The 762,602-nt window shown below is 71.2% G+C and carries 663 protein-coding genes, 21 tRNA genes, 1 other RNA gene, 9 pseudogenes and 1 riboswitch (1 of these 695 only partly in view); of the genes and pseudogenes, 301 read left to right on the top strand and 393 right to left on the bottom strand.

Annotated features, from left to right (window positions below):
• Positions 1-427 precede the first annotated feature (427 nt).
• Positions 428-988, bottom strand: coding sequence for a MarR family winged helix-turn-helix transcriptional regulator (locus A6A06_RS31845; protein ID WP_073766094.1), 561 nt, complete (start codon positions 986-988; stop codon positions 428-430).
• 132 nt (positions 989-1,120) lie between these two features.
• Here A6A06_RS31845 and A6A06_RS31840 point away from each other — a divergent pair, with 132 nt between their 5' ends.
• On the top strand, positions 1,121-2,461 hold the full coding sequence (locus A6A06_RS31840; RefSeq protein WP_073765886.1) for an MFS transporter: 1,341 nt from the start codon (positions 1,121-1,123) through the stop codon (positions 2,459-2,461).
• Between the two features lie 120 nt (positions 2,462-2,581).
• Here the strand turns inward: A6A06_RS31840 and A6A06_RS31835 are convergent, their stop codons facing one another.
• A complete protein-coding gene (locus tag A6A06_RS31835; RefSeq protein ID WP_073765884.1) occupies positions 2,582-4,363 on the bottom strand; it encodes an ATP-binding SpoIIE family protein phosphatase in 1,782 nt (593 codons plus the stop codon).
• Positions 4,364-4,745: 382 nt separating this feature from the next.
• Entirely contained in the window at positions 4,746-6,119 is a 1,374-nt protein-coding gene (locus A6A06_RS31830; RefSeq protein ID WP_073765881.1) for an NAD(P)/FAD-dependent oxidoreductase, read from the bottom strand.
• A 444-nt stretch (positions 6,120-6,563) separates the two neighbouring features.
• On the opposite strand from A6A06_RS31830, the gene A6A06_RS31825 reads away from it, so the two are divergent.
• A complete protein-coding gene (locus tag A6A06_RS31825; RefSeq protein ID WP_073765879.1) occupies positions 6,564-7,532 on the top strand; it encodes a TetR/AcrR family transcriptional regulator in 969 nt (322 codons plus the stop codon).
• A gap of 282 nt (positions 7,533-7,814) precedes the next feature.
• On the opposite strand, the gene A6A06_RS43215 is transcribed toward A6A06_RS31825, so the two are convergent.
• Positions 7,815-8,030 carry a hypothetical protein gene (locus tag A6A06_RS43215; protein WP_242441038.1) on the bottom strand — a complete coding sequence of 72 codons (216 nt, stop codon included), beginning with the start codon at positions 8,028-8,030 and terminating at the stop codon, positions 7,815-7,817.
• Positions 8,031-8,373: 343 nt separating this feature from the next.
• Between A6A06_RS43215 and A6A06_RS31815 the strand changes: the two genes are divergently transcribed.
• Positions 8,374-10,227 carry a sigma-70 family RNA polymerase sigma factor gene (locus A6A06_RS31815; RefSeq protein ID WP_073765875.1) on the top strand — a complete coding sequence of 618 codons (1,854 nt, stop codon included), beginning with the start codon at positions 8,374-8,376 and terminating at the stop codon, positions 10,225-10,227.
• Positions 10,228-10,342: 115 nt separating this feature from the next.
• On the opposite strand, the gene A6A06_RS31810 is transcribed toward A6A06_RS31815, so the two are convergent.
• The gene (locus tag A6A06_RS31810) at positions 10,343-12,427 is read right to left on the bottom strand and encodes an asparagine synthase-related protein (protein WP_073765873.1); all 2,085 of its coding nucleotides are present in this window, start codon (positions 12,425-12,427) and stop codon (positions 10,343-10,345) included.
• Positions 12,428-13,420: 993 nt separating this feature from the next.
• On the opposite strand from A6A06_RS31810, the gene A6A06_RS31805 reads away from it, so the two are divergent.
• From A6A06_RS31805 to A6A06_RS31790, 4 genes are all read left to right on the top strand, one after another.
• Positions 13,421-14,890, top strand: a complete 1,470-nt coding sequence (locus tag A6A06_RS31805; RefSeq protein WP_073765871.1) for an MFS transporter — start codon at positions 13,421-13,423, stop codon at positions 14,888-14,890.
• Positions 14,891-14,989: 99 nt separating this feature from the next.
• Positions 14,990-16,210, top strand: a complete 1,221-nt coding sequence (gene lhgO / locus A6A06_RS31800) for an L-2-hydroxyglutarate oxidase (protein WP_073765869.1) — start codon at positions 14,990-14,992, stop codon at positions 16,208-16,210.
• A gap of 32 nt (positions 16,211-16,242) precedes the next feature.
• On the top strand, positions 16,243-17,304 hold the full coding sequence (trmB, locus tag A6A06_RS31795) for a tRNA (guanosine(46)-N7)-methyltransferase TrmB (RefSeq protein WP_242441037.1): 1,062 nt from the start codon (positions 16,243-16,245) through the stop codon (positions 17,302-17,304).
• Between the two features lie 28 nt (positions 17,305-17,332).
• Positions 17,333-18,745, top strand: a complete 1,413-nt coding sequence (locus A6A06_RS31790; RefSeq protein WP_073765867.1) for a PrsW family intramembrane metalloprotease — start codon at positions 17,333-17,335, stop codon at positions 18,743-18,745.
• A gap of 63 nt (positions 18,746-18,808) precedes the next feature.
• On the opposite strand, the gene A6A06_RS31785 is transcribed toward A6A06_RS31790, so the two are convergent.
• The 3 genes from A6A06_RS31785 to A6A06_RS31775 form a co-directional block, all read right to left on the bottom strand.
• Entirely contained in the window at positions 18,809-19,795 is a 987-nt protein-coding gene (locus tag A6A06_RS31785) for a YDG/SRA domain-containing protein (RefSeq protein WP_073765865.1), read from the bottom strand.
• Positions 19,796-19,875: 80 nt separating this feature from the next.
• Complete coding sequence (locus A6A06_RS31780) at positions 19,876-20,244, bottom strand: hypothetical protein (protein WP_199931284.1); 369 nt, start codon at positions 20,242-20,244, stop codon at positions 19,876-19,878.
• The gene (locus A6A06_RS31775; protein ID WP_073766092.1) at positions 20,235-20,897 is read right to left on the bottom strand and encodes an ATP-binding protein; all 663 of its coding nucleotides are present in this window, start codon (positions 20,895-20,897) and stop codon (positions 20,235-20,237) included. The genes A6A06_RS31780 and A6A06_RS31775 overlap by 10 nt, the downstream gene beginning before the upstream one ends.
• 202 nt (positions 20,898-21,099) lie before the next feature.
• On the opposite strand from A6A06_RS31775, the gene A6A06_RS31770 reads away from it, so the two are divergent.
• From A6A06_RS31770 to A6A06_RS43210, 3 genes are all read left to right on the top strand, one after another.
• Positions 21,100-21,948 carry a helix-turn-helix domain-containing protein gene (locus A6A06_RS31770; RefSeq protein ID WP_073765860.1) on the top strand — a complete coding sequence of 283 codons (849 nt, stop codon included), beginning with the start codon at positions 21,100-21,102 and terminating at the stop codon, positions 21,946-21,948.
• Positions 21,945-22,187, top strand: coding sequence for a DUF397 domain-containing protein (locus A6A06_RS31765; RefSeq protein WP_073765828.1), 243 nt, complete (start codon positions 21,945-21,947; stop codon positions 22,185-22,187). The genes A6A06_RS31770 and A6A06_RS31765 overlap by 4 nt, the downstream gene beginning before the upstream one ends.
• Positions 22,188-22,248: 61 nt before the next feature.
• Positions 22,249-22,554, top strand: coding sequence for a hypothetical protein (locus A6A06_RS43210; protein WP_073766090.1), 306 nt, complete (start codon positions 22,249-22,251; stop codon positions 22,552-22,554).
• 75 nt (positions 22,555-22,629) lie between these two features.
• On the opposite strand, the gene A6A06_RS31755 is transcribed toward A6A06_RS43210, so the two are convergent.
• The 3 genes from A6A06_RS31755 to A6A06_RS31745 form a co-directional block, all read right to left on the bottom strand.
• Positions 22,630-23,571 carry an aldo/keto reductase gene (locus A6A06_RS31755; protein ID WP_073765826.1) on the bottom strand — a complete coding sequence of 314 codons (942 nt, stop codon included), beginning with the start codon at positions 23,569-23,571 and terminating at the stop codon, positions 22,630-22,632.
• Between the two features lie 68 nt (positions 23,572-23,639).
• The gene (locus A6A06_RS31750; protein WP_242441057.1) at positions 23,640-25,019 is read right to left on the bottom strand and encodes an MFS transporter; all 1,380 of its coding nucleotides are present in this window, start codon (positions 25,017-25,019) and stop codon (positions 23,640-23,642) included.
• Between the two features lie 338 nt (positions 25,020-25,357).
• Positions 25,358-26,260, bottom strand: coding sequence for a M23 family metallopeptidase (locus A6A06_RS31745; protein ID WP_242441036.1), 903 nt, complete (start codon positions 26,258-26,260; stop codon positions 25,358-25,360).
• A gap of 898 nt (positions 26,261-27,158) precedes the next feature.
• On the opposite strand from A6A06_RS31745, the gene A6A06_RS31740 reads away from it, so the two are divergent.
• On the top strand, positions 27,159-28,187 hold the full coding sequence (locus A6A06_RS31740; RefSeq protein ID WP_073765822.1) for a DUF2332 domain-containing protein: 1,029 nt from the start codon (positions 27,159-27,161) through the stop codon (positions 28,185-28,187).
• A 61-nt stretch (positions 28,188-28,248) separates the two neighbouring features.
• Here A6A06_RS31740 and A6A06_RS31735 read toward each other — a convergent pair whose 3' ends face one another.
• From A6A06_RS31735 to A6A06_RS31720, 4 genes are all read right to left on the bottom strand, one after another.
• On the bottom strand, positions 28,249-29,334 hold the full coding sequence (locus tag A6A06_RS31735) for a PP2C family protein-serine/threonine phosphatase (RefSeq protein WP_073765820.1): 1,086 nt from the start codon (positions 29,332-29,334) through the stop codon (positions 28,249-28,251).
• A gap of 649 nt (positions 29,335-29,983) precedes the next feature.
• A complete protein-coding gene (locus tag A6A06_RS31730) occupies positions 29,984-31,366 on the bottom strand; it encodes an NHL domain-containing protein (protein ID WP_443333805.1) in 1,383 nt (460 codons plus the stop codon).
• Between the two features lie 175 nt (positions 31,367-31,541).
• Positions 31,542-32,099 (bottom strand): hypothetical protein, encoded by a 558-nt coding sequence (locus A6A06_RS31725; RefSeq protein ID WP_073765818.1) that lies wholly within the window; start codon positions 32,097-32,099, stop codon positions 31,542-31,544.
• A 41-nt stretch (positions 32,100-32,140) separates the two neighbouring features.
• Positions 32,141-33,313, bottom strand: coding sequence for a hypothetical protein (locus tag A6A06_RS31720; protein WP_073765816.1), 1,173 nt, complete (start codon positions 33,311-33,313; stop codon positions 32,141-32,143).
• Between the two features lie 408 nt (positions 33,314-33,721).
• Here A6A06_RS31720 and A6A06_RS31715 point away from each other — a divergent pair, with 408 nt between their 5' ends.
• The 3 genes and pseudogenes from A6A06_RS31715 (at position 33,722) to A6A06_RS31705 (ending at position 37,603) form a co-directional block, all read left to right on the top strand.
• The gene (locus A6A06_RS31715; RefSeq protein WP_073765814.1) at positions 33,722-34,441 is read left to right on the top strand and encodes a hypothetical protein; all 720 of its coding nucleotides are present in this window, start codon (positions 33,722-33,724) and stop codon (positions 34,439-34,441) included.
• A 67-nt stretch (positions 34,442-34,508) separates the two neighbouring features.
• Positions 34,509-36,214: pseudogene (locus A6A06_RS31710) on the top strand (FG-GAP-like repeat-containing protein).
• A 246-nt stretch (positions 36,215-36,460) separates the two neighbouring features.
• Positions 36,461-37,603: a hypothetical protein gene (locus tag A6A06_RS31705; protein WP_073766083.1), complete on the top strand. Its 1,143-nt coding sequence runs from the start codon at positions 36,461-36,463 to the stop codon at positions 37,601-37,603.
• 50 nt (positions 37,604-37,653) lie between these two features.
• On the opposite strand, the gene A6A06_RS31700 is transcribed toward A6A06_RS31705, so the two are convergent.
• From A6A06_RS31700 to A6A06_RS31690, 3 genes are read right to left on the bottom strand one after another with little or no spacing between them, the layout of a single operon-like run.
• Entirely contained in the window at positions 37,654-38,136 is a 483-nt protein-coding gene (locus A6A06_RS31700; RefSeq protein WP_073765812.1) for a hypothetical protein, read from the bottom strand.
• Complete coding sequence (locus tag A6A06_RS31695; RefSeq protein WP_073765810.1) at positions 38,130-38,540, bottom strand: ATP-binding protein; 411 nt, start codon at positions 38,538-38,540, stop codon at positions 38,130-38,132. The genes A6A06_RS31700 and A6A06_RS31695 overlap by 7 nt, the downstream gene beginning before the upstream one ends.
• A 45-nt stretch (positions 38,541-38,585) precedes the next feature.
• A complete protein-coding gene (locus tag A6A06_RS31690) occupies positions 38,586-38,972 on the bottom strand; it encodes a hypothetical protein (RefSeq protein ID WP_242441035.1) in 387 nt (128 codons plus the stop codon).
• Positions 38,973-39,158: 186 nt separating this feature from the next.
• Here A6A06_RS31690 and A6A06_RS31685 point away from each other — a divergent pair, with 186 nt between their 5' ends.
• From A6A06_RS31685 to A6A06_RS31675, 3 genes are read left to right on the top strand one after another with little or no spacing between them, the layout of a single operon-like run.
• Positions 39,159-40,259, top strand: a complete 1,101-nt coding sequence (locus tag A6A06_RS31685; protein WP_073765808.1) for a hypothetical protein — start codon at positions 39,159-39,161, stop codon at positions 40,257-40,259.
• 13 nt (positions 40,260-40,272) lie between these two features.
• On the top strand, positions 40,273-40,941 hold the full coding sequence (locus tag A6A06_RS31680; RefSeq protein WP_073765806.1) for a YdcF family protein: 669 nt from the start codon (positions 40,273-40,275) through the stop codon (positions 40,939-40,941).
• A complete protein-coding gene (locus A6A06_RS31675; protein WP_079194467.1) occupies positions 40,883-41,692 on the top strand; it encodes a WbqC family protein in 810 nt (269 codons plus the stop codon). The genes A6A06_RS31680 and A6A06_RS31675 overlap by 59 nt, the downstream gene beginning before the upstream one ends.
• Before the next feature lie 600 nt (positions 41,693-42,292).
• Here the strand turns inward: A6A06_RS31675 and A6A06_RS31665 are convergent.
• The 4 genes from A6A06_RS31665 to A6A06_RS31650 all read right to left on the bottom strand — a co-directional run bounded on the left by A6A06_RS31665 (position 42,293) and on the right by A6A06_RS31650 (position 46,390).
• Positions 42,293-42,365 (bottom strand) — tRNA-Lys (locus tag A6A06_RS31665).
• Positions 42,366-42,616: 251 nt separating this feature from the next.
• Entirely contained in the window at positions 42,617-44,890 is a 2,274-nt protein-coding gene (locus A6A06_RS31660) for a DEAD/DEAH box helicase (RefSeq protein ID WP_073765804.1), read from the bottom strand.
• A 306-nt stretch (positions 44,891-45,196) separates the two neighbouring features.
• Positions 45,197-45,745: a hypothetical protein gene (locus A6A06_RS42290; RefSeq protein WP_199931283.1), complete on the bottom strand. Its 549-nt coding sequence runs from the start codon at positions 45,743-45,745 to the stop codon at positions 45,197-45,199.
• Positions 45,746-46,039: 294 nt separating this feature from the next.
• A complete protein-coding gene (locus A6A06_RS31650; RefSeq protein ID WP_073766077.1) occupies positions 46,040-46,390 on the bottom strand; it encodes a metallopeptidase family protein in 351 nt (116 codons plus the stop codon).
• A 143-nt stretch (positions 46,391-46,533) separates the two neighbouring features.
• Here A6A06_RS31650 and A6A06_RS31645 point away from each other — a divergent pair, with 143 nt between their 5' ends.
• From A6A06_RS31645 to A6A06_RS31630, 4 genes are all read left to right on the top strand, one after another.
• Entirely contained in the window at positions 46,534-48,183 is a 1,650-nt protein-coding gene (locus A6A06_RS31645) for a metallophosphoesterase family protein (protein ID WP_073765802.1), read from the top strand.
• Between the two features lie 165 nt (positions 48,184-48,348).
• A tRNA-Glu gene (locus tag A6A06_RS31640) sits at positions 48,349-48,421 on the top strand.
• A gap of 48 nt (positions 48,422-48,469) precedes the next feature.
• Positions 48,470-48,544: transfer RNA gene (locus tag A6A06_RS31635), tRNA-Asp, on the top strand.
• Positions 48,545-48,548: 4 nt separating this feature from the next.
• Positions 48,549-48,625: transfer RNA gene (locus A6A06_RS31630), tRNA-Phe, on the top strand.
• Between the two features lie 176 nt (positions 48,626-48,801).
• Here A6A06_RS31630 and A6A06_RS31625 read toward each other — a convergent pair.
• Complete coding sequence (locus tag A6A06_RS31625) at positions 48,802-49,899, bottom strand: hypothetical protein (protein WP_073765800.1); 1,098 nt, start codon at positions 49,897-49,899, stop codon at positions 48,802-48,804.
• Positions 49,900-50,232: 333 nt separating this feature from the next.
• On the opposite strand from A6A06_RS31625, the gene hrpA reads away from it, so the two are divergent.
• The 3 genes from hrpA to A6A06_RS31610 all read left to right on the top strand — a co-directional run bounded on the left by hrpA (position 50,233) and on the right by A6A06_RS31610 (position 54,993).
• Entirely contained in the window at positions 50,233-54,288 is a 4,056-nt protein-coding gene (hrpA, locus tag A6A06_RS31620; protein ID WP_073765799.1) for an ATP-dependent RNA helicase HrpA, read from the top strand.
• Positions 54,289-54,397: 109 nt separating this feature from the next.
• Positions 54,398-54,472, top strand: a tRNA-Asp gene (locus A6A06_RS31615).
• Positions 54,473-54,666: 194 nt separating this feature from the next.
• The gene (locus tag A6A06_RS31610; protein WP_073765797.1) at positions 54,667-54,993 is read left to right on the top strand and encodes a DUF6274 family protein; all 327 of its coding nucleotides are present in this window, start codon (positions 54,667-54,669) and stop codon (positions 54,991-54,993) included.
• 506 nt (positions 54,994-55,499) lie between these two features.
• Here A6A06_RS31610 and bldC read toward each other — a convergent pair.
• A complete protein-coding gene (gene bldC, locus A6A06_RS31605) occupies positions 55,500-55,706 on the bottom strand; it encodes a developmental transcriptional regulator BldC (RefSeq protein ID WP_003980577.1) in 207 nt (68 codons plus the stop codon).
• Between the two features lie 592 nt (positions 55,707-56,298).
• Positions 56,299-57,135, bottom strand: coding sequence for a hypothetical protein (locus A6A06_RS31600; protein WP_073765795.1), 837 nt, complete (start codon positions 57,133-57,135; stop codon positions 56,299-56,301).
• 261 nt (positions 57,136-57,396) lie between these two features.
• Here A6A06_RS31600 and A6A06_RS31595 point away from each other — a divergent pair, with 261 nt between their 5' ends.
• The gene (locus A6A06_RS31595) at positions 57,397-58,542 is read left to right on the top strand and encodes a Leu/Phe/Val dehydrogenase (protein WP_079194466.1); all 1,146 of its coding nucleotides are present in this window, start codon (positions 57,397-57,399) and stop codon (positions 58,540-58,542) included.
• A 561-nt stretch (positions 58,543-59,103) separates the two neighbouring features.
• A complete protein-coding gene (locus tag A6A06_RS31590; RefSeq protein WP_073765793.1) occupies positions 59,104-59,367 on the top strand; it encodes a DUF3073 domain-containing protein in 264 nt (87 codons plus the stop codon).
• 113 nt (positions 59,368-59,480) lie between these two features.
• Here A6A06_RS31590 and purM read toward each other — a convergent pair whose 3' ends face one another.
• The 4 genes from purM to A6A06_RS31570 form a co-directional block, all read right to left on the bottom strand.
• Positions 59,481-60,575, bottom strand: a complete 1,095-nt coding sequence (gene purM, locus A6A06_RS31585) for a phosphoribosylformylglycinamidine cyclo-ligase (protein WP_073765791.1) — start codon at positions 60,573-60,575, stop codon at positions 59,481-59,483.
• A 35-nt stretch (positions 60,576-60,610) separates the two neighbouring features.
• Positions 60,611-62,170 (bottom strand): amidophosphoribosyltransferase, encoded by a 1,560-nt coding sequence (purF, locus tag A6A06_RS31580; RefSeq protein ID WP_073765789.1) that lies wholly within the window; start codon positions 62,168-62,170, stop codon positions 60,611-60,613.
• Positions 62,171-62,838: 668 nt separating this feature from the next.
• The gene (locus A6A06_RS31575) at positions 62,839-63,645 is read right to left on the bottom strand and encodes a maleylpyruvate isomerase family mycothiol-dependent enzyme (RefSeq protein ID WP_073765787.1); all 807 of its coding nucleotides are present in this window, start codon (positions 63,643-63,645) and stop codon (positions 62,839-62,841) included.
• A 10-nt stretch (positions 63,646-63,655) separates the two neighbouring features.
• Positions 63,656-64,303: a TetR/AcrR family transcriptional regulator gene (locus A6A06_RS31570; protein WP_073765785.1), complete on the bottom strand. Its 648-nt coding sequence runs from the start codon at positions 64,301-64,303 to the stop codon at positions 63,656-63,658.
• A gap of 225 nt (positions 64,304-64,528) precedes the next feature.
• On the opposite strand from A6A06_RS31570, the gene A6A06_RS31565 reads away from it, so the two are divergent.
• Positions 64,529-66,190, top strand: coding sequence for an MFS transporter (locus A6A06_RS31565; RefSeq protein ID WP_079194487.1), 1,662 nt, complete (start codon positions 64,529-64,531; stop codon positions 66,188-66,190).
• A 153-nt stretch (positions 66,191-66,343) separates the two neighbouring features.
• Here A6A06_RS31565 and purL read toward each other — a convergent pair whose 3' ends face one another.
• Genes purL through purS form a run of 3 tightly spaced genes read right to left on the bottom strand, consistent with a single transcriptional unit; the run spans position 66,344 to position 69,548 of the window.
• Entirely contained in the window at positions 66,344-68,593 is a 2,250-nt protein-coding gene (gene purL / locus A6A06_RS31560; RefSeq protein ID WP_073765783.1) for a phosphoribosylformylglycinamidine synthase subunit PurL, read from the bottom strand.
• Entirely contained in the window at positions 68,590-69,294 is a 705-nt protein-coding gene (gene purQ, locus A6A06_RS31555) for a phosphoribosylformylglycinamidine synthase subunit PurQ (RefSeq protein ID WP_073765781.1), read from the bottom strand. The genes purL and purQ overlap by 4 nt, the downstream gene beginning before the upstream one ends.
• Complete coding sequence (gene purS / locus A6A06_RS31550; RefSeq protein WP_073765778.1) at positions 69,291-69,548, bottom strand: phosphoribosylformylglycinamidine synthase subunit PurS; 258 nt, start codon at positions 69,546-69,548, stop codon at positions 69,291-69,293. Before purS ends, purQ begins: the two co-directional genes overlap by 4 nt.
• 300 nt (positions 69,549-69,848) lie before the next feature.
• Between purS and A6A06_RS31545 the strand changes: the two genes are divergently transcribed.
• The 8 genes from A6A06_RS31545 (at position 69,849) to A6A06_RS31510 (ending at position 75,068) form a co-directional block, all read left to right on the top strand.
• A complete protein-coding gene (locus A6A06_RS31545; protein ID WP_073765775.1) occupies positions 69,849-70,169 on the top strand; it encodes a histone-like nucleoid-structuring protein Lsr2 in 321 nt (106 codons plus the stop codon).
• A 308-nt stretch (positions 70,170-70,477) separates the two neighbouring features.
• Positions 70,478-70,549 (top strand) — tRNA-Gly (locus tag A6A06_RS31540).
• Positions 70,550-70,624: 75 nt separating this feature from the next.
• A tRNA-Gly gene (locus A6A06_RS31535) sits at positions 70,625-70,697 on the top strand.
• A 182-nt stretch (positions 70,698-70,879) separates the two neighbouring features.
• Positions 70,880-71,857 carry an ABC transporter ATP-binding protein gene (locus A6A06_RS31530; RefSeq protein WP_073765773.1) on the top strand — a complete coding sequence of 326 codons (978 nt, stop codon included), beginning with the start codon at positions 70,880-70,882 and terminating at the stop codon, positions 71,855-71,857.
• Positions 71,854-72,681: an ABC transporter permease gene (locus tag A6A06_RS31525; protein ID WP_073765771.1), complete on the top strand. Its 828-nt coding sequence runs from the start codon at positions 71,854-71,856 to the stop codon at positions 72,679-72,681. The genes A6A06_RS31530 and A6A06_RS31525 overlap by 4 nt, the downstream gene beginning before the upstream one ends.
• Positions 72,654-74,033, top strand: a complete 1,380-nt coding sequence (locus A6A06_RS31520) for a sensor histidine kinase (protein WP_242441034.1) — start codon at positions 72,654-72,656, stop codon at positions 74,031-74,033. The genes A6A06_RS31525 and A6A06_RS31520 overlap by 28 nt, the downstream gene beginning before the upstream one ends.
• 325 nt (positions 74,034-74,358) lie before the next feature.
• Positions 74,359-74,961, top strand: coding sequence for a response regulator transcription factor (locus A6A06_RS31515; RefSeq protein ID WP_073766073.1), 603 nt, complete (start codon positions 74,359-74,361; stop codon positions 74,959-74,961).
• A 34-nt stretch (positions 74,962-74,995) separates the two neighbouring features.
• Positions 74,996-75,068 (top strand) — tRNA-Gly (locus A6A06_RS31510).
• A 42-nt stretch (positions 75,069-75,110) separates the two neighbouring features.
• Here the strand turns inward: A6A06_RS31510 and A6A06_RS31505 are convergent.
• Together A6A06_RS31505 and A6A06_RS31500 are read right to left on the bottom strand one after the other, a co-directional pair.
• A complete protein-coding gene (locus A6A06_RS31505) occupies positions 75,111-76,013 on the bottom strand; it encodes a phosphoribosylaminoimidazolesuccinocarboxamide synthase (RefSeq protein ID WP_073765767.1) in 903 nt (300 codons plus the stop codon).
• A gap of 130 nt (positions 76,014-76,143) precedes the next feature.
• Positions 76,144-77,523 (bottom strand): MFS transporter, encoded by a 1,380-nt coding sequence (locus A6A06_RS31500; RefSeq protein WP_079194465.1) that lies wholly within the window; start codon positions 77,521-77,523, stop codon positions 76,144-76,146.
• 101 nt (positions 77,524-77,624) lie between these two features.
• Between A6A06_RS31500 and A6A06_RS31495 the strand changes: the two genes are divergently transcribed.
• The gene (locus A6A06_RS31495) at positions 77,625-78,545 is read left to right on the top strand and encodes a LysR family transcriptional regulator (RefSeq protein WP_073765765.1); all 921 of its coding nucleotides are present in this window, start codon (positions 77,625-77,627) and stop codon (positions 78,543-78,545) included.
• Positions 78,546-78,568: 23 nt separating this feature from the next.
• Here the strand turns inward: A6A06_RS31495 and A6A06_RS31490 are convergent, their stop codons facing one another.
• The 3 genes from A6A06_RS31490 to purD form a co-directional block, all read right to left on the bottom strand.
• Positions 78,569-80,047: a N,N-dimethylformamidase beta subunit family domain-containing protein gene (locus A6A06_RS31490; protein WP_073765763.1), complete on the bottom strand. Its 1,479-nt coding sequence runs from the start codon at positions 80,045-80,047 to the stop codon at positions 78,569-78,571.
• Positions 80,048-80,336: 289 nt separating this feature from the next.
• The gene (locus A6A06_RS31485) at positions 80,337-82,295 is read right to left on the bottom strand and encodes a hypothetical protein (protein ID WP_073765761.1); all 1,959 of its coding nucleotides are present in this window, start codon (positions 82,293-82,295) and stop codon (positions 80,337-80,339) included.
• Positions 82,296-82,732: 437 nt separating this feature from the next.
• Positions 82,733-83,992 carry a phosphoribosylamine--glycine ligase gene (purD, locus tag A6A06_RS31480; RefSeq protein ID WP_073765759.1) on the bottom strand — a complete coding sequence of 420 codons (1,260 nt, stop codon included), beginning with the start codon at positions 83,990-83,992 and terminating at the stop codon, positions 82,733-82,735.
• A gap of 314 nt (positions 83,993-84,306) precedes the next feature.
• Here purD and A6A06_RS31475 point away from each other — a divergent pair, with 314 nt between their 5' ends.
• Positions 84,307-85,047 carry an SLATT domain-containing protein gene (locus A6A06_RS31475; RefSeq protein ID WP_073765757.1) on the top strand — a complete coding sequence of 247 codons (741 nt, stop codon included), beginning with the start codon at positions 84,307-84,309 and terminating at the stop codon, positions 85,045-85,047.
• Between the two features lie 60 nt (positions 85,048-85,107).
• Here the strand turns inward: A6A06_RS31475 and A6A06_RS31470 are convergent, their stop codons facing one another.
• From A6A06_RS31470 to A6A06_RS31455, 4 genes are all read right to left on the bottom strand, one after another.
• Positions 85,108-85,758 carry a hypothetical protein gene (locus A6A06_RS31470; RefSeq protein ID WP_073765755.1) on the bottom strand — a complete coding sequence of 217 codons (651 nt, stop codon included), beginning with the start codon at positions 85,756-85,758 and terminating at the stop codon, positions 85,108-85,110.
• 52 nt (positions 85,759-85,810) lie between these two features.
• Entirely contained in the window at positions 85,811-86,488 is a 678-nt protein-coding gene (locus A6A06_RS31465) for a GntR family transcriptional regulator (protein WP_073765753.1), read from the bottom strand.
• Positions 86,489-86,764: 276 nt separating this feature from the next.
• Entirely contained in the window at positions 86,765-88,123 is a 1,359-nt protein-coding gene (locus tag A6A06_RS31460) for an aspartate aminotransferase family protein (RefSeq protein ID WP_073766069.1), read from the bottom strand.
• 328 nt (positions 88,124-88,451) lie between these two features.
• The gene (locus tag A6A06_RS31455; RefSeq protein WP_073765751.1) at positions 88,452-89,255 is read right to left on the bottom strand and encodes a polyphosphate polymerase domain-containing protein; all 804 of its coding nucleotides are present in this window, start codon (positions 89,253-89,255) and stop codon (positions 88,452-88,454) included.
• A 236-nt stretch (positions 89,256-89,491) separates the two neighbouring features.
• Between A6A06_RS31455 and A6A06_RS42285 the strand changes: the two genes are divergently transcribed.
• The 3 genes from A6A06_RS42285 to A6A06_RS31445 all read left to right on the top strand — a co-directional run bounded on the left by A6A06_RS42285 (position 89,492) and on the right by A6A06_RS31445 (position 91,970).
• The gene (locus A6A06_RS42285) at positions 89,492-89,653 is read left to right on the top strand and encodes a hypothetical protein (RefSeq protein ID WP_199931282.1); all 162 of its coding nucleotides are present in this window, start codon (positions 89,492-89,494) and stop codon (positions 89,651-89,653) included.
• 242 nt (positions 89,654-89,895) lie between these two features.
• Positions 89,896-91,737, top strand: coding sequence for a serine/threonine-protein kinase (locus A6A06_RS31450; RefSeq protein WP_073765749.1), 1,842 nt, complete (start codon positions 89,896-89,898; stop codon positions 91,735-91,737).
• Between the two features lie 50 nt (positions 91,738-91,787).
• On the top strand, positions 91,788-91,970 hold the full coding sequence (locus A6A06_RS31445; RefSeq protein ID WP_073765747.1) for a hypothetical protein: 183 nt from the start codon (positions 91,788-91,790) through the stop codon (positions 91,968-91,970).
• A gap of 124 nt (positions 91,971-92,094) precedes the next feature.
• On the opposite strand, the gene A6A06_RS31440 is transcribed toward A6A06_RS31445, so the two are convergent.
• A complete protein-coding gene (locus tag A6A06_RS31440; protein ID WP_073765745.1) occupies positions 92,095-93,381 on the bottom strand; it encodes an adenylosuccinate synthase in 1,287 nt (428 codons plus the stop codon).
• A 175-nt stretch (positions 93,382-93,556) separates the two neighbouring features.
• On the opposite strand from A6A06_RS31440, the gene A6A06_RS31435 reads away from it, so the two are divergent.
• Positions 93,557-94,534, top strand: coding sequence for a hypothetical protein (locus A6A06_RS31435; RefSeq protein ID WP_242441033.1), 978 nt, complete (start codon positions 93,557-93,559; stop codon positions 94,532-94,534).
• 55 nt (positions 94,535-94,589) lie between these two features.
• On the opposite strand, the gene A6A06_RS31430 is transcribed toward A6A06_RS31435, so the two are convergent.
• Positions 94,590-95,108, bottom strand: a complete 519-nt coding sequence (locus tag A6A06_RS31430) for a GbsR/MarR family transcriptional regulator (protein ID WP_073765741.1) — start codon at positions 95,106-95,108, stop codon at positions 94,590-94,592.
• 105 nt (positions 95,109-95,213) lie between these two features.
• Between A6A06_RS31430 and A6A06_RS31425 the strand changes: the two genes are divergently transcribed.
• On the top strand, positions 95,214-96,173 hold the full coding sequence (locus A6A06_RS31425) for an ABC transporter ATP-binding protein (RefSeq protein ID WP_073765739.1): 960 nt from the start codon (positions 95,214-95,216) through the stop codon (positions 96,171-96,173).
• A complete protein-coding gene (locus A6A06_RS31420; protein ID WP_073765737.1) occupies positions 96,170-97,810 on the top strand; it encodes an ABC transporter permease in 1,641 nt (546 codons plus the stop codon). The genes A6A06_RS31425 and A6A06_RS31420 overlap by 4 nt, the downstream gene beginning before the upstream one ends.
• A gap of 9 nt (positions 97,811-97,819) precedes the next feature.
• On the opposite strand, the gene A6A06_RS31415 is transcribed toward A6A06_RS31420, so the two are convergent.
• The 13 genes from A6A06_RS31415 to A6A06_RS31355 all read right to left on the bottom strand — a co-directional run bounded on the left by A6A06_RS31415 (position 97,820) and on the right by A6A06_RS31355 (position 110,970).
• Complete coding sequence (locus A6A06_RS31415; protein WP_073765735.1) at positions 97,820-98,476, bottom strand: response regulator; 657 nt, start codon at positions 98,474-98,476, stop codon at positions 97,820-97,822.
• Entirely contained in the window at positions 98,473-99,831 is a 1,359-nt protein-coding gene (locus tag A6A06_RS31410; RefSeq protein ID WP_073766067.1) for a sensor histidine kinase, read from the bottom strand. The genes A6A06_RS31415 and A6A06_RS31410 overlap by 4 nt, the downstream gene beginning before the upstream one ends.
• 67 nt (positions 99,832-99,898) lie before the next feature.
• Positions 99,899-100,651, bottom strand: a complete 753-nt coding sequence (locus tag A6A06_RS31405; RefSeq protein ID WP_073765733.1) for an alpha/beta hydrolase family protein — start codon at positions 100,649-100,651, stop codon at positions 99,899-99,901.
• Positions 100,648-101,832 (bottom strand): kynureninase, encoded by a 1,185-nt coding sequence (gene kynU / locus A6A06_RS31400; protein ID WP_073765732.1) that lies wholly within the window; start codon positions 101,830-101,832, stop codon positions 100,648-100,650. Before kynU ends, A6A06_RS31405 begins: the two co-directional genes overlap by 4 nt.
• Positions 101,825-102,736: a tryptophan 2,3-dioxygenase family protein gene (locus tag A6A06_RS31395; RefSeq protein ID WP_199931281.1), complete on the bottom strand. Its 912-nt coding sequence runs from the start codon at positions 102,734-102,736 to the stop codon at positions 101,825-101,827. The genes kynU and A6A06_RS31395 overlap by 8 nt, the downstream gene beginning before the upstream one ends.
• 204 nt (positions 102,737-102,940) lie before the next feature.
• On the bottom strand, positions 102,941-103,354 hold the full coding sequence (locus A6A06_RS31390; RefSeq protein WP_073765731.1) for a DUF3151 domain-containing protein: 414 nt from the start codon (positions 103,352-103,354) through the stop codon (positions 102,941-102,943).
• A gap of 859 nt (positions 103,355-104,213) precedes the next feature.
• Positions 104,214-105,236, bottom strand: coding sequence for a class II fructose-bisphosphate aldolase (fbaA, locus tag A6A06_RS31385; RefSeq protein WP_073765730.1), 1,023 nt, complete (start codon positions 105,234-105,236; stop codon positions 104,214-104,216).
• A 204-nt stretch (positions 105,237-105,440) separates the two neighbouring features.
• Positions 105,441-105,983, bottom strand: coding sequence for an orotate phosphoribosyltransferase (gene pyrE / locus A6A06_RS31380; protein ID WP_073765729.1), 543 nt, complete (start codon positions 105,981-105,983; stop codon positions 105,441-105,443).
• A gap of 47 nt (positions 105,984-106,030) precedes the next feature.
• A complete protein-coding gene (locus A6A06_RS31375; protein ID WP_073765728.1) occupies positions 106,031-106,864 on the bottom strand; it encodes an aldose epimerase family protein in 834 nt (277 codons plus the stop codon).
• A 50-nt stretch (positions 106,865-106,914) separates the two neighbouring features.
• Entirely contained in the window at positions 106,915-107,691 is a 777-nt protein-coding gene (locus tag A6A06_RS31370; protein ID WP_073765727.1) for an SRPBCC domain-containing protein, read from the bottom strand.
• A 157-nt stretch (positions 107,692-107,848) separates the two neighbouring features.
• Positions 107,849-109,618 (bottom strand): spermidine synthase, encoded by a 1,770-nt coding sequence (locus A6A06_RS31365; RefSeq protein ID WP_073765726.1) that lies wholly within the window; start codon positions 109,616-109,618, stop codon positions 107,849-107,851.
• Positions 109,619-109,787: 169 nt separating this feature from the next.
• Positions 109,788-110,306, bottom strand: coding sequence for a DUF2617 family protein (locus A6A06_RS31360; protein WP_073765725.1), 519 nt, complete (start codon positions 110,304-110,306; stop codon positions 109,788-109,790).
• Between the two features lie 385 nt (positions 110,307-110,691).
• The gene (locus A6A06_RS31355) at positions 110,692-110,970 is read right to left on the bottom strand and encodes a hypothetical protein (protein WP_073765723.1); all 279 of its coding nucleotides are present in this window, start codon (positions 110,968-110,970) and stop codon (positions 110,692-110,694) included.
• Positions 110,971-111,273: 303 nt separating this feature from the next.
• Between A6A06_RS31355 and A6A06_RS31350 the strand changes: the two genes are divergently transcribed.
• Entirely contained in the window at positions 111,274-112,452 is a 1,179-nt protein-coding gene (locus A6A06_RS31350) for a pyridoxal phosphate-dependent aminotransferase (RefSeq protein WP_073766063.1), read from the top strand.
• 151 nt (positions 112,453-112,603) lie between these two features.
• Positions 112,604-113,812, top strand: coding sequence for a hypothetical protein (locus A6A06_RS31345; RefSeq protein WP_199931280.1), 1,209 nt, complete (start codon positions 112,604-112,606; stop codon positions 113,810-113,812).
• 77 nt (positions 113,813-113,889) lie between these two features.
• Here A6A06_RS31345 and A6A06_RS31340 read toward each other — a convergent pair whose 3' ends face one another.
• On the bottom strand, positions 113,890-114,426 hold the full coding sequence (locus tag A6A06_RS31340; RefSeq protein WP_073765721.1) for a YbjN domain-containing protein: 537 nt from the start codon (positions 114,424-114,426) through the stop codon (positions 113,890-113,892).
• A 186-nt stretch (positions 114,427-114,612) separates the two neighbouring features.
• Complete coding sequence (gene clpB / locus A6A06_RS31335; RefSeq protein WP_073765718.1) at positions 114,613-117,261, bottom strand: ATP-dependent chaperone ClpB; 2,649 nt, start codon at positions 117,259-117,261, stop codon at positions 114,613-114,615.
• 437 nt (positions 117,262-117,698) lie between these two features.
• On the opposite strand from clpB, the gene A6A06_RS31330 reads away from it, so the two are divergent.
• Complete coding sequence (locus A6A06_RS31330) at positions 117,699-118,103, top strand: pyridoxamine 5'-phosphate oxidase family protein (protein WP_073765716.1); 405 nt, start codon at positions 117,699-117,701, stop codon at positions 118,101-118,103.
• A gap of 148 nt (positions 118,104-118,251) precedes the next feature.
• Here the strand turns inward: A6A06_RS31330 and A6A06_RS43615 are convergent, their stop codons facing one another.
• A complete protein-coding gene (locus A6A06_RS43615; protein WP_274535903.1) occupies positions 118,252-118,386 on the bottom strand; it encodes a hypothetical protein in 135 nt (44 codons plus the stop codon).
• 98 nt (positions 118,387-118,484) lie between these two features.
• On the opposite strand from A6A06_RS43615, the gene A6A06_RS31320 reads away from it, so the two are divergent.
• Positions 118,485-118,889 (top strand): hypothetical protein, encoded by a 405-nt coding sequence (locus A6A06_RS31320; protein WP_073765714.1) that lies wholly within the window; start codon positions 118,485-118,487, stop codon positions 118,887-118,889.
• Positions 118,890-119,022: 133 nt separating this feature from the next.
• Here A6A06_RS31320 and A6A06_RS31315 read toward each other — a convergent pair whose 3' ends face one another.
• Genes A6A06_RS31315 through dnaK form a run of 4 tightly spaced genes read right to left on the bottom strand, consistent with a single transcriptional unit; the run spans position 119,023 to position 123,238 of the window.
• Positions 119,023-119,475: a heat shock protein transcriptional repressor HspR gene (locus A6A06_RS31315; RefSeq protein ID WP_073765712.1), complete on the bottom strand. Its 453-nt coding sequence runs from the start codon at positions 119,473-119,475 to the stop codon at positions 119,023-119,025.
• 5 nt (positions 119,476-119,480) lie between these two features.
• Positions 119,481-120,665 (bottom strand): molecular chaperone DnaJ, encoded by a 1,185-nt coding sequence (gene dnaJ / locus A6A06_RS31310; protein WP_073765710.1) that lies wholly within the window; start codon positions 120,663-120,665, stop codon positions 119,481-119,483.
• A 42-nt stretch (positions 120,666-120,707) separates the two neighbouring features.
• Positions 120,708-121,370: a nucleotide exchange factor GrpE gene (grpE, locus tag A6A06_RS31305; RefSeq protein ID WP_073765708.1), complete on the bottom strand. Its 663-nt coding sequence runs from the start codon at positions 121,368-121,370 to the stop codon at positions 120,708-120,710.
• Positions 121,367-123,238 (bottom strand): molecular chaperone DnaK, encoded by a 1,872-nt coding sequence (dnaK, locus tag A6A06_RS31300; RefSeq protein ID WP_073765706.1) that lies wholly within the window; start codon positions 123,236-123,238, stop codon positions 121,367-121,369. Before dnaK ends, grpE begins: the two co-directional genes overlap by 4 nt.
• Before the next feature lie 349 nt (positions 123,239-123,587).
• Here dnaK and A6A06_RS31295 point away from each other — a divergent pair, with 349 nt between their 5' ends.
• The 4 genes from A6A06_RS31295 to A6A06_RS31280 all read left to right on the top strand — a co-directional run bounded on the left by A6A06_RS31295 (position 123,588) and on the right by A6A06_RS31280 (position 129,720).
• The gene (locus A6A06_RS31295) at positions 123,588-125,852 is read left to right on the top strand and encodes a (Fe-S)-binding protein (RefSeq protein WP_073765704.1); all 2,265 of its coding nucleotides are present in this window, start codon (positions 123,588-123,590) and stop codon (positions 125,850-125,852) included.
• A gap of 326 nt (positions 125,853-126,178) precedes the next feature.
• Entirely contained in the window at positions 126,179-126,994 is an 816-nt protein-coding gene (locus A6A06_RS31290; RefSeq protein ID WP_073765702.1) for a trypsin-like serine peptidase, read from the top strand.
• Between the two features lie 171 nt (positions 126,995-127,165).
• Positions 127,166-128,194 carry an AraC family transcriptional regulator gene (locus A6A06_RS31285; protein ID WP_242441032.1) on the top strand — a complete coding sequence of 343 codons (1,029 nt, stop codon included), beginning with the start codon at positions 127,166-127,168 and terminating at the stop codon, positions 128,192-128,194.
• 500 nt (positions 128,195-128,694) lie between these two features.
• Positions 128,695-129,720: a Yip1 family protein gene (locus A6A06_RS31280; protein WP_073765700.1), complete on the top strand. Its 1,026-nt coding sequence runs from the start codon at positions 128,695-128,697 to the stop codon at positions 129,718-129,720.
• A gap of 162 nt (positions 129,721-129,882) precedes the next feature.
• On the opposite strand, the gene A6A06_RS31275 is transcribed toward A6A06_RS31280, so the two are convergent.
• The 3 genes from A6A06_RS31275 to dcd all read right to left on the bottom strand — a co-directional run bounded on the left by A6A06_RS31275 (position 129,883) and on the right by dcd (position 132,859).
• A complete protein-coding gene (locus tag A6A06_RS31275; RefSeq protein WP_079194463.1) occupies positions 129,883-131,415 on the bottom strand; it encodes a ricin-type beta-trefoil lectin domain protein in 1,533 nt (510 codons plus the stop codon).
• A gap of 354 nt (positions 131,416-131,769) precedes the next feature.
• A complete protein-coding gene (locus A6A06_RS31270) occupies positions 131,770-132,267 on the bottom strand; it encodes a phosphoribosyltransferase (RefSeq protein WP_073765696.1) in 498 nt (165 codons plus the stop codon).
• Between the two features lie 16 nt (positions 132,268-132,283).
• A complete protein-coding gene (gene dcd, locus A6A06_RS31265) occupies positions 132,284-132,859 on the bottom strand; it encodes a dCTP deaminase (RefSeq protein ID WP_073765694.1) in 576 nt (191 codons plus the stop codon).
• Between the two features lie 799 nt (positions 132,860-133,658).
• Between dcd and A6A06_RS31260 the strand changes: the two genes are divergently transcribed.
• A tRNA-Gly gene (locus tag A6A06_RS31260) sits at positions 133,659-133,732 on the top strand.
• Between the two features lie 562 nt (positions 133,733-134,294).
• Here A6A06_RS31260 and A6A06_RS42280 read toward each other — a convergent pair.
• Together A6A06_RS42280 and A6A06_RS43200 are read right to left on the bottom strand one after the other, a co-directional pair.
• Positions 134,295-134,570 carry a hypothetical protein gene (locus A6A06_RS42280; protein ID WP_199931312.1) on the bottom strand — a complete coding sequence of 92 codons (276 nt, stop codon included), beginning with the start codon at positions 134,568-134,570 and terminating at the stop codon, positions 134,295-134,297.
• A 168-nt stretch (positions 134,571-134,738) separates the two neighbouring features.
• Positions 134,739-134,882 (bottom strand): annotated as a pseudogene (locus A6A06_RS43200) (helix-turn-helix domain-containing protein); the annotation flags it as partial.
• Positions 134,883-135,365: 483 nt separating this feature from the next.
• On the opposite strand from A6A06_RS43200, the gene A6A06_RS31250 reads away from it, so the two are divergent.
• Positions 135,366-136,016 carry a fasciclin domain-containing protein gene (locus A6A06_RS31250; RefSeq protein WP_073765692.1) on the top strand — a complete coding sequence of 217 codons (651 nt, stop codon included), beginning with the start codon at positions 135,366-135,368 and terminating at the stop codon, positions 136,014-136,016.
• An 81-nt stretch (positions 136,017-136,097) separates the two neighbouring features.
• Here A6A06_RS31250 and A6A06_RS31245 read toward each other — a convergent pair whose 3' ends face one another.
• Positions 136,098-137,738 carry a sulfite oxidase gene (locus A6A06_RS31245; protein WP_073765690.1) on the bottom strand — a complete coding sequence of 547 codons (1,641 nt, stop codon included), beginning with the start codon at positions 137,736-137,738 and terminating at the stop codon, positions 136,098-136,100.
• A 284-nt stretch (positions 137,739-138,022) separates the two neighbouring features.
• Between A6A06_RS31245 and A6A06_RS31240 the strand changes: the two genes are divergently transcribed.
• From A6A06_RS31240 to A6A06_RS31220, 5 genes are read left to right on the top strand one after another with little or no spacing between them, the layout of a single operon-like run.
• On the top strand, positions 138,023-139,264 hold the full coding sequence (locus tag A6A06_RS31240; protein ID WP_073765688.1) for an NAD(P)/FAD-dependent oxidoreductase: 1,242 nt from the start codon (positions 138,023-138,025) through the stop codon (positions 139,262-139,264).
• The gene (locus tag A6A06_RS31235) at positions 139,261-140,037 is read left to right on the top strand and encodes a DUF1365 domain-containing protein (protein WP_073765686.1); all 777 of its coding nucleotides are present in this window, start codon (positions 139,261-139,263) and stop codon (positions 140,035-140,037) included. Before A6A06_RS31240 ends, A6A06_RS31235 begins: the two co-directional genes overlap by 4 nt.
• A complete protein-coding gene (locus tag A6A06_RS31230; RefSeq protein ID WP_073765684.1) occupies positions 140,034-141,314 on the top strand; it encodes an SAM-dependent methyltransferase in 1,281 nt (426 codons plus the stop codon). Before A6A06_RS31235 ends, A6A06_RS31230 begins: the two co-directional genes overlap by 4 nt.
• Positions 141,311-142,621, top strand: coding sequence for an SAM-dependent methyltransferase (locus A6A06_RS31225; protein ID WP_073765682.1), 1,311 nt, complete (start codon positions 141,311-141,313; stop codon positions 142,619-142,621). Before A6A06_RS31230 ends, A6A06_RS31225 begins: the two co-directional genes overlap by 4 nt.
• The gene (locus tag A6A06_RS31220) at positions 142,618-143,418 is read left to right on the top strand and encodes a DUF1295 domain-containing protein (protein WP_073765680.1); all 801 of its coding nucleotides are present in this window, start codon (positions 142,618-142,620) and stop codon (positions 143,416-143,418) included. The genes A6A06_RS31225 and A6A06_RS31220 overlap by 4 nt, the downstream gene beginning before the upstream one ends.
• Positions 143,419-143,436: 18 nt before the next feature.
• On the opposite strand, the gene A6A06_RS31215 is transcribed toward A6A06_RS31220, so the two are convergent.
• Positions 143,437-144,192 carry an anti-sigma factor gene (locus A6A06_RS31215; protein ID WP_073765678.1) on the bottom strand — a complete coding sequence of 252 codons (756 nt, stop codon included), beginning with the start codon at positions 144,190-144,192 and terminating at the stop codon, positions 143,437-143,439.
• A complete protein-coding gene (locus A6A06_RS31210; RefSeq protein ID WP_073765676.1) occupies positions 144,189-144,773 on the bottom strand; it encodes a sigma-70 family RNA polymerase sigma factor in 585 nt (194 codons plus the stop codon). Before A6A06_RS31210 ends, A6A06_RS31215 begins: the two co-directional genes overlap by 4 nt.
• Positions 144,774-145,078: 305 nt before the next feature.
• On the opposite strand from A6A06_RS31210, the gene A6A06_RS43830 reads away from it, so the two are divergent.
• Positions 145,079-145,537, top strand: coding sequence for an alpha/beta fold hydrolase (locus tag A6A06_RS43830; protein WP_073765674.1), 459 nt, complete (start codon positions 145,079-145,081; stop codon positions 145,535-145,537).
• Between the two features lie 202 nt (positions 145,538-145,739).
• Here A6A06_RS43830 and A6A06_RS43195 read toward each other — a convergent pair whose 3' ends face one another.
• Positions 145,740-146,057, bottom strand: a complete 318-nt coding sequence (locus A6A06_RS43195) for a VOC family protein (protein WP_073765672.1) — start codon at positions 146,055-146,057, stop codon at positions 145,740-145,742.
• Between the two features lie 14 nt (positions 146,058-146,071).
• Between A6A06_RS43195 and A6A06_RS43190 the strand changes: the two genes are divergently transcribed.
• A complete protein-coding gene (locus tag A6A06_RS43190) occupies positions 146,072-146,260 on the top strand; it encodes a hypothetical protein (RefSeq protein ID WP_073765670.1) in 189 nt (62 codons plus the stop codon).
• Between the two features lie 141 nt (positions 146,261-146,401).
• Here the strand turns inward: A6A06_RS43190 and A6A06_RS42270 are convergent, their stop codons facing one another.
• Positions 146,402-146,875: a hypothetical protein gene (locus tag A6A06_RS42270; protein WP_199931279.1), complete on the bottom strand. Its 474-nt coding sequence runs from the start codon at positions 146,873-146,875 to the stop codon at positions 146,402-146,404.
• A 201-nt stretch (positions 146,876-147,076) separates the two neighbouring features.
• Entirely contained in the window at positions 147,077-148,540 is a 1,464-nt protein-coding gene (locus tag A6A06_RS31190; protein ID WP_242441031.1) for a M1 family metallopeptidase, read from the bottom strand.
• A gap of 828 nt (positions 148,541-149,368) precedes the next feature.
• On the opposite strand from A6A06_RS31190, the gene A6A06_RS31185 reads away from it, so the two are divergent.
• From A6A06_RS31185 to A6A06_RS31170, 4 genes are read left to right on the top strand one after another with little or no spacing between them, the layout of a single operon-like run.
• Complete coding sequence (locus A6A06_RS31185) at positions 149,369-149,674, top strand: hypothetical protein (RefSeq protein ID WP_073765668.1); 306 nt, start codon at positions 149,369-149,371, stop codon at positions 149,672-149,674.
• A 54-nt stretch (positions 149,675-149,728) separates the two neighbouring features.
• Positions 149,729-151,180, top strand: coding sequence for a putative T7SS-secreted protein (locus tag A6A06_RS31180; RefSeq protein WP_073765666.1), 1,452 nt, complete (start codon positions 149,729-149,731; stop codon positions 151,178-151,180).
• On the top strand, positions 151,180-151,833 hold the full coding sequence (locus A6A06_RS31175) for a hypothetical protein (RefSeq protein ID WP_073765664.1): 654 nt from the start codon (positions 151,180-151,182) through the stop codon (positions 151,831-151,833). Before A6A06_RS31180 ends, A6A06_RS31175 begins: the two co-directional genes overlap by 1 nt.
• Positions 151,834-151,885: 52 nt before the next feature.
• Positions 151,886-152,461, top strand: coding sequence for a hypothetical protein (locus tag A6A06_RS31170; RefSeq protein ID WP_073765662.1), 576 nt, complete (start codon positions 151,886-151,888; stop codon positions 152,459-152,461).
• A gap of 74 nt (positions 152,462-152,535) precedes the next feature.
• Here the strand turns inward: A6A06_RS31170 and A6A06_RS31165 are convergent, their stop codons facing one another.
• Entirely contained in the window at positions 152,536-153,555 is a 1,020-nt protein-coding gene (locus A6A06_RS31165) for a D-alanyl-D-alanine carboxypeptidase family protein (RefSeq protein ID WP_242441030.1), read from the bottom strand.
• Between the two features lie 279 nt (positions 153,556-153,834).
• Here A6A06_RS31165 and A6A06_RS31160 point away from each other — a divergent pair, with 279 nt between their 5' ends.
• The 4 genes from A6A06_RS31160 (at position 153,835) to A6A06_RS31145 (ending at position 159,224) form a co-directional block, all read left to right on the top strand.
• A complete protein-coding gene (locus tag A6A06_RS31160; protein WP_073766051.1) occupies positions 153,835-154,521 on the top strand; it encodes a response regulator transcription factor in 687 nt (228 codons plus the stop codon).
• 38 nt (positions 154,522-154,559) lie between these two features.
• On the top strand, positions 154,560-155,957 hold the full coding sequence (locus A6A06_RS31155; protein ID WP_242441029.1) for a sensor histidine kinase: 1,398 nt from the start codon (positions 154,560-154,562) through the stop codon (positions 155,955-155,957).
• A 337-nt stretch (positions 155,958-156,294) separates the two neighbouring features.
• A complete protein-coding gene (locus A6A06_RS31150; RefSeq protein WP_073766047.1) occupies positions 156,295-156,900 on the top strand; it encodes a GNAT family N-acetyltransferase in 606 nt (201 codons plus the stop codon).
• 116 nt (positions 156,901-157,016) lie between these two features.
• Positions 157,017-159,224 (top strand): MFS transporter, encoded by a 2,208-nt coding sequence (locus A6A06_RS31145; protein WP_079194460.1) that lies wholly within the window; start codon positions 157,017-157,019, stop codon positions 159,222-159,224.
• Between the two features lie 122 nt (positions 159,225-159,346).
• On the opposite strand, the gene A6A06_RS31140 is transcribed toward A6A06_RS31145, so the two are convergent.
• Positions 159,347-159,880 carry a DUF6344 domain-containing protein gene (locus A6A06_RS31140; RefSeq protein WP_073765660.1) on the bottom strand — a complete coding sequence of 178 codons (534 nt, stop codon included), beginning with the start codon at positions 159,878-159,880 and terminating at the stop codon, positions 159,347-159,349.
• A gap of 349 nt (positions 159,881-160,229) precedes the next feature.
• Here A6A06_RS31140 and A6A06_RS31135 point away from each other — a divergent pair, with 349 nt between their 5' ends.
• Positions 160,230-161,612 carry an alkaline phosphatase gene (locus A6A06_RS31135; protein ID WP_073765658.1) on the top strand — a complete coding sequence of 461 codons (1,383 nt, stop codon included), beginning with the start codon at positions 160,230-160,232 and terminating at the stop codon, positions 161,610-161,612.
• A gap of 385 nt (positions 161,613-161,997) precedes the next feature.
• The gene (locus A6A06_RS31130; protein WP_073765656.1) at positions 161,998-162,453 is read left to right on the top strand and encodes a tellurite resistance TerB family protein; all 456 of its coding nucleotides are present in this window, start codon (positions 161,998-162,000) and stop codon (positions 162,451-162,453) included.
• A gap of 150 nt (positions 162,454-162,603) precedes the next feature.
• Here A6A06_RS31130 and A6A06_RS31125 read toward each other — a convergent pair whose 3' ends face one another.
• Positions 162,604-163,179, bottom strand: a complete 576-nt coding sequence (locus A6A06_RS31125; protein WP_073765654.1) for a TerD family protein — start codon at positions 163,177-163,179, stop codon at positions 162,604-162,606.
• A 169-nt stretch (positions 163,180-163,348) separates the two neighbouring features.
• Here A6A06_RS31125 and A6A06_RS31120 point away from each other — a divergent pair, with 169 nt between their 5' ends.
• The 4 genes from A6A06_RS31120 to A6A06_RS31105 all read left to right on the top strand — a co-directional run bounded on the left by A6A06_RS31120 (position 163,349) and on the right by A6A06_RS31105 (position 166,668).
• Entirely contained in the window at positions 163,349-163,780 is a 432-nt protein-coding gene (locus A6A06_RS31120; RefSeq protein WP_073765652.1) for a BlaI/MecI/CopY family transcriptional regulator, read from the top strand.
• A gap of 7 nt (positions 163,781-163,787) precedes the next feature.
• Positions 163,788-164,753, top strand: coding sequence for a M56 family metallopeptidase (locus A6A06_RS31115; RefSeq protein ID WP_073765650.1), 966 nt, complete (start codon positions 163,788-163,790; stop codon positions 164,751-164,753).
• A gap of 134 nt (positions 164,754-164,887) precedes the next feature.
• Positions 164,888-165,142 (top strand): hypothetical protein, encoded by a 255-nt coding sequence (locus A6A06_RS31110; protein WP_242441028.1) that lies wholly within the window; start codon positions 164,888-164,890, stop codon positions 165,140-165,142.
• Positions 165,143-165,333: 191 nt separating this feature from the next.
• Positions 165,334-166,668 (top strand): LCP family protein, encoded by a 1,335-nt coding sequence (locus tag A6A06_RS31105; protein ID WP_073766043.1) that lies wholly within the window; start codon positions 165,334-165,336, stop codon positions 166,666-166,668.
• Between the two features lie 86 nt (positions 166,669-166,754).
• Here A6A06_RS31105 and cobN read toward each other — a convergent pair whose 3' ends face one another.
• Positions 166,755-170,429, bottom strand: a complete 3,675-nt coding sequence (gene cobN, locus A6A06_RS31100; RefSeq protein WP_073765646.1) for a cobaltochelatase subunit CobN — start codon at positions 170,427-170,429, stop codon at positions 166,755-166,757.
• Positions 170,430-170,467: 38 nt separating this feature from the next.
• A riboswitch (cobalamin riboswitch) is annotated at positions 170,468-170,615 on the bottom strand.
• A 60-nt stretch (positions 170,616-170,675) separates the two neighbouring features.
• Between cobN and cobG the strand changes: the two genes are divergently transcribed.
• The 3 genes from cobG to cobJ all read left to right on the top strand — a co-directional run bounded on the left by cobG (position 170,676) and on the right by cobJ (position 174,323).
• A complete protein-coding gene (gene cobG, locus A6A06_RS31095; protein ID WP_443333804.1) occupies positions 170,676-172,079 on the top strand; it encodes a precorrin-3B synthase in 1,404 nt (467 codons plus the stop codon).
• A gap of 19 nt (positions 172,080-172,098) precedes the next feature.
• Entirely contained in the window at positions 172,099-172,731 is a 633-nt protein-coding gene (locus A6A06_RS31090; protein WP_073765642.1) for a precorrin-8X methylmutase, read from the top strand.
• A gap of 110 nt (positions 172,732-172,841) precedes the next feature.
• Entirely contained in the window at positions 172,842-174,323 is a 1,482-nt protein-coding gene (gene cobJ, locus A6A06_RS31085) for a precorrin-3B C(17)-methyltransferase (protein WP_073766041.1), read from the top strand.
• 49 nt (positions 174,324-174,372) lie between these two features.
• On the opposite strand, the gene A6A06_RS31080 is transcribed toward cobJ, so the two are convergent.
• From A6A06_RS31080 to A6A06_RS31070, 3 genes are all read right to left on the bottom strand, one after another.
• A complete protein-coding gene (locus A6A06_RS31080) occupies positions 174,373-174,582 on the bottom strand; it encodes a DUF397 domain-containing protein (RefSeq protein ID WP_073765640.1) in 210 nt (69 codons plus the stop codon).
• 163 nt (positions 174,583-174,745) lie between these two features.
• Entirely contained in the window at positions 174,746-174,955 is a 210-nt protein-coding gene (locus A6A06_RS31075) for a DUF397 domain-containing protein (RefSeq protein WP_073765638.1), read from the bottom strand.
• Positions 174,952-175,773, bottom strand: coding sequence for a helix-turn-helix domain-containing protein (locus A6A06_RS31070; protein ID WP_073765636.1), 822 nt, complete (start codon positions 175,771-175,773; stop codon positions 174,952-174,954). The genes A6A06_RS31075 and A6A06_RS31070 overlap by 4 nt, the downstream gene beginning before the upstream one ends.
• 130 nt (positions 175,774-175,903) lie before the next feature.
• Between A6A06_RS31070 and A6A06_RS31065 the strand changes: the two genes are divergently transcribed.
• Entirely contained in the window at positions 175,904-176,131 is a 228-nt protein-coding gene (locus A6A06_RS31065) for a hypothetical protein (protein WP_073765634.1), read from the top strand.
• Between the two features lie 442 nt (positions 176,132-176,573).
• Here A6A06_RS31065 and A6A06_RS31060 read toward each other — a convergent pair whose 3' ends face one another.
• Together A6A06_RS31060 and A6A06_RS31055 are read right to left on the bottom strand one after the other, a co-directional pair.
• Entirely contained in the window at positions 176,574-176,888 is a 315-nt protein-coding gene (locus tag A6A06_RS31060) for a hypothetical protein (RefSeq protein ID WP_073765632.1), read from the bottom strand.
• Positions 176,889-176,916: 28 nt separating this feature from the next.
• Entirely contained in the window at positions 176,917-177,366 is a 450-nt protein-coding gene (locus tag A6A06_RS31055) for a recombinase family protein (protein WP_242441027.1), read from the bottom strand.
• 63 nt (positions 177,367-177,429) lie between these two features.
• Between A6A06_RS31055 and A6A06_RS31050 the strand changes: the two genes are divergently transcribed.
• Both A6A06_RS31050 and A6A06_RS31045 read left to right on the top strand, forming a co-directional pair.
• Positions 177,430-177,897: a hypothetical protein gene (locus A6A06_RS31050; protein WP_073765630.1), complete on the top strand. Its 468-nt coding sequence runs from the start codon at positions 177,430-177,432 to the stop codon at positions 177,895-177,897.
• A gap of 25 nt (positions 177,898-177,922) precedes the next feature.
• Positions 177,923-179,257: a hypothetical protein gene (locus A6A06_RS31045; protein WP_199931278.1), complete on the top strand. Its 1,335-nt coding sequence runs from the start codon at positions 177,923-177,925 to the stop codon at positions 179,255-179,257.
• 249 nt (positions 179,258-179,506) lie between these two features.
• Here the strand turns inward: A6A06_RS31045 and A6A06_RS31040 are convergent, their stop codons facing one another.
• Positions 179,507-180,295, bottom strand: a complete 789-nt coding sequence (locus A6A06_RS31040; protein WP_073765628.1) for a cobalt-precorrin-6A reductase — start codon at positions 180,293-180,295, stop codon at positions 179,507-179,509.
• A gap of 17 nt (positions 180,296-180,312) precedes the next feature.
• Here A6A06_RS31040 and A6A06_RS31035 point away from each other — a divergent pair, with 17 nt between their 5' ends.
• Positions 180,313-181,485 (top strand): cobalt-precorrin-5B (C(1))-methyltransferase, encoded by a 1,173-nt coding sequence (locus tag A6A06_RS31035; protein ID WP_073766035.1) that lies wholly within the window; start codon positions 180,313-180,315, stop codon positions 181,483-181,485.
• 80 nt (positions 181,486-181,565) lie between these two features.
• On the opposite strand, the gene A6A06_RS31030 is transcribed toward A6A06_RS31035, so the two are convergent.
• The 3 genes from A6A06_RS31030 to cbiE are packed head-to-tail and all read right to left on the bottom strand — an operon-like array spanning position 181,566 to position 184,424.
• Complete coding sequence (locus A6A06_RS31030) at positions 181,566-182,141, bottom strand: cysteine hydrolase family protein (protein WP_073765626.1); 576 nt, start codon at positions 182,139-182,141, stop codon at positions 181,566-181,568.
• Positions 182,142-182,181: 40 nt separating this feature from the next.
• Positions 182,182-182,979, bottom strand: a complete 798-nt coding sequence (gene cobM, locus A6A06_RS31025; protein ID WP_073765624.1) for a precorrin-4 C(11)-methyltransferase — start codon at positions 182,977-182,979, stop codon at positions 182,182-182,184.
• Entirely contained in the window at positions 182,976-184,424 is a 1,449-nt protein-coding gene (cbiE, locus tag A6A06_RS31020; RefSeq protein ID WP_073765622.1) for a precorrin-6y C5,15-methyltransferase (decarboxylating) subunit CbiE, read from the bottom strand. The genes cobM and cbiE overlap by 4 nt, the downstream gene beginning before the upstream one ends.
• 294 nt (positions 184,425-184,718) lie before the next feature.
• Between cbiE and A6A06_RS31015 the strand changes: the two genes are divergently transcribed.
• Together A6A06_RS31015 and A6A06_RS31010 are read left to right on the top strand one after the other, a co-directional pair.
• Positions 184,719-184,952: a hypothetical protein gene (locus A6A06_RS31015; RefSeq protein WP_073765620.1), complete on the top strand. Its 234-nt coding sequence runs from the start codon at positions 184,719-184,721 to the stop codon at positions 184,950-184,952.
• Between the two features lie 191 nt (positions 184,953-185,143).
• Complete coding sequence (locus A6A06_RS31010) at positions 185,144-186,262, top strand: cation diffusion facilitator family transporter (protein WP_073765618.1); 1,119 nt, start codon at positions 185,144-185,146, stop codon at positions 186,260-186,262.
• Between the two features lie 77 nt (positions 186,263-186,339).
• Here A6A06_RS31010 and A6A06_RS31005 read toward each other — a convergent pair whose 3' ends face one another.
• Positions 186,340-187,281 (bottom strand): NADP-dependent oxidoreductase, encoded by a 942-nt coding sequence (locus A6A06_RS31005; protein ID WP_073765616.1) that lies wholly within the window; start codon positions 187,279-187,281, stop codon positions 186,340-186,342.
• Between the two features lie 278 nt (positions 187,282-187,559).
• Here A6A06_RS31005 and ligD point away from each other — a divergent pair, with 278 nt between their 5' ends.
• Together ligD and A6A06_RS30995 are read left to right on the top strand one after the other, a co-directional pair.
• Positions 187,560-188,495, top strand: a complete 936-nt coding sequence (ligD, locus tag A6A06_RS31000) for a non-homologous end-joining DNA ligase (protein ID WP_073765614.1) — start codon at positions 187,560-187,562, stop codon at positions 188,493-188,495.
• A 136-nt stretch (positions 188,496-188,631) separates the two neighbouring features.
• A complete protein-coding gene (locus A6A06_RS30995; RefSeq protein ID WP_073765612.1) occupies positions 188,632-189,789 on the top strand; it encodes an ABC transporter ATP-binding protein in 1,158 nt (385 codons plus the stop codon).
• A gap of 45 nt (positions 189,790-189,834) precedes the next feature.
• Here the strand turns inward: A6A06_RS30995 and A6A06_RS30990 are convergent, their stop codons facing one another.
• The 4 genes from A6A06_RS30990 to A6A06_RS30975 form a co-directional block, all read right to left on the bottom strand.
• Entirely contained in the window at positions 189,835-190,758 is a 924-nt protein-coding gene (locus A6A06_RS30990) for an ABC transporter substrate-binding protein (RefSeq protein WP_073766033.1), read from the bottom strand.
• 80 nt (positions 190,759-190,838) lie between these two features.
• The gene (locus tag A6A06_RS30985) at positions 190,839-191,513 is read right to left on the bottom strand and encodes an ABC transporter permease (RefSeq protein WP_073766031.1); all 675 of its coding nucleotides are present in this window, start codon (positions 191,511-191,513) and stop codon (positions 190,839-190,841) included.
• Positions 191,510-192,190, bottom strand: coding sequence for an ABC transporter permease (locus A6A06_RS30980; RefSeq protein ID WP_073765610.1), 681 nt, complete (start codon positions 192,188-192,190; stop codon positions 191,510-191,512). The genes A6A06_RS30985 and A6A06_RS30980 overlap by 4 nt, the downstream gene beginning before the upstream one ends.
• Before the next feature lie 122 nt (positions 192,191-192,312).
• Complete coding sequence (locus A6A06_RS30975) at positions 192,313-193,578, bottom strand: alpha/beta hydrolase (protein ID WP_073765608.1); 1,266 nt, start codon at positions 193,576-193,578, stop codon at positions 192,313-192,315.
• Between the two features lie 588 nt (positions 193,579-194,166).
• On the opposite strand from A6A06_RS30975, the gene A6A06_RS30970 reads away from it, so the two are divergent.
• The 8 genes from A6A06_RS30970 (at position 194,167) to metG (ending at position 206,896) form a co-directional block, all read left to right on the top strand.
• Entirely contained in the window at positions 194,167-195,609 is a 1,443-nt protein-coding gene (locus A6A06_RS30970; protein WP_073765606.1) for a vWA domain-containing protein, read from the top strand.
• 280 nt (positions 195,610-195,889) lie between these two features.
• A complete protein-coding gene (locus A6A06_RS30965) occupies positions 195,890-196,327 on the top strand; it encodes an SseB family protein (RefSeq protein ID WP_073765604.1) in 438 nt (145 codons plus the stop codon).
• Positions 196,324-196,959, top strand: coding sequence for a hypothetical protein (locus tag A6A06_RS30960; protein WP_073765602.1), 636 nt, complete (start codon positions 196,324-196,326; stop codon positions 196,957-196,959). The genes A6A06_RS30965 and A6A06_RS30960 overlap by 4 nt, the downstream gene beginning before the upstream one ends.
• On the top strand, positions 196,959-201,767 hold the full coding sequence (locus A6A06_RS43610; protein ID WP_073765600.1) for a putative T7SS-secreted protein: 4,809 nt from the start codon (positions 196,959-196,961) through the stop codon (positions 201,765-201,767). Before A6A06_RS30960 ends, A6A06_RS43610 begins: the two co-directional genes overlap by 1 nt.
• A gap of 30 nt (positions 201,768-201,797) precedes the next feature.
• Positions 201,798-202,148 carry a hypothetical protein gene (locus tag A6A06_RS30950; RefSeq protein WP_073765598.1) on the top strand — a complete coding sequence of 117 codons (351 nt, stop codon included), beginning with the start codon at positions 201,798-201,800 and terminating at the stop codon, positions 202,146-202,148.
• Between the two features lie 210 nt (positions 202,149-202,358).
• Positions 202,359-203,966: an MFS transporter gene (locus A6A06_RS30945; protein ID WP_079194482.1), complete on the top strand. Its 1,608-nt coding sequence runs from the start codon at positions 202,359-202,361 to the stop codon at positions 203,964-203,966.
• Between the two features lie 95 nt (positions 203,967-204,061).
• The gene (locus tag A6A06_RS30940; RefSeq protein ID WP_073765596.1) at positions 204,062-204,862 is read left to right on the top strand and encodes a class I SAM-dependent methyltransferase; all 801 of its coding nucleotides are present in this window, start codon (positions 204,062-204,064) and stop codon (positions 204,860-204,862) included.
• A 324-nt stretch (positions 204,863-205,186) separates the two neighbouring features.
• A complete protein-coding gene (metG, locus tag A6A06_RS30935; RefSeq protein ID WP_073765594.1) occupies positions 205,187-206,896 on the top strand; it encodes a methionine--tRNA ligase in 1,710 nt (569 codons plus the stop codon).
• 72 nt (positions 206,897-206,968) lie between these two features.
• On the opposite strand, the gene A6A06_RS30930 is transcribed toward metG, so the two are convergent.
• Positions 206,969-207,529 carry a Uma2 family endonuclease gene (locus A6A06_RS30930; RefSeq protein WP_242441026.1) on the bottom strand — a complete coding sequence of 187 codons (561 nt, stop codon included), beginning with the start codon at positions 207,527-207,529 and terminating at the stop codon, positions 206,969-206,971.
• A gap of 148 nt (positions 207,530-207,677) precedes the next feature.
• On the bottom strand, positions 207,678-209,441 hold the full coding sequence (gene aspS / locus A6A06_RS30925) for an aspartate--tRNA ligase (protein ID WP_073765592.1): 1,764 nt from the start codon (positions 209,439-209,441) through the stop codon (positions 207,678-207,680).
• Between the two features lie 167 nt (positions 209,442-209,608).
• Here aspS and A6A06_RS30920 point away from each other — a divergent pair, with 167 nt between their 5' ends.
• Entirely contained in the window at positions 209,609-211,861 is a 2,253-nt protein-coding gene (locus A6A06_RS30920) for an ATP-binding SpoIIE family protein phosphatase (RefSeq protein ID WP_073765590.1), read from the top strand.
• Here the strand turns inward: A6A06_RS30920 and A6A06_RS30915 are convergent.
• Together A6A06_RS30915 and A6A06_RS30910 are read right to left on the bottom strand one after the other, a co-directional pair.
• Positions 211,750-212,910, bottom strand: a complete 1,161-nt coding sequence (locus A6A06_RS30915) for an AI-2E family transporter (protein WP_073765588.1) — start codon at positions 212,908-212,910, stop codon at positions 211,750-211,752. The genes A6A06_RS30920 and A6A06_RS30915 overlap by 112 nt on opposite strands.
• Positions 212,911-213,028: 118 nt before the next feature.
• The gene (locus A6A06_RS30910) at positions 213,029-213,985 is read right to left on the bottom strand and encodes a pirin family protein (protein WP_073765586.1); all 957 of its coding nucleotides are present in this window, start codon (positions 213,983-213,985) and stop codon (positions 213,029-213,031) included.
• 205 nt (positions 213,986-214,190) lie between these two features.
• Between A6A06_RS30910 and A6A06_RS30905 the strand changes: the two genes are divergently transcribed.
• Entirely contained in the window at positions 214,191-214,961 is a 771-nt protein-coding gene (locus A6A06_RS30905; RefSeq protein ID WP_079194458.1) for a hypothetical protein, read from the top strand.
• A gap of 139 nt (positions 214,962-215,100) precedes the next feature.
• Here the strand turns inward: A6A06_RS30905 and A6A06_RS30900 are convergent, their stop codons facing one another.
• Positions 215,101-215,571, bottom strand: a complete 471-nt coding sequence (locus tag A6A06_RS30900) for an SseB family protein (protein ID WP_003980379.1) — start codon at positions 215,569-215,571, stop codon at positions 215,101-215,103.
• A gap of 164 nt (positions 215,572-215,735) precedes the next feature.
• Here A6A06_RS30900 and A6A06_RS30895 point away from each other — a divergent pair, with 164 nt between their 5' ends.
• The 8 genes from A6A06_RS30895 to A6A06_RS30860 all read left to right on the top strand — a co-directional run bounded on the left by A6A06_RS30895 (position 215,736) and on the right by A6A06_RS30860 (position 225,222).
• The gene (locus tag A6A06_RS30895) at positions 215,736-216,173 is read left to right on the top strand and encodes a hypothetical protein (protein WP_073765582.1); all 438 of its coding nucleotides are present in this window, start codon (positions 215,736-215,738) and stop codon (positions 216,171-216,173) included.
• Positions 216,174-216,485: 312 nt separating this feature from the next.
• Positions 216,486-218,312 carry an acyl-CoA dehydrogenase gene (locus A6A06_RS30890; RefSeq protein WP_073765580.1) on the top strand — a complete coding sequence of 609 codons (1,827 nt, stop codon included), beginning with the start codon at positions 216,486-216,488 and terminating at the stop codon, positions 218,310-218,312.
• 339 nt (positions 218,313-218,651) lie between these two features.
• Positions 218,652-219,947 carry a M18 family aminopeptidase gene (locus A6A06_RS30885; RefSeq protein ID WP_073765578.1) on the top strand — a complete coding sequence of 432 codons (1,296 nt, stop codon included), beginning with the start codon at positions 218,652-218,654 and terminating at the stop codon, positions 219,945-219,947.
• 1 nt (position 219,948) lies between these two features.
• A complete protein-coding gene (locus tag A6A06_RS30880; RefSeq protein ID WP_073765576.1) occupies positions 219,949-221,928 on the top strand; it encodes an AfsR/SARP family transcriptional regulator in 1,980 nt (659 codons plus the stop codon).
• A gap of 203 nt (positions 221,929-222,131) precedes the next feature.
• Positions 222,132-223,184: a hypothetical protein gene (locus tag A6A06_RS30875; protein ID WP_073765574.1), complete on the top strand. Its 1,053-nt coding sequence runs from the start codon at positions 222,132-222,134 to the stop codon at positions 223,182-223,184.
• A 116-nt stretch (positions 223,185-223,300) separates the two neighbouring features.
• Positions 223,301-223,993: a DUF4232 domain-containing protein gene (locus A6A06_RS30870; RefSeq protein WP_073765572.1), complete on the top strand. Its 693-nt coding sequence runs from the start codon at positions 223,301-223,303 to the stop codon at positions 223,991-223,993.
• 156 nt (positions 223,994-224,149) lie between these two features.
• Complete coding sequence (locus A6A06_RS30865) at positions 224,150-224,380, top strand: DUF6458 family protein (RefSeq protein ID WP_073765570.1); 231 nt, start codon at positions 224,150-224,152, stop codon at positions 224,378-224,380.
• Positions 224,381-224,478: 98 nt separating this feature from the next.
• Entirely contained in the window at positions 224,479-225,222 is a 744-nt protein-coding gene (locus A6A06_RS30860; protein ID WP_073766027.1) for a class I SAM-dependent methyltransferase, read from the top strand.
• A 177-nt stretch (positions 225,223-225,399) separates the two neighbouring features.
• On the opposite strand, the gene A6A06_RS30855 is transcribed toward A6A06_RS30860, so the two are convergent.
• Both A6A06_RS30855 and A6A06_RS30850 read right to left on the bottom strand, forming a co-directional pair.
• A complete protein-coding gene (locus A6A06_RS30855; RefSeq protein ID WP_242441025.1) occupies positions 225,400-225,783 on the bottom strand; it encodes a recombinase family protein in 384 nt (127 codons plus the stop codon).
• Between the two features lie 195 nt (positions 225,784-225,978).
• Positions 225,979-227,181: a helix-turn-helix domain-containing protein gene (locus A6A06_RS30850; RefSeq protein WP_073766025.1), complete on the bottom strand. Its 1,203-nt coding sequence runs from the start codon at positions 227,179-227,181 to the stop codon at positions 225,979-225,981.
• Between the two features lie 670 nt (positions 227,182-227,851).
• Between A6A06_RS30850 and A6A06_RS43155 the strand changes: the two genes are divergently transcribed.
• Positions 227,852-228,214 carry a hypothetical protein gene (locus A6A06_RS43155; protein WP_242441024.1) on the top strand — a complete coding sequence of 121 codons (363 nt, stop codon included), beginning with the start codon at positions 227,852-227,854 and terminating at the stop codon, positions 228,212-228,214.
• A 53-nt stretch (positions 228,215-228,267) separates the two neighbouring features.
• Here A6A06_RS43155 and A6A06_RS30840 read toward each other — a convergent pair whose 3' ends face one another.
• Positions 228,268-230,133 (bottom strand): NHL domain-containing thioredoxin family protein, encoded by a 1,866-nt coding sequence (locus A6A06_RS30840; RefSeq protein ID WP_073765564.1) that lies wholly within the window; start codon positions 230,131-230,133, stop codon positions 228,268-228,270.
• An 83-nt stretch (positions 230,134-230,216) separates the two neighbouring features.
• Positions 230,217-230,405, bottom strand: coding sequence for a hypothetical protein (locus A6A06_RS30835; protein WP_073765562.1), 189 nt, complete (start codon positions 230,403-230,405; stop codon positions 230,217-230,219).
• Positions 230,406-230,551: 146 nt separating this feature from the next.
• On the opposite strand from A6A06_RS30835, the gene A6A06_RS30830 reads away from it, so the two are divergent.
• Positions 230,552-231,046, top strand: a complete 495-nt coding sequence (locus A6A06_RS30830; protein ID WP_073765559.1) for an LURP-one-related/scramblase family protein — start codon at positions 230,552-230,554, stop codon at positions 231,044-231,046.
• A gap of 32 nt (positions 231,047-231,078) precedes the next feature.
• On the opposite strand, the gene A6A06_RS30825 is transcribed toward A6A06_RS30830, so the two are convergent.
• The gene (locus A6A06_RS30825) at positions 231,079-231,867 is read right to left on the bottom strand and encodes a carbon-nitrogen family hydrolase (RefSeq protein ID WP_073765557.1); all 789 of its coding nucleotides are present in this window, start codon (positions 231,865-231,867) and stop codon (positions 231,079-231,081) included.
• 144 nt (positions 231,868-232,011) lie between these two features.
• Between A6A06_RS30825 and A6A06_RS30820 the strand changes: the two genes are divergently transcribed.
• Positions 232,012-232,836 (top strand): maleylpyruvate isomerase family mycothiol-dependent enzyme, encoded by an 825-nt coding sequence (locus A6A06_RS30820; protein ID WP_073765555.1) that lies wholly within the window; start codon positions 232,012-232,014, stop codon positions 232,834-232,836.
• Between the two features lie 132 nt (positions 232,837-232,968).
• Here A6A06_RS30820 and A6A06_RS30815 read toward each other — a convergent pair whose 3' ends face one another.
• The 5 genes from A6A06_RS30815 to A6A06_RS30795 form a co-directional block, all read right to left on the bottom strand.
• On the bottom strand, positions 232,969-234,288 hold the full coding sequence (locus tag A6A06_RS30815) for an MFS transporter (protein WP_199931277.1): 1,320 nt from the start codon (positions 234,286-234,288) through the stop codon (positions 232,969-232,971).
• Positions 234,285-234,992: a GntR family transcriptional regulator gene (locus A6A06_RS30810; RefSeq protein WP_079194457.1), complete on the bottom strand. Its 708-nt coding sequence runs from the start codon at positions 234,990-234,992 to the stop codon at positions 234,285-234,287. Before A6A06_RS30810 ends, A6A06_RS30815 begins: the two co-directional genes overlap by 4 nt.
• Before the next feature lie 143 nt (positions 234,993-235,135).
• Entirely contained in the window at positions 235,136-236,812 is a 1,677-nt protein-coding gene (locus A6A06_RS30805; protein ID WP_242441023.1) for an MFS transporter, read from the bottom strand.
• 89 nt (positions 236,813-236,901) lie between these two features.
• Entirely contained in the window at positions 236,902-238,329 is a 1,428-nt protein-coding gene (locus A6A06_RS30800) for a UDP-glucose dehydrogenase family protein (RefSeq protein WP_073765550.1), read from the bottom strand.
• Positions 238,330-238,641: 312 nt separating this feature from the next.
• On the bottom strand, positions 238,642-239,703 hold the full coding sequence (locus A6A06_RS30795) for an NAD-dependent epimerase/dehydratase family protein (RefSeq protein ID WP_079194456.1): 1,062 nt from the start codon (positions 239,701-239,703) through the stop codon (positions 238,642-238,644).
• Positions 239,704-239,918: 215 nt separating this feature from the next.
• On the opposite strand from A6A06_RS30795, the gene A6A06_RS30790 reads away from it, so the two are divergent.
• Positions 239,919-240,659 (top strand): TetR/AcrR family transcriptional regulator, encoded by a 741-nt coding sequence (locus A6A06_RS30790; protein WP_073765548.1) that lies wholly within the window; start codon positions 239,919-239,921, stop codon positions 240,657-240,659.
• Here the strand turns inward: A6A06_RS30790 and A6A06_RS30785 are convergent.
• On the bottom strand, positions 240,656-241,645 hold the full coding sequence (locus tag A6A06_RS30785; RefSeq protein WP_073765546.1) for a helix-turn-helix transcriptional regulator: 990 nt from the start codon (positions 241,643-241,645) through the stop codon (positions 240,656-240,658). The two genes, A6A06_RS30790 and A6A06_RS30785, sit on opposite strands and share 4 nt — an antisense overlap.
• Before the next feature lie 126 nt (positions 241,646-241,771).
• On the opposite strand from A6A06_RS30785, the gene A6A06_RS30780 reads away from it, so the two are divergent.
• Positions 241,772-242,731: an alpha/beta fold hydrolase gene (locus A6A06_RS30780; RefSeq protein ID WP_073765544.1), complete on the top strand. Its 960-nt coding sequence runs from the start codon at positions 241,772-241,774 to the stop codon at positions 242,729-242,731.
• A complete protein-coding gene (locus A6A06_RS30775; RefSeq protein WP_073765542.1) occupies positions 242,728-244,059 on the top strand; it encodes an MFS transporter in 1,332 nt (443 codons plus the stop codon). Before A6A06_RS30780 ends, A6A06_RS30775 begins: the two co-directional genes overlap by 4 nt.
• Here the strand turns inward: A6A06_RS30775 and A6A06_RS30770 are convergent.
• Positions 244,010-244,336 (bottom strand): hypothetical protein, encoded by a 327-nt coding sequence (locus A6A06_RS30770; protein ID WP_199931276.1) that lies wholly within the window; start codon positions 244,334-244,336, stop codon positions 244,010-244,012. The genes A6A06_RS30775 and A6A06_RS30770 overlap by 50 nt on opposite strands.
• 240 nt (positions 244,337-244,576) lie before the next feature.
• Between A6A06_RS30770 and A6A06_RS30765 the strand changes: the two genes are divergently transcribed.
• Together A6A06_RS30765 and A6A06_RS30760 are read left to right on the top strand one after the other, a co-directional pair.
• Positions 244,577-244,936: a hypothetical protein gene (locus A6A06_RS30765; RefSeq protein ID WP_073765538.1), complete on the top strand. Its 360-nt coding sequence runs from the start codon at positions 244,577-244,579 to the stop codon at positions 244,934-244,936.
• Complete coding sequence (locus A6A06_RS30760) at positions 244,929-245,192, top strand: hypothetical protein (protein WP_073765536.1); 264 nt, start codon at positions 244,929-244,931, stop codon at positions 245,190-245,192. Before A6A06_RS30765 ends, A6A06_RS30760 begins: the two co-directional genes overlap by 8 nt.
• Here A6A06_RS30760 and A6A06_RS30755 read toward each other — a convergent pair.
• The 3 genes from A6A06_RS30755 to A6A06_RS30745 are packed head-to-tail and all read right to left on the bottom strand — an operon-like array spanning position 245,186 to position 246,576.
• A complete protein-coding gene (locus tag A6A06_RS30755) occupies positions 245,186-245,407 on the bottom strand; it encodes a DUF397 domain-containing protein (protein ID WP_242441021.1) in 222 nt (73 codons plus the stop codon). The genes A6A06_RS30760 and A6A06_RS30755 overlap by 7 nt on opposite strands.
• Positions 245,408-245,466: 59 nt before the next feature.
• Complete coding sequence (locus tag A6A06_RS30750) at positions 245,467-245,691, bottom strand: DUF397 domain-containing protein (protein WP_073765534.1); 225 nt, start codon at positions 245,689-245,691, stop codon at positions 245,467-245,469.
• A gap of 3 nt (positions 245,692-245,694) precedes the next feature.
• Positions 245,695-246,576 (bottom strand): helix-turn-helix domain-containing protein, encoded by an 882-nt coding sequence (locus A6A06_RS30745; RefSeq protein WP_073765532.1) that lies wholly within the window; start codon positions 246,574-246,576, stop codon positions 245,695-245,697.
• Between the two features lie 149 nt (positions 246,577-246,725).
• On the opposite strand from A6A06_RS30745, the gene A6A06_RS30740 reads away from it, so the two are divergent.
• Complete coding sequence (locus tag A6A06_RS30740) at positions 246,726-247,169, top strand: ATP-binding protein (RefSeq protein ID WP_073765529.1); 444 nt, start codon at positions 246,726-246,728, stop codon at positions 247,167-247,169.
• Here the strand turns inward: A6A06_RS30740 and A6A06_RS30735 are convergent.
• Complete coding sequence (locus tag A6A06_RS30735) at positions 247,132-247,977, bottom strand: GNAT family N-acetyltransferase (RefSeq protein ID WP_073765527.1); 846 nt, start codon at positions 247,975-247,977, stop codon at positions 247,132-247,134. The genes A6A06_RS30740 and A6A06_RS30735 overlap by 38 nt on opposite strands.
• Before the next feature lie 204 nt (positions 247,978-248,181).
• Here A6A06_RS30735 and A6A06_RS42265 point away from each other — a divergent pair, with 204 nt between their 5' ends.
• Entirely contained in the window at positions 248,182-248,358 is a 177-nt protein-coding gene (locus A6A06_RS42265) for a hypothetical protein (RefSeq protein WP_199931275.1), read from the top strand.
• A gap of 89 nt (positions 248,359-248,447) precedes the next feature.
• Here the strand turns inward: A6A06_RS42265 and A6A06_RS30730 are convergent, their stop codons facing one another.
• Genes A6A06_RS30730 through pdhA (A6A06_RS30720) form a run of 3 tightly spaced genes read right to left on the bottom strand, consistent with a single transcriptional unit; the run spans position 248,448 to position 252,097 of the window.
• Positions 248,448-249,902, bottom strand: coding sequence for a dihydrolipoamide acetyltransferase family protein (locus tag A6A06_RS30730; RefSeq protein ID WP_073765525.1), 1,455 nt, complete (start codon positions 249,900-249,902; stop codon positions 248,448-248,450).
• Between the two features lie 19 nt (positions 249,903-249,921).
• On the bottom strand, positions 249,922-250,905 hold the full coding sequence (locus A6A06_RS30725) for an alpha-ketoacid dehydrogenase subunit beta (RefSeq protein WP_073765523.1): 984 nt from the start codon (positions 250,903-250,905) through the stop codon (positions 249,922-249,924).
• A 1-nt stretch (position 250,906) separates the two neighbouring features.
• Positions 250,907-252,097, bottom strand: a complete 1,191-nt coding sequence (gene pdhA, locus A6A06_RS30720; RefSeq protein WP_073765521.1) for a pyruvate dehydrogenase (acetyl-transferring) E1 component subunit alpha — start codon at positions 252,095-252,097, stop codon at positions 250,907-250,909.
• Positions 252,098-252,450: 353 nt separating this feature from the next.
• On the opposite strand from pdhA (A6A06_RS30720), the gene A6A06_RS30715 reads away from it, so the two are divergent.
• The 3 genes from A6A06_RS30715 to A6A06_RS30705 all read left to right on the top strand — a co-directional run bounded on the left by A6A06_RS30715 (position 252,451) and on the right by A6A06_RS30705 (position 254,910).
• Positions 252,451-253,110 carry a response regulator gene (locus tag A6A06_RS30715; RefSeq protein WP_073765519.1) on the top strand — a complete coding sequence of 220 codons (660 nt, stop codon included), beginning with the start codon at positions 252,451-252,453 and terminating at the stop codon, positions 253,108-253,110.
• A gap of 259 nt (positions 253,111-253,369) precedes the next feature.
• On the top strand, positions 253,370-253,786 hold the full coding sequence (locus A6A06_RS30710) for a pyridoxamine 5'-phosphate oxidase family protein (RefSeq protein ID WP_073765517.1): 417 nt from the start codon (positions 253,370-253,372) through the stop codon (positions 253,784-253,786).
• Between the two features lie 23 nt (positions 253,787-253,809).
• On the top strand, positions 253,810-254,910 hold the full coding sequence (locus A6A06_RS30705) for a phosphotransferase (RefSeq protein ID WP_073765515.1): 1,101 nt from the start codon (positions 253,810-253,812) through the stop codon (positions 254,908-254,910).
• A gap of 134 nt (positions 254,911-255,044) precedes the next feature.
• Here A6A06_RS30705 and A6A06_RS30700 read toward each other — a convergent pair whose 3' ends face one another.
• A complete protein-coding gene (locus tag A6A06_RS30700; protein ID WP_073765513.1) occupies positions 255,045-256,688 on the bottom strand; it encodes a protein kinase domain-containing protein in 1,644 nt (547 codons plus the stop codon).
• 586 nt (positions 256,689-257,274) lie between these two features.
• On the opposite strand from A6A06_RS30700, the gene A6A06_RS30695 reads away from it, so the two are divergent.
• Positions 257,275-259,074, top strand: coding sequence for a Stk1 family PASTA domain-containing Ser/Thr kinase (locus A6A06_RS30695; protein ID WP_073765511.1), 1,800 nt, complete (start codon positions 257,275-257,277; stop codon positions 259,072-259,074).
• Between the two features lie 230 nt (positions 259,075-259,304).
• Here the strand turns inward: A6A06_RS30695 and A6A06_RS30690 are convergent, their stop codons facing one another.
• The 4 genes from A6A06_RS30690 to A6A06_RS30675 all read right to left on the bottom strand — a co-directional run bounded on the left by A6A06_RS30690 (position 259,305) and on the right by A6A06_RS30675 (position 264,416).
• Positions 259,305-259,871 carry a bacterial proteasome activator family protein gene (locus tag A6A06_RS30690; protein ID WP_199931274.1) on the bottom strand — a complete coding sequence of 189 codons (567 nt, stop codon included), beginning with the start codon at positions 259,869-259,871 and terminating at the stop codon, positions 259,305-259,307.
• 216 nt (positions 259,872-260,087) lie between these two features.
• The gene (locus A6A06_RS42260; protein ID WP_199931273.1) at positions 260,088-260,321 is read right to left on the bottom strand and encodes a hypothetical protein; all 234 of its coding nucleotides are present in this window, start codon (positions 260,319-260,321) and stop codon (positions 260,088-260,090) included.
• Positions 260,322-261,339: 1,018 nt separating this feature from the next.
• A complete protein-coding gene (locus A6A06_RS30685) occupies positions 261,340-262,353 on the bottom strand; it encodes an NAD(P)H-quinone oxidoreductase (RefSeq protein ID WP_073766017.1) in 1,014 nt (337 codons plus the stop codon).
• A gap of 1,811 nt (positions 262,354-264,164) precedes the next feature.
• On the bottom strand, positions 264,165-264,416 hold the full coding sequence (locus A6A06_RS30675; RefSeq protein ID WP_073766015.1) for a DUF7848 domain-containing protein: 252 nt from the start codon (positions 264,414-264,416) through the stop codon (positions 264,165-264,167).
• Positions 264,417-264,897: 481 nt separating this feature from the next.
• On the opposite strand from A6A06_RS30675, the gene A6A06_RS30670 reads away from it, so the two are divergent.
• Together A6A06_RS30670 and A6A06_RS30665 are read left to right on the top strand one after the other, a co-directional pair.
• The gene (locus A6A06_RS30670; protein WP_073766013.1) at positions 264,898-265,725 is read left to right on the top strand and encodes a helix-turn-helix domain-containing protein; all 828 of its coding nucleotides are present in this window, start codon (positions 264,898-264,900) and stop codon (positions 265,723-265,725) included.
• Complete coding sequence (locus tag A6A06_RS30665) at positions 265,722-265,940, top strand: DUF397 domain-containing protein (RefSeq protein WP_073765506.1); 219 nt, start codon at positions 265,722-265,724, stop codon at positions 265,938-265,940. Before A6A06_RS30670 ends, A6A06_RS30665 begins: the two co-directional genes overlap by 4 nt.
• 473 nt (positions 265,941-266,413) lie before the next feature.
• On the opposite strand, the gene A6A06_RS30655 is transcribed toward A6A06_RS30665, so the two are convergent.
• The 37 genes from A6A06_RS30655 to A6A06_RS42240 form a co-directional block, all read right to left on the bottom strand.
• Entirely contained in the window at positions 266,414-266,737 is a 324-nt protein-coding gene (locus A6A06_RS30655; protein WP_199931272.1) for a hypothetical protein, read from the bottom strand.
• A 961-nt stretch (positions 266,738-267,698) separates the two neighbouring features.
• Complete coding sequence (locus A6A06_RS30650; RefSeq protein WP_073765500.1) at positions 267,699-268,502, bottom strand: sigma factor; 804 nt, start codon at positions 268,500-268,502, stop codon at positions 267,699-267,701.
• Positions 268,503-268,897: 395 nt separating this feature from the next.
• A complete protein-coding gene (locus tag A6A06_RS30645; RefSeq protein ID WP_073765498.1) occupies positions 268,898-270,754 on the bottom strand; it encodes a DNA polymerase in 1,857 nt (618 codons plus the stop codon).
• A 67-nt stretch (positions 270,755-270,821) separates the two neighbouring features.
• On the bottom strand, positions 270,822-273,257 hold the full coding sequence (locus A6A06_RS30640) for a phage/plasmid primase, P4 family (RefSeq protein WP_073765496.1): 2,436 nt from the start codon (positions 273,255-273,257) through the stop codon (positions 270,822-270,824).
• A 134-nt stretch (positions 273,258-273,391) separates the two neighbouring features.
• On the bottom strand, positions 273,392-273,904 hold the full coding sequence (locus tag A6A06_RS30635) for a hypothetical protein (RefSeq protein ID WP_073765494.1): 513 nt from the start codon (positions 273,902-273,904) through the stop codon (positions 273,392-273,394).
• Positions 273,905-274,275: 371 nt separating this feature from the next.
• The gene (locus A6A06_RS30630) at positions 274,276-274,554 is read right to left on the bottom strand and encodes a hypothetical protein (RefSeq protein ID WP_073766011.1); all 279 of its coding nucleotides are present in this window, start codon (positions 274,552-274,554) and stop codon (positions 274,276-274,278) included.
• Positions 274,547-274,723: a hypothetical protein gene (locus A6A06_RS42255; protein WP_199931271.1), complete on the bottom strand. Its 177-nt coding sequence runs from the start codon at positions 274,721-274,723 to the stop codon at positions 274,547-274,549. The genes A6A06_RS30630 and A6A06_RS42255 overlap by 8 nt, the downstream gene beginning before the upstream one ends.
• Positions 274,724-274,728: 5 nt before the next feature.
• Entirely contained in the window at positions 274,729-275,439 is a 711-nt protein-coding gene (locus A6A06_RS30625) for a recombination directionality factor (protein WP_073765492.1), read from the bottom strand.
• Between the two features lie 138 nt (positions 275,440-275,577).
• Complete coding sequence (locus A6A06_RS30620) at positions 275,578-276,417, bottom strand: hypothetical protein (protein WP_073765490.1); 840 nt, start codon at positions 276,415-276,417, stop codon at positions 275,578-275,580.
• A gap of 152 nt (positions 276,418-276,569) precedes the next feature.
• The gene (locus tag A6A06_RS42250; protein ID WP_199931270.1) at positions 276,570-276,818 is read right to left on the bottom strand and encodes a hypothetical protein; all 249 of its coding nucleotides are present in this window, start codon (positions 276,816-276,818) and stop codon (positions 276,570-276,572) included.
• 42 nt (positions 276,819-276,860) lie between these two features.
• A complete protein-coding gene (locus A6A06_RS30615; protein ID WP_073765488.1) occupies positions 276,861-277,151 on the bottom strand; it encodes a hypothetical protein in 291 nt (96 codons plus the stop codon).
• A complete protein-coding gene (locus A6A06_RS30610; RefSeq protein ID WP_073765486.1) occupies positions 277,148-277,351 on the bottom strand; it encodes a hypothetical protein in 204 nt (67 codons plus the stop codon). The genes A6A06_RS30615 and A6A06_RS30610 overlap by 4 nt, the downstream gene beginning before the upstream one ends.
• Positions 277,352-277,464: 113 nt before the next feature.
• A complete protein-coding gene (locus A6A06_RS30605; protein WP_073765484.1) occupies positions 277,465-279,333 on the bottom strand; it encodes a hypothetical protein in 1,869 nt (622 codons plus the stop codon).
• Between the two features lie 188 nt (positions 279,334-279,521).
• Entirely contained in the window at positions 279,522-280,085 is a 564-nt protein-coding gene (locus A6A06_RS30600) for a hypothetical protein (protein WP_073765482.1), read from the bottom strand.
• A gap of 65 nt (positions 280,086-280,150) precedes the next feature.
• Entirely contained in the window at positions 280,151-280,345 is a 195-nt protein-coding gene (locus tag A6A06_RS30595) for a hypothetical protein (protein ID WP_073765480.1), read from the bottom strand.
• Between the two features lie 106 nt (positions 280,346-280,451).
• Positions 280,452-281,372 (bottom strand): peptidoglycan-binding protein, encoded by a 921-nt coding sequence (locus tag A6A06_RS43150; protein ID WP_242441020.1) that lies wholly within the window; start codon positions 281,370-281,372, stop codon positions 280,452-280,454.
• 76 nt (positions 281,373-281,448) lie between these two features.
• Complete coding sequence (locus A6A06_RS30585; RefSeq protein WP_199931269.1) at positions 281,449-283,239, bottom strand: collagen-like protein; 1,791 nt, start codon at positions 283,237-283,239, stop codon at positions 281,449-281,451.
• Between the two features lie 44 nt (positions 283,240-283,283).
• Complete coding sequence (locus A6A06_RS30580) at positions 283,284-283,526, bottom strand: hypothetical protein (RefSeq protein WP_073765476.1); 243 nt, start codon at positions 283,524-283,526, stop codon at positions 283,284-283,286.
• Positions 283,527-283,535: 9 nt separating this feature from the next.
• On the bottom strand, positions 283,536-284,339 hold the full coding sequence (locus A6A06_RS30575) for a hypothetical protein (RefSeq protein WP_073765474.1): 804 nt from the start codon (positions 284,337-284,339) through the stop codon (positions 283,536-283,538).
• Positions 284,323-285,414, bottom strand: a complete 1,092-nt coding sequence (locus A6A06_RS30570) for a hypothetical protein (RefSeq protein ID WP_199931268.1) — start codon at positions 285,412-285,414, stop codon at positions 284,323-284,325. Before A6A06_RS30570 ends, A6A06_RS30575 begins: the two co-directional genes overlap by 17 nt.
• Positions 285,393-286,196: a phage tail domain-containing protein gene (locus tag A6A06_RS30565; protein ID WP_073765472.1), complete on the bottom strand. Its 804-nt coding sequence runs from the start codon at positions 286,194-286,196 to the stop codon at positions 285,393-285,395. The genes A6A06_RS30570 and A6A06_RS30565 overlap by 22 nt, the downstream gene beginning before the upstream one ends.
• Positions 286,197-286,239: 43 nt before the next feature.
• Positions 286,240-288,645, bottom strand: coding sequence for a phage tail tape measure protein (locus A6A06_RS30560; RefSeq protein WP_199931267.1), 2,406 nt, complete (start codon positions 288,643-288,645; stop codon positions 286,240-286,242).
• A gap of 75 nt (positions 288,646-288,720) precedes the next feature.
• Positions 288,721-288,870, bottom strand: coding sequence for a hypothetical protein (locus A6A06_RS42245; protein ID WP_199931266.1), 150 nt, complete (start codon positions 288,868-288,870; stop codon positions 288,721-288,723).
• A gap of 50 nt (positions 288,871-288,920) precedes the next feature.
• On the bottom strand, positions 288,921-289,202 hold the full coding sequence (locus A6A06_RS30555; RefSeq protein WP_073765470.1) for a hypothetical protein: 282 nt from the start codon (positions 289,200-289,202) through the stop codon (positions 288,921-288,923).
• A gap of 2 nt (positions 289,203-289,204) precedes the next feature.
• Entirely contained in the window at positions 289,205-289,633 is a 429-nt protein-coding gene (locus A6A06_RS30550) for an HK97-gp10 family putative phage morphogenesis protein (RefSeq protein ID WP_073765468.1), read from the bottom strand.
• A gap of 39 nt (positions 289,634-289,672) precedes the next feature.
• Positions 289,673-290,674: a phage tail tube protein gene (locus A6A06_RS30545; protein WP_073765466.1), complete on the bottom strand. Its 1,002-nt coding sequence runs from the start codon at positions 290,672-290,674 to the stop codon at positions 289,673-289,675.
• A 9-nt stretch (positions 290,675-290,683) separates the two neighbouring features.
• Positions 290,684-291,115, bottom strand: a complete 432-nt coding sequence (locus A6A06_RS30540) for a hypothetical protein (RefSeq protein WP_073765464.1) — start codon at positions 291,113-291,115, stop codon at positions 290,684-290,686.
• Between the two features lie 9 nt (positions 291,116-291,124).
• Complete coding sequence (locus A6A06_RS30535; RefSeq protein WP_073765463.1) at positions 291,125-291,490, bottom strand: hypothetical protein; 366 nt, start codon at positions 291,488-291,490, stop codon at positions 291,125-291,127.
• A 63-nt stretch (positions 291,491-291,553) separates the two neighbouring features.
• Positions 291,554-292,732 (bottom strand): phage major capsid protein, encoded by a 1,179-nt coding sequence (locus A6A06_RS30530; RefSeq protein ID WP_073765461.1) that lies wholly within the window; start codon positions 292,730-292,732, stop codon positions 291,554-291,556.
• Positions 292,732-293,349, bottom strand: coding sequence for an HK97 family phage prohead protease (locus tag A6A06_RS30525; RefSeq protein WP_073765459.1), 618 nt, complete (start codon positions 293,347-293,349; stop codon positions 292,732-292,734). Before A6A06_RS30525 ends, A6A06_RS30530 begins: the two co-directional genes overlap by 1 nt.
• Positions 293,312-294,670: a phage portal protein gene (locus A6A06_RS30520; RefSeq protein ID WP_073765457.1), complete on the bottom strand. Its 1,359-nt coding sequence runs from the start codon at positions 294,668-294,670 to the stop codon at positions 293,312-293,314. The genes A6A06_RS30525 and A6A06_RS30520 overlap by 38 nt, the downstream gene beginning before the upstream one ends.
• 65 nt (positions 294,671-294,735) lie before the next feature.
• Complete coding sequence (locus A6A06_RS30515; protein ID WP_073765455.1) at positions 294,736-296,289, bottom strand: terminase large subunit domain-containing protein; 1,554 nt, start codon at positions 296,287-296,289, stop codon at positions 294,736-294,738.
• Between the two features lie 14 nt (positions 296,290-296,303).
• Positions 296,304-296,744, bottom strand: coding sequence for a phage terminase small subunit P27 family (locus A6A06_RS30510; protein WP_073765453.1), 441 nt, complete (start codon positions 296,742-296,744; stop codon positions 296,304-296,306).
• 193 nt (positions 296,745-296,937) lie between these two features.
• Positions 296,938-297,141: an HNH endonuclease gene (locus A6A06_RS43605; protein ID WP_274535902.1), complete on the bottom strand. Its 204-nt coding sequence runs from the start codon at positions 297,139-297,141 to the stop codon at positions 296,938-296,940.
• 223 nt (positions 297,142-297,364) lie between these two features.
• Positions 297,365-297,437 (bottom strand) — tRNA-Leu (locus A6A06_RS30500).
• A gap of 504 nt (positions 297,438-297,941) precedes the next feature.
• Positions 297,942-298,649, bottom strand: a complete 708-nt coding sequence (locus tag A6A06_RS30495; protein WP_073765451.1) for a hypothetical protein — start codon at positions 298,647-298,649, stop codon at positions 297,942-297,944.
• Between the two features lie 157 nt (positions 298,650-298,806).
• Positions 298,807-299,889 carry a recombinase family protein gene (locus A6A06_RS42240; RefSeq protein WP_242441052.1) on the bottom strand — a complete coding sequence of 361 codons (1,083 nt, stop codon included), beginning with the start codon at positions 299,887-299,889 and terminating at the stop codon, positions 298,807-298,809.
• Here A6A06_RS42240 and A6A06_RS42235 point away from each other — a divergent pair.
• Positions 299,864-299,933: transfer RNA gene (locus tag A6A06_RS42235), tRNA-OTHER, on the top strand. The genes A6A06_RS42240 and A6A06_RS42235 overlap by 26 nt on opposite strands.
• 136 nt (positions 299,934-300,069) lie before the next feature.
• Here A6A06_RS42235 and A6A06_RS44040 read toward each other — a convergent pair.
• From A6A06_RS44040 to pdhA (A6A06_RS30450), 9 genes and pseudogenes are all read right to left on the bottom strand, one after another.
• Positions 300,070-300,573: pseudogene (locus tag A6A06_RS44040) on the bottom strand (recombinase family protein); the annotation flags it as partial.
• A gap of 95 nt (positions 300,574-300,668) precedes the next feature.
• Positions 300,669-301,055, bottom strand: a pseudogene (locus tag A6A06_RS30485) (alcohol dehydrogenase catalytic domain-containing protein); the annotation flags it as partial.
• 189 nt (positions 301,056-301,244) lie between these two features.
• Positions 301,245-302,390, bottom strand: coding sequence for a potassium channel family protein (locus tag A6A06_RS30480; RefSeq protein WP_073765447.1), 1,146 nt, complete (start codon positions 302,388-302,390; stop codon positions 301,245-301,247).
• Positions 302,387-304,459: a molybdopterin-binding protein gene (locus A6A06_RS41225; RefSeq protein ID WP_443333808.1), complete on the bottom strand. Its 2,073-nt coding sequence runs from the start codon at positions 304,457-304,459 to the stop codon at positions 302,387-302,389. The genes A6A06_RS30480 and A6A06_RS41225 overlap by 4 nt, the downstream gene beginning before the upstream one ends.
• 425 nt (positions 304,460-304,884) lie before the next feature.
• Complete coding sequence (locus A6A06_RS30465; RefSeq protein WP_443333803.1) at positions 304,885-305,790, bottom strand: NTP transferase domain-containing protein; 906 nt, start codon at positions 305,788-305,790, stop codon at positions 304,885-304,887.
• Positions 305,791-305,888: 98 nt separating this feature from the next.
• The gene (locus A6A06_RS42225; RefSeq protein WP_199931264.1) at positions 305,889-306,044 is read right to left on the bottom strand and encodes a hypothetical protein; all 156 of its coding nucleotides are present in this window, start codon (positions 306,042-306,044) and stop codon (positions 305,889-305,891) included.
• Between the two features lie 106 nt (positions 306,045-306,150).
• Complete coding sequence (locus A6A06_RS30460) at positions 306,151-307,863, bottom strand: dihydrolipoamide acetyltransferase family protein (protein ID WP_073765443.1); 1,713 nt, start codon at positions 307,861-307,863, stop codon at positions 306,151-306,153.
• Positions 307,863-308,897: an alpha-ketoacid dehydrogenase subunit beta gene (locus A6A06_RS30455; protein ID WP_073765441.1), complete on the bottom strand. Its 1,035-nt coding sequence runs from the start codon at positions 308,895-308,897 to the stop codon at positions 307,863-307,865. Before A6A06_RS30455 ends, A6A06_RS30460 begins: the two co-directional genes overlap by 1 nt.
• Positions 308,894-310,111, bottom strand: coding sequence for a pyruvate dehydrogenase (acetyl-transferring) E1 component subunit alpha (pdhA, locus tag A6A06_RS30450; protein ID WP_073765439.1), 1,218 nt, complete (start codon positions 310,109-310,111; stop codon positions 308,894-308,896). The genes A6A06_RS30455 and pdhA (A6A06_RS30450) overlap by 4 nt, the downstream gene beginning before the upstream one ends.
• Before the next feature lie 227 nt (positions 310,112-310,338).
• Here pdhA (A6A06_RS30450) and A6A06_RS30445 point away from each other — a divergent pair, with 227 nt between their 5' ends.
• The gene (locus tag A6A06_RS30445) at positions 310,339-310,830 is read left to right on the top strand and encodes an Lrp/AsnC family transcriptional regulator (protein ID WP_073765437.1); all 492 of its coding nucleotides are present in this window, start codon (positions 310,339-310,341) and stop codon (positions 310,828-310,830) included.
• A 70-nt stretch (positions 310,831-310,900) separates the two neighbouring features.
• Here the strand turns inward: A6A06_RS30445 and A6A06_RS30440 are convergent, their stop codons facing one another.
• Positions 310,901-311,488 carry a TetR/AcrR family transcriptional regulator gene (locus A6A06_RS30440; RefSeq protein ID WP_073765435.1) on the bottom strand — a complete coding sequence of 196 codons (588 nt, stop codon included), beginning with the start codon at positions 311,486-311,488 and terminating at the stop codon, positions 310,901-310,903.
• Between the two features lie 2 nt (positions 311,489-311,490).
• Positions 311,491-313,011, bottom strand: a complete 1,521-nt coding sequence (locus tag A6A06_RS30435) for a 3-hydroxyacyl-CoA dehydrogenase (protein WP_073765433.1) — start codon at positions 313,009-313,011, stop codon at positions 311,491-311,493.
• A gap of 214 nt (positions 313,012-313,225) precedes the next feature.
• On the opposite strand from A6A06_RS30435, the gene paaN reads away from it, so the two are divergent.
• Positions 313,226-314,932 carry a phenylacetic acid degradation protein PaaN gene (paaN, locus tag A6A06_RS30430; RefSeq protein ID WP_073765431.1) on the top strand — a complete coding sequence of 569 codons (1,707 nt, stop codon included), beginning with the start codon at positions 313,226-313,228 and terminating at the stop codon, positions 314,930-314,932.
• 99 nt (positions 314,933-315,031) lie between these two features.
• Here paaN and A6A06_RS30425 read toward each other — a convergent pair whose 3' ends face one another.
• The 3 genes from A6A06_RS30425 to A6A06_RS30415 all read right to left on the bottom strand — a co-directional run bounded on the left by A6A06_RS30425 (position 315,032) and on the right by A6A06_RS30415 (position 318,195).
• Entirely contained in the window at positions 315,032-315,859 is an 828-nt protein-coding gene (locus tag A6A06_RS30425; protein ID WP_073765429.1) for a TrmH family RNA methyltransferase, read from the bottom strand.
• 144 nt (positions 315,860-316,003) lie between these two features.
• Entirely contained in the window at positions 316,004-317,530 is a 1,527-nt protein-coding gene (locus A6A06_RS30420) for an HTTM domain-containing protein (protein WP_443333802.1), read from the bottom strand.
• On the bottom strand, positions 317,527-318,195 hold the full coding sequence (locus A6A06_RS30415; RefSeq protein WP_073765427.1) for a DUF5819 family protein: 669 nt from the start codon (positions 318,193-318,195) through the stop codon (positions 317,527-317,529). The genes A6A06_RS30420 and A6A06_RS30415 overlap by 4 nt, the downstream gene beginning before the upstream one ends.
• A 168-nt stretch (positions 318,196-318,363) precedes the next feature.
• Between A6A06_RS30415 and paaA the strand changes: the two genes are divergently transcribed.
• The 6 genes from paaA (at position 318,364) to A6A06_RS30385 (ending at position 323,448) form a co-directional block, all read left to right on the top strand.
• Positions 318,364-319,323 (top strand): 1,2-phenylacetyl-CoA epoxidase subunit PaaA, encoded by a 960-nt coding sequence (gene paaA, locus A6A06_RS30410; RefSeq protein WP_073765426.1) that lies wholly within the window; start codon positions 318,364-318,366, stop codon positions 319,321-319,323.
• Between the two features lie 209 nt (positions 319,324-319,532).
• The gene (gene paaB, locus A6A06_RS30405) at positions 319,533-319,799 is read left to right on the top strand and encodes a 1,2-phenylacetyl-CoA epoxidase subunit PaaB (RefSeq protein ID WP_030017804.1); all 267 of its coding nucleotides are present in this window, start codon (positions 319,533-319,535) and stop codon (positions 319,797-319,799) included.
• A 62-nt stretch (positions 319,800-319,861) separates the two neighbouring features.
• The gene (gene paaC / locus A6A06_RS30400) at positions 319,862-320,593 is read left to right on the top strand and encodes a 1,2-phenylacetyl-CoA epoxidase subunit PaaC (RefSeq protein WP_073766001.1); all 732 of its coding nucleotides are present in this window, start codon (positions 319,862-319,864) and stop codon (positions 320,591-320,593) included.
• A complete protein-coding gene (gene paaD / locus A6A06_RS30395) occupies positions 320,587-321,081 on the top strand; it encodes a 1,2-phenylacetyl-CoA epoxidase subunit PaaD (RefSeq protein WP_073765425.1) in 495 nt (164 codons plus the stop codon). Before paaC ends, paaD begins: the two co-directional genes overlap by 7 nt.
• Complete coding sequence (locus A6A06_RS30390; protein WP_073765424.1) at positions 321,081-322,232, top strand: 2Fe-2S iron-sulfur cluster-binding protein; 1,152 nt, start codon at positions 321,081-321,083, stop codon at positions 322,230-322,232. The genes paaD and A6A06_RS30390 overlap by 1 nt, the downstream gene beginning before the upstream one ends.
• Before the next feature lie 82 nt (positions 322,233-322,314).
• Positions 322,315-323,448 carry an acyl-CoA dehydrogenase family protein gene (locus tag A6A06_RS30385; protein ID WP_073765423.1) on the top strand — a complete coding sequence of 378 codons (1,134 nt, stop codon included), beginning with the start codon at positions 322,315-322,317 and terminating at the stop codon, positions 323,446-323,448.
• Between the two features lie 22 nt (positions 323,449-323,470).
• On the opposite strand, the gene A6A06_RS30380 is transcribed toward A6A06_RS30385, so the two are convergent.
• The 4 genes from A6A06_RS30380 to A6A06_RS30365 form a co-directional block, all read right to left on the bottom strand.
• Positions 323,471-323,815: a rhodanese-like domain-containing protein gene (locus A6A06_RS30380; protein ID WP_073765422.1), complete on the bottom strand. Its 345-nt coding sequence runs from the start codon at positions 323,813-323,815 to the stop codon at positions 323,471-323,473.
• Positions 323,816-323,824: 9 nt separating this feature from the next.
• Positions 323,825-324,832, bottom strand: coding sequence for a hypothetical protein (locus A6A06_RS30375; RefSeq protein ID WP_073765421.1), 1,008 nt, complete (start codon positions 324,830-324,832; stop codon positions 323,825-323,827).
• Positions 324,833-324,863: 31 nt separating this feature from the next.
• On the bottom strand, positions 324,864-326,480 hold the full coding sequence (locus tag A6A06_RS30370) for a DUF2252 domain-containing protein (protein WP_073765420.1): 1,617 nt from the start codon (positions 326,478-326,480) through the stop codon (positions 324,864-324,866).
• A 234-nt stretch (positions 326,481-326,714) separates the two neighbouring features.
• A complete protein-coding gene (locus A6A06_RS30365; protein ID WP_073765419.1) occupies positions 326,715-328,022 on the bottom strand; it encodes a hypothetical protein in 1,308 nt (435 codons plus the stop codon).
• Between the two features lie 103 nt (positions 328,023-328,125).
• Here A6A06_RS30365 and A6A06_RS30360 point away from each other — a divergent pair, with 103 nt between their 5' ends.
• On the top strand, positions 328,126-328,560 hold the full coding sequence (locus tag A6A06_RS30360; RefSeq protein ID WP_199931263.1) for a MarR family winged helix-turn-helix transcriptional regulator: 435 nt from the start codon (positions 328,126-328,128) through the stop codon (positions 328,558-328,560).
• Positions 328,561-328,767: 207 nt separating this feature from the next.
• On the opposite strand, the gene A6A06_RS30355 is transcribed toward A6A06_RS30360, so the two are convergent.
• The gene (locus tag A6A06_RS30355) at positions 328,768-329,130 is read right to left on the bottom strand and encodes a winged helix-turn-helix transcriptional regulator (protein WP_073765418.1); all 363 of its coding nucleotides are present in this window, start codon (positions 329,128-329,130) and stop codon (positions 328,768-328,770) included.
• Between the two features lie 119 nt (positions 329,131-329,249).
• Here A6A06_RS30355 and A6A06_RS30350 point away from each other — a divergent pair, with 119 nt between their 5' ends.
• Positions 329,250-329,900 (top strand): FMN-dependent NADH-azoreductase, encoded by a 651-nt coding sequence (locus tag A6A06_RS30350; protein WP_073765417.1) that lies wholly within the window; start codon positions 329,250-329,252, stop codon positions 329,898-329,900.
• A 77-nt stretch (positions 329,901-329,977) separates the two neighbouring features.
• Here A6A06_RS30350 and A6A06_RS30345 read toward each other — a convergent pair whose 3' ends face one another.
• From A6A06_RS30345 to A6A06_RS30335, 3 genes are all read right to left on the bottom strand, one after another.
• On the bottom strand, positions 329,978-330,664 hold the full coding sequence (locus A6A06_RS30345; protein ID WP_073765416.1) for a response regulator transcription factor: 687 nt from the start codon (positions 330,662-330,664) through the stop codon (positions 329,978-329,980).
• Between the two features lie 85 nt (positions 330,665-330,749).
• Positions 330,750-332,558, bottom strand: a complete 1,809-nt coding sequence (locus A6A06_RS30340; protein WP_338015965.1) for a sensor histidine kinase — start codon at positions 332,556-332,558, stop codon at positions 330,750-330,752.
• 179 nt (positions 332,559-332,737) lie between these two features.
• Positions 332,738-333,955 carry an MFS transporter gene (locus A6A06_RS30335; RefSeq protein ID WP_073765997.1) on the bottom strand — a complete coding sequence of 406 codons (1,218 nt, stop codon included), beginning with the start codon at positions 333,953-333,955 and terminating at the stop codon, positions 332,738-332,740.
• 56 nt (positions 333,956-334,011) lie between these two features.
• On the opposite strand from A6A06_RS30335, the gene A6A06_RS30330 reads away from it, so the two are divergent.
• Positions 334,012-335,091, top strand: coding sequence for a LysR family transcriptional regulator (locus A6A06_RS30330; protein ID WP_242441019.1), 1,080 nt, complete (start codon positions 334,012-334,014; stop codon positions 335,089-335,091).
• A gap of 182 nt (positions 335,092-335,273) precedes the next feature.
• Here the strand turns inward: A6A06_RS30330 and A6A06_RS30325 are convergent.
• Positions 335,274-335,357, bottom strand: a tRNA-Leu gene (locus A6A06_RS30325).
• 683 nt (positions 335,358-336,040) lie between these two features.
• On the opposite strand from A6A06_RS30325, the gene A6A06_RS30320 reads away from it, so the two are divergent.
• The 6 genes from A6A06_RS30320 to pknB all read left to right on the top strand — a co-directional run bounded on the left by A6A06_RS30320 (position 336,041) and on the right by pknB (position 344,155).
• Complete coding sequence (locus tag A6A06_RS30320) at positions 336,041-336,922, top strand: FhaA domain-containing protein (protein ID WP_073765414.1); 882 nt, start codon at positions 336,041-336,043, stop codon at positions 336,920-336,922.
• 10 nt (positions 336,923-336,932) lie between these two features.
• The gene (locus tag A6A06_RS30315; protein WP_073765413.1) at positions 336,933-337,460 is read left to right on the top strand and encodes an FHA domain-containing protein FhaB/FipA; all 528 of its coding nucleotides are present in this window, start codon (positions 336,933-336,935) and stop codon (positions 337,458-337,460) included.
• Positions 337,461-337,588: 128 nt separating this feature from the next.
• Entirely contained in the window at positions 337,589-339,103 is a 1,515-nt protein-coding gene (locus A6A06_RS30310) for a Stp1/IreP family PP2C-type Ser/Thr phosphatase (RefSeq protein ID WP_073765993.1), read from the top strand.
• A 23-nt stretch (positions 339,104-339,126) separates the two neighbouring features.
• Positions 339,127-340,524, top strand: coding sequence for an FtsW/RodA/SpoVE family cell cycle protein (locus A6A06_RS30305; RefSeq protein ID WP_073765412.1), 1,398 nt, complete (start codon positions 339,127-339,129; stop codon positions 340,522-340,524).
• Complete coding sequence (locus A6A06_RS30300) at positions 340,521-341,990, top strand: peptidoglycan D,D-transpeptidase FtsI family protein (RefSeq protein ID WP_073765411.1); 1,470 nt, start codon at positions 340,521-340,523, stop codon at positions 341,988-341,990. Before A6A06_RS30305 ends, A6A06_RS30300 begins: the two co-directional genes overlap by 4 nt.
• Before the next feature lie 146 nt (positions 341,991-342,136).
• Positions 342,137-344,155, top strand: a complete 2,019-nt coding sequence (pknB, locus tag A6A06_RS30295; RefSeq protein WP_073765410.1) for a Stk1 family PASTA domain-containing Ser/Thr kinase — start codon at positions 342,137-342,139, stop codon at positions 344,153-344,155.
• Between the two features lie 295 nt (positions 344,156-344,450).
• Here the strand turns inward: pknB and A6A06_RS30290 are convergent, their stop codons facing one another.
• The 6 genes from A6A06_RS30290 to A6A06_RS30270 form a co-directional block, all read right to left on the bottom strand.
• On the bottom strand, positions 344,451-345,206 hold the full coding sequence (locus A6A06_RS30290; RefSeq protein WP_073765409.1) for a class E sortase: 756 nt from the start codon (positions 345,204-345,206) through the stop codon (positions 344,451-344,453).
• Between the two features lie 26 nt (positions 345,207-345,232).
• Positions 345,233-346,774 carry a class E sortase gene (locus A6A06_RS30285; RefSeq protein ID WP_073765408.1) on the bottom strand — a complete coding sequence of 514 codons (1,542 nt, stop codon included), beginning with the start codon at positions 346,772-346,774 and terminating at the stop codon, positions 345,233-345,235.
• Positions 346,771-347,421, bottom strand: a complete 651-nt coding sequence (locus A6A06_RS30280; RefSeq protein WP_073765407.1) for an aminodeoxychorismate/anthranilate synthase component II — start codon at positions 347,419-347,421, stop codon at positions 346,771-346,773. Before A6A06_RS30280 ends, A6A06_RS30285 begins: the two co-directional genes overlap by 4 nt.
• Entirely contained in the window at positions 347,418-347,594 is a 177-nt protein-coding gene (locus A6A06_RS42220; RefSeq protein WP_199931262.1) for a hypothetical protein, read from the bottom strand. The genes A6A06_RS30280 and A6A06_RS42220 overlap by 4 nt, the downstream gene beginning before the upstream one ends.
• A 93-nt stretch (positions 347,595-347,687) precedes the next feature.
• Entirely contained in the window at positions 347,688-348,329 is a 642-nt protein-coding gene (locus tag A6A06_RS30275; protein WP_242441048.1) for a class E sortase, read from the bottom strand.
• A gap of 183 nt (positions 348,330-348,512) precedes the next feature.
• Entirely contained in the window at positions 348,513-349,283 is a 771-nt protein-coding gene (locus A6A06_RS30270) for a DUF881 domain-containing protein (protein WP_073765406.1), read from the bottom strand.
• A gap of 149 nt (positions 349,284-349,432) precedes the next feature.
• Between A6A06_RS30270 and crgA the strand changes: the two genes are divergently transcribed.
• Positions 349,433-349,690 carry a cell division protein CrgA gene (gene crgA, locus A6A06_RS30265; RefSeq protein WP_073765405.1) on the top strand — a complete coding sequence of 86 codons (258 nt, stop codon included), beginning with the start codon at positions 349,433-349,435 and terminating at the stop codon, positions 349,688-349,690.
• A 502-nt stretch (positions 349,691-350,192) separates the two neighbouring features.
• Here crgA and A6A06_RS30260 read toward each other — a convergent pair.
• Both A6A06_RS30260 and A6A06_RS30255 read right to left on the bottom strand, forming a co-directional pair.
• Positions 350,193-351,101: a rhomboid family intramembrane serine protease gene (locus tag A6A06_RS30260; protein WP_073765404.1), complete on the bottom strand. Its 909-nt coding sequence runs from the start codon at positions 351,099-351,101 to the stop codon at positions 350,193-350,195.
• A 167-nt stretch (positions 351,102-351,268) separates the two neighbouring features.
• Positions 351,269-351,796 carry a peptidylprolyl isomerase gene (locus tag A6A06_RS30255; protein ID WP_073765403.1) on the bottom strand — a complete coding sequence of 176 codons (528 nt, stop codon included), beginning with the start codon at positions 351,794-351,796 and terminating at the stop codon, positions 351,269-351,271.
• A gap of 309 nt (positions 351,797-352,105) precedes the next feature.
• On the opposite strand from A6A06_RS30255, the gene A6A06_RS30250 reads away from it, so the two are divergent.
• Positions 352,106-352,825, top strand: a complete 720-nt coding sequence (locus tag A6A06_RS30250; protein ID WP_073765402.1) for a DUF5324 family protein — start codon at positions 352,106-352,108, stop codon at positions 352,823-352,825.
• A gap of 82 nt (positions 352,826-352,907) precedes the next feature.
• Here A6A06_RS30250 and A6A06_RS30245 read toward each other — a convergent pair.
• Positions 352,908-352,980, bottom strand: a tRNA-Ala gene (locus A6A06_RS30245).
• A gap of 129 nt (positions 352,981-353,109) precedes the next feature.
• Between A6A06_RS30245 and A6A06_RS30240 the strand changes: the two genes are divergently transcribed.
• Positions 353,110-353,658 (top strand): helix-turn-helix domain-containing protein, encoded by a 549-nt coding sequence (locus tag A6A06_RS30240; protein ID WP_073765401.1) that lies wholly within the window; start codon positions 353,110-353,112, stop codon positions 353,656-353,658.
• A 78-nt stretch (positions 353,659-353,736) separates the two neighbouring features.
• Positions 353,737-355,275 carry a protein kinase domain-containing protein gene (locus A6A06_RS30235; RefSeq protein ID WP_073765400.1) on the top strand — a complete coding sequence of 513 codons (1,539 nt, stop codon included), beginning with the start codon at positions 353,737-353,739 and terminating at the stop codon, positions 355,273-355,275.
• Between the two features lie 101 nt (positions 355,276-355,376).
• Here A6A06_RS30235 and A6A06_RS30230 read toward each other — a convergent pair whose 3' ends face one another.
• The 11 genes from A6A06_RS30230 to dnaA all read right to left on the bottom strand — a co-directional run bounded on the left by A6A06_RS30230 (position 355,377) and on the right by dnaA (position 371,047).
• Positions 355,377-356,732, bottom strand: coding sequence for a hypothetical protein (locus A6A06_RS30230; protein WP_073765399.1), 1,356 nt, complete (start codon positions 356,730-356,732; stop codon positions 355,377-355,379).
• 207 nt (positions 356,733-356,939) lie between these two features.
• Positions 356,940-357,074, bottom strand: a complete 135-nt coding sequence (locus A6A06_RS43140; RefSeq protein ID WP_003958712.1) for a DLW-39 family protein — start codon at positions 357,072-357,074, stop codon at positions 356,940-356,942.
• Positions 357,075-357,247: 173 nt separating this feature from the next.
• Positions 357,248-357,324, bottom strand: a tRNA-Ile gene (locus A6A06_RS30220).
• A 114-nt stretch (positions 357,325-357,438) separates the two neighbouring features.
• A complete protein-coding gene (locus A6A06_RS30215; RefSeq protein ID WP_443333801.1) occupies positions 357,439-358,173 on the bottom strand; it encodes a DUF3566 domain-containing protein in 735 nt (244 codons plus the stop codon).
• Between the two features lie 15 nt (positions 358,174-358,188).
• Complete coding sequence (gene gyrA / locus A6A06_RS30210; RefSeq protein ID WP_073765393.1) at positions 358,189-360,813, bottom strand: DNA gyrase subunit A; 2,625 nt, start codon at positions 360,811-360,813, stop codon at positions 358,189-358,191.
• A 70-nt stretch (positions 360,814-360,883) separates the two neighbouring features.
• On the bottom strand, positions 360,884-362,914 hold the full coding sequence (gyrB, locus tag A6A06_RS30205; RefSeq protein WP_073765989.1) for a DNA topoisomerase (ATP-hydrolyzing) subunit B: 2,031 nt from the start codon (positions 362,912-362,914) through the stop codon (positions 360,884-360,886).
• Positions 362,915-363,199: 285 nt separating this feature from the next.
• Complete coding sequence (locus A6A06_RS30200; protein WP_073765391.1) at positions 363,200-363,775, bottom strand: DUF721 domain-containing protein; 576 nt, start codon at positions 363,773-363,775, stop codon at positions 363,200-363,202.
• 19 nt (positions 363,776-363,794) lie between these two features.
• The gene (recF, locus tag A6A06_RS30195; protein ID WP_073765389.1) at positions 363,795-364,931 is read right to left on the bottom strand and encodes a DNA replication/repair protein RecF; all 1,137 of its coding nucleotides are present in this window, start codon (positions 364,929-364,931) and stop codon (positions 363,795-363,797) included.
• A gap of 150 nt (positions 364,932-365,081) precedes the next feature.
• Positions 365,082-365,963 carry a phosphogluconate dehydrogenase (NAD(+)-dependent, decarboxylating) gene (gnd, locus tag A6A06_RS30190; RefSeq protein WP_073765387.1) on the bottom strand — a complete coding sequence of 294 codons (882 nt, stop codon included), beginning with the start codon at positions 365,961-365,963 and terminating at the stop codon, positions 365,082-365,084.
• Positions 365,964-366,770: 807 nt separating this feature from the next.
• Positions 366,771-367,901, bottom strand: coding sequence for a DNA polymerase III subunit beta (gene dnaN, locus A6A06_RS30185; RefSeq protein ID WP_073765385.1), 1,131 nt, complete (start codon positions 367,899-367,901; stop codon positions 366,771-366,773).
• Positions 367,902-369,091: 1,190 nt separating this feature from the next.
• Positions 369,092-371,047 (bottom strand): chromosomal replication initiator protein DnaA, encoded by a 1,956-nt coding sequence (gene dnaA, locus A6A06_RS30175; RefSeq protein ID WP_073765382.1) that lies wholly within the window; start codon positions 371,045-371,047, stop codon positions 369,092-369,094.
• Positions 371,048-371,404: 357 nt separating this feature from the next.
• Here dnaA and rpmH point away from each other — a divergent pair, with 357 nt between their 5' ends.
• The 9 genes from rpmH to A6A06_RS30130 all read left to right on the top strand — a co-directional run bounded on the left by rpmH (position 371,405) and on the right by A6A06_RS30130 (position 378,194).
• A complete protein-coding gene (gene rpmH, locus A6A06_RS30170) occupies positions 371,405-371,542 on the top strand; it encodes a 50S ribosomal protein L34 (protein WP_003949374.1) in 138 nt (45 codons plus the stop codon).
• Between the two features lie 21 nt (positions 371,543-371,563).
• A complete protein-coding gene (gene rnpA / locus A6A06_RS30165) occupies positions 371,564-371,962 on the top strand; it encodes a ribonuclease P protein component (protein ID WP_073765380.1) in 399 nt (132 codons plus the stop codon).
• Positions 371,959-372,276: a membrane protein insertion efficiency factor YidD gene (gene yidD, locus A6A06_RS30160; protein ID WP_073765378.1), complete on the top strand. Its 318-nt coding sequence runs from the start codon at positions 371,959-371,961 to the stop codon at positions 372,274-372,276. Before rnpA ends, yidD begins: the two co-directional genes overlap by 4 nt.
• 3 nt (positions 372,277-372,279) lie before the next feature.
• Positions 372,280-373,458, top strand: a complete 1,179-nt coding sequence (gene yidC, locus A6A06_RS30155) for a membrane protein insertase YidC (protein WP_073765376.1) — start codon at positions 372,280-372,282, stop codon at positions 373,456-373,458.
• A gap of 14 nt (positions 373,459-373,472) precedes the next feature.
• Entirely contained in the window at positions 373,473-374,006 is a 534-nt protein-coding gene (locus A6A06_RS30150) for a Jag family protein (protein ID WP_073765374.1), read from the top strand.
• 104 nt (positions 374,007-374,110) lie between these two features.
• Entirely contained in the window at positions 374,111-374,839 is a 729-nt protein-coding gene (gene rsmG / locus A6A06_RS30145; protein WP_073765372.1) for a 16S rRNA (guanine(527)-N(7))-methyltransferase RsmG, read from the top strand.
• Between the two features lie 255 nt (positions 374,840-375,094).
• Positions 375,095-376,171: an AAA family ATPase gene (locus A6A06_RS30140; RefSeq protein ID WP_073765370.1), complete on the top strand. Its 1,077-nt coding sequence runs from the start codon at positions 375,095-375,097 to the stop codon at positions 376,169-376,171.
• Positions 376,168-377,268 (top strand): ParB/RepB/Spo0J family partition protein, encoded by a 1,101-nt coding sequence (locus A6A06_RS30135; RefSeq protein ID WP_073765368.1) that lies wholly within the window; start codon positions 376,168-376,170, stop codon positions 377,266-377,268. Before A6A06_RS30140 ends, A6A06_RS30135 begins: the two co-directional genes overlap by 4 nt.
• Positions 377,269-377,576: 308 nt before the next feature.
• Positions 377,577-378,194 (top strand): GNAT family N-acetyltransferase, encoded by a 618-nt coding sequence (locus A6A06_RS30130; RefSeq protein WP_073765366.1) that lies wholly within the window; start codon positions 377,577-377,579, stop codon positions 378,192-378,194.
• A gap of 74 nt (positions 378,195-378,268) precedes the next feature.
• On the opposite strand, the gene trxA is transcribed toward A6A06_RS30130, so the two are convergent.
• From trxA to A6A06_RS30095, 7 genes are all read right to left on the bottom strand, one after another.
• The gene (trxA, locus tag A6A06_RS30125) at positions 378,269-378,595 is read right to left on the bottom strand and encodes a thioredoxin (protein WP_073765364.1); all 327 of its coding nucleotides are present in this window, start codon (positions 378,593-378,595) and stop codon (positions 378,269-378,271) included.
• A gap of 50 nt (positions 378,596-378,645) precedes the next feature.
• The gene (gene trxB / locus A6A06_RS30120) at positions 378,646-379,620 is read right to left on the bottom strand and encodes a thioredoxin-disulfide reductase (protein WP_073765333.1); all 975 of its coding nucleotides are present in this window, start codon (positions 379,618-379,620) and stop codon (positions 378,646-378,648) included.
• 117 nt (positions 379,621-379,737) lie between these two features.
• The gene (locus tag A6A06_RS30115; protein WP_073765331.1) at positions 379,738-380,673 is read right to left on the bottom strand and encodes a hypothetical protein; all 936 of its coding nucleotides are present in this window, start codon (positions 380,671-380,673) and stop codon (positions 379,738-379,740) included.
• Positions 380,670-381,335 carry an RNA polymerase sigma factor SigM gene (gene sigM / locus A6A06_RS30110; protein WP_242441017.1) on the bottom strand — a complete coding sequence of 222 codons (666 nt, stop codon included), beginning with the start codon at positions 381,333-381,335 and terminating at the stop codon, positions 380,670-380,672. The genes A6A06_RS30115 and sigM overlap by 4 nt, the downstream gene beginning before the upstream one ends.
• A 179-nt stretch (positions 381,336-381,514) precedes the next feature.
• Complete coding sequence (locus A6A06_RS30105; protein ID WP_073765327.1) at positions 381,515-383,239, bottom strand: protein kinase family protein; 1,725 nt, start codon at positions 383,237-383,239, stop codon at positions 381,515-381,517.
• Between the two features lie 107 nt (positions 383,240-383,346).
• Positions 383,347-385,608 (bottom strand): murein biosynthesis integral membrane protein MurJ, encoded by a 2,262-nt coding sequence (gene murJ / locus A6A06_RS30100; RefSeq protein WP_073765325.1) that lies wholly within the window; start codon positions 385,606-385,608, stop codon positions 383,347-383,349.
• A 46-nt stretch (positions 385,609-385,654) separates the two neighbouring features.
• Positions 385,655-387,967 (bottom strand): DUF6049 family protein, encoded by a 2,313-nt coding sequence (locus A6A06_RS30095; protein ID WP_073765323.1) that lies wholly within the window; start codon positions 387,965-387,967, stop codon positions 385,655-385,657.
• 210 nt (positions 387,968-388,177) lie between these two features.
• On the opposite strand from A6A06_RS30095, the gene A6A06_RS30090 reads away from it, so the two are divergent.
• Complete coding sequence (locus tag A6A06_RS30090; protein WP_073765321.1) at positions 388,178-389,653, top strand: CCA tRNA nucleotidyltransferase; 1,476 nt, start codon at positions 388,178-388,180, stop codon at positions 389,651-389,653.
• Between the two features lie 66 nt (positions 389,654-389,719).
• Here A6A06_RS30090 and A6A06_RS42215 read toward each other — a convergent pair whose 3' ends face one another.
• From A6A06_RS42215 to A6A06_RS30070, 4 genes are all read right to left on the bottom strand, one after another.
• The gene (locus A6A06_RS42215) at positions 389,720-390,022 is read right to left on the bottom strand and encodes an LppU/SCO3897 family protein (protein ID WP_199931260.1); all 303 of its coding nucleotides are present in this window, start codon (positions 390,020-390,022) and stop codon (positions 389,720-389,722) included.
• A gap of 459 nt (positions 390,023-390,481) precedes the next feature.
• A complete protein-coding gene (locus A6A06_RS30080; protein WP_073765985.1) occupies positions 390,482-391,741 on the bottom strand; it encodes an MFS transporter in 1,260 nt (419 codons plus the stop codon).
• A gap of 79 nt (positions 391,742-391,820) precedes the next feature.
• Positions 391,821-392,903, bottom strand: a complete 1,083-nt coding sequence (locus A6A06_RS30075) for an inositol-3-phosphate synthase (RefSeq protein WP_073765319.1) — start codon at positions 392,901-392,903, stop codon at positions 391,821-391,823.
• Positions 392,904-392,952: 49 nt separating this feature from the next.
• Entirely contained in the window at positions 392,953-393,630 is a 678-nt protein-coding gene (locus A6A06_RS30070) for a PadR family transcriptional regulator (protein ID WP_073765317.1), read from the bottom strand.
• 365 nt (positions 393,631-393,995) lie between these two features.
• Between A6A06_RS30070 and A6A06_RS30065 the strand changes: the two genes are divergently transcribed.
• The gene (locus A6A06_RS30065) at positions 393,996-396,707 is read left to right on the top strand and encodes a transglycosylase domain-containing protein (RefSeq protein WP_073765315.1); all 2,712 of its coding nucleotides are present in this window, start codon (positions 393,996-393,998) and stop codon (positions 396,705-396,707) included.
• Between the two features lie 106 nt (positions 396,708-396,813).
• Positions 396,814-398,307 (top strand): glycosyltransferase family 87 protein, encoded by a 1,494-nt coding sequence (locus tag A6A06_RS30060; RefSeq protein WP_073765313.1) that lies wholly within the window; start codon positions 396,814-396,816, stop codon positions 398,305-398,307.
• Between the two features lie 83 nt (positions 398,308-398,390).
• Here A6A06_RS30060 and A6A06_RS30055 read toward each other — a convergent pair whose 3' ends face one another.
• From A6A06_RS30055 to A6A06_RS30045, 3 genes are all read right to left on the bottom strand, one after another.
• Entirely contained in the window at positions 398,391-399,422 is a 1,032-nt protein-coding gene (locus A6A06_RS30055; protein ID WP_073765311.1) for an alanine racemase, read from the bottom strand.
• 56 nt (positions 399,423-399,478) lie between these two features.
• Positions 399,479-400,597 carry a lipid II:glycine glycyltransferase FemX gene (locus A6A06_RS30050; RefSeq protein ID WP_073765309.1) on the bottom strand — a complete coding sequence of 373 codons (1,119 nt, stop codon included), beginning with the start codon at positions 400,595-400,597 and terminating at the stop codon, positions 399,479-399,481.
• A gap of 120 nt (positions 400,598-400,717) precedes the next feature.
• Positions 400,718-401,035: a hypothetical protein gene (locus tag A6A06_RS30045; protein WP_073765307.1), complete on the bottom strand. Its 318-nt coding sequence runs from the start codon at positions 401,033-401,035 to the stop codon at positions 400,718-400,720.
• 230 nt (positions 401,036-401,265) lie between these two features.
• Between A6A06_RS30045 and rpsF the strand changes: the two genes are divergently transcribed.
• From rpsF to rplI, 4 genes are all read left to right on the top strand, one after another.
• Entirely contained in the window at positions 401,266-401,556 is a 291-nt protein-coding gene (gene rpsF, locus A6A06_RS30040; RefSeq protein WP_003978891.1) for a 30S ribosomal protein S6, read from the top strand.
• 81 nt (positions 401,557-401,637) lie between these two features.
• Positions 401,638-402,228 (top strand): single-stranded DNA-binding protein, encoded by a 591-nt coding sequence (locus A6A06_RS30035; RefSeq protein ID WP_073765305.1) that lies wholly within the window; start codon positions 401,638-401,640, stop codon positions 402,226-402,228.
• A 106-nt stretch (positions 402,229-402,334) separates the two neighbouring features.
• Complete coding sequence (gene rpsR, locus A6A06_RS30030; protein ID WP_003978893.1) at positions 402,335-402,571, top strand: 30S ribosomal protein S18; 237 nt, start codon at positions 402,335-402,337, stop codon at positions 402,569-402,571.
• Between the two features lie 18 nt (positions 402,572-402,589).
• On the top strand, positions 402,590-403,036 hold the full coding sequence (gene rplI / locus A6A06_RS30025) for a 50S ribosomal protein L9 (protein ID WP_031007733.1): 447 nt from the start codon (positions 402,590-402,592) through the stop codon (positions 403,034-403,036).
• 71 nt (positions 403,037-403,107) lie between these two features.
• Here the strand turns inward: rplI and A6A06_RS30020 are convergent, their stop codons facing one another.
• Together A6A06_RS30020 and A6A06_RS30015 are read right to left on the bottom strand one after the other, a co-directional pair.
• Complete coding sequence (locus tag A6A06_RS30020) at positions 403,108-403,986, bottom strand: trypsin-like serine peptidase (protein WP_073765303.1); 879 nt, start codon at positions 403,984-403,986, stop codon at positions 403,108-403,110.
• A 39-nt stretch (positions 403,987-404,025) separates the two neighbouring features.
• Complete coding sequence (locus A6A06_RS30015) at positions 404,026-405,363, bottom strand: MATE family efflux transporter (RefSeq protein WP_073765301.1); 1,338 nt, start codon at positions 405,361-405,363, stop codon at positions 404,026-404,028.
• A gap of 464 nt (positions 405,364-405,827) precedes the next feature.
• Between A6A06_RS30015 and dnaB the strand changes: the two genes are divergently transcribed.
• Entirely contained in the window at positions 405,828-407,303 is a 1,476-nt protein-coding gene (gene dnaB, locus A6A06_RS30010; protein ID WP_199931301.1) for a replicative DNA helicase, read from the top strand.
• Positions 407,304-407,428: 125 nt separating this feature from the next.
• Here the strand turns inward: dnaB and A6A06_RS30005 are convergent, their stop codons facing one another.
• Positions 407,429-408,550, bottom strand: a complete 1,122-nt coding sequence (locus A6A06_RS30005) for an FAD-dependent oxidoreductase (RefSeq protein ID WP_073765297.1) — start codon at positions 408,548-408,550, stop codon at positions 407,429-407,431.
• Between the two features lie 98 nt (positions 408,551-408,648).
• Complete coding sequence (locus A6A06_RS30000; RefSeq protein WP_073765295.1) at positions 408,649-409,542, bottom strand: NADP-dependent oxidoreductase; 894 nt, start codon at positions 409,540-409,542, stop codon at positions 408,649-408,651.
• A gap of 70 nt (positions 409,543-409,612) precedes the next feature.
• On the opposite strand from A6A06_RS30000, the gene A6A06_RS29995 reads away from it, so the two are divergent.
• The 4 genes from A6A06_RS29995 (at position 409,613) to A6A06_RS29980 (ending at position 412,542) form a co-directional block, all read left to right on the top strand.
• On the top strand, positions 409,613-410,191 hold the full coding sequence (locus A6A06_RS29995; RefSeq protein ID WP_073765293.1) for a TetR/AcrR family transcriptional regulator: 579 nt from the start codon (positions 409,613-409,615) through the stop codon (positions 410,189-410,191).
• 76 nt (positions 410,192-410,267) lie between these two features.
• Positions 410,268-410,666, top strand: a complete 399-nt coding sequence (locus tag A6A06_RS29990) for a YunG family protein (protein WP_073765983.1) — start codon at positions 410,268-410,270, stop codon at positions 410,664-410,666.
• Between the two features lie 69 nt (positions 410,667-410,735).
• Positions 410,736-411,851 carry a DNA polymerase III subunit beta family protein gene (locus A6A06_RS29985; RefSeq protein ID WP_073765291.1) on the top strand — a complete coding sequence of 372 codons (1,116 nt, stop codon included), beginning with the start codon at positions 410,736-410,738 and terminating at the stop codon, positions 411,849-411,851.
• Positions 411,838-412,542 carry a hypothetical protein gene (locus A6A06_RS29980; RefSeq protein ID WP_242441016.1) on the top strand — a complete coding sequence of 235 codons (705 nt, stop codon included), beginning with the start codon at positions 411,838-411,840 and terminating at the stop codon, positions 412,540-412,542. The genes A6A06_RS29985 and A6A06_RS29980 overlap by 14 nt, the downstream gene beginning before the upstream one ends.
• A gap of 32 nt (positions 412,543-412,574) precedes the next feature.
• On the opposite strand, the gene A6A06_RS29975 is transcribed toward A6A06_RS29980, so the two are convergent.
• Positions 412,575-413,003 (bottom strand): MerR family transcriptional regulator, encoded by a 429-nt coding sequence (locus A6A06_RS29975; protein WP_073765289.1) that lies wholly within the window; start codon positions 413,001-413,003, stop codon positions 412,575-412,577.
• Positions 413,004-413,190: 187 nt separating this feature from the next.
• On the opposite strand from A6A06_RS29975, the gene A6A06_RS29970 reads away from it, so the two are divergent.
• A complete protein-coding gene (locus A6A06_RS29970) occupies positions 413,191-414,702 on the top strand; it encodes a serine hydrolase domain-containing protein (RefSeq protein WP_079194449.1) in 1,512 nt (503 codons plus the stop codon).
• A 158-nt stretch (positions 414,703-414,860) separates the two neighbouring features.
• Positions 414,861-416,015: a pyridoxal-phosphate-dependent aminotransferase family protein gene (locus tag A6A06_RS29965; protein ID WP_073765287.1), complete on the top strand. Its 1,155-nt coding sequence runs from the start codon at positions 414,861-414,863 to the stop codon at positions 416,013-416,015.
• 487 nt (positions 416,016-416,502) lie between these two features.
• Here the strand turns inward: A6A06_RS29965 and A6A06_RS29960 are convergent, their stop codons facing one another.
• Positions 416,503-416,715: a hypothetical protein gene (locus A6A06_RS29960; protein ID WP_199931259.1), complete on the bottom strand. Its 213-nt coding sequence runs from the start codon at positions 416,713-416,715 to the stop codon at positions 416,503-416,505.
• A gap of 95 nt (positions 416,716-416,810) precedes the next feature.
• Here A6A06_RS29960 and A6A06_RS29955 point away from each other — a divergent pair, with 95 nt between their 5' ends.
• A complete protein-coding gene (locus tag A6A06_RS29955; protein ID WP_073765977.1) occupies positions 416,811-417,557 on the top strand; it encodes a TetR/AcrR family transcriptional regulator in 747 nt (248 codons plus the stop codon).
• Between the two features lie 198 nt (positions 417,558-417,755).
• Here the strand turns inward: A6A06_RS29955 and A6A06_RS29950 are convergent, their stop codons facing one another.
• Positions 417,756-418,208, bottom strand: coding sequence for a GNAT family N-acetyltransferase (locus tag A6A06_RS29950; protein ID WP_073765284.1), 453 nt, complete (start codon positions 418,206-418,208; stop codon positions 417,756-417,758).
• A 24-nt stretch (positions 418,209-418,232) separates the two neighbouring features.
• Positions 418,233-418,631 carry a MarR family winged helix-turn-helix transcriptional regulator gene (locus tag A6A06_RS29945; protein ID WP_073765975.1) on the bottom strand — a complete coding sequence of 133 codons (399 nt, stop codon included), beginning with the start codon at positions 418,629-418,631 and terminating at the stop codon, positions 418,233-418,235.
• Between the two features lie 374 nt (positions 418,632-419,005).
• Between A6A06_RS29945 and A6A06_RS29940 the strand changes: the two genes are divergently transcribed.
• Together A6A06_RS29940 and A6A06_RS29935 are read left to right on the top strand one after the other, a co-directional pair.
• The gene (locus A6A06_RS29940; protein ID WP_073765282.1) at positions 419,006-420,295 is read left to right on the top strand and encodes an MFS transporter; all 1,290 of its coding nucleotides are present in this window, start codon (positions 419,006-419,008) and stop codon (positions 420,293-420,295) included.
• Positions 420,296-420,722: 427 nt separating this feature from the next.
• The gene (locus A6A06_RS29935; protein ID WP_073765280.1) at positions 420,723-421,151 is read left to right on the top strand and encodes a GlcG/HbpS family heme-binding protein; all 429 of its coding nucleotides are present in this window, start codon (positions 420,723-420,725) and stop codon (positions 421,149-421,151) included.
• On the opposite strand, the gene A6A06_RS29930 is transcribed toward A6A06_RS29935, so the two are convergent.
• Positions 421,144-421,692 (bottom strand): DUF2269 domain-containing protein, encoded by a 549-nt coding sequence (locus A6A06_RS29930; RefSeq protein ID WP_073765973.1) that lies wholly within the window; start codon positions 421,690-421,692, stop codon positions 421,144-421,146. The genes A6A06_RS29935 and A6A06_RS29930 overlap by 8 nt on opposite strands.
• A 236-nt stretch (positions 421,693-421,928) precedes the next feature.
• Between A6A06_RS29930 and A6A06_RS29925 the strand changes: the two genes are divergently transcribed.
• From A6A06_RS29925 to A6A06_RS29915, 3 genes are all read left to right on the top strand, one after another.
• Positions 421,929-422,561, top strand: a complete 633-nt coding sequence (locus tag A6A06_RS29925; RefSeq protein WP_073765278.1) for an HAD family hydrolase — start codon at positions 421,929-421,931, stop codon at positions 422,559-422,561.
• Between the two features lie 1,325 nt (positions 422,562-423,886).
• Positions 423,887-425,530, top strand: a complete 1,644-nt coding sequence (locus A6A06_RS43135) for a globin domain-containing protein (RefSeq protein ID WP_443333800.1) — start codon at positions 423,887-423,889, stop codon at positions 425,528-425,530.
• 354 nt (positions 425,531-425,884) lie between these two features.
• Positions 425,885-426,838, top strand: coding sequence for a pyridoxamine 5'-phosphate oxidase family protein (locus tag A6A06_RS29915; protein WP_073765971.1), 954 nt, complete (start codon positions 425,885-425,887; stop codon positions 426,836-426,838).
• Between the two features lie 113 nt (positions 426,839-426,951).
• Here the strand turns inward: A6A06_RS29915 and A6A06_RS29910 are convergent, their stop codons facing one another.
• From A6A06_RS29910 to A6A06_RS29890, 5 genes are all read right to left on the bottom strand, one after another.
• Positions 426,952-427,431 (bottom strand): NUDIX domain-containing protein, encoded by a 480-nt coding sequence (locus A6A06_RS29910; RefSeq protein WP_073765274.1) that lies wholly within the window; start codon positions 427,429-427,431, stop codon positions 426,952-426,954.
• Positions 427,432-427,678: 247 nt separating this feature from the next.
• A complete protein-coding gene (locus tag A6A06_RS29905; protein WP_073765272.1) occupies positions 427,679-428,578 on the bottom strand; it encodes a LysR family transcriptional regulator in 900 nt (299 codons plus the stop codon).
• 306 nt (positions 428,579-428,884) lie between these two features.
• The gene (locus tag A6A06_RS29900) at positions 428,885-430,024 is read right to left on the bottom strand and encodes a cystathionine gamma-lyase (RefSeq protein ID WP_073765270.1); all 1,140 of its coding nucleotides are present in this window, start codon (positions 430,022-430,024) and stop codon (positions 428,885-428,887) included.
• Positions 430,025-430,145: 121 nt separating this feature from the next.
• Positions 430,146-430,730, bottom strand: a complete 585-nt coding sequence (locus tag A6A06_RS29895; protein ID WP_079194479.1) for a low molecular weight protein-tyrosine-phosphatase — start codon at positions 430,728-430,730, stop codon at positions 430,146-430,148.
• Positions 430,731-430,826: 96 nt separating this feature from the next.
• Positions 430,827-431,207: a phage holin family protein gene (locus tag A6A06_RS29890; RefSeq protein ID WP_073765268.1), complete on the bottom strand. Its 381-nt coding sequence runs from the start codon at positions 431,205-431,207 to the stop codon at positions 430,827-430,829.
• Between the two features lie 48 nt (positions 431,208-431,255).
• Between A6A06_RS29890 and A6A06_RS29885 the strand changes: the two genes are divergently transcribed.
• From A6A06_RS29885 to A6A06_RS29870, 4 genes are all read left to right on the top strand, one after another.
• Positions 431,256-431,573 (top strand): cupin domain-containing protein, encoded by a 318-nt coding sequence (locus A6A06_RS29885; protein ID WP_030022922.1) that lies wholly within the window; start codon positions 431,256-431,258, stop codon positions 431,571-431,573.
• Between the two features lie 274 nt (positions 431,574-431,847).
• Positions 431,848-432,072, top strand: a complete 225-nt coding sequence (locus tag A6A06_RS29880) for a DUF5326 family protein (RefSeq protein ID WP_030022921.1) — start codon at positions 431,848-431,850, stop codon at positions 432,070-432,072.
• Positions 432,073-432,565: 493 nt separating this feature from the next.
• Entirely contained in the window at positions 432,566-433,336 is a 771-nt protein-coding gene (locus A6A06_RS29875) for an IclR family transcriptional regulator (protein WP_073765266.1), read from the top strand.
• A 104-nt stretch (positions 433,337-433,440) separates the two neighbouring features.
• The gene (locus tag A6A06_RS29870; RefSeq protein WP_073765265.1) at positions 433,441-433,866 is read left to right on the top strand and encodes an SsgA family sporulation/cell division regulator; all 426 of its coding nucleotides are present in this window, start codon (positions 433,441-433,443) and stop codon (positions 433,864-433,866) included.
• A gap of 21 nt (positions 433,867-433,887) precedes the next feature.
• Here A6A06_RS29870 and A6A06_RS29865 read toward each other — a convergent pair whose 3' ends face one another.
• Positions 433,888-435,387: a YibE/F family protein gene (locus tag A6A06_RS29865; protein ID WP_073765263.1), complete on the bottom strand. Its 1,500-nt coding sequence runs from the start codon at positions 435,385-435,387 to the stop codon at positions 433,888-433,890.
• Between the two features lie 223 nt (positions 435,388-435,610).
• Here A6A06_RS29865 and thiC point away from each other — a divergent pair, with 223 nt between their 5' ends.
• On the top strand, positions 435,611-437,401 hold the full coding sequence (thiC, locus tag A6A06_RS29860; protein WP_073765261.1) for a phosphomethylpyrimidine synthase ThiC: 1,791 nt from the start codon (positions 435,611-435,613) through the stop codon (positions 437,399-437,401).
• A gap of 473 nt (positions 437,402-437,874) precedes the next feature.
• Here the strand turns inward: thiC and A6A06_RS29855 are convergent, their stop codons facing one another.
• The 3 genes from A6A06_RS29855 to A6A06_RS29845 form a co-directional block, all read right to left on the bottom strand.
• Positions 437,875-438,783, bottom strand: coding sequence for a hypothetical protein (locus A6A06_RS29855; RefSeq protein WP_073765259.1), 909 nt, complete (start codon positions 438,781-438,783; stop codon positions 437,875-437,877).
• Positions 438,784-438,987: 204 nt separating this feature from the next.
• Positions 438,988-440,181 carry a metallophosphoesterase gene (locus tag A6A06_RS29850; RefSeq protein WP_073765967.1) on the bottom strand — a complete coding sequence of 398 codons (1,194 nt, stop codon included), beginning with the start codon at positions 440,179-440,181 and terminating at the stop codon, positions 438,988-438,990.
• A gap of 418 nt (positions 440,182-440,599) precedes the next feature.
• Positions 440,600-441,700: a LacI family DNA-binding transcriptional regulator gene (locus tag A6A06_RS29845; RefSeq protein WP_030178622.1), complete on the bottom strand. Its 1,101-nt coding sequence runs from the start codon at positions 441,698-441,700 to the stop codon at positions 440,600-440,602.
• A 480-nt stretch (positions 441,701-442,180) separates the two neighbouring features.
• Between A6A06_RS29845 and hisC (A6A06_RS29840) the strand changes: the two genes are divergently transcribed.
• The gene (gene hisC / locus A6A06_RS29840) at positions 442,181-443,260 is read left to right on the top strand and encodes a histidinol-phosphate transaminase (RefSeq protein ID WP_073765965.1); all 1,080 of its coding nucleotides are present in this window, start codon (positions 442,181-442,183) and stop codon (positions 443,258-443,260) included.
• Positions 443,261-443,474: 214 nt separating this feature from the next.
• Here the strand turns inward: hisC (A6A06_RS29840) and A6A06_RS44035 are convergent.
• Positions 443,475-443,608 (bottom strand): annotated as a pseudogene (locus A6A06_RS44035) (cyclophilin-like family protein); the annotation flags it as partial.
• A 306-nt stretch (positions 443,609-443,914) separates the two neighbouring features.
• Here A6A06_RS44035 and A6A06_RS29835 point away from each other — a divergent pair.
• The 5 genes from A6A06_RS29835 (at position 443,915) to A6A06_RS29815 (ending at position 453,872) form a co-directional block, all read left to right on the top strand.
• Complete coding sequence (locus A6A06_RS29835) at positions 443,915-445,423, top strand: cytochrome ubiquinol oxidase subunit I (RefSeq protein WP_073765257.1); 1,509 nt, start codon at positions 443,915-443,917, stop codon at positions 445,421-445,423.
• A gap of 9 nt (positions 445,424-445,432) precedes the next feature.
• On the top strand, positions 445,433-446,434 hold the full coding sequence (gene cydB, locus A6A06_RS29830; RefSeq protein ID WP_073765255.1) for a cytochrome d ubiquinol oxidase subunit II: 1,002 nt from the start codon (positions 445,433-445,435) through the stop codon (positions 446,432-446,434).
• Between the two features lie 71 nt (positions 446,435-446,505).
• On the top strand, positions 446,506-450,300 hold the full coding sequence (gene cydD, locus A6A06_RS29825) for a thiol reductant ABC exporter subunit CydD (protein WP_073765253.1): 3,795 nt from the start codon (positions 446,506-446,508) through the stop codon (positions 450,298-450,300).
• Between the two features lie 322 nt (positions 450,301-450,622).
• A complete protein-coding gene (locus A6A06_RS29820) occupies positions 450,623-452,302 on the top strand; it encodes a sensor histidine kinase (RefSeq protein ID WP_073765963.1) in 1,680 nt (559 codons plus the stop codon).
• A gap of 436 nt (positions 452,303-452,738) precedes the next feature.
• Entirely contained in the window at positions 452,739-453,872 is a 1,134-nt protein-coding gene (locus A6A06_RS29815; protein ID WP_199931258.1) for a M23 family metallopeptidase, read from the top strand.
• A 122-nt stretch (positions 453,873-453,994) separates the two neighbouring features.
• Here A6A06_RS29815 and A6A06_RS29810 read toward each other — a convergent pair whose 3' ends face one another.
• Positions 453,995-454,966, bottom strand: coding sequence for an HAD hydrolase family protein (locus A6A06_RS29810; protein ID WP_079194446.1), 972 nt, complete (start codon positions 454,964-454,966; stop codon positions 453,995-453,997).
• Positions 454,967-455,371: 405 nt separating this feature from the next.
• On the opposite strand from A6A06_RS29810, the gene A6A06_RS29805 reads away from it, so the two are divergent.
• The 3 genes from A6A06_RS29805 to pspAB all read left to right on the top strand — a co-directional run bounded on the left by A6A06_RS29805 (position 455,372) and on the right by pspAB (position 458,087).
• A complete protein-coding gene (locus A6A06_RS29805; protein WP_199931257.1) occupies positions 455,372-456,265 on the top strand; it encodes an LLM class flavin-dependent oxidoreductase in 894 nt (297 codons plus the stop codon).
• A gap of 236 nt (positions 456,266-456,501) precedes the next feature.
• The gene (htpX, locus tag A6A06_RS29800) at positions 456,502-457,401 is read left to right on the top strand and encodes a zinc metalloprotease HtpX (protein ID WP_073765251.1); all 900 of its coding nucleotides are present in this window, start codon (positions 456,502-456,504) and stop codon (positions 457,399-457,401) included.
• Positions 457,402-457,514: 113 nt separating this feature from the next.
• Positions 457,515-458,087, top strand: coding sequence for a PspA-associated protein PspAB (gene pspAB / locus A6A06_RS29795; RefSeq protein ID WP_073765249.1), 573 nt, complete (start codon positions 457,515-457,517; stop codon positions 458,085-458,087).
• A gap of 315 nt (positions 458,088-458,402) precedes the next feature.
• On the opposite strand, the gene A6A06_RS29790 is transcribed toward pspAB, so the two are convergent.
• The gene (locus tag A6A06_RS29790; protein WP_073765957.1) at positions 458,403-459,038 is read right to left on the bottom strand and encodes a PadR family transcriptional regulator; all 636 of its coding nucleotides are present in this window, start codon (positions 459,036-459,038) and stop codon (positions 458,403-458,405) included.
• A 103-nt stretch (positions 459,039-459,141) separates the two neighbouring features.
• Between A6A06_RS29790 and A6A06_RS29785 the strand changes: the two genes are divergently transcribed.
• The 3 genes from A6A06_RS29785 to A6A06_RS29775 all read left to right on the top strand — a co-directional run bounded on the left by A6A06_RS29785 (position 459,142) and on the right by A6A06_RS29775 (position 461,512).
• Positions 459,142-459,732, top strand: coding sequence for a hypothetical protein (locus A6A06_RS29785; RefSeq protein ID WP_073765247.1), 591 nt, complete (start codon positions 459,142-459,144; stop codon positions 459,730-459,732).
• Positions 459,729-461,093: a carotenoid oxygenase family protein gene (locus A6A06_RS29780; protein WP_073765245.1), complete on the top strand. Its 1,365-nt coding sequence runs from the start codon at positions 459,729-459,731 to the stop codon at positions 461,091-461,093. Before A6A06_RS29785 ends, A6A06_RS29780 begins: the two co-directional genes overlap by 4 nt.
• A gap of 116 nt (positions 461,094-461,209) precedes the next feature.
• Positions 461,210-461,512: a hypothetical protein gene (locus tag A6A06_RS29775; protein ID WP_073765243.1), complete on the top strand. Its 303-nt coding sequence runs from the start codon at positions 461,210-461,212 to the stop codon at positions 461,510-461,512.
• A 702-nt stretch (positions 461,513-462,214) separates the two neighbouring features.
• Here A6A06_RS29775 and A6A06_RS42210 read toward each other — a convergent pair.
• The 4 genes and pseudogenes from A6A06_RS42210 to A6A06_RS29755 form a co-directional block, all read right to left on the bottom strand.
• Positions 462,215-462,959 (bottom strand): annotated as a pseudogene (locus A6A06_RS42210) (MerR family transcriptional regulator); the annotation flags it as partial.
• 11 nt (positions 462,960-462,970) lie between these two features.
• The gene (locus tag A6A06_RS29765) at positions 462,971-463,894 is read right to left on the bottom strand and encodes a metal-dependent hydrolase (RefSeq protein WP_073765241.1); all 924 of its coding nucleotides are present in this window, start codon (positions 463,892-463,894) and stop codon (positions 462,971-462,973) included.
• Between the two features lie 97 nt (positions 463,895-463,991).
• A complete protein-coding gene (locus A6A06_RS29760) occupies positions 463,992-465,770 on the bottom strand; it encodes an SDR family oxidoreductase (RefSeq protein ID WP_073765239.1) in 1,779 nt (592 codons plus the stop codon).
• Positions 465,767-466,645 carry a M24 family metallopeptidase gene (locus tag A6A06_RS29755; protein WP_073765237.1) on the bottom strand — a complete coding sequence of 293 codons (879 nt, stop codon included), beginning with the start codon at positions 466,643-466,645 and terminating at the stop codon, positions 465,767-465,769. The genes A6A06_RS29760 and A6A06_RS29755 overlap by 4 nt, the downstream gene beginning before the upstream one ends.
• Before the next feature lie 245 nt (positions 466,646-466,890).
• On the opposite strand from A6A06_RS29755, the gene A6A06_RS29750 reads away from it, so the two are divergent.
• From A6A06_RS29750 to A6A06_RS29735, 4 genes are all read left to right on the top strand, one after another.
• Positions 466,891-467,973, top strand: coding sequence for an ABC transporter ATP-binding protein (locus A6A06_RS29750; protein ID WP_079194478.1), 1,083 nt, complete (start codon positions 466,891-466,893; stop codon positions 467,971-467,973).
• Positions 467,963-468,874 carry an ABC transporter permease subunit gene (locus tag A6A06_RS29745; protein WP_073765235.1) on the top strand — a complete coding sequence of 304 codons (912 nt, stop codon included), beginning with the start codon at positions 467,963-467,965 and terminating at the stop codon, positions 468,872-468,874. Before A6A06_RS29750 ends, A6A06_RS29745 begins: the two co-directional genes overlap by 11 nt.
• Positions 468,875-468,944: 70 nt before the next feature.
• Positions 468,945-469,856: an ABC transporter ATP-binding protein gene (locus A6A06_RS29740; protein ID WP_073765233.1), complete on the top strand. Its 912-nt coding sequence runs from the start codon at positions 468,945-468,947 to the stop codon at positions 469,854-469,856.
• A 16-nt stretch (positions 469,857-469,872) separates the two neighbouring features.
• Positions 469,873-470,664, top strand: a complete 792-nt coding sequence (locus A6A06_RS29735; protein WP_242441014.1) for an ABC transporter permease subunit — start codon at positions 469,873-469,875, stop codon at positions 470,662-470,664.
• A 140-nt stretch (positions 470,665-470,804) separates the two neighbouring features.
• Here A6A06_RS29735 and A6A06_RS29730 read toward each other — a convergent pair whose 3' ends face one another.
• From A6A06_RS29730 to A6A06_RS29705, 6 genes are all read right to left on the bottom strand, one after another.
• Positions 470,805-471,257 carry a VOC family protein gene (locus A6A06_RS29730; protein WP_073765231.1) on the bottom strand — a complete coding sequence of 151 codons (453 nt, stop codon included), beginning with the start codon at positions 471,255-471,257 and terminating at the stop codon, positions 470,805-470,807.
• Between the two features lie 106 nt (positions 471,258-471,363).
• Positions 471,364-471,597: a winged helix-turn-helix domain-containing protein gene (locus A6A06_RS29725; RefSeq protein WP_073765951.1), complete on the bottom strand. Its 234-nt coding sequence runs from the start codon at positions 471,595-471,597 to the stop codon at positions 471,364-471,366.
• Between the two features lie 275 nt (positions 471,598-471,872).
• Entirely contained in the window at positions 471,873-473,171 is a 1,299-nt protein-coding gene (locus A6A06_RS29720) for a CynX/NimT family MFS transporter (protein ID WP_073765229.1), read from the bottom strand.
• A gap of 310 nt (positions 473,172-473,481) precedes the next feature.
• A complete protein-coding gene (locus tag A6A06_RS29715) occupies positions 473,482-474,192 on the bottom strand; it encodes a FadR/GntR family transcriptional regulator (RefSeq protein WP_073765227.1) in 711 nt (236 codons plus the stop codon).
• A gap of 190 nt (positions 474,193-474,382) precedes the next feature.
• Positions 474,383-475,756 (bottom strand): diaminopimelate decarboxylase, encoded by a 1,374-nt coding sequence (gene lysA / locus A6A06_RS29710; protein ID WP_073765225.1) that lies wholly within the window; start codon positions 475,754-475,756, stop codon positions 474,383-474,385.
• Positions 475,757-475,775: 19 nt separating this feature from the next.
• Positions 475,776-476,093: an SAV_915 family protein gene (locus A6A06_RS29705; protein ID WP_073765223.1), complete on the bottom strand. Its 318-nt coding sequence runs from the start codon at positions 476,091-476,093 to the stop codon at positions 475,776-475,778.
• 322 nt (positions 476,094-476,415) lie between these two features.
• Between A6A06_RS29705 and A6A06_RS29700 the strand changes: the two genes are divergently transcribed.
• On the top strand, positions 476,416-477,240 hold the full coding sequence (locus tag A6A06_RS29700) for a MerR family transcriptional regulator (protein WP_073765221.1): 825 nt from the start codon (positions 476,416-476,418) through the stop codon (positions 477,238-477,240).
• Positions 477,241-477,576: 336 nt separating this feature from the next.
• On the opposite strand, the gene A6A06_RS29695 is transcribed toward A6A06_RS29700, so the two are convergent.
• Positions 477,577-479,136, bottom strand: coding sequence for an MFS transporter (locus A6A06_RS29695; protein ID WP_079194443.1), 1,560 nt, complete (start codon positions 479,134-479,136; stop codon positions 477,577-477,579).
• A gap of 128 nt (positions 479,137-479,264) precedes the next feature.
• On the opposite strand from A6A06_RS29695, the gene A6A06_RS29690 reads away from it, so the two are divergent.
• On the top strand, positions 479,265-480,320 hold the full coding sequence (locus tag A6A06_RS29690; protein WP_073765950.1) for an Lrp/AsnC family transcriptional regulator: 1,056 nt from the start codon (positions 479,265-479,267) through the stop codon (positions 480,318-480,320).
• 36 nt (positions 480,321-480,356) lie between these two features.
• On the top strand, positions 480,357-481,040 hold the full coding sequence (locus A6A06_RS29685; protein ID WP_073765219.1) for a rhomboid-like protein: 684 nt from the start codon (positions 480,357-480,359) through the stop codon (positions 481,038-481,040).
• Here the strand turns inward: A6A06_RS29685 and A6A06_RS29680 are convergent.
• The 10 genes and pseudogenes from A6A06_RS29680 to A6A06_RS29630 form a co-directional block, all read right to left on the bottom strand.
• On the bottom strand, positions 480,934-481,662 hold the full coding sequence (locus A6A06_RS29680) for a hypothetical protein (protein ID WP_199931256.1): 729 nt from the start codon (positions 481,660-481,662) through the stop codon (positions 480,934-480,936). The two genes, A6A06_RS29685 and A6A06_RS29680, sit on opposite strands and share 107 nt — an antisense overlap.
• Before the next feature lie 330 nt (positions 481,663-481,992).
• A complete protein-coding gene (locus A6A06_RS29675) occupies positions 481,993-482,838 on the bottom strand; it encodes an HAD family hydrolase (RefSeq protein ID WP_073765215.1) in 846 nt (281 codons plus the stop codon).
• Positions 482,835-484,124: a serine--tRNA ligase gene (serS, locus tag A6A06_RS29670; protein ID WP_073765213.1), complete on the bottom strand. Its 1,290-nt coding sequence runs from the start codon at positions 484,122-484,124 to the stop codon at positions 482,835-482,837. Before serS ends, A6A06_RS29675 begins: the two co-directional genes overlap by 4 nt.
• A gap of 768 nt (positions 484,125-484,892) precedes the next feature.
• On the bottom strand, positions 484,893-485,819 hold the full coding sequence (pheA, locus tag A6A06_RS29665; protein ID WP_073765212.1) for a prephenate dehydratase: 927 nt from the start codon (positions 485,817-485,819) through the stop codon (positions 484,893-484,895).
• 321 nt (positions 485,820-486,140) lie between these two features.
• A complete protein-coding gene (gene efeB, locus A6A06_RS29655; protein WP_073765210.1) occupies positions 486,141-487,466 on the bottom strand; it encodes an iron uptake transporter deferrochelatase/peroxidase subunit in 1,326 nt (441 codons plus the stop codon).
• Entirely contained in the window at positions 487,466-489,772 is a 2,307-nt protein-coding gene (locus A6A06_RS29650; RefSeq protein WP_079194442.1) for a copper resistance CopC/CopD family protein, read from the bottom strand. The genes efeB and A6A06_RS29650 overlap by 1 nt, the downstream gene beginning before the upstream one ends.
• Before the next feature lie 151 nt (positions 489,773-489,923).
• Positions 489,924-490,364, bottom strand: a pseudogene (locus A6A06_RS29645) (copper chaperone PCu(A)C); the annotation flags it as partial.
• Complete coding sequence (locus A6A06_RS29640; RefSeq protein WP_073765206.1) at positions 490,361-491,008, bottom strand: SCO family protein; 648 nt, start codon at positions 491,006-491,008, stop codon at positions 490,361-490,363. The pseudogene A6A06_RS29645 and the gene A6A06_RS29640, both read right to left, overlap by 4 nt.
• Before the next feature lie 81 nt (positions 491,009-491,089).
• A complete protein-coding gene (locus tag A6A06_RS29635) occupies positions 491,090-491,890 on the bottom strand; it encodes a YcnI family copper-binding membrane protein (protein ID WP_073765204.1) in 801 nt (266 codons plus the stop codon).
• A 139-nt stretch (positions 491,891-492,029) separates the two neighbouring features.
• Positions 492,030-492,875 (bottom strand): hypothetical protein, encoded by an 846-nt coding sequence (locus tag A6A06_RS29630; protein ID WP_073765202.1) that lies wholly within the window; start codon positions 492,873-492,875, stop codon positions 492,030-492,032.
• A 303-nt stretch (positions 492,876-493,178) separates the two neighbouring features.
• Between A6A06_RS29630 and A6A06_RS29625 the strand changes: the two genes are divergently transcribed.
• Positions 493,179-493,670 carry an ATP-binding protein gene (locus tag A6A06_RS29625; protein WP_073765200.1) on the top strand — a complete coding sequence of 164 codons (492 nt, stop codon included), beginning with the start codon at positions 493,179-493,181 and terminating at the stop codon, positions 493,668-493,670.
• 394 nt (positions 493,671-494,064) lie between these two features.
• Entirely contained in the window at positions 494,065-494,868 is an 804-nt protein-coding gene (locus tag A6A06_RS29620; RefSeq protein WP_079194441.1) for a TetR/AcrR family transcriptional regulator, read from the top strand.
• A gap of 147 nt (positions 494,869-495,015) precedes the next feature.
• On the opposite strand, the gene A6A06_RS29615 is transcribed toward A6A06_RS29620, so the two are convergent.
• Together A6A06_RS29615 and A6A06_RS29610 are read right to left on the bottom strand one after the other, a co-directional pair.
• Entirely contained in the window at positions 495,016-496,488 is a 1,473-nt protein-coding gene (locus A6A06_RS29615; protein WP_073765198.1) for an aminopeptidase P family protein, read from the bottom strand.
• A 218-nt stretch (positions 496,489-496,706) separates the two neighbouring features.
• A complete protein-coding gene (locus A6A06_RS29610) occupies positions 496,707-498,422 on the bottom strand; it encodes a PP2C family protein-serine/threonine phosphatase (protein ID WP_073765196.1) in 1,716 nt (571 codons plus the stop codon).
• A 671-nt stretch (positions 498,423-499,093) separates the two neighbouring features.
• Here A6A06_RS29610 and A6A06_RS29605 point away from each other — a divergent pair.
• Both A6A06_RS29605 and A6A06_RS29600 read left to right on the top strand, forming a co-directional pair.
• Positions 499,094-499,813, top strand: a complete 720-nt coding sequence (locus tag A6A06_RS29605) for a bifunctional DNA primase/polymerase (RefSeq protein WP_073765194.1) — start codon at positions 499,094-499,096, stop codon at positions 499,811-499,813.
• A 309-nt stretch (positions 499,814-500,122) separates the two neighbouring features.
• The gene (locus A6A06_RS29600) at positions 500,123-500,752 is read left to right on the top strand and encodes a hypothetical protein (RefSeq protein ID WP_073765192.1); all 630 of its coding nucleotides are present in this window, start codon (positions 500,123-500,125) and stop codon (positions 500,750-500,752) included.
• 499 nt (positions 500,753-501,251) lie between these two features.
• Here the strand turns inward: A6A06_RS29600 and A6A06_RS29595 are convergent, their stop codons facing one another.
• From A6A06_RS29595 to A6A06_RS29580, 3 genes are all read right to left on the bottom strand, one after another.
• A complete protein-coding gene (locus A6A06_RS29595; RefSeq protein WP_073765190.1) occupies positions 501,252-502,220 on the bottom strand; it encodes a DUF5926 family protein in 969 nt (322 codons plus the stop codon).
• A 607-nt stretch (positions 502,221-502,827) separates the two neighbouring features.
• The gene (locus A6A06_RS29590; RefSeq protein WP_079194439.1) at positions 502,828-503,634 is read right to left on the bottom strand and encodes an ATP-binding protein; all 807 of its coding nucleotides are present in this window, start codon (positions 503,632-503,634) and stop codon (positions 502,828-502,830) included.
• Between the two features lie 53 nt (positions 503,635-503,687).
• Entirely contained in the window at positions 503,688-504,530 is an 843-nt protein-coding gene (locus A6A06_RS29580) for a glycerophosphodiester phosphodiesterase (protein ID WP_073765188.1), read from the bottom strand.
• Positions 504,531-504,818: 288 nt separating this feature from the next.
• On the opposite strand from A6A06_RS29580, the gene A6A06_RS29575 reads away from it, so the two are divergent.
• Positions 504,819-506,576 (top strand): trypsin-like peptidase domain-containing protein, encoded by a 1,758-nt coding sequence (locus A6A06_RS29575; protein WP_073765186.1) that lies wholly within the window; start codon positions 504,819-504,821, stop codon positions 506,574-506,576.
• Positions 506,577-506,617: 41 nt separating this feature from the next.
• Positions 506,618-506,705: transfer RNA gene (locus A6A06_RS29570), tRNA-Ser, on the top strand.
• An 86-nt stretch (positions 506,706-506,791) separates the two neighbouring features.
• On the opposite strand, the gene A6A06_RS29565 is transcribed toward A6A06_RS29570, so the two are convergent.
• The 4 genes from A6A06_RS29565 to shc all read right to left on the bottom strand — a co-directional run bounded on the left by A6A06_RS29565 (position 506,792) and on the right by shc (position 510,873).
• Positions 506,792-507,229, bottom strand: coding sequence for a DUF488 domain-containing protein (locus A6A06_RS29565; RefSeq protein ID WP_073765184.1), 438 nt, complete (start codon positions 507,227-507,229; stop codon positions 506,792-506,794).
• A complete protein-coding gene (locus A6A06_RS29560; RefSeq protein WP_073765182.1) occupies positions 507,226-507,840 on the bottom strand; it encodes a DUF488 domain-containing protein in 615 nt (204 codons plus the stop codon). The genes A6A06_RS29565 and A6A06_RS29560 overlap by 4 nt, the downstream gene beginning before the upstream one ends.
• 14 nt (positions 507,841-507,854) lie before the next feature.
• A complete protein-coding gene (locus A6A06_RS29555; RefSeq protein ID WP_073765180.1) occupies positions 507,855-508,535 on the bottom strand; it encodes a dual OB domain-containing protein in 681 nt (226 codons plus the stop codon).
• Positions 508,536-508,866: 331 nt separating this feature from the next.
• Positions 508,867-510,873: a squalene--hopene cyclase gene (gene shc, locus A6A06_RS29550; RefSeq protein ID WP_073765178.1), complete on the bottom strand. Its 2,007-nt coding sequence runs from the start codon at positions 510,871-510,873 to the stop codon at positions 508,867-508,869.
• A gap of 226 nt (positions 510,874-511,099) precedes the next feature.
• Between shc and A6A06_RS29545 the strand changes: the two genes are divergently transcribed.
• Positions 511,100-512,302 carry a polyprenyl synthetase family protein gene (locus tag A6A06_RS29545; protein ID WP_079194438.1) on the top strand — a complete coding sequence of 401 codons (1,203 nt, stop codon included), beginning with the start codon at positions 511,100-511,102 and terminating at the stop codon, positions 512,300-512,302.
• Positions 512,303-512,336: 34 nt separating this feature from the next.
• Here A6A06_RS29545 and A6A06_RS29540 read toward each other — a convergent pair whose 3' ends face one another.
• The 4 genes from A6A06_RS29540 to A6A06_RS29525 form a co-directional block, all read right to left on the bottom strand.
• Positions 512,337-513,155: an ABC transporter permease gene (locus tag A6A06_RS29540; RefSeq protein WP_199931253.1), complete on the bottom strand. Its 819-nt coding sequence runs from the start codon at positions 513,153-513,155 to the stop codon at positions 512,337-512,339.
• A complete protein-coding gene (locus tag A6A06_RS29535; RefSeq protein ID WP_338015964.1) occupies positions 513,155-513,919 on the bottom strand; it encodes an ABC transporter ATP-binding protein in 765 nt (254 codons plus the stop codon). The genes A6A06_RS29540 and A6A06_RS29535 overlap by 1 nt, the downstream gene beginning before the upstream one ends.
• Positions 513,916-514,833: a class I SAM-dependent methyltransferase gene (locus tag A6A06_RS29530; RefSeq protein WP_073765174.1), complete on the bottom strand. Its 918-nt coding sequence runs from the start codon at positions 514,831-514,833 to the stop codon at positions 513,916-513,918. Before A6A06_RS29530 ends, A6A06_RS29535 begins: the two co-directional genes overlap by 4 nt.
• A gap of 117 nt (positions 514,834-514,950) precedes the next feature.
• A complete protein-coding gene (locus A6A06_RS29525) occupies positions 514,951-515,850 on the bottom strand; it encodes a bifunctional DNA primase/polymerase (RefSeq protein ID WP_073765172.1) in 900 nt (299 codons plus the stop codon).
• A gap of 422 nt (positions 515,851-516,272) precedes the next feature.
• Between A6A06_RS29525 and A6A06_RS29515 the strand changes: the two genes are divergently transcribed.
• The 6 genes from A6A06_RS29515 to A6A06_RS29490 all read left to right on the top strand — a co-directional run bounded on the left by A6A06_RS29515 (position 516,273) and on the right by A6A06_RS29490 (position 521,381).
• Positions 516,273-516,578: a hypothetical protein gene (locus A6A06_RS29515; RefSeq protein ID WP_073765168.1), complete on the top strand. Its 306-nt coding sequence runs from the start codon at positions 516,273-516,275 to the stop codon at positions 516,576-516,578.
• Between the two features lie 249 nt (positions 516,579-516,827).
• Positions 516,828-517,970: a bifunctional MaoC family dehydratase N-terminal/OB-fold nucleic acid binding domain-containing protein gene (locus A6A06_RS41195; protein ID WP_242441013.1), complete on the top strand. Its 1,143-nt coding sequence runs from the start codon at positions 516,828-516,830 to the stop codon at positions 517,968-517,970.
• A complete protein-coding gene (locus A6A06_RS43130) occupies positions 517,967-518,440 on the top strand; it encodes a MaoC/PaaZ C-terminal domain-containing protein (protein ID WP_073765166.1) in 474 nt (157 codons plus the stop codon). Before A6A06_RS41195 ends, A6A06_RS43130 begins: the two co-directional genes overlap by 4 nt.
• On the top strand, positions 518,437-519,603 hold the full coding sequence (locus tag A6A06_RS29500; RefSeq protein ID WP_073765164.1) for a lipid-transfer protein: 1,167 nt from the start codon (positions 518,437-518,439) through the stop codon (positions 519,601-519,603). The genes A6A06_RS43130 and A6A06_RS29500 overlap by 4 nt, the downstream gene beginning before the upstream one ends.
• A 177-nt stretch (positions 519,604-519,780) precedes the next feature.
• Positions 519,781-520,641: a DUF1906 domain-containing protein gene (locus A6A06_RS29495; RefSeq protein ID WP_073765162.1), complete on the top strand. Its 861-nt coding sequence runs from the start codon at positions 519,781-519,783 to the stop codon at positions 520,639-520,641.
• 206 nt (positions 520,642-520,847) lie between these two features.
• Positions 520,848-521,381 carry a SigE family RNA polymerase sigma factor gene (locus A6A06_RS29490; RefSeq protein ID WP_073765160.1) on the top strand — a complete coding sequence of 178 codons (534 nt, stop codon included), beginning with the start codon at positions 520,848-520,850 and terminating at the stop codon, positions 521,379-521,381.
• 14 nt (positions 521,382-521,395) lie between these two features.
• On the opposite strand, the gene A6A06_RS29485 is transcribed toward A6A06_RS29490, so the two are convergent.
• The 8 genes from A6A06_RS29485 to A6A06_RS29450 all read right to left on the bottom strand — a co-directional run bounded on the left by A6A06_RS29485 (position 521,396) and on the right by A6A06_RS29450 (position 528,056).
• Entirely contained in the window at positions 521,396-522,235 is an 840-nt protein-coding gene (locus tag A6A06_RS29485) for an MOSC domain-containing protein (RefSeq protein WP_242441012.1), read from the bottom strand.
• A gap of 332 nt (positions 522,236-522,567) precedes the next feature.
• Positions 522,568-522,762, bottom strand: coding sequence for a DUF397 domain-containing protein (locus A6A06_RS29480; protein WP_073765158.1), 195 nt, complete (start codon positions 522,760-522,762; stop codon positions 522,568-522,570).
• Between the two features lie 11 nt (positions 522,763-522,773).
• On the bottom strand, positions 522,774-523,601 hold the full coding sequence (locus A6A06_RS29475; protein WP_274535898.1) for a helix-turn-helix domain-containing protein: 828 nt from the start codon (positions 523,599-523,601) through the stop codon (positions 522,774-522,776).
• A gap of 575 nt (positions 523,602-524,176) precedes the next feature.
• Positions 524,177-525,391 (bottom strand): ATP-grasp peptide maturase system methyltransferase, encoded by a 1,215-nt coding sequence (gene tgmC, locus A6A06_RS29470; RefSeq protein WP_073765154.1) that lies wholly within the window; start codon positions 525,389-525,391, stop codon positions 524,177-524,179.
• The gene (tgmB, locus tag A6A06_RS29465; protein WP_073765152.1) at positions 525,381-526,343 is read right to left on the bottom strand and encodes an ATP-grasp ribosomal peptide maturase; all 963 of its coding nucleotides are present in this window, start codon (positions 526,341-526,343) and stop codon (positions 525,381-525,383) included. Before tgmB ends, tgmC begins: the two co-directional genes overlap by 11 nt.
• A complete protein-coding gene (gene tgmA, locus A6A06_RS29460) occupies positions 526,340-526,642 on the bottom strand; it encodes a putative ATP-grasp-modified RiPP (RefSeq protein ID WP_073765150.1) in 303 nt (100 codons plus the stop codon). The genes tgmB and tgmA overlap by 4 nt, the downstream gene beginning before the upstream one ends.
• Positions 526,643-526,986: 344 nt before the next feature.
• A complete protein-coding gene (locus A6A06_RS29455; protein ID WP_073765148.1) occupies positions 526,987-527,190 on the bottom strand; it encodes a DUF397 domain-containing protein in 204 nt (67 codons plus the stop codon).
• Positions 527,191-527,201: 11 nt separating this feature from the next.
• Complete coding sequence (locus A6A06_RS29450) at positions 527,202-528,056, bottom strand: helix-turn-helix domain-containing protein (protein WP_073765146.1); 855 nt, start codon at positions 528,054-528,056, stop codon at positions 527,202-527,204.
• 240 nt (positions 528,057-528,296) lie between these two features.
• Here A6A06_RS29450 and A6A06_RS29445 point away from each other — a divergent pair, with 240 nt between their 5' ends.
• Complete coding sequence (locus tag A6A06_RS29445; RefSeq protein WP_073765144.1) at positions 528,297-528,773, top strand: ATP-binding protein; 477 nt, start codon at positions 528,297-528,299, stop codon at positions 528,771-528,773.
• A 188-nt stretch (positions 528,774-528,961) separates the two neighbouring features.
• The gene (locus A6A06_RS29440) at positions 528,962-530,614 is read left to right on the top strand and encodes a long-chain fatty acid--CoA ligase (protein WP_073765937.1); all 1,653 of its coding nucleotides are present in this window, start codon (positions 528,962-528,964) and stop codon (positions 530,612-530,614) included.
• Here A6A06_RS29440 and A6A06_RS29435 read toward each other — a convergent pair.
• From A6A06_RS29435 to A6A06_RS29425, 3 genes are all read right to left on the bottom strand, one after another.
• Positions 530,598-531,230, bottom strand: coding sequence for a DUF6886 family protein (locus A6A06_RS29435; RefSeq protein WP_073765142.1), 633 nt, complete (start codon positions 531,228-531,230; stop codon positions 530,598-530,600). The genes A6A06_RS29440 and A6A06_RS29435 overlap by 17 nt on opposite strands.
• Before the next feature lie 128 nt (positions 531,231-531,358).
• Positions 531,359-535,921: a PAS domain-containing protein gene (locus A6A06_RS29430; RefSeq protein WP_079194437.1), complete on the bottom strand. Its 4,563-nt coding sequence runs from the start codon at positions 535,919-535,921 to the stop codon at positions 531,359-531,361.
• Positions 535,922-536,117: 196 nt separating this feature from the next.
• Entirely contained in the window at positions 536,118-536,600 is a 483-nt protein-coding gene (locus tag A6A06_RS29425) for an SSI family serine proteinase inhibitor (protein WP_073765140.1), read from the bottom strand.
• Positions 536,601-537,022: 422 nt separating this feature from the next.
• Here A6A06_RS29425 and A6A06_RS29420 point away from each other — a divergent pair.
• The 3 genes from A6A06_RS29420 (at position 537,023) to A6A06_RS29410 (ending at position 538,311) form a co-directional block, all read left to right on the top strand.
• Positions 537,023-537,113: transfer RNA gene (locus tag A6A06_RS29420), tRNA-Ser, on the top strand.
• Between the two features lie 182 nt (positions 537,114-537,295).
• Positions 537,296-538,105, top strand: coding sequence for an HD domain-containing protein (locus A6A06_RS29415; protein WP_079194436.1), 810 nt, complete (start codon positions 537,296-537,298; stop codon positions 538,103-538,105).
• 133 nt (positions 538,106-538,238) lie between these two features.
• Positions 538,239-538,311: transfer RNA gene (locus A6A06_RS29410), tRNA-Arg, on the top strand.
• Positions 538,312-538,388: 77 nt separating this feature from the next.
• Here A6A06_RS29410 and A6A06_RS42200 read toward each other — a convergent pair.
• Both A6A06_RS42200 and A6A06_RS29400 read right to left on the bottom strand, forming a co-directional pair.
• Positions 538,389-538,918, bottom strand: a pseudogene (locus A6A06_RS42200) (tyrosine-type recombinase/integrase); the annotation flags it as partial.
• Positions 538,919-538,942: 24 nt separating this feature from the next.
• Entirely contained in the window at positions 538,943-539,395 is a 453-nt protein-coding gene (locus A6A06_RS29400; protein ID WP_073765138.1) for a hypothetical protein, read from the bottom strand.
• Between the two features lie 362 nt (positions 539,396-539,757).
• Between A6A06_RS29400 and A6A06_RS29395 the strand changes: the two genes are divergently transcribed.
• A tRNA-Met gene (locus tag A6A06_RS29395) sits at positions 539,758-539,831 on the top strand.
• A 63-nt stretch (positions 539,832-539,894) separates the two neighbouring features.
• Here the strand turns inward: A6A06_RS29395 and A6A06_RS29390 are convergent.
• Entirely contained in the window at positions 539,895-540,674 is a 780-nt protein-coding gene (locus A6A06_RS29390; RefSeq protein WP_073765136.1) for an NAD(P)H-dependent oxidoreductase, read from the bottom strand.
• A gap of 95 nt (positions 540,675-540,769) precedes the next feature.
• Between A6A06_RS29390 and A6A06_RS29385 the strand changes: the two genes are divergently transcribed.
• The 3 genes from A6A06_RS29385 to A6A06_RS29375 all read left to right on the top strand — a co-directional run bounded on the left by A6A06_RS29385 (position 540,770) and on the right by A6A06_RS29375 (position 543,777).
• Positions 540,770-541,822 (top strand): GlxA family transcriptional regulator, encoded by a 1,053-nt coding sequence (locus A6A06_RS29385; protein ID WP_073765134.1) that lies wholly within the window; start codon positions 540,770-540,772, stop codon positions 541,820-541,822.
• A 51-nt stretch (positions 541,823-541,873) separates the two neighbouring features.
• The gene (locus A6A06_RS29380) at positions 541,874-542,782 is read left to right on the top strand and encodes a DUF2797 domain-containing protein (RefSeq protein WP_073765132.1); all 909 of its coding nucleotides are present in this window, start codon (positions 541,874-541,876) and stop codon (positions 542,780-542,782) included.
• A 110-nt stretch (positions 542,783-542,892) separates the two neighbouring features.
• Positions 542,893-543,777 (top strand): amidohydrolase family protein, encoded by an 885-nt coding sequence (locus A6A06_RS29375; protein ID WP_199931252.1) that lies wholly within the window; start codon positions 542,893-542,895, stop codon positions 543,775-543,777.
• Here the strand turns inward: A6A06_RS29375 and A6A06_RS29370 are convergent.
• Complete coding sequence (locus tag A6A06_RS29370; RefSeq protein ID WP_073765130.1) at positions 543,744-544,313, bottom strand: NADPH-dependent FMN reductase; 570 nt, start codon at positions 544,311-544,313, stop codon at positions 543,744-543,746. The genes A6A06_RS29375 and A6A06_RS29370 overlap by 34 nt on opposite strands.
• Positions 544,314-544,677: 364 nt before the next feature.
• On the opposite strand from A6A06_RS29370, the gene A6A06_RS29365 reads away from it, so the two are divergent.
• The 7 genes from A6A06_RS29365 (at position 544,678) to A6A06_RS29335 (ending at position 553,985) form a co-directional block, all read left to right on the top strand.
• Positions 544,678-545,427 carry a response regulator transcription factor gene (locus A6A06_RS29365; RefSeq protein ID WP_079194476.1) on the top strand — a complete coding sequence of 250 codons (750 nt, stop codon included), beginning with the start codon at positions 544,678-544,680 and terminating at the stop codon, positions 545,425-545,427.
• A gap of 172 nt (positions 545,428-545,599) precedes the next feature.
• Positions 545,600-547,222, top strand: coding sequence for an ATP-binding protein (locus tag A6A06_RS29360; RefSeq protein ID WP_073765128.1), 1,623 nt, complete (start codon positions 545,600-545,602; stop codon positions 547,220-547,222).
• A gap of 26 nt (positions 547,223-547,248) precedes the next feature.
• Positions 547,249-548,634: a bifunctional glycosyltransferase family 2/GtrA family protein gene (locus A6A06_RS29355; protein ID WP_242441011.1), complete on the top strand. Its 1,386-nt coding sequence runs from the start codon at positions 547,249-547,251 to the stop codon at positions 548,632-548,634.
• Positions 548,631-550,832, top strand: coding sequence for an ArnT family glycosyltransferase (locus A6A06_RS29350; RefSeq protein ID WP_073765126.1), 2,202 nt, complete (start codon positions 548,631-548,633; stop codon positions 550,830-550,832). The genes A6A06_RS29355 and A6A06_RS29350 overlap by 4 nt, the downstream gene beginning before the upstream one ends.
• 195 nt (positions 550,833-551,027) lie before the next feature.
• Positions 551,028-552,653: an MFS transporter gene (locus A6A06_RS29345; RefSeq protein WP_073765124.1), complete on the top strand. Its 1,626-nt coding sequence runs from the start codon at positions 551,028-551,030 to the stop codon at positions 552,651-552,653.
• 44 nt (positions 552,654-552,697) lie between these two features.
• On the top strand, positions 552,698-553,576 hold the full coding sequence (locus A6A06_RS29340) for a TetR/AcrR family transcriptional regulator (protein ID WP_073765122.1): 879 nt from the start codon (positions 552,698-552,700) through the stop codon (positions 553,574-553,576).
• 172 nt (positions 553,577-553,748) lie between these two features.
• Positions 553,749-553,985 (top strand): chaplin, encoded by a 237-nt coding sequence (locus A6A06_RS29335; protein WP_073765120.1) that lies wholly within the window; start codon positions 553,749-553,751, stop codon positions 553,983-553,985.
• A 93-nt stretch (positions 553,986-554,078) separates the two neighbouring features.
• Here the strand turns inward: A6A06_RS29335 and A6A06_RS29330 are convergent, their stop codons facing one another.
• The 3 genes from A6A06_RS29330 to A6A06_RS29320 form a co-directional block, all read right to left on the bottom strand.
• Entirely contained in the window at positions 554,079-554,939 is an 861-nt protein-coding gene (locus A6A06_RS29330) for a YceI family protein (protein WP_073765118.1), read from the bottom strand.
• Positions 554,940-555,150: 211 nt separating this feature from the next.
• A complete protein-coding gene (locus A6A06_RS29325; RefSeq protein WP_073765116.1) occupies positions 555,151-557,730 on the bottom strand; it encodes an MFS transporter in 2,580 nt (859 codons plus the stop codon).
• Between the two features lie 11 nt (positions 557,731-557,741).
• Positions 557,742-558,215 carry a MarR family winged helix-turn-helix transcriptional regulator gene (locus A6A06_RS29320; protein WP_073765114.1) on the bottom strand — a complete coding sequence of 158 codons (474 nt, stop codon included), beginning with the start codon at positions 558,213-558,215 and terminating at the stop codon, positions 557,742-557,744.
• 339 nt (positions 558,216-558,554) lie between these two features.
• Between A6A06_RS29320 and A6A06_RS29315 the strand changes: the two genes are divergently transcribed.
• Together A6A06_RS29315 and A6A06_RS29310 are read left to right on the top strand one after the other, a co-directional pair.
• A complete protein-coding gene (locus A6A06_RS29315; protein WP_073765112.1) occupies positions 558,555-558,995 on the top strand; it encodes a phage tail protein in 441 nt (146 codons plus the stop codon).
• Positions 558,996-559,104: 109 nt separating this feature from the next.
• The gene (locus A6A06_RS29310) at positions 559,105-559,518 is read left to right on the top strand and encodes a nuclear transport factor 2 family protein (RefSeq protein ID WP_073765110.1); all 414 of its coding nucleotides are present in this window, start codon (positions 559,105-559,107) and stop codon (positions 559,516-559,518) included.
• Positions 559,519-559,605: 87 nt separating this feature from the next.
• On the opposite strand, the gene A6A06_RS43125 is transcribed toward A6A06_RS29310, so the two are convergent.
• A complete protein-coding gene (locus A6A06_RS43125; RefSeq protein ID WP_274535897.1) occupies positions 559,606-560,475 on the bottom strand; it encodes a TetR/AcrR family transcriptional regulator C-terminal domain-containing protein in 870 nt (289 codons plus the stop codon).
• A gap of 64 nt (positions 560,476-560,539) precedes the next feature.
• Between A6A06_RS43125 and A6A06_RS29295 the strand changes: the two genes are divergently transcribed.
• From A6A06_RS29295 to A6A06_RS29285, 3 genes are all read left to right on the top strand, one after another.
• Positions 560,540-562,048 (top strand): monooxygenase, encoded by a 1,509-nt coding sequence (locus A6A06_RS29295; protein ID WP_073765108.1) that lies wholly within the window; start codon positions 560,540-560,542, stop codon positions 562,046-562,048.
• A 17-nt stretch (positions 562,049-562,065) separates the two neighbouring features.
• Positions 562,066-562,467, top strand: coding sequence for a RidA family protein (locus tag A6A06_RS29290; RefSeq protein ID WP_073765107.1), 402 nt, complete (start codon positions 562,066-562,068; stop codon positions 562,465-562,467).
• Between the two features lie 126 nt (positions 562,468-562,593).
• Positions 562,594-562,815, top strand: a complete 222-nt coding sequence (locus A6A06_RS29285; protein WP_073765105.1) for a hypothetical protein — start codon at positions 562,594-562,596, stop codon at positions 562,813-562,815.
• A gap of 48 nt (positions 562,816-562,863) precedes the next feature.
• Here A6A06_RS29285 and A6A06_RS29280 read toward each other — a convergent pair whose 3' ends face one another.
• Positions 562,864-563,208 carry a hypothetical protein gene (locus A6A06_RS29280; RefSeq protein WP_073765103.1) on the bottom strand — a complete coding sequence of 115 codons (345 nt, stop codon included), beginning with the start codon at positions 563,206-563,208 and terminating at the stop codon, positions 562,864-562,866.
• A gap of 438 nt (positions 563,209-563,646) precedes the next feature.
• On the opposite strand from A6A06_RS29280, the gene A6A06_RS29275 reads away from it, so the two are divergent.
• Together A6A06_RS29275 and A6A06_RS29270 are read left to right on the top strand one after the other, a co-directional pair.
• Positions 563,647-563,898, top strand: a complete 252-nt coding sequence (locus tag A6A06_RS29275; protein ID WP_443333807.1) for a GntR family transcriptional regulator — start codon at positions 563,647-563,649, stop codon at positions 563,896-563,898.
• 155 nt (positions 563,899-564,053) lie between these two features.
• Positions 564,054-564,344 carry a GntR family transcriptional regulator gene (locus A6A06_RS29270; protein ID WP_242441009.1) on the top strand — a complete coding sequence of 97 codons (291 nt, stop codon included), beginning with the start codon at positions 564,054-564,056 and terminating at the stop codon, positions 564,342-564,344.
• Positions 564,345-564,414: 70 nt separating this feature from the next.
• Here A6A06_RS29270 and A6A06_RS29265 read toward each other — a convergent pair whose 3' ends face one another.
• Positions 564,415-564,663 carry a hypothetical protein gene (locus tag A6A06_RS29265; protein ID WP_073765098.1) on the bottom strand — a complete coding sequence of 83 codons (249 nt, stop codon included), beginning with the start codon at positions 564,661-564,663 and terminating at the stop codon, positions 564,415-564,417.
• 230 nt (positions 564,664-564,893) lie between these two features.
• Here A6A06_RS29265 and A6A06_RS29260 point away from each other — a divergent pair, with 230 nt between their 5' ends.
• The 3 genes from A6A06_RS29260 (at position 564,894) to A6A06_RS29250 (ending at position 567,923) form a co-directional block, all read left to right on the top strand.
• Positions 564,894-565,538: a CatB-related O-acetyltransferase gene (locus A6A06_RS29260; RefSeq protein WP_075806933.1), complete on the top strand. Its 645-nt coding sequence runs from the start codon at positions 564,894-564,896 to the stop codon at positions 565,536-565,538.
• Between the two features lie 195 nt (positions 565,539-565,733).
• Positions 565,734-566,543: a bestrophin-like domain gene (locus A6A06_RS29255; RefSeq protein WP_073765096.1), complete on the top strand. Its 810-nt coding sequence runs from the start codon at positions 565,734-565,736 to the stop codon at positions 566,541-566,543.
• Between the two features lie 105 nt (positions 566,544-566,648).
• Positions 566,649-567,923 carry a papain-like cysteine protease family protein gene (locus A6A06_RS29250; protein WP_079194434.1) on the top strand — a complete coding sequence of 425 codons (1,275 nt, stop codon included), beginning with the start codon at positions 566,649-566,651 and terminating at the stop codon, positions 567,921-567,923.
• Between the two features lie 92 nt (positions 567,924-568,015).
• Here A6A06_RS29250 and A6A06_RS29245 read toward each other — a convergent pair whose 3' ends face one another.
• Both A6A06_RS29245 and A6A06_RS29240 read right to left on the bottom strand, forming a co-directional pair.
• Entirely contained in the window at positions 568,016-568,927 is a 912-nt protein-coding gene (locus A6A06_RS29245; protein ID WP_242441008.1) for a S1 family peptidase, read from the bottom strand.
• A gap of 174 nt (positions 568,928-569,101) precedes the next feature.
• A complete protein-coding gene (locus A6A06_RS29240) occupies positions 569,102-570,175 on the bottom strand; it encodes an alkene reductase (protein ID WP_073765092.1) in 1,074 nt (357 codons plus the stop codon).
• Positions 570,176-570,328: 153 nt separating this feature from the next.
• Here A6A06_RS29240 and A6A06_RS29235 point away from each other — a divergent pair, with 153 nt between their 5' ends.
• Positions 570,329-570,757, top strand: coding sequence for a MerR family transcriptional regulator (locus A6A06_RS29235; protein WP_073765090.1), 429 nt, complete (start codon positions 570,329-570,331; stop codon positions 570,755-570,757).
• A 1-nt stretch (position 570,758) separates the two neighbouring features.
• On the opposite strand, the gene A6A06_RS29230 is transcribed toward A6A06_RS29235, so the two are convergent.
• The 8 genes from A6A06_RS29230 to A6A06_RS42195 form a co-directional block, all read right to left on the bottom strand.
• Entirely contained in the window at positions 570,759-571,373 is a 615-nt protein-coding gene (locus tag A6A06_RS29230; protein ID WP_073765088.1) for a hypothetical protein, read from the bottom strand.
• A complete protein-coding gene (locus A6A06_RS29225; RefSeq protein ID WP_073765086.1) occupies positions 571,370-571,657 on the bottom strand; it encodes a hypothetical protein in 288 nt (95 codons plus the stop codon). The genes A6A06_RS29230 and A6A06_RS29225 overlap by 4 nt, the downstream gene beginning before the upstream one ends.
• A 153-nt stretch (positions 571,658-571,810) precedes the next feature.
• Positions 571,811-573,022 (bottom strand): hypothetical protein, encoded by a 1,212-nt coding sequence (locus A6A06_RS29220; RefSeq protein WP_073765084.1) that lies wholly within the window; start codon positions 573,020-573,022, stop codon positions 571,811-571,813.
• Between the two features lie 276 nt (positions 573,023-573,298).
• Positions 573,299-573,505, bottom strand: a complete 207-nt coding sequence (locus tag A6A06_RS43120) for a hypothetical protein (protein WP_242441007.1) — start codon at positions 573,503-573,505, stop codon at positions 573,299-573,301.
• 796 nt (positions 573,506-574,301) lie between these two features.
• On the bottom strand, positions 574,302-575,138 hold the full coding sequence (locus A6A06_RS29210) for an RNA polymerase sigma factor SigF (protein WP_073765080.1): 837 nt from the start codon (positions 575,136-575,138) through the stop codon (positions 574,302-574,304).
• A 191-nt stretch (positions 575,139-575,329) separates the two neighbouring features.
• Positions 575,330-576,139: an RNA polymerase sigma factor SigF gene (locus A6A06_RS29205; protein WP_073765078.1), complete on the bottom strand. Its 810-nt coding sequence runs from the start codon at positions 576,137-576,139 to the stop codon at positions 575,330-575,332.
• 326 nt (positions 576,140-576,465) lie between these two features.
• On the bottom strand, positions 576,466-576,759 hold the full coding sequence (locus A6A06_RS29200) for a Dabb family protein (protein ID WP_073765076.1): 294 nt from the start codon (positions 576,757-576,759) through the stop codon (positions 576,466-576,468).
• Between the two features lie 80 nt (positions 576,760-576,839).
• Positions 576,840-577,004 carry a hypothetical protein gene (locus A6A06_RS42195; RefSeq protein WP_199931251.1) on the bottom strand — a complete coding sequence of 55 codons (165 nt, stop codon included), beginning with the start codon at positions 577,002-577,004 and terminating at the stop codon, positions 576,840-576,842.
• A gap of 732 nt (positions 577,005-577,736) precedes the next feature.
• Here A6A06_RS42195 and A6A06_RS29195 point away from each other — a divergent pair.
• Together A6A06_RS29195 and A6A06_RS29190 are read left to right on the top strand one after the other, a co-directional pair.
• Positions 577,737-578,105: an ArsR/SmtB family transcription factor gene (locus tag A6A06_RS29195; protein ID WP_030017600.1), complete on the top strand. Its 369-nt coding sequence runs from the start codon at positions 577,737-577,739 to the stop codon at positions 578,103-578,105.
• Entirely contained in the window at positions 578,089-581,277 is a 3,189-nt protein-coding gene (locus A6A06_RS29190) for a P-type ATPase (protein WP_443333799.1), read from the top strand. The genes A6A06_RS29195 and A6A06_RS29190 overlap by 17 nt, the downstream gene beginning before the upstream one ends.
• Here A6A06_RS29190 and A6A06_RS29185 read toward each other — a convergent pair.
• Entirely contained in the window at positions 581,268-582,896 is a 1,629-nt protein-coding gene (locus A6A06_RS29185; RefSeq protein WP_073765072.1) for an LCP family protein, read from the bottom strand. The two genes, A6A06_RS29190 and A6A06_RS29185, sit on opposite strands and share 10 nt — an antisense overlap.
• A gap of 188 nt (positions 582,897-583,084) precedes the next feature.
• Between A6A06_RS29185 and tatA the strand changes: the two genes are divergently transcribed.
• Together tatA and A6A06_RS29175 are read left to right on the top strand one after the other, a co-directional pair.
• A complete protein-coding gene (tatA, locus tag A6A06_RS43115) occupies positions 583,085-583,441 on the top strand; it encodes a Sec-independent protein translocase subunit TatA (RefSeq protein ID WP_242441006.1) in 357 nt (118 codons plus the stop codon).
• Positions 583,442-583,533: 92 nt separating this feature from the next.
• Positions 583,534-583,998 (top strand): hypothetical protein, encoded by a 465-nt coding sequence (locus tag A6A06_RS29175; protein ID WP_206780371.1) that lies wholly within the window; start codon positions 583,534-583,536, stop codon positions 583,996-583,998.
• A gap of 335 nt (positions 583,999-584,333) precedes the next feature.
• Here the strand turns inward: A6A06_RS29175 and A6A06_RS29170 are convergent, their stop codons facing one another.
• Both A6A06_RS29170 and A6A06_RS29165 read right to left on the bottom strand, forming a co-directional pair.
• Positions 584,334-585,281 (bottom strand): pirin family protein, encoded by a 948-nt coding sequence (locus A6A06_RS29170; RefSeq protein WP_073765070.1) that lies wholly within the window; start codon positions 585,279-585,281, stop codon positions 584,334-584,336.
• A 403-nt stretch (positions 585,282-585,684) separates the two neighbouring features.
• Complete coding sequence (locus A6A06_RS29165; protein WP_073765068.1) at positions 585,685-586,653, bottom strand: NAD(P)-dependent alcohol dehydrogenase; 969 nt, start codon at positions 586,651-586,653, stop codon at positions 585,685-585,687.
• Between the two features lie 242 nt (positions 586,654-586,895).
• Here A6A06_RS29165 and A6A06_RS29160 point away from each other — a divergent pair, with 242 nt between their 5' ends.
• The 3 genes from A6A06_RS29160 (at position 586,896) to A6A06_RS29150 (ending at position 588,960) form a co-directional block, all read left to right on the top strand.
• Entirely contained in the window at positions 586,896-587,498 is a 603-nt protein-coding gene (locus tag A6A06_RS29160) for a TetR/AcrR family transcriptional regulator (protein WP_274535904.1), read from the top strand.
• Positions 587,499-587,658: 160 nt separating this feature from the next.
• The gene (locus A6A06_RS29155) at positions 587,659-588,426 is read left to right on the top strand and encodes a DUF4232 domain-containing protein (protein WP_073765066.1); all 768 of its coding nucleotides are present in this window, start codon (positions 587,659-587,661) and stop codon (positions 588,424-588,426) included.
• Between the two features lie 102 nt (positions 588,427-588,528).
• Complete coding sequence (locus tag A6A06_RS29150; protein WP_073765064.1) at positions 588,529-588,960, top strand: hypothetical protein; 432 nt, start codon at positions 588,529-588,531, stop codon at positions 588,958-588,960.
• Positions 588,961-589,002: 42 nt separating this feature from the next.
• Here the strand turns inward: A6A06_RS29150 and cynR are convergent, their stop codons facing one another.
• Positions 589,003-589,953 carry a transcriptional regulator CynR gene (gene cynR, locus A6A06_RS29145; protein ID WP_073765062.1) on the bottom strand — a complete coding sequence of 317 codons (951 nt, stop codon included), beginning with the start codon at positions 589,951-589,953 and terminating at the stop codon, positions 589,003-589,005.
• 135 nt (positions 589,954-590,088) lie between these two features.
• Here cynR and A6A06_RS29140 point away from each other — a divergent pair, with 135 nt between their 5' ends.
• The 3 genes from A6A06_RS29140 to A6A06_RS29130 all read left to right on the top strand — a co-directional run bounded on the left by A6A06_RS29140 (position 590,089) and on the right by A6A06_RS29130 (position 591,963).
• Complete coding sequence (locus A6A06_RS29140; RefSeq protein ID WP_073765060.1) at positions 590,089-590,682, top strand: carbonic anhydrase; 594 nt, start codon at positions 590,089-590,091, stop codon at positions 590,680-590,682.
• A 158-nt stretch (positions 590,683-590,840) separates the two neighbouring features.
• Positions 590,841-591,311 carry a cyanase gene (gene cynS / locus A6A06_RS29135; protein ID WP_073765920.1) on the top strand — a complete coding sequence of 157 codons (471 nt, stop codon included), beginning with the start codon at positions 590,841-590,843 and terminating at the stop codon, positions 591,309-591,311.
• A 151-nt stretch (positions 591,312-591,462) separates the two neighbouring features.
• A complete protein-coding gene (locus tag A6A06_RS29130; protein ID WP_073765058.1) occupies positions 591,463-591,963 on the top strand; it encodes a nucleoside deaminase in 501 nt (166 codons plus the stop codon).
• A gap of 40 nt (positions 591,964-592,003) precedes the next feature.
• Here A6A06_RS29130 and A6A06_RS29125 read toward each other — a convergent pair whose 3' ends face one another.
• The 12 genes from A6A06_RS29125 to A6A06_RS29070 all read right to left on the bottom strand — a co-directional run bounded on the left by A6A06_RS29125 (position 592,004) and on the right by A6A06_RS29070 (position 618,749).
• The gene (locus tag A6A06_RS29125; RefSeq protein WP_079194433.1) at positions 592,004-593,689 is read right to left on the bottom strand and encodes a DHA2 family efflux MFS transporter permease subunit; all 1,686 of its coding nucleotides are present in this window, start codon (positions 593,687-593,689) and stop codon (positions 592,004-592,006) included.
• 140 nt (positions 593,690-593,829) lie between these two features.
• Positions 593,830-595,038: an enoyl-[acyl-carrier-protein] reductase FabV gene (fabV, locus tag A6A06_RS29120; protein WP_073765056.1), complete on the bottom strand. Its 1,209-nt coding sequence runs from the start codon at positions 595,036-595,038 to the stop codon at positions 593,830-593,832.
• Complete coding sequence (locus A6A06_RS29115; protein WP_073765918.1) at positions 595,035-595,553, bottom strand: flavin reductase family protein; 519 nt, start codon at positions 595,551-595,553, stop codon at positions 595,035-595,037. The genes fabV and A6A06_RS29115 overlap by 4 nt, the downstream gene beginning before the upstream one ends.
• 5 nt (positions 595,554-595,558) lie before the next feature.
• The gene (hisC, locus tag A6A06_RS29110) at positions 595,559-596,662 is read right to left on the bottom strand and encodes a histidinol-phosphate transaminase (RefSeq protein WP_073765054.1); all 1,104 of its coding nucleotides are present in this window, start codon (positions 596,660-596,662) and stop codon (positions 595,559-595,561) included.
• A 13-nt stretch (positions 596,663-596,675) separates the two neighbouring features.
• Positions 596,676-597,884, bottom strand: a complete 1,209-nt coding sequence (locus tag A6A06_RS29105; RefSeq protein WP_079194432.1) for a cytochrome P450 — start codon at positions 597,882-597,884, stop codon at positions 596,676-596,678.
• The gene (locus A6A06_RS29100; RefSeq protein WP_073765916.1) at positions 597,881-598,096 is read right to left on the bottom strand and encodes an MbtH family protein; all 216 of its coding nucleotides are present in this window, start codon (positions 598,094-598,096) and stop codon (positions 597,881-597,883) included. Before A6A06_RS29100 ends, A6A06_RS29105 begins: the two co-directional genes overlap by 4 nt.
• A 26-nt stretch (positions 598,097-598,122) precedes the next feature.
• Positions 598,123-605,514 carry an alpha/beta fold hydrolase gene (locus A6A06_RS29095; RefSeq protein WP_073765052.1) on the bottom strand — a complete coding sequence of 2,464 codons (7,392 nt, stop codon included), beginning with the start codon at positions 605,512-605,514 and terminating at the stop codon, positions 598,123-598,125.
• An 80-nt stretch (positions 605,515-605,594) separates the two neighbouring features.
• A complete protein-coding gene (locus A6A06_RS29090; RefSeq protein WP_073765049.1) occupies positions 605,595-609,779 on the bottom strand; it encodes a type I polyketide synthase in 4,185 nt (1,394 codons plus the stop codon).
• A complete protein-coding gene (locus A6A06_RS29085) occupies positions 609,772-616,206 on the bottom strand; it encodes a non-ribosomal peptide synthetase (RefSeq protein ID WP_073765047.1) in 6,435 nt (2,144 codons plus the stop codon). Before A6A06_RS29085 ends, A6A06_RS29090 begins: the two co-directional genes overlap by 8 nt.
• A gap of 26 nt (positions 616,207-616,232) precedes the next feature.
• The gene (gene solA, locus A6A06_RS29080) at positions 616,233-617,378 is read right to left on the bottom strand and encodes an N-methyl-L-tryptophan oxidase (RefSeq protein ID WP_073765045.1); all 1,146 of its coding nucleotides are present in this window, start codon (positions 617,376-617,378) and stop codon (positions 616,233-616,235) included.
• Positions 617,375-618,448 (bottom strand): LLM class flavin-dependent oxidoreductase, encoded by a 1,074-nt coding sequence (locus A6A06_RS29075; RefSeq protein WP_073765043.1) that lies wholly within the window; start codon positions 618,446-618,448, stop codon positions 617,375-617,377. The genes solA and A6A06_RS29075 overlap by 4 nt, the downstream gene beginning before the upstream one ends.
• 61 nt (positions 618,449-618,509) lie before the next feature.
• Positions 618,510-618,749 (bottom strand): phosphopantetheine-binding protein, encoded by a 240-nt coding sequence (locus A6A06_RS29070; protein ID WP_199931248.1) that lies wholly within the window; start codon positions 618,747-618,749, stop codon positions 618,510-618,512.
• A 216-nt stretch (positions 618,750-618,965) separates the two neighbouring features.
• Here A6A06_RS29070 and A6A06_RS29065 point away from each other — a divergent pair, with 216 nt between their 5' ends.
• The 5 genes from A6A06_RS29065 (at position 618,966) to A6A06_RS29045 (ending at position 623,921) form a co-directional block, all read left to right on the top strand.
• Positions 618,966-620,600 (top strand): (2,3-dihydroxybenzoyl)adenylate synthase, encoded by a 1,635-nt coding sequence (locus A6A06_RS29065; RefSeq protein WP_073765039.1) that lies wholly within the window; start codon positions 618,966-618,968, stop codon positions 620,598-620,600.
• 164 nt (positions 620,601-620,764) lie between these two features.
• The gene (locus A6A06_RS29060; protein ID WP_073765037.1) at positions 620,765-622,021 is read left to right on the top strand and encodes a DegT/DnrJ/EryC1/StrS family aminotransferase; all 1,257 of its coding nucleotides are present in this window, start codon (positions 620,765-620,767) and stop codon (positions 622,019-622,021) included.
• A gap of 15 nt (positions 622,022-622,036) precedes the next feature.
• Complete coding sequence (locus tag A6A06_RS29055; RefSeq protein WP_073765035.1) at positions 622,037-622,255, top strand: tautomerase family protein; 219 nt, start codon at positions 622,037-622,039, stop codon at positions 622,253-622,255.
• Positions 622,252-622,929 carry a DUF5819 family protein gene (locus A6A06_RS29050; protein ID WP_073765033.1) on the top strand — a complete coding sequence of 226 codons (678 nt, stop codon included), beginning with the start codon at positions 622,252-622,254 and terminating at the stop codon, positions 622,927-622,929. Before A6A06_RS29055 ends, A6A06_RS29050 begins: the two co-directional genes overlap by 4 nt.
• Complete coding sequence (locus A6A06_RS29045) at positions 622,917-623,921, top strand: hypothetical protein (protein ID WP_073765031.1); 1,005 nt, start codon at positions 622,917-622,919, stop codon at positions 623,919-623,921. The genes A6A06_RS29050 and A6A06_RS29045 overlap by 13 nt, the downstream gene beginning before the upstream one ends.
• 87 nt (positions 623,922-624,008) lie before the next feature.
• Here A6A06_RS29045 and A6A06_RS29040 read toward each other — a convergent pair whose 3' ends face one another.
• The 9 genes from A6A06_RS29040 to nadA all read right to left on the bottom strand — a co-directional run bounded on the left by A6A06_RS29040 (position 624,009) and on the right by nadA (position 637,387).
• Entirely contained in the window at positions 624,009-624,752 is a 744-nt protein-coding gene (locus tag A6A06_RS29040) for an SDR family oxidoreductase (protein ID WP_073765029.1), read from the bottom strand.
• The gene (locus A6A06_RS29035) at positions 624,749-625,837 is read right to left on the bottom strand and encodes an HAD-IIIC family phosphatase (RefSeq protein WP_073765027.1); all 1,089 of its coding nucleotides are present in this window, start codon (positions 625,835-625,837) and stop codon (positions 624,749-624,751) included. The genes A6A06_RS29040 and A6A06_RS29035 overlap by 4 nt, the downstream gene beginning before the upstream one ends.
• A complete protein-coding gene (locus tag A6A06_RS29030; protein WP_073765025.1) occupies positions 625,834-626,970 on the bottom strand; it encodes an acyl-CoA dehydrogenase family protein in 1,137 nt (378 codons plus the stop codon). The genes A6A06_RS29035 and A6A06_RS29030 overlap by 4 nt, the downstream gene beginning before the upstream one ends.
• A 20-nt stretch (positions 626,971-626,990) precedes the next feature.
• A complete protein-coding gene (locus tag A6A06_RS29025; RefSeq protein WP_073765023.1) occupies positions 626,991-627,242 on the bottom strand; it encodes a phosphopantetheine-binding protein in 252 nt (83 codons plus the stop codon).
• A 69-nt stretch (positions 627,243-627,311) separates the two neighbouring features.
• Positions 627,312-628,250 (bottom strand): 3-hydroxyacyl-CoA dehydrogenase family protein, encoded by a 939-nt coding sequence (locus tag A6A06_RS29020; RefSeq protein ID WP_242441004.1) that lies wholly within the window; start codon positions 628,248-628,250, stop codon positions 627,312-627,314.
• The gene (locus tag A6A06_RS29015) at positions 628,247-633,820 is read right to left on the bottom strand and encodes a type I polyketide synthase (RefSeq protein WP_073765021.1); all 5,574 of its coding nucleotides are present in this window, start codon (positions 633,818-633,820) and stop codon (positions 628,247-628,249) included. The genes A6A06_RS29020 and A6A06_RS29015 overlap by 4 nt, the downstream gene beginning before the upstream one ends.
• Positions 633,817-634,743, bottom strand: coding sequence for a carboxylating nicotinate-nucleotide diphosphorylase (gene nadC, locus A6A06_RS29010; RefSeq protein ID WP_073765019.1), 927 nt, complete (start codon positions 634,741-634,743; stop codon positions 633,817-633,819). Before nadC ends, A6A06_RS29015 begins: the two co-directional genes overlap by 4 nt.
• Entirely contained in the window at positions 634,740-636,365 is a 1,626-nt protein-coding gene (locus A6A06_RS29005) for an L-aspartate oxidase (protein WP_073765017.1), read from the bottom strand. The genes nadC and A6A06_RS29005 overlap by 4 nt, the downstream gene beginning before the upstream one ends.
• On the bottom strand, positions 636,362-637,387 hold the full coding sequence (nadA, locus tag A6A06_RS29000) for a quinolinate synthase NadA (RefSeq protein WP_242441003.1): 1,026 nt from the start codon (positions 637,385-637,387) through the stop codon (positions 636,362-636,364). Before nadA ends, A6A06_RS29005 begins: the two co-directional genes overlap by 4 nt.
• A gap of 282 nt (positions 637,388-637,669) precedes the next feature.
• Between nadA and A6A06_RS28995 the strand changes: the two genes are divergently transcribed.
• Positions 637,670-637,945 carry a hypothetical protein gene (locus tag A6A06_RS28995; protein ID WP_079194431.1) on the top strand — a complete coding sequence of 92 codons (276 nt, stop codon included), beginning with the start codon at positions 637,670-637,672 and terminating at the stop codon, positions 637,943-637,945.
• Entirely contained in the window at positions 637,942-639,651 is a 1,710-nt protein-coding gene (locus tag A6A06_RS28990) for a (2,3-dihydroxybenzoyl)adenylate synthase (protein WP_073765013.1), read from the top strand. The genes A6A06_RS28995 and A6A06_RS28990 overlap by 4 nt, the downstream gene beginning before the upstream one ends.
• Before the next feature lie 158 nt (positions 639,652-639,809).
• Here A6A06_RS28990 and A6A06_RS43100 read toward each other — a convergent pair.
• Positions 639,810-640,238: pseudogene (locus A6A06_RS43100) on the bottom strand (4'-phosphopantetheinyl transferase family protein); the annotation flags it as partial.
• A 210-nt stretch (positions 640,239-640,448) separates the two neighbouring features.
• Between A6A06_RS43100 and A6A06_RS28980 the strand changes: the two are divergent.
• The 4 genes from A6A06_RS28980 to A6A06_RS42185 are packed head-to-tail and all read left to right on the top strand — an operon-like array spanning position 640,449 to position 642,482.
• The gene (locus tag A6A06_RS28980) at positions 640,449-641,006 is read left to right on the top strand and encodes a TIGR00730 family Rossman fold protein (protein ID WP_073765009.1); all 558 of its coding nucleotides are present in this window, start codon (positions 640,449-640,451) and stop codon (positions 641,004-641,006) included.
• Between the two features lie 35 nt (positions 641,007-641,041).
• Complete coding sequence (locus A6A06_RS28975; RefSeq protein ID WP_073765007.1) at positions 641,042-641,806, top strand: thioesterase II family protein; 765 nt, start codon at positions 641,042-641,044, stop codon at positions 641,804-641,806.
• Positions 641,803-642,312: a FadR/GntR family transcriptional regulator gene (locus A6A06_RS28970; protein ID WP_199931247.1), complete on the top strand. Its 510-nt coding sequence runs from the start codon at positions 641,803-641,805 to the stop codon at positions 642,310-642,312. Before A6A06_RS28975 ends, A6A06_RS28970 begins: the two co-directional genes overlap by 4 nt.
• Positions 642,231-642,482, top strand: coding sequence for an FCD domain-containing protein (locus tag A6A06_RS42185; protein WP_338015963.1), 252 nt, complete (start codon positions 642,231-642,233; stop codon positions 642,480-642,482). The genes A6A06_RS28970 and A6A06_RS42185 overlap by 82 nt, the downstream gene beginning before the upstream one ends.
• 7 nt (positions 642,483-642,489) lie before the next feature.
• Here A6A06_RS42185 and A6A06_RS28965 read toward each other — a convergent pair whose 3' ends face one another.
• A complete protein-coding gene (locus tag A6A06_RS28965; protein ID WP_199931245.1) occupies positions 642,490-643,350 on the bottom strand; it encodes an AfsR/SARP family transcriptional regulator in 861 nt (286 codons plus the stop codon).
• A gap of 526 nt (positions 643,351-643,876) precedes the next feature.
• Positions 643,877-645,088 carry a cytochrome P450 gene (locus A6A06_RS28960; RefSeq protein ID WP_073765003.1) on the bottom strand — a complete coding sequence of 404 codons (1,212 nt, stop codon included), beginning with the start codon at positions 645,086-645,088 and terminating at the stop codon, positions 643,877-643,879.
• A gap of 327 nt (positions 645,089-645,415) precedes the next feature.
• Here A6A06_RS28960 and A6A06_RS28955 point away from each other — a divergent pair, with 327 nt between their 5' ends.
• The 6 genes from A6A06_RS28955 to A6A06_RS28930 all read left to right on the top strand — a co-directional run bounded on the left by A6A06_RS28955 (position 645,416) and on the right by A6A06_RS28930 (position 652,528).
• Positions 645,416-646,102: a lysophospholipid acyltransferase family protein gene (locus A6A06_RS28955; protein WP_073765001.1), complete on the top strand. Its 687-nt coding sequence runs from the start codon at positions 645,416-645,418 to the stop codon at positions 646,100-646,102.
• Positions 646,103-646,130: 28 nt separating this feature from the next.
• On the top strand, positions 646,131-647,021 hold the full coding sequence (locus A6A06_RS28950) for a sterol desaturase family protein (protein WP_073764999.1): 891 nt from the start codon (positions 646,131-646,133) through the stop codon (positions 647,019-647,021).
• A gap of 134 nt (positions 647,022-647,155) precedes the next feature.
• Positions 647,156-648,088: an isocitrate lyase/phosphoenolpyruvate mutase family protein gene (locus A6A06_RS28945; protein ID WP_073764997.1), complete on the top strand. Its 933-nt coding sequence runs from the start codon at positions 647,156-647,158 to the stop codon at positions 648,086-648,088.
• Positions 648,085-649,200: a phosphonopyruvate decarboxylase gene (gene aepY / locus A6A06_RS28940; RefSeq protein WP_073764995.1), complete on the top strand. Its 1,116-nt coding sequence runs from the start codon at positions 648,085-648,087 to the stop codon at positions 649,198-649,200. Before A6A06_RS28945 ends, aepY begins: the two co-directional genes overlap by 4 nt.
• A complete protein-coding gene (locus A6A06_RS28935) occupies positions 649,197-650,330 on the top strand; it encodes a 2-aminoethylphosphonate aminotransferase (protein WP_073764993.1) in 1,134 nt (377 codons plus the stop codon). Before aepY ends, A6A06_RS28935 begins: the two co-directional genes overlap by 4 nt.
• Positions 650,327-652,528, top strand: coding sequence for an FAD/NAD(P)-binding protein (locus A6A06_RS28930; RefSeq protein WP_073764991.1), 2,202 nt, complete (start codon positions 650,327-650,329; stop codon positions 652,526-652,528). The genes A6A06_RS28935 and A6A06_RS28930 overlap by 4 nt, the downstream gene beginning before the upstream one ends.
• A gap of 339 nt (positions 652,529-652,867) precedes the next feature.
• Here the strand turns inward: A6A06_RS28930 and A6A06_RS28925 are convergent.
• From A6A06_RS28925 to A6A06_RS43820, 4 genes are all read right to left on the bottom strand, one after another.
• Positions 652,868-652,954: transfer RNA gene (locus A6A06_RS28925), tRNA-Ser, on the bottom strand.
• Between the two features lie 68 nt (positions 652,955-653,022).
• Positions 653,023-653,556, bottom strand: coding sequence for a nucleoside deaminase (locus tag A6A06_RS28920; protein WP_073764989.1), 534 nt, complete (start codon positions 653,554-653,556; stop codon positions 653,023-653,025).
• 24 nt (positions 653,557-653,580) lie between these two features.
• Positions 653,581-654,123, bottom strand: a complete 543-nt coding sequence (locus A6A06_RS28915) for a tRNA adenosine deaminase-associated protein (RefSeq protein ID WP_073764987.1) — start codon at positions 654,121-654,123, stop codon at positions 653,581-653,583.
• 199 nt (positions 654,124-654,322) lie between these two features.
• Entirely contained in the window at positions 654,323-654,604 is a 282-nt protein-coding gene (locus A6A06_RS43820) for a hypothetical protein (RefSeq protein WP_443333798.1), read from the bottom strand.
• Positions 654,605-655,026: 422 nt separating this feature from the next.
• Between A6A06_RS43820 and upp the strand changes: the two genes are divergently transcribed.
• Positions 655,027-655,662, top strand: coding sequence for a uracil phosphoribosyltransferase (gene upp, locus A6A06_RS28905; RefSeq protein WP_073764985.1), 636 nt, complete (start codon positions 655,027-655,029; stop codon positions 655,660-655,662).
• A gap of 103 nt (positions 655,663-655,765) precedes the next feature.
• Here the strand turns inward: upp and A6A06_RS28900 are convergent, their stop codons facing one another.
• From A6A06_RS28900 to A6A06_RS28850, 11 genes are all read right to left on the bottom strand, one after another.
• Positions 655,766-656,440, bottom strand: a complete 675-nt coding sequence (locus A6A06_RS28900; RefSeq protein WP_073765912.1) for a LytR C-terminal domain-containing protein — start codon at positions 656,438-656,440, stop codon at positions 655,766-655,768.
• A 133-nt stretch (positions 656,441-656,573) separates the two neighbouring features.
• Positions 656,574-656,870, bottom strand: a complete 297-nt coding sequence (locus tag A6A06_RS28895; RefSeq protein ID WP_003986294.1) for a type II toxin-antitoxin system VapB family antitoxin — start codon at positions 656,868-656,870, stop codon at positions 656,574-656,576.
• A 479-nt stretch (positions 656,871-657,349) separates the two neighbouring features.
• Positions 657,350-658,096, bottom strand: coding sequence for a hypothetical protein (locus A6A06_RS28890; protein ID WP_073764983.1), 747 nt, complete (start codon positions 658,094-658,096; stop codon positions 657,350-657,352).
• A complete protein-coding gene (locus tag A6A06_RS28885; RefSeq protein ID WP_073764981.1) occupies positions 658,093-658,752 on the bottom strand; it encodes an RNA polymerase sigma factor in 660 nt (219 codons plus the stop codon). The genes A6A06_RS28890 and A6A06_RS28885 overlap by 4 nt, the downstream gene beginning before the upstream one ends.
• A gap of 34 nt (positions 658,753-658,786) precedes the next feature.
• Entirely contained in the window at positions 658,787-659,377 is a 591-nt protein-coding gene (locus A6A06_RS28880) for an LPXTG cell wall anchor domain-containing protein (RefSeq protein WP_199931244.1), read from the bottom strand.
• 116 nt (positions 659,378-659,493) lie between these two features.
• A complete protein-coding gene (locus A6A06_RS28875) occupies positions 659,494-659,793 on the bottom strand; it encodes a hypothetical protein (protein ID WP_073764977.1) in 300 nt (99 codons plus the stop codon).
• A gap of 131 nt (positions 659,794-659,924) precedes the next feature.
• A complete protein-coding gene (locus tag A6A06_RS28870; protein WP_073764976.1) occupies positions 659,925-660,320 on the bottom strand; it encodes a Fur family transcriptional regulator in 396 nt (131 codons plus the stop codon).
• Entirely contained in the window at positions 660,305-661,489 is a 1,185-nt protein-coding gene (locus A6A06_RS28865; RefSeq protein ID WP_073765911.1) for a GTP-binding protein, read from the bottom strand. The genes A6A06_RS28870 and A6A06_RS28865 overlap by 16 nt, the downstream gene beginning before the upstream one ends.
• A 74-nt stretch (positions 661,490-661,563) precedes the next feature.
• Complete coding sequence (gene rpmF, locus A6A06_RS28860; RefSeq protein WP_073764974.1) at positions 661,564-661,734, bottom strand: 50S ribosomal protein L32; 171 nt, start codon at positions 661,732-661,734, stop codon at positions 661,564-661,566.
• 138 nt (positions 661,735-661,872) lie between these two features.
• Positions 661,873-663,165 (bottom strand): hypothetical protein, encoded by a 1,293-nt coding sequence (locus tag A6A06_RS28855; protein WP_073764973.1) that lies wholly within the window; start codon positions 663,163-663,165, stop codon positions 661,873-661,875.
• A 75-nt stretch (positions 663,166-663,240) separates the two neighbouring features.
• On the bottom strand, positions 663,241-664,035 hold the full coding sequence (locus A6A06_RS28850) for a hypothetical protein (RefSeq protein WP_073764971.1): 795 nt from the start codon (positions 664,033-664,035) through the stop codon (positions 663,241-663,243).
• Between the two features lie 325 nt (positions 664,036-664,360).
• Here A6A06_RS28850 and A6A06_RS28845 point away from each other — a divergent pair, with 325 nt between their 5' ends.
• Positions 664,361-665,269 carry an aminoglycoside phosphotransferase family protein gene (locus A6A06_RS28845; protein WP_073764969.1) on the top strand — a complete coding sequence of 303 codons (909 nt, stop codon included), beginning with the start codon at positions 664,361-664,363 and terminating at the stop codon, positions 665,267-665,269.
• 134 nt (positions 665,270-665,403) lie between these two features.
• On the top strand, positions 665,404-666,876 hold the full coding sequence (locus tag A6A06_RS28840; protein WP_079194430.1) for an amidase: 1,473 nt from the start codon (positions 665,404-665,406) through the stop codon (positions 666,874-666,876).
• An 81-nt stretch (positions 666,877-666,957) separates the two neighbouring features.
• On the opposite strand, the gene A6A06_RS28835 is transcribed toward A6A06_RS28840, so the two are convergent.
• The 14 genes from A6A06_RS28835 to A6A06_RS28775 form a co-directional block, all read right to left on the bottom strand.
• Entirely contained in the window at positions 666,958-667,488 is a 531-nt protein-coding gene (locus A6A06_RS28835; protein WP_073764968.1) for a pyridoxamine 5'-phosphate oxidase family protein, read from the bottom strand.
• A 2-nt stretch (positions 667,489-667,490) separates the two neighbouring features.
• Positions 667,491-668,942, bottom strand: coding sequence for a purine-cytosine permease family protein (locus A6A06_RS28830; RefSeq protein WP_073764966.1), 1,452 nt, complete (start codon positions 668,940-668,942; stop codon positions 667,491-667,493).
• Between the two features lie 178 nt (positions 668,943-669,120).
• Positions 669,121-669,243 (bottom strand): hypothetical protein, encoded by a 123-nt coding sequence (locus A6A06_RS43595; protein ID WP_274535896.1) that lies wholly within the window; start codon positions 669,241-669,243, stop codon positions 669,121-669,123.
• Entirely contained in the window at positions 669,240-670,292 is a 1,053-nt protein-coding gene (locus tag A6A06_RS28825; protein ID WP_079194429.1) for an ROK family protein, read from the bottom strand. The genes A6A06_RS43595 and A6A06_RS28825 overlap by 4 nt, the downstream gene beginning before the upstream one ends.
• Positions 670,293-670,315: 23 nt before the next feature.
• A complete protein-coding gene (locus A6A06_RS28820; protein ID WP_073764964.1) occupies positions 670,316-671,413 on the bottom strand; it encodes an iron-containing redox enzyme family protein in 1,098 nt (365 codons plus the stop codon).
• On the bottom strand, positions 671,414-672,415 hold the full coding sequence (gene sbnA, locus A6A06_RS28815) for a 2,3-diaminopropionate biosynthesis protein SbnA (RefSeq protein ID WP_073764962.1): 1,002 nt from the start codon (positions 672,413-672,415) through the stop codon (positions 671,414-671,416).
• A complete protein-coding gene (locus A6A06_RS28810) occupies positions 672,412-674,097 on the bottom strand; it encodes a GMC oxidoreductase (protein ID WP_073764960.1) in 1,686 nt (561 codons plus the stop codon). Before A6A06_RS28810 ends, sbnA begins: the two co-directional genes overlap by 4 nt.
• Complete coding sequence (locus A6A06_RS28805; RefSeq protein WP_073764958.1) at positions 674,075-675,595, bottom strand: GMC family oxidoreductase N-terminal domain-containing protein; 1,521 nt, start codon at positions 675,593-675,595, stop codon at positions 674,075-674,077. The genes A6A06_RS28810 and A6A06_RS28805 overlap by 23 nt, the downstream gene beginning before the upstream one ends.
• Positions 675,592-675,942: a hypothetical protein gene (locus A6A06_RS28800; protein ID WP_073764956.1), complete on the bottom strand. Its 351-nt coding sequence runs from the start codon at positions 675,940-675,942 to the stop codon at positions 675,592-675,594. Before A6A06_RS28800 ends, A6A06_RS28805 begins: the two co-directional genes overlap by 4 nt.
• A complete protein-coding gene (locus A6A06_RS28795) occupies positions 675,939-677,360 on the bottom strand; it encodes an aspartate aminotransferase family protein (RefSeq protein WP_073765908.1) in 1,422 nt (473 codons plus the stop codon). Before A6A06_RS28795 ends, A6A06_RS28800 begins: the two co-directional genes overlap by 4 nt.
• 82 nt (positions 677,361-677,442) lie before the next feature.
• Positions 677,443-678,912, bottom strand: coding sequence for an NAD(P)/FAD-dependent oxidoreductase (locus A6A06_RS28790; protein ID WP_199931242.1), 1,470 nt, complete (start codon positions 678,910-678,912; stop codon positions 677,443-677,445).
• Entirely contained in the window at positions 678,888-679,898 is a 1,011-nt protein-coding gene (locus tag A6A06_RS28785; protein WP_073764952.1) for a glycosyltransferase family 2 protein, read from the bottom strand. Before A6A06_RS28785 ends, A6A06_RS28790 begins: the two co-directional genes overlap by 25 nt.
• A 62-nt stretch (positions 679,899-679,960) precedes the next feature.
• Positions 679,961-681,196, bottom strand: a complete 1,236-nt coding sequence (locus A6A06_RS28780) for a DegT/DnrJ/EryC1/StrS family aminotransferase (protein WP_073764950.1) — start codon at positions 681,194-681,196, stop codon at positions 679,961-679,963.
• Positions 681,197-681,292: 96 nt separating this feature from the next.
• Positions 681,293-682,606 (bottom strand): GNAT family N-acetyltransferase, encoded by a 1,314-nt coding sequence (locus tag A6A06_RS28775; protein WP_199931241.1) that lies wholly within the window; start codon positions 682,604-682,606, stop codon positions 681,293-681,295.
• 552 nt (positions 682,607-683,158) lie between these two features.
• Here A6A06_RS28775 and A6A06_RS28770 point away from each other — a divergent pair.
• The gene (locus A6A06_RS28770; protein WP_073764948.1) at positions 683,159-683,470 is read left to right on the top strand and encodes a hypothetical protein; all 312 of its coding nucleotides are present in this window, start codon (positions 683,159-683,161) and stop codon (positions 683,468-683,470) included.
• An 81-nt stretch (positions 683,471-683,551) separates the two neighbouring features.
• Here the strand turns inward: A6A06_RS28770 and A6A06_RS28765 are convergent, their stop codons facing one another.
• From A6A06_RS28765 to A6A06_RS28755, 3 genes are all read right to left on the bottom strand, one after another.
• A complete protein-coding gene (locus A6A06_RS28765; protein ID WP_073765906.1) occupies positions 683,552-685,660 on the bottom strand; it encodes a TerD family protein in 2,109 nt (702 codons plus the stop codon).
• Between the two features lie 276 nt (positions 685,661-685,936).
• Positions 685,937-686,701: a methyltransferase domain-containing protein gene (locus A6A06_RS28760; RefSeq protein ID WP_073764947.1), complete on the bottom strand. Its 765-nt coding sequence runs from the start codon at positions 686,699-686,701 to the stop codon at positions 685,937-685,939.
• Between the two features lie 99 nt (positions 686,702-686,800).
• Positions 686,801-687,448 carry a peroxiredoxin-like family protein gene (locus A6A06_RS28755; RefSeq protein WP_073764945.1) on the bottom strand — a complete coding sequence of 216 codons (648 nt, stop codon included), beginning with the start codon at positions 687,446-687,448 and terminating at the stop codon, positions 686,801-686,803.
• A gap of 168 nt (positions 687,449-687,616) precedes the next feature.
• On the opposite strand from A6A06_RS28755, the gene A6A06_RS28750 reads away from it, so the two are divergent.
• Entirely contained in the window at positions 687,617-688,204 is a 588-nt protein-coding gene (locus A6A06_RS28750; protein WP_073764943.1) for a TetR/AcrR family transcriptional regulator, read from the top strand.
• 77 nt (positions 688,205-688,281) lie between these two features.
• Here the strand turns inward: A6A06_RS28750 and A6A06_RS28745 are convergent, their stop codons facing one another.
• A complete protein-coding gene (locus tag A6A06_RS28745; RefSeq protein WP_443333797.1) occupies positions 688,282-689,271 on the bottom strand; it encodes a GlxA family transcriptional regulator in 990 nt (329 codons plus the stop codon).
• A gap of 151 nt (positions 689,272-689,422) precedes the next feature.
• Here A6A06_RS28745 and A6A06_RS28740 point away from each other — a divergent pair, with 151 nt between their 5' ends.
• Entirely contained in the window at positions 689,423-690,061 is a 639-nt protein-coding gene (locus tag A6A06_RS28740; RefSeq protein WP_073764941.1) for an HD domain-containing protein, read from the top strand.
• An 83-nt stretch (positions 690,062-690,144) separates the two neighbouring features.
• Here the strand turns inward: A6A06_RS28740 and A6A06_RS28735 are convergent, their stop codons facing one another.
• Positions 690,145-691,146: a LacI family DNA-binding transcriptional regulator gene (locus A6A06_RS28735; protein WP_073765904.1), complete on the bottom strand. Its 1,002-nt coding sequence runs from the start codon at positions 691,144-691,146 to the stop codon at positions 690,145-690,147.
• 224 nt (positions 691,147-691,370) lie between these two features.
• Here A6A06_RS28735 and A6A06_RS28730 point away from each other — a divergent pair, with 224 nt between their 5' ends.
• Positions 691,371-692,330: a carbon-nitrogen hydrolase gene (locus A6A06_RS28730; RefSeq protein ID WP_073764939.1), complete on the top strand. Its 960-nt coding sequence runs from the start codon at positions 691,371-691,373 to the stop codon at positions 692,328-692,330.
• Between the two features lie 81 nt (positions 692,331-692,411).
• On the opposite strand, the gene alaS is transcribed toward A6A06_RS28730, so the two are convergent.
• The 3 genes from alaS to A6A06_RS28715 all read right to left on the bottom strand — a co-directional run bounded on the left by alaS (position 692,412) and on the right by A6A06_RS28715 (position 696,975).
• Entirely contained in the window at positions 692,412-695,063 is a 2,652-nt protein-coding gene (gene alaS / locus A6A06_RS28725; protein WP_073764937.1) for an alanine--tRNA ligase, read from the bottom strand.
• Between the two features lie 51 nt (positions 695,064-695,114).
• Positions 695,115-696,179, bottom strand: coding sequence for a tRNA (adenosine(37)-N6)-threonylcarbamoyltransferase complex transferase subunit TsaD (tsaD, locus tag A6A06_RS28720; protein ID WP_199931292.1), 1,065 nt, complete (start codon positions 696,177-696,179; stop codon positions 695,115-695,117).
• A 199-nt stretch (positions 696,180-696,378) separates the two neighbouring features.
• Positions 696,379-696,975, bottom strand: a complete 597-nt coding sequence (locus A6A06_RS28715) for a histidine phosphatase family protein (protein WP_073764933.1) — start codon at positions 696,973-696,975, stop codon at positions 696,379-696,381.
• Positions 696,976-697,261: 286 nt separating this feature from the next.
• On the opposite strand from A6A06_RS28715, the gene A6A06_RS28710 reads away from it, so the two are divergent.
• Together A6A06_RS28710 and A6A06_RS28705 are read left to right on the top strand one after the other, a co-directional pair.
• The gene (locus tag A6A06_RS28710) at positions 697,262-697,480 is read left to right on the top strand and encodes a CbtB domain-containing protein (RefSeq protein ID WP_073764931.1); all 219 of its coding nucleotides are present in this window, start codon (positions 697,262-697,264) and stop codon (positions 697,478-697,480) included.
• A gap of 16 nt (positions 697,481-697,496) precedes the next feature.
• Positions 697,497-698,258 carry a CbtA family protein gene (locus A6A06_RS28705; RefSeq protein ID WP_073764929.1) on the top strand — a complete coding sequence of 254 codons (762 nt, stop codon included), beginning with the start codon at positions 697,497-697,499 and terminating at the stop codon, positions 698,256-698,258.
• Positions 698,259-698,489: 231 nt separating this feature from the next.
• Here A6A06_RS28705 and A6A06_RS28700 read toward each other — a convergent pair whose 3' ends face one another.
• The 3 genes from A6A06_RS28700 to A6A06_RS28690 all read right to left on the bottom strand — a co-directional run bounded on the left by A6A06_RS28700 (position 698,490) and on the right by A6A06_RS28690 (position 700,698).
• Entirely contained in the window at positions 698,490-699,062 is a 573-nt protein-coding gene (locus tag A6A06_RS28700) for a TetR/AcrR family transcriptional regulator (protein ID WP_073764927.1), read from the bottom strand.
• 126 nt (positions 699,063-699,188) lie between these two features.
• The gene (locus tag A6A06_RS28695; RefSeq protein ID WP_073764925.1) at positions 699,189-699,863 is read right to left on the bottom strand and encodes a CAP domain-containing protein; all 675 of its coding nucleotides are present in this window, start codon (positions 699,861-699,863) and stop codon (positions 699,189-699,191) included.
• A 274-nt stretch (positions 699,864-700,137) separates the two neighbouring features.
• Positions 700,138-700,698, bottom strand: a complete 561-nt coding sequence (locus A6A06_RS28690) for a glycoside hydrolase family 25 protein (protein ID WP_073764923.1) — start codon at positions 700,696-700,698, stop codon at positions 700,138-700,140.
• A gap of 878 nt (positions 700,699-701,576) precedes the next feature.
• On the opposite strand from A6A06_RS28690, the gene A6A06_RS28685 reads away from it, so the two are divergent.
• The 8 genes from A6A06_RS28685 (at position 701,577) to A6A06_RS28650 (ending at position 714,133) form a co-directional block, all read left to right on the top strand.
• Complete coding sequence (locus A6A06_RS28685) at positions 701,577-702,233, top strand: restriction endonuclease (RefSeq protein ID WP_443333796.1); 657 nt, start codon at positions 701,577-701,579, stop codon at positions 702,231-702,233.
• A gap of 368 nt (positions 702,234-702,601) precedes the next feature.
• Entirely contained in the window at positions 702,602-703,387 is a 786-nt protein-coding gene (locus A6A06_RS28680; RefSeq protein WP_073764919.1) for a hypothetical protein, read from the top strand.
• 152 nt (positions 703,388-703,539) lie between these two features.
• Complete coding sequence (locus A6A06_RS28675; protein WP_073764917.1) at positions 703,540-705,219, top strand: alpha/beta hydrolase; 1,680 nt, start codon at positions 703,540-703,542, stop codon at positions 705,217-705,219.
• 146 nt (positions 705,220-705,365) lie between these two features.
• Positions 705,366-705,848, top strand: coding sequence for a hypothetical protein (locus A6A06_RS28670; RefSeq protein WP_073764915.1), 483 nt, complete (start codon positions 705,366-705,368; stop codon positions 705,846-705,848).
• Positions 705,849-706,603: 755 nt separating this feature from the next.
• The gene (locus tag A6A06_RS28665) at positions 706,604-708,190 is read left to right on the top strand and encodes an AbfB domain-containing protein (protein ID WP_242441002.1); all 1,587 of its coding nucleotides are present in this window, start codon (positions 706,604-706,606) and stop codon (positions 708,188-708,190) included.
• Positions 708,191-708,250: 60 nt separating this feature from the next.
• Positions 708,251-709,393 (top strand): hypothetical protein, encoded by a 1,143-nt coding sequence (locus A6A06_RS28660; protein ID WP_242441041.1) that lies wholly within the window; start codon positions 708,251-708,253, stop codon positions 709,391-709,393.
• A 268-nt stretch (positions 709,394-709,661) separates the two neighbouring features.
• Entirely contained in the window at positions 709,662-713,549 is a 3,888-nt protein-coding gene (locus tag A6A06_RS28655) for a hypothetical protein (protein ID WP_242441001.1), read from the top strand.
• Between the two features lie 2 nt (positions 713,550-713,551).
• A complete protein-coding gene (locus A6A06_RS28650) occupies positions 713,552-714,133 on the top strand; it encodes a hypothetical protein (RefSeq protein ID WP_073764911.1) in 582 nt (193 codons plus the stop codon).
• A 229-nt stretch (positions 714,134-714,362) separates the two neighbouring features.
• Here A6A06_RS28650 and A6A06_RS28645 read toward each other — a convergent pair whose 3' ends face one another.
• The 4 genes from A6A06_RS28645 to A6A06_RS42180 all read right to left on the bottom strand — a co-directional run bounded on the left by A6A06_RS28645 (position 714,363) and on the right by A6A06_RS42180 (position 717,403).
• A complete protein-coding gene (locus A6A06_RS28645; protein ID WP_073764909.1) occupies positions 714,363-715,007 on the bottom strand; it encodes a hypothetical protein in 645 nt (214 codons plus the stop codon).
• A gap of 141 nt (positions 715,008-715,148) precedes the next feature.
• Positions 715,149-715,571, bottom strand: coding sequence for a PIN domain nuclease (locus A6A06_RS28640; protein WP_073764907.1), 423 nt, complete (start codon positions 715,569-715,571; stop codon positions 715,149-715,151).
• On the bottom strand, positions 715,568-715,783 hold the full coding sequence (locus tag A6A06_RS28635; RefSeq protein WP_073764905.1) for a type II toxin-antitoxin system VapB family antitoxin: 216 nt from the start codon (positions 715,781-715,783) through the stop codon (positions 715,568-715,570). The genes A6A06_RS28640 and A6A06_RS28635 overlap by 4 nt, the downstream gene beginning before the upstream one ends.
• 633 nt (positions 715,784-716,416) lie before the next feature.
• A complete protein-coding gene (locus A6A06_RS42180; protein ID WP_199931238.1) occupies positions 716,417-717,403 on the bottom strand; it encodes a hypothetical protein in 987 nt (328 codons plus the stop codon).
• Positions 717,404-717,703: 300 nt separating this feature from the next.
• On the opposite strand from A6A06_RS42180, the gene A6A06_RS28630 reads away from it, so the two are divergent.
• Entirely contained in the window at positions 717,704-718,783 is a 1,080-nt protein-coding gene (locus tag A6A06_RS28630; protein WP_338015961.1) for a tyrosine-type recombinase/integrase, read from the top strand.
• Between the two features lie 78 nt (positions 718,784-718,861).
• Here the strand turns inward: A6A06_RS28630 and A6A06_RS28625 are convergent.
• A tRNA-Ser gene (locus A6A06_RS28625) sits at positions 718,862-718,949 on the bottom strand.
• 119 nt (positions 718,950-719,068) lie between these two features.
• Between A6A06_RS28625 and ffs the strand changes: the two genes are divergently transcribed.
• The 10 genes from ffs (at position 719,069) to A6A06_RS28575 (ending at position 730,366) form a co-directional block, all read left to right on the top strand.
• Positions 719,069-719,167, top strand: an RNA gene (ffs, locus tag A6A06_RS28620) — signal recognition particle sRNA small type.
• A gap of 52 nt (positions 719,168-719,219) precedes the next feature.
• Positions 719,220-721,973 (top strand): DNA polymerase III subunit gamma and tau, encoded by a 2,754-nt coding sequence (locus A6A06_RS28615; RefSeq protein WP_199931237.1) that lies wholly within the window; start codon positions 719,220-719,222, stop codon positions 721,971-721,973.
• A 240-nt stretch (positions 721,974-722,213) separates the two neighbouring features.
• Positions 722,214-722,570, top strand: a complete 357-nt coding sequence (locus A6A06_RS28610; RefSeq protein WP_073764903.1) for a YbaB/EbfC family nucleoid-associated protein — start codon at positions 722,214-722,216, stop codon at positions 722,568-722,570.
• A 244-nt stretch (positions 722,571-722,814) separates the two neighbouring features.
• Positions 722,815-723,414: a recombination mediator RecR gene (gene recR, locus A6A06_RS28605; RefSeq protein ID WP_003984655.1), complete on the top strand. Its 600-nt coding sequence runs from the start codon at positions 722,815-722,817 to the stop codon at positions 723,412-723,414.
• Positions 723,407-724,072, top strand: a complete 666-nt coding sequence (locus tag A6A06_RS28600) for a DUF5063 domain-containing protein (protein ID WP_073764901.1) — start codon at positions 723,407-723,409, stop codon at positions 724,070-724,072. The genes recR and A6A06_RS28600 overlap by 8 nt, the downstream gene beginning before the upstream one ends.
• 349 nt (positions 724,073-724,421) lie before the next feature.
• Positions 724,422-725,693 carry an aspartate kinase gene (locus tag A6A06_RS28595; RefSeq protein ID WP_073764899.1) on the top strand — a complete coding sequence of 424 codons (1,272 nt, stop codon included), beginning with the start codon at positions 724,422-724,424 and terminating at the stop codon, positions 725,691-725,693.
• Complete coding sequence (locus A6A06_RS28590) at positions 725,690-726,832, top strand: aspartate-semialdehyde dehydrogenase (protein ID WP_073764897.1); 1,143 nt, start codon at positions 725,690-725,692, stop codon at positions 726,830-726,832. Before A6A06_RS28595 ends, A6A06_RS28590 begins: the two co-directional genes overlap by 4 nt.
• A 611-nt stretch (positions 726,833-727,443) precedes the next feature.
• The gene (locus A6A06_RS28585; RefSeq protein ID WP_338015960.1) at positions 727,444-728,019 is read left to right on the top strand and encodes a SigE family RNA polymerase sigma factor; all 576 of its coding nucleotides are present in this window, start codon (positions 727,444-727,446) and stop codon (positions 728,017-728,019) included.
• Positions 728,016-729,269, top strand: a complete 1,254-nt coding sequence (locus tag A6A06_RS28580) for a DUF4232 domain-containing protein (protein WP_073764895.1) — start codon at positions 728,016-728,018, stop codon at positions 729,267-729,269. The genes A6A06_RS28585 and A6A06_RS28580 overlap by 4 nt, the downstream gene beginning before the upstream one ends.
• 95 nt (positions 729,270-729,364) lie before the next feature.
• Positions 729,365-730,366: an SURF1 family protein gene (locus A6A06_RS28575; RefSeq protein WP_079194422.1), complete on the top strand. Its 1,002-nt coding sequence runs from the start codon at positions 729,365-729,367 to the stop codon at positions 730,364-730,366.
• A 64-nt stretch (positions 730,367-730,430) separates the two neighbouring features.
• On the opposite strand, the gene A6A06_RS28570 is transcribed toward A6A06_RS28575, so the two are convergent.
• Both A6A06_RS28570 and A6A06_RS28565 read right to left on the bottom strand, forming a co-directional pair.
• A complete protein-coding gene (locus tag A6A06_RS28570) occupies positions 730,431-731,267 on the bottom strand; it encodes a pentapeptide repeat-containing protein (protein WP_073764893.1) in 837 nt (278 codons plus the stop codon).
• Positions 731,268-731,530: 263 nt separating this feature from the next.
• Complete coding sequence (locus A6A06_RS28565; RefSeq protein ID WP_073764891.1) at positions 731,531-733,399, bottom strand: S9 family peptidase; 1,869 nt, start codon at positions 733,397-733,399, stop codon at positions 731,531-731,533.
• A 69-nt stretch (positions 733,400-733,468) separates the two neighbouring features.
• On the opposite strand from A6A06_RS28565, the gene A6A06_RS28560 reads away from it, so the two are divergent.
• Positions 733,469-734,314, top strand: a complete 846-nt coding sequence (locus A6A06_RS28560) for a class I SAM-dependent methyltransferase (RefSeq protein WP_073764889.1) — start codon at positions 733,469-733,471, stop codon at positions 734,312-734,314.
• A 45-nt stretch (positions 734,315-734,359) separates the two neighbouring features.
• Here A6A06_RS28560 and A6A06_RS28555 read toward each other — a convergent pair whose 3' ends face one another.
• The 7 genes from A6A06_RS28555 to A6A06_RS42175 all read right to left on the bottom strand — a co-directional run bounded on the left by A6A06_RS28555 (position 734,360) and on the right by A6A06_RS42175 (position 741,795).
• On the bottom strand, positions 734,360-735,385 hold the full coding sequence (locus A6A06_RS28555) for a hypothetical protein (protein ID WP_073764887.1): 1,026 nt from the start codon (positions 735,383-735,385) through the stop codon (positions 734,360-734,362).
• Positions 735,386-735,639: 254 nt separating this feature from the next.
• The gene (locus A6A06_RS28550; protein ID WP_073764885.1) at positions 735,640-737,025 is read right to left on the bottom strand and encodes a cryptochrome/photolyase family protein; all 1,386 of its coding nucleotides are present in this window, start codon (positions 737,023-737,025) and stop codon (positions 735,640-735,642) included.
• A gap of 123 nt (positions 737,026-737,148) precedes the next feature.
• A complete protein-coding gene (locus tag A6A06_RS28545; protein ID WP_073764883.1) occupies positions 737,149-737,544 on the bottom strand; it encodes a hypothetical protein in 396 nt (131 codons plus the stop codon).
• A gap of 222 nt (positions 737,545-737,766) precedes the next feature.
• The gene (locus A6A06_RS28540) at positions 737,767-738,141 is read right to left on the bottom strand and encodes a hypothetical protein (RefSeq protein WP_073764881.1); all 375 of its coding nucleotides are present in this window, start codon (positions 738,139-738,141) and stop codon (positions 737,767-737,769) included.
• 341 nt (positions 738,142-738,482) lie between these two features.
• Positions 738,483-740,114 (bottom strand): protoporphyrinogen/coproporphyrinogen oxidase, encoded by a 1,632-nt coding sequence (locus A6A06_RS28535; protein ID WP_242441000.1) that lies wholly within the window; start codon positions 740,112-740,114, stop codon positions 738,483-738,485.
• Complete coding sequence (locus A6A06_RS28530) at positions 740,111-741,622, bottom strand: globin domain-containing protein (RefSeq protein ID WP_079194420.1); 1,512 nt, start codon at positions 741,620-741,622, stop codon at positions 740,111-740,113. Before A6A06_RS28530 ends, A6A06_RS28535 begins: the two co-directional genes overlap by 4 nt.
• Complete coding sequence (locus tag A6A06_RS42175) at positions 741,619-741,795, bottom strand: hypothetical protein (protein WP_199931235.1); 177 nt, start codon at positions 741,793-741,795, stop codon at positions 741,619-741,621. Before A6A06_RS42175 ends, A6A06_RS28530 begins: the two co-directional genes overlap by 4 nt.
• Before the next feature lie 403 nt (positions 741,796-742,198).
• Here A6A06_RS42175 and A6A06_RS28525 point away from each other — a divergent pair, with 403 nt between their 5' ends.
• From A6A06_RS28525 to A6A06_RS42170, 3 genes are all read left to right on the top strand, one after another.
• Positions 742,199-742,966, top strand: coding sequence for a response regulator (locus A6A06_RS28525; RefSeq protein ID WP_073764879.1), 768 nt, complete (start codon positions 742,199-742,201; stop codon positions 742,964-742,966).
• A gap of 412 nt (positions 742,967-743,378) precedes the next feature.
• A complete protein-coding gene (ctaD, locus tag A6A06_RS28520) occupies positions 743,379-745,040 on the top strand; it encodes an aa3-type cytochrome oxidase subunit I (RefSeq protein ID WP_073765899.1) in 1,662 nt (553 codons plus the stop codon).
• A gap of 237 nt (positions 745,041-745,277) precedes the next feature.
• Positions 745,278-745,835, top strand: coding sequence for a hypothetical protein (locus tag A6A06_RS42170; RefSeq protein ID WP_073764877.1), 558 nt, complete (start codon positions 745,278-745,280; stop codon positions 745,833-745,835).
• Positions 745,836-745,911: 76 nt separating this feature from the next.
• Here A6A06_RS42170 and A6A06_RS28510 read toward each other — a convergent pair whose 3' ends face one another.
• Together A6A06_RS28510 and A6A06_RS28505 are read right to left on the bottom strand one after the other, a co-directional pair.
• Positions 745,912-747,054: a flotillin family protein gene (locus tag A6A06_RS28510; protein ID WP_073764875.1), complete on the bottom strand. Its 1,143-nt coding sequence runs from the start codon at positions 747,052-747,054 to the stop codon at positions 745,912-745,914.
• A gap of 14 nt (positions 747,055-747,068) precedes the next feature.
• Positions 747,069-747,320: a hypothetical protein gene (locus A6A06_RS28505; RefSeq protein WP_073764873.1), complete on the bottom strand. Its 252-nt coding sequence runs from the start codon at positions 747,318-747,320 to the stop codon at positions 747,069-747,071.
• A gap of 182 nt (positions 747,321-747,502) precedes the next feature.
• Between A6A06_RS28505 and A6A06_RS28500 the strand changes: the two genes are divergently transcribed.
• Positions 747,503-748,282 carry an aminotransferase class IV family protein gene (locus A6A06_RS28500; protein WP_443333795.1) on the top strand — a complete coding sequence of 260 codons (780 nt, stop codon included), beginning with the start codon at positions 747,503-747,505 and terminating at the stop codon, positions 748,280-748,282.
• A 180-nt stretch (positions 748,283-748,462) separates the two neighbouring features.
• On the opposite strand, the gene A6A06_RS28495 is transcribed toward A6A06_RS28500, so the two are convergent.
• The 3 genes from A6A06_RS28495 to A6A06_RS28485 all read right to left on the bottom strand — a co-directional run bounded on the left by A6A06_RS28495 (position 748,463) and on the right by A6A06_RS28485 (position 750,598).
• A tRNA-Pro gene (locus A6A06_RS28495) sits at positions 748,463-748,536 on the bottom strand.
• A 12-nt stretch (positions 748,537-748,548) separates the two neighbouring features.
• The gene (locus tag A6A06_RS28490) at positions 748,549-749,364 is read right to left on the bottom strand and encodes a Pr6Pr family membrane protein (protein ID WP_079194419.1); all 816 of its coding nucleotides are present in this window, start codon (positions 749,362-749,364) and stop codon (positions 748,549-748,551) included.
• A 295-nt stretch (positions 749,365-749,659) separates the two neighbouring features.
• Positions 749,660-750,598 carry a metallophosphoesterase gene (locus A6A06_RS28485; protein WP_199931234.1) on the bottom strand — a complete coding sequence of 313 codons (939 nt, stop codon included), beginning with the start codon at positions 750,596-750,598 and terminating at the stop codon, positions 749,660-749,662.
• 157 nt (positions 750,599-750,755) lie between these two features.
• Between A6A06_RS28485 and A6A06_RS28480 the strand changes: the two genes are divergently transcribed.
• On the top strand, positions 750,756-751,220 hold the full coding sequence (locus tag A6A06_RS28480) for a GatB/YqeY domain-containing protein (protein WP_073765897.1): 465 nt from the start codon (positions 750,756-750,758) through the stop codon (positions 751,218-751,220).
• A gap of 173 nt (positions 751,221-751,393) precedes the next feature.
• On the opposite strand, the gene A6A06_RS28475 is transcribed toward A6A06_RS28480, so the two are convergent.
• Positions 751,394-753,592 (bottom strand): transglycosylase domain-containing protein, encoded by a 2,199-nt coding sequence (locus A6A06_RS28475; RefSeq protein ID WP_073764869.1) that lies wholly within the window; start codon positions 753,590-753,592, stop codon positions 751,394-751,396.
• Between the two features lie 600 nt (positions 753,593-754,192).
• Between A6A06_RS28475 and A6A06_RS28465 the strand changes: the two genes are divergently transcribed.
• On the top strand, positions 754,193-754,585 hold the full coding sequence (locus A6A06_RS28465) for a WhiB family transcriptional regulator (protein WP_073764867.1): 393 nt from the start codon (positions 754,193-754,195) through the stop codon (positions 754,583-754,585).
• Between the two features lie 524 nt (positions 754,586-755,109).
• On the opposite strand, the gene A6A06_RS28460 is transcribed toward A6A06_RS28465, so the two are convergent.
• Positions 755,110-756,570, bottom strand: coding sequence for an ArsA family ATPase (locus tag A6A06_RS28460; protein ID WP_073764865.1), 1,461 nt, complete (start codon positions 756,568-756,570; stop codon positions 755,110-755,112).
• Complete coding sequence (locus A6A06_RS28455; protein WP_073764863.1) at positions 756,567-757,562, bottom strand: ArsA-related P-loop ATPase; 996 nt, start codon at positions 757,560-757,562, stop codon at positions 756,567-756,569. The genes A6A06_RS28460 and A6A06_RS28455 overlap by 4 nt, the downstream gene beginning before the upstream one ends.
• A 148-nt stretch (positions 757,563-757,710) precedes the next feature.
• Between A6A06_RS28455 and A6A06_RS42165 the strand changes: the two genes are divergently transcribed.
• From A6A06_RS42165 to A6A06_RS28440, 4 genes are all read left to right on the top strand, one after another.
• The gene (locus tag A6A06_RS42165; RefSeq protein ID WP_003981536.1) at positions 757,711-757,872 is read left to right on the top strand and encodes a DUF4177 domain-containing protein; all 162 of its coding nucleotides are present in this window, start codon (positions 757,711-757,713) and stop codon (positions 757,870-757,872) included.
• Positions 757,869-758,333, top strand: a complete 465-nt coding sequence (locus tag A6A06_RS28450) for a RidA family protein (RefSeq protein ID WP_073764862.1) — start codon at positions 757,869-757,871, stop codon at positions 758,331-758,333. The genes A6A06_RS42165 and A6A06_RS28450 overlap by 4 nt, the downstream gene beginning before the upstream one ends.
• Before the next feature lie 184 nt (positions 758,334-758,517).
• Complete coding sequence (locus tag A6A06_RS28445) at positions 758,518-759,456, top strand: NUDIX hydrolase (protein ID WP_073764860.1); 939 nt, start codon at positions 758,518-758,520, stop codon at positions 759,454-759,456.
• Positions 759,453-760,283, top strand: coding sequence for an MBL fold metallo-hydrolase (locus A6A06_RS28440; protein ID WP_073764858.1), 831 nt, complete (start codon positions 759,453-759,455; stop codon positions 760,281-760,283). Before A6A06_RS28445 ends, A6A06_RS28440 begins: the two co-directional genes overlap by 4 nt.
• A gap of 160 nt (positions 760,284-760,443) precedes the next feature.
• Here A6A06_RS28440 and A6A06_RS28435 read toward each other — a convergent pair whose 3' ends face one another.
• Positions 760,444-761,034: a TetR/AcrR family transcriptional regulator gene (locus tag A6A06_RS28435; RefSeq protein ID WP_073764856.1), complete on the bottom strand. Its 591-nt coding sequence runs from the start codon at positions 761,032-761,034 to the stop codon at positions 760,444-760,446.
• 115 nt (positions 761,035-761,149) lie between these two features.
• Between A6A06_RS28435 and A6A06_RS28430 the strand changes: the two genes are divergently transcribed.
• Positions 761,150-762,241, top strand: coding sequence for an agmatine deiminase family protein (locus A6A06_RS28430; RefSeq protein ID WP_242440999.1), 1,092 nt, complete (start codon positions 761,150-761,152; stop codon positions 762,239-762,241).
• Positions 762,242-762,432: 191 nt separating this feature from the next.
• Here A6A06_RS28430 and A6A06_RS28425 read toward each other — a convergent pair whose 3' ends face one another.
• On the bottom strand, positions 762,433-762,602 hold the final stretch of the coding sequence (locus tag A6A06_RS28425; protein WP_003981529.1) for a Crp/Fnr family transcriptional regulator. 505 nt of this gene lie beyond the right edge of the window; 170 of the gene's 675 nt are visible here — the last part of the coding sequence; the start codon falls outside the window, past its right edge; its stop codon occupies positions 762,433-762,435.

Below are 762,602 nucleotides of genomic sequence, written 5' to 3'. Positions count from 1 at the left end.
GCTCCCTGCTGGAGCGGGGTGGCCGTCCGGCTTTCGCTTTTCGGCCTTTCCGACTCTATCAGATCCGTTTTCCGTTCCGGGCTTCCGGTGAAGGAAGCTGTCGGTTCGAATTTGAATCCGATTCCCCGTCGGAGGGGGTTTGTTCGCGCCTTCCGGCGTGATCACTACTTTAGCGGTTTTTCCCGGTGACTCATAATCGAGTCGCAGGTCCTGATTTCGGCATGCCGAAATTGGTCCCGTTCGGGGGCCGTGCAGTAATGGTTGTGCCGCCGGTGCGGCGTGAGGGTTACCGCAGAACCGTTACGGCTCCATGGCAACTCGAAGAACTTTACGTACGGCCGCGGGTCGTGTCAACCGCCTCTGGTCAAGCGGTTTTGTGCCGCCGACAGCGGTGCCGGCCGCCCTGGCCGCCCGTCCCGGCCGAGTCTCAGTCGAGGTCGTTCAGCCGGCCGTCGGCGTCCGGCTGGGCGTCCTCGACGCGGCACAGCAGGCGGGTCAGCATCTCCCCGAGCTGGCCGCGCTCGTCGGCGGAGAGGTCCTGGAGCAGGTCCTCCTCGAAGACCGAGGCCATCCGCATCGCCTCGACCCACTTCTCGCGGCCTTCCTGGGTCAGCTCGACGATCACCCGGACGCGATTGGTCTCGTCACGCTCCCGCGTCACCAGCCCCTCGCTCGCCATGCGGTCGATGCGGTGCGTCATGGCGGCCGGCGTGAGGCCGAGGCGCTTGGCCAGTTCGCCGGGGCCCATCTGATAGGGCGCTCCCGCGACGACCAGGGCCTTCAGCACCTCCCACTCCGCGTTGCTCATGTCGAGGGTGGCGGTCTGCCGCCCGTAGGCGACGTTCATCCGGCGGTTGAGGCGCTGCAGTGCGGAGACGACCTGCTCCACCTGGGGGTCGAGGCCTTGGAACTCGCGCTGGTAGGCCGCGATCTGTTCCTCGAGGCTCGGCTCCGCAGGACCGGGGGCCGCATCTGAGGGCTCTGACATGCCGGGAAGTATGGCACGTACCTCATTGGCATTGAAGTCCTTCGCCATGTACTCTTTAGCTTCGAACTTTAGTGTTGAAGTCTTCAGGGTGTGACTGTCCAGTCCCCTGCGATCTGACCTAGGTAGGTGAGTGTGACCACCGCGATGGGCGCCGCGCTGCGCCGGATCCAGCTGGGCAACGCGCTGAGCGCGTTCGGCAACGGCTTCACGGTTCCGTATCTCTACGTCTATGTGGCGAAGGTACGGGACCTCGGCGCGAGTACGGCCGGTCTCGTTCTCGCGATGCTGGCCGTCGCCGCGCTCCTCGTGCTGCCGTTCACCGGCTGGGCCATCGACCGGCGGGGCCCCCTGCCGGTCGCCGTCGTGGGTGCCGTCACCGCTGCCGTCGGTTCGCTCGGACTGGGCCTGTCCACCACCGAGCCCATGGTCATCCTGTCCGCCGTGGCGCTCGGCGCCGGTATCGCGGTGATCCAGCCCGCCCTGGCCACGATGATCGTGTGGTGCTCTACGGCGGTCACCCGGTCGCGGGCGTTCGCCACCCAGTTCTTCCTGAACAACCTCGGTCTGGGCATCGGCGGGCTCATCGGCGGCCTGCTGGTCGACGAGTCGGCGGCCGGCAGCTTCGTACGGCTCTTCGCGATCGAGGCCGTGATGTTCCTGGTACTGGGTGCGGCCATCGCGACCGTACGGCTGCCGCGTACGGCACGGGTCGACGACGCGGTGCCGAGCGAGGCCCGCGCCAAGGGCGCCTGGCGCGCGCTGTTCGCCGACCGCCGCATGATGTGGCTGTGCCTGCTGGGCTTCGTCCTGTTCTTCGCCTGCTACGGCCAGTTCGAGTCGGGGCTCGCGGCGTACGCGACCGAGGTCACGCGGATCTCGCCGTCGACGCTCGGAATCGCACTGGCCGCCAACACGGCGGCGATCGTGGCGGCCCAGTTCGTGGTCCTGAAACTGGTCGAGCGGCGGCGGCGCAGCCGGGTCATGGCCGTGGTCGGGCTGATCTGGACCGTGGCGTGGCTGGCGGCCGGACTGTCGGGCCTGGTGCACGGTGCGCACGCGGTGGCCACCACTCTGCTGATCTCCACCTACGCCCTGTTCGGTATAGGGGAGTCGATGCTGTCGCCGACGGTGGCCCCGCTGGTGGCCGACCTGGCGCCGACGTCCCTGGTCGGTATGTACAACTCGGTCTTCGCCCTGGTGAAGCAGCTCGCGCTGGCGATCGGCCCGGCGGTGGGCGCCCTCATGGTGGGCCACGGGATGTCCGCCCCGTACATCGGGATGCTGGTGCTCTGCGCGGTCGGCATCAGCGTGCTGGCGCTGCGGCTGGGACGGCTGCTGAGCCCCGCGCAGGACAACCCGCACATCCGGGCCTTCACTCCGGACGCGCCGGCGGGCACGGTCACCGACACGGGGGCCGGGGCGGACGCCGAAACGGGTGCGCCTCGACGTGAGTCCGTGACGGCGGTGGCGTAAGCCGCGCGAGAGAGCCGACTCCTGTACGGGACGGGCCCTGCTGCATCGAGCAGGGCCCGTCCCGTTTCTCTGCCAGGACCCGGTCCGTCACACGTGTGCCCCTACGCGCGGCTCCCGCCCCTACTCCCGCGGCAGCGCGAACTCGCACCACACGGCCTTGCCGCCACCGGGCGTCCGCCGCGAACCCCACGCCGAGGCGATCGTCGCGACGATCGAGATGCCCCGGCCCGCCTCGTCGGCGGGCTCGGCCCGGCGCCGCCGCGGCAGGTGGTCGTCGCCGTCGGTCACCTCGACGATCAGACGGCGGTCCGTACGGCGCAGCCGCAGCCGCATCGGCGGTGTGCCGTGCTGGAGCGAGTTGGCGACCAGTTCGCTGGCGGCCAGGACACCGAGATCGTGCAGCTCCGGGGAGAAGCGCCAGGAGGCGAGCACCCCGGAGGCGAAGGCGCGGGCGCGGGGCGCCGCTTCCGTACCGCCGTGCAGTTCGAGGGCGGCGTTGTGGAACAGCTCGGCGTCGTGCCCCGTACGGGCGGGGTGCTGGAGCACCAGGACGGCCACGTCGTCGTCGTGGTCGGTGGTGATCCCCAGGGCGCGCAGCAGACGGTCACAGACGATGTCGGGCGCTCCGGTCGCGCCCGCGAAGGCGCGCTCCAGGGCCTCCACGCCGTGGTCGATGTCCTTGTCGCGGCGCTCGACGAGGCCGTCCGTATAGAGGACGGCACTCGAACCGGGCCCCAGCGGGACGCTGCCGGAGGTGTGCAGCCAGCCGCCGGTGCCGAGCGGCGGACCGGTCGGCTCCGCGGCCCGGACGACCGTCCCGTCCGCGGCGCGCACCAGGATGGGCAGATGGCCTGCGGAGGCGTAGACCAGGCGGCCCTCGTTGGGGTCGTGGACCGCGTACACGCAGGTCGCGATCTGGCTGGCGTCGATCTCGGCGGCCAGCCCGTCCAGCAGCTGGAGGACCTCGTGGGGCGGCAGGTCGAGCCGGGCGTAGGCGCGGACCGCCGTACGCAGCTGTCCCATGACGGCAGCGGCGCGCACGCCCCGGCCCATGACGTCGCCGATGACCAGGGCCGTTCGCCCGGCGCCGAGGGTGATGACGTCGTACCAGTCGCCGCCGACGGCGGCGTCCGTGCCGCCCGGCTGGTACGTCGCGGCGACCCGCAGGTCGTCCGGCTGCTCCAGCTCCTGGGGCAGCAGGGAGCGCTGGAGCGTCACGGCCGCGGCGCGCTGGCGTGCCTCGCTGGCGCGCAGCCGCTCGGTGGACTCCACCTGGTCGGTGACGTCCGCCCCGAAGACGAGCACACCGCGGTGCGGCGCCACACAGGCGACCTCGGGATCGGGCGCCGGGCCGCTGGCGGCGACCTCGATGGGGGTGCAGGTGAACGTGTAGTACCCGTCGCGGGACCGGTCGGCGCCGGCCCCGCCGGGCACTCGGCGGGCCTTGACCGTACGGGGGCGGCCACTGCGCAGCACCTGGTCCATCAGCGGGAGCAGGCCGAGCGCGTCCAGTTCGGGCAGCGCCTCGCGCGCGGTGGCGCCGGGCGGACGGGTCCCGAAGACGGTGGCGTACGCGCCGTTGACGTACGCGATGCGGTGCTCGGGTCCGTAGACGACCGCCACCAGGGCGGGGACCTTGCCCAGGATGTCGTGGACGGACAGCGCGTCGACGCTGGGCGCGCGGTCCGGGCCGGCGGACGGGCCGTCACCGGCCGCCCCGGGGTCGGGGTGTTCGGCGCGGGCCGCGGGGACCGCGCCGGGGCCCGCGCCCGGCGGGCCGCCCGGGGCCGGGGCGGCGGACGTGGCCGGCACGGTGGCGGACGTCGGCGCGGCACGGTCGGGCCGGGCGGCGCCGCGCCGCTGTGTGCCGGGGAGACGGGCGTTCCAGCGCGTGAAGTTCACGGAGGTGTACCTCTTACTTCGCGTCGTCGCGCGGGGTCGGGCCGTCGGCTCGGCGGGACTTCCCGCGCGCACGCCGGAGGAACCCCCACCCGGCGGACGCGGGGAGCAGTGTCGGCTGGGGGCACGCTCGGCGCCCTCTGGCGGATTGCAGCAAACGTCCAGAATCCTCGTGATTGTCACTCTTCGCAGATACGAGCCCACCCATGGTCACACGTCCAGTGTGGCCGACCGGACTGACATCCGTCAGACGCGGGAGGCACGAGGTGGAGTTCCTGCCTCCGCGTACGGGGGACGCGGGGGCAGGACGGGCCGTACGGGCAGGGCGTACGGCCGGAGGGCCCGGCCCCGGTGGCCCGTACGGCTGACGGTGTACGACGGCCCCTCAGCTCGCCTCGTTGTGGCGGCCGGTACCCGCGGCCAGTTCGAACTCGGCACGCGGGTGTTCCAGCGAGCCGAGAGAAACGATTTCCCGCTTGAACAGCCCGGCGAGCGTCCACTCGGCGAGCACCCGCGCCTTCCGGTTGAACGTCGGCACCCGGCTCAGGTGGTACACGCGGTGCATGAACCACGCCGGATAGCCCTTCAGGCGGCGCCCGTAGACGTGCGCGACGCCCTTGTGCAGCCCGAGCGAGGCGACCGACCCGGCGTACTTGTGCGCGTAGTCCACGACGGGCTCGCCGCGCACCACCGCCGCGACGTTCCCGGCCAGCACCCGCGCCTGGCGGACGGCGTGCTGGGCGTTGGGCGCGCACTCCTTGCGCGGCTCGTCCGGCTTGGCGGGCCGCTCCGCCGTCAGGTCCGGCACGGCCGCGGCGTCGCCCGCCGACCAGGCGTGCTCGACCCCGTCGACCCGGAGCGCCGCGGTGCATTTCAGCCGTCCGCGCTCGGTGCGCGGCAGGCCGGATGCCGCGATGATCGGGTGCGGTTTGACGCCCGCGGTCCACACGAGAGTGCGAGCCGGGAACCGCGCACCGTCACTCAGGACGGCGACCCGCCCCTCGTACGACTCCAGCCGCGTCTCCAGCCGTACGTCGATGTTGCGCGCCCGCAGCTCCCGCACCGCGTACTGCCCCATCGCCGTACCCACCTCCGGCAGGATGCGGCCGGTCGCCTCGACCAGGATCCACTTCATGTCACCGGGGTCGACGTTGTGGTAATAACGCGCCGCATAGCGCGCCATGTCCTCCAGTTCCGCGAGGGCCTCCACCCCCGCGTACCCGCCGCCGACGAAGACGAAGGTCAGGGCCGCGTCGCGGATCGCGGGGTCACGGGTCGAGGAGGCGATGTCCAGCTGCTCCAGGACGTGGTTGCGCAGACCGATGGCCTCCTCGACGGTCTTGAAGCCGATGCCGCCCTCGGCGAGGCCGGGGACCGGCAGCGTCCGGGAGACCGAACCGGGCGCCAGCACCAGTTCGTCGTAGGGCAGTTGGATACCGCCGGTGCCGTCCTCCTGAGTGGCCGGTGTCGTGACCGTGGCAGTACGGGCTGCGTGGTCGAGCGAGACGACCTCGCCGACGATGACCTTGCAGAGCGGCAGCACCCGGCGCAGCGGTACGACGACGTGCCGCGGCGAGATGGAGCCGGCCGCCGCCTCGGGCAGGAACGGCTGATACGTCATGTACGGGTCGGGATCCACCACGACCACCTCGACGGTGGCCCGTCGCAGTTCCTCTTTCAGTTTCCGCTGGAGGCGCAGGGCGGTGTACATCCCCACGTAGCCTCCGCCGACAACGAGAATGCGCGCCGGTTCCTTCACAGAGGTTCTCCTCGCGACATCGAAAGGCCGGCCCGCGCGGGTTGCCACCGCCGGCCGACCGGCTTGCCACCACCAGGCACTGCGCCCCCGGAAGGACACAGCACTGTTCCATGACGCACCGGCGACACGTCTTTGTCCACAGGCCCGACGAAATGTATGACCGGCCGGGCATATTGGCCCGGAGGGCCGGATTCCGCGCCGACGGCCGCAGGAGTGCAGGTCAGGTGGTGGTTCAGCGGCGCGGAGAGGGTACGGAATCGGGGCGGATCGGGTCCGTGCTCCGATCGGTGCACGGACTGTGCGGAACTGCCCCCTTCATTCTTGACCTGGGCTCAACTATGTTCGTACCTCGTTGGGGTGCAACCTCTCGTCGTCACGTCGTTACGCCCCAGCAGTCAGGGCGGGGAGTCTCCGGGGGGAGACGTCATTACCGGGGGATCATCTATGCACATTCAGGGCTCTCAATGGCCGACTGCCGTAACTGCCACCGCGCACGGATCCGAAGGCAGGGGAAACGGCACCACGCACACCGCACGCACCACGCACTCCGGTGGCGGTGGCCGGAGCACACCGCTGCGGGTGGACGCGCAGCGCAACCTTGAACACGTCCTGCGGGCGGCTCGCGAGGTCTTCGGCGAGCTGGGGTACGGCGCGCCCATGGAAGACGTGGCGCGGCGCGCCCGCGTCGGGGTGGGAACGGTCTACCGGCGCTTCCCGAGCAAGGACGTGCTGGTCAGGCGAATAGCCGAGGAGGAGACCTCCCGGCTGACCGACCAGGCGCGTACCGCGCTCGGACAGGAGGACGACCCGTGGTCGGCGCTCTCGCGCTTCCTGCGGACGTCGGTCGCCTCCGGCGCGGGACGGCTGCTGCCGCCGAGCATATTGCGGGTGAGCGCCAGCGCTCCGGACGGCCCGGCCCATCCGGGTGCCGCCGAGGCGCGGGTACCGCAGCAGCGCCAGGCGTACGGGCCGGACGGCACGGCGGCCGGTGGTCCGGCGGGCGTGCCGGGCGCGCTGACGCCCGACGTACCGGCGGAGTTCCGCGTCGTCGCCCAGCGCGGCGCGCCCGAGGCGGAGTCCTCGGACGGGGCGGCCACGGCCCCCAACGGGGTTCCCATGGGCGCTCCGAACGGCGTGCCCGCACGCGGCCCGGCCGCCACCGGCACGCTGGAGGCACCGTCCGGCGAGTCCACGGCGGACGGCGGCGCCCAGGCGCTGCTCGAAGTCGTCGGGCAGCTCGTCGAGCGGGCCCGCGAGGCGGGCGAGCTGCGGGCGGACGTGACCGTCGCCGACGTGCTGCTCGTCATCGCGACGGGCGCACCGTCCCTGCCGGACCCGGCCCAGCAGCAGGCCGCCTCGGCCCGGCTGCTGGAAATCCTGCTGGAAGGGCTGCGGTCGCGGCCTGCCGAGTGAGGAACTGCGGGCCCGGCAGGTGAGATGGGGCGGGGCGTGGGGCCGGCCGTGGGCCGGTGTCGCGCCTCGTCCTTCTCGCGTGGGTGGGGCGAGGTCCTTCTCGCGTGAGTGGGGCGGGTGGGGCGGTTGGTTTCCGCCGTCTGCAGGTCCGGAGAGCGGGCCGGACGAGTATTCCCCGTACGAGTGACCCCTAGTACTCCCGGTCCCGAACTCGCCCCGGACGAGTGGTTGGTGTGCTTGCCGGACAAGGCCGGGGCCTCCCTGTGGCACGCTTGCGCCGTGTTACCGCAGTGACGGCGTGTTCGGGGGCTCGGCGATGGGTGTGGACGGGCGGGACGAGCAGCGCGGCGGCAGGGCCGGTGCGGGCGGCGCGGAGAGCGCGGGCGGTACGGCCGGATCGCGCGCCCCGCAGGTCCCGGGGCAGAAACGCCCGTACGGGCCGGGCGGCAGGGGCGGCGCGGGCACGCCGGGCACGCCGGGCAGGGGCGCATCGGGCACGGGCACAGGTGGCGCGGGCGCGTTGGACCGTTCCATCGAGCGGCACGACCGGGCCGAGGACGACTACCGCCCCCGACCGGCCGAGCGAAGCGTTCCTCCGCAGCGCGAGCGGGGAGAAGCCCCGGACCGGGGCGACGCGCGGGATCGTGGTGAGAGCCGGGAGCCGAGGACCACGCACGGCCCGAAGGGCCGAGGAGCCCACCGGAAACCGAACCGCGAGCAGGCGTCCGGGGCGACCGGGACGACCAGGGCGGCAGGGTCGGCTGAGGCGGCAGGGTCAGCAGGGTCGGCTGGGGCGACAGGATCCACCGGATCGACCGGGTCGGCTGATCCGGCCGCCCCGGTGGCGCAGCCCGCGCTGCCGCCGTCGGACGGCGAGTTGATCGCCCGTATGCGGGGCGGTGACGACAGCGCGTACGAGGAGCTGTACCGCCGGCACGCCGACGCGGTGCGGCGCTACGCGCGCAGTTGCTGCCGGGACGCGCACACCGCCGACGACCTGACCGGCGAGGTCTTCGCCCGTACCCTCCAGGCCGTACGCGGCGGATCCGGCCCCGACTCGGCCGTACGCGCCTATCTGCTGACCACCGTCCGCCGGGTGGCCGCCGCCTGGGGCAGGACCGCGAAGCGCGAGCAACTGATCGAGGACTTCGCCGTCTTCGCGGTGTCGGCGGCCGGGTCCGCACTGGACGACGACACGCTCGACCTCGGCGCGGACGTCCGTGCCATGCACGACGCCGAGCAGACCCTGGCCGTACGGGCGTTCCGGAGCCTGCCGGAGCGCTATCAGACCGTGCTGTGGCACACCACGATCGAGGACGAGCCGCCGAGCGCGGTCGCACCGCTGCTCGGGCTGTCGGCCAACGCCACCGCCGTACTGGCCCACCGCGCCCGCGAGGGCCTCAAGCAGGCGTACCTCCAGGCCCATGTGAACCGCGCGCTGACGGCCGACGGCGACTGCGCCCGGTACGCGGACCGGCTCGGCGCGTACGCCCGTGGCGGCCTGCGGATGCGGGCCGAGCGCGGGCTGCGCAAGCACCTGGAGGACTGCGCCCGGTGCCGTACGGCGGCCTTGGAGGTCGCGGACGTCAACGAGCACATCCGCGTCATCCTGCCGGTGGCGGTCATCGGCTGGTTCGCCGCCGGATTCGCGGTCAAGGGGGCCGCGGCCGCGGTGGGGCTCGGTGGGGCCGGTGCGGCCGCGGGTGCCGGAGCGGCCGCGGCGGCCGGTGGTACGGGGGCGACTGCGGGAGCGGGAGCAGGGGCAGGGGCAGGGGCCGCTGGTGGGGCTGGTGCCGCTGCGGGGGCCGGCGGGGCTGCCGGGGCGGGCGCCGGCGGGGCCGGTGGGGCCGGTGCCGCGGTGGGTGAGGGGCTCGGCGCGCCCGCGAAGGTGGCCATCGGCGCGGGCGTGGTGATCGTGGCAGGTGCCGCACTCGCGCTGGCGCTGATCGGCGATTCGCAGCCCGCGCCCCGGACGCAGGCCAAGCCCCCCGGAGTGTCCTCGGCCGCGCCGCAACCTCCCGCATCGCAACCGCCGGAGCGCACGCCGGGGCAACCGCCCCCGACGCCCGCCCCCACCCCCTCGAAGCCAACGCCCGAACCCACCGCGTCCTCCCGTCCGGACCCCACACCGACACCGACGCCGACACCGGCCTCACCTGCCCCCGCACCCGAGCCGACGCGCTCCCCCGCACCGTCCGACCCGCCCGCCCACGCCCCGCGGCCGACGCCGACACCGAAACCGACCCCTCCGGCGCCCGCCCCCTCCCCGTACCGGATCAGCAAGCTGACGTGGGACTTCATGGGCGACGGCACGAAGCCCGAAGTGCGCATGGCGGACAGCAGCTGGATGTGGCAGCGGCAGGGGCTGCGCATCGGCGGCACGACGTACCGGCACGGAGTCACCGTGCACGCGCCGTCGTCCGTGACCATCGACCTGCACCGGCAGTGCACGGCGTACGACGCCTTCGCCGGCGTGGACGACATGGGGCTCGGCCTGGGGGCGCTGCGCTTCTCCGTGTACGGGGACGGCCAGCGGCTCTGGCGCTCGGGAGTGGTACGCGGCGGTCAGCCCGCCGTCCCGGTGCACGTGCCGTTGCACGGGCACAAGACGTTGCGGCTGGTCGTCGAGCCCGGTTCAGCCCACACCGTGATGTTCCTGGGCGACTGGGCCCAGTCGCAGATCACCTGCCGCTGAGCCCGCCGCTTAGCCCGCCATTGAGTCTGCCGTTGAGCCCGCCATTGAGTCTGCTATTGAGCCTTCCGCCGGCTCGCCCCGGGAGTCGGCCCCGGGGCCGGGTGGGGCCGCCGCCTCACAGGCTCTGCCGCGGCGCCACTCCGCCTGCCACCGCCCGCTGGCGGGGTGCGGCCGTGCCGGTCCAGCAGGTTCCGCGCCGGGATAGCAGGCGGCGCAGCCACAGTTCGGTGGAGACGAGTTCGGCGAGTCCGTCCAGGGGGACCGGGGCGCCCTCGGCCGCGGCGCGCAGGGCCTTCCGTACGACGCGGGCCTCGACCAGGCCCGCGTCGGCGAGCAGCGGCGTCTCGAAGAGGCCGACCACGTCCCCGATGGCGGTGCGCAGACCGGCCCGTACGGCTGCCGCGTGCGTGAGGTGGGACGTGGCGCCCCAGCCGGGCGGCAGGTCGCGGACGCCCGCGCCGGACAGGACGGCGCGCAACACGGCGGCTCGCGCCCCCGGTTGCACCCGCAGGGTGTCCGGCAGCGCGCGGCAGGCCAGCACCACCTGGTTGTCGAGGAAGGGGGCGTGCAGCCGTTGGCTGCGTACCTCCACCGCCTGTTCGAAGATGCGGTGGTCGGCGGCGTGCCGGGCCAGCGCGGCGCGTGCCCGGCGTTCTCCGGGCCGCCCCACGGTGGGTGTCCGGGCCGCCGCGGCGTTGAGACGAACCGATACTTCGGCCAGCGCCTCCCCCGTGAGCCAACGCGCCGCGGGGCCGGGCCGGCACCAGGAGAGCGCCGCCAGGGACGCGTCCACCGCCCCGCCGCCCGTCACCGGCTCCTCGCCGAACTGCCGCTCCTTCAGGCGCGTCGCCGTGTCGGCGATGCCCGCCCCGTACGTCGTACGGGCCAGCTTGCGGGCGGCCCGGTACACGGTGAACGGGACCAGGGCGGACTGCGAGAGCGGACCGTCGGCCTTGGCCAGCGCTGTGACCGGCCGCAGCAGGTGCCGTCTGCGGCGGTCCAGGAGCAGGTCGGCGAGCCGGGCCGGGTGGGCGTCCAGAACCTGCCGCGCACCGGCGCCCACGAAGTGGTCCGCGCTGCCCGCCAGCAGCCGACGGCGGTGGCGTCCGGCCGTGATGAGCGACGGCCCCGGCTCGTCCGTGAGCGGCCCGCTCTCCAGGTCCGCGTACGGAAGGGCCTCCTCACCCGCCGCGACGACGACGTGGTGGAGGCGCGGGTTGGCGGCGATGCTGCGGGCCCGCTCCAGTTCGGCTTCGCGGTAGGGGCGGCCCCCGTGGGTGGCGCGGTCGTTGAAGGTGACGGCCAGGAGGCGTTCACCGCGCCCGTTGACCGTTCCGGGCACTCCGGGCAGCCCGGCCGCGAGCAGGGCCAGGGTGGCGGAGGCGCTCCCCCCGGAGAGGTCGGCTCCGACGCCGGGGGCCGGCGCGCCCCGCGCGGCCCGCCGTTCGGCCGGTCCCATGCCCGGTACGGGGCCTGGGTCCAGCCCGCTCAGGCCGTCCGGGTCCGGGGCGTGCCGGGGCCCGGACAGCCGCGCCCGTACCGCTTCGATCAGTGCGTCCCGGACGCCGTCCACGGCCTGCTCCGGCACCAGTTGCGGTGCGGCGACGGCGAGCGAGGTCGTCGGCTCGTAGGAGGTGATGTCGCAGCTGCCGCCGCGCAGGACGAGCGCGTGGCCGGGCGGTACCCGTCGCACGCCCTCGTACGGCGTACCGGCGCCGAGCGCCTCGGGCGCGTCCGGGCAGGCCAGCAGCGCGGCCAGATGCCCGACGTCCAGGCCCGCCTCGATCAGGTCGGCGAGCGGGAGGGCGGCGGTGGCGTACGCCGTTCCGCCCGCCCACGGGGTGTGGAAGACCGGCCGCGCGCCCGCCAGGTCACCCGTGACCGTCACGCGCCTGCCGACCTGGACGACGGCCGTGTAACTGCCGGGCCAGGCGGTGAGGTGGCGCAGCGCGCCCCCGCGGGCCGCGAAGAGGCCGACCCTAAGCTGGTCGTCGGTGGCGCCGCAGACACCGAAGACGGCGAGCCGGGTCTCCGCGTCGGCCTGGACGACGCGCACCTCGTCGGGGCGCCAGTCGCCGACCGCCCACAGCGGGTCGGGGTCGCCCCACAGGAGCTGCGCGCCTACGGGGAGGACCGTACGGGCCTCCTCGGTGGGGGCCGGTCCCGTGGCGGTACTGCTCCACCCCACCAACCAGCGCATCGCCGCCTCCACCCTGTTCGCCGCCGCCGGGCGGCCCCGGCCGTCCGCCGACGCGGCGGCCCGCCCACCTCGGGATCGACCGGCCCTGAGGGTCGGCAGGGTGGACCGGGCCGCCGCCCCGCACAGCGGATTGCCAAGCCGTTGCCAAGCTGTTGTGCGGACCATGCTGCCACGGCAGCGGCATTCGAGAGGCGTCGAGGAGCGCCTGTGTGCAGGGGTGTTCGGAAGACGTTATCGAGTGCGGGCGGGCCTGGTTCGGGACGAGTTCGGGCCCGGCGGTGCACGGCGGGGGTCGCGGTGGTGTATGAAGGGCGCTTCTCTCGCCCGCGGGGCGGGCCGGGGGGCGGGGAGGGCCGTACAGAAGAGCGGAGCAGCGGTCCCGGCCCTGCCGGGCTCCTCCCCCGATCCGCCCAGATCCTTGATCCGATCCCGCAGGCAAACTTCCGTACGTCGATTTTCAGCCAAAATCTGTACGGCAAACGCCAGTTGGTCCGATACCGGCCAGGCCGCCCCGGCACCGGCCGATCACCCGCCGGGCCGCCCCCGCCGCACACCGGGGAACGCCCCTCGGAACGCCGCGCCGAACGGCCGGGCGCCCTCCCGTAGCCCGCCGGGGACAAGCGGACGCCCTCCGGGCCGCCTCGGCGGATCCGGTCCGCAAATGCGACAGTCCGGGAGGCGGGACTCGCCCCCCGGACCGGACCGCCACCCGCGGGGAATGAGGCGGCGGTGTCCCCCAGCCCACTGGATCCAGTGCAGCGGGCCGACCCACGCAGATCCCATGGAAGCGCTCCCGCATCAGACCGGCCAGCGCGCACGCACGGGCGCACGGCAACACGTACCCGGAGCACATGCCAAACCCCCTGCGGACGCTTGGACTTGAAACCCGCCATCCGGGACATCGGGCCTTAACGGTAGGGATTCGGCGAACTACTCTGGGTGGACGCGTGCCCCGGGGTACCGGGGCTGCCGTCGCTGTGTCGAGGGGTGCGCATGTCAAGGGATATACGCGGGCCGAACGAAAAGCTCGGCACCGTTCTCGCCCTCGCGGGGATCAGCAATGCCGGGCTCGCCCGCCGGGTCAACGACCTCGGGGCGCAGCGCGGGTTGACGCTTCGCTACGACAAGACGTCGGTGGCCCGGTGGGTGTCCAAGGGGATGGTGCCGCAGGGCGCCGCGCCCCATCTGATTGCTGCCGCGATAGCCGGCAAACTCGGCCGCCCGGTTCCGCTCCACGAGATCGGGCTGGCCGACGCCGACCCGGCCCCGGAGGTGGGCCTGGCCTTCCCGCGCGACGTGGGCGCCGCGGTCCGCTCCGCGACCGAGCTGTACCGCCTCGACCTGGCCGGACGCCGCGGCGGCGGGGGCATCTGGCAGAGCCTGGCCGGATCCTTCTCGGTGAGCGCGTACGCGACGCCCGCCTCCCGGTGGCTGATATCCCCGGCCGACAGTTCCGTCGCGCGCGAAGCGCCTGACCTGCGGGAAGTACGGGACGGCAACGGCTCGACGGGCAAGGACGGCGCCTCCGGAGCGGACACCGCCCCCCAGCACGTCGGCCACAGCGACGTCACCAAGCTGCGGGAAGCCGCCGAGGACGCCCGACGCTGGGACTCCAAGTACGGGGGCGGCGACTGGCGCTCCTCGATGGTGCCCGAGTGCCTGCGGGTGGACGCGGCGCCGCTGCTCCTCGCCTCGTACAGCGACGAGGTGGGCCGGGCCCTCTTCGGGGCGACCTCCGAACTGACCAGACTCGCGGGCTGGATGGCCTTCGACACCGGGCAGCAGGAGGCGGCCCAGCGCTACTACATCCAGGCACTGCGCCTGGCACGGGCCGCCGCCGACGTACCGCTGGGGGGATATGTCCTGGCCTCGATGTCGCTTCAGGCGACCTACCGCGGCTTCGCCGACGAGGGCGTCGACCTGGCGCAGGCCGCTTTGGAGCGCAACCGCGGCCTGGCCACGGCCCGCACCATGAGCTTCTTCCGCCTGGTGGAGGCACGGGCGCAGGCCAAGGCCAACGAGTCGCGCGCCTGCGAGGTGGCCCTGAAGGCCGCCGAGGGCTGGCTGGAGCGCTCCCGCGAAGGCGACCCCGACCCGTCCTGGCTGGACTTCTACTCGTACGAGCGGTTCGCCGCCGACGCCGCGGAGTGCTACCGGGACCTGCGGCTGCCCCGCCAGGTGCGCCGCTTCACGGAGCAGGCGCTGTCCCGCCCCACGGAGGAGTACGTCCGCTCGCACGGGCTGCGGCTGGTCGTCTCGGCGGTGGCCGAGCTGGAGTCCGGCAACCTGGACGCGGCCTGCGCGGCCGGCACCCGGGCGGTCGAGGTGGCGGGCCGCATCTCGTCGGCCCGTACGACCGAATACGTCCGCGATCTCCTGCACCGTTTGGAGCCGTACGGGGACGAGCCCCGCGTCGTGGAACTGCGCGAGCGGGCGCGGCCGCTGCTCGTCGCGCCGGCGTAGGGCGGGGGCGGGGCCGGTGGACGCTCCCCCTTCGCTCTCCCGGCCCGTTGTCAGACCCCCGGGTCATGATGGGATACGTCTGATTCCCGGGGAGGTGCTGTGACGGCGTACGACTGCGACGTGCTGGTGATCGGTGCCGGCATCGTCGGGCTCTCGACGGCTTACGCGATCACGCGTGCCGCTCCCGGCACCCGGGTGGTGGTCCTGGAGAAGGAACCAGCCCCCGCCCGCCACCAGACCGGCCGGAACAGCGGCGTGATCCACAGCGGCATCTACTACCCGCCCGGTTCCCTCAAGGCCCGCTTCGCGCTCCAGGGCTCGGCGGAGATGGTCAAGTTCTGCCTCGACCACGACATCCCCCACGAGGTCACCGGCAAGCTGATCGTCGCCACCGACCGCTCCGAGCTGCCCCGCCTGCACGGCCTCATCCAGCGCGGCCGGGAGCACGGCATCCCGGTGCGCGAGCTGGGCCCGGCCCAGCTCGCGAGGTACGAGCCGGAGGTCAGCGGCCTGGCCGCCATCCACGTCGGCACGACCGGCATCGCCGACTTCGGCGCGGTCGCCCGGCGCTTCGCCGCCCTGGCCACGGACGCGGGCGCCCACATCGCGTACGGCAGCGAGGTCACCGCCGTCGGCCGCCGCCCCGGCCGCGTCGCGGTGCGCACGTCCTCCGGCACGGTCTTCCGCGCCCGCACCCTGGTGAACTGCGCCGGCCTGCACTGCGACCGCATCGCGCGCCTGGCGGGCGACGCACCGGGCATGCGCATCGTCCCGTTCCGCGGCGAGTACTACACCCTCGCTCCGGCCCGCGCCCACCTGGTGCGCGGCCTGGTCTACCCGGTCCCCGACCCGGCCTTCCCGTTCCTCGGCGTCCACCTCACCCGCGGCGTCGACGGCTCCGTCCACATAGGCCCCAACGCCGTTCCCGCCCTCGCCCGCGAGGGATACCGCTGGGGCACCGTCCGCCCCGCCGAGCTGGCCGGCACCCTCGCGTACCGGGGCTCCTGGCACATAGCCCGCCGCCACTGGCGCTACGGCACCGGCGAACTGCGCCGCTCCCTCTCCCGCCGCGCCTTCACCGAAGCGGTCCGCCGCCTGCTGCCGGCGGTCCGGGAGGAGGACCTCCAGCCGTCCCCCGCCGGTGTGCGCGCCCAGGCCGTCCTGCCCGACGGCACCCTCGCCGACGACTTCCTCATCACCGAGTCCCCGTCCGCCGTCCACGTCCTCAACGCTCCTTCCCCGGCCGCCACGGCCTCCCTGCCGATCGGCAGGGAGATAGCCCGGCGGGCACTGCGGATGCTGGAGGAGACGCGGAGCTGAGTGCGGGGCCCCGCCCGTAGAATCGACTCACTGTGTCCGAGAACCCCACCACCCCTGAGCCCCGCCCTGCCGCCACCGAGCCCGGCACGGGTCCCGGAACCGAACCGAGTGCCGGTACCGAACCGGGTACCGGTACAGGTACCGGTGTCGGCCCCGGCGCCGGAGCCGATGCCGCCTCGCAGCCCGCGGACGGCCAGGGCGCTGACCAGCCTGCGGACGGTCAAGGCGGCGGCCAGCCCGCGGACGGTCAAGGCGCTGACCAGCCTGCGGGCCCGGCGCAGCCCCGGGCCGACCGGGAGGGCAGCCAGGGCAGCCAGAGCGGTCACGGCAACCACAGCAGCCACGGCAGCCACCCCCACCCCCGTACCGAGCCGATGTTCCCCGACGGCACCGGCCCGGCGGCCGACCCGGCCGGTTCGCACCACGAGCGGCGGATCCGTTCCTTCCAGCCGCGCCGCAGCCGGGTCTCCCCCGGGCAGGCCGACGCGCTGCGGCGCCTGTGGCCCCAGTGGGGCCTGGACATCGACGGTCTCTCCAGGATCGACCTGAACGAACTCTTCGAGGGCCGCCCCGTCGTCCTGGAGATCGGCTTCGGCATGGGCGAGGCCACGGCGCAGATGGCCGCCGCCGACCCGGACACCGGCATCCTCGCCTGCGACGTCCACACCCCGGGCCAGGGCAACCTGCTCGGCCTCGCGGAGCGCAACGGCCTGTCCAACATCCGGGTGGCCAACGGCGACGCGATCATCCTGCTCCGCGAGATGCTCGCCCCCGCCTCCCTCACCGGCCTGCGCGTGTACTTCCCGGACCCGTGGCCCAAGAAGCGGCACCACAAGCGCCGCCTGATCCAGCCCGAGTTCCTCTCCCTGGTCACGACCCGCCTCGCCCCGGGCGCCCTGGTCCACTGCGCGACCGACTGGGAGCCGTACGCCGAGCAGATGCTGGAAGTCCTCTCCGCCGAGCCCACCCTCGCGAACGAGCACTCCGGCTATGCCCCGCGCCCGGACTTCCGCCCCTTCACCAAGTTCGAGGGGCAGGGCTTGGACAAGGGACACGTCGTCCACGACCTCCTCTTCCGGCGGCGCCCGGCATAGTCCGCCCCACGGTGGTTAGGGTCGATGGGTGAATCCGCCGCAGCCGCCTCCGCTTCCGCCGAAACCGGCGTACGCGCCCGACCCGCGCTACGCCGCCACCGCCGCGTCGACCGCGGCGGCCCAGTGGCAATACACACCCCGCCGCCGACCGGCGCTCTGGCACAGCAGGACAGCACGTGCCATCGCCCTCTTCTCCCTCCTCGCCCTCTCCGGCGTGATCATCCTGGCGATGGTCCGCCAGCAGACCGGTACGCAGGGCTTCCTCGTCGGCCTCGGCCTGGCCGTCTTCCCCGTACCCGTCCTCATCGCCGGCTTCTGCTGGCTGGACCGCATAGACCCCGAACCGCGCCGCAACCTCGCCTTCGCCTTCGCCTGGGGCGCCTGCGCCGCCACCCTCGTAGCGATCCTGGCCAACGGCTTCGCCACGAACTGGCTGGAGAACAACCTCTCCACCCTCTCCCCCGACGACGCGCAGACCTGGGGCGCGACCGTCTTCGCGCCGGTCATCGAGGAGAGCGTCAAGGCCGCCGCCGTCGTCCTCCTCTTCCTCTTCCGGCGCCAGAACTTCGACGGCATCACGGACGGCCTCGTCCTGGCCGGCATCACCGCCACCGGCTTCGCCTTCACCGAGAACGTGCTCTACCTGGGCAACGCCTTCGGCCAGGACCAGTCCCTCGGCCACACCGGGCTCGACTCCCTCACCGCGGGCACGTTCTTCGTACGCATCATCATGTCGCCGTTCGCCCACCCGCTCTTCACCATGCTCACCGGCCTGGCCTTCGGCATAGCCGCCACCAGCTACCCCCACCGCCGGCCGCTGCGCCTGGCCCTGCCCTTCGTCGGCCTGGCCACCGCCGTCCTCCTGCACTCCATCTGGAACGCCGCCACCACCCTCGGCGACCACGGCTTCCTCACCGTCTACGGCCTCTTCATGCTGCCCGTCTTCGCGGCCCTGACCTGGCTCGCCGTCTGGGCCCGCCACCGCGAGCTCCTCGCCCTGCGCACCTACCTCCCCCCGTACGTCACCACCGGCTGGCTCTCCCCCACCGAACCGATCTCCCTGTCCTCCCTCAAGACCCGCTCGGTGGCCCGCGACATCGCCCGCCGCACCCACGGCCCCGCCGCCGCCCGCGCCGTAACGGAATACGCCGCCGTAGCCACCTCCCTCGCCTTCCTCCGCCGCCGCGCCCACCGCACCGGCCCCACCCCCAACTTCCCCACCCAGGAACAGGCTCTCCTCCACCACCTGTGGCACCACAAACCCCTGGCCCACCCGGCCCTGCTACAGGCACTGCATACGACGCACCAGCCGGCGTACACGCCTCCGTACCCACCGCGCAGCAGGGCGCGCTCCAGAGTGCACACTCCGTCCACGCCCCACTACGACACCGGTGCCAGTGGCCCCCGACCGTCGGACGGCGAAGCGCCACCCAACGCCTAGCCCCGCCAGCGGGTGCTGATGCCCGCTGTGTCATCGCTTCCTTACAGCGCAGTAAAAGGCACTTCAGAGCGAAAGCTCGGCCTGCCCATCAGGGGCGTCCGCCATAGCTCTCTCCAGGGCCTCCGCCTCCTCCTCCCGGTTGGCCCACCGCTCCCTGTGCTGGCGCACGTACTCCACCCCGAGCTGGTGTTCCTGCTCCCGGTGCAAGGCACGAACGAACTTCCGGGTGAGGCCATCGATGATGTCGAAATCATCAGTAAGTTGAAGCGCACCGCGATCGAAGAGCACGTGACAGTTAGGGCACAGGCACAGCACGTTCCCGACCAGGTCGGGACCATGATGCGGCTTCCCTAGCGCATGGATGTGTGCGGCCTCGCTGTACGCGTTGCCTCCAGGCGACACCACCAGCCGGGTCCCGCAGACCTGACACGTGTTGTCATACATCTTCTTGACGGTTGCGACGACCTTCGAGTCACGGATGCGTTCTTCACGCGCGACCAGCCGACGCACCTGTTCCTCAAGGCTCGTCGTCTGGCCTTCAATGGGGTCTACGGGCCGTGGCTGTGCTTCTTCGCCAGGACCAAGTTTCAGCAACTGGAACTGGCAGATCCGGAAGCCTTCCTTCCCTACGGTCATCCAGTGATCCGCCACTCGGTAGAGGCCGCGATATTCGTACCCCTCGGTCGCGCGACGCCTCTTGCGCCCCTTGATCCCCAACCCGCGAACCACCCGAACCGGGTATCCGAGCGCCTCATTCAGCAGTAGACCTGCGTTCCCAGATGAGTCCATGGTCTGGTCGGCTACGAGGCACCCCGTGTCCCTGTCGCGCCCGCCTTCGCCGGTATAGATGATCTCTGCATCCCCATACACATCATCGATGTAGCCACCTGAGAGAACGATGGAGTCGACGCCCCCCTTAGCCGTGCCGGAGATCCCCAGTCCAGGGCGGCGGTGCACTCCAGCGGCATGCAGCTCCGTATGCCGCTGGAAGTGCTGTCCCTCAACGACGTTCGGAGGGTGACCAAAGTATGCAGGGTTCGCCTTCGCCATCCACAGATGATGTCAACTGGGAGTGTCCAAGGCACTCAAGTGGGCGACAGTGTGTCCACCCACACATCCCGGCGCCAGCCTTACCTCGGCTCCGCGACGCGACCACTCCACCGGGCATGTTCTGCCACAACCTGATCCGCGATCTGCCCGATCCTCCCGAGGGTGTAGCGAAGCGCTCTCGGGACGCTGGTGCGGTGAGGCGGGATCACCTCTCGTACGTGCACGGGGAACGACACTGCCGCCACCTTCGGATCCATGCACACCGCGACTACGAAGCTCTCGTCCCGGGCATCGGCCGGCACCAGCGGGTGCAGGACGACGCCTGCCAACAGCCCAGCTGATCGCCCCGCCATGACGAGGAGCTCAACATCAAGAGCGTCACAACTCCCCTCCGTGTCCAACCCGTACTCCGCGGCAACCTTCGCGACCACGACATCCGTCAGTTCCACTGAGCAACGCCTCCCAACTGAGCTTCGAAGTGCATCTGCGCCCGGTCCAGGACGTTCTCTGGATCACTGCCTTGGGCACGGAGCCACCAGAGGAGATCTGCAATCAGTGCGGTCGCTGCTTCTTCACGTGTCGTGACGCGAAGACGATCATTCAACTCGGTACCGCTTGTCGGCACGCAGCCGTAGAGAGTCAGTAGCGCCTCGGCCTTGTGGAGCTGCGGTCGGCACGCGCCTCGCCGTGGCGTAGCAGCGAGTACGGACAGCTCACACCACGTGCTCTTGCCCGTGGACATGGGTACGACTCCCCATCGATCAGCCATGGCATCGACGAGGCTGAGCCCGCGCCCAGTTTCAGAGAGGGCCGTGGAGGGGCGGAGAGCGGGGAGTTCGGTGCTCAGGGAGTCTCGAACCTCAATGCGCAGCTGTGCAGCACTCAGCGAGACGGTAAGGGTGATCGGGGTTTCTGAACCGACGTGATCGATCACGTTGGTGATCAGCTCACTGACACAGAGTTCAGCTCGGTCTTCGAGATCAGCGAGCCCCCATGCTGCCAGCCGAGCACGGGTGAGCCGTCTCAGGTGAGGAACCATTTCAGGCTTCGCGATGAAGTCGCTCGACCAGTCAGGCTGTGGCAGGCAGTGGTAGGAGTGCATGAGATCCAGCTCCCTCGCGTTAGCGCACAACTCAGTGATCACCATCAGCAACCACCGAGCGAGGTTGGTCGCTCTGCGTGCGAGAGTGACAGGCGCCTATCCCGGCATGCAATGTGCACAGAGGGATTCGCTCCAACGAGTGATTGGCTCCGTCGGCCCCGCCCGCAAGACTCGGACCCACCGTCACTACAGGGGAGTTGCCGTGCCCGGATCACCGACAGCGCGCCGCCGCCGACTGGCCGTCGAGTTGAAGAACCTTCGCGCGTCGCATCAGCTCACCTGCCAGCAGGTGGGCCAACAATTGGACTGGAGTGGTTCAAAGGTAAACCGCCTAGAGACTGGCAGTGGCCGAGTTCAGCCATCGGACGTGGATGCACTCTGTCGCTTCTACGAGACCACCGACGAACTGCGCGAATTCCTCAAGCGTTTGGCCAAGGAATCAAAGGTGCGCGGTTGGTGGCACGCCCACGGCTCAGCCGTGCCACCTTGGTTTTCCGTATATATCGGCCTTGAGCAAGATGCTTGCAGTCTTCGGCAGTACCAGAATGAGTTCGTGCCCGGACTGATGCAGACCGCCGCGTATGCCGCTGAGCTACACCGGGCATCCGGCCAGTACACCACCGAGGCACTTGATCGCGCAGTGAACGTACGGATGGCTCGGCAGCAGATCCTCACCGGTGCGGAGCCCCCTGAGCTGCGGACCATCGTTCACGAGAGCGTACTCCGGCACGTGGTCGGTGACTGTGCCCTGATGCGGGAACAGCTTGGTCATATGCTCGACGTAGGGGCGCTGAAGAACGTGACCTTGCAAGTCTTGCCGTTCACCGCGGGTACGTACCCGGCGACTGGAGCATTCACCGTGCTCGGTTTCTCTGAGCAGGAAGACCCAGATGTGGTTTATCGAGATGGCCTGACGGACGGCGTCTACCTGGAATCGCCGGACGAGGTAGCCCAGTACACGAGGGCCTTCAACAACCTTCAAGCCATCGCTTCCAGCCCTGCTCGATCAACCGCCGTGATCAAAAAAGTACTGGAGGAGTACTCTCCATGAGCAGCAATCCTCACCCGATAGCCACCACTCACGGGTGGCAGAAGAGCAGTTACAGCAACGGCACAGGAGGAGAATGCTTGGAGGTCTCCAAGCATTCTGATGCCACCATACTGGTACGAGATTCAAAACATAGCGGAGGGCCGGTCCTTGGCTTCCCCTGGCCGGCCTGGCAGGAGTTCGTCCGAGCCGTTCAGCGATGTGACCTGCACTGGTCACTGCAACCCGTTTCGAATGATTGAGTGAGCCTGGGCGTAAGGTCGAAGAGCTGATCGAGTTTTCTCTGACGTGGAGGTAATGCTCATGGCTCGGGTGCCGAGTGCGTTGGTCGCTGCTACTGGGCTCGTAGGCGGCTACGGCGTAGCCCGTTGGACCAAGAAGCGGCCGCTTGGTGGGGTGGCTTTGGCGGCTGCGGGGGCTTTGGCGGCTCGGGAGTGGGAGCGGAAGGCTGGGGGGAAGGCCGCTGTGGCGTTGAGTGGGGCTTATGCGGCGGCGTTTGCGGGGTCGCATCCGTTGGCTAAGAAGGTCGGGGCCTGGCCGTCGGTGTTTGCGGTGGCGGGGGCTGTGGGGGCGGTTTCGTGGGTGGTTGCTGATCGGCGCGGTAAGTAGGCCTGTGCCGGTAGTCGGTGCGAAGGGCGGTGGCGTACAGGGGTACGCCACCGCCCTTCGCGTTGCTGGGGGCGGTCAGGCCGAGGCCTCGTTGAGGAGGGTTAGGTCGTCCTGGGTGAGGTGGAGGTCGGCGGCGGACATGAGGGCGGGGAGTTGGTCGAGGGTGCGGGCGCTGGCGATGGGGGCTGCGACCGTGGGCTGGGCGGCGAGCCAGGCGAGGGCCACGGTCGCGTGTTCGGTCTGGTGGGCGGCGGACACCGTGTCCAGGGCGGCGAGGACCCTGCGGCCGCGGTCGGTGGCCAGGTACTGGGCGGCCTTCTCGGTGCGGGCGCTGTCCACGGAGCTGTCCGGGCGGTACTTGCCGGTCAGGAAGCCCGACGCGAGGGCGTAGTACGGGACGGCGGCGAGGCCGTGGCGGGCGGCGGTGTCGGCCAGTTCGCCTTCGTACGTGTCGCGGGAGACCAGGTTGTAGTGGGGCTGTACGGCGACGTAGCGGGCCAGGTTCTCGTCGGCGGAGAAGGTCAGGGCCGCTTCCAGGCGCCGGGCCGAGATGTTGGAGGCGGCGATCTCGCGGACCTTGCCGGCCTTGACCAGTTCGTCGAGGGCCGGGAGGAAGTCGGAAACGTCGAGGGACTCGTCGTCGTAGTGGGTGTAGTAGAGGTCGATGTAGTCGGTGCGCAGGCGGGTGAGGGACGCGTCGACGGCGGCCTTGATGGTGGCGGGGGTGAGGCCCTTGAGGTCGGGGTGGGCGCCGACCTTCGTGGCGATGACGACGTCGTCGCGATTGCCGCGGGAGGCGAGCCAGTTGCCGAGGACGGTCTCGGATTCGCCGCCCTTGTTGCCCGGCACCCAGGCCGAGTAGACGTCGGCGGTGTCGACGAAGTTGCCGCCGCCGGCGACGTACGCGTCCAGGACGGCGAAGGACTGGGGCTCGTCCGCGGTCCAGCCGAAGACGTTGCCGCCGAGGGAGAGGGGCGAGACGGACAGGGAGCCGAGGGTCTTCTGTGTCGCAGTCATGATCTTTCCAACCTAGGTGGATCGGGGCCAAGTTGCGGCCCGGCAGGGGAAAACGGGAGGTAAAGGGGTCAGGCTTCGGGGGTCGCCGAGAGGGGGCTGGCGATGCTCTCCAGGGAGCGGCGTTCGGCGCGTACGGCCAGGAAGGCGGCGGTCAGGCCGGCCAGGCACATCAGTGCGGCACCGATGCAGAAGGCGAGTGCCGTGTCGGCGGCCACGCCGGACTCTGTCAGTTCGGCGAAGACCAGGGGGCCGCTGATGCCGCCCGCGGCCGTACCGACCGCGTAGAAGAAAGCGATGGCCATGGCCCGGGTCTCCATCGGGAAGATCTCCGAGACGGTCAGGTACGCGCTGCTGGCTCCGGCCGAGGCGAAGAAGAGGACCACGCACCAGCAGGCGGTGAGCGTGGTGGCCGTCAGGTGGCCGGCGGAGAAGAGCCAGGCGGTGGCGAAGAGGAGTACGCCGGAGAGCAGATAGGTGCCGGAGATCATGATGCGGCGGCCGACCGTGTCGAAGAGCTTGCCGAGGAGCAGCGGGCCCAGGAAGTTCCCGGCCGCCATCACGGCGAAGAAGTAGCCGGTGCGCGCCGTCGACACGTCGAAGAAGGTCGTCAGGATGGCGCCGAAGCCGAAGGTGACGGCGTTGTAGAGGAACGCCTGGCCGATGAAGAGGGCGAGGCCGAGGACGGCGCGGCGGCGGTAGCGCGAGAAGACGGTACGGGCGATTTCGAGGAAGCCGATGCTCGACCGGGGGTGGATGGTGATCTTGCCCTCGGGCTCGGGGAGGGGCTTGCCCTGCCTGCCCTTCTCTTCGGTGATCTGCTTCTCGATGGAGGAGACGAGTGCGTCGGCCTCGTCACCCCGCCCGTGGATGAACAGCCACCGTGGACTCTCGGGCACATTGCGGCGTACGAGGAGGACGACCAGGCCGAGGACGACGCCGAGCGCGAAGGTCAGCCGCCAGCCGACGTTCAGCGGGAAGACCGCGGGGTTCAGCATCACGATGGACAGCAGGGAACCGCCGATCGCGCCGAGCCAGAAGCTGCCGTTGATGACGAGGTCGACGCGGCCCCGGTAGGCGGACGGGATCAGCTCGTCGATGGCGGAGTTGATCGCCGCGTACTCACCGCCGATCCCGAAACCGGTCAGGAAGCGGAAGAGGAAGAACCACCAGGAGGAGAAGGAGACCGCGGTCAGGGCGGTGGCGGCCAGGTAGACGGCCAGCGTGATCAGGAAGAGCTTCTTGCGGCCGAAGAGGTCGGTGAGCCGCCCGAAGAACAGCGCGCCGAGGCAGGCTCCGGCCACGTACAGGGCCGCGGCGATGCCGGTGACCTGGGCGGACGTGATCGGCAGTCCGCTGCCCTGCTCGGAGAGGCGGCCGGCGATGTTGCCGACGACGGTGACTTCCAGGCCGTCGAGGATCCACACCGTACCGAGGCCGATGACGACCATCCAGTGCCAGCGGGACCAGGGGAGACGGTCGAGACGGGCGGGGACGTCGGTGGTGATGGGGGCGGAGGGGGCGGAGGAGGTACTGGTGGTGGGGTTGCTGGTGATGGAGGGGGTGGAGGTGCGGGGGCCGGTGGCGGAGTGGGAGTTTGCGGACCCGGGCGTTGGGGCTGCTTCGTCGTGCTTCGCGTCCGCCGTGTGTCCCGCCTTGTCGTTCGGACTCATCGCACCCTCCTGAACCGGGCCGGGACCGGTCACCCCGGCGGCGCATCCACCCGAGTGCCCGGTGGACCGCGCACGAAGCGGGGAAATGCCCAGGTTAAGAGGATTTTTTTACGGTCTCAGACGGCGATCCCGTGGTCGCGCAGCCAGGGCTTCGGGTCGATCGGGGTGCCGCCCGGACGTACCTCCAGATGGAGGTGCGGGCCGGTGACGTTGCCGGTGGCGCCCACCCGGCCGATGACATCGCCGGCGGCGACCGTGCCGGAGGTGCGTACCAGGGAGGACAGGTGGCAGAACCACAGTTCCGTACCGTCGTCCAGGGTCAGAATGACGCGGTAGCCGTACGGGCCGGCCCAGCCCGCCTGGGTGATCGTGCCGCCGTGGAGGGCCTTGACCGGGGTGCCGGCGGGGGCGGCGAAGTCCAGGCCCGAGTGGTTGGCCGCCCAGCGGTCGCCGGCCTGGCCGAATCCGGTGCTGAGGGTGTAGGTGGTGAGGGGGGCGACATAGCTGCGGGCGAGGTCGGCGGGGCGCTCGGCCTCGGCCTGGGTGAGACCGGCCTGGGAGAGGGGCGCGGCCATGGGGGACGCATCGGGGAAACCGGCAGCCGCAGCGGAGCCAGTAGCCCCGGCAGAACTGGCAGCCCCGGCGGAACCGATAGCCCCGGCCGTATCCGCGGACGACGCATCCGCCGAGCCGGCTATCAGGTCACCGCTGCCTGCCAGGGACTCGGAGACCGGTACGGACTCGGAGACCGGTAGCGACCCGGAGACCTGTAGCGACCCGGCGTCCGACAGGGACTCGGCATCCGGTAGCGACTCGGCATCCGGCAGTTCCGCCGCGAGGTCGTCGGCCATCCCGCCGAGGTCCGGCAGGGATATCGCCGGCGGTGGCATCTCCTCGGCGGTGGCCACGCCGCTCGCGCCGACCGCCGCGATCACGCCGACACCCAGGACCGTGCCGCCGCGGGCGAGCCCGCCGCGCTGCTTGGCGGCCACCCGGTGCTTGCCGCGTACGGACCGCACGGAGTCAGACCGTACGGCGTCGGACCGCACGGCGTCCTCGGTGGGGTTCCACTCCTCCCAAGCGCCGGTGTCGAACGCAGCGGGCTCGGTGGTGAACGCAGCAGGCTCGGCGGCAAAGGGGGCGGGCTCGGCGGCAAAGGCAGCGGGCTCAGTGCCGAACGCACCGGACTGACCGGCGGACGCACCGTCCTCGGCGGCGAACGCACCGACACCGGAAGCGACACCTGAAGCAACACCAGAAGCGGCACCGGAAACGGCACCGGATGCGGCACCGAAAGGAACCTCAGGGACGGAGCCGGCAGGGCTGTTGGACGCCACGGGGGCGCACTCCTTTCCTTCCTCTCGCCTACCGGGTCAGCGGTGGGGCGGCCGTCTCCCAGGCCGGTCGGCGCCGAAAGGGGTGGGTGCCCCTCCGGAGTCGTCCAGGCGCTGGGAAGTTCGGAGCAGGAAGGTCTCCTACGGACGGCGGGCGGCGGACGGCTTCCGACGGATCGGCGGCCGGCCGGCCCGGCTCACCCCAACGTGGTGGTTTTCCGGTTCCCAGGGCAGTCGCCGGTACGGCACCGGCCCGGAGGCCGGTCCAGCGGTGCCCAACGGTGATTCAGTTGTGAACCTGCTGACGGGATTAGGCGTCGGCGCACGGTGCCGCCTCTTGCGACGGCTGGGACGACCGCGCTGCGTTATCAGACTGTAATAGACTCCGCGGCCCGATACCAAGCGTTCCATCGAATCCATGGGCGCTTTGGGGTAGCTTTGGCCTGAACTTAAACGCCCATCAGGATACCAAACAGGGCGAGTTGCCGAACGGCCGTCAAACCTGAGATGCACAATTGTGCAAGAGTCGTTATGCGCAGGGGTGCCCGGCACTCACGCCGGGTGAGCGCAGTAACGTCTGATCATGGTCGTCAACAGCGCGCAGGCACTGGCGGATCGATACGTGGACTTCGCCTGGTACCAGGCACGGGGTCAGTCCGACGCCCACGAGGAGCTGGCCGCGCGGATCGGCCACGACCCCGAGTTCTGCGACCACCTCGCGCGCTCCCTGCCCGCAGGCAACAAACAGCAGCCCAAGCTCCTGTTCGCCGCGGTCCGCTACCTCGACGGCCCGTACGCGGAGCACGGCCCGCGCGGCGACGTGGCGTACCGCGGCTGGCGCGAATGGACCCTGCGTCACTGGGACGACGTCAGGACCGTCGTGATGCGGCGCCTGACGCAGACCAACGAGCCGGCCCGCTGTGCGACCCTCCTGCCCCTCCTCGCCCGGCTCCCCCAGCCGCTGGCCCTCCTGGAGGTCGGCGCGTCGGCGGGGCTGTGCCTGTACCCGGACCGCTACCGCTACCGCTACGACGGCCGGCCGGAGTTCGGGGCCCAGGACAGCGCGGCGGCCTTCGCCTGCCGTACGGGTCCGGGCACCCCCGTACCCGACCGCGTCCCGGACGTCGTCTGGCGTGCGGGCATCGACCTCAACCCCCTCGACCCGGCCGACCCCGACGACATCCGCTGGCTGGAGGCCCTCGTCTGGCCGGGCCCCACCGATGAGCGCGTACGGCTCCAGCGGGCCGCCATAGAGGCGGTACGGTCCGCGCCGCGCCCCCGTGTCGTCCGCGGCGACCTGATCGACGAACTGCCCGCGCTGGCCGCCGAGGCCCCGCCCGAAGCGACGCTCGTCGTCTTCCACACCTCCGTACTGACGTACCTTCCGCCGGCACGTCGCGAGGAATTCGCCCGGCTCGTCCGGACCGTCGTCCGCAAGCGCGACCGCCCCGGGCACTGGGTCTCCAACGAGCACCACTCCGTTCTCCCGTGGATCACCACGCCCCGGCCGGAGCGCCCCCTCCAGGTGACGGAGCGGCTGCTGACCCTGGCCCTCGACGAGCGGCCGGTCGCCCTGGCCGGCCAGCACGGACAGAGCGTGCAGTGGCTGTGACGGCACGCCCCACCGGCCCCAGACACACGCAAGCCCCCATCATCACCATCCCCCCACCCCCTCACTTCCGCATAGGCCGCTGCACCGCCAGCAACGCCATGTCGTCCGCCGTCTCCCCGCCCGTGTGCGCCGCCACGTCCTCCACCAGCGCGTCCAGCAGCGCCTCCGGCCCTTCGCAGGCCCACACCCGGCCCCGCAGCCGCTCAGCCGGTTCGTAGAAGACCCTGTCGGCGTCCCGGGCCTCGGTCACGCCGTCGGTGAAGAGCAGCAGGATCGAGCCCGCGGGGCAGGCCGTCTCGTCCGCCCGGTCCGGCCAGCCGGCGACCTCGCTCATGCCGAGCGGCAGCGCGGGTGACTTCGGTGTCAGTTCGCTCAGTTCGCCGTCGGGGGCGAGCAGCAGCGGCGCCGGGTGCCCGCGGTTGAGGACGCGGAGGGCGGCGTGTTCGTCCGAGGGCAGCTCCGCCAGTACGGCCGTGGTGAACCCCTCGAACTGGTCCAGGCCCTCCCGCCGGCCGCCCTCGCGCTGCAGCGCCCGCTCCAGCCGCCCGGCCACCGCCTCCAGGCTGGCCTCCTGCTCGGCGGCCTCGCGGAAGGCGCCGATGACGATCACCGCGGCCTCCACCGCCTCCAGGCCCTTGCCCCGTACGTCGCCGACGATCAGCCGTACGCCGTACGGAGTGTCCTGGACCGCGTACAGGTCACCGCCGATACGCGCGTCCGCCTGCGCCGCCACGTAGCGCGCGGCGACCGCCAGCCCACCGATCCGCTCGGCGGGTGTCGGCAGCACGGCCCGCTGGGCCGCCTCAGCGACGTCCCGTACGGAGGCGAGCCGGGCGTCGCTCATCCGTACGACCCGGTTGATGCCCAGCGCGAGAACGGCGACGACCAGCACCGTCAGCCCCTCGGTGACGGACTGGTTGGCGTCGCGGCCCCCGTGGTACGTCACGACCCAGGTCTCGGCGATGACGGCGGCCGTCGCGATGACGGCCGTGCTGCGCAGCGAGTACAGGGGCGCCGCCACCAGCGGCGCGGCGGAGAAGAAGGGCGCGGCCGTGTACCGGGCGGGGGTGCCGCTGTCGAAGATCAGCCCCGCCACGAGCAGGATCAGCGGCAGCCAGCAGATCAGCTGCCGTCCGAACGGCGACATGCCGGAGCGGCGCCGCCGCCGCTCCCGATCGCCCGTACGGCCCCTGCCGCCTCGACGCACCCGCACCGGCCTGCCTCCCACTCCCGCGCGCCCGTCCGTACGAACACCGTCGCCGTCCCAAGGCTTTACGCTGCCGGGCCGGGCGGCGAATCAGATTGGGCTGTACGGGTCACACGGGCCGGGACATACGGAGCCCGGACATACCCCTCCGCCTCCTCCCAGCCCCCGGAAACGCACCTCCTCGCCGCCTCCCCGCAGGCCCCCTCGGAAACGCACCTCCTCGCCGCCTCCCCGCAGGCCCCTCGGAAGCGCGCCCCCTCACCGCCCCGGAAACACGACAGCGCCCCCGCCGGTGACTCCCGGCGGGGGCGCTGTGCGGTGGACCGGAGGGCTCGCCTCCGGCTTGCATCTGGTGGGCCATCAGGGGCTCGAACCCTGAACCAATGGATTAAAAGTCCTGGTGGGGCCGTGCTGAGCGGTCCCACCAGGTCCGTTACGGTCTACTTTCGTCCGGTTGTCCTACCTTCCCGTCGACGGGCGATCCAGCACAAAACGACCTGTGCCGGATCGTCCGCTCACGCATCGCTCACGCATGACGGACGGCCGGCCAGACATGGGCTGGGGCGAGTTCGCCCCTACCCCTCGTGGGTCACACGGGGAGCAGATGCCACTGCCGTTCCCTGTGGTCACCCTCCGCCCTGTGTTGCGTGATCGCTGTGCGGGCGTTGGTGTCGACTCGCAGGAGCAGACCGCTGTTCCGGTTCGCGATCTCGTACACCGACGGGGTGTCGGTCGCGAAGCTCACCGGGATCAGCCTCCATTGCTGGTGGTGTGCGTCGTCACCCTCGTAGGCGCGCTGGGCGGCCACCGCCCCGGCCGTCTCGTGCGCTCCAGCGATCTCCAGGACCTTGCCGCTGCGCACATTCTCGATCGTGTACAGGGTTTCATCGTTGTCCTGGCCCGCGACGACCAGTCGCCACTGCTGGTGGCCTCTGGGGGTGGCGAGGGACTGGTGGATCTCGGCCCCGTCCTTGGTGGACTCACGCTGGACCGCCATCCGCAGCCTGCTGCGGACGTTGGCCCAGGAGACCACCGTTCCCGAATCGGGCAGCCCGGCCCTCTTCGGCAACGCGACCTTCCGAACCCTGTGGTTGGCGTGGTCGGCGATGTAGAGGACGTCGGCGCGGTCCACAGTGAGCCCGATCGGGTTGTTCAGCTGAGCCGACGCGGCCGGGCCGTCGTCACCGTCGGAGCCCTTGGTGCCGGTGCCGGCGACCGTGCTGATCTTCCCGTCGGCCGTGACCATCCGGACCCGGTGGTTGTCAAAATCGGTGATGTAGAGGGTGCCGACCCTGTCGACCGCCACCTCGAACGGGTTGCTCAACTGGGCGGTGGCGGCGGGGCCGCCGTCACCACTGAAGCCCTTGGTGCCGGTGCCGGCGACCGTACAGATCCTTCCGTCGGCCGCGATCTTACGAACCCGATGGCTTCCGGTATCGACGATGTAGAGCTCGCCCGCGCGGCCTACCGTCACTCCGCGCGGATGGGTCAGCTGGGCCGAAACCGCTGGACCGCCGTCTCCGTCGGAGCCCTTGGCCCCGGTCCCCGCCACCGTGCTGATCGTCCCGTCCGTCGTGATCTTCCGCACTCGGTGTTTGTTGTATTCCGTGACGTAGAGGGTGCCGGTGCTGTCCACCGCCACCCCGTACGGGCCGTCCAACTGTGCGGCGGTGGCGGGGCCTCCGTCACCGTCGGAGCCCTGGGTGCCGGTGCCCGCGACCGTGCAGATCTTTCCGTCGGCCGCGATCTTCCGGACCCGGTGGTTGTCGGAATCAGCGATGTAGACGGCGCCTGCCCTGTCCACCGCCACCCCGCGAGGGAGGTTCAGTTGGGCCGAGACAGCGGGGCCGCAGTCACCGCTGAAGTCCTTGGTGCCCGTGCCGGCGACCGTGCTGATCTTCCCGTCCATCGTGATCTTCCGGATCCGGTGCTTGCCGTACTCGGAGACGTACAGGGCTCCAGTCGAATCCACCACGACCCCGTACGGGTGTTGCATCTGGGCCGAAACGGCAGGCCCGTTGTCGCCTTTGGACCCACCGACCCCGGTCCCCGCGAACGTGCTGATCGGAGGGGCGCAGTCCTCGCTACCTGTGGTCGCCTCGTGGGCAGTGCTCATCGTCATCCCTTCACCGTTCACTGACCGCCTGCTACGAGCGATTGTTGGAGGCGGACGGGTCCTCGGCGGTCGGCTTGGATGCCTTGGGCGTCTTGGCCTTGGGTGCCTCGGCCTTGGGTGCCTCGGCTTTTGGCGCCTCGGCCTTGGGCGCTGGGGGAGCCTTGGGTGCCTTGGAGAAATCGCTCTTCTTCGGCTTGCTCTGCAGGTCCTCGTCCTTCTGGAGGTCACCGTGCTCCGTCACCGTGGAGCTCGACTCCTGCATGCCGGCCGACGCCGCATGGGACACCGAACCGGGGTTCTGGGCGTACTGGGCCTGTGCGCCGGCCGACGCCTGGGTGGTCTGGACGAAGGAGCCGAGGAAGCCCAGGATGGCCCGGGCTTCGGGCGACGTCTCCTGCACGACCTTCGCGCGGGAGCTGGCGCCGTGGATCGAGTTGTTGAACAGGCTCGCGCTGGTGTCGTCGTACGTGTCGTCGTCGGCGTCCTCGAAGTCGACGCCCGCGCCCGGTTGCGGCTTGGACCCGTCGGTGGTCACTGAGAAGAGCCCCGCGCCCTTGCCAGCGAAGCCGAAGATGTTGTCGAACACCATGGTGGTCACTCCTGGTCGTCGTGGTGGCGCCGCCCGCCCGGTCAAGGCTGCTTGTGCAGCTCTCGTTCACTGCCGGTCAGGCTCTCGCCGTCGAACATCGTGTGATGGACCTCCAGGGCGGACACGACCTCGGCCAGCCCTTTCATGCGGAAGCCGTTGCCGCCCGCCAGGTCGATATCGCCGAGGTCGCGGGCGACCACGTACTCGAGGCCCGGGTAATCCCTGGACTGTGGGGGCGACAGGACCGTCACCGGTACGTCGTACTTCACCGCGAGCAACCCGGAGAAGGTCACCGGGATCTCGTAGATGTACTGCTTGCGGGTACGCCGCTGCGTGACGATGGTCTCCACGCGGGAGCCCGGCGGGACCTCGCCGGAGATCTGAGAGTTCGAGGCCCAGCTGGTGGTCAGGGAGCCGCCGACGGAGCCGGTGATTCCCTGCATCAACTGGGCGTTGAGCTCCGCGTTGCCGGTGACACTGCCCGTGGTCGTGAACGCCCCCGAAGTCGTCACCGAGTTCGACGCGGAGTTCGTCACGCCGTTCGTCACGCCATTTGTCACGCCGTTCGTCACGTCGTTCGTCACGCCGTTGGTGGTGCCGTTGGCGGTGTCGACCCCGATGTCGTCCTTGCTGTTCTCGTTGGTGACGGTGTTCGTCATGCTGTTCGCCATGCCGTTGGTCATGCTGTTCGACATTTCGTTCTGGAGCTGGTTCTGCAGCTCCGTCCCGAACTGCGCCTGAAGGTCCACCTGAAGCTGGCTCTGCAGCTGCAGCTGGAGCTCCGCGCTGACGCTCCCGCCGAAGGTGAGCTGGGCCTCCCCCTGGATCGACCACGTGACCTCGTTCGACACGGTGAACTCGACCGAGTCGTTGAAGGTCATCTTGGACGTCTTGCTGCGGTTGACGTAGGTGCGCGAAGAGAACGTGTCGGGTGGAGGCTGACTGACGTTGCGCCGCTCCTCGATCAGCGGCTCCCCGAGGTTCATGTAGGCGAGCCAGCCCAGTTTGAACGCGGACCCGGGGAAGGAGCCGAAGCTCGACTTGTTCAAGGAGAACCCGACGGGCTTGTGCCGCACGCCGTAGTCGTCGACATAGATCAGGTTGGGGTGGTCCAGGATGGACCGCCAGGTCTGGTCGATATTGAGTTCCCGCAGATTCCTCTTCGTCAGCGGCTGGCGCTTGGCCCGTTCCAGGTTGTACGCGTTGGAAGGCATTTCCCGTCCTCGACTGATCCGGTCGGACTGGGCTCGGTGATGCGGAAAATGGCATCCGTGCATGTTCCGAATGCGAATGTCCCGATAACCGAAATTACCACGTACCCCATCACCCAAACGGCACCTCTGCACATTCACCCAATCGAGCGGTAAAGGCTCGGTGGCCGTTCTCAACTGGCAGACAACAGCGGTATGTTGCAGTGCTGTCAGCCGCCCGATCGATGCATCTTCACAGTCCTTCCTGCGAGTACTGTGACCTGACTGTTGACGCAGGCGAGGGTATTCGATCCGGCCATCCAATCGCTTCCTGGGACCTCTTAATTGAGGGCGATCAAGCCTGTCAATTTCGCTCGAAAAAGAGCGTCCGGCGCATTGTTCTCCAGATTCGGAACAGGTGGGGTTTTCGCTATGTACACCCAAGAACGCACGGCGATGTCGAATTTGGTGGTCGGCGGACCAGTGGCGGTGAACAGCTACGACAACGCAATCGTGGCGGCACTGCTCGAAAACCGGCCGGTCATGCTCGTCCACGCCTTCAACGGCGGCTACCTGCGGCCCGCCGAGCTGACGGAGGCCAGCCACGACAAGGGCGTCCAGCTGGCCACGGCGCTCGACCCGGACACCAAGGAGGCGCAGGGCCACCTCTGGTACATCACCCCCGGCGGCTTCTTCGGGCAGCGACCGCTGTACTACATCGAGAGCGCCGCGGGCCAGGTGTCGCCCGAACCTGCCGGCACAGGCGAAGCCGACGCGGGCCGCGGCGACGACGGCGCGCCGAAGCCGCAGCGCAGGCGCGTCACCGCTCACCAGGAGGCCCCGAAGAGTACGGCCGACACCGTCCAGGTCGGCCTGCCCGACGAGGTCGGCGACAAATGGCGCGGGAAGAACGGCGCGCCGGAGGACACCCAGCTCTGGGTCGTGACGGTGACGCCGTGGGGCGGGATCACGTTCGTGCCGATCACCCACCCCGACGCCATCCTCGGGTTCAAGGACCATGCGGTGACGGCCGACAGCGAGGTGCGTCTCACCTACAACTGGGGCGGGGACTTCACCGGGACGGTCATCAACACCTTCTACCCGCGGCTGCCCAGCGAGTGGAGTGTCCCCTACCACCACGTCTTCACGTGATCCGCGGCGACCGTCGCGCCGAGCCCGTCCCGAGCCAACGCCCGTACCGCCTGGAAGAGGCACCACGATGCCCGTGCCCACGGAAGAACTGAAGCTGGAGATCGTCAACGCCGCCACGGGGAAGACCCTCGGCGCCAAGGCCGCGCCGAGCGCGGACGGGGCGCTCGTAGTCCGCGACTTCCCCGATGGCGGCCCGAGCCCGGAGCAGTGGCAGCTCGCCCCCGTACAAGCCACGCAAGGCGAGCAGGCACCGGACGACCAGACATATGTGATCCGCAACGCGGTCAGCGGCAAGGTACTCGACAACCCCGCCGCCGCAGACGGCGGCGTGCGCGAGTGGGACGCCTCCGACGGCAACGAGAGCCAGCAGTGGCGCGTCGTCCCTGTTGAGGGCGGAGCGGGCCTCTACTTCATCGAGGGCGCGGCCGACGACACCGTTCTCGACCTCGCCGACCCCGACGAGGACGGCACCCGGATCATTCTGCGCGCGCACGATGACAGCGCGGAGAGCCAGCGGTGGCGGTTCGTCCCGGCCGAGCCCGAGCGCACCAGCGATCCCGTGCTGCGCTGGGCACCACTGAGTCACTGGAACGGCCGCCAGTCCTGGCGGCTGGCCCGCTCGACCGCGTTGCGACCCGCGCCGGACGCGACGCCCTCCTTCAGCGACATGCTCCTGGTCCTTGAGCAGTTCGGCAGCGACGAGGACGCCGGAGAGTGGAAGAGCGAAGGGGCCACCCTTCCCCAAGCTCTCGGCTTCGCTCGAGCAGGGGATACCCCATTCCCCGGCGGGCAACCGGGGTGGTGGGCCGGGGCCGGTGCGCGGTTCCTCGCCGACACCACGGGAGCAGGGCGGGCGGACATCGTAGGGCTCAAGCCCGTGGAGGGAGCCGTGGCGTCGTCCAGCAGAGGCGACGGCACGTTCGACGACGAAGAGCGCGTCCTGCACCCACCCGTACCCTCCACGAGCCCCGAGGATCTGTGGACCCTCGTGGACATGACGGGCGACGGCAAGCCCGATGTCGTCGTGCTTTGCGCTGACGGTGTCCGGGTGGCCCCTCGGGACGAGCAGGGGCGTTCGCGCCCGCGGACGGCGAGCCCGCCGTCACATCGTTCGGACACGGCGAGCAGGCAGGTGGCTGGCTTGCCGACAAGCACCCTCGCTTCCTCGCCGACACCACCGGTGACGGCAGGCTCGACATCGTCGGCTGCCACGACGACGGCGTCTGGGTATCACTCCAGGACGAGGACGGGACGTTCGCCGACCCCTTGTACGTCCTTGACGACTTCGGAGTCGACCAGGGGTGGACCTCGGTCGAGGAACACCCCCGGTTCCTGATCAAGACCACCGGTGACGGAGCACCGGACATCGTCGGATTCGGCCCGCTGGGCGTCGTCGTCTCACGCGGCCGCGGCGACGGCACCTTCGAGCCCGCGAAGCTCGTCCTGAACGACTTCGGGCTCGCCCAGAAGTGGACAAGCAGGAAGCACCTCCGGTTCCTCGCCGACGCCACCGGCGACGGCAAACCGGACATCATCGGCTTCGGCGACGAGGGGGTCTGGGTGTCGCACAGTCGCGGTGACGGTCAGTTCGAGCAGCCCCAGTTGGTGTGCCGGGGGTTCGGGTACAACGAGGACGCCGGCGGCTGGCGGGTCGACCGCCACCCCCGCTTCCTCGCCGACATCACCGGTGACGGGCGCGTCGACATCGTCGGCTTCGGCGGCCCGGGGGTGTACGTGGCCCGGAACCTCTTCCGCCGCTTCAGGACCCGATAACCCTCGGAACCCGTCAATCCGCCCCGGCTTGCGGCCTGGCACGCCTTCGCTTGCGAGGCCGCACGTCGAACAACCTCGGCTACGGAAAGAGGTCGCGGACACGGCAGAAACTGACAAGCAGGCGGCGGCCGCGGTCGCGATGCGTACATGCTCCCGCGGTCGGACGATGACCGTCGCGAGCACAAGGCAGTGACGAGCTGGCAGATTTCGCTCCGTGCCCCTGCGCGGCCCTGGCACGCTGAGGGCGTGACTTACGCCGTGACGGTGGACACCAGCATCCCGGTCGGATCTCCCGAGATGGACGCGCTGCAACGAGCCGGCGCTGTGGCACTCCTCGAAAAGGGAATCAGCGCCGTGGAAGGCATCGAGGGGCCGGACGGTATGGAGGTCGACATCTTTGAGTCGATCGTGGCCGTTCATCCGGGCGGGGCGCTACTGACGATCTTCGTTGATGCTCCGGCGCTGGAGTTCGCCGAGGACTCGGTGCAGTCGGTGGTGGGCGAGCTGCTGGAGCGCAGCGAGCTCCTGGCCGAGTGGACAATCGACCGGTGCGAGGTTCAGCTGCACCCGCAGCTGACCCAGGAGAGCCTCGACGCCGCCGACGGCCCCGACACTCCGCCGACCGACGCAGCCGCTCGTAAGGCCCACCATGCCACGAGAAGCGGCGACAGCGACGGCCAGGACGATTACGACGCGGAAGCAGAGGCGCAGGCCGTCCGGAGCCGGATGCTGACCATGTCCGCTGAGCTGCGCTCCTTCCCGCCGGTCATGTTCGGCGTGCTCGACCCCGAGGACGAGGACGGCGAAGAGGAGGACGTAGAGGCCGGAGTACTGCCGGAAGATGCCAAGCTGGCCGCCGGCGCTCTGGTGTACGGGGCCCATCTGCTGGTGGACGAACTCTTCCAGGACGTGCAGACCCTCACCCAGACGCGCAGCAACGTCGCTGAGTGCGAGAGGCCGCTGTGGTTGCTGGAGGAGCTTCCCGACCGTTACGCCCCTGAGTACGACGCGCACTTCGCACGCCGCTTCCTGGTGACGGCGATCGCCATGACCACCCGCTTCACGCACGGGAGTTTCCAGCAGCTCAGCTGTCTCGCGGAGGAGCTCGCCCTGAGACTTCTGCTGCGCGAGGCGAACGTCAGTCTGGAGACGTTCGGTCTCATGGATGAAGGTGTGGCAGCGGCCCTTGAAGCATTCGCCGAGAACGTCTACGAGGACATGGACCACGAGTGGCTGTACGACGACTCGGTGGATGAGATCGGCGAAGACGCGGCAGGAGAGGCTTTCGGTGTCACGCCCATGGCGATCGGCTCGTGGTTCACTCCCTTCAACGAGGGCCGGTACGTCCACCCGTACGCAGTAGAAGCACCGGAGGACGCGGCGCAATGAAGTAGCTGGTGCTCACAGTCCTGCGCCTGGCTGTTCGATTCGATCGGTACTCAGGCTGGGCAGACGACACCGAACAGGAGGTCGCTACAGGCGAGCGTGGCATTCAAGTAGGCGTCTACATCGGCCAGGTCGGCGCTTCGCGACAGTGGTGCCAGTCCGACGGTGATCACAGCCTGGCCGTTGCGGCGGACGTGCTGGGCCCAGCCGGGGCGGACCGGTAGCCGTACGCCGTAGCGGGTGCCGTCGAAGCGCAGCAGGACCGTCGTTGGGTTCACCATGAGGAGCTTGGCGCCCAGGTTCGGGACGCGTTCTTGCGGCGTGGCCAGGCCGCCCAGGGCATCGGCGATACGTCGCATTCGTACCTCGATGACTGCCGGTGTTTCGCGGGCGGTGCGGCCTGGAGGGTGGGCCAGGAGGAGATGGGCGAGCGGGGTGTCGGCCGGGTCGAGGCCGAGCCACGTCCAGGCGCCCAGTGCGGCCAGGAGGCCCGGACCGGGAGCGGTGATGGTCGGTGGGGTGCAGGTGGTCAGCATGGTGCCTTCTTCGGTGCCGGGGTGGTCTTGAAGCGGGACCAGACGGTCTTGCCGACCGTGTCGTGCTCGGTCACGCCCCATTCGTCGCTGAGAGCCCCGAGCAGATGCAGGCCGCGGCCGACGGTGTCCTCGCTGGTGGGGTGGCATAGCCGTAGGCGACGGGAACTGGGGTCACCGACTTCGATGCAGACGGCGTCGTCCTCGGCGGTCACTGTCACGGTGAAGCCATGGCCAGGGACCGTGCCGTGGGTGACAGCGTTGGTGGCCAGCTCGGAGACGCACAGGCGAACATCGTCGGCCCTTCCATCCAGCTCCCAGAGGGCCAGGGTGCGGTCGACGAAGCTGCGGGCCCGGCCGACGGACTCGGGAACGGCGGGGAACGTTCTACGTGCGGAGTCGGGCATGGGGAGCCTCATGTTTCGGCGTCCTGGGCCGGTGTGGGGTGTGGATCACGTTCCCAGGACGGCTTCGTTCGGCGTTGGGCAGCCTTGCCGCTGCGAATCAGCAGCAGACGGGCTCCCCCCCGATCCGGTGATCTGCCGCTTGCGTTCGGCCGCTATCGGCCTGGGGCCCAAGTGGGAGGCTGCGGGGAGTACGACGGCGTAGGCGTCCGGCAGGGCCAGCGCGTCCAGGAGGCCGGTGAAGGCCGCAGTACGTGTGCACGCACCCGACTCACGCTCGATGAACAGCCCGCCCAGCACCAGTTCGTGGCTGCGGCAGTACTCCGCGAGGGCATCGGTCAGAGCGGTCTGCCGGGCGGTGGCTGCGGGGGCGAGCCTCAGGAAGCCGTAAACGAGCGGGCCGTTCACCGGGCGGTGCTCCGTGAGAGGTTCCATATGCGTGACCGTCCAAGGATGCGGAGGGCGGGGAGACACCGGGGCGGACCGCGAGGTTCCGGCCGGCCCTTCGAGAGTGGCCCGCACCCGACCGACGGGGTATGACCGGCTGTTGTACTTCCGTTGCACTTGCGTGCCCCCGCACCCGTGCCGCGTGCTTCCATGCTGTCCGGAAAGGAGCAACGCGTGGCGACCGTGCACCACTGGACCGGGCTGGAGGCCCACGCCCTGCGCCTCGCCCTGCGGATGAGCGTGCGGGCCCTGGCCGAACATCTCGGGGTCGCTGCCCGTACCGTCGCCAAGTGGGACAAGCTCCTGACCGCCACCGAGCCCCGCCCGGACACCCAGGCCATCTTGGACACCGCCCTGGCCCGTGCGGACGCCGCGGTGCACCTGCGCTTCGAAACCCTCCTGTCGGAGGCCGGCCGCCCCGGTCAGGTGCTGGGGCGCCGCGTCACCGCTTCAGGCCCGCGGGCCTGGGAGTACGAGTCCTGGACCGACGACCTGGACCGGGTGGTGGTCGCCCTCTCCCGCCAGAACTTCGCCTTCGCCGACAACCTGCTCAGCCGCTGGCTGGAGCGCTTCGAGCCACCGGAGCTCGACGACAAGGGCCTGTACCTCTTCGCCCGCTCCACCGCCTTGCGCGGCGACCTGCACCGAGACCAAGGCGCCGTGCTGGGCCCGCTCTCGGCCCAGCACTCCTACACCGGCGCCCGCTCGCTGTTCACCCAGCTCGACATCCCCCGCCGCATCGCACAGCTCGACCTGTCCCTGGCGGTGATCGCCGAGATGTCGGGCCGCCTGGAACTGGCCGCACGCCACTACGAAACCCTGGCCGTAGACGACCGCCTCTCCCGCCGCGACAGGGCCCGCGCCCGGCTGTGGGTGGGGACCGCACTGAGCAAGGACGGCAACCACGACTACGCCTCCCGCGTCATGACGGCCGCCACCCGTGACTTCGAAGACCTGGCCGAACCCGACGACTGGTCAGTGGCCCACCAGAAGCTCGCCCTCGCTCACCGTGGCGCCGGCGACCTCACCCAAGCCCTGCACTTCATCGACATCGCCCGCCGCACCGGCACGACCGACTCACCGATGCAACGCGTACGTCTGGACACCGCCCACGGTCACATCCTGCTCTCCGACCCGGCCACCCGGAATGATGGACTGCAGGTCCTCGACCGCGCCGCCAAGGTCGCCGCCCAGTACGGCATGAGCCACCAACTGGGCAGCATCGAGGGCATCCGGACCACAAGCGAGGGGGCAGGCCGCCCCCGGCGACGGTGACCAGGGAGAACGAGTGACGGACAAGCAGCGGACCATCACCGAAGACCAGTGGCACAACGCGAAACTCATCTGGGACTTCCACCAGATGCACCACCAGCTCAGGCCCTGCGATGTGGCCATCGGCCTGGGCAGTCACGATCTTCGCGTCGCCGCCTTCACCGCCGAGCTCTACCACGCCGGCCTCTTCCCGACCCTGATCTTCACCGGCGGGAACAGCCCCAACACCGCCACCCGCTTCCCGCGCGGCGAGGCCGTCCACTTCCGCGAGCACGCCCTGGGACTCGGCGTCCCCGATACCTCGGTCCTGATCGAACCGAACGCTGCCAACACCGGCCAGAACATCGCCTTCTCCCGCGAGGTGCTGACCGCCGCCGGCATCACCCCGAAGTCGGTACTGCTGACCGCCATGCCGTACATGGAACGACGTGCCTATGCCACCTGCCGCAAGGTCTGGCCCGAGGTGGAGGTGGTGTGCGCGTCCGAACCGCTGGAGTTCGACGACTACCTCAAGGCGATCGGCGACGAGGCATTCGTCACCGACATGCTCGTCGGCGACATGCAGCGGGTGATCGAGTACCCCAAGCTCGGTTTCGCCATCGAGCAGGACGTCCCGGAGGACGTACATGCCGCCTACCGGTCACTCATCAAGGACGGCTTCGACAGCCGCCTCCTCGCCTCCTGACCTGCCGCCGCCGGGCGGGCGGTGCGCGATCCATCAGCCCAACTTCTTCCCGCGGCTGTCCACCCTCGCCAAGCTGTTCGCCGCCGATTACTGGATCGTCCTCGACGACGTACAGTTCGCCCGCCGCGACTACCAGCACCGAGCCCGCCTGGCAGCCCTGAACGACCCGGCGCGGCGGCAGTGGCTCTCCCTACCCACGCACCTGCCCAACGGCCGGTCGACCACCATCCGCGACGCGGAGATCGTCGACCCGGTCCGAACCCGCCGCCGTATCCAGCACACTCTCCAACACTGCTACGGAGCCAGCCCGTACTGGCTACTTCTGCGGCCGGCTCTCACCCCGGTGCTCGACTTGATCATCACCAGCGGCAGAACCGCCGCCGTCGCCGAAGCCTCCACCCAGGCACTCCTGGAGGCCCTCGGCTGGCCCGGCCGCATCCTGCGCAGCAGCGCACTGACTTCCCGGCCGGACCGGACTGAGCGTCTTGTCGACCTTGCTGTTGCCACCGGCGCAACGACGTACCTGTGCGGCACAGGCGGTATGCGGTATCTGAGGACCAGCCTGTTCGATGCCTGGGGTGTCACCGTCACTCCATTCCGCACCCCGGGGGCAGGAGTCTGGGCAGGGGGCCGTGAGGTCAGCGCACTAAGCCTCTTGGCGCGCCTGGGCCCTCTGTCTCTGTCCGCCGAATTCCGTGCATTGGCGGCTGGCCCGCCTGGCCTCGCCAAAGGGGCAACGGCCGTGCCGTAATCGTCTGCGACGGCAGGTGCGTGCCGGTGAGTGGGCGTCGTCGAGTGTGCGCTGGTCAGTTGCTTGCCGTAGGAGCTGATCGGCCCGGCCGACGCCGATTACCCCGATCTCACACATCGCAGAGTTGCTGGAGGAGGTGGCTGACGAGAAGGCCACGCTGCCGGACGCCGAGGCGCCCCGGCGGCAATTCCGTCACGGCTTGGACCTGACCGGCTGCCTCACCGTAGGCGAGTAGCTGGACGAATGGTTCGCGGCTGCACCCGGAGACGGCCTCCGACGCCTTCCACTGCGTCCCGGCAGCCCCGGTCTCCCGCTGATCGCCCATCATGATCTACGACACGTCACCGCGCCCCTCACCCATGGCAGAGGCGGCGACCTCCACACGATCAAGGAAACGCTGCGGCACTCCACGATCACCCTGACATCGGACACATACACGAGCCTGCTGCCCGAGCCCGTTATCCGGAGCAGCGAGTGCCGGACCGTCCGCTCACGCATCACGCACGCAGGAGCCGGAAAGCGCCGCAGCGCCCCGGTCGGACGAGTCCGACCGGGGCGCTGCGTAGCAGGCCGAAGGGGGTTTCCCCCGGCCTTCTGCGGTGGGCCATCAGGGGCTCGAACCCTGAACCAATGGATTAAAAGTCCACTGCTCTGCCAATTGAGCTAATGGCCCGCACCGAGCAGCATAGCCCGCGTTCCCGCCGCAGCCCGAAGGCATTACCCATCGGGCTGCCGGAGGCACTTCGTCCGCTTCTTGGCGGGCGTGGCGTGCGGGTCTGCCGTGCGGCGGGGTGCGCGGTCAAGGGGCCGCGCGGGGAACGGAGTTGAGACGCGGGGCCCGCGCGCGCTTTCGTACCGGAGTACGGAAGCGCGGCGCGGGCCCCGCGGTCGCAGAGGCGACGCCGTCAGGCGTCACGGTCTCCGTCAGCCGTTGCGCTTCCAGCGCGGCTTGTCCTCGCGGCGGCCGAAGGAGCTGGTGCCGTGGCCGCGGTGGTCGTCACGACGGCCCTGCGGGCGGTCGCCGCCACCCGAGCGGTAGCCGCCCGAGGAGGGGCGGTCGTCGCGGCGGTCGCGGTTGTACGGACGGTCGCCGCCACCGGAGCGGTAGCCGCCGGCGGAGCGGCCGCCGGAACGGTCGTCGCGGTTGAAGGAACGGTTCGGGCGGTCGCCGCGGTCGCGGTTGAAGCCACCACCGGAGCGGTCGTCGCGACGGTCACGGTTGAAACCGCCACCGGAACGGTCGTCACGGCGGTCACGGTTGAACCCGCCACCGGAACGGTCATCGCGACGGTCACGGTTGAAGCCACCGCCCGACCGGTCATCGCGACGGTCACGGTTGAAACCGCCACCCGACCGGTCGTCACGACGGTCACGGTTGAAACCGCCACCCGACCGGTCATCACGACGGTCACGGTTGAAGCCACCACCGGAACGGTCATCGCGACGGTCACGGTTGAAACCGCCACCCGACCGGTCATCGCGACGGTCACGGTTGAAACCGCCACCGGAGCGGTCGTCACGACGGTCACCGCGGTCGTTGTCCCGGCGGTCCCGGCGCTCGTAGTTGCCCCGCTCGTCGCGGTACGAGGAGCGGCGCGGCGCCTCGTCGGCCTCGGGGGCGGCCTGGGCCGGTACGACGGCCTCGGCGGCCTCCTCCACGGCGGCCTCGGCGGCGGCGACCGCCTCCTCCGGGTCCTCGCCCCGCTCACGCGCGGCGCGGGCGGTCAGGCGGTTGGCCTCCTCGCGCAGCTCGGTCGCCCGGCGCTGCGCGCGCTCCAGCTCACGGGAGAGCTCCTGCGCCTCGCGCTCGGCCTGCTTGGCGGAGTTGGTCGCCGAGTCGGCCTGCACCTCGGTGAGCGAGCGGGCGCCGGTGATCCGGGCCACGTCCTCGTCGAAGGCGCCGGCGCCGCCGACGATGTGACGCGAGGCGTCCACGCCCGCGTCCTCCATGAGGCGGAAGATCTGGCGGCGCTGGTGCGGCAGGGCCAGCGAGACGACCGTGCCGGACTGGCCCGCACGGGCGGTACGGCCGGAACGGTGCAGGTAGTCCTTGTGGTCGCCGGCCGGGTCCACGTTCAGGACCAGGTCGATGCCGTCGACGTGGATGCCGCGGGCGGCGACGTCGGTGGCGACGAGGACGTTGACGTAACCGTCCTTGAAGTCGGCCAGCGTGCGGGTCCGCGCGCCCTGCGTCATGCCGCCGTGCAGCGCGTCGGCGCGCACACCGGAGTCGCACAGCTGCTCGGCGACGCGGTCGGCGCCCAGCTGGGTGCGGACGAAGATGATGGTGCGGCCCTTGCGGGCGGCGATGGCGGCGGTGACCGGCGCCTTGTCCTTCGGCTTCACGACCAGCACGTGGTGGGTCATGGTCGTGACCGCGCCCTGGGCCGCGTCGACCTCGTGGGTCGCCGGGTTGGTCAGGTAGCGCTTGACCAGGGTGCCGATCTCGTTCTCCATCGTGGCGGAGAACAGCATGCGCTGGCCGCCGGACGGAATCAGGTCGAGCAGCTCGGTGACCTCGGGCAGGAAGCCCAGGTCGGCCATCTGGTCGGCCTCGTCCAGGACGGCGGTCTCGACGTCGTCCAGCGAGCAGGCGCCGCGGTTGATGATGTCGCGCAGCCGGCCGGGGGTGGCGACGAGGACGTCGACACCGCGCTCCAGCGCGTAGATCTGGTTGCCCATGGACGTACCGCCGCAGACGACCTTGAGCTTGAGGCCCAGGACGTCGCCGTACGGCTGCAGTGCGTCGCTGACCTGCATGGCCAGCTCACGGGTCGGGGTGAGGATGACGCCGCGCGGGCGCTTCTTCGCCGTGTTGCCGCCGGCCAGGCGGCTCAGCAGCGGCAGACCGAAGGAGAGGGTCTTGCCGGAGCCGGTACGGCCGCGGCCGAGGATGTCGCGGCCGGCGAGCGCGTCGGGGATGGTCGCGGCCTGGATGGGGAACGGGGTGGTGACACCGTTCGCGGCCAGCTTGCGGACGATCTTCTCGTCGAGGCCGAGGTCACCGAAGGTGATCTGCGGGGCGCTGTCCTCGGCACCTTCCTCGACGTCGGCGTCGATGTCGGCAACGGCCTCGGCGGCCGCCTCGGTCATCTCGGCAGGCGTCTCGACGACGGCCTGGTCCTGCGGCTGGTCCTGCTGGGGAGCCGCCTGCTCATCGGCTGCGGGCAGGACGGACTGATCAGTGGAAACAGACATGCGAAATGCGAAACCTTCCGGAGTCTCGGCACAGGCACGCGCCCAAACTCCGTGAGAATTCACAAACGACCGCCTCAATGCGGTCAGCCACGGCAAGGGAGAGAACGCGCCACACGGCGCTGCATCATGCGCCGGGCAAATGGGATCAAACGATCTACCACCATACTCACTCCGACCCCCGGAAGGCAAATGCCCTCCCGAACCCCCGTTCCCCACCGCGCCCGCCCGGCCACTCGGCCCGCTCCGACCCCCGCCCTGCCACCGGCCTCCCCCGCCCCGCTCGACCCACCCGACCCGCCCGCGCCGCTAACCCCCGCCCTCCGGGTTCGAAGGGGCGGGCGGGGCGGATGACGGGGTCGGCGCGGGGGAGCTCGGCTGCGGGTCCGGGCTCGCGCTCGGTGTCGGCCTGACGGTCGGGGTCGTACGGGGCGGCTGGGCGGTCGACGAGGGCCGGCCGCCGCCGGGCCGCGCGGGGACGGGGGCCGCGGGGCCGGATCCGGGCGGTCCGGCCTGCTCGGGTCCCGGCGCGGCACCCGACGCCGGTTCCGGTTTCGGCTCCGCCTCGGCCGCCGACGGCGTGTGATCGCTCGCGGGCGCCCCCGCGTGCCCCTCCACGCCGTGCCCGCCACCCGTACGCCCCATACGGTCCGGGCTCCCGCCGCGGCTGTCCACCGTCCCGCCGTCCGGCGCGGGCCCGCCGTCGGGCCGCGCGGACGAGCCCGACGGCTTGGGCGGCTCCGCGTCGCTCACGCTCATGCAGCCGCTCAACGACGCGGCCAGGGCGGAGGCGGCGGCCACGGCGGCGGCGAGACGGGTCAGGGCCGGGCCGGGAAGGGGGGTAGCGATCGGGCGCACGGGCGGGACCTCCGGATCCGGAGCGCGGAGACTGCGGAGATGAACGCCCTGCCCAACTCCCGCCGACCGCCCAAGGACACGCGCCGTACGCACGAGATCGCGTCCGTACGGGCCCGATCACCGCCCCGGACACCACCGGCACCACCCCGAACGCCGCGAATGCCACGAACCGGCCGGGCCCGTCCCGCCTTCGGTGCCGCCACGAACCGGCCCCCGGGCCCACTCGCCCTACGTACGGTCCACCCGATCCACCTCGGACCGCCCCGGACCGCCCCGGTCCAGCCCCCGCCCCGATCAGCCGTACCCCAGCGCGTGCAGCCGCTCGTCGTCGATCCCGAAGTGGTGCGCGATCTCGTGCACGACCGTCACCTCCGTCTCCGCCACCACGTCCTCCCGCGAGTCGCACATCCGCAGGGTCGGGTTGCGGTAGACGGTGATCCGGTCGGGCAGCACGCCCGCGTACCACTCGCCGCGGTCGGTCAGCGGTGTCCCCTCGTAGAGCCCCAGGAGCTCGGGGTCCCCGGCCGGGGGTTCGTCCTCGACGAACACCGCCACGTTGTCCATCAGCCGTGTCAGCTCCGGCGGGATCCGGTCCAGCGCCTCGGCCACCAGTTCCTCGAACTCCTCGCGCGTCATCTCCAGCACACCGCCCATTGTCCGCCACACCACCGCACGGCAGCATTACCGCGCGGCGCCCGGCGCTCTCCGGTACGGCGCCCGGCGCTCTCCGGTACGGCACGGGCCGCTCTCCGGGCATGACGGGCGCGGCCCCCGGGAATACGCGCCCAATGGCCCGTGTCGCGCCGCCCGGGGACTCCTCCCCCGGCTCTCCCGTGCTCCGGCTGCTCCGTGCCTCGCTGGCCCGGGTGCGGGGCCTTCCCGCCGCCGTCCTCCACGACTACCGCTCCCACCACACCGCCCCCACCAGCACCCTCACACACACCCCGCATCCGTACGCCCGCGCCCTCGGCCTGCTCACCGTCACCCTGCTCGGCGCCTGGCTGGGCCTGCTGATCGTCGGCAGTATCCACGCACCGGTCGGGCCGGTGGACACGAACATGACACTGCGCCCGTCGCTCTCCGGCGGCACGAAGATCAACGTCTCGCCGCTGGGCGCCCTGGAGCTGCGCAGCCACTCGGCCCCGATACGCCTCGATGTCGACGTGGACCGGCTGGATCCCGTCCGGTCCCAGGCCCTGGTCGACCACCCGGAACGGTTCGCCGGCCTCCAGGAGCAGGTCACCCGCGACGTCGTCAGCGGTACCGGCACCCTCGCCTTCCGCTCCTGTGTCGCGGTGGTCTCGGGCGCCACCGCGCTGGGCCTGGCCGTGTACCGCAGGCCGCGCCGCGCGCTCGCCGCGGGCGGGCTGGCGCTCGCGCTGCTGGCGTCGTCGGGCGCCGCCGCGTACGCCACCTGGAACCCGAAGTCCGTCCTGGAGCCGAAGTTCTCCGGGCTGCTGTCCTCGGCGCCCTCGGTGGTCGGCAACGCCCGCAACATCGTCAGCGAGTTCGACGTCTACCAGCGGGAGTTGGCGCGCCTGGTGACAAACGTGACCAAGCTCTACGAAGCCACCTCGACCCTGCCCGCCTACGCGCCCGACCCCACCACGATCCGCGTGCTGCACGTCTCCGACATCCACCTCAATCCGGCGGCCTGGCAGATCATCAAATCGCTGGTGAAGCAGTACAAGATCGACGTGATCATCGACACCGGCGACACCATGGACCACGGCTCGGCGGCCGAGAACGCCTTCCTGGACCCGGTCGCCACGCTCGGCGCGCCGTACGTCTGGGTGCGCGGCAACCACGACTCCGCCACGACGCAGCAGTACCTCGCGGGCCGCGGGAACGCCACGGTCCTCGACGGCGGCCGGGCCGTCAGCGTCGGCGGGCTGCGTATCGCGGGCGTCGGCGACCCGCAGTTCACACCGGACCGCTCCGTCGTCGCGGAGGGGGACTTCTCCGAACGCACGGCGGGCGGCAAGCTGGCCGACTCGCTCCGTACGCAGCGGCTCGCGGGCACGCCCGTGGACATCGCGCTGGCGCACAACCCGGTCGCGGCGTCCGAGGCGGACGGCCTGGCACCGCTGGCGCTGGCCGGCCACGTCCACCACCGCGAGAACACGGTGCTCCCCCGGGGCACCCGGCTGATGATCGAAGGCTCCACGGGTGGCGGCGGGCTGCGCGCGGTGCAGGGCAAGAAGCCCGCACCCGTCCAGGCGTCCGTCCTCTACCTGGACCGCCGGACGCGGCTCCTCCAGGCGTGGGACGAGATCACGCTCGGCGGGCTGGGCCTGTCGAAGGCCGAGGTCAGCCGTCATCTGCCGCGGGAGAACCGGCCGGGGGCCACCCCCTCTCCGGACACCGGCTCCCCCGGGACCCGCTCCCCGGCGGCCTCGTCGGCCCCGCCCGGTGCGCCCTCCCCCGGTGCCCCGTAGGTCCGCGGAACGGCCGGGGCGCACGGCGCGCCACCCGCCCCGGCCGCCCCACCCGAACGCCGCCGCCGACGAGCTCGAACAAACCGTTTTGGCGAACGGTCCCTGCATCCCATATGCTTCTCACGTCCCCGACGGCGCCCCACAAGGCACCAAGGCGGGCCATCAGCCCTCATCGTCTAGTGGCCCAGGACGCCGCCCTTTCAAGGCGGTAGCACGGGTTCGAATCCCGTTGGGGGCACGCATTACCGTGTGCGAGACTGGGTACGCCTGATCTCGCACAGTGCAAGGTCCTGTGGAGCAGTTTGGAGTGCTCGCCACCCTGTCAAGGTGGAGGCCGCGGGTTCAAATCCCGTCAGGACCGCTGTGGCTGGGTAGCTCAGTTGGTACGAGCGATCGCCTGAAAAGCGATAGGTCGCCGGTTCGATCCCGGCCCCAGCCACCAGCAGTGGGAAGAGGCCCCGATCTTCGGATCGAGGCCTTTTTCGTTGTCTGGACAGCTCTCGTTGCCGGGACGGCCCTCGTTGCCCGGACAGCTCTCGTTATTTCGCGGACAGCTTTCGGCGCCGGTGCGGTGCGCCCGCGGGGCCGGTCCCCGGTCAGGAGCCGGCCCCGCGCCCGTCAGAAGCCCGTCGCGCCCGCCTTGTGCAGCCCCGCCGTGAGCGCCCCCACCTCGCGCCCGCCCGGGTGCCGGTGCCGCCAGGTCCAGAAGACCGCGCACGAGACCAGCGCCCAGCCGGCCAGCACCAGGAACGGGAAGACGTGCTGCGAGCCGCCGAAGTAGACGGCCGTGTGCTGCGCGTTGACCGAGGCGCCCGGCGGCAGCCAGCGGCCGATGTGGCCGAGGACGGACGGCAGCAGCGGCCAGGAGACCGCGCCGCCCGAGGACGGGTTGCCCAGCAGCACCATCAGGCCCCAGGTCGGGATCATCGCCCAGCGCCCGATCAGGGTGTTGAACATCGTGAAGACCATGCCGGACGTGAACATCGTCAGCGCCAGGATCAGCCAGGACTCCACGAACGGCAGGTCCAGCGCGCCCAGCAGCCAGTCCACCACCGCGGCGATGGCGAAGGCGCCCAGCAGCGCGTACAGCACGGTGAAGGCGATCCGCTCCAGCGGATTGAGCCCGCGCGCGTGCACGCTCAGCTGGATCGCGCCGACGAAACCGATGATCACCGCGGCGAGCGAGATGTAGAAGAGGGCGAGCCCGCGCGGGTCGCCCTCCTGGAGCGGCTTGAGGTCCTTGACCTCGACCGGCACACCGACCGCCTGGCCCACCTTCGGGCCCGCCTGTTCGAGCACCTGCGCGACCTGGGCGCCCGCCGCCCCGGCCACGTCCAGTTCCACGCTCTTGTCCCGCACCCGCAGGATCGCGAAGACCTCCTGCTCCTCGATGCCCTCCTTGGCCGCGGCGTACGAGTCGTACGCGTGCAGCTGGAGGGAGGCGTTCAGGGCCTTCTCCATGCCGCCGGCGAAGGCCTTGCCGTGCGGGGAGTCCGGCGGGCCGACCACGGCGGTCGGGATGTGCCGCGGGGTCGGGTTGGCCATGGTGTACGTGTACGAGCCCGCGAAGAGCCCGGCGGCGATGGCGAGGATGAAGACCAGCACGGTGGCGGGCAGGAACGGCGACTTCTTGAACGCGGCCCATCTCTCGGCCTTGGTGGGAGGGCGTCCATGGGCGCCGTGCGGCTGGGGGTGGTCACCGTGCTGATCAGACATAAGGCCACGCTAAGCCACCCAACCCGGACATTCTCCTAGTGGTCGGCCCACCGTGCGAGAGGCCCGCCGGGAACGCCCGGAGGGGTCGCCGGGAACGCCCGGAGCGGTCGCCGGGAACGCGCGAAGGGGCCGTCGGAAACGCCCGGAGGGGGCGTCGGGAATGCCCGGAGGGGGCGCCAGAAACGCCGGAAGGGACCGTCGGAAACGCCGGAAGGGCCCGTTCTGCGGACGCCTGGGAGAGCCCGTCGGACGCGCCCCGCAGGCCCTCCCGCCCCCGCACCGGCCGCAATTCGTTCGCCACGGTATTCACGGAGGTGAGATCCTGGGTCGCGTATGTCCAGTCAGCCTGCCTCCGCCCGGCCCGACGGTGCCGCCCCCACACTGTCCGCTCTCCATGAGCGGCTGCCCGAGCTGATGCTGCGCGACCAGCAGCGGCTGGGGCGCCGGCTCGACGGCGCGCGCCGGATCCGTAAGCCCGAGGCCCGCGCGGCCGTGCTCTCCGAGATCGACGCCGGGATCGGGGAGGCGGAGCTGCGGGTCGAGCAGCGCCGCGCCGCGATGCCCGCGATCACGTATCCGGAGCAGCTGCCGGTCAGCCAGAAGAAGGACGAGATCCTGGAGGCGATCCGCGACCACCAGGTCGTGATCGTCGCGGGCGAGACCGGGTCCGGCAAGACGACCCAGATCCCCAAGATCTGCCTGGAGCTGGGCCGCGGCGTACGCGGGCTGATCGGCCACACCCAGCCGCGCCGGATCGCCGCCCGTACGGTCGCCGAGCGGGTCGCCGAGGAGCTGAAGACCCCGCTGGGCGAGGCGGTCGGCTGGAAGGTGCGCTTCACCGACCAGGTCGGCTCCGACACCCTCGTGAAGCTGATGACGGACGGCATCCTCCTGGCGGAGATCCAGACCGACCGCGAGCTGCGCCAGTACGACACGATCATCATCGACGAGGCCCACGAGCGCAGCCTCAACATCGACTTCATCCTCGGCTACCTGGCGCAGCTGCTGCCCCGCCGGCCGGACCTGAAGGTCGTCATCACCTCCGCGACCATCGACCCGGAACGATTCGCCCGGCACTTCGGCTCCTTCGCCTCCGTACGGGCGGACGGGGACGCGGGCGGGGACGGGGACGGGCCCGGCGGCGCGCCGATCGTCGAGGTCTCCGGCCGTACGTTCCCGGTCGAGGTCCGCTACCGCCCGCTCCTGGAGGAGGGCGGCACCGACAGCGACCGCGACCAGATCACCGCGATCTGCGACGCCGTGGACGAGCTGCGGGGCGAGGGCCCCGGCGACATCCTGGTCTTCCTCTCCGGTGAGCGCGAGATCCGCGACACGGCCGACGCGCTCAACAAGAAGAACCTGCCGCAGACCGAGGTGCTGCCGCTGTACGCGCGCCTGTCGCACGCCGAGCAGCACCGTGTCTTCCAGCGCCACACCGGCCGCCGCATCGTGCTCGCGACCAACGTCGCGGAGACCTCGCTGACCGTCCCCGGCATCCGGTACGTGATCGACCCCGGCATGGCCCGGATCTCGCGCTACAGCTACCGCACCAAGGTCCAGCGGCTGCCGATCGAGCCCGTCTCGCAGGCCAGCGCCAACCAGCGCAAGGGCCGCTGCGGCCGGACCAGCGACGGCATCTGCATCCGGCTGTACTCGGAGGACGACTTCCTCACCCGGCCGGAGTTCACCGACGCCGAGATCCTGCGGACGAACCTGGCCTCCGTCATCCTGCAGATGACCGCGGCCGGCCTCGGCGACATCGAGAAGTTCCCCTTCATCGACCCGCCGGACCGCCGCAACATCAAGGACGGCGTCGACCTGCTGCACGAGCTGGGCGCGATCGACCCCCGGCAGAAGGACCCGAAGAAGCGGCTCACCCAGCTGGGGCGCAAGCTGTCCCAGCTGCCGGTGGACCCGCGGCTGGCCCGGATGGTGCTGGAGGCCGACCGCAACGGGTGCGTACGCGAGGTCATGGTGATCGCGGCGGCGCTGTCCATCCAGGACCCGCGCGAGCGGCCCGCCGAGAAGCAGCAGCAGGCCGACCAGCAGCACGCCCGCTTCAAGGACGAGACCAGCGACTTCCTGGCGTATCTGAACCTGTGGCGGTATGTGCGCGAGCAGCAGAAGGCGCTGTCGTCGTCGGCGTTCCGCCGCATGTGCCGCAGCGAATTCCTGAACTACCTGCGCATACGCGAGTGGCAGGACATCTACTCGCAGCTGCGTACGGTCGCCAAGACGATGGGGGTCCACCTCAGCGAGCAGGACGCGGCGCCCGACCCCATCCACACCTCCCTGCTGTCCGGTTTGCTTTCGCACATCGGACTGAAGGACACGGACGCCAAGAACGAATACCTGGGCGCCCGCAGCGCCAAGTTCGCGGCCTTCCCCGGCTCGGCGCTCTTCAAGAAGCCGCCGCGCTGGATCATGTCGGCGGAGCTGGTCGAAACGTCTCGCCTGTGGGCACGGGTGAACGCGAGGATCGAGCCCGAGTGGATCGAGCCGCTGGCCCAGCACCTGGTGAAGCGCACGTACAGCGAGCCGCACTGGGAACAGAAGATGGCCGCGGTGATGGCATACGAGCGGGTGACGCTGTACGGCGTGCCGATCGTCGCCCAGCGGAAGGTGAACTACGGGCGCATCGACCCGGAGACCTCCCGCGACCTGTTCATCCGCAACGCCCTGGTCGAGGGCGACTGGCGCACCCATCACCAGTTCTTCCACGACAACCGCAAACTGCTCGGCGAGGTCGAGGAGCTGGAGCACCGCGCCCGGCGGCGCGACATCCTCGTGGACGACGAGACGCTCTTCGACTTCTACGATCAGCGGCTGCCCGAACACGTCGTATCAGGCGCCCATTTCGACTCGTGGTGGAAGAAGAAGCGCCACGACGAGCCGGAGCTGCTCAACTTCGAGCACTCCATGCTCATCAACGAGTCCGCCGGGGCCGTCACCAAGGACGACTATCCGGACTCCTGGCGGCAGGGCAAGCTGAAGTTCCGCGTCACGTACCAGTTCGAGCCGGGCGCGGACGCGGACGGTGTCACCGTCCACATCCCCCTCCAGGTGCTCAACCAGGTCTCTTCCGAAGGCTTCGACTGGCAGATCCCGGGCCTGCGCGAACAACTGGTGACGGAACTGATCCGTTCGCTGCCCAAACCGATCCGCCGCAACTACGTACCGGCACCGAACTTCGCCGCCCGCTTCCTGGACTCGACCGTGCCCCTCCAGGGCGCGCTCGTCACGTCACTGGCGGCCGGGCTCCAGCGGATGGTCGGCGTCCCGGTCGACCCGGCCGACTTCGACCAGACCAAGATCCCGGACCATCTGAAGATCACGTTCCGGGTGGTCGACGAGCGCCGCCGCAAGCTGGCCGAGGCCAAGGACCTCGAAGCGCTGCGCCTCCAGCTCAAGCCGAAGACCCAGGCGGCCCTCAGCAAGGCCTTCGCGCAGGCCGCCGAGCGGCCCCCGAAGGACGGCGAGGCCGGCAGCGGCGGGACCCCGGCCGGCCTCGAACAGCGCACCGGCCTGACGTCCTGGACGCTCGGCACGCTGCCGCGCACCTTCGAGACCCGGCGCGGGGGCCAGCCGCTGAAGGCCTACCCGGCGCTGGTGGACGAGGGCGCGAGCGTCGCCGTACGCCTCTTCGACACCGAGGCCGAACAGCAGACGGCGATGTGGACCGGCACCCGCCGGCTGATTCTGCTGAATATTCCGAGCAACCCAGCCAAGTTCGCGCAGGGCAAGCTCACCAATCAGCAGAAGCTGGCCCTGTCCGCGAACCCCCACGGCTCCATACAGGCCCTCTTCGAGGACTGCGTGACCGCCGCCGCCGACCGGCTGATCGCCGCCCACGGCGGACCGGCCTGGGACGAGGAGTCCTTCCGCAAGCTCTTCGACGCGGTACGCGCCGACCTGGTGGACGCGACGATGAAGACGATCCAGCAGGCCCGGGAGGTGCTGGCGGCCTGGCAGGCGTGCGAGCGCCGCCTCAAGGCCACCACCTTCCCCTCCCTGCTCGCGTCCCTCACGGACGTCAAGGAGCAGCTGGCCGCCCTCATCAGCCCCGGCTTCGTGACCGCGCACGGCGCCAAGCGGCTGCCGGACCTCATGCGGTACCTGGTCGCCGTGGACCGCCGCCTCCAGCAGCTCCCCGGCAACGCCGAGCGGGACCGCTCCCGTATGGCGAAGGTCAAGGAGATGCAGGACGAGTACGCCTGGCTGCTGGAGCAGTACCCCCGGGGACGGCCGGTGCCGGCCGAGGCCCGGGAGATCCGCTGGATGATCGAGGAGTTGCGGGTGAGCTACTTCGCGCACGCGCTCGGCACCGCGTACCCGGTCTCCGACAAGCGGATCGTCAAGGCCGTGGACGCGGCGGTGCCGAAGGCGTGACCGGACCCGGGGCCCGCCTCGGCGGGCCTTCGGGACCGGGTTCGACCGCACCCCCTGACCTGCTGTAGAGTCTTGTTTCGCAGCACCGCGCAAGCGGAAGCCGCACCAAGGTCCTGTGGAGCAGTTTGGAGTGCTCGCCACCCTGTCAAGGTGGAGGCCGCGGGTTCAAATCCCGTCAGGACCGCATCGTTCGGCCCGCATCCCTCAGGGATGCGGGCCGTTTGCGTTGCCCGGCGTCCGGGGAGTGCGGACGGGAGCGACGCGCCGCTCCGTGGCCTGAAGGTCCGGGTCGTACGGGCCTGGGCCGATGCGCGTATTGACTGGGGCACGTACCACCGGTAGTCACGAGGAAGGGTGCGAGGCCGGGAGGAGTGTGCGATGTCGACAGCCGCCAGGCACGAGACCAGGGCGCTGCTGCGGGCCCACCTGTCGGCCGCCACGGGTTACCGCCACCTGACCCGCCACTGCCCCGTCTGCGCCCGCCTCCTGCGACTCGCCATGGAGCCCCGCGGCCGCGCCGCGGGCACCCAGGCCGCCGACTCCGGCGCCCGACAGCCCGCGAGACCCTCCACGGGGCCCTCAACGGCTTCTGAGGCCGCACCGGGCACGGACCCGGTGTCCCCCGAAGCGCCATCGGTGACGGCCGGCGCGCCCGCCCCGGCACCCGCGAAGGCGGACGAGGACCAAAGTCCCCCGGCTCGGTGACCAACGGCGCCTTTCCCACCGGCCCCGCGGTGGCAGGCTGTTGAGGGAGCGGGAGCGTGCGGCCCCCTCTATCGCAGGGGCGCTGCCGCCACAACCTTCCCGCTCTGTGACGGGTGTCACCGGGTGGGTTTCAGGAACCGTGAACCTTACGGCCGTCCTACACCGGGTCAATTTAATATGTGCAATTGCACCGCCCGACCGGCAGTCCCCGGACTGGACCGGACAACAGCGGGGGCCCGTCCTCGGCGGCCCCCGCGGGCGGTGTCCAGCCGGCCGGACCGGCTGCCCGCACGGGCCTCGGCGCGCACAAAAAAGATCGCGCTGGACCCGGCGGAGTCCAGCGCGATCGATGACGTACCCAGGTGCTGCGGGTGTGGGGCCTGTTGGGGCAGGCTCCGCGTCGTATGGAGCTGTGTGGTGCTAGGTGGTGCTGAGCGGAGCCGGGTGGGGCTCCATGGGCCGAGGCCGGGTTGGGGGGCCCGAAAACAGCCCGGTTATGCGGTTGTTCAGGATTCGCTGCGCTGCTGCGGAATGCCCGCGAGCAGCGCGCGAACCTCGGCTTCGCGGTAGCGCCGGTGTCCTCCGAGCGTGCGGATGGACGTGAGCTTGCCTGCCTTGGCCCAGCGGGTCACCGTCTTCGGGTCCACGCGGAACATCGTGGCGACCTCGGCGGGGGTAAGCAGCGGCTCGGCGTCAGGGGTGCGAGCGGTCATGAGCGGCCTCCTCGGGAGAACCGAACCATCACGGTTCTTTCCTCTAAATTCTGCACCTTGACCCGCGTTGCCCGAAATGGCGGACGCGGGCCGAGTCGGTTATAGGACGAACGGCTTGTCCTCGGCACTACAACTACACCATCTGTCCAGCCTCGTCGGCCAAACCGATGGAATTGCCCTCTCAGGTGTTCAACCTCGGCGGAAGCCGATGGACCATGCCATAGCGGACAGTCACACCACCGTGACGATCAGTCACACGGTGATCAGCCGCCATCAGACCCACCAAGGAGCGCAATACCGAACTATCCGCCCTTACTAGGGCGGAAGGGGCCCTTGTCAGGCTCCTTGTCCTATTTTGGCACGAGGGTATGGCTTGGCCGCAAGGCCCGAAGTCAGTGCTTTAGGTCACGCTTGGGGCAATCGCCCGGATCGGGACCTACGTCCCACGACTTCGTATCAGTAGTGTGCACGAACCCCGTCGGCCGCAGATCATTTTGTCGTTCCACGGGACCGAGGACGGCCTGCCGCAGCCCGCGCGAACCGGGCACACGGCCCGCGACGCCCCCCGTTCCCCTCCCGTGGTGACCGCCCCTCAGCTGGCGAACTGACGCTCGCGCACCTCGCGCCACCGGTCCGACAGCTTCTCGTACGCCTCGCCGGCCCGGTCGCCGTCGCCCTCGCGCAGCGCAGCCAGCCCCTCCGCCACCTCCGCGGCCGACCGGTCCTCGGCGAGCTGCCCCTCGGGCACCGCGTGCACCAGCCCGCCGTAGTCCAGCTCCACCAGCGCCCGCGGGTGGAACTCCTCCAGCCAGCGGCCCACGTCCACCAGGCCGTCGATCAGCGGCCCTTCCTCCAGGGAGTCGCGCAGCGTCCGCAGGCCCCGCGCCACCCGGCGCCGCGCCTGCACCATGGGCGTCCGGTACCGCAGCACCGGGCCGTGCTCGCTCTTGGTGTACTCCCGCTCGCCGTCGCCGAAGAGGGCGAACCAGCGCACCGGTACGTGCCAGGTGGCGGTGCGGATCCAGGGCCGGGCGTCCGGATTGCGCTCCAGCCACTCCTCGTAGTCCGCCGCCGCCTGACGCCGCACCACCGGCGGCAGCGCGGCGTCCAGCACGGGCGCCGGGAGCAGTTCGGACAGCTCCTCCAGGGCCTGCCAGCCGCGCAGCCGCGTCCGCCAGGGGCAGACGCACGTCACGCCGTCCACGACCGTGACGAAGGCGTCGCTGCTCTCGTGGACCGGTACCGGCACGGGCGGGGTGGGCAGCAAATCGGCCAGAGACCGCCGAAGTTCGTCCTGAACCGTGGGGGTGCTGGCCCGCCGGGCATAGCGCGCCCAGTAGGAGCGCTCCGGTTCGGGGAACGCTGCGAGCGGCTCATAGACCCGTAGATATGCCGCGTACGGGACCATCACCGACGACGCCAGGGCCACGCCCGCTCCTTTGTTTCCTACAACGTCACGTCCGCAGAACCACCGCAGATAACGGCAAAGAGGTGCAAAGTGCCGGTAGTTGGCTTGCGCCACCCGGCTCTGGATACGGCAAATCGTCCCACGTCCGTCCCCCAGGAGAGGGTGATCCTCCGCACTGCACCGATCAGCGCGCCTCCAAGGTCTTACTCTCTTCCCGACCGGCCCTCCGGGCCCTCCCCCTGCCACAAGCAGGGAGCCGCCGGAGGGCGTCCTCCGCGACTTATGGGAGTCACCACCGTGACCGACGTACGTCCTTCTGCCTCCCCCAAGCACTCCGTGCAGGGGGCGCCCTCAGCCGACGGCAGCGTCCTGCACACCCTGTTCCGTTCCGAGCAGGGTGGCCACGAGCAAGTCGTCCTCTGCCAGGACCGCGCCAGCGGCCTGCGAGCCGTCATCGCCATCCACGACACCGCCCTGGGCCCGGCCCTCGGCGGCACCCGCTTCCACGCGTACGCCTCCGAAGAGGACGCGGTGCTGGACGCCCTGAACCTCTCCCGTGGCATGTCGTACAAGAACGCCCTCGCCGGCCTCGACCACGGCGGCGGCAAGGCAGTGATCATCGGCGACCCCGAACTGATCAAGACCGAAGAACTCCTGCTCGCGTACGGCCGGTTCGTGGCTTCCCTCGGCGGCCGCTACGTGACCGCGTGCGACGTCGGTACGTACGTGGCGGACATGGACGTCGTCGCCCGCACCAACCAGTGGACCACCGGCCGTTCGCCCGAGAACGGCGGCGCCGGCGACTCCTCCGTACTGACCGCCTTCGGCGTCTTCCAGGGGATGCGCGCCTCGGCCCAGCACCTGTGGGGCGACCCGACGCTGCGCGGCCGCAAGGTCGGTGTGGCGGGGGTCGGCAAGGTGGGTCACCACCTCGTCGAACACCTCCTCCAGGACGGCGCGGAGGTCGTGATCACGGATGTGCGCGCCGAGTCGATCGAGCGCGTCCGCAGCCGGCACCCGCAGGTCGGCGTGGCCGCGGACACCGGGTCGCTGATCCGTACCGCGGGCCTGGACGTGTACGCGCCGTGCGCCCTGGGCGGCGCGCTGAACGACGAGAGCGTGCCGGCGCTGACCGCGAAGGTGGTCTGCGGCGCGGCCAACAACCAGCTGGCGCACCCCGGCGTGGAGAAGGACCTTTCCGATCGCGGTGTCCTGTACGCGCCGGACTACGTGGTGAACGCCGGTGGCGTCATCCAGGTCGCCGACGAGCTGCACGGTTTCGACTTCGACCGCTGCAAGACCAAGGCGGCGAAGATCTTCGACACCACGCTGGCGATATTCGCTCGTGCGAAGGAGGACGGCATTCCGCCCGCCGCGGCGGCGGACCGGCTGGCCGAGCAGCGCATGGCGGACGCCCGGCGGGCCTGATCTCGCCGCCGCCGTACGGCGGCGGTGCCGACCCGGCCGGGACCGATCGGTTCAGGCCAATTTTCCAGCCGGTCGCGGCAGACGTCGCGACTGATTCCACCCACTAAATGTCCGGCAATGCTCGGGTCCGACTGAAGCCGATCGCGATCCGATCATGCTCACGGAAGGCCCCGGGAGGGCCCGTACGGCCTCGCGGACGCCTCGCCGGTGACGGACCGTACCGGCGACCGTCACCGTGCGTACGGAAAACCGCCGCGGAGCGCTCACCCGACGATCTACGATCGCTCCGTAAGGGATCACGGGTGGTGAAGGAGACATCCCTCACCACCCGTCGGCGGGTCGCCGGACCGGACAGGTTAAAATCGCAGCTGACCAGCGGGGACGGGGCGCCCTGCCGGTCCTGCCGAGCGGTCGGTGATGCGGGCGACGTACCGTATGGCCGCGGAAGCAGGTACCGTTAAAGCCCTACGGGCCGGTCTCTCCGTCGAGAGTCCGCTCTGAATCATGAACGCGTGTCAAGACTCTGGGGCCGTCGAGCCCCGTCGTTGAGGGGGTCGAGCCATGGGGCGCGGCCGGGCCAAGGCCAAGCAGACGAAGGTCGCCCGCCAGCTGAAGTACAACAGCGGTGGGACTGATCTCTCACGCCTGGCCGAAGAGCTGGGTGCATCGCCGCAACAGCCGGCAGAGCAGCAGCAGCCGCCGAACGGCGAGCCGTTCGAGGATGAAGAGGACGACGACCCGTACGCACGGTACGCCGACCTTTACAACCACGACGACGATGACGAGGACGAGGGCAACTCGTCCCAGCAGCGTCGTCGCGCCTGACGTACGACGTCTCCTCTGTCGTACGTGCACGGTGTGCACAGCATTTCCACGGGCCCGGTCCGGGGCAGCCACCTCGGACCGGGTTCTGTGCTGCCCTGCTGCGGGCGGCCGGCTCAGGCAGCGTAGTCACCGGTCAGGGTCACTGCCTCGGTGTGGTCACCACGCTCGGCGATCTCGCCGCTGACCCAGGCGTCCACGCCGCGGTCCGCGAGGGTGGCCAGCGCCACGTCCACCGACTCCTGCGGGACGACGGCCATCATGCCGACACCCATGTTCAGGGTCTTCTCCAGCTCCGGTCGCTCGACGTCGCCGGCCTTGCCGACCAGGTCGAAGACGGCGCCCGGGGTCCAGGTGGACCGGTCGACCGTGGCGTGCAGGCCGTCCGGGATCACGCGGGCCAGGTTGTTGGCCAGACCGCCGCCGGTGATGTGCGAGAAGGCGTGCACCTCCGCCGTACGGGTCAGCGCCAGGCAGTCCAGCGAGTAGATCCGGGTGGGCTCCAGCAGTTCCTCGCCGAGCGTGCGGCCGAACTCCTCGACCCGCTGGTCCAGGGACATCCCGGCGCGGTCGAACAGCACGTGGCGGACGAGTGAGTACCCGTTGGAGTGAAGACCGGAGGACTCCATCGCGATGACGGCGTCGCCCGTACGGATACGATCCGCGCCCAGCACCCGGTCCGCCTCGACGACGCCGGTACCGGCGCCCGCGACGTCGAATTCGTCGGCACCGAGCAGGCCGGGGTGCTCGGCGGTCTCCCCGCCGACCAGCGCGCAGCCGGCCAGCACACAGCCCTCGGCGATGCCCTTGACGATCGCCGCGACCCGCTCCGGGTAGACCTTGCCGACGCAGATGTAGTCGGTCATGAACAGCGGCTCGGCGCCGCACACGACCAGGTCGTCCACGACCATGCCGACCAGGTCGTGGCCGATCGTGTCGTACACGCCCATCCGGCGGGCGATGTCGACCTTGGTGCCGACGCCGTCGGTGGCCGAGGCGAGCAGCGGCCGTTCGTACTTCTTGAGGGCCGAGGCGTCGAAGAGGCCGGCGAACCCGCCGAGGCCGCCGACGACCTCGGGGCGGGTGGCCTTCTTGACCCACTGCTTCATCAGGTCGACGGCGCGGTCGCCCGCTTCGATGTCCACGCCCGCTGCTGCGTAGCTGGCGCTGGTGCCCGCGTGCTGGGCACGCTCAAAAGACTCGGCAGACATGGCGATGAGATCTTTCCTGTCGGTGTGTACGAGCTCTACGGGCGGCGCAGCGCGTCGGCGCCGCCGACCCCGGCCGTCAGCGTCTCGACGCCGTCCAGGTCCGGCTTGGCCTGGCCCGCGGTCTCCGCCTCCAGGAGGTGCTTGCCCAGCAGCTCCGGGTCGGGGAGATCGACCGGGTACTGGCCGTCGAAGCACGCCCGGCACAGGTCCGGCTTGGCGATCGTCGTCGACTCGATCATGCCGTCGATCGAGATGTACGACAGCGAGTCGGCGCCCAGCGACGTGCCGATCTCGTCGACGGTCAGACCGTTGGCGATCAGCTCGGCGCGGGTGGCGAAGTCGATGCCGTAGAAGCACGGCCACTTGATCGGCGGCGACGAGATCCGGATGTGGACCTCGGCGGCGCCGGCCTCGCGGAGCATCCGGACCAGGGCGCGCTGGGTGTTGCCGCGGACGATCGAGTCGTCGACGACCACCAGGCGCTTGCCGCGGATGACTTCCTTGAGCGGGTTGAGCTTGAGGCGGATGCCGAGCTGCCGGATGGTCTGCGAGGGCTGGATGAAGGTCCGGCCGACGTAGGAGTTCTTGACCAGTCCGACGCCGTACGGGATGCCGCTGGCCTCGGCGTAGCCGACCGCGGCCGGCGTGCCGGACTCCGGGGTCGCTATGACGAGGTCGGCGTCGGCGGGCGCCTCGGCGGCCAGCCTGCGGCCCATCTGCACCCGGGAGAGGTACACGTTGCGGCCCGCGATGTCGGTGTCGGGGCGGGCCAGGTAGACGTACTCGAAGACGCAGCCCTTGGGCTTGGCCTCGGCGAAGCGGGAACTGCGCAGGCCGTTCTCGTCGACGGCGATCATCTCGCCCGGCTCGATCTCGCGGATGAAGCTGGCGCCGCAGATGTCCAGGGCCGCCGTCTCGGAGGCCACCACCCAGCCGCGCTCCAGGCGGCCGAGGACCAGCGGGCGGATGCCCTGCGGGTCACGGGCCGCGTACAGCGTGTGCTCGTCCATGAAGCACAGCGAGAAGGCGCCCATGACCTTCGGCAGGACGCGCGGCGCGGCCTCCTCGACGGTCAGCGGCTTGCCGTCCTCGTCGACCTGGCCGGCCAGCAGGGCCGTCACGAGGTCGGTGTCGTTGGTCGCCGCGACCTGGGTCGCCCGGCCGCCCTCGCGGGGCAGCGCGGCGACCATCTCGGCGAGTTCGGCGGTGTTGACCAGGTTGCCGTTGTGACCCAGGGCGATCGAGCCGTGCGCGGTCGCACGGAACGTCGGCTGGGCGTTCTCCCACACCGAGGCACCGGTGGTGGAGTAGCGGGCATGGCCCACGGCGATGTGGCCCTGGAGGGAACCGAGGGATGTCTCGTCGAAGACCTGGGAAACCAGGCCCATGTCCTTGAATACGAGGATTTGGGAGCCGTTGCTCACTGCGATGCCCGCGGACTCCTGTCCGCGGTGCTGCAGGGCATACAGCCCGAAATAGGTGAGTTTGGCGACCTCTTCACCCGGAGCCCAGACACCGAAGACGCCACATGCGTCCTGGGGGCCCTTCTCGCCGGGGAGCAGGTCGTGGCTGAGTCGTCCGTCACCACGTGGCACAGCACCGAGTCTAGGGCAGGTCCGCGATTCATCCGAACCGGGGATCGAACCGGAGCAGGCTCCGGGGGCTCTGACCCAGGTGGACGAACGCCCGCCGTGAGCGCCTGCTCACGGACGGGATCGCGGTGCGGGGCGGGGCTCGCGGCCCCTGGGGCGGCGCCACCACGTCGGCCCCGGTCGCGGGCCCGGGGGCGTCCGCCGCCGCGTGCAGCACGGCTGAGCGCCGCTTTCCCCGGCTTTTCTCTTCACGCCGCCTTCACGCGACGCCCGGCCCGCCCGCCTCGGATTCCGCCGCTCGGCCCGTCGGTGACCTCCGGTGCCGCGCGAGCCGCCGTGCGGGGCGGGGTGAGATGCGCCACTCGCCTTTCGGAGGGCGGCGGTTCGGTGGTCGCTTCTGGAAATTTCCGGGTTTTTCGGGGCGGTCTTGCGTTGCTTTCTTTTCGGGGTTTTGGGGCTTCGGGGTGGGGCTGGGGGCGTCCGGTTGGCGTGTGTTCACCCGGATGGCTGTATGGGGAGTGCGCTTTAAGTAACTCTTGCGGTCTATGCGGCTCTTGCGGTCTATACGACGATTGTTGCCTTGCGACCCTTACAGCCCTTGCGGCCCTTACGGCCTTTACGGCCTTTACGGCCTTTACGAAGGCAACGCCGCCTGGGGCGGCCGCCGGGGTTCAGCCCATGAGGGGCAGGTGCGCTGCGAGGTCGGCCCGTTCGCCGCTGGCGCTCACGGCGGCCTCGTCGACCGCCGCGTGCCAGTCCGTACGGCCGGTGGCCAGGCGGAGCCAGGTCAGCGGGTCGGTCTCGACGACGTTCGGCGGCGTGCCCCTGGTGTGCCGGGGGCCCTCGACGCACTGGACGACGGCGAACGGCGGCACCCGGACCTCGACGGACCCGCCGGGCGCCTTGGTGGCGAGCGCGTCGGCGAGCAGCCGGGTGGCGGTGGCCAGGGCCTGGCGGTCGAACGGGATCTCCAGGCCGGTGGCGGCGGCCAGATCGTCCGTGTGCACGACCAGTTCGACGCAGCGCACCACCAGGAAGTCGTCCAGGCGCATCGCGCCGATACGGGCTGCCAGCAGCCGGTCGTCGGGGGCCGCCGGGACGGCTTCGGCGTAGCGGGCAGCGGCGCGGTCCAGGAGGTCGGACGGCGCGGCACCGGCCGCCGTCTCGCGGGCGATCTCGTCGACCTTCCCGGCCAGTGCGCGGGTCGCGGACGGCCAGGTGGCGAGGGTGACTTCCTGGGCGGGCGGCGCGGGCTGCGCGAGCGTCGCGGGGACCTGCTCCAGCGCCATGGCCAAGTGGGCGGCCAACTCCCGGACCGTCCAGTCACCCAGGCGCGTGGGCCGTGCGAACTGCTCGGCGGTCAGGCGCTCCACGGCGGCGCGCACATGTCCGAACTGCGCGACGACGGCGGCACGGGTCTTGGCGGAGTCGTAACTGCGGGTGCGGGACCTGCCGGACGGCTTGCGGGCACTGGGCATGGCGTCGAGGCTACTCGGCGGGACGCAGAGCGTAGTCCCCGAGCCCTCGCTCCACCAGGCCGAAGGCCCGCCGGGCGGCCGCGACCGCGTCCGGGTACACGGCATCGGCGGACTCGCCGGCCAGCAGCCTGCGGTGGTTCTCGTTGATGAGGGCGTTCCGGGCGGCCATCAGCTGGCCCGCGGCGACCTGGGCGCTCATCCGGTCGCCGTCGGACTCCTGCGCGAGCACCTCGGCGAGCTGCCGCAGGCCGTGCATCCGGCTGGCGTGCGCGCGCAGCAGGAGGTCCGGCGTTTCCACGATGAGCCGGCGGATGTTGAGCACCTCCGAGTTGTCGCTCAGCCCGACGGACGGGTCCCGCTGCTCCAGCAGCTCGACGAACTGGCGGTAGACCGCCGCCAGCGCGGACTCTCCCGGCCCGCGCTCGCGGACGGCACGGGCCGCGTCGTCGGCGTGATGCTCCATCGGCTTGAGGACCAAGTCCTCTTTCGAGCCGTAGTAGTTGAAAACGGTCATCTTGGAGACGTCGGCGGCAGCGGCGATCTCCTGCACGGAGACCTTCTCGAAGCCCCGCTCCAGGAACAGCTCGACGGCGGTCCGCCAGACGCGCCGCTCCGTCTGCCGCTTCTTCCGCTCGCGCAGTCCCAGCTCCTCGGCCATGGCACCACTGTACCAGGGCAAATAATAATCCCGGATTAATTATTGACTCGGTCCACGCTTTGCGGGCATGGTGCTGCCATGAACGCTTCCACCGCTGCTTCGCGGACCTCCACGGGCCGTGCCGCCCCCGGCGGCGCCGGGCCCGGTGCGGCCCGCCCAGGCGCCGACGGGCCGGGCACCGACAGGCCGGGCGCCGACAGGCCGGGCGCCGACGGGCCGGGCGGCATGACGCCGGCTCAGCGCAAGGTCGGCTTAGCCGTCTGCCTCGCGACGATGCTGCTCGCCGTCCTCGACCAGAACATCGTCTCGGCCGTGACGGTCCCGATCGTCCGCGAACTGGACCCGCTGCACGGCGTCGACCGCATCCCGTGGCTCATCAGCGCGTTCTCGCTCGCCGCCACCGCCGCGCTGCCCCTGTACGGAAAGCTCTGCGACTCCGTCGGCGCGAAGCGGGTCTTCCTCGGTGCCGTCGCCACCTTCCTGCTCGGCTCGGCGCTGTGCGGAGCCGCGCAGGACATGGACCAGCTGATCGCCTTCCGCGCGGTGCAGGGCCTGGGCGGTGGCGGGCTGATGAGCGTCACCATGGTCGTCATCGCCCAGCTCAGGGGGCCGGGAGAGGGCAGAGCGAGCAAGGGCGCCGGGGTGGGCGGGCTGGTCGCGGGAGGCGGCATGGCCTTGGGCCCGGTCGTCGGCGGACTGCTCGCCGAGCACGCGGACTGGCGCTGGATCTTCTACGTCAACCTGCCGGTCGGCGTGGTCGTGCTCGTCACGTCCGCCCTCGTCCTCAAGCTGCCCCGCCACGGCGGGCGGCGGCGCATCGACTTCCTCGGCGCGGCCCTCGCGGCCGCGTTCTCCACGACGCTGCTGCTGGTGACGGAGTGGGGCGGCCGGGACCACAGCTGGGGCTCCCCGGTGATCCTGGGCCTGGCCTGCGGGGCGGTGGCGCTGCTCGCCCTGTTCCTGTGGCGGCAGGCCACCGCGGCCGAACCGCTGCTCCCGCTGTCGATGTTCCGCATCAGTACGCTGCGCACGGCTTTCGCCGTACAGGGCCTGGTCGGCGTGGCCCTGATGGGCTCGATGGTCTACGTGATGATCTATCTCCAGCTGGCGCGCGGCATCGAGCCCACCTCGGCCGGCCTGTTCATGATTCCGGTGGCGCTCGGCATGGCCGTCTCGGGCCTGGTGACGGGCCGGCTCGGCGCCCGCGGCTGGTCGGAGAGGTCTTCCGTGCTCAGCGGTACGGCCTGCGCCGCCGTGGCCACGCTCCTGCTCTCGACGAACGGCACGGACACGAGCCTGTGGGCCGTACGGGCCGAACTCCTCCTGCTCGGCGCGGGCTTCGGACAGACGCTGGGGCAGCTGATCGTGCTGGTCCAGCAGGCCGCGCCGCGCCACCAGCTCGGCGTGGCGACGACCGGCGTCCGCTTCTTCCAGACCCTGGGCAGCTCACTGGGCGCGGCCCTCTTCGGAACGGTGCTGGCCCGCGTCTACGCCGACCGCGGCCCCGGCGGCTCCACCAGCGCCATACCGGCCCTGCGGGGCGAGGCCCACACCCGCGCGCTGGACGCCTTCAGCTCCTCCATATCCGTGGTCTTCCTCTGCTCCACGGGCGTGCTCGTACTGGCACTGCTCCTGGCACTGCGCATACGGAAGTTGAAGGAGGAGGGGCCTGGGGAAGTGCCCGGGGAGGGGCCTGGGGAGGGGCCTGGCGCCGAGGCGGCCGGTCTCGGGAAGGAGAGGGCCGGGGAGACCGCGGCCAGGGATGCTGCGGCCGGGGATGCTGCGGCCGGGGATGCTGCGGCCGAGGAGGCCGCAGCCAGGGAGACCGCGGCCAGGGAGACCGCAGCCGCAAACGCTGCGGCCAGGAACACCACCGTCGGCGGCTGAGCCGGGGGCCGGCCGCCGGGTGGGCTCCTCACGACGGCGGTGGCCCGCCCCCGGGCAAGGGACGGGCCACCGTACGAGCGGGCGCACGAGCCATGGCGCACAAGCCGTGGCGCACAAGCCATGGCACACGAGCCGTGGCCGCCCGGCCCCGCGTCAGGCGAACAGGGCCGGGATGGTCGCCTCGTGGGCTTCCCGGAGGTCGCTCAGCGGGAGGGAGAACTGGCCCTGGACGTCGATCGCGTCACCGTCGACGACACCGACGCGGGTGGCCGGGAGGCCGCGCGCACCGCACATGTCGGTGAAGCGCAGCTCCTCGCTGCGCGGGACCGCGACGATCGCGCGGCCCGCCGACTCGGAGAAGAGGAGGACGAAGGGGTCCAGCCCGTCGGGTACGACGATCCGGGCGCCCTTGCCACCGCGCAGGCACGACTCGACGAGGGCCTGGACCAGGCCGCCGTCGGAGAGGTCGTGCGCCGCGTCGATCATGCCGTCGCGGGAGGCCGAGATCAGGATCTCGGCCAGCAGCTTCTCGCGGTCGAGGTCCACCTGCGGCGGCAGGCCGCCCAGGTGGTCGTGGACGACCTGGGACCAGGCCGAGCCGCCCAGCTCGTCCTTGGTGTCACCGAGGAGGTAGATCAGCTGGCCCTCGTCGGCGAAGGCGACCGGCGTGCGACGGCTGACGTCGTCGATGACGCCGAGCACCGCGACCACGGGGGTCGGGTGGATGGCGGCCTCGCCGGTCTGGTTGTAGAGCGAGACGTTGCCGCCGGTGACCGGCGTACCGAGCTCCAGGCAGCCGTCGGCGAGGCCGCGGACGGCCTCGGAGAACTGCCACATGACCGCCGGGTCCTCCGGCGAGCCGAAGTTCAGGCAGTCGGAGACCGCCAGCGGCTTGGCGCCGGTCGCCGCGACGTTGCGGTAGGACTCGGCCAGCGCCAGCTGCGCGCCGTGGTACGGGTCCAGCTTGGCGTAGCGGCCGTTGCCGTCGGTGGCGATGGCCACGCCCAGCCCGGTCGTCTCGTCGATACGGATCATGCCGGCGTCCTCCGGCTGGGCCAGCACGGTGCTGCCCTGCACGAAGTGGTCGTACTGGCTGGTGATCCAGGACTTGGCCGCCTGGTTGGGCGAGGCGACCAGCTTCAGGACCTGCTCGCGCAGTTCCTCGCCGGTCTGCGGGCGCGGCAGCTTGCCGGCGTCGTCGGCCTGGAGGCTGTCCTGCCACGCGGGGCGCGCGTAGGGACGCTCGTAGACCGGGCCCTCGTGGGCGACGGTCTTCGGGTCGACGTCGACGATCTTCTCGCCGTGCCAGTAGATCTCCAGCCGGTCGCCGTCGGTGACCTCGCCGATGACGGTGGCGGTGACGTCCCACTTCTCGCAGATCGCCAGGAACCGCTCGACCTTCGCCGGTTCGACGACGGCACACATGCGTTCCTGCGACTCGCTCATGAGGATTTCCTCGGGCGAGAGCGTCGAATCGCGCAGCGGTACGTCGTCCAGCTCCACGCGCATACCGCCGGAGCCGTTGGAGGCCAGCTCGCTGGTGGCGCAGGACAGTCCGGCCGCGCCCAGGTCCTGGATGCCGACGACGAGCTTCTCGGCGAACGCCTCCAGGGTGCACTCGATGAGCAGCTTCTCCTGGAAGGGGTCGCCGACCTGGACGGCGGGCCGCTTGGACGGCTTCGCGTCGTCGAAGGTCTCGGAGGCCAGGATGGAGGCGCCGCCGATGCCGTCGCCGCCGGTCCTGGCGCCGTAGAGGATGACCTTGTTGCCGGCGCCGGACGCCTTGGCCAGGTGGATGTCCTCGTGCCGCATCACGCCGATGGCACCGGCGTTGACCAGCGGGTTGCCCTGGTAGCAGGAGTCGAAGACGACCTCGCCGCCGATGTTGGGCAGGCCCAGGCAGTTGCCGTAGCCGCCGATGCCCGCGACGACGCCCGGCAGGACGCGCTTGGTGTCGGGGTGGTCGGCGGCGCCGAAGCGCAGCGGGTCCACGACGGCGACCGGGCGGGCGCCCATGGCGATGATGTCGCGGACGATGCCGCCGACGCCGGTGGCCGCGCCCTGGTAGGGCTCCACGTAGGACGGGTGGTTGTGCGACTCGACCTTGAAGGTGACCGCATAGCCCTGGCCGACGTCGACGACGCCCGCGTTCTCGCCGATGCCGACGAGCATCGCGTCGTTCTCCGGGACCTTCTGCCCGAACTGCTTCAGGTGGACCTTGCTGCTCTTGTAGGAGCAGTGCTCGGACCACATGACGGAGTACATGGCGAGTTCGGCGCCGGTGGGACGGCGGCCGAGGATCTCGCGGACGCGCTCGTACTCGTCCTGCTTCAGGCCCAGTTCGGCCCACGGCTGGTCGGTGTCCGGCGTCCCGGCTGCGTGCTTGACCGTGTCGAGCGTCATGCGTTGACCAATTTCTTCAGGATCGAGGTGAAGAATCCGAGGCCGTCCGTACGGCCGGTGCCGATCAGCGGCTCGACGGCGTGCTCGGGATGCGGCATGAGACCGACGACGTTGCCCGCCTCGTTGGTGACGCCGGCGATGTCGCGCAGCGAGCCGTTGGGGTTGCCGTATCCGTCGGCGGTGTCGCCCTGCGTCAGGTAGCGGAAGGCGACCCGGCCCTCGGCCTCCAGCATGTCGAGCGTGCGCTCGTCGGCGACGTACCGGCCGTCGATGTTCTTCAGCGGTACGGAGATCTCCTGGCCGGCGGTGTAGTCGGCGGTCCAGGCGGTGTCCGCGTTCTCCACCCGCAGCTTCTGGTCGCGGCAGATGAAGTGCAGGCTGTCGTTGCGCAGCATCGCGCCGGGCAGCAGGTGCGTCTCGGTCAGGACCTGGAAGCCGTTGCAGATGCCCAGGACCGGCAGGCCGCCCTTGGCCTGCTCGATCACGGTGTCCATGACCGGCGAGAAGCGGGAGATGGCGCCGGCCCGCAGGTAGTCGCCGTAGGAGAAGCCGCCGGGCAGGACCACGGCGTCGACCTGCTGGAGGTCCTTGTCGCGGTGCCACAGCGGCACCGCCTCGGCCCCGGCGAGCCGGACGGCGCGCTGGGTGTCGCGGTCGTCGAGCGTGCCCGGAAAGGTGATGACGCCGATGCGCGCCGTCATGACCCGGCCCGGTCTTCGACGTGGACGGTGAAGTCCTCGATGACGGTGTTGGCGAGGAAGGTCTCCGCCAACTCGTGGATACGGGCGAGGGCGGCGTCGTCGACCGGGCCCTCCACCTCAAGTTCGAAACGCTTGCCCTGACGGACGTCGCCGATCCCCTCGAATCCCAGGCGAGGCAGTGCGCGCTGCACCGCCTGGCCCTGCGGGTCGAGGATCTCCGGCTTGAGCATGACGTCGACTACGACGCGTGCCACTGGCACTCCCGATGGTGTGGTGCGTAAGGCGGTGCCATCACAGTACCGTGTTCGAAAATCTACGCGCATAGATATCGTGACGGTGCGGTCACGGTACGGCGTCGGGCCCGGTAAGCGGTGGGGAAAATCTCAGAAAAGACCTAGGGTCCGCATTGCGGAAGGACACGCTGAGGAAATTAACTGGGCTTCACCATGCATTGCCCGCCGCTGTACAAATGAAAATGCATTGATCCCAATCAGCCGGATCTGCAGCATCCCCCCATGTCAAGGCGGGGTTGCTGCTCGAAAGGACCGATATCCGTGGCGCAGCGCGTAGTAGTCACGCTCTCCGATGACATCGAAGGCGGAGAAGCCGCAGAGACGGTCACCTTCGCTTTGGACGGGAGGTGGTACGAGATCGACCTCAATCCCGCCAATGCGAAGAAACTGCGCGGCACCCTCGCCCCGTTCGTGGAGGCCGGCCGCAAGCAGTCGAAGTCCGGTAAGGCGTACCACCACACCTCCGTGACCCCGGACCCCGCCGCCGTGCGCGCCTGGGCCCGCTCCCACCGTATGGACGTGCCTCCGCGCGGCCGCATTCCGAAGAAGGTCTACGAGGCCTTCGACGCGGCCAACAGCTGACCCCGGCCGGCCACCGGCCGCCCCTCCCCCGTCGCCGCCCGGCCGCCCACCCGCGTCCGGGCGGCGAGCGGGCGGCACCCGGCACCGGCCGGACGGAGGCCGCGCGGCGCCCCCGGCGGCGGGCACCCCGGCATCCCGGTGGTGACCAGGCGGCATCCCGGCAGCGGCCGGGTGACGGCCGGGCGAAATCCGGACCGGCGGCCGGTTTCGGCTGCCCCGCAGCGGAGTTGCGCAGCACCCCTGTTGATCAGCTAGAGTCTGGAGCACGCCGAGGGGCGAGGCCGAAAGGCCGGATCCCGAGGAGTCACGCGGGTGTAGCTCAGTAGTAGAGCGCCCCCTTTCCAAGGGGGAGGCGCAGTGTGCAATCCCTGTCACCCGCTCCGACAGTACCGACCACTCTTGTGGATCAGGTAGAGTAGCTGTCGCGCCGTCCGGTGAAAGCCGGTCGGATGCCTGCGGACGTAGCTCAGTTGGTAGAGCGCAACCTTGCCAAGGTTGAGGTCGCGAGTTCGAGCCTCGTCGTCCGCTCAGGAAAAAGGCCCCGGTCATCTCGACCGGGGCCTTTTGCGTGCCCGCGCGCACCGAGTCGCCCCCTTCCCGCCCCGCCCGCCCGCAGGGCGCCGCGCCTCCCCCGCTCTCCTGACATTTGTCATCCGGGGTGATGACAAGCCGCACTGCCCGGGGCCGGTTTCCGGCGGGAGCCTTGAAGCATGAACATCGGGGACAGCAACGAGCGCGTGATAGACGTCACGGGACTGCGCAGGCGGTACGGGCCGTCCGGGGGCGGCCGCAAGAGCAAGAAGGGGAGCACGGACGCCTTCGAGGCGGTGCGGGGCATCGACTTCTCCGTCCACCGCGGAGAGCTGTTCGCCCTGCTGGGGACGAACGGGGCGGGCAAGACCTCCACCCTGGAACTCCTGGAGGGGCTGGCCGCGCCGACCGGCGGCACGGTGCGGGTCCTGGGCCACAACCCGTACACGGAGCGCGCGAAGGTACGGCCGCGCGTCGGCGCGATGCTCCAGGAGGGCGGCTTCCCCACGGAGCTGACCGTGGAAGAGACCGTACGGATGTGGGCCGGCGCCACCACCGGCGCCCGGCCGGTCGGTGAGGCGCTGGCGTCGGTCGGTATGACGCGCCGCAAGGACGTACGGGTCAAGCAGCTCTCCGGCGGCGAGCGCCGGCGGCTGGACCTGGCCACCGCGACGCTGGGACGGCCCGAGGTGCTCTTCCTCGACGAGCCGACCACCGGTCTGGACACCGAAGCCCGGCACGGCACCTGGGAGTTGATCCGGGAGCTGCGGGAGGGCGGCACGACGGTCGTGCTGACCACGCACTACCTGGAAGAGGCCGAGGAACTGGCCGACCGCCTCGCGATCATGCACCGGGGCCGGATCGCGACCTCCGGCACCGTCTCGGACGTGGTGGCCACCCACCCCGCGCAGATCTCCTTCGAACTCCCCCCGGGCTACACGGTGGGCGAGCTGCCGCCACTGCCCGCGCTGGGGGTCAGCGGGCACGAGACGGTGGGCCGGACCTTGCGGTTGCAGACCACCGATCTGCAAGGGGCCGCGACCGGCGTACTGCTCTGGGCGCGGGACAAGGGAATCGAGCTGCGGGGGCTGGACGCCCGCTCGGCGTCGCTGGAAGAGGCGTTCCTGCGGATCGCCAAGGGTTTGGAGGACAAGTGAGCGTCGCCGACGTCAAGACCGCCGACAACAGGCCCGGGGCGGGCGCCGCGGCGGCTGCCCGTACGGGAACGCGGGAGCGGCTGGCCGCGCTGTTCCGCGCCGAGCTGACCCTGCTGGGCCGTAACAAGACCGCGCTGTTCATGACCCTGCTGATGCCCGTGCTCATGGCCTTCGCCATGCGGCAGGCGGTCACGCAGATGCCGCTCCAGGACAACGGCCTGTCGGTCGGCACGGTGCTGCTGCCCGGCACCATCGGCTTCGTCCTGCTCTTCGCGGTGTACTCGACCGTCACCGGCACGCTGGTGATGCGGCGCGAGGAGCTGGTGCTCAAGCGGCTGCGCTGCGGCGAGCTGACGGACCGCGAGGTCCTGGCCGGGACGGCGCTGCCGGCGGTGCTCCTGGGGCTGGCGCAGTGCGTCCTGCTGGTGTTCGGCGGCGGGCTCGTCCTGGAAGCGGGCCTCCCCAAGGCCCCGCATCTGGTGGTGCTGGGCGTGCTGCTGGGCATGGTGATCGCGGTGGCGATGGCCGCCGCCTCCACGGCCATCACCAAGAGCACCGAGGCGGCCCAGCTGACCACGATGCCGTTCGTCTTCGTCTCGATGATCGGCTCCGGGATGTTCCTGCCGCTGGACGTCCTGCCCGACAGGATCGCCAACATCCTGGAGCTGCTGCCGCTGTCGCCGGTGATGGGCCTGGTGCGGGACGGCTGGATCGGCGGAGCAGACCTCACCGAAACGCTGAAGCGGCTGGTCATCGCGTTGGCCTGGGCCGGGCTCGCGGTGTTTGCTGTACGTCGGTGGTTCCGCTGGGAGCCACGGCACTGACGATGTACGGCGTTGAGGACTACGGGGGTGCGGGGCCGGTGTTCCACGGGCAGCTGCGCAAGTTGCGGGGGCGCGGCAGGGTCGCGCAGGTCTCCATGTGGGCGCGGTGGTCGCTGTACGTCGCGCCGTGGCTGATGCTCTTCGGCTGGCTGTTCGCGCCGATCGTCGCCGCGGCCGCCCCGGAGCACCTTTCCCTGCTGCCGGCCCTGCCGATCGTGGTGCTGGGCCTGGTGCAGTGCGGTGTCTACATCCCCGGCGTACGGCGCGGGCTCTCGCACTACGTGTACGGCACCCCCGCGCCGTGGCGGCTGATCGCCGTGTCGGCGGTGCTGTCGGCCGCTTCGGTGGTCATGGTCACGATGCTGATCATGTCCGAGCTGCGGCCGAAGCCGGGGGACCTGTTCACGGTGATGCTGTTCCCCACCCTGCCCTTCAACAGCCTGCTGTCCCTGGTGATCAAGAAGCGCTGGCAGGCACTGGTGTACGGCGTGACCACGGTGCTGATGGTGGTGGGGATGCTCCTCGCGGGCGCTCCGCCCGTCTTCGTGGCGGGGCTGCCGATCGTCCTCGCCATCTCCGCCGTCTTCGCGCCGCTGACGTGCCGCAGCTGGGCCTGGATCCTCGCCGCGATGCGCGAGCTGGACGAGGCCAAGGGCGCGCAGGCCAGGCTCGCCGTGGCCGAGGAGCGGCTGCGGTTCGCGCGGGACATGCACGACGTGGTCGGCCGGAACCTGGCGGTGATCGCCCTCAAGAGCGAGCTGGCGGTTCGGCTGGCCCGCAAGGGACGGCCGGAGGCCGCCGACCAGATGGCGGAGGTGCAGCAGATGGCCCAGGACTCCCAGCGGGAGGTGCGGGACGTGGTCCGCGCCTACCGGGAGGCCGATCTCCAGGTGGAGCTGGCGGGAGCACGGGCGGTGCTCCAGGCGGCCGGGGTGCAGTGCCTCATGGACCAGGAGGACAGTGCCGATGTGCCGCAGCAGGTGCAGTCGGTGCTGGCCTGGGTCGTACGGGAAGGCACCACCAACGTGCTGCGGCACGCGAACGCGGCCACCTGCTGGCTGACGCTGCGGGTGACGGCCGACGGTACGGGCGGTGGCGGACGGGCGGCCGGGGCGTCGTCGTCCGGCCCGGCGGTGGTGATCACGATGGAGAACGACGGCGTACTGGAAGAAGCCGTGCACCGCGACGCCGGAAGCGGTATCGCCGGACTGCGGGAACGGCTCGCCGCCATCGACGGCACCCTGGACATCGGCCCCCGGCCGGACGGGCGCTTCTGGCTGCGGGCCCACGTACCGCTGGAGAAGGATCAGATGGCGGAGGGGGACGCGCCGGGGGCCGCCGCGGCCGGGTAGCCCACTCGGACACAGCAGTCCGCGTAAGTACGTGCGGTACGTGCGGTACGTGCGGTACGGGCGCGCGGCGCCGGAGGATCTGCCGGGGTGCCACCGGGCACCCCGGCCGCAGGAACAGAACGACGTGAGAGAAGCGGAGACCGTGGTGGAGGCGCAGCGGGCGGACGGGCAGGGAGCGGCGGGGCCGGGGCGGACGGCCGGTCCGGTGCCGGGGTGCGGAGTGGGTCAGGTGCCGGGCGCGGCCGTGGACGCGGACACGGGCACGGGCACGGAGGCGGACACGGGCACGCACACGGCTGCGGACGCGGCAGGGACCCCGGCGCCCCTGCGCATCCTGCTGGCCGACGACGAGCACCTGATCCGGGGAGCGCTGGCCGCGCTCCTGGCCCTGGAGGACGATCTCCAGGTCGTGGCCGAGGCCGGCTCGGGGCCGGAGGCGCTGGCGATGGCGCTGGCGCACCGTCCCGACGTCGCCGTACTGGATCTTCAGATGCCGGGGGCGGACGGTGTGGCGGTGGCCACATCCCTGCGCACCAGGCTGCCCGGCTGCCGGACCATGATCGTGACCAGTCACGGGCGTCCCGGCCACCTGAAGCGGGCCCTGGAGGCGGGGGTGAAGGCATTCGTCCCGAAGACCGTTTCGGCCCAGCGGCTGGCCGAGATCATCCGTTCGGTGCACGCCGGGAACCGTTACGTGGACCCGGAGTTGGCGGCCGACGCCATCAGCGCCGGGGACTCGCCGCTGACCGTACGGGAGGCGGAGGTGCTGGAGTACGCGGAGAACGGCGCGCCCATCGCGGAGATCGCGGAGCGGGCCGCGCTGTCGCCGGGGACGGTACGCAATTACCTCTCCTCGGCCGCCGCGAAGCTGTCCGCGGAGAACCGTCACGCGGCGGCGCGCATCGCCCGCGCGCGAGGTTGGCTATAGTGGAGCCCGCACCGCGCCGCTGAGCGCGGGGCAGGCGGACGTAGCTCAGTTGGTAGAGCGCAACCTTGCCAAGGTTGAGGTCGCGAGTTCGAGCCTCGTCGTCCGCTCAGGGAAAAGGCCCCGGTCCTCAGGACCGGGGCCTTCTTGCGTCACGACCAGGGCAGTCCGGTCAGCCGCTCGTACGCCTCGATGTACTTGGCGCGGGTGCGCTCGACCGTCTCCGCGGGAAGGGGCGGGGGCGGCTGCTCGCCCCGGCGGTCCCAGCCGGAGGCGGGCGAGGTGAGCCAGTCGCGGACGAACTGCTTGTCGAAGGAGGGCTGGGGGTGGCCCGGCTCCCACACGTCCGCGGGCCAGAAGCGGGAGGAGTCCGGGGTGAGGACTTCGTCCGCCAGCGTCAGCCGCTGCTCCCCGTCGAAGCCGAACTCGAACTTGGTGTCCGCCAGGACGATGCCGCGTTCGCGGGCGATGTCGCGGGCCCGCCCGTACACGGCGAGGGTGGACTGCCGCAGCTGGGCGGCGGTCTCGGCGCCGATCTGGCGGGCGACCTCCTCGTACGGGACGTTCTCGTCGTGCTCGCCGACGGCGGCCTTGGTGGCGGGGGTGAAGATCGGTCCGGGCAGCTCGGAGCCGTCGGTCAGCCCCTCCGGCAGCGCCAGCCCGCAGACCGTGCGGGTCTGCTCGTACTCGGCGAGGCCGGAGCCCGTGAGGTAGCCGCGCGCGACGCACTCCACGGGGACCATCGCGAGTGACGTGCAGACCGTCGTACGGCCTTCCCAGTCGGCCGGGGCGCCGGGCGGCAGCTCCGTGGACAGGACGTGGTTGGGGATGAGGTCGGCGAGCTGGTCGAACCACCACAGGGACAGCTGGGTCAGTACCCGCCCCTTGTCGGGGATCTCGGTGGGCAGGACCCAGTCGTAGGCCGAGATGCGGTCGCTGGCGACCATGACCAGGTCGCCGTCGGCGTTCTGGTAGAGGTCGCGCACCTTGCCGGTGTGGAGATGGGTGAGCCCCGGTACCTCCACTGCCTCGGGCTTTTCTACAAAACCGGACACACTGCCTCCGCGTAGGTTGATCCAGACCTCGATCCGATTCTTCCGTATGCGGAGCGGGAGCGGCGTCGCAGGGGTGGGGGTGGCCTTCCGGTACGGGCCTTCCGGTACGGGTCTCCTGGGGCGGCCCCGGTCAGACCCCGTCGCGGTGTGCCGCGCGGGTGACCGCGCCGAGGGTGAGGACGGCCAGGGCCGCCGCGGCCGCGAGGAGGGCGGGCGGCGAGAGCAGCGCGCTGAGCAGAGTGATCACGTACGGGGCGAAGAAGCCCAGGTAGGCGAGGGTCCAGAAGCGGGCGGTGAGGCGGGCCAGCCGGTGCGGCGGCGCCAGGGCGGCGACCTCGGTCAGCCCGTACGCCACGCACAGCCCGTAGCCGCCGCCGAGCACCGCCGCGGCGATCAGCGCCACGGCGGGCTGTACGGCCGCGACGGCGACGGCGGCGATGAGGAGGCCGAGCGCGATGGCGGCCAGTCCGGTGACGGCGGTGGCGAGGCGGTGCCGGGCGGCGAGGCGGCGGGCGAGCGGCGCCACGAGGAGCCCGGCGCCGGGGGTCACGGCGGTGGCGACGCCCGCGTACACGGTCTGCCAGCCGTCCAGGCGGTCGCCGACGAGCCCCGGGAGGGTCACGAAGGCGATGGTGGGCGCGGCGAACACCCAGGGGGCCACCGGAGCGACCAGCCGCCGGAAGGACGCACCGGCCGGCCGGTGCACGGCGGGCCCCGCGTGGGCGGCAGGCTCCGCCTGGGCGGCAGGTCCCGCGTGCGCGGCAGGGCGTGCCTCAGGAGCGGCGGGGCGCCCCGCGCAGGCCGCCACGCGGTGCGCGGCCCCGGTCCGGCCGGTCTCCGGCGCCCGCGCGGCCGCCACCGCGGCCGCCGCCGAGAGCACCAGGTGCGGGACGTACGCCGTGACCATCGGCGAGGGCGCCCACTGGGCGATCAGCGCGGCGGCGAGCCCGCCGGAGGCGAAGCCCGCGGAGAGGAAGAGCCCGGAGCGGCGGGCCGCCGTGCCGGGGACGGTGTCCGGGTCGTACGGCGCGGAGGACAGTTCCTTGATCCAGACGCTGCCCGCGGTGAGCAGGGCGCCCGCGCCGAGGCCGGTCAGGAAGCGTCCCGGCCACATCAGCCAGGCCGCCGCCGGGCCCGCCATCAGCAGGCACGTCGCCGCGGCGGCGACGGCGAGGGCGGTGAAGACGACGGGCCGGCGGCCGCGCCGGTCGGCCAGCGGGCCGCCCAGCAGCAGCCCGGGGACCAGGCCGAGGACGTACACCGCGAAGAGGGCGGTGGTGGTGGCCGTGGTCAGGCCGAGGTCGCCGCGGTAGGCGCCGAGGAGGGCGGAGAACTGGTTGGCGCTCCAGCCGGAGGCCGTCATCAGCCAGCCCGCGCGCAGCCAGTGGCGGGGGCCGGGGCGCGCCGTTCCGGACGCGGCCGGCGACAGGGCCGGGGAGGGCCGGACGGCGGCGGTGCGGGAGGGCAGGGGTTCGGGGGCGGTGCGGCGGTCGGCGGGGGACGTGCTCATGAGAGCCGTTGTACGAGGCCGGAGGCCCCCGGCGCCGCCCCCGTTCAGGAATCGTGAACGGGACCCGGGTCCGGACGCCCGCACGATTTATCGTGGCACGTATGGACCTGCGACGACTGTCTTCCTTCCTGGCGGTGGTCGAGGAAGAACACTTCGGGCGGGCCGCGTCGCGGCTCTTTCTGTCGCCGGCCGCGGTCACCCAGCACGTGCAACAGCTGGAGCGCGAGCTCGGCACCCGGCTGCTGGACCGCGGCAACGGGCCCGTACGGCCGACCGCCGCCGGGCAGCGGCTGGTCTCCCACGCCCGTACGCTGCTGGCCGCCGCGAACGCCGCCGTGGAGGACGTGACCGAGGCCGCGCAGCGCACCTCGGCGGCGGCGTCCCTCGCGGCACGCGGGCTGCGGGTGGGGGTGATGGGGCACGGCTCGTCCGAGGTCACACCGGCGGCCGTGAACGCCTTCCGCCGGGCGCGCCCCGACGTCCCGCTGAAGCTGGTGCAGCTGACCTTCACGGAGCACTGCAGCGCGCTGCGCGAGGACCGGGTGGACGTCGCGTTCGTACGGCCCGCGATCCAGGCCGAGGGCATCGAGGTGGACGTGCTGACCACCGAGCAGCGGATCGTCGCGGTCTCGGCGGCCTCGCAGCTCGCGGACGCCGCGGCGACGGGCGTACGGGTCGCGGACATCCTCGACCTGCCGTACCTGCGGCTGCCCCGGCACACGCCGCGCCCGTTCACCGACTACCTCTACTTCGACGAGGGCGAGCGCCGCGCCCCGGACTGCGCGCTGACCCCGCACGACGTGCTGACGAGCGTCGCGGCGGGCCGCGGGGCGGGCTCCGGGCTGAAGTCCTTCGCCCGCTACTACCCGTGGCCCGGGACGGTGTACGTGCCGGTGCTGGACGCGCCGAGCGCGCACAGCGTGCTCGTGACGCGGGCGGGCGACCCCAACCCGGAGGTACGGATCTTCCGGGCGCTGACGGTGGCGCTGGCGCGGGAACTGGGGCCGTTCGCGGCGCGGTAAGCGGCGGGCCCCGGGGCTCCCGGTCAGTCGCGCTTGCAGATCCGGTCGAGCAGGTTGGCCGTGGCGCGCTGGACGCGCTCGTCGACATGGCCGGGGCGGTCCAGCGCCGGTGACCAGGCGAAGGTGCCGGACGCGAAGACCAGGGCGCCGCTGAGGGCCCGGTACAGCGACGTCTCCTGGTGGCGGCGCGTGCCCTCACCGTCCAGGTACGGGGAGTGGGCCAGCAGGATGCGGTGGCTGTGCTCGGGCAGGGGCGTGCGGGGGAAGTAGCGGTCGGCCTCGCCCGCGACGAGGCCCGGCAGTTCGTCGCCCTCGTGGGCGCCGGTGGCCTCCCACATCCAGTGGTCCGCGTTGCGGACGACCAGGGGCGCGGGCTCCGGCACCCGGCCCGCGTACTGGATGCCCATCAGCTGCTGCTCCGGGTCGCCGGCCTCGCGCCAGAGGGCGGGCCGGCCGGGGCCCTGCCGCTTGCGGCAGCTGAGCAGGGAGTCCGGTCCCGCGGGCGAGGGGGCCAGTTCGACCTGCCAGTACATGGTGTTGGCGGACAGGAAGACGAGCGAGGTGCCGCTGTCGCGGGCCAGTTCGGCGGTCCGGCGCATGGGCTGGGACCAGTACTCGTCGTGTCCGGGGAAGACCAGGCCGCGGTAGCGGGACGGGTCGACCAGCCCGGCGTGCAGGTCGCGGGCGTCGGCGTAGGCGAGGTCGTAGCCGTAGCGCTCGGCCCAGCGGATGAAGTCGTAGGCGTGGCCCACGTGCAGGGGCAGGCCGGCGCCCGCGTACGGACGGTCGAAGGAGACGGTGGTGGCGGCGTCCGGCTCGCCGAGCAGCGAGCCGTCCGCGTCCCAGGCGTGGTAGAGGCTGGCGCCGGTGCGGCCGTCCTCCGGGTAGAGGTTGTACGCCTGCCAGGTGATGTCGGGCAGGAGCAGCAGGAGGTCGGCGGGGTGGGCGTCGCGGACCGTGAAGGGGACGTGGCTGCGGTGGCCGCCGGTGGTGGTCAGGACGGCGACGTAGGCGCCCAGCTTCCAGTACGCGGGGACCTGGAGGCGCCAGGAGAGCCACCAGTGGTGGCAGGAGACGGTGCGGTCGGCGGTGAGCGGCGCGGGCTGCACGATGCCGGCCAGCCGGGGGCTGGTGGTGATCTTGGCGGCGCCGGTGCCCGCGTAGTGGCCGATGCGGTAGATGTCGATGCTGAAGGGCTGGGGCGGGTCGACCGAGACGCGGAAGTCGATGGCCTCGCCGGGGGCGACCGCGCCGGTGCTCACGAAGCCCTTGATCTGCTGCCGTACGTCGTCCGCCGTGCGGGGACCGGCGCTGGAGCGGGGCGAGGGCAGCCGCTTCTCGCCGGGGACCACCGCCGGATCGACGTACCAGGGGACCACCTGGCCGGAGTCGAAGTAGTTCTCACTGCCGCGCAGCCAGGGCAGCGGGCCCTGTCCGAACGGGTCCGTGACCGCGTGCGCAAGCGCTCCCGACTCCCAGCGCCGGATCTGCTCCGTCCCCATTCGTACTCCCCTCCCTGCGTCCCCCCGCCGACTGAGCAGGCCGCCGCGGCACTCAGATGTCGTGCTCGATTGAACGACTGGGGCCACCCCCAGCACATCACATTACGCACTTGCCCCGTCACCCTTCGTCGTGAATTCGCGAGGGTTCAGGCCATGAACGACGAACTGGAGGGGAACATTCAGCCCGGTCGTACGGGTGATGCGGAGTGGGGCCCGACAACAGGCGCACTCGGCTCCTTCATGCCCCCGAATGCGCCCCCGTACGCTCCCCTCGCGCCCTTGGCGCCCCTCACACGAGCCGGACCGGCTTCTCGGGCCGCACCCCGACCTGGCCCAGCCAGTCGCCCAGCGGCCCGGCGTCGCCGTCGTCGACGAGCCGGAGCACGGGGTGGCCCAGATCCGACCGGCGCGCGCCGTCGACCAGCAGGACCGGCCCGTCGAGCCAGTCCAGACCGGGGGCGGCGCCGGCGGTGTCCACGGCGGCGCAGCACACCATCGCGGTCACGTGGTCGGCGAGCAGCTCGCGGCCCGTGCGCGGGGGCTGCATCGGGAACAGCGGGAGGCCGTCGGCGAGACCGTCGCCCCAGGACACGCCCGCGTCGGGGCCGTCGGCCACCGGCGTGCGGGCCGCCTGGCGCTCCGCCTCCGCGCGCTCCTCGCGCGCCAGCTCGGCGCCGAGCCGGGCGGCGACGAGGTCGCCCGCGCCCTCGTCGGCCATCAACTGCTCGATGACCCTGATCAGCGTCGGCCCGGAGCTCTCCGGGCCGGGATCGGCGGACCGGGCGGACGGCTGCGGCCCCGACTCCGGACCCGGCTCCGGGGGCTCCGCCGACGAGGGCTCCGCCGCCGGGGACTCCACCCCTGGGGACTCCACCGCCGGGGACCCCGCCACCGGGAACTCCGCCGCCGGGGGCTGCGGCATCGAGGGCTGCGGCATCGGGCGGGGTATGCGGCACTCGGAGCGGGAGGCCCGCTCCGGCGCCGCCGGGGGGCGCGGCGGCTGGGTGGCGCCGCCCGGAACCGGCGCCGGCGGGAGCGCGTCCAGCACACGGTGCAGACGGGCCGCCTCCTGGCGCCACTTGCGGTCCACGACCTCTTCCGGATACTGCTGCCAGCCGACCGGGGACCAGTCGGGCCCCGGCTCGGCCGGGCCGCCGTGGAACAGGCGGGCGGCGAGGAGGGAGGCGGCGCGGTCCACGGCGCCGGGCTCCTCCAGGAGGTCGCACGCCGGGCGCTCGCCCAGACGGGAGGTGAAACCTTCGGCCAGACGGTCGCGGCGGGACAGTTCGGTGAGCGCGGAGACCACCCCGGCGTCCAGCCGGGAGGGCCAGCGGCCCATCCGCCAGGCGGGCAGCGCGACCCGGGTCAGCAGCCGGTCCCAGCCCGCGTACGCCAGGCCGACCTGCTCCTGGGCGACGATCCGCAGGCCGTAGTCGACGCTCTGGGCGCGCTCGGACGCGGCGGCGGCAACGCACCGCTCCATCTCCAGCGCGTGCTCACGGCAGGCCCGCAGCAGCAGGCGCGCCACCCAGCCGACGAACGCCGGCGCCGGTGCGGCCAAGGGGCTCTTGGCGCGTGCGGAGACCGCCACCGCGGCGTCCAGCCCCCGTACGAAGCGGCGGGCCGCGGCTATGTCGGGGTTGGCGGAGGGGCCGGTGCCGGCGACGACGGGCGCCAGCAGCGCCCGCAGCTCGGCGACCCGCATCCACCACATGAACGGCGAACCGATCACCAGGACCGGCGCCTGCGCGGCGCGCGCCCCGGCGCGCGCTCCCGTATCCGCTCCCCCGCCGCCCGCCGCCCGGCCGCGCGGCGGGGCGTGCGCGCGGTGCGTACGGTCCTCCAGCCAGCTGTCGCAGTCGGGCGTCAGGGCTATCGCGGACGGCGCGGGCACTTCCAGGCGGTCGGCCAGGTCCCGTACGAGGCGGTAGAGGTCGGGCGCCGACGCCTCGGCTATGGGCACCGACGGGCTCAGCGCGGGCCGGGCCCGGACGATGACGGCCGTGACCAGCGCCGCCAGCAGCAGCACCACCAGCGCGAGCCCCGTCACGGCCCAGCGCGCCACGTCCCAGCCGCTGGAACTCGTCACCGGGTCGGCACGGCCGATACGGCCGGTGAGACCGCCGACGAGCAGCACCACGGCCACCGCCGCGGGCACCAGGGCCACGCCCAGCGCCGCGCCGCGGATCCGCAGCACCGCGAGCGCGCGGGCGCGCGCCGCCTCTGCTCCTGCTTCCGGACCTGCCACGAGCCTGTACACCCCCTGCTGCCCTGATCAACGGGACAAAGAGAACACGGGACGACGAGAGCGGGGCAACGGTGCCGGGCCGCGGACGGCTTCCGGCGGCGATGCCCGCTCCCCACCACTGTGGCACCGGCCACCGACACCGCAATGCCGGTGAGCCACTTGCCGGACGCCGCCGCGGCAGCCGTGCCGCCGGGCGGCACGGGCGTCGCACGACGCTTGCGGGGAACCCTAGTTGGGGCTTCCCTCCCCGTCAGCCGGATAGCGGTGCGGTCACTCGATGGAATGGCTTTGGGTAAAGCCGGGAGCCTTATCCCGGCCAAAAACGTCCGAACCCGCCGGGAGCAGGGTCCGGCGAGGACCGGACCGGAAACCGCCCCGGAGCGGGCCCGGGGCAGTTCGGCGGCAGGACCACGGCGGCCCGGGGGCGGACGGGCGCCTCAGCTCTCCCCCGCCGCCCGCGCCGCGATGTCCGTACGGTGGTGCGAACCGTCCAGCGTGATCCGGCCGAGCGCCCGGTAGGCGCGCTCCCGGGCCGCGGCCAGGTCGGTTCCGGTGGCCGTCACGGACAGCACCCGGCCGCCCGCGCTGACGACCTCGCCGGTGGCGGCGTCCTTCTTCGTACCGGCGTGCAGGACGTACGCGCCGGGCGCGTCCTGCTCCGCGACCTCCGCCAGCCCGCCGATCGGGTCGCCGGTGCGCGGCGTACCCGGATAGTTGTGCGAGGCCACCACGACCGTCACCGCGGCGTCGTCGCTCCAGCGCAGCGGCGGCAGCGCGGCGAGCGTGCCGGTCGCGGCGGCGCCCAGCAGCGCGGACAGCGGGGTACGGAGCCGGGCCAGCACGACCTGGGTCTCCGGGTCGCCGAAGCGCGCGTTGAACTCGATGACGCGCACGCCGCGCGAGGTGATCGCCAGGCCCGCGTACAGCAGCCCGGAGAAGGGCGTGCCGCGGCGGCGCAGCTCGTCGACGGTGGGCTGGAGGACGGTCTGGAGCACCTCGTCGACCAGCTTGGGGTCGGCCCAGGGCAGCGGGCTGTAGGCGCCCATGCCGCCGGTGTTCGGGCCCTCGTCGGCGTCGTGGGCGCGCTTGAAGTCCTGGGCGGGCTGGAGCGGTACGACGGTCTCGCCGTCGGTGACGGCGAACAGGGAGACCTCGGGGCCGTCCAGGAACTCCTCGATGACCACCCGGTCGCACGCCAGCGCGTGGGCGCGGGCCGCCTCGACGTCCTCGGTGACCACGACGCCCTTGCCGGCCGCGAGGCCGTCGTCCTTGACCACGTACGGGGCGCCGAACGCGTCCAGCGCCGCGTCGATCTCGGCGGGGGTGGTGCACAGGTAGCTGCGGGCGGTGGGCACCCCGGCGGCGGCCATCACGTCCTTGGCGAACGCCTTGGAGCCCTCCAGCTCGGCGGCCTGCGCGGACGGGCCGAAGACCGGGATGCCGCGCGCGCGGACGGCGTCGGCGACACCGGCGACCAGCGGCGCTTCGGGGCCGACGATCACCAGCTCCGCTTCCAGGCGCTGCGCCAGGTCCGCCACGGCCGCGCCGTCGACGGCATCGACGGTGTGCAGCTCGGCCACCTCGGCGATGCCGGCGTTGCCGGGGGCGCAGTGCAGCGCGGTGACGTCGGAATCGAGGGACAGTGAGCGGCACAGGGCGTGTTCGCGGGCGCCGCCGCCGATGACGAGGACCTTCACGTGAGCAGCCTAGTCGCCACCGGCGCGGGCGCGGGGCGGCGCCCTCCGCGGGGCCCTCCGCGGGGCCCCCGGCGGCCGGGCGGGACGCGGGGACGAGTCGGGCGTAAGGCGGGGAAACCGTACAACGAAGGGCAGTGGCCACTCTTTCGAGTGAGAGCGGGCAGGGTCCTATACCTGATTCCGCACCACTTCCGGGCGGAAATAAAGCGATCTTGGGGGCGAGGCCCACCGTTCGGCGGTAGGAAGGTGGGTGCGCACCGGCCGTCTCGTACGTACCGCGCGCACCGCACGTATCTGCATGAGGGAGTGCACGGGTGAGTCAGCCGGAGATGCAGCCCGAGGGGCTCCCTCGGGAGGAGCGCGGGCCGGGGGGTGGCCGCGGCGATCTGGGGGGCCGCCCCTTTCCGCTGGGGGACTGGGGCGAGCCGGCTGAGCGCCTCGACGAGCTGTACCACTGGGTCGAGGAGGGCGCCCTGCAGGCCGCCTCCTGGTATCTGCACGACCGGGCGGGCAAACGGCGCGGGGCGCGGGCGCTGCGCCTGGGGGCGGCGGCCGGCGTGGCCACGGGCGGCCTGATGCCGCTGCTCGACCTGACCGGGGTGGCGCCCGGGGGCGCGCAGTGGGGGTATCTGGCGCTGCTGGTGGCGGCGGTGTGTGTCGCCGCCGACCGGTTCTTCGGGGTGACCGCGGGCTGGATGCGGGACGTGGCGACCGCGCAGGCGGTGCAACGCCGCCTCGACACGCTCCAGTTCGACTGGGCCTCGGAGAACGTACGCGAGGTCCTCGGCCCGACGGAGGGCACCGCCGGCGAGGCGGCGGAGCGCTGCCTGGGCGTGCTGCGCCGGTTCAACGAGGACATCGCGGAGCTGGTCAGGGCCGAGACCGCCGACTGGATGGCGCAGTTCCGTCCGGGCCCGCTGCCACCGGCCGCGCGGGCCACGGCACCGTGGGGGCAGCGGCCGGAGCCCGGCGGTCCGCAACCTGGCCGGATCACGCTCCCGCCGGGCACCCGCCCCAACATGCCGCGGCAGCGCCCGCCCGAGTCACCGCGCTGAGGCGTACGCCCGCGCGCGCCACGCGGAGAGCGCCGGCAGCGGCGCGCCCGGCCGCCGCCGTCAGCTGAAGACGATCATCGACCCCTGGCCCAGGCTGCGGGTCGCTGCGGCGTGCAGCCCCAGCCAGACGTGCCGCTCGCGCGCGAACGGGCTGTCGTCGAGGGGCAGCCCCTCCACCCGTTCCTCCAGCGTGGTGGGCCGCGCGGGCGCTTGCGGCGCGGCCGGCGGATTGGCCGGATCGATACCGATGGATGGCGCGACCAGTTCGAGGTCGCGCAGCAGCCCGTGCGCCGAGCCCAGCGGACCGCCGCCCTCCAGCAGTTCGTCGGTGGCCAGCGGGTGCGGGAAGTCGACCGGAACGTACGCCCCGGCATGGTCGTAGTGCCAGACCAGGTGCGACTCCTGCGCCGTGGTCTCGAACATCTCCAGCAACTGCTCGTAGTCCCCGCCCAGTTCGTCCACGGGCGTCACTTCGAGCCCGCAGATCCGCAGCAGGTACGCACGCCGCAGGAAGTGCAGCGCGTCGTAGTCGAAGCCCGCGACCGGGGCGACGTCCCCGGACAGGCCGGGCATGTAGCTGAAGACGGGGACGGGCGGCAGTCCCGCCTCCGTGAGGGCCTGGTCGTAGGCGGCGATCTCTTCGGAGAAGGGGTTGTCGGGGCTGTGGCACAGCACATCGACAAGGGGGACCAGCCACAGGTCACATGCCACGGATGAGGCTCGCTTCCGGTCGGGTGGGGGGTTTGGTCGGGACAGCGTAGTGCTAGGCAGGGCCGCCGACGAGGGCGAGGGAGTGGTCGTTGTACTCGCGCACCAGCCGCTGCGCCTCGGGAAGGTCGTGCCGCACGACGGCGCTCACCAGATCCCGGTGGCCGTGCCACAGCCGGCCCCGCAGATCGCTCTCGCGCCGCAGCAGCGGCACGGCGAAGACCCAGCTCTGTACGCGCACCCGGTCCAGGAAGTCGCTGATGTACGGGTTGCCCACCAGGCTGCCCAGTTCACGCCAGAAGCGCAGGTCGTACCCGATCAGCACGTCCAAGTCCCCGGCCCGCGCCGCCCGTTCGGCCTCCTCGGCGCGGCGCCGGACGGACATCAGCGCCGCGGGGGACACGGCACTCAGCGCCCGGTCGGCACGCGTGCGGAAGATGCCCTCGACGATCAGGGTGCGGGCCTCGACCATGGCCCGGTAGTCGGTGGCCGTGAAGGCGTGCACCCGGAAGCCGCGGTGCTGCTCGACGTCCAGGAGGCCCTGGGCGCACAGGTCGAGCAGCGCCTCGCGCACCGGCGTCGCGGAGACCCCGTACTGCTCGGCGATCTCCTTGACCGTGAACTGGTCTCCGCAGGGCAGCCGTCCGGCCAGCACCTCGTCGCGCAGCGCGTCGGCGATCTGCTGGCGCAGGGTGTTGCGCCGTATGACTCCGCTGCCTGGGCCGGCGGGCATCGTGTCCGTCTCCTTCGGCGGCCCCGTGGGCCCGGGGGCCCGCGCGACCGCATGGTCCGTAGACCGCGCAAGGAGAGCGGCCGTCGCCCTCACGATAAGCGAGGGGGACGGGCGGGGCGACGGTGGCGCGGGAGCGGCCGGGGGCGGCCGGGGCCGCGGAGGGCCGCCCGCGTCCGGTCCCGGAGACGTCCGCACCCGCCCCTGGGCCGTACGCCACCGGCCCCACGGGGGGGCCCCACTGCCCCCGGGCACCGCCCCCGGCCGCCGCGTCCCGGCTCAGCCGGTGTGCGCGTCCGCCGCCGACAGTGCCATGTCCAGGGCGGCCAGGCCCTCCTTCGCCTCGGCCTCCGTGACGGTGCAGGGCGGTACGACGTGGGTACGGTTCATGTTCACGAAGGGCCACAGGCCACCGCGCTTGCAGGCCGCCGCGAACTCGGCCATCGGGGCGTTGGCCGCGCCCGACGCGTTGTACGGCACGAGCGGCTCCCGCGTCTCCTTGTCCCGGACCAGCTCCAGCGCCCAGAAGACCCCCGTGCCGCGCACCTCGCCGACCGACGGGTGCCGCTCCGCGATGGCGCGCAGTCCGGGCCCGATGACCTTCTCGCCGATCGCCGCGGCGTTCTCCACGATCTTCTCCTCGGCCATCGCGTTGATCGTGGCAACGGCGGAGGCGCAGGCCAGCGGGTGGCCGGAGTAGGTCAGGCCGCCCGGGTAGGGGCGCTGGTCGAAGGTGGCGGCGATCTCGGCGGAGATCGCGACGCCGCCCAGCGGTACGTACCCGGAGTTGACGCCCTTGGCGAAGGTCAGCAGGTCCGGCGTGACACCGAAGTGGTCGGCGGCGAACCAGCGGCCCGTACGTCCGAAGCCCGCCATGACCTCGTCCAGGATGAAGACGATGCCGTACCGGTCGCAGATCTCGCGGACGCCGGCCAGGTAGCCGGGCGGGGGGACCATGATCCCGGCGGTGCCCGGGACGGTCTCCAGGATGACCGCGGCGACCGACTGCGGCCCCTCGAAGGCGATCGTGTCCTCCAGGTGCGCGAGCGCGCGCTCGCACTCCTGGGCCTCGCTCTCCGCGTGGAAGGGCGAGCGGTACAGGAACGGGCCCCAGAAGTGCACGACCCCGGCCGAGGCGGTGTCGGAGGGCCAGCGGCGCGGGTCGCCGGTCAGGTTGATCGCGGCGGACGTGGCGCCGTGGTACGAGCGGTAGGTGGACAGCACCTTGGTCCGGCCGGTGTGCAGCCGGGCCATGCGGACGGCGTTCTCCACGGCCTCCGCGCCGCCATTGGTGAAGAAGATCTTGTCGAGGTCGCCGGGGGTGCGCTCGGCGACCAGGCGGGCGGCCTCCGAGCGGACGTCCACGGCGAAGCCCGGCGCGAGGGTGCACAGCTTGCCGGCCTGCTCCTGGATCGCGGCGACGACCTTCGGGTGCTGGTGGCCGATGTTGGTGTTGACCAACTGGGAGGAGAAGTCGAGGTAGCGGTTGCCGTCGTAATCCCAGAAGTACGAGCCTTCGGCACCGGCGACCGCCAGCGGGTCGATCACGCCCTGCGCGGACCAGGAGTGGAAGACGTGCGCGCGGTCGGCGGCCTTCACTACCGCACCGGCTGCCGGGTCGGGTTGCGTCGTGGTCACGGTCACTACCTCGGATCGCTCGGGCCCGCCAAGGGGCACGGTACGGCGGACGCCCTCAGCCTAGGGAGCGGTGCGCGGCGCCGGGTACCGACACTGTGTACGCCGCTCACCACGGGCGCGGACAGACTGTCGGTGGAGCTGTAGGAAACTCCAGGGCGGACGCCGGGGGCCGTACCGTCCTGGTGCCGGTGCCGGTGCCGGTGCCGGTGCCGGTGCAGGGCGTGGCGGGCGGCACCGCCGTCGTCCTCGTGGCCTTGTCGGAGGCCCGCTTCGGCCCGGCCGGGCCGGGCCCGCGCGCCTGAAGGGGAGGCACCCCGCGGGGTGCCTCCTACGCCGCCGTACGCGGAAACGCCGCCCGCACCGCCCGCTGCCACTGGCTGGCGGTCAGGCCGGGCCGCAGTGCCGCCATCGCCCCGCAGTACTTGGTGAATTCGGCGGCGCGCAGCCCGTAGGTGTGCAGCAGCCGGTCCGCCTCCGTGAGATGGCCGGATACCGCGGTCTTGGTCTCGACCAGGACCAGGCCGCCGTCGGCCCGTACGCTGCGGCCGGTGCCCGCGTCCCGGCAGATCAGGCCGGCGTCGCAGGTGATGCGCTGCCCGTCGGCGACGAACGTGGCGCGCCGGTAGTCGGTCACCAGCGACGGCACCAGGTCCACGGGGGCGGCGATGCCGTACGTACCGCGCAGGACGGAGGCCAGGAAGCCGCGCGGGCCGCGCCCGAGCGTCGCCTCGCCGGGCAGCAGCGGCTGCCGCCGCTTGAGCGTCTCGCCGCGGCGCCCCTTGAGCTTGATCTCGAACTGCCGCTCGCCGGAGTCCTCGTACAGCCGCTCGCGGATCTTGTACCGGTACCGGCGGCCCTGCCGGTGGTCGTGGAACGTCCGCAGGTCGGGGGTGTCGTAGTAGACGGAGTGGTAGCCGAACCAGCGGCGGCCGTTGATGCACAGCGCCTGGAACGGGCCGCCCGGCCGGTGCGGGTCGGTCAGCCGGGCCGCGAAGTCCGCGAAGATCTCGACGGGCACGAGGTAGCTGTGGTCGATGCGCGCCATCAGCTCCGCGCGGGCCTGGAGTTCGGAGAGGGTTATCGGGCGCGCGGCCATGGCGGCGCGGGCGATGGCCCGTACGGCGGGAATCACACGGTCTCCTCGGAAAGGGGACGGGGCTGCGGGTGAGCGGGGGATCGGGTGATCGTGCGGGGCCCGCCGCGGTGGGCGCGCTGTGAGGTCGTACGACCGGGCCTGCAGAAAGGTTCCGGCAGCCGGAAGCGGACGTCCACCACCATCAGATCCCGGACACCGCTCACGGACGGCGGCCCGTCCGCTTGCCCACGAACGGCGGTCCGACGCTTGCCCACCGACGGCCGTCCGACCGCTTGCCCACCGACAGCGGTCTGACCGCTTTGCGCCGCATCCGCCCGTATCGCGGCGCGTTCACCCCTGAGGCGGCCGAACAGCTCGGCGACACGGTGGACTTCCACACACTCGTGGAGGCGGTGGAGACGCTGTCACACGCGCTCGATAACCTCGGCTACTGAGGCCACCGAAGTGTGGTCTCACGCCCGCGTCCTGACGACCGTTCCGAAGCCCGCGCCCGGCCCGACCGGCCCGACCGCACCGCCGTTCACCACTCACCACTCGGCCCGAACCACGGCCCGTACGGACACCGGGAACCGAAACGAAACCGGCGGCGTCGTCCAGAACGTTCGCGCCTGCGGCACCGTCCCCGCAGGGCACGTACGGGAGCACAGGGCGAACAAGGTGAAAGGGCAAGCAGAACGTGAATGAGCGCGCAGCGCGCGGCCTCGGGCAGCTCGGCCCCCAGGACCCGCCGCGGATCGGGGCCTACCGGCTGCTGGGGCAGCTGGGCGAGGGCGGTATGGGCCGGGTCTACCTCGCCCGTTCCGACCGCGGCCGCACGGTCGCCGTCAAGCTGGTCAAGACCGAGCTGTCGGGCCAGGACGACTTCCGGGCCCGGTTCCGGCAGGAGGTGCAGGCCGCGCGGCGCGTCGGCGGCGAGTGGACCGCGCCGGTCCTGGACGCCGACACCGAGGCCGAAACCCCGTGGGTGGCCACCGGCTACATCGCGGGCCCCTCCCTCCGCCAGGTGATCACCGAGGGCCGTACGCCGCTGCCCGAACGCTCGGTACGCATCCTCGCCGCCGGGCTGGCGGGCGCCCTGCGCAGCATCCACGCCGCCGGCATCGTGCACCGCGACCTCAAGCCGTCGAACATCCTGCTCACCATCGACGGCCCCAAGGTCATCGACTTCGGTATCGCGCGGGCGCTGGAGGCGGTGACCGTCGGCGGCGGGCTCACCCGCACCAACCAGGCGGTCGGCTCCCCCGGCTTCATGTCGCCCGAACAGGTGCGCGGCAGACCCGTCACGCCCGCCAGCGACGTCTTCTGCCTCGGCTCGGTGCTGATGTTCGCGGCGACCGGACGGCTGCCCTTCGGTACGTCCGACAGCGGTGTGCACGCCCTGATGTACCGCATCGCCCAGGAGGACCCCGACCTGTCCGGGCTGCCGTACGGGCTGCACAGCCTGGTCGCCGCCTGCCTCGCCAAGGACCCGGCGCAGCGCCCCACGCCGGACCAGCTCATCGCGTACACCAGATCCGACGACGACGGCCACGAGCCCTGGCTGCCCGGCGCGCTCATCGCCGAGCTGGGGCGGCACGCGGTCGGACTGCTCGACGCGGAGAACCCCAACGGCGCCTGGGACGAACCCGGCGAAGGGTCCTGGGGCCATCACGACGCGGCCCGGGACCGGACCCCGGCCCCCGCTCCGGCGCCCTCCCCGGCAGCCGCCCCGCCATCGGCCCACGGCTCCGCGCCCCCGTACGCGGCGGCACACGCCCCGACACCCCCGCCGGGCGCTCCGGGGGCCGCCCCGGCGTCTCACGCGGCGGCCTCCACCCACGGCCGCCGCCGCAAGAGCCCCACAGGCCGCACCGGCCACGGAAACCACACCGATCACACCAGCCGCACCGGACCGGCCCGGCAGACCGGTCAGGCCGACGGCACCGGACCGGGCGGACCGGCTGGACAGACCGGACAGAGCAGCCGCACCGGACAGGCCGGCCGCTCCCGCTCCTCCGGGCGCTCCCGCACCGGCCGCACCCGCTCGGCCGGTCTGGCCGCCGCCGTCGGCCTCGGCCTCGCCACCGCCGGCATCGGCATCGCCTACGTCCTGTTCAGCCCCGACGAGGACGACGGGGCGCCCGCGAAGGCCGACGGCGGCACCGTGACCACGGCGGACGGCAAGGTCGGCCAGAAGGCCGGCAAGGAGCCCGGCAGCATCCCGCAGAAGTTCCTGGGCCAGTGGGAGTCCAAGAACGGCAAGGGAGGCCCCAACTACCGCTTCACCCTCACCCAGGGCGAGGTCGGCGACACCGTGCTGGCCATGGAGGCCAACGGGCCGCAGTTCCACTGCGAGTTCAAGGCCATCCTCATGAACCCCGGCCCGCCGCTGCGCCTCGGCCCGACCACCGTCGTGGCGGGCCCGGCGACCAGTTGCAACGCGGGCGCACCCAGCACCCTCCGCATCCACCCCGACGGAAAACTCCGCCGGGTCTTCGACGACGGCAAGAAGACGCTGACGTACACGAAGAAGGACTGATGCAGGTCCGTGCGGTACATGGGGGTGCCGTATTCGGGAACACGACAGACGTGACGGTGGAAACCTGGCACGAATCCCTGGCCTGGCAGCTGGGGGTCACCCGTGAATCGTCCCGCGAACTGGTGCGCAGAAGCAGGGCGCTGATCGAGGAGAACCATCGGCTGCTCGACGAGAACTACCGGCTCAGGCAGCAGCGTGCCTCCATCGTGGGCAGCACCCCCGCCCACCGGTAGCGGTCCGGCGGCCCGGCAGGCGGGCGGTGCTCCGGAAGTGCCCCGGAAAACGCGGGAGCCGCGTCCCCGCTCCGTGGCGGAGCGGGGACGCGGCTCATGTACGGCTGCACACCGCGCGGACGCCTCAGTCCAGGAACGAGTTGACCTGAATCGTCTCGTCCCGGCCCGGACCGACGCCGATCGCGGAGATCGGCGCGCCGGACATCTCCTCCAGCGCCTTGACGTACGCCTGCGCGTTCTTCGGCAGCTCGGCGAAGGTCTTGGCCTTGGTGATGTCCTCGGACCAGCCCGGCAGGTTCTCGTAGATCGGCTTCGCGTGGTGGAAGTCGGTCTGCGAGTAGGGCAGCTCCTCGACGCGCTTGCCGTCGATCTCGTACGCGACGCAGACCGGGATCTGCTCCCAGCCGGTGAGCACGTCCAGCTTGGTGAGGAAGAAGTCGGTCAGGCCGTTGACGCGCGTGGCGTAACGGGCGATGACCGCGTCGAACCAGCCGCAGCGCCGGTCGCGGCCGGTGGTCACACCGCGCTCGCCGCCGATGGTGCGCAGCGCCTCGCCGTCCGCGTCGAACAGCTCGGTCGGGAACGGGCCCGCGCCGACCCGGGTCGTGTAGGCCTTGAGGATGCCGATGACCCGGCTGATCTTCGTGGGGCCGACCCCCGCGCCGGTGCAGGCGCCGCCCGCGGTCGGGTTGGAGGAGGTCACGAACGGGTACGTGCCGTGGTCCACGTCGAGCAGCGTGCCCTGGCCGCCCTCGAAGAGGACGACCTTGCCGTCGTCGATCGCGTTGTTCAGCAGGAGGGTGGTGTCGGCCACGTAACCCTTGATCTGGTCCGCGTAGCTGAGCATCTCCTCGACGACCTGCTCGGCGACCACCGCACGGTGGTTGTAGAGCTTGGCCAGCACCTGGTTCTTGAAGTCGAGGGCCGCCTCGACCTTCTGGTGCAGGATCGACTCGTCGAAGAGGTCCTGCACCCGGATGCCGGTGCGGTTGATCTTGTCGGCGTAGGTCGGGCCGATGCCGCGGCCGGTCGTACCGATCTTCCGCTTGCCGAGGAAACGTTCCGTGACCTTGTCGACCGTGATGTTGTACGGCGTGATCAGGTGCGCGTTACCGCTGATCAGCAGCTTGGACGTGTCGACGCCACGCTCGTTGAGTCCGCTCAGCTCGGAGAGCAGGACCGCCGGGTCGACGACGACACCGTTGCCGATGACCGGGGTACACCCCGGCGAGAGGATTCCGGAAGGGAGAAGGTGCAGCGCGTATTTCTGGTCGCCTACGACAACCGTGTGACCGGCGTTGTTGCCGCCCTGGTAACGCACCACATAGTCGACGGACCCACCGAGCAGATCGGTGGCCTTTCCCTTGCCCTCATCACCCCACTGAGCACCGAGCAGCACAAGTGCGGGCACAGGCGTACACCCCTTCCGGGCGGGGCATGTCCAACGTGCGTGAGGCCGTATGCATGCGGATGCATGCGTACGACATCGCTAGAGCCGTCGAACCGGTGCCCCGGAATAGACGAAGCCCCTGGCGCAATAGCGCAAGGGGCTCTTGCACCGAGATGCTACCTGAGGAAGGACCGAGGTGTCGGCGCAGCCTTCTGGGCACTCTCTCCCGGACGGGATCCGGGGGCACCCCCTGCTCGTGGTCATCGACCCGGCAGCCCGCCGTACGGACGGCGAATCCGTACGCATCGCCAAGGACGTCCTGTGCGCGGGCGCGGCCGCGAAAATCTGCCTTCCGGACGGCCCCGAGGAGTACGCGCGGGCACTCGCCCGCCGCGGCCATCGCCGCCCCGTGGTGATCGGGGACGACCGCGCCCTGCTGCGCGCCGTGGCGCTGCTGCACAAGGAGCGCGACCTGGCGGGGGTGGCCCTCGCGGTGGTGCCGGTGGGCGCGCCGGGCGCGGTGGCGCTGTCCCGCGCGCTGGGCGTGCCGACGGACGCCGTCGCCGCCGCCCGCGCGGTCCTGGACGGTACGGAGCAGAGCCTGCACCTGCTCACGGACGACAGCGACGGCATCGTGCTGGGCGGCCTGGACATCCCCTCCGGTACGGAGCCGGAGCGGCCGGGCGTGCGGAGCCTGCGGAGCCCGTGGAAGGCCCCTGAGGGGCGGCGTGCACGGCACCTGCCGGGTCCGCGCGTCGGCGCGGACGGAATCCCCCGGCCGGTTCCCCGCGCGCCCTGGTGGCCCCTCCTCGCCCGCAGGGTCCGTACGGCCCTGTCGCGGCTGACCGCCCCGGCCGGCACGCCCGGCAGCCGGCGCTCCCGTACGGCGGGCCACCGGCTGCGGGTCGAGGCGGACGGCGTGGTGCTGGCCGACCTGGACCGGCCGGTGCGGTGGGTCTCGGTGACGCCCGGCGACGGTGACGGTGCCGGGCTGGCCGAGGTGGTGGTGCACTGGCAGGAGGCCGGGCCGCCGGTGCGGGCCCGCGCACGGGCGGTGACCGTGTCGGGCGCGGACTTCCGCTACCGGGCGGACGTGGTCGTCGGCGGGCCGGTCAGGACCCGTACGTGGACGGTGCATCCGGACGCGTGGCGGCTGACGCTGCCGCACGACTGACGCGGGGGCTTGCTCCAGCGTGCGCGGCGACGCCGCCGCGCACGGGGGGCATCCCTCAGCCCTCTCCCCGCAGCTGGGTGTCCCGGTACTTGCGCCAGCGGTCCAGCATGCCGGCCAGCTCGCCCTGCATGAACTCGAAGAAGGCCACGGTCTCGGCGACCCTGGCGCCCGCCGGGCTGTCGGGGCCCAGCGACTTCGCGCCCTCGCGCAGTACGTCTTCCCAGCGCGTCAGCATGTGGTCACGGTTGCCCAGCGTCTCGTACCAGAGCTCGTTCTGGAGCCGGTAGCGGTCCCGGCGGGTGCCCGGCTCGCGCTCCCGGCGGACCATGCCGACCTGCACCAGGTAGCGGATCGCGCCGGAGACCGCGGCGGGGCTGATCTGCAGCCGTTCGGACAGTTCGGCCGAGGTGAGGGCGGCGGAGTCGGCGGTGAGCAGCGCGGCGAAGACCCGGGCGGCCATCCGCTGCATGCCCGCCTCGGTCAGCTCCGCGGCGAAGCGCTCCACGAACCGGGAGACGGCTTCCTCGTCCCGCCCGGTGCCCTCGCGCTGCTGCTGCTCTGCCTGCTCACTCACCCTCTGATCCTTTCCCCTGCTCCCCCGGTCCGGCGTTCCGTCCTCACCGACTTTATACGGTTTCTTAACTTCACAAATTTGTGAAAGAAGCGTACGTTCAAAAACATGACGAAGGCAATCACGGTGTCCGGCCTCCGCAAGGCATTCGGCCGGACCCTCGCACTGGACGGCCTCGACCTCGACGTCGAGGCCGGTGAGGTGCACGGCTTCCTCGGCCCCAACGGCGCCGGCAAGTCGACGACCATCCGCGTCCTGCTCGGACTGCTGCGCGCCGACGGGGGTGGCGCGCAGCTGATGGGCCGGGACCCGTGGCGCGACGCGGTCACCCTGCACCGCCGGATCGCGTACGTCCCCGGAGACGTCACCCTGTGGCGCAACCTCTCCGGCGGCGAAGCCATCGACCTCTACGGACGGCTGCGCGGCGGCCTCGACACCGCCCGCCGCGAGAACCTCCTGGAGCGCTTCGAACTGGACCCCACCAAAAAGGGCCGCACGTACTCCAAGGGCAACCGCCAGAAGGTCGCCCTGGTCGCCGCGTTCGCCTCCGACGTCGACCTGCTCATCCTGGACGAGCCGACCTCCGGACTGGACCCGCTGATGGAGGAGGTCTTCCAGGACTGCGTCGAGGAGGAGCGCGACCGCGGCCGTACGGTACTGCTCTCCAGCCACGTCCTGTCCGAGGTCGAGGCGCTGTGCGACCGCGTCAGCATCATCCGCAAGGGCCGCACCGTCGAATCCGGCTCCCTCGCGGACCTGCGGCACCTGACCCGTACGAGCGTCACCGCCGAACTGGCCGGCGCGCCCGACGGGCTCTCCGGCCTCCCCGGCGTGCACGACCTCGACGTCCAGGGCCACCGGGTCCGGCTCCAGGTGGACACCGACAAGCTGGACGCGGTGCTGCGCTCGCTCAGCCAGTCCGGCGTGCGCAGCCTGACCAGCACACCGCCCACCCTGGAAGAACTCTTCCTGCGCCACTACCAGGACGACACCCGCGGCACCCAGGGCCCGGCACCCGCCGCCACCACCGCTTCCGCTCCCGCTCCTGAAAAGGCGCACCTGCGATGACCACCGCGACACTCCCCGCGACCGCCCGTACCGGCGGCTCCCGCGACCTGGCCGGCACCGGCACCCTGCTGCGCCTGGCACTGCGCCGGGACCGGCTGATGATCCCGGCCTGGGTACTGCTGCTCGGACTGACCGTCGTCAGCATGGTCAGCACCCTGGAAACGCTCTACGACACGCCCGCCAAGCGCGCGGAAGTGGCGGGCTCGATGACCGCCAACGGCTCGCTGCGCGCCCTCTACGGGCCGGTGTTCAGCGACTCCCTCGGCGGCCTGACCGCCTGGCGCATCGGCGGCATCGCCGCACTGCTGGCCGGTGTCATGAGCCTGCTGATCGTCGTACGCCACACCCGCGAGGAAGAGGAGACGGGCCGCCAGGAACTCCTCTCCGCCGCCATGGTCGGCCGGCGCGCCCCGCTCACCGCCGCACTGCTCGCCGCCCTCGCCGCCGACGCGGCCCTGACGCTGCTGATCAGCGCCGGACTGGCCATGTCCGGCCAGCCGGTTGGCGGCTCACTGGCTTTGGGCCTCGCCATCGGCGGCACCGGCCTGGTCTTCGCGGGACTGGCGGCGATCACCGCGCAGCTCACCGAGAGCGCGCGGGCCGCCAAGGGCCTCGCCGGAGCCGTGCTGGGCGCGGCCTTCGTCCTGCGGGCCGCGGGCGACGCCGCGACCGAGGACGCCTCCTCCCCGCTCACCTGGGCCTCCCCCGTCGGCTGGGCCGAGAACCTGCGCGCGTTCGCCGACGAGCGCTGGTGGGTGCTCCTGCTCTTCCTCGCCGGTACGGCCGTCACGACCGGCGCCGCGTACGCGCTCACCGCGCGCCGCGACCTCGGCATGAGCTTCCTGCCCGCCCGACCGGGACCGGCCCGCGCACCCGCCTCCCTGAACGGCCCGACCGGCCTGGCCTGGCGCCTGCAACGGACCACCCTGTTCGGCTGGTCGGCCGGCTTCCTCCTGGCCGGCGCCGTCTTCGGCAGCATCGCCGACGGCGCGTCCGACCTGGTCGGCGACAACGAGCAGACCCGCGAGATCTTCGAACGGATGGGCGGGCAACAGGGCCTGGCCGACGCGTTCGTGTCAGCGCTGACCGGCATGCTCGGCATGGTCGCGGCCCTCTACGCGGCGGGCGCCGTCCTCCGCCTGCGCGGCGAGGAGACCGGCGACCGCGCCGAACCGGTCCTGGCGGGCGCCGTCGGACGCCTGCGCTGGGCCGCCGGACACCTGGCCATCGCCTTCCTCGGAACGGCCCTCATCCTGCTCCTGGGCGGCCTGGGCCTCGGCTTCACGTACGGCCTGACGGTCGGCGACGTCGGCGGCCGGCTCGGCCCCGCGGTGGGCGCGGCCCTGGCCCAGGCCCCGGCCGTCTGGGCACTCACCGGCGTCGCGGTCCTGCTCGTCGGCGCCCTGCCCAAGGCGGCGGCCGCCACCTGGGCCGTGGTCGGCGGCTGCCTCGGCATCGGCTGGATCGGCCCCGCCGCCCGACTCCCCCAGTGGGCGATGGACCTCTCCCCGTTCAGCCACCTCCCGAAGCTGCCGGGCGGCGACCCCACAGCAGCCCCGTTCCTGTGGCTGCTCGGCCTCACAGCCCTCCTCGTCACCGCCGGCCTGACCGCCCTGCGCCGCCGCGACCTCGGCTGACGCCGGTGCTCACCCGCCCGGCGTGACCAGCCGGGCCTCGTACGCGAAGACCGCCGCCTGGGTGCGGTCGCGGAGGCCCAGTTTCACCAGGATGCGGCTGACGTGGGTCTTCACCGTGGACTCGGCGACGACCAGATGTTCGGCGATCTCACCGTTGGAGAGGCCCTGGGCCACCAGCACCAGGACCTCGGTCTCGCGCTCGGTGAGGTCGCCGACGCGTTCCTGGGTGGGGGCCTTCGGCGTGTCCAGCTTGGAGAACTCCGAGATCAGCCGCTTGGTGACGGTCGGCGCGAGCAGCGCCTCACCGCCCGCCACGATCCGTACCCCCTCCGCGAGCTGGCCCGCCGAGGCGTCCTTGAGCAGGAAGCCGCTCGCCCCGGCGCGCAGCGCCTGGTAGACGTACTCGTCGAGGTCGAAGGTGGTCAGCACCAGCACCTTGGCGTCCGCGTCGGCGGCGACGATCTCGCGGGTCGCCTCCAGCCCGTTCATCTCCGGCATCCGGATGTCCATCAGGACCACGTCGGGGCGCAGTTCGGCGACCTTGGCCACCGCCTGCCGGCCGTCCACGGCCTCCCCGACGACCTCGATGTCCGGCATCGCGCCCATCAGGACCGAGAAGCCCTCCCGGACCATCACCTGGTCGTCGACGATCAGTACCCGGATCATTTCGTCTTCTCCCCCGCCGTGCCCTGTGCCGCCGTGACCGGTATGAACGCCGCGACCTCGAATCCGCCGTCCTGGGTGTGGTCCGCGGTGATCTCCCCGCCCAGCATCTGCACCCGTTCCCGCATCCCCAGTACGCCGTGTCCGGCGCCCGGTGACGGTTTGGCCAGCCGGCTCGCCTTGCCGTTGACGATACGCAGTCCGAGTCCGCCGAGCACGTACGAGATCTCCACCCGCGCCTCGGCGCCCGGCGAGTGCCGCAGCGCGTTGCTCAGCCCTTCCTGGACGATGCGGTACGCGGACAGCTCGACGCCCTGCGGCAGCGGCCGGGACGCGCCGGTGACCACGGCCTCGACGACGAGTCCCGCACCGCGCACGCTCTCCAGCAGCGAGTCGAGGCTGGCGAGGGTGGGCTGCGGCGCCTCGGGGTCGGAGTCGGCGAAGGCGTCCGGGTCCTCGGACCGTACGACGCCGAGGATGCGCCGCAGCTCGGTCAGCGCCGCCACCGCGTTCTCCCGGATGGTCGAGAAGGAGGTGGCCAGCTCGGGCGGGGTGTCCTTGACGCGGTACGGGGCGGCCTCGGCCTGGATGGCGATGACGGACATGTGGTGCGCGACCACGTCGTGCAGCTCGCGGGCGATCAGGGCGCGTTCCTCCAGCAGCGTGCGCCGGGAGCGCTCCTCGGCGGTGGCGGTCTGCGTCTCGACGACGTTCTGCCGCTCCTCGCGCCAGGCGCGGATGGCGGCGGCGGGCACCAGCACCAGCACCGTCAGCACCGCGAACGGCGCCACGTCCGAGATCGCCCGGGGCGCGAGCAGCACCATCACCGCGGCCCCGGCCATGGTGGTCAGCCACATCTCGGCGGCCAGCCGGGGCCGGGTACGGAGCACGACCAGGACCATCACCGCGGTGTGGGTGACGAAGCCGATCTCGTACCCGGAGGATCCGGACCCGGTGACGACGTAGGCCAGCGCCGCAAAGCCGAGCGCCCCGCCCGACAGCCAGAACGCGCCGACCGGGCGGAACAGCGTCAGCGCGAGCGGCGCGGCGAGCAGGAAGCTGAAGACCGCCGTGATGAGGAAGCTCAGCGGGCCGCTGCGGGCCATCACGCTCGTGGTCGCGAGGAACACGAGGGCCGCGACGGACGCGAGCACGACGTGCGGAGCCCAGCGCACATGGCGGCGCAGCCGCTGGGGGACCCACGACCACCCGGACAAGCGGGCGTCGTCCAGGGGCAGCATCGGGCGGAAGGCGAAGGCGTCCACGATCAGGTCCTGGCGCAGCCGGTTCAGCGCGCCGCGGACGAGTCGGGCTTCCGAGCGCAGGTCGTCGCGCTGCGTGCGGGTCGTCTGGTTCACGTACACCACGGTAAGCAGAGCGCGGTCCGCGGTCGTCCCCTCCTGAGCGGATCTGCGGGCCTCCTCCTCAAGTACTACGGAGGGTGGCGAGGAGGACGCGGAAGGCGTCCGTGCCGGGAGTGACGGGCGCGTAGTGGCCCGTGCCGGGCTGCTCCCGCAGCACCGGTGCCGGGCCGCCGGCGGCCTCCGCCGCCCGTACGTAGCGGCGGGACAGCTCGATGGGCACGTCGGCGTCGGCGGTGCCGTGCAGGAGGGTCACGGGCACCGTACCCGGCAGCCGCCGCACCGGGTCCGCGGCGGAGAGCCGGTCCGCCCACCCCGCCCCGGCGCCCAGGAACTCCGCCACCGCGCCGCCGCTCAGTCCCAGCTCGTGGGCGCGCGCGAGGTCGGCGACGGGCGCGACGGCGACGATCCGCCGCGGCGCGTCCGGGCCGCGGCGGCCGGCCAGGAGCAGCGCGAGGTGTCCGCCCGCCGAGTGCCCCACGGCCACCACGGGCCGCTCCACCGCGGCCACGGCGGCCGTCACGTCCTCGTACGTACGCGGCCAGCCGCCGCCCGCGCCCGCCCGGCGGTACTCGGCGAGGGCGACCGGAAACCCGTGCCGGGCCAGCTCCGCCGCGAGCGGCGACAGGTGCGTACGGTCGTACGCCGCGCGCCAGAACCCGCCGTGCAACAGCAGCACCACCGGCCCGTCGTTCTGCGGCCCGTACAGGTCGATCACCTGGTCCGGATGCGGCCCGTACGCCAGCGCCGCGTCGGGCGCCGCGGAGGCGAGGCCGAGCAGCGCCGCCTCCTCGTCCCCGGCGCCCGGTCCGCTCACCCCACGACCTCGCCCAGCACCCGCGCGGCGCGCGCCACGTCCGCGAAGGAGGTGTAGAGCGGCGTGAAACCGAAGCGCAGCACGTCGGGGTGGCGGAAGTCGCCGATCACCCCGCGCCGGATCAGCTCCGTCATCACCTTCCCCGCGTCGGCGCACGCCAGGGCGATCTGGCTGCCCCGCAGCGGGTGCTCGCGCGGGGTGACGCAGCGCAGCCGTCCCTCGGGGACGTGGGCGTCCACGCACTCCAGGAAGAAGTCGCCGAGCGCGAGACTCTTGGCCCGTACGGCCTCGACGGACACGCCGTCCCAGACGTCCAGGGCCGCCTCCAGGGCGAGCATCGACAGGATGTCGGGCGTGCCGACGCGGCCGCGGATGATGCCGTCGGCCGGGGCGTAGGCGGGGTCCATGCCGAAGGGCACGGCGTGCGAGTTCCAGCCGGGCAGCGGTGAGTCGAACCGCGCCTGGAGCTCTTCGCGCACATACAGGTACGCGGGCGCGCCCGGCCCGCCGTTCAGGTATTTGTACGTGCAGCCCACCGCGAGGTCGACGCCATGGGCGTCCAGCCGGACCGGCAGCGCGCCCGCGCTGTGGCACAGGTCCCAGACCGCCAGGGCCCCGGCCTCGTGCAGCGCGGCGGTGATGCCGGGCAGGTCGTTGAGCCGGCCGGTGCGGTAGTCGACGTGGTTGACCAGCGCGAGCGCGGTCCGGGGGCCGGCCTCGCCGGGTATCCGCGCGGCCGGCAGGGCACGCAGGGTGCAGCCCGTCATCCGCGCGGCGGACTCCGCGATGTACCCGTCGGTCGGGAAGGACGCCTCGTCGGCCAGGATCTCGTTCCGGCCCTCGCCCGCCATCCGTACGGCGCCGACCACCGCCTTGAAGACGTTGACGCTGGTCGAGTCGCCGACCACCACCTGTCCCGGCGCGGCGCCCAGCAGCGGGGCGATCCGGTCGCCGACCCGCTCCGGAGCGGTCCACCAGCCCGACTCCTCCCAGGAGCGGATGCGCAGCTCGCCCCACTCCCGGCCGATGACGTCCGCGACCCGGCCGGGCACCTGGCGGGGCAGCGCCCCCAGCGAGTTCCCGTCCAGGTACACGCAGTCGTCCAGGACGAACTTCTCCCGGACCGCTCCGAGTTCGTCCTTTCCGTCGAGCGCCGCGGCGCGCTCCGCCGGTTCAGACATGGCTGCGTGCCGTCCACAGCTCCGGAAAAACGTTCTTGCTGGCCCGTTTCTCCAGCCACGCCACGCCCGCCGAACCGCCGGTACCCATCTTGGCTCCCATCGCCCGTCGCGTCGCCACCAAATGATCGTTTCGCCAGCGCCACACCAGCTCCGCGACGTCCGTCAACGCCTCGCCGAGCCGCACCAGTCCGCTGTCGCGCGGCCCCTCGTACACCTCGGCCCACACGGCCTCGACCCGCGCGTCCGGCTCGTACCGCGCGGTCACCTCACGGTCCAGCACCTCGCGGGGTATCCCGTACCCCCGGCGCGCCAGCAGCCGCAGCACCTCGTCCCACAGGCTCGGCTCCTGCAGCGCCTTCTCCAGCTCGGCGTACTCACGCGGCGCGCCACGGTGCGGTACGAGCATCGACGCCGACTTCTCGCCCAGCAGGAACTCCAGCCGCCGGTACATCGCCGACTGGAACCCCGAGCCCTCCCCCAGCGCCCCCCGGAACGCGTTGAACTGCGCGGGCGTCAGCCGCGCCAGCGGCTTCCACGCCGCGTTGAGCGCCTCCATCTGGTGGGTCGACCGCTCCAGCGCCTCCATCGCGGCCGGCAGGTCGTCCCGGCGCAACGCCTGCGCCGCGGTGTGCCACTCGTGAACGACGACCGTGAACCACAGCTCCATCACCTGCGTCGTGACCAGGAACGCCATCTCGCCCGGATCGTCGGACAGCGGATGCTGGAGGTGGGTGAGCACGTCCGCGTGGACGTAGTCCTCGTACGGCGTCGTACCCGTGCTGCCGATGCTCAGGTCGGGCTGCCGGGCTTCGGCGGACTCCGGCTGCGCCGGATCTGACTGCGGCTGCGCCGGGGCGGTCTCCGGCTGCGCCGGGGCTTTCTGCGGGGCGGACTGCTGCGACATGAGGAACTCCTCGATGCTGCTGGCTTCCGGGTAGCGGTCCGCTCCTTCCCGTCGGCAAACGGAGCCCCGGTCCCCTCGGGCACGGAATCTTTCGGCCCACTGGCATCATCCGTGCTCCACCGAAGGCGCGCAAGGGGCCGGTCGCGCATGCGCGACCGGCCCGCGAACCGTCCCGGCCCTCAGCCGGAAGCGCAGCTCAGCGCCTTATGAAAGGGTGTCCGCCGCGGTCGGCGACGACTCCCGCAGGAACGTCGTGCAGCGCTCGTACTCCTCCTGCTCACCGATCGTCTGCGCGGCACGGGCGAGGGCGTGCAGCGCACGCAGGAAGCCGCGGTTGGGCTCGTGCTCGAACGGCACCGGCCCGTGCCCCTTCCAGCCGGCCCGGCGCAGGGAGTCCAGGCCGCGGTGGTAGCCGGTACGGGCGTACGCGTACGACTCGACCGTACGGCCCGCCTGGAACGCGTCGTCCGCGAGCTGCGCCCAGGCCAGCGAGGAGGTCGGATACTTCGCCGCGACATCCGCCGGGGCGGCACCCGAAGCGAGGAGCTCGCGGGGCTCGGGGTCGTCGGGCAGTTCGGTCGGGGGCGGTCCCCCGAGGAGGTTCTCGTGAATGGCCATACGGTCCATCTTCCCGGAGGGGCGGCCGACGACGTACCCCGGGCGGGGTGGGCCTGATTCGCGGGGTCACGCGTGCGTGGGGTGGGCGTTTGCGCTTCGCGCGGGGGGTGTGCTGGCGGGCGGGTCGCATTGTGTGACTCGTGGGGCGGGGGCGCGCAGGGGGCCAACTCCTCGACACCGTGTACGGCAACGGGGAATGTAGTTGTGAACCCAGATACCCGGCTGCTCTGCGGGGATGGCCCCCTACGCACCCCCTCACGTCGTTTGGCGACTGCGGCCAGCTGGGGGGAATTCTTCGATCACCCCCGTGCCCGCCCACCACATGGTGAGGCTCACGGGACGGAGGCGGGGCGGCCATGGCGTCACCCGGCGGTGGGTGCGCACCCCGCGGCGTGCCTGATCGGCGCCCACCTAGCGGTGAGGCCCACGGTGGCGGGGCGGGGACGGGCCATGGCGTCACCCGGCGGCGGGTGCGTACCTCATGGCGTGCCTGGCCCAGCCGCCACGCTCCGCGCGGCGGGCCCAGTCCACCGCGCTGCGCGCGGTGGACACGGCCCCGGCCCCTGCGCTGCGCGCAGGGGTATTGCAGCCACGATGGCGGGAAAGCCGCAATCCGGCCGGGCTCGGGTCCACGCAGGGGTCTCCCCGCAGAGCAGCCGGGTATCTGGGTTCACTATGTTTTCGCCGTTGACGTACACGGTGTCGAGGAGTGACCCCTGCGTGGGCCCGAGCCCACCCCCACCGGCCAGACCGCGCACAGCACCCACCCCCACCGCGCAAACGCATTCAACGGGCCGCAGGCCCCACCGCAAAGGCCCCGCGTTCAACCTGAACGTGGGGCCCTCTTGGGTTCGGCGGGTTACTTGATCTTGGTGCCGGTGGAGCGGAGGTTGGAGCAGGCCTCCGTGATGCGCTTGGCCATGCCGGCCTCGGCCAGCTTGCCCCAGCTGCGCGGGTCGTAGGTCTTCTTGTTGCCCACGTCGCCGTCGACCTTCAGCACGCCGTCGTAGTTGCGGAACATGTGGTCCGCGATCGGCCGCGTGAACGCGTACTGCGTGTCCGTGTCCAGGTTCATCTTCACGACGCCGTTCTCCAGCGCCGTGGCGATCTCCTCCGCCGTGGAGCCGGAGCCGCCGTGGAAGACGAAGTCGAAGGGGGACTGCTTGCCGTACTTGGCGCCCACGCCCTCCTGGAGGTCCTTGAGGAGCTCGGGGCGGAGCACGACGTTGCCCGGCTTGTAGACGCCGTGCACGTTGCCGAACGAGGCGGCGAGCAGGTAGCGGCCCTTCTCGCCCAGGCCCAGCGCCTCAGCGGTCCGCAGCGCGTCGTCGACGGTGGTGTACAGCTCGTCGTTGATCTCGTGGGTGACGCCGTCCTCCTCGCCACCGGTCGGGGTGATCTCGACCTCAAGGATGATCTTCGCGGCGGCAGCCTGCGCCAGCAGCTCCTGGGCGACGGACAGGTTGTCGGCCAGGGTCTCCGCGGAGCCGTCCCACATGTGGGACTGGAACAGCGGGTTCTGCCCCTTGGCCACACGCTGCTCGGAGACGGCCAGCAGCGGGCGGACGTAGCCGTCCAGCTTGTCCTTGGGGCAGTGGTCGGTGTGCAGCGCGACGTTGATGTCGTACTTCTCGGCGACGATGTGCGCGAACTCCGCCAGCGCGACGGCGCCGGTCACCATGTCCTTGTTGTGCTGGCCGCCCAGGAACTCCGCACCACCGGTGGAGATCTGGATGATGCCGTCGCTCTCGGCCTCGGCGAAACCACGCAGCGCTGCGTGCAGAGTCTGCGTCGAGGTCACGTTGATGGCCGGGTAGGCGAACTTGCCTGCCTTCGCCCGGTCCAGCATCTCGTTGTAGACCTCGGGAGTTGCGATGGGCATCTGTCCGCTCCTTGTGATGTGCGGGTGTGCGTTCTGGGCCCTGACCAGGGGGCGACGACATCGCCGTGGCTCATCTTCCCAGACTCGGCGGTTTGCTCCACATCCCCTACGCGCCACCGCCACGCAAAGGGGTGGCCGGTTTCACGTGAAACCAACCACCCGTTTGCGATAAGCGCTGGTCAGCGCCCGACCACCGCCGGAGCCTCAGGCAAGGCCGAGGTCCCCGAGCCGGTAACCGGTGATGTACGGCAGCCCCGCACCGGCGATGGCCGTCTCGGCCCCGCGGTCCACGATCGTGGCAACCGCGACCACCTCCGCACCCGCCTCGCGCGCCGCCTCGACGGCGGTCAGCGGCGAGCCGCCGGTGGTGGAGGTGTCCTCGACCACCAGGACCCGGCGGCCCTTGATGTCCGGGCCCTCGATCCGCCGCTGCATCCCGTGCGTCTTCTGCGCCTTGCGTACGACGAACGCGTCCAGCCGGCGGCCGCGCGCCGCGGCGGCGTGCAGCATCGAGGCCGCGACCGGGTCGGCGCCGAGCGTGAGCCCGCCGACCGCGTCGTAGTCCAGGTCGGCGGTGATGTCCAGCATCAGCTGCCCGACGAGGGGCGCGGCCGCACCGTCGAGGGTGATCCGGCGCAGATCGATGTAGTAATCGGCTTCCTTGCCGGAGGAGAGCGTCACCTTGCCGTGCACCACGGCCTTGTCCTTGATCTGCTGCAGCAGATCGCCGCGTACGTCGTCAGTCATGCGCACGAGCTTAGAACGTGTCCCGGGGCCCGGCCGGACGCCGGGGCTCAGGACAGGGCGCGCCAGGTCCACGTGGTGGAGATCTCCAGCGGCTCGATGGGGGTGACCAGGCGCGGCGTCGTGTTGAGGCCGTTCGGCGGGCCGGACTGCGGCTCGACGCAGACCGCTTCCTCCTGCTCGTCGTAGACCACCACCCATTCCGCGCCGCTGGTCACCTTCAGCTCCAGCCGGCCCGGCCAGGTGAGGGTGACGTCCACGCCGTCCGGCATGCCGAAGCAGTCGTCCCAGGGGCCGGGCTCCGGGTCGATCCGCCGGCCGGTGGGCAGGTGGTCCTCGCCCCGCTCTTCCTGCCACGCGGCGGTGAAGCCGATCCGTACGTCTTCGCCGCCCAGGCTGCGCAGGAACCACGGGTGCCAGCCGGCCTGCGCCGGGAAGGAGTCGGCGCTCGCCTCGACGCCCATGGTCAGGGTGAGCGAGCTGCCGTCCTCGGCCAGCTCGACCAGTTGGGTGACCCGGCCCGGGTACGGCCAGGGGGCGGCGCCCGGGTCGAGGAGGTCGTAGGTGAACACGGCGCTGGTGGCGTCGGCGCGTGCCGTCTTCCAGGCGACGTCGCGGCCGGTGCCGTGGATCGCGTGCGGCGGGGAGTTGAGCGGCATCCGGTGGATCTCGCCGCCGTTGCGGAAGCGCCCCGCCTCGATGCGGCCGCACCACGGCACCATCGGGAAGGAGCCGTACTTGGCGCCCTGCCGGAGCAGTTCCGTACCGCCGATGCGCAGGCTTGCGAGGCGGCAGCCGTTGGCCGGGTCCACGGTCAGTTCGGTGTCGCCCGCGGCGAGCCGCACCTGCCCCTGCGAGGCGTTTCGCGTGTCGTTGTCACTCACGGTCCGACCCTAACGGGGAGCGGGCGCGGTACGGCGGCGCACCGCCCCGCTCAGCGGCGGCGGCGCAGCACCCGGCCCACCACGACCGCCGAGGCGAGCGCGAGGGCCGCGGCCGGTGCCGCCCAGCGCAGGGTCGCGGAGGTGGTCGCCGACTGCGGGGCGGGCACGGGTGCGTACCGGCCGCGCGGCGGTGCGTGGTCGACCTCTTCGGCGCTGCGCCCGATCATCGTGCGCCGTGCGTGGGCGGCTTCGGCGGGCGCGGTGCCGTCCTGGTCGTCGGCATCGGCGAGCGGGTCGAGCGACGACTGCGGGACTTCGGAGTCGAAGGCGGCCACGGCGGTGGGGGCCGCGGCCGGTGTGCCGCTGTCCCGGGCGTCCGGCGGGTTGTCGGTGAGGTCCGCCGCGAGGTTGGCGGCGAAGCGGTCCAGGACGCGGCGCCCGGCGGACTCGGCCGCCTGGTCGGTGGCTTCCGCGAGGCGGCCCGTGCTGGTGACCGTACCGGCGCAGCGCATGACCGTGGTGGCGGCGTCGTCGGGTCCGGCGGCGAGCCGCACGGTGAGGGACAGCTCGGCGGAGCCGTCCCCCCGGGATTCCATGCCGCTCGCCTCGACCGTGACGGTGTCGGCGCCGCGGACGGTGACGGTCAGTGTGCCGCGGTAGGTGATGGTGGAACTCCCGATGCGCAGGCGCAGCCGCCCGCCGGGGGTGCCGGGGTCCGCGTCGGCGTCGAGTTGGCATCCGGGGATGCAGCGTGCCACGCGCTCCGGCTCGGTCAGTGCCTGCCGCACGGTCTCGACGGGAAACGGAACGTACACCTCGTGCTCCATGGCATGGGAGCCTAATTCCTTTCCCGGCGCCGCGGGGACCCCCTGAAGGGTGTCCGTGGTGTTCGAATCAGGCCCGGCCCGCCGCGTGCGCGCCGGGCCCGGTGCGGCCGTGCCTCCCGCCCGTGGCCGTCTTCGCGCTCGTGTCCGTACGCGTGCATCAGTCCAGGTGGCGGGGGTGCATCAGCGTCGAGGGCGGCAGGCCGGGGAGGCGCGTGCGGGCGGCGGCGCGGGCGGCGGAGTGGAGGCCCTCGCGTGTCAGGGAGCGCAGGGCGGGGGCGTCCGGGGACAGGTCGAGGCGGGGTGCCCGGCGGGCCGCGAGGAGGAAGCCCCAGCCGCAGGCGGGCCGGCCGGTGGCGGCGCGTGCCGTTCCGCAGGAGCGTTCCGGCACGCCGGTGCGGGCCGGGAAACGGCCGGGAACGCGGTACGGGACGGTTCTCAGGCCCGCGGCCCGTACGGTCGCGTCCACCGTCCAGAACGGCAGGGGCCGGGACGCGGGCTCTCCGGCATGCACCGCCAGCCGTCCGTCCGCGGCCAGGGCGCGGGCCGCGAGGCCGTAGAACTCCTGCGAGTAGAGCTTGGTGCTGGCCGTGCTGCCCGGGTCGGGGAGGTCGGCGATGACGACGTCGTACGGGCCGCCGTTCCGGGCGTCCGCGCCGCCCCGCCGCAGCCACTCGAACACGTCGCCCGCGACCACCCGTACCCGCGGGTCGTCCAGCGCGTGCCCGTTGAGCGCGGACAGTCCGGGGTCGGTGCGGGCCAGGCGCGCCACGCCCGGGTCGAGTTCGACGATCGTCACGGACGTGACGCCGGGGCAGCGCAGCACCTCGCGGGCGGCGAGGCCGTCGCCGCCGCCGAGCACCAGGATCCGGCGGTGCGGTCCGCCGGCCATGGCCGGGTGCACCAGCGCCTCGTGGTACGGGACGGAGCCGTCCGCGCTGGCCCGCAGCCGTCCGTCCAGGTAGAGGCCGAGCGGCCCGCCGGCTTTCCCGGCCGCGACGCCGCCTTCCCCCGGCACCGGCCGCCCCCGCTGGGCCGTGCCCCGGCCCGCACTGCCCACGGGGTCGCGGGTGGTGCGGGCCCGCCCCGTGGCGGCCGGGTCCGTACCGCCCGTGATCACCACTTCCTGGACTCCGGTACGGACCGCGATGCGTGCCGCCGACCCGTACACCGCGTCCCGCGCGGCCCGTTCGAAGGGGGAGACCAGTGCCGTACCGATGGCGAGCAGCGCCAGTACGAGCACGTTCGTGGCGATCAGTGCCCAGCGGGCCCGTACGGACAGGTCTTCGCGGAAGAGCCAGAGCACCAGGCCGCCGCCGGCCACCGCGTTGACGGAGCCGGTGAGCAGGACGCCGGAGACCTGGCCCAGCACCGGGAGCAGCAGGAAGGGGAAGGCCAGGCCGCCGACCAGGGCGCCCACGTAGTCGGCCGCGAACAGGTCCGCCACCGCGCCGCCCGCGTCCTGGCGGCGCACCCGCTGGATGAGCGTCATCAGCAGCGGCACCTCGGCGCCGATGAGCATGCCTATCGCCAGGGAGAAGCCGACCAGGACGGAGCGGGACTGGCCGAACCAGGCGTAGCAGGCGTAGAGCGCCATCGCGGAGAAGCCGCCGACCAGCGCGAGGACCGCTTCCAGTGCGCCGAAGCCGACGGCGGCCCGGCAGCGCAGCCGCTTGGCGAGCAGCGATCCGATGCCCATCGCGAAGACCATGACGGACAGGACGACGGATGCCTGGGTGACCGAGTCGCCGGTCAGGTAGGAGGCGAGGGCGACCATTTCGAGTTCGTAGACGAGGCCGCAGGCGGCGCAGACGAAGACCGTGGCCAGGACGAGGAGCCGGCCGAGCGCGGCGGGTACGGGCAGCGCCGGACACCTGGTCTCGGGCGGCTCGGGGGAGCCGCGGTGGACTGGATCAGGCGGTTCGATCATGTCGTGCAACGCTACGTGACGCCCGGATTGCCCTATGTCACCCACACGAGCGTAGTGAGCGTCCCACACAGGCGACTTGGAGCACGACGGGTACGCGTTCCGCCCCGCGAGCCAGTAAGAGCGCCGACGGGAGCAGCGCCGCCCGAAGCGCGGCCGCCACCGCCGCCGTTCAGATCGACGCCGTCATCCGGACCCCGACCCGCGTACGCGTCGCGACCAGCCGCCCCTCCTGCGGATAGGCGTGCCAGGTGCGCCAGCGCACCTGGCCGCCCTCGCGCTGCGCCAGCATCGCGGTGAACGCGTGCGGCGAGCCCGGGAACGTTCCGGCAAGGCCGTGGGGGTGTTCGGCGACCAGGGCGAGCAGTTCCTGGGCGCGTCCGGCGAACGATCCCTGCGAGAGCGTCTCGACGTGGGCGGCGAATTCGTACTCCCAGTCGCCGATGCGTTTCGCCACGCCCAGCGGAAGCGGGGTGCTGCTGCCGGGTATACAGGCGACGGTTTCGGAGCAGGTGCCCCGCTCCTCCTCCAGGAGTACTTGGTGAGATGCTCCGAGCAGCCTCAACTGCACGTGGGCGTGCGTGAGTCGGAGGTCGAGCACGGCGAGGGCCGGCAGCGGCTCCCGGCCGAGCGCCCAGGCCAGGTCGGCTGCGCAGGTATCGGTGTAGGCCGTTTTCAGGGTCGTGAGCATGGGTCGGCTCCGCAAGCACGCAGTGGATGGTGGGCCGGCCTGCCCCGGAGACGGGATCAGGGTTACGACTGTCTGCCGACTCGTGCCCACGTGGGGTCCGAGAACTGGGATTCTCTAAGGAGAGGGAATCATGAAACGAGCGGGGCCCACAGCGTTTTTACCCATCTTCGCCGGGTTTCCATCCCTCAGAGGGCCACTCAGTTCAGTTGTTCAACAGCCCATGACCCAGGCGCCGTTGACCCTGCTGGACGCATATGCGGACCTGCATGGGCCCCATGCATGTGTACGGGGCAGCAACGCTTCCCGAACCGTCTCGGAAGCCGCCCCGGAGCGGGTCTCAGGAACCGCCCCGGAGCATGCCTAAGGAGCCACCCCGGAGCGTGCCTCAGGAACCGCCTCCGCCTCCGCCGCAGCCACCGCCACCACCGCAGGACGACGAGTGGTGCCCGCCGCCCCCGCCGCCGCCCCCGCAGGAGATCCCTCCGCAGGAGTGGCCGTGGTGGTGCCCACCGCCCCCTCCAGGGTCACCGGCCACCCACCAGCCGGCACCGCCCTGCCCGCGCTTGCCGGGTCCGCGGCGGCGGCCGTCGTTGCGGCTCTGCGCCGCCGTGGCCACCAGGGCCGCGACCACCACACAGATCACGAGGAAGACGAGAAAACCCATCGTTGCCCCACACTCCTTTCCGTCCCCCGAAGCGAGGCATCCGCTCCGTCCGCGGCCCTGTCCCCGGGCCCGGCCGAAGCCGCGTCGTACGTGGCGTACGTGTCGTTCGTGTCCTTCGATCCCTCTCCGGTCCGCGCTGATCCACTCCGCTTCCGGCGTCCCCTTTCGGACCACTCCGGTTCCGGCGCCCCCTTGTGGCCCCCCGGTCCCGCGCCGGACCGTCGGTGCGGTGCTCATGCCCGTGCCCCGCCCGCCGCAAAGCACAGTTGAGGAAGTCCAGAGGTTCGGCGGAGGATGGCGGGCATGCCACGACCGCTGCTCAACCGCCGCCTCGCCGAGTTCGGTACCACGATCTTCGCCGAGATGTCCGCGCTCGCCGTACGCACCGGATCGATCAACCTGGGACAGGGGTTCCCCGACACCGACGGGCCGCAGGAGGTCCGGGAGGCGGCCGTCCGCGCACTGCGCGACGGGCGCGGCAACCAGTACCCGCCGGGCCCCGGCGTCCCCGAACTGCGCGCCGCCGTCGCCGATCACCAGCACCGCTTCTACGGCCACCTCGGCGTCGCGTACGACCCCGACACCGAGGTCCTGGTCACCGCCGGCGCCACCGAGGCCATCGCCGCCTCGCTGCTCGCCCTCCTGGAGCCCGGCGACGAGGTCATCGCGCTGGAGCCGTACTACGACTCCTACGCCGCGTGCATCGCGATGGCGGGCGGAACCCGCGTCCCGGTGACGCTGCGCCCGTCCGCCGAGGACGGCACGTACACCCTCGACCTCGACGAACTGCGGGACGCCGTCACCGACCGCACCCGCCTCATCCTCCTCAACACCCCGCACAACCCCACCGGCACCGTCCTCGACCGCGCCGAACTCACCGAGATCGCCCGCCTCGCCTGCGAACGCGACCTGCTGGTGATCACCGACGAGGTGTACGAGCACCTCGTCTACGAGGGCGAGCACATCCCGCTGGCGTCCCTGCCCGGCATGCGCGAACGCACCGTCACCATCGGCTCGGCCGGCAAGACCTTCGCCTTCACCGGCTGGAAGGTCGGCTGGGTCACCGGGAGCCCGGAGCTGGTCGGCGCCGTCCGCTCCGCCAAGCAGTTCCTCACCTACGTCTCCGCCGGGCCGTTCCAGTACGCGGTCGCCGAGGCGCTGGCCCTGCCCGACAGCTACTACACCGGACTGCGCGACGACCTGCGGGCCAAGCGCGACCTGCTGGCCGACGGCCTCGCCGCGGCCGGGTTCCGCGTCTTCCGGCCCTCCGGCACGTACTTCGTCACCACCGACATCCGCCCCCTCGGCGAGCAGGACGGCTTCGCCTTCTGCCGCGCCCTCCCGGACCGCGCCGGTGTCGTGGCCGTCCCCAACGCCGTCTTCTACGACCACCAGGACCAGGGCGCCCCGTACGTCCGCTTCGCCTTCTGCAAGCAGGAAAAGGTCCTCCGGGAAGCGGTCGACCGGCTCCGCGCGCTCTGACCGGACGCCTCTTCGCGTGCCCCCGGTGGCCACCCGGTCGGCCTACCGGGGTCGCGTGGCGGGCGGGCGGCGCCGAGAGTCGTGGTGCCGGGGTGCGCCGGGCGCGCGGGGGCCCGGTGTGTGACCGCCGCGCGCGTACCGGAGGTGTTCCGTGACCGCCGAGACCGTCGACACCGCAGCCGCCGCGGGGGTACGGCCCGGTTCCGTACGCGTCCACGTCCGGGCCGCCCTGCGCCGTGCGGCGCCCGCCCTCGCGCTGTTCGCGGCCATCCGCTGCGCGGGCGTCCTGTGCACGGCGCTCTGGGCGTGGCACACCGGCCGCCATCCGCGCAGTCTGCTCGGCGCCACCTGGGACTCCAACTGGTACCTGGGCGTGGCCCGGCACGGCTACGGCTCCCCGGCCCCCCACCACATGTGGCCACCGGACCCCCTCGCCGACCTGGCCTTCTTTCCCCTGTACCCCGGGCTGATCCGCGGCGTGACCGCCGTCCTGCCGATCGGCGTGCTCAACGCCGGGCTGCTGCTCGCGTGGACGGCCGCCGCCGTGGCCGCCTGGGGCATCTTCGCGGTCGGCGCACATCTGTACGGGCGGCGCGCGGGCACGTTCCTGGTGGTGCTGTGGGCCCTGCTGCCGCACGCCGTCATCGAGTCGCTGAGCTATACGGAACCGCTGCTCACGGCGCTGGCCGCGTGGGCCCTGTACGCCCTGCTCACCGACCGCCCGCTGTGGGCCGGCGCCCTGGCGCTGCCGGCCGGACTGGCCCGGCCGAACGGCCTCGCGGTCGCCGTGGCGGTGCTGGCCGCGGCGGTGGTCATGGCCGCGGCGACGGCGCGGGCCCGCCCCCTCCGGCCCCGGCGCCCCCTCTGGCCCTACTGGGCCGCGGCCCTGCTCGCCCCCGTCGGCTGGCTCGGGTACGTCCTGTGGGTGGGGGCGCACACCGGCGCCGGGCCGGGCGGCTACTTCCGGGTGCAGGAGATCTGGGGCTCGCGTTTCGACTTCGGCCGGGACACGCTGCGGTCCGTGAAGCGGCTGTTCCTGTACAACGAGCCGCTGGTGCTGCACATGGCGGCCGCGGTCATCGCCGTGTCGGTCCTGCTCCTCGTCCTGCTGGTGCTGGACCGGCCGCCCCTGCCGCTGCTCGTCTACACCGCCGCGCTGGTGGCCGTCGCGCTGGGCGGCACCGGCTACTTCCCCTCCAAGCCGAGGTTCCTGCTGCCGGCCTTCCCGCTGCTGGTCCCGGCAGCGGTCGCGCTGGCCCGCGCCCGGCCGCGCACCGTCGTCCTGGCGACCGGCTCGCTGGCCGCGCTCTCCCTCGGATACGGGGTGTATCTGCTGGCCATGGCGCCGCTGCCGCTGTGAGCCGGGGCCGCCCGGAACGGCAGCGGGCCCCGGAGCGATCCGCTCCGGGGCCCGCGGGGCTCATGCCACGCGAAGGCTCACGCCTCCTCGTCACCCGGCTTCTCTTCGCCTTCGCCCTCGGCGTCGGCCTCCAGGCCGAGCTGCTCGACGATCCACTTGTCGAACTCGATCGACGCGCGGACCCAGCTGACCGTGCTCGACACGAAGTGCTCAAGCGCGACGCCGGTACCGATCAGCATCGACGCCTCGCCGATCAGCCGGACCGTGCCGTCGTCGTGGGTGTGGGTGTAGGCCTTGGGCCACAGCGTCCGGCGGTTCCAGTCGTCGAGCGCCTCCAGCAGCTTCGGCTTGTCGTCGATGCCGTGCGGGCGGTCGTAGAACGTGCGGACGGAGAAGATCTGCTGCTCCTCCTCGCCGCGGAACATGAAGTACGTGCGGAACTGCTCCCACGGGGCGGCGAGGTCACCCTCGTCGTCGACTACGTACTTCAGCTCCATCTGGTCGAGGAGCTGCTTGACCAGGTCCTGGTCGGGCAGGACGGGACCATCAGGCCCCGACGGCTGCGGTTCGGGCTGGCCCCCGAAATTCGGGATCGAGGACGGGTCGATGCTCACCGTGGAATTCCCTTCGTATGGTCCCCGCCATCCTCCCCCATCCCGGCCCCGTCATGGCAAGCCCGCCGCCCTCTCTCCGCTGCGGGCTGAAGACCCGGAGGGAGCGAGGGCGGCGGGACACCCCGTACGGCGGTCCGGTCTCGGCGGTCCGGCCTCAGCGGGCTGGTTCCGGCGGTCCGGTGCGGCTCACCGTACGGGACCGACCACCAGCGACCTGCCGTCCTCGGCGACGTCCACCCGTACCGTGTCGCCGTCCAGCACCTCGCCCGACAGGATCGCCTTGGCGAGCTGGTCGCCGATGGCCGTCTGCACCAGGCGGCGCAGCGGGCGCGCGCCGTAGGACAGGTCGGGCCCCGAGGAGGCAGCCTGGGGCTGGTCGAGGACCGGTTCCCGGCCGAGGAAGGCGAGCCAGGTCAGGGCGCGCTCGGTGACGTCCAGCGTCAGCCTGCGGTCGGCGAGCCGCCGCTGCAGGTGGTCGAGCTGGATGCCCGCGATCCGCTGGAGCTGGTCGGTGCCGAGCGGGTGGAAGACCACCAGGTCGTCCAGCCGGTTGAGGAACTCGGGCCGGAAGGACGCCCGTACCGTCTCCAGGACCTTGTCCTTCTTCTGGTCCTCCTTCAGGAGGGGGTCCATCAGGAAGGCGGAGCCCAGGTTGGAGGTCAGGATCAGGATCGTGTTGCGGAAGTCGACCGTGCGGCCCTGGCCGTCGGTGAGCCGGCCGTCGTCGAGGACCTGGAGCAGCACGTCGAAGACCTCGTGGTGCGCCTTCTCCACCTCGTCCAGCAGGACGACGCTGTACGGGCGGCGGCGGACCGCCTCGGTGAGCTGGCCGCCCTCCTCGTAGCCGACGTAGCCGGGCGGGGCGCCGACCAGCCGGGCGACGCTGTGCTTCTCGCCGTACTCGCTCATGTCGATACGGACCATCGCCCGCTCGTCGTCGAAGAGGAAGTCGGCGAGCGCCTTGGCCAGTTCGGTCTTGCCGACGCCGGTCGGGCCGAGGAAGAGGAAGGAGCCGGTGGGGCGGTCCGGGTCGGCGATGCCGGCGCGGGTGCGGCGCACCGCGTCCGAGACGGCCCGTACGGCCTCGGTCTGGCCGATCAGCCGCTTGCCCAGCTCGTCCTCCATACGCAGCAGCTTCTGCGTCTCACCCTCCAGCAGGCGCCCGGCGGGGATGCCGGTCCAGGAGCCGACCACGTCCGCGATGTCGTCCGGGCCGACCTCCTCCTTGACCATGGAGGACTTGGCGTCCTTGGACGCCTCCTGCTCGGCCTCGGCCGCGGCGGCCTCCTCCAGCTCCCGCTCCAGGCCCGGGATCTCCCCGTACAGCAGCTTGGAGGCGGTGTCGAAGTCGCCGTCGCGCTGGGCGCGCTCGGCCTGGCCGCGCAATTCGTCGAGCTTCTCCTTCAGCTCGCCGAGGCGGTTGAGGCCCTGCTTCTCCTTCTCCCAGCGGGCGGTCAGGCCGCGCAGCTCCTCCTCCTTGTCGGCAAGGTCCTTTCGGAGCTTCTCCAGGCGCTGGACGGAGCCGGCGTCGGTCTCGTTCTTGAGCGCCAGCTCCTCCATTCGCAGCCGGTCGACGGAGCGCTGGAGTTCGTCGATCTCCACGGGCGAGGAGTCGATCTCCATACGGAGGCGGGAGGCCGCCTCGTCGACGAGGTCGATGGCCTTGTCGGGCAGGAAGCGGGAGGTGATGTAGCGGTCGGAGAGGGTGGCGGCGGCGACCAGCGCGGAGTCGGCGATCTGCACCTTGTGGTGGGCCTCGTAGCGGCCCTTGAGGCCGCGCAGGATCGCGACCGTGTCCTCGACGGTCGGCTCGGCGACCAGCACCTGCTGGAAGCGGCGCTCCAGCGCCGGGTCCTTCTCGATGCGCTCGCGGTACTCGTCCAGGGTCGTCGCGCCGACCATGCGCAGCTCGCCGCGGGCCAGCATGGGCTTGAGCATGTTGCCCGCGTCCATGGCGGAGTCGCCGCCGGCGCCGGTGCCGACGACCGTGTGCAGCTCGTCGATGAACGTGATGATCTGGCCGTCGCTGGACTTGATCTCTGCCAGGACGGTCTTGAGCCGCTCCTCGAACTCGCCGCGGTACTTCGCGCCCGCCACCATCGCGCCCAGGTCGAGCGCCACCAGCCGCTTGTCGCGCAGCGACTCGGGTACGTCGCCCTTGATTATCCGCTGCGCCAGGCCCTCGACGACGGCGGTCTTGCCGACGCCGGGCTCGCCGATGAGCACCGGGTTGTTCTTCGTACGCCGCGAGAGCACCTGCACCACGCGGCGGATCTCCTGGTCGCGGCCGATGACCGGGTCCAGCTTGCCCTCGCGGGCGGCCGCCGTGAAGTCCGTACCGAACTTCTCCAGCGCCTTGTACGTGCCCTCCGGGTCCGGGCTGGTCACCCGGCGGCCGCCCCGACTGTCCTCGAAGGCGGTCAGCAGCTTCTTGGCCGTGGCGCCCTGCTGCGCCAGCAGCTCGCCGGTGCGGCCGCCCTTGGCGGCGATGCCGATGAGGAGGTGCTCGGTGGAGATGAAGTCGTCGCCGAGCTCCTTCGCGCGCTGCGCGGCGTCGGCGATGACGGCCAGCGTGTCGCGGTCGGGCTGCGGCGGGGCGACCGTGGAACCCTGCACGCTGGGTGTCCCGGCCAGCTGGCGCTCGGCGCCGGAGCGCAGCGCGACAGCGTCCGCACCGGCGGCGGCCAGCAGGTCGGTGATGTTCTCGTTGTCCGCGCCGGCGAGGAGGGCGAGCAGCAGATGCGCGGGGGTCATGTCCGCGTGTCCCGCCGTCACCGCCCGCTCGTTGGCGGCGCTCAGCGCCTCACGGCTCTTGTTGGTCAGCTCGGCGTCCACTCGCGCGCTCCTCCTTGTGCTCGTCACGTGATCGGTGCCGTGGTCCGGCAGCGGAACCTGCTCAGCTCAACGTCCGATAAGTTGAGTCTATTCCACTCAATGCGGTTCCGGGGACTCTACGGTGTCTTCCGGCCCTTCTCACGGGTGCACCGGACGGGCCGGATCATGCCGTCGCGGTGACGCACGGCCGCACCGGAAACGCCCTCCGGGCCGCCGTACGGCCGTCGGCGCGGCCCGGCAGCCGCCCCCCGACCTGCCTCCGTCGTTCCGATCCGGACCGGCGGCCACCACCGCGGGACCGCCCACGCCCTGCGGCCGATCAGCAGGGCATACGGAGGTTTCACGGCGCCTTCACGACTCCTCCACGCTGCGTGCGCTGTCCCTTTGCAGCCCCTCCGCACGGCGCCCCCACAGGTTCCCCAATTACTCTTCCGGTCATGGCCCACGACCTGGATGACCTCAGCCCCGAGTACCTCGCCTTCTGGAGCGAGCACCTCATGTGCACGCTGACCACCCTGCGTCCCGACGGCACGCCCCACGTCGTCCCGGTCGGTGTCACCTTCGACGCGAACCAGCGCATCGCCCGCGTGATCACCCGCAAGGACAGCAGCAAGGTCGGCCACGTCCTCGCGGGCGGCCCGGACGGTGCCCGGGTCGCGGTGTGCCAGATGCTCGGCAGGCGGTGGGCCACCCTGGAGGGCGTCGCCCGCATCCGTACGGACGCCGACGTGGTGACGGACGCGGTACGGCGTTACGCCGAGCGGTACGGACGCACGCCGACCCCCAAGCCGGACCGGGTGATGATCGAGATCACCGTCACCAAGGCGCTGGGCCGGGCCTGACCCGCCCTCCAGGTCCGTACCTGGCCGGATCCGGACGGCACGGCACCGTCGCGCCCCCTGCCCTGCTATGCCACATGCGGAGACCACCGTTCGCGATACGGAACGTCGCGAGCGCCGCACAGCCGCTGGAGAGCGCATGGCGTCCGGATCACGCACCGAACCGATCGGCTCCCGTACCGGTGTCCGCCCGCCCGCTGCCCGCCGCCGCCCCGCCCACGCCGAACTGTGCCCCCGGTGCGGCGGCCAGCTCGCCGTGAACCAGGACGGCTGGAAGATCTGCCATGCGTGCGGATACGCCTCGCCGCCCGGCACCGCCCCTCCACCCCGCCGGTCGCGCGGCGGTATCGTCACCCCCACACTCGCCACGTCCCGGGGGGCACGATGAACTCGGTCCGAGTGACGGCCATCGCCTGCCTCATGCCGCTGTCGGGGCTGGACGACGACCCGTTCCTGGTCGACGACCGCAGCCAGCACGCCATGTGCGCCCAGTGGGCGCAGGCCCGCGACTACGACCTGACCTGCCGGCTGAGCGTGCACCAGCTCCGCGCCGACCACGCCGCGCTGTGGCAGGACGTGGAGGCCGGACTGGTCGACGTGTTCGTCGCGCCCAACCGCCGCGCCCTGCGGAACGCCATCGCCTCGGCCGACGAGTTCACCGACCGGTGTGCCGCCGCGGGCGTCCGGCTGGAGATCGCCGACTACGACGAGCCGGTGTACACCACCGCGATGAAGTCCCATGTGCACCGCCGCCTGTCCATGCCGACGGCCGGCTACAACGGCTGCTGATCGGCGCCCGGGGCCTGCGGAAGCGGCGCGGAGCCCGCGGAAAGAGCGTGGTGCCTACGGAAAGGCAGGGGCCGGGGTGCGTGTGCACCCCGGCCCCTGCCTTCGAACGCTGTGACGGCCGCTAGGGCCTGTCCTAGTCGGACCGCTTCTTCGGACGCCACACGACCAGCGCGCTGGTCTGCTGCACGTCCTGATAGGGCACCAGGTCCCTGCGGTACGACGCGTGTACGGCCGCCTCCCGCTGCTGGATGGCGGCGGCCGCGCCCTCCACCGCGTGCTGGAGCTCGGCGACCCGCTGGCGCAGGGCCGTGACCTGATGCTCCAGTTCGATGATGCGCTTGATGCCGGCGAGGTTGATGCCCTCGTCCTGCGACAAGCGCTGCACCTCCCGGAGGAGTTCGATGTCCCGGGCCGAGTAGCGCCGGCCCCGCCCCGCCGTACGGTCGGGCGAGACCAGCCCCAGGCGGTCGTACTGACGCAGGGTCTGCGGATGCAGACCCGAGAGCTGAGCCGCGACGGAGATGACATACACCGGCGACTCTTCGGTCAGCTCATACGGGTTCCGACGCCCGCCCCGGCCATCCATCCGACTCAAGCTCCCTTCGCGGCCTGGAACAGCTCCGCCCGCGGGTCCTCACCCGCGGTCGCCTCGCGATAGGACTCCAACGACTCCCGTGCGGTGTCGCCGAGGTCCTTGGGGACGCTCACCTCGACGGTGACCAGCAGGTCGCCACGGGTGCCGTCCTTGCGCGACGCTCCCTTGCCGCGCACGCGCATCGTACGTCCGTTGGGAGTTCCGGCCGGGAGCTTGAGCGTCACCGGCGGGCCGCCGAGTGTCGGCACCCGCACCTCGCCGCCCAGCGCCGCCTCCGGGAAGGTGACCGGGACGGTGACGGTCAGGTTGTCGCCCTTGCGGCCGAAGACCGGGTGGGCCTCGACGTGCACGACGACGTACAGATCGCCGTTCGGCCCGCCGCGCTCGCCCGGGGTGCCCTTGCCGCGCAGCCGGATGCGCTGCCCGTCGGAGACACCCGCCGGGATACGCACCTGCATCGTGCGCGAACTGGTCGCCCGGCCGCTGCCCTTGCAGACGTCGCACGGGTTCTCCGCGATCAGGCCGCGGCCCTTGCAGTCCACACACGGGTCGGTGAGCGAGAAGCCGCCACCGCCGCCGCGGCTGACCTGCCCGGTGCCGACGCAGGTCGGGCACACACGCGGCGTGCCGTTCTTGTCGCCGGTGCCGGAGCACGCCTTGCAGGGGGCCTGGCTGGACATCCGCAGCGGGACCGTGGCCCCGTCCGCCGCCTCGGTGAAGCTGAGCGTCACCTCGGACTCGACGTCCTGACCGCGGCGCGGCTGCGTACGCGTACCGCCGCCGCCACGGTTGAACAGGCCGCCGAACACGTCGCCGATGCCGCCGCCGAAGCCGCCGCCCGCCGTGCCGCCCTGGGCGCCGCCTCCTCCTCCGAAGAGGTCGCCCAGGTCGAAGTTGAACGATCCGCCGCCGGCGCCGCCGGGGCCGGCGCGGAAGCCGCCGTTGCCGAACAGCGCCCGCGCCTCGTCGTACTCCTTGCGGCGTTTGGGGTCACCGAGGATGTCGTTGGCCTCGGAGATCTCCTTGAAGCGGTCCTCGGCCTTGGCGTCCCCCTTGTTGGCGTCCGGGTGGAACTCCCGGGCCAGCTTGCGGTACGCCTTCTTGATCTCCGCCTCGGTGGCGTCCTTCGGGACGCCGAGGACCTTGTAGTAGTCCTTCTCCACGAAGTCCTTGGTGTTCATCCCCGACGTCCCTCCTCCCGTACTGCTTCCTCCGCCGCCGCGTCAGCCCTCGTCCGGGCCACCGCTCTCCTCGTCCGAAGCCTTGGCGTCGTCCTCCGAGGCGGCCTTGCCGGGCTGCGCGCCCGGCTGCGGCTCGGCGACGGCGACCCGCGCGGGGCGGATCGTTCGTTCACCGATGCGATACCCGGGCTGGAGGATGGCGACGCACGTGGTCTCCGTGACATCCGGAGCGTAGGAGTGCATCAGGGCCTCGTGGATCGTCGGGTCGAAGGGCTCGCCCTCCTTGCCGAACTGCTGGAGGCCCAGCTTCGCGGCCACCGTCTCCAGCGACTCGGCCACCGACTTGAAGCCGCCGAGCAGCTCGCCGTGCTCCCGGGCCCGGCCGATGTCGTCGAGCACGGGCAGCAGCTCGGTGAGCAGATTCGCCGCGGCGATCTCCTTCACCGACACCCGGTCCCGCTCCACCCGGCGACGGTAGTTCTGGTACTCCGCCTGGAGCCGCTGGAGGTCCGCGGTGCGCTCGTTGAGCGCGGTACGCACCTGGTCCAGCTGCGCCGTGGCGGCTACGTCCTGGCTCGTTTCCCCGGCCGGGGCCGAGCCCGCCGTGTCGGCGGACTCGGCCTGCGCCGCGTCATCAGGGGTCTGTGCGGCTTCGGCGGGGACGTCGGGCTTCTTCTCCTCGAAGCCCGGAGTCTCCTCCGTCACGCGGCACCGTCCTTCTTGGGCTTCTCGTCGTCGACGATCTCGGCGTCGACCACGTCGTCCTCGGGCTTGGCCTGCTGACCGCCCGCGGCACCGGCGGCACCGGCACCGGCGGCGCCCTCGGCACCACCCGCGGCCTGCGCGTCGGCGTACATGGCCTGGCCCAGCTTCTGGCTGACCGCGGCGACCTTCTCGGTCGCGGTGCGGATCTCGGCCGTGTCCTCGCCCTTGAGCTTCTCCTTCAGCTCACCGACGGCGGTCTCGACCTCGGTCTTCACCTCGGCGGGGACCTTCTCCTCGTTGTCCTTGAGGAACTTCTCCGTCTGGTAGACGAGCTGCTCGCCCTGGTTGCGGGACTCCGCGGCCTCGCGGCGGCGGTGGTCCTCGTCCGCGTACTGCTCGGCCTCCTGGCGCATCCGGTCGACCTCGTCCTTCGGCAGCGAGGAGCCACCGGTGACGGTCATCTTCTGCTCCTTGCCGGTGCCGAGGTCCTTCGCCGCGACGTGCATGATGCCGTTCGCGTCGATGTCGAAGGTGACCTCGATCTGCGGCACGCCGCGCGGGGCCGGGGGCAGACCGGTCAGCTCGAACATGCCGAGCTTCTTGTTGTACGCCGCGATCTCGCGCTCGCCCTGGTAGACCTGGATCTGCACGGAGGGCTGGTTGTCCTCGGCGGTGGTGAAGATCTCCGAGCGCTTGGTCGGGATCGTCGTGTTCCGCTCGATGAGCTTGGTCATGATGCCGCCCTTGGTCTCGATACCGAGGGACAGCGGGGTGACGTCCAGCAGGAGGACGTCCTTGACCTCACCCTTGAGGACACCGGCCTGCAGCGACGCGCCGATGGCGACGACCTCGTCCGGGTTGACGCCCTTGTTGGCGTCCTTGCCGCCGGTCAGCTCCTTGACCAGCTCGGCGACGGCCGGCATACGGGTCGAGCCGCCGACCAGGACCACGTGGTCGATCTCGGACAGCTCGATGCCGGCGTCCTTGATGACGTTGTGGAACGGGGTCTTGCAGCGCTCCAGGAGGTCCTGGGTGAGCTGCTGGAACTGCGCCCGGGTGAGCTTCTCGTCCAGGTGCAGCGGGCCCTCGGCGGAGGCGGTGATGTAGGGCAGGTTGATCGTCGTCTCGGTGGACGACGACAGCTCGATCTTCGCCTTCTCCGCGGCCTCGCGCAGGCGCTGGAGCGCCATCTTGTCCTTGGACAGGTCGACGCCGTGGCCGTTGTTGAACTGCTTGACCAGGTAGTCGACGACGCGCTGGTCCCAGTCGTCACCACCGAGGTGGTTGTCACCGTTGGTCGCCTTGACCTCGACGACACCGTCGCCGATCTCCAGCAGCGAGACGTCGAAGGTACCGCCACCGAGGTCGAAGACCAGGATGGTCTGGTCGTCCTTCTCCAGGCCGTAGGCCAGGGCCGCGGCGGTGGGCTCGTTGACGATACGCAGGACGTTCAGGCCCGCGATCTCGCCGGCCTCCTTGGTGGCCTGGCGCTCGGAGTCGTTGAAGTAGGCCGGAACGGTGATGACCGCGTCCGCGACCTTCTCGCCGAGGTAGGCCTCCGCGTCCCGCTTGAGCTTCTGCAGGATGAAGGCGCTCATCTGCTGCGGGTTGAAGTCCTTGCCGTCCAGGTTGACCTTCCAGTCAGTGCCCATGTGGCGCTTGACCGAACGGATCGTCCTGTCGACGTTGGTGACCGCCTGGCGCTTCGCGACCTCGCCGACCAGCACCTCGCCATTCTTGGCGAAGGCGACGACGGACGGCGTGGTCCTGGCGCCCTCGGCGTTGGTGATGACGGTGGGCTCACCGCCTTCGAGAACACTGACGACGGAGTTCGTCGTGCCCAGGTCGATGCCGACCGCACGTGCCATTTCGATTCCTCCATGACTTGAGTGGAACAGGCTCAAGCGTGCAGCACGTCCGCCAGCCTGTCAATTGACCTGAGCCAGCCCCACTCAACTTTTATGTCGGTCTTACCGTCACTCCCACTTCGGAGGACGCGGGGCGGGGTGGGAAGGGTTGCCTGCGCGACACAGATCACCGGCCGGGCGGCTTCATGGCGCCCGGGATACTGGGTAACCTCAGCGCAGACCTGAAAAGTTACTGCTTAGTAATCGCTGTAGTCCTTGTACCGCCGGACTCCGCGTACCCCTCGTATGTACGCGCAGCCCCTCAAGTATTCCCCGTAACCTCCGCACCCGCAGGCCCGAGGAGCCACCCATGCAACTCGCCGCGATCATCGTGTCGCTGGTCCTAATCGCGGTCGGCGTCGCACTGTTCGGCCGTGCCATCCTGCAGATCGTCCGCACGATGCGGCTCGGCCAGCCCGTACCCGCCGGCACCCGGACCGACGACCCGACGCAACGCACGGTCACGGTGGTCAAGGAGTTCCTCGGCCACACCCGGATGAACCGCTGGGGCATCGTGGGCGTGGCGCACTGGTTCGTGGCGGTGGGCTTCTTCTCGCTGCTGCTGACGATCGTCAACGCCATCGGCCAGCTCTTCAAGGCCGACTGGCTGCTGCCCGTCATCGGCGAGTGGGCGCCGTACAACGTCTTCGTCGAGTTCATCGGCACCATGACGGTGCTCGGCATCCTGCTGCTGATCGTCATCCGGCAGCTCAGCAAGCCCGGCAAGGCCGGCCGCAAGTCCCGCTTCACCGGCTCCAACTTCGGCCAGGCGTACTTCGTCGAGGCGGTCATCCTGATCGTCGGCGTCTGCATCTTCATGCTGCACGCGCTGGAGGGCGCCCAGCACCACCTGGACGGCTACGAGGCCTCGTTCTTCATCTCGTACCCGGTGATCTCGTGGCTGGAGGGCATGGACGTCTCGACGCTCCAGAACCTCACCTACTTCTTCGCCGGCCTGAAGATCGCGACGTCGTTCATCTGGATGATCACGGTCGCGCTCAAGACCGACATGGGCGTGGCCTGGCACCGCTTCCTCGCCTTCCCGAACATCTGGTTCAAGCGCGAGTCCAGCGGCGACGTCGCGCTCGGCGCGCTCCAGCCGATGACCAGCGCGGGCAAGCCGATCGACTTCGAGGACCCGGGCGAGGACGACCAGTTCGGCGTCTCCCAGGTCGAGCACTTCTCCTGGAAGGGCCTGCTCGACTTCTCCACCTGCACCGAGTGCGGCCGCTGCCAGTCGCAGTGCCCCGCCTGGAACACCGGCAAGCCGCTGTCCCCGAAGCTGATGATCATGGCGCTGCGCGACCACGCGCACGCCAAGGCCCCGTACCTGCTCGCCGGCGGCGGCAAGGACGAGGAAGGCACCGAGAAGGCGACCGCCGCCCAGCTCAAGGACGTGCCCGCGGACGCGCTCGCCGAGGCGGAGCGCCCGCTGATCGGCACCCTGGAGGAGAACGGCGTCATCGACCCGGACGTCCTGTGGTCCTGCACCACCTGCGGCGCCTGCGTCGAGCAGTGCCCGGTCGACATCGAGCACATCGACCACATCGTCGACATGCGCCGCTACCAGGTCATGATCGAGTCCAGCTTCCCCAGCGAGGCCGGCACGATGCTGAAGAACCTGGAGAAGAAGGGCAACCCCTGGGGCCTGGCCAAGAAGCAGCGCCTGGCCTGGGCCAAGGAGGTCGACTTCGAGGTCCCGGTCGTCGGCAAGGACGTCGAGGACCTCACCGAGGTCGACTACCTGTACTGGGTCGGCTGCGCGGGTGCCCTGGAGGACCGCGCCAAGAAGACCACCAAGGCGTTCGCCGAACTGCTGCACATCGCCGGCGTGAAGTTCGCGATCATGGGCGGTGACGAGGCGTGCACCGGCGACTCGGCCCGCCGCCTGGGCAACGAGTTCCTCTTCCAGCAGCTCGGCCAGCAGAACGTCGAGATGCTCAACACGGCGTTCGGTGAGGACGCGGAGGAGGGGGTGACCGTCCCCAAGGCCAAGAAGAAGATCGTCGCGACCTGCCCGCACTGCTTCAACACGATCGCGAACGAGTACCCGCAGCTCGGCGGCGAGTACGAGGTCATCCACCACACCCAGCTGCTCCAGCACCTGATCGACGAGGGCAAGCTGGTCCCCGTCACCCCGGTCGAGGGCCTGATCACCTACCACGACCCCTGCTACCTGGGCCGCCACAACAAGGTCTACACACCGCCGCGCGAGATCATCGCCAAGGTGCCGGGCCTGCGGAACGAGGAGATGCACCGCCACAAGGAGCGCGGCTTCTGCTGCGGCGCGGGCGGCGCGCGCATGTGGATGGAGGAGCGGATCGGCAAGCGCATCAACAACGAGCGCGTCGACGAGGCCCTGTCCCTCAACCCGGACATCGTCTCCACCGCCTGCCCGTTCTGCCTGGTCATGCTGACCGACTCGGTCAACGGCAAGAAGAACGACGGCAAGGCGAAGGAGTCCGTCCAGGTCGTCGACGTGGCCCAGCTGCTGCTGGACTCCGTACGGACCCCGGTCGACCCGGCGGGCGAGGACGCCCCGGCGGACGCCCCGGAGCCGGAGCCGGTCAAGTAGCCCGGCCTCCCCGTTCGGCCCACGGCCGGTCCCGCTTTCCGGCGGGGCCGGCCGTGGGCGTTTCGGGGGGCGGTCGCGGTACGACGCACCGGTCACGTAACGACGTACCGCGCCCGTAGCGACGCGCCGCCCGCGTCGCGACGTACCGCCCACGTAGCGACGTACCGCCCGCGTAACGACGTACTGCCGCGTCACGTCGCACCGCATCCGTAACGACGCACCGTCCACGTCACGACGTACCGTCCACGTCACATCGCACCGTCCACGTCACGACGTACCGAAGTCGTCGCGACGTGCCGGGTCCGTCACGACGTACCGTCCTGTACATGAGACCCGCTGCTTCCGCCGCCCTCGCCGCGGCCGCCGTGCTCACCGCACTCGTCACGCTGACCGGGTGCGGCACGTCGCAGGCGGCGGATCCCGCGCAGCCCTCCGCCCGGCCCTTCGAGGGCCTCCCCTTCGTCGGCGTCCTGATCGCCGACGGAGACCACCACTGCACCGCGAGCGTCATCGACAGCCCGAAGGGCAACATGCTCGCCACCGCGGCGCACTGCGTGCACTTCCAGGACGAGGACGCGTCCGACGGGTACGAACCGGGCGCGATCACCGGCGACCTCCGGTTCGCGCCGCGCTTCTCCGGGGACGGCGAGGGGGACGGCTCGTTCCCGTACGGGAAGTGGAAGGTCAGCGGCGTTCACGTGCCCACGGCGTGGCGCGAGGAAGACGACGACAGCGGCGACTACGCCTTCCTGACCGTCGAACCGGACGCCCAGGGCCGCAGCGTGCAGGAGGTCGTCGGCGCCGCCACCCCCGACTGGTCCTCCGGACCCCGCCGCCACGTCACCGTCGTCGGCTACCCCAACGAGGCCTACAACCCCGGGAACCGCCCGGTCACCTGCACCACGGACACCCGCCGCGACGACGACGAGCCGTACATGGTCGCGATGAGATGCGGCGGTTTCCACGACGGCACCAGCGGCGGCCCCTGGCTCGCCGACCACCACGACGCCCGCCGCCCCGGCCGCCTGATCGGCGTGCTGAGCGGCGGCGACACCGACGCCGACTCGACAGCCGTCCTGTTCGGCAAGGGGGCCCGGGAGCTGTACGAGCGGGTGGCGCGGGGCCCGGCGAAAACGTCCTGATCGGTCCCCCGAAGCGGAGCACGCCGTACCAAGTCCATGTGCAGCGCACCGGATGCGGATGACGCCCGCCGGACGGCTGTGGGATGCACATATGGTTTCCCCGTGCGCAGGTGAGGCGGCCTGAACCGGACGGACGGTTCTGTCTGCCCGGGGGAGAGGGTCGTACTGAACATGTCTGCGGAGCCGGGGGCCGCCACCCCGCCCGTGCCGTCCGTGCCGTCCGTGCCGTCCGTGCTGTCCCTGCGGACGGCGGACCTGGACGAGGCGCGGTGGGCGATCGGTGAGACGTTCTACGCCAGCCACATCGACCGGCTGTCCCGTGAGGACGACGTGGGCGCGTCCTTCGACGTCGTACGGCTGGGGGCGGTCACCGTCGGCGAGGTGGGGTTCGGCAGCGAAGTGCGGCTGCGGTTCGGCGAGCTGGGCGCGTACCACGTGGACGTGCCGCTGAGCGGCAGCATCCAGTGGCGGCAGGGGGCGCGGGAGGCGGAGACCACCACGCCGGACCGGGCCGGCGTGTTCCAGCCGGACGGGGTCACCACCATCGACCGGTGGAGCGGCGGGTGCCGGCTACTCGCGGTGAAGATCCGTACGGCGGACTTGGAGCAGCATCTGGAGCAGCTGCTCGGCCGCCCCGTGCGGACCCCGGTGCGCTTCGCCCCCGGCCTCGACGTGACCCGCGGGGCGGGCCTCAGCTGGGCCCGGCTGGTCCGGACGGCCGTACGGGACGTCCAGGACGCGGGCGGGCTGATGCACCAGCCGCTGGTGTCGGCGCCGCTGCAAGAGGCGCTGCTGAGCGGGCTGTTGCTGGCCGCCGAGCACCCGCACCGCGAGGAGCTGGCCCAGCCGTCGGCTCCGGCGGCGCCGTCCTACCGTCCGGCGCCCGTGAAGCGCGCGGTGGACGCCATCCAGGGGCGGCCCGAGCACCCCTTCGACACCGCGGAGCTGGCCGCCGTCGCGCGGGTCAGCGTGCGGTGGCTCCAGGAGGGCTTCCGCAGGCACGTCGGTATGTCGCCGATGGCGTACCTGCGCGACGTACGGCTGAGCCGCGTACGGGACGAACTGCGGCGGGCGGGGCCCGGCGAGCTGAGTGTGGGCGAGGCGGCGTACCGGTGGGGTTTCGTGCATCTCGGAAGGTTCGCGCGCAGTTACCGGGAGCGGTTCGGGGAGACGCCCTCGCAGACGCTGCACGCGCCGTGAGAGGGCGGCGGCGAACACGCAGCGTGATCCGGATACCGGCTGCGCAGAATGGATCATGCCGCCGCTCCCGCACCGCTACGGTCTGGGGTGCCAGGGTCGAGTCGGCGACGCCGATGCGATCGTCCGTCCGTGAATGCCGACGGCGGTGTTCACCGGTGGGCCGGCCCCTGGATGACCGGCCGGTATCCCCCCGTAACCGTGGCCGGACCCCCGCCCGTGAGGCGTCGGACGACGATGATCCGATGCTTCACGGGCCGGTGGAACGGCCGGCGCGACCCGCTCCCGAGCCCGCCCGTCCCGCCTCCCGGGCCCGCCCGTCCCGCCTCCCGGGGCGCCCCCGCACACCCACAGGCCGCACCCGCAACACCGCATCCCCTCGGGGGCCCGCCTCCGCTCCCCTAGGGGATGTCACAGGTCGGCAGCAAAGCCGCCCCGGGCCCCCGGGCCCGGCCACGCGGCCGCCGAGACCAGGTACGTTCGTCGACGTGGCTGGATTCAGGATGGGTCGCGGACGGGACACCCGTTCCGCGCAACAGGGGCAGCAGCAGGGGCAGCAGGCTCCGTACGGGCAGCAGGGACAGCCGTACGGGCAGCAGCCCCCGTCTCCGCACGGGCAGCAGTGGCAGCAGCAGCAACCGCACCGGCCGCCGCAGCCCCCGCAGCCGTACGGCGGCCCGCAGCCCGCAGGCCGGCACGGCGGCGACGGACACGGCGAGCCCGAGTACTTCGGTGACGGCGGCTACCAGCCGCAGCAGCAGTCCTACGCCCCGTACGCCAACGACAACAGTCCGGGCCACACCCAGCAGTTCAGCGTCGGCGACGCCCCGGACGCGTACGGCCCGCCCGGCGGACAGCCGAACGGCCGGTACGACAACGGCGGGTACACCCAGGGCGGCCCCGGCGGCCCCGGCGGCCCGTACGGCGACGACGGTTACGCCGACGGCGGCACCTACCGCGCGGGCCAGGCCACGGCCCCGCCGCCCGGCCCCCGCCTGCACTGGAAGCAGCTGCTGACCGGCCTGGTCACCCGCCCGAACCCGACGTTCTGGCAGATGCGCGACCACCCGGTCTGGGGCCCGGCCCTGATCGTCACCTTCGTCTACGGCCTGCTCGCGGTCTTCGGCTTCGACACGGCCCGCGAGGACGTGCTGAACGCCACGCTCTCCAACAGCATCCCGTGGGTGCTGATCACTGCCGTGATGTTCGTCATCGGCGGGCTGATCCTGGGCGCGGTCACCCACACCCTCGCCCGCCAGCTCGGCGGGGACGGCGCCTGGCAGCCGACCGTCGGCCTGTCCATGCTGATCATGTCGATCACGGACGCGCCGCGGCTGCTCTTCGCGATGTTCCTGGGCGGCGACAGCACGCTGGTGCAGGTCATCGGCTGGGCCACCTGGCTGGCCGCGGGCGCGCTCTTCACCTCGATGGTGAGCAAGTCGCACGATCTGCCGTGGCCCAAGGCGCTGGGCGCCTCCGCGATCCAGCTGGTCGCGCTGCTCGCCCTGGTCAAGCTGGGCACGCTCTAGCCGTACGCCCACGCCACTCACAGAAGGCCCCGCTCCGGGTGGAGCGGGGCCTTCCGCGTACCGTTCGGTCCCTGCCGGAACCCTTGCCGGAGGAGCCACCCTGTTCCTACCGGAGCCATCCGGTCCCTGCCGGAACCCCAGGCCCCCGCCGACGCCCGTCCGCTACGCGAACCGCTGCGCCGCCGACCCGTCGCACTTCTGCAGCCGTACCGCGTCCTTGGCCGAGCCCAGCGTCAGGCACAGTCCCGGCGCGGCCGCCGGCCGGACCGATCCGCTCGCGGTGTCCTTCGTGAACTGCTGGTTGGCCGCGCCCGAGCAGTTCCACAGCACCAGGCCGGCCCCGGGCTCGTACCTGGCGCCCGGCACGTCCAGGCACCGGTCCTGCGTCAGCCCCACGTGTACGGAGCGGCGCTCCGCGTCGTGCCACCAGCCCTGGTTGCGCTGCCCGTTGCAGTCCCAGCCCACGACCGCCGTACCGTTACTGCTGCTCGCGCCCTTGGCGTCCGCGCAGCTGCCCGTACCGGCGTTCTTCAGCGGCTTGTACACGTCGTCCCAGGCGAGCGGGAACAGCTTCGGCTGCCCGGTGCTCGCGAGGTCGGCGCAGGACGCCTCGCGCCGGTCCGACGCGTACAGCTGCGTGAGGCAGGAGGCGAAGGCGCCGTGGCCGCGCACGTTCGGGTGGAAGGACTGCCGTACGGAGTTGGCGTCCGGCGGGAAGGGGTTCGTCAGGTCCACGTGCAGCCCGCGGGCCCACGCGTCCTCCATGCACACCTCGTGCCCGTGGAAGAGCCGCGAGTTGTCGAGGTACCTCGCGCCGGTGTCCGCCGCGACCTTCCGCATCCCCTTCTCGAAGGCGGGTACGGCCGTGTTCCGGCCCCACGCCGCGTCGGAGGTGTGGCCCGTGCACCCGCCCGGAATCTTGCCCGGGAAGTTCGGATTGTCTTCGATATCCGGTCCGATCGGGCTCGGATAGCCCATCACGACCAGCTGGTAGTCGCCGTCCGCGTACCCCGCGTCGCGCATCACGGTCCGCACATCGCGCACACTCTGCTCGACCTTGGGCACCAGCGCGTCGACACGGCCCTGCCACCCCGGCTGATACTTGGGCTCACAGGTGCCCTGCAAGGTGAACCAGCGGACGACGCAGTCCGTCATCACCGGTCCGAACTGCAAGTCGTCGTTGGCCCCGGCGACCAGCAGCACCAGCTTCAGCCGGGTGTTCCTGGCCTTGACCGCCAGGTTGTCGCTCTGCACCAGCTCGTCGGCGTACTGCTTGGTCCCGCCGATGTTGATGTTCCCCGTGGCCGCACCGGAACAGGCGACGTTGTACGTCACGTCCGCCGGTATCCCGGTCCGGTGGATGGCGGCGTCCGGCGAGCGGTGGCACCAGTTGTCGGGCCCGTTCGTCCCCGGCTCGTACGACCCCACGCCCTCGCCCGCTATCTCGCTGTCGCCCAGCGAGATCAGCGAGGACTTGCGCTGCGCGGCCGGCCGCTCGGCGGCGTCCCCGTACAGCTTCACGGCCTCGGCCGCCCGGATCTTCTCCAGCTCGGGCGGCAGCGGCCTGGCCGCCGCGGAGCCCGCCGGTGCGGCCACCGCCGTACCGGCGCCCACCCCCGCGACCCCGCCCGCTCCGCCGAACCCCACCGCCAACGCCGCTGCGACGGCCAACAGCCGCCCCGCTCTCGCACGCACCCTTGGGCCTCCCCTCCGGTCTGCTGTCACCGCCGGTTTCTACTCGGAGGTAGTGCAAGGTGGAACAGCCGGAACGGGATTGGCCCGAATTCACAGGCCGCCCTCCAAACACCGCACGAGTCCGTCGCCCCGTCGGCCCGTCGCCCCCGGAGACAGCAAGAAGCGCACCGGGCCCGTCACTGCCCCGATGCGCTTCCCCGTCCGACCGCCGGGCCGGACTCCGATCCTCACCGCCCCCGGACGGCTCCGTCACCGCCCCCGGACGGCCCACGGGCCGCACGCGGCGGACCCCCCTTGGTGGACCGCCCTCGGTGGATCGCCCTCGATGGACCACCCTCGGCGGACCGCCCTCACTCAGGCGTCGAGAATCTGCCCCTCACGGCGTACCACCGGCGGCTCGACACTCCACGGGAAGTTGATCCACTCGTCCGTGCGCTTCCACACGTACTCGCACTTCACCAGCGAGTGCGACTTCTCATAGATCACCGCGCTGCGGACCTCGGCCACCGTCCCCAGGCAGAAGTCGTGCACCAGCTTCAGCGTCTTGCCGGTGTCGGCCACGTCGTCCGCGATCAGGACCTTCTTGTCCGAGAAGTCGATCGCGTTCGGCACGGGCGCCAGCATGACCGGCATCTCCAGCGTCGTACCGACCCCGGTGTAGAACTCCACGTTCACCAGGTGGATGTTCTTGCAGTCCAGCGCGTACGCCAGGCCGCCGGCCACGAAGACGCCGCCGCGCGCGATCGACAGCACGATGTCGGGCTCGTACCCGTCGTCGGCGATCGTCTGCGCCAGGTCCCGGATCGCGCCGCCGAAGCGCTCGTACGTCAGGTTCTCCCGCACACCACTCACTGGTTCTCTCGCACCCTCAGACCTGTGTCCGATGAAAATTCTTGAACGACCGCGAAGGCGTCGGCCCCCGCTGGCCCTGATACCGCGAGCCGTACTTCGCGGAGCCGTACGGATGCTCGGCCGGCGAAGACAGCCGGAACATGCACAGCTGCCCGATCTTCATACCGGGCCACAGCTTTATCGGCAGCGTCGCCACATTGCTCAGCTCCAGCGTGACGTGACCGCTGAAACCCGGGTCGATGAACCCGGCCGTCGAGTGCGTCAGCAGCCCCAGCCGGCCCAGCGAGCTCTTCCCCTCCAACCGCGACGCCAGATTGTCGGGCAGCGTGATGACCTCGTACGTCGAGGCGAGCACGAACTCACCGGGGTGCAGGATGAACGCCTCGTCCCCCTCCGGCACCACCTCGCGCGTCAGATCCTGCTGCTCCACCGCGGGGTCGATGTGCGGGTACCGGTGATTCTCGAACACCCGGAAGTACCGGTCGAGGCGCACATCGATACTCGACGGCTGCACCATCGACTCGTCGTAGGGATCGATGCGGACCCGGCCCGCGTCGATCTCGGTCCGGATGTCCTTGTCTGAGAGAAGCACGCACCGAGGATACGCGCCCAGCCGCCCCCACCCCGCACACCACCGCCCCCTCAGACCTCTCCGAGGACCGCCCCACCCCTCCCGAGGACCGGCCCGCCCACTCCCGAGGACCGGCCCGCCCGCTCCCAAGGACCGGCCCGCCTGCTCCCAAGGACCGGCCCGCCTGCTCCCAAGGACCGGCCTCACCCCACTCCCGAGGACCGGCCCGCCTGCGCCCAAGGGCCGCCCCCACCTACGCCGAGGACGGGGCCCCGTCTCCACTTACGCCGAGGGCCCGGCCCCCGTCTCCGGGGACCGGGCCCTCGCCCGGACATCTCACAGCCGCTCCACCGGCTGCCGTCCGCTTCGCCTCTCCACCCGGCCCCCCACTGGACCGCCGCCCCACGGCGTACGGTCAGGGCCCGGCGGCCTCGACCTCAGCGCTTCCCGCCCGCCACCGGCACCGAATGCCGCAGCCGCGCACAGCGCGGGCACCGCAGCAGCCGGCCGGGGCCGAGCCGGTCCGTGGTCTGCATGGGAAACGAAGCGGTGCTGAACACGTGCCCTTCGGCACAACGTACGACGGTGCGCTCCATCAAGTCCCTCTCCCAAGTGCGTGGACAACAAAAGCCACATTAGGGGATGAACTGGGCGCAGCCGAAAGCGGCACTCCGCGCCCCCACCGTACGCCCCAACTCCCGCACCCCCACCCGCAACCCACCCCACCCACACGACCGGCCCCCACGGCCAAACGCACCGGGGGCCAACGATGGGGTAGAGTGTGCGACGCTGCATCGCCCTCACTACGGGCGGCGCTCAAGCGGGTGTAGTTTAATGGTAGAACATGAGCTTCCCAAGCTCAGAGCGCGGGTTCGATTCCCGTCACCCGCTCCATAACGAAGTCCCAGGTCAGCGGCCTGGGACTTGTTTGTTGTCTAGACCAATTCGGGACCGCGTGCCATTCGCGTGCCACAAGGCGACGATCAGCGCACCGAGTTGACGGTCATAGCTCTCATTCGAGAGCTATGACCTCCCGTCATCTCGAATCGGGAGACGCACTTTCATGACCCGCGCCACACTCCACCGGGTGACCTGCAACGGTGCATCCGCACATACTCCTGGCGCTGCCGCGCCCGGACGGCGAAGGCCGGGCCAACTGATCGTCGACCTGGCCGCTGGTTGCCAGTTCTGACCTACGCCGGGACGGGCTCCCCCAGGATTCCGCACATCGCTGCCAAATTACGAGGGGTTATCGAGAACGCGCGCAATCGGAATCACAGACGGATAGAGGCTTCATAGGCAGGCGGCAGAATTGCAGGAATCTCGCACCAGCCGCGGTCGGCTTGATGCGGTCTCCAAATGCCCACTGTCGCCGTCAAGGTCGCCGGGTTGCCGGCCGGGATGGACTGAGCGCAGAAGCTGCCATCACTGGTTATCGATGAGTAATGGGGCAGGTCTACTGGCAGCCGTTCTCGTCGTCATCCGCTTCGCGCTGTTCTATCGCGGCTGCCTCACGCAAGGTACGAGGGATGAACCACTCCACGAACGCCGCGTCGCCTTCGGCTTCAGTAACAACGATGCCGTGGGCACGTGCCCGCTCATCGGTGTCCGATCCAGGCAAGCCGATGCTGACCAGAAGATGCCGTATATCCTCAGACAGCGACTTGGGACTTGGGACTTGGGACTTGGGACTTGAAGGCTTGCGGCGCAGGGGCGCCATCTCATCGGGCACACCTGCGGACCTTAGTGGTCCGTTCCGGAAGTCCTTCGGGGGTCGGTCAAGCTGCGAGTGCGGCGGAGGGTTCTTACTGGTGATCGGCGGTGTGCCGGTCGGCGGCCTTCTTGCCCCGGTGGGAGGAGCCGTTGCCGACGATCCAGAACACGCACTTGGCGCTGGCGTAGGGCTCGCCGTCAGGCCGGCGAGGCCGTGTTCGGCGAACCGGCCTCGCCAGGTCCGCACGGTGTCCAGATGAAGGCCAGTCTCCCGGGCGATCCGTACGTTGGAGTGGCCGCGTGCCGCGCAGAGCACGATCTGAGCACGCATACGGGCCTGGTAAAGAGTTTTGTGTCCGCGGGCGGTCTTCTTCAGCCGGTGCCTTTGTGAAGCGGTCAGTGCGATCGTGCGGGCGACGGGCAAGGCAGGCTGCCAAAGTCTCAATCAGGGGTGCGAATGGATGCCGGTCAGTGTTGTCCGACCGGTTGGGGGCCGGTACCAGCCTCTGGCACCCGGCCCTCCCGTTGCAGGGCACGACTGCGAGGGCGGAGATCCCACCACCAGTACGCAGGCACCGGTAGGGAGAAGTCCTCAAATCGCTCGCCTACTAGAGGAACAAGCAGCAACGGCAACGACCGGCTCGACGCTCAAGAGAAGAAACCCAACGAACCAGCCTCGCGGCGACGCGTCTCAAAGCTCTCGGGTCCTCGCCTCACTCGTCCAGGTGACGGACCAGTCCACCGGCCGCACCGCTCCGGATTACGGGCGTTGGAGGCAGACCGCCTTCAGCGAACCGACCGTTGAGGGAATGTCATGCAAACTCGATTCCGTCGTGCCGCCGTCGCCATCGCCGCTGCCGCCCTGCTGCCGCTGGCCCTGACCGCCTGCTCCGACAGCGGTTCCAAGGACAAGGCCGCCGACAGTTCCTCGCCCGCCGCGTCCAAGGGATCGGACGAGACCGGTGCCGGTGGGGACACGGCGGGCAAGGACGCCCCGTTCGGGTCGGCGTGCGCGTCCGTGCCGAAGGACGGCGCCGGTTCGTTCGACGGCATGGCCAAGGACCCGGTCGCCACCGCCGCGTCGAACAACCCGGCCCTGTCGACGCTCGTCACGGCCGTCAAGAAGGCCGGTCTCGTCGACACGCTCAACAACGCCAAGGACATCACGGTGTTCGCGCCCACCAACGACGCGTTCGCGAAGATCCCGAAGGCGGACCTGGACAAGGTCCTGAACGACAAGGCCCAGCTCACCAAGATCCTCACCCACCACGTCGTGGGGCAGAAGCTGGCGCCCGAGGACCTGAAGAAGGGCTCCTTCGAGACCCTTGAGAAGTCCAAGGTCACCACGTCCGGCTCCGGCGAACAGTTCAAGGTGAACGACAGCGCCAACGTGGTGTGCGGCAACGTGAAGACGGCCAACGCCAACGTCTACATCATCGACAACGTCCTGATGCCGAAGAGCTGACCGGGCACTGACCGGGGATATCGCTTGAGGGGTGCGTGGCGGTCGCCGCGCACCCCTCGGGCGTTCCTGGGCCCTGTCCGTTCAGTCGACGGTGACGAGGACGGAGTGCCAGCCGGACGCGCCGTCCGGGACGGTCGGGACGCGCTCCTCCGTCTGGGTCCGGCCGGTGCGGTCGGTGGCGCGGACGGTCAGCGTGTGGCCGCCCTTCGCGGCCCGCCACTCGTACGTCCACTGGCGCCAGGTGTCCGTGGTGTCCTCGGCGGTCAGGCGGGCCTCCTCCCACGGGCCGTCGTCGACCCTGACCTCGACCTTGTCGATGCCCCGGTGCTGGGCCCAGGCGACCCCGGCGACCATGACCGTCCCGGCCTTCGGACGGGCGAACGGCTTGGGGGTGTCGATCCGGGACTGCGTCTTGACGGGCGCGCGCCGGGCCCAGTCGTGCTTGACCCAGTAGGCGTCGTAGGCGTCGAAGGTGGTCAGCTCGATGTCCTGGATCCACTTGCAGGCCGAGACGTAGCCGTACAGACCGGGCACCACCATGCGGACGGGAAAGCCGTGCTCGAACGGGAGCGGTTCGCCGTTCATGCCGAGGGCGAGCATCGCGTCGCGGCCGTCCATGACGTCCTCGACGGGGCTGCCGATGGTCATGCCGTCCACGGACCGGGCCACGAGCTGGTCGGCGGGCCCGCCCTGCGACGGCGGCCGGACGCCGCACTGCCGGAGCAGATCGGCCAGGCGTACGCCGATCCAGCGGGCGTTGCCGACGTAGGGGCCGCCGACCTCGTTGGAGACGCAGGTCAGGGTGATGTCGCGTTCGGTGAGCGGCATCTTCAGCAGGTCGGCGAAGGACAGGGTGAGTTCGCGGTCGACGCCCTTGCCGTGGATCCGCAGGCGCCAGGTGGTGGCGTCGACCTTGGGTACCACCAGGGCGGTGTCGACCCGGTAGAAGTCGCCGTTGGGGGTCGTGAAGGGGCTCAGTCCCGCGATCCGTGGTGCGGCGCCCCGGGGGACGGGCCGTGCGGGCGACGCCGGTGCGGGGAGTTTCACCGCCCTGCGGGAGGCCACGGCGTTCTGGCCGCTGGAGCCGTTGAGGGCCCGGCCCGCGAGCCCGGCGCCGGTGGAAGCGGCGGCCGCGGCGGTGGCCGCCACGATGAAGCCGCGCCGGTCCCAGCCAGGCCCTGCCGGGGGAGCCTCCCCTGCCCCGGGCCCCCGTTCCTCACGCGGGACCACCGCGGTCGCTCCGACCCCGTCCAGGCGTCCGACGAGCCAGTGGAGGAGCCCGGCGCCCAGGATCGCCCCGACCACGGACGGCAGGGCATCGAGAGCACCGGTCGAGTCCGGACGGCTCACCGCGGCCAGGGCACCGACCACCCCGAAGACCAGCACCCCCGCCGAGCCCAGCGCACGGCGGCGCGCGGCGAGCGCCCCCAGCGTCAGGGCGAGCACCGTGAGCACGGCGAGGATGCCGAGCTGGAGCACGAGCTTGTCGTTCGTGCCGAACTCCCGGACCGCCCAGTCCTTGACCGCCGGGGGCGTACGGTCGATGGCCGCCCCGCCGACCGCGACGACGGGCCCGGCCTCGGGCCGTACCGCCGCCGAGGCGAGTTCAGCAGTCGCGAGCGCCGCGTACCCGGCGATCAGACCGCTCAGGGCGCCCAGGGACCTGCGTGCGATACCGCGAAGCGGCGGCGACTGCGACTGCTGCTGCATGACGTCGTCCATGCTCCGGAATCCGTCCTCGCGCCCGGTGCGGATTGGTACCGCACCCCGATCGGGGGATGCGGCGCCCTCTCCTCGGGGGTGTGCCGCGCTGGATCGGCCGGATAACGGGCCGTTCCCCGCATTTCCTCCCCCGCCAATCCGGTCTGCGGCCGTCTCCGGATCACCAGTGGGAACAGATCCGGATCGGCTGGGGAGGAGAGACGATGTCCAAGGCGCCAGGGGGCGGCTCACGAGAAGGTGCGGAGCGTGCTGCCGACGCTCGTCAGGAGGGGCGTCGCACAGCAGTGATCGGCAGCGGGGTGGCCGGGCTCACCGCCGCGTACGTGCTCGGCCGCGCCCGCCACGTCACGTTGTACGAGGCCGACGACCGGCTCGGCGGACACGCCCATACCCATGACCTGGTCGCGTCCGACGGGGCGGCGCACCGTGTCGACTCCGGCTTCATCGTGCACAACCGGCGCAGCTACCCGTATCTCGTGCGGTTGCTTGCCGAACTCGGCGTCACGACGCAGGAGTCGGAGATGAGCCTGTCGGTACGGTGCGAGGGCTGCGGCCTGGAGTACGCCGGTGCGCGCGGCCCCGCCGGACTGTTCGCCCGGCCCCACAATGCCCTGAGCCCGGCCTATCTGAGGCTGCTGACGCAGGTGCCCGCCTTCCACCGGGCGGCACGCCGTCACCTGACACAGGGAGCCGAGCAGGGTCTCACGCTCGGCGAGTTCCTGGACCGCGAGGGCTTCTCCCGCTACTTCCGTACGCACTTCATGACCCCGCTGGTGTCGGCCGTGTGGTCGTGCGACGCCGCCACCGCGCAGCGCTACCCGGCCGCGTACCTGTTCCGGTTCCTCGACCATCACGGGATGCTCTCGGTTGGCGGATCGCCCACGTGGCGCACCGTCACCGGCGGATCCCGCACCTACGTCGACCGCCTGGCCCGGGAGGTGCACGAGGTGCGCCCGGCGGCCCCGGTCCGGGCTGTGCGGCGGCATCCGGACGGCGTCAGCCTCACCGCCCACGACGGCACCACCCGCTCGTACGACTCGGTGGTCGTCGCCACCCACCCGGGCCAGGCCCTGAAGCTGCTGGCCGACGCCACTGCCCGGGAGAAGGAGGTCCTGGGCGCCTTCCGGTACTCCCGCAACACCACGCTCCTGCACACCGACACCGGGATGCTGCCGCGCGCCCGGGGCGCCCGTGCCTCGTGGAACTACCTGATGCCGTCCTGCGCGGCGGGCGCCGACCGGGTGCGGGTCAGCTACGACATGAACCGGCTGCAGCGTCTGGACGCCGCCGAGACGTACGTGGTGACGCTGGGCGGCGAGGACCGTGTCGACCCGGCCCGGGTCCGTGCCCGCATGGTCTACGAACACCCGGTGTACACCCCGGAGTCGGTGACCGCACAGCAGCAGTTGCCGGGCCTGAACACCGCCGTCACGGCGTTCGCGGGGGCGTACCACGGCTGGGGCTTCCACGAGGACGGCTGCCGCTCCGGCGTGATGGCCGCCGCCGCGCTGGGGGTGAGGTGGTGACTGCCGCTCCCGCGCTGTACCAGGTGGCGATCTCCCACCTACGGACCACGCCGCGGCGGTACGCGCTGCGGCACCGCACGTACATGTGGCTCATCGACCCCGACCGTCCGCCGGAACTGCCTCGGCCGACAAGGGTGTTGGCACGCTTCGACCCGCGTGACCACTTCGACGGCGACCATCCTTCCGTCCGTGCGGGCCTGGACGCCTTCCTCGCCGGTCACGGAGTGGACCTGGCCGGCGGCGACGTGGTCATGCTCACCCACGCGCGGGTCTTCGGGTACGTGTTCAACCCGCTCACCGTTTATTGGTGCCATGGCCCCGACGGCGCCCTGCGCTGCATCGTCGCCGAGGTCCACAACACCTACGGCGGCCGTCACTGCTACCTGCTGCACCCCGACGGCTCGGGGCGGGCGGTGACCGGCAAGGAGTTCTACGTCTCGCCGTTCTTCCCCGTCGACGGCCGCTACCGCATGCGCCTGCCCGAGCCGGGCGACCGGGTCGACCTGACCGTGCACCTGGAGCGCGACGGCGGCAGACCCTTCACCGCGACCGTGCGCGGCGCCCGGCGGGACGTCCGGGTGCGCACGCTGCTGCGGCTGGCGCTGCGCCGGCCGTGGGCCACCCTCGCCGTCTCCGCGGCCATCCGGCTGCACGGCATCCGCCTGTACCTGCGCGGGCTCCCCGTACAGCCCCGCGAGCCTCGTGAGTCCCGTAAACCTCATCAGCCTCGCGGCCCCCGTCCCGACCACAGCACTCCGGAGAACGTCTCATGAGCACAGGAGAGTCCCTCTCCACCACCGCGCCACCGGTCACCGCACCGCACACCGTGGACCCGGCCCGCTGGCCCGACGTCGCCGCACCGCCCAGCGCCTCGCGCGCCCGGACCGCGGTGGCCGCCGCCGTCGTGCGGCGCGCCCTGCGGCAGCTGCCGCTGCGCGCGCGGTACGCCGACGGGACCGTGCTCGGCAAGGGCGGTCCGGTCCTGGACATCCACCAGCCGGAGGCGTTCCATCGCCGCATCGGCGCGCGGGGCCTGATCGGCTTCGGCGAGTCGTACATGTCCGGGGAGTGGGACGCCCCCGACCTGGTGGCCGCCCTCACCGTCCTCGCCGCCCACGCCGCCGACCTCGTCCCCGCGTCCCTCCAGCGGCTGCGCGGACTGTGGGCGCCGCGCCGGCCGCAGGAACAGCACAACACCCCGGGCGGCTCCCGGGACAACATCCGCCACCACTACGACCTGTCCAACGACCTGTTCGCGGTGTTCCTCGACGAGACGCTCAGCTATTCCTCGGCCGTCTTCCGCGCCTTGCCCGCCGGCCCCGGTCTGCTCGCCGACGCCCAACACCGCAAGATCGACCGCCTGCTCGACCTCGCCGAGGTGCGGGAGGGCAACCGTGTTCTGGAGATCGGCACCGGCTGGGGCGAGCTGGCGATCCGCGCCGCCGCACGCGGCGCCCACGTCACCTCGCTCACCCTCTCCCGAGAACAGCGCGATTGGGCCCGCGCCCGCATAGCCGCGGCCGGGCTGACCGAGCGGGTCTCGGTCGAACTGCGCGACTACCGCGAGGCGCGCGGCACGTACGACGCGGTCGTCAGCGTCGAGATGATCGAGGCGGTCGGCGCCGAGTTCTGGCCCGTCTACTTCCGCACCCTCGACGAGCGCCTCGCCCCGGGCGGGCGGGCCGCGCTGCAGGCCATCACCATGCCCCACGGCCGGCTGCTGGCCAGCCGCTCCACGTACACCTGGATCCAGAAGTACATCTTTCCCGGCGGGCTGCTGCCCTCGGTCGAGGCGGTCGCCGGGACGGTGCGGGACCACACGCGGCTCACGCTCGCCCGCCGGGACGCCTACGGCGCCCACTACGCCGAGACGCTGCGGCTGTGGCGCGAACGGTTCACGGAACGCGCGGACGACGTCGCCGCGCTGGGCTTCGACGCGACGTTCCGCCGCATGTGGACGTTCTATCTCGCCTACTCGGAGGCCGGGTTCCGCTCGGGCTACCTCGATGTCCAGCAGTACCTGCTCACCAAGGAGGGCACCAGCCGATGACCCGCACCCGACCCGCCAGGACCGGGGCCGCCCACCGTCTCGCCTCGCTCACCGAGTCCGCGCTCCGCGGACCGCTCCCGGTACGGCTGCGCGCCTGGGACGGCAGCGAGGCCGGCCCGGCCGAGGGCCCCGTGGTCGTCGTACGGTCCCGGCGTGCGCTGCGCCGGCTCCTGTGGCAGCCTGGCGAGTTGGGGCTGGCCCAGGCGTACGTCACCGGAGAGCTGGATGTCGACGGCGACCTGGCCGCGGGGCTGCGCGCCATGTGGGCCGCGGCCCGGGAGCGGAAGCTGCACGCGCCCCGCCTCACCGTCGCCGACCGGGCCCGGGCCACCGGCGCCGCCGCCCGGCTGGGTGCCGTGGGTCCGCCACCGGCCCCGCCCGCTTCCCAGGCGCGGCTGCGCGGCGCCCTGCACACCAAGGCCCGCGACCGGGCCGCCATCAGCCACCACTACGACCTGTCCAACGCCTTCTACCGGCTACTCCTCGACGACACGATGGCCTACTCGTGCGGGTACTGGGCGAGCGAGGACCCGGAGTTCACCTCCGCCGACGCGCAGCGCGCCAAGCTGGAGCTGATCTGCCGCAAGCTCGGCCTGGTGCCCGGCGCCCGGCTGCTCGACATCGGCTGCGGCTGGGGCTCCCTCACGCTGTACGCAGCCGAGCGGCACAAGGCCCAGGTCACGGCGGTCACCCTGGCCAGGGAGCAGGCCGCGCACGTGCGCGAGCAGGTGCGTGAGCGGGGCCTGGAGGACCGGGTGGAGGTGGTGTGCCAGGACTACCGGGACATCACCGACGGCGGCTACGAAGCGGTCGCCACGGTCGAGATGGGCGAGCACGTCGGCGACGCCGAGTACCCCGCCTTCGCGGGCGCGCTGCACCGGCTGGTCCGGCCGCGGGGGCGGGTCCTGGTGCAGCAGATGGCGCGCGGGGCGGCGGCGCCGGGCGGCGGTGCCTTCATCGAGGCATACATCGCGCCCGACATGCACATGCGACAGGTGGGCGAGACCGTCGGGCTCCTGGAGACCGCCGGCCTCGAAGTGCGGTCGGTGGAATCACTGCGGGAGCACTACGTGCGTACGGTCGCCGCCTGGCACCGCACCCTGGAGGAACGCTGGGCCGATGTCGTGCGCCTGGTCGGGGAGGAGACAGCCCGTGTCTGGCGGCTGTACCTGATCGGTGGCGCCCTCGCCTTCGAGGAACGCCGCATGGGCGTCGACCAGATCCTCGCCGTCCGGCCCACGGAAGCCGGGACCAGCGGGGTGCCCGCGACACCGGAGGACTGGTACACGGGACTGGAGCGGCTGTGAACGGTTTCGCCTGGGCCGCGTTCGGGGCGGGCCTGGCCTGGTCGGCATCCGCCGCGCTTGCCGTCATGCTGGTCACGTTCGCCGTGGCCGTACGCAAAGGCGTGCACCGGATCGTCGACGTCGCGTGGGGGCTCGGGTTCACCGCGGTCGCCGCGGTGAGCTTCCTGGCGTCGGCGGGCACCGGCGACCCGGGCCGCCGTGCCCTGGTGACCGTGCTGACCGCGGTGTGGGGGCTGCGGCTGGCCCTGCACATCGCCCGGCGCGGCCGCGGGCACGGCGAGGATCCGCGGTACGAACGCATGCTGGGCAAAGCTCCCGGCAGCAGGAACCTCTACGCCCTGCGCGTGGTCTACCTGCTCCAGGGCGCGCTCGTGTGGCTGGTGTCGCTGCCGGTCCAGGCCGCGCAGTACGTGCCGGGCCCGCTGACAGGGCTCGCCTGGGCGGGCGTGGTGCTGTGGGCCGTCGGGCTGTTCTTCGAGGCGGTCGGGGACGCACAGCTGGCGCGGTTCAAGGCGGACCCGGCGAACCGGGGCAGGATCATGGACCGAGGACTGTGGCGCTGGACCCGCCACCCCAACTATTTCGGGGACTTCTGTGTCTGGTGGGGCCTGTTCCTGACCGCCTGCGACGCGCCCGCCGCGGCGGCCGTCAGCGCCGTGTCGCCCCTGGTGATGAGCCTGCTGCTGACCCGGGGCAGCGGCCGGCGGCTCCTTGAGCGGCACATGGCCGAGCGTCCGGGCTATGCCGAGTACGTGGCTCGCACGACCGGCTTCTTCCCCCTGCCGCCGCGTGGTTGAGGCACGCCCTCCCGCCGTTCAGGCCGGGAGGGGCATCAGGGCCACCGGCGCGGAGGTCGGCTGATCCGAGCCTCCGGCGGGCTCGACAGTGATACCCATGCCCGACGCACCGTCGACGGTGCCGCTCATCAGCACGGCCTGGTCCACCCTCCCGGTGTCCATGAGTCCCGCCGAACGCATGGTCCCGCCGTCGTCGAACCACAGCTGGTAGACCTTGCCGCGCGGCGGGTGTGCCATCCCGGAGGCGAGGAACACCGCCCGGTTCCGGGCGGCGGAGACGACGACGGTCCCGGTGGCGCCGTCGGCCAGCTTCGCCGAGCCGGTCCTGGCGTCCGGCGCCGCGAGGACCGCGGCGACACCGTCCGCGCTCCGCTCGGCCTGCCGGGCCTGCTCCAGGGCGTCCTCGGCGCGCTGGTGCTGCCACACCGCGGTCCCGCCGAGCCCGGCGGCCACCGCGAGGCACGCCGCGAGCACCCACCGGGACAGGGGGTGCCGCCGTGCTGTCGGCGTACGGCCGGTCCCGGGCAGCACGGGGCCCCGGGGGGACTCCTGGCGCACCGTGGTGATCCGGTGCAGCACCTGTTCGCGCAGTACGGGGCGGGGCGTGACGGAGACGGCGAGGCCCAGGCGGGCGGCGGTGGCGGTGAGTTCGGCGGTCTCCTGGGCGCACGCCACGCAGTCCGCGAGGTGTCGCTCGAACGCGGCCCGCTCGGTGTCGGACAGCGCGTGCAGCGCGTAGGCGCCGGTCAAGGTGTGCAGGTCGGCGTGGTTCACGCGGTGACCCCCAGGCAGTCGCGCAGCCGGATGAGACCGTCGCGCAGCCGCGTCTTGACCGTGCCCAGGGGCAGCGTCAGGGCTTCGGCGACTTGACGGTAGGTCAGTCCACGGTAGTAGGCGAGCGTGACGGCCTGCCGCTGGATCCCGGTCAGCGTGCGCAGACAGCGCCGGACCTGCTCCCGCTCCAGGCGGGCCTCGACCTGCTCGGACACCTCGTCGTAGTCGGGCGTACGGTCCAGGAGCGCGGCCTTGTGGTCACGGGCCGCGGCGGCCTCCACGGAGCGGACCCGGTCGATCGCGCGCCGGTGAGCCAGGGTGAGGATCCAGTTGATCGCCGTACCCCGGTCGGCGCGGTAGCGGGGCGCGGTGCGCCACACCTCCACCAGAACCTCCTGCGCGACCTCCTCGGACTGCGCCGGATCACGCAGGACCGCCCGTACGGTGCCGAGAACCGGGCCCGTCACCATGTCGTACACCGAGGCGAACGCGTCCTGGTCGCCCAGGGCCACGCGGCCCACCAGTTCTTGCAGGTCCGGTCCGGCAGACGGGTTTCTGCCGATATGTACGGCTTCTTTCACAGGGCCCTCCGTGATCGGGACGTCTCCAGTGGTCATCCGGACCTAGAGAGACCGCGGATTGGTCCGCTCGACCAGTCAACCGGCCCACCGGCCACGAATGCCCAGGAGAGAGTGTCCTGCGGCGACGTGTGCAGCCCGAAGGGATCGTAGATGACCGAGCACCGACAACGGTCTCAAGACACGGCCCCGCGCGCGCTGGTCCCGCGCCGCACGCCCCGCCGGGCACGTGCCGCTGTGCTGTTCCTGCACGGCGGCCGCGCCCCAGCCGACGTCCGTCCCGGCCGTGGCACCTCGCCGCACTCCGGATGAAGCCCTTCGTACGAGCCACCGCCACGGCCCTGCCCGACGACGGGGTGCTGCTGGCCGAGGCGCGCTACCGCCTGCGTGGCTGGAACGGCCCCGCCGCGGACGCCCTGTACGACACCCGGCAGGCACTCCGCGAACTGGCGGAAGACTTCGGCGACGTACCGGTGGTGCTCGTGGCCCACTCCATGGGCGGCCGCGCGGCACTGCGCGCCGCCGACCTGCCCCAGGTGTGCGCGGTGCTCGCTCTCGCCCCTTGCGCGGCGACCGCGTGGCCGCCCTCGTTCCAGCCGAGGGTGTCGTGGAGTTTCGCCATGGCGTCGACGCGGTGCCGGTGCGTGTCGCGGACGGTCGCGGACTGGACGGCCGGGGCCAGGCGGGCAGGGAGAACGAACATGGTGCGGCGCATGCACCGGATGCGCTCCAGCGCCGGACAGCCGGTGGCGGTGGTGCTGTCGTAGAGAGGCCGTTCGATGGCGGCGACGGTGGGCCGGTGCATACGAGCGGCCGTGGCCAGGAAGACGGTGGCGGGGTCGGTGGCGTGCAAGCCGACCAGCGCCTCGGCCACCGCCTCAGCCGTCTTCTCCCGCACGGCAGGAACGAGGAGATGACGGCGGACGAGGCGGGCGCGGCGCGTGGCTGCGGTGATGCGGGGCAGAACGGTCATGGTCGCCGGGGTCCGTAGCTGCCGTGGATGCAAAAGGGCTGGCCGGAGGGGGCGAGCAGGACCGTCCAGTGCTTTCCGCCGGGCTGGTGGGCGGGCTCGGTGGCGCCCATCTCCAGCAGTCGCTGCTCCGCCGCTCGTCCTCGCCCGCGACGAACATGGTGTGATCCCCGCCGCCGATGGCCTCCGGGTTGACGACGGTGTCCTGTTCCTGGGTGACGAACGCCTTGACGACCTTCGTCTCGGGCAGGGCGCGCTGGATCTGCTCGCCGAGGCTGTCGCTGTCGCAGGGGTCGAGGACGGGCATGACGCCCCACGGAGTGGGCCAGGGGTGCTCGATCCCGGGGTGCTCGGCGAGGAACTCCCTGAACGGCGGGGTGCCCATCATGTCGGGCTCGGTGCGGACCCGGGCCTCCTCGCGGCCTTCGCCGTCGCGTGCCGCGATCACGAGATCATCGCCTTCGACCACACCACCCGCCTCCGCGACACCGCCCACCGCACCCTGCGCGCCACACACTGACGCATCCGGGTCCGGCTGCCGCCGGACGGGCCACCGGACCAGGCCTCTCCCGCGTCATCGACACGGGTCCAGCCGCCTGAAGATCATTTCGTTAGGAGTTCTCAAGCGGTACTGCAAGGGGCAGCCATGATGCCCCCTTGCTCACCGTCCCCGGCCGACCACGTCTGCACGCATCAGGTCACGGAGTCGCTCCTGAGTTTCCCGGACTGCCCGATAGGCCGCTTTGTGTTCCTCGGACCCGAGTAGAGAACGCCGTCCGATGCAGTCACGTAAGTTACGCATGGCGAGCAGTGACTTGCGTACCTCCTTCACCACTGGTTCAGGAGCACTGATCACCAACTGTGCCCGCAGCGAGTACAGCGATTCGCTCGACAAAGCTTCGTGGGCGGCTTCCATGAACAGGTCGGCATCCGGCTTCTTCACCCCTGCCGCGAGGAGATGCAGACGTTCCCCGGCCTCGTGTAACGCTGCCAGGTACTGGCCGTACAACTGGCGTCGGGCTTGGTGGTCCTGTGCTTGCAATTGCTGCCGCCACTGGCCACGTTGAGCCAGGAGTGACGCACCAGCACCGATGACAGCTCCTAGCAGAGCCGCAATCGGAGACAACCAATTCATGCAAAGAATGTGGCAGGCGCTCTCCGGCGAGTCCACAGCCCGGGTCATGAACATCGGGGTGGCGGCTATGCGTCCGGCCGGTGCTGCCCGGACCGCCCCGGCCTTACATGCCCGTCGCGTGGCCGATCGGGCCCTGTCACGAGATGACCGCGTGGCTGGGGCTGCCAGGCTGGGCTGTTCCTAGCCCGCCGTGCCCGGCTTTCAGTTCGGGTGGCCTGGCATGGGGGGTGTGGTTTTTCCGTAGAGCCAGCTCTTTATGTAGGGGGTGAGGTCTTGGCCGGAGACTCGGTTGGCTATGTCGATGTAGTCCTGGGTGCTGGCTGAACGGCCCTGGTAGGTGCGGAAGAAGGTGGTTTCTATCTTGCGGAAGGTCGTGTCGCCGACCTTGTGGTGGAGGCCGTAGAGCAGGAGGGCGCCGGGGGCGTCCGTGTTGAAGAGGAGACTTGTGGCCTTCTTCAGGCGGCCGGGGGGTCCGCCTGCGGCGCGCTGTGTGACGTCTGCCTTGTATTGCTTTTGCATGGCGGTGTCGAGGGCGGCGCCACCGTGGGACGCGGAGTAGAGCATCTGGTAATAGGTCGCGTGGCCCTCGCTGAGCCACATGTCGTCCCAGGTGCGTACGGACACGCTGTCGCCGAACCACTGGTGCACGATCTCGTGCACCATGGTCGGGGTGATCTTCTCCGGTGACATCGTCAGGGCGCGGGCGGAGAAGGTGGAGAGGGTGGCGGTCTCCAGTGCCACACCGTTGTAGTCGCTGTCGACGCCGAGGACGCCGTACCGGTCGAAGGGGTAGCGCAGGCCGAGCGTCTTTTCGAGCCAGGAGATCTGGCCTGCGGTGCGCCGTGCGTTCGCGACGGTCTTGTCGTACTGCTCGGCCGGCACCCAGCTGCGGACGGGCAGGCCGTGCGGGCCCTGCTGGTCGACGGAACGGAACCTGCCCACCGCCAGCTGGGCGGTGTCCGTGGGAATCTCATCGCGGGTGGTGTACGTGAACTCGTCGCGGGAGCCCGCGAGCTGCCGGTGCCGTACGAGGTCGCCGTTGGCCACGGCCTTCGTGCCGCGCGGCACGGTGACGCCGAGGGTGAGACGGGCCTTGTCGGCGGGCACGTCGTTGGAGGGGAAGAAGAGGTGGGCCCGGTCGGGCTGTCCCATGAAGGCGAAGCCGTCCTTGGTGTTGACCCAGCTCTTGACCGGCCACTCGGTGCCCTTCGGAAGGTGATAGGCGGGCGAGGCCGGGTCCTTGGAGCGGTCGGCGGTGTAACGGATCTCGACGCGGAAAGCGTTGCCCTTGCCCACCGGCTTCGCGGGTACGACGTGCAGCTTCTCGCGCTCGTCGTTCGTCCGGAAGTGTGCCGGGCGGCCGTTGACGGTGACCTTTTCGACCTTCTTGACCGCCGAGTCGAGGCTGAAGCGGGAGAGGTCCTGGGTGGCGATGGCGTCCATCACGGAGTTGGCCTGCATCCGCGTCGTGCCGGAGCGGTAGTCGAAGCGGACGTTGTAGCTCCGCGCGTCGTAGCCGCCGTTGCCGAGTCCGGGGAAGAGGCGTTCGTTACCGTGGTCCGCGCCGGGGCGGGCGTCCGCCGGGGCGCCGGCCGTGCGTACCGGGCTGGCGTCGGCCGGGTAGCAGCCGGTGGCCGTGAGCGGCACGAGCAGCGCGAGGGTCACGGCCGAAGCTCTCTTCTTCGCGGACGCAGCCGCGGACACAGCCGCGGGGTGTGCACTGGTCTGCCGGGGTGGCGTGGAGGCCGTGGAGAGCATCGTGGGGGGGCTCCTTCCTCCCCGTCCGGCGTGCCGGGGCGGAGGGGCGCCGGTGAACGTGCCGGTACGGAGACGGTGCGTGCGAGTCGTTTGCCCGCGGAACGTGCGTGCCGTTCGCCCGCGGACGGGGACATCCGGCAGGACAGCGGAGGCCGGCCCAACCCTGTTCTCTGCCTGTGCCCTGCCCCGCTGCCTGCGCCTCCGAGGCTATGCAGGGGTGAGAGACCGGCACGTCGCCTTCGGGAGGTACTTCCCGCGCCTGCCGTGACACCGGAGCATGATGGTCCGGTAGGCCCGTAGACCTACATGCATGATCCTCAAGAGGTACGCGCCGTCGCCGTGCGGGGCGCGGCGGGGAAGGGCGGGGAAGGGCCGTGCGGGGCCGGGCGGGGCGGGCGGGCAAAGGTGGACGGGCCGTCTGCCCGGGGCCTTTTCTTACGGGGATGTCACGGCTGTTCGACGACGGAGCGGGATTCGTATGCGCGATACCGAGGAACGTTTTCGGATGAAGGTTGCATGAACTCGTTGAATGAGCCGGTAGCGCCCGATCCGGGCATCTGAAAGCGCCCGGGAATTCCGCATTCGGATGCCCCCGGCTTCTCCCCCTTCTCACCGCTTTCTCCCCCCGGCACGGTCGCTCGAACGTTCCTGCCGCTCCCCGTGCAAGGGAGTTCCCCGAACGGCGGTAACGTATGCGACTGCTGTGCATAGACGTGGGGACGCCAAGGAGGGTGCATGGGCAGCTATTTCAAGGTCGAGGCGGAGAATCTCGGCCGCCTGCTGAAGGACCTGCACGACAGCCAGGACAACATGCGCAAGGCGCTGGGCGCACTGAAGGACACCGGGCCGAAGTCGACGGGCGCGGAAGCCCTGGACAACGCCTGCGACGAGTTCCACGACAGCTGGGACAACGCCATCAAGAAGATCGCCGACGGCACGCAGGCCATCGAGGAGAAGCTGAAGCAGGTCAAGCAGAACTACGAGTCGCTGGAGCACGCACTGCGCGACGCCTTCGCGAAGAACGCCAAGAAGGCGGCGTGATGTGGATGTCCGTACTGAATGTTCCGCGCTCCACGACCTCCGGCAGGTGACTCCATGACCCAGCAGGACTTCCCGGCCCTGGGCTTCAATCCGGCGCCCGGCGACCTCGGCTCCGTCGACGCCCTCAACAGCAAGCTGGACGCGGCCAAGCGCTCCCTGGACTCCGCGCACTCCGTGCTGTCCCGCATCGGCAAGGGCGGCAGCGACTGGGAAGGCGACGCGGCCAAGGCGTTCTCGGACAAGGTCGGTGATCTGCCGAAGTACGTGAGCGACAGCCGCGACGCGATGCGCGACGCCGTCACCCAGCTCCGTTCCTGGCACACCGCGCTCTCCTCGTACCAGACCAAGGGCAAGCAGTACGAGGCGGAGGCCGCCGCGGCCAAGCAGACGGTGGCCACCCGCAAGACGGAGAACGAGCGCGCGGTCGGCGCCTACAACGAGGCCGCGGCCAACCCCGACCTGCGGCTGGCCGGCACGTACTACAGCGACCAGGCCTCCCTGGACGCCGCGCAGAAGAAGATCGACGCGGCGAGCGACCGTCTGAACAAGGCGGACACGGCGCTCGACTCCGCCCGCAGCCGTCTGGACTCCGCCACCGGCGAGCTGGAGGCGATCGTCAAGAAGGCCGAGGGGCTGCTCGACAACCACCAGGACGAGGCGCGGAACATCGCCGAGCGCATCCGGCGTGCCACGGAGAACGCGCCCGACCCGGGGTTCTGGGAGAGCCTCGGTGACTTCTTCACCAGCATGGGCCACAGCATCCAGGAGTGGTGCACCAAGCACGCCGACCTGCTGAAACAGATCGGCGACTGGCTCTCGATCGCCTCCAGCATCCTGGGCGTCGCCTCGCTGCTGACCCTGTGGTGCCCGCCGCTCTCCGGCGCCCTGGCCCTCGCCAGCGCGGGTGCCTCCCTCGGCGCCCTCGCCACGCACGGAGCGGCGAAGCTGGGCGGGGCGAACGTGAGCGTGATGGACCTGGTGGGGGACGGCATCGGCGTGGTCCCGTTCGGGAAGTTCGGCTCCGTCGCGATGAAGGGCGCCAAGGTGCCCATGAAGCTGGCCCAGGTGGAGGGCCGTACCGTCGCCTCGATCGACAAGGTCAGCAAGATCCGCGCGCTGCGGGACGCCGGGTTCACCGGCCGGGCCCTGGAGGGCAAGTCGCTCCTCGGGATGGGCAAGGAGTACGTCGGCGGCAGCAAGGTCTTCACCACCACCGGCTTCGGCAACCGCATGAAGCTGGCGTGGAACAGCCACGTCCAGGACGTGGCCGGGGCGAGCATCAAGGAGGCGGGCATCAGCAAGGGCCTCAACAAGGTCCTCGAAAGCGGCCTCACCCCCGAAGGGATCAAATCGTCCCTGCGCGGGGCCCTGCGCGCGGACGGCTCCATCGACCCGCTGTCCTGGTGGTCCAAGGGCCCGCAGGTGGCCCAGCAGGTGCCGGGCATCGCCATCGGCGCCCACAACCAGCTCACCGATCCCGGCACGCCCGCCGCGGGGAGGCTCTGATGGCCGCGTCCGCGCAGAGCGTGTCGCTCACCCTGGACACCCCGGAGGGTTTCCACGAGCTGCCGCTGCACCTCCCCCCGGACGTCCTCGACGCCGCCCTGTGGGAACTGACGGAGAAGATCTGGCCGGGCGGTACGGAGTTCCAGCGCGAGACCACCGCCCTCGTCTACTCCGACCTCACGGCCGCCCTGGCCGCCGACTCCGTCCTGCACGCGTCCGTCGCCTTCTACGAGACGGAGGACGGCGCGGCGAGCACCGCGCACCTGCTCGTACGGGCGGAGGCGGTGGACCCGGACGCCCCGGAGATCGTCGCGGCGTCGCTCCAGGAGGGGCTCGCCCTCGAAGAGCACCGCAGCGTCGACCGGGTGGACCTGCCCTGCGGCCCGGCCGTGCTCTCCCTGCACGCCACCGAGACGGAGGGTTCGGGCATCCTGCCGTCGCTGGAGTTCGCCCACGTCGAGCTGTACGTACCCGCTCCGGTACGGGGCTGGCTGGTGGTGCTCGCCCTCTCGACGCCGTGCTTCGCGGACCTGCCCCGGTACACCGGAATCCTGCGGCAGATCGGCGAGAGCCTGGCCGTCCGCCCGGCGGACCAGGCGGACGACTCTTCGGAGGCGCCGGAGCCCGGCGGTGTGCGCGCGGTGTTCGGATAGGCCGCAGGCGGTACTTTTCGGCACCTCACCGACGCGACGGGACGGACACTCCATGACACTCGCCTTCACCCGCCACCCCGACCCCAAGGACTACGAGCTGCGCCCCCGCGGCGCCGCCCCCGTCCACGTGCGCCGTGGCGCTCCCGACGGACGCCCCCTCCCCCAGGGGTGCAAGCCGCGCTTCACCCTCGCCGCCGACCCCGCGGGCGCCGAGCCGCTCGCCGTGGTCGTCCGGACGGACGGCGGCCGTCTCGCCGTCCTCACCCCGGACCACCGGCACCTGGCCGAGCTCCGCCTGCCGCCGCGGAAGAAGCGGTGGCGGCCGACGTACGAGATCGGGCTGCCCGACGGGACGGAGCTGCGCGGCCGGGAGGGCACGGTGCCGTCGCTGCTCCTGTGCCTGGTGCTGCTGCCGTTCGTCCTGCTGATGCTGGCCGCCATGGCGCTCTCCGACTCCCCCGCCGGGACCACCACCGCCCCGCTGCGTACGGCCTGGAAGCGGCCGGGTGAACTCTTCGGGCGGGCCGCTCTGACCGAGACGGCACGCGGCCGCTTCCGGGCCCGGGGCGACGGTCTCGATCACCGGGTGGCGTACGCGCAGGCGGTGGCCAAGTACTGGGAGCGCTGAGCGGGGCGCGTGAGACGCGGAAGGGCGCGGCCACCGGGTGGCCGCGCCCTTCGCTCCCGTTACGGGGCGGACGGTCAGTCGCGCTGCGTGTTCGCCGGGAGGGCGCGCAGCTTCATCGTCTTGGCCTTGGCCGAGCCGAAGCCGTGGTCGAGCATCTTCGCCGCGTCGCCGTAACGGTCCTTGCTGTTCAGGACGGTGCCGACGAGGGTCTTGTCGCCGCGGGTGGCGGCGAAGACCAGGCAGTCGCCCGCCGGGGTGGTCGTACCGGTCTTGATGCCGATGACGCCGTCGTACGAGCCGAGCAGCTGGTTGGTGTTGTTCCAGGTGTAGTAGCGGGTGCGCCCGTTGGCCGCGGGGGCGTCCGCCTTGTACTGCTTGGCCTTGACGACCGTGCGGAAGGTGTCGTTCTTCATGGCGTACTGGGCCAGCTTGGCCAGTTCGTTCGGGGTGCTGGCGTCGGTGCCGCCGCCGTCGAAGGAGTCGAACGTGGTGTGGGCGAGGCCGAGGTCGGCGGCCTTCTTGTTCATCTGGGAGATGAAGGACGCGGTGCGCTCGGCGTTGGTGCCACCGGTGCCGAAGGTGTCGGCGAGGGCGTAGGCGGCGTCCGCGCCGGAGGGCAGGAGGGTGGCGTAGAGGAGCTGGCGGACGGTGAGCTTGTCACCGGTCTGGAGGTCCGCGGTGCTGGAGCTGTGCTGGGTGACGTAGTCCCGGTACTCCTGCTTGACGGGGATCTGCCGCTCCAGGTCGGCGCCGTCGGCGTCGAGCACCACGGACGCGACCATGATCTTCGCCGTGCTGGCCATGGGGCGGGCCGTGTCCGCGTCCTTGCCGAAGAGGGTCTTGCCGGTCGCACCGTCGACCAGCGAGGCGCCCTTGGCTGCGACGGCCGGCGCGGTCTGGCGGGCCTGAGGCGTGCGAGGCGTCTGGAATGTCTGAAGTGCCTGGGGCGACTTCTGGGTGGCTGGTGCGTTCTGCGTGTGGGGGGTGGCCTGAGCGGCCTGAGCGGTCAGAGGGGAGAGGGCGAGCAGAGTACCGCCGGCGACGGCAACCACGCGCGAAGTGAAAGCTCTGGCAGTCAAGTTGGAACGCTCCATCACTGTCGTGCTCGGTGTCGAACTGTGCTCCCCTGCAGGACGAGCCCGCGAAGGGTGCCGTGTACATGAAACTCCATGGGCGGCCTCACGCGGGCGTCGGGTCCCGGCGCACCACCGGCAGGAGCGGGACTTGGAGAAGTACGACGGTGGTTTGCCGGATACCGCCCCATTTCGCCGTCCTGCCCCTGGGTTGTCAGAGGCGGGCGGTAAGGTCCGGACCGTAGAGGCGCTGTGTACGGGGGCGGCGCCCACGAACGGCTGCCGCGGGGGAGGCCCATGATGCGCGTCGTCCTCGGCGAAGACCTGTTCCTCCTGAGGGAGGGCATGGAACATCTGCTGACGGCCCACGGCTGTACGGTCGTCGCGTCCGTCGGCACCGCGCCCGAGCTGCTCCGCGCGCTGCTCGACGAGCGGCCCGACGTGGCCGTCGTCGACGTACGGTTACCGCCGTCCTTCTCGGACGAGGGCATCCAGGTCGCGCTGGAGGCCCGCCGCCGCGTCCCCGGGCTGCCCGTCCTGGTCCTGTCGCAGTACGTGGAGCAGCTCTACGCCCGCGAACTCCTCGCCGACGGGGCCGGGTCGGTCGGCTATCTGCTCAAGGACCGGGTGCTGGACACCGCCCAGTTCATCGAGGCGCTCCGCCGCGTCGCGGGCGGCGGCACGGCCATGGACCCCAAGGTCGTCGAACGCCTGCTGCACAGCGGATCGCGCCGCGAGCCCCTGGAGCGCCTCACCCCGCGCGAGCTGGAGGTGCTGGGCCTGATGGCGGAGGGCAGGTCGAACGCCGCCATCGCCGGGTCGCTGTGCGTCACGGACAAAGCGATCGACAAGCACATCAACAACATCTTCAGCAAGCTCCAGTTGCTGCCGTCCAAGGTCGACAACCGCCGGGTGCAGGCGGTCCTGGCGTATCTGACGTACGTACCGGCGCACCGGCCCGACCTCGCCCGCCCGGCCCGGGAGTAGGGCTAACACCACTGATTTCCGGCGCCGCACGCCGGACGATGGAGGCGTACGCGTACGACGCCGCGCACTGCCCCGCACCGGGCACCGACCGCGAACGCCCCGCACCGGGCACCGACACGGAGACGAGTGAGATGACCGACGGTTCGAAGAGCGACGTTCAGGACGCGCGCCAGGGACGCGACTGGTTCACCGCCGGGTGGCTGGCCATGGGGCGCGGCCTGGGCATGTTCTTCCTCGGCCTGTCGGCCGTGCTCCTCGCCTGGATCGCCGTCGTCGGCATGTCCCTGACGCTCCTCGGCGTCGGCCTCTTCCTCGTACCCGGCCTGATCGCGGTGCTGCGCCGGTCCGCCGACACCCAACGGCGCCTGACCCGGAAGTCCGGTGTGCCGATCGCCGCGCCGTACCGGCCCGCGCCGCCCCCGGAGGGCGGCTGGAAGGGTGCCTGGCGCCGGTGCGAAGCGGTCTTCACCGACAGCGCGACCTGGCGCGACCTGCTGTGGGCCCAGTGCGCCGTCACCGTGACCGGCCTCTTGGCGCTCCTGCCGTTCGCGATGCTCGTCCACGGCCTGTTCGGGATGGCGCTGCCGTTCATCTGGGAGCCGGTGACCGGCGCCTGGGACGGCACCTGGTACCTGTTCGTGCCCGTACGCGGGCAGGACACCGCCTGGATGGCCGGCGGCCTCGGGCTGGCCGAGATACCCGTCGGCCTGCTGATCGCCCCGTACGTGCTGCGCCTGCACGCCCGCATCACCCGCTCCCTGCTGGCGCCCACCGCCAAGGCCGCGATGGGCTCGCGCGTGGAGCACCTGGCCCGCACCCGCACCGACGTCGTCGACGCGTCCGCCGCCGAGATCCGCCGTATCGAGCGCGATCTGCACGACGGCGCGCAGGCCCGGCTGCTGGCCATGGGCATGAAGCTGGGCGCCGCCGAATCGCTCCTGGACGACAACCCCGAAGCCGTCCGCACGCTGCTCGCCGAGACCCGCGACGCCTCCGTGCGCGCCCTGGAGGAACTGCGCGACCTGGTACGGGGCATCCACCCGCCGGTGCTCGCCGACCGCGGCCTCGTGGACGCCGTCCGCTCGCTCGCGCTGGAGAGCCGCCTCCAGGTCCAGGTGACCGCGGACCTGCCGTCCCGCCCGGAGCCGGCCGTGGAGTCCGCCGCGTACTTCGCCGTGTGCGAGCTGCTCGCCAACGCCACCAAGCACTCCGGGGCCCGCCGCGTGCTGATCGACATCCGGTACCGGGCCGACACGCTGGCCGTGAGCGTCACCGACGACGGCAACGGCGGCGCGGGACTGGAGTCCGGCAGCGGACTCCAGGGCGTCCAGCGGCGGCTGGCCGCCTTCGACGGCACGCTCGGCATCAGCAGCCCGGCGGGCGGCCCGACGGTCGTCAGCCTCCAGGTCCCCTGCCATCTGACGGTCGCGTCCTGAGCCACGGCGGGCGGCGGAGCCGGGGGCTCGATGCCCGCGACCCGGGCCGGGGGCCTGATGCCGGGGGCCCGGGGCTCGATGCCGGGGCCCGGGGGCTCGATGCCCGGGGCCTGTAACCAGCCCTCTTCCCTAAAGCCCTTGCCATGCCGCGACCGCGTGTCCTTACCTGAGACATGACCGAACGGCGGTTTCGCCCCTGCCGTATGTCGTGCCGTACGACGTGCCGCGCTTCCAGCCGTACGACACCCCGCACGGCGATCCGTACGGCAGCCCGTACGACACCCCGTACGGCAACCCGTACGACGTGCTCGCCCGCCCTACCGAACCGGTGACCCCCATGCCCACGAGCTGCTCCCCCTCAGTCCGGCCCGCCACCCGTGCGGACCTCCCCCGGATCCTGCGCACGCTGGAGGGCGCGTTCACCGACTACCCGTTGACCCGCCACACCCTCGCGGCCGACGGCCACGCCGACCGCCTGCGCCGCTTCAACGAACTGTTCGTCACCCGCGTCGGCCTGGACCACGGCCGGGTGTGGGTGGCGGACGGCGGTGCCGCGGTGGCCGTGTGGACCACTCCGGAGACCGCGGAGGCGGGTGACGTCTTCGGTGAACTCGGACCGCGGTTCGCGGAGATCGCCGGGGACCGGGCCGAGATCTCCGCACAGACCGAGGCCGCCATGGGCGTACACCGCCCCACCGAACCCGTGTGGTTCCTGGGCACGGTGGGTGTCGACCCCGGCCGGCAGGGCCAGGGGCTGGGGGCCGCGGTGATCCGCCCGGGGCTCGAAGCCACCGGGGCGGCGGGGGTGCCCGCCTTCCTGGAGACCTCCGACGCACGCAACGTGCGGTTCTACGAACGCCTCGGCTTCGAGGTGACCGCCGACTACCCGCTCCCCGGCGGCGGCCCCCGTACCTGGGCCATGACACACAAACCGGGCGCCTGACGCGCGCCGAGGCGCCCGGCACCGCCCTTTTAGGGCCGTGACAGGCGGCGTTGGAATGTCGACGGCGACAAAAACGTTCAGGGGGCATCCACTTGCATCCACCGGAGGCCGCACGTATGCCGCAGACGACGGACCAGCGCGCCGGGGAACCGGCGCCCACCGCCGCCCATCCCCTGCCCGACCCCACCGAATCAGCCGCCCCCGAAGCGTCCCAGGGGGCCCGGCGGGCCGGGAGCGGCGCCGTCGTCCCCGTACTCGCCTTCGCCGGCATCGTCGTCGCCGTCATGCAGACGATGCTCGTACCCGTCATCAAGGACCTGCCGACGCTCCTGGCCACCGCCCCGAGCAACGCCACCTGGATCATGACGGCCACCCTGCTCACCGGTGCCGTCGCGACGCCCATCATGGGCCGGCTCGGCGATCTCTACGGCAAGCGCCGGATGCTGCTGACGAGCCTTGCCTTCATGGTCGTCGGGTCGCTGATCTGCGGCTTCACCGTTGACATGACCACGATGCTGGTGGGCAGGGCGCTCCAGGGCTTCGCCATGGGCGCCATCCCGCTCGGCATCGGCATCATGCGCGACGAGCTGCCGCGCGAACGCCTCGGCTCGGCCATGGCGCTGATGAGCTCCTCCATCGGCGTCGGCGGCGGCCTCGCGCTGCCCGCCGCGTCCCTGGTCGCCCAGCAGGCCGACTGGCACGCGCTGTTCTTCGGCTCCGCGGGCCTGGGCGTGCTGGCCATGCTGCTCAGCGTCGCCTTCGTCCCCGAGACCTCCGTACGGGCCACCGGCCGGTTCGACGTCATCGGCGCGATCGGACTGACCCTCGGACTGATCTGCCTGCTGCTGCCGATCACCAAGGGCAGCGACTGGGGCTGGGGTTCGCCGACCACCCTCGGCATGTTCGGTGGCGCGCTCGCCCTCCTGGTCCTGTGGGGCGTCTTCGAACTGCGTGTCTCCGCCCCGCTGGTGGACCTGCGCACCACGGCACGCCGTGAGGTGCTGCTCACCAACCTCACGTCCATCATGGTCGGCGTCGCCTTCTACGCGATCTCCCTCGTCCTGCCGCAGCTCCTCCAGCTGCCGGCGTCCACCGGCTACGGCCTGGGCGAGTCGATGGTGGTGGCGGGCCTGTGCGTGGCGCCGCTCGGCCTGACGATGATGCTCACCGCCCCCGTGTACGCGCGCATATCCGCCCGGCGCGGCCCCAAGGTCACGCTCATGCTGGGCATGCTGATCATCGCCATCGGGTACGGCGCCGGGCTGGGCCTGATGAGCGCCGCCTGGCAGACCGTGATCATCTCGGTGATCGTCGGCGCGGGCATCGGCCTGGCGTACTCCTCCCTGCCCGCCCTGATCGTCGGCGCCGTCGACCCGTCGGAGACCAGCGCCGCCAACGGCCTCAACACCCTGATGCGCTCGATCGGCACGTCCGTGTCCAGCGCGGTCATCGGCATGGTGCTCGCCCACATGTCCATCCCGGCGGGGGCGGTCTCGGTGCCGACCATGGCCGGGTTCCGCACGTCGTTCGCCATCGCCACCGGCGCGGTCGCCGTCGGACTCGTCCTGGCCGCGTTCCTCCCGTCCCAGCGCACGGCGTCCCGGCCGAAGCTGCTCGCGCGGAGCGGTGAGGAGACCGGGGAGTTCGAACTGGTCGGTACGGCGGAGGGCACGGGCGGTACGGGCGGTACGGATTCCGCCCCTGCTTCCGCCCCCATGGCAGACACCGCAGGCGCCACCACGCCCGCGTTCGCGTCCGCTTCCCCGTCCGCTCCCGTCGCTTCACCTCAGCCCGGCACCCGCCGCGTCCACGGCACGCTCCTCGGAGGCACCGACGGCACTCCGCTCGACGGCGGACGCGTCGTACTCACCGACGCACTCGGCACGGTCGTGGCCACCACGACGGCTGATGCGCACGGTACGTGGGAGCTGACCGCACTCCCGCCGGGGGATTTCACCCTCGTCCTGAGCGCCGACGACCACCGGCCGCAGGCCCGCTCGTTCATGGCTTCTGCCACACCCGCACGGCAGGATGCCCGGCTCTCCCCGGAGGCCGCGGTCCGCGGCACCGTGAAGGGTCCGCACGGACGCCCGCTGCCGGACGCCGCTGTCACTCTCCAGGAGCAGGACGGCTCCGTCGCCGTCCATACCGTGACCGGCCCGGACGGCACCTTCGCCTTCACCGGTCTCGCGGGCGGCGCCTACACCCTGACGGCTGCCGGCTACCCGCCGCACGCCGATCGGGTCACGCTCACCACCGGTGACCGGGAGTGCCGCCTCGATCTCGACCTCACCCACGAGGCCGCCACGAGGCCACTGCCGTAAGGAAGCCACGGCCGTAAGCAGGCCACTGCCGTAAGCAGGCCACTGCCGTAAGCCGGTCGGTACCGGAACACCGGTACCCGGTGCGTCCTCGTCCTCCTGCGCCTGCGCTTGCGCGAAGCGGCTCAGGCAGGGCAGAGGTCGGGCCGACGGGCGGCGGGCACCACGGCGCGGGCCGCCGGCACCGACGCGGTGCGGACCGGCGGTGCGCCCACGGGTCCGGTGTACGGGGCGTCGAAGGCGTCGTTCTGTACGCAGCGGGAGCTGGGCGCGGCGCCGTGCGCCTCGGCGCGGATGCGCTGCTTCATCGTCGGCGGCAGGGTCCGCCCGTACGGCATCCGAGGTGCGGCGAACATCGGCGCGGCAGGCGGCGCGCAGCCGAAGCCGTGGCCGTCGTCCGGGCTTTCGGGGGCGTTCCACGCCTCGTCCGTCATGCTGCCGGGCGGTGCGGCCGCAGCTCTCCCCCCTCCGGCGGCGCAGGCTCCGGCGGCGGCGAACGCCGCGGCCGTGCGGTGCGTCTCCCCCTCGGCCGCGGCGGTGGCCGGGCCGGGGATCGTCGCCGGTGTCGTGGCGGAGGTGCGGAATCCCAGTGCGGCGAAGAACTTGACGATGACGACGGCGAACGCTGTCCAGAGTTGCGTGATCTTGGTGGTGGCCATGATCCCTCTCTTTGCTGCTCGGTCCTGCGGTGGTTCCGTGGTTCCGTGGCCCTCGGGGCGGCGCCGCGGTGAAGCGGTGCCACAGCGCCGCTGAGACGCTTGTCCCGATGACCGATTTGCGTACTTTCCTCATGATGGGTAGACGCCCCGGGAACACGAGGACCCGCGACCGCGATTCGCCGTTCTTCTGATGAACACCACCCGGTCGGCCGAACCGGCCCGCCCCCGCACCGAGCCCCCCGTTGAGGTGGCGGCGGCCAAGACGCCGTGTGGTGGTCACCCGGCATTCACCGTGGGCTGGTGAGCTTCGCTGCGTCGGCATCCGGCCGGCGTACGAAGAGGAGAACTCATGCGAAGACTGCGCCTGTCCCGCCGCGGCGTCATCACCGGTGCCGCCGTGGTGCTCGCCACCGCCGCGGCCGTGCCCGCGGGGGCTGCCGCGTTCGGGTCCGAGGACCAGGCGGAGCGGGCGGTCCGGGGCGGGGCGGCGAAGAACGTCATCCTGCTGATCGGCGACGGGATGGGCGACAGCGAGATCACCCTCGCGCGGGACTACACCGTGGGCGCCGCGGGCCGGCTGCACATGGACAAGTTCCCCATGACCGGCGCGTACACCACGTACGCCGTCGACCAGCACAAGAAGCCGGACTACGTCACGGACTCCGCGGCCAGCGGCAGCGGCTGGGCCACCGGCCACAAGACGGTCAACGGCCGGATATCCAAGACGCCGGACACCGACAAGGCGCTGCCGACGATCCTGGAACTGGCGCAGAAGAACGGTTACGCCACCGGCTCCGTCACCACCGCCGAGCTGACCGACGCCACCCCGGCCGTGCTCGCCTCGCACGCCACCGACCGCAGCTGCCAGGGCCCGGCCGACATGGCCAAGTGCCCCGCCGACACCATCGCCAAGGGCGGCCCCGGCTCGATCGCCGAGCAGAGCGTGAACCACCGGGTGGACGTGCTCCTCGGCGGCGGCAAGCAGCGCTTCGACCAGAAGATCACCGAAGGTCCGTACAAGGGCCTGACGGTGGCCGAGCAGGCCCGCAAGCTGGGCTACCAGGTCGTCACGGACCGCAACGCCCTCAAGCGCGTCAAGAGCGTCGCGGGCGGCAAGCCGGTGCTCGGCCTCTTCGCGCCGGGCAACGTGCCCGTGGAATGGACCGGCAAGCCCGCCGCCGTCGGCGGTACCGACCCGCAGCGCTGCACGACCTCCAACCCGCAGCGGCCCGCGGGCACGCCCGCCCTGGACGAGCAGGCGGCCAAGGCGATCCAGCTGCTGGAGAAGAAGCAGAAGGCGCAGCGCGGCCACGGCCGGGACAAGGGCTTCTTCCTCCAGGTCGAGGGCGCCTCGATCGACAAGCAGGACCACGCGGCCGACCCCTGCGGGCAGATCGGCGAGACCGCGGCGTTCGACCGCGCGGTGAAGGTGGCCCGGGACTACGCCGCCAAGCACCCCGACACGCTGGTGGTCACCACCGCCGACCACGGCCACTCCAGCCAGATCGTGCCGCTGGAGGCCCAGCCGCCCGGCCTCTCCTCGACACTCGTCACCGACGAGGGCGGCAAGCTGAAGGTCAACTACTCGACGAACACGCCGGGCAAGTCGCAGGAGCACACCGGCACGCAGGTCCGGATCGCCGCGCAGGGCCCGCAGGCGTACCGCGTGCTCGGCGTCACCGACCAGACGCAGCTGTTCTCGACGATCCGCAGCGCCCTGCGACTGCGCTGAGCACCGCGGCCGCGCTGAGCACCGCGGCAGGCACGACCGCCTGAATCACCCGAGGGGGCTTGGGGGAGGACGGGCGCAAGCGGGAGAAACCGAGGGACGGGGAGGGGAACGGGGGCCGGGAGACCCGGGGGGAACGGGGGCCGGGAGACCGGGAAAAAGCGGGGGAATCGGAGGGCCGGGGCAGTCGCCCCGGCCCTCGAACGCGTCCAGCCCGGCCCTCGAACCCGTCCGTCCCCACACGAGCGCACGTGCCCCGAACAGACCCTGCCGGAGCGCCCGGAACCCCGCCCCTCCGCATCGCCTCTACAAGGCTGTAGATTTTGCTTGCGCATTACTCGACCGGCAGCGATGCGCGGCACCACGCGGGAACGACAAGGAGATCCACATGGCTCTGTGGGACCGGATCAAGGATTCCGCCCAGACGATGCAGACCCAGCTCGTCGCGAAGAAGAACGACCTGAAGAGCGGCGCCTTCCGGGACGCGAGCATGGCGATGTGCGCGCTCGTCGCCGCCGCCGACGGGTCCGTCGACCCCTCCGAGCGGCAGCGGGTGGCCCAGCTCATCGCCACCAACGAGGTGCTGCAGAACTTCTCCGCCGACGACCTGCGCCGCCGCTTCGACGAGTACCTCGACAAGCTGACCGCCGACTTCGACTTCGGCAAGGTCGGCCTCATGCAGGAGATCGGCAAGGTGAAGAAGAAGCCGGTCGAGGCGCGTGCCGTCATCCAGATCGGCATCGTCATCGGCGGCGCCGACGGTGACTTCGACAAGACCGAGCAGGCCGTGGTGCGCGAGGTCTGCTACGCGCTGGACATCCCGCCGGCCGAGTTCGACCTCTGAGCGGTTCGACCTCTGAGCGGTTCGACCTCTGACCGGGCCGGCCCCTGACCGGACCGCGTCCGCGTCACACGGCGGCGGGCCCGCGGCACACTCGCCGCGGGCCCGCCGTCGTACCGCTCACTGCCGTACGTACGCGGCCACCGGTACGCGTCAGACGTTGACGCCGAAGTCCGCCGCGATGCCGGCCAGCCCGGACGCGTAGCCCTGGCCGACCGCGCGGAACTTCCACTCCGTGCCGTGCCGGTAGAGCTCGCCGAAGACCATGGCGGTCTCGGTGGAGGCGTCCTCGGTGAGGTCGTAGCGGGCCAGCTCGGCGCCGTCCGCCTGGTTGACCACGCGGATGAACGCGTTGCGGACCTGGCCGAAGCTCTGGCCGCGGCTCTGCGCGTCGTGGATGGACACCGGGAAGACGATCTTGGAGACCTCGGCGGGCACGCCCGCCAGGTTCACGTTGACCGACTCGTCGTCGCCCTCGCCCTCACCGGTGAGGTTGTCGCCGGTGTGCTGCACCGAGCCGTCCGGGCTGGTGAGGTTGTTGTAGAACACGAAGTGCCGGTCCGAGACGACCTTGCCGGACTCGTTGCACAGCAGGGCGCTCGCGTCCAGGTCGTAGTCGGCGCCGGTGGTCGTACGGACGTCCCAGCCGAGGCCCACCGTCACGGCGGTCAGGCCGGGCGCCTCCTTCGACAGCGAGACGTTGCCGCCCTTGGCCAGCGAGACTCCCATGGATGTTCCTCCCGGGTCGGGGTGTGGCCTCCCTGTGTGGCGGGCCACAAAATCTACAGTGCTGTAGAAGATGACGAACGAGGGACAGGACGCGTTCCCGGACCGCTCAGTAGGATGCGGCGACGCCCCCGCCGCGCGGGGCGTGCGGCACGAACGGGAGGCGACGGCAATGAACGGGGACCCCTTCGGCGGCCATCCCGGCGGACGCGACCGCGCACGCCGCCGGGGCCAGGGCGAGCTGGAGGCACAGGTACTGGCCGCGCTGCACCAGGCGCCCGGTCCCGCCACCGCCGCCTGGGTGCAGGACCGCCTCGGCGACGACCTCGCGTACACGACGGTGATGACGATCCTCTCCCGCCTGCACGCCAAGAGAGCCGTCACCCGCGAACGCGTCGGCCGGTCCTACGTGTGGACCCCGGCCGCCGACGAAGCCGGGCTCGCCGCGCTGCGGATGCGCCGTGTCCTGGACAGCGAGTCCGACCGGGACGCCGTCCTGGCCAGCTTCGTCTCGGCGCTCTCCGCCCAGGACGAGCAGCTGCTGCGCACCCTGCTGGACGCCACCGGCGGGGGCCCCGGGGAACCCGAGAGCTCCGGAGACTGACTGACCCATGGGCCTCTTCGTCTTCCTCCCGCTCGTCCTGCCGCTGACCGCGCTGCCGATCGCCCGCCTCGCCGGACAGCACCTGCACCCGCGCGACACCACCCGGCTGCTGACCGCGCTGGCCGTGGTCCTCGGCGTGTGCAGCACGCTCTGCCTGGGGCTGCTGATGGTGGTGGGCACCGCCCAGCTCCCCGGCAATCCGCTGCCCGACGGCTGGTCCGACCCGGAGGTACGCGCCGCGGTACCCATCGCGGAGGTGGCCGGCACGGCGGCCATCGCCGGGCTCGCCGCCGCCCTGACGTCCTGCGCCAGCGAGCTGCGCCGTCACTACCGCGTCCGTTCCCGTACGCACCGCGCGCTGGACGGACTGCCGTCCGGCACGGAACTGGCGGTACTGGCCGACGACGCCCCGTACGCCTACGCCGTACCCGGCCTGCCCGCCCGCCCCGGCAAGCCCGCGCGGCCCGGCCGGATCGCGGTCTCCCGCGGCATGCTGCGCAGCCTGGACAGCGACGAGCGCCGCGCCCTGTTCGCGCACGAGCGTGCCCACCTGACGGAACGCCACCACCGCTTCCAGCTCGCCGTACGGCTGGCGGGCTGCGCGAACCCCCTGCTGCTGCCGCTGCGCACGGCGGTCGCCTTCAGCGCCGAGCGCTGGGCCGACGAGGAAGCGGCGCGGACCGTCGGCGACCGGCGGCTGACCGCGCGGGCCGTGGGCAAGGCCGCGCTGGTCTCCCGGCCCACGCCCGGCCCGCTGCTGGCGGGCTTCGCCGCCCCCGCGCCGGGCCCCGTGCCGCGCCGGGTGGCGGCGCTCCTGGACCCCGTGCCCCCGGCCCGCAGCTGGCCCCCCGCCCTCACCCCGGCGGGCCTGGCCGCCCTGGTCGCCGCCGCGGGCACGGCCGCCTCGGCGCTCTCCGCGCTGAACGCGGCGGTGGCCCTCTTCCTCGTCCTCAAAGCGGCCACCCCGCTCTGACCGCCCGCCACCCGCCATCCAACACCCACCACCCTCCATGTGATCTGCCCCACACCCACTTACTTCTACAGTCGTGTAGAGCTGGGCTGTAGAGTGCGCCAAAACGTTCGCAACGGGCGTGGCGGGAGGGGGAGATGACAACGAGGTGCGGACCCCTGCCGACGGGCGGCCCCCCTCCGGAGGCGGAGGTGCAGTGGGTCTACCAGCCGGTGGAGCTGCAACATCCCGACGGCCGGTGGGAATTGGGGCGTATCAGCGCCTGGTGGCGGGACGGGGCAGGCGAACTGTGGTGCAGGTTGCGTACGATGCGCGGCAGCGGCGGCAGTTGCCCGCAGTGGTTTCCGTACGACCCCGACCGGATTCTCGTTCTGCCGAGCGCGGGCATCTGACGCACCAGAAGGACCATGAGAGCGTGCAAGACAGGCAGCGGCCCCGGCGGGGCACACCCTCCGGCCAGGCCGGCACTTCCGTAAGCTCCGGCACCGGCGGCCGTTCCTCCCGCCGGGCCGACCGGTCGGGTTCCGGCCGCGGGCGGCGCGCCGCCGGCTCCGGCCGCGGGCGCAGGCCCGGCAAGGCCCGGATGACCCGGCGCGGACGCATACTCGCCTGGACCGGCGGCATCATCGGCGTCCTGCTGCTGATCACGGCCGGTGTCGGCGGCTGGGTCTACTTCAAGCTGGACGGCAACATCCACGGCGCGGACGTGGGCAGCCGCCTCGGCGGCGACCGCCCCGCCAACCTCAGTCCGGGCTCCAAGAACATCCTCGTCGTCGGGTCGGACAGCCGCGCGGGCGCCAACGCCAAGTACGGCAAGAACCTGGAGACGATGCAGTCGGACACCCTGATGGTGCTGCACATCGCCGCCAACCGGGAGTGGGCCACCGCCCTCTCGTTCCCACGTGACTCCTGGGTGTCCATCCCCTCCTGCGACAGCGGCAACGGCCGGAAGTCCAAGCCCCACCACTTCAAGATCAACGAAGCGTTCACCATCGGCGGCGAGAGCGGTGACGTCGCCAACGCGGCGGCCTGCACGATCAAGACCGTCGAGAAGAACACCGGGCTGCGCATCGACCACTTCACCTCGGTCGACTTCCAGGGCTTCAAGGGGATGGTCAACGCGCTGGGCGGCATAGAGGTGTGCCCGAAGACCGCGATCCACGACAAGAAGGCGCACCTCGACATGGAGGCGGGCTGCCAGAACGTCCAGGACGAGAAGGCGCTCGGCTACGTCCGTACCCGCTACAGCGTCGGCGACGGCTCCGACCTCGGCCGCATCGCCCGCCAGCAGGAGTTCATGAAGGCGCTCGGCGAGAAGGCGCAGTCCAAGCTGGCCAGCCCCGGCGCGCTGTACGACTTCCTCGACTCGGCCACCAAGTCGATCACCACCGACGAGGACCTGGCGGGCATCAAGCCGCTGTCCGAACTGGCCTCCACCGTCAAGGACATCCCCAGCGACCGGCTCACCTTCCTGACCGTGCCGAACTACTCGCGCGAGGCGGACGTGCCCACCGACAAGGCGAACGTGGTGTGGCAGTACCCGCAGGCCGGTGACCTCTTCAGCGACCTGGCGCACGACAAGGAAGTCGACAAGGACAAGGTGGCCGCCGCGGCCAAGAACCTCGTCACGGCGCGGTCGGTGAAGGTCCGGGTCCTCAACGGCACCGGGAAGACCGGCTACGCGGCCGAGGTGGCGGCAGCCCTGCGCAAGCTGGGCTTCACGGTCGTCTCCACCGACAACGCGCCCCCCGGCACCAACGAGACGGCCATCACCTACCCGGCGTCGCTGGAGGCGCAAGCGAAGGTGCTCTCGGCCCGGCTGGCGGGCGTGAAGACCGAGAAGTCGCCGGACGCGACGGCCGCCAACCCCGGCGTGGTGACGCTGACGGTCGGCGAGGGGTTCAGCACGACGGGCTGAACCCGGGCCCCAGGGCCGTACGAACGACGGAGCGCCGGCCGGGCTGAACAGTCAGCCCGGCCGGCGCTCCGTCGTGGTCCGGGACCTCAGCCCTTGTCCTCCAGATCGCCCTCGGTCTCCAGGAACGCCTCCCGGAGCGCCGCCAGGGTCTCCTTGTCCGGCTCGGCCCACATGCCGCGCGACTCCGCCTCCAGGAGGCGTTCGGCGATGCCGTGCAGGGCCCAGGGGTTGGCCTCCTGGAGGAACGCGCGGTTCTCCGGGTCCAGGACGTAGGTCTGGGCGAGCTTGTCGTACATCCAGTCGGCGACGACGCCGGTCGTGGCGTCGTACCCGAACAGGTAGTCGACCGTCGCGGCGAGCTCGAAGGCGCCCTTGTAGCCGTGGCGGCGCATCGCCTCGATCCAGCGCGGGTTGACCACGCGGGCGCGGAAGACGCGGGAGGTCTCCTCCACCAGCGTGCGGGTGCGGACCGTCTCCGGGCGGGTCGAGTCGCCGATGTACGCCTCGGGCGCGGTGCCCTTGAGCGCGCGCACCGTCGCGACCATGCCGCCGTGGTACTGGAAGTAGTCGTCCGAGTCGGCGATGTCGTGTTCGCGGGTGTCGGTGTTCTTCGCCGCCACCGCGATCCGCTTGTACGCGGTCTCCATCTCCTCGCGCGCCGGGCAGCCCTCCAGGCCGCGCCCGTACGCGTAACCGCCCCACACCGTGTAGACCTCGGCGAGGTCGGCGTCGGTGCGCCAGTCACGCGAGTCGATGAGCTGGAGCAGGCCCGCGCCGTACGTCCCCGGGCGGGAGCCGAAGATGCGGGTGGTGGCGCGGCGCTCGTCGCCGTGCGCGGCGAGGTCGGCCTGGGCGTGCGCGCGGACGTAGTTGACGTCGGCGGGCTCGTCGAGTCCGGCGGCGAGCCGTACGGCGTCGTCCAGCAGGCCGATGACGTGCGGGAACGCGTCGCGGAAGAAGCCGGAGATGCGCAGCGTCACATCGACGCGCGGACGCCCCAGTTCGTCGGCGGGGATCGGCTCCAGGCCGGTCACGCGGCGCGAGGCGTCGTCCCAGACGGGCCGGACGCCGAGCAGCGCCATCGCTTCGGCCACGTCGTCGCCCGAGGTGCGCATGGCGCTCGTACCCCACAGGGACAGGCCCACGGAGGTCGGCCAGTCGCCGTGGTCGGTGCGGTAGCGCTCCAGGAGCGAGTCGGCGAGCGCCTGGCCGGTCTCCCAGGCCAGCTTGCTCGGTACGGCCTTGGGGTCGACCGAGTAGAAGTTGCGGCCGGTCGGCAGGACGTTGACCAGGCCGCGCAGCGGCGAGCCGGACGGGCCCGCCGGGACGAAGCCGCCGGCCAGCGCGTGCACGGCGTGGTCGATCTCGTCGGTGGTGGCGGCGAGGCGCGGCACGACCTCGCGGGCGGCGAAGGCGAGGATGGCAGCCACCGGCTCGCGCTGCGCCTCCGGCAGCCCGGCGGTGACCCGCTCGACGGCCGCCAGGTCCCACTCGGCGTCGTCCATGGCCTGCACCAGGCCGCGGGCCTGCTCCTCGACCGCGTCGGCGGTCGTACGGGTCGCGGCCGACTCGTCCAGGCCCAGCGCCTCGCGCAGGCCCGGCAGCGAGGACGTACCGCCCCAGATCTGGCGGGCCCGCAGGATCGCCAGGACGAGGTTGACGCGCGCCTCACCGGCGGGCGCGCCGCCCAGGACGTGCAGCCCGTCGCGGATCTGCGCGTCCTTGACCTCGCACAGCCAGCCGTCGACGTGCAGCAGGAAGTCGTCGAAGCCCTCGTCGTCCGGGCGCTCCTCCAGACCGAGGTCGTGGTGCAGCTTGGCGGCCTGGATCAGCGTCCAGATCTGGGCGCGGATGGCGGGCAGCTTCGCCGGGTCCATGGCGGAGATCGCCGCGTACTCGTCGAGCAGCTGCTCCAGGCGCGCGATGTCGCCGTACGACTCGGCGCGGGCCATCGGCGGCACGAGGTGGTCGACGAGCGTGGCGTGCACCCGGCGCTTGGCCTGGGTGCCCTCGCCCGGGTCGTTGACCAGGAAGGGGTAGATCAGCGGCAGGTCGCCGAGGGCCGCGTCCGGGCCGCAGGCGGCGGACAGGCCGGCGTTCTTGCCGGGCAGCCACTCCAGGTTGCCGTGCTTGCCGAGGTGCACCATGGCGTCGGCGCCGAAGCCGCCGTCCTCCTGGGAGGCGGCGATCCAGCGGTAGGCGGCCAGGTAGTGGTGCGAGGGCGGCAGATCGGGGTCGTGGTAGATCGCGATCGGGTTCTCGCCGAAGCCGCGCGGCGGCTGGATGAGGATGAGCAGATTGCCGCGGCGCAGGGCCGCCAGCACGATGTCGCCGTCCGGGTTCCTGCTGCGGTCGACGAACATCTCGCCGGGCGGCGGGCCCCAGTGCTCCTCGACCTGCTCGCGCAGTTCCTGCGGCAGCGTGCCGTACCAGCGCTTGTAGTCGGCGGCCGGGATGCGGACGGGGTTGCGGGCGAGCTGCTCCTCGGTGAGCCACTCCTGGTCGTGGCCGCCGGCCTCGATCAGCGCGTAGATCAGCTCGTCGCCGACGCCGGACTCCAGGCCGGGTACGGGCTCGTCGCCGTAGTCGTACCCCTCCTCCTGAAGGCGGCGCAGCAGGGCGACGGCGCTGGCCGGGGTGTCCAGGCCGACCGCGTTGCCGATGCGCGAGTGCTTGGTCGGGTACGCGGACAGCACCAGCGCCAGGCGCTTGTCGGCGGGCGCGATGTGGCGCAGCCGGGCGTGGCGGACGGCGATGCCGGCGACCCGGGCGGCGCGCTCCGGGTCGGCGACGTACACCGGCAGGCCGTCCTCGTCGGTCTCCTTGAAGGAGAACGGGACGGTGATCAGGCGGCCGTCGAACTCGGGCACCGCGATCTGGCTGGCGGCGTCCAGCGGGGACAGGCCCTCGTCGTTCTCCTCCCAGGCGCTGCGCGGCCCGGTCAGGCACAGGGCCTGGAGGATCGGTACGTCCAGCGCGGCGAGCGCGCCCGCGTCCCAGGACTCGTCGTCACCGCCGGCCGACGCCTCGGCGGGCTTGGTGCCGCCCGCCGCCAGCACGGTCGTCACGATGGCGTCGGCGGCGCGCAGCTCCTCGATCAGGTCGGGCTCGGGGGCGCGCAGCGACGCGACGAAGAGCGGCAGCGGGCGTCCGCCGGCCTCCTCGATCCGCTCGCACAGCGACTCCACGAAGCCGGTGTTGCCGCTCATGTGGTGGGCGCGGTAGTAGAGCACGGCGACCAGCGGGCCGCCGGTCGCGGCGCCGGTGTCGTCCGTACGGGCCACGACCTCCGCGCCCGTACGCGCCTCGGCTGCCAGGTGCTCCGAACGCTCCAGGTGCCCCCAGGAGGGCGCGGCGGCGGGCGGCTCGAAGCCGTGGCCGGTCAGCAGCACGGTGTCGGACAGGAAGCGGGCGAGCTGCTCCAGGTTGGCGGGGCCGCCGTGCGCCAGGTAGGCGTGCGCCTCGGCCGCGATGCCGATGGGGACGGTGGACGCCTCCATGAGCTGCGCGTCCGGCGCCTGTTCGCCGGTGAGCACCACGACGGGCCGGGTCTGGCCGGCGGCGAGGAGCTGGTCCAGGCCCTCCTGCCAGGCCCGCAGACCACCGAGGAGACGGACGACGACCAGGTCGGTGCCGTCGAGGAGCGCGGGCAGCTCGCCGAGGTCGAGCCGGGCGGGGTTGGCGAGCCGGTACGGCACGGGACCGTCGGCCGCACGGGCGCTGAGCAGGTCGGTGTCGGACGTCGACAGCAGCAGGATCATTGCGGCGTCTGGCCTTCCTCGGGGTCCGCGCCCCGGGCGGTGTTCACGGACGGCGGGAGTTTCTGGCTCGCCCGGTGGTGGCCGGGCTCACAGTGGCGGGACCGCTCCGGATTCTCACCGGGCTTCCTCCCTTGGCGCCGTCGCTGGCGTCCGGTGGGCCAGCTGACCCACCGACCTGCATAGTAAGGGCTGCGGCCGGACGGCGGGCGGCGGACCGTCCAGGCCATCGTCGGTATGCTCGCGGCCATGCCGCCCACCCCCGCGATACCCCCGCATCGGGACGAATCCCTCGTACGGGACCGCGGTGACGCCTGCGTACGGGAGCGCGGCGACGCCTGCCCCGGAGCACTGCGCCTGCACTCCGCCGCCGACGGCGCCCTGGCCCGACTCCGCCTCCCCGCAGGCCTCCTGACGTCCCGTCAGGCTCTGTCACTCGCCGAAGCGGCGGACACCCTCGGCGACGGCCACCTCTCCCTCACCTCCCGCGGCAACGCGGAACTGCGCGGCCTGGACGACGCCGACGCCGCACCCCTCGCGGACCTGCTGCGCGCCGCCGGCCTCCTCCCCTCCGACCGCCACGAGCGCGTACGCAACATCGTCGCCTCACCGCTCGCGGGCCTCGACGGCCACGGCGCGCACGACGCCGCCTCCGTCCAGGAATGGGCCCGTGAGCTGGACCTCCTCCTGTGCGCGAGCGCGACGGCCCCGGCCCTCTCCGGCCGCTTCCTCTTCGCACTGGACGACGGACGCGGCGACATGGCCGCGCTCGGCGGCGATGTGACGTTGGTCGCAGAATCCGGCGGCACGGCGCTGCTGCGCATCGGCGACGCCACCGAGGCGCTGCGGCTCCCCGGCTGCGACGCCCCCCGCGCGGCCCTCGCCGCCGCCGAAGCGTTCCTCTCCGTCGCCCAGGAGGCGGGCAACGGCTCCTGGCGCGTACGGGAACTCCCGCCCGGGTACGACGCCGCGGCCGTCCGTGCCCTCCTCCGTACGCGACTCCCGCAGCCGTACGAGACGACCGCGGCCCCGGCGCCCGAACCGCCCCGCCCGCCCCTCCCCGGTGCGCACACCGCCCCCGACGGCACCCGCGCCCTCTCCGTCCTCGCGCCCCTCGGCCGCCTCACCACCGCCCACCTCCGGCGGCTGGCCGCCATCGCCGCCCAGGACGCCTGCGGCGAACTGCGTATGACACCCTGGCGCGGCGTGGTCCTGCCCGGCCTGCCCCCCACGGCGGCCGGACCCCGGCTGCGCGAACTGGCCACGGCCGGACTGGTCACCGACCCGGCCTCCCCCTGGTACGGGCTCGGCGCCTGCACGGGCCGCCCCGGCTGCGCCAAGTCCCTGTCCGACGTACGGGCGGACGCCGTGGCCGCGCTGCACCAGGACGGCACCGGCCCGCACCAGGACGGCACCGGCTCGCCCGCGGACGGCACCGGCCTGCTGCCCGTCCACTGGTCGGGCTGCGCCCGCCGCTGCGGCCATCCGCACGGCGCGTGGGTCGATGTCGTGGCCACCGGCGACGCCTACGAGGTCTCCGTACGGGGCACCCGGCACGCAGCGCCCGCCACGACCACCGTCCCCACGACCGAACCCGGCCGCCTCGCCGACGCCGTCGCGTCGGCCCGCGCGGCCACCCGCACAACGACATGACCGAGGGCTACGAGGCACAGTGAGCGAGTTCGACTACGAGAAGGACGGCGCGGAGATCTACCGCCAGTCCTTCGCCACCATCCGCGCCGAGGCGGACCTCGCGCACCTGCCCGACGACGTCAGCAGGGTCGCCGTCCGCATGATCCACGCCTGCGGCATGACCGACCTCGTACGCGACCTGGCGTACTCCCCGAAGGTCGTCGCCCGCGCGAGCGAGGCACTGCGCGCCGGAGCGCCGATCCTCTGCGACGCGAACATGGTCGCCAGCGGCGTCACCCGCAAACGGCTGCCCGCCGACAACGACGTGATCTGCACCCTCGCCGACCCGTCCGTACCGGACCTGGCCAAGCGCATGGGCACCACCCGCAGCGCCGCCGCCCTCGAACTGTGGCGCGACCGCCTGGACGGCGCGGTGGTCGCCGTCGGCAACGCCCCCACCGCCCTCTTCCGCCTCCTGGAAATGATCGAGGAAGGCGCGCCCCGCCCGGCCGCCGTCATCGGCATCCCGGTCGGCTTCATCGGCGCCGCCGAGTCCAAGGACGCACTGGCCCAGCACCCCGCGGGCCTGGAACACCTGGTGGTACGCGGACGGCGCGGCGGCAGCGCCATGGCCGCGGCAGCGATCAACGCGATAGCGAGCGTGGAAGAGTGACCGAGCAGCACACCACCGACCGCACGGCCGGGCAGCCCTCCCCCGCCCCGGACCGCACAGCCGGACCGTCTTCCTCTCCGGCCGCCCCGGCCTCCCCCGCCCCGGGCCGCCTGTACGGAGTCGGCCTCGGCCCCGGCGACCCGAACCTGATGACGCTGCGCGCCGTCGAGGTCATCTCCGCCGCCGACGTGATCGCGTACCACAGCGCCCGCCACGGCCGCTCGATCGCCCGCTCCATCGCCGAGCGCCACATCCGCCCGGACCACCACGAAGAACCCCTGGTCTACCCGATCACCACCGAGTCGACCGACCACCCCGGCGGCTACCGCGGCGCCCTCGACGACTTCTACACCGAAGCCGCCGCCCGCCTCGCCGCCCACCTCGACGCGGGCCGGACCGTCGCCGTACTGGCCGAGGGCGACCCGCTCTTCTACGGCTCGTACCAGCACATGCACCAGCGCCTCGCCGACCGGTACGAGACCGAGGTCATCCCCGGCGTCACCTCCGTCAGCGCGGCGGCAGCCCGCCTCGGCAAGCCCCTCTGCGAAGCCGACGAGGTCCTCACCATCCTCCCCGGCACCCTGCCCACCGAGGAACTGACCGCCCGCCTCGCCGCCACCGACGCCGCCGTCGTCATGAAGCTCGGCCGCACCTTCCCCTCGGTGCACCAGGCCCTGACCGACTCCGGCCGCCTCCCGGAAGCCGACTACGTCGAACGCGCCACGATGCCCGGGGAGCGCACCGCGCCCCTGACGTCCGTCGACCCGGCCTCCGTCCCCTACTTCTCCGTCGCCGTCGTCCCCAGCCGCATCGCCACCCCGCCCCCCGCTCCGGTCTCCGGCTCGGTCGTGGTCGTCGGCACCGGCCCGGCAGGACCCCGCTGGCTCACCCCCGAATCCCGCGGCGCCCTCGCCTCCGCCACCGACCTCGTCGGCTACACCACCTACCTGGACCGCGTCCCCGAACGCCCCGGCCAGGCCCGCCACGCCTCCGACAACAAGGTCGAGTCCGAACGCGCCGAACTCGCCCTCGACCTGGCCCGCCGCGGCCGCCGGGTCGCGGTCGTCTCCGGCGGCGACCCCGGCATCTTCGCCATGGCCACGGCCGTCCTCGAAGTAGCCGCCCAGCCCGCCTACCGGTCGGTCCCCGTACGCGTCCTCCCCGGCGTCACCGCCGCCAACGCGGCAGCCGCCCGCGTGGGCGCGCCCCTCGGCCACGACTACGCGGTCATCTCCCTCTCCGACCGCCTCAAGCCCTGGGAAGTCATCGCCGCCCGCCTCCACGCCGCCGCCTCCGCCGACCTGGCGATGGCCCTCTACAACCCCGGCTCCCGCACCCGCACCTGGCAGGTCGCCAAGGCCCGCGAACTCCTCCTCGAACACCGCGCCCCCGACACCCCGGTCGTCATGGCCCGCGACGTGGGCGGCCCCACCGAATCCATCCGCGTCGTCCCCCTGACCGACCTCGCCCCCGAGGAGGTCGACATGCGCACCATCCTCCTGATCGGCTCCTCCCAAACGGAGTCGGCACGACGCCCCGGCGACGACAACCGCGAAACGGTGTGGACACCGCGCCGCTACCCGGAGAGCTGACCGCACGCCGGGCGGGCCGATTCCCTCGGCCCGCCGGCCGCGCGCCGAGTCAGAGGCAGCCGCGCCCCTTCAGCCCGCCCATGAAGGCGCCCCACGCCTCGTGGGTGAATATGAGCACCGGGCCGTCCGGGTCCTTGCTGTCCCGTACGGGAAGGACACCGGGGAAGCCATCGGCGACCTCGACGCAGGTCGCGTCACCACCGTTGCTGTAGCTGCTCTTCCGCCACGCGACGGCATGCAGGTCACGACGGTTGTTCATGGGGTACTGGCCTCCATCACCTGTTGGATCAACGCGACCGAATCAGTCAGCGAGAGGGACAAGTCCCTCAACCGATCGCAAGACACGCGGTGTTGGGTCACCTCGGTCATGTCCTCGATCAAATCCCCCGACTTTTCGTCGAGAATGAGACGGGCGGGCCGAGTCAGAGGCAGCCGCGCCCCTTCAGCCCGCCTATGAAGGCGCCCCACGCCTCGTGGGTGAATATGAGCACCGGGCCGTCCGGGTCCTTGCTGTCCCGTACAGGAAGGACACCGGGGAAGCCATCGGCGACCTCGACGCAGGTATTGTCGCCGCCGTTGCTGTGGCTGCTCTTCCGCCACCTGGCAACGCGCACATCGCGACCGGCGTTCATGGGCTACTGGCCTCCATCACCTGTTGGATCAACGCGACCGAGTCAGTCAGCGAGAGGGACATATCCCTCAACCGATCGTAGGACACACGGTGTTGGGTCACCTCGGTCGTGTCCTCGATCAAATCGCCCGACTTGTTGCCTTCGAGATAGGCGACAGCTTTCCCGTCGTCCATCCACAGCAAGGTCAGCGACCCTCCCATCAGGTCGTGTGAGCCTGCGGTGAATGGCAGCACCTGAAGGGCAATGTTGGGCGCCTCAGCCGCTTCCAGGAGGCGGCCGAGCTGGCCGTGCCAGACCCCGGGCCCTGCCATGGGACGTCGAAGGACGGCTTCGTCGAGGATGAAACGCACGATCGGCGCCGGAGTCCGTACCAGCAACTCCTGACGGCCGAGCCGCGCGGCCACCCGGTCTTCCAGCAGAGTCGCGCTGATGGGCGTGGGCGCCGACGACAGCAGTGCCCGTGCGTACTCCTCGGTCTGAAGCAACCCAGGCATGACCGTCAGGTATTTGTGCATGATGACGGCCTTCGCCTCGTACTGCATGAACAGCTTGAACCGGTCGAGGAAGGCGCTGCGGCGCGCCAGTACCCAGAGCCCGACCAGCAGCTTCCCGGTGCCATAGATCCGGTCCAGCGACACCATGACGTCCCGCCTCGACAGGCGCTCACCGTTCTCCAGCCGGTTCAGGTACGTCCGGTCGTATTTGGCTTCATCAGCCAGTTCGCTCAGTGACCTACCGGATACCTCCCGCAGACGGCGCAGCTCACGGGCGAGCACTTCGCGAGCCGACTCCTCCTCATCGGGACCACGTTCATCCACCTCGACCCAACTCCTCCGTTGCCGCACCCAGACGGCAACGGAGCCCCGCTACCGCGCATCCGGCCAGAGCGTAACGATGGGTTCACGCAAAGCACTTGCGTATCCGTCGAGCGTAAAAAGACAGGCGCACATGGCTACGACCGAGCCCACCCGAACCACAAATACGATCAAAAACGCCGAGGAAGCGCGCGACGAACTCCGTACCGCCCTCACCGCCGTCGGCATCAAACTCCCAACCCTGGGCCTGGACACCGCCTCCCTCGCCGGGGGCATCGCCCGCCCGCTCGTGACACTCGGCCGGTGCACCCCCGAAGTGGCCCGCCGCCTCGCCGCCGTACTCCGGACGTGCTCCACGTGACCGACGAAGCCCCCCAGCCCCCGAAGCCGCCTCCACCCCCACCCCCGGACGACACCAACCGCCGCAAAACACTGACGGCGCGCGTCAGAGAAGCCAACCGCTGGAGTGCCTCATGGCCCCGGTAAAACGCGCTTCGCGCGCCGTGGTCCGGCCAGGCACCCCGACGCCACCATGTTTCCCACCCGTATGCGTACCTGGCAGGTCGCCAAGGCCCGCGAACTCCTCCTCGAACACCGCGCCGCTACCCGGAGGGCTGACCGCACGACGGGCGGGCCGGCTTCCCGGCCCGCCCGTACTTCGGCCACTCGACCTCGGCGCCCCGCCCGTTCAGTCCTCGTCCTCAGCCTTCGGCAGGGAGTGGACGAACGCCCTCAGAGTCCGGGGCGCACGCCCTTCTTCCGCCTCGGCTCGTTCCCTGGCCCGCAGGTCCGCGACAACCTGCTCATAGCGCGGGTCGGTCCACTCCACGCAACAGCTCCTGACCGTCGGCACGGGGCAGCGACTGTCCCGGGTTCCTGGGCATGGGGCCGGGCTGCGGAGTCGGTCCGATCGGCAGCGCGTGCCAGCCCTCGTCGACGACACGGGAGGGCGCGATGGCGGCATTCCGGTACCGGGCAGCTGTCGCGACGAACGCCAATGCCTGTACGAGAATGCGCTCCGCCGTAAGCCGCGGCATCCCACGATTGCCGACCGTGATGGTCTCCTTCACGGCCAGGAACTCCGACGCGGGCAACAGCGCGTGAGCAGGATTCTCCATGTCCGCTCCTTCCACGTGTTGTGCGGCCCTACCAACAGCCGACGCCGGACAGCACGGCTCGGCGGCGTTCGTCCGACTCGTCGAAAGTCGTCGCGGTGCAACCGCCCGCCTGCGCCACCCGCTGCTGCTGGCGCAGGCACACGTCGCCGTCTTGCGCCAGCCGCCCCCAGTTGTGCACCAGGCAGATCACTTTCCGCCGCCCTGCCTGCGTCCGCATCGCGTCGAGAAGCTCACCGAATTGCGGCCTCTGGATGTCGATGGCGTGGTCACCGAAGTCGACCCACGTACCGGCCACTTCCCAGCCCCACCGGGCGGCATAGTTCTGGCAGCCGATGAGCCGGAGGTCGAGGAGGCTGTGCGACCTGGTCGCGCTGCGGTCGTAGATGAATGCGAGTGCTGAGACCGGCCGTGCCGCGCCGATCCGGATGTTCTCGTTGCAGGCGGGCGTACCACCCGACGACGATGCTTTCGTGTCCATGCACGGATTCCAGCTCCGCTCCCCCGAAAGCGGCAGACGACAAACTGTGACACGGAGTTGACCATGCCTGGCAGCATCACCATCACCGGTACACGTTCCACCGAACACCACCCGGACCAGTGGTACGGGACAGCTTTCTGCACCTACCTCGCCCCATTCGCCATCCCCCGCGCGCACTTCTTCATCGGCGGCGCGAAAGGCATCGATTCCCTCGCTCTGCTGTGGCTGGCGGCCCACGCCCGTTCCGCCATCACCGTGGTCGTGCCGGTGACCGTCACACAGCAACCGGAAGAGGCACGACATGCCATTGAGCTGTGCCGAAGCCGTATCACCGAAGTCGTGGAACTACGGGCGCCCGAACTCCACTCCACCACGTACCACGCACGTAATCGTTGGATGGTGGACCGAAGCGACCTGACCATCGGATTCCCACTCGAAGGGCCGCACGAAACCGGCCGCAATACGGGCACCTGGCAAACTCTCGACTATACGGCATCGCAAGGCAAACCCCGTCTCATCGTGCCGATTTGACTGCCCGCACGGGCATCATGTGGCCATGAATGCGCGTGACACCGCCGTCGGCGCCCGCACGCTCAAGCGCCTGCGGAAATCCCGTGGCTGGTCCCTGGCCGCCCTGTCCCGAGCCCTCTCCGACACCGCCACGAAGCTGGGCGTCCCACTCGCCGCCCGCACCGCCGGTGTACAACGCAGCGTCGCCCGCTGGGAGAACACCGCCGCACCGGTCCGTCCCAGCCACCACTACCAACTCCTGCTGGCCCACCTCTACGCACGTAGCTCCGGTGGCATCCCGCAGCTCGGCCCCGGAAGCGATCTCACCGAACTTCTCGCCGCTCTGGCCCACCATGGAGAGAGCGAACACCAACTGGCCGAGCTGCGCACCATGGTCACCCGCACCGTGACCGCCGGCGACGAAAGTCTGCTCGCCCTCCTCGGCCCGGACACTCCGGCAACGATCACCGCGGCTCTCACAGACCCCGGCCGCGCCGACACCGGCCTGCTCGACGACCTCCACGCCGCACTCGACCACGCCAACCGCCACGTGGGCTCGCTCCCCTTCGTACGCATCCAACTGCTCCTCTCCCCCGTCGTGCAGACCTGCCAACGCCTCCTCGCCCGCACGTTCCCGCCCCCGCTGCTCCCCGGGCTGCACACCATCGCGACCCGGACCTTCACCCTCGCCGGCCGCATCGCCTTCGAGACACACGACGACGCCGCGTCACGTGCTCTGTACACCTCGGCGACCGAAGCCGCCGATCCGCTTCCCTCTTGGCATCGCGCGGTCGTCCACATGAGCCACGCCCTCGTCACGCTCTACTCCACGCCCGGCACCGACGCCGCCCGCTTGCTCGTAGAGGCCGCCATTCGCGACGCGCGCACGGGGGACAGCCCGGTCGTACGCGGCCGTGCTCACGCCCTGCACTCCGAGATCGCCGCTCGTTCCGGCAATCGGCGCCAGGCGCTGACCGCACTCTCCCTCGCCCGGTACGACGTGGGCGGAGGCCCCGAAGACACCCCGTCGAACCCGGAGTTCTCCTCCGTCCACCTCCGAGGCTTCGAGGGCCTCTGCGATCTCCATACCGGGGACGCCGCAGCCGCCGACGCCCACTTCGCCGCTGCGGCAGCGGCCCTCACCAATCCCCGCGACCGCCTACAGCGCGCGATCATCACCACCGACCAGGCACTCGCCCGCATCCGCTCGGGCGACCCCGCCGCAGGCACCGCACTCCTGCACACCTGCGCCGACGAGGTGTCGGCCACCGGCGGCCGGGTCCCCGCCCTCCGCCTCCGCAGAGCCCGCCACGCGCTCCGCCCCTGGCACGGCGAACGCTTCGTGGCGGAGCTGGACGATCGCCTCCTCGGCATGCGCTAGAGCTGCGCGCTCGCCCCTCATCTCTCACATTCAGCAGATGCCCTGCACGTCGGAGGCTCACCCATGACCACAGACCTCGCCGCCTGGCAGGCCGCCCTCCAGTCCGTCCCAAGGGAGACCTTCCGGGCTCGGGCCGGAGTTCCCGGACGATGTTGTGTGCGCTGTGCTCTCGGGAACGGGAACGGGAACGGGGGCGGGGACAGGAACCGGCGAGGGGCGCGGCTGTGTGAAGCACCGCGCGCTACCCGGTCACAGTGCCAGCAGCCAGTCGACCGCCTGATCCGGAGTCTCCACGACCGCTACGCCGGCCGGTACGGGCGGCCTCTGTACGACGACCACCGGCACCCCCGCCTCCCGCGCCGCCGCCAGCTTCGGGGCCGTGGCCGCGGCGCCGCTGTCCTTCGTCACCAGGACGTCGATGCGGTGGTCGTGGAGGAGGGCGCATTCGCCTTCGAGGGTGAACGGGCCCCGGTCGAGGAGGGTCCGCATGCGCGGCGGATACGGCGGCTCCGGGGCGTCCACCGAACGGACGAGGAACCAGAGACCGGTGAGGTGGGCGAAGGTGGCGAGGCCCAAGCGGCCGGTGGTGAGGAAGACGCGGCGGCCGAGGGCGGGGAGGGCGGCCGCGGCTTCGGGGAGGGACGCGACCGGGTGCCAGGTGTCGTCCGGGCCGGGGACCCAGCCGGGCCTGCGGAGCGCGAGCAGGGGAACATGGGCGGTGGCGGCCGCCTGCGCCGCGTTGAAACTGATCGTGCCGGCGAAGGGATGGGTGGCGTCGATGAGCGCGTCCACCGCGTGCTCGCGCAGCCAGTGTGCGAGGCCGTCCGGGCCTCCGAACCCGCCGATGCGGACCTCTCCCGCCGGGAGCCGGGGCGCCGCCACCCGGCCGGCGAGGGACGTGGTGACCCGCAGGCCGGGAAGCCGGTCCGCCAGGCCGGGAAGCCGGTCCGCCAGCCCGGCGGCCAGCCGTCGGGCCTCGGTCGTACCGCCGAGGATCAGGACGTGCGGGCGGCGTACGGGTCCGGCGGGCGCGGTCATGACGGGTGGTCTTCTCCATGGGTGAGGCGGGTTCGGAGAGGAACGGTACGGGAGGCGCCGTCGGCGGGCGTACGGCGCAGCTCGCGCACACCGGGCTGCGGCACGGCTGGACGACCGGCGCCTGCGCGACCGCGGCGACCACGGCCGCGTACACGGCACTGCTGACCGGGGATTTCCCGGACCCGGTGACGATCACCCTGCCGAAGGGGCAGACGCCCGCTTTCGCGCTGGCGGCCGAGGAACTGCCCGAGGACCGCGCCACGGCCATGGCGGCCGTCGTCAAGGACGCGGGGGACGACCCCGACGTGACGCACGGGGCGCTGGTCCGGGCGACGGTGCGCAGGCTTCCGGCGGGCAGCGGGGTGGTGTTCAAGGCGGGGCCCGGGGTCGGCACGGTCACCCGGCCCGGCCTGCCGCTGGACGTGGGCGAGCCGGCCGTCAATCCCGTACCGCGGCAGATGATGCGGGAGCACGTGGCGGAGGTCGCGGCGCGGTACGGGGGCGGCGGGGACGTCGAGATCGAGCTGTCGGTCGATCACGGCGAGGAGATCGCGCGGAGTACGTGGAATCCGCGGCTGGGAATCCTGGGCGGGCTGTCGATTCTCGGGACGACCGGGATCGTGGTGCCGTACTCGTGCTCGGCGTGGATCGACTCGATCCGGCGCGGCGTGGACGTGGCGCGCGCGGCCGGACGTACACACGTGGCCGGGTGCACCGGTTCGACCTCGGAGAAGGTCGTCGTCGCGGAGCACGGGCTGCCCGAGGACGCGCTGCTGGACATGGGCGACTTCGCGGGCGCGGTACTGAAGTACGTACGGCGGCACCCGGTGCCCCGGCTGACGGTCTGCGGCGGCTTCGCGAAGCTGTCCAAGCTGGCGGCGGGCCACCTGGACCTGCACTCGGCGCGGTCACAGGTGGACAAGGGGTTCCTCGCCGCGCTGGCCCGGCAGGGCGGCGCGGACGAGGCCCTGGCGGGCGAGGTCGCCGAAGCGAACACCGGGCTGGCCGCGCTCCAGCTGTGCGCGGCGCGCGGCGTACCGCTCGGCGATCTGGTCGCCGCGACGGCCCGCGACGAGGCCCTGGCGGTCCTGCGCGGCGCGCCCGTCGCGGTCGACGTGATCTGCATCGACCGGGCGGGGAACGTGGTGGGACGGGCCGGGCCACGCGGGCCGCGGGACGGGGAGCGGTGAGCCCACCGGACAGCCCAGAGGGACGGGGGCCGGTGAGCCCGCCGGTCAACCCCGCGGGACGGGTCCGGTGAACGCGCAGGTCAGCCCCGCGGCTCGGCGAAGGTGACATCCTTCGCGTACGCGACGATCTCCACCTCGTCGCCGAGGGCCCACTCGGCGACCCGTGACGCCATCGCCGCCGGGACGCCCTCCGTCTCGCCGGGCGCGGGCGGCACGTCGTACGTGCCGTGCGCGTCGTGCGGCAGGACGACGCGGTACTCGCGCTCCAGGGCGGTGCGGGAGGTCGCCAGTACGCACATCTCGGACATCACGCCGCAGACGACGAGGGACCGTACGCCGGACCCGGCCAGCAGCTCGCCCAGCTGCGTCCCGTCGAAGCCGTCGTCGACCGTCTTGCGGATCACGGCCTCGCGGGGGCCGGGGACGACGGGCAGGTGCAGCTCCCAGCCCTTGGTGCCCGGCTCGTCGGGCGTGCCGGGCGCACCGTCGTTCTGGAGGTGGACGATCAGGGCGCCGACGGCCCGCGCCCTGTCGATCAGGTCCTCGACACGTTCCTGGACGGCCGCCGCGTGCGGTGCCGCCTCCTCGCCCTCGAAGAAGGCCGACTGGACATCGACGACGATCAGGGCTTCGACGGGCTGCGGAGTGGCGTCCATACGGGCGATCCTGCTGCTCCCGCCACTCCCGATCAACCAATTATCCGGCCTGATCGCCGAGGAGGCGCCCCGCGTCCGCCGCGCACCCCGGCTCCCCGTCCCGCTCCCGCTCGGTCGAGTACAGATGGCTGTCGCGGAACTGCGAGGCGCCCAGCGTGCGGCCGACCATGATGACCGCCGTACGGACCACGCCCGCCGCCTTCACCTGGTCCGCGATGTCGGCGAGCGTGCCGCGCAGCACCAGTTCGTCGGGGCGGGAGGCCATCGCGACGACCGCGGCGGGGCAGTCGGCGCCGTAGTGCGGCAGGAGTTCGCCGACGACGCGGTCCACGTAGCGGGCCGCGAGGTGCAGGACCAGGAGCGCGCGGCTGCGGCCCAGCGTCGCCAGGTCCTCGCCGTCGGGCATCGGGGTGGCCTGCTGGGCGACGCGGGTGAGGATGACGGTCTGGCCGACGGTGGGGACGGTCAGTTCGCGCTTGAGGGCCGCCGCCGCGGCGGCGAACGCGGGGACGCCGGGTACCACCTCGTACGGCACGCCCGCCGCGTCCAGGCGGCGCATCTGCTCGGCCACGGCGCTGAAGACGGACGGGTCGCCGGAGTGCAGCCGGGCCACGTCCTGGCCGGCCTCGTGGGCGCGGACCAGTTCGGCGGTGATCTGGTCGAGGTCCATGTTCGCGGTGTCGATCAGGCGGGCACCGGGCGGGCACTCGTCGAGGAGTTCGCGCGGCACCAGGCTGCCCGCGTACAGGCACACCTCGCAGCGGGCCAGCGTACGGGCGCCGCGCAGGGTGATCAGGTCGGCGGCGCCCGGTCCGGCGCCGATGAAGTGGACGGTCACTGTGCGTCTCCAGGGGCAGAGGGGGCGTCGGGGGTGGGGGATGCCGGAGAGGCCGTAGAGGCCGTAGAGGCGGCCGCCCGGGGCTTCGTCGCCGACCACTGCGTCACCGGCATGGCCTGCCGCCAGCCGGTGAAGCCGCCCACCGGTACGGCGTGCGCGACCGCGAGCCGGACGAGGTCGCCGCCGTGGCGCCGGTACCAGTCGGCGAGCAGCGCCTCCGACTCCAGGGTGACGGTGTTGGCGACCAGCCGGCCGCCGGGGGGCAGCGCCGCCCAGCACGCCTCCAGGAGGCCGGGCGCGGTCAGTCCGCCGCCGATGAAGACGGCGTGCGGGACAGGGAGCCCCGCCAGCGCTTCGGGCGCGGGGCCGGTGACCACGCGCAGTGCCGGTACGCCGAGCGCGTCCGCGTTGCGGGTGATGCGTCCGGCCCGTACGGCGTCCCGCTCGACGGCGACGGCGCGGCACGTGCGGTGCGTACGCATCCACTCGATGCCGATGGAGCCGGAACCGCCGCCGATGTCCCACAGCAGTTCGCCGGGTGCGGGGGCCAGGGCGGCGAGGGTGGCGGCGCGCACATGACGCTTGGTCAGCTGGCCGTCGTGCTCGTACGCGGCGTCGGGCAGACCGGGAGCGGCCGAGAGCCGGAGGGCTTCGGGGTCGCGGGCACAGTCCAGAGCGACGACGTTGAGCGGGTCGATGGCGTTGAGCGGGGCGGCGGAGTCGAGCGGATCGGTGAAGTCGAGCGGGGGGCCGGTGGCATCGAGCGGGCCGGTGCCGTCCGCGGCGGGCGGGGCGGTGCCGTGGGCGGCGGGCGGGGACGGCCAGTCCGCGGCCGTGCTCTCCGCCTGCCGTTCGCGCGGGCCGCCGAGCTGTTCCAGTACGCGCATCCGGGTCGGCCCGAACCCGCGCTCGCGCAGCAGCCCGGCGACCTGGGCGGGGGTCGCGGCGCCCGCGGAGAGGACGAGGAGACGGCGGCCGTCGTGCAGGGCCGCCGCCAGGCCCGCGAGGGGGCGGCCGACGAGGGTGACGACTTCGGTGTCCTCGACGGGCCAGCCGAGACGGGCGCACGCGTACGAGACGGAGGACGGGTGCGGCAGCACGCGGGGCGGCGCGGCACCCGCCTCGCCGAGCACCTCGGCCAGCGTCCGCCCGATGCCGTAGAACATCGGGTCGCCGCTGGCCAGCACGCACACCTCGCGCCCGGCGTGCGCGGCGAGCAGCCCCGGTACGGCGGGCCGCAGCGGCGACGGCCACGCGACCCGCTCGCCCGCGCACTCGGCGGGCAGCAGGGCGAGCTGCCGCACGCCGCCCACGAGCGTCCCGGCGCCGCGCAGCGCCTCCTGGGAGGCGGCCGGCAGCCCGTCCCAGCCGTCGGCGCCGATACCGACGACCGTGACGCGGGCGGGAGTGCGCGGCGGGGGCGCTGCGGGCGGGGCGGGGCTCACTGCCGGTTACCTCATGGCTTCGGGTCGGTGGTCGTGCGGAGCGGCACGACGGGTCCGGGGGACGCGAAAAGTCAACCGGGAGGAGACACCCGGCCGGCGCGTTTCAAGAGTAAGAGGCGGGCCCCGGCGGCCTCACCGGCGGGCTCGCGCGGCCGGATGCGCCGGTATCGGCACAAGCCCTACCGATTTCGTTTCGCGGCCCCATAATTGGCTACTCCTAGTAATCGTGGTTTCACCGAACGATGCTCCTCGGTGGAAGCGCGACATGGGCACCGAGGGAAGGCGCTGCGAATCATGGACACAGTGGAACGCGCGACGGCGGACGGGCAGATCAGGGACGCGGAGGCGGCACGGGACGAGCTGCAGGCCGCGCTGGCCGGAGTGGGGATCACCTTGCCGTCGCTGGGGCTGGACGGCCCGTCACTGGCGGCCGACGCGCCACGGCCGCTGGTGGAACTGGGCCGCTGCGCCCCCGACGTGGCACGACGGCTGGCGGCCGCCCTGCGGCGTACCGGCCGCGATCGGTGACGACGCGGACGGCGGCCCGGGAGCGGACCGGGCCGCCACGCGGCTCTTCGGGCGCACCGCTCTGACCTGCATCGATGCGCCGTTCAGCGGTAATGACAACGGTCACCGCTGCAGCCTTTGGATCTAGCGGCGAAGTGCGGTTTGCTTCCTTGCGCACGTCCTTACGGACGCCCCAGGGAGGAGCGCGCCCCATGACCGAGCACGCCCGCACCGCCGACGACGCGACCACCGCGACCGACACCGCGACCACCACCGGACACCCGCCCAGCTCGCACGACCACAGCGACGGGCACGGGCACGGCCACAGCCACGGTTCCGGGCACGGGCACTCGCACTCCCACGCCCTCTCCCCCGACGCCGACCGCCGCTGGCTGCGCGCCGCGCTGACGCTGATCACCGCGTTCATGGCCGTGGAGGTGGTGATCGGATTCCTGGCGCGCTCCCTGGCGCTGATCTCCGACGCGGCCCACATGCTCACCGACGCCGCCTCGATCGTGCTGGCCCTGGTCGCGATGCGGCTGGCCGCGCGGCCAGCGCGCGGCGGCTACACGTACGGGCTCAAGCGCGCCGAGATCCTGTCCGCGCAGGCCAACGGCATCACGCTGCTCGTGCTGTCCCTCTGGCTCGGATACGAGGCCATCGCCCGCCTCGTGGCACCGCCCGAGGTGACCGGCGGCCTGGTCCTGGTCACCGCGCTCGTCGGGGTCGTCGTCAACATCGCGGCCGCCTGGTGCATTTCCCGGGCCAACCGCAGCAGCCTGAACGTCGAGGGCGCCTACCAGCACATCCTGACCGACCTGTTCGGTTTCATCGCCACCGCCGTGGCCGGTGCGGTCGTCCTGACCACCGGCTTCTCGCGGGCCGACGCCATCGCCTCGCTCGTCGTGGTCGTCCTGATGCTGCGGGCCGGGATCGGCCTGGTCCGCGAGTCCGGGCGGATCTTCATGGAGGCCGCGCCGAGCGGCGTGGACCCGGACGCGCTGGGGGACCACCTCGTCGAGGCGGACCAGGTGGTGGAGGTGCACGACCTGCACATCTGGGAGATCACGTCCGGCGAACCGGCCCTGTCCGCGCACATCCTGGTCGCTCCCGGCGGCGACTGCCACGCCGTACGCCGCAGCCTGCACGACCTGCTGAGCCTGAAGTACGGCATCACCCACGCCACCCTCCAGGTCGACCACGTGGGCGAGCAACCCCGGCCCGGCGAGGTGCTGCACATAGCGGCGGGGCCGGACGACGCGGCGCTCGTCCCCCCGCACTGTGAGGACGCGCACGGGCCGGTGCACCGGCCGGGCCCGCACGACCACTGAGGCGGGCGGCCCGGGGGGCGCGCGCGGCCGGAGGCGGGCGGCCCGGCGCGCGCGGCCCGCCCGGGGTGGGCGGGCGGTCAGAAGGTGATGACCGTCTTGCCCTGCGCGTGGCCCGTACGGCTGGTCTCCAGCGCCTCCGGGGCCGTCTCCAGGGTGGCCTCCTCACCGACGATCGCGGTCAGCCGCCCCGCGTCGAGCTGCCCGGCGAGGATCTCCAGCAGCTGCGGCGAAGGCCGGTTCTGGAAGTTGAAGCCGCGCAGGTTGTGCTCGGTCAGGACGTCCGCGTCGGCGGACCCGACGGTGGAGACGGCCGTACCGCCATCCCGTACGGTCCGGGTCATCTCGCCGAACGCGACCGGGCCGCTGACCAGGTCGAGCAGCACGTCCACGCCGTCCGGGTGAGCCGCCAGCACCTGGTCGGCCACCGGGCCCAGGGTGTGGTCCACCGTCTCGGTGGCCCCCAGGTCGCGCATCAGGTCCGTCAGGCCCGGCCGCGCGGTGACGATCACCTCCGCGCCCCGGCCGGCCGCGAGCTGGGTGGCGAAGGTGCCGACGCCGCCGGTCCCGCCGACGATCAGAATCCGCCGGCCCTCGCCGATCCGGGTCTCCTCCACCAGGTTGTACGCCGAGGTGCCGGCCGTGGGGACGGCGGCGGACACGGCGTACGTGACGTTGCGGGCCGCGCCGGCCAGCGCCTTCTCCTCCGCCACCGCGAGCTCGCCGTACGAGCCGCTGCCCCGCTCCGGCCGCTGGAACAGGCCGAACACCGAGTCGCCCACCGTGAAGCGGCGCACGCCGGTGCCGACGGCGACCACCTCCCCCGCGCCGTCCGATCCCAGGACGAGGGGGAAGGAGTGCTTCGCGGAGTCCTTGAGGAGGCCGTCGGCGATCTTCCAGTCGAGGGGGTTGACCCCGGCGGCGGACATCCTGACCAGGACCTCGCCGGGTCCGGGATCGGGCTCCGACAGCTCCATGAGCTGGGGCTGTTCGCCGAATGCGGTGACTGCTACGGCCTTCATCGTCGCGTTCCCTTCCGCCCGAACGGTCCACCCTCCCGACCGAGGGCAGGGCACGGGGTCGCCGTCAACGTGGCGCCTGTCGCGGCCCGCCTTCGGGTGAAACGACGTCAGGTGACGACAGCCCCCAGGATCGTAAGCACGCGAACCGGGAGGTATGCGGCAGGACGAGGGGCGGTGCCCCGGAAGCAACTCGTACGGCCCCCCGCCGAACCGGTACCGCCCGGCACCCGCACCGGGCCGCGTTTGCCCCGCGGCCCGGCCGGTTACCCGTCCTCGGTATGAGCGGCAGCAGCGGCGGCGCGGACGACGCACACACCATCAAGGCGGGGCGGCGCACGGTCCCGGTCAGCCGGCCCGGCAAGGTCCTCTTCCCGGACGACGGGATCACCAAAGCCGGTCTGGCCGAGCACTACAAGGCGGTCGCCCGGCGCGCCGTACCGCACCTGCGCGACCGGCCGCTGATGATGGAGCGCCATCCGGACGGCATCGGCGGCAAGCCCCTGATGCAGAAGAACGCGCCCGATCACTTCCCGGAATGGGTACGCCGTTCCGAGCAGTCCAAGGAGGGCGGCACCGTCACCCACGTCGTGTGCGACGACGCGGCGACCCTCGTCTACCTCGCGGACCAGGCCACCGTCACCGTCCACCGCTGGCTCTCCCGCGAGCACCGCCCCGACCACCCGGACCTGGTCGTCTTCGACCTCGACCCGTCCGAGGGCGCGGACTTCGAGGACGTCCGGTGGGCCGCCCACCGGGTCTGCGAGCTGTGGGACGAACTGAAACTGCCCGCGCGCCTGATGACCACCGGCTCGCGCGGCCTGCACGTCATCGCGCCGCTGGACGGCGGCTCCGGCTTCGACGCCGTACGCGACTTCGCGCACCTGGCCGCCGGACTGCTCGCCCGGCGCCACCCGGACCGGCTCACCACCGAACAGCGCAAGGCCGAACGCAAGGGCCGGATCTACCTGGACGTGCAGCGCAACGCGTACGCGCAGACCGCGGTCGCGCCGTATTCCGTACGGGCCAAGCCCGGCGCGCCGGTGGCGACGCCGATCTCCCGCGACGAGCTGGACGACCCCGGGCTGACGGCCCAGCGGTGGACGGTGGCCACCATCCCCGACCGTCTCGCCGAGGACGACCCGTGGTCCGGCCTGTCCTGGCGCGGCCGGTCGGTACGGGCGGCGCGGGAGCGGTTGGAGGAGCTGAAGGGGTGAGAGGGAGGAGAGAGGTAGGGGGATAGGGGGAGGGAGGAGGGGGGCTGGAGTGGGGCGGGCGCGCCTGCTTTTCCCGGTCCCCGCCCGTTTGCCCGCATAAGGCGACCGGTCCCGGGCCGCGGGCTTCAATGGACCAATGATCCGGTTCGAGTCCGTCACCAAGCGCTACCCCGACGGCACCACCGCCGTGGACGACCTGTCCTTCGAGGTCGGCGAGGGGGAACTGGTGACGCTGGTGGGGCCGTCCGGCTGCGGCAAGACGACCACCATGAAGATGGTCAACCGGCTCATCGACCCGACCGGCGGCCGCATCGTCGTCGAGGACCAGGACATCGCGACGGCCGACCCCGTACGCCTGCGACGCCGCATCGGCTACGTCATCCAGCAGACCGGGCTCTTCCCGCACCGCACCGTCCTCGACAACACCGCCACCGTTCCGCACCTGCTCGGCTGGCCGCGCAAGAAGGCCCGCGCCCGCGCCGCCGAACTCCTGGAGCTGGTGGGCCTGGACCCCGCCGTCCACGGGCCGCGCTACCCGGACCAGCTCTCCGGCGGCGAGCGGCAGCGCGTCGGCGTGGCCCGCGCGCTGGCCGCCGACCCGCCCGTGCTGCTGATGGACGAGCCGTTCGGCGCGGTCGACCCGGTCGTCCGGGAGCGGCTCCAGAAGGAGTTCCTGCGGCTCCAGGAGTCCCTGCACAAGACGGTGCTGCTGGTCACCCACGACATCGAGGAGGCGATCCGGCTGGGCGACCGGATCGCGGTCTACGGGCAGGGCCGGATCGAGCAGTACGACACCCCGGCGAACGTACTGGGCGCGCCGGCCTCCCCGTACGTCGCCGAGTTCGTCGGCAGCGACCGGGCGCTGAAGCAGCTCGCGGTCACCGGCATCGACCCCGGCGACCTGGAACACCCGCCCTTCGCCCGCCTCGGCGAACCGGCCGACCGGGCGGCGGACCGGCTGCGCGCGGAGGGCGCGCGCTGGGCCGTCGTCCTGGACGAGGAGGGCGGGCTGCACGGATGGGTGGGCACGGAGGAGGTGTCCGGCACGCAGGGAAACGTTTCGGCACATGCGCGCCGGATGGAGGCGTGGGTACCGGTGGACGGCTCGCTCAAGGACGCCTTCAGCGAGATGCTCCAGTACGACGCGGGCTGGATCGCCGTCGTGGACGGCACCCGTTTCCTCGGCGTCCTGACCCCGGCCAAGCTGCACGAGGCGCTGCGGCGCACGATCGGGTCGGGTGAGCAGGGGGTGCCGCGGGAGGAGGCCGAGGTGGATTCGGTGCCGACGGATTGACCGCCATCGCCCCCCACGGGTGGCGGGACGGCCGCAACGGCCCGGCTACAGCAGCCCCTTCTTCCGCAGATAGTCCCGCGCCACGTCCTCCGGGAGCCGCCGCCAGCTGTCCACCCGCTGGTTCAGCTCCGCCAGGTCCTGCGTCGTCAGGACGGAGTTGAGCTTGCCGAGGGCCGCGGCGACCCGCGCGCTGCCCGCACGGGCCCGGTTGACCACCGGGACGACGTAGTCCGCGTTCTGGAGCTTCTTGTCGTCCTCCAGGAAGACCAGCCCGAACTGGTCCACCGTCGCGTCCGTGCTGGTCGTGAGCACCATCTGGTCCTGCCCGTTCTGCACCGCCTGCTTGGCGGGCGTGGTGCCCACGCCCTTCGGGTCGACGGCCGTGATGTCGATCCCGTACGTACGCTTCAGGCCGGGCGCGCAGAACGGCCGCTGCACGCACTCGTCACCCGCCGCCAGCCGTACCGGCAGCCCGGCGCGGCCCAGGTCGCTCAGGGTCTTCAGCCGGTGCTGCTTCGCGTACGAGGCGGTCACGGCGAACGCGTTCTGGTCGACGGCCCGGCCCGGCGGCAGCACGGTCAGCCCGCGGGGCGTGGCCAGGCCGCGAAGCGCCTTCATCGTCGTGCCGAGGTCCGGCGAGGCGACCGGGTCGGCGTCGGCTCCGTTGGTCTTGGCGTTCAGCCAGTCGGCGAAGGTCGCCGCGTACTCGGGTACGACGTCGATCTGGCCGCTCTCCAGGGACGGTTCGTACAGCTCCCGGTTGCCGACGGTGAGGATGTCGGTCTCGTACCCGGCCTTGCCGAGCAGCACCGCGTACATCCGGGCCAGCAGCTCGCTCTCGGTGAAACCGGCCGAGCCGATCGAGAGGTGCCGGCTGTCGCCGGGCGCGGCGGTGACCTGGCCGCGGTTCTCCAGCGACGGGCCGGTGGCACAGCCGGAGAGCACGGCCGGCGTCACCAGGGCCGCCAGCCCTGCGAGCCCCGCGAGCCCCGCGAGTTTCCGGCCCGTACGGCGGAGTACGGCCCGGACCGGGCCACCAGGCCGCCCGTTCACCGCGTCCTCCCCCGCGCCCAGACCGGGCCCAGCCGCTGGGCGACCTCGAACAGTGCCTCCATCAGGAGCGCGAACACCGCCACGATCACCGCCCCCGCCACCACCTGCGGAGTACTCGCCAGGTTGAACCCCGCGGTGATGATCCGGCCGAGCCCGCCCCCGCCGACCAGCGCGGCCAGCGTCGCCGTGGCGACCAGCTGCACCGCGGCGATCCGTACCCCGGTCAGCACCAGCGGCAACGCCAGCGGCACCTCCACCCGCCACACCAGCTGTCCGCCGGACATTCCCATCCCGCGGGCCGCCTCCACCACGTCCCGGTCCACCGCCCGCATCCCGACGTACGCGTTGGTCAGCAGCGGCGGCAGCGCGAACAGCACCAGCGCGATGAACGTCGGCCAGTCCCCGTGCCGCCCGAGCGGCGTGAGCAGGAGCAGCACCAGCACCGCGAAGGTGGGCACGGCCCGCCCGACGTTGGCGAGATTGACGGCCAGGGCCCCGCCCCGGCCGAGGTGCCCGAGCGTGACGGCGACGGGCAGCGCGATCAGGCAGGCGGCCAGCAGACAGCCGACGGTCAGCAGCAGATGCTCCGCGAGGCGGTGCCAGATGCCGTTCTCACCGGCCCAGTGCGCGCCCGTGGTGAGCCAGGTCCAGACGTTCCCGAGCGTCCTCATGCGCGCCGCCACGGCGTCAGCAGCCGTTCCAGGCCGAGCAGCAGCAGGTCGAAGGCGACGGCGATGACCACGCACAGCACGGACGCCGTCAGCACCTGCGCCTTGAAGAACGAGTTCATCCCCGCGTAGATGAGATTGCCCAGGCCGCCGTTGCCGACGATGGCACCGATCGTCGTCAGCGCGACGGCGGAGACGGTGGCGATACGCAGCCCGGCCATCGCGGCGGGCACCGCCAGCGGCAGTTCGACGGCCAGCAGCTGCCGCAGCGGCCCGTACCCCATACCGCGGGCCGCCTCCTTCGCCTCCTCCGGTACGCCCGACAGGCCCGCCAGGATGTTCCGTACGAGGAGGGTGAGGGAGTACAGCGCCAGCCCCACGATGACGAGGGTGGACGACAGCCCGTACAGCGGCAGCAGCAGCGAGAACATCGCCAGCGACGGGACGGTGTAGAGCACGGTGGTGATGCCCAGCACCGGCCCCACCGTCCAGTGCCACCGGCGCGCGATCAGCGCCAGCGGCAGCGCGATCACCAGGCCGAGCAGCACGGAGACGACGGTGAGGTGCAGGTGCTGGAGGACCGCGTCGAGGAGGACGTGGCGGCGGGTGGCGAGGTAGTCGCCGCAGATCCAGTCGTTGCGGGCCAGGCAGTCGTCCGGAGGGGCGGCGGTCGCGGTCACTGTAGAAGTCCACCGTGGTGGGGGGTGGGTGTCCTGTGGGGTGGGGCGGATGGGTGAGGCGAGGCGGGGGGTGTACGGGTCGGATCAGCCGGTGGCCGAGGCTGGGGGACGTACCGATCGGCTCAGCCGGTGGCCGAGGGGCCGTCGGCCGGTGACGGGGGCGGTGACGGTGACGGCGCCGAGCCCGCTCCCGGCCGCTTGGGGGGCGTGTGCGCGGACTCCACGTCCTGCGGGAACGTCAGCTGACGGCTCTGCCACTCCAGCGCCGGCGCCACCTCCCGCCGCCACGTCGAGAACTGGTGGCTGCCGCGCGGCAGGATGATGGAGTCCACGGTCATCGGGGGCCGCGCAGCCTCGATGAACCGCAGGGTGTCGCGGTAGTTCGGCTCGCCCAGACGGCTGCTGGACACCAGTGCCGAGACCTGCGGCACGGGCCGGTTCCTCAGACGCCACAGCAGATCGTGCTCACGTTCCCGCCGCCCGGCGGCCGCACCGCTGCCGAACAGGTTCCCCGTCGTCAGGTCGTCCTTGACGGCGTAGTCCCCGGAGAGCGAGACCGCGGAGGTGTAGACGCCGGGGTTGCGCAGGACCAGTTGCAGCGAACACGTACCGCCGGACGAGTACCCGAACGCGCCCCACGCGCTGGGGTCGTGGCCGACCCGGTAGGCCGCCTTGACCGCCTCCGGCAGATCGTGCACGAAGAACGTCTCGGCCCGCGGCCCGCCCGGCACGTCCACACACTCGGTGTCCCGCGGCGGCGCGATCGTCGGCCGGACCATCACCAGGACCGTCGGCTGCATCCGGCCGTCCCCGATCAGCCTGCCCGCGGTCTGCGGAATCTGCAGGTGCTGCGCGAGATTCATGATGCCGCCCGGATAACCGCTGATGACGACGGAGACGGGGAACCGCTGGCGGCGGTACTGGCGCTGGAAGTACTGCGGCGGCAGATAGACGAAGGCCGGGTTGATGACACGGGTGCGGCGTCCGACGATCCGTACGGACTCCACCTTGCCGACCTCACCGGGCGCGCCCTGCGGCAGGCCGGTCACCCGGTCCAGGCCCTGCGCTCCCGCGGGCTGCACCAGTCCGCCCCGGAGGCTGCCGGCGTCGGCGTACCGCGCCTTGCCGCCCTCGTTCACCGCCACCGGCGCCTTCTCGGTCCTGCCCAGCAGCTCGTCCCAACTGCTGTAGAACTCGAAGCTGGAGTTCACGGCCAGCGCGAGCGAACACAGGATCGCCACCTGCGTGACGAGGATGGACGCGAGCCTGCCCAGTACGGGGAGCACACCGCACAGGGACAGCCGCGGCCACAGCCACACCGTGAGCGCCACACAGGCCACGGCCAGCGTGACCATCGCGAATTCGAGCGACTGGCTGGTCAGCCCCATGCGCCCACATCTCCTGTCACCCGTACGAGGGTTGTCCGGGGCGCCCGGACCGCCGCGGCCCGGCCCTCCAGGACCGCCGCCAGAGTCAACGGGCAGCCGGGCCGATGGGTCACCACACAGCCCACGGCCGCCACGGCCCGGGTCTCCGCCGCGGTCCGCGCCGCACCGGGCCCCGGTCGCGACCGCCTCGTACCGCCCCCCATGTGACGTGCGCAGACGTACACATGACCGGCCCCGCACGCCGGCTCTCCCCAACCTCCACTTCTTCCTCACCACCCCGCATCGCACATACATCCGCACCCGCCCGGACTCACCGCACCCGCCCGGCCTCGGTCGCCCCCGCCTCTTCGCACACCCGGCCGCCGCACATACGCTCTCCCTGCGCACGCCCCACGCACCCCCCACCCGCACACCACCCGCACACCATTCCAAGTCGCAAAACACCCAAACGGGGCGTGCCGCGAGACGCGCGGGGTCCCACGATGGGACCGGCCCAGGCGGCTACCCTTACGTGTCCGGCCTGGTCAGGGACATGTCCGCGCTTCTCGGACATTCGCCGCACCCCACACACGCTAGAGAGGTTCGCCGATGGGCATTCGGAGTCTGCTGCGCAACGCTTTCGGTCGCTCCAAGGCGGCCCGCGAAGAATCGAACGAGGCGGCGAGCGGCACGCGGGCGCCGGAAACGGCGACGATCCCGGAGGCCCGCGAAGAGGCCACCCCGGAGCCCGCCGCCCCCCGCAGCCCCGCCGTCCCCGACCCCACCGTTCCCACCGCCCGCACCGCGCCCGCCGACGCACCGGCCGACGCACCGGCCGCGTCGCTCCCTGCCCAGGGCACCTCGTCCGAGGACTCCCGCGTGACCGTCGGCCCTTCGCGCTCCGAGGGGGCGGCTTCTGAGGACTCTGAGGGGGCGACCTCTGAGAGGGCGACCTCTGAGGATTCGGCCTCCGATCTCGTCACTCAGGCTTTCGACGCACCCAAGCCGGCGCGCGCTGCGGAGACGGTTAAGGCGGAGGCGAAGTCGGAAGCGAAGCCGGAGACACAGCCGGAGGCGAAAGCAGAGCCGTCGGCGAAGTCGGAGCCGTCAGCCGAGGCCGCGCCCGAGCCCGAGTCCGCGCCCACTCCCGTAGCCAAGGCCAAGACGGAGCCTGAGGCCAAGACGGAGCCGAAGGCCGAGACTCAGCCCAAGGCCGAGACTCAGCCCGAAGCCGAGACTCAGCCCGAAGCCGAGGCGGAGCCCAAGGCCGACCCGGCCCCCGCCCCCACGCCCGACCCGGCCCCCAAGGCGGAGACGGAACCCACCGCCCCCGCCGCCCCCTCCCTCACCAAGGTCGAGTCCCAGGCCCCCGGCCTCGTCAGCCTCTACAAGGCCGCGCGGGTCTCCCTTGAGAAGCAGGGGCTGGCCACCCAGCGCGCCGCGGTCTACCTCGTCCTCGACCGCTCCGGCTCGATGCGCAACTACTACAAGGACGGTACGGTCCAGCACCTGGCCGAACAGGCCCTCGGCCTGTCCGCCAACCTCGACGACGACGGCACCGTGCCGGTCGTCTTCTTCTCCACCGACGTCGACGGCACCGCCGAGCTCGACCTGGCCAACTACGCGGGCCGCGTCGAGGAGCTGCACGCGGGTCTCGGCCACATGGGCCGTACGAACTACCACTGGGCCATCAACGCCGTGATCGAGCACTACGAGAAGTCCGGCGCGTCCGACCCCGCCTTCGTCATCTTCCAGACCGACGGCGCCCCCACCTCCAAGCCGGCCGCCGAGAAGGCGCTGTGCGAGGCCGCGAAGCTGCCCATCTTCTGGCAGTTCGTCGGGTTCGGCGACCCGGACGCCAAGGGCTTCGACTTCCTCCGCAAGCTGGACGACCTGGCCGTACCGGAGAAGCGCGTCGTCGACAACGCGGGCTTCTTCCACGCCGGCCGCGACCCCCGCGCCGTCGCCGACGCCGACCTCTACCAGCAGCTCATGGTGGAGTTCCCCGCCTGGCTCCAGGAAGCCCGCACCGCCGGCATCCTCCCCGCCTGAGGCCCCGCCCGCACCCCACCCGCTCCCCCAGCTTCACCCAGCTCCACCCACCGGCCGCGGCCGGGCCACCCGGCCCGCCGCGGCCGCCGCCATTTCCCGCACACCCCACACCCCTCACATCCCACACACCCCGTACGCCCCGAACCCCCCACCCCCGACGCATTAGTTGAATTCTCCATCACACCAACAACCCGACCTCTTCCCACCGGCCTCAGGCCCACTGTCAGTGCCATGTGTAAGAGTGTTCGACGTTGACCACACGGGGGTGGGGGAGACCGCTATGCCATTGACCGAAGAAATCGCCGATATGTACGCGTATGAAGGCGACCCGGCGGCACTCATCGGGGAATTCCGGCGCACCAGCGTCCTGGTGCCCGTATCCGACGACGCACTCATGACCGCCGAATGGGGCGGAATACGCTGGCTCTACGCATTCACGGACGAGGACGCGCTCAACCGGTTCGCCCTGACCAGGGGAAGCGCTCCGGAGACCCGATGGCAGTACGTCTCCGCACTCGGCGCCCGGCTGCTCGACGTCGTCGTACCGGCCGTCCAGGGCCCGGCAGGCGTCGCCCTGGACGCCGGCAGCGAGCAGGGCATGCTGTTCCCGCCCGCGCCCGGCATCGTCCCGGATTCCGTAGCCGTACGGACCGATGACGGCGACCAGGCACCGCCCGACCCCGCGGCCGCCACCCGTCCGGGCGGTGAGCGGATATGAGCGCGGGCGGTGGCTACAAGCTCGACCAGCAAGCACTTCAGCAGGTCAGCAAAGGCATCAACGACACCATTTCGGAGCTGAAGGAGCTGGGCTTCGACAGCCAGGCCCAACTCGGCCACGGCTTCGAGAAGATCCAGTTGTCCGGAATGGAAGCCGGACATGCCGAACTGGCATCGTCTTTCGAGTCGTTCTGCGAGCGCTGGACCTGGGGTGTGCGCGCCCTGGTGCACGAAGCGAATTCCTTCGCCCGCCGCCTCGACCTGTCGGCCGGTCTTTACCACGAGCAGGAGCAGTACGTTTCGAGCCAGCTCAAGAACACGGCGAATGCCGCGCTGGGCAACCCGACGCTGACCGCGGAAGACCTCAAGAAGAAGTCCTGGGACCAGGTCCTCTCCGACAACCCGATCACGCAGGTCAGGGACGCCGACTACGACTTCAACTCGCAGGCTTCGACGGAGGCGCACGAAAGAGTGCTCCAGTCATGGGACCAGACGAAGAAGGAGTGGTCCACGTCCGGCTGGGCGGGCGACGCCGATCACAATCTGGCCATGAAGGCCATGGGCATCGGCCAGGACAAGCCCACGAACCCGCAGGGCGGCCAGGGCGGCCAGGGCGACGGGGGTGAGGGCTGATGGGCGTGGGAGACGTCATCAGCGGGCTGGGAAACGCCCTCGACTCCGCGGCCGACAAGGCCGGCGACCTCATCGACGGCGCCAAGGAGAAGGTGGGCGAGGGCGTCGAGTTCGTCACCGACAAGACCGCCGACGCGCTGGACTCGGTCGGCGCGGAAGGAGTCGCCGACTCGGTCCGCTCCGCGGGCGAGGACGTCGCCGACAGCCTCGGCGCCCACGTCGACGAACGCAACCTCGGCGAGTCCGACGACCCCAAGGCGCTGATCCACGGCGACGCCTCCGCGATCAACGAGTCGGCCTCGCACCTGAAGGACTTCTCCGCCGCCTTCGAACGGGTGGGGCAGGGCCTGCGCAAGCTGGACTCGGGCGGCTGGGAGGGCAAGGCGGCGGACAGCTTCCACGAGGAGTTCGACGCCCACCCGAAGCAGTGGATGCAGGCGGCGGACGCCTGCGAGGCGGCGGGCAAGGCCCTGCACGCGTACGGGGAAACGGTCTCCTGGGCCCAGGGCAAGGCGCAGACGGCCATCGACAAGTACAAGGCCGCACAGGACGTCACCAAGAAGGCCGTCGACACCTACCAGTCCCAGGTCGACACGTACAACGCCAAGGCGGACGCGTACAACGCCGCCCTGGAGAAGAACGCGGACCCGGGGCAGAAACCCCAGAAGCCGGGCGCCTTCTCCGACCCCGGTGCCGAAGGGCGCAAGGCCGCCCAGGAACTGCTCAAGAACGCGCGCCACCAGCGTGACGAGGCCGCGGAGCGCGCCCAGCACGCCATCACCCAGGCGCTGGCCCACGCCCCGCGGGAGCCCAAGTTCACCGAGCAGCTGCTCTCCGACGTGTCGGACGGCGCGGTGTCCGGCGGCATCCAGCTGCTGCACTTCGCAGGCGGCGCGCTCAGGGCCGGTACCGAAACGGTGAAGCTGGTCCGTACGGTCAACCCGCTGGACATCTACAACATCACCCACCCCTTCCAGTACATGTCCAACCTCTCCACCACCCTCATGGGCCTCACCACCACCGTGGCCCACCCCGAGCGGCTGCCCAAGGCCCTGCTGGGCACGGGCTGGGGGAGCGACCCGGCGGACGCGGCCGGCTCCATGATCGTCAACCTCGTCGGCGGCAAGGGGGCGGGCGGCCTGGCCAAGGGCGCCGCCAAGGCCGGCGCGAAGGGCCTCGCCAAGGACACCGCGCGCTCCGCGGTCAAGGACGGCGGCAAGTCCGCCCTGCGCGACCGCGCCCGCCGCGCCTGGTGCAAGACGTTCGGCAGCGACCCGATCGACATGGCCACCGGCCGCATGGTCCTGCCGCAGACCGACATCACCCTGCCCGGCAGCTTCCCGCTCACCTTTGCCCGTACGTTCGAGTCGTCCTACCGGACCGGCCGCTGGTTCGGGCCCACGTGGATGAGCACCGTCGACCAGCGCCTGGAGATCGACGCCGAAGGTGTCGTCCTCATCGGCGAGGAAGGCACCCTGCTCGCCTACCCGCACCCGGCCGTCGGCGTCCCCACCCTCCCCGTCGAGGGCGAGGGCCTCCCGCTGGAACGCACCCCGGACGGCGACTACTTCCTCACCGACCCGGCCGGCGGCACCCGCTGGTACTTCACCACGTACACCGACGACATCGCGGTCCTGGACGAAATCTCCGACCGCCGCGGAAACCGCCACACCTTCGACTACGACGAGACCGGCACGCCGACCGCGATCACCCACAGCGCCGGCCACCGCCTGCTGTTCACCACCGAAGCGGGCCGCATCACCGCCCTCCACCTGGCAGGAGCGGCACCCGGCGGCGGCGACCAGCTCATCCGCCGCTACGGCTACGACGAATCCGGCAACCTCGCCACGATCACCCACAGCCACACCCACGCGCACGCTCACACCCACGCCACCGGCCGGCCCCTGCGCTTCACCTACGACGCCGCGGACCGGATCACGTCGTGGACGGACACCAACAACAGCTCGTACAGCTACGTCTACGACGACCGGCACCGCTGCATCTGGCAGAGCGGCACCGAAGGCCACCTGCGCGCCCACTTCACCTGGGGCGACCCCGACCCCGACACCGGGCTACGCACCAACCTCCACCACAACTCCCACGACCAGGTGACCCGCCACCTGGTCAACGACCGCCACCAGATCGTCGCCACCACCGACCCGTCCGGCGCCACGACCCGCACCGTCCGCGACGCGAAACACCGCGTGCTGTCCGTGACCGACCCGCTGGGCCGGTCCACCCACATCGCGTACGACGACGGCCGCCCCACGCAGGTCACCCTCCCCGACGGCAGCCGCACCACGTCCACGTACGACGACCGCGGCCTGCCGCTCACCACCACCGGCCCGGACGGCACCACCTGGACCCACACCTACGACCTGGGCGGCAACCGCACCTCCACCACCGACCCGTCCGGCGCCACCACCCGCTACGCCTACGACGCCCGCGGGCACCTCTCCGCCGTCACCGACGCCCTCGGCAACACCACCCGCCTCTACTGCGACGAAGCGGGCCTGCCGCTCTCCACCACCGACCCGCTCGGCGCCCGCACCCACTACCGCCGGGACGCTTTCGGCCGCATCACCTCCGTCACCGACCCCCTCGGCGAGACCACCCACCTCGTGTGGACCGTCGAAGGGCAACTCGCCACCCGCATCGACCCGACCGGCGCCGCCGAACACTGGTCGTACGACGGCGAAGGCAATCGCACCTCCCACACCGACGCCCTCGGCCAGGTCACCAGCTTCGAATACACCCACTTCGACCTGCTCGCGGCCCGCACCGACCCGGACGGCACCCGCCACACCTTCACCCACGACACCGAGCTGCGCCTCACCCAGGTCACCAACCCCCAAGGCCTGACCTGGAACTACGCGTACGACGCAGCCGGCCGCCTGACCTCCGAAACCGACTTCGACGACCGCGTCCTCGCCTACACCCACGACGCGTCCGGCCAACTCGCCGGCCGCACCGACGCCCTCGGACAGGTCACCACCTACACCCACACCGCCCTCGGCGACCTCGCCGAGAAGAACGCCGCCGGGCTGACCACCACCTACGCGTACGACACCGCCGGCCGCCTCCTGCGCACCGCCAACCCCGACGCGGCCATCACCTACACCCGGGACGCCCTGGGCCGCGTCACCACCGAAACCGTCAACGGCCGCACGCTCTCCTTCACCTACGACGCCCTCGGCCGCCGCACCTCCCGCACCACACCCACCGGCGCCACCGCCACCTACACCTACGACGCCGCCGGCAACCGCACCCACCTGTCGGCCTCCGGCCACCCGCTCGCCTTCGACCACGACGCCGCCGGCCGCGAAACCACCCGCCACCTCTCCGACGCCCTCACCCTCACCCAGTCCTGGGACCCCACTGGCCGCCTGACCTCCCAATCCCTAACCCCCACCCCTCCCAACTCCCCTTCTCCTTCCCCCTCTTCCTCCTCCCCCTCTTCCCCCTCTCCTTCCTCCCCTCTCTCCCCCTCCTCCCTCCTCTCCCGCACCTATACCTACCGCCCAGACGGCAACCTCACCGGCATCGACGACTCCACCCGCGGCCGGCGCACCTTCGACCTCGACCGCGCGGGCCGCGTCACCTCCGTCAACGCCGCCAACTGGACGGAGACCTACGCCTACGACGACTCCGGCAACCAGACCCACGCCACCTGGCCCTCCGAACACGCCGGCACCGCCGCCCAGGGCCCCCGCACCTACACCGGCACCCGCATCAACCGCGCCGGCTCCATCCGCTACGAACACGACGCCCTCGGCCGCGTCACCCTCCGCCAGAAAACCCGCCTCTCCCGCAAGCCGGACACCTGGCACTACACCTGGAACGCGGAAGACCGCCTCACCGCCGTCGTCACCCCCGACGGCGCCCTCTGGCACTACACCTACGACCCGCTCGGCCGCCGCACCGCCAAACACCGCCTCTCACCCGACGGCACCACCCCCCTCGAATCCACCCACTTCACCTGGGACGGCCCCACCCTCACCGAACAATCCACCACCACCCCCACCACCCCCACCTCCCTAACCCTCACCTGGACCCACGACGGCCTGACCCCCCTAACCCAATCCGAACGCAAACTCACCACCGCCACCCCCCAACACGCAATAGACGAACGCTTCTTCAACATCGTCACCGACCTGGTCGGAACCCCCACAGAACTCATCTCCGAGTCCGGCGAAATCGCCTGGCAATCCCACCCCACCCTCTGGGGCACCACAACGTGGAACAGAAACGCCACGGCCTACACACCACTCCGCTTCCCAGGCCAGTATTTCGACCCGGAGACACAGCTTCACTACAACGTTCAGCGTCATTACGATTCGAGCACCGGGCGGTACCTGTCAGCCGACCCACTGGGGTTGGAACCCTCTGACAACCCAGTCAGCTATGTAGGAAATCCAGCCACATGGTGTGACCCACTCGGGCTTTCACCTTGCACTGCGGATGTCAACCCTAGAAAACTCGACTACCTATTCAACAAGAATGTGAAACCGGATCCCCATAACACACCCAGAGCCAAACAGAATGCGGAGCAACTTCGTAGCATAGGGTTCCACGACACCCCTGCTTCGCGTCAGTTCGTAACCGATCACCTGAAGAATGCCACCCGCAACGGATTCTCTGAGACGTTCACCAACCAGTGGGGGAATTTCGGCAAGACACACTCAGTCATCTACGGGCCACACGGCATCCGCAGCGCAGAAAGCAGTTGGCAGATCCTGGACGACGGCAGCCTGCGACTGTCAACCGTGATCTTCAGTGGCGGCGGCCGCGCCAGCTACTATGGATAAACAGTCGACGACAAAGATGGAAACGAACCTATGAGCGCCTTCCTCGAAGTCCCGGACTCCAACAGATTCGCAGAAGAGTTTGGCGTAACCCCTGAAGGCAGGGCCGACGACGATGTCCAGTCGGTTAACTTCCTAGAGGTGACCGGACAGGACCTGACGCTGTCGTACAGCAGCCTGGAGAGATCAGTCAGGTTGCGCCTGCGCCAGGGGCAGGAAGAGTTGATTGACATATACCGGGAAGACGCCACTCTGATGCGCATCGACACAAGCAAGGGAAGCACTGGCATCACCGTCGCTTTCAGCATGGGGGAAGTCGACGGAGAATTGCGCATCCAAGTATTCCCGAGCATTAAGATCTACGACCAACTGCTCCGCCGTTAGCACATGTAGTCATGATCCCGCGCGGCCTAGCATCGACCCGAGATGACCATCAGCGGCGCGGCGGGGCAGCAGGCGTCGAGCGCCCGCCAGCAGCAAGCCTACGCTGAGCGCGTCGCGACCGCCTCGGGGAGCGGAAAGACATCAGGTGCTCTACCGTGGATCGTCGGGGCGAAAAAACCATACATGGCCGGCCAGCGAAAGCAGGGCGTCATGCACCGGATTAGCAGCACCTCCGTCAATACCGACCACAGCGCTTCAGAGCCTGATCCCCGGCGTTGGTGGGGGCTTGTTGTTATTGCGTTGGCGCAACTGATGGTTGTGTTGGATGCGACGATTGTGAATATCGCGTTGCCGTCCGCGCAGCGGGAGTTGCATATGTCGGACGCGAACCGGCAGTGGGTCATCACCGCGTACACGCTCGCGTTCGGTGGGTTGTTGCTGCTGGGTGGGCGGATTTCCGACCTGGTGGGGCGGAAGCGGGCGTTCATCACGGGGCTGGTCGGGTTCGCCATCGCATCCGCGCTGGGTGGGGCGGCCACCGGGCAGGGGTTGTTGTTCGGGGCGCGGGCGTTGCAGGGCGTGTTCGCGGCGCTGCTGGCGCCGTCCGCACTGGCGTTGCTGACGACGACGTTCACCGACGGCAAGGAGCGAGGGAAGGCGTTCGGGATCTACGGCGCCATCGCGGGTGGCGGGTCGGCGATCGGGCTGATCGCGGGTGGCCTGCTGACGGAGTACCTGGACTGGCGGTGGTGTCTGTACGTGAATGTGCCGATCGCGGTGGTGGCGATCGGCGGAGCCTGGGTGTTCCTGCATGACCGGCGAGGGGCCGGCGGGGCCCGGCTGGATGTGCCGGGTGTGGTGTTGGGGTGCGGCGGGCTGGTCGCCATCGTGTACGGGTGCAGTGAGGCGCAGCCGCGAGGGTGGAGTGACGGGCTGGTCATCGGGATGCTGGTGGGCGGAGCCGTGTTGCTGGTCGTCTTCGCGTGGTGGCAGGGGCGGGCGCGTTCTCCGTTGCTGCCGCTGCACATCGTGCGGGACCGCAACCGTGCGGGTGCGTTTCTGACCATGGCGCTGGCGGTCATCGCCATGTTCGGGATGTTCCTGTTCATGACGTATTACCTGCAGGTGGTGCTGGGGTACTCGCCGGTGAAGACAGGCATGGCGTTTCTGCCGATCACGGCGGCGATCATCATCGGGTCGACGCAGATATCCGCCCGGCTGCTGCACCACATACCGCCGCGCGTGCTGATGGTGCCGGGTGCGGTGTTCGCGGCGGCGGGACTGTTCTGGCTGACGACGCTGACCGCCGAACCCGCCTACGTGTCGCACGTACTGCCGTCGGAGCTGCTGGTCGGCCTCGGAATGGGCCTGATCTTCATGCCGGTGATGTCCACGGCCACATCGGGGGTGGCGCCTGAGGAGTCCGGGGTGACGTCCGCGACCGTCAATACGGCACAGCAGGTGGGCGGTTCGATCGGTACGGCCCTGCTGAACACGATCGCCACGTCGGCGACCGCGACGTATCTCGGGAGTCATCTGGCCACGGCCGCCAGGGAGGCGGGCGGGCACCTCACACCTGCGGTGCGGGAGGGGGTGGTGAAGGACGGCGTCGTGCACGGGTTCACGGTGGCCATCGGGTGGGGTGCGGGGATCATGCTGCTGGCGGCGGTGGTCGCGGGCGTGATGGTGAACGGGAAGGCGCCCAAGCACGGGCCTGCGCCGAGCGGCGGCCCCGGCCCAGGCGACGGCCCCGGCTCAGGTGGCAGCCCCGGCGGTCCGGGGGCGGCTTCGGAGGGGGCGAACACACCCGCCTCATGAGCGGAGGCGCCGAGCCCCCGCTACGCGCCCCCGCCTCAGCACGCCGCACCTCCATACGCCCCACCCACCCCGCCCCACCTCAGTACGCTGGCCCCGTGTTCACCCCCGAGGGACCCACGCTCCGTGAGCTGGCCGTGCAGGCGCTCTCCTCCGTCGAGCGGGGCTATGACCTGCTGGCCCCGAAGTTCGATCACACGCCTTTCCGCACTCCCGACCGGATCCTCGACGCCACCGCGGAGACCCTGCGCGGCCTCGGATCGCCCGACGGTACGGCCGCCGCCCCGTTCGAGGCGGGGCTCGATGTCTGCTGCGGTACGGGGGCGGGCATCGGCGTGCTGCGGGCGCTGTGCCGGCGGACGGTGGTCGGGGTGGATTTCAGCGCTGGAATGCTCGCCCTGGCCGGGGAGCGGAGCAGCGGGGAGCGGAGCAGCGGGGAGCGGAGCGGCGGGGAGCGGAGCGGCGGGGAGGCAGCCGGGGCGCCCGTCCCGGAGTACGTTCGCGCCGACGCCCGCTCCCTGCCCTTCGTCGGCGCCTTCGACCTCGCCGTCACTTTCGGGGCTCTCGGCCACTTCCTGCCCAGTGAGCGCGCCGCGGTGTTCCGGGGTGTCCACCGGGCGCTGCGGCCGGGTGGGATCTTCGCCTTCCCCATCGCCGCGCCCCCGCACCCCCGCTCCGCGCTGTACTGGACGCTGGCCGGCTTCGACGCGGTGATGCGCGTACGGAATGCGCTGTGGCGTCCGCCGTTCGTCATGTATTACCGGACGTGCGCGCTGCGCGACGTGCGGGCCGATCTGCTGGCGGCCGGGTTCGCGGTGGAGCTCGTACCGGTGCGGGGAGCGGCCCGCCGGGCCGACGGCAGCCCGGGGTGGGGGCTCGTGGCGGCCCGCAAGCGGTGATCATTCGACGGGGCCCGCCCGCCGAAAAGCCCGGCACGCCCCCGCACGACCCCGCACGCCCCCGCACGACCCCGCACGACCCCACACGCCCCCGAGCGGCCCGCAAGCCCCGCACAGCCACCGTGCGTCCCCCGCACAGCCCCCGGGCCTCCCCGCACCGCCGCCCCTCGGACGATCACCGGACGATCAAGGCACGCGCAGGCAAGTGCAGCCACGTCCAGGACGCGGAAAACCACGCGCGGTACCCCGGTACCCGTCCAGTACGATATTGACGTTCCGTAGAACAAAACCTCACTCACCGTAGCAACTTGGGAGCAGCCGGCAATGGCTCGACACCTCATCACCAGCGCCCTTCCGTACATCAACGGGATCAAGCACCTGGGCAACATGGTGGGGTCCATGCTCCCGGCCGACGTGTACGGGCGGTATATGCGCCAGCGCGGCCACGAGGTGCTCTACATCTGTGCGACGGACGAGCACGGCACGCCCGCCGAGCTGGCGGCCAAGGCCGCCGGCCAGTCCGTCGACGCGTACTGCGGCGAGCAGCACGACGCGCAGAAGGCGATCTACGACGGCTTCCACCTGCAGTTCGACCACTTCGGGCGCAGCTCCTCGCAGCAGAACGTGGAGCTGACGCAGCACTTCGCGCGCAAGCTGCACGAGAACGGCTTCATCGAGGAGCGGGCCATCCGGCAGGTCTTCTCGATCACCGACGACCGCTTCCTGCCGGACCGCTACATCGTCGGCACGTGCCCGCACTGCGGTTACGACAAGGCCCGCGGCGACCAGTGCGAGAACTGCACCCGCGTCCTGGACCCGACCGATCTGATCGACGCGCGTTCGGCGATCAGCGGCAGCAGCGAGCTGGAGGTGCGCGAGACCAAGCACCTCTTCCTGCTCCAGTCCGCGCTCCAGGGCGAGGTCGAGCAGTGGATCGACGACAGCAGCGACGAGTGGCCGACGCTGGCGTCGTCCATCGCGCGCAAGTGGCTGACCGAGGGGCTTCAGGACCGGGCGATCACCCGTGACCTGGAGTGGGGCGTGCCGGTCCCGGCCGACGTGTGGCCGGAGCTGGCTGCCGAGGGCAAGGTCTTCTACGTCTGGTTCGACGCGCCGATCGAGTACATCGCCTCGACGAAGGAGTGGGCGGACGCCGACCCGGCGAACCGCGACTGGAAGTCGTGGTGGTACGAGGCCGACGACGTGCGCTACACGGAGTTCATGGCCAAGGACAACGTCCCGTTCCACTCGGTGATGTTCCCGGCCACCGAGCTCGGCACGCGCGAGCCGTGGAAGAAGGTCGACTTCCTCAAGGCGTTCAACTGGCTGACGTACTACGGCGGCAAGTTCTCCACCTCGCAGCAGCGCGGCATCTTCACCGACGCGGCGCTGGAACTGCTGCCCGCCGACTACTGGCGCTACTTCCTGATCGCCAACGCGCCGGAGTCCGACGACACGTCCTTCACCTGGGAGCTGTTCTCCTCCTCGGTCAACAAGGACCTGGCCGACACCCTCGGCAACTTCGTCAACCGGGTGCTGTCCTTCTCCCGCAAGCGCTTCGGCGACGAGGTGCCGGCGGGCGCGGTGGCCGGAGAGGCCGAGGCGAAGCTGGGCGGGCAGATCGCCGAGCTGCTGGCGGAGTACGAGAGCCACATGGAGGCGCTCCAGTTCCGCAAGGCGGCGGCGGCGCTGCGGGCGCTGTGGAGCGCGGGCAACTCCTACCTGGAGGAGAAGGCCCCCTGGCTGGAGATCAAGACCGACCAGGAAGCGGCGGCGTTGACGCTGCGGACCGCGATGAACCTGATCCACCTGTACGCGATCGTCTCGGAGCCGTTCATCCCGGCGGCGGCGAAGGCGATGCGGGGCGCGTTCGCGCTGGACGGCGACACGGCGGCCTGGGTCACCACGGACGAGGCCCGCGCGCTGGCCTCGGTCCCGGCCGGCACGGCGTTCACCGTGCCGCCGGTGCTCTTCGCGAAGATCACGGAGGACGACCTGGAGTCGTACCGGGAGCGGTTCGGCGCGGCGGAGTAGGCGGACGGACATGACGCCGAGGGGCCCGGAACCGTTCACCGGTTCCGGGCCCCCGGCATGCGCGGGCGGCGCCTACGCGGACGTACCGCCATACGGGTGCCAGCCCGCCGTCCGTACGGTGAAACCCATCGGTTCCGGCAGGGGAATCTCCTGGCCGAAGATGCCCTTCGCGGTCTCGACGTAGTGGCGGCCGTCGAGCTGGAGCACGTGCCAGGTGGCGTCGTTGGGATCGACGATCAGGTACACGGGGATGCCGGCCTCGGCGTAGCGCTCTCGCTTGTCCTCCCAGTCCCGCTTGATGGCCGTACGGGTCGTGGAGACCGTTTCCACGACGGCGAGGACGATCTGCGGCGGCAAGTCCGCTTCCGCGAAGTCGGGGGCCGGGCGGTCTTCGGCGCGGATGATGACGGCGTCGGCGCGGGGCCGGTAATCATCGGCCACCAGGATGCCACGCTCACTCCATGCCTCGAAGGGCTCTGGAGTGTGCCGGACGAGGCTGCGGGCGGGGAGATCATGAACGATCCCCGGATTCGCCTGCATGACAAGTTCACCGTCGAGCAGTTCGGCACGCAGACCATCGGGAATGTCCTGCTCGTGCCACATCTTGATGAGCGCGTTGATGTTGCTGTCCACTGGAAGTCCTCCCGGCGCGCCGTCTCGCCCCCAGCATAGGCTGCCGCAACGCACGAGGGGCCCGGAACCATGTGCTGGTTACCCGGAGCGTGGCACGCGAAAGGGCCCGCGATCATACGATCGCGGGCCCTTCACACGTACGAACGAACTACTTCACCTGCGGCTTGCGGATCGACAGGTGCAGTTCCTTCAGCCGCGACTCCTCGACCTCCGACGGTGCGCCCATCAGCAGGTCCTGGGCGTTGCCGTTGAGGGGGAAGGCGATGGTCTCGCGGATGTTGGGCTCGTCGGCGAGGAGCATGACGATGCGGTCGACGCCGGGGGCGATGCCGCCGTGGGGCGGGGCGCCGAACTTGAAGGCGCGGAGCATGCCGCCGAACTCGGCTTCGACGGTGTCCTTGTCGTAGCCGGCGATGGCGAACGCCTTGTACATGACGTCCGGCTCGTGGTTGCGGATGGCGCCGGAGGACAGCTCGACGCCGTTGCAGACGATGTCGTACTGCCAGGCGAGGATGTCCAGCGGGTCCTTGGTCTCCAGCGCCTCCAGGCCCCCCTGCGGCATGGAGAACGGGTTGTGGGAGAACTCGATCTTGCCGGTGTCCTCGTCCTTCTCGAACATCGGGAAGTCGACGATCCAGCAGAAGCGGAACTCGCCGTCGACGAAGTGGCCGGTGCGCTTGGCCGCCTCGACGCGGACCGCGCCCATGATCTTGGAGACCTCGTCGAACTCGCCGGCGCCGAAGAAGACCGCCGAGCCGGGCTTCAGGTCCAGGGCCTCGACCAGCGACTTCACGTCGTCCTCGGTGAGGAACTTGGCGATCGGGCCGGACAGGGCGTTGGACTCGCCGACGCGGACCCAGGCCAGGCCCTTCGCGCCCTGCTGGACGGCGAAGTCACCCATCTGGTCGAAGAACTTGCGCGGCTGGTCGGCGGTGTCCGGCACGGCCAGGGCACGTACGTGCTTGCCGGCGAACGCCTTGAAGCCGGAGCCGGCGAAGACGTCCGAGACGTCGACGAGCTCCAGCTCGGCGCGGAGGTCCGGCTTGTCGGAGCCGTACTTGAGCATCGACTCGCGGAACGGGATGCGCGGGAACGGCGAGGTGACCGTGCGGCCGCCGCCGAACTCGGTGAACAGCTCGGTCATCAGCTGCTCGATCGGGCCGAAGACGTCCTCCTGCTCGACGAAGCTCATCTCGACGTCGAGCTGGTAGAACTCGCCCGGCGAGCGGTCCGCGCGGGCGTCCTCGTCGCGGAAGCAGGGCGCGATCTGGAAGTAGCGGTCGAAGCCCGCGATCATCAGCAGCTGCTTGAACTGCTGCGGGGCCTGCGGCAGCGCGTAGAACCGGCCGGCGTGCAGACGGGACGGGACGAGGAAGTCGCGGGCGCCCTCGGGGGAGGTCGCGGACAGGATCGGCGTCGCCATCTCGTTGAAGCCGAGGGCGGTCATCTTGTGCCGGATGGCGGAGATGACGGCGGTGCGCAGCATCAGGTTGCGGTGCATCCGCTCGCGGCGCAGGTCCAGGAAGCGGAATTCGAGGCGCTTCTCCTCGTTGACCCCGTCCTCGGCGTTGATCGTGAAGGGGATCTGCTCGGCGGCGCCCAGCACCTCGACGGCCGTGACCTCGACCTCGATCTCGCCGGTGGGCAGGTCGGGGTTGACGTTGTCCGCGCCGCGCGCGGTGACCCGGCCGTCGATCCGGACGACGGACTCCTTGGTCAGCGAGCCGAGCGCCTCGTTGGCGGGGGTGCCGGGGCGGGCGACGAGCTGGACCAGACCGTAGTGGTCGCGCAGATCGATGAAGAGGATGCCGCCCAGGTCACGTCGATTGTGCAGCCAGCCGCTGAGGCGGACGTCGGTGTCGACGTCCGCGGCTCGGAGCTCGCCACAGTTATGGGACCGGTACCGATGCATCGCTCATCCAAGTCGTCGCAAGTTGGGGGTGAGTTTCCTGTAACCGCTCCAGGTTACCGGTCACCCCCCAACCCCGTCGTTGACATATACGCGTCAAGATGGTCATGCGAAGATGGTGGTGCCCGCCGCGCTGGTCGGGCACCCTCAAACCCACATAAAGTGATGCAATGCGCACCAAGGAGCTCCTGGCCGCCACCGCGACCGGCCTGTGGCGCTGGGACAACGTCTCGGGTCGGGTGACCCTCGACGCCGAGACCGCCCGGCTGCTCGGGCTGCCCGCGAAGCCCGTCGAGCTGTCCGAGGCGGCCATGCGCTCCCGCCTCCACCCGGCCGACTTCGCCGAGATCACCGGCATCGTCAACCTCGCCGTCACCGAGAGCAGCATCGCCGAGGCCCGGCTGCGCGTGATGGACAGCGAGGGCCGGGTCCTGCGCACCGTACGCAGCCGCTCCCGGGCCTTCCTGCGCAGCGAGACCGACCACACGGACTTCGAGCTGGTCGGCACCGTCCAGGAGATCCCCGAGGCGCAGCCCGGCACCGCCTCCCCGCACGCCCCGGCCTCCGGCGACTGGCGCCGCTCCCGCGAGGCGTTCCTGCTGGACGCGGGCCGCGCGCTCGCCGAGGCGCACTCCACCGCCGAGGTGCTGCGCGTCGCCGCCGGCCTGTCCATGCCCGGCTTCAGCCCCGACGGCCTGGCGGTCTTCGGCATCGAGGGCGACCGGATCTCCGTCATCGGCCACCACGGCCACAAGCAGGGCGACATCGAGCCCTTCGTCGACATGCCGCTGGACACCGACTATCCGGCCGCCGAGGTGGTACGGACCGGCCGCGCCATCTATCTGCCGAGCCCCGACGACTACCGCCGCCGCTACCCCGCCACCTGGCCGCTGGCCACCGCCTTCCACCGCGAGTCCTGGGCCTTCCTGCCCCTGGTGAGCGCGGGCCGCACGATCGGCGCCTGGATGGCGGGCTTCGGCACCCCCGTCGCCTTCACGCCCGACGAGCGCTCGGTGCTCACCACCGTCGCCCGGATGCTCGCCCAGGCGCTGGCCCGCGCCGGTGACCAGGAGTCGCGGCGCGAGCTGACCGACGGCCTCCAGCGCAGCATGATGCCGACCGTGCAGCCGGACATCCCCGGCATGACGGTGGCGGCGCGGTACGTGCCGACCGGCGGCGGCCTGGAGGTCGGCGGCGACTGGTACGACATGATCACGCTGCCGTCCGGCCGGATCGCGCTGGTCATCGGCGACGTACAGGGCCACGACGTACGGGCCGCCGGCCTGATGGGACAGCTGCGGATCGCCCTGCGCGCCTACGCCTCGGAGGGCCACCACCCCGACGCGGTGCTCTCCCGCGCCTCCCGCTTCCTGTCCGGGATCAACGACACGGAGTTCGGCGGCGAGGACCCGCGCTTCGCGACCTGCCTCTACATCGAGGTGGACCCGGCGACCGGCCTGCTGGACATCGCGCGGGCCGGCCACCCCGACCCCACCATCCGGATGGCCGACGGCACCGTACTCGTCCGGCCGACCGCGGGCGGCCTGCCGCTGGGCATCGTGCCGGACACCGACTACCCGACCACCCGGCTCGTCCTGGAGCCCGGCGAGACGATGCTGGTCTGTACGGACGGGCTGATCGAGACCGGCGGGCACGACCTGGAGTCGGGCTGGGCGCGGCTGCGGCACGTCATCGAGACGTACGGGGCCGAGGACCCGGACGGGAACGCCACGGACGTGGCCGCCCCCACCCTGGAGGACGCGGCGGGCCTGGAGAAGCTCGCCGACGCGCTCGTCCAGGCCGTGCACGGCCCGCCCTCGTACCACACCACCGGCCCGTTCCTGGACCGCCGCGAGGACGACATAGCGATGCTGCTGCTGTGCCGTGCGGGCGGCAGCTGCGGGGTCGGCACCGGCGGTGCGGCGGCGCACCAGCCCGTCCGCCGTACCGTGCTGACCGTCAAGCAGTCCGAGCCCCAGCGGATAGCGGAGGCGCGCGGCCAGGTCCGCGACGTACTGCACGACTGGACCGACGAGGACCAGGTCGACTCGGCCGTCCTGATGGTCTCCGAGATGGTCACCAATGTGCTGATGCACACGGACGGCGACGCGCTGCTGGTCGCGGAGATCACCGGCGTGCGGGGCAGCCGCCGTATCCGGGTCGACGTCGCCGACAGCAGCGACGAGCTGCCGCACCGCCGCACCCCGGGCGAGCTGGCGTCCTCGGGGCGCGGCCTGGTGCTGATGGAGCTGCTGGCGGGCGCGTGGGGCGTGGACCCGCGCGGTGACGGCAAGTCGACGTGGTTCGAGCTCTACGAGGACGCGGCGGGCGGCGCCGAGCCGTCCCTGGCGGACATGTCCGCCCCGCCGTTCGAGCCGCCGGTCGAGTCGCCGGTCGGCTCGCTGCCCGAACCCGCCGCGTAGTGCCGGCGCAGCTCCGAGAGCACGCCGAAGGCCGCCGCGGTCAGCGGCACGGACAGCAGCATCCCCATGACCCCGGCGACGCTGGCGCCCGCGGTGATCGCCAGCATCACGATCGCCGGGTGCATCTGGACCGTACGGCTCTGCACCATCGGCTGGAGGATGTGGCCCTCCAGGAAGAACACCACCAGGACGATGCCCAGTGTCCAGATCGCGATGGCCGGACCGCGGTCGTCGGCGAACGCGACCAGCACGGCCACCGAGCCGGACAGGAACGAGCCCAGGTACGGGATGTAGGCGCCGACGAAGACCAGCGCGCCCAGCCCGAAAGCGCCGGGCACCTGGAGGATCAGCAGGCCGACGGTGATGCCGATGGCGTCGATCAGCGCGATCAGCGTCGTACCGCGCATGAAGCCCTCGATGGCCTGGTAGCCGCGGCGGGCCATCTGCTCCAGCCCCGGCCCGGAGTCGCCGGGCGCCCAGTCGTGCAGGGCCCGGACGGCCTTGTCCGCGTCGCGCAGGAAGAAGAACGTCAGGAACAGGGCGAGTACGGACGCGGCGAGGGTGGCCGCGACGACGCCGACGCCCTCCAGGACGCCGGTGGCCGCGGTGCCGCCGAACTTCCCTATGAGCGGCTTGGCGTTGGAGACGATGTCGTCCAGTGAGGTGCCCGCGGCGCCGAAGTGCCGGGACACCTCCTTGGCGGCGTCCTTGAGCGAGGCGATGATCTGGTCACCGGTGTCGATCAGCGCGCTGACGACGATGTACCCGGCGCCGCCGACCACCACGACCAGCAGCGCGCAGGTCAGCCCGGCGGCCAGCGAACGGTTGAGTTTCATCGCCACCAGCCGCCGGTAGACCGGCCCGAGCAGCGCGCTGCCGAGCAGGGCCAGCAGGACGGGGGTGACAGCGGCGCTCAGCGTCACGCACAGCCACACGCCGACGGCCACCACGGCGGCGACGAGCAGGCCCACACCGCACCAGGCCGCGGAGCGGCGGGCGGCGACCGGGAGCAGCGGCTGACGGTCCGGGGATTTCAGATCGTTTCGCACCCTGCCAGTGGATCACGGAGCCGCCCGCGTACGACGGCATTCCGCCGCGAGCGGATGCGGCCTTGATACGGACGCGGGCGGGTACGGGCCGCGTCCGGCCCGTACCCGCCCGTCCGGCTCAGTGGCCTTCGGCCGGTACCGTCCCCAGCCGTCCGGCCTGGAAGTCCTCGAAGGCCTGGGCCAGTTCGGCGTGGGTGTTCATGACGAACGGGCCGTAGTGCATCATCGGCTCGCGGATCGGCTGCCCGCCGAGCAGCACGACCTCCAGGTTGGGACTGCGGGACTCCTGCGTGGCGTCCGCCCGGATGGTGAGCGAGTCGCCGCCGGGTCCGAACACGACGGCCTGGCCGGTACGGAACGGGCGGCCGAGCGGCCCGGCGGTGCCGCGGCCGGCCAGTCCGTACGCCAGCGCGTTGAAGTCCGAACGCCACGGGATGGTCACCTCGGCCCCGGGATTGACCGAGACGTGCACCATCGTGATCGGGGTGTGGGTGATGCCCGGCCCCTCGTGACCGTCGACGGAGCCCGCGATGATCCGCAGCAGCGCGCCGCCGTCCGCCGAGGTCAGCAGCTTGACCTGGCCGCCGCCGATGTCCTGGTAGCGCGGCGCCATCATCTTGTCCTTCTTGGGAAGGTTCACCCACAGCTGGAGGCCGTGGAAGAGCCCGCCCGTCATGACCAGGTCCTCCGGCGGCGCCTCGATGTGCAGCAGGCCGGAGCCCGCCGTCATCCACTGGGTGTCGCCGTCGTTGATCACGCCACCGCCGCCGTGCGAGTCGCGGTGGATGAAGCTGCCGTCGATCAGGTAGGTGACGGTCTCGAAGCCGCGGTGCGGGTGCCAGGGGGTGCCCTTGGGCTCGCCCGGCGCGTACTCCACCTCGCCCATCTGGTCCATCATGATGAACGGATCCAGGTACGTGTAGTCGATGCCGGCGAAGGCACGCCGTACCGGAAAGCCCTCCCCCTCGAAACCGCCGGGCGCGGTGGCGACGGACAGCACGGCGCGCGGACGGGCGTCGGCGGGCGCTGCCACCCGGGGCAGGGTCAGCGGGTTCTCTACGGTCACTGCGGGCATGACGGCCTCCTCGGTCGTTCGTCATTCAACTTAGTTGAACCCTGAACAACCTGCAAGGCGTCCGCCATTCCCGCCCGGCCACCCACCGGTCGCCGCCGGGAAAAGGGCTGGTCACGGGGGTGCCCGGAAACGGTGGGCGGCGCACCGCTTCCGGCACGCGCACACCTCTCGCGCCGGGCGCCGCGGCAGGAGCACCCTGGACCGCATGGGCGCATCCGCTCCGGACCCCGCGGGCCGCAACGACGAGTGGAGGCAGCCGGGCCAGGGTCCCCCGGCCGCCTCGGGCCAAGGACAGCCGGCATCGCCCGGCCCGCCGTACGCATCCCCGCCGTACGCCTCCCCGCCGCCACCGCCCCCGCGCAAACGCCGCCGCAAGGGCTGTCTGACCTGCGGAATCGCCGCGGCCGTCGGGGCGGTGATCGCGCTGGTCGCCGTCCTCGTCATGGTCAACGCCGTCGGCGGCTCCGACGGCGGCGCGAAGGAGGGCGGCGGCTCGGCCGGCCCCTCCGCGTCCGCCGGGCAGGGCAAGGTCACCAAGGAGCTGTACGACCGGATCCGTGCGGGCATGACCGAACAGCAGGTCACCGCGATCACCGGCCCGTGCGAGTCCTCCGCGGAGAACGAGGTGGCGGGCGTCCGCGGCAAGGTGCTGACCTGCCCGGGAGCCGAATCCTTCAGCTCGGCGACGTTCACCTTCGCCAACGGGAAGCTGGCCGCCAAGGGCCAGGTGGGGCTCGGCGGCGCGGAGGCGCGGAAGGGGACGATGACGAAGGAGAAGTACGACCGGCTGCGGAACGGGATGACCGAGAAGGAGGCGCTGGCCATCGCCGGGACGTGCGAGAAGAACTCCGATGTGGACATGGCGGGCAGCTCCGCCACCGTCTACAGCTGCAACGCCGCCGACGGGCTGGGCAGCGCCGCGCTCACCTTCGCCAACGGAGAGCTGGTGGCGAAGGCGCAGACCGGACTGGAGTGACGGGCCGGGGGCCGGGGCAAGCGCGGCGGCGCCGGGCACCGCCGCCCCGGGCGGACGTCAGCCATCCACCCGGCGCACCGCGGCCCAGCCGTCCACCCGGCGCACCGCGGCCCAGCCGCACATCCGGCGCATACGCGGCTCAGCCGTACATCCGGCGCATCGCGAAGTCGACCATCTGCTCCACCGACTTGGCGTCGAAGACCATGCGGTGGTCGCCCTCCATGTCCAGGACGAAGCCGTAGCCGGTGGGCAGCAGGTCCAGCACCTCGGCGCCGGTGATCACGAAGTACTTGGACTCCTTGCCCGCGTACCGGCGCAGCTCCTTGAGCGAGGTGAACATCGGGATGACCGGCTGCTGGGTGTTGTGCAGCGCCAGGAACCCGGGGTTGTCGCCACGCGGGCAGTAGACCTTGGAGGTGGAGAAGATGCCCTGGAAGTCCTCCGCCGACATCGAGCCGGTGGTGAAGGCCCGCACCGCGTCGGCGAGGGAGGGCGGGGACGGCTCGGGGTAGAGGGGCTGCTCGCCGTAGCCGCCGGGGGCCGGGTGCTGCGGCGGGGGCGCACCGTACTGCTGCTGCCCGGCGCCCGCGTTCTGGTCGTAGCCGTACATGCGGCACAGCGTACTGAGTCGGCGCGGCACATACGCCGCTCCGCGGGAAGCGCCCCGCTACGTTGGAGGGGACCCGCACCTGGCCGCACCCGCCCGCACCTGCCCACATCCGCCCACATCCGCCCGAAGCCGCCTGCCCGCCCGACCGACGAGGCCACTCACCGATGACCGACCGCGACCGCCCGAAGCCGCGCATCACCCGCGGCGGCGTGCTGCTCACCCTGACCGCCGTGACCGCCTGCGGGCTGATGCTCTTCGGCGCCCTCCAGCTCAAGCAGGCGCAGATCGCCTGGTCCCTGACGTACGAGGCCACCTCCACCGGCGGGCCGCCGCACGCCGACGGGGTGCGCTACCGGCACACGCCCGGCGACGGCCAATCCGAGGAGCGGCTCGGCGGGACACGGCTGCCCTGGCGGAAGTCGGTGACCGTGGGCGGCGGCGAGGAGGCGCGAGTGGAGGTGCGGCCGGCCGGGGACGGCACGGCCTCCTGCCGGATTCTGCTGGACGGCGAGCGCCAGGTCGCCGCGGGGCGGTCCCCCGGGCCCGGCAAGCCCGCCGTGTGCCGGGTGACCGCCAGTGACACGTCGCAGAAGTGGCCGTAGGGGCTTGGGGGAGCCATAGGGGCGTAAGGGCAGGGCCGCACGGGCGCGAACGGAGGACCCGTACGGCTTCCCGGATGCCCGAAAGGGCTGATCGGCCCGGCAGAAGGGGCACAGAGAAAGGGTCCCGCGGCCTGGCATGTCTACGGCAGGGACCCTGGCGGTGCCCAGGGACGCTCGTCACAGATGGGCGGTCAGGGGTTGCTTCTTATTACCGACCGGTAGCATCATCGTAGCTACTTGCTGGTATTGCGTTTTTGAGGTCCCTCGCTCCCGGGCGCTGGGTCTCCTCCCGAACCTTACGGAGCCGTACCCATGGGCCACTACAAGTCGAATCTCCGCGACATCGAGTTCAACCTCTTCGAGGTGCTCGGCCGCGACAGCGTGTACGGCACCGGACCGTTCGCGGAGATGGACGTCGACACCGCCAAGAGCGTGCTGAGCGAGATCGCCCGGCTCTCCGAGAACGAGCTGTCCGACTCCTTCGCCGACACCGACCGCAACCCGCCGGTCTTCGACCCGGACACCAACACCGCGCCGGTGCCCGACACCTTCAAGAAGAGCTACCAGGCGTACATGGACGCCGAGTGGTGGCGTCTGGGCATCCCGGAGGAGATCGGCGGCACCACCGCGCCGCGCTCCCTGCTGTGGGCCTTCGCCGAGACCATCCTGGGCGCCAACCCGGCGATCTGGATGTACGCCTCCGGCCCGGCCTTCGCCGGTGTGCTGCACGAGGAGGGCACCGAGGAGCAGCACAGGATCGCCCAGCTGATGGTGGACAGGCAGTGGGGCTCCACCATGGTGCTGACCGAGCCCGACGCGGGCTCGGACGTCGGCGCCGGCCGCACCAAGGCCACGCAGCAGGCGGACGGCTCCTGGCACATCGACGGCGTGAAGCGCTTCATCACCTCCGGTGAGCACGACATGTCCGAGAACATCGTGCACTTCGTGCTCGCCCGCCCCGAGGGTGCCGGTCCGGGCACCAAGGGTCTGTCGCTGTTCATCGTGCCGAAGTACGACTTCGACTGGGAGACCGGCGAGCTGGGCGAGCGCAACGGCGCCTACGCCACCAACGTCGAGCACAAGATGGGCCTGAAGGCCTCCAACACCTGCGAGATGACCTTCGGCGCCAACCGCCCGGCCAAGGGCTGGCTGCTGGGCGAGAAGCACGACGGCATCCGCCAGATGTTCAAGATCATCGAGTTCGCGCGGATGATGGTCGGCACGAAGGCCATCGCCACCCTCTCCACCGGCTACCTCAACGCCCTGGAGTACGCCAAGGAGCGCGTGCAGGGCCCGGACCTGGCCGCCTTCACCGACAAGACCGCGCCGCGCGTCACCATCACCCACCACCCCGACGTGCGCCGCTCGCTCATGACGCAGAAGGCGTACGCGGAGGGCATGCGCGCCCTGGTGCTCTACACCGCGACCGTCCAGGACGAGATCCTCGCCAAGGAGGCCGCGGGCGAGGACGCCTCCGCCGCGACCCGCCTGAACGACCTGCTGCTGCCGATCGTCAAGGGCTACGGCTCGGAGAAGTCCTACGAGCAGCTCGCCCAGTCGCTGCAGACCTTCGGCGGCTCCGGGTACCTCCAGGAGTACCCGATCGAGCAGTACATCCGCGACGCCAAGATCGACACCCTCTATGAGGGCACCACCGCCATCCAGGGCCAGGACTTCTTCTTCCGGAAGATCGTCCGTGACCAGGGCCAGGCGATGACCGCGCTCTCCGAGGAGATCAAGAAGTTCCTCGCGGAGGCCGTCGGCGGCGAGGCGCTGGAGGAGGCCCGCGGCGAGCTGGCCCAGGCCGCCGCCGACCTGGAGGCGATCGTCGGCGCGATGCTGACCGACCTGGCCGGGACCGAGAAGGACGTGAAGTCCATCTACAAGGTGGGGCTGAACACCACCCGCCTGCTGATGGCCTCCGGCGACGTCGTCATCGGCTACCTGCTCCTGAAGGGCGCCGCGGTCGCCAGCGAGAAGCTGGCGGGCGCCTCCAGCAAGGACAAGCCGTTCTACGAGGGCAAGATCGCGGCGGCGAAGTTCTTCGCGCACAACGTGCTGCCGGCCGTATCCGTGCAGCGTGGCCTGGCCGAGACCGTCGACCAGTCGCTGATGGAGCTGGACGAGGCCGCGTTCTGAGGTGACCCGAGAGGCAGGGCGCGTGCTGCGGGCGTTCTAAGGGCGGCTTAAGGCACGTCCGAAAAAAGCGCTGTGCGAAACGCTCTCACACCCTTCTCAGACAAGCGCGCCAGACTGGCGTTGCCCGCCTCCCATCCCCCGGGGAGGCGGGCATCGTCGTCCGGCGGGCCGCCGTGCCCGGGTCACCGGACCGGCCCGCGCCGTACGGCTGGAGTTCATCCGCCACCGCACTCAGGTGCCGGGCCGCTGCCCGCCCGGCGGGCCGTGAGGTTCCCATACCGTGATGCGTGGGGATTCGTATACGGGGGAAGGGCTCCCGGCAGTCCTTATGCTGAAACCATGAGCCAATCCGCCCGCTTCGACCGCGGCCATACCGACGACCTGATGTCCTTCCTCGCCGCAGCCCCCTCGCCGTACCACGCGGTGGCCAACGCGGCCGAGCGGCTGGAGAAAGCGGGCTTCCGGCAGGTGGCCGAGACCGACGCCTGGGACGGCGAGAGCGGCGGCAAGTACGTCCTGCGCGGCGGCGCGATCATCGCCTGGTACGTCCCGGAAGGCGCCACGGCCGCCACTCCGTACCGCATCGTCGGCGCGCACACCGACTCGCCCAACCTGCGCGTCAAGCCGATCCCGGACACCGGCCACCGCGGCTGGCGCCAGGTCGCCGTCGAGGTCTACGGCGGCACCCTGCTCAACACCTGGCTCGACCGCGACCTGGGCCTGAGCGGCCGGGTCACGCTGCGCGACGGCAGCACCCGGCTGGTCAACGTCGACCGCGCGCTGATGCGGGTGCCGCAGCTCGCCGTCCACCTGGACCGCTCGGTCAACGCCGACGGCCTCAAACTGGACAAGCAGCGTCATATGACACCGATCTGGGGTCTGGGCGAGGTGCGCGAGGGCGACCTCGTCGCCTTCGTCGAGGAGGAGATCGGCGCGGCGCCCGGCGACATACGCGGCTGGGACCTGATGCTCCACAGCATCGAGCCGCCCGCCTACCTCGGCCGCGACCGCGAGCTGGTGGCCGGGCCGCGGATGGACAACCTGATCTCCGTACACGCCGGTACGGCCGCGCTGGCGGCGGTCGCCACGGCCCAGGAGGAGCCGCCCTACATCCCCGTACTGGCCGCCTTCGACCACGAGGAGAACGGCAGCCAGTCCGACACCGGCGCCGACGGCCCGCTGCTCGGTTCCGTACTGGAACGTTCCGTCTTCGCCCGTGGCGGCGTGTACGAGGACCGCGCCCGCGCCTTCGCCGGGACGGTCTGCCTCTCCTCCGACACCGGCCACGCCCTGCACCCCAACTACACGGAGCGGCACGACCCCGGCCACATCCCCCTGCCCAACGGCGGACCGATCCTGAAGGTCAACGTCAACCAGCGCTACGCCACCGACGGCAGCGGCCGCGCGGTCTTCGCGGACGCCTGCGAGCGGGCCGGCGTGCCGTGGCAGTCCTTCGTCTCGAACAACGCGATGCCCTGCGGCACCACCATCGGGCCCATCACCGCCGCCCGGCACGGCATCGCCACGGTCGACATCGGTGTCGCCATCCTGTCGATGCACTCGGCGCGCGAGCTGTGCGGCAGCGAAGACCCGCACCTGCTGGCAAGCGCCATGACGGCATTCCTGGAGAGCTGAGTTGGACTTCACCCTGCTGGGCACGATCTCCGTCGCCACCGGCACCGGTGAGCTGGCGCTCGGGCCCGCCAAGCGGCGCAGCGTACTGGCGCTGCTGCTGCTTCAGCCCAACACCACCGTCCCACTGGAGCAGTTGATCGACTCCCTGTGGGAGGACGAGCCGCCGGAACACGCCCGTACGGTCGTCCAGGGCCATGTCTCGCGGCTGCGCGCGACGCTGGCCGGGGGCGGCGCCGAGGCGTACGGCATCGAACTGGCCACCCACGGCTCGGCGTACCTGCTGCGCCTGCCCGAGGAGCTGATCGACGCCCACCGGTTCGCGGAGCTGGTCGCGCTGGCCCGCCCCGAGGCGGCGCCCGGCGACGCGGTGCCGCTGCTGCGCGAGGCGCTCGGACTGTGGCGCGGCCCCGCGCTCACCGGCACCGTCACCAGCCCGCCGTTCGCCGCCGCCGCGCACGCCCTGGAAGAGCAGCGGCTGGCGGCGACCGAGGCGCTGGCGCGCGCACACGGCGCCCTCGGCGAGCACGAACAGGCCGCGGCCATCCTCTACACGGCCGCGGTCAACAACCCGCTGCGGGAGGGAATGGTCGCCGAGCTGATGCGCGCGCTGTTCCGTACGGGGCGGCAGTCGGACGCGATGGAGTGGTTCCACCGGACGCGGCGGCTGCTCGACGAGGAACTGGGCGTCGGCCCGGGGGCACGGCTCAAGGGTGCGTACGAGGAGATCCTGCGCGCGGAGGAAGCGGGAGCCGGGGGACGTGCACAGGGAGACGCGGCCACCGGCCGGGGCGGCGCGTCCGCACCGGCGGGCGGCGCGCAGCGCACCGGGCGCCAGGGCGACTCCGCCGATGCCGCTCGCGCGTCCGCCGGAGGCGGTGACACCGCGGCCAACGACCCTCGCGTACCCGCCCAAAGCGGGCGCGGGACCACGGGCGGCTCCCCCGGCCGGAACGCCGGGCAGCCCGCCGCGCCCCGGCTGCTGCCCCGGCCGCCCGCCCGCTTCCTCGGACGCGAGCAGCACCTCGCCGCACTGACCACCGTGGTGCAGTCCGCCGACCCCGGCGAAAGCCCCCTCGCCGTCGTCACCGGACCGGCCGGCGTCGGCAAGACCGCCTGCGCGGTGCAGTGGTCCCACGCGTACGCCGGGGCCTTCCCCGACGGCCAGCTCTTCGCGGACCTGCGCGGCTTCAACGAGGGCGCGGCGGCCGAACCCGTCGAGATCCTCCGCGACTTCCTGCTCGCGCTCGGCACACCCCCCGAACGCGTACCGACATCCGCCCAGTCGGCCTCCGCGCTCTTCAGATCGCTGGTCGCCGGACGACGGCTGCTCGTCGTCCTCGACAACGCGCAGAGCTCCGGCCAGGTACGGCCGCTGCTGCCCGGCGGCCCGCACTGCGCGACGGTCGTCACCAGCCGCAGCCGCCTCGACGGCCTGGTCGCCACCGACTGCGCCCGCCCGGTGGCCCTCCAGGCACTCGGCGCGGCGGAGGGCACCGCGCTCCTCGGGGCGATGCTCGGCGCGGAACGGGTCGCCGACGACCCGGACGCCGCGCAGGAACTGGTCGCCCTGTGCGACGGGCTGCCCCTGGCCCTGCGCGCCGCCGCGGCACAGCTGACGGCCCGCCCGCGCTGGCGGCTGGCCCGCCTGGCCTCCGCCCTGCGGGACGAACGGCGGCGCCTGGCACTGCTGTCCGCCGAGGACACCGGCGTCGCGGCGGCCCTGCGGATGTCCGTGGCCCGCCTCTCGGCCGACGACGCGCGCCTGCTCAGCGCGCTCGCCGCCAACGCCGACGGGCACCTGAACGCGTCCGTCGCGGCGGCCCTCGCGGGTTCCGCCCCGGAGGACATCCAGGACAGCCTGGACCGGCTCACCGAAATGCACCTGGTCGACGAGGAGTCCACCGACGTCTACACGATCAGCACCCTGACCCAGCTCTTCGCCCGCGACGAGGGGCCGGCCGGGGGGCGTATCGGGGGGTGAGGGGCGGAGGCCGGTACGGGGGCGGCCTCAACCATGGGTACGGGGGACGGGGCGGCTCCAACGGCAGCGGCAGGTACGGCAGCGGCAGGTACGGGGGGCGGAAACGGACGGGAGCCGACGAACCCGTACCTTCCGAGAGCCCCCGCTCCCCTCCTTCCCCATGAACGGTTCCCTTCCCGGCCGGGACCCCCTACCGTCTGCGCATGATCAAAAGTCGGTACCTCGCCGCGGCCGCCGCCCTCGCCTGCACGGCGCCCCTCGTCGCCGCCCAGACCGCCACCGCGCGGACCGCCACCGCCCGGCCCGCCGACGCCGGTTCACGGACCGCGGTCCGCGCCCCGGCCTGGCAGCAGGTGGGCGACGGCATCACGTCGGGCATCAGCGGCATGGCCGTCATACCGGGCCCCCGGGCGGGCAGCCCGGATTCGCACGCGGGCAGCACCGGCTCGCGGGCAGGCAGCACTGGCTCGTACGGGGGCAGCACCGGCTCGTACGCGGACGGCACCGACCTCCTCGTGGCCCGCGACAACAAGGAGCCCGGCGAGAACCGGCTGGCCGTCATACACCTGCGGCCCGGCGACCGGCCCCAGGTACGGCCGCTGGCCTGGAAGGGCAGCAAGGCCCCCGCCGACCTGGAGGCCCTCGACGCGGTCCCCGGCAGGACCGGCGAATACGTCGCCCTGACCAGCGCCGGCAAGGGCTACCACCTGCGCCTGGACACGGCAGCAGGCGTGGCGCGCACCCTCGGCACCTTCACCGTCCCCGGCGCGTCGGAGGACGACAACTACGAGGGTTTCGCGCTCTCCTCCCAGGGCCACCGGCTCGTCGCCGTATGGGCCGACCGCGGCGAGGACGACCGCCCCGGCACTCTGCACGCCGCCGGACTGGACCTCGCCCGCCGCACCTTCGCCAAGCCGGTCACGGCGACGTTCCGGGCTCCGTACCCCGCCGCGCACGTACGGCACATAAGCGACGTGAAGATCTCCGCGTCCGGAGCGCTCAAGGTCTCCTCGGCCTCGGACCACGGCGACGACGGCCCCTTCGACTCCGCCGTCTACGATGCGGGCAGGGTGACCGTCGACCGCAAGGGCACGGTACGGCTGTCCGTACGGCGTGCCCCGGAGTCCCTCGGCCGCTACACCGGCCACAAAATAGAGGCACTGGCCTGCCTGCCGCACTCCCGCCGTGGCGTGCTCGGCACCGACGACGAGAACGCGGGCGGCGCGCTGCGCATCGTCTCCGGCGGGCTCTGCTGAGGCAGGGCCCGGCAGCACCGCGCCGGTTCCGTTAGGCAAGCGTTAGCCAGGCGGCAGGGGAGCACGTCAGGGTGGCATCACACCATGGAGCAACCGCAGCGACCCCGGGAGATCCCATGCCGCGCGACACCGTCACGGAGGCCGCCACCGCCCGCCGCGCCCGTCGCCGTGCCGTCGGCGGGCGTCCCCGTACCCGTATGCTGCGCGCCGTCGCCGCCGGGCTCACCGCGACGGCCGCGCTCGGCCTGCTCAGCGCCTGCGGCGGGCAGCAGGCGCTCAAGACCAGCGACGCCAAGCCGTTCCACCCCTTCGGCAAGGACTCCGGAGGCTCGGACGAGCCGCTGGGCCCGGGAATGCCCAGCAGCTCCCATACGGATCTGACCGCCAGCAGCGGCAGCCACCCGGCCTGCGACCCCTCGAAGGTCGTGGTCGCGGCCAAGCCGCTCCCCCAGCCGCCCGGCCACCTCCTGCTCCAGGTCACCAACGTCTCCAGCGCGGCCTGCGACCTGTACGGCTTCCCGCACCTGCGGGCCGGCAGCACGGTCCCGGCCACCGGCCCGCACGGCAAGGCCGCCCCTCCCGCGCCGCTCACCCTCGCCCCGGGCGGCACCGCGTACGCCGCCCTCACCCCGTCCCCCGACGGCTCCGGCCACGAGGCGAGCACCCTGACGGTCGGCTTCACCGACCACCACGGCCGCGGCATACCCGGCGCCGGCGCGCACGTACGGCTCCCCGGCGGCGTCCGCATCGGCAACGACGCGCAGGTAACTTTCTGGACCTACGACGTGAACCAGTCAGTCCACCCGTAACACCCACAACCCCCGTACCCCCCTCAACTGCCTCAACTACCCTCCCTCCCCCGCATACACCCTCCCGCGATTGGCACCTCCGGCCCCGGGTACCCGGGCAACGACCGGCCCGGAACATCCAATCCGGAACATCCAATTGCGTACGGAGGCACAACCATGGGCATCGGATGGTGCATCGGCCTGCTCGCGCTGGGCGGCATCCTGACCTTCGCGGTGGACTGGCAGATGGCCGGAGTCAATCTCCACCTCGTCGGCCTGATCCTCATGGCGGTCGGCATCATCGGCATCGCTGCGTACGTCAGCATCTTCAAGCGCCGCCGCATGCAGCCGCCGAGCCCGGCTGCCCCGGTGGTCGAGGAGACCCACCGGATGCACTACGACGACTGACCGCTGACGGCAACGCACACACGCCACCGGCCAACTCCCGCCACCCGTAAAACCATTCGACACCCACGGCCGCCGCAAGGATCGTGTACGCCATGCCCCTGCGACAGGAAGAAATCTGGGACGCGGAAACCGCTCGGAGTTACGACACGCCCGGCACCGGCATGTTCGCACCGGAGGTGCTGACCCCCGCCGTGGACCGCCTCGCGGAACTCGCGGGCGGCGGCCGGGCGCTGGAGTTCGCCGTCGGCACCGGCCGCGTAGCCGTACCGCTCGCGCGCCGCGGCGTCCCGGTCACCGGCATCGAGCTGTCCCAGCCGATGATCGACCAACTGCGCACCAAGGCGGACGAGACGACCGTCCCGGTGGTCGTCGGCGACATGGCGACCGCCTCGGCCCCCGGCCCGTACCAGCTCGTCTACCTCGTCTTCAACACCATCTCCAACCTCCTCACCCAGGCCGAACAGGTCGCCTGCTTCCGCAACGCCGCCCGCCACCTCACCCCGGGCGGCCGGTTCGTCATCGAACTGGGAGTCCCGGAACTGCGCCAACTCCCGCCCGGCCAGCAAGCGGTGGTCTTCGAATCAACCCCCGGCTACCTCGGCGTAGACACCTACGACCCCCTCAACCAACACCTCATCTCCCACCACTTCCGCTACACCGAAGACGGCCAGGCCCACCTGTCCCGCAGCCCACACCGCTACATCTGGCCCGCAGAACTCGACCTCATGGCCCAACTGGCCGACTTCACCCTGGAGTCCCGCCACGCGGACTGGAGCGGCACCGAATTCACAGCGGAGTCGGGGTCACACGTCTCGGTGTACCGGTTGGGGCAGGACGCGTAGCGGCCCGCCATCAGTGATGCTCCCGTCGTTGGTGATGGCGCAGGAGCACGTTGGCGTCGGTCTCCGCGCTGCCGTCCCGCCGGGCCCTGGCGTCGGCTCGTTGCGCGGCGAGTGCTGTGCAGGTCTCGCAGCCTGGGGCGGGGACGGGTGGGCGGCTCATGTCTTCTTGCGGGAGGTTCACGGCTTTCGGTCCTCGCGCTGGTGAACGTAGCCCTGGACGTGCAGGAAACCGCCGGCCTTTTCGATCTCGCGCGCTGTCGCGTCGTACTCCTGAGGTACGGGAGAGATCATCGAGCGCCACGCCGTGAGCACGGCACCGGCTTCGCCGCGCTGCACCCGCTCGACTGCTCGCCGCAGCCCGTCGCGTAGCTCAGGGGGCAGCGACCCCGCGTGCTCCTCGACCACGTCGGAGATCTCCCACCCGAACGCCTCGGCGTACTCGGTGCATCCCTCGCGGGGCGTGCGGAGGTCTGTTCCGGGGGCACCGCACAGGTAGATGACGCAGCGGAAGCGGGCGATCCCGTCGGGCTCGGTAGGGACGTCGGCCTCGTCCGGCCACATGCCTCCCGCCGCGTCCGCAAGTGCCCGACGGCGTCTCAGGTCGTCTCCGGTTCGGCGGAGTCCTGTCCGTTCCTGCCTCTGTCCGCTTCCCACACCATTCATGTACCAAGCGTGCCGATGAGGTCGCTCACAGTGAAGTGGCGGAGCGTAGGACCGAAGCCCTTCACCGGTCTCGGCTCGTATGCTCCGTACGACTCACACGATCAAGGGCACGCCGATCACCTCGCCGATCCTCCGGACACGCGCCGTCGAGACCTTCGCCAGCCGCTTCCCGATGACGGCGGGCAGCGCCTGGTGCCTGACCCACTCCGGAGCGTCGAGTCCCACTTCGACCAGTGTGTCGCCTGCCTGCTCGTGGAGGCCGGTGCCGCACTGGGCGAGGGCGACGTCGAGCTTGTAGCGGTTTCGCGCGAGTTTGGGCATGGAAGGAGGCAGTTCTGTGCGAGCGGCCAGATTCAGTGCCTTTCCGTGGTTTCCGAGCGCCACGGCGATTCCCACGGCCTCGGTGTTCGCCGCGGTGGGCCCGAAATGTGTGCCGTACAACGCCACATCGCGGCCGAGCCTCGCCGCTGCCGCATGCGCCTGCGACAGGTAGTCATCCGCGGATACGGAATCGCCCCGTCGCGAGGCGGCGACGGCCGCAGAGATCATCAGACGGCCGTACGCGAGCAGTTGCGGGCCGGACGCCTTGCTGAACGACGGCTCGATCCGCAGCGCGGCACGCTCGGCGACGGCAACCGCCCGGGATACTTTCGCGCTCCGCAGGTGAATCCACGACAACGTCGACTCCAGGAGCGCGGTCAGCACGCCGTCACCGGAGTCTTCCGCCAGGCGGCGCGCAGAGGTGAGCGCGCTCAGGGCGAGGTCGCGCTGGCCGAGGAGAATCGCGGCCGACGAAGCGAACTGATAGGTACCGGCGAGGACCGATCCCAGACGTTCACGCTCATGCCCCGTCGCCTGCCCGTACCGGGCAGTCCCTTCCAGCAGCACCTTGGCAATGAGTTCGCTCAGCTCACCGTAGTCGCCGCGCCAATAGGTGGCCTCCACGCGCTGGTGAGCGGCCGACAGTTCGCCGAGCGTGCTCGGCTCTCCGGCACCCTCCCAGTCCCCCAGCGCACTCTCGTGCACCGCGTCGGAGAGGCGCCGCAGAGCGGCCCTGGTGTCCCGGCTCGCGCCCCGGCGCGGTGCCTGCTGGCCCAGGATCACGGACACGTCCGAGTTCAGCGCGCCGGCGAGCTTCAGCAACGAACCGACGGACAGCTCGCCACGATCCTGCTCGGCTTTCTGCACCAGGGCGAGCGATACGCCCGCGGCCTCGGCGAGCCCCTGCTGTGTCAGGTCGGAGCCGCGCAGGTGCTTGATGCGCTTACCGTTCGTCAAGTCGGCCCAGTTGCTCACGATCACCTCGGTGGGTTCGATCAGGCTCAGCGGCTGTACTTCGATGGTAGGTCCTGCCACTGACACGCCAAGGGTGAACAGATCACCCGGATTGCGAAATGCACCGACGCGCCGACGCACCGGTCGATACCCGCCCCGAAAAGGCGACATTTTCCCGCACGTGATCAATGCAATCGAGTGGCCCTCCACGCATCGCCCCGCATGACGAAGAAATGCGACAACGCCGGTCATTGATGACGGAGCGCCCGCCGACGGGCACTGGCGTATCGAGGACCACTCGCTATGGTGTTCGTGCCATGACACCGTCACACGCACCACCGCCGCACCCGTAATGCCGATCGCAGTGACATCACTGGGGGAACTCATGACCGCACGCCGATCTCGCCGCTCCCGTCGCTCCGCCGCGTACGCGGCGCTGGCCGTTGCGATGGCCGGGTCGCTCGCTCTGACCGGGTGTTCCGGGAATTCGAAGAGCGCGAAGAAGTCGTCGTCGAAGTCGTCGAAGTCCTCGTCGAAGAGCAAGAAGAAAAAGATCATCGGTGGTGGCGCGGCGGCGGGCGCGGGCGCCGGCGCGGTGGCCGGTTCGCGGGGTGCGCGGGCGTGCGGGCCCGGCATGTTCCGGTTCGAGGTGTACTCGCACGCGCCGAACGACCATGTCGTGATCAAGGCCGTGAACACCAGCAGCACCCGCTCCTGCCTGGTCTACAACCACCCGCTGATCCGCTTCGGCGGTGCCAAGGACCCGCTGCCGCTGCTCAAGGGCAGCAATGTGATGGGTGGGGACGTGGAGACCGTCCGCCCCAAGGGCACCGTCTGGGCGAGCATCCCCACCGCCACCGCCGCCCAGAAGGGCAGCGGCAAGAAGACGTACGCGACGATCGAGTTCAGCGGCAGCGACCTGAACGGCTCCCCGAAGGGGCCGCCGCAGCGCGTCGACTTCCGTAACGCGCCGGTGGCGGTCGGCGCCTCGCAGGTCACGTACTGGCAGAGCACGCTGAACCGTGCGGAGAGCTACACGAAGCCGAAGGGGTAGGGGGTGAGGGGGCGGGCGCGGCCGGGTGGTCCCGGGCCGCACGCCGCCCCGCGTCACCCGGCGGTCGCCTCGCCCGCCTCGCCCGCCTCGTCCATCCCCGCCAGCACCAGCGCCAGCCGCCCCGTGCCGCCGTCGACGACCCGTACCGGGACGCCCCAGTCCTGCTGGTGCACATGGCAGGCGGGGTACTCGATCGCCGGGTCGTCGTCGCAGGACGCCGCCATCGCGGAGACGTGCAGCACGCCCTCCGTCACGCCGTCCGCGAGGACCAGTTCGCGGCTGAGGTCGGTGTCCGCGCCGTCGCCGGAAGCCAGCAGCTCCGGGGGCGTGGAGCTGACCAGCAGCCGGGTGGACGGGCCGTACCGGAGGTCCAGCTTCTGGCCCGCCGGGGCCTGGAAGACGACGTCCAGGCGTAGCTTGCCGGGGCCGACCTCGGTCGCCGCGCGCTGCGTGCGGTGCGCGACCGATTCGACCCGTACGGCCTCCTCGGGCAGCCGCAGCCGGGTCAGCCGGTGCCGCGCCGACTCGACGACGACGATGTCCGGGTCGCCGGAGCCGTCGCCGCCCACGAGCACCGCGTCCGACGGCTCGCGCAGGTCGGTGGCGAGCGTGGTGACCTGGCCGGTCGCCGGGTCGTAGCGGCGCAGCGCGTGGTTGTACGTGTCGGAGACGGCCACCGAGCCGTCGGGCAGCGCGGTGACGCCCAGCGGGTGCTGGAGCAGCGCCTGGGCCGCGTCGCCGTCGCGGTGCCCGAAGTCGAACAGTCCGGTGCCGACCGCCGTGTGCACGACGAGGTCGGTGTCGAGCCAGCGCACCGCGCTGGTCTCGGAGTCCGCGACCCACAGCCGGTCGCCGCCCGCCGCCAGCCCGGACGGCTGCGCGAACCACGCCTCGGCGGCGGGGCCGTCGACGAGGCCTTCGTTCGTCGTACCGGCGACCGCCTCGACGGTTTCCGTGGCCGGGTCGTACGTCCACAGCTGGTGTACGCCCGCCATCGCGATCCACAGCCGGTCCTGCCACCAGGCCACGTCCCACGGCGAGGACAGATCGACGGCGAGGGCGGGGCCGGTGGTCGCGGAGCCCTGCCACCACTGCTTGCCGGTGCCGGCCACGGTCGTGATCTCGCCGCTCTCCGGGTCGAACGTGCGGATCGCGTGGTTGACGGTGTCGGCGACGGCGATCCTGCCGTCCGGAAGCAGCGCCAGTCCCTGCGGCTCGCTGAAGGAGTCCGGGCCGAGGCCGCGCTCGCCGCTGCCGATCCGGCGCAGTACGGTCTCGCCGTCCGCGGCCAGCTCCACGAGCTGGTGCCGGGTGGTGTCGGAGACCAGGAACGTGCCGCCGGGCAGGCGCAGCGCCTTGCCGGGGAAGCGCAGGTCGGTGGCGACCGGCTCCGGCGGCACGTACGGGCCGTCGCCGCGCCGCAGCGTGCCCTTGGCCTCGTGCTCGGCCTCCAGCTCCGCCACCAGCGTCTCGATGGCGTGCGCGTGCCCCTCGCCGGCGTGCTGGGCGACGACGTACCCCTCGGGGTCGATGACGACCAGCGTCGGCCAGGCGCGCACCGCGTACTGCTTCCAGGTGGCCAGCTCCGGGTCGTCCAGCACCGGGTGCTCGACCTCGTACCGCTCGACGGCGTCCACCACGGCCTGGTGCTCGGCCTCGTGCACGAACTTCGGCGAGTGCACCCCGATGATCACGACGGTGTCCCGGTGCCGCTCCTCCAGCTCCCGCAGCTCGTCCAGGACGTGCAGGCAGTTCACGCAGCAGAAGGTCCAGAAGTCGAGGATGACGATGCGTCCTCGCAGGTCGGTGAGGGTGTACTCCTTGCCGCCGGTGTTCAGCCAGCCGCCCTTGCCGATCAGCTCGGGGGCGCGGACACGGGCGCGGCGCGGGGTGTTCGGGGCGGGGGCGGCGTCGTTCATGGTTCAAGGGTGCCACCTGGGCATGAACACCCGGTCACGGCCGTACGACGCGGGTCACCCGCGGTGGGGCGACGGCCCCCGCCTCACGTCCACCCCGGCTCCAGCGTCACCCCGTGTTCCGTGTGCATGTGCTGGCTGATCAGGACGCGGGCGTCCGTCTCGGCGCTGTGGTCGCGGGTGGCCGCTGCGCGGCGGCGGGCTGTGGCGAGGCGGGTGCACCGGGGGCAGCCCGCCTCGGGGGTGAATCGCCGTGTCGTCGCCGCGTCTGCCATGGGGTCATGGTCGGCGCGCGGCGGACCGCGGCGGTGAAGGACCCGCGCAGGGGGTGCGCAAGGTCACCTGGCTGCGCGGGCCGGGTGGCGGCGAGTCCCGGGGTGGCGCGGGGCATCGACACGTGGCGGCCGGGAACATGGCTGCCATGAAGTTTCTCGTTCATGACCGGATCTTCGGCATCGGTGACGACTACTGGATCGACGACGAGCACGGACGGCACGCCTATCTCGTCGACGGGAAGGCGCTGCGGCTGCGCGAGACCTTCGAGCTGAAGGACGCCGAGCGGCGGGTGCTGGTCACCATCCGCAAGAAGTGGCCCGCCCTGCGCGACACGATGACGATCGAGCGGGACGACCGGCCGCTGGCCACCGTCCGGCGCAAGCGGCTGTCGCTGCTGCGCAACCACTACCGCGTGGAGCTGGTGGACGGCACCGAGCTGGACGTCAGCGGCAAGGTCCTGGACCGTGAGTTCGCCGTCGAGTACGACGGCGAACTCCTGGCCGACATCTCACGCCGCTGGCTGACCCTGCGGGACACCTACGCCGTGCACGTCGTACGGGAGGACGCCGACCCGTCGCTGCTGATCGCCGTCGCGGTGTGCGTGATCCGCCTCGCGGAGCGGGAGAGGGGGGAGGATTAGAAGAGGTCAGGGGAGGGGGTGAGGGGGCGGCGTTACGGCTTGTCGAGGCCGAGTACGCGGTCGCGCAGGGCCGGGAAGTCCGCGCGGGTCTTGCTCACCTTGGCCGGATCCAGCTCCACGGTCAGCACCTCCTCGTACGGCCCGGCCTCCGCGAGCACCTCGCCCCACGGGTCGACGACGACGCTGTGGCCCGCCTGCTCTACGCCGCCGTTGGTGCCCGCGGTGCCGCAGGCCAGCACGTAGCTCTGGTTCTCCACCGCGCGGGCGCGGGCCAGCAGCGACCAGTGCGCGCGGCGGCGGGCGGGCCAGCCGGCGGGGATCACGAGGAGCTGCGCGCCCGCGTCCGTCAACTGCCGGAAGAGTTCGGGGAAGCGCAGGTCGTAGCAGGTGGCCAGGCCCAGTGTCGTCTCCGGGAGCGGCACGGTGACCACCGCGTCGCCGGCGCCCATCAGGACCGCCTCGCCCTTGTCGAAGCCGAAACGGTGGATCTTGCGGTAGGAGGAGGCGAGGCTGCCGTCCGGGGCGAAGACGAGGGAGGTGTTGTAGAGGGTGCCGTCGGGGGCGCGTTCGACGAAGGAGCCCGCGTGCAGCCAGGTCCCGGCGTCCCGGGCGGCCTGCGACATCGCCTGATATGTGGGGCCTTCGAACGGTTCCGCCTCGTCGGCGAACGTCTCGAACGCGAACGCGCCGACCGGCCACAGTTCGGGCAGGACGACGAGATCGCCGCCCGCGCGCTCGCGGACCAGTGAACCGGCTCGCTCACGGCGTGAATTGGCCGGTTCCGCCGGGTCCACGTGCATCTGGATCAGTGAAGCGCGCACAGTACCACCGCCTAAGCATTCGAACCGGTCCGCCGTCAAAAATCGACCTACGATGGTCACCCGAAAGCGCTGCCCGGGTGCCCGTGCGCAGCGTAACTTAACTGAACAGACAGCAGCCCGCGTACGAACCGTCCGAGGGGTCCCGTGACCGTCCATCCCAGCCTGCAACCCTCCATCGACGCCTGGACTCATTCCATCGAAGCGATATCCGAGCTGGTCGGCCCACTCGTCGAAGGGGAGTGGAGCAGGGCGACGGACCTCCCCGGGTGGTCCGTGCGGGACGTCGTCTCGCACATCATCGGCCTGGAGAGCGAGATGCTCGGGGACCCCCGTCCCATCCACACGCTGCCGCGCGACCTCTACCACGTACGCACCGAATTCGCCCGCCGGATGGAGCTCCAGGTGGACGTCCGGCGGCATCACACCGGTCCGGAGATGACCTCCGAGCTGGAGTACATGGTCATCCGCCGCGCGCGGTCGCTGCGCAACGAGACCCGCGACCCCGAGACGGTGCTGCGTACCCCGCTCAACGAGGAGCGCACGCTCGCGTACGCCCTGCGGCAGCGGGCGTTCGACGTGTGGGTCCACGAACAGGACCTGCGCCGCGCGCTGGTCGTGCCCGGCAACCTCGACTCCCCCGGCGCGCAGCTCACCCGCGACCTGCTGCTGATGGCCCTGCCGAAGGTGGTCGCCAAGGACGCGGGCGCGCCCGCCGATTCGGCCGTGGTCTTCGATGTGAGCGGCCCGCTGGAGTTCATGCGCACGGTCCGGGTGGACGCGCAGGGCAACGGCACGATCGACGCGAGCGTCTCGCTCGGCCCGGCCGTGACGCTCGCGATGGACTGGGAGACGTTCTACCGGCTGGCCTGCGGCCGGGTGCGGCCCGCCGCCGTCGCCGAACAGGTGAAGATCGACGGCGACCGGCCGCTGGCCGACGCGGTTCTCGCGCACTTCGCGGTCACGCCGTAGCCGCCGAGGTCATGTCGGAGCCCTCACGATCACGCCGTAGCCGCCGAGGTCATGTCGTAGCCCTCGCGATCACGCCGTAGCCGCCGAGGTCACGCCGTAACCGCCGCAGCCGCCCGGTCCGGCCGCCCCCGGTCACGCCGGTACGTGCACCGCCTCCACCCGGCTGGTCACCAGCCGCTCCCGCTCCCGCCGGTGCGCCTGCCCGCGCAGCCGCAGGATCTGCGCGACGCCCAGCGCCTCCAGGACGAAGACGGAGACGAACGCGATCCGGTAGTTGTCGCCGGTGGCGTCCAGCAGGACGCCGATCGCCAGCAGCGTCGTCATCGACGCGGTGAAGCCGCCCATGTTGACGATGCCGGAGGCGGTGCCCTGGCGCTCCGGCGGGTTGGCCGGGCGGGCGAAGTCGAAGCCGATCATCGAGGCGGGGCCGCAGGCGCCGAGCACCGTGCACAGGACGATCAGCAGCCACACCGGCGCGTGGTCGGCCGGCCAGGCCAGGGTGAGGGCCCACAGCAGTGCGGTGGCGGCGACGGTGCCGAGGGCCAGGGGCGTACGGGCGTTGTGGTGGCGGGCGATGACCTGCCCGTAGACCAGGCCGACGACCATGTTGGACAGCACGACGAGGGTGAGCAGTTCGCCCGCTTCGCCGCGCGTCAGGCCCTGCGCCTCGACGAGGAACGGCAGGCCCCACAGCAGCAGGAAGACCATCGCCGGGAACTGGGTGGTGAAGTGCACCCACATGCCCAGCCGGGTGCCCGGCTCGCGCCAGGCGTCGGCTATCTGGCGGCGGATGTAGGCGCCGCCGGTGTGGGTGGCGGGTGCCGGGGCGGGTTCGAAGCCCTCGGGGTGGTCCTTGAGGAAGGCCAGCACCAGGGCCAGGACGAGGAAGCCGCCGACCGCGCTGGCCGCGAAGGTCGGTGTCCAGCCGAAGGTGTGCAGCAGGCGGGCCAGGACGAGGGTGGAGACGAGGTTGCCCGCCATGCCGATGAGGGCGGCGACCTGGGCTATCAGCGGGCCCCTGCGGGCCGGGAACCAGCGGGCGCCCAGCCGCAGCACGCTGATGAACGTCAGCGCGTCGCCGCAGCCCAGCAGGGCCCGGGAGCCCAGCGCCATGGCGTACGACTGCGACAGCGCGAAGCCGAACTGGCCGACGGTGTAGAGCACGACGCCCAGGATCAGCACCTTCTTGGTGCCGAGCCGGTCGACCATCAGGCCGACGGGTATCTGCATCCCCGCGTAGACGAGCAGTTGGAGGATGGAGAAGGTGGAGAGCGCGGAGGCGTTGATGTGGAAACGTTCCGCCGCGTCCAGTCCCGCCACGCCGAGGCTCGTACGGTAGGTGATCGCCACGAAGTAGACGGCGACGCCGATGCCCCAGACGGCCATGGCTCTGCGGCCGCCGGGCGGGTCGCCGGGCAGGAGGGTGCCGTGGCCCGTGGTGGTGGCGCTCATCGGGCGTCTCCCTGCGCCAGGTTGCGCACCCAGCTGACGTGCCGGTGTACGGCGTCCACGGCAGCCGCCGCGTCCCCGGCGCGCAGCGCCTGGAGGATCTCGCCGTGCTCCGCGATGTTCTTCGCGATGCGGTCCGGGTTGGCGTGCATCACCGCGACGCCCATCCGCAGCTGCCGGTCCCGCAGCTGCTCGTACAGCCGGTCCAGGATCTGGTTGCCGGCGCTGCGCACGATCGCCGCGTGGAAGCAGCGGTCGGCGACCGACACGGCGGCGAGGTCGCCGGAGGCGGCCAGCTCCTCCATCTTCGCGAGCTGTTCCTCCAGCTCGGTGATGAGCGCGGCGGCGGCCGGGACGGCCTTGCGCGCCGCGTGCTCCTCGACCAGCAGCCGGGTCTCCACCACGTCCGCGATCTCCTGTGCGGAGACCGGCAGGACCATGGCGCCCTTCTTCGGGTAGAGCTTCAGCAGCCCTTCGACCTCAAGGCGCAGCAGTGCTTCCCGTACGGGCGTCCGCGAGACGCCGACGGCCTCGGCCAGCTCCCCTTCGGTCAGCAGCATGCCGCCCTCGTAGTGCCGCTCCAGTACGGCCTGCTTGACGTAGGCGTAGACGCGCTCGGCGGCGGGCGGGGCTTTGGCGGGGGCGGGAGCGTTCGTGGTGCGTGGGATGTCCGGGGCAGAAGTGACCGGAGCGGCAGCTGAGGACATGTGCACAGCATAGATACAACACGTATGCGTCGGGCAGGGCGGTCCAGGATGCGGACGGAGGCGGGGAGGGCGCGGACGGGCGCAAGGGCAGTGCGTACGGGCGCGGACCGGGGGCGCACAGCACAGTCGGCGCTCCCGCCCCCTCAGTGCTCGTGCGCCGACAGCTCCTCGTCGCGATCCAAGGCGTACGCCCAGATCAGGTGGCGTACGCGAGGAGCGCTGCCGGGCCGCGTCAGGCTGCGGGCCCGTGCCTCCAGCTCCTGGTCCTCCTTGGTCCCGCGTTCCAGATGCTGGCGCAGGTGCTCCCGCTCGGAGACGACGGTGAACGTCTCCATGAACAGCGTCGGATCCTCCATGTCCTCGTACAGGCCCCACATGGTGGCGCCCGTCCTGCGCCGGGCCTGGCCGACCGGCCGCATGGCCCGGATGAACGCCTCCGCGTCGGCCCGGTCCACCCGCCACTCCACGATGACCAGTACGGGCCCGATGTTGCGGCCCGGCGTCCGCATGCTCTCCGGCTCGGGCCAGTGCTGGACGTGCTCCATGTCGATGTGTCCGGCGGGCATCGGCATCGTCCGCATGCCCACGACCGTCGTCAGCGCCAGCCCCGCGCCCGCGATCACGAACGCGGCCCGCACGCCGAACCAGTCGGCCACCAGCCCCCAGCCGACCCCGCCCAGCGCCTGCCCGCCCATGAAGACCAGCTGGTAGTAGGCGAGCGCGCGGGTGCGCGCCCAGACGGGCAGCAGGATCTGCGCGGAGGCGGAGAGGGTGGACAGCACCGCCACCCAGGCCAGGCCCGAAATGATCAGCGCGACGGCGGCGACGACCGGCGACGCCACCAGTCCGATCACGGCCATGGTGGCCGCGTACAGCACCATGGCCACGGTGACCAGGCCGTTCGTCGTCGTGCGGGGCCGTACCGCGGGCAGCGCCAGCGCACCGCCCACCGCGCCCAGCCCGACGCAGCCCAGCAGCAGCCCGTACCCCCCGGCGCTCATGCCCAGCGGGCCGCGGGCGATGGCCGGGAGCAGCGCCCACAGCCCGCCGGCGAAGAGCATGAACAGTCCGGAGCGGCCGAGTACGGCACCGAACATGGGCGCCCTGCGTACGTACCGGGCGCCCGCGCGGATCGCGCCGCGTACGTGCTCCGAGCCCAGCGGCCGGTGGGTGGCGGGCCGCCGCCAGGCGTACAGGACGACCATGACGCCCAGGAAGGACAGCGCGTTGATGCCGAAGGTGGCCGCCGGGCCCGCGGCGGAGATGAGCAGGCCGCCGACGGCCGGGCCCGCGGCCCGTGCGACGTTGCCGTTGGCGCTGTTGAGCAGCGCCGCCTGGGGGATCTCGTCCTTGCTGACCAGTTCGGGCTGGATGGCCTGGAAGGAGGAGATGCAGAAGGCCTCACCCGTTCCCATGAGGGCGGTGAGCAGGAGCAGCAGGGTCGGGGTCGCCTGGCCGGCGGCGGTGACGGCGGCCAGCCCGGCCGCCCCGACGAACATCAGCAGCTGCCCGCCGAGGAGCAGCCGCCGCTGGTCGAGGATGTCGCCCAGCGCTCCGGCGGGCACCACCAGCGCGAAGACCGGCAGGGTGGTGGCCGTCTGGACGAGGGCGACCTCCAGCGCTCCGCCGCCGAGGTCGCCCATCAGCCACTGGGCGCCGACGGTCTGCATCCAGGTGCCCATGTTGGCCGCGAGCTGGGCGATCCACAGCGCCCGGAACATCCGGCGGCGCATCGGGGCCCACGCCGACGGTTCCGGGCGGACCGCCTCCGGGGGTGCTGCGTCCGGAGGCGGCTCGTCCGGCGCGGGTGGCTGATTCACCGGAAAGGCTCTCCTCGCCGTGGGAACGACCGCTGTGTCCCAGTGTCCGTACCCGCGACCGCCCCTTACCGCCCGTTACGTACCGAGATTCACTGGTCTGGGAGAGGGGGCGGCGGTTCCGGGGGACGGCTGCGGACGACGGCTTCCGGTGCCGGCCGCGCGCCGTCCGCCTCGGCGGCCGCCGGGCCGGACCGGCCGCCGGCCGCCGAGGCGGGCAGCCGGGTGCCGACGCTGCGGTAGCGGACGGGCAGGGCGGCCATCCGCTCGGGGCTGAGGCAGTTCTTCCCGTCGATGACCAGCCGCGGTTCGTAGAGCAGGGTGGCCAGCGCCCGCCAGTCCGCCTCGATCGCCTGCGGCCACTCCGTCAGCACCACGACGGCGTGGGCACCCTCCACCGCCTCCGCCAGACCGGACGCCGGGCGGGCGCCGGGGAAGAGACCGGCGATGGCGTCGGTGTCGGTGCCCGGGTCCCACACCCGGACCCGCGCGCCCTGGCCGAGCAGCGCCGGGACCACCGTCCGGCTCGGCGCGGCCCGCAGGTCGTCGCTCCACGGCTCGTAGCGCACGCCGAGCACGGCGATCTCCGCGTCGGCCAGGCCGTCGGCGGGCCCGTCGCCGAGTTCGGTGCGCAGCATCTGGACGGCCAGCCCGAACTGGGCGTCGTTGACGGCGATGGTGGCGCGCAGCAGCGGGGTCGGCAGGCCCGCGGTGCTCGCCCAGTGGGCCAGCGCGTTGGTGTCCTTGGGCAGGCAGGAGTCGCCGTAGCCGAGGCCGGGCTGGAGGAAGGCGTGGCCGATACGGGGGTCGAAGCCGACGCCCTGCATGACGTGGTCGATGTCGATGTCCGGGCCGGAGCACATGCCGGCCACCTCGTTCGCGAAGCTGATCTTCGTGGCGAGGAAGGCGTTGCTCGCGTATTTGATCATCTCCGCGCCGGAGGGCGTGGTCTCGACCCAGGGCGCGGCGATCCCCTCGTACAGCTCGCGCAGCGCCCGCAGGCCGTCCTCGGCCCACGTGCCCGCCACGATCCGGGCGGGTACGGCCCAGTCCTCCAGCGCACTGCCCTGGTTGAGGAACTCCGGGTTGTACGCGAAGCGTTCACGCAGTCCGGGGTAGGCCTCGGCGAGCACGGCGCTCGTACCGGGCGGCACGGTGGACTTCAGCACCACGCAGGGCGTGGGCAGCAGTTGCAGGATCTCGCCGAGTGCGGAGGTGACCTGCGTCAGATCCGCCGACCCGTCGGACGCGGGTGGCGTGCCGACGGTCACGAGGACGATGTCGAACGGCGCCCGCCGGTGGCTTTCGGTGACGGAACCGGAGAAGCGGAGCCGCCCGGTGGCCTGCGCGGCCGTCAGCTGCTCCGGCAGTCCCGGCTCGAAGACCGGCGCCCGGCCCGCCTCCAGGACGCGCAGCCGCTCCGTATCCTGCTCGATTCCGGTGACGTGATGGCCCTGGTGGGCCAGGGCGACCGCTCCGGTCAAGCCCACATATCCCTGTCCTACGACCGCTACTCGCATCACAAATCAGCCCCTTCGGTCCTGCTGATTTGATTCGCTCCGCCACGAGAACCACGGGGACGTGCCACGTGACGAGGCAATTGGTGCCAGTGTGCGGGGTGCGGCACGAGGGCGCAGCCGGAGCCGGCCTCCCGTAACGGAGGAGGCGCCGGGGCGGCGAGTCCCGGGGCCTCCTCCCGTCACCGGCCGCCCGGGACCTCCCCCCGTCACCGGCCGGGCAGCCGGACCCCGAAGAGCCGCCGCGCCCGCCCGGCCTGTGCGCCCGCCCGGCCAGCGCGCCCGCCGCGCCCGCCCGCCCGGCGCGTACCGCCGTCAGACCGCGCCGTTCACCGCTGCGCTCCCCTCTCCGCACACCTCTTCGCGCCCCTCCGCATACCCCTCCGCACGCCCCTCCGCGCTCTGCTCGGCGCTCCGTTCGGCGCTCCGCTCCGCGAGCCAGGACCAGTACCAGTCGACGGTCGCGCCGATCCCGTCGCGCAGCGGGGTCGGCGCCGTGCCGAAGCGCTGCTCGAACGCGTCCGAGACCATCGTCTGCGTCTCGGTGTGCTGGTAGAACAGCTCGGCGTACTCCGCCATGAAGGCGTCGTCGAACGGGCCCCAGGACCGCGGTTCGGTCAGCACCTCCGTCTCGAACGTGATCTTGGTGCGGTCCCGCACGAGATCCAGCACCTCGCGCACGGTGGGAGCGGCCGCCGTCGGCAGGTGCCAGGCCCGCCCGAACGCGTCCGGTTCCTGGCTGAGCCGGGCCATGCCGCGGGCGACGTCCCCGATGTACGTGAAGCTGTGCGCCAGGTCCAGGCTGCCGAGGGCGATGACCGTGCCGCCGGTCAGGGCCGCCGGGAAGACCGCGCCGCCCAGCGTCGAGTTGACGACGCGCGGCCCGTAGAAGTCGGCGGCGCGGGCCAGTACGACCGGCAGCCGGCCCGCGCGGTGGGCCGCCAGGTACGCCTCGTCCAGCCGGGCCCGCATCCGGCCCTTGCGGGAGGTGGCCCGCCACGGGGCGTCCTCGGTCAGCGGCTCGCCGCCGGACGGGCCGTACGGGTAGAGGGTGTCCATCACCACCAGCCGGGCGCCCGCCTCCGCCGTGGCGTCCACGATCACCTTCTGGAGGGCGGGCATCATCTCGACCTGGTGCTCGTAGGCCACGTTGACGCAGTGGTGGACCACCTCGGCACCGGCCACCGCCTCCCGCGCGGCGGCCGGTGACCCGAGGTCGGCGGCGACGGCCTCCACACCGGGCAGCTTGGCCCGCCCCGTGCGGTCGACGGTCCGTACGCGAAGGCCCTGGCGCAGCAGTTCCTCGGCGAGGGTGGTGCCGGCCGGGCCGGTGCCCAGGACGACGTGCAGCGGAGCGGGCGGCGTGACTGCGGACATACGGAACCCCTGAGTTCGATGGATCGGTGGATCGATGGATCGGTGGATCGACGGGTCGACGGGTCGACGGACGCGGGACGCCGCACCGCGACGCCCGGCTATCGCTCATCACTATAGCTATAACCTCTAACCAAATCTATAGCCGATATTCTGCTCTCCGACAGCACCACCGTCCCGCCGTCCACCGTCCACCCCGCGCAAGCTGGAGCCGCCCCATGCCGCCGTCCGCATCCTCCACGCCCCCCGCCGCCCAGACACCGCGCCAGCGCTACCGCGCCCAGGTCCAGCAAGAGGTCAAGCAGGCCGCGCTGGCACAGATCGCGGCCGGCGGCATCGAGGCGCTGAGCATCAACGCCATCGCCAAGACCCTCGGCATGTCGGGCCCCGCCCTCTACAAGTACTTCCGCAACCGCGACGACCTGCTCACCGCGCTCATCAGCGACGGGTACGAGGACGCCGCCGACGTCACCCGTGAGGCGGCGCGCCGGGCCGCCGACGCGTCACCCCGCGACCGGCTGCTGGCCCTCGCCCACGCGTTCCGCGACTGGGCCCTCGCCCAGCCCCACCGCTACCTGCTCCTCGCGGGCACCCCCGCCGTGGCGTACGAGGCTCCCGCCCACACCGCGGAGAGCGCCCGCAAGGTCCTCGGCCCGTTCCTGGCCGTCCTGGCCGAAGGCAGGCCGTGGCCGGCCGCCGAGCCGCTCTACGGCGAAGTGCGCGCCTGGGTCGCGGGCACCCCCGCGGTCGCCGACTGGGCCGCCGCGTACACCTCCGTCGCCGACCCGGTCCCCACGCTCGCCGCCACCATCCTCGCCTGGACCCGCATCCATGGCATCGTCAGCCTCGAAGTCCAGGGCCTGTTCGCCAACATGGGCCACGACCCCGCCACCCTCCTCACCCTCGAAATCGGCTCCCTGGCCGACACGGCAGGGCTGGGGAGCACCGCCACGTCCTAACCGCGCCGGTCCGGCACGCCGTACACCCGGGCCCACGCGGCGACCGTCTCGGTGATCCTGGCGCGCAGTTCCGGGGGCGAGCGGACCTCCGCCTCGGCGCCGAGGCGGAGCAGCAGGCCCGCGGTGTGCTCGGCGGACTCGACCGGGACGACCACACGGATCCGGCCGTCGGGCTCCGGGGGCCGGGCGCTCGCCAGGGCGGCGCGGGCCACGGCCGGTTCCAGGAGCTGGGGCAGCCGCTCCAGCAGGCGCGGCGACACGAGCAGCTCCGCCTCGCCCGTGTACCGGCGGTCGTCGAAGTCGGCCAGCGAAGCCGCCCAGTGCCCGGCCAGGTCGAACCCCTCCGGCCGCTCGAACCCCTCCTCCAGGACGTCCACCCGCAGGACCTCGGACACCCGATACGTACGTACCCCCCGCTCCCCGCCCGCCACCAGATACCACCGGCCCGCCTTGAGGACCACGCCGTACGGCTCCAGGTCCCGGTCCACCTCCCGCGGCTCCGCCCACCGCCGGTAGCGCACCCGGACCCGGCACTGCTCCCAGACCGCCCGGACGACCGGGGCGAGGTGCGGGACGGCCTCCGGCGCGTCGTACCAGAGGGAAGTGTCCAGGTGGAAGCGCTGCGTGAGCCGCGCGGCCCGCTCGCGCAGCTCGTCGGGCAAGGCGGCGGCCAGCTTGAGCTCCAGACTCGCCAGGACGCCGCCCAGGCCCAGCTCCGCCGCCGGTCCCGGCAGGCCGGACAGGAACAGGGCCTCCGCTTCCCCGGCGGTCAGGCCGGTCAGCCGGGTGCGGTAACCGTCGACGAGGCGGTAGCCGCCGTCGTGCCCCGGCTCCGCGTACAGCGGCACGCCCGCGGCGCTCAGCGACTCCATGTCCCGGTAGACCGTACGCACCGACACGTCCAGCTCGTCGGCCAGCTGACGGGCCGTCAGGCGGCCCCGCGCCTGGAGCAGCAGAAGGGCTGACAGCAGTCGGCTCGCGCGCATGACCGCAAGTCTGCCGCCCTCCACTGACAGAGGGTGTCAGGGGACCCCGCATACGTTCCGTGCGCCCGGACGTGACACCACGCGGGCACCCACACGGATACGTATGCGGATACGGAGAAGTACACGATGATTCCCGGCGCCGAGACCTTCGACGGCACCTGGCCCTACGCCCCCCACTACACCGAGACGGCCGGCTTCCGGCAGCACTACGCCGACGAAGGCCCGCGCGACGCGGACCGGACCGTGGTCCTGCTGCACGGCGAGCCGACCTGGGGCTACCTCTGGCGGCACCTCGTCGGCCCGCTGGCACGCACCCACCGCGTCGTGGTGCCCGACCACATGGGCTTCGGCAAGAGCGCGACGCCGCCCGGCCGTACGTATCTGGCCCATGAGCACGTCGACAACCTGGAGCGCCTGCTCGTCGACGTCCTCGACCTGCGCCGGATCACCCTGGTGCTGCACGACTGGGGCGGCCCGATCGGCACCGGCTTCATGCTGCGCCACCCCGACCGGGTCGACCGCGTCTTCGCGACCAACACCGTGCTCCCGCTCGGCCTGCCCGGGTACGACGCGCTGATGGCGGCCAACATGGACGACAGCGCCTGGTTCCGGTGGGCCCGCACCGCGTACGCGCAGGGCTCCCTCGAAGAGGTGCTGGGCAACGCCGGGCACACCGTCGTCGGCCTGATGCTGGCCCTCCAGACCATCGCGCGCCCGCAGATCGTGACGCCCACCTGGATACGGGCCTACGCGGGCCACTTCACGGAACGGGCCGCGTGCCGGGGCGTCATCCGCTTCCCGCAGCAGCTCGTCGCTCCGGAGACAGGCCCGGAGACGGGCCCGGACGCGAACCCGCTGACGCCGCCGCCCGACCGGGACGCCGTCGCCGCGGTGCGCGCGAAGCCCGCCGTGCTCGTCGAAGGCATGCGGGACACCGCGCTGGTACCGCGCCACGTCATCCCGGCGTTCCGGCTGGCCTACCCCGAAGCGCCCGTCATCGAACTGCCGGACGCCGGCCACTTCACGCCCGAGGACGCCCCCGGCGAGCTGCTCACCGCACTCCAGCTCTTCCTGGAGACGACATGAGGCCCACCCGGCACCTCACCGGCCCCACCGGCCCCACCGACACCCCTGTCACCTCCCCCTCCTCCCGCTCCCTGCTGCTCCTCCTCGCCGTCGGCGTCTTCGCCATCGGCACCGACGGATACGTCATCGCCGGGCTGCTCACGGACATGGCCCACGACCTGCACGTGACAGAGGGCGCCGCGGGGCGGCTCGTCACCGTCTTCGCGCTGGCCTACGCGATCGGCGCACCCCTCCTCGGCGCGGCCACCGGGGGCCTGCGCCGACGGACCGTCCTCGTCGGCAGCCTCGGGCTCTTCGCCGCCACGAACCTCGCGGCCGCCCTCGTGGACTCGTACGCGGCCATGCTCGCCGTCCGCGTGGCGGCGGCGCTCGCCGCCGCGCTCTTCACGCCCGCAGCGGCGGCGGCCGCCCCGGCCCTCGTCCCCGCCGAGCGGCGCGGCCGGGCACTCGCCACGGTCGGCGCGGGCATGGCCGCCGCCACCGCGGCCGGCGTCCCGCTCGGCACGCTGATCGGCGGAGCCTTCGGGTGGCGCGCCACCTTCCTCGCCGTGGCCGCGCTCGGCGCCGCGGCAGCCGCGGGGACGGCACTGCTGCTCCCGGCGGATACGGCCGCGACTGCGAGCGGGGCCGGAGCCGGAGCCGGGGCCGGAGGCGGGGCCGGAGGCGGGCCCGGCTCCCGGCTAGCCGTGCTCCGCGTACCCGGCGTCCCGTCCGCGCTCGGCGTCTCCGTCCTGTGGATCGCCGGAGCGTTCACCGTCCTGACGTACATCGGGCCCGTCCTCGCCGAGGTGGGCGGGGTGCGCGGCACCGCACTGAGCCTGTGGCTGCTGGTGTTCGGCCTCGCGGCCGTGGCCGGCAACGCACTCGGCGGACGCTTCGCCGACCGCCACCCCACGCCGTGGCTCACGGTGGTCTGCACGGCCGGTCTCACCGTGGCACTGGCAGCCCTCGGCCTGCTGGGCGCACTCGGCGCGCACGGCGCCACGGGGGCGGCGTGGGCCGCCGTCGCCCTCGCCGTCTGGGGCGTCTTCGGCTGGGCCTTCGCCCCGGCCCAGCAGCACCGCCTGGTCGGCCTCGCACCGGAGGCACCCGGCCTGATCCTCGCCCTGAACGCGAGCGCGACCTACGCCGGCATCTCCCTGGGCGGCCTCCTCGGCTCACTCGGCCTCGCCCACGCGGGGGCCGCCGGTGCGGGCCTGACCGCGACGGCCATCGAACTCCTGGCCGTCGCGGCAGCCGCTGCCGTCGCGCTCCGGAGCGCGAGAGCCGCAGTCGCCCCTACCGAGCAGCGCCCCTATTGCAAGCCGGCTTCACGTACTTGCCCTTGACGTGCAGCGCCTCAAGCCGCTGGCGGCAGATGTCGAGCGAGTACGCCGACCCCGCACCGTCCTCGGCGATCGAACACGCCTTGGCGGTCTCGCCGCCGACCGGCACGCTGTAACCCTTGTGCCGCAGGTACTGCTGGCAATCCCACGACCACGCCTGCGCCGGACCCGCCGCCACCAGCGGCAACGCCCCCGCCACGAACACGCCACTCGCGGCCACGGCCGCCCGCCGAACCCACTTGCTCCGCATCACACGATCCTCTCCACGCTCGGTCAGCACGCGGCGCGCCTGCCCACGACCGGAACATGTCATGCCCGTACGTCCGCGCCGCGGCCCTAGGGCCGGGGGGCGCGGCTGCCGACCGGTATGACACCGGTTGCATCGTCTTGAGCCCGGTGCGCCGACGTGAGGCTCACGGGCCTCAAACCTCGCTTCGACAGCGCGTACCTCGTACGCCGCCCTAGGATGCAAGGGCATGGCACCCCGGTCAGCCCCCGGCACGAAGGAGAGGGCAGCGGCATGAGTGCCCAACCTGAAGAACCGCCCGAGGAACTGGTCCCCCGGCCCGGCCTGGCCTTCCCCAGCCTGCGTGCCGCCCTCGCCCGGGTCGCTCCCGCCCGGGTTCCCGAGATGCTGGCCGACCGCGACGTCCAGTTCACCCGGGCCACGGAGACGGGGTCGTTCGAACCGATCAAGGGCTTTCAGCTCAAGTGGGCGACCGTCATCGAGATGAAGCGGCGCCGCGACCTCGACCAGCGCATGGAGGCCGCGCAACATCTCGTACACACCCTCGACCGCACCGCCCCGGAGTGGCGGGCCGCCATGGACGAGGTCCGCGACGTGTACAACGAGGCCCGGCGCGCGGTGACCGGTGGCTGAGTGGCGCTGGGAGTACGACCCCACCGCGGATCACGTCATCGGTGGCATCGACGATCTGGCGCTCATCGCCAGGATCGAGGAGACGGCGGACGAACTGGTGCGGGCAGCCGCCGCCCAATACCTCGACGGCACGCTCTACCAAGGCTCGTCGCCGAAGATCGGTGAGGAGGTCGTCACCGGCGGCATGTTCATCCACCAGGCTGTACCGCGACACCAATGCGTGTACATCCTCCAGGTCACCGTGTCGCCTTACTGATGCCGCGCGGTGAGGGACACCGCGCGTATCCTTCCGTCGATCACGGCGGACCGGAAGGCCAGCCATTCGGGGTCGCCGAAGAGCAAGGTCTGTCCCGACGGGTTCTTGGAGTCGCGGACGGCGACGACGGCGGGGACGTTGGTCGCGACCTCGACGCATTCCTGCGCCGGGGCCCCGCCGCTGTGACTGGGCTTCATGAACTGGAACTCGCGCACGGGTCATAGCTCCTTGCCGATGGTGCCGATCAGAGTGACCGAGTCGCGTGGGGCCAGGCTCAGCCTGACTGATGCCGACCGGTGAGCAGCCCTGCGCGTATCTGCCCATCGACCACGGCAGATCGGAATGCCAGCCACTCGCGGTCGCCGAACAGCAAGGTGCGTCCCGACGGGTTCTTGGAGTCGCGGACGGCCACGACGGCGGGAACGTTGGTCGCGACCTCGACGCACTCGCCGCCGGCGGGGCTGCTGTAACTTGACTTGACGAATTGGAACTCGGGCACGGCTCACAACCCCTTACGCAGGCTATCGATCAAGGTAACCGAGTCGTCGGGCGTGAGGCTCAACCCGGCTGCGCGGTCGAAAAATTCCCCGTACAAAGCGCTGTCACCCTCGTGCTCGACCCATACGGTCGACGTGATGCCGTCGAGGTGGATCACGTCCGCCGCACCGGGCTCAGCAAACGAGACGATGTTGAAGGGGCTCGTGATGCAGGGATGAGCACCTGCGGAGAACGGCGAAATCTGCAGTTTCACGTTGGGCAACGCGGCCAAGTCCAGCAATCGGGCCAACTGGGCGCGCATGATCTCTGAGCCGCCCACCAGTTGACGGAGCGCAGCTTCCCAGATCACCGCGTGCACCTGCAGAGGCCGGTCGCCGGTCAGCCTCGTCTGCCGACGCATCCTGATCTCGACGGTTCGCTCGATCTCGTCCGGCCTCTGCCAGGCCGCGCTGCCCGCTCCGAGGGCTCGGGCGTATTCGGGCGTCTGGCACAGCCCCGGGATCAGTGACACCTGCCAGTTCCGGACCTGATTCGCCACGTCCTCCAAGGCGATGTACTCGGCCAGGGCTCCCGCATTCGGCGAGTGGCGCCACCATCCCTTCGCCCTTCGCCGCTCCCGGTCCAGCTTCGCCAGGCCCAGGAGCCGCGCCACCGTGTCGGCGTCGTCCCTACCGTAGAGATGACACAGCGCACGAATGTCCGGGTCCCGCATCGGAACCAGCCCGCGTTCCATCTTCGCGACCTTCGGGACCGAAGCGGTCAACGCCTCCGCCGCGTGGGCCTGGCGCAGGCCCCGTGCCTCACGCATACGCAGCAGTTCGCCGCCCAGTCGGCGGCCCAGCACCGTTGAAACCGAAGAACCGCGTTCGGGTCGGTCACCCGCCATCTCCCGCCCCTTCCCGTCGAGTTGACCAAGCTATCGCAAGTAGAAATTTCTGCGCGTGCTACTTGCCTCGTCACGCACAGCAACACTACCGTCTGTATCGACTCGCTCGCACAGCGAGAACGTTGGCAATCCGACGGAGGCGATCAGCCATGCCCGTTCCCCAACTCACCTACGAAGACAAGCTCGACTACACGCCCACCGCGCGCAGCGTCTCCCTCGCGCGGCGGCGGGCGGCGCGGCTGGTGGCGGAGTGGGGGTGGGCGGACGCCGCCGGGGACGTGGCGCTGATCGTTTCGGAGTTGGCGACCAACGCGTTGCTGCACGGGTCGTTGCGGGGGCGGTTGTTCCGGGTGCGGCTGGTGCTGAGCGCGACGATGGTGCGGATCGAGGTGAGTGACCCGCGTGGGGAGCGCGTGCCGAAGGCGAGGGCGTGCGCGGGTTCCACGTCCGGGTACGGGCTCGTGCTCGTGGGCGGGCTCGCCGACCGGTGGGGGACCGAGCCCCGTACCGTCGGCAAGACCGTGTGGGCGGAGCTGGAGCTCCGGGTACGTGCCGCTACGCGGCCATGTGCCCCTGGGCGATCAGGCGGTTGACGACCCGCATGTGCGCCGGGGCGCAGCGTTCCTGCGACTCGTGGCGGTCGAACCACGCGTATTCGGCGATCTCGCGGCCGGGGGCGGGGGTGATGTCCTGGGGCCCGCCGGTGAAGCACGTCATGTGCAGGCGGCGGCCGGCGTTCACGCCGTGCGCGGTGGCGTGGATGACGAAGGCCTCACGGAGGTCACCCGCCGGTACCGACAGGCCGAGTTCTTCGGAGAGTTCGCGGGAGAGCGCTTCGGGGGCGGTCTCGCCCGGTTCGTACTTGCCGCCGGGCAGGTAGAACGTGTCGTTGCCGCGCGTACGGACGCTGAGCAGGCGGCCGTCCCGTACGTGCAGCCAGCTGACGGAGCGCAGGGGCGCCGGGCGGTCGAGGGCGACGAGGGTTTCGCCGGTGGCCTCGTCGGTGCGGCGGCTGCGTTCCGTGAAGCCGAGGTGGGTGTAGAAGCCGAGGGCGCCGGTGTTGCGGGCGAAGGCTTCGAGGGTGAGGGCGCCGTGGCGGGACGCGGCGTGTTCCAGGAGCTGGGCGCCGATGCCGCGGCCCTGCGCCTCGGGGGCTACGAAGAGGCCGCCGATCTGGGAGCCGAGCAGGCCGAGGAGGCCGAGGACGGTGCCGTCGCGCTCGTCCTCGGCCACCCAGTTGTCCGCCTGGACGAGGTAGACGTCGCGGAGTTCGCGGGCGCGCTCCCCCGTGCCCTCGCCCTCGATGAAGGGGTGGGCCCGGCGTACGGCGCGGGACCACAGGTCGGTGACGGACGGCTCGTCCGCCGGGCGGTAGGGGCGGATGATCGTCGGGCTGCTCATCCGGCCGACGCTAGGCAGGGAGGGGGATAGGGGCAAATGATTTTCGGGGGGCCGGCCCTCTGGATCTGCCGAAGGATGTACCTGGTGTCCGACTTAAGACTGACGTGAGTCTGTACCTGGCGCGTACGGAATCGGCGATTTCCCGTGACGTAATGGAAGGGAGGGGCCGAGCAGGCTCCGATCCGTACGCAAGGGGAGACCACCATGCAGTCCAGGACGAACGCCGGCCGACGTGCTCGGACCACCGTCATGGTCGCGCTGCTCGTGGCCGCGCTGTGGGGCGGTATCGCGCTGACGAAGGGCGCGGCACAGGCCGACCACTCGGCACCGGACGGGCCCGTGGGGCACCTCAGCCGCGCCGTCGAGATCATCCGGGGCTGAGGGCAGAACGGCTCAAGACAGCGAGGGCGGGCCCGGAGGCGACCATTCCGGTCGCCTCCGGGCCCGCCCTCATGGGGTACCGGTGCCGGTCAGGCCCAGGTGATCAGCCGCTTGGGCTGTTCCAGGATCGCCGCGGTGTCCGCGAGGACCTTGGAGCCCAGTTCGCCGTCGACCAGGCGGTGGTCGAAGGAGAGCGCCAGTGTGGTGACCTGGCGGGGCTTGACCTTGCCCTTGTGGACCCAGGGCTGGAGTTTGACCGCGCCGAAGGCGAGGATCGCGGACTCCCCGGGGTTGAGGATGGGGGTGCCGGTGTCGACGCCGAAGACGCCCACGTTGGTGATGGTGACGGTGCCGCCGGCCATGTCGCCGGGGGCCGTCTTGCCTTCGCGGGCCGTGGCGATGAGTTCGCCGAGCGCGGTGGCCAGCTGCGGCAGGGTCTTGGCCTCGGCGTCCTTGATGTTGGGGACGATCAGGCCGCGGGGGGTGGCCGCGGCGATGCCCAGGTTCACGTAGTCCTTGCGGATGATCTCCTGGTTGTCCTCGTCCCAGGCCGCGTTGACCTCGGGGTTGCGCTTGATGGCGACCAACAGTGCCCGGGCGACGAGCAGGAGCGGGTTGACGCGCAGGCCCGCCATGTCGGGGTCCTGCTTGAGCTCCTGGACGAGCTTCATCGTGCGGGTCACGTCGACGGTGACGAATTCGGTGACGTGCGGCGCGGTGAAGGCGCTGTTGACCATCGCCTGGGCGGTGGCCTTGCGGACGCCCTTGATGGGGATGCGCGTCTCGCGGGCGCGGACGGCCTCGGAGCCGCCGGTAGCGGTAGCGGTGTCGGCGGCGGGCTGCGGGACCGCGGCCGGGGCCTCGGCGGCGGGCGCGGGGGCCGCCGCGGCGTGCACGTCCTCGCGGGTGATCACGCCGTCCGGGCCGGTCGGGGTGACCGCGGCCAGGTCGATGCCGAGGTCCTTGGCCAGCTTGCGCACCGGGGGCTTGGCCAGCGGCCGCCCGGCTGCGGGGACGGCAGCCGGGACGGCAGGCGCCGGAGCGGCCGGGGCCACGGGCGCCGGGGCCGGGGCCGCGGCGTGCCCGTTCAGCTCCGCCTGGATTGCCGCGGCGGCCGGCTCCTGCGCCGGAACGCCCGCCTGCGGCTTGCGCGCCCGCCGCTTGGTGGACGAGGGCGCCGCGCCGTAGCCGACGAGGACGGCCTGCCGGCCCTGCGGCTCGGCGTCCTCCTCCGCGGCGGCGGGTGCGGCCTCGGCCGCGGCGGGAGCCCCGGCCGGGCCGGCGCCGGGGTCGGTGTCCACCGCGATGATGGAGGTGCCCACGTCGACGGTGGCGCCCTCCTCGAAGTGCACCGCGTGCACCACGCCCTCATACGGGCTGGGCAGCTCCACGGCGGCCTTGGCGGTCTCCACCTCGCAGATGACCTGCCCGTCGGTGACGGTGTCACCCGGCTGCACGTACCACTTGAGGATCTCGGCCTCGGTCAGCCCCTCGCCCACATCGGGCATCTTGAACTCACGGAAGCGCTGCTCGGTTGCAGTCATGGTCACTACTCCTCAAGCCTCAGTACGCCAGCGCGCGGTCGACCGTATCGAGCACCCGGTCGAGCCCCGGCAGGTATTCGTCCTCCAGCCGCGACGGCGGATACGGCGCATGGAAACCGCCCACCCGCAGCACCGGCGCCTCCAGCTGGTAAAAACACCGCTCCGTGATCCGGGCGGCGATCTCCGCACCCGTGCCCAGGAAGACCGGCGCCTCGTGGACGACGACCAGCCGCCCGGTCTTCTCCACCGAGGCCTGCACCGCATCGAAGTCGACCGGGGACAGCGAGCGCAGGTCCACCACCTCGACCGACTTGCCCTCCTCGGCCGCGACCCGCGCCGCATCCAGGCAGACCTTGACCATCGGCCCGTACGCGGCCAGCGTCACATCCGTGCCCGCCTGCGCCACCCGGGCCTTGTGCAGCGGGTCGGGAATCGCCTCGGTATCCAGGCGTCCCTTGTCGTGATAGCGCCGCTTGGGCTCGAAGTAGATGACCGGGTCGTCGCCCTCGATGGCCTGGCGCATCATCCAGTACGCATCCGAGGCGTTCGAAGGCGAGATGACCTTCAGGCCCGCGACGTGCGCGAAGAGCGTCTCGGGCGACTCGGAGTGGTGCTCGACGGCGCCGATGCCGCCGCCGTAGGGGATGCGGATGACCACCGGCACCTTGACCTTGCCCAGCGCGCGGGCGTGCATCTTGGCCAGCTGCGTGACGATCTGGTCGTAGGCGGGAAAGACGAAACCGTCGAACTGGATCTCCACGACGGGCCGGTAGCCGCGCAGCGCCATCCCGACGGCGGTGCCCACGATGCCGGACTCCGCCAGCGGCGTGTCGATCACCCGGCCCTCGCCGAAGTCCTTCTGCAGCCCGTCGGTGACACGGAAGACGCCGCCCAGCTTGCCCACGTCCTCGCCCATGACCAGGACCTTGGCATCGGCCTCCATCGAGGCACGCAGCGCTTCGTTGATCGCCTTGGACAGCGTGATCTTCTCGAAGACGGTCATCTCAGTTCTCCTCCGCGTCCGCGAACGACGCCTGGTACGCGGCGAACTGCGCGCGCTCCTCATCGACGAGGGCGTGCCCGTCGGCGTAGATGTTCTCGAAGATCGCCATCATGTCCGGGTCCGGCATGCCCCGCACCACCTCGCGCACCCGCCGGCCCAGCGTCTCGCTCTCCGCCTCGATACCGTCCAGGTAGGCCTGGTCGACGACGCCCTCGGCCTCCAGATACGTGCGCAGCCGCAGGATCGGGTCCTTGGCCTCCCACGCCTCGCGCTCCTCCTCCCGGCGGTACTTCGTCGGGTCGTCGGAGGTGGTGTGCGCCCCCATCCGGTACGTGAACGCCTCCACCAGCGTCGGGCCCTCACCCGCACGCGCCCGCTCCAGCGCCGCCCGGGTCACCGCCAGACACGCCAGCACGTCATTGCCGTCCACCCGCACACCGGGGAAGCCGTAACCACGGGCCCGCTGATACAGCGGCACACGCGTCTGACGCTCGGTCGGCTCGGAAATCGCCCACTGGTTGTTCTGGCAGAAGAACACCACCGGAGCGTTGTACACCGCGGAGAACGTGAAGGACTCGGCCACATCGCCCTGGCTGGAGGCGCCGTCGCCGAAGTACGCGATGACCGCCGAGTCGGCGCCGTCCTTCTGGACGCCCATCGCGTAGCCGGTCGCGTGCAGCGTCTGCGAGCCGATGACGATCGTGTACAGGTGGAAGTTGTTGCTGTTGGGGTCCCAGCCACCGTGGTTGACACCGCGGAACATGCCCAGCAGGTTCGTCGGGTCCACGCCGCGGCACCAGGCGACGCCGTGCTCCCGGTAGGTCGGGAAGACGTAATCGTCGTCGCGCAGGGCCCGTCCCGAGCCGATCTGCGCGGCCTCCTGGCCCAGCAGCGAGGCCCACAGGCCCAGCTCGCCCTGGCGCTGGAGGGTGGTCGCCTCGGCGTCGAAGCGCCGCGTGAGGACCATGTCCCGGTACAGCCCGCGCAGTTCTTCCGCCGACAGGTCGATGGCGTACTCGGGGTGCTCGACGCGCTTGCCCTCGGGGGTCAGCAGCTGTACGAGCTGGTCCTGCTCCGCCTCGGCCGGGGCCGGGGCAGCCGCCTTCGCCTTGGCGGGCGACGCCTTTTTTGCGGTGGTGCGCTTGCCGCCACCGCGGGGGTTCTTCCGCGCGGCAGTGCTCTCCACGGTCACGTGCTGCTCCTCCGTCTGTCCGGCCCCCGGGGTCCGCCGGTGGCCGTATTGCGGCTCACCCGGTATCCGATACGGCGCACGGGGTGTGTGCGGCACGGCGCGGCCCGGGTGGAACAAGGTGCCCCGGCCACGGCCTGCCGGAAGGTGGGCGTTGTGCCCTACTTCCGGAGCCTAGGCGAAAGGGGCCCTGACCTGCGACTTTGCTTGGGGTTCCAAGTATTTTGCTTGGAATTCCGAGCATCGCGCCGACCAGTCGGCAAACCCCTGTTCACAGCGTTGCAGCCCGCCGGGACAACGGCACGTTATATCGGTGACCTGGAGCACGGGAAGACTTCGTGTGTGAGACTGAGCGGGTGCGCGAAGAAGGAAAAATCACGGTATTCCTGCTCGACGACCACGAGGTCGTGCGGCGCGGCGTTCACGAGATGCTCTCCGTGGAGGCGGACATCGAGGTGGTCGGCGAGGCCGGAACCGCCGCAGATGCCCTGGTCAGGATCCCTGCGACCCGTCCCGACGTAGCCGTGCTGGACGTCCGGCTGCCGGACGGCAGCGGTGTCGAGGTCTGCCGGGAGATCCGTTCCCAGGACGAGAACATCAAATGCCTGATGCTCACATCTTTCTCGGACGACGAAGCCCTCTTCGACGCCATCATGGCCGGTGCGTCCGGTTACGTCCTCAAAGCCATCCGGGGCAACGAGCTGCTGTCCGCCGTACGGGACGTCGCGGCCGGCAAGTCGCTGCTGGACCCGGTGGCCACCGCCCGCGTACTGGAACGCCTGCGGGACGGCAACAACACCCGCGGCGACGACCGGCTCGCCAACCTCACCGAGCAGGAACGCAAGATCCTCGACCTGATCGGCGAGGGGCTGACCAACCGGTCGATCGGCGAGCGGCTGCACCTCGCCGAGAAGACGATCAAGAACTATGTCTCCAGCCTGCTCTCCAAGCTGGGTATGGAGCGCCGGTCGCAGGCGGCCGCCTACGTGGCGCGGATGAAGGCGCAGCGGCAGTAGCGCGGGCGCGGGCGGCGCGGGTGGGCACCTTCCGTGGAAGTTCTGTGTGGAAGTTCTGTGTGAAAAACTTCCACACGACGGCGTGGGCGAATGTTCAAGGAAGGTAAAGAATTCGGCGGCCAGGACGGCTCCGACCTCCTGAAACGCCCCCGAAAGACCCCTGAATCGGAAAATCCCCGCACGATTCAGGACCAACGTCCTGTTTTCCCCGGGGCGGGTGCCCCTACTTTCCCGCCCGGCGGCACGGCAGGGTGTATCCATGCCCACCGACGACCTCCACGCCATCGAGCTGCTGAACCGCGTCCCCTACGGGCGGGTGTCGGCCAGCCAGCGGGCGCTGCCCTTCACCGCCGTCACGCGGCATGTCGTGACCGACGGCCGGCTCCTGCTGCGGCTGCACCGCGGCCACGGCTACCACCGCGCCCTGGACGGCAACGTCGTCGCCTACGAGGCCGACAACGTCAACTCCGGTGCCAACGACACCTGGTCCGTCCAGTTCACCGGCACCGCCCGCGCCATCGTGCCCACGGCGGCCGAGTACGAACTGTTCGGCCCCACCCCCCGGCTGGCCGACGGAGAGCCCTTCGACCCGGTTTTCCTCCGCATAGAACCGGAGTTTGTCAAGGTTCACTACCTCTGCGATGTCCCTGTGTTCCGTTACGCCCACTCAGCGTGACCCGGTGATCTAACATCTGGCGCGTGCTGCGCTCATCCGATGTCCGGGCGATGACCACGCCCGACGGACACACCCTCGGCTCCCTGCTGCGCCGTTACGGCGCCGGGGAGCCGTTGACGTGCGAGCCGGTCGCCGAGGGGCTGCTCAACCGCGGCTACCGCCTCGCCACCACGCACGGCCGCTACTTCCTCAAACACCACCTCGACGGCGACCAGGCCGCCATCGCCCGCCAGCACCGCGCCACGCTCCGCCTGGGCGCGCTCGGCCTGCCGGTCGCCCCGCCGCTCGCCGACGCGGACGGCCGTACGGTCACCGTCCTCGGCGGCCGCTGCTACGCGCTGCACCCGTGGGTCGACGGCCGCCACCGCGACGGCGCCGCCCTCACCCGCCTCCAGTCCTGCCGCCTGGGCGCCCTGCTGGGGCGGGTGCACACCGCGCTGGAGCAGGTCATAACGCGTGACCCGGAGGGGACGAGTGGTCCGGAGGGGACGAGAGGTCCGGATCATGAGGGGACGCCCGATCCGAAGGGGACGCGGGCCCCGTACGAGCACACGGGCGCCGACCCCGTGCGCACCTTCGAGATGATCGACGAACTGCTCGCGCTCGCCCGCCGGTCCCGGCCGCGCAGCAGCTTCGACGAACTGGCCGAACACCGGCTGCTGGAGCGCCGCACGCTGCTGGAACGGGAGGCCCACCGGCGGCCCGCGGCGGCGCAGGTACCGGCCACGGGCTGGGTGCACGGCGACTTCCACCCGCTCAACCTGCTCTACCGGGGCGCCGAACCGGCCGCCATCGTCGACTGGGACCGGCTGGGCGTACAGCCCCGCGCGGAAGAGGCCGTACGGGCCGCCGCGATCTTCTTCGTACAGCCGGCGGGCACCCTCGACCTGCCGAAGGTACGGGCCTACGCGGCCGCCTACCGCCGCGCCTCGGGCGCCGGTGCGGCGGAACTGGCCGCCGCCGTGCACCGGGTGTGGTGGGAGCGCCTCAACGACTTCTGGATGCTCGACTGGCGCTACCGGCTGGGCGACCGGCGGGCCGACCCGCAGTTCCCGGCGTCCGCGGCGCTGGCGGTGTGGTGGACGCGGGAGTACGCGGCGGTGCGGGCGGCGTTCACGGAGTGAGGGGGCGAGGGGCCGGGGTACGCGGGTGGCCTCCCGGGGACAGCACAGCGGGCGGCCGGTGATCCGGCCGCCCGCTGCGTTCAGGCGCTGTGGTCAGGCGCTGTGGTCAGGCTCTGTGTGGTGCGGTGGTGCGGTCAGTCGAGCAGGTCGTTGTCCCCGCCGGTGCCGGCCGAACCGCTGCCGGCGCTGGTTCCCGCGTTCGTGCTGCCGCTGTTCGTGCTCCCGTTGGTGTCACCGTTGCCGCCGTCGGCCCCGCCGTTCGTGTTGCCGCCGTTCGTGTTGCCGCTGTTCGTGTTGCCGTTGGTCGGCTTGGTGGGCGGCGGGGTCGTCGGCGCCTTGGTGGTGGGCGGCGGCGTGGTGGGCGGCGAGGAGGTGTGCGGCTTGCTCGGGTAGCGCGTCGTCGGGGGGTTGTACGTACCCGTGTTGCCGTTCGAGCTGCCGGGCCGCGTGTAGGTGTCCGACGGCTCGTCGGACGGCTCGTCGGTGGTCTCCTCCGCGGAGCTCTGCGAGGCCGACGGGCTCTTGGTCGGCGCCGGGGTCTGCTTCTCGCCGCTGCCCGCGTTCTGCAGCGCGATGGCCACACCGACCGCGATGGCGATCACCGCGAGCGCCGCGATCAGCCAGATCTTGCCGCGGCCGCCCTTGGCGGGCCGGTGCCCGCCCTCGTAGCCGCCGTCCCCGTCCCGCATGTGGGGAGGCAGGATCGGCTGCGCCGTGGTCGCCCCCTGGTCCGGGTGCGGCAGGGCGGTGGTGGCGGCGGAGCCCATGGCCGGGGTGTGCCCGCCCTCGTGCAGGGCGACCGGCCCGGTGTTCCACGTACCGGTGTGGGGGCCCTGCTCGTGCAGCATCTGCAAGGCGTACTGGACCAGGCCGCGCATCTCCTCCGCGGTCTGGAAGCGGTCGTCCGGGTCCTTGGCCAGCGACCGCATCACCAGGCCGTCCAGCTCCGGCGGCACCGCCCCGGCGACCTCTGAGGGCGGCACCGGCATGTCCTGGACGTGCTGGTAGACGACCGACAGCGGGGTCTCGCCGGTGAACGGTGGGCGCAGGGCCAGCAGTTCGTACAGCAGACAGCCGGTCGCGTACAGGTCGGAGCGGGTGTCCACGGTCTTGCCGAGGGCCTGCTCGGGCGACAGGTACTGCGGCGTGCCCATGACCATGCCGGTCTGCGTCATCGTGGACTGGGCGCCGTGCAGCGCACGGGCGATGCCGAAGTCCATCACCTTGACCGCGCCGCTGTGCGTGATGATCACGTTCGCGGGCTTGATGTCACGGTGCACGATGCCGTGCTGGTGGCTGTAGGCCAGCGCCTCCAGCACCCCGGAAACGATGATCAGCGCCTGGTCCGGCGGCGGTGCGTCCGCGTTCAGCAGCAGGTCGCGGATGGTGCGGCCCTCGACCAGCTCCATGACGATGTACGGCACCGTGTTGCCGGCGACGAAGTCCTCGCCGGAGTCGTACACCGCCACCACCGCGTGGTGGTTCAGGCCCGCGACGGACTGCGCCTCACGGGTGAAGCGGGCCTTGGAGACCGGGTCTTCCGCGAGGTCGGAGCGCAGCAGCTTGACGGCGACGGTGCGGCCGAGGCGCACGTCCTCGGCGGCGAACACCTCCGCCATGCCGCCACGGCCGAGCCGGTGCGTGAGCCGGTAGCGTCCGTCGCCCACCAAACCGCCATTGCCCCACATCTCCGGTGCATCGGAAAGATTTGCATCAGGAGAGTTGGAGCCGGTGGCATCAGGATCGGACGGGCCCTGGGGGCTCTGCGTCGGTGCCATCGGTCCTCGCCGTCGTATCGATCCGCATCACAGCGGTAAGGTCTCGGTCTTCGCTAGAGCACGCTACAGGCTCCGCGGCACACGCCGGTCCCGTGATGGACCGGTCATCACACCTTCTACGGCCCCATTGTCGCAAGTTAACCCGGGGTGACCACCGGCCGGTCCGCGGTCCGAACGGAGCAGGACCGTAATGGGATCTTGCGCATCTGGTCACGGAACGGGCACACGGCTTGACGTGTCCGGGCCCTGGGGCAGACTGGGCTGGGATTCGGCGGGATCTCGGCACAACCGATACTGATCTCGGCACGTCCGCACCCGCGCGCACCGCGGCCCACGACGCGCCACAGGTGCCGCGGGCCCACGACGTTGAGTAACGTCTGTACACGTCAACACGTCACACGTCGCCGCACGGACGGGTACAGCAGCCGCCGCACGGACGGGTACCGGTACGTCGCACGAGTGCGGTGGACAAGTACGTCGGACGGGTATATCGGACGAGTGCGGCAGACGAGTACGACAACAGCCACGAGGCGCGGCGCGCCGCGACACGTGCGCAGGAACAGCGCGCCAAGGGGGAAGCGGAACCATGAGCCAGGACGGCGCTCAGGGCCGGTACGAGGGCCGCTCGGTCGGCGGGGGACGCTACCAGCTCCGTGATCTTCTGGGCGCCGGCGGCATGGCGTCCGTGCACCTCGCCTACGACAGCGTCCTGGACCGCGAGGTCGCGATCAAGACCCTGCACACCGAGCTGGGCCGCGAGCAGGCGTTCCGTGAGCGCTTCCGGCGCGAGGCCCAGTCCGTGGCCAAGCTCACGCACCCCAACATCGTCTCGGTGTTCGACACCGGCGAGGACACGCTCTCCGACAGTGCCTCCGGCGCGGGCGACGGCGGCATGGTGCCGTACATCGTCATGGAATACGTGGCGGGCCGGCCGCTCCGCTCCGACCTGGACAGCGACATCGCCCAGCTCGGCGCGATGCCCACCGAGAAAGCCCTGAAGATCACCGGCGATGTGCTGGCCGCCCTGGAGGCCAGCCACGAGATGGGCCTGGTCCACCGGGACATCAAGCCCGGCAACGTCATGCTGAACAAGCGCGGCGTCGTCAAGGTCATGGACTTCGGCATCGCCCGCGCCATGCAGTCCGGCGTCACCTCGATGACCCAGACCGGCATGGTCGTCGGCACCCCGCAGTACCTCTCCCCCGAGCAGGCGCTCGGCCGCGCCGTGGACGCCCGCTCCGACCTCTACTCGGTCGGCATCATGCTCTTCGAGCTGCTCACCGGGCAGCTGCCCTTCGACGCGGACTCGCCGCTGGCCATCGCGTACGCGCACGTCCAGGAGGAGCCGCCGGTCCCCTCCAGCATCAACCGGTCGCTGCCGCCCGCCGTGGACGCGCTGGTCGCCCGTGCGCTGAAGAAGAACCCCAACGAGCGGTTCCCGACCGCCGAGGCGATGCAGGCCGAGTGTCAGCGCGTCGCCGGATCGGGCCAGCCCGGCGCCACTCCGCTGATCATCAGCGAGGGCCCGCGCGCCCGCACCAGCGGCGCCTCGGTGTCCTCCGCGGTCTTCCCGGCCGCGTCCCCGAACGCCGCGGGACCGCACACCCCGGCGCCGCCGAGCGTCCAGACGCCGTACCAGCCGACGCAGGCCGCGCCCCAGGCCGGCCCGCAGATGGGCCCCGGCCCGTCGGCGGCCGGCCGGCCGGGCTTCGGTCCCTCGGCGCCGTCCACGCCGCCGCCGGTCAACGCCTACCAGCCGCCGTCGCCGATGCCCTCCCAGGGACCGGCTCCGATGTCCGCTCAGGGACCGGCTCCGATGCCCTCTCAGGGGCCGTCGCCGATTCCTTCCCAAGGCCCGGCTCCGTTCAACAGCTTTCAGACCCCGCCGCCGTACGCCGGACCGCCATCGCCCGCGCCGGTCCGTACGAACCAGGGCGGCAACCGCTCCGGCGGCCGGGGCAACACCCCGGTGATCGTCATCTCCGCCATCGTCGGCGTGGTCGTGGTCACCGCCATCGCCATCGGCATCGGCCTCAGCGGGGGCAGCGACACCCCGAGCAAGCACCGCACCAGCCCGTACACCTACTCGCCGTCCCCCTCGGTCAAGGGCGAGGACCGCTCGGCCACGGTCTCCACCACGCGGTGCACCGACCCGGCCAAGAGCTACTCCCAGAAGGGCAAGATCTTCCTGCCGTCCTTCTACGGCAAGAACCTGGACTCGGTGAAGCAGTGCATGGACGCGGCCGGCTGGTTGTACGAGATCTCCGAGCGCGACAGCTCCATCTACGGCAAGAACACCGTCATCAGCCAGTCGCCGCTCTCCCTGTGGGATCCGAAGGGCGGCGAGAAGATTCACCTGACGGTGTCGTCGGGGCGTAGCTCTTAGGGCTGAGGGTTGAGGGCTGAGGACTAAGGGCTGACTGGCTACGGGGGTGTCCGGGCGGCGGTTGTGGCCCGGTTTCTCCAGGTGGTCGTGACATGGGAGGGGCCCGGCGCGCGGGGTGCGCGGCGGGCCCTCTTCCTATGTCGGTGCGCGTGTCGGTTCGCGTGTCGGTGCGTGGATCCGGCGTGTTATCCGTACGTGTATCGGTTCGCGTATCGGTGCGCGTTCGTTTGTTAAAGGTACGGGCCGGAGCGGGCGCTGCCCTGGCCCGGCGTGGGCTGTTCCAGGTCCTCGGCCGCCACCGCGCCGGGCGGCAGCGCGCGGCGCATCTGCTCCAACTGCGCGCGGGCCGCCATCTGCTGGGCGAACAGCGCGGTCTGGATGCCGTGGAACAGGCCCTCCAGCCAGCCCACCAACTGCGCCTGCGCAATGCGCAGTTCCGCGTCCGTGGGCACCGAGTCGTCGGTGAACGGCAGCGACAGCCGCTCCAGCTCCTCGACCAGCTCGGGCGCCAGGCCGTCCTCCAGCTCCTTGACCGAGCTGGAGTGGATCTCCTTGAGGCGCACCCGGCTCGCCTCGTCCAGCGGAGCCGCCTTCACCTCTTCGAGAAGCTGCTTGATCATGCTGCCGATGCGCATGACCTTTGCGGGCTGTTCCACCATGTCCGTCACGGGAACCTCGCGGGACTCGTCGTCGCCGTCCCCGCCACCGGGGCCGGCGCTGCCGAGAGCCATTCCGTCCGGGCCGACAACCAGGACGTGCGGGCTCTCCTGCGACCGTTCGTTCATCGGCATATCCATGCCGCCATTCTCTCGTACAGCTGACTAGGAACGGTTGTGCCCTGGGAGAAAGGTGATCCAACCTCCGGAGGCGGACGAGCTTGGGGGTGAGGTGCGGGGGTGCGGGGCCGGGCCCTGTCCTGAGCGGGTCGGGTACGGGTCAGGTACGGGTCGAGTACGGGTCGGGTTCGGGTCGAGTACGGGTCAGGTACGGGTCGGGTACAGGTCAGGTGCGGGTCAGGAACGTCTCAGCCGTAGGGCGATGAAGGCGAGCCCGAGGCCGGTCAGGGCCATGCCCGCGCCCAGAGGGAGGACCCGGTGGACGCCGCTGCCCGGGTCGGTGTCGGCGTACGGGGCGGGCGACGCGGCGGAGGCGGCGCCGGGCACCGCACCGGGCGCGTAGCGGGAGGGACCGTGCGACCGGGCGGCGGACGCCGACGGCGCGGGCGCCTGGAGGGGCGGCAGAGGCACGTAGGGCCGGTTGGCGAGGCGCCCGGCCAGATCGCCCCGGCGGGTGGCTGTGGGGGCGGGAGAGGCCGCTCCAGGGCGTTTGGGGGTGGTCGCGGGGGACGGGGGGCGGGGCGACCGGCCGTATGGGGCGCCCACACCGGCCGAGGGGCCGTTCGATGCGGACAGGCCGCTTCCCGGGAGGTCGGGGAGAGATGGGTGGGGCGGGTGGGTCGGGTGAGCAGAGTTGGCCGGGTGGGAGGGGCCTGGGCCGGAGCCGAGCAGGGGGCCCAGCGGGGCCGGGAGGAGAGGGCTCAGGGGATTGGGCTGTACCTGGTTCGGTCCGGCCAGGGGGGCGGCGGGGGTACGGGCGGGGGTACGGGCCGGGGCGGGGGCGGTGGTTTCGGGGGCTGGATCGGGGGCTGGGTCGCGGGGGGTGGCTGCGCCGGTGTTCGCGCCGGAGCCCGCGCCGGTTCCCGTGCCGGAGCCCGCGCCGGTGCTTGTGCCTGGTTCTGCGCCGGTGCCGGTGCCCGTGCCCCTGCCGGTGTCCCTGCCGTTGGTTTCGGGGATTGCCACCGCCACCGCCACTGTGGCCTTCGCCGCTGCCGCCGACGCGGTCACGTGGGGCAGGGGGAGGGGCAGGGGAAGGGGCAGCAGGGCGGTGACGAGCAGCAGACCGTACGCGAGGCGGGGACGGAACCCGCTTGGGCGGCGCGGACGGCGCGAGCGGCACGAGGGGTATGGACGGCACGAACGGTTTGGACGGCACGAACGGCGCGGACCGGGCCGCTGCCGTTCCGGCGTTGCGGCCGTTGCGGCCGCAACGGCCGCGGGCCCCGGGGTCACGAGTCCTGAAGTCACGCCCATGACCTCCCGTGCCTGCGGAGTCGTCGCCTGATCTCCTCAGCGTCACACGGGGGGATAGGTGCGGCACCCCGGGTGTACCGGGCATTGGGCCGGGCGCGCGGTGGTGCCGGAACCTGGTGCCGGAACCGTGACACCACCGCACTACGGGCTACGGGCTACGGGCAGTCCTACCGGGTCAGACGGTCAGGACGACCTTGCCCACATGGCCGCTCGCATCCACGATCCGGTGCGCCTCGGCGGCCTCCGCGATCGGCAGCGTACGGTCCACGATCGGCTTGACCTGGCCGTTCTCGATCAGCGGCCAGACGTGTTCCCGTACGGCCGCGACGATCGACGCCTTCTCGGCCAGCGGACGGCCGCGCAGCGAGGTGGCGGTGACGGCGCCGCGCTTGGTGAGCAGCGCGCCGAGGTTCAACTCCGCCTTGGCGCCGCCCTGGAGGCCGATGATCGCGAGCCGCCCGTTGGTGGCCAGCGCCTTGACGTTCGGGTCGAGGTACTTGGCGCCCATGATGTCCAGGATGACGTCCGCGCCCTTGCCGTCGGTGGCCTTGCGCACCTCCTCGACGAAGTCCTGCTCCCGGTAGTTGACGAGGATGTCGGCGCCCAGTTCGGCGCAGCGGGCCAGCTTGTCGGCGCTGCCCGCGGTCACCGCGACCCGGGCGCCGACGGCCTTGGCCAGCTGGATCGCCATCGTGCCGATGCCGCTGGAGCCGCCGTGCACGAGCAGCGTCTCGCCCGGCCGCAGGTGCGCGATCATGAAGACGTTGGAGCTTGTGGCGGTACCCCCACCCATGAAGATGTTAGACCAGACGGTTGCCGTCGCCTCTGGCAGGGCGGCAGCGTCGACCACAGAGACCCCCTTCGGCACTGGTAGCACTTGCCCGGCGGGGGCCGTCACTTTCTCGGCGTAGCCGCCGCCGGACAGCAGCGCACACACCGGCTGGCCGACTTCCCAGCCCTGTACTCCCTCCCCCAGCTCTGCCACGTGGCCGGAGCACTCCAGACCGGGGTACGGGCTCGCTCCTGGGGGCGGGTCGTAGTGCCCCTGCCGCTGAAGAAGATCAGCACGGTTGACGGCCGTCGCCGTCACGTCGATAAGGATTTCGCCGGGCGCCGGGGTGGGGTCGGGGACGTTGGTCCATTTGAGGACTTCCGGCCCACCCGGTTCGGTGATCTTGATTGCCTTCATGGCCACACGCTAACCAGCAGGAAGCCCCGCCCGGTAGCTACTCCGGGCGGGGCTTGTTCCGGCCCCCTGACCAACGCGTCCGTATGGGGGGTACGCCTCCATGGGGCTCGGCGGGAGAACGGGTCCGCTCAACAAGGCTTCGCCCCGGGGGAACACCGCCACCTTAGAGCAGCGGAACGGCCGTCCGGGCTACTTTCCGAGGAATCTCCTGCGACCGGCTACAAGGTGCTCAGCCGTTCGGTTCCGGCTGTCCGGCCATTGGTCCAGTAAGGCGAGCCCAGCGGCCCGCCATGCGGCAAGGCCGTCTTCGTCTGTGCCCTTGCCTGCCGCCCGCCACGCAATCCCCATGATCAAATTGCGTACCTCAGTTGCCGTCGCGTCGCACAGCGCGCGGATTTCTCGTTCTGTTGCGTCCATGGTCACCACGCTACGGACGACCACTGACAACGCACTCTGAGCATGGAAAAGGCCCCGCCCGGCATCAGGGGGACTAATGCTCGGACGGGGCCACCCGGGGGCTTACGGATTGGTCATAGGGGTGGACAGATCATCGAGTGTGAGGGGGAGATCCTTGGGGTCGATCTTGTTTCCCTCACACCGGATGCATACTCCGGTGGACTCGCCGATACCGCCTTGCGAGCCCCTGATCGAGGCTAGCGGCCCTCGTGTAACCACGTATCCGTACCCCTTGCAGCGCTGACATGGGTTGTCCCGCTCAACCGCCTCTTCGATATGCATGGCGCTCTGAGCTTCGTACATGTCATGCCTGGCCTGACAGACCGAACACAGCGGCAGTAGCTTTCCGTCTTCGTCCCTGTCCCGACTCCGTTTGTCACAGACGCAGGGGAAGTTCACGGCCATCACCACCACCACCGTTGGTCACGCGTCAGAGTCAGTACCACAGGTGTAGCACCTAAGTTTGGTCAAGCCTCCAGTGCCTTCGTCGGCCACGATAGCTGTGTTGTCGCTTCCGCAGCCGGGACATTGGGGACCCATCACCGGATCGATGGGTACGCGTTCACGCTGCGGTTCGAGGATCACTGTCATCTGTACCTCCCACATCAGATGGTGTACCCGTCCGGCCGCCGAAATCACGGAGAGAAAGGGCGACCGAACGGGAGTGTGGGTGGCGCGCCGGGTGAGATAGCCGTCTTGGGGGCTTCGGCGCCCCAGGGCTTCCTACTGATCTTCAGCCGGAAGCCTGTTGATGAGCCCCTCCGCCAGGTCGCGCGCGAGATCCTGAACGTCCTCAGGCAAGCGCTCGTCTCCTGCGGCATTGGCTGCTGCTCCGAGTCCGCTCGCTATGTCCAGCGGGTCGATGGGCTCTTGGGGCACGTGGCACCTATCTCTGAGTCTTCGGATGTTCGGAGCGGGGGCACCGGCAGTGAGTTCCCGGTGAGGCACCGGTGCCCCCAACCCGTCCGGCCGCCGATCTTGGCGGGAGGGAGCAACCGAACGGGCGTTCAGGTGGGGGCGCTGATGTGAGTGACCATTCCGAGATCAGCGCCCCCGGTCCCGTCCGGCGGGGCGAGCCGAACGGGGGTTTGTGTGGGGCGTCAACGCCAGAGCGAGCACCGCCGACGCCCCGGTTCCCTCTTATGGAGCAGGTCCGCCGTGTCGGTGGGCCACAAGAGGGGGTTGAGCCCGTCCCCTGCCGACCATGACGGGGATCACGGATGGGCCGCAGCGACAGGGGACGGGGGTCTAGTGGGGCAGGGTGTAGGACAAGGCGAGTGCCACGCCGCCCCCAATGAGCAGCACAACCCCCACCCCAGCCATGGTCACCTCTATGGCAGCGCGCGTCTTGTCCCTCACTTCGCCCCCTCAGCCTTCACGACGCGGACGGTCGTGGGCGCGAGGGAGGACCTGTTGAACGATTCGTGTCCGAACTCGTCTGCGTGCTCACGCATCCACTGGTCACGCTGCATGGGCGTGTCCCACGTGGAGGACTCCGCTCCGCACTCCTTTCCCTCGGTCGTCTCGGTGGTGCAGACGGCAGCGAACCTCGGCGCGTCGGACGGAAAGAAGCCCCGCATTCTGGGGGTCGGGTCGGTGGCGGTCATGAATCGGCCTTCAGGTTGGGGGACTTGGGGGATGTTGAGGGCGGCGTCACTGCCGCCGCTGGTGCGCATACGAAGCACTCCGTTGTGCCCGCGTGAGCGCGTGAGCCGGGTGAGGTTTTCCCGGCTGGGGGATTTGGTCACTTGTGGTCACCGTTCCTGGGGGTGCGGGGGAACACGGTGCGGGTGGGCTGCAATGATCTTGTTCGCGGCGGCAACAGCCATCGGGCGACCGGCGTTCTTGCCGTCGATCCGCGTCCGCCCCGCCGCGCGGCAGATGCGGCAGCCCACGGTCACGATCGGCTCCCGGGGCGCCCTAGAGGTAGCGCCGCCGGGCGCCGTGTGCTGGGGGACGTCGGCCGCCATGTCCTCAGCCCTTCTGCCGATGCGTAGTTGGGTACTCACACCCTGCCGCTACGGGCGTAGGCTCAACAGTCAGTTCTCTTGGACAAACGCGTTTGTCCAACGACCCATGGGGGTTCGAATGAGCGTCGAAAACGATGGCGTTGACCCCGGCGACCCCACCGCCTCACCACTCACGCACTTCGGCAACGAGGTGCAGATCGAGCGTGAACGCCTAGGCATGAAGCGTGAGGAGCTAGGTAAGGCTGCCGCGTGCGGGTACTCCCTTGTTGCCAAGATCGAGTCGGGCATCCGGGTGCCACCACGGGAGTTCGCCGAAGCGTGTGATCGGTCCTTCCCCCACTCGAACGGACGCTTCATGCGTCTGTGGCCGTTGGCCCTGCGGTACGCGTTCCCGCCCTGGTTCCGGAAGTACGTTGAACTGGAGGAGAAGGCCATAAGCGTCCGCATGTTCCAGCCGCAGCTAGTACCGGGGTTGGTGCAGACAGAGGAGTACGCCCACACGGTTCTCAGCAGTTCACGACCTCCCAACCTTGGGGACCTTGTGACTGCCCGGTTGGAGCGGCAACGCATTCTGACCGGCGATGCTCCGGCGCAGCTGTGGTTGATCCTGAATGAGGCGGTGCTCAGGAACCGTGTCGGCAACGATGATGTGATGCGTGGTCAGCTTGCGCACTTGCGGCGGCTGACCGAAGCGCCGACGAATCGGGTCCAGATCATCCGTGACTCTGGTCAGCATCACGGATGGGCGAGTCCGTTCGGCATCCTTTCGTTCCGTCAAGGGGCGGACGTCGTGCATGTGGACGGCTTCCCGAAAGGGTATGTCCTTGCTGAGCCGGAAGACGTAGCGTCGGCGCGAGACTCATATGATCTGCTGACTGCCATGGCCGCACCGCTCGATGAGTCGGCAGACTTGATCGACTCCATTTCGAAGGACTGTTACCCATGAACGACGACACCGCCGCCAGCACCATGTACGGGTGGGTCAGCTCTAGCTACAGCCAGACCAACGGAGGCGAGTGCATTGAGTGGGCGCCCTCATACGCGACCGCTCACGGCGTTGTGCCCGTCCGGGACAGCAAGGACCCGAACGGACCAGTTCTGACGTTGAGCCCTGACGCCTTCGCCGGACTGGTTGAGTTCGCCCGGCAGGCTGCCGTCTGACCTCGGCCGACCGGCCACGGCCCCGCCACTCCCCAGGGAGCGGCGGGGCTTTTCGTTACGCTGAGTAACATTTCGACCCCATGCCGGCATGGGGTCTTAGGTGCGAAACGGACACCACGGGCGCCGCGGCTTCACGTTCCGTGATCACGGGCGTGCCCACGCTGGCAGACGATCCGCCAGCCCGAACAGGCCCGGCAGCAGACTTCGGAGACGGACCCTGATCCGGAGCGGCAGCCACTCCCCCGCCCAGCCGTCCACCACGGCCTCACGGGGCCGCCCAGGGGCCGCCGACGACCCGCTGAGCACATGACACACGGATGAGGCTGCGCGGCCGTCTGGGGCCGCCTGAGCCTGCTCGGCGGGGCCGACCAAAGCGAGCAGCACGAGGAGGCAGCAGGCGGCCACACGGGCGCGCCGGGTCGGCTGGCGGTTCATCCCTCTCCTCAGGCTGTGCGATGTGCTGCGGCGGCCGGTCAAGCGGCCAGCCGGATGTTGCCGACGGTCGGGCCGTCGCCCAGGTGGTGGTCGTGCTGGCCGTAGTCGCACGCTGACCACTCGGCCCCGGGGCAGCGCAGGTACGCGCCGGTCTCCGGGCTTACGTACCACTCGGCCCCGCCAACCAGCTCGGCGCGCGTCAGCGTCCGTGCGTACAGCCGGAATCCGTCGTACCGGCCCGGCCTCAGCAGCCGGGCAACGAGGGCTCCTTGCGTCCGCAGAATCGCCGCGATGTCGTCACACGTAGTAATGCGCTCCTCCCCCAGTGGGGATGGCAGCGCGGCGCATGGTGCCCAGTCCAACCGGTTATCCCCCAGCTCAGGCACCCACACTGTCACCCGCACAATCCCCACACCCTGTTTACCCATGAACCAATCCTAGAACGCCCGTTCGAAAAACGGAAACTGAAACAGGGGAGTCATCCTGCTACGCACCGTGGCCGATGACTACCGGTTTTGTGGCGGGAAAGGGCCACTCCTCCCTCATGCAACCATTTGGCACTGACAGTGCCGATCTTCCTTATTAGTTGCAGTAAGCACGTACGCCCTCAAAAGAAAAGCCCCCGCCAGGGGGGGCGGGGGCGGATTTTCATCAGTGACTCATGTGGGCCATTGCTACCATGTGACAGTGACCACAGTGAAGACGTGCAAGCGGTGCGGCGAAATGAAGCCCTTAGAGGGCTTTTCGACAAACGGCCAGCGCGCAGATGGCTCCCCCCGCCACAAATCCGTCTGCAATGCGTGCCGCAGCAAGACAGACAGGCCAAAGCACATGTGCACCGAGCACGAGCGAGAGTGCCGAAGGTGCCATGAGGTGAAGCCGATTGAGAGGTTTTCGCCTCACGGGCAGCCTCGCGCCTGCGGCTGCCCTTACCGGCACTCCTCATGTATGCCATGCCGTGTTGCGGAGAACCGAGAGTACGTCGAGGCCAAACGGGCGGCTGGCGGGAACCCCACCCATGACGCGTTCCTCAGACGGCGGGCAATCTCTCTCGGCTTGACCCCCGAAGCGCTGGACGCACTCATGGATGAGCCATGCTTCGTTTGCGGTGCAGAGTCCGGCACGGACGGGAAGCAGCGAAACGGCCCCTTCGTGCATCCGGAGTCGGGGGAAGCGCGCGGGCCTATCTGTCGCGTATGCGCTTCGGGGATTGGCTACCTTGGGACGAACGCGGCGAGACTGGCTCGCGCGCTAGAACTACTGCAATAGAGCAAGGGGGCAGTACCTCACGTGAGGTACTGCCCTGCTCACGCCTGTTCGGGGCTAGGCGACTGCGGGCCAGTGTTCGGCGAAGCGGTCCTTGCCCTTGCTGCGGACTATGCGGACCTGGTGCAGGGGTATTCCGTGGTCGCGGGAGAGTTCTTCGTCCTGTTCGGTTCCGTAGTGGTCCACGGGGATGATGCCGGTAAGGCCCATGAGTACCGTGCGCTGTTGCTCCCCCAGTCGGTTAAGGGTCTTGCGCACCTTCAGGCCGGTTCGCTTGCTGCGTTCACGCGCATAGTCGTTGGGCTCAAGCAGATCGGCGGGAACCTCAACTTCAGCGGCCAAGGTGTCTGCGAGGGTGACGCTTTCGCCGGTCTCGCTCTGGGCAAGCGGCGCGTCCAAGTATTCGAGACCTTGATAGCTCAGGCGGGCGGCGTAAGCAGTGTCAGCACTCAGCCGCCTATCCCCCATGGCTTCCTTCGTGGTGGCCAGCCATTCGGCCTCGTAGGGGTCACCACCGGCCAGCGACAGGGCGCGTTCGAATGCGGCTGCCACGGAGCGGGATACGCCGTGCCGGGTCTCCTCCTTGCGGGTATCGCTCATGACCCCCTTGAGGGTGCGGTCCACGAAGGTGAAGAATTCCGCGACCGTCGTTCCCCGGAATCGGCCCAGGCATTCCCAGACGGCTATCCGGCCGGTCTGGGCCAGGTCTTCAGCGAGGGTGTGATCTGTGCGTCCGCCGCCCGTGGCGTACTTCCATGCGAGTTGCTTGACGCGTTCTTCGGTGGCTTTGACCACTGCCGTTACAGCGTCAAGCTCGTTGTCCTGAGCGGCAAAAATCTGGTCTTCAGTGAGGTCTATCAAGGGGAGTGCTCCGCTGTTCCTGGGCCGGTTGCACTCCCGTGGGGAGCGCAAGAGTTGCCCGGAACGGGGCGAAGCGCGCGAGACCAATTGATGACCGGAGTCATCGAAGCGTCAGGACATGCGGGGGCATGGCAAAGCCCCGTCCGGGATCGCTCCGAACGGGGCTTGCGCATTGCCTTCGTCGTTGCGTTGGCGTTGAACCTAGGCAGCGAAAAGGGCCGTTACAGCGGTGCTGTTGTCGGGTTAGACAGCCTTTCTTTTGCAGGGTTGTAAGACGTGCCGGAAGCGAAATGACGGCTCCGCCTGCGGCGGTATGGAGCGGCCTTCGCTGTAGTCCTTGAGGCGTAGCCGGATCACGGCCGGATAACGAGGCAGTACCTCACGTGAGGTACTGCCTAGAAGTCAGCTCCGTACAGCGAGCCCCACGACCGCCCGCCCACGTCCGCCTTGCTGACGATGGGCACGCCGAACAGGTTGAACGTCATGGCCTTCTCGAACTCCCGCGCATAGTCGGCCGCTTCACTGGCCGGGACGGACGCAAGGATTTCGTCATGGATCGGCAGGCGCATCGCGTCAAGGAGCCCCGCCGCTTCGGCGTTGATCAGGGCTTGCCCAAGCAAGTCCCTTGCCGCGCTTTGGCATTGGTAGTTCACGACGGCGTACGCCCTGTCACGGTCCAAAGGCATCCGCCTGCCGGTGGCTGACACAGTGACCATGCCGGTTGCCCGCGCTTCGCGCTGCCAGCGTGCCGACGCACGGCGGATCTCCGGGAAAGCGGCATCGTAGGCGTTGACGGCCCGCCTGATCTCCTCCTCGGCGGCGCCGGTCTGCCGGGCCAGCGCGGACACTCCTCCGCCGTAAACCTTGCCGAACCCAGCCCCCTTGAACAGCTTCCGGTCCTTCTCGGTTGCCCCCTCCCCCCTGATGAGCTGGGCCGTGTACATGTGAATGTCGAACTCCCCGCCACCGGACTGGAAACCCTCCTTCATCCGGCGCACGTCGGCGAGCGCGGCAAGGACACGCATCTCTACGGCCGCAAAATCGGTGCTCACCATGACGTGGCCTTCGTCGGCGAGAAGACAGCGCCGGATCATCTGATCGGACGACGGCAGGGTTTGGAGTGCCGGGCGTGTGACACCCATACGTCCCGTGCGCGCGGCCATGGAGTTGATGAACGGGTGCACCCTGCCGGATGAGTCCACGGTCTCTAGGAACGTCTGCGCGTACGTGGTGCGCCACTTCCCCGCGCGCTTGCTGCGGAGCACCGCTTCGGCAAGCGGATTCGGCGTGCGAGTGCCCAGCCGCTTCCAGGACAGATCCATGTCGGCGAGTGCGAGCAACACGGCTTTGTCCACCTTGACGGCGCCACTGGCCGTCTGCTCCGTCAGCCGCTCCCCCATGCCGGTCAGCGCTTCGGCTATCTGCCGGGTGGAGTTGACCGACTCGACGCCGTAGCGCGCGGCTATCTCGGCATACGTTTCCGCGTCGTCGCTCAGGTCCGCATCCAGTTCGCGCGTGAACTCCTCATCCAGGAGGAGCCCCCGGCGCTGCATGTGGGCGCAGATGCGGGATATCTGGTGTTCGTAGTCAACGAGCCGTTCCCGTACGCCCAGCCGGGCAAGTTCGGCGGCAAGGCACGGTTCCAGCCGGGCCGTGAGGATCACGTCCAACCCGGCGTACAGGTTGTAGACGGGATGATCCAGCGGGATGCGTGCGAACCCGCTCGCCTTCGTCAACCCCAGCCCTCGGAAAACGGCGGTTAGGTCACCTTGGGTGTCGGGGGCAGACCGGTCAACGTAGTACGCGGACAAGGGCTTTAGGCCAACCCCAATGCCCCCTTCCTGGGGCTGGCGCGGGTCGAGAAGCGCGGCCATCACGCGGGTATCCCGTGTGCGGGGCGCGAGGTCTTCCAGCGGTATGCCCGCGTGCCGGTCCAAGACCAGCCAATCGAACGCCGCGTTGTGGATCAGAAACCGGCGCACCTTCGTCAGCGCCTCAAGGGCAGCGCTGCGGAAGTCGCCACCCCGCTCCCAGTGGATCACCCACGCGTCGTGTGCGTCGCCGAACTGGACGGTCCGCAGACGGTAGCCGTCACTGAACACGTCAAGGCCGCTGGTCTCACTGTCGAGTGCGATCGGTCCGCGCCCGTCAGCCTGCCGGGCCCAGTCGAGAAAGGCGTCAAGCTCTTCGGGGGTTGCCGGTACGTGCACGCGCACCGTGTCACCAGCAACCGAGTGTCGATAGGTGAGCACTGTTCTCCCATGACAAGACCCCAGTGAGTCACATGACTCACTGGAATCAACTGAAGTTCGGTTGGGGTTACTTGGCGAAGATGTCCGGCGCGCTGCCCGGCCCGGCCACGGGCTCACGCACGCCTACGAGGGCAATGCCCTTCATCGTCTTTCGGCGCGTCACTCCGCGCTCTTCCATCGCGTCATAGAAGGTGCGCCGGGTCCATCGCTCCTTGAGTGGCAGGTTCTCCGCCTCGCACCAGTCCAAGTACGCGTTGAACGCGTCGGTCCCGTTCATCTCCTGGGAGTCGTCGCACGCCTCAAGGACGCCGGGGAAGAACCCGGCCAGCGCATCGGAGGTGGCCCGGTAGTCCTTGCTGGCCGTGATGATGGACGCCGGGTCTTTGAGCCCGTCGCGGTACCACTCGACGGCGCCGCGCACGGCCCATGCGGCAATGCCTTCGGCTTCCTTCATGAGCTTGTCGTCCAGCCCGTAATCCCGCTCGTGAGGGGCGAACCACCTGCGGAAGGGGATCATCTTCACGCGGCGCCAAAGCCCCTCATCCTGGCCACGGAATCTTGGCTTGTGATTGGTCGCCAGCATGAGAAGGAACGTCGGCTTGAACGTAAAGAACTCTTGACGCAGGAAGCGGGCGGCTACCTCGTCCTTGCCCGTGACGCGCTTGAGCACGCCTTCCGACATGGGCTTGCCGGACTCGCCTTCGGACGCCATGACCAGACGTGAACCCCTCAGCGCCGCAAGGTCGTTGGGGATGCCGCCGGACGGCTTCTCCTCGAACGTGGCGAACGGCGTGGTTCGCGTGATGGGCCGGAAGACCGCCGTAAGGGTGTCTGTCGCCACGCTCTTGCCGTTGGCTCCCTTGCCGTGCAGCACACAAAAGCACTGCTCGGCGTTGCTGCCGGTGATGCCATAGCCGATGAGGCGCTGAAAGAACGCGGGCAGCTCCGGTTCGTGGGGGAAGATTTCCGTGAGGAACTGGAGCCAACGGGAGCACTCCGCACGGGGGTTGAAGTTCACGTCCAGCCGGTACGTGAGCATGTCGCTCTTGTCGTGCGGGCGCAGCTTTCCGTACCGAAGGTCAACGGTCCCGTTCTTGAAGCTCAGCAAATGCGGCCGGGCGTCGAACTCTGACGCGTCCACGTGCACGGTCGGCACGCTGCGAAGCTCTGTCATCAGTGCGTCAATGCGCGTGGTCATCGTGTACCCGCGCGCCTTCTGCGTCTCCCCGGCGAGGACGAGGGCCGCCCCCATACGGTGGATCTCCTGCCGCACGCGCACCTCGGAGCGCTCCCATATCTGGCCGGTCCACACGTAGTAGCCCAGTCCGGGGGCGTAGCGAATGCTGCCGTCCGTCCACGCCACCAGTGCGTGAGCGTTCATGGCGTCCGACTCGCCGTAGCGGTTGATGAACCCGGCGAGGATGCGGGCCGCTTCGCTGCCTTCGTCGCGGGTGACCACGCCGGAACCGGTCCGGTTGGTCAGCTCCGCCGATACGGCGTCCGCTTCGGCTTCTTCCGAACTGGTCACTAGCCGCGCTGACTTGATGGCGTGGTGCAGTGCGAAGGGGAACCCGCCCGCGTCGCGCCCACGCCAGTCCGTGAGGTCGTCTCCGGCGTGAGGGATGGGCAGCGCGTACACGTCGATACCGAACGGGGCGAGCCCTTCGGCAAGCGCACGGTTGAAGCGCTGTCCCGCCGGGTCGTTGTCCCCCGCAGCGATGACCTGAGTGCCCTTGACCCCCGCCGCGAGTTCGGCCAGCAGATCGGGGCTCCCGGCGAGGGAAGCCCCCCGGATGACTACCGCGTCGTAGCCCACGGCAACGGCTGTGAGGCCGTCTCCGGGCCCCTCAGTGACGATGGTGACCCCGTAGCCCCCCTGCCCCCTCAGGACGCCGTACGGGGCCCAACGCTGGCCTGTGGGGTTGCGCAGCGACACCCACCGTCCCGGGCACTGGCCGGTCAGGTCCCGCCCCTGCAAGCCCCGGGGGGTGCCGTCGAACCCCAGCAGGGGGACAGTCACGCGGGGATGGCGCGTGAACGCCCGTGAGCGGTACGGGAACGCTTCTGTCGGGTAGTCCCCGCCGTCCACGCCGATCCGGAGATCAGCCGCGCCGTCTTCGTCCAGGCCGAAGCGGTCCGAGAGGTACGCCCGTGCTGTATTCGCGTGCAGGCGCTCGAAGTCGAAGAGGCGGGCCGCCGTCTCGTCAACGTAGCGTGCGAGCGCGGCCGTCGGCCCAGCACCTACCAGGGTCGGACGCTCGCGCGGCACGACGGCGCCGGGGCCGGTGGCGTTGAACAGCTCGGCCCACGTGAGCCCTGCCGCCTTGATGACGTTCTCAGTTGGGCAGCCTGCCCGGCATGTCAGCCGGACCTTGTTGTCATCTCCGCGCCAGATGCGCAGAGACGGACGGGAATCGGCGTGCGCCGGGCAGGCTGCCAGGTAACCCCCGTCCACCTCTTCGCTGACTTCGGTGAATCGGGTGAGTAGATCAGTGAACTTCATGTGTGCGCTCCCTTGGTTACTCACCTGGGGAGCGCAGTGGTTGCCTGCCTACGGTCGTTACGCTGAGTCGACCCCGCGAAGCCCGGCATGTCCGTTTTCAACCCTGAATTCCGATGCCGGCATGAGGTCAAATCTCACTGTGCGTAATGTTGGGCGCGCACGTCGGCCAGGAGCAGACGGAAGTGTTCAAGGTCTGTGGTCAGGTACCACTTGCCGGTGTCCAGCCCCCGCAGGGAGACCGTGAATCCGTACCGGTCGGCGAACGCCTGCGACGGCAAGCCGAGTGCGTGACGCACCCGCGTCCACGTGCGGACGCTGACGTGTACCCGGCCCCGCCGGACGTTGGCCCGGGGCACCTTGACCACGGCCACGCCGTACGGAAAGCCTGCGTGCCGTGCCTCGACTTCGGCTTGCCGCAGGAACGTTGGCACGGCGGGGCTCTTGACGTTCTTGCATTCCAGCACGAAGGGCACCGCGTGCACGTCGCCGACATCTGCCGCCCCTTCCTGGGCCGGGCGCCTTACGTTGTGCGCGTCGAACGGGTCCAGGAGCTTGCCGTACTCGTCCACCTGGCCCAGCTCCTTGTTGAGGTAGTCGCGTACGTCCGACTCCCACTGAGTGCCCTTGGCCTTGTTGGGGTTAGCCACGTCGGCACCACCACACAACGAGCGCCAGGAGGAGCACGACCAAGCCCAGAGCGGTGCCCATGACCGCGCACGCCAGCGCGACCGCGAACGGCTCACCCGCCGTCACCGCGACCACCTCACGTCAGCCCCGCGTGCCACCGTGTCAGCGATCACGTGGACGTACCGTCCCCAGTCGTGCCGGTTCCACGCGCCCGGCTCAAGCCAGAGCGTGTCCCCCTCCCCTAGCTGCCTCAAGTCCCCCAGCGCAGGGGCCGTTTGGGCCGTCACTCTTCGTTCCATGTCTCCCCTTCCGCAGTACCTCACGTGAGGTACTGCGGCACGCGAAAGGGCCGGACAGTCCGCGTGGGAACTGTCCGGCCCTTTGCCTGCTGCTAGTCGCGGGTGGCCGCGTCGGCCATGATCAGCCGCGCGTGCTCCGCACTGATCCACTCCGCCCGCATGGTGCGGCGCTTCGTGAAGCCCGACTCCGTACCGGTCGGCTGAACCTTGAGCATGGGCCGGAGCCTGCCGCCCTCAAGAACGGCCGTCACCTTCTGCACGATGGCGTCCGAGACGCGCACCCGGTTCCCCTGCCGGGCCGCGTAGTTGATCAGATCTCCGGGGTAGATCTCTTCCCCCGCGTAGTCCGTGACCACGCCCCGCTTAGACAACCTCATACCCCTCGTCGTCATCGACGCCGAAGCGGCGCCGTCGTTCGTGAATGACCGCCTTGCGCGCCTGCGGCGGGAACTCCCAAAGGGGCGACGCAACGTTGTCGTCAGCCGCCCCCTTGAGGGCTCGTGCCCAGTCGTACGGCGTGCTCTGATCAAGCTTCGCCACGGGGCTTACCGCTCTTCCGCGATGGCGTCGCTGTACGCCTTGAGCACCTTCACGACGGGCTTGTAATAGGAGACGTTCAGCCCCTTGTTCTTGCCCTTCTTGATGGTGAACTCCACCAGTTCCAGAGAGAGATCACACAGCGCGGGACCATTGGTGTCCTCAAGGTCGTTTTCGTACTCGTGCAGCACGCTCGCCATGACCCAACTGGACGTCTGGAACTTGAACTTGCCCAACTCCAGGTCATCCGCCAGCCGGAACGTGACCGTGATGGACGGAGACGGACCCATAAGATCCTTGGCCGCCTGCTTGCGCTCCGCGAACAGCTCCGGGCAGGCACACGGCGTGCCCTTGCGCTCATCCGGCGAGAGGAACACGGAACCGTCACAGTGGTGGACCAGCTTGTTCCTGTTCCAGAGCTTCATGTCCGCGTGGATGGCCCCCGGGCCGTCCAGTACGACCGGGACGGATTCCCGGCTGGTGAACACGTCAATGAAGTTCTCGGCCGTCGAATCGGTCTCAACAGGCGTGCCGCCGAACAGTTCGGCGACCGCCTTCGCCACCATGGGGTCACCTGTGGAGATGCGCCACTCCGAAAGAACTTCCGGCTGGCCGTCGATCTGATGGCCGGAGTGAAAGCGCCCAACAGTGTCGTCGGCGAACGTCTGCTTCGGCTTGGGCTTGGCGTTGGGGTCGGTGTCAAAGATGGTCAGCGCCATACGCGTAACTCTCCTGCTGTGTAAGGGGGTTTGGAGAGGGGCGGGCGGAAGGGGATTCGCTGGCAGTACCTCACGTGAGGTACTGCCCATCCGCCTTCGGCCCGCCCCTGCTTGACCTAGAGCGCGAGGGTTGCTCGGCTACTTGGCGCGGCGCTGAGTCCCGGTCACGATGCCCCCGGCGCTCTTCGCGATGGCGCGGCCAATGACCGTCTTGGACACATCGCGGTCCCAGGTGAAGACGCGCCGGAGCGCGAGGAAGAACGAGAAGACGTGTGCACTGATGTTGACGGGCTTGAAAGACCAGCCGTCCGGCGTGATGTGCAGTACCGCCGCGCCGTCGAAGTCGGGCATGGGCTCGCTGGTGCCGTCCGGCGCAATGATCCGGTCCGCGTTGGCGTAGGCGCTCATCTGTAGCGCCACGTCCGGGTAGGTGGCCTTGCTCGTCTTCCAATCGGCAATCAGCAGATGCGGCGCCCCGGACCGGTCCGGGGTCGGCTTGCCGTCCTCGTCCAGCCACACGCGGAGTACGGCGTCGAACGATCCGGCGTACTCGTACTCGTCCGACCACGCGACATCTTCCGCCCGGACAAGCTCCGGGTTCACGGCTGTCAGGAAGTCGGCGAAGTGGATGCGGTAGGGCCCTAGGTCCGGGTGGACAGCGCCGACGTGCTCACCCCGGATCATGCGCTCGAACAGGTCGTGCGCGTTGCTGCCTACGTCGGCACGGATCTTCGTGTACCGACGGGCGGCACCCTTGAGGTAGTCGACCGCCCCCTGTCGGTCCCGCTCCGCCATCTGTGCCACGAACGGCAGGGAGTCAACGGCGAGTTCGGCCGTCATGCGGGCGTACCAGAACGGCAGGAACGGCTTTGGGCCCATGCTGATGATGGACGTTACCCCGGGCGCCTTGGTCTCCGGCCGGTCCGGGTGGATGTAGAAACGGCTGCCGCCGCGCTGAATGGTGCGTACGCGTCCCACGCGTGCCCCCTTCGCCTAGGTGATCTGTCACCTAGGGGGGAGCGCACCGGTTGCCTGAGCCTCAGGCAGGGCCCTGTACGGCCGCCTGAGGGCATGGGAAAGCCCCGCCCGGCCACGGGGGCCGAACGGGGCTGGCAGGCGCTCAGGCGGGCCTAGGGGGCTTGCTGGTTCTTCCTTGCGCGTGCTTCCGCTACCGCCCGCTCGGCGCACTCCGCCTCACGGATTAGCTGGGCAGCCACGTCACGAGCCCCTTTGCTGGTCAGCTCAATATCAATCGGCCGATCGTAGTCCTTGCGGTCATTGACGTACGACCTGATCACCACCGTGTCCACATTGCTGGTTGCCTTACTCACGCCTGCCCTGATTGTCGCAAGACGCGCTGTACGGGCTTCCTTGGGCATTGAGTTCCCCTCGCTCATCAGGCGTATCCGAATCCGCCCCGTTCACTCGCCTTGCATCATCCTCCGGTGCCGCTCGTGCCGGTCGGCGGCAAGCTCCGTGGCACCCGTGATGTGCTGGGCCACGCAGTCATCACACACGGGCCGCGTGACGGTCCGCCGCACGGCTTCCGGGTCCGGATTGGGATTGCGGTGCACCTCACCATCTACAACGATCACGTCGGGAGGTAACCCCGTCGCCGGATCAATGCGGATGGCGTTGACGCACTCCGGGCACCCCATGAACCTGTCCTTGCACTGGGCGCACGTCATGATCCCCAACATCTCACCGGTCATGCTTCCCCTCCGAATCGTTCACCCTTGTCCAGCGCCACCGTCAGCGCCTCAGAAATGCGTTCCCACGCCGCGCACTGTTCGGCCGTCACGCTCTCCGCCCGTACGGCGGCCATCAAGTGAAGTCGCCCAAAGTCCTCCTCCGTCAGCACGACAGAGAATGTGTGCAGCGGTTGTTGGCCGCCGCTGTCTGTCAGCTCCATGCCGACCCCTTCCGAATGGGGGCAGTACCTCACGTGAGGTACTGCCCTTGAGCAAGGAAGCCCCCGGCCCCGCGCTATGGGTTCCAGGGGCTTCCGTGCGGGCGTGCAGTCGGCTACGCGTCGCGTACCTTCTTGAGCGCCTTGCGCAGTTCAGGAATCATGGCCGCCAAAACCTCAAAGGCTTCTTCGCGCTCCTCTTCAGACTCCAACTTGGCAATCTCCTTGGCGTGCGCCGCCCACGCGTTTTGCGTCTTCTCCACCCAGGTGGCGCGCTTCTCGCCGGGGGTCTTCTCATGAACGCCAGGGTTCAGCGTCTCCTGTGCCTCTTCTTCGCTGATCTCCCCGGCCTCGACGGCCGCCGCAATCTCTTTACGACGCCCGGCGTTGAGGGCGCGGCGCTGAGAAGCCTCTTCGGCGCGCGTCATACGCGACTTGGCAAAGGTCTTTCCCTTCGCGTCGTAGTAGTCGTAGACGCGCTCAGACCACAGGATCGGACGACGGACGGGCTTGCCGTCCTGTTCAACCTCGATTTCGTGACCCTCCGGGAACATCTCAAGGGCGTTCTTGAACCGGCCGCGCTCCTTGGCCAGCTTCGCCGCCTCTTCCTCGTCCTTCGGAGTCTCCGTGTCCAGCCAACGCACGTAGTTCACAAGCACGTCTTGCATGGCGTTGCGCTGCTGCTTCTTGACCTGGCCGATGGAATCCCGGATCACGTCAGCGTCTTCGTTCTCCCCCTTCGGGGGAAGCTCATCCAAGACGCTGTTCCACATCTTCTCGGCAGCGCTGCGGGACTGCTGGGCATTGCCCTTGAGGTTCGGGTCCCCATCCTCGTCCACGATCGCGAGCCGCATACCGAGAAGGTGTTCGCTCAGACGGTAGGCGCCGTTGAACTCGTTGGCTGCAATGTCCTTGACCAGATCGGCACTGACCTTGATCAGTTCCGGGACGCCTTCCGCCTTCATGAAGTCCTTAGTAGCCAGATTGGCAACCTCGGTGCTGGGCTTCTTGGCCGCCGTCTTCTTGGCCGCCTGAGCGTCCTTCACGGCCTTCTCCTTGTCGGCGCGGAGCTTCGCCTTTACGGCAGCCGCACCCGATCCGGTAATGGCGTTGGTCTTCTTGGTGATCTCCTCCGCCAGCTCCTTGACGGCATCTTCCTTGCCCTCAGCAGTGAGCGACGACAGGCGCTCGATGTCCGCGCGGATTTCGTCGGCTGCCGCCTTCTGCGTCTCCTCCTCCATCACCTTCGGGCCGTCACTGCTGGCCGTCTTCTTCGCGGCCGTCTTCTTCGCGGCCGTCTTCTTTGCTGGGGCTGCCATGGGCTCTTCCGCCTTCTCTTCGGTGGTGCCGTCTACAGGAGTGATGATGGTCTTGGTGGCTGTACGACCGAGACCGGGAATCGCAATCTCTTCTTCGGTAACGGTCACGGCGCCGGTGGGAACGACCTTCGCGCACTTGACGCACAGGTCCAGTTTCCCGTTCACCTCGTGGGCGGGCCCCCATGAACGGATGGGGTCCTTAGTGCGCGTCGGGCAGTAGGGAACGTTCCGCCCGTTGGCGTCAACTTCCTTGAGGGCGTGGGGCGTTCCCCCGCTGTGCGTAGCTCCAATCCGGATGTCCCCGCGAACGTCCTTGACCTTGAACGGCGCAGTCTCAGTCTTGCTGTCCGTCACGTCCCCGCCCTCTTCCTTGGCCTTCTCATAAATGGCGCTGATCTTCTTGAATGCCGCCGCTGCCGCGCGCTCTTCGCCGGGGGTCTCGCGATTGTCCGCCGCTTCGGTCCACGTGTGCAGGTACTCCACCAGCCACGCCAGCGTCTCGAACGACACCTTGCCCGCCTCAGTGCCGTTCTTCCACCGGCGCAGCGCAGAAAGCTCCGCCCGAACCTTGGGCTCCTCGTCTCCCTGCATACACGAGGTGCCTGCCAGGTAATCCACAGTCATCCCAGTGAGCGAAATCTGATAGCGCTTCACGTCGGCACTCACTGAGCGGTTCCCTCCCCTTCGGCGCCGCCCGCTGCGGCGCCTTGAGGGGGCTGACATTACACACGCGCGAGCGCGCGCACAAGGCAGTACCTCACGTGAGGTACTGCTCCCCGGGCACAGAAAAGCCCCCCACCTGCGGCAAGGCAGGTGGGGGGTGTTTTTGTTCGTGTGACGCACGTGACTTCTGATCAGATCAGCGCATCTGCAAGGGAGTTGAGTTCGGCGACCGTCCCGACGTTGGCGACGTTCACGTCGGCGGGGTAGCCGTCTAGCGCCGTCTCGCTCTCATGGGCAGCGCCGCTGCCGTTCACGTCCGGGCGCAGTACGCGCACCAGTCGGAATCCGCGAGCCTTGAGCGCTTCCGCTTCGTTCGGATACCGACAATCACTGATGACCACGGGCAGGCGCCACGTGTCCGCCACAACAACCTTGTCCAGCGCGAGACTGAGCCAGTGCCCGGCATCCCCGTCACGCACGGCCTGACCGGCCTTCTGAAGGGTGCGCCGCACTTCGGGGAAGCGGTCTTTAGCCCGCTCCCAGCCGTAGCGCTGCACTACGGCACTCAGCCGGGTTGGCAGGGGGCCGTAGCCGGACGGCTCATAGGCAACGATCGGGTCAACGCTCAGGCACATGTCTTTGAGCGGGTCGGCGAAAGCGATTCGGGTGTAGCGGTGAGCGTTCACCAGCCGGGCGGCCAAAGTGTCCTTGCCGGAGCGGGCACGGCCGATCAGCGCAATGTGCGGGTGTCCCATAAGGGCGTACCTCCCGGAGGTAGGGGGCTGTCCCTACCTCCGGGAGCGCAAGGGTTCCCCGCGCCTTACAGACGCTCCTGAAGGGCCGTGACGGTCTTGCCGTTCTCCACGCGCTGTACGGCCTCACCGGTGCCGAGGACGGCCGCAGCAACGCTCAGGATGAGCGCGGACGGCAGTGCCGGGACGTAGTGCGCCACGAGCGCCAGGACGGCAACGGCAACGGCGTAAAGGCGGGTTGCGTGCTCTCTGATGAAGGTCATGTTCACCTCTCTTGATTGATTACTTAGCGTGAGCCCTGCGGGAATGCCGGCATCGGATTTCAGGGTTGAAAACGGACATCTCTGCCCCCTCGGGATCGACGGAGAGTTACAGCGTGGGAACCTTGAGGGCGTCCCACTGTTTCCGGCCCGGCCAGCCGTCGCAGTACTGCGGAGCGTCGCCCAACTTGCGCTGCCACTTGCGGAAGCTCTGCCGGTCAGCGTCCGTCCAGCGGGGGCCGGGGCCGGACGCGTAGGCCGAGCAGCCTTCGGCCACAAGGCGCTTGCCCATGGCCGTCACGACCGGGCTGTTGGGGTTGCGCTTGAACCAGTCCGCGCCGGGGAACGGCGCGTAGGTCGGCTTGCCGGTCTTGAGCTTCTGGCCGGGGAAGATGGTGTACGGCGCCTTGAGGCCGTTCAGACTGGCCAGCGTCTTCCACGCAACGCCCAGCTTGGTGCCGATGCCGGAAAGCGTCTCTCCGGCCCGCACGGTGTAGACGGCGCCGGTCGCGCCCCCGCCCGAACTACCGCCTCCGACGATGGCCTTCGCCCGGCGCAGGATCTCCGGAAGCTGCGCCACGACACGGCTACCGGGGCACGACGTGTGACCGCCCCACGCGTTACCTCCCATGCCGTGGTAGCCCAGCCCCCGGCCGTTCGTACTCGTGGTGAGCTGAAGGGGCACCCCGTACTTCGCGTGCGCCCATGCCAGCACCTCAGCGCAGCGGCTGATCTGGGCATCGGTCAGCGCGTCGCCACCCCTGCCTTCGTTCTCGACGGACAGCCACGTCCGGTTGCCGCCCGCCTGAGCCCATGCCCGGCTACCGGTGTCAACCCACTGATACAGCGCGCCGTCACGGCCGGTGCCGAAGTGACTGGACGCCTGAGCCTTGGGGTTGCGGAACCAGGAATCGGTACCGGGGAGGCTGCCGTCCATGATGTGAACGACCACGCCATACACAGCGTCCTGGCCGTCGTCCGTGTAGTTGCACGGAATTGGGCGCCAGGTTGCGCCGCTGAATCGCGCCATGATTCCACTCCTGTTCGTTTGAAAGCCCCGCCCTTCTTGGGTGGGGCCGGGCAGTACCTCACGTGAGGTACTGCCGCTAGACCATGGCGAGTGCCATGACAGCCGGGTCTAGCCCGACTTCGCCGGACGATTGGTTGAGCGTGGCCGGTAGCGCCGTCTGCCCGTCCACGCACCATGCGCGCTGGAACGCCCGACCAAGGAAGAAATTCGCCGGGGCCGAATTGGACTCGTTCGCCACGTGCATGTAGTAGAAGTCCGTTGCCGCTCCGGCCGACATCAGGAATGCCGCCCAGTACCGGCCTGGCTGTAGCGTCACCGTGCCGGACAACTTGAGCGGAACGGCGCCAATGTGGTTGTTCATGGCTCCGGAAGCCGTGCCAGGAAGCTGACCGGCAGCGGGCACGTTGGATAGCTGTGCGGATGCCGCAATGCGCGCCCCCGACTCGTTGTAGATGCCCCCGTAGAAGCGGGCAGCGGGCACCGTGCCGGAACCGGCCCAGCCACGCGCGAACACGACCACGGCGTTGACGCTGGTCGGCTCCGTGATGTTGATGCCTGCCATGTAGACGCGCTTGATCACAGCGGCCTTCGGCGTCGGGTTGGCGACCGTGGCAGGGTCCATCGACCACGCCGCGAACCCCAGCGCATCCGGCGTCCACGCGTTGCGTGCTCCGCCGCCAATAGCCGGTAGCTGAGACGCGGGCACCATGCCCGACCTGTCCAGCGATGCAACGCCGTTGACGGCACCGCGCGCCGTCGCGGGAAGCGCGGCCACATCGGCAGCCGTGAGGCTCACGGACGGGCCCGGCTTGTCGTTGACGCTGGTGACCACGCCGGACGGGATGGAGAGCTGGGACGCGGGTACGAGTCCGGACGCGTCCAGCGTGGCGACTCCTCCAGCAACGCCCTTGTCAGCGACGGGGATAGCCCCCACGCTGGAGGCGCCCAGGACAACGTCGGGGCCGAAGTCGCCGTTGACGCTGTTCAGGCTGCCGTTGCCGGGGTCACCCTTGGCCCCCTGCGGCCCTTGCGCGCCGGTCGGTCCAGCCGGGCCAGTGTCGCCCTTCGGTCCGGCTGGTCCGGGAACGGTGCTGTCCGCTCCCTTCGGTCCTTGCGGCCCGGTGGCTCCGGTTGCGCCGGTCGCTCCGGTCTCCCCCTTGGGGCCGGTGATGTTGGCCACCGGGCTCCCCCAGCCGGACGGCCCGCACTGCCACACGTCGCCCGTGCCCGCCCTCAGGTACATGTCCCCGGGCTTGCCGCCGTCGCCGGGCGGGTTGGTCGCGTCCACGTACCACGCGGCTCCTCGGATTGCGTCGCCGACCGGAGCCCACTTGCCGCCTACCCGCGTCCACATCGTGACCGTGGTGGACTTGATGCCCAGCAGCGTCTGAGTCTCGTACTGCGCGAAGAAGTCGCCATCCCGGCCCAGTTCGGCAGACGGCGCGTGCGTGCCGGTGAATATCTGTGATCCCGCCACCGGCACGTAGTTGGGAGTGGTCGGGTCGGCGGGCGCCACGTCGGCTAGGTCAACGTCCGGCGTTGCCTTCGGAAGAAGGACGCTGAACGTCCGCCCGCCAATGACGCCGGACAGGTTTTCCTTGACGACGTACGCCCAGCCGGACGGCTCCATATTCGGCGCGTCTGTGGCCGGTAGACGGGCCTGGAAGCGGCCGTTCTCGTCCAGCGTGGAGACGACTGGACCGGCAACGAACAGATCGGCGTCAGGGAACGTCAGCAGAGACGGAGCGGAGAAGGTGACGGTTCCGGCTAGCGGATGCCCGTCCGGGCCCCTGTAGGTGCCGTGCACCACGACCGTGGGAATGCTGGACGGAAGGGAAAGCGGCAAGGTGTACCCCCAGGTACGCAAGGGGGCAGTACCTCACGTGAGGTACTGCCCTGGAGTTGACTGGCCTATCGGTTCAACAGTTCCGCTATCTGAGCCCGTAGTTCGGCGTTCTCGCGCCTGAGCGCGCGCACCTCAGCGTGGAGGGCGGCAAGCTCCTCAGACTGCCGCTCCACCTTGCTGCGGTAGGCGTCCGCCTCTTCTTTCCATGAGGCTTCCATGCCGGTGCGAAATCTCCGCAGCGTGACCGCCAGGAATACCAGGATGGGAACGGCCACTTCGGCGGCCCCGTACAGCCGGGCGATGTCCAACGCTCCCCCTTAGATGTCTAGGTACGGTTCACTGATGTCCGGGCCACGGACGTATTCGATGCCCGTGCCGCGCGCCCACATCCACGCGTTGACATTGGCTTCGGGGATGCGGCCTTGCGGCAGGCCCACGCAATAGTGCATGGAGGATATGGAGTACGTCCCTCGATCCTGGTTGGGGATGGTGACGAACTGGGCACTCCATGGGCTCCCGCCCCGGAAGGTGGGAACCCACCACCACTTGCCGCTTGAATCCTGCTGGTACCCGTAGCCCATGACGCCGTCAGAAGGGGCGCCTTCGGTGGCGGCAATGGTGTAGAGAGACTGCCCCTTAGGGGACTCCGGGCCTTTTCGGTACCGGTGCTGTAGCTCGATGGTGTACACGGTGGTGTCATCCGCGTAGTCCCACCCGAATGGGATGCCGTGAATCCAGCGGACGACAATGGCGCCGGAGCTGCCGAACTTGCCATTGAAGCCCGTAACGCCGGACGCGCTGACAATCTCGCGGACGGCATTGCCAGTGTGCCGGAAGGCTGCTAGCCGGATCTCGGCCAGCCGCTTCCCGGCAATCATCCTGTCCACGATGAACTTGCATTCCACGCGATCGAACGACATCCCGGTGACGTTCGCGATGCTCACTGACGACCAAGAATTGTCGCCGATGCGGTCCCGCTCCTTTGCCGCCCACTCAACCGCCGGATACCTGTCGAACTTATTGGCAGGGATGGGGGCGTTTTCAATGGCTGCCATGCGGCGCTTGAGTTCCGCCATCTCGTTCACCAGCGACGGCGGGACGGCGTTAGCTTGGGTTGGCATTGCTCCACAGCTCCTTACTGGCAAGGGCAAGCTTGATGCTCTCGCCGCCGGTCGTGTCCACGGTCGTTGTGCACTCAGTCACCACGAACTCGTCATACAGAGCGATGTATCCGGCGTCCACATCAATGGCGGTCACGTCGCCGGGAACGAAGTCCAGCGGCCCGAACTGCCCGGGATACAGCGTCAGTTCCGGAATGGCTACTGGCACGGCTCCCGCGTTGATAACGGCTTGTGCTTTGTTCCGGAGCGTGACGGTTTCCTTGACATCGGTGTACGAGCCAACGCGCACCCGCTCCGGCATCCGTGCGGCCAAAGAAGGGTTCTCGAAAATCCCGACGAGCTTTTCGCCGTTGCCCTTGTCGGCGCCGGTCGCGTAAGCCGTCGTGCAAAGGGCCGTACTGTCGTAGCTCACGCTCGTCACGTTGCAGTCCACGCGATGAGTCAGCGTGTGCGTGGCAGCCGCTCCGGCCCGGCTGGTCATGACGAACCGGTGCCCCAACTTCTTGCCAGCCACCGCCCAGTACGGCACATACCGGAAGTTGAAGCCGCCGACGTTATCGGCCAAATCGTCAATCGCCTCAGCAACGTTCTTGAGTTCGTACCGGGTCCACACAGTCGTGCGCTTGTGGCCGGTCGGCTTGATGAGGCTGGTGTCCGTGGATATGCCGTTGGCGCCGTTGCAGTAGGCGAACCACGCCTTGATGGTGTCGGACTGTTCCTGGCTCTTTGCCGCCCAGCCCTTGACGAAGTGCCGTCCCTGGTAGTGGGAGTGGAAGCCGGATGCGCTCAGCGACAGAGTTCCTGCGGCGATATCGGCAGCAAGAGCCCAGAGGATTCCTGCCCACACAGGCTGGCCGTCCCGCAGGATGGCTATCCCGCTGATACCCGGTATGAGGGATTCGGGGTCGGCCTCCGGCGCAAAGAGCGGAATACCGACGGTGGCGACTCCAGCAGCGTTCAGCGTGTGCGCAAAGGTGATGCCGGTGACCGGCAGCGCGGCCACGACGTTGCCGGTCTTCAGGTCCGTCTGTACGACGGTGTACGCAGCGTTCATCAGGCCCACCTGTTCCGCCATGTGATCTCAGCCGTGGTCGGCCCGCCTACGGCTGCACTGGCGAGCGTCAGCCGGTGATCTCCGAATGCGAATTCGGGCCACTCTGAGCCCGGCGTGATCTTGTCTGTGAGGCTGGGGCCGCCCCCCGTCGCCGTGAGAGTCCGCCGCTCCGCGTCGATGGTGATATCTCCGGCGACGTTGGCCATGCCGAAGTAGTTCCCCGTCACCTCATCCCGAAGGACACAGTCTCTGGAGCCGGTCAGCTTGATGACGGGCAGTGCGGGCACGGACCCGACCTGCTTGAACCACAGGCGGGGCTCTGCTCCCTCCCATGGGCTTGACAACCGCTTCGTCTCCAGCGCATCCCCGTACAGGTAGGGGTCGGTGGCGAACAGCTCAACCACGATGTTGCACACCCGGTACGCGAAATTCAGATCAAGCGGCCCCGCGCGCTTGCGGGGGCGGGCATTGACGAAAGCCGTCCTGTCACCCGCTACGCCGGGGAAGCGGAACCGAAGGGGCTTTTCCTTGTCGGCCACCCCGAAGGCGGCGTAGACGCCGTTCAGGGCCGTCGTGAACTCCTCCCGCGTCCGCCCGTACACCTCCAGCGTCAGCGTCACCGCACGGCCACCCATGTAGTCATCCCCGGGGTAGAGGCCGTGACGCTGCACCAGGGCCAGATCTGCCGACCGCACATCCGGCAGGGACAGTAGGCCGTCTACCGAAACGAGGGAGGTGGCGGAGTCCGGCGCCCCGATCAAGAGCCCGTTGTACTCGCATGTCCAGTCGCCCAACTCCGCCATGTCTCCCCCTGGTTGAAGGGCAGTACCTCACGTGAGGTACTGCCTACCGCGCGGCAACCCGCAGCGCCCACGCCACTTCCCGCCCGATGGTGAACGGGTCGGCAGTGCTGGTCACGTTGACCGTGACGCCCCCTCCTGCCGGAGCGGCATGGTTCGGCAGGACGTGCGACCCGCCCGGCAGGTTCACCCACTCCGGCCCACGCTCGCCGACGCGGGTAAGGCCCGATGCCGGACCGCCCATGGCGCGGATTTTGGGAATCGGATTGGCGGGCAGATCCACCCCGATGGGGCCGATGCCGATCCGGTCCGGAATCGCCCAGTTCAGGAGATCGATCAAGGAGTTGATCGCTGACTTGATCCCTCGTGCTACGGCCCGTCCGATGTCCTGGCCGAACGAGCTGAGCCGGGAAAGCCCCTCTCCGAGTTTGCTGATCAGGGTGGCGCCAATGTCGCGTGCGGCCCCGCCGATCCGGCCGACGAACCCCATGATCTCGCCAGGCAGGTTCCGGAAGAAGCCGATCACGGCGTCAAGGCCCTCGCGCGCCTTGTCCTTGACCCAGGTGAAAGCCTCAGCGGTCTTCGCCTTGATGGTGTCCCAGTGCTTGATCAGGAGCCCCGGGCCGGTGAAGTTCAGGAACAAGTTCTTGAGCCATTCGAAGACTCCGGAAACCTTGTCCCAAACCCACTGGAACGCTTCGCCGGTCCATTGCTTGATCTTGTCCCAGTTGGACCAGATCAGGACGGCAAGCCCCACGATGGCCGCGATGATCAGTGGAATCGGACCCATCGCGATCAGCCACGCGGCAGCCATGCGGGCCGCCTGAATCATGGACTGAGCGCCCATGAGAACCCACTGACCCACCATGACCGCGCCGTTGACGACGGCGGATGCCGCACCGGCTATCCACTGGCCCACGATGACGGCGCCGGATATGACGGCTTGTCCGCCTGCCTTGAGCCACCCGCCGACCACGACCCACGATGCGGCTACCTGCGTCGCCGCTGAGGTTGTGGAGGATGCCGCCGACGTGGCCCATGCGACTACGGCCCGCGCGCCGGACACGGTGGACTGGACGCCCCACTGGACCAACGCGGGCAGGAGCACCACCGTGACCACGGACGCGATGGCCAGGAACGTTCCCTTGTGCTCCCCGACGAAGCGGAAGGCAGCGCCGGTCGTCTCAGCGAAGCTTCGGACGGCCGGAACTACCGTGTCCACGATCACAGTCTTGGCCGCGCTCCCGATGGGCGCAAACGTGTGGGCCAGCGACTCCAGTCGTGGCAGCACCTTGCCGCCGATCACGTCTACCGCGCCGGTCTGAAGGGTGCGCCAAAAGGCTGTGAGCCGCGTAGAGGCGTTGTCGTGCAGCGTGTCGCCCGCCGTCTTAGCGGCCCCCGCGAACGAGCCTAGAGAGGCTTCAGCCGTCTTCGGGTCCATGGCGGCCAAGGCGCCCCCAAGATCCTCAGCCTTGGTTCCGAACAAGCCCAGTGCGATGGTATTGAGCTTCACCGGGTCCTTGATCTTGTGCATCGCGGTGAAGATCTTCTCCGTGGCGGCAGCCGCTTTCGGCCCACCCCCGGCGAGTGCCTTGACCATCGCGTCACCGTTGAGCCCCAGCTCCTTGTACGCGTCGCCTGACTTGCTGAGGTCAATGGAGTTGAGGGTGAATTCCTTCACGGCGTCGGCGGCCACGTCCGCATCACGTGCACCGGCTTTCAGCGCCTGGTTCATCAGGCCAATAGCCGTCGGCCCGTCCATTCCGATTTTACGGAATTGGGTCGAGTACTCATTCATGGTGTCGAGGAAATCCTCGGACTTATTGATGCCCACCTGAGTACCGCGAACGAGCAGATCCATTGCTTCGTCATAATTCTTGACGAGGCCGTTTTTCACCATCTGACCGGCGGCATTCGCGGTCGGGCCCAGATCCTCACCCATGATCGTCGCAACGTCCGTGAGCTTGGACCCGATCTTGGCAATCTCGTCCGCCGTCGCACCGGCCGGAACGAGCCCCTGTTGCCAAAGGCTTTTCAGGCCGTCGTTGACTTCCTCCATAGACTCCCCCAGCCCGGAGGAGAAAATCTTTCCGGCCGCCTGCCCCAAGGTCTTCGCCTGAGACGGCGTGGCGCCCACCTGAGCCGCAAGAAGGTCGTTGCTCTTCTCACGGTCCATGGCTTCCTTCAGACCAGCGCCCAACGCGACACCCACAGCGCCGCCGACCGCCAGAGCGGCCACGCCAATTTTCTTGGCAATGCCCTTGAGCCCTTCGCCCGCTTCATCGGCGCTGTGGGCTATCTCGTCGCCCATGCGCCCGGCTTCCTGAGAAGCCCCCTGCATTGCCCCCTCAACACGGTGGGCGAACTGCGTGACTTCCTGCGTTCCCTGGTTCAGGGACCGGCTCAGGTCGTCCAGATCACCAAGCAGAGTGATGGTGATGGGCCGTGCCATGGAACCCCCCGAATGTAACGCTGCGTATATCCTGCGGCCATGCCGGCTGGGGGGTTGATATACGCAGAGTGATCATCACGTCATGACGGGCGTGCGGCGCTCCCCCGGCGCCGTCCCCCCGGAACGCCCGCGCGACATGCCGCGCTCCGCCTTCTTCTGTGCCTCGATATCGGCGGCCATCTGGTCAGCGAGCGTGTTGAAATCCCTCAGCGAGAGAGCGCGCACGTCCGACCACGTGAGCCCCCGGAAATGGCTGATCAGACGGGCGCAGATGATTACTCGCTGAGCGCGGTAGGGTCCGCCTTAGCCTTCTGCTTGAACTCGATCTTCAGGCGGCCCGCGTCCTCAGCGGTAAAAGACGGGTCCTCCCGGCGCTTGATGACCACAGCCATAGCGCGAATCATCGGGCCCTTTCGGGCGCCCGGCTTAGCCAGCATGTCCAGCGGGCCGTCAACTATCTCTTCGATAATGTCGATCTCGTCAATGGTCAGGCTGTCCAGATCCAGGGACAGCACGTCGCCCAGGTCGCGAGAGTCAGCGTTCTTCGTGGCACTCATAATCAGCTCTCCAGCTTGGCTCTAATGACGGCGGAAATTTCACGCTCGTACGTCTCGGAAACCCGGCCGCTATTGCGCGCCATGGCCCGGTAAAGGAATCTGTTGGGGCGGATGTGCCGCTTCGGATAGCCGAAGTGGATCGCGCCCGCGTAAGGGGTGCGGGCGGCAGTGCCCGCTTTGATGGAGGCGCCGTTGGCCGACGCCACGACTTTGACCGATTTAGCTAGCTTGCCGGGCCGGTACTTCTTGGCATCCTTCGGCGTGCGCCTATGCTGCGGCACACCGCGCGACGCGTCGGGCTTGACCAGTTCCGCCGCCTGCTTGTTCACCTCGCGGACCGCCTTGGAAAGGTCTTTGTCCTTGAGCTGACGAAGCGTCTTCTTGAGCTGAGTGAGCCCTTCAACCTGGACCGAGAATCGTGAGCTAGCCATGGCACTCCCTCAAGGGCAGTACCTCACGTGAGGTACTGCCTACGGCTTAGGCGGAACGAAACCCGGCGTCGGCTCCGTGTAGGTCAGTCGCATGGCCGCACGCCCGTCCCCGGGGTCCAGTACGCGGAACGGGAGTTCAGCAACGGACACGTCGTCAACGGACGCTTCGGGACTGTCGCCCGTGAACTGGATCGCCGGGCACTCAATGCGCATCGACGCGCCCGGCAGGACGCCCGCGAAGTCGATGGCCAGGGACGCCACCTTGCCCGCGATAAACGCTTCGTACAGCTTGAGCGCGTCACTGGTGAACTCGCCCTCCAACGTGCCCTCATACGTCGGCATGGCGGAGCGCACGGGCTGGGCCTTGAGGGCGTTGCCGCGCAGAAAGCGGCGGTCCACCTTCATGCCCTTGTCAGCGGTCAGCTCCAGCTTGTTCGCGTCCACCGTGACGGGCTTGCCGTCGATGGTCAGCAAGATAGCCGTACGGGTCCAGTCGTAGACGTACGCCTCTTTGGGGTAAGCGATCGGCAGCGCGTCGGCGGGCTTGTCCGAATGGCTCACGTCCTGAAAGTCGAACGTGGCCGTAAGCGCGACCGCGTTCTCCACCTCGGCGGTCATCTCCCACTCAGTGACCACACACCCCACGTGCCGGTAGGCAACCGCCTTGCCGTCCGTGGTCGGCCGGATCATCTGAGCCGTGAACGAGGGGGCCGACGACTCCGCCCCACTCTCGAACACATGGGCCGTAACCCCAGTGCTGGTGTTGGGAGTTCCGCCGTCGTACGTGTCGAAGCACGCTGAGAAGAGCGCGGCGGCGCCCGCGTCCAGGAGGTCGATCTCTAGTTCACCTTCGCCGCCCATGTTGACGACGTTGCGGCGGTCGGCGCGGGCCGTCTGCATACCGGCCCGGAAGCCGACGGACTCGATGAACTCGCGCGTGGTCTTCCAGCTATCGGACTTGCCCTCATAGCCCAGCGTGGTCGTTGCTGCGGCGCCGTACGCCGTCTCCTTGCCAATGCCAATGGCAGCGTCTAGCGCCATGCGTTCCCCCTAAGTGATGCGCCCGCGAATCCTCACGCGGACAGTGAGCGCGGCGTACGCGCCATCGGTCGATTCGGCCGTCTCCGTCTCGGAGGATTCCGGCCGTACGTCAAGGAGCCCCGGCACGCTGGCCGGAGCGACGGAGCGGCAGGCGTCCGTAATGGCGTCACGAAGGCCGTAGACGGCCCTCTCGGCGCCTATCGGGTCGCCCGGCGTGATGACCAGCGCGTGAACGTCCACGTAGCTCGTGAGGGCCATGGGCTTGCGCGGCCCCTGCCGCATGGCCGACACGGTCAGTTCTTCGTCTCCCGTGGCCCCCAGCCATACCTGTTGCCGCCGGTCGCTCTTGCCTGTCTCCGCAAACGTGCATTGCACCCCGCGCGGAACGGCACGCCTGAGCGCTTCGAACAGAGCGACCTTCGCTTCAAGCACCAGCGCCACAACTGCCCCCTAGATGAAAATGAACGGCAACCGGACGCGATACCGGTTCAGTTGGGCGTTGACTTCGGGCAGGCTGGTTGGCCGCCACGTCCCGCCCGCCTGAGCGAGTTGGATGGAGCCGAACTCGCTTTGAAGCTGTAGGGCCCGGTCCGGCACGCGGGACACAAGGTCTAGGCAGTACTGCCGGGCCAGCGTGCGCACGCACCAGCGGATCGTCTCCGGGGGTGCGTCCGTGCCCTGCCACGTCCGGCCGCAGTAATCCTCAACGGTCTCGATGGCGTAGGCGATTGCGTCCGTCACGGTCTCGTTCGGAAAGAGCGAGACATCTTCCATGCCGTCCAGCCCGCGAATGTCTTCCACGGTCGCGTAGGACATGCCCCCCCCCTTACGGGCAGGGCAGTACCTCACGTGAGGTACTGCCCTATCCCCCGCTTCGCGTTACGCCTTCGGCGTGACCGTCAGAACCTTCGCGGAACGCTCATCGACAAGAAGACCGTCCGCCCGCTGAATGAATCGGTACACAATCTGATCGGTGGTGAACCGCGCATCCACCGACCGCTCAACACGGAGCGGCCCGGCCAGACGGACCCGGTACTTGCTCAGGTCGCCGAACAGAACCTTGTTGTCCGGCACCGCGACATCCGTTCCGACCGGCTTGCCGTTGAAGGTGTCCGGTGCACCGGCCGTCAGCGCCGACTGCCACAGGTACTGGCCGTTGGCGTCCTTGAGCTTGCGCATGAGCGCGGCCGTCCGATCGGAAACGATGTAGACGGCATTGGTCCGGTAGGACGAAGGAAGCTCGTAGAAGAGATCAATGAGCGCGTCGGAAACGGCCGTGTCCTTCGCACCGGCTGCCCAGGTGGAAGCGGCAGCCGGAGCAGCATTCAGAATGCCCTTCGGCTGGTTGGTACCCGTACCGGTGAGGAAGTGCTCACCCATTCCGTGCCCCAGCGCCGGACCGGCGTCCCCTACCAGGAAGCTGACAAGGTCGAGCGCCTGGTCCTGGACGAACTCCGTCGAAACCACGGAAGCGTAGGCGTACTTGTAAGAGATGATCGACCGCTGAACAGTGGCCGGGGTGGACTCAGGAATGTTGGCGTTCTCCGCCACGATGCCCGCCGACGCACGACCGGTCACAACCGTGAAGTCAATGGGCTCACCGCCGGACGTGGTGAGGATCGACGCGCCGTTGCGCATGACGGTCGAACGCTCTACGGCCTCAGCGAGAAGCTGACCGTACAGGGTGCGCGGGATCACGTCGCGGCCGGTTTTGGTGTCCACCACTGCGCGCGTCTCCGGCGTGAAGACAGCCGCCTCATGCAGCTTGAGCGACCGGAGCTGAGCGGCCGCCTCGGCCAGCTTGTCCTGAGTCGCACGCTTGTCGCCGGTGCCCTTGACACCGGCCATGAGCGCGCTCACGGACTCGCTTGCCTTGATGGCTTCAACGCCCCGCTTTACGCGACCGTCGTAGTCGGCAATGACGTCAAGAAGCTGAGTTTCCTTCTCACGCGCCGTCGCGTCCATGTCCTTACCGGCGTGCTCATCGGTCAGCGCCCGAAGTTCAGCGTGCGCCTTCTCGCGCGCCTCAAAGTTCGCGCTGAGAGTCTGTGCGTCCATTACTGGACTCCCCCCTTGTACAGAGCGCGGAACAGATCACGCGCCGGATGGTTAACAGGGGGCAGTACCTCACGTGAGGTACTGCCCTTATCGATTCCTAGAGTTCGCGCTATGGAGCGCATGAGGCCCGCGTCCGTGGTCGGGTACGCCGGGGTGAGGACCGGGCCAAGTTCCAGCACATCCATGCTGGTGATCTCCCGAACAGGGAGCCCGGTCTCTTCGTCCAGTTCGTCGTGAACGCGCTGCCCGCCGTCGTTCACGCGGAACGTGAACGAACTCCCGCGCACGTCCCCGCGCCTGAGAAGTTCGGCGAGGTCACGTCCTACCGTGGTGTTCGGTAGATCGATCTCGTACCAGCCGCCTTCGCCGTCTTCGCCGGTCCGCAGCGTGCCTGACGACGCACGGCCAAGAACGTTGTTCATGTCGTGATTGAAGGTGGCCAGCACGTCATTGCCTCTAAGCGCATCAGCACCAGCGCCGGGGATGACGCGTTCCCGGAAGCCGCCTAGGTCATGGCTCAGTTCGTTGAACCGGTAGGCGTACCCGCGCATGGTCACCGCGTCACCTTCGGACCGGAACTCAGCCGGTCGGCTCAGGCTCCTCGTCTCCGTCGTCATCGGCCTCTTCCCCCTCTTCGTCGTCCCCGTCGTCCGGGGGTTCGTCTGCGGGCGGGGGCTCAATGGCGGCAGGCTCTTCCGGCTCCTCCTCGGCGGTCACGTCCGAGAGGTTCAAGGGCACACGGTGCGTCTCCCCCATGCCGTCCGGCAGGGGCTCCAGGTCTTCCCACGCGCGCACTTCGTCAATGCTGTAGATGCCCTGCTGAAGACCGATGGAGTACATGTTCATACGCTCACTCGGCGCCCCGCGCTGAATGCCGTCAAGGCTGAACTTCACAAAGAGCTGACGGTTAGCCGTCTCCGCAAACAGCAGACGCGTGAATCCCGCTTCGATGCGCTCCAGCCACGGACGCAGAGAGAACATGGCAAAAGCCTGGTTCTGCTCCGCGAGACCAGAGCCCCAACTAGTCGAGTTGGTCGCGTCGGCAATCAGGTGAGGCGGCACGCCGAATATCCGCGCAATCTCCGGTACCTGAAACTGCCTGGTCTGGAGAAACTGCGCTTCGTCCGGGCTCAGTGCCACCTTCGAGAACTTCGCGCCTTCGGTCAGCAGCGCGACCCGATGCGCGTTCTCCGCGCCGGAGTTGGCCAGCCGCCACGCCTCCCGCGCCCGCGCTAGCCCCTCTTCGGACATGGCGCCCGGCACTTCGATCAGGGCTCCCGGCATGGCGCCGTTGGCGAAGAACTTCGCACCGTACGTCTGCGCCGCCATGGCGAGCCCAATGGACTCCCGCGCGAACGCAATCGGCGAGACACCAGTGAACTCCCCTGGCAGCATCATGCCGGGGATATGCAGGATCTCCCGCGTGGTGAACCAACCCAACGCAACTTCGTTGCCGTCATCGTCGTAGTCGGCCACGTAGAAGACCTTGCGGCGCTTGCCGTCCGCCACGACCGTATGCGTATCGATACGGGTCGGGTCCAGCACCTCAAGCCCGGCGATGTTGGGACCGTCCCACGCCACGGCAAGGTAGGCGTTGCCGTCCAGCAGCAGGGACAGCACCACCTGAGAGAGAAGGTCGATACGGCCCAGACCGCCCGGCTCCGCGTTCGGGTAGTCAAGCCACGTCGGCGACTTGACCCCCTTACGAACGCCCCCGCGTCGCGAATAGGTGGCCACCGGCAGCGTGCAAATCGTCTCGCTCAGCAGACGCACGCACGCGAAAACGGCGGAGACCGTAAGCGCACTGTTCGCGTTCACCTTCGTACCGGCCGCCGACACCACGCCGGGCAGCGGAAAGAGATCAGACGCCGGGTCCCACTGGGCCCGCTTCTCGTCCTCTGCGGGATGCCCCCGGAAGAGCGCACGCCAAAAGCCCATGTGAGCCACCCCCCGTGTGACTCGCGCGGGCAGTACCTCACGTGAGGTACTGCCCTTGAGTCGTGCTACAAGTCGTCAAAGAAATCGGCGCTGCCGCCGAAGGCGAATACGTTGCCGTCCTGCTCCCAGGTGGCGAGGACCGGAGCGTCAATCAAGCCCGGGTTCTCGTCCCGCCACATGACCGCCCCGTGCACCGCGAGGATCAGGGCAACGGCTAGGTCGATCTTCCGGCGCGATGACGCGTGCTCCTTGGTGACGCGCGCCCCGTGCCTGTCCTCCCGCAGCACCGCATTGCCGATGTGCCGGGCGAGGGCCGGGTCCCCGTCGTGCGACAAGCGGCCGTCCCGGCACGCGTCGTACACAACCTGAGTCGCTGGAACCATGCGCTTGAGACTGTTGGTCGGGAACGCCTCGACGGGCCACCCCTCCGCCTCAAGGTTGTCTAGCGTCTCTTCCCACCGGTACGGGTCGGCCACGAGGGTCCGCACCGTGTACGTCTCCAGTGCGGAACGCAGAGCCTCCCGCACGTCCGCCATGGGAACCCGCCAGTGCGCGTCATCCGGCGGCGCCTCCCAGTGCCCCAGCACGAACACCCGAAGGTCCGACACGCGGCAGGCAACAAGCGCCGTACTGTCACCCTTCCAGGAGCCGTCAAAGCCGCACACAACGGCGTCACCGGGCTTCAGAGTGTCGTCTACCGCAAGGGAGTCCCACAGGCCGTGAGGCAGCCACGTAGAGGCGCCACGGACGAACTGAGACAGGCGGTAGATGCGGAAGCTAGCTTCCGTGCTCCGCTGAGCGGCAGCGCGGAAATCCTCCTCGTTCAGAATCTCGAACGAGGGGTTGCACGCGCGCCACACGTCCGGGTCAAGGTGATCCACCTGTTCCCCGATGCGCGGGCCCCACGACCGATAGAACAGCGTCGGGTCCGTGGCCTCACCGGAGTTGACCCGCTCCCCCTGTTCACACAGCCGCGCAAAGGGCCCGTCCGGGTCCGGCCCCGCCGTCGAAACCACCCACGTCATAGGCTGGTTGCGGGCCGCACTGCCCAGCGTCAGCGCGTCGAACAGATCGGCGCTCTTGCTGAACGCGTACTCGTCCAGCGATACGGCGGCAGGGTTGAGCCCCTGTTGCCGTCCGGCGTCCGCCGACACCACGCGGTACGTGCTGTCTTTGTACCGGATGATGTCGCGCTGAACGTCGCATACAGCGCTGAGCTTTGGCGACGCGTTCACCATCTGCTTGGCAGCATCGAACACCATGCGCGCCTGGTTGCGGTCGTTGGCGGCAGCGATGATCTGCCGCTGAGCGTCCGCCCGGTCGGCGATCAGGTGGTACAGCATGATCGCGGCGGCAAGGGTGCTCTTCCCGTTCTTCCTCGCGATGCACACCACGGCCATGCGGTGCGTGCGGCGCCACCGGCCGTAGGCGTCCTGTTCCAACCGGTAGGCGTCAACGAGTAGGTCACGCTGCCACGCCAGGAGCCGGAACGGCTGGCCAGCGAACGAGCCGGTGAGGTAGCAGAACTGCTCAATCCAGTTCGCAACTCGGTAGCCCTCACTGAGGAACGGCGCGTCGGCGGGTATGTGGCGGGCGATGACGGGATCAAGTCCGTCCATGCGCCACCCCCGCTCTAGAAGTCCTCCGGTCCGGCAGCGACACGGCGCGCCTCAGCAGCCACGATCCCCAGCCGCATACGCGACTCAGGCGTGAAGCCGATGACGGTTTCGATGGCCCGTAGCTCTCTCTCGGTGGACTCCACGTAGCGCATGGCCGGATGCACGGCAGGCTGACCGGTCGAGCCCACGCTCATCAGTCCGTCGTTGGCGACGGCTGCCAGCAGCTCCGCGCGCCGGTCATGCAACTCGCAGTACCGCAAGATGACGTTGCGGTCCGTCTCCGGCGAGTAAGCTCCGCTACCGGCAGACCAGACGTTGCGCCAGACTTCCCGCCCCACTCGCCGAAGGCCAGCGGGCACACGCGGCGCCCGGCCCTCGTACACGACGGGGGCGGCAGGCTCAGCGGCGGCGTTGGCGTGGCCGGTGCGCACGTCGGCGCTCTTGCTTCGGGACACGTTGACACCACCTTCCGGGGCCTGATCGACCCCTTAGCGGGCGCCTTTCTCGCGGGTCCGAATACGAGCCTGCCCAGTAACCGCACGGGCGGGGCGCCCAAAAAAGGCGCCACACCTAGCGCGCGCGTTTCGAGCTTGGGCCGGGATCGCCAGCGGGCCATCCGGCCGAACTTCCGAACCGCTTCCGCCCCCCTCAGAACGGCGGAGCCGTGAAGCCGAAGTCAACTCGCGTCTTGGCCTTGTGGCATGGCTTGCACAGGAGTTGCACGTTGCTCGCCACGTCCTCACCGCCACGCGACAGGGGAACGATGTGGTCCACGTCGATGGCCGACGCCAGGTAGCCCAGCCCGCATGACGCGCACGCTCCACGGCCAGCCTTGCGCAGAGCCTTGCGCATGATGGCTGCCGCGTTGTTGCCACGGGCTATCGCCTCGCGCCGCGCACGGTGGGACTGGTACGACCGGCCACTCTCGTACGCCTTGTGGTGCGCCGGGCATCTGCCCTTGTGGGTAGCCCAGTCTCGACAGTCAAGGCACCGGGTACGCATGGCACCCCCCCTCTTCGGGGGGACCCCCCTACCCTCGAACACCCCCCAGTACCTCACGTGAGGTACTGCTCTGTACTCACCCCCGGATTCGAACCGGGATCACCACGGGTCTAAGCCGTGTGTCTCTACCGTTGGACTAGGTGAGCATGGGGGCGCCGGAATCGAACCGGCCCTGCCGGAGTGTTCGCCACGGTGGCAACCGTGGCTACTGGTCCAGAGTGCACGCGTACACCATTCCCCATGGAGAGCGCGGGCACTCTGTCCGCCGTGCCTGTTGGAAGGGTGCGCGGTGACCCGCTCTCTACCATTACTAGAGCGCAAGGGTTTCCTAGAGCGCACCGGTTTCCCGGCTGGCCGATCGGCAGGCGGGGCCGAATGACGAGATGACGGGCAGACGGCCCTTCTCGTTTTCCTTGTAGGTTTCTTATTGGATTTCCAGGGATGGTGTTTAACCGTCATCTCGTCATATCGCTTCACGCTGTGTCGGCACAGCCGTCACCCGCCGTAGCCGAACGCCACTCTTCATATCATGAACATGTCAAGAACGGGCGCAAGGAAAAGCCCCAGCGGGGCGCCGCCTCGCCGGGGCTTTGCGTGGCCGTCTGCGGGCCGATGGGGTGCCTAGTCAGGTTGGGCCGTTGGGGCCCGCCTCAGGTGTCCAGGTGGCCGTCAGTGCCCTCTTCGCCAGTGGGTAGCCGCACCTCTTGGTGGCCGCTGGTCATGTCGCTGCTTCGCCTCCGCGTGGGCGGTTTGGCGTCGGCGCGTGGCTCAAGGCCCATCTGAGTCCGGTGTCTGCACGTCCGGCAGCGCCGCACACGCTTCATGGGCATCCGCGCGTCTCGGTGGAACTCTTCCCACGGCTTGGCCACTCCGCACCCTGTACACACGTTGGCAGTCTCGTTCCATGGGTACGGCCGGTGTCCCCCGGGGTCCTCCTCACGGCCCTTCTGGCGGTCCCACACGCACCTAACGCATTGGGCGTGCTCTGCTTCCGCTGCGGCTCGTTTGACGGCTTGTTTCGCCTCAAAGTCCTGCACGGGCGCCACCGGCCATGCAACGCCGTCAAGGCGGGTGTCCAGCTCCGCCATGTCCGGCCGGTCAAGAAGCCGTGCCGCCGCTTCGTTGGCGCTCCGCTCCTTCGCTGCCGCCTGTTCGATGTCGGCCACGGGCACCTTGAGCGCGTCGGCCAGCCGTGCCATGTCCACCACCGCCTTGCCGCTGGTTCGGATGAGCGCTGCCGACAGGCGGAGGGTGTTGCGCGCCTCCTGGTCGCCGTCAACGTCCCAACCGGCCGAACGCGCCGTGGTGAGTAACCAACGGGTGAAGTCGGTGTCTTCGATGCGGTGTTCGCGATCCATGAGGCCAGCGTAGGGGCCGCTCAACGTCTACGTGCGGGCACGAGAAAGCCCCAGCAAGGCGGTTACCTTGCTGGGGCTCTGTTCGGCGCTCACACGGCCGTCTGGGACCCTAGGAGGGGTCCCGGCGTGTTACCCGCACGCCGGGGCACCCCCCGCGCTACGCGGTGACCAGCTCCGCCGTCTCGTCCTGATCCTGGTCCAGGTCTTCGTCGGACTCTTCCGGCTCAAGCTCAGCCCAATGGACCGTGATGCGGTCGGCTATGTCTTGGAACCGGCCCTTGTTCTTCCGGGGCCCAATCTCGACGTGATCAAGCCAGAAGCTCAGGAACTCCCGCCTTTTGATCATTCCCCACTCAGCCCAGAGCGAGCCCTTACCAATCGGGTCTTCGTCCATTGCACCCTTCCGCCAGTCGTCCAAAGGCACCTTCACAGACTGGACTTGCACCGCACGAAGTTCCTTGAGTCGGGCCCGGCAGACCTCTTCGGTTCGCTGCATGGACTGAACGGCTTCCGTGAACGCCGCACGGCCCACGGCCCCCTTGTAAAGACCCCCCTTCTTGTCCGCGTAAATCTCCTTGAGGCTCTGCGCCGTGTGCTTGAGCTGCGCCTCAAGTTCGTTGCATTCCAGCGTCACACCGGCCGTGTCTTGCTGTCGGGCGAACCGCTCGGAGACGGCAGCCATAAGGGTCATGTCATCTTCGTTGGCCGGATCAATGGCCATGAGACGCGCCCACACCTTCCGGGCAACGTATTCGTCGGTCTCGTCCACGCGGACACTTACGCGGGTCACACCCATGCGCTTAGCGGCGCTTCCATCCCGGTTGCTGCGGTAGCGGGGAACGCCGTCCGTCATGGTCGTACTTGTGGTGGCCCCGCAGTAAGAGAACATGATGGGCCAGCCGGTAAGCAGGTAGGTGCCGCCGTGGTAAGGCCGTCGCATCTTGCCTTCCGTGGAAATGGCCGTCTGCAAGACGTACCACTCGGCAGGCGTGAGGATCTGCTCGTGAACGTGCATCGGGTCGCCGTTGTCGTCGCGCCGGATTGCCCACTTGTCCGACGTAACGCGGTCAGCGGCCATACCCGCAATTCGCGGGTCTCGGAGCGTCCGCAGAACGGCTTGCGGGGTCCACCGGGGTTCGGGGTGCTGCTTGAAGTTTCCGCGCTTCCTGCGAGCGTCCACGCGATTCTTTCCGGCTTCCGTCCGCCAGCCGGGCGGGGGAGTGTCAGGGTTAGCCGTCAGCTTCTCGGCAATCGCGCCGGGGGTAAGTCCCTCCTCCTCCGCCATCTGTCGCATGAGAAGGACCGTAGAGCGGCCGTTTTCGGTGGGCGTCACGGTGACGTACTTGACGCCGTTTTCGGCGATCTTCTTGACGTTCTCGCCCCACCACGGCGCGTTACCCGAAACATGGCCGCCCGACTTACGGGCCAGTGCTTTCGTGTTCACGATGAACGCTGACTTGGTGTCGGACTCCTGCTTAGCGAGCCCAGCAATGATGGCGAAGATTCCCGCGCCGATAGGGTCGCCGGTGTCAAGGTACGGTTCGCGGACGCTGACCAGAGAAACGCCGTTGTCCTTCATAACCTTCTCAATCGAGAAAGCCTCTTGCGCTCCCATTCGGGTGAGTCGGCTAAGCGTGAAGATGACCACCACGTCACACTTACCGTCGCGTACCCACTGCATCATTTCGTCAAAGCCGTCGCGCTGAACGCTGGGGTCCCAACCGGACTTACCCACGTCCCGGAATCGCTTGACCACGCGGTACCCGCGTGCGGCGCAGAGCGCTTCCCCTGCCTCCCACTGCATGAGGGGGCTTGCGTCGCTGCCGTCTTCGTTGAGCTTGCTCTGACGCGCGTACAGAACCGCGCGGGGCCGGTCGTCGGCCGCTTCCCTTGCTACGTAGTTGTTAAGGCTCTGCTTGCCCATGTGGCGCTCTCCCGCTTCCTAGTCTCAGGAAGGGGGAGCGCAACGGTTGCCTACGCGGCGAGCGCTCCCCCTGGGGGAGTCGTCACAAGCTCTTTGGACCAAACGGTGGAGGTCACCTCGGGCAGCGCCGCGGCGGCGGCCATGTCGAGGCCCTTCGGTACGGGCATCAGCTGGCCCGCGGGCACGACGACCTGCTCCGCGTACCCGCCGCCCGCCAGCAGCGCGCACACCTCGTCGCCGACCGACCAGCCGCCGACCCCCGGGCCGAGGGCCTTGACGCGGCCGGCGCACTCCAGGCCGGGGTACGGGGGCGCGCCGGGCGGCGGGTCGTAGAAGCCCTGGCGCTGGAGGAGGTCGGCCCGGTTGACGGCCGTGGCCGCCACCTCGACCAGGACCTCCCCCTCGGACGGCTGCGGATCGGGCACCTCGGCCCATACGAGGGCGTCGGGACCGCCGGGTTCGGGAATGGTGATCGCACGCATGGCCGCGAGGCTACTCCGCCGCCCGGGGTGACGTACGGACGCGGCCGGGACGGCGTACGGAAGCCCACGTTCCGACGTACGCGAGCCGCCGTTCCGACGTACGTACGCGAGCCGCCGTTCCGACGTACGGATGCGGCCGGGGGCGGCGGCTGTGAGCGGCTTCCACCCCGGGGCGGCGGTGAGCAGCTTCTAGTCGTCGCGTCGCACGGGCGCCATGGAGGACACCCCCGTCCCGGGGATCATGGGTTTCACGCCGGGCTTGGTCGGGCCGTCCTGCTGCTCCGGATGCGCGGCCCGGACGATGGTGATCACCCGGTCGGCGGCCTGCAGCGGGCTGGCCGCCGGATCGTCGTACCCGAGCAGCCGGTGGCCCCGCAGTACGGACACGATCAGGTCGTCGGTCTCCCGTACCGACTTGCCGACCTCGGCCTTCACCACCGGACGCTCGATCAGGTCCAGCCCGCTGCCCTGCTGGATCAGGTCCTCCAGGACCGTACCGGCGCTGGGGCTGTGCACCGCCAGGCCCAGCAGACGGCCGGCGGCACTGGCCGACGTGATGACCATGTCGGCGCCGGACTGGCGCAGCAGCGGCGCGTTCTCCTCCTCCCGTACGGCCGCGACGATGTTGGCCTTCTTGTTGAGCTGACGGGCGGTGAGCGAGACGAGGACGGCCGTGTCGTCGCGCTGGGTGGCGATGACGACCTGGCGGGCCCGCTGGATCTCGGCCCGTACGAGAACGTCGCTGCGCGTCGCGTCACCGACCACGCCCGCGAAGCCCTCGGCCACCGCCGAGTCGACGACCTTGGGGCTCGGGTCGACGATGACGATGCGGTCGCGGGTCAGCCCCGTGGCGCGCAGGGTCTGGGCCGCGGAACGGCCCTTGGTACCGAAGCCGACGATGACGGTGTGGTCGCGCAAGGCGTTTCTCCAGCGGTTCAGTTGCCACTGCTCGCGGGTGCGCTCGGTGAGGACTTCGAGAGTGGTGCCGACCAGGATGATCAGGAAGAGGACCCGGAGGGGCGTGATGAGCAGGATGTTCAGCAGCCGCGCGCCGTCTCCGTACGGGACGATGTCGCCGTAACCGGTGGTGGAGAGCGTGACGGTGGCGTAGTAGACGCAGTCGAGGAAGTCGACGGAGCCGTTGGCGTTGTCGTGGTACTCGTCGCGGTCGACCCAGACGATGGCCACCGTCGCGGCGAGCACGAGCAGCGCCATCAGGAGCCGGCGCGCGACCTGGCGCAACGGTGCCACCGGGGTGCGGCGGGGCAGCACGATGCGGTGGCTGGAGTCCTCGGGGACCTCGCGGGCCGCTGCGTCGTGGGTGGGGAGCTTCACTCGGCGCCTCCGCCGGTCGGGTCGGTGGGGCCGGTGGGGCCGGTGGGGGTGGTTCGATCGGGTGGGGTGGTGCCGTCGGGTGGGGTGGTGCCGTCGGGTGGGGTGGTGCCGTCGGGCTGTGCCGCAGAAACGTTCGAGCGGGTGCCGGGGGGAGTGGGAGCGGTGGGTGGGACGGATGGGACGGGTGCGTCGGGCGCATCGCGTGCGTAGGGCGCATCGCGTGCGTAGGGCGCGTCCGGCGCACCCGATGCGTCCGGCGCCGAGCCGGTCACCGCGTCCGCCGTTCCGTCGGCCGTCCAGGGCAGGTCGAGGAGTTCCACCTCGTCACCGCGTGCCGCGCCACCCGGCGGTACGACCGCCATGGCGTCGGCCGTCGCGATGCCGCGCAGCATGGCGGGCCCGCCGAAGCGCAACGGGACGACCGCGCCGCCGTCGCCCTCCCCTTCGTGGTCCGCGGCGTCCCGGAAGGCGACCGGGACCAGCCGCGTGTCGTGCGGGTGGCCGGACACGCCGGCGGTCAGCGGCGCCCGGTAGGAGGGGAGCCGGCGGCGGGCCGCGAGCGTACGCAGCACCGGTTCCGCCAGGGTGAGCAACCCCGATACGGCGGCCAGCGGATTGCCGGGCAACCCGACGAAGAGCCGGTCCCGGGCGACGACGCGCGGGATGTCCGGGTGCCGGGTGCGGCTCTGGTTCGGGGCCGGGGCTTGGGTCTGGGTCGGGTGCGGGGTCTGGGTCTGGCTCGGGTCCGGGGTCTGGTCCGGGGCCTCGTTCAGGTCCGGGGCCTCGTTCAGGTCCGGGGGCTGGTTCGGGTCCGAGGCCTGGTTCGGGTCCGGGGCCTGGTTCAGGTCCGGGTTCGGGCCCGGGTGGTGCGGGAGGCGGGCGAGGAGCATGGGGTGTCCGGGGCGTACCGCCACGCCGTCCACCAGGACCTCCGCCCCCAGCCTGCGCAGCGTGGGATGCACATGATCGACGGGCCCGGAGGCCGTACCCCCGGTGGTGATCACCAGGTCGGCGTCCGAGGACGCGAGCGCGTCGTACAGGGCCTCGGCGTCGTCCCCGAGATGGCGGGGCGGCCCGGCGTCCGCGCCCAGCGCACGGAGCCAGGGGGTGAGCATCGGGCCGAGCGCGTCCCGGATCCGGCCCTCGGCGGGCAGCCCGGTGTGCATCAACTCGTCACCCAGCACCAGCACTTCCACCCGCGGCCGGGCGTACGCCGTCAGCTCGTCGTACCCCGCGGCGGCGGCCAGCCCCAGCACGGCGGGGGTCACCACGGCCCCGCCGGGCAGGAGTTGATCGCCACGGCGGCACTCCTGTCCGCGCGGCCGGATGTCCTGGCCGGGCGGCACGGGAGCGGGCGCGTACAACTGCGCGCCGCCGACGGCCCGTCCGCGTACCTCACCGTGTTCGCTGCGCAGTACGGCCGTGGCCCCGGGCGGGATGCGCGCACCCGTGGCGATCGGCACCGCGTCACCGTCAGCGACGGCTTCGGAGGGCCCGTGACCGGCCAGGATGCCGTGTTCGCGCTCGTCCGGACGGCTACGGGCAGCGAGGTGCCAGGGGCCGGGACCGGCGACCGCCCAGCCGTCCATCGCCGACGTGTCGAAGGACGGCAGGTCGGTGAGCGCGGCCAGCGGCTCGGCGAGGGTGCGGCCGAGCGCCGCGCTGCCGAGCGGGCAGACGACCGGGGGCAGCGGACCGTACGGGGCGCGGGCGGCAAGACGCCGAGCCGTACGCCAGGGGGTCGGCGCGGGATGGTCGTGCTGGGTGCGTCGGCCGTGGTGGTCGGGGGCGGAGGAACTTGTGGCGGTCGGCGTGGCCGACTTGAGCGCGGGGGTGAGAGTGGAGCCCAGGGCGGGGGCGGCCCCCGGTGCGGGAGTGGGGCCCGGGGCCGCAGTGGAGCCCGGTGCCGCAGTGGCTGGTGTGTCGCCGCTGGGGCGTGCCGGGGGAGGAGTGCGGGGCGCAGGCGGGGGATCAGCGGCGCTGCCGAGGGCGCACGACTGCTCCTGCGCGCGGGGGGCCGGCGCGGTTTCCCACGGCGTGTAGGGGCCCAGGCGCGTATCGGCGTCCAGGCCCGTACCGGCCGTCGGTGCTTTCCTGCCCTTGCCGGTCTCCCGGGTCGGGTCCCGGTCATCGAAGATCCACGCGTAGCCGTCGTCGAAGACCGGCGCGTAACCGTCCCCGTACGGACCCTGCCCAGGCCGGGTCTCCTCGTACGAGCCGGGCCCAGGCCGGTCCTCTTCGTACGAGCCCCGCACAGTCCGGGCCTCCTCGTACGAGCCCGGTGGCCGACGGCGGGCCTCCTCGTAGGAGCCCGGCACAGGCTGGGCCTCCTCGTACGGGCCCGGTGCGGGCTGGGCCTCCTCGTACGGGTCGTACGGGCCCGGTGCCGTCCGGTTCTCGGCGTGGCGGCCCGGTGGCCGGTGGGCGTCGCGGCGCGGCACCTCGGCGGAGCCGCCGTTGGCCAGCGCCAGCGCGTCGTCGAACTCCCCGTCCGTCATTCCGCCGGCCGCGCTTTCGACTCGGCCTCGGACGCGGCCTCCGGCGTGGCGCCAGCGGGTTCGGCGGGTTCAGCGGGCTTGGCGGACTCGGCGGGTTCAGCGGACTCGGCGGCCCAGCGGTTGGCCAGTGCGGCCACCTTCTCCGCCAGTACGGACACGTCCCGGCCCTGCTGGGCAGCGGCGTAACCGATCAGGAACGTCGTCAGCGGCGCCGCCGGCCGGGCCACACCGTGCGCGGCGTCGCGCGCGAGATCGAGAAGTGCCGCCGTGTCGACATCGACGTCGATGCCCAGTTCGGCCTTGGCTGCGGTGATCCATTCGTCCAACACGGTTCCATGCTCCCTGATACGGGCACGTGCCGCTTCGATGTCCTCCCAGGTGTCGCAGTCGAAGGATGCGGAGGCCGTCGGGTCGGACACCCGGCGCAGGGACAAACGCCCCAAAAGCGCACGCAACGGCAACCCGGCGAGCTCGCCGTTCTCGGCCCGTACGGCGTCCAGCGCCCGGCGCAGCGGCACCGACCGGTAGGCGGCGACCAGCGGCTGGTCCCGCCCCTCCGCGTCCCGGAGCAGCGCGCCATCGGCCCCGGCCGCCGCGGCCGCCGCGAGCAGGGCCCGTACGGTCGCTCCGGTCAGGAACGGCAGGTCGGCGGAGAGAACGAGCACCACCGGAGCCGTGGTGCGTCGCAGTCCGGCGTCCAGCGCGGCGAGCGGCCCGCCGCCGGGCGGGTCTTCACGGGCCTGGACGACCGGACGCACGGTGGGCCTGCGCGGGCCGACGACGACAGCGGTGGCCGCGTCCGGACAGGCATCGAGCACCCGGTCCAGGAGCGAACGGCCACCGACCGACAACGCGGGCTTGTCCGCCCCACCGAGCCGCCGCGCAGCACCCCCAGCAGGCACGACAACGTCGTACACACCTGCCGCGTACGCACTTGCCGCACCGCCCGCACCACCCGCGCCTGCCGCACCGCCCGCGAAACCGGTCGGATCATCTTCGGTCACGCCACCGGGAACGTCGGGAGCGGGAGCCCCGCGTACAGAGGCGTCGGGTGCAGACGCATCGCGTACGGGCCCATCCCGTACAGACGCATCGCGTACGGGCCCATCCCGTACAGACGCATCGCGTACAGACGCATCGCGCCCGCCGTCGTCACTCGGCTGCTGGTCGTGAGCGGTCTGGTGGTCGGTCACTCCTTGAGTATCGCCGGGCGCGTCCCGATCACCGACCGGGCCCACTCACGACGTCCACAGCAACCCCGCTCACAACATGCGCAACAGCATCGCCGGCCGCTCCACACAGTCCGCGACGAACCGCAGGAACCCTCCGGCCGTCCCCCCGTCGCACACCCGGTGGTCGAAGGTGAGCGACAGTTGCACGACCTGGCGCACGGCCAACTCCCCTCCGTACACCCACGGCTTCGCCGTTATTCGGCCCACACCCAGCATCGCCGCCTCAGGGTGGTTGATGATCGGCGTGGAGCCGTCGACGCCGAAGACGCCGTAGTTGTTGAGGGTGAAGGTTCCGTGCGTCAGCTCGGCGAGTCCGAGCGTGCCGGTGCGGGCCGCCTCGGTCAGCCGGGCCATCTCGGCGGACAGCCCTTCGGCCGTACGGCGGTGCGCGTCCCGTACGACCGGCACCACCAGCCCGCGATCGGTCTGCGCCGCGAAGCCCAGATGGACGGCGGGCAGCCGCACGATCTCGTTGGCCTCCAGGTCGACGGTGGCGTTGAGCTGCGGATATCGCGTGAGCGCCGCCGTACAGCCACGGGCCAGCAGCGCGAGCAGCGACACCTTGGCACCGCCGGCGGCGTTCATCTCCCGCCGCGCGGCGAGCAGCTCCGTGGCGTCGGCGTCCACCCAGCACGTCGCGTCGGGGATCTCCTGACGGCTGCGCCGGAACTTCTCCGCCGCGGCGCCCCGCATCCCCCGCAACGGTATGCGCTCGGCCTCCTGAGGAAGCCCCCCGTACGCAACGGAGCCCCCGTATCCAACAGAGTCCCCGTACGCAGCAGAACCCTCGTACCCGACGGAGCCCCCGTAAGCCCCCGGCCCACCTCCCGCCCCGGCCGCACCTCCCGGCAAAGCCCTCGCCACACCACCAACGCCAACCCCGGCCTCAGCCGCAGCCCCGGCCCCGACCGCGGCACCCACCCCAACCCCAGACCCAGCCCCAGACCTGACCCCGGCCCCAGCAGCCGCCCCGCCCCGCGCCCGCACCGCCCGCTCGACATCCGTACGCAGGATCAGCCCCTCCGGGCCCGACCCCCGTATGTCCCGCAGATCCAGGCCGTGCTCCCGCGCCAGCCGTCGGACCAACGGCGAGATGACCGCCACCGGCCCACCCGGCACGCCACCCCGCCCCGACACCTCACCCCGCCCCAGCACCTCACCCGTCTCCGAAACACCACTCCCATCTGAAACCCCACTACGCCCTGGCGCCCTACTCCCCTCCGACGCCCCACTCCCCTCCACCGTCACCTGTCGAGCCACCCCCGCGGCGGAACTCCCCGCCGGGGCCGGGCGGACCCGCCGCCGACGCGCCGCCGCGGCGCTCGTCCCGTACCCGACCAGCACATTCCCCGACCCTTCGGCCGCGTCCCCGCCGGGCGCCGAGCCTCCGCCACCGCCCCCTCGGGAGCCCCGCTCCGCCACGGCCGCCTCACCCGCCGCGCCCGTCCCCGCCCCGGGACGCCGGTCTGCTTCCGCGCCCTCTCCGGCCGCTGCCGGGGAGCCGACCGCCACCGTCAGCAGCGGCGATCCGACCGGCAGTTCCGATCCCTCGTCACCGAAGCGCGCGGTGACCACGCCCCCGTACGGACACGGCACGTCCACCAGCGCCTTCGCGGTCTCCACCTCGACCACCGGCTGGTCGACGGCGACGACCTCGCCGACCTCGACCAACCACCGCACCACCGTCGCCTCGGTGAGCCCCTCACCCAGGTCCGGCAGCGTGAATTCGCGGACCACGGCCATCAGTCACCGCTCCCCTCGGTCCAGTCCGACTCCCACTGGAGGCGGCTGACGGTGTCCAGGATCCGGTCGACGCCCGGCAGGTGGTGGCGCTCCAGCATCGGCGGCGGATACGGGATGTCGAAGCCCGCGACCCGCAGCACCGGCGCCTCCAGATGATGGAAACAGCGCTCCGTGACACGCGCGGCTATCTCCCCGCCGGGACCGCCGAACCCGCTGGACTCGTGCACGACGACCGCGCGGCCCGTACGCCGTACCGAGGCGCAGACCGTCTCGTCGTCGAAGGGCAGCAGCGAGCGCAGGTCGAGGACCTCCAGGTCCCAGCCTTCCGCCGTGGCCGCCTCGGCCGCTTCCATGCAGACGGGCAGCGACGGTCCGTACGTGATCAGTGTGGCGCTGCGGCCGGGCCGGCGGATCTCCGCGCGGCCCAGTGCGGACACCGGCTCCGGTTCCTCGGGGGACCAGTCGGCACGCGACCAGTACAGCCGCTTCGGTTCGAGGAAGACCACCGGGTCGTCGGAGGCGATGGCCGCCCGCAGCAGCCCGTACGCGTCGGCGACCGTCGCCGGGGTGACGACCTGGAGGCCGGGGGTGGCGAGGTAGTACGCCTCGGAGGAGTCGCTGTGGTGCTCGACGCCGCCGATCCCGCCGCCGTACGGGACACGGATGGTCAGCGGCAGCGGCATGGCGCCCCGGGTGCGGTTGCGCATCCGGGAGACATGGCTGATCAGCTGCTCGAAGCCGGGATACGCGAAGGCGTCGAACTGCATCTCCACGACCGGCCGCAGCCCGTACATGGCCATGCCGACCGCCGTCCCGAGGATGCCCGCCTCGGCGAGCGGGGTGTCGCCGCAGCGCTCTTCGCCGAACTCCTTCGCCAGTCCGTCGGTGACCCGGAAGACCCCGCCCAGATCCCCCACGTCCTCGCCCATCACATGGACAGTGGGGTCCGCGGCCATCGCGTCACGCAGGGCCCGGTTCAGGGCCTGCGCCATGCTGGCGGGCTTGCGCCCGGCCTCCGTCGCTGTCGCCGTCATGGCCGCTCCTCCCCTGCCACGCCGTCCGCCGACCCGCGGCCCGCGCCCTGTTCAGTACCTGCGTCCTCTTCAGCGCCCACGGCCTCGGCCTCCAGCTCCGCCCGCAGCTGCGCCGCCTGCTCCCGCAACTGGCCAGTCTGCTCGGCGTAGACGTGCGCAAACAGGTCCATGGGGTCGAGGGCCGGGTCCTCGTTCATGCGGTCCCTGAGGCCGGCGGCCAGTTCCTCGGCGCCGTCCCGGGTCCGCTGCACGAAGGCGTCGGAGAGCAGCCCGCGCTCCGTCAACTCGCGCTCCAGGAGGGCTATCGGGTCGTGCCCACGCCACTCCTCGACCTCGGCGTCGGTGCGGTAGCGGGTGGCGTCGTCGGCGTTGGTGTGCGCCTCGATGCGGTACGTGAGCGCCTCGACGAGCGTCGGTCCCCCGCCCCGGCGCGCCCGCTCCACCGCCTCGGTGAGCACCTCGTGCACCGCGGGCGCGTCGTTGCCGTCCACCAGACGGCCCGGCATCCCGTACCCGACGGCCTTGTGGGCCAGGGACGGGGCCACGGACTGCTTGGCGAGCGGTACGGAGATCGCGAAGCCGTTGTTCTGCACGAGGAAGACCACCGGCGCCTGCCACACCGCGGCGAAGTTCAGCGCCTCGTGGAAATCGCCCTCGCTGGTGCCGCCGTCGCCCACCAGGGCGAGCGCCACGACGTCGTCACCCTTCAGGCGCGCGGCGTGCGCGAGACCCACCGCGTGCGGGAGTTGGGTGGCCAGCGGCGTGCACAGCGGGGCGATGCGGTGCTCGTGCGGGTCGTAACCCGTGTGCCAGTCGCCCCGCAGGAGGGTGAGGGCCTGCACGGGGTCGAGGCCGCGGGCCACGGCGGCGAGGGTGTCCCGGTAGCTGGGGAAGAGCCAGTCCTGCTCCTTCAGCGCCAGCGCGGCGGCGACCTGGCACGCCTCCTGGCCGGTGGAGGACGGATACACCGCCAGCCTGCCCTGCCGCGTCAGGGCCGTGGCCTGGGCGTTGTACCGGCGGCCGCGCACCAGCTGCTCGTACAGCTCCGTCAGCAGCCCGTCCTCGACCTGGCGGGCGGCGTCCGTACCCAGCAGCCGGTACGGCTCCGCGTCGGGCAGGAGGGGCGCGGGGTCCACACGGGGACGCCAGGCGGGCGGCGGTGCGGGCCAGTAGCTCGCGCTCCTACTGCTGCCGCGCTGCTCAAGAACCGTCATGACGAGCACCTCCTTGGACTTCGGAAAGAGTGGCGCGAAGCGCCTTGCCGATGGCGGGGACGGACGACGGGCGGGTAGGGATGCGGATGAGACGGGCGGGTGGCCCGTCCCTACCGATTGTTCGGTCGCCAGCACATTTTGGCTACAGGCGGGCTCAGCCTGTGGACAATCGGTTCTCCACAGCCTGAGATGAGGACAGGGCGTCCACACAGGGGAGGCGAGGCGGTATGCCGGACGAACAGATGGCCAACAACGGAGGACATCGCCCCGCGCGTCCCCTGGACACCATCGACCGCGCGATTCTGAACATGCTGCAGAGCGACGGACGGGCTTCGATACGCTCCGTCGCCGAACGGGTACACGTCTCGCGCGCCAACGCCTACGCGCGCATCAACCGTTTGATCGACGACGGCGTGATCCGCGGCTTCAGCGCGCGCATCGACCAGGAACGGGCCGGGCAGGGCGCCTCCGCCTACGTCACGCTGAAGATCGTGCAGAACTCCTGGCGAACGGTCCGCGCCCAGCTCACCGCGCTCCCGGGGGCCTCGCACATCGCCCTGGTCAGCGGCGATTTCGACGTACTGCTGCTGGTGCACACCAAGGACAACCAGGAGCTGCGGGAACTGGTCCTCACCCGGATCCAGTCGATTCCGGAGGTGCTCAGCACCCGCACCCTGCTCGTCTTCGAGGAGACGGATCTGGGCGCCGACCAGGGCTAGCCCGCCCTCAGGCCCGCCTCAGCCGGGTCCGCCTCAGGCCGGCCTCCGCTGCACCTCAGCCCGGCCCGCCTCAGGTCCGCAGCCCCGCGAACGCCGTACGCACCACGGCGTCGGCGACCTCTTCGCTGCTCGCCGCGCCGCCCCGGCCCGGCCGGTACCACTCGACGATAGAGTTGATCATGCCGAAGAGCAGCCGGGTCGCCAGCCGGACGTCCACGTCCGCCCGCAGGTCGCCGTCGGCCGCGGCCTGCTTGAGCAGCTCGGTGACCTCACCGTCGAACTCGCGCCTGCGCTCCATGGCCCAGCGCTCCGTGTCCGTGTTGCCGCGCACCCGCAGCAGCAGCGTCACGTACGGCAGCTCCTCCATCAGCACTTCCGTCTCGCGCCTGGCCACGTGCTCCAGTCGCTCGATGGCCCGTCCCGTAATCGCCCCGGGCTCCTGGAGGACCCCGAAGAGCCCGTCCAGCGCGCGGCTTATGGCGCGGTGCAGCAGTTCTTCCTTGCTGCGTACGTGGTGGTAGATCGAGGACTTGGAAATGCCGGCCGCCCGGGAGAGGTGCTCCATGGAGGTGCCGTCGTACCCACGCTCGTTGAACACCTCGACGGCGACCGCGAGCAGCGAATCGGGCGTGTAGGTGTCGCGCTTGGCCATGGTCATGATTAGAGCATCCGGCCGTTCAGCTTCAAACTGCGGCGCAGGGCCCACGACGGTGCGTAACGACCGTCCCCGTACTGGTGGCGCAGCGTGTCCAGCAGGTTCCACAACCAGGTACGGCCGATTCGCGCGGCCCACTCCGAGGGGCCTCCGGGGTAGTTCACTCCCAGCCGCATGGCCGTGTCGATGTCTTCGCGGCTCGCGACCTCGCGGGCCTCGGCGTCCGCGGCGAAGTCCACGATCATGGCGACCGTACGGGCGACGATCATCCCGGGTACGTCGTCGATGACGCTGACCTTCTTGCCGAGCGCCTGGAAGAGCCCCACCGCCTCCCGTACGTCCTGCGCGGACGCCTCCGCACCGGGTGCGAGGGCGATGCGCGACGCGGCCCGGTAGTCCAGCGCCAGGTCGAAGAGGATCGCCCGGCCGGACACGTCGCCCGTCGCGGGGTTGCCATCGGTCAGCGCCAGGCGGGCGCCGCCCGGCAGCCGGATGCAGCCCTCGCGCTCCCCCTGCGCGCGGTCCTGCGTGACCTTGATGCCGGCCTCCTCGATCAGCTCCTGGAGGACGGCGGCCGGCCCGGCGAGCCGCGTGTGCACCGCCACCTCCACGGGCGCCGGGCACGGTTCCGCGGTGTGCGGCTGCTGCCCGGTGGCGCCGTCGGCGTAGTCGTACCAGCCCCGCCCCGTCTTGCGGCCCAGCAGACCGGCCTCCACGAGGCGCCGCTGCGCCAGGGACGGCGTGAACTTCGGGTCGCGGAAGAAGCCCTCCCACACCGAGCGGGTGACAGCCTCGTTCACGTCCTGCCCGATGAGGTCCATCAGCTCGAACGGCCCCATACGGAAGCCGCAGGACTCGCGCAGCACCGCATCAAGGGTGGCCGGGTCCGCTGCCCGCTCCTCATACAGGCGCAGGGCTTCCGCATAGAAGGGGCGGGCGATGCGGTTGACGATGAAGCCGGGGGTGTCCGCACTGCGTACGGGGGACTTGCCCCAGGCCGCGGCCGTCTCGTACGCGAGGGAGGCCGTCGCCGTGTCCGTCGTGAAGCCGCTGACGACCTCGACGAGGGGCAGGAGCGGCGCCGGGTTGAAGAAGTGCAGGCCGACGAAGCGTCCGGGCAGGCGGAGCGGGCCCGCGACGGCGGTGACGGACAGGGAGGAGGTGTTGGTGGCCAGCAGGCAGCCGTCCTCGACCACGTCCTCCAGGGCGGCGAACAACTGCTGTTTCGCGCCGAGATCCTCCACGATCGCCTCGATGACGAGTGCGGCGTCGGCGAGTTCGGGTAGTGCGGAGGCATAGGTGAGGCGCGCATCTGCCGCTGCGCGCTCCGCGGGCGCCAGCTTGCCCTTCTCGACCAGGCGGTCCAGGCGGCTCCCGATCGTCCGGGCGGCCTCGGCGGCCCGGCCCGGCACGGTGTCGTAGAGCCGGACCGGATGGCCCGCGACCAGCGCGACCTGCGCGATTCCCTGGCCCATGGTGCCTGTTCCGACGACCGCGACGGTGCGGCCCGCTTCGATGGCTGTCATGACGGCTGAATCCTCCCCGACAGAGTTGTCCACAGGTTCGCCGGACCCTCTTGCCCCGACCGATCGTTCGGTTACTCTAGCCCCGTCGCCGAAATGGTTCCCAGCCCTGTCCTCGGACCCGTCGTCGCAGTGGCGTCGTTTCCCCGGCGCCGCTTCGGGGTGGACGTCCCGTGACGGCAGGCCCCAGCCCCGCCCGACGAGGAGTTGGTCTTCGATGGCCGCCGAACTGACCGCAGCGCAGCTGCTCGAAAAGCACCGCCCGACGCTCGACCAGGCGCTGGAGGCGATCCGTACCCGCGCTTACTGGTCCCCGCACCCGGAGCACCCCAAGGCGTACGGCGAGAACGCCGCGGCGGACGGCCAGGCCGCCTTCGAGGCCCTGCGCGGCAAGCGTTTCGAACTGGACCAGCCCGGCACGGACGACTGGACGGGCGCGGAAGTCTCCCCGTACGGCATCGGGTTGAACGTCGGTTATCCGCACCCGGACGCGGACGTGCTGCTGCCCGCGATGCGCGCGGCGATGCCCGCGTGGCGCGACGCCGGGCCGCAGACCAGGGCCCTGGTGTGTCTGGAGATCCTGTCGCGGATCAGCGCGCGCACCCATGAGTTCGCGCAGGCCGTGATGCACACCAGCGGCCAGGCGTTCATGATGGCGTTCCAGGCGGGCGGGCCGCATGCGCAGGACCGCGGGCTGGAGGCCGTCGCGTACGCCTACGCGGAGCAGGTCCGCACCCCGGACCAGGCCGCGTGGTCCAAGCCGCAGGGCAAGCGCGAGCCGCTGGAACTGGCCAAGTCCTTCAAGGCCGTCCCCCGCGGCGTCGCCCTCCTGGTCGGCTGCAACACCTTCCCGACGTGGAACGGCTACCCGGGCCTGTTCGCCTCCCTGGCCACCGGCAACGCGGTCCTGGTCAAGCCGCACCCGCGGGCCGTGCTGCCGCTCGCGCTCACCGTCCGGGTGGCGCGCGAGGTGCTGGCCGAGGCCGGGTTCTCCCCCGACCTGGTGGCCCTGGCCGTCGACCGGCCCGGTGAGGGCCTGGCCAAGACCCTCGCCGTACGCCCCGAGGTCCGCATCATCGACTACACGGGCTCGACCGAGTTCGGCGACTGGCTGGAGGCCAACGCGCCCCAGGCGCACGTCTACACGGAGAAGGCCGGCGTCAACACGGTCGTCATCGACTCGACGGACGACTACAAGGGAATGCTCGGCAACCTCGCCTTCTCCCTGTCCTTGTACAGCGGCCAGATGTGCACCACCCCGCAGAACCTGCTCATCCCCCGCGACGGCATCTCCACGGACGCCGGCCCCAAGTCGTACGACGAGGTGGTCGGCGACCTCGCAACCGCCGTCGACAAGCTGCTGGGGGACGACGCGCGGGCCAACGCCCTGCTCGGCGCGATCGTCAACCCGCAGGTCAAGGAGCGGATCGGAGCGGCCTCCGGGCTGGGCGAGGTGGCCCTGTCCTCCCGCGAGGTGGCCAACCCCGACTTCCCCGACGCCACGGTCCGTACGCCGGTGATGGTCAAGATGGACGGCGCACGCAAGCTCTGGGAGGGCGCGGGCGCCGACGCCGCCTACCTGTCGGAATGCTTCGGCCCCGTCTCCTTCGCGGTGGCCGTCGACTCCGCGGCGGACGCGGTGGACCTGCTGCGGCACACGGTCCGCGACAAGGGCGCGATGACGGTCGGCGCGTACACGACCTCCGCGGAGGTGGAGAAGCTCGTGGAGGAGGCGTGCCTGGAGGAGTGCGCGCAGCTCTCCCTCAACCTGACCGGCGGGGTGTACGTGAACCAGACCGCCGCCTTCTCCGACTTCCACGGCTCGGGCGGCAACCCCGCGGCGAACGCCGCCCTGTGCGACGGCGCGTTCGTGGCGAACCGCTTCCGGACGGTGGAGGTGCGCAGGCCGGCCCAGGAGAGCTGAAGGTCCGTCCAGGAAGGCTGGAGGGCCATCCAGGGAGGCTGGAGGGCCCCCAGGAAGGCTGGAGGGACGCCCAGGAAAGCTAAGGCCAGCCCAAGAAGGCTAGAAGAGCGTCGGCCCGGCGGCCGCTCCGGTCATCCCGGCTGCGGCGGCCGGGTCCGCCGGGCCGCGGCCGCGGGACATCCAGTGGAAGAGGCCCATGGCCACGCTCGTGGCCAGGTTGAAGCTGGAGACCCGTGCCTGCATCGGCACCGCGACCAGCGCGGACGCCTGTTCGCGCAGTTCGTCCGAGATTCCCTGCCGCTCGGACCCGAAGGCCAGGATCGCGTCGTCGGGGAACGTCACGGAGCGGATGTCGGCGCCCTCGGGGTCGAGGGCGTAGACCGGGCCGGGCGGCAGTTCCGGCAGCGTCAGGCGCTCCACGGCACCGGCGAAGTGCAGGCCCGCGCTGCCGCGTACGGCATTGGGGTGCCACGGATCGAGCGAGCCGGTGGTGACCACGCCGGTCGCGCCGAAACCGGCCGCCAGCCGGACCACGGCGCCGATGTTGCCCAGGTTGCGCGGGTTCTCCAGCAGCACGACGGGGGAGGGCCGCGGAGCCGCACGGAGCGCGGCCAGATTCGCCGCGGCGTCGGGGCGCGCGGCGAGGGCCGCGACGCCCGTGGGATGCACCTTCGGCAGCAGCGTGCGCAGCGCCGCCGCGGGCACCTGCTCCGCCAGCGCGTCGAGGTCGCCGGTCAGATCGTCCGCGAGCTCCGCGGCGAGTGCCAGCAGGGCGGGCTTGTCACCGGTCAGCACGTGCCGTACGTCCGCGCCGAAGCGCAGGGCGTGCTTCAGCGCGTGGAAGCCGTCCAGGAGGACCGAGGCCGGGTCGCCGGCGCTCGCGCGCCAGCGCCGTACCGGATCGTCCGAGGTCCCGTTCTCGATCATTTCCCCACTATCTCAACTGTCCGCCGGGCGGACACCCGCCGCTCGCGTCCACGGGTGTCACCGGCGTACCGCTCCGGGGCGCGTGCGGGACCCGGCTCCGGGGTACGTGCGGGGCGCAGCTCCGGGCCGCGTGGCCGCTCGCGCTCAGGGCGTACCGACAGCGGCTCTCCGGTCCTGCTCGGCCGTGTCTCCCTTACGGCGCGGGAGCACCCGGTCGCGTACGGACGTGATCCGGGCACCCAGCCACACGAGGAAGACCGTCGGCAGGAACACCGCGTCCGCCGTGATCATCGCGAGCGAGAAGAACGGCAGGCCGAGCAGGAACGCGATCGACAGATGCTCACCGATCATCGCGACCAGCAGCACGTTCTTCAGACGGCGGTTGAAGAGGGTGAACGGGAAGGCGACCTGCACGATCACCGTGCCGTAGGTGATCAGCATGATCATCAGGCCGTTGTCGGCGAGCACCCGGGACAGCTCCGGCCAGGGCGAGAAGTAGTCCAGGTGCATCGGGTAGTAGACCGCGGTGCCGTCCTGCCAGCGCGAGCCCTGGATCTTGTACCAGCCGGCGGTGGCGTAGATCAGACAGACCTCGACGACGATCACCAGCATCGCACCGTTGTGCACCAGCTTGGTGATCATGTCGAGTACGGTGCGCGGCTCTCCGGGCGCGTACCGCCGCGCCGCCCACCAGACGCCGTGGGCGAGCCAGAAGACCCACAGCGTCAGGCCCCAGCCCACGTTCGGGAAGGGCCCGGGGCCGAACCACGAGAGACCGGACAGGCCCAGCACCTGGGTGACGGCGAGGAACAGGCCCAGGGCCGACCACAGGACGACACCGGTGACGTCGCGTTCCGGACGGCCGCCGGGCCGCTGCACGCGCTTCGCCGCGCGGCGGGCGTCCAGCGACCACACCTGTCCGCAGCGGGTCAGCACCAGGTATATCGCCATCAGGTGGAGGACGTTGTCGCCGCCGTCCCCCACGAAGATGCTGCGGTTCTGCAGCGAGAGCACACCCACCATGAACAGCACCGACATGGTGCGGGTGCGCCAGCCGACGAGCAGGAGCGCGCTGGCGGCGACGGCGAGGCCGTAGACGAGTTCGAACCAGCCGAGGTTGTCGGTCCAGGTCAGGATCGAGAAGGCCTCGTTGCCGCCGATGAGCTGGCGCGCCATGTCGCCGTTCCAGGGGCCGTGGGGCCCGTAGAGCTCGTGGCGGTTCGGCCACTCCCGCAGCAGGAAGAAGAGCCAGGTGGCCGCGAACCCGATGCGGATGACGGCGGACTGGTACGGGGCGAGGGCACTGCCCGTCACGCGCCTGAAGGCCTGCCCGAAGGCTCGCTCGATCCGCGTCTCGTCGGCGCGGGCGGGCGGCTTGGCGGGAGGACCGGGGTGCGGGACGACGACGGGCCAGGCGGTGTCGGACGGGGCGGTGGGGGTGGGAACGGCGCGCTCCGTGGAGCTTTCGGCCTGACCGGCCGTCTCCGGGAAGTCGGATTCGGCCTCGGTGGTCGCGGAGGAGCCGGATTCGACCCGGGTGGTCGCGGAGGAGCCCGGTTCGGCCTCGGTGGTCGTCGCAGGAGAGTTGGCTTCGGTCCGGCCGACCGTCGCCGGGGATCCGGCATCCGCCGCGTTCCGCGCCGTCTGCGAAGGCAACCTGTGCGCTGTCACTGGATCGTCGCTCCTTCGGGCAGGTCGCCTGCGGTGACCGGCCACCAGGGCAGCTCGCGGTACCTGGGCGCGTCGCTGATCTTCTCCGAGCTCCACGGCGGCGGGCTGACCGCCTTCGTCATCGAGCGGACCTGCATCTGCTGAATCGTGCCCCGCGTCGCCCACTGCGTGCTCATGCGCTGCATCACGATCCGCCGTACGTAGCGCTCGGCCAGCTCGCCCCGCGTACCGGAGGCGCGGTTCTGCGCGTCGTGGGTGTTGAGGTAGTACTCCCAGGCGCGGCGGAGTTCGTTCTGCTGGGTGTGGCTCGGTACGGGGTTGTGCAGCAGGGCCCGGCCGTCGACGGCTGAGAGGTCGGTCCAGCCGGTGGTCAGCAGGTCACCCGCCTCGGAGCGCACCTGGGCGCGTACCTGCACCGCGATGTTCTGCTGCAGCGGGTTGGGCGCGAACAGCTTCCAGTTCTGCTCGTACTCCGGGAAGACGTAGTCGTTGATCACTTCGCCGTGCTGTTTGCTCAGCGTGTTCGGCGGTGCCACGTGCAGGAACATCATCGCCAGATGAACCGCGACGGCGACCGTCACGGCACCGGCCGCGACGGTCATCACGATGCGTGACGGTAGCGAGAGCGCGGCTGGTGGCCGCGATTCGTCCCCGTATTGCTGCATTCCTGCCCCGTTCCCAGTTCCCGTGCGGCTTTTCACCGCCCCGGAACCGTACCTAGGCAGCCCCACGCGGCACACCCTTCCCCGAGTTATCCACAGGCTTGACACCCCGCACTCCCGAGCCACACCATTGAACCGAACGATCGGTCGGTCGGGAGCTAGGGGGATCACATGACGACGATCGCGCCGGGCAAGGAGTCGCCGACGGCCCTGGAGGCCGGGTTCGACGCGGCCGTGGCCGCTGACGAGCGCATCGAGCCACGCGACTGGATGCCGGACGCCTACCGCTCATCGCTGGTGCGCCAGATAGCGCAGCACGCGCACTCCGAGATCATCGGCATGCAGCCGGAGGCGAACTGGATCACCCGGGCCCCGTCGTTGCGCCGCAAGGCGATCCTGATGGCGAAGGTGCAGGACGAGGCCGGGCACGGCCTGTATCTCTACAGCGCCGCCGAAACCCTCGGCGCGAGCCGCGACGAGCTGCTCGACAAGCTGCACTCCGGCCGTCAGAAGTATTCGTCCATCTTCAACTACCCCACCCTGACCTGGGCCGACGTCGGTGCCATCGGCTGGCTGGTGGACGGCGCCGCGATCACGAACCAGGTCCCGCTCTGCCGCTGTTCGTACGGGCCCTACGCCCGCGCCATGGTCCGCGTGTGCAAGGAGGAGTCCTTCCACCAACGCCAGGGCTACGAACTCCTGCTGGCCCTGGGCCGCGGCACCGAAGCCCAGCACGCCATGGCGCAGGACGCGGTGGACCGGTGGTGGTGGCCGTCGCTGATGATGTTCGGTCCGCCCGACGACGAATCGGCGCATTCGGCCCAGTCCATGGCCTGGAAGATCAAGCGGCATTCCAACGACGAGCTGCGCCAGCGCTTCGTGGACATCTGCGTACCGCAGGCCGAGTCCCTCGGCCTCACCCTCCCCGACCCCGACCTGGTGTGGAACGAGCAGCGCGGTCACTGGGACTTCGGCCCCATCGACTGGTCCGAGTTCCGCGAGGTGCTCAAGGGCAACGGGCCCTGCAACGAACAGCGGATCAGCCAGCGGCGCCGCGCCCACGAGGACGGCGCCTGGGTGCGCGACGCCGCCGCGGCGTACGCGGCCAAGCACGGGGAGGGGACCCGATGACCACGACCGATACCGGTACGGAAGGGCGCGGAGAGCCGGAGAGCAAGGCGGCGCCGGACGGCTCCGGCGACCGGACCGGGGCGGGAAGCACAGCTGAGACAGGAAGTACGGCTGAGGCAGGAAGTACGGCTGGGTCGGGGAGCCGGGCCGGGTCGGCGGGAGCGGACAGCGCGGCGGCAGCAGCTTCCGCAGGTCCCACCGACTGGCCGCTGTGGGAGGTCTTCGTCCGCAGCCGACGCGGCCTGTCCCACACCCACGCAGGCAGCCTGCACGCCCCGGACGCGGAAATGGCCCTGCGCAACGCCCGCGATCTCTACACCCGCCGCTCCGAGGGCATCTCGATCTGGGTGGTCCCGTCCGCCGCGATCTCCGCCTCCTCCCCGGACGAGAAGGACTCCTTCTTCGAACCGGCCGCCGACAAGCCCTACCGCCACCCGACCTTCTACGAGATCCCGGACGGGGTGCAGCACCTGTGAAGCCGGTACGGACAGCTACGGAAACGGCCGCCGCCGACGGCACCGCAGCGGCCCCCGCCCCCATGGGCTCCCTCGCCCGGGACGTCGCCGCCGCGGCCCCGGCCCTGGCCCTGGGGGACGACGCCCTCATCCTGTCGCACCGACTGGGGGAGTGGGCCGGGCACGCCCCCGTCCTCGAAGAAGACGTGGCCCTCGCGAACATCGCGCTGGACCTCCTCGGCCAGGCCCGCGTCCTGCTCTCCCTCGCCGGGGACGAGGACGAACTGGCCTACCTCCGCGAGGAACGCTCCTTCCGCAACTGCCAGCTCGTCGAGCAGCCCAACGGCGACTTCGCCCACACCATCGCCCGCCAGCTCTACTTCTCCACGTACCAGGAGCTGCTGTACGGACAACTGGCCGCCGGCGACAGCCCGCTGGCCCCGCTCGCGGCGAAGGCCGTCAAAGAGGTCGCCTACCACCGCGACCACGCCGAGCAGTGGACCCTGCGCCTGGGAGACGGCACCGAGCAGAGCCACGAGCGCATGCAGCGCGGCCTGGACGCCCTGTGGCGCTTCACCGGCGAGCTCTTCGAACCCGTGCCGGGGCTGGACCTCGACCTGCCCGCCCTGCACGACGCCTGGGCCACCCGCATCGAAGCCGTCCTGACGCGCGCCACCCTCTCCGCTCCCGCCGGCCCGAGCCGCGGCGCCTGGACCGCGGGAGCCGGACGCCAAGGGCTGCACACCGAGCCGTTCGGCCGGATGATCGCCGAGATGCAGCACCTGCACCGCAGCCACCCGGGGGCGACATGGTGACCACCGCCCTCGAAGACCGGCTGCGCGAACTGGCCGGTGCCGTACCGGACCCGGAGCTGCCGGTCGTGACCCTGGCCGAGCTGGGCGTGCTGCGGGGACTGCGGCTGACCGGCTCCGGGCAGGTGGAGGTCGAGCTCACCCCGACGTACACCGGATGCCCCGCCCTGGAGACCATGTCCGCCGACATAGAGCGCGTCCTCCACGAGAACGGCATACCCCAAGTCGAGGTGCGCACGGTCCTCAGCCCGCCCTGGACGACCGATGCGATCACGGCCGAGGGCCGCCGGAAGCTGACCGAGTTCGGCATCGCCCCGCCGCGCCCCACCGGCCCGGCCGGCGGCCCCGTACCGGTGGCCCTGGCGATCCGCTGCCCGCACTGCGGATCGACCGACACCACCCTGCTCAGCCGTTTCTCCTCCACCGCCTGCAAAGCACTGCGCCGCTGCGAGGCCTGCCGCGAACCGTTCGACCACTTCAAGGAGTTGTGATGTTCCACCCGCTCCGGGTCGCGGAGATCGAACGGCTCACGGACGACGCCGTCGCCGTCACCTTCCAGGTCCCGCCCGCGCTGCACAAGACGTTCCGGCACGTCCCGGGCCAGCACATCGCACTGCGCCGCACGGTCGACGGCCGCGAGATCCGCCGTACGTACTCGATCTGCGCCCCGGCGTCGGACGAGCCCACGCTGCGGGTGGGCATCCGGCTGGTCGAGGACGGCGAGTTCTCCACGTACGCGCTCAAGGAGCTAGCCGTCGGTGACACGGTGGACGTCATGGCACCGGCCGGGCGGTTCGTGCTGGAACCCCGCCCCGGGCACTTCGTGGGCATCGTCGGCGGCAGCGGCATCACACCGGTGCTGTCCATCGTCACCACGCTGCTGACCCGTCGGCCGGACGCCCGCTTCTGCCTGATTCGCAGCGACCGTACGGCGGCGTCGACGATGTTCCTGGAGGAGGTCGCCGACCTCAAGGACCGCTTCCCCGACCGCTTCCAGCTGGTGACCGTCCTCTCCCGCGAGGACCAGCAGTCCGGGCTGCCCTCCGGCCGCCTGGACGAGGCGCGGCTGCGGGAGCTGCTGCCCGCCCTGCTGCCCGTGGATTCCGTCGACGGCTGGTATCTCTGCGGCCCGTTCGGCCTGGTCCAGGCCGCGGAGCGGGCCCTGCGCGGCCTTCAGGTCCCCCGCAACCGCATCCACGAAGAAATCTTCCACATATCCGAGCCCGCCCCGGCAGAGTCCGCACTCGCAGGCGCGGACACCGCGCTCGCAGGCGCCGCCTCCACGGCGGCCACGGGCACGCTCAGCGCGGCTGCGGGAGGTTCCACCACCCTCCTGGGCGGGCCCCCGGCTCTCCGTACCCCCGTGCACAGCACCGTGACAGCGACCCTGGACGGCCGGGCGGGCAGCTGGCCGGTCGTGGACGGCGAATCGCTGCTGGAGTCCGTGCTGCGCAACCGCGCGGACGCCCCGTACGCCTGCAAGGGAGGCGTCTGCGGTACCTGCCGCGCGTTTCTGGTCTCGGGCGAGATCCGCATGGACCGCAACTACGCCCTGGAGGACGAGGAAGTCGCGTCGGGATATGTCCTGGCCTGCCAGTCCCACCCCGTAACGGAGGAGGTCGAGCTGGACTTCGACCGCTGACCCCATTCACAATTCCTGCAACCTGTTCTAACTTGACGCACCATCAGGTAGTCGCCGTGCGGGTACGCAGGAGGACAGGCCAGTGGACTTCACCTTCACCGAGGAGCAGCAGGCAGCCGTCGAGGCGGCCAAGGCCGTCTTCGCGGACGTCGTCACCGACGGCGTGCCGAGCCCCGCGCTCACCGCCGGAGCCGTGGCCGACGACTTCGACCGCACTCTGTGGCACAAGCTGGCCGACGCCGACCTGCTGAGTCTGCTGCTCGCCCCCGAATACGACGGCGCGGGACTGGACCCGATCGCGCTCTGCCTGGTGCTGCGCGAGTCCGCCAGGGTGCTCGCCCGCGTACCGCTGCTGGAGAACAGCGCCGTAGCCCTCGCGGTCCAGACGTACGCCGACGCCGCGCTGCGTGCCGACGTACTGCCCCGTGCCGGACGTGGCGAGCTGGTCCTCACCGTCGCCGCCGCCGGACGCACCGGCCACGATCCCGCCGAACTCGCCGTCACCGCCCGTCGCGAGGACTCCGGCTGGGTCCTCGACGGCATGCACACCGCCGTCCCCTGGGCACAGAACGCCGACCGCATCCTCATCCCCGCCCACACCGGCGACGGAACGGCCGTACTCGCCCTCGTACCCCGCCTCCGGGACCGCGTCCGCCTTCACGACCAGGTCTCCACCAGCGGCGAACGCCACGCGGAAGTCCACCTGGACTCCGTACGATTCCGCCCCGAGGAAGTGATCACCGAACCCGGCGCCTGGGAGTGGCTGCGCAACGTCCTCACCACCGGCACGTGCGCGCTGGCCCTCGGCCTCGGCCAAGCCGTACTGGCCATGACCAGCGCCTACACCGCCAAACGCGAACAGTTCGGCTTCCCCGTCGCCACCTTCCAGGCAGTCGCCGTCCAGGCCGCCGACCGCTACATCGATCTGCGCGCCATGGAAGCCACCCTCTGGCAGGCCGCGTGGCACATCAGCAGCGCCGCGAACGGTGCACTGCCACCAGCAGGTGATGTCGCGGTGGCCAAGATCTGGGCTTCCGAAGGCGTACGCCGCGTCGTACAGACCGCACAGCACCTGCACGGCGGCTTCGGCGCGGACACGGACTACTCACTGCACCGCTACCACGCCTGGGCGAAACAGCTCGAACTCGCCCTCGGCCCGGCCGCCGCACACGAAGAAGCCCTGGGCGACCTGCTGGCCGCCCACGCCCTCGGCTGAGCGACCGGCCGAGTACGGCAGGTCAGACCACAGCGCCCGGCGCGCCCTTACTGTCCTTGACCGGGCGGCCCGCGGCCTCCCACGCCTGCATCCCGCCGTCGACGTTCACCGCGTCGATGCCCTGCTGGATCAGGTACTGGGCGACCTGCGCGGAACGGCCACCGACCCGGCACAGCACGTAGACCTTGCCGCCGTCGGGCGCCTGCTCCGTCAACTCGCCGTACCGGCCGACGAACTCGCTCATCGGGATGTGCAGCGCGCCCTCGGCGTGCCCCGCCTCCCACTCGTCGTGCTCCCGTACGTCCAGGAGGAAGTCCTCGGGCGTCAGAGCGTCGACACCGACCGTGGGCAGAGAACCAAAGTGCATGCCCCGACGCTACCCGACCAGCTGCGCCAGGTACGCCTCGCGCTCGGCAACGTCCGCGAGCAGCTTCTCGGCGATCTCCTCCAGCAGCGCGTCCGGGTCCTCGGGCGCCATTTTGATCATCGCGCCGATCGCGCTCTCCTCCAGCTCGGAGGCGGCCTCCGCGAGCATCTCCTTGCGCGCCGCCAGCCACTCCAGCCGCGCGTAGAGCTCCTCGCTCTCGCTCGGCCGCTGCTCCTGCGGCACGGGCCCCGCCTCCCACTCACGGGCCAGCTCGCGCAACGCGGCCTCGTCCCCGGCCCCGTACGCGGCGTTGACCCGCACGATGAAGGCGTCCCTGCGGCCGCGCTCGGCCTCGTCGCGCGCCAGGTCGGGGTGGGCCTTGCGCACCAGGTCACGGTAGACCCGGCGGGCCTCCTCACTCGGCCGCACCTTCTGCGGCGGCCGGACCGGCTGCTCATTGAGCATCGCCTCGGCCTCCGGGTACAGCCCCTCGGACCCCATCCATCCGTGGAAGAGCTCTTCGACATCGGGCATCGGCAGCACCGCCGCCCGCGCCTCCCGCGCCTTGCGTACGTCCTCGGGATCACCCGTACGAGCTGCGACCGCCTCGGCGATCTGGGCGTCCAGCTCGTCGAGCCGCGAGTACATGGGGCCGAGGCGCTGGTGGTGCAGCCGGGAGAAGTTCTCCACCTCCACCCGGAAGGTCTCCACCGCGATCTCGAACTCGATCAGCGCCTGCTCAGCAGCCTCCACCGCCTGCGCCAACCGCCCGGTCGAAGCCGACTCCCGCGAGCCACCACTCGGCGTCTCCCCCCGTCCGTCGCTGCCCTGGGAGGCATACGGGTCCTCGTGACCGTGCCGGGGCGCCGCATGAGCCGCAGGGCCCGCCGCGTAACCGTCCTGACCCGCGTGAGCCGGGGGTTCTCCCTGGGATGCGTGGGCCGCACGGCCCGCGACCCCGTGGTCAGCATGTGCGTCTTGGCCGTCCTGCGCGTTCTCCGCCTGCGAGTTCGTCACCCGGCCACCCTACGGCCCGATCCGGCCCCGCTCAGACCCCCGTCTCCGCGGCGATCCGCCCCTTCTTGATCGCCGCGACCAACTCGGCGTGATCCGCCTCCGTACGATCCGCGTAGGCCACCGCGAAACCGGCCAGCGCCTCGTCCAACGCGCCGCCCTTACCGCAGTACCCCGCCACCACACGCGGATCGGCACTGTGCGCGTGAGCCCGGGCCAGCAGCGCGCCCGTCATCCGCGCGTAGTCGTCGATCTGATCACCGGCGAGGGCCGCGGGGTCGACGCTGCCCTTACGGTTCCGGAACTGCCGCACCTGGTAGGGCCTCCCCGCCCCCTCCCCCCGCCCCACTCCCTGCGAACCAGCCCCAGCCCCAGCCCCTGCCCCTGCCGACCACGTGTCGGGCCACGCGTCGGACCGCGCCTCCGACCGCGCCTCCGACCGCGCGTCGGACCTCACGTCGGACCGCGCCTCCGACCAGGACTCGCCCCCACCCCCACCCCCACCCCCACCCCTGCCCCCGCCGTCCCCGCTACCCCCTCCATGCCCATGCGGCTCATGCACCGTCGTCCAGCCCAGCAGGCTGTCGCTGACCACCTGCATGTGGCGCTGTCCGCGTACGATCCGTCGGCCCTCGTGTGCCACCGTCGGCACCGGGAAACCGGCTTTCTCCACATAGGGCGTCAGCGCCGAGTTACGTGCCTCCTTGACCTGGAGCACCAGTGGCTCACCGCGATGGTCCTGCAGCAGCACCACGTAGGAGCGCAGGCCCACACTCCCCGTGCCGACCACCCGGAACGCCACGTCCTGTACCTCGTACCTGGCCAGCAGCGGCAGCCGGTCCTCCGGCAGCGTGTCCAGGTAGCCCGCGAGCGAGGCGACGACCGCGGCGGCCTCCGCGTCCGGTATGCGCCGCAGTACGGGCGGGGCGTCCACGAACCTCCTTCCGCCGCCGGGTATCTCCTCCGTCGACTTCGTCGCGAACCGCGCGCTGGTGTTCTTCCGTGCCTTGGCCACCACCCGTTGCAATGTGCCCAGCAGGTCACGGGCATCCGCGTAGGAGACCAGTTCCTCGTCGGCTATCGCGTTCCAGGCGTCGGCGGCCGACATGCCCGCCAGCAACCGCATCGTGCGCCGGTACGCGCCGGCCGCGTCCCGGGCCGCCTCCCGGCACTGCTCCTCACTCGCCCCGGCCTCCCGGCCGGCCAGCACCAGTGAGACCGCGAGCCGCTTCAGGTCCCACTCCCAGGGCCCGTACAAGGTCTCGTCGAAGTCGTTGAGGTCCATCACCAGCTTGCCGCGGGCATCGCCGTAGAGTCCGAAGTTGGCCGCGTGCGCGTCGCCGCATATCTGCGCGCCGATGCCGGTCACCGGGGTGGTCGTCAAGTCGTACGCCATCAGGCCGGCCGAGCCGCGGAGGAAGGCGAACGGACCGGCGGCCATGCGCCCGACCCGTATCGGCACCAGTTCCGGTAGACGGCCGGCGTTGGACTCCTCGACCGACGTCACCGCGTCGGGCCGCCCGGCCTCCGGAGTGAACCGCCCCTGCGCGGAGCGTGGCGTCCTCTCCCGGAGCGCCTTGCCGACCGCCTTCGGCGCGGGCCCCTGCGCGTCCGGCTTCGCGAACCCCGGTACGTACGGCAATCGCGACATCGCGCGCCACCTCCCCCTTCGTCCCGTGCGCCGACTTCGGACCCTGTCGTCCGAGGCTTCGTCCGGCCGCGTCGGACGCCCTCGGTCACCGGTTGGACGCCGGTCGCCGGGACGCTGTTTCCGCCGCGTGTGCACGACGGTACAGACAGGCCCCGCCTCGCGGCAGGGCCTGTGGATAACTCTGCGTGACAGAGCTGTGGACGGGGCGCGGCACCCGTGACGGGCGCCTCCGCCTCAGACTCCGACCGCCTCTTCCATCTCCTCCTCGGCCGCCTCGGCCTGCTCCGCGCCCTTGTCGTTCCCGGCCGCCGCGCCCTGGGCCGGGCTGCGCTCCGGCACCGTGGCGGCCACGGCGGCAGCGGCCACGGCCGTCGCGTTCTGCGCCGCGCTCGCCGCCGCGCGCCGCCGCCGCGCCTCGGCCAGAGACGCCACGCCGACCATCACGAAGCCCACGACCAGCCACAGCACCAGCGTCCAGACGTGTCCGGCGAGTCCGTTGCCGTCGAAGTAGACGTGGCTGCGGGTGCCCTCGACAAAGCCGGCGCCGTTCCAGAACGCGTGGAGGGAGGCGAAGAAACCGTTCTGCAACTCGGGGCGGAAGACTCCGCCCGCGGTGGTGAAGTTGAGCATCACGAACAGCGCCATCACGCCCAGCGTGGTCCAGCGCTTGAGGAACGTGTGCAGCCCGGTGCCGATCAGCAGAATGCCCGCCGAGTACAGCCAGGCCATGCCCCACAGCCCCCACAGCCCGTGGTCGACGAGGTGGAAGACCGGCCCGGCGAAGAGCGTTCCGAGGATGCTGACCACGAAGGAGGTGCCGACCGCCAGCGCCGCGCGCAGCCGGATCGGCAGTACGCCACCGGCACCCCCGATCACCGCGACCGACGCGTACGAGCCGATGCTGATCGCGACCATCAGGAAGAAGAGCCCCTGGCCGGTCGGGTCGTCCTCGGCCGGCGGAGCGACGTCAGTGACCTTGAGCGGAGCGCCCTGCTGAGCGGCGACGGGCGTGAAGATCTTCTGCACCACGGTCGCCGTGGTGTCGGATCCGGCCGTCGCGACCATCAGCTCGGGCGCCGCCTTCGCCTCACCGCCCTTGGCCGCCGGTGCAGCACCGCTCCCCTTCGCGGCGGACGCGGCGCCGCCCCTCGCCGCCGACGCGCTGCCGTTCTCGGCGGTCGGCGCGCCGGCGTTCGTCCCGGCCGGTGCGCCGCCGTCGGCGGCGTGCGCGTCCATCACGTACGCGCCGAAGATGTCCTGGTGCTTCAGCTGGTCCACGGCCTCGGCCCGGCTGCCGACGGTGCGTACGTCCAGGCCGCCGTGCGCCTTGTCATTGATCGACTGGGCGAGCACCTGCGCCTGGGAGCCCGAACCGACCACGGCTACGGGCAGGTGGTGCGGCTCGGGGTGCGCGAACGCCCCCAGGTAGGCCAGTCCCATCCCGATGCACATCAGCAACGGGGTGATCAGGTGCGTCAGAACGTGCCGCAGATCGGCTCGATGGTCGGGGCGGTGGTGGTCGGGGCGTCGGACCGAACTCATGCGTCGTGCCTTCTCAAGCTAGTCGCTCAGCGTCGAGTAGTTGGCTTATACAACTCTCTTTTCACGTTGTACTATACAACTACTTCAACGAAAGGCAAGCCCCGTGGCCCGCAGAGACGAATCCGTCGAGACCATCCAGCAGGAGATGACCGCGTTCGCCCGCCGGGCCCGCGCCACCGCGGCCCGTATGCACCCCGAGCTCTCGCTCGTCTCCTACACGCTGCTGGCGCACCTCGACGACCAGAAGGGCTGCCGCGCGACCGACCTCGCCGCGCACTACCTCCTGGACAAGTCCACGGTGAGCCGGCAGATCTCCGCCCTGGAGAAGCTCGGTTTCGTGGAGCGCCGCGTCGACCCGGACGACCACCGCGTCCAGGTACTGCATCCCACGACCAAGGGCGCACAGATGCTGGCCAATGTCACCGCCAGCCGCCGCCAGGCGTTCCACGAGCGGCTCGCCGACTGGGACGAGGAGGACCTGGACCGCTTCGCGTCCTACCTGCTGCGCTACAACGCCGCCCAGGAGCGGCTCGGCTGAACCCCACAACCAAGCCCCTGGACTCCCGGCACCCGAGCGCCCTTACAAGCCCCACTCACGCCGCTCACCCGTCGGCGCGCTCCAGAAAACCCTCCGACACGCTCCAGGAAGCCCCCTGCGCGCCTCAGGAAACCCTCCGACGCACCTCAGGAAGCCCGTCGACGCGCCTTAGGAAGCCCGTCGGCACGCCTCAGGAAGCCCGCCGGCTCAGTTCCGGAAGCGCGCTGGACACTGCCCGCCGTCGGCGAGGTACGTCTCCGCCCACTGACCCAGTTCCTTGAGCGCGGGGTCCAGGGCCCGGCCCGCCTCGGTCAGACGGTACGAGACACGCAGCGGCGGGCCCCCGTCGACCTCCCGTACGACCAGACCGGCCGCGGACAGCTCCGTGAGCCGGTCCGAGAGCATCCGTTCGCTGATGCCGGGGACCGCCCGTCGCAGCTCGGCGAAGTGCACCGGGCCGGCGAGGAGGACGGACACGATCAGACCGGTCCACCGCTTGCCGAACAGCTCGAAGACCCGCGCCATGCCGGTGTCCACCTGCCTGCATGCCTCATCGCCGCGCTCCGCCATGCGCCCAGGGTACTGCCATGCCGTTGGGTACTGCGGAAAAGTAAGCTACTGTGCTAAGAATAGGAACGTACGAAACTCCCACCAGGGCCGCGCGTCGGCCGCGAACGAAGGACCGCATCATGGCCACGCTTCTGCACCTCGACTCCTCCCTGTACCCCACCGAGGCATCCGCCTCCCGCGCGGTGACCGCCGCCTACCGCAAGGCATGGGAGGAGCAGCACCCCGGCGGCACCGTCGTCTACCGCGACCTCGCCGCCGCCCCGCTGCCGCACCTGGAGGCCCCCGGCTTCACCGCCGCCTTCACCGCTCCGGACGCCCTCACCCCGGAGCAGCAGACCGCTTTCGCGCAGCGCCTCGAACTGGTCGAGGAGCTGGAGAAGGCGGACGCCGTCGTCATCGGCGCCCCCATGTACAACTTCACGATCCCTTCCACGCTGAAGGCATGGCTGGACCACGTGATCATCATGGGCCGGACCGCCGGAGACGAGTCCTCGCTCAAGGGCAAGCCGCTGACCATCGTCACCAGCCGTGGCGGTTCGTACGCCCCGGGCACCCCCCGTGAGGGCTTCGACTACGTCCAGAACTACCTGGAGGCCGTGCTCGGCACCATGTTCGGCATGGAGGTCGACTTCATCGTCCCCGAGCTGACGATGGCCCCCACCAACCCCTCGATGAAGGACCTCATACCGCTGTACGAGGCCTCCCGCGACAAGGCCCTCCAGGAGGCCGCCGACAAGGCCAAGGCCCACGCCACGCGCCTCGCCGCCTGACGCACCGCGCCCCGCACACGCCCCGCACACGCCCGGCACACGCCCGACCCGGACACGCCCCGGGCCGGGCGGCGGCCCTACGCCCCCAGCTCCGCGTCGCGGGCGAGAAGCGCCGCCTGCACCCGGTTCTCGCAGCCCAGCTTGGCCAGGATCCGGCTAACGTACGTCTTCACCGTCGCCTCGCTCATATGGATCCGCTCCCCCGCGTCGGCGTTGGAGAGCCCCTCGCCGAGCAGTGACAGCACCTCCATCTCCCGCTCCGTCAGGACGGACAGCCGCTGCCTGGCCTCCTCCGCACGCCGTGCGGTACGGGTCGCAGCGGTCCCGCCGCCGGGACCGCTGCCGAGCGCCACCAGCGAATCGGCCACGTGCCGCGTCGCCACCGGCGACATGTAGGCGTGGCCGTCGGCCGCGGCACGCACCGCCTGGATCAGTTCGTCCGGAGCGGAATCCTTCAGCAGGAAGCCCGCGCTTCCCTCGCCCATCGCCCGCAGGACGTTCTCCCGCTCCCCGAACGTCGTGAGGATCAGGGCCCGTACGGACGGTGTGGCCCGACGCAGTTCGGCCAGCGCCGTCAGCCCGTCCATGACCGGCATCTGGATGTCCAGGAGCACCACGTCCGCGCCATGCCCACGCGCGGCCTCGACCGCCTCCTTGCCGTTCCCCGCCTCAGCCACGACCGCGATGTCCCGGGCGGAGGTGAGAATCATCCGAATACCCGCCCTGATGAGCGGCTCGTCATCGGCGACGATCACCCTGATCACTCGGACTCCCGCACGGACTCGGTCGGTTGTTTCCACGGACAGCGCCATTTTCCCCCCGTTCACGCGCCGGCCCGTCCGGCCGCCCTCAGACCTTCCCCACGAAGGTGCGCTTCTCCACCAGCTTCCCGTCCTTGAAACAGAACCGGAACGCCTGGTCCTCTTCCCAGTTCTCCAACGGCTCCGTAGACGCGAACGTCTCGCAGCGCGCGCCCTCCGGCTTCGCGGGCCCCTGGTCGTTCAGCCCGCCGTACAGGAACGACCCCGACGGCAGCCGCTCGCGCACCTCGGCCTCCGCCGCGCCGACCTTCACCTCCTCGTAGGTGCCCGGAGACACCGAGCCGTCCTCTATCGACTTGAACATCTCCACCGCCCCCCAGGCCGTCACCAACCCCAGGACCACGACCACGCTCGCCGCCAGGCCACACCCGACAGCGAACCCCTTGCGCCTTCCCTCGCCGCGGAACATCGGCGTCTGCGGCGCCGCATAGACCTGGGACCAGTCGATGACCGGCTGCCCCTCCTTGCCGGTCCGCATCATCGGACGCCCGCGACCGGTGTCCACGGGCCCACCGCCGGAACCGGCCTCCCACCCCGGCCCCACCACCGGCAGCACCGACTGGGCGGCGGTCGCCGCCACCGTCACCGGCCCGTACGGCAACACCCCGGCGAGCCGGAAGCCGCCATCCGGCACCGGGCCGCTGTGCACCATGCCGCCGACCAGCCGGGCCCGCTCCCGCAGCCCCGTCAGCCCCTGGCCACCACTGACCGCGGGTCCGCAGACCGAGCCCGGGGGCACCGGCCCGTTGACGACCTCCACCAGCAGCGAGTCCGGTTCGTAGCGCAACGCCACTGTCACCGGCGCTCCCGACGCGTGCTTGTGCGCGTTGGTCAGACCCTCCTGCACGATGCGGTACGCGGCCCGGTCCACGGCCGGCGCCAGCGCACACGGCTCTCCGGTCCGGGCGACGGATATTCGCGCCCCCGCGCCACGCGACGCCTCGACCAGCCCGTCCACCTGAGCCACCCCGCGCTGCCCCGCGTCCGGAGCCGGGCCCGCGCCGATCGCCGGATGCCCCGCGGCCGCTTCCTCCTGCTCGTCGCGCAGCAGACCCACGACCTCGCGCAGTTCGCGCATCGCCGCCACCGAGGCTCCGCGCAGCACACCGACGGCCTCCCGCTGCCGCCCGCTGAGCTCGGAGTCCACCTCCAGCGCGCCCGTGTGGACGGCGATCAGCGTGAGCTGGTGGCCCAGGCTGTCGTGCATGTCCTGCGCGATGCGCTGCCGCTCGCGCAGCTGCGTCTGGCGGGCGATCATCGCGTTCTCCCGCAGCAGCTGCGTGCGTTGCGCGTGGAGGGTTTCGACCAGGGTGCGGTGCTGGGACCAGTAGCGGCTCGCGATGCCGGGCATGGCCACTATCGCCAGGAAGGACACCGCCAGGATCATCAGCTTCTCCGGCGACACCAGCGGGAAGTCCTCGATCACCGGCATCGCCATGCTCAGCACGAGCGCCACCGCGAACACCACCAGCGCCCGCGCGCTGCCCGCGATCCGCCGCCCGGCCGACCAGCCCGCCACGATCAGCAGCGCCGATATCCCCATGAACAGCCAGCTCAGCGACGCCGCGAAGATCAGGACCATGCCCGGCAGGGCCCGGCGCAGCGGCGAGAGCACCATCACCGCCACCGTCACCAGCCACGTACGGGCGTCACCGCTGTCGCTGAGCTTCTCCATGCCGAGCGCGATCAGCCCCAGCAGCAGCGCCAGCATCGACTCACCGACGACGCGGTACGGCGGCCACTGCTCCGGACGGGCCAGGCGCCGCCACACCCGCCCGATGGCGGCCCGGGCCGCCGTCCCCCGGGCCGTCATCTGTGCTTTCCCCGTGATGTTCACGTATTGAGCGTAAGAAAGACCCGCCGACCGGCACAGTCGCCGTTCGTCGTTTCCTGCCGCAACGAAAGTCGCGGATCCCGCGTCTCGCGGGCCTCCCGTCGGACCTCGAAGGCCGCTGACCCACGCAAGCCCCCACATCACCTCGTCGGCACCTGCGCCACCCACAACACCCACGACACCTACGACCGCAGCGACCGCAGCACCGCCCCCGGCCCCCGCCCCACCCCCAACGCCACCAACGCCCCCACCGCCAACGCGCCCCCCAGCCACAGCACCCCGGTGAGCCCCCAGCCGTCCACCACCCGGCCCCCGCCGAACGCACCCAGCGCTATCGCCGCGTTGAACACCCCCACGAACAGCGCCGACGCCGCCTCACGTGCCTCCGGGGCCACCGCCATCAGCCACGTCTGCGTACTGACCGACACCCCTCCGTAAGCCAGCCCCCACACCGCCAGCAACGCCGCCGCACCCGGCACACCCACCCCCAGGACGGGCACCAGCAGCACGGCCCCGGCCAGCACCGCGCTGATCACCACCAACGTGCCACGCGGCGACCGGCCCGCGCCCGCGCCGCCCACGAAGTTCCCCGCGACGCCCGCGACCCCGTACACCAGCAGCAGCGTGCTGATCACCCCAGGACCGACTCCGGACACCTCCTCCAGGACCGGCCGCACATACGTGTACGCGGCGAAATGCCCGCCCACCAGCAGCGCCACCACGGCCAGCCCCGTACGCACCCGCGCGTCGCCGAACAGCCGCAGCACCCCGCTCAGCCGTACGGCTCCCTCGGCCGGCAGCGGCGGCAGCAGTACGGCCAGCGCCACAGCGATCAGCGCCGACAACGCGCCCACCACCACGAAAGCCGCACGCCACCCGCCGACCTGCCCGGTCAGCGTGCCCGCCGGCACCCCGAGCACCGACGCGGCGGCCACCCCACTGAAGATCAACGATGTCGCCGCCGCCACCGACCGCGCCGGCACCAGCCGCACCGCCAGCCCCGCCGCCAGCGCCCACACGCCGCCCATGCCCAACCCGACCAGCACCCGCGCCGCCAGCATCACCCCGAAGTCCGGCGCCCACGCGGCCAGCAGGTTCGCCGCCGCGAGCATCGCCATCAGGCCGCACAGCACGATCCGCCGGTCCGCCCGGCCCACCGCCAACGTGAGCACCGGCGCCCCCAGCGCCGCGACCACCCCGGCCACCGTGAGCGTCAGGCCCGCCGTACCGTCCGAGACCCCCAACGCGCCCCCGATGGGCGTCAGCAGCCCCACCGGCAGCATCTCCGACGTCACCACCGTGAACGTCGCCGCCGCCAGCGCCCCGACCGCAGGCCATCCCGCACGCTTGTCCGGGCGCAACTCACCGTCACGGCCCGCCATTTCCTCGATCGTCGTCATGCCCCCAGCCAACGCGCGGCCGCCCGCGGGAACAACGGCGAACCCTTCACGTTTCCATGAGCGTGACTCATCGATCCGGAAGCGGCCCCACCGGCCGGGCCGAAAGCGCCCCTCCCCGGCCGGAGACCGCCGAGCCTGCCCCACCCCACCAGAAGGGCACCGCACCGAACCCTCCCCATCGGAAGGGCTCCACCCAGAAGGGCTCCACACCCCCCGCTCCCCACCAGAAGGTCACCGCACCCACCACCCCCCGCGGCCTGGAGATCCGGGAACTGGAGTGCTTCCTCGTCCTCGCCGAGGAACTGCACTTCGGCCGCACCGGCGCCCGCCTGTCCGTCTCGCAGAGCCGCGTCAGCCAGCTCGTCCGCGCCCTGGAACGCCGCGTCGGCGCCCGCCTCGTCGAACGCACCAGCCGCCGGGTACGCCTCACCCCCCTCGGTACGGACTTCCTCACCGCCCTCCGCCCCGCCTACGACGCCCTGCGCGGCACCGTCGAGGCCACCGTCACCGCCACCCGCGGCATCGAAGGCCACCTGCGCATCGGCTTCCAGGGCACCGCCGACGACCGCATCATGAAGGCCATCGACCTCTTTCACGCCCGCCACCCGGGCTGCGCCACGCAGATCGTCGAGATACCGCTCCAGGACCCCTTCGGACCGGTGCACCGCGGCGAGGTCGACGCCGCCGTCGTCCTGCTCCCCGTCGAAGAGCCCGGCCTCGTACTGGGACCGGTCTTCTCGGAACAGCAGCAGACACTCGCCGTCTCCGTACGGCACCCCTTCGCCACCCGCGCGGCCATCGACGCCGAGGACCTGGCCGGCCTCCCCCTCATCACCGTCGAAGGCCCCGCACCCGAGTACTGGCGCCACGCCCAGGCCCCCATCAGCACCCCCGGCGGCCGCCCCGTCCCGCCCGGACCCGGGGTCCGCACCCTCCAGGAAGGCCTGACCCTGGCCGCCGCCGACCGCGGCGGAATGCTGCTCTGCCGGCCGACGGCGGAGTACCACGGCCGCCGCGACATCACTTTCGTACCGGTCATGGGCCTGCCGGACTCCGTACTCGGCCTCGTCCGGCACCAGGACCGCGAGACGGCCCGCACCCGCGCCTTCAGCGCGGCCGTCACCGATGTGACGTAGCCCTCACCCCTTCTTTCGGACGACGGGCCGAAGACCTTCCGGACCCGTCACGGCCCGCCCGGAGCAGACACCCGAAGGAGCCGTCCGAAAGAGCCGCCCGAACCCGAAGGAGCCGTCCGAAGAAGGCGCCGGAACAACGCAAGACCCCCGGTCCGGGAATCCCGGACCGGGGGTCTCATCTGTGCGCGAGGGGGGAGTTGAACCCCCACGCCCTTTCGGGCACTGGAACCTGAATCCAGCGCGTCTGCCTATTCCGCCACCCGCGCATTGGGTGTGTCATCCGATTCTCTCACGTGATCCGGGGTGTTCCGTCCGGGTCTTGTGCGAGCGCCTTCCGACATCCAGAACATTAGCACGCTGCCAGGGGTGTAATCACATCCGTTCTCCTGGCCCGGATGCGTGACCGCCTCCGGGATGCCACCGCCGCTCCACCTCGACCGACACCCGCTCCGCCACGACCGGCATGCGCTCCCCTTGCCACCCGCCCGGGGGACCCCGCCCAGGGCTTCCCCGACCGGAACGCACCAGCCACCCCTGACCGGATCCCGCCGCCCCCGCACCACCCCGCCCGCTTCCTCCCCCACGTCGCCGCCCCACCCGGTCGGCGAACCCGGCGGTTGCGGGACACTGTGAGTGGGGCACATCTACGATCGCAGTGCCATCGCAACGCCGGCGCGGTCTCATCGCGAAGCCATCGCGGTGCCAGGGCCCGCCCCGGTGGCCGGTGACACGGCACGTTTCGGCACGGCGGCACCGCGGCCCCATCGCGGTGACACCGGAGTGACGCACCAGCAAGCAGCAGCGAGCAACCTTGTGAGGGGCGACACTCGTCCTCACGGCGGGAAAGGGGAACCAGCCGATTTCCCGGCGCGTGGATACGATCAGTAAGCAGTATCAGGACGACCCTGTCGAAGACCGACCTGACGAAGACTGAGGAAGGAGGTGCCCCGTGGGAGTACTGAAGCGCTTCGAGCAGCGTCTCGAAGGTCTCGTCAACGGCACCTTCGCCAAGGTGTTCAAGTCCGAGGTGCAGCCCGTTGAGATCGCCGGCGCGCTCCAGCGCGAGTGCGACAACAACGCCACCATCTGGAACCGCGACCGCACGGTCGTCCCCAACGACTTCATCGTCGAACTGAGCACCCCCGACTACGAGCGGCTCAGCCCGTACAGCGGCCAGCTCGGAGACGAGCTCTCCGGCATGGTCCGCGACTACGCCAAGCAGCAGCGCTACACCTTCATGGGCCCGATCAAGGTGCACCTGGAGAAGGCCGACGACCTCGACACCGGCCTGTACCGCGTCCGCAGCCGCACCCTCGCGTCCAGCACATCCCAGGAACACCCGGGCGCCGCAGCCGCGGCCCAGCGCCCCACCGCGCCCCGGAGCAGCCCGTCCGGCCCCGGCGGTCATGTGGGCCCGCCCCCCATGCCCACCTCCCCGCCCGGAGCCGCACAGCCGGCCCCCCGGTCGGCGCCGCCCGGCGCCGGTCCCCAGCCCGGAGCTGCTTCCGACAGCTGGTACCAGGGCCGGGGCGCAGCGGATCGGAGCGCGCAGACGCGGCGCTGGATCGAGATCAACGGCAACCGCCACCAGATCTCCCGGTCCACGCTCGTCCTCGGCCGCAGCACCGACGCCGACGTACGGATCGACGACCCGGGAGTCTCCCGGCGGCACTGTGAAATCCGCGTCGGAACGCCTCCCACGGTCCAGGACCTGGGTTCTACCAACGGCATCGTGGTAGACGGGCAGCACACCACCCGCGCTACGCTCCGCGACGGCTCGCGGATCGTCGTGGGCAATACCACCATCGTTTACCGGCAAGCCGAAGGGTGAAGCGGGGGCAATGTCAGAGCTGACCCTCACGGTCATGCGGTTGGGTTTCCTCGCCGTACTGTGGCTGTTCGTCATCGTGGCCGTTCAGGTCATCCGCAGCGACCTGTTCGGCACGCGTGTCACGCAGCGCGGCGCCGCCCGTCGCGGCGGCCAGGAGGCGCGTACGCAGCAGCGCCAGCAGGCCGCCCCGCCGCAGCAGCGCCGCCAGGACAGCGGTCGCGGCAACAACCGTCAGCGCCGTGGTGCCCCCACAAAGCTGGTGGTCTCCGAGGGCACGTTGACGGGTACGACCGTCGCCCTCCAGGGCCAGACCATCTCCCTGGGACGCGCGCACGACTCCACGATCGTGCTGGACGACGACTACGCCTCCAGCCGGCATGCCAGGATCTACCCGGACCGTGACGGCCAGTGGATCGTCGAGGATCTCGGGTCCACCAACGGCACGTATCTCGACCGGACCCGACTGACGACCCCGACACCGATCCCGCTGGGAGCCCCGATCCGCATCGGCAAGACCGTCATCGAGCTGCGGAAGTAGTGCTACGTGATGAAAGAGCGCGAGCGGAGCGAGCGAGCCGCGGCGGTCCACTCGACGGACCCGAGCGTGCTCCCGACCGGAGGGTGGGCACCGTGCGGATGTACCCCGAGCCGACGGGCGAGGTGCGTATGAGTCTGTCACTGCGCTTCGCCGCCGGATCGCACAAGGGCATGATCCGGGAGGGCAACGAGGACTCCGGCTACGCCGGCCCGCGCCTGCTCGCCATCGCCGACGGCATGGGCGGCCAGGCCGCAGGCGAGGTCGCCTCCTCCGAGGTGATCTCCACCCTCGTCCAGCTCGACGACGACGTCCCCGGCTCCGACATCCTCACCTCCCTCGGTACGGCCGTGCAGCGCGCCAACGACCAGCTGCGCGTCATGGTCGAGGAGGACCCGCAGCTGGAGGGCATGGGCACGACCCTGACCGCCCTGCTGTGGACCGGGCAGCGGCTCGGCCTCGTGCACGTCGGCGACTCCCGCGCGTACCTGCTGCGGGACGGCGTCCTGACCCAGATCACGCAGGACCACACCTGGGTGCAGCGGCTCGTCGACGAGGGCCGGATCACCGAGGAGGAAGCCACCACCCACCCGCAGCGCTCCCTGCTGATGCGCGCGCTGGGCAGCGGCGACCACGTCGAACCCGACCTGTCCATCCGCGAGGTACGGGCCGGCGACCGCTACCTGATCTGCTCGGACGGCCTGTCCGGCGTGGTCAGCCACCAGACCATGGAGGACACCCTCGCCAGCTACCAGGGCCCGCACGAGACCGTGCAGGAACTGATCCAGCTGGCACTGCGCGGCGGCGGCCCGGACAACATCACCTGCATCGTCGCCGACGTCCTGGACGTCGACGCCGGTGACACCCTCGCGGGCCACCTCAACGACACCCCGGTCGTCGTCGGTGCCGTCGCCGAGAACCAGAACCAGCTCAGCGACCCCAGCACGATGCAGACGCCGGCCGCCCGCGCCGCCGAACTGGGCCGTCACCGGGATACGTCGCAGGCCGCGCCGGGCGGCGCCTTCGGCCCGCCGGGCAGCGGCGACAACGACGTTGCGGGCCCGCCGCAGGGCTCGTTCGGCGCGTTCACGGACGAGGAGTTCCTCAAGCCGGAGCGCGGCCGGGGCAGGTGGATCAAGCGGTCGCTGATCATCGTGTTGGCGCTCGCCGTCGTCGGCGGCGGCCTGTACGCGGGCTACCGCTGGACGCAGACGCAGTACTTCGTCGGCACCAAGGACAACCACGTCGCGCTGTACCAGGGCATCAGCCAGGACCTCGCCTGGATCAAGCTCAACAACGTCGACGAGGACCACCCGGAGATCGAACTCAAGTACCTCCCCGTCTACCAGCGCAACCAGGTCAAGGAGACCATCGCCGTCGACAGCCGCACCCAGGCCATCGACAAGGTCACCGAACTGGGCAAGCAGGCCAACGCCTGCCAGTCGAAGGAACAGCGGGAAGCGGCGGAGCGCGAGGCGGCGGCCCGTAAGAAGGCCGAGGAAGAAGCCCGCAAGGACAAGACCGGCAAGCCCGGCAACCAGACGGGCAAGCCCCTGGCAACCCCGACACCCACACCCACCACCAGCCAGACGCCCCCCTCCGAGGAGCAGCAGAAGCTGGAAAAGAATTGCAGCACCCAGCAGTGAGGGCGTAGGGGGCCGTAGAACTGATGAGCAGCACCACCACCACGACCACCGTGGGCACCATCGGCGCCCCGAGCCGCCGCAACACCGAGCTGGCCATGCTCGTCTTCGCGGTGCTCATCTCGGTGTTCGCCTACATCAACGTAGGCCTGGCCAAGGAAGGCTCGGTCCCGGCAGGCATCCTGGGCTACTCCCTCGGCCTCGGCCTGCTGGCCGGCGTCACCCACCTCGTCGTACGCAAGTGGGCCCCGTACGCCGACCCGCTGATGCTGCCCATCGCGACCCTCCTCAACGGTCTCGGCCTGGTCTTCATCTGGCGCCTCGACCAGGAACCGCAGATCACCACCAAGCAGCTCGGCGGCGCCATGGCCCCCGGGCAGATGATGTGGTCGACGCTCGGCGTCGCCCTGTTCCTCGGCGTACTGATCTTCCTCAAGGACCACCGTGTCCTGCAGCGCTACACCTACATCTCGATGGTCCTCGCGCTGATCCTGCTGATCGCCCCGGTCTTCTTCCCGGCCAAGTTCGGCGCCCGTATCTGGATCACCATCCCCGGCGTCGGCTCGCTGCAGCCCGGTGAGTTCGCCAAGATCGTCATCGCGATCTTCTTCGCGGGCTATCTCATGGTCAAACGCGACGCACTGGCGCTGGCCAGCCGCCGCTTCATGGGCCTGTACCTGCCGCGCGGCCGCGACCTCGGACCGATCCTGGTCATCTGGGCGCTGAGCCTGATGATCCTGGTCTTCGAGACCGACCTCGGTACCTCGCTGCTCTTCTTCGGCCTGTTCGTGGTCATGCTGTACGTGGCCACCGAGCGCACCAGCTGGATCGTCTTCGGCCTGCTGCTCAGCGGCGCCGGCGCGGTCGCGGTCGCCACCTTCGAGTCGCACGTGCAGACCCGTGTGCACAACTGGCTCAACCCCCTGGAGCTGCTCAACGGCGGCGTCACCGAGACCGCCCAGGCCATGTACTCCTTCGGCTCCGGCGGCATCCTCGGCTCCGGCCTCGGCCAGGGCTACTCCCGCCTCATCGGCGGCATCGCGCCCAAGAGCGACTACATCCTCGCCACCGTCGGCGAGGAAGCCGGCCTCGCCGGCCTGATGGCGATTTTGCTGCTGTACGGCCTGCTCATCGAGCGCGGTATCCGTACGGCGCTGGCCGCCCGCGACCCGTTCGGCAAGCTCCTCGCCATCGGTCTGTCCGGCGCCTTCGCCCTCCAGGTCTTCGTCGTCGCCGGCGGTGTGACCGGCCTGATCCCGCTCACCGGTATGACGATGCCGTTCCTGGCGCAGGGCGGCTCCTCCGTCATCGCGAACTGGGCCCTGGTCGCGCTCCTGCTGCGCATCAGCGACACCGCGCGACGCCCCGCCCCGGCCCCGGCACCCTCCACCGATGCCGAGATGACCCAGGTGGTCCGACCGTGAACAAGCCTCTGCGCCGCGTAGCCATCTTCTGCGGCCTGCTGGTTCTCTCCCTGCTCATCCGCGTCAACTGGGTGCAGTTCGTACAGGCCGACGAGCTGAAGAACGACACGAACAACCGGCGCGTGGCCATCGAGCGCTACAGCCAGCCCCGCGGCAACATCATCGTCGACGGCAAGGCCATCACCGGCTCGACCACCAACGACAGCGGCGACTTCAAGTACAAGCGGACGTACAAGGACGGCCCGATGTGGTCGCCGGTCACCGGCTACGCGTCCCAGGCGTTCGGCTCCAACCAGCTGGAGAAGCTGAACGACAGCATCCTGTCCGGCACCGACGACAAGCTCTTCTTCAGCCGTACGGTCGACATGTTCACCGGCGAGAAGCAGAAGGGCGGCGACGTCGTCACCACCCTGAACGCCAAGGCGCAGAAGGCCGCCTTCGAGGGCCTGGGCAAGAACAAGGGCGCGGTCGCCGCGATCAACCCGGAGACCGGCGCGATCCTGGCGCTGGCCAGCACCCCGTCGTACGACCCCTCCACCTTCGCGGGCATGTCCGACAAGGACGCCGAGGCGTACAACGCGCTGCTGAAGAAGGCCAACCCCGACGAGCCGATGCTCAACCGGGCACTGCGCCAGACCTACCCGCCGGGCTCGACATTCAAGGTCGTCACCGCCGCCGCCGCGCTGGAGCACGGTCTCTACACCGACATCAACGCCAAGACGGACTCGCCGCTGCCCTACTACCTGCCGGACACCGCGCACCAGCCGCTGAAGAACGAGGGCAACATCCCCTGCGAGAACGCCAGCCTCAAGGAAGCGCTGCGCTGGTCCTGCAACACCGTCTTCGGCAAGGTCAGCGCGGATCTCGGCAACAAGACGATGAAGGCCGAGGCGGAGAAGTTCGGCTTCAACAACCCCGAGGTCGACACTCCGGTACGGGCCGCCGAGAGCGTCTACCCGACCGACAACCGGCCGCAGAACGCGATGGCCGGCATCGGCCAGGCGTCCAACCGCGCCACCCCGCTGCAGATGGCCATGGTCACCTCCGCCATCGCCAACGGCGGCAAGCTGATGAAGCCGTACATGGTCGACCAGCTGGTTGCCCCCAACCTCAACGTCGTGCAGCAGCACACGCCGGAGGCGATGAGCCAGCCGCTCAAGCCGGAGAACGCCCAGAAGCTCCAGGAGATGATGGAGGGCGTCGTCCAGAACGGCACCGGCACGAACGCCCAGATCAGCGGCGTCACCGTCGGCGGCAAGACCGGCACGGCCCAGCACGGCGAGGACAACAAGGACAACCCGTACGCCTGGTTCATCTCCTACGCCAAGACCGCCAAGGGAACGCCGGTGGCCGTCGCCGTCGTGATCGAGAGCTCGGACACACTCCGCGACGACATCGCGGGCGGCAAGCTCTCCGCCCCCATCGCCAAGAAGGTCATGGAGGCGGTACTCGACGGCAAGAAGTGACCCCGGTCACGCCAATACCGGTCGGATATCAGGTGCCGGTCGCGACCGGGCCCCGCATGGTGTGCCGGGTACGGTATGCCCGAACAGCACACCGCCGGACCACACACGGGTGCGGTCGGGACTGACGGAGAGGGCTGGAGTAGCTTATGGAAGAGCCGCGTCGCCTCGGCGGCCGGTACGAGCTGGGCTCGGTGCTCGGCCGCGGCGGAATGGCCGAGGTCTACCTCGCGCATGACACCCGCCTGGGCCGCACCGTCGCTGTGAAGACGCTGCGCGTGGACCTCGCCCGCGACCCGTCCTTCCAGGCCCGGTTCCGCCGTGAGGCCCAGTCGGCCGCCTCGCTGAACCACCCGTCGATCGTCGCCGTGTACGACACCGGCGAGGACTACGTCGACGGCGTCTCCATCCCGTACATCGTCATGGAGTACGTGGACGGTTCCACCCTGCGTGAGCTGCTGCACTCCGGTCGCAAGCTGCTGCCCGAGCGGTCGCTGGAGATGACCATCGGCGTGCTCCAGGCGCTGGAGTACTCGCACCGGGCCGGCATCGTGCACCGCGACATCAAGCCGGCCAACGTCATGCTGACCCGCACCGGCCAGGTGAAGGTCATGGACTTCGGCATCGCCCGCGCGATGGGCGACGCCGGTATGACGATGACGCAGACCGCCGCGGTCATCGGCACGGCGCAGTACCTCTCGCCCGAGCAGGCCAAGGGCGAGCAGGTCGACGCGCGCTCCGACCTGTACTCGACGGGCTGTCTGCTCTACGAGCTGCTCACCGTCCGGCCGCCGTTCGTCGGCGACTCACCCGTCGCCGTGGCCTACCAGCACGTACGGGAAGAGCCGCAGCCGCCGAGCAACTTCGACCCCGAGATCACGCCCGAGATGGACGCCATCGTCCTCAAGGCACTGGTCAAGGACCCCGACTACCGCTACCAGTCGGCGGACGAGATGCGCGCCGACATCGAGGCGGCCCTCGACGGGCAGCCGGTCGCGGCGACCGCCGCCCTCGGCGCGGTCGGCTACGACCAGGACCAGCCGACGACGATGCTGCGCCCGCAGGATCCGGCGGGCCAGACGTCGATGCTGCCGCCGATGAACCCGGACGACGGCGGTTACGGCTACGACGAGCGGCCCGACCGGCGCCGTGGCGGTGGTGGCGGCGGCCAGAAGAAGAAGCACACCTCGACGATCCTGCTGGTCGTCGCGGGCGTCCTCGTGCTGGCCGGTGCGATCTTCATCGGCAAGGCGATGTTCAGCGACAGGAGCAGCAGCAGCGACGTCAAGGTGCCGGAGCTGACCGGGAAAACCTTCGAACAGGCCAAGTCGTCCGGCGTCAACGGCGGGTTCAAGGTCGCCAAGGGCGGCAGCACGGCCTGCGAGAACGTCGAGAAGGACCAGGTCACCAAGCAGTCCCCGGCCGCCGGCAAGGAGGTCGCCAAGGACGGCACGGTGACGGTGACGATGTGCACCGGGCCGGAGAAGGTCACCATCCCCGACGTCACGGGCCTGACCTTCGACAAGGCGAAGGAAGACCTGACCAACAAGGGCTTCGAGGACGTCCAGAAGTCCGAGCGGGTCTCCGAACGCCCGGAGGGGACGGTCATCGACCAGGACCCCAAGAGCCAGTCCGAGGGCACCAAGAAGACCAAGATCACTCTGATCGTCGCCAAGAAGTCGCCGACCGCGACCGTGCCGCCGGTGACCGGCCAGGACTTCAACACCGCCTCCAAGCAGCTGACCGACCTCGGCTTCCAGGTCAGCAAGACCGAGGAAGAGGTCTCCGACCCGAACCAGGCCGGCAAGGTCACCAAGCAGTCCCCGGACGGCAACACGCAGGCCACGAAGGGCTCGACGGTCACGCTGACCGTCGGCAAGGCGGCCGAGCAGAAGCCGGTGCCCACCGTCGTCGGCCAGTCCGTCAAGGACGCCAAGAAGGCCCTGCAGGACGCCGGCTTCACGAACATCCAGTTCGCGAACGGCAGCTCGCAGGACGACAAGGCCCGCGTGATCACCCAGGACCCGCAGCCGAACACCCCGTCCGCCCCCGGGACCACGACGGTGACACTCACCACGATGGGCGCCCCGAGCGGGGACGACGGCGGTGACGACGGAGACATCTTCGGCAACCCGAGCGGCTGGTGGGGACGGCACAACAGGCACTGACCGGCACCCACTGCCGTACGGGAGAGCCCCGGCACCCTTCGAGGGGGCCGGGGCTCTGCTGTGGGCGAGGGTGGGGGGAGAGGGTGGGGGCGCGGGTGGGAGCGGGGGTGTGACGGCGGGGAGGGGCCGGAGGGCCGCCGAGGCCGCCGAGGACGCCGAGGACGCCGGGGGGACGGTCGAGGGCAGCCGAGGGCTTTCGGGAGCAGCCGGGAGCTTCGGGGGCTGCTGAGGGCGGCGAGAGGCGGCCGGGAGGCGTCGGGAGCGGCCGGGGGACCGCCGTAGGCCGATGCCGTCCTTAGCGCAGTTCCTTCGGCGGGGTGCGCTTCGCGTCGACCTTCTCCGTGCGCTCCAGCTCGCCCCAGACGATGTAGCGGTACGAGGAGGTGTAGACCGGCGTGCAGGTCGTCAGCGTGATGTAGCGGCCCGGCTTGCGCTTGCCGGACTCCTTGGGGACCTCGTCCAGGACGTCCACGTTGTACTTCGAGGTCTCGTCCAGGGACGCGTAGACCTTGTAGATGTACCAGGTGTCCTTGGACTCGAAGACGATCGGGTCGCCGTCCTTGAGCTTGTCGATGTTGTGGAACTTCGCACCGTGCCCGTCCCGGTGCGCGGCCAGCGAGAAGTTGCCCTTCTTGTCCTGCGGAAGGGCGGACTTGACCGGCTCGGTGTAGTAACCGGCGACGCCCTCGTTGAGGACCTCGGGCTCGATGCCCTTCTTGACGAGCACCTCACCGTTCTTCATCGCCGGTACGTGCAGGAAGCCGATGCCGTCCTTGGTGTCGAGCACGCCGGGGCCCTGCGGGGTCTGCGGGGCCCGCGCCCAGTTCTTGCGCACCGTGTCGCCCTGTTTGTGCGCCTCACGGTCGGCGAGGACGTTCGTCCACCACAGCGAGTAGGCGACGAAGAGGGCGAGGATCAGCCCTGCCGTGATCAGCAATTCGCCGATGACGCTGACGACGGTGGCGATACGCCCGCGCAGACGGCGCGGCGGCGCGGACCTCGGCCGCTCCGCCGCCGGCCCGGTGTCCTCGTCGTGTCCGGTGGCAGTCACCGCGTTGGTACCCCTCTTACGTTCGCTCAGCTGACGAGCGCATCCGGCTTGCCCTTGCTCCGCGGCCGCTCCTCGACCATCTTGCCCCAGACGATCATCCGGTAGGTACTGGTGAATTCCGGGGTGCAGGTCGTGAGCGTGAGGTAGCGGCCGGGGCCCTTGAAGCCGGAACCCGGCGGCACCGGGCCGATCACCCCGATGTTCCGCGGCGAGGTCTGCGGGAGGATGCTCTCCATCTCGTACGTGTAGTACGTGCTGCCCGTCTCGACGACGATCTTGTCGCCCTTGGCCAGCTTGTTGATGTAGCGGAACGGCTCACCATGGGTGTTGCGGTGCCCGGCCACGGCGAAGTTGCCCTGCTTGTCCCAGGGCATCGCGGTCTTCACGCTGTTCTTGTCGTAGTGGCCGACCATGCCGCGGTCCAGCACCGCGGGCTTGCTGATGCCCTCGGCGATCGGGACCTTCACGTCCAGCTTGGGGATATACATGATCGCGAAGCCCTGGCCGGGCGAGAAGGCATCGGGCTTGCGGTCCTCGGCACCCTCGTCCCACTCGTGCTCCAGACTGCTGGCGGTGCCGCCCGCCTGCTGGTGCGCCAGGACGTTCGTCCACCACAGCTGGTAGGTGACGAAGAGGAGCATCAGGACGCCGAGGGTGATGAACACCTCGCCCATGGCCCGGCTCGCGATGACCCCCGGGCTGTCCTTGAGGGCCCGCTCGGCCCGGCGGGCCTCCACGCGCGACATGGGCGCGGAAGGCGCCTCAGTGGCCGACGAAGGGGCGTCGGCAGTGTTCGAGGAGGAACCGCGCCGCGTACGCCTGTTACCGCGTTTGGCGGCCTCCTGGGCGGCTTTACGGCGCGCGGCTCGGCCACCGGTCACTGCCGACGTCGAAGCTGCCGGATCGGAAGCCGACGACGCGGGCTCTGTTTCACGTGAAACAACGTCCGGCCCGCGGCGGTCGCCGCCCCGCTCCTCGGCCTGACGGAGCGCCATGGTCTCGGCGTCGTAGGCGGGGTCCGAGACGGGGCCCGGACCCGGAGCACGAGCGTGCAGCGGATCGGGGGCGGGCACCGCCCCCGAAGCGTGCAGCGGATCGGGGGCACCGGCGACCGAGTCCGCAGCGCTGACCGGGCCCGGCACATACGGCGGATCCAAGGACGGGTTCAGGAACGGGTCCGCCGTGGGCGCGGGCGTCGGGCCCGGTTCCGCGACGTACGCAGACGCCGGGGTCTGAGCCGGACCGGGTATCGGACCGTTCGCCGTACGGTGCGGAGCCTGATTCGGGTCCGGTCCCCGCTGCGGCGCGGGGGGCGCCGCCGGGGCCTGGTGCGGGCGGAACCACGGGGAACCGCTCTTCGCCGGGGCGGGCTGCGCCGGTCCCGGCTGCGCGTTCCGCTCGGGGCCCGGTTGCCGCTCCCGCGCCGGCGGGTTGCCCGGGAGCGGGTCCGTCAGCGGGTCGTCCAGCTGACCGACGGCCGCCTCGAACGCGTCCCGGCCGTACGTGCCCCCGGCATCACGCGACGGCTCGTCCGACCTCCCCTCGCGCTCGCGGCGGAGGTCAGTCACGCGCCGACCTTGCCGACCACCGGGGCAAGCCCCGCCGAGCGCTCCACCGCACCGGAATCGCCACACTCCACCAGCCAGTTGGCGAGCATCCGGTGGCCCCACTCGGTCAGTACCGACTCGGGGTGGAACTGCACACCCTCCACCGGAAGTTCGCGGTGCCGCAGCCCCATCGCCACTCCGGACCCGGCGTCGTCGCCCGTCCAGGCGGTGACCACCATCTCGTCGGGGACGGTGCCGGGCTCGACGGCCAGGGAGTGGTAACGGGTGGCGGTGAAGGGCGTGGGCAGCCCCTTGAAGACGCCCGCGCCTTCGTGGGAGACCAGGGAGGTCTTGCCGTGCAGCAGCTCGGGGGCCCGGCCCACGACACCGCCGTACGCGACCGCCATCGACTGCAGACCGAGGCAGACGCCGAAGATCGGCACCCCCGTGTCGGCACAGTGCCGGACCATGTCGACACAGACACCGGCCTGCTCCGGGGCACCGGGGCCCGGGGAGAGCAGCACGCCGTCGAACCCGTCCTGTGCGTGCCGCAGCTCGACCTCGTCGTTGCGCAGCACCTCACATTCGGCACCCAGTTGGTAGAGGTACTGGACGAGGTTGAAGACGAAGCTGTCGTAGTTGTCGACAACGAGGATCCTTGCGGTCATCGGACGGCGTCCATTCCTCGGTCGACGGTGACGTCATTGAAGGGGAGCAGCGGCTCCGCCCACGGGAAGACGTACTGGAAGAGCACGTAGACGATCGCCAGCACCAGCACGAGTGAAAGCAGCGCCTTCACCCATACGTTGCCCGGCAGATGCCGCCAGATCCAGCCGTACATGCTGTCGCTGTCCCCACTCGCCGATGACGATGACCGTGTCGATCGATGTCGATCGCCCCACCAGACTAAGGGGCGAGGGCGGGGACCGGGGGGTCAGCCGGTCAAAGCCGACGGCCTTCCACGCTCCACGGGTTGGGTGGAATCCAGGTGAGCCCAGACGATCAGCCGGTGGCTGTGGCCCCACTCCGGCTCGCAGGTCGTCAGGGTGAGGTAACGCCCCGGACCGTTGTATCCCGATTTGCGGGGTACCGGATCGATGACTCCGATGTCGGTGGGCAGCGTCGTGTAGGGACGCCCGTCGATCCGGTACGTGAACCAGGTCGTCCCGTCCGTGAGGACCACCGCGTCGCCCGGCCGCAGCGCCGGGAAGTCCTTGAACGGGTCGCCATAGGTACGGCGGTGCCCGGCCACCGCGAAGTTGCCCGTCTCACCGAGCCGCGCGGTGCGGCCGTAGTGCCCCAGCCCCTTCTTCAGTACGTCCGCCCCGGTGCCCTCCAGCACCGGCTTGCTCCAGCCGGCGCCGAAGCGGGGGATGTACATCACGGCGAAGGACGTGCCGCTTTCGTACCGCGGCTGCTCGCGGGAACCGTCCGGCTGCCCGTCGGCTCCGTCCGGGGAGGCGGTGGCGGCCGGGCCGGCGGACCACCGGTCCCGGAGCTTGCCGATCTCGCCGTCCATCGCGCTGTCGGCCCGTACCCCCGTCCAGAACAGGACGTACACCACGAAGAGCACCATCAACGTGCCAACGGTGACGCAGACCTCGCTGAGCGTTCGCACGACCAGCCGCGCCGTCGTGGCGGGCCGCCGCCCCGCGCCGGACCGCCCCCTCGCCCCGGACCGCGCCGCCGCGCCGGACCGTGCCGTCATTGCGGACCGCCCCCTCCCCGGCCGCCGGGGCCGATGCGGGCGGCCGGCGGATCACGGCTTCACAGGCTGTGCGTAGTGGAGATCCACTGTGCCGGAGTAGCCGGGCAGAGTCACCGCCTCGTGCTGGTCGACTTTCCAGCCGAGGCCGTAGGCGTTCACGTACTGCATGTAGTTCTGGATGGCCGGCGAGGCGGTCAGCGCCCTGTTCAGCGCCTCGCGGTCGCCGACGGCGGTGACCTTGTACGGGGGCGAGTAGACGCGGCCCTGGAGGATCAGGGTGTTGCCGACACAGCGCACCGCGCTGGTGGAGATCAGCCGCTGGTCCATGACCCGGATCCCCTTGGCACCGCCCTGCCACAGGGCGTTGACCACGGCCTGCAGGTCCTGCTGGTGGATGACCAGGTCGTTGGGCTGCGGCTCCGGCACGCCGGGGATCTTCGCGGTGGCGTTCGGCGGGGCGTCGGTGAGGGTGACGGTCATGCCCTGGCCGTCGACCGGCTTGGTGCCCGCGTGCTTCTCCAGCGCCGCCAGCTTGGCGTCTTCGGCCTTGGAACTGCCACTGTCCTGGTGCGCGAGGGTGTCCACCTCGTCGCGCAGCGCGGCGATGCGCTCGTCGTTGGCGCCGTTCTTGTGGCTGCGTTCCTGGATGAGGTCGGACAGGCGCAGCATCGAGTCGTCGGAGCGCAGGTCCGTACCGCGTGCGGTGTCGAAGCTCAGCCAGAAGATCAGCCCGGCGAGCGCGAAGACCGCCAGGGTCAGCAGACGCACCGGCCGCAGGCGGCGGCGCGGCGGGCGGCCGGGGGAGTCAGCGGAAGTGCTCAACGTACCCTTGCTCCTTACGACGCCGCGGAAGCACTACGCTAACGGACGCCCGGGGAGGAAAACCGCTCCCCGTCGCTCCCCGAACGGCCCGCATCACGCATCTTCCGCCCCCAGTGCGGTCACGCAGATCATCGACAGGAGAGTTCCTCGTGCCGAAGTCACGGATCCGCAAGAAGGACGACTTCACGCCGCCGCCGGCGAAGCAGACCACCAGCCTGCGCATGAGTTCCGGACGTGGCTGGGTCGCTCCGGTGATGCTGGCGCTGTTCCTGATCGGTCTGGTGTGGATCGTGCTCTTCTATGTGACCGGGGGCGACATGCCCGTCAAGGCGATGGGCAACTGGAACATCGTCTGCGGGTTCGGCTTCATCGCGCTGGGCTTCGGCGTGTCCACCCAGTGGAAGTAGCCCGGACCGGCCGCAGTCACCGGTGACACCGGCCTTCCAGGACGACCACGCCCGGCAGGGCGGCCCAGGCGGCCGCCCCTGCCCGGGCCGCTGTCACGCGCCTGCCGGGGGCACCGTCGCGCAAGCCCTGCCCAAGGCCATCCACACGGTTATCCACAGCCGGGGAAAACTTCAGAAGATCTGTGGATAACTTCCCGGCCGTTGACGCCGGTGTGACCGGCGACCCGCCACCCGGACCACCGCCTCACCCCGCTCTTCCTGGGAAAACGCAGCTCAGTACAGAGCGGAACACCCGTTCCCCACCCGGTGCACAAGATCCGACACACACTGTGGACAACCCGGGCCGGAGCGCCTTCACAGAGCCTCCACAGAGCGGGCACGCACAGAGCAAGTACCTCACCGACCGGGGACCTCACCGACCAGGGACCTCACCGACCGGGTAACGCGCAGACCGGGTACCTCACAGCCGCACGCCGACGGCTCGCACCCGCCCGCCCCCCGCTCAGCCCACGAGCTGGACGGTCCGCACCCACACCACCGCGACGATCACGAGGAACGCCACCGCGAACGTCGCGCCCTGCACCAGCGCCCGCCGCTCCCGCGGCGCGTGCACCATCCCGTACGTCACGGCGGCGCCCACGACCAGCCCGCCGACATGCGCCTGCCAGGCGATGTTGGGCCAGGCGAACGTGAAGACCAGGTTCAGCGCCAGCAGGATCAGCACCGGCCGCATGTCGTACCTCAGGCGGCGCATCAGTATGGCCGTCGCGCCGAGCAGGCCGAAGACCGCGCCGGACGCACCCAGCGAGGGCTGGTTCTGCGCGGCGAGCAGATACGACAGGGCGCTGCCGCCGAGGGCGGAGACCAGGTAGAGCGCAAGGAAGCGGACCCGGCCGAGGGCTGCCTCCAGCGGCGGTCCCAGCCACCACAGCGAGAGCATGTTGAAGATGATGTGCATCGGCTCCTGGTGCAGGAACGCCGCCGTCAGCAGGCGGTAGAACTCTCCCTCGGCGACGCCGATGAACTTCAGGTCCTCGGGGACGAAGGCCCCGCCGATCATCTCCAGGTCCTGGACCAGGCCGCTGCCCACCGCCAGCACCGCGATGAACACCGCGACGTTGATGCCGATCAGGATCTTGGTCAGCAGGCGGGTGTCCGCGGCGAGCGAGCCGCCCGCGATCGTCCGGGGGGCGGTGGCCTGCGCCGTACGGCCCGTACCGCTGCCGCCGCGTACGCACTCCGGGCACTGGAAACCGACCGATGCACTGACCATGCACTCGGGGCAGACGGGCCGGTCGCAGCGCGTACAGCTGATGCCCGTCGCCCGGTCCGGATGGCGGTAGCAGCCGGGCGCGGCATCGCCCGCCCGCGCGTCCTGCGGCTCCTGCGGGCTGCCCGGCGCCTGGTCCATGGTCCCCTCGGTCCCTCGTGCCGAATCCGTGCGGACGTCACCGCACGAACGACGTGCGCGCCCCACCCGATCTACGACCGGGCAGGGCGCAATGGTTCCCGCGCGTCCGCGACCCGGGCCACTACGGGGCTCCCGGGCCGGACGCCACGGTGTCGCGACGCCGCGCGTCAGCGGGTCTCGACGACGACCGACTCGATCACGACGTCGCTGACCGGGCGGTCGGTGCGCGGGTTGGTCTGGACCGCCCCGATGGCGTCCACGACCTTCTTGCCCGCGTCGGTGGTGACCTCACCGAAGATGGTGTGCTTGCCGGTCAGCCAGGTGGTCGGCGAGACCGTGATGAAGAACTGCGAGCCGTTGGTGCCCGGACCGGCGTTGGCCATGGCCAGCAGGTACGGCTTGTTGAAGGACAGGTCCGGGTGGAACTCGTCCTTGAACTCGTATCCCGGGCCGCCGGTGCCGTTGCCCAGCGGGTCACCGCCCTGGATCATGAAACCGCTGATCACCCGGTGGAAGACCGTGCCGTCGTACAGCTTGTCCGTGGACTTCTTGCCGGTCTCCGGGTGGGTCCACTCGCGCTCGCCCTTGGCGAGTTCGACGAAGTTCTTCACCGTCGTCGGAGCGTGGTTCGGCAGGAGCCGAATCTCGATGTCGCCCTGGTTGGTCTTCAGGGTGGCGTAGAGCTCTTCAGCCACGATCTACCTTCCATAAGTCTGCGCTGACGGTTCCCGATCCTCGCATGGACGTCCGTCCGGCACCCGGACACCGCCGCCTTCCCGTTCCTCTTTCCGCCACCAGTACCCACCGAACCGGCGCACGGTCCGGCAAACCGTGGCATTGTCATCGCAAGGCTCCGTAAGGCCCCCAATGACCCGGATGCCCGCCCGCGCATGCCGTATGTCGTACGGGCAGGCATGATCTTGAACCGGGTGGACAGGCGACACAGCAGACATTGGGGGACAACCCCCGAGCCCCCCGGACACGCCACCGAGGAGGAGGATCCCGTGACCCGCAAGGACAGCGTGCGCGCGGCGACCAGTTCGGCCAAGGACAGCGTGCGGCACGCGGCGGAGGTGGTGGCTCCGTATGCCGGTACGGCCAAGGACACCGCCGCGCACTACGCGATCGAGGCCCGTACACGACTGGCACCCAAGGTGGCCGAGGCCGCTCACCAGGCCCGCAGCCAGTACGACGCCCGTCTGCAGCCGCACATCGAGCACGCCCGCGGCGCCCTGCCGCCCAAGGTGGACGCGGCCGCGAGCCGGGCCGCCAAGCGCACCCGCAAGGCCGCCCGCCAGGCCGCCGACTACACCGCGCCACGCGTCGAGCACGCCGTGCACAGCGCACGCGCCGCGGCCGAACCGGTCCGCGAGCAGGCCGTGGCACGCGGCACCGCGGCCATCGCGGCCCTCCGCGGCCAGGTGTCGGCCAAGGAGATCGAGAAGCTCGTCAAGAAGCACAACCGCCGCCGGCGCGCAGGCAAGGCCGCCAAGCGCCTCGCGATCGTGGGTCTCGTCGCCGGCGGCGCCTACGCCGCCTGGAAGTGGTGGGACAAGCAGGCCAACCCGGACTGGCTGGTCGAGCCCCCGGCCCCCACCGAGGTCAGCGAACGCGCCACCCTGACCGCCGTCGACGGCACCCCGGAGGCAACCGCCCTGGACCCCGAGGTCCAGGCCAAGCAGGCCGAGGCCGAGGCGGAGGAACGCGGCGGGCCCAAGCCCTGACCCGCCCGACGACCCCGGCCCCCCAGGCACGGAAAAGACCCCTCCCCTCCGCGTTTCCGCGGGCGGGAGGGGTCTGGTCTTGTGGAGCCTAGGGGAGTCGAACCCCTGACATCTGCCATGCAAAGACAGCGCTCTACCAACTGAGCTAAGGCCCCGTCGCGAACCAGGGTACCCGGTGCCCGGGAGGTTTCCCGACCGGGTATCGCCGCACGCAGGTGCTCTCCGTAGGATGCTTCGCGAGATTCGCGGCAGCGAAGCGCGATCGGGGAGACAGGGGAGACGCCATGGACGCAGCACAGCAAGAAGCCACCGCGCGCGCTCGGGAGCTGCAGCGCAGCTGGTACGGCGAGCCTCTCGGAGCGCTGTTCCGCCGTCTCATCGACGATCTCGGTCTCAACCAGGCCCGTCTCGCGTCCGTCCTGGGGCTCTCCGCGCCCATGCTGTCGCAGCTCATGAGCGGCCAGCGGGCCAAGATCGGCAACCCCGCCGTCGTCCAGCGGGTCCAGGCGCTCCAGGAACTGGCCGGGCAGGTGGCGGACGGCAGCGTGAGCGCCGCCGAGGCCACCGACCGGATGGACGAGATCAAGAAGACCGCGGGCGGGTCGGTGCTGAACAACACCGCGCAGGCCACGTCGTCCACGGGGGCGACGACCGTACGGCGCGTGGTGCGCGAGATCCAGTCGCTCTTGCGCTCGGTTTCGGCCGCCGGCGACATCATCGACGCCGCGAACTCCCTCGCCCCCACCCACCCCGAACTGGCAGAGTTCCTCAGGGTTTACGGAGCGGGACGCACCGCCGACGCGGTCTCCCACTACGAATCCCACCAGAGTTAGACGGCGAGCGGCCGGGGCGGCGCGCGACGGCCCCGGGGAAGCGGGCAGTTCGGTGGTTCGGTAGGCGGACGGGGCGCAATGGGTGAGGTCTTCGCCGGTCGGTACGAGCTGATCGACCCGATCGGGCGGGGCGGCGTGGGCGCCGTCTGGCGCGCCTGGGACCAGCGCCGCCGCCGCTACGTGGCGGCCAAGGTCCTGCAGCAGAGCGACGCGCACACGCTGCTGCGCTTCGTACGCGAGCAGGCCGTACGGATCGACCACCCCCACGTACTGGCCCCCGCGAGCTGGGCGGCGGACGACGACAAGGTCCTGTTCACCATGGACCTGGTGCACGGCGGCTCGCTGGCGCACCTCGTAGGGGACTACGGGCCGCTGCCGCCGCGCCTGGCGTGCGTACTCCTCGACCAGCTGCTGTCGGGGCTGACGGCGGTGCACGCGGAAGGCATCGTGCACCGCGACATCAAGCCCGCGAACATCCTTCTGGAGTCGACCGGCACCGGCCGCCCGCACGTGCGGCTGTCCGACTTCGGCATCTCGATGCGCAAGGGCGAGCCGCGGCTGACGGACGCCAATTACGTCGTGGGGACGCCCGGTTACTTCGCGCCGGAGCAGATGCTGGGCGCCGAGCCCGACTTCCCCGGCGACCTCTTCGCGGTCGGCCTGGTCGCGTTGCACCTGCTGACCGGCTCCAGGCCGGACGCCCAGAGCCTGATCGAGCACTTCGCACAGCACGGTACGCCGGAGGCCCCGGAGGACATCGCAGAGCCGCTGTGGCAGGTGCTGGCGAACTTGCTGCAGCCGGACCCGGACCTGCGCTTCAAAACGGCCGCGGGCGCGCGCAAGGCGCTTCTCGCGGCGGCCGAGCTGCTGCCGGAAGCGACGATCGAGGACGAACTCGTCGAGGTCTTCGACCACATCGGGCCGCTGCCGTCCGGGTTCGGGCCGAACGGTCCGCTGCGGCCCAGGCAACCGAAGCAGCCGAAGCAGCCGGGAGCGGCTCCACCGGCACCGGCATCCCCGCCGACGTCGACACCGCCACCGCCGATGTCGGCGCCTCCGATGTCGCCACCGCCGATGTCGCCGCCTCCGACCAGCATGTCCGACACCGGCAGCTTCCCCCTCGCGCCCCCGTCCTCCGGCTTACCCGCCCCGCAGCACCCCGCGGCGCACGCACCGGGCCCCGAGCACACACCGAGCACTGGGCTCCCCGGCGCGCACACACCCGGCGCGCACACACCAGACGCGGCCACTCCCGGCGCGCACACACCCGGCGGGCACACACCAGACGCCCAGCAGGCCACACCGCACCAGGCCGCGCCTCAGCAGCCGGGCCCACACGGACACCCGTACGCGGTCCCCCAGCCGCCCACCACACCCCCCACCGTGCCCCCGGCCCGGCCCCACTTCCACGGCAGCCCGCCGGCCCGGCCTCCAGCCACCCGCCCCTACACACCCGGCCACCAGCAGCCCCTGCCGCCCGCCGGACGCGCTGCGGTCCGCCGGCACCGGGCGTTACCGCAACAGCGGCCAGGGCCGCCTCCTAAGGTCGCGGTGCCGGTGATCGTCGTGGCACTGCTCTGCATAGCCTTCGGCATCTGGGCACTTGCCGCCAGCTGACGGCACCGGCGCCCCCCCCCCGGATGCCCAGACGCCCAGACGCCCGACCGCCCGTCCGCGCACTACGCCGAAGGCCACACCGGATCAGGACTACGTACGGTTCAGCGCGGCCTGCTCGCTCCGCCGCCTCTCCAGCGCGCTGCCACCGCCCACACCCCAAGCGCCAGCAGCAGCACCGTTCCTGTGCTGATGCCTCCGTACCCCACCATGCGCAAGGTGCCGCTCTGAGCCACCTGTTGCGTCGTCATACCAGCTTCGGACGCTGTCCGTTCCTGCGGCGTGACGGAGAAGTCGGTGGTTTTCTCACGGTAGTCGGGGCCGCGCTGCGGGCGGCCCGCAGGATCGACGCGCAGAGTTATCGGGGTGCCGTCCTTGAAGTACTTCGCGGCGTCCGGGTGGAGCGACACGGCAAGGTAGTACGAGCCCGCGAAGCGCATCGCGCTGACCGGGGCGGTGGCGTTGTAACGGTTGCCGTAGTCCACCGGGGCCGTGACGACCCTGGCGGCGGCCGGTTTCCCGTCGTACGCGATGAAACGGGTGTCGCTGACCGGGCCCCGCGCCGGGTTGTAGACCCCCAGCCCCAGAGCACTCGCCACGAGCCGCGAACCGGCCACCGCACCCGGCCCCCGGGCCGTCCCCGCCCTCGGGTCCCCGCCGGACAGCGCCCCGCCCGTGAGCGCCCCGCCCGGCAGCTCCACACTCACGCTGAGCTGCTGCCCCCAGTCCACCGGCACCCGGTAGAAGCGGGTCTCCCCCGGCCTGATCCGGTCCTGCCACACCCCTTTGCCGATCGGCCCGGCGTCGTTGAAGCCGGTGCCGCCCTTGGCGTCCTTCTTCGTGCCGCCGCTCAGCGGTACGGGCGTCGCGGTGGACCAGGTGCCCGGACCGGGCTGTGCGGGCGGTGTGCCCGTGAGGCCGGGCTCGCGCTGGTAGCGCAGTTCGACGGGCCAGCGGCCCGCCCCCTCCGCCGACGTCCGGCCCGCCCGCTTGACCACGACGTAGTAGGCGCCTGCCCGTTGGCAGTTGGTCCGCGGGCCGTCGGCCCGCCGGGTGGCGTAGTCGGCGATCGGGTACGCCATGCCGCGGCCGTGGAAGGCCGTACTGCCGCCCGGGGAGCACGCGTTGCCGTCCGCGTCCCGGAGGCTGACCTTCAGGCTCTCGGTGTGGTCCGCGACCTCGCTGCCGGGCCGCGGCGCGGCTACCGCGGAGAAGTAGCCGCTGGATTTCCCGTCCAGCCGCACGGCGTAGAACTTCTCGTCGCCGCGGGCGAGGGAGTCGGTGTACGTCCCGGGCCCGATCCGCGGCGCTCCGGACGGGCCCTGGGTGCCCTGTACGGGCCGGGCGCCAGGCGCCGTCCTGTAGGCGGGCAGGCTGTCCCGTAAACCTGCCGTGGGCCCCGCCGCCGCGGGACCCGCCAGCACCGGCAGGGACACGAGCACGGGCACCAGTACGGGCACCAGCCTCCCGACGCGCCCGTCCCTCTTCGTGCGCCCCCTCACCACGAGCCACCCCTCACCATATTTGCTTTTGCAAGCTAATTATGTGCTATGGCAAACCCGCGGGAACGGCCGCGCCGCACGCCGCCCGCCCCCGGACGCACGAGACCCCGGTCACCGTCACACGGTGGCCGGGGTACGTACGTTGACTACGAACTGCTCTGCGTCTCACACACCCGAACCTGCGGGCACGGAGTCGGTCGCCTCCGTCCACAGATCCTGCTCGGCGCGATCCGCCTGGATCTGGCGGTACACGAGGAGCCCGCCGATGGCGGCCAGTGCGACCAGGAGAAGCTTCTTCACCGCGCGACCTCGTCTTTCGTTGACGTAGGGGACCTCTGGGGGCCGATGATACACACCGGCCGATACCGATCGGTGACCTAGGTCCGGCCAATGCACAGCGGTGCGCCACCCCGCGCCGAATCCCCCGGAACGCAAAAGAGGCCCCACCGTCTCCGGTGGGGCCTCTTTCACGCTGGTGGGGCTAACAGGACTTGAACCTGTGGCCTCTTCCTTATCAGGGAAGCGCTCTAACCGTCTGAGCTATAGCCCCGCGCTGCACCGAAAGATTAGCGCACTTCAGAGGCATTCCCAAAATCGTGCGCCGGGAGCCCCGGGGCCCCCGGACGGGGCCGCCGCACGGCCCCTCCGAGGATGCCCGCAGCCGTCACTCGTCCTCGGCGAGGGTCAGCTCCACGCCGCCCACGAACCCGGCCGAGATGTTGTAGATGAAGGCCCCGAGCGTGGCCAGCGCCGTGGCGAGCACGACGTCGATCACCGCGATGACCCCGGTGAACAGCAGCACCCGCGGCAGCGAGAGGAACGTCTGGAGGTCGAAGCCGCCGCCGTCCCCCGCGTTCGTCGCCTCGCTGATCGTGCCGCCGACGGTCGTGAAGACGCCCATCGCGTCCATCACCATCCACAGCACGGAGACCGCCACGATGGTGCAGACCCCGAGCGCGATGGACAGCAGGAAGCTGACCTTCATCACCGACCACGGATCGGCCCGCGCGACGCGCAGGCGGGCCTTGCGCGTCCGCGGCGTCGTACTGGCGCCCGTACGCGGCCGGCGCACCCCCTGCTGCGCCCCCGCGCCCTGTCCCGCATCCGATCGGTACGCCTGGGGCGGCTGGTACGGCTGCTGGCCACCCTTGGTGCCCCCGCCCTGGGTTCCGGACGCCGGGCCGCTCTGCCCCTGGGCAGGGGGCTGCGGCTGCGACGCGGAATGCGGGTGCGGCTGACGCCTGTCGGTCACGGTTCCCCCCTGATAGGAGTCCTCGGACGAGGTGCCGCCGGACGTGGCGGAGCCACGGGCGCTGTCCTCCGTCACGGTTGCGGGTCCCGACCGGGAGTTCTTCCTGTCTCCCGATCCACCCGCCGCAGCGCCCGTGGCTCCACTCACGACCTACTCCTCGCGTTACTCCGCCGCGGGCTCGCCGCCCTCGGCCACCGCAGACTCGGTACCCGCCACCTCGTCGATCGCACCGGGCTCCACGCCCGCGTCGACCTCCTCGGCCTCCCGACCGGCCTCGGCGTTACGTGCGATACCGACCACGGCATCGCGCTTGCCCAGGTTGATCAGTTGGACGCCCATGGTGTCACGGCCCGTCTCCCTGACCTCGCTGACCCGCGTACGGATCACGCCACCGCTGAGCGTGATGGCGAGAATCTCGTCCGTCTCCTCGACCACCAGGGCGCCGACCAGCTCACCCCGGTCCTCCACGATCTTGGCGGCCTTGATGCCGAGGCCACCGCGACCCTGCACGCGGTAGTCGTCCACCGAGGTGCGCTTGGCGTACCCGCCGTCGGTGGCGGTGAAGACGAACGTACCGGCCCGCACCACATTCATCGAGAGCAGTTCATCGCCCTCACGGAAACTCATGCCCTTGACACCCGAGGTGGCGCGTCCCATCGGACGCAGGGCCTCATCCGTGGCGGTGAACCGGATCGACTGCGCCTTCTTGCTGATGAGCAGCAGGTCGTCCTCGCCGGAGACCAGTTCCGCGCCGATCAGCTCGTCGTCCGCGCCCTCCTCCGTCTCCCGGAGGTTGATGGCGATGACGCCGCCGGAGCGCGGCGAGTCGTAGTCCTTGAGGGGCGTCTTCTTCACCAGGCCGCCCTTGGTGGCGAGCACCAGATACGGCGTGGCCTCGTAGTCGCGGATCGCCAGGATCTGCGCGATCTGCTCGTCCGGCTGGAAGGCGAGCAGGTTGGCCACGTGCTGGCCGCGCGCGTCCCGGCCGGCGTCCGGCAGCTCGTATGCCTTGGCCCGGTAGACCCGGCCCTTGTTGGTGAAGAACAGCAGCCAGTGGTGGGTGGTGGAGACGAAGAAGTGGTCGACGATGTCGTCTTCCTTGAGCTTCGTGCCCCGTACGCCCTTGCCGCCGCGCTTCTGCGACCGGTAGTCGTCGGTCTTCGTCCGCTTCACATAGCCGCCACGGGAGATCGTGACGACGATGTCCTCCTCGGCGATCAGGTCCTCGACGGACATGTCGCCCTCGAAGGGCACCAGCATCGAGCGCCGGTCGTCGCCGAACTTGTCGACGATCGCCGCCAGCTCCTCGCTGATGATCTGACGCTGGCGCTCCGGCGAGGCGAGGATCGCGTTGTACTCGTTGATCTTCGTCTGGAGCTCGTCGTGCTCGGCGGTGATCTTCTGGCGCTCCAGGGCGGCCAGCCGGCGCAGCTGCATCTCCAGGATCGCGTTGGCCTGGATCTCGTCGATGCTCAGCAGGCCCATCAGGCCCTCGCGCGCCTCGTCGACCGTCTGGCTGCGCCGGATGAGCGCGATGACCTCGTCGATCGCGTCCAGCGCCTTGAGCAGACCGCGCAGGATGTGGGCCCGCTCCTCGGCCTTGCGCAGCCGGAACTTCGTCCGCCGGACGATGACCTCGACCTGGTGGTTGACCCAGTTGCGGATGAACGCGTCCAGCGACAGGGTCCGCGGCACGCCGTCCACCAGCGCGAGCATGTTCGCGCCGAAGTTCGTCTGCAGGTCGGTGTGCTTGTAGAGGTTGTTCAGCACGACCTTGGCGACGGCGTCCCGCTTGAGGACGATGACCAGGCGCTGGCCGGTACGCGAGGACGTCTCGTCGCGGACGTCGGCGACGCCGCCGATCTTGCCGTCCTTGACCAGGTCGGCGATCTTCTGCGCGAGGTTGTCCGGGTTGACCTGGTACGGCAGCTCCGTGACCACCAGGCACTGGCGGTTCTGGATCTCCTCGACCTCGACCACCGCACGCATCGTGATCGAGCCGCGGCCGGTGCGGTACGCGTCCTCGATGCCCTTGCGGCCCACCACCAGCGCGCCGGTGGGGAAGTCCGGGCCCTTGATCCGCTCGATGAGCGCGTCCAGCAGCTCCTCGCTGGACGCCTCGGGGTTCTCCAGCGCCCACTGGGCACCGGCGGCGACCTCGCGCAGGTTGTGCGGCGGGATGTTGGTCGCCATGCCGACCGCGATACCGGCGCTGCCGTTGATCAGCAGGTTCGGGAAGCGGGCCGGCAGGACCGTCGGCTCCTGGTTGCGGCCGTCGTAGTTGTCCTGGAAATCGACGGTCTCCTCGTCGATGTCCCGCAGCATCTCCATGGAGAGCTGCTTCATCTTGCACTCGGTGTACCGCATGGCCGCGGCGGGGTCGTTGCCCGGCGAGCCGAAGTTGCCGTTGGAGTCCACCAGCGGCATCCGCATCGACCACGGCTGGGCCAGGCGGACCAGGGCGTCGTAGATGGAGGAGTCACCGTGCGGGTGGTACGTACCCATCACGTCGCCGACGACGCGGGCGCACTTGTAGAAGCCCTTCTCGGGGCGGTAACCGCCGTCGTACATCGCGTACAGGACGCGGCGGTGCACCGGCTTGAGGCCGTCCCGCACGTCCGGCAGCGCACGCGAGACGATGACGGACATCGCGTAGTCGAGGTAGGAGCGCTGCATCTCCGTTTCGAGCCCGACGGGCTCGACACGCATTCCGACGCCTTCGATGGCGGCGCCGGTGCCGTCGGCGGTCACGCCGTCCGGGGTCAGGGGGGGATTCTCGTCGGCCATTGCTGTTCAAAATCCTTTCGAGCTGCGGCTGCTGCGGTCCCCGCACCGGGCGGGGGAGGGCCGACAGGGCTCAGATGTCGAGGAAGCGGACGTCCTTGGCGTTGCGCTGGATGAAGGAGCGCCGGGCCTCGACGTCCTCACCCATCAGCACCGAGAACAGGTCGTCGGCGCGCGCCGCGTCGTCCAGCGAGACCTGGCCGAGCACCCGGCTGTCGACGTCCATCGTCGTCACGCGCAGTTCCTCGGCGTTCATCTCGCCCAGACCCTTGAAGCGCTGGACGGAGTCGTCCTTGATCCGCTTGCCGTTCTGCTTGCCGAGCTCGATCAGGGCGTTGCGCTCCCGGTCCGAGTACGCGTACTCGAAGTCGTCGCGACCCCACTTGATCTTGTAGAGCGGCGGGCGGGAGAGGTAGACGTGCCCGGCCTCCACCAGCGGCCGCATGAAGCGGAAGAGGAAGGTGAGCAGCAGGGTGTTGATGTGCTGGCCGTCGACGTCGGCGTCCGCCATCAAGATGATCTTGTGGTAGCGGAGCTTCTCGATGTCGAAGTCCTCGTGGACCCCGGTACCGAAGGCCGAGATCAGCGCCTGCACCTCGTTGTTGTGCAGGATCTTGTCGACCCGCGCCTTCTCCACGTTCAGGATCTTGCCGCGGATCGGCAGGATGGCCTGATACTGCGGGTCGCGGCCGGACTTCGCCGAACCGCCGGCGGAGTCACCCTCGACGATGAAGATCTCGCACTTGGTCGGGTCGTTGGACTGGCAGTCCGAGAGCTTGCCGGGCAGCGACGCCGTCTCCAGCAGGCCCTTGCGCCGGGTCAGGTCCCGCGCCTTGCGGGCCGCCACCCGCGCGGTCGCGGCCTGGATGCCCTTGCGGATGATGTCCGAGGCCTCGTTCGGGTTCCGGTCGAGCCAGTCCGTCAGGTGCTCGTGGACCACCTTCTGCACGAAGGTCTTGGCCTCGGTGTTGCCCAGCTTCGTCTTGGTCTGGCCCTCGAACTGCGGCTCGCCCAGCTTGACGGAGATGATCGCCGTCAGACCCTCGCGGATGTCCTCACCCGTGAGGTTGTCGTCCTTCTCGCGCAGCAGCTTCTTGTCCCGGGCGTAACGGTTGATCAGACCCGTCATCGCCGAGCGGAAGCCCTCTTCGTGCGTACCGCCCTCGTGCGTGTGGATGGTGTTCGCGAAGCTGTAGACACCCTCGGTGTACTGGGTGTTCCACTGCATCGCGACCTCAAGGGAGAGCATCCGCTCCTTGTCCTCGGCCTCGATGTCGATCACCGTGGGGTGGACGACCTCGCCCTTGCGCGAGTTCAGGTATTTCACGAAGTCGACGATGCCGCCCTCGTAGTGGTACTTGACCGTGAGGGCCTTGCCCTCCTCGTCCACATGGGCCTCGCGCTCGTCGGTGAGCGTGATCGTCAGGCCCTTGTTGAGGAACGCCATCTCCTGGAAGCGGCGCGACAGCGTCTCGAAGCTGTACTCGGTCGTCTCGAAGATGTCGCCGTCGGCCCAGAACGTGACCGTGGTGCCGGTCTCGTCGGTGGCCTCGTTACGGGACAGCGGAGCCGTCGGCACGCCGAGCTTGTAGTCCTGGGTCCAGCGGTAGCCGTCCCGCTGGACCTCGACGGCGACCTTCTGCGACAGCGCGTTGACGACGGAGACGCCGACGCCGTGCAGACCACCGGAGACCGCGTAACCGCCGCCGCCGAACTTGCCTCCCGCGTGCAGCACCGTCAGCACGACCTCGACGGCCGGCTTCTTCTCCGAAGGCACGATGTCCACGGGGATGCCGCGGCCGTTGTCGACGACGCGCACGCCGCCGTCCGGCAGGATCGTCACATCGATGGTGTCCGCGTGCCCGGCCAGCGCCTCGTCGACGGAGTTGTCGACGACCTCGTAGACGAGGTGGTGCAGACCACGCTCGCCGGTCGAGCCGATGTACATACCGGGGCGCTTACGGACCGCGTCCAGGCCCTCGAGGACGGTGATCGCGCTGGCGTCGTACGACTTCTCCTCGGGAGAGTCGCCACTGGCGCCGGCAGGAACCCCCTCTTCAGTAGAAGCCGTGTTGTTCTCGTTGAGGTCGCCGGAGTCGGCCACGAAGCGCCCTTTCTGGCACAGCACGAGCCGCCTCCATCAGAAGCAGGGCGGCTGCGTCGTTCGACATGTTCCGCGAGTGGGCGGGATTGCTACCAGTCTACCGGTAGCGCCGACACTAATGGGGGTTTGCGGGCGCCTGAGTCGTCATGTGCCGCCCTGAAGTGCCGTTGGCCGACTCCCCATATCTGCGAAGGGGCCCCAGGACGCTCAAGAGGGCGCTCAGCGCTTCGGGCTGTCAACCTCCGGCTACGGTGAGCGGAGTCTCACCCGTACCATGCGTCCGCCTCAGCCGTATGTGTCCCCGGGACCCTTGCTGCCGGGCGCCCGCAGCGGCCCGTACCGCCGCGCCGGACCACCCGGACCCAGCACCTTGATCATCTTTACGGTGCCCTGGCCCAGATCCTGGTTCAGCCGCGCCACGAGCTGCGGCGCCAGCAGCCGCAGCTGCGTCGCCCACACCGTCGAGTCGCACTGCACCGTCAGCACGCGCGCGTCCTCGTCGTACTTCTGCGGCTCGCAGTGCTGCGCCACCTCCGGGCCCACCAGCTGCGGCCAGCGCCCCATGACGCCGCCGACCGCCGCCGGGGTCTCCCAGCCGCGCTCCGTGATCAACCGGTTGATCGCCGCACCCAGCGGCAGTGGATCGCGCCCGTCGGCGCGCGCGCCGGATCGCAGACCGCCACGGCGCGCCTGCTTCTTCTGCTGCGCCGCGGCGCCCCGCGCCTTCGCCTGCTCCTTGGCCGCGACCAGCGCCTGCCGGGCCAGATCGATCCCGGACAGCTCCGGGGGCTTGGGCTGCTCGGCGCCGGGCGGCCGCTCCGAGGACTCCTCGGAGGGCCGGTCCGGTGGCTCGCCGCTCATCACCGGCTCCGTCGCCCGCTCACGGTGAGACCTTCTCCGCGACGCCCTCGGACACCGCGAACCGGGCCCCGGACAGCACCCCCGGCACGTCGTCGTCCACCGCCGCGGTCACCAGCACCTGCTCACCGGGCGCCACCAGCTCGGCCAGCCGCTCCCGCCGCCGGCTGTCCAGCTCCGCGAACACGTCGTCGAGCACCAGCACCGGCTCGTTGCCCTCGCCACGCAGCAGGTCGTACGAGGCCAACCGCAGCGCGAGCGCGTACGACCAGGACTCGCCGTGGCTCGCGTACCCCTTGGCGGGCAGCTGCCCCAGCTTGAGCACCAGGTCGTCGCGGTGCGGACCGACCAGCGTCACCCCGCGCTCGATCTCGTTCTTACGGGCCGCGCCGAGCGCTTCGGTCAGCAGCCCGTACAGCTCCTCCCGCGTGGTGGCCCCGTCCGCACCGTCACCGGCCGAGCCGCGGTACTCCATGGCCAGCGGGCCGCCGCCCGGCGCCAGTTGCTCGTACGCCTTGTCGGCCAGCGGCTGGAGCGTGGCGATCAGGTCCAGACGCTGGGCCAGCAGCTCCGCGCCGACGCGCGCCAGGTGCTGGTCCCACACGTCGAGCGTCGACAGGTCCATCTGACGGCCGCCGTGCCGACGCGCCAGCGCCGCGCTCTTCAGGAGCGTGTTGCGCTGCTTGAGCACCCGGTCGTAGTCCGAGCGCACGCCCGCCATCCGCGGCGAACGCGCCGTGATCAGCTCGTCCAGGAAGCGGCGGCGCTCCCCCGGATCGCCCTTGACCAGCGCCAGGTCCTCCGGCGCAAACAGCACCGTCCGTACGATCCCCAGCACGTCACGCGGCCTGACCTGCGACGACCTGTTGATGCGGGCCCGATTGGCCTTGCCCGGGTTCAGCTCCAGCTCCACCAGCTGCTGTCGCTCGCCCTGGACGACCGCGGCCCGCACGATCGCCCGCTCGGCGCCCATCCGCACCAGTGGAGCGTCGGAGGAGACCCGGTGGCTGCCCAGGGTGGCCAGATAGCCGACCGCCTCGACGAGGTTGGTCTTGCCCTGCCCGTTGGGGCCCACGAAAGCGGTGACGCCCGGGTCGAGCGGGACCTCGACCCGGGCGTACGAGCGGAAGTCGGCGAGCGAGAGATGCGATACGTGCATGTGGCGCGCCGACCTCCCCCGGCTACCGGACTGTGCTGCTACCGGACTGCTTGGTTACTGCTCCGCGGTTCTGCTGCTCCGCTTGCTCAGTGCTTCGCGGGCCTGCTTCTCCGCGGTTCTGCTTGCTCCGCGGTCTGTCTCTTCGCGGTGCTACTTCTTCGCGTTCTCGACGGCGTGGCCGCCGAACTGGTTCCGCAGCGCCGCGATCATCTTCATCTGCGGCGAGTCGTCCTGGCGGGAGGCGAAGCGCGCGAAGAGCGACGCCGTGATCGCGGGCAGCGGTACGGCGTTGTCGATCGCGGCCTCGACCGTCCAGCGGCCCTCGCCGGAGTCGGCGGCGAAGCCCCGGAGCTTCTCCAGGTGCTCGTCGTCGTCCAGCGCGTTGACCGCCAGGTCCAGCAGCCAGGAACGGATGACCGTGCCCTCCTGCCAGGAGCGGAAGACCTCGCGCACATCGGTGACCGAGTCGACCGCCTCCAGCAGCTCCCAGCCCTCGGCGTAGGCCTGCATCATGGCGTACTCGATGCCGTTGTGGACCATCTTGGCGAAGTGGCCCGCGCCGACCTTGCCGGCGTGCACCGAACCGAAGTCGCCCTCCGGCTTGAGCGCGTCGAAGACCGACTGCACCTTGGCGACGTCCTCCGTGGAGCCGCCGTACATCAGCGCGTAGCCGTTCTCCAGGCCCCAGACACCGCCCGAGACGCCGCAGTCGACGAAGCCGATGCCCTTGGCGCGCAGCTCCTCGGAATGCTTCTCGTCGTCGGTCCAGCGGGAGTTTCCGCCGTCCACCACGACATCACCGGGGGACAGCAGCTCGCCCAGCTCGTCGATGGTCGCCTGGGTCGCATCGCCGGCGGGCACCATGACCCACACCACGCGCGGCCCCTTGAGCCCGTCCACCAGTTCCTTGAGGCTGTGGACATCAGCCAGGTCCGGGTTGCGGTCGTATCCGATGACGGTGTGGCCTGCGCGGCGGATGCGCTCGCGCATGTTGCCGCCCATCTTGCCGAGACCGACGAGACCGAGCTCCATCAGTACCCCTTACGTTGCGTTACGGCACATCCCCGCCCTACGCGTCGAGTTTACGCTCGAAGCCACGACGCGGCGGCCCGCCCCCCACACCTGTGGACAACCGGCGGCAGAGCGGGGCGTTGTTCCCGGGCCTTTCACCTTTTCGGTTACGGGCGGGCGACAGCCGAAGCGAGGTACGCCTCGCGGGGGATCTCCGGTGCCAGCCCGCCGCGATCGACCGGGTATTCCCGGCCACTGTGCCGCCGCGGGCCGCGGGCACCAGCTCACTCGAAAAGGCTTCCTTCGCGTCGCTCCGTGCTGTCACTGTTCCGCCGCTCCGGACGACGTCATGCCGCGCTGTCGCCGACTGCTTTTCCACAGACTCGACCCACGGGGCGGTAGCGGCAGCACGGTGACCAGCGGCTGGGCCGGTGGGGCGAGGCTGTATCCACCGGCTGTGGATAGTTTTTGCCCGCCATCGGCCGCCTGCCCGATCCGGCGTGCTGCAGCGTGGGATTCGAGGCGGGATATGGAGGTGGACTGCGTCTCGTCGTACCGGGTTTCCCGTAGAGGTCAGAAATCGCATTTCTCCCGTCAGCCGCTATTCAGCACGGAAACGCAGAAAGAAGATCTCGGCCTGAAAGGTACTGCGTGTCGAATTCCGTGATCTTGCACAACGCCCCGGAAAAACTGTTTACAGTCGCCCCACAGAAAAACAACTCCGCCCCTGATGCACGCACGCAGCGCTGGTGTATCAGGGGCGGAGTGAAAACTCCCGGGTGACTTCCGTCGGCGGACGGCCGTACGGAAGCGATCAGCCAGGGCGGATCAGCCGGAGAGGCGCACCGGCATGATCAGGTACTTGTACGCGTCGTCCGCCTCGGCGTCCTTGGCCGGGCGGCCGCTGAGGAGCGCCGGCTTGGTCGAGGTGGTGAAGGACAGCTGGGCCACCGGGGAGTCGATGGCCGACAGGCCCTCCAGGAGGAAGCCGGGGTTGAAGGCGATGGAGATGTCGTCGCCCTCCAGGTCCGCGTCCACCCGCTCCACAGCCTGTGCGTCGTCGCTGGAGCCGGCCTCCAGGATGAGCACACCCTGCTCGAAGCTCAGGCGCACCGGCGTGTTCCGCTCGGCGACCAGCGCCACACGCTTGACGGCCTCGACGAAGGGGGCGGTCTCGATCACGGCGACCGAGTTGAACTCGGTGGGGAAGAGCGTCCGGTACTTCGGGAGGTCGCCCTCCAGCAGCCGCGTGGTCGTCCGGCGGCCCGCGCCCTCGAAGCCGATCAGGCCCTCACCGGCGCCCGAGCCGGACAGCGCCAGCGTGACGCTGTCGCCGCTGCTGAGGGACTTGGCGGTGTCCAGCAGCGTCTTGGCGGGCACCAGCGCCACCGCGGAGGCGTCCGGGCTTTCCGGCTTCCACAGGAACTCGCGCACCGCGAAGCGGTAGCGGTCGGTGGAGGCCAGGGTGACCGTGTCGCCCTCGATCTCGATCCGCACACCGGTGAGCACCGGGAGGGTGTCGTCACGGCCTGCGGCGATGGCGACCTGGGCGGCGGCGGAGGCGAAGACCTCACCGGGCACGGTGCCGGTGGCGGTCGGCATCTGCGGCAGTGCCGGGTACTCCTCCACAGGAAGCGTGTGGAGTGTGAAGCGCGAAGAGCCGCAGACGACGGTGACTCGTACACCGTCGGTGGAAATCTCCACCGGGCGGTTGGGGAGGGAGCGGCAGATGTCGGCCAGCAGGCGGCCGGAGACCAGGACGGTGCCTTCCTCTTCGACGTCCGCGTCCACGGAGACGCGCGCCGACACCTCGTAGTCGAAGCCGGAGAGGCTCAGGCTGCCTTCCTCCGCCTTCAGCAGCAGGCCCGCGAGGACGGGCACCGGCGGACGGGCCGGGAGGCTCTTGGCCGCCCAGGCCACTGCCTCCGCGAGTACATCGCGCTCCACCCGGATCTTCACCGGAAACCGCCTCCTGCTGTTGCTGGCTCTCGCCCTGCTGGCCTTCTTCGTCGGCTGGGTCGCCGGAGACCAGTCTGACGTACGTGACCGGCAGCCGTTGCGGCTCGGGGTCAAGTCGGGTCGAGAGGCGTCGGACGACCGATCCCCAAGTTGTGCACAGGACCCGATTCGAAACGAGTTCCCCGGTAGCTATCTGTGGTCGTAGTAGTAGGGCCTGTGGAAACCGTGGACAACTGAATCTGTGCAGGTCAACGCGGTTTTTTTGTCCACCGGGCCTGTGGGCGGCAGCCGTGGATAAGCAGCCGGATCTGTGGACTGACTCTCTTCATGCACACCCGATGCACAGGGGAGCCCTACTTCTCCCCAGTCCTGTCCCCAGCTTTACCCCGGTTCCCCACAGCCCAATCCGGCACCTTGGTGTGACGCCTTTCACTCGCCCCGGTGAGCCCGGGTGTTGCCTTGCCGAACAGTGGACAGGGGTGTGGAGAAGTTGGGGACAAGGGCGAGCCACCTGTGGGCGGGCAGTGGACAACGCGTTCGACCCCCTGTGGACGAAATCTCTGTCCACACCCTGTGGATGAGTGTTAGCCACAAATCCACACCTCGCTGACCTCGGCTGATGCCCCTGCGACCGCCCCTCCTGTGGAAGCCACAGGGATAACTTCCCAGTCCCCAGCATGTGGACGGAAGAATCTTGGCCAATCTGTGGAGTACGGCCGTGACCTGACGCGGAATCGAACAGAGCGGGGTCCTCCCAGGGAGTCGAGGCGGGATCGGGACGGTGCGGGGACGCTGCCGGAGGGGGCGGAAGCGGGGGTTCAGGAGGGGGTCGGAGGACGTTCCGGGCGGACTGTGAGGCGTTCTGAGGGAACTTCGAGGGCGCTTCGAGGGCGCTCTGCGGATGCTGGGCGGACGGTCGTATGGCGTTGGGCGGACGGTCGTACGTCGCGGGGCGGGTGGTCCGTACGCCCGTACATCCATGTACGGGCGCGGCTGCCCGTACGTCCGCACCAGCAGCCCCGCACATCCGCATCAGCCGCGCCTACGTACGGAGTAGGCCCACGGAGCCGCGGGAGGCACCGCCAGGCCCCGGAGGCCGGAGACGCCCCCCGAACGCCGAAGGGCGCCCCGGGAGCAGATACGTCCCGGGGCGCCCTCGAAGCTCTGGCCGGCCCCTGACTGAGGCCGCGTCAGCCGTTCTTGATCCGGTTCGTCAGCTCGGTCACCTGGTTGTAGATGGAGCGGCGCTCGGCCATCAGCGCCCGGATCTTGCGGTCGGCGTGCATCACCGTCGTGTGGTCGCGCCCGCCGAACTGCGCGCCGATCTTCGGCAGCGACAGATCCGTCAGCTCACGGCACAGGTACATGGCGATCTGCCGCGCCGTCACCAGGACGCGGCTGCGCGAGGATCCGCACAGGTCGTCCACCGTCAGCCCGAAGTAGTCGGCGGTCGCGGCCATGATGGCGGTCGCGGTGATCTCGGGCGCCGCGTCCTCGCCGCCGGGGATCAGGTCCTTGAGGACGATCTCCGTCAGGCCCAGGTCCACCGGCTGGCGGTTCAGGGAGGCGAAGGCGGTGACGCGGATGAGCGCCCCCTCCAGTTCGCGGATGTTGCGCGAGATGCGGGAGGCGATGAACTCCAGCACCTCCGGCGGCGCGTTCAGCTGCTCCTGCACCGCCTTCTTGCGCAGGATCGCGATCCGGGTCTCCAGCTCCGGCGGCTGGACGTCGGTGATCAGGCCCCACTCGAAGCGGTTGCGCAGCCGGTCCTCCAGGGTCACCAGCTGCTTGGGCGGCCGGTCCGAGGACAGCACGATCTGCTTGTTCGCGTTGTGCAGCGTGTTGAAGGTGTGGAAGAACTCCTCCTGCGTCGACTCCTTGCTGGCCAGGAACTGGATGTCGTCGACGAGCAGGATGTCCATGTCGCGGTAGCGCTTGCGGAACGCGTCCGCCTTGCCGTCGCGGATGGAGTTGATGAACTCGTTGGTGAACTCCTCCGAGCTGACGTACCGCACCCGGGTGCCCGGGTAGAGGCTGCGTGCGTAGTGCCCGATGGCGTGCAGCAGGTGCGTCTTGCCGAGACCGGACTCCCCGTAGATGAACAAGGGGTTGTACGCCTTGGCCGGCGCCTCCGCCACGGCGACCGCCGCGGCGTGCGCGAAGCGGTTGGAAGCGCCGATGACGAAGGTGTCGAAGAGGTACTTCGGGTTCAGCCGCGCGGTCGGCTCGCCGGGGCCGGTCGCGGGCGCGGGCTGCGCGGCGAGCGGACCGGGGGCGCCGCTGGGCGCGGGCAGCCCGCCGGGGCCGGGGTTCTGGATATGGGCGGGCGGCTGGTGCTCGGACAGGTCGCGGCGCTGCGGCTGCTGCTGGTCGTAGGGGGAGCGGCCCTCGGAGTGCTGGTGCTGCGGCGGGCCGGTGTGCTCGGGGGCCGGCGAGCGGTAGTCGTTCTGTGACCGCTGGGGGTGCTGGTGCTGCTGTACGTGAGCGGGGGGCGGCGTCGCGTAAGGGTCCCGCTCGGGGAAGCCGCCGAGGCGCTGCTGCTGCCACCCGTAGTCCTCGCGGGGGCCGTGCCCGCCCTGACCGCCCATGCCGGAGTGCTGCGGCCAGGCGCCCGGCTCGTGCCGGGGCTGCTGGTGCTGCTGCTGGTACTCCGGATACGCGGGACGTACGTGCGGCAGGTCGTCTTCCTGGTGGCCGTAACCCTGCCGGTTGTCGTAGCCGTCGCCCTGCCGGCTGTCGTAACCGCCGTACGCGTCGTGCTGCGGACCCGGTTGCCCCGGCTGCTGCTGGGGCTGCTGGGGCTGGTGGCGCTGCTGCTGTACGTGTGCCGACGACGGGGACGGCGGAAGCGGCTGCGGGGAATGCGGCTCCTCGGCGGAGTCGTCGACGGTGATCGCGATCCGGATCGGGCGGCCGCACTCGTGGCTCAGCGCCTCGCCGATGAGCGGCGCGAGCCGGCCTTCCAGCACGCCCTTGGCGAATTCGTTGGGAACGGCCAGCAGGGCGGTGTCGGCCACCAGCGCCAGCGGCTGGGTCCGCTTCAGCCAGTCCTGGTCCTTCGGCTTGAGGCTGTCGCTCTCCGCACGTAGGAGGTGATCAAGTACACGTGGCCACACTGCGGCAAGATCGGCAGGTACGTCAGCCACAGAGCACGCTCTCTCACTGGTCCCACGAATGTGTGATTCTCAGGACGGGCGGGAAGGAATCGGAGTTGACCCACGGTAGTCAGGGCGACCCTGGTGATTCAAGTTGTTGTCCACAGGCTGTGCATAGTGTGTCCCGGCAGAGGGCCGGTTTGACCGGATGACGCCGCCGCGCGTACCGTAACCAGGTCGAGTTGTCGATGGCTGCTGCCGCCTGCCTCCGATGGGCAAAGATCGCGCTCTAGTGATCGAAGTAGCGGTGCACTCGGGCGTTGCGAGCTACTCGTGGGCGCACGGTGACAGCCTTCGACGCCCCACACCTGTCTCCCCGGAGACACCAAGCATCTCTGGAGCCCCCGAGTGAGCAAGCGCACCTTCCAGCCGAACAACCGCCGTCGTGCGAAGACCCACGGCTTCCGCCTGCGTATGCGTACCCGTGCCGGCCGCGCGATCCTCGCGTCCCGCCGCGGCAAGGGTCGCGCCCGCCTGTCGGCCTGAGCCCTGAGCTAGGTCCATGACGTGCTGCCTTCCGAGCATCGGCTGAGGCGGCGCGAGGACTTTGCGACCGCGGTACGCCGGGGACGCAGGGCCGGGCGCCCGCTCCTCGTCGTCCATCTACGCAGCGGTGTAACGGACCCGCACGCAGCGGGGGAGAACCCTCCCCCGGCGCGTGCGGGTTTCGTCGTGAGCAAGGCCATCGGCGGTGCCGTGGTCCGCAACAAGGTCAAGCGGCGGTTGCGCCACCTCGTGCACGACCGGCTGGACCGGCTGCCCGCCGGTAGCCTGGTTGTCGTACGGGCGCTGCCCGGTGCGGGTGATGCGGGTCACGACCAGCTGGCCCGTGACCTGGACGCCGCGCTGCAGCGACTGCTGGACGGGAATTCCCCCACCCGAGGTCAGGGGAGGGCTCCGCGGTGAAGTACCCGCTGCTGCTGTTGATCAAGCTGTACCAGTGGACCATCAGCCCCTTGCTGGGGCCGGTCTGCCGGTACTACCCGTCGTGCTCCCACTATGGCTACACGGCCATCGACCGGCACGGCGCCGTGAAAGGGACCGCGCTGACGGCTTGGCGCATCCTGCGTTGCAACCCGTGGTCGCCAGGTGGCGTCGACCACGTCCCACCCCGGAAGCGTCCGGTCTGGCATCAGCGGCTGAGGAGCCGCCTGGGCGGGTCCACCGTCCCTGAGCCTGCCGCACAGCCTGAGACTCAGCCCACCGCCCAAGGAGCCTGATTCGTGGACACGATCCTCAGTCCTCTCTATTACGCAGTTTCCTGGATCATCGTCCAGTTCCACTCGTTCTACAGCCTCATCTTCGACGAGAACAGTGGCGCGGCCTGGGGTCTGTCCATCGTCTCGCTGGTGGTGCTGATCCGTGTCTGCCTGATCCCGCTCTTCGTGAAGCAGATCAAGTCGACGCGGAACATGCAGGCGCTCCAGCCGAAGATGAAGGCGATCCAGGAGCGCTACAAGAGCGACAAGCAGCGTCAGTCCGAAGAGATGATGAAGCTGTACAAGGAGACGGGCACCAACCCGCTCTCCAGCTGCCTGCCGATCCTGGCGCAGTCGCCGTTCTTCATCTCGCTGTACCAGGTCCTCAGCCACATCGCGAACAACCAGACGGTCGGCGTCATCAACCAGTCGCTGCTGGAGAGCGCGCAGAAGGCGCACATCTTCGGCGCTCCGCTGGCCGCCAAGTTCCTGGACACGCCGGAGAAGCTCGAAGCCCTGGGCGCGACGGTCACCAACGTCCGCGTGGTCACCGTCATCATGATCGTCCTGATGTCGGCCTCGCAGTTCTACACGCAGCGCCAGCTGATGACCAAGAACGTCGACCTGACGGTGAAGACGCCGTTCATGCAGCAGCAGAAGATGCTGATGTACGTCTTCCCGGTCATGTTCGCCGTGTTCGGTATCGGCTTCCCCGGCTTCCCCGTCGGCGTTCTCCTGTACTGGCTGACCACCAACGTCTGGACCATGGGCCAGCAGATGTTCGTCATCCGCCGGAACCCGACCCCGGGCAGCAAGGCCTTCGACGAGCGCCAGCAGCGGCTCCGGGCCAAGGGCAAGATCACGGAGGACCCGGCCGAGGTCGAGGCCAAGAAGGTCGCCGAGGAGGCGCGCCAGAACCGGCAGCAGCCCAAGCGGCAGACCAAGGCCAAGCGCCAGACCCAGCCCACCACCGGCGCCAAGCCGGCCGGTGCCGGCAATGAGCAGCAGCGGCGCACCCGCGCGGGGTCCGGCTCCAGTGCTTCCGGTGCCTCCGACGGGGACGCTTCGAAGAAGCAGTCCCTGGAGAAGCAGGCACCGCAGGACAGCAAGCCGAAGGGCGGATCCTCCGCCTCCGGCTCACGTAACGCCAAGTCCGGACAGCGCAAGGGCCAGCAGCGGCCCAAGCACCCGTCCAAGAAGTAAGAAGGAGTCCTTCCGTGACGGACACGACCCGCCCCTCGTCGTCGACAGGGGGGACCCCGGCCGCTGAGGGGACCGACACCCTCTCCCGCCTGGAGCAGGAGGGTGAGATCGCGGCCGACTACCTCGAGGGTCTGCTGGACATCGCCGACCTCGACGGTGACATCGACATGGACGTCGAGGCCGACCGCGCCGCAGTGTCGATCATCAGCGACTCGACCAGCCGCGACCTGCAGAAGCTGGTGGGCCGGGACGGCGAGGTGCTGGAGGCGCTCCAGGAGCTGACCCGGCTGGCGGTGCACCGCGAGACCGGTGACCGCAGCCGCCTGATGCTGGACATCGCGGGATTCCGGGCCCAGAAGCGCGAGGAGCTCGCGGAGCTGGGCGCGAAGGCGGCGGAGGAGGCCAAGGGCACCGGCGAGCCGGTGAAGCTGAGCCCGATGACGCCGTTCGAGCGCAAGGTCGTGCACGACGCCGTGGCGGCGGCCGGACTGCGCAGCGAGTCCGAGGGCGAAGAGCCCGCGCGCTGTGTGGTGGTCCTCCCGGCCTGACGGCCAGAGTCCTCGAACAGCCTTGATGTCACCGGCCCCGTCTGTCCCGCAGGCGGGGCCACATCTTGTCAGCCTTATAACAGTCCAGAGGAAGGGCGGTCCCCGTGACGGACGACGCAGCAGCGGAGCTCCCACCGGCGCCGGAAGTGGCGCGTGAGGTGTTCGGCGAGCGTTTCCCGGAGGCTGTGCGCTACGGCGAGCTGCTCGCCGACGCGGGCGTACGGCGAGGACTGATCGGCCCGCGCGAGGTGCCGCGGCTGTGGGAGCGGCATCTGCTGAACTGCGCGGTGCTCTCCGAGGTGGTGCCCGCGGGCGTCACCGTCTGCGATGTCGGCTCGGGCGCCGGGCTGCCGGGCATCCCGCTGGCCCTGGTGCGGCCGGACCTCAAGATCACGCTGCTGGAGCCGCTGCTGCGGCGGACGAACTTCCTGCAGGAGGTGGTCGAGCTGCTCGGGCTGGACCACGTCACGGTGGTGCGTGGCCGTGCCGAGGAGGTCATGGACAAGCTCCCGCAGGTGCATGTGGTGACCGCGCGTGCCGTGGCTCCGCTCGACCGGCTGGCGGGCTGGGGTGTGCCGCTGCTGCGCCCCTACGGCGAGATGCTGGCTCTCAAGGGGGACACCGCCGAGGAGGAGCTGAAGGGCGCCCGTGCCGCACTGAGCAAGCTCGGGGTCGTGGAGACCTCGGTCGTCCAGGTCGGCGAGGGGATCGTCGACCCGATGTCGACCGTCGTGCGGGTGGAGGTCGGCGAAAGCCCCGGTGGTGTGCGCTTCGCGGCCAAGCGCGCGAAGGCGGCCAGGCCCAGCCGGGCCCAGAGGGGGCGGCGTCGCTGAGCGGGGTCTGCGCTCTCGCTGATTACCCCGGTAAAACCAACAAAACGACATAAAGCGGAGTGTCGCGCACAAAACGGACGCGACACTGTCATCGTGTTTCACGTGAAACGTCGTTCTCTGCTGCATGGAATCATCAGCCGTGGTCGCGCGGCTGCCGCGCCGCGTGACCGGAAACCCACACGGGTCACGGAAGTATCCACAGAGGTGGGTTCATCCACAGGAGAGCGGACCTCACTGGTTCACGACACCGAAAGCATGGCAGGCTCTGAGCACTGCGAGCCTGATGTCGAGGAGAGTGAATCCTTGCGGTCCGACGCCAACATCGCGGGACCGATGACCGACCCGGTCCCCGGTCCCCGTAGCGAGTCGCTCGGGGAGGACGTTTCACGTGAAACGCCGCCCCCGATGGACGACACCCCGATCGGTCGTGCAGCTCAGCTGGCGGTTCAGACACTAGGCCGCTCCGGAGAAGCACTGCCCCGGCCCGAGGCAACCCGGGTCATGGTGGTCGCCAACCAGAAGGGCGGAGTCGGCAAGACCACCACGACGGTCAACCTTGCCGCTTCCCTGGCCCTGCACGGCGCCCGCGTCCTGGTCATCGACCTCGATCCGCAGGGCAACGCCTCCACCGCCCTGGGCATCGACCATCACGCCGAAGTTCCCTCCATCTATGACGTGCTGGTGGAGAGCAAGCCGCTGTCCGGCGTCGTGGTGCCGGTGCCTGATGTGGAAGGCCTGTTCTGCGCGCCCGCCACGATCGACCTGGCCGGCGCCGAGATCGAACTGGTCTCGCTGGTGGCGCGGGAAAGCCGACTGGACCGGGCCATCAAGGCGTACGAACAGCCGCTGGACTACATCCTCATCGACTGCCCGCCCTCGCTCGGCCTGCTGACCGTCAACGCTCTGGTCGCCGGTGCCGAGGTGCTGATCCCCATCCAGTGCGAGTACTACGCACTGGAAGGACTCGGCCAGCTGCTGCGCAATGTCGACCTGGTGCGCGGGCACCTCAACCCGAAGCTCCATGTGTCGACGATCCTGCTCACCATGTACGACGGCCGGACCCGGCTGGCCTCCCAGGTCGCGGACGAGGTGCGCAACCACTTCGGGAGCGAGGTGCTGCGTACCAGCATCCCCCGCTCGGTACGCATCTCCGAGGCCCCCAGCTATGGGCAGACGGTGCTCACCTACGACCCGGGGTCCAGCGGCTCGCTCTCCTACCTCGAAGCAGCCCGGGAAATCGCCTTGCGTGGAGCCGGCCGGGCCGGGACCGGCACCGAGGGGCTCACCGTGAACTACGAACCACAGCACAGCATGTCGGAGGGGAATCAGTGAGCGAACGACGTAGAGGACTGGGCCGTGGGCTCGGTGCGCTGATCCCCGCGGCACCGCAGGCAGCGGACAGCGCCCGCCCTGCGGTGAGCCGGGGAGCGACATCGCCGTCCGCGGTGCCGACCCTGCCACCGGACCGCGGAGTGGCGGCAGCGAAGGTCACCTCGATCGCGGCCAAAACCGTTTCACGTGAAACGGAAGAGCCGCCGGAGAACGTAGCGGTGGCGGACACGGCGGAGGAGGTCCCCGGGGCGCACTTCGCCGAACTGCCGCTTGACGCGATCACACCCAACCCGCGGCAGCCGCGCGAGGTCTTCGACGAGGAGGCCCTCGCCGAACTGGTCACCTCCATCCAGGAGGTCGGCCTCCTCCAGCCGGTGGTCGTCCGGCAGACAGGGCCCCAGCGGTACGAGCTCATCATGGGCGAGCGCCGCTGGCGGGCCTGCCGTGAGGCGGGCCTGGAGAAGATCCCGGCGATCGTCCGCGCGACCGACGACGAGAAGCTGCTGCTGGACGCACTGCTGGAGAACCTCCACCGGGCCCAGCTGAACCCGCTGGAAGAGGCCGCGGCGTACGACCAGTTGCTGCGGGACTTCAAGTGCACCCACGACGAGCTGGCCGACCGCATCGGCCGGTCGCGCTCGCAGGTCTCCAACACCCTGCGGCTGCTGAAGCTCTCGACGTCCGTGCAGCTCAGGGTCGCCTCGGGAGTGCTCTCCGCCGGACACGCCCGCGCTCTGCTCGCCGTGGACGACGTGGAGGAGCAGGACCGGCTGGCGCGCCGCATCGTCGCCGAGGGACTGTCGGTCCGTTCGGTCGAGGAGATCGTCCGGGTGATGGCATCCGAGCCTGCCCACACTTCCAAGGCGAAGAAGCCGCGGGCCGGTGCCCGGGTGTCCCCTGCCCTGACCGGCCTCGCCTCCCGGCTGTCCGACCGCTTCGAGACCCGGGTGAAGGTCGACCTCGGACAGAAGAAGGGCAAGATCGTCGTCGAGTTCGCCTCGATAGACGACCTGGAGCGCATCCTCGGCACTCTGGCGCCCGGCGAGGGCCGGGTGCTCGACAAGAGCCTCGCCGAAGAGAAGGACGAAGAGGACTGATCCGAGTCTCCCCTGCCCGGAGGGCGGGCCGTGTTCCCGGCGAATTGCGGAACACGGCCCGCCCTTTGCTGTGTGGCGGTACCCGCGTACGCGGACCGTGGATACGATGCGATCGGGTATGGCGCACATCCACGTGGAAACCCCCACAACAAGGAGTAAGCCATGCGAACGGTGAGCCGCACCGGACTGGTGGCAGCGGGCTTCGGCCTCGGAGCAGTCGGTGGTTTCGTCGGTGGCCTGCTCAGAGAGCGGGACGTGCGGACGGTATCGCGCGGTGCGGCTGGCGAGGGAAGTGAGGACCTGTCTTCATGGGCCGTCGGCTCGTACCGCTCACGCTGGACAACCTTCCGGACCTCCCCAAGCGCTGCCGCTCCTGCGTCTTCTGGGAGCTCGATCCCGTCAGCGGAGAAGCCGCGGTAAAAGCGGGCCGGCCCGAGCTGGAGAAGGAGGCCTGGATCTCGGCCGTCCTTCTGGAATGGGGCTCCTGCGGCCGCGTGGTCTATGTCGACGACGTCCCGGTCGGTTTCGTGCTGTACGCCCCACCCGCATATGTGCCGCGCTCCACGGCTTTTCCCACGAGCCCGGTCTCCCCTGATGCCGTACAGCTCCTCACGGCCTGGCTGACGCCCGGGTTCCAAGGGCAGGGGCTGGGCCGTGTCATGGTGCAGACGGTGGCCAAGGACCTCATCCGACGCGGCTTCAAGGCGGTCGAGGCATTCGGCGATGCCCGCTGGGAGGAGCCCGCGTGTGTGCTCCCCGCCGACCACCTCCTGGCCGTCGGCTTCAAGACGGTCCGCCCGCATCCCCGCTTCCCCCGCCTGAGGCTGGAGCTACGCACCACGATCTCGTGGAAAGAAGACGTGGAGCTGGCGCTCGACCGCCTCCTGGGAGCAGTCCAGAAGGAACCTGCCCTGCGGCCGCTCTAGAAACGGGTCCGCGCAACGCGAAAGGGCCCGGCCCCCGAGGGGCGGGCCCTTTCGCGTCACGACGCGGTGTGCGATCAGGCGAGGAAGTCGCCCAGCTCGCGCTCCAGCATCGCCTTCGGCTTGGCGCCGACGATGGTCTTCACGACCTCGCCGCCCTGGTAGACGTTCATCGTCGGGATCGACATGACGCCGTACTTGGCGGTGATGGTCGGGTTCTCGTCGGTGTTCAGCTTGGCAATGACGATCTCGTCGTGCTCGGCGGCGATGGCCTCCAGCGACGGGGCGATCTGGCGGCACGGGCCGCACCAGGTGGCCCAGAAGTCCACGAGTACGGGCTTGTCGCTCTTGAGGACGACCTCTTCGAAGTTGGCGTCCGTCACGGTCACTGTGGCACTGGCCATGGCAGTCTCCTTACTGGGTGGGGTGGGGCGTAGGGGCGTCAGGGGCAAGGTCAGGCGGAGGCGGTCTTCTCCGGCTCAGGGACGTCCTCGCTGTCCGACAGCGCGGCGAGGTGCCGCTCGGCGTCCAGGGCCGCGGAGCAACCGGTGCCGGCCGCCGTGATCGCCTGGCGGTAGGTGTGGTCCACGACGTCGCCGGCGGCGAAGACGCCCGTGACGTTCGTACGGGTGCTGGGGGCCTCCACCTGGAGGTAACCCTCGTCGTCCAGCTCCAGCTGGCCCTTGAACAGCTCGGTCCGCGGGTCGTGACCGATCGCGATGAACAGGCCGGTCACCGGGGACTCCGAGGTCTCGCCGGTCTTCAGGTTGCGCAGCGTCAGGCCGGAGAGCTTGTTCTCACCGTGGACCTCGGCGACCTCACTGTCCCAGACGAAGTTGATCTTCGGGTCGGCGAAGGCGCGTTCCTGCATCGCCTTGCTCGCGCGCAGCGTGTCCCGGCGGTGGATGATCGTGACCGACTTGGCGAAGCGGGAGAGGAAGGTGGCCTCCTCCATCGCGGTGTCGCCGCCGCCGACCACGGCGATGTCCTGGTCCTTGAAGAAGAACCCGTCGCAGGTGGCGCACCACGAGACACCGCGGCCGGAGAGCTCGTCCTCGCGGGGCAGGCCCAGCTTGCGGTGCTGAGAGCCGGTGGTGACGATCACGGCCTTGGCGCGGTGGACGGTGCCGGCGGTGTCGGTGACGGTCTTGATCTCCCCGGTCAGGTCGACCGAGACGATGTCGTCCGGAACCAGCTCGGCGCCGAAGCGCTCCGCCTGGGCCCGCATGTTGTCCATCAGGTCGGGTCCCATGATGCCCTCGCGGAACCCGGGGAAGTTCTCCACCTCGGTGGTGTTCATCAGCGCGCCACCGGCGGTGACGGCGCCCTCGAAAACCAGCGGCTTCAGGGAGGCACGGGCGGTGTAGAGCGCGGCGGTGTAGCCCGCGGGCCCGGAGCCGATGATGATCACGTTACGGACGTCGCTCACGGGTGTCTTCCTTGTCTCTGCCGACTGCTTGCTGGGGCTCTCGGTGAACTCTCACCCCACCCAACGGATCCTAAGGGGCAAGCATTCCCGTGGTGCCCCGGCGCCCGTACCGCCGGTTCAGTCTCGCCGGTACGAGTGCGTCAGCAGCACCTTTCCCGGAGCCGGCGGAGACGCCGAGACGCAGGAGGCCGAGATGACATAGGCCGAGACGCGGTCGGCGTCGGTCGGGTGCGGCAGCACCACGAGGTACGCGTCCTGGCCTTCGTAGGTGCTGTGCGTGGACGCCAAGGGCGTTTCGACCCGTCCGGTGCCACGCTGCACGCAGGACGGGACGGTGTCCGTGGCGCCGCGCAGCGGGGTGTCGGGAGAACTCTGCGTGCCGACATCCGGAGTCTTCTTGCCGCCCGACGAGGTGAGCAGATCGTGCACCCGTGACTCCAGCGTGGCCGACGTCAGCGCGGAGGCGGTACCCGAGCTCTTCTCGGACGCTTCGGTGTGGTGTCGCTGCGCGCCCTTCTGGCCGGTGCTGGTGGCCGCGTTCTGAAGGACGACTCCGCCCACACCGATGACCGCCGCGGCGGCCGCGGCACCGAGCAGCGCCCTCGGCCAGCGTCGGTTTCGGGTCCGGGCGCCCACTGCCCGGCGCCCCGGGCCGGAAGCCGCCCGGGGGTGGCCCGCGGGCCGGGTGACGGGCGCGGGGGTGGTGCTGGAAGGCGTCGCGTCGGTTTCACGTGAAACAGCGGTGACCGCGGCTGCCGGGGTTTCACGTGAAACAGCAGTGCCCTGGTCCGGTGCGGTGGAGTCGAGCAGTGCCTCAGCTGCCAGCGCGGCGTCGATACGACCCGCCACATCGGCCGGCATGCGGGTGGGCCCCGGAAGCGTGCCCAGCAAGCCTCGGATTTCCTCCAGGGAGGTATGGACGTCCTCACACAGCTCACAGCACGCCAGGTGATCGCGTAGATCAGCGGTGCGGGACGGCGAGAGCAGACCGTCCGTGAGCGCGGAGATCTCGGAAACCTCCGGGTGCTCGTCCGTGTCGGTCGTCGAAGTCACGAGCGCCCACCTCCGCCCTTCACGGCATCTGTGTCCTTCGGCCCTGCCGCCTCTGGGACGGATGTCCCCTGCGCCCGGTTCCTTCCCCCGCTGACGGGTCTGTTATCCCCTTCACCCGGGCGCAGATGGGTGAGCATCGGCAGAAGCCGAGCGCGACCCCGCGCGCACCGGCTCTTCACCGTCCCCGTGGGGACATCGAGGATCGCGGCGGCCTCGGCCACCGGGTATCCCTGCATGTCAACGAGGACCAGAGCCGCACGTTGTTCTTCGGGCAGTGTGCGCAGCGCACTGAGCAGTTCACGATGCAGATCCTGCCGCTCGGCCGGCACGGCAGCGGACTCGTGCGGCTCCAGCAACTGTTCCAGCCGCTCGGTCTCGGCAACCGGAGACGTACGGCGGGAGGCCGCCTTGCGGGCCCGGTCCAGACAGGCGTTGACCGTGATGCGGTGCAACCAGGTTGTGACGGCCGACTGGCCGCGAAAGGTATGGGCGGCCCGGTAGGCCGATACGAGGGCGTCCTGCACGGCGTCCGCCGCTTCTTCCCGGTCGCCGAGGGTTCGGAGCGCCACCGCCCAGAGCCGGTCACGGTGGCGCCGGACTATCTCGCCGAAGGCGTCGGGGTCACCTTTGACGTGGCGAGCGAGAAGGTCGCTGTCACTCACGTCGTGAGGCCCGTTGGTCCCCGCCTCCACGTGCCCCCCTGTGCGGGTAGCGGATATCTGGGCCCCATTGAAGCCGGTCACCCGCAGGAAGTAAACAAGCCTTGTGAGTCGACCGGATCTCGCGGGAGCAGGGGATGGATCAAGCCCTTCGAGCGCTCCGTGAAGAGCGCTCGAAGGGGTCAGTTGCCGTTGACCTTGATCTCCGAGATGCCGCCCCGATACCCGTCTTCCTCGGTGTCGCTGGGCAGCTCCGTGATGTGGATCAGGACGTAACGCGTCTTGATGGGCTTGTCCAGCTTCACGGACAGGGAGGAACCGGCCTTCTCCAGCTTCGAGAGACGCTGCGGGAACGCGCTGAGCGTCGTCGGGTTCGACGCGGCGGGATCGGCGGCGAGCACCTCGGCCGTCTGCCCGGCCCGGTACATGCTGGTCTGGACTTCGGTGACGTCCTTGACGCTGCCGAGGTCGACGACGAGACCGCTGCCGTCCGCACGGGGCGGAAGATTGCCGAAGTTCGCCCAGCCCTTGAACAGCCCGGTCACCCAGGCGGTGCCCGGGTCCCCGTCCACGGCGTTCGACGCCGGGCTCTGGCGCCCGCCGACGGGCGAACTGGACCGCGGAGAGAACTCCGTGACGTCGTCGATCTTGATCGGCTTCGGCGCCGGCTTCTTCTGCTGGCCTTCCTCGGGCTGCGCGCTCTCCTGGTTGTCCTGGCCCTCCCCCTGCAAGAGGGTGTCCGCCAGCTGCCAGCTCCCGAGCCCCAGCGCCGCGATGAGCAGCCCGGACACGCACCACTTCAGGGCCCGGCCGGTGCGGCTCTGCAGCGGCGGTGGCGGAGCGGGCACCGCGGCGGTCCGTGCCGTCGCACCGCCGTTGCGGGAGGGGGGCTGCCCGTACGAACCCTGCTGGAAGGCAGTGCGCTGATAGGGCGGCGGGGAGGTGAAGGACGTCTCCGGCGGGCGGATGCGCGGTATGGCCGTGACGGCCTTCGCCAGCTCCTCCGGAGTGGTGCAGGCCGGCTCCTGGCGGGAGGCGGTGGCGCCGTCGTTGACCAGCGCGCGCATGGCGAGCTCGGACAGGCCGCGGTGCACTCCGGCCCGTACCTGGTCCGGCGGGATCATGCCGACGTCCTTGGGCAGCCCCGACAGCCCGTACGCGTCGCTCTCGTACGGCCAGCGCTGCGTCAGGGCGGCGTACAGGAGCGCGCCGATCGCCTCGGTGTCCGTGCGCTGGGGGTGCTCGCTGACGATGCCGCGCAGTGCGGCCATCACGGCCAGGCCGCGGATGCGGTACTGCCCGGACTCGGTCCGCAGCACCGAGCTGGGATTGAGCCTGAGATGGGACAGGCCTTCCCGGTGGGCGGCGGTCATGGCCTGGGAGACCTGGCTGACGAGCTGGTAGGCGTCGTGCGGTTCCAGCGGGCCGTTCGCGAGCACCGCGGTCAGTTCCGTGGCGTCCGGAAGCCACTCGTGCACGACGTAGACGAGGTCGTTCTCCTCGACGGCGTCGAGGACCTGCACGAAGCGGGGGTCGCCGAGCAGCGCGGCGGAGCGCGCGGCGGACAGCACGGGGCGGGCACGCGGGTGGTCCGCGGGCAGGATGTGTACGCCGACAGCACGGCGCAGTTTCTCGTCGACCGCACGCCAGCTGCTGAATCCGTCCAGACGGGTGACGCACTCCTCCAGGCGGTAGCGTCTGGCGAGCTTGTGGCCGCTGTGCAGTTCGGGCGGCTTGGTGTCGGCCACCGCGGCAGGCTGATCGCCGGTGCGTGCGGTGTCCTTGTCCGTGCCGGTTACGCTCTCGGCCTCCGCACCGTCGTTCGTGGCCTCTCCCGCCTGGGCGGTCAGCGGTTCCTCACCGCTCGTGTCGGCCACGTCGACGGCAGCCGTGCTCCGTTCCGCCACCGTCGTTCCTGCCTCCCCATCCGTTGCAGGCTCTACGAGCCAAGACAATTGTGCCCACAGACCGCCACTATGCACGACACACGGTTGCGGCCGAAGGTTGTGCCCGATCAGCGCCCCAGCTTGGCGCGCACCATGCCGACCATGGCGTTCATCTCCTCGACCCGCATCCGCTTCGCGGCGAGGAAGAAGACGGCGATCAGTGTGACACCGCCACCGACCAAGGCGGCCAGTGAACCGGTGACGCCGCTGCCGAGCGCCAGGGTGATTCCGTATGTGGCCGCGCCGCCGACCAGGGCGGCGGGAACGCAGGCACCGGCCAGGCGGGCGTACGTACGGATGACGTGCGGCCCGTCCAGGTCACCGCCCAGCCGCGTGCGCAGCCGCCGCCAGGCCACGCCGACGCCGACGGCGTAGGCCAGACCATAGGCGGCGGCGAGGCCGACCACGACCCAGCGGGCCGGCAGGAGGAGGAAGCACAGACCGGAGACCGCCGCGTTGACGGCGGCGACGATCACCGTGTTGAAGAACGGCGTGCGGGTGTCCTCGTAGGCGTAGAAGCCACGCAGGATGACGTACTGCGCGGAGTACGGAATCAGGCCCAGACCGAATGCCATGATCACGTAGCCGATGTTGGTGGCACCGGCGCCTGCGCTGGAGAACATCAGTGTCGCCATGGGGACACCGAGCGCCACGAACGCGAAGGCACACGGGACGATGGCCACCGCCGAGGTCCGCAGGCCGTAGGAGATGTCGTCGCGTACCGCGGTGACGTCTCCGTCGTGTGCGGCGCGGGAGATGCGCGGCAACACGGCGGTCATGACCGAGACGGTGATGATGGCCTGCGGCATCTGCCAGAGCTGCAGCGCGTAGTTGTAGGCGGTGATACCGGTACCGGAGTGGCCTTCGCCCTCGGCGACCGAGCCCGCCCAGGTGGCGATCTGGGTCACCACGACCAGGCCGAGCTGGTTGGCCAGTACGAAGAAGAAGGTCCACTTGGCGAGCCGTGCGGCCTTGCCGAGCCCGTGGCCGCGCCAGTCGAAGCGGGGGCGGAGCCGGAAACCGGCGTCACGGAGGTAGGGGAACATGGCGAGCGCCTGCACGGTCAGCCCGAGCAGCGTGCCGATGCCCAGCAGCCGGATCGCGTCGGCGGAGACGTTGCCCGCGCCCACGCCGCTCTGCGAGAAGCGGCCGAAGACCCAGATGAACGCGCCGAAGGTGGCGATCACGATGACGTTGTTGAGGACCGGGGTCCACATCATCGCGCCGAACCGGCCACGGGCGTTGAGGATCTGCCCCAGCACGACGTGCACACCCATGAAGAACATGGTCGGCAGGCAGTAGCGGGCGAAGGCGACCGCTACCTCCATCTGCTCGGGATCGGAGGCGATCTTCGGCGACATCATGCTGATGAAGATCGGAGCCGCCAGCACACAGACCGTGGTGATACCCGCCATCAGCACGGTGACCAGGGTCAGGAGGCGGTTGGCGTACGCCTCGCCGCCGTCCTCGTCGTCCTTCATGGCCCGCACCAGCTGCGGGATGAACACGGCGTTCAGGGCGCCGCCACCGACGAGGATGTAGATCATCGTCGGCAGGGTGTTGGCGACCTGGTACGAGTCGTTGAGGGTGCCGACGCCGATCGCCGCGGCGATGACGAGGTTGCGGACGAAGCCCAGGATCCGGGAGACCAACGTGCCGGCGGCCATGACCGCGCTGGACTTCAGCAGTCCCGAGGCACGCCCGCCGGAGCGCTTGGCGGGCTCCGGGGCGGGTGCCGGCGGCTGCTCCGGCACGGCGGCAACCTGCGGAACGGGCTCCTGCTGCGGCGCCATGGGCTGCTGCGGTGCCATCGGCTGTTGCGGTTCGTACGGCCGCTGGGGCTCGTACGACTGCTGCGGTGCATAGGACCGCTGGGGCTCGTACGGCTGCTGCTGGTCCCGGTACAGGTGCGCGAAGGCGTCCGGCTCCGGGCGCTCGTCGGAGGCCTGCGTGATGAGGTCGTCCACCCCCACGAACTGCGTCTTGGCGGCGTCGTCACCGTACGGCAGGTGCCGGGTCGGTCCCTGGGGCTCGGGAGGCGGCGGCGGGGCCCACACCTGGGGGTCGGGCGTGTGCTGCGGCGCGGGCGGCTGCTGGTAGAGCGGGTTCGGGGCCTGGCCGGGAGGGGGCGGGGGGTGGGCAGACCGGTCGTAGAAGACATCGTTGACCGGGTCCTGGGTCGTGGGGTCCTGGGACCGGTACGGGTCGTTGGCGTACGCGTCCTGCATGTACGGGTCCTGGGGCGGTTGCCCCTGGGGCGTCGGCGGTCCCTGACCCGCGGGGGTGCCGCGCGCACCCCTGCCGCGGTCACCGTCGTACGGCGCATTCATCGCTGCCCCACCTCATCCGTCGCCGGCCATCCGGCCCCGCCATCTATCAACGGTCCACTTTCTCACCTGAGCCGGACGCGTCCGTGCTTTCCGAACCGGTGTCCGGCCCGGGGTCACCCGGCTGCACCGGCTCGTCACCGTCCGTACCGCCGCCGTCCCCGCTGCCGCCGCCGGGCCCTTCGGCCCCTTCGCCACCGTCGGTCCCCTCCCCGTCGTGCCGGGATCCGGCACGCTTGCGCTGGAGGTAGATGCGCACACCGGCGAGGACGAGCAGCAGCACACCGCCCGCGATGACGAGCATGATCGTCGAGGTGATCTCGGTGACATTGACCTGGAAGGTCATCGGCCGACCGTACGGCTTGCCCTCGGCGGTGTAGAGCTGTGCCGTCACCTGCACCGGACCGTTGGCGTTCGCCGTCGTGTCGAACTTGAACGACTGGCTGTGCCCGCCGTCGACCGTGATCTCCTGCGGCTCGCCCGCGTCGAGGCGGTTGGGCTGCGAGGACGTGAGTTCCAGCGTCAGATTCCGCACGCCCTGGACCAGGTTGTTCTGCACCGTCACCGGAATGGTCGCGCTGCGCCCGGAGAGCGTCGCGTCCGACTTCTGGATCAGCTGCACGTTTCTCGTCAGACCCTCGAGATAGGTGCGCACGGAGCCGCGGAACGCCTCGGCGCCCGCCTCGTCGCCGCGCCACTCGGTCGACATCTCCCGCATGATGGCGTTGCCGAACGGCGTCACCACGCGCGGGGGCTGGGCCAGGACGACCTTGAAGTCGTCCAGCGAGCTCTGGGTGCCCTGGATGTCCTCGAAGGCTTCGGTCGGCAGTTCCTGCCGGCGCAGCGAGGCCGGGTATTCGGAGCTCCCGGGTACCTCGCGGTTGGCGGCGGGGTCGGGAGTGGCCTTGGCGGCGCCCGCCAGGTTCAGCGGCTCGGCCCAGCGGCCCGGTGTCAGGCTCTTCACGCCGGCGGCCATCGCCTGGGCCTGGCTGACCGAGGGCGTGCGCTGCGGGGCGACGACGATGTTGCGCTGCCGCTCGGGCTCCTGGGCGTTGACCATCAGGCTCTGGGCGAGGAACTGCTGGATGGAGAGAGTGGAGTTCTCGGCCTTGGACAGGTCGCCCTGGAAGGCGGTGGACAGCCGTGCGTCCGCGACGACGGCGGTGTTCCCGCCGCCGATGGGACGGGCCGCCGTCGGACTGTAGGAGAGCCCGTTCTCCTGGAGGCTGTCGCTGCGGGCGATGATGTTGTGGGCGCCGCCGGAAGTGGCCACATCGACGATCGAGGAGTCGACGGCGCCCTCGGCGGGCCAGGCGAAGTCGGTACGGGGCTTGACGCCCAGGATCGTCTCCACGGTCTTGGCCGCCAGCGTGGTGGCGGGGCCGAGGTGACCGAGGGCGCTGGGCACCTCTTTGCCACGGTGGGCGAGGGAGGCCAGGTCGGGGTCGCCGAAGGGGAGAGCGACGACCTCGTGGGTCTTCACGGCCTCCTCCACCTGGCTCAGCCACTGCTTGGCGACCGCCTGGTTCTTGCCGGCCGTGGGACCGTTCGGCCCTTCGACCTTGTAGGTCTTGGTCATCGCGTCGACCGAGGCGAGTACGTCGGGGTCGATGACGAAGGTGACGGGGAGGTCCTTGCCGAGTGCCACGAGCTGCTGGAGCCGCCCGCCCGGGGCGATCTCCGCGGCCAGGTTGTCGTTGCGGAATACGGGGGTCTGCTCCGCGTCCGCATCGGTCTCCGCGGTGAGGTGCGTCGAGGAGATCAGCGGCCACAGGTACGTGAGCTGGGTCTTCTTCGCCACGTCGGAGGACTGCCAGGGCAGGAATGTCCGTTTGACGCCGAGCACCTGCTCGTACGGGGCGCTCCCGGACCGGCCGGACAGGGAGACTCCGAGCTGGTAGACGCCGTCGTCCCCCAGGTCGAGGTCCTTGACCGGCACGTGGAGGGTGAAGGTGCGGCTGACGCCCGGTTCCAGCTTGTCGATCTTCTGGGTGCGGTTCTCGATCTCCTGACCGTCCGCGCCGGGCGAGAAGCCGGTGCGCTTGGCGACCGTGTCGATGGCGCTGCGGCTGCTGAGGGCAGGCCCTCGTCGCAGGCCCACATGCGCGTCGGTGACCGCGGAGTCACCCCGGTTGGTGAGCGTGCCGGAGACGGTGAGGGTGTCGTCCTTCTTCGGCGTGGTGGGCGTGAGCGCGTCGATGGAGACATCGACGGTGCGGGGGCCTGCGGCACGGGCTTCGGGGGCGGCCGGGAACTGCAGCATCGCCACCAGCAACGGCACTCCGGTGATCAGCGCCGTGGCCCGGCGCAACCACCGACCGCGCGGCCGTTCACTCCCCTGGAACCCTGCCGCCTCGGCCACGCGTTCGCCCGTCCCTCGTCGTCGTCAGTGGTCGTCGGAATGTGCGTCCACGCATGGTAACGAGACCTGCTGTGGTGAAGTGCTGGGGACTGCTCCACAAGATCGCCTGTAGACCGGCCGTACGAGGGCCTTGTCCCCTTTCCGTGGGGATGCCCGTTGAGGCGGGCGACGGGGCGCTTCGCCGGACGCGGCCACGTACCCTGTTCTGTTGTGCCGAACGCCAACAATGACTTCCTCGCCCCGCAGTCCGAGCGGACCCCGCAGTCGACGAACGCGCTGAGCCAGGTGCAGCGCCGTGCCGTCGGCGAACTGTTGCGGGTGTCCCCCGTCGCGGACGACCTGGCTCGCCGCTTCCAGGAGGCCGGGTTCACGCTTGCCCTGGTCGGCGGCTCGGTGCGGGATGCCCTGCTCGGCCGGCTCGGCAACGACCTGGACTTCACCACCGATGCCCGCCCCGAGGACGTACTGCGGATCGTCCGGCCGTGGGCGGATGCGGTGTGGGAGGTCGGGATCGCCTTCGGCACGGTCGGCTGCAAGAAGGACTCGTTCGACATCGAGGTCACCACGTACCGCTCCGAGGCGTACGACCGGACCTCGCGCAAGCCCGAGGTGTCCTACGGCGACTCCATCGAGCAGGATCTGGTGCGCCGGGACTTCACGGTGAACGCCATGGCGGTGGCGCTGCCGCAGAAGGAGTTCATCGACCCGCACAACGGGCTTGAGGACCTGGCGGCGCGTGTCCTGCGGACGCCGGGGACGCCGGAGGAGTCGTTCTCCGACGACCCGCTGCGGATGATGCGGGCTGCCCGGTTCGCGGCCCAGCTGGATTTCGAGGTGGCCGAGGACGTCGTCTCCGCCATGAAGGCCATGGCAGAGCGCATCGACATCGTCTCCGCCGAGCGGGTGCGGGACGAGCTGAACAAGCTGCTGCTGGGGGCCCACCCGCGGGAAGGCCTCAAGCTGCTGGTCGACACGGAGATCGCCGACCGGGTGCTGCCGGAGCTGCCCGCCCTGCGGCTGGAACGTGACGAACATCACCGCCACAAGGACGTCTATGAGCACTCGCTGACGGTGCTGGAGCAGGCCATCGACCTCGAAGAGGACGGCCCGGACCTGGTGCTGCGGCTGGCGGCGCTGCTGCACGACATCGGCAAGCCGAAGACACGGCGTTTCGAGAACGACGGCAGGGTCTCCTTCCACCACCACGAGGTGGTGGGCGCGAAGATGACCAAGAAGCGGATGACCGCGCTGAAGTACTCCAACGACATGATCAAAGATGTCTCGCTTCTGGTGGAGCTGCACCTGCGCTTCCACGGCTACGGGACGGGCGAGTGGACCGACTCCGCGGTCCGTCGGTACGTGCGGGACGCGGGCCCGCAGCTGAAGCGACTGCACAAGCTGACGCGTTCGGACTGCACGACTCGCAACAAGCGCAAGGCCAACGCGCTCTCCCGTGCCTATGACGGGCTGGAGGAGCGGATCGCGCGGCTGCAGGAGCAGGAGGAGCTGGACTCGATCCGGCCGGACCTGGACGGCAACGACATCATGCAGATCCTCGGCGTCGCGCCCGGCCCGGCGGTCGGCAAGGCGTACAAGCACCTGCTCGAACTGCGCCTGGAACATGGCCCGATGGAGCGGGACGTAGCTGTCGCGGCCTTGCAGGAGTGGTGGGCCGCGCAGAGCTGAGCCCGTTGTTTCACGTGAAACACGACGGCGGAGGTGCCGACGTGTTTCACGTGAAACCAGCCGTTGCTACTTCTTGATGTCCTCAAGGCAGAGCAAAACCTTGCTGCGGTGCCTGCGCCCGGTCGCCTCCGAATAGGCGTTGTACTTCGTCAGGTCGCAGAGCTTCTCGTCGGTGGTGTTGTCGTGCACCTCGGCGACCTTGAAGGCGGCGTCGGAGGCGGTGCAGTCCACGGTCTCCAGGTCCGGCCGGATCGTTGTGCCGTTGTTCTTCATGCAGTCACCGACGGCGGCCTTCTTGGCGTCGGAACCGAAGAAGGAACTGAAGGCCGCGAGTCCCCCGAGAACCAGGCCCAGCACGACGAGAGTCATGACGACACGGGTGACCTTCCGGCCCGCGGTGTCCGGTCGCTGCGGCCTCGGCGGCGGACCCTGGGGCGGCGCGCCGTAAGGCTGCTGCGGGGGAGCCGTCTGCGGCCAGGGGGCGCCTTGCTGCTGCGGCGCCTGCGGCGGATGCGCGTAACCGCCCTGAGGCTGGCCGTATGGCGCCTGGGGGGCCTGCGGGGGCTGCCCGTACGGATTCTGTCCTTGCGGCGGCTGCCCGTACGGGTTCGGTCCCTGCGGCGGCTGCCCGTAAGGCGCGTTCGGAGCCTGCGGGTACGGGTTCTGGCCGTATGGGTTCTGGCCGTATGGGTTCTGGCCCGGCGGCGGCATGGTCATGAAGGTCCCCCTGAAGTTCATGCGTCACGGTGTGTGGTGGAAGCACGTAACGTATCGGGTCGTGCGGTGGCCCTGTTGCTGTCGGGGTGTCAGGGGCCGGAGCCGGGGGTCCTAGCGGCGCACGAAGCGCATCAACGCGGTGGCGGTCGCCGCGTGGAGCAGGGCCACGCAGACAACGAGCAGGCCCGACCTGCCGTCCGGTGGCAGCATCAGCGCTGCCACGGCCGCGGCACCGACGTAGGCGACGTTGAAGAGCATGTCGTAGACGGCGAAGACCCGGCCGCGGAAGGCGTCGTCCACGGACGACTGCACCACCGTGTCCGTGGAAATCTTGGCGGCCTGAGTGCTGAGGCCGAGCACGAAGGCGGCGACCAGCATCGGGCCGTACGCGAAGGTCAGCCCGAGAGCCGGAGCCAGCACGGCGGACAGCCCCGCGCAGCACGCCATCCAGACCAGGGGCCTGAATCGGACCAGAACCTGCGGTGTGATGACGGCGGCAGCGAAGAAACCGGCTCCGGACACACCGACGGCGATCCCGAGAAGCGCCAGTCCGTCCGATTCGCTGTCGGCCCAGGCGTACCGGCACAGCATCAGCACCGCCACCGTCAGCGCCCCGTAGCAGAAGCGCAACGCGGTCATCGCTGTCAGTGCCGCCGCGGCAGTGCGGCGCTCCGCGAGGTGACGCAGTCCGTCGACCAGGCCGCGGGCGGTGCTCGCCAAGGCGGCGCCCAAGCGCGACTGAAGCTGCGAGGGTTCGGGGCCGAGCAACCCCGGGGTCATCCGAAGAGAGACACCGGCGGCACAGAGGTAGAGCGCCGCACCCAGCACCACGACCACCGAGTTGGACTCGACGCCCGCCAACCGGGCGGCGAAGGCGAGGCCGCCGCCCGCGGTGGTCGCGAGTGTGCCCGCGGTCGGGGAGAGGGAGTTGGCCATCACGAGTTGCTCCGTACCGACGACCACGCGAGGCAGGGCGGCCGAGAGTCCGGCCAGTACGAAGCGGTTGACCGCCATGACGGATAGGGCGGACGCGTAGAAGAGCCAGTCGGGAACCTGCGCGGTGATCAGGGCCGCGGTGCCCGCGGCGAGTGCGGTGCGCAGCAGGTTGCCGTACAGCAGCACCTGACGACGGCGCCAGCGGTCGAGGAGGACGCCTGCGAAGGGGCCGAGGAGCGAATACGGAAGCAGCAGCACCGCCATGGCGGAGGCGATGGCCGCGGGAGATGCCTGTTTCTCGGGGGAGAAGACGACGTACGTGGCGAGCGCGACCTGGTAGACACCGTCGGCGGCCTGGGAGAGGAGCCGTACGGCCAGCAGGGAGCGGAAGTCGCGCAGCTGGAGCAGTACGCGGAGGTCACGCACAACGGGCATGAGGCCCAGCCTCACACAGCACACAGGCCCCCGGGCCGAATTTCCGGGGGCCTGTGTGCACGGGGGACGGGCGCGGTGCTTAGCGCTCGACCTCGCCCTTGATGAACTTCTCGACGTTCGCGTGGGCCTCGTCGTCGAAGTACTGGACCGGCGGCGACTTCATGAAGTACGAGGACGCGGAGAGCACCGGGCCACCGATGCCGCGGTCCTTGGCGATCTTCGCGGCGCGCAGGGCGTCGATGATGACACCGGCGGAGTTCGGGGAGTCCCAGACCTCCAGCTTGTACTCCAGGTTCAGCGGGACGTCACCGAAGGCACGGCCCTCCAGGCGCACGTAGGCCCACTTGCGGTCGTCCAGCCAGGCGACGAAGTCGGACGGGCCGATGTGGACGTTGTCCTCGCCCAGCTCGCGGTCGCGGATCTGCGAGGTGACGGCCTGGGTCTTGGAGATCTTCTTGGACTCCAGGCGCTCACGCTCCAGCATGTTCTTGAAGTCCATGTTGCCGCCGACGTTCAGCTGCATCGTGCGGTCCAGGACGACGCCCCGGTCCTCGAAGAGCTTGGCCATCACGCGGTGCGTGATGGTGGCGCCGACCTGGGACTTGATGTCGTCACCGACGATCGGCACGCCCGCCTCGGTGAACTTGTCCGCCCACTCCTTGGTGCCGGCGATGAAGACCGGGAGGGCGTTGACGAAGGCGACCTTGGCGTCGATGGCGCACTGGGCGTAGAACTTCGCGGCGTCCTCGGAGCCGACGGGCAGGTAGCACACCAGAACGTCGACCTGCTGGTCCTTGAGCACCTGGACGACGTCCACCGGTGCCTCGTCGGACTCCTCGATGGTCTGGCGGTAGTACTTGCCCAGACCGTCGAGGGTGTGTCCGCGCTGGACGGTCACACCGGAGTTCGGCACGTCACAGATCTTGATGGTGTTGTTCTCGCTGGCGCCGATGGCGTCCGCCAGGTCGAGGCCGACCTTCTTGGCGTCGACGTCGAAAGCGGCGACGAACTCGACGTCACGCACGTGGTAGTCGCCGAACTGCACGTGCATCAGGCCGGGCACGCGGCTGTCCGGGTCTGCGTCCTTGTAGTACTCGACGCCTTGTACCAGCGAGGCGGCGCAGTTGCCCACGCCGACGATGGCTACGCGAACCGAACCCATTCCGGTTGCTCCCTGTGATCTCGACAAGGTCCCGCGGACTGCGGGGTCCTCATGTGGTGGTGTCATCGGACGGATCCGGCCGGGTACCACCCCGACGCCGGGGCAGGCCGCCCGTATCTCCTGACGTGTCCTTCTGGCCCTGCTCAGCGGGGTCCACGGCGCGTTGGTCGCGTCCGGCGCGTTCGCTCTCGATCAGCTCGTTGAGCCACCGGACCTCGCGTTCCACGGACTCCATGCCGTGCCGCTGCAGTTCGAGGGTGTAATCGTCCAGCCGCTCGCGCGAACGTGACAGGGAAGTGCGCATCTTCTCGAGGCGCTCCTCCAGCCGGCTGCGGCGGCCTTCCAGGACCCGCATCCGTACGTCGCGCGAGGTCTGCCCGAAGAAGGCGAAGCGGACGCCGAAGTGCTCGTCCTCCCACGCGTCCGGGCCGGAGTGGGCGAGCAACTCCTCGAAGTGGCCTTTTCCCTCAGTCGTCAGCCGGTAGACGATCTTCGCCCGGCGGCCCGTGAGGGACGCGGACGCGGGTTCCGGGGAACCGCCCGTCTCCTCGGTCAGCCAGCCGTTGACGACCAGCGACTTCAGGCAGGGGTAGAGGGTGCCGTAGCTGAACGCACGGAAGACCCCCAGCGAGGTGTTGAGCCGTTTGCGCAGCTCGTAGCCGTGCATGGGGGACTCGCGGAGCAGTCCGAGGACAGCGAACTCAAGGATGCCGGACCGCCTGCTCATGCCCGCCTCCTTGGTCTCGTGCGTTCTTTATGCCGAGCTGATGTATCGAGTCGATACATCCAGACGATAGATCGGGCCCAGGAGAGGAACAAGAGGGGGGACGGTGAACGCCGTCACATCACCGTTTCGTTCTACCCAACCTGACTGATTTGGAGTGAATTTCAACAGTGGGCAGGTTTTGGCCGTGCGTAGTCTGTGCGCCATGCAGACTGCCGGGAACCATGGGGCGGAACACGACGTCCCCGTCCCCGGTGTAGTGCGACCCCATGCGCCATATGGGTGCCGTACGTCGGGGGGACCTGAAGCCAACTGCCGCCTTCAGGCGACGAGATAGATAGCGCGCCTGCCCGAGGAGTATTCGTTCCATGAGCGAGCACCGTCGCAAACCGCCCGAGCCGCAGGGCGGCGGACGTGCTGCGGCCCGACGAGCCGCACAACAACCACCTGGGCGCCGTGCCGCGCCCACCCGCGGCTCCGACCCCACCCCCGGTCCTGGCCCCGATCCCGGAGCGTACGGGCAGGAACGGCCGGCCGGCGGCAGAGCCGAAGCCCGGCGCGCCGCACAACGCGGCGGCCGGCGACGTGCTTCCGACACGGCGGCGATGGCCTCGGGCAGTGGTCATGGCGGCCGCGGCAGTGGTCGTCGTTCCGGCGGCGGCGGTGGCGACGATGGCGGCGGTCGCGGTCGCGGACGCGGCCGGGGACGGGGAGCGGGCAGCCCCGGCAAGAAGCGGTTCATCGACTATCCGCGTGCGGGCAAGGACGGCTGGCGCCGGTTCGTGCCCTCCTGGAAGCAGATCCTCAGTACCTGCATCGGCGTTCTCGCGCTGATCGTCGGCGCGGCCGGCCTCGCACTCGCCTACGTGGACATCCCCGATGTGCAGCACGCCTCGCAGCTGCAGAAGAACGTCTACTACTGGTCCAACGGCAAGCCGATGGTGGTCGCCGGCGGTGGTGAGCTCAACCGTCAGATCGTGCCGATCGAGTCGATCCCCAAGTCGATGCAGAATGCCGTGATCTCCGCCGAGAACGCCTCGTTCGACCAGGACTCGGGTGTCGACCCGATGGGTATCGCCCGCGCGGTCTTCAACATGGCCAAGGGCGGTGAGACCCAGAGTGGCTCCACCATCACCCAGCAGTACGTGAAGAACACCTACCTCGACCAGTCGCAGACTCTCAAGCGCAAGCTCACCGAGCTGTTCATCTCCATAAAGGTGGGCATCAAGGAGAAGAAGTCCACGATCCTGGCTGGTTACCTCAATACCGCTTATTACGGACGAGGTGCCTACGGTATCCAGGCGGCGTCGCGTGCGTACTACGGCAAGGACTGCGACAAGCTCACACCGAGCGAGGGCGCGTTCCTGGCCTCGCTGCTCAACGGCCCCAACCTCTACGACCCGTACATCACCACGGAGACCAAGGGCGCGAACCTCAAGCGCGCCGAGGCCCGCTGGAAGTGGACGCTGGACCGTGAGGTCGAGGTCAAGCGGATGCCCAAGGAGGAGCGGGCTCAGTTCAAGGAATTCCCGATGCCCCGGAAGCCCAAGAAGGCCATGGACCTCCGCGGCCAGAAGGGCTACCTGGTCGACCTCGCCAACAACTACATCACCGCGAACAGCAAGATCTCGGACACCATGCTGAAGAAGGGTGGCTACGAGATCCACACCACCTTCGACGAGAAGCAGGTCAACGAGCTCGCGGCGTCCGTGGAGAAGGTGACCAAGGAGCACATCAAGCCGGAGAAGCGCGAGGTGGACAAGTACGTCCAGTTCGGCGGTGCCTCGGTCGAACCGGGAACAGGCAAGATCGTCGCCATCTACGGCGGCAAGGACGCGACCCAGCACTACACGAACAACGCCGACTACACCGGTGTCCAGGTCGGTTCGACGTTCAAGCCGTTCGTGCTGGCAGCGGCGATGAGTGACGGCGTACGGAGTCGGACCGATCCCGAACGGCGCACGCGTGTCTCACCGAACAGCATCTACAACGGTGACAACAAGGTGAAGCTGCTCAACTACGACGGGTCCGTCTGGCACGACAAGGACGGCAAGGAGTGGCACCAGGCGAACGACGGCAACGAGGACCACGGGAAGGTCTCTCTCCGCACCGCCATGCAGTTCTCGGTGAACACCCCCTACATCCAGCTCGGCATGGACGTCGGCCGTGACAAGGTGAAGGAAGCAGCCATCGCCGCGGGGCTCCGCGACGACCAGAGCATGGCGAAGACCACCCCGACCTATTCGCTGGGAACCTCGGCACCGAGCGCGATCCGGCTGGCCGGCGCGTACGCCACCTTCGCCGCCAGCGGGCAGCAGGACGACCCGTATTCGGTGGAGTCCGTCGAGAAGGACGGCCAGACCAGGTACGAGCACACCAAGAAGCCCAAGACGGGCTTCAGCGCGGCGGTCGCGGACAACGTGACGGACATCCTGAAGACCGTGGTGGACAAGGGCACCGGTACGGCTGCGAAGCTGCCCGACGGGCGCCAGGCAGCAGGCAAGACGGGCACCACCGACGACAACAAGTCGGCCTGGTTCGCCGGGTACACCAAGCAGCTGGCCACCACGATCGGCATGTGGCGGGTGGACGACCAGGCGAAGCAGCAGAAATTCGAGAAGATGTACGGCGTCGGTGGTGAGAAGAAGATCCACGGTGCGTCGTTCCCGGCCCGCATCTGGGCGGACTACATGGCGCAGGCGATGAAGGGGAAGAAGCTCGACCCCTTCCCGAAGCCCGGGACGATCGGTCAGACGGTCTACGGAGAGGGCATGAGCCCGTCGCCGAAGATCACTCCGACCGCTCCCCCGCCGCACTCGCCGACCCCCACCCCCACCAAGAGCGCACCGACCACCCCTCCGCCCAGCTCCAAGCCGACCGAAACCTGCGCGGACTGGGACCTCAGCTGCCAGAACAACGGCGGAGCGACCGGCGGTGGGGACACCGGCGGACGCCCGGGTGGCGGGGATTCCGGCGGCACCACCACGTCGCCCGACCCGAGCACCGGAGGCCCCGGAGGCGACGAGGGTGGCATCTTCGGTCACCCGGCCGGCGGAGCGTCGGGTGGACGACGCGATTGACCGGTGACTGTTTCACGTGAAACGTGACGGAGAAGCCCCCGGACCCGTGGATACGGGCCGGGGGCTTCTCCGCGTTCGGCCCAGGGCCGTACGGCAGGATGGGCGCATGACGAGCGTGCGACAGGACGAGCCCGTACCGCCGACGCGACGGGACGAGGTGGCGGCGGCCGGAAGCGAGCTGGTCGGCGGCCCTGCCGGGCGGCGCGCGCTCTTCGGTACGGGCTGGTGGACTCCGGTACGCGTCATCGCGCTCGTCGTCATCGGGATGTTCGCACTCGGCATGGTCCAGAAGCTGCCGTGCTACGAAAGCGGGTGGTTCTTCGGTGCCACCAGCCAGTACACCCACGCCTGCTACTCCGACATCCCACACCTGTACGCGGGCCGCGGGTTCGCGGACGGTTTGATCCCGTACTTCGACAAACTGCCCGGCGACATGGACTACCTCGAATACCCGGTGCTGACCGGCGTGTTCATGGAGGTGGCCTCCTGGTTGACCCCGCACGGCGGCTCCATCCAGGACCGTGAACAGATCTACTGGCTGGTCAACGCCGGCATGCTGATGGCCTGCGCGGCGGCCCTCGCCGTATGCGTGGCCCGCACACACCGCCGACGCCCCTGGGACGGGCTTCTGGTGGCCCTCGCACCTGCCCTCGCGCTCACCGCCACCATCAACTGGGACCTTCTGGCCGTCGCGCTGACCGCTGCCGGGATGCTGATGTGGTCGCGCAGCCGTTCCGTCGCGGCAGGCGTGTTCATCGGGCTGGCAACCGCCGCGAAGCTGTACCCGGTACTGCTGCTCGGGCCGCTGCTCGTGTTGTGCTGGCGGGCCGGGCAGTGGCGTGCCTACGGCAAGGCCGTGGCCGGGGCCGTGGCCGCGTGGCTGGTGGTCAACGTGCCGGTGATGATCACGCACGATGCGTCCGGATTCCACATCCGGGAGGGATGGGCGAAGTTCTACACCTTCAGCCAGGAGCGGCCCATCGACTTCGGATCGATCTGGTTGCTCATCTCCCAGCGCACCGGCAACCCGCTGGAGGACGCGAACACCTACGCGACGCTGCTGATGATCCTGGGATGTGGCGCCCTGGCGCTGCTCACCTTCTACGCGCCGCGCCGGCCGCGGTTCGCGCAGCTCGCCTTCCTGGTCGTGGCGCTGTTCATCCTCACCAACAAGGTCTACTCGCCCCAGTACGTGCTGTGGCTGATCCCGCTCGCCGCCCTCGCACGCCCACGCTGGCGGGACTTCCTGATCTGGCAGGCGTGCGAGGTCATGTACTTCCTCGGCATCTGGCTGTACCTCGCCTATACCGGCAACGGCGACAAACACCAGGGCCTGCCGCTGGAGGGCTACCAGCTGGCCATAGTCCTTCACCTGCTGGGGACGCTGTACCTGTGTGCCGTGGTGGTACGCGATGTGTTCCTGCCGGAGCGGGACGTCGTACGCAGGGACGGTGACGACGATCCGTCGGGTGGCGTGCTGGACCACGCACCGGACGCCTTCGTGCTGGGGAACGCGCATCATCACCCACGGCATGCCGTGCAGTTCGAGGGGGCCCCGCAGGTGCGCTGGGGAATGGCCCGGGACTCATTGCGCCGGTAGTCACCAGCACGGAACGGGCCCGGGGCCGCAGATCTGCTCTGCGGCCCCGGGCCCGACGCTGTGCTGTGGAAAGCGGCCGCGGCTCAGCGGTCCACGATGCGGTCGTACTGCGTCGTGGTGTGCCGCAGATGCGCCACCAGTTCCTCACCGACCTGGGGCTCGGGGGCGTCGCCCGGCACGAAGAGGATGGAGACCTGCATGTGCGGAGGCTCCGCGAACCACCGCTGCTTGCCCGCCCACACGTAGGGCGAGAGGTTGCGGTTGACGGTGGCGAGACCGGCGCGCGCCACGCCCTTGGCGCGGGGCATCACACCGTGCAGCGCCTTGGGCGACTCCAGGCCCACGCCGTGCGACGTGCCGCCGGCCACCACGACCAGGTAACCGTCCGAGGCGGCCTTCTGCTGGCGGTAGCCGAAGCGGTCGCCCTTGCCGACCCGGGTAACGTCCAGGACCGAGCCGCGGTACTCGGTGGCCTCGTGGTCACCGAGCCACAGGCGCGTACCGATCCGCGCGCGGAACCGCGTCTGCGGGAACTGCTGCTGGAGGCGGTGGAGCTCGTCGGCCTTGAGGTGGCTCACGAACATCGTGTGCAGCGGCAGGCGGGCGGCCCGCAGCCGGTCCATCCAGCCGATGACCTCCTCCACCGCGTCGGAGCCGTCGGCACGGTCCAGCGGGAGGTGAAGGGCAAAGCCCTCCAGCCGTACGTCCTCTATGGCCGCGGCCAGCTTCGGGAGGTCCTCGGGCAGCACACCGTGGCGCTTCATGCTGCTCATGACCTCGATGACCACCCGGGCGCCCACCAAGCCGCCGACGCCCTCCACCGAGGAGACCGAACGGATGGCGCGGTCCGGCAGCGGAACCGGTTCCTCACCGTGCCGGAAGGGGGTCAGCACGAGCAGGTCACCGCTGAAGTAGTCCTTCATGCGGGCCGCTTCGTACGTCGTTCCCACAGCGAGGAGGTCGGCACCGAAGCGGGTCGTCTCCTCGGCGAGGCGCTCGTGGCCGAAGCCGTAACCATTGCCTTTGCAGACCGGGACGAGCCCCGGGAACTGCTGCAGAACGCTCTGCTGGTGTGCCCGCCAGCGCGCGGTGTCGACGTAGAGGGTGAGCGCCATGGCCGGGCCCGGAACCTTTCTCGTGGCTGCGTTGCAGTCGAACAGGGATGTGGCGGTCAGCGGCGCGACATGTACATGTCGAGCGCCTTGTGCAGGAGCTTGTTGAGCGGGAAGTCCCACTCGCCCAGGTACTCGGCCGCCTGCCCGCCCGTGCCCACCTTGAACTGGATGAGGCCGAAGAGGGGGTCGTTCTCGTCGAGCGAGTCGCTGATGCCGCGCAGGTCGTAGACGGTGGCGCCCAGCGCGTAGGCGTCGCGCAGCATCCGCCACTGCATGGCGTTGGACGGCCGGACCTCACGGCCGATGTTGTCCGAGGCGCCGTAGGAGTACCAGACGTGGCCGCCGACGACGAGCATCGTCGCGGCGGAGAGATTCACGCCGTTGTGCCGGGCGAAGTACAGCCGCATGCGGTTGGGGTCCTCGGTGTTGAGGGCCGCCCACATCCGCTGGAAGTAGCCGAGCGGACGCGGCCGGAAGTGGTCGCGCACCGCGGTGATCTCGTACAGCCGCTGCCACTCCGCGAGGTCTTCGTAGCGACCCTGGACGACCTCGACGCCGGCCTTCTCGGCCTTCTTGATGTTGCGGCGCCACAGCTGGTTGAAGCCCTTGTGGACGTCCTCCAGCGAGCGGTTCTCCAGCGGCACCTGGAAGACGTACCGCGGCTGGACGTCACCGAAGCCGGCCCCGCCGTCCTCGCCCTGCTGCCAGCCCATGCGACGCAGCTTGTCGGACACCTCGAAGGCGCGCGGCTCGATGTGGGTGGCCTGGATGTCGCGGAGCCGCTTGACGTCCGGGTCCTGGATCCCGGACTTGATCGCCGCGGAGTCCCAGCGCCGGATGATCACCGGCGGGCCCATCTTCACCGAGAAGGCACCCTGCTGCTTCAGGTGCGCCAGCATGGGCTTGAGCCAGTCCTCCAGGTTCGGCGCGAACCAGTTGATGACCGGCCCCTCGGGCATGTAGGCGAGGTAGCGCTTGATCTTCGGCAGCTGGCGGTAGAGGACCAGGCCCGCGCCGACCAGCTGACCGCTCGCGTCGAACCAGCCCAGGTTCTCCGAGCGCCATTCGGACTTCACATCGGCCCAGGCCGGGACCTGCATGTGGCTCGCCGAAGGCAGGCTCTGGATGTACGCCAGATGCTGCTCTCGGCTGATGGTCCTCAGGGTCAGGCTCATGCGGGGCGCTCCTCGGCAGGTTTGTCCCCAGGGTCGGGGCTCCGGCTCTCGCGCCGAAGCCTACTGCGACAAAGGAGCGCCCCGTTTGGGCGAAGGGGTGTGGAGCCCCCGGCCGCCCGGCTAGCCGAGCAGCCCGCCGAAGAGACCGCCGTGTGCCATGCCCAGGAAGAACCCGACCGCGGCGGCTCCGAGGCCGATGATCAGCAGGAAGCGCTCGCCGGTCGTGGCGGAGATGAACTGTCCCCATGCGCCGGTGCCGATGCCGATCAGTCCCGTCCAGGAACTCAGCAGGTGAAGGTGGTGGAAGTGGGCGGTGATGAAGGCGATCACACCGAGTACCAGCGTCGCGGCGACGAAGGTGTTCTCGACGGGATGGGCCTTGCCGTCGCTGTTCAGATGAGAGAGGAGGCCGTGCTGCGGCCGGACTGCCTGTGCCATGCGGCACCTCCGATGACAGGGCGGCGAACTGTAACGCCGCTCACACCCGTTGTGTTCCAGATTGGGGGGATCGGCGGCCGGATTTCAACCGGAAGCCCGGAGGCAGGTACTCTGTACAGTCTGCGCCCACGTCTGCCCAGGTCTCCTGGCCGGGCCGGGCGCGGAACGCATCATGACCCTCCTGCCACGGAACGACCGTGGCCGCTGAGTCCAAAGGAGGTGGGTTCTACATGCGTCACTACGAGGTGATGGTCATCCTCGACCCCGATCTCGAGGAGCGCGCTGTCTCCCCGCTGATCGAGAACTTCCTCTCCGTCGTCCGTGAGGGCAACGGAAAGGTCGAGAAGGTCGACACCTGGGGCCGTCGTCGTCTCTCGTACGAGATCAACAAGAAGCCCGAGGGCATCTACTCGGTCATCGACCTGCAGGCCGAGCCTGCGGTCGTCAAGGAACTCGACCGTCAGATGAACCTGAACGAGTCGGTCCTCCGGACCAAGGTCCTCCGTCCCGAGACCCACTGAACGCATCAGCGTCAGCGGTAACCGGGTTCGAGTAGCAGCAACACCAGCAGCCAGCAGCACACCCGCCGAGAGGTTCCCCTAATGGCAGGCGAGACCGTCATCACGGTCGTCGGCAATCTTGTCGACGACCCCGAGCTGCGCTTCACCCCGTCCGGTGCGGCGGTCGCGAAGTTCCGCGTCGCGTCCACCCCCCGCACCTTCGACCGCCAGACCAACGAGTGGAAGGACGGCGAGAGCCTGTTCCTGACCTGCTCGGTGTGGCGGCAGGCGGCGGAGAACGTCGCCGAGTCCCTCACGCGGGGTACTCGCGTGATCGTGCAGGGCCGGCTGAAGCAGCGGTCGTACGAGGACCGCGAGGGCGTCAAGCGCACGGTCTACGAGCTCGACGTCGACGAGGTCGGCGCCAGCCTGCGCAACGCCACGGCCAAGGTCACCAAGACCTCGGGCCGCGGTGGCCAGGGCGGCGGCTTCGGCGGCGGCCAGCAGGGCGGTGGCCAGGGTGGCGGCGGCTGGGGCGGCGGCCCCGGCGGCGGCCAGCAGGGCGGCGGCGCTCCCGCCGACGACCCGTGGGCGACCGGTGCCCCTGCAGGCGGCGGCCAGCAGGGTGGCGGCGGCGGTGGTGGCTGGGGCGGCGGCTCCGGCGGCGGCTACTCGGACGAGCCGCCCTTCTAGGTCCGACGACCGGCACGTACGCACGCTGTTTCACGTGAAACAGCGTGAAACGACCGGGGGCCTGAGGGCGTCAGCACAAACTTCTTGAACTCACTGGAGAGAGACAATGGCGAAGCCGCCTGCTCGCAAGCCTAAGAAGAAGGTTTGCGTGTTCTGCAAGGAGAAGATCTCCTACGTCGACTACAAGGACACGAACCTGCTGCGGAAGTTCATCTCCGACCGCGGCAAGATCCGTGCCCGCCGGGTGACCGGCAACTGCACCCAGCACCAGCGTGACGTCGCCACGGCTGTGAAGAACAGCCGTGAGATGGCGCTGCTGCCCTACACCTCCACCGCGCGATAAGGGAAGGGTGACCGACACATGAAGATCATCCTCACCCACGAGGTCTCCGGCCTCGGCACCGCCGGCGACGTCGTCGACGTCCGCGACGGTTACGCACGTAACTACCTGGTCCCGCGTGGTTTCGCGATCCGCTGGACCAAGGGTGGCGAGAAGGACGTCGAGCAGATCCGTCGCGGTCGCAAGATCCGCGAGATCGCGTCGGTCGAGCAGGCCAACGAGGTCAAGGGTCAGCTCGAGGGCGTCAAGGTGAAGCTGGCCGTGCGCGCCGGCGACGCCGGCCGCCTGTTCGGCTCCGTCACGCCGGCCGACGTCGCCTCGGCGATCAAGGCTGCCGGTGGCCCCGACGTGGACAAGCGCCGCGTCGAGCTCGGCTCGCCGATCAAGACCCTGGGCGCGCACCAGGTGTCCGTGCGCCTGCACAGCGACGTTGTCGCGAAGCTGGGCGTCGAGGTCGTCGCCGCCTGATAGCAGCGACATAGCACCACGCAAAGGGCCGCACTCCGGAAACGGAGTGCGGCCCTTTCGTGCGTGCCGTCTCAGCCCTCGTCCTCGTCCTGAGCCCGCTTGTACAGGTCGGCGACCGCGTCGCCGAAGTATGCGGCGTAGGAGACGTCGTCCTCGTCACCGCCGCCCAGATGCCCGCCCAGGACACCGATCACGGTCCCGGTGTGGCTCTTGGGGTCGTAGTCGGCGAGCCAGGGGCTGCCGCTCGTGCCGCCCGCGAAGTCGGTGCACTGGACGCGCATCTGGGTGTCGCTGAACCTCGTGGCGCGGTTCTGGCAGGAGATCGGTGTCTCGCTGCTGGTGGGGTAGCCGGTGATCTTGACTTCATTGTCGAATCCCGGATCGATGCCGAGTGTGTTGCCGCCCAGCACATCCTGGATCTGTTTGCCGTCCTTGCTGCTGAGGACGAGGAAGGCGACGTCCATGTCCTCGTCCTGGGACTTGGCCCAGCGCTCGTCGACGACGACCTTTTCGACTTTCCACAGACCGTTCGGCTCTTTGCCGTCGCGGTAGTCGGGCGCGAAGACGAGGTCGTTCACGGGGCCGCCGGTCTCGGCGTCGAAGGCGCAGTGTGCCGCGGTGATCAGCATGTTCCGGCCGGGGCTCTGCACGACGCTGGCGGTGCAGAAGTGGTCGCCGGAGTCGTCCTTCTCGAAGATCGCGCCCACCCGGGCGTTCTGCTCGGTGCTGCGCGGGGTGTACGCGCTCCCGTCGTCGGCGGGTGCTGTGGCGGACGGGTCCTGGTCCTGGGGATCCTGGCCCGCCTCCCCCGACTTGCCGAACCCGCTTCTGACGGTGCCGTTGGCACGGCTGCTGGTGTCGGCTTCCTGGGAGGCGTAACCCACTATGAGGCCGGCCCCGATGACGGTCAGCGTCAGGGGCAGGACGATCTTCCTGGCAAGCGGGCGCACAGGGTCATTATCAACACGGGGCCGTTGTTTCGGGTGCCTTCAACGCGAGGCTCCGGTCACAATCCATCGGCCCGACCGGGTGCGTGCCCACAATGTCACCATCCGCACGGTCATCATCAGGGCCATGGCCCACCACAGGGCGGTGAGGCCGCCGCCGAAGACCGGTACCAGCAGCGCGGCGGGGGCGAAGAGAGCCAGCGTCACGAGCATCGCCCAGGCCAGGTAGGGGCCGTCGCCGGCGCCCATGAGCACACCGTCGAGGACGAAGACGATGCCGGCGACCGGCTGGGTGAGGGCGACGACCAGGAGCGCGGGCAGCAGCGCGTCCTTGACGGCCGGGTCGGCGGTGAACAGTGGCATGAACAGCGGCCGCGTGAGCACGACGAGCAGGCCGAGGACCAGGCCGGAGGCGATGCCCCACTGCACCATGCGGCGGCAGGCCGCCTTGGCGCCCGCCACGTCGTCGGCGCCCAGGTAGCGGCCGATGATCGCCTGACCGGCGATGGCGATGGCGTCCAGGGCGAAGGCCAGCAGGGACCATAGGGTGATGACGACCTGGTGGGCGGCCACCTCCGCGTCGCCGAGGCGGGCGGCGACGGCGGTCGCGATCATCAGGACGGCGCGCAGCGAGAGCGTACGTACCAGCAGCGGCACGCCGGCCTGGGCACAGGCACGGATTCCGGCGACGTCCGGCCGGAGGGAAGCGCCGTGCCGGCGTGCGCCCCGCACCACGACGACCAGGTAGACGGCGGCCATGCCGCACTGGGCGATGACCGTTCCCCAGGCGGAGCCGGCGATGCCGAGCCCGGCGCCGTAGACCAGTGCGACGTTCAGAACCGCGTTGACGGAGAAGCCGCCGATCGCGACGTACAGCGGCGTACGGGTGTCCTGGAGGCCGCGCAGTACGCCGGTGGCCGCGAGCACCACGAGCATCGCCGGAATGCCGAGGGCGCTGATGCGCAGGTAGGTGATGGCGTGCGGGGCGGCGGTGGCGGAGGCGCCGAAGAGGTCGACGAGCCAGGGTGCGGTGGGCAGGACGGCGGCGAGTACGGCGGCGCCCAGCAGCAGGGCGAGCCAGATACCGTCCATGCCCTGCCGGATGGCGGCGGAGCGGTCGCCGGCTCCGACCCGCCGCGCGACAGCGGCCGTGGTGGCGTACGCGAGGAAGACGAAGACCGAGACCGCGGTCGTCAGCAGCGGACCGGCGACGCCGAGCCCGGCGAGCTGCCGGGTGCCGAGGTGGCCGATGACGGCGCTGTCGACCATGAGGAAGAGCGGTTCCGCGACGAGCGCGCCGAAGGCGGGCAGAGCGAGCGAGATGATCTCGCGGTCGTGGCGGCGGTCGGTGCGCCGCGGCGTCGCGGGAGCCTGTGTCATGCTGCCAATCTAATCTTCCACAGGTAAGTGCCACAACCGTTGAGCAATCATTACTCCGCGCCCACTGGAGTGCTCTCCTCCGCGCCGTTTGGCCCGATCATGAACAGGTTGCCGAAGTTTTTCTCCCCCACAGCCTATGGATGAGAAAGTCGCAGGTCAGGATGGGTGAGGTCGGCTGATTGTGTGTTTGTCCACAGCAGTGTCCCCCGTGCCGTGCACAGGTTCGGCGCACTTCTCCACAGGAACGGGTCCATCGTCCACATGGCCTGTGGATAACCAGATTGGCGGACGGTGCAGACGGGCCTACCGTAGTCCGGCGCCTGGCCCCTGTTCCGGTCTGAGAACCCATCCGAACTCGACGCGCCGTAACCGGAGTCGGGCGTCTCGTTTGTCAGAGCCGTGCCGTAAGAAAGAAGGGCACAGCAAGGTCCGCGCCGCGGACGGGAGGAGGTGCCGGGGTGAGTATGCCCGAGCCCGTGGACGACCCCTGGGCGGACGCCGGCCCCAGTGACCGGCTGCCCGCCGCGCGCTCCCGTCGGGGCGAAGGCAAGGGCCGCGGCCGTGACGACCGCCGCGACCGTGGTGGTGACGAGGAGGGCGGCTGGTCCTCCGGCGGCTTCGAGCGCGTACCGCCCCAGGACCTGGACGCCGAGCAGTCCGTGCTCGGCGGCATGCTGCTGTCCAAGGACGCCATCGCGGACGTCGTCGAGGTCCTCAAGGGCCACGACTTCTACCGGCCGGCCCACGAACTGATCTACCAGGCGATCCTCGACCTGTATGCGAAGGGCGAGCCGGCCGACCCGATCACGATCGCCGCCGAGCTGACCAAGCGCGGAGAGATCGCCCGGGTGGGCGGCGCGTCCTATCTGCACACCCTGGTCCAGTCCGTGCCGACGGCGGCCAACGCGGAGTACTACGCCGAGATCGTCCACGAACGGGCGGTCCTGCGTCGGCTCGTCGAGGCCGGCACCCGCATCACGCAGATGGGATACGCGGCCGACGGCGACGTCGACGAGATCGTCAACAGCGCCCAGGCGGAGATCTACGCCGTCACCGAGCAGCGCACCAGCGAGGACTACCTGCCGCTCGGCGACATCATGGAAGGCGCGCTCGACGAGATCGAGGCGATCGGCTCCCGCCAGGGCCAGATGACCGGCGTACCCACCGGCTTCACGGACCTGGACTCCCTGACCAACGGCCTGCACCCCGGCCAGATGATCGTCATCGCGGCCCGCCCGGCGATGGGTAAGTCCACGCTCGCCCTGGACTTCGCCCGTGCGTGCTCCATCAAGAGCAACCTGCCGAGCGTGATCTTCTCGCTCGAAATGGGGCGCAACGAGATCGCGATGCGTCTGCTGTCCGCCGAGGCGCGGGTGGCCCTGCACCACATGCGGTCCGGCTCCATGACGGACGAGGACTGGACCCGGCTCGCCCGCCGGATGCCGGACGTCTCGGCCGCGCCGCTCTACATCGACGACTCACCGAACCTGTCGATGATGGAGATCCGCGCCAAGTGCCGCCGCCTCAAGCAGCGCAACGAGCTGAAGCTGGTGGTCATCGACTACCTCCAGCTGATGCAGTCCGGCGGCTCCAAGCGCGCCGAGAGCCGCCAGCAGGAGGTGTCGGACATGTCCCGTAACCTCAAGCTGCTGGCCAAGGAGCTGGAACTGCCGGTCATCGCGCTCTCACAGCTCAACCGTGGCCCCGAGCAGCGCACCGACAAGAAGCCGATGGTCTCGGACCTGCGTGAGTCGGGTTCCATCGAGCAGGACGCGGACATGGTCATCCTGCTGCACCGTGAGGACGCGTACGAGAAGGAGTCGCCCCGCGCCGGCGAGGCCGACCTGATCGTGGCCAAGCACCGTAACGGCCCGACAGCGACCATCACGGTGGCCTTCCAGGGCCACTACTCGCGGTTCGTGGACATGGCGCAGACCTGATCGGTCCGGTGGCACCCGACCGGGTGCCACCTCTCACCTGCGGTGGGCGCGCGGCGCGACTTTCGTCGGGCCGAGTCGGGCCCGTCTGCCCCTGGGCCCGCACGCCCCGTGACGCATTCGGCAGCTCATCCGGCCCGCTCGGCCTGGGTGAAGAAGCTGATTACCTCCTGGGGCGTGGGGTTGTGGCCGACCACGGTGGCGGCCACGGCGCTGCGCGGGAACAGCGCTTGTTCGTATGAGGTGAGGGCGGCCTCGATGTCGTCGGGGTGTGCGGCGAGGGCCAAGCCGAGCTCAGCGCCGTCCTGCATGGCGAGGTTGGCGCCTTCGCCGTTGGGAGTCGTGAGGTGGGCGGCGTCGCCGAGCAGGGTCACCCCCGGTACCCGGTCCCAGGAGTGTCCGTTCGGGAGGGTGTAGAGGGGGCGCAGGATCGGTGCGGTTCCGCCGCCGGTGATCAGGGTGGTCAGTTCCGGTGCCCAGCCGTCGTACTCCTCCGCGATCCGCGCGGCGGCCGCGGCGGCATCGGTGAAGTCGATGGTGGTGAACCAGTCCTGCGGCTTGGCCAGGGTGACGTAGGCGTGGAGAGTTCCGTCCTTCTCCCGGTGCGCTACGAACCACTTCCCGTGCTCGTCCGGGTCGACTGCCCCGAGCGTCCCGCCGCCGACCGCTTTCGCGGTGGCCGGGTGCAGGGTGTCGGCGTCGTACAGGCAGGTCTCGACGAAGGACCGGCCCACGTATTGGGGCAGGGCGTCGGAGAGCAGCGGTCGGACGCGTGACCAGGCGCCGTCCGCGCCGACCAGCAGGCTCGTGACGGTGGTGGTGCCGTCGGCGAAGGCCACCTCGTGGCGGCCCTCGGCGAGGGCGCGGACGCCGGTGGCCTTGCGGCCCCACCGGACGGTGCCTGCGGGGAGCGAGTCGAGCAGGACCTGCCGCAGCTCGCCGCGCTGTACCTCGGGGCTTCCACCGGTGCCGTCGTCGGCCTTGTCGAACAGGACCGTTCCGTCCCTGTGGAGGAGTCGTATCGCCTGGCGGCCCTCCAGGACGATGTCGTGGAACGCGTCCGTCAGGCCGGCCGCCCTGAGGGCGAGTTGGCCGCTGTGGTCGTGGATGTCGAGCATCCCGCCCTGCGAACGCGCCGTCGGGGAGGGCTCCGCCTCGTAGACCGCGGCCGGGATGCCGTGGACGTGCAGGACGCGGGCCAGCACGAGGCCGCCGAGGCCCGCGCCGATGATCGTGACAGGGGTGTGCACGGGGGGCTCCTTGCGTGTCGCACACCTGCCGGGTGGGCCCCGGCAGGTTCTCAGGGAGGGATCCGGCTTGCCGGGTGGTGCGATGGCGGTGGCTTCGGTCAGATGACGATGACGCGGCGCCCGCGTGTGTGACCGGCCTGGCTGTCGGTGTGCGCCGCCGCGGCGTCGGCGAGCGGATAGGACTTCTCGACAGGGATGTGGAGCTTTCCTCGCGATATGAGGTCGGCGGCCTGGGCGAGTGCATCCGGCACGCTTCCGGCCACGCCGGAGAACCGGACACCGAGCTTGGGCGCACCGAGGTCGGCGATGGAGATCACTTTCTGCGGGTCGCCGGTCAGTTCGATGAGCTCGCGGATCACGCCCGAGCCGGCCAGGTCCAGGGCGGCGTCGATGTGGCCGAGCTGCCGCACCCGCTCGGCCCAGCCCTGGCCGTAGGTGGTGGCGAGGGCGCCCAGGCCGCGCAGATAGTCCTGGTTTGCGGCACCGGCCGTGCCGATCACCGTGATGCCGCGGTCGCGGGCGATCTGGAGCACCGCCGATCCGACCCCTCCGGACGCACCGCTCACCAGCAGCGTCTGTCCGGGGAGCACACCGACCTCGCGGATGATGCGCAGCGCGGTCTCCACCACGGAGGGGTACCCGGCAGCCTCTTCGAACGTCAGGTTTTCGGGCATACGGGCCCAGGCCGACAGCACCGCGAACTCGGCGTACGTGCTCGATCCTTCGCCGAACACGTGGTCGCCGACCGCGATCCCTTCGACGCCCTCGCCGACCTCGTCCACCACGCCGGAGGCGTCCAGCCCTACTCCGGACGGCAGTTCGAGCGGGTGGGCCCCCAGGACCTGGCCTTCACGGAGCCGCCAGTCGACGGGGTTGACGCCCGCCGCGCGTACGGCGATGCGTATCCGGCCGGGGCCCGCGTGGGGCTCCTCGGCGTCTATGAGGCGCAGAACGTCCGGACCGCCGAACTCGGCGAAGTTCACTGTCTTCATGCCGACGACCGTAACACTAACCGTTAGTGTTTTAGAACAAGTACGGATTTGTTGCTGGTAGCGTGAGGGTATGACCGTGCCGCCCGGACGCCGTGAACGTAAGAAGGCCGCGACCCGCCAGAAGATCGCGGAGACCGCCCTGCGGCTCTTCCTGGAGCGCGGATACGACACGGTGGGCATCCGCGAGGTGGCCGCCGAGGCCGACGTGGCCGTCACCACGCTCTTCTCCCACTTCGCCTCGAAAGAGGCCCTGGTCTTCGAGCAGGACCAGAACTTCGAGCAACGCCTCACCCAGGCGGTCACCGACCGGGCACCCGGCGAGCCGCTCATCCCCGCGCTGCGCCGCGAAACCCTCGCCCTGGTACGGCATTGCACGGCGGAAGGCGCCGCCCCGATCTGGCACATGATCGATTCCTCACCCGCCCTGCGGGCCTACGAGGAGTCGATGCGGCTGCGCCACGCGGAAGCACTGGCGGCGGCCATCGCCGCCGACCCCGGCCTGTCCCGGACCGCAATGGCCGGCCGGACCCTCGCGAGGTTCGTGGTCGACGCCTTTTCGCTGGCCCGTGAGGCGGACGACCCGGACGCCGCCGTGGACGAAATCTTCCAGATGATCGAGGCGGCCTGGGAGGCCACCGGGGCGGCATAGGCGTCCCACTGAGCTGATCGCCTGGCCACTCCTCCGCTGGACGGTGTTGTCAGTGGTCGCTGGAATGCTGCACCGCATGATTCCTTGGACGCTTACCGACATCACGAAGGCGGTGCGCGCGGGCTGGGCCGCGGACACGTGTTCCGCCGACGATGTCGCCCGTGCCCCCTGGACCGTCGACAATCCCGCTTGGGGCCACTGCGACATCACCGCTCTCGTCGTGCACGACTTCTTCTGCGGTGAACTCATGGTCGGTGAAGTGCATCTCCACGGGGAACAGCACGGTCACCACTGGTGGAACCGGCTCTCCAGCGGCATCGAGATCGACCTCACCCGAGAGCAGTTCCGGCGGGGCCAGGTGGTGTCCGACGGTCGGGCCGTACCCCGGCCGACAGGCCGGCTGCCGCGTCGGGGCGAGGAGTACGAACTCCTGCGCGGACGCGTCTGGAGTGCGCTCGGACGGACACCTGTGTAGGTGGTGAAGGCGTAGCTCCACTGGGTCGGTTTTGACCTTCGAGTTGCTCGAAGTCCCACAATCGCGGGCATGGACGAAAGCCAAGAGCTGCTGGGCATCGGGGCGTTCGCTCGGCGGGTGGGCCTGGCGCCGAGCGCGCTGCGCTTCTACGACGACTGCGGCGTCCTGCGTCCCGTCAGGGTCGATCCGGCGAGCGGCTACCGGTTCTACGGAGTGGAGCAGGAGACCCGTGCCGTACGGCTTCGCAGGCTGCGGGAGGCGGGGCTGCCACTGGTGGACGCCGGGGTCGTACTCGACGGGGGTGAGGCGGAGGCTCGTACGGTGCTCCGCGCGCACCTGGAGCGGACTCGGCAGACAGCGGATGCTGCACGGGCGTTGGTCGAGGAAATGCTGCGTGAGCTTCCGGCGGAGGCTCCGCAGCAGCCCCGCGGATGGGCGGGTGTCGGGGGTGCGGAGCTGGCCAGCGCAGTACGGCAGGTGGGACCAGCGGTCGCGGAGGCCGAGACCCGTGCGGAGTTCCCGGTCCTCGGCTGCGTGCTCCTCGAACTCGGCGACGGTGAAGTGCGGTTGGTGGCCACCGACCGGTACCGGTTGGCGGTTCGGGTGCTGCGGGCGGGGTCGGCAGGCGGTGAACCGTGCCGGGTTCTTGTCGAAGCCGGGGAACTGGCGGGCATGGCGGCGTGGGCGGTACGACAGCCGCACATCGACATCGAGGTGGACGGCGATAAAGGGTGCCTGGTCGGGAAAGGGCGCCTGGTCGGGGAGGGCGGGGAGCGCCGCGCTTTCGCGAGCTGTGCGGGGACGTTTCCCGATTACCAGGTGGTGCTGGACGTACTGGGGGACGCTCGGCATCGCGTCATCGTGGACCGGGCGGCGCTCCGCGAAGCCTTCGCCGAGCGCGGAAGAGGCGCCGTGCTCACGGCGCGAGCCGGAGCTCAAGAGGTCGTCGTCAGTGGTGGCGGGGGACCTCCGGCCGTGATGGGCGCGGTCTGTACGGGGCCGTCGCTGCGCGTGGCCTTCGATCCGGCGGTGCTCGTCCCTGCTCTGGACGCGAGTGTGGGGCCCGACGTGTTGCTGGAGATCGCGTCCGGTAGGGAGCCGGTGGTCGTGCGTTCCGCTGACCAAGGCAGCTTCACGACTCTGGTCATGCCGGTGCAGGAGCTTGTTTCACGTGAAACAGACTGAGGGGGAGCGGGACGTGGATGCGGCGAACCATGTGGTGCGGCTGTGCGTACGAGGAATGGAAGCCGAGGCACGCGGCGAGGACGACGCAGCACGTCGGCTGTTCTTGTCGGCCTGGCAGGACGCGGGCGACGACTACGAAGCGTGTATCGCTGCTCATTACGTGGCCCGGCATCAGGACACGCCGGAGGACACACTCCGGTGGAACCAGGAGTGCCTGGACCGCGCGGACCGGGTGGGTGACGAACGCGTCAGCGGGTTCTACGCCTCTCTGTACGCGAACATGGCGCGTGCCCACCGAGAGCTGGGCGATACGGCTCTGGCACACGGGTACTTCACCCGGGCCGCAGAGGAGGTACGGGGCGCGCCCGGCGGCGACTACGGGGCATGGAACCGGTTCGCCATCGCGGAAGGGCTGCGGGAGACGGCTGCCGCACCGGCGGACGACGAGTCGCGGGGAGGGCGGGAGGCATTCGGAGCTGTGAGCGCGTTGCTGGCAGAGCTGCTGGCCAAGCTGTGCGCGCGTCGCGATCTCAAGGCGTTGGGGCTGATCCTGCCCGCGTATCTGGGCGATCTCGGCTCCGAAGAGGACCGAACCCGGCTCCGCTCGGCGCTGCACATAGTTCATGCGGCGCGATGGCTCCCGGAGGAAGAGCAGGACAGCCTCGGCAGAGCCATCGCGATGCTGGGGTGAAGGGGGCGAACTGAAGGCGGCGTCGGCCGGGGTCAGCTGTCGGGGCGGCTCAGTTCGCATCGCGGATGGGGGCCGCCGGGCTGGGCGGACGCGTTCGCCAATGCGCTCAGGGCCTGTTCGGCGCGGCCCAATTGGCTGCCGACCTGTTCCCGTACGTCCTGGAGTTGGGTGATGCAGGCGTCCAGCTCGGCCAGTTTGTGGCGGTAGACCTGGAGTGCGGCGGGGCAGGCGTCACCCGCGGGGTGGCCGGCGCGCAAGCACTCCACGAAGGGCCGGGTCTCTTCCAGCTCGAAGCCGAAGCGCTGCAGCATCTGGATCTGCTGGAGCAGGCGCAGGTCCGCTTCGCTGTAGATACGGTGGCCGTTGGCCGTGCGCTCGGCATGGAGCAGTCCGCGCGCCTCGTAGTACCGGAGGGCGCGAGTGGTGGTCCCCGCTCGCTCGGCCAGTTCTCCGATCCGCATGTCCGCCCCCGTCCGGCCCGGCTCGGGTGCTATTCCCGGGCGCCACGACGACGGTAGCCGTTGACGCCGACGTCACGTCACGTTCAGGGCGACGCCCTCCGGGGGCATCGGTCGACTCCGGCGGAGTGGTGATGGGATGGGCCTCATTCTTGCTCTTACCGCGGTTATTGATCTGTCGAGGAGTGCCATGAGCGCGAAATCGTCCGATGTGCCCCAGAAGTTGGTTCCGCTGGTTCCGCACGAGGGCTCAGGCGGCCCGGGAAAGCACGGTGCGGAGCAGTTCGGAGCGCTGTTGCCGGAGACGAATCGGGCGCTGCTGCGGCGGCTGGCGATCGGCCAGGCCGACGGACGTGCGCCGTCGCTGACGGGAGCGGTGATACGGGGCGGGGAGGTGGCGTGGGCAGGGTCCTGCGGGGCCACTGCCGACGCCACCGATGGGGGCGTCACCGACGGGAGTGCGGCCGACGGAAGTTCCGCCGGCGGGGTGGATGTCCAGTACCGGATCGGGTCGATCACCAAGACGTTCGTCGCGGTGCTGGTACTGCGGCTGCGTGACGAGGGGCTGCTCACCCTGGAGGATCCGCTCGACAAGCATGTGCCGGGCAGCGCGACTCCGGAGGTGACGATCGCCCAGCTCCTCTCGCACAGCTCCGGGCTGTCGGCCGAAGCCCGCGGGCCTTGGTGGGAGCGGACGCCCGGAACATTGCGGCAGGGGCCCGGCGACCTCTTCGAGGGGGACCCGCGCCGCCTGCCCGCCGGACGGGGGTTCCACTACTCCAACCCGGGTTACGCCCTGCTGGGCTCCCTCATCGAGCACCTTCGTGATGGGCAGCCCTGGGGAGAGGTACTGCGTCGCGAGGTGCTGGAGCCGCTGGGCATGAACCGTACGACGCTTCAGCCGCAGGCTCCGCACGCCGACGGCTGGGCGGTACACCCCTGGGCGGACGTACTGCTGCCGGAGCCCGCCCAGGACACCGGTCTGATGAGCCCGGCCGGACAGCTGTGGTCCACGGCCGAGGACCTGGGCCGATGGGCGGGATTCCTGGCCCGCGGCGACGACCGGGTGCTCAGCGCCACGACCCTCAGCGAGATGCGCACTCCGGCCGTGCCGCCAGAGGGCGCGGAGTGGAGTGCCGGCTTCGGGCTCGGTCTCCAGCTCGCGCGGTGGAACGGGCGCCTGCTGTTCGGCCACAGCGGGTCCATGCCCGGGTTCCTGGCTTCCTTGTGGATCGACGCGGCCGAGGACGTCGCAGGTATCGCGTTGGCGAACTGCACGTCGGGCCCGGCCATCAGCGCCATCGCCGTCGACTTGGCAGGAATCGTCGCGGAGCGGGAGCCGCGGATCCCCGAGCCCTGGCGCCCTCTGGCGGGCCCGCTGGACGAGGACCTGCTGGCGCTCACCGGGCCGTGGTACTGGGGCGCGAATCCGCATGTGCTGCGGCTGGGCGCCGATCGAGCCCTGGAGCTCTCGCTCATGTCGGGTCCAGGAGGCCGCAGCTCGCGATTCCGTGCGGAGCCCGACGGCACGTGGACCGGCCTGGACGGTTACTTCACGGGCGAGAGGCTGCGCATCGTCCGTACCGAGGACGGCTCGGTCAGTCACCTGGACGTAGGCACCTTCGTGTTCACCCGGGGCCCGTACGAGCCCGCTGAACCGGTGCCGGGTGGGGTCGATCAAGGGGGCTGGCGCGGGCGCTGATGGTGACGTCGGGGCCGCCCGCAGGGACAGTCGGTCCTGCGGGCAGGCCTGGCGAGCGTGCACCGAGCCCGTACGGCAGGGGCTGCCGACCCGGACGTACAGTCGAGCCAGATATCAGGAGGCGCCGCACCGCGGCCCGCTACCGCTGGAAGGCCACCGTGACTGACGCGACCGCCGTGAACACGACCTCCGACGCTCCGGACCTGCTCGACCTGCCGCCGCTCACCGCCGGACACTTCGCGCGGATCGAGGACAAGGTCGCAGCGTTGATGCGTACCCGGGCCGATGTGGTGGCCACCCAGGGCGAAGCGCTGCTCCCGCTGGAGGCGTGCATCCGTTCCGCAGTGGGCCCCGGCAGCACCGCACTCAACATCGTGACCGGACCTTACGGCGAGACCTTCGGCGGCTGGCTGCGGTCCTGCGGAGCCGAGGTCGTCACGATCAGCGCGCCGTTCACGGGGGCCGTACGCCCGGAGCAGGTGGCGGAAGCGCTGCGTGAACACCCCGCCATCGACTTCGTGAGCCTGGTGCACGCCGAAGCTGCGACCGGCAACACCAACCCCGTCGCCGAGATCGGCGCCGTGGTGCGGGAGCACGGTGCGCTGCTGATGCTGGACGCCGTCGCCTCGGTGGGCGCCGAGCCGCTGCTCACCGACGAGTGGGGCGTCGACCTGTGCGTGATCGGTGGGCAGAAGGCGCTGGCGGGGCCGGCGGGCGTCTCGGCCGTCTCGGTGAGCCCCCGGGCCTGGGAGCGCATCGAGGCCAACGAACAGGCTCCCCGTCGTTCCTACCTCTCGCTGCTGGACTGGAAGGAGCGCTGGATCGACGGTGGTCGTACCGCGCTGCCGCACGCCCCGGCGCAGCTGGAGATGCTCGCTCTGGAGCAGGCCGTGGACCGTGTCGACGGAGAGGGCCTCGACATGGTCATCACCCGGCACCGGGCGGCTGCCGCAGCAGTACGCGCAGGGGCGCGCGCCCTTGGTGCCCTGTCCCCGTACGTGCTGCATGACGAGGACGCGGCCCCGGCTGCCACGACGCTGCGTGCGCCCGCGGACATGGACGCCCGCGAGATCGTCTCCGCTGCGCTGGACGCGGCGGACGGCACGGTCGCGGTGCCCGTACAGGCCGCGGCGGGGGCGCTCGCCAAGGAGATGATCCGGGTGAACCACTATGGGCGGGCAGCGGAGCGCGGTGTGGTGCTGGCTTCCCTCGCTGCCCTGGCGGCGGGCCTGCGGACGCTCGACGTAGCGGTGGACGGTGACGGGGCGGTCGCGGCGGCGGGTGCGGCTTGGGATGACGCCATCACGGGCTGAGGGTTCCGACGAATCGCGTCGCATCACATCGCGACGTGTGGCGTCGCAGCGCATCTGCCGCACAGCGCATCTGCTGTGCAGCACCTCTGCCGTACAGCGCAAGGGGGCCGTTTCACGTGAAACGGCCCCCAACTTCGTTGGCATGGCTCTGTTTCACGTGAAACGGATTCCACAGGCCGTCGCGAAATCTAGGGCAGTGGCACTTCCCCGGGCGAGCTTGTCGAGCGGGCCCTTCAGGGCGGCGGCCCCGCCGTGACGCAGTCGTATCGGGGGGCAGTAGGCCAGGGCCCAGCTTCAGAGCCTGGCCGGCGAGCTGTTCAGTATCGGTGAAGGCCAGGAAGGCCAGGGTGGTCGCAGCGGCGATGCCCTCCAGGGCGATCGGCTATTGCTCTTCCGTGGGTCGTTCGGTCTCCAACGCCCCTATCAGAACTATGAGTTGAGCGCCCGCCGTCTCTGCGGCGTTGCAGCCTTGGCGGGGCTACTCCATTCAGTCGTACTCCGGTGGCAGGGCGGGGGAGCCGGGGTCAGGCTGGAGGCTGAAACGCCTATACGTCCCCTCGATGGCGGCGCCCAGTGAGGCCGAGTCGGCCGTGTTAGCGGCCCGTGCCGACCGGCCGTCCGTCGGCAGCGGGCGATCCACCGCGCCGCCCTGCTGCCCCGCCGCTCCGGCCATCGCGATGACGCGGCCTTTCGTGATCATGATTTGAGGCCCCCGTAGAATCGGAATGAGCAACCCGTTTTGAGGTGCGGAATGCTCGGTCCGGAAGTCCACGGTTCTCAGGAGGCCTGGTGGTGATGAGCGAGGGGCTTGCCCCTGCGCGGGCGGACGCGCGGCGTAACAGGGAGCTGGTGCTGCAGGCGGCCCGATCTGCCTTCGAGGAACAGGGGTTGGGGGTTCCGCTCGGAGAGATCGCTCGACGTGCCGGTGTTGGCGCGGGCACGGTCTATCGCCATTTCCCGTCGAAGGAAGCGCTGTTCAGGGCCACGGTCGCCGACCGGGTGAGGCTGTTCACCGACACTGCCCACGACTTGGCGGATGCTGAGGATCCCGTAGCCGTCTTCTTCCGGTTCCTTGCCGCGGTGGTGCGGCTGGCGTCACGTAACAAGGCGCTGTGTGACGCGCTGGAAGCGGCCGGCGAAGGTAACTACGAGCCCTCACCGCATACCGAACGCGCCTTCAGCGACGCCCTGGGCGTGCTGCTCGCGCGCGCTCAAGAGGCGGGCGGCGTAAGGAAAGACGTCGTCCTCGCGGATGTCCTGACGCTACTGGTCGGATGCCTTTCGATGGAGCAACGGCAGATGTCGTCGGGGGCGCCGCAGGGGCGGATGACGGCGTTGATGTGCGACGGGTTGCGGAACGGTAAGGGTGTGACGAAACTGCCGCACCATGTGTCGGGTCGTAACGAAAGTCGGTGTGAGGTGTGTGGGGGCTCCGTCGCTCCCGCGCGTACGGGGCGGCCGGCGCGGTTCTGTGGTGGGGCTTGCAGGCAGAAGGCGCACCGGATCAGGGCGCGGGCGCGTAACCGTGGTGGCGAGGAGTGAGGGCGGGAAACGGCGGGGAGCAGCGGGGAGCAGCGGTGGTGCTGGGCTGCACCGACTCGCTGTCGGTCCTGGCCCTGGTGCTGCTGGTGCTGGTTGGGGCCGGGTGCCTGGGCTTTTGGGCCTCGGGCCCCCGGGGTGTGATTGAGCGGGTGCCCGGGGGCGGGCGGGTGTGAGGGCGGCCGGGCAGGAGCCGCCAAGTCAGAGCTGGAGCTTGAAGCCCAGGTGGGAGGCCTCGAAGCCGAGGCGTTCATAGAAGCGGTGGGCGTCGATGCGCGTCGCGTCGGAGGTGAGCTGCACCAGTTGGCAGCCGAGGGTGCGTGACTCGGTGATCGCCCACTCGATCATCCGGGAACCCAGACCGTCGCCCCGCTCGTCGGCGTGCACGCGTACCGCCTCGATGATCGAGCGGCTGCTGCCCCGCCGGGAGAGCCCCGGAACGACCGTGAGCTGGAGCGTTCCCACCGGGCGGTCGCCGCGGACGGCGACGACCAGGTGCTGGTTGGGGTCGGTGGCCAGCAGCTCGTACGCCGCACGGTACGGGGCCAGGTCGTCCGGGCTCTCGCGGGTGGCGCCCAGGGCGTCGTCGGCCAGCATCGCGACGATGGCCGGAAGGTCGTCCTCGGTCGCGGGACGGATCTCGATGTCGCTCATGAGCGGGACCCTACGCACCCCTGTTCAGGCGGGCGGGGCGAGGGTTTCCACCGCGGTCACCAGAGGGGCCAGTTCGGGGCGCTTTGCGGCGTCCTGGAGTGCTTCGCGCAGCGCCGCGTCGTGCGTGGGCCGGGCCTCTTCGAGAAGTTGGCGTCCCTCGTCGGTGACGTTGGTGTAGATGCCGCGCCGGTCGTCGGGGCACAGGTACCGGGAGAGCAGCCGACGCTCTTCCAGCCGGGTGACCAGGCGGGTGGTGGCGCTCTGGCTGAGTACGACCGAGTCGGCGACCTGGTGCATCCGGAGGTGGCCGCCCGGGCCGTCGTGCTGCTCGCTGAGCACGTTCAGTACGGAGAACTCCCGGACGCTCAGGTCGTGCCGGGTCTGCAGCGCGCGCTCGATGTGCGACTCGATGCGGCCGTGCAGAGCGGAGAGGGCGCACCAGCCCTGGGCGAGGGCCGGGGCCGAGCCGACGCCGGCCGGGCAGCCCTGGCCCGGCTCCTCCGTGGCCGTGTGCCTGTCCTTGGCCGGGCTTGTGTGCTTGCTCGCGCGCGTGGTCGCGTCCGCGGCCGTGCTCCCGGTCGCTGCCCGCTCCTGGCGGCGCTGCCCGTCCTGCCCCGTCCGCTGCCCGTCCTGCCGCGGCGCCCGCCGGGTCTGCTGCGTCATCGAGGGACCTCCTTACAGGTCGTACGAACCAGGATAGGACACTTTCGAAATAGCCCGCGCTTGCAAGTAACCCGCGTCTGCAATTATTGTCGACGCTCGTTAAAGCTCAATGCAATCATTCGAAGGGATCCGTCATGCCGCTCGCTCTTCTGGCGCTCACCATCGGCGCCTTCGGGATCGGGATGACCGAGTTCGCGGTGATGGGGCTGCTGCCCGATGTGGCCGCGGGCTTCGGTGTCTCCATCCCCCTGGCCGGGTACGCGACCACCCTGTACGCGCTCGGTGTCGTCGTCGGCGCCCCGCTGATGACCGTCCTCGGCGCCCGCATGACCCGTAAGCAGATGCTGATGTTGCTGATGGGCCTGTTCGTGGTGGGCAACCTGCTCACCGCTGTGGCGCCGACCTTCGCGTTGATGCTGGCCGGACGGATCGTTTCGTCCTTTGCCCACGGCGCGTTCTTCGGCATCGGGTCGCTGGTGGCCGCCGACCTCGTCGCGTCGCACAAGCGGGCCGGAGCCATCTCGATGATGTTCGCCGGACTGACCGTCGCCAACGTCGTGGGCGTACCGTTCGGAACCCTGCTCGCCCAGCAGATCAACTGGCGTGCCACCTTCGTCGCCATCGCGATCCTGGGCGTGCTCGGCCTGCTCGGTGTCGCCAAGCTGGTCCCTGCCCAGCGCGTGAAGGCGTCCTCCCCGATCGGCCAGGAGATCGCCGTCTTCCGTAACCCCCAGGTCGGGCTGGCGATGCTGATGACGATCCTCGGCTTCGGCGGCGTCTTCGCCGCCGTCACCTACCTCGCCTCGATGATGACCGAGGTCGCCGGTTTTGCACCGTCGTCCGTCATCTGGCTCACGGCCGTCTTCGGTCTGGGAATGGTGGCCGGCAACCTGGTTTCCGGACGGTTCACCGACCGCCACATGATGCCGATGCTGTACGTGTCGCTGGTCGGGCTCGCGGCCTCGCTGGCCGCATTCAGCTTCGCAGCGCACGACAAGGCTGCCGCAACCCTCACCATCGCCCTCATCGGTGCCTTCGGTTTCGCGACCGTACCGCCGCTGCAGAAGCGGATCATGGACCAGGCGGCGGCCGCCCCCACCCTCGCCTCGGTCGGCAACATCGCGGCCTTCAACTTCGGTAACGCGCTGGCCGCCTGGCTCGGCGGACTCGTCATCTCGGCCGGGCTGGGACTGACCGCACCGAACTGGGTCGGCGTGGGGATGACCGTCCTGGCACTGGGCGTCGCGGTCATCGCGGGAGCGCTTGAGCGCAGGAGCCGTCGGGAGAGCCGGAACGGACGGGTGGATCAGAGCGGTCGGGTCGTCGCTTCGGGAGGTCTGAGAGGTCTGGGAGGCCGGGGAGGTTCAGGAGGCGATGGCGTCGGCAGCGCTGAGGCGGAGGCTGCGGCGGCCGGGCGCGGCTGAGGTGAGTGGTTGCGCGGTTGAGGCGAGTGGCTGAGGCGAGCGATTGAGATGAGTGGCTGAAGTGGGCGGCGTCCGGCTCGGGCGTCTGACCCTGGGCCGCGCTCCCCTACGGCTACGCGTACGGCTACGTGCTTGAAGCCGGTCGATGAGGCACGAAGCGCCCGGCGCACAGCACCAATCACGCGCCTCAGGTCGGAACCCCAGGCCGGAATCTCGGGCCGGGACCCTCACCGGAAACCCAGACCGGAACCACAACCCGGCGTCACCACCCATCACGCCCACACCTACGACCCCACCCACCCGTGCACAAGCGGGGCCGCCCGCGACTTCTCCACGTGACCAAACCCCGCCTCATCTATACAACCGAGCAATACCTGCACATTCCCGCACATACTCCTGCACACCCACACACATAGGAGCCCCACTCATGAGCACCACCCCCACCGTCCGCCCCCTCACCACCCACGACGCGGACGCCCTGATCGAGGCCGCCCGTGTTGCCGCTGCCGACATCGGTGTGCGGGGCAGCGTCACCGTCCTGGACGCGGGCGGTCACCTGCTCGCGTTCCGGCGCGACGACACCGCCGTACTGATCTCGGGCGAAACCAGTACCCGTAAGGCGTACACCGCTCTGCAGCTGGACGCGCCGACCGCCGATCTCGTCGACGCCGTACGGCCCGACGGCCTCTTCCACACCCTGCCCACCGCTCTCGACCGCCCGCTGCTGTTCATCGCGGGCGGCGTGCCGGTCCACCGGGACGGCCGTCTGATCGGCGCGATCGGCGTCGGCGGCGGGGCTCCGGAACAGGACGACCGCATCGCCCGTACCGCCATCGAAGCGGCAGGCCTCAACTGACGACATCACTCGGGCGCTTACGTGCCCGATCGCGGACCCCGGCCGACTGTGCAGCGCGCAGTCGGCCGCCGCGTTCGGTGGGGCCCCAGGGCTTGAGCACGGAGACGGCGGTGACGAAGAGGTACGTGGCCGTCGCCACGGAAGGGGCGGACACCATGCTCAGGCCGGTGTCCGGGGAGCCGGCCACGGCATCGGCCGCGAGTCGGTCGATGCCCGGACGGAGAGAGAAGGCCGTCAGCAGTACGGTCGCCAGCGTCAGCCAGAACTTGACGACGACCCAGCGGTGGCGGACCAGGCCCCAAGGCGTACCGAAGGACAGCACCAGCCCGCTGATCAGCGCCGACAGTGCCACGGGAAGGATCAGCCAGTCGCTGAAGATCTTCATCGCGCGGTAGGCGGCCACAGTGGTGTCCAGTGACTTTGAGGTGTATCCGGCGACGCTGAGCGTGAGCAGGCCGAGCGTGAGTCCGAGCCAGCCGACGGAGACCGCGACATGGACGACGAGGGTGGCGCGGCGCGCGCGTCGGCTGAGCTGTTTCATGAGGTCCACGGTCGCGTCCGGCGGGCCGCATGGCATCTGACGGCGGGAGTATCCGGCCGTACGCGCGGTTGAGCAGCGATAGCGACAGCGACAGCGAAGCGCTACCGGTGTGCTGCGTACCTGGGTGTCGGGTGCGCTGTGAGTGCTGAGTGCTGAGTGCTGAGTGACCTGAGAGACCAAAGTGACCGGTGCGACGTGCGAGACGCGACCGTCCGGTCGGTCCTACGCTCCCTGATATGGGGAAGCTACATCTTTTCGACATGGACGGAACGCTGCTCTACGGTTCGGCAGCCTCCGTCGAGATATCCCGGCAGCTCGGGCTGGACCGGGAGATCGCCGAGCTGGAGCGTGCCTTCATCGCCGGCGAGGTGACACCGGTCCGCTTCGCGGAGCTGGCGTGCGAACTGTGGTCCGAGCTGACCGAGGAACTGGTGACGGCGGCCTTCGACGGCGCGCCGTGGCTGTCCGGCATCCGGGAGGTGTGGGCCGATATCCGGCAGCGGGGAGAGCGGTGCGCGGTGATCTCCATGTCACCGGGGTTCTTCGTGGAGCGGTTGACGGGCTGGGGAGCGGATGCCGCGCACGGCTCGCGCTGGCCCGCGCTGCCTTTCCGGGAACCGGTGGAACCGAGAGGGATACTTTCCGCGTCTGCAAAGGTGAGGATTGCGGATGAACTGTGCGCCGAGTTCGGGCTCGGCCGGGCCGACTGTGTGGCGTACGGCGATTCCATGTCCGACACTGCCCTGTTCGCGGCCGTTCCCGCTTCCGTGGCCGTGAATGCGGACCACCATGTCAGTGGCCTGGCCTCATACGCGTACGACGGCCGTGACCTGCGCGAGGCGTACGAACTCGTGCGGGCCGCCGGGTAATTCCGGCTGCCTGCGGCCGTTTGGTACTTCATGCCCGATGAATTGCGTTCTGTGGGAAGGGTCACGGAAATCGGCGTGCCCGGCGGAAGAGTAGTCAGTTCAGGGGTTGTGGATTCAACTACTGCGGGTATGGTCTAGTCCGGTCGAGCCGGATGAGTGCTTCCGGCCCACTGGAACCATGCGGCGGAGCCGGGCATGAAGCCCGTCAGCCTAGCGGCAATGCGGCCTGTGGCGCCTGGACTTCCGCGTGTCGGTCCGGTGCGGCAGGCCCTGGTGGCACGCTGCGGAGAAGGAGTCCGCGCGCGGTGGCCGGACGAACGTGAGATGTGTCCACTTTGGAGGGTGTTGCCGGGATAGCTCTGATCGATTAAGAATTCCGAAGCGGTTCGGGGGAATTCCGGGCACATTCCGAACTGCGGAAGTGCGAAGACGATCGAAAGACGTTCGAGGCGAGGCAGACCATGGACGCTCCGACCACCACGACAGCCGATGACGGCTCTTCTGGCGGCAGTAGTGGCGATTGGGGATGGTTCACTCCGTCGAAGAAGTCCTCCGAAGATCAGCAGGGGCCCGCGGGCGACCGTGACGAACGCGATGGCGAGAACGGTGAAGAGCACGGTGAAGAGCACGGTCGAGGCGGCAATGGCATCCAAGGCGGCCGGGGCAACCAAGGCGGCCATGGCGGTCATGCCGAGCTGAACGGCGGGGGTGGCCGTAACGCCGGCGATGCTCCCGGCGGACCTGATGTTCCCGGTGGCCGTGCCGAAGTGAACGCTCGTGCCGAAGGTGGCGCCCGTACCGAAGGTGGCCTCCGTACCGGAGCCAGCACCCATACCGGAGCCGACGGCCGTACTGGAATCGGCGCCCATGCCGAGAGCGGCGGGCGTACCGATGCTGGGGGGCGCGATGGGCGGGAGTCGCAGCGCGGTTACGGACTGCGGCCTGGTGACCGGGGCGACGGGTACGACCGGACAGGGGCACCCAGTCGGCCGGTCAGTTCCATAAGGCCCGTAGGTACGGCTGCGGAACGTGAACGGGCACCCGAAGGCGGACGCACGCCTGAGCTTGGATACGTGCCTGGGCCCGGACACACGCCTGAGCCTGGGCGCACGCCTGAGCTTGGATACGTGCCTGGGCCTGGACACGCGCCTGAGTTTGGGCGCGTGCCCGAGCCTGGGCGCACGCCAGAGTTTCAGCAGCAGGCCGAGCGCGAGCAGACGTCAGAGCGTGAAGGCGTGCCGGGGTTCGGGCGCGCGCCAGGACGTGAAGGCGCTCCCGGGCATGGGGCGGGGCCCGTGGCAGGCGAGCCCGTACAGGGTGGAGCTGTGGAGGGGGATGGGCCCGGGTCTCTTTCCCCCTCTCCCCCCACCCACCCGCCCGCCTCCTCCACCGCCTCAGCTACCCCAGGGTCGACAAGGCCCACCCCAGGACCGACCAGCACCACCTCAGGCCCGGCGAGCGCCGCCACAGCGCCGACGAGCGCCACCTCAGCGCCGACGACTGAGGCCTCCGCGCCCTCAGGGCAGGGGACAGCACCCGCGGGCCAATCCACCACGCCCGCAAGCCGAACCGATGCGCCCGCAGCCGGGGTCACCGCGCCCGCAAACCGAACCACCGCGCCCGCAGCTGGCGTCTCCGCGCCTGCAAGCCGAACCGACGCGCCCACAGCCGGGGTCACCGCGCCCGCAAACCCAACCGACGGACCCACAGCTGGGATCACCGAGCCCGCAAGCCGAACCCCCTCACCCACAAGCCGAATCCTCGCCCCAGAGCCCTCGGCCGCCCCCCTGTTCGGTGATACGCGATCGTCCGTCGGTGAGTCTCTCGACGTGTCCCCCGACGCGAAGCTCATCCGGCAGACTCTGGAAGAGATCGAGCCTGTGGCGGACAAGGTCACCTCGTACTTCTACGCGCTGCTCTTCGTGCACCATCCCGATCTGCGGGCGCTCTTTCCTGCCGCGATGGACACCCAGCGCGACCGGTTGTTCAAGGCGTTGCTCACCTCCGTCAAGAACGTCGACGACACGGACTACCTCACCGAGTACCTCTCACACCTCGGGCGCGGGCACCGCAAGTACGGCACTCTGCCCGAGCACTACCCTGCCGTCGGCGAGTGCCTGCTGACCGCGCTCGCCCGTTACGCCCCCGGAACCTGGCACCCGGAAGCCGAAGCCGCGTGGGTGCGGGCGTACACCACCATTTCGCAGATCATGATCGACGCTGCCGCCGAGAACGAGGCGGTGGCCCCCGCCTGGTGGCAGGCCGAGGTTGTCTCGCACGAGCTGCGTACGCCCGACATCGCCGTGGTCACCGTCCGGCCCGACCAGCCTTATCCCTTCCTGGCCGGTCAGTACACCAGCGTGGAAACCCCCTGGTGGCCGCGCATCTGGCGGCACTACTCCTTCGCCGCGGCGCCCCGCTCCGACGGCCTGCTCTCCTTCCACGTGAAAGCCGTACCGGCCGGCTGGGTTTCCAACGCCATGGTCCATCGAGCCCGCCCCGGCGATGTCATCCGGCTCGGTTCCCCATCCGGTTCCATGACCGTAGACCACACCACTGACAACGGGCTGTTGTGCCTCGGCGGCGGTACGGGCATCGCGCCGATCAAGGCCCTGGTCGAAGACGTCGCCGAGCGTGGACGCAGGCGCCCGATGGAGGTCTTCTACGGCGCCCGCAGCGGCCACGACCTCTACGACCTCGACACCCTGCTGAGGCTGGAGCAGAGCCACCCGTGGCTGTCCGTACGCCCGGTCGTCGCCACCGGACGGCCCGGCGGCCCGGCCAACAGCCTCAGTGGCCAACTCCCGGACGCCGTGCGACAGTACGGGCCCTGGAGAGAATATGACGCCTACTTGTCCGGGCCGCCCGGAATGATACGCAACGGCGTGGACGCCTTGGTGGGGGTCGGCATTCCCTCCGACCGCATACGGCACGACTCCGTGGAAGAGCTGGTCGCGGCGGGAGATTGAGCATTGACGACACATAGTGATCACGGCTTGGCGGCACATGGTGGAGATGGCTTGACGGCATATGGCGAGCTCGGCGCATCCGGGGCCTTTGGAACATCCGCAGCCTCCGGTGCGGCCGAGGTCTCCAGGACGGCCGGGACTTCACGTACGGCTGAGGCACCCGGCGGCGCGTCCCGCGTATCCGGTGCGCCCGGCGCGTCCCGCGTATCCGGTGCGTCCCGTGTGACTGCGGCATGTGATGTGCCTGATGCTCCGGCGGCATCTGATGCGTACGGGTTGGTGGGGCCCGGTGGTGGCGCGGGGGCCGGGACGGATGTGCGGGAGGAACGGCCGGGCAGCGACGGTGAGCACCTGGTGCAGCAGCGGCTGGGTACGACCGAACGCGCCGACCGGTTCTACGACGACCAGGTGCTGGACCATCTCAACGAGCGAATGCGGGAGTTCGTGGGCCGCCAGGAGATGTTCTTCCTGGCGACGGCCGACCGGCACGGCGAGTGCGACTCCACGTTCCGGGCCGGGCCGCCCGGGTTCCTCCAGGTCCTGGACGAGCGTACGCTCGCGTACCCGGAATACCGTGGCAACGGCGTCATGGCGTCCGTCGGAAACCTCTCCGAGAACCCGCATCTCGGCATCTTGATGATCGACTTCATGCGCGACCGCATCGGACTGCACGTCAACGGACGGGCGCGGGTCGTCGTGGATGACGAGATGCGGGCGCGGCATCCGGACCTGCCCGTCGACCCGATACCCGGCCGACGTGCGCAGCTGTGGGTGGAAGTCGCGGTTGAGGAAACGTATATCCACTGCGCCAAGCACATTCCGCACCTGCAGAAGGTGCCCCGGCAGGCGAGTAATTCGCGAGCCTGGGGTACGGACGACGCCAAGCGCAAGGGAGGAGACTTCTTCGGCGCTGCGGCGGAGGCCGCTTCGCGCCGCGAGGACGACGCACGTCGGGAGGACGGGGAGGGCCGGGAGGTCGGGGAGCGCCGGGAAAGCTGGGAGCCTGTCTCCGGTTCGGGGGCCGGCTCGGAACCCGCCCGGGGCTTGGACCCCGCCCCGGCCCTGGAACCCGCCCGGGCCCTGGACCCCGTACCCCGCCCGGAACCCGGCGTCCGTCGGGAAGCCGTCTCTTGCCAGGATGCCGTCTCCTGTCAGGAGGTCGTCTCCCGCCAGGAAACCGCCCCCCGCCCGCAGACCCGTGAGGTGCGGGAACAAGTGGAACGCGAGGTCGAGCGGGTGCTCGCGCGTGCTCAGTCGCGGGGGCCGGCGGGTGCCGAACCGGGTGAGTTCCGGGGCTGGTTCGGGTAAGGCGCTAAGCGGGCGGCCGACGGTACGCCGAACGGCCCGGCACAGCCCGGCCCGGCACAGCACGGCTCGACTCGGCACGGCGCGCCGGTACGCCGGCCCGGCTCGGCACCCTCTCACCCCAGGTCAGGCGCGTGCATCGCCCGTACGCCCTCGATGTTGCCGTCGAGGTAGTGGCGCAAGGACAGGGGGACGACCTCGGCCGTGGCGATCCCCACCCGCGTGAACGGCACGCGCACGATCTCGTACTGGCCGCAGGGTTCCTCGACCTCCGGCCCGTGCCGCAGGGAGGGGTCCATCGACTCCAGGGTGCAGACGAAGAAGTGCTGCACCTTCACCCCGTCCACGCCGCCGTCGCTGATGTGCTCGACGGTGTCCACGAAGACCGGGACGACATCGGTGACCTTGGCGCCCAGTTCTTCGTGGAGTTCGCGGTGCAGGGCGTCCACGACCGTGGCGTCCTCGGGCTCGACGCCGCCGCCGGGAGTGATCCAGTACGGGGCCCGGCCCGGCTTGGTGCGCTTGATCAGGACGATGTCCGCACCGTCGAGCAGGATCGCGCGAGCGGTGCGTTTGACGACTGGCCGTACGGTCATACGGGACAGATGCCGCAGCAGGGGCTCCGTGAAACCACCGTCCCACCAGTCCGTCGAGCCGCGCCCCGGGGCACGTCGCGGGTCGCCCCGAAGCCCCGGACCTTCGGCTTCCGGTTTCTCCCGATGTGCGGAATCCGGCACGTCCGCCCCACCTTCACCCCCGCGGTACCCGGCACGCACGCCCCCCTCACCCCCGCGGCGCTCGGCACGCACGCCCCCCCCCGCGAGCCCCCGCGCCCCCTCAACCTCACCAATCCACAGCGGCCCGCAAGAGCCACTCATGTGTACGGGCAATGTGCGGCAGCGCGAGCGTCCCCATGCGGGTGACCAGGAAGTACGTACGCAGAGGGGGCACCGGAGGGTCGAGCAGGGCGATGATCTCGCCGCTGTCGAGCGCCTCGGCGCACAGGTAGCGCGGCAGCACCGCCAGCCCGGCACCCGCCGTCACGCACGCCAGCACTGCCCGTAAGTCCGAGGCGATGACGGCGGCGGAGGCCGCGGCGGGCGGTGTCTCGAAGACCGAGGACCAGTACCGGGAGATCAGCGGAAGGCTCTCGTGGACCTCGACGAGCGGTACGGGGGCGAGTGCGCGCACGCCCGACGCCTGGACGACCGCGGGCCCGCCGACCCGGGCCGCCCACCGCGGAGCGGCTATCAACACGTGCTCCTCGTCGCACAGCGGCGTCGCGGTGAGCAGGGCGCCGCGCGGCCTGGTGGTGGTGATCGCGAGGTCGTGGTGGCCGTCGGCGAGGCCGGACAGCAGCTCGTCGGCGGGGCCGAAGGCGGTCCGTACGCAGAGGCCCTGGTCTATGAGCGGCGCGAGGGCCGGTAACGCGCGCTGGGAGGTGAACTCCGGCGGACCCGCGAGGTGCAGGGTGCGGATGGCGGAATCCTCGTCGAGTCCGGCTTCGGTGATCTCGGTCAGCGCGTCCAGATGGGGTGCCACCTTGTGGGCGAGCTCGTCGCCGACGGTGGTGGGGGTGACGCCGCGGGCCTTGCGGAGGAAGAGGGGTCGACCCAACTGCCGCTCCAAGGTGCGTATCTGGCTGGTCACGGCGGGCTGGGAGAGCCCCAGCAGCGCGGCGGCGCGGGTGAAGGAACCCGCTCGGTGCACCGTGACGAACGTGCGTAATAAAGCGAGGTCCATCCGTACCTCCCTCCGATCCCGCGAAGTCGGCGACCGCCCAACTATAAATTTGTCGATAGGGCTGTGTCGCCAGCGTGATTGGACACTGACGCTGAGTCAACTAGCCTTGTCTGCGCGGTTCGGAGTGCTGCGAACCGGGGCTGGCAGGGTGCCGAGGGGGGATACCCTGCCAGCCCGCTTTACGTAGGGGGCACCGGCAGAGGGGTATCGGTCGAAGGGCATCGGTACGGGGCGGCCGGTACGCGGCGGTGCCACCGGCCGTCAACGACAGCCCGGCCGGCCTTGACCGCAGCCGCAGCCTCAGCCTCAGCCGCCATCCCCCGCCGCGAGCGCCGCGTCGAGTGCCCTCGTCACGTCCGCGATCAGGTCCGCCGGCTCCTCCACACCGACCGAGAAGCGGATGAAACCTTCCGGCACCGCGTCGCCGCCCCACCGGCCGCGCCGCTCGGCGGTCGACCGTACGCCGCCGAAGCTGGTGGCGTCGTCGACGAGCGTGAGGGCTTCCAGGAAGCGTTCCGCGTGCGCGCGGCCGGGCAGCGTGAAGGAGACCACGTTGCCGAAGCGGCCCTCGCGCATCTGCCGTACGGCGACCTCATGGGCGGGGTCGGACGGCAGGCCGGGGTGCCGCAGGCCCGCCACTTCGGGCCGCGCGCGCAGCGCCGACGCGAGCGCGAGTGCCCCGGCCGACTGCTGGCGCACGCGCAGGGCGAGCGTGGCGAGCGACCGGTGGGCCAGCCACGCCTCCATCGGGCCGGGGATCGCGCCGACGGTTTTGCGCCATATCCGTACGGAGTCGGCGAGTGCCGGGTCGCGGGTGGTGACGTAACCGAGGAGTACGTCGCCGTGGCCGGTCAGCGCCTTGGTGCCGCTGGCGACGGAGAAGTCGGCGCCGAGGTCCAGAGGGCGCTGGCCGAGCGGTGTGGCCAGGGTGTTGTCGACGGCGACCAGGGCGCCGCGCGCGTGCGCGGCCTCCGCCAGCCGCCGGATGTCGCAGACGTCCAGGCCGGGGTTGGACGGCGTCTCGATCCACAGCAGCCGGGCGCCGTCGAGCACGTCGAGCTGTGCGTCGTCGGCGGTGGGGGCCGTACGGACCTCGATGCCGTAGCTCTCCAGGCGCTCGCGGACGGCGGGCAGCAGCTGGTATCCGTCGCTCGGGAGCACGACCGCGTCGCCGCTGCGCAGGGTGGCGAAAAGGACGGCCGAGACGGCGGCCATCCCGGAGGCGAACGTCACGGTCCGCGCGGGCTCGTCCGGGGACTCCAGGCCGCCGATGGCCGCTTCCAGCCGGGTCCAGGTGGGGTTGGACTCGCGTCCGTACGTGTACGGGCCGGTGGCGTCGCCCGGCAGGTGGTAGTGCGCGGCGAAGACCGGTCCGGGCAGGGAGGGTTCGTAGGCCTCGGCAGCCGGGAGACCGGCGCGTACGGACCGTGTGCTGTCGCCTGTCATGCGGGTCTCTCCTCGGTGAATGCGGGCGTGGGGCATGGCTGTGGGCGGGGGCCCGCTTCGGACCGGGCCGGAAGCCAAAGGCCGGGCCGAAGCGGCCCCAGCCGCCCGCGACGGCCCTTCCCTACGCCGGCGGACTGTCCTCCGGCAAGACCCCCTCCGCACCGAGGGCGGCCCGCACCGCCGTAAGCAGGCCATCGCTCGCGGCCTCGACCATGTCCAGACACTCCTCGAACCCTGCCATACCGCCGTAATACGGGTCGGGAACGTCCAAATCGTGGGAGCGCGCCCCTACACGCATGTCGCCGGAGGGCACTGTTACATCACTTACGCCACCTATGTCACCGGTGGCCACCATCGCGCCGAGGCGCACGGCCCCTCCCGGAGACACTCCTCCCGGAGACACTGCCGCGTCGTACGCGCGCAGCAGCCGCACCTTGTCGGCGTCCCGCGCGGTGGGCGCCAGCCGCCGCAGATCACGCAGATGACCTTCGTCCAGCGCGATCACCAGGTCGAGGGTGTCGAACCACTCGGCACGGAACTGGCGGGCGGTGTGGTCCTCCTCGTACCCGGCGGCGCGGAGGACGGCGACGGTCCGGGGGTCGGCCCCGTCGCCTTCGTGCCAGCCGCCCGTACCGGCGCTGTCCACCACGACCAGCCCGTCGAGGCCGGCCTCCTCGACCCGGGCGCGGAAGACGGCTTCGGCCATCGGCGAGCGGCAGATGTTGCCGGTGCAGACGAAGCAGACGCGGTACGGGGCGGCAGCCCGCGTGCGCGCCGGGCGCGGTATCGCAGCGCGCACCGGTCAGTCCTCGTCGTCGGGCAGCACCATGTGCATCGCCCAGGAGACGATCGAGATGATCACGCCGCCCAGTACGGCGGTCCAGAAGCCCTGCACGTGGAAGGCGAGGTCGAACTTCTCCGCGAGCCACGAGGTGAGCAGCAGCATCAGCGCGTTGATGACGAGCGTGATGAGGCCGAGAGTGAGGATGAAGAGCGGCAAGGACAGCAGCTTGACCACGGGTTTGACGACGAAGTTCACCACACCGAAGATCAGCGCGACCAGTACCAGCGTCAGCGCCTTGCGGCCGGTGTTCTCACCGGTCAGCGTGATGTCCTTCAGCAGCCAGATGGCCACGGCAAGCGCCGCGGCGTTGGCGATCGTCTTGACCACGAAATTCTTCATGGTGAGATCGTCGCAGACGATACGGACTCTCCGAGGGGCACGAACGGCATGAAGGCTTTCAGGCTCGACGAACTGGAGGCGGAGCGGGCCGCCAACGACGGCGCGTATCTGCAGTTCCTGCGGGAACGGAACATGTCGGTCGGGCTCTACGCCCTCGACGCCGGCAGCACCGATCCGCAGCTGCCGCACAAGCAGGACGAGGTGTACCTGGTCGTCAGCGGCCGGGCGGCGATCACCGTCGGTATGGAGACGACCTCGGTGGCGCGCGGCAGCGTGGTGTACGTACCCGCCGGAGTGCCGCACAAGTTCCACCACATCAGCGAGGACCTGCGGGTCATGGTGGTCTTCTCTCCGCCCGAAAGCTGAGGCGCGCGCTTCCGGACCCGTAGGGGACGGTTCAGGGGAGGGCCGGGGCCGCGCGGCCCCCGTTCCGCCGTGCGCCGCCCTAGCATCGATGGTGCAGGGGGGAACGGAGCATCGGGCCCCGGGCCCGGGGCACCGGGAAGGACCAGCAGCACCGGCGTCACCAGCACCGGCGTCACCAGCACCATCCGTTCGATCCGCACGACCCGCGTGATCAAGGCGCAACATAGACATACGACCGCAAACGCGAAGAATACGCAGAAAGCAGGGCAGAGTAATGGCCGGCAAGGGGACGTTCGCAGGACTTCCGTGGTGGGTGACGTGGGTCGCGGTGCCCGTCGTCCTCCTGGTGGTGTTCGGCAGCCTGATCGCCAGCGCGGTCGGCTTCCTGATCGGCCTGCTCTTCAAGGTCCTGATAGCGGTGGCACTGATCGCCGGTGTCGTCTACCTGGCGCGCAGGCTCAAGGGCTCCTCGTCCTCCTCGTCGCGGAGCGACTGGTGACCGAGCGGTACTCCGGAGCCCGGATCCGGTCCTGCTGATCGCGGCTGTCCTTCCCGGTTCCTCCGCTCCGCCCGTCCGGGCTTCCTGCCCGCGCTACCCGCTCTACATGAGCTACTTGCGCTACCTGCCTCGGACGATCGGCAGTGCCGTTCGCGTAGGCCGGCACCGGTGACGCCCCGCCCCGAAAGGGAGCGGGGCGTCACCGTTTTGCCGCCGCGCCGACCGCCGTTCCTCCCGTCGTTCCTCCTGCCGCTCCTCGCGTCATTCGCACTGCCGAACTCCCTGCCGAACCCCCTGCCGCCCCGAGCGGCCGAGTTAGAGTGCGGGTCGCAGGCGTCTTCCGGATGGTGACGTTCCGGAAAATACCGAGTGGGGCACGACCGGGCCGGGCGTCGACGATGGGGCCCCTGGGAGACGCGGGCGCAGCGGGAGCGGCTCCCGCCGCCGGGGCCGACCCGCCCCGGTGACCCGACCAGGGGGGTTGGCGTTGGCAATGGTGAACGGTGAATCCGTTTCGCACCCTACTTTGATCGGCTCGGTGCAGCGGGCGCTGCGGCTGCTGGAGGCGGTGGGCTCGCACTCCGCCGGCGCGCCCGCCAAACAGCTGGCCAGGGAGGCGGGGTTACCGCTTCCGACGACGTATCACCTGCTGCGGACGCTGACACACGAGGGCTACCTGCGGCGCGAGAACGGGGTGTTCGTCTACGGCGAGGCCGCCGGGTCCATCGGGCGTGCGGGCGCCGAACGTCTGCGCCGTACCGAGATGGGCGACACGCTGGCCTCCGTGGGCAAACGGATCGACGCCGCGGTCTACTTCGCCGTCTACCGTGAGGGCGAGGTGGAGGTGGTGGCTGCCACCGCGGATCCGCAACGGCCGCCGGTGGAGGAGTGGGTGGACTTCCGGGCCACCGCCCACGCGCACGCGATCGGGCAGTGCCTGCTCGCACAACTCGACGAGCAGTCCAGGAAGGATCACCTGGCCCGTCACCCGGTGCGGTCGCTGACGCCGCACTCGGTGCGGTGCGAGGACGACCTGCTGCACCGCCTGGACGCCGTGCGCCGCGCCCAAGTCGCCTATGAGCAACAGGAATATGCCTTGGGCACAGTATGCTCGGCGATTCCGATCCAGGTGGGCTCGGCGGCCGCGACCGTGGCGATTTCTCTTCCCGCGAGCGACGCTCAGCGCCTACACTGCGTTACCGATCGACTACGCAGGATGGCGGAGGCGACCCTGACAACACTCGCTTTCTCTATCAGTATCTGAAAAATCACTCCTTGTGATCCGCTTGCACGTGACAGACGATGGCGTCAATGGGGCCAAGAGGGACGATTCCTGGCCATCTCCGACCAAGTACGGGGCAGAGGTTGATGACCGACACAGTTCAGGCAGAAGTGATCATGAGCTTCCTCGTGTCCGAGGAGCTCGCCTTCCGTATCCCGGTGGAGCTGTACTTCGACCGCGCGGACCCCTACGCGGTCAGCTTCACCTTCGACCTTCCCGGCGATGTGCCCGTGACCTGGGCGTTCAGCCGGGAGCTGCTGCTGGACGGGCTGAGCAAGCCGTCCGGTGAGGGCGATGTGCGCATCGAGCCGTCCTCCTCCGAGCACCTCAGCGATGTCTTCATCGGCCTCCACGTCGCCGATGAACGCGCGCTGTTCCGCGCCGGTGCCGCGCCGCTGGTGGCCTTCCTCGACCGTACGGACCGACTCGTACCGATCGGGGAGGAAGAGGTGTGCGACACGCTCGACTCGACATTGGACCGGATTCTTTCGGAGGCGCAGAAGGCGGGGTGAACGGTGGCCGCTCCGGCCGGTTCAGCGCTTACGGCGCCGCTTGCCGCTGCCGGCGCCCCGCCCCGCACGCCGTCCCGCGCTCCGCCCCGTACGACGGCCGTCGCTCCGGACCGTGTCGCGCCCCGTCTCCGCTCTCTTCCCCGTGTCCCGGTCGGCGGAGACGACCAGTGTGGCCAGCAGTGTGGTCAGCGGTACGGACGCGACCAGGCCGATGCTGCCCACCAGCGTCCGTACGACCTCCTCGGCGACGACCTCGCTGGTGGCGACCGTCCCCACGCTGCTCTGTGCGATGGTGAACAGCAAAAGCAGCGGCAGTGCCGCGCCCGCATAGGCGAGCACGAGCGTGTTGACGACGGACGCGATGTGATCGCGCCCGATCCGCATCGCCGAGGTGTAGAGCTTGCGCCGGCCCGCCGTCGGGTCGGCCTCCTTCAGCTCCCAGACCGCGGCGGTCTGGGTGACCGTCACATCGTCGAGCACGCCCAGCGACCCGATGATGATGCCCGCCAGCAGCAGCCCCCGGATCTCGATGTCGGGGTACAGGCCGTGCACCAGCCCGGTCTGGTCGTCGGTGTTGCCGGTCAGCAGCGCCCACCCGATGAAGAGGGAGCCGAGCAGGCCGATCAGCAGCAGTGAGGCGAGCGTGCCCAGCACGGCGACGGACGTACGCGCCGTCAGGCCGTGGCACATGTAGAGGGCCACCAGCATGATCGCGCTGCCCCCGACGATGGCGACCACCAGGGGGTTCGACCCTTGGAGGATGGCGGGGAGGATGAACAGCGTCAGCACCCCGAAGCTCACGACCAGCGCGACCAGGGCGAGCACCCCGCGCAGTCGCCCGACCACGACGACCGCCGCGGCGAAGATCGCGGCGAGCACCCACATCGGGAAGCTCCGGTCCACATCGGCGACCGAATACTGCAGGTCCTTGGGCGCCTTGGGCGCGTACGCGACCACGACCCCCTGACCGGCCTCGTAGTGCCGCGTGGCGTCGGGCGTCACGATCGACTCGAACCGCCGGCCCGTGTCCTTCCCGGTGGTCACCTCGATGACCGCCCGCTCGCAATGCTGGGGCTGCTGCGGGCCCGTGGGGGAGGACGGTTGCTGCTGCGACGGTTGCTGTTGCTGCTGGGCGTGGACGTCCGCGCAGTCCACCTCCTCCACCTTCACCACCTTCGCCTTCTCGGTCGGCTGGTCGAAGCCGACACCGGACGGCTTGTGGCCGGGCGCCCCGCCCGGCCACAGCACGACCAGCCCGGCCAGGACCGCGGCGGCGAAGGGGATCAGCACCGCGGCGATCACCTTGCGCAGATGCCGCGATACGGGGGCTGCGGGGCCGTGGCCGTGCCCATGGCCATGGCTGTGCCCGTGCCCGTGACTGGGCTCGTGGGCACGGGCATGAGCAGGGTCGTGTCCGTCTCCGGGGCCGTGCCCGTGTAGGGGGCCGTGGCTACGGCCATGGTCGTCCGGCGGGCCGGAAGCAGAGGTGTGCGCGGAGTGCGGAGGCTCGTTGCTGGTCACCGCCCGATCATCGCAAGAACTGGCAGGGCCCCCTGTTCACCGCGCCACGCAGGCCGCTACCGTGGTGGCACCTTTGCAATCGCGGGAGCTCGGAGCACCGGGCTGAGAGGGCGCTGACCCCCGTACGGAACGTCCGGCCGAAGCCGGGAACGCCGATACGGACATCGCTGCGTCGACCGCCGAACCTGTTACCGGGTAATGCCGGCGTAGGGAGTGGGTCTTCATGACTCTGCAGGATGCACGCACGCCCGAAAACGGCCAGGACTCCGCCAAGGAGATCGGCTGGCACAAGGGCTACCTCTCCGGATCGCGCCCCGACCTGCGGGTCCCGGTCCGGCGTGTGCACCTCACCAACGGCGAGGACGTGACGCTCTACGACACGTCAGGGCCGTACACCGACCCCAACATCGAAAACGACGTCCGCCGCGGCCTGGCGCCGCTGCGGGAGAACTGGATCATCAGCCGCGGGGACACCGAGGAGTACACGGGCCGCCCGCCGCGGCCCGAGGACGACGGCCTCAAGCACACCTCGCCGCGCGGCGGCCTGAAGAACCTCGACGCGGTCTTCCCCGGCCGCCCCCGGCAGCCGCGCCGGGGCCGGGGCGGCGCCGCGGTCACGCAGCTCGCGTACGCGCGGCGGGGCGAGGTCACGGCGGAGATGGAGTACGTCGCGATCCGCGAGAACGTCTCCCCCGAGTTCGTACGGGACGAGATCGCGGCGGGCCGGGCCGTACTGCCCGCCAACGTCAACCATCCGGAGATCGAGCCGATGATCATCGGCAAGAACTTCCTGGTGAAGGTGAACGCGAACATCGGCAACTCCGCCGTCACCTCCTCCATCGAGGAGGAGGTGGAGAAGATGACCTGGGCGACCCGCTGGGGCGCCGACACGGTCATGGACCTGTCCACCGGCCGCAACATCCACACCACCCGCGAATGGGTGCTGCGCAACTCCCCCGTCCCCATCGGCACCGTCCCTCTCTACCAGGCACTGGAGAAGGTGGACGGCAAGGCCGAGGAACTGTCGTGGGAGGTCTACAAGGACACGGTCATCGAGCAGGCCGAACAGGGCGTGGACTACATGACCGTCCACGCGGGCGTCCTGCTGCGCTACGTCCCCCTGACGGCGCGCCGCAAGACGGGCATCGTCTCGCGCGGCGGCTCGATCATGGCGGCGTGGTGCCTGGCGCACCACAAGGAGTCGTTCCTCTACACCCACTTCGAGGAACTCTGCGAAATCCTCGCCTCCTACGACGTCACGTACTCCCTCGGCGACGGCCTGCGCCCCGGTTCCATCGCGGACGCCAACGACGAGGCGCAGTTCGCGGAGCTGCGGACGCTCGGTGAGCTCAACTCGACCGCCAAGCGGCACGGCGTACAGACCATGATCGAGGGCCCGGGACACGTCCCGATGCACAAGATCAAGGAGAACATCGACCTCCAGCAGGAGATCTGCGAGGAGGCGCCGTTCTACACGCTCGGCCCGCTGACCACCGACATCGCGCCCGCGTACGACCACATCACCTCCGGGATCGGTGCGGCGATGATCGCGTGGTGGGGTACGGCGATGCTCTGTTACGTCACGCCCAAGGAGCACCTGGGCCTCCCGGACCGGGACGACGTGAAGACCGGCGTCATCACGTACAAGATCGCGGCCCATGCGGCGGACCTGGCCAAGGGGCACCCGGGCGCCCAGGAGTGGGACGACGCCCTGTCCGACGCGCGCTTCGAGTTCCGGTGGGAGGACCAGTTCAACCTGGCCCTCGACCCGGACACGGCCCGCGCCTTCCACGATGAGACGCTCCCGGCGGAGCCGGCGAAGACGGCGCACTTCTGCTCCATGTGCGGCCCGAAGTTCTGCTCCATGAAGATCTCCCAGGACATCCGGCGCCGGCACGGCGGGGACCTGGCGGCCGACCCGGGGGCAGAAGCGGATGCGGAGGCGGGCATGGCCGAGAAGTCACGAGAGTTCGCGGCTGCGGGGAACCGGGTGTATCTGCCGATTGCGGAGTGAGGTCCGGTGTGATGATCGGACTGTGACGTCCCGGCGCAGTCCCGGGAACTCGCGCTGGTTGTCCACAAGGGCCGGCATACCCGGGACCCTGGCTTCCGGCGTGAGCCCGGAACTCTGGCTTCCGGCGTGCGCCCGCGCCCCTTGGTTCCGGCGCTACCGTGCAGCGACGAGCGGGCCCGAAGCCGCAGCCATTGCCTGCGACTTCGGGCCCGCTCTGCGCGGTGACATGCGGGTCAGCGATGCAATGCGTACCTCGGCGCTCCCTCGGGCCCACGCCGACTTGGCGGATTCATCCCCGTTCGAGCAGCCCGCAGCCCGCCGACCGTACGTCCCGCCTCACCCCAACCCCATCCTCAACCCCAGCCCCAATAAACAGATTTCACCCCACCAGGGCGTACCGGACGCACGCACCGCGAGGGCCCGGTATCCGGACCCCCGCGGCACATACGCGGGTGATGTCTGTGATGCGGGCGCTATTCAGGATGGTGGTCGGGGCCACCGTAGTCGGGGCTGGTGAAGTCCGGGCTGCTGAAGCGGGGTCGGGGAGCGGCGGGCGGGCCGCCGTCCGGGCTGGTGAAGTCGGGCCGTGAGTAGCCCAGGGACGGGATACGGCTGCCGCCGTCGACACCGCGGCCCGGTACGTACCGGGCGGTGCCGTGGCCGTTGACGCCCGCCGGGTCGGCCAGCGCCTCGCGCAGGAACGGCAGTATGCCCCGCTCCAGGAGCGCCTGCCGCCAGGCCTCCCGGGCGAGGTCCACCTCCCGGGCCCGGCCGCTGCGGCCGTCACCGGTGCGTGGGGCGCGGAGCGAGGTGGAGCCGTTCCGCCAGGCCGCGAGGACCAGGCTCGCCATGGCGACGAGGGCCCCCGCGGCGGTGATCGCCGCGAAGACCCAGCCCACGCTGATCATGGGCTGGGCGGCGGACGGGTCGGTACCGACCGTCCGCAGGACGTACCCGATGGCCAGGAACAGGACCGCGGCGATCCCCGCCAGTACCGGGGCCAGTACCGCGAGCATCGCGGCCAGTCCGGCACCGGCCGGTTCCGCGACCTCGCTCATCGTCGTGGCGAGGTCGATCCCCGGGCCGCCCGCGGAAGCGCCTTTCTCCTCACGGCCTTCCACGCCGCCGGCGTCCGGTGCGGGTGCCGGAGCGCGCAGCTCATCGCGGAGCCGTACATAGTGTCGGTATTCGGCCGTCGCGCATGCGGCGATGGCCGATGTGGCGCTGAGCGCCATGGTGCGCAACTGCTCGGTGTTGAGGTGCTTACCCGCCGCGGAGGTCATTTCCGGTCGGTATTCCGCGGTGCGCAGCGCCTCGTCGAGGAGCCGCGCGAATTCCGCGCGATCCTCGCTCAGCAGGTGCGGAGCGCTGTTCATGTGCATCCCCCGATGCTCCGTAGGGCCGTACAGGCCGGCGTGGGCCGGGCAGTGGGCGGAAACGGAGGAGAGCCTGCTACGGATAGACCGATGGTAGAGCGCCTCCGGCACGGGGTGACAGGGTGTTTGCGGAAATAGGGACCGCTCCTGCCCCGCTGAGGCCCCGTTGCGCCACTTCCCTACCTGCCGCTACCCCTGCCCGGATAACGGTCAGGCAGTCAGGGGGAGTTGGACGACCAGTAGTTTTCCGGCCATGGTGATCCCGCCGTCCATGGCGATGGCCAGCCCGTCCGCGTAGACGTGCGGGCCGTCGACGGCGACGCCCTCCCCCTCGTCGTCCTCGCCGCCGACCTCGCCGAGCAGGTACGGAATCGGGCTGTGGCCGTGTACGACGCGCTCGCCGCCGTAGGTGTCGAGGAGTTCGCGTACGGCAAACGGGCCCGCTTCCTCGTCGCGGAAGGCGAACCGCTTGGTGAACTTGCGGAACAGGTCCCAGACCTCGTCGGCCTCGCTGCGCGTGAGGACGTCGTGGACGGTGTCGTTGACGTCCTCGATGGAGTCGCCGTACTCCAGGTAGGCCGTCGTGTCGGAGTGTACGAGCAGGTGCCCGTCCTCCTCCGAGACGGCGTCCAATCGGGCCATCCACTGAAGGTGATGGTCCTGGAGGCGGTCCATGTCGGTCTTCTGGCCGCCGTTGAGGAGCCAGGCCGCCTGGAAGGACGCGGTGCCGGCGCCGGACTGGACCGGGGTGTCGCCGAACCGCTTGGCGCCGAGCAGCAGCAGTTCGTGGTTGCCCATGAGGGCCTTGCAGTAGCCGCCGGCCGCGGCGGCCTCGGCGGACAGCTGCATGACGAGGTCGATGACGCCGATGCCGTCCGGGCCGCGGTCGGTGAAGTCGCCGAGGAACCACAGGCGGGCGTTGCCGGCGGACCACTGGCCGTTGGCGTCGATGAGGCCCTCGGCGGCGAGCGCGTCGCGCAGCTCGTCGTAGTAGCCGTGCACGTCACCGACGACGTACAGCGGGCCGCCGCCCTCCTGCTGCTCGGAGACCGGCAGGGCCGACTCGGGGACCGCCGCCAGGTCGACGGTCGGGCGGTCGATGAGGGTGTCCGTACGGGTGACGGGCGGGAGGTCCGTACGGCCCTCGGTACGGCCGGGGCCGCCGGCCGAGGCGCCGGCGCCGATGACCGGGAGGGAACGCTCGGTGGGCGTGTACTCGGGAGGCATGCCGTGCGGGACGGCAGGCGCACCCACGGACGCCGGAGGCGCCGACGGCTGCGGGGGGACCGCGGGCGCCGGGAACACCGGCGGAGCAGGCGGTCGTGCCGGAGCCGGAGGTTGTGCCGGCATGGTCCGCACCATGGGTCCCACACTGGCCCCCTGAGTCATCGACCCCTCCACCATCGCGCCGCCGTGCACCTCGCGGACCTTGCCTGGTCGACGGCGGTCCGTGGTGTCGTGCGCCCATCATAGGAATGCCGCTCGCGGGTTGTGACGCACCCGGGGGTGGTCAATCGCTCGGCGCCCGGTGTTCGCTGCCGTTTTCTCCGGGATCCACCCGATTTTATCCCGGGGTGCGGGATGCCGTGCGGGCGGCACGGCGACGGCAGTCGGCGGTACGACGTGACGAAGTGCCCTGGGGCGCGCTTCGGCGTGGCGTCGGTTGGATGGGGGTGGGGCGGCCAGGGGGCCTGGTGCGGGGTGGGCTGCTGAGGGCCGGCCGTCTCCCCACAAGCCTCCGGCCGTGCGGACGCGATATACGCGTCCGCACGGCCGCTCGAACGTGTGACGGTCGGACCGGGGGCCCGGTGGACCGGCGGCCTCAGGCCCCGGACGGTCCCCGCGGCGGACTGACGGTCGTCCGTGTGGACCTGCGCTGGGAGGAGGTCCGCACGATCAGATCCGTCGGTATCACCTGCTCGACCGGACGCCCGCTGTCCAGCCCTTCGATGGCGTCGATGAGGAGCTGGACGACGGCGGTGCCGATCCGGCGGGGCTTGAGCGAGAGGGTGGTGATCGGCGGCTCGGTCGTGGCGTAGACCGTGGACTCGCTGCAGCAGACCAGCAGCAGGTCCTCGGGTACGCGCAGCCCGTAGCGTCTGGCCGCCGCGAGCAGATCGGTGCCGTTCGGGTCGAACAGGCCGTACACCGCGTCCGGACGGTCCGGACGCGCCAGCAGCCGGTCGGCGGCCACCGCGCCCGCACACGGGTCGTGTGCGGGGTAGGACTCGTACACCGGGTCCTGTCCGACGCGCTCGCACCAGCGCAGGTACGCGGTGGTGGAGAGCCGGGTGTAGGTGTCGGTGGTGGTGCCGGTGAGCAGGCCGATGCGGCGGGCGCCGGCGTCGGCCAGGTGGTCGAGGAGGCCGAGGACGGCCGCTTCGTGATCGTTGTCGACCCAGCCCATCACGGGGAGGGTTCCGCCGGGGCGGCCGTCGGAGACGACGGGGATGCCGTGCCGTACGAGCTCGGTGACGACGGGATCGCCGTCGGCCGGATCGATGACGACGGTGCCGTCGAGGGCGACGTTCGACCAGACGTCGTGGCGGGAGGTCGCGGGCAGGATGACGAGGGCGTACCCGCGGGCGAGGGCTGCCGAGGTGGCGGCTCTGGCCATTTCCGCGAAGTACGCGAATTCGGTGAAGGTGAAAGGTTCATCCCCGTATGTGGTGACGGTCAGGCCGATGAGCCCTGACTTGCCGGTACGGAGCGTGCGGGCGGCGGCGGAAGGGCGGTAGCCCAACCGGTCGGCCACCTCGCGGACGTGGCGACGGGTGGCATCCGGAAGCCGGCCCTTGCCGTTGAGCGCGTCGGAGACAGTCGTGATGGATACCCCGGCTGCGGCGGCCACGTCCCGGATGCCTGCCCGCCCCAGCCGGCGACCGGTAGACCGGCTCACCTGGTGCTTCCCTGCTGCTGTCATGGCGAGCCGATAGTAGGGCTCGGGCGGTCCTTTCGCGGGGCGCTTCGTGCAGGAGTGGAAAGGCACGTTTCTGCATGGCAAATCGACCCCTGATCCCTATGAAAACAAGGGGGTTGGGTGGGTGCACCGGCGAGTGGTCGGGGAACGTTGGGAGTCGCCTGCCGATTGGTCCAGGTCTCGAAGAGGTCTCAAGTCACCTTCACGAGGGATGCGCGCCACGGCGCGAGCCACCGGCGCGTGACGCAGGGAGTAGCGCTCCCCAAGGGCTGTGCGCGGTCGGAAGAGGGCTTGGGCGATCTTCTGGCGGGGTGGTGCGGTGAGGCTGTGGAGTTTCCCCGGCAGGCCCCCGGCAGGCCCCCGGGACGGCTCTCGGACGGCCCTCGGCGGCATCCGTATCGGCCGGGGCCTACGCCTGGCGGGGCAATCCTCATAAGGTGTGCAGTATTGGAGACGGACGGCACGGTCGAGGAGGAACCTGCGGTGAGCGAGAAGAGCCCGAAGCTGCGCGCTGCGCTGGACGGCATCCCCACCTACAAGCCCGGAAAGCCGGCTGCGACGGGCGGTCCCGTCACGTACAAGCTGTCCTCCAACGAGAACCCGTACCCGCCGCTGCCCGGCGTCCTGGAGAGCGCGGTGGTCGCGGCCGGGGACTTCAACCGTTACCCGGACATGGCCTGTACGGGGCTGATGGCGGAGCTGTCGGAGCACTTCTCGGTGCCCGTCGAGCACCTGGCGACGGGCACCGGTTCGGTGGGTGTGGCCCAGCAGCTGGTGCAGTCGACGGCCGGTCCCGGCGACGAAGTGATCTACGCGTGGCGTTCCTTCGAGGCGTACCCGATCGTCACCCAGGTCGCCGGCGCCACGTCCGTCCGGGTGCCGCTGACCTCCGGTGAGGTGCACGACCTGGACGCCATGTACGCGGCGATAACCGACCGCACCCGGCTGATATTCGTCTGCAACCCCAACAACCCCACCGGCACCGTCGTCCGCCGGGCGGAGCTGGAGGCGTTCCTGGACCGGGTGCCGAGCGACATCCTGATCGTTCTGGACGAGGCGTACCAGGAGTTCAACCGCGACCCGGACGTGCCGAACGGCCTGGACCTCTACCGGGACCGCCCCAACGTCTGTGTGCTGCGGACCTTCTCCAAGGCGTACGGGCTCGCCGGGCTGCGGATCGGCTTCGCGGTGGCCCACGAGACGGTGGCGGCCGCGCTGCGCAAGACGGCCGTGCCGTTCGGCGTGAGCCAGCTCGCGCAGGAAGCGGCGGTGGCGTCGCTGCGCAGCGAGGGCGCGCTGATGGAGCGGGTGGACGCGCTGGTCACGGAGCGGGCCCGGGTCTGCGAGGCGCTGACCGCGCAGGGCTGGACGGTCCCCGAGACGCATGCGAACTTCGTCTGGCTGCGGCTCGGCGACCGTACGGTCGACTTCGCGGCGGCGTGCGAGAAGGCGGGCGTGGTGGTGCGCCCCTTCCCGGGCGAGGGTGTGCGTGTGACGATCGGCGAGACGGCGGCGATGGACCTGTTCCTGCAGGCGGCCGAGCAGTTCCGCAAGGAGCTGTGACCTGCGCGAAGCTGTGATCGGCACGGGTTTGTGAGCAGCTTTGTGAGCAGTTTTGTGAGCAGCGGGGAACTGTGAGCTGAGCGGGCGGGTGAGCCCGCTCGGCGGATCGCGCGCGGTCGGGGGCACGCCTGCTCGGCGGGGCGCGCGCTTGATTGGTCACGTCTGTTCGGCGATCACGTCTGTCCGGCAATCGTGCGCGCTCGACGCGTGCGCGCTCGACGCGTACGGGATCGCCGCCCCGCACCGTGTCCAGCGCGCGCGGGTCGCCGTCCAGGCGGCCGAGCACGTTGCAGGGGGAGGCGGGACTCGCCTCCCCCTCGACATGGGTGTGGGGCCGTAGGGGAGCGCGGGGCTGGGCGGGATCTCGCCGAGGGCGCCGGTCAGCTGACCGGTGGGCCACGAGAGGCGGCTACGCATCTCCATGGCGCCGAATACAACAATTCGTTGAAGCGTGCGGGGAGAGTCCGCGCGTGCTTTTTCCGGGCGTGACCGCCATCACGCACCCCCCATCAAGGACGGGAATCAGCCATGGGTGATAATTGCTTGTGAATGTGAACGCGTTCACAAGCCCGCCCTTTATGTACCGCTTCCATCGGGACAAACCAGGGCGAAGCAGCCGTAGACAGCACACGGCGACGTAAGGAGAGACCCGACGTGGACCTGGCGTTGGCGCCAGAGACCCTGGCGCGATGGCAATTCGGCATCACGACCGTCTACCACTTCCTCTTCGTCCCCCTCACGATCTCCCTTGCCGCCCTGGTGGCCGGGCTGGAGACCGCATGGGTGCGGACGGGCAAGCAGCAGTACCTCAAGGCCACCAAGTTCTGGGGCAAGCTCTTCCTGATCAACATCGCGATGGGTGTCGTCACCGGCATCGTCCAGGAGTTCCAGTTCGGCATGAACTGGTCCGACTACTCGCGGTTCGTCGGTGACGTCTTCGGCGCCCCGCTCGCATTCGAAGCGCTCATCGCCTTCTTCTTCGAGTCCACGTTCATCGGACTGTGGATCTTCGGCTGGGACAAGCTGCCGAAGAAGATCCACTGCTTCTGCATGTGGATGGTCTCGATCGGCACGATCCTGTCGGCGTACTTCATCCTCGCCGCCAACTCCTGGATGCAGCACCCGGTCGGCTACAAGTACAACGCCGCCAACGGCCGCGCCGAGCTGACCGACTTCTGGAAGGTGCTGACCCAGGACACCACGCTCGTCGTCGTCTTCCACACGCTGACCGCCGCCTTCCTGACCGGCGCCGCGTTCATGGTCGGCATCGCCGCGTACCACCTGATGCGCAAGAAGCACGTCAAGGTGATGCGTACCTCGCTGCGGCTCGGCCTGGTCACCCTGGTCATCGCCGGCGCGCTCACCGCGATCAGCGGCGACCAGCTCGGCAAGGTCATGTTCCGGCAGCAGCCGATGAAGATGGCCGCCGCCGAAGCGCTGTGGGACAAGGAAGGCCCCGCGCCGTTCTCCGTCTTCGCCTACGGCGACGTGGACAAGGGCCACAACAAGGTCGCCATCGAGATCCCCGGGCTGCTCTCCTTCCTCGCCCACAACGACTTCTCCACGCCGGTCCCCGGCATCAACGACGTCAACAAGGCCGAGCAGCAGAAGTACGGGCCCGGTGACTACCGGCCCAACATCCCGGTCGCCTACTGGGGCTTCCGCTGGATGATCGGCTTCGGTATGGCCTCGTTCGCCATCGGCGTGGCCGGGCTCTGGCTCACCCGGAAGAAGTTCTGGCTCGCGCCGGGGCTGCGTACGGGGGACGAGGAGCCACCGAACCTCGCGCTCACCAAGAACAAGGTGCTCGGCGCCCGCCTGAGCAAGGCGTACTGGTCCCTGGCCTTCGTCACGCTCGGCTTCCCGCTCATCGCCAACTCCTGGGGCTGGATCTTCACCGAGATGGGCCGCCAGCCCTGGGCCGTGTACGGCGTCCTGAAGACCTCCTCCGCGGTCTCCCCGGGCGTCTCGCAGGGCGAGGTGCTCACGTCGATGACCGTCTTCACCCTGCTGTACGCGGTGCTCGCGGTCATCGAGGTGAGGCTGCTGGTCAAGTACGTCAAGGCCGGGCCGCCGGAGCTGACGGACGACGACCTCAATCCGCCCACCAAGATCGGCGGCGACCACGCGGACGCCGACCGGCCGATGGCCTTCTCGTACTAGGGGGCGACCGTGGAACTCCATGACGTCTGGTTCGTACTCATCGCCGTGCTGTGGACCGGGTACTTCTTCCTCGAAGGATTCGACTTCGGCATCGGCGTCCTGACCAAGCTGCTCGCCCGGGACCGCAGCGAGCGGCGGGTCCTGATCAACACGATCGGCCCGGTCTGGGACGGCAACGAGGTGTGGCTGCTCAGCGCCGGCGGTGCGACCTTCGCCGCCTTCCCCGAGTGGTACGCCACCCTCTTCTCCGGCTTCTACCTGCCGCTGCTGGTCATCCTGCTCTGCCTGATCGTGCGCGGTGTCGCCTTCGAGTACCGCGTCAAGCGGAGCGAGGAGCGCTGGCAGCGCAACTGGGAGCACGCGATCTTCTGGTGCTCGCTGCTCCCCGCGTTCCTGTGGGGCGTGGCCTTCGGCAACATCGTGCGCGGTGTGCAGATCGACGCGCACAAGGAGTACGTCGGCAGCGTGCTCGACCTGCTGAACCCGTACGCGCTGCTCGGCGGCCTGGTCACGCTGACCCTGTTCACCTTCCACGGCGCGGTGTTCGCCTCGCTCAAGACGCTGGGCGGCATCCGCGACCGGGCCCGCCGGACGGCGACGGTCCTGGGGCTGGTCACCGCCGTGCTGGCGCTCGGCTTCCTGGGCTGGACCCAGCTCGACCAGGGCGACACGAAGAGCCTGGTCGCGATGGTCATCGCCGTGGTGGCACTGGCCGCGGGGCTGGTGATGAACCAGCGCGGGCGTGAGGGATGGTCGTTCGCGTTCTCCGGCGTCACCATCGTCGCCGTGGTCGCGATGCTGTTCCTGACGCTGTTCCCGAACGTGATGCCGTCCTCGCTGAACGACAGCTGGAACCTCACGGTCTCCAACGCCTCGTCCAGCGCGTACACGTTGAAGATCATGACGTGGTGCGCGGGCATCGCCACCCCGATCGTCCTGCTCTACCAGGGCTGGACCTACTGGGTCTTCCGCAAGCGGATCGGTACGCAGCACATCGCCGACGCCCACTAGGAAGGCTCCACCCGGTGGGGCCCCGGCCGGGGCCCCACTGATCAACTTCCGCCCGGGAGAGGTTGTTTCACGTGAAACCCGTCGACCCGCGCCTGCTGCGTCACGCCCGCGCCACCCGCTTCTTCCTCGCCGCGGTGATGGTCCTCGGGCTGGCCGGCTCGGGCCTGGTCATCGGCCAGGCCATGCTCATCGCCGATATCGTCGTCGGTGCCTTCCAGCGCGACCTCGGACTCGGCGACCTGAGCACACCCGTACTGCTGCTCGCGCTGGTCTCCGTAGGCCGGGGGCTGGTGGCCTGGCTGACGGAACTGGCCGCGCACCGGGCGAGCGCGGCGGTCAAGTCCGAGCTGCGGACGCGGCTGCTGACGCGGGCGGCGGCCGGCCTGGGACCGGGGTGGCTGAGCACCCAGCGTTCCGGTGAACTCACCACGCTGGCCACCCGCGGGATCGACGCCCTCGACGACTACTTCGCGCGCTACCTGCCACAGCTGGGCCTGGCGGTCGTCGTGCCCGTCGCGGTGCTGGCGCGGATCGTCGCCGGCGACTGGATCTCGGCCGCGACGATCGTCGTGACGCTGCCGCTGATCCCGCTGTTCATGGTCCTCATCGGCTGGGCCACGCAGAACCGTATGGAGCGTCAGTGGCAGCTGCTGTCGCGGCTGTCGGGGCACTTCCTGGACGTCGTGGCCGGGCTGCCCACACTGAAGGTCTTCGGCCGGGCCAAGGCGCAGGCGGCGTCCATCCGCGCCATCACCGGTGAATACCGCCGCGCCACCCTGCGTACGCTGCGGATCGCCTTCCTGTCCTCCTTCGCGCTGGAGCTGCTCGCCACGATCTCGGTCGCGCTGGTCGCGGTCGGCATCGGGATGCGGCTCGTGCACGGGGACCTGGACCTGTACACGGGCCTGCTGGTGCTGATCCTGGCGCCCGAGGCGTACCTCCCGCTGCGACAGGTCGGCGCGCAGTACCACGCGGCGGCCGAGGGCCTGGCGGCAGCCGAAGAGATCTTCGCGGTGCTGGAGACACCGCTGCGTACGACGGGTGACGAGCCCCCTCCCGACAGCACCGCGCTGTCCGTCGAGGGGCTCGTCGTACGCCATCCCGGCCGCGGCGAACCCTCGCTCCCCGAGACGTCTTTCGAGGTCAGGCCGGGCGAGACGGTGGCCCTCGTCGGCCCCTCCGGCGCGGGCAAGACAACTTTGCTGAATGTCCTCCTCGGCTTCGCCGCGCCCGCGGCGGGACGGGTACGGGTAGGCGGCCGGGACCTTGCGGCCATCGACCCGGAGGACTGGCGGCGGCGGATCGCCTGGGTGGCGCAGCGCCCGTACCTCTTCGCGGGCACCATCGCCGACAACGTGCGGCTGGCCCGCCCCGACGCGGACGACGCCGCGGTACGTGCCGCGCTCCGCGACGCCGGTGCTCTGGACTTCGTCTCCGCCCTGCCCGACGGCGCGGAGACCGAGCTGGGCGAGGGCGGGTCCGGCCTGTCGGCGGGCCAGCGGCAACGCCTGGCCCTGGCCCGCGCGTTCCTCGCCGACCGCCCGATCCTGCTGCTCGACGAGCCGACCGCGAACCTGGACGGCGAGACGGAGGAGGGCATCGTCGAGGCGGTACGCCGCCTGGCGGCCGGACGCACGGTGCTCCTGGTCGTCCACCGTCCCGCGTTGCTCGCGGTGGCGGACCGTACGGTGCGCCTGGGGGCACCGGTGAGCCGTACCGGCCGTACGGGGGATACGGCCGACGGCGTGGTGCGGAGCCACGCGGCGGAGGCCGGGCCGGGCGGCGGAGCGGGAGCCGTGCGGATCGGTGCCGGGGAAGCCGCGGGAGCCGTGCGGATCGGCGCTGGGGAAGCCGCGGGAGCCGTATCCGTGGGGGCGGTGGAAGCCCGGCAGGACGGCGAGACGGAAGCCGCACGAGCCGGTCTCGCGAGCCCCGGCGCCGATGACGGCCCCGACGACGGCTCCGACGGCCCCCGCAATGACGCCCACCGTGAAGGCACCGGTGAAGGCCGCAATGACGCCCACGATGAAGGCCCGGACGTCGTGCCCGGCGTCCGGCGCCAGGCGTCGGCGCGCATCCGTGGCCTGGCACGGGCCCGCTGGGGCCGGCTCGGGCTGGCGCTGCTGCTGGGCAGCCTGGCCCTGGGCAGCGCCGTGGGCCTCATGGCGACGTCCGGGTGGCTCATCTCCCGCGCGGCACAGCACCCTCCCGTGCTGTATCTGATGGTGGCGGTCACCGCGACCCGGGCCTTCGGCATCGGCCGGGCCGCGTTCCGGTACGCGGAGCGGCTGGTGGCGCACGACGCCGTCTTCCGGATGCTCGCGGACGTGCGGGTGGCCGTCTTCCGGCGGCTGGAGCGCCTGGCGCCCGCCGGTCTGCGGCAGCGCAGCAGCGGCGACCTGCTGTCCCGCCTGGTGGCCGATGTCGACGCGGTGCAGGACTACTTCCTGCGGTGGCTGCTGCCGGTCGGGGCCGCCGTGGTGGTCGGCGTGGGTTCCGTCGGGTTCACCGCCTGGCTGCTGCCCGAGGCGGGCGCCGTGCTCGCCGCCGGGCTGCTGCTGGCGGGCGTGGGGGTGCCGGCGCTGTCCGCCGCGCTCGCCCGCCGCGCCGAGCGGCAGCTCTCCCCCGCCCGTGGCGAGCTCTCCGCCCGTGTCCTCGACCTGCTCACGGGGACGGCCGAACTGACGGTGTCGGGCGCGCTCACCTCCCGTATCGACCGGACCCGGCGCGCCGACCGGGAGCTGACCCGGATCGCGTCCCGCTCGGCTGCCGCGGCCGGCGCCGGGGCCGGGCTGTCCGCGCTGCTGTGCGGCCTGACGGTGGCCGCGGCGGCGGTCGTCGGCGTCCAGGCCGTGCACGGCGGGCGACTGGCGGGCGTGTGTCTGGCGGTCGTCGTCCTCGTCCCGCTCGCCGCGTTCGAAGCCGTCGCGGGACTGCCGCTCGCCGTGCAGTACCGGCAGCGCACGCGCCGGGCGGCCGAGCGGGTCTTCGAGGTGCTGGACGCTCCGGAGCCGGTCCGCGAACCGGCCGGTCCGGCAGCCGTACCGGCACCGGAGACGCCGTTCCCGCTGGTCGTGGAAGACCTGACCGCCCGCTACCCCGGGCAGCGGGTCCCCGCGCTGGACGGCGTCGGATTCACTCTTCCCGCCGGGCGGCGCCTGGCGGTCGTCGGCCCGTCCGGTTCGGGCAAGACGACGCTCGCCCAGGTGCTGCTGCGCTTCCTGGACCGCGAGTCGGGCGCGTACACGCTGAGCGGTGTGGACGCGGCGGCCGTCGACGGTGACGCCGTACGCAGGCAGGTCGGGCTGTGCGCGCAGGACGCCCACCTCTTCGACAGCTCCATTCGGGAGAACCTGCGGCTCGCCCGTGCAGAGTCGGGCGAGGACGACCTGTGGGACGCGCTCGCCCGTGCACGCCTGGCCGACTGGGTGCGGTCGTTGCCCGACGGGCTGGACACGATGGTCGGCGAGCACGGCGCCCGGCTCTCCGGCGGCCAGCGGCAGCGGCTCGCGCTGGCCCGCGCGCTGCTCGCCGACTTCCCCGTCCTGGTGCTGGACGAGCCTGCCGAGCACCTCGACCTGGCCACGGCCGACGCGCTGACCGCCGACCTGCTGGCCGCGACCGAGGGGCGTACGACGGTACTGATCACGCACCGGCTGGAGGGGCTGGCGGCCGTCGACGAGGTGCTGGTCCTGGACGCGGGACGGCCCGTCCAGCACGGCACGTACGCGGAGCTGGCGGCGGCCGACGGCCCGTTCCGGCGGATGCGGGAGCGCGAGCGGGCGGTGGACGCGCGGGCCGGGGAAGGCCGTGAGGAAGGCCGTGTGGCGGACGGGCACCTGGCGGGCGTGGGGCCGGTGCGGTGAACGGCTGAAGAACGACGGGTGCGGGCGGCCGCTGCGTACGGTGGCGGCGGACGTCCGGATCGGGGTGACGTGGCAGCCCGGGGCGGTCCGGGGTGGTCCGGTCCGGCGTCCGAATTGCCGTATAGAAGGCTTTCAGCGGAAAAGCGACTATTAGGCTCGTCCCATGGCAGCCACGACAGGACCCTCAGACCCCATGGGCACCGGGCCGCGTACCGGCACGGGCGCCGGGGGTCCGACCGACACGGGCACCGGGGAACACATCGGCACGGACACCGGGGAACGCTCCGGCTCCGACGGCGCGGCCGCACCCGCGCCCGACCCCATGGAAGCGGCCACCGAGGCGACCCGCAGCCTCCAGGGCCTGTCCACGGAGCTGACCGCACGGGTCCCGCAGCTGCTGGAAGCGATGCGCACCGTCGGCGCGGGGCTGGACCTGCACATCACCCTGGACCGGATCGTGGAGACCGCCGCCGAGCTGGCCGACGCCCGCTACGCCGCGATCGGCATCATCGACGAGTCACGCGAGGGCCTGTCCGACTTCGTGACGTACGGGGTCAGCGCCGAGGAGCGCGCCCGGATCGGCGCGCTGCCCGACGGGCACAAGGGACTGCTCGGCGCGCTCATCCACGACCCGAAGGCGCTGCGGCTGGCCGACCTCACCCAGGACGTGCGGTCGGCGGGCATCCCGGCGGGGCATCCGCCGATGCGGACGTTCCTCGGGGTGCCGATCCGCGTCCAGGGGGAAATCTTCGGCAACCTCTACCTGACCGAGAAGCGCGGGGGCGGCGAGTTCAGTGAGGGCGACCTGCACATGGTGCGGGTGCTCGCCACCGAGGCCGGCATCGCGATCGGCAACGCGCGGATGTACGCGGCGACGCGGCAGCGGGAACGCTGGATCGACGGCTCGGTCGCGGTGACCACCGCGCTGCTTGCCGGCAGTGACGTGGACGACGCGCTCGCGGTCGTCGCCGAGCAGGCCCGCAAGCTGGCGGATTCCGCGGCCGGCATCGTGCTGCTGCCCGCGGAGGACGGCGGGCTGGAGATCGTCGCGGCGTCGGCGGACGATCCCGCCGGTCTCATCGGCACCCACATGCCGCCCGAGAGCCCGGTGGCCGCGCAACTGCTCGCCGGGCAGCCGGTGTTCGTGGAGGACTCCGCCACCGACCCGCGGATGGTCACGGACGTCGCGCCGCGGTTCGGCCCCAGCATGATGCTCCCTCTCAAGAGCGGCGGCCGGGTGCTGGGCACGCTGTCGACGCCGCGGGAACGCGGCGCGAGCCCCTTCACCGCCGCGGAGCGTACGCTCGCCACCCAGTTCGCGGCCCAGGCCGCGCTGGCCCTCGTCCTGGCCGACGCGCAGCGCGACCGCGAACGGCTGGCCGTCTTCGAGGACCGCGACCGGATCGCCCGCGACCTGCACGACCTGGTCATTCAGCGGCTCTTCGCGACGGGGATGATGCTGGAGAGCGCGCAGCGCAGGGCGATCGTGCCCGAGGTGCAGGAGGGCATCGGCAAGGCCGTCGACGAGCTCGACGTCACCATCCAGGAGATCCGTACGGCGATCTTCGCGCTGCAACAGGGCCCGGCCGAGGCGCCGTCCGGGCTGCGGACCCGGGTGCTGCGGGAGATCGGCACCGCCGCCGTACCGCTCGGCTTCCAGCCGTCCGCGAACTTCATCGGCCCGGTGGACGCGCGGGTCGGCGAGCTGACCGGCAAGAACCTGATCGCCGCGCTGCGCGAGGCACTGTCCAACGCCTTCCGGCACGCGAACGCCTCGCGCATCGAGGTCGCCGTCGACTCGACGATCAAGCTGCCGGACGGCCGGGACGGCGTGCGGCTGACGGTCGCCGACGACGGCGTGGGCATTCCGGTCGGCGGCCGGCGCAGTGGCCTGCGCAATCTCGCGAAGCGGGCGGAGTCGCTGGGCGGGTCCAGCACGTACGGTCCGGGTCTGGGCGAGGAGGGGGCCGGGACGATGGTCACCTGGGAAGCCCCGCTCTGAGGCGGTGAGCAGCGGGGACGGGGCAGCGGGGATGGGGCAGCGGGGGCGGAGAGGTGGCGGTGCGGCGGTGCGGTGGGGGCGGCGGAGCAGCGGTACGGCGGTACAGCGGTGCGGCGGGTCCGGTCAGGGCACCTCCGTGCGGTTCATCCGATATTCGAGTGATATGGCGTAATTGCCGGAGGGCTGATTCCGGCCATTCCGTACGGGCGGGATTGCTCCGTTCGGAGCGTGGCGAGAGGGACTGGCGAAACGTTTCCGTTGATTTTGCTGGAGTGCGGGCAGTTATCTGCGCATGTGTCCAGGTATGCCGGATTGGTTGCGTGCGGCGGTGCAGGCGCGGCGGCGCCCTGCCCGGCGTCTTTGCGGGCGGGCCCCGCGCCGCGCTCCCCGGCGGCGCGGAACACCTCGGCGCGCGGCACGGCTGACGTTGACGCTGGTGGCGGTGCTGACAGCGGCGGCCGGGACGGCGCCCGCAGGCCCCCCGGCCACCGCCTCGGCCGCCGCGGAACCGAGCGCCGTCGCGCACTTACCGCCGCGCCCCGCCGCGCCCCGCCGCCACCTCCCGGCGCGCGGCCACGGCTCCGACCGGCTGGCCGACGTGAGCCTGGAGGTGCTCCGGCTCGGCAGTGCCGCGAACCGGACCGGTCGGTCGTACGCGAAGACCCTGCACGAGGTATGGGCCGGCCGGACCCGTGCCTCACGGCTGCACGCGGCCCTGCTGCGGGAACGCCGCAGGGCCGGTGAACTGCACCGGATGGCGGGTCGGATCGCCGCTGCGCAGTACCGCACCGGCAGCCGCCTGTCGTCTGCATCGCGTGCTCGGCCCTCTGACGGCCCGGATGCGGTGCTGCGCGCATACCGGGAGGCCGAGCAGCGCCAACGCCTGCTGGCGGAGCGTACGCACGAAGCGCTGCGCAAGAGCCGGTCTTTGGAGGCGGACAGTGCGGCCGTGCTGACCCGCTCCGCGGCGCTCGAAGCTCACCGGTCCCGACTCGACACCGAGCGTCGGCGCATCAGCCGCCGCCTGGGCGTGGTCCGCGGACAGCTACAGGTACTGGCCCGGCAGGCGTCCCGGGGAGGGCGGTGCGGCGGGCTGCCCGGCACGGTGTCCGCAGCGGCGCCGCGCTCCGCTCCGGTGGCGCCGCCGACGACGGCCCCGGGCGGCACGTGGACGCGGCCGGTGGAACGCTACGAACTGTCCGCAGGCTTCGGCGGTTCGGGCCGCCGCTGGGCGCGCGGCCACACGGGCCAGGACTTCGCGGTGCCGCTCGGTACCCCCGTACGGTCCGTGGGCCAAGGCCGCGTCATCCGCCTGACCTGCGGCGACGGCTTCGGGATCAGCATGGTCGTCCAGCACGGCACCGGCGCGTTCTCGCAGTACGCCCACCTGTCGGCGGCGTTGGCCCGCCCTGGGCAGCGGGTACGGCCCGGACAGCAGATCGCGCTGTCGGGTTCGACGGGCAACTCCACCGGCCCGCACCTGCACTTCGAGGTGCGTCGCACGCCGCACCTGGGGTCGGGGGTCGATCCGGTGCCGTGGCTGGTGAGCCGAGGGGTGCGGTTGCGTTGAACGGTGGCGCGCTGCTGTTCCGGGAGGGCGGCGGTCAGTGGTCGGCGGTGCTCCAGGACGGAGCAGCGGTTAAGCGGTGCGGTCAGCGGTGCTCCAGGACGGAGCAGCGGTCAGTGCTGCGGTCAGCGCTGCTCCAGGATGCGTTCGATGACGGCCGCGACGCCGTCCTCGTTGTTGCCGCCCGTGTGCAGGTCCGTCGCGGCCAGCACGGCGGGGTGCGCGTTGGCCATGGCGTACGAGGTGCCGGCCCAGGCCAGCATCTCGATGTCGTTGGGCATGTCCCCGAAGGCGACGACCTGATCAGGGTTGATGCCGCGCTCCGCACAACAGCGCGCCAGGGTACCGGCCTTGCTGACGCCGAGCCCGCTGATCTCCAGGAGGGCGGTGGGGCTGGACCGGGTGAAGGAGGCGTACGCGCCCGCCCGCGCGCGGGCCAGGTCCAGGAAGGCATCCGGGTCCAGGTCGGGGTGGTGTGCGAGGAGCTTGAGTACGGGCTGGTCGGCGCCGGTGTCCTGAGGGGGCGGCGGGGTACCGGCCCTCTCCCGGGACTGGCCCGGCCGGTCAGGCTGCGCGCTGTCCGGGTTCAGGGGGGAGCGGTGTTCCTCCGGGCTCAGCTCGGCGAGCAGTTTCTCCGCGGGGGCGATGACGGCGGCCGGGTCGAGGTGGAAGGGCGGGTACCCCGGCTCGTAGTTGATGCCACCGGTCCGCTCGACCGCGAACGTCGTACCGGGGGCGGCCGCGCGCAGCGCGTGCACGACGGAGAGCGCTTCCGGCCGTTCCAGCGGGCTGATCTCGACGATGCGGCGGCCGTGGTGGAGATCGACGACGGCCGCGCCGTTCGCGCAGATCGCCAGCCCGTGCCCGTGCACATGGTCGCTGACCACGTCCATCCAGCGTGCCGGGCGGCCGGTCACGAAGAAGACTTCGATGCCTGCCCGCTCGGCGGCGGCCAGCGCGGCGATCGTACGTCCGGAGACCGTCTTGTCGTCGCGCAGCAGCGTGCCGTCGAGGTCGGTGGCGATCAGCCGGATCGTTTTTTCGTCGGACCCGGGCGCCAGGGGTGGCTCTGCGGAGGCATCAGTCACGCGGTCCATCTTCCCGCATATGCGCGCACAGGCGTGCGGCGGGTCGCGCGCATGAGCTTTACGGAAGCGGACTACGTGTCCAGAAGTACCGGACGTACGCCCGCGAAGTCCGCACGGAAACCGGGCGGCCGTACCGGAACGACGAGTACCGGACCGTAGGGAAGCGGGCGCCGGACCGTACCGGAGCGAGCGAGGGGGCGTACAGGAGCAGGTGCCGGACGTATCCGTCCACGGGCTGAGCAGCACCTGTGCGGATACGGGTCCACGGGCGCAGAGGAGCCGGACCGGGCGTACGGCCGGATGACTGCGCGCGAGTACAGCGCCCGCGGCCCGCGCATACGGCGTGCGTCCCCCGCGTGCAGGTGTTCGCTGCGGCGCGCGGAGCCGCTGCCGCGCCGCCGTAGGCTCGTACCCATGCGACTGAGCACCGTGATCCTTCCCGTCCGCCGCTGGTCCGAGGGAGGCCGGGAGGTGTGGCAGCGCGCCGAGGAGCTGGGCTTCCACACCGCGTACACCTACGACCACCTCTCCTGGCGGAGTTTTCGCGACGGGCCGTGGTTCGGAGCGGTGCCGACGCTGACGGCGGCCGCCGCCGCGACGTCCCGGATGCGTCTGGGCACGCTGGTGACCTCCCCGAACTTCCGGCACCCGGTGACCCTCGCCAAGGAACTGATCTCCCTGGACGACATCAGCGACGGGCGGATCACCCTGGGCATCGGCGCCGGCGGCTCCGGATTCGACGCCACGGCGCTCGGCCAGGAGCCCTGGACGCCCCGGGAGCGGGCCGATCACTTCGGCGAGTTCGTACCGCTGCTGGACCGGCTCCTGACGCACGACGTGGTCTCGTACGAGGGCGCAAACTACCGCGCCCATGAGGTGCGCAACATCCCCGGCTGTGTGCAGCGGCCCCGGTTGCCGTTCGCCATCGCGGCGACCGGGCCGCGCGGGATGCGGCTGGCGGCCGGGCACGGGCAGGCGTGGGTGACCACCGGCGACCCGAAGGTCTCCGCGACCGGCACCTCGGCCGAGTCGCTGGAGGCGGTACGTGGCCAGGTCGACCGCCTCGGAAAGGCGTGCGCCGGGGTCGGGCGGGACGCCGGGGAGCTGGAGAAGATCATGGTTGCCGGGTTCACGCCGGACCGCCCGCTGGCTTCCGTGGACGCCTTCGTGGACTTCGCGGGTGCACATGCCGAGGCGGGCATCGACGAGATCGTGCTGCACTGGCCGATCGCCGGATCGGTCTTCGAAGCGGATCTCGCGGTGTTCGAGCGGATCGCGACGGAGGGGCTCGCACAGCTCGGTCGGTAGGGCGCCCGGCCGCGTCGGGTCCGGAGCCGGGCGGCGCCGTGGTCGGCAGCCGGGCGGCGCCGTGGTCGGCAACGGTCGGTCGGCACGGTCGGCACGGTCGTCAGCGGCACGCGGGCGTATCCATGGCCTGCGCTTTACGCCGTAAAGAGCAGACAAGAGGGAGAATCGGATCAGAGGCGCCTACGCGGTTCCTCGGGTGGACTCTGCGGACTCTGCGGTTTGGAGGACTGAGAGGCATGGCACGAACCCGATTCGCCCCCGACCGCGGCCTGACGTCACGCATGGTCACGACGATGTTCTTCATCGGCCTGCTGTACGTGGTCGTGGTGGGCGCGCTGGTGGTACTCCTCAAGGGCGCGTGGGTCGTGGTGCTGCTCATATCGGGCGCCATGTTCATCGCGCAGTTCTGGTTCAGCGACCGGATCGCGGCCTTCAGCATGGGGGCACGCGAGGTCACCCCGGAACAGGCACCGGAACTGCACGGCGCCGTGGACCGGCTCTGCGCGCTCGCCGACATGCCCAAACCACGCGTCGCCGTCGCCGAATCCGACGTACCGAACGCCTTTGCGACCGGTCGCAACCAGAAGAACTCGATGGTCTGCGCGACGACCGGCCTGCTCAGGCGCCTGGAGCCGGAGGAACTGGAAGGCGTACTGGCGCACGAACTGTCACATGTGGCGCACCGTGATGTCGCGGTCATGACGATCGCCTCGTTCCTCGGCGTGCTGGCCGGGATCATCACGCGGGCGGCGCTGTGGAGCGGTGTCGGCCGCAACAACCGGGACAACAACGCGGCCATCGCCGTCCTGGTCGTCACGCTAATCAGCGCCGTGGTCTACGCCGTCAGCTTCCTGCTCACCCGGCTGCTGTCCCGCTACCGGGAGCTGTCCGCCGACCGGGCCGCGGCGATCCTGACCGGGCGGCCGTCGGCGCTGGCCGCCGCGCTCACCAAGGTCACCGGGCAGATGGCGCAGATCCCGACGCGGGACCTGCGCAAGGCCGAACCGTTCAACGCGTTCTTCTTCGCGCCGGCGTTCTCGAAGGAGAGCTTCGGGCGGCTGCTGTCCTCGCACCCCACACTGGAGCAGCGGCTGGAACAGCTGGGGCGGATCTCGGCGCAGCTGGGGCGGCCGTAGCGCAGCTGGGCCCGTAGACGCAGCTAGGGCGGCCGTAGGGGGATGGGTCAGGCGGTGGGAGTGGCCGTTATCGGCGGGAGCGGCGGTAAAGCGACGGATCAAGGAGAGAGACCGTGGGATTCCTGGACGCCATCCTCGGACGCAGCAAACCGGTACGTCCCGACCTCGACCGGCTGTTCGCGCTCCCCTCGGCGGCCGTGACCCTGCAGGCCGCGGCCGGGTTCCGGCCCACCGGCCTGGGCTCGGTGTGCTTCGCGAGCGCCGAGGGCGGAGCGTTCCGCGCCATCCAGGAGGAGGTACGCGGCCTCCTGGGCAGCCGGACCGAGTTCAGCCAGGACGACTACGGCTACACATGGATGCTCGCGCGGCACGAACCCGAGGACTCCGCGGGCCTGGTGAACGACCTGCACGCGGTCAACAGCTCCTTGGAGGGCGCCGGTTTCGGCCCGCACCTGCTGTGCTCGCTGATGGGCTTCCAGGACGAACGGGGCAGGTCGCTCGCGCTCGTCTACCTCTACAAGCGCGGCACGTTCTACCCCTTCGCCCCGCGAACCGGGCCGGACGGGGCGGCCGAGAAGCGCGACAACGCACTCGAACTGGAGGTCCGGGCGATGCTCGCCGACGACCTGGAGACCGAGGCGGACCTGAGCCGGTGGTTTCCGGTTTGGGGTGCGCCTGGGCTGTGACCGGGCGGGCGCAGTGTTCCGGCGGGTGGCGTGTGGCGTGGCGGGCGGCGGGCGTCCGCCGACGTCCGGTACCGGGGACGGACGTTCGCTTGCGTACGTTGGTGGCGCGGGTGAGGCAACGGAGGCGGGCGGCAGGGGCGCCGGATCGGCGTCGACGCGCGCCGGGCAATGATCGTGACGGCCGCGCTGCGCTGGTGGCCGAGTGCGGGGGCCGGGGGCGGAGCTGATCCCCTGGAGCGTGCCGGGGCCTGGCTCTGCCTGCTCTTTTTCGTTCCCCGCTCTGGTCCTGCCCTGCCCCTTCCCGTGGGGCGGGGCTTATCCCGGTGCTTGCGTCTCCGCCTGCTCCGCTCCCTGCTCCCCCTTCTGCTTCACTTCCTGCTCCGCTCCCTGCTCCACTTCCTGCTCTCTGAACGATTCCGCGGCCTGACGGGCCAGGTCCGAATTGATCTCACTGGCAGCCCAGTTGGCCCACTCCTCCACCATGGCGGTCTGCCGCAGGCCGAATTCCAGAGCGATACGCCCGTACACCGCGATCATCTCCTCCTCCCAGTAGCCCGCGTCCGCCAGCTTCCGGTACCCGGCGTGCGCGCGGGCGGACCGTTCGGCTTGTTGCAGGAGGTACGTACGGGCTTCCAGTGACGACAGGACGCCGAGGAAGAAGACGCGCAGCAGGCCGTCATGACGCTGCGGGCCGACGGGCTCGACCTCGGTGAGCCAGTGGTGCAGTTCGGCCCGGCCGGCCTTGGTGATGGCGTACTCCTTGCGGCCGCGCGGGCCGTGCGAGGCCACCTCGATGAGGCCGGCCACGGTGAGCTTGTTCAGCTCTCCGTAGACCTGGCTCTGGGTGGCCGGCCAGACGTGCGCGAGCGACGCGTCGAACGTCTTCATCAAGTCGTAGCCGCTGGCGGGTGATTCGGCCAACAGGCCCAGAACGGCGTGGCGGAGGCTCATGGCCATCACTTTACCTTCCACTCTTGACACGTCAACGCGACACCTTCTAGCTTTGACATGTCGAAGTTGGAATGTGACTGGATGGTCGGGGGAGTCGAGAGTCATGACCTTCTTGCGGGGGTTTTTCCCATGGATCGCGTACGGAGCCGTGGCCTGGGCGTCGTGGCAGTGGGCCGCGCTGCTGGCCTTGGTGATCGGTTGCGTGGTGCTCTACGCGGACCGGGCCGAGGGACTGTCGCCGTCGCTCCGGATTCTTGAGTACGGCAGCCTCGTGTTCTTCGCGGGGATCTCGGTCCTGGCGCTCCTCCGCCCGGACAGCGGCCTGCGGATCTACGACGGTGCCCTGTCCTCGGGCTGGCTCGCGCTCGTCACCTGGGGGTCGATGGCGGCCCGCCGCCCCTTCACCCTCGCCATAGCCCGCCGCAAGGCCCCGCCCGAGGTCTGGCGGACCTCGCTGTTCCTGCGGATCAACTACGTGCTCACCGCGGCCTGGGCGGCGTCCTTCACGTTCGCCGCGGCCGGCCAGGCCCTGGTCACGGCCTACGGGCTCGGTCTGACCGCCATGATCTCCATCCACCTCAGTGCTTTCGTCATCCCGCTGCGTTTCACCGCGAGCTATCCGGAGCGTGCGCGAGCGCGCTTCCTGGAGAAGACCGGCGGACACCCCTACGTTCAGGAGGCTCGTCCCGCATGACAACGTCACACGTTCCCGGATCCGCCGCCCCGGCGTCCGGTTCCGCTTCCGCACCGGCCCCGCACCTGGCGGGCAACTTCGCCCCGGTGATGCAGGAACTGACCACCCACGAACTGCCCGTCACGGGTGCGGTACCGCCCGAGCTGTCGGGCTGGTACCTGCGCAACGGCCCCAACCCGCGGGATGCCGCGTCGCCGCACTGGTTCTTCGGTGACGGCATGGTCCACGGTGTCCGGCTGGAAGGCGGCAAGGCCGCCTCGTACCGCAACCGCTGGGTCCGCACGCCGACCTTCACCGACGGTGTACCGACCCGTGACCAGCGGGGACACGCCAATCTGACCGCCGGTGTCGCCAACACCCACGTCGTCCACCACGCGGGCCGCACCCTCGCCCTGGTCGAGTCGTCCTTCCCGCACGAGCTCGACTGCCGCCCGGGACACGAACTGGAGACCGTCGGCCCGTACGACTTCGACGGCCGGCTGACCACCGCCATGACCGCCCACCCGAAGACCTGCCCGACCACGGGCGAGCTGCACTTCTTCGGGTACGGCGCCCCGGAGCCGCCGTATCTGACGTACCACCGTGCCGACGCCGCCGGGGCCCTGGTCGTGAGCCGCCCCGTCGAGGTGGGGGCGCCCACGATGATGCACGACTTCCACCTGACGGCCGGACACGTCGTCTTCATGGACCTCCCACTCGTCTACGAGCGCCAGTCGTCCGGTATGCCGTACGTGTGGGATGCGAAGTACGGCGCCCGGCTGGGCGTGCTGCGCCGCGACGACCCGCACAGTGATGTCCGCTGGTTCCCCATCGACCCCTGCTACGTCTTCCACTCCCTGAACGCGTACGACGACGGTCAGGGGCGCATCGTCCTCTACGTCTGCCGCTACCCGGGGTTCGAGCTGAAGTCGCTGCCCACTCTGTGGCGGTGGACCATCGACCTGGCGTCGGGCAAGGTCGTCGAGGAGCAGATGGACGACCAGTCGGGCGAGTTTCCGCGCATCGACGACAGGCTGGCGGGCCTGGACGCCCGGTACGGGCACATCACGCGCGCCGAGAGCCTCGGTTCCGGCCCGACACCGGGCGCACTGATCCGCTACGACCTGCACACCGGCACCAGCACCCGGCACGACTTCGCCCCCGGCCGCACACCCGCCGAAGCGGCCTTCGCCCCGGCGGACGACCGGCCGGGCGGGCCGGGGTGGTTGATCACATACGTCTACGACGCCGCGGGCGATACCAGTGATCTCGTCATCCTCGACGCGGAGGACATATCCAAGGACCCGGTGGCCACGGTCCACCTGCCCGGCCGGGTGCCCTACGGCTTCCACGGGAACTGGATCCCGGACCCGGCCCGGTAGCGGAGCGACGGCCGTCCCGGTCCCCCGGGTGCACGCGGCCGGATGGCGGCCGGGGGTGTGGCGGTATCGGATGAGGGAGTCCACTCCCGTCGACTCCTGATGAGGAAAGAAGCCCCATGCGTGTACGCAACGCCACCACCCTCGGCGCACTGGCCCTGACGGCCGCGGCCGCCCTGCTGACCACCGGCACGGCCGTCGCCGACGGCCGCGACAGCCACGACGGCCGGGTCGGCCGACTCGGTGAGGTGGGCGACGTCGGGTACCTCGGCCACTTCGGGCGGGACGGTGGCCGCAACGGCAGAGACGTCGGAGCCGTCACCATCGGCAAGCACACCTACGCACCGTCCACCGCATCGCACAACTGGGGAGGGAACAACTGGAACAGCAAGGTCGTCTTCGGTGACATGAACCTCGACTGACCCACCGCGGCACACAGCCGAACCGTGGCCGGAGCACCCCCGAACCACAGTCCAGCCACGTTCCCGAACCACAGTCGAACCGCATCCCCGAACCACAGCCAGACCGTGGCCGGAGAGCTCGGCCGTCCCGGCGCTCGGGCGGCAACGGTCAGTGGGACGGGCTTCGGCGGGCGGTCAGCCCGTCCATGGTGCGGGCGTGGACTTCGCGTTGGGTGGCGGCGGTGATGAAGGCCGCCATGTTCTCCTGGCCGACCAGGTCGCGTACGGCGCGTACGGTCTCGGCGGGCAGGGCGAGCATGATCGGCTCGGAGCCGGAGCCGGAGCCGGAGCCGGAGCCGGAGCCGGAGCCGGAGCCGGAGCCGGAGCCGGAGCCGGAGCCGGGGGTGGGGGTGGGGGCGTCGACGGTCGGGCCGCCGCCCGGGGCAGTGGCTGAGGCGTCCGGCTCGACGGTCCGGCCAGCGGGCGATTCGGTGAGCGAGCCGGTGGACGAGCCGGTAAGCGAAACGACCTCCGGATCGGCGGTCCGGTCGCCGCCCGGGGCGTGCACGCCGACGGCCGGAACGTGCAGGTCAGCGGCCGGGGCGGTCTGGTCGACGGCCGGGGCGTGCACGTCGGCGGCCGGAACGCCCAGGCCTCCGTCCGGAACGCCCAGGCTTTCGTCCGGAACGCCCAGGCCGTCGTCCGAGGCGCCCAGTTCGGTGATGTCGCCGAGGTGGTGGTGGATGTAGCGGGTGGCCAAGGTGCGCATGGCGCGGGCGAGTTCGGCGTCGACGGTCTGTTGGGCGAGGGGGCGGAGGCGGCGTACGAGGTCGGCGGCCTCGGTGGCTTCGGCGTCGGTGGGCTGGTGGTCGAGGTAGGGGTGGAAGACGTACTCGGTGGTGAAGTCGAGGAAGCGGGCCGCGATGTGCTCGACCTGGACCCGGAGTTCGCGCAGGTGGCCGGAGATGGCGGTGAGGGGGACGCCCGCGGAGTGCAGCTCGGCGGCGACGGCCAGTTCCTGGGGACTGGGGACGCGGAAGGCGTCGTCGCTGCCGGGGAGGCGTTCCAGGACGCCCAGTTCGACGGCGTCCGCCAGGGCCGCTTCGTCCGGACTGCCACCGAACGCGGCGTCCAGCTCCTCGCGGGTGATCCGGACCGCCTCCTCGTCGCTCCAGGGGCCGTCGATCTCGGCGACCAGCCCCAGCACGCCGCCGAGGCCGCGGCCGGTGTCCCAGGCCTCCAGGAGTTCCTTGATGCTGGCGAGGGTGTAACCGCGGTCGAGCAGGCCGGCGGTGCGGCGCAGGCGCTCCAGGTGCGCGTCGCCGTAGACGTTGGCCCGGCCGCGGCGCTCCGGTCTGGGCAGGAGGCCGCGGTCCTGGTAGGCGCGGATCGTGCGGACCGAGGTGCCGCTGATGTGGGCCAGGTCCTCGATGCGGTACTCAGCCTGCGGCGGCGACTGGTCGGTCAATGCGGTGCTCCTTACGAGATGGCCGCGCGGCCCACCGCGCCCGCCGCGGCGCGGGCTGCCGGGGAGGACGCCAGGTAGGCGACGGCCTTGCGCAGCGACCCTTCCTGCGAGGGATGGTACGACCGCTTCAGGTAGCGCGGCACGGCGGCGCCCAGCTCGCGCCAGGTCGGCAGGAGCTGGGCGCGTACGGCCCGGTTGTGCTCGCGCAGGGAGTAGCGCAGACGGCCGGCCAGCTGCGGGTCGTGCCGTATGAGATAGGCGGCGCCCCAGGCCCACAGGTAGAGGAGGACGGGCGCGGTGACAGCCATGCCCAGGGCGCGGCGGGCGTAGCGGGGCAGGCCTTCGCCGCCGGTGTGCTCGTACATGTCGAAGGCCACGGCGCGGTGCTCGACCTCCTCCGCGCCGTGCCAGCGCAGCAGGTCGAGCATGACCGGGTCGGGGCCGGCCCGGTCCAGGCCTTCGGCGTGCAGGACCCAGTTGCCGAGGACGGCGGTGAACTGCTCAATGGCGGCTATGAGGGAGAGCCGGAAGCGCAGCCACTCCTGGGTGGGTACGGGGGCGGCGAACGGGGGCTGTTCGCCGAGGAGGCGTTCGAAGAGGAAGTCGACGTGCTTCGTGTAGGGGGCGGTGTCCAGGCCCTGGTGGGCGAGGTGTTCCAGGACGTAGGCGTGCTGGACGCTGTGGGTGGCCTCCTGGCCCATGAAGCCCTTGACGTCCTTGAGCAGTGCGGGGTCCCGGACCAGCGGCAGGGCTTCCTTGAAGACCTTGACGAACCAGCGCTCGCCCGCGGGCAGCAGCAGGTGCAGCACGTTGATGACGTGGGTGGCGGTGGGTTCGTCCGGTATCCAGTGCAGCGGGGTCTCGTGCCAGTCGAACGAGACCCGGCGGGGTGCGATCGTGTGGTGCTCCTCCGGACCGGTGGGGTTCGTGCTCACGCTGGAGCTCCTGACGTGGGTCGTGAGGGGGAGGGACGGAGCCGGGGCGGCGTGGTGGCGCGCCCGCCCCGGCCTGCCCGCGCCGTGGCGCCCGCACTCACACGGGCGGCTCGACACGGGCGAGCGCGCGGAGAGCGCGCGGAGCGAAGCGGGACATCAGATGGGCGCCGCGCGCCTCGGGTGTGACGGGGACGACCGCCTCGTTGCGGACGACTGCGCGCAAGATCGCGTCGGCGACCTTCTCCGGCGGGTAGTTGCGACGGCCGTAGGCGCGGGACGTGCTGGTGCGGCGGCGCTTCTCCTCGTCCGCCGAGACTCCGGTGAAGCGGGCCGTCGCGGTGATGTTCGTGTTCACTATGCCGGGGCAGATGGCCGTGACGCCGATGCCCTGACCGGCCAACTCGGCGCGCAGGCACTCGCTGAGCATGAGCACCGCCGCCTTGGACGTGCCGTAGGCGGAGAGGATCTTCGACGGCTGGAAGGACGCGGCGGAGGCGGTGTTGACGATGTGGCCGCCCTGGCCGCGCTCGGCCATCTGCCGGCCGAAGAACCGGCAGCCGTGTATGACGCCCCACAGGTTGACGTCCAGGACCTTCTTCCAGTCCTCGGTGGTCGTGCTGAAGAAAGAGCCGGTCAGGCCGATGCCGGCGTTGTTGACGAGTACGTCGACGGTGCCGTACTCGGCGGCGACCTTGTCGGCCAGTTTCTCCATGGCGGCCTCGTCCGAGACGTCCACCGGCTCGGCCCATGCCTGCGGGGCGCCGACCAGCCGCGCCAGGTCGGCCGTACGGGCGGCTCCCTCGGCGTCCCGGTCGACGGCGACGACGCGCGCTCCCGCCTCGGCGAAGGCGAACGCGGTGGCCCGCCCTATGCCGCTGGCGGCGCCGGTGACCAGGACCAGCTGTCCGCCGAACCGGTCGGCGTACGGCCCGGGGGCGACGATCTCCTTGGCCGGGTCGCCTTCCTCCTTCGACGTCACGAACTCGCCGATCCACGCGACCAGTTGATCCGGCCGGGTACGCGGCACCCAGTGCTTGGCCGGGAGGGAGCGTCGCACCAGCTGCGGCACCCAGTGGTCCAGGTCGTCGTAGAGACGCTGGGACAGGAAGGCGTCGCCGGTGGGCGTGATGAGCTGGACCGGGCAGTGGGCGTAGGCGTCGGCGCGCGGGCGGCGCAGCCGGGCACGGACGTTGTCGCGGTAGAGCCAGGCGCCGTGTGCCGCGTCCGTGGGCAGGGACGCCGTCGGGTAGTCGCCCGCCGGTACCTTCTCCACCCGCTGGAGGATCTTCGGCCAGCGCTTGCCGAGCGGCCCCTTCCAGGCCAGCTCGGGCAGGACCGGGGTGTGCAGCATGTACACGTACCAGGACTTGGCGCCCTGGTTGAGGAGCTGGGCCGCGCGGCGCGGGGTGGGGCGGGTGGCGCGCTTCTTGATCCAGTGGCCGAAGTGGTCCAGCGACGGCCCTGACATCGAGGTGAAGGAGGCGATCCGGCCTTCCGTGTGCCGGACCGTGGCGAACTCCCAGGCCTGCACCGAGCCCCAGTCGTGGCCGACCACGTGCACCGGCCGGTCCGGGCTCACCGCGTCCGCGACGGCGAGGAAGTCGTCGGTCAGCTTCTCCAGCGTGAAGCCGCCGCGCAGCGGCTTGGGCGCGGTGGAGCGCCCGCAGCCCCGGACGTCGTACAGCACCACGTGGAAGCGGTCGGCCAGGCCGCGGGCCACCTCCGACCACACTTCCTTGCTGTCCGGATAGCCGTGGACCAGCACCACCGTGGGGCGCGCGGCATCACCCAGCTCGGCGACGCACAGCTCCACGCCGCCCGTACGGACCCAGCGCTCCCGCGCGCCGTCCAGCCCTGCTCCCGTCGGCTTGCTCATGCGGCCTTCTCCTCCTGCCAGCGCCGCACGTGCGGCAGATCGTCGTCCAGCCAAAAGGCGCTTTCCTGCGGGTCGGCGGAGTCCGTCACGACGAGGATCTCCTCGAACTTCGCTCCCGTGCCCCGGAAACCAAGGTGTGGTTCGACCGCCCACAGGCCGGGCCGCGGCGGGTGGTCGGAGAATTTGTACGGGCTCCACAGCGGCGACCAGCCGTCCCGGTGGCCGTGCAGCGCGTCGGAGGCCAGGCCCTTGAGCGACTGCGTGCCGAACCCGAAGAGGGTGGGTGACCAGCGGCGGGGCCGCACCCGGTCGATCTTGTGGGCGATCACGCCGAAGGGGTAGGCGCGGTGCCGGTTCGCGTAACCCTGGCGAACCATGAGCCGCTCGACGTCCTCGTATATCCCGCGCAGCGGGCGGCGTTCGCGCACCTCGCGCAGAATCAGCTCGCGATGCGCCTCCAGGTCGGCCAGCAGCCGGTCGTGGACCGGGTTGAGCCCGAGGCAGCCGGAATAACCGATGTCGGCCGTATAACCCTGGTGGACCGGCGCCATGTCGAGGATGAAGGCCATCCCCGGCTCCAGGTGGCGGTTGGTGGGGAAGAACTGCAGCGGTATGCGGAAGTCCGTGAACGCCGTACGGTCGCCGAACCAGGCGAAGGGGAGGTGGAACCAGTCCCGCACACCCCGCTCGCGCAGCCACTCGCGCTGCATCCGCGCCGCTTCCCGCTCCGTCACCCCCGGCCTGAGCTGCGCGGCGACCGCCTCGGCGCAGGCGTACGCCAGTCGCTGCACCTCTCTGAACCCCCGCAGGTCGGCGGTGGATCCACCGGTCCCGCCGCCCCTCCGGGCCGCTGCGGCCCCTGTCGCTGAGGTCATCGCCAACCGTCCGTCCCGTAAACCGACCATCGCGGTACGTGCCCGTAACTTGACACTGATGAATGTGACAATGCCTGGCGGCGACGTCAAGGGGTCGGTCCGAGCCTGTGGAAAACCCCGCGGCCCCCCGGCTCCGGGGGGCCGAAAGCGGGAGCTCCCCTACGGGCCCCTACACCTGTGGTCGGAGGCCGATCCAGCCGCCAGGTCTGACGACCGGTGTGGTGCCCGCCACTACCGTCGAGGACGTGACTGTGATCGTGACCGAAAGCCTGAGCAAGCGGTACCCGAGGGTGACCGCGCTGGACCGGCTCACCGTTGACATCGGCCCCGGCGTGACCGGCCTGGTGGGTGCCAACGGGGCCGGCAAGTCCACCCTGATCAAGCTGCTGCTGGGCCTGGCCCCGGCCAGCGAGGGGTCCGCGACCGTCCTCGGCCTCGACGTGGCCAGGGAGGGCGGCGCCATCCGTGAGCGCGTCGGCTACATGCCGGAGCACGACTGCCTGCCGCCCGACGTCTCGGCCACCGAGTTCGTCGTCCACATGGCGCGCATGTCGGGTCTGCCGCCGACCGCCGCGCGCGAGCGCACCGCCGACACGCTGCGGCACGTCGGCCTCTACGAGGAGCGCTACCGGCCCATCGGCGGCTACTCGACGGGCATGAAGCAGCGCGTCAAGCTCGCGCAGGCGCTGGTCCACGACCCGCAGCTGGTCTTCCTGGACGAGCCGACCAACGGCCTGGACCCGGTCGGCCGCGACGAGATGCTCGGCCTGATCCGCCGCGTGCACACCGACTTCGGCATATCGGTCCTGGTCACCTCGCACCTCCTCGGCGAGCTGGAGCGCACCTGCGATCACGTCGTCGTCATCGACGGCGGACGGCTGCTGCGCTCCTCCTCCACCGACGACTTCACCCAGCTCACCGCCTCCCTCGCCGTCGAGGTCACGGACACCGACGAGCACCCGGACGGCACCGCGTCGCTGCGGGCCGCCCTGGCCCGCGCCGGAGTCGCGGCGACCACCGCGGCGCCCGGCTCGGAGAGCGGCGCCTCCGCCGCCCACGTGCTGTACGTGGACGCCACCGGCGAGGAGACGTACGACCTGCTGCGCGACACCGTCGCCGGCCTCGGCCTCGGCCTGGTCCGGATGGAACAGCGCAGGCACCGCATCTCCGAGGTCTTCCAGAGCGACGACGCGGCGACCGCGGGCGCCCCGGAAGCACCGGAGGCCCCCGAGGCACCGGGCCCGCAGCCCGCCGCGCCCCGCCCCACCGCCTCCGCGACGACCGCCCACCGAGCCACCAAGGACGGAGGCGCCCCCGATGCCGCCTGAGACCAGGAACCCCGTCACCGCCGGATCGGCGCAGGACGTCATCCACGACATCGGCTACCGCCACTTCGACGGCCCGCGCCTCGGCCGGGCCTACGCCCGCCGCTCCCTGTTCTCGCAGAGCCTGCGCGGCGCTTACGGACTCGGCCGGTCCGCCAAGTCCAAGGTCCTGCCGATGCTGCTGTTCGCCGTGATGTGCCTGCCCGCGGGCATCATGGTGGCGGTTGCGGTGTTCACGAAGATGAACGACCTGCCGGTGGCGTACACCCGGTACGCGATCTTCCTCCAGGCGGTCATCGGCCTCTACCTGGCCGCCCAGGCACCGCAGTCCGTCTCCCGCGACCTGCGCTTCAAGACGGTGCCGCTGTACTTCTCGCGTCCCATCGAGCGCGTCGACTACGTGGCGGCGAAGTGCGCCGCGATGGCGAGCGCCCTGTTCATCCTGACCGCTGCGCCGCTGCTGATCCTGTACGTGGGCGCGCTGCTGGCCAAGATGGACTTCGGCGACCAGACCAAGGGGCTGGCCCAGGGCCTGGTCTCGGTGGCGCTGCTCTCGCTGCTGTTCGCCGGCGTCGGCCTGGTGATCTCCGCGCTGACCCCGCGCCGCGGGTTCGGCGTCGCCGCCGTCATCGCCGCGCTGACGATCCCGTACGCCGCGGTGAGCGCCGTCCAGGGCATCGCCGCCGTACAGGGCCAGGAAGGGGTCGTCGGCTGGCTCGCCCTGTTCTCGCCCGTGACGCTGATCGACAGTGTGCAGGCGACGTTCCTCGGCGGTACCGCGTCGTTCCCGGACCAGGTCCAGCCGTCCACCGCCGCCGGATTGGTGGCCCTCCTGGTCACCCTGCTCGCCGTCGCGGGCTCGTACGCCCTGCTGATGCGCCGCTACCGGAAGGCCGGCCTGTGACCGCCCGCCCCGCGCCTCCGAAGGCGCGTCCGACGCCCGCCACCAGCTCCCGAAGGAACGGGCCGCGCCCATGACGACCATCCAGATCGACCACGTATCCCGCTGGTTCGGCAACGTCGTTGCCGTCAACGACATCACCATGACCATCGGCCCCGGTGTCACCGGCCTGCTCGGCCCCAACGGCGCGGGCAAGTCCACCCTGATCAACATGATGGGCGGCTTCCTCGCACCGTCCGGCGGGTCCGTCACCCTCGACGGCCAGGCCATCTGGCGCAACGAACGCATATACCGCGACATCGGCATCGTGCCCGAGCGCGAGGCGATGTACGACTTCCTCACCGGCCGCGAGTTCGTCGTCGCCAACGCCGAACTGCACGGCCTGGGGCGGGGCGCCGCCCAGCGCGCGCTGGCCACCGTCGAGATGGAGTACGCGCAGGACCGTAAGATCTCCACGTACAGCAAGGGGATGCGCCAGCGCGTGAAGATGGCGTCGGCGCTGGTCCACGAACCGTCCGTACTGCTGCTGGACGAGCCGTTCAACGGCATGGACCCGCGGCAGCGGATGCAGCTGATGGACCTGCTGCGGCGGATGGGCGCGGACGGCCGTACGGTCCTGTTCTCGTCGCACATCCTCGAAGAGGTCGAGCAACTGGCCTCGCACATCGAGGTGGTGGTGGCCGGACGGCACGCCGCGTCCGGGGACTTCCGCAAGATCCGCCGCCTGATGACGGACCGCCCGCACCGCTACCTCATCCGCTCCGACGACGACCGCGCACTGGCCGCGGCCCTGATCGCCGACCCGTCCACGGCCGGTATCGAGGTGGACGTCCAGGAGGGCGCGCTGCGCGTCCAGGCCGTCGACTTCCCGCGCTTCACCTCCCTGCTGCCGCGCGTCGCCCGCGACCACGGCATCCGCCTCCTGACGGTCTCGCCCTCCGACGAGTCCCTGGAATCGGTCTTCTCCTACCTCGTCGCGGCCTGAAAGGAGCCTGAAAGCGATGTCAGCGACCTCATCGGTCCGGCCGGACCCGTCCCCGGCACCCGCCGCGGGCCCCTCGGCGGCCCCGTCGTTCTTCCACCCCACCGTCGCCCGGCTCACCTACCGGGCCCTCCTCGGGCGGCGCCGCGCGCTGATCCTCTTCGCGCTGCCCACCCTCCTGATCGTCATCGCCGTCGCCGTACGGGCGCTGGCCGGCGCCGACGACTCCACGGCCAACGGCGTGCTGGGCACGTTCGCGCTCGCCACGATGGTGCCGCTGATCGGTGTCATCGCCGGTACGGGCGCGATCGGCCCGGAGATCGACGACGGTTCGGTCGTCTACCTGCTGGCCAAGCCGCTGCGGCGGTCCTCGATCATCTTCACCAAGCTGGTCGTGGCGATCGGCGTGACGGCTGCCTTCTCCGCCGTCCCGGTGCTGATCGCCGGTTTCGTCCTCAACGGCAACAGCCAGCAGATCGCGGTGGCCTACGCGGTCGCCGCGGCCGTGGCCTCCGTCGCGTACAGCGCGCTGTTCCTCTTCTTCGGCACGATCAGCCGGCACGCGGTCGTCTTCGGCCTGGTCTACGCCCTGGTGTGGGAGACGCTGTTCGGCAACCTGGTCCCGGGCGCGAGGACGCTGAGCGTCCAGCAGTGGGCGCTCGCGGTGGGCCAGAAGATCGGCGCGGAGGGCGCGATCACGTCCGAGGTGGGGCTGCCCCTGGCGGTCGTCCTCCTGGTGGCCGTGACCGGCCTGGCGACCTGGTACGCGTCCCGCAAGCTGCGGTCGCTGACGCTGGCGGGGGAGGAGTAGGCCCGGCGGCCTGCGGATCGCAGTTCTGCAGAGGGGCCCGGCTGCCTGATCGGCGGCAGGGCCTCGCTGCGTTCGTGCGCGCAGCGGAGATCGCGGTGTCGGTACGCCGTTATGTCTTACGCGCCCTGCGCATTACGCCTTCACGCCGCGCAGAACTCGTTCCCCTCCGGATCCCGCATGACCCACCAGTGCCCGGCAGGCCCCCGGTCGACCTCGTGGACGCGGGTCGCCCCCAGCCCCTCCAGCCGGGCCACCAGCGCGCCGAGGCCGCCGGGTTCGCTGTGTATGTCGATGTGCAGACGGTTCTTGCCCGCCTTGCCCTCGGGTACGTCCTGAAAGAGCAGCCGCCGCCCCCGCCCGACGCCGCTCGTCTCGTCGAACGGGTCCTCGGGGTGGCGTATCGCCGCGTAACCACGGAACGTCTTACGGCCGCGGTGCTCGGCAACCGCCTCCTCGCGGAGGTGCCCGGCGGCCAGCAGCTGCCCTACGAGCGCGCTGGGGTCCTCCACCTCGTACTCCAGGGCGGCGGCCCAGAAGTCCGCGAGGACGGGCGCGTTCGTACTGTCGATGACCAACTTCCACGTCAGTGCCATGGGGAAGTTATACCGACCACCACTGACAACGGCCCCGCACCGGGCACGGAAGCCGGAGCCGCGACGCCACCGCTACGGCCGTGCGCCGAACTCTCCTGGCCTCGCGTTAGTTGGCCCGGTCGGCAACGAAGTAGCCCCGACCGCTCACCACGTACACGAGCCCTTCAGTGCGAAGACTGGCAACGGCGCGTGAGGCCGTCGACTGGGACACGTCGAACTCGGCGGCAATCGCCACCGTGCCCGGGAGACGTTCCCTGGCGCGATAGGTGCCGTCCTGGATGCGCCGCCGGATCTCCGCTGCGACTTGCGGCCAGTGCGGTAGGGCTCTGTCGATCTCCACCTGGTCAGCGTGCGACGGATTCACCCGGTCCGGTACCGAGGTGCCGACCTGGTCAGCCGGTCTGCCCGTCCGGTGCCCACCAGAAACGAAAGTGCCCCAGGACGTCCGGGCATGGGGCGACACCTGGGGGCTGAGCCGACTGACTGGCAGTCGACCTGACGCATAGTGACCTCAGCCAGGTAGCCGCCGAGCCGGAGCGCGGCAGAACGCGGCGCGCGCTGCGGGGGCCACAAGGTCTCCGGCAGCGCGCGCGAGGTGGGAGAGGTGCGGGGCCGTTACGCCTCCGCTCCGATCCGGCGGTCGCGCCCCGCGCCCAGGCCCAGCATCACCAGGCCCGCGCAGACGGCCAGCAGCAGCACGATCGGTACCGTCCAGCCGTGGGTGGCCTGGTGGACCGCGCCGAGTACGAGCGGGCCGGCGGCGGCGAGGAGGTAGCCCCAGGTCTGGGCCATGCCCGAGAGGCGGGCGGCGGTGTGGGCGTCTCCGGAGCGGAGCACCATCATCGTCAGGGCCAGGCCGAGCGCGCCCCCCTGCCCGATGCCCAGGAGTACGGCCCAGACCCAGGCGCCCGCCACCGGGGCCACCAGGAGGCCGACGATGCCGCAGGCCATCAGGGTGGTGACGGCGACGGCCAGCAGCCGCTGCCGCCGCATCCGCCCGGCGAGCATCGGCACCACGAACGAACCGGCCATCTGCACCAGCGTGCTGAACGCGAAGATCAGCCCGGCGGTGGCCTTGCTCATGCCGTGGTCGGTGAAGATCGTCGGCATCCAGGCGATCATCACGTACGCGATCAGCGACTGCGACCCCATGAAGAGCGTGACCTGCCAGGCCAGCGGGGAGCGGGTCAGCTTCGGCCCGTCCTCGGTGGTGTGCGCCGGTGTCGCGGCGGCCTCACCGTGGTGCGTACCGCGCCGCGCGATCACCGCCTGCGGGATCCATACGACGGCGGCCACCGCGGCCAGCAGCGCCCACGAGGCCAGCGAACCCTGCCAGCCGCCCAGCGCGTTCTCCAGCGGCACGGCGGAGGCCGCCGAGACGGTGGCGCCCAGGATCATCGCCGTCGAGTACAGGGCGGTCATGCCCGCGGCCTTCTCCGGGAAGTCCCGCTTGATCAGGCCGGGCATCAGGACGTTCAGCAGGGCGATGGACGTACCGACCACCGCGCAGCCCACGAACAGTGCGACGACCGGCGGGGCGATACGCAGCAGAATGCCGCCGCACAGCAGCACCAGCGCGCCGCACAGCACCGTCTCGGTGCCCCAGCGGCGGGCCAGCCGCGGCGCGGCGATCGAGCCGAGGCCCATGAAGACCAGCGGAATGGTCGTCACCAGGCTGCTCGCCGTCGCGGCCAGGTGGAAGTGGTCGCCGATCTCGCTCACCAGGGGCGAGACGCCGGCCAGCGCGGCGCGCATGTTCAGTGAGGCGAGCACGATGCCGAGCAGGACCAGGACCGGGTGCGCGCGCAGCCTGCGGCGGGCCGCGGCGACCGGCGGTGCCGGGGCCAGGTCCTCTTCGGCGTCGATCAGTGGGGCTTCGGGCCGGGTCCCTGAGATCCCTGAGGTCCCTGACATGGGTACGTACCTCTCCTTGCGTGGGGGGCGTGGGGGCGTGCGGGGGGGGGCGTGCGGTCGTGCGGACGTGGGGTTTTACGGGCGGGGCGGGGCCGCGGAGCCGCGGAGACAGGCGCCGGGCCGGGGCGGTCCGGTGCAGGTCGGCCGCGGGGCGGCGCGGCCCGGAGAGGGCCGGTGCAAGTCGGACTGGAGCGGCCCGGTGACCCAGCACCCGGCGACCCACACGAAGGAACGTTTCTGCACCCCGTGAACGCCGCCCGACCACCCGGCCACCGACCACCCGGCCAAGCGACCCCGCCGCCTCCCCCGTTCAACGCTCCGCGAGCAGCTTCTCCACAGCCTGTTTCGGCGGTTCCAGCAGCGCCCTGGCGGCCTTCTCCGCGGCCTCCGGGTCGCCGGACGCGATGGCCTCCAGAACGGCCAGGTGGTCGCCGTGCACGATGCGGGGCATCTGGTCGTCGCCGAGCGAGGAGACCAGCGCCTCGCGCACGGAGCTGCTGAACCAGGTGTACGTGGCGGTCAGCGCGGTGTTGTGCGCGGCCTCCACGACCGCCCGGTGGAAGGCGACGTCGTGGTCCGCGTACAGCTCCAGGTCGCCGCCGCGCGGCGGTTCGCCGTCGGCCTCCAGACCGGCCTGCGCGTCCAGCGCGGCCCGCATCCGCTCCAGGTCGGCCGGCTGGTGCCGCTGTGCCGCCAGTCGGGCGGCCTCCGCCTCCAGGGCGATGCGCAGCTCCAGTACGTCCCGGACCCCGGCCCGCTGGACATCGCGTACGACGGCGCCCGGGTCGGCCTGGGAGAGGACGAACGTGCCCTCGCCCTGCCGGGAGCGCAGCATGCCGCCGTGTACGAGGACCCGTACGGCCTCGCGGACGGTGTTGCGGCCGACCTGGAGCTGCTCGGCCAGTGCGTGTTCTGTGGGGATGCGCTCGCCGACCGGCCAGGTGCCGGCTGCCAGCTGGGCGCGCAGGGCGTCCACGACGGTGTCCACGAGGGACTGTCGTCCCGCTGCCTGCAACGCCATGCGCATCTCCCCGTTTCGGTCTCGGTCCGGTCGAGCCGCCATGGAGTGGTGGTTGCCCGGTTGCCCAGTCATCCTACAACTGTTGAGTGCCGTATGCACGGAGTCCTGGCTCCGTGCATACCGCGCCCTCCTCGCGAGCTGCTCTCGCCCTCTTCGCGGGCTCCTCTCGGGACCGCCCCTACGGGCGTCGTCACAGCCCGATGTCGCGCTCCTGGATGTCCGCCAGCGACTCCCGCCGTACGAGGACCCGCGCATGCCCGTCCGCGACGGCGACCACCGGCGGGCGGCCCACCAGGTTGTAGCCCGACGCCATGGACAGGTGGTACGCGCCCGCCACCGGCACGGCGATCAGATCCCCCGGCCGCACGTCCCCGGGCAGCGGCACCCCGGCGGCGAGCACGTCGCCCGCCTCGCAGTGCCGGCCCACCACGCTCACGGGCGCGGGTGCGGCTGACGACCGCCGCCCGACCAGCCGGGGCGCGTACCGTACCCCGTACAGCGCGGGCCGCGGGTTGTCGCTCATCCCGCCGTCCACGGCGACGAAGGTGTGTTCACCGGTCCGTTTGACGGACAGCACCCGGTACAGGGCGACGCCCGAGGGCCCCGCGATGGCGCGGCCCGGTTCGACGGTCAGCCGGGGCACCGGCAGTCCCGCCGCGGCGCAGCCGCCGGCCAGCTCCGCCCGTACCTTGGCGCCGAGTGCCGCGATGTCCATGCTGTCCTCGCCGGGCCGGTAGGCGACGCCGTGGCCGCCTCCGATGTCCAGCTGCGGCAGGGTGACCCCGTGCTGCTCGTGGATCCGGGCCAGCAGCCCGACCAGCCGCCGTACGGCCGACAGGAACGGCTTCACGGTGGTGATCTGCGACCCCAGGTGGCAGTGCAGTCCGACCAGTTGGAGCCGGGGCTGGCCCAGGATGCGGGTGATGGCGTGCTGCGCCGACCCGTCCGCCAGGGACAGGCCGAACTTCTGGTCGTCGGTGCCCGTACGGATCTTGGCGTGGCCGCCGGCGGCGATACCCGGCACCACCCGTACGAGGACCTGCTGCCGGGTACCGGCGGGTACGGCGGCGGCGAGCCGGGCGATCTCGGAGGTGCTGTCGATGACGATGCGGCCGACACCGAGGCGCAGCGCGGTGCGCAGGTCCTCGGGGCTCTTGGCGTTGCCGTGCAGCACGATCCGGTCGGTCGGGAATCCGGTGGTGACGGCGAGTTCCAGTTCGCCCGCCGAGCAGACGTCCAGGCCCAGGCCCTCCTCCCGTACCCAGTGGGCCATCGCGCGGCACAGGAACGCCTTGGCCGCGTACACGACATCGGCGTCGGGGAAGGCGCGCAGGTAGGCGCGGCAGCGGGCGCGTACCTCGGCCTCGTCCAGGACATAGACGGGGGTGCCGAAGCGCGCGGCGAGTTCGGTGAGGGGCACGCCGCCGACGGTGAGGTCGGCGTCGGGCAGTTCGGCCGTCGAGTCGGGCCATACGCAGAGGCCGGCGGCGCTGCGGACGTCTGGCTGCCCGGCGGCGGGGTGCTGCCCGGCGGAGCGCTGCGGTGTCGTGGTCGTCACGGTCATGGTGGTGGTACGCCCCTTCTCAGACGGCCCGCAGCAGCGGCGTACGGGAGGCACCGGGGGCGAGGCGCGGGTCCACGGTCAGGACGGCGGCGCCGAGCGGTTCGGCGAGGGCGCGCAGCGCGGACTCGGCGAGGCGGATCCACGGCTGGTCGGCGCCGAGCGCCGCGACGAGCCGCTGCGGGGAGGTGAAGCCGACGGCGGTACGGCCGCCGAGCGGGGTGCGGAACAGGCGGGCCGTACAGCCCGCGGGGCCCGGCCGGACGGGGACGAACAGCAGCCCGGCCGGGATGCGTTCAGCGGGTTCGGGATCTTCCGCGTACAGATGCTGCTGGGGCACGGCGTCGCTCCTCGCGCAGGACTGGCCCCGGACCGGTGAGAAGAGAAGTGCCGGGGCTCCTCTTCGACGCTATGCCCGTACCGGCACGCGCACGGCGGCGTACTGACGCATCATTGACGGTCCGTGGACACCCTTTGACGCGATGCTGGTGTCCCGGCGCACGCTCCGGTGCACAGAAACGACGCGCGCCCCGGCGCAGGCCCGTCCCTGCGCCTCGGCATATGCCGATTCGCGGCGCGTCGGCGCCCGGCATCCACGAGGATCGCCTCGACCGCCGGCCCGCTTCCCTTCACACTGTGCACATCCTGCACCGGGAGACGTCATGTTCACCATCGGAGAGTTCGCGGGCCACGGCCGTGTGTCGGCCCGCATGCTGCGGCACTACGACGCCATCGGGCTGCTGCGCCCGGCCCGTACGGACCCGGTCACCGGCTACCGCTTCTACGAGGCCGGACAGCTCGCCCGCCTCAACCGCATCATCGCGCTCAAGGACCTCGGCTTCAGCCTCCAGCAGGTGACGGCCATCCTGGACGAGCAGGTGAGCGCGGCGGAACTGCGCGGCATGCTGCGGCTGCGGCGGGCCGAACTGGCAGCGGCGGTCACGGCGGCCGGTGCCCGTCTGACCCGGGTCGAGGCACGGCTGCGGACGATCGAGGCGGAGGGCCGGATGACCGCCGACGACGTGGTGGTCAAGCGCATCGAGCCGGTGCGGGTCGCCGAACTGACGGGCACCGCCGCCAGCTTCGGGCCCGAGGACGTCGGCCCGGTCATCCGGCCGCTGTACGACGAACTGCTGCGGCGGCTGACCGCCGCGGGCGTCGAGCCGTCGGGCCCGGGGATCGCGTACTACGAGGACGCGCCCGGCGGCGGGGACCGCATCACGGTGCACGCGGCGGTCGTGGTCGCGGCCGGCCCGCTGCCGTCCCACGACTTCGCGGTCGTGGACCTGCCGGGCATCGGGCAGGCGGCCACGGTGGTGCACCGCGGGCCCATGGAGCGGGTGCTGCCCACCGCTCAGGCGCTGGCCCGCTGGCTCGACGACAGTCCGTACCGCTCCGCCGGGTACCCGCGGGAGCTGACGCTGGAGTCCCCGGAGGACCGGGAACGGTGGGTGACCGAGTTGCAGGAGCCGATCACCGCGGAGTGAGTCCGGGGGGCTTCGGCTTCCGGTGCGGCACCGGGCGGAGTACGGGCTTCCGGTACGCGGGGTGCGGCGGCCGACCGGCAGTCCGGCCACGGCGACCGCGCCGGCCGTGCCGACGACTGCGCCGGCCGTGTCGGCCACGTCGGCGCCGTATCGCGCGCCCTCATGTGCGCCGGCGCACGGAGGAGCGCACGGGATCACGTGTGCTTCGACGCCCGCGGCCCGCCGTGTGCCGGGACTTGCGCTCGTGACGGCAGCTGTATCCGGTGCCGCCTCCGTGGCGGGCGGGCAGATCGCCGTACGGCCTCGTCACGTGGACGCTGCCGTACGGCTTCGCCCTCACCCCCGGTCGGCGCCGACGGGCACGTCACCCACGTCGCTCCGACTGCCGCCCGCCGCGTTCGAGCCCACCGCGTTCGAGCCCGCCGCGTTCGAGCCCGCCGCTGCCGTCGCGACCGGCGCCCCCGTCGTGCCCGGCTTCGCCGTACCCGAGGCGGCCGGAGCCGTCTGCTCCTCGCCCCGGTTGCGTACGACGGCCAGCACCAGCAGGCCCGCGATCACCGCGACCACGCCCGCGACCAGGGACACCCGGGTCAGGCCGTGCACGTACGCGGTGCCGGGTGCGGCGTGTGCGCCCGCGGACTGCTGCCCCTGTGTGAAGAGCATGCCGAGGATCGCGATGCCGAACGCGTAGCCGAGCTGGCGGAAGGTGTTCACCGCGCCGCTGGCCATGCCGGCGCGCTGGGGCGGGGCGGCGCCGAGTGCCGCCGAGACCAGCACCGGCATGGACATGCCGATACCGAGGCCGCTGATGAGCAGCCCCGGGACGAGGACCGCCCAGCCGGAGCCGTCGTTCAGCAGCAGCACGTGCAGCAGCGGGCCCGCGCCGATCAGCAGGAGACCGATGCCGATGGGCAGCTGAGGCGCCAGGCGGTGCAGGAACCGGCCGCCGAACATGCCCACGGCCATCGACGCCACCGCCATCGGCAGCACCGCGACGCCACCCATCACCGGGCTCAGGCCCAGGATGTTCTGCACCCACAGGCCCACGTACGTCAGGTACGGGAACGCCGCGGCCTGGAGCAGCAGCGCGGCCGCCATCAGAACGGCGAACGTCGGGCGCCGCAGCAGCTTCAGGTCCAGCAGCGGCTGCCGCGCACGCCGCTCCACGGCGACGAAGGCGAGCAGCGACAGCAGGGCCACCGCCAGCGCCAGCAGCGTGCCGGACTCCGTCCAGCCCTCCTCGCCGCCGCGCATCAGCCCGTACGTCAGCGCGCCCGCGCACAGCGTGAACGCGCCGGCGCCCGGCCAGTCGATGCGCGCCGAACGGTCGCCGTGCGACTCCTGGACCGACCGCAGGGTGATCCACACCGCCACCGCCGTCAGCGGCAGGTTGACCAGGAAGATCGCCCGCCAGTCCACGTACTGGGTCAGCACACCGCCCAGCACCGGGCCGACCGCCGCCGCGGCACCGCTCGTACCGCCCCAGATGCCGAAGGCCACACCGCGGTCACGGCCCTGGTACGCGGCCATCAGCAGCGGCGTGTTGGTGGCGAACATGGCCGCCGCGCCCACGCCCTGCACCGCCCGCGCGGCGATCAGCACGCCCTCGTCGGGCGCCAGGCCGCAGGCGAGCGAGGCCAGCGCGAAGAGGGCGAGGCCCGCCAGATACAGCTTGCGGCGCCCGAACAGGTCGGCCGCCGAACCGGCCACCATCAGGAGCGCGGCCAGCGCCAGCGCGTAGATGTCCATCACCCACTGCAGGGAGGTGAAGGAGGCGTCCAGACCGTCGGCGATCCGCGGCAGCGCGGTGTTCACGATCGTGACGTCGACGAGCAACATGAAGTTGCCCAGGGTGATGGCGACCAGGGGCCACCATCTGCTCCGCCCGTTGTGCATCAAGAACCTCTGTGATCCATGGTGTCGTGTTCCGTTCCGTCCCCCGCACCAGAGTCCGGCCCGTCCCCTCGCCACTCCCAACCACGGCGTCCCGTGCGGCCCGATCCGACACGCGTTAGCCTTCTGTGGTGAAAACCGACGGCTTCGACGAGCTGGATCGCAGCCTGGTACACGCCCTCCAGCTCGACGGCCGGGCGCCCTTCAGCCGGATCGCCGAGGTCCTCGGCGTGTCCGACCAGACCGTCGCCCGCCGCTACGGCCGGCTGCGCGGCGCCGGCATGATCAAGGTCATGGGCCTCACCGACCCCGTGGCCCTCGGCGAGATCGAGTGGATCGTACGGGTCCAGTGCACGCCCGACGCGGCCGTCGCGGTCGCCGAGGCGCTGGCCCGGCGCCCCGACACGTCCTGGGTCTGCCTGATGTCCGGCGGCACCGAGATCGGCGTCGTCTGCCGCTCCGCGAGCAGCCGGGACAGCGACGCGCTCCTCCTTCAGAAGCTGCCGCGCACACCGAGTGTGGTCGGTGTCACCGCCCACTGCATGGTGCACGAGTTCTTCGGCGGTCCGCTCGGCCTGGTCAACAAGTCCGGCGCGCTGACCGAGGAGCAGGCCGCACGGATGCGTCACCCGGCGTCCGCCGCGGCCGACGCGCGGGCCGTGACCCCGCCCGAACGGACGGTGCCCGTCACCCTCACCGATGCCGACCGGCGCCTCCTGGACGTCCTCGCCGAGGACGGGCGCGCCGGCCTCGCCGACCTGGCCGCGGTCACCGGCTGGTCCCAGTCCACCGTCCGCCGCCGGCTGTCCGAGCTGCGCGCCGACGGCACCCTCTACTACGACGTCGACTACGACGCCCGGCACTTCGGGCTCGGCGTCATGATCTCCCTCTGGCTCTCCGTCGCCCCCAGCGAACTCGCCGCCACGGGCACGGCGCTGGCCCAGCACCCCGAAGTGGCCTTCGCCTGCGCCACCACCGGCCCCCACAATCTCTTCGCGTCGGTCCTGTGCCCGGACGTGCGCGCGCTCTACACGTACCTGACCACCCGGATCGCGGCGCTGCCCGCCGTACGGGACATGGAGACGGCACCGCTGATCCGCCGCCTCAAGGGCCCCGGGCCGAATGGTTACGGGCGGGTCGGCTCCGGCCCGATCACCTCCGCGCTGTCATCGGCCCGGGTGCGATGAGGACGGTGCCCACAGGATGAGGTCGGTGCATAGGCGATGAGGCAGGTGCTCCCGTCCTCACCTCTCGACCGGGTGGCCGCCTGGGTACGGGCCGCCCCCGGAACCCACATCTGGCTGCTGGTCATCGGGATCACCAGCCTCGTGATCGCCGGTGCCAGCGAAGGACTGGAGCACTTCCTCCTCCACCGCACCAGCAGCAATATCCACGAACTGAACCGGCACCCCGTCACCTCGCTCCTCATCAGCGGCTTCTGGATCGAGAACCCGTCCTCCTTCCTCCTCTACGCGGTCCTCTTCGAGCTGGTGCACGCCAACGTCGAACGCTGGCTGGGCACCTGGCGCTGGCTGCTGACCGTCGGCGCCGCCCACATCACCGCCACCCTCGCCAGCCAGGAACTGGTCCTGCTCGCCATCGAGGGCCACCGGCTGCCCCGCTCCATGTCGCACGTCGTCGACATCGGCGTCTCGTACGGCCTGGCGGCGGCAGCCGGCCTGCTCACCTACCGGCTGCCGCCGCCTTGGCGCTACCTCTACCTCGCGTCCGTCCTCGGCTTCTTCGGCATCCCGCTCCTGTCAGGCGCCACGTTCACCGACTTCGGACACGCCATCGCGCTCACCCTTGGTCTCGCCGCCTGGGCCTTGACCCCGGGTGGCGGTGCGGGCGGGGCAGGGGACGCGGCCCGTAACGCAACTCCCGTACGTCCTCCGACAGATCACTGAGCCGCTCACTCATCGCGCACACGACCCGGTTGGTGGCGTCCAGCCGCCGGTCCAGCCGGTCCAGCCGTCCGGAGATCCGGCCGATCACCGGACCCAGATCCCGCAGAACGGGGCCGATGTCGGCGAGCGACGACTCGACCCGGGTGAGCCGGTGATCGAGCGACTCCAGCGTCGGCGCCGTCCGGGTCTGCCGAGGCACCTCGACCCACCCCCGCGCGTCCTCCTCGACGTCGAGGAGGTACGTACGGACCGCCCGCGCGACCTCGCTGTCGCGGAGGAGCATGGCGATGTTGAGGAGGGTTCGGCGGGTGTAGAGGGTGAGGTTGGACTTGGCCTGTGGATAACCCTCCTCCAAGAGGGACAAGTTGTCCCTCTGAAACTCTCGCAGGTCAGGGCCACGGAGTACACGCATGCCGTTGGCAGCCAACTCGTCTCGGTGCCGTTGGGTGACCTTCTTCACCGCCTCCTTGTGGACAACGAAGTACTCCGCGACGACCTCGGTGGTCGCATGCACCCCGTCCGGCAGCAAGGCGAGCGCCTTGACCTTGTCCAGGACCTCCGTGCGGTCCATCACACTGTCGCGCATGGCCCGCGACTCCAGCAGTACAGCTTCGGGTGGCATGGGTATGCCCTCCACTCAAACCGGAACGGTTTGAAAGAGTCAGGCTGACTCTTTCAACTGAACGGCCCGTATCCAGGGCCTCAGGAGCGGAGGCTGCTCACGGATGCCACTACCTCTATGTCCGGTTCTCGGTCGTACGGCTGCACCGCTTCACGACCGTCGCCGGCAAACCCCAGCACTTCACGAATCCTCGACGCCTCGAACTCCAGTTGCCTCCACGCACAGGGGACAACGAGTCGATAAACGCACAGTTACCCCGTCCGGGGCATGACTTCGCGCGTACGTTCCGAAAAGAGGATCGACGGGGGCCCCGACCCGGCAGGCCCCGCCTCAGACCCCGTACAACCGCTCCAGGACGACCGCGATGCCGTCCTCCTCGTTGGAGGCGGTGGTCTCGTCCGCGACGGCCTTGAGTTCGTCGTGGGCGTTGGCCATCGCCACGCCGTGCGCGGCCCAGCCGAACATCGGGATGTCGTTGGGCATGTCGCCGAAGGCGATGGTGTCCGCGGCCTTCACGCCCAGGCGGCGGGCGGCCAGGGAGAGGCCGGTGGCCTTGGAGAGGCCGAGGGGGAGGAGTTCGACGACGCCTTCGCCGGCCATCACCACGCCGACCAGATCGCCGGAGACCTCGCGCGCGACGCGGGCCAGTTCGTCGTCGTCCAGGGTCGGGTGCTGGATGTAGATCTTGTTGATGGGGGCTGCCCACAGGTCGCCGGGGTCCTGGATCATCAGGTTCGGCAGCGGGCCCTCCTGGATGCGGTAGCCCGGGGTGACCAGCACCTCGCCCTCCAGGCCGTCCCGGCTCGCGGCCAGGAACAGCGGGCCGACCTCCGCCTCGATCTTGGAGAGGGCCAGTCCGGCGAGCTGCCGGTCCAGGGTGACCGAGGTCAGCAGCCGGTGCTCACCGGCGTGGTAGACCTGCGCGCCCTGCCCGCACACCGCTATGCCGTCGTAGTCCAGCGCATCGAGGATGTGCCGGGTCCACGGCACCGCGCGGCCCGTGACGATGATGTGCGCGGCACCCGCCGCCGTGGCCGTGGCCAGGGCGGCGCGGGTGCGGCCGGAGATCGTGTCGTCGTGCCGCAGCAGCGTGCCGTCGAGGTCGGTCGCGACGAGCTTGTACGGCAGCGGGCGGGCCTGTTCGGCCCGGTGTGCGGGCTGGGGGGCGGTGGTCACCGGTCCACGGGCTCCAGGATCTCCCGGCCGCCCAGGTACGGGCGCAGCATCTCGGGTACGCGTACGGAGCCGTCCGCCTGCTGGTGGTTCTCGAAGATCGCCACGATGGTGCGGGGCACCGCGCAGAGCGTGCCGTTGAGCGTGGCGAGCGGCTTGACCTGCTGCTTGCCGTCCTTGTTCGTTCGCATGCGGACCGACAGGCGGCGGGCCTGGAACTCGTCACAGTTCGAGGCGCTGGTCAGCTCGCGGTACTTGCCCTGGGTGGGGATCCACGCCTCGCAGTCGTACTTGCGCGAGGCGGAGGAGCCCAGGTCGCCGGTGGCCACGTCGATCACCTGGAAGGGCAGCTCCAGGCCGGTCAGCCACTGCTTCTCCCAGTCCAGCAGGCGCTGGTGCTCGGCCTGCGCGTCCTCGGGGTCGACGTACGAGAACATCTCGACCTTGTCGAACTGGTGGACGCGGAAGATGCCCCGGGTGTCCTTGCCGTACGTGCCGGCCTCGCGGCGGAAGCACGGCGAGAAGCCCGCGTAGCGCATCGGCAGCTTGTCCGCGTCGAGGATCTCGTCCATGTGGTACGCGGCGAGCGGGACCTCGGAGGTGCCGACGAGGTAGTAGTCGTCCTTCTCCAGGTGGTACACGTTCTCCGCGGCCTGGCCGAGGAAGCCGGTGCCCTCCATGGCGTGCGGGCGCACCAGGGCCGGGGTGAGCATCGGGACGAAGCCGGCCTCGGTGGCCTGCGCGATGGCCGCGTTGACGAGGGCGAGCTCCAGGAGCGCGCCGATGCCGGTCAGGTAGTAGAAGCGCGAGCCGGAGACCTTGGCGCCGCGCTCGACGTCGATCGCGGCCAGCGCCTGGCCGATCTCCAGGTGGTCCTTGGGCTCGAAGCCCTCGGCGCCGAAGTCGCGGATCGTGCCGTGCGTCTCCAGGACCGTGAAGTCCTCCTCGCCGCCGACGGGGACGTCGGGGTGGACGATGTTGCCCAGCTTCAGCAGGAGGGTCTGGGTCTCCGCCTTGGCCTCGTCCTGCTCGGCGTCCGCGGCCTTGACGGCGGCGGACAGCTCCCCGGCCTTCTTCAGCAGCGCGGCCTTCTCGTCGCCGGCGGCCTTGGGGATGAGCTTGCCGAGCGACTTCTGCTCGGCGCGCAGCTCGTCGAAGCGGACGCTTGAGGCCCTGCGCCGTTCGTCGGCGGAGAGCAGTGCGTCGACGAGTGCGACGTCCTCTCCACGGGCGCGCTGGGAGGCGCGCACACGGTCGGGGTCCTCACGGAGCAGGCGAAGGTCAATCACCCCACCAGGCTACCGGGGCACGGCCCGGACCTTCGACGCCATATTCCCCGCGTGGCGCTTTGTCCGGTTTGTTGATGTTTAGTGGGTTTGGTTATTCCGGGCGAAACGGAACGATAAGACGGATCGACGGGGCGCGTAAGGGGCACATAAGGGGCGTGCGGGAAGTGGGTGAGGGGAGGGCGGGGGCGTGCGATGTGCGGAAGGGTGCCGTACAGGCGGGCGAAAAGTGGCGGAAAAAAGCTCCGGGGAAATCTTGCGCTGCCGCCGGTGCGAGGGTAATCCCACCGCGGGTGCCGACCGGCTTCCCTTGTGGGCGGCCGGAGTTGGCGGGCGGGTCCGGACGGCGGGCGACGAGGGTTGTACCCAGGGTTGTCCACAGGGGTGGGGGAGTTCCGAAATCTTATCCACAGGCTGTGTGTGGGATCTGTGGAAGTCGGACGCTTCGGTTCCGTTTCAAGAATGCGTTGCCGTGGATTCACCGGCGAAACCCCAACTGGACGCTCTTTCGTGTGGGATTTCTTCGCCCTAAGGGATTGTTCGGGTAAATTGCGCTGACGCGGGCCGAGGGTGGCGCTGTGGAAGATTTCGGGGGTCGGTAGAGCAATATGTCGACTCGGTGCGGGTCGGAGCGGCTCTCGTGTCGACTTATCCCCAGGTCGAGAACGGTGCCTGTGGATAACTTTGTGGACAACTCCAAGACCCCAGACCAGGCCCCCGGCGGAGCCCTCCGGTTCCTCCCGGACCGCTCCGCCACCCGCCGTGGGCGCCTCAGGCCCGCCCGTCGAGGCAACGCGTCAGCCAGTCCGACGCGTCCGTGAAAGCCGCGTCGGCCGTGTCCGGACGGATGTTCGCCCGCACCTGGTCGGCGCGCGGGTACGACCCGAGGAAGCGCACCTCCCGGCAGACCCGCTTGAGCGCCATCAGCACCTCGCCGACCCGGCGGTCCGTGAGGTGCCCCTCGCAGTCCACCGAGAAGCAGTAGCGGCCGATGCCCTCACCGGTCGGCCGCGACTCGATACGCATCATGCTGACGCCGCGGGCCGCGTACTCCTGGAGCAGCTCCAGCAGCGCACCGGGGTGGTCCTCGCGCAGCCACAGCACGACCGAGGTCTTGTCGGCGCCGGTCCGCGCCGCGGGCCGGGCCGGGCGGCCCACCAGCACGAAGCGGGTGGCGGCGTTCTGCGCGTCGTGGATCTCGGTGACCAGCGGTTCGAGTCCGTACGTCGCCGCCGCGAACTCGCCCGCGAAGGCGCCGTCGTAGCGGCCCTCCTGGACCAGGCGCGCGCCGTCCGCGTTGGAGGCCGCCGACTCCCACACCGCCTCGGGCAGATGCCGCGCGAGCCACTTGCGCACCTGCGGCTGGGCGACCGGGTGCCCGGTGACCGTCTTGACGTCCGCCAGCCGGGTGCCGGGCCGTACGAGCAGGGCGAACGCGATCGGCAGCAGCACCTCGCGGTAGATCATCAGCGGTTCGCCGGCGGCCAGTTCGTCCAGGGTCGTGGTCACCCCGCCCTCGACCGAGTTCTCGATCGGCACCAGCGCGGCCGCGGCCTCGCCGGCCCGTACCGCGTCCAGCGCGGCCGGTACGGACACCATGGGGACCAGCTCGCGGGTGGCGGACTCCGGCAGCGTCCGCAGGGCCGCCTCCGTGAACGTTCCTTCGGGCCCCAGATACGTATAGCGGCTGACCGACATGTGGCTCCGTCTCCCTCACGCTCCGGTGGGGACCGCCTCGCCGATCACCCGCTCGCCACGGTACCCGCCCGGCCGCCCGGCCCTGCCGGGAAGCCCGCATCGGCCGCCCGCATCGGCTCACGGGCCCCGGAAACGCCCGGTGGCCTTCCGGGACCCGCAGGACCCGCAGGACCCGAAGATTCCGCGGGACCCGCAGGACCCGAAGATTCCGCGGGACCCGCAGGACCCGAAGATTCCGCGGGACCCGCAGACTTCGCGGGACCCGCAGGGCCTGTGGGACCCGCTGGACCCGCAGGACCCGCTGGACCCACGCCCATACGGTCACCCCTCCAGCAGCGGCTGCCCCACGTACCCGCCCGCCACCGCGGCCGGCGGCACGGCGAACAGCCCGCTCGCCTCGTGCCGCAGGAAGGGCGACAGCGCGTCCCCGCGGTCCAGCTTGCGCTGGATCGGGATGAAGGAGCGCAGCGGATCGGCCTGCCAGCAGACGAACAGCAGCCCGGCGTCCGGGGCGCCGTCGTCCCGGAACCCGTCGTGGAAGGAGTAGGGCCGCCGCAGCAGGGCCGCGCCCTGGTTGGACTCCGGCGCCGCGATCCGCGCGTGCGCGTCGGCCGGAACGACCGGCAGCCCGTCGGCGGCGTTCTTGTCCAGGTCCATCTTCGTGTGCTCGTCGCCGCCGGTCAGCGGCGCGCCGTCGGCCTTGCGGCGGCCTATGACCTTCTCCTGCTTGGCCAGCGGCTGCTTCTCCCAGTCGTCCAGCAGCATCCGGATGCGGCGGACGACGGCGTACGAGCCGCCGCGCATCCAGGCGTGCGGGCCGCTGCCCGCGTCCCGGCCGACGAAGATCCGCTCGTCGAAGTCCGGTTCGGCGGGCTTGGGGTTGTTGGTCCCGTCGATCTGGCCCATCAGGTTGCGGGTGGTCATCGGGCCCGCGGTGGCGCCGGGCGTGCGGTTGAAGCCGTTCATCTGCCACCGCAGCCGCGCGGTGTCCCCGGCCTCCTTCTGGAGGGCGCGCAGCGCGTGGAAGGCGACCAGCGCGTCGTCGCAGCCGATCTGGATCCACAGGTCGCCGTTGCTGCGCCCGGCGTCCAGCGCGTCCGAGGAGAAGTCCGGCAGCGGTTCGAGCTGGACGGGGCGCCGCGCGGTCAGCCCCGTACGGTCGAAGAAGGTGCGGCCGAAGCCGAAGGTGACGGTGAGTGAGGACGGGCCCGCGTCCAGCGCGACGCCGGTGTCCGCGGCCGGGGTGCGCCCGGCCATCAGGTCCTCGGCCGTACGGGACCAGCGGCGCAGCAGGGCGGCGGCTTCCTTGCGCCCGGCGCCCGGCGCGAGGTCGAAGGCCACGAGGTGGCCGCGCGCCTGGAGGGGCGTGGTGATGCCCGCCTGCTGCCGGGCGCGCTCGTCGCGGAAGGCGACCGTGGTGGAGCCGACGCTGTTCAGTGCGGTGGGCGGCTCGTCCCGGGCGGCGGCGACGCCGATCGCGCCGCCCGCGGCACCGGCGACCAGGCCTGCCGCGCCCGCGGCACCGACGGTGCCCAGCAGGCGCCTACGGGACAGTTCGAGGGTCTCGGCGCGCTCGGGGCCGGTGCCGGAACCGGTGCGGCCGTCGGCCCCGGAGGCGTCGCCGGAGGGAGAAGCGGTGGTCGTCATCAGTTGATCTTCACGTTCCTGGTCTCGGTGACCTGGTCGATGTCGGAGGTCCGTACGACCAGGGAGAGCTGCCACTGTCCGGGCACCGGCAACTGGACGTCGCGCGCGCTCCAGTGTCCTTCGCTGACGTGGTCCAGGGTGACCGGCAGCGGTCCGAGGTCCTTCTCCTTAAGAGTGAAGGAGACCTTCACCTCCGGGACGTCCTGTGTCCTGCCGTCCGGATCGGCGATCCGCAGGTGCAGGGCGTTGGCGCTGCCGCTGCGGCCGGGGTCCAGGTCGACGCGCGCGGTGCCCTTGCCGCGCGGACCGCCGGTGTCGAAGGGGATGTTCAGCACCTGCGGCTGGTTGGCGTCGGCCGACTGCCCGGCCCCGCCCGCCGCCTTCACGGCCTCCTCCGTACGCGCCGGTTCGGTGGAGGTGAGCACGGTGGTGACGGCCAGCACGACCACGGCGACCGTCGCCTCGGCGAGGACCGAGCGGCGCAGCCCGGAGCGCTCCGGGTCGGCGTCGCGGATGCGCTTGGTACGGGCGGTGTCCAGCGCGGCGCGCTGCCGTTCGAGTTGCGCGGCCCGCGCGGGGTCGGGGTCCGCTGCGGGATCGCCGGTGTGTGAGGGGCCGTCGGTGTGCGCGAGGCCATCGGTGTGTGCGGTGCCACCAGTGCGTGCGGTGCCGCCGGTGTCCGCGGGATTGCCGGTGTGCGCCGCGCCAGTGGCCGCGGCGCCGTCCCGTGCCGGCTTTTCCCCTCGCGCCGTTTCGTCCCGCGCCGCTGCTGTCTCCGTACGCGCCGCGACGCTCTCCAGTACGGCGGTGGCCTCCGCCTCGGGCGCCGGGCCCTCGCCCAGCCGCGCCGTCCAGCGCCGCGAGAACCAGGCGACGCCGACGAGGACGACGACCAGCGCCACCTTGATCAGCAGCAGCTTCCCGTACGAGGTGTCGGCCAGCGCCTTCCACGTGCCGACCTGCCGCCACGACTGGTAGACACCGGTCGCCACCACCACCAGGACGGAACCGAACGCGAGCCGCGAGAAGCGCCGCACCTCGGAACGGGCCACGGACGGGCCCCGGTAGAGGGAGACCAGCAGCGCGGTCAGGCCGCCGAGCCAGGTGGCGACGGCCAGCAGGTGCAGGACGTCGACGGGCATGGCGACGGCGGTCTGCAGGCCGGTCGAGGCATGCTCGGCCATCGCCCACGTCGCGGCCAGGCCCACGGCGACGATGCCGCCGCCGAGGGACAGCCCGAAGACGAGGTCCTTGCGGCGCTTGGCGTCGCCGACGGGGGCGGTGCTGCCCGGGGCGTCCGTACCCGGTTCGTCCGTACCCGGTGCGTCCGACGTCCCCGGTGTGCTCGGTGTATCCCGCGCGCCCGGCGTGACCGGCGCTTCCGGTGCGCCCGGCGCGCCCTCTCCCCCGTCCGCCGCCTCCGCGCCCGTACGCCCCTCGCCCCGCTGTGCGCGGGCGTACGCGCCGAAGAGGACGGCCACGAACAGCGCCGCGGCGGCGAGCAGCAGCAGCCTGGAGACCAGTGCGGCCCCCGGCTTGGTCTCCAGGACCTGGCGGAGCCCGCCGAGATCGAAGACGTCGGCGAGGTCCCCGGACGTCGTGTACGGGGTGCGCAGCAGCAGCATCGCGATTGTCGCGGCGGTCAGCGCGGCCCAGCCGCGGGCGACCAGGCGCTGTACGGACCGTACGCGCGCGGCGGCCGGACGGCAGACCAGGACGAACGCCGCCCCGCCCACCAGGACGACGAAGCCGGCGTACGCGAGATAGCGCGCGATGCCGTACAGCGCGCCGACCACCCCGCCACCGACCTCCTGCTGCGGCAGCGGTGCGCTCGTCGCGGAGGGCGCGCCCACCGAGAAGGTGAAGGCGCCGGAGACCGGGTGGCTGTCGGCGGAGACCGCCTGCCAGGCGACGGTGTACGTGCCGTCCGGCAGCCCGGGGGGCAGCCCGGCGCCGTACTTGACCGTCTCGCCGCTGCACAGGTCGCGCAGCTTGCCGCGGTCCACCCGCTTGCCCTGCGGGTCCAGGACCCGGACCGAGTCGTCGCCCATCGCGACACCCTCGGAGAAGGTGAGCGTGACCTGTTCGGGAGCGCTCTGCACCACCGACCCCTGCGCGGGAGTGCTGCCGGTCAGCGCGGCATGGGCGGAGGCCGGGGCGGCGCCCCCGAAGAGCGCGCCGAGCAGGGCCGCCGCGAGCACCAGGAGGCGCAGCGCGGACGGCCGTCGGGTGCGCGGGGCGCGTTCCCGGCGTGCGCCCGGAGCGCGGGCGCCGGAGCCCGGTGCGCAGAGGACGGTGGTGGTCATGGCGAGGCGCCCCCTACTTCTTGGCGTCGTGCTGCGAGTGGTCGTTCATGGATCCCTCGTGCTGCGAGCCGTCGTGCTGGGAGCCGCCGTGCTGCATCTTCTCGTGGCCGGCCGCTCCCCCTTCGCCGGAGCCCGCCTTCGCTCCGCCGTTCTTCGGGACGTAGGTGGCGGACTCGACCGGGACGTCGACCTTGACCGGCTCGGACGTGCCGAAGTGCAGTTCCACGGTGACCCGCTGGCCCTCGGCCGGCTTTTTCTTCAGCCCCATGAACATCAGGTGGTTGCCGCCGCGGGCGAGTTCCAGTTCGCCGTTCGCGGGGATGTCCAGGGACTTGACCTCCTCCATCTTGTTGTTCTTCGTGGTGTGGATGGTGATGTCGTCGGACAGGTCGCTGGTGACGGAGGTGAGCTTGTCGGCCGTACCGCCGGAGTTCTTGATGACCATGAACGCCCCGGCCATGCTCTGGTCGACGGGCTGCGGCAGGTACGCCCCGGAGACCTTCAGTTCGGGTGCGCTGTCCCCGCCGCAGCCCGCGAGGGCGAATCCGGCGGTCAGGGCGAGTACGGCGGCGAGGGTGGTGCGGCGGTTCACGGGTTCTGTCCCTTGATGATCTTCGGAAGTGCCTTGGAGTAGTGGTCGACGCCGGCGTCCTGCATCCCCATCCAGTGGATCTTGTCGTCCTTGGGGGAGCTGAGCAGGACCTGCGCGCCGTGGGTCGAGACCACGTCGCCGTTCTTCTTCTTGACGGGCTTCTCGATGCCGATGTTCACGCTGCGCGCGCCGGCCTGGATGGTGTCGAAGGATCCGGTCAGGCCGACGAACTTCTTGTTGATGCCGCCGAGCCACTTCTTGAGCGCGGCGGAGGTGTCCCGCTCGGGGTCCGAGGTGACGAAGACGACGCGCAGGTCGTCCTGTTCGGCCTTGGGCAGCTGCCGCATCGCCACGTCGATGTTGTTCATCGTCAGCGGGCAGACGTCCGGGCAGTGGGTGTAGCCGAAGTAGACCAGCGTCGGATGGCCCTTGGTCTGCTCGATCAGGTCGTACTTCTTGCCCTCGGTGTCCGTCAGGACCAGGTCCGGCTTCTCCATGGGCCGGTCGAGCGTGACGATCGGCTCGGACCGGGTGCCCCCGGAGACGCTGGCGGCGGGCTTGTCGCTGTCGCCGTTGTCGCAGGCGGACAGGGTCAGGGCGGAGACCAGCGCGACGCCGGCGGCGATCAGATTCCTCTTACGCATGTACGTGTGTCCCGTTTTTCAGGAAGGGGGTGCCGCCCCGGCGCCCGCGAGTGCGGGGGCCGGGACGGGCACGGGGTCGGTTCAGGCGCCGCGGCGCCGGCCGGCGAGCACGCCGAACGCGACACCGATGATGCCGACGACGATGCCGACGCCGCCCAGGACGCGCGCGGTGGTGTCACTGCCGTCCGCGGCGGCCTGCCGGGCGTCGCCCGCGTCGCCGCCGGCGTTCTTCGCGTCGGCCGTGCCGGAGCCGTGGCCGTCGCCGGACGCGGGGGTCAGCTGGAGCACCGGCGCCGGGTTCTCCGGCTCGGGGCCGCCCTCCTTGGTCGGCTCGATCCACCGTACGACCTCGTTGTTGTCGTACGTCTGGAGGGCCTTGAAGACCATCTGGTCGGCCTTGGGCAACTGTCCGACCGAGACCGGGAACTGCTGGAACTGGCCGGGCTCGATCTTGCTGCCGTCCGAGGTCCAGGTGATCTTCGAGACGGCCTCGGTGAGCTTCTTGCCGTGCGTCTCCAGGGGCTTGTCCAGCTTGGACTTGGTGACGTCCACCTTCCAGCCCGGCACCGGCTGCGGCATGGCGGAGGCCAGCGGGTGGTCGGTCGGCAGGGTCACTTCGAGCTTCACGGTCGAGGCGTTGTCGCGCTCGTTGGGGACCTTGAAGTTGATCGTCGCGTAGCCGCCCTGCTCGGCCTGGCCGGGCTGCACGCTGACGTGCGCGAAGGCGGGGCCGGCGAGCAGCAGCACGCTGCCCGCCGCGAGGCCGCCGACGACGGGCAGACGGCGGGCGAGCCGGCCGCGGCGGCCGGCGTCCGGGGTCCGTGCGGCGCTCCGTGACGGTACGGCGGTGGACGCTGACGGTACGGCAGTGGTCTCGGACATGGCGGAAATGCACTCCACAGGCAGGAGGGACGGGGGAAGGAACGGCTGGCGCGCGTGCGGCGACGACGGCGCACGCCGCCTCCTCCCGTGCGCCGGGGCGTGCCCGGTCCTGCTGCGGGGAGTGTGCGGTGCGTGGTCGTCAGGCCGCCAGGGCCAGGGCGGGCGGTCCCCGCCTGACGACACTGTGCTGGAGCGCGGGGGCCTTCGGGCGGGCTTGGTCGTCCCCGTACGAAAAACGCGCCACGGGGCGGGTGTCCGCCGCCTCCAGGAGACCGGCGCACAGGGCGCGTACGAGCGCGAGTGCGCCCCGCAGTGCGCCCACGAGTGCTTCCGCCACGGCCGACGCCTCCCGCGCCGCGGGCGCCGAGAGCCGTACCAGCCGCCACAGGGCCGCCTCGCCGCGGCGCAGCAGCCAGCCGGCGGCGAGCGCCGCGAGCAGGTGCGCCAGCAGCATCGGCAGCGAGGGCAGCAGCCCGTGCGCCGCCGTGGAGGCCGGAGCTGCCGGGTCCATGGCGTGCCCGGCGCCGCCGGGAGCGCCCAGGCCACCGGGGCCGATGGCCGAGGTGTGCAGGATGCGGCGCGCCGCGGCGCCGTCCAGCTGTCCGGCGCCGAGGCCGCAGGTGACGTGCCGTGCGAGGGAGATGGCGGCCTGGTCGGAGAGTCCGCCGCCGGCCGGTGCCGTGGCTGACGTGGGCACGGCGGCCATCCGGTGCTGCCCCAGCGCGAAGACGGTGTGCAGCGCGAGCTGGCCGACGGCCAGCGCCACCGCGATGCCGGGCAGCGAGCGTTCCCGCCCGGCCAGCGGCGCCGCGACGGCGAACACCGCCGCACAGCCCACGCCCAGCGTCCACAGGGGGACGGCGGCGCAGGAACCGATCATGTGCCCGGCCGCGGACAGCGCGACGCAGACCGCGGTGAACACCGCGGCCCTCAGCAGCCGCAGATCCGCGGCGGCGCGCTCATCGGGGTCGGACGGGGCAGTCATGGCCGCGCCATCATCCCACTGGCCCTACGGCCCGCATACGGCAGGTCCTGCCGCCGCGCACCCGGCGGACCGCGCCGTTCCGGTCCGGGCAGGTCAGGGTGGGGGGCGCGGGGAAGGGGGCGGCGCCGGTGCGACAGCGGCGGGCGCGGGGGCGCACGCGGGCGCACGCAGGGCGCCGTTACACCGGCGGGTGTCGGGGGCGCATCCGCCGAATGAGGGGAGTCACGTCCGGAGCACGCTTACGGACCATGCGCCCCGGCAATACGTATCGGTATGTCGAGCCGCGACCAGGAGGCTGCAGCGATGAGCATCTGGTGGTCCCTGCATCTGCGGCGCGAGGCCGCGAGCGTTCCGCTCGCCCGGCGGCTCCTGCTGGGCACGATGGAGACGGCCGGGGTGGACCCGGACATCTCCCACGACCTGTCCGTCGCCCTCTCCGAAGCGTGCGCGAACGCCGTCGAACACGGTGGCGACGCCGCCACGGAGGACTACCGGGTCACCGCCTTCATCAACGGCGACACCTGTCGTATCGAAGTCACCGATTCCGGCCCCGGTTTCCGGGAGCGGGCCCGCAGGCCCAAGCGCCCCGAGCGGAGCGCACTGCCCGATCACGCGCCGCCCCCACCCATGGCAGCCCCCGCCCCGGCCCAGGCCGAGCACGGACGGGGGCTGTTTCTGATCGAGGCCCTGACCGACCACGTCCGCTACCGCAACCGCACCGGGCGGCGCGGCGCGGTGGTCAGCTTCGACAAGATCCTCAAGTGGAAGGAGGAGGTACCGCTGATGGCGTCGTGAGGGGGAGGCCCCGGCGTACCGGAGGTCTCGCCGTACGGGAGGCCTCGGCGTACCGGAGCGCGGGCGTACGGGAGGCGCGGGCGTACGGGAGGCGCGGGCGTACGGACGGGCTCCGGCGGACGCGATCGGACGCCGACGTGATCCGGCGCCGACGCGATCCGGCGTCCCGTAGGCGTACGGACGGGATCCGACGTGCCGAAGAAGCATCCGGGAGGCGGCGTTCGGCCGGCGCCCGGCGGGTGGCGGGCTGCGCGGTCCCGCAGGGGAAGGACGTCCCCCGCCGCGTCCCCGACTGCCGCGGGACCCACGCACACCCGCGCTAACGCGAAGCGACTCGCGATAGCGTGTTCTGGACGATACGTGGCCTGCACCCGCACTGCAATACGGAGCCGCCGTGAGCACAGCGCAGCCCTCTCCCGGAGCGTCCCGGCCGGGGGGACGTACCGCGCGTACGAGACAAGCCGTACTGGACGCGGTCTTCGAGGAACTGGGGGAGGGCGGATACGCCGCGCTCACCATGGAGCGGATCGCCCAGCGCTCCGGGGTGCACGTCGCGACGATCTACCGCCGCTGGCGCTCCACCGAGGGGCTCGTCTGCGAGCTGATGTCCGACGTGAGCGGCGAGATCCCGCTCCCGGACACCGGCACGCTCCTCGGCGACCTGCGCACACTGGCCCGTTCGATCGCCGCCTTCTACGCACAGCCGCGCTACCGCGGGCTGCTGGAGGCGGTGGTGTCCGCCGCCGCCCGCCAGCCCGAGGCCGCCGACGTGCTGCGGCAGTTCTTCGACGAGCGGCTGCGGTTGGCCGGCAGCATGGTGCCGCGCGCGGCGGAACGCGGGGAACTGCCCTTGGGCGCCGATCCGGACGAGGTCCTGGCCGCCCTGGGCGCGCCCTTCTACTACCGGCTGCTGATCGCCCGCAAGCCCGTCGACCTCCGGCTGGCCGACCGCGCCGCCGAGGCCGCCTGGGCGGCGGCACGCGCCGGGGTTTTCGCGCCTGGCGAGGCTCGCGTGCCTGTTGAGGTTCCCGCGCCTGCCGAGGCTCCCGCGCCTGGCGAGGCTCCCGCGCCTGCCGAGGGCGGAGCGGGCGCTGTGCGGGACGCCGAAGAGACCGGGCAGGACGGCCGTACGAGAGCGACCGAGGACGCCGGGAGCGCCGGAAGCACGGGAAGCGCGAGAAGCACGGGAAGCACCTGAAAGCACCGAAGGCGGCCGGTGACCCCTTCAGGGACCACCGGCCGCCTCCTGGCGACTGCGACTGCGCGTGCGACGCGACCGCGACTACGACGCGACCGCGCGTGCGACGCGACCGCGCCTACGACGCGATCACGGCAGCGGCTGTGATCAGGCCTGGCGCCCGGTCAGCCCCGCCATCCACGCCTCGACCTCGTCCGCGCGGCGCGGCAGCGCGGCGGACAGGTTCCGGTTGCCGTCCTCGGTGACGAGGATGTCGTCCTCGATGCGGACGCCGATGCCGCGGTACTCCTCCGGGACGGTCAGGTCGTCCGCCTGGAAGTACAGGCCGGGCTCGACGGTCAGCACCATGCCGGCCTCCAGCGGACCGTTGACGTACGACTCCGTACGGGCGGCGGCGCAGTCGTGGACGTCCAGGCCGAGCATGTGGCCGGTGCCGTGCAGCGTCCAGCGGCGCTGCAGCCCCAGCTCCAGCACCCGGTCCGCCGGGCCCTCGACCAGGCCCCACTCCACCAGCTTCTCGGCGAGCACGCGCTGCGACGCGTCGTGGAAGTCGCGGAACGCGGCGCCCGGCTTGACCGCCGCGATGCCCGCCTCCTGGGCCTCGTACACGGCGTCGTAGATCTTGCGCTGGAGGTCGTTGTACGTGCCGTCGATCGGCAGCGTACGGGTGACGTCCGCGGTGTAGAGGCTGGTGGTCTCCACGCCCGCGTCCAGCAGGAGCAGGTCGCCGGAGCGCACCTGGCCGCTGTTGCGGACCCAGTGCAGCGTGGTGGCGTGCGGCCCCGCGGCGCAGATCGAGCCGTAGCCGACGGCGTTGCCCTCGACGCGGGCACGCAGGAAGAACGTTCCCTCGATGTAGCGCTCGCTGGTCGCCTCGGCCTTGTCGAGGACCTTCACGACGTCCTCGAAGCCGCGCACGGTCGAGTCGACCGCCTTCTGCAGCTCGCCGATCTCGAAGTCGTCCTTCACCAGGCGCGCCTCGGAGAGGTACACCCGCAGCTCTTCGTCGCGCTCGGCGGTGACCTTGTCGGCCAGCGCCTCCTCGATGCCGGCGTCGTGGCCGCGGACGACGCGGACCGGGCCGGTCGCCCCGCGCAGCGCGCCGGCCAGCTCACGCACGTCGGCGCAGGCCACACCGAGCAGCGTGGCGGCCTCGGTCAGGCTGTTGCGGCGGCCGACCCACAGCTCGCCCATGCCGTCCAGCCAGAACTCGCCGTTCGCCCGGTCGGAGCGGGGCAGCCGGTGGACGGTCGCGTCGTGGCCCTCGCCGTTCTCGCGGGGCTCCAGGACGAGCACGCTGTCGTCGGTCTGGTCGCCCGTGAGGTAGACGAACTCCGTCGAGGCGCGGAAGTCGTACTCGGTGTCGTTGGAGCGGGTCTTCAGGTTGCCCGCCGGGATCACCAGGCGCTCACCGGGGAAGCGGCGGGACAGCGCCGCGCGCCGCCGGGCCGCGTTCGGAGCCTGCTCGATGGGCTCCAGGTCCCGCAGCTCGGTGTCGGCCCAGCCCGACGTCATGTTCTCCGCGAGCTCGTCCGATACACCCGGGTAAAGGCCGTTCTTGCGCTGCTGGATCGGCTGCTCGTCCTCGTCCGGGGTCTCCGGCGTGAGCTCGTCGGTCACTATGCCTCCTTGTAAGACTGCACCGCGTTCCATCGTAAGTGCGCAGGGAACGCGGTCCAGGGGCCGGAAGCGGTGAGGTATCAGACAGTCCGGACATGCGCCGCCGACAGCGGGTGGCGGGGCGGACACGCGGGGGCACCGGGCTCTGCGCCCCTACTCGGATACTCGAAGTACGGCGCCCTACTCGAAGTACGCCGCCCTGCCCGAAGTACGCCGCCCTACTCGAAGTACGCCGCGAGCACCACCACGTCCTCCGGGGACTCCGGGTCGTCGAGCCCGTCCGGCAGCAGGGTGCGCAGCAGGTGGTCCGTCAGCGCCTCGGGATCGTGGCGTACGGACCGGGGGACGCCCGCGGCGGCGGAGTGCAGCCGGGCGAAGGCGCGGTCCATCGGCTCGCCGGTGCGGCGCAGCAGCCCGTCGCTGTACAGCAGAAGGGTTTCTCCTGGCGCCGGTGCCAGCGCGACGCTGGGCGCTTCCCAGCACGCCAGCATGCCCAGCGGCGCGGACAGCGAGGTCTCCACGTACTCGGTGCGCCGGTCGCCGATGATCAGCGGCGGGCAGTGGCCCGCCCCGGCCAGCACGATCCGGCGCGCGGCCGTCGCGCCGCCGGTCCGTCCGCCGTGCGTTCCGCCGGACCCGGCCCCTCCGTATCCGCCGGCTCCGGACCCGCCGTACGCACCGGCACCCGGTCCCGCACCGGCGCCCGGTGCACCCGGTACACCTGGCATGCCCGGTACGCCCGGTGCACCCGGCACACCCTGCGGCGCCTCGGCGAAGGCGAACAGGGCCGTCGCGCTGCGCGCCGGTTCGGTCAGCCGCAGCAGCAGTTCGAGGTCGGAGAGGACCGCGACCGGGTCCTCGCCCTCCATCACCGCGTAGGCGCGCAGTGAAGCGCGCAGCCGCCCCATGGCGGCCACCGCGCCCGGCCCGGAGCCGGTGACGGAGCCGACCGCCAGGCCCAGTGCGCCGTCCGGCAGCGGCAGGGCGTCGTACCAGTCGCCGCCGCCGAGCGGCCCGGAGGCGTGCCGTACCGCGAGCCGCACGCCGGGGACGCGGGGCAGCCTGCTGGGCAGCAGCTCCTCGCGCAGTGTCGCAACGGTCTGCCGCTGGCGGTGCAGTTCGAGGAGGCGGGCGAGGTGTTCGGCGGCGTACGCGAGGTAGCGGCCGACGAGGTGGCGCTGCCGCTCGGCGGGCTGGGCGGGTTCGTCGTAGAGCCAGACCGCGGCGCCGAACCGGCCGACGGAACCGGCCTCCAGCGGTACGGCGTAGCTGGCCGCGTACCCGAGGCGGGCGGCGACCTCGCGTAGGCGGGGGTCGAGTCCGGGTTCGCCGGGGATGTCGGGCTGGGCGACGTCGCCGCGTCCGCAGGCGACGCAGCCGGAGCCGTCCGCGCGCCCGCTGTCCAGGGGTCCGCTGTCCAAGGGCCCGCCGTCCAGGGGGCCGCCGTCCGCCGCCGCACCGGCCTGCCCGCCGGCTTGCCCGCTGGCCTGCCCGCCGTCCGGGCCGCCGTCCGAGCCGGGCGTGCGGTCCCGCTCGTGACCGTCCGGCACGGGGAGGCCGTCGAGAATCCGGCCGAAGGACAGCGCGCGGCGCGGCACGGTCTCGATGTGGCCGATGTCCGCCCGGCCGAGGCCGAGGCCGATGGTGGTGTCCGGCCCGCGCCCGTCGGACGGTTCGAGGACCACCAGTCCGCGCCGGGCGCCCACCAGGGAGGCACCGGCGCGCAGCAGCTCCCGGAGGGCGGCGTCGAGGGTCCGCGTACGGGCCAGCTGCTCGGTGAGGCCGTGCAGCGTGGTGAGGTCGGAGATCCAGCCGGCCAGGCGGTCCTGGACATCGGTGGGGCGGGCTTCGGGTGGGGTGTCCGCAGGGGCTGCTGCGGCTGCGGACTCGGCAGTGTGAGTGGGGGCGGGAAGTGCTGGTTCGATTCCAGCCACTTTCGGAACGTGAGGGGTGGTCATGGCCGACGGCTTACGTAGCGCCGGGTGAAACCCCAGGTCAGACCGCTTGTTGGAGCGGATTGCGGCATTTTGTTGAGTGTTGTTGAGTAGTGTGTCGAACTGCTCAATTTCCTCAATAGCATCGCAAACCCCCATGTCATGCTGCTCCGCTATTAATGCCTCCACATGTACACGCCCTGGTGACACGATGTCCAGCATTGTCCCCGTGGGGTTTGTGGTGTCATTGAGGCGAGGAAGTTGGCCGGAAAATATCCCCCCGAACGTCAATTTGAGGTCGACTGGCGGCGTTCGACAGTGCGTCATCACCACCATGGCGGGTACGTACTCGGAAAGGCGCGGAGTCAGTTGGGGCCGCGCCGGAACTCTCCGACCGGCACGGGCGTCTAACACGGCGACGACCGCGCCGCACCGCACCCCCAAGTGGCGGAACCGCTCCACGGGACAGCAAGCGCCATGCGCGCGCCACCCTCCGCCACGTTCCACGCTCGGCGTATGGCGTGATGCGCTGCTCCGTACAGGCAGTGACCAGAGATCCACGTGGCGTCAGGGGTTCGCAGGAGCCACCTCGTAACGCCACGCAGCGGCATGAACCGGCATGTAGTGCGATGGACCCAGCCCTCGGCGTTAACGGAAAGGAACGAGCGCTCATGCGCGAGATCCTCGGAAGGCGACGCAAGCTCCAGCTCCGGCGCAGTGGAAGGTCGGCGCTGCTCGGTGCGGCGCTCCACTGCGCCACCGAGTGGCAGTGGCCCGTACTCCCGGGCGTCGGGCTGCGGACCGGCGGGAAACAGGCGGGCGGCAAGCCACCCGGCGGACGCGGCCGCGCCGAGCGCGGGACGCGCCCGTGCAGCTGCCCGGACCCGGACTGTGTGGTGCCCGGCGCGCACCCCTTCGACCCCGGCCTGTTCGCGGCCACCACCGATGCCCGCATGGTGCGTTGGTGGTGGACGAACCGGCCGACCGCGCCCGTCCTGCTGGCCACCGGCGGCCGCGCGCCCTGCGCGCTGAGCCTGCCGGCCGTCGCCGGGGCGCGGGCGCTGGCCGCCCTGGACCACTTCGGCGTCCGGACCGGCCCGGTCGTCGCCACCCCTACCCGCTGGTCGTTGCTGGTCGCCCCGTACTCCCTCGCGGAACTGGGCGAGTTGCTGCACTCCCGGGACTGGGTACCCAGCTCGCTGCGCTTTCACAGCGAGGGCGGTTACGTGGTGCTGCCGCCCTCGCAGATCGGCGCGGGCAAGGTGCACTGGGAGCGGTCGCCGGGCACCGGCCCGGCAGCGCCCTGGCTGCCGCAGGTGGAAACCATCGTGGACGCCCTGGTCACCGCGAGCACCAGCGCGCCGGACGGCGGCAGCCGGCTCGCGTACTGAACCGCCGGGCCGAGGGGCGCCCGCTGCGGCGCCCCGCCGTCGTCCGTCGCGCCCGGCCGCACCGAAGCGTCCCCTTCCGAACTCCTTCGCATCCCCTTCCGGACCCCTCCCGGGCCCCTCCCGGGCCCCCTCCCACCGCTCGGCGCGGACAAAGAACGCGCGGGCGGTTCACTCGTACGGGTGTGAGCTGCCCGGTGTTGGCGGGGATTCGGGGGTACGGGCCCGGTATGTGCCCGTTCCGGGCCGATATGTTCGGCGCACCGTCAATCCGGCGGTCAATCCGTCGCCCTGACAACCCCAGGTGGTCCCATGGAGCGTGCGCCGAATCTCCGCATGATCGCGCTGGCGAGCACGGTCGCGCTCGCCGTCGCGCTGCCGCTGGCCGCCGCGACCGCCGGTCCGGCCGAATCTGAACGGTCGGCAGCCGATGACTCCGCGAGTGCTACACATCCGGACGTCAATGTTCCGGTCCGGGCGGGCTCATACGCGGCACCGGGCCCGTCCCGCGGCGCGCATCCGGCTCCGCGCGCGGGCACCGCGGCGGCGCCCGTCGGTGCCGGTCGCCCGGCCGCGTCCGACGGCCGCCGTGCCGCCCGCTGCGGTCCCGAACTCGCATCACCCGAAGGGGTGGAAGCCCAGACGTGTGTTCTCACCGAGGGCGGGCGGACTTGGGGGCGTACGTACTACCGCAACACCTCCGGTGAGCCCCTGCGCGCCGTCCTGACCCTGATGGGGCCGGACGGCCGGACCGTACAGGCGCACTGCGAGCTGCCGGCCGGTGACGAGCCCGGGACCTGCGAGAGTCCGCGCGAGGCGACGACCGGCGGCGTCCGGGCGCCGTATGCCGCGGTCGCGGAGGTCGCCGACGTGCGGGGCGAGCGGAAGCTGCTGCGCTCCGGCAGCAACCCGGCGCCGGGGCAGGGCGGTTCGGACCGATGACCCGGGTGGTTCGGACCGATGACCCCGGGTGGTCGGACCAATGACCAGGGGTGGTTCGGACCCATGACGGTACGGGAGCGGCAGGAGGTGTGCCGTGGGCCCGGCGCGGCGGTGGGCTGCCCGCGGCGTCCAGGACGCCCGGTACGGGGCTGTGGCAGCGAGTGGGCCGCCGGAATGTGCGCGGCGGGCCTGACGTGGCGGGAGGCGGGCTCACAGGGGGTGTGGCGGGCCGGTCGCGCCGGGACGGTGTCCCCGGTGGCGTTCTCCCGGCGCTCTCGCGGGGCCGGGGCCGCCCGCTCGGTCCTGCGGACGCGGGCATGGAAGCGCCCGGTCGCTGGCGACGGGGGATGCACCAGCGACCGGGCTCCTAGAACGGTAACAAGAGATCGGCGGTTCGCAAATTCGATCGTGGAATTCCGGACGCGTATTTACTGGTCGGTACGTCCAGTTGTGACCGGAGTCACGCCCGGCGGGCCGATCCGCGCCCCACGGACCACGGTCAGCTCAGCGTCACCTGACGGTTGGTGAGGCCGCCGCGGGCACGGCGCTCCTCCGGCGTCAGCGGCGCGTCCGAGGCGAGCGCCGCGGCGAGCCGCTCGGCGAACGCGGCGGCCGGCTTGGCCACGTCGTCGGCCCCCGTCCCGGAGGGCAGGTCCCAGACCGGCACGACCAGGCCGTGCGCGCGGAACGACCCGACCAGCCGGGTGCCTTCACCGAGCGAGGACGTACCGGCGGCGTGCAGCCGGGCCAGCGCGTCCAGCAGCTGCTCCTCCGGGTGGGCCATCACCCAGCGCAGGTGGTTCTTCTCGGGCGTCTCGCACCAGTACGCGCCCTCCAGGCCGTCCAGCCGCGCGGTCGGGATGGCGGCGGCGTTCGCCCGCTCCAGAGAGGCGGCGACCTCGCCCGTCGCGTTCTCGGCGTCCTCCACCCAGAACTCGAAGCCGCTGTGCACCTGGGGCTCGAAGGGCGCGGCCGGGTCCAGCAGGTCCTGAAGACGCGGACCGTCCGCGGCGGCGCGCTCGGCGGCGACCGGCGTGCCCGGCTCGGCGGCCAGCGCGCGGCGCAGCGTGTCGGCGAGATCGCGGCTGAGGTCACCCGAAGCGGTGTCGTTCTGCAGGCCGAGCAGGACGGCGCCGTTGTCGCGGCGCAGCGCCGGCCATGCCATGGGCAGGACGGTCGCCAGTGTCACCGAGGGCACGCCCTCGGGCAGTCCGTCCTTGAGCGTCAACTCGACCGTGGCGGCGGGCACCAGCTCGCGCAGTGCCACCCAGTCGCACTCGCGCGGGAGGCCCTCGAAGGGGCGCTGCACCAGCTCGGTCGCGGCGTGCGCCGCGGTCCGGCCGTGGCACGCCTTGTAGCGGCGGCCGGAGCCGCAGGGGCAGGGCTCGCGCGCTCCGACGACGGGCACCTCGCCGTCCTTGATCTGCGGTGCTGCGGCCTTGGTCTGGGGACGGCGCTTCTTGGCCATGGCGAGGCTTTCTCCTGGTCGTTCCTGGGCGTACGGACGCGTTCCGGCGCGAGCCTAGACGACTGTGCCCGCCCTGCGCCGAGCGCTGCGGCCGGTGGCCGCGTACCGCCGGGGAAGCGGAGGACGCGGTGTGCCGCCCGCCGTCCTCGGACGGCCCGTCCACCGTCCGCGACCGGGCGGGCCGCCGGAATTGGTCCCGCGCGACCGCTCGTCGCCGTACGGCCGTGTCGGCGGACCGGACGGCGGGGGTACGCCGGGAGCGTACGGGCGCCCGCTGAGCGCGTAGCCCGCCCGGACGCGCCGTTGCTGCGCCCTGACCGGCCCGGCCCCGGCCCCCGGTGTCCGGCGTGCCTGGCGTGCCCGGCCTGGCGTGGCGTCCCCGGCCTGGCGGCCGTCGGCCGACCGCCGCGCTGACCGGACCGACCGCAGCCCTGGCGGCCGTCGGTCCGACCGTCCCTCCGAGCGAGCAGCCGGCCCTCCGAGCGAGCAGCCGTCTCTCCGGGCGAACGGCCGTCCCTCCGAGCGAGCAGCCGTCCCCCTGGCCGCCGTCGATTCGACCGCCGCGCTGACCCGCCCGACCGCCTCAGGCGCCGGCATGCCCGTGTCCTCAGCCGGCCGAGCGGTCGCACTCCACCAGTGTCAGCTCCGGCCCCGGTCCGCGGGCCGCGCGCCGCCCGGCCGCCGGTTCGCCGAGGCGGGAGGCCGGTTCCCCGGCGGGCTCCGGCGCTCGGGCGGTCCGCGTCAGGCCGGAGGTGCGCCCCGGGGTGACGCCGTTCGCCCGCCCGTTGAGCCCGCCGCCGGAGAAGTCGGCGGACAGCTCCGCGGAGAGGTCAACGCGCGTAGCGAACGCGCTGCGGAGTCCGTGGAGGGTGAGCAGGGCCCAGACCGTGACCTCACCCTCCGTGTCCTCCACGCCCCATTCCTTGGCGATGGACCGGATGATCGCCAGCCCGCGGCCGCCCTTGGCGGTGACCGACGGAGTGGCTGGTTGTGGCCGGGTCGGACCGCCGCCGTCGGTGACCGCGATGGTCAACTGGCCGTGTCCGTCGATGCGCCATGCGGCGCGTATCGCGTCCGGCACCGCGTCGCGGGCGGAGCCGCGTACGGAACCTGGTGCCTCCAGCACGCACATCGGGCGTGCGTGCCGGCAGGAATTGCTCAGCAGTTCGGAAAGAATGAGTACCGCATCGTCGACGACCGTGTCCTGAACGCCGCTTGCCAGCAGCTCGGCACGCATACGCCGCCTGGCCGACCCGACCCCTGACGGACCATGGGGTACGGCCATGACCGACGCCGTCGGCACCTCTTGTGCCACCATCAACGCCACCCCCGAGACCTCCTTCGCCCCACGCCACGGGATGAATGCCCCAATGGCCTGGACCGGAAACCGGCCAATCCCGGTGCGGTGACGCACTCGTCACGATCGAATACGGGTCGAATGCGCCGGTGCACTCCCCGTCACGACCGTTACCCCAGACCGAGTTGGGCTCGTACCTGTTTGGGGCGGTTCGTAATGATTGCGTCCACTCCCAGGCGTTCACACAGGTCGACATCCGCCTCATCGTTGACGGTCCAGACGTGCACCTGGTGGCCCGCGCGGTGCGCCCTGGACACGTACTCGGGATGCGCGCGCAGGATCCGGACGCCGGGTCCCGCGATGCCCACACCGGGCGGCAGCCGCCCGTCGCGGTGGCGCGGCGTCAGGAACTGCATCAGGTACACACCAGGGATGTCGGGGGCCGCGGCCCGCACCCGGTGCAGCGACCGGGCCGAGAAACTCATGACGCGGACCGGCGGCGGGGCCTCGGCCGTGGCCTTGGTGTGGCCGAATCTGGCCAGTAGGGCGACCAGCCGGTCCTCCACCTGACCGGCCCAGCGGGTGGGGTGCTTCGTCTCGATGGCCAGCTCGACACGGCGGCCCGCATCGGACACGAGTTCGAGAAGTCGCTCCAGGGTCAGGACGGAGACGCGTTCCGGGTCCTCGTGCTGGCGGTCCGGCGCCTCCCAGGTCCCGTCCTCGTCCTCCTTCCAGGAGCCGAAGTCCAGCGCGGCCAGGTCGGCGAGCTCCAGGGCGGAGACCGCGCCGCGCCCGTTGGAAGTGCGGTTGACCCGGCGGTCGTGCACGCAGACGAGATGGCCGTCGGCGGTGAGCCGCACATCGCACTCCAGCGCGTCGGCGCCGTCCTCGATCGCCCGGCGATAAGCGGCCAGAGTGTGTTCCGGCGCGTCCTCGGACGCGCCACGATGGGCTACGACGGAAATGGGGGAAGGGCCCGGGGTGCGGTCCCGGAGCGGGTACGCGGTGGTCACCGGGTTATCGTGCCATCGCCCGCGGGAGGGTCGCCTTGTGCACTACCTGATCCGCATAACACCAGATGCGCCGTTTTTGTCCGACATAAAGGATGGGGAGACAGTCACAGCCTCGGCTTACGGCGACCTGACGCGCGGTGGGAAAGGCTGGCACCTGTGACAGTCGCCGGTACTGCCTGCCCGTCGCCCGTACGCCAGGTTGCTACACCGCATCCTGGACACCGAACCGCATCCTGAAGGAGAGGCCGGGCCGTGGCCCGGCACCGTCGCGAAGCTGAGGAGAGAGCCGTGAGCACCGAGAACGAGGGCGCCGCCGTCCCGCCGGAGGCCCAGCCGCCGACGGCGCCCCAGGCGTCGGACAGCGCACCCGAGTCCGGTGCGCGTCCTTCGGAGGGCGCGGGTGCGCGGGGCGCGGCGGACGCGCCGCAGGCAGCGGACAGAGCGGACACGGCGGCCGGGGCCCCGGGCGCATCGTCCGCCTCCGCCGCGACCCCGCCGGCCGCGCCCCCGCCGCCGGAGTTCGCGCCGACGGCCGGCCAGGCGGGCCCGGCGGACGGCACCCCGGCCGGCACCTCCGACCGTACGCAGCAGTTCTCGAAGCCGACCGGCCCGCAGGCCCCGCAGGAACCGCAGGATCACCCCCACCCGGCAGGCGGCCCGCACACGGCTTCCCAGCCGCACACGGCCCCTCAGCCGCAGCCGTACGCGGACGCCCAGTCCTACCCGGGCGCCGAGTCCTACCCGGGCGCCCAGCACGGCGAGGGCGCCCCTTCCCACCCGACCACGCCGCCCTCGTACGCGACGGCGGCGCACGGCGCCTCCGGCGGCGGCTGGGGCAGCCCCCCGCCCGGATACGGAGGCGGCGGCGCGGGCGGCCCGGACGGCGTGTGGGGCGCCCCGGGCGCGCCCGCGCCGAAGAAGCGCCGCAACGGCGGCCTGATCGCCGCCGTGCTCGTCGCCGCGCTGGTGGCCGGCGGCATCGGCGGCGGCATCGGCTTCTGGGCCGCCGGCCGCGACGACGCGAACTCGACGACGGTCTCCGCCTCCGGCGACCCCGAGGCGCTCAACCGCAAGCCCACCTCCGTCTCCGGCATAGCGCAGAAGGCGCTGCCCAGCGTCGTGACGATCGAGGCGCAGGGCGCGACCGGCGAGGGCGGCACCGGCACCGGCTTCGTCTACGACAAGCAGGGCCACATCCTCACCAACAACCACGTCGTGGCCAGCGCCGCCCAGGGCGGCAAACTGACCGCGACGTTCTCCAACGGCAAGAAGTACGCCGCCGAGGTCATCGGCCGGGCCCAGGGCTACGACGTCGCCGTCATCAAGCTGAAGAACCCCTCCGACGCCAACCTCGTCCCGCTCCCGCTCGGCAAGTCCGCCAACGTCCAGGTCGGCGACGCGACGATCGCCATCGGCGCGCCCTTCGGCCTCTCCGGCACGGTCACCACCGGCATCATCAGCGCCAAGAACCGCCCGGTGGCCTCCAGCGACGGCGGCAACGCCACCCCCTCGTACATGAGCGCCCTGCAGACGGACGCCTCGATCAACCCGGGCAACTCCGGCGGCCCCCTGATGGACGCCTCCGGCAGCGTCATCGGCATCAACTCGGCCATCCAGTCCGCGGGCAACGGCGGCGGCGGTTTCGGCGGCGAGAGCCAGTCCGGCAGCATCGGCCTCGGCTTCGCCATCCCGATCGACCAGGCCAAGCGGGTCGCCGACGACCTGATCAGGAAGGGCCAGCCGGTCTACCCGCAGATCGGCGCGCAGGTCCTGATGCGCGACACCGGCGACGGCGCGACCATCGCCCAGGACGGCGGCGCCGGCGGCTCCGCCTCGATCACCCCGAACGGCCCGGCCGACAAGGCCGGCCTGAAGCCCGGCGACACGATCACCAAGCTGGACAACACCGTCATCGACAGCGGCCCCACCCTGATCAGCACCATCTACCAGCACAAGCCGGGCGACAAGGTGACGCTCACCTACAAGCGCGGCGGCAAGGAGCTCACCACCCAGGTGACCCTGGGCCAGCGCACGGGCGACAAGTGACGCGCTAGTCTGATCCCCGCGCACCGTCCACCGGCGCGCGGGGAGGCTTGCCCGAGCGGCCTAAGGGAACAGTCTTGAAAACTGTCGTGAGGTAACCCCTCACCGTGGGTTCAAATCCCACAGCCTCCGCCCAGGTCAGCAGACAAGCTGGTCAGAAGGGGCGTCCGAGCGGATCGGGCGCCCCTCTTGCGTGGGCTGGGCGGCTCTTCGGGGCCTCATGTCAGATGGCTGACCGTGACGTCGCCCCATTGCTGTGCGAGGTGTTCCGCCACCAGTCGGCGGTGGCAGTGGTGTGCGGTGGGTTCGCTGCACAGCAGGACCGCGTTGTCGAGAAGTTCCCGCGGGACGGTGTCCTCGATGCGGCGATTCTTTATCAGTTCCACGAATTGTTCTTCGTAGGTTGCCCAGTCGACGCGTCGCTTCTTGTAGTCGTCGAGCATGTCGTGGGTCGGCGCCAGGTCGATGCGGTGGGCGTATTGCGCGCCGCAGATCTCGCCGAGGAAGTACTTCAGGTCGTCGCGCTTGGCGAAGCCGGATAATTGCGAGACGTTGTTGAGCCGGACGTCGACCAGCGTGGTCACTCCGGCTTCTTTCAGTAGTCCGAAGAATTTTTCGGCGGACTTCTTCGTGAAGCCGATGGTGTGCAGTTTCATTTTTCCGGCGTCCCGTTGATGCGAAGCTCCTCGTCGACGTAGGCGATGCGCTGTTCCTGGCGGCTGAGGGCCTCCTGGAGGCGTTCGGCCGGTGTGCGGAACAGTTCGGCCTGGTCCAGGCCGAAGCCGGCCAGCAGGCGTTGCATGGCCATGGTGTGGCTCTCGATGTGGCCGTCCCCGTGAATGTGGGCGATGGCGGTTCCGCGCTCTTCGAGCGTCCGTGCGACGAGTACGCAGCGATGGCAGTCGAGCGGTTCCTGTTCCGTGCACATGATGGCGATGCGCTCGGTCTGGGCGCCGTTTTGTAAACGGTCGATGCCGCTGATGAAATCGGGCGTCTCGGCGAGGCGGCTGTACTGTACCCGCCCGTCGACATAGCAAGTGGTGTCTCTCGTGCGCGCTCCGAGTTCGTCGCCGAGGAAGACGTACTTGATGTCGGCGTCACTCAGGCTGCGCTTCAGCGCGTCCCGGTTGAACTGGGGTGTGAACCGGCTGGCGGGCGTCGACCGTACATCGGCGACCGCCGTGATCTCATGCTTCTGCAGCAGGCTCAGGAAATGTGAAACGCTGTGCGTGGAGTGGCCGACTGTGAATGCGGTGGGTGGTGTCATTGCTTGCTGCCTGCTTAGATTTTCGCTCGCTCGATGATGGCTGCCACTAATTTGTAAGCATAACCTTCATGTGGTTCGCTGAGGCTCACCGAAAGGAAGGATTCGTTCAGTCTGTAGATTCCGTCGGATCTGGCCAGGTAGGTCTGTTCGTATTCGGGATCGGTCACTCGCAGGATGTACTTGCAGTCGGCGTGGTGGAAATGTGCGTCCACGGCCCGTTTGGGGTCGTTGAACGCTGCGCCCGGGACGTGCACCTGTAACGTCACGCGGTCGACGCGTATGAGCTTGAGTGAGTCCGGTAAAGCGTCTGCCTGGTCGGCTGTGACGCGGTTGTTGCAGCCGTGGTAAGTGCTGTTCCCGTTCGTCCATAAGGTGTTCGGATGCTGCTCCAGCTTCAGCAGGCTGCCCCACCCGGCCCGGCCGGTCTTCTCCCAGTAGTATTCGGGATCGAGGAGCCAGTTCTCGCTCTGGAAGCCGTGTGGCTGAGGGCGGAGGAGCGGCACGGAGATGATGTCGAGGACTTTCGGGTCCGATCCGTCGGCGTATTGCCGTTCGTGTTCGGATACCTCGTGGGTGGAGCGGTTGCTCACCGGGCGTATCCATTGCCCGGAACCGTCGTCGGCCATGCCTGCGACACATCGGCCCGCATGCTTGCGGGAGTTCGCCAAACATGTGAGCGTTTTGACCGTGGCCATGTGCTGCCCCCCAAGGCTGGTGCGCCTGCTCCGTGCGTGACGGTAACGCAGCGCACTAACACAGAGCGACGGTTGTCACGTGCGTAGCCGCCGCTATCGGCCAGGATCGGGCCGGGGGCCCGCGCTCGGAAATTCGGGGAAAGGGCTCGCCGAGCCGCCCGTAGTTCATGGTCCGGGGTGGCAAACCACCTCTTTTTTGATCACGGGGGTCTTTTCCTTCCGCCCGCCCGGCCCGCCACGGGTCGACGTGACAATGGCTGGATTCCGCCCTGCGCCGGCCCCGATCTCACGCCTGCCTCACCCCCGCACATGCCTCACGCCTGCCCCGGCCTCAAGCGGGACCAGGGCGGGCGCCCGCGATGGCCCCCTCGTTCTGGTGCTGTACGTAGCGGCCGAGGGCGGTGAGGGGGAAGGCGTGGGCGTAGAGGCCGTAGTGCAGGGCGTATTCCCCGGGGATGACGGTGCCGGTGTGGTACGGCTCGTCCCAGGTGCCGTCGTCGCGCTGGGTGTCGGCGAGCCGTCGGATGCCGGACCGGACGGCTTCGCTGTCGCGTTCTCCGGCGGCGAGCAGCGCGGTCAGGGCCCAGGCCGTCTGCGACGGGGTGGACGGGCCGTGGCCGATGTAGCGGGGATCGGTGTAGGACTCCCAGTCCTCGCCCCACCCGCCGTCCGCGTTCTGTACGGACCGGAGCCAGGCGACGGCGCGCCGGACGGCCGGGTGGCCGGGAGGCACACCGTTCGCGATGAGGGCCGGGACCGCGGCGCCGGTGCCGTACACGTGATTCACCCCCCAGCGGCCGAACCACGAGCCGTCGTCCTCCTGCTGGGCGAGCAGCCAGCGGATGCCGCGCCGGGTGCGGATGTCGTCCTGCATCCCCAGCGCGCCCAGCATCTCCAGCACGTGCCCGGAGATGTCGGCGCTCGGCGCGTCGGCGATGAAGCTGATGCCGGTGAGGGCGAGCCGTTCGGGGATGGGGCTGACGCTGTCCGCGTCGAAGGCCCCCCACCCGCCGTTCTTGCTCTGCATGCCGAGGTTCCAGTGCGCGCCCTTGCGCACTGCCGCGTCGACGCGCGCGGGGTCCGGGTGGCGGACGCGGTGCAGTGCGAGGACCACCTCGGAGGTGTCGTCCATGTCGGGGTAGCACTCGTTGTGGAACTGGAACGCCCAGCCGCCGGTAGCGAGCCGGGGGCGCTGCACGGACCAGTCGGCGCGTCGTGTCGTCTGCTGGCCGACCAGCCAGTCGGCGGCCCTGACCAGGGCCGGGTGGTCGCCCGGCAGCCCGGTGTCCCGGAGCGCGATGACGGACAGCGCGGTGTCCCAGACCGGGGACTCGCAGATCTCCACCTTCCGTACGCCCTCCTCGGGCCAGACGATGGTGTGGTCCAGAAAGCCGAGTCCGGCCCTGACGGCCGGGTGGTCGAGCGGGTAGCCGGAGTGGCGCAGGGCGAACACCGACCACATGGTCTGCACCCGGACGCCTCCCCAGCTGCCGTCCGCTTCCTGGCGTTCGGTGATCCAGCGGAGGCAGGCGTTGACCGCGGCCCGGCGCACCGAGGACGGGCCGGCCTTGCGGTACCAGCGCAGGGCGCGGTTCAGGCCCCGGAAGACGCCGTCCCACCCGCCGGACGGCCCGTCGGTCCGCGTTCCCGCGTGGGTGCCGGGGACGGCCAGCAGCTCGTCGATGCCGAACGGCACCGGTGCCACCGGGCGGTGGGACAGGACGACGAGGTACGGGACGACGACCTGGCGCATCCAGTAGAGGTACGAGTAGACGTTCAGCGGGGCCCACTTGGGCAGCAGGATCATCTCGGGCGGTACCTCGTACAGCCGGTCCCAGCTCCACCAGCCGAACATCGCGCACCAGATGCGCGTCGTCACCCGGGCGGCCGCGAGACCGCCCCTTTCGCGTACCCATTCCGCGCATTGGCGCATATGCGGTTCGTCCGGGTCGTGCCCGGCGAGCCGGAGAGCCAGATAGGACTCGATGGTGATGCCCAGATCACCGGCGCCTTCGTGAACGGGGGACCAGGAACCGTCCGGTAGCTGCTTCGAACGAATCCACCGGCCGGTCGCCGCGGCGGTCCGGTCATCCAGAATGCCCAGGAATTGGCGCATCAGTGAATCCTGCGCGTCCATGCTGGTATTCACCCCGAGGAATTCCCGCCAGTACCCGTCCGGGTGCTGCCGGGCCAGCAGGTTGTCCGCGGCCTTCAGTGCGGCCTGCCGGGCCGCTTCCTCGACCTCGTCGGACGGCGGAAAAGCGAAGGTCGGAGCCGGGTCCGGCGTGCTGGACAGCGTCCCGTCCGGGCGGGATTCGTCATCGGTCGTCGTGGTCATGGATTCCCCTGGGTGTAGCCGGTGCGGAAAGAACGGGTGCGGGCTCGCGCGGAAGGGCCGAAGGGGGTAAATGGGGTGATGTGCGCGTCACGTTAGCGCACCGGCCGGACACGCCCCGGGAAACGACCCGGCGTCACGCATTCAGCAGAGCGGGCGGTGTTTGTGTCACCCGCTCGCCGGTATCGCTGCGCAGGCGAATCGGCACGACCATCGGTAGAACAGTCATGTGACATCCACTCCCACCACAAAACTTCCCGCGGAAAGACCGGCGAGCAGGCCGGCGGCCGAAGAAGAAACGTTTCAGGAACTCCTTGCCCGTTGGGCCGGACGGGTCGACGCACAGATCGAACGTCTCTACCCCGGCACCCCCGCGGGCTGCCGCGACGCCGGGTCACCGCTGATGGCGTACGACTGCGGCGGCGAGCCGACGGACTGCTCCGGCGACCCCGCGCACGCCCGCGTCGGCGGCCGGCTGCACGCCGCCCTGACGGAACCGGTGCGCTACCTGGTCGGCGCGGGCGGCGGGCGCTGGCGCCCCGGCCTGATGATGGCGGTGATCGAAGTGCTCGGCGGGGACAGCGAGCACTTCGGCCCGCTGGTCGCCTCGATGGAGCTGGCGCACACCGGTTCCCTGATGGTCGACGACGTGGAGGACGGCGCGTCGCTGCGCCGCGGCCGGGCCACGGTGCACACCGCCTTCGGCACCTCCACGGCCCTCAACGCGGGCACCTTCGCCTATTTCACGCTGGACCGGGCGGTCCGGCTGACCGTCCCGGAGGACCTGGTGCTGCGGGCCCGCCTCTACGACGCGTACCTGGCGGCCCTGCGCGCCGCGCACGCGGGCCAGGCGCTGGACATCCAGGGGCACCGCACCGAGATGGACCAGGCGGTCCGTACCGAGGACGCCGAGCCGGCGCTCGAAGCCGTACGCCTGACGCACCGCCTGAAATCCGGGGCCATGGTGGGCGCCGGGCTGGAGGCCGCCGCGCTCGTGTGCGGTGTCGACGACCGGCAGCGCACCGCCCTGGTCGCGTTCGGCTCCGCCATCGGCACGGCGTACCAGATCACCGACGACGTCGCGGACCTGGAAGGGGTGGTACGCGACGGGGTGGTGACGAAGCAGGTCGGTGAGGACCTCCACAACGGGAAGGTCACCATGCCGCTGGCGCACGCCGTCGCCCGGCTCCCCCGTAGGCGTCTCGCCCCGCTGTGGCACGCCGTACGGGACGGCCGGGCCGACCGCACCACGGTCCTGGGCGCGGCCGCCGAGCTGCGCGACTGCGGCGCCCTGGAGGCCTGCGTCCGGGAGGCCCAGTCGCTGGTGGCGGAGACCTGGAGCCGGCTGGAGCCGATGCTGCCGCAGGTGCCGGGCACCCGGATGCTGCTCGACATGGCCCGGCACGTCGTCCAGGTCAACCGCATCGCGTGAGGCGGGCGGCGCACGCGTCCGCGGGCGGCCGCACTCACGCCGCCGGGCACCGGGCGACGGCTTCCGCGCCGGCACGGGCCGCCAGGGAACCGGTACCGGTCCGGTAGGAGCGGGTACGGACGTGGAAGACGAGCAGCGTGAGCGCCAGGGTCGCGGCGCACCAGGCGACGGCCAGCAGGGGGTGGGCACCGGGGCCGGTCCGGGTGAAGGACGCGGCCAGCGCCGACTGGGCGGCGCCGTACGACGGCAGGACGCTCAGGCCGGGCAGGTTCGCCGCTTCGAGGGCCGGGTTCTGCACCCCGGAATCGATCAGGCTGAGCATCACGACGGTGAAGAAGCCCTCCAACTCACCGCGTACGAGGGAACCCAGCAGGAGGCCGATGCCGCCGTAGGCGAGCCCGGCGGCGAGGAGGGCGAGGACCAGGGGCCAGAACTGCTCCACGGGGAGGAACAGGCTCAGCCAGACGACGGTGTAGCCGGCCAGCACCGAGGCGACCACGAAGAGCGCGGCGACCTTCGCCAGCAGGAGCGGGAGGCGGGAGTAACCGGCCAGCACGAGACGCCGGTCCATCTCCCCGGCCTTGAACGTCTCCGTGAACATCATGAAGCCGGTGATCAGCATGATGGCGGACAGGGCGTTGGACACCTGCCCGACCCGGTTCGCGAGGCCGACGGCGTCCACGTCGAGGATGTCGAGGCGGTAGCGCACCACCGTATCGAGCGCGCATACGCGCCCGACGATGATCCACACCGGAACGAACACGCAGGCCAGGACCATCGCCAGCCGGTTGCGCAGATGCCCCAGCAGCGAGCAGCGCAGCATCTCGGTGAACGCCGCCCACCGGTGACCCATCAGTGGTGCCCCTCGCTCTCGATACGGCCCTCCCGCAGTCGGCCCACGGCGTCAAAATGCTCCAGGTCGTGCAGGAGGTGGGAGACCACCACGATCGACCGCCCCTTGTCCCGCAGCCGGCCGGCCAGTCTCCAGAAACGCTGGTGGGTGTCCCAGTCGAACCCTTGGTACGGCTCGTCCAGCACCAGCAGGTCCGGGTCGTGCATCAGGGCGAGCAGCAGGTTGAGCTTCTGCCGCGTACCGCCGCTCAGGCTCCCGGCCTGCTGGTCCCGGCAGCCGGTGAACGCCAGGAGGTCCATCAGCTCGCCGGCCCGGTCCAGGTCCGGCAGCCGGTACGCCGTCCGGAACAGGCGCAGGTGCTGGCCTACGGTGAGCGTGTCGTTCAGCACCGCGCGCTGCGGGCAGTAGCCCACCGACGCGGTGCGCGCCACCGTTCCGCGGTCCGGGGCCAGTTCACCGACCGCGAGCCGCAGCAGGGTGCTCTTGCCGGCCCCGTTCTCACCGACCACGCCCACCAGCGCCCCCGCGGGCACCGAGAGGTCGGCGCCGCGCAGGACCTCCCTGCGGCCGTAGCCCTTCCACACGCCGCTGATCCGCAGCCGCAGCGGACACTCCGCCTGTACGGCTGCCGCGGCGTGCTCCTTAGCGGCAGCTTGCTCTTGGGAGGCAGCATGCTCCTGAGAGGCGGTGTGCTCCTGAGGCTGAGAAGCGGCGTGCTCCTGGGCCGGGACCTGCTCCTGAGAGGGAGAACGACGGGACGTCACCGCGCGCGGCCCCCCTCGGCCCCCGGCTTGTCGAGCACCAGGGCGGAGTAGCCGACACCGCGCCCCACCGACTGGTGGGCGTCGATGGTGGCGATGGTGGTCTGCCAGTCCTGCTCGGTGAACTCGCGCAGCCCGGCCCAGCGCAGCCCCAGCACCTCACGGCCGCCCCGGGACGCCGCCATCCGGCTCAGGACCGCCCCCAGGCGCAGGGACCGCTCGACGACGGGTCTGGTCCAGTCGACCGTGCGCGACACCCGGAACCCCGCTGCCTCCGCGTGCACCAGGTAGCGGGTCAGCGGCTCGAACCCTTCGATCTGCCAGGCCGCGCGGAGCAGGCCCCGCGGGTCGAGCCCGTGGATGGTGTCCGGATCCGCGGTACGCCAGGTGAAGTCGACCAGGACGAGCCGTCCGCCGGGGCGCAGCACCCGGAAGGCCTCGGCCAGGAGGGCGCGGCGGCCGGCGGGGGAGAGGTGGAAGGCGGCTTCGAGGCAGTGGATCCGGTCGAACGGGCGGTCCGCCACCGGGAAGCCGGACGCCTGACCGGGCAGCGCGGTGACGTCGGCCACGGCGAAGGCGGTGTTCGGGGCGGCGCCGTACCGGCTGCGGGCCTGGGCGATCTGCTGCCCGCTGATGTCCACACCGACCGCGGAGCAGCCCGCGGCCCCCAGGCGGGCGGTGGTGTGACCGCGTCCGCAGCAGGCGTCCAGCACCCGGTGCCCGGGGCGGGCCTGCAACAGCTCCAGACACCGCGTCTCCAGTCGGCGCTGGAAGAAGGCGACGCCGCCGAGGAGCGCCGGCAGGGTGGGGATCGTGTAGTAACCGAGGTTGACCAGTGCGCCCCAGCCCATGTGCCGGAACAGCCGGAAGAAGGGGTTGGTGTCGCTGTACGAGTCGGCCAGCCGGTCTGGGTCCATCGCCCTCTCCGTCCCGTGCGGTGCTGACTGCCAGTTGACCAGCAATCGGCCGAACGTGGCGGGACGACACCCTGAAGTCCCGCGGATGCCACTCCTGCGGTCGGCCGGGTGCCGGAGTCAACGCCGGGCGGCTGACGCGATGGTGGCGCGCGCCTCGCGCTCGGTGAGGCCGGTGTCGAGGGCGGCGGTGGTGAGGGCGGTGGCCATCTCCTGGCCGATCCCGGATGCGTAGGCGCGGCAGGCTGCCCAGAAGAGGCGCGCGTTGCGCTGGCCGTCGGGGGAGGTGCGGACGAAGCGGAGCAGGGCGGGGGCGGGGTGGGCCGCGGGAACCGGCGACGTCTTGGGGTGGTGGGTGGTGGGCGGGAGCTGGGCGAGGAGGGTGAGGAGCGCGGGCGGGGCCGGGGCGGGGGACCGGGGGACGCCGGAGGCCGGGCGGTAGCGGCCGCGGGAGGTGCGGGAGCCGGGGCCGACCAGGTAGCCGCCGGCGCCGCGGATGTCGATGCCCGGGGCCAGGCGGCCCGCGGAGTTGGGTACGGACGGGGACGGCGGGCCGGAGAGGTAGAGGTGGCGGCCGCCGCTGGGGGTGTGGACCGTGAGGGTGGGCGGCAGCGTGAAGCGGTGTTCCCCGGCGAGGAGTTGGAGGGCGGTGAGGCCGTCCGCGCTGTGTTTGGTGTCCAGGTCGATGCCGATGAGGTGGTGCGGGGGGACGCCGCAGGCGATGCCGTACGCGGTGGCCCAGGGCGCGGCCGCGAAGAGGTGGCGGACGGCGAGCGGGTCCCGGGTCGCGTCGTGGATGCCGTGGCCGGGGCGGCCGCAGGCGCCGCGGCAGGGGGCGGGGGCCCGGTCGGCGTGGTGCGGGGAGCGGACGGCGGGGAGTTTGGCGCGGGTCAGCGGGATGACGGAGTAGCCGCGGCCGGCCGCGACGAGCGCGTGGGTGAGGGCCGTGGCGTGGTCGCCGGGGTGGGAGGGATGGCTTCCGGTGGCGGTGTCGGTGGCGGCGGTGTGGGGAGAGGCCATGTCTCCAGTTTCGTATGTGCGTTCGATTAAGAAAAGGGGCGCACGGCCCTCGTTCCGGAACGGCTGGAAAGGTGCGGGAACGATTCATGCAGGTGAGGAAGGGGAGTGGCGGGTACGCGGGCGTGCGCTGGCGCTCCGGGGGCGCAAGGGAGGTTTACCCGGGGTTCTTCATGCTTGAGGGGGAAGTGGCCGTTCCGGTCTGGTTCATGGGGGTCGCGGTGGGCAAGTCTGATCACCGCGACGTCGTCAACCTCGCAGGGCGGACAGCAACTGCCCCGTGAGGTGCGGCAGTTCGGCGGAGTTGGAGCGGGGGCGCCCCTGCTTCTCCCCGCCGCGCGCCGCAGTCCGGAAGTCAGTGTTGCCGTGCCCGCCGGTCCCGTCGTGGGGGTCGTGCGGGTGCGCCCCGTAAGAGGAGAAACGTCATGGCAAACGTACGTACCACTCGCGCCCTCACCGCCCTCGCCGCACTGCCCCTCGCCGCGGCCCTCCTCGCCGGAGTGGCGCACGCCGACAACGGCGGACTGGCGGGCAACGGGTCGAGCGCGGCGGCCACGAGCCAGGCCGGCACCGGCGTGGGCCACAACAACAACGGCAACTCGACCACCACCCAGCAGGTCGCGAACGGCCCCGGCGCGTCGAACCAGAACAACACGGCGAGCGTGAACGGCCACGGGCTGACCCACATCGACCAGACCGACGCCACGGTGAACTTCGCCAATCTCTGGTGAGCCGACCGGGCGACGACCGGGGCGGGCCGACCGGCGCGAGCCGACGGGCGCGGGCCGACCGGCGCGGGTGGCCGGGGTGGGTGACCGTCGTGACCGGTGACCTCGCCCGGCCGGTGCCGGTGCGCCCTTGACTTCGGAAGGTTCCTGACGGACAGTCAGGAACCTTCCGTGCGTTGCCCTGGAGCCGTAAGGCGGGGGCAGAGCGGCAGGCAGGCCGAGGGGGACGGGCGGGTGGGAGGAGCCGGGTACGTGGACGGAGGCGCGGGCGTCGCGGAGAGCGAGCTGGCAGAGGACGAACTGGCGGAGGACGAGCTGTACGTACGGCTGAAGGCCTTCGAAGGGCAGGCCGCCGTGACGGGCGGCGAGGGCAAGGACCCCGTCAACGAGCCGATGATCCGCCACTGGTGCGAGGCCCTGGGCGACACCGGCCCCGCGTACCGGGGCCCCGGCGCCGTCGCCCCGCCCACCATGCTCCAGGCGTGGACGATGGGCGGCCTCTCCGGACACCCCGGCCGCTCACCGGCGTACGACACGCTCTTCGGCCTGCTGGACGAGGCGGGCTGCACATCCGTCGTCGCGACCGACTGCGAGCAGGAATACCTGCGCCCGCTGCGCCCCGGCGACCGCGTCACCTTCGACGCCGTCATCGAGTCGGTCTCCCCGCGCAAGACGACGAAGCTGGGTACGGGGTACTTCGTCACGACGCGGACGGACATCCGGGCGGACGGCGAACCGGCCGGAACGCACCGCTTCCGCATCCTCAAGTACGCGCCCGCCGGGCAGCCGGAGTCGGAGTCGGAGCCGGTGCCGGAGCCGGTGCCGGTGCCGGAGCCGGTGCCGGAACTGGTGTCGAACCCGGCACGCGGCGCCTCCGCGCAGCCCCGGACCAGCGGCACGAGCCGCCGCCCCCGCCCCGTGATCAACCGCGACAACGCCGGATTCTGGGCCGGAGTCGCCCGCCACCAGCTCCTCATCCAGCGCTGCACGGACTGTGCGACGCTCCGTTTTCCCTGGCTGCCGGGATGCAACAGCTGCGGCGGCGAGGGCTGGGACACCGTGGAGGCCGCCGGTTCCGGCACGGTCTTCTCGTACGTCGTGCTGCACCACCCGCCCTTCCCGGCCTTCGATCCGCCCTACGCGGTCGGGCTGGTCGAACTGGCGGAGGGGGTACGGATGGTGGCCGACGTGGTCGGGGTGGCGCCGGACCAGGTGCGCATCGGGATGCCCGTACAGCTGGAGTTCCGGGACGTGGACGAGGACCTGGTGCTGCCCGTCTTCAACGGCGGCGCTACGGAGCCGTCGGCTCTCGACGACGGCGATACGGGCCTGTCCGCTCTCGACGGCGGCGATACGGACCCGTCCGCTCTCGACGGCGGCGGGAGGCAGGCGTGAGGCCCGGCGACGTGCTGCCCCCGCTGACCGTCCCCGTCACCCGCACCCTGATCGTCGCGGGGGCGGTCGCTTCGCGCGACTACCAGGACGTACACCACGACGCCGAGGCGGCCAGGGCCAAGGGCTCCCCCGACATCTTCATGAACATCCTGACCACGAACGGTCTCGTGGGCCGCTACATCACCGACTGCCTCGGCCCGCGCGCCGTGCTCCGCAAGGTCGCGATCCGGCTCGGCGTGCCCAATTACCCGGACGACGTCCTGGAGTTACGCGGTGACGTCCTCGCCGTGGACGGTGACACGGCGGAGGTGCGCGTCGTGGGCACCAACCGCCTGGGCCACCACGTCACCGGCACGGTGACCGTCACCGTCCCCGCAGCCCCAGCCCCAGCCCCAGCCCCCGCCGCCGCCTCCGTCTCCGCCCCCGCCGACGTCCCCCGCGTGGCCCCGGGCCAGGAGGTCACGCCATGAGCCTGCGCCGCGCGGACACCCTCGGCGGCCGGGCCGCCATCGCCGGAATCGGCGCCACCGAGTTCTCCAAGGACTCCGGCCGCAGCGAGCTGAAGCTGGCGGTCGAGGCCGTACGGGCCGCACTGGACGACGCCGGGCTCGCCCCCGGCGACGTCGACGGCATGGTCACCTTCACCATGGACACCAGTCCCGAGATCACCGTCGCCCAGGCGGCGGGCATCGGCGAGCTGTCCTTCTTCTCCCGCGTCCACTACGGGGGCGGCGCGGCCTGCGCAACGGTCCAGCAGGCGGCCCTCGCCGTCGCGGCGGGGGTCGCCGAAGTCGTCGTCTGCTACCGGGCGTTCAATGAACGATCGGGCCGCCGCTTCGGTTCCGGAGTGCAGCGCCGTGAACCGTCCGCCGAGGGCACGGCACTCGGCTGGAACCTGCCCGCCGGACTGCTGACGCCCGCCTCCTGGGTCGCCATGGCGGCACAGCGCTACCTGTACGCGTACGGGCTCACCCCGGAGGCGTTCGGGCAGGTCGCGGTCGTCGGCCGGCGGTACGCCGCACGCAACCCCGCCGCGTACTTCCACGGCAGGCCGATCACCCTCGCCGACCACGCCGCGTCCCGCTGGATCGTCGAGCCGCTGCGGCTGCTCGACTGCTGCCAGGAGACGGACGGCGGCCAGGCCGTCGTCGTCACCTCGGCCGAACGGGCCCGTGACCTGCGACGGCCGCCCGCGGTGATCCGGGCGGCGGCACAGGGCGCGGGCCGGGCCCAGGAGCAGATGACCAGCTACTACCGGGACGGTCTGACCGGCCTGCCGGAGTCGGCCGTCGTGGCGCGGCAGCTGTGGCGGACGAGCGGGCTGCGACCGGCGGACATCGACGTCGGCATCCTCTACGACCACTTCACACCGTTCGTGCTGATGCAGCTGGAGGAGTTCGGGTTCTGCGCGCCGGGCGAGGCGGCGGACTTCGTCGCGGCGGGCGGACTGCCGATCAACACGCACGGCGGCCAGCTGGGCGAGGCGTATCTGCACGGGATGAACGGGATCGCGGAGGCGGTACGGCAGCTCCGCGGCACCTCCGTCAACCAGGTGCCGGGCGCGGCGGGCGTCCTGGTCACCGCCGGTACGGGCGTACCGACCTCCGGGCTGGTGCTCGGGGCGGACGGCTGAGCGGAGGCGGGGTGGCGCGGGCCGGGTGCCGGTGGCCCGCCGGAGGAAGGCCCCAGGAGCTGCCCCGGGGAAAGGCTCTTCGAACGCCGAAACGCAGGATCACCCAGGAGGCTGAATGCGTGCGGCCGCTGGCGTGTCCGGCGCGCGGCGCCCCGTACCCGCACTTTGACTCCGGGTATGGGATCGACAAAAAGGATCATCCGACGCCGTGCCCCGCGCCCCGCTGCCCTGCTCACGGCCCTGACCGGCCTGCTCGGTCTGCTGGCCACCGTCCTCGCCCCGGCCGCCGGCGCGGAGCCCGACCGGACCGGTCCACGCGGCCCGAACGTGTTCCGGGGCTGGGCGTTCGACACCTGCAAGGCGCCTCCGCAGAGCACCCTGCAGGCCTGGAAGGGCTCCAAGTACCGCGGCATCGGCATCTACTTCGGCGGGCGCGGCCGGGCCTGCCCCAGCCAGCCGAACCTGACACCCGGCTGGGTACGCGCCGCCCACCGCGCGGGCTGGCGGATGCTGCCGCTGTACGTCGGCTCGCAGGCGCCCTGCGTCGTCAACAAGAGCAAGCGCAAGGCGACCATCGGCGGCGACCCCGCGCAGGTGGGCGCGAGCGAGGCGCGGGACGCGGTGCGCCGGGCCAAGGCGCTGGGCATCGCCCCGGACAGCGCGCTGTACCTGGACATGGAGGCGTACAGCCTGCGCAACGCGCCCTGCACCCGTAAGACACTCGACTACATCCGCGCCTGGAACCGGGAGACCAGCCGCCAGGGCTATGTGCCCGGCTTCTACAGCAGCGCCGACTCCGGCGTACGGCACATGGAGCGGGCGCGGCAGGCCGGTGCCCAGGACCTGCCGTCGGTGATGTGGTTCGCACGCTGGCACTCCAAGCCGAACCTGTACGGCGAGCCGGAGCTGTCCGGCAAGGCGTGGCGTCCGCACCGGCGGATCCACCAGTACGCGGGCAACGTCGCCGAGTCGCACGGCGGGCGCAGGCTGGTCATCGACCGCAACCAGGTGGACGCACCGGTCGCCGTGATCGAGTAGCTACGGTTGAGGCGCGCGCGCCGCGGCGGGGCCCCGGCACCTGAGGGCCGGGGCCCGACGAAAGTCGGTGCGCGACCCTGACGGGAGATGAGTGGCCGTCCGCCTTTAGGAGGTGGGGGCAACCCCACCCGTACAACCTGAGGGGGAGGGGTCTTCGGCACCTGGGGCCGATCCGTCACGGTGCCCCGCGCTTCTAGCGTTGGACCATGACCACGCCAGTGTGCACCAGCGCCTCCCGCGCCGCTGTGTTCCCGTCGTTCTCGTCGTACGTACGGGCCCGCGGGCCGGTGCTGCTGCGGACCGCCCGCTCGCTCACCGCCAACCCGAGCGACGCCGAGGACCTGCTGCAGACCGCGCTGGCGAAGACGTTCGTGGCGTGGGAGCGGATCGAGGACCACCGCGCGCTCGACGGCTATGTGCGCCGCGCCCTGCTGAACACCCGCACCTCGCAGTGGCGCAAACGCAAGGTCGACGAGTTCGCCTGCGAGGAGATACCGGAGCCCGACCCGGACCCGGCGCCCGACCCGGCCGAGGCCCAGGTGCTGCGGGACGCGATGTGGCGGGCGGTGCTGCGGCTGCCGGCGCGGCAGCGGGCCATGGTCGTGCTCCGCTATTACGAGGACCTGAGCGAGGCGCAGACCGCGGAGGTGCTCGGGGTCTCCGTCGGTACGGTCAAGAGCGCGGTCTCCCGGGCCCTGGCCAAGCTGCGCGAGGACCCGGAACTGTCCGTCGCGGCGTAATCCCCGGTGCGCCCTCACACCACCCGTACCGCGTCGCCCTGCCGGATCCGTCCCGGCCGTACGACCTGCGCGTAGACGCCCCCACAGGGCTGCGGGTCCGCGTCGTCCATCGGCACCACCCGGTTGTGGCGCGCGGGCACCCGCAGCGCGTCCGGGTCGCGCGGCAGCCTGCCGTGCTCCAGCGTCGGTACGGCGCACCGCGGCGTCCTGGCCACCACCCGGAGGGTGAGCTCGTCGCCGATGCGCAGCTCGCGGCCGGGCCAGTCATTCTCGACGAAACCGGCGGCCTCGGTGCGGATCACGACGTTGGGGCGGTAGCGCTCGGCCTCGACGGTGGTGGCCCGGGGGCCGAGTTCGGTGATCCGGTCGAGGGTGGCGCGGGTGATCAGGTGCAGCGGCGCGTAGTCGAAGAAGGTGCCGGGCGGGGCCTGTGTGGCGATCTCCATCGTCTCGCGCGCCACCTCGGCCGCCGTGCCGGCGGCCAGTACCTCTTCGGGGCAGGAGCGTTCCAGGGTGGCCTTCTCGGGCGGGGTGTCGGCGAGGGTGACGGGCTGCCCGAGGTGCGCGGTGAGCGTCCGGTGCACGTGCGCGTCGGTGGACCGTACGGTCCGGCCGGACGGCAGCGTGATCCGTACGGCACCGTCGATGATCTCGGCCCGCAACTTCAGCAAGTCGCGCCACAGCCGTGGGTTCTTCGCGCTGGCGACCTGGCCGGACGTCTGATGCACCAACGCGAGCGCACGGTCCCCCGCCAGCCCGTGGGCGTTCGCTGAAATATCCGGAACCTCCTCACCCAGCAGCGATTTCACCGGATACCGCCACAGCGTGGTCACCGTTCCCACCATCGTCCCCATACCCCCAGGCTGCCACGACCGTACTGAGCGAGACTCCTGATTTCCTGGTGCAGGGCGCGCGTAGTGCGTGGTAGGGGGTGGAGCGGGTGGGGCTGCGGGTGGGGCTGGGTCCCTCCCCGTCGCGCCCGCTTAGGAGAAATCAACCGACGGGGAGGGGTGTGCGCCGAACCATGCCCTTGCGGGTTCGGTCCTGGAGCGGCGACGTGAGAAAAACGTAGCGTCGCGGGATGTGCCGTCGCAAGTATGAGACGGCACATAAATGAGACGGCATATGACGCAAGCCCATCCCCCGTGGAGGTATGGGCTTGTCCGCTCGAAAACCGTCGGGTTGACTAGATCGCGTGATCGAAGTCCCCGGCCTTGACGCCCAGGATCAACGCTTCGAACTTTGTGCGAGTGGTCGTGATGATGTCGCCCGGATTATCGCTCTCCCGGACTTCGATCATTCCGTCATGCGTCCGTATCTCGACGCAATTTCCCGTCGCCTCGGAGTAGGAAGACTTCTGCCACGTGGTCAAACTGGTCATGTCTGTGAGTCTCACATTTCCTTTGCGATGCTGTGGATAAGTTCCTGCGATGCAGTAGGGCTGAGCGAGGCTCGCCGGGCGGCTTTGAAAACCGCGCGGTACTTGCTCAGTTGAGCCTCTGCGTCCAGGAATCCCGGTCCATATGCGCTGTCGAGTTGCACGGTGTCTAGCTGGGGCACGGGGCCGTCGGCATAGAGTACTGATTGCGCTGACCCGATGAATTCTTCCGTGGAGAAGGGAAGGATCTGTATCGTCACGCCCGGCCATTCGGCGACTTCCAGCAGGTATTCGAGCTGGCTGCGGGCGACGGCGCGACCGCCGTACCTCATGCGCAGGGCCGCCTCGTTGATCACGCCCTCGAAGGGCGGAGGGGAAGGGCGGTCGAACAATGTGCGGCGCCTTACACGCTGCTCAACGCGGGCATCGAGTTCGGTCTGCGGCAGTGGCGGCAATGCTCCGCCGAAGATCGTTCGCGCGTAGTCGGCCGTCTGGAAGATGCCGGGAATCGTGAGACTTTGCAGTGACAGGATGCGCCGGGCGTGATGTTCCAACTCTGCGACGTCCAAGAAGCCTTGTGGAAGGATGCCTCGATACTCCTCCCACCACCCTTTGTATCGCTCCTCGGCCATGCCGCAGAGGGCGTCGATCAAGGCGGAATCGCCGGCGGAGTAGAACGAGGCGAGGCGACGGACCCGCTCCGCGCTGATCCCCCATCGCCCCGACTCCAGGTGGCTGATCTGTGCTTGATTTCCGCCGAGCAGGGCTCCGGCCTCGCGCGCGGGCATCCCTGATGCCTCGCGGAGCTTTCGCAGTTCCGCGCCCAACCGTTGCTGCCGCATGGTGGGACTGCTTCTTGGTGGCATCGGCCCCTCTCCTGGTCGGCGTTCCCCAGTCTGACGCGACACGGTCTCACGGGTCCACCTGTCAACGACACGCGCCCGTCTCATCCTTGTGCCGTCTCATGGATGTGCCCTACGGTCGTGGAGTCACCGCGCCGCACGTCGGATCGCCGAAGTGCAGTCACTCGCGCGCCCATTGGGAGCGCACCTGGGGAGTGGCCAGGCCACGGCAGCGGGCAGCGTGCACCATCGCGTTGGGAGACGTAGTCATGACTCTCGCACCCCCGAAAGCAGCCCCCACACCCCCCGTCGCACGCGACTCGTTCCGGTTTGACCTGTTCAACCGTGCCGCCGCGCCGGGAATTGCCCGGGCCGTCGTGGCCGACCTCATGATCCTGACCGGCAATACCGAACTCGTCTGCGACATGCGCGTCTTGGTCAGTGAGCTGGTCACGAACGTACACCTGCACACCGACATGGCCGTCGTGCGTCTCGACGTGACCGTGCACCCCACCTCCGTACGCGTGGCCGTGTGGGACGACGCCCCGCGCAGCCGGCTCCTCAGCCTGCCCGCGCTATGCAGAGCCGCCCGCGGCCTCGGCCGGGGTCGGCAGACGCCAGCTCGGCCCGTGCGGCGCGCCGAGCCAGACCCGCTGGCTCTCTTCCGTGACAGTGACACCGAACTCTGTTGGCTTCGGGGAGCCGGCCGTACGCCAAGTGTCGAGCGAGTTTTCAAGCACGTCCCACAGGGCGACCGGCCCGCCTTGGCGGACGGCCCACGCATCATCGCCCTTGGGTGTGAGGACGGCGAAGGACTCGTTCGTACCGTCCAGCACGTACGTGCACGGCGTGCCGTCGTCGGCCGGCATGGAGAAGAAGCGGGCGCCGGGCATGGCGAGCTGTGCCACGAATCCGTAGTAGGCCGCGGTCAGCACGTCGGGCCCGAAGGGGGTGCTGCGCGATGCGCCGTCGTCTGGTGAGGGGATCATGCCGAGGCTTGCGGGGGCGTCCTGCTGCCTGGCGATCATGAAACTGGGGCCGCTGTCGATGAACCGGCCCTCGGCGCGGCCGTCGCGGTCGATGGTGAGGCGGACCAGGCCGAGCGAGCGCATCCAGCCGCGGAGGGTGGTGAGGATGAGCCCACCGGGGCGGGTCTGCTGAACCCACCTGTAGGGGACGTGGCGAACGCCGCAGGTGGCGATCGTACGGTCGTAGGGGGCACCCCCGGGGTCTCCTGCAAGGCCGTCGCCGATGATGAGGCGCGGGGCGTATCCGCAGCGGTTGAGCGTGTCGCGGGCGCGGGCGGCAACGTCGGGGTCGGTCTCGATGGAAGTGACCCGGTCGGGGCTGAGGCGGTGGCACATGAGTGCGGCCGAGTAGCCGGTGCCGGTGCCGATCTCCATCACGGTCATGCCGTCAGAAAGCTGGAGTTCTTCCAGCATGTGCACGACGAGGGTCGGCAGTGTCGAGGATGACGTCGGGTGGGCGCCGATGATGGGTTTCGGGTCGGACCAGTCGATTTCTTGGCCGTCGAATTGCGTGACGAGGGTGTTGTCGGAGTAGGCCTGCCGCAGCCATTCCTCGACACCGACGAGATCGGCCGTGACGGGGGCCCACGTGGTCAGGCCGGGGGCGTCGGTTTCGCGGTAGAAGCACAGTACGAACTCGTGACGGGGGACTGCTTCGAGGGCGGCGCGCCATGCCGAGCTGTGCAGCCGGCCGTCGCCGACGAGTTGGGCTGTGAGCTGGTGCCGCAGCTTGGTTGCGATGGTGGCGACGTCAGGTGCCATGGGTGCCTCGTTCTAGGAGGTCAGCGAGGGCGGCGGTCATGGGTAGGCCCGTGGGGGGTTCCAGCCACGCCCATTGGCCGGAAGGGTTGCATTCGATGAACGTCCACTCGCCGGAGGGGGCGAGGGCGAAGTCGAATGCGCCGAAGACGAGCCCGAAATGCCGAAGGTAGGCGAAGATCGCGCGCCCTACGTCCGGCGGCGGAATGACGGGGGTGTAGGTGTGGGTGCTGTAGTCGGTGCGCCAGTCGAGTAGTCCGGAGTCGATGCGTACCGCGAATGTACGGTTCCCGATCACGGTCACGCGGGCGTCTGCGGCCTTGTCCACCTGTGTTTGGAAGAGGTGCATGGTGCCGGCGAGGGAGTCGTCGATCTCGTCGGCCTTGACCGGCTCGACGGGCACGGTCTGCGCCTTGCCGTCGATGCGGTAGAGCGGTACGGAGATGGGTTTGAAGATGGCGGGCCCGTGCTGCTTGATGAAGGTGCGGGCGTCGTCGGGCCGGTTGGTGATCAGCGTGGGCGGGACGGTGAAACCGCACGCTGCTGCCGCGGCGAGGCCGGCGGGCTTGTACTCGGCGTCGCCGATGCGGTGGGGATGGTTGACGTACAGGCAGTCGGGGAGCGAGGCGAGGACGCCACCGAGGCCGTAGCGGGCTTGGGCGGCGGTAAAACGGGCGTCCTGGGGGCCGAGGTGGGGGAAGGAGAACCCGGAGGGGCGCCGGTAGTACAGGGACCGGATGGAGCCCAGTTCGGCGGTGCGGGTCGGGGTCTGCACGCTTCCGCGCCACTGCTCCGCGTCGCCTCCGATGAAGGCGGAGCATGTGAGGGTGGCGGGGAAGTCACCGGAGTCGAACCGCACGAGCGGGGTGCCCCGGTCGTGCAGTTCGGCAATCACCAGATCGGCGGTCGGGTCGTCAAGGTTGGTGACGATCGCGACCGGGTGGGGGGCCGTCACTGGTCGGTGTCGTTCCCCGTGTCGCTGTCGGGCGCGTCGTCGCTGCGGTCGCCCTGGCCGGTCGTGCCGGTGGGCGGGTTGGTGCCGGATGACGTGCCGTGGCCCGGCGCCATGACGACCGTGCCGGCGGCGTCGAGGTAGCGGGCGGTCTGCGTGGTGGCGTCCAGTTCGACGCGTGCGTACTGGGGCCCGTCGAACGGGGGGTACGGGGCGATACGGCGTAGAGCCCAGGGGGCCGGGGTCGGGTGTCCTTGTGGGAGCGGTGTTCCGGTGGGGAACCGGTCGGCGTAACTGAACATCGCGAGCCTTTCCATTCGAAGACGGATAGGGCTGTGCGGCAGGGGCGCGCGGCGGCATAGAGGGCAGCCCGCAGGGTGTTCCCTTTCCCGAAGTGTGGAGCCCCTCCCCCACCCTGCTAGGGAAAAAGGGCAGGGGTCTTCACGGGTTTCCTCATGCCATGCGGCAGCGAGAGGCACGTACCGGTCCGTGCATTGCGGATGCGGTCTCGGAACGGCGACGCACGGCGAACGTAGCGCCATCACTCCAGTCGGACAACCCTGCTCCGGGGCAGAATTGCTTGTTCACCATGACAAACGCTCCCCGGCAGCAGGCGAGGAGCTTTCTACCTGGCCGTTCTTGGGATTTAGCGGGTGTGGTGATCCAGATTGCCCACCTTGACACGGCGGATGAGAGCGCCAAAATTGCCCCGACTTAGAGTCGCCACAACGTTCGGGTCGTCACTCTCTCGGAAGAAGATCGACTCAGCGATCTCGGCGATCTCCACACACTGCTCACCCCCGCCCCCAGAGAAAGAAGACTTCTGCCACGTCAACTTCGAGTGATCCATTCTTGGTGTTCTCACAGTTCTCTTGCGATGTGGTGGATGAAGCTGCGCGAATCGTCCGGGCTGAGAGACGTGCGCTCGGCCGAATCGAGCAGCAGGCGGTAACGATCCAGATCGGCGGTGGCATCCAAGTATCGGCCGCCGAAAGGTGTGTCGAGGTGGATAGTGCCCAACGGCGGAACAGGGCCGTCGGCGTACAGCACAGTCTGAGTGACTTCGACGAAATCGTCGCTGCTGAACGGGATCACGCGCAGGGTGATCTCTGGCCGGTGGGACACTTCGAGGAGGCGTTCCAACTGCTCCTTGGCCACCTTCCGTCCGCCGATGCGCATACGCAGTGCAGCCTCGTGCACGATGGTTTGCAGCGGCGGCGGGGTCTCACGGTTGAAGATCGCTTGGCGGCGCATCCGGTGCTCAGTGCGCGCGTCGATCTCGTCGGCCGGCAGCTTGGGGAGCACGCCGGCGAATAGGGCGCGTGCGTAGGTCTCGGTTTGGAGGACGCCAGGGATCGTCACCGGCTGCAAGCATCGGAGGCTGGACGCGTGGTGTTCCAGCTCGGCGATGTCGAGGAAGGCAGGCGCCAGGATGCCGCGGTACTCGTCCCACCAGTGTTGGCCGCGATGCTCGCGCGCTATGGCGCACAGTGCTTCGACGAGTACGGCGTCGGTGCAGGCGTAGAGCACGGCAAGCCGCTTGATGCGGTCCTCGCTGATGCCGATCCTGCCCGCTTCGATGTGGCTGATCTTCGCTTGGTCTGTCGAGATGAGACCAGCAGCCTCGCGGGCTGTCTTGCCCGCAAGATCACGCATCTTTCGCAGCTCGGTGCCAAGGCGCGTCTGGCGCGCGGTCGGGTTGTCCCTCGGTGGCATGGCGCCTCTTTCGGCTCGCGCACAGTGTCCCGCGTAATCGTGCACCTGGTCCACGGGCTGCACCAACCTCTGGGGGCCAATATTGCCCCGGGGCATCTTTGGCCCTACGGTCGTGGAGTCACCGCGCCGCACGTCGGATCGCCGAAGTGCAGTCACTCGCGCGCCCGTTGGGTGCGCTCCTGGGGAGTGGCCAGGCCGCGGCAGCGGGCAGCGCGCATCATCGCGTTGGGAGACGTAGTCATGGCTCTCGCACCCCCGAAAGCAGCCCCCACACCCCCGGTCGCACGCGACTCGTTCCGGTTCGACCTGCTCAACCGTGCCACCGCGCCGGGAATCGCCCGGGCCGTCGTGGCCGACCTCATGATCCTGACCGGCAATACCGAACTCGTCTGCGACATGCGCGTCTTGGTCAGCGAGCTGGTCACGAACGTACACCTGCACACCGAGACGGCCGTCGTACGTCTCGACGTGACCGTGCACCCCACCTCCGTACGCGTGGCCGTGTGGGACGACGCCCCGCGCAGCCGGCTCCTCAGCCTGCCCGCGCTGCTCGACGACGGGTCGGGACGTGGCCTGCACCTGGTGGAAGCGCTGGCGTCCCGGTGGGGCGTCTACCGGCCCAACATCGACACGCGGCGTCGAAAGGGGGTGTGGTTCGCGCTCGACCGGGGAGGAAGGGCCGAAGTCGCGCTGCCCGACATGGCGAAGATGGCCTGATCGATCCGTACCCCGAGAACATGTGGCGCCCCCTTCGTACCGCTCAGCGGCGGTGCGACGGGGCCGTCGGGCACTCGGAGAACGGCCGGATCCGTACGGGCCGGGTAGTGACATACCGCGAGGAACACCAGCACAATCGCCAGGAACTTACCCGCGCGTAACAGGCGCACCCTATGGGGAGGCTCCCGGTGCAGAGCACGATGCAAGACGTACCCCTGCTCGTTTCGAGGATCTTGACGCACGGCGCGACGATCCACGGAAAAGCCGAGGTGATCACCTGGACCGGTGACGGCGAGCCGCACCGCCGCACCTTCCGCGACGTGGGGCTGCGCGCGGCGCAGCTCGCCCACGCCCTCCACGACGAACTGGGCGTCCGGGGCGACGAGCGGGTGGCGACTCTGATGTGGAATAACTCGGAGCATTTGGAGGCATACCTCGCCATCCCCTCCATGGGCGCCGTGCTCCACACGCTCAACCTGCGCCTCCCCGTCGAGCAGCTGATCTGGATCGTCAAGCACGCCGCCGACCGCGTCGTCCTCGTCAACGGATCCCTCCTGCCGCTGCTGGCACCGCTGCTGCCGCACCTGCCGGGGGTCGAGCACGTCGTCGTGGCGGGGGCGGGCGACCGTTCCCTGCTGGAAGGCGTCCGGCCGCGCGTCCACGAGTACGAGGAGCTGATCGCCGGCCGTGCGCAGCACTTCGACTGGCCGGAGCTGGACGAACGGCAGGCCGCCGCGCTCTGCTACACCTCCGGCACGACCGGCGACCCGAAGGGCGTGGCCTACAGCCACCGGTCCCTCTACCTGCACTCGATGCAGGTCAACAACGCCGAGGCGTTCGCACTGGGCGGCAAGGACATCGCCCTGCCCGTGGTGCCCATGTTCCACGTGAACGCCTGGGGGCTGCCGCACGCCTCCTTCATGGCGGGCGCCTCCCTGCTGATGCCCGACCGGTTCCTCCAGCCGGGGCCGCTCGCCGAGATGATCGAGACGGTACGGCCGACCATCGCCGCCGCCGTGCCCACCATCTGGCAGGGCCTGCTCGGTGAACTGGACGCCACGAAGCGGGACGTCACCTCGCTGCGCAACGTCGTCATCGGCGGCTCCGCGTGCCCCCCGGCGCTGATGCGCGCCTTCGAGGAGCGGCACGGGCTGCGCGTCGTACACGCCTGGGGCATGACCGAGACCTCGCCGCTCGGCTCGGTCGCGCACCCGCCGGCCGGGGCGAGCGGCGAGGAGGAGTGGGCCTACCGCGCGACGCAGGGCCGCTTCCCCGCCTCGGTCGAGGCACGGCTGACCGGCCCCGACGGCGAACGCCTCCCGTGGGACGGGGAGTCGGCGGGCGAGCTGGAGGTGCGCGGGCCGTGGATCGCGGGCGCCTACTACGGCGGCGCGGACGGCACCGACCTGCGCCCCGCGGACAAGTTCAGCCCCGACGGCTGGCTGCGCACCGGCGACGTCGGCACGATCACGCCGGACGGCTACCTGACCCTGACCGACCGCGCCAAGGACGTCATCAAGTCCGGCGGCGAGTGGATCTCCTCGGTCGAGCTGGAGAACCACCTGATGGCCCACCCGGAGGTCGCGGAGGCCGCGGTGGTGGCCGTACCGGACGACAAGTGGGGCGAACGCCCGCTGGCCGCCGTGGTGCTGCGGGAGGGCGCGAGCGCCGGTTTCGAGGAGCTGCGGACCTTCCTCGGCGAGCGGGTGGCGCGCTGGCAGCTGCCGGAGCGGTGGACGGCGGTGGCGGCCGTACCGAAGACCAGCGTCGGCAAGTTCGACAAGAAGGTGCTGCGCAGGCAGTACGCGGACGGGGAGCTGACGGTCACCCGGGTGGGGTGAGACGGCGGCGTACGCGTACGGGAGGGGCCGTTCTCGTGGACGGCTCCAGGGCCGTACCCGCTGTCGCCTGCGACCGCGGGCCCTCGTCCGGCTTCGCGTCGCGCAGGCGGATCCCGCTGAACCCCAGCGTGCTGGTGGTCACGTCGTTCCAGAAGCCCCAGAGGTTGTCGAGCACGCGGAGCTGGATCCCGGCGTCCCGGTGGAGCCGGAGCAGGTCGCCGACCGGCTCCGGCGGCCCGAGCGGGTCGACCGGCCGGGTCGCCACGACGGCGTGCGGCGCCGGCCCGCCGAACGGGCGGAACGGGGCGGCGGGCAGCCGGTAGGCGTACAGCTCGACGGTGCGCAGCCGCTCCAGCCAGTCGTACTCGATCACGTGCACCCGCTCGCCGCCGCCCGGCCCGAGGACGCGCGCCCGGTCCGCGACGGACGTGCCCGGCACACACCACGCCATCGCCCGCGGGCACTGGCGCGGGAACCAGTAGTCCGGCGCCCGGTCGCCGTCGACGGCCCAGACGTACGCCTCCGGCTGCCGGGCGGTCCCGGCGACGTGCGGCACGAACGTGCCGATCGTGGGGTCCTCCGAAAAGTGCAGGACTTCACCGGGGCGGGGGCGCATGTGGCGTTTCTACCGCAGGGGGGCGGTGGGCCGCCGGGCTTTTCCACGGCCGCCCGCCCCGATCCTGCTCAGCCCGTACCGGTCCCGCTCAGCCCGTACCGGTACCGTTCAATCCGTACCGGTACCGCTCAGTTCGTACCGATCTTGGCGAGCAGGTCCACGATCCGGGCCTGGACCTCCGCGCTCGTCGAGCGCTCCGCCAGGAAGAGGACGGTCTCGCCCGCCGCGAGCCCCGGCAGCTGGGCCGGGTCGAGGTCCGCCGACGTGTAGACGACCAGCGGGGTGCGGTTGAGCAGCCCGTTCGAGCGCAGCCAGTCGACGATCCCGGCCCGGCGGCGGCGCACCTGCATCAGGTCCATCACCACCAGGTTCGGCCGCATCTGGGACGCCAGGGTCACCGCGTCCGCGTCCGTCGCCGCCCGCGCGACCTGCATTCCACGCCGCTCCAGCGACGCGGTCAGCGCTCCGGCTACAGCGTCGTTCTCCTCGGTCAGCAGGACCCGCGGCGGGTGCTGCTCACTGTCGCGCGGGGCGAGCGCCTTAAGGAGTACGGCCGGGTCTGCGCCGTACGCGGCCTCCCGCGTCGCCTGGCCGAGTCCGGCCGTCACCAGGACCGGCACCTCGGCCGCCACCGCCGCCGTACGCAGCGACTGCAAGGCGGTACGGGTGATCGGCCCGGTCAGCGGGTCGACGAACAGCGCCGCCGGGTACGCGGCGATCTGCGCGTCCACCTCCTCGCGGGAGTTGACGATGACCGGACGGTAGCCGCGGTCGCTCAGCGCCTGCTGGGTGGAGACGTCCGGGGCGGGCCAGACCAGCAGCCGGCGCGGGTTGTCCAGCGGCTCCGGCGGCAACTCGTCGTCCATCGGCTGAGGCTGGCGCTCGGTCACTTCTACAGCACCGTTCGGGCCGTCCAGCGGCTCCGGGCCCTCACTGCCCTCGTCGGGCGCCGAGACGGCGAAGGCACGCCCCTCCGAGGAGTCCAGCAGGTGTTGCTGTTGCTGCTGCGGCTGGGCCTGAGCCGGTGCGTGGGTGCCGGGCTGCGGGTGCGGCCGGGCCTCACCGGGAGCGGCGTCCGACGCGGCCGTACGCTCCTCCTCCTGCGGCGGCTGCGCCAGCTTGCGGCGACGGCCCGAGCCCGCGGCAGGTGCTCCGGCCCCTCCGGGGGCTCCGGGACGCTGCTGCTCGGCGAGCTGCTGTGAGAACGGGACGCCCTGCCCGAGCGTACGCACACTGAACGCGCGCCCGTGCGAGTGACCGTCGGCGGGGCCGCCCGCCATGTCGTCACCCTCCGCCGCCTCCGAGGAAGCGGGCGAGGGCATGGGCGCGGGCGAGGGCATGGGCTGGCGGGGTGCGGTCCGGTCCGTTACGGGGGCCCCGGCCGCGCCGGGCCCCTCCGCGGAGCCATCGGCACCGGTGCCGGTGGCGGACGAACCGGCGGGGCCGGGGCGACCGCCCTGGGGCTGCGACGGGACCGATGCGCCGGGCTGGCCCGGCTGAGTCGGCTGGCCCGGTCCGCCTGGCTGGGCCGGGTTTTGGCCCTGGTTCTGACCTTGGCTCTGGCCCTGGCTCTGGCTCTGGTTTTGACCGCGGCTCTGATTCTGTTCCTGCGGCTCCTGGCCGCCCTGCTCGGTCTCCACCGGGCTGGGGCGACCACGCCGACGCCCGGTGGGCGCGGGCGGAGCGTCCCCGGCTGCGGGAGCCGTCTCGGGAGCGGCCGACGGCCCGTCCTCGGTGGGGTGCGCCACCAGCCCCTCCGGACCGGCGACGAACGTCCCCGTCGACTCCGAATCGGCCATCGCGGCAGCGGCCCGCTCCTCGGCGGCGGCCCGGCGCGCACGGCGCCGGCCGGTCGGCTCCGGACCCCAGTCGCCCTCGGGCGCACCCGGGCCGGGCACCGCTCCGGCCGGATCACCGGCCATGTCCGCCGTGCCCGGACGCGCGCGGCGGCGGCCCGTGCCGCTGCTCGCGCCCGCGTCCGTACCCGTACCGCCCTGAGAGCCGTCGGGGTGCCCGGAAGCCTGCCCCGGCAGGACCGGCAGCGCGGGCAGGGGGGACTGCGGAAGCTGGTCGGCGGCTGCGGGCGGCAGCGCGAAGGCCGAGTGGGCGTTACGGGCGGGAGCCTGCGGCTGGTTCGGAATGGGGCGTTCGGCCGTGTCGGCCAGCGCCCTGCGCGCCCGGCGCCCGGACGGCGTCACCTGGCCCTGAGCCTGCCCCTGGGCCTGTCCCTGCGGCCCGCTCGCGACGGCCGGGAGCGCGGCCCGTGCGGCGCCCTCCGGGACGTCCTGTGGGCCGTTCTGCGGGCCGTCCTGCAGGGGCCGGCGCCGGCCGCCCGGCGGTACGACCTCGGCCCCGGCCATGCCCTGCGGCATCCCGGACTCCGCGCCCGGACGCCCGTCACCGCCCGCGCCCGTACCGCGTACGCCGGAGCCGCCCGTGCCGCTGCCGCCGCTCACGCCTCGCATCGGGCCCTGGGGCCCGGCCGCGTCCGCTTCGCTGCGGGCCCGGGGCACCTGGCCGCTGCCGTTCCCGGCTGCCACGGCGCCGCCGCCCGGCTGCTGCTCCGGCACGTCGCCGTGCCGCGCCCGCCGCCGACCGGTCGGCGTGCCCTCGGCACCACCGTCCGTACGAGCCGCACCACCGCCCGCACCGGAACCACCGGGCGCACCGGAACCACCCACCCCGGCGGGACCACTGCCCCCGCCAGGACCACTCACCGGCCGCAGCCCTCCGGCAGCCCCACGACCGACAGCAGCCCCTCCGGAACCGCCCGGCCCTGCGGAACCACCCGGCCCTGCGGAACCGCCCGGCCCTCCTTCACCACCTTGAACCTGGGCACCCTGCCCCTGAGCCCCCTGAGCCCCCTGAGCCCCCTGCGCCCTCTGGGCCCCCTGAGCCCCCTGAGCCCCCTGAGATCCCTGAGATCCCTGCGCCCTCTGGGCTCCCTGAGCCTTCGGACCCTGGCCCGGGGCTTGCCCCTGCTGTCCCAGCTGCCCTTGCTGCCCCTGCGGTCCCTGCCCCTGCGCTCCCCGGACCTGGGCGCCCGCTGCCTGCGCACCGGGTGCCTGCGCACCCTGTGCCTGCCCGCCCGATGTCTGCATCCCCCGCGCCCGCTCCGCGGGCATCGGCATGACCGTCGTCTCGTTCCCCGTCGCCTCGGGCGCCCGGTCCGCGCCCGCGGCGCCGGACACCGGAGCGCCACCGGCCGCCACCGGCACCTCCAGCACATACGCGCTGCCGCCCGCGCCCGGCACCTCGTGCGTCTGCAGCACACCGCCGTGCTGCCGCACGATGCCGCGCACGATGGGCGCGTGGACGGGGTTGCCGCCGCCGTACGGGCCGCGCACCTCGATCCGTACGACCTCCCCGCGCTGCGCCGCGGCCACCACGATCGTCGAGTCCCCGGAGGCGGCGGCGTCGGTTCCGCTGCCCGGGGTCTTGCCCGTGGCGTCCACCCCCGCCACGTCCGCGATCAGGTGGGACAGGGCCTGCGCGATCCGTGCCGCGTCCACCTCGGCCTTGATCGGCGGTGCGTGCACCGCGAACTGGGCGCGGCCCGGACCGATCAGCTCGATCGCGCCCTCGACGCCCGCCGCCACGACCCCGTCGAGCGAGACCTTGGCCCGCGTGAGCCGTTCGCCGCCCGCGTCCAGCCGCTGGTAGCTCAGCACGTTGTCGACCAGCGTCGTCATCCGCGCGTACCCGGCGGCGAGGTGGTGCAGGATCTGGTTCGCCTCCGGCCACAGCTGGCCGGCCGGGTCGGACGCCAGGGTGCCCAGCTCCGCCTTCAGCTCCTCCAGCGGGCCGCGCAGCGACTGGTCCAGCACGGCCAGGAGCTGCGTGTGGCGGGCCGCCAGCGCGTCGTAGGGACGCCGGTCGGTGAACGTCATCACCGCGCCGACGAGCTGGTCACCGTCGCGCACCGGAGCGGTCGTCAGGTCCACCGGGACCGACCGCCCGTCCTTGGCCCACAGCGCCTGCCCCCGCACCCGGTGCTTGCGCCCGGACCGCAGGGAGTCGGCGAGCGGCGTCTCCTCCCAGGGCAGCGGCGTGCCGTCCGCCCTCGAATGGTGGATGAGCGGGTGCAGCTCCTTGCCGCCCAGCTCGCTCGCCCGGTAGCCGAGGATCTGCGCGGCGGACGGGTTGACGAGGACGACCTTGCCGTCGGAGTCGACGCCGACGACGCCCTCGGCCGCGGCGCGCAGGATCATCTCGGTCTGCCGCTGCTGGCGGGCCAGCTCGGTCTCGGTGTCGAGCGTCCCGGTGAGGTCCCGTACGACGAGCATCAGCAGTTCGTCGCCGGTGTAGCCGTTGCGGTGGTCGGCGTACGCGGCCTCGAAGGCGGACTCGTACGGGGTACGGCCGTCCTCCAGGTTCGCGCTGGTCACCTCGACCAGCAGCTCGCTGCCGTCGGTACGGCGGGCCACCATCCGGGTGGGCTTCGTGCGCGGACCCTGCTCCTGCTCGCTGTGCCGCCGCATCGAGCCGGGGATGCGCTTGGAGTCGAAGGACGGCAGCAGGTCGAGCAGACCGCGGCCCACCAGGGCGGTGCCCGGCGCCTCGAAGGTCTCCAGTGCGATGGTGTTCGCGTTGACGACCGTGCCGTTGCAGTTCACCAGCAGCAACGCGTCGGGCAGGGCGTCGAGTATGGCTGCGAGGCGAGCAGCGCCTCGGGATGGCCTGCTGCTCACGACGACGCTTCCTCCCTGAGTTACCGCACCTTGCCGAGCGAGCCCGCTGCCACGTCCGCGGCGGGTCACTGGAAGGGAGTCTACGGGCACCTGATGTGGACGCGGAGACGGATGACGAGGAGGTAATGCCACGGGATTGTGCGACTCGTCGCACGCCCGACATGTGCCCCGCGTCCTGAACTGGCCCGCTTCTACGTCACGAAGCGACCGAGGGCAGCACCGGTACGAACCGGTCCCAGCGGCCGATCTCACATCCGTCGCTGCGCTTGAACTGGGCGTTCACCGGGCGGCCAGCCCAGGTGCCGGTGACCCGCGCGGTGGCGGGACCGCCGTACTGCATCGTGCACCGGCTGTTCTTGGGAACGCCCGCGAACGGGTCCTTGCCCCACCGCGTCATCGTGTCCAGCTTGTCGCAGGCGCCGCGCGCGTCGGTGTGGGTGCCGCGTGCCGGGTGGCAGTACAGCTCGTACGTGCCGTTCGTGGCGGCCTTCCCGGAGTCGCTGACGGTGATCGTGAGGTGATCCGAGGAGCGGGAGAGGAGCGGCAGGGGCGCCGTGGCGGACGGGGGCCCGGCGGGGGCGGCGGAAGCTGCGGAAGCGGCGACCGGGACCGTCAGGGCGAGGGCGGCGGTGGCGGTGGTGGCAGCCATGGCGAGGGGGGACAGCCGGCGGAACGGCATCGCGGACTCCAGGAGGTACGTGGGACAGGGCCGGGGGCGGTACGGGGCGTCCCTGCCGGGGCCCGTCCCGTCCCCGCAGCGTCTAACGCGCCGCCGGGCCCGACGTTGCGCGCGGCCCCCCGCCCGCCGCGATGTTTGAACCCTGTTCGATCCACGGGCGCCGGCCGACCGCTGTGCCGACTGCTGTGCCGACTGCTGTGCCGGTCGCTGTGCCGGTCGCTGTGCCGATGTGCCGCTGTGCGGCCGTGCCGCCGTGCGGAACCGGTGTGCGGAACCGGCACCGAACGCACCGAACCACCCCGTAAAGACCTTTGCCGGTCGGCCCGTCTGCCGAGTACCGTGGGGGTCGATTGGTGACAGCCCGCCGAGCTGTGCCATCATCTGGACACGCCACATCGCGCTTTCGCGCGGTCGGGGTGTGTGGAGGCGTCGCCTAGTCCGGTCTATGGCGCCGCACTGCTAATGCGGTTTGGGTCTTAAAGCCCATCGAGGGTTCAAATCCCTCCGCCTCCGCTCCGTTTCGTTCAGGCCCTGGTCATCAGACCGGGGCCTGAACGCTTTTTCTCCCCGGGCAGCCCCCCCCCGTACCCCACTGCTCCACCGCTTCACCGCACGGGACGCTCCCACCCCCTCTCCGCCCCGCCTGGCCGGAACACCCCGGGCGCGGACCGCGCTCCCCGAGCGACCCTGTCCCCATGACGCCCGACCAGGACAAACCCAACCCCCACCCGGGCCCCAACCCCCACCCCGACCCCGCCCCCCTCGCCCAGCCCTGCCCCGACGCCCTCAGCCAGCCCCGCCCCTCACCCTCACCCCCACTCCCGGACCCCACCGCGATCCGCCGCGCCACCCACACCACCCACACCACCCACACCCACATCGCCGGCATCCCCCTCCCCGACAGCGACCTGGCCAAGGAGGCCACCGAGCTGATCCGGAACACCACCGACGAACTGATCTACCACCACTCCCGCCGGGTCTACCTCTTCGGCGCCCGGCACGGACGCGAGCGAAACCTGCCCTTCGACGCGGAGGTGCTCTACATCGCCGCCCTCTTCCACGCCCTCGGCCTGACCGACCGGTTCCGCGGCTCCCGACAGCGCTTCGAACTGGACGGCGCCGACGAGGCCCACCGCTTCCTCACGGCCCATGGCGTCCCCCCGGCCCGCGCCCGCCTCACCTGGGAGGCCATCGCCCTGCACACGACCCCGGAGATCCCCCACCACATGGCCCCGGAGATCGCCCTCCTCGCGGCCGGCTACGAACTCGACGTCCTCGGCATCGGCTACGACACCCTCCCGCCGGACACCCGCGAGGAGATCCTCATGGCTCATCCCCGCCCCGGCTTCAAGCGCCACATCCTCCGCGCCTACCACCGGGCCCTCGCCCACCGCCCGGAAACCGCCTTCGGCACCCCCGAGGCCGACATCCTGCCCCGCCCCGGCCCGGAACACATCCGTCCGGACTTCGTACGGATCCTCGACGACTCCCCCTGGCCCGAGTAGCCTCCCGGCACCCACCCGCACCACGTTTTCGCAGGTCAGGAGGGGTGTGGCTATCGGATTTCGCCTCACGGTGAGGTTCGTGTAATGTTCTTTCTGCAACGCCGACCGGCAAGAAAAACCGCCGGAAAGCCAAGCGCTCGTAGCTTAACGGATAGAGCATCTGACTACGGATCAGAAGGTTGCAGGTTCGAATCCTGCCGAGCGCACAGCAAGCAAAGCCCCCGCCGGGTGATCCGGGCGGGGGCTTTGTCGTGCCGTACAGCAGCGAAATACAGCAACCGTGTCAGCCGGTGCCGCTTACAGCTCCCGAAAGACTGTCGGGCGCGGCTCGCACGTCTTCCTCACTCGCCTCCGCATACACCTCCATCGTCATCGCGATCTTGGAGTGCCGCAGGATCACCTGCGCGACCTTCGGGTGCACCCCGAGGGCCACGAGCAGCGAGGCGCACGTGTTGCGCGTCTTCTGGAGCGGGATCAGCCGCAGCCGGCCCGGCGAGCCCGCAGAGCGAACATGCGCGTCAGGTTGCCGGGCTCGATCGGGGTGCCGTACTTCGTCGTGAAGATCAGCCCGCGGCTGTTCTGCCAGAGATCACCGGCAGTCTTCCGGTCGGAAGCAACGTTCTTCCCGATCTCTTCCCCGACCATCGCGTGGGTCAGAGCGGCTCTGAGAGCGTCCCGAGTGGCCTGAATCACCCGATGCGAGGCGAACGCCTCGCAGTACTCCCCAGCAGCGCAGCAGCGGCGACGAGCGGGCGCCCGCTCGGCTTCCTTCCCCTGGGCGCAGCACTGGCACTCGGACGCGAGCTCGGTCAGTCACTCGCAGCTTGAGACATGGGCTTATTTTGTTCGTTGCAAGACGTTCCTCATCTCCTCGATCAACGCTGATCGGGACTGGCGGGCCGCTCGCCAAGCATTGTTGTACTCCTGGGAGTTCATTCCGTGGCCGGCAACCACCGCGTCATGAAAGTCCAGCACGGAGAGGGTGGTGCGGCCGGCCTTGTCGACGAGCGTCCGTTGCGCCACTAGTTCGAGTTGCTGCTGTGCTGCGTAGACACCGTGCTCGCCGATCGCGACGTGGCCCTGGCCAACGCGTTCCGGGTCGGGTTCTGTCCGGGAGAATGCGTCCCTGGCTGCCGAAAGGGTCGTGAGGTATTCCGTGAAGGCCGTGCGCAGCGTGTCATGGTCCCGCTCCGAACGATCGCGCCGCCAGCGGATGTGATCGGCAGCGAGCGTGGCGAGTGCGCCAAGCACGGTGCCCACGGCTGTCGCCACAAGCGTCGACCATTGCATACGCCCCCCTGAATTCTTGTGTGGCCGCTTCTTCCGCCCAGGCGGCAGTACAGCAGTGAAGTGCCGTTACCGCAGCAGCAGTCAACGACTTGTCCCGTGTGAAAGAAACCTAGGTGTGGCCGATGTGCCCCCTCCCGACTGCCCTGCGTAGGGCTACGGATCGGAGGTTGCAGGTTGGCACGCGAAGGGTGCTCGCTCGTGCCGTCGATCAGGAAGCTGCGTACAGCCTGTCCCGGGTGGCATTCGGTAGCTGGGTGGCGTGGAGGTCGCTGGTGTGGGCGGCTTGTGGGGGGCCTGGGTGGGGCCTGGGGTGGGTGGATTTCGTTTTTGGGGTGAGGGTGTCGTAGAGTTGGGGCAACCGACGCGGGGTGGAGCAGCTCGGTAGCTCGCTGGGCTCATAACCCAGAGGTCGCAGGTTCAAATCCTGTCCCCGCTACTGCGAAGACCGGTCCGGCACGGAAACGTGCCGGGCCGGTCTTTTTTGTGTGCCGTTTCCGGGTTACGGGGCGTCCGTGCAGTGGAGGGCCGGGCCGGTGGTGTTCGGGGCGAGGTCCGGGTGGAGGGTGAGGGTTTCCGGGTCGTAGTCGGGGGAGTTCTGGCGGCGGAAGGGGAGGGGCGGGGTCGAGGGGAGCTCCAGGAGGCGGGTGCGGAGGCGGGCGGCGGTGTCCTCGAAGGTGGCGGGGGTCGTGCGGTTCGCCGCGGTGACGAGGAACGGTGGGGCCGCGCTCATGCCCGTGTACCAGAAGGTGCCGTGGTGGAGGGGGAACAGCAGGTCGTTGAGGTCGCCGTGGATGCCGCGGGGGCCGATCGCGGAGGGGCGGGCGCCGGCGGTGACGACGGCCATGGCGCGTTTGCCGGTCAGCGAGCCGTCGCCGTAACGGAATGTCTGCCCGGCGATGGGGGTGTCGATGCCGTACGCGAAGCCCTTGGTGAGGACGCGGTCGAACCAGCCTTTGAGGATCGCGGGCATTCCGAACCACCAGAGGGGGAATTGGACGACGAGGGTGTCGGCCCAGGTGACCTTCTCCTGTTCGGCGCGGATGTCGGGGCTCAAGGCGCCGCTGCTGTAGGCGCGGTGGGCGGCGTCGCTGACGTGGAGGCGTTCCGTGGGGGAGTGGTCGAAGTCGTCGGCGTCGACGACCGGGTTCCACTTCATGGCGTAGAGGTCGGAGAGCTGGACCTCGTGGCCGTGGTCGCGCAGGGTGCGGATGCCTTCGTTCTTGAGGGAGCCGTTGAGGGAGCGTTCTTCGGGGTGGGCCGCCAGCCATAGGACCTTCATGAGGGCTCCAAGGGGAATGGTGGGAGAGGGGAAGTGGCTTTCTCTGGGGGTGGGTCGATCTTCTGGTGGGGGGTGGGGGCGGGACGAGTGGCCGGATGGCCAAGGTGTGTGAGGATCGGGCCATGGGTGTCTTCGCGGAGGACGGGCGGCATCGGGTCGCCGTACTGGTGCGGCACGGGCTGCTGCCGATGGAGCTGGGGATCGTGCACCGGATCTTCGGGCAGGCCGAGACGGCTGACGGTCAGCGGTTGTACGAGGTGGTGACGTGTGCGCCGGAGCCGGGGGAACTCCGTACCGACGTGGATTTCACGGTCAAGGTGGGTCACGGGCCCGAGGCCCTCGCGGAGGCGGACACCGTCGTGGTGCCGGCCTCGCAGCAGGACTACGGGACGGACGACGGCTGCCTGAGCGAGGAGATGGCGCGGGCGGTGGCGCGTATCCGTCCGGGCGCGCGGGTGGCGTCGATCTGCACGGGGTTGTTCGTGCTGGCGGCGGCCGGCCTGCTGGAGGGGCGGCGGGCGACGACGCACTGGCAGACGGCGGAGCAGTTCCGGCAGCTGTTCCCGGAGGTGGAGCTGGACGCGAATGTTCTGTATACGGATGAGGGACGTGTACTTACGGCCGCGGGCGTCGCTTCCGGGATTGATCTGTGCCTGCACATGATCAGGTGTGATCACGGGGCGGTGGTGGCCAACGAGGTGGCCCGCCGTACGGTCGTGCCGCCGCACCGGGAGGGCGGGCAGGCCCAGTTCATCCGCCGCCCCGTCCCCGAACCGCAGTACTCCTCCACGGCCGCGGCCCGCGCCTGGGTGCTGGAGCACCTGGACCGGCCGGTGACCCTGCGGAAACTGGCTTCGTGCGAGGCGATGAGCGTACGGACCTTCACCCGGCGGTTCCGGGAGGAGGTCGGGGTCTCCCCCTTGCAGTGGCTGACGCGGCAGCGTGTCGAGCGGGCGCGGCAGTTGCTGGAGGAGACGGAACTGACGGTGGACCGGGTGGCGTCGGACGCCGGGTTCGGTACGGCGGCCTCGCTGCGGCAACATCTCCAGGCCGCGACCGGCGTGTCGCCGAGTGCGTATCGGAGCACGTATCGAAGCACGTTTCGGAGCGCTTATCGGGAGGGCTGCGGCGGAAAGCGGGGCGGTTGAGGTGGAGGGGGCCAGTGCGGGCAAGGTGGGTGCGGGGACTTGAGTGGTGCGGTGAGTGACTGGTGGTGTACGGGGCCGAGTTGGGACGGGGACGAGCCGGGGCTTGGTTGGTACGCCCCGGAGCGGGGCGTACGGCGGCGGAGCGCACTGCCCGCGGGCAAGGCGCTGGCGTTCGCGGTGACGGGCGAGCGGCGCTGCCTCGGCGTGCGGCGGGGCGCGCGGTGGACGGCCTGCCCGTACGCGGCGGTGATCGACGGCGGGAGTGCGCGGGATCAGTGTGCGGACTGTGCGCGGCTCGACCGTTCGCGGTCGGTGGCGGCGGACACGATGGCCGATGATCCGCGTACGTACGGGGTCTATCTGGCGTATTTCGGGCCGGGGCTGCTGAAGGTGGGGATCACGGCGGCCGAGCGCGGCGCGGCACGCCTCGTGGAGCAGGGGGCGGTCACGTACGCGTGGCTGGGATACGGGCCGCTGATGGCCGCGCGGCGGGCGGAAGCGCTGCTGGGCAGCGCTCTGGACGTACGGGACCGGTTCGGCAAGGCGGACAAGCGGGCGGCGCTCGCCACGCTGCCGCCGGTGCCGGAGCGGGTGGCGGCACTGGCCGAACTGCACGGCGCCGCGCGGGGGCTGGCGGGGTGGCCGGAGGCGCTGGAACCGGCTGCGTTCGCGTGGACGGACCATACGGAGGTGTTCGGGCTGGAGAGGGTTCCGGTGGGGGCTGGGGAGGTCATGGGGCTCGCTGCGGGGGATGAGGTTGTGGGGACTGTGGTGGCGGGAGTGGGAGGGGATTTGTATGTGCGGGATGCGGAAGGGGGAGCTGGGGTCTTTGTGGTGGATGGGCGGTTGTTGGCGGGGTGGGTGTTGTGTAGTGCGGCGGGTGGGGTGACTACGGCGGGCGTGCGGGTGGGGAAGAGTGAGGTGGGGGGGGCGGGAGGGGAGCAGGGGAGTTTGTTCTAGGTGGTTGGAGGGGGTGATGGGAGTGGGGGAGTGGGGGGAGTGACGGGATTGGTGGGGTGGCTGGTGGGGTGGTACGGGTAGGTGTTGGTGGCAACTGTCGGGAGTTCGGTGTGACCGTGGCGGTGGATGGGGACGAGCGGGTCGAAGCGTTCTGGCGGGGGCTGGAGCTGCCGGGACTGATCGACGTGCACACGCACTTCATGCCGGAACGCGTACTGGCGAAGGTCTGGGCGTACTTCGACGCCGCCGGGCCGCTGGTGGGGCGTGCGTGGCCGATCGCGTACCGCTACGAGGAGGACGAACGGCTCGCCGTGCTGCGCGGCTTCGGTGTCCGCGCCTTCACCTCGATGATCTACCCGCACAAGCCGGGCATGGCCCAGTGGCTCAACGGCTGGGCGGCCGGGTTCGCGGCCCGGACGCCGGACTGTCTGCGGACCGGGACGTTCTTCCCGGAGGCCGGGGCCGCGGACTACGTGCGTGCCGAACTCGACGACGGCGCGCGCGTGTTCAAGGCGCATGTGCAGGTGGGGGCGTACGACCCGGGGGACGAGCGGCTGGACGGGGTGTGGGGCGTGCTCGCGGACGCCGGTGTGCCGGTGGTCGTGCACTGCGGCTCCGGGCCGGCGCCGGGCGAGCACACCGGGCCCGAGCCGGTCGGGCGGCTGCTGGCCCGGCACCCGCGGCTGCGGCTGGTCGTCGCGCACATGGGGATGCCCGAGTACACCGACTTCCTCGATCTGGCCGCGCGCTACGAGGGGGTGCACCTGGACACGACGATGGCGTTCACGGACTTCGCCGAGCAGGCCGCGCCCTTTCCCCGTACGGAGCGGGGGCGGCTCGCGGACCTGGGCGGCCGGATTCTGTTCGGCAGCGACTTCCCCAACATCCCGTACGGGTACGCGCACGCCCTGGAGGCGCTGGCGCGGCTGGAGATGGGGGACGAGTGGGTGCGTGCGGTCTGTTACGGGAATGCGGCGCGGGTGTTCGGGATCTGAGGGGGGCGTACGGCCGCTGTGGTCAGTGCTGCCATGGCTGTGCGGAGTTCCCGGAGGGTGGCGGGGTCGGTCACGGTGCCGGTGGCCGGGTCGGTCTTCGGGCCGATGGCCGCGAGGTTGCGGCAGGCGTCCGGGACCACGTCGGCGGACATCATGCGCAGGGTCTCGCGTAGCTGCTCGTACGCGTATACGGCGCCGGTCGGCGAGGGCGAGGCGGTCAGCACCGCGGACGGCTTGCCCAGGAATTCGGCGCTGCTCACCAGCCAGTCGAGGGCGTTCTTGAGGACGCCGGGGACGCCGTGGGCATACTCCGGGCTGACGACCAGTACGGCGTCGGCTTCCGCCACCGCGCGGCGCAGGGAGGCCACCGGGGCGGGGGGCGTGGCGCCCTCGGCGTCGAGGTCGGGGTTGAAGTGGGGGAGCGCTCCGATGTCGGCGACGGCTGACGCGGCGTCGGTGAGGGCGAGCGCGGAGCGCAGGACGGCGCCGTTGGAGGAGCGGGTGCGCAGGCTGCCGTTGAGGGCGAGGAACTTCATGCCGCGACGGTACGGATTGACGTCGGGGTCAAGGGAAGGGCGGGCGGCGGCCGGCCAGGCCGCGCCCGGCGGCTGCCAGCCGCGCGCAGCGGATTTCAGCGGCTTTCCGTGGCTCTCAGCGGCTCTCAGTGGCTCTCTGGGCGGTGAATATGCAGGTCAGGGCGATTGTCAGTGGTGGGTGCGATGCTGATTGCAGTGGTGGCCGGCTGGACCGCGCGGGGGGCGGCCCAGTCCGGTCCTACTGGGCCCGTGTCGGACCCGTGCTGGGCCCTTGCTTGACCCGTGCTGTGGTGACGGGTGTTTCTCAGGAGATTCACAGGTACGCGCAAGACAGCTCTCAGAGGGGGTGGTCAGCCTCGACAGCATGACCGTGACAGCGTCCACATCCACCGCCAAGAAGTGTGCCGAGCTGCTGCGTCCCGACGGGAGCCCGGTGCGGGTGCTGGTCGTCGACGACGAGGCGTCGCTCGCCGAACTGCTCTCCTTGGCGCTGCGTTACGAGGGCTGGGACATCCGCGCCGAAGGCGACGGTACGGCCGCGCTGCGGGCCGCGCGTGAGTGGCGGCCGGACGCGGTGCTGCTCGACGTGATGCTGCCGGACATGGACGGGCTGACCGTACTGGGGCGGCTGCGCCACGAACTGCCCGAGGTGCCGGTGCTGTTCCTGACCGCGAAGGACGCGGTCGAGGACCGGATCGCCGGGCTGACGGCGGGCGGCGACGACTATGTGACCAAGCCCTTCAGCCTGGAGGAGGTGGTGGCACGGCTGCGCGGCCTGCTGCGCCGGGCGGGCGCGGCAGCGGGACGCAGCGAGTCGGTCCTCGCGGTGGGGGACCTGCTGCTCGACGAGGAGAGCCATGAGGTGTGGCGGGGCGGCCAGGAGATCCACCTGACGGCCACCGAGTTCGAGCTGCTGCGTTACCTGATGCGCAATCCGCGGCGGGTGCTGAGCAAGACGCAGATCCTGGACCGGGTGTGGAGCTACGACTTCGGCGGCCAGGCCAATGTCGTGGAGCTGTACATCTCGTACCTGCGGCGGAAGATCGACGCGGGCCGCAGCCCGATGATCCACACGCGTCGCGGCGCCGGGTATCTGATCAAGCCGGGCGGATAGGCGGACAGGCGGATAGAGGGTGGCCGGAGCCGGGGGAGGGGGAGGTAGTGGAGCCGGGGGAGGGCCCGGAGTCGGAGCCGCGGGAGGGGGTGCAGTCGGGGGAGGGCACGGAGCGCCCGCGCACCGGCATCGCCGACCCCGGCGGCTTCGGTTGCGGCCGCGGCGGTGGACGTTGCGGACACGGCTCGTCGTATCGGCGGTCGTGCTGATCGCGGTCGTCTGCGCGGTGATCGGTACGGTCACCACCATCGCGCTGCACTCCTACCTCCAGAACCAACTCGACGACAAACTGGGCGAGTCGGCCCGGCACTCCGTCGGCCGGCAAGGTGACTTCATCGGTCACCGGGACCTCGGATTCATCGCCGGGCCCGGCCAGCCCATCGGCACCGTCGGTGCGCGGCTCTCCTCCGAGGGCGACATCACTGCCGCCGCCCGCAGCATCGACGCGCGCAACCCGCTGCCCGCGCAGAACCTGGTCACGCTGACCGACGAGCAGGTACGGGCGCTGGCCGCCGCTCCGCGCGACGGGCGTCCGCACACCGTGACCCTGCCCGACCTGGGTGACTACCGCGTCGAGTCGGCGCCGGACGACTCCGCGCTGGTCGGTTTGCCGGCGGGTGAGGTGCAGGACGTCGTGGCGCGGCTGCTCGTCGTCGAGATCTGTGTGACCGCGGCGGGCCTGGTGGCCGCCGGTCTCGCGGGTGCCGCGACGGTCCGTATCGCGCTGTGGCCGCTGCGCCGGGTCGCCGCCACCGCCACCCGGGTGTCCGAACTCCCGCTGCATCGCGGCGAGGTGGCGCTGTACGAGCGGGTTCCGGCCGCCGAGGCGGACCCGCGTACGGAGGTCGGCCAGGTCGGCGCGGCGCTCAACCGGATGCTCGGCCACGTGGGTTCGGCGCTCGCCGCCCGGCAGGAGAGCGAGACGCGGGTGCGCAGATTCGTCGCGGACGCGAGCCATGAGCTGCGTACGCCGCTGGCCTCGATACGCGGCTACGCGGAGCTGACCCGGCGGGGCCGCGAGGAGCCCGGCCCGGCCACCCGGCACGCCCTGGGGCGCATCGAGTCCGAGGCGGAGCGGATGACCGGCCTGGTGGAGGACCTGCTGCTGCTCGCCAGACTGGATTCCGGGCGCCCGCTGTCGTACGAGTGCACCGATCTCGTGCCGCTGGTCGTGGACGCCGTCAGCGACGCCCGCGCCGCGGGCCCCCGCCACAAGTGGCGCCTGGAACTGCCGGTCGACCCCGTGTCCGTACGGGCCGACGCCGACCGGCTGCACCAGGTCCTGGTCAACCTGCTGGCCAACGCCCGTACCCACACGCCGGAGGGCACCACGGTCGTCGCCCGCCTGCGGCGGGAGATGCCGATGCCCGGAGCCGGCCACTTCGTCCGGCTGGAGGTGCGGGACGACGGCCCCGGTGTGCCGCCCGCGCTGCTGCCGCGCGTCTTCGAGCGCTTCGCCCGCGGCGACGCCTCCCGTTCCCGTCCGGGCGGCGGTACGAGCCTCCGGCCCGACGGCGGCAGCGTCAGCGGTAGTAGTACAAACTCCCGTCCCGGGGCCGGCGCGGCCTCCCGTGCCGGTGGCAGTACGGGGCTCGGGCTGGCGATCGTGGAGGCCGTGGTCGCGGCGCACGGCGGTACGGTCGGGGTGGAGAGCGTGCCGGGACGGACGGTCTTCCGCGTCCGGCTGCCCGCCGACGGACCGGCGCGCGTCGCCACACGCGCCCCTCAGCATTCTCATGCGCCCCTTGAATACGCCCATTCACAGCCTGGGCACAGCGGCACCACACAAGGGTGACAGCGCGCTTGGCGAGTGTCGGTGCCATGACGACGACACAGCCGGCCCATACCCCCCTGGGCTCCCTGCCGCCCCGTGAGCATCTGCGCCTCGGCCAGATCGACACGGTGCTCGATGTCGTGATCCCCGTCTACAACGAGGAGTCCGACCTGGAGCCGTGCGTACGCCGGCTCCACGACCACCTCTCCCGTACCTTCCCGTACGGCTTCCGGATCACTGTCGCGGACAACGCGAGTACGGACCGCACGCCCGAGATCTCCGCGTCGCTGGACGAGGCGATCGACGAGGTGACCGCCGTACGCCTGGAGGAGAAGGGCCGCGGCCGGGCGCTGCGCACCGTCTGGTCCCTCTCCGACGCCCCGGTGCTCGCCTACATGGACGTCGATCTGTCCACCGACCTGAACGCGCTGCTGCCGCTGGTCGCCCCGCTCATCTCGGGCCACTCCGACCTGGCGATCGGATCCCGCCTGGCGCGGAGTTCGCGGGTGGTGCGCGGGCCCAAGCGGGAGTTCATCTCCCGCTCGTACAACCTCATCCTGCGCGGCTCGCTGGCCGCCCGCTTCTCGGACGCGCAGTGCGGGTTCAAGGCCGTACGGGGCGATGTCGCGGAGCGTCTGCTGCCCATGGTCGAGGACAGCGGGTGGTTCTTCGACACCGAGATGCTGGTGCTCGCGGAACGCGCCGGGCTGCGCATCCACGAGGTGCCGGTGGACTGGGTGGACGACCCGGACAGCACCGTGCACATCGTGCGCACGGCCACCGACGACCTCAAGGGAGTGTGGCGCGTGGGGCGCGCGCTGGCGACCGGGGCGCTGCCGCTGGACCGGCTCGCCCGGCCCTTCGGTGACGATCCGCGCGACCGCGAGCTGGCCGGCGTGCCGCGCGGCCTGGCCCGCCAGGTCATGGGCTTCTGTGTGGTCGGCGCGCTGAGCACGCTCCTCTACCTGGGCCTTTACTCGCTCTTCCGGCTCGGCGTCGGGCCGCAGGCGGCCAACGCCGCCGCACTGCTGCTCTCCGCCATCGGCAACACGGCGGCGAACCGTCGGCTGACCTTCGGCGTACGGGGCCGCGAGCGCGCCGTACGCCACCAGGCCCAGGGGCTGGTCGTCTTCGGCATCGGCCTGGCCCTGACCAGCGGCTCGCTGGCCGCGCTGGACGCCGCGACCGGCGATCCCGCGCACGGCACGGAGATGGCGGTGCTGGTGGCCGCGAACCTCGCGGCGACGCTGCTGCGGTTCCTGCTCTTCCGGGCGTGGGTCTTCACCGACCGGGACGGCGGGGAGGCCGTACCGGGCCACTCCACCGCCGTACGGACCGGCCCCACCGCCGTACCGAATCGCTCTGCCGCTGTACCGAGCGGCCCCACCGCCGTACCGAATCGCCCGCATCGCCCCGGCAGGAGCCCCCGATGACCACGCACCACCCCCGCCTCACGGGTCCGGCCGGGTCGCCCGATCCGGCCGAGGACCCCGCCCTCGCGCCTGAACCGGCAACCGAAACCGATCCTCCCCCGGAAGCCCCGACAGCCTCGGAAGCCCCCGAAGACTCACCCCCCACCTCCCCCCGCTGGACCCGCCCCGCCCTCACCGCGCTGCTTCTCGCGTCCGCCGTGCTCTTCCTCTGGGACCTCGGCGCGTCCGGTTACGCGAACCAGTTCTACTCGGCGGCGGCCCAGGCCGGGTCCGCGAGCTGGAAGGCCCTCTTCTTCGGCTCCTCCGACGCCGCGAACTCCATCACCGTCGACAAGCCCCCGGCCGCCCTGTGGCCGATGGCCCTGTCCGTACGGCTCTTCGGCCTCAGTTCGTGGTCGATCCTGGTGCCGGAGGCGCTGATGGGCGTCGCGACGGTCGGGGTGCTGTACGCGGCCGTACGGCGCCGGTTCGGCGTGGGCGCCGGGCTGTTCGCGGGGGCGCTGCTCGCGCTGACGCCGGTCGCCGCCCTGATGTTCCGCTTCAACAACCCCGACGCGCTGCTGTGCCTGCTGATGGTCTGCGCCGTGTACGGCGTACTGCGCGCCCTGGAGGACGCCCGTACGAAGTGGCTGGTGCTGGCGGGCGTCTGCTTCGGCCTCGCCTTCCTGACCAAGACCCTCCAGGCGTGGCTGATCCTGCCGCCGCTCGTGGTCGTGTACGCGGTGTGCGCGCCCACGCCGCTCCGCAGGCGGATCGGGCAACTCCTGCTCGGCGGACTGGCGATGGTGGTGTCCGGCGGCTGGTGGGTCGCGATCGTGGAGCTGTGGCCGGCCGGGTCGCGCCCGTACATCGGAGGGTCGCAGAGCAACAGCTTCCTGGAGCTGACCTTCGGCTACAACGGCCTCGGCCGCATCAGCGGCAACGAGGCCGGCAGTGTGGGCGGCGGCCGACCCGGCGGGGGCGGCGGCGGAGGCGGGGGCTCCTGGGGGGACACCGGTATCACCCGGCTCTTCACCTCCGACATGGGCGGTCAGATCTCCTGGCTGCTGCCCGCCGCCTTCCTGCTGCTGGTCGCGGGGCTGGTCGTACTGCGGCGGGCCGGGCGCACCGACGCCGGGCGTGCGGCGTTCCTGGTGTGGGGCGGGGCGCTGCTGATCACGTTCGCGACGTTCAGCTTCATGTCCGGGATCTTCCACCAGTACTACAACGTCGCGCTGGCGCCGTACATCGCGGCGCTGGTCGCGATGGGTGCGACGCTGCTGTGGCGGCGGCGGGACCGTACCGCTGCCGCGCTGGTCCTCGCGGGCACGGTCGCGGTGACGGCGGCCTGGGCGTATGTCCTGCTGGCCCGTTCGCCGCACTGGCTGCCGTGGCTGCGCTGGTCCGTGGTGGCGGTCGGCGCCGTGGCGGCGCTGGGACTGCTGCTGTCGGTACGGCTGAGCCGTCGGACGGGGCGGCGGACGGGGCAGCGGCTGGCCGTGGTGGCGGCCGGGCTGGGCGTCGCCGCCGGGCTGGGCGGGCCGGTGGCGTACGCGGCGAACACGGTCGGCACGCCGCACACCGGGTCGATCGTCACCGCGGGCCCGAAGGTCGAGGGCGCCGGGGGCCGGCACGGCGGCATGATCATCATCGGCGGGCCGGGGCCCGGCGGGAAGGCGGGCAGGGGCGGCCCGCCGCCCGGCCAGGGACAGGGCCCCGCGCAGGCTCCGGGCCAGGGCCCTGGTCACAGCCGTGGCCAAGGTCAGGGCCAGGGCCAGCAGGGCAACCACCCCGCCACCCCCGGCCCCGGCGAACGCGGCGGCCGCCACAACGCCCTCGGCGGGCTCCTCAACGGCCAGCAGGTCAGCGCCAAGGCCAAGGCCGCCCTCCGGCAGAACGCGGCCGACTACACCTGGGCCGCCGCCGCCATCGGCTCCCAGAACGCCGCCAGTTACCAGCTCGCCACCCAGCTGCCGGTCATGCCCATCGGCGGCTTCAACGGCAGCGACCCGTCACCGACGCTCGAACAGTTCAAGGAGTACGTACGCCAGGGCAAGATCCACTATTTTGTCGGCGGCGGGACGGGCGGCGGTTTCTTCGGTGCGAAGGGCGCCGAGAAGTCCACCTCGTCCGACATCACGAGCTGGGTCGAGAAGAACTTCAAGAAGGCGACCGTGGGAAGCACGACGCTCTACGACCTGACCCGGCCCGTGTCCTGAGACGCGCGGGGCGACGCCGGGCGCCTCCCCGAACCCCGAGCCCCGAGCCCCGACCCCCGAACCCCGACCCCTGAATCCCGGCAACCACCCCGATGAACACCCCACCCGATAAATGAGCTGTACGGCGTATAGCGCCCCCTGTACGGTGTAGATCGTCCCGCTGATCCGCTCGATCCCTCCGTACAGGGAGCCTGTATGTCCTCCGTGGCCTCCGGCGCCACCCCGCCCCTGAGTCCGGCCCGCAACCCGACCCGCTGGCTCGTCCTCGCCGTCATCTGCCTCGCGCAGCTGGTGGTCCTGCTCGACAACACCGTCCTGAACGTCGCCGTCCCGTCCCTCACCGAGGAGATGGGCGCGACCACCGCCGACGTCCAGTGGATGCTCAACGCGTACTCCCTGGTCCAGTCCGGCCTGCTGCTCACCGCCGGCAACGCCGCCGACCGCTACGGCCGCAAGAAGATGCTCGCCCTCGGCCTGGTGCTGTTCGGCGTCGCCTCGCTCGCCGCCTCCCTCGCCCAGTCGCCCGGCCAGCTGATCGCGGCCCGCGCCGCGATGGGCGTCGGCGGCGCGCTGCTGATGACGACCACGCTCGCCGTCGTCATGCAGATCTTCGACGACGCCGAGCGCCCGAGGGCGATCGGCATCTGGAGCTCGGTGAACTCGCTCGGCTTCGCCGCCGGGCCGCTCATCGGCGGTTCCCTGCTGGCCCACTTCTGGTGGGGCTCGCTGTTCCTGATCAACATTCCGGTCGCCGTCATCGGCTTCGTCGCCGTCCTGCGGCTCGTCCCCGAGTCGAGGAGCTCCAACGGCGACCGGCCCGACCTGGTCGGTGCGCTGCTCTCCATGGTCGGCATGGTGGGCGTGGTCTTCGCGATCATCTCCGGGCCCGGCCACGGCTGGCTCTCCGGCCGGGTGCTGGCCTCCGCCGCCGTCGGCGTCGTGGGCCTCGCGGTCTTCGCGCTGTGGGAGCTGCACGTACCGAACCCGATGCTGGACATGCACTTCTTCCGCAACAGCCGGTTCATCGGTGCGGTGTCCGGCGGCATCCTGGTGGCCTTCGGCCTGGGCGGGTCGATGTTCCTGCTGACCCAGCACCTGCAACTGGTCCTCGGATACGGCCCGTTGGAGGCCGGGCTGCGGATGGCGCCGCTGGCGCTGATGGTCGTCGCGCTGAACTTCACCGGCCTGGGCGTCCGGCTGCTGCCCAAGCTGGGCACCCCCGGCATGATCGTCACGGGCATGAGCCTGCTCGCCGCCGGTCTGACCGCCATCGCCACCCTCGGCAGCGACAGCTACGGCGGCATGCTGTTCGGCCTGCTGCTGATGGGTGTGGGTGTGGCGTTCGCGATGCCCACCATGGCCAACGCCATCATGTCGTCCATCCCGGTGGAGAAGGCGGGCGTCGGCGCGGGCGTGAACGGCACGCTGATGGAGTTCGGCCAGGGCCTGGGCGTCGCCGTCCTCGGCGCGGTCCTCAACTCCCGCTTCGCCGCGCTGCTTCCCGCGGTCGCCCTGGGTGCCGGTTCGCTGCCCGCCGCGCTGGCCATGACCCGTACGGACGCGGACCGGGCGGCCGTCCACGACGCGTTCGCCTCCGGTATCGGCACCAGCCAACTGGTGGGCGCGGCCGCCGTCTTCCTCGGCGGACTGCTCGCGGCGTTCCTGCTGCGCCGCGCGGAGCGCACCCTGCCGGTACCGGGTGACGGGGCGCAGCCCGCGGACGTACCCGGAGACGGTACGGACCCCGCCTCCGCCCCCGCGTCCGGCGCTCCCGCAGACGGTGCCGTACGCCCGGGACCGTCCGCCGCCCGGCCGGAATAGCATCGACTGCGTACCACTGCGTAAAGGAAGAGGGAGGGCGCGACATGGCACCGACTTCGAGCCGCGCCGGGAAACAGCCGAAGAGCGTGTGGCTGGCCGAGCGCCCTCCGGTGAAACGGAAGGCGGACCAGCCGGCCGGACTGGACCTCGACAAGATCGTCGCGGCCACGGTCCGGCTGCTGGACGCCGAGGGCCTGGCGAAGTTCTCCATGCGCCGTCTCGCCGCCGAACTCGGCGTCACGGCCATGTCCGTCTACTGGTACGTCGACACCAAGGACGACTTGCTGGAACTGGCCATGGACGCGGTGGCCGGCGAGCTCGACCTGCCCGACGAGTCCGACGAGCGGGCCGACTGGCGCGCCCACCTGCGCCACCTCGCCACCGAGTACCGCGCCATGCTGCTCGGCCACCCCTGGGTGCCGCGGCTGCTGGGCGAGTACATCAACTTTGGTCCGCACTCGATGGCCTTCTCCACCGCGACCCTGCGGGTGATGGCGCGCAGCGGCCTGTCCGTGGAGGCGTCGTCGGGTGCGCTGGCGGCCGTCTTCCAGTTCGTCTACGGCTTCAGCACCATCCAGGGCCTGCACCGGGCCCGCTGCCAGGCGGTGGGCAGCACCCTGGACGAGTACTTCCACCAGGTCGTGGGGGCCGTACAGGGGCGTCCGGAGTTCGCCGAGGCGATGGAGCTGTCCGTCAAGTCGGTGTACGCACGGCAGGGGCTGACCGCCGAGCAGATGCTGGACAACGACTTCGCCTTCGCCCTCGACCTCCAGATCGCGGGAATCGAGGCGATGCGGGAGAGGGAGCGGGACCAGGAGCAGCCCCAGGCCCAGCCCCAGAATCAGAGCCAGCCCCAGCCCCAGGCCCAGAACCAGCCCCAGGCCCAGATCCAGCCCCAGGACCAGAACAGCAACACCAAGTAGCCGACAGCCCTCCGGCCCTACCACCCCCCACCGCTGAATGGTCCCCCCGCGCGTCCAGACGTGTGAAGTGATCCCGCCGAACGTGGGCATCGGTGGGCGCGGCGGTTTTCGGAAACCGTGCCGCGTCTACCTCTTATCTGATCATTTCTCAGCGCAGCGTAAGGAGCTCCACATGCGCGTTCGTACCACCATCAGCGCGGGTGTCCTGGCCGTCGCCGCCGTCCTCGGCAGCGTCGGTACCGCCGTCGCCGACGCCGGTGCGGGGGCCAAGGTCGCCAACTCGCCCGGCATCCTGTCGGGCAACGCCATCCAGCTTCCGATCGACATCGGCATCCCGATCTGCGGCAACTCGATCGACGTCATCGGGCTGCTGAACCCTGCCACGGGCAACAAGTGCAAGACCAACTGACGGAACCCCCTGCACGACGGTGCCCCGCCCCTTGCAGTGCAAAGGGCGGGGCACCGTCGCGTACGGCCCCGGTCGGGGGGTGGGGCCGGGTCGTCAGGCCGTGGGCAGGTTCTCGCCCTGTACGGCCTGGATGTCCAGTTCGACCCGCAGGGTCGTGCCGATCGCCGCGATACCGGCGGCGACGACCTGGTTGTAGTTCATCTTGAAGTCCTCGCGGCGCAGCTCGGCGGTGGCGTTGAAGGCCGCCCGCACGCCGCCCCACGGGTCGGGGCCCGTACCGAGGTAGCTCAGGTCCAGGTCCACCGGGCGGACCACGCCGCGCAGCGACAGGTCGCCGTGCACGGTCCAGCGGTCCGGTCCGGCCGGCTCCAGGCCGGTGCTGCGGTAGATCATTTCCGGGTACTGCTCGACGTCGAGGAAGTCCCCGGTCCGCAGGTGCCCGTCGCGCATCCCGTTGCCGGTGTCGATCGACGCCGTCCTGATGACCGCCTCCACCGACGACTTCCCCAGGTCCTCGGCGATCTCGATGCGGCCCGCGAAGTCCAGGAAGCGGCCGTGCACGCTGGTGATGCCCAGGTGCTGGGCCGTCGCCGCGACCGTCGAGTGCATCGGGTCGATGGTCCAGGCGCCGGGCGGCGGCAGTTCGGCCCCGCCCTGCCGGGCCAGCACCACGGTGCCGACGTCCATCCGGCCGCTCGCCGTGACGATCGCGCTGGAGGCGACCGGCGCGTAGCCGACGGCCGTCACGATCACCGTGTACGGGCCGGGGGCCAGCGGCTGCGCGTCCCGTACGGCACCGTCCTGGTCGGCCGCCGCGCGCAGCACCTGGGTGCCGGTCATGTCGGTGACGGTCAGCACCGCGTGCTGCACCGCCCAGCCGTCCCGTGTACGGACCTGCGCGCGTACGCCCGCGCCCTTGGCCGCTCCCGCGGCTGCCGCGCCCGTCGAAGTCATTCCCACTCCCGTTCTTGCCTCTCACATGTCGGGCTCCGGGCGGCGGCACGCAGGCCGTCCCCTGCCTGTGCGCGCACCGCCGCCGGAGCCCTGGGGTCCGGCCCGCGCCGCCTCTCCGCTCAAAAGGCGAACGCGGTCCGGGGTCTTGTCCCCCGGCTGTACCGGGGTTCCCGGGGGCCCGTCGTCGTACGGCGGGCCCCCGGGCCCGGGATCACTCGCCGGGGTGGGCGAGCTCGACGTCGTAGCCGTCGACCCCGCGCGCGTCGACCGTCAGGCCGTTGGCGACCGGCGGGTAGCCGCTCGCGATGACCGTGTAGTCGCCCGCGTCCAGGTCGGTGAAGGCGTACGCGCCGTCCTCACCGGTGGTGGAGGTGGCCACGACGTTGCCCGCCGCGTCCACGAGCGTGACCCGCGCGTCCGGCAGCGGACGCCGCTCGGCTCCCGCCCGTACGACGCCCTGCACCCGGGCGCCGGACAGCAGCTCGATCTCCATACGGGTCGTGCCCTGCCCGCCGACCTCGACCGGCAGCGCCGTCGGCCGGAAGTCGGGCGCGTTGACGGCGATGGTGTACGTGCCGGGGGCCAGCTCGTCGAAGGAGAAGTAGCCCTCCTCGCCGGTCTTGCCGGTGGCCAGCACCTCGCCCCGCACATCGGTGACCACGACCATCGCGTCCGTCACCGGTGCGCCGGTGACCGCGCTGCGGACCTGGCCGCCGAGGCCGCTGGTGCCGCTGAGCAGGATGTCGTAGCCGAGGGCGTCCTCGCCGACGACGACCGTGGACGCCTGCGGCTGGTGGCCGTCGGCGGCCGCGATCAGCACGTACGAACCGGCGCCGGGGGCGTTGAGCACGTACGAGCCGTTGACCTGGGCCACCGAGCGGCCGAGCTGGCGCCCGCTGAGCGAGATCAGCGTGACCGCGGAGTTCGCGACCGGGTGGCCCTCCGCGTTGCGGACCGAGCCGTGGATCGCCGGGCCGGCCGGGACGTCGTCACCGCCGCCCGCCGAGGCGTACGCCGCCAGCGGCTGCGTGGTGGCCGACGCCGCCGGCTGCTGCGCCCAGGAGGGCGCCCGGCCGTCGTCGTCCAGGCCCACCGGGGCACCCGCGCCCACGAGGGCGGGCTCCGGCTGCGGTGCCACAGCGGCGGCCGCGGTGGCGGCCCCGGTGGCGGCCGGTGCCGCCGTCGGCTCGTCGGACTGCGCCAGACCGCCCTGGGTCTTCAGCGCGACCTCCTTGATGAACAGCGTCAGCAGGAAGGCGAGCAGCGCGCACGGAGCCGCGTACAGGAAGACGTCGCCGACGCCGTGCCCGTAGGCGCTCTCCATGATCGTCCGGAACGGGGCCGGGAGGGCGTCCAGGTCCGGGATGCCGCCACCGCCGCCTCCGCCGCCCTGGGCGAACTTCGCCGCGGCCTGCGGGCCGAGCTCCTGGACGCCGTCCTTCACGTAGTGCGTGACGCGGTTGGCGAGCACCGCACCGAGCGCCGAGACGCCGACCGCACCACCGAGGGAGCGGAAGAAGGTCACGACGGAGGAGGCGGAGCCGAGGTCCTTCGGGGCGACCTGGTTCTGCGTGCACAGCACCAGGTTCTGCATCATCATGCCGATGCCGAGGCCCATCAGCGCCATGAAGATCGCGATGTGCCAGTACTCGGTGTCGTACCGGATGGTGCCCAGCAGGCCGAGGCCCGCGGTCACCAGCGCGCCACCGGAGACCAGCCAGGCCTTCCAGCGGCCGGTCTTGGTGATGACCTGCCCGGAGACGGTCGAGGAGATGAACAGACCGCCGATCATCGGGATCGTCATGATCCCGGACATCGTCGGCGACTCGCCGCGCGCCAGCTGGAAGTACTGGCTGAAGAAGACGGTGCCGGAGAACATCGCGATACCGACGAACATCGACGCCATCGAGGCAAGAGTGATCGTCTTGTTGCGGAACAGCCGCAGCGGGATGATCGGCTCGCTCGCCCTGGACTCGACGAACACGAAGATCGCGCCGAGCACGATCGCGCCGCCGACCATGGCGAAGGTCTGACCGGAGATCCAGTCGTACTTGTCGCCCGCCAGGGTCACCCACACCAGCAGCAGCGAGACCGCCGCGCTGATGAAGAAGGCACCCGCCCAGTCGACCTTGACGTCCCGCTTGACCACGGGGAGCTTCAGGGTCTTCTGGAGGACGATCAGGGCGATCACCGCGAACGGCACGCCGACGTAGAAGCACCAGCGCCAGCCCATCCAGCTGGTGTCGGTGATGACGCCGCCCAGCAGCGGGCCGCCGACGGTGGCGACCGCGAAGGTGGCGCCGATGTAGCCGCTGTAACGGCCGCGCTCCCGCGGGGAGATCATCGCGGCCATGACGATCTGGGCCAGCGCGGACAGACCGCCCACGCCGATGCCCTGCACGACACGGCAGGCGATCAGCATGCCGGAGTTCTGCGACAGACCGGCCACCACCGAGCCCGCCACGTAGATCACCAACGCGATCTGGACCAGCAGCTTCTTGCTGAACAGGTCGGAGAGCTTGCCCCACAGCGGAGTGGTCGCGGTCATCGCCAGCAGCGACGCGGTGACGACCCAGGTGTAGGAGCTCTGGCCGCCCTTGAGGTCATGGATGATCTCGGGCAGCGCGTTGGAGACGATCGTCGAGGACAGGATGGCGACGAACATGCCGAGCAGCAGCCCGGATATCGCCTCCATGATCTGACGGTGCGTCATGGGCGCCCCGTCGGGAGCCGGGTGGCCCCCGTGCTTGGCGTGGCCGCCCCGCACACCGGATGGTGTGGTCGTAGCCATGTGGTTCCTTTTCATTCCGCGGGTGTGCGGGTGGTGGATTCGTGATGCGCCCGGGTACGGCAGTCGCCGAAGCTCGTACGGAGCCTGGCGAGCAGTTCGTTGAGACGGCCGACGTCGCTGTCGGACCAGTCGTCCAGATACCGGGCGAGTGATGCTGTGTAGCGCTCGGAGAGCTCCGCGAGGAGCAGCCTGCCGCTCGGTGTCAGCCGCAGCAGCCGCGACCGCTTGTCCTGAGGGTCGGGCTCCCGCTCGATCCAGCCGCGCTCGGCGGCGTGGGCCACGTGCCGGCTCGTGACCGACATGTCGATCGCGAGCAGCTCCGCCAGCTTGCTCATCCGCATCTCGCCGTACCGGTCGAGCAGGGTGAGCACACCGGCCGAGGCGGGCGGGCAGTCGGGCGGCAGAATCCGCCCCATCTCACGCTTGACGGCACCGATGGCACTGAGCTGCCGGGCCAGCTCCTCGTACTGACTCTGAGCGGCCATGGGCACCTCCGCACTTCTTCTTTTGTTGCCTTGAGCAACCGTAGAACCACTTGGTTGCTGAAGGCAAACGATTCTGCAGGGGCGGAAGGTAAAAGAACCCAAAAGGTTGACAAGATCGACGGTCAAGGGGGTGCGGGGGTGGTGTAAAGGCGCTGGTGGAGGCTCTGTCGGCGGGTTCGGGCCGAGGCCGCTACGACGGTGAGGGGGGAGCGGGCGCCCCGGTCCCGTCCGGCGGATCATGTGACCCCTCTGCGCTCGTGGCGTTAGGCACATAAGGGCCGGGCGGAGGGCGGGTGCGCCTCCTGGCCATCCAGCCATGGGCAGTGGGAGGCGTACATCATGTTGACCGGTGACTCGTTCAGCAGCAGCACCTTCGCCATCGAATTGGGCGAGGGCGCGGTCGAGACCGTCCAGTCCGTATCGGGGCTGCAACTGGAGCAGGACGTCGTCGAAATCCGGCAGGTCTCACCGACCGGTGAACTGATCCGTCGCAAGCAGCCGGGCGCACGCAGGACCGGCGAGATCACGATCACCCGTGGCATGGACAAGAGCACCGCGTTCACCGACTGGATCAGGGCCACTCTGGTCGATACCGACCCCGACACCACCCGCCGGAGCATCACGATCGCTCTGAAGGACGCGAAGAAGCAGACCGTTCGCCGCATTCACCTCAGCAATGCCTGGGCGTCCCGCTGGGAGGGGCCCTCGTTCGGGGCCTCCGGCTCCGGGTCTGCGACGGAACAGGTGACGATCACGTATGAGGACATCACTGTCGAGTAGCGATCGAACTCTGCCGTGACCCTTGCGCGCCCCTTGCGTGCCCCGACCGGCCCCGACCGGCCCCGACCGGCCTTGACCGCGTCGATGATCGCCGCCCTACGATCCGTGCATGACAGACGACCGTGCCGAGATCCAGGACCTCAACAGCCGCTACGCGATTGCTTTCGACAGCAGGTGCCTCGACGAGGCGGTCGACTGCTGGGCCGAGGACGGCATCCTGGACGAGACCGGGACCGGCTTCGGCCTGTTCGAGGGCCACGCGGCGATCCGTGCCTACTTCGGCAAGCTCATGGACGGCTTCCCGCACGTCATCCACGTGATGTTCAACCACCTGACCACCGGCATCGACGGCGACCACGGTGCAGGCAGCGTCCACTGTCTCGTCGAGTTCGTGAGCACCGACGGCAGCTATGACCGCGTCCACGTCAAGTACGACGACCGGTACGTCCGGGTCGGCGGCGGCTGGAAGTTCGCCAGCCGCGTCCTTACCCCGACCTTCCCCCGCGGGGCGCACGCGAGCTGATGCCTGCCGGGGCAGCCGGTGCGATGCGGTCCGCGCCGTGGTCTGGCGCATGGCCTGGTGCATGGCCTGGCGCACCGGCTGCCGCCGTCACTCCGAGGCCGGCGGGGCGTGCCGCGCCCGCAGGCCCTCGACGAGGAGGTCGAGGCCGTACTCGAAGAGGCGGGTGAAGTCCGTGCTGGTGAGGGTGGGGAGGGCGGCGCCGAGGTGGGGGTACGCCCCTGCCGTCACCGCGTCGCGGAGGACTCCCGGGCTTTCTGATCCTCCGGGGGCTCCTGTGTGCGCCGGGGTTCTGGGGGCTCCGGGGGTTCCCGGGGCTCCCGGTGCTTTGTGGGCTCCCGGGGCTTCTGTGGTCTCCGCGCCTTCGGGGGCTACCGAGGCCTCTGTGCCCCCTGGCTGCCCCGATTGCCCCGGTTGGCCCGTCTTCCCACCATCCCCCTGAAGAGCCACCTGCTCCCCCTGACCCTGAAGAGCCGCCTGCTCCTCCAAGGTGTGGCCCACGGTGAAGTTGACCACCGTGTAGAGCGCCCGCGCCGCGGCGTCGTCGGCGAATCCCGCGTCGCGCAGTACTCCCACGAGCGCTTCGGCGAAGCCCAGGGTGTTCGCCCCGGTCGAGTGCGTACCGGCGTATACGCGCGCCCCGTCGCGGTGGGCGAGCAGGGCGGCGCGCTCGGTGCGGGCGAGGGCGGCCAGGCGCTCGCTCCAGTCGCCGCCGCACCCCGTTAGGGCCGCCTCGGCGGCGCCCTCCAGCATGCGTTCCGCCATGGCGGTCAGCAGCTCCTGCTTCGTCGCGAAATAGCGGTACAGGGCGCCTGCCTGTACGCCCATCGCATCGGCGAGCCGCCTCATGGTCAACGCGTCGAGGCCTGCTTGATTCAGCAGGTCAAGGGCTGTTTCCAGGGTGCGCGTGCGGTCGAGTCGAGCGGGCCGGCCACGGGACGGACTTGACGGGGAACTCATACGCCTCACTATAGTGAACGCCGTTCACGTGAACGCTGTTCATTAATTAGGGAGGACCACCCCGATGAACGTCGATGTGATCGTTGTGGGCGCGGGCCCGACCGGCCTGATGCTCGCCTGCGAACTGGCACTGGCGGGCGTACGCACCCGCGTCCTGGAGCGCCGTACCGCACCGCAGCGCGACTCCCGGGCGCTCAGCCTGCACCCGCGCAGCGTGGAGCTGATGGACCAGCGCGGGCTGCTCGACCGCTTTCTCCCGCTCGGCCGGACCGTGCCCGGCTGGCACTTCGCCCAGCTCCCCACCCACCTGGACTTCTCCGTACTCGACTCCCGGCACGCTTACACCCTCTTCCTCGCCCAGGCGCAGACCGAGACGCTGCTGGCGGAGCGGGCGCGCGAGCTGGGCGTCGAGATCGAGCGCGGGTACGAGGTCGCCGGGCTGGGCCAGGACGCCGACGGGGTCGACGTGAAGGTGCGCGGCCGGGACGGCGACGTCGCGACGATACGGACCCGTTACGTCGTCGGCTGCGACGGCGGACGCAGCGTCGTACGGCAGAACGCCGGAATCGCCTTCCCGGGGACGGACGAAACCCTCACCGGCATGCTCGGTGACTTCGCGGTCACCGACCCCGCCGCCCTCGACACCGCTCGCGCGGGGGGCGTGCTGGCCGTGCCGCTGGAGGGCGGCGTGATCCGGTTCGCCCTCATCGACCCGGAGCGGCTGCGGGTCCCGGCCGGTGAGCCCGTGACCCTGGAGGAGTTCCGTACGTCCCTGACCCGAATCTGCGGCTCCGACTGCGGCGTCGCCGAACCCCGTTGGCTCTCCCGCTTCGGCAACGCCACCCGGCTCGCGGAGAGCTACCGCTCCGGCCGCGTCCTGCTGGCGGGCGACGCCGCCCACATCCACTTCCCCGCGGCGGGCCAGGGCCTGAACACCGGCCTCCAGGACGCCATGAACCTCGGCTGGAAACTGGCCGCCGAAGTCAACGGCTGGGCACCGCCGGGCCTGCTCGACACGTACGACGCGGAACGCCGCCCCGTCGGGCAGTCCGTCACCGAGAACACCGAGATCCAGACCCTGCTGGCGGAGCTGACGCTCGTACCCCGGTACCAGCGTCCGGGCGCCGCCCTGCGCAAACTCCTCGACGACCTCCTCGGCATGAAGGAGGTCAACCGCACCCTCGCCGCCTGGGTCTCCGCGCTCGGTACGGCGTATCCGCCCACCGCACCCGGCGCCGACCCCCTGGTGGGGCGCCGCATGCCCGACATCGGCCTGACCGCCACCGGGTCGGAGGCGATACGGGTGTACGAACTCCTCCCCGCAGGCCGGTACGTACACCTCGACCTCGCGGGCGATCCGGACCTTGAGGCAGCCGTGACCCCGGGCTGGGGCACACGCGTCACCTCCGTCACCGTCACCGGCCGTGACGACCACGCGGAGCTGGCCGACGTGACCGAAATCCTCGTACGCCCCGACGGCCATGTCGCCTGGGCCACCCGCACCACCGACCTCCGGACCCGCCGCGCCGAGCGACGCGAGGCGCTGACGGCCTGGGCCGGAACGCCCTCCTGAGACGCGGAAGGCTCGTCGTGCCGCTGCAACGCGTCAACCCGTCCGCCGTGCACCGCCCGGCCCCGTCGATCAGCCAAGTCGTCGTCACCGACGGCGTACGGCTGGCGCATCTCTCGGGCCAGGTCGCCTGGGACGCCGAAGGGCGCCCCGTCGGGTCCGGCGACCACGCGGCTCAAGCTGCTCAAATAGCGCGCAACATCGACGCGGTCCTCGCGGCGGTCGGCGCCACCCGGGACGACATCGTCAAAGAGACCGTCTACGTGGTGAACTACCGCCCCGAACTGCTGCCCGGCATCTTCACCCCGCTGCGGGCGGGCACCACGCAGGCGCCTGCCAGCACGCTGGTGGGCGTATCCGCCCTCTTCGCACCGGAGTACCTGCTGGAGGTCGAGGTGGTCGCGGCGCTCCGGGCGCGGTAGGGGCCACGGGGCCACGGGCCGCTCCCCGTACGTATACGTAACGGGGAGCGGAACGCCGCAACTGTGCTGTGACGCACGAGGCCCAGGGGTGTGCCGCCCTTGCGAGGTTCGCTAGTGTCCTGGCCTATGGCGAACTACCAGCAGAACCCGGCCAACGGCCAGCAGGACCCAGCCGGCAACACGCAGATGTTCCGCGCTTTCGTGGACGAGGGCGGCGCCCCCGAGCCCGGCAGCCGCCGGGCAGCGGTGCAGCAGCAGTCGTCCGGCGGTCCCCGCATCGGCGTCATCGTCGGCGTGATCGTCGCGGTCGCGGTCGTCGTCGCGGCGGCGTGGCTCGCGCTGAGCTGACCGTAGGCACCCGGCCGCGCGTCCCGTACGCGCCGTCCTGACGCTCCCTCACTCGGCCGCGGCCAAGCGGCCGACGAACCCCTTTCCGCTCCCCACGCCAAGGCCGGGCACCCGCCGACCTCGGCTGTCGGCGACCCGCAGCGCGTCGTGCAGCGCCTCGACCAACCGGTTGGCGAGAAAGCGCAGTTCACCGGCCGATGCGTCCGGCTCGCCCAGCATCGCCCCGGCGTGGTCGAGCAGCTCCGTACCCATGTCGAGCTGCGCCGCCTCCATCTCATCCGCGAGCCGCGACACGGGCCCGTCACCGTCCGTCGACAGAAGACACTGCTTCCCGCCCTCCTGCGACCAGGGCAGCAGCCGCACACCCGGTACGGCCCCCTCTCCCGCGCTCACGCGGCGAACTCCCCACGAAGCGTGCGAAGCCGCGCGACGCGGCGGGCTTGCTGGGCGTGGACTCGCACTTCGTGGGCGGCCAGGTACGGGCGCACGAGGCGGGAGGCGTCGCCGTCGAGGGGAGTGTCGAGCGGGCGGGAAGCGGCCCGTGGCTGCGGGGCGCCGACGGGGCGCGCGGGCGCGCGAAGGGTAGTGACGGGGGCAGACACTGGCGGCGTGAGGCGATACCTCAGCCAGGCCGCAACGCGGCGGATACGGTGGTGCACGTCGACGCTCTTTTCGTTTGGGCAGCGTTGGCCACGCCCCGGGACCGTTGCAGCGGTCGCCGGGGGTTCATCTCTGCTCGTTCTGGATGGCCTATGAGTTCCTGTATACACCTAGGCACCTACGCCCGCATCTATGCCGAGCTAGTTACCCATGCGTAGAGTTCCGTTCGTGATGGAGTTCGACCCGACGCGGCCCAAGTGGATGCAGATCACCGATGTGATTCGAGAGCGGATCGCGAGCGGGGCCTACCCTCCGCGCCACCTCATCTCCGAAGTGAAGATGGAGGAGGAGTTCGGCGTCGCGCGCGTGACGGTCCGGAAGGTGACCGCCGCCCTCAGGAGGGACGGGCTCATCATCACCACGCCGGGTATGGGGTCGTTCGTGATCGAGCACCGCCCGGAAGAATCGGCCGACGAGAGCTGACAGCGACGCGTCGTGCCTGCTCAAGGCGCTCGTTTGCCGGTATGTGAGCGTACGGACGCCGTCCCTCCGTCTACCTTCCCGTACTGCACTTTGCCTGCCATATTCAGGCATGGAACGGCTTGCCCGGCATGCATGGGCCTACCTACTTTGTCGGTGTGATCGACTTTGCTCCCGACGAGCCCCGCTGGCGTCAGGTCGCCCGCATCATCCGGCAGCGCATCGAGGACGGCAGCTATGCGCCCGGCACGCGCGTTCCGTCGGTGGTCGAGATATTGGGCGAGTTCGGCATCTCCACGTCCACAGGCCAGAAGGTGCACCGTGGGTTGCGCGCTGAGGGCTTGATCTACACCGAGCCGGGAATCGGGTCCTTCGTCTCCAAGAGGCGGCCGGCGAAGTGCACTGAGGTGCCGGTGGCACGGTCAGCAGGGGCTGAGAAAGACACATGACGGAGTTCGACCCGTCGCGATCGAGGTGGAAACAGGTCGTCGTGCCCCGGGAACGCAACGCCAATGGGGCCTATCCGGCCGGGGTGCAGATCCGTAGCGGCGACGTTTGACGATTCGGTCGGTGTCGGTGTCGGGTTCCGACGGCGCTGAGCTGCTTACGGAGACTGTCGGCGGCGGTTTCGTCGGCCCAGGGCGGTGACATCGGCTCGATGACTCCCTCGACGACCTGGACCCGGTCGCCGCGAACATGCTGGACCGCGTACTTCAGAGCGTGCTCCGGATTGACGCCGTCGCTGTAGTCGGACGATTCGATGCTCATGTGTACGTCCTCGCGCAGAACAACGGGTGCCTCGCGCCCATTGGACGCCACCGCCTGGCCGTACGGCACTCCTGACAGCTGACGGTCACCCGGCCGTGTCGGGCGGCATCGGGGTCCGCGGTGACCGCCGTGAGGGGTTATTCGGTCGTACACGACCGTGTCGATTGGGATCATGCGGGGGTCGCGATCCGCTACCCGTACCCCATCCCCCTATGAGAGGGCGCCGCCCCATGCCACTGACCCCCGCCGATCCGAACGTCGTCCACCCGATGCCGGGACAGCCGCGAGTGGTGCTGCTCAAGCCCCTCGTCACCTCGCCGCTGATCGAGGTCGGCGACTTCTCGTACTACGACGATCCGGACGATCCGACCGCGTTCGAGACGCGCAACGTGCTGTACCACTACGGGCCCGAGAAGCTCGTCATCGGGAAGTTCTGTGCGCTGGGGGAGGGGGTGCGGTTCATCATGAACGGGGCCAACCACCGGATGGACGGGCCCTCGACGTTTCCGTTCCCCATCATGGGCGGGTCCTGGGCCGATCACTTCGACCTGATCAGCGGGCTGCCGGGCAAGGGCGACACCGTGATCGGCAACGATGTGTGGTTCGGCTACCGGTCGATGGTCATGCCCGGCGTACGGATCGGGCACGGCGCGGTCATCGCCTCCGGGGCCGTGGTCGTGGACGACGTACCCGATTACGGCATCGTCGGCGGCAACCCCGCCAAGCTGATCCGCCGCCGCTACGACGAGGCGGACATCGCGCGGCTGCTCGAACTGGCCTGGTGGGACTGGCCGGCCGAACACATCACCGAGCATGTCCGGACGATCATGTCCGGGACGGTGGAGGAACTGGCGGCGGTGGTCCCGGAGGAGTAGCCGTAGCGGTATCTCCTAGCGGTATCTCCTACAGGACGCCCCCTCGGGGACGGTACCTCCAGGGAGCCCAGAAGTGCCCCTCGTACGGGTGGCAGGGGGGACGGGCTCGCATGCCGGTCGGCATTCTCAGGCAAAGGCACCGAGGAAAAGAGACCGCCGGCGTCGAGCCCTGACCCCGCTCCCGGAGACGCACTCATGATCGTCACCATCGTGGTGGCCGTGATCGCCCTGCTCCTCGGCATGATCGCCCACCACTTCCTGCGCCGCAGGGATTCGGACGCCGACGACTCGGGCCTGTCGGTGCAGGACCTGATCAGCCCGGTGCAGACGCTGACCGTGCTGATCCTCGCCTTCATCCTGGCCACCGCCGCCACCTCGTACCACAAGGCGCAAGAAGCCGTGCACAGCGAGGCCAACGCGGTGGACCACCTCGTGGAGGTGGCCGATTTCGTGCCGGACGCCGCCCAGCGCCGCCGGGTGCAGGCCGATGTCGTCTGCTACACCCGGGCGGTACGCCACTTCGAATGGCCGGCCATGTCCCACGGCGAGGACTCCGCGGTGCCCAGCGCCTGGACCACCGACCTGCGCACCGTCTTCAAGGACATCGGCCCGGGGCAGGGCACCTTCGGCATGCTCGTCGCGGCGGACGACAGCCGGGCCAAGGCCCGCCAGACGCGACTGGCGGAGTCGACCCCGGCGGTCCCCTGGGCGGTCTACTGGTTCATGCTCGTCCTGCTCGCCATCACCATCATGTCCCTGTGCCTGTGCATCCCCAGGCGCAACAACCGGCCCCAGCTCGCCACCCTGGCCATGGTGACCGCCCTGCTCACGGCCACCTTGCTGCTCGTCCACGACGCCGAGAGGCCCTTCGGCGGAGCCATCTCCGTAGGCTCTGCCGCCATCACCGACGTCGAACAGCAAGCCACCCGCGCCTTCGACTCCGGCCATACCGGCGCCGAACTGCCCTGTGACAGCCACGGCCACAAGAAGACCCGCGGCGCCTAGTCCGGCCGCTGTGCGGGCGATACGTCAGATGGCCCACAGCGTTGCGTGGCAGTTCGCGATGCGGGTTATGTCTGTAACCTCCCGACACCACATCAGGGAGCTCAGATGAGGCGCAGTGCATGGCGGCCCGGCTCCAGAATGTGCGCCGCGCTCCTTGTAGTGCTGGCCTCGCTGACGGCCCAGGCCGCAGCAGACGCCGCGCCCGTACCGGATGCCGCGGCGAGCACCGAACCACAGCCGGACCGGATTGTTCACCGGAGCGATACCTGGACCGACGCCCCTGCGGCGGACCGGGACCATTCGCGGGTTCTGCACGTCCGGCACTTTCCTCAGCAGGACCCCGCCTGGGACTGGGTGGCGGCGGCCGCCACCGTCACCGACTACTACGGCCGCCGCTACACCCAGGAGCAGCTGTGCAACATGTCCCGGCAGCCGCTGCGGAGCCCCTGCCCGAAGCGGGACGGTGACCTTCACGACGTACAGCGGATCCTGGACAACACCGGATTCCGCGGCAGCAGGCTGCTCACGCAGGGGCTCACCTTCGGTCAGCTGCGCGCGGAGCTCGACGCAGGCCGCCCGGTGCTGCTCCAGGCCGAGTCGAGAAAAGGGGCGCTGTCCCACACCATTGTCGTCCACGGCTACAACGCGAAACAGAAGTGGGTGTACTGGACCGACTCCTGGCCCTCCGCGCCGCGCTACAGCTGGGCCGACTTCGACCTGCTGAACAACAACCCGGTGTTCCGCGTGAAGGCCGCCCTGGTCCACGTCGGTCCCGGCAGGAGCGCCGACCGACAGCCGCCCGTGCGGGCGCGCCGCGCCGTCGTCCCCGTCCAGGGCAGCAACATCCGCCCGCGTTCCTCGACCGGGAGGATCCTGGACATCGACATGCAGGAGCAGGAGCGCAATCAGTGGTGCTGGGCCGCGAGCGGCGACACCGTAGCGGACTTCTGGCACAGGGCGTACACCCAGACGCAGTTCTGCAACCTTGCCTTCGGTAAGCGCCTCGACGAAAACCTGAACGACCCCAGCTGCCCGAATCTGCCCAACGATCTCGGGGCCGACTCCCGGGCGTTCAGCACCATGGGCCTCAACGGAGGCCGCACGACCTACGGTCCGATGTCGTTCGAGGAGATCAAGGAAGAGATCGACGCGGGGCGACCGGTCATCACCCGCATCGGCTGGAAGCGGGGTGGCGGCCACATCGAGGTCATCTTCGGTTACGACGAGCGCGGCCGGCAGATCTTCTGGGGCGACCCCTGGTTCACCTCCTACCGTTACAACTGGGCGCCCTTCGCTTACTACGTCGACAATGCCTCCTTCTCGTGGACCTATGCCCTCAAGGGAGTATCCGAGGGAACGTTGTCCGTTCCGGCCCTTTAGGGGGGAAAGGGCCGGTCAGGCCACCTCGGCGGGCCCGTCGAACAGCGCCGCCGACACCAGCCGCTTGGCCAGCTTCTTCTGCCGTCGCCGGTTCATGTGCGGCTTCCCGTGTGCGCGGCGGCGCGCAGTTCCGGCAGCAGGGCCGGTACGTCCGCGAACGCCGCGTCCGCCGGCTGACCGCAGACCTTCCCGGCCGTCTCCCCGGCGAAGCTGAAGATGCCGGTCAGTTCGGGGCCGCGCCGCCCCCACGCCAGCAGCGGGCTTCCGCTGTCTCCCTCGCACATGGTGGTGGGGGTGCGGCCCGCGCGACCGGCCCGCGGGTCCCGGGCGCAGAAGACGGACGTCTCGTCCACCACCGCCGGTGTCTGGGCGGCGCACTGCTGGTGGCTCCGTACGGTGAGGTCGCCGCGGCGCAGCACGTCGCCGCGTATCTCCTGGCCGGGGTGGGACGGTTCCGCCGCGGTCATGCCGTGACTGAAGATCGATACGGGGGTGCCGGGGCGCGGCCGGTGCTTCGCGACGGGGAGCGGCGCGACTCCGCTCACCGGGGAGCTGAGCCGGATCTCCGCCAAGTCGTAGGCCGCGGAGGACTTGTCGGGGTCCTGCGGGTCGGCGGGGGACGGCAGGAGTTTGTAGCGGGGGTGGAGGGTGGCGCTGCGTACGTTCCGCAGCGTGCCCGGGTCCTCGGAGAGGATCGAGGAACCGAGGTGTACTTCGAAGGCCGTCACGTCGGCCCCGGCCAGGCAGTGGGCCGCCGTGAGCACCCGGTCGGGTGCGACGAGCACGCCCCCGCACGACGCCCGCTTCAGCAGCGGGCCGTCACCCTTGACCGCCAGCGTCGCGAGCCAGGGTGCGGCCCCGGGCCGGGGTAACTCCGTACCTCCGGACATGGCTTGGGCCGGACTGGAAATGCCTACGGTGGTGACCGTGGCCACCACGGCAGTCATGACGAGCGAACCGAGCACCGCCCCCAGACGTGTACCCCGCTGCTGCTTCGATCCCATGACCCGCCCCCGCTTCCTGTCTGTTCGAATGTGGTGACAGGAGTTGAAGATAGTGCGAGGGCGGGCGGGAGTAGTCAGCTTTTGGTCGTGGCCGGAGGTCAGCCTGCGGGGTGACGGACCCTGACGCGGTCTCGGGGTGGGCCCGCACCCTCGGTAGGGGGTGGAGGTGCCGGGTCAGGCCGTGTGATGGTAGGCGGGGTAGGTGAGGTATCCGGCGTCGCCGCCCTGGTAGAAGGTGGCCTGGTCGACGGGCGCGATGGGCAGGCCCGCGCGCAGGCGTTCGACCAGGTCCGGGTTGGCGATGAAGCCGCGTCCGAAGCTGATCAGCTCGGCGCCGTTGTCCAGCCACTGCTCGGCCTCGGACAGCCCGGTCTGGCGGGGGCCGGTGGGCATGGTGGGGTTGACGATCAGGGTGCCCTGCCACGTCTTGCGCAGTTGGAGGAGTACGTCGTCGTCCGCGGTGGCCTCCAGGTGCACGTAGGCCAGGTCGAGGTGGGCCAGTTCCCGCAGCAGAGCGATGTTCAGCTCGGTGGCGTCGTTCTCCTCCACGCCCCAGATGCCGCCGCCGGGTGACAGGCGGATACCCGTACGGGCGCCGCCCACGGCCTCGACGGTGGCGGCGGTCGCCTCGACGGCGAACCGGATCCGGTTGGTGACCGAGCCGCCGTAGCAGTCATCGCGCAGATTGGCGTTGGACGACAGGAACTGGGAGATCAGGTAGCCGTTGGCGCCGTGCAGTTCGACGCCGTCGAAGCCCGCGTCGACGGCGCGGCGGGCGGCGTCCGCGTAGGAACGGGCGTGCTCCGGCACCTCCTCGGTCTCCAGGGCCCGGGGTACGGGCAGGGGCTGCGGGCCGCTCGGCGTGAAGACATCGCCCACGCCGGGTACGGCCGACGGGCCGACCGGCTGGAAGCCCGTGGTCTCGTGGTGCGATACCCGGCCGCCGTGCATGATCTGGGCGAAGATGCGGCCGCCGTTGACATGCACGGCGTCGGTCACCTGCCGCCAGGAGGCCGTCTGTTCGTCGGTGTGCAGACCGGGCGTGCCCGGGTTGGACTGGCCGACGAGGCTGGGCTGGACGCCCTCCGAAATGATCAGACCGGCCGTGGCCCGCTGCGCGTAGTAGGTCGCCATCGCGGGGGTGGCCAGACCGCCGGCGGCGGCCCTGACGCGGGTCATCGGGGCCATGACGGTCCGGTTGGGCAGGGTCAGTCCGCCGAGCTGGTAGCTGCTGAACAGGGACGGCATCCGGGTCTCCTTCGTGCGTCGCGCCCCGGACTGTCGAGGCGCAGCACTACGCTAAAATCTGACATCCATGTCAGGTTCAAGTCGGAAACGTCGCCGGTTCGTGTGACGTCGCTCACGCGAGGTGGCGACCCGGGGACCGGCGAGGAGGTGGCCGTGCGCATCGGGGAACTCGCGGCGCGTACCGGAGTCAGCGTGCGATCACTGCGCTACTACGAGGAACAGGAACTGCTCGCCAGCACCCGCAGCGCCGGCGGGCAGCGGCGTTACGCGGAGCGCGACATCGACCGCGTCCACTTCATCCAGAGCCTGTACGCGGCCAACCTGTCCAGCCGCACCATCGTCGAACTCCTGCCGTGCGCCGAGAGCCCGAGTGCGCACAACTCCGATGCGGCCCTGGAGCGGATGGGCCGCGAACGCGACAGGATCACGGCTCAGATCGAAGATCTTCAGCAGGCCCGGGACACTCTCGACGGCATGATGGATGCGTCGCGGGCCCATCGTGAGTCATTGCGGCAGGGGGCCGTCAGCAGGGCCGGCTCTTGCACCGAGGGGTTGCGGTCGCCTGCTTCCGCCGGTTCTTGAACTAGTTCTTGAACGGGTTCGCGGTGAGTGTGGAAGTGAACTGCCGGGGGTCCGCCGCGACGAAACGGTTGTAGTGGGCGATGCAGGCGAGAACGAGCAGCCGGTCCACGCGGGGATCGTGCACCTCCACCGAATAGCGGGCGCGGATGCCGGTGTGGCGGACGAACGCGAAACCCTCGGAAGCGGGCGAAGCGGGCGAGGAAAAGCGCAGGCGGTGGGAGAGAACCGCATTGGTCCGGGTCGCGTCGAAGGCCATGCGGAGGAGTGAGCCGTGGCGTACCTTGGCCCCGGCTCCTTCCGGCAGCCCGGTCAGTTCGCCCAGGCCGTGCTGGGTGAATGTCCAGGAATCGGGGCCGGTGGTGCGCTGCTTGTGGGCCACCGAACCCAGTTCGGCGCGCTCGGGTGTGAAAGCCTTGAAGTCGTTGACGTATCCGGCGATCTCCGAGAATTCCGGGCCGGTACGCACCTCATAGGGACGAAGCCCGTCATAGGCGGCGTCCCTGTGCATGCGGGCGGCCGGTTCCCGCTGCCCCTCCGCGTGCACGAGGAACGTGGTGTGCGAGCGTCCGTATTCCGCTGTGACGGTGAAGGCGTCCAGGGCGAGCGAGGAATTCATGAACGGCCACCGGCGGCGCGTCCGCCCTGGGTCCGGTCGGCCTCGTCGCTCTTCGCGACGCGGCTCAGACGGGCGATGAGGTGTTTGATGTCGTCGACCTGTGAACCGGCGTGCAACTGTTCGTAGATTTCGGCGGTCACTTCTTCCTGCCGGGTGGTCTTGTTGTCCAGCAGTTCGTCGCCGAGGCGGTCCGTCGCGTCCAACTGCTCGTCGAAGGCGGGGTCCGGGGCGGGGTCCGGGGCGTACGCGGTTTGGGGTCGGTGAGTGGGGGCGTGTGACGCCACAGGGGCCTCCGGGGGGCCGGTCGGTTGTTGCGTGGGCGGTTTATTCGGGTGGGCGTGATTTCGGTGGGCGGTGGCAGGTGGGTCGGGGATGAGCACGGGCCGCCTATGCCGGGAGGGGTACGAGCCGGTTATGCCGGGAAGAGCGCGGGCCGGTTACGCCGACGGCAGCATGCCGATACGGGCGGCGCCCGCGGTGGCGCTCCAGCCGCCGCTCTTCTCGAACTCGAAACCGCGCCGCTCCACGTCGTCGATCAGGCTGCCCACGGTCGGCATGGGCGAGTCCATGGCTTCCTGGACCTTCTCGACGCCTTCCACGATGGTTTTCACCGCTGCGCGGATCGCCTTGTAGATGCCTTCGACGATGGTGATGCCCGTGACGATCCGGCTGATGATTTTGTACATCTTGTAGAGCTTGTAGGCCGAGTAGATGCCCGCCGCCACGTCCGCCACCGGGTCTTCCGGGCCGAGCCCGACGGCTTCGATGGTGGCATCGCCCGCCGCCATCTCGGCCCCCTGCTCCACCAGCTGTTTGATCTCCTCGTTGACGAGGCGGTTGATCTCGCGCAACGCCTGGTGCACGAGGACCATGACGGCGTCGTACCCGACCTTGAACGCGGTGGCCGTCGACTTGGCGGCGTCGCCGACCCCGCCGATTCCCATCGTCCACCGGAAGAGGTACGAGTCGAACGCGGTCGCCGTCGGCCCCTTCCATTCGCCTCCGAGCGCCCAGGAGCCCTTTCGCAGGGTTCCGGCCACGGTGTAGGCGGCGTCCGCGAGGGTGTCGTAGGCACTGTGCAGGTAGAGGAGCCGGCCGTAGTCGCCGGACAGTGGCTTGATGAGCAGCTCGACCAGGCTCTGGCCGGTGAAGAACTTGAACACCTTGTCCGCCGTACGCAGTTCGCTGCCTGTGCCGAGCGCGAGGAGCTGGTGGTGAATGTTCTTCGACGTGGCTTCTTCGGCGCTGGCCGGCTCTTTGAGCGACACCGCCGCGTCGTTGAAGTTCCCGGCCCTGGCGGCGCCGGGAATTGCCCCGATGTCCGGAAAGTGGGAGATGGCGCCGGGATAGATCGTGTGCAGGTCCGACATGGCCTGCTGATCGGCCTTCGTGTAATCGGCGCTGGTGCGGTGAATCTTGTCCTCGATGACACCCATGCCGCGATGGCACTGGGCGAATTTACCGGAATAGAAGTGGGCGGCCGAGGGGACCGCCAGGCGCAGCGGCAGCAACAGGCCGTCGAGCCCGTCGACGTCGGCGCAGTGCGTACTGCTGTAGTGGTCGATGTCGCCGAGGTGGTCGGCCTGCTTGGCCGTGAGGCTCGCGTAACTGTGGAAGTCACCCTGCGGAGGCGCCTGGAACCCTGACACTGCTGTTCCCCGTCTCGGGGCGTCGCGCGTCCGCCGCTCGTGTGCTGCGTGGCTGTGCGCGCACGGCTGCGACTGCTGCGATGGACGTGGACGCCGCCTTGTTCGTCCCGTGAATTGATTCTCCGATGACGTTAGGCGGCCCGCGTCGCACTTGCCCCATGGGAACTTCATAGCAGTGCATATGCAGCATCAAGAGTTGTTATTCTGCTCTTTTGCCTGGTGTTTAGGGCGTGCGCGTGCGCCTTTTTATGGCTGGTTGCCCGCGCCGCCCCGTGGTCAGCGCCATTCCACTTCCGCGTCCCGCGTTTCGATGTGCATCCCCGGCAGTACGCGCCAGGCGGCCACGCACACGCGCCACGTGGCCGTGCGACGGGTGCCGCCGGTGATGGGGGTGGGGAGGGGGTGGGTGGAGGTTCTGGTGGCCCAGTCGATGCCCAGGGCGCCGATGATGTGGGTGCTGAAGGTGACGGTGCCCGAAGTCACGGGCCGATCGCCGGTGTTGTGCAGGTTCAGGGAAACGTTTTCGCACCATCGGACGTCGGTGCCGGTGCGTTTGAGGGGGCCGGTGGTGAGGTGGGGTGGGGTGTTGGGCTTCGGGGGGTTGGGCTTGGGGACGTTGGGCCTGGGGGTGGGGGATGGGGTGGGGGTGTGGGGTCTTGCGGGGGGTTGAGCAGGGGGGCGTACGGGAGTTCCATCGGAAGAGGTGCCGGCCGGGGAAGCGGTGCCGTGTTGTCCTTGGCGGGCGGGCCCGGAGCCGGACGTGCCGGATGCGCCGGACGTGCTGGCTGCGCCCGGCGTGCCGGGCGTGCCGGATGTGTCGGACGAACCGATGGGCGTCGGCGGCGGGGAGTTGCGAGGAGCTGCGTCGCTGCCCGTGGCGGGGGAGCCGGTGCCGTCCAGGGGCGTGAGGGTGATGCCGTCCTGGGGTGGTACCGGTCGCGTCGGGGGCCGGCCGTCCGCAGGTCCGGCGGCGCCCACCGCTGCGTAACCACGGCCGCCGTCGCTGCCGCAGGCGCAGAGGAGCGTGGCGAGGCACAGGGCGGTGGCGGTTGGGAGGAGGGCGCGCGAGGGCAGGGAGCGAGTCGTCCGTCGCATCGGGCCAGTGTTACTGACGGCGCGTCAGTTGCATAGGCCCGGTACGGCAGGGCGTCGGCCTGAACGGGACAGTCGGCCTGTACGGGGGCAGTCGGCCTGTACGGGGACGGTCGGCCTGTACGGGGTCACGGGCGGCCGGCCATGGTCGGCCGGAGACCGTCGCGAGGGTGCGGGCCGCCCCGGGTCAGTCCGAGATCAGACCCTCGCGCAGCGTCGACAGGGTCCGGGTCAGCAGCCGCGAGACGTGCATCTGGGAGATGCCGACCTCTTCGCCGATCTGGGACTGTGTCATGTTGGCGAAGAACCGCAGCATGATGATCTGGCGCTCCCGCGGCGGGAGTTTGGCCAGCAGCGGCTTGAGGGACTCGCGGTACTCGACGCCTTCCAGCGCGCTGTCCTCGTAGCCGAGGCGGTCCGCGAGGGAGCCCTCGCCGCCGTCGTCCTCGGGGGAGGGGGAGTCGAGGGAGGAGGCGGTGTAGGCGTTGCCCACCGCCAGGCCGTCGACGACGTCCTCCTCGGATACGCCGAGGCACTGCGCCAGTTCGGTGACGGTCGGGGAGCGGTCCAGCTTCTGGGCGAGTTCGTCGCTGGCCTTGGTCAGGGCCAGGCGCAGCTCCTGGAGGCGGCGCGGAACGCGGACCGACCACGAGGTGTCGCGGAAGAACCGCTTGATCTCGCCGACCACCGTCGGCATCGCGAACGTCGGGAATTCGACGCCGCGTTCGCAATCGAAACGGTCGATGGCCTTGATCAGACCGATCGTGCCGACCTGGACGATGTCCTCCATCGGCTCGTTGCGACTGCGGAAACGTGCCGCCGCGTAGCGCACCAGCGGCAGGTTCAGTTCGATGAGGGTGTCGCGTACGTACGTGCGCTCCGGGCTGTCCTTGTCGAGCGTGGCCAGCCGCAGGAAGAGGGAGCGGGAGAGCGTACGGGTGTTGAGAGCGTCGTCGTCGTGCACATGTGGTGCCGGCGCGGGAATCGCGGGAAGCACCTTCGAGCTGCCCAGTTCTACGGACATGCCACCCCCTTGAGGTCGCGGTCGGGTCGCTGCGGCGCCCTCGGTCCGCGGCGGAACCGAGAACTTATGCCTCCACCTGAATACCGGAGGCGACGCCACGGCAAACGCGGTTCCTGCAGAATGTCACATGTCGGCAACACGCTGTAGCGCCAAGTCGACATATCCGTGCAGGAGCGGGTCGCCCGTCCCGGTTAGGCTTCGATCCTGTTTGCGGACCGCAGTCGTGCGAAGCTCCGCGACAGTAGCCGCGACACGTGCATCTGCGACACCCCCAGCTCGGCACTGATCTGTGATTGCGTCAAGTTGCTGTAGTAACGGAGGAGGAGGATGCGCTGTTCGCGCTCCGGGAGCTGTACGAGCAGGTGCCGGACGAGGTCCCGGTGCTCGACCCCGGCCAGCTCCGGATCCTCGTACCCGAGGCGGTCCAGCAGGCCCGGCAGGCCGTCGCCCTCCTGCGCGGCCTCCAGGGAGGTCGCGTGGTACGAGCGGCCCGCCTCCAGGCAGGCCAGCACCTCGTCCTCGCCGATCTTGAGCCGCTCGGCGATCTCCGCGGTGGTCGGTGAGCGCCCGTGCAGCACGGTGAGGTCCTCCGTGGCGCCGTTGACCTGCACCCACAGCTCGTGGAGGCGGCGCGGTACGTGGACGGTGCGCACGTTGTCCCGGAAGTAGCGCTTGATCTCGCCGACCACGGTCGGCATCGCGAAGGTGGGGAACTGGACCCCGCGGCCGGGGTCGAAGCGGTCGATGGCGTTGATCAGACCGATCGTGCCGACCTGGACGACGTCCTCCATCGGTTCGTTACGGCTGCGGAAACGTGCCGCCGCGTACCGCACCAGCGGCAGGTTGGCCTCGATCAGGGCGGCGCGCACCCGGGTGTGCTCGGGCGTGCCCGGCTCCAGGCTCGTGAGCTCGGCGAACAGCACCTGCGTGAGTGCCCGCGTGTCCGCGCTCCTGCTCTCGCGGGATGGCGCCTTGGGCGCAGTTCGGGCCGTCACGGGCACGCCACCCTTCTCAGTGCATTCATCCGGCAAAAGCGGTCATAGCATCACAACACATGTGCACCGTGTGCAAGCACCGCATAACGCCGTGTTGTTCGATGAGTTGATCACCGGGTCGACGGCATGGCCGAACGGGGAGCGAACGGGCGAGCGGGCCGGGGGCGGATCGGCGAGCGGATCGGGAAGTCGAACGCGAGGTCGAATATAGAGTCGAACGTGGGGTCGGACGTGGCGCCGGGCGTGGGGCCGAACGTGGCGCCGGACCCGTACGAAAAAGCCCCTCGCCCGCGAGGCGGGGCGAGGGGCGTGCGCGCGGCCGGGGCCGCGGCTCAGAACTCGTAGTCGGCGATCACCCAGGTGGCGAACTCGCGCCACTGTCCGGCGGCGGCCTGATGGGCCGGGTGTTCGATATAGCGCTTGAGGGCGTCGGTGTCGGCCACGGCGGAGTTCACGGCGAAGTCGTACGCGATCGGCCGGTCCGTGATGTTCCAGGCGCACTCCCAGAACTCCAGCTCGGGAATCTGGTCGGCCAGCTCCCGGAACGCCTTGGCGCCGGCCACGACGCGCGGCTCGTCACGCTCGACGCCGTCGTTGAGCTTGAAAAGAACCAGGTGGCGTATCACTGGACGGTCCTCCGTACGGTCGGCCCGCGGCCGTCCCGCGCCATGCGTCCCGCTCCGTACCCGCGTACGGCCGGCGCGTCCTACGAGACCAGCTGGGTCATGAACTCGCCGACACCGTGGGCGGCCGACGAAATGCCCTCGAACCCTATCTGCACGAGATCGGCGGCGCGCGCCGGGGACGTGATGATCGTGTACAGGATGAAGACGACGACCACGTACAGCGCGATCTTCTTCGCTTGCGCCATCTGACTGTCCCCGTCTCCCCTACGGCAGCTCTGCCCGCCCTTCCCCGTGCAGACCGGCTGAGTGTAACCACTTCCGTATCAGGGAGTGGAGTCGGCGGAGAGGCCGGTGGCACGGGGGACGGGCCGACCGGGGCCCGTCGGACGCGCAGGCCGGACGGCATGGCACTACACGCACTGACCGGGACTTTAAGGACCAAAGGCCCCTGGAGGCAGGTCTTTTGCCGACCGGCCGCGCCGGGCGCGCGGAGCAGGATGGTGGTGTGCCCGGCGGATCTGGCAGGAATGCGCGGGGCACCGGATCCGTGCCTCACTGCGGGGTCCACGCCGCCGGCTTCCCCCTGATTGCGGCGCGGACTTTGGGGCCCGGTCCACCTTCGGGGGAAACGGCTTGTCCCCCCGATGCCGTTTCCCCCGACCGCACCACGGAGCCCCGGCTCCGGGCCTTCGGGCTCGGCGCCGGGGCTCCGCTCGTACGGAAGCGTCCGTACGGAAGCGCCCGGTGCCGGTGCGGACGGAGCCCCGGCGCCCGTACGGACGGAGAGCCTTGGTGTCCGTGCGGACGGAACCCCGGCGGACCGTACGGAAGCGCCCGGTGTCCGGGTGGAAGGACCCGGTATCCGTACAGATGAGCCCGGTATTCGTACGGAAGCGACCGCCGCCCGGCGCCTAGACTGGGACCTTTCGGGGGCACGGGCCCGTCCGCGGGCGGCCCTGGGCGGATGGAGAGCGGCTGTGACGAGTGGCGTCGAGGACGTGGCGGATCCGTCGGCCGAGGTGCTGACGGAGGCCGCGGCGACGTTCGGTCTGCTGGCGTCGCCCGCGCGTCTGCACATCGTCTGGGTGCTGGCGGGCGGCGAGTGCGATGTCAGCGGGCTGGCGGAGCGGGTGGGCGGAGCGCTGCCCGCGGTCAGCCAGCACCTGGCGAAGCTGAAGCTGGCGGGGCTGGTGCGGTCGCGGCGCGAGGGCCGCCGCGTGGTGTACCTGGTGGACGACCCCGACGTGGTGTCGATGGTGCGGTGGCTGGTGGGGCAGCTGACCGACCGGACGGGCCGGTCCGACGGCCCGGCGGTTCCGGGACGCGTCCGTGGCCTGGGCGCCTGAGAGGGCCGTGGGCCCCGCCGCCACGCGTACGGAGCGGGAGGCGGAGCCGGGCACGCACCCCGTACCACCGGCCGTACGGGCGGACAGCGGCGCCGGGCTGCGGGACGCCCCCGGGCTCACGGCACTGGAAACCCTGCGGATCCTGGAGAGCGGCCCGCGCGGCCTGACCGAGGCGCAGGCCGAGGAGCGGCTGCTGCGGTACGGCGACAACGCGGTGCCCGAGCGGCGGCCGGCCGGCCGGTCGTGGCGCTTCGTCCGCAGCCTGCGCGACCCGTTCACGACCGTCCTGCTGTGTCTGGCCCTGGTCTCGGCCGCCGTCGCCTCCTGGGGGACGGCGTGTGTGATCGCGGTGCTGGTGGTGGTCAGCGCGGTGCTGCGGTCGAGCGGCGAGCACCGGGCGGAGCGGTCCACGGCGGCGCTGCGCGAGCTGATCGCCACGACGGCGACGGTGCAGCGGAGGGCGGGGGGCGGTGCGGCTGGTGCCGTCGGTGCGACCGGTACTCCTGGTGCGACCGTACGTTCGGTGAGGTCATCGGGTGCTTCGCCGCGCGCTGCATTCGGTGCTTCATCCGGCGCCTCGCCGGGCGTTTCCAAGGACGTGACCGCCCGGGAGATCCCGGTCGATCAGCTGGTGCCGGGCGATGTGATCCGGCTCGGACCGGGCGACCTGATACCCGCGGACCTGCGGCTGCTGCGCGCGAGCGGGCTGACGGTGCGCCAGGCCCCGCTGACGGGCGAGTCGGCTCCGGTGCCGAAGTACCCGGTGGATCATCCAGCGGATCACCCGGTGAAGTACTCGGCGGAGTACCCGTCGGAGACGCCGGAGGGCGGAGCGGACCGTACCGCAGTCCGTACCGCAGTCCGTACCGCAGTCCGTACGGCTGCCCCCGCCACGGGCCTCTTCGACCGTCCCGAGCTGTGTTTCCAGGGCAGCAGCGTCGCGTCCGGCAGTGCGACCGCGGTGGTGGTGGCGACCGGCACGGACACCCTCTTCGCCGGTACCTACCGGCGGTCGTCCCGAACGGGTACGGGCGCCGGGGCCGGCGCGCGCGGCGCAGGGCGTACGCGCCGCACGAGCGCCTTCGACCGTTCGGTGAACGGCATCTCCTGGACCCTCATCCGCTTCATGCTGCTCACCCCGCCCCTGGTGCTGATGGCCAACGCCGCGCTGCGCGGCCGCGGCCTGGAGACGCTGCCGTTCGCCGTCGCGGTGGCGGTCGGGCTCACCCCCGAGATGCTGCCGGTGATCGTCACCACCGCGCTCGCCCGGGGCGCGGCGCTGCTCGCCCGCGGCGGCGAGGTGATCGTCAAGCGGCTGCCCGCGCTGCACGACCTCGGCGCGATCGACGTGCTGTGCACGGACAAGACCGGCACCCTCACCCAGGACCGGCCGGTCCTGGACTGCTCGCTCGGCCCCGACGGGCGGCCCGCGCCCGAACCGCTGCACTGGGCCGCCGTCAACAGCCTGTGGACACTCCAGCTCGCCGAGCTGCCCACGCCGGACGCCCTCGACGAGGCGGTCCTGGAGGCGGCCGAGGACGACTTCGACGAGCTGCTCGCGTACGAGGGCATCGCCGCCCTCCCCTTCGACCCGGTACGCCGTACGTCGTGCGCGGTGGTCCGTACGGACGCGGCCGCGGCGGCCGGTCCCCGGCTCGGCACGCACACGCTGGTGGTCAAGGGCGCGCCCGAGGACGTACTGGAGCGCTGCGCCCGTACCCGTACCGGAGGGCGGGACACGGAGCTGGACGGCGCGGCGCGCGACCGCCTCGCCCGGCTCATCGCGGACCGCACGGCGGACGGGCTGCGGCTGCTGGCCGTCGCGGTCGCCGAGCGGCCCGCCAGGGTCGGCCGCCCGTACACACCGGCGGACGAGCGCGGCCTGACCCTCGTCGGCTTCGTCGCCCTGCGCGACGCGCTCGCCCCGACCGCCGCGGAGGCCTGCGCGGGCCTCGCGCGGCGCGGCGTCGCCGTCAAGGTCCTCACCGGCGACCACCCGGGCACCGTCACCCACGTCTGCCGCGAACTCGGCCTCGACACCGGCCCCGGCGCGGTGGTCACCGCCGACCGGATCGACGGCCTCACGGACGCGGAACTCGCACGGCTCGCCGACCGCACGACCGCGTTCGCCCGCTGCACACCGGAGCACAAGGCGCGGATCGTGGGGGCGCTGCGGGCGGGCGACGGTACGGGGAAGGGGCGCGCGGCCCGACAGGCCGCGGCGCGTACGGACCGGGACACCTCGGCCCCGCCCCGTACGGACCCGGCCGCCCCGGCCCCGCCCCGTACCGTCGGCTTCCTCGGTGACGGCGTCAACGATCTCCCCGCGCTGCACGCCTGCGACGTGGGCATCGCCCCGCGCGACGCCGTCGACGTGACCCGCGAGGCGGCCGACGTCGTCCTCGCCTCGAAGGACCTCAGCGCCATCGACGGCGCGATCGTCGCGGGCCGCCGCAGCAGCGCCAACATCGCCACGTACCTGCGCATCACCCTCTCCTCCAACCTCGGCAACGTCATCGCGATGCTCGGCGCCGGACTGCTCCTGCCCTTCCTGCCGATGCTCCCGGCCCAGGTCCTCGTGCAGAACCTGTGCTTCGACGCGGTCCAGCTCGCGTTCGCCTTCGACCGGCCGGGCCCGGCCGCGCTGCGCCGGCCCGCGGTCCTGCGCCCCGCCGACCTGCTCCGCTACATCACCGGCTTCGGCCTGCTCAACGCGGCGGCCGACCTGGCCACGTTCGGCGTGCTGGTGCTCGCGGTGCACGGCTCCGGCAACCCGGGCGGCCAGGACGCGTTCCACGCCGGGTGGTTCACGGAGAACCTGCTGACGCAGGCGCTGGTGATGTACCTGCTGCGTACCGGGCGCCGCTCGGCGGAAGGCCGGGCACCCGGCCCGATCCGGGCCGCGGTGTGCGCGCTCGCCGTCATCGGGCTGCTGCTGCCGGTGTCGCCGCTGGGCCCGCTGCTGGGGATGGCGGCGCTGCCTCCCCTTTACTACGGGCTGCTGGCGGCGGTGCTGCTGCTGTACGGGGCCGGGCTGGCGTGGGCCAAGGGGCGGTACGACCGGAACGCGGCCGCCGAGGGTGCGGCCGCCGAGGGTGCGGCCGCCGAAGCCGGTCCTTCTGGACCCGGCTCCGGCCCCGGCCCCGGCTCCGGCCCGTCGCCTCAGCCGTAGGACAGGTCCGAGCAGATGCTGTCATCGGCCGAGCGCGCCTTGTCGGCAATTCCCGACGACCCCGATGATCCGGACGACCCGGAAGAACCGGATGACCCGGACGAGGAGCCCGTACCGGGGGTGGGCGAGGCCGGGGTCTCCAGGGCCGGATCGGATGCGTACGAGGCGCCCAGGACGACGTTGACGCCCGAGGTGGCCGTCGGCACCAGCTGAGCGCCGCGGAAGTGCGCGGCGACGGTCTTGGCCTCGGCCTCCTTGCCCGCGCCGTACTCGACGGTGGTGGTCGTGTGGTCCTGGGTCCGTGCCGTCTCCATGCCGGTGACGCTGAAGCCCGCGGACTTGAGCTGGTCGGCGGCGCGGGCGGCGAGGCCGGTCGCGGTGGTGCCGTTGTAAACGGCGACGCTGATGCCTGTACCTGTACCCGCGCCCGTACCCGAACCCGCGCCCGTTCCGGAAGACGAGCCCGGAGAAGCCGACCCGCCCTTGTCCCCGTCCCCGCCACCGGCGGAATCCGGCCCGCCCGCGTTCTTCCCGTCCAGGGTGCGGTCGGCCTTGATGTCGGCCCAGAGCGAGTCCGCCGCCGGGTGCACGATCGCGACCCGGTTGCCCTGGTAGCGCCAGGGCACCGTGACGAACTTGGTGTTGTGCAGGTCGATGTCCTTGAGCGACATCGCGAAGGAGAGCAGCTTGTCGGCCGAGTCCAGGCCCGGGTCGACGGTCATGGAACGGGTGGCGGCGTTGGCCAGCGGCAGCAGAGTGGTCGGGTTGAAGCCCTGGTCCTTGACCTTCTTGATGAGCGAGCCGACGAACGCCTGTTGGCGCTGGATGCGGCCGATGTCCGAGTTGTCGCCGATGCCGTGCCGGATACGTACGTAGTCGAGTGCCTGCTGCCCCGCGACGGTCTGCTTGCCCTTGGCGAAGATCTGCTTGCCGCGGGAGTGGCGGTTCGGGTTCAGGTCGCCCTCGTAGATGTCCTTGGGCAGACAGACCGGTACGCCGCCGATCGCGGAGGTCATCGCCGAGAAGCCCGCGAAGTCGACGACCACGGTGTGGTCGACGCGTACGCCGGCCAGCTTCTCCACCGTGTTCTGGGTGCAGGCCGGGTTGCCCTGGGGGCTCTCGCCGACCGAGAACGCCGCGTTGAACATGGCGTTGTGCTGCGGCGCCGTCCACTTGCCGCTCGGCAGCCGGCACGAGGGTATTTCCACCAGGGTGTCGCGGGGTATGGAGACCGCGACCGCGTGCTTGCTGTCGCCGTATATGTGCAGCAGGAAGGCGGTGTCCGAGCGGCCCACGTCGCCCTCGCCGCCACCCAGCGAGCTGTTCTCGCCGGACCGCGAGTCGGAGCCGATGACCAGGACGTTCTGGCCGCCGGCGCCCTCGGCGGGACGCTGCGGGCTGACGCCTTCGGCGCCGAAGGTGGTGATGTTGCCGTTGAGCTTGAAGTAGAACCAGCCCGCGCCCGCGGTGATCAGTACGAGCAGCGATACGGCGATGATCCCCACCGTACGCAGGGGCCGCCGCCTGCCGCGGACGGTCCGGCCGTCCGCGTCGCCGCGGCCGCCCCTCCTGCGCCGTCCGGGGCTTCCGGCCACCGCCTTGTGGCTGCTTGCTGTCATGTGTGCACCTCACCCGCGTGGCTTTGTGCCGAGGAAGACGGAAGATCCGGCCCGTTGGTTGTACAGTTGCGCAATGTAGCAAGTTATAAAGCGGACAAGCTGTCGAGTCGGTACGGGCCGGCGGTGTCCGGGGGCCTCCGAGGCCCCCGCAACCCCGGCGGTGCGGTGGAAGAAAGGGCGGGACGACCATGCTGCGAAACGGACTGGAACCCTGGCACCTGCTGATCGTGGCGCTCGTGGTGATCCTGCTGTTCGGCTCGAAGAAGCTGCCGGACACGGCGCGGTCCCTCGGCAAGTCGCTGCGCATCCTCAAGAGCGAGACCAGGGCGATGAAGGACGACGGCGACGGTGGCGGCGGTGCCGGTGCCGGTGCCGGTGCCGGTGGCGGTGGCGGCGGCGAGAAGGACAGGGCGGGCGCCGAAGCCGTACGGCCGGGTCAGACCGAGCAGGCGGGGCAGGCGGCGCAGCAGGCGGGACAGGCCGCGCAGCAGGCGGGGCAGGCCACGCAGGCCGGGGCGAACGACCGCGGTCCGGCTGCGCACTGACGGGCCGGCCGGCCGTCGGTTCCATAATGGTTGACGCGCGGCGCGATCAGCGTGCCGCGCCCAGCATCGACCACGAGGGGAAACGGGACCGGATGAGCACCGAGCGCAAGCCTTCCGTATACGCCGTACGCGACGGGCACACCGGACGAGCCGGATACCCCGGACGTGCCAGCCGTGCCGGTCGTGCCGTACGGGCAAAGGGTGGGCGGATCACCGCGGTTGTCGTGGCCTTGCTGCTCGGCCTGATGGGGGCGGCGGGGTCCGCGGCGGCCGCGGCGCCCGCTCCGGCGGCGGTCGCCCACAGCGTCCAGCAGCAGGCCGGCGGCGCTTCGGCCGCACAGGCGGAGGCCGCTCCGGCCTCCTTCCACCACCACGCGAAGGCCGACTTCGCCTCCGCGGACAAGAAGGAGAAGAAGGAAAAGAAGAAGAAGGGCTTCTTCAAGAAGCTCGGCATCTTCCTCATCGTCCTGCTGATCATCTTCCTTGTCGTCATCATCGTCGTGATCTGGCTGATCGTGCACTTCGTGCGCAAGGCGTTCCGCCGCCGCAACAGCTGAGAAACCTCGCGAGGCCACGCGAGCCGCGCAGCCCCCGGCGCAAGCACCAGCCTTGCACCGGGGGCTGCCGCCGTTTACTGGCCCTCGTGAAGTTCCAGAAGACCGCCGCAACCGCTTTCACCGCACTCGCGCTCGCCGCGGTGGCACCACGGCCAAGCTGAAGAACGGACGGACGGCCCACGTCAGTTACGGCGCAAAATCCGGGACTACGTCGTGTCCGGCGGTATCGGCGGCATCGTGGTCGGCGGCGCGGCCCGCGCAATCCAACTCCGTAAATAACCGAAAACGAAACCGAACCACGGCTACGGCGACGGGCCCGCCGGTCAGCGCAGCCTTCAGCGCGCCCTTCCGCGCGGCTTCAGTCCCACCGTGGGGAGTTCGGGCGCGGGCAGCCGGTCGCCGTCGTAGCCGTGCACCTCGCCGAACCGGGTCCCCGTCATCCAGTCCTGGCGGGCCTCCTCGATGTCCCGCTGCGAGCGGCCCACGAAGTTCCACCACATGACGATCTCCTCCTCGAAGGGAGTGCCGCCGAGCAGAACCGCCCGAGCGGGGGCATCCGACGCGTTCGTGACCACCAGACGATCACTGCCGGGCGCGACGTAGCCCAACTCGGCGGGACGCAGCAGGGTGCCGCCCAGGCGGACGTCACCCTGGTCGACCAGCAGGCCGTGCTCGAAGGCGGGGTCCACGGCGAGGCCGGCCGTCGCGCCCGGATCGAGGACGATCTCGGCGCCGAGCAGCGAGGTGAACGTACGCACCGGGGAAGTGACCCCGGCGAGCGCCCCCAGAAAGACGCTGACCGCGGCCCCGCCGACCCGTACGGACCCGGGAACGTGATGCTGGAAGTCCGCGGCTGTGCCCACATGCTCCCCGGGAAGCGCGACCCAAAGCTGCACCCCGTGCAGGACGGTGGTCCGCCCCGTGGAAACCTCCGAGTGGCTGATGCCGCGCCCACCCGTCATGAGGTTCAGCTCACCCGGCCGCACGTACGCGTGGGTGCCGAGGCTGTCACGGTGCTCGATCTCCCCGCTGAACAGCCAGCTCACCGTCTGGAGCCCGGTGTGCGGATGCGGAGCGACGTCCATGCCACCCGTCTCGGCGACGTTGTCGGGCCCGTAGTGATCAGCAAAACACCAGGCCCCGATCAACGAACGCCCCCGCTGCGGCAACGTCCGCCGCACGGTCATGGCCCGCGGCCCACCCAAGGGAACGTCCCGCGGAGGATGCACCTCAACCTCCGCGGCCCGCCCGCCACCTTCGTGCCTGTCGCCGATGCCGCTCACATGCGTCGCCTTTCTGTGACGGGGTGGTTGAGGGTTCAACTTACATGGAGGTGGGGTTGAGTGGGGCGCGTGCGTGGGGCTATCCCCGCATGCGCGGGGACCACCCGGTCGGAAGCTGCCGTGGGTCGACCTGGCCGGGACCACCCCCGCACGCGCGGGGACCGCAGGCTGTGACCAGCGGTGCGGCCAGCTGCGGCAGTTAGTTTTGCTTGCTTCTTGAGAGTCCGGCGGAACGGCAAGAGCGGCATTCTTTCAGTCGCGGGCAAGTGCTCTGCCTTGGGGAGGTCGGCTAGGGCCATTGTCGATGGCCGCCCCTGCGTCGTCGGTGCTTCGGAGTATGGGAGCAGGCAACTTTTCGCGTTTTATCGGCATTTGCTATGTGATCGGCCCTGGTTGCTGGGCTCTAGGAGACCCTGACCACGTACTTGCCCCGTACCCCGCCCGCCTCCAGGGCCCGGTGGGCCGCTGCTGTCTGTTCCAGGGGGTAGACCGTGTCCACCTCCGGGCGCAGGTTGCCCTCCGAGACCTGGTGGGCGAGGTCGTCGAAGAGTGGCCGTTTGGGGTCGCCGCTGAAGAAGCGTACGCGGTGGTGGCCGTGTATCGCGCTGGCTGCGATGTAGCCGAGCGAGGCGGCGGGGCGGGTCGGGTCGAAGGCGATGGCGATCATGCGTCCGCCGGGCTTCAGCAGGCGTCGGAAGGTCCGCAGGTCGGTGCCCGCCGTGTCGAGGATGACGTCGAACAGGACCAGTTCGGCCGGCGTTACGGTCCGGTGGTCGACGGCGTGGTGGGCGCCGAGCGTGCGGACGAAGTCCAGGTTGGCGGCGCGGGCCAGGGCCGTGACCTCGGCGCCGTATGCCTGCCCGAGCTGGACGGCCGCGTTGCCCGCGCCGCCCGCCGCGCCCCGTACGAGCAGCCGTTCGCCGGGGCGCAGCGCGGCCTTGTCGCGGAGGGCGGTGATGGCCGTGGTGGCCACCGGCAGCGCGGCGGCGGCCACCAGGTCCAGTCCGTCGGGGACCCGGCCGAGCCGATCGGCCCGCACGGTCACGTACTCGGCGGCGCTGCCGAAGCCGGAGGTGCGCCCCAGAACGCCCCACACCCCGTCGCCGACCGCGACCCCCGTCGCACCGGTGCCGAGTGCGGCGACCTCACCGGTGAAGTCCAGCCCGGTGCGCTGCGGGAACTTCCGGCCGGTGAGGAGGCGGAGGCGGCCGGAACGGGCTGTGACCTCGCCGCCGTTGATGCTGAACGCGCGTACCCGTACGAGAACTTCGCCGGGCCCCGCTTCGGGGCGTGGCACCCGGCCCACGTACAGCACCTCAGGGCCGCCGTAGCGGTCGAACAGTATGGCTTTCATCGTGGTGCGGTCGTTCATCGATCTCACCTTCGTCGTCAGCGGCCGTGCGGGGAGGGGGTTGGACGCCGAGCGTAGGCTTTGAAGTGGACGGTATCGTCCGGTTGGGCCGGAGGTGAGAGACAGTGGTGGGGGAATCGTCTCGGATAGCGGGGCCGGGGCCGGGGCCGGGGCCGAGTCCGAGCCCGGGGCCGGGTTCGGGTTCCGGTTCGGCTCAGGCTCCGGGCGGGCTTCGGGCGGATGCCCGGCGCAACCGGGGGCGCATCCTCATCGCCGCCCGCGAGGTCTTCGCCGAGTACGGGATCGACGCGCCCATGGCGACCGTCGCCCGACGGGCGGGGGTCGGCGTGGCGACGCTGTACCGGCGCTTCCCGACGCGTGACGCCCTGGTACGGGCCGCGTTCGCGCAGCAGGCGGAGGCCTGCTCCCGGGCGCTCACCGAGGCGCTGGCCGATCCCGACCCGTGGAGAGGTTTCCGACGGCTGGTGGAGACGGTTTGCGCACTTCAGCGGGAAGAACGGGGGTTCACTGCCGCGTTCGCCGCAGCCTTCCCGGACAGCATGCCGGAACACACGCAGGCCCGGGAGAAGGCCGAGCGGGACTTCGCGACCCTGGTCCGCAGGGCCAAGGCGGCGGGCGCGCTCCGGGCCGACTTCCACCCCTCCGACCTCATCGTGGGCCTGCTGTCGCACTGCGGTCTGGTCACCGCGCTGCCGCACGACCGTGCGGCGTCCCGGCGTCTGGTGGCGTACCTGCTCCAGTCGTTCCGTGCCGAGGCGGCCCACGGGGCGCTGCCCCCGCCGAGCACGCTGTCACTGCGCGCCATCCCGATCGCGGCCGACGGGCCCCGGAGACAGCGGACTTGAGAGTGTCGGGCGCGGTGTTTGCGGGCGCTCCCCCCGGGCCGAGGGCGCGTTAGCCGGGTGTTAGCGGAGCGGCAGCTTCCCGCTAAGGAGCCCGGACAGAGTTGGTGTCGTACCGAGAAGACAACGTCTCCGACACCAACTGTTCCGGGGGGAACCCGAAATGAGCTCCAGCGCCACCGCCCGCACCGCGCGCACCGCCCGCCGCCGTACCCTGCGCATCGCCGCCGCGGCCCTGACCGCGGCCGCCGGCCTGACCTTGACCGCCTGCTCCGGCTCGGACGCCGCCTCCGGCACCAAGGCCGCCGCTCACCTGGACTCGGATGCGGCCGCCGCGGACACCTCCGCCGGGGTGCAGGGCTCCGAGCCCCAGACGGACTCCGGCGCTAAGGGTGACTCGGAGGCCGGGGCTAAGGCCGGTACCGAGGCCGACGCCAAGGCGGGGTCTGCGGGCAGGCAGGCGGCCGGCGCGCAGGGCTCCCGGGGCGGCAAGGCGGGTTCGGGTGTCCAGCGTTGCCACACCTCCGGCCTCAAGGCGGTCTTCGCCACCGGTGAGGACGCGGTGCCGGACCCGGACGCGCAGGGGGCGACGACCACCAGCATCGTGCTGACCAACAAGGGCAGCCGCTCGTGCAAGATCGGCGGCTTCGCGGGCGTGGATCTCAAGCCGGACGCGGGCGGCCCCGGCTGGTCGCTGGCCCGCTCCTCGGCCAAGCACGGCTCGATCACCCTCGCGCCCGGGGACAGCACCGACTTCACGATCAATCTCGCCCTGGCCAAGGAGAACGAGGAGGGTTCCTGGAAGCCCGCCACGGTAGCGGTCACCCCGCCCAACGAGACCACCTCCCTGACCCTGAAGTGGCCCTGGGGTCCCCTCGTCCACCAGGACGGCGCCACCCACCCCGCCACCTTCGTCAACCCCATCGGCTGACCACCGCCGGACAAGCACCTCCTGGAGCCGGACCGGCTCACCAGCGGTACGGGCTCACCACGTGAACACTGAGCACGACTTACAGATGAGTGAGGGACGTCCATGACCAGGACGACGACGAAGAAGACGGGTTTGCAGGCGCGGGGCGGCCGTGTGGCGGTGATCGGTGCGCTGGGTCTGGCCTCGGTGGCGCTGGCCGCCGCACCGGCGTTCGCCAAGGGCAGCGCGCAGGTCACGGCGCCGCACTCGGCGCCGGCCGGCAAGACCTTCACGGTCTCGGCGCACGGGGACGACGACGCCTCCGACTACCTGCGGATCTGCCTGGAGCACCGCAGCGGCGCGCAGGCGTGGCACGGGCTGGCCTGCGGCGCCGTAGCCGAACGGGGCACCGAAGCCACGGTCACCGCACACATCAAGGCGGCACACCGCGGCCCCCATCAGTACCGCGCAGTGGCCTACGGCCTGACCACCCCCAACGACCACCACCCCGTACGCCAGAAGACGTCTGCCCCGGTCATGGTGAACGTTCGCTGAGTCCAGCAGCGCATCACCGCATGAGGCGACCACCGGATCGCCTCATGCGGTGATGCGCTGCTGTGTCGGTGCCGGTTCGTGATGACTCTGGGGCGGTGTGTAGCCGCGGGTGCGGACGAGGTCGTGGGTGAGTTCGGTGAAGGCGCGGGTGGCGGCGCTGCGGTAGGCGCCGTCGCGGTGCAGGAGGGTGACGGTGCGGCTGGGCAGGGGCGGGTCGAGGGGGACGGGGGTGAGGTGGGGGTGGTCGTGGGTGATGGCGTCGGGCAGGACAGTGGCCAGCGGGGCGCGTCGGACGATTTCGGTGAGGGCCTGGATGGAGTTGGCCTCGACTGCGATGCGCGGGGCGGTCCGGTGGCGGGTGAAGTAGGCGTCGATGTGGCTCCGGGTGGCGAAGTCATCACTCAGGAGGGCGAGTTGTTCGTCCTGGAGAGTGTGGACCGGTAGCGGGCCCGGCGTCGTCCGGGGGCGCGGGGTGCCGGTGACGAGGCTGAGGGTTTCGGTGAACAGTGAGGTGGCGGTGATGCCGGGTGGGTGCGGGCCGGCGAAGGCGATGCCGAGGTCGAGGTCGTCGGCGAGCAGGGCCGCTTCGATACGGTCCTGGGTCATCTCCGTCAGGGTCAGGCTGATGCCGGGGTGGCGGGTGTGGAGTTCGGCGGTGAGTGGGCCGATCAGGTAGGCGGTGAAGGTGGGGGTGGCGCCCAGGCGCAGGTGGCCGCGGGAGAGGCTCTGGACGTCGTGGACGGCGCGTTCGGCGGCGGCCAGGTCGCGCAGGGCGCGCCGGGCGTGGTCGGTGTAGACGGCGCCTGCGTCGGTGAGCCGTACCGTGCGGCCGGTGCGGTCCAGCAGCTGTACGCCCAGCGTCCGCTCCAGCTGCTTGATCTGCTGGGAGAGTGTGGGCTGCGAGATGTGCAGTTCCTCGGCGGCGCGGGTGAAGTGGCCGTGTTCGGCCACGGCGAGCAGGTAGCGCAGGTGACGCAGTTCGAGAACAGCCATGAGAACCACTGTAGGTCAGCCATAGATGCTGCCAATTACTTCGGGGCGTAACAACTCTTGGACTCTATAGATACAGGTCATGCATGGTGGATTTCACCAGCCCACGAGGGCCGATCCCCACCGGAGGGAGTGACCATGCAGGACCTTGCCGAGGGCGTCGCCCGTTTCCAGAAGGACGTCTTCCCGGCCAAGGCGGAGCTCTTCGCCCGCCTGGCCACGCGTCACACGCCGCACACGCTGTTCATCAGCTGCTCCGACGCCCGCGTCGTCCCCGAGCTGATCACCGGCACCGAGCCGGGTGACCTCTTCGTCATCCGTACCGCCGGCAACCTGGTGCCCGCCTACAGCCCCGGAGCCGACGGGGTGGCGGCGAGCGTCGAGTACGCCGTCGCCGCACTGGCCGTGAACGACATCGTCGTCTGCGGTCACTCCGCGTGCGGCGCGATGACCGCCCTCGCCGAGGGCCATGACCTCAGCGGCGCCCCCGCCGTCGCCTCCTGGCTGCGGCACGCGGACGCCTCCCGAGCCCGCACCGCCATCCCCGGCGACGTGCCGGCTCTGGTGCGCGACAACGTGCGTGCGCAGCTGGCAAACCTGGCCACGCACCCCTCGGTCGCCCGTGCCCTGGCGGAGGGGAAGGCCACCCTGCAGGGATGGGTCTTCGACATCGCCACCGGCCGCGTCGAGGAACTGCCCACCGCCGGTTCCGGCCCCGCCCTCGCGGCCTGACCTGGGGCCCCGGCCCCGGCCCCCCGTTCGCAGCGCGGCGCCGGGAGCCTGCCGACCTGCCGGTTCCCGTTCGCAGCGCGGCGCCGGAACCCCGCCGACCTGCCGCTTCCCGCTGTGACGGTAAGCGGTCCACCGAAGAAGAGAAGGAAGTGCTGATCATGATGCACGCCCAGTTCGACCCCGCCGCCCGCCAGGCCCTGGCCAACGCCGCCGTCGAGGCCAAGACGCGTAAGGACCTCACCTGGCAGCAGATCGCCGACGCCTCCGGCCTGTCGGTCGCCTTCACCACCGCCGCCGTCCTCGGCCAGCACCCCCTGCCGGAGGACTCCGCGAAGGCCGTCGCCGAGCTGCTGGGCCTGGACGACGACGCGGTGTTGTTGCTCCGGACCATCCCGGCCCGCGGCTCGATGCCGAACCGGATTCCGACCGACCCGACCATGTACCGCTTCTACGAGATGCTCCAGGTCTACGGCACCACCCTCAAGGCCCTGATCCACGAGGAGTTCGGCGACGGCATCATCTCCGCGATCAACTTCAAGCTCGATGTGAAGAAGGTCGCCGACCCCGAGGGCGGCGAGCGCGCCGTCATCACCCTGGACGGCAAGTACCTGCCGACCAAGCCCTTCTGACCGGCGCCGGTACGGCGTCCCGCACGGACGGCAGCCGGGCGGGCCGGACACAGACGTCCGGCCCGCCCCGGCCCCCGAACCCCGCCCCCCCCGCGAGGCCGTCTGCCGGGGCCTCGCTTCCCCCTTCCCGTTCCCGCTTTGGAGGACCTCCATGGACTTCGTCCAGCGCACCATCGACATCGCCCGCCAGAACGTCGCCGAGGGCGGCCGCCCGTTCGCGACCGTCATCGTCAAGGACGGCGAGATCCTCGCCGAGAGCCCCAACAAGGTCGCCCAGACCGGCGACCCCACAGCGCACGCGGAGATCCTCGCCATCCGCGAGGCCTGCACCGAGCTGGGCACCGAGCACCTGACCGACACCACCATCTACGTGCTCGCCCACCCCTGCCCGATGTGCCTGGGCTCGCTGTACTACTGCTCCCCGGACGAGGTCGTCTTCCTCACCACCCGGGACGCTTACGAGCCCCACTACGTGGACGACCGCAAGTACTTCGAGCTCGGCACCTTCTACGACGAGTTCGCCAAGCCCTGGCAGGAGCGCCGGCTGCCGATGCGCCACGAGGCGCGCGAGGACGCCGTGGAGGTGTACCGGTTCTGGCAGGAGCGCAACGGCGGCGAGCGCCGCGTCGAGGGCGCCCCGGCTGCCGGCTGAGGGGCAGCGAACCGCCCGGTCCGCTGCCTCCTGTGTGCGCCTACCGTGCGTGCGTCTCCGCCGTGCGCGCTGGGGGCGTTTCGTCGTCCGGCTCGGCGGGGCCGCGGCCCCGGACGAGCAGCGCCGTCAGGGCCCCGAGGACGGCGACTGCGGTGGCGGCGAGCAGCGCGTACTCCATGCCGTCGAGGAACGTCAGCTCACTGATCCGCGCCAGCGCCGACGCGTCCGCGCTCTCCCCCACACCGCGTGGGACGAGTCCCACCGACACGGCCTGGGACGCCGCGTCGGCCCGTGCGGACGGCAGCGCGACCCCGGCCTCCGCAAGGCGGCCGGGCAGCAGGGAGTCCACGCGGGCACCCACGATCGCTCCGAGAGCAGCAGTGCCGAGGCTGCCGCCCACCTGCATGGCGGTCTGCTGGATCCCGCCCGCGACCCCGGACAGTTCCATCGGGGCGTTGCTGAGGACGATTTTGGTCGCGCTGACCATGACCGGGCTGAAGCCGAGGCCCAGCAGGAAGAAGCACAGGACCAAGTGCACGGTGGCAGGGCGCGGCCCGAGTTGGGAGAGGGCGGTCATCGCCGCCGCGGTGACGGCCATGCCGAGCAGAGCGGGGAGGCGCGGCCCCACCCGGCTCATCCAGATCGCGACCAGCGGGGCGCCGAGGATCATCATGCCGGTCAGCCCCAGTACCCGTATGCCGCTCTCCATCGGCGACAGGTGCAGGACGTTCTGCAGGTAGAAGACGAGGATGAACGGAGCCCCGAACATGATGAAGGACATCACGATCATCAGGACCACACCGGCGGAGAACTGCGACGAGTGAAACATCCGCAGGGGGACCAGCGGCTCGTCGGCCCGGCTCTCCCGCCGGACGAAGCAGCATCCCAGCCCGAGCGCGGCCGCCAGGAATCCCAGCGTCCGCGGGTCCGTCCAGCCGTGGGCGGGTGCCTGGGTGAGGCCCCACACCAGCGATGCCAGCGCGGCGGTCAGCAGGTGGACGCCGGCGATGTCGAAGGGCCTGGCCGCGCCCTTGGTCCGTACGTCCCGCAGCACCAGCAGCCCCAGGCCGAGGGCCAGCGCTCCGAGCGGCACATTGGCGAAGAAGACCCACTGCCAGCCGGCGTGCTCGACCAGCAGCCCGCCGACGATCGGGCCGGCCGCGGTGGAGGCGGCGATCACCGCGCTGCGGATCGCGATCGGCATCGTCAGCTTGTCCGCGGGGAACGCGGTCCGCATCAGCCCCAGGGTGGCGGGCTGCATCAACGCACCGAACACGCCCTGTAGTACGCGCAGACCGATGACCCACGTGATGTTCGCGGACAGGCCGATCGCCACGGAGGAAGCGGTGAAGCCGACCACGCCGGCCAGGAACATCTTCCGGTGGCCGAAGCGGTCACCGAGCTTGCCGGCGGTGATCAGCAGTACCGCGACGGCCAGGAGGTAGCCGTTGGTCACCCACTGGATCTCGGTGAGGCCGGCCCGTAGGCCGCTCTGCATGGCCGGCTGGGCCACCGTGATGACGGTGCCGTCCAGCGACACCATCATCGCCCCTATGGAGAGCGTGATCAGGGTCAGCCAGGGGTGCCCGCGCAGTCCCCGGCCGCCGGACGGTGAGGCATCGGACGGCGAGGGGTCGGACGGCGAGGGGTCGGACGGCGAGGCGCCGTCCGACCCCTCTTCCCCCTTTTTTCGCGCTTCCTGTCGCGTATCGACTGTCTCGCTCATACGTGTGCGTTCCTCAGGTCGGGGAGAACGGCGCGTCAGCTCAGTGATGAAGCAGTACGGGGAATTCCGGGCGCGGCGCCGGGCGTACGCCTCGTACTGCTCCGCTGATCCCCCGCACGCCCCCGCCCCCGCCCGAGGCGTCAGCCGACGGGCCAGGCCACGTCGGTCTCGGCGGGCGCGGAGTAGTCGACGCCGGGCACGCTGAAGCCGAACAGCTGCCGGACGCTGTCCCGGAACCAGTCCAGGTCGCCGAGGTTCGCGACGGAGGCGGTGGTGGCTTCCTGCCAGCGCGCGCCGACGGCGTCCTGTACTGCCTGCTCCAGCTCCCAGGTGTCGAGCCGGACTCGTCCCTCGTCGTCCGTCACGAGCGGAGTCACGCCGGTGAGCTGGTCCCACAGGCCCGCCAGCTGGTTGACGGGCGACACCATGTCCTGCCCGAGGACCTCCCGCAGGAGGGCGGTGTACAGGGCGATTCCCGGGATGGCCGTCGAGGACTGGGTCACGGCCGCACCGTTGACCGACGTCACGGCACGGCCGCCGCACAGTTCGCCCAGCCGCTCGTCGAGCGCGCGGGCGGTCTGCTCCAGGTGGGCCTTGGCGGCACCGATGGTGCCCCGGCGGTAGATTCCGGCGGTCAGCGGCGAGCCGATGTACGAGAGTGCCGCCGAGGTGAAGCCGTCGGCGAGCAGTCCGCGGTCCGCCAGGCAGGTGACCCACCGTTCCCAGTCGGATCCGCCCATGACGGCGACCGTCTGCTCGACGTCGTCGCCACCGGCCGGCTCCGTCACCACGGTGCGGACTTCCGGTGTTCCCTCTTCGTCGAAGACGAGGGTCTTCATGCGGGTTGTCTCGCCGATGGGCTTGAGGGCCGAGGAGTAGGTGACGCCGGTCTCCGGGTCGGTACGGCGCGGGGCCGCGACGGAGTAGATCAGGTGGTCGAGGCGGCCGAAGCGCTCTTCGACGAGATCGCAGACCTGCTTCTTCATGGCGTCGGAGAAGGCGTCTCCATTCAGGAAGTGCATCTCCCGCCCGGTGTCGCGGGCGAGTTCGGCGGTCGCCGCGGTCCGGTACCACCCCGCGGTGCCGGCCTTGCGCTCGTTCGGGGCTTTCTCGAAGGAGACGCCGATGCCACGGATGCCGGTCCGGGCGAGTCCGGCGATGGTGGCGGCCAGGCCGTAGCCGGAGGACGAGCCGATCACCAGGGCCACTGGGGCGTCGTCGCTCGTCGTGTCCGCCTGCCGGGGGGTGACCGCGTCCCACATGTCGCGCACTCCCCGGGCACAGCCCGTGGGGTGTGCCTCCAGGAAGAGGAACCCACGGTTGCGTGGGGCGATGATGCGTGCGCTCATGAAACAGTCCTCGTGCTGGCGGGCGTGGTGGCAGAATCGCTGGAAAGCGTAACGAAGGTTCGGTTCATATAGATCAACGGGTCGGTGCGGGCGGACCGCCCTGCCGCGGTCACCGCGCCGATGATCAGTACGTGGTCGCCGCTCTCGACCGTCTGCCGGACGTCACAGGCGAGCCAGCCCGTGCACCCCGAGAGCCGGGGCAGCCCGTCGTCGGCGTACCAGTCGGCTCCGGCGAACCGGTCGACGTCCCGCCGGGCGAAGCGGCGTGCCAACTCTTCCTGCGGGCGGGCGAGTACGTTCACCCCGAACCGTCCGCTGCGGATGATCTTGGGCAGCAGGGCGGAGTTCTCGCTCAGCGCGATGTCGGCCAGGGGCGGGTCGAGGGAGAGGGAGGAGAACGCGGTGACGGTGGTCCCGTGCGGCACGTCCCCGTCGAAGGCGGTCACGATCGTTACCGGAGCGCCGACGGCCGCCATCACGTCCTTGAACCGGTCGCCTTCGACAAGGGTGGTCATACGGTTCACCGGCTCTCCTCCGCCGTCGTGCCGGAGGCCCCGAACCGCGCGGCGCAGCGCAGGAACTGGTCGTTGTCCAACGCGTCCCCGACGCTGACGCGTATGCCGTCCCCGGGGAACGCCATGACGGACACCCGCGCTTCGGCGCACGCGTCGGCGAACGCCGCGGTCCGGTCGCCGAGCCGCAGCCACACGAAGTTCGCCTGTGTGTCCGCCACGCTCCAGCCCTGTGCCCGCAATCCCGCGAAGACGCGGGCGCGTTCGGCCGTCAGCGCGGCGACGCGGTCCCGCATGGCCGACACGGACTGCAGTGAGGCGACGGCGGCGTCCTGCGCCAGCTGGCTCACCCCGAAGGGCACGGCGGCCTTGCGCAGGGCGGCGGCCACCGGCTCGTGGGCGACGGCGTATCCGACCCGCATTCCCGCCAGGCCGTGTGCTTTGGAGAACGTGCGCAGCAGGCAGACGTTGGGGCGGTCGCGGTAGAGCTCGATGCCGTCCGGGTAGTCGGGGTCGTCGGCGAACTCGACGTATGCCTCGTCCAGCACGACCAGGACGTCGGACGGCACCCGGTCCAGGAACGTCCTGAGCTCCGCGCGGCCCACGATGGTGCCCGTCGGGTTGTTGGGGTTGCACACGATGACCAGCCGGGTGCGTTCGGTCAAGGCCGCGGCCATGGCGTCCAGGTCGTGCCGTTCGTCGCCGGTCAGCGGCACCTGGACGGGTACGGCCCCGACGAGCCGGGTCATCACGGGGTACGCCTCGAAGGACCGCCAGGCGTAGAGGACCTCGTCCCCGGGTCCGGCGGCGATCTGCAGCAACTGCTGGGTGACGCCGACCGAACCGGTGCCCACCGCGATGTGGGCCGCGGGCACACCCAGCCGGGCTGCGAGTTCGGCGGTCAGCTCGCGGCAGCCCGGGTCGGGGTAGCGGTTGGCGTCCCCGGAGGTGGCGGCCAGCCGTTCCAGGACGCCGGGCAGCGGCGGGTAGGGGCTTTCGTTGGCGGCCAGCCGGTGGACGGGCGCCGTTCCGGCGGGCATCCGCGCGGGCGTGTATCCGGGGACGGCATCCAGCGTCGGGCGCAGCCGGGGGCCGGTGGTGATCGGGATCATGTCTCTTCCGTGGTCAGCGGGTACTCGGGGTGAAGGCGACAGGGAGTCTGCTGACGCCGGTGAGGAAGTTGGACCGCGAGTACTCGACCTCGCCGGCCAGGCTGACGGAGCCCACCTGTTCCCGTATCTCCTCAAAAAGGATCTTCATCTCCAGCCGGGCCAGCGCGCCGCCCAGGCAGAAGTGGGGGCCGAAGCCGTACGCCATGTGCTTGTTGGGGGTGCGCGCCAGGTTGAAGGTGTAGGGGGAGTCGAACACCTCTTCGTCACGGTTGGCCGCACCGATCCACAGGGTGACGATGTCGCCCGCCGCGACCCTGGCCCCCCGGAGGGTGGTGTCGGCCGTCGTGACCCGCGCGATGTGCAGGGCGGGCGACGTCCAGCGGACGATCTCCTCCACGGCACTGTCGATGACGTCGGGCCGCTCCTTGAGCACCCGCCACTGGTCCGGGTGCTCGATCAGCGCGAGCAGGCCGCCGGCGCCCGAGAAGCGGGTGGTCTCATCGCCGCCGATGATCAGGTTGTAGCAGTTAAGGAAGACCTCGACCTCGCTTAGCGGCTTTCCGTCGATCGCACCGGCCGCCAGCATGCTCACGGCGTCGTCCTGCGGGTTCGCCCGGCGCTCGGGCACCAGCTTCGCGTAGTAGTTCATGATGTCGCTCTGCGCTCTGGCGGCCTCCATGGGCGTGCTGCCGGCATCGAGCGCGGCGGAGGTGAGCTCCAGCATGCGCGGGCGGTCCGCGACGGGGACGGCGAGCAGTTCGCAGATCGCCTCCAGCGGGATCCGCGCCGCCACATCCGCCACGAAGTCGCAGGTGCCGCGCTCGACGGCCTCGGCGACGAGCCGCCGCGACACCGCGCGGACACTGTCCGCGATGCGCTGCATCGACCGCGCGGAGAAGCCGCCCTGGAGGATGCGGCGGAGGTCCCGGTGGCGCGGCGGGTCGGTGACTGCGAGCATCTGCCCTCCGGCGGGGTCGCCGCCGGCCAGCAGGGTGCCCAGGATGTTGCCGCGGGCCGAGCTGAAGGTGGTGGTGTCCTTGAACACCTCCATGATGTCCGCGTAGCGGGACAGTACCCAGAACCCCGGTACGCCGAGGGTGGCTTCGTGCCAGCCGACGGGGCACTCGTTCTGCAACCGCCGCCAGAGGCGCGGCTGGTTGTCCACCGCGTAGTTGCCGGGGTCCAGCAGGTTGACGCCGACGGACGGCCTCGGGTGGCTCACCGGTCCGCGTCCTTTCCGGCCGACAGGCTCAGCGGCCGCAGGTCGGTCCAGTTCCTGGTGACGAAGTCGAGGCACTCCTGACGGCTGCCCGCGTCCCGCACGACGTCCCAGCCCCGCGGTACGTCCAGCGCCTGCGGCCAGAGGCAGTGCCGACCCTCGCCGTCGGCCAGGACCCGGAAGGTGCCGTCCGGGTCGTCGAACGGATTGGTCATGGTCATCTCCTTGGTGCTTCCGGGTGTCATCCGTCCGCCATCCGCTCCCCGAGCACCGCGCCGATCTCGGCCAGCGGCTTCGGGTGGATGATGCTGTTGTGGCCGTAGGCCATGGGACGGTTGTCGATCCGGCCGGTGCTGTACCTGCGCCAGCTGCGCGTCACGGTGTCCGCGTCGCGGTCGTCGCCGTCGGCGTGGAAGAGGATCAGGTCACCGTCGTACGGTTCGAGGGCGCCCGCGCGCAGCTTGACGTTGTTCGCCGCGATGGCGACGAGCGAGGTGATGCTCTCCTCCGTGAGGTTGCCCAGGGGGCTTCCCTCGCCGCGCAGGATCTCCAGGGCCCGGGTGCGGGTGAGTTCCCCGTCGTCGACGGACCCCTGGTACCCGGAGTCGGCGAGCAGCGCGCCGAGCATCTCCTTCTCGATGTTCAGGTCGTCGCCGAACTCCGGGTCGAGCTCCGGGTCCGCGGGCCAGGCGTCGATCATGGCGAGCACGCCGACCCGGTGGCCGCCGTCGGTCAGCCTGGTCGCCATGGCGTGCGCGATCACACCGCCGAACGACCATCCGAGCAGGTGGTACGGGCCTTCCGGCTGGATCTCCCGCACCTGCGCCAGGTAGTCGTCGGCCATCTCGTCCAGCGTGGCCGGCAGCGGCTCCTCGCCGTTCAGCCCGCGTGCCTGGATCCCGTAGACCGGGTGCCGGTCCGGCAGGCCGCCGAGCAGCCCGGCGTAGCACCAGCTGATACCGCCGCCGGGGTGCAGGCAGAACAGGGGGGCGGCGTCGCCGTCACGGCGCAGGGGCAGAAGCACCGCCAGGGGGTCCTGGTCCGTCGTCGGGGCGAGCTGTCCTGCCAGCCCGGCGATCGTCGGGTTCTCGAAGAGCGCGGCGATGGTCAGGTCCACTCCCAGCTCCGCGCGGAGCCGGTTGAGCAGCATGGCCGCGCGCAGCGAGTGCCCGCCGATGTCGAAGAAGTTGTCGTGGACGCCGATCTCCTCCAGGCCCAGCAGGTCGCACCAGATGGCGGTGACGGCCTCCTCGGCCGCGCTGCGCGGACGGCCGGCGGGCACGGAGGCCGTGGCGCCTGCGCCGTCCGCCTCGGCCAGGCGCCGTCGGTCGACCTCGCCGGTCCCGGTGACGGGTAGCTCGGCCACCACGGCGAACTCGCAGTTCGTACGGGCTCCGTAGCGGTCCTGGATGCCGAGGTCGCCGCGGCCCTCGTCGGCGGCCCCGGTGGTGCGGTAGCCGACGAGCCGGTGCAGTGCGGCGGTGGGGGTCAGCAGCCGGCCGGCCACCCACGGCGCGGTGTGGTCCAGGCCGATCAGCACCTGCGGGGCCGCGTGCCGCACGGCGACGTCGAGGGAGGCGACGCCCTGCCCGGGGGCGAGGATGCGGTAGCCGCGGGCCTCGGTGAGGGCCTTCAGCGCGTAGCCGCGGCTGAGGCCCAGCTCGTCCCACATGGTCCAGGCCAGGCTCTGGGCCCGCATGCCGTGTGCCGTCGACTGGTGCACCGCCAGGGTGTCCAGGAAGGCGTTGGCGGCGGCGTAGCCGGTCACGTTGGCGCCGCCGAAGAAGCCGTTGACCGAGGAGTAGGACAGGAAGCGGGCCCCCGGCCGGTCCTTGATCACGTGGTGCAGGACCGCGGCGCCGAGCACCTTGGCGCGGGTGACACCGGCCCAGTCGGCTTCGCCCGCCTCGGTCACCGGCGCCTCGTGGAAGTGCCCGGCGAGGTGCAGGACGGTGGCCGCACGCTCCGCGAAGCGTGTCTCGGCCTCCTGGACGGCCGCGCGCACGGCGGCCTCGTCCGTGACGTCGGCAGCCGCGTAGTGCACGGCGCCCAGGGTGCGCAGCCGGCGCAGCACGGCGAGCCGTTCGGCGGCTGGGCCACCGGAGGCGAGCACCTCGTCCCACGTTTCCTCGGCGGGGAGGGCCGTCCGGCCCAGCAGCAGCGGACGCACGCCGTGGACGGACATCAGGTGGGCCGCGGCCTCGGCGGCAAGGGCGCCCAGACCGCCGCTGATGACGACGAGTTCGCCGGGCCGGAACCCGGCGGCCGCGTCCGGAGCCACGGACAGCCGCTCGATGCGGCGCACCCAGCGCTCCCCGTCCCGCAGTGCCTGCTCGGGCTCGCTGTCGGCGGCGTCGAGGAGCTCCAGGAGCCGGTGCGCGAGCTGCGCGGGCTCCTCCGGCTCCGCGTCGATGTGCGTGGCGCGCAGCCACTCGTATTCCTGGCCGACGGACTTGACCACGCCTGCCGACGCACCCCGCTCGCACATCACCCGGTCGCCGTCGCGCACCCACTGGCTGTGGGTGGCGACCACGGTCAGGCCGACCGGACGGCCCGCGGAGTTGCTCCGGGCCACAGCGCCGACCAGTTCGGCGAGGGCGAGTGGCCCCCTGCGGTACGCCCCGGCCAGCTCTTCGGTGCCTGTCGGCAGTTCCTCGTACGGAGCGCAGCCGGTGAGGTGTACGACGCGGTCGGCGACGCCGTCCGCGGGCAGGTGTGCGGCGTCGGCGGGCACGACGGTGCAGTGCTCGCCGCGGTCGCGCAGCAAGCCGGCCAGGGCTTCGGCGACCCCGTGGCCGTCGGCGACGAGCAGGGTGCGGCCGGGTTCCGGCGTACGGGGCCGGGGCCCGGTGTTGGCCCGCCGCCACACCGGGCGGTGGAACCAGTTGGGCAGCGTCGCGTCGTGGTCTGTGGCGGCGCCGGTGCGCCGCAGTTCGGCCGCGAACTCCCCCGCCTCGAACTGCCGCCGCAGCAACGTCCGCTGGATCTTGCCGATCTCGGTCTTGGGGATGCGGTCGCGGGTGACGGGCACCAGGTAGGAGGCGTTGGCGCCGGCCTCGCGCAGGAGCTTGGCGCGGATCAGAGAGAGCGCCGCCGCCTCGTCCGCCCCGTCCTTGAGGCAGAAGAACAGGGCCAGTTCGTCCGTGGAGCTGTCGGTGCCGCGCACCGCGCACGCCGCGGTGAAGGACCGTTCGACCTCGTCGAGTTCCTCGGCGCACTCCTCCAGCTCGTGGCTGTGGAAGTTGTGGCCGTTGATGATGATGGCGTCCTTGGCACGCCCGGTGATCGTCAGCTTGCCGTTGCGGAGCACGGCGAGGTCGCCGGTCTCGAACCAGCCGTCCTCGGTGAACGACTCCGCGTTCTGCTCGGGGTTCAGGTAGTACCCGGAGGTGACGGCCGGGCCCTTGACCTGGAGCCGTCCGGGCATCCCTTCCCGGACGACGGCGTTCTCGCCGTCGACGATCCGCATGGTGAACCCGGGGAAGGGCGCGCCCACGCACACGAACTGGTCGTCGTCGCCGCTGCTCGCCACGTCGAAACGATCGTCGACCTCGCCCGAGGACGTCTCCGACATGCCCCACGCCGGGCGCATGGCCGTGCCGGGCAGCCCGAGCGGGGCCAGTGCCTCCATGAAGCGCCGGGTGACCCGGGGGACGATGGCCTCGCCGCCGTTGATGACGACGCGCAGGGCGCTCAGGTCCCAGTCCTGTCCGGTGAGCGCTTCGGCGCGCTCGGCGATCAGGCCGAAGGCGAAGTTCGGGGCCCAGGTGGTCGTCGCCCGGTGCTCGGACATCTTGGCCGGCCAGCGCAGCGGATCGGCGAGCACCCACTGGGTGGGCGCCTGGATCTGCCGGCAGCCGACGAATACGTCGCGGATGTGAGACATCACGATACCGCCGACGTGGTCCAGCGGCATCCAGTTGAAGGAGACGTCGTGCTGAGTGAGCCCGTAGACGTGCTGGGCGGCCACCGTCCTGGTCAGGACGTTGCGGTGGCGCAGCTCGACCGCCTTGGGGCGGCCGGTGCTGCCGGAGGTCAGCAGCAGCAGGACCAGCTCGTCGCCCTCGGCGGAGTGCCAGTCGGCCGCCGCCCGGCTGCCCCGTAGCTCGTCGATCACGGCGATACGGAGGTTGCGCCGGCCCAGCCTCTCTCCCATCGCGCGCAGCGGGCCGGCGAGAGCACGGTCCGTGAGCAGCAGCGGTTCCGAGAGCAGCGACCACGCGCCCGCCAGCTTGTTGGTGGCGGCGGTGTCCTCCGCGTAGGTGGGCGAGACGGCGAGGGGCACGGCGACGAACCCGCCGAGCACGCAGGCCCACAGGCCGGTGACGAAGTCCCGGTTACCGTCGAGCTGGAGGATCACCTTGTCGCCGGGGCGGGCGCCCGACGTGCGGAGCCCGCCGAGCACCCGGAACGCCTCGTCCCGCAGCGCGGCGTACGACTGGTGGTCCTCCTCCCCCTCGTGGGAGACGTAGACGATGCCGCCGGAGGCCGGGTCGTCGGCGACGCGGCGGAGCACCTCGGCGAGGTTGGCCGCGCCGGGGTCGAGCGCCGGTCCGCCGCTGCTGATCGCCGGTACGCCGGAGGGCTCCGGTGTACCCGCGCCGTCGGGGGCGCCGCCCGCGGCGGTGTCACGGGGGAGAGCCCGCAGATTGACGAAGTCGTCGGCCGTGGGCGCCGGGGTGCTCTCGGCCACCACCACGACGGCCGGGGCGTCGCGCTCGGACAGGGCCCGCTCCCACGCAGCGGCCAGCTCGTCGTCCAGGACGGGCAGTTCGCTCAGAGCCGCGGTGTCCACTCCGCCGCCAGGGGTACGCGGCAGGGTCGTCACGAACACCACCGCCGCCCGCGCGGCTCCGCCGGGCAGGGCCGCGCCGGCGGCCTGCGCGACGCGCTGCGCGGTCACCTGGCCGCAGCGGACGGCGTGGACGACGAGTTCGGTGTGCCCGGCCGCGGCGCGGCGTGCGACGACCGCGCACTCGGCCACCGCCGGCTCAGCCAGGACCGCCGCGGTCACCTCGGCCAGGTCCACGGGAATTCCGGCAACGACGGCGGTGCCGGGGAGGCGGCCGAGGACCTCCAGCTTGCCGTTGGCGGTGATCCTGCCGAGGTCACCGCTGGGCGCCCAGGAAGCGGGGGCTGCCCCGTCGGCGGGGCGGGCCAGGCCGGGGCCGCCCGCGTGCACCTCGGCGGGCACGCCGACCGGGACGGTGACGCCCCGCGCGTCCAGCACCCGCACCGCGCGCAGGGGCGTGAAGGGCACCGCCGTGTCCGCCGGTGCCGGGTCGGCCACACCGGCCGGTCCCGCCTGCGGGGTGGCGTACACCCAGCGCAGTACGGGGCCGAAACGGTCGTGGCAGCGCCGGGCGAGGGCGGGGGACGGCACCGGGGCCAGGCACAGCAGCGCCCGCGGCGCGCTGCCCGGTGCGTCCGTGGCCAGCAGGCCGGGCAGGTCGGAGTCGGCGGCGATCACCACGGTCGCCCCCTCGGGCGCACCAGGGCCTTCGGCGGCCGCCAGGCCCGCCCCGTGGCAGACCGGGAGCAGGGTCTCCCACACGGCGCGCTCCTGGCCCCACACCGCGTGCCGGGCGACGACGTCGTCGGCGGTCAGGGCACAGAGTCCGGCCAGCCGTGCCAGCCGGTCGGCGAGTCCCGCGTGATCGAGGACGAGCGGCCCGCCCGGCGCGTCCAGCACGAGGGCGGGCGCGGAACCGGCGGGCGGGCCGGGTGCCTCCGCCGTGTCCGCCGCGGTGTCCGGGGCGACGGCGTCCATCTCGACGGTGCCGAGGCCGTCGGCCCAGGCACCGGCCGTGTCCCCCCGGGTGAGCAGCAGGCCCGGCCCGGCCCGGCGGACCGAGCGGGCCAGCAGCGCCGGATCGTCCGAGGGGCCGAGGGGTACGCAGACGCCGCCCGCTTCCAGGACGGCGAGGGTGCCCACGAGCGCGTCGGCCGGGTCGGCGAGGTGGACGCCGACCCGGGTCCGCGGGGTCAGCCCGGACCGGCGCAGGCGGTCGGCCAGGGCGCTCACGCGCGCGGCGAGTTCCCGGTACGACAAGCGGGTGTTCCCCGTCCGCAAGGCCGTCGCGTCGGGGCGGTCCGCCGCCCGGACGGCGAAGAGCCGCGGCACGGTGGCGTCGGTGTCCGGCCCGGCGTCAGCGTCCTTTCCTGCGTCGGCGTCCGGCCCGGCGTCGGTACCGGCGACCGCGTCCAGGATCCGGTGGTCGTCCTCGGTGAGAAGGGACAGTTCTCCGACGGTCCGGGAGGGGTCCGCCAGTACGCCCTCGAACACCCGGGTGAGGTGGGCGGCCATGCGTTCCATGGTGGCGCGGTCGAACAGGTCGGTGCTGTAGACGAAGGAGCCGCGCAGCCGGTGGGGGTCGTCCCAGCAGTGGACCTCCAGGTCGAACCGGGCGGTGCCCTCTTCGACGGCGATCCGCTCGGCCTCCACGCCGTCCAGTTCGAAGCCGCCGAGTTCGTAGTTCTGGAGCGCGAACGTGACCTGGAAGAGCGGGTTGGCCCCGATGCCGCGCTGCGGGGCGACATCCTCCACGATCTTCTCGAACGGGATGTCGTCGTGCGCGTAGGCCCCCTGGCTCATCTCCCGTACACGGCTCAGAAGACGGGTGAAGGACGGGTTCCCCGCCAGGTCCGCACGCATCGGGAGGGTGTTGACGAACGAGCCGATGAGCGGCTGGGTCTGGGCGTCGTCGCGCCCGGCCATCGGGGTGCCGACGACGAAGTCGTCCTGCCCGGTGTAGCGGTGCAGCAGCGCGGAGACACCGGCGAACAGCGCCATGTACAGGGTGACGCCCTCGGACCGGCACATGTCCTTCAGCCGGGCCGTGAGCGTCTCGTCGAAGCCGAAGTCGAAGCGGGCGCCCGCGAACGAGCGGGCTTCGGGGCGCGGGCGGTCGGTGGCCAGGCGCAGTTCGGGCAGGTCGCCGCCCAGCCGGGCGCGCCAGTACTCCAGCCCTTCCTCCAGTGCCGGTCCGCGCAGCTGCTCGGCCTGCCACTCGGCATAGTCGCCGTACTGGATGGCCAGCTCGGGCAGGTCGGGGACGCCACCCGTCCGGCGTGCCCCGTACGCTTCGCCCAGCTCCTTGAGGAAGATCCCCAGGGACCAGCCGTCCACCACGATGTGGTGCATGGACAGGACGAGCAAGTGGTCGTCGTCCGCCGACCGCACCAGGACTGCGCGCAGCAGCGGACCGTTCTCCAGGTCGAAGGGCTCCTGGATCAGCGCGGTCAGCTGTTCGCGTACCGCGGGCACCTCGTGCGGCGCCGTACCGCCGGACGCCGTACCGGCTGCCTCGTGCACGGGAAGCGCGATGTCCACGGCGTCGGAGACGACCTGGCGGAGTTCCCCGTCGTGCTCGCGGAACGTCGTCCGCAGCGCCTCATGGCGCCGTACGACGTCGTTCAGCGCCGCACGGAGCCCGTCCGTGTCCAGTGCACCGCGGAGCCGGTGCACCATCGACACGTTGTAGAAGGCGCTGCGCGGGTTGAGGCGGTAGAAGAACCACAGTCCCTGCTGGGCGTAAGTGGCTGGGAACTCCAGGATGTCGGCCGCCTCGTCGGGGGCCGTCCGCACGTCGGTGGCGGGCTCCTGCGTCTCGCTCGTCGAAGCTGACGGCATGGGTGTACTCCTTGGCGGCTAGCACCCGGCTCTTCGCCGGTGATTCAGGATTCGGAAAGGGACTTCGGCGGTGGTGCGGGTCAGCCGGCCCGCCGCCCCCGGCGGGCGCTGCGGGCGATCCGGGGGGCGGGGGCCGAGTCCGCGCCGCCGCGCAGCGCGTCGGCCTCGGCCGCCATCGTCGCGACGGTGAGCTTTTCCATGAGCTTCTTCACCCGCAGTTCGACGCCCAGTTCGTCCCGCAGCCGCTTGACGAGCTGGAGCGCGAGCAGCGATTCACCACCGAGGTCGAAGAAGTTGTCGTCGGCACCGACGCCGTCGATGCGCAGGATCTCCTCCCAGTGCCGGGCAACGACGCGTTCGGTGTCCGTCGACGGGGCGCGGTGGGAGACGCCCAGGGCGGGCCGAGCCTGCCGGGCCGCGGCGGTCTGCTCCGGCGACGGGGCCCGGCCTGCCGCGCTCCGCACGACGGCTTCGGCGGCGTCCGTCGTGGGGCGGCGGCCGACGATGAGCGCGTGCGGGACCAGCGGCTGGTCCTCCCTCTCGTCGCTGAGGACCCGCACCCCGTCGAACCCCTCCGTGCCGAGCAGCTCCCGCCACCGGCCGGCCGGCACGACCGGGGAGTGGCGGCGCAGGTCGTCGGTGAACGCCCACCACTGGGGCAGTAGGCCCACGGACAGCTCGGACGCCCACGGCATCCGCACCGTCTCCACCGCGCACAGCACACCGCCGGGGGCCAGCATCTCCCGTATGGTGCGTACGCACTGCCGCAGGTCGGCGGGGACGTGCAGCACGTTGAAGGCCAGCACCACGTCGAACCCGCCGGGCGCGCCCGGTTCGGGAGCCCGGCCGATGTCCAGCACACCGAACGTCATGAAGTCGATGCCGCGCCGTGCCGCTTCGCGTTCGGCCTCCAGCACGAAGGACTGCCCCAGGTCGGTGACCCGGTACTCCACTCCTGGAATGCCCCGCAGTGCCTCGGCCACGGCCCAGGTCAGCCGCCCGCGTCCGGCGCCCGCCTCCAGAATCCGGAAGGGACGCCCGCCCGCCGCACGCGCCAGTTCCGCGACGTGTTCGGCCAGCAGGGTGCGGTACAGGCCGAAGTCGCCCTGTTCCATGTGGGTTTCGAGCACCTCGGCGGTCAGGTCCGTCCGACCGTCGGGGCTGAGCACCGCGGTGCCGTCGGTGTCGCCGCGCACCACGTCCGCGTAGTGGGCCAGGCAGGTGTCGAGGAGTTCCAGGTCCTTCGCGAGCGAGGGATGCCGTTCGACGACGGACTTCGCGAGCCGCTCCTGCTCCGGGGCGTCGTCACCGCTGCCGGTGAACCGCAGTTCCGTGCCCTCCCTGGCCAGCACCCCCGACTCCTGGAGCATGTGCAGCAGCGCGTCCAGCAGCTCGCGGTACGGGCCGGCGGGGCGGAAACGGCCGATCAGGTCCTCGGGCGTGTACGTGCGGCCGGGCGTGGTGTCCACGCCTGCCGACCGCAGGAACGCGGTGGCCCGAAGGGCGGCGAGGAGGTCGAAGTCGGCACGCAGCCGCGGCGGGACGGTGGACACCGGGGCGTCCCGCCTCAGCCGTCGTTCGGCCTCCGCGAGGTCCCGTTCCGTGCCAGGGCCGGTGCGGGGCCCGGCGGGGGCGCCGGACCGTACTTCGTCCAGCCAGTACCGCTTGCGTTCGAAGGGGTATCCGGGCAGCGGCACCCGGCGGCCGTCGGCGCCGTTCTCCTCGTCCCACGTCAGGCGGGCGCCGAGCTGCCAGAGCCGGCCGAGCGCGGTGAGCAGCACCTGCTGGTCGTGCTGGTCGGCGCGCGGGTGGCGCATGGTCTCCACCGTCGGCACGGTGTCGTCGAACCGCATACGCGCACACCGGGTGAGGATCCGGCCCGGCCCCACCTCGACCAGGACGGGTTCCTTGCCCGCGCACAGCTCCTCCAGGCCTTCGGCGAAGCGCACGGTCGACCGGGTGTGCCGCAGCCAGTACGCGGGGCTGGTCGCTTCCTCGGCGGTGATCCACGTGCCGGTGACGTTGGAGACGAAGGGGATCGCCGGAGGGTGGAGGGTGACCTTGGCGAGCGCGGCCGCGTAGTCGTCGAGGACGGCGTCCAGCATCCACGAATGCACGGCGCTGGGGAAGTGGACCCGCTGGTACTCGACGCCGTCGGCGTCCCAGCGTGCCTCCAGCTCCCGGATCTCGTCCTCCGGGCCCGACACGGTGCTCAGCGCCGGGGCGTTGACGGCCGCCAGGGACACCCGGCCGGTGAGGTAGGCGCCGAGGTCCCGCTCGCCGAGCGAGACGCTCACCGCGACCCCGCCGGCGCGTTCCAGCAGCCACTGCCGTTTGGCGACCAGCGGCAGCACGTCCTCCAGGGACAGCACGCCGGCCAGGCAGGCGGCGGTGTACTCGCCCGCCGAGTGCCCGATGAGCGACTGCGGACGGACGCCCTTGGACATCAGCAGGGTGGCGAGGGAGTACTCGGTCGCGACCAGTCCGGGCAGCAGGCTCGACCGGGGGCCCTCCTCCCCGCGGTGCAGCGTGGCGCGCACGTCGAAGCCGAGTACAGGCTCCAGGATGGCGGCGCAGCGGTCCAGTGCCTCGCGGAACACCGGTTCGGTCTCGTACAGTCTCCGTCCCATGCCCTCGTACTGCGCGCCGCCGCCCGGGAAGAGGAAAGCGACGGGCCGCTCGGTCAGATCGGCGGGCGGGGCGGCGGGTGCCGGGGTGCCGAGCAGTGCCACGGCCTCGTCCCGGTCGCGGCACACCGCGAAGCGGCGGTACGGGAAGGCTCGGCGGCCTTCGCGGAGGGTGTGCGCCACATCCCGGAGGCCGAGGCCGGAGGTGCGGGCGAGGTGGTCGCCCAGGAGGGTGCCGAAGAGGTCGGCCGCCACGTCGGACTTGGCCGACCACGGCAGCAGGTACCAGCCGTCGCCGGTTCCGGCCGCCGGAGTGGCGGGGGGCTCCTCCAGGATGGCGTGGGCGTTCGTCCCGCCGATGCCGAACGAACTGACCGCCGCCCGCCGTGGCGCCGGCCCGGCCGGCCACTCGGTCAGCTGGTCGTTGACGCGGAAGGGGGAGGCCTCGAAGTCGATGAGCGGGTTGGGAGCGGTGTAGTGGAGGGTGGGCGGGATCTGTCCGTGCTCCACCACCAGGGCGGCCTTGATCAGGCCCACCACGCCCGCCGCGGCGTCGGTGTGCCCGATGTTGCTCTTGGCCGAGCCGAGGGCGCAAAAGCCCGTACGGCGGGTGGTCTCCGCGAACGCCTGGGTGAGCGCGGTGACTTCGATCGGGTCGCCGACCGGGGTGCCCGTGCCGTGGGCCTCCACGTAGCCGATGGTCCCGGCGTCGACCTCGGCGGCCGCGTGGGCGGCGAGGATGACCTCGGCCTGGCCCAGCGGGCTGGGCGCGGTGAAGCCGACCTTGCGGCTGCCGTCGTTGTTGACCGCGGTGCCCTTGATCACGGCACGGACGCGGTCGCCGTCGGCCACCGCGTCGGTCAGGCGTTTGAGGACGACCACGGCCGTGGCGTCGCCGGGGACCATGCCCTCGGCCCGCGCGTCGAAGGCCCGGACGTGGCCGTCGGGCGAAAACGGGCCGTCGGGCGTGTAGCGGTAGCCGCGCCGGGCGGCCGGGTTGACCGACGACCCGCCGGCCAGCGCCACGTCACAGCGGTAGGACAGCAGGTCCTGGCAGGCCAGGTGGACGGCGGTGAGCGAGGTGGAGCACGCTGTCTGGACGGTCAGCGCGGGGCCGGTCAGGTTCAGCGCGTAGGCGACGCGGGTGGCGAAGACGCCGGGGTCGTTGCCCATGGACGCCGACCAGGCCCGCAGCGGCTCGTCCGCCTCGTCGAAGCGCGGGCGTACATGGGACAGGTAGTACCTGCTCTGGCTGGCCCCGCCGTAGACGCCGATCATCCCGTCGAAGCGGTCGGGGTCGTGCCCCGACTGCTCCAGCGCGTGGTGGCAGACCTCCAGGAAGAGGCGCTGCTGCGGGTCCATCAGCTCGGCCTCGTCGGCCCGCAGGCCGAAGAAGTCCGCGTCGAAGAGGTCCGCTCCGTCCACGGCTGCGGCGGCCTTGACGTGGTACGGGTCGTGGAGCGCGGCGGGGTCGCCGCCCGCAGCGAGGAACTCCTGCTCGCCGACCGGCCTGACGGACTCCTCGCCGGCCACCAGGTTGGCCCAGAACTCCGCCACGTCGCGGGCCCCCGGGAAGCGGCCCTCCATCGCGATGACGGCGATGTCCAGGTCCCGCACCGTACGAGAGTCGTCAGCCATTGCGCTGCGTTCCCTTTCCGTTCCTGTTGGCGGCCCGGCGGGCCATGGCCTTGTGCTGGAGTCCGGCCCGCTGCCGGGCGCGGTCGGCGTGCTCGCGCGGTGCCGACGGCCCGCCGCTGTCGCCGGCCGACAGGTGCGCGGCGAGCGTGGCCACCGTGGGGTGGGCGAAGAGGTCCACGACCGGGACGGGGCGCCCCAGCTCGCCCGTGAGCCGCTGCTGCACGGCGATCAGCGACAGCGAGTGGCCGCCGATGTCGAAGAAGTTGTCCTGCGCGCCGACCTGCTCCAGGCTCAGCACCGCGCACCACGCCTCGGCTATGCGGCGCTCCAGTCCCTCGCCGGGGGCGACGTACGAGGCCGTGCCGGCCGCCCAGGACACGGGGCGCGCGGCCAGGGCGACCCGGTCGATCTTCCCGGACTGCGTGAGCGGCATCGCGTCCAGCGTGACGACGATGGACGGGACCATGTAGTCGGGAAGCGAGGTGGCCAGCCACGCGCGAAGGCCGCGCGGTCCGGCGGCGCCGGGGGCGGCCGTCACGTAGGCCACGAGGCGCTGGTCGCCGGGCCGCTGCGCGCCGACCACGACCGCCGCCTGGGCTACGTCCTCGTGAGCGCTCAGCGCTTCTTCGGTCTCGCCCAGTTCGACGCGGAAGCCCCGGATCTTGACCTGGTCGTCGGCCCGGCCCAGGAACTCCAGCCGGCCTCCGGGGCGCCAGCGGGCGAGGTCCCCGGTGCGGTACATGCACGAGCCCGGCGGCCCGAACGGGTCGGCCACGAACCGGACGGCGGTGAGGTCGGCGCGGCCCAGGTAGCCGCGTGCCGTGCCGGGCCCCGACACGTACAGCTCGCCCTGCACGCCCGGCGGAACCAGCCGCAGGTCGCGGTCCAGGACGTAGAGGCGCGTGTTGACCGAGGGCGGGCTGATCGGCAGCTGTCCCGAGTCGGTCAGCGGGGGACTGATCGCGCAGGAGACCGTGATCTCCGTGGGGCCGTAGGAGTTGACCATCCGACGGCCGCGCGACCACCGGGCCACCAGGTCGGCCGGGGTGGCTTCACCGGCCACGACAATGGTGGTGGTGGGCGGCAGGCCGCCTTCCACGGGCAGCATCGCCAGCACCGACGGCGGCAGCGTCACATGGGTGATGTCCTGGGCCGCGGCGAGTTCGGACAGTTCGGGGCCGGGCATCAGGCGCCAGGCCGGGGCCAGGACCAGCGTGCCGCCCGTGAACAGGGCCATGGCGACGTCCCAGAAGGCCGCGTCGAAGCTCGCGGTGGCGAACTGGAGCACCCGGTTGTCCGGGCCGACGGCACACCGCTCGATCTGATTCGCGAGCAGGCTGGGGATGCCGCGGTGGCAGACTACGACGCCCTTGGGCCGCCCGGTGGACCCCGAGGTGTAGATGACGTACGCGGGGTGCGCGGGGCACAGGGGTGAGCGGCGCTCGTCGTCCGTCAGGTCGGTGGCGGGCAGGTCCGCGACGCGGGCCGCGGTCACCGGGGCGTCGAGGACGACCGGGGTGACCGAGCCGGGGAGCACGTGGGCGGCTTCGGTAGTGGTGAGCACCTGGGCCGGCTTCGCGTCCTCCAGCATGTAACGGATGCGGTCGGCCGGGTAGTCGGGGTCCACGGGGAGGTAGGCCGCACCCGCCTTGAAGACGGCGAGCATGCCGGTCACCATCTCCAGTGAGCGCGGCACCGCCAGTGCCACCACGTGCTCGGGTCCGACGCCCTGGGAGACGAGGTGGCGGGCCAGCCGGTTGGCGTCGGCGTTCAGCTCGGCGTAGGACAGCCGGTCGCCCTCGAAGACGGTGGCGGTCTTGTCCGGTACGAGCTTCACCTGTGCCTCGAACAGCTGGGGCGCGGTCGCGTCCGCCGGCTCACGCCGTGGCCCCTGCCATCCGTTCAGCAGGTCGTCGAGCTCCCGGGGAGTGAGGATCGCCAGCCGGGCGACGGGGGTGCCGGGGGCGTCGGCCGCGGACTCCAGCAGCAGCACCAGGCGTGTCAGCAGCTGTTCCGCCGTCTCCCGGTCGAAGAGGTCCCCGCTGTACTGGAGCGAGCAGTCGACGCCCCCGGGAGCCCGGTCCGCCCCGGTCTCCTCCGCGAAGACGAAGGAGAGGTCGAAGCGCGACGTGTCGGTGTCGCCCGGCTCCACGCGAGCGGTGAGCCGGGGCATGCCGGTGATGTCCCGCGCCGGTTCGCGCATGGCCAGCATCACCTGGAAGAGCGGGTGCCGGGCCAGCGACCGGGGAGGGTTGAGGACGTCCACCAGCCGGTCGAAGGGCAGGTCCTGGTGTTCGTAGGCTGCCACGTTGGTGGCGCGGACCCGGTCGAGGAGGTCGCGGAAGGCCGGGGCGCCGGAGGTGTCTGTACGCAGGACGAGGGTGTTGACGAAACAGCCCACGAGGTCGTCCAGCGCTTCGTCGCCGCGGCCCGCGACGGGGGTGCCGAGCGGGATGTCGTCGCCCGCGCCCAGTCGGCTCAGCAGGGCGGCGAGTCCGGCCTGGAGCACCATGAAGAGGGTGGCGCCGTGCTCCCGCCCCAGGTGCAGCAGCCGGGCGTGGAGCGCGGCGTCGATCCGGTGGCCGACCGTGCCGCCGGTGTATCCGGCCGTCAGCGGTCGGGGCCGGTCGCCGGGCAGCGCAAGCTCCTCGGGCAGGTCCGCCAGCCGCTCGGTCCAGTAGGCGGCCTGCCGGGCCATGCGGCTGCCGGGGGACCGCTCATCACCCAGTACGTCGCGCTGCCAGAGGCTGTAGTCGGCGTACTGCACGGGAAGGGGGGCCGGCCACGAGGGCCCGTGGCCCTCGCAACGGGCCGCGTAGGCGGTGGAGAGGTCCTCGGTGAACGGTGTGACGGACCAGCCGTCCGCGACGATGTGGTGCATGACCACGAGGAGGGTGTGTTCGTCCGTGCCGGTGCGGAACAGGGTGGCGCGTAGCGGGAGTTCGCTCTCCAACGAGAAGCCTTCGGACAGCGCCTCGCGCACTCGTTCCGGCTGCTCTTCGGGGCTGCACTCGACGAGGGCTGGCTCAATGCGGCAGGCGTCGGTGGGCCTGATGTGCTGGTACGGGACACCGGCGGTCTGCGGGAAGACGGTCCGCAGGCTCTCGTGCCGGGCGATGACGTCTCCCAGCGCGCTGTCGAGCGCCGCCCTGTCGAGCGGCCCCGACAGTCGTACCAGCAGGGGGACGTTGTAGGTGGCGGACAGGCCCTCGACCTGGTTGAGGAACCAGAGCCGGCTCTGGGCGAAGGACAGTGGCACCGTTCCCGGGCGCGGCACCGGCCGCAGGGCGGGCACCTCCGGGTCCGCGTCGCCGATCAGGGCCGTTACACCGGCGACCGTCGGGTTGCCGAAGAGCGCGCCGATGGCGAGTTCGACGCCGAGTTCGGTGCGGACGCGGCTGATCAGTCTGGCGGCGAGCACCGAGTGGCCGCCCAGATCGAAGAAGTTGTCCTGCGCGCCGACCGCGGGCAGGCCGAGGATCTCCGCGAACAGCGTGCCGACGACCGCTTCCCGCGAGGCGCCTTCGGCCGCTGCCGGGGTGCCGGGTGCGGCGGGCGCGGGAAGGGCCCGCTGGTCGAGCTTGCCGTTCGCGGTCAGGGGCAGGGCGTCGAGCAGCTGCACGGCGGAGGGGACCATGTGGGCGGGCAGGAGCCGCGCGGCGTGCCGCCGCATCCCGGCCGTGTCGGCCGGTGCCCCGGCGACGGGCACCGCGTAGGCCACCAGGCGCTTGTCGCCCGGCCGGTCCTCTCGTACGACGACCGCGGCCCGGGCGATGTCGGGGTGGCGTTCGAGGGCGGCTTCGATCTCGCCGGGCTCGATGCGGAACCCGCGGATCTTCACCTGGCTGTCCGCACGCCCGAGGTAGCACAGGCTCCCGTCGTCGAGCACGCACGCCAGGTCGCCGGTGCGGTACATCCGGCTGCCGGGGGCGCCGAAGGGGTCGGCCACGAAGCGCTCGGCAGTCAGGCCGGGGCGTCCGAGGTACCCCCGCGCCAGGCCCGGACCGGCCACGTACAGCTCGCCCGTGGCGCCTTCGGGCACCGGCCGCAGCTCGCGGTCCAGCACATACACGCCGAGGTCCGGGACCGGCTCGCCGATCAGGCTGCCCCGGGCGGCGTCTGCCGTCCCGCGGTCGAGGGCGGCGTACGTGACGTGCACGGTGGTCTCGGTGATCCCGTACATGTTGACCAGACGCGGCGCGTCGTCGCCGTGGCGTGCGTACCAGTCCTTGAGCCGGTGGGACTCCAGCGCTTCGCCGCCGAAGACGACGTAGCGCAGCGCCGAGCGCCGGAGGAGGGCGGGGTCTTCCCGTTCGGCGGCGATGAGCTGGTAGAACGCTGAGGGGGTCTGGTTGAGGACGGTGACCTGCTCCCGTACGAGCAGCCGCAGGAATTCCGCGGGTGACCGGCTGGTGTCGAAGGGCACCACCACCAGCCGCCCGCCGTGCAGCAGCGGCCCCCAGATCTCCCACACGGAGAAGTCGAACGCGTAGGAGTGGAAGAGGGTCCACACGTCGTCGGGGCCGAAGCCGAACCAGTGGTCCGTCTGCTGGAAGAGGCGCAGGACGTTGTGGTGCGTGACCATGACGCCCTTGGGTCGGCCGGTCGACCCGGAGGTGTAGATGACGTAGGCCAGGCTGTCCGGGTCCGCCGTGGCCGGGCGTTCGGCGTCGGTCAGGGCGTCGCCGGACAGTCCGCTCAGCTCGGCGGCGACGGCCGGGTCGTCCAGCGGCAGCGGGGCGGCGGCGCCGCGGACGCGGTCGGCTCCTTCCGCGTCGCAGAGCACCAGCGCCGGAGCGGCGTCCTCCAGCGTGGACCGCAGCCGGTCGGCGGGGTACTGGGGGTCGAGCGGCAGATAGCCGGCGCCTGTTTTGAGGACGGCGAGCAGCGCGGTCAGCAGGCCGGCGCCGCGCGGCAGGGCCAGGGCGGCCAGCCGGCCGGGGCCCAGGCCCCGGTGGACGAGCAGCCGCGCGAGGCGGTTGGCGCGTGCGTCGAGCTCTTGGTAGGTGAGGCGGGTGGTGCCACTGGTGACCGCGACGCGGCCGGGCGTGCGCGCCGCCTGGGCCTCGAACGCCCCGTGCAGGGTGGCGCCGCGCGGCGCGGACTCCGGTGCGGGGCGGGCGGGGGGACGCGGGCCGGTGGCGGGGATCGCCACCCCGGCGAGCGGGGTGCCGGGGTCTGCTTCGGCCAGCGCGGAGAGAAATCCGGTGAACCGGCGGTGGTGAGCGGCCAGTGACGCTTCGTCGTAACGTTCGGGGTTGGCTTCGAAGGCGACGGTGAGATCACCGGTCCCCGGGTCCTCGCCGATGACGACGGACAGGTCGTCGACGGGCCCCGGGGCGACGGTGGTGGCGGTCGCCCGGTCGCCGGCGAAGTCCAGTTCCCTGTCGTAGTACTTGATATTGACCAGAGGGCCGGTCACCTGCCGTCCGACCAGGGCGAGGTCGCGCAGGACGTCCTCGCCGCGGTAGCGCTGGTGGCGGCGCAGCTCGCGCAGCCGGCCGGCGGCCCCGTCCAGCAGGTCACCGACGGTGGCGCCCCGGGGCACCGGCAGCCGCAGGGGCAGGATATTGACGACGACACCCGGCGTCTTGGCCGCGGCCCCCCACCGGCCGGCGACGGGAAGCCCCAGCGTGATGTCCTCGGCCTGTGTCATGCGATGCAGATAGCCGGCGAGCGCCGCGATCACGAGTCCGGCCCGGTCCGCGTTCTGCCCGGCCTCCGGCGCGCCGACCCGTACGGGCCCGGCGGTGAGGAGGCCGACCGCCGGCCCGTCGAAGGGGCGCCGGGCCAGGGTCACGGCATCCGGGACGCCGGCCATGCGGCGCGACCAGTGGGCGCGATCGGCTTGGAAGCGGTCGGAAGACCGGTAGTCCGCCTCGGAGGCGAGCAGGCCGTCGAGGGTGCCGAACCACCGGGGGCGCGGCTCTTCCGCGGCCCCCAGGGCCGTGTAGACCTCGGCGGTGCGCGCGGCCAGGAGCTGGAAGCCGTAGCCGTCCAGGGCGGTGTGGTGGCAGCGCAGGTACCAGCGGAACCGGTTCGGCCCGAGGACGAGCAATGCGTTGCGGAACAGCGGTCCGCGCAGCAGGTCCACGGGGGTGGCGGCGTCCTCGCGCATCCACCGCCCGGCCGCGTCCGCCGGGTCCGCCTCCGCGCTCAGGTCCACGACGTCCAGTACCGGGTCCGTGAGCGGGGCCGGTATCTGCGACGGCTGCCCGTCGTGCACGGTGAACCGCACGTGGAGTGCGTCCGTTTCGGCCAGTGCGCACCGCAGCGCCCGCCGGAGGCGGGCCGCGTCGGCAGGTGCTTCGACCTCGACGTACTGGGCCGTGTTGTAGGCCGCGTTGGAAGGATTGACCTGCTGGGCGAACCAGACGCCGAGCTGGGCCCCGGTGAGCGGCCGGCGCTCCTCTTCCCGATCGCGCATGCTTGAGACTTTCTCCCGGCGAAGACTTATAGGAATCGGTTGGGATCGGTGAAGTCCAGCGGGCAGCTGGTCCGCCGGCCGAGCACGATGTCGGCCAGCGCCTCTCCGATGCCGGTGGCGTGCTTGAAGCCGTGGAAGTTGCAGCCGCCGCCGATGACCAGGCGGGGGTCACCGTGCGGTCGGCCGATGAGGAACTGCTTGTCGGGGGTGCGGCTGAACATGCCGATCTCCGTGCGCGAGGGCGCCGCGCCCATCCCGGGCACCGCCTCGCTCAGCAGCTCCGCGACGGTGGTCCAGTCGTCGGAGGTGACGCCGCGGTCGCAGTCGTCGGCGGGAGTGACCCGGAAGGCGCTTCCGCCGTCCTCCAGGCCCAGTTTGACGTCGGGGCCGTGGTGGGAGCCGTGGCCCCAGATGGCGCCGCGCCCGCCGAGTTCCCGCATGAAGGGCGGCAGCCGGTCGAGGGTGAAGGGGGCGGGGTCGCCGGCCGGCCGGAACCATGTCTGGGGAACGCGCACGGTCTCCAGGGGCAGGCCGGGCACCAGGGTGTCGAGCCAGGGCCCCGCCGTCACCACGACCTGGCCGACGTGGAAGTCGCGGACGGGAGTACGGACCACGGCGCCGTCACCGGTCAGTGCGACTTCCGTGACCCGGGTGTCGGTGAAGACCCGCGCACCGGCGTCGGCCGCCGCGCCGACGGCGGCCCGGACGGCCTCCTCCGGCCTGATCAGCCCCGCGTCCGGCTCCCTGACGCCTATGTCCCCGTCGTCGAACGCCGCGTGCTGGGGCAGCCATCGGCCCAGTTCGGCGGCGGTCAGGGTGGTCACCGGCAGGTCGTGTTCCCGGGCGGCCCTGAGCGATCCCCCCGCGATGTGCCCGTCCGCGGGCCCCATGAGCACCGCGCCCACCCGGTCGAACAGGGTCCGGCCGGAGACGGTCTCCAGGCGCTGCCACAGGTCCCGGGACCGCTTGGCCAGCGGTACGAGGCCGGGGTGCTCCAGGCAGGTGACGCGGAACATCCGGCTGCCGCCGTGCGACGCGCCGAACGGGTGACCCAGGCCGTACCGTTCGAAGCCGAGGACGCGCACTGCGCGCGAGGCCAGCTGCCAGAGGGCCGAGGACCCCCAGGCGCCCAGCCCCACCACCGCGACGTCCGCGTCGGGCGTCCTGGTCATGCCGTCGGCTCCCGGTCGGCGAACGCGGGCATCACGTGCTCGGCGAAGAGCTTCATGGCGCGCTCCGCGTCCACGTAGGGCATGTGGCCGGGGTTGAACTGGAGGCTGAGGGCGGGGTCGGCGCCGAACCAGTCCACGAGGACGGCGATCTGCTCGCGCACCTCGTCCGGGGTGCCGGCCAGGACCTTGTTGTCGGCGTGCGACTGTCGGAAGTCGTACTTCTTGACCTTCTCCACGAACTGCTCGTAGCCGCGGTAGGCGTCGCTGCGCGTCCGGCCCCAGCTCGACACCGCCTCGGCCATGTTCTCGACGTAGTTCAGCTCGAAGTTCTCGGCGAGGTCGAGCGCGGTCGCCCGGTCCTCCGCCACGTAGCAGGTGTACTTGATCTGGATGCGCGGGCTACCGGGGTGACCGGCCTCGTGCCATGCCGCGCGGTAGCCCGCCAGCATCGACTGCAGCTGCTCGCGGGACGTCACCGAGGGCACCACCTGGAGGTGGTGGCCGGCGCGGCCGGCGGCGGCGCACGAGTCGGGGCTCATCGCGGAGGCGATGAAGATGGGCGGGTGCGGCTTCTGCACCGGCTCGGGAAGCATCGTGACGGGCCCGAAGCTGTGGAAGGAGCCCTCCCAGACGACGTCCTGCTCGGACCACAGGCGGCGGCAGACCTCGACGCCCTCGGTGAAGCGCGCCCGGCTCTCGTCGATGTCGATCCCGAACGCCTCGAACTCCTGCGGCAGGAAGGCGCGGCCGAAACCCACGTCGAGTCGGCCGTGGGAGAGGTTGTCCAGCATCGCCAGCTTGCCGGCGAGCTTCAGCGGGTGGGTGAAGGCGGGGATGACCGCTCCGGTGCCGATACGGATCCGGCTGGTGCGCGCGGCTGCCGCGGTGAGGAAGGTGACCGGGTCGGGCATATAGCCGCCGTATGGCGAGAAGTAGTGCTCTACGCACTGCACGTGCTCGAAGCCGAGGTCCTCGGCCAGGTTAACCAGGCGCAGGCTCTCGTCGAAGTAGTCGCTCGCGGCCTTCTTCGCCGGGTCGACAACGGGAAAGAAATTCACACCGAACTGCATCGAGACTCCAATGGCTTGCTGAGGGATGACATGCCCCGGCACAGTGGGGCCGGCCCGGGTGTCACCGGGAGAGGAGTTCCCACCAGGCCCTCAGCGTGGGCGCCGCAGTGAATTCGGCGATCTCGGTCCGAAGGCCGTGCCGCTGCCAGCCCGACACGATGCCCATGACGCCGATCGAGTCGAGGCCGAGATCCTGGAGATTGACATCGTCGGTGACTTCGTCCGTGCTGGCGCCGAGCCGGTCGGCGAGCATGCGCTGCAGGTCCGACTTGCTCTCCGGAATTACTCCCTGGTTACTCAATTTACGCACCGCACCGTTCGGATCCGTCTGACGACTAAGTTGAATCAACCCTAGCCGCCACCCCTAAAAGGCCCCTTAAAAGAGACTATTGAGGTGTTGCGACGTGCCCTAAAGCGCCGGATATTCAGGGTGTTGGCGCGCCGGTGACTCGGTTAGCATCAGCAAAATATCAGCCCCGGAAAACATCATTGCGATGCCTGCAGAAAAGGACTGGAAATGCTGGACGGATGCGTTCCCTGGCCGGAGGCCACCGCAGCCAGGTACCGGAAGGCCGGATACTGGCGGGGGGAAACGCTCGGCCGGCTGCTGCGCGGCTGGGCGGCCGAGTACGGCAGCCGGACCGCTCTCGTGGGCGGTGACCAACACCTCACGTACACGGAGCTCGACACCTGGGCCGACCGGCTGGCAGCGGGCTTCGCCGCACGCGGCGTCCAGCCGGGCGACCGGGTCGTCGTCCAGCTCCCGAACACACCGGACTTCGTCGCCGTCTGCTTCGGCCTCTTCCGGCTCGGGGCGCTGCCCGTCTTCGCGCTCCCCGCCCACCGGCACCACGAGATCAGCCACCTGTGCACGCACTCCGGCGCTGTCGCCTACGTGGTGCCCGACATCCACCAGGGCTTCGACCACCGCGAACTCGCCACCGAGGTACTCGCCTCGGCCCCGGCCCTGCGCGAGGTGTTCGTCCTCGGCGACCCCGGCCCGCACAGCTCACTGGAAGAGCTGGCGGCCGCGGGGGCCCACCCGCCGGTCCCGGACGAGCCGGCCGGCGCCGACCCGGCGGACCCCGCGTTCTTCCTCCTGTCCGGCGGGACGACCGCACTGCCCAAACTGATCCCGCGGACCCACGAGGACTACGCCTACCAGATCCGCGCCGCCTCCGAGGCCTGCGAACTGGACGGCGACACCGTCTACCTCGCGGTCCTGCCGATCGAGTTCAACTTCACCTGGGGCTGCCCCGGCGTGCTGGGCACCCTGAGCGTGGGCGGCACGGCCGTCCTGGCCAGGACCCCGAACCCCGACGAGTGCTTCGCGCTCATCGAGCGGGAGCGGGTCACCATGACCTCGTGCGTGCCGACCATCGCGCACATGTGGCTGGACGCCGCCGAGTGGACCGAGCGCGACCTGAGCAGCCTCTCGGTGCTCCAGATCGGCAGCGCCAAACTGCACCCCGAAGTGGCCGCACGGGTCACGCCCACCCTCGGCTGCCGGCTCCAGCAGGTCTTCGGGATGGCCGAAGGGCTGCTCACCTTCACCCGCTACGACGACCCCGCCGACCGGGTCCTCACCACCCAGGGCAGGCCCATCTCGCCCGCCGACGAGATCCGCGTGGTGGACACCGAGGACCGGCCCGTGGCCCCGGGCGAGACCGGGGAACTGCTGACCCGCGGCCCGTACACCCTGCGCGGCTACTACCGCGCCGAGGAGCACAACGCCCGCGCCTTCACCGAGGACGGCTTCTACCGCAGCGGTGACCTCGTGCGTTTCACCGAGGACGGGGACATGGTCGTCCAGGGCAGGGTCAAGGACGTCATCATCCGCGGCGGGGACAAGGTCTCGGCCACCGAGGTGGAACGGCACGTCACCGCCGCGCACGACGGGGTCCAGCAGGCAGCCGTCGTCGCGATGCCCGACGCGATCCTGGGCGAGCGGGTCTGCGCCTTCGTCGTACCGGCCGGCGAGCCGCCCCGGCTGCCCGAACTCAAGCGCCTGCTGCGCGCCCGCGGGCTGGCGGAGTACAAGCTGCCCGACCGCCTCGAAGTGATCGACGCCTTCCCGCTGACCGGGCTCGGCAAGGTCGACAAGAAGTCACTCGCCACGGAACTCGCACAGCGCCTGGCTGCCGCCGACTGACACATACGCCCCGGCCGGGACGCCCCCCCCCCCGCACTGCGGCGAGGGCCTCCCGGCCGGGGCGCGCCCTCGGCGGCCCACTCCTTCGGCCCCGTCCCACGGGCACCCATCAGCCCACGTCCCGCACTGCTCGGGACGTCTCTCCGTCATGGGGGTACCTCCGCATGCAGCAACGCTACGTCGTGCCAGGCGGCCGCCGAGGCAGCGTCATCGGCGACCGGGAGCTGGACGCCCTGGCACAGCTCGTCACCTCCGGCACCACGCTCTCCGCCGGAGGATGGCGGGAAGCCTTCGAGGACGCCTTCTCCCGCCATACCGGCGCCCGCCACGCCCTGTCGGTGACGAGCGGCACCGTCGCGCTGGAGATCGCCATCCGGCTGCTGGACCTGGCTCCGGGCGACGAGGTCATCGTGACGCCGCAGACCTTCCAGGCCAGCATCCAGCCGCTGCTCGACCTGGACGTCACGGTCCGCTTCTGCGACATCGATCCGCTCACCCTGAACATGGACCCGGCAGCGCTGGAGCGGCTGATCACCGACCGGACCCGGGCCGTGATCCTGGTCCACTACGGCGGCTGCCCGGCCGACATGGACGCCGTCATGGCGCTCACCAGGCCCCGCGGCATCACGGTGATCGAGGACAGCGCCCACGCGCTGGGCGCCACCTACCACGGCCGCCGGCCCGGTGCGCTGGCCGACATCGCGACCTTCAGCTTCCACTCCACGAAGAACATCACCACCCTCGGCGAGGGCGGCATGATCACCCTGGGCCGCGACGACTGGGCGGAGCGGGTGCGGCGCTACCGGGACAACGCGGTGGACGGCGTCTACGTCCGCCACGGGACGGCCCCGGGGCGGCCGCCCGCCGCGCTGCCCTGGATGATGTTCGCCGACGAGATCTACGACCGCGCCTGCGTCGGCATCCGCGGCGCCGGCACGAACGCCACCATGTCCGAGGCGGCTGCCGCGGTGGGCCTGGCCCAACTGGACCGGTTGGATGAACTGGTGGACCGCCGCCGGATGATCGCCCGCCGGCTGGACGAGGTCGTCTCCGCGTTCCCCGGGGCCCGGCCCGTCCGCGCGCCGGAGGGCTACGGGCACGCCTACCACCTCTACACCTTCCTCGTGCGCGACCGGGAGATGCGGGAAGCGCTGCTGCGCGAACTTGACGCCCGGGGCGTGGAGGTGCAGTTGCGCTACTTCCCCCTGCACCTGACCCCGGAGTGGAACTTCCGCGGTCACCGCCCCGGCGAGTGCCCGGTCGCCGAACACCTCTGGTTCGAGCAGCACATGAACCTGCCCTGCCACCCGGGCCTGCACGATTCCCAGGTCGACCACCTCGTCGACGCCCTGGCGGCCGGGCTTACCGCCGTCACGGGCACCGACGCGAACCTCCGCGGCGACACCGCCGCCACCGTCTGACCCTCAGGAGCCATCATGCCCTTCGTCGAAGTCAAGATCTTCGAACAGCGCCTCACCGAACAGACCGAGCGGGAACTGGTCGAACAGATCACCCAGGCGGCGGTGAACGTGTTCGGCGAGGACGTCCGCGACCAGACCTGGGTGGTCCTCACACCGGTCCCCGCCCACCGCTGGGGCATCGGGGGCGCCACCCACGGCCGGCCCTCCCCGCAGGCAGCGGGACCCCGGCCATGACGGCGTCCCGCACCCGCGCGGGCCGGTGGAAACTGCTGAGCACGGCGCTGCCGCCCCTGCTCGGCCTGGCCTGCGCCGCCATGACCCTCATCGTCAACGCCCCGGAATCGCCCGCCCGGACCCAGGCGTACAAGGCGGTCGCCCCCGTCGCCGACACGTACTTCCGGCAGAGCTGGATGCTCCTCGCGCCGTACTCGGTGGACTACAACGGTGAGGTCTTCTACCAGGTCGAGTACCAGAACGCGTCCGGCAGGCACACCACCGAACCGAAGTCGCTGTCCCGGAAGATGGCCGACACCGCCCGCGAGGTCCGCGTCGCGCCCAACCGCATGGGCGCGGTGGGCCTGTACATCGGCGTGGAGCTGGGCAGCCTGCACGACAAGCAGGTGACCGTCGACCAGGCACGCAAGAAGGCCCTCTCCGACTTCGCGGGTCAGCAGAGCGAGCTGAAGGCCCTGTGGCAGGCGGCGAAGACGGACACCACCACCGTCCTGTCGCCGCTGGTGGACCAGCTCCACCTGGATGGCAAGGTCACCCGGCTGCGCGCCTACTACACCTACACGCCCGTGAAACGGTTCGACGCACGTCATTCGTCCCAGGAGCCACGCTCCGAGGTCTTCACCGACCTCGGCTGGTTCGACTACCGGCCCGGAGCCCAGCCATGGACAAGCTGAAGACGTCCGCCGCGAACGCGCTGCGCGGCTTTTCCAGTCGGCCCAGGTACCTCGTAGGCCTGTCGCTCTGCCGCATCCTGCTGGGCCTGAGCACCACACTCTACTACGCCTCCAACATCTCCTACAGCAGGTTCCTTTGGGGCCCGGACAGCTACTCCAGCTTCACCGCCTTCAAGGCCCTCACCGGGGACCAGCACATCTTCTCGCTGTACGCGCTCAGCGACAGCACCACCTGGTTCGACCTCGTGTACTTCACCGGCATGGCGGTCTCCCTCGCCTGGACGGTCTTCGGGTCCCGGAGCCTGACACTGGTCCACGCGGTGTTCATGACCTCCATCTACCACCGCAACTACACCATGTGGGAGGGCGGCGACGCGCTCACCGGGATCGTGCTGATCCTGCTGCTGGGCAGCACGGTCAACGCCCACTTCAGCCCGCTGTCCAAGCGGGTACGCGCACGGCTGGAGCAGCGCACCGGTGAGCCGCACCTGCGCACTTCGCTCCACAACACGGCGGCCTTGCTCATCGTCTTCCAGGCGTGCGTCGTCTACACCGTCTCCGCCCTGTGGAAGGTGGCCGCGCCGCAGTGGCAGGAGGGCACCGCGCTCTACTACGTGAGCCACGTCTGGCAGTACACCTACAGCTCCGCGCTTCCCGGGCTGATGAACAGCGTGCTCCTGACGACGTTCGTCTCCTACTTCGCCATCGCCGTGCAGCTGCTCGCCGTCCCGGCCGCCCTCACCGCACGGCGCAGGTTCCGCGAAGCGGTGGTCCTGGGCATCGCCGCGATGCACATCGGCATCATGGCTGGCATGGGCCTGATGACGTTCGGCCTCGCCATGATGGCCATCGACGCCGTGATCGTGCGCGACGCCGACTACGCGGCGCTCTTCCAGCGTGTACGGCGGCTGCGCGAGCGGGTGGCGGCCCGGCGGCGCCGCAACGCACCGGCCCCCGCCGAACCGGCGGCCGAGGAGCTGAGCACCGTCTGAACCGCAGCCCCCGTACGACGAAGAGCCCGACCGGTCACCGACCGGCCGGGCTCTTCCCCTGTCACCCGCCGGTGACGGGGCGCGGGGTCAGACCATGCCACCGGTCACGCGCAGGTTCTGGCCGCTGACGAAAGCGCCGTCCGGGCCGCAGAGGAAGGCCACCACGCCGGCGATGTCCGACGGCTCGCCGATCCGGCCCAGCGGCGTCATCTTGACGGCGAGCTCCATGCCCTCCTGGGTGATGTTGGCCCGCAGCAGCTCGGTGTCGGTGGCGCCCGGCGAGATCGCGTTGACGGTGATGCCGCGCGGGCCGAGTTCCTGGGCGGCCACCCGGGTGTACTGCTCGACGGCCGCCTTGCTGCCGGCGTGCAGGGACACGCCGGGGACCGGCAGGGCGGTGTTGGCGGTGGACAGGTTGACGACACGGCCGCCGTCGTTCATCAGCCGCGACGCCTCCTGGAGGGAGAAGAAGACGGCACGGGCGTTGACGGCCATCGCCCCGTTGAACTCCTCCTCCGTCGCCGCGTCGATACGCGTCGCGGTGGCGGCCGCGGCGGCGTTGTTCACCAGGAAGTCCAGCCCGCCCAGGAGACGGTGCGCATCCCGCATCATGCGGCGCACCTCGGCGACCCCGGTCAGGTCGACGCGGAGGGCGTGTGCGGTACGCCCGGCGGCCTCCACGGCCGCTACGACCGCCTCGGCCTCGGCCTCGCGCTCGCGGTAGGTGAAGGCCACGTCGGCGCCCTCGGCGGCGAGCCGCTCGACGACGGCGCGGCCGATGCCGCGCGAGCCCCCGGTGACCAGCGCCTTCTTCTGGGAGAGATTCATCATGCGTCCTCGGTGTGCGGAGCTGCTGGAGTGGAAGGGACGGGCGGGGGAGGGGCGGACACCCGGAGGTCGAGATAGGCCGGGTCGGGCGGGATCGACGACAGATCGGCGGCGAACCGTACGAGGCCGTCCTCGCGGGAGATCTCGTCGAAGCCGTTGAACTTGAAGGAGACGTACATCATCCGGTTGCGGTCGGTCGGCACGAAGTCCGCGACCAGCCGGGCGCCCGCGTCCCGGGCCCGCCGCTTGACGTGGTTGATCAGGACGGTGCCCACGCCGCGCGACATCACGCGGCAGGACATCAGCAGCAACCGCAGGTGCCAGTCCGGCCGGCCGGTCTCCACCAGCGCCAGGCCGATGGTGCCGTAGGCGCCGTACCGGTCGGTGAGGGCGGCGGTCAGCAGGAGGTGCTGGTCCGACGCGCGGAACGCGTCGAGCTCCTCGTAGGAGTAGGTCACGCCGGTCGTGTTCAGCTGGTTGGTGCGCACGGTCAGTTCCTCCGCGCGCTGCAGGTCGGACTCGCTCGCGGGAGCGATCTCGAAGCGCATGCCCAGGCCGGCCAGGAACTCGTCCTGTGCCCCGTCGAAGTTCTCCTCGGCGGTCTTGCGGGCCTGGTCTGCCCGGTACATCTCCCGGCGGCGCCGGGAGTCCTCCGTGGCGAACCGCGGCATCAGCTCCGGCATGTCCGCCAGCTCCGGCACCACGGCCGCGTCCAGACAGCGCACCTGCGGCACCGCGAAGGAGACCTCGTCCCGTTCGAAGGGCTGGTCGTCGACGAAGACGATCGTGTCCAGGCCGATGTTCAGCGCCTCGGCCACGGCCCGTACCGAGGCGGACTTGGGGCCCCAGTTGATCTGCGGGTGCAGGAAGTACTCGGCCAGGCCGAGTTCCTGGAGCCTGGCCAGGGCGGCCGCGTGGTCGTTGCGGCTGGCGACCGAGTGAAGGATGCCGCGCTCGTCGAGGGTACGGATGGTCTCCGCGACGCCGGGCCGCAGGGTGACCTGCCCGTCTTCCAGGAGCACGCCGTCCCAGACGGTGTGGTCCAGGTCCCACACGACGCACTTGGCGGTCTTGCCCGTCCCGCTCATACGGCGTGCTCCCGCAGCGCGGCCTGCGCCAGGTAGTCCTGCTGCACTTCGGTGCTTCCTTCGATGATTTCCATGATCTTCGCGTCCCGCAGCATGCGCTGGGCCGGATGCCCCTCGGCACACCCCGCGGCCCCGAAGATCTGTACGGTGTCGGCCGCCGCGCGGAACGCTTTGACGGACGCGAAGTACTTCGCCATCCAGGTCGCGTTCACGGTCTCCGGGTCGCGGGCGTCCTTCAGCCGTCCCGCCCGGAGGCAGAGCAGCCGCGCCGCGGCCGTGTCGGTGACCATGTCGGCGATCATGCGGCGTACCAGCTGGTGTTCCGCCAGTGGCTTGCCGAACTGGACGCGTTCCCCGGCGTGCGCCATGGACGCGTCGGCGCATGCGGCGAGCAGGCCGACGCACCCCCACGCCACGCTGTACCGGCCGATGTCGAGCGCGCTGGTGGCCACCGCCGTCAGGCCGAAACCGGGCCGCCCCACGAGGGCGTCGTCCGGCACCCGGCAGTCGTCCAGCCGCAGTTCGGCCAGCAGGGACGCCCGTGTGCCGAGCATGCCGGTGACGGGCACGACCTCCAGCCCGGGTGTCTCGCGCCCGACAAGGAACGCGGTGATCTGGCCTTCCAGGCGGGCGAAGACCAAGAAGACGTCCGCCCGCTGCCCGAACGTCGTCCACTTCTTGCCGCCGCTGAGACGGTAGCCGCCTCCCGGCAGGCGTTCCGCCGTGGTGCTCAGCCGCCCGGCGTCACTTCCGGCATCCTGCTCGGAGAGGCCGAAGGCGCCGACGCTCTCTCCGGTGGCGAGGCGGGGCAGCCACTCGGCGCGCTGCCGCTCGCCACCCCAGCGGGTGACCGCGTGCACCACCATGCTGTGCACGGTCAGCAGGCTGCGCATCGACGAACAGCCTCGGCCGATCGCCTCGTTCAGCAGCCCGAAGGAGACAGCGTCGAGCCCTGCGCCCCCGTGCTCCCGGGGCACCAGCGCACCGAGGTACCCCTGCGCGGCGAAGCCGGACACGGCCGTATCCGGCACGGCCTGCCGCTGGTCCCACGCGTCGGCGTACGGTGCGATCTCCCGGGCGACGTAGGACCGGGCTTCCGCGGACAGGCTCTCCTGCCGCGCCGTCAACTGCATCGTGGTGTCCCCCGTGGTCGTCAGGCGGCCGGCGTGGCGGCGGCCTTGCGCGCCACGAAGGCGGCCACGGCGTCCACGCTGCGGAAGTTGTCCATCTGAAGGTCCTCGTCGGCGACCGGTGTCCCCAGCTCGCTCTCAACGAACATCACCAGCTGCATGATGAAGAGCGAGTTCACGAAGCCCGAGGCGAACAGGTCCTCGTGGTCTGCCAGTTCGCGATTGCGTACGTACTTGCCGATGAATGTCCTGGTGGCGGACTTGATGTCGTCCATCGGGGCCTCTCTGTGGTGGTGTTGCGAACATCAGGGGTACGGGACGGGGCCGCCCGGCGGCCGCGCACGTCAGGCGGCGGCCTGTCCGCCGTAGTCGTAGAAGCCGCGCCCGCTCTTGCGGCCGTGCAGCCCGGCGTGCACCATCCGCTGGAGCAGCGGGCAGGGCCGGTACTTGCTGTCGGCGAAGCTCTCGTACAGGCCCTCGATCGAGAGCAGGATCGTGTCCAGTCCGATGAGGTCGGCCGTCTCCAGCGGACCCATCTTGTGCCCGAAGCAGGTCCGGAAGATCTCGTCGATGTCCTCGACCGTGCTGACGCCGTCCTGGAGGAGGAAGACCGCCTCGTTGATGGTCAGCATGAGGACCCGGTTCGACACGAAGCCGGGCGCGTCGTTCACGACGATGCCCTTCTTGCCCGTCGCCGCGAGCAGCTGCCGCGTGGTGGCGACGGTCGCGTCGGAGGTGTGGTGCCCCCGGATGACCTCGACGACCGGCTTCTGGGTGACCGGGTTCATGAAGTGGGTTCCGATGACACGGTCCGGGCGCGAGACCGACCCCGCGACCTTGGTGATCGGGATGCACGAGGTGTTCACCGCGAAGACCACGTCCTCCCGGCAGAGCCGGTCGATCTCCGCGTACACGACGCGTTTGGTCTCCCAGTCCTCGGTGACGTTCTCGATGACGAAGTCCACCTCGGCGAAACCGCTGTAGTCGGTGGCGAAGGTGATGCGCTCCAGCAGCTCGGCCACCGGGACCACCGGCCCGTCGTCGCCCAGCATGCGCTGGAAGCGGACCTTCTGCCCGATGGCCTTGCGGGCCCCGTCCAGCGCCTCCTGGGAGACGTCTACGAGGACCACCCGCAGCCCGTTCTGGGACAGCACCTGGGCCACCTCGCGGCCCATCACCCCGGCGCCGGCCACACCCACCGTACACAGCGCTTCCATGTTCTCCTCCATGCCGTAATCGATCCGTTGGCCCGCGGGGCGGGCCGTCCGCCGGGCGGCCGTCACGTGGTCCCCTCCCGCAGCCGGTCCACGACCACGGCCAGCTCGGCGACCGTGAGCGCGTTGAAGATGGTGCCGACGGCCACGTCCACGCCCAGGTCGGCCCGGAGCCGCGCCGCGAGCTGGATGCCCAGCAGGGAGTGCCCGCCGAGGTCGAAGAAGTTGTCGTGGGCGCCGACCCGGTCCAGCCCCAGCAGGCTCTGCCAGAGCGCGGCCAGCGCGCTCTCGGTCCCGTCCCCCGGGGCGGAGTACGGGGTCATCAGATGCGGCCGGGGATGGGCGGGGGCGGCCGAGGCACCGTCCGCCGCGGTCTCCTCCGGCTGCGCGCCCTCCGCGGCCACTTGCTCCATCACCGCGTGCAGGCCCTGGGTGCACACCGCGACCTGGGGGCCCGGGGACGCCGCCACGATCCGGTCGAAGGCCTCCACGCCCTCGGCGGGCAGGATGCCCTGCTCCAGCTGCTGGCGCAGGAAGGCGACACCCGGAGCTTCCCGCTCCCGTTCCGCCTCGGGGAAGCGGTAGCCGACGATCTCGTCGGACGTGCCGTTCCGCAGACCCGCCAGCCGTTCGGTGAGGTCACCGGTGCGCTTCAGGACGAAGCCCTCGACGCTGACCAGTACCCGGCCGTCCTCGTCGGTGATCGTCACATCGGCGGAGAGGGTCTCCTGCCCCGCGCGGTCGGCTTCCGCGTAGCGGTGGTGGCTGTAGACGCGCGCGGTGAGCGGTGCGAACTGGGTGATGCGGCCGTAGGAGATGGGGATGCGGAACTCGTGCGCCGCGTGCACCCCGACGAAGGCGGTGGCGAGGTCCATGAGCGACGGGTGGAGGGCCAGGCCCGGAACCTCGCCGGCGAACGGCTCGGGCAGGGTCAGCAGGGCCAGGAACTCCCGGTCACTGGCGTACATCCGCTCCAGGCAGAGCGAGCGGCCCGCGAAGCCCATCGGCCCCTCGTGTACCGGACGCTCCACCGGGCGTAGGCCGTCCGGCCCGGTCAGCACCGCCACGTCCAGGTGCCCGTCGGCCGGCAGCCGCTCCGGGCCGGCGGCCGTCGCCCGGCCGGTGGAGTTCAGCTGCCAGGCGGCCTTGCCGTCGTACCGGCTGACCACCGAGAACGCGTAGGCGTCGCCGGTGCGGTCGAGCACCACGCGGACCTCGCGCGGCCGGTCCTCGTCCACCACGATCGGTGAGAAGAAGGTGATGTCCGACAGGTCACGCAGCTCCCGGCCCGCGTGGTCGGCCACCGCGGCCCGCACCAGTTCGAGGTGACCGGTGCCGGGAACGACCGGGTGGCCCAGCATCCGGTGCTCGTCGACGAGCCAGCTGCGGTCGGCGCTGAAGTCCGCCGCGTAGACCGCGTGCCGCCCGGTGGCGGTGAGGCGCCGTTGCAGCAGCGGGTGGGCGATCGCCGTGACGGTCTCCCCGGCGCTCTCGCCGACGGTCCGCTCGGCCATGCCGACCTCGCGCCAGGCGTCCCAGTTGACCGTCGTGACCGGCAGGCCGCCGAGGGCCTCGTGGTGGTGGGCCACGGCGTCCAGGAAGGCGTTGGCCGCGCAGTAGTCCACCTGGCCGAGGCCGCCGGTGACCGACAGCAGCGAGGAGCACAGCACGACGAAGTCCACGTCCGGTGCCACCTCGCGGCAGGCGTCGAGGAGCGCGAGTGTGCCGCTCACCTTCGGAGCCAGCACCTGGGCCGCCGCCTCGGGGTCCTTGAGCTGCATCAGGCCGCCGCCGGGTACGCCCGCGGCGTGTACGACGCCGTGCACGGCGCCGAAGCGCTCCACGGCCTGCCGCATCGCCGCGGTCAGCGCCCTGCCGTCGGTGATGTCGGCGCGTACGACGTCGACCCGGCTGCCGAGTTCCTCCAGCCGGCGCACCCCTTCGATCCTGCGGGCGAGCGCGGCATCGGCCCCCGGTCCGGCCGTCAGGCCGTCCCACGCCTCGCGGGGCGGCAGTCCGTGGCGGCCGATCAGCACCAGGTCGGCACCGGCTGTCCGGGCCAGGTGGCCCGCCAGTTCCAGGGCCATGCCGCCCAGGCCCCCGGTGATCACATACGTACCGCCCTGGCGCAGCCGGGGATTGCCGTGCTGCTCCCCGTCCGCGGGGACGGGGAGGTACACCTGCCGCCAGCGTCCGGTGCCGCGCAGCGCGATGCGGGTGTCGGTGACCGGCTGGTGCAGCTGTGCTACGAGGGCGTCCAGGGCCCGGGGGAGGTCGCGGCGGCTCGCGGGTGCGGTGAGGCTGATGTCGACACTGCGGCAGCTGACGCCCGCGGTTTCGCGCGGCCACACCTGGGTGGGGCCGAGGAGGAGGGCCTTGAGCGGCTGCGAGTCGCCGCCGTGCAGCGGGTGCAGGTCACTGGAGACGACGGTGACCGCCGTCTCGCCGGTGTCGCCCGTCCTGCCGAGAGCCTGGGACAGGAACAGCAGACTGTCGAAGGCGCGCCGCCGCAGCTCGCCGGTGTCCGGGCGGTCGTCCGGTCCGGTCACGGTCCAGCAGTGCACGATGTGCCGCGGCAGGCCGGCGGTACGCTCCAGCTCCCGCAGCAGGGCGTCGTAGTCCTCGGCCCGGCCGGGCCGCACGGTGTAGCACCCGTCGTCCGCTTCCCCCCACGCCGCACCGGGCCGGACCGTCGCCACCCGGTGTCCGTGCTCGGTCAGACGCGCGGCGACGTGGTCGCCGGCGCCCTGGCCGTCGAGGAACACGAGCCAGGTGGCCGGCTCGTCGGCGGAGCCGGTCCCGGAGAGCAGGGGAGGCAGCGGTTCCCACCCCGGCACCGAGAACCACTCGGTGACGTTCTCCTTGCGGACGAGCGCAGGGGCCTCCGGCGTGACCTGCGCGGTCTCCCAGCGGGAGGTGACGCGGTGCTCACGGCGGTCGAAGGGGGTGGGGGGCAGCGCGACCCTCGTCGGTCCGCCCGCGAGGGCGGGCCACCGCACCGGCACCCCGGCGAGCCACAGCTTGCCGAGCGTGCCGCGCAGGAAACCGGCTGCCGGCCGCCGGTCGAACGACGGCGGCAGCGTGGCGAGGACCAGCTGTTCCGCGGCTTCCTCGGCGGGGCGGTTGCGTAGGGCGATGCCGCCCAGCGTGGCGCCGGGACCGACTTCGAGGAGGACCCGGCGCGGTTCGGTCCACAACTTGCGGACGCCGTCGGCGAAGCGGACGGGCTCGCGCAGGTGCCGTGCCCAGTAGGCGGGGTCGGTGGCCTGCTCGTCCGTGATCCAGTCGCCGGTGACGTTGGACAGGTACGGAATGGCCGGCGGCTTGAGTACGAAGCCCGCGACCAGTTCGGTGAACTCCTCGACGACCGGCTCCATCATGACGGAGTGGAAGGCGCGCGAGGCGTTCAGCCGCCGCGCGGCCACGCCCTCCGCCGCCAGGGCGGCCTCGACGGCGGCGACGGCCTCCGGTTCCCCGGAAAGCACGCACAGATCCGGCCCGTTGACCGCGGCCAGGGAGAGCCGGTCGCCGAGCAGGGGGCGGACCCGCGGCTCGGGCAGCGGCACCGCGAGCATCGCCCCGGGCGCGAGCCGGCCGATCAGCCCGGCCCGCGCGGCCACCAGCGCCAGCGCGTCCTCCAGGGTGAGCACGCCCGACAGGCAGGCCGCCACGTACTCGCCGAGACTGTAGCCGATGAGCGCGTCCGGGCGGACACCCCAGTGCTCCAGCAGCCTGGCCAGTGCGTACTCCACGACGAACAGGGCGGGCTGGGCCTGCGCCGTCTCGCTCAGGCCCGTCTCGGGGGCGGTGCCGCGGCCGAGGAGCCTGCGCAGGTCGGGGCCCTGTTCAGGGGCGTCGGCGGGCGCGGGCCCGGGGTAGAGGGAGGCCAACAAGTCGATGCCGGAACGCTCCTGCAGCAGGGCCGCGCAGCGGTCCACCTCGGCGCGGAAGACCGGCTCGGTCTCGTAGAGCTGACGGCCCATCTGGGGGTACTGGTCGCCCAGGCCGGTCAGCAGGAGGGCCACCGGCGGCGCGCCGTCCGCCGCCTCGCCCGCGAAGAGGGCGTCGGCGGCCGCGCCGCGCAGCGCGGAGACGGCCTCCTCCAGGTCACGGGCGACGGCGACCCGACGGTGCGGGAAGTGGCGTCGGCCGTTCTGCAGTGTCCGGGCGACGTCGGCCAGCCGGAGGCCGGGGTGGTCCTGGAGGTGGGCGGCCAGTCGCTCGGCCGCCCGTTCCGCGCCCTCCGCGTCGCGGGCGGACACCGGCAGCAGGTGCCAGTCGCCCCGGGACTCGCCGTCCCCTGTACGGACCGGTTCCGGTGCCTGTTCCAGGACGACGTGTGCGCCCGTGCCGCCCAGGCCGAAGGAGCTCACTCCGGCCCGCAGCGGGCCGGATTCCGACGTCCACGCGGTGAGCTCGTCGTTGACCCGGAACGGCGTACGGGCGAAGCGGATACGCGGGTTGGGCCGCTCGAAGTGGAGGGTCGGCGGCAGCATCCGGTGCTGGAGGGAGAGGACCGTTTTGATCAGCCCGGCGATGCCTGCGGCGGCATGGGTGTGCCCGATGTTGGTCTTGACCGATCCGATGGCGCAGGTGCCCTCGCGCCACCCCGCGGCGCGGAAGGCCCGGTCGAGCGCGTCGACCTCGATACGGTCGCCGAGCGGTGTGCCGCTGCCGTGCGTCTCGACGTACCCGATGGTGCCGGGCCGCACGCCGGCGCGCTCCAGGGCGGTGCGGACGATCTCGGACTGGCCCTGCACCCCGGGCGCCGTGAAGCCGACCCGGTCGGCGCCGTCGTTGCCGACCGCGGAGCCGATGATCACGGCACGGACCGGGTCGCCGTCCGCGATCGCGTCAGCCAGTCTGCGCAGTACGACGACCCCCACGCCTTCGCCGATGACGGTGCCCTCGGCACCGGCGTCGAAGGCGCGGCAGTGCCCGTCGGAGGAGAGGATGCCGCCACGCTGGAAGAGGTATCCGCGCTGATGGCCCGAGCGGACCGTGGCACCGCCGGCCAGCGCCGTGTCGGACTCTCCCAGGAGCAGGCTCTGGCAGGCGAGATGCACGGCGACCAGCGAAGTGGAGCAGGCGGTCTGCACGGTCACCGAAGGGCCGGTCAGGTTGAGCTTGTACGAGACGCGGGTGGCCAGGTAGTCGCTGTCGTTGGCGACGTCCCGGGCGAACTCCGCCGCAGCGTCACCATCGGTGCGTACGTGCTGGAGATAGTCGCTGCGGTAGCCGCCGGCGAAGACGCCGACCTTCTGTCCCGCCGCGTCGGGACGGCGCCCGCTGTCCTCAAGGGCCTCCCAGGCGCACTCCAGCATCAGCCGATGCTGCGGATCCATGATGTCCGCCTCGCGGGGGCTGATGCCGAAGAAGCCCGCGTCGAAGCCGAACTCGTCGTCCAGCACGGCCTGCGCCGGGACGAAGTCGGGGTCGGCGCGCAGCGCCGCCGGTACCCCCGCTGCCGTCAGCTGCTCTTCGTCGAAGAACGTGACGCTCTCGGTGCCGTTCCTCAGATTGCGCCAGAACGCCCCGGGGCCTTCGGCGCCGGGGAACCGGCAGCCGATGCCGACCACCGCGATGCGGTGGTCGGCGGTGCCGGTGGTGTCGGGGGCGGCCGTCTCGCGTCGGCTCATCGGTGCCCTTCTCCTCCTTCGGTGTGCGAGGCGAAGTCCAGCCCCAGGTCCAGGGCGGGTGCCGAGTGGGTCAGCGCACCGACGGCGAGCAGGTCGACGCCGGTGCGGGCGTATGCGGCGGCCACGTCGAGGGTGAGTCCGCCCGAAGCCTCCAGGCGGGTGCCGGCCCCCGCGGCGTCGCGGCGGCGCACGGCCTCGGCGCACTGTTCGACGGTGAAGTTGTCCAGCATCACTTCGTCGGCGCCCATGGCCAGCATCTCGTCCAGCTCGGTGAGCGTGGTCACCTCCACCTCGCAGGGCTTGCCGGAGGCCCGGGCGCGGGCCGCCGTCAGCGCGGCGCCCGCCGAACCGGCGGCGACGATGTGGTTGTCCTTGACGAGGAGCGCGTCACCGAGGCCGAAGCGGTGGTTCACGCCGCCGCCGCGGCGCACCGCGTACTTCTCCAGCAGGCGCAGGCCCGGCAGGGTCTTGCGGCTGTCGCGGACCTTGCAGTGCGTTCCGGCCAGCGCGTCGCTCCACCGGGCCGTGACGGTGGCGATGCCGGAGAGGTGGCACAGGAGGTTGAGCATGGTGCGCTCGGCGACGAGCAGTTCACGGGTGGGTGCCGACACGCGGAGCGCCACGCCGCCGGGGGCGAGCCGGTCGCCGTCCGCCCGGCACTCGGCGGCCTTGAACCGGCCCCCGGTGACGAGGTCCAGTACGGCCAGCGCCGCCGGCATGCCCGCCAGTACTCCCGGCTGCCGGGTGGCGATGACCGCCTCGGTGACCGCGTCGGCGGGGACGGTGGCCGCGGTGGTCGCGTCGGGTCCGTAGCGGAGGTCCTCCTCCAGCGCGGTCACGGCCACCCGGCGGACGTCCGCGGGGTCGAGGCCGGCGGCGCGCAGCCGCTCGGTGGTCGCGGGCGACCAGGCGTCGGCGATCATGCTGCTCCTCTCAGGGGAACGGGACGGTGGACGGCCGGCTGCCCGGTGGCCTCGTCCAGGCGCACGGTCGTCGAGCGGCACCAGGCGATGTCATCGGTGTCCGGGAAGTCGGTGCGCACGTGGCACCCGCGCGTCTCGCGGCGCTCGGCCCCGGCCGCCAGGAGGGCCGAGGCCGTCATGGTGAGCGCCGCGTCCTCGACCGCCCGAGCGCTATCGAGCGGCCGCGGGCGCGAACCGGCGGTGAGGGTGGCGGCGGCCTCCGCCAGGCCGTCCGCCGACCGGCCGATGCCGACGTGCCGGCTCATCTCCCGCTGTACGACGTCGCGTTCGACGACGGCAGCGGTCACCGGGCGGTCCGGCCAGCAGGCCGCGTCCGGTGCAGCCGGGGCACGGTCGCGGAGGTCGTCCGCGACGGCCCTCGCCACCCTCTCCCCGACCACGAGCCCTTCCAGCAGGCTGTTGGAGGCGAGGCGGTTGGCCCCGTGCAGTCCGGTGCGCGCGACTTCCCCGGCCGCGTACAGTCCGCGTACCTCGGTACGGCCTTCCACGGTCGCCAGGACCCCGCCGCACGCGAAGTGCGCGGCGGGCGCCACCGGTATGGGCTCGCGCGCCGCGTCGATGCCCTCGGCGGCGCACATGGCGTGGACGGTCGGGAAGCGGCGCCTGAAGGCTTCCGGCCCGAGGTGTGTGGCGTCCAGCAGGACGTGGTCGGCCTCCGTCGCGGCCATCCGGCGGGTGATCGCGGCGGACACCACGTCCCGCGGCGCGAGGTCGGCGAGCGGGTGGACGCCGGTCATCACCCGTTCGCCCCGGACGTCCACCAGGACGCCGCCCTCGCCGCGCACGGCCTCCGTGACCAGGGGGCGGCGGCCGCGGGCGCCGGGGCCGGTGAACAGCACGGTCGGGTGGAACTGCACGAATTCGAGGTCCGACAGGCCCGCTCCGGCGCGCAGGGCCAGGGCGAGCCCGTCACCGGTGGCGCCTTCGGCGTTGGACGTCGCCCGGTAGAGCTGCCCGAGGCCGCCGGTGGCCACCAACACGGCCGGGGCGCTGATCAGCCCCGGCACCGCGGTCTCGTCCAGCACCGCCAGGCCCGCCACCTCTTTCTCGGGCGTGCGCAGCACGTCCAGGGCGGTGTGCCCGGTCAGCATGGCGACGCGGCGGTCGCGCGCGGCCGCCAGCAGGGCCCGTTCGACCTCGGCGCCGGTGGCGTCGCCCCCGGCGCGCAGGATCCGGAACGTGCTGTGCCCGCCCTCGCGTGTGCGGGCGAGGACACCGTCCTCCCCGGTGTCGAACCGGGCACCGGTCCGGCGCAGCCGCTCGACCACGTCCGGGCCGTACGTGACGATCCGCTCGACCGCGTCCGCTTCGCAGAGTCCGGCCCCGGCCGCGTGGGTGTCCCGCGCGTGCCGCTGGACCGTGTCCCCGGGCTCGTGGGCGGCGGGCAGCACGACGGCCACACCGCCCTGGGCATGCCGGGTGTTGCCGTCGCCGGGGCCACCCTTGGTGACCACCAGGACCCGCAGCCCGAGGCTCCCGGCGGTCAGAGCGGCGGTGAGGCCGGCGACGCCGGTCCCCACCACCACGAGGTCCGCGCGAGCCTCCCAGCGCGGATCGCTCATTCGCCACCGCCCGGCCGGCCGATGGCGATCATCCGCTGTACGGACGCTCGGGCGCGCTCGGCGGTCTCCGGGTCCACGTGCACCTCGTCGGCACCCTCCCGCAGCGCGCGCAGCAGCGCGGCAGGCGTGATCATCTTCATGTACCGGCAGGACGCACGGTCGTTGACGGCACGGAAGTCGATCTCCGGCGCTGCCTTGCGCAGTTGGTGCAGCATGCCGACCTCCGTGGCCACGAGCACGGAACGTGCCCCGGTCTCGCGCGCCGCGTCGAGCATGCCGCCGGTGGAGAGGATCTTCACCCGTTCCTGGGGCACGATGCCCTCGCCCGCGAGGTACAGCGCGGAGGTGGCGCAGCCGCACTCGGGGTGCACGAAGAGGTCGGCGTCCGGGTTGGCGGCCGCCTGTTCGGCCAGCTCGGGGCCGTTGATGCCCGCGTGCACATGGCACTCGCCCGCCCAGATGTGCAGGTTCTCCCGGCCGGTCTCCCGCTTGACGTGGGCGCCGAGGAACTGGTCCGGGCAGAAGAGGACCTCGCGGTCGGCCGGGACCGACCGGACGACCTCGACCGCGTTGGAGGACGTGCAGCAGATATCGGTTTCGGCTTTCAGCTCCGCCGTGGTGTTGACGTACGAGACCACCACGGCGCCCGGGTGCTCGGCTTTCCATGCGCGCAGCTCGTCGGCGGTAATGGAGTCGGCCAGCGAACAGCCCGCCCTGGCGTCCGGAATGATGACCCGCTTCTCCGGCGCAAGTATCTTGGCCGTTTCCGCCATGAAGTGGACACCACAGAAGATGATGGTGTCGGCCTCGCAGTCGGCGGCGATCCGGCTCAATCCGAGAGAGTCGCCCACGTGGTGCGCGATTTCCTGGATCTCGGGCAGCTGGTAGTTGTGCGCAAGAATCACCGCGTTGTGCTGCTCGGCGAGGCGGAGCACCTCGTCGCGCCACGCCGCATCGGCCGCCACCCCTCCGTACGGGGTCAGGTCGCCCTCCGCGGGCGCCCCTCCGGACGAGGCTCCCACGGAAATTGCTTCCACCGTCATCTGTTCAAGCCCTTCCAACCGACGCCATGGCGATCCAATGTGGCTGAGGGAAACAACGTAAACGAGCGCCCTAAAACCGGCCTTAAGGTTCGCCAGCCGACCGGATACCCGGCGCTAAAGGAACACGGAATTGCCCCGGCCGGGCGGATTATCGCAGCCGGCGGGCCGCTAACATGACGGCACATCCCACGGCTTACGACCGTCCGGCACCCGGTTTACCGTCAAAAGTCCACGCGAAGAAGCCCTTCTCCAGGAGGTTCGGTGAACGCGACTCTCGATGAACTGTGCAGCATTCTCATGGAGCTGGGCGCGCGGCAGGACGAGCTGACGCCCGGCTCCCGGCTACGGTCCGGACTGGGCCTGGACTCCACCGAGACCGCCCAGCTGGAACTGGAGATCGAGGAGCGGCTGCACACCCAGGTCGACCTCTGGGACCGGCACGACTACTCGCTCGCCGAACTCGCCGAACTGGTCGACGGCGAAGCGGAGACCGAGGACCGGGACGAGCACCGGGCCACCGGCGGAGGCACCCGGTGACCGACGACATCGTGCGCGTCCCCGCCGAGCGCGCCGAGGAGTACCGCCGGCGCGGCTGGTGGCAGCCCCTGCTCGTCACCGATGTGGCCCTGGGCACCGCGCGGGAGCACCCGGACCGCTGTGCCGTCGTCGACGGCGACCGCAGGCTCACCTACGGTGAACTCGCCGCGGCCGTCGAGACGGCCGCGGCCCGGCTGCGCCGCCTGGGCATCGGACGGGGTGACCATGTCCTCGTACAGCTGCCCAACAGCCTGGAGTATGTGGTCACCACACTCGCCCTGATCAGGCTCGGCGCTCCTCCCGTGGTGGCCCTGCCAGCCCTGCGGGAGCACGAACTCGACCACGTCATACGCGTCACCCGGCCGGTCGCGATGGCCGTACCGCGCCGGGTGCGCCGCTTCGACCACCTGGCGATGGCCGAGCGGCTGCGGGAGCGCCACCCGGGCATCCGCACCCTGCTCGTCACGCGCGACGACCGGGACGAGGCGGACGAGACCGTCCGCACCCGGCCGGACCTGGCCGACCTCACCGCGCTGGCCCTGGGCGGCGTCCTGCCCGGCGTGGCCGCCCCGGACCTCGGACCGGAGCCCGCCGCGACCGGCGCACCGGAACCACCCGGCCCGCGGGACAACGCGCTGTTCCTGCTCTCCAGCGGCACCACCGGCCCGCCGAAGGCGATTCCCCGCCCGCACGAGGCGTTCGGGCACGTGATCCGCTCGGCTGCCGAGGTGTCCGGGCTGTCCGCGTCCTCCGTCTACCTCGCGGTGCTGCCCGCCGCGCACAGCTTCGTCTTCGGCCACCCCGGCATCCTCGGCACGCTTTCGCGCGGCGGCCGGATCGTCCTTGACTCCCCCGACGACCCCCGGCGGACCATGGCGCTGATCGAGCGTGAAGGCGTGACCCACTGCGCCCTGGCGCCCGCCGTCCTCCTCCAGTGGCTGGCGGCCGCCGAAGAGCGGCAGCACGACCTCACGAGCCTTGAGGTCCTGCAGGTCGGCGGCGCGCGCCTGGACGCCACCACCGCCCGCCGGGCCCGTGACCATCTGGGGTGCCGGGTGCAGCAGGTGTACGGCATGAGCGAGGGCCTGCTCAACTTCACCCGGCTCGACGACCCGGAACCCGTGGTGGACGAGACGCAGGGCCGCCCCTCGGCCGCCGGGGACGAACTGCGCGTCGTCGACGGGTCCGGCCGCGAGGTGGCAGCGGGGGAGACCGGTGAACTCCTCACCCGGGGACCCAGCGTGCTGGCCGGCTACTACGGCGAGGACGAGGACAACGCCCGCGCGTTCACGGTGGACGGGTACTACCGCACCGGCGACCTGGTGCGGCTGCACCCCAGCGGGGGCCTGGTGGTCGCGGGGCGCGTGAAGGACGTCATCAACCGGGGCGGCGAGAAGATACCGGCGGACGAGCTGGAGGCCCTCGTCCTGACCCACCCCGGCATCCGTGCCGCCGCCGCGGTCGCCATGCCACACCCCTTGTACGGGGAGGCCGTGTGTGTCTTCGCGGTGGGCGCCGACGACCGGGCACCCACCCTGCGCGAGCTGCGGCGCTTCCTGGAGGACGAGGGACTGGCCCGCTACAAGCTGCCGGAACGGCTCGTACCGGTGGAGGCGCTGCCACTGGCCGGCGTCGGGAAGGTGGACAAGGTGGCCCTGCGCGCCGAGGCAGCGCGGCTGGGGACAGCCGGGCGGACCGCCCGCTGATGCTCCGTACCCATCCGGGCCAGGCGCGCGAACTTCCCATGGCGCACGGTGAAACCGGGCGGCCCGAGCACAGCCAGCGTCGCGGAGTATCCCCGGGGCGCGTCGAGCCGGGCCAGGTTCATCGTCCCGGCCGGCCACGGCCGGCCCTCCCAGTGCCTGAGCCACGGTGTGCCCTCCGGGTCGCCGATCTCCAGCCGGCGCATGGGTATCCGCAGGCCGTCGCCGGTCGCCTTCAACGCCGCCTCCTTGCACGTCCACACAGAAAGCACCCGGCGCCGGCGTTCGGACTCCGGCAGGCGTCCGTACTCAAGGGCCTCCGTGGGCGACAGCACGCGGGGAGCGAGCCGCAGCAGATCGGCAGGCCCGTCACCGCTCTCCACGTCGATGCCCAAAGGGGTCTCTCGGGCGACGGCGAGCGCGATGTGCTCGCCCGAGTGGGACAGCGACACCTCGATGCCACCGCCCGCGCCCACCCGGGGCTTGCCGTGCGGCCCTCCGCACCCGTCGCACACACGGACGACGGGCACCTCCCGTGGCGGGATGCCCGTATACCCGCTCACGGCCAGCCGGACGAGGGCGCAGCCCATGACGAACCGGGCGGCGTCACCGGGCCTGCGGAACCGCGCGAGACGTTCCCGCTCCTGCGCGCCGAGCAGGTCGCGGTGGCGCGGCCGCACGCCGCCCACCGTTCCCCACCACACGTGGACGGCGCCCTTCGGCAGTTCGGACTTCATGTCGACGACGGCAACCACGCGGCCACCACCCCTTCGCACGACGAATCGGACAGGACGGCTTCCATGGCTCTTTCGGTGTGTGTCTTCTGCAGCTCCTCGGACATGGTCGCTGACCGGTACCTGAAACTGGCGGAAGAGGTGGGCACCGCCATCGCCGCCCGCGGATGGACACTGATCTCCGGCGGCGAACACGTCTCGATGATGGGCGCGGTGGCCGCCGCCGCCCGTGCGAGCGGCGCACAGACGGTGGGAATCGTCTCGGACTCGCTGCTGCACCGCGCCGACCGGGACAGCGACCGGCTGGTCGTCGCCCAAAGCCTGGGTGCCCGCAAGCGGCGGATGACCGAGGCGGCCGACGCCCTGCTGGCGCTGCCGGGCGGCATCGGCACCTGCGACGAGATCTTCACCGCGTGGACGGAACACATGGTCGGTGCGCACGCCAAGCCCATCGTCCTGCTCGACCCCGACGACCACTTCGGCGGCCTGCTCGACTGGCTCGCCGGGGTCCGGGCGCGCGGCTTCCTGAAAGAGCGCTCGCTGGCGGCGGTGCGGCGCGTACGGACCGTCGCCGAAGCCCTGGACGCCTGCGCCGGACGGCTTCCCGCCGTCGCGTCGCGCTGAACCGGCCCACCCACGGAAAGGTCCCGGAGGACATCATGGAAACGACGCACCGCACGAGCCCGTGGCTGATCGCCCCCCGGCCCGACAGCGACGCCCGGCTGCGGCTCTTCTGCCTCCCCTACGCGGGCGGCGGAGCATCGATGTACCGCGGCTGGGCCCACCGGCTCCCGGCGGGCGTGGAGACCAACGCCGTACAGCTGCCCGGCCGTGAGGAGCGCTTCCGTGAGGAACCGCTGCGCAGGCTCGACGACGTCGTCGCCGGGCTCGGCGCCGTGCTGGCCGGGCACACCGACCGTCCCTACGCCCTCTTCGGGCACAGCATGGGCAGCCTGCTCGCCTTCGAGACCGCGCGGTGGCTGCGCGCGGAAGGGCTCCCGGACCCGGAGTTCGTCATCGTGTCCGGTCGGGGCGCGGCCCAGGTGCCGCCGCCGTGGCCGGCCATTCACCACCTCCCCGAGGAGGAGTTCGTCCAGCGCGTCATCGCCATGCACGGCACGCCGACCTGGGTCTTCGAGGACGAGCAGCTGCGGCGGATGGTGATCCGGGTGCTGCGTGCCGACCTGGAGGTGGTCGACACCTACCGGTACCGTGCCGAAGCCCCTCTGCCCTGCCCGGTCACGGCGTTCACCAGCCCCGGCGACCCGCTCGCCCCGCCGGAGCACGTCCGCGCCTGGGCGGAACAGACCACCGCGGCATTCCGGTGTCACGAGGTCGAAGGCGGGCATTTCTTCCTCCGGGACAACGCGGATTCCTTTCTTGAGGTACTCAACGCCGAACTGACGGCGAGGCTTTCGTCATGACGGTGGTCCGCCGCTCCCTCCTGGTCAACCAGGTCATCGAGCACATGCGGGAGCGGATCACCGCCGGGGCGTGGCCCGTGGGACAGCGCATTCCCACCGAGTCGGTACTCGCCGACGAACTCCAGGTGGCGCGCAACACCGTCCGCGAGGCGGTCCAGGCCCTCTCCCACGCCGGGCTGCTCCACGTCCGGCAGGGCCGCGGAACGTACGTCCGGGCCACCAGCGAACTGTCCGGCGCCTTGCGTCGGCTGCGCACGGCCGAGCTGCGCGAAGTGTTCCAGGTACGGCGAGGGCTGGAGATCGAAGCCGCACGGCTCGCGGCACACGTGGCGGACGAGGGTGGCCTGGACGGGCTGGACGCCCGGCTCTCCGCGTGCGCGCCCGCCGGTGGGAGACGCTGGCGCAGCGCGACACAGAGTTCCACGTGGCGCTCGTGGAGTACACGGGCAACCGTGTGCTCGCCGACCTGTACCGGAGTTTCTACGAGAAGGTGCTGGCCAGCGTGATCACCTGCGTGGACCCCTGCCACGCCGAGCCGGGCCTCGCCTCCCACCGCAGGCTCCTGGAAGCCGTCCGGGACGGCGACGCCGGGCGGGCGCGGGCCGAGGCGGACGCCCACCTCTCCTCGCTGCTGCGCCGGCCGCCGGGCACGGAGGTGCCCGGCGGCGCCGCCTGAGCGGCCGTCAGCGCGCGGCGGCTCCCGCCGCGAGCTGGGCGGCGGAGGGGTCCAGCCACGGCTCCCGGGAGAGTACGGCTCGGTGCAGACTCTGCAGCCGCGCACTCGGCTCCATGCCCAGTTCCTCGATCAGGATGCGGCGGATGCGGTTGTAGACCTCCAGGCATTCGGATATCCGGCCACTGCGGTAGAGCGAAATCATGAGGAAGAAATACAGGTTCTCCCAGATTGGTTTCTCCGCGATGAGCCCGTACAATTCGCTGGTGAGCATCGAGTGGTGGCCGAGGTCGATTTCGAGTTCGAGCCACTGTTCGTAGATTGAATTACGCCGCTCATCCATCTGGCGGGCGTAATCGCGCAGCGCTGGGACGTCCCGGAGGTCGGCGAGCGCCGGTCCGCTCCAGAGTGCGAGCGCCTGTGAAAAGGCGCTCGCGGCCGTTTCCGTACAGCCGGCTCCCGCGGCGGCACGGGCACGCGTCACCAGTGAGTCGAAATGGTCCCGGTCCAGCACCGGACCGGCGGGGCGGAGGACATAGCCGGCCGGTGTCGTCGTGAGTACGCCCGGGTCGATTCCGACGTTGTGGAAATGCTTGCGCAGTTTTGAGACGTAGACCTGCAGAGCAGTGGCGGCGGTACGCGGTGGCCTGTCCGACCAGAGGACATTGATCAGGTGTGACGCGGTGACCGGCCGCCCGGAATTGATGCACAGGGCGGCGAGAAGCGAACGGAGTTTGAGGGGGTGAGGGGTGACTTCTTCCCCCAAGTCCGTTCGCACTTCGAGCGGGCCGAGTATTCGGATCTTCATACGATCATCCCCCTGCTTGCTTATCTGGCCGCGAACCCGCAGTCCGGCCGCGACCGTGCTCATCGCCCCCGGCTCTCCGCGACACGGCTGAGCCGGTTGGATCTTTGGCGGACACTAGGTGGCTCGTCAAGTGTCGGTCGGCTCGAAGGGCGCTCTCCGCGGCTCGTCAGGCGCCGCCACGTCATGCTCCTCTTGACCCGCAAAATACCTCGTAAGGAGTAAACGGGACATCCATTGGTCCCCCGCCGTCCGGGCCGGGGGTGAAAGTGCGCCAGGGCCCGGCACCCGCACAGCGCGGCCGGAGGACCGGTGAAGGAGGGATGGCGGCTATTGCCGGAGCGATGCCGTCCCGCGCAACCGGACCGGCCGGTCCGGGTTTTCCTGAGCTTTAGTGCCCCTTTACCGCATCCGCCCGGACACGGGTGGCACCGGACGCCGGACCGCTCATTTACTACGGTCGCGTAGCCGCACATCACCTGAGACGACTTGGGCATGTCCCCTGCGGCCGGAGGTCCGCGTACCGTACGAAACAAAGCCGTGACGGTCGGAATCTCAGCACACCGTGCAAAGTGCTGAGTAAGCGAATGTTTCAGCCCAGCGTCACGAGCAATTCGGCATGGCCGCGGAGGGCCAGCCGGTCGGTGCGCACCGGCGTTCCCGCCGACGCGATCCGGGGGTATCTCGCGAGGAGCTCGTGGAAGGCGATCTCCGCCTCCATGCGGGCGAGCGCCGAACCCAGGCAGAAATGCGGACCGGCCCCGAAAGTCAGCGGCTGATTGTCGGCGCGCCCGGGATCGAAGTCGTCCGGCGCGGCGAACCGGCGGGGATCCCGGTTCGCCGCGCCCAGCAGAAGGAGCACCTGGGTGCCCTCCGGGACCCGGACCCCGCCGATCTCCGTGTCCTCGGTCGCCCAGCGGTCGGTGGCCTGCGCGGGCGGGTCGTAGCGCAGGACCTCCTGCACCCAGGCCGCCGCCGCGGACGGATCCCGGGCCAGCCGCTCCCGGTCAGCCGGACGGTCGAGCAGCACCGCGAGACCGTTGGCCAGCAAGCTCGCGGTGGTCTCGAAGCCGGCGGCGAGCATCAGCACCAGATTTGCCACCAGTTCACGCTCGCTGAGCCGTCCCCCGTCGCCGTCGCTCACCTGGACCAGAGAGCTGACCAGGTCCTGCTCCGGCTGCCGGCGCCGGAGCCCGACGAGCCGGGCGAAGTACTCCATGAGCCCGCTCGCGGCGGCGTCGGCCCTGGTCAGATCGCGCTCACGGCCGGCCGGCTCCAGGACGTACGACAGGTCCGTGGCCTGGCCGCGGAACCAGCCCCGGTCCTCGACGGGCACGCCGAGCAGGTCGCAGATCACCGCGATGGGCAGCGGATAGGCGAATCCGTCGACGAAGTCCACCGGCCCGGTCCCCGCGCCGAGTCCGGTGAGCAGTTCCCGGGTGTGGCCCAGCGCCGCTGTGCGCAGACCGGCCACCCGGCGGGACGTCAAGGGGCGGCTCAGCAGGCGCCGTACCCGCTCGTGGTGCGGCGCGCGGGCGCGGATCACCGAATCGCCGACCATGGCCGCCGAGGGGTGTTCGGCCGTCCACCCCGGCCGCGTCCGCTCGCGGAACCCGCTGTCCTTGACCTGGAATACGGGGCTGCGCAGCACCTCGTCCACCTCCGCATACCCGCACACGACCACCCACGCGTCGTCGAGCCGGTGGACGGGCCCGCCCGCATGGAGGGCGCGGTAGACCGGGACCGGATTGTCCCGGGCCTCGGGCGTGAACAGTGCCTCGGCTGCGCGGGGAGTGTGGTTCATGTGCGGCGGTTCTCCGTTTCCTGGTCGGGCGTTACGGGCGCACGGGCTCTTCGCCACGTTTGCCGGAAGTCTCACGATGCCGGTTATCGCCGGGCCGTCAATCAAACTATGGGCCGTATTAGCCGTTATACCCGGCCTCGCTTACCTCGCCGGTTAGTCACGCTTTAGCGGGAATAGCACCGCGCATTGCTAGACTCGCCGCGTCCCGCAGCGAAGGCATCGGACGCGCCGGCAGGGCTGCGGTTCATACTCCGGCGAACCGGCCTGGCTAACCGACTCGGCCAACCTGCTTGGCGAACCAATCCAGCGAACCAATCGAGGCGGATCATGCTTCGCTCCTCACTCAGGGCAATTCTTGCCGCCTTGATGCGTATACTGTTTCGGCCACGCATCAGCGGCACGGAAAACATTCCACAATCCGGTCCGTGCATCATTGCGGCAAATCATCTGTCGTTCTCCGACCACGTCTTCATATCGATTGCCACCAAGCGGCCCGTCTGCTTCATTGGAAAGGCCGAGCGCCTCACCGGAACCGGACTGAAGGGTCTTGTCAGCAAAGTCTTCTTCAGCGCCGTGGGTATCGTGCCGGTGGAGCGGGACGGCGGCCCCGGAGGAGTCGCCGCCCTGGAACAGGCCCGCGGGGTCATCGAGGAGGGGCGCGTCTTCGGTATCCATCCGGAAGGCACGCGCTCGCCGGACGGACGCGTCCACCGCGGCCGTACGGGCGTGGGCTGGCTGGCCATGGCGACCGGCGCGCCCGTGGTGCCCTGCGGACTGGCCGGCACCGAGAAGGTGCAGCCGCTCGGCAGCCTCCTGCCCCGCCCGGTCCGGTTCGACATGCACTTCGGAGCTCCCATGCGCTTTCCCGGGCAGGTGGGTTCGGAGCGCGACCCCAGACTGCGCCGGTCCGTGACGGACCAGATCATGCGGCAGGTACAGGAACTGTCAGGACTCGAATACGCCGACCGGTACGCCTCGAAGGACAAGGCACCGGCCGGCCGGACCGCCCACTGAACGACCAGCGACCGCCACGGGGAAGACCTTGTTCTCGCACCTTTCGGAAAGACTCCACGACCCGGTGATCTACGCGCTCCCCGTGGTCGCCCTGATCATCGCCGTCGAGTTCATTGCCATACGCCTGGACCGCGACGACCGCAGGCGCTTCGACGCGCGGGACACCCGGGCGAACGTACTGACCGGCCTCGGCGCCCTGGCCGTCTCCAGTGTGCTGCGCACGGCCGCGCTGGTCTTCTACGCGTGGCTCTACGCGTACGTGGCACCGTTCCGGCTTCCCGCGGACGCCTGGTACACGTGGGTGGTCCTCTTCTTCGGCGTGGACCTCACGATCTACGTCTACCACCGGATGACCCACCGGGTCCGCATGCTCTGGGCGGGCCATCAGGTCCACCACTCCAGCCAGTACCTCAATGTGTCCGTCGCCCTCCGGCGCAAGTGGGCGCAGTGGTTCGAGAAGCTGATGTGGCTGCCGCTTCCCCTGCTGGGCGTTCCTCCCGTGCTCGTCTTCACCATGCATTCGGTCCATTTGCTCTACGGGCTCTTCGCCCACACCGAGAAGATCGGCAAGCTCCCCAAGTTCATCGAGGCCGTCTTCGTGACGCCCTCCCACCACCGGGTGCACCACGGCAGCGATCCGGAATACCTGGACAAGAATTACGGCAGCATCCTGATCGTCTGGGACCGGATGTTCGGCACCTTCCAGCCCGAGCTGCACCGCCCCACCTACGGCTTGACGCAGCAGATCGACACCCACGGCATCTGGCAGATCCAGTGGCATGAATTCTCCCGGATGCTGCGGGACATCCGGCTGGCCCGCACCTGGCGGGACCGCGCCGGATACGTATTCGGCCCTCCCGGATGGCGCCCCGCGGCGGAAGTCCGGGCAGCGGCGGCGAACGACCACGTTTCCGCCTGAGACCCGTTGCGCCGGCCGCGGCGGAACGGCATACGACGGCCGGCGGATTCGAAACGTGACGCCATTCCCGGACGCCCAGCACCGGCCACACCCGAATCCGACGCCATGAAGAATGACGAAAACAGGGGGATTTCATGACGCCCGACACCACCACGAGCCGCACGGCAACGGGAGCCGGCCGCCTGCGGGAACTCTTCGCGCGGCCGGGAATCATCCGCCTGGCCGGCGCTCACACCCCCCTCGGGGCGCGCCTGGCCGAACGGGCGGGGTTCGAGGGCGTGTGGTCGAGCGGCCTGGAGATCTCGGCGTCGCAGGGACTGCCCGACTGCGACCTGCTCACCATGTCGGACCTCCTGGAGGTCGCCGGCGCGATGGCCGGCGCCGTGGACGTCCCGCTGGTCGCCGACTGCGACGCGGGGTACGGCAACGCGCTCAACGTCATGCACATGGTCCGGCGTTACGAACGCGCGGGCATCGCCGCCGTCAGCGTCGAGGACAAGGTGTTCCCCAAGGTGAACAGCTTCGTCCCCGGACGGCAGAACCTCGCGCCGGTGGACGAGTTCTGCGGCAAGATCGAGGCGGCGGGAAGCGCCCGGAGCTCCGGCGACCTCATGGTCATCGCCCGTATCGAGGCCCTCATCGCTGGCCGGGACATGGCCGAGGCGCTGGCGCGAGGCGAGGCGTACGCGGACGCCGGGGCGGACGCCGTACTCATCCACGCCAAGGGCGAATCTCCCGCCCCCGTACTGGAGTTTTTGCGGCACTGGCGCCCGGACGTCCCCGTGGTCGTGGTCCCCACCACCTACCACACGATCACCGCGGACGAGCTGCAAGCGGCCGGGGCGAAGATGGTCATCTACGCCAACCACGGTCTGCGCGCGACGATCAGTGCCGTCACGCAGGCCTTCGACTCCATCCTGCGGGACGGCCGCAGCACGGCCATCGAGGAGCGGATCGCCCCGCTCTCCACGGTGTTCGCGCTGCAAGGGCTGGCGGCGCTGAAGGAGGACGAGGAGCGCTTCGTCCGCGGCACCGGCGTGCCCGTCGCGGGGCAGGTGGCGTCTTGACGCACGCGCTCGACGCGGACGAGGTCGTCACGGCCTTCCGCGACCGGGGGTTCGGGCCGTTCACCGGGGTCCCGTGCTCCTTCCTCGGACCGGTGATCAGCTGCCTTCAGGACCGCTACCCGGACGACTACCTCGTCGCGGCCAACGAAGGGGAAGCGGTGGCCCTCGCCGCCGGTGCCCGGCTGGCCGGACGGCACCCCGTCGTCATCCTCCAGAACTCCGGCCTGGGCAACGCCGTCAACCCGCTGACCTCGCTCTGCCACACCCTGCGGCTGCCCGTCCTGCTCCTCGTCACCTGGCGCGGTCGGCCCGGCGCTCCGGACGAGCCCCAGCACGAGCTGATGGGGCAGATCACGCCGGAGCTGCTCACCGCCATGAACGTCCGGCACGAGATCCTGCCGGACACCGCGGAAGAGCTGGCGAAACGCCTGCGTACCGCCTCGGCCCACATGGAAGCGACCGGCCTGCCCTTCGCCTTCCTCGTGCCCAAGGGCGCGATAGCGCCCGCTCCCCGCACACCAGACCAGCCGTCCGGCGAGAGCCGTACCCTCCTGCGCAGCGAGGCGATCGGTCACGTCATGGAGGTCCTCGGCGGCCGGTCGCTGGTCGTCGCCACGACCGGCAGGACCGCGCGCGAGCTGGAGCGGGACTGGGACCGGCCCGGCAATCTCTACGTCGTCGGGTCGATGGGCTGCGCCTCCAGCGTGGCGCTCGGCGTCGCCCTGCACGCGCCCTCGAAACACGTGGTGGTCCTGGATGGCGACGGAGCGGCGCTCATGCGGCTGGAGGCAATGGCGACGATCGGCCGGACGGCGCCGCCGAACCTGCTGCACATCGTCTTCGACAACGGCGCCTACGAATCGACGGGCGGACAGCCGACGGGCTCCGGCCACGTGGACTTCGCCGCGGTGGCCAGGGCCTGCGGGTATGGGTCGGCCGCCGAAGCGGCCGACCCCGAAGCCCTGTCGGCGGCACTGTCCCGGCCACCGTCCGGAGACGGCCCCGCACTGCTCCGGGTCCACGTCGCCCCCTACTCCGACCCCGGACTCGGCAGACCGGCTCTCCCGCCGCCGGCCTCGGCCGCGCGCTTCTCCGCGGAGGTCACCGCATGACGGCCCGTCCTCCCGTCCGGACCGTTCTGATGAACCCCGGACCCGTGAACACCGCCCAGACCGTACGGGAAGCGCTCGGCGGCCCCGACCTGTGCCACCGCGAGCCGGAGTTCGGCGCGCTGATGACCCGGGTACGCCGGAAGATCACCGCCGTCTGCGGAGCCGGGGACGATCACACCTCGGTCGTCCTGACCGGCTCCGGCACCTCGGCCCTCGAAGCCACCCTCACCTCCGCCCTCCCGGAGAACGGCGGGCTGCTGGTCGTGGACAACGGTCACTACGGCAGGCGCCTGTACGACATCGCGTCCGCCCACGGCATCCGCTGCGTGCGCCTCGAACTCGGCTGGGGAACACCCGTCGACCCGGACGCGGTCGGCCGGGCGCTCGGTGCGGACCCGGGCCTCACCCACCTCGCGGTGGTGCACCACGAGACGAGCACCGGCATGCTCAACGACGTGGCCGCCCTCGCCTCGACGGCCCGCGCGCACGGCCGCCGGATCATCGTCGACGCGGTCAGCAGCGTGGGCGCGGAACCTCTCGACGCCGTACGCGACGGCATCGACTGGCTTGTCGGCACGGCCAACAAGTGTCTGGAGGGCATGCCGGGCCTCGCGTTCGTCTGCGCACCCCGGTCCGCCTTCGAGGAACTCGCCACGCACCCGTCGCGCAGCTTCTACCTCGACCTGAGTCGGCACTACGCGGCACAGGTGAAGACCGGCGCACCGGCCTTCACCCCCGCGGTCCCCCTGTTCTACGCCTTCGAGGCCGCACTGGACCTCGCCCTCGCGGAAGGCGTGGCCTCCCGCGGCCGGCGCTACGGCGCACTCGCCGGGAAACTGCGGGCCGGGCTCACCGAGCTGGGACTGAGCATCCCGCTCGACCCGTGGCACCGGGCGGTGAGCCTCACGGCGGTACGCCTTCCCGATGGCGTGCCCTACGCGAACCTGCACCGGGCCCTGAAGGAACGGGGATTTGTCATCTACGCGGCCCAGGAACAGCTGGCGGCCGGCTTCTTCCGACTCTCCACCATGGGCGCCATGGACGAGCGGGACATCGACACGTTCCTCGCCGCCTTCGGCCAGGTCCTGCCGACGCTCCGGGAACCGGCGGCCGGGGGCGACAGCCGGTGACCACGACGCGAGGTGCGGGCCGGACCGTCCGCCGGCTGGCCGTCGTGGGCGGCGGGCCCCGGGCCACGTACGCGCTGGAACGCCTGTCGGCGGACATCGCCCGGCTGGACGGCACCGTGCGTCTGGAGATACGGGTCTACGATCGGTCGGGGGAGTTCGGGTCCGGCGAGGCGCACAGCCCCTCGCAGCCGCGGAGTAGCTATCTGAACCGCGTCAGCCGCCAGGTGTCCTTCGCCGCGGACGAGTCCGTGACGGACGCCGGACCGCTGCGGCCGGTCGCGGCACGGCCCACCCTCCACGAGTGGTGCCGCCGGCGCTTCGCCGAGACCGGTCACGCCGACCTCGACCTCGCCCCCGAGGACTGGCCCCGCCGCTACGTCCACGGGATGGCCCTTCAGGACATGTTCGCCGGTTACGTACGCGACCTGCGCGCGTGCCCCGGAGTCGAGGTCTCGCTCCACCCCGTGGAGGTGGTGGACATCGAGCCGCACGATGACGGTCTTCGGGTGCACACCGCCGACGGCGAGCGCTTCCCCGCGGATCACGTCCTCCTGGTGACGGGGCACACGCACCACGACCCGCGGCGTGCGCCGCGCACCCGTGCGTTGGCGGACTTCGCCGACCGGACCGGGTGCGCCTACGTTCCGTACGCCTACCCGCTGGACAGGGCCCTGCCGCCGCGGATCACCGGGCCCGGCCACGTCGTCGGCATCGCCGGGCTGGGGCTCACCGCGATCGACGCGATCCTGTACCTGACCGAGGGGCGGGGCGGCAGTTTCGTCCCCCGCCCCGAGGGCGGGCTGAGCTACCGGCCCAGCGGGGCCGAACCGGCGAAACTCCTGGCCTTCAGCGAGGCGGGAGTGTTCACCTTCGCCCGTCCCGACAATCGCAAGGAAGAGGACCCCGGCCGCCTCGAACACCGGGGGGCGTTCCTCACTCACGAGGCCGTGGACCGGCTCCGGGCGGCCGTCGGCACCCCGTCCGCAGACGGCACCGGTCAGCTCGACTTCGAACGCGATGTCCTGCCGCTCGTCGTACTGGAGATGGCCTACCTCCACTACGCCACGCTGTTCGGGCAGCGGGCAGCCGGTTTCCTGCGGGGCCGGGTGAGCGCCGCGTACGGCGAATTCTTGGCCGGCGGGCCGTCCCACGGAGACCGCCCCACCGACCCGACACGGCTGCTCGGCGGGCTGGAGGCCGCCGTGGACGACATCGCCGCGGCTCTTGAGGCGGTACTGGAGGGCGAAGGCGGTCCCGCGGCCCCGAAGGCACCGGGCCATGGCTGGTCGGTCGAGGACGCGCTGCACCGCTGGGCCGACGTGGTCTTCGGCACCGGCCGGGGCACCGAGGCACGGGCGGCGTGGCACCAGGGCCCGGACGACCTGCGGAAGGCCATGGCGTCATGGGCCTCACCGTGGTGCCTCGACGAGCGGCCGGGCGGCAACCGCTTCGACTGGGAACGCGCCCTCCGCCCTCTGGACGCGTCCTGCCTCGGCACGCCCGGACGGTACCGCCAGGCCGTACTCGACTTCATGGAACGCGACCAGAGATGGGCCGCCCAGGGCAACGTGGACAACCCGCACAAGGCCGCGGCGGACGGCGTCTGGCGCGACCTGCGTCCGGTGATCTCTCGGGCGGTGGACGGCGGCGGGCTGCACCCCGCCTCCCAGCGCGTCTTCCTCACCCGGTACGTGCGGCTGCACAACCGCTTCGCCAACGGTGCGGCCCCCGAGGTGATGGAACGGATCCTGGCACTCGTCCGGCACAAAATCCTCGACGTCGGCACCGGCCCCGGCGCCACGGCGCACCCGGACCCCGCCACGGGACGCTTCCAGGTGCGGGGCCCCGCCACCGGCGCCTCCTTCCAGGCGGCCACCCTGGTCGATGCCAGGGTGCACCCCTTCGCCCCGCAGCAGGACGCGTCGCCACTGTTCCGCAACCTGATCGGCCGGGGAACCGTACGGCTGTGGCGCAACACCTCCGCGGACGGGGAGACGTTCGAACCGGGCGGCCTCGACCTTACGGACCGCTTCCACCCCCTGCGCCGCGACGGGACCGCCGAGGAGCGCGTCACCGTTCTCGGCCCCCCTGCCGAGGGCCAAAGGTCGTTCCTGTTCTCCGCCCTCAGACCGGACTCCGACCACTACGTCATGAGGGACACCGTCACCTGGCTGGCGGACTTCCGGCACCTGCCCTGACGAGCCTCGCCGGGTACCAGGCGCACCACTGCGAGGCCGGCTGCCCCGAGCAGCAGCACACCGGTGGCCGCGCGGAGTGCCTCTGTAGCGCCGTGCCGTGCGAAGGCGGTTCGCACGGCGTGCGTGCCGAGGCCGCTGCCTTGATCGCTGACGCCCGGGAGGCGGGCATCGAGGTCCTCACCCTGGACACCCGTGGCGGCAACTTCCGTCGGCAAGGCTGACCACTGCCCCGCGCGAAGGCCCGGGTCCTTGAGGGAAACAGCGTCCGACCGGGTTGCACACGCCACACACAAAACACCCCCCTGATCGCGTCTCCGCAGATCAGGGGGATGTTATAAGCGGTAGCGGTGGGATTTGAACCCACGGAGAGGTTGCCCCCTCACGCGCTTTCGAGGCGCGCTCCTTCGGCCGCTCGGACACGCTACCGAGAGGAACTCTAGCCCACGGGGGCCCGTACGCCGAAATCGGTTGCCGGTGGTGGGGGTGGGCGGGGGTCAGCGGGAGCGGAAGAAGGTGGTCAGGAGGGTGGCGGAGGGGGCGGCCAGGACGTCGGTGATCACTTCGGGGCGGTGGTTGAGGCGGCGGTCGCGTACGACGTCCCAGAGGGAGCCGGCGGCGCCCGCCTTCTCGTCGGCCGCTCCGTAGACGACGCGGTCCAGGCGGGACAGGACGATGGCGCCCGCGCACATCGTGCACGGTTCCAGGGTGACGACGAGGGTGCAGCCGGTCAGCCGCCAGTCGCCCGCGCGCCTCCCGCCGTCAGGAGGCGCGCTGCTCAGCGTGCGGGAGGCCGCCCGGATGGCGAGGACCTCGGCGTGTGCGGTGGGGTCGCCGGTCGCCTCGCGTTCGTTGCGGCCGGTGCCGATCACCGTGCCGTCCGCGGACAGCACGACGGCGCCCACCGGGACGTCACCGGTCCCGGGGGCGAGGGCAGCCTCGTCCAGCGCCCGTCGCATCGCCGCGGTCCAGGGATCGCGCAGCGGGTCGGGCGCCGGGGCGTGGAGGGGGTCGGGCAAGGAGGCGGTCATGCCTCCCAGTGTCCGTGACGGGCGTTATCTCACGGCCTCCAGGACGTCCGTGCAGCCGAGGGCGTCGGCGATCTCGGACAACGCGTCGGCGTCGAGCGCGAGCAGCTCCTTGTCGCCGATGCCCAGGTCGGCCAGCAGGGCCGGGTCGCCGAGCGGGCCGGGTGGTGGCGCGGGGGCGTCGGAAGCCGTCGCCGTCTCCTCGCCCTCGCCTCCACCGTCCGCCGTCTCGGGCTCGCCGTCCTCCGTACCGTCCAGGTCGAGGCTGTCGAGGTCGTCGGTGCCGTCCTCGTCGCGGCCGAGCAGTTCGTCGGTGAGCATCGCACCGTACGAGCTGCGGGCAGCGGCGGCGGCGTTCGAGATGAAGATCCGCGGATCGTCTTCGCCGTCCACGCGGACGACTCCGAACCACGTGCCTTCCTGCTCGATGTATGCCACCACCGTGTCGTCGTCGACCGCGGCCTCACGGGCCAGGTCGGCCAGATCGGTCAGGGTCTCCACATTGTCGAGCTCCGTGTCGCTCGCTTCCCACCCGTCTTCGGTGCGCGCGAGCAGTGCGGCGAAGTACACCGTGACTCTCCCACTGGTCATAGGCGTGCCGGGCCGGACGGGGCGGCGCCTCGGCGCCGCAGGTCCCCGCCCATCGGAATCGTGGCAGAAACAACGCGATTGCGCGGGGTCTTCGGCGTTGCGTCGTGCGGCCGTTCCGAGAGATGTGGGTCACGCCTTGTGGGGCGAGAGGTTCTGACGAGGCAGTAGTGGCGTTCGGCTACCAGCGGAACGTGCGCATTCTCATGGCCTGCCGCATCCGTGCCGCTCGGGCGCGGCGCGGCTGGACACGGTCGCGCAGTTCCTTGGCCTCGTTGAGATCGCGCAGGAACTGGGCGCGCCGGCGTCGGCGCGCCGCGTCGTTCTCACCGCCGGTCGCGCCGTCGTCGGAGTGGGAGGAGGGGGGAGAGGGGGGAGAGGTAGGCGGGGTGGGTGGAGTGGGTGGAGGGGCGTGGGGCGTGGGGGGTGGTGGCGCGGCTGACGGGGCCGCGGTCAGCTTCATGGGCGGGTCGGCGGCCGGGCCTGTGACCGGCTTCGCAGGGCGTTCCGTGGGGCGTTCCGTGGTGGGCCGCGGCGTCCGGTCCACGGCTTTGTCCGCTGCTTCCCGTGCCGCGCGTACGGGCCTGGAACCGGCTCCCCTGCTGGTCCGGCGGCGACTCGCATGGCCGCTGCCGCTGCCGCTCCCGCCGCCGCGTCCGCCGACGCGTCCGGTTCCGGTTCCGTTTCCGCTCCCATTCCCGTCGGGCACGCCGTACACCGCCTTGGGACGAGGTCCATGCCCGGCGCCGGTGCGACGGACCGGGCGTTTGTGCCCACTTTCCCCCGGACCGGTGGTCCGATGCCAACGGGGCGGAATCCGTTCCCGGACCGCGCGGCGCGGACGGGCGGGCACCGGCGCCCGCGACCTCGGCTACTGTCGATGTCATGCGGATCCACGTCGTCGACCACCCGCTGGTGGCGCACAAACTCACTACCCTGCGCGACAAGCGCACCGATTCCCCGACCTTCCGGCGTCTCGCCGACGAGCTGGTGACCCTGCTCGCGTACGAGGCCACCCGCGATGTGCGGACCGAGCAGGTCGACATCGACACCCCGGTGACGGCGACCACCGGAGTGCGGCTGTCCCACCCCCGCCCGCTGGTCGTGCCGATCCTGCGCGCCGGTCTGGGCATGCTGGACGGCATGGTCCGGCTGCTGCCCACGGCCGAGGTCGGCTTCATGGGCATGGTCCGCAACGAGGAGACGTACGAGGCCCACACGTACGCCACGCGGATGCCGGACGACCTCTCGGGCCGCCAGGTGTACGTGGTCGACCCGATGCTGGCCACCGGCGGCACGCTGGTCGCGGCGATCCGGGAACTGATCAACCGCGGTGCGGACGACGTCACCGCGATCTGCCTGCTGGCGGCGCCCGAGGGCGTCGAGGTGATGGAGCGCGAGCTGGCCGGCGCGCCGGTGACGGTCGTCACGGCGGCCGTGGACGAGTGCCTGGACCCCGACCGCTACATCGTCCCCGGACTGGGCGACGCGGGCGACCGGATGTACGGGACCGCGGGCTGAGGCCGGCCGTAGCCGTACCCGTACCCGTAGCGACAGAGGCAGCGGTGGCAGTGGCGGTGGCGGCTGAAGGGCGTTCGGGCGGAACGGGCTGAGCCCGGACGGGTCACTTGGGGCAGCGCGGGTCCGTCTTGGACGGGGCCGTCAGCGCGGTGAGCGACTTCTGGGCCGCGGCCGGTTCCGCCAGGGCCTTGAACGTGTCGCCGATGATCAGGTCGACGTCGCCCGTCTTACGGGTGTCGGCCTTCGGCTCCGCGCCGACGAGCTGGGTGCCCAGCACCTTCTGGGCGCCCTCGGCCGTCGTCCGCGCGCCCAGCAGCACGCCGGTGCCCTTGACCTTCTTGTCGTAGGCGGGCGGGGCGTTGCCCACCTTGCCGACCTTGAAGCCGCGCTTCTTCAGCTCGTCCGCGGTCGACTTGGCGAGTCCGCCGCGTGCCGTCGCGTTGAAGACGTTGACGGTGACCTCGGCGGGCTTGGGCAGCGGCTTGCCCGTACCGGCAGCACCGGCGCCCGTACCGGCGACGAGCGCCCCGGCCGGCTTCTGGCCGCTCTTGCCGGGGCATTTCTTCTTGTCCTGCGCGGCCTGGGCGGTGCCGCCCTTGCCGCCGAAGACGTCGATGAGCTGCAACGTGCCCCAGCCGGCCAGGGCGAGGGCGCAGACCGCGGCGGTGATCACCAGGGTGATCCGCCGACGGTGACGGGGGCGGCGCATCCGCGGATATCTGTCGCCCGTGATGCGGTACTTCTTACCGCCCATGCCAGGGGGCGTCAGCATGCTCATGTTCGCAGCGTAGTGCGGGCCAGGGCCCATGCCTACTAAATGATCAATGCGTGGCGCGAGACCCCACCCGAAAGGGCCAATATGGTCCGCCGATCAGGGGACGGAGCCGTGTCGGGCGGGCCCGGCGGGGGCGTCAGCCCAGTTCCAGCACGCGGGCATGGAGCACCTGCCGCTGCTGGAGGGCCGCGCGCACGGCGCGGTGCAGCCCGTCTTCCAGGTAGAGGTCGCCCTGCCACTTCACGACGTGCGCGAAGAGGTCGCCGTAGAAGGTGGAGTCCTCGGCGAGCAGCGTCTCCAGGTCGAGCTGCTGCTTGGTCGTCACCAACTGGTCAAGGCGTACCGGGCGAGGGGCAACATCCGCCCACTGGCGGGTGCTTTCCCGGCCGTGGTCCGGGTACGGCCGCCCATTTCCGATGCGCTTGAAGATCACACGGAAAGCCTACCGGGCCACCGGCTCCGGGCGCAGCCATGCGGTCGCAGAGCGAAGGCGGCAAAGAGGGGCATTTCCGTAGTGAGGTGCGGGGAAGTGGTGGAGCGGGCCGGGCGGGAAGGGCGGTGCGCGTCCCGCGCGGCCGTGGTGGGAGGAGGGCCGCCCCGTCCGGTGAGAGGCGGTGCCGCAGCGGAAAAGTGGCGCAACGTGCTCCCGAGGACGGCCGGAAACGAGTGTCCGGCGGGTCGCGGTGGGCGGAACGGGCGCGCGGTGCGGACCGCAAAGAGTGCCGAATTTCCGCAAAGCCCGTGAAGCGTGTGGGGCGGGTGAATTCGACACGATCGAGGTACGGCTCGTCGTGCCGGGCAGCCGTGGCCCGGAGCGGGTGATAAGCGCTCCGGCCGGCGCCCGCCCGCCGGGCTGCGCCCCGGGGTGCCCCCGTGCGCCTCCGAGCGCCACTACGCGCCCCTGCGCGCCTCTCAGCGGCCGGATGTGCGGACCGGGGGCGCCGCGCGGTCCGACGGGCGCCGGTTGGGCGAGGCCGTCGCCGAAGAGCGGTCCACCTCGTCCGAGGAGCGGTCCGCCCCGTGCGGAGGCGGTGCGGACGTCCGCCGGCGCGCTTCCGAGGACCGGGTGTTCTCGGACGGGTCGGCGGGCGGCCGACTCGGGAAAGGCCCGTCGGGCCGTGTGGTGGGGCCGGGCGAGGTACCGGGAGAGCGCCGGGGAGTGGGGGAGAGCTTCGAGGGGACAGGGGTGGGGGAAGGGGTGGGCGAGACGGACGGGGACGTCGGGGACGGAGCGGGGCGGGACGGTACGGGGCTGGGCGAGGACGCGGGCGTGGGGCGTGGCGGGGCGTCGGGAGTCAGGGACAGGTACCCCACCGCGGCGGCTGCCGCCGTAACCGCCGCTGCCAGGGGCAGCACGAGACGCCGCAGCCGCCCGCCGAGGAACGGGACGCGGCGCAGATGGGGACCCGGGGGAGCGGCGGGCCGCAGGTCGCGGGGGCCGATCTGTCCGGCGCGGGCCACGAAGGCGGCCCGCAGGCGCGCTTCGAGGGGGTGGGGTTCGGCGGGGTCGGGGGTGGGGTCGGGGTTGGAGTTGTGGCCGTGGCCGTGGCCGTGGTTGTGCTCGTGGCCGGAGCCGGAGCCGGAGCCGGAGCCGGAGCCGGAGCCGGGTTCGTGGCCGTAGCCGTGGCCGATTCCCGTTCCGGGTCTGTGGTCGGTCATGCCCGCGCCTCCAGCATCTTTTCCAGGGAGTCCAGCGCGCGGCTGGCGATCGACTTCACCGAGCCGCGGCTGATGCCCAGCGTGGCCGCGATCTGCGCCTCGGTGAGTTCGCCCCAGTACCGCAGGACGAGCACCTCGCGGCGGCGGGCGGTCAGGCGGCCGAGGGCGGCGAGGACCTCGCGGTGTTCCTCGTCGAGGACGACGCGTTCCTCGGCGGAGGGTGCATCCGTTTCGTACGGGGGTGTGTAGTCGCGGGCGGTGCGCCGGCGCCGCAGCACCGAGCGGGCCGCGTTGACGACGGCGGTCCGCAGGTACGCGAGGGCGTTGTCGACCTCGTCGAGCTGCTCGCCGTGGCGTTTGTAGAGGGCCGCGAACGCGTCCTGGACGACGTCCTCGGCGGTGGCCCGGTCGTCCACCAGCAGCACCGCCAGCCGCACCATGGACAGCCGGTGCGCGTGGTAGAGGTCGGTGATGGTGGGACCGGCGCCGGGCGCGTGAGCGGCGGCGCCCCCGCTGTACGTGGGGGCTCCGCGGGAAGCGGACCGCTGGGCGGCCGGCGGGGCGCCGCGCTGGAGCAGGCGCCGGCGCAGGGCGCGCCAAGGCCCCGGCACGGCGGGCCGTACCGGGGCGAGGGGCGCGGCGGCGGTGAACTCCATCGGTTCCTCGGCCGTCAGGGCGTTCGGGGCTTGCTCAGCCGGCGCTGTTGCGGCGGCGGGCAGCGTACATGGCACCGCCGCCACCGGCGATGAGGAGGGCGGCGCCGACGCCCATCGCCACGTTGGTGGTGGTGGAAGCGCCGGTCTTGGCGAGTTCGTCCCTGGCGGGGGCGGGGGCGGGAGCGGGCTTCGCGGCGGAGTCGCCCGGCGTGCGGGTGGCGTCGCCGTCGGAACCCCGGACGGGCGCGGCGCTGCGCTCGGCACTGGGTGCGGCACTGCGCTCGGCGCTCGGCGCGGCGCTGCGCTCGGCGTTCGGACGTGCGGGGGCCGGCTTCGGACCGGAGGTGCCCGGTTCCGCGGGGGCGGGGGTGCCCGGTTTCGCGGGGCCGGGGGTGCCGGGTTCCGCGGGGGCGGCGCTGGGGGAGCTCGCCTTCGCGGCCGGTTCTTCGGCGTACGCCGTACCGGTCAGGGAGAGCGCCGGAAAGGCGACCGCCACCAGCAGTCCTGCGGTCACGGCGCTCCGTACCCGGGCGCGGGCCCCGCGCCCGGCGGTGCCGGAGGGCGTGTACGCGGTGCCGGGCGGGCAGGGCGAGGGGGACGAGGCGGAGGTGCGAGAGTGGTTCACGGTGGCTGCTCCACGTTCGGCGGGAAGGCGCCGGGTGACGCCCTCACCCGTCACGACGTGCGGGAGCGGCGGGGGTTGCCGGTGGGGCGGAAATTTTCTGCGGGGCGGATTTCCGCTCAGTGGTCGTCCCAGTGGTCCTCGTGCGCGGCGTGCCGGTGGCCGTCGTGGATGAAGTCGACATGGGTGCCGTGCGGTACGGAGACGTGGCCGCAGCCGGGGCGGTGATCGTGGTCGTGGCCCTCGTGGACGGTGTGGGAAGCGGGTTCGCACTCGTCGGCGTGGTCCGCGTGCGGGCGGTGCAGATGGCCGTCGTGCACGTAGTCGACGTGGTCGTCGTGGGGTACGGCGACGTGGCCGCAGCCGCTGCCGTGCTCGTGGGGGTGGTTCGGATGCGGCGCGTGGGTGGTGGCTGTCATGGCAGGCACCTTCTTTCCTTGCTCGCCATGGACGCGCGTTCCCTGCCGTGGACGCGCGTTTCTCGCCATGGATGCGCGTTCCCCTTCCGAGTCTCCCCCGTCCCGGCGCCCGGCGCATCGCCGCGCGCCGGCTACGCGCGCCGCCCGGTGCAGCGGGCGCAGACGCCGCTGAGCTCCACGGTGTGCTCGACGGCGCTGAAGCCGCTCTCCGCGCCGACCCGCTCGGCCCAGCGCTCCACCACGTCGGCGTCGAGCGGGCGGCTGCGGCCGCAGCGGCGGCAGATCAGGTAGTGGCGGTGGCCGTCGGCGGGGCGCGGCCGGTAGAGGCGCTCGCCCGCCTCGTCCCGTACGACGTCGAGCTGCCCGGCCCGTTCCAGGGCGCGCAGGGTGCGGTAGACGGTGGACAGCCCGACGGGGACGTCGGCGGTGTCCAGCCGTACGTGCAGCTCCTGGGCCGAGACGAAGTCCTGGCATGCGGTCAGCACCCGCAGGACGGAGGCGCGCCGGCGGGTCAGCCGCCCGCCCATGCCGGTTCGCTCCCGTGCTCGCAGGTGTCGTCCGCCGCGTACGTGTCCCAGGCCGGGAACGGGTCGGTGCCGTACTTCTTCCCGCGTGTCTCGGCGTCCGTGACGAGGCAGCTTCCGAGGGCGGCGTGCAGGGCTTCGGCCCGCAGCCCGGTCCCGATGAAGACCAGTTCCTGTTCCTGGGCGTCCTCGGGGCGGCTGTCCGGGTCCGGGTCGTGGGCCCCGGACGGCTCGAAGCGGGCGACCGGACCCGCCTGCGACCACAGGCCGGTCACCCGGGGCCGGCCGGCGAGGCGGAAGAATCCCTTGGACCGCAGGATGTCCCCGTACGCCCCGCTGTCCATGCCCTCCGTGACGAACTCCCAGAGCCGGCCGGGGTGGAAGGGGCGGGCCGCGCGGAAGACGGTGCTGGAGATCCCGTACTCCTCGGTCTCCGGTACGTGGTCGCCGTTCAGCTCCATGACCCACCCGGGCGCCTGCTGGGCGCGCTCCAGGTCGAAGCGGCCGGTGCCCAGGATGTCGGCGGGCGCCACGCGGCCGTGCCGGGCGGTGATGATCCGGGCCGCCGGGTTGAGGCGGGCGAGGGCGGCCCGGAGGAGGGTGGCCCGCGCCTCCTCCACCAGGTCCAGCTTGTTGACGACGATGACGTCGGCGAACTCGACCTGGTCCATGAGGAGGTCGCTGACGGTGCGCTCGTCGTCCTCGTACGGGGCGAGGCCGCGCTCGGCCAGGCCGTCGCCGCCCGCCAGCGCGGCGTGGAAGTTCGCGGCGTCGACCACGGTGACCATGGTGTCCAGCCGGGCCAGGTCGCCCAGTGTCGCGCCGTCGTCGCGCGGGAACGCGAACGTCGCGGCCACCGGCATCGGCTCGGAGATGCCGCTGGACTCGATGAGCAGGTAGTCGAAGCGGTTCTCGCGCGCCAGCCGGCCGACCTCTTCCAGCAGGTCGTCGCGCAGGGTGCAGCAGATGCACCCGTTGGTCATCTCGACGAGCCGTTCCTCGGTGCGCGAGAGGGCGGCCGTGCCGCCGCGGACGAGCGCGGCGTCGATGTTGACCTCGCTCATGTCGTTGACGATCACCGCGACGCGCAGGCCCGCCCGGTTGTGCAGGACGTGGTTGAGCAGCGTGGTCTTGCCCGCGCCGAGGAATCCGGAGAGCACGGTGACGGGCAGCGGTCCGGGCGCGGGCGGCGGTCCGGGCGCGGGCTGCCGTACCGGGTGCGGCTGCGGCTGCGGGGTCACGGCGGTCAGTCCTCCGGGCGCAGCAGGCCGCGCTGGTACGCCTTCACCAGGCGGCGCGGGACCTGGTAGACGGAACCGTCGACGGTCACCGGCACCAGGGCGGGCGTACTGGCCTTCCACTGGGCGCGGCGGTGGCGGGTGTTGCTGCGGGACATCTTCCGCTTGGGAACGGCCATGGTGCGAAAACCTCTCCTGGGCACGGGTGTGCTGAGCGGCGCGCGGGGGCCGTGCGGGCGTCCTGCGGGCACGTACCGGCGCCGGTGCCGTCCGAGGCTATATGAAAATGGGTCCCATTTCTATCTAGGGTCGTGGCATCACGGGCGGGAAGGGGGCGGGCCGGGGAGGGCGGCTATCTCGTCGTCGAGTCCGGGGCACGGGATGACGTGGCCGCGGCCGAAGCTCTTGTAGGCCGCCGGACGGTTGCGGCGCCCCGTGCGGTGGGCGTGGCATATCTCGCGACGGCCGCACTGCGCGCAGTACAGGCTGGCGACGAACGGTGACAGGGCGACCGGGCCCGCCGGGCTGAGCACGTACACCGTGTCGTCGGCGACCGGGGCCGGGCAGGGGAAGGTCAGCCGGTCGAAGTCCGGGTGGTCGCCCATCAGATGGTCCGCCACGACCTCGAACGTGCCGGTGCGGCGCTGGTAGGCGCACGACACGGTGAGCAGCCAGGGCAGGCCGTGGAGGAACTGGGCGCATATCAGGGCCCGTTCGAGAAGGAGCTGGTGCTCGGCGAGGCGCAGGGACGCCTCCTCCTGCGTCCGGGGCTTGTCGCCGTGCGAGGTGCGGTTGCGTTCGCCCTTGAGGCGGTCGAGGAACTGGACGAGGCCGGGGTCGTCCGGTCCGGCGGCCGGGCCGGAGCCGTCCCGCAGGGCCTCCGCGAGCCCGGGGACCACGTCCGGGCGCTGCCGCACGACTCGGCAGACGTGGTGGAGCCACACCGTCCAGGTGCCGAAGGTGGTGCCCGCGCCGGTGAGAGCGGCGCGGAGCTCCGCGAGGTTGCGCTCGCCGATGCCGTGCGCCTGGAGCAGTCCCGCCGTGGTGACGGCGAGCGTCTCGGCGGCTTCGAGCAGCGCCTCGTGGCGCTCCTTCGGCGTGTGCGCCCGCTGCATCTCGTGCACCGTGCGGGCGACGGGGTGGGGGAGGGCGCGGCGGGCGGTGGCCAGCGGGTCGGGGGACGGCGGGTACGCGGACTCGCGCCGGGCGGACTCGCGCCGGGCGGGTTCGCGGGGCGGGGCGGACTCGGGGGAAGGGGTGGGCGCGTGGGGCGGGGCGGTTTCCCGGGGTGTGGAGACCGGCGGCGGCGGGCGGAGCTGCTGTTTACGCCACCGCCAGCGGCGGATGCGCAGCCGGGCCCAGGCGGGCGTCACCCCGAAGAGCAGGGTGAAGGTGAGCACCGCGAGCAGAGTGTCCAGCCAGCGGGGCAGGCCGCTCGCCTGCTCCGTGCTCGTGCCGATGGCGGCGGCCGTCAGGGCGGCGAGACCGACGGTGAGCCAGAACGCCCAGTCCCGGTGCAGGGGCGCGTCGTACAGCCGGAGTACGGCGTTGTACCGCCGCGGTGACGGCTGCGGCGGTCCGGGTGGCGCAAGGCTGGTGGCCCTCCTCATACGCCCATAGTGCCCGTGTGACGTGACACACAACTACCCCTGTGGATAAAGCGGATTGCCCTTGGCGGATTGCCCTTAACGGTCGGGGCTTTCGTACGCGGGGCTCCCGTATGCGGGGCTCCCGTACCCGGGACTGGCGTATTCGGGGCTGGCGTACTCCGGACTGGCGTACTCGGGTGCGGAGTAGCCGGGGCGGACGCGGTCCGCCGGGGCCGCCGCGCGGGTGTCCGACGGCTCCTCCTGGATGCGGTCCAGCAGGAACGGCAGGATGCCGCGCTCCAGCAGGGCCGCCTGCCAGGCGGCCTGGGCCCGCACCACCTCGGAGTCCGGGGCGGCGTCGTCGCCGGTGGCCGGGCCGCCGTTCGCGGGGGCCGCCGAGCGGTTGCGGGCCGCCGTCACCAGCATCCAGACCAGCCCGGCGACGGTCGCCGCCGCCGCGACGCCCGCGGCCAGCCAGCCCGCGTAGACCAGTTCGTCGGCGAACTCCCGGTGGAAGCCGACGAGCCGCATCCCGAAGCCGATCGCGAGGAAGAGGGCGGCGGCCACCGCGCCCAGGCTCGGTACGAGGACGGCGAGGGCGGGGAGCAGGCCGCCGCCGGAGTCCGCGGCCGTACGGGCGGCCGGGCGCGTACCGTCCGTGGGCCGTGCGTCGGCCTCGGCGCGCAGCCGGGCGTACGTCCGGTGTTCGGCCGCCGCCGTGGCGCAGAGGGTGTCGCGTTCCTCCTGGGCCCGGCGGCGCAGCTGCTCGCGGTCGGCGGCTCCGGGGGTGCGGCGCATCGCGTCCCTGACCTCGGGGGCGTCGAGTGCCTCGCCGAGGACGTGCGCGAAGACGGCGGCCTCCTCGGCCCGTAGGGAGTCGGTGCCTGGCATGTGGATCCCCCGGCGGATCGGTGCGCGTCACGCGGTGCGCTGTGGACTTGGCAAGTGACTTGCTGGATTGCGCAACTGTACAACCCGGTATGCCGGTGTCCGGCCGGTCGCTGCCCACTTCCGGCCATCCGGCAGGCCGCAATCCCCGGAACGGGTGGCTGACCACGGCCGGGTGAATCGCGCCTCGCGCGCCCCCGGCCGGGCCGCGCGTTGACGGGGTGGTCGAACTTTCGACCGAGAGGCCGCCCTCGTGGGACCGTGACGCACGGTCCGCGGGCCTCGTTCTGCGAGCACCCGTCCGAACCGGCGTCAACGAGGAGGAACTGTGCCATCCGTCCCGAACACCATCGGTGCCTGGGCCCGCCGCCGGGCCGGCGGCGAGATCACCGAGGTCCGCGACGTCTCGTGGCGGTGGACCGGCTCGCGGGTGTGGGAGCTGACGCGCGGGGACGCGGCCCGGTTCTTCCTCAAGGTGGCGCCGACGCCGGACCGCTACACGCGCGAGACGCACGCGTACCGCCACGCCGTCCCCGCCCTCGGCCACGCGCACGCGCCGGCCCTCGTCGACAGCGACCCTGGCAGGCTCGCGCTGCTGCTCACCGCCGTGCCCGGCCGCACCGGCCCGCCGGACCAGAGGGACGTGGAGGGCCAAGAAGAACACGGGGACCGTACGGAGAGGTACCGGCAGGCGGGCTGTCTGCTGCGCCGCCTGCACGACGCGTGCGACGCGGCGACGGCGGGCGGCACCGACCGGTGGGCGGCCGGGCGGCGCGCGGACGCCGAGCGGCAGGCGGCCGCGCTGTCGGACGCGGGCGTGCTGGACGCGGCCGAGCGGCAGCTGATCCTCGACCAGGCCGCGGTGCTGCACCTGCTTCCGCCGCTGCCCGCAGGCTTCCTCCACGGCGACCTCGGCGAGCACCACTTCCTGTGGGACGCGGCGGGTCCGCGGCTGGCGCTCGTCGGCTTCGCGCAGGCGCGGGCCGGGTGCGCGGCCGAGGACCTCGTACGGATGGTGTACGGCCCGTGGCAGCCCGACCGGGCCCTGCGCACCGCCTTCCTGCGCGGCTACGGGCGGGAGCTGACGGACGCGGAGCGGTACGCGCTGCCGGCGCTCGCGGCGCTGGACGCCGCCGGGGCGATGGAACGCGGGGTACGCCATGGTGACGGGGAGGCCGTGGAGCGGGCCCGGGGTGTGATCGCCGCGCTGGTGGAGAGGGCCGGGCTGAAGGTGTGAGCAGGACGCGGGGGAGAGGGCGAGGGTCCGGCGGCCGGGCTCATCGGCCTCCCCGGCGTCGCGGCCCCCTTGACGCCCCTCGCCCCGCGTCCCGACGATGAGCCCCCGCGCCCGCGCGACCGGTGAGGACGGCCATGACCCGCACCAGCCCTGGTACCGGCCCCGGCGGCCCCGACGGCGACCCCGGCCTGATCTACGCCGACGCCGTCGGCCTGGCGGCCCGTATCCGCCGCCGTGAGCTCTCCTCCCGTGAGGTCGTCCGCGCGCACCTCGACCGCATCGACCGCGTCAACCCGCACGTGAACGCCATCGTCACCCTCGACCCCGAAGGCGCGATGGCGGCTGCCGCGTCCGCCGACGAGTACCTGGCGCGCGGCGGCCGGGCCGGGCCCCTGCACGGGCTGCCCATCGCCTTCAAGGACACCCACCTCACCCGCGGTATGCGCACCACCCACGGCTCGCCGCTGCGCGCGGACACGGTCCCCGACGAGGACGAACTGCTCGTGCAGCGCATCCAGGCCGCCGGGGCGGTCCGTATCGGGAAGACCAATGTGCCGGAATTCGGGGCCGGTTCGCACACGTTCAACCCCGTGTTCGGCGTGACCCGCAATCCGTACGACCTCAGCCGTTCGGCGGGCGGCAGCAGCGGAGGCGCGGCGGCCGCGCTGGCCGCGGGGATGCAACCGCTCGCCGACGGCTCCGACATGGGCGGTTCGCTGCGCAATCCGGCGTCGTTCTGCAACGTCGTCGGGCTGCGTCCCACCCCCGGGCGGGTGCCGTCGTATCCGGCGTCGAACCCGTGGGACACGCTGACCGTGCCGGGGCCGATGGCCCGTACGGTCGCCGATGCCGCGTTGCTGCTCTCGGCCATGGCGGGGCCCGATCCGCGCTGTCCGGTCAGCCTGGAGGCGCCGGGGGCGTTGTTCCGCGAGCCGCCGGAGAGCGGTCTCGCCGGGCTGCGGGTGGCCTGGGCGCCCGATCTGGGCGGCCGGGTGCCGGTCGACTCCGCCGTACGGGAGGTGCTGGAGCCGCAGTTGGAGGTGTTCCGGCAGTTGGGCTGCCGGGTCGAGGAGGACTGCCCGGACCTGGACGGGGCCGACGACGTCTTCCGCGTCCTGCGGGCCCATCACTTCGATCTCGCGCTCGGCGCGGTGCTCGACGCGTCCCGCGACGGCCTGAAGCCGAGCCTTGCCGGGAACATCGAACAGGGCCGCCGCCTGACCGGCCCCGACCTGGCCGGCGCCACGGCCGGGCGCGCGCGGCTGCATCTGCGCGCCGTCGCCTTCTTCGCCCGCTACGACGTGCTGCTGGCGCCGGTGTCCCAGGTCGTGCCGTTCGACGCGGCGCTGGAGTACCCGGCGGAGGTCGCCGGGGAGCCGCAGCACACGTACATCGACTGGATGCGTTCGGCCTACTTCGTGTCCGTCCTGGGCACGCCCGCCCTGTCCGTACCGGCGGGCTTCACTCCCGGCGGCCTCCCCGTGGGCCTCCAGATCATCGGCCCGCCGCGCGCGGACCTGTCCGTCCTACGGGTCGGTGCCGCCTACGAAGCGGCTACGGGGCACGGCCGCCACCGCCCTGACATGCCTGGCGGGGACGTCACTTGAGGCGGTGGCGCTGCCGGTCCGGCTGTGCAAGCGCCGCTGAGGGCCGCCCGGCTGCGGAAGTGTCGTTGAAGAAGCTTCGGCTCACCCCGGCTCGTATGCCTTGGCCCAGGCCGTGGTGAAGGGGAAGGTGACGCGGTGGGGTACCGCGGTGCCGTGGGTCGGGTGGGGGTCGGGGGTGAGTGCCGAGTAGGTGTGGACGGTGGCGCAGTAGAAGCGTTTGGGGGAGTCGCCCTGGAACTCGGCGGGCTCGCGGGATCTGCGGGCGCGGACGGCGGGGTCCGGGTAGCGGCGGGCGTAGAAGACCGCGAGGGCTTCCGGGAGGCCGGCCGGGGCGAGGGCGTGGGCGGTGGCCTCGCCGTAGAGGGCCTGTGCTTCGGCGTCGGACACCTGGGAGTCGAAGACCAGGAGGGAGACGGCGGGGTTGGCGGAGATGTTGCGGGAGTGCACCGCGTCCGAGGCGGACCACCAGTAGAAGCGGTCCGCGTCGTCCCACGCGTAGGTGACGGGGACGGCCCACGGGACGCCTCCGGGAGTGGCGGTCGCCAGGGTGAGGTAGCGGTTGGTGTGGAGGAGGCGGGCTGCCTCGATGCGTAAGTCGGGGGTGGTGGACATGGTCAGGAGCCTTCCTGGGGGAGGGCGGGGGCGGGTGCCGTGGCGGTGAGGAAGTCGGGTGCGGTGCGGCGGCGGGCGATGAGCCAGTACGCGACGGTGGGGATCAGCAGGCCCACGGCCCAGGAGAGGTCTATTCCGTCGAGTGCCGCGGCGACCGGGCCGGTGTAGGCCGAGGTGTGCATGAAGGGGATCTCCAGCGCGAAGCTGGCGGCGTAGACCAGGACGGCCGGGCCGTTGATCCGCCCGTACACGCCGCCGCCGGGCGCGAAGAAGGACGGCACGTGGTAGTGGCCGCGCCGGATCAGGTAGTAGTCGACGAGGTTGATGGCGGTCCACGGGATCAGGACGTACTGGAGGATCGCCAGGAAGTCGGTGTACGAGGCGAGGAAGGTGTCCTGGAAGGCCAGGGCGAGCGTCAGGCCCAGGGCGAGCGGGCCCGCGATCAGCGCCGTACGGGTCGGGCGGCCCGGCAGCCAGCTGTGGCGGAAGGTCTGGGCGGCGGTCACCAGGCACAGCGACGTGCCGTACAGGTTCATCGAGTTGACGTGGACGACGATGACGGCGAAGGAGCACAGGACGACGGCGGACAGGGTGCCGCCGAGGACGGTGTCCAGCCCGGTGATCGCGTCGCCGGCCACCGCCAGGCCCATCACGATGCCGAGGAACATCGGCAGCACGCTGCCCAGGACGCTGCCCCAGTAGGTGAACCACAGGGTGGAGCGGCGGGACGCGGCGTGTGCGGGCATGTAGCGGGTGTAGTCCGAGACGTACGGGGCGTAGGTGATCTGGAGCAGGATGCCGATCGCGGTCATGCCGACGAAGCCGGAGAGGGTGAAGCCGGTGGCGTCCGCGGCGCGTTCGAGGACGCCGGGGGCCAGGAACACCCGTACGGCGCACAGGGCGAGCAGCGCGAGGGTCACGACGGTGGCCCAGCGGCCGACGCGGTGGATCAGGTCGTAGCCGACGACCGCGACGACCAGCCCGGCCAGCGCGCACAGCACCAGCCAGCCGGAGGTGTCCACGGCGGGCACCGACCGGTGCAGCGCCTGTCCGGCGATGACCAGGTTGGACGCGAACCAGCCCGCGTACATGAAGACGACGACGAGCGTGACGAGCAGCGAGCCGTGGCTGCCGAACTGGCCGCGGCTCTGGATCATCTGGGGGACGCCGAGCCGGGGGCCCTGCGCCGCGTGCAGGGCCATCAGGAAGCCGCCGAGCAGGTTGCCGAGGGTCACCGCGGCGATGCCGGGCCACAGGCCGAGGCCGAAGACGAGCGGGGCGATGGTGCCGGAGACGATGGTCAGCGGGCTGATGTTGGCGGCGAACCAGACGGCGAACAGGTCGCGCGGGCGGCCGTGCCGTTCGGTCTCCGGTACGGCCTCGATGGTGCGGCCCTCGACGAGGGGGCGGTCCGGGCCGTCGGACGCGGCGGCGCCGGAGGCGGGGTGCTTCATGGTCGGGCCCCTTTCAGGGGAGGAGAACCCGGCTCAGGGCGAGCGAACCCGGCGCAAGGCGGCGGATGCGGCTCAGGGACAGCGAACCCGACGACGGGGCCCTGGAGCCGGTCCGCCGCGCCCACTGCGGTGTACATGCCCGTTTCCCCCGGCCCCGGCGCGCCGCGGGCAGACCCGGTCAGCGGCGTCCGCGCGGCCGGTCAGGGCCGGGTCGGCAGCCGATGAGGGTACGGAGCTGGGGCTCGCCGTGCCCGCGTACGGACGCCTCCGTGACCGTTCCCGCCCGGACCTGAACGCTCATGTCCGTACTCCTTCGCGGGCGGGGAGCAGGTCCCACGCCAGCAGTCCGGCGCCGATCCGGCCCGCCCGTTCCCCCAGTTGGGCGAAGACGAGGTCGGGCAGGGCCTGGAAGGCGGCGCGCTCCTCCAGGCCGCGCCGCAGGGGTGCGCGCAGTTGCTCCCCCGCCTGGCTGAGGCCGCCGCCCAGCACCAGGACGGCCGGGTCGAAGAGCGTGATCGCCGCGAGCAGGGTCTGTGCCATCGCGTCGGCCGCCTCGCCCCAGACCTGTACGGCCGCCGGGTCACCGGCCGCCGCGCGGCGCGCCACCTCCTGCGCGCCGGTCACCGGGGGCAGCGTGCCGCGCCGCTCGTTGTAGCGGCGGGCGATGGCGACGCCGCCCGCGATGGTGTCCAGACAGCCGCGCTGGCCGCACGGGCACGCCGTACCGTCCGGCCGGGTGACGACGTGCCCGACCTCCGCCGAGCGCCAGTTGCTGCCCGGGAACGGCTGCCCGTCCAGCAGCAGCGCCCCGCCCACGCCCGTACCGACCGGCACGAAGAGGACGACCCGGTGCCCGCGGCCCGCGCCCAGCCGCGCCTCGGCGAGGCCGCCGGACCGTACGTCGTGGCCGAGCGCCACCGGGAGTCCGAGGTGCTCGGCGACCAGCCGTCGCAGCGGCAGGTCGCGCCACTGGATGGAGGCGGAGAACACGACGGTGCCCGCGTCCTCGTCCACCAGCCCGCACGAGGCCACCCCCACCGCGCGCACGTCCTCGCCCGCGGCGCGCGCCGCGGCCAGCGCCGTGGCGGCGTGGCCGAGGACGGTGCGCAGGACGGCTTCGGGGCCGTCCGCGGCGCGGGTCGGGCAGCGGCTCTCGTGCCGGACGGTGCCGTCGGGGGCGACCAGCGCGGATTTGACGAGGGTGCCGCCGATGTCGAGGCCGAGGGTGACGCCGCCGGGGCCGCCGTTCGTCCGGCCGGGGCCGGGGGTGGTGAGGGTCGAGCCGGGCAGGGTCAGTACGGTGTCGGCCGCCCCCGCCTGCCGGCGGGAGTTGCGGTCCGGGTCCGTCATGGTTCCTCCGATCGCGTCCGGCCTCAGTGGTCCTGGGGCCGCGGTGCGTGTGCACTCCGCGGGCCCATGGTCTCCAAGTGACGCCTGATGCGGTCGTACTGCCGGATGCCCGTGTCGACCGCGAGGTGGGCTCCGTACAGGGCGGCCCGTACCTCCCGGGGGGTGAGTCGGGGGCGCTGGGCGCGCAGTCCGTCGCACAGTTCCTGGCTGTGGCGGGGGTCGATGCGGGTGTGGGCGGTGTAGTAGACGCGCATGTCGTCGTCGTGGATGCCCACCCGCGTCATTCCCTCCAGGAGGAGGGTGAAGTGCGGTTCGACCCAGCTTTCGAAGACGAGGAAGCAGCCGTACGCGGCCTGGACGCGCGCCGGGCGCAGCAGCAGCGCGGCGAAGAGGTTGGACGTCGGCTTGGCGAACCACGGGTGGCCGCGGCGGTAGCCGGCCAGCGCTTCCCACCCGGCGGGGGAGCCGAGCTGGCGGCGCAGCCAGTACGTGTGGAAGTTCTCCAGCCGTCCGCGCCCGCACTCGTCCCACAGGTTGGCCGCCGCGACGGCCTTCTGCTGGCCCTGGAGGCCGACGACGAGCAGGGCGACCTCGTCGTCCACGACTTCGTTGCGGATCAGTTCGCAGCGCAGGAAGTACTCGATCTGCTCGCGGGTGGCGTCGGTGGCGAGGAAGCGGAAGAGGGGGTGGGAGGCGCCGGGGTTGTCGGCGGCCAGCGCTTCGAGGTGGTCGGCGGCCGCTTCCTGGGAGCGCAGCTGCGGTACGGGTCCGGGGGCGCAGTCGTACGTCAGGAACTCGTGCTCCAGCCGGGTGCGTGCCGCGTACAGCGCGATCTCCAGGTCGTCGTCGGGGGCATGCGCTGCCGGGCCGTCGCGGTAGCCGAAGGAGTGGGCGTAGAGGGTGGCCAGGTGGTCGTGGAGGAAGCGGCCGTGGGCCTCGGGGTCGGCGCGCAGCCGGGTGAGCAGCGCGGCCTGGGCGGTCGGGGGAGCGGCCAGGAAGCGGACGAGGACGGGGTCCAGGGAGCCGAAGGGGTGGACGGGCGGCCAGTACAGGTCCTGGAGGCCGTCGGCGCTCTGCGGCACGGCGGGGGCCGGGGCGGCGTTCACGGCGGGTGGGTTCATTCAGCGCACCTCCTCTGGGGCGGCCTTGGCGGTGCCGGGGAGCCGGGGGCGGCCGGCCGCCGCGGCGCCGAAGTGTTCGGTGACCCAGGTGTCGTCGTACACGGTGTCCAGGTAGCGGTCCCCGAGGTCGGCGGAGAGCGCCACCACGCGGGCGCCCTGCGGGATGCCGGGCCGCAGCCGCAGGACGGCGCTGAGCACGGAGCCGGTGGAGCCGCCGACGGCCAGGCCGTGGGAGCGGGCGAGGCGGCGGCACATCCGTACGGCGTCCCGTTCGGGTACGGACACCACGCGGTGCACCTCGTGCGGGCGGCAGATCTCCGGTACCCGGCTGGTGCCCAGGCCCGGGATGCGCCGGGTGCCGGGCGGCCCGCCGAAGGTCACCGAGCCCTCGGCGTCGACGGCGACGACGGTGGTCCGGGGCGAGAAGCGGCGGAAGTACGCGGCGCAGCCCATGACGGTGCCGGTGGTGCCGGCACCGGCGAAGAGGTAGTCCACGGCGCGGATCTCGCGCAGGACGGCGGCCGCGGTGCGCGCCGTGTGGACGGCCGGGTTGGCGGCGTTGGCGTACTGGTTGAGCCAGGTCAGCGACGGGTCGAGGTCCAGGGCGCTGCGGATCAGCGCGATCCGGCTGCCGAGGTAGCCGCCGTTGCCGTCGGGCGTGTCCACGACGCACACGTGGGCGCCGAACGCGCGCATCAGCGCGACGCTCTGCCGCGGTGCGTGGGGGTCGGTGACGCAGGTGAAGGTGTAGCCCTTGGCCGCGCAGACGGCGCTCAGGGCGATGCCCAGGTTGCCGGAGGACGACTCGATCAGGGCGCCGCCGGGGCGCAGCAGGCCGCGGCGTTCGGCGTCCTCGACCAGGCCGGTGGCGGTCTTGAGCTTGACCGAGCCGGCCGGGTTGAGCCCTTCCAGCTTGAGGAACAGCTCGGCGTGCGGGAGCAGGCCGTCCAGGCGCAGGAAGACGTCGTCGGTGATCAGGTCGTAGGCGTGGTCGACGATCATGGGCCCGCGGTCCCTCCGTCCCCGGAGCCGCCGCGCGCCGGGCGGACGGCTTCGGCCGCGTCCGCCCGGTACGTGATCTCGTAGGTCGCCGCGGCCTCCGGCGTCCCCGCGACCCCCGGCGCGATCCGCAGCGCGTTGGCGGCGATCGTCAGTGCCGGGTTGACCGCCGCCGAGGACGGGAACCAGGAGCTGTCCGCGACCCACAGGTTGTCCAGCTCGTGCGCCTTGCACTCGGGGTCGACGACGCTGGCCGCCGGGTCGTCCCCGGCCACCGCCGTGCCGCACTGGTGCGAGTTGACGGCGATACCCATCCGCCGGGAGCGGACCAGGGGGAAGCCCGCGCGGCGCATCATCTGCGCGGCGCGGCGCACCAGTTCGCGGTGGGGCGGGAGGTTCACCGGCCGCCAGTGCACTTCGGTGCGGTCGCCGGGGCCGACGGCCACGCGGTTCTCCGGTACCGGCAGGTCCTCGCTGGTGAGGTACAGGTCGATGCTGCGCCGGGTGGTGGCGGCGAGCAGGGGGCGGGGTGTGCGGGGCCACAGGCCGCGCGCCGAGGGGGGACGCAGTTTGCCCAGGGCCTGGATGTTGCCCAGGGGTCCGTGCGTGCCGTTGCCCAGGTACCAGTCGTTGACGCCCAGCGTCTTCTGGAACACCGCCTCGTTGGTGCGGCGCGGGTCGACGGCCATGAGGAAGGTGCTGTTGTGCACCATGTAGTTGCGTCCGGCCTGCCCGGAGCCGTTGGCCAGGCCCGTGGTCCGTACCGGCCCCGTACGCACGGTGCCGGGGTCCGAACGCAGCAGCAGGGCAGCCGTGTTGACGGCGCCGCAGGCCAGGACGAACCGTTCGGCGCGGATGCGCAGCTCACGGCCCTCGTACCGGGCCAGTGCCTCGGTCACCCGCCGCCCGTCCGCCCCGGTCACCAGGCGCGTGACCGTGGCCCGGGTGAGCAGGGAGACGGTGCCGGAGGCCAGCGCGGGCCGCAGCGCGCACTGGTCGGCGTCGCTCTTGGCGTCGACGAGGCAGGGGAAGCCGTCGCAGCTGGCGCAGCGCAGGCACGTTCCGCCGTCGCGCAGGTCGATGCCGGTGGGCAGCGCGAACGGCCTCAGGCCCTGGCCGCGCAGCGACTCGGCGAGCGCGGCGACCGCGGGTTCGTGGGGCACGGCCGGCCACGGGTAGTCGCCGGAGCGCCACGGGTCGGTCGGATCGGCGGTGCGGGTGCCGTGCACCCGGTAGAGGCGTTCGGCGCGCGCGTAGTGCGGTTCGAGCACGCCGTACGGGAACGGCCAGCTGCGCGACACGCCTTCCGCGTGCTCCAACGGCCCGAAGTCGGCCTCGCGGAAGCGCGGCAGCGTGGCGCCGAAGACCTTGGTGTTGCCGCCGACGTAGTAGTGCACGCCGGGGGAGAAGAACCGGCCCGCCCCGGCGTCGTACCAGGGTTCGGCGTTGCGGTAGCGGCCGGCGGTGAAGACGGCGCGCGCGGACCAGTTCTGCCACTCCCGGGGCAGGAAGTCCCCGCGCTCGACCACCAGGACGCGCGCGCCGGTGTCGCGCAGGGCGTAGGCCAGGGTCGCGCCGCCCATGCCGGAGCCGATGACGGCGATGTCGCAGTCGACGACGGGCCCGTCGGGCCGGAGCAGGCCGCGCGGGCGGCCCGGGGCGTCAGGGAGCGGTTTCGATGTCACCGTGCCTCCTCGGTGGGAGCTGTGGGAGTGCGGAGAGGTGGCGGGCGGCGATCTCGTGCGCGAAGGCCATGACCGTGCCCTGGGGGCTGATGCCGGTCGGCCCCGGCAGCACCGAGGCGTCGCACAGCCGCAGGTTGGTGAAACCGTAGGGGCGTCCGTCCTGGTCGCACATCCCGCCGAGCGCGGGCCGTCCCATCGGGCAGGAGGCCATGGCGTGGACGGACACCAGGTTCCAGCCGCGGGGGTCCGAGTGCGCGGCGAACTCCTGCGCCGTACGGTCCGAGCGCAGGACACCGGGACACGGCGGGTACAGCTCCACGGCCCCCGCCCGGAACAGCGCCCGCGCCGCCCGGCCGAGCGCGAAGCGGAGCAGGCCGTGGTCGTACGGGGTGATCCGGTGCCGCAGCCACCAGCCCGCGCCCCGCAGGTGCCGTACGGCGACGCGCCCGCCCATCCGTACCTGCACGGTGAACACGGCGGCCCTCTCCAGGTCCGCCAGCAGGGCGTTGGTGACCACCGGGCCCTGCCCGGCGAGGGCTGCCGCCAGCGACCCCGCGGTGAGGTTGGCGGGCATCAGGTGGATGCCCAGGTCCTCGAACTCCCGTACCTGCGCGGTGAAGATCGTGCCCTGCGTGGCCCGTACCGGGCACGGGAAGCGGGCCACGAGGCGGAAGTTGACGTGGAAGCCCATGGCGCGGCCCGCGGTACGGCGGTGGATGCCGCTGCGCTGGAGGAGGACGGCGCTGCCGACGGCCCCGGCGGCGAGGAAGACGGTACGCGGGCGGTAGTTGATGCGCGTACGCCCGCCGGGGCCGCCCACGGCGCGCACACTGTGGACGGTGCGGCCGTCGTGCCGCAGCAGCAGCGTCCGGGTCTCGGGCTCGATGTGCGCGCCGTATCGCTCGGCCTCCGGGAGGTAGCTGACGAGCATGCTCCGCTTGGCGCCGCTGGGGCAGCCGGTCGGGCAGTGGTTGCGGTGCAGGCAGCCGGGGGCCGCGCGGCGGGCGGCGGACCAGCGCCAGCCCAGGGTGTCGGCCGCGTCGGCCAGCAGCCGGGAGTCCGCGTTGCCGGAGCCGTGCGGCTGCTCGCCGACGCCGAGGCGTTCGGACACCGTACGGACATGCGGGGCCAGCCGGGCGGCACCGTAGTCGGTGGTGCCCATGACCCGCGCCCAGCGCTCCAGCAGCGCGTCCGGCGGCGCCCACAGCAGTCCGCCGTTGACGACCGTGCTGCCGCCCACGCAGCGGCCCTCGCCGTACGGGATGACCGGGCTGCCGAGGATCGGGGTGAGCCCGGCGCCGCGGTACAGGCGGCGCAGGTTCTCGGCGGGCGCCGATGCGGCCAGTTCGGCGGTGGTCGGCCGGGGGCCTTCCTCCAGGACGACGGTGTGGAGCCCGGCCCGCGCCAGCTCCAGGGCGGCGACCGCGCCACCGGCTCCGGAGCCGATGACCAGGGCGTCGCACGGGACGGTACGGGACGGGCGATGGCGGCCGGTCATGTGTTCCGTTCACCGTCCAGACCGCCGTACAGCGCGAGGGAGTCGGTGATGGTGAGGATGCGGGAGAAGCCGGGGACGCGCAGCAGCCGGTCGCACCCGGCGGCGGGCCGGGACCGCCTGGCCGCCGTGATGCGCAGCGCCAGGCCCGCTGTCCGCAGAACGGCTATGGCGCCGAGGCGGTACGGGCCGGGCAGCGCTTCCAGCGACCCGCACACATGCGCCGCGGCGCGCGCCTGGGCCTTGGGCCCGGCCAGCGCCGGGTAGCGCGCTGCCCACAGGGCGGGCAGGCCGCTCGCGCGCAGGGCCCGCCCGGCGGCCCCGCCGCCGTCAGTCTGCGGCCCGTTCACCGCGCCACCGCCTCCTCCTTGCCCCGGGCGGGCACATGCTGCGCCAGTACGTCCTTGGCGAAGCGGGCCAGCAGCCGCCCGGCCCCCTGCTCCAGCACCGAGTCCAGCGCCTGGAGGAACACCTCGACCTCGGTGTCCCCCGCGACCAGCGGTGGAGAGGCGATGAGCGGCAGCCGGTGGTTGGAGCCGTAGTAGGCCAGGACGCCGTAGTCGCGGTACAGGGAGGCGATGACGGCCGCGGTGACGAGTTTCCGGCGGGCCCGCGGGTCCCGGGCGAAGGAGGAGGGCACCAGGCGCAGCAGCCGGTCCAGCGCGGGGTAGCGGTCGTGGAGGAACAGGCCGTGCAGCGCGCCCCGGCCGAAGGTGCCGGACACCAGGGAGGGGTGGCGGGCCGCGAGGTCGGCGAGTCCGCCGCCCAGCCGCTCGCCGATGCGTACGGCGCGCGCCGGGTAGTCGTCCTCGATGGCGATGGCGATGGCTTCGATCGCGGTCGCGGTCTCCTCGCCGAAGCCGTAGTAGGTGGTGCTGTGCAGCGTCGCGTCGGCGTGGTTGTCGTACGCGGCGCGGAAGACCGGCTCGCGCGTGACGTAGCCGGAGATGGACGCCTTGCCGCCGCCGAAGGACTTCGAGGTGGTCAGGATGTCGGGGATCAGGCCGGTGTGGCGCATGAAGTGGAAGAGCGTGCCGGTCCGTCCCCAGCCCGTGTACACCTCGTCGAAGATCAGCACGATGTCCCGTTCCGTGCACAGCCGACGCACTTCGTACAGGAACTCCGCCGAGCATTCGCGCACGCTCGACGCGCTGAACGGCTCCAGCACCACCGCGTACACGTCGCTGCCGCCGTCCCCGGCCCGGTGCCGTTCCAGGGCGAGTGCGAAGGACTCCAGGTCGTCGTAGGCGAAGTGGTCGGTGCCGGGCAGGCCGGGATACGGGAAGCCGACCTCGGGGGAGGCGGTGAGGCTGCCCGCACCGAGGAGCTTTCCGTGGAACGAGATGTCGCTGTGCAGCACCGTCCCGCGATGCCCCCGGTGGTACTTGTAAGCGAGCTTCACGGCGCCTTCCACCGCTTCCGCACCGGAGTTGGGGAAGTAGCTGATGTTCAGGTCGCCGGGCAGCAGCCGCGCCAGGTTGTGGCTGAGCGCCGCCACGTACGGCGACAGGAAGTTCTTGTGCACCTCCATGGCGCGCCGCTCGGCGAAGCGGCGGCGCGTGGCGAGCAGCCGGGGGTGGTTGTGCCCGTGGTTGAGCACGCCGATGCCGCCGGTGAAGTCCAGGATGCGCCGCCCGTCGCGCAGGGTGATCCAGCAGCCCTCGGCGTGGTCGACCAGGTCCTGGCCGAAACCGAAGGAGCCGAGCAGCGAGACCTGGGCCCGGCTGACGTACTGCCGGTACAGGTCGTGCACCTGGCGGGCGGGCATCCGCTCGCAGTCGTCCGCGGTGAACAGGAACCGCCGGTCCTGCCGGGGCCGCTGCTCCCGGTGGTCCTGGTGGCTGCGCGGGTCAGTCATGGTCCGCTCCGGTCCGATGGGTGGCATGGGGATGGTCAGGGGCAGGGGCGGTGCCGCCCGTGCGGCGCTCCGCCGTACGGATGCGGTCGGCGATCAGCCGCCCGGCGCGCTGCCCGCCCCGCAGCGCGTAGTTGGTGCCCCGGTCCTCGGGGAAGACCTGGGCCATTCCGGCCAGGTAGAGGCCGGGTACGGCGTTCTCGACGCCGGGCACGGTCCGCGAGTAGTGCCGGGTGATGACCGGCTGCGCGTACGGGGCGCGCCAGACATGGTGGGCGCGCACCCACTCCTCGCGGAACGCCGGGAACATCCGCCGCAGGTGCGGGAGGCTGTGGCGGTAGACCTCCGGGTCGCTCATCCGGTAGAGCGCGGCGTCCGCGGGGAGGTACGCGGAGAGGTAGACCAGGTGCCGCCCGCCGTAGTGCTCCGGCGCGTCGAGGTTGGTGTGCTCGATGACGCCGACGTACGGGAAGTGCGGGTCGGTGACGTTCAGCCAGTACGTGTCGGACAGGGGCCGGTCGTTCTCCAGCACCAGGCACAGGTTGGCCAGGTACGGGATCGCCGTGAGCCGGCGGCGCAGGGCCGGGACGGCGGGGTGCGCGGACCGGGCGAGCAGCGCCGCGGCGGGGCCGGTCGCGCAGGTCACCAGCACACGCGGCGCGCCGATCACCTCGCCGCCGCACCGGACGCCGCGCACGCCCTCCGGGCCGGTCAGCACCTCCGCCACCGGGCTGCCGGTCCGTATCCGTACCCCCAGCCCGGCCAGCCGGGGCAGCCAGGCGTCCAGCAGGGCGCCGCAGCCCCCGCGCAGGTAGTGGAGCACCTCGCGGCCCGACCGGCTGCGGCTGCCGCCCCGCAGGTGCAGCTTCGTCCACATCCAGGTGGCGCCGACCTCCGGCGCGTACGGGCCGAACTTGCCCTCCAGCAGCGGCCGCCACACCCGGTCGTACACCCGCCGCCCGCCCAGCCCGACCAGCCATTCCTCGGCGGTCAGCGCCTCCAGCCCGCGCCAGTGCCGCACCCGGCCGGCGCGCAGCACGGACCGGCCCAGGCGCAGCCGGTCGGCCGGCGGCAGCGGCGCGAAGCGCAGCACGTCGAGGGGGGAGGAGAGGCGGTGGATGCCGCCCGCGTAGTAGAAGCCGGTGCGGCCGGGGTGGCGCTGGACGAGGTCGGCGCGGCCGAGGCGGGCGCAGAGCCGGAAGATGTCCGTGTCGGAGGCGAACCAGTGGTGGTAGAAGCGTTCCAGCTGCCGCCCGCCGACGGTGAACGTGCCCGCGAGGCCCCCGACGTGGTCGTCCGCCTCCAGGACCAGGCAGCGCAGCCCGGCCCGGCCCAGTTCGTGCGCGGCGCCCAGGCCGGTGAACCCGGCGCCGACGACGATGACGTCCCACTGCGCGCCCGGGGACCCGCCGCGTGCCTCCCGCCCGCCGTTCGCCGCCGTCACCAGGAGCTCCCGGCGGTCCACGCCTCCCGGGGCCCGGCCAGCCCGGCGGCCGTCAGCTCCGCCGGTGCCGGGACCCCGGCCGCCCACCGCTGGCGGACCACGTACGGCGGCCTGCCGCGCACCTCCCGGTGGACCAGCAGCAGGTATTCGCCGAGCACGCCGAGCAGCACCGCCTCGCAGCCGAAGGTCCACGCGGCCAGCGGCAGCGGGCGGCGCAGCGCGGCCGAGGTCACGGCCGTACCGCCGAGCCAGGCCAGGCCGACGGCGGCGGGCACCCGGGCCGGTGCCGAGGAGCAGGCGAGCAGGCCGCGCCGGGACAGTCCCGCCATCTTGCGCAGTGTGTACTTCGTCCGGCCCGCCGGGCGCGGCAGCCGCCCGTACTCCAGGCTCGTCTCGGGGAAGCCCGCCCAGCACACCGAGCCGCGCAGGTACAGCTCGCTCTCCGGGAGGAGCGTGAGGGTGCGGACGACCTCGCGGTCCAGCAGCCGGAAGTCGCCGGTGTCGAGGTTCACCGGGTGGTCGGCGACCGCGGCCAGCAGCCGGTAGAAGACGTGCGCGGTGCCGGTCTTGAAGCGGCTCTCGCCCTGCCGTCCGGTGCGCCGGGCGGAGACCACCGGCCAGCCCGCGCGCCAGCGTTCGACCATGTCGGCGATGAGGCCGGGCGGGTCCTGGAGGTCCGCGTCGATGGTCACCACGGCGTCGCCCGCCGCCTCGCGCAGACCGGCCAGGACGGCCGGCTGGTGCCCGAAGTTGCGGGTCAGCCGCACCAGCCGGACCCGCGCGTCGGCCGCGGCGAGCACGGTGAGCCGGTCCCAGGTCGCGTCCCGGCTGCCGTCGTCCACGTACACGATCTCGTGCTCGCACTCCGGCAGGCCGCGCAGTACGGCGCTGAGGCGGCGGTGCGTCTCCCCGATGACGGCCGCCTCGTCGAAGCACGGCACCACGACGCTGACCAGGGGCCGGGCGGCCACGGCGGTGAGGTGCGCGGGTGTTCGGGTCGCGGGCATGACGGTCCTTAGGTCGGTGGGTGGTCAGGGAGGGGGCGCCGGGCCGGGCTTCGGCGAGACGGTCAGCCGAGCACTTCGCCGACGGTTTCCCGGAACCGCTCCGCGACCTCGGCGACCTCGTCCGTACCGCTGAAGACGCTCACCCCGAAGTCGGCGCCGAGGTAGGTGTCGGACAGCCCCACGGTCAGCGCCAGCGACCGGCCCAGCACGTCGTCGGTGCGGGGCAGCGCGCCGGCCCGCCAGCCGTCCCGGCGCCAGGCCTCGGCGGCCGGGCGGGAGGGGCAGGAGGAGCCGTCCGGGGCGGCCAGCGCGGGCAGTTCGGGCAGCCCGCCGTAGTAGTGCTTGGGGGAGTGCAGCAGGGTTTTGGTGCCGAGCCGCTTCGCGACGGCCTCGGCGTCGGCCCGCTCGTCGAAGACGTGGATCAGGACGGTCGCGCAGTCGCCCGCCGCGTCGTGCAGGGGGCGGCGGACCAGCCCGTCCCGTACGGGAATCTGCTCCAGCAGGTCGTCCCGCAGCGCCCGGGTGCGCGCCAGCACGGCGTCCAGGCGGGCGAGCTGGGCGCGCGCCACGGCCGCCGTCAGCTCCGTCATCCGCAGGTTCAGGCCCCACAGCCGGTCGCCGGGGCCTTCCTCGCGCCGGTACGGGAACCAGCCGTGGTCGTGGAAGCCGTACGCCCGCTGGAAGACGCGCTCGTCGGCCGTGAGCAGGAACCCGCCGTCCCCGCCGGTGATCACCTTGAACATGTTGAGGGAGAAGGCCCCCGCCTGCCCGAACGTGCCCAGCGCCTGCCCCCGGTACGTACCGCCGCACGCCTGCGCGGCGTCCTCCAGCAGCAGCAGCCCGTACTCGTCCGCGATCGTCCGCAGCGCGGCCACGTCGCAGGCCGCGCCGAGCATGTGCACCGGCATCAGCGCCTTGGTGCGCGGCGTGATGCGCTGCCGTACGTCGCCGGGGTCGAGGGTGAGCGAGGCGTCCACCTCGGCGAGCACCGGGGTCGCGCCGCTGTAGACGATGGCGGCGATGCACGCGCCGTACATGTAGCCGGGCACGATGACCTCGTCGCCGGGCCCGATGCCGAGCGCGGCGAGGGCCGCCTGGAGGGCGGACGTGCCGCTGTTGACGGACAGGCAGTACGGGCTGCCCAGGCGGTGCGCCGCGGCCTGCTCGAACAGCCGGGTCTGCGTCAGGTCACCCAGCGGGTAGGAGTGCGCGGCGGTCGTACGCGACCAGACGTCCAGCACCTGCTGGACGTTGTCGCGCTCCTCGTCACCGAAGAAGGCATAGCCGGGTCCGGGCATGGGGGCTCCTTGGACGCTTCGAAGAACGGTGGACGGTGCGGCGGCCGGCGGTCGGAAAGCCGCCGGTCAGAAGGCCATCGGGCAGAACGGTGCCGGTCAGAACGCCATCGGACAGAACGGCGCCGGATCGTGGCGGAAGGCGGCGGAGGCGGCGCGCAGCGCGCCGGGCCGCAGCTCCGCGACCCGGCCCGCGTGCGCGAGCTGGACCAGCGAGCCGCCGCCGAGCAGGACCGCGCCGACCTCGCGGGCGGTCAGGGCGAGGTCGGCCGCCGCGCCCGTCCGCGTACACGCGGCGGCGCCGTGGCTGCCGCCGTCCGCTTCCGCGGTCAGCTGCCAACGCCCCTCATTCCACGGGCACATGGCGTCCCGCACCTCCAGCACCACGTCCACCGGCGCGCTGTACGTACGGGCGGTGAGGGCCCGGTCCAGGTCGACGGCACGGGCGTAGAGCTGGTCGCGCACGGTCGGAGCGGCACTGCGCGGGTCGTCGAGCAGCGCCAGCAGCGGGTCGTCGACCGGGCGGGCCGCCGCGCTGACGGCCCCGGCCAGGTCGGTGTCCAGCAGCGACCGCCAGATGAAGGCGTACGCGGCCGGGTCGAGCGCGAACACCTCCCGTACGGACAGGGCATAGCGCGGCCGGGAACGCTGCCAGGCGGGCCGCAGCCGGTACAGCGCGTACCCGCGCGGCTCTCCGCCGGGGCCCGACACCACCATGCACAGCAGTCGCCCCGCGCCGTGCCGGCTCTCCGGCTCGTCCTCGACGGCGCGGCGCTGCCAGGCGTCGTCCCTGCGGAACAGGCCGGGTCGCTGGGACAGGCAGGCACAGTAGACGTCGGCGACGGCGGCGCGGGCCTCCTCGGGCGAGACGACATCCAGCGTCAGCCCGGCGGTGTCCACCTCCCCGGCGAACGCCCGCGCCTCGGTCGGCACGGACACCTCGACCGCCCGGGAAGCCGACCCGAACCCGAACCGCCCGTAGATCCCCGGCTCGGTCGAGTGCAGCACCGCGACCGGCTCGGCCCGCTCCTCGTGCAGCGCGGTCAGGGCCCGCCGGAGCAGTTCCCGCATCAGGCCGCGGCGGCGGTGCGGCGGCGCGACCGCCACGTAACCGATACCGGCCACCGGGGAGGGGCCGCCCGGCAGCGTCATCTCCAGCGCGTAACCGGCGAGGGTGGCGCACGGGCGTCCGCCGTAACACGCGACGAGCGAGCGCTTGGGCTCGAAGACCGCGCCGACCACGGCGCTGTGGGCGGGGGAGTGCGGATGGCCGCCGTACGCGAGGTCGAGCACCGCGCCGAATTCCGCCCATTCGGCGGCGGTACGGAATGTGTACCCCGCGGCCCGGCCACCGCCCGCCCCCGCGGGCGCCGCCACCGGGGACATCACCTCGGCACCCGCCCCGGCAGCCATCCCCGCACAACCTCCCGAATCCATCCCCGTACCGTCGTCCGCCGCACCTGTCCTGGAATCCTTCGGCGTTCCCACAACCCTCTCCAAAGCCCGTCATCGGCCTCGTACCGGGAAGAGATGCGTCGAGCGCGACGCGGAAACAACGTCGGCGTTCGACGCAGAGGCCGTATCAGCTGCTCCGGTGCGGCGGGGTACGCCGCGGAACCGGAGAGATCCTGATCGCGAGGCCCGGATCGCGTAATCCTCATGCGTCGATCGTGCCGGGGCCGCCGGAAATGGCTGCGTCCTAGGTTTGTGAGGCGGCAGGAGGCTGTCAACCCTCCCGAAAAAGAATCATGAAGCCCGTTGCCGGGCCCCCCGGCTACGCCCGCCCCGCCCCCCGGTCAACCCTCCATTCCGGCCACCGGCCCGGGGCGTGGCGCGCACTCCCCACATCTGGCCAACTCTGTCGAACGGCCTTGCTAGTGGCGAACATCCGGGCACAAACTGCACTGGCCGCCGATCAGTGGATCGCCGGTCCGCATTCCTACGAGGACGCGACAGGAGCAAGCAATGCAGAACGGCAAGTTCCTTTCCGGCAGGACCGCCCCCGGCGAAGGCTGGCAGAACTACCCCGATCGCAATGGCGACGGCGTTTACATCGACGTCGACACCAGCGCGGGCGGTTTCAGCGACACCCCCGCCTATATCGCGGCCCTCACTGGCGACGACCGCATGTGGATGACCACCGGAGGAAACACGGTCTACGCCGCGACCCCCACCGGTTTCCGCATCTACGTCCGCCGCGTCGACCGCCAGCCCATCGACCCGGAATATGCCGCCAAGAACGGCTGGCACATCGCCTGGATAGCAGCCGAGGTGTGACCACGGGTCCCCACCCGCCGGCCTTCGCGGAAACCCCGCGAAGGCCGGTGAGGGGTAGCTGAATTCCGGAGCGCCGTCGGGTCAGCCCGCGACGGCGGCTTCGGCCGTCCCGGCTGCCGCCGCGCGCCGCGCGGGCCGCCGCTCCGGACCGCCGGACTGCGTGAGGTGGGCGACGACACTCGCGTAGAACCGGTCCACGGCCTCGTCGACGCTGCGGATGAACCCGGACTCGGCGTTGCCGCGGGTGCTGCCCATGCTCTTGAACAGGGACAGCCGGAACCCGGCGATGGGCACCCCGTCCTTGGGCAGCAGGTCGCCCGGCTCCGGGCGCAGCCGCTCCAGCGTGCCGCGCGGGCCGCGGTTGCCCTCCACCAGAGTCTCCACATGCAGGTCGGCCGGTGCTTCCGCGAGCTGCCGCACCAGGCGCTTGGCCCAGCTGAGGGGGTAGCCCTGCTCGGGCGCCGGGACCTCGATGGACGTACGCAGCTTCCCGGTCCGCAGATCCGCGGTGATGGCCAGGATGCCGGGCGTCGTGTCGATGCGCAGTTCGGCGGTCAGACGGCCCTCCTCGCAGAGCCGGTCGGCGAGTTCGGCGCGACGGCTGGCCTGGTCGGTGCCGCGCTTGGCGCGCTGCACGGGCAGCACCTTCTGGCCCAGTTCACCGCCCAGCCGCAGGCACACCTGGCGGATGAGCCGCTCCCAGCTCTCGACGACGGCCACGGCACGTTCGTCGCCCTGGCAGAGCGTCTCCGTCTCGATGCCGTTGCGGACCGGCACCCAGGCCGGCCCCATGTTCTGGAACCCGTGGCAGCCGGAGTTCTCGTGGTGCAGGTAGTGCAGCAGCTCCTGGAGCAGCCAGGCGTGCGCCGCGTTGCCCACGCCCTCGTGGCGGATCAGCAGCTGCGCCTGGTGCGCCACCTCGGCCCAGGACAGGTGCCACAGCGACACCTTGTGCTTGCGCCGGCCGTCGGTCTTCACCTCGACCAGCGGACTGCCCTCCAGGGCCACGTCGTTGGAGAGCGTGATCACCGTCTCGTATCCGCGCCGGGCGGCGATGTCCATGTAGTCCTGGACCTGCTCGGACTTCAGGGAATTGCCGTTGGTCTTCGTCTCGACCAGGGCGGTCCACAGTTTGCCCGCCCGCTCGACCCGGATCACCCCGTCCGGGCGCCGGGGCGTGTCCCCGTTCGGCAGGGTGACCTCGGTGAACGTCTGCATCCGGCCGGCCGGGGCGCCGAAGCCCGCGGTGAGCCGCCGGCCGAACTCCGGGACCTGCGCCATCACCGCCAGCAGTACCGACGTCGCGCGCATCTCGCGCTCCCGGTCGCTCTTGAGCGTGGGCGCGGGGAACAGCCGGGCCTGCCGCCAGTTGTCGTTCTCGGCGAGGGACTTCTTCGCCACCTTGGGCAGGGTGATCTTCTTCTTCGCGGTCCGCGGCCCGCGGGGCTGCCGCGCGGGAACCGGGTCGGGCCCGGACGGCTGCGCGGGCACGGCCACCGGCGCCGCGGCCGACGGCGCGGGGATCACCACCGGACCGGCATCCACCGCCGTCTCCGGCGTCCCCGCCGCAGTCGCAGTCGCAGTCGCGGCCCCGTCCGCGGGCTGGGCCTCGGTCTCCTCCGGCTCCTCCTCGTCCGCGGGCGCCGGGTCCTCCTCCTCGTCGACGGATATGCCGAAGTCCGTGGCCAGACCCGCCAGCCCGGTCTCGTAGCCCTGCCCGACCGCGCGGAACTTCCACTCCCCGGCCCGCCGGTACAGCTCACCGAAGATGAAGGCGCTCTCCTCCCCGGCGTCGGCGATGGAGAAGCCCAGCAGCGCCTCGCCCGTACGGTCGGCGACCGTCACCCGCAGGTCGTCCAGCTGCCCGAAGCGGCCCGTCCCGTACTGGCTGGCCGCCACCACCAGGCGCTCGACCTCGTCGGGCACGGCGGTCAGGTCGAGGCTGACGCGGTCCTCGCTGCCGTTGGCCGTCGGGGTCTTGCCCAGCAGCTGCACGCTGCCGTCGGCGGCGGCCGGATTGTTGTAGAAGTAGAAGTCCGCGTCGCTGCGCACCTTGCCGCCGGCGTCCAGCAGCAGAACGGAGACGTCCGCGTCGCCGTCGCCCGACGCGCTGCTCCACCCCAGGCTCACCATCAGTGAACCGGTGTCCTCACTCAGGGACGCGAGTCCGACGTTGCCACCCTTGACCATCTCGTGCATGGAGCCCCCCACAAATGCCGCCGCATCCAGGGGCACGGGCACACCCGGCAGGCTGCTGTGTGGTGACCTGCGATGCAGCACAACTCAGTGTGTACGCCGCGAATATTAGACCCGTATCAGGCGTTTCGGGAGGCGCGGGGGTCGCAGGATGTCCGGATCTTCCGGACGCCGCGCAACTTGCGGAGGTCGGCGCCCGCGCCACGGCCCGTACGCGGGGTGCGCGGGCACCGGCCTTCGTCAGCCGGGCTTGCGGGACGACGCCCTTCGTCAGCCGGGCTTGCGGGCCTCGATGAGGAACCGGGTGGAGTGGGCGACGAACGGGCCCTCCGCCCGCATCTTCGCGTCCAGTTCCCGCAGCCGGTCGCGGTAGCGGTCCACCGTGAAGCCCGGGACCATCCAGATCACCTTGCGCAGGAAGTAGATCACCGCGCCGATGTCGTGGAACTCGGTACGGAGGGACTCGGCGCGCAGGCCGGCGATCTCCAGACCGGCGGCCACGGCGTCCCGGCTCTCGTCGTCGGGGTGGCGCCGGCGCCGTACCTCCTCGGGCTGCGGGCCGAGGAAGTACTCGACCAGCTCGAAGACGCTGGCCGGGCCGACGTGCTGGGCGAAGTACGTGCCGCCGGGGCCCAGGACGCGGGCGATCTCCGGCCACCAGACGGTGGCGGGGTGGCGGCTGGAGACCAGGTCGAAGGCGCCGTCGGCGAAGGGCAGCGGCGGCTCGTCCGGGTCGGCGACGACGACCGCGCCGAGCGGGTGCAGCAGCGCGGTCGCCTTCGCGACGTTCGGCGGCCAGGATTCGGTGGCCGCCATGACGGGCGGCAACGGCCCGGCGCCCGCCAGGACTTCACCTCCGCCGGTCTGGATGTCCAGCGCGGCACGGGCGCGCGCGAGCCGCTCGCCCAGGCGGCGCTGGTATCCCCAGGAGGGGCGCTGCTCGGTGGCCCGGCCGTCCAGCCAGGAGAAGTCCCAGCCGTCGACGGATACGGATTCCGCCTCGGCCACCAGGTCGTCGAAGGTGCGCGTGGTCATCCGGGGATCGTCTCAGGTGGGGGTTGCGGTATGCCACCTAATATATCGATTTATGCGGGGGATGATGGGATGGTTTGTCCGGGGTGGGGGGCTGGCGGGTCAGGGGAGGGTGTCGAGGGCGGCCAGGATGGCCGCCGGTTCGGCGCGCTTGACGTAGTCGGGATCGGCGAAGGCCCAGCGGACCGTCCCGGCGCGGTCGATGACGAAGGTGGCGGGGAGCGGCAGGGTGCGCGGGTGCCCGCCGTTGACGCGCTGCATCTCGAAGCCGAAGGAGTCGTAGACGGCGGCCAGGTCCGCGGGCAGATCGAAGGCGATGCCGTACCGCTCGGCGACGGTGGAGCCCACGTCGCTGAGCACGTCGAAGGCGAGGCCGTGCTTCTCGGCGAGGGTCAGGGACTCGTCGGGGACCTGCGGCGATACGGCCACCAGGCGGGCGCCGCGCCCGGTGATGGCGGCGTGGTGCTCCTGGAGGGCGCGCAGCGCGAGGTTGCAGTACGGGCACCACGCGCCGCGGTAGAAGGTGAGCACGACCGGGCCTTCGGCCAGGAGGGCGCTCAGGGTCACCTTCTGCCCGTCGGCGGCGGGCAGGGTGAAATCGGGGGCCCGGGTGCCGGGGCCGGGGGCCGCGTCGGCCTGTCCGGACTCGGCCAGTTCGCGTCCGGCGCGTTCCATGACCGCCCGTGCGGGGGCCGGGATGTCCGGGTAGCGGGACGTGAAGAAGGCGTGCAACTCGGCGTCGAGGCTCATGGGTTCGTCCACCTGACCTGGGAGGCGTGCGGGTGCGTAGAACTTGGAACGGTCGTTTCAAGTTACGGCGTCGCGGGAGCCGTTGCCAAGGGGTGGGCGGGGTTATCTTGGAACGGCTGATGCAAGAAGGTGCGAGATCGCGCGAAGGAAGGCGGCGGGCCCCGGAGGATGCCGGACATCAAGCACTTCGACCCGGACGCGGCGCTGGAAGCCGTGGTCCGGCTGTTCTGGGAGCGGGGCGTCGCCGCCACCGGAATCCAGGACGTGGTCGACCGGACCGGGGTCAGCCGCTCCAGCCTGTACGCCACCTTCGGCGGCAAACAGGACCTCTACCTCGCCGCCCTGCGCCGGTACGTCGAACAGTGGTCCCGGCCCGCCTTCGCGCGGCTGGCGGAGGACCCGCGCGGCCTGCCCGCCGTCACCGGATTCTTCACCGAGCTGATCCGCCTGCGCTGCGACGGCCCGTACGCCCGCTGGGGCTGCCTCGTCGCCAACGCGCACACCGGCCCGTCCAGCGCCGATCCGGACGTGCGTCAACTGCTGGAGGACCACCACGCGTTGCTGGTCGGCGCCCTGCGCACGGTCCTCCGTACCGCCGCCGCGCGCGGACAGCTCACCCCGGGCACGGACCCGGACGCCGGTGCCGAACTGCTCGCCCTGCTCGCGTACGGGGTCAACCTGCGCTCCCGTACGGGGGCCGACCCCGCCGCCCTGGAGGCGACCGTGACGGCCGCGCTCGCCCCGTACGCGAGGTAGCGGACACGCCGCAGCCCCATGCGTCCTGTGCGCGGGGCGGGGGCGCAGGGCCGGGGCACCGGCCGGCCCGGCGGCCCTCACGGCGTACGGCCGCGCGTCGTCGTGAAGCGCCGCCGGTAGTCGGTCGGCGTCGTCCCCAGGTGGCGGGCGAAGGCGCGCCGCAGGGTCTCGTCGCTGCCGAAGCCGCTGTGGCGCGCCGCCGAGGTGATGCCGTGCCCGTCCAGGAGGAGCCGCTGGGCGTGGTCGAGGCGGACGCGTTCCACCCAGCGGGCCGGTGTGGTGTGCAGTTCGCTGCGGAAGAGCCGGGTGAGGTGCCGGGTGCTGACGGCGGCGGCCGCCGCCATGGCGGGCAGGGTGTGCTCGGCGGCCGGATCGGAGACCACCGCGGCGGTGACGGTCCGCAGCGCGCCGTTCCGCGGGGGCGGCGCGTCCAGTGCCGCGGAGAACTGCGACTGGCCGCCCGGACGTTGCATGAAGACGACCAGTTCGCGGGCGACCCGCCGGGCCAGGTCGCTGCTGTGGTCCTCCTCGACGAGGGCCAGGGCGAGGTCGATGCCCGCGCTGATGCCCGCGGAGGTGAGGTAACGCCCGTCGCGGACGTGGAGGGCGTCCGGTTCGACGCGGACGAGCGGGAACTTCCGGGCGAGAGCCCCGGCGTGCCGCCAGTGCGTGGTGGCGCGGCGGCCGTCCAGCAGTCCGAGCGCGGCCAGGACGAAGGCGCCGCTGCAGACCGAGGCGACCCGCGCCGCGGGCCCGGCCAGGACCTCCGCCGCCGCCAGCAGCTCGGCGTCGCCGTCGGGCGACAGTCCGGCGAGCCGGTCGGCCCCGGCGATCACGACGGTGTCGACGGGACCGGCATCGGCCGCGGCGACGGTCCCGGCCAGTGCCAGGCCCGCGGACGTCGTCACCGTGCCGCCGCGGGCGGAGACCAGCACCAGTTCGTAGGGACAGCCGAACTGCTCCGCCTGGTGGAACACCTCGCACGGGCCGCTGACATCGAGCGCCCGCACGCCGTCGAAGACGAGGAAGGCGACGCGGCGGGGCGCTGGGGAGGACATGCTGGACATGCGGTCAGTGTGCACCTCCCGTGCGGGCCCCCTGGGACCGCAGCGGCACGTGTCCGGATGTGTGGGCCTCCTGTCCGTATGGCCATGGCGCCGGGTGCGCCGCCGGGCGAGAGTGGAAGCGCCGATCGACCGAGAGACGAAGGAGGCCATCGTGAGCGAGGTGATCGCCGATGTGCGGATCCCGGACAGCGCCCTGGCACGGGAAGCGACGGAGCTGGTACGCGACGCCGCGTCGCCGCTGCTGTTCGACCACTCCCGCCGGGTGTTCGTGTTCGGGGCGCTGCGCGGACGGGAACAGAAGCTGGAATTCGACCCGGAACTGCTCTACGTGGGGGCGATGTTCCACGACCTCGGCCTGACCGGACGGTTCCGCCGCACGGACCAGCGCTTCGAGATCGACGGCGCCGACGAGGCCCGCGGCTTCCTGCACCGGCACGGCATCACCGGCGAACCGGCCGACCGGGTCTGGACGGCCATCGCCCTGCACACCACACCGGAGATCCCGCTGCACATGGCACCCGAGGTGGCCCTGGTCACCCGGGGCGTGGAACTGGACGTCCTGGGCATCGGTTACGACGCCGTCTCCGACGAGCAGCGAGCCGCCGTGGTCGCTGCGCACCCCCGGCCCGACTTCAAGAACCGCATCCTGGCCGCGTTCACCGACGGCATCAAGGACCGTCCCGCAACCACCTTCGGCAACGTCAAGGCCGACGTCCTCGCCCACTTCGTCCCCGGCTTCGAGCGCGGCGACTTCGTGGAGGTGATCCAGGGCTCCGACTGGCCGGAGTGACTGTGGGGTGCGAGGCGCCCGGTCACCTGTGGCCGAGCGGCCACGGCAGGCGGCCGGTCCGGGCCGGGGCCGCGCCCGGAAGGCTACTCCGCGCCGCTCGACGCCCGTACCCGCAGCGACCAGTCGTGACGGCGGACGGTGCCCGGCCCGGTGCGACCGGCCAGGATGTCGCTGAGCAGGGCGGCGCAGGCCCGACCGTACGCGTCCGGGCGCAGGTCGATCGCGGTCACGGGCGGCGCGCAGGCGCGCAGGGCCGGGCCGTCCACGCAGGAGGCGACGAGCAGGTCCCGCCCGGCCGTGCGTCCGAGTCCGGCGGCGGCCCTCAGTACACCGGCGGCGGCTCCGTCGGGCGCGCAGACGACCGCGTCGACGGCGGGTTCGGCCGTCAGCAGGCCGACGGTGGCCTGTGCGGCCTCGTCGGGGGTGGCGGCGAACGGCACGGTCCGCACGGCGACTTCCTGCCCGTGCGTACGGCCCCAGGCGTCCGCCGCCTCGCGCAGCGTGGTGGCCCACGCGGAGGTCCCGGCGGGCGCGAGCAGCGCGGGGCGCCGGGCGCCGGAGTCCCGCACATGGTCCAGCAGCGCGGTCAGCGAGGCGGCGTTGTCGCAGACCACGGCACCGGCGGGGGTGGACGCCGGGCCGGGGTAACGCTCGCCGGTGACGACGGGCACACCCGCGTCGAGCAGGCCCGGCACGGCGGTGTCGGCGGCTTCGGGGTCGATCACGAGCAGGCCGTCCACGCGTGAGGCGAGCCGCCCGGCGGTCCCGCCGTCCGGGGCCAGCAGCACCACGTCCAGGCCGTCCTCCTGGGCGCGGTTCACCACCCCGAAGGCGAGGGTCATGTAGTAGTCCAGCCGGGTCGCGGTGCGCGGCAGGTGCAGGCCGATCGCCCCGGTGCTGGCGCGGCGCAGCCGCTGTGCGGCGCTGTTGGGCCGGTAGCCCAGCCGGTCGGCGGTGTCGCGGACCCGGCGCCGGGTGTCCTCCGCCACCCGGCCGGAGCCCTGGAGCGCGTCGGAGACGGTGCTCTTGGAGACCCCGGCGGCATGCGCGACGTCGAGCAGGGTCACGGTGCGGCGGCTGGTCACGGGGCGAAAGTCTAGACGTACGCCGATCTCGCCGAACGCCGTGCCCGGAGCGCCGTCCGGATGCCGTCCGGAGTGCGGCCACCCCTTGCCGGAACGTTCCGGCGCCCCGTACATTGCCCGGTGCCGGAACGTTCCGGCACGTTTCTCCGCCCGCTGCGCCGCGCCACTGCCCACACCCCCGCGCGGCCTGCCCGCCCTCCCCCTCCGCGTCCCCGGGAGCCCCCATGCGTGTGATCACGGCCCTCACTCCGCCCGCCTCACCGGCCCGCACCCGCCCGGCCGGGCGCACCCCGCTGCGCGTCGCCCTCGTCCAGCAGCGCTGGCACCGCGACCCCGCCGAGCACCGGGCCGCCCTGGAGGAGGGCATCCGCCTGGCCGCGGCGGAAGGCGCCCGCGTCGTCTGCCTCCAGGAACTGACCCTTTCCCCGTACTTCGCGGTGGTCCGCAAGGCCGACCACCCCGACCCCGACGAACCGGAGGATCTGCGGACCGGCCCCACCGTCACCTTCGCCGCCGAGGCCGCCCGCGCGTACGGCGTGTACGTGCACGCCTCGCTGTACGAGAAGGCGGACGCGGCCCCCGGCCCCGACGGCACGGCGACTCCCGACGGCCTCGGCTACAACACCGCCGTCCTGGTCGCCCCGGACGGCACCCTCGCCGCCCGCACGCGCAAGACGCACATCCCCGTGTCCGAGGGCTACTACGAGGACCACTGGTTCCGCCCCGGCCCGGCCGGCCCCGACGCCTTCCCCACCGTCGCCGTCGAGAACGCCGTCTTCGGCCTGCCCACCTGCTGGGACCAGTGGTTCCCGGAACTGGCCCGCGCCTACTCGCTGGCCGGTGCCGACGCCCTGGTCTACCCGACCGCCATCGGCTCCGAGCCCGGCCACCCCGGCTTCGACACCCAGCCGCTGTGGCAGAAGGTGATCACCGGCAACGCCGTCGCCAACGCCACCTTCATGATCGTCCCGAACCGCACCGGCACCGAAGGCCCGCTGACCTTCTACGGCAGCTCCTTCATCGTCGACCCGTACGGCCGCGTCCTCGCCCAGGCTCCCCGCGACGAACCGGCCGTCCTGGTGGCCGACCTCGACCTGGACGCCCGCCGCGACTGGCTCGAACTGTTCCCGTTCCTCAGGACGCGCCGCCCGGACGCGTACGGGCCGCTCACGGTGACGGACTGACGAGAACCGGGCCAGGGCTCCGCATGGTCCGCAGGGCGGAGCCCGAACGGGCGGCCCCCGGCCGGGAGCCGCCCACCCGTGTCACTCCCCGAGCACCCCTGCCAGCCCGGCCAGCGTCTGCGGCAGCTGGTCGGCGGGCAGGCCGCCGCCCTGGGCGAGGTCGGGGGAGCCGCCGCCGCGGCCGTTCAGCAGGCGCTTGACCAGGTCGGAGGCCGAGCCGCCGGCTTCCTTGCCGGCCTTGTTCAGGGCGACCACCAGGGCCGCCTTGCCGTCCGTGGCCGAACCGACGGCCACGGCGGCGGGCTGTCCGGCGGGCATCCGGTCCCGTACGGCCATGGCCAGCGCGCGCGCCTCGTCGGCGCCGCCGTCCGCGGTGGCGGTGACCACGCGGAAGCCACCCGCCTGTACGGCGGAGTCGGCGAGCCCCGCGGCGCGCGCCACGGTGGCCTGCTGCCGGAGCCGCTGGTTCTCCCGGTCGCTCGCCTTCAGGCGCTCCAGCAACCCGGCCACCCGGTCCGGCAGTTCGGCGCGCGGGCTCTGGAGCTGTTCGGTGAGCTGGGTGACCAGGTCGCGTTCGCGGGCGAGGTAGCCGAAGCCCTCGATGCCGACGGACGCCTCCAGGCGGCGCATGCCGGCGCCGACGGAGGATTCGGCGGTGAGGGCGACGACGCCGACCTGGGAGGCGTGGTCGACGTGCGTACCGCCGCACAGTTCGCGCGACCAGGCGCCGCCGATCTCGACGACCCGCACCTTCTCGCCGTACGTCTCGTCGAAGAGCGCGAGGGCGCCCAGTTCCTTGGCCTCCGGGAGCGTCATCCACTTCACGCCCACCGGCAGGTCGCGGCGGAGCGCCCGGTTGGCGGCCTCCTCGACCTCGCTGCGGGTGGCGGCGGACAGGCCGCCGCGCCACGGGAAGTCCAGGCGCAGGTAGCCGGGGCGGTTGTAGGAGCCGGACTGGAGGGCCGTCGGGCCGAGGATCTCGCGCAGCGCCGCGTGCAGCACGTGGGTGCCGGAGTGGGCCTGGCGGGCGCCGAGGCGCCACTCGGGGTCGACGGCCGCGTGGAGGGCGTCACCGAGGGCGAGTTCACCGGCGGTGACGCGTACCTGGTGGGCGACCAGGCCGGGGAGGGGGCGCTGGACGTCGAGGACCTCGGCCTCGACCGAGGTGCCGGACAGGCGGCCCGCGTCGCTGTCCTGGCCGCCGGACTCGGCGTAGAAGGGGGTGCGGTCCAGGACGACGGTGACGATGTCGCCCTCGCGGGCCACCGGGACCGGACCCTGCGCACCGAGGACGGCCAGCACCTTGGAGTCGGACTCCAGGGTGTCCCAGGCGCGCCAGTCGGTCGGGCCGTGCTCGTCCAGGACCGTGCGGAGCGACGACGTGTCCACGGCGCCGCCCGACTTGCGGGCGCGGGCGTCGGCACGGGCCCGCTCGCGCTGCTCGCGCATCAGCGCGGCGAAGCCCTCGCGGTCCACCTCGACGCCCTGTTCGGCGGCCATCTCCAGGGTGAGGTCGATGGGGAAGCCGTAGGTGTCGTGGAGGAGGAACGCCTGCTTGCCGGGGAGGGAACGGCCGCCCTCCGCCTTGACCTTGGTGACGGCGGTGTCGAGGACCGCGGTGCCCTGGCGCAGGGTCGCGCGGAAGGCGTCCTCCTCGCCCGCCGCCTGGCCGGCGATCCGCTCGTAGGACTCGGCGACCTCCGGGTAGCTGGGCGCCATGCAGTCGCGGGCGACCGGCAGCAGCTCCGGCAGGACCCGGTCCTCGTAGCCGAGCTGGCGCATCGAGCGGACGGCGCGGCGCAGGATGCGGCGCAGCACGTAGCCGCGGCCCTCGTTGCCGGGGGTGGTGCCGTCGGCGAGCAGCATCAGGGCCGTACGGACGTGGTCGGCCACGACGCGCAGCCGTACGTCGTTCTGCTCGTCGTCGCCGTAGCGGACTCCGGCGAGGGCGGCGGCGCGGTCGAGGACGGGGCGGGTCTCGTCGATCTCGTAGAGGTTGTCGACGCCCTGGAGGAGGGTGGCCATCCGCTCCAGGCCCATGCCGGTGTCGATGTTCTGGCGGGGGAGTTCGCCGAGGATCGGGTAGCCGGACTTGCCGGTGCCCTCGCCGCGCTCGTACTGCATGAAGACGAGGTTCCAGAACTCCATGTACCGGTCCTCGTCGACCTCCGGGCCGCCCGCCCGGCCGAACCTGGGCCCCCGGTCGTAGTACAGCTCGGAGCAGGGCCCGCACGGTCCCGGCACGCCCATCGACCAGAAGTTGTCCTCGTCGCCGCGCGAGACGATGCGCTCCTCGGGCAGCCCGGAGATCTCCCGCCACAGGGTGCGCGCCTCGTCGTCGGAGTGGTGCACGGTGACCCAGATCAGCTCGGGGTCCAGGCCGTACCCGCCGTCGGCGACCGGGGTGGTGGACAGCTCCCAGGCGAACCGGATGGCGTCTTCCTTGAAGTAGTCGCCGAACGAGAAGTTGCCGTTCATCTGGAAGAACGAGCCGTGCCGGGTGGTCTTGCCGACCTCTTCGATGTCCAGGGTCCGCACGCACTTCTGCACGCTGGCCGCCCGCGGCCAGGGCGCCGCCACCTCACCGGTGAGGTACGGCTTGAAGGGCACCATGCCGGCGTTGACGAACAGGAGCGTCGGGTCCGGTGTCGGCAGCGGCGCGCTGGGGACGACGGTGTGGCCGCGCTCGGCGAAGAAGTCGAGGAAGCGGCTGCGGATCTCGGCGGTACGCAAAGGGGGCTCCGGGGCGGTCGGTGGAGGAAGGGGCGGTCGCTGGTCGGCGGTTCAGGCTGCGGGCGCCGCCGCGGCCCGTGCCGCCCTGGCGACCGGGTGCAGGGCCGCGTACTCCAGCGGCGCCGACGGGTCGATCGAGAGGTCCAGCGGAGCCGGCTCGGCGCCCGCCCGTACGAGCAGGTCGCCGACGGCGGCGATCATCGCGCCGTTGTCCGTGCACAGCCGCAGCGGCGGCACGCGCAGGGTGATGCCCGCCTTCTGGCAGCGCTCCTCGGCGAGGGACCGTACGCGCGAGTTGGCGGCGACGCCGCCCACCACCACCAGGGTGCCCACGCCGTGCTCCTTGCAGGCCGCGACGGCCTTGCGGGTCAGTACGTCGGCGACCGCCTCCTGGAGAGAGGCCGCGCCGTCCGCCACCGGCAGCTCGCCGCCGGTGTGCCGTTCGGCCCAGCGCGCGGCGGCCGTCTTGAGGCCGGAGAAGGAGAAGCCGTACCGCTCGTCGCGCGGGCCGGTCAGCGGGCGCGGGAACGCGACGGCCTTCGGGTTGCCCTCGCGCGCGGCCCGGTCGATCGCGGGGCCGCCCGGGTACGGCAGGCCGAAGACCCGCGCGACCTTGTCGAAGCACTCCCCGGCGGCGTCGTCGAGGGTGTCGCCGAGGTGCACGATCGGGTCGCGCGCGAGGTCCCGTACGAGGAGGAGGGACGTGTGCCCGCCGGAGACGATCAGCACCATGCAGGGATCGGGCAGCGGGCCGTGTTCCAGGGTGTCGGCGGCGACGTGCCCGGCGAGGTGGTGCACCCCGTACAGCGGCACGCCCAGCCCGTACGCCAGGCCCTTGGCGCCGGCCAGGCCGACCTGGAGGGCGCCCGAGAGGCCGGGGCCGGTGGTCACGGCCACGGCGCCGATGTCGGCCATGGTCAGGCCCGCCTCGTCGAGCGCCCGGCGCACGACGGGCGTGAAGGAGTGCACGTGCGCGCGGGCCGCGATCTCCGGTACGACGCCGCCGTAGCGCGCGTGCTCGTCCATGCTGGACGCCACCGCGTGCCCGAGCAGCTTCCCGTCCCGGACCAGGCCGGCCCCGGTCTCGTCACAGGACGACTCGATCCCCAGCACCACTGGAGAGCCTGGAGATGCCACCGCACCGCTCCTTCGTTTCGTTTCCCTCGTACCCGGCCCTGTTATTGCGATTCATGTGCAACAACCCGTCCCGGACCAGGATACGGCGGCCCGTACGGCGTGGGGCGGGGTCGGGGCGCGTCCGGGCCGGGGCGGGGGCGGGTCCGGGACCGGCCCCGGCCCGGACGCGCCCCGACGGTCACGGCGCCCCCGTGGCTGCTTCCCGGCCGAGTTCCCCCGCCACCCGGACGTTCCACCGGCCGTCCCGCCCGCTCAGCACCGTCACGGCCAGCGGCGGTACGTCCACCCGCCAGAAGGACGAGGGCGGGGCCCCCAGCGCGCACACCACGGACGCACGTACGACGTCCGGCTCCACTACGGCCACGATCCGGCCGCCCTCCGCCGCGAGACCCGCCAGCCAGTCCGCCACCCGGCCGAGCAACTGCGCGAGCGTCTCGCCGCCGTGCGGCGCGCTGTCCGCGTCGGACAGCCAGGCCGCGACTGCCGCGGGCTCGTCGGCCATCACGTCCTCCAGGGCCAGACCCCGCCAGCGGCCCATCGCGCCGCCCGCCGCGCCCGGGGCCGGGACCGCCCGCAGGCCGAGCGCCTCGGCCGTCTCCCGGCAGCGCGCGGAAGGGGAGGTCAGGGCCCGGTCGGCGGGCAGCGCGGCGGCTGCGGCGCGGGCGGCGCGGGCCCGGCGCAGGCCGCCGGGCGTCAGCGGCTCGCCGGCCGGGAAGCGCACCGCGCGCAGGGCGTCGTCGAAGGCCGGTGAGACCAACATCACCCGAGTTGTCATGGGCACCTCTTTCGGCGCGGAAAACGTGATGGCGCACAAGGGAAGCAGCGGGGCGCACGCCCGCCGCCGTGCGCCCTTCCGGCCGCCCGCGGGGCCTTGGCCCGGCCGTCGCCACGCGGTACGTTCCCGATGATATTGACGATGACATGACGGAAGCCGGTGGAAGCCCGGTGCGGTCGCGCCACTGTGAGCCCGGACCGGTCCCGTAGGGGCCGACGGGTGAGCCAGACCCGTCCTGTCGTCACGACTCCCCGACCGGGACGCGAGTTCCCCAGGAGGTTCCGTCATGGCCCAGTCCGTCGCCCCGCCGGCCACCGGCCGCGCCGCACCCGCCGCCCTGCCCGTCAGGACCGTCCTGCCGTGGGCCGTCTTCGGCGGCATCCTCATGCTCGTCCTGCTCTACTTCGTCGGCGCCGAACAGGGCGCCACCTCCCTCCTCTCCGGTACCGACGTGCACGAGTGGGTCCACGACGGACGCCACCTGCTCGGCTTCCCCTGCCACTGACCGGGGGGACCCGCACATGAACTCCGCCACCGTCAGATCCCTCCTGGTGCGCGGCATGGCGGCCGGCCTCGCGGCCGGCCTGCTCGCCCTGCTCGTCGCCTATCTGCTGGGTGAGCCGCAGGTCGACGCCGCCATCGCGTTCGAGGACGCGCACGCCCACGAGCACGAGGCCGAAGTCGTCAGCCGCGCGGTGCAGTCCACCGCGGGCCTGGCCACCGGCGTCCTGGTCTACGGCGTCGCACTGGGCGGGATCGCCGCCCTGGCCTACTGCTTCGTCCTCGGACGCGCCGGCCGCTTCGGCCCCCGCGCCACCGCCCTGCTGCTCTCCGGCGCCGCCTTCGCCGCGGTCTACCTCGTACCGTTCCTCAAGTACCCGGCCAACCCGCCGTCCGTCGGCGACCCCGACTCCATCGGCAAACGCACCACGCTGTACTTCCTGATGATCGCCCTCAGCGTGCTGCTGACCGTCGCCGCCGTCATCCTCGGCAAGTGGCTCGCCCCCCGCCTGGGCACCTGGTACGCGACGGTCGCCGCCCTGGCGGCCTTCACCGTGGCCGTCGGCCTCGCCTACGCGTTCCTGCCGGCCGTCAACGAACTCCCCGCCGACTTCCCCGCCCAGCTGCTCTGGAAGTTCCGGGTCTCCGCACTCGGCATCCAGCTCGCCCTGTGGACCGTCTTCGGCCTGCTCTTCGGCGAACTGGCCGAACGGGCCGTCCGGGCCCGCCCGGCCGCCGCCGAGCGGGGCGCGGACGAGGGCGCGGTGCCGTCGGCACACTGACGGGACCTGCTGCCACGGACCTGCCACGGACCTGCCACGGCCCTGCCACGGCCCTGTCACGGCCCCGGAGCGCGGACAACCGCCGCGCGCCGGGGCCGTGCGTGTGCCGTGCGCCGGGCGTGTGCCGGGCGTGTGCTGTGCGCCGGGCGTGCGCCGGGCCGTATGTGTGCCGGGCGTGTGCCGGGCGTGTGTCCGGTGTGCGGGGGCCCGCCCGTAACCGTCCTGGGCCGGTCAGTCCGGCAGCAGGGCCGACACGAGGCCGACGGTCCATTCGGGGGTGAGGGGCAGGTCGGTGAAGACGGCCCGGTAGTAGAGGGGGGCGAGCACGGCGTCCGTGGCGCGTTCGAGGGGCGGGGGCCGGTGGCCCCGGGCCCGGTCCCGTTCGAGGACGGCGTCGAGGGTCTGCTGACGCTCCCCGCTGCATGCGGCGGCGCCCTGCCCTCCGGCGGTGCCGATGGTGGCGCGCACCAGGGCGAGGGTGTCCGGGTCGCCGAGGTCCTTGGCGAGGTCGGACGCATAGCGTTCCAGATCACCGCGGAGGCTTCCGGTGTCCGGCACCACGAGGTCGCCGGAGAAACGGCTCGACGCGACGTCGGCGAGCAGGTCGCCGACGGAACCCCAGCGGCGGTAGACCGTGGTGGCGTGCACGCCCGCGCGGGCGGCCACGACCGGGATCGTCAGCGGTTCGCTCCCCTCGGCGGCGACCAGTTCCCTGACCGCACGGTGGACGGCCGCGCGGATGCGGGAGGAGCGGCCGCCGGGGCGGCTGCCGACGTGGGGCGAGGGCGATGTCGGAGCGGGCATACGCCCATTATTTCATTGATCACTGCTTTTTTGATGCAGCGATCGATGCTTTTGTGGTACCTTCCGACCACTAACGCAACGATCGCTGCGAGCCTTGGCGTGCGGGCGGCACCGCGTGAGATGCCCTCAGGCGGGACGGGCCAGCAGCAGCGTCCACCACGGGCCGCGGTCGGCGGTGCCGCTGTTGATGCCCACGCCCGCGTGCCGGAACGCGCAGTCGGCCAGCACCACCCGGTGCTCCGGACTGCGCGTCCACGCCCGGACCACCTCCGCCGCCCCGCGCTGGCCGCGCGCGATGTTCTCGCCCGCGCGGCGCCAGTCGTACCCGACGGCCGAAAGCCGGTTGCCCGGCCCCGAGCCGCCCCGCTCCCGGTGCGAGAGCGAGTCCTCGCGGGACATGTGGTCGCTGTGCCGCTGGGCCGCCTTCGTGACCGTACGGTGCGCCCGTACGGGAAGGCAGCCGGCCTTCGCCCGCTCGCGGTTGACCAGCCGGACGACGGCCGCCCTGACCGCCACGACGTTGCGCGGGACGCGGGCGGTACGGGCGGCACCCGGCGCCCGTACCGCGCGGATCTCCTGAGCGGCCTGCCGTGCCGGCGCCGCTTGTGGCGTCCGGGCCGTGTGTGACGCCGGAGCCGTGTACGCGGCGTCCGGCAGTCCCGGGCGCACGCCCGGAGACGTCGCGACGGCGGGCCCGCCCGCCGCGAGCCCTGCCAGGGCCAGCACCGCCATCATCGCCACGGCCGCCACCGTCGCCCGCGCCGTGCTCCGGCCCGCGCTCCCGCCCGTACTCCCGCCCATTCGGCCCCTGTTCCTCGACTGTCCTCGGCTGTCCGCGACCGCCATCGGCTGCCATAGACCGCCATCGGCGGTCCCGGGCTGCGGCGACCCGGCCGTCACCCGGCCGGCGCCGTACCCGGCATCCGGCCCGGAGACAGTCTTGCCGTCCCGGCCCCCGCCTCTGTCGCCCGCGGCCGATACCCGACCCGTTCGGCTGTACGGACGCCCACCCGCTGACGTACGCCAGATCCACCCCCGCGGGCATTGGGCAGCGGGCAGCGGGCGGGGCGCCGCCTCACTCCTTCCCCTGAGCGGCCCACTTCCTGAGCGCGTCCCGGTCCTCGAACCGGGCGACGTTCTTGTCCAGCGGACGGTTGGTGTGCTGGTGGAAGAGCCACTTGTCCTTGATCCGCGGCTTGCCGGGGCTGACGTAGTCGGCGATCCACAGCCCGTCCGCGGCGTAGGACGAGGTGTCGTGGCCCTTCCAGAAAGACACGTTGGTGTACAGCAGTACGCGGTGGTGGGGCGCCAGCTTCTTCACCTCGCGGAGGAACTGGTCCTTCTGCGCCCCGCTCGCGTGGCTGCCGGAACTGGTCGTCTCCCAGTCGGCGGCGAGGAGATCGCCTTCCTTCGCATCGCACTTCCCGACGAAGTACCGGGCCTGCGCCTCGATGTTCCCGGGCCACAGGAAGTGGTAGAAGCCGACCACACAGCCCGCCCCCCGGGCCTTGGCCGCCTGGTCGGCCCGGTGCGGACTGGCGTAGGAACGGCCCTCGGTCGCCTTGATGAACACGAAGTCCTGGTCCGTCGCGTCGTACGAGGTGTTGTGGGCGGAGATGTCGACGCCGTGCAGCATGAAGTGCCTTTCGGTGGTGGGAAACGAGAGGCGCGCGGAGCGCGGACGTCTGCCGCATTCGCGTTCGGGCGGCGGCGACCGGACAGGTGACCGAATTCCCGCGATCCGCGCCGTACGGGCCCGTACGGCCTGCCCCTCACGCCCTCACGCTTTCCTCTCCCTCGGTACGTCCTCCCCAACACATTCCCCACATTCCCCGCGCGTCATCCCCAACCACCCCGCCCCACCGTGGCATTCGCGTGCGCCCCCACCTCTCACTCCGCCCCCTGCGGCAGACCGGGCGACACCCGCATCGATATCGAACCGGAACCCGCCCGGTGCCCAGTCCGCCCGCAACCGCCTCTGTTCTCCGCGGACCCGTAAAACGGCTGAACTTGGACGGCCTTTCGACGCAAGCCGCTGGTCGCCGGCTTCGTGGGCCCCGAAGACCAGGTCGCGTTGGCCGAAACCGCTTGCCCGCAGTCGTCGAACCCTGCGCTGATGTCAGAGCCCCGTGCTGTCCTACGACATGTGCGGGTGTGCCGATTGAGCAGCACAAGGGGGAGTACGTTCATGGCGGTACGGGCGAAGGCGTACGTTCAACGCGATGTCCCCTCAAGGGCACACACCAGAGCCTGTCCGGGATCAAGGCGGCAGCCCACGACCGCGGCCATCGCCGCGCTCGTACTCCGGGGAGACTGTCGAGGAGCCCGTCGGGGAGCGTCTGAGCGCGATATCTCATCCGAGGGCGTGCGCAGGGCGCCCCCGTCGTACTGCTCCACTTCCGCCGTCCTCGGTCGGCTGGGTGGGGCCCGATGAGCCGACCTCCGTCACGACGTACCTGTCGGCGTCGCCCGGCCCGCCGGTCCAGGAGGCAGGACGAGCAGGTGGCTTGGGCCGTGGCCGCGATCGTCGCGATCGGCTTGGCTGCCGTCGCCGTGCAATGGCTGCTCGTGCACTGGTGGATCCTCGTTCTCGCTGCTTCGGGCGCCGCCGGCGCAGGTGGCCTTTGGCTCCGGCAGGCCCGTCGGCGGGCCGAGTGGGCACGCGTCCGAGCCCAGGCATTGCGGCTGCGCATCGCCGAGATGGACGCCTTGGATCACCGTGCGTTCGAGTTCGCGATACGGGACCTGATGCGTCGGGACGGCTGCAAGGCCGAGCGGCTCGGCGGCGCCGGTGACAACGCCTGCGACGTGCGCGCCGTCGACCCCGCCGGTCGGGTCTGGGCCATCCAGTGCAAGCACCGCAGGGACGGGGATGACGGGTCCGCCGTAGGCGTCGACGTGCTGCAGCAGGTCAACGGCACCGCCCGTCAGATCCACGGGGCGGACATCGCGGTCGTCCTCACCAACGGCCGCTTCTCCTCCAAGGCTGTCCCCTGGGGTACGCAGAACCGGATCCATCTCGTCGACCGCCGGGTGCTCGGAGAGTGGGCCGCAGGATCACGCCCGCTGTGGGACCTGCTGGACCGCATCGCGCCGACAGGCTTCGGGCAGGGAGTTCTCAAGGCCGTGGGCCAGGTCGCACAGAGCATTTCGCAGTCAGGCAACCCGTGAGGCCCCCGGGCGGACGCCCCCACCTGTCGGCCGCCTTCTCCTGAGGCCGTGAACGTCGTGCCGGGGTTCCGGCAGGGCATGGGCCGCCGGGGCGGTACCGGCGAACGGGGGCGGCGTACGCGGACCGAAAGGCCGTCGGACCTCCACGCCGGACGTTCACGGCCGGGTGACCCCTGTGACGCGACCGGCAGTTGTCGTGTGCCGGTCGGAGTACGGGCCTGCGAGAGCCGGAGTACAGGTCTGTGAGAGTCGGAGTGCGGGCCTGCGAGAGTCGGAGTACGGGCCTGCTAGAGGGGCAGGTCAGGTGCCGGACGGGCGTTGATAATCTGCCTGAGTCATGACAAGTACGGGGGAGGGGCGGCATACGAGTGTCCGGTAAGACGGCGGTCGACCCGGCCGAGCTGCGTGCGTCGGCGCAGGCCGAGGACGCGATAGCGGACGACATGAAGGACCCGAACAAGAAGGCGATATCCACGTCCAAGGACGCCGCCCAGGCGCTCCAGGGCTGGGCGGTCGGTGCGGCGCTCCAGCAGATCGTGGACAGCTGGAAGCCGTCGCTGGACGGGATGCACGCCCGCGCCAAGACGGGCGCGAACAACCTCCGCGCCAGCGCGTCCGGTCACGAGTGGAACGAGCGGGACACCTACCGGGACTTCGAGAAGACGGGCGACGAGGCCCAGACCCAGTCGGGGCTCCAGTCGATGAGCGCGCCCGCGAGCGGCCCGGGTGCCATCGGCGGCCCTGGTGCCGTGGGCTCGGAGGGAACCTCCCCCATGCCGGGCGCGGATCGCTTGCCGGGTCCGGGCGGTGCCGTCGGCGGGCCGGGTGCCGTCGGCTCGGAGGGGACGTATCCCATGCCGGGCGCGAATCGCCCGCCGGGTCCGGGCGGCGCCATCGGCGGCCCTGGTGCGGTGGGCTCGGAGGGGACTTCCCCCATGCCGGGCGCGGACCGTCTGCCGGGTCCGGGTGGCGCCATCGGCGGGCCGGGTGCCGTGGGCTCGGAGGGTACGCATCCCATGCCGGGCGCGAGCCGGCCGCCGGGGTCCGACGGCCCCGCGTACACCGGCCCGGACCCCGGCGCGAAGTGGACGCCGGAGGACATGGCGAAGGCCAAGCCCATGACGGCCCCGGCCGACGGCTCGCCCTTCGGGTGAGCCGCTCCTTCCGGGCCTCCCGGGGGCCGGGCCTCCCGGGGGCACCGCGCCCGGGGCCGGGCTTCCGCGCCGCGCGGGCCGGGCCCGTCCGTGGCGGCCCGGGTCTCTCATGACACCGACACGGGAAACCGTTCCGACGGGGGAAAGCGCACGTGAGTTCCATCTACGCACGTCTCTTGAAGCAGGACCTCTCCGACTTCGAGGAGTCGGCAAAGGCGTGGCGGAAGCTGTCCACCACCATGGACACGCTCACCGACCAGCACCGCTCCAAGGTGACCGGGCCGCTGCACGCCCAGTGGGAGGGGAAGGACGCCAACGCGGCGCTCTACTTCCTCGAAGACCTGGAGAAACGATTCGGCATCGTCCGTACCGAGGCGATGGCCATCGCCGAGGTCATCACCGTCGCGCACGCCAAGCTCCAGGAGGCCCAGAAGAACCTCCGCGACAGCGTGAAGGGCGCCGAGGCCGAGGGTTTCGTCGTCCATGACAACGGCAAGCTGGAGCAGTCGGCGAGCCAGAAGGAAGCCACGTCCGGCGACGACGTCCAGGACCAGGCCGACCGCGCCTCCCTGTCCTCGCTGATGGACATCTACCAGCGGGACATCGACTCGGCCCTCGACTACGCCAAGGAGGCCGACGACGAGGCCGCCGCGAACCTCGGTGTCCTCGACGGCGACATCCTCCAGGGCGACATCGACGACTCCGCGGGCGAGGCCCGGGACGACGTCGCCCAACTGGGCAAGAAGACGGACCTGCTGGCGGCCCCCGTCGCGCCGGAGGACCCCAAGGAAGCCGCCAAGTGGTGGCACGACCTCACACCGGACCAGCGCGACTCCCTGGCCGCCCTGCACCCCGAAGTGATCGGCAAGGCCGACGGCCTGCCCTCCGACGTCCGTGACGACGCCAACCGGCTCGCCCTGGACCAGGAGCTGAGCGCGATGGAGAACTACGAGTACCACGACAAGTACTCCACCGACGACTACAACAAGCGGCTCAACAACCTCCTGACGCTGCAACGCGCCATGGACAAGCGGGACGGCGAGACCGGCCGCAAGGAGCTCTTCCTGCTCGACTTCGACTCCGGGGGCGACGGCCAGGCCGTGATCGCCCAGGGCAACCCCGACACGGCGGACAACGTCGCCGTACAGGTGCCCGGCACCGACACCACCATGGAGTCCACCGGCGGCCAGCTCGACCGCATCGACAAGCTCCAGCGGGCCGCCATGCGCGAGGACCCGACGTCGAGCACGTCGACGGTCTACTGGCTCGGCTACGACACCCCGGAGATCCCCGTCTCCCAGGCCGCGAACCTCTCCGTCGCCGGCACCGGCCGGGCCGAGGACGCCGCCCCGGACCTGCGGAACTTCACCCACGGACTGCGCGCCTCCCACCAGGGCGACCCGGCCCACCTCACCGTGCTCGGCCACAGCTACGGCTCCACGGTGGTCGGCGCCGCCGCCGCGCACGACGGGGGCCTGGGCGCCGACGACATCGCCGTGGTCGGCAGCCCCGGCATGACCGTACGGAGAGCGGACGAGCTCAACATCGACCCCGACCACGTCTACGTGGGCCGCGCGGAGGACGACGGCATCAAGATGGCAGCGGGCGCGACCCTCGGCTCGGACCCCGCCACCACCGACCTGTTCGGCGGGCACCGGTTCAAGGTCGACACCGAGGGGCACAGCGGCTACTGGGACGAGACCAAGGACGGCCCCAGCCAGAGCCTCGCCAACCAGGGGAAGATCATCGCCGGTTCCACGCCGACCCGGGCGCCCAAGGAACCGACCCAGAATCCGGACCGCCCGGACATCCCGCTGGGACCCCACCCGTGAGCCGCGGCCCGCTTCCCGGCGCGCCCGCCGGCAGCAGGACGCCCCGCGCTTCCGTACGCCGCTCCGTCCGTCGAACCCTCCGCCGCTGCCGGAGGCCGCTCTCCGTCCTCCTGCTCGTCCCGTCCCTCCTGTTCACCGGAGCCTGTGTGTCCCAGCCGTCCGACCACACCGACAAGCCGTCCGACAACATCAACGCGCCCTTGCCGCGCAAGAGCCGGTCCGACGCCCTGGAGTGGGCCAAGCGCTACACCTCGACGATGGCGCACTACGCCGAGGTGACGGTCGCCGACGGCCCCGGTCCGTTCACCGACTTCGAGGCGTGCGTCGGCAAGAACGACGAGGTGGCCGACGACGGCCGGTTCAGCCTCACGTACACCGTGTACGCCCACCTGCCCCGCGAACAGCACATCGCGGCCGTACGGAAGCTGCGTGCGGCCCTCAAGGGCCACGGCGTGGACGTCTCCGATTACACGGAGGAGGCGGAGGCCCACAAGGTGACCCTCTACGGCAAGCACTCCGCCGAGAAGTTCCTGATCATCGCCGACACGGTGAAGCCGCCGGACACCCTGCGCCTCTCCGTCAGCACCTCCTGCTTCCTGCCCCCGGACGCGAAGCAGCAGCAGTTCTGAACCCCGGCCTCCCGACCGCGCTCCGCGGCCGGGAGGCACGGCGCGTGCGGCAGCCGTTCTTCTCTCCGTCACACCCACGTGACCAGCAGGTCTTCGTCAAGCGGAATTGCCCCTACTATTTGAAATCCGTCGCACTGCTTTACTAGATCATTGCGTGGTTTTCGGGTTAAGGTCCGTGTGACCAGCTCAACCGGGCAGCGTTCCGCAGGGGACCGAAGAGGCAGTGATGCTTCGGCGGTCCGGACGCCCCGAGGTATTTCACCTGCAGACCAGGGGGAAACTGTGAGGTGTAAGTCTGTGCTTTTCGCCTTTCGGGCGGATGCCCGTGCAGCTCTGCTGCCCGATGGATTTGCCATCCGCTGTGCGCGGCCCCGTGTCGCTTCCCGCTGACACCGCGGCATTCTTTCCCTTCACTCTTTCATCTCTCACCTCTTCTCCGCCCCGGGGTCGTTGACGACTTCGCCCGGGGCCGAGAAGCACTTCATTCCGGGACCGTGAGCGACCGCCGGGTCGTGCGTCCCGGACCACTGCGCCCGTCGGCTCGCTGATTCCCCTCGCTGCCCGCCGGGGACCACGGCGACGACCGTACGGTTCTGCCTTTCCGACGCTGTTCCGCGGCGATTCCGCCTGCCCGCGGAACGCCGCCTGTTGCCACCCCCTTTCGCATGTCTAGCCGCCGGTACCAAGGCGGCAGGAGGAGTTCTCGCATCGCCATGGACACACAGCGCATGACTTCCGCACGGATGAGACGGTTCGTGACGCGTGGCCTTGTGACGGCCACCGCCCTCGCCGCTGTCACGGGCGCCGTCGCGCCGGGTGCCGTCGCCGACAGCGGCCCCGGGACCTCGGATGTCGTGGCCGGCCCGGGAGGCATCGGTACGTCCGACACCCAGCGCGTCGACGCCGCGGCCGTGGTGGGCCTGGACCCGACCGCCGCGGTACTCCTGCTCAGCGACTACGACTTCATCCACGCGCTGTGGCAGAAGGCCAGCGACGCGGGGGACAAGCTCGACGCGGTACGTACCGCCGCCGAGCAGGCGATGGCCAGTGCGGTCGCCGAGGACCACGTGCGCTTCATCGTCTCCGGCGTCCACGAGGCGTACAAGCTCGACCAGCAGCGCGAGCGGGAGAAGGCCGAGGCCGAGCGGGCGGCCCGGCTGGCCAAGTCCCAGGTGCTGCTCACCGTCGGCATCCCCAGCACGCCGGAGCTGCTCGCCCTCAGCGACGACAACTTCATCCGGGCCGTCGCCAAGCACACGGCCTCCGGCCCCGAGGTACGGTCGGCCGCACTCCAGGCGCTGCTCGGTGAGGCGGCGGACTGGCGGGAGTTCATCGTCAACGGCGCGCGCGAGGCCCACAAGCGGGACGTGGCCAACGAGCTGAAGGAACTGGAGGAGCAGAACCGCAAGGAGGCCGAGCGCCGCAAGGAACTCGCCGCCCGCAAGAGCGCCGCGGCCCTGTTCCGTATCGCGCCCTCCGAGGCGATGCTCACGCTCAGCGACGACAACTTCATCCGGGAGCTGCTGCGCCAGGCCCCCGCCGACCTGCGGGACAGCGAGCTCTACGCCGAGGGCCAGCGCGCCACCCTCAGCTCCGACGCGGCCGTGTGGAAGGCGTACATCCACACCGGCGCCGACGCCGCGTACAAGCGCGACGACGAGAACCGGCGCAAGAAGCTCGCCGAGGCCAACCGCAAGCTGGCCCTCCAGATCCAGGCCGCCGCGGAGAACAGCAAGGTCAACCCCAACCTGGCGGCCGCGGCCAAGACCGCGCTGAAGGGCAGCGATGCGGACGTCGAGCGGTTCCTGAAGGCGGACACCCAGTACCGGCTCAAGCGTCAGACCCTGAAGGTGTGGACCGTCGGCCAGGTCGTGCGCCAGTCCAGCGCGGACGGCGGCAAGGCCCTCCTCAGCGACTCGATCAAAACGACCAGCCCGGCGGCCGACCGCGAGGACGCCACCTGGGTGATCGTGCCCTCCCTCGCGAGCGAGCCCGGCTGCTACTCCTTCGAGTCCGTGCGCAAGCCCGGCCACTACCTCAGGAGCGGCAAGGAGGAGAGGAACGGGCTCCGGGTGGAGGTCGCGGCGGACGACCGCAGCTCCAAGTTCCGCAAGAGTGCCTCGTGGTGCTTCCGCGAGACCTTCGGCGACGGCCCCGGGCCCATGCGCTCCGCGGTGTCCTTCCAGCAGAACACCACGGACGGCAAGAAGTGGCTCGCGCCCACGACGAAGGACGTCTACGCGCGAAAGGACTTCTCGTTCGACCTGCCCGGCGGCAAGCCGGGAGAGGCCCAGCCGGCCCGCCCGGCGGCCTGGCAGATCTCCGCGCCGCTGGCGCCCTGACCTGTCGGCACCGGGTCGGGACCGAGACAGCGACTACGTACGAGGGCGCACGTGCCCGCCATGCAAGCGTGGAAGGGGGAGAGCACATTGGTGGCGGATTCCGCCGGTCATGCCATGCGGCGCCGGAGGTGGGCCGCGTCCTGGGTGGCGGTCGGCCTGCTGACAGGCGTCGGTACGCTCGCGGACGCGGCGCCCGCCCAGGCGCACACCGTTGCGGTCGGCGCACCGTCCGGTCAGCCGTCGCAGGTGGCGGCCGCCGCGGCGGACGAGGCGCGGGCGAGTGTGCTGCGCCTGGCCAAGTCGGTGCTGCCCGCGGAGATCCGCGCGTCGGCGTGGAACGCGTTGCGCAGTACGCGGGGGGACGCGGCGATTGCGGAGTGGCTGGCCCCCGGGGGCGGCTATGACGCGGCGAAGCAGCGCGTGCGTGACGCGCGGTCGCGTAACCGGGCCTTCTGCGAACGGGTGGTGAGCACGCACCCGGCGGGTTTCTCCCCGGAGGTGCGGTCCGCCGCCGAACGGGCGTTGAAAGGCACGGATGCCGACCGGGCGGCGTTCGTGAAGACCGGCTACGCCGAAGCGCAGCAGCGGGACCGCGTGCAGCGGGACGCCGACGCGCAGCACCGCCTGGAAGTCGGTGAGCGGCACCGCGCCTTCGTGCGTTCGCTCGCCGAGGCCGATCCGGGAGAGCAGGTGCGGGTGGCGGCGCAGTGGGCGCTGCGGCCCGGCTCCGTGGACGCGGACGTGGCGGAGTTCTACGGCTACGGCTGGGCCACCGGCGCGGCCTTGGACGTGGAGGCGTACCGGCTGCGGGTGGCGGACACGGAGGTGCGCCGCCACCACGTGCTGTCGATGCTGATCGCGCGGGCGGTGGCCGCCGAGGAGGCGCTGAAGTCGTCCGCGGACGCGGCGAAGGCGCGCGCCGAGGCCGAACGGGCCTGGCAGGCGGTGTCCGGGCACGCCGACGGTGCCCACACGGCGTGGCTGGACGAACAGCGGGCCGCCGGGGCGCAGGCGGAGAGCTGGCAGAGCATCGCCCGGCTGGCCAAGGAGGGCGCGGACGCCATCTGGGAGAAGATCGCCGCCCCGGCCGAGGCACGGCAGGGCGACTGGGCCCAGGAGCGGACGGAGGCAGCCGGGACGGCCGCTTTCTGGAAGGACATGCTCGACCGGGCCCGGGACAGCGAGAGCCGGGTCAAGGGCTGACGGCGCGGGCCCGGCACACTCCGCCGGGCCCACGCCGACGCCGGTTCCCCGGCCACGCCACGCCATGCCTTCGGCCCGATCCCCTCCCCTCCCCCTGCCCGCGCATTCAAGGGCAGGGGGCTTTTCTTTGCCCCTTCTTTTTCTCCTTCCTTTTCTTCCACCGATCGATTCGTTGAAAGGGTTTCCAGTGCGGGAAAGATCCCGGCCCAGAGCCGGAACAAGACGCCGCCGTGTGACCGGCCGGATGGGCAGAGCGGCGTCCGCCGTCATGGCCTTGGCCATCCTCGTCGGCGCGGCGGGGGAATCCGGTGCCGCCGCCTTGCCGGGGCCGGACGGCACCGCCGTACGCCGGCAGGCCATGGCCGGACCGCCGAAGCCGTCGGCAGCTCCGCCACCGGCGCGGTCCGCGCTGGACCGGCTCACCGTGGACCGCGACCGGCAACTGGTCGAGGACATCGCAGAGTTCGACGAGGAGGAGGAAGTCCGCGAGGCCGCCAAGAAGGCATTGGAGAGTACGGACCCGAACGCGGTACGGGACTTCCTGGAGCACGGTGAGGCCGAGGCGCGGCAGCGCGCCAAGGACAAGAAGGACGCGGCCGACGCCGCAAACCGCCGCAGCATCGAAGCACTGCGCGGCACCGGAGGCCCGTTCTTCAACGCGGAGGTCGAACGGGTCCTGAAGGGCACGGCCGGGGACCGCGCCGACTTCCTGGCGTTCGGCGCCGAGATCGCCCGGCAGCGGGACAAGGCCACCGAGCAGAACGAGCAGCAGCGCGCGGCGGAGAACCGCAAGCGGGTCGAGATGCTCGTCGCGGTCGGCGGCCCCGAGGTCAAGCAGGCCGCTCAGGCCGCCCTGGCCACCGGCGACGACAAGGTGATCGCCGAGTTCCTGGAGAAGGGCTACCTGATCGCCGCGCGGAAGGACGCGGACGACCGGGCGGCGCACGAGAAGGCGCAGAAGGAAGCGCTGGAGGCGGCGGAACGGCTGCGCGAGCTGGCGGCGAACGCGGCCCGCGCCGCCGAGGCCCGTACCAAGCTCATAGCCGCCCACGGCAGCGCGGTGCAGGCCCTCAAGGGCGCCGCGAACGCGATGACCGCGGCGGCCGCCCAGTCCCGCGAGGCCGACCGGATGCTCGCCGCCGACCGCGCCGGGAAGCGGCTCTCCGACTACGGACCGGTGAAGACGGAGATCGCCCGCCAGGTCGGCAACGCCGAGGAGGCCGCGCGGCAGGCGCAGGTGGCAGCGGGCCAGGCCAAGGTGCAGGCCGATGTCCTCGTCGAGACCGGGCTGACCCACGGCGCGCGGTGGTCGGACGTCGCGTCGGGCATCGCGAACGCGGCGGACGCGGCGGCCAAGGCTGCGGCGACCGCACAGCACGCGGTGGACGCGTCGGCGGCGGACGCGGCCGGGCTCAACTCCAAGAACCAGGCCGAGTTGCACGCCCAGCAGGCCGCCAAGTGGCGGGCGAACGCCGAGGAGCACGCCAGGGCGGCCGCCCGGCTCGCAGAGGCGGCGGACCGGCAGGCCAAGATCGCGGCGGACGCGGCGGCCAAGTCCCGCCAGGCCCGGATCGAGGCCGAGCAGGCCGAGAAGCAGGCGTGGGAGCACGCCAGGAAGACCCGCGAGGCGCGGATCGAGGCGCAGCGCCAGGCCAAGGTAGCCGCCGAGCAGCGCAAGATCGCCGAACGCGAGCGCGACCTGGCGGCGGCGGCCCGCGTACGGGCCGAACGGGAACGTGACGTCGCCGCCCAGGCCCGCGTGCGGGCCCAGTCCGAGGCACGCACCGCCTCGTCCAGGCGGGCCGACGCACAGGCCGCCGCCTCGGTGGCGGCGGAGAAACGGGGCAAGGCACAGACCCAGGAGGGCATCGCCGCCAAGGCCGACGGGCTGGCCCGGGGCGAGGAGAGCAAGGCCCGCAAGGCCCGTAACGACGCGGTGGAGGCCGAACGCGCCCACCAGGCGGAAGAGGCCAGGGCCAGGGCCACCGACGCGCTGGCCGCGAAGGCGAAGGGCACCGAACACGCCGAGACCGCGCGGGCCGCGGCGACCGAGGCGCGATCCGCCGCCAACGCGGCCGGAACCGCCGCCGGTACCGCCCGTACCGCGGCCGACCAGGCCTCCGCGGCGGCGATACGTTCGCGGTCGGCGGCCATCGAGGCGGCCGGAGCGGCCGCGCGTGCGCGTGCGGCGGCCAGTGAGGCCACCGCGCACGCCGCGCGGGCCAACGCCGCCGCCACCAAGGCCGAAGCAGCGGCCGCCGCGGCCAACGCGGCGGCGAACGAGGCCGAGCGCCAGGCCGCTGCCACGCACGCCGCAGCACAACGGGCCAACTCCAAGGCCGCGGAGGCCACCGCGCAGGAAGCCCGCGCCGGCATCGCCGCCCACGAAGCCTCCCGGCTGGCCGGGCTGGCCGCGACCCGGGCGAGCCAGGCCCTCCAAGCGGCCAACCGCACCCGGGAGGAAGCCGACGGCGCCACCCGCGAAGCGGCCATGGCCCGCCTACAGGCGACCACCGCGATCCAGGCCGCCGCGTCGGCCCGTACCACGGCCGCGGGCATCGCCGACCCCGCGAACACCGCCATCCTCCTCACCGCGCCGTTCACCGGCGCGGACGTGAACGCGGACTTCGCCGCGGAGGTGGCGCGGGCCTCCCTGGAGATGGGCGCGGCGGAAACCACCAAGGCCGAAGCCAGAGCGGCGGAGGCGGTCAAGGCCGCCGAAGCGGCCGAAGCCGCGGCCGCACGCGCCAACGCCGAGGTGGGCCCGGCCTTCAAGGCGGCAGCAGCCGCGGCGCGTTCCGCCGCGGACGCGGCGCGCTCCTCGGCGGCCGCGATGAAGTCCGCGGCCCAGGCAGCCGAGGACGGCGCCAAGGCACGGGCCGCCGCGGCACGGGCCAACGAGGCCGACGCCCAGGCCCAGGCCGACGCGAAACTCGCCCGCCAGTCCGCCGACCAGGCATTCGCGGACGCGGCGGCGGCACGCAACGCCGCCACCCAGGCCGAGGCCGAGGCCGAACGCGCCCGCGGCGCCGCCACCGACGCGGAGAACCAGGCAGCGGCCGCCAACAGCGCCGCCGCCCTGGCCGAGAAGGAAGCGGGCATCGCCCAGGGCGCGGCCACCCAGGCGGAGAAGGACGCGGCCGACGCCGACAAGCTGGCCGACTCCGCCGAGAAGCACGCCACCTCGGCCGAGACCGCGGCCAAGAACGCCGGCACCTACGCCAAGGAAGCGGACGAGGCCGCCAAAAGAGCCGAGGAATACGAGCGCGAGCAGCAGCGCAAGGCCAGGGAGGAGGCCGCCAGAAAGAAGGAGAAGGGCGACAGCTCGTACTCCCTGGAGGAATACGAACGCGAGGCCCTCGAAGCGGCGGGCATCACCGCCGAACAGCTGGAGGCAGCCGAGGCACTGGCACAGCAGGACTTGCTGGACTACCTGATGGACAACGGCGCCGAGATCCTCGTGGAACTCGCCGCCGAGGAAATCAAGGAGTGCTGGGACGACCCCGACATCCCGACCTGCCTGTGGGCGATCGTCACCAACCTGCCCTGGGCGAAGGCCGCCAAGCTGGTCGGCAAGCTCCCGAAGGTCGGCAAGGCCATCTGGGGCATCAACGGCTTCCTCGACAAGTCGGCCAAGGCGAAGAAGCTGGTCGACAAGAGCGAAGACGTCCTCGACAAGGCCTGGAAGAAGCTCCCGGCCTGCGTGAAGGACAAGAAGAAGAGCCTTTCCCCGGCGCGGAGTTCCGCATCATCCGTGAGTGCGGCACACCGCTCGTCCGCTCTGCCGTCCGGTGGCGGCCACGACTCGGGAGGCGTGGGCCCCAAACGCGAGGACTTCATCGCTAAGCTGGTCGGCGGAAAGGTGGCCAAGGACGCGAACGGGCAGGACATCAAGATCGAAATGCCCAACGTGGGATCGAGCGGCCTCGACGTCATCGGACCGAACGGTGAATACATCTACGTCGGCGGTGGCGCCAAGGCCAAGAACCCCTCCAAGTTCGGCAGCGCCCTCAAAATCAACAAGTACGCCGCCGACCAGGCCGGCGTGAAGGCGATCTACTACCTGGCGGACAACACGCCGGAATCGGCCATCAAGCAGGCCAAGAAGGTATTCGGAGACGAGAATGTGCACATCTTCACGCTGCCGAGCTGCTAGCCATGGCTGACGGATTCATCCGGTGGTACCGGGAATCGGCGGCCGTACCGGCCTTCGCCGAACAGACGCGGCTCTTCGCCGCACACGGCATCGCGCTCACGCACCCGGTACGGGGCAAAGCCGTGGTCCTCGACGTCGAAGGCGACGGCGTCCTCATGCACCAGGAGGAACTCGGCCGCCTTCTGGGCCTGCGCATCGCGTCCCTCACGATGCAGTGGTGGTTCTCCGCGGACATCGACGTGACCGACGAGTACGCGTACGAGCCCCTCGGCTGCGAGATCCAGACGCTGTGGCTGGACGGCCTCACACCCCAACAGGCCGACACGGTCGAGGCAGCCGTCCTCGCGGCGGCGACGGCCCTTCCGACACCGACCCGCGCCGTGATCGTCGACCGGCTGGGCGCGGATGACCCCGCCGACTGGGACTCGCCCGTCCTGTACGACGGAGAAAACCTGCCGACCGTCCACGACCGGGTATTCGCCCGTCCCCCCCTCACGCAAAAACTCCTCAAAGCCCAACCAACCCTGCTCACCAACGAAACCGCCAGCGACCTGACCGCGGTATCCCCTAGCTCTACGCACTGACACCCGAAGACAGCACACCGCACGGCGACCGACCGGGGACCGCCCTGACACGTCGGCCGCCCGCGCAACGGGGCCGGGGACTGAAGCGAGGCATCGACCTTCGCGCCAGTCCCCGGCCTGTGTCAGTTCCCGTCGCGCGCCAGCCCTCGTCGCGCGCCAGTCCCCGTCGTGCACCAGTCCCCGTCCCGCGCCAGGCCCCGTCCCGCGCCAGGTACAAGCAATTCCGCCCCTAGCTTCCCGTTCGGTCATGCTGCGGACCCGCAGGCGGAGGACGAGGGGGAGGAGGCGAAGGAGGCGGAACAGGGAACCGGGCTGCCTGCTGACGACGGAAACGCTCCAACAGCCGCAGGTTGTCCTGCTGCCGACTCCTCGTGAAACGCGGCCCGAGGGCGGCCCCAGCCAGGCACAGCAAGCCGACGAGGAAGAAGCCCACCGCGGCCGGCACCGTCTCACGCACGGCCCACGCCAGCACGAGAAAACCGGCGGCGACGCAGCAGCACAGACTGACCAGCCAAGCCGGACGCCAGGCCTCATAGGCTTCGGCCTGCCTCTGCGCACGCGCAGCGCGCTCCGGGTGGATCAGCGGCGGCCCGGTGGCCGACGGACCGTACGGAGCAGTGACGGCGCTCCACGAGCGGGCCGCCCGCACGCGCTCCAGCGTCGCTTGGGCGCGCTGCCGGGCCCCCGGGCTGTCGTCACGCGTGAAGAGCAGACGACGCTGCCCTCGTCCATACGGCTCATCGGCGCCCAGCACGTAGCCCAACTCCACACCGATCGAGACAACCCGGTCAGCACGCATCGCCCCGACGCCGGTGAGAACGACCTCGACAACCGAACCCCCATCGAAACGCGCCGCAACCCCCTCGTCTTCCACGCTCTCCCCTCCACCACCACCAGCCGCACGGCTCTTCAATATCGCGGTGCCAGTGTCCCCTGACGCGATGAGAGCTCGGGTGGGACTTTTGAACGATGTTGTACGGCGGTGAACGCGACCAGAGCTGCAACCACTGGCGGCCTACTTGCCGTGTTCCGGGCCGTACCACTGGAGGGCTTGCCCGGTCACTGAGGCGATGCACTCGAAATCGTGATCGCGATGGAGCAGGGTGAGCCCCTGCAACTCAGCGGTCGCAGCGACGACCAGGTCGACCGCTCCGGCATTTCGGTGCTTCCCCTGCTTGGTGAGGGCTTCCTGGACCTGCCAAGCGCGGTTGTAGGCGCGATCGTCGACGGGTACCCAGCCGAAGATCACCCGCATGTCCTCGATGCCGCCCGCCCGGTCGGCTGCCGACCGGGCGCTGTAGAAGAACTCGAGCTCGGTGATCGGGCAGGTCGCGATGAGTCCAGCCGCGGCGGCCTGGTCCCAGCCGTACTGCTCCGCGTCCCCGCGCATGAACCGTGCGAGCGCGCTGGTGTCGATCAGGAACTGGGCCGCGTTCACCGGCGGTAGTTCTCCTTGTTCTCGAACAGCTCCAGATCAAATACGCCGTCGCCCCCCGCGGCCCGCAGCCGGGCCAGAGCCAGAGCGCGGCGCCGGCTCTCCAGCACCTCGCGAAGAGCGGTGTTGACGGTCTCCTTCTTGGTGTTCGTCCCGAGGGCTTTCGCCACGTCCGCGACCAAGTCGTCATCCAGGTCGATAACCGTCCGACTCATATGCATCCCCCAGATATCAAATGTGGAGTCAAGTATATCTCGCGATGCGTCTTGAGGCGTGTCATCGAGCACCCCAGCCCGGCTAACGGGTCCTACGCGGGCATCACGCCGTGTGCGCGGGTACGTCGCGAAGGCGCGCCGCTGCCGAACGGGTCGGGTTCTAGTGCGGTCGGCGGGGCCGTGGGCGGCCAGTCGGCCAGCACTTCAAGGCCGGCGTCGGCGGACTTGTGTGCGACGCGGGTGACGGTGGATCGGGGGCCGCGCCGCACGACGCCCCTTCGCGAGGGCGGGACGGCAGCGGGGCCCCAGTGCGGCAGGAGCGTTCTGATGCGCACCGCGCTCCCCTGGGGGCTCGGCGATGGGGCGAAGCCGTGGTGCGCAGTGCGGCGAGCGCCGCTATGGGTGGACTACCGCTGCCTAAGGCCGTCGGGGCGAACTGCCGCAAGGTGAGCTTGGACAGGCCTCGGTGGGCGGCCAGTGCAGCCAGGAGCGCGTGTTTGTGCTGCGGACGACCAAGCAGCGGGGGCGATGAACACCCGCCCCTGATCGAGACTTCATGGGACACCACGACCTATATGGGGCATGTGACGGGCGGACAGGCCGAAGTTGCTGAAAGCATTCGTCGATTTTCTATTATCCGCCGACATGAGAAGCTCCATTCTCCACATCATCGGGATGTACGATGGAGTCTTGGATTCCCAAGACGAGCATAAGTGACTTGACTGACACGACTCGGCTATTGCCAGTCCAGAGTACTCTAAAGGGGAGGGTTCCCTTTCTGGCCATCCTTGATGCTTGCGATTCTGAAAGACCAACAACATTGGCCGCTTCGCTGAAGCCAATATATTGCGGCAGGAGATCGGAAATCTGATAGTAAAGATTCTTCCCGTCCACCCAGGATCGCCCCACCTGCGCGGGAGTAATGGTCGGGGTATCTGCCTCATCACGGCAACCACTGCGGAGTTTGTCATGAAGGATCCTGGCGTCGTCCATGGCTCCCATCCGTTGCAGTAGAGCTCCTGTGCGTTCGCCGCGAATTCTTTCATCGGCGTCCGGGTCTTGCACTGTTCCGGTGTCGATGATTGACGATGCGCGTAGCGTTGAATCCCGCTCATGCGCAACATCGACAATAAAGTACTCCGCACTTGCCGCACACGTTTCTGAGCTTCCCGCCTCCACCAGGCCGCGAGCGCCGGTGAACGCGCGAGCCATCATGGTTTCCAGGAGTTTCTTGGCGGGCGTGCCACTTGCCGTGGAAAACCACGCCTCCAAGGCGCTTTCTACCATCGCAGACCTGATGTCAGAGACCTCGTAATGCCATTTTCGTGCCAGATCTTTCGACCACCCCCCAAAGTGCGACGTCAGTAGATCCAGTAGGATCATCAGCCATTTCTCCCGATCCTGTTGGTCGCTTTCCCTCGCCAAAGTGCCCACCGACTCCCAGAGGCGCAAGCTGGCTACGGATTTCGATCGGCCAAGTTGAACATTCTTGCGCAATACCTGATATGTGGGATGGTTTTTGATTGCGCACACTTGAACATTGCCAACATGTGCGCAGATGGGCTCCCCGCCGCAGTCGCGCAGAACTCGTTCAGTGATGAGATTGAATACATCACGCATGGCTTTCCTCTCGCGCCGCCAGATCTGCCTGCGAAAAATCATGGGGCTTCGAAGTTATACCTCGGGGGGCTTCTATTGGAATCCAGCCCCATCGAGTGAAGTATGTTTGGCGGCACGGCAATGAAGGGCATGAGTAGTGGCACTCGACAGGTGGCGCTCGGCCTGCTCCATAATGAGCTCCTCGGCCTGAGGTGGCTTCTGCCTGCGCCGCGGTGAGCACGGCGACGAGTTACGCGTGCCGAGGTCACTGCGGCTGTGCCTGACCTTGAGCGCCAGCGTGAAGCCGGGACCGTGCGAAAAGTGGGGCAGCAGTGGAGCGTCCAGACGTGGCTTGAGCACTGGGTCGAGAACATCGCGAAGAAGTACGTCAGCGAGAACAGCTACGACGGCTATGAGGTGGACGTCCGGGTTCACCTTGTACCGGGCCTGGGGGCGCACAAACTGGAACGGCTGGAGCCTGAGCACCTCGAAGCGTTCTACGAGCGGATGCAGAAGAACGGGAGTTCCGCCGGCACTGCTCACCACGTTCACCGGACGATCCGTGTCGCGTTGGGTGAGGCGGTCCGTCGTGGACACATCGCCAAGAATGTCGCCGAGATCGCCAAGGCGCCGCGGCTCGAAGAGGAGGAGATCGAGCCTTACACCATCGAGGAGATTCAGAGCCTTCTGCTGACGGCCTCGAAGGCGCGCAACAGCGCCCGCTGGGTGATCGCCCTCGCCCTCGGCCTGCGTCAAGGGGAAGCGCTCGGGCTCATGTGGGAGGACGTCTACCTGGACGCTGGGTACATCCGTATCCGCAAGAACCGCTTGCGGCCCAGGTATGAGCACGGGTGTGGGGACTCCTGCGGTCGGAAGCCGGGGTACTGCCCCTCGCGTCGCCAGATCCGGCGGGAGTTCAAGAACACCAAGTCACGCGCCGGGCGGCGCACCGTGGGGCTCCCGGGTCCGCTGATCAAGTTGCTTCGGAAGCATCAGGAGGAGCAGGAGCGCGAGCGTCAGGAGATGGGGGAGGGTTGGGAGGGCAAGGGGTACGTCTTCGCCCAGCCGACCGGTGGTCCGCTCAATCCGAACACTGACTACCACCGGTGGAAGCAGCTGCTGGAGGACGCGGGCGTACGGGACGGGCGGCTTCATGACGCTCGTCACACGGCCGGCACCGTCCTCCTTCTGCTGGGAGTTCCCGACGTGATCGTTGACGCGATCATGGGCTGGGAGCCGGGTGGCTCGGCCCGGATGCGCGCTCGGTACATGCACGTGACGGGCCCGCTCCTGAAGCAGGTCGCCAATCAGGTCGGGGATGCGCTCTGGGGCGTGACCGGGCCGGAGAGCGAGGGCGGCGGGGGAGACGGCCGCTCGGGAGGCGCCTCAGCGGTCAACTGAGACGGAAACTGAGACGGACGCGACGAAGGCCCCCACCGCGAACGGTAGGGGCCTTCGACGTAGTGCCCGGTGAGGCACTGGCGGAGGATACGAGATTCGAACTCGTGAGGGGTTGCCCCCAACACGCTTTCCAAGCGTGCGCCCTAGGCCACTAGGCGAATCCTCCGCCGCAAACAATACAAGACGTTGAGGGGTGCTCGCGAACATGATCCGGCGGAGGGGGTCGGGAGGGATCTTGGAACGGGGTGGGGTCGTGTGCGGGGCGGGGGATCCGCTAGGGTTGGGCGCAGCCCCTCACGTGGCGCTATCTCACCGAACTCCCCCAGGGCCGGAAGGCAGCAAGGGTAAGTGAGCTCTGGCGGGTGCGTGGGGGGCGTTTGCGTTCCCGGGATCGGGGGCGGCCCGGTTGTCGGTGCGGGCCGATATCGTCGTATGCGTGTCGTCCCTTGCGCTGTACCGCCGCTACCGTCCCGAGACCTTCGCTCAGGTCATCGGGCAAGAGCACGTGACCGATCCGCTGCAGCAGGCCCTGCGGAACAACAGGGTCAACCACGCGTATCTGTTCAGTGGCCCGCGCGGCTGCGGCAAGACGACCAGTGCGCGGATCCTGGCGCGCTGCCTGAACTGTGAGCAAGGTCCCACTCCCGATCCGTGCGGGGAGTGCCAGTCGTGTGTGGATCTCGCCCGGAACGGGCGGGGGAGCATCGATGTGATCGAGATCGACGCCGCTTCGCACGGTGGTGTCGATGACGCGCGTGAGCTGCGGGAGAAGGCGTTCTTCGGGCCGGCCAGCAGCCGGTACAAGATCTACATCATCGACGAGGCCCACATGGTCACGTCGGCGGGCTTCAACGCGCTGCTCAAGGTGGTCGAGGAGCCGCCGGAGCATCTGAAATTTATTTTCGCGACGACCGAGCCCGAGAAGGTCATCGGGACGATCCGGTCGCGTACGCATCACTATCCGTTCCGGCTGGTGCCGCCGGGGACCCTGCGTGAGTACCTGGGTGAGGTGTGCGGGCAGGAGGCCGCCCCCGTCGAGGACGGGGTGCTGCCGCTGGTCGTGCGGGCCGGGGCCGGGTCCGTGCGGGACTCGATGTCGGTGATGGACCAGCTGCTTGCCGGGGCGAGCGACGCCGGTGTGACATATGCCATGGCCACGGCTCTGCTCGGGTACACGGACGGGTCGCTGCTGGACTCGATCGTGGAGGCGTTCGCCGCGGGGGACGGCGCGGCGGCCTTCGAGGTCGTGGACCAGGTCATCGAGGGCGGGAACGACCCGCGGCGGTTCGTGGCCGACCTGCTGGAGCGGCTGCGGGACCTGGTGATCCTGGCCGCGGTGCCGGACGCGGCGGAGAAGGGCCTGATCGATTCGCCCGCGGACGTGGTGGAGCGGATGCAGGCGCAGGCGTCGGTGTTCGGGGGTGCGGAGCTGGCGCGGGCCGCCGATCTGGTCAACACCGGATTGACGGAGATGCGCGGGGCGACCTCGCCGCGGCTCCAGCTGGAGCTGATCTGCGCGCGGGTCCTGCTGCCCGCCGCCTACGACGACGAGCGTTCCGTACAGGCGCGCCTCGACCGCCTGGAGCGTGGGGCGAGCACGGCCGGGCTGGGCCTCGGCGGGCCGCCGGTGACGACGGGGGTCGGTGGGCCGGAGGTCGAGTACGTGCCGGGGCCGGGCGCCCACGCGGTCGCGCCGCCGGTGGGGCCGCCTGCCGGATCGCCCGTGGGGCAGCCTGCTGGGCCGCCCGCCGGACCGGCGGGTCCCGCTGCCGCGCGTGCCGCGGTGCGGGGGATGGGGGCCGGTGCAGGGGCAGGGGCGGCGGCTGGTGCTGGTGTTGCTGCTGGTTCGGATGCCGGGGCCGGTGTCGGTGCCGGGGCTGGTGCGGCTGGGGCTTCCGGGGCTGATGTGCCGGGCGCGGCTCCTGGTGGTCAGCAGGTCGAGTCCGCGGCTGTGGAGTCCGCGGCTGCGCCGGGGGCTTGGCCGGGGGCCGGAAATGCTGCTGCCGGTACGGGTACGGGTACAGGTGCGGGCGGAGCAGGCGCTGGTGCTGGAGCAGGCGCTGGTTCTGGAGCTGGTGCTGGTGCTGGTGCTGAGCAGTCTGTGCAGCCTGGGGCCTGGCCCGGACAGGGCGGGAGTCAGGGCGCCGGGCAGCGGCAGCCGGGTGCCTGGCCGGGGCAGCAGGCTGCTGGAGGCGCCGCCGCGGCCGGGCGGCAGCCTGGTGGGTGGCCCACCGCCGCGGCGCCGGGGCAAGGCGGCCCTGGAGGCCCCGGAGGCCCCGGTGGAGGCGCGCCGTCCGCTTCGGGGCAGTCCGTACCCGTACAGCACGGGCAGCAGCCTCAGCAGGCCCAGCAGCCCGCGCAGGGCGGCGGGGGCATGATGCAGGGGGCCGCGCAGGTGCGGCAGCTGTGGCCAGAGATTCTGGAGGCGGTGAAGGGCCGGCGGCGCTTCACCTGGATCCTGCTCAGCCAGAACGCGCAGGTCGCCGGGTTCGACGGCACGACGCTGCAGATCGGCTTCCCCAACGCCGGAGCCCGCGACAGCTTCGCCAACGGCGGCAGTGAGGACGTACTGCGGCAGGCGCTGGCCGAGAAATTCAACGTGCAGTGGAAGGTCGAGGCGATCGTCGATCCGTCCGGGGGCACCAATCCCCCCGGCGGCGGCCCCGGCGGTGGCGCTCCGCAGGGCGGCTTCGGTGGCAGCGGTGGCGGCTTCGGCGGTGGCGGCGGCTTCGGTGGCGGGCCCTCCGGCGCTCCGGCGCAGGGCGGTGGCCAGGGCGGGCCGGGCGGTCCGTCCGGCGGCGCACAGGACGGCGGCTCCGGGTACGACGCCGGTGGCGGTGCGACGGGCGGCGGTCAGGGCGCTCAGATGGCGCGGCAGGCGGTGGCGCCGACGGGGGCCGCGGCAGGCGGTGGTGGTTACGGAGCCGGTGCCGGTCATGCCGGAACCGGAAGTGGCGGGAACGGCGGTTCCGGCGGGTCCTACGGGTCCGGGGCCGGTGCTTCGGGGCCCGCGGGCGGCGGCGCCGCGGAGTCCGCGTACCGGGAGCCGGAGCCCGCGCCGGTGTCGATCGAGGACGACATGCCGGCCGAGGACGACCCCGACCTCGTCGACTCCGCGCTGAGCGGGCACGACCTGATCGTCCGCGAGCTGGGCGCGACGGTGGTCGAGGAGTTCAACAACGAGTACTGACGAGTACTGACGGGTACCGGTGGGTGCTGACGGGTACTGATGGATGCCGGCGGGCGCCGGTGCGGGCCGACGGGCGTCGGCGAGTGCTGAGGTGGGGCGCGGCCGGTGGGGCGATGGGCGGCCGGCGCGGGTGGCCGGGCGTACAGCCGTGCTCCTCCGTACGGCGTAGGGCGTGGCGACGTTCGAGCACGTAGGCTCGGGCTACCGCACCAATCGTTGTCGTACGGCAGGAGTCACGTAGTGATCCCCGGTGGTCAGCCCAACATGCAGCAGCTGCTCCAGCAGGCCCAGAAGATGCAGCAGGATCTCGCGGAGGCCCAGCAGGAGCTGGCCGAAACCCCCGTCGAGGGCTCGGCGGGAGGCGGCCTGGTCAAGGCGACCGTGAACGGCTCCGGCGAGCTCAAGGGCCTGGTCATCGACCCCAGGGCGGTGGACCCCGAGGCGGGGACCGCCGAGGAGAACGCCGAGACCCTCGCGGACCTCGTCCTGGCCGCGGTACGGGACGCCAACGCCAGTGCGCAGCAGCTGCAGCAGGAGAAGCTCGGCCCGCTCGCGCAGGGGCTGGGCGGCGGGGGCATCCCCGGTCTTCCCTTCTGAGCCACCAGGCGGAGAGGCGCGGCCCCGGCCCGGCCCCGGCAGGGTTCGCGACCGGTTCCGGCCGAGGCCTCAGGGCCGGTCACACCGGCTCCGCCTCCGGACTCGGCTCCGGCTCCGGTCGCGGGACTCCCGTTCCGGGGTTTCGGGGCCGAAGCCGGGGCCGAAGTCTTCAAAAATGGGGCTCCCTTTCCGGGGAGCAGCCAACTAGCGTACGCAGCACGGCAGAAGAGAGAGAAGACGTTCCGTGTATGAAGGCGTGGTCCAGGATCTGATCGACGAGCTGGGCAGGCTGCCCGGCGTCGGTCCCAAGAGCGCGCAGCGGATCGCCTTCCACATCCTTCAGGCCGAGCCGACCGACGTCCGCCGGCTCGCGAACGCGCTGATGGAGGTCAAGGCGAAGGTCCGGTTCTGCAGCGTGTGCGGCAATGTCGCGCAGGACGAGCAGTGCCGGGTCTGCCTGGACCCGCGCCGCGATCCGGCGGTCATCTGTGTCGTCGAGGAACCCAAGGACGTCGTGGCGATCGAGCGGACGCGCGAGTTCCGCGGCCGCTACCACGTGCTCGGCGGGGCGATCAGCCCGATCGAGGGCGTGGGCCCCGACGACCTGCGGATACGGGAACTCCTGGCCCGGCTCGCGGACGGCACGATCACCGAGCTGATTCTGGCCACCGACCCGAACCTGGAGGGCGAGGCCACGGCCACGTACCTCGCGCGTATGGTCAAGCCGATGGGCCTTCGGGTGACGCGGCTGGCCAGCGGTCTGCCCGTCGGGGGCGATCTGGAGTATGCCGACGAGGTCACGCTCGGGCGGGCCTTCGAAGGGAGGAGACTTCTCGATGTCTGATGCCACGCTGCACGACGCGACGCGGAACCCGGACGATTTCGCCGTACAGATCTCCGACTCGATCGAGAGCTTCATCGTCGCGGTCACCGAGGTGGCCAAGGGCGACGAGCCGGACAGTGCCGTGCCGTTCCTGCTGCTGGAGGTCTCCCAGCTGCTGCTGACCGGCGGCCGTCTGGGGGCGCACGAGGACATCGTGCCGGACGAGCGGTACGAGCCCGATGTCGGCCCGGAACCGGACGTCGACGAGCTGCGGGAGCGCTTCGCGCGGCTGCTGGACCCGGTGGACGTGTACTCCGAGGTCTTCGACCCGTACGTACCGCGCAGCGCGCCCGTCGCGTGCCGGATCTCCGACGACCTGGCGGACCTCATCACGGATCTGCGGCACGGCCTGGCGCACTACCGCGCCGGCCGGGTCAGCGAGGCGCTGTGGTGGTGGCAGTTCTCGTACCTGTCGAACTGGGGACCGACGGCGAGCGCGGCGCTTCGCGCGTTGCAGTCGCTGGTCGCCCACGTACGGCTGGACCAGCCGCTGGACGAGCTGGACGGCCTGGACACGGACAGCGACGCGGCGGACGGCGGCGAGGAGCGGCTCGCCGAGGAGGCCGGCAAGGTCATGGCGGCGGAGATCGCCGGGCCGCTGGGGCTGCGCGGGGTGTGAGGGCCGCAGGGCCGTCCGCGAGCGCGTGAGGCGGGGCTGTCCGGCCGTGTAGGTGTGAGAAGGCACGGCGGCCGGGTACGCGTCCCGCGGCGCCCCGATCAGGGCCGGGTCCGGTGTGACCTGGGTTACCTTTCCGTGTGCCCTTGTGAGAAGCGGGCATGTGCTGGCCGAGCGGGCGCAACGGCGCGCCCACGCCGTTCCACGAACGTTCGTGACGTGAGCGCTATGTCTCACCATGTGGTATTGGCGAGGCGGATTCCGCCTGCTCGTTAGACTGAGCCGACCGCAGTACCCCCATGTCAGGGGGTCCGGGAGGAAACTCCCGAAGAGACAGTTGCGAGGAGCGCACGTGGGCCTTGTCGTGCAGAAGTACGGCGGCTCATCCGTTGCGGATGCCGAGGGCATCAAGCGCGTCGCCAAGCGAATCGTCGAGGCCAAGAAGAACGGCAACCAGGTGGTTGTGGTGGTCTCCGCGATGGGCGACACGACGGACGAGCTGATCGATCTCGCTCAGGAAGTGTCCCCGATCCCGTCGGGGCGCGAGTTCGACATGCTGCTGACCGCCGGAGAGCGGATCTCCATGGCCTTGCTGGCGATGGCGATCAAAAACCTCGGTCACGAGGCGCAGTCCTTCACCGGAAGCCAGGCCGGTGTCATCACCGACTCCGTGCACAACAAAGCACGGATCATCGATGTCACGCCGGGCCGCATCAAGACGTCCGTGGACGAGGGCAACATCGCCATCGTCGCCGGTTTCCAGGGCGTCTCCCAGGACAAGAAGGACATCACCACGCTGGGGCGGGGCGGCTCGGACACCACCGCCGTCGCACTGGCCGCGGCGCTGGACGCGGATGTCTGCGAGATCTACACCGACGTGGACGGCGTCTTCACCGCCGACCCCCGGGTCGTGAAGAAGGCCCGGAAGATCGACTGGATCTCCTTCGAGGACATGCTGGAGCTGGCCAGCTCCGGTTCCAAGGTGCTGCTGCACCGCTGCGTCGAGTACGCCCGCCGTTACAACATCCCGATCCACGTCCGCTCGTCCTTCTCCGGACTGCGCGGCACCTGGGTCAGCAACGAACCGCAAGGGGACCAGCCCATGGAGCAGGCGATCATCTCGGGCGTCGCACACGACACCTCCGAGGCGAAGGTCACGGTCGTCGGCGTTCCGGACAAGCCGGGCGAGGCGGCGACGATCTTCCGTGCCATCGCGGACTCCGAGGTCAACATCGACATGGTCGTACAGAACGTGTCGGCCGCCTCGACGGGTCTGACCGACATCTCCTTCACGCTGCCGAAGGACGAGGGCCGCAAGGCCGTCACGGCGCTGGAGCGGACCAAGGCGTCGGTGGGCTTCGACTCGCTGCGCTACGACGACCAGATCGCCAAGATCTCGCTGGTCGGCGCGGGTATGAAGACCAACCCCGGCGTGACGGCGACCTTCTTCGAGGCGCTGTCCAACGCGGGCGTGAACATCGAGCTGATCTCGACATCCGAGATCCGTATCTCGGTCGTCACCCGCGCCGACGACGTCAAGGAAGCCGTGCAGGCCGTGCACAGCGCCTTCGGCCTGGACAGCGAGAGCGACGAGGCCGTGGTGTACGGCGGCACCGGTCGATGACCACACCCTTCTCGGGTACGGCTACGGGTCGCGTGGGTGACCGCGCGGCCCGTAAGCCGCATCTGGCCGTCGTCGGCGCCACCGGCGCCGTCGGCTCGGTGCTGCTCGGCATCCTCTCCGAGCGGGCCGACATCTGGGGCGAGATCCGGCTGCTGGCCTCTCCCCCGAGCTCTCAGCTGCGTTCGAGCAGGGGGGATCCCCATCGCTCAGTTGGCCGCAAGCTGACCGTACGGGGCGAGGAGGTCGAGGTCCTCGCGCTGACCGAGGAAGCCTTCGACGGCATCGACATCGCGATGTTCGACGTGCCGGACGAGGTCTCCGCGCAGTGGGCGCCGATCGCCGCCGCCAAGGGCGCGGTGGTCGTGGACAACTCCGCGGCGTTCCGGATGGACCCGGACGTGCCGCTGGTGGTCCCCGAGGTCAACGCGCACGCGGCGCGGGTCCGCCCGCGCGGCATCGTCGCCAACCCGAACTGCACGACCCTGTCGATGATCGTCGCGCTGGGCGCCCTGCACGCCGAGTACGGGCTCAGCGAGCTGATCGTCTCCTCGTACCAGGCCGTCTCCGGCGCGGGCAAGGACGGCGTCGACGCGCTGCGTTCCCAGCTCGCCGCGGTCTCCGGTACGGAACTGGGCACCGCGCCCGGTGACGTACGGCGGGCCATGGGCGACACGCTCGGCCCGTTCCCGGCGCCGGTCGCGCTCAACGTCGTGCCGTGGGCCGGGTCCCTCCAGGAGGACGGCTGGTCCTCGGAGGAGCTCAAGGTCCGCAACGAGTCGCGGAAGATCCTGGGGCTGCCCGATCTGCGGGTCAGCGCGACCTGTGTACGGGTCCCCGTGATCACCACGCACTCGCTGACCGTGCACGCGCGCTTCGAGAACGAGGTCACGGTCGCCGGGGCGCACGAGATCCTGGCGTCCGCGCCGGGCGTCATCGTCTGCGACGACCCGGAGACCGGCGAGTTCCCCACGCCCGCCGACGTGGTCGGTACGGATCCGACCTGGGTCGGGCGGGTACGGCGGGCCCTGGACGACCCCCGGGCGCTGGAGCTCTTCGTGTGCGGGGACAACCTGCGCAAGGGCGCGGCGCTGAACACCGCGCAGATCGCCGAGGTGGTCGCGGCGGAGATGACGCTGTAGGGCGGGACGGGCAGGGCAGGTAGCACGGGCAAGACAGGTAGGACGGGCAGGACAGGGGAAGGCGGCGGGGCAGGCATGAGGGGCGCGGCGAGCGGTTTCCGGAGCCAGGCACGTGGTCCCCGGAGCCCGGCGCGCGGTGTCCGGGGCCGGTGTGCGACGCTCGATGGCCGGGAAGCGTCGTTCCTGGCAGAGAGGCGCCATTTTGGGGCGGGTACTGACCCGATTGGTGCTGCCGCTGATCCGCTCAGGGGATACCTTGTGAGTTGTGTGAAGGTCCTGTGAGCGACTCGTTGGTCCAAACCACTTGAACTGGCCCGACGCCGTGTTCGACTATTCGCTCCCCCCTTACTGCAACCGGTAGTTGGGCGGGGGGCGTCTTTGTGGCCGCCCTCAAGGGTGTCCAGGGACCTGCGGGACAAATGGGGTATTGGGGAAGAGCTGGTACGCATGAGGGCATTTGACCCGCCGTCAAAGACGGTGTCGTGCGCGTACAACCCTGATGGGGGGAAGCGTGTCCAACAGGCGTGGCAGAGGTATTCGGTATCGCGATTGCCCCAGGGGGCTCCGGCGGCACGGCAGTGCGGCCGTTGCGGCCCCGCATGCCCGGGGGTATGCCGGTGATCGCCCCGTGGCCCGCCGCGCAGCCCGCGCAGATCTCCTCTCAGCGTGGGGACACTGACGACGCGATGGCTGCGGGCACGACTGTCGACCATCTCACCGAGACCTACCGCGCGCACTACCGATCACTGCTGGGCCTGGCCGCGCTGCTGCTGGACGACACCGCCTCGTGCGAGGACGTCGTCCAGGAAGCCTTCATCCGGGTGCACTCCGCCCGGGGCCGGGTGCGCGATCCCGAGAAGACCCTCGCCTATCTGCGCCAGACAGTCGTCAATCTCTCCCGTTCGGCGCTGCGCCGCCGCATTCTCGGACTGAAGCTGCTCTCCAAGCCGATGCCCGACATGGCGAGCGCCGAGGAAGGCGCGTACGACCTCCTGGAGCGCGACCAATTGATCAAGGCGATGCGGGGGTTGCAGCGTCGCCAGCGCGAGGTCCTGGTCCTGCGGTACTTCGCGGACATGACCGAGGCCCAGGTCGCCGAGACGTTGGGGATATCGCTCGGTTCGGTGAAGGCGTACGGCTCACGGGGTATCGCGGCGCTGCGCGTCGCCATGGAGGCTCCCGCATGAGTGGCAAGCAGTTCGGCCCGTACGACCCGCAGGATCCGTACGACCCGCAGGACCGACAGGACTCGCAGGACCGACAGGACTCGCAGAACCCGAAGGACCGGCACGACCCGCAGGACGGCCCGGACGGCCGGGACGGCCCGAACAGCCCGGACGGCCAAAGCAGCCCGGACGGCCAGGACGCCGGTACCGGCGGCGCCACCGGCGAGGACGAGTTGCGGCGGCTGCTGCACTCCGTCGTCGACGACCTGGAACCCGCCCCCGACTCGCTCGAACAGCTGCGCCGCGCGGTCCCGGCCCGGCGACGGCGCCGCCGCCACGCCGTGGTCGGCGCTGCCGCGGCCATCCTGCTCGGCGGCACGTCCATCCCCGCGATGGTGCATGTGGCCGACTTCGCCGACGGCCCCGAGGACCGCCCCGCCAACGCCGCCAGTACGCAGCGCACACCGGGCAGCAGCACCGAGGGCACGCACGGCGAGGGCACGGAGCACAGCGGCAAGCCGCCCGCCGGGCACGGCGGCAAGAAGGCCGGCGAAGAGGGCAGGCCCACCGGTCCCGGCAAGGGCCCGGACAAGAACGGCAAGCCGCCCGGCACGAGCACCGGCACGGCGCCCTACCCGTCCGGGACGATGGACGTCACCTCGCCCGCCTGTTCGCGCACCCAGCTTGGCAACGGTGTCAGCTCGGTCGGCCCCGCCGACTCGGCGGGCCGCGTCTACGGCTCGTTCCGGGTGGTGAACACCTCCGACTCCGCGTGCTCGGTCGAGGGCGGCGGCGAGGTCGGCGTACTCGCCCAGGGCGGTACGGACAGCTCGCGCGTCAGTGTCGTCGACCACACGGCGGGCGACGCGGCCCCCGGCCTGCCCGACCCGATCACGACCCCGGACCAGCTGGTGCTCAAGCCGGGCCAGGCGTACGAGGTCAAGTTCGCGTGGGTCCCGAAGGAGGGCGGCGGTACGACCGGCTGCTCCGCGCCGCCCCCGTCGCCGAGCCCGTTGCCTTCCAAGGCACCCGGTGAGACGTCGCCGGGCGCTTCGTCATCGTCCTCCGGCGAGGGCGGTGGCGGGAGCACCACGGGTGGCGGCCAGGCCGGCGGCGACGACGGGTCCCCGGGCAGCGGCGGCTCCAACCCGCCGGGCAGCGTCGTGCTCAACCACACGCCGGAGGCCGGTCAGCCCGCGGCGGCGGACGCCAAGATCCCGGAGGCCTGCGCCGGAACGGTCTACCGCACCGAGGCCCTGCCGACGCAGTGACGGTCGGCGGCGATGCCGCGGAGATCCATCAGAAGTGCCCTGGCGGCCCGGCCCCGCCGTCCGGGCCGGACAGCGCTCCCCGTACCGTTGGCCCTGTGTACCGGTTCCTGCTGACCCCGCGGTGGTGGGGAATCAACGTCTTCGCCGTACTGGCGATCCCTTTCTGCATCTTCATGGGCAGCTGGCAGCTGAGCCGCTTCGAGGACCGCGTCGACACGCACCACCAGCAGGAGGACCGGTCCGCCGAGGCGAAGGCCGCGGCCGCCCGGCCGCTGGACGAGCTGCTGCCGGTGGACAAGGTCACCTCCGGCCGCCAGGCCACCGCCACCGGCCGCTACGACACCGGGCACCAACTGCTCGTACCGGACCGCCGGCTCGATGAACGGCCCGGCTTCTACGTGCTGACGCTGCTGCGCACGGACGGCGGCAAGGCCCTGCCGGTCGTACGGGGCTGGCTGCCCGGAGACGTCGACGCGCCGGGCGCCAAGGCGAAGGTGCCCGCGCCGCCGAACGGCGACGTGACGGTCACCGGGGCGCTGCAGGCGTCGGAGAACCAGGGCACCGACGGGGTGCACGCGGGCGGCGGCCTGCCGTCCGGACAGCTCGGCATGATCAGCGCGGCGTCGCTGGTCAACATCGTGCCGTACGACGTGTACGACGCCTGGATCACCGTGACCAAGGCCCAGGCGCCGCTGGTGGCCGTGCCGCCGGTCGCGGCGGAGGGCAGCGGGCTGGACCTGAAGGCGTTCCAGAACCTGGGGTACACCGGGGAATGGTTCGTGTTCGCCGGGTTCGTGATCTTCATGTGGTTCCGGCTCTTCCGCCGGGAGGCGGAGGCGGCCAAGGACGTGGCGCTGGGGCTGGTCCCGGCGGAGGAATCGGCCGAGACACCGGCGGAGACACCGGCCGAGGGGCGATCGGCCGAGGGTCGATCGGGCGAGGGTCGATCGGGCGAGGGGCGGAAGTCCGAAGGGCGGAAGTCCGAGGAGCCGAAGGCTGCGGGGCCGAAGGCTGCGGGGCAGAATGCTGAGGAAGCCGGTGCCTCCGGGGAAGCCGGTGCCTCCGAGGACAGCGCCGGCACCGTATCGCGGCCCTGAACCGTCTGACCCCCGCTGCCCTGACTCCTGCCCTTGCCCCTATCCCTCCCTGTACCCCTGCCCCCTACTTCCAGTGGGTGGGCCGACTGAGAGCCGGGGGCAGCTTGGTCTCCGCGTCGCCCTTGGCCGCGTTCAGCTGGGCCTGGGTGAGGAAGATGCTGCCGGTGAGGTCGGCGCCGCTCAGATCCGCGTCACGGAAGTCCACACCGATCAGGTCGGCGGTCCGCAGATCGGCGCCCTTGAGGTCGGCGGCGATCAGGTAGGCGCCGCGCAGGTTGGCGCCGCGCAGGTCGGCCCCCTTGAGCCGGGCGCCGATCAGGTCGGCTCCCCGGTGGTTCTTCTTGCGGCCGGGAACGGTGGCCCGTACGAGTTCGCTGGTGCGCAGCAGCAGGGCGTTGACGTCCTGCCGTACGGCGGGGACGTCCACCTCGGCGAGCGCGTCGGCGCTGCCGCGGGTCAGCCGGTCGGTCTCCTTGAGCGCGCGGCGGAGATCCTTGTGGATGGGGCGGGCGGAAGGCAGCGCCAGCGCCTCGGTCAGGTACCAGAGCAGCTCGTGGAGCTGGCGCATCACGGGGAACACGTCGAACATCTGCCGCGCGGTGCCCGGAGCGCTGCGCCAGTCCGTACCGCCGAAGGTGACCTGGGAGACCTTCTGGCCCGCGCCGAAGCAGTCGAAGACCGTACAGCCGGAGAAGCCCTTGTCGCGGAGGCGGGCATGGATGCCGCAGCTGAAATCCTTCTGGAGATTCGAGCACGGCTTGCCTGCGGGTTTGTCGACCGCGAAGTCGGCGGAGGCGGCGAAGGGCAGCGCGACGCAGCACAGGCCGAAGCAACTGCCGCAGTCGGCCTGCAGGCCGAGGCGGTCGCCGCCGGCCGAGGGGGCTTCGTGCTTCTGGGACACCGCGAATGCTCTCCTGCCACAAGACGAGCGGGAGTGTCCCCCCGCTCCGCTCCACGTACGAACCCCCATTCTCCCGGACGGGAGGGAGTGACGGGGGACATAGGGCGGGGACGGGGGCAAGGGCGGGGGCAAGGGCGGGGGCGGGGGTAAGGACCGGGGCCGAGGGGGGGAAGGGCCGGGGGTCGGGCGGGCCGGGCCGGGCCCACGCGACGCTCTGGTGGCCTCCCCCCCCGCCCCGCCCCACCCCCACCCCCCGCCGATCGTTACTGCTTCAGTTCGCCGTCGCCCCCCATCCCCAGGTACCGCCGTGTGAAGTCCAGCTCCATGCGGACCTGCTTGATGCGTTCCTCGACGACCAGCGAGCCGTGTCCGGCGTCGTAGCGGTAGACCTCGTGCGGGTGGCCGCGCTCCTTCAGGCGGTCGACATAGTTCTCCACCTGGCGGATGGGGCAGCGGGGGTCGTTGACCCCGGCGGAGATGTAGACCGGCGCGCGCACCGCGTCCACGTACGTCAGCGGCGACGACGCCTCGAAGCGCTCCGGCACCTCCTCCGGCGTCCCGCCCAGCAGCGTGCGGTCCATCGCCTTCAGGGCTTCCATCTCGTCGTGGTACGCGGTGACGTAGTCCGCCACCGGGACCGCCGCCAGGCCCAGCGCCCACGCCTGCGGCTGGGTGCCCAGCCCGAGCAGCGTCAGGTAGCCGCCCCACGAACCGCCGGACAGCACCAGCCGCTCCGGGTCGGCCAGCCCGGAGGAGACGGCCCACTCCCGCACCGCCGCGATGTCCTCCAGCTCGATCAGCCCGACGCGGTGCTTGAGGGCGTCCGTCCACTCCCGGCCGTAACCGGTCGAGCCGCGGTAGTTCACCCGCACCACGGCGAAGCCGTGGTCCACCCACGCCGCGGGCGCGGACGCGAAAGCGTCGCTGTCGTGCCACGTCGGGCCGCCGTGGATCTCGAAGACCGTCGGGAACGGGCCGGCCCCGGCCGGCTGCTGCACCAGCGCGTGGACGGTCCCGCCGGGGCCCTCCACCCACGCGTCGGTCACCGGCACCGAGCCCGGCGCCTTCATCCCGGGCGCGTCGAGGACGACCTGCCCGCTCGTCGAGCGCACCTCCGGCGGCTGCGCGGCCGACGACCAGAGGAACTCCACCGAGCCGTCCGGCCGCGCCGTCGCCCCGGCGACCGTCCCGGCAGGCGTCTCGACGCGGGTCAGGGCCCGGGTCAGCGGCTCGTAGCGCCACAGCTCGGCGCGCGCCCGGAACTCGTGCTCCACCAGCAGCGCGGCACCGTCCGGATACCAGTCGGCGGCCACGTCACCCGGCAGGTCGATGTCCAGGGCGCTCTCCTCGCCCGACAGCGGATCCCAGATCATCGGCTCCCAGCGGCCCCGCCGCTGGTGCCCCACCAGCAGCCGCGCGTCCCCGTCCACCGGCGCGAAGCCCATCACCGACAGGCCCAGCTCCTCGGTGCCGCCCTTGGTGTCGTCCAGCTCGGCGACCGTCGAGCCGTCCGGCCGCACCACCCGGATCGCGGAGTGCATCGCGTCACCGTGCTCGGTGTGCTCGAGGGCGATCAGCGACCCGTCGTGCGACAGGGCGCCCACGCCCGCCGACTCGCGGTGCCGGTAGATCTCCACGGGCGGCTGCCCCGGCCGTACGACATGGATGGTGGTGCCGTCCTCGTCCGTGGAGCGGCCGATCACCGACGTGCCGTCCCGGCCGAGCGCCAGGCCCGCCGGGTACGAGGCCTCCAGGCCCGGCGCGGCCGGCTCGTCCTCGCCGCCGCCGAACGGCTGCCGCTTCCAGACGCCGAACTCGTCCCCGTCGGTGTCCGAGAACCACCAGATCCACTCGCCGTCCGGCGTCAGGGTGCCGTCCGTCGTGCCGTTCGGCCGGGCCGTGGCCTGCCGCTGCTCGCCGCTCGCCCGGTCCCAGGTGTACAGCTCGAAGGTGCCCGTGGCGTTGGAGACGAACAGCGAGCGGTCGGGGGCGTCCTCGGCCCACTCGGGCAGGCTGACCCGCGGTGCCCGGAAGCGCTTCTCCCAGTCCGGCGCGGCTCCGGGCGAACCGGCCGTCCCCGGGGCGCCCGCCCCGGAAGCGTCAGTGTTGGCGTTGGTGGTCTCGTCAGTCATGGCCCCATTCTGCGCAGGCCCGGGAAAAATCCGCTGACACGGCCCCCAGCCTGTGGATAACTTCGCTGCATGCTGACTCACAAGGGACCTGAGGACTGGCGCGCGGCGAACCGGGCCATGTGGGACGAGCGGGTCCCCATCCACCTCGCGAGTGACTACTACGACCAGGACGGATTCCGCCGGGACCGCGACGTCATCCGTGACTTCGAGGCGGCGGAGGTCGGCGACGTCACCGGCCGGACACTCCTGCACCTGCAATGCCACATCGGCCAGGACACCCTGTCGTGGGCGCACCGCGGCGCCTCCCACGTCGTCGGCCTGGACTTCTCCGAGCCCGCGGTGGAGGCCGCCCGCGACCTGGCCGCCGAGGTCGGCGTCGGCCCCGACCGCGCCACCTTCCTCGCCGCCGACGTGTACGACGCCGCCGGGGCCGTGGCCGCCTGCGCCGCGGCCCCCGCCACGTACGACATCGTCTACACCGGCCTCGGGGCGCTCTGCTGGCTCCCCGACATCCGCCGCTGGGCCGAGACCGTCGCCTCCCTCCTCGCGCCCGGCGGCTTCCTCTACCTCGCCGAGTTCCACCCGCTGACCGACGCCCTGGACGACGAGAGCGCCTCGCGCGTCGCCCACGACTACTTCAGCCGGGACGCCTGGGTGGACGAGAGCCCGGGTACGTACACGGACTTCGCGGCCCCCACGGTCAACAACCGCCGCGTCGAGTGGCAGCACACCCTCGGCGACGTCGTCTCGGCGCTGGCCGCGACGGGCCTGCGCCTGGAGTTCCTGCACGAGCACGACATGACGATGTTCCAGCGTTTCGGCTCGCTGGAACGCGGGGACGACGGCTATTTCCGGCTGCCCGCCGACCGCCCCCGCGTCCCGCTCATGTACTCGCTCAAAGCGACGCGCCCGTAACGGACACGCGGCGGAGCCGGACTCATCCGGCTCCGCCCCACCCGCTCAGACGAACTTCTGCGGCCGGTGCCACAGCGCTTCGTCGGTGCCGCGGAAGAACAGCTCCAGGCGGCCGTCCCGGTTGGTGCCGATCACCGGGTCGCCGCCGACATTGCGTACGACTTCGAAGTGGCCGCTCCAGTCCACCCCGTTGAGCTTCGCTTCCTCGGCCGCGTACAGGTTGCCGTTGGTGCTGTGGTGGAAGACCACCAGCCGCCCGTCGGCCGCGCGCGCCAGCGCGGGCGTGCCCTGGACGCCGCCGGCCAGGCTGGACGCCGAGGACCAGGAGTCGTACCCGGCCTTCTGCTGGATGTGCCACAGCTGGGTGTCCGTACCGCGGAAGAACACCTGGATGCGCTGGTCGGAGTCGAGACCGGCCTCGATGCCGCCGCCGATGTTGCGTACGAGTTCGAAGTGCCCGCTCCAGGAGTCGCTGGAGTCGGGAACCTTCTGCTGGTTGTCGTACAGGTTGCCGTTGGTGCTGTGGTGGAAGACCTCCAGCTTGCCGTCGCCGGCCCGCGCGACCGTCGGGTTGCCCTGGACGCCGCCGGCCAGGCTGGACGGCGCCACCCAGCTCTCGTAGTCGACGTTCTGCTGGTACACGTGCCACAGCTGGGTGTCCGTGCCACGGAAGAAGACGTCCAGGCGGCCGTCGGCGTTGACGCCGGGCACCGGGTCGCCGCCGATGTTGCGTACGAGGACGTCGTCCGGGCTGAAGCCGACGTTGATGGCGCCCTGCCGTACGTGGTGCAGATGCCCGTCGGCGCCCTTGTAGAAGACCGAGATACGGCCGTCCTGGCCGCGTACGGCGTTGGGCTCGCTGCCCAGCGAACCGCCCAGGTTCTCCCATTCGCTCCAGCCGCCGTCGCGCGTCTGCCAGATGGTCCACAGCGCCTGCTCGTTCTTGCCGCGGGCGAACACCTGCAGCCGGCCGTCGGCGTTCGGGGCCACGGAGGGGTTGCCGACGATCTGCCCGTGCAGGGACGAGACCTCGTCCCAGGCCATGCCGGGTGTGGTGGGGATGTCGACCATGATCGCTCTCCTTCGTGCGTACGAGTGGAGCAGGTCGGCGCACAGGCTAGCCACGGGAACCCGGCCCGAGAACACGCACCGGCCGATTGACCGGAACCACCCGCCATACCCGGCCAAGAGCGACATCGACGGCATCCGGCCGCGGGCACCCGGACCGCGCCGTTCCTGGACCGAGCCGTTCCCGGACCGCGCCACTCTTGACCGTGCCGCGCCCCTAGCCCCAGCCGCCCCCTCGCCCCAGCCGCGCCCCCGGCTCAGTCGAGCCCGCGGGCCCGCTTGAACCGCGCCAGCCCGTCGGCCAGGTCGATCACCGGGTCCGGGTAGTCCACCTCCGCCCGCGCCGCGGCAGGCGTCAGTTTCCACGGCTGGTGCACCGCGCCCCCTTCCAGGCCCGGCACGTCCGCCAGCTCCGGAACCCAGCGCCTCACGTACGCGCCGTCGGCGTCGAAACGCTTCGCCTGCGCCAGGGGATTGAGGACGCGGTTGGGGCGCGTGTCGGTGCCGGTGCCCGCCGCCCACTGCCAGTTCAGCTGATTGTTGGCCAGATCGCCGTCCACCAGGAGCGACAGGAAGTGCGCCGCGCCCAGCCGCCAGTCCAGATACAGCGTCTTGGTCAGGAAACTGGCGGTCAGCAGCCGCGCGCGGTTGTGCATCCACCCCTCATGGGCGAGCTGCCGCATCGCCGCGTCCACGATCGGATAGCCGGTGCGGCCGGTACGCCACGCCTCGGCTTCCTCCTCGTCGCGCCGCCAGAGGTCCTGCCGCGCCCGGTAGTCGGCGTGCGCCGCGGCCGGACGGGCCGCGAGAACCTGGTGGTGGAAGTCCCGCCAGGCGAGCTGCCGCACGAAGGCCTCGGCGCCGTCACCGTCACCGCCCGCCTTGCGCGCGCGGGCGACCAGTTCGATGGCCGACAACGTACCGAAGTGCAGATGCGGGGAGAGGCGCGACGTCGCGTCCCCGGCGAGGTCGTCCTGCCCCTGCGCGTAGCGGCGGAGCGGACTGCCCGTCCAGGCGGACATCCGGCGGCGGCCCTCCACCTCACCGCCCGCCGCCAGACCGGCGGACACCCCGGGCACGTCACGCCGCCGCGGTACGGGCCGTGAACCGACCGCTTCGGGCACCCGCACCTTCCGGGGCGCCCGCAGCACGTCACGATGGCGTTCGGCCTGCCAGCGACGGAAGTACGGCGTGAAGACCGCGAAGTGGTCCTTGCCCGCCGGGGTGACCTCGCCCGGCGCGAGGGCGGTGACCACCGCGTCGTGTACGTGCAGCCGCCGCCCGTCGGCCTCCAGCGCCCGCCGCAGCCGCTCCTCCCGGCGCTGCGCGTACCCGCTGACCCCGCCCGCCACATGCACGTCGCGCGCGTTCGCCTCGGCAGCGGCCTTGGCGGTCTGCTCGACGACGTCCCCCGTACGGACGACGAGCCGGCCCCCGCGTGCGCGCAACGCGTCGTCGAGGTCCGCCAGGCAATCGGCCAGGAAAGCACAGCGGTTGGGCGCGCCGAAGCCCGCGGCGCGAATGCCGTCGTCGAGGACGAACAGCGGCACGATGCCGCCGGTCCCCTTCGCGGCGGCGTGCAGTACGGGGTTGTCGTGGACCCGCAGGTCCGAGGTGAACAGGGCGATGGAGGCAGCAGTCACGCGGGTCGCTCCGGGCTTCGTGGGGGAGTGAGGGGGGAGGGGAAAGGGAGACGGGGAGCGGTGTAGGTAGCGAGCGGGGTTGCTGTGAGGAGCGGGCGTACGTTCCGCAGGGGGCGTACGGGGCTACGCGCGCCTGCTGCGGTCACGCGCACCGGACGCGGGCCACAGCAACCCCGCTACCGACAACGCCCCCCACCCCAACGAGACGGCCACCGCCGCCCGCCGCCGGGCCCGCCCCGGCAGCGTCACACCGAGCAGCGCGGCGTCGCCGAAGTCCGCCGCCACGCGCAGGCAGGCGGCGGTCCGCAGCGCCGGGCCCGCCGGCGCCAGGGCCATCGCCACGCCGCAGGCCGCGTCGCGCCAGGCCAGGGGACGCAGCGAGGTGCGGGTGGCCGGCGCCACCCGGCCGTCCGCTTCCGCCAGGCCGGAGGGCTTGGCCAGCAGGCCGGGCCAGGCGGTGACCGCCAGGCCGTACACCGCCGTGGTCGCACCCACCGTGCGCAGCAGCCCCACGTGCATCGTCCGCCTCCTCCTGCTCGCTGCCCGGCAGCGTGCGACCGAGCCGCGCGGCGTCACCGCACTCCACCGTCGCCACCGTCGCCTCTGCCGGTACTGCCGGTACTGCCGGTACTGCCCGTCCTGCCCGTCCTGCCCGTCCTGCGCGTACCCACTCTTCCGCCTCCGCCGCCCTCCGGCGGTACAACGCGCCCGGCGGACCGTTACGGCACCGTCGTGGGTGTCTCAGACGTCCAGCTCCGACTCGACCTTGCGCATGCTCTCCCGCGCGGCCTCCAGGTCGCCGCTGGCCCGGTCGAGCACGAGGTAGACGAAGATGCCCTGGCACATGCGCCGGGTGAAGGGGCGGATGAGGTGGTACTCGCTGTCCAGCGTGATCAGGATGTCCTCGATCCGCTCGGGGCGGTAGCCGAGGAGTTCCAGCGTGAAGAGTTTGGCGCGCACCACGTCGGTGTCGCCGCGGGCCGCCACTTCGAGGTCGGGGCCGGCCGGGCCGCCGATCGCACCGAGCGTCAGGCGGCTGAAGTAATCGACGATCGAGGCGCCGAGAACACCTTCGAGCCCCACCAGGTCCCGCAGCGTCTCATCGATGCCTGCCATGGCCACCTGCCCCGGGCACCCGGACCCGCTCGCACGTCGAGAATCGACCGCCGACCAGACTTCCCGGCACACCAGGAGCGCGCCGCGGCGACTCCACGCGGCTCATTTTGGCATGGAACGCGGCCGATTGACGTCGTATCAGGCGAGGCACTTGGGGCGGCAGAGGTGTCGGCTCACGGTGTGCACCGGCCGCGCGCGAGCGTGCGACGGGGGTGCGGGGGCCGGGGCACGTACTCGCGCGCCGAGGCGTGCACCTACGCGCCTGCCGACACCTCCACCAACAATGCCCCGATCAGCGTTCTCAGGCCCCGGCTGGCGCCCTCAGGTCCGGGGCGGCTCCCTCAGGCCCCGGCCGCCGCGATGATCTCGTCGGCCGCGCGCTGCCCGCTCGCCACGCAGTCGGCGACGCCCACGCCGTCGTACGCCGCGCCGCACAGCCGCAGCCCCGGCAGCGCGGACAGCCCGTTGCGTACCCGCGTCACGCGCGCCGGGTGCCCGACCGCGTAGTGCGGCAGTCCGCCGATCCACCGGGTCACATCCGTCGCCACCGGCCGCGCGGTCAGCCCGGTGGCCTCGCCCAGGTCGCGCAGCGCGGCGCTCACCAGGTCGGCGTCGTCCAGGTAGAGGACCTCCTCCTGCCCGTACCGGCCGATGGACGTCCGCAGCACGAACAGGTCCCGGGCCCGCTCCGACAGCCAGTCCCACTTACGGGTCAGGAACGTGGACGCCTTGATGGTGTGCCCGTCCCCCGGCGGCACCAGGAAGCCGCACCGGCCGTCGAACGCCGTCAGCCCCTCCAGGTGCGAGCGCCGGAACGCCAGCGTGACGAGGGCCATCGACGCGTAGGCGACCTCGGACAGCTCGGCCGCGGCGAACGGCGCCTCGGCGGCGAGCAGGGTGGCCGCCGTCCAGGCCGGGGTCGCGAGGACCAGACCGTCGCACAGCAGGGTGCGGGCCGCCGTCCGCACTTCCCAGCCGTACGGGCCGCGGGTCAGCGCCAGAGCCGGGGTGTTGCGCAGGATCTCGCCGCCGGCGGCGCGTACGGCGTCGGCCACGGCGCCCGCCAGGGTGCCCGCGCCCCCGTCCAGGCCCAGGTAGTCGGGGCCGCCGCGGGACAGGTCCGGAATCGTACGGGCGGCACCGGACCCGCCGGAGAGCGCGTCGGCGACGTCCGGCCCGGCGCAGCCCGCGCCCGCACCCGGCCGGGTGAACCCGGAACGGGGGCGGGGAATGAGCGGCCCGGACCGCGCCCGGCCGCCGGGCCCCGGCTGGTCGGCGGCCCCCGGCCGGTCGGCGATGCGCCGCTGCTCCGCGATCCGCCGTTCCTCCGCGATCCGGCGCCGCTCCGCCGCCTGCCGTTCCTCGGCGGCGCGCCGCTGCTGCTCGGCCGTCCGCCGCCGCACCTTCCGTACGCCGGTGAGCAGCGCACCGTCGTACCGCGCCGCCTCGAAGAGCTGCGGTACGGCGGCCCGCAGCGACACCTCGTACGTGTCGGCCGTACGGGCCCTGCCGAGAACGTCCCGCCCGCGGCAGCTGGGGATCGGCCGCAGCGCGCCCCGCGTCCACAGCGCGGCGTCCGTCGCGGCCGGGACGCGCAGCCGGCTGCCGAGCCCGACCTCCCGCGCCAGGTCGACCGCTTCCGGGCGGGGCACCCGCAACGCCTCGGCGCCCAGGTCGACGGGCGTCCCGGCGATGTCGCCCGAGCGGAGCTTGCCGCCGATCCGGCCGGTGGACTCCAGCAACGTCACGCGCAGCCCGGCGCCGGTGAGCCGGTGGGCGGCGGCGAGCCCGGCGATGCCGCCGCCGATGACGACGATGTGCCGCGCGAGCACGGGGCCGGTCGCGGTGGTCCGGGGGGAGGTGGTGGCGGGGCCGGTCGCGGTCCCGGGATGCGTTGTGGTCCCGTGATTGATTCCGGCGGGATGCGTTCCGGTGCCGGTCCGTACACCGGTCGCGGTCGTCGGCACGCTCATGAGTCGGCTCCTTCGAACGCGGTGCTCGTAGTCGTCGTCCGGCCGGCCGCGGATCCCCGGGACCGGGACACCACGGCGGGCCCGCCCGCCGCCGGGTCGCCGGCCGCCTCGCCGGGGCGGGACGGCGGGCGCAGGATGTCGGAGAGCGGATCGTGCCGGATGTCGTGCGGCGGCACCCCGGCAGCGGTCAGCCGCGCCACGGTCGCGTCGACCACCGCGGTCGGCCCGCTGACGTACGCCAGGTGCCCCGACCAGTCGCCGTGCCGCGTCACGGCGTCGGCCACCGCCTCGGCGAGCGCGTCGTAGCCGTACGCGTCCGGCCCGAAGGTGCCGCCGGTCTCCGGCCGCCGCCCGATCACGGGCGTCACCCGCAGCCAGGGCCGCCCCCGCTCCAGCTCCGACGGCGGGCCCGCGTCGTACAGGTCGGCGAAGCTGTGCGCACCGAGGAACAGCCGTACGCTCCGGTGGCCGCGGCGCGCGGACAGCTCCTCCAGCAGCGCCTTCACCGGCGCCCAGCCGGTGTCGGCCGCCACCAGGACCAGGTCGCTCGCCAGTTCGTCGTCCAGCGTCATCGACCCGCGCGGCGGGCCGACCCGCAGGGTGTCACCGGTCTGCGTGTGCGCCACCAGGGCCTCGCTCACGCCGCCCGTGCAGGTCTGCCGTACGTGGAACTCCAGCTCGCCGTTGGACCGGGGCGCACAGGCGATCGAGTACTGCCGCCACGCCTGCGGCAGCCGCGGCGACTCCAGCGCCGCGAACTGCCCCGCCCGGTACGGGTACGGCTCGTGCGGCCGCACCCGCAGGACGGCGAGGTCCGGGCGGCGGCGCTCGTGGGCGGTCACCGTGGCCTGCCAGTACGGCGGTTCGGCGAGGGCGGCCTCGGCCCCGCTGACCATGGCGGCGACGGCGAACCGCAGCATCCGCACCCACGCCTGCTCCACGGCTTCGGCCCAGCGCGGCCCCGCCGTGCGGCGCAGCGCCTCGCACAGCGCCGCCTCGAACGCCTCGAAGTGCACCGGACGCACGCCCAGCTTGCGGTGGTCGCGGCCGAGCCGCCCGAACACCTCCGCGATGTCGTCGGGGCGGTGCAGATTCTCGATCAAGTACCAGAAAGCGCGCGCCAGATGGGCACGCTGGAATTCCATCGACTCGGGGAAGAGCGAGCGGAGGTAGGGCCACCGCCGGAACATCGCTTCGTAGAGGTGGGTGATCAGCTCGCCGAAGGGCGTGACGAGTTCGAGGTACTCGGTGATCACCCGCTGGTCGGCGGCGCCGTCGTAGGCGTCGATGCCGGGCCCCGACGGGTGCTGCCCGGCGGCGCCCCGCACGTTCCCGGACGGTATCGCGGAGTGGCCGAGGGCCCGGGGGCCGCCGGCCGGGCCGCCGTAGGCCGGACGTTCCTGGGCGGCGTCCTCGCGCTCCGGGCGCGGCGAAAGGATACGGCGGCGCAGCCGCATGGCCTCGTGCCGCGCGAGCAGGGCGTGGTAATCGTCGTTGACGGCACTCATGAACGGACGACCGGGAGCGTGGCGGCGACGCCGGAGACAGCACGGATGCCGGCGACCGCGGTGGCCGGGTGGGCCGGGCGGGCCTGGTGGGCCGGGGCGAAGGGGGAGACCGGGAGGGCCGGAACGGCTCGGAGCGCTCTGACCGTGAGGGCGTACGACGCGAGGCGTGGCATGAGCGGACCTCCTGAAGGGGATGGGGCGCGCCAGTATGGCACCAGGCAAAGGTGCCCAAACGGCCCTATTCCCCCGGGACTTTCGACCCTCGCCGCTGACCGGCGCACGGGTGTGTGATGCCCTGCGCACCCCTTTGCGCGCGCGCCGCGCGCCCACCCCGGCTACCGCTGGGGGTGCCCTCAACGCGCGCGGAGATACTGAGTGTTACGACGGCGGCCGGGCCAGGGGGCCTGTACCACGCGGGACCCCGGACCAGGGTCCCGTGGTCTGGGGCCCGTACCACGGGACTCGGACCACCGGACCCGGGCGGCCGCCGACCGGACCGCCCAGCCGGACCGCCCAGCCGGACCGCCGCACCCGGGCCGGTGCCCCAGCACGCCCGGCCGACAGATCGAGAGCCGCATGAATCAGCACACCGGACGCACCGGCCCCACCGGACCCGCCGCCCCCGACGCACAGCCCCTGCGCGTTTTCATCCTCGACGACCACGAGGTGGTACGCCGGGGCGTCCGCGACCTCCTCGACGCGGAGGACGGCATCGAGGTCGTGGGGGAGGCGTCCAGCGGACCCGAGGCGCTGGCCCGGGTACCCGCCGTGCGACCGCACGTGGCCGTCCTCGACGTACGGCTGGGGGAGCGGGGCGAGCCGTCGGGCGGCGACCACGAGGGCATCGTGGTGTGCCGCGAACTGCGGGCCCGCATGCCGGATCTGGCCTGCCTGATGCTGACGTCCTTCGACGACGACGAGGCCCTGTTCGACGCCATCATGGCGGGTGCGGCGGGCTACGTCCTCAAGCAGATCAACGGCTCCGACCTCGTGAACGCCGTACGGACGGTGGCGGCGGGCAAGTCCATGCTGGACCCGCGCACGGCGTCCCGCGTGATGGCGCGGCTGCGCGCGCCGCAGCAGCCCGAGGCGTCCCCGCAGTCCGAACTGGACCGGCTCGCGCCCCGGGAGCGCGAGATCCTGGAGCTGATCGGCGAGGGCCTGACCAACCGGGAGATCGCAGACCGGCTGTTCCTGGCGGAGAAGACGGTGAAGAACCGCATCTCCACGATCCTGTCCAAGCTGGGCGTGGGCCGACGGGTACAGGCCGCGGTGATCGCCGGACGGATACGGGGACAGCAGGAACAGCAGCGCGGCGGCCGGCAGGGGCAGCGGCAGCGGTAGGCGTCTGGGCACGCGCCGGGTACGGGCCGAGCCGCGCATTGCCGGGCCGGGTACGGGCGTAACAGCGGCCGGCGGCCGCCCCGAGCGCGGCCAGATCACCCTGTCCGCCACCAGGGCCCGGACGACCGCACCGATTCAGGGCCCCTCGGCCGTCTGCCGGGCCCGCCCGGCCCTATGGCGGCGGGTGCGCCGCGAACGACTCTGGTGAGGCCGGGAAGAGCCGGTCTCTCCCCCGTGCTGAGGCTCTTCCCGGCCAGAGTCGAAGTCATGCGCCAGAGGTGAAGGACACAGCCCGGTGGACGGATCGGATACACGTACGCAGTCAGACCCCGGAGCGGAGGCGGACCCCGGCTCCCCGGCCGGCCCCGCCACCGGCTCCCCGCCCGCCGCCGCTCCGCCGCCCGCCGACCCGCTGCCTCCCGCCGTCGCCGATCCGCCGCCCGCCGCGCTCGGCCCCCGCCCGACCCGTCGCCGTATCCCGGTGGAGTGGCTGACCACCACCGACCACAAGAAGATCGGGACGCTCTACCTCGTCACGGCGTTCGTGTTCTTCCTGGTGGGCGGCCTCATGGCCCTCCTGATGCGGGCCGAACTCGCCCGTCCGGGCACGCAGATCATGTCGAACGAGCAGTTCAACCAGGCGTTCACGATGCACGGCTCGGTGATGCTGCTGCTGTTCGCGATGCCGCTGTTCACCGGGTTCGCGAACTGGCTGATGCCGTTGCAGATCGGCGCACCCGACGTGGCCTTCCCGCGACTGAACATGCTCGCCTACTGGCTGTTCCTGTTCGGGTCGCTGATCGCGGCGGCCGGCTTCCTCACCCCGCAGGGCGCCGCCGACTTCGGCTGGTTCGCGTACGCGCCGCTGTCGGACGCGGTGCACTCGCCCGGCGTCGGCGCCGACATGTGGATCATGGGTGTGGCGTTCTCCGGCTTCGGCTCCATCCTGGGCGCCGTCAACTTCATCACCACCATCATCTGTATGCGCGCCCCCGGCATGACGATGTTCCGGATGCCGATCTTCACGTGGAACGTGCTGCTGACCGCGCTGCTGATCCTGATGGTCTTCCCCGTACTGGCCGCGGCCCTGTTCGCCCTCGAAATGGACCGTAAATTCGGCTCGCACGTCTTCGACGCGGCCAACGGCGGCGCGCTGCTGTGGCAGCACCTGTTCTGGTTCTTCGGACACCCCGAGGTGTACGTCCTCGCGCTGCCGTTCTTCGGCATCGTCTCCGAGGTCATCCCGGTCTTCTCCCGGAAACCGATGTTCGGCTACATCGGCCTGATCGCCGCGACGATTTCCATCGCGGGCCTGTCCATCACCGTGTGGGCCCACCACATGTACGTGACGGGCGGCGTGCTGCTGCCCTTCTTCGCCTTCATGACCTTCCTGATCGCCGTACCGACCGGAGTGAAGTTCTTCAACTGGATCGGCACCATGTGGAAGGGCTCACTGTCCTTCGAGACCCCGATGCTCTGGGCCACCGGATTCCTCGTCACCTTCGTCTTCGGCGGCCTGACCGGCGTCATCCTGGCCTCCCCGCCCATGGACTTCCACGTCTCCGACACGTACTTCGTCGTCGCGCACTTCCACTACACGCTCTTCGGTACGGTCGTGTACGCCATGTTCGCCGGATTCCACTTCTGGTGGCCCAAGTTCACCGGCAAGATGCTCGACGAACGGCTCGGCAAAATCACCTTCTGGACCCTCACCGTCGGATTCAACCTCACCTTCCTCGTCCAGCACTGGCTCGGCGCCGCGGGAATGCCCCGGCGGTACGCCGACTATCTCGCCGCCGACGGATTCACCACCCTCAACACCCTGTCCTCCATCGGCTCTTTCCTGCTCGGCCTGTCCTTCCTGCCCTTCTTCTACAACGTCTGGAAGACCGCCAAATACGGCAAGAAGGTCACCGTCGACGACCCCTGGGGCTACAGCCGCTCCCTGGAATGGGCCACCTCCTGCCCGCCGCCCCGCCACAACTTCACCTCACTGCCGCGTATCCGCAGCGAATCCCCGGCCTTCGACCTGCACCACCCCGAGGTCGCCGCCCTGGAACCGACCCGCACCTGACGTCCCCTCCCGGCCCACGGCTGCGGGCGCACGCCGACGCCTCCGCAGCCGTGGGCCCCGCCTCCAGGGCCCGCCCCGGCCCCCGGGATCCCCCAAGATCTCGCCCCGCTCCCTGAGTTCCCCCAAGGTCCCGCCCCGCTCCCCGAGACCCCCAAGGCCCCACCCCGCTACCTGAGAACCCCCAAGGCCCCACCCCTCCCCACCGCCCAGCCCCTCTCCCCGAGGGAGGAACCCACCGTGTCCCACACCACCCTCGCCCTCGGCGCCACCGCGCTCTTCGCCGCAGGCTGCGTCTGGTACCTCCCCGCGACCGCCGCCCTGCGCGCCGGCGCCGACCGGCCGTACTCGCACCGCATCGCCGCCGCGTCCTGCGTCACCTTCTGGTGCACGCCCGCGCTCGTCGCCGTCCTCCTGCTGACCCCGGTGCCCTGGTCCGCGCTCGGTGCCGTCACGGCCGCCGGCGCCCTCACGGCCTTGGCCCTCCTGGCCGTGTCCCGCCTGCAACGCTCCCGCGAACAGCACGAGGAGACACAGCGCTGGACCACCCTCCACCAGAGCCGCCCCGACGCCCCAGCGCCCGCCCCGCCCCGCAACCCGGGGCGCGCCCAACTGACGTTCCTGCTCTACCTCTTACCCGGCAACATCGTCGCCTCGGTGATCGCCGCCACCGTCCTGCTGACGGCGGACAGCCTGACCCGGCAGAGCGCCGTCACCGCCACCATGACCGCCGTCGGTATCTCCGCCGCCTCCCTGGCCATCGCCGGCACCCGCGCCCAGGCCACCCGCCGCCACTGACCCACCCGTACACAGCCGTACGCTTACGGGCCCGTACACAGCCGTACGCTTACGGGCCCACCGGGCCTACTCTCGACTACTCGATCTCCACCCGCCCGGTGCCCTGCTCCGGCACGCGCCCGTCGGCCGTGGTCTCCTCCGGCGCCCCCAGGTTGCGGCGGACCGAGTCGAGGATGGTCAGGCCCTGCCCGACCAGGCCCGCCGCGATCTCCCCGAGCCCGTCGGCACCGTTGAGGACGTTGACGTTGGCGCCGGAGAGACCAGCGGCGGCCTCCTTGACGATCTGCGGGAGCTGGTCGATCAGCATCCGGTCCAGCGCCACCCGGTCGTACGAAGCGGCGGCCTCCGCCTGGATCTTCATCCGCTCGGCCTCGGCCATGGCGAGCACCCGGATGCGCTCCGCGTCCGCCTCAGCAGGCTTGACGACCTCGGCCACCAGCTGCTGCTGGCGCAGCTGCGCGGCCCGCTCCGCCAGTTCGGTCTGCGCGTCCAGCACCTCCTGCTGCGCATGGGCCTCGGCCAGCGGACCGGCCTGCGCGGACTGGGCCTGCGCACGGTCCACCTCGGCCGAGTACTCGGCCTGGACGACGGCGGTCTGCCGCGCGTACTCGGCCTGCTTGCGCGTCGCCTCCTGCTCCGCCTCCGCCGCCGCCTGCGTGGCCTGCGCCTGCGCGATCTGCGCCTGCCGCTGGATCGCCGCCTTGTGCGGGGCGGACATGGCGTCGATGTAGCCGGTCTCCCCGTCGTCGATCGACTGGATCTGCAACGAGTCCACGTGCAGCCCGATCTTCGCCATCTCGGACTTCGAGGTGTCCAGCACCTCCGTGGCCAGCTTCTGCCGCTCGGTGACGATCTCCTCGACCGTCATCGAGCCGATGATGGACCGCAGATGACCGGCGAAGATCCGGCCGGTCAGCACCGACATCTGGTCCTGGTCGGAGAGGAACCGCTGCCCCGCGTTGACGATGCTCTCGGTGTCGTTGCCGACCTTGAAGGCGATCACGGCCCGTACGGTCAGGGCGATGCCCTGCCGCGTCACACAGGTCTCGACGACCTCCGACTCGCACATCGCCAGCGTCAGGAAGCGGGTCTTGCGGAAGACCGGCAGTACGAACTTGCCGTGACCGGTCACGACACGGAACGGCGCACCCCCGAGCCCACGCCTGCCACCCGAGATCAGCATCGCTTCGTCGGGGGCGGGAACGCGGTAACCGAACATCTCTCGTCGTCTCCTCAACCGGCGTCGCCGGTGTCACCGGCCAACGCGTCCAATGGGTCGGCCCATCTGATCACGTCGACCTGGCGACTGCCCCGTGACTCGACCACGAGCACGGCCGTCCCGCGCGGCAGGGGATCGTCGGACCAGGCGAGGAACGTCTCGGTCCCGCCCCTGACCCGCACCAGAACCTCACCGGGCCCGGCAGCGCCACGGGTCCCGAGGACCAGCTCTCCGGCACAGCCGATCACCGTCTCGTCAGGCATCATCGGCGGCCGCCCCCTCGTCACTCTGGCCTGCGACCCGACTGTAGCGCCCCACGGTTCCCGGCCCCATCCCCGTCGCACCGTGCGTGACGACTTCCTGACATACCCCGGCCCTCCGCCCCCGGCCCTCCGTCCCCGGCCCTTCGCGCGAAGCGCCGCCGAACTGCCGCTGCCACACTGGCCCGGTGATGGAACTGAACGGGCGCCCCGCCGACCCTGAAGCGGTCAAAACCCTCGCCCTGACCAACTACGGTCACTTCACCACGATGCGCGTGGACGACCAACGCGTACGCGGTCTCTCCCTGCACTTGGCACGCCTCGCACGCGACTGCCGGGCCGTGTTCGACGCGGACCTCGACACCGGCCGCGTGCGCGCATACGTACGCCGGGCCGCGACCGGTCAGCACGGTTCTCTCGTGGTCCGCGTCAGCGTCTTCGACCCGGCTCTGGATATGGGCCGTCCGTCGTCGACGGCCACTCCGCACATCCTGGTGACCACCCGTCCCGGCGGACCGCTGCCGACGCCGCCGATGCGCGTGAAGACGGTCCGCCACGTACGGGATACGGCAGCCGTGAAGCACCTCGGACTGTTCGGCGCCCTCCACGCCCGCCGCGCCGCACAACTCGACGGGTACGACGACGCGCTCTTCCACGGCCCCGACGGTCTCGTGACCGAGGGCGTCACATGGAACGTCGGATTCATCACCGCCGACGACACGATCGTGTGGCCCAAGGGCGACGTCCTGCCCGGCGTCACCATGGCCCTCCTCCAGGAACACCACGAGCACACCACGGCCCCGGTCACCCTGGAACAAGCACACGGCATGCGAGCCGCATTCGCCACCAACACCAGCATCGGCGTCCGCGCGGTGTCAGCAATCGACGCGACAGCACTCCAGACCGAACACCCCACGCTGACCGCAATGCGCGACGCCTACCTGAGCCGCCCCGGCGAGACGTTGTAGAAGCCGCGCCGCCGATCCACCGGAATCTCCCTCATGGAGACGGACGTCACACCCCGATCGCACCATGCAGAACCCCCCCGGAAGTCGCCGGCCGCGACCATCTCCCGAACAACCCCCACAAACGAGTCAGGGGCCCGACCCGCTCTCGCGGGTCGGGCCCCTGACCTGGTGTTCCTTCAGTCGGGGTGGCGGGATTTGAACCCACGACCTCTTCGTCCCGAACGAAGCGCGCTGCCAAGCTGCGCCACACCCCGAAGCAACGAGCTCTACTTTAGCGGACCGATCCCCATAGGTGAAATCCGGTTCTCGGGACGACGCGGTTGGGGCCTGACCTGGTCGATCGCGACGAGGATCAGGGCGAGGGCGTAGAAGGCGGAGCTGAAGATGACGGTGTTCAGCGCGATGCCGGCGTAGCCGTGGAGGTCGACGTCGAGGAAGGGGTACGGGTAGCGGCCCTCGGTGCCGGGGGAGAGGAGGGCGCCGCGGATGAGGGCGAAGGGGAGATAGAGGAAGGGGTAGATCAGCCACTGTGCGGCGTAGCGCCAGCGGAAGGCGCGGGGCGTGGTGAGCAGGAGCCAGTCGAGGGCGGCGGCGATGGGGGTGACGGTGTGCAGGAGGTGGGTGGAGACGGTGCGGATGGCGTTGTGCTCCGGGGTCCCGGTCATCGAGAAGCTGTCGGTGTCGTTGGTGAGAACGAGGTGGAAGACGAGACCGGTGATGGCTATGTAGAGGAGGACGCCGCCGCTGATGCGCGGTGAGATCGGGGGGCGGGCGGCCCAGGCGCGGTAGGCGGACCAGGCGAAGAAGACGGCCACGACGATGTTCGTCTGGACCGTGAAGTAGCTGAAGAGGCGGCCCAGGTCCGGGGTGATCGCGATGTCCAGGACGATGCCGGTCAGCGCGGCCAGTGCGATGAGCAGGCGGAAGAGGGCGGCCAGCGGGCGGCGGACCGGGGGTACGACCGCGGAGGCCGGGGTGTGGGCCGAGGCGGCCGCGGCTCCCCGGGCGTACCGGGTGGAGGCGTGGGACGTGGCCTGCGGCGGCCGGGAACTGGGGACGCGGGCGCTGGTGGGGTCGATCATCCCCCCACGCTAGACGGGAGCGGGGGGTGATGCGGAGCGTGTGTGCGAATCGGGGGGAGGGAGAGTGAAGAGGGGGGCTTCGTTCCGGGTGGGCGTGCTCCTGACCCCGGCCCGGGGCAGGGCCGGGGTACGGCCGAGGCGGGGCCGGGGCAGGGCCGGGGTGGAGCCGAGACAGGGCCGGGGTGGAGCCCGGCCAGGTCTGAGGCAGAGCTGAGGCAGGTCTGAGGCAGAGCCTGGCCAGGTCTGAGTCAGGGCCGGGGGAGCCTGGCCAGGTGAAGCCGTGGTCTGTTCGTCCTCAGTCCCGGGCCGTCAGTGTGAGCAGGGTCGCTTCCGGAGGGCAGGCGAAGCGGACCGGCGTGTAGCGGTTGGTGCCGCAGCCCGCGGAGACGTGGAGGAAGGAGGTGTGGTCGCCCGCGGTGTGCGTGGACAGGCCCTTGACCCGTTCCGGGTCGATGTCGCAGTTGGTGACCAGGGCGCCGTAGAAGGGGATGCAGAGCTGGCCGCCGTGCGTGTGGCCGGCCAGGATCAGCGGGTAGCCGTCGGCGGTGAAGGCGTCCAGGCAGCGCAGGTAGGGGGCGTGGACGACGGCCAGGGAGAGGTCGGCGTCGGGCTCCGGGCCGCCGGCGACCTGGGCGTAGCGGTCCCGCTTGATGTGCGGGTCGTCCAGGCCGGTCAGCGCGATCTCGAAGCCGCCGGCCGAGCCGTCGAGCTTCAGCCGGCCGCGGGTGTTGGAGAGGTTGATCCAGCCGGCCGTGTCGAAGGCGTCGCGCAGGTCTTCCCACGGGTTGTGGACGACGCCGACGGCGGGCGGGTTGCCGTTCAGGCCGTGGCGCTTCTGGGTCTTTTCGATCAGGTAGCGGGCGGGGTTGCGCAGCTTCGGGCCGTAGTAGTCGTTGGAGCCGAAGACGTACGCGCCGGGGAACTCCATGAGCGGGCCGAGCGCGTCCAGCGTTTCCGGGATGCCCTCGGGGTCGGAGAGGTTGTCGCCCGTGTTGATGACGAAGTCGGGCCGCAGCCCGGCCAGCGACTGGAGCCAGCGCTGCTTCTTGCGCTGGCCGCCGACCATGTGGATGTCGGAGACCTGCAGGACGCGCAAGGGCCGCATGCCGGGCGGCAGTACGGGCACGGTGACCCGGCGCAGTCTGAAGGAGCGGACTTCGAATCCGGCGGCGTAGGCCAGGCCCGCCGCACCAACCGCGGCGATGGACAGGGGGACTCCGTAACGGGCGCGCATGGTTCCCATCGTGGCAGAGGGGGCGGGGGTGCTGCCCATCGGCGTATCGGCAGGCGGGCCGACGGGGGTACGTCCGCGTACCGGCAGGAGGCCGCCGGCTCCCTGCCGGTACGTAATGGTGGAGCGTCGGGCGCCGCGTACGGGCATACTCGACGTCATGACCACGCTCAAGTCGAAGCTGCAGGACGACCTCACCACGGCCATCAAGGCCCGTGACGAGCTGCGCTCTTCCACCCTCCGCCTCACCCTGACCGCCGTCCAGAAGGAGGAGGTCGCGGGCACCGCGGCGCGCGAGCTGTCGGACGCCGAGGTCGAGAAGATCGTCGCGCGGGAGGCGAAGAAGCGCCGGGAGGCCGCCGAGGCGTTCGACAAGGGCGGCCGCGCCGAGTCGGCGGAGCGGGAGCGCGCGGAGGGCGAGGTGCTCGCCGAGTACCTGCCGAAGCCGCTCTCGGACGAGGAGCTGGAGAACATCGTCGCCGAGGCCGTGGCGGAGGCGAAGGGCAGCGGCGCCGAGGGGCCGCGCGCCATGGGCGCCGTCATGAAGATCGTGAACCCGAAGATCGCGGGCCGGGCCGAGGGCGGCCGGGTGGCCGCGGTGGTCAAGAAGCTGCTCGCGGGCTGAGAGGCCGCTCGCGAGCTGAGGCAAGCGGGAAACCCGCGGCCTGAGGCAACCGGGAAACCCGCCGGCCGAGCCGAGCGGGAAACCCGCCGTCTGAGGCAGGCCGGAAGAACGGAAAGGGGCGCTCCCACCAGGTGGTGGGAGCGCCCCTTCCGGCGTCCTGGCCGGGGGCCGTGTCAGCCGCCGGTGCCTCCGAAGAGGTTGGGGAAGCCGGGGATCTCCCAGCCGCCACCCGGCTTGTCGTCGTGGCCGCCGCCGTGGCCGCCTCCGCCGCCGGGCCGGTCGTGCCGGCCGCCGCCGCCCTTGCCGTCGTCCTTGGCCTTGCCGGAGTCGCCGAGCGGGACGGTGGGCAGTGCCGGGGCGGGCCTGCCGTTCAGCGCGCCCGACATCGCCTCGCGCCAGATCGGGCCCGGGGTGTCCCCGCCGAACACCTTGTCGTGGAAGGTGCCGCCGATGCTGATGTCGAACATCTGGCGCTTGTGAGCCGGGTCACCCACCCACACCGCACCGGCCATGTTCGGGGTGTAGCCGGTGAACCAGGCGGCGTACCGGCTGTCGCTGGTACCGGTCTTGCCCGCGCTGTCCCGGCCCTGGAGCCCGGCCTGCTTGCCCGTACCGTCCTCGACGACGCCCTTGAGCAGCGCGTTGATGGTCTTGGAGGTCTGCTCCGACATCGCACGTCGGCAGCTGGTCTTCGGCACGGTCAGCGCCTTGCCGGCGGAGTCCTTGATCGACTCGATGGCGACCGGCGAGCAGTAGACGCCCGCGTTGGCGAAGGTGGCGTACGCGTTGGCCATGGTCAGCGGGGACATCTCGGGGGAGCCGAGCGCGATGGCGGGCTTCTGCTCCAGCGGGTTTCCGTTGGCCCGCTCGACGCCCATCTTGGCGGCCATCTTGGTGACCGGGCAGATCCCGATGTCGCTGATCAGCTGGACGAAGTAGGTGTTGACCGACTTCGCGGTCGCCTCCTTCATGCCGTACGGGCCGACCTCCGTGGTGTTCTCGTTCTGCACCATGTCGGTGCCGCGCCACTGCCCGTCGCAGGTGGTGACCGGGCTCGGGTAGGGCATCTTGTACGGCGAGGAGTACACCTGGTCCGGGTTCTTGCCCGCTTCCAGGGCCGCCGCCGCGATCACCGGCTTGAACGTCGATCCGGGCTGGTAGCCCGCGCCGCCGCCCATCTTCTGGTCGACGGACAGGTTCATCTGGGTCTGGTTGGTGCCGAAGCCGTACGGCCGTGACTGGCCCATGCCCAGGATCTTGCCGGTGCCGGGCTGGACGATCGCCGCCGCGCCCGCGACCGGGTCACTCTCGCGGACCTGGCTGCTCACCGCCGACTGGATCGACTTCTGGGTCTGCGGGTCGAGTGTCGTACGGATCGTCAGGCCGCCCTGGTTCCAGCGCTTGCCGCGTTCCTTGCGGCTCTTGCCGAACGCCGGGTCGTTCAGCAGGACCTCGCGTACGTAGTCGCAGAAGAAACCGGCGCCCGAACCCGCCGTGATGCAGCCGTTCTTGGGCCGGCTGACGTCCAGCTTGATCGGCTTCCTGGCGGCGGCGTCGGCCTGGGCCTGTGTGACGGCCTTCGTGTCGGCCATCCGCTGGAGCACGGTGTTACGGCGCCGGGCGGCCTCCTTGGGGTCGTTGACCGGGTCGTACCGGCTCGGCGACTGCACGATGCCCGCCAGCAGCGCGGACTCGTCCAGGGTCAGGTCCTTGGCGTGCTTGCTGAAGTACCGCTGGGCGGCCGCTTCGACGCCGTACGCCTGCTGCCCGAAGAAGGTGATGTTCAGGTAGTTCTGCAGGATCTTCTGCTTGCCCAGCTCCTCCTCGACCTGGATCGCGTACTTCAGCTCCTTGACCTTGCGGCCGATGGTCTGCTTGGTGACCTGGGCGACCTTGTCCGGGTCGTCGCCGGCCTCCTCGACGAAGACGTTCTTCACATACTGCTGCGTCAGCGTCGAGGCGCCCTCGGAGACGCCGCCGGACCGCGCGTTCTTGTTGATCGCGCGCAGGATGCCCTTCAGGTCGATCGCGCCGTGCTGGTAGAAACGTGCGTCCTCGATGGCGACGATCGCCTTCTGCACGTACGGCGACATGTCCTTGAGGTCGACCACGGTGCGGTCACGCGAGTAGACCTTGGCGATCTCGCCGCCGTTCGCGTCGAGGATGGTGGTCCGCTGGCTCAGCGGCGGAGTCTTGAGGTTGGCGGGGATCTCGTCGAAACCCTCGACCGATCCCTTGGCCGCGAGGCCCAGCGCGCCGGCGGCGGGGAGGGCCAGGCCCGCCAGCACCGCACCGGCCAGGACGCTGACACCCAGGAATTTAGCGGCCTGCTGGGTCTTGGTCAGACCCCCGCCGTCGCGCTTCTTACCCATGGGGGGCAGCTTATGCCCTCGTATGCGGCGCCCTGAAGGAGCGGGGCTCGGCCGGAACGTCCGGGACGTTCACGTGGCGGTCGGCAGCCAGGGGTCCGGACGTGCGGCCTGTCGGCTGGCCGGGCCGGGCCCTGCCGACCTGCTCCGATGGGCCTGCTGCGGGGACCGTTGGGGCGGCCCCGGATGTGCCGGTTCTTCGACGGCGGCCGGTGCGACTTCACGATGTAGCTACGTTCTCAATCGCCGGACAGGGGCGCATCTGTTCGTTTAACCTGATCCCGTCCGGCGCTGCAGAGGGATCACGCCGGTTCGTCAACCCCGCCTTTGCGCGCGGAATGCGCCCCGTACGTCCGCATGTGTCGCCGGAAACCCTTTGTGGCATTGGCGAACTGCCCCATGGTGCCGGGAACGTGGCGTATGCCTTCGGCTCACTCCGTTGGGTGATCTGCCGCATACGCATAGTCCGTTCGGGCCATTCAAGATTGGGCCCGAAGGGGGTGTTGCGCCCTGCTCGCCTTCCGTAACGTCCTCAACTGGCAACGGTGAATATGCCGCTTGCCGCCGTGGGGGAGCCTCGATTCGGGAGAGGACGGCGCCAGCATGAGCTGGGTAACCGACTGGAGTACACAGGCAGCCTGCCGCACCACCGATCCGGACGAGCTGTTCGTTCAGGGCGCGGCCCAGAACCGGGCCAAGGCGGTCTGCACCGGATGTCCGGTGCGGACGGAGTGCCTGGCCGACGCCCTGGACAACCGCGTGGAGTTCGGAGTCTGGGGCGGCATGACCGAGCGCGAGCGGAGGGCGCTGCTGCGCCGCCGCCCGACCGTCACCTCGTGGCGGCGGCTGTTGGAGACGGCGCGTACGGAATACGAGCGCAGCACCGGCATCCTGCCCGTGGACTGTGAGGACGACGAGACGTACGAGAACACCTACGACAACGCGTACGGCAGCCGTTACGACGGCACGTACGACGAATACGCCGCGGTCGGCTAGGCGGCAGCAGCCGTCCGACGTAGGCCGGGCGGTCCGCGGGCTCATGGCGCGGGCCGGTGTGGTCGGCGTGCGGACGGACGTATGCCGGTGTGGTCGGCGTGCGGCCCGGTACGGGCCGTGGGCGTTTCCGCTGCGGGCTGCGGTCGTATGGACCGTGCCCCCGTACGGGCGTGCCCGGCGCGGTAAGTGCCCGGTGCCTGGCTCCCCGGCGCCGGGAAGGCTTGAGCAGGCGTGGAAGGGCGCGAGAGGCGAGAACGGGCAGGAATGCCGGCCCGTCGGGCCCCTGCGGCGGTCAGGCATGGGTCGGTCCGGTTTTTCGTCCGGCCCGGTGCGGACCGCATGTTGGCCGATACTGCGCCGCTCATTGGCCGATACGGCACCACTTTGGCCGCTGGCCCGTACATCTCTGCCCTGTACGGCTGTGCAGACCCGGCCGGGACGGGTCTGCGCCCGCTCCAGTCCAGGCCGGGACGCCAGTCCAGGCCGGGACGGCTTTCCGCCCGATCGGTCCTCGGCCTGCCCGGTCAGTCCTCGGCGCCGTGAGCGTCGTCGTGTGCCCGCTCCTGTGCGGCGAGGCGGTCGCCGATGGTCCGCAGGCCCGCCAGGTCGTGCACGTCGCCGGGCAGCGCGGCGATCTGCGCCACCGGGACCTCGGGATGCAGTGCGGTGAAGCGGTCACGCGTACGCCGCTCGCGTGCGAGTACGTGCATACGCTCGGCGTGCAGCCGCAGCAGTCCGGCGGCGAGCCGCGCTGCTGACGGGGTGTCGTCCGTTGTCCGTGGGTCCGCCGCGGCGGGGGAGTGGCCGTCGGCGGTACGAGAATCAGCCTTCCCGTCTGCTAGATCCACAATGCCGTCGCCGACAAGATTTTCGGACCGGCCGCCGGACGCCTCCGGGGTCTGCGGTGTGTGGCTCCCGTCCGCCGCGTCGTCCGGGGCGCCTTCGTCCTCGGAGGCGGCCCGGTCCCGGTCCACGAGAGCCTCCGCGGCGGCCAGCGCCCGTTCCGCGCTGAGCTGCGCGGCGCCGCTGCCGTGCACCCGGTTCAGGACGAGTCCGGCCAGCGGCATCTGCTCGGCGGCCAGCCGTTCGACGAAGTACGCCGCCTCGCGCAGCGCGTCCCGCTCCGGCGCCGCCACGACGAGGAACGCGGTGCCGGGCGCCTGGAGCAGCCGGTACGTCGCGTCCGCCCGCGTACGGAAGCCGCCGAACATGGTGTCCATGGCGGCGGCGAACGTCTGCACGTCCCGCAGCAGCTGACCGCCCATGATCTTGCTGAGGGTGCCGGTCATCATCGACATACCGACATTGAGGAACTTCATGCCGGCCCGCCCGCCGGCCTTCGCGGGTGCCATCAGCAGCCGGATGAACTTGCCGTCCAGGAACGACCCGAGGCGCTTGGGCGCGTCCAGGAAGTCCAGCGCGGAGCGGCTGGGCGGGGTGTCGACGATGATCAGGTCCCACGCGTCGCGGGTGCGCAGCTGGCCCAGCTTCTCCATGGCCATGTACTCCTGCGTGCCCGCGAAGCCGGCCGACAGGGACTGGTAGAAGGGGTTCTCCAGGATCGCGCGGGCCCGCTCGGCGTCCGCGTGCCCTTCGACGATCTCGTCGAAGGTGCGCTTCATGTCCAGCATCATGGCGTGCAGCTCGCCGCCCGCGCTCTCGTCGACGCCCTTGACCCGGCGGGGGACGTTGTCCAGTTCCGAGATGCCCATCGACTGCGCCAGCCGGCGGGCCGGGTCGATGGTCAGGACGACGGCCTTGCGGCCGCGCTCGGCGGCGCGTACGCCGAGGGCCGCGGCGGTCGTGGTCTTGCCGACGCCGCCGGAGCCGCAGCACACGACGATGCGGGTGCGCGGGTCGTCGAGCAGCGGGTCGATGTCCAGGAGGGCGGCGGGGGAGTCCAGCGCGCCGTGCTCGGCGGCGGGCGGTGCGGCGCGCCGGGACGGCGCGGCGCTGTCGTCCGGGGTGCTTGCGTCCGCGGTCATATGGGCCCCTGTTTCCGCAGGTCTCGCGCGAGCCGGTACAGCCCGGCGAGGTCCACTCCCTCGGGGAGCAGCTCCAACTCGTAGGTCGGCAGGTCGAGTCCGGCCAGCTCGGCGTGCTCGGTCCGCTCCAGGTCGACGCGCTGGGCGTGCTCGCGGGCCTCTTCGAGGAGGGGGTCGATGAGCCCGTCGGCCCATGTCACACCGGCCGCGCCACGGCGGCCGCCGCGCAGGCCCGCCTCGGCCAGCGCCTCGGCGATGCCCCGGCGTGCCCCGTTGGCGGCGATGTCGACCTCGCCGGTGTCCAGCACCTCGGGCCGGGTCATGTTGATCACGACGCCGCCGACCGGCAGCCCGGCGGCGCGCAGCTCCGCGACACCGTCCACGGTCTCCTGGACGGGCATCTCCTCCAGCAGCGTCACCAGGTGGACGGCCGTTTCCGGGGACTTCAGGACGCGCATCACGGCCTGCGCCTGGTTGTGGATCGGGCCGATCTTCGCCAGGCCCGCGACCTCGTCGTTGACGTTCAGGAAGCGGGTGATGCGGCCGGTGGGCGGGGCGTCCATCACGACGGCGTCGTAGACGAACCGCCCGCTCTTGTCCTTGCGGCGCACCGCCTCGCACGCCTTGCCCGTCAGCAGGACGTCCCGCAGTCCGGGCGCGATGGTGGTGGCGAAGTCGATCGCGCCGAGCTTCTTCAGGGCCCGGCCGGCGCCGCCGAGTTTGTAGAACATCTGGAGGTAGTCCAGGAGCGCCCGCTCGGCGTCGATGGCGAGGGCGTACACGCTCCCGCCTCCGGGGCCCGGGGCAACGGCGATCTTGCGCTCCTCGTACGGGAGCGCCTCGGTCTCGAACACCTGGGCAATGCCCTGCCGGCCCTCGACCTCGACCAGGAGGGTACGCCGTCCCTCGGTGGCCAGGGCGAGGGCGAGGGCAGCGGCGACCGTGGTCTTGCCGGTACCGCCCTTGCCGCTGACGACATGGAGCCTGCTCACGCCAAGGAGCCTAACCAGTCCGGGGGCGGGCTACGCACGGGACCGGCGTCAGGTTGTGCGCCGGGGGCGCGAAACGGCCGCGGTGCGCGGTGGGTGCGGGGCCCCGCCGCTTCCGCATGCCGTGGCCACAGGCATTACGCTCGGCCCCATGACCAAGTGGGAATACGTGACCGTGCCGCTGCTCGTGCACGCGACCAAGCAGATTCTGGACACCTGGGGCGAGGACGGCTGGGAGCTGGTGCAGGTCGTGCCGGGGCCGAACAACCCCGAGCAGCTGGTGGCCTACCTGAAGCGGGAGAAGCAGGCATGAGCGCGGTGGAGGACAGGCTCGCCGAGCTGGGCCTGAAGCTGCCCCAGGTGGTGCCGCCGCTGGCCTCGTACCAGCCCGCGGTGCGTACGGGCGCGTACGTCCACACCTCCGGCCAGCTGCCGATGGTGGACGGTTCGCTGCCGGTCACCGGCAAGGTGGGCGCCGAGGTCGGCCCGGAGCAGGCCAAGGAACTGGCCGCGACCTGCGCGCTGAACGCGCTGGCCGCCGTGAAGTCCGTCATCGGCGACCTCGACAAGATCGTGCGGGTCGTGAAGGTCGTCGGCTTCGTCGCCTCGGCCCCCGACTTCACCGGCCAGCCCGGCGTCATCAACGGCGCCAGCGAGCTGCTGGGCGAGGTCCTGGGCGACAAGGGCGTACACGCCCGCTCCGCGGTGGGCGTGGCCGTACTGCCGATCGACGCGCCGGTCGAGGTCGAGATGCAGGTCGAGGTCGCGGACTGACGCCGCGCGACCACACGTACGACGTCGTGGGCGGGGCGGGGCGGGGAGACCGGGCCCGCCCCGTTTTCGCAGGCGGCGCCCGGTTCCGCTTCCGGCGCCGCTCTGCCCCGCCTCCGTAGACGCCGTCCCGGGCGGCGGCACCTGCCCTCTCGAACATCCACGCGCAAGCGCATAGCATCCGGCCATGTCGTCGACCCCCAATGGCCAGTGGTATCCGCCGGAATGGCCGGCCCGCATCCGGGCCCTCGCGCACGGCGAGCTGACCCCGGCGGCGCCCCGCCGGGCTGCGACCGTCCTGCTGCTGCGCGACACCGACGCGGGTGGCCCCGCCGTCCACATGCTGCGCAGACGTACCTCCATGGCCTTCGCCGGCGGCGCGTACGCCTACCCGGGCGGGTCCGTGGACCCGCGTGACGAACGGCCGGTGGCCTGGGCCGGGCCCTCGCGCGCCGAGTGGGCCGTCCGGCTCGGCTTCGGGGCGGACGACGAGGCCGCGGCGCAGGCCGTGGTCTGCGCGGCCGTCCGGGAGACCTTCGAAGAGGCGGGCGTGCTGCTCGCCGGGTCCTCCGCCGGGACCGTGGTCGCGGACACCACCGGCGACGACTGGGAGGCGGACCGCGCCGCGCTGGTCGCCCACGAACTGTCCTTCGCGGACTTCCTGGACCGCCGCGGCCTGGTCCTGCGCAGCGACCTCCTGGGGGCGTGGGCCCGCTGGATCACCCCGGAGTTCGAACCCCGCCGCTACGACACCTGGTTCTTCGTGGCCGTGCTGCCCGCCGGGCAGCGCGCCCGCGACGTCTCCACGGAGGCCGACCGTACGGTGTGGATCCGCCCCGCCGAGGCCGCCGCCGGCTACGACCGCGGTGAGCTGCTGATGATGCCGCCGACGATCGCGACGCTGCGCGGCCTGGAGGCGTACGGGACGGCCGCCGGGGCCCTCGCGGCGGCCGGCGGCCGGGATCTGGCGCCGGTCCTCGCGGAGGCGGAGCACAAGGACGGGGGGATCGTGCTGAGCTGGCCGGGGCACGAGGAATTCACCAAGCACATCGCTCCGGGCCAGGAGACCGAGCCCCGGAGCACCGCCCCCGCCCCGCCCACGAACACGGGAGAGACCACCGCATGACGTACGCAGCCGCCCTGCCCGGCCAGCCCCGTGGCGGAGACATCGCCGGGCCCGCCACCGACCGCACCCGGTGCGTGCTCGCCCCGAACCCGTCCCCGATGACCCTGGACGGCACCAACACCTGGATCGTCGCCGAGCCGGACTCGGACATCGCGGTCGTCATCGACCCGGGACCGCTGGACGAGGGGCACCTCAAGGCGGTCGTGGACGCCGCCGAACAGGCCGGGAAGCGGGTCGGCCTGACCCTGCTGACGCACGGGCACCCGGACCACTCGGAGGGCGCGGAGCGGTTCGCCGAGATGACGGGGTCGTCGGTACGGGCCCTGGACCCGGCGCTGGTCCTGGGCGGCGAGGGGCTGACGGCCGGGGACGTGATCACCACCGGCGGCCTGGAGCTGCGGGTCGTGGCGACCCCCGGCCACACCGCCGACTCGCTCTCCTTCCATCTCCCGGCCGACGCGGCCGTGCTGACCGGCGACACGATCCTGGGCCGCGGGACCACGGTCGTCGCGCACCCGGACGGCAGGCTCGGCGATTACCTCGACTCACTGCGGCGGCTGCGGTCCCTGACCGTCGACGACGGCGTCACGACCGTGCTCCCCGGCCACGGGCCCGTACTGAACGACGCGCAGGGCGCGGTGGAGTTCTACCTTGCGCACCGCGCCAACCGGCTGGCCCAGGTCGAGACGGCGGTCGAGGCGGGGCACCGTACGCCCTCGGAGGTCGTCGCGAGCGTGTACGCGGACGTGGACCGCACACTGTGGCCCGCGGCCGAACTGTCCGTACGGGCGCAGATGGATTACCTCGGGGAGCATGGGTTGATCTGAGGGGGGTTCATCGGGCGGGGTTGAGGGGTGCTTGCCGGGCGGGGTTGAGGGGTGTTCGCCGGGTGGGCTTGAGGAGCGCTCGCCGGGTGAGCCTGAGGGGTGTTCGCCGGGCGGGCCTGAGGGGTGCTCATCGGGCGGGCCTGAGGGCGGCGTCCGGCCCTCAGGCTTCTTCCGCCCGGCCCAGTTCGCGTTCGATGCCGCCGTGCAGCAGCTCGCGGGCGCGTTCCAGGGGGATCGAGCCGCTCAGCCAGCGGGTGCTGAGCCCTTCCACGAGTGCGGTCAGCCGCTCGGCCACGTCGGCCACCAGGGCACCGCGGTCGGCCGTACCGGCGGCCTGGGCCTCGCGTACGAGGTCGGCCACGTCGTCCGTCCACTGCCGGGTCGCCTCGCGCAGCTGCCCCCGCAGCCCTGCGTCGAAGACGGCGCTGGACTGGAACTCGCCCCAGGCGGTGCTGTTCTCCACCATCTCGGGCGTGTCCTGGAGCTCGCGCAGCAGCATCTCCTCCAACTGCGCGCGCGGGCCCGCGGTGCGGACGGTCTCCGGGTCCGGCGCCGTACAGCGCTCGGCGCGTTCGCCGATGAAGTCCAGGGTGCGGCGGAGCAGTTCGGCCCGGCCGCCGAAGTGGTAGTAGATCAGCCCGGTGGACACGCCGGCCTCGGCCGCGATCTCCTCCACCCGCAGGCCGCGTACGCCGCTTCGCGCGATGGTGCGGGTCGCGGCTTCCAGGATCTGCAGTCGGCGCTCGGACACAGTCGACCACCGTACTCGGTCGCCGCCGGTGCCTCTCGGTGCTACCTTCGAAGCAGAGCTGACTGAAAATTCAGTCAGGATGCGGAAGCGGGAACCGGAAGGGGGGCGACAGATCATGCGCATGCCCGCCGAGTGGGAGCCGCACGCCGGCATGTACCTCGCCTGGCCGCCGCTCGACTCCCTCTGGGGCGCCTCGGCCCCTGCCGTGCAGCGCGACATCGCGCGGCTGGCACGCACCCTCGCCGAGTACGAGCCGGTCGCGCTGCTGGCGGGCCCGGAGGAGGAGGCACGGGCCCGCCGGGCGTGCGGCGCGTCGGTGGAGATCGTGCCGGTGCCGGTCGACGACCTGTGGATACGCGACACCGGTCCGGTCTTCGTCACCCGGCCGGGCGCGCCGCCGGACGCCGCCCGCACGGGCGTCGACCTCCACTTCAACGGCTGGGGCGGCAAGCAGCACCACCCGAACGACGGCCGGGTCGCCCGGAACCTGCTGCTTCACGAGGGCATGCCCCGGATCGACGCCGGGATCACGGCCGAGGGCGGCTCCTTCGAGACGGACGGCGAGGGCACGCTGCTCGCCGCCGAAAGCTCCCTGGTCAACGCCAACCGCAACCCCGGCAGCACGCGGGCACGGATCGAGGGGGAAGTGGAGCGCCTGCTGGGCGTGTCCCGGGTGATCTGGGTCGACGGGGTGCGGGGTGAGGACATCACCGACTGCCACATCGACGGCCTCGCACGCTTCGTGGCACCCGGTGTCGTCGCCCTGAACCGTCCCTGGCACGGAGACGGCCCGGACGTCTGGACGCGGGTGTACGAGCAGGCCCGCGGCGTCCTCGCGGAGGCCCGCGACGCCCGGGGCAGGCGCCTGGAGACCGTCGAGATCGCGGAGCCCGACCCGTACGCCATCGGGGACCGCGGTCCGGAGTTCCTCGCCTCGTACCTGAACTACTGCGTGGCGAACGGCGTGGTGGTCCTGCCGCGCTTCGGTGACCGCCGGGCCGACGACCGGGCCGCCGGGATGCTGCGCGAGCTCCACCCCGGGCGGGAGATCCGGCAGCTGACGATCGACGCGGTGGGGGAGGGCGGGGGCGGCATCCACTGCGCAACGCAGCAGCTGCCGGGTGTGCCGAGTGCCTCGGGTGCGTTGGATGCGTCGGGTGCGTCGAATGTGCCGGGTGGCGCGCAGGGGGCCGGCCGGGTTCGGTGATGCGGGCCGACAGGTTCCGGTGCCGCGGGCCGGCCGGGTTCGTGATGCGGGCCGAGCGGTTCCGGTGACGCGCGCCGAGCGGCTTCGGTGAGGCGGGTCGGACGGGCCCGTTCCGCGCGGCCGGTTTCACGCGAAAGGGTCCCGCTCCCCAGGGGAGCGGGACCCTTTCGGTGTCGTGGTGCCGGTGCGCGTCAGCGCGAACGCTTCGCCAGGCGCTCCACGTCCAGCAGGATCACCGCGCGCGCCTCCAGGCGCAGCCAGCCGCGGCCCGCGAAGTCCGCGAGGGCCTTGTTGACCGTCTCGCGCGAGGCGCCGACGAGCTGGGCCAGCTCCTCCTGCGTGAGGTCGTGCACGACGTGGA

Origin of the sequence: Streptomyces sp. CB02923 (genome assembly GCF_001905005.1) — a bacterium.
Classification (GTDB): Bacteria; Actinomycetota; Actinomycetes; order Streptomycetales; family Streptomycetaceae; genus Streptomyces.
The sequence above is the reverse complement of the archived record's forward strand: the minus strand, read 5'-3'. Positions and strand labels throughout refer to the sequence as shown.

What these genes read in the sequence shown, in the direction of transcription:
- A6A06_RS31845 (WP_073766094.1), bottom strand. Translation starts at nt 988, where the DNA reads ATGTCAGAGCCCTCAGATGCGGCCCCCGGTCCTGCGGAGCCGAGCCTC.
- A6A06_RS31825 (WP_073765879.1), top strand. Translation starts at nt 6,564, where the DNA reads ATGCACATTCAGGGCTCTCAATGGCCGACTGCCGTAACTGCCACCGCG.
- A6A06_RS31810 (WP_073765873.1), bottom strand. Translation starts at nt 12,427, where the DNA reads ATGCGCTGGTTGGTGGGGTGGAGCAGTACCGCCACGGGACCGGCCCCC.
- A6A06_RS31805 (WP_073765871.1), top strand. Translation starts at nt 13,421, where the DNA reads ATGTCAAGGGATATACGCGGGCCGAACGAAAAGCTCGGCACCGTTCTC.
- A6A06_RS31785 (WP_073765865.1), bottom strand. Translation starts at nt 19,795, where the DNA reads ATGGCGAAGGCGAACCCTGCATACTTTGGTCACCCTCCGAACGTCGTT.
- A6A06_RS31775 (WP_073766092.1), bottom strand. Translation starts at nt 20,897, where the DNA reads ATGCACTCCTACCACTGCCTGCCACAGCCTGACTGGTCGAGCGACTTC.
- A6A06_RS31765 (WP_073765828.1), top strand. Translation starts at nt 21,945, where the DNA reads ATGAGCAGCAATCCTCACCCGATAGCCACCACTCACGGGTGGCAGAAG.
- A6A06_RS43210 (WP_073766090.1), top strand. Translation starts at nt 22,249, where the DNA reads ATGGCTCGGGTGCCGAGTGCGTTGGTCGCTGCTACTGGGCTCGTAGGC.
- A6A06_RS31755 (WP_073765826.1), bottom strand. Translation starts at nt 23,571, where the DNA reads ATGACTGCGACACAGAAGACCCTCGGCTCCCTGTCCGTCTCGCCCCTC.
- A6A06_RS31750 (WP_242441057.1), bottom strand. Translation starts at nt 25,019, where the DNA reads ATGGTCGTCATCGGCCTCGGTACGGTGTGGATCCTCGACGGCCTGGAA.
- A6A06_RS31740 (WP_073765822.1), top strand. Translation starts at nt 27,159, where the DNA reads ATGGTCGTCAACAGCGCGCAGGCACTGGCGGATCGATACGTGGACTTC.
- A6A06_RS31735 (WP_073765820.1), bottom strand. Translation starts at nt 29,334, where the DNA reads ATGTCGCCGTTCGGACGGCAGCTGATCTGCTGGCTGCCGCTGATCCTG.
- A6A06_RS31725 (WP_073765818.1), bottom strand. Translation starts at nt 32,099, where the DNA reads ATGGTGTTCGACAACATCTTCGGCTTCGCTGGCAAGGGCGCGGGGCTC.
- A6A06_RS31720 (WP_073765816.1), bottom strand. Translation starts at nt 33,313, where the DNA reads ATGCCTTCCAACGCGTACAACCTGGAACGGGCCAAGCGCCAGCCGCTG.
- A6A06_RS31715 (WP_073765814.1), top strand. Translation starts at nt 33,722, where the DNA reads ATGTACACCCAAGAACGCACGGCGATGTCGAATTTGGTGGTCGGCGGA.
- A6A06_RS31700 (WP_073765812.1), bottom strand. Translation starts at nt 38,136, where the DNA reads ATGCTGACCACCTGCACCCCACCGACCATCACCGCTCCCGGTCCGGGC.
- A6A06_RS31695 (WP_073765810.1), bottom strand. Translation starts at nt 38,540, where the DNA reads ATGCCCGACTCCGCACGTAGAACGTTCCCCGCCGTTCCCGAGTCCGTC.
- A6A06_RS31690 (WP_242441035.1), bottom strand. Translation starts at nt 38,972, where the DNA reads ATGGAACCTCTCACGGAGCACCGCCCGGTGAACGGCCCGCTCGTTTAC.
- A6A06_RS31675 (WP_079194467.1), top strand. Translation starts at nt 40,883, where the DNA reads ATGCCGCCTACCGGTCACTCATCAAGGACGGCTTCGACAGCCGCCTCC.
- A6A06_RS31660 (WP_073765804.1), bottom strand. Translation starts at nt 44,890, where the DNA reads ATGTCTGTTTCCACTGATCAGTCCGTCCTGCCCGCAGCCGATGAGCAG.
- A6A06_RS31645 (WP_073765802.1), top strand. Translation starts at nt 46,534, where the DNA reads ATGGCCCGTGTCGCGCCGCCCGGGGACTCCTCCCCCGGCTCTCCCGTG.
- A6A06_RS31625 (WP_073765800.1), bottom strand. Translation starts at nt 49,899, where the DNA reads ATGTCTGATCAGCACGGTGACCACCCCCAGCCGCACGGCGCCCATGGA.
- hrpA (WP_073765799.1), top strand. Translation starts at nt 50,233, where the DNA reads ATGTCCAGTCAGCCTGCCTCCGCCCGGCCCGACGGTGCCGCCCCCACA.
- A6A06_RS31610 (WP_073765797.1), top strand. Translation starts at nt 54,667, where the DNA reads ATGTCGACAGCCGCCAGGCACGAGACCAGGGCGCTGCTGCGGGCCCAC.
- bldC (WP_003980577.1), bottom strand. Translation starts at nt 55,706, where the DNA reads ATGACCGCTCGCACCCCTGACGCCGAGCCGCTGCTTACCCCCGCCGAG.
- A6A06_RS31595 (WP_079194466.1), top strand. Translation starts at nt 57,397, where the DNA reads ATGGGAGTCACCACCGTGACCGACGTACGTCCTTCTGCCTCCCCCAAG.
- A6A06_RS31590 (WP_073765793.1), top strand. Translation starts at nt 59,104, where the DNA reads ATGGGGCGCGGCCGGGCCAAGGCCAAGCAGACGAAGGTCGCCCGCCAG.
- purM (WP_073765791.1), bottom strand. Translation starts at nt 60,575, where the DNA reads ATGTCTGCCGAGTCTTTTGAGCGTGCCCAGCACGCGGGCACCAGCGCC.
- A6A06_RS31575 (WP_073765787.1), bottom strand. Translation starts at nt 63,645, where the DNA reads ATGCCCAGTGCCCGCAAGCCGTCCGGCAGGTCCCGCACCCGCAGTTAC.
- A6A06_RS31570 (WP_073765785.1), bottom strand. Translation starts at nt 64,303, where the DNA reads ATGGCCGAGGAGCTGGGACTGCGCGAGCGGAAGAAGCGGCAGACGGAG.
- A6A06_RS31565 (WP_079194487.1), top strand. Translation starts at nt 64,529, where the DNA reads ATGACGCCGGCTCAGCGCAAGGTCGGCTTAGCCGTCTGCCTCGCGACG.
- purL (WP_073765783.1), bottom strand. Translation starts at nt 68,593, where the DNA reads ATGACGCTCGACACGGTCAAGCACGCAGCCGGGACGCCGGACACCGAC.
- purQ (WP_073765781.1), bottom strand. Translation starts at nt 69,294, where the DNA reads ATGACGGCGCGCATCGGCGTCATCACCTTTCCGGGCACGCTCGACGAC.
- A6A06_RS31530 (WP_073765773.1), top strand. Translation starts at nt 70,880, where the DNA reads ATGAACATCGGGGACAGCAACGAGCGCGTGATAGACGTCACGGGACTG.
- A6A06_RS31500 (WP_079194465.1), bottom strand. Translation starts at nt 77,523, where the DNA reads ATGAGCACGTCCCCCGCCGACCGCCGCACCGCCCCCGAACCCCTGCCC.
- A6A06_RS31495 (WP_073765765.1), top strand. Translation starts at nt 77,625, where the DNA reads ATGGACCTGCGACGACTGTCTTCCTTCCTGGCGGTGGTCGAGGAAGAA.
- A6A06_RS31490 (WP_073765763.1), bottom strand. Translation starts at nt 80,047, where the DNA reads ATGGGGACGGAGCAGATCCGGCGCTGGGAGTCGGGAGCGCTTGCGCAC.
- A6A06_RS31465 (WP_073765753.1), bottom strand. Translation starts at nt 86,488, where the DNA reads ATGCCCGCCGGCCCAGGCAGCGGAGTCATACGGCGCAACACCCTGCGC.
- A6A06_RS31425 (WP_073765739.1), top strand. Translation starts at nt 95,214, where the DNA reads ATGACGAAGGCAATCACGGTGTCCGGCCTCCGCAAGGCATTCGGCCGG.
- A6A06_RS31420 (WP_073765737.1), top strand. Translation starts at nt 96,170, where the DNA reads ATGACCACCGCGACACTCCCCGCGACCGCCCGTACCGGCGGCTCCCGC.
- A6A06_RS31415 (WP_073765735.1), bottom strand. Translation starts at nt 98,476, where the DNA reads ATGATCCGGGTACTGATCGTCGACGACCAGGTGATGGTCCGGGAGGGC.
- kynU (WP_073765732.1), bottom strand. Translation starts at nt 101,832, where the DNA reads ATGTCTGAACCGGCGGAGCGCGCCGCGGCGCTCGACGGAAAGGACGAA.
- A6A06_RS31395 (WP_199931281.1), bottom strand. Translation starts at nt 102,736, where the DNA reads ATGTCGCAGCAGTCCGCCCCGCAGAAAGCCCCGGCGCAGCCGGAGACC.
- A6A06_RS31390 (WP_073765731.1), bottom strand. Translation starts at nt 103,354, where the DNA reads ATGGCCATTCACGAGAACCTCCTCGGGGGACCGCCCCCGACCGAACTG.
- fbaA (WP_073765730.1), bottom strand. Translation starts at nt 105,236, where the DNA reads ATGCCCATCGCAACTCCCGAGGTCTACAACGAGATGCTGGACCGGGCG.
- pyrE (WP_073765729.1), bottom strand. Translation starts at nt 105,983, where the DNA reads ATGACTGACGACGTACGCGGCGATCTGCTGCAGCAGATCAAGGACAAG.
- A6A06_RS31370 (WP_073765727.1), bottom strand. Translation starts at nt 107,691, where the DNA reads ATGGAGCACGAGGTGTACGTTCCGTTTCCCGTCGAGACCGTGCGGCAG.
- A6A06_RS31365 (WP_073765726.1), bottom strand. Translation starts at nt 109,618, where the DNA reads ATGATCGAACCGCCTGATCCAGTCCACCGCGGCTCCCCCGAGCCGCCC.
- A6A06_RS31360 (WP_073765725.1), bottom strand. Translation starts at nt 110,306, where the DNA reads ATGCTCACGACCCTGAAAACGGCCTACACCGATACCTGCGCAGCCGAC.
- A6A06_RS31355 (WP_073765723.1), bottom strand. Translation starts at nt 110,970, where the DNA reads ATGGGTTTTCTCGTCTTCCTCGTGATCTGTGTGGTGGTCGCGGCCCTG.
- A6A06_RS31350 (WP_073766063.1), top strand. Translation starts at nt 111,274, where the DNA reads ATGCCACGACCGCTGCTCAACCGCCGCCTCGCCGAGTTCGGTACCACG.
- A6A06_RS31330 (WP_073765716.1), top strand. Translation starts at nt 117,699, where the DNA reads ATGGCCCACGACCTGGATGACCTCAGCCCCGAGTACCTCGCCTTCTGG.
- A6A06_RS43615 (WP_274535903.1), bottom strand. Translation starts at nt 118,386, where the DNA reads ATGGCAGATCTTCCAGCCGTCCTGGTTCACGGCGAGCTGGCCGCCGCA.
- A6A06_RS31320 (WP_073765714.1), top strand. Translation starts at nt 118,485, where the DNA reads ATGAACTCGGTCCGAGTGACGGCCATCGCCTGCCTCATGCCGCTGTCG.
- A6A06_RS31315 (WP_073765712.1), bottom strand. Translation starts at nt 119,475, where the DNA reads ATGGATGGCCGGGGCGGGCGTCGGAACCCGTATGAGCTGACCGAAGAG.
- dnaJ (WP_073765710.1), bottom strand. Translation starts at nt 120,665, where the DNA reads ATGAACACCAAGGACTTCGTGGAGAAGGACTACTACAAGGTCCTCGGC.
- dnaK (WP_073765706.1), bottom strand. Translation starts at nt 123,238, where the DNA reads ATGGCACGTGCGGTCGGCATCGACCTGGGCACGACGAACTCCGTCGTC.
- A6A06_RS31295 (WP_073765704.1), top strand. Translation starts at nt 123,588, where the DNA reads ATGCAACTCGCCGCGATCATCGTGTCGCTGGTCCTAATCGCGGTCGGC.
- A6A06_RS31290 (WP_073765702.1), top strand. Translation starts at nt 126,179, where the DNA reads ATGAGACCCGCTGCTTCCGCCGCCCTCGCCGCGGCCGCCGTGCTCACC.
- A6A06_RS31285 (WP_242441032.1), top strand. Translation starts at nt 127,166, where the DNA reads ATGTCTGCGGAGCCGGGGGCCGCCACCCCGCCCGTGCCGTCCGTGCCG.
- A6A06_RS31280 (WP_073765700.1), top strand. Translation starts at nt 128,695, where the DNA reads ATGGGTCGCGGACGGGACACCCGTTCCGCGCAACAGGGGCAGCAGCAG.
- A6A06_RS31250 (WP_073765692.1), top strand. Translation starts at nt 135,366, where the DNA reads ATGCAAACTCGATTCCGTCGTGCCGCCGTCGCCATCGCCGCTGCCGCC.
- A6A06_RS31245 (WP_073765690.1), bottom strand. Translation starts at nt 137,738, where the DNA reads ATGGACGACGTCATGCAGCAGCAGTCGCAGTCGCCGCCGCTTCGCGGT.
- A6A06_RS31230 (WP_073765684.1), top strand. Translation starts at nt 140,034, where the DNA reads ATGAGCACAGGAGAGTCCCTCTCCACCACCGCGCCACCGGTCACCGCA.
- A6A06_RS31225 (WP_073765682.1), top strand. Translation starts at nt 141,311, where the DNA reads ATGACCCGCACCCGACCCGCCAGGACCGGGGCCGCCCACCGTCTCGCC.
- A6A06_RS43830 (WP_073765674.1), top strand. Translation starts at nt 145,079, where the DNA reads ATGAAGCCCTTCGTACGAGCCACCGCCACGGCCCTGCCCGACGACGGG.
- A6A06_RS42270 (WP_199931279.1), bottom strand. Translation starts at nt 146,875, where the DNA reads ATGAATTGGTTGTCTCCGATTGCGGCTCTGCTAGGAGCTGTCATCGGT.
- A6A06_RS31185 (WP_073765668.1), top strand. Translation starts at nt 149,369, where the DNA reads ATGGGCAGCTATTTCAAGGTCGAGGCGGAGAATCTCGGCCGCCTGCTG.
- A6A06_RS31180 (WP_073765666.1), top strand. Translation starts at nt 149,729, where the DNA reads ATGACCCAGCAGGACTTCCCGGCCCTGGGCTTCAATCCGGCGCCCGGC.
- A6A06_RS31175 (WP_073765664.1), top strand. Translation starts at nt 151,180, where the DNA reads ATGGCCGCGTCCGCGCAGAGCGTGTCGCTCACCCTGGACACCCCGGAG.
- A6A06_RS31170 (WP_073765662.1), top strand. Translation starts at nt 151,886, where the DNA reads ATGACACTCGCCTTCACCCGCCACCCCGACCCCAAGGACTACGAGCTG.
- A6A06_RS31165 (WP_242441030.1), bottom strand. Translation starts at nt 153,555, where the DNA reads ATGGAGCGTTCCAACTTGACTGCCAGAGCTTTCACTTCGCGCGTGGTT.
- A6A06_RS31160 (WP_073766051.1), top strand. Translation starts at nt 153,835, where the DNA reads ATGCGCGTCGTCCTCGGCGAAGACCTGTTCCTCCTGAGGGAGGGCATG.
- A6A06_RS31155 (WP_242441029.1), top strand. Translation starts at nt 154,560, where the DNA reads ATGGAGGCGTACGCGTACGACGCCGCGCACTGCCCCGCACCGGGCACC.
- A6A06_RS31150 (WP_073766047.1), top strand. Translation starts at nt 156,295, where the DNA reads ATGCCCACGAGCTGCTCCCCCTCAGTCCGGCCCGCCACCCGTGCGGAC.
- A6A06_RS31145 (WP_079194460.1), top strand. Translation starts at nt 157,017, where the DNA reads ATGCCGCAGACGACGGACCAGCGCGCCGGGGAACCGGCGCCCACCGCC.
- A6A06_RS31140 (WP_073765660.1), bottom strand. Translation starts at nt 159,880, where the DNA reads ATGGCCACCACCAAGATCACGCAACTCTGGACAGCGTTCGCCGTCGTC.
- A6A06_RS31135 (WP_073765658.1), top strand. Translation starts at nt 160,230, where the DNA reads ATGCGAAGACTGCGCCTGTCCCGCCGCGGCGTCATCACCGGTGCCGCC.
- A6A06_RS31130 (WP_073765656.1), top strand. Translation starts at nt 161,998, where the DNA reads ATGGCTCTGTGGGACCGGATCAAGGATTCCGCCCAGACGATGCAGACC.
- A6A06_RS31125 (WP_073765654.1), bottom strand. Translation starts at nt 163,179, where the DNA reads ATGGGAGTCTCGCTGGCCAAGGGCGGCAACGTCTCGCTGTCGAAGGAG.
- A6A06_RS31120 (WP_073765652.1), top strand. Translation starts at nt 163,349, where the DNA reads ATGAACGGGGACCCCTTCGGCGGCCATCCCGGCGGACGCGACCGCGCA.
- A6A06_RS31115 (WP_073765650.1), top strand. Translation starts at nt 163,788, where the DNA reads ATGGGCCTCTTCGTCTTCCTCCCGCTCGTCCTGCCGCTGACCGCGCTG.
- A6A06_RS31110 (WP_242441028.1), top strand. Translation starts at nt 164,888, where the DNA reads ATGACAACGAGGTGCGGACCCCTGCCGACGGGCGGCCCCCCTCCGGAG.
- A6A06_RS31105 (WP_073766043.1), top strand. Translation starts at nt 165,334, where the DNA reads ATGACCCGGCGCGGACGCATACTCGCCTGGACCGGCGGCATCATCGGC.
- cobN (WP_073765646.1), bottom strand. Translation starts at nt 170,429, where the DNA reads ATGATCCTGCTGCTGTCGACGTCCGACACCGACCTGCTCAGCGCCCGT.
- cobG (WP_443333804.1), top strand. Translation starts at nt 170,676, where the DNA reads ATGCCGCCCACCCCCGCGATACCCCCGCATCGGGACGAATCCCTCGTA.
- A6A06_RS31080 (WP_073765640.1), bottom strand. Translation starts at nt 174,582, where the DNA reads ATGAACAACCGTCGTGACCTGCATGCCGTCGCGTGGCGGAAGAGCAGC.
- A6A06_RS31075 (WP_073765638.1), bottom strand. Translation starts at nt 174,955, where the DNA reads ATGAACGCCGGTCGCGATGTGCGCGTTGCCAGGTGGCGGAAGAGCAGC.
- A6A06_RS31065 (WP_073765634.1), top strand. Translation starts at nt 175,904, where the DNA reads ATGGCTACGACCGAGCCCACCCGAACCACAAATACGATCAAAAACGCC.
- A6A06_RS31060 (WP_073765632.1), bottom strand. Translation starts at nt 176,888, where the DNA reads ATGGAGAATCCTGCTCACGCGCTGTTGCCCGCGTCGGAGTTCCTGGCC.
- A6A06_RS31055 (WP_242441027.1), bottom strand. Translation starts at nt 177,366, where the DNA reads ATGGACACGAAAGCATCGTCGTCGGGTGGTACGCCCGCCTGCAACGAG.
- A6A06_RS31050 (WP_073765630.1), top strand. Translation starts at nt 177,430, where the DNA reads ATGCCTGGCAGCATCACCATCACCGGTACACGTTCCACCGAACACCAC.
- A6A06_RS31045 (WP_199931278.1), top strand. Translation starts at nt 177,923, where the DNA reads ATGAATGCGCGTGACACCGCCGTCGGCGCCCGCACGCTCAAGCGCCTG.
- A6A06_RS31040 (WP_073765628.1), bottom strand. Translation starts at nt 180,295, where the DNA reads ATGACCGCGCCCGCCGGACCCGTACGCCGCCCGCACGTCCTGATCCTC.
- A6A06_RS31035 (WP_073766035.1), top strand. Translation starts at nt 180,313, where the DNA reads ATGGGTGAGGCGGGTTCGGAGAGGAACGGTACGGGAGGCGCCGTCGGC.
- A6A06_RS31030 (WP_073765626.1), bottom strand. Translation starts at nt 182,141, where the DNA reads ATGGACGCCACTCCGCAGCCCGTCGAAGCCCTGATCGTCGTCGATGTC.
- A6A06_RS31015 (WP_073765620.1), top strand. Translation starts at nt 184,719, where the DNA reads ATGGACACAGTGGAACGCGCGACGGCGGACGGGCAGATCAGGGACGCG.
- A6A06_RS31010 (WP_073765618.1), top strand. Translation starts at nt 185,144, where the DNA reads ATGACCGAGCACGCCCGCACCGCCGACGACGCGACCACCGCGACCGAC.
- A6A06_RS31005 (WP_073765616.1), bottom strand. Translation starts at nt 187,281, where the DNA reads ATGAAGGCCGTAGCAGTCACCGCATTCGGCGAACAGCCCCAGCTCATG.
- ligD (WP_073765614.1), top strand. Translation starts at nt 187,560, where the DNA reads ATGAGCGGCAGCAGCGGCGGCGCGGACGACGCACACACCATCAAGGCG.
- A6A06_RS30995 (WP_073765612.1), top strand. Translation starts at nt 188,632, where the DNA reads ATGATCCGGTTCGAGTCCGTCACCAAGCGCTACCCCGACGGCACCACC.
- A6A06_RS30985 (WP_073766031.1), bottom strand. Translation starts at nt 191,513, where the DNA reads ATGAGGACGCTCGGGAACGTCTGGACCTGGCTCACCACGGGCGCGCAC.
- A6A06_RS30975 (WP_073765608.1), bottom strand. Translation starts at nt 193,578, where the DNA reads ATGGGGCTGACCAGCCAGTCGCTCGAATTCGCGATGGTCACGCTGGCC.
- A6A06_RS30970 (WP_073765606.1), top strand. Translation starts at nt 194,167, where the DNA reads ATGGGCATTCGGAGTCTGCTGCGCAACGCTTTCGGTCGCTCCAAGGCG.
- A6A06_RS30965 (WP_073765604.1), top strand. Translation starts at nt 195,890, where the DNA reads ATGCCATTGACCGAAGAAATCGCCGATATGTACGCGTATGAAGGCGAC.
- A6A06_RS30960 (WP_073765602.1), top strand. Translation starts at nt 196,324, where the DNA reads ATGAGCGCGGGCGGTGGCTACAAGCTCGACCAGCAAGCACTTCAGCAG.
- A6A06_RS43610 (WP_073765600.1), top strand. Translation starts at nt 196,959, where the DNA reads ATGGGCGTGGGAGACGTCATCAGCGGGCTGGGAAACGCCCTCGACTCC.
- A6A06_RS30950 (WP_073765598.1), top strand. Translation starts at nt 201,798, where the DNA reads ATGAGCGCCTTCCTCGAAGTCCCGGACTCCAACAGATTCGCAGAAGAG.
- A6A06_RS30945 (WP_079194482.1), top strand. Translation starts at nt 202,359, where the DNA reads ATGCACCGGATTAGCAGCACCTCCGTCAATACCGACCACAGCGCTTCA.
- metG (WP_073765594.1), top strand. Translation starts at nt 205,187, where the DNA reads ATGGCTCGACACCTCATCACCAGCGCCCTTCCGTACATCAACGGGATC.
- aspS (WP_073765592.1), bottom strand. Translation starts at nt 209,441, where the DNA reads ATGCATCGGTACCGGTCCCATAACTGTGGCGAGCTCCGAGCCGCGGAC.
- A6A06_RS30920 (WP_073765590.1), top strand. Translation starts at nt 209,609, where the DNA reads ATGCGCACCAAGGAGCTCCTGGCCGCCACCGCGACCGGCCTGTGGCGC.
- A6A06_RS30910 (WP_073765586.1), bottom strand. Translation starts at nt 213,985, where the DNA reads ATGCCCGCAGTGACCGTAGAGAACCCGCTGACCCTGCCCCGGGTGGCA.
- A6A06_RS30905 (WP_079194458.1), top strand. Translation starts at nt 214,191, where the DNA reads ATGGGCGCATCCGCTCCGGACCCCGCGGGCCGCAACGACGAGTGGAGG.
- A6A06_RS30900 (WP_003980379.1), bottom strand. Translation starts at nt 215,571, where the DNA reads ATGTACGGCTACGACCAGAACGCGGGCGCCGGGCAGCAGCAGTACGGT.
- A6A06_RS30895 (WP_073765582.1), top strand. Translation starts at nt 215,736, where the DNA reads ATGACCGACCGCGACCGCCCGAAGCCGCGCATCACCCGCGGCGGCGTG.
- A6A06_RS30890 (WP_073765580.1), top strand. Translation starts at nt 216,486, where the DNA reads ATGGGCCACTACAAGTCGAATCTCCGCGACATCGAGTTCAACCTCTTC.
- A6A06_RS30885 (WP_073765578.1), top strand. Translation starts at nt 218,652, where the DNA reads ATGAGCCAATCCGCCCGCTTCGACCGCGGCCATACCGACGACCTGATG.
- A6A06_RS30875 (WP_073765574.1), top strand. Translation starts at nt 222,132, where the DNA reads ATGATCAAAAGTCGGTACCTCGCCGCGGCCGCCGCCCTCGCCTGCACG.
- A6A06_RS30870 (WP_073765572.1), top strand. Translation starts at nt 223,301, where the DNA reads ATGCCGCGCGACACCGTCACGGAGGCCGCCACCGCCCGCCGCGCCCGT.
- A6A06_RS30865 (WP_073765570.1), top strand. Translation starts at nt 224,150, where the DNA reads ATGGGCATCGGATGGTGCATCGGCCTGCTCGCGCTGGGCGGCATCCTG.
- A6A06_RS30855 (WP_242441025.1), bottom strand. Translation starts at nt 225,783, where the DNA reads ATGTGGCCGGACGAGGCCGACGTCCCTACCGAGCCCGACGGGATCGCC.
- A6A06_RS30840 (WP_073765564.1), bottom strand. Translation starts at nt 230,133, where the DNA reads ATGAACGACGCCGCCCCCGCCCCGAACACCCCGCGCCGCGCCCGTGTC.
- A6A06_RS30835 (WP_073765562.1), bottom strand. Translation starts at nt 230,405, where the DNA reads ATGGCAGACGCGGCGACGACACGGCGATTCACCCCCGAGGCGGGCTGC.
- A6A06_RS30830 (WP_073765559.1), top strand. Translation starts at nt 230,552, where the DNA reads ATGAAGTTTCTCGTTCATGACCGGATCTTCGGCATCGGTGACGACTAC.
- A6A06_RS30815 (WP_199931277.1), bottom strand. Translation starts at nt 234,288, where the DNA reads ATGAGCGCCACCACCACGGGCCACGGCACCCTCCTGCCCGGCGACCCG.
- A6A06_RS30810 (WP_079194457.1), bottom strand. Translation starts at nt 234,992, where the DNA reads ATGTCCTCAGCTGCCGCTCCGGTCACTTCTGCCCCGGACATCCCACGC.
- A6A06_RS30800 (WP_073765550.1), bottom strand. Translation starts at nt 238,329, where the DNA reads ATGCGAGTAGCGGTCGTAGGACAGGGATATGTGGGCTTGACCGGAGCG.
- A6A06_RS30795 (WP_079194456.1), bottom strand. Translation starts at nt 239,703, where the DNA reads ATGTCCGCAGTCACGCCGCCCGCTCCGCTGCACGTCGTCCTGGGCACC.
- A6A06_RS30790 (WP_073765548.1), top strand. Translation starts at nt 239,919, where the DNA reads ATGCCGCCGTCCGCATCCTCCACGCCCCCCGCCGCCCAGACACCGCGC.
- A6A06_RS30785 (WP_073765546.1), bottom strand. Translation starts at nt 241,645, where the DNA reads ATGCGCGCGAGCCGACTGCTGTCAGCCCTTCTGCTGCTCCAGGCGCGG.
- A6A06_RS30780 (WP_073765544.1), top strand. Translation starts at nt 241,772, where the DNA reads ATGATTCCCGGCGCCGAGACCTTCGACGGCACCTGGCCCTACGCCCCC.
- A6A06_RS30775 (WP_073765542.1), top strand. Translation starts at nt 242,728, where the DNA reads ATGAGGCCCACCCGGCACCTCACCGGCCCCACCGGCCCCACCGACACC.
- A6A06_RS30765 (WP_073765538.1), top strand. Translation starts at nt 244,577, where the DNA reads ATGAGTGCCCAACCTGAAGAACCGCCCGAGGAACTGGTCCCCCGGCCC.
- A6A06_RS30745 (WP_073765532.1), bottom strand. Translation starts at nt 246,576, where the DNA reads ATGGCGGGTGACCGACCCGAACGCGGTTCTTCGGTTTCAACGGTGCTG.
- A6A06_RS30740 (WP_073765529.1), top strand. Translation starts at nt 246,726, where the DNA reads ATGCCCGTTCCCCAACTCACCTACGAAGACAAGCTCGACTACACGCCC.
- A6A06_RS30735 (WP_073765527.1), bottom strand. Translation starts at nt 247,977, where the DNA reads ATGAGCAGCCCGACGATCATCCGCCCCTACCGCCCGGCGGACGAGCCG.
- A6A06_RS42265 (WP_199931275.1), top strand. Translation starts at nt 248,182, where the DNA reads ATGCAGTCCAGGACGAACGCCGGCCGACGTGCTCGGACCACCGTCATG.
- A6A06_RS30730 (WP_073765525.1), bottom strand. Translation starts at nt 249,902, where the DNA reads ATGACTGCAACCGAGCAGCGCTTCCGTGAGTTCAAGATGCCCGATGTG.
- A6A06_RS30725 (WP_073765523.1), bottom strand. Translation starts at nt 250,905, where the DNA reads ATGACCGTCTTCGAGAAGATCACGCTGTCCAAGGCGATCAACGAAGCG.
- A6A06_RS30710 (WP_073765517.1), top strand. Translation starts at nt 253,370, where the DNA reads ATGCCCACCGACGACCTCCACGCCATCGAGCTGCTGAACCGCGTCCCC.
- A6A06_RS30700 (WP_073765513.1), bottom strand. Translation starts at nt 256,688, where the DNA reads ATGGCACCGACGCAGAGCCCCCAGGGCCCGTCCGATCCTGATGCCACC.
- A6A06_RS30695 (WP_073765511.1), top strand. Translation starts at nt 257,275, where the DNA reads ATGAGCCAGGACGGCGCTCAGGGCCGGTACGAGGGCCGCTCGGTCGGC.
- A6A06_RS30690 (WP_199931274.1), bottom strand. Translation starts at nt 259,871, where the DNA reads ATGGATATGCCGATGAACGAACGGTCGCAGGAGAGCCCGCACGTCCTG.
- A6A06_RS30685 (WP_073766017.1), bottom strand. Translation starts at nt 262,353, where the DNA reads ATGAAGGCAATCAAGATCACCGAACCGGGTGGGCCGGAAGTCCTCAAA.
- A6A06_RS30675 (WP_073766015.1), bottom strand. Translation starts at nt 264,416, where the DNA reads ATGACCGCCACCGACCCGACCCCCAGAATGCGGGGCTTCTTTCCGTCC.
- A6A06_RS30670 (WP_073766013.1), top strand. Translation starts at nt 264,898, where the DNA reads ATGAGCGTCGAAAACGATGGCGTTGACCCCGGCGACCCCACCGCCTCA.
- A6A06_RS30665 (WP_073765506.1), top strand. Translation starts at nt 265,722, where the DNA reads ATGAACGACGACACCGCCGCCAGCACCATGTACGGGTGGGTCAGCTCT.
- A6A06_RS30640 (WP_073765496.1), bottom strand. Translation starts at nt 273,257, where the DNA reads ATGAAGTTCACTGATCTACTCACCCGATTCACCGAAGTCAGCGAAGAG.
- A6A06_RS30625 (WP_073765492.1), bottom strand. Translation starts at nt 275,439, where the DNA reads ATGGCGCTGACCATCTTTGACACCGACCCCAACGCCAAGCCCAAGCCG.
- A6A06_RS42250 (WP_199931270.1), bottom strand. Translation starts at nt 276,818, where the DNA reads ATGCCCAAGGAAGCCCGTACAGCGCGTCTTGCGACAATCAGGGCAGGC.
- A6A06_RS30615 (WP_073765488.1), bottom strand. Translation starts at nt 277,151, where the DNA reads ATGACCGGTGAGATGTTGGGGATCATGACGTGCGCCCAGTGCAAGGAC.
- A6A06_RS30610 (WP_073765486.1), bottom strand. Translation starts at nt 277,351, where the DNA reads ATGGAGCTGACAGACAGCGGCGGCCAACAACCGCTGCACACATTCTCT.
- A6A06_RS30600 (WP_073765482.1), bottom strand. Translation starts at nt 280,085, where the DNA reads ATGGGACACCCGCACATTGCGCTGATCGGCCGTGCCCGCTCCGGCAAG.
- A6A06_RS30595 (WP_073765480.1), bottom strand. Translation starts at nt 280,345, where the DNA reads ATGACCTTCATCAGAGAGCACGCAACCCGCCTTTACGCCGTTGCCGTT.
- A6A06_RS43150 (WP_242441020.1), bottom strand. Translation starts at nt 281,372, where the DNA reads ATGGCGCGATTCAGCGGCGCAACCTGGCGCCCAATTCCGTGCAACTAC.
- A6A06_RS30575 (WP_073765474.1), bottom strand. Translation starts at nt 284,339, where the DNA reads ATGCCAACCCAAGCTAACGCCGTCCCGCCGTCGCTGGTGAACGAGATG.
- A6A06_RS30570 (WP_199931268.1), bottom strand. Translation starts at nt 285,414, where the DNA reads ATGGCGGAACAGGTGGGCCTGATGAACGCTGCGTACACCGTCGTACAG.
- A6A06_RS30565 (WP_073765472.1), bottom strand. Translation starts at nt 286,196, where the DNA reads ATGGCGGAGTTGGGCGACTGGACATGCGAGTACAACGGGCTCTTGATC.
- A6A06_RS30560 (WP_199931267.1), bottom strand. Translation starts at nt 288,645, where the DNA reads ATGGCACGGCCCATCACCATCACTCTGCTTGGTGATCTGGACGACCTG.
- A6A06_RS30555 (WP_073765470.1), bottom strand. Translation starts at nt 289,202, where the DNA reads ATGAGTGCCACGAAGAACGCTGACTCTCGCGACCTGGGCGACGTGCTG.
- A6A06_RS30550 (WP_073765468.1), bottom strand. Translation starts at nt 289,633, where the DNA reads ATGGCTAGCTCACGATTCTCGGTCCAGGTTGAAGGGCTCACTCAGCTC.
- A6A06_RS30545 (WP_073765466.1), bottom strand. Translation starts at nt 290,674, where the DNA reads ATGGCGCTAGACGCTGCCATTGGCATTGGCAAGGAGACGGCGTACGGC.
- A6A06_RS30535 (WP_073765463.1), bottom strand. Translation starts at nt 291,490, where the DNA reads ATGTCCTACGCGACCGTGGAAGACATTCGCGGGCTGGACGGCATGGAA.
- A6A06_RS30530 (WP_073765461.1), bottom strand. Translation starts at nt 292,732, where the DNA reads ATGGACGCACAGACTCTCAGCGCGAACTTTGAGGCGCGCGAGAAGGCG.
- A6A06_RS30525 (WP_073765459.1), bottom strand. Translation starts at nt 293,349, where the DNA reads ATGACGACGGAGACGAGGAGCCTGAGCCGACCGGCTGAGTTCCGGTCC.
- A6A06_RS30520 (WP_073765457.1), bottom strand. Translation starts at nt 294,670, where the DNA reads ATGGGCTTTTGGCGTGCGCTCTTCCGGGGGCATCCCGCAGAGGACGAG.
- A6A06_RS30515 (WP_073765455.1), bottom strand. Translation starts at nt 296,289, where the DNA reads ATGGACGGACTTGATCCCGTCATCGCCCGCCACATACCCGCCGACGCG.
- A6A06_RS43605 (WP_274535902.1), bottom strand. Translation starts at nt 297,141, where the DNA reads ATGCGCAAGGCTCTGCGCAAGGCTGGCCGTGGAGCGTGCGCGTCATGC.
- A6A06_RS30495 (WP_073765451.1), bottom strand. Translation starts at nt 298,649, where the DNA reads ATGGATCGCGAACACCGCATCGAAGACACCGACTTCACCCGTTGGTTA.
- A6A06_RS30460 (WP_073765443.1), bottom strand. Translation starts at nt 307,863, where the DNA reads ATGGCCGTGGTCCGCGAATTCACGCTGCCGGACCTGGGTGAGGGGCTC.
- A6A06_RS30455 (WP_073765441.1), bottom strand. Translation starts at nt 308,897, where the DNA reads ATGACGGCGACAGCGACGGAGGCCGGGCGCAAGCCCGCCAGCATGGCG.
- pdhA (WP_073765439.1), bottom strand. Translation starts at nt 310,111, where the DNA reads ATGACGGTTCTTGAGCAGCGCGGCAGCAGTAGGAGCGCGAGCTACTGG.
- A6A06_RS30445 (WP_073765437.1), top strand. Translation starts at nt 310,339, where the DNA reads ATGCCGGACGAACAGATGGCCAACAACGGAGGACATCGCCCCGCGCGT.
- A6A06_RS30440 (WP_073765435.1), bottom strand. Translation starts at nt 311,488, where the DNA reads ATGACCATGGCCAAGCGCGACACCTACACGCCCGATTCGCTGCTCGCG.
- A6A06_RS30435 (WP_073765433.1), bottom strand. Translation starts at nt 313,011, where the DNA reads ATGACAGCCATCGAAGCGGGCCGCACCGTCGCGGTCGTCGGAACAGGC.
- paaN (WP_073765431.1), top strand. Translation starts at nt 313,226, where the DNA reads ATGGCCGCCGAACTGACCGCAGCGCAGCTGCTCGAAAAGCACCGCCCG.
- A6A06_RS30425 (WP_073765429.1), bottom strand. Translation starts at nt 315,859, where the DNA reads ATGATCGAGAACGGGACCTCGGACGATCCGGTACGGCGCTGGCGCGCG.
- A6A06_RS30415 (WP_073765427.1), bottom strand. Translation starts at nt 318,195, where the DNA reads ATGCAGCAATACGGGGACGAATCGCGGCCACCAGCCGCGCTCTCGCTA.
- paaA (WP_073765426.1), top strand. Translation starts at nt 318,364, where the DNA reads ATGACGACGATCGCGCCGGGCAAGGAGTCGCCGACGGCCCTGGAGGCC.
- paaC (WP_073766001.1), top strand. Translation starts at nt 319,862, where the DNA reads ATGGGCTCCCTCGCCCGGGACGTCGCCGCCGCGGCCCCGGCCCTGGCC.
- paaD (WP_073765425.1), top strand. Translation starts at nt 320,587, where the DNA reads ATGGTGACCACCGCCCTCGAAGACCGGCTGCGCGAACTGGCCGGTGCC.
- A6A06_RS30390 (WP_073765424.1), top strand. Translation starts at nt 321,081, where the DNA reads ATGTTCCACCCGCTCCGGGTCGCGGAGATCGAACGGCTCACGGACGAC.
- A6A06_RS30380 (WP_073765422.1), bottom strand. Translation starts at nt 323,815, where the DNA reads ATGCACTTTGGTTCTCTGCCCACGGTCGGTGTCGACGCTCTGACGCCC.
- A6A06_RS30370 (WP_073765420.1), bottom strand. Translation starts at nt 326,480, where the DNA reads ATGTCGCGATTGCCGTACGTACCGGGGTTCGCGAAGCCGGACGCGCAG.
- A6A06_RS30365 (WP_073765419.1), bottom strand. Translation starts at nt 328,022, where the DNA reads ATGAGTTCGGTCCGACGCCCCGACCACCACCGCCCCGACCATCGAGCC.
- A6A06_RS30355 (WP_073765418.1), bottom strand. Translation starts at nt 329,130, where the DNA reads ATGGCGGAGCGCGGCGATGAGGCATGCAGGCAGGTGGACACCGGCATG.
- A6A06_RS30350 (WP_073765417.1), top strand. Translation starts at nt 329,250, where the DNA reads ATGGCCACGCTTCTGCACCTCGACTCCTCCCTGTACCCCACCGAGGCA.
- A6A06_RS30335 (WP_073765997.1), bottom strand. Translation starts at nt 333,955, where the DNA reads ATGACGACGATCGAGGAAATGGCGGGCCGTGACGGTGAGTTGCGCCCG.
- A6A06_RS30330 (WP_242441019.1), top strand. Translation starts at nt 334,012, where the DNA reads ATGAGCGTGACTCATCGATCCGGAAGCGGCCCCACCGGCCGGGCCGAA.
- A6A06_RS30315 (WP_073765413.1), top strand. Translation starts at nt 336,933, where the DNA reads ATGTCAGAGCTGACCCTCACGGTCATGCGGTTGGGTTTCCTCGCCGTA.
- A6A06_RS30310 (WP_073765993.1), top strand. Translation starts at nt 337,589, where the DNA reads ATGAGTCTGTCACTGCGCTTCGCCGCCGGATCGCACAAGGGCATGATC.
- A6A06_RS30305 (WP_073765412.1), top strand. Translation starts at nt 339,127, where the DNA reads ATGAGCAGCACCACCACCACGACCACCGTGGGCACCATCGGCGCCCCG.
- pknB (WP_073765410.1), top strand. Translation starts at nt 342,137, where the DNA reads ATGGAAGAGCCGCGTCGCCTCGGCGGCCGGTACGAGCTGGGCTCGGTG.
- A6A06_RS30280 (WP_073765407.1), bottom strand. Translation starts at nt 347,421, where the DNA reads ATGACCGCAAGGATCCTCGTTGTCGACAACTACGACAGCTTCGTCTTC.
- A6A06_RS42220 (WP_199931262.1), bottom strand. Translation starts at nt 347,594, where the DNA reads ATGTACGGCTGGATCTGGCGGCATCTGCCGGGCAACGTATGGGTGAAG.
- A6A06_RS30275 (WP_242441048.1), bottom strand. Translation starts at nt 348,329, where the DNA reads ATGGTGCTCTTCGTGGTGTACGTCCTGTTCTGGACGGGGGTACGGGCC.
- A6A06_RS30260 (WP_073765404.1), bottom strand. Translation starts at nt 351,101, where the DNA reads ATGGACCAGGCGCCGGGCAGCCCGCAGGAGCCGCAGGACGCGCGGGCG.
- A6A06_RS30240 (WP_073765401.1), top strand. Translation starts at nt 353,110, where the DNA reads ATGGACGCAGCACAGCAAGAAGCCACCGCGCGCGCTCGGGAGCTGCAG.
- A6A06_RS30235 (WP_073765400.1), top strand. Translation starts at nt 353,737, where the DNA reads ATGGGTGAGGTCTTCGCCGGTCGGTACGAGCTGATCGACCCGATCGGG.
- gyrA (WP_073765393.1), bottom strand. Translation starts at nt 360,813, where the DNA reads ATGGCCGACGAGAATCCCCCCCTGACCCCGGACGGCGTGACCGCCGAC.
- A6A06_RS30200 (WP_073765391.1), bottom strand. Translation starts at nt 363,775, where the DNA reads ATGAGCGGCGAGCCACCGGACCGGCCCTCCGAGGAGTCCTCGGAGCGG.
- recF (WP_073765389.1), bottom strand. Translation starts at nt 364,931, where the DNA reads ATGCACGTATCGCATCTCTCGCTCGCCGACTTCCGCTCGTACGCCCGG.
- gnd (WP_073765387.1), bottom strand. Translation starts at nt 365,963, where the DNA reads ATGGAGCTCGGTCTCGTCGGTCTCGGCAAGATGGGCGGCAACATGCGC.
- A6A06_RS30140 (WP_073765370.1), top strand. Translation starts at nt 375,095, where the DNA reads ATGGCAGGCTCTGAGCACTGCGAGCCTGATGTCGAGGAGAGTGAATCC.
- A6A06_RS30130 (WP_073765366.1), top strand. Translation starts at nt 377,577, where the DNA reads ATGGGCCGTCGGCTCGTACCGCTCACGCTGGACAACCTTCCGGACCTC.
- trxA (WP_073765364.1), bottom strand. Translation starts at nt 378,595, where the DNA reads ATGGCCAGTGCCACAGTGACCGTGACGGACGCCAACTTCGAAGAGGTC.
- murJ (WP_073765325.1), bottom strand. Translation starts at nt 385,608, where the DNA reads ATGAATGCGCCGTACGACGGTGACCGCGGCAGGGGTGCGCGCGGCACC.
- A6A06_RS42215 (WP_199931260.1), bottom strand. Translation starts at nt 390,022, where the DNA reads ATGACTCTCGTCGTGCTGGGCCTGGTTCTCGGGGGACTCGCGGCCTTC.
- A6A06_RS30080 (WP_073765985.1), bottom strand. Translation starts at nt 391,741, where the DNA reads ATGCCCGTTGTGCGTGACCTCCGCGTACTGCTCCAGCTGCGCGACTTC.
- A6A06_RS30075 (WP_073765319.1), bottom strand. Translation starts at nt 392,903, where the DNA reads ATGGGTTCGGTTCGCGTAGCCATCGTCGGCGTGGGCAACTGCGCCGCC.
- A6A06_RS30070 (WP_073765317.1), bottom strand. Translation starts at nt 393,630, where the DNA reads ATGAGCAGGCGGTCCGGCATCCTTGAGTTCGCTGTCCTCGGACTGCTC.
- A6A06_RS30065 (WP_073765315.1), top strand. Translation starts at nt 393,996, where the DNA reads ATGAGCGAGCACCGTCGCAAACCGCCCGAGCCGCAGGGCGGCGGACGT.
- A6A06_RS30060 (WP_073765313.1), top strand. Translation starts at nt 396,814, where the DNA reads ATGACGAGCGTGCGACAGGACGAGCCCGTACCGCCGACGCGACGGGAC.
- A6A06_RS30055 (WP_073765311.1), bottom strand. Translation starts at nt 399,422, where the DNA reads ATGGCGCTCACCCTCTACGTCGACACCGCGCGCTGGCGGGCACACCAG.
- A6A06_RS30050 (WP_073765309.1), bottom strand. Translation starts at nt 400,597, where the DNA reads ATGAGCCTGACCCTGAGGACCATCAGCCGAGAGCAGCATCTGGCGTAC.
- A6A06_RS30045 (WP_073765307.1), bottom strand. Translation starts at nt 401,035, where the DNA reads ATGGCACAGGCAGTCCGGCCGCAGCACGGCCTCCTCTCTCATCTGAAC.
- rpsF (WP_003978891.1), top strand. Translation starts at nt 401,266, where the DNA reads ATGCGTCACTACGAGGTGATGGTCATCCTCGACCCCGATCTCGAGGAG.
- A6A06_RS30035 (WP_073765305.1), top strand. Translation starts at nt 401,638, where the DNA reads ATGGCAGGCGAGACCGTCATCACGGTCGTCGGCAATCTTGTCGACGAC.
- rpsR (WP_003978893.1), top strand. Translation starts at nt 402,335, where the DNA reads ATGGCGAAGCCGCCTGCTCGCAAGCCTAAGAAGAAGGTTTGCGTGTTC.
- rplI (WP_031007733.1), top strand. Translation starts at nt 402,590, where the DNA reads ATGAAGATCATCCTCACCCACGAGGTCTCCGGCCTCGGCACCGCCGGC.
- A6A06_RS30015 (WP_073765301.1), bottom strand. Translation starts at nt 405,363, where the DNA reads ATGACACAGGCTCCCGCGACGCCGCGGCGCACCGACCGCCGCCACGAC.
- dnaB (WP_199931301.1), top strand. Translation starts at nt 405,828, where the DNA reads ATGCCCGAGCCCGTGGACGACCCCTGGGCGGACGCCGGCCCCAGTGAC.
- A6A06_RS30000 (WP_073765295.1), bottom strand. Translation starts at nt 409,542, where the DNA reads ATGAAGACAGTGAACTTCGCCGAGTTCGGCGGTCCGGACGTTCTGCGC.
- A6A06_RS29995 (WP_073765293.1), top strand. Translation starts at nt 409,613, where the DNA reads ATGACCGTGCCGCCCGGACGCCGTGAACGTAAGAAGGCCGCGACCCGC.
- A6A06_RS29990 (WP_073765983.1), top strand. Translation starts at nt 410,268, where the DNA reads ATGATTCCTTGGACGCTTACCGACATCACGAAGGCGGTGCGCGCGGGC.
- A6A06_RS29985 (WP_073765291.1), top strand. Translation starts at nt 410,736, where the DNA reads ATGGACGAAAGCCAAGAGCTGCTGGGCATCGGGGCGTTCGCTCGGCGG.
- A6A06_RS29975 (WP_073765289.1), bottom strand. Translation starts at nt 413,003, where the DNA reads ATGCGGATCGGAGAACTGGCCGAGCGAGCGGGGACCACCACTCGCGCC.
- A6A06_RS29970 (WP_079194449.1), top strand. Translation starts at nt 413,191, where the DNA reads ATGAGCGCGAAATCGTCCGATGTGCCCCAGAAGTTGGTTCCGCTGGTT.
- A6A06_RS29960 (WP_199931259.1), bottom strand. Translation starts at nt 416,715, where the DNA reads ATGATCACGAAAGGCCGCGTCATCGCGATGGCCGGAGCGGCGGGGCAG.
- A6A06_RS29955 (WP_073765977.1), top strand. Translation starts at nt 416,811, where the DNA reads ATGAGCGAGGGGCTTGCCCCTGCGCGGGCGGACGCGCGGCGTAACAGG.
- A6A06_RS29950 (WP_073765284.1), bottom strand. Translation starts at nt 418,208, where the DNA reads ATGAGCGACATCGAGATCCGTCCCGCGACCGAGGACGACCTTCCGGCC.
- A6A06_RS29940 (WP_073765282.1), top strand. Translation starts at nt 419,006, where the DNA reads ATGCCGCTCGCTCTTCTGGCGCTCACCATCGGCGCCTTCGGGATCGGG.
- A6A06_RS29935 (WP_073765280.1), top strand. Translation starts at nt 420,723, where the DNA reads ATGAGCACCACCCCCACCGTCCGCCCCCTCACCACCCACGACGCGGAC.
- A6A06_RS29930 (WP_073765973.1), bottom strand. Translation starts at nt 421,692, where the DNA reads ATGAAACAGCTCAGCCGACGCGCGCGCCGCGCCACCCTCGTCGTCCAT.
- A6A06_RS29925 (WP_073765278.1), top strand. Translation starts at nt 421,929, where the DNA reads ATGGGGAAGCTACATCTTTTCGACATGGACGGAACGCTGCTCTACGGT.
- A6A06_RS29910 (WP_073765274.1), bottom strand. Translation starts at nt 427,431, where the DNA reads ATGACCGTACGGCCAGTCGTCAAACGCACCGCTCGCGCGATCCTGCTC.
- A6A06_RS29905 (WP_073765272.1), bottom strand. Translation starts at nt 428,578, where the DNA reads ATGGACCTCGCTTTATTACGCACGTTCGTCACGGTGCACCGAGCGGGT.
- A6A06_RS29900 (WP_073765270.1), bottom strand. Translation starts at nt 430,024, where the DNA reads ATGACAGGCGACAGCACACGGTCCGTACGCGCCGGTCTCCCGGCTGCC.
- A6A06_RS29895 (WP_079194479.1), bottom strand. Translation starts at nt 430,730, where the DNA reads ATGGCCGAAGCCGTCTTCCGCGCCCGGGTCGAGGAGGCCGGCCTCGAC.
- A6A06_RS29890 (WP_073765268.1), bottom strand. Translation starts at nt 431,207, where the DNA reads ATGAAGAATTTCGTGGTCAAGACGATCGCCAACGCCGCGGCGCTTGCC.
- A6A06_RS29885 (WP_030022922.1), top strand. Translation starts at nt 431,256, where the DNA reads ATGAAGGCTTTCAGGCTCGACGAACTGGAGGCGGAGCGGGCCGCCAAC.
- A6A06_RS29880 (WP_030022921.1), top strand. Translation starts at nt 431,848, where the DNA reads ATGGCCGGCAAGGGGACGTTCGCAGGACTTCCGTGGTGGGTGACGTGG.
- A6A06_RS29875 (WP_073765266.1), top strand. Translation starts at nt 432,566, where the DNA reads ATGGTGAACGGTGAATCCGTTTCGCACCCTACTTTGATCGGCTCGGTG.
- A6A06_RS29870 (WP_073765265.1), top strand. Translation starts at nt 433,441, where the DNA reads ATGACCGACACAGTTCAGGCAGAAGTGATCATGAGCTTCCTCGTGTCC.
- thiC (WP_073765261.1), top strand. Translation starts at nt 435,611, where the DNA reads ATGACTCTGCAGGATGCACGCACGCCCGAAAACGGCCAGGACTCCGCC.
- A6A06_RS29855 (WP_073765259.1), bottom strand. Translation starts at nt 438,783, where the DNA reads ATGCACATGAACAGCGCTCCGCACCTGCTGAGCGAGGATCGCGCGGAA.
- A6A06_RS29850 (WP_073765967.1), bottom strand. Translation starts at nt 440,181, where the DNA reads ATGGTGGAGGGGTCGATGACTCAGGGGGCCAGTGTGGGACCCATGGTG.
- A6A06_RS29845 (WP_030178622.1), bottom strand. Translation starts at nt 441,700, where the DNA reads ATGACAGCAGCAGGGAAGCACCAGGTGAGCCGGTCTACCGGTCGCCGG.
- A6A06_RS29820 (WP_073765963.1), top strand. Translation starts at nt 450,623, where the DNA reads ATGGAAGCGGCCACCGAGGCGACCCGCAGCCTCCAGGGCCTGTCCACG.
- A6A06_RS29810 (WP_079194446.1), bottom strand. Translation starts at nt 454,966, where the DNA reads ATGGACCGCGTGACTGATGCCTCCGCAGAGCCACCCCTGGCGCCCGGG.
- A6A06_RS29805 (WP_199931257.1), top strand. Translation starts at nt 455,372, where the DNA reads ATGCGACTGAGCACCGTGATCCTTCCCGTCCGCCGCTGGTCCGAGGGA.
- htpX (WP_073765251.1), top strand. Translation starts at nt 456,502, where the DNA reads ATGGCACGAACCCGATTCGCCCCCGACCGCGGCCTGACGTCACGCATG.
- A6A06_RS29790 (WP_073765957.1), bottom strand. Translation starts at nt 459,038, where the DNA reads ATGAGCCTCCGCCACGCCGTTCTGGGCCTGTTGGCCGAATCACCCGCC.
- A6A06_RS29785 (WP_073765247.1), top strand. Translation starts at nt 459,142, where the DNA reads ATGACCTTCTTGCGGGGGTTTTTCCCATGGATCGCGTACGGAGCCGTG.
- A6A06_RS29780 (WP_073765245.1), top strand. Translation starts at nt 459,729, where the DNA reads ATGACAACGTCACACGTTCCCGGATCCGCCGCCCCGGCGTCCGGTTCC.
- A6A06_RS29775 (WP_073765243.1), top strand. Translation starts at nt 461,210, where the DNA reads ATGCGTGTACGCAACGCCACCACCCTCGGCGCACTGGCCCTGACGGCC.
- A6A06_RS29760 (WP_073765239.1), bottom strand. Translation starts at nt 465,770, where the DNA reads ATGAGCAAGCCGACGGGAGCAGGGCTGGACGGCGCGCGGGAGCGCTGG.
- A6A06_RS29755 (WP_073765237.1), bottom strand. Translation starts at nt 466,645, where the DNA reads ATGACCTCAGCGACAGGGGCCGCAGCGGCCCGGAGGGGCGGCGGGACC.
- A6A06_RS29745 (WP_073765235.1), top strand. Translation starts at nt 467,963, where the DNA reads ATGCCGCCTGAGACCAGGAACCCCGTCACCGCCGGATCGGCGCAGGAC.
- A6A06_RS29740 (WP_073765233.1), top strand. Translation starts at nt 468,945, where the DNA reads ATGACGACCATCCAGATCGACCACGTATCCCGCTGGTTCGGCAACGTC.
- A6A06_RS29735 (WP_242441014.1), top strand. Translation starts at nt 469,873, where the DNA reads ATGTCAGCGACCTCATCGGTCCGGCCGGACCCGTCCCCGGCACCCGCC.
- A6A06_RS29730 (WP_073765231.1), bottom strand. Translation starts at nt 471,257, where the DNA reads ATGGCACTGACGTGGAAGTTGGTCATCGACAGTACGAACGCGCCCGTC.
- A6A06_RS29720 (WP_073765229.1), bottom strand. Translation starts at nt 473,171, where the DNA reads ATGTCAGGGACCTCAGGGATCTCAGGGACCCGGCCCGAAGCCCCACTG.
- A6A06_RS29715 (WP_073765227.1), bottom strand. Translation starts at nt 474,192, where the DNA reads ATGGCGTTGCAGGCAGCGGGACGACAGTCCCTCGTGGACACCGTCGTG.
- lysA (WP_073765225.1), bottom strand. Translation starts at nt 475,756, where the DNA reads ATGACCGTGACGACCACGACACCGCAGCGCTCCGCCGGGCAGCACCCC.
- A6A06_RS29700 (WP_073765221.1), top strand. Translation starts at nt 476,416, where the DNA reads ATGTTCACCATCGGAGAGTTCGCGGGCCACGGCCGTGTGTCGGCCCGC.
- A6A06_RS29695 (WP_079194443.1), bottom strand. Translation starts at nt 479,136, where the DNA reads ATGCACAACGGGCGGAGCAGATGGTGGCCCCTGGTCGCCATCACCCTG.
- A6A06_RS29685 (WP_073765219.1), top strand. Translation starts at nt 480,357, where the DNA reads ATGAGGCAGGTGCTCCCGTCCTCACCTCTCGACCGGGTGGCCGCCTGG.
- A6A06_RS29680 (WP_199931256.1), bottom strand. Translation starts at nt 481,662, where the DNA reads ATGCCACCCGAAGCTGTACTGCTGGAGTCGCGGGCCATGCGCGACAGT.
- pheA (WP_073765212.1), bottom strand. Translation starts at nt 485,819, where the DNA reads ATGTCGGTCAGCCGCTATACGTATCTGGGGCCCGAAGGAACGTTCACG.
- efeB (WP_073765210.1), bottom strand. Translation starts at nt 487,466, where the DNA reads ATGACGACCACCGCTTCTCCCTCCGGCGACGCCTCCGGGGCCGACGGC.
- A6A06_RS29650 (WP_079194442.1), bottom strand. Translation starts at nt 489,772, where the DNA reads ATGACCACCACCGTCCTCTGCGCACCGGGCTCCGGCGCCCGCGCTCCG.
- A6A06_RS29640 (WP_073765206.1), bottom strand. Translation starts at nt 491,008, where the DNA reads ATGCGTAAGAGGAATCTGATCGCCGCCGGCGTCGCGCTGGTCTCCGCC.
- A6A06_RS29635 (WP_073765204.1), bottom strand. Translation starts at nt 491,890, where the DNA reads ATGTCCGAGACCACTGCCGTACCGTCAGCGTCCACCGCCGTACCGTCA.
- A6A06_RS29630 (WP_073765202.1), bottom strand. Translation starts at nt 492,875, where the DNA reads ATGACTGCCCCGTCCGACCCCGATGAGCGCGCCGCCGCGGATCTGCGG.
- A6A06_RS29625 (WP_073765200.1), top strand. Translation starts at nt 493,179, where the DNA reads ATGAGCATCTGGTGGTCCCTGCATCTGCGGCGCGAGGCCGCGAGCGTT.
- A6A06_RS29605 (WP_073765194.1), top strand. Translation starts at nt 499,094, where the DNA reads ATGCGCGAGATCCTCGGAAGGCGACGCAAGCTCCAGCTCCGGCGCAGT.
- A6A06_RS29600 (WP_073765192.1), top strand. Translation starts at nt 500,123, where the DNA reads ATGGAGCGTGCGCCGAATCTCCGCATGATCGCGCTGGCGAGCACGGTC.
- A6A06_RS29595 (WP_073765190.1), bottom strand. Translation starts at nt 502,220, where the DNA reads ATGGCCAAGAAGCGCCGTCCCCAGACCAAGGCCGCAGCACCGCAGATC.
- A6A06_RS29565 (WP_073765184.1), bottom strand. Translation starts at nt 507,229, where the DNA reads ATGAAACTGCACACCATCGGCTTCACGAAGAAGTCCGCCGAAAAATTC.
- A6A06_RS29560 (WP_073765182.1), bottom strand. Translation starts at nt 507,840, where the DNA reads ATGACACCACCCACCGCATTCACAGTCGGCCACTCCACGCACAGCGTT.
- A6A06_RS29555 (WP_073765180.1), bottom strand. Translation starts at nt 508,535, where the DNA reads ATGGCCACGGTCAAAACGCTCACATGTTTGGCGAACTCCCGCAAGCAT.
- shc (WP_073765178.1), bottom strand. Translation starts at nt 510,873, where the DNA reads ATGACCACGACGACCGATGACGAATCCCGCCCGGACGGGACGCTGTCC.
- A6A06_RS29540 (WP_199931253.1), bottom strand. Translation starts at nt 513,155, where the DNA reads ATGGGTCACCGGTGGGCGGCGTTCACCGAGATGCTGCGCTGCTCGCTG.
- A6A06_RS29530 (WP_073765174.1), bottom strand. Translation starts at nt 514,833, where the DNA reads ATGGACCCAGACCGGCTGGCCGACTCGTACAGCGACACCAACCCCTTC.
- A6A06_RS29525 (WP_073765172.1), bottom strand. Translation starts at nt 515,850, where the DNA reads ATGGCCTCTCCCCACACCGCCGCCACCGACACCGCCACCGGAAGCCAT.
- A6A06_RS29515 (WP_073765168.1), top strand. Translation starts at nt 516,273, where the DNA reads ATGGCAAACGTACGTACCACTCGCGCCCTCACCGCCCTCGCCGCACTG.
- A6A06_RS29500 (WP_073765164.1), top strand. Translation starts at nt 518,437, where the DNA reads ATGAGCCTGCGCCGCGCGGACACCCTCGGCGGCCGGGCCGCCATCGCC.
- A6A06_RS29495 (WP_073765162.1), top strand. Translation starts at nt 519,781, where the DNA reads ATGGGATCGACAAAAAGGATCATCCGACGCCGTGCCCCGCGCCCCGCT.
- A6A06_RS29490 (WP_073765160.1), top strand. Translation starts at nt 520,848, where the DNA reads ATGACCACGCCAGTGTGCACCAGCGCCTCCCGCGCCGCTGTGTTCCCG.
- A6A06_RS29485 (WP_242441012.1), bottom strand. Translation starts at nt 522,235, where the DNA reads ATGGGGACGATGGTGGGAACGGTGACCACGCTGTGGCGGTATCCGGTG.
- A6A06_RS29480 (WP_073765158.1), bottom strand. Translation starts at nt 522,762, where the DNA reads ATGACCAGTTTGACCACGTGGCAGAAGTCTTCCTACTCCGAGGCGACG.
- A6A06_RS29475 (WP_274535898.1), bottom strand. Translation starts at nt 523,601, where the DNA reads ATGCGGCAGCAACGGTTGGGCGCGGAACTGCGAAAGCTCCGCGAGGCA.
- tgmC (WP_073765154.1), bottom strand. Translation starts at nt 525,391, where the DNA reads ATGGCACCTGACGTCGCCACCATCGCAACCAAGCTGCGGCACCAGCTC.
- tgmA (WP_073765150.1), bottom strand. Translation starts at nt 526,642, where the DNA reads ATGTTCAGTTACGCCGACCGGTTCCCCACCGGAACACCGCTCCCACAA.
- A6A06_RS29455 (WP_073765148.1), bottom strand. Translation starts at nt 527,190, where the DNA reads ATGGATCACTCGAAGTTGACGTGGCAGAAGTCTTCTTTCTCTGGGGGC.
- A6A06_RS29450 (WP_073765146.1), bottom strand. Translation starts at nt 528,056, where the DNA reads ATGCCACCGAGGGACAACCCGACCGCGCGCCAGACGCGCCTTGGCACC.
- A6A06_RS29445 (WP_073765144.1), top strand. Translation starts at nt 528,297, where the DNA reads ATGGCTCTCGCACCCCCGAAAGCAGCCCCCACACCCCCGGTCGCACGC.
- A6A06_RS29435 (WP_073765142.1), bottom strand. Translation starts at nt 531,230, where the DNA reads ATGCGCCCCCGCCCCGGTGAAGTCCTGCACTTTTCGGAGGACCCCACG.
- A6A06_RS29425 (WP_073765140.1), bottom strand. Translation starts at nt 536,600, where the DNA reads ATGCCGTTCCGCCGGCTGTCCCCCCTCGCCATGGCTGCCACCACCGCC.
- A6A06_RS29415 (WP_079194436.1), top strand. Translation starts at nt 537,296, where the DNA reads ATGACGCCCGACCAGGACAAACCCAACCCCCACCCGGGCCCCAACCCC.
- A6A06_RS29400 (WP_073765138.1), bottom strand. Translation starts at nt 539,395, where the DNA reads ATGCAATGGTCGACGCTTGTGGCGACAGCCGTGGGCACCGTGCTTGGC.
- A6A06_RS29390 (WP_073765136.1), bottom strand. Translation starts at nt 540,674, where the DNA reads ATGAAGGTCCTATGGCTGGCGGCCCACCCCGAAGAACGCTCCCTCAAC.
- A6A06_RS29385 (WP_073765134.1), top strand. Translation starts at nt 540,770, where the DNA reads ATGGCCAAGGTGTGTGAGGATCGGGCCATGGGTGTCTTCGCGGAGGAC.
- A6A06_RS29370 (WP_073765130.1), bottom strand. Translation starts at nt 544,313, where the DNA reads ATGAAGTTCCTCGCCCTCAACGGCAGCCTGCGCACCCGCTCCTCCAAC.
- A6A06_RS29365 (WP_079194476.1), top strand. Translation starts at nt 544,678, where the DNA reads ATGACCGTGACAGCGTCCACATCCACCGCCAAGAAGTGTGCCGAGCTG.
- A6A06_RS29355 (WP_242441011.1), top strand. Translation starts at nt 547,249, where the DNA reads ATGACGACGACACAGCCGGCCCATACCCCCCTGGGCTCCCTGCCGCCC.
- A6A06_RS29350 (WP_073765126.1), top strand. Translation starts at nt 548,631, where the DNA reads ATGACCACGCACCACCCCCGCCTCACGGGTCCGGCCGGGTCGCCCGAT.
- A6A06_RS29345 (WP_073765124.1), top strand. Translation starts at nt 551,028, where the DNA reads ATGTCCTCCGTGGCCTCCGGCGCCACCCCGCCCCTGAGTCCGGCCCGC.
- A6A06_RS29340 (WP_073765122.1), top strand. Translation starts at nt 552,698, where the DNA reads ATGGCACCGACTTCGAGCCGCGCCGGGAAACAGCCGAAGAGCGTGTGG.
- A6A06_RS29335 (WP_073765120.1), top strand. Translation starts at nt 553,749, where the DNA reads ATGCGCGTTCGTACCACCATCAGCGCGGGTGTCCTGGCCGTCGCCGCC.
- A6A06_RS29330 (WP_073765118.1), bottom strand. Translation starts at nt 554,939, where the DNA reads ATGACTTCGACGGGCGCGGCAGCCGCGGGAGCGGCCAAGGGCGCGGGC.
- A6A06_RS29325 (WP_073765116.1), bottom strand. Translation starts at nt 557,730, where the DNA reads ATGGCTACGACCACACCATCCGGTGTGCGGGGCGGCCACGCCAAGCAC.
- A6A06_RS29320 (WP_073765114.1), bottom strand. Translation starts at nt 558,215, where the DNA reads ATGGCCGCTCAGAGTCAGTACGAGGAGCTGGCCCGGCAGCTCAGTGCC.
- A6A06_RS29315 (WP_073765112.1), top strand. Translation starts at nt 558,555, where the DNA reads ATGTTGACCGGTGACTCGTTCAGCAGCAGCACCTTCGCCATCGAATTG.
- A6A06_RS29310 (WP_073765110.1), top strand. Translation starts at nt 559,105, where the DNA reads ATGACAGACGACCGTGCCGAGATCCAGGACCTCAACAGCCGCTACGCG.
- A6A06_RS43125 (WP_274535897.1), bottom strand. Translation starts at nt 560,475, where the DNA reads ATGAGTTCCCCGTCAAGTCCGTCCCGTGGCCGGCCCGCTCGACTCGAC.
- A6A06_RS29295 (WP_073765108.1), top strand. Translation starts at nt 560,540, where the DNA reads ATGAACGTCGATGTGATCGTTGTGGGCGCGGGCCCGACCGGCCTGATG.
- A6A06_RS29285 (WP_073765105.1), top strand. Translation starts at nt 562,594, where the DNA reads ATGGCGAACTACCAGCAGAACCCGGCCAACGGCCAGCAGGACCCAGCC.
- A6A06_RS29275 (WP_443333807.1), top strand. Translation starts at nt 563,647, where the DNA reads ATGGAGTTCGACCCGACGCGGCCCAAGTGGATGCAGATCACCGATGTG.
- A6A06_RS29265 (WP_073765098.1), bottom strand. Translation starts at nt 564,663, where the DNA reads ATGAGCATCGAATCGTCCGACTACAGCGACGGCGTCAATCCGGAGCAC.
- A6A06_RS29260 (WP_075806933.1), top strand. Translation starts at nt 564,894, where the DNA reads ATGCCACTGACCCCCGCCGATCCGAACGTCGTCCACCCGATGCCGGGA.
- A6A06_RS29255 (WP_073765096.1), top strand. Translation starts at nt 565,734, where the DNA reads ATGATCGTCACCATCGTGGTGGCCGTGATCGCCCTGCTCCTCGGCATG.
- A6A06_RS29250 (WP_079194434.1), top strand. Translation starts at nt 566,649, where the DNA reads ATGAGGCGCAGTGCATGGCGGCCCGGCTCCAGAATGTGCGCCGCGCTC.
- A6A06_RS29245 (WP_242441008.1), bottom strand. Translation starts at nt 568,927, where the DNA reads ATGGGATCGAAGCAGCAGCGGGGTACACGTCTGGGGGCGGTGCTCGGT.
- A6A06_RS29240 (WP_073765092.1), bottom strand. Translation starts at nt 570,175, where the DNA reads ATGCCGTCCCTGTTCAGCAGCTACCAGCTCGGCGGACTGACCCTGCCC.
- A6A06_RS29230 (WP_073765088.1), bottom strand. Translation starts at nt 571,373, where the DNA reads ATGAATTCCTCGCTCGCCCTGGACGCCTTCACCGTCACAGCGGAATAC.
- A6A06_RS29210 (WP_073765080.1), bottom strand. Translation starts at nt 575,138, where the DNA reads ATGTCCGTAGAACTGGGCAGCTCGAAGGTGCTTCCCGCGATTCCCGCG.
- A6A06_RS42195 (WP_199931251.1), bottom strand. Translation starts at nt 577,004, where the DNA reads ATGGCGCAAGCGAAGAAGATCGCGCTGTACGTGGTCGTCGTCTTCATC.
- A6A06_RS29185 (WP_073765072.1), bottom strand. Translation starts at nt 582,896, where the DNA reads ATGACAGCAAGCAGCCACAAGGCGGTGGCCGGAAGCCCCGGACGGCGC.
- tatA (WP_242441006.1), top strand. Translation starts at nt 583,085, where the DNA reads ATGCTGCGAAACGGACTGGAACCCTGGCACCTGCTGATCGTGGCGCTC.
- A6A06_RS29175 (WP_206780371.1), top strand. Translation starts at nt 583,534, where the DNA reads ATGAGCACCGAGCGCAAGCCTTCCGTATACGCCGTACGCGACGGGCAC.
- A6A06_RS29165 (WP_073765068.1), bottom strand. Translation starts at nt 586,653, where the DNA reads ATGAACGACCGCACCACGATGAAAGCCATACTGTTCGACCGCTACGGC.
- A6A06_RS29155 (WP_073765066.1), top strand. Translation starts at nt 587,659, where the DNA reads ATGAGCTCCAGCGCCACCGCCCGCACCGCGCGCACCGCCCGCCGCCGT.
- A6A06_RS29150 (WP_073765064.1), top strand. Translation starts at nt 588,529, where the DNA reads ATGACCAGGACGACGACGAAGAAGACGGGTTTGCAGGCGCGGGGCGGC.
- cynR (WP_073765062.1), bottom strand. Translation starts at nt 589,953, where the DNA reads ATGGCTGTTCTCGAACTGCGTCACCTGCGCTACCTGCTCGCCGTGGCC.
- A6A06_RS29140 (WP_073765060.1), top strand. Translation starts at nt 590,089, where the DNA reads ATGCAGGACCTTGCCGAGGGCGTCGCCCGTTTCCAGAAGGACGTCTTC.
- cynS (WP_073765920.1), top strand. Translation starts at nt 590,841, where the DNA reads ATGATGCACGCCCAGTTCGACCCCGCCGCCCGCCAGGCCCTGGCCAAC.
- A6A06_RS29130 (WP_073765058.1), top strand. Translation starts at nt 591,463, where the DNA reads ATGGACTTCGTCCAGCGCACCATCGACATCGCCCGCCAGAACGTCGCC.
- A6A06_RS29125 (WP_079194433.1), bottom strand. Translation starts at nt 593,689, where the DNA reads ATGAGCGAGACAGTCGATACGCGACAGGAAGCGCGAAAAAAGGGGGAA.
- fabV (WP_073765056.1), bottom strand. Translation starts at nt 595,038, where the DNA reads ATGAGCGCACGCATCATCGCCCCACGCAACCGTGGGTTCCTCTTCCTG.
- A6A06_RS29115 (WP_073765918.1), bottom strand. Translation starts at nt 595,553, where the DNA reads ATGACCACCCTTGTCGAAGGCGACCGGTTCAAGGACGTGATGGCGGCC.
- hisC (WP_073765054.1), bottom strand. Translation starts at nt 596,662, where the DNA reads ATGATCCCGATCACCACCGGCCCCCGGCTGCGCCCGACGCTGGATGCC.
- A6A06_RS29100 (WP_073765916.1), bottom strand. Translation starts at nt 598,096, where the DNA reads ATGACCAATCCGTTCGACGACCCGGACGGCACCTTCCGGGTCCTGGCC.
- A6A06_RS29095 (WP_073765052.1), bottom strand. Translation starts at nt 605,514, where the DNA reads ATGCCGTCAGCTTCGACGAGCGAGACGCAGGAGCCCGCCACCGACGTG.
- A6A06_RS29090 (WP_073765049.1), bottom strand. Translation starts at nt 609,779, where the DNA reads ATGGCTGACGACTCTCGTACGGTGCGGGACCTGGACATCGCCGTCATC.
- A6A06_RS29085 (WP_073765047.1), bottom strand. Translation starts at nt 616,206, where the DNA reads ATGCGCGATCGGGAAGAGGAGCGCCGGCCGCTCACCGGGGCCCAGCTC.
- solA (WP_073765045.1), bottom strand. Translation starts at nt 617,378, where the DNA reads ATGACCAGGACGCCCGACGCGGACGTCGCGGTGGTGGGGCTGGGCGCC.
- A6A06_RS29075 (WP_073765043.1), bottom strand. Translation starts at nt 618,448, where the DNA reads ATGCAGTTCGGTGTGAATTTCTTTCCCGTTGTCGACCCGGCGAAGAAG.
- A6A06_RS29065 (WP_073765039.1), top strand. Translation starts at nt 618,966, where the DNA reads ATGCTGGACGGATGCGTTCCCTGGCCGGAGGCCACCGCAGCCAGGTAC.
- A6A06_RS29060 (WP_073765037.1), top strand. Translation starts at nt 620,765, where the DNA reads ATGCAGCAACGCTACGTCGTGCCAGGCGGCCGCCGAGGCAGCGTCATC.
- A6A06_RS29055 (WP_073765035.1), top strand. Translation starts at nt 622,037, where the DNA reads ATGCCCTTCGTCGAAGTCAAGATCTTCGAACAGCGCCTCACCGAACAG.
- A6A06_RS29050 (WP_073765033.1), top strand. Translation starts at nt 622,252, where the DNA reads ATGACGGCGTCCCGCACCCGCGCGGGCCGGTGGAAACTGCTGAGCACG.
- A6A06_RS29045 (WP_073765031.1), top strand. Translation starts at nt 622,917, where the DNA reads ATGGACAAGCTGAAGACGTCCGCCGCGAACGCGCTGCGCGGCTTTTCC.
- A6A06_RS29040 (WP_073765029.1), bottom strand. Translation starts at nt 624,752, where the DNA reads ATGATGAATCTCTCCCAGAAGAAGGCGCTGGTCACCGGGGGCTCGCGC.
- A6A06_RS29035 (WP_073765027.1), bottom strand. Translation starts at nt 625,837, where the DNA reads ATGAGCGGGACGGGCAAGACCGCCAAGTGCGTCGTGTGGGACCTGGAC.
- A6A06_RS29030 (WP_073765025.1), bottom strand. Translation starts at nt 626,970, where the DNA reads ATGCAGTTGACGGCGCGGCAGGAGAGCCTGTCCGCGGAAGCCCGGTCC.
- A6A06_RS29025 (WP_073765023.1), bottom strand. Translation starts at nt 627,242, where the DNA reads ATGGACGACATCAAGTCCGCCACCAGGACATTCATCGGCAAGTACGTA.
- A6A06_RS29015 (WP_073765021.1), bottom strand. Translation starts at nt 633,820, where the DNA reads ATGAGCCGACGCGAGACGGCCGCCCCCGACACCACCGGCACCGCCGAC.
- nadC (WP_073765019.1), bottom strand. Translation starts at nt 634,743, where the DNA reads ATGATCGCCGACGCCTGGTCGCCCGCGACCACCGAGCGGCTGCGCGCC.
- A6A06_RS29005 (WP_073765017.1), bottom strand. Translation starts at nt 636,365, where the DNA reads ATGAGCGATCCGCGCTGGGAGGCTCGCGCGGACCTCGTGGTGGTGGGG.
- A6A06_RS28980 (WP_073765009.1), top strand. Translation starts at nt 640,449, where the DNA reads ATGGCTCTTTCGGTGTGTGTCTTCTGCAGCTCCTCGGACATGGTCGCT.
- A6A06_RS28975 (WP_073765007.1), top strand. Translation starts at nt 641,042, where the DNA reads ATGGAAACGACGCACCGCACGAGCCCGTGGCTGATCGCCCCCCGGCCC.
- A6A06_RS28970 (WP_199931247.1), top strand. Translation starts at nt 641,803, where the DNA reads ATGACGGTGGTCCGCCGCTCCCTCCTGGTCAACCAGGTCATCGAGCAC.
- A6A06_RS28965 (WP_199931245.1), bottom strand. Translation starts at nt 643,350, where the DNA reads ATGAGCACGGTCGCGGCCGGACTGCGGGTTCGCGGCCAGATAAGCAAG.
- A6A06_RS28960 (WP_073765003.1), bottom strand. Translation starts at nt 645,088, where the DNA reads ATGAACCACACTCCCCGCGCAGCCGAGGCACTGTTCACGCCCGAGGCC.
- A6A06_RS28955 (WP_073765001.1), top strand. Translation starts at nt 645,416, where the DNA reads ATGCTTCGCTCCTCACTCAGGGCAATTCTTGCCGCCTTGATGCGTATA.
- A6A06_RS28945 (WP_073764997.1), top strand. Translation starts at nt 647,156, where the DNA reads ATGACGCCCGACACCACCACGAGCCGCACGGCAACGGGAGCCGGCCGC.
- A6A06_RS28935 (WP_073764993.1), top strand. Translation starts at nt 649,197, where the DNA reads ATGACGGCCCGTCCTCCCGTCCGGACCGTTCTGATGAACCCCGGACCC.
- A6A06_RS28920 (WP_073764989.1), bottom strand. Translation starts at nt 653,556, where the DNA reads ATGACCGCCTCCTTGCCCGACCCCCTCCACGCCCCGGCGCCCGACCCG.
- A6A06_RS43820 (WP_443333798.1), bottom strand. Translation starts at nt 654,604, where the DNA reads ATGAAGCTGACCGCGGCCCCGTCAGCCGCGCCACCACCCCCCACGCCC.
- upp (WP_073764985.1), top strand. Translation starts at nt 655,027, where the DNA reads ATGCGGATCCACGTCGTCGACCACCCGCTGGTGGCGCACAAACTCACT.
- A6A06_RS28900 (WP_073765912.1), bottom strand. Translation starts at nt 656,440, where the DNA reads ATGAGCATGCTGACGCCCCCTGGCATGGGCGGTAAGAAGTACCGCATC.
- A6A06_RS28890 (WP_073764983.1), bottom strand. Translation starts at nt 658,096, where the DNA reads ATGACCGACCACAGACCCGGAACGGGAATCGGCCACGGCTACGGCCAC.
- A6A06_RS28885 (WP_073764981.1), bottom strand. Translation starts at nt 658,752, where the DNA reads ATGGAGTTCACCGCCGCCGCGCCCCTCGCCCCGGTACGGCCCGCCGTG.
- A6A06_RS28875 (WP_073764977.1), bottom strand. Translation starts at nt 659,793, where the DNA reads ATGACAGCCACCACCCACGCGCCGCATCCGAACCACCCCCACGAGCAC.
- A6A06_RS28870 (WP_073764976.1), bottom strand. Translation starts at nt 660,320, where the DNA reads ATGGGCGGGCGGCTGACCCGCCGGCGCGCCTCCGTCCTGCGGGTGCTG.
- rpmF (WP_073764974.1), bottom strand. Translation starts at nt 661,734, where the DNA reads ATGGCCGTTCCCAAGCGGAAGATGTCCCGCAGCAACACCCGCCACCGC.
- A6A06_RS28855 (WP_073764973.1), bottom strand. Translation starts at nt 663,165, where the DNA reads ATGAGGAGGGCCACCAGCCTTGCGCCACCCGGACCGCCGCAGCCGTCA.
- A6A06_RS28850 (WP_073764971.1), bottom strand. Translation starts at nt 664,035, where the DNA reads ATGCCAGGCACCGACTCCCTACGGGCCGAGGAGGCCGCCGTCTTCGCG.
- A6A06_RS28840 (WP_079194430.1), top strand. Translation starts at nt 665,404, where the DNA reads ATGACCCGCACCAGCCCTGGTACCGGCCCCGGCGGCCCCGACGGCGAC.
- A6A06_RS28835 (WP_073764968.1), bottom strand. Translation starts at nt 667,488, where the DNA reads ATGTCCACCACCCCCGACTTACGCATCGAGGCAGCCCGCCTCCTCCAC.
- A6A06_RS28830 (WP_073764966.1), bottom strand. Translation starts at nt 668,942, where the DNA reads ATGAAGCACCCCGCCTCCGGCGCCGCCGCGTCCGACGGCCCGGACCGC.
- A6A06_RS43595 (WP_274535896.1), bottom strand. Translation starts at nt 669,243, where the DNA reads ATGAGCGTTCAGGTCCGGGCGGGAACGGTCACGGAGGCGTCCGTACGC.
- A6A06_RS28825 (WP_079194429.1), bottom strand. Translation starts at nt 670,292, where the DNA reads ATGACGGACCCGGACCGCAACTCCCGCCGGCAGGCGGGGGCGGCCGAC.
- A6A06_RS28820 (WP_073764964.1), bottom strand. Translation starts at nt 671,413, where the DNA reads ATGAACCCACCCGCCGTGAACGCCGCCCCGGCCCCCGCCGTGCCGCAG.
- sbnA (WP_073764962.1), bottom strand. Translation starts at nt 672,415, where the DNA reads ATGATCGTCGACCACGCCTACGACCTGATCACCGACGACGTCTTCCTG.
- A6A06_RS28805 (WP_073764958.1), bottom strand. Translation starts at nt 675,595, where the DNA reads ATGACCGGCCGCCATCGCCCGTCCCGTACCGTCCCGTGCGACGCCCTG.
- A6A06_RS28795 (WP_073765908.1), bottom strand. Translation starts at nt 677,360, where the DNA reads ATGCCCGCCCGCCAGGTGCACGACCTGTACCGGCAGTACGTCAGCCGG.
- A6A06_RS28785 (WP_073764952.1), bottom strand. Translation starts at nt 679,898, where the DNA reads ATGCCCGCGACCCGAACACCCGCGCACCTCACCGCCGTGGCCGCCCGG.
- A6A06_RS28780 (WP_073764950.1), bottom strand. Translation starts at nt 681,196, where the DNA reads ATGCCCGGACCCGGCTATGCCTTCTTCGGTGACGAGGAGCGCGACAAC.
- A6A06_RS28775 (WP_199931241.1), bottom strand. Translation starts at nt 682,606, where the DNA reads ATGGCTGCCGGGGCGGGTGCCGAGGTGATGTCCCCGGTGGCGGCGCCC.
- A6A06_RS28770 (WP_073764948.1), top strand. Translation starts at nt 683,159, where the DNA reads ATGCAGAACGGCAAGTTCCTTTCCGGCAGGACCGCCCCCGGCGAAGGC.
- A6A06_RS28765 (WP_073765906.1), bottom strand. Translation starts at nt 685,660, where the DNA reads ATGGTCAAGGGTGGCAACGTCGGACTCGCGTCCCTGAGTGAGGACACC.
- A6A06_RS28760 (WP_073764947.1), bottom strand. Translation starts at nt 686,701, where the DNA reads ATGACCACGCGCACCTTCGACGACCTGGTGGCCGAGGCGGAATCCGTA.
- A6A06_RS28755 (WP_073764945.1), bottom strand. Translation starts at nt 687,448, where the DNA reads ATGAGCCTCGACGCCGAGTTGCACGCCTTCTTCACGTCCCGCTACCCG.
- A6A06_RS28750 (WP_073764943.1), top strand. Translation starts at nt 687,617, where the DNA reads ATGCCGGACATCAAGCACTTCGACCCGGACGCGGCGCTGGAAGCCGTG.
- A6A06_RS28745 (WP_443333797.1), bottom strand. Translation starts at nt 689,271, where the DNA reads ATGTCCAGCATGTCCTCCCCAGCGCCCCGCCGCGTCGCCTTCCTCGTC.
- A6A06_RS28730 (WP_073764939.1), top strand. Translation starts at nt 691,371, where the DNA reads ATGCGTGTGATCACGGCCCTCACTCCGCCCGCCTCACCGGCCCGCACC.
- A6A06_RS28715 (WP_073764933.1), bottom strand. Translation starts at nt 696,975, where the DNA reads ATGACAACTCGGGTGATGTTGGTCTCACCGGCCTTCGACGACGCCCTG.
- A6A06_RS28710 (WP_073764931.1), top strand. Translation starts at nt 697,262, where the DNA reads ATGGCCCAGTCCGTCGCCCCGCCGGCCACCGGCCGCGCCGCACCCGCC.
- A6A06_RS28705 (WP_073764929.1), top strand. Translation starts at nt 697,497, where the DNA reads ATGAACTCCGCCACCGTCAGATCCCTCCTGGTGCGCGGCATGGCGGCC.
- A6A06_RS28700 (WP_073764927.1), bottom strand. Translation starts at nt 699,062, where the DNA reads ATGCCCGCTCCGACATCGCCCTCGCCCCACGTCGGCAGCCGCCCCGGC.
- A6A06_RS28695 (WP_073764925.1), bottom strand. Translation starts at nt 699,863, where the DNA reads ATGGGCGGGAGTACGGGCGGGAGCGCGGGCCGGAGCACGGCGCGGGCG.
- A6A06_RS28690 (WP_073764923.1), bottom strand. Translation starts at nt 700,698, where the DNA reads ATGCTGCACGGCGTCGACATCTCCGCCCACAACACCTCGTACGACGCG.
- A6A06_RS28660 (WP_242441041.1), top strand. Translation starts at nt 708,251, where the DNA reads ATGCAAGCGTGGAAGGGGGAGAGCACATTGGTGGCGGATTCCGCCGGT.
- A6A06_RS28655 (WP_242441001.1), top strand. Translation starts at nt 709,662, where the DNA reads ATGGCCTTGGCCATCCTCGTCGGCGCGGCGGGGGAATCCGGTGCCGCC.
- A6A06_RS28650 (WP_073764911.1), top strand. Translation starts at nt 713,552, where the DNA reads ATGGCTGACGGATTCATCCGGTGGTACCGGGAATCGGCGGCCGTACCG.
- A6A06_RS28635 (WP_073764905.1), bottom strand. Translation starts at nt 715,783, where the DNA reads ATGAGTCGGACGGTTATCGACCTGGATGACGACTTGGTCGCGGACGTG.
- A6A06_RS42180 (WP_199931238.1), bottom strand. Translation starts at nt 717,403, where the DNA reads ATGCGTGATGTATTCAATCTCATCACTGAACGAGTTCTGCGCGACTGC.
- A6A06_RS28600 (WP_073764901.1), top strand. Translation starts at nt 723,407, where the DNA reads ATGTCTGATGCCACGCTGCACGACGCGACGCGGAACCCGGACGATTTC.
- A6A06_RS28590 (WP_073764897.1), top strand. Translation starts at nt 725,690, where the DNA reads ATGACCACACCCTTCTCGGGTACGGCTACGGGTCGCGTGGGTGACCGC.
- A6A06_RS28585 (WP_338015960.1), top strand. Translation starts at nt 727,444, where the DNA reads ATGCCGGTGATCGCCCCGTGGCCCGCCGCGCAGCCCGCGCAGATCTCC.
- A6A06_RS28580 (WP_073764895.1), top strand. Translation starts at nt 728,016, where the DNA reads ATGAGTGGCAAGCAGTTCGGCCCGTACGACCCGCAGGATCCGTACGAC.
- A6A06_RS28565 (WP_073764891.1), bottom strand. Translation starts at nt 733,399, where the DNA reads ATGACTGACGAGACCACCAACGCCAACACTGACGCTTCCGGGGCGGGC.
- A6A06_RS28560 (WP_073764889.1), top strand. Translation starts at nt 733,469, where the DNA reads ATGCTGACTCACAAGGGACCTGAGGACTGGCGCGCGGCGAACCGGGCC.
- A6A06_RS28555 (WP_073764887.1), bottom strand. Translation starts at nt 735,385, where the DNA reads ATGGTCGACATCCCCACCACACCCGGCATGGCCTGGGACGAGGTCTCG.
- A6A06_RS28545 (WP_073764883.1), bottom strand. Translation starts at nt 737,544, where the DNA reads ATGCACGTGGGGCTGCTGCGCACGGTGGGTGCGACCACGGCGGTGTAC.
- A6A06_RS28540 (WP_073764881.1), bottom strand. Translation starts at nt 738,141, where the DNA reads ATGGCAGGCATCGATGAGACGCTGCGGGACCTGGTGGGGCTCGAAGGT.
- A6A06_RS28535 (WP_242441000.1), bottom strand. Translation starts at nt 740,114, where the DNA reads ATGAGCGTGCCGACGACCGCGACCGGTGTACGGACCGGCACCGGAACG.
- A6A06_RS28530 (WP_079194420.1), bottom strand. Translation starts at nt 741,622, where the DNA reads ATGAGTGCCGTCAACGACGATTACCACGCCCTGCTCGCGCGGCACGAG.
- A6A06_RS42175 (WP_199931235.1), bottom strand. Translation starts at nt 741,795, where the DNA reads ATGCCACGCCTCGCGTCGTACGCCCTCACGGTCAGAGCGCTCCGAGCC.
- A6A06_RS28525 (WP_073764879.1), top strand. Translation starts at nt 742,199, where the DNA reads ATGAATCAGCACACCGGACGCACCGGCCCCACCGGACCCGCCGCCCCC.
- A6A06_RS28510 (WP_073764875.1), bottom strand. Translation starts at nt 747,054, where the DNA reads ATGTTCGGTTACCGCGTTCCCGCCCCCGACGAAGCGATGCTGATCTCG.
- A6A06_RS28505 (WP_073764873.1), bottom strand. Translation starts at nt 747,320, where the DNA reads ATGATGCCTGACGAGACGGTGATCGGCTGTGCCGGAGAGCTGGTCCTC.
- A6A06_RS28490 (WP_079194419.1), bottom strand. Translation starts at nt 749,364, where the DNA reads ATGATCGACCCCACCAGCGCCCGCGTCCCCAGTTCCCGGCCGCCGCAG.
- A6A06_RS28485 (WP_199931234.1), bottom strand. Translation starts at nt 750,598, where the DNA reads ATGCGCGCCCGTTACGGAGTCCCCCTGTCCATCGCCGCGGTTGGTGCG.
- A6A06_RS28480 (WP_073765897.1), top strand. Translation starts at nt 750,756, where the DNA reads ATGACCACGCTCAAGTCGAAGCTGCAGGACGACCTCACCACGGCCATC.
- A6A06_RS28475 (WP_073764869.1), bottom strand. Translation starts at nt 753,592, where the DNA reads ATGGGTAAGAAGCGCGACGGCGGGGGTCTGACCAAGACCCAGCAGGCC.
- A6A06_RS28465 (WP_073764867.1), top strand. Translation starts at nt 754,193, where the DNA reads ATGAGCTGGGTAACCGACTGGAGTACACAGGCAGCCTGCCGCACCACC.
- A6A06_RS28460 (WP_073764865.1), bottom strand. Translation starts at nt 756,570, where the DNA reads ATGACCGCGGACGCAAGCACCCCGGACGACAGCGCCGCGCCGTCCCGG.
- A6A06_RS42165 (WP_003981536.1), top strand. Translation starts at nt 757,711, where the DNA reads ATGACCAAGTGGGAATACGTGACCGTGCCGCTGCTCGTGCACGCGACC.
- A6A06_RS28450 (WP_073764862.1), top strand. Translation starts at nt 757,869, where the DNA reads ATGAGCGCGGTGGAGGACAGGCTCGCCGAGCTGGGCCTGAAGCTGCCC.
- A6A06_RS28445 (WP_073764860.1), top strand. Translation starts at nt 758,518, where the DNA reads ATGTCGTCGACCCCCAATGGCCAGTGGTATCCGCCGGAATGGCCGGCC.
- A6A06_RS28440 (WP_073764858.1), top strand. Translation starts at nt 759,453, where the DNA reads ATGACGTACGCAGCCGCCCTGCCCGGCCAGCCCCGTGGCGGAGACATC.
- A6A06_RS28430 (WP_242440999.1), top strand. Translation starts at nt 761,150, where the DNA reads ATGCGCATGCCCGCCGAGTGGGAGCCGCACGCCGGCATGTACCTCGCC.